This is a genomic window from Ruegeria sp. HKCCD7559, from assembly GCF_013110575.1.
Lineage (GTDB): Bacteria > Pseudomonadota > Alphaproteobacteria > Rhodobacterales > Rhodobacteraceae > Ruegeria.
Genome location: NZ_WVQU01000001.1, coordinates 452495 through 1364866 on the forward strand (window position 1 = coordinate 452495; position 912372 = coordinate 1364866).

General features: G+C 58.4%; 902 protein-coding genes, 14 tRNA genes and 1 other RNA gene (2 of these 917 only partly in view). 500 read left to right on the forward strand and 417 right to left on the reverse strand.

The window, feature by feature from the left end:
• Positions 1 to 573 carry the beginning of an aminopeptidase N gene (pepN, locus tag GS605_RS02245; RefSeq protein ID WP_171722932.1) on the reverse strand. It extends 1980 nt beyond the left edge of the window, so 573 of the gene's 2553 nt are visible here — the first part of the coding sequence; its start codon is at positions 571 to 573; the stop codon falls past the left edge of the window.
• Between the two features lie 206 nt (positions 574 to 779).
• Here pepN and GS605_RS02250 point away from each other — a divergent pair, with 206 nt between their 5' ends.
• From GS605_RS02250 to GS605_RS02260, 3 genes are all read left to right on the forward strand, one after another.
• Positions 780 to 2915: a malate synthase G gene (locus GS605_RS02250; RefSeq protein ID WP_171722933.1), complete on the forward strand. Its 2136-nt coding sequence runs from the start codon at positions 780 to 782 to the stop codon at positions 2913 to 2915.
• Positions 2916 to 2986: 71 nt separating this feature from the next.
• The gene (locus tag GS605_RS02255; protein WP_152458631.1) at positions 2987 to 3412 is read left to right on the forward strand and encodes a heme-binding protein; all 426 of its coding nucleotides are present in this window, start codon (positions 2987 to 2989) and stop codon (positions 3410 to 3412) included.
• A gap of 220 nt (positions 3413 to 3632) precedes the next feature.
• The gene (locus GS605_RS02260; protein WP_171631058.1) at positions 3633 to 4412 is read left to right on the forward strand and encodes a gamma-glutamyl-gamma-aminobutyrate hydrolase family protein; all 780 of its coding nucleotides are present in this window, start codon (positions 3633 to 3635) and stop codon (positions 4410 to 4412) included.
• Positions 4413 to 4458: 46 nt separating this feature from the next.
• On the opposite strand, the gene GS605_RS02265 is transcribed toward GS605_RS02260, so the two are convergent.
• Together GS605_RS02265 and GS605_RS02270 are read right to left on the reverse strand one after the other, a co-directional pair.
• On the reverse strand, positions 4459 to 6699 hold the full coding sequence (locus GS605_RS02265; RefSeq protein ID WP_171722934.1) for a xanthine dehydrogenase family protein molybdopterin-binding subunit: 2241 nt from the start codon (positions 6697 to 6699) through the stop codon (positions 4459 to 4461).
• A gap of 3 nt (positions 6700 to 6702) precedes the next feature.
• Complete coding sequence (locus GS605_RS02270) at positions 6703 to 7167, reverse strand: (2Fe-2S)-binding protein (RefSeq protein ID WP_171114974.1); 465 nt, start codon at positions 7165 to 7167, stop codon at positions 6703 to 6705.
• A gap of 99 nt (positions 7168 to 7266) precedes the next feature.
• Between GS605_RS02270 and GS605_RS02275 the strand changes: the two genes are divergently transcribed.
• Complete coding sequence (locus GS605_RS02275; protein WP_171722935.1) at positions 7267 to 7845, forward strand: TetR/AcrR family transcriptional regulator; 579 nt, start codon at positions 7267 to 7269, stop codon at positions 7843 to 7845.
• On the opposite strand, the gene kynU is transcribed toward GS605_RS02275, so the two are convergent.
• Positions 7838 to 9031: a kynureninase gene (gene kynU / locus GS605_RS02280; RefSeq protein WP_171722936.1), complete on the reverse strand. Its 1194-nt coding sequence runs from the start codon at positions 9029 to 9031 to the stop codon at positions 7838 to 7840. The two genes, GS605_RS02275 and kynU, sit on opposite strands and share 8 nt — an antisense overlap.
• A gap of 174 nt (positions 9032 to 9205) precedes the next feature.
• Between kynU and GS605_RS02285 the strand changes: the two genes are divergently transcribed.
• The 6 genes from GS605_RS02285 to GS605_RS02310 all read left to right on the forward strand — a co-directional run bounded on the left by GS605_RS02285 (position 9206) and on the right by GS605_RS02310 (position 15933).
• Complete coding sequence (locus GS605_RS02285) at positions 9206 to 9655, forward strand: isoprenylcysteine carboxylmethyltransferase family protein (protein ID WP_171722937.1); 450 nt, start codon at positions 9206 to 9208, stop codon at positions 9653 to 9655.
• 129 nt (positions 9656 to 9784) lie between these two features.
• Positions 9785 to 11356 (forward strand): Re/Si-specific NAD(P)(+) transhydrogenase subunit alpha, encoded by a 1572-nt coding sequence (locus GS605_RS02290; protein WP_171722938.1) that lies wholly within the window; start codon positions 9785 to 9787, stop codon positions 11354 to 11356.
• A 13-nt stretch (positions 11357 to 11369) separates the two neighbouring features.
• Entirely contained in the window at positions 11370 to 12824 is a 1455-nt protein-coding gene (locus GS605_RS02295; RefSeq protein WP_152458621.1) for an NAD(P)(+) transhydrogenase (Re/Si-specific) subunit beta, read from the forward strand.
• A 162-nt stretch (positions 12825 to 12986) separates the two neighbouring features.
• Complete coding sequence (locus GS605_RS02300) at positions 12987 to 13343, forward strand: VOC family protein (protein WP_171631075.1); 357 nt, start codon at positions 12987 to 12989, stop codon at positions 13341 to 13343.
• A 107-nt stretch (positions 13344 to 13450) separates the two neighbouring features.
• Entirely contained in the window at positions 13451 to 14728 is a 1278-nt protein-coding gene (locus GS605_RS02305) for a DUF3422 family protein (protein WP_171722939.1), read from the forward strand.
• Between the two features lie 68 nt (positions 14729 to 14796).
• Positions 14797 to 15933, forward strand: coding sequence for an MFS transporter (locus GS605_RS02310; RefSeq protein WP_171722940.1), 1137 nt, complete (start codon positions 14797 to 14799; stop codon positions 15931 to 15933).
• 7 nt (positions 15934 to 15940) lie between these two features.
• Here the strand turns inward: GS605_RS02310 and GS605_RS02315 are convergent, their stop codons facing one another.
• The 3 genes from GS605_RS02315 to GS605_RS02325 all read right to left on the reverse strand — a co-directional run bounded on the left by GS605_RS02315 (position 15941) and on the right by GS605_RS02325 (position 19722).
• On the reverse strand, positions 15941 to 16921 hold the full coding sequence (locus GS605_RS02315) for an ABC transporter permease (RefSeq protein WP_171631083.1): 981 nt from the start codon (positions 16919 to 16921) through the stop codon (positions 15941 to 15943).
• On the reverse strand, positions 16914 to 17921 hold the full coding sequence (locus GS605_RS02320) for an ABC transporter permease (protein ID WP_171114986.1): 1008 nt from the start codon (positions 17919 to 17921) through the stop codon (positions 16914 to 16916). The genes GS605_RS02315 and GS605_RS02320 overlap by 8 nt, the downstream gene beginning before the upstream one ends.
• A 94-nt stretch (positions 17922 to 18015) precedes the next feature.
• On the reverse strand, positions 18016 to 19722 hold the full coding sequence (locus tag GS605_RS02325) for a peptide ABC transporter substrate-binding protein (protein ID WP_171631085.1): 1707 nt from the start codon (positions 19720 to 19722) through the stop codon (positions 18016 to 18018).
• Between the two features lie 285 nt (positions 19723 to 20007).
• On the opposite strand from GS605_RS02325, the gene GS605_RS02330 reads away from it, so the two are divergent.
• Genes GS605_RS02330 through GS605_RS02350 form a run of 5 tightly spaced genes read left to right on the forward strand, consistent with a single transcriptional unit; the run spans position 20008 to position 26576 of the window.
• Complete coding sequence (locus GS605_RS02330) at positions 20008 to 21828, forward strand: ABC transporter ATP-binding protein (protein ID WP_171631087.1); 1821 nt, start codon at positions 20008 to 20010, stop codon at positions 21826 to 21828.
• 5 nt (positions 21829 to 21833) lie between these two features.
• Positions 21834 to 23003 (forward strand): acetylornithine deacetylase, encoded by a 1170-nt coding sequence (gene argE / locus GS605_RS02335; protein WP_171722941.1) that lies wholly within the window; start codon positions 21834 to 21836, stop codon positions 23001 to 23003.
• A gap of 40 nt (positions 23004 to 23043) precedes the next feature.
• On the forward strand, positions 23044 to 24210 hold the full coding sequence (locus tag GS605_RS02340) for a M20 aminoacylase family protein (protein ID WP_171722942.1): 1167 nt from the start codon (positions 23044 to 23046) through the stop codon (positions 24208 to 24210).
• A 16-nt stretch (positions 24211 to 24226) separates the two neighbouring features.
• Complete coding sequence (locus GS605_RS02345) at positions 24227 to 25390, forward strand: M20 aminoacylase family protein (RefSeq protein ID WP_171722943.1); 1164 nt, start codon at positions 24227 to 24229, stop codon at positions 25388 to 25390.
• A gap of 22 nt (positions 25391 to 25412) precedes the next feature.
• Complete coding sequence (locus GS605_RS02350; RefSeq protein WP_171631096.1) at positions 25413 to 26576, forward strand: M20 aminoacylase family protein; 1164 nt, start codon at positions 25413 to 25415, stop codon at positions 26574 to 26576.
• Positions 26577 to 26647: 71 nt separating this feature from the next.
• On the opposite strand, the gene GS605_RS02355 is transcribed toward GS605_RS02350, so the two are convergent.
• Positions 26648 to 27946 (reverse strand): 3-deoxy-D-manno-octulosonic acid transferase, encoded by a 1299-nt coding sequence (locus GS605_RS02355; RefSeq protein ID WP_171722944.1) that lies wholly within the window; start codon positions 27944 to 27946, stop codon positions 26648 to 26650.
• A 1-nt stretch (position 27947) separates the two neighbouring features.
• Positions 27948 to 28955 (reverse strand): GTP 3',8-cyclase MoaA, encoded by a 1008-nt coding sequence (gene moaA / locus GS605_RS02360; protein ID WP_171631101.1) that lies wholly within the window; start codon positions 28953 to 28955, stop codon positions 27948 to 27950.
• A 91-nt stretch (positions 28956 to 29046) separates the two neighbouring features.
• On the opposite strand from moaA, the gene GS605_RS02365 reads away from it, so the two are divergent.
• Positions 29047 to 29478, forward strand: coding sequence for a hypothetical protein (locus tag GS605_RS02365; protein ID WP_171631103.1), 432 nt, complete (start codon positions 29047 to 29049; stop codon positions 29476 to 29478).
• Here GS605_RS02365 and GS605_RS02370 read toward each other — a convergent pair.
• From GS605_RS02370 to glmU, 4 genes are read right to left on the reverse strand one after another with little or no spacing between them, the layout of a single operon-like run.
• The gene (locus GS605_RS02370) at positions 29466 to 30152 is read right to left on the reverse strand and encodes a DNA alkylation repair protein (RefSeq protein WP_171722945.1); all 687 of its coding nucleotides are present in this window, start codon (positions 30150 to 30152) and stop codon (positions 29466 to 29468) included. The two genes, GS605_RS02365 and GS605_RS02370, sit on opposite strands and share 13 nt — an antisense overlap.
• 5 nt (positions 30153 to 30157) lie before the next feature.
• Positions 30158 to 30700 (reverse strand): pyridoxamine 5'-phosphate oxidase family protein, encoded by a 543-nt coding sequence (locus GS605_RS02375; protein WP_171722946.1) that lies wholly within the window; start codon positions 30698 to 30700, stop codon positions 30158 to 30160.
• Between the two features lie 3 nt (positions 30701 to 30703).
• Positions 30704 to 32527 (reverse strand): glutamine--fructose-6-phosphate transaminase (isomerizing), encoded by a 1824-nt coding sequence (gene glmS / locus GS605_RS02380; protein WP_171722947.1) that lies wholly within the window; start codon positions 32525 to 32527, stop codon positions 30704 to 30706.
• A 3-nt stretch (positions 32528 to 32530) separates the two neighbouring features.
• Positions 32531 to 33883, reverse strand: coding sequence for a bifunctional UDP-N-acetylglucosamine diphosphorylase/glucosamine-1-phosphate N-acetyltransferase GlmU (gene glmU, locus GS605_RS02385; RefSeq protein WP_171722948.1), 1353 nt, complete (start codon positions 33881 to 33883; stop codon positions 32531 to 32533).
• A 134-nt stretch (positions 33884 to 34017) separates the two neighbouring features.
• Between glmU and GS605_RS02390 the strand changes: the two genes are divergently transcribed.
• From GS605_RS02390 to GS605_RS02400, 3 genes are all read left to right on the forward strand, one after another.
• A complete protein-coding gene (locus GS605_RS02390) occupies positions 34018 to 34689 on the forward strand; it encodes an HAD-IA family hydrolase (RefSeq protein WP_171227943.1) in 672 nt (223 codons plus the stop codon).
• A 39-nt stretch (positions 34690 to 34728) separates the two neighbouring features.
• Positions 34729 to 35919, forward strand: coding sequence for a DegT/DnrJ/EryC1/StrS aminotransferase family protein (locus GS605_RS02395; protein WP_171722949.1), 1191 nt, complete (start codon positions 34729 to 34731; stop codon positions 35917 to 35919).
• 164 nt (positions 35920 to 36083) lie between these two features.
• A complete protein-coding gene (locus tag GS605_RS02400) occupies positions 36084 to 37247 on the forward strand; it encodes an isovaleryl-CoA dehydrogenase (RefSeq protein ID WP_171115013.1) in 1164 nt (387 codons plus the stop codon).
• 52 nt (positions 37248 to 37299) lie between these two features.
• Here GS605_RS02400 and GS605_RS02405 read toward each other — a convergent pair whose 3' ends face one another.
• Positions 37300 to 37902, reverse strand: coding sequence for an OmpW family protein (locus GS605_RS02405; protein ID WP_171722950.1), 603 nt, complete (start codon positions 37900 to 37902; stop codon positions 37300 to 37302).
• A gap of 136 nt (positions 37903 to 38038) precedes the next feature.
• Between GS605_RS02405 and GS605_RS02410 the strand changes: the two genes are divergently transcribed.
• The 33 genes from GS605_RS02410 (at position 38039) to GS605_RS02565 (ending at position 67519) form a co-directional block, all read left to right on the forward strand.
• Positions 38039 to 39568: an AMP-binding protein gene (locus GS605_RS02410; RefSeq protein ID WP_171722951.1), complete on the forward strand. Its 1530-nt coding sequence runs from the start codon at positions 38039 to 38041 to the stop codon at positions 39566 to 39568.
• Between the two features lie 361 nt (positions 39569 to 39929).
• Positions 39930 to 41534 carry a carboxyl transferase domain-containing protein gene (locus GS605_RS02415; RefSeq protein ID WP_171722952.1) on the forward strand — a complete coding sequence of 535 codons (1605 nt, stop codon included), beginning with the start codon at positions 39930 to 39932 and terminating at the stop codon, positions 41532 to 41534.
• Position 41535: 1 nt separating this feature from the next.
• The gene (locus GS605_RS02420; RefSeq protein WP_171722953.1) at positions 41536 to 41961 is read left to right on the forward strand and encodes an ASCH domain-containing protein; all 426 of its coding nucleotides are present in this window, start codon (positions 41536 to 41538) and stop codon (positions 41959 to 41961) included.
• A 5-nt stretch (positions 41962 to 41966) separates the two neighbouring features.
• A complete protein-coding gene (locus tag GS605_RS02425) occupies positions 41967 to 43901 on the forward strand; it encodes an acetyl/propionyl/methylcrotonyl-CoA carboxylase subunit alpha (RefSeq protein WP_171722954.1) in 1935 nt (644 codons plus the stop codon).
• A gap of 78 nt (positions 43902 to 43979) precedes the next feature.
• Positions 43980 to 44831 carry a hydroxymethylglutaryl-CoA lyase gene (locus GS605_RS02430; protein ID WP_171631130.1) on the forward strand — a complete coding sequence of 284 codons (852 nt, stop codon included), beginning with the start codon at positions 43980 to 43982 and terminating at the stop codon, positions 44829 to 44831.
• Position 44832: 1 nt separating this feature from the next.
• Positions 44833 to 45615 (forward strand): crotonase/enoyl-CoA hydratase family protein, encoded by a 783-nt coding sequence (locus GS605_RS02435; RefSeq protein WP_171722955.1) that lies wholly within the window; start codon positions 44833 to 44835, stop codon positions 45613 to 45615.
• A gap of 194 nt (positions 45616 to 45809) precedes the next feature.
• The gene (locus GS605_RS02440) at positions 45810 to 46175 is read left to right on the forward strand and encodes an NADH-quinone oxidoreductase subunit A (RefSeq protein WP_050602775.1); all 366 of its coding nucleotides are present in this window, start codon (positions 45810 to 45812) and stop codon (positions 46173 to 46175) included.
• Positions 46166 to 46699: an NADH-quinone oxidoreductase subunit B family protein gene (locus tag GS605_RS02445; RefSeq protein WP_010442777.1), complete on the forward strand. Its 534-nt coding sequence runs from the start codon at positions 46166 to 46168 to the stop codon at positions 46697 to 46699. The genes GS605_RS02440 and GS605_RS02445 overlap by 10 nt, the downstream gene beginning before the upstream one ends.
• An 11-nt stretch (positions 46700 to 46710) precedes the next feature.
• Positions 46711 to 47316 (forward strand): NADH-quinone oxidoreductase subunit C, encoded by a 606-nt coding sequence (locus GS605_RS02450; protein WP_171631137.1) that lies wholly within the window; start codon positions 46711 to 46713, stop codon positions 47314 to 47316.
• Positions 47316 to 47489 (forward strand): hypothetical protein, encoded by a 174-nt coding sequence (locus GS605_RS02455; RefSeq protein ID WP_010442775.1) that lies wholly within the window; start codon positions 47316 to 47318, stop codon positions 47487 to 47489. Before GS605_RS02450 ends, GS605_RS02455 begins: the two co-directional genes overlap by 1 nt.
• Positions 47489 to 47614 (forward strand): hypothetical protein, encoded by a 126-nt coding sequence (locus GS605_RS21165; RefSeq protein WP_256368965.1) that lies wholly within the window; start codon positions 47489 to 47491, stop codon positions 47612 to 47614. The genes GS605_RS02455 and GS605_RS21165 overlap by 1 nt, the downstream gene beginning before the upstream one ends.
• Positions 47614 to 48837 (forward strand): NADH-quinone oxidoreductase subunit D, encoded by a 1224-nt coding sequence (locus GS605_RS02460; RefSeq protein WP_171722956.1) that lies wholly within the window; start codon positions 47614 to 47616, stop codon positions 48835 to 48837. Before GS605_RS21165 ends, GS605_RS02460 begins: the two co-directional genes overlap by 1 nt.
• On the forward strand, positions 48834 to 49499 hold the full coding sequence (locus GS605_RS02465) for a hypothetical protein (RefSeq protein ID WP_171722957.1): 666 nt from the start codon (positions 48834 to 48836) through the stop codon (positions 49497 to 49499). The genes GS605_RS02460 and GS605_RS02465 overlap by 4 nt, the downstream gene beginning before the upstream one ends.
• A complete protein-coding gene (locus GS605_RS02470; protein WP_171722958.1) occupies positions 49499 to 50656 on the forward strand; it encodes an NADH-quinone oxidoreductase subunit E in 1158 nt (385 codons plus the stop codon). Before GS605_RS02465 ends, GS605_RS02470 begins: the two co-directional genes overlap by 1 nt.
• A gap of 30 nt (positions 50657 to 50686) precedes the next feature.
• Positions 50687 to 50908, forward strand: coding sequence for a DUF5337 domain-containing protein (locus GS605_RS02475; RefSeq protein WP_171115038.1), 222 nt, complete (start codon positions 50687 to 50689; stop codon positions 50906 to 50908).
• Between the two features lie 12 nt (positions 50909 to 50920).
• The gene (gene nuoF / locus GS605_RS02480) at positions 50921 to 52219 is read left to right on the forward strand and encodes an NADH-quinone oxidoreductase subunit NuoF (protein ID WP_171631150.1); all 1299 of its coding nucleotides are present in this window, start codon (positions 50921 to 50923) and stop codon (positions 52217 to 52219) included.
• Between the two features lie 5 nt (positions 52220 to 52224).
• Positions 52225 to 52641, forward strand: a complete 417-nt coding sequence (locus GS605_RS02485) for an MAPEG family protein (RefSeq protein ID WP_171115040.1) — start codon at positions 52225 to 52227, stop codon at positions 52639 to 52641.
• A 37-nt stretch (positions 52642 to 52678) separates the two neighbouring features.
• Positions 52679 to 53029, forward strand: coding sequence for a hypothetical protein (locus GS605_RS02490; protein WP_171631153.1), 351 nt, complete (start codon positions 52679 to 52681; stop codon positions 53027 to 53029).
• Positions 53030 to 53127: 98 nt separating this feature from the next.
• The gene (locus tag GS605_RS02495) at positions 53128 to 53532 is read left to right on the forward strand and encodes a DUF5333 domain-containing protein (protein ID WP_171722959.1); all 405 of its coding nucleotides are present in this window, start codon (positions 53128 to 53130) and stop codon (positions 53530 to 53532) included.
• A 5-nt stretch (positions 53533 to 53537) separates the two neighbouring features.
• On the forward strand, positions 53538 to 55559 hold the full coding sequence (nuoG, locus tag GS605_RS02500; protein WP_171722960.1) for an NADH-quinone oxidoreductase subunit NuoG: 2022 nt from the start codon (positions 53538 to 53540) through the stop codon (positions 55557 to 55559).
• Positions 55556 to 55774, forward strand: coding sequence for a hypothetical protein (locus tag GS605_RS02505; RefSeq protein ID WP_171631160.1), 219 nt, complete (start codon positions 55556 to 55558; stop codon positions 55772 to 55774). The genes nuoG and GS605_RS02505 overlap by 4 nt, the downstream gene beginning before the upstream one ends.
• Complete coding sequence (gene nuoH / locus GS605_RS02510; RefSeq protein ID WP_152458581.1) at positions 55767 to 56804, forward strand: NADH-quinone oxidoreductase subunit NuoH; 1038 nt, start codon at positions 55767 to 55769, stop codon at positions 56802 to 56804. Before GS605_RS02505 ends, nuoH begins: the two co-directional genes overlap by 8 nt.
• Position 56805: 1 nt before the next feature.
• Entirely contained in the window at positions 56806 to 57300 is a 495-nt protein-coding gene (gene nuoI / locus GS605_RS02515) for an NADH-quinone oxidoreductase subunit NuoI (RefSeq protein WP_152458580.1), read from the forward strand.
• Positions 57297 to 57707 carry a carboxymuconolactone decarboxylase family protein gene (locus GS605_RS02520; RefSeq protein WP_170476531.1) on the forward strand — a complete coding sequence of 137 codons (411 nt, stop codon included), beginning with the start codon at positions 57297 to 57299 and terminating at the stop codon, positions 57705 to 57707. The genes nuoI and GS605_RS02520 overlap by 4 nt, the downstream gene beginning before the upstream one ends.
• Positions 57704 to 58306 carry an NADH-quinone oxidoreductase subunit J gene (locus GS605_RS02525; RefSeq protein ID WP_171722961.1) on the forward strand — a complete coding sequence of 201 codons (603 nt, stop codon included), beginning with the start codon at positions 57704 to 57706 and terminating at the stop codon, positions 58304 to 58306. The genes GS605_RS02520 and GS605_RS02525 overlap by 4 nt, the downstream gene beginning before the upstream one ends.
• Positions 58303 to 58791 (forward strand): hypothetical protein, encoded by a 489-nt coding sequence (locus GS605_RS02530; RefSeq protein ID WP_171722962.1) that lies wholly within the window; start codon positions 58303 to 58305, stop codon positions 58789 to 58791. The genes GS605_RS02525 and GS605_RS02530 overlap by 4 nt, the downstream gene beginning before the upstream one ends.
• Before the next feature lie 4 nt (positions 58792 to 58795).
• The gene (gene nuoK, locus GS605_RS02535; protein WP_005984024.1) at positions 58796 to 59101 is read left to right on the forward strand and encodes an NADH-quinone oxidoreductase subunit NuoK; all 306 of its coding nucleotides are present in this window, start codon (positions 58796 to 58798) and stop codon (positions 59099 to 59101) included.
• A gap of 6 nt (positions 59102 to 59107) precedes the next feature.
• Complete coding sequence (gene nuoL, locus GS605_RS02540; RefSeq protein ID WP_171722963.1) at positions 59108 to 61258, forward strand: NADH-quinone oxidoreductase subunit L; 2151 nt, start codon at positions 59108 to 59110, stop codon at positions 61256 to 61258.
• Entirely contained in the window at positions 61258 to 62802 is a 1545-nt protein-coding gene (locus GS605_RS02545; RefSeq protein ID WP_171631166.1) for an NADH-quinone oxidoreductase subunit M, read from the forward strand. Before nuoL ends, GS605_RS02545 begins: the two co-directional genes overlap by 1 nt.
• 15 nt (positions 62803 to 62817) lie before the next feature.
• Positions 62818 to 64260: an NADH-quinone oxidoreductase subunit NuoN gene (nuoN, locus tag GS605_RS02550; RefSeq protein WP_171631168.1), complete on the forward strand. Its 1443-nt coding sequence runs from the start codon at positions 62818 to 62820 to the stop codon at positions 64258 to 64260.
• 54 nt (positions 64261 to 64314) lie between these two features.
• The gene (locus tag GS605_RS02555) at positions 64315 to 65064 is read left to right on the forward strand and encodes a biotin--[acetyl-CoA-carboxylase] ligase (protein ID WP_171722964.1); all 750 of its coding nucleotides are present in this window, start codon (positions 64315 to 64317) and stop codon (positions 65062 to 65064) included.
• A gap of 11 nt (positions 65065 to 65075) precedes the next feature.
• Positions 65076 to 65855, forward strand: a complete 780-nt coding sequence (locus GS605_RS02560) for a type III pantothenate kinase (RefSeq protein WP_171631173.1) — start codon at positions 65076 to 65078, stop codon at positions 65853 to 65855.
• Positions 65852 to 67519, forward strand: a complete 1668-nt coding sequence (locus GS605_RS02565) for a ribonuclease J (protein ID WP_171631175.1) — start codon at positions 65852 to 65854, stop codon at positions 67517 to 67519. Before GS605_RS02560 ends, GS605_RS02565 begins: the two co-directional genes overlap by 4 nt.
• 10 nt (positions 67520 to 67529) lie before the next feature.
• Here the strand turns inward: GS605_RS02565 and GS605_RS02570 are convergent, their stop codons facing one another.
• Together GS605_RS02570 and GS605_RS02575 are read right to left on the reverse strand one after the other, a co-directional pair.
• Positions 67530 to 68231 (reverse strand): NUDIX hydrolase, encoded by a 702-nt coding sequence (locus GS605_RS02570; RefSeq protein ID WP_171723629.1) that lies wholly within the window; start codon positions 68229 to 68231, stop codon positions 67530 to 67532.
• A gap of 25 nt (positions 68232 to 68256) precedes the next feature.
• On the reverse strand, positions 68257 to 68655 hold the full coding sequence (locus tag GS605_RS02575; RefSeq protein ID WP_171115058.1) for a DUF983 domain-containing protein: 399 nt from the start codon (positions 68653 to 68655) through the stop codon (positions 68257 to 68259).
• A 219-nt stretch (positions 68656 to 68874) separates the two neighbouring features.
• Between GS605_RS02575 and GS605_RS02580 the strand changes: the two genes are divergently transcribed.
• Genes GS605_RS02580 through GS605_RS02595 form a run of 4 tightly spaced genes read left to right on the forward strand, consistent with a single transcriptional unit; the run spans position 68875 to position 70782 of the window.
• On the forward strand, positions 68875 to 69345 hold the full coding sequence (locus GS605_RS02580) for an EF-hand domain-containing protein (protein WP_171722965.1): 471 nt from the start codon (positions 68875 to 68877) through the stop codon (positions 69343 to 69345).
• A 6-nt stretch (positions 69346 to 69351) separates the two neighbouring features.
• Positions 69352 to 69969: an RNA polymerase sigma factor gene (locus GS605_RS02585; protein WP_152458569.1), complete on the forward strand. Its 618-nt coding sequence runs from the start codon at positions 69352 to 69354 to the stop codon at positions 69967 to 69969.
• Positions 69959 to 70312, forward strand: coding sequence for a hypothetical protein (locus tag GS605_RS02590; protein ID WP_171631181.1), 354 nt, complete (start codon positions 69959 to 69961; stop codon positions 70310 to 70312). Before GS605_RS02585 ends, GS605_RS02590 begins: the two co-directional genes overlap by 11 nt.
• Complete coding sequence (locus GS605_RS02595; protein ID WP_171722966.1) at positions 70309 to 70782, forward strand: periplasmic heavy metal sensor; 474 nt, start codon at positions 70309 to 70311, stop codon at positions 70780 to 70782. Before GS605_RS02590 ends, GS605_RS02595 begins: the two co-directional genes overlap by 4 nt.
• 5 nt (positions 70783 to 70787) lie before the next feature.
• On the opposite strand, the gene GS605_RS02600 is transcribed toward GS605_RS02595, so the two are convergent.
• Positions 70788 to 72188 carry a diguanylate cyclase gene (locus GS605_RS02600; RefSeq protein WP_171631186.1) on the reverse strand — a complete coding sequence of 467 codons (1401 nt, stop codon included), beginning with the start codon at positions 72186 to 72188 and terminating at the stop codon, positions 70788 to 70790.
• 88 nt (positions 72189 to 72276) lie between these two features.
• Between GS605_RS02600 and GS605_RS02605 the strand changes: the two genes are divergently transcribed.
• From GS605_RS02605 to GS605_RS02625, 5 genes are all read left to right on the forward strand, one after another.
• The gene (locus GS605_RS02605) at positions 72277 to 72561 is read left to right on the forward strand and encodes a DUF3572 domain-containing protein (protein WP_171631188.1); all 285 of its coding nucleotides are present in this window, start codon (positions 72277 to 72279) and stop codon (positions 72559 to 72561) included.
• A 24-nt stretch (positions 72562 to 72585) separates the two neighbouring features.
• Complete coding sequence (locus GS605_RS02610) at positions 72586 to 73278, forward strand: HAD family hydrolase (protein WP_171722967.1); 693 nt, start codon at positions 72586 to 72588, stop codon at positions 73276 to 73278.
• Between the two features lie 118 nt (positions 73279 to 73396).
• Positions 73397 to 74956 (forward strand): trimethylamine methyltransferase family protein, encoded by a 1560-nt coding sequence (locus GS605_RS02615; protein WP_171722968.1) that lies wholly within the window; start codon positions 73397 to 73399, stop codon positions 74954 to 74956.
• Positions 74957 to 75074: 118 nt separating this feature from the next.
• Positions 75075 to 75662, forward strand: coding sequence for a heme NO-binding domain-containing protein (locus GS605_RS02620; RefSeq protein WP_171722969.1), 588 nt, complete (start codon positions 75075 to 75077; stop codon positions 75660 to 75662).
• The gene (locus GS605_RS02625) at positions 75659 to 76651 is read left to right on the forward strand and encodes a GGDEF domain-containing protein (protein WP_171722970.1); all 993 of its coding nucleotides are present in this window, start codon (positions 75659 to 75661) and stop codon (positions 76649 to 76651) included. The genes GS605_RS02620 and GS605_RS02625 overlap by 4 nt, the downstream gene beginning before the upstream one ends.
• Before the next feature lie 37 nt (positions 76652 to 76688).
• On the opposite strand, the gene GS605_RS02630 is transcribed toward GS605_RS02625, so the two are convergent.
• From GS605_RS02630 to GS605_RS02665, 8 genes are all read right to left on the reverse strand, one after another.
• On the reverse strand, positions 76689 to 77387 hold the full coding sequence (locus GS605_RS02630; RefSeq protein ID WP_171722971.1) for a CbiX/SirB N-terminal domain-containing protein: 699 nt from the start codon (positions 77385 to 77387) through the stop codon (positions 76689 to 76691).
• A gap of 61 nt (positions 77388 to 77448) precedes the next feature.
• Positions 77449 to 78381, reverse strand: coding sequence for an AEC family transporter (locus tag GS605_RS02635; RefSeq protein ID WP_171722972.1), 933 nt, complete (start codon positions 78379 to 78381; stop codon positions 77449 to 77451).
• 54 nt (positions 78382 to 78435) lie between these two features.
• Positions 78436 to 79233, reverse strand: coding sequence for an MBL fold metallo-hydrolase (locus tag GS605_RS02640; RefSeq protein WP_171722973.1), 798 nt, complete (start codon positions 79231 to 79233; stop codon positions 78436 to 78438).
• Positions 79230 to 80036 (reverse strand): TatD family hydrolase, encoded by an 807-nt coding sequence (locus GS605_RS02645; RefSeq protein ID WP_171722974.1) that lies wholly within the window; start codon positions 80034 to 80036, stop codon positions 79230 to 79232. Before GS605_RS02645 ends, GS605_RS02640 begins: the two co-directional genes overlap by 4 nt.
• Complete coding sequence (locus tag GS605_RS02650; protein WP_171722975.1) at positions 80033 to 81154, reverse strand: DNA polymerase III subunit delta'; 1122 nt, start codon at positions 81152 to 81154, stop codon at positions 80033 to 80035. Before GS605_RS02650 ends, GS605_RS02645 begins: the two co-directional genes overlap by 4 nt.
• Before the next feature lie 3 nt (positions 81155 to 81157).
• Positions 81158 to 81784, reverse strand: a complete 627-nt coding sequence (gene tmk / locus GS605_RS02655; RefSeq protein WP_171722976.1) for a dTMP kinase — start codon at positions 81782 to 81784, stop codon at positions 81158 to 81160.
• Complete coding sequence (locus GS605_RS02660; RefSeq protein ID WP_171722977.1) at positions 81781 to 82947, reverse strand: D-alanyl-D-alanine carboxypeptidase family protein; 1167 nt, start codon at positions 82945 to 82947, stop codon at positions 81781 to 81783. The genes tmk and GS605_RS02660 overlap by 4 nt, the downstream gene beginning before the upstream one ends.
• Before the next feature lie 16 nt (positions 82948 to 82963).
• Positions 82964 to 84262, reverse strand: a complete 1299-nt coding sequence (locus tag GS605_RS02665) for an SPOR domain-containing protein (protein WP_171722978.1) — start codon at positions 84260 to 84262, stop codon at positions 82964 to 82966.
• A gap of 202 nt (positions 84263 to 84464) precedes the next feature.
• Between GS605_RS02665 and GS605_RS02670 the strand changes: the two genes are divergently transcribed.
• Positions 84465 to 84554, forward strand: a tRNA-Ser gene (locus tag GS605_RS02670).
• 162 nt (positions 84555 to 84716) lie between these two features.
• A complete protein-coding gene (locus GS605_RS21170; protein ID WP_256368966.1) occupies positions 84717 to 84842 on the forward strand; it encodes a hypothetical protein in 126 nt (41 codons plus the stop codon).
• Positions 84843 to 84929: 87 nt separating this feature from the next.
• On the opposite strand, the gene GS605_RS02675 is transcribed toward GS605_RS21170, so the two are convergent.
• The 3 genes from GS605_RS02675 to GS605_RS02685 all read right to left on the reverse strand — a co-directional run bounded on the left by GS605_RS02675 (position 84930) and on the right by GS605_RS02685 (position 87323).
• A complete protein-coding gene (locus tag GS605_RS02675; protein WP_171631227.1) occupies positions 84930 to 85496 on the reverse strand; it encodes a TetR/AcrR family transcriptional regulator in 567 nt (188 codons plus the stop codon).
• Positions 85487 to 86563 carry an NAD(P)/FAD-dependent oxidoreductase gene (locus tag GS605_RS02680; RefSeq protein WP_171722979.1) on the reverse strand — a complete coding sequence of 359 codons (1077 nt, stop codon included), beginning with the start codon at positions 86561 to 86563 and terminating at the stop codon, positions 85487 to 85489. The genes GS605_RS02675 and GS605_RS02680 overlap by 10 nt, the downstream gene beginning before the upstream one ends.
• A gap of 91 nt (positions 86564 to 86654) precedes the next feature.
• Positions 86655 to 87323: a cupin domain-containing protein gene (locus GS605_RS02685; protein ID WP_171722980.1), complete on the reverse strand. Its 669-nt coding sequence runs from the start codon at positions 87321 to 87323 to the stop codon at positions 86655 to 86657.
• 600 nt (positions 87324 to 87923) lie between these two features.
• Here GS605_RS02685 and GS605_RS02690 point away from each other — a divergent pair.
• The 4 genes from GS605_RS02690 to GS605_RS02705 all read left to right on the forward strand — a co-directional run bounded on the left by GS605_RS02690 (position 87924) and on the right by GS605_RS02705 (position 92607).
• Positions 87924 to 88874: a glycine betaine ABC transporter substrate-binding protein gene (locus GS605_RS02690; RefSeq protein WP_253283232.1), complete on the forward strand. Its 951-nt coding sequence runs from the start codon at positions 87924 to 87926 to the stop codon at positions 88872 to 88874.
• Between the two features lie 78 nt (positions 88875 to 88952).
• Positions 88953 to 89990, forward strand: a complete 1038-nt coding sequence (locus GS605_RS02695) for a glycine betaine/L-proline ABC transporter ATP-binding protein (RefSeq protein WP_171722981.1) — start codon at positions 88953 to 88955, stop codon at positions 89988 to 89990.
• Positions 89983 to 91572 carry a proline/glycine betaine ABC transporter permease gene (locus GS605_RS02700; RefSeq protein ID WP_171722982.1) on the forward strand — a complete coding sequence of 530 codons (1590 nt, stop codon included), beginning with the start codon at positions 89983 to 89985 and terminating at the stop codon, positions 91570 to 91572. The genes GS605_RS02695 and GS605_RS02700 overlap by 8 nt, the downstream gene beginning before the upstream one ends.
• A 54-nt stretch (positions 91573 to 91626) precedes the next feature.
• Complete coding sequence (locus GS605_RS02705; RefSeq protein WP_171631238.1) at positions 91627 to 92607, forward strand: arginase family protein; 981 nt, start codon at positions 91627 to 91629, stop codon at positions 92605 to 92607.
• Here GS605_RS02705 and GS605_RS02710 read toward each other — a convergent pair.
• A complete protein-coding gene (locus tag GS605_RS02710; protein WP_171722983.1) occupies positions 92604 to 93572 on the reverse strand; it encodes an agmatinase in 969 nt (322 codons plus the stop codon). The genes GS605_RS02705 and GS605_RS02710 overlap by 4 nt on opposite strands.
• Positions 93573 to 93645: 73 nt before the next feature.
• Positions 93646 to 95166 carry a trimethylamine methyltransferase family protein gene (locus tag GS605_RS02715; protein WP_171722984.1) on the reverse strand — a complete coding sequence of 507 codons (1521 nt, stop codon included), beginning with the start codon at positions 95164 to 95166 and terminating at the stop codon, positions 93646 to 93648.
• A gap of 181 nt (positions 95167 to 95347) precedes the next feature.
• On the opposite strand from GS605_RS02715, the gene GS605_RS02720 reads away from it, so the two are divergent.
• The 5 genes from GS605_RS02720 (at position 95348) to GS605_RS02740 (ending at position 102339) form a co-directional block, all read left to right on the forward strand.
• Positions 95348 to 97783, forward strand: a complete 2436-nt coding sequence (locus tag GS605_RS02720; protein ID WP_171722985.1) for an FAD-dependent oxidoreductase — start codon at positions 95348 to 95350, stop codon at positions 97781 to 97783.
• Between the two features lie 90 nt (positions 97784 to 97873).
• A complete protein-coding gene (locus tag GS605_RS02725; RefSeq protein WP_171631246.1) occupies positions 97874 to 98845 on the forward strand; it encodes a LysR family transcriptional regulator in 972 nt (323 codons plus the stop codon).
• 222 nt (positions 98846 to 99067) lie between these two features.
• Positions 99068 to 99676, forward strand: coding sequence for a carboxymuconolactone decarboxylase family protein (locus GS605_RS02730; protein ID WP_171722986.1), 609 nt, complete (start codon positions 99068 to 99070; stop codon positions 99674 to 99676).
• Between the two features lie 261 nt (positions 99677 to 99937).
• Entirely contained in the window at positions 99938 to 100861 is a 924-nt protein-coding gene (ppk2, locus tag GS605_RS02735; protein WP_171722987.1) for a polyphosphate kinase 2, read from the forward strand.
• Between the two features lie 107 nt (positions 100862 to 100968).
• Entirely contained in the window at positions 100969 to 102339 is a 1371-nt protein-coding gene (locus tag GS605_RS02740) for an MATE family efflux transporter (RefSeq protein WP_171722988.1), read from the forward strand.
• Here the strand turns inward: GS605_RS02740 and GS605_RS02745 are convergent.
• Positions 102336 to 102737, reverse strand: a complete 402-nt coding sequence (locus tag GS605_RS02745) for a hypothetical protein (RefSeq protein WP_171722989.1) — start codon at positions 102735 to 102737, stop codon at positions 102336 to 102338. The genes GS605_RS02740 and GS605_RS02745 overlap by 4 nt on opposite strands.
• A gap of 2 nt (positions 102738 to 102739) precedes the next feature.
• Complete coding sequence (locus GS605_RS02750) at positions 102740 to 103942, reverse strand: pyridoxal phosphate-dependent aminotransferase (RefSeq protein ID WP_171722990.1); 1203 nt, start codon at positions 103940 to 103942, stop codon at positions 102740 to 102742.
• Between the two features lie 92 nt (positions 103943 to 104034).
• Here GS605_RS02750 and GS605_RS02755 point away from each other — a divergent pair, with 92 nt between their 5' ends.
• From GS605_RS02755 to GS605_RS02765, 3 genes are all read left to right on the forward strand, one after another.
• The gene (locus GS605_RS02755) at positions 104035 to 104427 is read left to right on the forward strand and encodes a helix-turn-helix domain-containing protein (protein WP_170343832.1); all 393 of its coding nucleotides are present in this window, start codon (positions 104035 to 104037) and stop codon (positions 104425 to 104427) included.
• Positions 104428 to 104456: 29 nt separating this feature from the next.
• Positions 104457 to 104681: a succinate dehydrogenase assembly factor 2 gene (locus GS605_RS02760; RefSeq protein ID WP_171363041.1), complete on the forward strand. Its 225-nt coding sequence runs from the start codon at positions 104457 to 104459 to the stop codon at positions 104679 to 104681.
• Between the two features lie 78 nt (positions 104682 to 104759).
• Positions 104760 to 105257 carry a MarR family winged helix-turn-helix transcriptional regulator gene (locus GS605_RS02765; protein WP_371807722.1) on the forward strand — a complete coding sequence of 166 codons (498 nt, stop codon included), beginning with the start codon at positions 104760 to 104762 and terminating at the stop codon, positions 105255 to 105257.
• Between the two features lie 117 nt (positions 105258 to 105374).
• Here the strand turns inward: GS605_RS02765 and GS605_RS02770 are convergent, their stop codons facing one another.
• A complete protein-coding gene (locus GS605_RS02770) occupies positions 105375 to 106076 on the reverse strand; it encodes a DUF1194 domain-containing protein (protein WP_171722991.1) in 702 nt (233 codons plus the stop codon).
• Positions 106073 to 106501 (reverse strand): VOC family protein, encoded by a 429-nt coding sequence (locus GS605_RS02775; RefSeq protein WP_171631261.1) that lies wholly within the window; start codon positions 106499 to 106501, stop codon positions 106073 to 106075. Before GS605_RS02775 ends, GS605_RS02770 begins: the two co-directional genes overlap by 4 nt.
• A 175-nt stretch (positions 106502 to 106676) precedes the next feature.
• Here GS605_RS02775 and thyX point away from each other — a divergent pair, with 175 nt between their 5' ends.
• Entirely contained in the window at positions 106677 to 107585 is a 909-nt protein-coding gene (gene thyX, locus GS605_RS02780; protein ID WP_152458489.1) for an FAD-dependent thymidylate synthase, read from the forward strand.
• 365 nt (positions 107586 to 107950) lie between these two features.
• Here thyX and GS605_RS02785 read toward each other — a convergent pair whose 3' ends face one another.
• The gene (locus GS605_RS02785) at positions 107951 to 108157 is read right to left on the reverse strand and encodes a cold-shock protein (RefSeq protein WP_152458488.1); all 207 of its coding nucleotides are present in this window, start codon (positions 108155 to 108157) and stop codon (positions 107951 to 107953) included.
• A 215-nt stretch (positions 108158 to 108372) separates the two neighbouring features.
• Here GS605_RS02785 and GS605_RS02790 point away from each other — a divergent pair, with 215 nt between their 5' ends.
• Both GS605_RS02790 and GS605_RS02795 read left to right on the forward strand, forming a co-directional pair.
• Positions 108373 to 108690, forward strand: coding sequence for an ArsC/Spx/MgsR family protein (locus tag GS605_RS02790; RefSeq protein WP_171631264.1), 318 nt, complete (start codon positions 108373 to 108375; stop codon positions 108688 to 108690).
• 40 nt (positions 108691 to 108730) lie between these two features.
• Complete coding sequence (locus GS605_RS02795; protein ID WP_171631266.1) at positions 108731 to 109099, forward strand: hypothetical protein; 369 nt, start codon at positions 108731 to 108733, stop codon at positions 109097 to 109099.
• A gap of 1 nt (position 109100) precedes the next feature.
• Here GS605_RS02795 and GS605_RS02800 read toward each other — a convergent pair whose 3' ends face one another.
• The 5 genes from GS605_RS02800 to thrS form a co-directional block, all read right to left on the reverse strand.
• Positions 109101 to 109619, reverse strand: a complete 519-nt coding sequence (locus GS605_RS02800; protein WP_171631268.1) for a DoxX family protein — start codon at positions 109617 to 109619, stop codon at positions 109101 to 109103.
• A complete protein-coding gene (locus tag GS605_RS02805) occupies positions 109616 to 110377 on the reverse strand; it encodes a DNA-binding domain-containing protein (protein ID WP_171722992.1) in 762 nt (253 codons plus the stop codon). The genes GS605_RS02800 and GS605_RS02805 overlap by 4 nt, the downstream gene beginning before the upstream one ends.
• The gene (locus tag GS605_RS02810; RefSeq protein ID WP_171722993.1) at positions 110374 to 111231 is read right to left on the reverse strand and encodes a DUF692 family multinuclear iron-containing protein; all 858 of its coding nucleotides are present in this window, start codon (positions 111229 to 111231) and stop codon (positions 110374 to 110376) included. The genes GS605_RS02805 and GS605_RS02810 overlap by 4 nt, the downstream gene beginning before the upstream one ends.
• Before the next feature lie 71 nt (positions 111232 to 111302).
• Positions 111303 to 111605 carry a DUF2282 domain-containing protein gene (locus tag GS605_RS02815; protein WP_171631275.1) on the reverse strand — a complete coding sequence of 101 codons (303 nt, stop codon included), beginning with the start codon at positions 111603 to 111605 and terminating at the stop codon, positions 111303 to 111305.
• Between the two features lie 221 nt (positions 111606 to 111826).
• Entirely contained in the window at positions 111827 to 113785 is a 1959-nt protein-coding gene (thrS, locus tag GS605_RS02820) for a threonine--tRNA ligase (protein WP_171631277.1), read from the reverse strand.
• 210 nt (positions 113786 to 113995) lie between these two features.
• Here thrS and GS605_RS02825 point away from each other — a divergent pair, with 210 nt between their 5' ends.
• From GS605_RS02825 to GS605_RS02840, 4 genes are all read left to right on the forward strand, one after another.
• Complete coding sequence (locus tag GS605_RS02825) at positions 113996 to 114745, forward strand: alpha/beta fold hydrolase (RefSeq protein ID WP_171722994.1); 750 nt, start codon at positions 113996 to 113998, stop codon at positions 114743 to 114745.
• Positions 114745 to 115737 (forward strand): carboxylesterase, encoded by a 993-nt coding sequence (locus tag GS605_RS02830; RefSeq protein WP_171722995.1) that lies wholly within the window; start codon positions 114745 to 114747, stop codon positions 115735 to 115737. The genes GS605_RS02825 and GS605_RS02830 overlap by 1 nt, the downstream gene beginning before the upstream one ends.
• A gap of 44 nt (positions 115738 to 115781) precedes the next feature.
• Positions 115782 to 116396, forward strand: a complete 615-nt coding sequence (locus tag GS605_RS02835; protein WP_171723630.1) for a hypothetical protein — start codon at positions 115782 to 115784, stop codon at positions 116394 to 116396.
• Positions 116397 to 116481: 85 nt separating this feature from the next.
• Positions 116482 to 117192, forward strand: a complete 711-nt coding sequence (locus tag GS605_RS02840; RefSeq protein ID WP_171722996.1) for an alpha/beta fold hydrolase — start codon at positions 116482 to 116484, stop codon at positions 117190 to 117192.
• Here GS605_RS02840 and GS605_RS02845 read toward each other — a convergent pair.
• Both GS605_RS02845 and phaZ read right to left on the reverse strand, forming a co-directional pair.
• The gene (locus tag GS605_RS02845) at positions 117189 to 117776 is read right to left on the reverse strand and encodes a DUF6151 family protein (protein WP_171722997.1); all 588 of its coding nucleotides are present in this window, start codon (positions 117774 to 117776) and stop codon (positions 117189 to 117191) included. The genes GS605_RS02840 and GS605_RS02845 overlap by 4 nt on opposite strands.
• 5 nt (positions 117777 to 117781) lie before the next feature.
• The gene (gene phaZ / locus GS605_RS02850) at positions 117782 to 119053 is read right to left on the reverse strand and encodes a polyhydroxyalkanoate depolymerase (RefSeq protein ID WP_171631288.1); all 1272 of its coding nucleotides are present in this window, start codon (positions 119051 to 119053) and stop codon (positions 117782 to 117784) included.
• 111 nt (positions 119054 to 119164) lie between these two features.
• On the opposite strand from phaZ, the gene GS605_RS02855 reads away from it, so the two are divergent.
• The 3 genes from GS605_RS02855 (at position 119165) to phaR (ending at position 122231) form a co-directional block, all read left to right on the forward strand.
• Positions 119165 to 120967, forward strand: coding sequence for an alpha/beta hydrolase (locus GS605_RS02855; RefSeq protein ID WP_171722998.1), 1803 nt, complete (start codon positions 119165 to 119167; stop codon positions 120965 to 120967).
• A gap of 130 nt (positions 120968 to 121097) precedes the next feature.
• Positions 121098 to 121544, forward strand: a complete 447-nt coding sequence (locus tag GS605_RS02860; protein WP_171228035.1) for a phasin family protein — start codon at positions 121098 to 121100, stop codon at positions 121542 to 121544.
• Between the two features lie 135 nt (positions 121545 to 121679).
• A complete protein-coding gene (phaR, locus tag GS605_RS02865; protein ID WP_171631294.1) occupies positions 121680 to 122231 on the forward strand; it encodes a polyhydroxyalkanoate synthesis repressor PhaR in 552 nt (183 codons plus the stop codon).
• Between the two features lie 64 nt (positions 122232 to 122295).
• Here phaR and GS605_RS02870 read toward each other — a convergent pair whose 3' ends face one another.
• From GS605_RS02870 to GS605_RS02900, 7 genes are all read right to left on the reverse strand, one after another.
• The gene (locus GS605_RS02870) at positions 122296 to 123510 is read right to left on the reverse strand and encodes a DegT/DnrJ/EryC1/StrS aminotransferase family protein (RefSeq protein ID WP_171722999.1); all 1215 of its coding nucleotides are present in this window, start codon (positions 123508 to 123510) and stop codon (positions 122296 to 122298) included.
• A 113-nt stretch (positions 123511 to 123623) separates the two neighbouring features.
• Positions 123624 to 124928 (reverse strand): FAD-dependent oxidoreductase, encoded by a 1305-nt coding sequence (locus tag GS605_RS02875; RefSeq protein WP_171723000.1) that lies wholly within the window; start codon positions 124926 to 124928, stop codon positions 123624 to 123626.
• A gap of 8 nt (positions 124929 to 124936) precedes the next feature.
• A complete protein-coding gene (locus GS605_RS02880) occupies positions 124937 to 126295 on the reverse strand; it encodes a glutamine synthetase family protein (RefSeq protein ID WP_171631301.1) in 1359 nt (452 codons plus the stop codon).
• Positions 126295 to 126975: a type 1 glutamine amidotransferase gene (locus GS605_RS02885; protein WP_171723001.1), complete on the reverse strand. Its 681-nt coding sequence runs from the start codon at positions 126973 to 126975 to the stop codon at positions 126295 to 126297. Before GS605_RS02885 ends, GS605_RS02880 begins: the two co-directional genes overlap by 1 nt.
• Positions 126976 to 127033: 58 nt before the next feature.
• A complete protein-coding gene (locus tag GS605_RS02890; RefSeq protein ID WP_171631306.1) occupies positions 127034 to 128353 on the reverse strand; it encodes a glutamine synthetase family protein in 1320 nt (439 codons plus the stop codon).
• A 133-nt stretch (positions 128354 to 128486) separates the two neighbouring features.
• Positions 128487 to 130673, reverse strand: a complete 2187-nt coding sequence (locus tag GS605_RS02895) for a xanthine dehydrogenase family protein molybdopterin-binding subunit (protein WP_171723002.1) — start codon at positions 130671 to 130673, stop codon at positions 128487 to 128489.
• A gap of 3 nt (positions 130674 to 130676) precedes the next feature.
• Entirely contained in the window at positions 130677 to 131141 is a 465-nt protein-coding gene (locus tag GS605_RS02900; RefSeq protein WP_171631310.1) for a (2Fe-2S)-binding protein, read from the reverse strand.
• A 141-nt stretch (positions 131142 to 131282) separates the two neighbouring features.
• Here GS605_RS02900 and GS605_RS02905 point away from each other — a divergent pair, with 141 nt between their 5' ends.
• The 5 genes from GS605_RS02905 (at position 131283) to GS605_RS02925 (ending at position 135403) form a co-directional block, all read left to right on the forward strand.
• Positions 131283 to 131885 carry a TetR/AcrR family transcriptional regulator gene (locus GS605_RS02905; protein ID WP_171723003.1) on the forward strand — a complete coding sequence of 201 codons (603 nt, stop codon included), beginning with the start codon at positions 131283 to 131285 and terminating at the stop codon, positions 131883 to 131885.
• Between the two features lie 138 nt (positions 131886 to 132023).
• Positions 132024 to 133019 carry a tRNA dihydrouridine(20/20a) synthase DusA gene (gene dusA / locus GS605_RS02910; protein WP_371807723.1) on the forward strand — a complete coding sequence of 332 codons (996 nt, stop codon included), beginning with the start codon at positions 132024 to 132026 and terminating at the stop codon, positions 133017 to 133019.
• A gap of 15 nt (positions 133020 to 133034) precedes the next feature.
• Positions 133035 to 133859, forward strand: a complete 825-nt coding sequence (locus GS605_RS02915) for a sulfite exporter TauE/SafE family protein (RefSeq protein WP_171723005.1) — start codon at positions 133035 to 133037, stop codon at positions 133857 to 133859.
• A 23-nt stretch (positions 133860 to 133882) separates the two neighbouring features.
• Positions 133883 to 134638, forward strand: coding sequence for a hypothetical protein (locus GS605_RS02920; protein WP_371807724.1), 756 nt, complete (start codon positions 133883 to 133885; stop codon positions 134636 to 134638).
• Positions 134639 to 134674: 36 nt separating this feature from the next.
• Positions 134675 to 135403, forward strand: a complete 729-nt coding sequence (locus GS605_RS02925) for an STAS/SEC14 domain-containing protein (RefSeq protein WP_171723007.1) — start codon at positions 134675 to 134677, stop codon at positions 135401 to 135403.
• Positions 135404 to 136056: 653 nt separating this feature from the next.
• Here the strand turns inward: GS605_RS02925 and GS605_RS02930 are convergent.
• Genes GS605_RS02930 through ccmI form a run of 3 tightly spaced genes read right to left on the reverse strand, consistent with a single transcriptional unit; the run spans position 136057 to position 137989 of the window.
• Entirely contained in the window at positions 136057 to 136290 is a 234-nt protein-coding gene (locus GS605_RS02930; protein ID WP_152458393.1) for a DUF1289 domain-containing protein, read from the reverse strand.
• 17 nt (positions 136291 to 136307) lie between these two features.
• Positions 136308 to 136772, reverse strand: coding sequence for a Holliday junction resolvase RuvX (gene ruvX, locus GS605_RS02935; RefSeq protein ID WP_171631328.1), 465 nt, complete (start codon positions 136770 to 136772; stop codon positions 136308 to 136310).
• Positions 136769 to 137989 (reverse strand): c-type cytochrome biogenesis protein CcmI, encoded by a 1221-nt coding sequence (gene ccmI, locus GS605_RS02940; RefSeq protein ID WP_171723008.1) that lies wholly within the window; start codon positions 137987 to 137989, stop codon positions 136769 to 136771. Before ccmI ends, ruvX begins: the two co-directional genes overlap by 4 nt.
• 176 nt (positions 137990 to 138165) lie before the next feature.
• Between ccmI and GS605_RS02945 the strand changes: the two genes are divergently transcribed.
• From GS605_RS02945 to GS605_RS02960, 4 genes are all read left to right on the forward strand, one after another.
• Positions 138166 to 139410, forward strand: coding sequence for a sarcosine oxidase subunit beta family protein (locus tag GS605_RS02945; protein ID WP_171723009.1), 1245 nt, complete (start codon positions 138166 to 138168; stop codon positions 139408 to 139410).
• Positions 139411 to 139485: 75 nt separating this feature from the next.
• On the forward strand, positions 139486 to 139815 hold the full coding sequence (locus GS605_RS02950) for a sarcosine oxidase subunit delta (protein WP_171631333.1): 330 nt from the start codon (positions 139486 to 139488) through the stop codon (positions 139813 to 139815).
• Positions 139816 to 139882: 67 nt separating this feature from the next.
• Positions 139883 to 142897, forward strand: coding sequence for a sarcosine oxidase subunit alpha family protein (locus GS605_RS02955; protein WP_171723010.1), 3015 nt, complete (start codon positions 139883 to 139885; stop codon positions 142895 to 142897).
• Positions 142890 to 143456 (forward strand): sarcosine oxidase subunit gamma, encoded by a 567-nt coding sequence (locus GS605_RS02960; protein ID WP_171723011.1) that lies wholly within the window; start codon positions 142890 to 142892, stop codon positions 143454 to 143456. The genes GS605_RS02955 and GS605_RS02960 overlap by 8 nt, the downstream gene beginning before the upstream one ends.
• Positions 143457 to 143491: 35 nt before the next feature.
• On the opposite strand, the gene GS605_RS02965 is transcribed toward GS605_RS02960, so the two are convergent.
• Together GS605_RS02965 and GS605_RS02970 are read right to left on the reverse strand one after the other, a co-directional pair.
• Complete coding sequence (locus GS605_RS02965) at positions 143492 to 143884, reverse strand: hypothetical protein (protein ID WP_171723012.1); 393 nt, start codon at positions 143882 to 143884, stop codon at positions 143492 to 143494.
• A 102-nt stretch (positions 143885 to 143986) separates the two neighbouring features.
• Positions 143987 to 144805, reverse strand: a complete 819-nt coding sequence (locus tag GS605_RS02970; RefSeq protein WP_245223415.1) for an FkbM family methyltransferase — start codon at positions 144803 to 144805, stop codon at positions 143987 to 143989.
• 43 nt (positions 144806 to 144848) lie between these two features.
• Between GS605_RS02970 and GS605_RS02975 the strand changes: the two genes are divergently transcribed.
• The 3 genes from GS605_RS02975 (at position 144849) to GS605_RS02985 (ending at position 147011) form a co-directional block, all read left to right on the forward strand.
• Positions 144849 to 145448 carry a superoxide dismutase gene (locus GS605_RS02975; protein WP_171228054.1) on the forward strand — a complete coding sequence of 200 codons (600 nt, stop codon included), beginning with the start codon at positions 144849 to 144851 and terminating at the stop codon, positions 145446 to 145448.
• A gap of 4 nt (positions 145449 to 145452) precedes the next feature.
• Positions 145453 to 146331, forward strand: a complete 879-nt coding sequence (locus GS605_RS02980) for a metallophosphoesterase (RefSeq protein WP_171723013.1) — start codon at positions 145453 to 145455, stop codon at positions 146329 to 146331.
• Between the two features lie 218 nt (positions 146332 to 146549).
• Positions 146550 to 147011: a host attachment protein gene (locus GS605_RS02985; RefSeq protein WP_171631353.1), complete on the forward strand. Its 462-nt coding sequence runs from the start codon at positions 146550 to 146552 to the stop codon at positions 147009 to 147011.
• A gap of 43 nt (positions 147012 to 147054) precedes the next feature.
• Here GS605_RS02985 and GS605_RS02990 read toward each other — a convergent pair whose 3' ends face one another.
• Positions 147055 to 147606: a TIGR00730 family Rossman fold protein gene (locus tag GS605_RS02990; protein WP_171723014.1), complete on the reverse strand. Its 552-nt coding sequence runs from the start codon at positions 147604 to 147606 to the stop codon at positions 147055 to 147057.
• Positions 147607 to 147733: 127 nt separating this feature from the next.
• Between GS605_RS02990 and GS605_RS02995 the strand changes: the two genes are divergently transcribed.
• The 3 genes from GS605_RS02995 to GS605_RS03005 are packed head-to-tail and all read left to right on the forward strand — an operon-like array spanning position 147734 to position 151445.
• A complete protein-coding gene (locus GS605_RS02995; RefSeq protein WP_171723015.1) occupies positions 147734 to 149107 on the forward strand; it encodes a LysM peptidoglycan-binding domain-containing protein in 1374 nt (457 codons plus the stop codon).
• Positions 149108 to 149165: 58 nt separating this feature from the next.
• Positions 149166 to 150989: an ABC transporter ATP-binding protein/permease gene (locus GS605_RS03000; protein WP_171723016.1), complete on the forward strand. Its 1824-nt coding sequence runs from the start codon at positions 149166 to 149168 to the stop codon at positions 150987 to 150989.
• Positions 150990 to 151046: 57 nt separating this feature from the next.
• Positions 151047 to 151445 carry a DUF2147 domain-containing protein gene (locus GS605_RS03005; protein WP_171723017.1) on the forward strand — a complete coding sequence of 133 codons (399 nt, stop codon included), beginning with the start codon at positions 151047 to 151049 and terminating at the stop codon, positions 151443 to 151445.
• A 44-nt stretch (positions 151446 to 151489) separates the two neighbouring features.
• Here the strand turns inward: GS605_RS03005 and GS605_RS03010 are convergent, their stop codons facing one another.
• The gene (locus tag GS605_RS03010; RefSeq protein ID WP_171723018.1) at positions 151490 to 155278 is read right to left on the reverse strand and encodes an efflux RND transporter permease subunit; all 3789 of its coding nucleotides are present in this window, start codon (positions 155276 to 155278) and stop codon (positions 151490 to 151492) included.
• Complete coding sequence (locus tag GS605_RS03015) at positions 155275 to 156501, reverse strand: efflux RND transporter periplasmic adaptor subunit (protein WP_171723019.1); 1227 nt, start codon at positions 156499 to 156501, stop codon at positions 155275 to 155277. The genes GS605_RS03010 and GS605_RS03015 overlap by 4 nt, the downstream gene beginning before the upstream one ends.
• 226 nt (positions 156502 to 156727) lie before the next feature.
• On the opposite strand from GS605_RS03015, the gene GS605_RS03020 reads away from it, so the two are divergent.
• The 3 genes from GS605_RS03020 to der are packed head-to-tail and all read left to right on the forward strand — an operon-like array spanning position 156728 to position 160279.
• On the forward strand, positions 156728 to 157399 hold the full coding sequence (locus GS605_RS03020; protein ID WP_171631369.1) for a hypothetical protein: 672 nt from the start codon (positions 156728 to 156730) through the stop codon (positions 157397 to 157399).
• 44 nt (positions 157400 to 157443) lie between these two features.
• Positions 157444 to 158766, forward strand: coding sequence for a PQQ-like beta-propeller repeat protein (locus tag GS605_RS03025; RefSeq protein ID WP_171723020.1), 1323 nt, complete (start codon positions 157444 to 157446; stop codon positions 158764 to 158766).
• 49 nt (positions 158767 to 158815) lie between these two features.
• Complete coding sequence (der, locus tag GS605_RS03030; protein ID WP_171723021.1) at positions 158816 to 160279, forward strand: ribosome biogenesis GTPase Der; 1464 nt, start codon at positions 158816 to 158818, stop codon at positions 160277 to 160279.
• A 44-nt stretch (positions 160280 to 160323) separates the two neighbouring features.
• On the opposite strand, the gene GS605_RS03035 is transcribed toward der, so the two are convergent.
• From GS605_RS03035 to GS605_RS03045, 3 genes are read right to left on the reverse strand one after another with little or no spacing between them, the layout of a single operon-like run.
• Complete coding sequence (locus GS605_RS03035) at positions 160324 to 160779, reverse strand: hypothetical protein (RefSeq protein WP_171631377.1); 456 nt, start codon at positions 160777 to 160779, stop codon at positions 160324 to 160326.
• Positions 160772 to 161257 carry a hypothetical protein gene (locus GS605_RS03040; RefSeq protein ID WP_171723022.1) on the reverse strand — a complete coding sequence of 162 codons (486 nt, stop codon included), beginning with the start codon at positions 161255 to 161257 and terminating at the stop codon, positions 160772 to 160774. The genes GS605_RS03035 and GS605_RS03040 overlap by 8 nt, the downstream gene beginning before the upstream one ends.
• Positions 161233 to 161625, reverse strand: coding sequence for a hypothetical protein (locus GS605_RS03045; protein WP_171723023.1), 393 nt, complete (start codon positions 161623 to 161625; stop codon positions 161233 to 161235). Before GS605_RS03045 ends, GS605_RS03040 begins: the two co-directional genes overlap by 25 nt.
• Positions 161626 to 162071: 446 nt before the next feature.
• Between GS605_RS03045 and GS605_RS03050 the strand changes: the two genes are divergently transcribed.
• Positions 162072 to 163055 carry a fatty acid desaturase gene (locus tag GS605_RS03050; protein ID WP_171723024.1) on the forward strand — a complete coding sequence of 328 codons (984 nt, stop codon included), beginning with the start codon at positions 162072 to 162074 and terminating at the stop codon, positions 163053 to 163055.
• A gap of 93 nt (positions 163056 to 163148) precedes the next feature.
• Entirely contained in the window at positions 163149 to 163790 is a 642-nt protein-coding gene (locus GS605_RS03055) for a helix-hairpin-helix domain-containing protein (RefSeq protein WP_171723025.1), read from the forward strand.
• A 57-nt stretch (positions 163791 to 163847) separates the two neighbouring features.
• Here GS605_RS03055 and serS read toward each other — a convergent pair whose 3' ends face one another.
• Together serS and GS605_RS03065 are read right to left on the reverse strand one after the other, a co-directional pair.
• The gene (gene serS, locus GS605_RS03060) at positions 163848 to 165140 is read right to left on the reverse strand and encodes a serine--tRNA ligase (protein WP_171723026.1); all 1293 of its coding nucleotides are present in this window, start codon (positions 165138 to 165140) and stop codon (positions 163848 to 163850) included.
• Between the two features lie 72 nt (positions 165141 to 165212).
• Positions 165213 to 166877, reverse strand: a complete 1665-nt coding sequence (locus GS605_RS03065) for a mechanosensitive ion channel family protein (RefSeq protein ID WP_171723027.1) — start codon at positions 166875 to 166877, stop codon at positions 165213 to 165215.
• A 201-nt stretch (positions 166878 to 167078) separates the two neighbouring features.
• Between GS605_RS03065 and yajC the strand changes: the two genes are divergently transcribed.
• From yajC to GS605_RS03115, 10 genes are all read left to right on the forward strand, one after another.
• Positions 167079 to 167366, forward strand: a complete 288-nt coding sequence (yajC, locus tag GS605_RS03070) for a preprotein translocase subunit YajC (RefSeq protein WP_117868574.1) — start codon at positions 167079 to 167081, stop codon at positions 167364 to 167366.
• Positions 167367 to 167399: 33 nt separating this feature from the next.
• Positions 167400 to 169061 carry a protein translocase subunit SecD gene (secD, locus tag GS605_RS03075; RefSeq protein ID WP_171631395.1) on the forward strand — a complete coding sequence of 554 codons (1662 nt, stop codon included), beginning with the start codon at positions 167400 to 167402 and terminating at the stop codon, positions 169059 to 169061.
• Between the two features lies 1 nt (position 169062).
• The gene (gene secF, locus GS605_RS03080; RefSeq protein ID WP_171723028.1) at positions 169063 to 170031 is read left to right on the forward strand and encodes a protein translocase subunit SecF; all 969 of its coding nucleotides are present in this window, start codon (positions 169063 to 169065) and stop codon (positions 170029 to 170031) included.
• A complete protein-coding gene (locus GS605_RS03085) occupies positions 170012 to 170776 on the forward strand; it encodes a sulfite exporter TauE/SafE family protein (protein WP_371807725.1) in 765 nt (254 codons plus the stop codon). The genes secF and GS605_RS03085 overlap by 20 nt, the downstream gene beginning before the upstream one ends.
• 12 nt (positions 170777 to 170788) lie before the next feature.
• The gene (locus tag GS605_RS03090; RefSeq protein ID WP_171631397.1) at positions 170789 to 171142 is read left to right on the forward strand and encodes an Mth938-like domain-containing protein; all 354 of its coding nucleotides are present in this window, start codon (positions 170789 to 170791) and stop codon (positions 171140 to 171142) included.
• 144 nt (positions 171143 to 171286) lie between these two features.
• On the forward strand, positions 171287 to 171901 hold the full coding sequence (gene ccmA / locus GS605_RS03095) for a heme ABC exporter ATP-binding protein CcmA (RefSeq protein ID WP_171723029.1): 615 nt from the start codon (positions 171287 to 171289) through the stop codon (positions 171899 to 171901).
• Positions 171898 to 172554, forward strand: coding sequence for a heme exporter protein CcmB (ccmB, locus tag GS605_RS03100; protein WP_171631417.1), 657 nt, complete (start codon positions 171898 to 171900; stop codon positions 172552 to 172554). The genes ccmA and ccmB overlap by 4 nt, the downstream gene beginning before the upstream one ends.
• Before the next feature lie 61 nt (positions 172555 to 172615).
• Positions 172616 to 173389, forward strand: coding sequence for a heme ABC transporter permease (locus GS605_RS03105; protein ID WP_152458361.1), 774 nt, complete (start codon positions 172616 to 172618; stop codon positions 173387 to 173389).
• Positions 173386 to 173544 carry a heme exporter protein CcmD gene (gene ccmD / locus GS605_RS03110; protein ID WP_171723030.1) on the forward strand — a complete coding sequence of 53 codons (159 nt, stop codon included), beginning with the start codon at positions 173386 to 173388 and terminating at the stop codon, positions 173542 to 173544. The genes GS605_RS03105 and ccmD overlap by 4 nt, the downstream gene beginning before the upstream one ends.
• Positions 173537 to 174076 carry a DsbE family thiol:disulfide interchange protein gene (locus GS605_RS03115; RefSeq protein ID WP_171631422.1) on the forward strand — a complete coding sequence of 180 codons (540 nt, stop codon included), beginning with the start codon at positions 173537 to 173539 and terminating at the stop codon, positions 174074 to 174076. Before ccmD ends, GS605_RS03115 begins: the two co-directional genes overlap by 8 nt.
• Positions 174077 to 174105: 29 nt before the next feature.
• Here GS605_RS03115 and GS605_RS03120 read toward each other — a convergent pair whose 3' ends face one another.
• From GS605_RS03120 to acnA, 3 genes are all read right to left on the reverse strand, one after another.
• Complete coding sequence (locus tag GS605_RS03120) at positions 174106 to 174807, reverse strand: SDR family NAD(P)-dependent oxidoreductase (RefSeq protein ID WP_171631424.1); 702 nt, start codon at positions 174805 to 174807, stop codon at positions 174106 to 174108.
• A gap of 139 nt (positions 174808 to 174946) precedes the next feature.
• Positions 174947 to 176449, reverse strand: a complete 1503-nt coding sequence (locus GS605_RS03125; protein ID WP_171723031.1) for a BCCT family transporter — start codon at positions 176447 to 176449, stop codon at positions 174947 to 174949.
• Positions 176450 to 176569: 120 nt separating this feature from the next.
• Positions 176570 to 179260, reverse strand: a complete 2691-nt coding sequence (gene acnA, locus GS605_RS03130) for an aconitate hydratase AcnA (protein WP_171723032.1) — start codon at positions 179258 to 179260, stop codon at positions 176570 to 176572.
• Between the two features lie 224 nt (positions 179261 to 179484).
• Between acnA and GS605_RS03135 the strand changes: the two genes are divergently transcribed.
• A complete protein-coding gene (locus GS605_RS03135) occupies positions 179485 to 180186 on the forward strand; it encodes a thioredoxin family protein (RefSeq protein WP_171723033.1) in 702 nt (233 codons plus the stop codon).
• On the opposite strand, the gene GS605_RS03140 is transcribed toward GS605_RS03135, so the two are convergent.
• The 4 genes from GS605_RS03140 to purB all read right to left on the reverse strand — a co-directional run bounded on the left by GS605_RS03140 (position 180187) and on the right by purB (position 184638).
• Positions 180187 to 181110, reverse strand: a complete 924-nt coding sequence (locus GS605_RS03140) for a lysophospholipid acyltransferase family protein (RefSeq protein WP_171631433.1) — start codon at positions 181108 to 181110, stop codon at positions 180187 to 180189.
• Between the two features lie 138 nt (positions 181111 to 181248).
• Positions 181249 to 182322, reverse strand: coding sequence for a flagellar motor switch protein FliG (locus GS605_RS03145; RefSeq protein WP_371807734.1), 1074 nt, complete (start codon positions 182320 to 182322; stop codon positions 181249 to 181251).
• A gap of 96 nt (positions 182323 to 182418) precedes the next feature.
• A complete protein-coding gene (locus tag GS605_RS03150; RefSeq protein ID WP_171723035.1) occupies positions 182419 to 182961 on the reverse strand; it encodes a tetratricopeptide repeat protein in 543 nt (180 codons plus the stop codon).
• Positions 182962 to 183333: 372 nt separating this feature from the next.
• Entirely contained in the window at positions 183334 to 184638 is a 1305-nt protein-coding gene (gene purB / locus GS605_RS03155; protein WP_171228076.1) for an adenylosuccinate lyase, read from the reverse strand.
• A gap of 88 nt (positions 184639 to 184726) precedes the next feature.
• On the opposite strand from purB, the gene GS605_RS03160 reads away from it, so the two are divergent.
• From GS605_RS03160 to GS605_RS03170, 3 genes are all read left to right on the forward strand, one after another.
• Complete coding sequence (locus GS605_RS03160; RefSeq protein ID WP_171723036.1) at positions 184727 to 185059, forward strand: hypothetical protein; 333 nt, start codon at positions 184727 to 184729, stop codon at positions 185057 to 185059.
• A gap of 174 nt (positions 185060 to 185233) precedes the next feature.
• Positions 185234 to 185794, forward strand: a complete 561-nt coding sequence (locus GS605_RS03165; protein WP_171204978.1) for a hypothetical protein — start codon at positions 185234 to 185236, stop codon at positions 185792 to 185794.
• A 10-nt stretch (positions 185795 to 185804) separates the two neighbouring features.
• The gene (locus tag GS605_RS03170) at positions 185805 to 186125 is read left to right on the forward strand and encodes a hypothetical protein (protein ID WP_171631445.1); all 321 of its coding nucleotides are present in this window, start codon (positions 185805 to 185807) and stop codon (positions 186123 to 186125) included.
• 30 nt (positions 186126 to 186155) lie between these two features.
• On the opposite strand, the gene GS605_RS03175 is transcribed toward GS605_RS03170, so the two are convergent.
• Entirely contained in the window at positions 186156 to 187370 is a 1215-nt protein-coding gene (locus GS605_RS03175; protein ID WP_171723037.1) for a bifunctional alpha/beta hydrolase/OsmC family protein, read from the reverse strand.
• Between the two features lie 275 nt (positions 187371 to 187645).
• Between GS605_RS03175 and GS605_RS03180 the strand changes: the two genes are divergently transcribed.
• Positions 187646 to 187840, forward strand: coding sequence for a hypothetical protein (locus GS605_RS03180; RefSeq protein WP_171631450.1), 195 nt, complete (start codon positions 187646 to 187648; stop codon positions 187838 to 187840).
• A 10-nt stretch (positions 187841 to 187850) separates the two neighbouring features.
• On the opposite strand, the gene dddP is transcribed toward GS605_RS03180, so the two are convergent.
• Complete coding sequence (gene dddP, locus GS605_RS03185) at positions 187851 to 189194, reverse strand: dimethylsulfonioproprionate lyase DddP (protein ID WP_171723038.1); 1344 nt, start codon at positions 189192 to 189194, stop codon at positions 187851 to 187853.
• 123 nt (positions 189195 to 189317) lie between these two features.
• On the opposite strand from dddP, the gene GS605_RS03190 reads away from it, so the two are divergent.
• Complete coding sequence (locus GS605_RS03190) at positions 189318 to 190061, forward strand: DUF3445 domain-containing protein (protein WP_171723039.1); 744 nt, start codon at positions 189318 to 189320, stop codon at positions 190059 to 190061.
• Between the two features lie 36 nt (positions 190062 to 190097).
• Here the strand turns inward: GS605_RS03190 and GS605_RS03195 are convergent, their stop codons facing one another.
• The 5 genes from GS605_RS03195 to GS605_RS03215 form a co-directional block, all read right to left on the reverse strand.
• Positions 190098 to 191006, reverse strand: a complete 909-nt coding sequence (locus GS605_RS03195; protein ID WP_171723040.1) for a hypothetical protein — start codon at positions 191004 to 191006, stop codon at positions 190098 to 190100.
• A 197-nt stretch (positions 191007 to 191203) separates the two neighbouring features.
• The gene (locus tag GS605_RS03200) at positions 191204 to 191992 is read right to left on the reverse strand and encodes a lytic transglycosylase domain-containing protein (RefSeq protein ID WP_171631486.1); all 789 of its coding nucleotides are present in this window, start codon (positions 191990 to 191992) and stop codon (positions 191204 to 191206) included.
• Between the two features lie 66 nt (positions 191993 to 192058).
• A complete protein-coding gene (locus GS605_RS03205; RefSeq protein ID WP_171723041.1) occupies positions 192059 to 192706 on the reverse strand; it encodes an MSMEG_1061 family FMN-dependent PPOX-type flavoprotein in 648 nt (215 codons plus the stop codon).
• Between the two features lie 126 nt (positions 192707 to 192832).
• Positions 192833 to 194239 carry a type I glutamate--ammonia ligase gene (gene glnA / locus GS605_RS03210; protein WP_171631589.1) on the reverse strand — a complete coding sequence of 469 codons (1407 nt, stop codon included), beginning with the start codon at positions 194237 to 194239 and terminating at the stop codon, positions 192833 to 192835.
• 41 nt (positions 194240 to 194280) lie between these two features.
• Positions 194281 to 194619, reverse strand: a complete 339-nt coding sequence (locus tag GS605_RS03215) for a P-II family nitrogen regulator (protein ID WP_152458342.1) — start codon at positions 194617 to 194619, stop codon at positions 194281 to 194283.
• Positions 194620 to 194790: 171 nt separating this feature from the next.
• On the opposite strand from GS605_RS03215, the gene GS605_RS03220 reads away from it, so the two are divergent.
• From GS605_RS03220 to tig, 3 genes are all read left to right on the forward strand, one after another.
• A complete protein-coding gene (locus GS605_RS03220) occupies positions 194791 to 196392 on the forward strand; it encodes an NAD(P)H-hydrate dehydratase (protein WP_171723042.1) in 1602 nt (533 codons plus the stop codon).
• Between the two features lie 308 nt (positions 196393 to 196700).
• Positions 196701 to 197825, forward strand: coding sequence for a porin (locus tag GS605_RS03225; protein WP_171723043.1), 1125 nt, complete (start codon positions 196701 to 196703; stop codon positions 197823 to 197825).
• Positions 197826 to 198009: 184 nt separating this feature from the next.
• Positions 198010 to 199341 carry a trigger factor gene (gene tig / locus GS605_RS03230; protein ID WP_171631608.1) on the forward strand — a complete coding sequence of 444 codons (1332 nt, stop codon included), beginning with the start codon at positions 198010 to 198012 and terminating at the stop codon, positions 199339 to 199341.
• Positions 199342 to 199442: 101 nt separating this feature from the next.
• On the opposite strand, the gene GS605_RS03235 is transcribed toward tig, so the two are convergent.
• The 6 genes from GS605_RS03235 to rpsF form a co-directional block, all read right to left on the reverse strand.
• A complete protein-coding gene (locus GS605_RS03235; RefSeq protein WP_171631612.1) occupies positions 199443 to 200297 on the reverse strand; it encodes an acyl-homoserine-lactone synthase in 855 nt (284 codons plus the stop codon).
• A 107-nt stretch (positions 200298 to 200404) separates the two neighbouring features.
• Positions 200405 to 201106, reverse strand: a complete 702-nt coding sequence (locus GS605_RS03240; RefSeq protein ID WP_171631615.1) for an autoinducer binding domain-containing protein — start codon at positions 201104 to 201106, stop codon at positions 200405 to 200407.
• Positions 201107 to 201342: 236 nt separating this feature from the next.
• A complete protein-coding gene (locus GS605_RS03245; RefSeq protein ID WP_171723044.1) occupies positions 201343 to 201828 on the reverse strand; it encodes a lytic transglycosylase domain-containing protein in 486 nt (161 codons plus the stop codon).
• 156 nt (positions 201829 to 201984) lie between these two features.
• Entirely contained in the window at positions 201985 to 202605 is a 621-nt protein-coding gene (rplI, locus tag GS605_RS03250; RefSeq protein WP_171631623.1) for a 50S ribosomal protein L9, read from the reverse strand.
• Between the two features lie 12 nt (positions 202606 to 202617).
• Positions 202618 to 202845 carry a 30S ribosomal protein S18 gene (gene rpsR, locus GS605_RS03255; protein WP_005608650.1) on the reverse strand — a complete coding sequence of 76 codons (228 nt, stop codon included), beginning with the start codon at positions 202843 to 202845 and terminating at the stop codon, positions 202618 to 202620.
• 28 nt (positions 202846 to 202873) lie between these two features.
• Complete coding sequence (gene rpsF / locus GS605_RS03260; protein ID WP_152458335.1) at positions 202874 to 203227, reverse strand: 30S ribosomal protein S6; 354 nt, start codon at positions 203225 to 203227, stop codon at positions 202874 to 202876.
• A 283-nt stretch (positions 203228 to 203510) separates the two neighbouring features.
• Here rpsF and GS605_RS03265 point away from each other — a divergent pair, with 283 nt between their 5' ends.
• Both GS605_RS03265 and GS605_RS03270 read left to right on the forward strand, forming a co-directional pair.
• Complete coding sequence (locus GS605_RS03265) at positions 203511 to 204029, forward strand: hypothetical protein (RefSeq protein ID WP_171167615.1); 519 nt, start codon at positions 203511 to 203513, stop codon at positions 204027 to 204029.
• A gap of 125 nt (positions 204030 to 204154) precedes the next feature.
• Complete coding sequence (locus GS605_RS03270) at positions 204155 to 204727, forward strand: YceI family protein (protein ID WP_171631627.1); 573 nt, start codon at positions 204155 to 204157, stop codon at positions 204725 to 204727.
• Positions 204728 to 204787: 60 nt separating this feature from the next.
• On the opposite strand, the gene GS605_RS03275 is transcribed toward GS605_RS03270, so the two are convergent.
• Positions 204788 to 206014, reverse strand: coding sequence for a cytochrome b/b6 domain-containing protein (locus GS605_RS03275; protein WP_171723045.1), 1227 nt, complete (start codon positions 206012 to 206014; stop codon positions 204788 to 204790).
• A gap of 174 nt (positions 206015 to 206188) precedes the next feature.
• On the opposite strand from GS605_RS03275, the gene fabD reads away from it, so the two are divergent.
• The 7 genes from fabD to mltG all read left to right on the forward strand — a co-directional run bounded on the left by fabD (position 206189) and on the right by mltG (position 212498).
• Positions 206189 to 207127 carry an ACP S-malonyltransferase gene (fabD, locus tag GS605_RS03280; RefSeq protein ID WP_171723046.1) on the forward strand — a complete coding sequence of 313 codons (939 nt, stop codon included), beginning with the start codon at positions 206189 to 206191 and terminating at the stop codon, positions 207125 to 207127.
• Between the two features lie 42 nt (positions 207128 to 207169).
• The gene (fabG, locus tag GS605_RS03285) at positions 207170 to 207907 is read left to right on the forward strand and encodes a 3-oxoacyl-[acyl-carrier-protein] reductase (protein WP_171631637.1); all 738 of its coding nucleotides are present in this window, start codon (positions 207170 to 207172) and stop codon (positions 207905 to 207907) included.
• Between the two features lie 206 nt (positions 207908 to 208113).
• Positions 208114 to 208347, forward strand: coding sequence for an acyl carrier protein (locus GS605_RS03290; RefSeq protein ID WP_008756330.1), 234 nt, complete (start codon positions 208114 to 208116; stop codon positions 208345 to 208347).
• A gap of 138 nt (positions 208348 to 208485) precedes the next feature.
• The gene (locus GS605_RS03295) at positions 208486 to 209025 is read left to right on the forward strand and encodes a GNAT family N-acetyltransferase (protein ID WP_171631641.1); all 540 of its coding nucleotides are present in this window, start codon (positions 208486 to 208488) and stop codon (positions 209023 to 209025) included.
• A gap of 123 nt (positions 209026 to 209148) precedes the next feature.
• Positions 209149 to 209892 carry a HisA/HisF-related TIM barrel protein gene (locus tag GS605_RS03300; protein ID WP_171631644.1) on the forward strand — a complete coding sequence of 248 codons (744 nt, stop codon included), beginning with the start codon at positions 209149 to 209151 and terminating at the stop codon, positions 209890 to 209892.
• Between the two features lie 182 nt (positions 209893 to 210074).
• A complete protein-coding gene (gene fabF / locus GS605_RS03305) occupies positions 210075 to 211340 on the forward strand; it encodes a beta-ketoacyl-ACP synthase II (RefSeq protein WP_171631648.1) in 1266 nt (421 codons plus the stop codon).
• Entirely contained in the window at positions 211341 to 212498 is a 1158-nt protein-coding gene (mltG, locus tag GS605_RS03310) for an endolytic transglycosylase MltG (RefSeq protein ID WP_171723047.1), read from the forward strand. It begins immediately after the preceding gene.
• A gap of 81 nt (positions 212499 to 212579) precedes the next feature.
• On the opposite strand, the gene GS605_RS03315 is transcribed toward mltG, so the two are convergent.
• Together GS605_RS03315 and GS605_RS03320 are read right to left on the reverse strand one after the other, a co-directional pair.
• Positions 212580 to 213845, reverse strand: coding sequence for a DEAD/DEAH box helicase (locus GS605_RS03315; RefSeq protein WP_171723048.1), 1266 nt, complete (start codon positions 213843 to 213845; stop codon positions 212580 to 212582).
• A 327-nt stretch (positions 213846 to 214172) separates the two neighbouring features.
• On the reverse strand, positions 214173 to 214709 hold the full coding sequence (locus GS605_RS03320) for a winged helix-turn-helix transcriptional regulator (protein ID WP_171723049.1): 537 nt from the start codon (positions 214707 to 214709) through the stop codon (positions 214173 to 214175).
• 39 nt (positions 214710 to 214748) lie between these two features.
• On the opposite strand from GS605_RS03320, the gene GS605_RS03325 reads away from it, so the two are divergent.
• From GS605_RS03325 to GS605_RS03335, 3 genes are all read left to right on the forward strand, one after another.
• Positions 214749 to 215126 carry a VOC family protein gene (locus GS605_RS03325; protein ID WP_171204959.1) on the forward strand — a complete coding sequence of 126 codons (378 nt, stop codon included), beginning with the start codon at positions 214749 to 214751 and terminating at the stop codon, positions 215124 to 215126.
• 200 nt (positions 215127 to 215326) lie between these two features.
• On the forward strand, positions 215327 to 215671 hold the full coding sequence (locus GS605_RS03330) for a hypothetical protein (protein WP_171723050.1): 345 nt from the start codon (positions 215327 to 215329) through the stop codon (positions 215669 to 215671).
• A gap of 52 nt (positions 215672 to 215723) precedes the next feature.
• Positions 215724 to 216950: a DNA-packaging protein gene (locus GS605_RS03335; RefSeq protein ID WP_171723051.1), complete on the forward strand. Its 1227-nt coding sequence runs from the start codon at positions 215724 to 215726 to the stop codon at positions 216948 to 216950.
• Positions 216951 to 216975: 25 nt separating this feature from the next.
• On the opposite strand, the gene GS605_RS03340 is transcribed toward GS605_RS03335, so the two are convergent.
• Positions 216976 to 217464, reverse strand: coding sequence for a hypothetical protein (locus tag GS605_RS03340; RefSeq protein WP_171723052.1), 489 nt, complete (start codon positions 217462 to 217464; stop codon positions 216976 to 216978).
• A gap of 521 nt (positions 217465 to 217985) precedes the next feature.
• Here GS605_RS03340 and GS605_RS03345 point away from each other — a divergent pair.
• The 16 genes from GS605_RS03345 to GS605_RS03425 all read left to right on the forward strand — a co-directional run bounded on the left by GS605_RS03345 (position 217986) and on the right by GS605_RS03425 (position 230660).
• Positions 217986 to 219146 carry a phage portal protein gene (locus tag GS605_RS03345; protein ID WP_171723053.1) on the forward strand — a complete coding sequence of 387 codons (1161 nt, stop codon included), beginning with the start codon at positions 217986 to 217988 and terminating at the stop codon, positions 219144 to 219146.
• Positions 219139 to 219357, forward strand: a complete 219-nt coding sequence (locus GS605_RS03350) for a hypothetical protein (RefSeq protein WP_171723054.1) — start codon at positions 219139 to 219141, stop codon at positions 219355 to 219357. Before GS605_RS03345 ends, GS605_RS03350 begins: the two co-directional genes overlap by 8 nt.
• A 26-nt stretch (positions 219358 to 219383) precedes the next feature.
• Positions 219384 to 219929: an HK97 family phage prohead protease gene (locus GS605_RS03355; protein WP_253283233.1), complete on the forward strand. Its 546-nt coding sequence runs from the start codon at positions 219384 to 219386 to the stop codon at positions 219927 to 219929.
• A gap of 34 nt (positions 219930 to 219963) precedes the next feature.
• Complete coding sequence (locus GS605_RS03360; protein WP_171723056.1) at positions 219964 to 221142, forward strand: phage major capsid protein; 1179 nt, start codon at positions 219964 to 219966, stop codon at positions 221140 to 221142.
• Between the two features lie 170 nt (positions 221143 to 221312).
• On the forward strand, positions 221313 to 221912 hold the full coding sequence (locus GS605_RS03365; protein ID WP_171723057.1) for a head-tail connector protein: 600 nt from the start codon (positions 221313 to 221315) through the stop codon (positions 221910 to 221912).
• Complete coding sequence (locus GS605_RS03370) at positions 221909 to 222247, forward strand: phage head closure protein (RefSeq protein ID WP_171723058.1); 339 nt, start codon at positions 221909 to 221911, stop codon at positions 222245 to 222247. The genes GS605_RS03365 and GS605_RS03370 overlap by 4 nt, the downstream gene beginning before the upstream one ends.
• The gene (locus GS605_RS03375; protein WP_171723059.1) at positions 222244 to 222657 is read left to right on the forward strand and encodes a DUF3168 domain-containing protein; all 414 of its coding nucleotides are present in this window, start codon (positions 222244 to 222246) and stop codon (positions 222655 to 222657) included. The genes GS605_RS03370 and GS605_RS03375 overlap by 4 nt, the downstream gene beginning before the upstream one ends.
• Positions 222658 to 222677: 20 nt before the next feature.
• On the forward strand, positions 222678 to 223091 hold the full coding sequence (locus GS605_RS03380; RefSeq protein WP_171723060.1) for a phage major tail protein, TP901-1 family: 414 nt from the start codon (positions 222678 to 222680) through the stop codon (positions 223089 to 223091).
• Between the two features lie 4 nt (positions 223092 to 223095).
• Entirely contained in the window at positions 223096 to 223416 is a 321-nt protein-coding gene (locus GS605_RS03385) for a gene transfer agent family protein (RefSeq protein WP_171723061.1), read from the forward strand.
• The gene (locus GS605_RS03390) at positions 223413 to 223622 is read left to right on the forward strand and encodes a rcc01693 family protein (protein WP_171723062.1); all 210 of its coding nucleotides are present in this window, start codon (positions 223413 to 223415) and stop codon (positions 223620 to 223622) included. Before GS605_RS03385 ends, GS605_RS03390 begins: the two co-directional genes overlap by 4 nt.
• Positions 223609 to 224271, forward strand: a complete 663-nt coding sequence (locus GS605_RS03395; protein ID WP_171723063.1) for a phage tail tape measure protein — start codon at positions 223609 to 223611, stop codon at positions 224269 to 224271. The genes GS605_RS03390 and GS605_RS03395 overlap by 14 nt, the downstream gene beginning before the upstream one ends.
• A gap of 15 nt (positions 224272 to 224286) precedes the next feature.
• A complete protein-coding gene (locus tag GS605_RS03400) occupies positions 224287 to 224919 on the forward strand; it encodes a DUF2460 domain-containing protein (protein WP_171723064.1) in 633 nt (210 codons plus the stop codon).
• On the forward strand, positions 224919 to 225806 hold the full coding sequence (locus GS605_RS03405; RefSeq protein WP_171723065.1) for a DUF2163 domain-containing protein: 888 nt from the start codon (positions 224919 to 224921) through the stop codon (positions 225804 to 225806). Before GS605_RS03400 ends, GS605_RS03405 begins: the two co-directional genes overlap by 1 nt.
• A complete protein-coding gene (locus tag GS605_RS03410) occupies positions 225803 to 226249 on the forward strand; it encodes an NlpC/P60 family protein (protein WP_171723066.1) in 447 nt (148 codons plus the stop codon). The genes GS605_RS03405 and GS605_RS03410 overlap by 4 nt, the downstream gene beginning before the upstream one ends.
• The gene (locus GS605_RS20995) at positions 226249 to 230364 is read left to right on the forward strand and encodes a glycoside hydrolase/phage tail family protein (RefSeq protein WP_253283234.1); all 4116 of its coding nucleotides are present in this window, start codon (positions 226249 to 226251) and stop codon (positions 230362 to 230364) included. The genes GS605_RS03410 and GS605_RS20995 overlap by 1 nt, the downstream gene beginning before the upstream one ends.
• Entirely contained in the window at positions 230364 to 230660 is a 297-nt protein-coding gene (locus tag GS605_RS03425; RefSeq protein ID WP_152458306.1) for a hypothetical protein, read from the forward strand. Before GS605_RS20995 ends, GS605_RS03425 begins: the two co-directional genes overlap by 1 nt.
• Here GS605_RS03425 and GS605_RS03430 read toward each other — a convergent pair.
• The gene (locus GS605_RS03430; RefSeq protein WP_171631697.1) at positions 230641 to 230979 is read right to left on the reverse strand and encodes a TraR/DksA C4-type zinc finger protein; all 339 of its coding nucleotides are present in this window, start codon (positions 230977 to 230979) and stop codon (positions 230641 to 230643) included. The genes GS605_RS03425 and GS605_RS03430 overlap by 20 nt on opposite strands.
• A gap of 83 nt (positions 230980 to 231062) precedes the next feature.
• On the opposite strand from GS605_RS03430, the gene cysE reads away from it, so the two are divergent.
• Complete coding sequence (gene cysE / locus GS605_RS03435) at positions 231063 to 231872, forward strand: serine O-acetyltransferase (protein ID WP_152458304.1); 810 nt, start codon at positions 231063 to 231065, stop codon at positions 231870 to 231872.
• A 4-nt stretch (positions 231873 to 231876) separates the two neighbouring features.
• Here cysE and GS605_RS03440 read toward each other — a convergent pair whose 3' ends face one another.
• The 7 genes from GS605_RS03440 to pgk all read right to left on the reverse strand — a co-directional run bounded on the left by GS605_RS03440 (position 231877) and on the right by pgk (position 238191).
• Positions 231877 to 232119 (reverse strand): hypothetical protein, encoded by a 243-nt coding sequence (locus GS605_RS03440; protein WP_171723067.1) that lies wholly within the window; start codon positions 232117 to 232119, stop codon positions 231877 to 231879.
• Positions 232120 to 232273: 154 nt separating this feature from the next.
• The gene (locus GS605_RS03445) at positions 232274 to 233581 is read right to left on the reverse strand and encodes a pyruvate dehydrogenase complex dihydrolipoamide acetyltransferase (RefSeq protein WP_171723068.1); all 1308 of its coding nucleotides are present in this window, start codon (positions 233579 to 233581) and stop codon (positions 232274 to 232276) included.
• Positions 233582 to 233595: 14 nt separating this feature from the next.
• Complete coding sequence (locus GS605_RS03450; protein ID WP_171631707.1) at positions 233596 to 234969, reverse strand: pyruvate dehydrogenase complex E1 component subunit beta; 1374 nt, start codon at positions 234967 to 234969, stop codon at positions 233596 to 233598.
• Positions 234970 to 234984: 15 nt separating this feature from the next.
• Positions 234985 to 235974, reverse strand: a complete 990-nt coding sequence (pdhA, locus tag GS605_RS03455) for a pyruvate dehydrogenase (acetyl-transferring) E1 component subunit alpha (RefSeq protein WP_171115415.1) — start codon at positions 235972 to 235974, stop codon at positions 234985 to 234987.
• Between the two features lie 170 nt (positions 235975 to 236144).
• Entirely contained in the window at positions 236145 to 236444 is a 300-nt protein-coding gene (locus tag GS605_RS03460; protein WP_171115419.1) for a septum formation initiator family protein, read from the reverse strand.
• Between the two features lie 140 nt (positions 236445 to 236584).
• Positions 236585 to 236929: a lysozyme inhibitor LprI family protein gene (locus GS605_RS03465; protein WP_171723069.1), complete on the reverse strand. Its 345-nt coding sequence runs from the start codon at positions 236927 to 236929 to the stop codon at positions 236585 to 236587.
• A 71-nt stretch (positions 236930 to 237000) separates the two neighbouring features.
• Entirely contained in the window at positions 237001 to 238191 is a 1191-nt protein-coding gene (gene pgk / locus GS605_RS03470) for a phosphoglycerate kinase (protein ID WP_171723070.1), read from the reverse strand.
• Between the two features lie 133 nt (positions 238192 to 238324).
• Between pgk and GS605_RS03475 the strand changes: the two genes are divergently transcribed.
• Together GS605_RS03475 and GS605_RS03480 are read left to right on the forward strand one after the other, a co-directional pair.
• Positions 238325 to 238831, forward strand: a complete 507-nt coding sequence (locus tag GS605_RS03475) for a peptidylprolyl isomerase (protein ID WP_152458298.1) — start codon at positions 238325 to 238327, stop codon at positions 238829 to 238831.
• Entirely contained in the window at positions 238824 to 239381 is a 558-nt protein-coding gene (locus GS605_RS03480; protein WP_171723071.1) for a peptidylprolyl isomerase, read from the forward strand. Before GS605_RS03475 ends, GS605_RS03480 begins: the two co-directional genes overlap by 8 nt.
• Positions 239382 to 239443: 62 nt before the next feature.
• On the opposite strand, the gene aqpZ is transcribed toward GS605_RS03480, so the two are convergent.
• The 6 genes from aqpZ to GS605_RS03510 form a co-directional block, all read right to left on the reverse strand.
• Positions 239444 to 240133 carry an aquaporin Z gene (aqpZ, locus tag GS605_RS03485; protein WP_171167669.1) on the reverse strand — a complete coding sequence of 230 codons (690 nt, stop codon included), beginning with the start codon at positions 240131 to 240133 and terminating at the stop codon, positions 239444 to 239446.
• A 112-nt stretch (positions 240134 to 240245) separates the two neighbouring features.
• On the reverse strand, positions 240246 to 241055 hold the full coding sequence (locus GS605_RS03490) for a zinc-dependent peptidase (RefSeq protein WP_171723072.1): 810 nt from the start codon (positions 241053 to 241055) through the stop codon (positions 240246 to 240248).
• 121 nt (positions 241056 to 241176) lie between these two features.
• Positions 241177 to 241677 carry a polymer-forming cytoskeletal protein gene (locus GS605_RS03495; RefSeq protein ID WP_117868644.1) on the reverse strand — a complete coding sequence of 167 codons (501 nt, stop codon included), beginning with the start codon at positions 241675 to 241677 and terminating at the stop codon, positions 241177 to 241179.
• Positions 241667 to 242998: a DUF5930 domain-containing protein gene (locus tag GS605_RS03500; protein ID WP_171723073.1), complete on the reverse strand. Its 1332-nt coding sequence runs from the start codon at positions 242996 to 242998 to the stop codon at positions 241667 to 241669. Before GS605_RS03500 ends, GS605_RS03495 begins: the two co-directional genes overlap by 11 nt.
• A 174-nt stretch (positions 242999 to 243172) precedes the next feature.
• Positions 243173 to 244015, reverse strand: coding sequence for a ferritin-like domain-containing protein (locus GS605_RS03505; RefSeq protein WP_171723074.1), 843 nt, complete (start codon positions 244013 to 244015; stop codon positions 243173 to 243175).
• A 60-nt stretch (positions 244016 to 244075) separates the two neighbouring features.
• A complete protein-coding gene (locus tag GS605_RS03510) occupies positions 244076 to 244537 on the reverse strand; it encodes a peroxiredoxin (protein ID WP_171723075.1) in 462 nt (153 codons plus the stop codon).
• A gap of 80 nt (positions 244538 to 244617) precedes the next feature.
• Here GS605_RS03510 and GS605_RS03515 point away from each other — a divergent pair, with 80 nt between their 5' ends.
• From GS605_RS03515 to GS605_RS03530, 4 genes are all read left to right on the forward strand, one after another.
• Positions 244618 to 247992: a DUF3971 domain-containing protein gene (locus GS605_RS03515; RefSeq protein WP_253283235.1), complete on the forward strand. Its 3375-nt coding sequence runs from the start codon at positions 244618 to 244620 to the stop codon at positions 247990 to 247992.
• Positions 247993 to 248034: 42 nt separating this feature from the next.
• Complete coding sequence (queA, locus tag GS605_RS03520) at positions 248035 to 249081, forward strand: tRNA preQ1(34) S-adenosylmethionine ribosyltransferase-isomerase QueA (protein ID WP_171723077.1); 1047 nt, start codon at positions 248035 to 248037, stop codon at positions 249079 to 249081.
• Positions 249082 to 249192: 111 nt separating this feature from the next.
• Positions 249193 to 250464: an MFS transporter gene (locus tag GS605_RS03525; RefSeq protein ID WP_171631739.1), complete on the forward strand. Its 1272-nt coding sequence runs from the start codon at positions 249193 to 249195 to the stop codon at positions 250462 to 250464.
• Between the two features lie 109 nt (positions 250465 to 250573).
• Positions 250574 to 251149, forward strand: coding sequence for a DUF924 family protein (locus GS605_RS03530; RefSeq protein ID WP_171631742.1), 576 nt, complete (start codon positions 250574 to 250576; stop codon positions 251147 to 251149).
• Positions 251150 to 251195: 46 nt separating this feature from the next.
• Here the strand turns inward: GS605_RS03530 and GS605_RS03535 are convergent, their stop codons facing one another.
• Positions 251196 to 251630 carry a hypothetical protein gene (locus GS605_RS03535; RefSeq protein WP_171631746.1) on the reverse strand — a complete coding sequence of 145 codons (435 nt, stop codon included), beginning with the start codon at positions 251628 to 251630 and terminating at the stop codon, positions 251196 to 251198.
• A 213-nt stretch (positions 251631 to 251843) separates the two neighbouring features.
• On the opposite strand from GS605_RS03535, the gene lpdA reads away from it, so the two are divergent.
• Positions 251844 to 253238 (forward strand): dihydrolipoyl dehydrogenase, encoded by a 1395-nt coding sequence (gene lpdA, locus GS605_RS03540; RefSeq protein ID WP_171723078.1) that lies wholly within the window; start codon positions 251844 to 251846, stop codon positions 253236 to 253238.
• Positions 253239 to 253391: 153 nt separating this feature from the next.
• Here lpdA and GS605_RS03545 read toward each other — a convergent pair whose 3' ends face one another.
• Entirely contained in the window at positions 253392 to 254777 is a 1386-nt protein-coding gene (locus tag GS605_RS03545; protein ID WP_171723079.1) for a dipeptidase, read from the reverse strand.
• A gap of 325 nt (positions 254778 to 255102) precedes the next feature.
• Between GS605_RS03545 and hemA the strand changes: the two genes are divergently transcribed.
• From hemA to ispG, 3 genes are all read left to right on the forward strand, one after another.
• Positions 255103 to 256326: a 5-aminolevulinate synthase gene (gene hemA / locus GS605_RS03550; protein WP_152458284.1), complete on the forward strand. Its 1224-nt coding sequence runs from the start codon at positions 255103 to 255105 to the stop codon at positions 256324 to 256326.
• 129 nt (positions 256327 to 256455) lie between these two features.
• Positions 256456 to 257661, forward strand: coding sequence for a helix-turn-helix domain-containing protein (locus tag GS605_RS03555; protein WP_171723080.1), 1206 nt, complete (start codon positions 256456 to 256458; stop codon positions 257659 to 257661).
• 71 nt (positions 257662 to 257732) lie between these two features.
• Complete coding sequence (gene ispG / locus GS605_RS03560) at positions 257733 to 258854, forward strand: flavodoxin-dependent (E)-4-hydroxy-3-methylbut-2-enyl-diphosphate synthase (protein WP_171723081.1); 1122 nt, start codon at positions 257733 to 257735, stop codon at positions 258852 to 258854.
• A gap of 18 nt (positions 258855 to 258872) precedes the next feature.
• On the opposite strand, the gene GS605_RS03565 is transcribed toward ispG, so the two are convergent.
• From GS605_RS03565 to GS605_RS03575, 3 genes are read right to left on the reverse strand one after another with little or no spacing between them, the layout of a single operon-like run.
• Positions 258873 to 259943, reverse strand: coding sequence for an agmatine deiminase family protein (locus GS605_RS03565; protein ID WP_171723082.1), 1071 nt, complete (start codon positions 259941 to 259943; stop codon positions 258873 to 258875).
• A 24-nt stretch (positions 259944 to 259967) separates the two neighbouring features.
• Positions 259968 to 260726, reverse strand: coding sequence for a DsbA family protein (locus GS605_RS03570; RefSeq protein ID WP_171631767.1), 759 nt, complete (start codon positions 260724 to 260726; stop codon positions 259968 to 259970).
• Entirely contained in the window at positions 260723 to 262105 is a 1383-nt protein-coding gene (locus GS605_RS03575; RefSeq protein ID WP_171631770.1) for a M48 family metalloprotease, read from the reverse strand. The genes GS605_RS03570 and GS605_RS03575 overlap by 4 nt, the downstream gene beginning before the upstream one ends.
• Between GS605_RS03575 and GS605_RS03580 the strand changes: the two genes are divergently transcribed.
• From GS605_RS03580 to GS605_RS03590, 3 genes are all read left to right on the forward strand, one after another.
• Positions 262104 to 263267, forward strand: a complete 1164-nt coding sequence (locus GS605_RS03580) for a pyridoxal phosphate-dependent aminotransferase (protein ID WP_171631774.1) — start codon at positions 262104 to 262106, stop codon at positions 263265 to 263267. The genes GS605_RS03575 and GS605_RS03580 overlap by 2 nt on opposite strands.
• Positions 263268 to 263333: 66 nt before the next feature.
• Positions 263334 to 264554, forward strand: coding sequence for an N-acetylmuramoyl-L-alanine amidase (locus GS605_RS03585; protein ID WP_171723083.1), 1221 nt, complete (start codon positions 263334 to 263336; stop codon positions 264552 to 264554).
• Positions 264555 to 264648: 94 nt separating this feature from the next.
• Positions 264649 to 267138, forward strand: a complete 2490-nt coding sequence (locus GS605_RS03590) for a PBP1A family penicillin-binding protein (RefSeq protein ID WP_171723084.1) — start codon at positions 264649 to 264651, stop codon at positions 267136 to 267138.
• Here the strand turns inward: GS605_RS03590 and GS605_RS03595 are convergent.
• Positions 267132 to 267572, reverse strand: coding sequence for an aminoglycoside phosphotransferase family protein (locus tag GS605_RS03595; RefSeq protein WP_171723085.1), 441 nt, complete (start codon positions 267570 to 267572; stop codon positions 267132 to 267134). The two genes, GS605_RS03590 and GS605_RS03595, sit on opposite strands and share 7 nt — an antisense overlap.
• Before the next feature lie 45 nt (positions 267573 to 267617).
• Between GS605_RS03595 and prfB the strand changes: the two genes are divergently transcribed.
• From prfB to GS605_RS03615, 4 genes are all read left to right on the forward strand, one after another.
• Complete coding sequence (gene prfB / locus GS605_RS03600) at positions 267618 to 268745, forward strand: peptide chain release factor 2 (protein WP_171723086.1); 1128 nt, start codon at positions 267618 to 267620, stop codon at positions 268743 to 268745.
• Position 268746: 1 nt separating this feature from the next.
• Complete coding sequence (locus tag GS605_RS03605; protein WP_371807726.1) at positions 268747 to 269451, forward strand: M50 family metallopeptidase; 705 nt, start codon at positions 268747 to 268749, stop codon at positions 269449 to 269451.
• Between the two features lie 103 nt (positions 269452 to 269554).
• A complete protein-coding gene (locus tag GS605_RS03610) occupies positions 269555 to 270955 on the forward strand; it encodes an amidase (RefSeq protein WP_171723634.1) in 1401 nt (466 codons plus the stop codon).
• 26 nt (positions 270956 to 270981) lie between these two features.
• Entirely contained in the window at positions 270982 to 271767 is a 786-nt protein-coding gene (locus GS605_RS03615; protein ID WP_171723087.1) for a DUF2189 domain-containing protein, read from the forward strand.
• A 9-nt stretch (positions 271768 to 271776) separates the two neighbouring features.
• On the opposite strand, the gene GS605_RS03620 is transcribed toward GS605_RS03615, so the two are convergent.
• From GS605_RS03620 to GS605_RS03630, 3 genes are all read right to left on the reverse strand, one after another.
• Entirely contained in the window at positions 271777 to 272496 is a 720-nt protein-coding gene (locus GS605_RS03620) for a helix-turn-helix domain-containing protein (protein WP_171631791.1), read from the reverse strand.
• 314 nt (positions 272497 to 272810) lie between these two features.
• Entirely contained in the window at positions 272811 to 273371 is a 561-nt protein-coding gene (gene ilvN, locus GS605_RS03625; RefSeq protein WP_171631799.1) for an acetolactate synthase small subunit, read from the reverse strand.
• Between the two features lie 69 nt (positions 273372 to 273440).
• A complete protein-coding gene (locus tag GS605_RS03630) occupies positions 273441 to 275192 on the reverse strand; it encodes an acetolactate synthase 3 large subunit (protein WP_171631802.1) in 1752 nt (583 codons plus the stop codon).
• Between the two features lie 422 nt (positions 275193 to 275614).
• Between GS605_RS03630 and GS605_RS03635 the strand changes: the two genes are divergently transcribed.
• Both GS605_RS03635 and GS605_RS03640 read left to right on the forward strand, forming a co-directional pair.
• Positions 275615 to 276460, forward strand: coding sequence for a hypothetical protein (locus tag GS605_RS03635; RefSeq protein WP_171723088.1), 846 nt, complete (start codon positions 275615 to 275617; stop codon positions 276458 to 276460).
• A 47-nt stretch (positions 276461 to 276507) separates the two neighbouring features.
• Positions 276508 to 276879, forward strand: coding sequence for a VOC family protein (locus GS605_RS03640; protein WP_171723089.1), 372 nt, complete (start codon positions 276508 to 276510; stop codon positions 276877 to 276879).
• Between the two features lie 95 nt (positions 276880 to 276974).
• Here GS605_RS03640 and GS605_RS03645 read toward each other — a convergent pair whose 3' ends face one another.
• Positions 276975 to 277622: a response regulator transcription factor gene (locus GS605_RS03645; RefSeq protein ID WP_171631808.1), complete on the reverse strand. Its 648-nt coding sequence runs from the start codon at positions 277620 to 277622 to the stop codon at positions 276975 to 276977.
• Positions 277619 to 279052 (reverse strand): cache domain-containing protein, encoded by a 1434-nt coding sequence (locus tag GS605_RS03650; RefSeq protein WP_152458267.1) that lies wholly within the window; start codon positions 279050 to 279052, stop codon positions 277619 to 277621. The genes GS605_RS03645 and GS605_RS03650 overlap by 4 nt, the downstream gene beginning before the upstream one ends.
• Positions 279053 to 279297: 245 nt before the next feature.
• Between GS605_RS03650 and GS605_RS03655 the strand changes: the two genes are divergently transcribed.
• The 3 genes from GS605_RS03655 (at position 279298) to GS605_RS03665 (ending at position 283799) form a co-directional block, all read left to right on the forward strand.
• Positions 279298 to 280380, forward strand: a complete 1083-nt coding sequence (locus GS605_RS03655; RefSeq protein ID WP_117868673.1) for a TRAP transporter substrate-binding protein — start codon at positions 279298 to 279300, stop codon at positions 280378 to 280380.
• 120 nt (positions 280381 to 280500) lie between these two features.
• On the forward strand, positions 280501 to 281427 hold the full coding sequence (locus tag GS605_RS03660) for a TRAP transporter small permease subunit (protein WP_152458266.1): 927 nt from the start codon (positions 280501 to 280503) through the stop codon (positions 281425 to 281427).
• A 17-nt stretch (positions 281428 to 281444) separates the two neighbouring features.
• Entirely contained in the window at positions 281445 to 283799 is a 2355-nt protein-coding gene (locus tag GS605_RS03665) for a TRAP transporter large permease subunit (protein ID WP_171723090.1), read from the forward strand.
• Positions 283800 to 283931: 132 nt separating this feature from the next.
• Here the strand turns inward: GS605_RS03665 and GS605_RS03670 are convergent, their stop codons facing one another.
• The 4 genes from GS605_RS03670 to GS605_RS03685 all read right to left on the reverse strand — a co-directional run bounded on the left by GS605_RS03670 (position 283932) and on the right by GS605_RS03685 (position 286148).
• The gene (locus GS605_RS03670) at positions 283932 to 284321 is read right to left on the reverse strand and encodes a VOC family protein (protein ID WP_171723091.1); all 390 of its coding nucleotides are present in this window, start codon (positions 284319 to 284321) and stop codon (positions 283932 to 283934) included.
• Between the two features lie 7 nt (positions 284322 to 284328).
• Complete coding sequence (locus GS605_RS03675; RefSeq protein ID WP_171723092.1) at positions 284329 to 285153, reverse strand: arginyltransferase; 825 nt, start codon at positions 285151 to 285153, stop codon at positions 284329 to 284331.
• Positions 285154 to 285228: 75 nt separating this feature from the next.
• Positions 285229 to 285660, reverse strand: coding sequence for an RDD family protein (locus GS605_RS03680; RefSeq protein ID WP_171723093.1), 432 nt, complete (start codon positions 285658 to 285660; stop codon positions 285229 to 285231).
• Positions 285661 to 285725: 65 nt separating this feature from the next.
• The gene (locus GS605_RS03685) at positions 285726 to 286148 is read right to left on the reverse strand and encodes a DUF2852 domain-containing protein (protein ID WP_171631824.1); all 423 of its coding nucleotides are present in this window, start codon (positions 286146 to 286148) and stop codon (positions 285726 to 285728) included.
• A 142-nt stretch (positions 286149 to 286290) separates the two neighbouring features.
• Between GS605_RS03685 and GS605_RS03690 the strand changes: the two genes are divergently transcribed.
• From GS605_RS03690 to GS605_RS03710, 5 genes are read left to right on the forward strand one after another with little or no spacing between them, the layout of a single operon-like run.
• Positions 286291 to 286680 (forward strand): nuclear transport factor 2 family protein, encoded by a 390-nt coding sequence (locus tag GS605_RS03690; protein ID WP_171723094.1) that lies wholly within the window; start codon positions 286291 to 286293, stop codon positions 286678 to 286680.
• Positions 286681 to 286729: 49 nt separating this feature from the next.
• Positions 286730 to 289525 (forward strand): bifunctional [glutamine synthetase] adenylyltransferase/[glutamine synthetase]-adenylyl-L-tyrosine phosphorylase, encoded by a 2796-nt coding sequence (locus tag GS605_RS03695; protein ID WP_171723095.1) that lies wholly within the window; start codon positions 286730 to 286732, stop codon positions 289523 to 289525.
• A complete protein-coding gene (locus GS605_RS03700; RefSeq protein ID WP_171723096.1) occupies positions 289509 to 289781 on the forward strand; it encodes a hypothetical protein in 273 nt (90 codons plus the stop codon). Before GS605_RS03695 ends, GS605_RS03700 begins: the two co-directional genes overlap by 17 nt.
• Positions 289782 to 289819: 38 nt before the next feature.
• A complete protein-coding gene (locus GS605_RS03705) occupies positions 289820 to 291022 on the forward strand; it encodes an RSP_2647 family RNA methyltransferase (protein ID WP_171723097.1) in 1203 nt (400 codons plus the stop codon).
• Positions 291019 to 291561, forward strand: a complete 543-nt coding sequence (locus tag GS605_RS03710) for an RSP_2648 family PIN domain-containing protein (protein ID WP_171167719.1) — start codon at positions 291019 to 291021, stop codon at positions 291559 to 291561. The genes GS605_RS03705 and GS605_RS03710 overlap by 4 nt, the downstream gene beginning before the upstream one ends.
• Positions 291562 to 291631: 70 nt before the next feature.
• Here GS605_RS03710 and GS605_RS03715 read toward each other — a convergent pair whose 3' ends face one another.
• Positions 291632 to 292318 (reverse strand): M48 family metallopeptidase, encoded by a 687-nt coding sequence (locus GS605_RS03715; RefSeq protein WP_171723098.1) that lies wholly within the window; start codon positions 292316 to 292318, stop codon positions 291632 to 291634.
• 188 nt (positions 292319 to 292506) lie between these two features.
• Here GS605_RS03715 and GS605_RS03720 point away from each other — a divergent pair, with 188 nt between their 5' ends.
• Positions 292507 to 293991, forward strand: a complete 1485-nt coding sequence (locus GS605_RS03720; RefSeq protein WP_171631841.1) for an inorganic phosphate transporter — start codon at positions 292507 to 292509, stop codon at positions 293989 to 293991.
• Positions 293992 to 294006: 15 nt separating this feature from the next.
• On the opposite strand, the gene GS605_RS03725 is transcribed toward GS605_RS03720, so the two are convergent.
• The 5 genes from GS605_RS03725 to GS605_RS03745 all read right to left on the reverse strand — a co-directional run bounded on the left by GS605_RS03725 (position 294007) and on the right by GS605_RS03745 (position 298143).
• Complete coding sequence (locus GS605_RS03725; protein WP_171723099.1) at positions 294007 to 295191, reverse strand: VWA domain-containing protein; 1185 nt, start codon at positions 295189 to 295191, stop codon at positions 294007 to 294009.
• A gap of 4 nt (positions 295192 to 295195) precedes the next feature.
• Entirely contained in the window at positions 295196 to 295393 is a 198-nt protein-coding gene (locus GS605_RS03730; RefSeq protein ID WP_171630689.1) for a hypothetical protein, read from the reverse strand.
• A complete protein-coding gene (locus GS605_RS03735; protein ID WP_171723100.1) occupies positions 295374 to 296741 on the reverse strand; it encodes a DUF2927 domain-containing protein in 1368 nt (455 codons plus the stop codon). Before GS605_RS03735 ends, GS605_RS03730 begins: the two co-directional genes overlap by 20 nt.
• Positions 296738 to 297196, reverse strand: coding sequence for a GNAT family N-acetyltransferase (locus tag GS605_RS03740; protein ID WP_171723101.1), 459 nt, complete (start codon positions 297194 to 297196; stop codon positions 296738 to 296740). Before GS605_RS03740 ends, GS605_RS03735 begins: the two co-directional genes overlap by 4 nt.
• Before the next feature lie 101 nt (positions 297197 to 297297).
• Positions 297298 to 298143, reverse strand: a complete 846-nt coding sequence (locus GS605_RS03745; protein WP_171723102.1) for a MoxR family ATPase — start codon at positions 298141 to 298143, stop codon at positions 297298 to 297300.
• Between the two features lie 382 nt (positions 298144 to 298525).
• Here GS605_RS03745 and dksA point away from each other — a divergent pair, with 382 nt between their 5' ends.
• Positions 298526 to 298948: an RNA polymerase-binding protein DksA gene (gene dksA, locus GS605_RS03750; RefSeq protein WP_171167736.1), complete on the forward strand. Its 423-nt coding sequence runs from the start codon at positions 298526 to 298528 to the stop codon at positions 298946 to 298948.
• 72 nt (positions 298949 to 299020) lie between these two features.
• On the forward strand, positions 299021 to 300166 hold the full coding sequence (locus GS605_RS03755; RefSeq protein ID WP_171723103.1) for an FAD-dependent monooxygenase: 1146 nt from the start codon (positions 299021 to 299023) through the stop codon (positions 300164 to 300166).
• Positions 300167 to 300170: 4 nt separating this feature from the next.
• On the opposite strand, the gene xth is transcribed toward GS605_RS03755, so the two are convergent.
• Entirely contained in the window at positions 300171 to 300950 is a 780-nt protein-coding gene (xth, locus tag GS605_RS03760) for an exodeoxyribonuclease III (protein ID WP_171631859.1), read from the reverse strand.
• A gap of 278 nt (positions 300951 to 301228) precedes the next feature.
• Positions 301229 to 301552, reverse strand: a complete 324-nt coding sequence (locus GS605_RS03765; protein ID WP_152458245.1) for an iron-sulfur cluster assembly accessory protein — start codon at positions 301550 to 301552, stop codon at positions 301229 to 301231.
• A gap of 76 nt (positions 301553 to 301628) precedes the next feature.
• Here GS605_RS03765 and GS605_RS03770 point away from each other — a divergent pair, with 76 nt between their 5' ends.
• A complete protein-coding gene (locus GS605_RS03770; protein ID WP_171723104.1) occupies positions 301629 to 302768 on the forward strand; it encodes a deoxyguanosinetriphosphate triphosphohydrolase in 1140 nt (379 codons plus the stop codon).
• On the opposite strand, the gene GS605_RS03775 is transcribed toward GS605_RS03770, so the two are convergent.
• The gene (locus GS605_RS03775) at positions 302769 to 303320 is read right to left on the reverse strand and encodes a hypothetical protein (protein ID WP_171631866.1); all 552 of its coding nucleotides are present in this window, start codon (positions 303318 to 303320) and stop codon (positions 302769 to 302771) included.
• Between the two features lie 133 nt (positions 303321 to 303453).
• Here GS605_RS03775 and argS point away from each other — a divergent pair, with 133 nt between their 5' ends.
• The 6 genes from argS to GS605_RS03805 all read left to right on the forward strand — a co-directional run bounded on the left by argS (position 303454) and on the right by GS605_RS03805 (position 309064).
• Positions 303454 to 305199 (forward strand): arginine--tRNA ligase, encoded by a 1746-nt coding sequence (argS, locus tag GS605_RS03780; RefSeq protein ID WP_171723105.1) that lies wholly within the window; start codon positions 303454 to 303456, stop codon positions 305197 to 305199.
• An 88-nt stretch (positions 305200 to 305287) separates the two neighbouring features.
• Positions 305288 to 306352 carry an SPOR domain-containing protein gene (locus GS605_RS03785; RefSeq protein WP_171723106.1) on the forward strand — a complete coding sequence of 355 codons (1065 nt, stop codon included), beginning with the start codon at positions 305288 to 305290 and terminating at the stop codon, positions 306350 to 306352.
• Positions 306349 to 307356, forward strand: a complete 1008-nt coding sequence (gene nagZ, locus GS605_RS03790; RefSeq protein ID WP_171723107.1) for a beta-N-acetylhexosaminidase — start codon at positions 306349 to 306351, stop codon at positions 307354 to 307356. The genes GS605_RS03785 and nagZ overlap by 4 nt, the downstream gene beginning before the upstream one ends.
• Positions 307346 to 308140 (forward strand): ScpA family protein, encoded by a 795-nt coding sequence (locus tag GS605_RS03795; RefSeq protein WP_171204907.1) that lies wholly within the window; start codon positions 307346 to 307348, stop codon positions 308138 to 308140. The genes nagZ and GS605_RS03795 overlap by 11 nt, the downstream gene beginning before the upstream one ends.
• On the forward strand, positions 308133 to 308783 hold the full coding sequence (gene scpB / locus GS605_RS03800) for an SMC-Scp complex subunit ScpB (protein WP_171631878.1): 651 nt from the start codon (positions 308133 to 308135) through the stop codon (positions 308781 to 308783). Before GS605_RS03795 ends, scpB begins: the two co-directional genes overlap by 8 nt.
• Positions 308784 to 308848: 65 nt before the next feature.
• On the forward strand, positions 308849 to 309064 hold the full coding sequence (locus GS605_RS03805; protein WP_171723108.1) for a hypothetical protein: 216 nt from the start codon (positions 308849 to 308851) through the stop codon (positions 309062 to 309064).
• A 3-nt stretch (positions 309065 to 309067) separates the two neighbouring features.
• On the opposite strand, the gene GS605_RS03810 is transcribed toward GS605_RS03805, so the two are convergent.
• The 8 genes from GS605_RS03810 to GS605_RS03845 all read right to left on the reverse strand — a co-directional run bounded on the left by GS605_RS03810 (position 309068) and on the right by GS605_RS03845 (position 314424).
• Positions 309068 to 310147 carry a 2'-deoxycytidine 5'-triphosphate deaminase gene (locus tag GS605_RS03810; protein WP_171723109.1) on the reverse strand — a complete coding sequence of 360 codons (1080 nt, stop codon included), beginning with the start codon at positions 310145 to 310147 and terminating at the stop codon, positions 309068 to 309070.
• Positions 310148 to 310208: 61 nt separating this feature from the next.
• Positions 310209 to 310285, reverse strand: a tRNA-Pro gene (locus GS605_RS03815).
• Between the two features lie 61 nt (positions 310286 to 310346).
• Positions 310347 to 310952 (reverse strand): MerR family transcriptional regulator, encoded by a 606-nt coding sequence (locus tag GS605_RS03820; RefSeq protein ID WP_171723110.1) that lies wholly within the window; start codon positions 310950 to 310952, stop codon positions 310347 to 310349.
• A gap of 18 nt (positions 310953 to 310970) precedes the next feature.
• Positions 310971 to 311273, reverse strand: coding sequence for an integration host factor subunit alpha (ihfA, locus tag GS605_RS03825; protein WP_152458234.1), 303 nt, complete (start codon positions 311271 to 311273; stop codon positions 310971 to 310973).
• 96 nt (positions 311274 to 311369) lie between these two features.
• Entirely contained in the window at positions 311370 to 312341 is a 972-nt protein-coding gene (locus GS605_RS03830; protein ID WP_171723111.1) for a beta-ketoacyl-ACP synthase III, read from the reverse strand.
• A gap of 21 nt (positions 312342 to 312362) precedes the next feature.
• Positions 312363 to 313451: a phosphate acyltransferase PlsX gene (gene plsX / locus GS605_RS03835; RefSeq protein WP_171723112.1), complete on the reverse strand. Its 1089-nt coding sequence runs from the start codon at positions 313449 to 313451 to the stop codon at positions 312363 to 312365.
• A gap of 24 nt (positions 313452 to 313475) precedes the next feature.
• The gene (gene rpmF / locus GS605_RS03840; RefSeq protein WP_008756996.1) at positions 313476 to 313682 is read right to left on the reverse strand and encodes a 50S ribosomal protein L32; all 207 of its coding nucleotides are present in this window, start codon (positions 313680 to 313682) and stop codon (positions 313476 to 313478) included.
• Positions 313683 to 313887: 205 nt separating this feature from the next.
• The gene (locus tag GS605_RS03845) at positions 313888 to 314424 is read right to left on the reverse strand and encodes a DUF177 domain-containing protein (RefSeq protein WP_171631895.1); all 537 of its coding nucleotides are present in this window, start codon (positions 314422 to 314424) and stop codon (positions 313888 to 313890) included.
• A gap of 85 nt (positions 314425 to 314509) precedes the next feature.
• Between GS605_RS03845 and GS605_RS03850 the strand changes: the two genes are divergently transcribed.
• The 3 genes from GS605_RS03850 (at position 314510) to GS605_RS03860 (ending at position 317700) form a co-directional block, all read left to right on the forward strand.
• On the forward strand, positions 314510 to 314983 hold the full coding sequence (locus tag GS605_RS03850; protein WP_171631898.1) for an outer membrane protein assembly factor BamE: 474 nt from the start codon (positions 314510 to 314512) through the stop codon (positions 314981 to 314983).
• An 84-nt stretch (positions 314984 to 315067) separates the two neighbouring features.
• On the forward strand, positions 315068 to 315823 hold the full coding sequence (locus tag GS605_RS03855; RefSeq protein WP_171723113.1) for a GNAT family N-acetyltransferase: 756 nt from the start codon (positions 315068 to 315070) through the stop codon (positions 315821 to 315823).
• 68 nt (positions 315824 to 315891) lie between these two features.
• On the forward strand, positions 315892 to 317700 hold the full coding sequence (locus GS605_RS03860; RefSeq protein ID WP_245217968.1) for an ABC-F family ATP-binding cassette domain-containing protein: 1809 nt from the start codon (positions 315892 to 315894) through the stop codon (positions 317698 to 317700).
• 435 nt (positions 317701 to 318135) lie between these two features.
• On the opposite strand, the gene GS605_RS03865 is transcribed toward GS605_RS03860, so the two are convergent.
• Both GS605_RS03865 and GS605_RS03870 read right to left on the reverse strand, forming a co-directional pair.
• Complete coding sequence (locus GS605_RS03865) at positions 318136 to 318690, reverse strand: sugar O-acetyltransferase (RefSeq protein WP_171723114.1); 555 nt, start codon at positions 318688 to 318690, stop codon at positions 318136 to 318138.
• Positions 318691 to 318700: 10 nt separating this feature from the next.
• Positions 318701 to 319456 carry a 3-hydroxyacyl-CoA dehydrogenase gene (locus GS605_RS03870; protein ID WP_171723115.1) on the reverse strand — a complete coding sequence of 252 codons (756 nt, stop codon included), beginning with the start codon at positions 319454 to 319456 and terminating at the stop codon, positions 318701 to 318703.
• A 532-nt stretch (positions 319457 to 319988) separates the two neighbouring features.
• Here GS605_RS03870 and GS605_RS03875 point away from each other — a divergent pair.
• On the forward strand, positions 319989 to 320561 hold the full coding sequence (locus tag GS605_RS03875; protein WP_171723116.1) for a hypothetical protein: 573 nt from the start codon (positions 319989 to 319991) through the stop codon (positions 320559 to 320561).
• On the opposite strand, the gene tyrS is transcribed toward GS605_RS03875, so the two are convergent.
• Positions 320549 to 321832, reverse strand: coding sequence for a tyrosine--tRNA ligase (gene tyrS / locus GS605_RS03880; protein ID WP_171723117.1), 1284 nt, complete (start codon positions 321830 to 321832; stop codon positions 320549 to 320551). The two genes, GS605_RS03875 and tyrS, sit on opposite strands and share 13 nt — an antisense overlap.
• Before the next feature lie 230 nt (positions 321833 to 322062).
• Here tyrS and GS605_RS03885 point away from each other — a divergent pair, with 230 nt between their 5' ends.
• From GS605_RS03885 to GS605_RS03895, 3 genes are all read left to right on the forward strand, one after another.
• Positions 322063 to 323211 carry an anhydro-N-acetylmuramic acid kinase gene (locus GS605_RS03885; RefSeq protein ID WP_171723118.1) on the forward strand — a complete coding sequence of 383 codons (1149 nt, stop codon included), beginning with the start codon at positions 322063 to 322065 and terminating at the stop codon, positions 323209 to 323211.
• Between the two features lie 78 nt (positions 323212 to 323289).
• Complete coding sequence (locus GS605_RS03890; protein WP_171723119.1) at positions 323290 to 323580, forward strand: hypothetical protein; 291 nt, start codon at positions 323290 to 323292, stop codon at positions 323578 to 323580.
• Positions 323581 to 323590: 10 nt separating this feature from the next.
• Positions 323591 to 324052 carry a hypothetical protein gene (locus GS605_RS03895; protein WP_171723120.1) on the forward strand — a complete coding sequence of 154 codons (462 nt, stop codon included), beginning with the start codon at positions 323591 to 323593 and terminating at the stop codon, positions 324050 to 324052.
• Positions 324053 to 324069: 17 nt separating this feature from the next.
• On the opposite strand, the gene GS605_RS03900 is transcribed toward GS605_RS03895, so the two are convergent.
• On the reverse strand, positions 324070 to 324837 hold the full coding sequence (locus GS605_RS03900) for an extensin family protein (protein ID WP_253283256.1): 768 nt from the start codon (positions 324835 to 324837) through the stop codon (positions 324070 to 324072).
• Between the two features lie 97 nt (positions 324838 to 324934).
• Positions 324935 to 325354 (reverse strand): cupin domain-containing protein, encoded by a 420-nt coding sequence (locus GS605_RS03905; protein ID WP_171723122.1) that lies wholly within the window; start codon positions 325352 to 325354, stop codon positions 324935 to 324937.
• An 85-nt stretch (positions 325355 to 325439) separates the two neighbouring features.
• Between GS605_RS03905 and GS605_RS03910 the strand changes: the two genes are divergently transcribed.
• Positions 325440 to 326858, forward strand: coding sequence for a YdiU family protein (locus GS605_RS03910; protein WP_171723636.1), 1419 nt, complete (start codon positions 325440 to 325442; stop codon positions 326856 to 326858).
• Between the two features lie 14 nt (positions 326859 to 326872).
• Here the strand turns inward: GS605_RS03910 and GS605_RS03915 are convergent, their stop codons facing one another.
• Positions 326873 to 327832: a DMT family transporter gene (locus tag GS605_RS03915; RefSeq protein WP_171723123.1), complete on the reverse strand. Its 960-nt coding sequence runs from the start codon at positions 327830 to 327832 to the stop codon at positions 326873 to 326875.
• A gap of 165 nt (positions 327833 to 327997) precedes the next feature.
• On the opposite strand from GS605_RS03915, the gene GS605_RS03920 reads away from it, so the two are divergent.
• From GS605_RS03920 to GS605_RS03945, 6 genes are all read left to right on the forward strand, one after another.
• Positions 327998 to 328720, forward strand: coding sequence for an endonuclease/exonuclease/phosphatase family protein (locus GS605_RS03920; protein WP_152458217.1), 723 nt, complete (start codon positions 327998 to 328000; stop codon positions 328718 to 328720).
• A 65-nt stretch (positions 328721 to 328785) separates the two neighbouring features.
• Positions 328786 to 329199: a Fur family transcriptional regulator gene (locus GS605_RS03925; RefSeq protein ID WP_171631929.1), complete on the forward strand. Its 414-nt coding sequence runs from the start codon at positions 328786 to 328788 to the stop codon at positions 329197 to 329199.
• A 133-nt stretch (positions 329200 to 329332) separates the two neighbouring features.
• Positions 329333 to 330211, forward strand: a complete 879-nt coding sequence (locus tag GS605_RS03930) for a DMT family transporter (RefSeq protein WP_171723124.1) — start codon at positions 329333 to 329335, stop codon at positions 330209 to 330211.
• 136 nt (positions 330212 to 330347) lie between these two features.
• The gene (eno, locus tag GS605_RS03935; protein ID WP_171723125.1) at positions 330348 to 331625 is read left to right on the forward strand and encodes a phosphopyruvate hydratase; all 1278 of its coding nucleotides are present in this window, start codon (positions 330348 to 330350) and stop codon (positions 331623 to 331625) included.
• Positions 331626 to 331673: 48 nt separating this feature from the next.
• Entirely contained in the window at positions 331674 to 332213 is a 540-nt protein-coding gene (locus GS605_RS03940) for a GNAT family N-acetyltransferase (protein WP_171631937.1), read from the forward strand.
• A 140-nt stretch (positions 332214 to 332353) separates the two neighbouring features.
• Positions 332354 to 332518: a hypothetical protein gene (locus tag GS605_RS03945; RefSeq protein ID WP_171631940.1), complete on the forward strand. Its 165-nt coding sequence runs from the start codon at positions 332354 to 332356 to the stop codon at positions 332516 to 332518.
• On the opposite strand, the gene GS605_RS03950 is transcribed toward GS605_RS03945, so the two are convergent.
• Genes GS605_RS03950 through mazG form a run of 3 tightly spaced genes read right to left on the reverse strand, consistent with a single transcriptional unit; the run spans position 332515 to position 334823 of the window.
• Positions 332515 to 332964, reverse strand: a complete 450-nt coding sequence (locus GS605_RS03950) for an N-acetyltransferase (protein ID WP_171723126.1) — start codon at positions 332962 to 332964, stop codon at positions 332515 to 332517. The genes GS605_RS03945 and GS605_RS03950 overlap by 4 nt on opposite strands.
• The gene (locus GS605_RS03955; protein ID WP_171723127.1) at positions 332961 to 333902 is read right to left on the reverse strand and encodes a nucleoside hydrolase; all 942 of its coding nucleotides are present in this window, start codon (positions 333900 to 333902) and stop codon (positions 332961 to 332963) included. The genes GS605_RS03950 and GS605_RS03955 overlap by 4 nt, the downstream gene beginning before the upstream one ends.
• A gap of 54 nt (positions 333903 to 333956) precedes the next feature.
• Complete coding sequence (gene mazG, locus GS605_RS03960) at positions 333957 to 334823, reverse strand: nucleoside triphosphate pyrophosphohydrolase (protein WP_171723128.1); 867 nt, start codon at positions 334821 to 334823, stop codon at positions 333957 to 333959.
• Between the two features lie 66 nt (positions 334824 to 334889).
• Here mazG and GS605_RS03965 point away from each other — a divergent pair, with 66 nt between their 5' ends.
• The 5 genes from GS605_RS03965 (at position 334890) to GS605_RS03985 (ending at position 339031) form a co-directional block, all read left to right on the forward strand.
• On the forward strand, positions 334890 to 336053 hold the full coding sequence (locus GS605_RS03965) for a M20 aminoacylase family protein (protein WP_171723129.1): 1164 nt from the start codon (positions 334890 to 334892) through the stop codon (positions 336051 to 336053).
• A gap of 12 nt (positions 336054 to 336065) precedes the next feature.
• The gene (gene speB / locus GS605_RS03970) at positions 336066 to 337028 is read left to right on the forward strand and encodes an agmatinase (RefSeq protein WP_171723130.1); all 963 of its coding nucleotides are present in this window, start codon (positions 336066 to 336068) and stop codon (positions 337026 to 337028) included.
• A complete protein-coding gene (locus tag GS605_RS03975) occupies positions 337025 to 337582 on the forward strand; it encodes a hypothetical protein (RefSeq protein WP_171723131.1) in 558 nt (185 codons plus the stop codon). Before speB (GS605_RS03970) ends, GS605_RS03975 begins: the two co-directional genes overlap by 4 nt.
• Before the next feature lie 33 nt (positions 337583 to 337615).
• Positions 337616 to 338563 carry an agmatinase gene (gene speB / locus GS605_RS03980; protein WP_171631958.1) on the forward strand — a complete coding sequence of 316 codons (948 nt, stop codon included), beginning with the start codon at positions 337616 to 337618 and terminating at the stop codon, positions 338561 to 338563.
• 66 nt (positions 338564 to 338629) lie between these two features.
• Positions 338630 to 339031, forward strand: coding sequence for a DUF1499 domain-containing protein (locus GS605_RS03985; RefSeq protein WP_171723132.1), 402 nt, complete (start codon positions 338630 to 338632; stop codon positions 339029 to 339031).
• Between the two features lie 15 nt (positions 339032 to 339046).
• Here GS605_RS03985 and GS605_RS03990 read toward each other — a convergent pair whose 3' ends face one another.
• Complete coding sequence (locus GS605_RS03990) at positions 339047 to 339328, reverse strand: hypothetical protein (protein ID WP_152458207.1); 282 nt, start codon at positions 339326 to 339328, stop codon at positions 339047 to 339049.
• A gap of 62 nt (positions 339329 to 339390) precedes the next feature.
• Between GS605_RS03990 and prfA the strand changes: the two genes are divergently transcribed.
• From prfA to GS605_RS04005, 3 genes are all read left to right on the forward strand, one after another.
• On the forward strand, positions 339391 to 340446 hold the full coding sequence (gene prfA, locus GS605_RS03995; RefSeq protein WP_171633802.1) for a peptide chain release factor 1: 1056 nt from the start codon (positions 339391 to 339393) through the stop codon (positions 340444 to 340446).
• A complete protein-coding gene (gene prmC, locus GS605_RS04000) occupies positions 340443 to 341288 on the forward strand; it encodes a peptide chain release factor N(5)-glutamine methyltransferase (RefSeq protein ID WP_171231505.1) in 846 nt (281 codons plus the stop codon). Before prfA ends, prmC begins: the two co-directional genes overlap by 4 nt.
• 241 nt (positions 341289 to 341529) lie before the next feature.
• Positions 341530 to 342108 (forward strand): DUF4167 domain-containing protein, encoded by a 579-nt coding sequence (locus GS605_RS04005; protein ID WP_171723133.1) that lies wholly within the window; start codon positions 341530 to 341532, stop codon positions 342106 to 342108.
• A gap of 55 nt (positions 342109 to 342163) precedes the next feature.
• Here the strand turns inward: GS605_RS04005 and rsmA are convergent, their stop codons facing one another.
• The 5 genes from rsmA to lptG form a co-directional block, all read right to left on the reverse strand.
• A complete protein-coding gene (gene rsmA / locus GS605_RS04010) occupies positions 342164 to 343006 on the reverse strand; it encodes a 16S rRNA (adenine(1518)-N(6)/adenine(1519)-N(6))-dimethyltransferase RsmA (protein WP_171723134.1) in 843 nt (280 codons plus the stop codon).
• Positions 343007 to 343090: 84 nt separating this feature from the next.
• Positions 343091 to 344056 (reverse strand): 4-hydroxythreonine-4-phosphate dehydrogenase PdxA, encoded by a 966-nt coding sequence (gene pdxA / locus GS605_RS04015; RefSeq protein ID WP_171723135.1) that lies wholly within the window; start codon positions 344054 to 344056, stop codon positions 343091 to 343093.
• Positions 344053 to 345306 (reverse strand): peptidylprolyl isomerase, encoded by a 1254-nt coding sequence (locus GS605_RS04020; protein WP_171723136.1) that lies wholly within the window; start codon positions 345304 to 345306, stop codon positions 344053 to 344055. Before GS605_RS04020 ends, pdxA begins: the two co-directional genes overlap by 4 nt.
• Positions 345297 to 347459, reverse strand: a complete 2163-nt coding sequence (locus tag GS605_RS04025) for an LPS-assembly protein LptD (RefSeq protein WP_171723137.1) — start codon at positions 347457 to 347459, stop codon at positions 345297 to 345299. The genes GS605_RS04020 and GS605_RS04025 overlap by 10 nt, the downstream gene beginning before the upstream one ends.
• Positions 347459 to 348559, reverse strand: a complete 1101-nt coding sequence (gene lptG / locus GS605_RS04030; RefSeq protein WP_171723637.1) for an LPS export ABC transporter permease LptG — start codon at positions 348557 to 348559, stop codon at positions 347459 to 347461. Before lptG ends, GS605_RS04025 begins: the two co-directional genes overlap by 1 nt.
• A gap of 229 nt (positions 348560 to 348788) precedes the next feature.
• On the opposite strand from lptG, the gene GS605_RS04035 reads away from it, so the two are divergent.
• The 3 genes from GS605_RS04035 to GS605_RS04045 are packed head-to-tail and all read left to right on the forward strand — an operon-like array spanning position 348789 to position 351796.
• The gene (locus GS605_RS04035) at positions 348789 to 350255 is read left to right on the forward strand and encodes a leucyl aminopeptidase (RefSeq protein WP_171723138.1); all 1467 of its coding nucleotides are present in this window, start codon (positions 348789 to 348791) and stop codon (positions 350253 to 350255) included.
• A 4-nt stretch (positions 350256 to 350259) separates the two neighbouring features.
• Positions 350260 to 350718, forward strand: a complete 459-nt coding sequence (locus tag GS605_RS04040) for a DNA polymerase III subunit chi (protein WP_171723139.1) — start codon at positions 350260 to 350262, stop codon at positions 350716 to 350718.
• Between the two features lie 31 nt (positions 350719 to 350749).
• Entirely contained in the window at positions 350750 to 351796 is a 1047-nt protein-coding gene (locus GS605_RS04045) for an aldo/keto reductase (RefSeq protein ID WP_171723140.1), read from the forward strand.
• A gap of 76 nt (positions 351797 to 351872) precedes the next feature.
• Here the strand turns inward: GS605_RS04045 and GS605_RS04050 are convergent, their stop codons facing one another.
• Positions 351873 to 352859 carry a GlxA family transcriptional regulator gene (locus tag GS605_RS04050; RefSeq protein WP_171723141.1) on the reverse strand — a complete coding sequence of 329 codons (987 nt, stop codon included), beginning with the start codon at positions 352857 to 352859 and terminating at the stop codon, positions 351873 to 351875.
• Positions 352860 to 352992: 133 nt separating this feature from the next.
• On the opposite strand from GS605_RS04050, the gene GS605_RS04055 reads away from it, so the two are divergent.
• The 4 genes from GS605_RS04055 to GS605_RS04070 all read left to right on the forward strand — a co-directional run bounded on the left by GS605_RS04055 (position 352993) and on the right by GS605_RS04070 (position 356516).
• Complete coding sequence (locus tag GS605_RS04055) at positions 352993 to 353907, forward strand: 3-keto-5-aminohexanoate cleavage protein (RefSeq protein ID WP_171631999.1); 915 nt, start codon at positions 352993 to 352995, stop codon at positions 353905 to 353907.
• Between the two features lie 61 nt (positions 353908 to 353968).
• On the forward strand, positions 353969 to 354286 hold the full coding sequence (locus tag GS605_RS04060) for a hypothetical protein (RefSeq protein ID WP_171723142.1): 318 nt from the start codon (positions 353969 to 353971) through the stop codon (positions 354284 to 354286).
• A gap of 8 nt (positions 354287 to 354294) precedes the next feature.
• Positions 354295 to 355761: a carnitine 3-dehydrogenase gene (locus tag GS605_RS04065; protein ID WP_171632005.1), complete on the forward strand. Its 1467-nt coding sequence runs from the start codon at positions 354295 to 354297 to the stop codon at positions 355759 to 355761.
• Positions 355758 to 356516, forward strand: coding sequence for an SDR family oxidoreductase (locus tag GS605_RS04070; protein WP_171723143.1), 759 nt, complete (start codon positions 355758 to 355760; stop codon positions 356514 to 356516). Before GS605_RS04065 ends, GS605_RS04070 begins: the two co-directional genes overlap by 4 nt.
• Position 356517: 1 nt before the next feature.
• Here GS605_RS04070 and GS605_RS04075 read toward each other — a convergent pair whose 3' ends face one another.
• Together GS605_RS04075 and GS605_RS04080 are read right to left on the reverse strand one after the other, a co-directional pair.
• Entirely contained in the window at positions 356518 to 356700 is a 183-nt protein-coding gene (locus GS605_RS04075) for a hypothetical protein (protein WP_117868740.1), read from the reverse strand.
• Positions 356701 to 356779: 79 nt separating this feature from the next.
• Positions 356780 to 357649 (reverse strand): helix-turn-helix domain-containing protein, encoded by an 870-nt coding sequence (locus GS605_RS04080; protein ID WP_171632011.1) that lies wholly within the window; start codon positions 357647 to 357649, stop codon positions 356780 to 356782.
• Between the two features lie 108 nt (positions 357650 to 357757).
• On the opposite strand from GS605_RS04080, the gene GS605_RS04085 reads away from it, so the two are divergent.
• From GS605_RS04085 to GS605_RS04095, 3 genes are read left to right on the forward strand one after another with little or no spacing between them, the layout of a single operon-like run.
• Entirely contained in the window at positions 357758 to 357961 is a 204-nt protein-coding gene (locus GS605_RS04085) for a DUF2061 domain-containing protein (protein WP_171167827.1), read from the forward strand.
• Entirely contained in the window at positions 357954 to 358856 is a 903-nt protein-coding gene (locus GS605_RS04090; protein WP_171723144.1) for a fatty acid desaturase, read from the forward strand. Before GS605_RS04085 ends, GS605_RS04090 begins: the two co-directional genes overlap by 8 nt.
• 21 nt (positions 358857 to 358877) lie before the next feature.
• Positions 358878 to 359780, forward strand: a complete 903-nt coding sequence (locus GS605_RS04095) for an EamA family transporter (RefSeq protein WP_171723145.1) — start codon at positions 358878 to 358880, stop codon at positions 359778 to 359780.
• Here the strand turns inward: GS605_RS04095 and GS605_RS04100 are convergent.
• The 4 genes from GS605_RS04100 to GS605_RS04115 form a co-directional block, all read right to left on the reverse strand.
• Complete coding sequence (locus tag GS605_RS04100) at positions 359777 to 361123, reverse strand: DEAD/DEAH box helicase (RefSeq protein ID WP_171632019.1); 1347 nt, start codon at positions 361121 to 361123, stop codon at positions 359777 to 359779. The genes GS605_RS04095 and GS605_RS04100 overlap by 4 nt on opposite strands.
• Positions 361124 to 361308: 185 nt before the next feature.
• A complete protein-coding gene (locus GS605_RS04105; protein WP_245223405.1) occupies positions 361309 to 362238 on the reverse strand; it encodes a glycosyltransferase family 2 protein in 930 nt (309 codons plus the stop codon).
• A complete protein-coding gene (locus GS605_RS04110) occupies positions 362235 to 362978 on the reverse strand; it encodes a hypothetical protein (RefSeq protein WP_171723146.1) in 744 nt (247 codons plus the stop codon). Before GS605_RS04110 ends, GS605_RS04105 begins: the two co-directional genes overlap by 4 nt.
• A 49-nt stretch (positions 362979 to 363027) precedes the next feature.
• Complete coding sequence (locus GS605_RS04115) at positions 363028 to 364632, reverse strand: peptide chain release factor 3 (protein WP_171723638.1); 1605 nt, start codon at positions 364630 to 364632, stop codon at positions 363028 to 363030.
• Between the two features lie 109 nt (positions 364633 to 364741).
• On the opposite strand from GS605_RS04115, the gene GS605_RS04120 reads away from it, so the two are divergent.
• The 8 genes from GS605_RS04120 (at position 364742) to GS605_RS04155 (ending at position 372176) form a co-directional block, all read left to right on the forward strand.
• Entirely contained in the window at positions 364742 to 365104 is a 363-nt protein-coding gene (locus tag GS605_RS04120; RefSeq protein WP_171362741.1) for a nuclear transport factor 2 family protein, read from the forward strand.
• 73 nt (positions 365105 to 365177) lie between these two features.
• Positions 365178 to 365957 carry an SDR family oxidoreductase gene (locus GS605_RS04125; RefSeq protein ID WP_171723639.1) on the forward strand — a complete coding sequence of 260 codons (780 nt, stop codon included), beginning with the start codon at positions 365178 to 365180 and terminating at the stop codon, positions 365955 to 365957.
• A 2-nt stretch (positions 365958 to 365959) separates the two neighbouring features.
• Positions 365960 to 367072, forward strand: a complete 1113-nt coding sequence (locus GS605_RS04130; RefSeq protein WP_171723147.1) for a hypothetical protein — start codon at positions 365960 to 365962, stop codon at positions 367070 to 367072.
• 105 nt (positions 367073 to 367177) lie between these two features.
• Positions 367178 to 368227 (forward strand): methyltransferase domain-containing protein, encoded by a 1050-nt coding sequence (locus GS605_RS04135; protein ID WP_171723148.1) that lies wholly within the window; start codon positions 367178 to 367180, stop codon positions 368225 to 368227.
• Between the two features lie 80 nt (positions 368228 to 368307).
• Positions 368308 to 369402 carry an ABC transporter ATP-binding protein gene (locus GS605_RS04140; protein ID WP_171115602.1) on the forward strand — a complete coding sequence of 365 codons (1095 nt, stop codon included), beginning with the start codon at positions 368308 to 368310 and terminating at the stop codon, positions 369400 to 369402.
• 114 nt (positions 369403 to 369516) lie between these two features.
• A complete protein-coding gene (gene surE, locus GS605_RS04145) occupies positions 369517 to 370299 on the forward strand; it encodes a 5'/3'-nucleotidase SurE (RefSeq protein WP_171632035.1) in 783 nt (260 codons plus the stop codon).
• Positions 370296 to 370946, forward strand: a complete 651-nt coding sequence (locus tag GS605_RS04150; RefSeq protein WP_152458180.1) for a protein-L-isoaspartate(D-aspartate) O-methyltransferase — start codon at positions 370296 to 370298, stop codon at positions 370944 to 370946. Before surE ends, GS605_RS04150 begins: the two co-directional genes overlap by 4 nt.
• Before the next feature lie 63 nt (positions 370947 to 371009).
• The gene (locus GS605_RS04155) at positions 371010 to 372176 is read left to right on the forward strand and encodes a LysM peptidoglycan-binding domain-containing protein (RefSeq protein WP_171723149.1); all 1167 of its coding nucleotides are present in this window, start codon (positions 371010 to 371012) and stop codon (positions 372174 to 372176) included.
• Between the two features lie 58 nt (positions 372177 to 372234).
• Here GS605_RS04155 and GS605_RS04160 read toward each other — a convergent pair whose 3' ends face one another.
• Together GS605_RS04160 and GS605_RS04165 are read right to left on the reverse strand one after the other, a co-directional pair.
• The gene (locus GS605_RS04160) at positions 372235 to 372906 is read right to left on the reverse strand and encodes a YafY family protein (protein WP_171167846.1); all 672 of its coding nucleotides are present in this window, start codon (positions 372904 to 372906) and stop codon (positions 372235 to 372237) included.
• Between the two features lie 21 nt (positions 372907 to 372927).
• On the reverse strand, positions 372928 to 373233 hold the full coding sequence (locus GS605_RS04165) for a hypothetical protein (RefSeq protein WP_171231525.1): 306 nt from the start codon (positions 373231 to 373233) through the stop codon (positions 372928 to 372930).
• Between the two features lie 222 nt (positions 373234 to 373455).
• Here GS605_RS04165 and GS605_RS04170 point away from each other — a divergent pair, with 222 nt between their 5' ends.
• The 4 genes from GS605_RS04170 (at position 373456) to GS605_RS04185 (ending at position 375973) form a co-directional block, all read left to right on the forward strand.
• The gene (locus tag GS605_RS04170) at positions 373456 to 373671 is read left to right on the forward strand and encodes a twin-arginine translocase TatA/TatE family subunit (RefSeq protein ID WP_152458176.1); all 216 of its coding nucleotides are present in this window, start codon (positions 373456 to 373458) and stop codon (positions 373669 to 373671) included.
• 6 nt (positions 373672 to 373677) lie between these two features.
• Entirely contained in the window at positions 373678 to 374136 is a 459-nt protein-coding gene (gene tatB / locus GS605_RS04175; protein ID WP_152458175.1) for a Sec-independent protein translocase protein TatB, read from the forward strand.
• Positions 374133 to 375014, forward strand: a complete 882-nt coding sequence (gene tatC, locus GS605_RS04180) for a twin-arginine translocase subunit TatC (RefSeq protein ID WP_171362748.1) — start codon at positions 374133 to 374135, stop codon at positions 375012 to 375014. The genes tatB and tatC overlap by 4 nt, the downstream gene beginning before the upstream one ends.
• 116 nt (positions 375015 to 375130) lie before the next feature.
• Positions 375131 to 375973: an ATP-binding protein gene (locus tag GS605_RS04185; RefSeq protein ID WP_171723150.1), complete on the forward strand. Its 843-nt coding sequence runs from the start codon at positions 375131 to 375133 to the stop codon at positions 375971 to 375973.
• A gap of 60 nt (positions 375974 to 376033) precedes the next feature.
• On the opposite strand, the gene GS605_RS04190 is transcribed toward GS605_RS04185, so the two are convergent.
• The 7 genes from GS605_RS04190 to GS605_RS04220 all read right to left on the reverse strand — a co-directional run bounded on the left by GS605_RS04190 (position 376034) and on the right by GS605_RS04220 (position 382939).
• Positions 376034 to 376678: an SDR family oxidoreductase gene (locus GS605_RS04190; protein ID WP_171632046.1), complete on the reverse strand. Its 645-nt coding sequence runs from the start codon at positions 376676 to 376678 to the stop codon at positions 376034 to 376036.
• 42 nt (positions 376679 to 376720) lie between these two features.
• Positions 376721 to 376969 (reverse strand): hypothetical protein, encoded by a 249-nt coding sequence (locus GS605_RS04195; RefSeq protein WP_171723151.1) that lies wholly within the window; start codon positions 376967 to 376969, stop codon positions 376721 to 376723.
• A gap of 298 nt (positions 376970 to 377267) precedes the next feature.
• Positions 377268 to 378791, reverse strand: coding sequence for an amidophosphoribosyltransferase (gene purF / locus GS605_RS04200; protein ID WP_171723152.1), 1524 nt, complete (start codon positions 378789 to 378791; stop codon positions 377268 to 377270).
• Positions 378792 to 379433: 642 nt separating this feature from the next.
• On the reverse strand, positions 379434 to 380027 hold the full coding sequence (locus GS605_RS04205; RefSeq protein WP_171632054.1) for a CvpA family protein: 594 nt from the start codon (positions 380025 to 380027) through the stop codon (positions 379434 to 379436).
• Between the two features lie 40 nt (positions 380028 to 380067).
• Complete coding sequence (gene radA / locus GS605_RS04210) at positions 380068 to 381432, reverse strand: DNA repair protein RadA (protein WP_152458168.1); 1365 nt, start codon at positions 381430 to 381432, stop codon at positions 380068 to 380070.
• Positions 381433 to 381553: 121 nt separating this feature from the next.
• Positions 381554 to 382336, reverse strand: coding sequence for a DNA repair protein (locus GS605_RS04215; protein WP_171723153.1), 783 nt, complete (start codon positions 382334 to 382336; stop codon positions 381554 to 381556).
• Positions 382337 to 382486: 150 nt separating this feature from the next.
• The gene (locus GS605_RS04220; protein ID WP_171723154.1) at positions 382487 to 382939 is read right to left on the reverse strand and encodes a paraquat-inducible protein A; all 453 of its coding nucleotides are present in this window, start codon (positions 382937 to 382939) and stop codon (positions 382487 to 382489) included.
• Between the two features lie 99 nt (positions 382940 to 383038).
• Between GS605_RS04220 and GS605_RS04225 the strand changes: the two genes are divergently transcribed.
• Positions 383039 to 383470 (forward strand): thioesterase family protein, encoded by a 432-nt coding sequence (locus GS605_RS04225; RefSeq protein WP_171723155.1) that lies wholly within the window; start codon positions 383039 to 383041, stop codon positions 383468 to 383470.
• On the opposite strand, the gene GS605_RS04230 is transcribed toward GS605_RS04225, so the two are convergent.
• The 3 genes from GS605_RS04230 to alr are packed head-to-tail and all read right to left on the reverse strand — an operon-like array spanning position 383467 to position 386023.
• The gene (locus GS605_RS04230; protein ID WP_171723156.1) at positions 383467 to 384213 is read right to left on the reverse strand and encodes an ABC transporter ATP-binding protein; all 747 of its coding nucleotides are present in this window, start codon (positions 384211 to 384213) and stop codon (positions 383467 to 383469) included. The two genes, GS605_RS04225 and GS605_RS04230, sit on opposite strands and share 4 nt — an antisense overlap.
• Positions 384210 to 384992, reverse strand: coding sequence for an ABC transporter permease (locus GS605_RS04235; protein ID WP_171723157.1), 783 nt, complete (start codon positions 384990 to 384992; stop codon positions 384210 to 384212). Before GS605_RS04235 ends, GS605_RS04230 begins: the two co-directional genes overlap by 4 nt.
• Positions 384989 to 386023, reverse strand: a complete 1035-nt coding sequence (gene alr / locus GS605_RS04240) for an alanine racemase (protein ID WP_171632066.1) — start codon at positions 386021 to 386023, stop codon at positions 384989 to 384991. Before alr ends, GS605_RS04235 begins: the two co-directional genes overlap by 4 nt.
• Between alr and GS605_RS04245 the strand changes: the two genes are divergently transcribed.
• Both GS605_RS04245 and GS605_RS04250 read left to right on the forward strand, forming a co-directional pair.
• A complete protein-coding gene (locus GS605_RS04245; protein ID WP_171723158.1) occupies positions 386022 to 386285 on the forward strand; it encodes a hypothetical protein in 264 nt (87 codons plus the stop codon). The genes alr and GS605_RS04245 overlap by 2 nt on opposite strands.
• Complete coding sequence (locus GS605_RS04250; RefSeq protein WP_171723159.1) at positions 386264 to 386803, forward strand: GNAT family N-acetyltransferase; 540 nt, start codon at positions 386264 to 386266, stop codon at positions 386801 to 386803. Before GS605_RS04245 ends, GS605_RS04250 begins: the two co-directional genes overlap by 22 nt.
• Before the next feature lie 46 nt (positions 386804 to 386849).
• Here GS605_RS04250 and GS605_RS04255 read toward each other — a convergent pair whose 3' ends face one another.
• From GS605_RS04255 to GS605_RS04285, 7 genes are all read right to left on the reverse strand, one after another.
• A complete protein-coding gene (locus GS605_RS04255) occupies positions 386850 to 387896 on the reverse strand; it encodes a Hint domain-containing protein (RefSeq protein ID WP_171723160.1) in 1047 nt (348 codons plus the stop codon).
• Between the two features lie 122 nt (positions 387897 to 388018).
• Positions 388019 to 389509, reverse strand: a complete 1491-nt coding sequence (locus tag GS605_RS04260; RefSeq protein WP_152458159.1) for a replicative DNA helicase — start codon at positions 389507 to 389509, stop codon at positions 388019 to 388021.
• Positions 389510 to 389734: 225 nt separating this feature from the next.
• Complete coding sequence (locus tag GS605_RS04265; protein ID WP_171632077.1) at positions 389735 to 390415, reverse strand: orotate phosphoribosyltransferase; 681 nt, start codon at positions 390413 to 390415, stop codon at positions 389735 to 389737.
• Positions 390416 to 390557: 142 nt separating this feature from the next.
• The gene (locus tag GS605_RS04270) at positions 390558 to 391739 is read right to left on the reverse strand and encodes an ammonium transporter (RefSeq protein ID WP_171632079.1); all 1182 of its coding nucleotides are present in this window, start codon (positions 391737 to 391739) and stop codon (positions 390558 to 390560) included.
• A 197-nt stretch (positions 391740 to 391936) separates the two neighbouring features.
• Positions 391937 to 392413 carry a CinA family protein gene (locus GS605_RS04275; RefSeq protein WP_171723161.1) on the reverse strand — a complete coding sequence of 159 codons (477 nt, stop codon included), beginning with the start codon at positions 392411 to 392413 and terminating at the stop codon, positions 391937 to 391939.
• On the reverse strand, positions 392410 to 392907 hold the full coding sequence (locus tag GS605_RS04280; protein WP_171723162.1) for a phosphatidylglycerophosphatase A: 498 nt from the start codon (positions 392905 to 392907) through the stop codon (positions 392410 to 392412). The genes GS605_RS04275 and GS605_RS04280 overlap by 4 nt, the downstream gene beginning before the upstream one ends.
• Positions 392904 to 394034, reverse strand: a complete 1131-nt coding sequence (locus tag GS605_RS04285; RefSeq protein WP_171723163.1) for a bifunctional 2-C-methyl-D-erythritol 4-phosphate cytidylyltransferase/2-C-methyl-D-erythritol 2,4-cyclodiphosphate synthase — start codon at positions 394032 to 394034, stop codon at positions 392904 to 392906. The genes GS605_RS04280 and GS605_RS04285 overlap by 4 nt, the downstream gene beginning before the upstream one ends.
• A 182-nt stretch (positions 394035 to 394216) precedes the next feature.
• Here GS605_RS04285 and dusB point away from each other — a divergent pair, with 182 nt between their 5' ends.
• The 5 genes from dusB (at position 394217) to GS605_RS04310 (ending at position 401446) form a co-directional block, all read left to right on the forward strand.
• The gene (gene dusB / locus GS605_RS04290; RefSeq protein ID WP_256368972.1) at positions 394217 to 395200 is read left to right on the forward strand and encodes a tRNA dihydrouridine synthase DusB; all 984 of its coding nucleotides are present in this window, start codon (positions 394217 to 394219) and stop codon (positions 395198 to 395200) included.
• Entirely contained in the window at positions 395197 to 396285 is a 1089-nt protein-coding gene (locus tag GS605_RS04295) for a nitrogen regulation protein NR(II) (RefSeq protein WP_171723165.1), read from the forward strand. The genes dusB and GS605_RS04295 overlap by 4 nt, the downstream gene beginning before the upstream one ends.
• Entirely contained in the window at positions 396285 to 397652 is a 1368-nt protein-coding gene (locus GS605_RS04300; RefSeq protein ID WP_171723166.1) for a response regulator, read from the forward strand. Before GS605_RS04295 ends, GS605_RS04300 begins: the two co-directional genes overlap by 1 nt.
• A gap of 123 nt (positions 397653 to 397775) precedes the next feature.
• Positions 397776 to 400040, forward strand: coding sequence for a PAS domain-containing sensor histidine kinase (locus tag GS605_RS04305; RefSeq protein ID WP_171723640.1), 2265 nt, complete (start codon positions 397776 to 397778; stop codon positions 400038 to 400040).
• Positions 400037 to 401446, forward strand: a complete 1410-nt coding sequence (locus GS605_RS04310) for a sigma-54 dependent transcriptional regulator (protein WP_171723167.1) — start codon at positions 400037 to 400039, stop codon at positions 401444 to 401446. The genes GS605_RS04305 and GS605_RS04310 overlap by 4 nt, the downstream gene beginning before the upstream one ends.
• An 18-nt stretch (positions 401447 to 401464) precedes the next feature.
• Here the strand turns inward: GS605_RS04310 and GS605_RS04315 are convergent, their stop codons facing one another.
• On the reverse strand, positions 401465 to 401944 hold the full coding sequence (locus GS605_RS04315; RefSeq protein ID WP_171632096.1) for a hypothetical protein: 480 nt from the start codon (positions 401942 to 401944) through the stop codon (positions 401465 to 401467).
• Between the two features lie 96 nt (positions 401945 to 402040).
• Here GS605_RS04315 and trkA point away from each other — a divergent pair, with 96 nt between their 5' ends.
• The 5 genes from trkA to GS605_RS04340 all read left to right on the forward strand — a co-directional run bounded on the left by trkA (position 402041) and on the right by GS605_RS04340 (position 406924).
• Positions 402041 to 403417: a Trk system potassium transporter TrkA gene (gene trkA, locus GS605_RS04320; protein WP_152458149.1), complete on the forward strand. Its 1377-nt coding sequence runs from the start codon at positions 402041 to 402043 to the stop codon at positions 403415 to 403417.
• Positions 403417 to 404955: a TrkH family potassium uptake protein gene (locus GS605_RS04325; protein ID WP_171723168.1), complete on the forward strand. Its 1539-nt coding sequence runs from the start codon at positions 403417 to 403419 to the stop codon at positions 404953 to 404955. The genes trkA and GS605_RS04325 overlap by 1 nt, the downstream gene beginning before the upstream one ends.
• A gap of 132 nt (positions 404956 to 405087) precedes the next feature.
• The gene (hfq, locus tag GS605_RS04330) at positions 405088 to 405327 is read left to right on the forward strand and encodes an RNA chaperone Hfq (protein ID WP_005982826.1); all 240 of its coding nucleotides are present in this window, start codon (positions 405088 to 405090) and stop codon (positions 405325 to 405327) included.
• On the forward strand, positions 405327 to 406604 hold the full coding sequence (gene hflX / locus GS605_RS04335; RefSeq protein WP_171723169.1) for a GTPase HflX: 1278 nt from the start codon (positions 405327 to 405329) through the stop codon (positions 406602 to 406604). Before hfq ends, hflX begins: the two co-directional genes overlap by 1 nt.
• Before the next feature lie 14 nt (positions 406605 to 406618).
• Complete coding sequence (locus GS605_RS04340) at positions 406619 to 406924, forward strand: putative quinol monooxygenase (protein WP_171723170.1); 306 nt, start codon at positions 406619 to 406621, stop codon at positions 406922 to 406924.
• A gap of 1 nt (position 406925) precedes the next feature.
• Here GS605_RS04340 and GS605_RS04345 read toward each other — a convergent pair whose 3' ends face one another.
• From GS605_RS04345 to hemB, 4 genes are all read right to left on the reverse strand, one after another.
• Positions 406926 to 407321 (reverse strand): nuclear transport factor 2 family protein, encoded by a 396-nt coding sequence (locus GS605_RS04345; protein WP_171632108.1) that lies wholly within the window; start codon positions 407319 to 407321, stop codon positions 406926 to 406928.
• 109 nt (positions 407322 to 407430) lie between these two features.
• Entirely contained in the window at positions 407431 to 409893 is a 2463-nt protein-coding gene (locus GS605_RS04350) for a penicillin acylase family protein (RefSeq protein ID WP_171723171.1), read from the reverse strand.
• Positions 409894 to 410061: 168 nt separating this feature from the next.
• Positions 410062 to 410637 (reverse strand): YSC84-related protein, encoded by a 576-nt coding sequence (locus GS605_RS04355; protein ID WP_171723172.1) that lies wholly within the window; start codon positions 410635 to 410637, stop codon positions 410062 to 410064.
• A gap of 142 nt (positions 410638 to 410779) precedes the next feature.
• The gene (gene hemB / locus GS605_RS04360) at positions 410780 to 411778 is read right to left on the reverse strand and encodes a porphobilinogen synthase (protein WP_171723173.1); all 999 of its coding nucleotides are present in this window, start codon (positions 411776 to 411778) and stop codon (positions 410780 to 410782) included.
• Positions 411779 to 411898: 120 nt separating this feature from the next.
• On the opposite strand from hemB, the gene GS605_RS04365 reads away from it, so the two are divergent.
• Positions 411899 to 412423, forward strand: coding sequence for a component of SufBCD complex (locus tag GS605_RS04365; RefSeq protein WP_152458141.1), 525 nt, complete (start codon positions 411899 to 411901; stop codon positions 412421 to 412423).
• Positions 412424 to 412444: 21 nt separating this feature from the next.
• On the forward strand, positions 412445 to 415903 hold the full coding sequence (gene mfd / locus GS605_RS04370) for a transcription-repair coupling factor (RefSeq protein WP_171723174.1): 3459 nt from the start codon (positions 412445 to 412447) through the stop codon (positions 415901 to 415903).
• Positions 415904 to 416044: 141 nt separating this feature from the next.
• On the opposite strand, the gene GS605_RS04375 is transcribed toward mfd, so the two are convergent.
• From GS605_RS04375 to GS605_RS04390, 4 genes are all read right to left on the reverse strand, one after another.
• Entirely contained in the window at positions 416045 to 417703 is a 1659-nt protein-coding gene (locus tag GS605_RS04375; protein WP_171723175.1) for a tetratricopeptide repeat protein, read from the reverse strand.
• A gap of 58 nt (positions 417704 to 417761) precedes the next feature.
• Complete coding sequence (locus GS605_RS04380) at positions 417762 to 418970, reverse strand: multidrug effflux MFS transporter (RefSeq protein ID WP_171723176.1); 1209 nt, start codon at positions 418968 to 418970, stop codon at positions 417762 to 417764.
• Positions 418971 to 419046: 76 nt separating this feature from the next.
• Positions 419047 to 419706, reverse strand: coding sequence for a DsbA family oxidoreductase (locus GS605_RS04385; protein ID WP_171632123.1), 660 nt, complete (start codon positions 419704 to 419706; stop codon positions 419047 to 419049).
• Complete coding sequence (locus tag GS605_RS04390; RefSeq protein ID WP_171723177.1) at positions 419703 to 421220, reverse strand: class I adenylate-forming enzyme family protein; 1518 nt, start codon at positions 421218 to 421220, stop codon at positions 419703 to 419705. Before GS605_RS04390 ends, GS605_RS04385 begins: the two co-directional genes overlap by 4 nt.
• Positions 421221 to 421284: 64 nt before the next feature.
• Here GS605_RS04390 and GS605_RS04395 point away from each other — a divergent pair, with 64 nt between their 5' ends.
• The gene (locus GS605_RS04395; RefSeq protein WP_171167898.1) at positions 421285 to 421908 is read left to right on the forward strand and encodes a helix-turn-helix domain-containing protein; all 624 of its coding nucleotides are present in this window, start codon (positions 421285 to 421287) and stop codon (positions 421906 to 421908) included.
• Here GS605_RS04395 and GS605_RS04400 read toward each other — a convergent pair.
• Complete coding sequence (locus tag GS605_RS04400) at positions 421897 to 422136, reverse strand: hypothetical protein (RefSeq protein WP_170344111.1); 240 nt, start codon at positions 422134 to 422136, stop codon at positions 421897 to 421899. The genes GS605_RS04395 and GS605_RS04400 overlap by 12 nt on opposite strands.
• An 85-nt stretch (positions 422137 to 422221) precedes the next feature.
• Between GS605_RS04400 and GS605_RS04405 the strand changes: the two genes are divergently transcribed.
• On the forward strand, positions 422222 to 422749 hold the full coding sequence (locus GS605_RS04405) for a hypothetical protein (protein ID WP_171723178.1): 528 nt from the start codon (positions 422222 to 422224) through the stop codon (positions 422747 to 422749).
• Here the strand turns inward: GS605_RS04405 and GS605_RS04410 are convergent.
• Positions 422695 to 424512: an extracellular solute-binding protein gene (locus GS605_RS04410; RefSeq protein WP_171723179.1), complete on the reverse strand. Its 1818-nt coding sequence runs from the start codon at positions 424510 to 424512 to the stop codon at positions 422695 to 422697. The two genes, GS605_RS04405 and GS605_RS04410, sit on opposite strands and share 55 nt — an antisense overlap.
• A 297-nt stretch (positions 424513 to 424809) precedes the next feature.
• On the opposite strand from GS605_RS04410, the gene GS605_RS04415 reads away from it, so the two are divergent.
• Both GS605_RS04415 and GS605_RS04420 read left to right on the forward strand, forming a co-directional pair.
• Positions 424810 to 425583 carry a 3-hydroxybutyrate dehydrogenase gene (locus GS605_RS04415; protein ID WP_171723180.1) on the forward strand — a complete coding sequence of 258 codons (774 nt, stop codon included), beginning with the start codon at positions 424810 to 424812 and terminating at the stop codon, positions 425581 to 425583.
• Positions 425584 to 425647: 64 nt separating this feature from the next.
• Entirely contained in the window at positions 425648 to 426673 is a 1026-nt protein-coding gene (locus GS605_RS04420) for a patatin-like phospholipase family protein (protein WP_171723181.1), read from the forward strand.
• Here GS605_RS04420 and GS605_RS04425 read toward each other — a convergent pair whose 3' ends face one another.
• The 3 genes from GS605_RS04425 to GS605_RS04435 are packed head-to-tail and all read right to left on the reverse strand — an operon-like array spanning position 426674 to position 429217.
• A complete protein-coding gene (locus GS605_RS04425) occupies positions 426674 to 427351 on the reverse strand; it encodes a DUF502 domain-containing protein (protein ID WP_152458130.1) in 678 nt (225 codons plus the stop codon). It lies immediately after the preceding gene.
• A gap of 58 nt (positions 427352 to 427409) precedes the next feature.
• Entirely contained in the window at positions 427410 to 428327 is a 918-nt protein-coding gene (locus tag GS605_RS04430) for a pseudouridine-5'-phosphate glycosidase (RefSeq protein WP_171723182.1), read from the reverse strand.
• Positions 428324 to 429217, reverse strand: coding sequence for a PfkB family carbohydrate kinase (locus tag GS605_RS04435; protein WP_152458128.1), 894 nt, complete (start codon positions 429215 to 429217; stop codon positions 428324 to 428326). The genes GS605_RS04430 and GS605_RS04435 overlap by 4 nt, the downstream gene beginning before the upstream one ends.
• Positions 429218 to 429388: 171 nt before the next feature.
• On the opposite strand from GS605_RS04435, the gene GS605_RS04440 reads away from it, so the two are divergent.
• Complete coding sequence (locus GS605_RS04440; RefSeq protein WP_171723183.1) at positions 429389 to 430531, forward strand: HupE/UreJ family protein; 1143 nt, start codon at positions 429389 to 429391, stop codon at positions 430529 to 430531.
• Here the strand turns inward: GS605_RS04440 and GS605_RS04445 are convergent.
• Positions 430528 to 431148 (reverse strand): thiamine phosphate synthase, encoded by a 621-nt coding sequence (locus GS605_RS04445; protein ID WP_171632147.1) that lies wholly within the window; start codon positions 431146 to 431148, stop codon positions 430528 to 430530. The genes GS605_RS04440 and GS605_RS04445 overlap by 4 nt on opposite strands.
• A 155-nt stretch (positions 431149 to 431303) precedes the next feature.
• Between GS605_RS04445 and GS605_RS04450 the strand changes: the two genes are divergently transcribed.
• Genes GS605_RS04450 through GS605_RS04460 form a run of 3 tightly spaced genes read left to right on the forward strand, consistent with a single transcriptional unit; the run spans position 431304 to position 434726 of the window.
• Positions 431304 to 432047: an RNA methyltransferase gene (locus GS605_RS04450; protein ID WP_171723184.1), complete on the forward strand. Its 744-nt coding sequence runs from the start codon at positions 431304 to 431306 to the stop codon at positions 432045 to 432047.
• Positions 432048 to 432106: 59 nt separating this feature from the next.
• Positions 432107 to 433255, forward strand: a complete 1149-nt coding sequence (ctaA, locus tag GS605_RS04455) for a heme A synthase (protein WP_171723185.1) — start codon at positions 432107 to 432109, stop codon at positions 433253 to 433255.
• A 1-nt stretch (position 433256) separates the two neighbouring features.
• A complete protein-coding gene (locus tag GS605_RS04460) occupies positions 433257 to 434726 on the forward strand; it encodes a carboxypeptidase M32 (RefSeq protein ID WP_171723186.1) in 1470 nt (489 codons plus the stop codon).
• A 321-nt stretch (positions 434727 to 435047) separates the two neighbouring features.
• Here GS605_RS04460 and GS605_RS04465 read toward each other — a convergent pair whose 3' ends face one another.
• Together GS605_RS04465 and gyrA are read right to left on the reverse strand one after the other, a co-directional pair.
• Positions 435048 to 435710, reverse strand: coding sequence for a hemolysin III family protein (locus GS605_RS04465; RefSeq protein ID WP_171632157.1), 663 nt, complete (start codon positions 435708 to 435710; stop codon positions 435048 to 435050).
• A gap of 131 nt (positions 435711 to 435841) precedes the next feature.
• A complete protein-coding gene (gene gyrA / locus GS605_RS04470) occupies positions 435842 to 438568 on the reverse strand; it encodes a DNA gyrase subunit A (protein WP_171632161.1) in 2727 nt (908 codons plus the stop codon).
• A gap of 193 nt (positions 438569 to 438761) precedes the next feature.
• On the opposite strand from gyrA, the gene GS605_RS04475 reads away from it, so the two are divergent.
• Both GS605_RS04475 and GS605_RS04480 read left to right on the forward strand, forming a co-directional pair.
• Positions 438762 to 439031, forward strand: coding sequence for an usg protein (locus GS605_RS04475; RefSeq protein ID WP_152458119.1), 270 nt, complete (start codon positions 438762 to 438764; stop codon positions 439029 to 439031).
• 99 nt (positions 439032 to 439130) lie between these two features.
• Positions 439131 to 439793 (forward strand): hypothetical protein, encoded by a 663-nt coding sequence (locus GS605_RS04480; protein ID WP_171723187.1) that lies wholly within the window; start codon positions 439131 to 439133, stop codon positions 439791 to 439793.
• On the opposite strand, the gene GS605_RS04485 is transcribed toward GS605_RS04480, so the two are convergent.
• Positions 439794 to 440747, reverse strand: coding sequence for a radical SAM protein (locus GS605_RS04485; RefSeq protein WP_171723188.1), 954 nt, complete (start codon positions 440745 to 440747; stop codon positions 439794 to 439796).
• A gap of 163 nt (positions 440748 to 440910) precedes the next feature.
• Here GS605_RS04485 and zwf point away from each other — a divergent pair, with 163 nt between their 5' ends.
• The 4 genes from zwf to GS605_RS04505 all read left to right on the forward strand — a co-directional run bounded on the left by zwf (position 440911) and on the right by GS605_RS04505 (position 446448).
• Complete coding sequence (gene zwf, locus GS605_RS04490) at positions 440911 to 442365, forward strand: glucose-6-phosphate dehydrogenase (protein ID WP_171632169.1); 1455 nt, start codon at positions 440911 to 440913, stop codon at positions 442363 to 442365.
• The gene (pgl, locus tag GS605_RS04495) at positions 442362 to 443033 is read left to right on the forward strand and encodes a 6-phosphogluconolactonase (protein ID WP_171723189.1); all 672 of its coding nucleotides are present in this window, start codon (positions 442362 to 442364) and stop codon (positions 443031 to 443033) included. Before zwf ends, pgl begins: the two co-directional genes overlap by 4 nt.
• Before the next feature lie 4 nt (positions 443034 to 443037).
• Positions 443038 to 444648 (forward strand): glucose-6-phosphate isomerase, encoded by a 1611-nt coding sequence (gene pgi / locus GS605_RS04500; protein WP_171723190.1) that lies wholly within the window; start codon positions 443038 to 443040, stop codon positions 444646 to 444648.
• 180 nt (positions 444649 to 444828) lie between these two features.
• Positions 444829 to 446448, forward strand: a complete 1620-nt coding sequence (locus GS605_RS04505; protein ID WP_171723641.1) for a long-chain-fatty-acid--CoA ligase — start codon at positions 444829 to 444831, stop codon at positions 446446 to 446448.
• A gap of 21 nt (positions 446449 to 446469) precedes the next feature.
• Here GS605_RS04505 and GS605_RS04510 read toward each other — a convergent pair.
• The 3 genes from GS605_RS04510 to GS605_RS04520 form a co-directional block, all read right to left on the reverse strand.
• Positions 446470 to 446544: transfer RNA gene (locus GS605_RS04510), tRNA-Asn, on the reverse strand.
• A gap of 127 nt (positions 446545 to 446671) precedes the next feature.
• A tRNA-Asn gene (locus GS605_RS04515) sits at positions 446672 to 446746 on the reverse strand.
• A gap of 76 nt (positions 446747 to 446822) precedes the next feature.
• On the reverse strand, positions 446823 to 447737 hold the full coding sequence (locus GS605_RS04520; RefSeq protein ID WP_171723191.1) for an MBL fold metallo-hydrolase: 915 nt from the start codon (positions 447735 to 447737) through the stop codon (positions 446823 to 446825).
• Positions 447738 to 447781: 44 nt separating this feature from the next.
• On the opposite strand from GS605_RS04520, the gene GS605_RS04525 reads away from it, so the two are divergent.
• Together GS605_RS04525 and GS605_RS04530 are read left to right on the forward strand one after the other, a co-directional pair.
• Positions 447782 to 449101, forward strand: coding sequence for an ATP-binding protein (locus GS605_RS04525; protein ID WP_171723192.1), 1320 nt, complete (start codon positions 447782 to 447784; stop codon positions 449099 to 449101).
• Positions 449102 to 449199: 98 nt separating this feature from the next.
• On the forward strand, positions 449200 to 449757 hold the full coding sequence (locus tag GS605_RS04530) for a hypothetical protein (protein WP_171115717.1): 558 nt from the start codon (positions 449200 to 449202) through the stop codon (positions 449755 to 449757).
• A 53-nt stretch (positions 449758 to 449810) separates the two neighbouring features.
• On the opposite strand, the gene GS605_RS04535 is transcribed toward GS605_RS04530, so the two are convergent.
• Positions 449811 to 449887, reverse strand: a tRNA-Ile gene (locus tag GS605_RS04535).
• Positions 449888 to 449993: 106 nt separating this feature from the next.
• Here GS605_RS04535 and purM point away from each other — a divergent pair.
• The 3 genes from purM (at position 449994) to rnd (ending at position 452905) form a co-directional block, all read left to right on the forward strand.
• Positions 449994 to 451040 carry a phosphoribosylformylglycinamidine cyclo-ligase gene (purM, locus tag GS605_RS04540; protein ID WP_171723193.1) on the forward strand — a complete coding sequence of 349 codons (1047 nt, stop codon included), beginning with the start codon at positions 449994 to 449996 and terminating at the stop codon, positions 451038 to 451040.
• Positions 451037 to 451633, forward strand: a complete 597-nt coding sequence (gene purN / locus GS605_RS04545) for a phosphoribosylglycinamide formyltransferase (protein ID WP_171723194.1) — start codon at positions 451037 to 451039, stop codon at positions 451631 to 451633. Before purM ends, purN begins: the two co-directional genes overlap by 4 nt.
• 114 nt (positions 451634 to 451747) lie before the next feature.
• A complete protein-coding gene (gene rnd / locus GS605_RS04550; protein WP_171723195.1) occupies positions 451748 to 452905 on the forward strand; it encodes a ribonuclease D in 1158 nt (385 codons plus the stop codon).
• A 6-nt stretch (positions 452906 to 452911) separates the two neighbouring features.
• Here rnd and GS605_RS04555 read toward each other — a convergent pair whose 3' ends face one another.
• On the reverse strand, positions 452912 to 453442 hold the full coding sequence (locus tag GS605_RS04555) for a hypothetical protein (protein ID WP_171723196.1): 531 nt from the start codon (positions 453440 to 453442) through the stop codon (positions 452912 to 452914).
• Positions 453443 to 453581: 139 nt separating this feature from the next.
• On the opposite strand from GS605_RS04555, the gene GS605_RS04560 reads away from it, so the two are divergent.
• A complete protein-coding gene (locus tag GS605_RS04560) occupies positions 453582 to 453992 on the forward strand; it encodes a SufE family protein (protein WP_171723197.1) in 411 nt (136 codons plus the stop codon).
• A gap of 2 nt (positions 453993 to 453994) precedes the next feature.
• Here GS605_RS04560 and GS605_RS04565 read toward each other — a convergent pair whose 3' ends face one another.
• From GS605_RS04565 to GS605_RS04575, 3 genes are all read right to left on the reverse strand, one after another.
• Entirely contained in the window at positions 453995 to 454654 is a 660-nt protein-coding gene (locus GS605_RS04565; protein WP_171723198.1) for a DUF1638 domain-containing protein, read from the reverse strand.
• 77 nt (positions 454655 to 454731) lie between these two features.
• Positions 454732 to 455769 carry a Hint domain-containing protein gene (locus GS605_RS21000; RefSeq protein WP_171723199.1) on the reverse strand — a complete coding sequence of 346 codons (1038 nt, stop codon included), beginning with the start codon at positions 455767 to 455769 and terminating at the stop codon, positions 454732 to 454734.
• 146 nt (positions 455770 to 455915) lie between these two features.
• On the reverse strand, positions 455916 to 456614 hold the full coding sequence (locus GS605_RS04575; RefSeq protein WP_171632198.1) for a B12-binding domain-containing protein: 699 nt from the start codon (positions 456612 to 456614) through the stop codon (positions 455916 to 455918).
• A 270-nt stretch (positions 456615 to 456884) separates the two neighbouring features.
• Between GS605_RS04575 and GS605_RS04580 the strand changes: the two genes are divergently transcribed.
• Positions 456885 to 457952 (forward strand): PA0069 family radical SAM protein, encoded by a 1068-nt coding sequence (locus GS605_RS04580; protein ID WP_171723200.1) that lies wholly within the window; start codon positions 456885 to 456887, stop codon positions 457950 to 457952.
• Between the two features lie 135 nt (positions 457953 to 458087).
• On the opposite strand, the gene gltA is transcribed toward GS605_RS04580, so the two are convergent.
• Both gltA and gltX read right to left on the reverse strand, forming a co-directional pair.
• Entirely contained in the window at positions 458088 to 459383 is a 1296-nt protein-coding gene (gene gltA, locus GS605_RS04585) for a citrate synthase (RefSeq protein ID WP_171632203.1), read from the reverse strand.
• Between the two features lie 121 nt (positions 459384 to 459504).
• Positions 459505 to 460905, reverse strand: a complete 1401-nt coding sequence (gene gltX, locus GS605_RS04590; protein WP_171723201.1) for a glutamate--tRNA ligase — start codon at positions 460903 to 460905, stop codon at positions 459505 to 459507.
• 78 nt (positions 460906 to 460983) lie between these two features.
• Here gltX and GS605_RS04595 point away from each other — a divergent pair, with 78 nt between their 5' ends.
• Positions 460984 to 463032, forward strand: coding sequence for a ComEC/Rec2 family competence protein (locus tag GS605_RS04595; protein WP_171723202.1), 2049 nt, complete (start codon positions 460984 to 460986; stop codon positions 463030 to 463032).
• On the opposite strand, the gene lexA is transcribed toward GS605_RS04595, so the two are convergent.
• The 6 genes from lexA to GS605_RS04625 form a co-directional block, all read right to left on the reverse strand.
• Positions 463026 to 463724: a transcriptional repressor LexA gene (lexA, locus tag GS605_RS04600; RefSeq protein ID WP_171632210.1), complete on the reverse strand. Its 699-nt coding sequence runs from the start codon at positions 463722 to 463724 to the stop codon at positions 463026 to 463028. The genes GS605_RS04595 and lexA overlap by 7 nt on opposite strands.
• 78 nt (positions 463725 to 463802) lie before the next feature.
• Positions 463803 to 464975: a gephyrin-like molybdotransferase Glp gene (gene glp / locus GS605_RS04605; RefSeq protein ID WP_171723203.1), complete on the reverse strand. Its 1173-nt coding sequence runs from the start codon at positions 464973 to 464975 to the stop codon at positions 463803 to 463805.
• Positions 464972 to 465445, reverse strand: a complete 474-nt coding sequence (gene moaC / locus GS605_RS04610; protein ID WP_171328258.1) for a cyclic pyranopterin monophosphate synthase MoaC — start codon at positions 465443 to 465445, stop codon at positions 464972 to 464974. The genes glp and moaC overlap by 4 nt, the downstream gene beginning before the upstream one ends.
• The gene (trpC, locus tag GS605_RS04615) at positions 465445 to 466257 is read right to left on the reverse strand and encodes an indole-3-glycerol phosphate synthase TrpC (RefSeq protein WP_171632216.1); all 813 of its coding nucleotides are present in this window, start codon (positions 466255 to 466257) and stop codon (positions 465445 to 465447) included. The genes moaC and trpC overlap by 1 nt, the downstream gene beginning before the upstream one ends.
• A complete protein-coding gene (gene trpD / locus GS605_RS04620) occupies positions 466254 to 467273 on the reverse strand; it encodes an anthranilate phosphoribosyltransferase (protein ID WP_171723204.1) in 1020 nt (339 codons plus the stop codon). The genes trpC and trpD overlap by 4 nt, the downstream gene beginning before the upstream one ends.
• Positions 467270 to 467851 (reverse strand): aminodeoxychorismate/anthranilate synthase component II, encoded by a 582-nt coding sequence (locus GS605_RS04625; protein WP_171228258.1) that lies wholly within the window; start codon positions 467849 to 467851, stop codon positions 467270 to 467272. Before GS605_RS04625 ends, trpD begins: the two co-directional genes overlap by 4 nt.
• 198 nt (positions 467852 to 468049) lie before the next feature.
• Here GS605_RS04625 and GS605_RS04630 point away from each other — a divergent pair, with 198 nt between their 5' ends.
• Complete coding sequence (locus GS605_RS04630; protein WP_171723205.1) at positions 468050 to 469483, forward strand: polysaccharide deacteylase family 2 protein; 1434 nt, start codon at positions 468050 to 468052, stop codon at positions 469481 to 469483.
• A gap of 60 nt (positions 469484 to 469543) precedes the next feature.
• Here the strand turns inward: GS605_RS04630 and trpE are convergent, their stop codons facing one another.
• The 5 genes from trpE to fabI all read right to left on the reverse strand — a co-directional run bounded on the left by trpE (position 469544) and on the right by fabI (position 475506).
• Positions 469544 to 471055: an anthranilate synthase component I gene (gene trpE, locus GS605_RS04635; RefSeq protein ID WP_171632227.1), complete on the reverse strand. Its 1512-nt coding sequence runs from the start codon at positions 471053 to 471055 to the stop codon at positions 469544 to 469546.
• An 11-nt stretch (positions 471056 to 471066) separates the two neighbouring features.
• Positions 471067 to 472908, reverse strand: a complete 1842-nt coding sequence (locus GS605_RS04640; RefSeq protein ID WP_171723206.1) for a peptidylprolyl isomerase — start codon at positions 472906 to 472908, stop codon at positions 471067 to 471069.
• Positions 472909 to 472988: 80 nt separating this feature from the next.
• On the reverse strand, positions 472989 to 474164 hold the full coding sequence (locus tag GS605_RS04645; protein ID WP_171723207.1) for an aminotransferase: 1176 nt from the start codon (positions 474162 to 474164) through the stop codon (positions 472989 to 472991).
• 21 nt (positions 474165 to 474185) lie between these two features.
• Positions 474186 to 474695, reverse strand: coding sequence for a xanthine phosphoribosyltransferase (gene gpt / locus GS605_RS04650; protein ID WP_152458089.1), 510 nt, complete (start codon positions 474693 to 474695; stop codon positions 474186 to 474188).
• A gap of 4 nt (positions 474696 to 474699) precedes the next feature.
• Entirely contained in the window at positions 474700 to 475506 is an 807-nt protein-coding gene (gene fabI, locus GS605_RS04655) for an enoyl-ACP reductase FabI (RefSeq protein ID WP_171228263.1), read from the reverse strand.
• Positions 475507 to 475641: 135 nt separating this feature from the next.
• On the opposite strand from fabI, the gene pdxH reads away from it, so the two are divergent.
• The 4 genes from pdxH (at position 475642) to GS605_RS04675 (ending at position 477489) form a co-directional block, all read left to right on the forward strand.
• A complete protein-coding gene (pdxH, locus tag GS605_RS04660; protein ID WP_171723642.1) occupies positions 475642 to 476247 on the forward strand; it encodes a pyridoxamine 5'-phosphate oxidase in 606 nt (201 codons plus the stop codon).
• A 142-nt stretch (positions 476248 to 476389) separates the two neighbouring features.
• Positions 476390 to 476896, forward strand: a complete 507-nt coding sequence (locus GS605_RS04665) for a cold-shock protein (protein ID WP_216598188.1) — start codon at positions 476390 to 476392, stop codon at positions 476894 to 476896.
• Between the two features lie 5 nt (positions 476897 to 476901).
• Positions 476902 to 477369 carry a DUF192 domain-containing protein gene (locus tag GS605_RS04670; protein ID WP_171723208.1) on the forward strand — a complete coding sequence of 156 codons (468 nt, stop codon included), beginning with the start codon at positions 476902 to 476904 and terminating at the stop codon, positions 477367 to 477369.
• A gap of 43 nt (positions 477370 to 477412) precedes the next feature.
• Positions 477413 to 477489 (forward strand) — tRNA-Pro (locus GS605_RS04675).
• A gap of 11 nt (positions 477490 to 477500) precedes the next feature.
• Here GS605_RS04675 and GS605_RS04680 read toward each other — a convergent pair.
• Entirely contained in the window at positions 477501 to 477935 is a 435-nt protein-coding gene (locus tag GS605_RS04680; protein WP_171723209.1) for a hypothetical protein, read from the reverse strand.
• A gap of 542 nt (positions 477936 to 478477) precedes the next feature.
• Here GS605_RS04680 and GS605_RS04685 point away from each other — a divergent pair.
• On the forward strand, positions 478478 to 482098 hold the full coding sequence (locus GS605_RS04685; RefSeq protein ID WP_171723210.1) for a vitamin B12-dependent ribonucleotide reductase: 3621 nt from the start codon (positions 478478 to 478480) through the stop codon (positions 482096 to 482098).
• A 542-nt stretch (positions 482099 to 482640) separates the two neighbouring features.
• Complete coding sequence (locus GS605_RS04690; protein ID WP_117868858.1) at positions 482641 to 482886, forward strand: hypothetical protein; 246 nt, start codon at positions 482641 to 482643, stop codon at positions 482884 to 482886.
• 45 nt (positions 482887 to 482931) lie between these two features.
• On the opposite strand, the gene GS605_RS04695 is transcribed toward GS605_RS04690, so the two are convergent.
• Positions 482932 to 484476, reverse strand: coding sequence for a trimethylamine methyltransferase family protein (locus tag GS605_RS04695; RefSeq protein ID WP_171723211.1), 1545 nt, complete (start codon positions 484474 to 484476; stop codon positions 482932 to 482934).
• Between the two features lie 401 nt (positions 484477 to 484877).
• On the opposite strand from GS605_RS04695, the gene GS605_RS04700 reads away from it, so the two are divergent.
• Positions 484878 to 485408 carry an outer membrane protein gene (locus GS605_RS04700; protein WP_253283236.1) on the forward strand — a complete coding sequence of 177 codons (531 nt, stop codon included), beginning with the start codon at positions 484878 to 484880 and terminating at the stop codon, positions 485406 to 485408.
• 8 nt (positions 485409 to 485416) lie between these two features.
• Here GS605_RS04700 and GS605_RS04705 read toward each other — a convergent pair whose 3' ends face one another.
• The gene (locus GS605_RS04705) at positions 485417 to 486604 is read right to left on the reverse strand and encodes a pyridoxal phosphate-dependent aminotransferase (RefSeq protein ID WP_171723212.1); all 1188 of its coding nucleotides are present in this window, start codon (positions 486602 to 486604) and stop codon (positions 485417 to 485419) included.
• A gap of 56 nt (positions 486605 to 486660) precedes the next feature.
• Positions 486661 to 487005: an MmcQ/YjbR family DNA-binding protein gene (locus GS605_RS04710; RefSeq protein WP_171723213.1), complete on the reverse strand. Its 345-nt coding sequence runs from the start codon at positions 487003 to 487005 to the stop codon at positions 486661 to 486663.
• A gap of 218 nt (positions 487006 to 487223) precedes the next feature.
• Between GS605_RS04710 and cysS the strand changes: the two genes are divergently transcribed.
• The 3 genes from cysS to GS605_RS04725 are packed head-to-tail and all read left to right on the forward strand — an operon-like array spanning position 487224 to position 491034.
• On the forward strand, positions 487224 to 488621 hold the full coding sequence (gene cysS / locus GS605_RS04715; RefSeq protein ID WP_171723214.1) for a cysteine--tRNA ligase: 1398 nt from the start codon (positions 487224 to 487226) through the stop codon (positions 488619 to 488621).
• Complete coding sequence (cimA, locus tag GS605_RS04720) at positions 488621 to 490255, forward strand: citramalate synthase (protein WP_171723215.1); 1635 nt, start codon at positions 488621 to 488623, stop codon at positions 490253 to 490255. Before cysS ends, cimA begins: the two co-directional genes overlap by 1 nt.
• On the forward strand, positions 490252 to 491034 hold the full coding sequence (locus GS605_RS04725; RefSeq protein WP_171723216.1) for a squalene/phytoene synthase family protein: 783 nt from the start codon (positions 490252 to 490254) through the stop codon (positions 491032 to 491034). The genes cimA and GS605_RS04725 overlap by 4 nt, the downstream gene beginning before the upstream one ends.
• Here the strand turns inward: GS605_RS04725 and GS605_RS04730 are convergent, their stop codons facing one another.
• Positions 491035 to 492261: an MFS transporter gene (locus GS605_RS04730; protein ID WP_171723217.1), complete on the reverse strand. Its 1227-nt coding sequence runs from the start codon at positions 492259 to 492261 to the stop codon at positions 491035 to 491037.
• Positions 492262 to 492358: 97 nt separating this feature from the next.
• On the opposite strand from GS605_RS04730, the gene GS605_RS04735 reads away from it, so the two are divergent.
• On the forward strand, positions 492359 to 492991 hold the full coding sequence (locus tag GS605_RS04735; protein ID WP_171632267.1) for a DNA-3-methyladenine glycosylase: 633 nt from the start codon (positions 492359 to 492361) through the stop codon (positions 492989 to 492991).
• Complete coding sequence (locus tag GS605_RS04740) at positions 492988 to 493653, forward strand: alpha/beta hydrolase (RefSeq protein WP_152458076.1); 666 nt, start codon at positions 492988 to 492990, stop codon at positions 493651 to 493653. The genes GS605_RS04735 and GS605_RS04740 overlap by 4 nt, the downstream gene beginning before the upstream one ends.
• Before the next feature lie 45 nt (positions 493654 to 493698).
• Here the strand turns inward: GS605_RS04740 and GS605_RS04745 are convergent, their stop codons facing one another.
• Together GS605_RS04745 and GS605_RS04750 are read right to left on the reverse strand one after the other, a co-directional pair.
• Positions 493699 to 494124, reverse strand: coding sequence for a VOC family protein (locus GS605_RS04745; protein ID WP_171632270.1), 426 nt, complete (start codon positions 494122 to 494124; stop codon positions 493699 to 493701).
• A 32-nt stretch (positions 494125 to 494156) separates the two neighbouring features.
• Positions 494157 to 494762 carry an rRNA large subunit pseudouridine synthase E gene (locus tag GS605_RS04750; protein ID WP_171632272.1) on the reverse strand — a complete coding sequence of 202 codons (606 nt, stop codon included), beginning with the start codon at positions 494760 to 494762 and terminating at the stop codon, positions 494157 to 494159.
• Positions 494763 to 494975: 213 nt separating this feature from the next.
• On the opposite strand from GS605_RS04750, the gene GS605_RS04755 reads away from it, so the two are divergent.
• On the forward strand, positions 494976 to 495563 hold the full coding sequence (locus GS605_RS04755; protein ID WP_152458073.1) for an HNH endonuclease: 588 nt from the start codon (positions 494976 to 494978) through the stop codon (positions 495561 to 495563).
• Here GS605_RS04755 and GS605_RS04760 read toward each other — a convergent pair.
• Positions 495560 to 496030 (reverse strand): disulfide bond formation protein B, encoded by a 471-nt coding sequence (locus tag GS605_RS04760; RefSeq protein WP_171723218.1) that lies wholly within the window; start codon positions 496028 to 496030, stop codon positions 495560 to 495562. The two genes, GS605_RS04755 and GS605_RS04760, sit on opposite strands and share 4 nt — an antisense overlap.
• Positions 496027 to 496605: a YqaA family protein gene (locus tag GS605_RS04765; RefSeq protein ID WP_152458071.1), complete on the reverse strand. Its 579-nt coding sequence runs from the start codon at positions 496603 to 496605 to the stop codon at positions 496027 to 496029. The genes GS605_RS04760 and GS605_RS04765 overlap by 4 nt, the downstream gene beginning before the upstream one ends.
• Before the next feature lie 147 nt (positions 496606 to 496752).
• Here GS605_RS04765 and GS605_RS04770 point away from each other — a divergent pair.
• The 4 genes from GS605_RS04770 (at position 496753) to GS605_RS04785 (ending at position 501536) form a co-directional block, all read left to right on the forward strand.
• A tRNA-Leu gene (locus GS605_RS04770) sits at positions 496753 to 496838 on the forward strand.
• A gap of 592 nt (positions 496839 to 497430) precedes the next feature.
• Positions 497431 to 498399 (forward strand): TAXI family TRAP transporter solute-binding subunit, encoded by a 969-nt coding sequence (locus GS605_RS04775; RefSeq protein ID WP_152458069.1) that lies wholly within the window; start codon positions 497431 to 497433, stop codon positions 498397 to 498399.
• A gap of 99 nt (positions 498400 to 498498) precedes the next feature.
• Positions 498499 to 501108 carry a TRAP transporter permease gene (locus GS605_RS04780; protein WP_171723219.1) on the forward strand — a complete coding sequence of 870 codons (2610 nt, stop codon included), beginning with the start codon at positions 498499 to 498501 and terminating at the stop codon, positions 501106 to 501108.
• The gene (locus GS605_RS04785; RefSeq protein WP_171632280.1) at positions 501105 to 501536 is read left to right on the forward strand and encodes a universal stress protein; all 432 of its coding nucleotides are present in this window, start codon (positions 501105 to 501107) and stop codon (positions 501534 to 501536) included. Before GS605_RS04780 ends, GS605_RS04785 begins: the two co-directional genes overlap by 4 nt.
• A 78-nt stretch (positions 501537 to 501614) precedes the next feature.
• Here GS605_RS04785 and GS605_RS04790 read toward each other — a convergent pair whose 3' ends face one another.
• From GS605_RS04790 to GS605_RS04800, 3 genes are read right to left on the reverse strand one after another with little or no spacing between them, the layout of a single operon-like run.
• On the reverse strand, positions 501615 to 502655 hold the full coding sequence (locus GS605_RS04790) for a lipocalin-like domain-containing protein (protein WP_171723220.1): 1041 nt from the start codon (positions 502653 to 502655) through the stop codon (positions 501615 to 501617).
• A complete protein-coding gene (locus GS605_RS04795; protein WP_171723221.1) occupies positions 502645 to 505059 on the reverse strand; it encodes an FtsX-like permease family protein in 2415 nt (804 codons plus the stop codon). Before GS605_RS04795 ends, GS605_RS04790 begins: the two co-directional genes overlap by 11 nt.
• A complete protein-coding gene (locus tag GS605_RS04800; RefSeq protein ID WP_171632288.1) occupies positions 505056 to 505703 on the reverse strand; it encodes an ABC transporter ATP-binding protein in 648 nt (215 codons plus the stop codon). The genes GS605_RS04795 and GS605_RS04800 overlap by 4 nt, the downstream gene beginning before the upstream one ends.
• A gap of 173 nt (positions 505704 to 505876) precedes the next feature.
• Here GS605_RS04800 and GS605_RS04805 point away from each other — a divergent pair, with 173 nt between their 5' ends.
• Positions 505877 to 506311: a potassium channel family protein gene (locus GS605_RS04805; RefSeq protein WP_171723222.1), complete on the forward strand. Its 435-nt coding sequence runs from the start codon at positions 505877 to 505879 to the stop codon at positions 506309 to 506311.
• Here the strand turns inward: GS605_RS04805 and cls are convergent.
• From cls to GS605_RS04820, 3 genes are all read right to left on the reverse strand, one after another.
• A complete protein-coding gene (cls, locus tag GS605_RS04810) occupies positions 506308 to 507720 on the reverse strand; it encodes a cardiolipin synthase (RefSeq protein WP_171723223.1) in 1413 nt (470 codons plus the stop codon). The genes GS605_RS04805 and cls overlap by 4 nt on opposite strands.
• A gap of 23 nt (positions 507721 to 507743) precedes the next feature.
• Positions 507744 to 508718, reverse strand: a complete 975-nt coding sequence (locus GS605_RS04815) for an HAD family phosphatase (protein ID WP_171723224.1) — start codon at positions 508716 to 508718, stop codon at positions 507744 to 507746.
• Between the two features lie 75 nt (positions 508719 to 508793).
• The gene (locus tag GS605_RS04820; protein WP_245217974.1) at positions 508794 to 510404 is read right to left on the reverse strand and encodes an arylsulfatase; all 1611 of its coding nucleotides are present in this window, start codon (positions 510402 to 510404) and stop codon (positions 508794 to 508796) included.
• A 198-nt stretch (positions 510405 to 510602) separates the two neighbouring features.
• On the opposite strand from GS605_RS04820, the gene GS605_RS04825 reads away from it, so the two are divergent.
• The gene (locus tag GS605_RS04825; RefSeq protein ID WP_171723225.1) at positions 510603 to 511283 is read left to right on the forward strand and encodes a Crp/Fnr family transcriptional regulator; all 681 of its coding nucleotides are present in this window, start codon (positions 510603 to 510605) and stop codon (positions 511281 to 511283) included.
• Between the two features lie 3 nt (positions 511284 to 511286).
• Here the strand turns inward: GS605_RS04825 and GS605_RS04830 are convergent, their stop codons facing one another.
• The 8 genes from GS605_RS04830 to GS605_RS04865 all read right to left on the reverse strand — a co-directional run bounded on the left by GS605_RS04830 (position 511287) and on the right by GS605_RS04865 (position 519725).
• Positions 511287 to 512516 (reverse strand): BatD family protein, encoded by a 1230-nt coding sequence (locus GS605_RS04830; RefSeq protein WP_171723226.1) that lies wholly within the window; start codon positions 512514 to 512516, stop codon positions 511287 to 511289.
• Positions 512513 to 514009: a VWA domain-containing protein gene (locus tag GS605_RS04835; protein ID WP_171723227.1), complete on the reverse strand. Its 1497-nt coding sequence runs from the start codon at positions 514007 to 514009 to the stop codon at positions 512513 to 512515. Before GS605_RS04835 ends, GS605_RS04830 begins: the two co-directional genes overlap by 4 nt.
• 2 nt (positions 514010 to 514011) lie before the next feature.
• Positions 514012 to 514995, reverse strand: coding sequence for a VWA domain-containing protein (locus GS605_RS04840; RefSeq protein ID WP_171723228.1), 984 nt, complete (start codon positions 514993 to 514995; stop codon positions 514012 to 514014).
• A complete protein-coding gene (locus GS605_RS04845; protein ID WP_171723229.1) occupies positions 514995 to 515468 on the reverse strand; it encodes a DUF4381 domain-containing protein in 474 nt (157 codons plus the stop codon). The genes GS605_RS04840 and GS605_RS04845 overlap by 1 nt, the downstream gene beginning before the upstream one ends.
• A complete protein-coding gene (locus tag GS605_RS04850) occupies positions 515465 to 516412 on the reverse strand; it encodes a DUF58 domain-containing protein (protein ID WP_171723230.1) in 948 nt (315 codons plus the stop codon). The genes GS605_RS04845 and GS605_RS04850 overlap by 4 nt, the downstream gene beginning before the upstream one ends.
• Before the next feature lie 17 nt (positions 516413 to 516429).
• Positions 516430 to 517407: a MoxR family ATPase gene (locus GS605_RS04855; RefSeq protein ID WP_171723231.1), complete on the reverse strand. Its 978-nt coding sequence runs from the start codon at positions 517405 to 517407 to the stop codon at positions 516430 to 516432.
• A 116-nt stretch (positions 517408 to 517523) separates the two neighbouring features.
• Positions 517524 to 518636, reverse strand: a complete 1113-nt coding sequence (locus GS605_RS04860; RefSeq protein ID WP_171723232.1) for an acetoin utilization protein AcuC — start codon at positions 518634 to 518636, stop codon at positions 517524 to 517526.
• Between the two features lie 3 nt (positions 518637 to 518639).
• Complete coding sequence (locus GS605_RS04865) at positions 518640 to 519725, reverse strand: AI-2E family transporter (protein WP_171723233.1); 1086 nt, start codon at positions 519723 to 519725, stop codon at positions 518640 to 518642.
• A 159-nt stretch (positions 519726 to 519884) separates the two neighbouring features.
• On the opposite strand from GS605_RS04865, the gene GS605_RS04870 reads away from it, so the two are divergent.
• The 3 genes from GS605_RS04870 to GS605_RS04880 all read left to right on the forward strand — a co-directional run bounded on the left by GS605_RS04870 (position 519885) and on the right by GS605_RS04880 (position 522928).
• Positions 519885 to 520751 (forward strand): YihY/virulence factor BrkB family protein, encoded by an 867-nt coding sequence (locus GS605_RS04870; protein ID WP_171723234.1) that lies wholly within the window; start codon positions 519885 to 519887, stop codon positions 520749 to 520751.
• On the forward strand, positions 520748 to 522649 hold the full coding sequence (locus GS605_RS04875) for a cytochrome c3 family protein (protein ID WP_171723235.1): 1902 nt from the start codon (positions 520748 to 520750) through the stop codon (positions 522647 to 522649). Before GS605_RS04870 ends, GS605_RS04875 begins: the two co-directional genes overlap by 4 nt.
• An 87-nt stretch (positions 522650 to 522736) precedes the next feature.
• On the forward strand, positions 522737 to 522928 hold the full coding sequence (locus GS605_RS04880) for a hypothetical protein (RefSeq protein WP_171723236.1): 192 nt from the start codon (positions 522737 to 522739) through the stop codon (positions 522926 to 522928).
• On the opposite strand, the gene GS605_RS04885 is transcribed toward GS605_RS04880, so the two are convergent.
• Both GS605_RS04885 and GS605_RS04890 read right to left on the reverse strand, forming a co-directional pair.
• Positions 522925 to 523647, reverse strand: coding sequence for an RlmE family RNA methyltransferase (locus GS605_RS04885; RefSeq protein ID WP_171723237.1), 723 nt, complete (start codon positions 523645 to 523647; stop codon positions 522925 to 522927). The two genes, GS605_RS04880 and GS605_RS04885, sit on opposite strands and share 4 nt — an antisense overlap.
• Positions 523647 to 524759 carry a Ppx/GppA phosphatase family protein gene (locus tag GS605_RS04890; RefSeq protein WP_171115826.1) on the reverse strand — a complete coding sequence of 371 codons (1113 nt, stop codon included), beginning with the start codon at positions 524757 to 524759 and terminating at the stop codon, positions 523647 to 523649. The genes GS605_RS04885 and GS605_RS04890 overlap by 1 nt, the downstream gene beginning before the upstream one ends.
• Positions 524760 to 524939: 180 nt before the next feature.
• Between GS605_RS04890 and GS605_RS04895 the strand changes: the two genes are divergently transcribed.
• The 6 genes from GS605_RS04895 to GS605_RS04920 all read left to right on the forward strand — a co-directional run bounded on the left by GS605_RS04895 (position 524940) and on the right by GS605_RS04920 (position 530492).
• Complete coding sequence (locus tag GS605_RS04895; protein ID WP_171723238.1) at positions 524940 to 526826, forward strand: PhoX family phosphatase; 1887 nt, start codon at positions 524940 to 524942, stop codon at positions 526824 to 526826.
• Between the two features lie 248 nt (positions 526827 to 527074).
• The gene (locus tag GS605_RS04900; protein WP_171632330.1) at positions 527075 to 527371 is read left to right on the forward strand and encodes a virulence factor; all 297 of its coding nucleotides are present in this window, start codon (positions 527075 to 527077) and stop codon (positions 527369 to 527371) included.
• Positions 527372 to 527396: 25 nt separating this feature from the next.
• A complete protein-coding gene (locus GS605_RS04905; protein ID WP_171328330.1) occupies positions 527397 to 528323 on the forward strand; it encodes a methylenetetrahydrofolate reductase in 927 nt (308 codons plus the stop codon).
• A 9-nt stretch (positions 528324 to 528332) separates the two neighbouring features.
• Positions 528333 to 529394: a methyltetrahydrofolate cobalamin methyltransferase gene (locus tag GS605_RS04910; protein WP_171632332.1), complete on the forward strand. Its 1062-nt coding sequence runs from the start codon at positions 528333 to 528335 to the stop codon at positions 529392 to 529394.
• A 126-nt stretch (positions 529395 to 529520) separates the two neighbouring features.
• Entirely contained in the window at positions 529521 to 530348 is an 828-nt protein-coding gene (locus GS605_RS04915; RefSeq protein WP_171723239.1) for a polyphosphate kinase 2 family protein, read from the forward strand.
• A 70-nt stretch (positions 530349 to 530418) separates the two neighbouring features.
• A tRNA-Gly gene (locus GS605_RS04920) sits at positions 530419 to 530492 on the forward strand.
• Positions 530493 to 530616: 124 nt separating this feature from the next.
• On the opposite strand, the gene GS605_RS04925 is transcribed toward GS605_RS04920, so the two are convergent.
• Positions 530617 to 531639, reverse strand: coding sequence for a LacI family DNA-binding transcriptional regulator (locus GS605_RS04925; protein ID WP_171723240.1), 1023 nt, complete (start codon positions 531637 to 531639; stop codon positions 530617 to 530619).
• A gap of 134 nt (positions 531640 to 531773) precedes the next feature.
• Here GS605_RS04925 and GS605_RS04930 point away from each other — a divergent pair, with 134 nt between their 5' ends.
• The 11 genes from GS605_RS04930 (at position 531774) to GS605_RS04980 (ending at position 540790) form a co-directional block, all read left to right on the forward strand.
• Positions 531774 to 531959, forward strand: a complete 186-nt coding sequence (locus GS605_RS04930) for a hypothetical protein (RefSeq protein ID WP_171115836.1) — start codon at positions 531774 to 531776, stop codon at positions 531957 to 531959.
• Between the two features lie 23 nt (positions 531960 to 531982).
• Positions 531983 to 533128: a TRAP transporter substrate-binding protein gene (locus tag GS605_RS04935; protein ID WP_171632341.1), complete on the forward strand. Its 1146-nt coding sequence runs from the start codon at positions 531983 to 531985 to the stop codon at positions 533126 to 533128.
• A gap of 111 nt (positions 533129 to 533239) precedes the next feature.
• Complete coding sequence (locus GS605_RS04940) at positions 533240 to 533752, forward strand: TRAP transporter small permease (protein ID WP_171115839.1); 513 nt, start codon at positions 533240 to 533242, stop codon at positions 533750 to 533752.
• A gap of 11 nt (positions 533753 to 533763) precedes the next feature.
• Positions 533764 to 535092, forward strand: coding sequence for a TRAP transporter large permease (locus tag GS605_RS04945; protein ID WP_152458037.1), 1329 nt, complete (start codon positions 533764 to 533766; stop codon positions 535090 to 535092).
• A gap of 12 nt (positions 535093 to 535104) precedes the next feature.
• Entirely contained in the window at positions 535105 to 536412 is a 1308-nt protein-coding gene (hisD, locus tag GS605_RS04950; RefSeq protein WP_171632344.1) for a histidinol dehydrogenase, read from the forward strand.
• The gene (locus GS605_RS04955) at positions 536405 to 537166 is read left to right on the forward strand and encodes an SDR family NAD(P)-dependent oxidoreductase (RefSeq protein ID WP_171723241.1); all 762 of its coding nucleotides are present in this window, start codon (positions 536405 to 536407) and stop codon (positions 537164 to 537166) included. Before hisD ends, GS605_RS04955 begins: the two co-directional genes overlap by 8 nt.
• Positions 537163 to 538143, forward strand: coding sequence for a zinc-binding dehydrogenase (locus GS605_RS04960; RefSeq protein WP_171723242.1), 981 nt, complete (start codon positions 537163 to 537165; stop codon positions 538141 to 538143). Before GS605_RS04955 ends, GS605_RS04960 begins: the two co-directional genes overlap by 4 nt.
• 23 nt (positions 538144 to 538166) lie before the next feature.
• Positions 538167 to 538577: a universal stress protein gene (locus GS605_RS04965; RefSeq protein ID WP_171723243.1), complete on the forward strand. Its 411-nt coding sequence runs from the start codon at positions 538167 to 538169 to the stop codon at positions 538575 to 538577.
• Positions 538578 to 538626: 49 nt separating this feature from the next.
• Positions 538627 to 539133, forward strand: coding sequence for a sulfopyruvate decarboxylase subunit alpha (comD, locus tag GS605_RS04970; protein ID WP_171632355.1), 507 nt, complete (start codon positions 538627 to 538629; stop codon positions 539131 to 539133).
• Positions 539130 to 539684, forward strand: a complete 555-nt coding sequence (gene comE, locus GS605_RS04975) for a sulfopyruvate decarboxylase subunit beta (RefSeq protein ID WP_171723244.1) — start codon at positions 539130 to 539132, stop codon at positions 539682 to 539684. The genes comD and comE overlap by 4 nt, the downstream gene beginning before the upstream one ends.
• Complete coding sequence (locus GS605_RS04980; protein WP_171723245.1) at positions 539684 to 540790, forward strand: alpha-hydroxy acid oxidase; 1107 nt, start codon at positions 539684 to 539686, stop codon at positions 540788 to 540790. The genes comE and GS605_RS04980 overlap by 1 nt, the downstream gene beginning before the upstream one ends.
• Positions 540791 to 540842: 52 nt before the next feature.
• Here GS605_RS04980 and GS605_RS04985 read toward each other — a convergent pair whose 3' ends face one another.
• Positions 540843 to 542888, reverse strand: a complete 2046-nt coding sequence (locus GS605_RS04985) for an ASKHA domain-containing protein (RefSeq protein WP_171723644.1) — start codon at positions 542886 to 542888, stop codon at positions 540843 to 540845.
• A gap of 216 nt (positions 542889 to 543104) precedes the next feature.
• Here GS605_RS04985 and guaB point away from each other — a divergent pair, with 216 nt between their 5' ends.
• The 3 genes from guaB (at position 543105) to GS605_RS05000 (ending at position 548205) form a co-directional block, all read left to right on the forward strand.
• Entirely contained in the window at positions 543105 to 544553 is a 1449-nt protein-coding gene (gene guaB / locus GS605_RS04990; RefSeq protein ID WP_171632362.1) for an IMP dehydrogenase, read from the forward strand.
• 92 nt (positions 544554 to 544645) lie between these two features.
• Positions 544646 to 545803, forward strand: coding sequence for an RsmB/NOP family class I SAM-dependent RNA methyltransferase (locus GS605_RS04995; RefSeq protein WP_171723246.1), 1158 nt, complete (start codon positions 544646 to 544648; stop codon positions 545801 to 545803).
• 110 nt (positions 545804 to 545913) lie between these two features.
• On the forward strand, positions 545914 to 548205 hold the full coding sequence (locus tag GS605_RS05000; RefSeq protein ID WP_171723247.1) for an ATP-binding protein: 2292 nt from the start codon (positions 545914 to 545916) through the stop codon (positions 548203 to 548205).
• A 5-nt stretch (positions 548206 to 548210) separates the two neighbouring features.
• On the opposite strand, the gene GS605_RS05005 is transcribed toward GS605_RS05000, so the two are convergent.
• Entirely contained in the window at positions 548211 to 548804 is a 594-nt protein-coding gene (locus GS605_RS05005) for a sulfotransferase family 2 domain-containing protein (protein ID WP_171723248.1), read from the reverse strand.
• A 192-nt stretch (positions 548805 to 548996) separates the two neighbouring features.
• On the opposite strand from GS605_RS05005, the gene recA reads away from it, so the two are divergent.
• The 4 genes from recA to GS605_RS05025 all read left to right on the forward strand — a co-directional run bounded on the left by recA (position 548997) and on the right by GS605_RS05025 (position 554196).
• The gene (gene recA, locus GS605_RS05010) at positions 548997 to 550064 is read left to right on the forward strand and encodes a recombinase RecA (RefSeq protein WP_171632372.1); all 1068 of its coding nucleotides are present in this window, start codon (positions 548997 to 548999) and stop codon (positions 550062 to 550064) included.
• Between the two features lie 175 nt (positions 550065 to 550239).
• Positions 550240 to 552912, forward strand: coding sequence for an alanine--tRNA ligase (alaS, locus tag GS605_RS05015; RefSeq protein ID WP_171723249.1), 2673 nt, complete (start codon positions 550240 to 550242; stop codon positions 552910 to 552912).
• 1 nt (position 552913) lies between these two features.
• Positions 552914 to 553201, forward strand: coding sequence for a DUF1330 domain-containing protein (locus GS605_RS05020; RefSeq protein WP_152458023.1), 288 nt, complete (start codon positions 552914 to 552916; stop codon positions 553199 to 553201).
• Between the two features lie 371 nt (positions 553202 to 553572).
• Positions 553573 to 554196 (forward strand): transglutaminase-like cysteine peptidase, encoded by a 624-nt coding sequence (locus tag GS605_RS05025; RefSeq protein ID WP_171723250.1) that lies wholly within the window; start codon positions 553573 to 553575, stop codon positions 554194 to 554196.
• A 74-nt stretch (positions 554197 to 554270) separates the two neighbouring features.
• Here GS605_RS05025 and GS605_RS05030 read toward each other — a convergent pair whose 3' ends face one another.
• The 6 genes from GS605_RS05030 to GS605_RS05055 all read right to left on the reverse strand — a co-directional run bounded on the left by GS605_RS05030 (position 554271) and on the right by GS605_RS05055 (position 559788).
• The gene (locus GS605_RS05030; RefSeq protein WP_171722704.1) at positions 554271 to 554660 is read right to left on the reverse strand and encodes a hypothetical protein; all 390 of its coding nucleotides are present in this window, start codon (positions 554658 to 554660) and stop codon (positions 554271 to 554273) included.
• A gap of 463 nt (positions 554661 to 555123) precedes the next feature.
• Positions 555124 to 556941 (reverse strand): translational GTPase TypA, encoded by a 1818-nt coding sequence (gene typA / locus GS605_RS05035; RefSeq protein WP_170344229.1) that lies wholly within the window; start codon positions 556939 to 556941, stop codon positions 555124 to 555126.
• A gap of 76 nt (positions 556942 to 557017) precedes the next feature.
• The gene (locus GS605_RS05040; RefSeq protein ID WP_171723251.1) at positions 557018 to 557353 is read right to left on the reverse strand and encodes a multidrug efflux SMR transporter; all 336 of its coding nucleotides are present in this window, start codon (positions 557351 to 557353) and stop codon (positions 557018 to 557020) included.
• Between the two features lie 376 nt (positions 557354 to 557729).
• On the reverse strand, positions 557730 to 558893 hold the full coding sequence (locus tag GS605_RS05045) for an HD domain-containing protein (protein WP_171723252.1): 1164 nt from the start codon (positions 558891 to 558893) through the stop codon (positions 557730 to 557732).
• Positions 558890 to 559135, reverse strand: a complete 246-nt coding sequence (locus GS605_RS05050; protein WP_152458018.1) for a hypothetical protein — start codon at positions 559133 to 559135, stop codon at positions 558890 to 558892. The genes GS605_RS05045 and GS605_RS05050 overlap by 4 nt, the downstream gene beginning before the upstream one ends.
• Positions 559135 to 559788, reverse strand: a complete 654-nt coding sequence (locus GS605_RS05055; protein WP_152458017.1) for an alpha/beta hydrolase — start codon at positions 559786 to 559788, stop codon at positions 559135 to 559137. Before GS605_RS05055 ends, GS605_RS05050 begins: the two co-directional genes overlap by 1 nt.
• Before the next feature lie 181 nt (positions 559789 to 559969).
• On the opposite strand from GS605_RS05055, the gene GS605_RS05060 reads away from it, so the two are divergent.
• From GS605_RS05060 to GS605_RS05110, 11 genes are all read left to right on the forward strand, one after another.
• The gene (locus GS605_RS05060; protein ID WP_152458016.1) at positions 559970 to 560428 is read left to right on the forward strand and encodes an Rrf2 family transcriptional regulator; all 459 of its coding nucleotides are present in this window, start codon (positions 559970 to 559972) and stop codon (positions 560426 to 560428) included.
• A gap of 50 nt (positions 560429 to 560478) precedes the next feature.
• Positions 560479 to 561522: a cysteine desulfurase family protein gene (locus GS605_RS05065; protein ID WP_171723253.1), complete on the forward strand. Its 1044-nt coding sequence runs from the start codon at positions 560479 to 560481 to the stop codon at positions 561520 to 561522.
• A gap of 18 nt (positions 561523 to 561540) precedes the next feature.
• Positions 561541 to 563061, forward strand: coding sequence for a Fe-S cluster assembly protein SufB (sufB, locus tag GS605_RS05070; protein WP_171723254.1), 1521 nt, complete (start codon positions 561541 to 561543; stop codon positions 563059 to 563061).
• Entirely contained in the window at positions 563061 to 563264 is a 204-nt protein-coding gene (locus tag GS605_RS05075) for a hypothetical protein (RefSeq protein ID WP_152458013.1), read from the forward strand. The genes sufB and GS605_RS05075 overlap by 1 nt, the downstream gene beginning before the upstream one ends.
• Positions 563265 to 563313: 49 nt before the next feature.
• The gene (gene sufC, locus GS605_RS05080; protein ID WP_171723255.1) at positions 563314 to 564069 is read left to right on the forward strand and encodes a Fe-S cluster assembly ATPase SufC; all 756 of its coding nucleotides are present in this window, start codon (positions 563314 to 563316) and stop codon (positions 564067 to 564069) included.
• Positions 564069 to 565349, forward strand: a complete 1281-nt coding sequence (locus tag GS605_RS05085; RefSeq protein WP_171723256.1) for a SufD family Fe-S cluster assembly protein — start codon at positions 564069 to 564071, stop codon at positions 565347 to 565349. The genes sufC and GS605_RS05085 overlap by 1 nt, the downstream gene beginning before the upstream one ends.
• Positions 565349 to 565834 carry a YIP1 family protein gene (locus GS605_RS05090; protein ID WP_171723257.1) on the forward strand — a complete coding sequence of 162 codons (486 nt, stop codon included), beginning with the start codon at positions 565349 to 565351 and terminating at the stop codon, positions 565832 to 565834. Before GS605_RS05085 ends, GS605_RS05090 begins: the two co-directional genes overlap by 1 nt.
• The gene (locus GS605_RS05095) at positions 565831 to 566397 is read left to right on the forward strand and encodes a YIP1 family protein (RefSeq protein ID WP_171632402.1); all 567 of its coding nucleotides are present in this window, start codon (positions 565831 to 565833) and stop codon (positions 566395 to 566397) included. The genes GS605_RS05090 and GS605_RS05095 overlap by 4 nt, the downstream gene beginning before the upstream one ends.
• Positions 566398 to 566409: 12 nt before the next feature.
• Entirely contained in the window at positions 566410 to 567630 is a 1221-nt protein-coding gene (locus GS605_RS05100; protein WP_171723258.1) for a cysteine desulfurase, read from the forward strand.
• A gap of 77 nt (positions 567631 to 567707) precedes the next feature.
• Positions 567708 to 567784: transfer RNA gene (locus tag GS605_RS05105), tRNA-Arg, on the forward strand.
• A 468-nt stretch (positions 567785 to 568252) separates the two neighbouring features.
• The gene (locus GS605_RS05110) at positions 568253 to 568585 is read left to right on the forward strand and encodes a hypothetical protein (protein WP_171723259.1); all 333 of its coding nucleotides are present in this window, start codon (positions 568253 to 568255) and stop codon (positions 568583 to 568585) included.
• Between the two features lie 55 nt (positions 568586 to 568640).
• Here GS605_RS05110 and GS605_RS05115 read toward each other — a convergent pair whose 3' ends face one another.
• Positions 568641 to 569210 carry a DUF882 domain-containing protein gene (locus GS605_RS05115; protein WP_171632409.1) on the reverse strand — a complete coding sequence of 190 codons (570 nt, stop codon included), beginning with the start codon at positions 569208 to 569210 and terminating at the stop codon, positions 568641 to 568643.
• Positions 569211 to 569561: 351 nt separating this feature from the next.
• Between GS605_RS05115 and GS605_RS05120 the strand changes: the two genes are divergently transcribed.
• From GS605_RS05120 to GS605_RS05135, 4 genes are read left to right on the forward strand one after another with little or no spacing between them, the layout of a single operon-like run.
• Positions 569562 to 571169 carry a L,D-transpeptidase family protein gene (locus tag GS605_RS05120; RefSeq protein ID WP_171723260.1) on the forward strand — a complete coding sequence of 536 codons (1608 nt, stop codon included), beginning with the start codon at positions 569562 to 569564 and terminating at the stop codon, positions 571167 to 571169.
• A 34-nt stretch (positions 571170 to 571203) separates the two neighbouring features.
• On the forward strand, positions 571204 to 572295 hold the full coding sequence (gene lpxD / locus GS605_RS05125) for a UDP-3-O-(3-hydroxymyristoyl)glucosamine N-acyltransferase (protein ID WP_171723261.1): 1092 nt from the start codon (positions 571204 to 571206) through the stop codon (positions 572293 to 572295).
• A gap of 32 nt (positions 572296 to 572327) precedes the next feature.
• Positions 572328 to 572585 (forward strand): acyl carrier protein, encoded by a 258-nt coding sequence (locus GS605_RS05130; RefSeq protein ID WP_171723262.1) that lies wholly within the window; start codon positions 572328 to 572330, stop codon positions 572583 to 572585.
• A 9-nt stretch (positions 572586 to 572594) separates the two neighbouring features.
• Positions 572595 to 573803: a beta-ketoacyl synthase gene (locus tag GS605_RS05135; protein WP_171723263.1), complete on the forward strand. Its 1209-nt coding sequence runs from the start codon at positions 572595 to 572597 to the stop codon at positions 573801 to 573803.
• Positions 573804 to 573859: 56 nt separating this feature from the next.
• Here the strand turns inward: GS605_RS05135 and GS605_RS05140 are convergent, their stop codons facing one another.
• Entirely contained in the window at positions 573860 to 574468 is a 609-nt protein-coding gene (locus GS605_RS05140) for an invasion associated locus B family protein (protein ID WP_171632421.1), read from the reverse strand.
• A 448-nt stretch (positions 574469 to 574916) separates the two neighbouring features.
• Here GS605_RS05140 and GS605_RS05145 point away from each other — a divergent pair, with 448 nt between their 5' ends.
• Complete coding sequence (locus GS605_RS05145) at positions 574917 to 576464, forward strand: helicase HerA-like domain-containing protein (RefSeq protein ID WP_171723264.1); 1548 nt, start codon at positions 574917 to 574919, stop codon at positions 576462 to 576464.
• A 32-nt stretch (positions 576465 to 576496) separates the two neighbouring features.
• On the opposite strand, the gene GS605_RS05150 is transcribed toward GS605_RS05145, so the two are convergent.
• The 8 genes from GS605_RS05150 to GS605_RS05185 form a co-directional block, all read right to left on the reverse strand.
• Positions 576497 to 576751, reverse strand: coding sequence for a hypothetical protein (locus GS605_RS05150; protein WP_171115893.1), 255 nt, complete (start codon positions 576749 to 576751; stop codon positions 576497 to 576499).
• A gap of 181 nt (positions 576752 to 576932) precedes the next feature.
• Entirely contained in the window at positions 576933 to 578246 is a 1314-nt protein-coding gene (locus tag GS605_RS05155; protein WP_171723265.1) for a branched-chain amino acid ABC transporter permease, read from the reverse strand.
• The gene (locus GS605_RS05160; protein WP_171723266.1) at positions 578243 to 579253 is read right to left on the reverse strand and encodes a branched-chain amino acid ABC transporter permease; all 1011 of its coding nucleotides are present in this window, start codon (positions 579251 to 579253) and stop codon (positions 578243 to 578245) included. Before GS605_RS05160 ends, GS605_RS05155 begins: the two co-directional genes overlap by 4 nt.
• Before the next feature lie 209 nt (positions 579254 to 579462).
• Entirely contained in the window at positions 579463 to 579792 is a 330-nt protein-coding gene (locus GS605_RS05165; RefSeq protein WP_171723267.1) for a hypothetical protein, read from the reverse strand.
• Between the two features lie 277 nt (positions 579793 to 580069).
• Entirely contained in the window at positions 580070 to 580492 is a 423-nt protein-coding gene (locus GS605_RS05170; protein ID WP_171723268.1) for a hypothetical protein, read from the reverse strand.
• 5 nt (positions 580493 to 580497) lie between these two features.
• Complete coding sequence (locus tag GS605_RS05175; RefSeq protein ID WP_171723269.1) at positions 580498 to 581328, reverse strand: ATP-binding cassette domain-containing protein; 831 nt, start codon at positions 581326 to 581328, stop codon at positions 580498 to 580500.
• On the reverse strand, positions 581325 to 582113 hold the full coding sequence (locus GS605_RS05180) for an ABC transporter ATP-binding protein (RefSeq protein WP_152457994.1): 789 nt from the start codon (positions 582111 to 582113) through the stop codon (positions 581325 to 581327). Before GS605_RS05180 ends, GS605_RS05175 begins: the two co-directional genes overlap by 4 nt.
• Positions 582114 to 582238: 125 nt before the next feature.
• A complete protein-coding gene (locus GS605_RS05185; protein ID WP_171723270.1) occupies positions 582239 to 583420 on the reverse strand; it encodes an ABC transporter substrate-binding protein in 1182 nt (393 codons plus the stop codon).
• A gap of 153 nt (positions 583421 to 583573) precedes the next feature.
• Here GS605_RS05185 and GS605_RS05190 point away from each other — a divergent pair, with 153 nt between their 5' ends.
• Both GS605_RS05190 and GS605_RS05195 read left to right on the forward strand, forming a co-directional pair.
• The gene (locus GS605_RS05190) at positions 583574 to 584671 is read left to right on the forward strand and encodes a PQQ-dependent sugar dehydrogenase (protein WP_171723271.1); all 1098 of its coding nucleotides are present in this window, start codon (positions 583574 to 583576) and stop codon (positions 584669 to 584671) included.
• Positions 584672 to 584767: 96 nt separating this feature from the next.
• Complete coding sequence (locus tag GS605_RS05195; RefSeq protein WP_171723272.1) at positions 584768 to 585295, forward strand: GNAT family N-acetyltransferase; 528 nt, start codon at positions 584768 to 584770, stop codon at positions 585293 to 585295.
• 9 nt (positions 585296 to 585304) lie between these two features.
• Here the strand turns inward: GS605_RS05195 and GS605_RS05200 are convergent, their stop codons facing one another.
• Positions 585305 to 586309, reverse strand: a complete 1005-nt coding sequence (locus GS605_RS05200) for a GlxA family transcriptional regulator (RefSeq protein ID WP_171632453.1) — start codon at positions 586307 to 586309, stop codon at positions 585305 to 585307.
• A gap of 169 nt (positions 586310 to 586478) precedes the next feature.
• Here GS605_RS05200 and GS605_RS05205 point away from each other — a divergent pair, with 169 nt between their 5' ends.
• Positions 586479 to 587849: a class II 3-deoxy-7-phosphoheptulonate synthase gene (locus GS605_RS05205; RefSeq protein ID WP_171115908.1), complete on the forward strand. Its 1371-nt coding sequence runs from the start codon at positions 586479 to 586481 to the stop codon at positions 587847 to 587849.
• Positions 587850 to 587917: 68 nt separating this feature from the next.
• On the opposite strand, the gene GS605_RS05210 is transcribed toward GS605_RS05205, so the two are convergent.
• Positions 587918 to 588592, reverse strand: a complete 675-nt coding sequence (locus GS605_RS05210) for a PAS domain-containing protein (RefSeq protein WP_171723273.1) — start codon at positions 588590 to 588592, stop codon at positions 587918 to 587920.
• A gap of 244 nt (positions 588593 to 588836) precedes the next feature.
• Between GS605_RS05210 and GS605_RS05215 the strand changes: the two genes are divergently transcribed.
• From GS605_RS05215 to GS605_RS05265, 11 genes are all read left to right on the forward strand, one after another.
• Entirely contained in the window at positions 588837 to 589727 is an 891-nt protein-coding gene (locus GS605_RS05215; protein WP_171723274.1) for a YicC/YloC family endoribonuclease, read from the forward strand.
• A 17-nt stretch (positions 589728 to 589744) separates the two neighbouring features.
• A complete protein-coding gene (gmk, locus tag GS605_RS05220; RefSeq protein ID WP_152457986.1) occupies positions 589745 to 590386 on the forward strand; it encodes a guanylate kinase in 642 nt (213 codons plus the stop codon).
• The gene (locus GS605_RS05225; RefSeq protein ID WP_171723275.1) at positions 590383 to 590907 is read left to right on the forward strand and encodes a gamma carbonic anhydrase family protein; all 525 of its coding nucleotides are present in this window, start codon (positions 590383 to 590385) and stop codon (positions 590905 to 590907) included. The genes gmk and GS605_RS05225 overlap by 4 nt, the downstream gene beginning before the upstream one ends.
• A 27-nt stretch (positions 590908 to 590934) precedes the next feature.
• Positions 590935 to 591975 (forward strand): ATP-binding protein, encoded by a 1041-nt coding sequence (locus tag GS605_RS05230; protein WP_171723276.1) that lies wholly within the window; start codon positions 590935 to 590937, stop codon positions 591973 to 591975.
• A gap of 193 nt (positions 591976 to 592168) precedes the next feature.
• Positions 592169 to 593209: a substrate-binding domain-containing protein gene (locus tag GS605_RS05235; RefSeq protein ID WP_171632468.1), complete on the forward strand. Its 1041-nt coding sequence runs from the start codon at positions 592169 to 592171 to the stop codon at positions 593207 to 593209.
• A gap of 92 nt (positions 593210 to 593301) precedes the next feature.
• The gene (gene pstC, locus GS605_RS05240; RefSeq protein WP_171632471.1) at positions 593302 to 594774 is read left to right on the forward strand and encodes a phosphate ABC transporter permease subunit PstC; all 1473 of its coding nucleotides are present in this window, start codon (positions 593302 to 593304) and stop codon (positions 594772 to 594774) included.
• Positions 594771 to 596102, forward strand: a complete 1332-nt coding sequence (pstA, locus tag GS605_RS05245) for a phosphate ABC transporter permease PstA (RefSeq protein WP_171723277.1) — start codon at positions 594771 to 594773, stop codon at positions 596100 to 596102. The genes pstC and pstA overlap by 4 nt, the downstream gene beginning before the upstream one ends.
• A gap of 12 nt (positions 596103 to 596114) precedes the next feature.
• The gene (gene pstB / locus GS605_RS05250) at positions 596115 to 596912 is read left to right on the forward strand and encodes a phosphate ABC transporter ATP-binding protein PstB (RefSeq protein WP_152457980.1); all 798 of its coding nucleotides are present in this window, start codon (positions 596115 to 596117) and stop codon (positions 596910 to 596912) included.
• A gap of 16 nt (positions 596913 to 596928) precedes the next feature.
• Positions 596929 to 597630, forward strand: coding sequence for a phosphate signaling complex protein PhoU (gene phoU / locus GS605_RS05255; protein WP_171632476.1), 702 nt, complete (start codon positions 596929 to 596931; stop codon positions 597628 to 597630).
• Positions 597631 to 597642: 12 nt separating this feature from the next.
• Entirely contained in the window at positions 597643 to 598332 is a 690-nt protein-coding gene (gene phoB / locus GS605_RS05260; protein WP_152457978.1) for a phosphate regulon transcriptional regulator PhoB, read from the forward strand.
• Positions 598333 to 598518: 186 nt separating this feature from the next.
• A complete protein-coding gene (locus GS605_RS05265) occupies positions 598519 to 599286 on the forward strand; it encodes an SDR family oxidoreductase (RefSeq protein WP_171723278.1) in 768 nt (255 codons plus the stop codon).
• Here GS605_RS05265 and GS605_RS05270 read toward each other — a convergent pair.
• Together GS605_RS05270 and GS605_RS05275 are read right to left on the reverse strand one after the other, a co-directional pair.
• The gene (locus GS605_RS05270) at positions 599262 to 600152 is read right to left on the reverse strand and encodes an acyl-CoA thioesterase II (protein WP_171632482.1); all 891 of its coding nucleotides are present in this window, start codon (positions 600150 to 600152) and stop codon (positions 599262 to 599264) included. The genes GS605_RS05265 and GS605_RS05270 overlap by 25 nt on opposite strands.
• 51 nt (positions 600153 to 600203) lie before the next feature.
• Positions 600204 to 601436, reverse strand: a complete 1233-nt coding sequence (locus GS605_RS05275) for a serine hydrolase (RefSeq protein WP_171723279.1) — start codon at positions 601434 to 601436, stop codon at positions 600204 to 600206.
• A gap of 197 nt (positions 601437 to 601633) precedes the next feature.
• Between GS605_RS05275 and GS605_RS05280 the strand changes: the two genes are divergently transcribed.
• Complete coding sequence (locus tag GS605_RS05280) at positions 601634 to 602263, forward strand: 2-hydroxychromene-2-carboxylate isomerase (RefSeq protein WP_171723280.1); 630 nt, start codon at positions 601634 to 601636, stop codon at positions 602261 to 602263.
• Positions 602264 to 602291: 28 nt separating this feature from the next.
• Here the strand turns inward: GS605_RS05280 and GS605_RS05285 are convergent, their stop codons facing one another.
• On the reverse strand, positions 602292 to 603110 hold the full coding sequence (locus GS605_RS05285) for an SDR family oxidoreductase (protein WP_171723281.1): 819 nt from the start codon (positions 603108 to 603110) through the stop codon (positions 602292 to 602294).
• A gap of 456 nt (positions 603111 to 603566) precedes the next feature.
• Between GS605_RS05285 and aroQ the strand changes: the two genes are divergently transcribed.
• Positions 603567 to 604016 carry a type II 3-dehydroquinate dehydratase gene (aroQ, locus tag GS605_RS05290; RefSeq protein ID WP_171632493.1) on the forward strand — a complete coding sequence of 150 codons (450 nt, stop codon included), beginning with the start codon at positions 603567 to 603569 and terminating at the stop codon, positions 604014 to 604016.
• Positions 604013 to 604768 carry an autoinducer binding domain-containing protein gene (locus tag GS605_RS05295; RefSeq protein ID WP_171723282.1) on the forward strand — a complete coding sequence of 252 codons (756 nt, stop codon included), beginning with the start codon at positions 604013 to 604015 and terminating at the stop codon, positions 604766 to 604768. The genes aroQ and GS605_RS05295 overlap by 4 nt, the downstream gene beginning before the upstream one ends.
• A gap of 366 nt (positions 604769 to 605134) precedes the next feature.
• Here the strand turns inward: GS605_RS05295 and tsf are convergent, their stop codons facing one another.
• The 5 genes from tsf to GS605_RS05320 form a co-directional block, all read right to left on the reverse strand.
• Positions 605135 to 606010, reverse strand: a complete 876-nt coding sequence (gene tsf, locus GS605_RS05300) for a translation elongation factor Ts (RefSeq protein ID WP_171723283.1) — start codon at positions 606008 to 606010, stop codon at positions 605135 to 605137.
• A 77-nt stretch (positions 606011 to 606087) separates the two neighbouring features.
• Positions 606088 to 606891, reverse strand: a complete 804-nt coding sequence (rpsB, locus tag GS605_RS05305; RefSeq protein ID WP_171723284.1) for a 30S ribosomal protein S2 — start codon at positions 606889 to 606891, stop codon at positions 606088 to 606090.
• Between the two features lie 166 nt (positions 606892 to 607057).
• Entirely contained in the window at positions 607058 to 607912 is an 855-nt protein-coding gene (locus tag GS605_RS05310; RefSeq protein ID WP_171723285.1) for a 1-acyl-sn-glycerol-3-phosphate acyltransferase, read from the reverse strand.
• Entirely contained in the window at positions 607899 to 608654 is a 756-nt protein-coding gene (locus tag GS605_RS05315) for a GNAT family N-acetyltransferase (protein ID WP_171723286.1), read from the reverse strand. Before GS605_RS05315 ends, GS605_RS05310 begins: the two co-directional genes overlap by 14 nt.
• 108 nt (positions 608655 to 608762) lie before the next feature.
• Positions 608763 to 608945 (reverse strand): DUF3553 domain-containing protein, encoded by a 183-nt coding sequence (locus tag GS605_RS05320; protein ID WP_050602459.1) that lies wholly within the window; start codon positions 608943 to 608945, stop codon positions 608763 to 608765.
• A 43-nt stretch (positions 608946 to 608988) separates the two neighbouring features.
• Here GS605_RS05320 and GS605_RS05325 point away from each other — a divergent pair, with 43 nt between their 5' ends.
• Positions 608989 to 609585 (forward strand): histidine phosphotransferase family protein, encoded by a 597-nt coding sequence (locus GS605_RS05325; RefSeq protein WP_171723287.1) that lies wholly within the window; start codon positions 608989 to 608991, stop codon positions 609583 to 609585.
• Here the strand turns inward: GS605_RS05325 and GS605_RS05330 are convergent.
• From GS605_RS05330 to GS605_RS05375, 10 genes are all read right to left on the reverse strand, one after another.
• Entirely contained in the window at positions 609582 to 610844 is a 1263-nt protein-coding gene (locus GS605_RS05330; RefSeq protein WP_171723288.1) for a glutamate-5-semialdehyde dehydrogenase, read from the reverse strand. The two genes, GS605_RS05325 and GS605_RS05330, sit on opposite strands and share 4 nt — an antisense overlap.
• A 32-nt stretch (positions 610845 to 610876) precedes the next feature.
• Positions 610877 to 611983 (reverse strand): glutamate 5-kinase, encoded by a 1107-nt coding sequence (proB, locus tag GS605_RS05335; RefSeq protein ID WP_171723289.1) that lies wholly within the window; start codon positions 611981 to 611983, stop codon positions 610877 to 610879.
• Positions 611971 to 613005: a GTPase ObgE gene (gene obgE / locus GS605_RS05340; protein WP_171723290.1), complete on the reverse strand. Its 1035-nt coding sequence runs from the start codon at positions 613003 to 613005 to the stop codon at positions 611971 to 611973. The genes proB and obgE overlap by 13 nt, the downstream gene beginning before the upstream one ends.
• Before the next feature lie 38 nt (positions 613006 to 613043).
• Positions 613044 to 613580, reverse strand: a complete 537-nt coding sequence (locus tag GS605_RS05345; RefSeq protein ID WP_152457964.1) for a GNAT family N-acetyltransferase — start codon at positions 613578 to 613580, stop codon at positions 613044 to 613046.
• A complete protein-coding gene (locus GS605_RS05350) occupies positions 613577 to 614185 on the reverse strand; it encodes a LysE family translocator (RefSeq protein ID WP_171723291.1) in 609 nt (202 codons plus the stop codon). Before GS605_RS05350 ends, GS605_RS05345 begins: the two co-directional genes overlap by 4 nt.
• Positions 614182 to 614685, reverse strand: a complete 504-nt coding sequence (locus tag GS605_RS05355; protein ID WP_171723292.1) for a GNAT family N-acetyltransferase — start codon at positions 614683 to 614685, stop codon at positions 614182 to 614184. Before GS605_RS05355 ends, GS605_RS05350 begins: the two co-directional genes overlap by 4 nt.
• A gap of 84 nt (positions 614686 to 614769) precedes the next feature.
• A complete protein-coding gene (rpmA, locus tag GS605_RS05360) occupies positions 614770 to 615039 on the reverse strand; it encodes a 50S ribosomal protein L27 (RefSeq protein ID WP_058271644.1) in 270 nt (89 codons plus the stop codon).
• Between the two features lie 11 nt (positions 615040 to 615050).
• The gene (locus GS605_RS05365; protein ID WP_171632514.1) at positions 615051 to 615662 is read right to left on the reverse strand and encodes a 50S ribosomal protein L21; all 612 of its coding nucleotides are present in this window, start codon (positions 615660 to 615662) and stop codon (positions 615051 to 615053) included.
• 219 nt (positions 615663 to 615881) lie between these two features.
• Entirely contained in the window at positions 615882 to 616682 is an 801-nt protein-coding gene (locus GS605_RS05370; protein ID WP_171723293.1) for a DUF2059 domain-containing protein, read from the reverse strand.
• Positions 616682 to 617524 carry a DUF2059 domain-containing protein gene (locus tag GS605_RS05375; protein WP_171723294.1) on the reverse strand — a complete coding sequence of 281 codons (843 nt, stop codon included), beginning with the start codon at positions 617522 to 617524 and terminating at the stop codon, positions 616682 to 616684. Before GS605_RS05375 ends, GS605_RS05370 begins: the two co-directional genes overlap by 1 nt.
• Before the next feature lie 123 nt (positions 617525 to 617647).
• Between GS605_RS05375 and GS605_RS05380 the strand changes: the two genes are divergently transcribed.
• The 9 genes from GS605_RS05380 to GS605_RS05420 all read left to right on the forward strand — a co-directional run bounded on the left by GS605_RS05380 (position 617648) and on the right by GS605_RS05420 (position 626445).
• Positions 617648 to 617737 (forward strand) — tRNA-Ser (locus GS605_RS05380).
• 259 nt (positions 617738 to 617996) lie between these two features.
• Positions 617997 to 618554: a hypothetical protein gene (locus GS605_RS05385; RefSeq protein ID WP_171632522.1), complete on the forward strand. Its 558-nt coding sequence runs from the start codon at positions 617997 to 617999 to the stop codon at positions 618552 to 618554.
• Between the two features lie 201 nt (positions 618555 to 618755).
• Entirely contained in the window at positions 618756 to 619784 is a 1029-nt protein-coding gene (locus tag GS605_RS05390; protein WP_171723295.1) for an alcohol dehydrogenase catalytic domain-containing protein, read from the forward strand.
• Positions 619785 to 619859: 75 nt separating this feature from the next.
• Positions 619860 to 620735, forward strand: coding sequence for a branched-chain amino acid ABC transporter permease (locus GS605_RS05395; RefSeq protein ID WP_171168199.1), 876 nt, complete (start codon positions 619860 to 619862; stop codon positions 620733 to 620735).
• 3 nt (positions 620736 to 620738) lie between these two features.
• Entirely contained in the window at positions 620739 to 621836 is a 1098-nt protein-coding gene (locus GS605_RS05400) for a branched-chain amino acid ABC transporter permease (protein WP_171723296.1), read from the forward strand.
• Positions 621833 to 622597 (forward strand): ABC transporter ATP-binding protein, encoded by a 765-nt coding sequence (locus GS605_RS05405; protein WP_171723297.1) that lies wholly within the window; start codon positions 621833 to 621835, stop codon positions 622595 to 622597. The genes GS605_RS05400 and GS605_RS05405 overlap by 4 nt, the downstream gene beginning before the upstream one ends.
• Positions 622594 to 623367, forward strand: a complete 774-nt coding sequence (locus GS605_RS05410; protein WP_171723298.1) for an ABC transporter ATP-binding protein — start codon at positions 622594 to 622596, stop codon at positions 623365 to 623367. The genes GS605_RS05405 and GS605_RS05410 overlap by 4 nt, the downstream gene beginning before the upstream one ends.
• 5 nt (positions 623368 to 623372) lie before the next feature.
• Positions 623373 to 625259, forward strand: coding sequence for a long-chain fatty acid--CoA ligase (locus GS605_RS05415; RefSeq protein ID WP_171723299.1), 1887 nt, complete (start codon positions 623373 to 623375; stop codon positions 625257 to 625259).
• A 25-nt stretch (positions 625260 to 625284) separates the two neighbouring features.
• The gene (locus GS605_RS05420; RefSeq protein ID WP_152457952.1) at positions 625285 to 626445 is read left to right on the forward strand and encodes an ABC transporter substrate-binding protein; all 1161 of its coding nucleotides are present in this window, start codon (positions 625285 to 625287) and stop codon (positions 626443 to 626445) included.
• Between the two features lie 70 nt (positions 626446 to 626515).
• Here the strand turns inward: GS605_RS05420 and rpsI are convergent, their stop codons facing one another.
• Positions 626516 to 627001 (reverse strand): 30S ribosomal protein S9, encoded by a 486-nt coding sequence (gene rpsI, locus GS605_RS05425; RefSeq protein WP_152457951.1) that lies wholly within the window; start codon positions 626999 to 627001, stop codon positions 626516 to 626518.
• A 6-nt stretch (positions 627002 to 627007) separates the two neighbouring features.
• Positions 627008 to 627466, reverse strand: a complete 459-nt coding sequence (gene rplM / locus GS605_RS05430) for a 50S ribosomal protein L13 (RefSeq protein ID WP_152457950.1) — start codon at positions 627464 to 627466, stop codon at positions 627008 to 627010.
• A gap of 243 nt (positions 627467 to 627709) precedes the next feature.
• On the opposite strand from rplM, the gene GS605_RS05435 reads away from it, so the two are divergent.
• Complete coding sequence (locus GS605_RS05435; protein WP_171723300.1) at positions 627710 to 628075, forward strand: nuclear transport factor 2 family protein; 366 nt, start codon at positions 627710 to 627712, stop codon at positions 628073 to 628075.
• Positions 628076 to 628078: 3 nt separating this feature from the next.
• Here the strand turns inward: GS605_RS05435 and GS605_RS05440 are convergent, their stop codons facing one another.
• Complete coding sequence (locus GS605_RS05440; RefSeq protein ID WP_171723301.1) at positions 628079 to 629482, reverse strand: PLP-dependent aminotransferase family protein; 1404 nt, start codon at positions 629480 to 629482, stop codon at positions 628079 to 628081.
• Between the two features lie 99 nt (positions 629483 to 629581).
• Here GS605_RS05440 and GS605_RS05445 point away from each other — a divergent pair, with 99 nt between their 5' ends.
• Complete coding sequence (locus GS605_RS05445; protein ID WP_171632546.1) at positions 629582 to 629809, forward strand: DUF1127 domain-containing protein; 228 nt, start codon at positions 629582 to 629584, stop codon at positions 629807 to 629809.
• Positions 629810 to 629870: 61 nt separating this feature from the next.
• On the opposite strand, the gene GS605_RS05450 is transcribed toward GS605_RS05445, so the two are convergent.
• Positions 629871 to 630314 (reverse strand): PaaI family thioesterase, encoded by a 444-nt coding sequence (locus GS605_RS05450; protein WP_171723302.1) that lies wholly within the window; start codon positions 630312 to 630314, stop codon positions 629871 to 629873.
• 58 nt (positions 630315 to 630372) lie between these two features.
• Between GS605_RS05450 and GS605_RS05455 the strand changes: the two genes are divergently transcribed.
• From GS605_RS05455 to gluQRS, 4 genes are all read left to right on the forward strand, one after another.
• Positions 630373 to 631158 carry an enoyl-CoA hydratase gene (locus tag GS605_RS05455; RefSeq protein WP_171723303.1) on the forward strand — a complete coding sequence of 262 codons (786 nt, stop codon included), beginning with the start codon at positions 630373 to 630375 and terminating at the stop codon, positions 631156 to 631158.
• A 253-nt stretch (positions 631159 to 631411) separates the two neighbouring features.
• Positions 631412 to 632752: a methylenetetrahydrofolate--tRNA-(uracil(54)-C(5))-methyltransferase (FADH(2)-oxidizing) TrmFO gene (gene trmFO, locus GS605_RS05460; RefSeq protein ID WP_171723304.1), complete on the forward strand. Its 1341-nt coding sequence runs from the start codon at positions 631412 to 631414 to the stop codon at positions 632750 to 632752.
• Positions 632753 to 632789: 37 nt separating this feature from the next.
• Positions 632790 to 633404 carry a class I SAM-dependent methyltransferase gene (locus GS605_RS05465; RefSeq protein ID WP_171723305.1) on the forward strand — a complete coding sequence of 205 codons (615 nt, stop codon included), beginning with the start codon at positions 632790 to 632792 and terminating at the stop codon, positions 633402 to 633404.
• Positions 633401 to 634282 carry a tRNA glutamyl-Q(34) synthetase GluQRS gene (gene gluQRS, locus GS605_RS05470; protein WP_171723306.1) on the forward strand — a complete coding sequence of 294 codons (882 nt, stop codon included), beginning with the start codon at positions 633401 to 633403 and terminating at the stop codon, positions 634280 to 634282. Before GS605_RS05465 ends, gluQRS begins: the two co-directional genes overlap by 4 nt.
• Positions 634283 to 634292: 10 nt before the next feature.
• Here gluQRS and hisI read toward each other — a convergent pair whose 3' ends face one another.
• On the reverse strand, positions 634293 to 634682 hold the full coding sequence (gene hisI, locus GS605_RS05475; RefSeq protein WP_171632561.1) for a phosphoribosyl-AMP cyclohydrolase: 390 nt from the start codon (positions 634680 to 634682) through the stop codon (positions 634293 to 634295).
• Between the two features lie 48 nt (positions 634683 to 634730).
• On the opposite strand from hisI, the gene GS605_RS05480 reads away from it, so the two are divergent.
• Complete coding sequence (locus GS605_RS05480) at positions 634731 to 635183, forward strand: iron-sulfur cluster assembly scaffold protein (protein WP_171723307.1); 453 nt, start codon at positions 634731 to 634733, stop codon at positions 635181 to 635183.
• A 59-nt stretch (positions 635184 to 635242) separates the two neighbouring features.
• Positions 635243 to 635881, forward strand: a complete 639-nt coding sequence (locus GS605_RS05485; RefSeq protein WP_171632566.1) for a MarC family protein — start codon at positions 635243 to 635245, stop codon at positions 635879 to 635881.
• Positions 635882 to 636064: 183 nt separating this feature from the next.
• Here GS605_RS05485 and GS605_RS21175 read toward each other — a convergent pair whose 3' ends face one another.
• The 5 genes from GS605_RS21175 to GS605_RS05505 form a co-directional block, all read right to left on the reverse strand.
• A complete protein-coding gene (locus GS605_RS21175) occupies positions 636065 to 636187 on the reverse strand; it encodes a hypothetical protein (protein ID WP_256367496.1) in 123 nt (40 codons plus the stop codon).
• Positions 636188 to 636299: 112 nt separating this feature from the next.
• A complete protein-coding gene (gene recG / locus GS605_RS05490; RefSeq protein WP_171723308.1) occupies positions 636300 to 638390 on the reverse strand; it encodes an ATP-dependent DNA helicase RecG in 2091 nt (696 codons plus the stop codon).
• On the reverse strand, positions 638387 to 640639 hold the full coding sequence (gene ligA / locus GS605_RS05495; RefSeq protein ID WP_171723309.1) for an NAD-dependent DNA ligase LigA: 2253 nt from the start codon (positions 640637 to 640639) through the stop codon (positions 638387 to 638389). Before ligA ends, recG begins: the two co-directional genes overlap by 4 nt.
• 123 nt (positions 640640 to 640762) lie before the next feature.
• Positions 640763 to 641479 carry a response regulator transcription factor CtrA gene (ctrA, locus tag GS605_RS05500; RefSeq protein ID WP_152457936.1) on the reverse strand — a complete coding sequence of 239 codons (717 nt, stop codon included), beginning with the start codon at positions 641477 to 641479 and terminating at the stop codon, positions 640763 to 640765.
• Positions 641480 to 641565: 86 nt separating this feature from the next.
• Positions 641566 to 641859: a DUF1153 domain-containing protein gene (locus tag GS605_RS05505; RefSeq protein WP_171632574.1), complete on the reverse strand. Its 294-nt coding sequence runs from the start codon at positions 641857 to 641859 to the stop codon at positions 641566 to 641568.
• 128 nt (positions 641860 to 641987) lie between these two features.
• Here GS605_RS05505 and mnmA point away from each other — a divergent pair, with 128 nt between their 5' ends.
• Positions 641988 to 643133, forward strand: coding sequence for a tRNA 2-thiouridine(34) synthase MnmA (gene mnmA / locus GS605_RS05510; RefSeq protein WP_171632577.1), 1146 nt, complete (start codon positions 641988 to 641990; stop codon positions 643131 to 643133).
• Here the strand turns inward: mnmA and GS605_RS05515 are convergent.
• The 19 genes from GS605_RS05515 to GS605_RS05600 form a co-directional block, all read right to left on the reverse strand.
• Entirely contained in the window at positions 643130 to 643675 is a 546-nt protein-coding gene (locus GS605_RS05515) for a carboxymuconolactone decarboxylase family protein (protein WP_171723310.1), read from the reverse strand. The genes mnmA and GS605_RS05515 overlap by 4 nt on opposite strands.
• 100 nt (positions 643676 to 643775) lie before the next feature.
• Positions 643776 to 644351, reverse strand: a complete 576-nt coding sequence (locus GS605_RS05520; RefSeq protein WP_171723311.1) for a hypothetical protein — start codon at positions 644349 to 644351, stop codon at positions 643776 to 643778.
• Positions 644344 to 645510: a lipid-A-disaccharide synthase gene (gene lpxB, locus GS605_RS05525; protein WP_171723312.1), complete on the reverse strand. Its 1167-nt coding sequence runs from the start codon at positions 645508 to 645510 to the stop codon at positions 644344 to 644346. The genes GS605_RS05520 and lpxB overlap by 8 nt, the downstream gene beginning before the upstream one ends.
• Complete coding sequence (locus tag GS605_RS05530) at positions 645510 to 646304, reverse strand: LpxI family protein (protein WP_171632585.1); 795 nt, start codon at positions 646302 to 646304, stop codon at positions 645510 to 645512. The genes lpxB and GS605_RS05530 overlap by 1 nt, the downstream gene beginning before the upstream one ends.
• Before the next feature lie 4 nt (positions 646305 to 646308).
• Complete coding sequence (gene lpxA / locus GS605_RS05535) at positions 646309 to 647094, reverse strand: acyl-ACP--UDP-N-acetylglucosamine O-acyltransferase (RefSeq protein ID WP_171168239.1); 786 nt, start codon at positions 647092 to 647094, stop codon at positions 646309 to 646311.
• Positions 647091 to 647564 (reverse strand): 3-hydroxyacyl-ACP dehydratase FabZ, encoded by a 474-nt coding sequence (gene fabZ, locus GS605_RS05540; protein ID WP_152457928.1) that lies wholly within the window; start codon positions 647562 to 647564, stop codon positions 647091 to 647093. The genes lpxA and fabZ overlap by 4 nt, the downstream gene beginning before the upstream one ends.
• 73 nt (positions 647565 to 647637) lie before the next feature.
• Positions 647638 to 648159, reverse strand: a complete 522-nt coding sequence (locus GS605_RS05545; RefSeq protein ID WP_171632589.1) for an OmpH family outer membrane protein — start codon at positions 648157 to 648159, stop codon at positions 647638 to 647640.
• A 63-nt stretch (positions 648160 to 648222) separates the two neighbouring features.
• The gene (bamA, locus tag GS605_RS05550) at positions 648223 to 650475 is read right to left on the reverse strand and encodes an outer membrane protein assembly factor BamA (protein WP_253283239.1); all 2253 of its coding nucleotides are present in this window, start codon (positions 650473 to 650475) and stop codon (positions 648223 to 648225) included.
• Between the two features lie 235 nt (positions 650476 to 650710).
• Positions 650711 to 650839 carry a hypothetical protein gene (locus GS605_RS21180; protein WP_256367495.1) on the reverse strand — a complete coding sequence of 43 codons (129 nt, stop codon included), beginning with the start codon at positions 650837 to 650839 and terminating at the stop codon, positions 650711 to 650713.
• Between the two features lie 78 nt (positions 650840 to 650917).
• Positions 650918 to 652270, reverse strand: a complete 1353-nt coding sequence (rseP, locus tag GS605_RS05555; RefSeq protein WP_171723314.1) for an RIP metalloprotease RseP — start codon at positions 652268 to 652270, stop codon at positions 650918 to 650920.
• 4 nt (positions 652271 to 652274) lie between these two features.
• Complete coding sequence (dxr, locus tag GS605_RS05560) at positions 652275 to 653447, reverse strand: 1-deoxy-D-xylulose-5-phosphate reductoisomerase (RefSeq protein WP_171723315.1); 1173 nt, start codon at positions 653445 to 653447, stop codon at positions 652275 to 652277.
• The gene (locus tag GS605_RS05565) at positions 653447 to 654229 is read right to left on the reverse strand and encodes a phosphatidate cytidylyltransferase (RefSeq protein WP_171723316.1); all 783 of its coding nucleotides are present in this window, start codon (positions 654227 to 654229) and stop codon (positions 653447 to 653449) included. The genes dxr and GS605_RS05565 overlap by 1 nt, the downstream gene beginning before the upstream one ends.
• Positions 654226 to 654957: an isoprenyl transferase gene (locus tag GS605_RS05570; protein WP_171116012.1), complete on the reverse strand. Its 732-nt coding sequence runs from the start codon at positions 654955 to 654957 to the stop codon at positions 654226 to 654228. Before GS605_RS05570 ends, GS605_RS05565 begins: the two co-directional genes overlap by 4 nt.
• A gap of 9 nt (positions 654958 to 654966) precedes the next feature.
• Complete coding sequence (gene frr, locus GS605_RS05575; protein WP_171632603.1) at positions 654967 to 655530, reverse strand: ribosome recycling factor; 564 nt, start codon at positions 655528 to 655530, stop codon at positions 654967 to 654969.
• A gap of 182 nt (positions 655531 to 655712) precedes the next feature.
• Complete coding sequence (gene acuI / locus GS605_RS05580) at positions 655713 to 656708, reverse strand: acryloyl-CoA reductase (protein ID WP_171723317.1); 996 nt, start codon at positions 656706 to 656708, stop codon at positions 655713 to 655715.
• 89 nt (positions 656709 to 656797) lie between these two features.
• Complete coding sequence (locus GS605_RS05585; RefSeq protein ID WP_171723318.1) at positions 656798 to 657901, reverse strand: dimethylsulfoniopropionate demethylase; 1104 nt, start codon at positions 657899 to 657901, stop codon at positions 656798 to 656800.
• Positions 657902 to 658432: a DinB family protein gene (locus tag GS605_RS05590; RefSeq protein ID WP_371807727.1), complete on the reverse strand. Its 531-nt coding sequence runs from the start codon at positions 658430 to 658432 to the stop codon at positions 657902 to 657904.
• Complete coding sequence (locus GS605_RS05595) at positions 658429 to 659133, reverse strand: DUF1326 domain-containing protein (protein ID WP_152457918.1); 705 nt, start codon at positions 659131 to 659133, stop codon at positions 658429 to 658431. Before GS605_RS05595 ends, GS605_RS05590 begins: the two co-directional genes overlap by 4 nt.
• 4 nt (positions 659134 to 659137) lie before the next feature.
• Positions 659138 to 659902: a DUF2182 domain-containing protein gene (locus GS605_RS05600; protein ID WP_171723646.1), complete on the reverse strand. Its 765-nt coding sequence runs from the start codon at positions 659900 to 659902 to the stop codon at positions 659138 to 659140.
• A 115-nt stretch (positions 659903 to 660017) separates the two neighbouring features.
• Between GS605_RS05600 and GS605_RS05605 the strand changes: the two genes are divergently transcribed.
• From GS605_RS05605 to GS605_RS05650, 10 genes are all read left to right on the forward strand, one after another.
• On the forward strand, positions 660018 to 660749 hold the full coding sequence (locus GS605_RS05605) for a FadR/GntR family transcriptional regulator (protein ID WP_171723319.1): 732 nt from the start codon (positions 660018 to 660020) through the stop codon (positions 660747 to 660749).
• Positions 660750 to 660866: 117 nt separating this feature from the next.
• The gene (locus GS605_RS05610) at positions 660867 to 662267 is read left to right on the forward strand and encodes a selenium-binding protein SBP56-related protein (protein ID WP_152457916.1); all 1401 of its coding nucleotides are present in this window, start codon (positions 660867 to 660869) and stop codon (positions 662265 to 662267) included.
• A 13-nt stretch (positions 662268 to 662280) separates the two neighbouring features.
• Entirely contained in the window at positions 662281 to 662934 is a 654-nt protein-coding gene (locus GS605_RS05615; RefSeq protein WP_171231674.1) for a hypothetical protein, read from the forward strand.
• A gap of 59 nt (positions 662935 to 662993) precedes the next feature.
• The gene (locus GS605_RS05620; RefSeq protein ID WP_171723320.1) at positions 662994 to 663644 is read left to right on the forward strand and encodes a TenA family protein; all 651 of its coding nucleotides are present in this window, start codon (positions 662994 to 662996) and stop codon (positions 663642 to 663644) included.
• A 17-nt stretch (positions 663645 to 663661) separates the two neighbouring features.
• Positions 663662 to 664024 (forward strand): DUF4345 family protein, encoded by a 363-nt coding sequence (locus tag GS605_RS05625; RefSeq protein ID WP_152457913.1) that lies wholly within the window; start codon positions 663662 to 663664, stop codon positions 664022 to 664024.
• A 36-nt stretch (positions 664025 to 664060) separates the two neighbouring features.
• Positions 664061 to 664408, forward strand: a transfer-messenger RNA (tmRNA) gene (ssrA, locus tag GS605_RS05630).
• Between the two features lie 101 nt (positions 664409 to 664509).
• Positions 664510 to 664941: an ester cyclase gene (locus GS605_RS05635; protein WP_171632620.1), complete on the forward strand. Its 432-nt coding sequence runs from the start codon at positions 664510 to 664512 to the stop codon at positions 664939 to 664941.
• Between the two features lie 125 nt (positions 664942 to 665066).
• The gene (locus tag GS605_RS05640; protein WP_171723321.1) at positions 665067 to 665882 is read left to right on the forward strand and encodes a sulfurtransferase/chromate resistance protein; all 816 of its coding nucleotides are present in this window, start codon (positions 665067 to 665069) and stop codon (positions 665880 to 665882) included.
• Positions 665879 to 667132, forward strand: coding sequence for a chromate efflux transporter (gene chrA / locus GS605_RS05645; RefSeq protein WP_171723322.1), 1254 nt, complete (start codon positions 665879 to 665881; stop codon positions 667130 to 667132). Before GS605_RS05640 ends, chrA begins: the two co-directional genes overlap by 4 nt.
• 76 nt (positions 667133 to 667208) lie before the next feature.
• Positions 667209 to 667667 (forward strand): SspB family protein, encoded by a 459-nt coding sequence (locus GS605_RS05650; protein WP_171168262.1) that lies wholly within the window; start codon positions 667209 to 667211, stop codon positions 667665 to 667667.
• 27 nt (positions 667668 to 667694) lie between these two features.
• Here GS605_RS05650 and GS605_RS05655 read toward each other — a convergent pair whose 3' ends face one another.
• A complete protein-coding gene (locus GS605_RS05655; protein WP_171632634.1) occupies positions 667695 to 668258 on the reverse strand; it encodes a hypothetical protein in 564 nt (187 codons plus the stop codon).
• A gap of 205 nt (positions 668259 to 668463) precedes the next feature.
• Between GS605_RS05655 and fumC the strand changes: the two genes are divergently transcribed.
• Genes fumC through GS605_RS05675 form a run of 4 tightly spaced genes read left to right on the forward strand, consistent with a single transcriptional unit; the run spans position 668464 to position 670913 of the window.
• The gene (gene fumC, locus GS605_RS05660; protein ID WP_171632636.1) at positions 668464 to 669858 is read left to right on the forward strand and encodes a class II fumarate hydratase; all 1395 of its coding nucleotides are present in this window, start codon (positions 668464 to 668466) and stop codon (positions 669856 to 669858) included.
• On the forward strand, positions 669858 to 670034 hold the full coding sequence (locus GS605_RS05665; protein WP_171231680.1) for a DUF4169 family protein: 177 nt from the start codon (positions 669858 to 669860) through the stop codon (positions 670032 to 670034). Before fumC ends, GS605_RS05665 begins: the two co-directional genes overlap by 1 nt.
• Positions 670031 to 670252, forward strand: coding sequence for a ribbon-helix-helix domain-containing protein (locus tag GS605_RS05670; RefSeq protein ID WP_171723323.1), 222 nt, complete (start codon positions 670031 to 670033; stop codon positions 670250 to 670252). The genes GS605_RS05665 and GS605_RS05670 overlap by 4 nt, the downstream gene beginning before the upstream one ends.
• A 58-nt stretch (positions 670253 to 670310) precedes the next feature.
• On the forward strand, positions 670311 to 670913 hold the full coding sequence (locus GS605_RS05675; protein ID WP_171723324.1) for a DNA-3-methyladenine glycosylase I: 603 nt from the start codon (positions 670311 to 670313) through the stop codon (positions 670911 to 670913).
• Between the two features lie 4 nt (positions 670914 to 670917).
• Here the strand turns inward: GS605_RS05675 and GS605_RS05680 are convergent, their stop codons facing one another.
• From GS605_RS05680 to GS605_RS05695, 4 genes are all read right to left on the reverse strand, one after another.
• Positions 670918 to 671799: a fructose bisphosphate aldolase gene (locus GS605_RS05680; protein WP_171723325.1), complete on the reverse strand. Its 882-nt coding sequence runs from the start codon at positions 671797 to 671799 to the stop codon at positions 670918 to 670920.
• A 73-nt stretch (positions 671800 to 671872) separates the two neighbouring features.
• Positions 671873 to 673222, reverse strand: a complete 1350-nt coding sequence (locus GS605_RS05685) for a cytochrome P450 (RefSeq protein WP_171723647.1) — start codon at positions 673220 to 673222, stop codon at positions 671873 to 671875.
• Positions 673223 to 673224: 2 nt separating this feature from the next.
• Positions 673225 to 674427: a hypothetical protein gene (locus GS605_RS05690; RefSeq protein WP_171723326.1), complete on the reverse strand. Its 1203-nt coding sequence runs from the start codon at positions 674425 to 674427 to the stop codon at positions 673225 to 673227.
• A 62-nt stretch (positions 674428 to 674489) separates the two neighbouring features.
• On the reverse strand, positions 674490 to 675242 hold the full coding sequence (locus tag GS605_RS05695) for a cytochrome c biogenesis CcdA family protein (RefSeq protein WP_171723327.1): 753 nt from the start codon (positions 675240 to 675242) through the stop codon (positions 674490 to 674492).
• Between the two features lie 106 nt (positions 675243 to 675348).
• On the opposite strand from GS605_RS05695, the gene GS605_RS05700 reads away from it, so the two are divergent.
• Positions 675349 to 675582 (forward strand): sulfurtransferase TusA family protein, encoded by a 234-nt coding sequence (locus tag GS605_RS05700; RefSeq protein ID WP_171632649.1) that lies wholly within the window; start codon positions 675349 to 675351, stop codon positions 675580 to 675582.
• Positions 675583 to 675630: 48 nt separating this feature from the next.
• Here the strand turns inward: GS605_RS05700 and GS605_RS05705 are convergent, their stop codons facing one another.
• From GS605_RS05705 to purC, 8 genes are all read right to left on the reverse strand, one after another.
• On the reverse strand, positions 675631 to 678501 hold the full coding sequence (locus GS605_RS05705) for a ribonuclease E/G (RefSeq protein ID WP_171723328.1): 2871 nt from the start codon (positions 678499 to 678501) through the stop codon (positions 675631 to 675633).
• Positions 678502 to 679009: 508 nt separating this feature from the next.
• Positions 679010 to 680344 carry a sigma-54 dependent transcriptional regulator gene (locus GS605_RS05710; RefSeq protein WP_050603452.1) on the reverse strand — a complete coding sequence of 445 codons (1335 nt, stop codon included), beginning with the start codon at positions 680342 to 680344 and terminating at the stop codon, positions 679010 to 679012.
• Positions 680345 to 680356: 12 nt separating this feature from the next.
• Positions 680357 to 682039 (reverse strand): ATP-binding protein, encoded by a 1683-nt coding sequence (locus tag GS605_RS05715; protein WP_371807735.1) that lies wholly within the window; start codon positions 682037 to 682039, stop codon positions 680357 to 680359.
• Positions 682040 to 682171: 132 nt separating this feature from the next.
• The gene (gene purQ / locus GS605_RS05720) at positions 682172 to 682840 is read right to left on the reverse strand and encodes a phosphoribosylformylglycinamidine synthase subunit PurQ (protein WP_171723329.1); all 669 of its coding nucleotides are present in this window, start codon (positions 682838 to 682840) and stop codon (positions 682172 to 682174) included.
• Between the two features lie 11 nt (positions 682841 to 682851).
• Positions 682852 to 683895 carry a zinc-dependent alcohol dehydrogenase family protein gene (locus GS605_RS05725; RefSeq protein WP_171723330.1) on the reverse strand — a complete coding sequence of 348 codons (1044 nt, stop codon included), beginning with the start codon at positions 683893 to 683895 and terminating at the stop codon, positions 682852 to 682854.
• Positions 683896 to 683899: 4 nt separating this feature from the next.
• Complete coding sequence (gene purS, locus GS605_RS05730; protein ID WP_117872765.1) at positions 683900 to 684130, reverse strand: phosphoribosylformylglycinamidine synthase subunit PurS; 231 nt, start codon at positions 684128 to 684130, stop codon at positions 683900 to 683902.
• A 115-nt stretch (positions 684131 to 684245) separates the two neighbouring features.
• Entirely contained in the window at positions 684246 to 684911 is a 666-nt protein-coding gene (locus tag GS605_RS05735) for a MarC family protein (RefSeq protein WP_171723331.1), read from the reverse strand.
• 139 nt (positions 684912 to 685050) lie between these two features.
• The gene (gene purC, locus GS605_RS05740; protein ID WP_117869044.1) at positions 685051 to 685806 is read right to left on the reverse strand and encodes a phosphoribosylaminoimidazolesuccinocarboxamide synthase; all 756 of its coding nucleotides are present in this window, start codon (positions 685804 to 685806) and stop codon (positions 685051 to 685053) included.
• A gap of 187 nt (positions 685807 to 685993) precedes the next feature.
• On the opposite strand from purC, the gene GS605_RS05745 reads away from it, so the two are divergent.
• Positions 685994 to 686311, forward strand: coding sequence for a DUF1476 domain-containing protein (locus GS605_RS05745; RefSeq protein WP_152457893.1), 318 nt, complete (start codon positions 685994 to 685996; stop codon positions 686309 to 686311).
• A gap of 122 nt (positions 686312 to 686433) precedes the next feature.
• Positions 686434 to 687447 carry a betaine--homocysteine S-methyltransferase gene (gene bmt / locus GS605_RS05750; RefSeq protein ID WP_171632672.1) on the forward strand — a complete coding sequence of 338 codons (1014 nt, stop codon included), beginning with the start codon at positions 686434 to 686436 and terminating at the stop codon, positions 687445 to 687447.
• A gap of 11 nt (positions 687448 to 687458) precedes the next feature.
• On the opposite strand, the gene GS605_RS05755 is transcribed toward bmt, so the two are convergent.
• From GS605_RS05755 to GS605_RS05800, 10 genes are all read right to left on the reverse strand, one after another.
• Positions 687459 to 688235, reverse strand: coding sequence for an enoyl-CoA hydratase-related protein (locus tag GS605_RS05755; protein WP_171723332.1), 777 nt, complete (start codon positions 688233 to 688235; stop codon positions 687459 to 687461).
• Positions 688236 to 688310: 75 nt separating this feature from the next.
• Complete coding sequence (locus GS605_RS05760) at positions 688311 to 688766, reverse strand: cytochrome c-type biogenesis protein (RefSeq protein ID WP_171723333.1); 456 nt, start codon at positions 688764 to 688766, stop codon at positions 688311 to 688313.
• Complete coding sequence (locus tag GS605_RS05765; RefSeq protein WP_171116071.1) at positions 688763 to 690727, reverse strand: heme lyase CcmF/NrfE family subunit; 1965 nt, start codon at positions 690725 to 690727, stop codon at positions 688763 to 688765. Before GS605_RS05765 ends, GS605_RS05760 begins: the two co-directional genes overlap by 4 nt.
• Positions 690728 to 690802: 75 nt before the next feature.
• Positions 690803 to 691381 carry a holin family protein gene (locus GS605_RS05770; protein WP_171632686.1) on the reverse strand — a complete coding sequence of 193 codons (579 nt, stop codon included), beginning with the start codon at positions 691379 to 691381 and terminating at the stop codon, positions 690803 to 690805.
• Complete coding sequence (locus GS605_RS05775; protein ID WP_171723334.1) at positions 691372 to 691983, reverse strand: holin-associated N-acetylmuramidase; 612 nt, start codon at positions 691981 to 691983, stop codon at positions 691372 to 691374. Before GS605_RS05775 ends, GS605_RS05770 begins: the two co-directional genes overlap by 10 nt.
• A gap of 118 nt (positions 691984 to 692101) precedes the next feature.
• On the reverse strand, positions 692102 to 692548 hold the full coding sequence (gene ccmE / locus GS605_RS05780) for a cytochrome c maturation protein CcmE (RefSeq protein ID WP_171116077.1): 447 nt from the start codon (positions 692546 to 692548) through the stop codon (positions 692102 to 692104).
• Positions 692549 to 692555: 7 nt separating this feature from the next.
• On the reverse strand, positions 692556 to 693584 hold the full coding sequence (gene argC, locus GS605_RS05785; protein ID WP_171723335.1) for an N-acetyl-gamma-glutamyl-phosphate reductase: 1029 nt from the start codon (positions 693582 to 693584) through the stop codon (positions 692556 to 692558).
• 94 nt (positions 693585 to 693678) lie between these two features.
• Positions 693679 to 694488, reverse strand: coding sequence for a glutamate racemase (locus GS605_RS05790; protein ID WP_171723336.1), 810 nt, complete (start codon positions 694486 to 694488; stop codon positions 693679 to 693681).
• 8 nt (positions 694489 to 694496) lie between these two features.
• A complete protein-coding gene (locus tag GS605_RS05795; RefSeq protein ID WP_171723337.1) occupies positions 694497 to 695375 on the reverse strand; it encodes a lysophospholipid acyltransferase family protein in 879 nt (292 codons plus the stop codon).
• Between the two features lie 78 nt (positions 695376 to 695453).
• Positions 695454 to 698873, reverse strand: a complete 3420-nt coding sequence (locus GS605_RS05800) for an indolepyruvate ferredoxin oxidoreductase family protein (RefSeq protein WP_171723338.1) — start codon at positions 698871 to 698873, stop codon at positions 695454 to 695456.
• 169 nt (positions 698874 to 699042) lie between these two features.
• On the opposite strand from GS605_RS05800, the gene GS605_RS05805 reads away from it, so the two are divergent.
• The 5 genes from GS605_RS05805 (at position 699043) to grxD (ending at position 705608) form a co-directional block, all read left to right on the forward strand.
• Positions 699043 to 699951, forward strand: coding sequence for a LysR family transcriptional regulator (locus GS605_RS05805; RefSeq protein WP_171116088.1), 909 nt, complete (start codon positions 699043 to 699045; stop codon positions 699949 to 699951).
• 269 nt (positions 699952 to 700220) lie between these two features.
• Positions 700221 to 702467: a mechanosensitive ion channel domain-containing protein gene (locus GS605_RS05810; protein ID WP_171723339.1), complete on the forward strand. Its 2247-nt coding sequence runs from the start codon at positions 700221 to 700223 to the stop codon at positions 702465 to 702467.
• 180 nt (positions 702468 to 702647) lie between these two features.
• Positions 702648 to 704807, forward strand: coding sequence for a phosphoribosylformylglycinamidine synthase subunit PurL (gene purL / locus GS605_RS05815; protein WP_171723340.1), 2160 nt, complete (start codon positions 702648 to 702650; stop codon positions 704805 to 704807).
• 135 nt (positions 704808 to 704942) lie between these two features.
• The gene (locus GS605_RS05820; RefSeq protein WP_152457878.1) at positions 704943 to 705179 is read left to right on the forward strand and encodes a BolA/IbaG family iron-sulfur metabolism protein; all 237 of its coding nucleotides are present in this window, start codon (positions 704943 to 704945) and stop codon (positions 705177 to 705179) included.
• A gap of 66 nt (positions 705180 to 705245) precedes the next feature.
• Positions 705246 to 705608, forward strand: coding sequence for a Grx4 family monothiol glutaredoxin (gene grxD, locus GS605_RS05825; protein ID WP_171632707.1), 363 nt, complete (start codon positions 705246 to 705248; stop codon positions 705606 to 705608).
• Positions 705609 to 705614: 6 nt separating this feature from the next.
• Here the strand turns inward: grxD and GS605_RS05830 are convergent, their stop codons facing one another.
• Genes GS605_RS05830 through GS605_RS05840 form a run of 3 tightly spaced genes read right to left on the reverse strand, consistent with a single transcriptional unit; the run spans position 705615 to position 707208 of the window.
• Positions 705615 to 705962, reverse strand: a complete 348-nt coding sequence (locus GS605_RS05830; protein WP_171723341.1) for an MliC family protein — start codon at positions 705960 to 705962, stop codon at positions 705615 to 705617.
• Positions 705959 to 706354, reverse strand: a complete 396-nt coding sequence (locus GS605_RS05835) for a cell division protein ZapA (protein WP_171632712.1) — start codon at positions 706352 to 706354, stop codon at positions 705959 to 705961. Before GS605_RS05835 ends, GS605_RS05830 begins: the two co-directional genes overlap by 4 nt.
• Positions 706354 to 707208: a hypothetical protein gene (locus tag GS605_RS05840; protein ID WP_171723342.1), complete on the reverse strand. Its 855-nt coding sequence runs from the start codon at positions 707206 to 707208 to the stop codon at positions 706354 to 706356. Before GS605_RS05840 ends, GS605_RS05835 begins: the two co-directional genes overlap by 1 nt.
• Positions 707209 to 707444: 236 nt before the next feature.
• Between GS605_RS05840 and tkt the strand changes: the two genes are divergently transcribed.
• Entirely contained in the window at positions 707445 to 709469 is a 2025-nt protein-coding gene (gene tkt, locus GS605_RS05845) for a transketolase (protein ID WP_171723343.1), read from the forward strand.
• Positions 709470 to 709525: 56 nt separating this feature from the next.
• Here tkt and GS605_RS05850 read toward each other — a convergent pair whose 3' ends face one another.
• The gene (locus GS605_RS05850; protein ID WP_171632720.1) at positions 709526 to 710485 is read right to left on the reverse strand and encodes a DUF808 domain-containing protein; all 960 of its coding nucleotides are present in this window, start codon (positions 710483 to 710485) and stop codon (positions 709526 to 709528) included.
• Between the two features lie 181 nt (positions 710486 to 710666).
• Here GS605_RS05850 and gap (GS605_RS05855) point away from each other — a divergent pair, with 181 nt between their 5' ends.
• The 3 genes from gap (GS605_RS05855) to gap (GS605_RS05865) all read left to right on the forward strand — a co-directional run bounded on the left by gap (GS605_RS05855) (position 710667) and on the right by gap (GS605_RS05865) (position 712971).
• On the forward strand, positions 710667 to 711668 hold the full coding sequence (gap, locus tag GS605_RS05855; RefSeq protein ID WP_152457871.1) for a type I glyceraldehyde-3-phosphate dehydrogenase: 1002 nt from the start codon (positions 710667 to 710669) through the stop codon (positions 711666 to 711668).
• Positions 711669 to 711740: 72 nt separating this feature from the next.
• Entirely contained in the window at positions 711741 to 711884 is a 144-nt protein-coding gene (locus tag GS605_RS05860; protein ID WP_171632722.1) for a hypothetical protein, read from the forward strand.
• Between the two features lie 82 nt (positions 711885 to 711966).
• Positions 711967 to 712971, forward strand: a complete 1005-nt coding sequence (gap, locus tag GS605_RS05865; RefSeq protein WP_171632724.1) for a type I glyceraldehyde-3-phosphate dehydrogenase — start codon at positions 711967 to 711969, stop codon at positions 712969 to 712971.
• Here gap (GS605_RS05865) and coaD read toward each other — a convergent pair.
• The 3 genes from coaD to GS605_RS05880 all read right to left on the reverse strand — a co-directional run bounded on the left by coaD (position 712963) and on the right by GS605_RS05880 (position 714940).
• Positions 712963 to 713454, reverse strand: a complete 492-nt coding sequence (coaD, locus tag GS605_RS05870; protein ID WP_152457869.1) for a pantetheine-phosphate adenylyltransferase — start codon at positions 713452 to 713454, stop codon at positions 712963 to 712965. The genes gap (GS605_RS05865) and coaD overlap by 9 nt on opposite strands.
• A gap of 85 nt (positions 713455 to 713539) precedes the next feature.
• The gene (locus GS605_RS05875) at positions 713540 to 713977 is read right to left on the reverse strand and encodes a CBS domain-containing protein (RefSeq protein ID WP_171632726.1); all 438 of its coding nucleotides are present in this window, start codon (positions 713975 to 713977) and stop codon (positions 713540 to 713542) included.
• 60 nt (positions 713978 to 714037) lie between these two features.
• Positions 714038 to 714940, reverse strand: coding sequence for a LysR family transcriptional regulator (locus GS605_RS05880; protein WP_152457867.1), 903 nt, complete (start codon positions 714938 to 714940; stop codon positions 714038 to 714040).
• A 104-nt stretch (positions 714941 to 715044) separates the two neighbouring features.
• Here GS605_RS05880 and GS605_RS05885 point away from each other — a divergent pair, with 104 nt between their 5' ends.
• Both GS605_RS05885 and GS605_RS05890 read left to right on the forward strand, forming a co-directional pair.
• Complete coding sequence (locus GS605_RS05885) at positions 715045 to 716544, forward strand: CoA-acylating methylmalonate-semialdehyde dehydrogenase (RefSeq protein WP_171632733.1); 1500 nt, start codon at positions 715045 to 715047, stop codon at positions 716542 to 716544.
• 189 nt (positions 716545 to 716733) lie between these two features.
• Entirely contained in the window at positions 716734 to 717333 is a 600-nt protein-coding gene (locus GS605_RS05890; RefSeq protein ID WP_171632735.1) for a L,D-transpeptidase, read from the forward strand.
• A 68-nt stretch (positions 717334 to 717401) separates the two neighbouring features.
• Here the strand turns inward: GS605_RS05890 and GS605_RS05895 are convergent, their stop codons facing one another.
• Together GS605_RS05895 and GS605_RS05900 are read right to left on the reverse strand one after the other, a co-directional pair.
• Entirely contained in the window at positions 717402 to 717878 is a 477-nt protein-coding gene (locus tag GS605_RS05895; protein ID WP_152457864.1) for a fasciclin domain-containing protein, read from the reverse strand.
• 71 nt (positions 717879 to 717949) lie between these two features.
• Positions 717950 to 718801 carry a class I SAM-dependent methyltransferase gene (locus GS605_RS05900; protein ID WP_171723344.1) on the reverse strand — a complete coding sequence of 284 codons (852 nt, stop codon included), beginning with the start codon at positions 718799 to 718801 and terminating at the stop codon, positions 717950 to 717952.
• 137 nt (positions 718802 to 718938) lie between these two features.
• On the opposite strand from GS605_RS05900, the gene GS605_RS05905 reads away from it, so the two are divergent.
• From GS605_RS05905 to GS605_RS05925, 5 genes are all read left to right on the forward strand, one after another.
• Positions 718939 to 720054 carry a carboxylate-amine ligase gene (locus GS605_RS05905; RefSeq protein ID WP_171723345.1) on the forward strand — a complete coding sequence of 372 codons (1116 nt, stop codon included), beginning with the start codon at positions 718939 to 718941 and terminating at the stop codon, positions 720052 to 720054.
• A 112-nt stretch (positions 720055 to 720166) separates the two neighbouring features.
• The gene (locus GS605_RS05910) at positions 720167 to 721309 is read left to right on the forward strand and encodes an acyl-CoA dehydrogenase family protein (protein ID WP_171632745.1); all 1143 of its coding nucleotides are present in this window, start codon (positions 720167 to 720169) and stop codon (positions 721307 to 721309) included.
• 7 nt (positions 721310 to 721316) lie between these two features.
• Positions 721317 to 722357 carry an enoyl-CoA hydratase/isomerase family protein gene (locus GS605_RS05915; RefSeq protein WP_171723346.1) on the forward strand — a complete coding sequence of 347 codons (1041 nt, stop codon included), beginning with the start codon at positions 721317 to 721319 and terminating at the stop codon, positions 722355 to 722357.
• A gap of 3 nt (positions 722358 to 722360) precedes the next feature.
• Positions 722361 to 723233, forward strand: a complete 873-nt coding sequence (gene mmsB / locus GS605_RS05920) for a 3-hydroxyisobutyrate dehydrogenase (RefSeq protein WP_171723347.1) — start codon at positions 722361 to 722363, stop codon at positions 723231 to 723233.
• 108 nt (positions 723234 to 723341) lie between these two features.
• On the forward strand, positions 723342 to 723665 hold the full coding sequence (locus tag GS605_RS05925) for a hypothetical protein (protein WP_171632755.1): 324 nt from the start codon (positions 723342 to 723344) through the stop codon (positions 723663 to 723665).
• A gap of 16 nt (positions 723666 to 723681) precedes the next feature.
• Here GS605_RS05925 and uvrA read toward each other — a convergent pair whose 3' ends face one another.
• From uvrA to GS605_RS05940, 3 genes are all read right to left on the reverse strand, one after another.
• Complete coding sequence (uvrA, locus tag GS605_RS05930; RefSeq protein ID WP_171723348.1) at positions 723682 to 726540, reverse strand: excinuclease ABC subunit UvrA; 2859 nt, start codon at positions 726538 to 726540, stop codon at positions 723682 to 723684.
• A 177-nt stretch (positions 726541 to 726717) separates the two neighbouring features.
• Positions 726718 to 726794: transfer RNA gene (locus tag GS605_RS05935), tRNA-Asp, on the reverse strand.
• 44 nt (positions 726795 to 726838) lie between these two features.
• A tRNA-Asp gene (locus tag GS605_RS05940) sits at positions 726839 to 726915 on the reverse strand.
• Positions 726916 to 727095: 180 nt separating this feature from the next.
• Here GS605_RS05940 and GS605_RS05945 point away from each other — a divergent pair.
• Both GS605_RS05945 and GS605_RS05950 read left to right on the forward strand, forming a co-directional pair.
• A tRNA-Val gene (locus GS605_RS05945) sits at positions 727096 to 727170 on the forward strand.
• Positions 727171 to 727282: 112 nt separating this feature from the next.
• The gene (locus tag GS605_RS05950; RefSeq protein ID WP_171632760.1) at positions 727283 to 728869 is read left to right on the forward strand and encodes an APC family permease; all 1587 of its coding nucleotides are present in this window, start codon (positions 727283 to 727285) and stop codon (positions 728867 to 728869) included.
• Between the two features lie 45 nt (positions 728870 to 728914).
• Here the strand turns inward: GS605_RS05950 and lon are convergent, their stop codons facing one another.
• From lon to GS605_RS05965, 3 genes are all read right to left on the reverse strand, one after another.
• The gene (gene lon, locus GS605_RS05955; protein WP_171723349.1) at positions 728915 to 731323 is read right to left on the reverse strand and encodes an endopeptidase La; all 2409 of its coding nucleotides are present in this window, start codon (positions 731321 to 731323) and stop codon (positions 728915 to 728917) included.
• Between the two features lie 726 nt (positions 731324 to 732049).
• Complete coding sequence (gene tgt / locus GS605_RS05960; RefSeq protein ID WP_171723350.1) at positions 732050 to 733180, reverse strand: tRNA guanosine(34) transglycosylase Tgt; 1131 nt, start codon at positions 733178 to 733180, stop codon at positions 732050 to 732052.
• A gap of 63 nt (positions 733181 to 733243) precedes the next feature.
• A complete protein-coding gene (locus GS605_RS05965) occupies positions 733244 to 734155 on the reverse strand; it encodes a nucleoside hydrolase (protein ID WP_171723351.1) in 912 nt (303 codons plus the stop codon).
• Between the two features lie 174 nt (positions 734156 to 734329).
• On the opposite strand from GS605_RS05965, the gene GS605_RS05970 reads away from it, so the two are divergent.
• From GS605_RS05970 to GS605_RS05980, 3 genes are all read left to right on the forward strand, one after another.
• Positions 734330 to 735220, forward strand: coding sequence for an SPFH domain-containing protein (locus GS605_RS05970; protein ID WP_171723352.1), 891 nt, complete (start codon positions 734330 to 734332; stop codon positions 735218 to 735220).
• Positions 735220 to 735498: an NfeD family protein gene (locus GS605_RS05975; protein ID WP_171168340.1), complete on the forward strand. Its 279-nt coding sequence runs from the start codon at positions 735220 to 735222 to the stop codon at positions 735496 to 735498. The genes GS605_RS05970 and GS605_RS05975 overlap by 1 nt, the downstream gene beginning before the upstream one ends.
• A gap of 94 nt (positions 735499 to 735592) precedes the next feature.
• Entirely contained in the window at positions 735593 to 735955 is a 363-nt protein-coding gene (locus tag GS605_RS05980; RefSeq protein WP_152457849.1) for an SUF system Fe-S cluster assembly protein, read from the forward strand.
• Between the two features lie 218 nt (positions 735956 to 736173).
• On the opposite strand, the gene GS605_RS05985 is transcribed toward GS605_RS05980, so the two are convergent.
• A complete protein-coding gene (locus tag GS605_RS05985; RefSeq protein WP_245217979.1) occupies positions 736174 to 736443 on the reverse strand; it encodes a hypothetical protein in 270 nt (89 codons plus the stop codon).
• Between the two features lie 289 nt (positions 736444 to 736732).
• On the opposite strand from GS605_RS05985, the gene GS605_RS05990 reads away from it, so the two are divergent.
• The gene (locus tag GS605_RS05990) at positions 736733 to 737098 is read left to right on the forward strand and encodes an iron-sulfur cluster assembly accessory protein (RefSeq protein ID WP_171632773.1); all 366 of its coding nucleotides are present in this window, start codon (positions 736733 to 736735) and stop codon (positions 737096 to 737098) included.
• A 148-nt stretch (positions 737099 to 737246) separates the two neighbouring features.
• Positions 737247 to 737996: a triose-phosphate isomerase gene (gene tpiA, locus GS605_RS05995; RefSeq protein ID WP_171723354.1), complete on the forward strand. Its 750-nt coding sequence runs from the start codon at positions 737247 to 737249 to the stop codon at positions 737994 to 737996.
• A 503-nt stretch (positions 737997 to 738499) separates the two neighbouring features.
• Here the strand turns inward: tpiA and GS605_RS06000 are convergent.
• From GS605_RS06000 to GS605_RS06025, 6 genes are all read right to left on the reverse strand, one after another.
• Positions 738500 to 738811, reverse strand: a complete 312-nt coding sequence (locus GS605_RS06000) for a multidrug efflux SMR transporter (protein ID WP_171723355.1) — start codon at positions 738809 to 738811, stop codon at positions 738500 to 738502.
• Positions 738812 to 738965: 154 nt separating this feature from the next.
• Positions 738966 to 740342 (reverse strand): TRAP transporter large permease, encoded by a 1377-nt coding sequence (locus GS605_RS06005; RefSeq protein WP_171632781.1) that lies wholly within the window; start codon positions 740340 to 740342, stop codon positions 738966 to 738968.
• The gene (locus GS605_RS06010) at positions 740342 to 741019 is read right to left on the reverse strand and encodes a TRAP transporter small permease (RefSeq protein WP_171723356.1); all 678 of its coding nucleotides are present in this window, start codon (positions 741017 to 741019) and stop codon (positions 740342 to 740344) included. Before GS605_RS06010 ends, GS605_RS06005 begins: the two co-directional genes overlap by 1 nt.
• 113 nt (positions 741020 to 741132) lie before the next feature.
• A complete protein-coding gene (locus tag GS605_RS06015) occupies positions 741133 to 742134 on the reverse strand; it encodes a DctP family TRAP transporter solute-binding subunit (RefSeq protein WP_171632783.1) in 1002 nt (333 codons plus the stop codon).
• A 362-nt stretch (positions 742135 to 742496) separates the two neighbouring features.
• A complete protein-coding gene (locus GS605_RS06020; RefSeq protein ID WP_171723357.1) occupies positions 742497 to 743726 on the reverse strand; it encodes a sigma-54 dependent transcriptional regulator in 1230 nt (409 codons plus the stop codon).
• Positions 743723 to 745504, reverse strand: a complete 1782-nt coding sequence (locus GS605_RS06025) for an ATP-binding protein (protein ID WP_171723358.1) — start codon at positions 745502 to 745504, stop codon at positions 743723 to 743725. Before GS605_RS06025 ends, GS605_RS06020 begins: the two co-directional genes overlap by 4 nt.
• Between GS605_RS06025 and GS605_RS06030 the strand changes: the two genes are divergently transcribed.
• Positions 745503 to 746684, forward strand: coding sequence for a cytochrome P450 (locus GS605_RS06030; protein ID WP_171723359.1), 1182 nt, complete (start codon positions 745503 to 745505; stop codon positions 746682 to 746684). The two genes, GS605_RS06025 and GS605_RS06030, sit on opposite strands and share 2 nt — an antisense overlap.
• 128 nt (positions 746685 to 746812) lie before the next feature.
• On the opposite strand, the gene GS605_RS06035 is transcribed toward GS605_RS06030, so the two are convergent.
• Positions 746813 to 747295, reverse strand: coding sequence for an Lrp/AsnC family transcriptional regulator (locus GS605_RS06035; RefSeq protein ID WP_171639579.1), 483 nt, complete (start codon positions 747293 to 747295; stop codon positions 746813 to 746815).
• Between the two features lie 144 nt (positions 747296 to 747439).
• Between GS605_RS06035 and cobA the strand changes: the two genes are divergently transcribed.
• The 7 genes from cobA to infC all read left to right on the forward strand — a co-directional run bounded on the left by cobA (position 747440) and on the right by infC (position 753065).
• On the forward strand, positions 747440 to 748216 hold the full coding sequence (gene cobA / locus GS605_RS06040) for a uroporphyrinogen-III C-methyltransferase (RefSeq protein WP_152457838.1): 777 nt from the start codon (positions 747440 to 747442) through the stop codon (positions 748214 to 748216).
• Positions 748216 to 748530, forward strand: coding sequence for a DUF2849 domain-containing protein (locus tag GS605_RS06045; protein ID WP_152457837.1), 315 nt, complete (start codon positions 748216 to 748218; stop codon positions 748528 to 748530). Before cobA ends, GS605_RS06045 begins: the two co-directional genes overlap by 1 nt.
• 65 nt (positions 748531 to 748595) lie before the next feature.
• On the forward strand, positions 748596 to 750260 hold the full coding sequence (locus tag GS605_RS06050; RefSeq protein ID WP_171723360.1) for a nitrite/sulfite reductase: 1665 nt from the start codon (positions 748596 to 748598) through the stop codon (positions 750258 to 750260).
• A complete protein-coding gene (locus GS605_RS06055; protein ID WP_171116163.1) occupies positions 750250 to 751011 on the forward strand; it encodes a phosphoadenylyl-sulfate reductase in 762 nt (253 codons plus the stop codon). The genes GS605_RS06050 and GS605_RS06055 overlap by 11 nt, the downstream gene beginning before the upstream one ends.
• Positions 751008 to 751415, forward strand: coding sequence for a DUF934 domain-containing protein (locus GS605_RS06060; RefSeq protein WP_171116164.1), 408 nt, complete (start codon positions 751008 to 751010; stop codon positions 751413 to 751415). Before GS605_RS06055 ends, GS605_RS06060 begins: the two co-directional genes overlap by 4 nt.
• Positions 751416 to 751524: 109 nt before the next feature.
• Entirely contained in the window at positions 751525 to 752358 is an 834-nt protein-coding gene (locus GS605_RS06065; protein WP_171723361.1) for a ferredoxin--NADP reductase, read from the forward strand.
• A 158-nt stretch (positions 752359 to 752516) separates the two neighbouring features.
• Positions 752517 to 753065, forward strand: coding sequence for a translation initiation factor IF-3 (infC, locus tag GS605_RS06070; protein WP_171723648.1), 549 nt, complete (start codon positions 752517 to 752519; stop codon positions 753063 to 753065).
• 57 nt (positions 753066 to 753122) lie between these two features.
• Here infC and GS605_RS06075 read toward each other — a convergent pair whose 3' ends face one another.
• Genes GS605_RS06075 through GS605_RS06085 form a run of 3 tightly spaced genes read right to left on the reverse strand, consistent with a single transcriptional unit; the run spans position 753123 to position 755677 of the window.
• The gene (locus tag GS605_RS06075; RefSeq protein WP_171723362.1) at positions 753123 to 753536 is read right to left on the reverse strand and encodes a hypothetical protein; all 414 of its coding nucleotides are present in this window, start codon (positions 753534 to 753536) and stop codon (positions 753123 to 753125) included.
• Positions 753537 to 753590: 54 nt separating this feature from the next.
• Entirely contained in the window at positions 753591 to 754907 is a 1317-nt protein-coding gene (locus GS605_RS06080) for an aspartate aminotransferase family protein (RefSeq protein ID WP_171723363.1), read from the reverse strand.
• Positions 754904 to 755677, reverse strand: a complete 774-nt coding sequence (locus tag GS605_RS06085; RefSeq protein WP_171723364.1) for a 3-keto-5-aminohexanoate cleavage protein — start codon at positions 755675 to 755677, stop codon at positions 754904 to 754906. Before GS605_RS06085 ends, GS605_RS06080 begins: the two co-directional genes overlap by 4 nt.
• Before the next feature lie 88 nt (positions 755678 to 755765).
• On the opposite strand from GS605_RS06085, the gene GS605_RS06090 reads away from it, so the two are divergent.
• Positions 755766 to 756665, forward strand: a complete 900-nt coding sequence (locus GS605_RS06090) for a MurR/RpiR family transcriptional regulator (protein ID WP_171723365.1) — start codon at positions 755766 to 755768, stop codon at positions 756663 to 756665.
• Between the two features lie 65 nt (positions 756666 to 756730).
• On the opposite strand, the gene GS605_RS06095 is transcribed toward GS605_RS06090, so the two are convergent.
• Entirely contained in the window at positions 756731 to 757732 is a 1002-nt protein-coding gene (locus GS605_RS06095; RefSeq protein WP_171723366.1) for a molybdopterin-binding protein, read from the reverse strand.
• Entirely contained in the window at positions 757729 to 758697 is a 969-nt protein-coding gene (locus GS605_RS06100; protein ID WP_171723367.1) for an XdhC family protein, read from the reverse strand. The genes GS605_RS06095 and GS605_RS06100 overlap by 4 nt, the downstream gene beginning before the upstream one ends.
• A gap of 228 nt (positions 758698 to 758925) precedes the next feature.
• On the opposite strand from GS605_RS06100, the gene GS605_RS06105 reads away from it, so the two are divergent.
• The gene (locus GS605_RS06105; protein WP_171723368.1) at positions 758926 to 759426 is read left to right on the forward strand and encodes a hypothetical protein; all 501 of its coding nucleotides are present in this window, start codon (positions 758926 to 758928) and stop codon (positions 759424 to 759426) included.
• A gap of 4 nt (positions 759427 to 759430) precedes the next feature.
• Here the strand turns inward: GS605_RS06105 and GS605_RS06110 are convergent, their stop codons facing one another.
• Positions 759431 to 760690 carry a VWA domain-containing protein gene (locus tag GS605_RS06110; protein WP_171723369.1) on the reverse strand — a complete coding sequence of 420 codons (1260 nt, stop codon included), beginning with the start codon at positions 760688 to 760690 and terminating at the stop codon, positions 759431 to 759433.
• 6 nt (positions 760691 to 760696) lie between these two features.
• Positions 760697 to 761605, reverse strand: coding sequence for a MoxR family ATPase (locus GS605_RS06115; protein ID WP_171632821.1), 909 nt, complete (start codon positions 761603 to 761605; stop codon positions 760697 to 760699).
• A gap of 162 nt (positions 761606 to 761767) precedes the next feature.
• Between GS605_RS06115 and pyrC the strand changes: the two genes are divergently transcribed.
• Positions 761768 to 762805: a dihydroorotase gene (gene pyrC / locus GS605_RS06120; RefSeq protein WP_171723370.1), complete on the forward strand. Its 1038-nt coding sequence runs from the start codon at positions 761768 to 761770 to the stop codon at positions 762803 to 762805.
• On the opposite strand, the gene GS605_RS06125 is transcribed toward pyrC, so the two are convergent.
• Both GS605_RS06125 and GS605_RS06130 read right to left on the reverse strand, forming a co-directional pair.
• Complete coding sequence (locus GS605_RS06125; protein ID WP_171723371.1) at positions 762802 to 764094, reverse strand: MmgE/PrpD family protein; 1293 nt, start codon at positions 764092 to 764094, stop codon at positions 762802 to 762804. The two genes, pyrC and GS605_RS06125, sit on opposite strands and share 4 nt — an antisense overlap.
• A 37-nt stretch (positions 764095 to 764131) precedes the next feature.
• Entirely contained in the window at positions 764132 to 764578 is a 447-nt protein-coding gene (locus tag GS605_RS06130) for a type II toxin-antitoxin system RatA family toxin (protein ID WP_171633839.1), read from the reverse strand.
• A 72-nt stretch (positions 764579 to 764650) separates the two neighbouring features.
• Between GS605_RS06130 and hpt the strand changes: the two genes are divergently transcribed.
• Together hpt and GS605_RS06140 are read left to right on the forward strand one after the other, a co-directional pair.
• Positions 764651 to 765193, forward strand: coding sequence for a hypoxanthine phosphoribosyltransferase (hpt, locus tag GS605_RS06135; RefSeq protein WP_171723372.1), 543 nt, complete (start codon positions 764651 to 764653; stop codon positions 765191 to 765193).
• A gap of 120 nt (positions 765194 to 765313) precedes the next feature.
• Positions 765314 to 765670, forward strand: coding sequence for a hypothetical protein (locus GS605_RS06140; protein ID WP_171632832.1), 357 nt, complete (start codon positions 765314 to 765316; stop codon positions 765668 to 765670).
• Between the two features lie 11 nt (positions 765671 to 765681).
• On the opposite strand, the gene GS605_RS06145 is transcribed toward GS605_RS06140, so the two are convergent.
• Positions 765682 to 766833: an amidohydrolase gene (locus tag GS605_RS06145; RefSeq protein ID WP_171723373.1), complete on the reverse strand. Its 1152-nt coding sequence runs from the start codon at positions 766831 to 766833 to the stop codon at positions 765682 to 765684.
• Positions 766830 to 767780, reverse strand: coding sequence for a lipoyl synthase (gene lipA, locus GS605_RS06150; protein ID WP_171723374.1), 951 nt, complete (start codon positions 767778 to 767780; stop codon positions 766830 to 766832). Before lipA ends, GS605_RS06145 begins: the two co-directional genes overlap by 4 nt.
• 263 nt (positions 767781 to 768043) lie before the next feature.
• On the opposite strand from lipA, the gene GS605_RS06155 reads away from it, so the two are divergent.
• Entirely contained in the window at positions 768044 to 768592 is a 549-nt protein-coding gene (locus GS605_RS06155) for a peroxiredoxin (RefSeq protein ID WP_171168387.1), read from the forward strand.
• A 48-nt stretch (positions 768593 to 768640) separates the two neighbouring features.
• Here GS605_RS06155 and GS605_RS06160 read toward each other — a convergent pair whose 3' ends face one another.
• On the reverse strand, positions 768641 to 769720 hold the full coding sequence (locus GS605_RS06160) for a DUF6456 domain-containing protein (RefSeq protein ID WP_171723375.1): 1080 nt from the start codon (positions 769718 to 769720) through the stop codon (positions 768641 to 768643).
• A gap of 240 nt (positions 769721 to 769960) precedes the next feature.
• Here GS605_RS06160 and GS605_RS06165 point away from each other — a divergent pair, with 240 nt between their 5' ends.
• Positions 769961 to 770260 (forward strand): DUF6477 family protein, encoded by a 300-nt coding sequence (locus tag GS605_RS06165; protein WP_171632843.1) that lies wholly within the window; start codon positions 769961 to 769963, stop codon positions 770258 to 770260.
• Here GS605_RS06165 and GS605_RS06170 read toward each other — a convergent pair whose 3' ends face one another.
• Positions 770261 to 771805, reverse strand: coding sequence for a trimethylamine methyltransferase family protein (locus GS605_RS06170; RefSeq protein WP_171632846.1), 1545 nt, complete (start codon positions 771803 to 771805; stop codon positions 770261 to 770263).
• Between the two features lie 123 nt (positions 771806 to 771928).
• Positions 771929 to 772378, reverse strand: a complete 450-nt coding sequence (locus GS605_RS06175) for an N-acetyltransferase (RefSeq protein WP_171723376.1) — start codon at positions 772376 to 772378, stop codon at positions 771929 to 771931.
• 93 nt (positions 772379 to 772471) lie between these two features.
• On the opposite strand from GS605_RS06175, the gene guaA reads away from it, so the two are divergent.
• The 9 genes from guaA to GS605_RS06220 all read left to right on the forward strand — a co-directional run bounded on the left by guaA (position 772472) and on the right by GS605_RS06220 (position 781892).
• Positions 772472 to 774031 carry a glutamine-hydrolyzing GMP synthase gene (gene guaA, locus GS605_RS06180; protein ID WP_171723377.1) on the forward strand — a complete coding sequence of 520 codons (1560 nt, stop codon included), beginning with the start codon at positions 772472 to 772474 and terminating at the stop codon, positions 774029 to 774031.
• Positions 774032 to 774234: 203 nt separating this feature from the next.
• On the forward strand, positions 774235 to 775140 hold the full coding sequence (locus GS605_RS06185) for a DMT family transporter (RefSeq protein ID WP_348539504.1): 906 nt from the start codon (positions 774235 to 774237) through the stop codon (positions 775138 to 775140).
• Between the two features lie 126 nt (positions 775141 to 775266).
• Positions 775267 to 776430: an OmpP1/FadL family transporter gene (locus GS605_RS06190; RefSeq protein ID WP_171723378.1), complete on the forward strand. Its 1164-nt coding sequence runs from the start codon at positions 775267 to 775269 to the stop codon at positions 776428 to 776430.
• A 100-nt stretch (positions 776431 to 776530) separates the two neighbouring features.
• Positions 776531 to 777427: a DMT family transporter gene (locus GS605_RS06195; RefSeq protein WP_171632853.1), complete on the forward strand. Its 897-nt coding sequence runs from the start codon at positions 776531 to 776533 to the stop codon at positions 777425 to 777427.
• Positions 777428 to 777475: 48 nt separating this feature from the next.
• Positions 777476 to 778348, forward strand: a complete 873-nt coding sequence (locus tag GS605_RS06200; RefSeq protein ID WP_171613846.1) for an ATPase — start codon at positions 777476 to 777478, stop codon at positions 778346 to 778348.
• Positions 778349 to 778384: 36 nt separating this feature from the next.
• Complete coding sequence (metA, locus tag GS605_RS06205) at positions 778385 to 779302, forward strand: homoserine O-succinyltransferase (protein ID WP_171632856.1); 918 nt, start codon at positions 778385 to 778387, stop codon at positions 779300 to 779302.
• A complete protein-coding gene (locus tag GS605_RS06210; RefSeq protein ID WP_171723379.1) occupies positions 779292 to 780245 on the forward strand; it encodes an alpha/beta fold hydrolase in 954 nt (317 codons plus the stop codon). The genes metA and GS605_RS06210 overlap by 11 nt, the downstream gene beginning before the upstream one ends.
• A 49-nt stretch (positions 780246 to 780294) precedes the next feature.
• Positions 780295 to 781164: a polyphosphate kinase 2 gene (gene ppk2, locus GS605_RS06215; RefSeq protein WP_171723380.1), complete on the forward strand. Its 870-nt coding sequence runs from the start codon at positions 780295 to 780297 to the stop codon at positions 781162 to 781164.
• 113 nt (positions 781165 to 781277) lie between these two features.
• Positions 781278 to 781892 carry a TetR/AcrR family transcriptional regulator gene (locus GS605_RS06220; RefSeq protein ID WP_152457804.1) on the forward strand — a complete coding sequence of 205 codons (615 nt, stop codon included), beginning with the start codon at positions 781278 to 781280 and terminating at the stop codon, positions 781890 to 781892.
• 5 nt (positions 781893 to 781897) lie between these two features.
• On the opposite strand, the gene GS605_RS06225 is transcribed toward GS605_RS06220, so the two are convergent.
• Together GS605_RS06225 and GS605_RS06230 are read right to left on the reverse strand one after the other, a co-directional pair.
• A complete protein-coding gene (locus GS605_RS06225; protein WP_171723381.1) occupies positions 781898 to 782956 on the reverse strand; it encodes an adenylate/guanylate cyclase domain-containing protein in 1059 nt (352 codons plus the stop codon).
• Entirely contained in the window at positions 782953 to 783321 is a 369-nt protein-coding gene (locus GS605_RS06230) for a group 1 truncated hemoglobin (protein WP_152457802.1), read from the reverse strand. The genes GS605_RS06225 and GS605_RS06230 overlap by 4 nt, the downstream gene beginning before the upstream one ends.
• Positions 783322 to 783723: 402 nt before the next feature.
• Here GS605_RS06230 and speB (GS605_RS06235) point away from each other — a divergent pair, with 402 nt between their 5' ends.
• A complete protein-coding gene (gene speB, locus GS605_RS06235; RefSeq protein WP_171723382.1) occupies positions 783724 to 784698 on the forward strand; it encodes an agmatinase in 975 nt (324 codons plus the stop codon).
• 32 nt (positions 784699 to 784730) lie between these two features.
• On the opposite strand, the gene GS605_RS06240 is transcribed toward speB (GS605_RS06235), so the two are convergent.
• The 7 genes from GS605_RS06240 to GS605_RS06270 all read right to left on the reverse strand — a co-directional run bounded on the left by GS605_RS06240 (position 784731) and on the right by GS605_RS06270 (position 792968).
• Positions 784731 to 785951, reverse strand: a complete 1221-nt coding sequence (locus GS605_RS06240) for an aminopeptidase P family protein (protein ID WP_171723383.1) — start codon at positions 785949 to 785951, stop codon at positions 784731 to 784733.
• 162 nt (positions 785952 to 786113) lie between these two features.
• Positions 786114 to 787325: an ABC transporter permease gene (locus GS605_RS06245; RefSeq protein ID WP_171723384.1), complete on the reverse strand. Its 1212-nt coding sequence runs from the start codon at positions 787323 to 787325 to the stop codon at positions 786114 to 786116.
• A gap of 5 nt (positions 787326 to 787330) precedes the next feature.
• On the reverse strand, positions 787331 to 788605 hold the full coding sequence (locus tag GS605_RS06250) for an ABC transporter permease (RefSeq protein WP_171723385.1): 1275 nt from the start codon (positions 788603 to 788605) through the stop codon (positions 787331 to 787333).
• Between the two features lie 72 nt (positions 788606 to 788677).
• A complete protein-coding gene (locus tag GS605_RS06255; RefSeq protein WP_171632876.1) occupies positions 788678 to 789769 on the reverse strand; it encodes an extracellular solute-binding protein in 1092 nt (363 codons plus the stop codon).
• A gap of 108 nt (positions 789770 to 789877) precedes the next feature.
• Entirely contained in the window at positions 789878 to 790978 is a 1101-nt protein-coding gene (locus GS605_RS06260) for an ABC transporter ATP-binding protein (protein ID WP_171632879.1), read from the reverse strand.
• A gap of 137 nt (positions 790979 to 791115) precedes the next feature.
• Complete coding sequence (locus GS605_RS06265) at positions 791116 to 791826, reverse strand: aspartate/glutamate racemase family protein (protein ID WP_171723386.1); 711 nt, start codon at positions 791824 to 791826, stop codon at positions 791116 to 791118.
• Positions 791823 to 792968 (reverse strand): Xaa-Pro peptidase family protein, encoded by a 1146-nt coding sequence (locus GS605_RS06270; RefSeq protein WP_171723387.1) that lies wholly within the window; start codon positions 792966 to 792968, stop codon positions 791823 to 791825. The genes GS605_RS06265 and GS605_RS06270 overlap by 4 nt, the downstream gene beginning before the upstream one ends.
• A 194-nt stretch (positions 792969 to 793162) precedes the next feature.
• Between GS605_RS06270 and GS605_RS06275 the strand changes: the two genes are divergently transcribed.
• A complete protein-coding gene (locus GS605_RS06275) occupies positions 793163 to 794347 on the forward strand; it encodes a M24 family metallopeptidase (RefSeq protein ID WP_171723388.1) in 1185 nt (394 codons plus the stop codon).
• 33 nt (positions 794348 to 794380) lie between these two features.
• Here GS605_RS06275 and GS605_RS06280 read toward each other — a convergent pair whose 3' ends face one another.
• Positions 794381 to 795223: a LysR family transcriptional regulator gene (locus GS605_RS06280; protein WP_171723389.1), complete on the reverse strand. Its 843-nt coding sequence runs from the start codon at positions 795221 to 795223 to the stop codon at positions 794381 to 794383.
• Positions 795224 to 795329: 106 nt separating this feature from the next.
• Here GS605_RS06280 and GS605_RS06285 point away from each other — a divergent pair, with 106 nt between their 5' ends.
• The 5 genes from GS605_RS06285 to GS605_RS06305 are packed head-to-tail and all read left to right on the forward strand — an operon-like array spanning position 795330 to position 800129.
• Positions 795330 to 795929, forward strand: coding sequence for an amino acid synthesis family protein (locus tag GS605_RS06285; protein WP_171723390.1), 600 nt, complete (start codon positions 795330 to 795332; stop codon positions 795927 to 795929).
• Positions 795901 to 796689, forward strand: coding sequence for an alpha/beta fold hydrolase (locus GS605_RS06290; RefSeq protein ID WP_171723391.1), 789 nt, complete (start codon positions 795901 to 795903; stop codon positions 796687 to 796689). Before GS605_RS06285 ends, GS605_RS06290 begins: the two co-directional genes overlap by 29 nt.
• Positions 796686 to 797603, forward strand: coding sequence for a flavin reductase family protein (locus GS605_RS06295; RefSeq protein WP_171723392.1), 918 nt, complete (start codon positions 796686 to 796688; stop codon positions 797601 to 797603). The genes GS605_RS06290 and GS605_RS06295 overlap by 4 nt, the downstream gene beginning before the upstream one ends.
• 3 nt (positions 797604 to 797606) lie before the next feature.
• On the forward strand, positions 797607 to 798641 hold the full coding sequence (locus tag GS605_RS06300) for an LLM class flavin-dependent oxidoreductase (RefSeq protein WP_171723393.1): 1035 nt from the start codon (positions 797607 to 797609) through the stop codon (positions 798639 to 798641).
• Positions 798642 to 798650: 9 nt separating this feature from the next.
• The gene (locus tag GS605_RS06305; protein WP_171723650.1) at positions 798651 to 800129 is read left to right on the forward strand and encodes an aldehyde dehydrogenase; all 1479 of its coding nucleotides are present in this window, start codon (positions 798651 to 798653) and stop codon (positions 800127 to 800129) included.
• A gap of 405 nt (positions 800130 to 800534) precedes the next feature.
• Here GS605_RS06305 and GS605_RS06310 read toward each other — a convergent pair.
• From GS605_RS06310 to pyrH, 9 genes are all read right to left on the reverse strand, one after another.
• A tRNA-Ser gene (locus tag GS605_RS06310) sits at positions 800535 to 800624 on the reverse strand.
• A gap of 134 nt (positions 800625 to 800758) precedes the next feature.
• Positions 800759 to 803185 (reverse strand): DUF3772 domain-containing protein, encoded by a 2427-nt coding sequence (locus GS605_RS06315; protein WP_171723394.1) that lies wholly within the window; start codon positions 803183 to 803185, stop codon positions 800759 to 800761.
• Entirely contained in the window at positions 803185 to 804219 is a 1035-nt protein-coding gene (locus GS605_RS06320; protein WP_171723395.1) for a cysteine synthase A, read from the reverse strand. Before GS605_RS06320 ends, GS605_RS06315 begins: the two co-directional genes overlap by 1 nt.
• A gap of 68 nt (positions 804220 to 804287) precedes the next feature.
• A complete protein-coding gene (locus GS605_RS06325) occupies positions 804288 to 805403 on the reverse strand; it encodes an NUDIX domain-containing protein (protein ID WP_171723396.1) in 1116 nt (371 codons plus the stop codon).
• Between the two features lie 27 nt (positions 805404 to 805430).
• Complete coding sequence (locus GS605_RS06330) at positions 805431 to 805871, reverse strand: TrgA family protein (RefSeq protein WP_171632910.1); 441 nt, start codon at positions 805869 to 805871, stop codon at positions 805431 to 805433.
• Between the two features lie 15 nt (positions 805872 to 805886).
• Positions 805887 to 807095: a cyclopropane-fatty-acyl-phospholipid synthase family protein gene (locus GS605_RS06335; protein WP_171723397.1), complete on the reverse strand. Its 1209-nt coding sequence runs from the start codon at positions 807093 to 807095 to the stop codon at positions 805887 to 805889.
• A gap of 69 nt (positions 807096 to 807164) precedes the next feature.
• Entirely contained in the window at positions 807165 to 808589 is a 1425-nt protein-coding gene (locus tag GS605_RS06340; RefSeq protein WP_171723398.1) for a deoxyribodipyrimidine photo-lyase, read from the reverse strand.
• 50 nt (positions 808590 to 808639) lie between these two features.
• Positions 808640 to 809866, reverse strand: a complete 1227-nt coding sequence (locus GS605_RS06345) for an aminotransferase class V-fold PLP-dependent enzyme (protein WP_171723399.1) — start codon at positions 809864 to 809866, stop codon at positions 808640 to 808642.
• A 264-nt stretch (positions 809867 to 810130) separates the two neighbouring features.
• Positions 810131 to 810883: a UMP kinase gene (gene pyrH / locus GS605_RS06350; RefSeq protein WP_152457773.1), complete on the reverse strand. Its 753-nt coding sequence runs from the start codon at positions 810881 to 810883 to the stop codon at positions 810131 to 810133.
• 97 nt (positions 810884 to 810980) lie between these two features.
• Between pyrH and miaA the strand changes: the two genes are divergently transcribed.
• The 5 genes from miaA to GS605_RS06375 all read left to right on the forward strand — a co-directional run bounded on the left by miaA (position 810981) and on the right by GS605_RS06375 (position 818735).
• Complete coding sequence (miaA, locus tag GS605_RS06355; protein WP_171723400.1) at positions 810981 to 811874, forward strand: tRNA (adenosine(37)-N6)-dimethylallyltransferase MiaA; 894 nt, start codon at positions 810981 to 810983, stop codon at positions 811872 to 811874.
• Positions 811875 to 812229: 355 nt separating this feature from the next.
• Positions 812230 to 813894 carry an ABC transporter substrate-binding protein gene (locus GS605_RS06360; RefSeq protein WP_171723401.1) on the forward strand — a complete coding sequence of 555 codons (1665 nt, stop codon included), beginning with the start codon at positions 812230 to 812232 and terminating at the stop codon, positions 813892 to 813894.
• 136 nt (positions 813895 to 814030) lie between these two features.
• Complete coding sequence (locus GS605_RS06365; RefSeq protein WP_152457770.1) at positions 814031 to 815077, forward strand: ABC transporter permease; 1047 nt, start codon at positions 814031 to 814033, stop codon at positions 815075 to 815077.
• Between the two features lie 13 nt (positions 815078 to 815090).
• Positions 815091 to 816554, forward strand: a complete 1464-nt coding sequence (locus GS605_RS06370) for an ABC transporter permease (RefSeq protein ID WP_171723402.1) — start codon at positions 815091 to 815093, stop codon at positions 816552 to 816554.
• A 93-nt stretch (positions 816555 to 816647) separates the two neighbouring features.
• Entirely contained in the window at positions 816648 to 818735 is a 2088-nt protein-coding gene (locus GS605_RS06375; protein ID WP_152457768.1) for an ABC transporter ATP-binding protein, read from the forward strand.
• Between the two features lie 119 nt (positions 818736 to 818854).
• Here the strand turns inward: GS605_RS06375 and GS605_RS06380 are convergent, their stop codons facing one another.
• The 3 genes from GS605_RS06380 to GS605_RS06390 all read right to left on the reverse strand — a co-directional run bounded on the left by GS605_RS06380 (position 818855) and on the right by GS605_RS06390 (position 821610).
• Positions 818855 to 819841 carry an MBL fold metallo-hydrolase gene (locus GS605_RS06380; RefSeq protein ID WP_171723403.1) on the reverse strand — a complete coding sequence of 329 codons (987 nt, stop codon included), beginning with the start codon at positions 819839 to 819841 and terminating at the stop codon, positions 818855 to 818857.
• Between the two features lie 130 nt (positions 819842 to 819971).
• Positions 819972 to 820934: a LuxR C-terminal-related transcriptional regulator gene (locus GS605_RS06385; RefSeq protein WP_171632933.1), complete on the reverse strand. Its 963-nt coding sequence runs from the start codon at positions 820932 to 820934 to the stop codon at positions 819972 to 819974.
• Between the two features lie 97 nt (positions 820935 to 821031).
• Positions 821032 to 821610 carry a lytic transglycosylase domain-containing protein gene (locus GS605_RS06390; RefSeq protein WP_171632935.1) on the reverse strand — a complete coding sequence of 193 codons (579 nt, stop codon included), beginning with the start codon at positions 821608 to 821610 and terminating at the stop codon, positions 821032 to 821034.
• 203 nt (positions 821611 to 821813) lie between these two features.
• Between GS605_RS06390 and ssb the strand changes: the two genes are divergently transcribed.
• The gene (ssb, locus tag GS605_RS06395) at positions 821814 to 822302 is read left to right on the forward strand and encodes a single-stranded DNA-binding protein (protein WP_171723404.1); all 489 of its coding nucleotides are present in this window, start codon (positions 821814 to 821816) and stop codon (positions 822300 to 822302) included.
• A gap of 18 nt (positions 822303 to 822320) precedes the next feature.
• Positions 822321 to 823391 carry a site-2 protease family protein gene (locus tag GS605_RS06400; RefSeq protein WP_171723405.1) on the forward strand — a complete coding sequence of 357 codons (1071 nt, stop codon included), beginning with the start codon at positions 822321 to 822323 and terminating at the stop codon, positions 823389 to 823391.
• A 9-nt stretch (positions 823392 to 823400) separates the two neighbouring features.
• On the opposite strand, the gene aroB is transcribed toward GS605_RS06400, so the two are convergent.
• Together aroB and GS605_RS06410 are read right to left on the reverse strand one after the other, a co-directional pair.
• Positions 823401 to 824513, reverse strand: a complete 1113-nt coding sequence (gene aroB, locus GS605_RS06405; protein ID WP_171723406.1) for a 3-dehydroquinate synthase — start codon at positions 824511 to 824513, stop codon at positions 823401 to 823403.
• Positions 824514 to 825101: a shikimate kinase gene (locus GS605_RS06410; protein WP_171116289.1), complete on the reverse strand. Its 588-nt coding sequence runs from the start codon at positions 825099 to 825101 to the stop codon at positions 824514 to 824516. It lies immediately after the preceding gene.
• A gap of 218 nt (positions 825102 to 825319) precedes the next feature.
• Here GS605_RS06410 and GS605_RS06415 point away from each other — a divergent pair, with 218 nt between their 5' ends.
• The 8 genes from GS605_RS06415 (at position 825320) to GS605_RS06450 (ending at position 837044) form a co-directional block, all read left to right on the forward strand.
• Positions 825320 to 826840: a hypothetical protein gene (locus GS605_RS06415; RefSeq protein ID WP_171723407.1), complete on the forward strand. Its 1521-nt coding sequence runs from the start codon at positions 825320 to 825322 to the stop codon at positions 826838 to 826840.
• A gap of 2 nt (positions 826841 to 826842) precedes the next feature.
• The gene (locus GS605_RS06420) at positions 826843 to 827799 is read left to right on the forward strand and encodes a site-specific tyrosine recombinase XerD (protein ID WP_171723408.1); all 957 of its coding nucleotides are present in this window, start codon (positions 826843 to 826845) and stop codon (positions 827797 to 827799) included.
• Between the two features lie 63 nt (positions 827800 to 827862).
• A complete protein-coding gene (locus GS605_RS06425; protein ID WP_171723409.1) occupies positions 827863 to 829170 on the forward strand; it encodes an HlyC/CorC family transporter in 1308 nt (435 codons plus the stop codon).
• Between the two features lie 414 nt (positions 829171 to 829584).
• Positions 829585 to 832002 (forward strand): FAD-dependent oxidoreductase, encoded by a 2418-nt coding sequence (locus GS605_RS06430; RefSeq protein ID WP_171723410.1) that lies wholly within the window; start codon positions 829585 to 829587, stop codon positions 832000 to 832002.
• Between the two features lie 31 nt (positions 832003 to 832033).
• Complete coding sequence (locus tag GS605_RS06435) at positions 832034 to 832633, forward strand: NTP transferase domain-containing protein (RefSeq protein ID WP_171632956.1); 600 nt, start codon at positions 832034 to 832036, stop codon at positions 832631 to 832633.
• A gap of 750 nt (positions 832634 to 833383) precedes the next feature.
• Positions 833384 to 834820 carry a DegQ family serine endoprotease gene (locus GS605_RS06440; protein ID WP_171723411.1) on the forward strand — a complete coding sequence of 479 codons (1437 nt, stop codon included), beginning with the start codon at positions 833384 to 833386 and terminating at the stop codon, positions 834818 to 834820.
• A gap of 180 nt (positions 834821 to 835000) precedes the next feature.
• Positions 835001 to 835681: a response regulator transcription factor gene (locus GS605_RS06445; protein WP_152457754.1), complete on the forward strand. Its 681-nt coding sequence runs from the start codon at positions 835001 to 835003 to the stop codon at positions 835679 to 835681.
• A complete protein-coding gene (locus GS605_RS06450) occupies positions 835674 to 837044 on the forward strand; it encodes an ATP-binding protein (protein WP_171723412.1) in 1371 nt (456 codons plus the stop codon). The genes GS605_RS06445 and GS605_RS06450 overlap by 8 nt, the downstream gene beginning before the upstream one ends.
• On the opposite strand, the gene GS605_RS06455 is transcribed toward GS605_RS06450, so the two are convergent.
• Genes GS605_RS06455 through GS605_RS06465 form a run of 3 tightly spaced genes read right to left on the reverse strand, consistent with a single transcriptional unit; the run spans position 837041 to position 839784 of the window.
• On the reverse strand, positions 837041 to 837508 hold the full coding sequence (locus GS605_RS06455) for a CYTH domain-containing protein (protein ID WP_171723413.1): 468 nt from the start codon (positions 837506 to 837508) through the stop codon (positions 837041 to 837043). The two genes, GS605_RS06450 and GS605_RS06455, sit on opposite strands and share 4 nt — an antisense overlap.
• Positions 837505 to 838260: a ParA family protein gene (locus GS605_RS06460; RefSeq protein WP_171723414.1), complete on the reverse strand. Its 756-nt coding sequence runs from the start codon at positions 838258 to 838260 to the stop codon at positions 837505 to 837507. The genes GS605_RS06455 and GS605_RS06460 overlap by 4 nt, the downstream gene beginning before the upstream one ends.
• Positions 838261 to 838263: 3 nt before the next feature.
• Positions 838264 to 839784, reverse strand: coding sequence for a CHAD domain-containing protein (locus GS605_RS06465; RefSeq protein ID WP_171723415.1), 1521 nt, complete (start codon positions 839782 to 839784; stop codon positions 838264 to 838266).
• Between the two features lie 305 nt (positions 839785 to 840089).
• Between GS605_RS06465 and GS605_RS06470 the strand changes: the two genes are divergently transcribed.
• The gene (locus GS605_RS06470) at positions 840090 to 840437 is read left to right on the forward strand and encodes a TfoX/Sxy family protein (protein ID WP_171723416.1); all 348 of its coding nucleotides are present in this window, start codon (positions 840090 to 840092) and stop codon (positions 840435 to 840437) included.
• A gap of 53 nt (positions 840438 to 840490) precedes the next feature.
• Here GS605_RS06470 and ndk read toward each other — a convergent pair whose 3' ends face one another.
• A complete protein-coding gene (ndk, locus tag GS605_RS06475; RefSeq protein ID WP_068334875.1) occupies positions 840491 to 840913 on the reverse strand; it encodes a nucleoside-diphosphate kinase in 423 nt (140 codons plus the stop codon).
• A 114-nt stretch (positions 840914 to 841027) separates the two neighbouring features.
• Positions 841028 to 842230, reverse strand: a complete 1203-nt coding sequence (locus tag GS605_RS06480) for a multidrug effflux MFS transporter (protein ID WP_171723651.1) — start codon at positions 842228 to 842230, stop codon at positions 841028 to 841030.
• Between the two features lie 106 nt (positions 842231 to 842336).
• Here GS605_RS06480 and GS605_RS06485 point away from each other — a divergent pair, with 106 nt between their 5' ends.
• From GS605_RS06485 to GS605_RS06535, 11 genes are all read left to right on the forward strand, one after another.
• Positions 842337 to 844187, forward strand: coding sequence for an ABC-F family ATP-binding cassette domain-containing protein (locus GS605_RS06485; RefSeq protein WP_171723417.1), 1851 nt, complete (start codon positions 842337 to 842339; stop codon positions 844185 to 844187).
• Positions 844184 to 844576: an ACT domain-containing protein gene (locus GS605_RS06490; protein ID WP_171723418.1), complete on the forward strand. Its 393-nt coding sequence runs from the start codon at positions 844184 to 844186 to the stop codon at positions 844574 to 844576. Before GS605_RS06485 ends, GS605_RS06490 begins: the two co-directional genes overlap by 4 nt.
• A complete protein-coding gene (locus tag GS605_RS06495; RefSeq protein WP_171632979.1) occupies positions 844573 to 845193 on the forward strand; it encodes a MarC family protein in 621 nt (206 codons plus the stop codon). Before GS605_RS06490 ends, GS605_RS06495 begins: the two co-directional genes overlap by 4 nt.
• A gap of 41 nt (positions 845194 to 845234) precedes the next feature.
• Positions 845235 to 845816 (forward strand): TIGR02281 family clan AA aspartic protease, encoded by a 582-nt coding sequence (locus GS605_RS06500; protein WP_171632981.1) that lies wholly within the window; start codon positions 845235 to 845237, stop codon positions 845814 to 845816.
• A gap of 48 nt (positions 845817 to 845864) precedes the next feature.
• A complete protein-coding gene (locus GS605_RS06505) occupies positions 845865 to 846485 on the forward strand; it encodes an ImuA family protein (RefSeq protein ID WP_171723419.1) in 621 nt (206 codons plus the stop codon).
• Positions 846486 to 846547: 62 nt separating this feature from the next.
• Positions 846548 to 847762 (forward strand): CynX/NimT family MFS transporter, encoded by a 1215-nt coding sequence (locus GS605_RS06510; RefSeq protein ID WP_171723420.1) that lies wholly within the window; start codon positions 846548 to 846550, stop codon positions 847760 to 847762.
• On the forward strand, positions 847759 to 848355 hold the full coding sequence (locus GS605_RS06515; protein ID WP_171723421.1) for a YceI family protein: 597 nt from the start codon (positions 847759 to 847761) through the stop codon (positions 848353 to 848355). Before GS605_RS06510 ends, GS605_RS06515 begins: the two co-directional genes overlap by 4 nt.
• An 80-nt stretch (positions 848356 to 848435) precedes the next feature.
• Positions 848436 to 849656 (forward strand): MFS transporter, encoded by a 1221-nt coding sequence (locus GS605_RS06520; RefSeq protein ID WP_171632989.1) that lies wholly within the window; start codon positions 848436 to 848438, stop codon positions 849654 to 849656.
• A 302-nt stretch (positions 849657 to 849958) separates the two neighbouring features.
• The gene (gene metG, locus GS605_RS06525) at positions 849959 to 851704 is read left to right on the forward strand and encodes a methionine--tRNA ligase (RefSeq protein ID WP_171723422.1); all 1746 of its coding nucleotides are present in this window, start codon (positions 849959 to 849961) and stop codon (positions 851702 to 851704) included.
• Between the two features lie 302 nt (positions 851705 to 852006).
• Positions 852007 to 853107: an efflux RND transporter periplasmic adaptor subunit gene (locus GS605_RS06530; RefSeq protein ID WP_371807736.1), complete on the forward strand. Its 1101-nt coding sequence runs from the start codon at positions 852007 to 852009 to the stop codon at positions 853105 to 853107.
• 3 nt (positions 853108 to 853110) lie between these two features.
• The gene (locus tag GS605_RS06535) at positions 853111 to 856248 is read left to right on the forward strand and encodes an efflux RND transporter permease subunit (protein WP_171723424.1); all 3138 of its coding nucleotides are present in this window, start codon (positions 853111 to 853113) and stop codon (positions 856246 to 856248) included.
• A 71-nt stretch (positions 856249 to 856319) separates the two neighbouring features.
• Here GS605_RS06535 and glpD read toward each other — a convergent pair whose 3' ends face one another.
• On the reverse strand, positions 856320 to 857909 hold the full coding sequence (glpD, locus tag GS605_RS06540; RefSeq protein WP_371807728.1) for a glycerol-3-phosphate dehydrogenase: 1590 nt from the start codon (positions 857907 to 857909) through the stop codon (positions 856320 to 856322).
• A 174-nt stretch (positions 857910 to 858083) separates the two neighbouring features.
• Here glpD and GS605_RS06545 point away from each other — a divergent pair, with 174 nt between their 5' ends.
• The 6 genes from GS605_RS06545 to GS605_RS06570 all read left to right on the forward strand — a co-directional run bounded on the left by GS605_RS06545 (position 858084) and on the right by GS605_RS06570 (position 862817).
• On the forward strand, positions 858084 to 858845 hold the full coding sequence (locus tag GS605_RS06545) for a DeoR/GlpR family DNA-binding transcription regulator (protein ID WP_171633000.1): 762 nt from the start codon (positions 858084 to 858086) through the stop codon (positions 858843 to 858845).
• A gap of 109 nt (positions 858846 to 858954) precedes the next feature.
• A complete protein-coding gene (locus tag GS605_RS06550) occupies positions 858955 to 859110 on the forward strand; it encodes a DUF5993 family protein (RefSeq protein ID WP_171633003.1) in 156 nt (51 codons plus the stop codon).
• A gap of 10 nt (positions 859111 to 859120) precedes the next feature.
• The gene (locus GS605_RS06555) at positions 859121 to 859690 is read left to right on the forward strand and encodes a disulfide bond formation protein B (RefSeq protein ID WP_171204606.1); all 570 of its coding nucleotides are present in this window, start codon (positions 859121 to 859123) and stop codon (positions 859688 to 859690) included.
• A 35-nt stretch (positions 859691 to 859725) separates the two neighbouring features.
• A complete protein-coding gene (locus GS605_RS06560; RefSeq protein ID WP_152457735.1) occupies positions 859726 to 860088 on the forward strand; it encodes a DUF3302 domain-containing protein in 363 nt (120 codons plus the stop codon).
• A gap of 21 nt (positions 860089 to 860109) precedes the next feature.
• Positions 860110 to 861255, forward strand: coding sequence for an HlyD family secretion protein (locus GS605_RS06565; RefSeq protein WP_171633005.1), 1146 nt, complete (start codon positions 860110 to 860112; stop codon positions 861253 to 861255).
• 11 nt (positions 861256 to 861266) lie between these two features.
• Positions 861267 to 862817 (forward strand): efflux transporter outer membrane subunit, encoded by a 1551-nt coding sequence (locus GS605_RS06570; protein WP_253283240.1) that lies wholly within the window; start codon positions 861267 to 861269, stop codon positions 862815 to 862817.
• A gap of 3 nt (positions 862818 to 862820) precedes the next feature.
• Here GS605_RS06570 and mprF read toward each other — a convergent pair whose 3' ends face one another.
• A complete protein-coding gene (gene mprF, locus GS605_RS06575) occupies positions 862821 to 865430 on the reverse strand; it encodes a bifunctional lysylphosphatidylglycerol flippase/synthetase MprF (RefSeq protein WP_371807729.1) in 2610 nt (869 codons plus the stop codon).
• A gap of 117 nt (positions 865431 to 865547) precedes the next feature.
• Positions 865548 to 865976 carry an Lrp/AsnC family transcriptional regulator gene (locus tag GS605_RS06580; RefSeq protein WP_171633011.1) on the reverse strand — a complete coding sequence of 143 codons (429 nt, stop codon included), beginning with the start codon at positions 865974 to 865976 and terminating at the stop codon, positions 865548 to 865550.
• Between the two features lie 86 nt (positions 865977 to 866062).
• Between GS605_RS06580 and rocF the strand changes: the two genes are divergently transcribed.
• The 3 genes from rocF to GS605_RS06595 are packed head-to-tail and all read left to right on the forward strand — an operon-like array spanning position 866063 to position 868953.
• Positions 866063 to 866983 (forward strand): arginase, encoded by a 921-nt coding sequence (gene rocF, locus GS605_RS06585; protein WP_171633014.1) that lies wholly within the window; start codon positions 866063 to 866065, stop codon positions 866981 to 866983.
• The gene (gene ctlX / locus GS605_RS06590; protein WP_171723426.1) at positions 866983 to 867903 is read left to right on the forward strand and encodes a citrulline utilization hydrolase CtlX; all 921 of its coding nucleotides are present in this window, start codon (positions 866983 to 866985) and stop codon (positions 867901 to 867903) included. Before rocF ends, ctlX begins: the two co-directional genes overlap by 1 nt.
• 9 nt (positions 867904 to 867912) lie before the next feature.
• A complete protein-coding gene (locus GS605_RS06595; RefSeq protein ID WP_171723427.1) occupies positions 867913 to 868953 on the forward strand; it encodes an ornithine cyclodeaminase in 1041 nt (346 codons plus the stop codon).
• 137 nt (positions 868954 to 869090) lie between these two features.
• On the opposite strand, the gene GS605_RS06600 is transcribed toward GS605_RS06595, so the two are convergent.
• Genes GS605_RS06600 through GS605_RS06610 form a run of 3 tightly spaced genes read right to left on the reverse strand, consistent with a single transcriptional unit; the run spans position 869091 to position 872201 of the window.
• The gene (locus GS605_RS06600) at positions 869091 to 870494 is read right to left on the reverse strand and encodes a TRAP transporter large permease (protein ID WP_171723428.1); all 1404 of its coding nucleotides are present in this window, start codon (positions 870492 to 870494) and stop codon (positions 869091 to 869093) included.
• Positions 870495 to 870497: 3 nt separating this feature from the next.
• Positions 870498 to 871127, reverse strand: a complete 630-nt coding sequence (locus GS605_RS06605; protein WP_171723429.1) for a TRAP transporter small permease — start codon at positions 871125 to 871127, stop codon at positions 870498 to 870500.
• Between the two features lie 57 nt (positions 871128 to 871184).
• On the reverse strand, positions 871185 to 872201 hold the full coding sequence (locus GS605_RS06610) for a C4-dicarboxylate TRAP transporter substrate-binding protein (protein WP_171723430.1): 1017 nt from the start codon (positions 872199 to 872201) through the stop codon (positions 871185 to 871187).
• A 428-nt stretch (positions 872202 to 872629) separates the two neighbouring features.
• Between GS605_RS06610 and acs the strand changes: the two genes are divergently transcribed.
• From acs to GS605_RS06650, 8 genes are all read left to right on the forward strand, one after another.
• Positions 872630 to 874594 (forward strand): acetate--CoA ligase, encoded by a 1965-nt coding sequence (gene acs / locus GS605_RS06615; RefSeq protein ID WP_171723431.1) that lies wholly within the window; start codon positions 872630 to 872632, stop codon positions 874592 to 874594.
• A gap of 7 nt (positions 874595 to 874601) precedes the next feature.
• On the forward strand, positions 874602 to 875285 hold the full coding sequence (locus GS605_RS06620) for an adenylate kinase (protein ID WP_171723432.1): 684 nt from the start codon (positions 874602 to 874604) through the stop codon (positions 875283 to 875285).
• A 181-nt stretch (positions 875286 to 875466) separates the two neighbouring features.
• Complete coding sequence (locus tag GS605_RS06625; RefSeq protein WP_170344753.1) at positions 875467 to 875748, forward strand: DUF4212 domain-containing protein; 282 nt, start codon at positions 875467 to 875469, stop codon at positions 875746 to 875748.
• Between the two features lie 5 nt (positions 875749 to 875753).
• A complete protein-coding gene (locus GS605_RS06630) occupies positions 875754 to 877538 on the forward strand; it encodes a sodium:solute symporter family protein (RefSeq protein ID WP_171633032.1) in 1785 nt (594 codons plus the stop codon).
• A gap of 108 nt (positions 877539 to 877646) precedes the next feature.
• Positions 877647 to 879470 (forward strand): DUF294 nucleotidyltransferase-like domain-containing protein, encoded by a 1824-nt coding sequence (locus GS605_RS06635; RefSeq protein ID WP_171723433.1) that lies wholly within the window; start codon positions 877647 to 877649, stop codon positions 879468 to 879470.
• Between the two features lie 27 nt (positions 879471 to 879497).
• Positions 879498 to 880016 carry a hypothetical protein gene (locus GS605_RS06640; RefSeq protein ID WP_171633037.1) on the forward strand — a complete coding sequence of 173 codons (519 nt, stop codon included), beginning with the start codon at positions 879498 to 879500 and terminating at the stop codon, positions 880014 to 880016.
• Between the two features lie 2 nt (positions 880017 to 880018).
• The gene (locus GS605_RS06645; protein ID WP_171633039.1) at positions 880019 to 881431 is read left to right on the forward strand and encodes a PolC-type DNA polymerase III; all 1413 of its coding nucleotides are present in this window, start codon (positions 880019 to 880021) and stop codon (positions 881429 to 881431) included.
• Between the two features lie 88 nt (positions 881432 to 881519).
• Complete coding sequence (locus GS605_RS06650; protein WP_171723434.1) at positions 881520 to 882020, forward strand: flavin reductase family protein; 501 nt, start codon at positions 881520 to 881522, stop codon at positions 882018 to 882020.
• Here the strand turns inward: GS605_RS06650 and GS605_RS06655 are convergent.
• From GS605_RS06655 to GS605_RS06665, 3 genes are read right to left on the reverse strand one after another with little or no spacing between them, the layout of a single operon-like run.
• Positions 882017 to 882496, reverse strand: coding sequence for a DUF6505 family protein (locus tag GS605_RS06655; protein WP_171633041.1), 480 nt, complete (start codon positions 882494 to 882496; stop codon positions 882017 to 882019). The genes GS605_RS06650 and GS605_RS06655 overlap by 4 nt on opposite strands.
• Positions 882493 to 883191 carry a biotin/lipoate--protein ligase family protein gene (locus tag GS605_RS06660; RefSeq protein WP_171723435.1) on the reverse strand — a complete coding sequence of 233 codons (699 nt, stop codon included), beginning with the start codon at positions 883189 to 883191 and terminating at the stop codon, positions 882493 to 882495. Before GS605_RS06660 ends, GS605_RS06655 begins: the two co-directional genes overlap by 4 nt.
• Positions 883188 to 884249: an Mrp/NBP35 family ATP-binding protein gene (locus tag GS605_RS06665; RefSeq protein ID WP_152457717.1), complete on the reverse strand. Its 1062-nt coding sequence runs from the start codon at positions 884247 to 884249 to the stop codon at positions 883188 to 883190. Before GS605_RS06665 ends, GS605_RS06660 begins: the two co-directional genes overlap by 4 nt.
• 122 nt (positions 884250 to 884371) lie before the next feature.
• On the opposite strand from GS605_RS06665, the gene GS605_RS06670 reads away from it, so the two are divergent.
• A complete protein-coding gene (locus tag GS605_RS06670) occupies positions 884372 to 885100 on the forward strand; it encodes a hypothetical protein (RefSeq protein ID WP_171633047.1) in 729 nt (242 codons plus the stop codon).
• Here the strand turns inward: GS605_RS06670 and GS605_RS06675 are convergent.
• Positions 885094 to 887046: a 4Fe-4S binding protein gene (locus tag GS605_RS06675; RefSeq protein ID WP_171723436.1), complete on the reverse strand. Its 1953-nt coding sequence runs from the start codon at positions 887044 to 887046 to the stop codon at positions 885094 to 885096. The two genes, GS605_RS06670 and GS605_RS06675, sit on opposite strands and share 7 nt — an antisense overlap.
• A 263-nt stretch (positions 887047 to 887309) precedes the next feature.
• On the opposite strand from GS605_RS06675, the gene GS605_RS06680 reads away from it, so the two are divergent.
• From GS605_RS06680 to GS605_RS06725, 11 genes are all read left to right on the forward strand, one after another.
• Positions 887310 to 887864 carry a DUF3305 domain-containing protein gene (locus GS605_RS06680; RefSeq protein WP_171723437.1) on the forward strand — a complete coding sequence of 185 codons (555 nt, stop codon included), beginning with the start codon at positions 887310 to 887312 and terminating at the stop codon, positions 887862 to 887864.
• A complete protein-coding gene (locus tag GS605_RS06685) occupies positions 887861 to 888442 on the forward strand; it encodes a DUF3306 domain-containing protein (protein ID WP_171723438.1) in 582 nt (193 codons plus the stop codon). The genes GS605_RS06680 and GS605_RS06685 overlap by 4 nt, the downstream gene beginning before the upstream one ends.
• A gap of 4 nt (positions 888443 to 888446) precedes the next feature.
• A complete protein-coding gene (locus GS605_RS06690) occupies positions 888447 to 889058 on the forward strand; it encodes a molecular chaperone (protein WP_171231802.1) in 612 nt (203 codons plus the stop codon).
• 57 nt (positions 889059 to 889115) lie between these two features.
• Entirely contained in the window at positions 889116 to 889304 is a 189-nt protein-coding gene (locus GS605_RS06695; protein ID WP_171633057.1) for a ubiquinol-cytochrome c reductase iron-sulfur subunit N-terminal domain-containing protein, read from the forward strand.
• Positions 889305 to 889409: 105 nt separating this feature from the next.
• Positions 889410 to 892304 carry a formate dehydrogenase subunit alpha gene (locus tag GS605_RS06700; RefSeq protein ID WP_171633060.1) on the forward strand — a complete coding sequence of 965 codons (2895 nt, stop codon included), beginning with the start codon at positions 889410 to 889412 and terminating at the stop codon, positions 892302 to 892304.
• Between the two features lie 12 nt (positions 892305 to 892316).
• The gene (fdh3B, locus tag GS605_RS06705) at positions 892317 to 892910 is read left to right on the forward strand and encodes a formate dehydrogenase FDH3 subunit beta (protein WP_010439472.1); all 594 of its coding nucleotides are present in this window, start codon (positions 892317 to 892319) and stop codon (positions 892908 to 892910) included.
• 111 nt (positions 892911 to 893021) lie between these two features.
• Positions 893022 to 893372 (forward strand): putative quinol monooxygenase, encoded by a 351-nt coding sequence (locus tag GS605_RS06710; RefSeq protein WP_171633062.1) that lies wholly within the window; start codon positions 893022 to 893024, stop codon positions 893370 to 893372.
• Positions 893373 to 893399: 27 nt separating this feature from the next.
• On the forward strand, positions 893400 to 894596 hold the full coding sequence (locus GS605_RS06715; RefSeq protein ID WP_171723439.1) for a formate dehydrogenase subunit gamma: 1197 nt from the start codon (positions 893400 to 893402) through the stop codon (positions 894594 to 894596).
• Entirely contained in the window at positions 894597 to 895859 is a 1263-nt protein-coding gene (locus GS605_RS06720) for a c-type cytochrome (RefSeq protein WP_171723440.1), read from the forward strand.
• A 13-nt stretch (positions 895860 to 895872) separates the two neighbouring features.
• A complete protein-coding gene (locus tag GS605_RS21185; RefSeq protein WP_256367747.1) occupies positions 895873 to 895998 on the forward strand; it encodes a hypothetical protein in 126 nt (41 codons plus the stop codon).
• Positions 895999 to 896871: a helix-turn-helix transcriptional regulator gene (locus GS605_RS06725; RefSeq protein ID WP_171723441.1), complete on the forward strand. Its 873-nt coding sequence runs from the start codon at positions 895999 to 896001 to the stop codon at positions 896869 to 896871.
• 49 nt (positions 896872 to 896920) lie between these two features.
• Here GS605_RS06725 and GS605_RS06730 read toward each other — a convergent pair whose 3' ends face one another.
• The 10 genes from GS605_RS06730 to GS605_RS06775 all read right to left on the reverse strand — a co-directional run bounded on the left by GS605_RS06730 (position 896921) and on the right by GS605_RS06775 (position 906246).
• Positions 896921 to 897736, reverse strand: coding sequence for a substrate-binding domain-containing protein (locus GS605_RS06730; protein WP_171723442.1), 816 nt, complete (start codon positions 897734 to 897736; stop codon positions 896921 to 896923).
• A gap of 22 nt (positions 897737 to 897758) precedes the next feature.
• Positions 897759 to 898493, reverse strand: a complete 735-nt coding sequence (locus GS605_RS06735) for an ATP-binding cassette domain-containing protein (RefSeq protein WP_171723443.1) — start codon at positions 898491 to 898493, stop codon at positions 897759 to 897761.
• Positions 898486 to 899199: an ABC transporter permease gene (locus tag GS605_RS06740; RefSeq protein WP_171723444.1), complete on the reverse strand. Its 714-nt coding sequence runs from the start codon at positions 899197 to 899199 to the stop codon at positions 898486 to 898488. Before GS605_RS06740 ends, GS605_RS06735 begins: the two co-directional genes overlap by 8 nt.
• 158 nt (positions 899200 to 899357) lie before the next feature.
• Positions 899358 to 900347, reverse strand: coding sequence for an ABC transporter substrate-binding protein (locus tag GS605_RS06745; protein WP_171723445.1), 990 nt, complete (start codon positions 900345 to 900347; stop codon positions 899358 to 899360).
• Positions 900348 to 900406: 59 nt separating this feature from the next.
• On the reverse strand, positions 900407 to 901252 hold the full coding sequence (locus tag GS605_RS06750) for an ABC transporter permease (RefSeq protein ID WP_171231810.1): 846 nt from the start codon (positions 901250 to 901252) through the stop codon (positions 900407 to 900409).
• Complete coding sequence (locus tag GS605_RS06755; protein ID WP_171723446.1) at positions 901249 to 902166, reverse strand: ABC transporter permease; 918 nt, start codon at positions 902164 to 902166, stop codon at positions 901249 to 901251. The genes GS605_RS06750 and GS605_RS06755 overlap by 4 nt, the downstream gene beginning before the upstream one ends.
• Positions 902163 to 902606, reverse strand: coding sequence for a GNAT family N-acetyltransferase (locus GS605_RS06760; protein WP_253283241.1), 444 nt, complete (start codon positions 902604 to 902606; stop codon positions 902163 to 902165). The genes GS605_RS06755 and GS605_RS06760 overlap by 4 nt, the downstream gene beginning before the upstream one ends.
• Entirely contained in the window at positions 902596 to 903393 is a 798-nt protein-coding gene (locus GS605_RS06765; protein WP_171723447.1) for an ABC transporter ATP-binding protein, read from the reverse strand. Before GS605_RS06765 ends, GS605_RS06760 begins: the two co-directional genes overlap by 11 nt.
• Positions 903394 to 903448: 55 nt before the next feature.
• Positions 903449 to 904903, reverse strand: a complete 1455-nt coding sequence (hydA, locus tag GS605_RS06770) for a dihydropyrimidinase (protein WP_171723448.1) — start codon at positions 904901 to 904903, stop codon at positions 903449 to 903451.
• A gap of 92 nt (positions 904904 to 904995) precedes the next feature.
• Positions 904996 to 906246 (reverse strand): Zn-dependent hydrolase, encoded by a 1251-nt coding sequence (locus GS605_RS06775; protein ID WP_171633086.1) that lies wholly within the window; start codon positions 906244 to 906246, stop codon positions 904996 to 904998.
• Positions 906247 to 906418: 172 nt separating this feature from the next.
• On the opposite strand from GS605_RS06775, the gene GS605_RS06780 reads away from it, so the two are divergent.
• A complete protein-coding gene (locus GS605_RS06780) occupies positions 906419 to 907027 on the forward strand; it encodes a TetR family transcriptional regulator C-terminal domain-containing protein (protein ID WP_171723449.1) in 609 nt (202 codons plus the stop codon).
• A 47-nt stretch (positions 907028 to 907074) separates the two neighbouring features.
• On the opposite strand, the gene preA is transcribed toward GS605_RS06780, so the two are convergent.
• From preA to GS605_RS06795, 3 genes are read right to left on the reverse strand one after another with little or no spacing between them, the layout of a single operon-like run.
• The gene (gene preA, locus GS605_RS06785) at positions 907075 to 908379 is read right to left on the reverse strand and encodes an NAD-dependent dihydropyrimidine dehydrogenase subunit PreA (protein WP_171723450.1); all 1305 of its coding nucleotides are present in this window, start codon (positions 908377 to 908379) and stop codon (positions 907075 to 907077) included.
• 18 nt (positions 908380 to 908397) lie between these two features.
• Positions 908398 to 909234: a methyltransferase domain-containing protein gene (locus tag GS605_RS06790; protein ID WP_171633094.1), complete on the reverse strand. Its 837-nt coding sequence runs from the start codon at positions 909232 to 909234 to the stop codon at positions 908398 to 908400.
• A 46-nt stretch (positions 909235 to 909280) separates the two neighbouring features.
• Positions 909281 to 910615, reverse strand: coding sequence for an NAD(P)-dependent oxidoreductase (locus GS605_RS06795; RefSeq protein ID WP_171723451.1), 1335 nt, complete (start codon positions 910613 to 910615; stop codon positions 909281 to 909283).
• A 442-nt stretch (positions 910616 to 911057) separates the two neighbouring features.
• On the opposite strand from GS605_RS06795, the gene GS605_RS06800 reads away from it, so the two are divergent.
• Both GS605_RS06800 and GS605_RS06805 read left to right on the forward strand, forming a co-directional pair.
• Positions 911058 to 912053, forward strand: a complete 996-nt coding sequence (locus GS605_RS06800) for a hypothetical protein (RefSeq protein WP_171723452.1) — start codon at positions 911058 to 911060, stop codon at positions 912051 to 912053.
• Between the two features lie 72 nt (positions 912054 to 912125).
• Positions 912126 to 912372, forward strand: the start of a protein-coding gene (locus tag GS605_RS06805; RefSeq protein ID WP_171633102.1) for an O-acetylhomoserine aminocarboxypropyltransferase/cysteine synthase family protein. It continues 1046 nt past the right edge of the window; the window shows 247 of its 1293 coding nt (coding positions 1–247); its start codon is at positions 912126 to 912128; its stop codon lies beyond the right edge, outside the window.

Below are 912372 nucleotides of genomic sequence, written 5' to 3' on the forward strand. Positions count from 1 at the left end.
GGGATGTGCAATCAGGTCTCCGGCGACCAGAGCGAACAGATAGGCGGGTTTTGGCCATGGATCGACCCATTCGGCCCAGCCTTCACCCTTGCCCGACGGGTTGCCGTTCGACAGCAGAACCGGCAGGTCGCCATTGATCCGAACGGTGAAGGTGGACATCACGTCTGGCCGGTCGGGATAGAAGGTGATCTTGCGGAACCCCTCGGCCTCGCACTGGGTGCAGTACATGCCGTTCGACATGTACAGACCTTCCAGCGCGGTATTGTTGCCGGGGTCGATTTCAACCTCGGCTTCCCACAGGAACGGGGCGTCCGGGACATCTGCGGTTAGTCCTTTGTCGGTCACGTCTGGCGTGATCTCGGCCCCGTCAATGGCGGCGCGGATCAAGTTCAGTTCTTCCCCGTGCAGAAAGAAGGTGCGGTCGGTTGCGTCAGGATTGGGCCGGAACGCAATGCGCGAGGTGACGCGCGTGGCGTGCGCGTCCAGATCAAAAGTCAGGTGCACGCTGTCCACCAGATAGCCAAACGGTGTGTAGTCTTTCAGGTAGATCGTGGTGGGGGCAGCGTCGCGCATCTTGGGCCTCGTATCTGTTCGGGACTGGCGCGACGTTAGGGGCTTCGTTCGGGCGCTGCAACCGGCCCTGCCATTGCCTTGAGGTTTTTGAAACAGCTTCAAGCCAAAGCGAATGCCCCAAATGACGGGATGAAAGTTGCCTATCGGAAACTTTCCGCCTAAGTCACAGTGCATACAATGGCGCACAATCGCAGGAGAGCAGGAATATGACGGACAGACAAACCCTGAGCGGACTGCAGATCGATCCGGTTTTGGCTGAGTTCATCGAGACGCAGGCGCTGCCGGGCACGGGCGTCTCTTCGCAGAAGTTCTGGGCCGGCATGGCGCGGATGGTGGACGAACTGGGGCCGAAAAACCGTGAGCTGCTGGCCAAACGGGCCGAGATCCAAAGCCGCATCGATGGGTGGCACATGTCCCGAAAGGGGCAGAACACCGATGCCGCTGAATATGAGGCTTTCCTGAAAGAGATCGGGTATCTGGTCGAAGAAGGCGACGCGTTCCAGATTGAAACGGCCAATGTCGACCCCGAGATCGCCCTGACCCCGGGCCCGCAACTGGTTGTTCCGATTACCAATGCACGCTTTGCCCTGAACGCGGCCAACGCGCGCTGGGGCAGCCTGTATGATGCGCTGTACGGAACCGATGCAATGGGGGATCTGCCGGCAAGCGGTGGCTATGATGCGGCGCGCGGCGCACGGGTGATCGCATGGGCCAAGGCGTTTCTGGATGATGCCGTGCCTCTGGCGTCGGGATCATGGGCGGATGTCACCGAACTGGGCATCACCGACGGTGCGTTGACCCCTGCGCTGGGCGATCCCGCTCAATTTGCCGGGTTTGGCGGTTCGGCGGACACGCCCGACTTTGTGCTGTTGAAAAACAACGGCCTGCACATCCAGATCATGATCGACTCCACAAGCAACATAGGCGCGACCGATCCCGCAGGCATTGCAGATGTCCAGTTGGAATCCGCACTGTCCACCATCATGGATTGCGAAGACTCGGTTGCCTGTGTCGATGCCGCCGACAAGGTTGTGGCCTATGGCAACTGGTTGGGCCTCATGAAAGGCGACCTGACCGAAGAGGTCACCAAGGGCGGCACAACGTTCACTCGGAAACTGGCCGAGGACCTGAGCTTTACCACTCCGTCGGGTGATCAGGCCAAGCTGAAAGGCCGGTCCCTGATGCTGGTGCGCAACGTGGGTCACCTGATGACCAACCCGGCCGTGCTTGACGCAGAAGGGCGCGAGATCGGCGAAGGCTTGATGGATGCTCTGTGCACCACCCTGATCGCCATGCACGACCTGAAACAGGACGGGGGCAATTCTGTCGAGGGCTCTGTCTATGTGGTGAAGCCCAAGATGCACGGGCCCGAGGAAGTTGCGTTCTCGGTCGAGATATTCGACATGGTCGAAGACATTCTGGGCCTGCCGCGCAACACGGTGAAGCTGGGCATCATGGATGAGGAACGCCGCACCTCGGTCAACCTCAAAGAGTGCATTCGCGCCGCAAAATCACGCGTCGCCTTTATCAATACGGGTTTCCTGGACCGGACCGGCGACGAAATTCATACCTCGATGGAGGCCGGTCCGATGCTGCCCAAGGGCGACATCAAGAATACGCCATGGATTGCGGCCTATGAAGATCGCAATGTCGATATTGGTCTGGCCTGTGGCCTGAAGGGCAAGGCGCAGATCGGCAAGGGCATGTGGGCCATGCCGGATCGCATGGGCGATATGCTTGAGGCCAAGATCGGCCACCCCATGGCCGGAGCGACATGTGCCTGGGTGCCGTCGCCCACGGCCGCGACCCTGCACGCAACGCATTACCACAAGGTCGATGTGCTGGCCCGTCAGGACGAGCTGGCCGCAGGCGGCGCACGTGGTACGTTGAAGGATCTGTTGACCATCCCCTTGCTGGCTGGACGCAATCTGAGTGACGAGGAAATCACGCGTGAACTTGAAAACAACGCGCAGGGTATCCTCGGCTATGTCGTGCGTTGGGTCGATCAGGGCGTGGGCTGTTCTAAGGTGCCCGACATCAACGATGTCGGCCTGATGGAAGACCGCGCGACGTGTCGGATTTCGTCGCAGGCACTGGCCAACTGGCTGCATCACAGCATCGTGGATGAAGCTCAGGTCATGGCCGCACTGCAAAAGATGGCCGCCGTCGTGGATCGCCAGAATGAAGACGATCCGAATTACACACCGATGGCGCCGGGATTTGACGGTATCGCCTTTCAGGCCGCATGCGATCTGGTGTTCAAGGGCCGGGTTCAGCCCTCGGGCTATACCGAGCCGGTCCTGCATGCGCGCCGTCTGGAATTGAAAGCCAGCCAAAGATAACACCGACAACAGCCCACAGACCAATCGTTTGCGGGCTTCGTCGAACTTCAATCTGACGAGAGGACCTTCAGATGTCAGTTTCCCTACGCAAGGCCCGCACCATCATCCGCAAAACCCTGGAAAAGGGCCGAGAGATGGAGTTGAAGCCGCTCTCAGTCGTGGTTCTGGACGCCGGTGGGCATGTCATTGCGTTCGAGCGCGAGGATGGTGCAGCACCGGGCCGGTTCGGGATTGCACAGGGCAAGGCCTATGGGTCGGTCATGCTGGGAATGGCGGGCACCGCGCAGATGCAGCGCGCTGAAACACAGGCCTATTTCATGGCCTCTGTAAATGGCGTCTATGGTGGTCAGGTCGTGCCTGTTCCGGGTGGCGTGCTGTTGCGTGATCGCAAGGGGGCCGTGATCGGCGCCGTTGGGGTTACCGGAGACACATCAGACAATGATGCGCTGGCCGCAATGGCGGGGATCGAGGCAGCCGGCCTGATCGGCGAGATTTAACAAGAGCGTTGTATTTATACGTCTTTCCCGCTGAGTGGGGAAATATTTTCCATCGCGCAGATGTTCGTTGGAAAATTTTTCCAATTAAGCGGGGCGGGCCAGAACGTACAGTGCGTCTTCGAACACGTCCCTGCGCTTTCATGCAGGGCGTGTATTCTTGCACGTTAAAACCGCTGCCGCTAGCTTCCTTGACAGGCACAACAACAGCAGGGAAAGCGGAATGTCTCGGCCTGTCGTCGGTATCATCGGCAACTCGTACCTCATGAACGATCAATACCCCACACATGCTGGGGGAACGATGAATTCGGATGCCGTGGCCAACGTGTCAGGATGTCTTCCGTTGTTGATACCCGCAGATCCGCGTTACGTGTCAGTCGATGAGTTGCTGGAGGTCTGTGACGGCTTTTTGCTGACCGGCGGTCGCCCGAACGTGCACCCGGAAGAATACGGGGAACCTGCAACCGATGCACATGGCGAATTCGACCGGGCACGAGACGCCATAACTCTGCCGTTGGTTCGGGCCTGCGTTGAAAGGGGGCAGCCGTTTTTGGGCATCTGCCGGGGGTTTCAGGAAGTCAACGTTGCCATGGGCGGAACGCTTTATCCCGAGATACGCGATCTGCCGGGGCGGATGAACCACCGGATGCCGCCCGATGGAACCCTGGAGGAAAAGTTTGCCCTGCGTCATGTGGTGACACTGGAAAACGGCGGCGTTTTCCACAAACTGTTCGGCGCAACCGAGGTCATGACCAACACCTTGCACGGTCAGGGCATCAAAACGATTGGGCAGCGCGTGGTCATTGATGGCCATGCACCGGACGGGACGCCCGAAGCGATCTACATAAAGGATGCGCCCGGCTTTACCCTGTCGGTTCAATGGCATCCGGAATGGGACGCGATCAATGACCCGGTCTCGCGCCCCCTGTTCGAAGCCTTCGGTGATGCGGTGCGTGGATGGGCCGCCGGAACGGTTCATCAGGCAGTTCAAAAATCTGCCTGAATGACACCGGCCCCGACGAGGGGGAAATCGGGCCGGTGCCGTGCGATCAGACCAGCAGGTTGAACTGATTGATCAGCGGAAGCGAACGGGCGCGCTTGCCCGTCAGGTCGAAAAGCGCATTGCCGAGTGCCGGCATCGAAGGCGGTGTTCCGGGCTCGCCCGCACCGCCCATATGCCGATTGGTTTCCAGCACGCGCACCTCGACCTGCGGGGCTGTGTGCATCCGCATCGCGTCATAGTCGGGGAAGTTGAACTGCTCGACTTCGCCTTCCGCAAAGGTGATCTCGCCGAAACATGCGGCAGACAGGCCGTACATCATGCCGCCGAACATCTGTGCCTTGACGTTTTCCGGGTCCAGCGCCAGCCCCATGTCGCAGGCAATCCAGGCCTTGCTGATGCGGATGGTGCCGTTTTCGTCGACCACTTCGATGACCTGGGCCACCGGGGTGCCGAAGCTGTATGTGAAGGCCACGCCCCGGCCGACGCCTTCGGTCGTTTGACCCGTCCAGCCTGACATGTCCTTCACGGCTTCCAAACATCCCGCCGACGGCGCGTGTTCGTTCTTCATCAGGTCCAGCCGGAACTCCAGCGGGTCACGGCTTGCGGCATGAGCCATCTCATCCATGAATGTCTCGTGAAAAAAGCCGTTATGGCTGTTGCCGACCGAGCGCCAAAACCCCACGGGAACAGCCAAATCAGCAATGTGGCCGCTCATGCGGTAATTCGGTACCGCGTAGGGCTGGTTGAAGAATCCTTCGACCAGCACCTTGTCAGGGCCGCCGCCGGGGAACCCGGTGTAGCGCTCGACCGCCTGTTGGGTCGGAGATTGGGCCGCGACCTTCCCGTCAATGAGCACGGCCTTGCCGTCCTGAACCGCGCCGCGCATCCGGGCGATGGCGCCGGGGCGGAAATAGTCGTGACGCATGTCCTCTTCGCGGCTCCAGGTTGTCTGAACCGGTGTGCCGGGCATGGCCATGGCAACCTTGGTAGCGATTTCGCCGAAATCCAGTTCGCCCCTGCGACCAAACCCGCCACCCAGATAGGTGGTGTGGATTTGGACGGCTTCGGTATCCAGACCGGCAGTGTTGGCAACGCGGAACTGAATAAGTGTGGGGGCCTGATTGCCGCACCAGAGTTCCAACGCATTTCCCGTGTAGAGCGCGGTGGCATTCATTGGCTCCATCGTTGCATGGGCCAGATAGGGCACGCGATACTCGGCGGTGATTTTAGTGGCGTTTTCCGGGCTCGCGCTGACATCGCCGTCGTCGCGCATGGTCGAGTTCGGTGCGTCGCCAAACGCCTCGGCGATCCTGGCAAAGATGTCTTCGGTTTCCGGCGGATAGGGCGCGTCGCCCCAATCAATATCAATGGCCTCGACTGCCTGATTGGCCAACCATGTGTTGCTTGCGATCACCGCCACGCCTGTGCCCAGATCGACGACCTTCTCAACCCCGGGCATGGATCTTGCGTCGCTGTCGTCAAAGCCGTTCATCGCGCCGCCCAGTTTGGGGTTCATTCTGACGCTGGCGAATTTCATGCCCGGCAGGCGGACATCGACGCCGAATTCAGCGGTTCCTGTCGCCTTGCCCACCATGTCGAGACGCGGTTGGCTTCGGCCCAGATAGCGCCATTCAGACGGATCTCGCAACGGTACCTCAACGGGTTCCAGCCCGGCGGCATCCTCGGCAAGCATTGAATAGGCGATCTTGTCGCCGTTGGGGGCAATGACATGACCTGACGCCGTTTTCAGATCCGAGGGGTCGACGCCCAACCGGTCTGCAGCAGCGCGTTTGAGTGTTTCACGGGCCGAAGCACCGGCTTGCCGCATCCGGTCGAACCCATCTTTCATCGAGGTCGAGCCACCCGTGACTTGCAGGCTGAGCGTCTTGCCCAGAACACCCAGTGCCTCGCCCAGATTGTGCTGGAAATTCGAGATATCGTACCCCTTGTTCGGCAATCCTTCGCCTACAAGGGCCGAGTTGTAATAGGCCGCCGCAGCGGGGCCGTGCAGAACGGTGATCTGATCCAGATCGACATCCAGTTCCTCGGCGATCAGCGCGGCCCATGTGGTTCGGACGCCCTGACCCATTTCCGCGCGGGGCGCGAACAATGTGACGCCGTTCTGGTCAATCAGCACAAACGGGTTCAGTGCTGCCTCTCCTTCCCGGGGTTTCAAGGGGTTGGCCGCGGGGCGGGTAACGTAATAGGCCCCGAAGGCCACGCCGCCAACGATCGCGGCAGAGCCGATCAGGAACGTACGGCGGAGGATTTTTCCAACGGAAGCCATTGCTTACGCCTCCTTCAGCTTGGATGCCGCGTCATGGATTGCTGCGCGGATAAGGGGATAGGTGCCGCAGCGGCACAGGTTGCCCTGCATCGCTTCGTCGATGTCTGCGTCAGAGGGGTCCGGGTTTTCCGCCAGCAATGCCGCGGCCTGCATGATCTGGCCCGACTGGCAGTATCCGCACTGCGCGACCTGATGATCAATCCAGGCCTGTTGGATCGTGGCCAGCGCGTCCGGCGAGCCGAGCCCTTCGATCGTGGTCACGTCACCCCAGACATCCGAAAGCGCCACCTGGCAGGAGCGCACGGCCTCGCCATCGATATGCACGGTGCAGGCCCCGCATGCGGCCACGCCGCAGCCGAACTTGGTGCCGGTCAGCCCGACCTCGTCCCGCAGAACCCAAAGAAGGGGGACGTCATCAGGCAGATCCACCTGATGTTGCTTGCCGTTGATCTTCAGGGTCGTCGCCATGGCGCACCTCGTGTTGCTGTGGCTGGTTTCTGACATAATTGTAGGAAAGTGTCAGGATGTCAATTGACAAATTGAACAAAAAATGTCAGGGCTTCGAATATGAAAGACAATGGTGACGGCTCACGGCAACAGGCGATCCTGAACTCGGCGTTTCAGGCGTTTTCCACTTATGGATATAAAAAGACCTCGATGGACGACATCGCGCGCGGCGCGGGGATGTCCCGGCCGGCGGTGTATCTGCATTACAAGAACAAAGAGGCGATCGTCAGCAAGCTGACCGAGCTGTACTATGCCGAAAAGAGCGTTGCGGTGGCCGAAGCGCTGGCGACGCAGGGGGCGGTGCCCGAGGTTCTGACCCGCGCAATTCAGGCGCAGACCGAGGGGATGGCAAAAATTCTGGCCTCGCCCCACGGGCTTGAAATGCTCGACAACACAAAATCGCTGTCTGGGGAAATCATCGCGGCGGGTGAGGCCAGGCTGGCCGCGCTCTATGCGGACTGGCTGACGCAACAGGAAAAGGCGGGCCGGGTTCGCCTGCTGGCTGACGCGGCAGAGACCGGTCGGACGATCACGGCCACGCTCAAAGGGCTGAAGCTGATTGGCGCCGGCGCCGAACTCTATGAACAGCAGGTCGCACAGGTCGCGGCCCTTTTCGGCGCCGGACTCGAAGTCAGGTAACGCGCTGACGGATCCTGTATTCGGGCGTGTCCCACAGGCGATTCTGCATGATATCGGCCATAATCCCGACGGCGCGTTCGACATCGCCTTCGTCGATATACAAAGGTGTAAAGCCGAACCGCATTATGTCGGGTGCTCGAAAATCTCCGATCACGCCTCGGGCGATCAGGGCCTGCATGGCGGCATACCCTTCCTTGAAACGGAACGAGATCTGGCTGCCACGCTGCTGCGGATCACGGGGGCTGGCCAGTTGCAGATCCGGGCAGGTTGCCTCGACGCGTTCTATGAAAAGCTCGGTCAGTTCAATCGATTTGGCCCGGACGTCGGTCATGTCCGCCAGATCCCAGATATCCATCGCAGCCGACAAGGCCGTCATCTGGATGATGGGGGGCGTTCCCACCCGCATCCGTTCAATGCCGCTGCCGGGGCGGTAGTCGAGATCGAAGGCAAACGGCGCTTCGTGCCCCAGCCATCCGGACAGGGCGGGGCGTGCGTGTTCCGCCAACCTCGGCGCGACATAGATGAAGGCCGGCGCGCCGGGGCCGCCGTTGAGGTATTTGTACGTGCACCCGACTGCGAAATCGGCGTTGCACCCTGAAAGGTCCACCGGGATGGCCCCCGCAGAATGGGCCAGATCCCAGACTGTTATCACGCCGTTGGCATGCGCCAGTTCGGTCAGTGCCTTCATGTCGTGCATCCGACCCGAGCGATAATCCACCTCGGTCAACATAAGAACAGCGACCTCTTCGGTGATTGCGCCGGCCACGGCTTCGGGATCAACGACGCGCAACTCATACGCGTCCCCAAGCGAGCGTAGCAAGCCATCCGCCATATACAGGTCCGAAGGAAAGTTGCCGTTGTCGGACAGAACCACTTTGCGATCCGGATTCAGTTCAAGGGCCGAGGCCACGGCCTGATAGACCTTGATCGACAAGGTGTCTCCGGTCACCACACTGCCGGGCTCAGCTCCGATCAGGCGGCCAATCCGGTCACCAAGCGCGGTGGGCAGGGCCATCCAACCAGCCTTGTTCCATCCGGTGATCAGCATCTGGCCCCATTCGTCCGTCAGCATCCGTTGCACTCGGGCACCGGCCGATTTCGGCAGGGGGCCCAGAGAATTGCCATCCAGATAGATGACGCCCTCTGGCAGGTCGAACATGGCTTTGGTTGCCGCAAAATCAGTCATGAAGGCTCGCTAACTCGTGTGAACGTCGGTGATTGCTATTGAGGTAGTCGATCCGCGATAATGAGTCCATGCGATGCGACATACTGGTCTTTTGCCATTTTGGCTCAAAAGCGGTAGGACATCGCGCAGAAGCGACATGTGCTTGATCTTGTCGTCATTCAATGAGGGCTTTGCATGCGCTGGATGGACGTTCCACCGGTTTGGTTGGTTGCTTTTGCGGCTCTTGCCTGGTTGCAGGCAAGGTATCTGAAGCTGGGCCTGTCGCTTGAGGGCGGTTTGACGGATCTTCTGAGCGGGGTGTTGATCGGAGGTGGAATCCTGATGGCTGTTCTGGCAGTGGTCGAATTCCGCCGTCACAAGACAACCGTCATCCCACATGAAACCCCGTCGTCGATGGTGCAGTCCGGCATTTACAAGCGCAGTCGCAATCCGATCTATGTGGGCGACGTTCTGATTCTTGCGGGTCTTATCCTTCGGTTTGATGCCGTGCTGTCCTTGGTTCTTTTGCCAGTCTTTGTCTGGGTGTTGGAGCGTCGGTTCATCCTGCCGGAAGAAGACCGCCTGCGTCGTACCTTTCGCGCTGATTACGCTCGCTACGAACGCAAGACACGGCGCTGGATCTAGTGTGGATGCTGCAATGACATCACGTCAAAAATGCTGCGCTTGCGAAATAATGTTGCGCAGGATACATCTTTGCTTAACAAAGAATACCGATCACCCGCTCAGAACGAGTAAGAATTAGGGGGACTGCCAGTGAAGATAGGCACGCCAAAGGAAATACTGGACGGCGAGAACCGGGTCGCGATGACACCGGACTCGGCCGTGCAACTGCAAAAACTGGGCTATGAGTGCCTGATCGAAAAAGGCGCAGGTGCTGCCGCCGGTTTTTCGGACGCGGCGTATGAGGCCGTGGGCGTTGAAGTTGTCAAGACCGCAGCATCGCTGTGGAAGGCCGCAGATATCATCGCCAAGGTTCGTATCCCGACCGAGACGGAACTGAAGCGTCTGACCAAGGGCAAGACGCTGATTTCCTTCTTCAACCCTGCCGGAAACGAAGAAGGAATGGACCTTGCCAAGTCCAAGGGCGCAAACGTGATCGCCATGGAAATGGTGCCGCGTATTTCTCGCGCGCAGAAGATGGACGCATTGTCGTCGATGGCCAACATTGCCGGCTACCGCGCCGTTATCGAGGCGGGCAACAACTTTGGTCGTTTCTTCACCGGTCAGGTGACTGCGGCTGGCAAGGTGCCGCCTGCGAAGGTTCTGATCGTCGGGGCCGGTGTTGCCGGGCTTGCCGCGATCGGTACATCGACCTCGCTGGGTGCAATCACCTACGCGTTCGACGTGCGCCCCGAGGTGGCCGAGCAGGTCGAATCGATGGGGGCCGAGTTCGTCTATCTGGACTTCGAAGAAGAACAGCAGGATGGTGCGGCCACCGGCGGGTATGCTTCCGTCCAGTCAGAAGAGTTCCGCAATGCGCAGCTGGCCAAGTTTCGAGAGCTGGCCCCGGAAATAGATATCGTCATCACCACGGCACTGATCCCCAACCGTCCGGCGCCAAAGCTGTGGCTGGAAGACATGGTCAAGGCCATGAAGCCGGGCTCGGTCATCGTTGACCTTGCGGCCGAACGCGGCGGGAACGTCGAAGGTACCGTGCCGGACGAAAAGGTGTTGACCGACAATGGCGTGACCATCATCGGCTATACCGACTTCCCCAGCCGGATGGCGGCGCAGTCTTCGTCTTTGTACGCGACCAATATCCGTCACATGATGACCGATCTGACGCCTGAAAAGGACGGCCAGATCAATCACGACATGGAAGATGACGTGATCCGCGGCGCGACCGTGACCTATGAGGGTGAGATCACCTTCCCGCCGCCACCACCCAAGGTGCAGGCAATCGCGGCGCAGAAAAAGCCCGAGGTCAAGGAACTGACCCCGGAAGAAAAGAAGGCGCAGGAAATTGCGGCCTTCAAGGCGCAGACCAAGCAGCAGTTCACCCTGCTGGGTGTTGGTGGCGTGCTGATGCTGCTGGTGGGGCTGATCGCTCCGGCGAGTTTCATGCAGCACTTCATCGTCTTCGTGCTGGCCATCTTTGTGGGCTTCCAGGTGATCTGGAACGTCGCACACAGCCTGCACACTCCGCTGATGGCGATCACCAACGCGATCTCGTCGATCATCATCGTCGGGGCCCTGATGCAGATCGGATCGGGGTCGTTCCTGGTCATTCTGTTGGCGGCACTGTCCGTCTTCATGGCCGGGATCAACATCTTCGGCGGTTTCCTCGTAACCCGGCGCATGCTCGCCATGTTCCAGAAATCTTAAGGAGGCCGGGCACATGGATTATGGCTTCACCACTGCCGCCTATGTTGTTGCGGCTGTCCTTTTCATCCTTTCGCTCGGCGGTTTGTCGAACCAGGAAAGCGCCAAGCGCGCGGTCTGGTATGGCATCGTCGGTATGGCGCTGGCGGTTTTCGCCACGCTGGTTGGCCCGGGCTCGGGTCTGTGGCTTCTGTCGCTGCTGCTGATCGCGGGCGGTGGTTTCATCGGCCAGTATGTTGCGCAGCGCGTGCAGATGACCGAGATGCCGCAGCTTGTTGCGGCGATGCACTCGCTGGTCGGTCTTGCGGCCGTGTTCGTCGGCTTCAACGCGCATTTCGAGATCGGCAACGTGGCGCAGGTCATGGCCATTGCGGACAGTGCCAGCCAGGCGGATCTGTCCGATCTGGGGTCTTTTGCCAAGTTGATTGCCAAGAAAACCCCGGCCGAGCTGGCAATCCTGCACGTGGAACTGTTCCTGGGCATCTTCATTGGTGCGATCACCTTCACCGGGTCGGTCGTCGCCTATGGCAAGCTGGCGGGCAAGGTGACCTCGGCAGCGACAAAGCTGCCCGGTGGCCATGCGCTGAACGCGGCGGCGGCGGGTCTCTCGCTGATCTGCCTGATCTGGTACACATCGACAGGGGGTCTGTTCCCGCTGATCCTGATGACGCTGGCAGCGTTGTTCATCGGCTATCACCTGATCATGGGTATTGGCGGCGCCGACATGCCGGTGGTTGTGTCCATGCTGAACAGCTATTCGGGTTGGGCGGCTGCGGCGATCGGTTTCTCGCTGGGCAACGACCTACTGATCGTGGTGGGTGCGCTGGTGGGCTCGTCTGGTGCGATCCTGTCCTACATCATGTGCAAGGCGATGAACCGCCACTTTGTCAGCGTGATACTTGGCGGTTTTGGCGGCCCGCAGGGCGAACAGATGGCCGTTGAAGGCGAACAGATCGCAATCGAGGCCGATGGCGTTGCTGCAGCCTTGAACGACGCGGACAGCGTGATCATCATTCCGGGCTATGGCATGGCTGTGGCACAGGCGCAGCAATCGGTTTCCGAACTGGTGCGCAAGCTGCGGGCCAAGGGCAAGAACGTTCGTTTCGCAATCCACCCTGTGGCGGGTCGCTTGCCGGGCCACATGAACGTTTTGCTGGCCGAAGCGAAGGTGCCGTATGATATCGTTCTGGAAATGGACGAGATCAACGACGACTTTCCGGACACGGATGTGGCAATCGTCATCGGCTCGAACGACATCGTGAACCCTGCGGCACAGGAAGATCCCAACAGTCCCATCGCCGGCATGCCGGTTCTGGAATGCTGGAAAGCCAAGCAGGTCTTTGTCTCGAAACGTGGTCAGGGCACCGGGTATTCTGGCATCGAAAACCCGCTGTTCTTCAAAGAGAACACCCGCATGTTCTACGGCGACGCCAAGGAGTCGCTGGACAAGTTGCTGCCGATGATCGATTGATCGTCGCGTTTGATCCGATTGCAAAGGGCGCCTTTGGGCGCCCTTTTCTTTTTTGAGTTTGTATGGGGGCGTTGCCCCCAAACCCCCAGGATATTTCCAGCCAGATGAAGCAGGCGGAGTGTGGTAGTCTGGGGTGGCGGCACAGATGGCAGGAGGTCGAGGATGGAGAAAGTGAATGGTATTGGCGGAGTGTTCTTTCGCGCCCGCGACCCTAAAGCGCTGAGCGCCTGGTATGAGAAGCACCTGGGCGTCAATCATTATGACCCCGTGCCTTGGAAGCAGCGTGAAGGCTATACGGTCTTTGCGCCATTCGCGGAGGACACCGCGTATTTCGGGCGGGCCGATCAGCAGTGGATGATCAATTTTCGTGTCGATGATCTGGGCGCGCTGACGGCGCAGCTTGAGCAGGCTGGAATCACGGTGGAAACCAATCCTGACTGGGACAGCGAAGTTGGAAAATTTGCCCGCATCCATGATCCCGAAGGCAACCCCATCGAGCTGTGGCAGCCAAATCAATGAGATAGCAGGGTTGTATACCGTTGTACCCCTGTAAGTACGTGAAATAAAAAGAGAATTGATGTGTCAATTATGTGCCGTATAGTGCGCGTGACGATGCGGAGCCTCACATGACACCGATAGATGACCATCCCCTTCGCTATGCGCTGGCCAATGAACTGCATGCTCGACCGTTTCCGGTCGCGTCAATGCCCTGTACGGTGGTCTTTCTTGCGATCAAAAAGCCTGAGGCCGCCGTGGCGCGCGATCGACGTGAGGATTTGGCTCATTTGATCGACCTGCTGGATCGCCACGGTGCGCAGCACCCTCGGCCGGACGCCACGCATTACGCGGGCCAGATTGGACGCCACTGGTTGAAGTGGGAGCAGCATACCGAATTCGTGACCTATACGGCGATCGCGCAGAATGTGAGTGAACGCGCCTTTGACCCGGCTGACTTTGAGGTCTTTCCGCCCGATTGGTTGATGGCCAGTCCGGGTCAAAGGGTTACGTCGGTTCTGGTGCGCGTGGTTGAACGCGAAAGTGACGACGTGGTGAAATCGAAACTGCTGGATTGGTTCGAGCCGGAAAGCCTGGCCGTGTCCAGGGTGTTGGACGATGCAGCGGTTTGTGCCAGTGATTTTCGGATCGATCCGGCAGGTCACATGCGCTTTGCCTTGTTCGTGGCCGAGGGCACCGGACGGCGTCGGACGGGACGGATTATTCAGCGTCTTTGCGAAATTGAAACTTATAAGGCGATGTCGATGCTGGGTTTTGCGCGCGTCAAGCAGCTGATGCCGCGTATCGGAGAGCTGGATGGGCGACTCACCCGATTGATGGGGCAGATGACTGGCAACTCGGCGCAGCCTGACGCGCTGTTGCAGGACTTGCTGGCAACGTCGATCGAGCTCGAAACATTGTCGGCACGGTGTTCTTTCCGGTTCGGAGCCACCGGGGCGTATGAGGCCATCGTCAACCAGCGGATCGAAGTGTTGCGAGAAGAACGTTTCGAGGGCGGTCAGAATTTCGCCGATTTTATGATGCGCCGATATGACCCTGCAATTCGCACCGTGAAATCCACGGAACGCCGCCTTGAGGCCTTGTCGGACCGGGCGATCCGCGCGGGTGAGTTGCTGCGGACAAGAGTGGATGTGGAACGCAGCGCGCAAAATCAGGCGTTGCTGGAAAGCATGGACCGTCGGGCTGATCTGGCACTGCGCTTGCAACATACGGTCGAGGGGCTTTCCGTGGTTGCCATCAGCTATTACGCGGTTTCGCTGGTCAGCTATCTTTTGTATCCGCTGACGGCCTCTGGCATCAGCAAGGGAATGCTGACGGCGGCGGTTACGATCCCGGTTGTCGCCGCGGTGTGGTACTCGGTGCGACGCATTCGCAAACGGCTCGGTTGAGCAGCAATTGCCAAGTTTTTTCTGACCTGTAGAACGGTGGCATTGGGTAAGCTGAGCGAGGGCATGGGATGGCAAGCATAGTTGCAGCATGGCGCGCTGTCGCCGCCATGTTCATTCTGAATGGTGCCCTGTTCGGAATCTGGGCGTCGCGCATTCCCGCCATACGCGACCGCTTGGAACTGTCCCATGATGCGCTCGGGTTCGGCCTGTTGTTCATGGCTGCTGGGGCTGTCTGCTCTTTCCCGATAACCGGGCGGCTTACGGATCGTTTCGGCGCTGTTGCAATCACCCGGATCATTGCGATTCTGTATACGGGGTCGCTGATCTTGCTGGCCATGGCGGATGGGCTTTGGGGGCTGGCAGTGTTCCTGTTTGTCTTTGGCGCCTTCCACGGGTCGATGGATGTTGCGATGAATGCATGGGCCGCCGAGGTAGAGCAGGCATATGACAAACCCGTTATGTCCTCGTTCCATGCAATGTGGAGCCTTGGTGCAGGTCTTGGCGCGCTCAGCGGTTATGCCGCGGTTCAGATGGGGCTGACGGTTCTTGTGCACTTCCTGTTGGCGGGTGGCATGGTTGTTGGCCTTGCGCTTGCGTCATCCTGGGTAAGCTGGACCTCGCGCCAATCCCAAGAGCCTCAGAGTACGGTCTTCGCCTTGCCATCCGGCGCGTTGATACTGGTTGGCATAGCCGCCTTGTGCGGAGCGTTGGGCGAAGGGGCCGTGGCAGACTGGAGCGCGATATATCTGCGTGACATCACGGGGGCGTCGGAAAGCGTCGCTGCCTTGGGCTATGCGGTGTTTTCAGTAACCATGGTGGCGTTTCGACTTGCAGGCGCGCTTGTTATTATCCGGTTCGGTCCAGTCGTTTCCGCCCGGTTCGGCGGTATTTGCGCGGCGTTTGGTGTTTTTACGGTGGTTTCAACAGCAACGATCCTGCCCGTGCTGGCCGGCTTTGCATTGATGGGAATAGGTTATGCCGTGATCATGCCACTGGCATTCAGCCGGGCGGCCAGCGATCCGAATGTGCCGCCGGGGCAAGCCATCGCAAGTGTTGCGACATTGGGGTATGGGGGGCTGTTGATCGGTCCGCCGTTGATCGGCTTTTTGGCGGAAGTGTTCGGCCTGCGTCTGGCATTCGCCGTGCTGTTGCCATTGGCCGTTCTGATCGTGCTGTTGGCCGGCGCGCTGAGGCGCGCCGACTGAACTTGTTTCAGCGTCCGCGAATGCGGGGATCCAGTGCGTCGCGCAGACCGTCACCCAGATAGTTGACGCTCAGGACAGTCAGCGAGATTGCCAGACCAGGCCAGAACACACGCTCAGGGTATTGCTGTAGGTAATCGACTCCGTCGAACAGCAGGCGGCCCCATGTCGGGAAGTCGGGCGGAAAGCCCAGACCCAGGAAGGAAAGCGCGCTTTCGGTAATGATCGCCGTGGCAATCCCCAGCGTCGCGGACACCATGATCGGTGAAAGCACGTTGGGCAGAATGTGCCGCGTGATGATCTGACTGTTACTGGTGCCGATGGAGCGTGCCGCCAGAACGAATTCGCGTTCCTTGATGGCCAGCACATCACCGCGCACGATCCGTGCGGTCGGCATCCATGAGGTGATGCCGATGGCGCAGACGATCAGGATGAAGATCCCACGCTCCAACCCGAACGCGGCCGACAGGGGCTCGCGGAACAGCAGCATCATGACCAGCAGCAAGGGCAGCAGGGGCAGGGCCAGAAACAGGTCTGTCAGACGCATGAGCGGACCATCCAGCCGTTTGAAGAACCCGGCCAGAACGCCGATGAACGATCCCAGGAACAGTGCTAGCAGCATCGCGGTGATGCCCACCGATACCGAGGTTTGACCGCCCGACATCATGCGCGCCAGAATATCCCGGCCCAACTGGTCGGTGCCGAAGGGATGCGCCCAGCTTGGCCCCTGATTGCGGGCCCGGATATCGATCTGCGTTGGATCGATGCTCCAGAGATAGGGGCCCAGATAGACGCCCGCCACGATCAGGATGAACAGCACCGCACCCACCATGGCGCCCTTGTGCGTCTTGAACTGATCCCAGACGTCGCGCCATTGGCTGCGCGGCGGGGTCGTGAGTTCCTCCATCACATCAGCGGTTGGCAGCGCGGTGGATGCCGGGGCCAGACCTTCGTCGGGGATCAGCGTGTCTGATTTGTCGTGATCAGTCATAGCGAATCCTCGGGTCCAGAATGCCATACAGGACGTCGGCGATCAGGTTGAACAACACGATCAGCACGGCAAAGATGAAGGTCAGGGTTTGCACCATTGGCAGGTCATTGGCCTGAATGGCGCCAATCAGCAACTGGCCGATGCCATTCACCTTGAATACCTGCTCGGTGATGATGGCGCCGCCGAAGATGGCCGGAATGCCCAGTGCAATGACCGTGACCACGGGGATCATCGAGTTCCGCAGGACGTGGACCATGACGACCGTGTATTCGCTGAGCCCCTTGGCGCGGGCGGTGCGAACGTAATCCTGGTTGAGATTGTCCAGCATCGAGGCGCGCATGAAACGGCTGAGCTGTGCCGTGATCTGCAACGCCAGCACCATGACCGGCATGATCATCTGCTTCAGCTGCACGACGAAGCTGTCCCAGCTGTTGACCACATGGGTCGTGTCATAGATCGACGGGAACCAGCCCAACTGGACCGAGAAGATCACGATCACCAGAACGCCCGAGAAAAACGGAGGGACCGAGAAGCCGACCATCGACACGAAGGTGCCCATCTGGTCGAACCAGGAATACTGGCGATAGGCCGAATAGATGCCGATGGGCAGCGCGATCAGGATGGCGACAACATAGGCGGTGCCGACAACCCACAGGGTCTGCGGGATACGCTGAACGACGATGTCCATGACGGGCGAGCGGGTCTGCCAGGATATTACACGCAGGTCGCCTGCGGAAAAACTGGTGCCGAAGATGTGGTCTATTAGAACCTGCGGTTCGATCCAGAAGAATTGCACGATCCACTTCCAGAACCGGATATGCATCGGCTGGCCAAGGCCAAGCGCCTCGCGCATCTTTTCCTTGACTTCGGGGGGAACGGTGAGCGGAACCTGCGCCATCGGATCGCCGGGTGCGAGTTCGAGGAGCAGGAAGATGACGAGGCTGATGAACAGCAGCGTTGGAACGGCCAGCACCAGTCGTCTGATTGTGAAATTAAGCATTAAGAGGCGCCTTTATATGCGTCTTCTTGTTGGGGTGGGATGCAAATGACCGCGCCCCGATAACGATCGGGGCGCGGTTTTGCAAGGTCAGTGCTTAGGAACCGGTCTTGCGGTACCAGTCCGCAATGTTCCACAGCTCGCTGTCCCAAACGTTCAGGACAACGCCACCCAGGGTGTTTGCATGCGCCGACAGGCGACCACGGTGAACCAGCGGGATCATACCACCATTCTGAACCATGATGTCATTCAGCTGCTTGGCGATTTCCGCACGCGCTTCCAGACCAGCGGTTTCGGCCAATTGAGCGTGCAGCTTGTCGAACTCTTCGTTGCAGAAGCGGCTGATGTTTTCGCCCTGCCACTGCGAGTCAGGACGCGGAGCTTTGTCGCACAGGCCGTTGCCCAGATAGGACTGCGGGTCGGTGCCGTTGAAGGTGTTGGCGTACATTTCAACGTCGGCATAGAACTTCTGGAACGTGTCGGGCGAGCCCGGGTCACCACCGAAGAAGACCGATGCGTTGATGTTGCGCAGTTCGGTTTCGATGCCGATCTGGCTCCACCATTCCTTGATCAGCGCCTGGAAGTCCTGACGGACGGCGTTGGTCGAGGTCTGATAGACGATCTTCAGCGGAACGCCATCCTTCTCGCGGACGCCGTCGCCATCGGTGTCGACGATGCCGGCATCATCCAGCAGTTTCTTGGCGCCTTCGATATCCTGGGTGTCACAGGTCATCGAGGTCGAGTTGAACGCAGCAGGGGCCGGAACCCAGTTGCAGGTCACTTTACCAGCCTGACCATAGCCGATTTCCACCAACAGCGGACGGTCGATGGCCATGGACATGGCTTTGTAAACGGCCGGGTCCTTCAGGAACGGATGCGGATGCTTTGCTGTCGAACGCTCGCCTTCAGGCAGCTCGGGCGACGGGTTGGTCTGGTTCAGCATGATGCGCTCGACCAGCGGGCCGAAGCCTGCAACCGGCGTACCTTTGCCACCTTCCTGCATCTGAGCGATCACTTCCGGAGCCAGTTGCAGGTTCCAGGCATAATCAAACTCACCAGTTTCCATGACAGCACGACCAGCAGCTGTCGCGTCACCGCCGCCTTTGAAGGTCACGGTCGCAAAGGCAGGTTTTGCCGGATCACGATAGTTGTCGTTGGCCTTGAAGGTGATCACGTCGTTCGGCTTGAACTCGGTGACGACAAAGGGGCCGGTGCCGATCGGGTTGAAGTTCTGCTCGGTGCATTCGGGGGCTTTGGCGCCCATGCAGTTTTCGAACTGGGCCTTTTGCAGGATCGGGCTTTCACCGCCGACGAACGGGCCATAGGGGAAGGGGGTCGGTGCGTCGAAAGTGACCTTGACGGTCAGGTCATCAACAGCTTCGACCGAGGTGACGCCTTCGAACTTGGTGACCTGTGCGCAGCCACCTTCCGGGTGCATGCAGTAATCAGCGGTGAACTTCACGTCAGCAGCGGTGAACGGAGAGCCGTCAGACCACGTGATTCCCGGCGCGATTTTCCATGTGATCGACGTCAGGTCTTCGCTGACACCGCCATTTTCCACGGTCGGGATTTCAGACGCCAGAAATGGCACCATGTTGCCGTCCTGGTCGTAGCGTGCAAGTGGCTCGATCACCAGCGAGGCTGATTCCACGTCTTTCGTACCGCCGGACAGGAACGGGTTCAGGATCGACGGAGCCTGCCAATAGATGATGCTGACATTGCCGTCCGAACCGCGCTCGGCAAAGGCCATCGGGGCCATTGCCGTGCTTGCGATCGCACCAAGCAAAAGGGTTTTGATTTTCATAAGTCACTCCCGAATTGGACACGTTCGTGTCTCGATTATCTCCGCAAGGCCTGCGGGTTTGGCGTTGCCGCTTCGGGGTAAGGTTTTGATCATTCACGATAATAGCGCTAACGGATTCCGTCGGCGCTGCTTCCCCAAGGCGGTTACGTTGGGTATCGAAACAGAACTTGAGAAAAATGCAAGTGGTGCCGTCGCGAAAATGTGTAATGGGTTTGACTTTTCCCGGTGGCCCGCCGTAGCGTTCGGCACTCAGAACAAGAATTACCTCGTCAAGGGAGCGCGCACGTGCTGGATCAGCCTATTGCTCAAATCAAAAAACTGCGGGTGGAGTTTCAGACAAAGGACGGTCCCGTTGTTGGTGTTGAGGACGTCTCGTTCGAGGTCAAACCAGGCGAAACCGTTTGTATCGTTGGCGAATCGGGCTCGGGGAAGTCGGTTTCATCTTTGTCTTTGATGCGTCTGGTCGAGTTTGGTGGCGGCGAAATCGCGGGCGGCGAACTGCTGTTTGATCGCCGCGATGGCGAAAAAATGAACCTGGCCAAGGCCGATCAGGATCTGATGAAACAGATTCGCGGCAACGAGATCGGGATGATCTTTCAAGAGCCGATGACCGCGCTGAACCCCGTTTTCACCGTGGGCCGGCAGTTAACCGAAGGTCTGCGCATCCACAAGGACATGACGAAGGCGCAGGCCGAGCAACGGGCGCTGGAACTGCTGCGTCAGGTCCGTATCCCAGAGCCCGAGCGCCGTCTGAAACAATACCCTCACGAGTTGTCGGGCGGGATGCGCCAACGTGTTGTCATTGCGATGGCGATGGCCTGTGAGCCGCGCCTGTTGATCGCCGACGAACCCACCACGGCGCTGGATGTGACCATTCAGGCCGAGATCCTGGCCTTGATGGACCGCCTCAAGCGGGAAACCGGAACTGCGGTGATGTTCATCACCCACGACATGGCCGTGGTTGCCCAGATGGCTGACCGCGTGGTGGTGATGTTCCGCGGCAACAAGGTCGAAGAAGGCACGGTCAAGGAAATCTTTGAAAACCCGCAGCACGACTATACCAAGGCGCTTCTGGCCGCGGTGCCGAAACTGGGCGAGATGCAGGGTAAATCTGCGCCCGAGCCGATGAAGCTACTGGGGGTCGAAGGGCAGAAAATTGCACCAATTCCGGGTACGGAAGAGGTTCTGCTGACCGTCAAGAACCTGACAACACGGTTCCCGGTCAAAGGCGGGCTTTTGCGGCGCACGATTTCGAACGTTCATGCGGTCGAGGATGTCTCGTTCACTCTGAACAAAGGTCAGACGCTCAGTCTTGTCGGCGAATCCGGGTGCGGCAAGTCTTCGGCTGGGCGCTCGATCCTGCGGCTGGTTGAGCCTTTGGCGGGCGAGATTGATCTGGACGGTGTCGATATCATGAAGCTTGATCCATCTGGTTTGCGCAAGGCGCGGCTGGACATGCAGATGATTTTCCAGGACCCGTTCGCGTCACTGAACCCGCAGATGCAGCTGGTCGACCAAGTGGCCGAGCCGATGCGCAATTATGGTGTGGCATCGGGATCCGAACTTCAGGATCGCGTGGCACAATTGTTCGACAAGGTGCAATTGCCGCGCAGCTTCATGCGTCGCTTCCCGCATGAAATGTCGGGCGGTCAGCGTCAGCGGATTGCAATTGCCCGCGCTTTGGCCCTGAACCCCAAGCTGATCATTGCGGATGAGGCGGTCTCGGCCCTTGACGTGTCGGTGCAGGCGCAGGTTCTGAACCTGATGATGGAATTGCAGTCCGAGCTGGGCCTGTCATACCTGTTCATCAGCCACGACATGGCCGTTGTCGAACGCGTCAGCCACTATGTCGGGGTCATGTATCTGGGGCGCATTGTCGAACTCGGGCCCCGGGCGCGGGTGTTCGAGAACCCGCAACATCCCTATACGCAGGCGCTGATGAAGGCGGTTCCGATCGCAGACCCGAACAAGCGGAAATCGGAAAAGGATCTGAATTTCAAACCGATCCCTTCTCCTATTCATCCCACCAACTACACGCCGGAACCTTCGCAATATCAAGAGGTTGAGGCAGGGCACTTCATTCTGACCACGGACAGCGGGTATTGACCCAAATGGCGAAACGCCTGACTCCGCTTGAGATCATGACACAGCTGATCTCATTTCCGACCGTAAGCCGTGATACCAATCTGCCGCTGGTGGATTGGGTTCAGGACTACTTGCAAGGCCACGGAATCGAAAGCCACCGCTGGCCAGATCCGGACCAACCGCACAAGGCCGCGATCTTTGCGCATGTTGGTCCATTGGAAGAAGGTGCGGTGGTTCTGTCCGGTCACACGGATGTCGTGCCGGTGGACGGTCAGCCGTGGGACACTGATCCTTTCACGGTGACCGAGAAAGACGGCAAGTACTTCGGTCGCGGCACCTGCGACATGAAGGGGTTTGACGCCCTGGCCATCTGGGCTCTGGTCGAAGCACACTATGCCAATATCAGCCGGCCGCTTCAGCTGGCGCTCAGCTTTGACGAAGAGGTCGGATGCACCGGTGCGCCGCCGATGATTGAAGCAATGCAACAGGTTCTGCCCAAGGGATCGGCAGTGATAGTGGGTGAGCCGTCGATGATGCAGGCGGTGACGGGGCATAAGGGCGGGTTCGGCATAGATACACATATCGTCGGGTTCGAAGTGCACAGCTCGATCATGCACACTGGCGTGAACGCGATCATGGCGGCGGCGCCATTGATTGATTGGGCAAATCACCGAAATGCCGAAAGCATGGCTGCTGAGCCGAGCGAAATCGCGGCCGTATTTGACCCGCCGTGGACAACCTGTCATGTCGGCATGATTGAAGGCGGGACAGCCCATAACATCACCGCCAAAGACTGCACTTTCATGATGGATTTCCGCACGGTGCCGGACGAAACGCAGGCTGAATGGCGCGATGCCTATATCGAACAGGTCCGCCAGGTCGAAGCTCGGATGCAGGCCGTTCACCCCGATACGCGCATCGAACTGTCTGAACATTTCGCGATCCCGGGGCTGGTGCCCGAACAGGATGGAGAGGCCGAAGCTTTGGTGCGCGCCCTGACCGGGGACAACGCAAGTCACGTCGTCAGCTATGGGACCGAGGCAGGGCAGTTTCAGGCGGCCGGGTATTCAGCCGTGATTTGCGGCCCCGGCGATATCGCGCAGGCTCATCAGCCGAACGAGTTCATATCGATCGCGCAATTCGAAGCTGGGCATAGGTTCATGCAGCGATTGGTTGAAAGGCTGAGCGCGGCGTAACATTCAACGTGGCCTTAGTGGTTCAGGGGAGGGTCTTGAGATGCCAGTCAAAAACAGACTTGCAGAGATGCATGGTGATATTACCAAGTGGCGCCGCCACCTGCACGCACATCCTGAACTGATGTATGACGTGCATGAAACGGCTGCTTTCGTTGTCGAGCGTCTCAGGGAATTTGGTGTGGATGAGATCACGCCGGGAATTGGCCGGACGGGTGTCGTGGCTGTGATCCGGGGACGGCAGGATACGACCGGGCGCGTGATCGGATTGCGCGCTGACATGGATGCATTGCCGATCGAAGAAGCGACGGGGTTGGACTATGCCTCGACTGTATCGGGCAAGATGCACGCCTGCGGGCATGACGGGCATACCTCGATGCTGCTTGGGGCCGCCCAGTACCTGGCTGAAACCCGAAACTTTGATGGCACCGTTGTTCTGATTTTTCAGCCCGCCGAAGAAGGTGGCGCAGGCGGTCTGGCCATGTGTCAGGACGGCCTGATGGACCGCTGGGGCATTGATGAGGTCTATGGCATGCACAATATGCCGGGGTTGCCGGTGGGCGAATTCGCGATCCGACCCGGCGCATTGCTGGCTTCATCTGATGAATTCGAAATCACGATCACCGGCAAGGGCGGACACGCGGCTGCACCGCATGACGCGGTAGACACCACGCTGGTGGCCTCGCATATCGTCGTGTCGTTGCAATCCGTCGTGGCGCGCACCGTGGATCCGATCAAACGCGTGGTGCTGACCGTGGGTACGTTTGAAACGGACAGTGTCGCGTCAAACGTGATCGCGCATACCGTCCGCTTGCAGGGGACCGTCCGGACGCTCGACCCCGAATACCGCGCCATTGCAGAAGAGCGCGTTCGCAGGATCGCCGAGGATACGGCCTCGGCCTTCGGCGCAAAGGCAGATGTCGTCTGGTCGCCCGGCTATCCTGTGACTGTGAATTCCGAGGCTGAGACGGCATACGCTGCCGAGGCGGCCGAGGCCGTGGCGGGCAAGGTCAATGACAGCACTGATCCGATCATGCCGTCGGAAGATTTCGCCTACATGCTTGAAGAACGGCCCGGAGCTTACATCTTTATCGGGAACGGGGACACGGCCATGTGCCATCACCCGGAATACAATTTTGACGACAATGCGATTCCCGCCGGTTGCAGTTGGTTTGCCGAGATCGTGGAACGACGATTGCCCGTGGCATAATTTGAGGGAGAGTGACATGCCGATCAAAAACCGCCTTGCAGAGATGCACGAAGAGATCACAGGCTGGCGGCGTGACATTCACCAACATCCGGAAATTCTGTACGACACGCATCGCACCAGCGCGCTGGTGGCGGAAAAGCTGAAGGAATTCGGCTGTGATGAGGTCGTTACAGGTATCGGTCGCACCGGCGTGGTCGGGGTCATTCGGGGAAAGAGCGACACGCAGGGCCGGGTGATTGGCCTGCGCGCCGACATGGATGCGCTGCCGATGCAGGAACAGACCGGGCTGGACTATGCCTCGAAGACATCAGGCGCGATGCATGCCTGCGGGCATGACGGGCATACCGCCATGGTTTTGGGGGCGGCAAAGTACCTCTCTGAGACGCGCAATTTCGATGGCACTGCAATCGTGATCTTTCAGCCTGCCGAAGAGGGCGGGAATGGCGCCGAGGCCATGTGCAAGGACGGTCTGATGGACCGGTTCGGCATTCAGGAAGTCTATGCGATGCACAACGTACCGGGCCTGCCGACCGGGCAGTTCGCGATCCGTTCGGGCCCTTTGCTGGCCGCAGCGGACGAGTTTGATATCCATCTTGAAGGGCGCGGCGGTCACGCTGCAAAACCCCATGAAACGGTCGATACGACGGTGATGCTGTCACAACTGATCGTGGCATTGCAGACGATCGTGTCGCGCAATGCCGATCCGATCCTGCAAGCCGTGCTTTCGGTGACGTCTGTCGAGACGTCATCGAAAGCGTTCAACGTGATCCCGCAATCGGCGCAGATACGCGGCACGGTCCGAACCCATTCCAACCAGATGCGAGATCTGATCGAACAGCGCCTCAAAGAGGTCGCCGAAGGGATTGCAGCAACATTCGGTGGTTCCGTGAACGTCAATTACTCGCGCGGCGTTCCGGTGACGATCAATGCCGAAACTCAAACCGGATATGCGGCAGAGGCCGCAGTCTCGGTCGGGGGCAGCTGCATCGAGGCGCCGATGGTGATGGGGGGCGAGGATTTCTCGTTCATGCTGGAGGAACGGCCCGGAGCTTTCATCGTTCTGGGCAACGGTGACAGCGCCGGGTTGCACCACCCTGAATACGATTTCAACGACGAGATCATCCCGATCGGATGTTCGTGGTTCGCAGAAATGGTCGAGCGCCGAATGCCGGCGGCTTGAACTGAATTAGGAGAGAATAGACATGCCAGTCAAAAACCGCTTTGCCGAATTGCAGAATGAAATCACGGAATGGAGAAGGGATCTGCACGAAAATCCAGAGATCCTGTTTGAGACCCACCGCACCAGCGCGAAGGTGGCCGAGAAGCTGAAGGAGTTCGGCTGCGATGAGGTGGTGACCGGTATCGGACGTACCGGTGTCGTGGGGGTGATCAAAGGCAAGTCGGACAGCAAGGGAAAGGTGATCGGCCTGCGCGCAGATATGGATGCGCTGCCGATCCATGAGGCGACGGGGTTGGACTATGCCTCGAAAACGCCGGGCGCAATGCATGCCTGCGGCCACGATGGCCACACGGCGATGCTGCTTGGTGCGGCGAAGTACCTGTCTGAAACCCGCAATTTCGATGGCACGGTTGTTGTGATCTTCCAGCCTGCCGAAGAGGGCGGCGGCGGTGGTCGTGAAATGTGTGAAGATGGCATGATGGACCGCTGGAATATTCAGGAAGTCTACGGCATGCACAATTGGCCGGGTCAACCTGTGGGCAAGTTCGCCATCCGCCCCGGTTCTTTCTTTGCCGCAACCGATCAGTTCGACATCACTTTTGAAGGGCGCGGCGGTCATGCTGCCAAGCCGCATGAAACAGTAGATACCACGGTACTGGCCGCGCAGGCGGTGTTGGCGCTTCAGACGATTTCCTCGCGCAATGCCGATCCGATCGATCAGGTCGTGGTGTCGGTGACGTCGTTCGAGACCTCGTCGAAAGCGTTCAACGTGATCCCGCAGACTGTTCAGATCAAGGGTACCGTGCGCACCATGAGCAAGGATATGCGGGATCTGGCCGAAAAGCGGATCAATGAGATCTGCAATGGTGTGGCGGCAACGTTCGGAGGCACCGCCGATGTGACCTACATCCGTGGGTATCCGGTGATGGTGAACAGTGAAGAGCAGACTGAGTTTGCCGCAGCTGTTGCCCGGTCGGTATCCGGCGATTGCGACGATGCGCCTTTGGTTATGGGCGGCGAGGATTTTGCGTTTATGCTGGAGGAGCGCCCTGGCGCCTATATTCTAGTTGGTAACGGCGATACGGCCATGGTTCACCACCCGGAATACAACTTCAACGATGAGGCGATTCCCGCCGGGTGCAGCTGGTGGGCAGAGATCGTCGAGCAGCGGATGCCGGCGGCCTGATGGGGCGGGTGGGGGCTCTGCCCCCACACCCCCGGGATATTTTTGGCCAGATGAAGAGGGATCCCGCCTGATCACGTCAGGTTGAGCGAACAGCAAAGCGTTTCCACGACGGAGTCCAGTGCGTTGCTTTGCGTCTGGACGCAGGATTGGGCGGCGCTGCGGGCCCGGGTCAGGGCTTGATCGTCTGAAAGCCAAAGGTCGACCGCCGCAGAGAGATCTGTTTCGGTTCGAACCTCGATGGCGCCACCGGCTTTGATCATCGGCGCGAAAGTTTCAGCAAAATTGAAGTATCCAGGGCCGGTTATCACGGCGGCTCCGGCCTGGGCGGGTTCGAAAGGGTTGTGGCCGCCGATGTTTTTCAGGGAACCGCCCAGGAACACGATGGGAGACAGAGCGTACCATGTGCCGGTCTCGCCCAATGTATCGGCGACATATACCTGGGTTTCGGTTTCGATCGGGGAACTATCTGATCGGAACGCGGCGCTAAGATCGGAGGCGTCCAGTAGTTTTGCGATATCGCAACGGCGCTCTGGGTGGCGGGGGATCAGCAGCAGCAGCAGATCGGGCCAGCGTTCCAGAAGTGATTGATGCGCGGCCAGAACGATTTCCTCTTCACCGGCATGGGTTGAACTGGCGATCCACACAGGTCTGCCAGAAATCCGAGAACCGATGTCATCCAGCGTGCCGTGGTCTATGGGAAGAGGGTCTGACATGGCCTTGAGATTGGTGCCGGGCCGGACGCGGCCGGCAGGGGCACCCATGGCTGTCAGGTTGGCTGCGGTTTTGTCGTTTTGCGTCAGGAACAGGTTGAATTTGTTCAATACGAACCGCGCTGTTCTGGGGCGTTTTTTCCAACCGGCAACGGACTTGTCCGACAGTCGTGCATTCAGAAGGGCCAGCGGAACGGCGTGTCTGGCGCTTTCGACGATCAAACGCGGCCAAATCTCACTTTCGACGAAAACCCCGCCCTCTGGTTGCCAATGGTTCAGAAAGCGCCGGACCGGGCCTGCCGTGTCAAGCGGCGGGAATTGATGCCGTGTACGGGGCGGCAGGCGTTTTTCGATCAGAGCCGCTGAAGTCGGGGTGCCGGAGGTGATCAGAAACTCGGCCTCGGGCAGGCGGCCTGCCAGCCGTCTGATCAGGCTGAGGACCGAAAGGCTTTCACCGACGCTGGCGGCGTGGAACCAGATCAAACGCCCATTTGGTCTGGGCAGGCTGGCATGGCCAAGGCGTTCTTGTTGCCGCTTATCAGGTACGTTTGCTGCACGCAGCTTGTTCCGAACGACCCGCCATATCAGAGGCGCGGCCAGAGACGTTAGGGCGCAGTACACATGGTACAACGCCGTGGGGCGGCCGTCATGATCCGGCATATCAGCCGCCTGTATGGCTCATGTGACGGCTCATCCGGCCATCGACGGCTTGGCGGGAATAGTCGAAGTCATGCCCTTTGGGTTTGAGATTGATCGCAGATCGGATTGCGTCTTCAAGTGGCTGTTCGGTATCGGGATGATCGCGCAGGGCGCCGCGCAGGTCGGCCATGTCTTCCTGACCCAGGCACATGTAAAGCTCGCCCGTGCAAGTCAGGCGAACCCTGTTGCAGCTTTCACAGAAATTGTGCGACAGCGGCGTTATGAAGCCAATTTTCTGGCCGGTTTCCTCGAGCCGCACGTAACGGGCCGGGCCACCGCTGCGTTCGGCCAGATCGGTGACCGAATAGTGGTTTTCGTATTCTTTCCGGACGTCCTTGAGCGACCAGTATTGATCCAGGCGGTCTTCGTTGCCAATATCACCCATGGGCATGACTTCGATCCAGGTCAGATCCATATCCCGCTGGGCGCACCATTCCGTGATTTTGGGAAGTTCGGGCTCGTTGAACCCTTTCAGGGCAACGGCGTTTATCTTGATCCGCAGGCCAGCTTTTTGCGCGGCGTCGATTCCGTTTAAAACCTGTTTCAGGCGACCCCAGCGCGTCACCTTGGCGAACTTGTCATCATCCAGAGTGTCCAGCGAGACATTCACCCGACGCACACCGGCCGCATATAGATCATCGGAAAATCGGTGCAGTTGCGATCCGTTGGTTGTCAGCGTCAGCTCCTTCAATGCACCGCTGTCCAGATGACGTGTCATCGAATTGAAGAACGTCATGATGTTGCGACGCACCAAAGGCTCACCACCGGTAATGCGCAGCTTTTCGACCCCCATTCTGACGAAGGTCGAACACATCCGGTCCAGTTCCTCCAAAGTCAGCAGGTCTTTCTTGGGCAGAAAGGTCATGTTCTCGGACATGCAATACACGCAGCGGAAGTCGCAGCGGTCCGTGACGGAGACGCGGAGATACGTGATGGCGCGGGCAAACGGGTCGATTAGCGGAGCTGTCATGCCATTATAGGTAAAGCTGGAACATGCTCGCGACAAGGGCGAACTGTGCTTTGCGCTGGAACAGCTGGGCGCAGGGTTGTAGGTTTCCGGCATGAAGAAAATACTTGTTTTGACATGCGTAATGACGGCCGGATGCGATGCCGTGCAGTCAACGACTGACCGAGTGTTCGGCGGGGGCGACGCGCCCGCCCAAACGGTGCCTGACACGGAAGCCGGCACCGCAGTTGCCGAAGAGGTGTTGCAGCCCGAACCGGTTTCCGCGCGCCCGAACTGGGTTGGGGCGAAAACCACCATCGCCGGGCTTGGGGATCCGACCACTCCGGGGCGTTGGATGCAGACACCGCTGGTGGACAGCGAGGTTACGGCACGTGTCGTCGTGCCACGAACCGGGGCGCAGGCCTATATTACGTTGGTCCCGGTTCCCGGTCCGGACAGCAGCGGCAGCCGCTTGTCACTGGACGCCATGAGGGCCCTGTTGGTGCCCTTCGACGAACTTGTCGAGCTTGAGGTCTATGTGGACTGATTTTTCAGGTATTTGCCTGCTTCACGGCGGGCAAACGGCTTCATGGCATCACCGTTTTGGTTCAGAAAGGCGATCACGCGTTCTGGGTCATGTTTGGACAGTTCACGCAGCCACCAGGCTATGGATTTCTGGATGAACCAGTTGCGGTCCGAAACATATCCCGCAGCCCAGCCAAGGATGCGGTCACGGCGGTGCAGATCGTCAGGCTTGGGGTGGTTCTGTTTGGTCCAGGGCAGGGTTGCGATCAAGGCCGCGCGCCGGGTCCACATGTGATCGGACCGGGTCCACAGTTCAACCTCGTCCAACCGTTCGGGATCTGCTGAAAGCCGTTTTTGCATCGCCATGCACGCGTGGTCCGCAACGGCCCAGGCATCGAAATCCGGCAGCCAGCTTTGAAGCAAATTCCAAACCGCCCCATCCGGTCGGATGCGTGCCTGAGTCAAAAGCTTGGATGCAGCAAGCCGCCCTTCGTGGATGTTGCTTTGCCATAGCCCGTCCGCCAATGCGACCCGCGCCGGTACGTCCAATTCTTTCCGCCACGCCTTGGTCAGGTCGTTGAGAACCGGGTTCGCGACGCCCAGATATATGCGATCCGCCTTGTGGTAGCTGGCCATCTGGGTCGCCCGCTCGGGGTCACCATGCGCTTTGATCTGATCTAGATATCCACTCAGCATCGGGCTCACATCGGTACGCCGGTTGGCTTTCCATCAATCGTATGGCTGTTCCTTTCCACCCAATACGAGCGGATGTCCTCGTCTGATTTTCCATCCACCCATTTCTGCATCGTATCGCGGTCGGATTGGAATTCCATGAAAGGCACGGCATAGCCGCAAGAGGTCTGCACCATGTCGATCGTCTGGTCATAGATCTGCCGTGCGCTTCGGTGATTTGGGAACAGGCCGGCAAAGTCGTCCCATCCATCATCCCCGAGATGCAGGCAACGTGCCGTGCCATAGGTGCGCAGGATCATCGGGCGCGTGGTGAAGGAACACCACATCAGCGTCATCCTGTTGACCTGCAAAAGATGCCCCGCCGTTTCATTGCCACTGCCGGTCAGGTTCATCCAGACGATGCGGTTCGGCCCCAATATCCGCAGCGAATCCATTCCCTTGGGGGAAATATTGACACGACCTTCGGCCCCGGCGGTGCCGACGAAGAACATATGCTGATCTTCGATGAACTTTTGATGCGCTTCCTCAAGCTGCGGGAACTGCTTGGCCATAATTCACTCCACCGTGACCGACTTGGCCAGATTGCGCGGCTGATCCACATCGGTGCCCTTGGCAACCGCCGTGTGATAGGCCAGCAATTGCGCGGGAACCGAATACAGGATCGGTGCAAGACTGGTGTGAACATGCGGCATGCGGATGGTGCTCCAGACTCCGTCGCCGGCCTCGTCAATGCCGTCATCATCAGAGACCAGGATCACCTTGCCCTTGCGCGCCATCACTTCCTGCATGTTCGACACGGTCTTGTCGAACACGGTGTCACGGGGTGCCATGACGACCACGGGCATATGCTTGTCGATCAGGGCGATGGGGCCGTGTTTCAACTCTCCTGACGCATAACCTTCGGCGTGGATATAGCTGATTTCCTTGAGCTTCAGCGCGCCTTCCATTGCCAGCGGATACATCAGGCCACGGCCCAGAAACAGGACGTCGCGCGCCTCGGACAGGCGTTGGGCGGCTTTGCGGATCGCCCGGTTCTGATCGAGCGCGGCGTTCAGCACGGTCGGCAACCCGCGCAGAGCGGCGGCATGATCGGCGATGTCCTCACCCGTCATCGTGCCCCGGTCTGCTGCGGCCTTGAGCGCCAGCATCAGCAGCACGCTCAGCTGACAGGTGAAGGCTTTGGTCGAAGCCACGCCGATTTCGACACCGGCATGGATCGGCAAGGCGATATCGCTTTCCCTTGCAATCGAGCTTTCGGGGACATTGACGACCGAAACGATCTTGTCTGCCTTGCCCTCACAGTACCGCAACGCGGCCAGCGTGTCGGCGGTTTCGCCCGACTGGCTGACGAAAAGCGCCAGTGTTCGATCCGTGATCGGAGGCTCGCGATAGCGGAACTCGCTGGCGATATCGACCTCTACCGGCATCTTGGCCAGTTGCTCGAACCAGTATTTCGCGGTCAGGCAGGCGTAAAACGCGGTGCCGCAGGCCACCATGGTCAGACGGTCCAGCTTGCTGAAATCCAGATCGGCATCGGGCAGTGCCACGCGGTCACCACCCGTGGGCAGGTAGGACCGGATCGCCTCTGCCACAACGATGGGCTGTTCAGCGATTTCCTTGGCCATGAAATGCTTGTGCTCGCCCTTGTCCGCGCGCGTATGATCCAGCTTAATCTTGCGCTTTTCCCGGTTGGCCAACTCACCGGCTTCGTTGCGGATTTCAAGCGACGTTCGCGTCAGAACCGCGCGGTCGCCTTCTTCCAGATATGTGATCTGGTTGGTCAGAGGCGCCAGGGCGATGGCGTCAGAGCCCACATACATCTCACCATCCCCATGTCCGATGGCCAGCGGTGATCCCTTGCGGGCCGCCACGATCAGGTCGTCCTCTCCGTCGAACAGAAAGGCCAGCGCAAAGGCGCCTTCCAACTGGTCGATCGTCTTGAACGCGGCCTCAACCGGGGACAGGCCCGAGTTCAGGTGGTGTTCCGTCATGAGGGCGACCGTTTCCGTGTCGGTTTCGGTTTGGAAATCAACACCATGTTCGGCCAGTTCGGCCCTCAGGTCGCGATAGTTTTCGACGATGCCGTTATGAACGACGGCCACCGGGCCCGCCTTGTGCGGATGTGCATTGTTGACCGACGGGGCGCCATGCGTGGCCCAGCGGGTATGGCCGATGCCGGATTTTCCGGGAAGGGGATCATGCACCAGAAGATCGCTGAGGTTGACCAGCTTGCCAACCGCGCGCCGCCGGCCCAATGCGCCGTCGTTGACGGTTGCAATCCCGGCGCTGTCATAGCCGCGATATTCAAGCCGTTTCAGGGCTTCTACCAGAATAGGGGCGGCCTCGTGCTGCCCCAAAACACCTACTATTCCACACATATCTCAGGCCTTTTTATCGCGGCGAGCCTTTTTCGCCTTCAACATATCAAACAATTTACGTGCATATCCGGGCTTGTTTTCCTGCTTGGCCCGCGCAACAGCCAGCGCATCAGGGTCCACATCCCTGGTCACGACAGTGCCAGTCGCGGTCATCGCGCCGTCGCCCACTGTGACCGGCGCTACCAGCATGGTGTTCGAGCCGACAAAGACATTCTCACCAATCGTGGTCTTGTGCTTCATCACGCCATCATAGTTGCAGGTGATCGTGCCTGCGCCGATGTTGGTCGCAGCGCCAACCGAAGCGTCCCCGATATAGCTGAGGTGATTGACCTTCGCGCCTTCGGCGATTTCGGCATTCTTGATCTCGACAAAATTGCCCACCCGCGTGTTTTCGGCCAGTTCGGCACCGGGGCGCAGGCGCGCGTAGGGGCCGACGACAGCGCCCCGGCTGACATGGCAGCCTTCAAGATGCGAAAAGGCGCGGATCGTTGCGCCGCTTTCGACCGTGACGCCCGGGCCGAACACCACATTCGGTTCGATCACCGTATCGCGCCCGACCACCGTATCCGCGGCCAGATACACCGTGTCAGGCGCCATCAAGGTGACACCCAGGTCAAGCAGCTCGGCACGGGCGCGCGTCTGAAATACGGCATCGGCGGCCGCCAGATCAGCGCGAGAGTTCACGCCCAGCGTCTGCGCCTCGTCGCACGCGACTGCGGTCACGTTCAGCCCCCGGCGGCGCGCAATTTCAACCACGTCGGTCAGATAGTATTCGCCCGAAGCGTTGTCGTTTCCGACCTCATCGATCAGCGAAAACAGCAGCTGCGCATTGCAGGCCAAAAGCCCTGAATTGCAGAATGTTATGGATCGTTCTTCATCCGACGCATCCTTGAATTCAACAATGCGTTCCAGCACGTCGCCAGTCATAACCAGCCGGCCATAACGGGCAGGATCGGCTGCTTCAAAGCCAAGAATGACAAGGTCATTCCCGGACCGTGCCTCGATCATCCTTTCCAGCGTGTCGGGCTGCAAAAACGGGGTGTCGCCATAAAGAACAACCACATCACCTTCGAACCCGCTCAATGCGCTTCGGGCCTGGGCGACCGCATGGGCCGTGCCCAACTGGTCTTCCTGCACGGTGATCTGCGCCCCTTCATCCTCGGCCCGTGCAACCTTTGCCACAGCTTCGGACCCGTGGCCGGTGACGATCACGGTGTGTTCGGGCGACAGGACAGATCCGGCGCGCATCGCATGGATCAGCATCGGAACCTGAGCGATGGGATGCAGAACTTTGGGAAGGTCCGAATTCATCCTGGTGCCTTTTCCGGCGGCAAGGATGACAAGGGCAGTGGTCATGAATTCGTTTTCTCTTTGTGTTTTGTTGCCGTCCGTTTTATCCGCTGAGGTCAAAGGCGCAAGCCGTTCGGCCATCAAACAAGATTGCCGATTGAAACAGGATACGGCGAAAACCTGCCGAGCAAGGGGGCGAAATGCGCACCGTCATCTTCGATCTGGACGGCACTTTGGCGGATACATCCGGCGATTTGCTTGCGGCCGCGAACCATTGTTTCCGCAAGATGGGGCACGGGGATGTACTGGTCCACGGGCCGGATTCCGGTGTGGCGCTGCGAGGTGGACGCATGATGCTGACCCACGGGCTGAAACGTGTCGGGGCCTATGACGAGGATACGGTGCAGGCCTATTATCCGGTTCTTCTTGAGGCCTACGCGCAGGACATCGACACCCACACCAGTTTCTATCCCGGCGCACTACAGGCGGTCGAGATGCTGAGTGACGCGGGTTACGGTGTGGGCATTTGCACGAACAAACCGGAACATCTGGCCGAATTGTTGCTGACTCGCTTGGGGGTGCGGGACCGTTTTGCATCTTTGGTCGGGGCCGATACGCTGCCGGTACGCAAACCGGACCCGGCGCCGTTGCGTGAAGCCGCGCGCCGTGCCGGGGGAGATCCGGACTTGTGCGTACTGGTCGGAGACTCGGATACCGACCGCAATACCGCCAGGGCGGCGGGCGTTCCTTCGGTGCTGGTTACCTTCGGGCCATCGGGGGATGACATGGCGGCGCTGGAACCCGAAGCCCTTCTGCATCATTTTGATGACTTGCCCGGCCTCGTGCCTGATCTGATCGGTGCGGCAGCCTGAAACCTTGACCGGACCCTTTCGGAGCCTCAGAACAAGACCATGACCGACGTATTCTCTGGCAGCTTTACGCAGCAGGAACCCCTTCCGGAAGAAGCAATCGAAGCGGCACTGGCCGTTCTGCGCCATGGACGTCTGCATCGTTACAATGTCGTCCCCGGAGAGTTGGGGGAAACGGCGCTGCTGGAGCAGGAATTTGCGGCGCAGATGGGGGCCAAATACTGTCTGGCGGTTTCGTCTGGCGGTTACGCTCTGGCCACGGCCCTGCGTGCGGTTGGCGTGCAGCCGGGCGACCCGGTTTTGACCAATGCGTTTACGCTGGCGCCGGTGCCGGGGTCGATTGCCTCGGTCGGAGGGCGGGCAATTTTTGTGGGAGTGACGGAAGAGCTGACCATCGATCTGGATGATCTAGAGGGCAAGCTGGATCAAGCGCGTGTTCTGATGCTCAGCCATATGCGTGGGCATCTGTGTGATATGGACCGGCTGATGCAGATGTGTGACGCGGCCGGGGTGATCGTGATCGAGGATTGCGCACACACGATGGGTGCAGCCTGGCGCGGTCAGTTGTCAGGACGGCAGGGCGCGATCGGGTGCTATTCCTGCCAGACCTACAAGCATGTCAATTCGGGCGAAGGGGGCTTGCTGGTCACCGATGACGAGGAACTGGCGGCCAAGGCTACGATGTTGTCGGGGTCCTACATGTTGTACGAACGCCATCTTGCGGCGCCGGGGCCGGACGTGTTCGAACGGATCAAATACACCACGCCCAACGTCTCGGGCCGGATGGACAATTTGCGCGCCGCCATCCTGCGCCCGCAATTGCGGGATCTGGACCGGCAGGTGGAACGGTGGAACGAACGTTATCGCGAGATCGAAGCCGGGTTGCGGGGCACGTCGGGACTGACGATCGTCGAACGGCCCGAAGAAGAAACCTATGTCGGGTCTTCGATTCAGTTCTTGCTGCTGGATTGGGTGCCTGAACGGATAGCCGAAGTCATCAGCCGTTGCGCCGCGCGTGGGGTTGAGCTGAAGTGGTTCGGCGGTGCCGAACCGACAGGATTCACGTCGCGCTATGACAGTTGGCGATATTTCGATAGCGAGCGGATGCCTGAAAGTGACCGCGTTCTGGCCGGCGTTATGGATATGCGCGTGCCTTTGACGTTTTCCCTGGAGGATTGTCGATTGATCGCCCGGATCATCCGGGCTGAGGTGAGCGCGGTTTATCAGTCTTGACCAAGCGGAGTGCGCCTGCGGCGCACGCTCGATCTTTTGAAACGCCGCCCTTTTCGGGGCGGCGTTTTCTGTTTCGGACGCGCTGCCACAAAGATTGACCGGCGGCAGATTCGCTGCTAGAGATTTATTGAACACTTGTTCATTAAAGCGGAGGGAAGACGCAGATGTTCATGGCCACGATGAAATTCGATCTGGGTGAGGATGTGAATGCCCTGCGCGAGATGGTGCATCGCTGGGCGCAGGAGCGAGTCAAGCCGATGGCGGCCGAGATCGACGCCACCAATGCCTTTCCGAATGAGCTGTGGAAAGAGATGGGAGAGCTTGGTCTGCTGGGTGTTACCGTGCCGGAAGAGTACGGCGGTGCAGGCATGTCCTATCTGGCGCATACGATCGCCGTAGAAGAGGTCGCGCGCGCTTCAGCTTCGGTTTCTTTGTCATACGGGGCGCATTCGAACCTGTGCGTGAACCAGATCAAGCTGAACGGCAATGAAGAACAGAAGCAAAAGTACCTGCCGCGGCTTATCTCGGGCGAGCATGTGGGGGCGCTGGCCATGTCGGAACCTTCGGCCGGGTCGGATGTGGTGTCGATGAAGCTGCGCGCCGAAAAGCGGAACGACCATTACCGTCTGAACGGCAACAAATACTGGATCACCAACGGGCCGGATGCGGATACTCTGGTGGTTTATGCCAAGACGGACCCCGATGCCGGATCAAAGGGTATTACCGCATTTCTGATCGAAAAAGAGATGAAGGGTTTTTCAACCTCGCCCCATTTCGACAAGCTGGGTATGCGCGGGTCGAACACGGCTGAGCTGATCTTTGAAGATGTAGAGGTTCCGTTCGAGAACGTGTTGGGCGAAGAGGGCAAGGGTGTTGCCGTGCTCATGTCGGGGCTGGATTATGAACGGGTCGTGCTGGCAGGCATCGGGACCGGCATCATGGCCGCCTGTCTGGACGAAGTGATGCCTTATCTGGCTGAACGCAAGCAGTTCGGCAAACCCATCGGCAGCTTTCAGTTGATGCAGGGCAAGATTGCCGACATGTACACCGCGATGAACTCGGCGCGGGCCTATGTTTACGAAGTCGCCAAGGCGTGTGACCGCGGTGACGTGACCCGGCAGGATGCGGCAGCGTGTTGCCTTTACGCGTCGGAACAGGCGATGGTTCAGGCCCATCAGGCGGTTCAGGCGCTGGGCGGGGCGGGCTTCCTGTCGGATGCGCCGGTCAGCCGGATTTTCCGGGATGCCAAGCTGATGGAGATCGGTGCAGGCACCAGCGAGATTCGCCGGATGCTGATCGGCCGCGAAATGATGAATGAAATGCTCTGAAAGAAAAAACACCCTGCGGACGAGGTAACCGCAGGGCGCTTTGGAAACGGGATCAGAACCGATGGACGTAGGAAACACCGACCAGCCAGGGATCGATTTCCGCGGTGCCGATGGGGGCGCCGTTGAGCGAGACGTCCGAGTCAATGTCGAACCAGCGCACGTTCAGGCGGATCGCCCCGTTGTCGGTGACCATGTAATCCAGACCGGCCTGCAACGAGACGCCGAAGGAGTCATCGACCTTGATGTTGCCCAGGGGCGATTGCTCGTCGAAGAAGATCGTATAGTTGAGACCGGCGCCGACATAGGGTTTCCAGGCGCTGTTGGTCGGGAAGTGATAGTTCAGCGACAGGGTGGGCGGCAGGTGCTTGACCGTGGCCGCGTCCGTACCGCCAAGGGCCACGGTGTGTTTGAACGGGGTCGCCGCCAGAAGCTCAATGCCCAGGTTGTCGCGAATAAAGTACTCGGCGGTGAAAATCGGGCGGGTGTCCGCGTCGATCGTCGCTGCCGCACCGGCCAGCGTGCCGTTGTCGGATTTCGGATCCAGATAGCCAACACCGATACCCAGCGTCCAGTCCCCTTGCGACTGGGCCAAAGCCGGAGCCGCCAGGGCGACCAGCGCGGTAGACAGTGTCAAAACGGCGAGTTTCTTTGTCATATTCTTGCCTTTGGTTATGTTGATGCTCTTGGTTTCGCAAAGGCGGTGTCCGGCCACTCTGATCTGCATCAAGTTTGTGTGATGTGTCCGCCCAAGGTCAGGTCGCGAAGCATCAGGAAAACAAGGGGAATTCGCGTTGCTGCACGCTGAGCGCATACCGGGTTTGCGCTCAGGAGGAGGCTGGGACATACCGGACCGGCTGAACATGGCGCAGCAATGTCTGAACCATCCGGGTGATCAGGTGGCGCTTATTGATCTGACCGGATCAGGGCAGCGGCTGACAACCTATGGGCAACTGGCGCAAATGGCTGATGGGATTGCCCGCGCCCTGCTGGCCCGCGTCCGGCCCGGTGATCGGGTCGGAGTGCTGCTGAGCCAGTCACCCTGGTGTGCGGCAGCTCATCTGGCGATCTGGAAGATCGGCGCGATTTCGGTGCCCTTGTTCAAGTTATTCAAACGGGATGCGCTGCGGTCGCGGGCGGGCGATGCAGGCGTTCAGATCGTGCTGACCGATGCTGAAGGGGTGGATTTGCTGGGCGATCTGGCTGAACCTCTGATCGCATCCGAAATTGGCGTGGCCGGTCCTGCGCTGCCCTATGCCGCGACAGGGCCCGAGGATCCTGCCGTATTGATCTACACCTCTGGTACAACCGGCAGCCCCAAAGGCGCACTGCACGGGCATCGGGTTCTGACTGGGCATGTGCCGGGTGTCTCGATCAGCCACAATCACCTGCGCGAAGGAGACTGCCTGTGGACCCCGGCGGATTGGGCGTGGATCGGCGGGTTGTTCGATGTGCTGATGCCGGGCCTTGCGCTGGGCATTCCGGTTGTCGCGGCACGGCTTGAAAAGTTCACTCCCGAAGCCTGCGCCGAGATCATTGCGCGGGGCGGGGTGCGGAATGTGTTCTTTCCGCCGACCGCACTGCGGATGCTCAAGGCGGCGGATCAGGCGATCCCGGGTTTGCGCTCGGTTGCGTCCGGGGGTGAACCGCTGGGGGCCGAGATGCTGGCCTGGGGCCACGGTGCGTTTGGTCTGACGATCAACGAATTCTACGGCCAGACCGAATGCAATATGGTCGTATCCTCCTGCGCCGAGGATTTCCCTGTTCAACCCGGCTGTATCGGAAAGCCGGTGCCTGGGCATGAAGTCGCGGTGATCGACGAGGATGGCATCCCGACCAGCGAGGAAGGCGATGTTGCCATCCGGCGGGGTTCGGCCTCGATGCTGCTGGAATACTGGAACAATCCGCAAGCGACGGCCGAGAAGTTCCGGGGTGACTGGCTGATCACCGGAGACCGCGGCGTGTGGGAAGGCGACTATCTGCGCTTTGTCGGTCGGGATGATGACGTGATCACCTCGGCCGGTTACCGCATCGGTCCGGCCGAGATCGAGGATTGCCTGCTGACCCATCCGGCTGTGGCCACCGTGGGCGTGGTCGGCAAGCCCGACCCGCTGCGGACCGAGATCGTCAAGGCCTATGTGGTGTTGAAACCGGGGGCCGAGGCCACGGGTGCCGAGTTGCAGGGTTGGGTCAAGGACCGTCTGGCGCATTATTCGTACCCGCGCGAAGTGGCATTTCTGGAGGAACTGCCGATGACCGTGACCGGGAAGGTGATCCGCAAGGAGTTGAAGGCGCGGGCGGCGGGGGAAGATGTAGGGGAATGAAAGTACTCGATAGAATTAGTGGGCTCCGATGTCCTTGTTGCGACGCACCTGTCACGTGGAATATCGCAAATACAGCGAAGGGCAGTGAGGGCTACATACCTTTCGTCGAATGTGGAAAATGCAATGAGAAGCTCAGAGTCGCGAGCGGTTCTGGTCTCATCCACGCAATAATAGCTTGCACTCTCGTGACCGTTTTTTGGTTCGCCTTTGGAATGATGGGCTTGTTCGGCGTCGACGGCGTGTCACTGTTCCCAAGTTGGGTGCCGATTGGACTATTAGGAAAATCAATATTGTTTGGCATTGCTGTGGTTTTCATAGCTCTTCCAATTGCCAATCGGTCTTTGAAAATAGAGGTATGCAAATGAAACTCACATCCAAAGCTATGCCCGCCTCTGAGGGCTTCAAAGCCAACCGCGCAGCCCATCTCGACGCGCTGGCGCAGATATCTGCCGCCGCCGAGGCAGCCCGCATGGGGGGCGGCGAGAAATCCCGCGCGCGGCATGAATCCCGCGGCAAGATGCTCCCCCGCCGAAGGGTGGCGAACCTGCTGGATCCGGGGTCTCCGTTCCTCGAAATCGGGGCAACAGCGGCGCATGGGATGTATGGCGGTGCCGCGCCCTGTGCTGGGGTGATTGCGGGCATTGGCCTTGTGCAGGGGCAGCAGGTTATGGTTGTGTGCAATGATGCCACCGTGAAAGGCGGCACCTACTATCCGATGACGGTCAAAAAACACCTGCGGGCGCAGGAGATTGCCGAGGAAAACCATCTGCCCTGTATCTATCTGGTCGACAGCGGTGGCGCGAACCTGCCCAATCAGGATGAGGTCTTTCCCGACCGCGATCACTTTGGCCGCATTTTCTACAATCAGGCGCGGATGAGCGCGAAGGGGATCGCTCAGATCGCCGTGGTCATGGGGTCATGCACGGCCGGTGGCGCCTATGTGCCGGCGATGTCGGATGTGACGATCATCGTCAAGGAACAGGGCACGATCTTTCTGGCCGGCCCGCCGCTGGTCAAGGCAGCAACGGGAGAGGTCGTCAGCGCCGAAGATCTGGGCGGCGGCGATGTGCACACGCGCCTGTCCGGCGTGGCCGATTATCTGGCCGAGGATGATGCGCACGCGCTGGCCTTGGCCCGTCGGGCGGTTAAGTCACTCAACCGCCGCAAGCCGCAGACGGTGGACTGGGCCAGCCCCGAAGATCCGGCCTATGACCCCGAGGAAATCCTGGGCGTTGTCCCTGCTGATCTGCGCACGCCCTATGACATCCGTGAAGTGATTGCGCGTCTGGTCGATGGGTCTCGGTTCGACGAATTCAAACCGCGCTTCGGCGAAACGCTGGTCACGGGGTTTGCCCATGTCAAAGGCTGTCCGGTTGGGATCATCGCCAATAACGGCGTGCTGTTTTCCGAAGCCGCGCAGAAGGGCGCCCATTTCGTCGAGCTGTGTTCGCAACGCAAAATCCCGCTTGTGTTCCTGCAAAACATCACCGGCTTCATGGTGGGCCGCAAATACGAGAACGAAGGCATCGCGCGGCATGGGGCCAAGATGGTGACGGCGGTGGCGACCACTTCGGTGCCCAAGATCACGATGCTGGTCGGCGGCTCGTTTGGTGCTGGAAACTACGGCATGGCCGGTCGCGCCTATCAGCCGCGCTTTCTGTGGACCTGGCCGAATTCGCGCATTTCGGTGATGGGCGGCGAGCAGGCCGCTGGCGTTCTGGCCACCGTCAAACGCGACGGGATAGAACGGCAGGGTGGCACGTGGTCCGCCGAAGAGGAGGCCGAGTTCAAACGCCCGACGCTGGATATGTTCGAGGAACAGTCGCACCCGCTCTATGCCTCGGCCCGACTGTGGGATGACGGCATCATCGACCCGCGCAAGAGCCGCGATGTGCTGGCCCTGTCGCTCAGCGCCGCTCTGAATGCCCCGATCGAGGAGACACGTTTCGGCGTGTTCAGGATGTGAGATGAGCGAGAGTTTGAAAGACATATTAGCCCGTTATCCCGGTGCACAAACCTTCAAATTCGGCGACAACCCCGTGCTGAGTTCAGAGCTTCTGGCCTTGGTCCGTTCTGGCCGTAAAACAGCGACCTGCGACGCGCTCAGAAACTATCCTGATGACAGCCTTGAGATGCCCAAGTCCGGTCGCCGCGATATTGCGCTGAACTGGGATGACACTCCGGCGTTGGTCATTGAAACCGTTGATATTTCGATCCAGCGTTACTGCGATGTGACCGAGGAATTCGCCTTGGCGGAAGGTGAAAATGAAACGCTTGAAGGATGGCGGGAAGATCATCGTCGATATTTCCAACGAAACGGCGGCTTTGATCCCGAGATGAAACTCGTGTGCGAACGGTTCCGTCTCGTCGAAGATCTGGCATTGGAAGGGTGAAGGCTATGTTCAACAAAATTCTGATTGCCAACCGGGGTGAGATCGCCTGCCGGGTGATGGAAACGGCTCAGAGCATGGGCGTGTCCTGCGTTGCTGTTTATTCCGATGCGGATGCAGCCGCAAAACACGTTCAGATGGCGGATGAGGCGGTTCATATTGGCGGCCCGGCCCCGGCGGACAGCTATTTGAAGGGTGATGTGATCATTCAGGCCGCGCTGGACACCGGCGCGCAGGCGATCCATCCGGGGTATGGCTTTCTGTCCGAGAATCCCGATTTCGTGGATGCCGTGCAGGCGGCGGGGCTGACGTTCATCGGCCCCTCGGCGGATGCGATCCGCAAGATGGGCCTCAAGGACGCGGCCAAGGTTCTGATGGAGAAGGCCGGTGTTCCGGTCGTGCCCGGCTATCACGGCGACAATCAGGACCCCGAGCATCTGGCAGGTGCGGCGGATGCCATCGGCTATCCGGTTCTGATCAAGGCCGTTGCGGGCGGCGGCGGCAAGGGGATGCGCCTTGTCGAACGCCCCGAGGATTTCGAGGCCGCGCTCGACAGCGCGCGGGGCGAGGCCCGGACCGCCTTCGGCAATGATGCCGTGCTGGTCGAAAAATTCGTGGCCAAACCCCGCCATATCGAAGTGCAGGTGTTCGGCGATGGTACTCATGCCGTGCATCTGTTCGAAAGGGACTGCTCGTTGCAGCGCCGCCATCAGAAGGTGATCGAAGAAGCCCCCGCCCCGGGCATGACGTCTGAGATGCGCGAGGCTATGGGTCAGGCCGGCGTGCGGGCCGCCGAGGCGATCGGCTATAAAGGCGCGGGCACGGTCGAATTCATCGTCGATGCCTCGGACGGGCTGCGCCCCGACAGGTTCTGGTTCATGGAAATGAACACGCGTCTTCAGGTGGAGCACCCGGTGACAGAGGCCATCACGGGGATCGACCTGGTCGAGTGGCAGCTTCGCGTGGCCGCAGGCGAGAGCCTTCCCAAGAAACAGGATGATCTTGCGATCTCTGGCCATGCCTTCGAGGCTCGTCTGTATGCCGAGGATGTGCCGAAAGGGTTCCTGCCCGCGACGGGAACGCTGACTCATCTGGTTTTCCCCGGCACGTGTCGCGCCGATAGCGGCGTTCGCGCCGGGGACACGATCAGCCCGTGGTATGACCCGATGATCGCCAAGGTGGTGGTGCATGGATCGACGCGTGCCATTGCACTTGAGACGTTGAACCGGGTGCTGCAACAGACCGAAGTTGCGGGTACCGTTACCAATCTGGCCTTTCTGGGCGCGTTGACGCGTCATGAAGGATTTGCCTCGGGCGATGTCGATACGGGGCTGATCGGGCGGGACCTTGAAATGTTGGTGCAGGAACCCGAGCCGTCGGATGTTACCGCGGTCGCGGCTGCGATGACAGCATTGGATCTGGTGGATGTCGATCCGGAAACCGGGTTTTCGCTGTGGGCGCCGCTGCATCGTGCCGTGCATTTGTCCCGTCGCGACGACGTGCTGGATCTGGATGTGCAGGTCGATGGGCCGGATCGCCAGATTTGGCAGATTGGCAAAAACCGCGTCGTTGCGGACCGCACCGCCGGGCGCTGGATGTTGAACGACACGCCGATGCCTCGCGTTGCTGCACATAACGGGACCCTGACGGTTTTCACCGATTACGGTCAGAGCTTTGACGTCATCGATCCGCTGGACCGCGATACCAGCGCGACCGGCGACACCAATGTGATCGAGGCGCCTATGCCCGGTCTGGTCAAAGCCGTCTTTGCCACAGCGGGACAAACCGTACAGGAAGGCGATCGTCTGGCCATTTTGGAAGCGATGAAGATGGAGCATTCGCTGCTTGCGGCGCGGGACGGGATCGTTGCCGAAGTGCTGGTCGAGGATGGTTCGCAGGTCGAAGCCGGGGCTGCCCTCGTGAGGTTGGAGGACGAAGCTTGATCTGTACCCGCGCAGCGCGGCGTGCCAAGGTCAGACGATATTTGCTTGAAACGACGACAATCCAGAAGGGGGGCGGACATGGGTGAGCTGGTCGAAATCTATGAGGTCGGGCCGCGCGACGGGCTGCAAAACGAAAAACGCGAAATACCGGTCGCGGACAAGATCGCCTTGATCGACTGTCTCAGCCGGGCGGGGTTTCGCCGGATCGAAGTTGCAAGCTTCGTGTCCCCGAAATGGGTGCCGCAGATGGCGGGTTCCGCTCAAGTGCTGGGGGGGATCACGCGTGCGAATGGGGTGCGCTATGCCGCGCTGACGCCGAACATGCATGGCTATGGCGACGCGCTGGCGGCCAGGGCGGACGAGATTGCCGTGTTTGCCTCGGCCTCCGAAGGATTCTCGAAGGCCAATATCAATGCCTCCATCGCCGAGTCGATCGAGCGGTTCACGCCGATTCTGGAGGCGGCGCGCCATATCGACCTGCCGGTTCGTGGCTATGTCTCATGCGTTACGGATTGCCCATATGACGGTCCGACGCCGCCCGAAAAAGTGGCTGAGGTTGCTGATCGGCTTTTCGCGCTGGGCTGTTACGAGGTTTCGCTGGGCGACACGATAGGGCAGGGAACTCCGGACAAGGTTGCACATATGCTTCTGGCAGTGCGCGAGAGGGTTCCAGTGACGCGGCTGGCGGGGCATTTCCATGACACCAACGGGCGCGCGATCGACAACATCGATGCGGCATTGGCGCTGGGCGTGCGGGTGTTCGATGCAGCCGTGGGCGGGTTGGGCGGTTGCCCCTACGCCCCGGGTGCGGCCGGTAACGTGGCGACCGAGGAGGTTGCGGCACATTTGCATCGGCTGGGATACGAAACTGGCCTGGATATCGACGTTGTTGAAGAGGCCGCGCAGATGGCCAGGGCTTTGCGGGGCTGACATGTTTGAAACGATCACGATCTCGACGGATAGGCGTGGTGTCGCGACGCTCACCCTGAACCGGCCGGAAAAACACAATGCCATGTCGGGGCAGATGATCACGGAATTGACCGACGCCGCATCGCAACTTGGTCAGGATGACGCGGTCCGGGCGGTCGTTCTGGCCGCGGCGGGCAGGACGTTTTGTGCCGGCGGTGATCTGGGATGGATGCAGGACCAGATGGCGGCTGACAAAAAGACGCGTTTTGTCGAGGCGCGCAAACTGGCCGAGATGTTGCAGGCTCTGAACACGATGCCAAAGCCTCTGATCGGGGCGTTGCAGGGCAATGCCTTTGGGGGCGGGGTGGGCATGGCGGCCGTGTGCGATGTCGCGATCGGGGTCGACAGTCTGAAGATGGGGTTGACCGAAACGCGCCTGGGGCTGATCCCCGCAACAATTGGCCCCTATGTCATTGCCCGCATGGGCGAAGCCCGCGCGCGCCGGGTCTTCATGTCAGCTCGTTTGTTCGATGCGTCCGAGGCCGTTGATCTGGGCCTGCTGGCGAAAACCGTGTCGGCAGATCGGCTTTCGGAGGCCGTTGAGGACGAAATTCGCCCCTATTTGTCTTGCGCGCCCGGGGCGGTTGCCTCTGCCAAGGCGCTGGTGCGCGCTTTGGGGCCGCGCATCGACGATGCCGTGATCGATCAGACCATAGGCGAGTTGGTCGAGCGGTGGGAAACACACGAGGCACGCGAAGGGATCGCGGCGTTTTTTGAAAAACGAAAACCTGCATGGAATAAGTAGGTTTTACAAGGTTCCGCCATGCCAATGCCAAACGCCGGTGCTGCGATTCTATGCCGCGCTGTCAAGCGCAGGTTTGATCGCGAAGGGGGCTGTGTTCGGTTGACCCTCTGACCCCGCGGGGATAGAGAATGTCCAGTCAACACGCCAATTGACGGCGCACCCGGATCGGGGCATGCGCAGGAAAGGAGCTATTCGTGGAAGACCTGCTGCGGGAGTACCTCCCGATTCTGGTGTTTCTGGCCGTTGCCGTTGGCCTTGGGATCGTCTTGATTCTGGCCGCCGTCGTACTGGCCGTCCGCAATCCCGACCCCGAAAAGGTCAGCGCATATGAATGTGGTTTCAATGCCTTCGACGATGCGCGGATGAAATTCGACGTCCGATTCTATCTGGTTTCGATTCTGTTCATCATCTTCGATCTTGAAATTGCCTTCCTGTTTCCCTGGGCCGTCGGCTTCAAGGACATCAGCGATGTCGGGTTCTGGTCCATGATGGTGTTCCTGGGTGTTCTGACCATCGGCTTTGCCTATGAATGGAAGAAAGGGGCGCTGGAATGGGAGTGATGACAGGTGCAAACACCGCTGGCGTCGACAAAGAAGTCGCCACCCAGGCCCTGAATGCCGAGCTGCAGGACAAAGGGTTCCTGCTGACCTCGACCGAAGACATCATCAACTGGGCCCGTACCGGCTCGCTGCACTGGATGACCTTTGGTCTGGCCTGCTGCGCAGTTGAGATGATGCATACCTCGATGCCGCGTTATGATGCGGAACGGTTTGGCATTGCCCCCCGAGCGTCTCCGCGTCAGTCGGATGTGATGATCGTGGCCGGAACCCTGACCAACAAGATGGCGCCCGCGCTGCGCAAGGTCTATGACCAGATGCCCGAGCCGCGCTATGTGATCTCGATGGGGTCTTGCGCGAATGGCGGTGGGTATTACCACTATTCCTATTCCGTCGTACGTGGCTGTGACCGGGTTGTTCCGGTGGACATCTATGTGCCCGGATGCCCTCCGACTGCTGAGGCACTGCTTTACGGTCTGATGCAGTTGCAACGCAAAATCCGCCGTACCGGCACAATTGTTCGCTGAGGAGAGAGCTGATGAGCGAAGCACTCAAGGAACTCGGCGCGCAGCTGGAAATCAAACGATCTGATTGCGTTCTGTCATGGGACGTGACCCATGGCGAACTGAACGTGGATGTGGCGCCGTCAAACCTTGTGGAATTCGTCGAATTCCTGAAATCCGACCAGAGCTGCAAATTCTCGTCGCTGGTGGATATCACCGGTGTGGATTACCCCGAACGCGCCAAACGGTTCGATGTGGTCTATCACTTCCTGTCGATGTACCAGAACCAGCGCATCCGGCTGCGGGTGTCGATCCGCGAGGATGACATGGTGCCCTCGATCGTCGATGTTCACCCCTCGGCCAACTGGTTCGAGCGTGAGGTGTACGACATGTTCGGCATCCTGTTCTCGGGCCACCCAGATCTGCGCCGCATCCTGACCGACTATGGCTTTCGCGGTCATCCGCTGCGCAAGGATTTTCCGACCACTGGCTATACCGAGGTCCGCTATGACGAGGCGCAGAAACGCGTCGTCTACGAGCCGGTCAGTCTCGTGCAGGAGTACCGTCAGTTTGATTTCATGTCCCCATGGGAAGGTGCGAACTACATTCTGCCGGGGGATGAGAAACAGGAGACCGAATAATGGGTGGCATCTGGTGGCTGATCCTGTCTGCACTGACCATCATTCCGATGGTGAAGATATTGCCGTTTTTCGGGATCAACAAATACTGGTGCCTGCTCTGTCTGGTTCCCTTTGGCACGATCGCCCTGCTGTGGTGGGTCGGGCTTAAACTGCAAGAGCTGGAGCGCCGCTGATGGGTCTGGGGGAACTGATCGCGTTGGGGGCGCTGGGGGTTCTGCTGGCCGGGGCTGCTGCCAAAGCGGCCGAGGCGGAAAAGGTTCGGGTTCGGGCCGATGCGAAAAAGAAACGAGGGCGTTGATGGACGGCTCAAGATACGATGACGGCAGCACGGACGCGCTGAGCGGAGAACAGAAGATCCGCAACTTTAACATTAACTTCGGCCCGCAACACCCTGCGGCGCACGGGGTTCTGCGTTTGGTGCTTGAACTGGACGGCGAGATTGTCGAGCGCTGCGACCCGCATATCGGCCTGCTGCACCGCGGCACCGAAAAGCTGATGGAAAGCCGGACGTATCTGCAAAACCTGCCCTATTTCGACCGTCTGGATTACGTGGCGCCGATGAACCAGGAACATGCCTGGTGTCTGGCCATCGAAAAGCTGACCGGGGTTGAAGTACCGCGTAGGGGTTCGCTGATCCGGGTTCTGTATTCCGAGATCGGCCGCATCCTCAACCACCTGCTGAACGTGACCACGCAGGCGATGGATGTGGGCGCGTTGACCCCGCCGCTTTGGGGCTTTGAAGAGCGCGAAAAGCTGATGGTGTTCTATGAGCGTGCCTGCGGGGCCCGCCTTCACGCGGCTTATTTCCGCCCCGGCGGTGTGCATCAGGACCTGCCGCCGGAACTGCTGGACGATATCGAGGCCTGGAGTCACGAGTTCCCAAGCGTCCTTGATGACATTGACGGGCTGCTGACCGAAAACCGCATCTTCAAGCAGCGCAACGCCGATATCGGCGTGGTGACCGAAGATGACATCCAGAAATACGGCTTCTCGGGCGTGATGGTGCGTGGATCGGGTCTGGCCTGGGACCTGCGTCGCGCGCAGCCCTACGAGTGCTACGACGAGTTCGAATTCCAGATCCCCGTCGGCAAGAACGGCGACTGTTATGACCGCTACCTTGTCCGCATGGAGGAAATGCGCCAGTCGCTGCTGATCATCCGTCAGGCCATCGCCAAAATCCGCGACTGCCCGGGTGACGTTCTGGCGCGCGGCAAGATCACCCCGCCGAAACGCTCGGACATGAAGACCTCGATGGAAAGCCTGATCCATCACTTCAAACTGTACACCGAAGGCTTCCACGTTCCCGCAGGCGAGGTCTATGCCGCCGTCGAGGCCCCCAAGGGTGAGTTCGGCGTCTATCTCGTAGCCGACGGCACCAACAAACCTTACCGCGCCAAACTGCGCGCGCCGGGTTTCCTGCACCTGCAAGCCATGGACCACGTCGCCGGAGGCCACCAACTGGCCGACGTCGCCGCCATCATCGGGACGATGGACGTGGTGTTTGGGGAGATTGATCGGTGACGATGTCAAAGTCAGATCGGTGGACACTTGGGGTCGCTGTAGCATCTGCATTGATAGCTACGTGTGGTACAGGGTTTGCCGGCTACCAGACATACCTGACAAGAGAAGCTTTGATTTCATCGAAAACTGCTGGGCTTCAAGGAAAACAGATCGACTACTGCGAGCGATTGATTGTCGCGGCAGGGTCGTTTGGATCGATTTACGAAGCGGAATCGGTAACGCGTTCGAAAAGAAACTTTCTCTTGGATGAATTCGAAACAATTGATGCAAACGGCGGGAAGGATACGTCTGTCGGTTCCCAAGTGCCAGCTATACAAAGTGCACCGGGAGATGTCGCGTCATCTATCTCGGAAGAATTAACACGGCATCTCGGCGGCGAACTCGCATCTGCGTCATCAGACTTAAGAAATGCGGTGGATCTATTAGCCGTCTATTCGCAACCAGAAACAGTTCAACAATTAGACAATATAAAAGCGAAAAGTTTTCTTGTTGTTATGTTGATGGCTGCGGACAAAGCGATGCAGAACTCTGATCCGGAGACGAAAGTTGAGTATGTGGGTGGTACACCTGAGGAGCACCTCGCTGATCTTCGTAAGTCTATTGAAAACGTAAAACAAAAATGCACTAAAGCTATGCTAGGTAGTGCTCAGGAGCCAATATAATGCTTCGTAGACTCCACCCCGAACAACCCGAGAGCTTTGCCTTCACCGCTGCCAACCAGCAATGGGCCGAAGCGCAGATCACCAAATACCCCGAAGGCCGTCAGGCCAGCGCGGTGATCCCGCTGCTGTGGCGTGCGCAAGAACAGGAGGGCTGGCTGAGCCGTCCGGCGATTGAATCCGTCGCCGACATGCTGGGTATGGCCTATATCCGCGTGCTTGAGGTTGCTTCGTTCTACTTCATGTTTCAACTGCAGCCGGTTGGCTCGGTTGCGCATATTCAGGTCTGCGGCACGACGTCCTGCATGATCTGCGGGGCCGAAGATCTGATCGCGGTCTGCAAGGAAAAGATCGCGGCCAAACCGCATGAACTGTCCGCCGATGGCAAGCTGAGCTGGGAAGAGGTCGAATGCCTCGGGTCCTGCACCAACGCGCCGATGGCGCAGATCGGCAAGGATTATTACGAAGACCTGACGGCTGAGAGCTTTGGCAGGATCCTCGACGATCTGGTGGCGGGCAAGGTGCCGACGCCCGGTCCTCAGAATGGGCGTTACGCGGCCGAGCCGTTGAAAGGGCTTTCCAGCCTGTCCGAATATGAAGCCGGCAAGCCGAAATACAACGCGAGTGTTGAACTGGCGACAGAGCTTGGGGACACGGTCAAGCGTATCGACGGAACCGAAGTTCCGATCCTGACTCCTTGGCTTGGTAAGGATGGCAAAGCCGAAGCTTCCGGTTCCGCTCCTCAACCGCCAAAAAAGCCGGAGCCCGGCAAGACGGCGGCACAACAGAGTGGAACCAAAAAATCTACCCATACCGAACCGGCATCTCCCGAGGGCGCTGCAGCAAAGACGGATGGCCCAGACGTTCAGGAGACCCAGCCTAACACTCTAACCGCGGCACGTGACGGCAAGGCGGATGACCTTAAATTGTTGAAAGGCGTCGGCCCCAAGCTGGAAGAAACGCTAAACGAGCTGGGTTTCTATCACTATGACCAGATCGCGGCCTGGACGCCCGAACATGTGGCCTGGGTCGATGCGCGATTGAAATTCAAAGGCCGGATCGAACGCGATGGCTGGATCGAGCAGGCGACCAAGCTTGCTGCCGGTGAGGAAACCGAATTCGCCAAACGTGCCAAAGAAGACGGCACATACGAAGACTAGACGGATGCCCGTTCCGGGCTTCGGGGGAAGATGGACAAGGACAAGGAACAGGCCATAGCCCGCAAGGGCCGACATATCGGGGTGGTCATCGCCGTGACCATGCTGATCTGGCTTGCGATGAACCTGTTCATTGGCCCCGCGCTGGGTTTGACAACCCGGCATGCGCTGCTGTTTGATTTCGCCGCTCTGGCGGGATTCATCTATGCGGGCGTCAACATTTTTCAACTCTGGCGCATGCGTCAGGACAGCTGAAGGTAACACGCGATGCTGAAGGATCAGGACCGGATCTTTACCAACATCTACGGGATGCATGAACGCACGCTGAAAGGTGCGCAGGCCCGCGGGCATTGGGACGGCACTGCTGGCCTGATTGATAAAGGGCGCGACTGGATCATCCAGACGATGAAGGATTCCGGGCTGCGCGGACGCGGCGGCGCGGGTTTCCCGACCGGTCTCAAATGGTCGTTCATGCCCAAGGAAAGCGACGGGCGCCCGTCCTATCTGGTGGTCAACGCGGACGAATCCGAACCCGGCACCTGCAAAGACCGCGAGATCATGCGCCATGATCCGCATACGCTGATCGAGGGCTGCCTGATCGCGTCTTTCGCCATGAATGCCCACACCTGCTACATCTACCTGCGTGGTGAGTACATCCGCGAACGCGAGGCGTTGCAGGCCGCGATTGACGAGGCCTATGACGCGGGTCTTCTGGGCAAGAATGCCGCGGGCTCGGGCTGGGATTTCGACCTGTTTCTGCACCACGGGGCGGGCGCCTATATCTGTGGCGAGGAAACGGCGCTGATTGAAAGCCTCGAAGGTAAAAAGGGCATGCCGCGGATGAAACCGCCGTTCCCGGCAGGTGCGGGTTTATATGGCTGCCCGACGACCGTGAACAACGTCGAATCCATCGCCGTCGTACCTACGATCCTGCGCCGTGGGGCGGATTGGTTCGCAGGTTTCGGCCGCCAGAACAACGCGGGCACCAAGCTGTTTGCGATCTCGGGTCACGTCAACAACCCCTGCGTCGTGGAAGAGGCGATGTCAATTTCCTTCGAGGAGCTGATCGAGACCCATTGCGGCGGCATTCGCGGTGGCTGGGACAATCTGCTGGCCGTGATCCCCGGAGGATCCTCGGTTCCGTGTGTGCGCGGTGAGAACATGCGCGACGCGATCATGGATTTCGATTATCTGCGCAACGATCTCGGCTCGGGGCTTGGAACGGCGGCGGTGATCGTGATGGACAGGTCCACCGACATCATCAAGGCGATCTGGCGCCTGTCAAAATTCTACAAACACGAAAGCTGCGGCCAGTGCACGCCCTGCCGCGAAGGCACTGGCTGGATGATGCGGGTCATGGACCGCCTGGTGCGTGGCGAGGCCGAGCTGGAAGAGATTGACATGCTGTTTGATGTGACCAAACAGGTGGAAGGTCACACGATCTGCGCTCTCGGCGATGCGGCAGCCTGGCCGATCCAGGGCCTGATCCGGAATTTCCGTGAAGAAATCGAAGACCGCATCAAGGCTCAGAAATCGGGCCGTATGGGTGCGATGGCGGCGGAGTGATCGGGATGGACATGTTTGCAGAATACAGCCACGCGATTTCATCGGTTGTGCTTTTCACGCTGGTGGTTCTGTTCCTGGCCCCGTTTTCAGCGCTGGCCAAGCAGGGCAAAGGCCTCGCGCCTGGAGCGACCCCTGAGCAGGACTATTCCGACCAGGCCTATCGACTGAACCGGGCCTATCTGAACGGAACGGAAACGCTTCCGGCGTTTGTGGCTGTTGTGACTGCGGCGGTATTGCTGGGCGCCAGCCCGTTCTGGGTCAATCTGCTGGCGTCTGTCGCATTGGTTGCGCGGTTGGTGATGCTGGTGGTGCACATCAAAGGCATAGGCAAGCCGAACAGTGGCCTTCGGTCCGTGCTGTATGTATTGGGCTGGGCCTGCATGTTTGTGATTGGGCTTATGGCATTGGTGGCGGCGTTCTGATGGCGTCCCGGCAGATGAGAACACGAAGAGGGATAGTATGAAGGCCTCAAGAACCCTTGTAGTCCTGCTGGCACTGGCAAGCGTGTCCGCCTGCGGCATCATCAAGCCGTCGGAAGATCGTATTCTGTTCGATGGAAAAGCGTTCAAGGCAAAGGCGAAGGCGGTCGACAAGAAAGCATCGCCAACGGACTTTACCGTTGTGGTAAAGGGTGCGTCCGCATCGCTGGACGGTGCACGTGAGGCCGGCCGTCATGAAGGAACCAAGTTTTGCGTGCAGAATTTCGGGTCTTCGCGGATCGATTGGAAAGTGGGGCCGGACACCGAACCGCAAAACCTGCGCATCAGTGATGATCAATTGACCTTTGCGGGAAAATGCCAACGGCCATGACGCGCGGTTTTGCATATCACGACATGGATTGCCGGCCGCTATTGCCTAGCAAGACCGGACCGGTTCGTTTTGGTGCGTCCAAAACGAAGGGAAAATCCATGTCTATTGCCAAAACACTCGCGCTGGCTGCCTTGGTCACATTGCCTGCCGTTGCAAATGCGAAGCCGCCCTTGAGGGATGTCAAAGAGATCGACGACGAACTCTATTACATCGCCATCGCAAATGAAATTTCGGAATATTGCCCCTCGATCAGCGGGCGTCGATTGAAAGCGATCAGTGTGATGTGGGGGCTGCGCTCCAAGGCGAACAAACTGGGGTATACGGATACCGAAATCCGCTCTTACGTCGAATCGGATGCTGAAAAAGACCGGATGCGCGCCAAGGGCGAGGCGTATCTGGCTTCGAATGGCGTGACCTATGACAACCCCAACACATTCTGCACTCTGGGGCAGAAGGAAATCCAAAGAAACAGCGCCATTGGCGTTTATTTGAGGGCGAATTGAAAGCCATGTCTGACCTCCGCAAGATCAATATCGACGGACAGGAAATCGAAGTCGATGGCGCGATGACCCTGATCCAGGCTTGTGAACAAGCCGGGGTCGAAGTGCCGCGCTTTTGTTATCACGAGCGTCTGTCGATCGCTGGCAATTGCCGGATGTGCCTGGTCGAGGTCGTCGGCGGGCCGCCGAAACCTGCGGCCTCCTGCGCGATGCAGGTGCGTGACCTGCGTCCGGGGCCTGAAGGTCAACCCCCGGTGGTCAAGACGAACTCGCCCATGGTCAAAAAGGCCCGCGAAGGCGTGATGGAGTTCCTGCTGATCAACCATCCGCTGGATTGCCCGATCTGTGATCAGGGTGGCGAATGCGACCTTCAGGATCAGGCGATGGCCTATGGCATGTCCGGATCCCGTTTCAAGGAAGCAAAGCGGGCGGTCGATGACCTGGATCTTGGCCCGCTGGTTGGCACCGCAATGACCCGCTGCATCAGCTGCACGCGCTGCGTGCGCTTCACCACCGAAGTAGCCGGGATAACTCAGATGGGTCAGACCGGGCGCGGTGAGGATGCCGAGATCACCTCGTATCTGAACCAGACGCTGGATTCGAATTTGCAGGGCAACATCATCGATCTGTGCCCTGTCGGGGCACTGACCTCCAAGCCCTACGCCTTTACTGCACGTCCGTGGGAATTGACCAAAACCGAAAGCATCGATGTGATGGATGCGTTGGGATCGAACATACGCGTCGATACCAAAGGCCGTGAAGTCATGCGTTTCCTGCCGCGCAATCATGACGGCGTGAACGAGGAATGGATCAGCGACAAGACCCGCTTTGTCTGGGATGGCCTGCGCCGTCAGCGTTTGGACAAGCCCTATGTCCGTAAAAACGGCAAGCTGCGCCCGGCCTCATGGTCCGAGGCGCTGACCAAGGCAGCAGAGGCGCTGAAAGGCGCCGAGAAACCCGCCGGTATCGTGGGCGATCTGGCTCCGGTCGAGGTGGCGTTTGCGCTGAAACAGATGATCGAAGGGCAGGGTGGTGTTGTCGAATGCCGTACCGATGGCGCAAAGCTTCCGGCGGGCAATCGTGGCGCTTACGCTGGCACCGCCGCGATTGAAGATATCGACACAGCGGAACGTATCCTGCTGATCGGTACCAACCCACGTGACGAAGCGCCTGTCCTGAACGCGCGCATCCGCAAGGCGTGGGCGCATGGGGCCGAAGTCGCTTTGGTCGGTCCTGCGGTCGATCTGACATATGAGTATCAGCATGTTGGCGATGATCGAACAGCGCTGCAAAAAGTTGTCGACGTGGGCGGAGATGATGAGATCAAGGGAAAACGGTCGTTGGTCATCATTGGTCAGGGCGCTTTGCAGGAAGCGGACGGCGCCGCCGTGCTGGCTGCTGCGCAAGCCATCGCGGCCAATACAGAAAGTGGTTTGATCGTTTTGCACACTGCGGCATCGCGCGTTGGTGCGATGGATGTGGGTGCCACGAACGAAGGCGGAATGGACGCGATCAGCGCCGCCGACGTGATCTACAACCTTGGTGCGGATGAGGTCGAGATCGGCGAAGGCGCCTTTGTGATCTATCAGGGCAGCCATGGTGACCGGGGTGCACACCGCGCCGATGTGATCCTGCCAGGCGCGGCCTATACCGAGGAAAACGGCGTGTTCGTAAACACCGAAGGTCGCCCTCAACTGGCGATGCGGGCCGGTTTTGCGCCGGGTGAGGCGAAGGAAAACTGGGCCATCCTGCGCGCCTTGTCGGCCGAACTGGGTGCAACACTGCCCTACGACTCTCTGGCACAGTTGCGCACGGCCTTGATCGAGGCGGTTCCGCATCTGGCCCGCATCGACGAAGTGATCGAGAACGATGTGAAAGTTCTCGACGCCGGTACTCTGGGCAACGCAACTTTCCGCTATGCGATCAAGGACTTCTACCTGACCAACCCGATCGCACGGGCTTCACAGTTGATGGCCGAGCTTTCGGCACAGGCGCAGGCCCGCAAATCCGAGAAGATCGCGGCGGAATGACCCAGACCATTTTCATATCGCAGATCGGCGCATCCGGTGCCGGGCGGCAGTTGGCCGCGCCTGATTTGCGTGTGAAACCGAATATTAAGGGTGGCGCAATGGCGGCAGATGCTGTTTACACCAACGCGCCGACCCAGCCGCAGTTTGCGCAGGCTTCTGGCCTTTGCATCGCGCGCGGAAAACGGAATACCCACGGTGTGAGGACCAATGGCTGAATTCTTTAACACCCCAGGCGGAATAGCCATCATCATTCTGGCGCAAGTGCTTGCCGTTGTTGCCTTTGTGATGATTTCACTGTTGTTCCTTGTTTACGGGGACCGCAAGATCTGGGCCGCTGTCCAGATGCGTCGCGGCCCCAACGTGGTGGGCGTCTATGGCCTGCTGCAATCGGTGGCGGATGCCCTGAAATATGTGGTGAAAGAGGTCGTCATTCCTGCGGGCGCCGACCGGACGGTCTTTATCCTCGCACCGCTGACATCCTTCGTTCTGGCGATGATCGCCTGGGCGGTGATCCCGTTCAACGATGGCTGGGTTCTGTCGGATATCAACGTCGCGATCCTCTATGTATTCGCGGTGTCCTCGCTCGAGGTTTATGGCGTGATCATGGGCGGTTGGGCGTCGAACTCAAAGTACCCGTTCTTGGGCTCGCTGCGCTCGGCCGCGCAGATGATTTCCTACGAGGTTTCGATCGGCCTGATCATCATCGGTGTGATCATTTCGACCGGCTCGATGAATTTTGGCGACATCGTGCGCGCTCAGGACGGCTCGTTCGGCTTCTTCAGCTGGTACTGGCTGCCGCATTTCCCGATGGTGTTCCTGTTCTTCATCTCGGCCCTGGCCGAAACCAACCGACCACCGTTTGACTTGCCCGAGGCGGAATCGGAACTGGTCGCCGGTTATCAGGTCGAATATTCCGCCACGCCTTTCCTGCTGTTCATGGCAGGCGAATACATCGCCATCTTCCTGATGTGCGCGCTGACCTCTCTGCTGTTCTTCGGCGGCTGGCTGTCCCCGATCCCTGGCCTGCCGGACGGCGTTCTGTGGATGGTGGCCAAGATGGCGTTCTTTTTCTTCATCTTCGCAATGGTCAAGGCGATCACACCCCGCTACCGCTATGACCAGCTGATGCGGCTGGGCTGGAAAGTGTTCCTGCCATTCTCGCTGGCTTGGGTGGTTTTCGTGGCCTTTGCGGCGAAATTCGACTGGTTCTGGGGCGCATTTGCCCGTTGGAGCGTAGGAGGCTGATATGACCCAAATCGACTATACCCGCGCTGCCAAATACTTCCTTCTGCAAGACTTCTGGGTCGGCATGAAGCTGGGGCTGAAGTATTTCTTCGCGCCCAAGGCCACGGTGAACTATCCGCACGAAAAGGGGCCTCTGTCCCCACGTTTCCGCGGCGAACACGCTCTGCGCCGCTATCCGAATGGTGAAGAACGCTGCATCGCCTGCAAACTCTGCGAGGCGATCTGCCCGGCCCAAGCCATCACCATCGACGCTGAACCGCGCGAGGACGGCAGCCGCCGCACCACGCGCTATGACATCGACATGACCAAGTGCATCTATTGCGGCTTCTGTCAGGAAGCTTGCCCGGTCGATGCCATCGTCGAAGGCCCGAATTTCGAATTCGCAACGGAAACCCGCGAAGAGCTGTTCTATGACAAGCAGAAACTGCTGGACAACGGCGAACGCTGGGAAGCCGAGATCGCCCGCAATCTGGAACTGGACGCGCCTTACCGATGAGTGACAGCCCGACAAATCCGTTCGAGCTGATGATGAAGCAGGCTCAGGACATGGCCAAGGCGATGAACCCGGCGATGGAAAGCTTCTCGCCCAAGGGGTTCGAGGCGCTGTGGCCAACCATGCCGAAAGAGGTCATGGAGATGATGTTTGGCAACACCGTCAACAAAGACGGGCTGGATGCCAAAACCCGCCTTCTGCTGACGCTGGCCGGGCTGACCTGTCAGGGCGCTCAGGCGGACTCGGCAGTGCGTCAGACCGTGCGCCACGCTTTGGAGGCGGGTGCCAAGAAACAAGAGATCGTGGAAACGATCGGTCAGATGTCGGTCTTTGCCGGCATCCCGGCCATGACCCGCGCGCTGGATCTGGCGCAAGAGGTCATGGGCGACAACGAGGATGAGGATCAATGACCGTCTTTGCCTTCTACCTGTTTGCCATCAGCGCCATCACCGGCGGGCTGTTCACGGTGATCAGCCGTCAGCCAGTGCACTCGGTGCTGTGGCTGATCCTGTCCTTCCTGTCTGCGGCGGGGCTGTTCGTGCTGCTGGGGGCCGAGTTCGTGGCGATGCTGTTGATCATCGTCTACGTGGGCGCGGTCGCTGTGCTTTTCCTCTTCGTTGTGATGATGTTGGATGTGGACTTTGCCGAGCTAAAGGCCGAGATGGCGCGCTATATGCCGCTGGCCCTGCTGATCGGTCTGGTCATCCTGATGCAATTTGTCATGGCTTTCGGCGCCTGGGACAGCGCGCAGGGTGCTGCCGAAAATCTGGCGCAGCCGGTCCCGACTGACCGCCACAACACCGAGGCGCTGGGTGTCATCCTTTACGATCAGTACTTTCTTCTGTTCCAACTTGCGGGCCTGATCCTGCTGGTGGCTATGATCGGCGCCATCGTTTTGACGCTGCGCCACCGTCAGGATATCAAGCGTCAGGACATCGTCGGCCAGATGATGCGCGATCCGGCCAAGGCGATGGAATTGAAGGACGTGAAACCGGGGCAGGGGTTGTGAGGTTCAAAGCCGTGATATCTGGGCTAAGTTTCGCTTTTTTCCCCGCGACTGTTTTCGCAGCGGGTATCGAAGCTTGCGAAGCTCTTCCGATTATGTCGCATCACGTGTTCGAGACGAACCACAGAATCGTTGGCAACGGCGTTGTCTCTTACCCTGAGATTGGCTCTATCTGCACCGACGAATTGGGATGCACACATACTGAGTTTGTTTTGTTTGCGGCTTGTGAAAGCGGTCAAACGATGCGCGTCGTAGCGAATCTTGAACGGGACTTCGACGGTACTCATTTGGATCGCGTCGATGAAGCAAATGAAGTTGTCCAAGTACTAGCATCTGCTGAAACAAGTTATTCGTGGACTTCGGCAACAAAAGCCTTTGAGCGAAAGGCATTCCAGATCGACGACTACATTGAATCGAAAGAAAACTGCGCCTGTGCAATGGCGTTTCCCGAGCTTCGCAACGGGAAAGAGAAATTCGAGGGACTCTAAGACGATGATCGGACTTGAACACTATCTTACGGTCGCGGCGACGCTGTTCGTCATCGGCATCTTCGGTCTCTTCCTGAACCGCAAGAACGTCATCATCCTGCTGATGAGCATCGAGCTGATGCTGCTGGCGGTGAATATCAACCTCGTGGCGTTTTCCAGCTTCCTTGGCGATCTGGTCGGGCAGGTGTTCACGCTGTTCGTGCTGACCGTTGCGGCGGCCGAGGCGGCGATTGGTCTGGCCATTCTGGTCTGCTTCTTCCGCAACCGCGGCACCATCGCGGTTGAAGACGTCAATATGATGAAGGGGTAAGAGAACATGGAAACCACCATCCTCTTTGCCCCGCTGGTGGGCGCGCTGCTCTGCGGGTTTGGCTGGAGATTCATTGGCGAGAAGGCCGCCATGTGGACGGCCACGGGCCTGCTGTTTCTGGCTTGTCTGCTGTCATGGCTCGTGTTCTTCTCGTTCGACGGGCTCACACAACAGATCGAGATCATGCGCTGGATCGAAAGCGGGTCGCTCTCGACCTCGTGGGCCATCCGTCTGGACCGGCTGACCGCCATCATGCTGATCGTGGTCACCACGGTTTCGGCGCTCGTGCATCTCTACAGCTTTGGCTACATGGATCACGACCCGCAATGGCGCGAAGGCGAAAGCTATAAGCCGCGTTTCTTTGCCTATCTGTCCTTCTTTACCTTCGCGATGCTGATGCTGGTGACGGCGGACAACCTTGTGCAGATGTTCTTTGGCTGGGAAGGCGTGGGTGTTGCCTCGTATCTGCTCATCGGCTTCTACTATCGCAAGCCGTCGGCAAATGCTGCGGCGATGAAAGCGTTCATCGTCAACCGTGTGGGCGATTTTGGCTTTGCTCTGGGCATCTTCGCGCTGTTCTTCCTGACCGACAGCATCAACTTTTCGGACATTTTCGCATCGGCACCCGCGCTTGCAGAAGAAAAGCTACATTTCCTGTGGGGCGAATGGACCGCGGTCGAGGTGATCTGTGTTCTGCTGTTCATCGGTGCGATGGGTAAATCCGCGCAGCTGATCCTGCACACCTGGTTGCCGGACGCGATGGAAGGCCCGACGCCGGTGTCGGCCCTGATCCACGCGGCCACCATGGTGACAGCGGGCGTGTTCCTTGTCTGCCGCATGTCGCCGCTGATGGAGTTCGCGCCGGGCGCGACCGGGTTCATCACCTTCCTTGGGGCCTCGACAGCGTTCTTCGCGGCGACCGTGGGTCTGGTACAGACCGACATCAAGCGCGTCATTGCGTATTCGACCTGTTCCCAGCTGGGATACATGTTCGTGGCCGCGGGCGTCGGCATGTATTCGGCGGCGATGTTCCACCTGTTCACGCACGCTTTCTTCAAGGCGCTGCTGTTCCTCGGTGCGGGGTCCGTGATCCACGCTATGCATCACGAGCAGGAGATGACGGAATATGGCGGTCTGCGCAAAAAGATCCCTTACACCTTCTGGGCGATGATGATCGGAACGCTGGCCATCACGGGTGTCGGCATTCCGCTTACCACAATCGGTTTTGCCGGGTTCCTGTCTAAAGACGCGATCATCGAAAGCGCCTATGCGGGCGGAACCGGCTACGCCTTCTGGATGCTGGTGATCGCGGCGATGTTCACCTCGTTCTATAGCTGGCGTCTGATTTTCCTGACCTTCTATGGCAAACCGCGTGGCGACAAGCATACGCATGACCACGCACATGAAAGCCCGATGACCATGCTGGTGCCGCTTGGCGTTCTGTCGCTGGGTGCGGTGTTTGCCGGGATGATCTGGTATGGCAATTTCTTTGGCCATGCGGACAAGGTCGGCAAGTTCTACGGTATTCCGGTTGCCGAAGCGTCAGAACATGCCGAGGCCGGTGATCATGCGGCGGCGGATGCTTCGCACGGTGAAGACAGCCATGCGGATGAAAGCCACGCGGCTGACAGTCATGCCGATGAAGGTCATGGTGAGAAGGATGCAAAGGGTGGCGATCATCACTATGTCTTTGCGGGCCAGCCCGGCGAGGGCGCGCTTTACATGGCGCCGGACAACCATGTTCTGGACGATGCGCATGCGGCTCCGAAATGGGTCAAGGTTTCACCCTTCGTCGCCATGTTGCTTGGCTTTGTCGTGGCCTATTGGTTCTACATCGTGAATACGTCGCTGCCGGCACGTCTGGCTGCAAATCAGCGTCCGCTGTACCTGTTCCTTCTGAACAAGTGGTATTTCGACGAAATCTACGATGCGGTCTTCGTAAAACCCACTGTGGCGCTTGGCCGCTTCCTGTGGAAACGCGGTGACGGCAATACAATCGATGGCTTCCTGAACGGAGTAGCAATGGGCGTTGTTCCCTTCTTCACCCGCCTCGCCGGCAAGGCGCAGACCGGGTACATCTTTACCTATGCCTTCTGGATGGTGCTGGGCATCGCGGCCCTTGTCACCTGGATGTCGATCGGCGGAGGGGCCCAGTAATGGATTATATCCTTTCGATCGTCACGTTTATCCCCGCCATCGCCGCAGGCATTCTGGCCTTGTTCCTGCAAGGTGACGATGCGGCGGCACAGCGGAACGCCAAGTGGATTGCTCTGCTGGCCACCACTGTGACCTTCCTGGTTTCAATCGGCATCTATACAGGCTTTGACCCGTCGAACCCCGGTTTCCAGATGGTGGAAGAGGGCGAGTGGCTGATGGGCCTCAAATACAAGATGGGTGTTGATGGCATCAGTGTCCTGTTCGTTCTGCTGACGACCTTCATCATGCCGCTGACCATTCTGGCCAGCTGGAATGTCACGGACCGTGTCAAGGAATACATGGTTGCCTTCCTGCTGCTGGAAACGCTGATGCTGGGCGTCTTCATGGCGCTTGATCTGGTACTGTTCTACCTGTTCTTCGAAGCGGGTCTTATTCCGATGTTCCTGATCATCGGGATATGGGGCGGCAAGGATCGGATCTACGCCAGCTTCAAGTTCTTCCTCTACACCTTCCTCGGCTCGGTCTTGATGCTGGTCGCCATGGTTGCAATGTATGCGGATGCGGGCACCACGGACATTGCCGCGCTGATGACGCACCAGTTCTCGTCCGAGGGCTTCAGCGTGCTGGGCATCTATGTTGTCGGTGGCATGCAGACCCTGATGTTCCTGGCCTTCTTTGCCTCGTTCGCGGTGAAAATGCCGATGTGGCCGGTGCATACCTGGTTGCCGGACGCCCACGTTCAGGCGCCCACGGCGGGATCGGTCGTACTGGCCGCGATCCTTCTGAAGATGGGCGGCTATGGCTTCCTGCGGTTCAGCCTGCCGATGTTCCCGGTGGGTTCGGCCGTGATGACCGATCTGGTGCTGTGGATGTCTGCCATCGCGGTTGTCTATACCTCTTTGGTGGCGCTGGTGCAGGAGGATATGAAGAAACTGATCGCCTATTCCTCGGTCGCGCATATGGGCTTTGTGACCATGGGTATTTTCGCGGCAAACCAGCAGGGCATCGATGGCGCGATCTTCCAGATGCTCAGCCACGGGTTCATCTCGGCCGCGCTGTTCCTGTGCGTTGGCGTGATCTATGACCGGATGCACACCCGCGATATCGAGGCTTATGGCGGTCTGGTGATCCGGATGCCAGCCTACGCGCTGGTCTTTATGTTGTTTACCATGGCCAATGTGGGCCTGCCGGGCACCAGTGGCTTCATCGGTGAATTCCTGACCCTGATGGGCGCGTTTCAGGTCAACACCTGGGTAACGGCTGTGGCAGCGACCGGTGTGATCTTCTCGGCGGGTTATGCGCTGTGGCTCTACCGCCGGGTCGTGTTTGGCGATCTGATCAAGGAAAGCCTTAAGGCGATGACCGACATGAGCTCGCGCGAGCGATTGATCTTCGCCCCGCTGATCGTGATGACCATCCTGCTGGGTGTCTACCCGTCGCTGGTGACCGATGTAATCGGGCAATCCACAGCGGCTCTGATTTCGAACTATGACACGGCTCTGGCCGCGGCTGAGGCTGCGACCCAGACAGCCGCTTCGCATTAAGGGAACTTTGGAGACATGATCCAGGCTGATCTGACAATCATCCTGCCGGAAATCGTTCTGGCGCTTTATGCGATGGCGGCGCTGCTGGGGGCTGTCTACACGACAAAGGACGGACTGGCGCCTTTGCTGGTCTGGACCACGGCAGGTCTTATGGCCCTTCTGGCAATCTGGATTGCAACTCAGGGCGGGGGTACAAACGTGGCCTTCAACGGCATGTTCGTCGATGACGGCTTTGCCCGCTTTGCCAAGGTTGCTATCCTTTTGTCGGCGGGTGCAGTACTGGTCATGAGCCAGGAATACATGGCGCGCCGCGATCTGCTGCGTTTTGAATATCCTTTGCTGGTGGCACTGGCCGCCGTGGGGATGATGATGATGGTCAGCGCAGGCGATCTGATGTCGCTTTACATGGGGCTCGAGCTGCAATCGCTGTCGCTCTATGTCGTGGCCGCTCTGCGTCGTGACAGCGCGAAATCGACCGAGGCAGGTCTGAAGTATTTTGTGCTGGGTGCGCTGAGCTCGGGTCTGCTGCTTTATGGCGCGTCGCTGGTCTATGGCTTCACCGGCACCACGTTGTTCTCGGGCATCATCCAGACAGTTCACCATGGCGATGTTTCGTTGGGGCTGCTGTTTGGCCTGATCTTCCTGATCTCGGGTCTGGCCTTCAAGGTCTCGGCCGTACCGTTCCATATGTGGACGCCGGACGTTTACGAGGGGTCTCCGACACCGATCACGGCTTTCTTTGCCACGGCACCCAAGGTTGCGGCGATGGCGTTGTTCGCGCGCCTGTTGCATGACGCGTTTGGCGGCATTGTCCAAGACTGGCAGCAAGTGATTGTCCTGCTGTCCGTGCTGTCGATGTTGCTGGGGGCCGTGGCCGCGATCGGGCAGCGCGACATCAAGCGACTGATGGCGTTTTCGTCGATTGCCCATATGGGCTATGCGCTGATTGGCCTGGCCGCTGGTACCGAGCTGGGTATCAAGGCCATGCTCATGTATCTGGCCATCTACGTGACCATGAATATCGGCACCTTCGCCTTCATTCTGATGATGGAACGTGACGGCAAACCCATCACCGATATTGACGCTCTGCGGCAATACTCCAAGCGTGATCCGGGCAAGGCGCTGGCGGTGCTGATCCTGATGTTCAGCCTGGCGGGCGTGCCTCCGATGCTTGGTTTCTTTGCGAAATTCGGCGTCTGGCAGGCGGGCGTCAGTGCGGGTCTGACCGGTCTGGTCGTCGTCTCGGCCATCGCTTCGGTCATCGGTGCCTTCTATTACCTGCGGATCGTGTTCTACATGTATTTCGGGGCCGAGAACGAAGAGCCGATCGAAACCCGGTCGACCCCTGTTCTGTGGGTGGCATTGATGGGGTCTGCGGCCCTAATGCTGGTCGGCATCTTCTATCAGTTCGGCGTCGAGGGCGCGGCAGCTGCCGCGGCGGCCACGCTTGTCAATTGATCGTTTCACACATCCGGAAAGAGGGGCTCGGTCGCGCGACCGGGCCTTTTTGATATGACAAAATGGCCCCAAGGCTATGGCCTGCACGAGGTGCAGGAAGTCGACAGCACGCTGAATGAAGCGGCGCGGATTGCTCCGAATGCGCGTGGTCCTGTCTGGATCATGGCGCATCACCAGACGGCGGCGCGCGGGCGGCGCGGACGAAGCTGGGCCAACCCGATGGGCAACCTGGCGGCGACCTTGCTGATGCGTCCTCAGGGCGCGCCGGAACAGGCGGCTTTGCGCAGTTTCGTGGCGGCGCTGGCCCTTTTTGACGCGTGTGTCGCCGTTACCGGGCGGGCTGCCGGACTGTCGCTGAAATGGCCCAATGACGTGCTGCTGAACGGCGGCAAGCTTGCCGGTATCCTGCTGGAAAGCACGGGGCAGGGGCATGGCGTGGCGCATCTGTCCATCGGCATCGGAGTGAATCTGGCCAATGCCCCGGATGCGGACGCGGTAGAGCCCGGCGCGGTTCGTCCCGTCTCACTTCTTTCGGAAACCGGGGCACATGTCTCGCCCGAGGATTTTCTGACCGAACTGGCCGCGGCCTATGCCGGGTATGAAACCCAATTCGTCACCTATGGGTTCGAACCGATCCGCACTGCCTGGCTGTCCCGCGCGGCCCGGTTGGGCGAGGTCATCACCGCGCGGACCGGTACGTCAGAAACGGTTGGTACCTTCGAAACGGTGGACGCAGGTGGTAACCTTGTCTTAAACACCACCAAAGGCCGCGTGAGCATTCCTGCGGCGGATGTCTATTTCTGAGAGGGGCGCGAATGCTTCTTGCCATCGATTGCGGCAATACCAATACCGTCTTCTCGATCTGGGACGGTGAAGAATTTCTGTGCACCCTGCGCACCTCGACCCACCATGCGCGCACGGCAGACGCGTATTTCACCTGGTATTCGACGCTGGTGAAACATTATGGGATCGAGGCGAATATCTCGGATGTCATCATTGCCTCGACCGTGCCACGTGTCGTGTTCAACCTGCGCATCTTTGCCGATCGCTTTTTTGGTTGCAGACCATTGGTTGTGGGCAAGCCCGATTGCCTGTTGCCTGTCCCTCCGCGTGTGGATGAAGGCACGGTGCCCGGCCCGGATCGACTGGCCAATGCCGTGGGCGCTTTTGACCGCCATGGTGGCAATGTGGTTGTCGTGGACTTTGGTACCGCAACAAATTTCGACGTTGTCGCCGCGGACGGTGCCTATGTGGGGGGCGTTATCGCTCCGGGTGTGAACCTCAGCCTTGAGGCTTTGCATCAGGGCGCAGCCGCACTGCCGCATATCGACATCACGCGTCCCGAGAAGGTGATCGGTACAAATACGGTTGGTTGTATTCAATCGGGCGTGTATTGGGGATATTCCGGTTTGATCGAGGGGCTGATCGCCCGGATCAAGGCCGAGTATGGAATGCCGATGAAAGTCGTTGGAACCGGAGGGCTGGCCCCCTTGTTCGATCAGGCCGACGTGGGGTTCGACGCAATCGAAGATGATCTGACGATGCACGGCCTGACCGTGATCCATCGCTACAACAAGGATAATGGCTCCGTATGAGCAGTGAAAGATTGATCTACCTGCCGCTGGGTGGCGCGGGCGAAATTGGTATGAACGCCTATGTGTACGGCTACGGTGAACCGGGAAAGGAACGCCTGATCCTTGTGGATCTGGGCGTCACTTTTCCTGATATGGACACAACGCCGGGCGTTGACCTTATCCATGCCGATATCTTTTGGCTGAAAGAGCGTGCCGACCGGCTGGATGGTGTTTTCATCACGCACGCCCATGAAGACCACGTCGGTGCCGTGGCCCATTGTTATGAAGCTTTGGGCGCGCCGGTCTATGCGCGCGCCTTCACGGCCAATATCGCGCGCCGCAAGATGGAAGAACACGCGCACCCGACCGAGGCGGTCACGACTGTTTCCGCCTGGCCTGAACAGGTGTCCGTCGGGCCGTTCACGGTTGGCTTCCTTCCTGTTTCGCACTCGATTCCCGAAAGTGCCGCACTGGTCATCGACACACCCGCAGGGCGTGTCGTGCATTCGGGCGACTTCAAGCTGGATGCTGCACCCGTCGTCGGAGAGGCCTTTGACCCTGACCTGTGGGCCGAGGTTGCCAAGCCCGGCATCAAGGCGCTGGTCTGTGACAGTACGAATGTGTTTTCGACTCATCCGGGGCGTTCAGAATCCGAAGTTGGCCCCGAGATTGTCAAGCTGGTCGAAGGCGCGGAAGGTATGGTCGTGGCGACCACCTTTGCGTCAAACGTCGCGCGGGTCAAAACGCTGGCCGAAGCAGGTGCGCGGGCCGGGCGTTCCGTCGTTCTGCTGGGGCGCGCGATGCGTCGGATGATCGAAGCCGCGACCGAAACCGGTATTCTTGCGGATTTTCCAAAGGTGATCAGCGCCGAAGAGGCTCTGGACCTTCCGCGCCAGAACCTGATGCTGATCGTGACCGGCAGCCAGGGGGAACGACGGGCCGCAAGCGCCCAACTGGCCCGTGGCAAGTACCGTGGTCTGGAGCTGGCCGAAGGCGATCTGTTCCTGTTTTCCTCGAAAACCATTCCCGGGAACGAACGGGGCGTGATCTTCATCATGAACCAGCTCAGCGAAAAGGGCGTGGATGTCGTTGATGACAGTTCGGGCCTTTATCATGTCTCGGGCCATGCGAACCGGCCGGACCTCGAGAAAGTGCACGCACTGACTGATCCGCAATTCGTGATCCCGATGCACGGCGAACACCGGCACCTGCGCGAGCATGTCAAACTGGCAGAGCAGGGCGGCAGAACCGGAGTGCTGGCGGTGAACGGCACCATGCTGGATCTCAGCGGCAATGCGCCTGTGGTCGTCGATTATGTTGAAACCGGTCGCACATATCTGGACGGCACCGTGAAGATTGGTGCCCTTGACGGCGTGGTGCGGGACCGTATCCGCATGGCTTTGAACGGCCATGTTACAGTGACGGTGGTTCTGGACGAAGAAGACGAACCGCTGGGCGAGCCGTGGTGCGATACCATGGGGCTGCCCGAAACCGGCACGTCCCGTGCCGCGTTGGTCGAAGTGCTGGAAGAGGATCTGAACCAGTTCCTGATGCGGGCCGCTGCCAAGACCCTGCGCGATGACGACAAGCTGGAAGATGAAATGCGCCGCATCGTGCGGCAGACAGCCAAAGCGGAAATTGGCAAAAAGCCCGAAGTGACGGTGGTGGTCAGCCGGATGCGGTGAAACCGATCCGTCAGTCGTGGGTTGGCATCGGATAGCCCCTGAGACGCAGGAACAGGTTGGCTTCTTCGTTGTTTTTGTAGAATGGAACTGACGATGGCGGCTCGGGGGACGTAACCCGGGCCGCTATTTCCGCCAGAACGACCTCGGTGATAAACGGCAGATCCAGATCCCGTGCCCGATCCAGTGGCACCCATTGCAGGTGCGACAGCTCATCCGAGGCGTGACTGAAATCATCCACATCACCTTGCAGAGCGTCGGCGTCGACCAGAAAGAACCGCGCATCGAACCGGCGGGGACGGCCCGGTGGAGTTACCGCGCGAAAGACGAACTGAAGCGCAGCCGCAGTTGGCAGGTAACCCAACGCGGCAAAGCTCTGCCAATCGTCAGGTACCTGACCGGGCCATGTGCCCGGCTGGCCGAGAACAAGACCGGTTTCTTCCCAAAGCTCGCGTATGGCGGCCGCGGCGAGGGCGTGTTGAATCCCCGGCTCGGCCTGTTCGCCCAAACGTTCAAAGCACAGATCCGGCAAATCCGTTGCCAATGGAACATCCGCGTCAGCCGGATCAACCGCGCCACCGGGAAAGACGAACTTGTTCGGCATGAAGGCCGCTTTGGACCCGCGCTGCCCCATAAGGATCGAGGGGTTTGTCCATCTGTCCCGCAGCACTATAACCGTCGCTGCGTTCCGGATGGCGGTTTTGTCGGGTGTCATGTCCAAACTGGTCAACTGGGTCGGGTCACGCGGTTTTTCCAAAGCCATGCATGCGGCGTGCCCACTGATACGCCACCACTGCACCTTTCAGGCGTGGCAACAGGTAAAGGGACAGGGCGACGCAGGCGACGGAAAAGCCGATGGCCATCGTCCACGGATCGGGCCGCCAATGCACGTACGACACGTGCAGAGCAGGCGCCAGCAGGTGGCCGACCAGCAGGATTGTCAGGTAGGCGGGCCCATCATCTGCGCGATGGTGAAACAACTCCTGCCCGCAGTTCGAGCAGGAGTCATTGACCTTGAGATAGCTGTGCAACAGCTTGCCTTCCCCGCAGTTGGGGCATTTGCAGCGAAACCCCTTGACCAGGGCTGGCCATGTCTCACGCTCATCTTCAGAGGTCGTCTCGATCGTCTGATCCGTCATAATGTAACTCGCGCAGTAATCTTTTGCGGATAATGGGCCTGATCGTGGAAATTTAAAAGGGGGGTGCGTCGCTTTGCAACGTCTGCCCGGCACCTCGTCTTGGGGCGGTCCCGAACCTTTCAAAAATAATATCGAATTCAGCGACGGAATTCCTGGCGCGGCCCGTTTGAATGGGTATGAGCGGCGGCACTCGGGCCGCGTCAACAAAAGGAAACGGAAATGAAAAACGTTACATTCATCTCGGCCATTGTCATGTCGGCGGTTGCGATTACCGGTACTTCTGTTTTGGCCGCTGGCTCGGGTGGCCGCGAGCCGGTGTCCTTTCAGGAATTGGACGCCGATGGGGATGGTCAGGTGACGCAACAAGAGATGGAGGCGCACCGAACCGCTCGTTTCACCGAGGCGGACATAAATGGGGATGGAAAGCTGAGCCAGGAAGAAATGCAGGCTGCCGCCCAGAAGAAAGCCAGTGATCGGGTTGCCAGGATGTTCGAAAACAACGACGCGAACAAAGATGGCTTCCTCAGCCAGGATGAGTTGCCGAAACCGCGCCGGGCTGACAAGATGTTTGATCGGATGGATGCGGACAACAGTGGCGGAATCTCGGAACAGGAATTTGCCGATGCCAAAGATCGGATGGGACGGCACCATAAGAAAAAGCATCAAAAATCGGATACAAGCGATAACTGATGCAGGATGGAGGATCTGACCTCCCACCCACAAGATGTTCGCGGCGCGGATTGCGCCGCGAACACACTCAGCGACGATGCGTTGCTGAGGCAATTCGCTGATGGTGAGGCGGGGGCGGCACGGATCCTGACCGATCGTTTGGGGCCACGCTGTTACTCGGTTGCTTTGCGCATGTTGGGCAATCGGGCCGAGGCGGAAGACGTGACGCAGGATGCGATGATGCGGTTGTGGCAGATGGCGCCGAATTGGGTTTCGGGTCAGGCCAAGGTATCGACCTGGCTGTATCGGGTGACGCTGAACCTGTGCGTGGACATCAGGCGCAAGAAGACACCCGACAGGTTGTCGGACGTTCCCGAACCCGAAGATGGCAAGGCCAGCGTTGTTGACCGCATGCAGGACGAGGCGCGCAAGGATGCCTTGCAGTCGGCTTTGGCCGAGCTGCCCGAGCGGCAGCGACAAGCGGTCGTGCTGCGCCATATTGAAGAGCTGCCCAACCCCGAGATTGCCGGGATAATGGGCATTTCGGTAGAAGCAGTTGAAAGCCTGACCGCAAGAGGCAAGCGCAGCCTGACCGCGATCTTGGCCGGACGACGCGAAGAACTGGGGTATGACAATGGCGGATGAAGACCTGGAACTTGATCATTTGTTTGCACAGGCACAGCGGCAGCGACCGGCACTGCCGGACGATCTTGCCGTGCGCATCCAGACGGATGCTGAAACTGTTCGCCTCGGTCGTCTTGCGCCTGCACCGCAGCCGATGCCTTCGATATGGAACAGGTTGATAAGCAATGTAGGAGGATGGCAGGGCCTTGGCGGGCTTGTCGCCGCAAGCGCTGCCGGGGTCTGGATCGGGTTTTCCGCACCGGCCTTTCTGCCGGACCCGGCCAGCCTGTTGACGTCAGAGGAGACATCCTTCCTCGTGGCCGACCTTGGATTTGACTCGAGTTTTCTGGAGAGCACGGAATGAACGCTGATCCCAAGCCCAAACGCAGGTGGGTGCCTGTCGTCCTGGCCCTGTCACTGGCGCTGAACCTTCTGGTTGTCGGTGTCGCTGTGGGCACCGTATTGCGCCTCAAAGGTGGGGATCATGCCAAATCACCGCCCGGCTTCGGCCCCGCGTTGTACCGGGCCCTGCCCAAGGATGATCGAAAGGCGATGCGGGGCGAGCTGACGGGCCTGCACAAAAAAGGATCAAAGGGTCGTACTCAGGATTTTGAAGCGCTCAGTCAGGCTTTGCGCGCAACGCCCTTCGACCCGGTCGCCGTTCAGGTTCTGTTGCAACAACAAGCACAGGCCACCGCCGATTTGCAGCAGGCCTTGCAAACGCAATGGCTGGCACGTGTGACCGCCATGAGCAATGATGAACGGCAGGCTTATGCAGACCGATTGCAGGAAGTCGTCAAACGCGGGCCGCATGGGCACAAGAAAAGAGACTGAACAGATCAGGCCGCACTTTGCCTGATACTCACCTGATTGCGCCCTGCCTTCTTCGCAGCATACAGCGCTTTATCCGCGGATTTGATCAGGTTTTCCACGCTTTCAGCCGCATAGTCTTGCCGGGCGAAACCGACCTGAGACAACTTCAACCCGATACTGACCGTCACATCAACTTGTGCCCCATGGTCCGGTAACAGGAACGGGGACTGACAGATGCTGTCACAAACGGTTTCGGCCAGGTTCAACGCCTGTTTGGGCGATACATCGGGCACGCCGATCATGAACTCTTCCCCCCCGATGCGGGCGACAAATCCACGGGATCCCAAGGCATGTTGCATACGTTCCGCCGCTTGCGTCAAAACGTAATCGCCGCTTGCATGGCCATGGCCATCATTGATTGCCTTGAAGTGATCCAGATCGGCCAGCATGATCGCAAAACTGCGCCCCGTTCTGGCGGATTGGCGCGCGATTTGATCCAGCGCGCGCATGGCGTAGCGGCGATTGTGCAGCCCGGTCAACGGGTCGATCCAGGATTCCGCGATGCCTCTTTTGAGAGAGACCCGCATCTGATCCAGTCGCGCTTTGCGGGCAATCTGGTTTTCAAGCCGCAGCAGGATCTCCTGTGCGCAGAACCCGCCCAGACAGACAGCATCAGCCCCTCGGTCCAGAGCTTCCGAAGCCTGTCCGGCGTCTTCGTCTTTCAGCACCCCGATCAAAACCGTGTGCCGGGTCACGCCGCGTGATCTCAGGTCGGCAAGGATATTCAGGCCGGCCGGGTTCGAGCCCAGTTCAACCACGATCGCATCGGGAACAGAGCCGGACAAAACACCCCGCAGGTTCGACTGAAGATGCCAGTTCAAATCAAATTGACGTTGATCTTCCAGAGCCTTTTGCCAAAGCGTGCCGTTTCGGGCCGTGTGGGTCAGGATATCAACCCGCGCCGCTTTGGACGGTCTGATTATGGGTTGGACCGGCTCTGCGAAGCCAATCGATTGCGATCCGTTGCTGACCTGCAAATCCTGAGTGGCCGCACGAGCACGCAAAAGGCTGCGAATGCGCGCCAATAATAAGGTGTCTTTGAACGGGTGCGTCAGAACATCATCCAGCCCGTCCTTTAACGCCCGCAGCCGGGCGTCCCGGTCATTTTGCGCGGCAATCGCCACGACCGGAACGTCGTCAAGGCCGGGTTCCTTCACAATCGCCTTCTTCACATCCGCAGCCGTTCCATCCGGCAACGTCTGAGCCGTCAGAACCAGATCCGGTTGCGTACGCCGCACGAGCGCGGGCAACCCTTCAAGCTTTTCGCCCTGCACCACGTGATACCAGGCCGCCGTCAGCTGTACCTTCAGCATGATGCGATTGGTCGATACCCCGTCGAGGACAAGGATGGTTCCCTGCACAGACATAGTTGTTCACCGTTGATTGCATGCGTGAACAAAGTGTTTATGACTCTGGTTAACAAACCCTTTCCAAGACCGGATCTGACCCAAGTTTATGCCGATATCCTCTGATTCCGCCCAAACTCTTGCGCTGACGGCCCTGGCCTGGCTGGTCAGCAATGACGAGCTTTTGCCTGTTTTTCTGGGCTCTACGGGCGCATCGATCGAGGATGTCCGCGATCGGGCAAGCGATCCCGAGTTTCTGGCGTCGGTTCTTGATTTTCTGGTGCTTGACGATTCGTGGGTCATGGCGTTTTGTGATGCCAATTCACTTGCCTATGATCTTCCCGCCCAGGCAAGGGCGGTATTGTCTGGCGGCGCTGAGATACACTGGACATAGCCATATTTTCCGCAGGAGCACCGGATGCCGATAGATGCGATCATCTTTGACAAAGATGGCACGCTGTTTGACTTTGCAAATACGTGGGGAGGGTTCGGGCGCTCCATGCTGTTGCGCCTGTCCAACGGGGACGAAGATCGCGCCACCGAGCTTGGCCGTGTCATCGGATATGATTTCGAGCAAGGGAGATATACCGAAGACAGCATTGTAATCGCCGCCACGGTCGAGGAAATCGCGGAGGTTCTGATTGCCCATGTCGATGGCGTGACCTTACATGAGATCATCGATTTGATGAACTCCGAGGCCGCCTCGGCCCCGCAGGTGCCCGCTGTTCCATTGGTTCCGTTCCTGGAAGGTCTGCAAAATTCCGGTATCAAGCTGGGCGTTGCGACGAATGACAGTGAACATCCCGCTTTGCAGCATCTCGAATCTGTCGGGGTAAGGGGGCATTTCGATTTCGTTGCCGGGTATGACAGTGGTCACGGGTTCAAGCCGGGACCGGGCCAGTTGCTGGCCTTTGCCGCCCATATCGGGGTCGAGCCATCTCGTATCGCGATGGTGGGTGACAGTCTTCATGACTTGCAGGCCGGGCGCGCGGCGGGGATGACCACGATCGGTGTTTTGACCGGTTTGGCCGAGGCCGATGCTTTGGCTCCGATGGCGGATGTGATTTTGCCGGATATCGGTCATATTCCCGAATGGTTGGCCAAAATCTGATTTTCAAATCCGGGATTCGACAAAACGGAATGAAAAACCGACATATTCTGTCGCATACGGAGCGGCCATAGGCGTCCCTTCGGGGCTTGCTTGACGAAAGCAAGAACAGGAGGCACCGATGGCCGAGACTAAAACACGCAAGCGCCGCGGAGGAGGGCGCGCAGGGGCGGCTGCGCGCAGGGGCAGTGCAGCGATTGACCAGATGCCCTGGGATCCGCCGGTCAACATCGATCGACCCACAGAACCTTTGGATCAGGCCGGCATCGAAGCGATCCATGAAGGGGCGATGCGCATCCTCGAAGAGATCGGGATCGAGTTTTACAACGAAGAGGCAATAGGCATCCTGCGCGAAGCCGGTTGCACCATCAACGGCGACAATGTCCGCATGGGGCGGGACTTTGTCATGGAGATGATCGCCAAGGCTCCCAGCCGGTTTTCGATCACCCCTCGCAATCCGGATCGCAAGATCGAAATCGGCGGGAAGAACATCCTGTTCGGCAACGTCTCTTCCCCGCCGAATTACTGGGACATGGAGATCGGGAAAAAAGTACCGGGCAATCGCGAGATGTGTCGGAACCTTCTGAAGCTGACGCAATACTTCAACTGCATCCATTTCGCGGGCGGATACCCGGTCGAGCCGGTCGATATCCACGCCAGCGTTCGCCATCTGGATGTGCTGTACGACAAGCTGACCCTGACCGACAAGGCCATGCACGCCTATTCACTGGGCAAGGAACGCGTCGAAGATGTCATGGAAATGGTGCGCATCGCAGGAGGGTTGAGCCATGAGGAGTTCGAGGCCGCGCCGCGCATGTATACCAATATCAACTCTACCTCGCCGCTGAAACACGATCACCCGATGATCGACGGGTGTCTGCGCCTGGCGCGGCGCGGTCAAGCGATTGTTGTCACGCCCTTTACGCTGGCGGGTGCGATGGCCCCCGTAACCATGGCAGGCGCCGTGGCGCAATCCTTGGCCGAGGCGCTGTGCGCCATTGCGCTGTTCCAATACGTGCGCCCCGGTATTCCCTGTGTGATCGGTACATTCACGTCGAATGTGGATATGAAATCCGGCGCGCCCGCCTTTGGAACACCGGAATACATGCGTTCGACCCAGATGACCGGCCAGATGGCGCGGTTCTATGGTTTGCCCATGCGGTCTTCGGGTGTTTGTGCGGCAAATGTGCCGGACGGGCAGTCTGTGTGGGAGACTTCGAACTCGCTTTGGGCCGCCGTGCAATCGGGCACCAATATGGTCTACCACGCAGCCGGTTGGCTTGAGGGCGGTCTGATCGCCAGCCCGGAAAAGTTTATCATGGATTGCGAAATCCTACAGCAAATTCAACGCTATATGAACCCCGAGTTGACCGCCACAGGGCCGGACGAGATTGCATTGGATGCGATCCGGGCAGTCGGCAATGACGGTCATTTCTTTGGCATTCAGCATACGCAGGATCGCTATACCACGGCCTTCTATCAACCCTTCCTGAGTGATTGGAAAAACTATGAAGGATGGGAGGTCGCCGGCGGCATCTGGACGGCAGAACGCGCGCATCACATGTTCAAGGAGATTATCTCGAGCTTTGACGCCCCCCCGATCGATGAAGGCATTCGCGAGGAACTGGCCGCTTTTGTCGAACGCCGCAAAGCGGAAGGCGGCGCGCCCACGGATTTTTGATCGGACAGGTGGTCTCGAGCTGATACTCGGTTGAATTCGCTACAACTCAGGGTGGATTTTGGCTATTTGTTAAGGTTTTTCCGGCCACAGTGCACAGGACACCAAACTGGGGCATCTGATGCATGGTCTGATCAATCGGGCGATACAGTCCTTTGTCTGTGCGACCTACGGGCGATCCTGCTGGTTGCGCGTGACCGACGCCTCACGGCTGGGGTTTGTCGAGTTTGAAGCCATGCTCGTCTATGACGATGACATGACGTCCAAGGTAATGGAGGCGCTGAGCGCAGACCTCGATCGGCCGCAAGCCGAAGTCTTTGAGGACCTGGGAACGTATCTCGTGTCTCATCCGAATATGGAAGGGCTGCGCCGCCTTCTCAGGTTCGGCGGCGTCAGCTACGTGGAATTTCTTCACTCGCTCGACGATCTGGCGGACCGCGTGCGGCTGGCCGTGTCTGATTTGACTCTGCCGGCCTTGGAGCTGAGAGAGCTGTCAGCCACGGAATTTCAGCTGAGTTGCTCTCCGGGCCTGCCGGGGTATTCCAATGTCATGGTTGGGGTCCTGCGCGCAATGGCGGATGACTATGGTGCGCTGGTGATGCTGTCACACGAGGGGCAGCAGCAAGGCAGTGATGTCATTTCCATCATGTTGGTTGAAAGCGCTTTTGCCGAGGGGCGGCATTTTGATCTGGGGGCTCGGAACGGATGACAGATACCCAAGAACTGGCAGGACTGCTGGAAACGCTTTGCCCGATGTTCCTGTTGGTGGACCAAAACGGGCATATTCAGCAAGCAGGTCCGACCCTGCAAAAGTTGCGACCTGAACTGCCGCTGGTGGGGCAGGGATTTCTGGATGTGTTTGAACTGATCCGCCCCAGAACTATCACGACCATTCCCGCCCTGATGTCAATGGCCGGGGCGAAGCTGCATCTGAGGTTTCATGATGAACCCCGCACAACCCTCAAGGGTCTGGTCGCTCCTTTGCCGCATTCCGGTGGTGCGGTCATCAATCTGTCATTTGGTATCTCGATTTTGGATGCGGTGCGGGACTATGCGCTGACAAGTGCTGATTTCTCGGGCACGGATCTGGCGATTGAGCTATTGTATCTGGTCGAAGCCAAATCCGCCGCGATGGAGGCATCCCGCTCTCTCAACCTTCGGCTGCAGGGTGCGATGCTTGCAGCCGAAGAGCAGGCCTTTACCGACACATTGACCGGACTGAAGAACCGCAGGGCGATGGATCACTTGCTCGAGCATTTGATTTCGGGAAATTCCACCTTCGCGCTCATGCATCTGGATCTGGATTTTTTCAAATCTGTAAATGACAAGCTGGGCCATGCCGCGGGTGATTTCGTCTTGCAGCAGGCCGCCCGCATCATGCAACAGGAGACACGAAGCAACGACACTGTGGCCCGGGTCGGCGGGGATGAATTCGTCATTGTTTTCAAGGATCTGACTCGGGAAGATACTCTGGCCTGCATTGCTGGGCGTCTGATATCAAGGTTGAATGAACCGATGACGTTTCAGAATCAGAGTTGTTCGATCTCGGCCAGTATTGGCACTGCCTTGTCCACGCAGTTCGACTGCCCCAACGCCGCCGACATTCTTCACGCAGCAGACTTGGCCCTTTATCAGGCCAAGCGCGACGGCCGGTCTTGCCATCGCATGTATTCAGCGTTGAGCAAGGCGCAAACCTGAATTCGTTCAGAAAACACGATGGGCACGTATCGGGGCTTCAGGCTGAATCGAATGCCGCATTTATATTTTTCGCAATCTGTTGCCGGATCGGAGGCAACTCTCCCACCACCGGCAGGACCACGCCTGAAAACCCCGCGCGATCCAGCTCTTGCGGGACGTCTTCCTGCACATGCCCTCCGGCACAAGCAAAGAACGGAAGGCACAGCGCCTGATCTTCGGTACCGTTTGCAGCGTCAGATATGGAAGGTGGCTCTTCGACGAAACCGACGCGAACGGATTTGAACGCCACCAGTCCCGCAAGCTGTTTCGCAAACTGCAACGCCACGGTCGACGGGTTCCGGCTGCGCCCGGAACCATGCGCGGCAATGACCAGATCGGTGGACCGAGCAGCCCAGTGTTTGTCGGACAATTCCGATCGCAGGGCCTCTGCGGTCAGGGCCGGCAGGTCCGGGTCAATTCCAAGCGGGTCCAAAATCCGTGCCGGATGGTGCCCAAGCCGTTTGGGTAGAGCGCTGGTGACAAACCACCCTTTTGCCATGAAAAGTGGATAGATGACCGAGTTTTCGGGCGCGCGGTCAAGCTTCGACTCCAACGCACCCGGCGCTGCCAGGGTGACCGAATCCACTGCTATATGCCCGGTAAGCGCGTTGACCTTGGCGGCGAATGCCGCAAGTGCAGCTTCGGCCGGTTCCGGGTCTGACGGTTGGCCATGAGCGACAATTATGGCATGTGACATGCGGATCTCCTGCAGCGTTGCGCGATAGGTGTTTCACATCAACCTGAAGTCAACACCTCAGTTAGCCCAAAAGTGTCAGCCATAGCCAGACGGTCAGAATGGACGAGGCCGTTCCGATAAGTACCGCCGACGCTGCGACCCGTTTTGCGCGACCATACATGTTGGCGAAGATATAGGCGTTGAAACCCGGAGCCATGGCGGCATTCAAAACCCCCGACCGAAACAGATCCTGCGGCAGGCCCGTGGATTTGCCGAACACCCACACCAGGCTGGGATGCAGCATCAAAGAGATACAGCAAACATAACCAATGGTGCGCAGGTCGCCCTCGGGCTTGTATTTGACCAGCACACCGCCCAAGGCAAACAACGCCCCGGGCAGGGCAGCACGGGTGATCAACCCCAGCGCTTCGTCGACCACCGCAGGGATTGCCAGGCCGGACAGGTTGACCAGAAACCCAAGGGCGATACCAAGGATCAGCGCGTTCTTGAACATTGCGGACAAAACAGACCGTGCCATGCGCACGCCACCGTGACCGCGATTTCGCACGACCTCCATCACCGTGATCCCGACGCCGTAACAAAACGGAGAATGGAAGGCGATGATCGCGTAGTTGCCGGTCAGGTTCTCGGGCCCGTATGCGCGTTCGGTTATCGGCAAACCCAACAGGACAGAGTTTGAGAACAGGCAACAAAACCCGATGGCAACGCAATCTTCCCAATCGCGCCCGAAAATGATGCGTGCGCCGAACAGACCTGCTGTGAAACACAGGGCGGCAGCGGAATAGAAACTGGCCAATAGCCGGGGGTCGAAACTGGCGCTGAGGTCCAGATGTGCGATGGCAAGGAACAAAAGGCAGGGAATCGCAAAGCCTTGGGTGAACTTCATCAGCCCATCGACATGCGTTTCTTTGAAGTATCCCGTGCGGGTTGCCGTATACCCGGCCCCGATCACAAGGAAAACCGGAAGAATGACGTCGATCAGGCTTTGCAGCATGTGGCCCCCGTGCGACGGGCCTGCTGCGATATCATGCGGGCGACGGGCAGCGGCCTACTGTGCCTGATGAATCACCATCCCGTCGAAGGCGGGGGTGATGTGGTCGGGGGTTTCGGCGTCGACGGTCGCGTAGTCGAGATCGATATGCATGTTGGTCAGAACCGCGCGCTTCGGTTGGAGTTCTTCGATCCACCCAAGCGTCTTTTCCAGATGCGCATGCGTTGGATGAGGCGAGCGGCGCAGGGCATCGATGACAAGGCAGTCCAGCCCTTTCATTTCGGGCCAGGCGTCGTCGTAGATCTCGGCGACATCCGGAAGATAGGCGAGTTGCCCTATGCGGAATCCAAGGGAATCGATCGAACCGTGATTCACTTTGAAAGGACGCAATGGAATCGGGCCGCCGGGGCCGTCGATTTCAAATGGACCGTCGATAGACTTGAGCTCGAGTATCGGAGGATAAGGGGAGCCTTCCGGCTGAATGAACGCGTATCCAAACCGCCCCAACAAGGCGTTCTGGGTGTCGCCATCCGCCCAAACGGGAACGCGGGTTTTCATGTTGAACACGATCATGCGCAAGTCATCGATTCCATGCACATGGTCTGCGTGAGAGTGCGTATAGACGACCCCGTCCAACCGCCCTGTACCTGTATCCAGCAACTGGCTGCGCATATCTGGCGTTGTGTCGATCAGAACCGAGGTTGTCCCATCTGGCCCGTCGCGTTCGACCAGCATCGAACAGCGGCGCCGGATGTTCTTGGGGTTCGCAGGGTCACAATCGCCCCACTGACCGCCCAGCCGCGGCACGCCGCCAGAGGACCCGCAGCCCAGAATTGTAAATCGGAAGCCGGTCATGCGGCGGCCTTGTCTGATGCCGCTTTGGTAAACAGCCGGTCGAAGTTCGCCTGTGTCTGGTCAGCAAAGGCGGCATAGTCCATGCCAAAGATTTCAGCCCCCTTTTGGGCCGTGTGCAAAGTATAGGCCGGCTCGTTTCGTTTGCCGCGATAGGGTGGCGGGGCCAGATAGGGCGCGTCAGTTTCCACCAGAATGCGGTCCACCGGGGCGTTTGCGAAGATATCGCGCAACTCCTGGCTTTTGGGAAAGGCTGCGATGCCGGACATGGACAGATAAAACCCCAGCTCCAGCGCGGCCTTGGCCAATTGAGCAGACGATGAGAAGCAGTGCATGACGCAGGAATAGGGTGCGTTGCGATATTCGTCGGCCAGAATGCGGGCCATATCTTCATCAGCTGCGCGGGCGTGAATGATCAGGGGCAGCCCGGTGCGCTGGGCCGCTTCGATATGGATGCGCAGTGACTGTTTCTGCACTTCGGCACTGTCGGCGGTATAGTGGTAGTCCAAGCCGGTTTCACCGATACCGACGAATTTGGGATGCCGTGTCAGGGCGACCAGATCATCGACCGAGGCCAATGGCTCGTCCGCGGCGCTCATCGGATGTGTGCCGGCGGCATAGAAGACCGGCGCGTGGGCTTCGGCAATCGCACGGACGGCGGGTTCGTTGCGCAGTTTGGTGCAGATCGTCACCATCCGGGTCACGCCAGCCTGGGCAGCACGCGCGATGATGTCGTCCAACTGGCCTTCGAAATCCGGGAAGTCCAGATGGCAATGGCTGTCGGTAATCTGGGGGGTGTCGCTCATCTGTTCTGACCGGCAGTTTCCTGTATCTTGAACACCGTATCTAGGACCAGAGCGGCAGGGTCAAGGTTGACTGCCTGACCATGTCGCGCTCGGGCTGTGATCGTTGCGGCGACCTCGGCCCAGCGACGGGCTTGATTTGGCGATGCTGACAGACGCGCCAGTGTTTCACCCTCGTTGGGGGCGGCTTCAGGCAGCGGGGGCGTGCCCGTTGCCCCGGTCAGTGCCAGCCGTGACAGAGCGATGTCGATCAGGGTAAGCAAAAGTTCGAACCGGTCCGCCGCACCACGCTGTGCTGCCGCTTCGGCCAGGGCCAGCGCGCGCTGGCGGTCCATGCGGGGCAGGGTTCCCAGAATGGCGATCAGTTCGGCATAGATGTCCAGACCACCCAGATTGATCAAACGCACGGCGTCTCCGACTGAACCCGCTGCAAGCGCGGCAAGGTGTTCTGTTTGCGCGGGAATTTCGGTTTCCGTTTGTGACAGGGCGGCTTGCATGTCTTGCGCGTTCAGCGGGCCGAGGCGCAGCGTGCGACAGCGTGAACGGATGGTTGGCAACAGGCGCGAGGGTTGATGCGATACCAGCAAAAGGGTGGTGCGGGCAGGCGGCTCTTCCAGCATTTTCAGCAACGCGTTGGCGGCGCTGACGTTCATTTCGTCTGCTGAATCCACGATCACGACGCGGCGGCCGCCGTCCGCAGAGGACAGGCCAAAAAACTTTCCAAGCTTGCGGATGTCATCCACGACGATCTCACCGCGCAGCCGTCCCTGATCGTTCAGTGACCGGGTTATTGCCGCCAAACCCGGTTCCGCCCCGGCCTGAATGCGATGGGCCACCGGGTGATCGGGATCGATATCGAGCGTCTCGGGCGGAGGCGGCGCGCCGAACAACCCGCCATCCTCGGTCGGCGGAGTGGAAAGCAGAAACCTTGCAATTCGCCAGGCGAGGGTCGCCTTGCCGACACCGCGTGGCCCAGTCAGCAGCCAACCGTGATGCAAACGGTCCGAGGTGTAGGCGGTCAGGAATGCCTGTTCAGCCGCGTCCTGGCCAAAAAGCCGAACTGTTTCGCGCGGATGTGGTGCGCCCTGCACCTGATCCGGAGAAGGGATATCGTCGTTCATCGTCTACCGCAGTGCTGCCTGGACGATTTCTGTCACATCCTGCGCAACGCTGTCCATGTCCCTGTTGCCATCCACGATGTGAAACCTGTCGGGGAACTCATCGGCCAGCGCCAGAAAACCGGCACGCATCTTCTTTTGTAAATCCGGGCCAAAGTCCTCGAAACGTTCTTCGGTGCCTTGTCGCCCCTTGGCGCGTGCCAGGCCCGTTTCGGGGTCCATGTCGATCAGCAGCGTCATGTCCGGTTCGCGCCCGATCATCAGGCTGTGCAACTGATCCACCAGATTTCGCAGGTCACCCCGGGACAAGCCCTGATACATACGTGTGCTGTCAGCAAAGCGGTCGCAGATCACAACCTTCCCTGCCGCCAGAGCCGGCTCGATTGTACGCTCCAAATGGTCGCGGCGGGCTGCTGTGAACAGCAGAATCTCGGTCTCGGCCGACCAGCGATCCGGGTCGCCCTCCAAAACCAAACTGCGAATTTCCTCGGCCCCCGCGGAACCGCCGGGTTCGCGCGTCAGTACCACCTCGTGACCCCGCGCGCGCAGATGTTCCGCCAGCATCCGTGCCTGTGTTGACTTGCCTGAACCGTCAATGCCTTCGAAGGTCAGAAATAACCCCGCTTTCGTCACATCGACTCCAGCGGGTTGTTGATCACGTCTTTCAATACGATACCGCCGACGGTCAGCATGCGCACCACAAACCCGCCAATCGCAACATCTTCGGCTGCCACCAGCGGGCGCCGGATTTCCGGCAGCCCTTCGGGCTTGATAACCAGTTCGGCCAGCTGCTGACCTTTTTTGACGGGCGCGTTGATCGGGCCGTCATAGACCACTTCGGCCTCGACATTCTGAGTGCCCAGAACCGGGAACAGCACATTCAGATCACCTTCGGGAACAAGGCCCACGGTCTTTTTCTCGCCCATCCACAGTTTGGCTTCGGCTATCGGCGTTTCCGCGGTGGCAACTGTCCTCTCGACAAAATTTCGAAACGACCAGTTAACCACGGCCTCAGCCTCCTCTGCCCGTTGGCCGGTGCTGTCGAGACCCGTCAGCACAAAGATCACACGCCTGTCGCCTTGTTTGGCGGACCCGACAAGGCCATAGCCCGCTTCTTGCGTGTGGCCGGTTTTCAGGCCATCTGCGCCGATATCCAGCCGCAGCAACGGGTTGCGGTTGCGGGCGTTCGAGGGCGCGCGGCCATCGAATTCGAAAACTTCTTCGGCGAAAAGGGGATAGTATTCCGGAAAGTCAGTGATCAGCCGGTCTGCAAGAACGGCCAGATCATGAACTGACATCATATGCCCGGCGGCGGGCCAGCCGTTTGAATTTGCGAAGTTCGAATTGTTCATGCCCATCTGCTTGGCCCGCTGGGTCATGTATCGCGCAAACCCTGCTTCGGTGCCATCCGGGCTGAGCGCTTCGGCAATGACGACGCAGGCGTCATTGCCCGACAAAACGATAATGCCGCGCAGCAGATCTTCGACACGTACGCGATCCTGCGTATTCAGGAACATCGTCGAGCCGCCATAGCTCATCGCGTGTTCCGAAACAGGCAGAGTTTCGTCCAGCGTCAAGCGCCCGTCCCGCAATGCTTCGAACGCAACATAAAGCGTCATGAGCTTGGACATCGACGCAGGCGGCAACGGTTGGTCGGCTTCTTTCGACAGCAGCACGGTACCGGTGGTTTGGTCGATCACGTAAGCCGCGCGGGCGGATGTATCAAAAGCCTGGGCCGGTATCGCCAGAACGGCAAGCCCAAGAGCCAGAACAGATGTTCGTATTGAGGACAGCATGTTAAGCCTCCCTGAATTAGTCGGTTACCGTGAACGCATCTTTGAAGCCAAGGTCTTTCACGTCCTTTTGAAAGGCTTTGCGCTCGGCCCTTGTTGCGGCGGGGCCTACCAGCACGCGCCACACTGTACTATTCGCTGTTTTCAGTTCCCGAACAACCGTAGGCATTCCGTTGCGACGCGCCTTTTGGGCTGCTGACTTGGCGTTTGCCTCAACGCTGAAGGTTCCAATCTGAACATACGGCTTACTCAAAGATGTCGCCGACGTTGTGGCTGCTGCAACAGGCGTGGCGTCTGACGCATCTATTGCTGCTGCGGCCCCTTCTACCGGGTCCAGCGGTGTTTCGGTGATCGCGGCAGGGTCTTTCTTTTGCCACCATTTCCGCTTGGCAGGTTTTTCGGCAGGGGGTGTGACCGGTGCATCCGACAAAGAGGGCGACGCCACGGCCGCAGCGGCTTCGGCGGCTACGTCTGCGCTGTCGGTCGCTGTATCTGCCGCGGCCACGGCAGTTCCCGCAGCCGCAGCTGTGGGGGCTTTCTTCTGCCACCATTTCCGCTTGGCGGGTTTATCGGCAGGTGCTTCGACCTGATCGTCGGCTGATGTAGGCGTCTCGGCATCTTCGCTTGCGGGCTCGACGTCCTCAGCCGTTTCATCGGATGAACTGGCTGCACCGGCTGCAACCGCAGTCGTACCAGCCGCGGCGGCGGCTGGTTCCTTTTTCTGCCACCACTTCCGTTTGACCGGTTTTTCCGGCTCTGCGGACGCTTGCGTGTCGGAAGCTCCATCAGCAACCGCAGCCGTGGTTTCGGCGGCCGATTCTTCTGCTTCTGGCGCATCTTCCGACGACGGTTCTTCCAGCTTTTCCCGGCGCAGTGCGACGACACTGACTTTTGTCGGCGCACCCGCAAGCATTCCCAGCTCTTTCGCGGCAGCGGACGAGACCTGAAGCGCAGGCCCGGGCAGGTTGCGCTCGCGCCGGAACAGGGCGCCGGTCACCGATTTGTTGTTGGACGTGTTTTTGATCACGACACGTTCAGGTTGGGACGCATCCGGGTGCGCAACCCATATCCCGCCAAGAGAAGGCCGGCCATCCCAAAGCCCTGCTTCGGTTGTCTGAAAAACCTCAGGGGCCTCGATATCACGCTGAGAGCCGGTGGCCACCTCGGGCAGGAGTTCCGTCTTGCCCGAATTGTCTTCCGGTTTTTCAGCCGAGTCAGAAGTTGACAAAACCTCTTCGCATCCGGCCAGTATCGTCAAAGTCAACGCCAGATACGCCAGCCGTTTAGGCCCCGGGCGTGTCTCGATCGCTCGCTTCATCTGCTTTTCCCTTGCCTGAAGGGGTTTCGTTTTCCGAACCCCACTGCCGGTCTGCTGGTTCTGGATGCCAGCCTGTTGCGGTCTTTCCTGCGGATCATAACGTGGCTGAAGTGTCATGGAAAGACCGCTGCACAGGCTTCGGCAAGATTTCCCGATTTCGACTTGCCTCTGGTCGAACTTCGCCTTAGACCCTGCTTTCGACGGGGAGGTGGCAGAGTGGTCGAATGCGGCGGTCTTGAAAACCGTTGGGCGTGAGAGCGTCCCCAGGGTTCGAATCCCTGTCTCCCCGCCACAAAAATGGCAAATCCGACCACACGCTGACCACGTCCCGTATTTTACGAACCTACGGTTTCTTCAGAAAATTCCCATGTCTGGTTCGTGTTCTAGTCCCCGCTTGGTCTGAGCATGCTTTGCGAGTCGCTTTTGGCCGGCACCTTTCGAGTGTTCTTGAGCCATGGAGAAATTTTTTTATGACCTGTGGTGGACGCAATCTGGTGGTCAGTACATCCAGCCTCGGCCAATTCGCTTGCTGCGCTGTATCGCAGGCAATATCGACATCTACAAAGACCGCCCCGAATGATCACCCGAAATGGGGCTGGGGCAGGGGAGGCGGGCAGGCGCCTCAACAATCGACGCGGCCATTCTGTATGCGCAAGCTTGGGCCGTGTCACAAACATCGCGCAGTTAGAACCTCCACGGCGTCGTCAAAGGTTTGGGTGCTCTTCTCGACCCGAGCCGTCAGATGAGCGCCTTCCAGCAAGGCCAATGCCGCGCGTGCTTCTGCTTTCGGATCCTCAACGCCCGTGATCGAATGATCTGTTTTGCCAAGCGCAAAGACATTCTCGATCCACCGGGTCAACATGCGCCGGAACTCGCGGATTTTGTCGGTGACCTCATTTGACAAGCTTTCCCGGCTGATGATCAGCGACACACATAAGCATAGGGTTTTTCCGTCGTTCAAAGCCGCGCGATACAGCGCGATCAGTGCACGCATGCGCGCGCCCGCCGTTTCGCAAGTTTCCTCGATCTCGACGCAGCGTCCGGTAAGCTCGGTATGGTAGCGTGTCATCAAAGCTGCAGAAAGCGCGGCTTTGGTCGGGAAGTGATAGTGGATCGATGCCTTGCGGATGCCCACATCATTGGCAAGGTCGGCATAGCTGAAGCCGTCGAAGCCTTTGCTGCGTACGGCAAATTCGGCAGAATTCAGCAAAGCGGTTTTTGTGTCTATTTCCATGCCACGTTCATCCTATTTGCGCTCAACAATGCCGCGGTGTTTTCTGCCGCTTCCAATGCACCTTCCAGATATCCCCCAAATTGCGCGGCTGTTTCGGTGCCACTGAAGATGATCCGGTCTTCCCAGATCCGCGTCATGGCCTTGGGCATGCCGTATTGCGGATGGGCATGTACGGGCTGAAGATCCAGGTTGGTTGCTGTGAAGCGATCAAACGCCCAGTCTTTTAACAAAAGCGCATTGGGGCTGGTCGCCTTGCGCCCGAACAATCGCCCCAGCTGAGCCAGAACCTGCTGCCGCAACGCCCCTTCATCCCGGCGAGCTTGCGCAGGGATGCCGATGAAACCGAACAGCGCGAAGGGACCACCGCTGGCAGGCGACGCGTCGTGGATTTCCACCATGGGACCGCGCCGGCTCATAGCATCCCCTGACAATCCGTCTTTGCGCCAGAACGGAGTGTCATAGACCGCAACTGCTTTGGCCTGACCGGCCATCCAGGTCGCGATGTGCCGCATGGCTGACAACGTGCCATCGGGCAGGGCGGGCTCATAGGTCAACTCGGCCGCGATACGTGGGGGCATGGCAAGTACCACACGGCTTGCCCAAATATGCTGTCCAGATTGCGAGGTGACCCGAACTCCGCCTTTGGTGCGGGCCAAGGCGGTGATCTGTGTGGACAGGTGAATTGCTCCATCCGGCAACCGTGCCGACAGCGCATCCGTCAAAGCAGCGAGCCCCCCGACCAGACGATAAGACCCTTCCATGGATGAAAACCCGCGGCCCCGCACAACACGGCCCTGTTCATCTTCGAAGCTCAGCGCGCCGGAACTGAATTGGTCAAACCGGTGCAGGCCCAGTCGGTCTGTCAGCGCTGCGATACGTGGCTGCCCGGGCCAGAACCAAGCCGGACCCATGTCCAGATGGGCGCGCCCCTGAACCTCGGTCAGAATGCGCCCGCCCAGACGGCTGCGCGCCTCAGCAACCAGCACCTCCTGACCCTGATCCACAAGCTGTGTCGCCAGGCCAAGCCCTGAAAGTCCGCCACCGATGATGAGCGTATCAGTGCGCATGGGTCAAACCCCCTCAGTTGAAGGACGCAGGTCCAGCTTTTGGGCCCAACTCGACCGGGGTTGTTGCGCCAGGGTTTTGTTCAGACATCGGTTACACCGCCGGCGGTTGGGCGTAAGGCAGGTGGCCTGTCTTCATCCAGATCTTGGCTCCGTCCGCCCCAGCAACGGCCGTCAGGCTGTGGCCTTCAGGCAGGCGCAGCCAATCGTTTTTGACCAGTTCGTCCCCGCCTTCGGTGACCGACCCGTCGATGATCAGAACCTCGATCCCGCCGGGGGCGTCCGAGCGCAGCGTCGCGCCCGCGTCCAGATGGGCGTAGGTCACGATCTCGCGCGCATCCTCATGCAGGACTGCGGTGGCGATACCGTTTGCGGGTGCGCGCAGCTCATCCACCATGTTTTTGCGAAACTGGGTTCGGTCGTTCAGGTCGAACTGCCAAAGCTTGACGAAGATCGTGCATCCCGGTTCCGACCCCGGTGTGTGTTGCGAGGTTGGCGGGTTGCGTACATAGGTCCCCGCCGGATAGTCACCATGTTCATCCTGAAATACACCGTCAAGGACAATGAACTCCTCGCCACCCGTATGGGTATGGGCAGAGAAATGACTGCCCGGCGCATAACGTACGATAGTGGTGGCCCGTGCGACCTCGCCTCCGATCCTGTCCAGCATCCTGCGATCCACACCCTTCATGGGTGAGGCCTGCCATTCCAGCTGGTCCGAGTGAACGACAACGCGGTCAGAGAAGTCCGAATTGATTTCCATGGGGTCAGTTCTCTTCCTTGGTTGCAGCAAGGATGACTATCTACCAGTAGGTAGGCAAATGCCAACTGAAATGTTGGTATAGGCGACACCTTACACAGAGTGTTGAACGGTTTCTTGTCAGTGTGGCTTGGTTCCACGGTTAGGTGACGCAATTGCCGGGAAGAAGTGCCACGCCTTTTTTGGGGGCGGGTGCGATACGCAAGATCAGGCGCATTAAGTATCTGAATGATATCAATTGCTTCGTGCGAAAGGACAGCTTCACCACCCGTTTCGAAACTGGTTGTGCCTTCTGCACGGGGCATTTCGGTGCTCAAGAAACCAGCGGGAATTTTCGGATTCTGAGGTTTCGGAGGGGCAATGTTGAATTGCAGGAAGTCGAAACAAACTTGCGAAAATACCGCATTCAAGAGGTATAAAAACGTATTCCTTGAAGGGCAGCGCATCCGCATGCTTCACTTTTGGAGCCATGTAAGCCTGTGATTTTGCTGGCCCAAAAAAACCCGAAAGGCACGGCCTTTCCACACAAAAAAAACTTAGCGCACCACTACCCGAGAGGGTGAGAAAAACAAGCGCGGAAACGACCCAACACGGAGATATCAGATGAAAAAAACTGCAACGCTACTTGGAAGCGCGTCTTTCGCGATTGCCGGGCCGGTCATGGCCGCGGATATCGTGATCGGTGTGCCCAACTGGGCCTCGGTGAACGCCACGGCACATATTCTTGAGGTCGTGATCGAAGAGAACCTCGGCCTGGACGTGGAATTGCAAAACGGCACCAACCCGATTGTCTTCGAGGCTATGGACAGCGGTTCGATGCATGTCCATCCGGAAGTGTGGATGCCCAATCAGCAAAACCTTCACGATACCTATGTCAAGGAAAACGGCACCGTCGTCATGAACCAAAACCCGGTTCAGGCGGAACAGGGCATGTGCGTGCCGACCTATATCGCGGAACAGTACGACATCAAATCGATCGATGACCTGAGCGACCCCGACAAGGTTGCGATTTTCGATACCGATGGCAACGGAACACCCGAGGTATGGATCGGTGCGCCGGGTTGGGCGTCGACCGTTGTCGAGAAGATCCGGGCCAAGTCCTATGGCTATGACCAGATCTTCGATTTGACGGAATACGAGGAAACCATCGCCTATGCCAATCTGGCAAATGCGACCAAAGCGGGCGACCCGTGGATCGGGTTTTGCTACAGCCCCCACTATATCTTCGTGACACAGGATTTGACGGTTCTGGAAGAACCGCCTCATGATCCGGCCACCTGGACAATCGTTCAGCCCACGGATGATCCGGATTGGTTGTCCAAGTCCGAGGCGTCCTCGGCCTGGAACGGAGCAACGCTTCACTTGCACTACGCCAAGGAACTGGAAGAGAGCTATCCCGAAGTGGCCGCCCTGTTCAGCAACTACCAGATGACAGGCGACGATCTGAGCGCGATGGGTAAGGCGCTGGCCGTCGACAACATCGAAGCTGCGGATTTCGCCAAGGAATGGGTGGCTGCGAATGAAGACACCGTCATCGGCTGGCTGACCAACTAAATCACCACTCTTTGGGCCGTCGCGCAAAACCGCGGCGGCCTTTTTCTGTCGGGCAGGGCATCGCCCTGTGGGAGATAAATGGACGAACCTGTCGTAAAATTAGAAAACGTTTGGAAGATCTTCGGCTCGCGTGCCGAAGAGGCAATGGAAGCGGTCAGAAACGAAGGCATAGGCAAGCCGGAGGTTCTGGAGCGGTTCAACTGTGTTGTCGGCGTTCAGGGCGCCACGTTCGAAGTGCCGAGGGGTGAGATTTTCTGTATCATGGGGCTGTCCGGCTCGGGCAAGTCCACGTTGGTGCGACATGTGAATCGATTGATCGAACCCACGGCGGGTCGGATCGAGATTCTGGGTCACGATGTTTCGAAACTGTCGGAATCCGAGTTGCGCCGCATTCGCGCCCAGCAAATCGGGATGGTCTTTCAGCACATGGCGCTGATGCCGCATCGTTCCGTGCGCGATAATGTGGCCTATCCATTGGAGATCCGAAAGGTGTCCAAGTCAAAGCGCTGGGCCGTCTCGGATCACGCGCTGAGCCTGGTGAATCTGACAGGATACGAGGACCGCCTGCCCAAAGAGCTTTCGGGCGGGATGCAGCAACGCGTGGGGATCGCGCGGGCGCTGGCCTCGGACCCGGAAATCCTGTTGATGGATGAACCATTTTCTGCGCTCGATCCGCTGATCCGCCTGCAGTTGCAGGACCAGTTCAAAGCACTTGTGGCGCAGCTCAAAAAGACCACGCTGTTCATCACCCACGATCTGGACGAAGCCATTCGGATCGGCCACCGGATTGCGATCATGAAGGATGGCGTCATCGTACAGATCGGAACCCCCGAAGACATCGTCATGAACCCGTCCGACGATTACGTGCGCGAATTTGTTCAGGGCATCTCAAAACTCAAACTGGTCAAGGCGCATTCCATCATGGAGCCTTTGGACAGTTATTCAGGGCCACTTAACGGTGCGCCCCGAGCCGACGAGGGCGCGGATCTGGATCAGCTGATCGACCTGGCCGTGAATTCTGATCTGCCGGTCGTCATCACGGATGCGGGTATCGATGTGGGTGTCGTGACCAAGCCGCGCCTGTTGCGCGGTATCCAGGGGGGCAAAAATGACTGATGCTGGAACAGAGATGAAAGTAACGGCCGCCTCTGATATCGAGGTCGATCGCGAGGCCTTGGACCTTTCCATCAAAGAGTTCGCGGGTCCGAACGGTGACTACTATGTCAATGCGTTCCACAAGATTCATGATGCGACCAGCGCGATTCCCAACACGTTCAACACGTGGGCCGCGGTGCTGGGGCCATTCTGGTCTGCGTCACGCGCCATTTGGGGCATGTTCTGGACCTTTCTGATCCTTGAGATCATCGCGTGGGTCCAGATCGGCAGGGGCGCGTGGGGCAATCCCGGCGCGGATTTCGCCGAGCGCGCTGCGCGTCAGCAGGAACGTGCGGCCGAACTGTTGGCGCGCGCAGCGGATGCCACGGAACAGGCCGATATCGATCGTTTCACCAAACTGGCCGAGAACATACAAAAAGCAGCGGCCACAAGTCTGGAAAGGGCCGCCGCTGCTCAGTCCGAGGCGGCAGGAATCCTGATTACCGGGTTGTTGATGTTGCTGGTATTCAAATTGGTTCAAGGGTTCTATGCCGACCGCGTCTATGAAAAACAGTACTCGAACTGGCGTATCGATCCGGACAGCACGGAAAGCGGGCGTTCGACCCGTAATATTGTCATGGGTGCGATCCTTGTCGCAGCAATCGGACCTTTGATTGTGTACAAGTTCACCGTGAACGCATCCCTTCCATTGTTGGACGCGTTCCCGGAACAGCAAGTGTCTGCGATATTTCTTGGCGAAGGCAACGGCACGCTGTTTTCGAGCCTGGCAAACTGGATGGAGGCCAGGATTGATGCCGCGGCGGCGGCAGGCGGCGACATCTTTGATGGGATCGTGGCGGGCGTGCGATCGGTGCTTGATGCGTTGACGATTGCACTGATCGGGTCGCCCTGGCCGGTGGTCATGCTGGTCATCTGTGTGACGGCCTGGCGTGCGGCAGGACCAAGGGTTGCCATCTTCACCGCGTCTTCTCTGGCTTATATCGCATTGCTGGGGTATTGGGACGTGGCGATGGAAACGGTGGCTCTGGTCGGTGCGGCGGTGCTGCTGTGCGTCGTCTTCGGCATTCCACTGGGTATCTGGTTCGGCAAATCGCAGCGCGCGTATCGCGCGGCGGAACCGGTCCTGGACCTGATGCAGACGCTTCCCGCCTTCGTCTACCTGATCCCGATCATCGCCTTCTTCGGCACCGGCAACCCGCCGGGGATTCTGGCCACCATCATCTTTGGCATGCCGCCGGTGATCCGCCTGACGGCACTGGGAATGCGGGGCGTGCCTGAAAGCATCAAGGAAGCTGCCGTCGCCTTTGGCGCGTCGAAATGGCAACTGTTGAAGGATGTTGAAATCCCGCTGGCGCTGCCATCGATCATGACCGGTGTGAACCAGACGATCCTGATGTGCCTGTCCATGGTCGTGATCATCTCACTGATTGGCGGGGGCGGTTTGGGCAAGGAAATCCTCGAGGCGCTGCAATACGCGGCCAAGGGGCCGGGCCTGCTGGGGGGCTTTGCGATCCTGTTCCTTGCCATGGTCATGGACCGGATCGTGCAGGGCGCGTTCCGACGAGAAGACGAAAAACTCTGAACGCAAACGCCCCCGGTTCTTATCGGGGGCGCTTTTCTTTGATCCGAGGAAACCATGACAGATCCGTATGAACAATCGATGATGGACAACCTGTATTGGTGGGGCGTGCCCACACTGTTCCGGTGTCCCAATGTCGGGCCCGAAGGGCAGGATATCGCACTGGCGGGCGTGCCGCATTCGACGGGCAACGGCACGACCGAAAGGGACCAGCACCTGGGACCACGCGCGTTGCGGCATGTCTCGGCAGTACAACGCAGGGTGCATTCGGTCTTTGAAATTGATCCCTGGCAGAGTGCGCGGATCGCGGATGTTGGTGATGTGCCTTTTCCAAAGGCCAACGACAACGAAGATTGCATCGAACGCATCACTGAATTCTACAAGACCATAGACACGGCCGGAGCGCGCCCCGTTTCCGTCGGAGGCGACCATTCCATCACCGGTGGCATTGTTCAGGCCCTGGGTGGCGGCAAGCTTGCAGGCGGGCAGCCGGTCAGCTTTCTGCATCTGGACGCGCATACGGACGTCTTCACCAAGGTTGATCACTTTCTGGGGGCCAAGAAATCCGCGGCTCACTGGGGGGCCTATCTGGCTGATCAGGGGCAGGTGGATCCAACCCGGTCGATGCAGATCGGTCTGCGCGGCCATCCACGCAGTCTGGACTGGCTGCAACCGTCTTACGATTACGGGTACAATATCGTCACCATGCGAGAGTTCCGACAGCGCGGATTGCAGGACGTCGTGGCGCAGACCAAAGAGGTTTTGGGTGACCGCCCGGTTTACATCACCTTCGATCTGGATTGTCTTGACCCAACCGTCGCGCCGGCCGTGTCAAATCTGGAACCGGGTGAGAAGGGGTTTGACATCGATGAGGCGGTCGGCATCCTGCGTGCGGCGCGCGGTTTGAACATCATCGGCGGCGATGTCGTCTGCATGATGCCCACCAAGGACAACCCCAACAACATCACCGCGCTGACGGCGGCGGCCGTGATGTTCGAGATGATTTCGATGATTGCCGAGAACGTCGCGCGGGCCTAGCGCCGCGCGTCGATCGCCTGTGCCAGAACGCAAAGCAGCTCGAACATCAGCGAGATGCCAAGCCACGCCGTTCCACCTTGGGGGTCGAATGGCGGCGACACTTCGACAAGATCGGCGCCAACAAGGTTCAGGCCGGACATCCTGCGAATGACCTGCTGGGCCTGAAAGCTGTTGGGCCCGCCGATTTCAGGTGTTCCCGTGCCGGGGGCGTAAGTTGGATCGACAAAGTCGATGTCATAGGTGCAATAGGTCGGCTGCATGCCGACGATATCGCGTACCTCGTTCATGACGTCGTCTATGCCCCGGTCGAACAGCTCTTCGACGCGAATGATGCGGATGCCCTGCGCCTCGCCCCATTCGATATCTTCAGTGTTGTAGGCCGTGCCACGGATTCCGACTTGTACAAAACGCTTCGGGTCCACCAATCTTTCCTCGACCGCGCGGCGGAACGGGGTGCCGTGGGTGAATTTGTGACCTCCGAAATAAGTGTCGAACAAGTCGGTGTGACTGTCGAATTGGATCAGGCCAACAGGACCTGAAGCGGCCAGGGCTCGCAGGACGGGCAGGGTGGTCAGGTGATCCCCTCCTGCGGTCAATGGTGTGATGTTGCGGGTTCGAAGATCAGTGTAGAAACGCGTGACCCGATCCAGCGTGTCTTCTATGTCGACGGGATTGGGGGCGACGTCTCCTAGATCTGCGCAGTTCACCATTGAAAACGGTGCCACACCCGTAACCGGGTTCATCGCCCTGATCATCGTGGAATAATCTCTTAATTGCCGCGGACCATGCCGGGCGCCGGGGCGATTGGTGGTTCCGCCGTCCCAAGGGATACCGACGATGCCCAGTTCGACTTCCGAGATACGTTCGTGCGCCAGATCCAACATGGGCAGGCGCATGAATGCGGGTATGCCGGCAAATCGGGCCAGTTCCATGGCGGATACCGGTTGAAAAAATGAATCGGCCATGATGCCCCATCCTCTGCAAGTTTCCTCAGCGACCCTAACGGTTCAGGACCAGGCAGGAAATGCCCGCGGCTCTTCAAGACAGGATATGAAAACGCCGGCGGATTTCGGCGTCTTGTTCCGGGGTGAGATATTCGGGGTAATGCGTGCGCAACACCTCTTGAGCGGCGCGCCGTGCGGATGACCACGCATCCATCGCGCCATCGGTTTGCCAGGTGCGGGGCTCCTGACGATCGGCGAGTTTCGGATAGAAATAGTCTCGTTCCATGGCTTCATAGGTTTGCTCGCTGCCCAGAAAATGCCCATCGCCCAAAACCGAATGGCATATGGCGTCAAAGCCAAGATTGGCTTCGGTGACCTCGATCCCGCGCAAGACGCGATACGTGTGCGAGTGCATTTCGTTGTCGAGAACGAAGGCCTCGAAGCTGACCCCGAGCAGAGATGCCGTCATGCCCGAGCTTTCATAGATCAGATTGCCTCCTGCCAGCGCTGCCGCCAGCGATGTGATGCCTTTTTCTGCCCCATGCTGGGCGTCGATGGCCTTGGCATCCGCCATCGAGGCGGCCACACCCGACGGCAAACCCAGCCAGTTCGTGATTTGCGCCGACGCCGCATTCAGGATTGCGGTCTCACCGCTGCCCCCTGCGAAAGAGCCGGTCCTGAGATCTACGATGAAGGGCCAGTTGGAAAAGACCATCGGAAAGCCGGGTTTGATCGCATTGACCATCACGAGACTGGCCAGCGTTTCGGCCAGTGACTGCGCCAGAAATCCGGCCAGAGTTGCCGGGGCGGTTGCGCCCGCCTGCGCGGCCGTGATGCAGGACATCGGCATGTTATGGGCGATGCATTCATAAACCACATCCACGGCATCCTCGCCGTATCGCATTGGTGAAATGATCGGACTTATATGCGCTTTGAGGAAGGGGCGTTTGGCGAATTCCCCGGCCCCTCCGGCGACGATGTCCAGCATCTCGACGATCGGGCCGACATGTTCCGCCAACGTGAAAGACGTTGCCATTGGCTTGGTTGTGTTGCGTACCAAAGCGTAAACGGTGTTGACGTCCAGATCGAACACATCCGGGACATCGGTTGCCACGCAGCATCGGGTGAACCAACTGACATTGGCCAGCGTGTCCTGTAGCCGGGTGAAATCATGCAGATCGGCCAGGGTGGAGGGGCGATAAAGCCCACTGTTGATATCAAGGGTCTGAACCGCAGCACCGCCGGTGCCAAAATACACGCGGTCGCCACCCACCTCGATGGATCGTTTTTCATCCCGGCCATGAAAGGTAAAGCTCTTCTCGGCCGAGGCGATGGCCTGTTTGACCATTGAACGGGGAAAAACCAGCCGGTTCTGTTCCCGATCCTGGGCACCCGCCGCCCTGAGGTCGATCGCCAGCCTGTCCGGCACGTCTCCCATCCCCAGCTTTTCCAGCAAACGCAGCGCCGTATCATAGATCTTCTCGATTTCCGATATGCTCAAGGGCTTGAATGCCCCGCCTTTCTGACCGGGGGGGCAAGGATCAATGACGGGCTTGGCCGCACGCTGTGCATGCCGTGCTTTGCGTCCGCTTCGTTTGATGCTGTCGGATGGCATGTGTTTTCGTCACCTAGCGTTTTCCTGCACCGTAGGACCCAAGTTGTCCCGGTATCAAAGAAGAAGTGCCGTTTTCAGAATCCGAAATCGCGGTTTCGATTTTCCGGCACCCGTATCTGCCCTGTTGTCTGCGCATCCCGTTATTCAGCAAGACTGGTGCCGAAGTTGAAGGAGCAATGCCATGAAGTCGCGTACCAGAGCCGTTGTGATAGGGGGCGGGATCGCCGGATGTTCGACGCTCTACCACCTGACCCGGGAAGGGTGGACCGACGTGGTTTTGGTCGAACGGAATGAACTGACCTCGGGCACGACTTGGCATTCGGCGGCGCAGGTCACCAATTTCGGCATGAACCAGACGATCGTCGGCCTGAAATCGCATTCGATCCGTCTGTACAAGGAGCTGGCTGACGATCCGGATTACCCGATCAACTATCATCACGCAGACGGTGGGATCCGTCTGGCCAACACCGAAGGGCAGATGCAGGGCTATCGTCACTTTGCGTCCATGGCGCGGGGGATGGACGTACATTTCGAGGTGATAGACGCGGATGAATGTGCCCGGAGACACCCGTTGATTTCGACCGACAATCTCATCGGTGGGCTTTGGGATCCGCTGGACGGCGACATCGATCCGGCGCAATTGTGCCAGTCCCTTGCGCGCCGGGCACGCAAGGCGGGCGCCGAGGTGTATCGAAATACGCCGGTGACCGCGCTGACACAGCACAGCGATGACACCTGGACCGTGCATACCGAGCACGGGGATATCGACTGTGATGTCGTCGTCAACGCCTGCGGCTACAGGGTCAACGAGGTCGGCGCCATGATGGGTGTTCATCATCCCGTGTCGTCCATGGAACATCAGTATTTCCTGACCGAAGAAATCGAGGCCATCCGGGATGCCGGACACCGGATGCCGCTGCTGCGCTGCCCGATCAGCGATTACTATTGCCGGCAGGAAAAGAACGGCCTGTTGCTAGGGTTCTACGAGCAGGGGTGCAAAACCTGGGGTATGGACGGGATTGATCCGAACTTCGTGAACGCATTGTGCCCGGATGATCTGGACCGCGTGACCGATGTGCTGGAAGGGGCCTTTGCGCGCATGCCCGCCTTGATGGAAGTTGGTATTCACACCGTGGTCAACGGACCGATCACCTATACCATTGATGGTGCCCCATTGGTCGGTCCGATTCCGGGCAAGCGCAACGCGTACTGCATCATTGGACTGCGGGCCGGGCTGGGTGAAGGTGGCGGTCACGGGTGGTTGCTGGCACAGCAAATCGTGCATGGCGAGGCATGTTATGACACGTGGTGCCTCGACCCGCGGAGGTTTTCGGGTCATGCCAATGTGGAACTCACCGCGCTCAAGGCGATTGAAGATTATCAGAACGAATTCAGGTTCCACTTTCCGCATGAACATCGCCCCGCGGGCCGACCCGCCAAAACGACCCCTTTGACGCCTGTTCTGGCATCCGAAGGGGCCGAGTTCACTGTGGTCAACGGATGGGAAAGGGTGGACTATTTCAAACCCGATCCCGATTTCTCGCCAACGCTCAGTTTCGATTTTGACGAAACCTTCGATTTGGTGGCCGCCGAAGTCGAAAGCATTCGAACCGGCGTCGGGCTTGCAGAGGTAAACGGGTTCAACCGTATCGAGATCACGGGACCGGACAGGCACGCATTCCTGGATCGGTTGTTTTGCGGGCTTGTTCCTCGGCGTGAGGGGCGTGTCGGGTTGGGATACCTGTTGAACGACCAAGGTATGATCAAGGCAGAGGCGACGGTTGCCAATCTGCCCGCCAGCCACAGGGGGGCGGCCCGCGTTTGGTATGGTTCCGCCGCGGCAAGCGAGTTTCACGACATGGATTGGTTGCGCCTGCATCTGCGCAGCGATGAGGACGTTCAGTTGCGCAGCCTGACAAATGATCAAACCATTCTGGTTCTGGCTGGCCCGAAGTCGCGTTCTGTCTTGTCAGCCTGCGCCAGAGGAGATTGGTCGGCAGATGCGTTCCCGTGGCTCAGCGTGCGCGAGTGCTTTGTCGGTATTGCTCCGGCGACGGTCATGAACCTGAGTTACTCGGGCGAGCTGGCCTATGAAATCCATGTTCCAAATGCCTCGCTCTATGCGGCCTATCTTGCCTTGCGCGAAGTCGGCGAAACGTACGGGTTGAAACTGTTCGGTGCCAGGGCCGTTGAATCCATGCGCATGGAGAAGAGCTTTTTGCACTGGAAAGCCGATCTGATCACCGAATTTGATCCTTTTGAAACCGGGCTGGATCGGTTTGTCCGACTGGACAAGGGCGTCTTCGTGGGGCGTGATGCCCTGTTGAGACGGAAGTCCGAAGGACAACGACGCAAGCTGGTCCCCTTGCGCATCGATTCAACCCTTGGCCCGGCGCATCCCGGCGCATCACTGATGCAGGATGATACTGTCGTTGGCACCATCACGTCGGGCGAATGGGGGTATCGCACGGAGCTGAATCTGGCGCACGCTTTCATTCATCCATCCCTGGCGCAGCTTGGCCGCGAAATGGAGCTGGACAGCTGCGGGAAACGGATTGGTGCGACGGTTATCAGCCCAAGCCCGTACGACCCGGATTTTATGCGAATGAAAGCCTAGAATCGACCGTTTTGATCAACTTCTTCATTGCCGCGTGGGCAAAACTTTGCTTCGCTAGTTTCGAACAAATCGAAACAATGGTCGGTTGCCGTGTCCAAATCTCTGAGTCTTCGATGGCTGGAAGTGTTTCAGTTGATCGCCAAATCCGGATCGATTCAGCAAGTCGCATCAGAAACAGACTTGTCAATCAGCACGGTTTCGAACCACCTGCGCAGCCTTGAACGCGCGTTGGGGATTGAATTGGTCGACCATGGGCGTCGCCCGATGGGCCTGACGCCGGCGGGCGAGGTGTTTGCCCGCTATGTGCGTGAGGGTCTGACTGTGCTGAAGCGCGGTGAGGCCGAGATACGAACGGGAAACTGGCAGCATGCGACGGATCTGCGGCTGGCTTTGATCGATGACTTCGACAACCAGATCGCGCCCGACCTTGTTCGTTTTCTGGCGCAGGCTCTGCCGCGGTGCAATTTCCGCCATTTCACGCGCCCAAGCCACGAAATTCTTGCCAAACTTCAGGAACACAAGCTTGACGTGGGCGTCGCCACACGACCGCTTGGTCGTACCGAGGGGCTGATCGAATACCCGTTGATGAGAGACCCCTTCATCGTCGTGGTTCCCAACAAGTTCGAAGGATCCCCGGACGAGCTGTTCAACCCGGATGCCGATTTGCCATTGTTGAGGTATTCGCGTGACTATGTGATCGGCAAGCAGATTGAAACTCAACTGGCCCGAAGCAAGTTCAGCCTGCCCAACCGGTTTGAACTGGAGTGCAACCAATCCATCATCGGCCTGGTCGCGCAGGGCAGTGGCTGGGCAATCACGACCGCGGCGTGCTTTCACCGAACGCAGAGGTTTCACAACAGCGTAAAGGCCATGCCCTTTCCCGGCAGCAACTTCGTTCGCACAGTGTCGCTGTTTACAACCGAAGTATACCCGGCAACGACGTCGGAGCTGATCCAGAAGGCCATGAGCAAATTGATACGTCAGCATTTCACAAGACCGATGTGTGCCCGGCACAATTGGCTGAAGAATGAGTTCCGCACCATGGAGATAGAGGGCGTCTAGCCCAATCTGACCGGGTTGCCGAACAGCTGGTTGTTGAGGACGAATGCTCGGACGGCTTTGACTGGACAGGCGGTGCAGGTGTTTCGGAAAACCGGGCCGATGTTCAAATTGCGTTCTGCGCTGGTTCGGGTTCTTTCTGACGGGGTGTCGAATTCGTCTCGCCTCGGGCTCAAAGCGCTTCTAGTCTCTGAACCACAGGCAATCACGTCAACAGGAAGCCAAATGAGCTGGATCAGAACCATCCCATTCGAGCAGGCCACAGGCAGGCTGAAGAAACTCTATGACCGCGTCACGGGCCCGGGCAACAATGTGGACAATATCATGATGGCGCATTCGTTGCGCCCGCATTCGATGGAAGGGCACATGGCGATCTACAAGGCGGTGCTGCATCACTCGGGCAACAAGACACCGAAATGGTTTCTTGAGGTGCTGGGCGTGTGGGTCAGCTCTCTGAACCGATGCGGATATTGCGTCGAACACCATTTCGCAGGGTTGCAGCGGTTGCTGGCCAACGAAGAACGGGGAAGCGCGATCCGGGCGGCGATCGAAGCTCGCGATCCGGCCGCCGCGCCATTGGATGCAGCGCAGGTGGCGGCCATGACCTATGCGCGCAAACTGACCGAGGATCCGGGCGATCTGGTCGAAGCGGATGTGATCGCGCTGCGTACGGCAGGGTGGGATGATGGAGAAATCCTCGAGATCAATCAGGTCTGTTCCTACTTCTCTTATGCGAACCGCACGGTTCTGGGGCTGGGATGCTCGACAGAAGGCGACGAGTTAGGTCTGTCGCCCAACAACTCTGACAACCCTGACGATTGGGGGCATAGATGAAGCCTGAAACAAGGGGATCAGCGATCCGGTGCGCCAAACGGGCGCCAGCTTTGGCCATGTTGGCCGAGGTCGATTAGACGATCCAATTGAGGATTCAGGCAAGGGCCGCTCGGGCATAGCTTGAAAAACGACGTTTGTATCGGACCCTTGTATCCAGTGCGGAATTTGTGGGTTTTTGAGGCATCAATTTGACCCCAATCAAAGCGCATCCATGGCCTTTCTGCTAGCTCCTTTCCGGGACAACAGAAAAGGAAAGATTTCATGGAAGCCATTGCTCGGGTCGAAACAAATTCAACTCAGGTCAAGACCGGGCCGACGCCGGTTGCAGACGTCGCAGAGCCCAGCCCTGAAAAGATCCGGCAGGCGTTTGAAAGCGGCAAGTACCCCTATGGCCGCAAGATGGCGCGGTCGGTGTACGAAGAACAGAAGGCCAAGCTTCAGGCAGAGTTGCTGAAGGTTCAGTTGTGGGCGCAGGAAACCGGGCAGCGTTTCGTTCTGCTGTTCGAAGGGCGCGATGCTGCCGGCAAGGGCGGTACGATAAAGCGCTTCATGGAGCACCTCAATCCGCGTCAGGCCAGGGTCGTGGCCTTGAATAAACCCACTTGGGAGGAAAAGGGGCAATGGTATTACCAGCGCTATATTCAGGAACTGCCAACAGTTGGCGAAATGGTGTTCTACGACCGGTCCTGGTACAACCGCGCGGGTGTCGAGCGGGTGATGGGCTTCTGCTCTCCCAATGAATATCTGGAGTTCATGCGGCAGACGCCAGAGTTGGAGCGGATGCTGGTACGTTCGGGCATCCAGCTTTACAAATACTGGTTCTCGGTCACGCAGGAAGAACAGCAGCGTCGTTTCAAAAGTCGCGAGACGGATCCTCTGAAACAGTGGAAATTGTCACCGATTGACAAGGCCAGCCTCAGCAAGTGGGACGATTACACCGAAGCTAAAGAGGCCATGTTCTTTTACACCGATACCGCGGACGCGCCGTGGACGATCATCAAGTCGAATGACAAAAAACGCGCGCGGCTGAATTGTATGCGCCATTTCCTGTCGACGCTGGACTATCCGGGCAAGGATCACGACATTGTGGGTGAACCCGATCCGTTGATCGTGGGGCAGGCGCATCACGTGATTCACCGCTCCGAGCATATTCTGGGTACGACACTGCATCCGGACGCTCGTTAATCACGCCGGTGCCCGCCTGGACCGTGCAAGCGGGCACCGAGGTATCATGTTGACATTTTAGCGATCATCTCTTGTCTCGCGCCAAGCCCGCGCATATGGCTGGTGCGATGACAAAAGTGATGACATATCCGGCCCACTTTCGGGCAATTGCCGTGCTTGGCCTGCCGTTGATCGGCGGCCATCTGGCGCAGTTTGCCATCGGCCTGACCGACACCGTCATGCTGGGCTGGTACGGGGTCGAGGCGCTGGCAGCGGTTACCCTGGCCAGCAGCTATTATTTCGTTCTGTTTTTGTTTGGTGCGGGGTTTGGCTGGGCTGTCATGCCGATGGTTGCCACCGCAGCGGCAGAAGGGGACGAAACCAGCATTCGCCGCTCGACCCGCATGGGGCTGTGGTTGTCACTGCTATACGCTGCGGTGGTCATGCCGTTGTTGTGGTGGTCCTATCCGATCCTGATCGCCATGAAACAAGAGCCGCATATCGCTGAAACCGCGTCGGAATATTTGCGCATTGCCGGTTGGGGATTGTTTCCGGCTCTCATCGTTATGGTGTTGAAATCCTACCTTGCGGCCCTGGAGCGAACCCAGATCGTGCTGTGGATCACGGTTACGGCGGCGGTTGTGAACGGGTTTACCAACTATGCGCTGATCTTTGGCAACTGGGGCGCGCCGGAACTGGGTGTGATGGGCGCTGCGATCGCTTCGATCGCGACACAGGTCGTTTCACTGGTCGCGGTTGTCGTCTATGTCGTCCGGACCTTGCCGGAACACAGCCTGTTCCAGCGCTTCTGGCGTCCGGATTGGGAAATGTTCATCAGCGTGTGGAAACTGGGCGTGCCCATTGGCCTGACAACCCTGGCCGAGGTGTCGCTGTTTGCAACATCCGCCGTGATGATGGGCTGGCTGGGTCAGGTCCCGCTGGCCGCGCACGGGATCGCCCTGAATTTGGCGTCGGCCACATTCATGGTGCATCTGGGGCTGTCAAATGCGGCCACCATCCGGGCCGGCAACGCGTTGGGCCGCCGTGACAAGGCGCATCTGGAGAAAGGTGCGATTGCCGTGACAGGCATGTCGCTGGTCATGTCCGTCGTGACCGTCATCCTGTTCCTGACATATGCCGAGCCGCTGATTTCCCTGTTCATGGAGGCCGATGATCCGCAGCGCGGACAAATTCTGGCTATCGGGACAGGATTGCTGGCCATGGCTGCCCTGTTCCAACTGGTCGACGGGGCGCAGGTGATTGCGCTGGGACTGCTGCGTGGTTTGCAGGATGCCAAGATACCGATGGTTATGGCGGCGCTCAGCTATTGGGTGGTGGGAATTCCGGCGTCCTACTATTTCGGCTTCGTCCGTCAGATGGACGGCATCGGTGTCTGGCTGGGGCTGGTGCTTGGCCTGGCATTCGCGGCGGTGCTGCTGATGGCCCGGTTCTGGATGCATTCGGTGCGGCAGATGCTGGCGCCGGCGGAACCTGCCTAGTCTTTGCTCAACCGGTCGGCCTTTTTCCGAACCAGAACCGTGCGCAGATCGTGCATCGCCATCAGCAATCTGTCGGTTACATCCTCAAGCTGTTCGTCGCTTGCCTTGGACTGCGCCCATTGCGTTGTCAGATTCAGATAGTCGACAGCGCGGTGAATGTCGTCAATGTCGCGCTGGGTCAGTATGGCCCGGCGCTCGTTCATCCATTGGGCGATCTCTGCCTGATCCCGTTCGGACAAAACCCGTTGGCCGTGCGGCTTGACCTCACCGTTGCGGATGTTGATGACGGCGATCTGGTCCATCTCGATCCGGCGCTGGCGGTTTTCCGTATCGATCCGAAACACCACGGCCCCGTTTTCACGGATGCGAAAATAATATTCGGGCAGGTCGGCAGACATGTTTACCTCAGAGATGCACAAAAGCGCTGTATACGAGCGCAGGCTTCGGTCAGGGCTGCGTCGGACGTCGCATAGCTGACCCGGAAGTTGGGTGACAGGCCGAAGGCCGCGCCAAACACGACGGCGACATCCGCCTCTTCCAGCAGGGCCCTGGCGAAGGCTTCATCGTTTTCGATGACGGTTCCCGCGGGTGTCGTTTTGCCAATCAGCCCGGCGATCGAGGGGTAGACATAAAACGCGCCCTCGGGTGTCGGGCAGGTTATGCCGTCAATCTCGTCCAACATGCGCACCACCAGATCACGGCGGCGTTTGAACGTTTCATTGTTCGGGGCCAGAAAATCCTGTGTTCCGTTCAGCGCTTCCACCGCCGCCCACTGGCTGATCGAGCAGGGGTTCGAGGTGGATTGCGACTGGATCTTGCGCATCGCCGAGATAAGTTCGACCGGACCGGCAGCATAACCGATGCGCCAGCCGGTCATGGCGTAGGCTTTCGAAACACCGTTGCAGGTAAGCGTCCTGTCATACAGGCCGGGCTCCACCTCGGCAGGCGTGCAGAATTCAAATCCATCATAGGCCAGGTGTTCATACATGTCGTCCGACATGATCCAGACATGCGGATGGCGCATCAGAACATCGGTGAGGGCCTTGAGCTCATCCCGGCTGTACCCTGCGCCTGTCGGGTTCGAGGGCGAGTTGAAGATGAACCACTTTGTCCTTGGGGTGATGGCGGCTTCCAGTTGTTCTGCCGTCAGCTTGAAGCTGTTGGCCAGCGTCGTTTCAACAACAACAGGCTTTCCACCTGCCAGCAAAACCATGTCGGGGTAGCTTACCCAATATGGCGCGGGGATGATCACCTCATCACCATCATTCATTGTTGCCATCAAGGCGTTGTACAGCGTTTGCTTGCCGCCCGTTCCAACCGAGATCTGCACGGGCGTGTAGTCAAGCCCATGATCGCGCTTCATCTTGGCGCAAACCGCCTGCTTCAGTTCCGGAATGCCGTCCGGTGCGGTGTACTTGGTTTTTCCGGCTGCAATCGCTGCAACAGCGGCGTCCTTGATGTTTTGGGGGGTGTCGAAATCCGGCTCACCCGCGCTCAGGCCGATCACGTCGCGCCCGGCAACTTTCAACTCGGCGGCCTTGGCTGTCATGGCGATCGTGGGCGATGGTTTGACGCGTGACAGTGTCGCAGACAGGAAACTCATGGATGGCCTCGGTTTGTATGTTCAACCCGACTGTCATAGGGTGCGTCGGAATGACGATCAAGCCGTATGGACACTGTGAATTGGAGACCCGAATGAATGATGAAAAAGACTGGTATGGACCGGACTCTGCGACATTCGGGGACCGTTTGGCAGGCGCTCGCGAAGCGGCCGGAATGACCCAAGCCGAGTTGGCGCGCCGCCTTGGTGTCAAGAAGACGACGATCGTCGATTGGGAAAACGATCTGTCCGAGCCGCGCGCGAACCGATTGTCGATGATGGCGGGGCTGGTCAATGTCTCGATCATGTGGCTGCTGACCGGCGAGGGGGACGGCATGGATGCCCCGGTGGAAGAGGGCGAAGGCGGTATGGAACTGTCAACCGCCGTGGCTGAACTGCGCGCCATTCGGGGCGAGATGCGGGTTTGTGCCGAACGTGCGGCGCGTCTGGAAAAGAAAATGCGTCTGATGCTGGAGCAGAAGAATTGAGTGAACCCCGGGACGTACGCATCAAGCGAATGAAAATGCGATCCATGCGGCGCGGGATCAAAGAGATGGACATTATCCTGTCCGCTTATGCCGATCGCAACCTGGCCGATATGGATGCGGCCGGGCTGGATGTCTTTGACGCGCTGCTGCACGAAAACGATCAGGACCTCTATCAATGGGTCACAGGTCAGGTGCAGCCACCGGCGCAGTTTGCCAGTTTAGTTTCAAACATCGCGCAGACCTTTCAGAAATAAGAAAAAAACCGGCTTAACCGATTTTTCGGACTTTCAGGTCATCGTGTCTCAAACAGCACGACTGAATCGGAGGGTCGGATGAGTATGGAAATGCAGGTCTCCGGGCTGGAAGCCAAGGGGTTCATGACCAGCTATCTTGAGGCGCTGGCCCTGGTGGAACGGCTGCACCGGTTGCTGCTGGACGTCATCAAGGATGAATTCGAGCGCGTTGGCGTGCTGGAAATCAACGCGGTTCAGGCGCTGCTGCTGTTCAATATCGGCGATCACGAAGTGACGGCGGGTGAGCTGAAAAGCCGCGGCTACTATCAGGGCAGCAATGTCAGCTACAACCTCAAGAAACTGGTTGAGATGGGGTATATGCACCACCAGAGATGCGAGATAGACCGCCGCTCTGTTCGCGTGCGTCTGACACCAAGAGGCAGGGAAATCCGCAATATCGTGTCCGACCTGTTTGCGCGTCACGCCGAAGGATTGCAAAGCAGGGGCGTGTTGGAGTTGGAAGGTATCGAAGACATCACCACGTCGCTGCGCCGCGTGGAGCGATATTGGACGGACCAGATCCGATACATCTACTGACCAGGGTTGTGCGTCGGGCAGAACCTAATCCGTCCTGCACTGATGCACAGGCCTGGCGGCCTTGTTCAAATGCCGGTCCAGAGAACTGGCCCGCAAAAGCAGCGCTCAGGCGCGGATTTATTGCGGGTCTTCATCGAGCGCACCAATCTGCAAGCCGCTCAATTCCCGTTTCAGCTTTTTCCGCATGGCCCGTTCGAAATCCTCGAACCCCTGAGCGACTTCCAAAAAGGCGCCGGGACCATGCAGGACATTGTTTTCAAAAAAGGGAATCAGAAAAAGTTCGCCTTCAAAATCCGCCGCGTTGATCACGAGGCCATTGACCACCACATTCTGAAAAGCGAAGTGCCGATAGGCTATCCGTGGTCCGTAGCCATCATTGTTGGAACCATCTCCGGACAGGTCAATCGTTTGAAACAAGCAGTCGGGTGCCTGGTTCATCAAGGTTGACCCGTAAGCCAGGGCATAGCCCATGGCGGTCGCTGATCCGGTATCTGATCTCACAGAGGCACTTATCCGACCGGAGGCGAAAAGCAAGTCGGCAACATCTTCTATCAGCATCCAATTCAAAATGACGTGCTGGGTGGAACGACCGCTCCATTCGTAAACAGCCAAAGCAACCGGCATGGGAGAGGAAAAAAAGGCCTCCTGCACTTCGGGTGCGATCAGCGCAGCCGCCAAACCCTGCCGTTGCAGCACGTCCTCGGCCTCATCGACCGACACTGAAATGTCCATGGCCAATGCAAGGGCCAAACGACACGTTTCGGCCTTGATCGGGCTGGCCAGCGCGGCCAGCCCAAGCGTTATGACCCACCGGATCACCAGTGGCCAACGCTTTCCATGCTGGCCCAGGGTTCCTTCGGCTCCAGAGCATCGCCGTTTTGCAAAAGCTCGATCGAGATATTGTCGGGTGAGCGTACAAATGCCATGCGACCGTCACGCGGAGGGCGATTGATCGTGACGCCATTGTCCTGAAGGTGCTGGCAAACCTCGTAGATGTTGTCGACGCCATATGCGAGGTGACCGAAATGGCGGCTGTCGCTGGGAAGGCCGTCATCACCGTCCCAGTTGTAGGTCAGCTCGATCGGCGCATCCTCCTGCCCCGGAGGGGCCATGAAAATCAGTGAAAACCGCCCGGCGTCGCTGTCATAGCGGCGTGTTTCCTTCAAGCCCAGAAGCTTGTAAAACGCCATGGATTTTTCCAGATCCTTCACGCGGACCATGGTGTGAAGATATGTCAGCGCCATTTTGGCCATCCTTTTCGACTCAGTTTGCATTGAGCTTAGCGCGTCGACCTAATGTGTCGAGACCGCCGGGTCTGGCGAATTGAAATTTGCGTGGGTTGCGGCATATATCGCGGTTTCGATGTTGCGGCTGGCGAGATATAGTAGGGGGCGACTCATTGCCAGAAAGGAAAACCTGATGCCGCTGTCCGCTGACCAACAGGCCGAGATCGAAGCGCAACGTGCGCAATCGCATCCCACTCGTCGCGTCGTTTCAGCGGGAATGGAAGATCACCTGTACACCGCGCATCAGGTTCTGGATCACGGCTTTGTCCGCGTGATTGATTACATGGGCGATGATGCGGCCATCTGTCAGGCCGCGCGTGTGTCCTACGGCAAAGGAACCAAATCGGTTCAGAATGACGAAGGTCTGATCCGGTACCTGATGCGGCACTGGCATTCGACCCCTTTCGAAATGTGCGAGGTCAAACTGCATGTAAAGCTGCCGGTCTTCGTGGCGCGGCAGTGGATTCGGCACCGTACGGCCAATGTGAATGAATACTCGGCGCGATATTCAATTCTGGATCGTGAATTCTATATTCCCGCACCCGAACATGTGGCCGCCCAATCAGAGGTGAACAATCAGGGCCGTGGTTCTGCTCTGGAAGGTGAAGAGGCCGCGCGTGTTCTGGACATCCTCAAGGCTGACAGCGCCCGGTGCTATGACAATTACGAGTCGATGATCAGCCAGGACGGGCAACAGGGGCTGGCACGAGAATTGGCCCGGATGAACCTGCCCGCAAACATCTATACGCAGTGGTATTGGAAGGTCGACCTGCACAACCTGTTCCATTTTCTGCGGCTGCGCGCTGACCCTCATGCTCAATATGAGATCCGCGTCTACGCTGATACGATGTGCAAGATCGTCGCCGACTGGGTGCCCTTTGCCTATAAAGCCTTCGAGGACTACCGTCTTGGGGCCGTCAACCTGTCGGCTCAGATGGTTGAAAGCCTGCGCCGCATGCTGGCGGGTGAGGACGTCACGCAGGAAAGCTCGGGCATGACGGCTCGGGAGTGGCGCGAGTTCGAAGAGATCATTCGCAAATAGAATTCGAATTACCGCGCGCCTATTTTTTTCGGATTGTCATGCCAAGCGATCCATCGCCTAAGCAGAGTGTGGGCTTTTGCGACGCATGCACGATGACCTGAAACCGGAACGAAGGGCGTCGCAACGTGCCAGCGTCGCCCCGAGCGCACAATGAAAGCCTGGGAAATCCGGTTTGCGGGCGGGGCTGGGATCTGGTTGCGGGAAACCGGGGTATCCGACACCACTGCAACGGATATACACCATTGACGCCGCGCAAATGAACAATCCGCGCGCGGGTAATGGAACAGGCCCGGTAGGGGGTGGTTGACGGCCGGAAATTGGCCGCCAACCTTAATGGATTCATCCCGCAATCAGCGGGGATGTCGTTACAACGGCTTCAATTCCGCAGCCATTTGTCGGCCGTCGCGCCCGTCCTGCAACTCGTACGAGACTTTCTGATTGTCTGCGAGTCCGGTGAGGCCGGACCGTTCTACGGCCGAGATATGTACAAACACATCTTTGCCCCCTTCATCAGGGGCAATAAAACCATAACCTTTAGTGGTATTGAACCATTTCACGGTGCCGGTTGGCATGTCCCGTGTCTCCTTCTACTTGCGCATTGTCCCACAAATTGGTGGGGGCTGTGGTCAGCGTCGCCACAAAAAAAGACTGTTTGGCACTTTCTGAACAGTCCGTTTCGTGTGTTTCGCCTTTTTCAACATTGCACGGTGAAGTAAAAAATCAAGAATAACCGCCGGAAACTGGCAAGTTTGCCTAAAATGCAATCAAATGCAGGAGCAGTAAAAACATGCGCCTTTATGGATTGAAAACCTGTGACACCTGTCGCAAAGCATTGAAAACGTTACCAGATGCAGAGTTTGTGGATGTCCGCAGTGATGGCGTGCCGGATGCTGTGCTGTCGCAGGCTCTTGCTGGCTTCGGCGAGGCTTTGCTCAACACCAGGTCAACGACATGGCGCGGATTGGATGACAACCAGCGCGCGAAAGCACCTTTAGAGCTTTTGAAACAGCATCCCACCCTGATGAAGCGCCCGTTGATCGAGAAAGACGGAGAGCTGTTTCTTGGCTGGACCGCGGAAACTCGCACGCAGCTTGGTATTTCTTAAGGAATGCTTATGTGCCTGCAAGCAACAGTGAGGACGTTCAATGCGTAATGCCGCCATGATCTTGGGCGTGATTGCCGGGCTGATCGGGATGATCGTCGGGTTTTTCGGGTATGCAAAGGTGGTCGTCATCGATCACGTCGGCGAGATAGACGGCGTTCTGAGGCAGGTAGACAACCCTGACCTGATTCAGGCTGTGTCGATCATCGCGCCTTTGTTGGCCATTGCCGGGGGCGCGATGGCGCCCGCGCGCGCCCTTGTTGCCGGGATTCTGCTGCTGATTTCGGCGGGGGCGATGTATTATGCATTTGGATTCGGTGTGTTCACCATGTTCCCGATCGCGTTTGCCGGGGTTGCCGGGGTGCTTGGGCTGGCAGCAGGTAAACCGGACCAGCCCAAAGCGCATTTCTAGGTCACTTCAGGCGCAGGATCCGATCAAGTGAGATGGGGCCCGCGCCGTTGATCACGATCACCAGCATCAGGAACGTCCACATCGTGCGCTGATCCATAATGGATGGCGCCGCGTCGAACAGGCTGCCCAGTTTCACGCCATGGCCGGTGACATCGACCAGGGTCTGCACCCAGATGAAACCGATCATACCCAAGGCCGCCAGGCGGGTGAACAGACCGACCAGCAGCAGCGCGGGAAGGACGAATTCTGCAACCGTGCCAAAGAAAATGACGACCCGTTGAAAGAGCGTCATTTGGGATACGTCGTAAAGGACGGCTTCGGCTGCTTTGGGGAAAATCTGACCGAAGGCACCGGCCGAAGGTGAAAAGATCGAGCCGTCGATCTTCAGCATCGCCGAGTTCCAGTAATAGACCAGAAGAACCGCGACAAAGACCAGTCGCGCCAGCGTGGGTGTAAGCCAGTTGGACGCCAGGTCCACTTTTCCCAGAACGTTGTTGTGAAGTGAGATCAGGGCAGTCATGTCTCCAGCCTTTCGATAGTCACAGAAGTTATTGCACCGCCCTGCAAAAGCAGTGCCAGAGTGGTTCCAAGGTCAAATTCCGGTTGCGCCGCAGCGGTTTTTTCAAATGCTTCGCCGATCGTGTCGCCGCCTTGCATATTAGCGATCCAATCGGCGCCGCCGGCTGGCAGCAACTGGGCAACCGGGTCGAATTCCGGGCGTGTGATCAAAACATCCTCAGCTCGCGCATCTGGTTTCGGCGCGTTGGTTTCGGTGTTGAAACGCCAGATCGCGTGAATGGGCCAGTCCGAGCGTACCACCCGCATGGCCGGGGCAAAACGCAGCCGGGCTCGCATGACCTGTTCGGGGTCTACGGCCAGCGCGTCTGCCGGGGCGGGTTGGCTGTCGGCGGCGTGGTACGACTTGCGCAAAGTAAGTTCCAGCCGCGCCACATCCGGCAGGTAACCAAGATGGGAAAGCTGCTGCATTTCGGCCAGAAATTCGGGAAAGGCTTCACCGTAGAACATCATCAGCGGTGATGATGGCGGGTGCTGGCGCAGAAATATCCCGGCCAGCCCGTCCATGTTCTGTGGCCCCAGCAACTTGGTGATGACTGGGAACGCCTGATGCATCGCTTCGGTCAAGGACACGGCGACATTGTTGCGATAGACGCTGAACCGACGACCGGCTGGCTGCGCCTGAGCGTCCAGCAAACCTTCGGGGACAGGGGCTGACGCATCCATCATGGCCGCGCGAAATTCGGATTGCGAAACGCTCATGCCGGGATCCGTTCCAGGGCGGTCTGCGCGCGAACGGCTTCTTCCCGCAAAATGGACCAGTCCGGTACGTCGGTATCCCACTCGATCAGGACGGGTTTCGGCCCCGTACGTTCCAGCACGTAATCCAACAGCGCCCAGACCGGATCGACGACTTCACGCCCGTGGCTGTCGATCAGCAGCGGGTGGCCGTGATCGTCTTCATCCTCGTCATGGCCCCCGAGGTGAATTTCTTCAACTTTTTCAATTGGATAGGCGTCAATGTAACCCTGAGGAGAGAAATCCAGATTGGTGGCAGAGACAAAGACGTTATTGACATCCAGCAACAAGCCACTTCCGGTGCGACGTGCAATTTCGCGCAGAAAGTCCGGCTCGGACCAGGTGCTTTCTTCAAAAGCCAAATAGCTTGAGGGGTTTTCCAACAGCATCTGCCGTCCGACGGTGTCCTGAACCTGATCGATATGATCGCAAACGCGCGCCAGTGTTGCGTCGGTATAGGGTAAGGGCAGCAGGTCGTTGTAGAAATGGGTGTCATGTGTGGACCAGGCTAGGTGCTCGGAAAAGCTGGCGGGATTCAGCCAGCCCACCAGATGTTTCAGCCGGGCCAGGTGATCAGGGTCCAGCGCGCCTTCGCCGCCGATGGACAGGCCAACGCCATGGACCGAGATCGGAAATTGTTCGGAAAGGTGGCGCAGCTGCGCCAGAGGCCGCCCGCCGTCGCCCATGTAGTTCTCGGCATGGATTTCCAACCATGCGACGGGCTGTGCGTGTTCAAGTATCTGAGCGAAGTGTTGCGGCTTGTAACCAACGCCCGGCGCTGCGGGCAGACGGTTCGACCGGTGGGCATCATCCAGCATGGGTCAGTTCCTTGATCACGAAAGGGAAGGGGCGGGCGATGGTGCCCGCCCCTGAATTCGTCAGGCCGTTCTTATGCGGGCAGATCCCGATCCAGGGCTTCCAGCGAGCCTTTGCGCGGGCTGCCGTCTGCCTGCGCGGGCAGTTCGATATCCGCGCAGGTGCCTGCGTCAACCAGGGTCCATGCATTGCCCTGATAATCAACGGTCGAGGTGCCCGCGCAGGTGGTGCCGGGGCCCGCGGCGCAGTCGTTCTGACCGGCCAGCGATACGCCATAGCATTTTTCCTTTGCCTGAGCGGATGCAGTGGTTGCGGCGCCCGATACGGCGGCTGCGACTGCGGTTGCGATAACCAGGGACTTGGCTGTGTTCGACATCTCGGTAATCCTCTTGATGACTGGGTATGTCTGCTTGTGACAATGACAAAGGTAGTAGCTTGGTAGACAGAGTTGAATTCACGAGCCCGTGTCTCACAAGCACGTCAAAGGGCGGCGTGCCCTCTTGCAGCGTAAAGCATTGTTTTTGATGAAGAAAGAGTGAATTGTTTCAATCTGGCCCCAATTCGGGGGCCAGATTCCCAGCAATATGCTGCCGATTGTTACAGCAAATCCGGTGGGGTGGCTGCCTGCGACAGCTCGTTTGTTACAACGTCAAGCGGTTGAACCTGCGTCTGTTTTTCACCCAGACGTCGGACGCTGACGGTGCGCTCTTCAACCTCGCGGTGGCCCACGGCCAGAATGACCGGCACCTTGCCGACCGAATGCTCGCGGACCTTGTAGTTGATCTTCTCGTTGCGGATATCCGCCTCGGCGCGGACACCCGCAGCTTTGAGCGTTTCAACCACTTCCAGAACATACTCATCCGCTTCGGAGGTGATCGAGGCCACGACGACCTGACGCGGGGCCAGCCAGAACGGCAGTTTGCCCGCGTGTTCTTCGATCAGGATACCGATGAACCGTTCGAAGGATCCCAGCGTCGCGCGGTGCAGCATGACGGGGCGGTGTTTGCCGCCGTCGGCGCCAATATAGGTGGCGTCCAGGCGTTCAGGCAGAACGAAGTCCACCTGGAAGGTGCCGCACTGCCAGTCGCGACCGATGGCATCTGTCAGGACGAACTCCAGCTTTGGACCGTAGAAGGCGCCTTCACCCGGGTTCAGTTCGGGTTCGATCCCGGCTGCTCGGGTTGCAGAGAGCAGGGCGGATTCTGCCTTGTCCCAGACCTCATCTGAACCAGCCCGCGTTTCAGGACGGTCCGAGAATTTCACCGCAAACTTTTCGAATCCCAGATCCTTGTAGATCACGCTGAGGAAACGGATGAACTCGGCGGTTTCGGCCTCGATCTGTTCCTCGGTCGAAAAGATGTGGGCGTCGTCTTGCGTAAAACCGCGCACGCGCATGATGCCGTGCAATGCGCCCGAGGGTTCGTACCGGTTGCACGACCCGAATTCGGCCATACGCAACGGCAGATCGCGATAGGATTTCAGGCCCTGTTTGAAGATTTCAACATGGCAGGGGCAGTTCATCGGCTTGAGCGCGTTAACGGCTTTCTCGCGGGCATGTTCTTCGTCCACTTCGACGATGAACATATTCTCCTGATACTTGTCCCAGTGGCCGGACCGTTCCCACAGCTTGCGGTCAACGACCTGCGGCGTGTTCACCTCGACATAACCGCCCTTGCGCTGCTGTCGGCGCATGTAGTCCTGCAGCAGGGTGTAGATGGTCCAGCCGTTGGGATGCCAGAAGATCTGACCGGGCGCTTCCTCCTGCATGTGGAACAGGTCCATCTCGCGGCCCAGCTTGCGGTGGTCGCGTTTGGCGGCTTCTTCCAGCATATGCAGGTAGGCTTTCAACTTTTCCTTGCCGGTAAAGGCCACGCCGTAGATGCGCTGCAACATCGCGCGATCGCTGTCGCCGCGCCAATAGGCACCCGCGATGGACATCAGCTTGAACGCATCCCCCGGAACCTGCCCGGTATGTTGCAGGTGCGGACCTCGGCAAAGATCCTGCCAATGGCCGTGCCAGTACATGCGCAGCGGCTCGTCGCCGGGAATAGCCTCGATCAGCTCGACCTTGTAGGGCTCGTTATTGGCCTTGTAGAACTCGATCGCGCGCTCGCGGTCCCAGACCTCGGTGGTGACGGGATCACGCTTGTTTATGATCTCTTTCATCTTTTTCTCGATGAGGCCGAGATCTTCGGGCGTGAACGGCTCTTCGCGGTCGAAGTCATAATACCAGCCGTTTTCGATGACGGGGCCGATGGTGACCTTGGTGGCGGGCCAGATCTCCTGAACCGCGCGCGCCATGATATGGGCCAGATCGTGGCGGATCAGCTCATTGGCCTGGGCCTCATCCTTCATAGTGTGGATGGCGATCTGTGCGTCGGATTCGATGGGCCATTGCAGGTCCCAGTGCTGGCCGTCAACGGTGGCCGAGATGGCCTTTTTGGCCAGCGAGGTTGAGATGTCGGCAGCCACCTGCGCGGGCGTGACGCCTGCGGCGAAGGTGCGTGCATTGCCATCGGGAAAGGTAAGAGAGACGGATTGAGAATCCAGGGCCATATCGGCTCTCCTCGTCGGTTTGGCGCCCACTGAACGCCCGGTTGCGGGTTATGTGTGTTCGGCCCATGTGGCAGGTGGATGGGCCTGTGTCAAGAGTGGGGCGAGGGGCCAGCCTCTCGCGCTCCCCGGAGTAATTGGAAAAAGATGAAGTGGGCGGAATTGCACTCGGGGGTGGGGCGTGCATGATGCTGGAAAAGGAAAGAGGGTTTCATGGCAGCGACGGATTTTCTGGAGACGCCGCAGGGGCGGCGACTGGCTTATCACAAGACCGAAGGGGCAGGACCGACCATCGTTTTTCTGGGCGGGCTCAAATCGGACATGGAAGGCACCAAGGCCGTGCATCTGGAAGCCTGGGCACAGGCGCGTGGGCAATCGTTCTTGCGGTTCGATTATTCCGGCCACGGGGAAAGCTCGGGCGCGTTCACCGAGGGCTGTATCGGTGACTGGCATCAGGACACATTGGCTGCGGTAAAGGCATTGACGGACGGACCTTTGATCGTGGTTGGCTCATCAATGGGAGGATGGCAGGCATTGCTGCTGGCCAAGGTCATGCCCGAGCGAATTGCGGGCATGGTCACAATCGCCGCCGCGCCGGATTTCACCGAGGACGGGTACTGGGCTTCGTTCAGCGACGAACAAAAAGCTGCGCTGGACTCTGTCGGCCATGTCGAGCTGCCGTCCGACTATATGGAACCCTATATCATCACCAAGCGCATGATCGAAGACGGACGCCAGAATTTGGTTCTGCGGGACGCTCTGGATCTGCCGTTCCCGGTTCGTTTCCTGCAAGGTACCACAGACACGGCGGTTTCGACCGAAACAGCCGTGCGGCTGCTGGAACATGCTGCGGGTCCTGACATGCGGCTGTTGTTGGTCAAGGGGGCTGATCATCGCTTCTCGGACGAGATGTGCCTGGGTTTGATCGAGACCGCGGTTCTTGATGTGTTGGGAGAAGCCTGATGCGGCGCTTTGGTTGGTTTCTGGGGCGCGCTCTTCTGGCGCTGGTTGTTCTTGGCGGCCTGGTCTACTGGTTCGGCCCGCGCGAGGAAGTGAACCTGCACCCGACCTTTGATCCTCGGAAATTTGGTGAAGGTGTTCAGGTTTTTTTTGAAAGCACCGAGTCTGCCTATGATGACATCGTTCCGGGTGTCGAAAAGCGCGTGATCTGGCACGACGGGTTCAAGGAACAGCGCACGCCGTATTCTGTTCTGTACATCCACGGTTTTTCAGCAAGTTCCGAGGAAATCCGCCCTGTTCCTGATCTGGTGGCTGACGCTTTGGGCGCCAATCTGGTCTACACGCGGTTGCAGGGTCACGGTCGGGATGGGCCGGCGATGGCCGAGGGTACGGCCTCGGGCTGGATGCAGGACACCGCCGAAGGGCTGGCAGCGGCGCGTGCGGTCGGGGAAAAGGTGATCGTCATTTCCACCTCGACCGGAGGAACGCTGGCGGCGGCCGCTGCGTTGGATGCCGACCTCAGCCAGGATGTGGTCGGCATGGTTTTTGTCTCGCCGAACTTTGGTGTGAATACCGTCGCGGCGTCGGTGCCTTCGTTGCCTTGGGCAAGAAGTTGGTTGCCCGTTCTCATGGGGCCGGAACGCGATGTGTCAGGGCCGGACCCCGAGAAGAACAGGTACTGGACGTCGGTCTACCCGTGGGAAGCCGTCGTGCCGATGTCCGTGCTGGTGGATACGGTCTATGCGCTGGATTTCTCTGACGCCCTAATACCCGCCTTGTTCTGGTTTTCGGATGATGATCAGGTTGTGCGGCCGGACCGGACGCGCAAGGTTGCCGAGGCCTGGGGCGCTCCGGCAACGGTCAGGCTGGTGACGATGGGGCCGGGTGACGATCCGTCTTCACATGTTATCGCGGGGCGGTTGATGTCGCCGGGTCAAACCGATGCCACCGTTGCTGGTATTCTGGAGTGGCTCAAGGGCTTGGGGGTGGAATAAACCCTGATCGGAAAAAAGGATGCAAGATGCGTAAGCCGGGCAGTATGTGGAGCCTTGAGACCTTGGGTCGTGTCCGCTTGTCCCGGCACTTCTTCATGCGCGATTTTATGTATTCGGAAATCGGCAACTTCCACCAAAAGCAGAATATTCCGGACAACCCGGATCTGGCGATCGAAACAGGCCGCGCCTTTTGCGAAACTCTTCTTGACCCTTTAGAGGAGACATTTGGCCGGGTCGCGGTCAGGTCGGGTTATCGTTCATCGTCCTTGAACCGGTTTGGCAATGAAAACAAACTGAACTGCGCCCGAAACGACAATCCGTTGGAATGCCATATCTGGGATCGCGGGGAAGGGGATGCGCGGATTGCCGGGGCATCCATCGTCATCCCGTGGTTCGCGGATCAATATGCGCGGGGCAGGGACTGGCGGGATCTGGCGTGGTGGATGCACGATCATCTGGAGTATTCCGAAATCTGGTTCTTCCCCAAGCTATGCGCGTTCAACCTAGTGTGGCGGCCCAGACCGCATCGTCGGATCGACAGCTATATTGCTCCGCGTGGGTGTCTGTTGAGGCCCGGCGCTGAACCCGGTGAAGACCTTGCGGCCCGGCAAGCCCGTTACGCCGATTTCCCGGCGTTTCGGGCCATCGCCTACCCGTGAAGTTTTCCTTGCCCGGCTGTGGCAAAACTCTCATCCTGACAACAACTGGAAGGACTCGGACAAACCGAGCAGATGGAGCCCCCGCGTGAAGGAACCGCTGGTTTTGTTGCCTGGGTTGATGTGTGATGCCCGGCTGTTTCGACCTCAGATCGAGGTGTTGTCACGGTCACGGCCTGTCACTGTTGCACCTGTTTCCGGAGGCGAGCGCATTGAAGAGATCGCCTCGGGGCTGTTGGATCAGCTTCCCCATCGATTTGCATTGGTGGGCCTGAGCATGGGCGGTGTTGTGGGGCTGGAACTGATCCGGCGGGCACCGGAACGGGTAACGCGCCTGTGCCTGATGTCGACGGACGCACTGGCGGATACACCTCAAATCGCGGCCAGTCGCGAGGACCTGATCATTGGTGCCCTGGGTGGGCGGCTGGAAGAGGTCATGCGCCAACTGGTCGGCACCGATACATTGGCACCGGGGCCCAGACGAATCCCAATTCTGAATGATCTTTTGACAATGGCGAATGACATGGGCGCCGAGGCATTCGTGCGTCAAATGCGTGCCTTGCAGCGCCGGCCCGACCAACAGGGAACGTTGCGCCGCATCAAGGTTCCCACTTTGATCATGTGCGGCGCCCATGACACGCTAACCCCGGTCAGACGGCATTCTTTCATGTCAGACCTGATACCGGAGGCAGCGTTGGAGGTCGTCGAAAATGCCGGACATCTTCTGCCGCTTGAAGCGCCCGATGCCGTGAACAAAGCCTTGCAAACCTGGCTGAACATCCCGCAAAGGTGTGTCTAGGGGTAAAGCGCCGCCCGTTCGTCTTTCGAAATGACTTTCGGTACGACCGCGGGCTTGCCGGTCTCAGGGTCGAAAAACGGCGTATTCTTCCAGCGCCCTGACAGGCGCGATTGCAAGGTGCGGCGCAAAAGGCCAAACGCCGCAAACCTGACCTTTTCGTGTTTCTGTTTGCCATCGGGCCGAGGGACAAACCCACGGGTCGTCACCGGCCCCAATGCGGAAACATCACCGGTAATCCTGCCGACGATAAACCCTGCAAAGGGCAAACGTGCAGTCTGTGGCGTTGTCGCCAGCGGGGCGTTGCAGCAGCTGGCATACCATCGCAGCATACCATTTGGGCTGAGTTTCATGGCCGAAAGGAATTGGCTTCCGGCGGTGATTTCGATTTCATCCGGTGCCATCTGGAAAATGTCGACCGGGCCGGGCGCCGGGTCGGGCTGCCCGAAATACAGTTGCGCCGCACGGCAGTCATGACAAAAACACTCGACATGGGTTCCAAGCCGAACGCCCCGGTCCGAGATTTGACCCTTCAACTGGCCGCAACAGCAGGAAAAGGCGAGGCCACCATGTAATGGCCCGCCCATGTTCATCAGGCTACCTTGTTGGTGTTCGCAGCGCGGCGACGTTTCTTGCGGCTGTTTTCGTTCATGAAATCAATCACAAGCGGGCGAATGTTATCGCGCCAGCTGCGGCCCGCGAAAATGCCGTAATGGCCCGCGCCGGGTTCTACGTGGCTGGCCTTTTTGCTGTCTGGCAAACCGGTGCACAGGTCCAGTGCAGCAATACATTGTCCGGGCGCCGAGATATCGTCATTCGCACCTTCGACCGATTTCACGGCAACATCGGTGATTTTGCCGATATCCACCTTGTGGCCGGCGACAACAAATTCGTTGCGTGCGATCTCGCGGTTCTTGAACACGCGTTCGACCGTCGACAGATAGAACTCGGCCGTCATGTCCATCACCGCAAGATATTCGTCATAGAAACGGTTATGGGCATCCAGGTCCGAGGCTTCGTTGCGGATAACACGCTGAATCTGATCGGAAAACGCCTTGGAGTGGCGATCGGCGTTCATCGACATGAACGACGCCAGTTGCAGCAGGCCGGGATAGACCATACGCCCGACACCTTTGTACTTAAATCCGACCCGTTGAATCATGGTTTCTTCCAGCTGACCCATCGTAACACGTCGTCCAAAGTCGGTGACGTCGGTCGGGGTCGCGTCCGGGTCCACCGGCCCGCCAATCAGTGTCAGAGTGCTGGGTTGAGCCTTGGGTTCGACTTCGGCAAGATAGGCGGTCGCTGCCAATGTCAGCGGGGCAGGCTGACAAACCGCCACGACATGCGTGTCGGGCCCCAGTTCCTTCATGAAATCTACAAGGTAGAGCGTGTAGTCTTCGACATCGAACTTGCCGGCAGACACAGGAATATCGCGCGCATTATGCCAATCGGTGATGTAAACTTCGCAATTGACCAGCAGGCTTTTGACAGTCGAACGCAGCAGCGTGGCGTAATGGCCGGACATGGGCGCAACCAGCAGGACCTTGCGCGGTTGTTCTTCCCGGCCGTTGACACGGAAATGAACCAGATCGCCGAAGGGGCGTTCCAGAACGGTCGTAATCTCTACCAGATGGTCTTTGCCGTCCTCGCAGGTGAAGGTTCGAATGCCCCAGTCAGGTTTGACGACCATTCGCTGGAAGGTCCGTTCGGTGACTTCACCCCATGCGGCCATCCAGCTGAACGCCGGGTTAGGTGTCATGGAAAACAGGGGGTAGGACGCCATCGCGCTTGCGGTTGCACCAAGCCATTGGTTGGTGTTACGCATGGACTCCATAAGGTCGTAGGTCATCATGTAGCGCATAAATGGGGCCTCCTGAGTGTCAGCCTGAGAGTTCGGACCATTCGCCGCTTTGCCCCCCAGCACCCACGACGTTATTCTGCATGGCAGCGAGGTTAGGGTGGAATTGTTAAAATGACAACAAGTGAAGACCAAATGCCGGACGTGTCCGAAGAACATATTGAACGCATTAAAGAAAATATGGAAAGGGTCGAGCAGCTCGCGAAGCGCCTGGTCGAGATCATGGCGTCAAAAAAGTCGCACACGCCCGCGCTGGACGGCCCGAATCAAGAGCTTTTTGCACGAGCAGCAACAGCCTATTGGGCCGAGGCATGGCAAAATCCCGCCAAGTTGTTGGAGCAACAGATAGAATTCTGGGGCAAGTCGGTTCTCAACTTTGCCGAAGCGCAGAAAGCGCTGACGACCGGAGAGGTGGAAACCGAGGAAACCAAGCCCGGTGACAAGCGTTTTTCCAATCCCCTTTGGGAGACAAACCCTTATTTCCGACTGATCCGGCAGCAATACCTGACGAACGCGGAAGCGATTGCGCAGGCTGTCTCGTCGGTTGATGATCTGGATGCCAAAGACAAACGACGCCTACAGTATTTCTCGCAGCAGATCATCGACATGATGGCGCCCACGAATTTTCTGGCGACTAACCCGGATGCCCTGCAAAAAGCGGTCGAGACCGAAGGTCAGTCGCTGATAAAAGGGTTGGAGAACCTTGTTTCAGACCTCGAAGCCAATGATGGCGAGTTGGTCGTCAAGCTGGCGGATGAAAGCGCGTTCGAGGTTGGTGGAAACCTGGCGACAACGCCGGGCGAGGTCATATATCGCAACCGGATGATGGAGCTGATCCAATACAAGCCGGTGACTGAAACGGTTTATGAGACGCCCATCGTTCTGTTCCCGCCCTGGATCAACAAGTTCTATATTCTGGATCTGAAAGCCCAGAACAGCATGATCAAATGGATCACCGAACAGGGCTATACCCTGTTTGTCGTAAGCTGGGTGAACCCGGATGAAAGCTATGCCGAAACCGGCATGGAAGACTATATTCAGGACGGTTTCCTGACCGCAATCGAAACGGCCAAGAAGATCTGCAAGGTCAAACAGGTCAACGCTGTGGGTTATTGCATCGCGGGCACGACGCTGAGTCTGACCCTGTCCTTGCTGAAACAGCGTGGCGACAAATCGGTGAAATCCGCAACGCTGTTCACGGCACTGACGGATTTTTCTGATCAGGGTGAGTTTACGCCATTCCTGCAAAACGACTTCATCGACGGGATCGAAGAGGAAGTAAATAAGGAAGGCGTTCTGCGGTCGTGGATTATGGCGCGCACCATGTCGTTTCTGCGATCACGCGACCTGATTTATGGTCCGGCCATTCGCAGCTATATGATGGGGGAAGTGCCTCCGGCCTTTGATCTGCTTTACTGGAACGGCGATGGTGCAAACCTGCCAGCAAAAATGGCCGTGGAATATCTGCGAGGCCTCTGCCAGCGCAACGAGTTCGCGACCGACGGTTTCGAGTTGATGGGGCACAAGTTGAAACTCGAAGACGTGGATGTGCCGCTGATGGCCATAACCTGCGAAACCGATCACATCGCGGCATGGAAAGACTGTTACCGCGGCGTGCAGAAAATGGGCTCGCGGTCCAAAACCTTCGTGGTTTCAGAATCGGGTCATATTGCGGGTATCGTGAACCCGCCCAGCAAGAAGAAATATGGCCACTACACCAACCCGGATATGAAGTCGGATGCCAGCACCTGGCTGAAAGAAGCTGATTTTCACGAAGGATCCTGGTGGCCCATGTGGGACGCGTGGTTGAAGAAGCGGTCTGCCAAGCAGGTTCCGGCCCGTGAGCCGGGTGATTCGAAGCACCCGAGCCTCGCATCCGCACCCGGGACTTACGTTGTGGCGAAACCAAACGACTGATTTCATTTTGAAACTTAAAAATTCTGCGCCGCAGCAAGAAAAAACTTGCAATGCTGCGGTGCAGCAATCATATTGTCCTCAAGCTGATGAAACCCGGGGTGGGCCCGGACCGGCTAAAAGGATTAGGACAATGGCAAAGACCCAAGACTTTACCGCGATCATGAAAGACATGATGGGTGCATTTCCGGTGGACACCACCGCAATGGAAGGCGCATTCAAATCGACCGCTTCGCTGAACGAGAAGCTGTCGGGCGTTGCTCTGGACGCTGCTGAGAAATCGGCCGAGATCTCGAACAAATGGACCAAGGACACCCTGGCCAAGCTGAGCGAGATGTCGAAAGCCAAGGCAGAGCCTGCTGACTACGCAAAAGCCGCAACCGACTTCGCAAGCGCATCGGCTGAAGTTGCAGCCGAAAACCTGGCCGCTTTCGCCGAAATCGCGAAAAAAGTTCAGACCGAAACCGTCGAGCTGCTGATGGCTGCCGGCAAAGACGCCGCGGAAGAAGCAACCGCTGCCGTCAAAAAGGCGACCAACGAGGTCACCACCGCAGCCAAGAAAGCTGCAACTGCAAAGTAAGAAACGTCCGCGAAGCGCACCCAACCCTCCCATTAGGTGCAATCGCGTTGGGCAGGTCCATTGACCTGCCCTTTCTTTTTGTGCTGCACTCGCATAACCTGTGCTGCAACGCATCATCCTTGGGGAGGGAACCCGGTGTCGGACCAAGAAAAACCGCTGCTTATCAAGCGCTATGCCAGCCGTCGACTATACAATACCGAGACCAGCGATTACGTGACGCTCGAAGATATCGCGGGCTTCATCCGCGACGGGCGAGAAGTGCAGATCATTGATCTGAAAACCGGCGATGACCTGACTCGCCAGTATCTTCTGCAAATCATTGCCGAACATGAAAGCCGGGGTGAAAATGTGCTGCCGGTGAATGTACTGAATGATCTGGTGCGCAGTTACATGCTGCCGGGCGGGGGGGTGATGCCCCAGTTTCTGCAAAGCTCGTTCGAGATGCTGCGTGAAAGCCAAAACAAGATGATGGAAAACATGAGCGCGATGAATCCGATGTCTCAGATGCCGGGTTTTGACGCGTTGCAGGCGCAGCAACAGGCTTTCCTGAAGGCGATGACCAGCGGGCTGTCCAGCGGATGGTCCAGCCCGGAAAAGGAAGAGGACAAGTCCGAACCGAAAGAGGATCTGGACGACATCAAGAAACAGCTGGCCGAGTTGCAGCAAAAACTGTCCAAGCTGAACTGATCCGTTCCGAACAAAGAATCAGGCCCGCATCGTGCGGGCCTTTCTTGTTCAAAGTGCCGCTGTCTTAAGTGCCATAAACCGGCATCGGGCCTGTCACTTCGCCAACCGATGCCAGCAGGATGTCTGCAATCACGTCCAGCTCTTCGCGGGTCAGGCGGACTGGCAGGCGCACGTCACAGGCCTTCATCAGCATGTCGCGCGTCTTGGGCAGGTCGAAAGTTTCCGGAAGGAATTGCCAGTTCCAGAAAGCGCGGGCGTTGTCTTCGCTCAGACCAAAAACCTGAACCTTGACGCCGCGTGCTTCGGACGCTGCGGCAAAGGCGCGGATCTCATGTTCCTGCATTCCGACAAGATTGAACTGGATCGAATCCGGCGCACGCTGCTCGGGGGGCAGGGGGGCGGGAACTTCGATATGAGACGAGGTGTTCAGGCGACCGGCCACGTAATCGTGGTTTGCCAGGCCATCGCGGACACGGCGTGCCAGTTCCGGAAGTTGAGGGCGGATCACGGCGGCGCTGAGGTTGCTTAGGCGAAGGTTGTACAGCGGCAGCTTGTTCTGCCAGCGGGCAAAGGCCTCTTCCAGTTCGGGTGAGTTGTCGCCCTGCGGACCTTTGTGCTTCTTCCAATTGTGTTCATACGCGCCCGACATGATGACGGCACGCGCGACAAGATCTGCATCATTCGTGATCAGGATGCCACCTTCGCCGGCATTGATCATCTTGTAGGATTGGAACGAGAAACATCCGACCTTTCCGATCGTACCGATATTGCGGCCATGCCATGTGGTGCCCAGCGAATGCGCGGCATCCTCGATCACCGGAATGTTTCGTGCGTCGCACAAGGCCATGATCGCATCCATGTCGGATGTATGCCCGCGCATGTGGCTGATGATGACTGCCTGAACGTTGTCCAGCTTGGCCTCGAAATCGGCCATGTCGATGCGATAGTTTTCACCCACTTCGCACAGAACCGGAATGCAGTCGGCGTGGACGACCGACGACGGCACGGCCGCGAAGGTGAAGCCGGGGATCAGAACACGCGCATCGCGGGGCAGGCCCAGTGCTTTGAGCGACAGAAACAGCGCGGCCGAGCAGGACGATACCGCCAAGGCGTATTTCGTGCCCAACAGTTCCGCGAACTCGGCTTCCAGCAGGGCCACCGGGGCATCCTGCGGTGCGGTATAGCGGAACAGGTCACCTGATTGCATCAGGGCCTCGATCGCGTCCTTGGCGGCGGCAGGGATGGGTTCGGCGTCGTGAACGTTGGGGGGCAGCGTCATATTTGGAATTCCCGAATTCTATCTTTGGGAAAGATAAAGATAATCAGGAGGCAATCCAAGCCCCCAATCGCCGGGCAGGCGAAAATTCACCAATCTGTCGCAATTTACGTGGATCAGACCCCAAGCCGGTCGCGCAGTGCGAACCATGTCATGGCCAGCACCAGAAGCGGGCTGCGCAGGGCAGGGCCGCCTGGAAAAGACAGCGCGGGCACCCGTGCCATCGTGTCAAACCCTTCGGCCTGACCCTGAATCGCCATCGCCATGAGTTGTCCGGCATGGGTCGCAGTGCCGACACCGTGACCGGAATATCCCGAAGCCGAAAGAATATTGGGTGCGACACGGGCCAGATACGGCATCCGCCGCATGGTGATGGCCAGCGTTCCGCCCCAGGCATAGTCGATCTTCACATCCCGCAAATGCGGGAAAATCTCGGTCATGGGTTTGCGGACCTTGGCGGCGACATCTGATGGAAAGCGATAGCCATAGCTTTCGCCGCCTCCGAACAAGAGGCGACCATCGGCGCTGAGGCGAAAATAGTTCACCACGAATTTCGTGTCCGCCACCGCAACATCCCGGGTCAAAACCTGGGCGGTGTCCTCTCCAAGGGGTTCGGTGGCCGCAATGAAATTGTTGATGGGCATGACCCTGGCGGCGACGGAACGATTGAGGTCGCCCAGATACCCGTTGCAGGCCAGAATGACGTGCTTGGCCCGAACGTTGCCGTGTGCAGTTCGGATCACAGCCGTCTGGCCCTCGTCAATCCCGGTCACTTCGGTGCTTTCATGGACGCGAACGCCCGCTTTGGCCGCGGCTTGCGCCAATCCCAACGCAAAGTTCAGAGGGTGCAGATGCGCCGCACCCATATCCAGATACCCCCCTTGATAGGCTGGTGACGGGCACAGCGAATGACCCGCGTTTTCGTCCAACAGCTCGATCTGGTCGTATCCGTACCGCTCGGAAAGATGACCGGCGTGGTCATGCAGTTCTTTTTGCTCGGATTTGCTCAGGCCCAGAACGGCGACACCGGGTTTCAGGTCACAGGCGATCTGGTGTTTTGCAATCAGGGATTTGACCAGATCCTTGGCGTCTTCAGCCAGTTCCCAAAGCCTGGCGGCGTCGGCATCGCCTACAAGACGCTCGAGGTCTTCCTGGTCCATCCGCTGCGCGCTGCCCAACTGGCCGCCGTTTCGGCCCGACGCGCCAAAGCCGACGCGGTGCGCTTCAAGCAGCACGACGTCGAACCCGGCTTCGGCCAGATGAAGGGCCGCGGACAGCCCCGTATAGCCGCCACCGACAACGCATACATCCGCCCTGGTGTCTTCTGACAACGCGGGAAAGCGATCCATCGGATGTGCCGTCGCGGCATACCAGCTGTCAGGGTACTCGCCCTTGCGGTCATTGGAATAGAGCAGGTTCACGGAAGGTCTCAGACGTTGATCAGCAGATGTTCACGTTCCCACGGAGAGATGACCTGTAGGAACTCCTCATACTCGGCCCGTTTGACGATGCCGTAAACGCGGGCGAATTCGGGGCCCAGAACCTCGTGCAGGGCGGTGGCTTCGTCGAACAGATCCAGCGCTTCGCCCATGACCTGCGGGATATCGCCCTCGCCTTCATAAGCGTCGCCATAGAACTGACGACGTGGGCGTTCCTGCTCGACCAGGCCAAGATAGCCGCAGGCCAGCGACAACGCGATGCCCAGATACGGGTTGCAATCCATCCCGGCGATTCGGTTCTCGACGCGCCGCGATTCCGGGCCGGACAGGGGCACGCGAATGCCGGTGGTGCGGTTGTCACGGGCCCATTCCAGGTTGATCGGTGCCGCGTGATCCTTCACATAGCGCCGGTAGGAATTCACATAAGGCGCCATGACCGCCAGACCGGAGGGCAGGTGGTTCTGCAAACCGGCGATAAAGTGGTAAAACGCGTCCGTCTCACCCCCTTGAGGACCAGAGAAGATGTTCTGGCCGGTTTCCATGTCGATGATCGAGTGATGGATATGCATGGCCGAGCCCGGCTCTTCCTCGATCGGTTTTGCCATGAAGGTGGCAAAACAATTGTGGCGCAGCGCGGCCTCGCGGATCAGGCGTTTGAAATAGAAGACTTCATCGGCCAGTTTCACCGGATTGCCGTGACGCAGGTTGATTTCCAACTGCCCGGCGCCGCCTTCCTGGGTGATGCCGTCGATCTCGAACCCCTGATGCTCGGCGAAATCATAGATGTCGTCGATCACCGGGCCAAACTCGTCCACGGCCGTCATGGAATAGGCCTGTCGCGCCGCGGCCGGACGGCCGGAACGCCCCATCATGGGTTTGATGCCCTGCGCCGGGTCCACATTGGGGGCAACCAGAAAGAACTCCATCTCTGGTGCAACAACCGGCTTCCATCCCTTGTCATGATAAAGCTGCACAACACGCTTGAGCACGTTGCGCGGGCTGTAGGGGATCGGGTTGTCATCCCGGTCGTAGGCGTCGTGGATCACCTGCAATGTCCAATCCCCCGTCCACGGCGCAGCGGAAGTGGTCGAGAAATCGGGCTTCAGGATCATATCCTTTTCGATGAACCCGTCATCGCCGGCAGCTTCGCCCCAGCCCCCTGTGATGGTCTGGTAGAAGATGCTGTCGGGCAGGTGGAAATAGGATTGCTTTGCGAATTTTGATGCAGGCACCGCCTTGCCGCGCGCAATACCCGGCAGGTCCGAAATGATGCATTCAACTTCGTCCAGTCGTTGCCCATGGAAATATGCCTTTGCGGCTTCCGGCAGTTTATCAGTCCAATCAGCCATCAGGCTCTCTCTTTCTTTAGAAACTCGGCCATGTGGCGCGCAATTTTGGCGTTGTCGTCCGGGGCAGTCTCGCGATTTGCGGCTTCGCGCATCAGGTCTTCGGGTACCACGCCCTTGCCCCGTGTCCGCATCAGGCCTGCCACGAATCCGTTGTTGAATTCCGGGTGGGCCTGAACTGTCCAGATTGTATCCCCATAAGCCAGCATCGCGTTTTTGCAGAAGGCATTCCGGCCCAGAACCCGCGCTTCTTTCGGCAATTCGACAACCTGATCCTGGTGCCAGGCATTCAGCCATAGTCTGTTGCCGTCATATTCGTATTCCGTACGACCTACGGCCCATCCTTTCGAGAATTTCTCGACCTTGCCACCCAGTGCCTGAGCAATGATCTGATGGCCAAAGCAAACGCCGATCAGGGGTTTTCCACTTTCCCAGATCTCGCGCACCAACGCTTCCAGCGGGGCGATCCAGGGAAGGTCCTCGTAAACCCCGTGGCGCGATCCGGTAATGATCCATCCATCCGCATCATCCGCACCATCGGGGAAGGTGCCGTCCACGACGGCGAAGGTCACGAACTCGAACCCGTTGTCACGCAGCAACGCGGGGAAAAGTTCGTTATAATCCCCGAATTCTTCCTGTAGCACTTCGGGGGTGTGGCCGGTTTGTAGGATACCGATTTTCATGTGTCACCAAATTTGATCAAATTAATCCTAGCCGAGACTGGTTGATGCGGCAAGGGGGTCAAACCGTCTCGAGATAGCTCAACCAGTGATCCTCGGGCGGGATGTTCGCAAATCGGGTGATCTCTTGTCGTTTGGTCATGGTCAGATAGCGGATCAGGTCAGCGGGGAACAGCCGGGCCACCAAAGGATCCGTGGAGAACCTGTCAATCGCGCTCGACCAATCCGGCATCAGTTGAGGCAGGTCCGCGATGTCATAGGCGTTCCCCGTAATCGGGGCAGGGGGGATCAAGCCGTCCTCGATGCCGACAAGTGCCGCGCCCAGAACCGCGGTCAACATCAGATACGGGTTTATGTCCCCGCCGGCGACACGGTGTTCGATGCGCCGTGCGGCCGGGGCCCCGCCCGGGATGCGAATGGCAGCGGTTCGGTTTTCATACGCCCAGCAGGCGCCCGTGGGCGCATGTGCACCCGGTATGAGCCGTGTGTAGGAGTTGCCGTGGGGTGCAAATATCAGCGAGCTGCCCGGCATGGCTGCGACACAGCCAGCTACGGCAGACCGCAATATCTCGGTGCCTTCCGGCCCGTTGTTGTCGAACACATTGTGCCCGTTCTGGTCCACCACCGAGAAATGCACATGCATTCCGTTGCCTGCGTCATCGGCATAAGGTTTGGACATGAAGGTGGCCGCAAATCCGTGCCTGCGCGCCAACCCACGCGTCAATGCCTTGAAAAACCACGTATCATCGGCACAGCGCATGGCGTCCTGATGGTTCAGGTTGATCTCGAACTGGCCGATGCCGCTTTCGGAAATCGCCGTCTGCGCGGGGATGCCCATTGCGGCGCAGCCATCGTACAGGTCGGTAAAGAACGCCTCGAACGCGTCCATTTCGGCAACCGACAGAACGGCCTCATCCGCAAGGCGCCGCCCTGTGATCGGATTCACCGGTGGTTGCGGCTGCGCGCCAGAAGCGTCAACGAGTGTGAACTCCAACTCTGTCGCGGCAACAACGGACCAGCCGCGTTGCGCATAGCGGTCGAGTATGGCGGACAGGGCATGCCGCGGGTCGCCCGGGAAGGGCACGCCGTCATCATCATACAGACACATCGGAACCAGCGCTGTTTCCGTATCCAGCCAGGGCACGGGGACCGGGCCGCGTTCGGTCGGGCGCAGCACCCCATCTGCGTCGCCGGTTTCAAAGACCAGCGGGCTTCCTTCGATATCAGCGCCCCACAAGTCTACGTTCAGTGCCGAAAACGGCATTCGCACGGCGCCTTTTCCCAGTTTGTCGGCATAGCCAGGGGGCACGCGTTTGCCACGCATTTGACCGTTCAGGTCACATGCGGCGACGCGAAAATTGTGCAGGGCTCTCAGATCCATTGGGGGCTCCGTCGGTGAAACTCCCCAGTGATTTACTTCAATGGATGTGCTTTGTCACCAAATTTGATCAAATTTTGGCTTGGGTTTTCAAGGAACGCCCCGCGCCGGTATAGACCGGCGCGGAGAGCTGTTTTCAGGCAAAGCTTACGCCATGTTCTTCCATGGGCAATTGCGCCACATGCAAACCTGACAGGGCTTTGATCGCATTGGCCAAAGCCGGTGCTGACGGTGGCGTGCCGGGTTCTCCGACGCCGGTCGGTGCTTCGGCCGATGGCACGATATGCACGTCGATTGCGGCAATATCCCCGATGCGCAGCGGTTCGTAATCCGGGAAGTTGTATTGATCCACCGCCCCACTTGTCAGGGTGATCTGGTCACGCATCACATGGCCAATGCCATAGCCGATGCCGCCTTCCATCTGGGCCCGCACGATATCGGGGTTCACGGCGATACCGCAATCCACGGCACACGTGACCTTTTCAATCCTGATGCCATTTTCCGGATCGCCCGAGATTTCGACCACTTCAGCCGCGTAAGACCCAAAGGACTTGTGAACGGCAATCCCCTGCGACCGGCCCTCTGGCGCATTGCCCCAGTTTGCCTTTTCGGCCGCCAGCTTCAAAACAGCTGCTTTGCGCTGCTGGTCCAGGTTGCTGCTGTCGGAAAGATGGGCCAGACGGAATTCCACCGGATCACGACCGGCGGCCTCGGCCACCAGATCCATCATGGTTTCCATCGTATAGGCGGTGTGGGTGTGCCCGACCGAGCGCCACCACAGAACCGTCGTCGCCTTTGGCGTGTCTGTCAGACCCACCGCCATGCCGGGGATGCTGTAGGGGCTGTCCGAAACGCCTTCGACCGAGCTGTGGTCGATGCCGTCATGAACCAGAACAGCCTCGAACGGGGTGCCCTTGATCACGGATTGGCCGGCAATCTGGTGCTGCCACCCGACGATGTTGCCTTCGGCGTCCAGACCCACACGAACCTTGTGGCCAAAGGCCGGTCGGTAATACCCGCTGCGAATGTCGTCTTCGCGCGTCCAGACCAGTTTCACCGGGCGAGAGCGGTCAGTGACGACAAAGGCCAGGGCGGCCTCGACCTGATAATCCGCATCCGGGGTGGCGCGGCGCCCGAAAGACCCGCCTGCCAGCATGGTTTTGATGTGGATCTTCTCGGCGGGCAGGCCAAAGATTTGCTGGTAGGCCATATGAGGACCCGTCGGCATCTGTGCCCCGTCATGCAGAACGATGTCTCCGTCTGCGGTCTGCTCGATGGTGCAGTTCAGCGGTTCCATCGGGGCATGGGCCAGCAGTGGGAAGTAGAACGTTTTTTCGACGACCTTGTCCGCTCCGTCGATGGCGGCTGCCACAGCGGCAAAATCCGCCTTGTTGACATTATACGTGGGCTCAGCCTCCAGCGCGTCCATGATCTCGGCCTTGATCTGGTCCGAGTTGCGGGTTTCCGCGCCGGACATGTCCCATTCGACCTCAAGCGCATCGCGTGCCTGAATCGCGGCCCAGGTGTTCTCGGCGTACACCGCGACGCCCGCCTGATTGGGCAGAACAGCGGCGCTGATATAGCCTTTGACCTCTTTCGATGCGCTGTCATCAAAGCCCAGCGCGATGCCGCCCTTCGCTTCGGGGCGTTTGATCATGGCGATCATCTGGTTGGGCAGGTGAACGTCCATGGCAAACATCGCCTGGCCGTTGCTTTTGATTGCCGTATCCTTGCGACGCACCGTTTCATTTCCGATCAGACGGAATTCGGACGGGTCCTTCAGGCGTGGCTCTGCCGGAGCGTCCAGTTGCGACGCAGCAGACACAAATTCAGCGATCGGAGCCGACTTGTCGCCTGCCTTCACGATGCCGTCTTCGATGGTGATGCCAGATGAATCCACGCCCCAGCTTTGTGCGGCGGCGTTGATCAGCATTTCGCGCGCGGCAGCACCGGCCTGACGGTATTGCAGCCACGAATTCGCCATCGCGGTCGAACCGCCGGTGCCCTGGAACGGGCCGAACAGCAGGTTGTTGTAGACATTCGGATCCGAGGGGGCGAACTCGTACTCGATCTGATCCATGGTCAGGCCGATTTCTTCGGCAATCAGCGTCGGCAGTCCGGTCGCCGGGCCCTGACCTTTTTCAAAATGTTTGACGATGGCGGTCACGGTGCCATCGGCATCGATCTTCACAAATGGATTGAACTGCGCGGTCTCGGACGAGGCCGCGGCCAGCGCACCGTCCGGACGGGCGCCAACCAGCAGGACGGCACCGGCAGCAGCGGCGCCTTTCAGAAATCCACGGCGAGAGGTGTTGATGGTCATGGATCAGGCCTCCAGAATTTCAGACGCGCGTTGGATGCCGGCGCGGATGCGTTGATAGGTGGCGCAGCGGCAGGCATTGCCGGACATGTACTCGTCAATCTCCTGGACCGACGGCTTCGGGTTCTCGGACAACAGCCCGACAGCCGACATCACCTGACCCGACTGGCAATAGCCGCACTGGACGACATCCAGTTCTACCCAGGCCTGTTGTACGGCAGCACCGATCTTGTCGTCACCGACAGCTTCGATAGTCGTGACTTCGGCGTCTTCGACGTCTTCAATGAATGTCTGACAGGAACGGACGGGCTCACCATTCACGTGCACGGTGCAGGCCCCGCAGGATGCCACGCCGCAGCCGAATTTTGTGCCGGTCAGTTTCAGTTCGTCTCGGATCACCCAGAGAAGAGGCGTTCCGGGTTCGGCATCAACCTCGAGGGTCGTGCCGTTCAGGTTCAATTTAAGAGCCATGATGAGGGGGTCTCCTGTTGGTGCTGGTTTCCGTAACTGGTAAACTCGCAGGTTTACTTATGGCATATGGTTTTGCCTGTGTAAACTCCTGCGTTTACCTAGTGTTTGACCAGGGCACGTCAATAGGTCTATAGCTCTGACATGAACGAATGCAGCGCACAGAATGCGTCCAAGCGCGCACAGATCATCGAAGCTGCCGTGGCCGAGTTCCAGGAAAAGGGCTTTGCCGCGGCCAGTATGGATCGCATTTCAGCAAGGGCCGAAGTGTCCAAGCGTACGCTGTACAAGTACTTTGAAAGTAAAGAAAACCTGTTCCGCTCCATCGTGGTCGAATTGTCCAGCCGCTTTGCTGAAGTGCTGGAAATTCGGTATGAAAAAGGTCGCGATATTCGTACGCAACTGACTGAACTGGCCTGGGCCGAAGGGCGCATTCTGATGCGGCCCGATGTTATCGCGATGGCCCGGATGGTGATCAGCGAAACCTTGCGCAACCCGACGCTTGCGGCGGAAGCGCAGGGCAAGCTGGACAAGACAGCGACATTCATTGCCATGCTCAAAGATGCGGCAGAGGATGGGCAGCTTCGGATCGATGATCCGGAACGGGCCGGGCGCGAATTCATCGGCCTGATCAAGGCGCGCGCCTTCTGGCCACTGCTGTTTACGGGTGGGGCGCTCAGCGAAGCCGAGATGACGGAAACGATCGAAAGCAGTGTCCAGATGGTGATGAGCCGATATGGTGTCTAATCGATAGCAACTCACTGATGATGGTCGCAGTCGGGACGTCGTCAGAGGAATGTGTTAGGGCTTTTCGACTTGATTCGGGTGGGCAAAGCCACTGACAGTCCATCGGATTTCGAAGCATAGCAGGACGGAGGCGTTGCTGTGACATGCAAGGCAACACAGGCTGCGCGTTTAAGCGTGGCACCCATGATGGATTGGACAGACCGCCACTGCCGCTATTTTCATCGGCTCCTCAGCGCGGAAACGTTGCTGTATACCGAGATGGTGACGGCGCCGGCGCTCGTGCGGGGCGGGGCGTTGCATCTGTTGGACTACTCTCCCGAGGAACACCCGGTTGCTTTGCAACTCGGCGGCTCTGACCCGGAAGAACTGGCGCAGGCCGCGAGACTGGGGGCTGAGGCCGGGTATGATGAGATCAATCTGAACTGCGGCTGTCCGTCGGATCGGGTGCAATCCGGCACTTTTGGCGCGGTCTTGATGAAAGACCCGGCCCGCGTTGCCGACTGCGTGACTGCCATGCGCGAAGCGGTGAATGTGGATGTCACCGTTAAATGCCGCATCGGAGTCGATGATCAGGAGCCCGAAGATGTATTGCCCGCGTTTCTTGAGCACATCAGCGCGGCAGGTTGCCAAAGGGTGACAATCCATGCCCGCAAGGCATGGCTGCAAGGGCTGAGCCCAAAGGAAAACCGGGATATCCCACCTTTGAACTATGACCTTGTGCATCGGATGAAGGATGAGTTTTCGGATCTTCACATATCGATCAATGGCGGCATCAACACGCTGGACGAGGCAGCCGCACATCTGGAAGCCGGTCTGGATGGGGTAATGATCGGCCGGGCCGCGTATCATCAGCCGGGCGATGTCCTGTCGGATGCTGACCGACGCATCTTTGGTACCGGAACGACGCGTGATCCGTTCGCGATCGTTCAACATATGGTACCTTATGTGGAACGGCACCTTGCCAATGGCGGGCGTCTGCACCAGATCACGCGTCATATGTTGGGCCTTTTCGCAGGTCGTCCCGGAGCCCGCGCATGGCGGCGCGCCTTGTCGGAAGGGGCTGTGCAGGATGGGGCCGGACCCGAGGTGATGCTGCGGGCGCTGGATCATGTGGCGCCCATGGCAGAAGTTTAAGCGGCAGGGGGAACTATGCCCGAGACGATGTTGCTGGCCCAGATGCTGGGCCTTTTGCTTGCGATCGGAGCGCTGGCCGGCGTGCTTGCCGGATTGCTGGGGGTCGGCGGTGGAATCGTCTTGGTGCCTGCCTTTTTCTATGCGTTTCAAACTCTTGGCTATGGCGGCCCGCAGTTGATGCAGCTGTGTCTGGCCACGTCGCTGGCCACGATCATCGTGACATCGGTCCGATCCGTTCTGGCGCACAATAAAAAGGGTGCGGTGGATTGGGGTATTCTGCGCGGTTGGGGGCCGGGGATCGTCGTCGGTGCGATCATCGGAGTTCTGGTTGCCTCGGCCCTGCGGACCGAAGCCTTGCAGGCGCTGTTCGGCATATTGGGAATGGTGATCGGGGCCTATCTGGGGCTGGGTCGTTCGGAATGGCGGCTGGGTGATGTCATGCCCGGTGGAATAAAGCGGGCCATCCTGTCTCCTGCGGTCGGGTTTCTTTCGGTTCTGATGGGAATCGGCGGCGGCAGTTTTGGTGTGCCGCTGATGAGCCTCTACAACACGCCGATCCATCGTGCCGTCGCAACCGCCGCAGGGTTTGGTGTGATTATCGCCGTGCCCTCGGTCATCGGGTTTTTGTTTCTGGATATCGCACCGGAACACCGGCCTCCGCTGACCATTGGGGCGGTCAATCTGGTGGCCTTCGGTATCGTCGTGGCAATGACGATGATCACCGCGCCCTGGGGGGTGAAGCTGGCCCATGCGATGGATCCGAAACCCTTGAAGCGCGTATTCGCAGTGTTCCTTACGCTGGTGGCGCTCAATATGCTGCGCAAGGCGGTGGGTTTGTGAAGGATTTTGACATCAGGGGGTGGGTGAAATTCCCGTATGATCCAGTGCTTGCGGCCTGGGTGGGACATGCGCTGCCTGCAGCACGGGCCGCGGTATCGGACCCGGCCCATGCTGACTGGCTGGATTGTGACGGGGCGTGGTTCATCGGTGTTGACGCGTTGCCCAATGACGCGCAGGGCAGGGTTGGCCAATCGGGGCCTTTGGCCGGAACCGCCATGTCATTCATTGCAGGGCGTTACGGGCAGTTGCCGCTTCACAAAGGCCAAGTCTCGGTCACGCATCCTGGGTATCCACGCCCGCGTCGGGGGGAAAACGAAGCCGCCGCGCGGTATCGCAGAAATCGGGACGCGGCCCATGTGGACGGTTTGCGCCCGATGGGGCCGGATCGTCGCCGCCGGGTCGATGAACCGCATGCGTGGGTTTTGGGCATACCGCTGACCGAGGCCAGCCCGGATGCGTCGCCCATGGTGTTGTGGGAAGGCAGCCATCATATCCTGGGTGCGGCTTTCAGGCGCGCCCTTGCGGGGACGCCACAAGAGCGCCTGCATGAAGTCGATGTTACGGATATCTACCAATCCGTCCGTCGCGAGGTTTTCGAAACCTGCCCGCGAATCGAATTGCCTGCAAAACCGGGCGAGGCTTACGTGCTGCACCGCCACTGCCTGCACGGGGTTGCCCCCTGGGCGGAAACGGCAAGCGCAGGGCCGGATGGACGGATGATCGCCTATTTCCGCCCGGAATGCGCCGGGGGTGTGGCGGAATGGATCGAATCCACTTAACCTCCTGTCATTGTTTGGCTTTGGAGGTTTTGACCGATGATTACGGTCCATACGAATTCTGATGGTGCGTTGATAGAAGTGGAGTTGTCGGGGCAAGTCACCAGCGCCGACTATGCCGATGTCCTGGTTCCTGCAATCGAAGCAGCGCTGACCGAACATGATTCCGTTCGGCTTTTGGCCATCGTGCAGCCCGAGTTCAAGGGGTATGATTTGGGCGCGGCCTGGTCCGACACCAAGCTGGGGCTCAGCCACTGGCGGGGGTTTGACCGGATCGCGGTTGTTGCCGATCAGGGCTGGGTGCAAACCAGCATCCGATTGGCCGCCCCGATCCTGCCATGCCCCGTTCAGGTCTTTGAACTGGCCGAGCTTGAGGCCGCCCGGCGCTGGATGCGCGAGTCGCTGGGATCCATTCACGTGACCGATCTTGAGGGCCCATGTGTGCAGATCAGCCTTTTGGGAAAACTGGACCCCGAGGAGTACACGCAAGCCGAACGCGACCTGGACGCTTTGTTGCATGATCGATCCGGATTTCGGTTGCTGATCGACCTGCGGGAATTCGACGGCTGGCAGGGGTTGTCCGCTCTTGCAGCACATTTTCGTCTGGCCAGCCGCCACATCGGACAACTGGATCGCGCGGCCATCGTCGGGGACAAAAGCTGGCAGCACATGGCACAACGTGTCGCCAGTCATGTATTGGGCACACGGACTCAGTTCTTTCCGTCCGAGGAAATCGAAAACGCCAAAACTTGGCTGGCTGCCGGGTAAGGATCTGCTCTGCGTGCCAACCTGCATCTTGTGATCTTGCTGCCAACAGGCGGCTTGCGTGCTTTGTTCTCTGGTCAGAACAAAGCACCCTTGAGCATGAATTGACCAAATCTGATTGGCTTATTTCGCGGAACGACACGCACCACATGTCTTGAAACCGGTCTTGATACCGTGCCGGTCAAGAATTGTGACGTAAGGGAACTGGTGGGTTTTTCCGTGGAATTTCTGACCTTAAGGTCAACACGGACCAAAAACCGTGTGTTTTCCCCCTAAATTTGACCGGAAATACCCTTACCTACGCCGTGTCGCTGCGGGCCTCCACTCACGTTGAACAGATGCGTTCATGAGCTGGCCCCTTTTAGGAGCTCGAACTCGGCCCGTGGCGGCACAGTTATTGGAAGCGGGAAGTTTGCGATGACACTTAGGTTATTGATGGAAAGATTTGCGGCACGCAAGACGCCAGTATTCAAGGCGGACAAGACCGGCACGAAGCGCGTCCGACGTGCAGCGAAAAAATACGGGACTGCAAAAACAAGCAGATCCGAAATCGCAGCTCTGTTCGAGTCAGAGCTGCGCGGGCAAGATACAAACAGGTCGGCCCGCGACGAATCCGATGACCACAGGGATACGTCCCCAAAGCAGGCTGGCTGACTTCAGGAACCGTTTATGCGCGCTGCACGCCCGCCTCGGCGTTTGCTGAGGCGCGGCTTTCTGGTTGGTAGATCTTCCATGATTTCGGCGCGTTCGCTGCTGTCCATCTTGGACCAACGGGTGATTTCGTCAATCGTGCGATAGCAGCCGGTACAGATGCGTTCAGTCGGGTGAACGACACAAATCTGGACACAAGGGCTTTCGACCTCATTCCTTTTCCAAACCATATTCGTCATCACTGGTCTCCGACCCGTTACAAAAAGCGCAGCCTGTCCAGCGCCCCTTGCAAAATATAGCTGGCCGCAACGTGATCAATAACCTGTCCGCGACGTTTTCGTGTCGTATCCGCCTCAAGTAGTGCTTTTTCTGCCGCAACGGTACTGAGCCGTTCGTCCCAAAACCCGATGGGCAGATCGGTCAGGCGGGACAAATTGCGCGCAAATGCCCGCGTTGACTGGCATCTTGGCCCTTCGCTGCCATCCATGTTCTTGGGCAGGCCCAGCAAGATGCCCCCGATCTCGCGATCGGTGACAATTTCGATCAGGCGCGCGGAATCGAGCGTGAATTTCTTGCGCCGTACCGTTTCCAGCGGGCTGGCGACACCGCGCATCCGGTCGGACACGGCGACGCCGATTGTCTTTTCCCCAAGGTCCAGCCCCATCAGGGCACTCATCGGTTGCAAGGCTGCTGCAAATTCTTCGATAGCGTCATGGATCATTGAGCGATCCCGGCTTGAAGGGCCGCCGCATCGATGATCTGCAACGCCTCTGAATCGCCGGCAAAGACTTCCATGGCCTCATCGCGAATATCGATGGCGCGCTGACCCTGGCCAAGAACGCCCAAGGCCGCGATCAGGCGGGCCCATTCCTCGGGGGATCCGCCCTCTGCCGCCAGCCGATCAGACAGCTGGTCCACCATGCCCTGAATCATCTGCTGCCGCTCTTCGGGGCTCAGCTCTGCGGCGGCGGCCATGTCTTCCTGGCTGGGGCCGGGTGCGGTGCTCAAATCCGGTGCATTGAAAACGCCGGCCCGAAAGGCGAGTTCGTCGATCTGAGCCCGAATTGCTTCGGCCCAGGGCGCACCTGCGGGGGAATCCTGCAACGTTTCGACCCACATGCGATAGGCAAGGTCCGGCCGCCCGATCTGGGCCAGCATCTGCCCCCAATAATAGCGCGCCGGGCCGTGACGGGGGTCACGGTTCAGCGCTTCGATCAGCGCCTGTTCCGCTTCGGGTGAGACATACCCACCTGCGGCCAGAATCATCATTTCAGCCAGGTCCGCATAGGTATCAGCCGTGGCGCTGTCTTCGGACAGCTCGATCACCTTTTGCTGCGCGGTGTACCCATCCTTGAAGTTGCCCGCATTCGTCTCGTGTTGCGCCAGCAACATCTGACCCTGCAAATCGTCCGGCCGGCTCGCAACGGTTTCGCGCAACTGCTTCAGCAGGTTGGCATAGCTTTCTTCCAGCTGCGCAGGTCGAGGTGGGGTCGCCAGTTCTTCCGCGGCGCTTTGGGATGGCCGGTTGGCGCGCACTTCCTTGGCCAGTTCAAGCCGTGCGGTCAGCGGCATGTCAGGCAAACCCACGGCCCCGGTGCGATGATACATCGCCAACGCTCCACCGATCAGAAGCAACGAGATTGCCAGGATCGACAACGCCGAAACCGCACGAGATGGCCCGGCGCCGGCACCCTCTTTCTTCATTTGGTCATCTGCGGCCAGAATGCGACGGGAAATTTCCGTGCGCACCCGTTCGGCGTCGGCCTCGCCAATGACACCGCGCGCCAGATCCCGGTCCACACCGGCCAACTGTTCGCGATAAACCCGCAGATCGTATGCCGCCGCGGGTTCATCCCCACGGCGTTTGCGCAGCAGGGTAAAGCTGAGAAAAGCTGCGATCAGCAGCGCGACAAGAAAAATCAGAACCCAGAACGTCATGGTCCCTCCGAGGATGCTGCCCTGACTTAGACCTGTGAGGCGTCCGACAAAAGGGACAAATGGCCGCGAATGAGCGACATGTCGCAATAGTGCGATATTGCGGCGTTGCACGGCAGGGTTAAAATGCCGTCACACGGCATATCTGCGCCCAATCACCGAACCGGATGGATTCGCACATGAAACACTATTCAGCCTTTGCTGTGGCGCGGGAAGCTCTGCGCTATCACACCGGATGGGAGCGCGCCTGGCGCTCACCCGAACCCAAGAAGCGCTATGACGTCATCATCGTTGGTGCTGGCGGTCATGGTCTGGCGACCGCGTATTACCTTGGCAAGAACTATGGCATCCAGAATGTCGCGGTTATCGAAAAAGGCTGGCTGGGCGGCGGCAATACCGGTCGCAACACGACGATCATCCGTTCGAACTATCTGCAAGACCCGTCGGCGGCGATCTACGAGAAAGCGCGCAGCCTCTACGAGGACCTGAGCCAGGAATTGAACTACAACATCATGTTCAGCCCGCGCGGTGTCATCATGCTGGCGCAGACCCAGCACGAGATCCGCGGCTATCAGCGTACGGCCCATGCCAACGCTTTGCAGGGCGTGAAAACCGAATGGATTACGCCTGAGCGTGTCAAGCAACTGGTGCCAATCATCAATCTGGATGGCCCCCGGTATCCGGTTCTGGGCGGCCTTTGGCAGGAACGCGGGGGCACTGCGCGCCATGATGCGGTGGCGTGGGGCTATGCGCGTGCCTGTTCGGCGATGGGTATGGATATCATCCAGCAATGCGAAGTCACCGGTGTGCGCTCGGACAACGGGCGCGTTGTCGGGGTCGATACCACCAAGGGTGCCATTGATTGTGACAAGCTGGGCATCGTCGTCGCCGGCCATTCGGGTCAGTTGGCCGAGATGGCGGGCTTCCGCTTGCCGCTGGAAGCCGTCGCGTTGCAGGCGCTGGTGTCCGAGCCCATCAAACCCTGCATGGATGTGGTCGTGATGGCCAACACCGTGCACGGCTACATGTCGCAATCCGACAAGGGCGAAATGGTGATCGGCGGGGGGACCGACGGGTTCAACAACTTCACGCAGCGCGGGTCGTTCCATCATATCGAGGAAACGGTGCGGGCGCTGGTCGAAACCTTCCCGATGATTTCGCGCCTGAAAATGCTGCGCCAGTGGGGCGGGATCGTGGACATGACCGGTGACCGCTCGCCCATCCTGTCGAAAACACCGTTGCAGGGCTGCTTTATCAATGGCGGCTGGGGCACCGGTGGTTTCAAGGCGATTCCGGGCTCGGGCTGGGGGATGGCGCAGTTGATGGCGACGGGCCATTCACCGCTGACCGAAGCCTTCTCGATGGACCGCTTCAAAGAAGGCCGCTTCATAGACGAAAGCGTGGCCGCCGGGGTGGCGCACTAGGGAGATTCCCGAAGGTGCCAGAAAACAGAATTCGGGTCGGCCCCCGCGCTGACCGACCGCCAAAAGGATGACAACATGCTAATCCTGAACTGCCCCTATTGCGGCGTAGACGCCGAAGAATCCGAACTGGCCGCCGGTGGCGAAGCGCATCTGAAGCGTTTCGGCCCGGGCTCGTCCGATGACGAATTCCACGACTATCTGTTCATGCGTGAAAACCCGAAAGGTGTTCATTTCGAGCGCTGGCGGCACGCCAATGGTTGCGGCAAGTGGTTCCACGCCGCGCGCTGCACGCAGACACTCGAAGTGTTCGGAACCTACACGGCTCAGACCTCCGAACCGCCGCAAGACATCAAGGATGCCATCACTGCCAAACGGCCCGGCTGGACGTGGAGAGAGTTCTCCTGATGTTTCATTTTTTCAATAATACTCCCGCCGGAGGCTTTGACGCCTCCACATGCGAAAGGTCCGCACAATGAGCACCCGTCTCGCAAAACAAGGCCGGCTGATTGACCGGTCGAAAAAGGTCACATTCACCTTCAACGGAACCTCGATGCAGGGCTATGAGGGGGATACGCTTGCCTCGGCCCTGTTGGCCAATGACCAGATGATGGTTGGCCGGTCGTTCAAATACCACCGTCCCCGCGGCGTTGTCGCCAGCGGCGCGGAAGAGCCGAACGCGCTTGTCGGCCTGGGGCAGGGCAACCGGTTCGAGCCGAACCAGCGCGCCACGACGACCGAGGTGTTCAACGGCTTGACCGCGATTTCACAGAACCATTGGCCAAGCCTTGAATATGATATCGGTGCGGTGAACACGGCCTTTGCCCGGTTTCTGCCGGCCGGCTTCTACTACAAGACGTTCATCCACCCCAAACCCTTCTGGAAACACGTCTACGAACCGTTCATCCGGCAGTCGGCGGGATTGGGCAAGGCGCCCGACAAAGACAACCGGGATGCCGACACTTATGAACATTTCTACGCCTTTACCGATGTTCTGGTGATCGGCGGCGGTGTGGCTGGTTTGCAGGCAGCCAAGGCGGCGGCACAATCCGGTGCCAAGGTCCTGCTGATCGAGCAGACCGCGCATTGGGGAGGTCGCGCGCCGGTTGACGGCGGCACCGTGGATGGTGAGCCTGTGGATAAGTTCGTGGAACAATTGGTTTCCGAACTCGAAACAATGGACAACGTCATCATGCGCACGCGCTGCATGGGAGCGGGTGTTTATGACCATGGTTATGTGCTGGGATACGAACGTCTGACGGACCACACGCCGGGCGTGCAGGGCCCGCGCCATCGTTTGTGGCGCATTCGCGCCAAGCAAATTGTAACGGCAACGGGTGCAATTGAAAGACCATTGTCCTTTGCTGGCAACGATGTTCCGGGTGTGATGCTGGCATCGGCCATGCGCGACTATGTCGTGAACTGGGGGGTTACCCCGGGCGAACGTGTCATCGTCGCCACCAACAATGACGACGCCTATCGTACCGCGATTATCCTGAAACAGGCAGGTGTGGATGTTTTGCGCATTGTTGACGCCCGGGCAACGGCCGGACCTTTGGCGGAAGAAGCCCGCCAGTTGGGTATCCGCGTCGATCCGGGCAAAGCCATTGCCAAGGTCAAAGGCGGCAAGCGCGTCAAAAAGGTAGCCATCTGCAATCAGGAAGGCGTCGGCGGCGCGCGTGAAGAAGTTGAGGCGGATGCAGTCGCCATGTCCGGCGGCTGGTCTCCGGTCGTGCACATGTGGTCCCATTGCGGGGGCAAGCTGATCTGGGATGAGGCAAACGCGCATTTCCGGCCGGATCCCGAGCGTCCACCGCTGGGGGTAGACGGCAAAGGGTTCGTTGTTGCTGCTGGCGCGTCCAACGGCCCTCTGGCGTTGCAGGATGTTCTGACAGACGCCCATGCGGCCGGTAAGGCGGCCGCCAAGGCGGCTGGCTTCAAGCCCAAGAACACCAAGGCGCCCGCAGGGGACACAACCGCCGAAGCGCCGATGGAAGCGGTCTGGCTGATGCCGGCAAATGCAGAAGTCCAATTGCGTATGAAATCCTGGCTGGATTTCCAGAACGACGTCAAGGTTTCAGACGTCCAACTGGCCGCGCGCGAAGGGTATGAAAGCGTCGAACACACCAAGCGCTATACCACGCTGGGCATGGCGACCGATCAGGGTAAGTTGAGCAACATCAACGGATTGGCGATCCTTGCTGATGCTCTGGAATCCGAAATTCCCAAGGTTGGGACAACCACTTTCCGCCCGCCCTATACGCCCATCTCGATGGGTGCGATCGGTGGTGAGGCACGGGGTGAGGTCTTTCAGCCGATCCGTCGGACACCGATGCACAACTGGCACGACAGGAACGGCGCCGATTGGGAGCCGGTCGGCCACTGGCGCCGGACCTATGCCTATGTCCGCCCCGGCGAATCCGTGCATGACGCGGTGAATCGCGAGGTGAAAAACACCCGCGAGAACCTCGGCCTGCTGGATGCATCGACGCTGGGCAAGTTGATCGTCAAAGGCCCGGATGCCGGCAAGTTTCTGGACATGTTGTACACCAACATGATGTCCACGCTGAAGGTCGGCAAATGCCGCTATGGCCTGATGTGTTCGGAAAACGGCTTTCTGATCGACGACGGCGTTGTCGCCCGCATCGATGAAGACACCTGGCTGTGCCACACCACCACCGGCGGGGCCGAGCGTATCCATGGTCACATGGAAGAATGGCTTCAGACCGAATGGTGGGACTGGAAAGTCTATGTCGCCAACGTGACCGAGCAATACGCGCAGGTCGCCGTGGTCGGCCCCAATGCCCGCAAGGTGCTTGAAAAGCTGGGCGGCATGGATGTCAGCAAAGAGGCGCTGCCCTTCATGGAATGGCGCGATGGCAAGATCGGAGGCTTCGATTGCCGGGCCTACCGCATTTCGTTCTCAGGCGAGCTGTCTTATGAAATCGCCGTTCCGGCCAGCCAGGGGCAGGCGTTCTGGGATGCCTTGATGGAAGCAGGCAAAGAGTTCGGCGTGATGCCTTACGGAACCGAATGTCTGCACATCCTGCGGGCCGAGAAGGGCTTTATCATGATCGGGGACGAGACCGACGGCACCGTGATCCCGCAGGATTTGGGGCTGCACTGGGCGCTGTCCAAGAAGAAAGAGGATTATCTGGGCAAACGCGCCCATTCGCGGACCCACATGGCGGATCCCGAGCGCTGGAAACTGGTCGGTCTCGAGACTGTGGACGGATCGGTTCTGCCGGATGGTGCTTACGCGGTGGGCGAGGGCGTCAATGCGAACGGTCAGCGCAACATGATCGGCCGTGTGACGTCGACATATTACTCGGCCAATCTGGGCAAAGGGATCGCCATGGGGCTGATCAAGCACGGCCCCGACCGCATGGGCGAGATCGTCGAGTTCCCGGGCACGGACGGTAAAACCTACAAAGCCAAGATCGTGGACCCGATCTTTTATGACAAGGACGGGGAGAAGCAGAATGTCTGAACCCATCAGCGCATTGAACCACGCCAGCTATGACGGCATCGCCAAGGTCCAGGAATGCGGCCTGCAAGGCATGATAACCCTGCGCGGCGACCTGTCCGACAAGGTGCTGGCCAAGGCCGTCAAGGATGCAACCGGTCAGAAAGTGCCGGGTCAGCGCGAGGTGCTTGTGACCGGCGATACCGGCGTGGCTTGGATGTCGACCGACGAGTTGCTGGTTCTGGTGCCTTATGCCGAGGTCGAAGCCAAACTGGCCGACATGGTCGGTGCCCTGAGCGGCACCCATGCTTTGGCGGTCAATGTCTCGGATGCCCGCGCCGTCTTCAGCGTCTCTGGTGCCAGCGCAAGAGAGGTGCTGGGCAAGGTCGCGCCCGCCGATCTGTCGGCGGATGCATTCCAGCCCGGCCAGATTCGCCGCACGCGTCTGGCGCAGGTGGCTGGTGCTTTTTGGATGGATGATGAACAGACCTTCCGCGTGGTCTGCTTCCGTTCCGCTGCGGATTACGTGTTCAAACTGCTCAAGGTGGCAGCACAGCCCGGCAGTGAGGTTGGGATCTACTGAACAAAAAAAAGCCCCGGTTCATCCGGGGCTTTTTCTTACTTGACTGTCGAACAGGTCCCGACTCCGAAAGGTTTGTTCGCGAAATTTCCCTGAACGAATGCCATGCGGACGGCGACCGTATTGTCGGTTGTTTTCAGGTTCGCCTGATATCGAACGCGGACATTGCCGCCGGCAACCATTTTCTGATCGAGATTCCAGATAATACGATATCCCTTGGCGCCGCGGTCTTTGAATTTTGCCTTGGCCCAATCCTGGTACGAAGTGGCGGCCATCGCCGAAGATGCGGCGGGGTCGATCCGGAACGCATACTCTGGCGCAATCCAGCCATGGGCGTCCTGTTTGGTCATCTTGCAATGATAGGTAACCGTTTCTGCCGCAGCGGTATGTGCAAGAAATGCGGCGACTGCAATCGGTAAAAGTCTTTTCATTTTATCCACTTGGGCATGATTCTTGGTGTGTGCAATCAAACTGATACACCTCAATGCCGCAAGCGGGACCTCGCGTGAACGAAGAAAAAAATGCCAGACGTTCTACCCATGCAAGAGAACGGTGTGAAAACGGCTCAGGCCATCTTCGGTCAGCAAGTCCGAAATCTCTACAGGCTGTGACTTGTCATCCGACAGGTTTGCGTAATAACCCAGTTCATCCATCAATGCGCTGACACGTTCGTGCCTCTGGTCTTCCGGAAGCAGAGGTGCGTGAAGAGACAGAAGAAGGGCGGGGCGGCGTTCCTTCAGCCACGCGGACAAAGTGGGGGCAACAATGAATTCCGCGCCCTCGATGTCCATTTTGACCAGCGAAACCCGTGACAGGTCGTTTGTTTTTTCGAATTGGTCCCAGGCGATCGTCAGCGCATCAGACCCATGCGCCCCGTCGTGCAGAAGCGAACTGGTGGAATCCCCGGGTTCACCGCGCACAGAGGCCATGCGTGCCACGCCAAATCGATCTGACAGGGCGACCCCGAATGCCGAAACGTTCTGAATACCGTTCAGATCAAGATTCCATGCCAGATGCCGAAACGCGGTCGGGTCAGGCTCAAAACACCAGACATGCCGTGCCCTTCGCGCACCGTACAGCACCGTCGGGCCAATCCACGCGCCGATGTCCAGATAGTCGCTTTGAGGGGACAGGAACCGGTCAAGAACTGCAAATGTTTCAGGCTCCCAAGCGCCCGCAGTGGCCTTGCGCCAGAATTTCGAATGGTACGGGTCCAGACGAAACGGCTCGCCGTTCAGATTGCCCGCATAATATCCGCGGGCGCGATAGAACATCTTGCGCGCCTGTGTCAGCATCGCCTGCCTCCGGGTTTTCTTGCCACGCCCCTTGACCTGCGGCGGTTGCCAAAGCATTTAACCTTGGGAACCGCAACTTACATTTAAACAGGGGGCCGACATGGCTTTTGAACTTCCTGATCTTCCTTATGCACATGACGCGCTGGCAGCCAAGGGTATGTCCGCGGAAACGTTGGAATATCACCACGACCTGCACCACAAGGCCTATGTCGACAACGGCAACAAGCTGATCGCCGGCACCGAATGGGACGGCAAGTCGCTGGAAGAGATCATCGTTGGTACATACGACGCAAACGCCGTGGCACAAAACGGTATTTTCAACAACATCAGCCAGTTGTGGAACCACAACCAGTTCTGGGAAATGATGGGGCCGGGCGAGTCCAAGATGCCGGGCGAGCTGGAAAAGGCGCTGACCGAAAGCTTCGGTTCGGTGGATGAATTCAAGTCGCAATTCAGTGCCGCCGGTGCGGGTCAGTTCGGTTCGGGCTGGGCGTGGCTGGTCAAGAACGCCGATGGCTCGCTGGCCGTCACAAAAACCGAGAATGGCGTGAACCCACTGTGCTTTGGTCAAACCGCGCTGCTGGGTTGCGATGTTTGGGAGCACTCCTACTACATCGATTTCCGCAACAAGCGCCCGGCCTACCTGTCGAACTTCCTCGACAATCTGGTGAACTGGGAAAACGTCGCATCGCGGATGTGACGTATTGAACCGACGTCGGTTCATAAAGGGCCTGCTGGCGGCGACGCTGGCAGGCCTTGTCACGGCCGCCTACGGGTTCATCATTGAACCCGCGGTTCGGCTGCGCGTGCGCAAATGGCGCATTCAGCGGGACGACTGGACAGCGCCGCCGCTCAGAATCGCCGTACTGTCCGATATGCATGTGGGCGAGCCCTATGTCGGCCTGAACCGCGTAAGGCAGGTGGTCCGCCGAACCAATGCGCTGGCTCCGGACGTGATCCTGCTGTTGGGTGATTTCTTTGCAAGCCACAAAGGTGTCTCGGACACGGTCAAGATGCAGGACCTGGCCCCTGTGCTTGCCGGGCTTGAGGCGAAGAATGGTGTCTTTGCCGTTCTGGGCAATCACGACTGGTGGGATGACAGGTCGGCACAGCGGCGCGGGTCCGGGCCCAATCGCTATGCCGAAATTCTGGAACAGAACGGGATTTCGGTGTTGTCCAATGCCGCGATCAAACTCGAAACTCAGGGCATCTGGCTGGCCGGTCTCGAGGATCAGCTGGCGATCTGGCGCAACGGCGAGCCGCAAGGATTGGACGATCTGGAAGGTACTCTGGCGCAGATCACCGATGACGCTCCGGTTGTGATGATGGCGCATGAGCCCGATGTGTTTCCCACTGTGCCCGGGCGGGTGGCCTTGACCCTTTCAGGGCACACACATGGTGGCCAAGTGCGCCTGTTCGGCTGGTCGCCCGTGGTGCCATCGAAATTCGGCAATCGCTATGCCTATGGCCATGTACGCGAAAATGGGCGCGATCTGGTCGTTTCGGGCGGTATCGGCTGTTCGATCCTGCCGGTTCGTCTGGGCGTGACGCCCGAAATCACCGTTGTCAAGATGTCCGCCTAAAGGGTTGATGACCAGCCGGTGAAAACCCGCCGATACATGCCCTTTCTGCGTGACGGTATCTTGTTTGCTGTTTTCCAGTACACATCTCTGTAGGGTAGAGGGAGAAACTGCATATCAATTCAAACAATGATCGGGCTGCGCACTGTTCGTGCGTCAACGAACCCGCATGTCCAGCAGGTCGAGGGATACCCAGAACACAACCTAATCAGGAGATCGCAATGGTCGCACTTACACAGGGAACTTGGGTTATTGTTGCAGATGGAGAGAAAGCGCTGGTGATGGAGAATATCACCGATGCCGACGATCCCAATTTTGTCGTCGTCGCTGTCGAAGAACAAGACGGCCCGACCGGAAAACCGACGGACCGCGCAGGTCGTCGCAACGACGGCGGACCAAAACAGAAATCGGCAATTGAAGAACCCACGTGGAAGGCGCACGCAAAATCTCTGTTCGTGCAGGATCTGGCGAACCTGTTGAACCGCAAGGGGCTGAAAGGCGCCTATGATCGGCTGGTTCTGGTGGCCAGCCCCCATGTTCTGGGTCTGTTGCGGCGTCGGTTACACAGCGAGGTGCTGGGAAAGGTCGTGGCCGAGGTCAACAAGACCCTGACCAATCATCCTTTGCACAAGGTCGAGCAGGTGGTGCGCCTCAGTCTGCAACCCAAAGCCAGACTTGCCTGATGAATACGGCGGGCGGTTCAACCGCCCGCACGGTTTCCCATCCTCAGGTCAGCTTGTCCCGCAGGGCGATCATGGCTGTATCGGCGTCTTCGACCCAGGTGATGAAATCCGCCAAAGACGTGTCGGCAAAGCCTTGCCCGATCACCTGATCCAACAATGTGTGCAACGCGTCCCAATAGCCGTTCACATTGACCACGACGATTGCCTTGTCATGCAGGCCAAGCTGGCGCCATGTCAGCGCTTCGAACAGCTCGTCCAGCGACCCCGGACCGCCCGGCAGAACCACGACGGCGTCGGCGTTCATGATCATGACCTTCTTGCGCTCGTGCATTGTCTCGGTGATCACGAAGTGGGTCAGATCCGTCTTCCCGACCTCGCGCTTGACCAGATGCACCGGAATGACGCCGAAGGTTTCACCACCGGCATTCTGCGCGGCGCGGGCCACTTCACCCATCAAACCGACATCTCCGGCTCCGTAGACCAGCCGCCAGCCTTCCTGCGCCAGCAGGCTGCCAAACTGCCGTGCAGTTTCAGAATAAGCCTTCTCGGCTCCATTGCGTGACCCGCAGTACACACAGACTGATTTCTGAGACATCAAAGGGGGGCTCCGGGGTTGTGTCAGGGGTTTTGACCCGTGATAGCGGGATTGATAGATTGGCTCAACTGTCCGTCGGAAAGCTTTTCAACGCATAGCTTTTGCCCGGCGGAGTGAAAGGAAAATAATGGACGCCAAATCGGGAAACGGAAGCTCGGGCAATTTCATCTGGGGGGTGATTGCGGGTCTTGTTGCGATATTGGGCGCGGGTGGATTGTATCTGTCCGGCGTCTTCACCAAAACGCCCGAGCCGAGCGCCCCGCAGGAAACCGCCTCTGCCGTAGCCCCGGAACCTGTAGGGCAGGATGCGCAGGTTTCGGAACCGGAAGTGGCTGAACAGGCGGCTCCTGCGGATGAAGGGCCCACGACCGAGCCTGTCGAGGACACTAGTGAAACGGCTGACGCCTCTGACGCGGACACCGCCGTTGCCAAGACGGAAGATATCGCGCCCCAGCCAGCGGCCCCTCCGGCCCTGGATCAGATTTTTGTTGAGCCAGATGGCACGGCGCTGTTGTCCGGCGATGCCGAGCCCGGCAGCCGGATCGAGGTGCTGCTGAACGGCGAAACCCTGCACAGCTTTACCGTGGACGGCAGCGGCCAGTTTGCCGAATTTGTTTCGATCCCGTTCAGCGACGCGGCTCAGGGGTTGGTCCTGCAAAGCAAGGATGGCCAACGGATCACACAGTCCGACGACTATCTGATTGCGGCATTGCCAAAGCCGGTCGAAGAAGCGCCTGTAACTGAAGAATCGCCAGCATCCGATCCGGACACGACGGCCGACGCCGAAGACGCCACGATCGCGACAGCCGATGCAGACGTTGAGCCCGAAACGGCGACCGAAGTTCCAGCGCCAGAAACTGATGTGACCGGAACCGAAACCACCGTGCCGGAGGCCGAGGAAACGCAAACCGCCGACTCGCCGCCGCAGACACCCGAACCGGATCAGCAGATTGCGGTGCTGCGGTCCGGCGAAGAAGGGGTTGAACTGGTGCAGCCGCCTGTGGTGCGGGATACGCCCCCTGATCAGATCGCACTGGATACCATCGGGTACTCTGATACCGGCAATGTCCAGCTGACGGGGCGTGTGCAGGACGGTGCAGCCGTTCGACTGTACCTGAACAATCGCCTGATCGCCGATCTCGACCCGAAAGAGGATGGATCCTGGCGCAGCGATCTGGAGGGGATTGATCCGGGTGTCTACACGCTGCGCGTGGACGCGGTGAATACGGACGGGACGGTGCTCAGCCGGGTCGAAACCCCGTTCAAGCGAGAGCCGGTTGAAGTTCTGGATGCCGCAGTCGCGGCCAGTCAGGCCAACGCGCAGGGCGAAGCAGCTGCCATCCGTTCGGTTACGGTTCAACGGGGCGACACGCTGTGGGCCATCTCGCGCGACCGGTTTGGCGACGGGGTCCTGTATGTACGGCTGTTCGAGGCCAATCGCGACCTGATCCGCGATCCGGATCTGATCTATCCGGGGCAGGTCTTCACCATACCTGAATAAGCATCGCCTTTGGCCCAAGCGGGCCGGGGTCAATCTCTGACCGCAGTTAAGGTACGTGATGAGACGAACACCTACTACGACCCCGGACGATACGGTGCCGCGTGACGAGCGAAGCTCGGGCTGGCGCACGATCCGCAAAGTGGCACCCTATCTTTGGCCACAGGATGAACCATGGGTAAAGCGCCGCGTGGTGATTGCCATGGTCATGCTGGTTCTGGCCAAGCTGATCGCGGTCTATACGCCAATCCTTTACAAAGGTGCCGTTGACGCGCTGGCAGGTGAGGGCGTGCCGCCGGTGGCGCTGGGCGCGGTCGGGCTGACGGTCGCCTATGGCGTGGCGCGGATGCTGACCGTGGGATTCCAACAACTGAGGGATGCGGCCTTTGCGCCCGTAGGGCAAAGGGCTCTGCGGGCGTTGGCGCTTGAGACCTTTCGGCACATTCACAACCTCTCGATGCGTTACCACGTGTCCCGCCGTACCGGAGGGCTGAGCCGCATCATCGAACGGGGTGTCAAGGGCGTCGAGTTCCTGTTGCGCTTTCTGCTGTTCTCGATCGGGCCGCTGATCCTGGAACTGCTGCTGGTGGCGATCATCCTGATGTGGCTGTTCGATGTCTGGTATCTGGTGGTCGTCGCCGTCACAATCGGTCTGTATATCTGGTTCACATTTGCCGTGACCGAATGGCGGGTGAAGCTTCGGCGCGAGATGAACGATCAGGACACCGAAGCCAATCAGCGCGCCATCGACAGCCTGCTGAATTTTGAAACTGTCAAGTATTTCAATGCCGAAGCGCGCGAAGCTGAGCGATATGATGTGTCGATGAAAGCCTATGCCGGGGCGGCGCTGAAAACGGCATATTCGCTGGCATTTCTGAATTTTGGCCAGTCATTCCTGATCACTTGTGGTTTGATCGGTGTGATGGTTCTGGCTGCCATCGGGGTTCAGAGCGGAAACCTTACAGTGGGCGATTTCGTCATGGTCAACGCTTACATGATCCAGATCACCGTACCGCTGAACTTTCTGGGGACGGTCTACCGGGAAATCCGGCAATCGTTGGTCGATATGGGCCAGATGTTCGATCTGCTTGAACAGCCCGCCGAAGTCACCGACAAACCCTGTGCGCCCAACCTCAAGGTGAATGGCGGCGAAGTCACGCTGGACGATGTGCATTTCGGCTATGACCCTGAAAGGGAGATCCTCAAAGGTGTTTCGTTGACCGTTCCTGCCGGGCAGACCGTGGCCATCGTGGGGGCAACCGGGTCTGGCAAATCAACCATCGGGCGGCTGCTGTTCCGGTTCTACGATGTGACCAAAGGATCCTTGAAGATCGATGGACAGGATGTGCGGGATGTGACGCAGTCCAGCTTGCACGCGGCCATCGGCGTTGTGCCGCAGGACACGGTATTGTTCAACGACAGCATCCGGTACAACATTGCCTATGGCCGTGACGACGCCACCCCGGAGGAGGTCGAGGCCGCGGCCCGAGCTGCGCAAATTCACGATTTCATCACCTCGCTGCCCGAAGGCTATGACACTATGGTCGGTGAACGGGGGCTCAAACTGTCAGGTGGTGAAAAACAAAGAGTCGGCATCGCGCGGACTTTGCTCAAGAACCCGCCGATCCTGTTGCTGGACGAGGCGACCTCGGCCTTGGACACGGATACCGAGCAGGACATCAAGGATGCGCTGGCGCGCGCAGGAGAGGGTCGTACGGTTATCACCATTGCCCATCGCCTCAGCACCATTGCCGAAGCGGACCGGATCGTGGTTCTGGAAGCGGGCGAGGTCATTGAACAGGGCACGCATGACGAGTTGCTGGCGCGGTCGGGGCGGTATGCCCAATTGTGGAACCGGCAGCAATCGGACGGGGAAGCGGCCTGAAGATCCAAACATGGAGCGAAACAGGGTAGAATACAAAAAACCAGAAGGGTGCCTGTCATGATGAAGCGATTGAAGTCACGACTATCGTCTATTGCGATCGCGATTAGTCTGCCGGTCATTGTGGCGGCCGATCCCATCGTGGGTGTCTGGAAGACTGAACCTGATCGCAAGAACCTGATTTCGCACATCAAAATCACGGCGTGTGGGGATAAGTTCTGCGGTCGGATCCTGTCGGCCTATGACTCTTCAGGCAAGGAAGTCCAAACACCGAATATCGGTAAGAAACTGTTCTGGGACGTGGCCGGTGAAGGCGGAGGAAAATACGGCGGCGGCGAATTCTGGGTCCCGTTGATCAACGTGGATGCGGTGCCACAGATGACGTTGCAGGGGGACAAGCTGCTGGTCAAAGGATGCGAACATGCGATTTGCGCGCATCAGACGTGGTCCCGGTTGTGATGATGGCCAAATGAATAAGGACCGGGAGTTCCGGTCCTTTTCGTTTATTCAGCAGCTTTCAGCGGCGGGCCAGAGGGGCGACCAGACTGATCTGATCGACTGTCCTGTTCTGATCCTTCAAAACGCGAGTCGTCCTCCCACACAATTTCAGTGGCCTGCATCTGCCGGGCAGAGCGCCCTATCGCCATGTCCTGCGCGATCTGGCTGGACCGGCCTGCCGTTACACGGGCCAGAACTCGGCTGAGCCAGATCGCATAGGTTGTCACCCAGACCCGCAAGGCCAGAAGCGATGGGGTGACGATCAGCGTCAGAACAGTTGCAATGCCCAGGCCAAAGACCACCGCTGTGGCCAGCTGTTTCCACCACAGTGCGGTGGGGCTGTCGATGGAATAGCCGCCATTGATGAAGTCCAGCGACAGGCCGAACATCATCGGCGTCAGACCGGCCATCGTTGTCAGCGTGGTCAGCAGAACCGGGCGGATACGGGATTCCGCGGTGCGGATGATCGCCTCGATTCTCGGCATATAGCTGCTGTATTCCTGATAGGTGTCGATCAGAACGATATTGTTGTTCACCACGATACCGGCCAGGGCCACGATGCCGGTCCCGGTCATGATGATCGAGAAGGGCTGTTCCATCACGATCATGCCGATCAGAACCCCGGTGGTGGACAGAACCACCGCCAGCAGCACGAGAACTGAATTGTAGAACGAGTTGAACTGCGCCAGCAGGATCACGAACATAAGCCCCAGGGCGCCCATGAACGCGTTCACCAGGAAGGCGCCGGATTCTTCCTGCTCTTCCTGATCACCAGTCCATTCCCAGCTGATCGCGTTGGCGAACGGGCCGGTTTCCAGCCATTCCGTCAGCACCGCAATACGCTCGTTCGGGTTGATCAGCGCAAACTGAGCATCCCCGTCTTCGATTGCGCTGCGCAGCTGGTCGACACTTTCTGCGCCGGTCAGTTGAACCAGTTCATACGACTTTCCACCCGTACCATTCAGAACGGTGCCGGTCGGTGTGTAGCCTTCCGTCACTTCACGCATGGCGGCCAGCCGCACCTGTTTTCCATCGGGGCCTTCGGTCACAACCTTGCTCAGCCCCGGTTCGACATCCGCTTTGACGTCGTAGTATCGCTGCTGGTCGACGCGGTTGATCTCGGCCAGCTTGGCCACGGGTTTGCGCGTTACGAAGTTCGACAAGGGCACCAAACCGTCCGGGGTACGGACCTTGAGTGTATCCAGTGTCGACAAAACGCGGTCTTCTTCGGGCAGGCGAACGCGAATTTCGATCTCTTCGTCATTGCTGTCCGGGCGCATCTCGCCCAGCAATATACCGCGCGTGACCAACTGGACCATGGCGCCGACGGTTGCCACGTCGGCTCCGAACCGACCGGCCTTGGCGACATCCACGTCAATCTGCCAGTCGATGCCGGGCAGGGGCAGGGTGTCTTCGGTCTTGATCAGGCCCGGCGTGGTGTCGAAAACCTCGCGGGCGGTGATCGCTGCCGAGGTCAGGTCTTCCCACCCGTCACCCTTGATGCGCAGATGCACAGGCTTGGCCGAAGCAGGGCCTTGCTCCAACGGCAAAATCTCGACGATGATGCCGGGGATCGTTGCAAGTTGGGCATTCAGCTCATCAATCACGAAGTCGCCATCATATTCGGGCGCCACGAAGTGCCGTTCGAACAGGCCCCACAGGGCCGATTCCGAAACGTTGGGGCGGTCTTCCCAGGGGATGATCTCGAACTGAACCCGGCCCACTGTATCGGCCGGCGCCTGAGCGCCACCGTTGTTCTGGTTCAGGCCACCTTCGCCCGCAAAGGCAAAGACGTTGATGACCGCAGGGTGGGTTCCGATGATCTCTTCGGCGGCAAGAACCATCGCGTCTTTTTCCGCCAGGGAAAGGTTCCCGCGGGCACGCACATATGCGGTGGCCTGTTCAGGTTCGCTTTCCACGAAGAATTCAACCCCGCGGGATTCCTGAGGAAACCAGACGAAGGCCACGAAATACACCGTCGTGAAAACCGTCAGCAGGGAAACGACCGGCATGATCGGATTGCCGACAAGGAACCGAACGACATGGCCAAAAAGCGTGTGTTCGTCCGCTGTATGAACGTGGTCCTCTTCGGCGCGTACCATTTTGGCCGCGCTCAGCGTTACGGACCCGGCAAACGCCCCGAACAGGAACAGCAGCGCCCCGGCGATCGAGCCACCGGGCAGCAGGTAGTTGGGGTTCAGAACCTGCATCGCACCCAGAAAGATCATGTACAGCGACGGCGGCACCATCAGCACCCGGACCCACCATGGCGTGCGCGCCCGCAACCAGGTCGAAGACCGATCGAAGAGGCGGCTCAGGCGGCCGGACACACCGCCCATGACCGGCAGATAGATCAGCGCCACGATCAGCGACGCCGACAGAACGAAGATCAGCGTGACCGGCAGCATTCCCATGAACTCACCGGGAATACCGGGCCAGAACAACATGGGCAGGAACGCACACAGCGTCGTCGCGGTCGAGGACACGATGGGCCAGAACATGCGCTGGGCGGCCTCGACATAGGCGTGCATCGGGCCCACGCCTTCCTTGATGCGTTTGTCTGCGTATTCCACCACGACGATGGCGCCATCCACCAGCATCCCCACCGCCAGGATGAGGCCGAACATCACGATGTTCGAGATGCTGACACCCATGACCGCCAGAAACGCAAAACACAGCAGGAACGAGGTCGGGATCGCAAAACCGACCAGCAGGGCGGCCCGCGTACCCAACGAGGCAAGAACCACGATCATCACCAGCGCAATCGCGGTCAATACCGAGCCTTCAAGCTGGCTGACCATCGAGCCGACGATGCGGCTCTGGTCGTTCGATGTACCCAGATCAACCGCCGCCTGAAGCTCGGGCGGCCACTTGGTCTTTGCATGCGCAATGGTTTCCTTCACCTGCGCGACGGTGTCGATCAGGTTATAGCCCTTGCGCTTGACCACCTGCAACGCGACGGTCGGTTCACCGTTGAAACGGGCCGTCCCTTCGCGGTCTTCGAAAGTGTAGTTGATCTGTGCCAGTTCCCCCAAGGTGACGACCCGATCACCGTTGACCTTGATGGGCAGGCCGTAAACATCCTGTGCGGTTTTGAACGACGACGGTATCTTGACCGAGAAGGTGCCCTGCGCGGTTTCAACTTCACCGGCTGCAATCAACTGGTTGTTGTTCCGTACCACGTTGATCAGCTCGTCCGCCGTCACGTTGTACGCTTCAAGCCGAAGCGGATCGATCACAACCTCGAGCATCTCGTCGCGATTGCCTGCGATACCGGCTTCGAGAACGGAATCCAGAGCCTCAAGATCGTCCTGTAGATCCTTGGCGACACGGGCCATCGTGCGTTCGGGAACGGGACCGGTCAGGTTCACGATGACGATCGGGAATTCGGAAAAGTTGATCTCGGTCAGGGAATATTGTTCTGCGCCTTCGGGAAAGTCCGCCTGAGCTGTGTTCATCGCGTCACGCACATCGGCCATGATCGCGGTCTTGTCCCAACCGAAGTCAAATTCCAGCGCGACCCCCGCATAGTTTTCGGCAGCGGTCGATGTCATTTCCTTGAGCCCGTCGAGATCCGCCAGTTCGGTCTCCATCGGCTTGATCAGCAGGTTTTCGGAATCCTCTGCGGAAATCCCGGGAAACTGCACGGATACAAACAGGGCAGGGATTTCGATATCCGGCTCGCCTTCTTTCGGAAGCGAGACATAGGCAAATCCGCCGATAACCAGCGAAATCGCGATAAATGCCAACACCATGCGGGCTCGATCAGCGGCCCATGCGACAACACCGGTCATTGTGACGCTTCCCGATAAGTCGGCGCTACGGTCACACCGCGTGTCACGAACTCTTGTCCGACAATGATTATGTCGGCTGTTTCGGGGAGACCGTCGACCCAGACACCCTCGGCCGTGTCACGCAGAATGCGGACAGGCAGGAAATCCACCACATTGCCGGTGCCGACAGTACGGACACCCAATTGACCCTCGTTGCTTAGGGTCAGGGCGGATTGCGGCAGCAGATGTGCCTTTGTGCCTTCGGCTGCGATGCTGATGGTCGCGGTCTGACCGTCGCGAATGGTCAGATCCGGGTTCGGAACCGTGATTTCAACTTCGAACGTGCGCGTTGTTTCATCAGCCGACCGGCTGAGGAACGTGACGCGGCCGCCAAGCTGCCGACCGGTGACCAGCGTTGCCGATGCCTCGGACCCCACCTGAACACGGTTGACTTCGGTTTCCGGCACGAACCCGACCAGTTTGATCGGATCAAGCTGAATCACGGTTGCGCACAGCGATCCGGGCTGCATCAGGCTGCCCAATTCTGCGGTGTCGCTTTCCAGCAGGCCCTTGAACGGGGCTTTGATGGTCAGGCGTCCGACCTCTCGCTGCGCGGCTTCAACTGCGGCTGCGGCTGCTTCGATTCCGGCCCGGGTCGCCTCCAGCTCGGCTTCGGCGGACTTTACACCTGCTTTGGCGGCGCTCATCGCAGCCTCGCTGGAAATTCGGCGGGTTTCCGAAGCAAACCCGGTTTCCGCCAGTTTGCGCGAAGCCGTCAGATTGATTTCGGCCTCGGCCACACGTGCATGCGCCTCTTGCAAGCGGGCTTCAGCCTCGGGAATGCGGCTTTCGGCTTCGAGTTTTCCGGCCAGCGCCTCGGCCAGTTGCGCCGGACGCGTGCCGGGGTCGAGTTCACACAGAACATCCCCGGCCTCGACAAAGGCACCTTTGCGCTTGGGTTCCGAGATGACCGTGGATGTAGTTTCAGACAAAACCTCGACCTGCCGGTTCGCCTTGGTTTGTCCTCGCAGCAGAACCGCACTGTCAATTTCGCGCGCCTGCGAACGCAGGGCGACCACGCCAACGGCATCAATATCGGTCTCGTCGGATTCGACGGCTTCGGTCTGTACCGCTTCTTCTGCTTCGCCACGTCCGGCGAAAGCAAACAAAGAGTCGCGCTCAAAAACAAGAAAATACAACGCAACAATAACCAGAAGGGCGTTGATGAAAGAAATCAAACGCATTCAGTGTTTCTCCTAGAATTCGGTGCCAACAAAAGCGGGGCCGTCTTGGTATGAAATGGGGCGTCGGCTGTGTAATTTCTACACTAAACTGAATAGTTCGGTTTAGTTTTTTTCGCAAGTGAGAAGCCAAGCGGTGAAAATGCGCAAAATCGGACCCTTGGCTTGGCGTTGGTGCCGGGGTATGACATGGCGCACTTATGCAAGACACACAGCCCAGGGGGCAGGAATGAGCGACACCGACAGTTTTATTGATGAGGTCACGGAAGAGGTACGCCGTGATCGGATGTATCTGCTGCTGCGCCGCTGGGGTTGGGTTGGTGTGGCGGCGGTCGCGCTGATTGTCGGCGGGGCGGCGTTCAATGAATACCGCAAATCCCGCGATACGGCGCAGGCGCAGGATCTGGGTGACTCGATTCTGGCGGCTCTGTCGGAAAACGATTCTGATGCACGGGCGGCCGGTTTGCGGGAAACCGAGGCGCAGTCGCCGGGCGGGAATGCTGTTCTGAACATGCTGCTGTCTGCGTCTCAGCTTGAAGCGGGATCGCGCGAAGAGGCGGTCAACAGTCTGAACGCGGTTGCCGTGCAGGGGGATTTGCCCGAGATCTATCGCGCGATCGCAAGCTTCAAGGCGCTGTTGTTGCAAAGCGACACCTTGCCCGCCGCTGACCGTCGACAGCAGTTCGAAGCGCTGGCGGCGCCGGGTGCGCCCCTTCGACTGCTGGCCGAGGAGCAACTGGCCCTGATCGACGTGTCCGAGGGCAATGTCGATGCGGCACTGGACCGCTTGCAGGCGCTGCGTCAGGACGCCGAGGTCGGTATTGATCTGCAACAACGTGCGGCCCAACTGATAGTTGCATTGGGCGGCGAACCCGAGCCATTGGTGGCACAGCAGGGCTGACCAGGCGGGACAAAAGACTTAATGACAGGCGAGTTCGGAACATCATGGTAACAAGACTAATTTCCCGCGCGGGATTGCCGGTTGCGGCACTGGCTTTGACCGCATTGACCGCCTGTGAACCCCCTGAAGCGATCTTGCCCGGAGAACGTGAAGACATCCGTCCGGCGTCTGATCTGGAAACAGTGGAAAAGAGCGGCTCTCAGCCCATCAGCCTGCCAGCTCAAAAAGCGAATGCCAGCTGGCCGCAAAGCCCGGGGACGGCTGCTTTCCGAACCACGAACGCGGCACTGCGTGGCTCGCCACAGCGGGTCTGGTCTGTGTCGATCGGGCAGGGCGACTCGCGCAAGCAACGTATCACCGCCGAACCGGTGGTTGCGGGCGGGTTGATTTATACACTGGATGCGGGGGCGACGGTGTCAGCGGTCACGCCGCAGGGCCAGTTGGCTTGGGATACCGATCTGGTTCCGCCAAGTGACGGTGATGCAGACGCCACCGGTGGCGGCTTGGCCTATTCGAACGGCGTTCTCTACGTGTCGTCCGGGTTTGGGCGACTGACCGCATTGGATGCAAAAACGGGCGCCGTGCGGTGGCAGAAGCGATTGGACGCAACCGGAAGCGGCTCTCCGATGGTCAATGACGGGTTGTTGTACCTTGTCGCGGGGGACGAAACCGGGTGGACCATCAACACCAAGGACGGGCGTATCGCCTGGCAAATCGAAGGCACGCCCAGCGTCGGTAACGTTCTGGGCGCACCGGCACCGGTGATTGCCTCGGACCTGGCAGTGTTTGCATTCGGGTCCGGCGATGTTGCGGCCACCTTCCGCCGTGGGGGCATCCGTCGCTGGAATGCGTCGGTCGCAGGCGGGCGGCGGGGACGGGCCGCCGCGCAGATCGTTGACGTGACCGGCAGTCCGATGGTTGTCGGAAACACAATCTATATCGGCAACCATTCTGGCCGGACCGTTGCCTTTGACGCCGCCACCGGTGAACGCCGCTGGACCGCCGATGAAGGTGCGGTTGATACTGTCTGGCCTGCAGGCAACAGCATCTTCCTGATCAGTGACCGCAGTCAGCTGGTGCGCTTGAATGCGGCCGATGGCTCGGTCATCTGGGCGCAGGATCTGCCAAGCTTTGTCAAGGACAAGCGAGGCCGCCGCGGTCCGATCTTTGCACATTACGGTCCGATCCTGGCCGGAGGCCGTATTGTGATTGCGTCCAATGACGGGTATCTGCGCTTCTTCAATCCGGTTAACGGGGCACTGGTTCACCAGGTCGAAGTTCCCGGAGGTGCAACTACGGCTCCGGTTGTTGCCGGGCAAACGCTGTATGTCGTTTCCTCCAAGGGAGATCTACACGCTTTCCGTTGACAGCAAGATGCGCTAAAGGGCGCTTCTTGAGTCTTGAAAGTTGAGTATCATGTCGCTGACCCTCGCCATCGTGGGGCGCCCGAATGTGGGCAAATCCACCCTGTTCAACCGCCTTGTGGGCAAACGTCTGGCCCTGGTCGACGACCAGCCCGGCGTGACGCGTGACCTGCGCGAAGGCGAAGGGCGTCTGGGCGATCTGCGCTTTACCGTGATTGATACGGCGGGTCTTGAGGACGCGACGGATGACAGCCTTCAGGGGCGGATGCGCCGTCTGACGGAACGTGCCGTGGACATGGCTGATGTCTGCCTGTTCATGATCGACGCGCGCGTGGGTGTGACACCAACGGATGAAATGTTCGCGGAGATCCTGCGCAAACGGTCCAAGCACGTGATCCTTGCGGCCAACAAGGCCGAAGGCAATGCTGCGGATGCGGGTGTTCTGGAAGCTTACAACCTTGGTCTGGGTGAACCGGTCCGCTTGTCGGGCGAACATGGTGAAGGGATGACGGACCTTTATGCGCAGCTGATGCCTCTGGCAGACGCGGCAGAGGAAAAACAAGTCGAGGAAGCCCCGCAAACGGACATTGAACTGGACGAAGACGGTGAGGGCGAGACGCCGCTGATCACCGCAGCCAAGCCCTTGCAGGTTGCGGTGGTGGGGCGTCCGAATGCGGGCAAATCCACCTTGATCAACAAGATCATCGGCGAAGACCGTCTGTTGACCGGGCCAGAGGCTGGCATCACGCGTGACGCAATCAGCTTGCGAATCGACTGGGCTGACCCGGACGGTCAAAGCACGCCGATGCGGATCTTTGACACCGCAGGGATGCGCAAGAAAGCAAAAGTACAGGAAAAGCTAGAAAAGCTCTCCGTGTCCGACGGCCTGCGCGCGGTAAAATTTGCCGAGGTCGTCGTTGTGTTGCTGGACGCCGCGATCCCGTTTGAACAGCAAGATCTGCGGATTGCCGATTTGGCCGAGCGTGAAGGCAGGGCCGTTGTCGTCGCCGTCAACAAATGGGACATCGAAGACAACAAGCAGGAAAAGCTGCGCGAGTTGAAAGAGTCGTTTGACCGGCTGCTGCCGCAACTTCGCGGCGCGCCGCTGATCACGGTTTCCGCCAAGACGGGCCGGGGACTGGAGCGTTTGCGCGACGCGATCCTGCGCGCCCATGACGTCTGGAACCGCCGGGTGCCGACTGCCGCTCTGAACCGCTGGCTGACGGCCATGCAGGAACAACACCCGCCGCCAGCCCCACAGGGACGCCGGATCAAACTGCGCTACATGACGCAGGCCAAGACCCGACCCCCGGGGTTTGTGGTGATGTGTTCGCATCCCGACAAAATGCCTGAAAGCTATACCCGTTACTTGGTGAACGGTTTACGGCAGGATTTCGACATGCCCGGAACACCGATCCGCCTGACGCTGCGCGGGCAGGGGGACAAGAACCCCTACAAGGGTCGGCGCAAGAAAAACGCGGGCGCATTGGCCAAGCATCTGAAGGGGCGCGGGTAAGCTACGCACCAGAATCAGGGCTTTGATGACACAGGCGGACTGACTCAATCGTGCCCAAGTACGAATGCGCGGTTCGCTTCTGCGGCATTGGCGATACCCTCTGACGTCCCATTGCCCTGTTCAATGGCCGTCGCCAGCTCGGTCGCGGCTGAACCTGTCGTAAAGATCGATGCAATTCGCGTCCGACCTCCGAAAAGACCTTTGGAAGCGTCGGCATTGTCATAGGTCAGGTCAAATGTCGAAACTAAACTGACCGCCTCATCATTGGGTCGTTTGTTTTGATCGCGCGATATGGGCGGAACCAGCGTTGTCACGCGGCGCTGTACACCTGCATTGACCTCGACAGGCAGCGCCTTGGCGGGATCAGAGCGCAAGGCGATGTTCACGCCGCTGCGTTCCCCATAGACCAAACTGCGATCCTGAATCGAGGTGCAGCCGACAAGGCCAAAGCCCCCGATTGCCAGGAGGATGATCCAAGAAAGTCTTGGGTTGTCAGCCATTGCCATTTCCTCCGGTCGATTGGTTGTCATTGCCCTGTTCATTGCCGGTGTCCTTGTCTTTTCCCTCTTTGTCTTCACCGCAGGTGACCAGTCTCGCGGCACCATCGGTTCGGTTTTTTGTTCCAAGCGTCTTTGCAAGTTTGTTTGCGGCGTCTCCGGTGGAAATGACGTCTGAGTATCGGGTCAAGAAAATGCTCTTGGTTTCCATCCGTGTGCAGCCGAATACGGCCATAGCCTCGCGATCTGTGCGCGATGTGCCGTCGGGACCGACCTTGCCTGGTTCAATCACGGGAACCACGGCAGCGAAATCTCTGTCATAACCGATCACAACCTGGCCTTGCTGCCGATTGGCGCTGACGGCGGCATTGATACCGACAACTGTATCATGCGCGACATAAAGCGTATCGCCACATCCCCAAACACTGCTTAACCCAAACAAAATAAATAATTTTTTCACGTCCCTGTCTCCTTCGTGCACAGAGTGTCATCCTGTTGATCAACGCTGGTTGCCGACAGGTCAGTCAGATCCAGATGCAGGCTGCGGGAGATTTCGGCGCCCTGTGGCACATCCACCAGAACAGCGGCCTGATGGCGGCCAAGGGTCAGGCCGCTCCATCTGCGGCCAAGGGCGATCTCCAGCCCTGTCGTGTCTGTCACGGATGCTGCAAGAGTTTGGTTTTTGATCAGTGCCTGACGGTCTGTCAGCCTTGCCGGGCCATCTTCGCAATTTCCGGCAAAAACCAGAACCTCGTGATAGATGCCCAAGCTGAAGATTGCCGTGCCGCGCATCGTAGCAACATGCAGCCCGCGACCGCGCAGCTCGTGCACAATTGCATTGCCAGTCACGATGGCGGCTGAAGATGAGGTGCCGAAACCGTTATAAGAGCACCCAGCAAGCGAGGCGCAGAACAATGGCGCCAATGGCAATATATTTCTCGAATAAGTCAATCAACATGCCTTAAAACACTGCTTCTTACTCTTACTGGAAGTTTCCCAAGCGTCAACTCAAAGGGAGGTTTTCGAATACTGCTGAAGCGTTCCGCGACATTGCGGGGCTGTTTTCCCGGGCGCTTCCCACTTGCCAGGGCGCGTTATTCGGCGCTGGTGATCGTCACGCAAGCGCGTAACTGCGCCAATTTTCAGCGTTTTCGCTCTGAGGGCGTGACAGCCCCTGTTCTGCGCGCTAGCATTCACGTGTGTGCATCTGTCAGCACATGCATTGCCTGCACGCGGTCAAGCCGCGCCTGGATTTTTAACAGATTAAAACAGGGCCATCGTGGGGAGCGGACTGGATGGATCTGAGGGAATACACAAGACACTACGCAGTTCAGGACAACAGATTGGCTGCACTGAGCTATTTTGGCACGTTCGCGGTGTATTTCGCATCGCTGTCTCTGGCGATCGTGTTCGTGGACCGCTGGTACATCATGATCCCGGCCGGGATCGTCTTCGCCTTTTCGGCGGTACGCCTTTATGTGCTGCAACATGATTGCGGGCACCATTCGCTGTTTGAAACGCGAATGCAGAACGAATGGGCAGGGCATGGTCTTTCGCCATTCACCTTTGCACCGTTCGAGGTGATGAAACAGAACCACAATCTGCACCACGCGGGGATCGGAAACCTCGAGCATCGTGAGACCGGTGAAATTCACACGATGACATTGCGGGAATGGCAGGACGCGGACTGGAAAACCCGTTTGTTTTACAGGTTGTATCGAAACCCTTTCATCCTGGTGCCGGTCGGTGCGCTGTTCACATATTTCATTCGCTATCGCTGGCCCAAGAACACTGTTCGTTTCGGTGTCGCAGGCGTCTTGCTGCACAATGCATCGATCATCGTATTTTTGGGCCTGTTGTACCTGGTGGCGGGCTTGACCGGTATTCTGGTCTGGCTGGTGTTTTCGTTTCTGGGCGGAATGCTGGGTGTGTTTCTCGTGTATCTGCAACACAATTTTGAAGATACCTATTGGGATCGCCGTCCTGACCTGAACCCGCAGACCGCAGCGTTGCATGGATCTTCCGCACTGGATTTCGGATGGTGGTTCGATACCGCCGTCGCCTGTATCACGTTACATGACATCCACCATTACAACGCGCGTATCCCATCGTACCGGTTGCGGGCCTGCCACTATAATCTGCCGCCTGATTTCACGCCTCGTCGGATCAAGTTCCCCGAGGCTGTAGCGGCTTTGAACCTCAAGCTTTGGGATGAGGATGCGAAACGCCTCGTGCCATTCCCGAAAAATGACCGAACCGCTGGGCTGGCGCATAGCTGATCCATTGGTTCCGAGAAGGCAAGTGCTGAACTTGCGGATATGCATATCCAGTGTATATGCGATGAGGCAGGGAGATGGAGAAAGGACCTTTGGATGACTGTAGTGACCGACGTAAAAGGTGTGGGAGAGGCGCTGAAAAAAGCCCTTGCAGCCAATGGCTTTAAGACCGCGGAAGCGATAGCGAAGGCGTCACCCGCAGATCTGGTCAAGGTTCCTCGGGTCGGTGAGAGCCGCGCCGCCGTATTGATCGAAGCCGCAAAAGCGGCAATAGCCGCAACGCTTGCCGCCGGTAAGTCTGGCGCGCGCAAGGCGCCGGCACGAAAGCCAGCGGCACGGAAACCAGCAACCGCAAAACCAGCCGCCCGAAAGCCGGCGACACGAAAAGCCGCCCCGCGCAAGACCGTGGCCGCTGTAGCGGCAGAAAAACGGGCGGAAGAAGCTGCACGCAAAGCGGCAGAAGAACAAGCGGCGGCCGAAAAAGCCGAAGCCGCAGCCAAGAAAAAGGCCAAGGCCAAGGCGAAAGCTGAAAAAGCCGCCAAGAAACGCAAAGAAATGGAAGCCGCGTTTTCCAAGGCCAAGGATAAGGTGAAAGCAAAGTCCAAGAAGGACAAAAAATCGAAAAAGGACGAAAAGAAAAAAGACGCCAAGAAGGGCAAAAAAGACGCCGAGAAAGGCAAGAAAAAAAGTGACAAGAAGAAAGATAGCAAGAAGGACAAGAAAAAGGCGAAGAAGTAAATTCCTTCGCCCCGTCTTGCATTGTGAACCGGCGCCTCATGGTGCCGGTTTCGTTTTTCAGGCTAGTGTGCCGTCCAGTTGCAGGGTCAGTTTGCCGCCCAGATAGGGGCTTAGGACTTCGGGCAGGGTCACGGTGCCGTCCGCGTTCTGGCCATTTTCCAGCACGGCAATCAGGCAACGCCCAACAGCCAAACCTGAACCGTTCAGCGTATGGACGTATTCCGGCTTGCCGCCACCTTCGGGGCGGAACCTAGCGTTCATGCGGCGGGCCTGGAAATCACCGCATGTCGAAACCGAGCTGATTTCGCGATAGGTGTCCTGACCGGGTAACCAGGCCTCGATATCATAGGTGCGGCGGGCGCCAAAGCCCATGTCACCGGTACACAGGATGACAGTGCGGTAAGGAATGCCCAGCTTTTCCAGAATGCCCTCGGCGCAGCGCAGCATGCGCTTTTGTTCTTCATCCGATTTGTCCGGATGCGTGATCGAAACCATCTCGACCTTTTCGAACTGGTGCTGCCGCAACATCCCGCGGGTGTCTTTGCCCGCGGATCCGGCCTCGGACCGGAAGCACAGGGAATGCGCGGTGTAGCGTCGGGGCAGATAGCTTTCCTCGATCAAGCTGTCGTTTACGATATTGGTCAGCGACACTTCGGAGGTCGGGATAAGCCACCAGCCTTCGCGGGTCTGATAGCTGTCTTCGCCAAATTTCGGCAATTGGCCGGTGCCCTGCATCATCTCGGACAGAACCAGAACCGGGCCATTCACCTCGGTCAGCCCGTTTTCGGTGATATGCGTATCCAGCATGAACTGCGCCAAAGCGCGATGAATACGGGCGACGCCACCGGACAGCAGCACAAATCGCGAACCCGAGAGTTTGGCTGCGGTTTCGAAATCCATGCCTTGCTGAACGGCTTCGATCTCGAAGTGTTCCTTGGGCGCAAAACCCAGCTCAAACGGTGTGCCCCAGCGGCTGATCTCGACATTGTCGTTTTCATCCACGCCATCCGGCACATCCTCGGCGGGCAGATTTGCGATCCGGATCAACTGATCCGTCAGCAGGGCATCCAGATCCTTGGCCTCGGTCTGCATCCGCGCGATTTCGGCTTTTTTCTCGGCAACCAGCGCGCGCAGGCGTTCGAATTCGGCTTCGTCGCCTCGAGCTTTGGCAGCCCCGACTTCCTTGGACGCCTTGTTCTGTTCGGCTTGCGCTGTTTCGGCCGCCAGAATCTTGGCGCGGCGGCTTTCGTCCAGCCTGAGCACATCTGACGACACCGGCGCGTCCCCACGGCGCGCTAAAGCGGCGTCGAAAGCGGCAGGGTTTTCGCGAATGGCGCGGATGTCGTGCATGTCTCAGATCCTTGAATGCGTGAATCACTGAAACCGCTTATGCACCATCTGTGGGGCAGGGTGTAGCGCCGGTTACGACTTATCCGCTTCCTCGTGCGATTCATGTGCCAGATGACCATCCCATTCATTCGCCGGGATTTTTGGTTCTGGCGGATCAGCCATGTAAGATGGCGTCATGATCTGCACTTTGTTCTCGTTGAAAACGGCGACAATATTGCGATGCAGGTCCGAGCGGATTTTGGGAATGATGCTGCCGCGGGTGGTGTAACCGTTGATCTGATAATTGATGGCGTAGTCGGCCAGCGCTGTCCACAGTACGAAAGGTTCAGGTTTGGCCTTGATGCCCTTGGTGCGGTTGGCCGCCTCGATCAGCATTGCTTCGACCTTTTCGGGCGGTTCTTCATATCCGATGCCAACCGTCGTGTGCAGCAGCAACCCACTGCCATCGGTTTTCTTCGAGAAATTCACAACGTCCGAATTCATCAATTGAGCGTTCGGGATCGAAATCAGCTCGTTCTTGATGGATTTCAGATGCGTCTCCATCAGTTTGATCTGAACCACGTCGCCAATATGGTCCCCGATCTGAATGCGGTCGCCAATTGACGTGGAGCGGCGATAGATCACGAAAAGCCCCGCCAGCATGTTGGACACGACCGAGTTGGCACCCAGCGACAGCATGGCGCCGACCAGAATGGTCAGACCCTGGAAGGCGGCCGAATCCGAACCGGGAATGTAGGGAACGGCAAAGACGAGCGCGATCAGAATCACGATAACCCGAGCGATGTTGAACGTCGGATTGACCCAGTGTTTTTCAAAATCGCCCATTTCGAACGAACCGGCTTCGACCGCGTCGAAGAACACGCGCATGCCCTTGATTATGTACAACGTGACCCATGCGATCAGGCTGAGCATAATCAGGTTTGGGATATAGCTGAGTATTCCCTTGAATATCAGCAGTACCGGTTCTGTCAGATAGGTCAGCAGCAGTTGCGCGAAATAGCGTGTTTCCGCAAAGGCCAGTAGAACGAAGGACAGGTAGTAGTAGAAGCCGAGAAAGAAGATGACCAACAGGGCAAAATTCAGCCCGTATCGGATCAGGGCGGCGATTGCTTCGGCCTGAACGCTTTTGGCCGTCGCCGTTTCGACATCCTTCAAATAACGCTTTACTAGTTTCAGAGTGCGCCGCCTGATCCGCCGGTGAAGCCAAAGGATAACCAGCACGAAGACGACAAAGCCTAAGGTCCATCCAGCGGCCTCAATCGCTCCGGATACCCGGGCTTGATCTGTACGGTTGGAGCGGTAGGCAAGGATGGCCTCTTCGATGGCCTGACCATGCAGTAAGCCGAGGACGTCCAGCTCCATCTGATCCAGTTCGGCGTCTGCAAGCGTCACGATCGATACGATTTCACCGTCGGCGCGAATGCGTATGCCTAGGTCGGTTTCTTCAAAGGTGATGTCGACGGTGGGGCTTTCAGAGGCTTCGGCCACCTCAATAATCTTGTTCTGCACGCTTTCGGCACGTTCCGGCGCGGGCAGAGCGCTGGAGCCGCGCAGGAAGAACAACATGTCGCCGTCCACGATGACGGGCGCCTTGAAACTTTCGGTTTCTTCCGCCTCGGGTTCGGTGGCTTCGGCAGGCAATTCCTGGGCCTTCACCGGCGCGGCCAGACACAGGATCAAGCTCAGCAAGGACAGCAAAAGCGTCAACGATTGGAATGGTTTGTATCTAGCTCTCATTGCCCCCCCTGATGTTCGACTATAGCCAATTTGAAATACCTGCATAGGACATATCTGCAACGATTTACCGGTTCGTGTGGCACCTTTCTCAGGTTGCGGCCGATCACATGACCACCTTTGCTTGCAAACACGCATTTCAAAGCATAGGTTCCGGCAAAATTTGCGGAACGGTGCCGCAAGATCTGAACAAAGGAATATCCCATGGAAGGTGGCGCAATCGCCCAGTTTCTCCCGCTGATCCTGATCTTTGCGATCATGTATTTCCTGCTGATCCGTCCGCAGCAGAAGAAAATGAAGGAACATCAGGCCATGGTCGATGCCGTGCGTCGGGGGGATCAGGTTGTCACCCAGGGCGGGCTGATCGGCAAAGTGTCGAAGGTCAAGGAAGGCGATAACGAGATCGAAGTCGAGATCGCCGAAGGTGTCAAAGTGCGTGTGGTCAAATCGACCATCGCCCAGGTTCTGAACAAAACCGAACCCGCGAAATAACACCACCTTACAAATCCTTGAAAAGGCAGGGTAATGCTGCACATTGATACCTGGAAGCGGGTTCTGATCTGGCTGGTCTGCGTGACTGGCCTGATCATGGCCCTGCCAAATGCGTTTTACACACGGGTCGAGCAATCAAACGACGCCAAAGCCGCGATCGAGCTGGGCGTGGATACGCCCGAGTTGCAGGTCGAGGCGGGGCAATGGCCGAACTGGCTGCCCTCGTCGCTGGTCAATCTGGGCCTTGACCTGCGCGGCGGTGCACATCTGTTGGCCGAAGTTCAGGTGCAGGACGTCTACGAATCCCGGATGGAGGCGATGTGGCCAGATATCCGTGACGCCCTGCGCGATGAGCGCTCGACCGTCGGGACGGTCCGCCGTCAGGAATCGGCCCCAGATGAGATTCGCGTGCGCATCAGCCAGCCTGAGGGCATGGCGCGGGCACTGGAGGTCGTGCGCGGTCTTGCCCGTCAAGTGCAGACCCTGACCGGTGTCGGGGCAACGGATATCGAGGCACGTGCCGAAGGCGACACGATTGTCGTTCAGTTGTCCGAGGCAGAAAAACTGGCCTCAGACGACCGCACAGTGCGTCAATCGTTGGAAATCATCCGCCGCCGGATCGACGAAGTGGGCACCCGAGAGCCGACCATTCAGCGTCAGGGTGCCGATCGTATCCTGATTCAGGTGCCTGGCATCGGCAGCGCGGGTGAGTTGAAAGAGATCATCGGCACGACGGCGCAACTGACCTTTAACCCGGTCGCCGGACGCGGCACCAATCCGGATGCCGTTGCAGGCATCGGCGAAGAAATTGTGCCGTCGATTGACGAAAGCGGTGTTTACTACACCATTGAATCCGCTCCGGTCGTTACCGGAGAGGAACTGGTCGATGCGCAGCCCGCATTCGACCAAAACGGTCGCCCTGCGGTCAATTTCCGGTTCAACACGTCTGGTGCGCGCAAATTCGGGGATTATACCCGCGACAATATCGGAGCCCCCTTTGCCATCGTTCTGGACGACGAGGTAATTTCGGCCCCCGTGATCCAAAGTCATATTCCGGGCGGTTCAGGCATCATCACCGGCAACTTTACGGTTGAGGAAAGCACCAATCTGGCCGTCCTGCTGCGAGCGGGCGCACTGCCTGCCGGCCTGGAATTCCTCGAAGAACGTACCATCGGACCCGAGTTGGGGCAGGACAGTATCGACGCGGGCAAAGTCGCCACAATCGTGGCCTTTGTGGCAGTACTGGTTTTCATGGCGCTCAGCTATGGTCTGTTCGGGATCTTCGCCAACATCGCGCTGATCATCAATGTGGGCCTGTTGTTCGGTCTGCTGTCCATGATCGGAGCAACCTTGACCCTGCCGGGTATCGCGGGGATCGTATTGACTGTCGGTATGGCGGTGGACGCCAACGTGCTGATCTTTGAACGTATCCGCGAGGAATTGAAATCCGCCAAAGGTCCGGCGCGCGCAATCGAACTGGGCTATGAAAAGGCGCTGTCTGCCATTCTGGATGCGAACGTGACCACATTCATCACCGCCGTGATCCTGTTTGCCATGGGCAGTGGCCCGGTGCGCGGCTTTGCAATCACTCTGGGCCTCGGCATTCTGACCTCGGTCTTCACCGCGATCTTCGTGACGCGCCTGATGGTCGTGATGTGGTTCGAACGCCGCCGTCCGAAAACGATCGAGGTTTGACATGAGACTGAAACTCGTACCCCAGAACACCTCGTTCGATTTCTTCAACCGCTGGAAGGTCTGGTTGGGCATTTCCGGCCTGATGATGGTGATTGCCTTCACCTCGTTCATGCTGCAAGGGCTGAATTTCGGTATTGATTTCCGCGGTGGCACGACGATCCGGACGCAAAGCGCGGTCGAGATCGATGTGGGCACATACCGAGATGCCATCGCCCCGCTGGAACTGGGCGATGTGACCATCACCGAGATTTTCGATCCAACCTTTGCGGATGACGAAAACGTTGCGATGATCCGCATCCAAGCGCAGGAAGATGCCGAGGCTGTCGAAGCAGCGACCATCACCGCCGTCGAGGACGCGTTGCAGCAGGAAATACCTGATATTCAGTTCGTCTCCGTAGAATCCGTCGGCCCCAAGGTCTCGGGCGAGTTGATCCAGACCGCCGTCATCGCGGTGGCTTTGGCGATTGGCGCGGTGCTTGTCTATATCTGGCTACGGTTCGAATGGCAGTTTGCGTTGGGGGCCGTGGCGGCACTGGTTCACGATGTGATCCTGACCATCGGCATCTTCTCGGAACTGCAAATCCGGTTTGATCTGGCCATTATCGCGGCCCTTCTGACCATCGTCGGTTATTCGCTGAACGATACCGTGGTCGTTTTCGACCGGGTGCGTGAAAATCTGCGGAAGTACAAAAAGAAAGACCTCAAAGAGGTGCTGAACATTTCGATCAACGAGACCCTCAGCCGGACGGTGATGACCTCGGTCACGACGTTGCTGGCGTTGATCTCACTTTATGTTCTGGGCGGCGATGTGATCCGCGGCTTCGTGTTCGCGATGATCTGGGGCGTGATCGTGGGCACTTATTCATCGGTCTTCGTCGCTTCGACCATCCTGTTGTGGCTGGGGGTCAAGCGCGACTGGTCCAAGCCGTCCAACACGGCGGGCAACCAGTTTGCCAATATCGATGCCTGAGGCGTTGCAACAGGCCTTGTCCCTGCCGGGGCTGGGTTGGTTGGTTCTTACCATCGGAGCCGCGGGACTTGTCCGCGGCTTCACTGGTTTTGGCACCGCGATGATCTTTGTTCCGGTGGCCACTCAATTTCTGCCGATTGCCGATGTCGTCTTTCTGATGGCAGCCACCGGGATCGTATCGACCTTTGCGCTGGCGCCGCAGGCATGGCGTGAATGCGACAAGACCGAAATCAGCACTTTGGGCGTTGCAGCGGCATTGACCGTGCCGCTTGGCCTTTGGGTCATGGCACAGGCCGACACGGTCGTTCTGCGCTGGATTGCCTGCGGTATCACCGGCGTGACCCTGTTGGCGATCGTCACTGGCTGGCGCTGGCAGGGACGGCTGGGTGTGCCCGGACGGATGGCCATCGGAGGCAGCGCAGGCGTGATCGGTGGCATGACCGGACTGACCGGCCCGGTCGTTATCGTATTCTATCTGGCCAGCTCTTCAGATGTGCGCAAGATTCGTGCCAACACGATCATCTTTCTGGCTTTGCTGGACGTGGCCATCGTCTTCAGCATCCTGATCGGAGGCGCTGCGGATCTGTCGATCCTTTGGATTGTCCTGCTGCTGGGCTTGCCCTATCTGACCACGACACTGATCGGCAAGGCTCTGTTCGATCCAAAGCTCGAACGGATCTATCGCACTGCGGCTTATTCGGTCATTCTGATAGCAGTCGTGTCCGGTTTGCCGATCCTGGATTGAAGGAGGGAAGGAATGCGCCTCAACCAAGTTACGTTTTCGGATGCCAAGCCGGTTGATGGCTACGGCCCCGGTTTTTTCCGCATTGGCGGTGATGTGTTCGAAGGCGCAGTTCTGACCGGCCCCGCAGGACCTGCCATCTGGGGCGGTTATGAAGATGCGCAACCACTTCTGGAACTGGCTGATGAAATTGACGTTCTGCTTGTCGGCACTGGCAAAGACATGGCCCACATTCCCCAGTCTTTGCGCACCCGGTTGGAGAGTGCCGGTGTCGGCGTCGAAATCATGAATTCTCCGGCTGCGTGCCGCACCTACAATGTCTTGCTCTCAGAAGGTCGCCGAATAGCGCTTGCTCTGATCCCGGTCTGACGGGATCCCTTCATCTGGCCGAAAATATCCCGGGGTGTGTGAGGGGCCGGCCCCTCACTCGGACCTCTTTGCTCAAAGCTCCCACAGCCGAACTGCGGCAAATCCCACCTTTTGCCTCTGATGACATTCCGATAAGCGGGTCTCATGACTCTGATTGTAACCGACCTGTCGATCACCCGTGGTGGCATTCCCGTCCTGGAACATCTCAGCTTTCAGCTGCCTCCGGGCAAAGCGCTGATTCTGCGTGGGCCGAACGGGATCGGCAAAACGACCCTTCTGCGCACATTGGCCGGGTTGCAGCCGCCGCTGAAGGGTCAGATCCAGGGCGCGGAAGACCAGATTGCATATGCGTCCCATTCGGACGGGCTGAAACCGACGCTGACTGTATCCGAGAACCTGACGTTCTGGGCTTCTGTCTTTGGCACCAACGGCATCCAGACGGCGCTGGACGCGTTCCAGTTGAACGAGCTGTCGGATCGCCATGCGGGGTACCTGTCGGCCGGTCAGAAACGGCGGCTGGGGCTGGCACGCATGCTGGTCACCGGGCGGCCGATCTGGATGCTGGACGAGCCGACCGTTTCGCTGGACAGAAATGCGGTGCAAATGTTCGCCGATGCAGTCCGCGCGCATCTGGGGCAGGGTGGGTCAGCCCTGATCGCGACCCATATCGACCTTGGTCTGGATGGCGAGGTTCTGGACGTCGGCCCGAACAAGGCCAAACCCAAACCCATTGACGATTTCGACGGAGGTTTCCTGTGATCGCCCTTCTGCTGCGCGACCTGAAACTGGCCTTCCGAGCGGGTGGCGGGTTTGGTTTGGGATTGGCCTTTTTCCTGATCGTGACCGTGATGGTGCCGTTTGCAGTGGGGCCACAATCGTCACTGCTGACCACCATCGCGCCGGGTGTGCTCTGGCTGGGGGCGTTGCTGGCCTGCCTGCTGTCTCTTGACCGTCTTCTGGCGCTGGACTGGGAGGACGGATCGCTGGACCTGCTGGCAACGGCGCCGCTGCCGCTGGAATCAGTCGTGACCATTAAGGCGCTGGCCCACTGGCTGACCACAGGCCTGCCTTTGGTTCTGGCCGCACCTTTTCTGGGGGTCCTGCTGAACCTGCCTGCGCAGGGGTTCTTCTGGCTTGTCATCTCGCTGCTGATCGGCACCCCGGCCATGAGCGTGATCGGAACATTCGGTGCTGCCCTGACCGTCGGTCTCAAGCGCGGCGGGTTGCTGTTGTCGCTCTTGGTGCTGCCGCTTTACGTCCCCACCCTGATTTTCGGGGCCGAGGTCGCCCGGCGTGGGGCAACGGGGATGGACGTGCAGACGTCTTTGTTGATGCTGGCGGGGATCACGGCGGCCACCATCGCGTTGTTGCCCTTTGCCAGCGCGGCTGTGTTACGTATCAATCTGCGGTGAACCGCCCCAACTTTGACTGATGTCAATTGAGAATACCCCCAACTCGGACTAGATAGGGCCCATGTCGATAGCAGCCAAAGCCAATGCCCTCTGGGAATACGCCAACCCGCGCAAGTTTCTTGCGACCAGTGAACGTGTCCTGCCGTTTTTCTGGATCGTCTCGATCTTCTGCATCGTCGTCGGGCTGGTCTGGGGGTTCTTCTTCACGCCGGACGACTATAAACAAGGGTCGACGGTCAAGATCATCTATCTGCACGTCCCGGCGGCACTGATGGCGATCAATTGCTGGCTGATGATGTTGGCAACTTCTCTGGTCTGGCTGGTTCGACGTCATCATGTCAGCGCGCTGGCGGCACGGGCGGCTGCGCCGATCGGGATCGTGATGACCTTGATTGCGTTGCTGACCGGGGCGATCTGGGGACAGCCCATGTGGGGCACCTGGTGGGCGTGGGATCCGCGTCTGACGTCGTTTCTGATCCTGTTCCTGTTCTATCTTGGCTATGTCGCATTGTGGGAAGCCATCGAGGATCCGGACACTGCGGCGGACCTGACCTCGGTTCTGTGTCTGGTCGGATCCGTGTTCGCGCTGCTCAGCCGATATGCGGTCAACTTCTGGAACCAGGGCTTGCATCAGGGCGCATCGGTCATGCGCGCGGCAGCCGTGACCGGGGCCGATACGGAAGAGAAAGTCAGCAATATCTACTTCTATCCGCTGTTGCTGTGCATCATCGGATTTGTACTGCTGTTCATCGCTTTGGTGCTGTACCGCACCGGAACTGAAATCCGCGCGCGGCGCATCAAGGCGTTGCAGGCGCGTGAAAGGGTGGGTGGATGATCCCCGATCTTGGAAAATATGCTGACGCGGTTTTGTCGTCTTATGCCGTGTCCATCATACTGCTGGTGGCATTGATCGTGTTCAGCGTGATGCGAGGGCGCAAGGTACGCACTGAAATGGAAAAGATCGAACAAAGGATTTCGCGAGATGGCTAAGATATCGCCCCTGATGATCGCGCCGCCTTTGATTTTTGGCGCTTTCGCCGTGTTGGCCGGGATCGGTATGTTCCGTGAAGACCCCAATGCGTTGCCCTCTGCCCGCGAAGGCCAACCGGCTCCGCCCGTGGTTCTGAGCGAGTTCCCGGAAAAGAAGCTGTTTGATGATGCCACGCTGCGGGATGGAGAGGTCAAGCTGGTAAACTACTGGGCCAGCTGGTGCGCGCCATGCCGTGCCGAGCATCCCAATCTGGAGGCTCTGGCCGCCGAAGGCATCCCGGTCTATGGCGTCAACTACAAAGACCAGTTGGACAACGCCCAAGCGTTTTTGACCGAGCTTGGCGATCCCTACGCCGCGATTGGACGTGATGAGAAAGGTCGCATGGCATTGGATTGGGGCCTTTACGGCGTTCCCGAAACCTATGTGGTTGATGGCGACGGCACGATCATTTTGCGCTTTGCCGGCCCGATTACGCAGCGGGTGATTGAAAACACTCTGCGTCCGGCGTTGGAAAAGGCTGCGGGCGGTTGAGCAATTTGGAAAACGAGGTTTAAGCCGCCTTACAAGCGATAGCCTCCGGTCACGCCCAGGACCTCTCCGGTTACGAATCCCGCCGCGTCCGAGGTCAGAAACCGAACGACCCTGGCGATGTCTTCCGGAGTTCCGATCCGGCCCAGCGCCGTTTCCCTGACGAATAGCGATGTCAGATCGTCAGGGCGGGGGGCTTCGGGGATGTTGATGGCACCCGGTGCAACCGCGTTGACGCGGATTCCGTCCGGGCCAAGCTCTTTTGCCATGGCGCGCGTCCAGAGGTTCAGCGCGGCTTTGCTTGCCCCGTAGGTCGCGGCGTCCCGCGGTGGCAATGTTGCGTTCATCGATGAGATGCTGACGATCGAAGCGCCGCGTTTCAGATGCGGCAATGCCGCAGCAAGCAACGCGGCGGGGGCCAGCACGTTGAGGTCAAGAATGGCGCGATGGTCCGCGGCCTGAAACTGTTGTTTCGGAGTGGAGCGAACAAGACCGGCATTGTTTACGATCACGTCCAGTCGCCCGAAGTGATCAATGACCTTTTCGACCACCCGGGTGGGTTGGTTGTCTTTTGTAAGGTCAGACTGAATCGTCAGAACGTCGCCTTTCAGCAATTCTGAATCGGGGTGGCTGGCCAACCAAGTGAAGGCGACACGGTGATCACCGCGCAGGTCTTCGACTATTGCCCGCCCAATTCCACGGGCACCACCGGTTATCAGTGCTACTTTTTCCATGAACTCAGATGACCGGCAAAGCGCCCGGGATTCAACGTTGATTTTTGCGCTGCCGGAATGCGGTCACTTGCGCAGCAATATCCAGAGCATTGCCGCGATGAACGCGAAGGTGACAAGGTTCATCAATGTGTCCGTAAGATCACCGATCAGCATTGCGTTGGCCCTCTTCTCTTAGCCCGCGGAACAGGCAAACCATCAGCAGGACCGAAATGAAGACAAAGGGCAATGCGCCAAGCGAGATGAGGATCTTCACCGAGTCCACGGATCCCGAAAGGATCATTGCAACGCTCAGCAGTCCCAGCAATCCCCCCCAGATCAGACGCACACGCGGCGGTGGGTTCTCGTCCCCGCCCGTCGAGAAGGTGCCCAGAACAAAGGCTGCGCTTACGACGCTGGTCACGATGAACAGAAAGGCGGCCAGTACCGTTGCAAGCGTGGTGATCACGGAAAGTGGAAGTCGGTCGAGCAGGGCGAAGGTCACGCGTTCGATATTTGTCTGCGTATAGGCCAGCAGTTCGCCCGCACCATTAAGTGCCTCGAACAGGCCAATGCCACCAAAGGCACCGAACCAGAGGATTGAAAACAGCGTGGGGGCGAACAGGACGCCGATCACGAATTCCCGTATCGTGCGACCGCGAGAGATACGCGCGACAAAGACGCCCACGAACGGGCCCCAGGCAATCCACCAGACCATGTAGGTAAGGGTCCAGTCGCTGAACCATCTGGTGACGTCATCGCCGAAGAACGTAAAGGTCTGAAATCCCCTGGGAATGACATTGGTGACATAGTCGCCGAACCCCTGAACGACGGTATTCAGAAGGTATTCGGTGGGGCCAAGGACCACCGTGTAGGCAACAAGGCCGATTGCGATAAGCATGGCGGCATTGGACAGGCGCGCCATGCCTTGGCCCAGATCGATCATGAGTGCCGGGATATACGCAGCAACCATTGCCAGAAACACGACACCAATCAAAAGGGCGCCGACCGTTTCCCGACCGCCCAGCACTGCGATGCCGTCTGCCACCTGAAACACGCCCATGGCCATGGAGCCGCCGACACCAATGGATATGGCGATGATCGCCATGAAGTCCGAAAGCCACCCGACACGTTCAGCCCAGCGTTTGTCGGGAAACAGGTTTTTGATCGGCGCACTGACCATCATCCCCGTACCGCGCCGAAAGCTGAAATAGGCAATGGTCAGCGCGGTGGAGCCATAAATCGCCCAGGCATGCAGCCCCCAATGGAAATTTGTCGCCAGCATCGCCTGCTGCGCCGCGATGAAATCCGGCGCCATGCCGGAGATGAAGTTGAAATGGGTCAGCGGTTCCGCCACCGCCCAAAACAACAGGCCGACGCCCATACCGGCGGAGAACAGCATTGAAATCCATGTGGCGGTGGAAAACTCTGGCTCCTCGTCATCCCGGCCAAGGCGAATATTTCCATGGGGTGAAAACGCCAGAAACAGGCATCCGATCAACATACCCGAAGCGGCGAGCATCACGAACCAGCCGCGGCTGTGGAAGGTCTGCTGGACGATGCCGCTTGCCCAGGTCACCAGACTTTGAATGTCCACGACACCCCATATCCCGATCACGGCAATTACGCTGAGCGAACATACCAGCAGGGCGTTGGGTTTCTTCATGGCGAATGGTTTTCCGTTGACGACCTTGCCCAACAGTTTCAGGTTTTCGAATAAATGACCAGAAAACAAAAAAACCCCCGGCGGGTGGCCGGGGGTTTGAATTGCACGCTTTGGTATCGGTTATGATGCCTTCGCAAGATTGCGCAGGACGTAATGCAACACGCCACCGTTTTCGATGTATTCAATCTCGGGCGCGGTATCGATACGGCATTTCAGGGTGATGGTCTTTTCGGTTCCATCGCCATAAACGATGGTGCACGGGACTTCCTGTAGCGGCTCGATCGTATCCAGCCCGTGAATCGAAACGGTTTCATCCCCTTTCAGCCCCAGGGTTTTGCGGGTGTCGCCACCTGTAAACTCGAACGGAATGACCCCCATGCCAACAAGGTTTGAACGGTGGATACGCTCAAAGCTCTCGGCGATAACGGCCTTGACGCCCAGCAGCGCCGTGCCCTTGGCCGCCCAGTCGCGGCTTGAGCCCGCGCCATATTGCTCGCCACCGAATACCACCAGCGGGGTGCTGTTCGCCTGATAGGCCATCGAGGCGTCATAAATTGACGTCTGTTCACCGTCCGGGCCTTTGGTGTAACCGCCTTCGACGCCGTCCAGCATCTCGTTCTTGATGCGGATGTTGGCGAAAGTTCCGCGCATCATCACCTCGTGGTTGCCGCGGCGTGAACCATATGAATTGAATTCACGCGGCTGAACCTGACGTTCGATCAGGTACTGGCCTGCGGGCGAGGTCGTTGCGAATGACCCAGCAGGTGAGATGTGGTCGGTCGTGACCATGTCACCCAGAATGGCCAGAACCTTGGCGCCTTCGATGTTGGAAATCGTGCCCGGTTCGGGGCCCATGCCCTGGAAATAGGGCGGGTTCTGGATATAGGTCGATGTCGGCGGCCAGTCATAGGTTTCCGCATCGGTGGTTTCGACCGACTGCCATTTCTCGTCCCCTTTGAAGACGTCGGCGTATTTCGACTGGAACGCTTCGCGCGTGACAGTCTGTTCGACCAGTTCCGCGACCTCCTGCTGCGTTGGCCAGAGGTCTTTCATATAGACGTCGTTGCCGTCCTTGTCCTGACCGATCGGTTCGGATGTCAGGTCAATGTCCATGGTGCCTGCCAGGGCGTACACGACGACCAGAGGCGGTGAAGCCAGATAGTTTGCGCGCACGTCGGGCGAGATGCGGCCTTCGAAGTTGCGGTTGCCGGACAAGACCGAAGTGGCGACCAGATCGCCTTCCGCAATGGCCTCCGAGATTTCTTTCTGAATCGGCCCCGAGTTGCCGATACATGTGGTGCAGCCGTATCCGACGAGGTTGAAGCCGATCTTGTCCAGATCCTCCTGAAGGCCCGCGGCCTCGAGATAAGCGGACACAACCTGCGACCCCGGTGCCAGTGAGGTTTTGACCCAAGGCTTGCGATCCAGCCCCAGCGCGGCTGCCTTACGCGCCACGAGGCCCGCTCCGATCATCACGTAAGGGTTCGACGTGTTGGTGCAGGACGTGATCGAGGCGATCACGACCTTGCCCGATTCCATGCCATAGTTTTCGCCTTTGACCTCGACCTGTTTGCCCATCGGGCGATTGAAGGTCTCGGCCATTTCCTTGGCGAATGCGGCCTTGGCGTCAGTCAGCGCAACATAATCCTGCGGGCGTTTGGGCCCCGAGATTGCCGGAACAATCGTGCCCATATCCAGGGTCAGGGTGTCGGTGTAGATCGGCGCATAGTTTTCATCGCGCCAGAAACCGTTTTCCTTGGCGTAGGCTTCAACCAGCGCGATGCGATCCTCGTCGCGGCCGGTGTTGCGCATGTAGCGCAGCGTTTCGCCGTCAATCGGGAAAAAGCCGCATGTCGCGCCGTATTCCGGGGCCATGTTGGCGATGGTCGCACGGTCGGCCAGCGGCAGACGATCCAGGCCTTCGCCGTAGAATTCGACGAACTTGCCGACAACGCCTTTTTCGCGCAGCATTTCCACGACCTTCAGAACCAGGTCGGTGCCGGTGGTGCCTTCGACCAGATCACCGGTCAGCTCAAAGCCCACGACCTCGGGGATCAGCATCGAGATCGGTTGACCCAGCATCGCGGCCTCGGCCTCGATCCCGCCGACACCCCAGCCCAGCACGGCCATGCCGTTGACCATGGTGGTGTGACTGTCGGTGCCGACCAGCGTATCGGGATAGGCGACTTCTTCACCGTTCTGGTCGGTGTCGGTCCAGACGGTCTGGGCCAAATATTCAAGGTTCACCTGGTGGCAGATGCCGGTGCCGGGGGGGACAACGCGGAAGTTGTTGAATGCACCCTGACCCCATTTCAGGAACTGGTACCGTTCCATGTTGCGTTCGTATTCACGGTCCACATTCATCTGGAACGCGCGCGGGTTGCCGAATTCGTCGATCATCACCGAATGGTCGATGACCAGATCGACAGGGTTCAGCGGGTTGATCTTTTGCGCGTCGCCGCCCAACGCCTTGATGCCGTCCCGCATCGCGGCCAGATCCACCACGGCGGGAACGCCGGTGAAATCCTGCATCAGTACCCGGGCAGGGCGATAGGCGATTTCACGAGGGTTTTTGCCACCGTTGGCGCCCCATTCGGCAAAAGCCTTGATGTCATCGACCGAGACCGAAAACCCGTCATCCTCGAACCGCAACATGTTTTCCAGAACCACCTTGAGTGCGGCAGGCAGTTTCGAGAAATCGCCCAGACCGGCCTCTTGCGCGGCAGGGATCGAATAATAGGAAATGGATTTACCATTCACGCTCAGACTGCGGCGCGTTTTGGCGTTATCCTGTCCGACTTTGATGGGCATCTGTGGCCTCCCTCTCAAATGACTTGGATATTGGGATTTGCTGAGTGTTATCTGCATCACCAAGCCCCCGTGTTCAAGGCTGAACACGCGCCGAGAGGGAAATTTGTATACTATTGTACACCTTTTCGCGGAGGGAATGCGTCAAAGCCTCAAGAAACCTTGATTGGCTGTTGAGTGTCAAAGCAGCTATCCCTGAGATCCAACCGCTCAACCCGAGAGTTCTCATGTTCAGATCCATTGCCTTGACCACCGTGTTTTCCTGCCTTGTGGCGGTACAGGTCGCGGCCGAGGAAGACCCGGTTGTGGTTGAGCTGTTCACGTCTCAGGGGTGTTCATCCTGCCCGCCGGCAGATCGGATCATGCAGGATCTGGCCAAGCGCGACGACGTCATAGGGCTGGCTTTGCATGTCGATTACTGGGACTATATCGGGTGGAAGGACGAATACGCAGACCCCGATCATACGCTCCGGCAGCGGGCTTATGCCCGCGAGGGGGGGCGTTCCATGATCTACACCCCGCAGATGGTGATCAACGGGCAGCACGACATCGTCGGAGCGCAATCCCGTGAACTTGATCGATTGATCGAAGCGCATCTGAAAGCAGCGCCCGAAGCGCTTGTGACGGCCGTGCGCTCAGCCGATGAAGTGACAGTGGATGTGACGCCCGTCGAGTTGCCGAAAGGCGATACCTATGACGTGCATGTGGTTCAGTATTCGCCCATGCGGCACGCTTCGATCCGTCGTGGAGAGCTGGCCGGGCACGAGCTGGACTATGCCAATGTAGTTGAGGCCTGGCAGATTGCAGGGCAGTGGGATGGAACTGCGCCGCAATCATTCACGGTTCAGCTTGGTTTGGACCTGCCGGCTGTCGTTCTGGTTCAAAGGGCCGGGGAAGGGCCGATTGTTGCCGCCACCCGGGTCAGGTGATCAGGGCATCTCTTCCGGCTTGATGCCCAACCCGTTCCAGTGTTTCCAGCGGCGGTGAATCCAGAACCATTGCCCCATATGCTGCCGCACCATCTTTTCCAGATCGTCATTGGTGAACTGGGTCATGGTTTTTGGGTCGGTGTGCGGAACCGGTTCGTGCAGAACGATCTCAAAATCAAGACCGTTGGGCTGACGTACCGCGTAACACGGAATCAGCTCGGCATTGTACTTGATGGCCAACTCGGCGTTCAGCACGGATGTCACTGCGGGTTTACCGAAAAACATCAATTCTTCACCGCCCATTGCGTGAAGATCTGAAACGATGGCAATGATCCCACCCTTTTTCAACGAGCGCACCATCTCGACCATACCGCGCCGCCCCTGTTCGAACATCGGGGCGCCTGTCTTGTAGAAAGCTTCGACATAAGCGTCGTTGAAATACGGGTTGGCCATCCGCCGATACAGGCAGCCGATGGGCTGACCGCTGTATGTCTGCAAGGCGATGCGCGCTGCAAGGTAGTGACCGAAATGCGCCGTAATCATCATGACCGGACGCCCCTCGGCAACAGCCGCGTCAAATGCAGCGATACCTGGCCCAGAAATCTTGGCCTTGCTCTGCCGTTCGATAAAGTCTTCCGGAGAAAAATGTTCCATGATCGCACGACCGGCATTGTCCGGCACATCGCGGCAGATCTGCCTGACTTCGGCTTCAGGCAAGTCCGGGCAAGTCAGCTTCAGATTCCGACGGACACGTTTGCGAAACCCGACAACAGGTGCCAGAAACCGCACGATAGCCCCCATCGTTGCAATACGCCGCTCATAGGGAAGCATGCGCATAACGCGGATGACCCCCTGAAGAAACAGGTTGGCGACATAGTATTTCCCAAGCTCAAACCGGCTGAGCTCCGACTTTTCAACGGGCATGGAGGTGTCTCACCGCGTGTTGCGAATTGCTGAGAAAGACATACAGCCCGATGCCAGCAAGCTCAAGCGCTCAGACGGGCGGAAAACCTGAACCCGCAGCAGGTGGCCGGATCGCGCAATACCCGCGGGTTCGCGGGGTCAGGCTGCATCTTCCTCGTCATCGTTTTCGATCAGAACAATGGAACCGGCATCGACCAGAACGCGAATGGCGGCCACCACCTGTGTCATGGCATCTTCGGCTTCCGATTGTTTGACGCGCCCACGTTCGGCCATTTCCTCGCGCAGATTGTCGGCCATGCGGGACGAAATGTTTGACAGAATGAATTCAACGGATGCCTTGTCATCATCCGCGGCGGCACCTGCCAGTGCGGTGACAAGAACCGGCTGTTCCACTTCACGCAGGATGGCGGGAACATCGCGGGCCGTGATACGGCTTGGGATATGGGCAAAGGTAAAGATCGACTGGCGTACCAGATCCGCAAATTCGGCGTCGTCCTCGTCCAATGCGTTCAACAAGTCATCGCGTGTCGCGGCCGCCGACTGGTTCAGGATCGCGCCCACGCGTGCGCCCGGACCATTGTCGAAAGCCTGAGCAGGCCGCTGATCCAGTTGCGCGGCCAGCGACCAGCCAATACGTTCAACCGCTTCGGGGGTGACATTTGTTGTTTTCGAGATGGCATAGGTAATGCGCCGCGCAACCGGGCCCGGCATATGGGCCAGCATCTGCGCCGCCTGTGCGGTATCCATCTTTGAAAGCATGACAGCCGCCACCTCGGTGCTTTCCGCCTGAGCCATTTTGGCAAGATCCTCAACGGGTACGTCACGCAGGCGTTGCCATGGGTCGCCGATCTGGCGCACCCCGGCTAGCTTGCGCAGGCGCGCGGCCGTCGATGGTGCGATCTTTCCGTTCACCGCATCCAATGCACCTGCAAGCCCATGTGGAAAAGCCAGCCCGACATTGTCCAGAGCGTCGCTGAATTCCCGGGCCACTGCGCCCAGGGTTACACGATCCACAAGGCCCATTTGCCCAAGTTGATGGGTCAATGTCTCTTGCAGGTCGTCAGGCAGTTCCTCAAGTGGAATATCGGCGCCCTCGTTCAACAGAAGGCGCACGACAACGGCCGCTTTTTGCTGACCGGTCAACGTGCGCGGAACAACTTGCGGCGCGTGTTCATCCCCCGCGGCAATTGGGGCAGACCCCCCATTTGCCATTTGTATCAAAGCGTTTGTGTCCTGCATCTGCCCGTAGTGCCAAATTTTCCGAACCACGGGCAGATTAACGGGAGTCGGGTTAAATAACCCTGAAGCTCAGTAGCTGTAGGTAAACCCTGTCCGGATAGCCTCGCGCAGAGACGTCTCGGCCCAGGTCCCTTCGCCGCCGCGGGCTTTGATCTCACGCCATTGCTCGATTGCCAGATCGGTTTTTCCTTCGGTTACAAAGCCTTGCGCCATGTAGCTGCGCGCCAGAAGATTGTCGGGATTGGCATTGATGGCATTCTGGTAAAAGACGTTCGCCAGCTCCAGCTCGCCCATCTTGCGGTAGGTAAAGCCCCAATAGGTCAGCACACGGTCGTCGTCCTGATCCATGATCCGCAGGATATCCTGCGCGTGCCCGTATTGCCCGTCATAGGCCAGTTCGCGGACGGCGTCGTAAAGCTGATCTTCCGACAGGTTGGTTTTGTTGGGTTTGACACACCGGCCTCTGGCTTCGTCATAGACCCGACCGAACAAACATTTCTTGGTCGTATTCGTCGGTTTCGGCGGGCTGCTGCTGTCGCCGCCTGCGGCGTGGACCACCGGGGCAAAGGCGAAGGCCTGCAAAGCGAGGGCTGAAGCTAACAAAAGGCGCATATTCTTACTCCGTTCTCGGGGCTGCTCACAAAATCATAGTGCGATCTACAAAAAAGCTAACAGTGGAACGGTTGCTTTTATTCACAAGTCGGACAGAAATTCGTCAGCTGTTGACCGATTTCGTGCAGCTTTGCGTTTCAGTGTCCCAGGTTGTGCCGGGTGCGCAGGATTGCGTCTGTTTGGAATGCCCGCTGCATGCAAGGCCGGCAGATGCCACACAAACAAGTGCAAGTGAGCAAAGAACGGTACGGATCATGGTGCCTCTCCCCAAAAATCATTCGCAGAATAACCGATTTCGGGCAGTCTGGCAAAAACAAGGCCCGGCCTGCGCATTGCAGACCGGGCCGTGTGAAGGCGGCGTCGAGACGTACCTTATTCGCCAAATACCCGGGCGAAGATCGTATCAACGTGTTTGGTGTGATAGCCGAGGTCGAATTTCTCTTCGATTTCTTCGGGGCTGAGCGCGGCCGTTACATCGGCATCCGCCAGCAGTTCCTGTTTGAAATCGGTGCGGTGTTCCCAAACCTTCAGCGCGTTGCGCTGGACCATGGCATAGGCGTCCTCACGGCTGACCCCTGCTTGGGTCAAGGCCAGAAGAACACGCTGGCTCATGACAAGACCGGGGAATTTGTTCATGTTTTCCAGCATGTTTTCGGGGAAGATCAGCATCTTGTCGATCACACCGGTCAGACGGGCCAGCGCAAAATCCAGTGTAATCGTGGCATCCGGTCCGATCATGCGCTCGACCGAGGAATGCGAGATGTCGCGTTCATGCCAGAGCGCGACATTCTCCATTGCCGGGATCACTGCCGCGCGTACCATGCGGGCCAGCCCGGTCAGGTTCTCGGTCAGTACCGGGTTTTTCTTGTGCGGCATGGCCGACGAACCTTTCTGGCCCATCGAGAAGAATTCTGCGCCCTCCAAAACCTCGGTCCGCTGCATGTGGCGGATTTCGATGGCGATGTTTTCGATGCTGCTGGCGATGACGCCAAGCGTCGCAAAGAAGGCCGCATGGCGATCACGCGGGATCACTTGGGTGCTGATCGGTTCGGGCACAAGGCCCAGTTTGTCACAGACATGTTCCTCGACGGCGGGATCGATATTGGCAAATGTGCCGACGGCGCCGCTGATGGCCCCGGTTGCGATTTCTGCGCGGGCGTCGCGCATACGGGACAGGTTGCGGTCCATCTCGGCGTAGAACCGGGCAAAGGTCAGGCCCATTGTCGTAGGCTCTGCGTGGATACCGTGGCTGCGGCCGATGCGAACGGTGTCCTTGTGTTCAAACGCACGGCGCTTGAGCGCTGCCAAAAGCCCTTCGAGATCGGCGATCAGAAGGTCCGCCGCGCGCGTCAGCTGGACGTTGAAGCAGGTGTCCAACACGTCTGAACTGGTCATGCCCTGGTGCACGAACCGGGCCTCTTCACTGCCGACATGTTCGGCGAGATGGGTCAGAAAGGCGATGACGTCATGCTTGGTTACGGCTTCGATCTCGTCGATACGGGCGACGTCGAATTCCACGTCCTTGGCTTTCCAAACGGCTTCTGCATTCTCGCGCGGGATCACGCCCAGATCGGCCATGGCATCGCAGGCATGCGCCTCGATTTCGTACCAGATGCGAAACTTGGTTTCGGGCGACCAAATGGCAACCATGTCAGGGCGGGAATAACGGGGAATCATTGGCGGCAGCACCTTTATGTGATTGGGATGAGGCGTTGGCGCGGGGTTTAGCCGCCTGTGCGCAAGGGAACAAGATGTGAGAGCAGGTATGAGACGGTTTGCCCTGATTTTCGCCCTTTGGCCGGGTGTTTCGACGGCCGGAGACTTCCAGAAACTGTCCGGAGAGGAAATCCTGTCAGCCTTGGCGGGCAAGAAGCTGGAATACGGCGCGGGTGTTTGGCAAGTTTTCGAAGCCAGCATGACCACGCAGTATTTCTCGGGCGGGCCCAGTATCGGGCGCTGGGCGGTGAGAGGGGATCAATACTGCTCGACATGGCCACCTGCCGATTTGTGGGCCTGCTACGACGTCTGGCGAAATGGGGACGCGATCCGTTTCGTTGATGATGCGGGCGGCCAGACCGTCGGGGTCTATGCGCAATAGATTTCATGTATTTGTCTGAAAAATTGGGGCGTGATGCTTGCAAGAGGCAGATGACACGTGCGGGGAAGGGAAATACCGGAACGCGGTTTTTCTGGGTCTTTGCAACGCAGTGCTGGACAAGTCGCGCTTTCAGCGGTCAAGCTGAGGGTGAAGAAATCATCAGGTTATTGAAATATGCGTTTATTATCATCTCCAATTCTTGCCGCTTGCGCCGCTGTCTGGCTGGGTGGGGCAGGATCAGCACTGGCCGACACACCGGTGACATATACCGAGGATGGTCGCGCCCTGTTTCGGTTCGACGTTCCAGATTTCTGGGTGCTGCGCACTGGCGGCCCGCGTGAGATCGAAGACACCGGGTTGGATGATCCGCGTGCGGTGGCTCGGGTCATGGGGCTGCGTCCCGTAACGGACGACAACGTCTGGATGGGGTTTGTTTCACCTTCAGGGGTTGCGACCATTCAGGATGGGGTCCGCTACTTGCAGGATATCGACAAGTTTCTGGTCAAAGACCCGACCCTAACCAGCACCAGCGACATCCGCATCGGCGGGTTGCCCGCCCGTGTCTTTCGGGGGACAGGGCGCCGCGATGGCAAGGGGGTGAACTTCACGGCCACTGTCATTGACTTGCCGCGCAACCGTGTCGCCATAGCTGTTGCCATCCTGCGGGATGGGGCAGACCCGGATTTCGCCGAAGACTTGAACGCCGTTTTCGCGTCGTTCCGGTCGCTTCTGTGAGGGGGGCAAGATGCGCATTGGACTGATTAAACGGATTTCCCTCGCATTGGGGCTGGGGGCCGCGACTTTGACGTTGTCGGCCTGTGACGGCGTAACGGTCGGCGTCGGATACGGGTATGACCCGTTCTATGACTCGATGCTGTGGAACGACTACTATCGCGATGTCGATGTGAATGTTGATATCAACCGCCCGGACCGCCCAGATCGACCCGTGCGTCCCGAGCGCCCGAATCCACCGGTTGCCAAACCTCCTGCGCGGCCGCGACCCCCGGTGGCCCGGCCACCTGCCGCGCGGCCACCGATCCATCGTCCGGCACCACGCCGCAGATAATCAAAAGGCCGCCTGTCCGGCGGCCTTCTCTCAGGTAAGAAGTTCGGTCGTGATATGCGCCGAGCCTTCAAGTGTCCGGTGAACCGGGCATTTGTCTGCGATTTCCAGCAGGCGCTGTTTTTGTTCCTGATCAAGCGGGCCGTTCAGGCGGATTTTGCGGCGGAACTGATCCACTTTGCCTTCATTCGCCAAACCGGCATCCTGAGCATGAACTTTGTCATGGCAGACATCGACGCTGACACTGGTCAGCGGCCATTTTTTGCGGCGCGCATACATCCTTATCGTCATGGACGTGCAGGCGCCGAGGCCGGATGAGACAAAGCCATAAGGCGACATGCCCTTATCCGTGCCGCCATAAGAGGCAGGCTCATCTGCAACGGCATGATGGTGCGGGCCTGCCTGAATATCCTGCATGAAGCCATTCGGATCCGCTTCTGTTACGCGAACGACACCTTCCGGCGCACCCGGGGGCGGCGCGGGTGGACAAAGTTTCAGATAGCGCGAAACCCAAGCCGAGATGACATCCGCGGCATATTCAGCATCAGAGGCCCGTGTGATCAGGTGATCGGCATCGTCGAGGGTGACGAAGCTTTTTGGGTGCTTTGCAGCCAGAAAGATGGTGCTTGCGTTGTCGATACTGACCGTTTCGTCCCGAGGAGCGTGCAGGATCAGCAAAGCGGCCTTGAGATCAGCGATCGAGGCAGACAGGGCCGACCCCGCAATGTCGTCCACAAACGCTTTGCCAATTCGAAACGGGCGCCCGCCCAAGGTGACCTCGGCGCTGCCCTCCTGTTCGATCTGGGGCAGGGCTTCCTCGAAATGATGGGACACGTGGCCGGGATCCGCCGGTGCGCCCAAGGTGACCACGGCCTTGACCGTCGGAATTCCGGCACGCGCCCGCAAAACCGCCGCGCCGCCAAGCGAGTGACCGATCAGCAGGGCAGGGGCCATGTTTCGTCCGGCCAGATATTGCGCGGCCGAGATCAGGTCCTCGACATTCGACGTGAAGGTCGTGTTGGCGAATTCTCCTTTGGAATGACCCAGGCCGGTAAAGTCGAACCGAAGCACTGCAATTCCCATGGCCGCAAGGCGGGCCGAAATGCGCCGGGCCGCAGGTATGTCCTTGGAACAGGTGAAGCAATGGGCAAACAGGGCCGTCGCAAGGACCGGTCCATCCGGCAAATCCAGCCGCGCGGCCAATTGGCTGCCGTCATGTCCGGCAAAAGTGATGCGTTCCGTGGGCATGTCGGCTCCTTGAACGGTTCGGGGAAACATCCCCAATACTGTGGTCAAGCCCGCCGGGTCACAACCCTTATGTCAAACGCGTCACGGGAAGGTGAGAACCAAGCGAGCGCCTTGCAATCCGAAAGATGCCCCGGGCGGTGACAGGCGCGGCCGCTATTTTGGGTGTGGTCGACGTGTCATCAATATTTGTGATAATACATGAAACAAACATTCGTTTCACTTATGTTGCAATCAAGCCCATCTACGGCCTACAGCAATTGATAAAGGAGACGCAGATGGCACATGCAGACGTTGCCGCACATCTTCCAAAGATACTACCCAGTACAGTCATGGCGATTGTTCTGGCTGGCCTCGTGGGTTTTGCCGTCGGGCAATCCCGGCCCGCAGTTTTCAGCGGGCCGCAGGCTCAGGTAAGTCCAACTGTCGAAGACTGGCACGGCAACGTGCGCCGGTCTCATTGGTCAGAATGAGGCGCCGGCCTCACTCGAGCCCCATCAACCGGGCATCGAAGGGGTATTTCGTCAGGTTCTCATATCCGTCTTCGGTTATGAGAACCTGATCCTCCAGCTTGATGCTGAAATCGCCACCCACTTCGCCCACGCAGGCTTCGACACACAAGACCATTCCGGGTTCCAGCGGATAATCGTAGGCCCCTTCAACCGCCTTGTCCGGATAAGCAACCAACGGCCATTCATCGCAAAGGCCGACGCCGTGCATCAGGCAGCCATATTTCTGCGCCTGGAACTTCTTGTCCAGCCGGTGGGAATTTGCGGTCAGTTCAGGGATCATCACGCCGGGCTTGAGCATCTCCATATTGGTCATGATGTGTTCATGGGCGTGCTGCATGGCATAGATCATGTCCTCGCGCGGCTTCTGATCGCCGATCCACCAACTGCGAGAAATATCGATGCAAATCCCGTAAGAACCAATCAGGTCAGTGTCGAACGAGATGATCTCGTTCTGCTGGGTGATCCGCGGGCCGCATTCCTGAAACCACGGGTTGGTCCGCTGGCCCGAAGCCAGCAGACGGGTTTCGATCCACTCACCGCCACGCCTGATGTTTTCGGCGTGAAGAACAGCCCAGATATCATCTTCCGAGGTCTTGCCGTCGCCGACATTGGCACGGGCAAACCGTTCCATTTCGGCAACCGCAGTTTCGCAGGCATGGCTGGCGCAGCGCATGGCCAGGATTTCGTCGGGCCCTTTGACGGCGCGGGTCTTCTCGGTCAGCTCTTCGCCTTCCATGATGTCGAACCCCTGCGCCTCGAGCGCGCGCAATCCGTGCAGCATGATCTTGTCGACGGCCAGGCGCATGTTGCCGCCGCCGTGTTCTTCGATCAGTACGCGTACTTCGTTCGAGAACACATCTGCGGCCACGTCAACCTTGTCGCCCCGGTCGAAGTAGAACAGGTCAGCGCCCGAGCGCTGCTCGCGCACAAGCGGGTTGAAGGTGCTGAGGAAGGGGGAGTTCTTGTAATCCCAGATCACCATATAGCCATCCGCACACAGCAGAACCGCCCGAAACGGATTGTGGGTGTTCCACAGCTGCATATTCGTGCTGTCGGTGGCATAGCGGATATTCAGCGGGTCAAAAATCAGCAAGCCGCCATAGCCGCGGTCCACAATGGCCTGTGTCAGCCTCTTCCAGCGGTGTTCCCGCATCCGTGCCAGATTGGGAAGTTCCAGCCCCGCAGCGGCCCACTCGTCAAACGCAAGCTGCGTCGGCCCAATCTCGATCCGGTCATTTTCGTTCGGCGTACCATCGCCCAATGTCGTGCCGCGGCTGGGGTCAATCTTGCGCGTGTCTCGATAGTGCTGGTTCATGGCTGGCCTCATTGCTTGTTCCAATTACAATTCATCCGCCACAACCAATCGTCTGAGAAAAATGCGACGGCGAGGTTGTCGTTTTCGACCGACAAGAAAAGTTGCGCATGCTAAGCCTCCAGCATGACTCGTATTCTGCAAAACAAGATTCCGTATGATGTCGAAAGCCCACGCGTTTTGCCGGGTATTCAACCGGCAACCATGGAAAGCTGGCTAGATCAGGATGAGGCTTTTGCTGACCAGATGCGGCGCCGCGAAGAAATTCTGGCTGAGCGGCGCGACGATGTTCTTGCGCTTGATCCTGGGGCCAAACCTGCCGCGCAAGAGTTGCTGGATCTGGTGTTGACACAGACATATCCCACGGCCGGGGCAGAGGCCGCAAGGCCGGATGGCGTATCCGTCGCGATCGATCGGGATTGTCCGCTTGATACGCTGTGCAGGCTGGTACAAGAGGACTTCTGCATCCTTCAGAAACGGGGAAATGAGCATGTTCTGACGGGTGCCATCCTGTGTTTCCCTGCCAGTTGGCGCCTGTCCGAGAAATTCATGCGACCGTTGATTGATATCCACGTGCCCGTGGAAAGCTATGACGCCAATGTCGCGAAACGGGTGCAGAGGCTATTCGACGGTATTCAACCCGGTCGCCCGCTGTGGCGCTTCAACGCCCTGTGGTACGAAGACCCGGAGCTGTTCCAGCCTCGCAGTGCAAGTGAGCCGCGCAAAATACGGGACCGGCGTCAAGCGTCTTATCTGCGAAGCGAGCGGCAGACGCTATTGCGTTTGCCGAAAACCAACGCGGTCGTGTTTTCCATCCACACATACGTTCTGGCCGCAAACGCGATCCCACAAACGGAAAACCCCGCCTGATGGCGGGGCCTCCTAGGAGGGTCTTCGATAATTCCTTTACATGCCCAAGGCGCCCGCTACATCGGCCAACGCGTTGCTGGCGTTCAGTGCGACAATGGCAAATGTGAATACAAGCACCTGTGTGTTCAGGCGGAAATCTTCGCCCCGGATCAGATTGACTGCGGCCATCGATACGGCAATTGGCGCTGAAATGCTGGCTAGAACTCCGGTCAAGCACCAACTGCTGAGCCGCAGGATGTCGCTTGGCTTGTCATCATCCGCGATGGAAGCGCCTGCGTCCTTCTGGGTGGGCAGGTCTACCTCGTCGCTTCGGAACGCGATGCTGAGCAATTGTTCGTCCGTCAGTTGAATTGGACGCGCGGCAGGAGTGTGTAAGGCAGTGATCGTGTCATCCTGTTCAGACTGCTGCATCCCGGCGAACTGTCCGGTCAGTGATTGAAAGATCTGCTTTCGATCCCGGCTTGTTCGGCTTGGTGTCAGGGTGTCAAAGGCGCTCATGAAGTGCTCGACAGTAAGAACCGTGTGTGGCGACAACCATTCAACCCGCCGGGTCGAACAGATATCGACCATGCGATACAGAGTGACCACCAGCATCAGTTCCGAAATCTCGGCGTCGTCCAAAAGTGGCGAGACTGGCGTTATTGTCAGTACCAACCTGTTTTGTGGATGTGACACGCGGGGCTTTGTTATGGTTTTCAACCCCGCAGCGCGATCCATGCGCTCGTATCGGTCCTGCTGTCCGGAGGTGCCTGTATCCAGAGTCATCCGCACAAGATACTGGCTCGAGACGATGCTGGCCTCGGTCGCGCTGAGCAGGGCCTTGCGCTCGACCAGATGACCGTAGTCTTCCAGCGTCGTGGCGACGATCGTTCCAAAGCGCTCTATCGCGCCAGTTGCGTCGCCATCAAATTGCAGGCCGCCATGGTAGCTGTGCTTCCGAGCCACTGCCCTGTCCTTTTTTACATTCTGTCAGCCAAAGGTTAGCACCCCTTCTTGCAGAGAATTTGGCAAAAAATGCAAAAAAGTGAAATTTACCGGCGATTGGTTACGCTTTGGAAACCAAGCAACCAAAGGCTTTTGTTTGTCACTGTGGCGGAAATGTGGCGAAATTGGGCGCAGTGCGTGTTGTCGGTGCGGCGGGGCTAATTGTCGATTCGGGCAGCCATTATTGCGATGGATTGCTGATAGACAGAGGCTGCATTCCACTGCTGCAAGACGCGAAAATTTGGTTCTCCGGGTTGATAGCCGCGTCCCGGTTTCCACCCTTTCTGGCGAAGGAAATTGGCGGTTGAGGCCAATGCATCCGTCATGTTGTAGAAGTCCACGCGCCGGTCGCCCGTAGCATCGACACCATAGGTCAGGGCGTTGCCTGGCAGGAATTGCGTGTGGCCCAGTTCGCCATGTTTTGCCCCTTTTGTCGACATTGTGATACTGCCCATGTCGACCAGTTTCAGTGCCCCAATTGCGTGGGGAATAAAGAACTCTGACCGGCGACAATCATAGGCCAATGTTGTGATTGCGGAAACAACCTGACTGTCGCCCATGAAATTGCCAAAGCCGGTTTCCATGCCGTGAATGGCGATCAAAACGCCCGCAGGAACACCATATTGCCGCTCAAAGGCGGCATAATAGTTCGGGTTGGCGGCTTTGCGTTTGCGCCCCTGTGCGACGATTGTATCAGCGCCTCGGACTCGCATGAATTTGTCCAGCGAGTATTTGAAGCTTTTTTGATTGCGGTCTGCGGCGATGGTGCGCGTGGCATATTGTGTCTGGGACAGCGCTTGCAGACCTTTCTTTTTCACCCCCGCCTTGCGTGCCTGTTTGGCAAAATCGGCCTTCCATGCCTCAAATCCAGCGCTGGTGTTGCCACAGGGTGCGGCCAGAACCGGGGACGTCAGGGAAAGGGCAAGAATGGTGGCAAGTCGAAACATGGGCGTAATCCGATGGAATTGAAATCTGCGGTTAGCCTAGCGTGGGCTGCGTCTTGGGCAAAGCGGTTAATAAAGGTCCAGCTCGCCCTTTTTTCTGAGCGTTTCGAACCATTCCTCTGGGGTGGCATTGATGCGGGCGTGTTTCACCATCATCGCATTCATATTTGGCAGATGGGTCGAATCCGGCCAGTCTTTGGGTTGCCACAGATGTGCGCGGATTACACATTTGGGACAGTGTGCAAATGCTGTCGCGACATGGATGAGCAGCGCCAGTTTGGGCGGGTGCCCGTCAATGGCCATGGTTTCAAGCAAACGGGTGTCAGCACAGATACGGGCTGTGCCGCGAATGCGGAGCGTTTCCATCTTGCCCGGAACAAAGAACAGGACGCTGACGCGCGGATCCTTGAGAACATTGTGAAACGTATCCACGCGTTTGTTTCCCGGCCGATCCGGGACTGCGATCAGGGTATCGGACAGCACCTGAACAAAGCCGGGCGGGTCGCCACGGGGTGACACATCAAGATGCCCATCCGTGTTGGCCGAAGCGATCAGGCAAAACGGCGAGGTCGCTATGAAATCGCGACACATCTGATCGAGAGAGGACACCTCCTTGGCGGTGATCTGCGGCAGCGGATGGCCAGAGATCCTCCTCAGCTCCTGTTCGGATGTCACAAGGTTTGAGAATTTCGAGAAAGGTGAGGTATCGCAAGGCATGCTGTCGTCTCCGGTCGGGAGTGTTCTCACCAGTCTGTTGGATCAACGACGGCGCGTCAAACCGTGTGGGCAGACATGACGAGGGCGCCCGAAGGGGCGCCCTGCCAAATCGTTTCCGTACTCAGCTTAGCAGCTGTAGTACATGCCGTACTCTACCGGGTGCGGCGTGTGCTCGTAGGTTTCCACCTCTTCCATCTTGAGCGCGATGTAGCCGTCAATCTGGTCTTTGGTGAACACATCGCCCTGAAGCAGGAAGTCGTGATCGGATGCCAGAGCCTCCAGAGCCTCACGCAGGCTGCCGCAGACGGTCGGGATGTCGGCCAGTTCCTCGGCGGGCAAGTCGTACAGGTTCTTGTCCATCGCCTCGCCGGGGTTGATCTTGTTCTTGATGCCATCAAGACCAGCCATGAGCAGGGCGGCAAACGCCAGATAGGGGTTGGCGGCCGGATCGGGGAAGCGCGCCTCGACACGTTTGGCTTTGGGGCTTTCAGTCCATGGGATACGCACACAACCCGAACGGTTACGTGCCGAATAGGCCCGCAGAACGGGGGCTTCGAAACCTGGGATCAGACGCTTGTAGCTGTTGGTTGCCGGGTTGGTGAAGGCGTTCAGGGTCTTGGCGTGTTTCAGAATGCCGCCGATGAAGTACAGCGCCTCGTCCGACAGGTCGGCATACTTGTCGCCGGCGAACAGGGGCTTGCCATCTTTCCAGATCGACATGTTCACATGCATGCCGGTGCCGTTGTCACCCGCGATCGGCTTGGGCATGAAAGTGGCCGACTTGCCGTAGGCGTGTGCCACGTTGTGGATGACGTACTTGTATTTTTGCAGCTCGTCGGCCTGCTTGGTCAGGCTGTCGAAGATCAGGCCCAGCTCGTGCTGACAGGATGCAACCTCGTGGTGGTGCTTGTCGACCTTCATGCCCAGACGTTTCATGGTCGACAGCATTTCCGAGCGCAGGTCCTGGGCTTCGTCGATGGGGTTGACCGGGAAGTAGCCGCCCTTGACGCCCGGGCGATGGCCCATGTTGCCCATCTCATATTCGGTGTCGGTGTTCCACGACGCATCCGTTGCATCAACTTCGAAGGATACCTTGTTGATGCTGTTGGAAAAACGAACGTCATCGAACAGGAAGAATTCAGCTTCGGGACCCATATAGGCAACGTCACCGATACCGCTGGACTTCAGGTAGGCTTCGGCTTTCTGCGCGGTTCCGCGCGGGTCGCGGCCATAGGCTTCACCGGTGTCGGGCTCAACGATCGAGCAGTGCAGACACAGTGTCTTTTCCGCATAAAACGGGTCGATGTAAGCCGAGGTCGTGTCGGCGATCAGTTTCATGTCCGAGTTTTCGATCGACTTCCAGCCCGCAATGGACGAGCCGTCAAACATGAAGCCTTCTTCCAGGAAGTCTTCGTCGACCAGATCGACGTCCACCGTGACGTGTTGCAGCTTGCCGCGCACGTCGGTGAAGCGGATGTCGACATAGGCGACGTCTTCTTCGCGGATTGTATTGAGAACTGCGTCTACGCTCATTCCCTTTGTCCTTTTGATAGATGTGTCAGTAATCGTGTGAGTTAGAGCGCTTCCGAGCCGGTCTCACCGGTCCGGATGCGAATGGCCTGGTCGACGGGCGAGACGAAAATCTTGCCGTCTCCGATCTTGTCGGTTTTGGCGGCCGATACGATGGCTTCGATCGCGGCGTCGACCTGGTCGTCGTCCAATACGACCTCGACTTTAACCTTGGGCAGAAAATCGACGACATACTCGGCGCCGCGATACAGTTCGGTATGGCCTTTCTGGCGACCGAAGCCTTTGACCTCGATGACGCTGAGGCCCTGGACGCCCACATCCTGCAAGGCCTCTTTTACTTCGTCCAGTTTGAACGGCTTGATGATCGCTTCGATCTTTTTCATCCCGGTTCACCTTGAATGGTTGTCTCAGGGGCAGTGATCACGTCTAAGATCGGGCGGCAATGTGATTGCGATATCGTGCAGGTCGGGATGCTTGGAAAAACGGTTGGGTGCTAATTTTTGAGCGACTTGCACAAAAAGTAATCAAAACTGAATCAGGCGCGGGGTGAAAGGATGGAATTGCTGACAGCGGCACAGATGCGGGCCATTGAGCAGGCCGCCATCAAGTCTGGTGACGTGACCGGTCTGGAACTGATGGAGCGGGCCGGCCAGGGTGTTGTTGACGCGATTTTCGAAGAATGGCCCATGTTGGACAGGCGAGGGGCCAGCCCCTCGCGCTCCCCGGGATATTTAGGGCCAGATGAAGAGGATCCGCTGCGCGCAGTGGTGCTGTGCGGACCGGGCAACAATGGGGGTGACGGGTTTGTCGTGGCGCGGCTTTTGCAGAAGCAGGGGTGGGCGGTTGAGGTGTTCCTGTATGGAGACCCGCAAAAGCTGCCACCGGATGCGCGGGTGAATTATGAGAGATGGCGGGCAAAGAACGAGGTTCGCGTCTTCGCTGTCGACTCCGCCCCGTTGGCGGACGATTTTCTTGGGTTTCCAAAGAGCATTGATCTGGTTGTCGACGGGGCTTTTGGCACGGGTCTCACCCGGCCATTTGCAGGGGCGTTTTCCATGTTGGCCAATGCGCCGGTCAGAGACCTGCTGCGAGATCTAGGCGTAAAGGTCGTTTCAATTGACGCGCCGAGCGGCTTGTGCGCCGACAGTGGTCGCATTCTTGGTCAGGCGATAGTTGCAGACATGACGGTGACGTTTCACAGTAAAAAGCTTGGGCATGTTCTGGGCGATGGTCCGGTGACCTGCGGGACGGTCCGAACCAAGTCGATCGGGCTTGAACCACTGGAAGACGGTCAGATCGTTCACACGACCGAGGCTGACGGGGTGAAGCTTTCGAAAGTTTCGGTTGGCCACAAATACTCACACGGTCATGCTTTGATCCTGTCCGGGGGGGCGGGCAAAACAGGGGCCGCGCGTTTGGCGGCGCGGGGGGCTTTGCGGGTTGGAGCGGGGTTGGTGACGCTGGGTGTGCCGCCGTCTGCGCAGATGGAGGTTGCCAGCCAGATCACGGCCCTCATGTTGCAGCGGGTTGATGGGGCTGATGGATTGTCTGAAATACTTGAGGATACGCGCCTGAATGCGCTCTGCCTGGGGCCTGCGCTGGGATTCGAGCGGGCGCGGGCGCTCGTGTCGATTGTCCTAGCTGCACGGCGGGCGACCGTGTTGGATGCGGATGCTTTGTCAGCTTTTGCCGAGGATCCCGGCGCCCTGATCGCGCGATTGCACGACAAATGCGTACTGACACCGCATGGCGGGGAATTTGCACGGGTATTCCCGGACATTGCCGCGCAGATGAACGCGCAACCGGCCAAAGGCCCGGCGTTTTCCAAGGTGGACGCAACGCGTGCTGCTGCAAAACGGGCTGGGTGCGTAGTTCTGTTCAAGGGCCCGGACACGGTGATCGCTGTGCCGGATGGCCGGTGCGTGGTTAACTTGGCCGTATACGAAAGAGCGGCCCCATGGTTGGCGACGGCCGGGTCCGGTGATGTGCTGGCAGGGTTCATCGCAGGTTTGTTGGCGCGAGGTTTGCCACCAATGCGGTCGGCGGAAACTGCGGCGTGGCTGCATGTGGAATGTGCGCGCCAGTTCGGGCCGGGTTTGATCGCGGAAGATTTGCCGGAACAGGTGCCGGAGGTTTTCAGAAAGTTGAATATTTGAGTTTGTTGGGCGTGGAACGGCTCAATTCACGGCGAGTCGGCGGAAATCCGCCGTCAAGGTTCGCATCAATGCAGACCGAATGTTTGCCAGATGCATAGCTGGACGTCACAATTTATTTGCACACTGTGCTTTGGATCTTCGAATGGATTTGTAACCGTATGAAATAAAATGAAAAATAACCAATTTTTCGATATGCCATGTTGCGAATTTGCAATGCTTGCGAGGGAGTGAATGCGGGCCACTGGAACGCTCGCATTTCGTAAACAATTGGACAGTACCTGAAACCCGAACCTTTCATGGTGAGTGAAATGACCCTTAACATCAAACCGATATCAATAGCCGCTGTTCTGACTGCGACGACCACCATCCCGGCTGTGGCGGAAATGAAGTACGAAAACAATAGTGGCGGATATGTACTGTTGTATGGACAGCTGCACCCCGCCTTGATCTCGGTGGATGACGGACAGGATACCGAGACCCGTGTTCTCGACAACGATCTGTCAAACAGCCGTGTTGGCCTGCGTCTTGTGCAGCCATATGGAAGCAACGAATTCCAGTTTTGGTTCGAAACAGGCCTTGGCCTGCCGGGTTCGGCGTCTGCCGATCAATTCGGAACCAACGCAGATGGATGGAATCGCGAAGACATTCGCCATGTGGACTTCTCGTTGAAAGGTGGCTACGGCAAGTTTTCGGCAGGTCAGGGCAGCATGGTCGCCGATGGCGCCGCAGAGGTTGATCTGTCATATGTCGGAACCGCGCTGTATTCGTTTACCAACGATGAAAATGCAGGGTTCTTCTATCGCGACACGACCGGAATGCTGAGCGGTATTACGGTGGGTGACAGTTCCAGCAACTTTGACGGCGCGCGGCGTGGTCGTGTGCGGTATGATACGCCGTCGTTCAATGGGTTCTCCGCCGGATTCGCTTACGGTCAGAACATTTTGTCCAGCAGCGACGACGACGACTATTATGACGTCGGTCTGTTTTACGAAAACACTTTTGCCGGTGGTGTGGAGTTCGCTGCAGCCGTTGCCTATTCGGTAAGAGACCGGGATAACAATTCGGGGGATCGCAAAGATACGATCGGTTCTGCTTCTGTCCTGCTTCCCAGTGGCCTGGGCTTTACGATTGCGGGCGGTACGCGCGACGATGATCAGGCCGGTGCCACGGATCCGAACTATTGGTACGGTAAGATCTCGTACGAAGGCAACTGGGTGTCCTGGGGCAAGACTGGCGTCGGTATCGACTATTATGATGGCTCGGATTTCCAGAGCAACGGTTCTGACACCAAAGCCTGGGGTATCGCGGTCGTGCAGAAAGTCGAACCGATCAACACGGATGTCTATCTGAAATACCGCAACCACGATTTCGATGACGGCACATCCTTTGACAACAACGAGGCATGGGTTCTGGGCGCACGCTGGAAGTTCTGATTGCCCGGCTGGAACAAGCGCGAACGCCCCGGTTTCCGGGGCGTTCTTTTTTGCGGTTTTGGCGATCAAATACCACTGGATTCAGCCTTTGCCCCTTGCACGTGGGCGGCTGGGCAAATAGAAGGCTTCAAATTTGCCCGGCGCGCCCTTTTTGCGCGCCCCGAATCCTATGGGGACTACCATAATGCAGGTTACCGAGACGCTGAACGAAGGTCTGAAACGTGGCTACAACATCGTTGTGTCAGCAGCCGAGCTGGACGAGAAGGTCAATGAAAAGCTGACCGAGGCGCAGCCGGAAATCGAAATGAAAGGTTTCCGCAAAGGCAAGGTGCCAATGGCGCTGCTGAAAAAGCAGTTTGGCCAGCGCCTGTTGGGCGAGGCGATGCAGGAAACTATCGACGGCGCCATGAACAAGCATTTCGAAGACAGCGGTGATCGCCCCGCGCTTCAGCCCGAGGTCAAGATGACCAATGAGGACTGGAAAGAAGGCGATGACGTGGAAGTCGCCATGTCCTACGAGGCGCTACCAGCGATCCCGGAAGTTGACCTGAAATCGGTCGAGTTGGAAAAGCTGATCGTCAAGGCCGATGACGCCGCCGTCGAAGAGGCGCTAAACAATCTGGCGGAAACCGCTCAGGACTTCAAAGCGCGCCGCAAGGGGTCAAAAGCCAAGGACGGCGACCAGATCGTGTTCGATTTCGTTGGCAAGGTTGACGGCGAAGAATTTGAAGGTGGTTCGGCAGAGGATTACCCGCTGGTTCTGGGCTCGAACAGCTTCATCCCCGGCTTCGAAGATCAACTGATTGGCGTGAAAGCCGAAGAAGTAAAGGACGTCAACGTTACGTTCCCTGAAGAGTACGGCGCTGAGCATCTGGCCGGAAAAGACGCCGTGTTCACCTGCACAATCAAGGAAGTCAAAGAACCGGTTGCTGCGGAAGTGAACGACGAACTGGCCAAAAAATTCGGCGCCGAAGATCTTGAAGCCCTGAAAAGCCAGATCGCAGAGCGCCTGGAAGCTGAATATGCAGGTGCATCTCGCGCCGTGATCAAGCGCGCTTTGCTGGATGCGCTGGACGAGAAGGTGTCGTTCGATCTGCCGCCGTCGCTGGTTGAAGCCGAGGCCAAGCAGATTGCGCATCAACTGTGGCACGAAGAAAACCCAGAAGTCGAAGGCCACGATCATGACCCGATCGAGCCCACGGACGAGCACACCAAGCTGGCCGAGCGCCGCGTGCGCCTGGGCCTGTTGCTGGCTGAACTGGGCCAGAAGGCCGAGGTTGAAGTCACCGACGCTGAGATGACACAGGCAATCATGAACCAGGCACGTCAGTACCCGGGGCAGGAACGTCAGTTCTTTGAGTTCGTTCAGCAGAACGCACAGATGCAACAACAGCTGCGTGCGCCGATCTTTGAAGACAAGGTTGTGGACTACGTTTTGGAGCTGGCTCAGGTCACTGACAAGGAAGTCAGCAAAGACGACCTTAAGAAAGCCGTTGAGGCACTGGAAGAGGAGTAATCCTCTTCCTTCCCTTCATCGGAAGAAGGGACAAAAAAACGGAGCCGCCTGCAATCAGACGGCTCCGCATGGGTGGCTTTTGTATCTATGAGGTGAGGGGGTCAGGCCTCATGAGCAAAAGCACGGGGGGTTTCCAAAAGAGCGGTTTTTTGTTCTGGCGTGAAGGTATCCGTAAGCGCTTCGATCAGCTTGAGGACATCTTTCCGTTCAGCTTCGGTTTTTGCCGCGCTCATCTGTTCCACAAAGTACTTCTCTAGATCGGTGAGTGGTTTGTGATCCTGATTCGCAGGATTCTTGGCTGCGGCTTTCTTCGCGGCAAACAGGGCCAGCGCTTCTTCGTCGTCCATGAAGACGTCATTGTGAATGTCCGCAAATTCACGCAGACCGGCGATACGTTCTTCGGTGCAGTCCAACAAAGCAGCCAATGCGTGAACCTTGCCCATTGGAACCGTCTTGCCGACATAGTCATAAGGCGCGCAATTCGAACGCTTCAGCACCCGATCCATGACCGGATCGATCACGGTGATGATGTCCTGAATACCTGCGTTTTTCGCATATTCCAAAGAACCGATCATCAACTCGCAAGTCGCGTAGGAGACTGAGTTCTTTTCCTTGCCACGCGTGAGGCGTTGGGTGTCTACGCAGAAACGGGTGGATTCCCACATGGTTGCGCTGCGAAGAGGTGCTTCGCCGCAAAGGATCGCCGAGAAGACATCCGACAACATGTGTGGTCCGGTGGTCTGGAGGGCACGCACGGCTGCGACGACATTCCCCTCATCGTCGAGTCCGATTACATATGCCGGGTCCAGTTGATCGAACTCGTCGATTTCTTTTCCGTCTTGAATGTTGACGTCCCATCCCAGGCGCCCACCAAAAACACGTGCTCTCAGCTCGAACATTTCGTCAAGAACTTCGCTGAACATATGTCTGTTCAGGCCATCTACCACGATGATCATTTCTTCCCCCTTCGAGTGGTTGTTCGGTAAATTAGAAGTTACCGGGCCCGGGGAGATTTTCTATTGGGGGTTTCCCGTATTTTGGCGAAATTTGGCGATTTTTTTGTTTAACTTGGGGTAATAAGCCCAATTGCAATCGCGCGGCCAACGGCCTGAGGGGTGGTCAGCGCACTAAGCTTTTCTCGGCTGGAACGCAAGTGCACTTCTACGGTTCGGTGCGAAATTGACAAAATATCGCCGATATCCTGTTGCGATTTCCCCGCCGCGACCCACTGCAAAATCTCTGTCTCACGTCTGGAGAGCGTTGGGTGATACAGCGCGCTGGTCAATTCGTCTGATGAAACCACGTTGTCATGGATGTGCACTGCCATCGACTGCAAGTCACTGATGACATGCGTGTATAGCTTGCGCCATTCCTCTTTGCTGCAATTGCGCGTTGCGCTCAGCAGGCCGATATCTCCGTAGGGACCGCGCACGGGAATTGTAACGCCTTGGTTTGGCAATCCAAAATCATGGGCATCCCGGAATACACGTTGGAAGTCGGGGCTGCGCTCAAGTCGGCTCCAATCCACGGGCGCGATGCTGCGGCGGGCCATATGGATGGTCGGATCAATCATGATCAGACCCTGGTTCTGGTAGTGCTTGTTCCAGGCGTCGTCATAGGTAACAAAGCCGGCAACCGTGCCGGCAGCAGGGTTCATGCCAGCATAAGCAGCATGATCCATATCATGCTTCTCACAGATTTGCCTTAGAAATTCGGTGTATCGAACTTCTGAATCCGGCAGAGTGCTCAGATCGACAATTTCCATGTGGTGCCTACCAGCTGCGGCCCATCTTACAGCCCGATGGTGTCGTCGAGCATGCATATAACACAGAGTGGAACCCGTTTACCTCACCGAGCCAGAACACCATAATTTCCTAAACATGACAAGGCGAGGCACTAATTGTCTGCGCAATTCCAAATAATGAGACACTCAATAGAACATTTTTGTCACTATTCGGCAAAAAGTGCTAATTTCACGCGGCTTTCTGACGCTAATCACCGTCAGTTGGCGGGTTTTAGCCCAGTTTCCACCAGCAATCCGCGCGCTTTGGCTTCGGGGTAAAAGCCCTTGGCATAAAGAAATATCGCCCGATCCTGGTTGCCATCAGACAGAAGCCAGGCACCGCGAAGGTATTTCCCTGCAAATTCAAGGTTGGTGTCCGCGTCCAACAAGCCTTTGGCGTTTCCGGTGTACCCCATGGAACGCGCGGTGGCCGGAAGGATTTGCAGCAGTCCATAATAGGGTCGGTTGACCGCCCAGGGGCGATGCGTGCTTTCACGAATGGCAAGCTTGTGAACAAGCTCTCGCGGAAGCTCGTAATGGTCCGCCCATTTGTTGATCGACGCGCGAAGTTCCGGCGTTTCGTTTGGATAGAGCATAGGGTTGAACTGTGATGTTTCGGCCTTGGAGACTTCTCCTGCACCGCAGGCAACCAACGGGGCTGTCAGTAAGAGTGCCAAGAGATTGCGACGGGTGAACGGGGGCATGAGTTTCTCCGGGGTTTCGAGTGGTAATGATATGGCCTGAGTATTTGGCTGCAAGATTATGGATGGAGTTGGGCTGAAATTTGCTGGTTTGTCTCGTAGACAAGAAAAAAGGCCGCGCTGAAGCACGGCCTTTGTTGTGTTCGAAACCTTGCCGGTTCACGCTTTGGCTTCGTCTTCCTCGGCAGGAGCGGCTTCCGGAGCCAGCTCTTCGTCCTCGGATGCGGCCGAGCCGATGTCGTCGAACAGTTCGGCGATCTCGAATTCAGCGGCTGCTTCTTCTTCGGCGGCCAGTTCTTGGATCGATTTGCCCGAGGCCTGAAGCTCGGCTTCTTCTTCCGAACGCGCCACGTTCATCTTGATTTCAACTTCGACTTCGGGGTGCAGCTTGACTGCAACCGAGTGCAGGCCCAGTTCCTTGATCGGATTGACCAGAACAACCTGCTTTTTGTCGACAGTGAAACCAGCTTCGGTTGCGGCGTCAGCGGCGTCACGCGGGGTGACCGAGCCGTACAGAGCACCAGCATCCGATGCCGAGCGAATCACGATGAACTGCTGTCCGTCCAGCTTTTCAGCCAGTGCTTCAGCTTCTTTCTTGGTTTCCAGGTTGCGGGCCTCAAGCTGCGCTTTCTGGGCTTCGAACGACGCGATGTTGGCATCGGACGCGCTCAGGGCTTTGCCCTGGGGCAGCAGGAAGTTGCGGGCGTAGCCGGGCTTGACGTCAACGACGTCGCCCATCTGACCCAGTTTCGCAACGCGTTCCAGAAGGATAACTTGCATGTCAGTCTCTCCTTACTTCACGGCGTAGGGCAGCAGGGCGAGGAAGCGGGCGCGCTTGATAGCACGGGCCAGTTCACGCTGCTTTTTCGCCGAAACGGCGGTGATGCGCGAAGGTACGATCTTGCCACGCTCAGAGATGTAGCGCTGCAGCAGACGGGTGTCTTTGTAGTCGATTTTCGGCGCGTTCTCACCCGAGAACGGGCAGACCTTGCGGCGGCGGAAAAATGGTTTTGCGGCCATGGTTTAGTGTCCTTTCCTCAGGCGGTGATCAACGACGCTCGCGGCGGTCGCCACGTTCGTCACGCTTCTGCATCTGAACCGACGGGCCGTCTTCGTGACCGTCAACCTTGATGGTCAGAACGCGCATGACGTCATCATGCAGGCGCATCAGGCGTTCCATTTCCTGCACCGCGCCCGAGGGGGCATCGGTTTTCAGAAAGGCATAGTGGCCCTTGCGGTTCTTGTTGATCTTGTAGGCCATCGTCTTGACGCCCCAGTACTCGCTATCAACCAGCTTGCCGCCGTTGTCAGCCAGAACGGTGCCGAAATGTTCGACGAGGCTTTCCGCCTGCGCGTTGGACAGATCCTGACGCGCGATCATTACATGCTCATACAGTGGCATGTGCACTCCTGTTTATGTCAAGGCGCATTTCATAGGCGGGGCCATCCGGTCCTTCGCGACCCTGCCACGAGAGGCTGCGCGATTCATCTGATTGCGAAGGATGGCCCCGTATACACGTTTGAACCGCAGGAGCAAGCCCCGCCACATATGCCTTTGAGACGCCGCCCAATTTCCTTTGGGCCGCCCAAATGCTGACGCTTTTCGGCTCAAAGTTGTTTTGCATACCGGACGTTACCCGGACCAAACAGAAAATCGACAGTAACCTGATAAAAGGTGAAGTGTTATGACCGCGACCAATACAAACACATACCGGGAAGAGGCGGCAGGCTCGCGCTTTGAGCATTCGGTGCCGGTAATGATTGCCTTCGCGCCAAACTGGAAGGCCCGTTTGATCCTGGCGCGGTTGGTCGGAGCGTTCCTGATCTTTTCGGCGTTTTCGATGTGGCTGATGCCGGGTTCGATCGTGGGCGCAGATGTCTGGCCGATCAAGATGGTGGCATCCATGCTGTTTCTGATCGTCGGTGTCAGTTTGCTGACGATCGAAGTGCTTGATCAGCGCCCGGATGCCTATTTCGATCCGATCCGCCGCGAAGTCCGTGTTCTGCAAAAGAACGAAGACGGACGCCCTCAGACGGTGCTGCGCCGCAGCTATGAATCGCTGGGTGGTGCACGTTTTGAGGAAAACGAAGTCCACTTGTTTGATGTGGATGGGAGCCTTTTGATGAAGCTGCCCCTTGAATCGGCGGATGTCAGCCGAGCGTTGAAAGGGCAACTGAGCAAGAGCGTAACAATTTTCGGCTGAACTTTATTCTGTTCAAAAAGGAACAGATGTTGTGACTCGAAAAAGGTTGTGTGCCGCCGACAGGCGGCACATTTTGTTTGTGAGCAACCCAGACGGTTTGCATTCACAAAAACGCGGAGATTGTTATGAAATCCACCCTTCTTGCTGCTGCACTGGCCGTATCGGCGACCACGGCATTCGCCAGCGCCGAGAAATACGTGCTGGACCCGAGCCACAGCCAGGTTGTCTTCAGCTATGACCACCTGGGCTTTTCAACCACAACCGGCATGTTCTCGGGCTTTGAGGGCGAGATCATGTTCGATCAGGAAAATCCCGCCGCCTCCAGCGTGAGCGTGTCGATGCCGGTATTGGAGATGCTCACCGGTTGGAAGCCACGTGAAGATCACTTCATGACCGAGGATTTCTTTGGTGCGACCGAGGGCGATCTGATCACCTTTACCTCGACGGGTATCGAAGTGACCGGTGAAGACACGGCCAAGATCACCGGCGACCTCACCATGAACGGCGTGACCAAATCCGTTGTTCTGGATGCCAAACTGAACAAGGTTGACACCCACCCGATGGCAAACAAGCCATGGGCCGGTTTCAACGCCACCACGACCCTTGTCCGCAGTGAATTTGATCTGGGACAGTTCGCACCGTTTGTAAGTGACGAAGTGCAGGTGCAGATCTCGGTCGAAGCGCAAAAAGCCGAATAAGCGCAAGACAACGAACACGAAAACCGCCGGTGATCCTGTCACCGGCGATATTTTTTGGCATCACTGACTGCGGGACGCGGCGAGTTCCACAGCGACGGTGACGGTGAAGCCGAGCGAATCTTCGGTGGGCTGCGATGCGCCGATGCCGAAATCCAACCTGTTCAGATCAACCGAGCCTGTCATGGTCGCGGTGTCGTCCTCCAGCTCCAGTGAAAACGGGAGTATGATATCGATCGTCTTGTCGCGGATTGTCAGTGGTCCGCGTGCCTCATATCCGCTTTCGGTTTTGAAAAGGTCAGCCGTGAACTGGGCCGTCGGAAACTGGGCGTTGTTGAAGAAATCCGCACCCATGGCCTGTTCGGTTACGGTTCCGAGGCTGAGAGACCCTATTGCGATCGTGACCTCGACGGACCCGGCCGGGCCAGGCTCGGCAGGGTCGTCAAAAGCAATTGCGGCTGTCCAGTCGGAAAACGAGCCGGTGACCGGGCTACCCAATTGGGAAATCGTGATGGACAGGGTGCCGTTCTGAACCTGCCAGTCTGATTGCACCTCGGCCAGTTGGACGTCGGCGTCATCATCGTCGGCCTCACGCGCAAATTCGCCAGAGACCCAGCCGCCGGTGAGGACAAGCGCCCAAACGGCCACCGCGGCGACGGCGGGCACAAGGGAATGATGCTGGTGTGGAGGCTCCGGTGCGTCCGACCCACCCGGCAACATCCTGCGCAACGTGCTGTCTTTGTCTATGACGTGATGCTTCAACGCTCCGGCAACATGCAGGACCAGCGCGCCGACGAGCGTCCACATGAACAGCCAATGCAGAACGCCTGTCACCTCGGCCACAATGGTTGATTTCGCTACAAAAGGCAGATTTTGGCCGAAGGGCCAGAGGATTGGAGCAAACCCTTCGGTTGCGGCGTGGTGCACCCAACCGGTCAGTGGCACAAGCACCAGTGACCCATAAAGAAGCCAGTGGACGGTTTCGGCGGCAAAAGCCTCGGGCTTGTTGTCGGCATTCAGCAGGCCGGGCTTGGTTTGCGTGAAGGCCCACACTATCCGAGCCAAAGCAACGAAGAACACGGTGACGCCTATGGTTTTGTGCAATGAGAACATGCGCGCCGCGCGTGCGATTTCGGCCTCGCTTGGGGCTGTGGAGGCATGCAAGACAGCATGGGCCAGGTTGTCCGCGATCCAGCCGAGCGGCAGGGCCGTGAAGATCAGCAACGCGGTGAGCCAGTGAAACGTCTTTGCGACACTTCCGTAGCTTGAGAAGGAATTGGTCGAGGCCATGGGTGCAACGCTCCGAGATTCTGTGCTGCGCCCAAGTTAAGGTTATCGGAAGTCGGCACAAGTAAGCGCTTGTGCACAGCCAAGGTGCCAGAATGCAGAACACAGGCAGTGCTTGTGCCAGACGTTCAGTCAGTTTACACCCCGCCGCAACCTGACATCATCCATGAGGTTGTAATGACACTCGCGTTCGTTTTTCCGGGGCAGGGCGCCCAGACCATCGGTATGGGCAAAGCACTGGCCGATGCCTATCCGGCGGCGCAGGCCGTCTTCGATGAGGTGGACGAGGCACTGGGAGAGAAGCTGAGCAGATTGATCTGGGAAGGCGACATCGCCGACTTGACGCTGACTCAGAACGCCCAGCCTGCTCTTATGGCGACATCCATGGCGGCAATGCGTGCGCTGGAAGCCGAAGGCGTTTCGGTTGGTCAGGCAGCTTTCGTGGCGGGTCATTCCTTGGGTGAATACTCGGCCCTTGCGGCAGCGGGGGCTCTGTCGGTTGCGGATACCGCGCGCTTGCTGCGCACCCGCGGTCTGGCGATGCAAAGTGCCGTACCGGTGGGCGAGGGCGCAATGGCGGCCATTCTTGGATTGGACCTGGAGGCGGTGCGCGCCGTTGCAGAAGAAGCCGCGCAGGGGCAGGTCTGTCAGGCTGCCAATGACAACGATCCAACCCAGGTCGTTGTGTCCGGTTCCAAGGCTGCCGTGGAGCGTGCCGCCGAGATTGCCAAGGAAAAAGGCGCAAAACGTGCTGTTATGTTGCCTGTAAGTGCTCCATTTCACTGTGCGCTGATGCAGCCTGCGGCAGATGTCATGGCGGAAGCGCTTGCTGCCGTCGAGATAAAGGCGCCTTCCGTGCCTTTGGTGGCCAATGTGCGCGCCGAAGCCGTCAGTGATCCGGATCTGATACGTCAGTTGCTGGTGGAACAGGTAACGGGGTCGGTTCGCTGGCGGGAAAGCGTTCAGTTCATGGCCGCGCAGGGCGTGACTGAAACGTGGGAAATCGGTGCTGGCAAAGCGTTGTCCGGCATGATCCGCAAGATCGATCGTGCCATTGCAGGCAAGGCAGTGGGCGCACCGGAAGATGTTCAAAAGGCCATTCAGGCCGAATCGTAAGCTCAAAAAGCGTCGTGGCCGACGCACCAAGAGGAAAACCGAATGTTTGATTTGACAGGTAAGAATGCGCTGATCACCGGTGCTTCGGGCGGTATCGGAGGCGACATTGCACGTGCGTTGCACGGCGCTGGCGCAGCGGTCGGATTGTCCGGTACACGTGTCGAGCCATTGCAGGCTCTGGCAGACGAACTGGGCGAACGCGCGCATGTGTTGCCTTGCAATCTGAGCGATCCGGAGGCCGTAGAAGCGTTGCCAAAGCAAGCGGCCGAGGCGATGGGATCGGTGGATATCCTGGTGAACAATGCGGGTATCACGCGCGACAACCTGTTCATGCGCATGTCCGATGAGGAATGGCAGAGCGTTATTGACGTGAACATGACCTCGACGATGAAACTGTGCAAAGGTGTGATCCGCGGCATGATGAAGTCACGCTGGGGCCGGATCGTGAATGTCTCGTCCGTGGTGGCCGCAATTGGCAACCCGGGGCAGGCAAACTATGCTGCGTCAAAAGCCGGAATGATAGGGTTTTCCAAGGCTTTGGCTCACGAAGTGGCAACGCGCGGAATTACAGTGAATGCCGTGGCGCCGGGTTTTATCACCACGGCAATGACGGAGAAGTTGACCGAGGAACAGAAAAAGGGTCTGTTACTCAAGGTTCCGGCCAATCGCATGGGCGATCCCGAAGAAATCGCAGCGGCCGTTCTGTATCTTGCCAGCCCCGAAGCGGGTTATGTTACCGGAAGCACCTTGCATGTGAACGGCGGCATGGCCATGTTGTGATCGCCACAGGGGCAGCGCGAAAGCGTTTGCCTCTTGCGTCGACTATGCTATAGGCGGCGCATCTATGCGGGGCCGGTTGTTCAGGTCGGCCTTCGACTTCCCGGTTCGCCGGGACCCAAACCGCCCGAAACGGGCAAATCAAAGCCAACCCGTGCGGGCAAGGGCAGAATCGGGCAGACCGCCCTGTAAAGGAATGAGGAATAGACATGAGCGACGTCGCAGATCGCGTTAAGAAGATCGTTGTTGAGCACCTGGGTGTTGAAGAAGATAAAGTCGCGGAAAACGCGTCCTTCATCGATGATCTGGGCGCAGACAGCCTGGACACCGTTGAACTGGTCATGGCCTTCGAAGAAGAGTTCGGCATCGAAATCCCCGATGACGCAGCCGAGACCATCCAGACCTTCGGCGACGCCGTAAAGTTCATCAGCGAAGCGTCCTAAGCGTTTCCCTCTGATCAAATGCGGCGCTTCCGGGCAACGGAGGCGCCGTTTTTTTATGCCTGTTCAAAATTCAGGCTTGCGCGGTCATTTTTGGATGCGCACTGTTTCCATTGAGGCAAAATTCCAAGTGGACAGGGCATGATAAGATCCACTCCCATGATAAATACCGCGCGTTTGACGCTGTGTGCCATGCGCCCGGAGGACTTTGACCGGTTCGCCGAGATCTGGAGAGATCCGTGCGTCGTTCAGCATATTGGCGGCTCACCCCGATCGCGCGGAGAAGCATGGGATTCCTTTTTGCGCAATGCCGGGCATTGGCACATGGCCGGGTTTGGACAATGGGGTGTGCTGCAACAATCGGATCGAAAGCTGATCGGACAGGCCGGTTTCTTTTACGGAAACCGCCGGATGGGCGAGGATTTCGACGGGTTTCCCGAGGCGGGTTGGGTTCTGGCGCCCGAAGCGCAGGGGCAGGGCCTGGGGTATGAGGCGGCCAAGGCAGCGCATGACTGGTTTGACCGGGTGATTCCCGGGCCTTTGGTTGCGATGGTGAATGCGTCCAATGCCTCGTCACAGAAGCTTGCCAAAAAGCTGGGCTATGTATTGATGCGGGAAGGGGTGTATAATGAAACCCCGGTGCATTTGCTTCGGCGCAACGGGCCACCTGCGCTCGCGTAAATCCGCCACTTCGACACTATGCCGCAAAATGGCCAAACTGTGCCGATCCCGGTGATATTGGGAGGGCGTTCCAGGTGTATGCTGCCGGGGATTTTCAGAGCGATTGAGCGGAGGACCGAGCTCATGAGGATATACCCCACTATGGAGTTGCAGAACGGCCGGTGTGTCACGTTGGACAAAGGTCGTTTGGACAACGCTATGATTTGGCACGTAAACCCGGTTGAAACGGCGCGAAGCTGGGCCGAAGCGGGTGCCGAATGGATGCACCTGACTGATTTCGATGCGATAGAGGGCAAAGATACCAACGTCGAATTGATTGAAGAGATTATCCGCGCGGCCGAAATCCCGGTTCAGTTGGCAGGTGGTATGCGGACCCGCGAACAGGTCGAGCGCTGGATCGACAAGGGCGTCGGTCGCGTCGTGATAGGGACGCTGGCAGCGCGCGAGCCGAAGCTGGTCAAGGAATTGGCCACGCTCTACCCGGATCAAATCGTGCTGTCGGTCGATGTCTGGCAAGGTTTTGTAATGACGGATGGCTGGCGCAGCCAAAGCGTATTCACGCCCGAAGCGTTTATCGACGCGTTCGAGGGGGCGCCGTTTGCTGCTATCGTGGTGACCGATATCGACAGCGATATGGAGGACGTCGAAGCTCAACTTGGTTTGATCTCGGGGATCGCCAGTCAGTCGCGCACCCCGGTGATAGCAAGCGGGGTTGTACGTACCGCGGATGACATCTCGCGGCTGGCGTATATTCCCAATATCTCGGGTGCGATCGTGGGGCGTGCATTGTTTCGCAAGACACTTGACCTGACGGATGCTCTGGAAATGGCAAAATCGGCGCATGAGCCGGTGGCACAGTTCCAATAAATACGCTTCGCCCTTTCAACCGGAATCGTGAAAGGGCGGCGCCGATTTCCGTAACCCAAAGCGGTACTGCTTCGGTTACCCGGCGGTGGGAAGCCCGCATGAAATCGCCGTTGCTCTTGCCCCCGGACCCCGGGCCGGGGTAAGAGCGGTTCTCATAACAGGAAGCAGGCAAGAGGCACTTCATGCGCAGAGTCGTTGTAACCGGTCTTGGATTGGTCACTCCTTTGGCCAGCGGGGTCGAGGAAACCTGGTCGCGGCTGCTGGACGGAGAGTCCGGCGCTGGTCCCATCACGCATTTTGATGCGGAAGGCAGTGGTGTCACCACGACCTACGCCTGTGAGGTGCCCCGCGGGGACGGAACCAACGGGACCTTCAACCCCGATGACTGGATGCCGCCGAAAGAGCAGCGCAAGATCGAGGACTTTATCCTGTATTCCATCGCAGCCGCTGAAATGGCGTGCAAGGATGCGAACTGGTTGCCGGAAGATGAAGAGGACCGCCTGCGAACAGGTGTTCTGATCGGTTCTGGCATCGGGGGGTTGGGTTCGATCGCGAATACCGCCAATCTGATCCGCGACAAAGGCCCGCGCCGGGTTTCACCGTTCTTTATTCCGGGTGCTCTGATCAACCTGGCATCAGGTCAGGTGTCGATCCGGCATGGCTTCAAGGGGCCGAACCATTCGGTCGTGACGGCGTGTTCCACCGGTGCCCATGCAATCGGTGACGCCAGCCGTATTATTCGGGCAGGGGACGCAGACGTCATGGTCGCTGGTGGCGGCGAAGGCTGCATCTGCGAGATCGGCATCGCCGGGTTCAACGCATGCAAGGCGTTGTCGACCAAATATGCGGATAATCCAAAGGCGGCCAGCCGACCCTATGACGTTGACCGCGACGGATTCGTCATGGGCGAAGGTGCGGGCATCGTCATCCTGGAAGAGTATGAACACGCGAAGGCCCGCGGTGCGAAGATTTACGCCGAGGTGCTGGGCTATGGCATGTCGGGCGACGCATATCACATCACGGCACCGTCCGAGGACGGTGACGGGGCAGAACGTTCGATGAAAGCCGCGTTGCGCAGCGCGGGGCTGGAGCCGAAGGACCTGGACTACATCAACGCCCATGGCACCTCGACCATGGCGGATACGATCGAACTGGGTGCGGTCGAACGTCTGCTGGGAGACCACGCCGCGAACGCCACCATGACGTCGACCAAATCGGCAACCGGTCACCTTTTGGGTGCAGCGGGGGCGATCGAGGCAATCTTCTCGATTCTGGCGATCCGCGATCAGGTCGCACCTCCGACGATCAACCTGGACAACCCCGCGGTGGAGACACCGATTGATCTGGCCCCGAACGCCAAGCGTGAGCGCGAGATCAACGTGGCCCTGTCGAACTCGTTCGGGTTTGGCGGCACCAATGCCAGCGTGATCTTCGGAAAGGTCAACTAAATGTGGCGGGCCATTGCTTCGAACGCGCTGACCATTCTGGTGGTCGGCTTGTTTCTGATGGGAGGACTGATCCTTTGGGGTCAGACCCAGTACAAGGCCGAAGGCCCGCTTGAAACCGCAATCTGTCTTCAGGTCAGAAGCGGATCGAACATGACACGTGTCAGTCAGGAACTGGAAGAGCAGGGCGCGATCCGCAGTGCCACGATCTTTCGGATGGCCGCCGATTACACGGATCGGGCGCAGCAGTTGAAAGCCGGCAGCTTTCTGGTGCGGGAAGGCGCGTCGATGGAGCAGATCATCGACGAAATTACCAGCAGCGGTGCCAGCACCTGTGGATCCGAGATTGAGTATCGTATCGGTGTGACGCGTGCTCAGACCCGTGTGCGCGAGTTGAACCCTGCGACCCTGGATTTCGTCGAAATCGCGTCGTTTGATCCGTCGGAAGAAGAGGTGCCTGAGGCCTATACCGAGAAACGCAACGAGGCGGACACCCGTTACCGCGTGTCGCTGGCCGAAGGTGTGACCTCGTGGCAGGTGGTCCAGGCGTTGAAGGCGTTCGACGCATTGACAGGTGAGGTGACCGAGATCCCGGCCGAAGGGATGCTGGCGCCTGACAGTTACGATGTTGTGGCGGGCCAGGACCGTAACGACATTTTGCAGGCGATGCAGGACAAGCAACAATTGCGGATCAACGCCGTTTGGGAAAGCCGTCAGGACGGGTTACCGCTGCAAAGTCCCGAAGAAATGCTGATCCTTGCGTCGATCATCGAAAAGGAAACCGGAGTTCCGGAAGAGCGCGGGCAAGTGGCCAGTGTTTTTGTGAACCGGCTGAAACAGGGGATGCGGTTGCAGACGGACCCGACCGTCATCTATGGCGTCACCAAAGGGCAAGGCACGTTGGGGCGCGGGCTGCGCCGCAGCGAGCTGAACCGACCAACGCCGTGGAACACCTATCAGATAGACGGTTTGCCGCCGACGCCGATTGCCAATCCGGGCTTGGCCAGCCTTGAAGCTGCTGTTGCGCCGGATGACACGGATTTCGTGTTCTTCGTTGCCGATGGCACGGGTGGCCATGCATTTGCCGAAACTTTGCAGGAGCACAATCGCAATGTCGCCAAATGGCGCGAGATTGAGGCAGAGCAGAATTCGGGAAATTGATCTGAACGAAAAATGGTTTCGTTCATCGTGTTGCGCCAACGCCGGTCATTGAACCGGCGTTGGCTTTTTTGTGTTCCGATCTTAGGCCGCCGGACGTTTGCTGCGTGGACGACGCCGTTTGTTTGCTGCGGGTTTTCCTTCCCCGTTGGCGGGCTTGGGTTTGAACCCCCGGCGACGGTTGTTCGGGCGGCGCGCCGGTTTTTCAGGTTGCACGGCTTCGGGCATCGCGCCACTGGCAACTGGAATCTCGATCTTCATCAGCTTTTGAATCTGGCGCAGCAGATCAACTTCTTCCGGTGAACAGAAGGCGATGGCTTCGCCCTCGCGCCCTGCGCGGGCGGTGCGCCCGATACGGTGGACGTAGTTGTCAGGCACCTCGGGCAAGTCGAAGTTGATCACGTAGGCGACGCCCGGGATGTCGATGCCCCGGGCGGCAACGTCGGTGGCGACCAGTATGTTGATTTCGCCCGCGCGAAACGCCTTGATGGCACGATCGCGCTGACCCTGGCTTTTGTTGCCGTGGATGGATGCGGCGTTGTAGCCATCGGCCACAAGCCCTTTCATCAGCCGTTCCGCGCCATGTTTGGTGCGGGTAAAGACCAGTGTCAGAGCGTCCACATCTTTTGACAGGATTTCACGCAGCTTGGCTGGTTTCCCGGGCCTGGAAACGAAGTGCAGAGACTGCGTAATCTTGTCGGCGGCTTTGCCCGGAGGCGAGACCTGCACCCGCTGCGGGTTGGTCAGGTAAGCACGGCTGAGCTCTTCCATCTGCTTCGGCATGGTGGCCGAAAACAACATGGTTTGGCGTGGGGTGCCCAGTGCCGGAGCGATTTTTCGCAGTGCATGGATAAAGCCCAGGTCAAGCATCTGGTCTGCTTCGTCCAGCACCAGATGGCGTACCGCTCCGAGGTTTACCGCGCCCCGCTCCATCAGATCTATCAGGCGGCCCGGTGTGGCGACCAGAATATCGGTGCCACGGGAGAGGAACATTATCTGCTTGTTGATCGATTGGCCGCCGACGACGGTGGCCACACGCAGCTTGGTGCCTTTCGTCAAGGTGCGGAGGCTGTCGGCGATTTGATTCACAAGTTCCCGGGTGGGCGCCAGGATCAGCGCTTTAGCGGTTTTCGGGTCGGGCTTGCCGGGTTGGGCCAGAAGGTGATCGATCAGAGGCAGGCCAAAAGCCAAGGTCTTTCCGGTGCCGGTTTGCGCCAGTCCCAGAATGTCGTGACCATTCAGAGCAAGCGGAATCGCCTGGTTCTGGATCGGGGTGGGTTGAGTGAAATTGGCACGTTTGAGTGCCTCGTTCAGTGCCGGGGCAAGGCCCAGCATATCAAAGTCGAACAAATAACTATCCTTTTGCAGCCCGGAGCGTTTGCCCGCGGACAGGTCATGAAGGGTCGCGCGTTGGCGACCGGCAGGGGTTGTGCGAGACCTCGGGACGAGCAGGCGTATCCTGCGCCATCCGGCCGTCGCGTCAAGAACCCTGCGTGATGGGGAACTGGAATGATGAGTCGGCGCTGTGGGGCGGACGAGGTCCGCTTGGGCTCACGCATCAGCGCTGTGATGTGGGGCACATGAGGGTTCCGCCATGGAATGTCAAGCGCTGGCAAGCTTTCTGGTGGTCTTCTGAGTCGAATAAGGCACTGTTCGCGGCACCAGACTGCCATTGAATTACAGTGTTAAACCAACGGCCCTGTTGATCGCCATTCCAGTATTCACGGCCTGATAGGTTGGAAATGGCATCCTCTCGGCGGTATGAATGTCGCGTCGGATCCAGTTTTGTGCTTCCAACTGGTGAAGGGATGAGGACAACGCCCGATCTGTGATGACCGAAAGACCTGATTTGATGGCCGAGAAACGATGAGGGGTGCTTGCCAACGCCAGAACTGGCACAGTCCAGGATTTTCGCAGAAGTCTGATTTCATCCTCAGAGCGGGCGGTGGTAATTATCTTGCTGGCGATCGTGGCAGCCTCGGTCCCGCATGGCGTTAGTCGAAATTCTGGACGTAGAGGGTGCCCATGGCCGGGATTTCTTTCGATCATTCCAAGTTCAATAAGATGAGCAAGGCTGGCTGCAAAGGCGGTTCGGCTTGCGTCGGTCGCTGCCAGAAGCGGGGCTTGTCGGCCCGGAACTTTGGCGTGCAGCAGCGCAAGAATTTTCAGGGACCAAGCCCGCGACGTCAGCTTGACAAGTGTATCTATGTCCATAAAGTATAGTAAATATATTTTTCAAAAAGGAAAAGCCTTATGTCGCTCGTTTCATTGAAGAACACCATCACACTTGCGATGTCCGTTCGGGATCGACATGCCAGTGCGGAATGGTACGCCGCCAAGCTGGGATTCGAGCTTATCCACCACATTGATGAAGCAGGATGGAGCGAATTGCGAACCAATGTCGACCGAGTCACTTTGGGACTGGGCGAACAGGCCGAAGCCTCTCCGGGGAATTGCGTGCCTGTCTTCGAAGTCGCGGATATCGCGGAGGCGCGTGGAAAGTTGGAACTTGCAGGCGTGGAATTTGACGGTGAAACGGACACGATTGAGGGGATGGTCAGCACGGCAACGTTTTATGATCCGGATAGGAATGCGCTGATGCTGGCGCAGGATTTGACAGGCCAGAGCTGAGAGTAAGAGGTAAAGAAAAACTCAAAACAGCGACCGCTGCGTGTTGCCTCGGCGTTGCGTAACGCATTGACTTTGCGGACTTAATCCTTTATATCTTGTGATATGCTAGAAGAAGTGGGCAGCGGCCCCGGGGCGACCCGGTGGCCGTTTTTTTGCTTCTCTCGTGCGGAGAAAACTCACGCATGAGGTCACAGGCAAACATGACTTTGATTACCCCGGAAGAGCGGATTTCCCAGACGGCTGAATTGTTGCAGTCGCTTGAGAGGTCCATTCGCGATCTGCGGCAAGCGGCGGAAGAACTGCGCAATCAGATCGGAGCCGGGGAGGATGCAGATCTTGCTGGTTCAGCCAAGCAACTCGGGCAGTTAGAGGGGCTGATCCGAAGTTGTCAGAAAGTGGAGACAAGCTTTGTCGAACAACATCACAGACAAGCCGGAATTGCCCAAGGAGGGTACGCGCTCGATCTTGACCGAGCTCGGTTTGAAGTCGGGTGCAGGCTGGCTCGCCTCCGCGCCTGTTACGGTGCAGAACAGATTTCTGAGTGAGATCGGGGAGGGAGGGCTGTGTGCCCTCCCTTTCCTGTTCGAATTCTGGGCGATGCCGCATCAGTTGCCACCCGAGGGTGACTGGCGGTCCTGGGTGATCATGGGCGGGCGCGGTGCGGGCAAGACGCGCGCCGGGGCCGAGTGGGTACGGTCGATGGTCGAGGGGTCTTTGCCATTGGATAAGGGCCAGGCCTGTCGGGTGGCTTTGGTTGGTGAGACCTTCGATCAGGTACGCGATGTGATGATCTTTGGCGACAGCGGGATATTGCAATGTTCGCCCCCGGATCGGCGACCCACGTGGAAGGCATCTGAGCGCAAGCTGATCTGGCCCAACGGGGCCGAGGCTCAGGCGTTTTCGGCACATGATCCCGAAGGGCTGCGCGGGCCGCAGTTCGATGCGGCCTGGGTGGATGAGCTGGCCAAGTGGAAGAAAGCGGGCGATACCTGGGACATGCTGCAATTTGCGCTGCGTTTGGGCGAGAGGCCCCGGGTCTGCGTGACCACGACGCCGCGCAATGTGAAGGTGCTGAAGGATCTGCTGGCGTCGCCCTCCACGGTGCAGACCCATGCACCGACCGAGGCGAACAGAGCCAATCTGGCGGCGTCGTTTCTGGAGGAAGTGCGCGCGCGCTATGCCGGCACGCGGCTGGGGCGGCAGGAGCTGGACGGGGTGTTGCTGTCGGATGCGGACGGCGCGCTGTGGACGGGTTCGATGCTTGAGGCGGCGCGCTGCGCACAAGTGCCCGAATTGGATCGCATCGTGGTGGCGCTGGACCCGGCGGTGACGTCCGGGTCAGGCGCGGATGCCTGCGGGATCGTGGTGGTTGGCGCGCAAGTGCAAGGCCCGCCCGAGGCGTGGCGCGCCTATGTGCTGGCTGACCGGACGGTGCAGGGCGTTGGCCCGGCAGGCTGGGCGAAGGCGGCGATTGACGCGATGGACGAATTCGGGGCCGAACGGCTGGTGGCCGAGGTCAATCAGGGTGGGCAGTTGGTGGAAGAGGTCGTGCGGCAGGTGGACCCTCTGGTCCCGTTCCGGCCGGTGCGTGCGTCACGTGGCAAGGTCGCGCGGGCAGAGCCTGTGGCGGCCCTGTATGAGCAGGGACGGGTGTCGCATGTTGCCGGGTTGGACGCGCTGGAGGAGCAGATGTGCCAGATGACCGCGAGGGGGTTCGAAGGGCAGGGCTCACCCGACCGGGTCGATGCTCTGGTCTGGGCGTTGCATGAGTTGGTTGTGGGGCCTGCGGGGGTGTATCGGCGGCCTCGGGTGCGGAGTCTGTGAAGGCCTTGTTCTCTTGTGGCTATGATCACCCGGTAAAAGTGCAATATTCTTCTTGATATTTGCGCAGCAGGGTCAGTAGACGACGAGGCCGTTCGTCATCTTGCAATTCAGCCATGCCAAACGGGTAGTACTTTATTGGTGCATTAGGAATGGGGATGTGAGGGTTACCACGCGGAGTAGGCGTGTAGGGATCTGTAAACAAGAAAATCATGTCTGCGAATTTGACGCAACTCTCTAGTTCTACGAACCTCCAAAGTGCGCTGTCAGTGTTATGGGGGTCAGGAACCTGAGTCCGAGCCAAATCAAACGTCAGGCCGTATATGCGCGTCCCTTGCTTTCTGGTTTCTTCGATTTCAACAGTTGCGTCGCAACCTGCCACCTTGATTTGCTGTTTGACACGTATTTCTGGAAACCAGTGGTTGCCAACCTTGTTTCCTCCTGAAACCTGTCGGGTCTCGGACACCTTTTGAATCTCATGAGCGAGAGATAATCGCGCGTCTTTGGCAAGCGCCATGTTGCAATCTAAGGGCAACAGAGAAAATAGGATTGAGACCATTCTGACGTAATTTACTGTCAACGACGCAGATCCTTACATACGTTGGCGGAAGCGCGGGATAATTCGAGTATGGTCCTCGATTGACACCAACACGCCAAGTTGTAAAGGGTTTGGGGCCTGCAATCTTAAGGTGTTGAAAATGTCCTACAAAAAAACTTATTTCTTACTTGTTGCTTTGGCGCTTCTTGGGTGTTTTGGCACGCTTTGGTACTTTGATCAGCCCGGCTTCAGCGGGAAGCACAGAATGGGAACTTTGCTGGTTACAGCATTGATAATCGCAGGTCTTACAAGGCACTATTTTGTAGGTATGCGAGACGACGACTAGCCTTGGCGGATATGCCTTTAGTGTTCTGCGCATTTCTTTGACAGATATCCACCCGTTGCCCACCCCCCGTACGCCCCATTTCCAAGCCTTAAACTTCTTTCCGTCATAACTCCTTTCAACAAGCCGGGCAGAGCGGCGGCAGAAAGGAGCACAGATGGTATTCGATTTCTTGCGTCGTGGATCGGCTGAAGCGGCGCCCGAGGCAAAAGCAAGCGCGGCTGGGCCGGTGGTGGCGTGGCAGACGGTCGGGCGCGTGGCCTGGAGCCCCAGGGACGCGGTGTCGCTGACGCGGACGGGGTTTTTGGGGAACCCAGTGGGGTTTCGATCCGTCAAGCTGATTGCCGAGGCGGCAGCGGCGCTGCCTTTGGTGCTGCAGGATCAGGCGCAGCGCTTTGATGCGCATCCGATCCTGTCCCTGATGCGCCGTCCGAATGCGGCGCAGGGGCAAGCGGAGTTGATGGAGGCCTTGTTCGGGCAGTTGCTGTTGTCGGGCAATGCCTATGTCGAGGCGGTTCAGGCTGAAGAAGGGCTGCCGGTTGAGCTGCATGTGCTGCGATCCGACAGGATGAGCGTGGTGCCGGGGTCGGATGGATGGCCCAAGGCGTATGACTATGCGGTTGGCGGCAAGAAGCATCGGTTTGCGGCGGAAGCCATCAGCCATATCAAATCGTTTCACCCTCAGGATGACCACTACGGGTTCTCGCCGATGCAGGCGGCGGCGATGGCGATTGATGTGCATAACAGCGCGTCGCGATGGTCGAAATCGCTGCTGGACAACGCGGCGCGGCCTTCGGGGGCTTTGGTCTGGAAAGGCGATGGCCACGGGGTGATGGCCGAAGATCAGTTCCGGCGTCTGTCAGACGAGATCGAGGCGAACTATCGCGGGGCGCGCAATGCAGGCCGTCCGATGGTTCTGGAAGGCGGGCTGGATTGGAAGCCGATGGGGTTCTCTCCGTCCGATATGGAGTTTCAAAAGACCAAGGAAGCCGCCGCCCGCGAGATCGCGCTGGCCTTCGGTGTCCCGCCAATGCTGCTGGGGATCCAGGGTGACGCGACCTATTCGAACTATCAGGAGGCCAACCGGGCGTTCTATCGCCTGACCGTTCTGCCCCTGGTGACGCGGGTGGCGGCGGCGGTGTCGGACTGGCTGGCGGGCTTTACCGGCGAGGAACTGGTGTTGAAGCCTGACCTGGATCAGGTGCCCGCGCTGTCGGCAGAACGCGACGCGCAATGGGCGCGGGTCAACGGGGCCGATTTTCTGACGGATGCGGAAAAGCGCGCGTTGCTGGGGCTGCCGGAGCGTGCAGATGGGTGAGGGGTATCCCTCGTTCGAGTGCGCGCCAGGTCTGCGTCTGGCCGCGCATGAGCGGGTGGCCGAGATCCAGCATGCACATCTGTGTCGGCGTCTGGATCAGATCGAAGAGATGATGGAGCGGCTGGACCGCCGGCTGTGGCTGACGGTCTATGGCGTGGCGGCGGTGATCCTGGCACAGGCGTTTCAATCCCTCTTGGTGGTCGCGCCATAAGTTCAATGGGTTACATGGAGAAGTTCATGGATTTAGAGCATAAATTCGCACGGTTCGGCGACGGTTTTTCGGTTACGGATGACGCGGCAATCGAGGGCTATGCCAGCCTGTTTGGGCAGGTCGATCAGGGCAGTGACGTGGTGCAGCGTGGCGCCTATCGCGGCTCGCTTGACAGGCTGGCCAGAGCGGGTCAGCGCGTCAAGATGCTGTGGCAGCATGATCCGGCCCAGCCCATCGGCGTGTGGGACGAAGTGCGCGAGGACGACAAGGGCCTGTGGGTCAAGGGGCGTTTGCTGGAGAGCACGCAGAAGGGCCGCGAGGCGGCAGAATTGATCCGGGCAGGTGCGATGGATGGTCTGTCGATCGGCTACCGCACCAAACGGGCCGTGAAGAATGACAAGGGCCAGCGGGTCCTGACCGAACTGGAGCTGTGGGAGGTGTCATTGGTGACCTTCCCGATGCTGCCCAGTGCGCGGGTGGCGGCGAAGGGAAGGACACCTGACGCCGAGGAAGCCCTGCGCTGTATTGCCGACGTATTCAACGATGCCCGGCAGGAGCTGGCGCGGACCTAGCGCGCCTCAAAACCACTCAGAACAGGACATGCTGATGAGCAAGACCGAAACCCCGGCCTTGACCGGAGAGGGTGCGCCCCTGGTTCAGGAGGTGAAGCGGGCGATGGCTGGCTTCGTGAATGAATTCAAGGGCCTGAAAGCCGAAGTTAATACAAAACTGCAACAGACAGAAGAGCGACTGACCATGCTGGATCGTAAATCAACAATCGCGGCACGCCCGCATCTTGCCGCTTCGATCGAAGACGGAACCCCGCATCAGAAGGCATTTGACGCCTATGTGCGGTCCGGCGAAGATGACGGGCTGCGTGGCCTCGAGATGGAGGGCAAGTCCCTGTCAGCAGCGGTCAACAGCGACGGTGGCTATCTGGTTGATCCGCAGACTGCCGAGACGATCAAGTCGGTTTTGAACTCGACCGCCTCGATCCGTTCGATTGCATCGGTCGTGAATGTCGAGGCAAATTCGTTCGACGTGCTGATCGATCACACCGATGTAGGTGCGGGCTGGGCTGACGAAAACTCGGCCACAGCGGAGACCGGAACACCGTCGATCGATCGCATCTCGATCCCGCTGCACGAGCTGAGCGCGCTGCCCAAAGCGTCGCAGCGCCTGCTGGATGACAGCGCCTTCGACGTCGAGGGCTGGCTGGCCGGGCGCATTGCCGACAAGTTTGCACGCGCCGAGGCGGCGGCATTCATCAACGGCGATGGCGTCGACAAGCCCAAGGGGTTGATGATCCACCGAGCGGTGCCGAATGATGGCTGGTCCTGGGGCAGCCTTGGCTATGTAGCGACCGGTATTGATGCGGGTATTGATGCGGATGCGATTGTCGATGTGGTTTATGCGCTGGGCGCGCAGTACCGGGTCAACGGGACCTTCGTGATGAATTCGAAGACCGCAGGTGTGATCCGCAAGCTGAAGGACAGCGATGGCCGCTTCCTGTGGTCCGATGGTTTGGCCGCAGGTGAGCCGGCGCGTCTGATGGGGTATCCGGTTCTGATCGCCGAGGACATGCCGGATGTGGCAACCGACAGTTTCTCGATAGCCTTTGGTGACTTCCAGGCTGGTTACACCATTGCCGAACGTCCTGATCTGCGCGTGCTGCGCGACCCGTTCAGCGCCAAGCCACATGTCCTGTTCTATGCGACCAAGCGCGTCGGCGGCGATGTCAGCGATTTTGCTGCGATCAAGCTGGTGAAATTCGGCACCGCCTAACGCGGGCTGAATCCGGGGGGCCCTGGCCCCTCGGACGGCGGGCGCGGGCCGGAGTGAGATCCTCTGCGTTGTCTAGCTGTTCCCCTCCGTCCGAGCAACGTGGGGCGGCGCGTGCCCGCCATTTTCCAAGGATGGGGCCCTGGAGGGGTCCGAGATTGCGGAGTGAGTGGATGATGTTGATCGAAGAGACCGCCATCGCGGATGCGGCGCTGCCGGTGGAACAATTCAAGGCGCATCTGAGGTTGGGCACGGGCTTTGCCGAGGATGATGTGCAGAATGAAGTGTTGAAGGGGTTCCTGCGGGCCGCCATCGCGGCGATCGAGGCGCGTACTGGCACGGTTCTGATCACACGGGATTTCTCGTGGAGTTTGCACAGGTGGCGCGACCCGTCGGGCGAAGTGCTGCCTGTGGCCCCGGTGGTTTCAGTGCAGGCCGTGACCCTGACTGACAAACAAGGAGTTGAAACAGTTGAGGACGCCGCGACCTATCGGCTGGAGCATGATAGTCAGCGGCCCCGGATCCGCCCATTGGGTTTCAGCCTGCCTGCCATCGAAACGGGTGGTTCCGTAAAGATTTCGTTTGTCGCGGGGATGGCGCAGGATTGGGGCGGGTTACCTGCCGATCTTGGGCAAGCCGTGCTGCTGCTGGCGGCGCATTACTATGAATACCGGGATGAAACCTCATTGGGCGCTGGATGCATGCCCTTTGGAGTCACCAGCCTGATCCAGCGCTATCGCGTGGTGCGTTTCGGGGCGGGGGTATCGCAATGAATACGCCGCATCTGAACCGTAAGTTGGTGCTGGAGGCGCCCATGCGAAGTGCTGATGGGGCGGGAGGCTATACCGAAACATGGGCTGCGATGGGGACACTGTGGGCCGAGGTGACGGCGCGCAGTGGCGCGGAACGGCAGATCGCCGGAGCGTCTGTGTCGCGTGTCGGGTACCGCATCGTGGTACGCGGAGCGCCCATGGGATCTTCGATGCGCCCCGCGCCAGATCAGCGGTTTCGCGAGGGAAATCGCTGTTTCGTAATCCGGGCCGTGGCCGAGCATGACCCGCGCGGCAAGTTCCTGACCTGTTTCGCAGATGAAGAGGTGGCGGCATGAGCTATGGCGTTTCCGCTGCTTTGCAGGCGGCCGTGTATCAACAGCTTTCAGCGGACGCGGCAGTCAGCAGCCAATCGGGGGGCGCGATCTATGATGCCGTACCCGCAGGAACCGTGCCGCAGACCTATGTGACGCTGGGCCCCGAAGAGGTGCGGGACGCGTCGGACCGAACAGGCGCGGGCGCGATACACCGCTTCACCGTTTCGGTGGTGTCCCAGGAGGCAGGGTTCGGTGCTGCCAAAACACTGGCCGGCGCGGTGTGTGACGCGCTGGAAAACGCGCCACTCAACCTGGGTCGCGGGCGTTTGGTGGGGCTGTGGTTCGAGCGGGCCTCGGCCCGGCGCACCGGGACCGGCGGCACCATCCGCCAGATCGACCTGAAGTTCCGCGCCCGCGTGGAAGATGACTAAGCAATCAACGGAGAGAGCACATGGCTGCCCAGAACGGAAAAGACCTGTTGGTCAAAATGGATATGAACGGTACCGGCCTGTTCCAGACCATCGCGGGGCTGCGGGCCACGCGCATAAGTTTCAATGCTGAAAGTGTGGATGTCACCAGTCTGGAAAGCCAGGGTGGATGGCGCGAGCTTTTGTCCGGGGCGGGGGTCAAATCGGCTTCGATCTCTGGCTCGGGCGTGTTCAAGGATGCTGGCACGGATGAACGCGCGCGGCAGTTGTTCTTTGATGGCGAAACTCCAGCCTTTCAGGTCATCATCCCTGATTTCGGGATTGTAGAAGGCCCGTTCCAGGTGACCAGCATCGAGTACGCGGGCTCGCACAACGGTGAGGCGACCTATGAGATGAGCATGGCCAGTGCCGGTGCTCTGACCTTCACGGGGCTTTGATCCGATGGCCAATCCGTGGACAGGCGAGGTGGCGCTGACCATCGATGGCGAGCAGCGGGTGCTCAAACTGACGCTTGGTGCTTTGGCGGAGTTGGAGCAGGAGCTGAATGCTGGGTCGCTGGTTGAGCTGGTGCAGCGGTTTGAGGGCGGTGCGTATTCCAGTGCGGATGTTCTGGCGCTGATCGTTGCCGGTTTGCGGGGCGGTGGCTGCCACATTGCCCGGACCGACCTTATGCATGCCGAGATCGAAGGCGGCCCCATGGCTGCCGCCAGAACCGCAGCCGAATTGTTGGCGCGCGCCTTCATGGTGCCGGAGGGCGCATGAGCGGGTTCGACTGGCCTGTCCTGATGCGGGCCGGATTTCTGGGGCTGCGACTGACGCCGGATCAATTCTGGCGTCTGACCCCGGCAGAGCTGCGGCTGATGCTTGGGCAGGGTTCCGGAGAGCCCGCAATGAACCGGGCGGGGTTGGACGCTTTGCAGGCGGCCTATCCGGACAAGACACAAGGAGAGCGTGATGACAGATCGTGACGGGTTTGATGACCTGCAAGAACGAGGCGAAGCGTTGGGCGATTCCCTCGGCGATGCTGCGACTATGGCGGCGGCGTTTGACAGCCAGATGAAGCGCATCAGCGCCGCATTTGAAGAGACCGGCAAGGATGTCGCGACGCTGGAGCGCGGCATGTCCAGCGGATTGCGCAAGGCCTTCGATGGTGTCGTTCTGGATGGGATGAGCCTTTCCGGTGCGTTGGATATCCTGAAGAACTCTTTGATCCAAACGGCTTATGCGGCTGCGATCAAGCCGGTGACGGACCACTTTGGCGGCATGCTGGCCAACACGGTCGGTGGGTTGGTGAAGGGAATTCTGCCCTTTGCCGATGGCGGAAGCTTCAGCCAGGGCCGGGTGATGCCCTTCGCCAATGGCGGTGTGGTCAGCGGCCCGACCATGTTTCCCATGCGCGGCGGCACCGGGCTGATGGGAGAAGCCGGGCCAGAGGCGATCATGCCGCTTGCGCGCGGGGCCGATGGCAAGCTGGGCGTGCGGACGCAAGGCGCCGGGCGTGCCGTGAATGTGGTGATGAACATTTCGACACCTGACGTGCAGGGGTTCCGCCGCTCTCAGGGGCAGATTGCGGCCCAGATGAGCCGCGCGCTGGGGCGCGGCAATCGCAACAGGTAAATCAGGGAGCAGCTGATGAATTTCCACGAGGTGAGATTTCCCGCCAGCCTGAGCTTTGGCTCGGTCGGGGGGCCGGAACGGCGCACGGACATCGTGACGCTGGCCAATGGTTTTGAAGAGCGCAACACCCCCTGGGCCCATTCGCGTCGCCGATATGATGCGGGGCTGGGGATGCGGTCGCTGGACGATATCGAGACACTGATTTCGTTCTTCGAAGCGCGGCAGGGCCAGATGTTCGGCTTTCGCTGGAAAGACTGGTCGGATTTCAAATCCGGCAAGGCCACGGCGGACATCAATTTCGGAGATCAGGTGATCGCGAAAGGCGACGGAACACGCACCGAATTCCAGTTGATCAAGACCTACCAATCGGGCGGGGTAAGCTATGCGCGCCCCATCGTGAAACCGGTATTGGGGACGGTGCGTCTGGGGCTGGATCAGGATGAGGTCCGCGAGGGCGTGGATTTTGACGTTGATCTGACGACGGGCAGGGTCACGTTTGCGGACCCGCCGCCGGAAGAGGTCGATATCACCGCGGGTTATGAATTTGACGTGCCGGTGCGCTTTGACACCGACAAAATCCAGACCAGCGTTGCCAGTTTTCAGGCCGGCGACGTACCGAACGTTCCAGTGGTCGAGGTGCGCATCTGATGGCTGAAGATATCAAGGGCCTGCACGCGCATCTGCAAAGCGGGTTGACAACGGTCTGCCGCTGTTGGGCGATCAAGCGCACGGACGGTCAGGAATACGGTTTCACCGACCACGACAGGGAGCTGAGTTTTGACGGGTTGACCTTCAAGGCAAGTACCGGCCTGACGGCCGCCGCCATCGAGCAGGCCACGGGCCTGTCCATCGACAACACGGAAGCGATGGGCGCCCTGTCTGACGCGGCCATTCGCGACGAGGATATCGAAGCGGGGCGTTTTGACGGGGCCGAAGTGCGCGCCTGGCTGGTCAATTGGGCAGATCTGGATCAGCGCATCCTTCAGTTCCGTGGTTCAATAGGTGAGTTGCGCCGCTCTGGCGGCGCGTTCCATGCGGAATTGCGTGGCCTGACCGACTTGCTGAACCGCCCTTTGGGGCGTGTTTACCAAAAGCCGTGCACGGCTGTGTTGGGGGATCGGGCCTGCCGGTTCAACACCGACACGCCGGGGTATTGGTTCAACGGTGTGATCTCGGGTTTCGATGGCGGCACCCTTTTGCATGTTGCAGGAGGTCAGACCATTGAAGAAGGCTGGTTCGAACGGGGGCGCATGGATGTTTTGTCCGGTTCTGCCAAGGGGTTGTGGTCTTCGATCAAGAACGACAGGCAGACGGCAACCGGGCGCGAGATCACGCTTTGGTCCGGTTTCGGGGCAAGCCTGGCGATCGGCGACAGTGTGAAACTGCGGGCAGGATGCGACAAGCGCATGGAAACCTGCCAGTTCAAGTTCAACAACTTTCTGAATTTTCAAGGGTTTCCAGATCTTCCAGGCGAAGACTGGGTCATGGCTGTTCCCAAGAAAAGCAAAACCAATAGCGGAGGCAGCTTACGGTGACGATACGTAGAGAGGATATTGTGACAGAGGCGCGCAATTGGCTTGGAACGCCTTATGTGCATCAGGCCTCGGTCAAAGGTGCCGGTGCGGATTGTCTGGGCCTGTTGCGCGGCGTTTGGCGCGCCGTGATCGGGCGGGAACCTGAATCTGTTCCGGCCTACAGCATGGACTGGTCCGAACCGCAGGGCGAGGAACGGATGTGGGTGGCTGCCAGGCGGCATCTGGTCGAAAAACCAATAGGCAAGATGGCATCGGGGGATGTTCTGCTGTTTCGGATGCGCGACGCAAGCGTCGCCAAGCATCTGGGCATCGTCAGTGCCACGCACCCCGAACCCCGCTTTATTCACGCGTATTCCGGCCACGGCGTGGTGGAAAACGCACTGAGCAGGCCTTGGTGCCGCCGTATCGTTTCCTGTTTCGAATTCCCGATGGAGATGCATTGATGGCCACTATTCTTCTTTCTGCAGCCGGGGCCGCGCTGGGCGGTTCGATCGGGGGCACGGTTGCGGGCCTTTCAACCGCAATTATCGGTCGGGCTGTTGGTGCGACGGTCGGGCGGATCCTTGATCAGAAGTTCTTTAACCAGTCCGTTATGGGCAGTGGCAGTGAAGTCGTCGAAACCGGTCGCATGGATCGGTTTCGGTTGACGGAAACCGGCGAAGGTGCCCCGGTGACCACCGTGTTTGGCCGTATGCGTGTGGGCGGTCAGGTCATTTGGGCTTCGGACTTTCTGGAGACCCAGGCAACGACCACAGAAGGTGGCGGCGGCGGGGGCAAGGGGAAACCCAAGACCCCTGAGGTGACTACCGTCACGTACAGTTACTCGATTTCGCTGGCGATTGCGGTTGGCGCCGGTGAGATCGCCGATGTCGCGCGCATTTGGGCGGATGGAGAAGAACAAGATCGATCCGGCCTCAATATGCGGGTTTACCATGGCACGTGGGATCAGTTGCCGGACCCGCTGATCGAGGCGATTGAAGGCGCCGGAACGGTTCCGGCTTATCGCGGAACCGCCTATGTCGTGATCGAGGACTTCCCGCTCGGCGCTTTTGGCAACCGGGTGCCGCAGTTTTCATTTGAAGTTGTGCGCCCCACGCAGCGGGACATGCCCGATCACGACAGTGCATTGCCTCAGATCGTGCGCGGGGTCGCCATGATACCGGGGACCGGGGAATACGCTCTGGCCAGCTCTCAGGTGAATTATTCACAATCTGGCAAGAGCTGGCCTGCCAACGCATATTCCGCGTCCGGCACCTCGGATCTTGTCTCCTCGACCCGAGCGCTGGAAAGCGAGTTGCCCAATTGCGATGCCGCATCTTTGGTGGTGTCGTGGTTCGGCGATGACCTGAGATGCGGACACTGCAAGATCCGGCCAAAGATCGAACAGCGTGAGATCGACAGCAGCGACATGCCCTGGATCGTATCTGATCAGGCCCGAAGCGACGCCGGGCTTGTGGTGCGACAAAACGGCCGCCCGGTCTATGGGGGGACACCGGCCGATGTGGCCGTGGTCGAGGCGATCCGCCATCTGAACCAATCCGGCAAGCGGGTAATGTTTTACCCCTTTATCCTGATGGAGCAATTGACGGGGAACGGGCTGCCTGATCCCTGGTCGGATGCGTCAAGTCAGCCTCACCTGCCATGGCGTGGGCGGATCACCTTGGATGTGGCGCCGGGGCGTCCCGGTTCCGCGGACCAGACGGCATCGGCCGATGCACAGGTCGCCGCGTTCTTCGGAACAGCACGTGCGCAGGATTTTGCGATCAACCAGGATACGAACGGGTCGGGCGGCACCGGTGGTGGCTCGGGTGGTCTGGTCAGGCCCAGACCGGGTGGTCGGCCTGACGACAGAGGGGATACCGGTTTAACTTGGGTCTCCGGGGGCGGTACCTTTGGCGGGCTGCTGGGGTACAGCGGCGTCACGGCCAAAGAAATCATCAAATATTCCGGCCCTCAGGAATGGAGCCTGCGGCGTTTCATTCTGCACTATGCCATGCTGTGCAAGGCTGCCGGCGGCGTTTCGTCATTCTGCATCTCGTCGGAGATGCGTGGCCTGACCCAGATCAGGGGGGCTTCGGGCTTTCCGGCCGTTGCGCAGCTTCGCGCCTTGGCGGCCGAGGTGCGTCAGATTCTGGGGCCGGACACGAAAATCGGCTATGCAGCGGATTGGAGCGAGTATTTCGGATACCAGCCAAAAGGCACCAGCGACAGGTATTTTCACCTCGACCCTCTTTGGGCGGACGACAACATCGATTTCATCGGCATCGACAACTATATGCCGTTGTCCGATTGGCGTGACGGTGAACACCATCTGGACGCCGAGGCCGGCGCGCCTTCGATTTACGACCTGGGGTACCTTCGCAGCAATATCGAAGGCGGTGAAGGGTATGACTGGTACTACGCCTCTCCGGAAGAGGCGGAAGCGCAGATCAGGACTCCGATCGAAGATCAGGGGCATGACGAGCCGTGGATCTGGAGATACAAGGACCTGCGCAACTGGTGGTCGAATCCGCATCACGAACGGATCGGAGGTGTGCGTCAATCCAATCCGACCGATTGGGTGCCCGCATCGAAACCGATCTGGTTCACCGAGTTGGGGTGTGCGGCAATCGACAAGGGCACGAACCAGCCGAACAAATTCCTGGACCCGAAGTCATCGGAATCGCTGTTGCCCGCGTATTCAAACGGGCTGCGCGACGACTTCATTCAGGTTCAGTACCTGACGGCGATGCTTGGCTATTGGAGCGATCCGAAGATCAATCCGATCTCGGATATCTACGGCGCGCCGATGCTGGACATGGCAAACGTGTATGTCTGGGCATGGGATACCCGTCCGTTTCCGACCTTTCCGAACCTGAAAAGCCAGTGGGACGATGGCGAGAACTATCCCAGAGGGCACTGGCTGAACGGTCGGTCCGGGTCTCGTACGTTGGCCTCCGTGGTGACCGAAATCTGCCACGGTGCAGGTGTCACGGATATAGACGTCTCTGGTCTGTACGGTGTGGTTCGCGGGTATGTCATCGAAGACGTGACGAACGCCCGTTCCGCCTTGCAGCCGCTGATGCTGCGCTATGGGTTTGATGCGATCGAAAGGGATGGAGTGTTGAAGTTCCAGATGCGCGACGGGTACGGCGCAGTTGCCTTGAACCCCGACCATCTGGCGATCAGCAGCGATCTTGAGGGCACGGTCGAACACCGGCGCGAGGCCGAGGCCGAAATGACCGGGCGCGTTCGTCTGCGCTTTGTTCAGTCGGACGCGGATCATGACGTCGTCGCGGAGGAGGCGGTTTTGCCCGATGATCGCACCCATTCCGTATCGGTAAATGAGATGCCTCTGTCCATGACCCGCACCGAAGGGAGGCAAACGGCCGAACGCTGGTTGAGCGAAGCCAGAGTTTCCCGCGATACGGTTCGGTTTGCGCTTCCGCCGTCTCAAATGCACCTGGGGGCAGGGGATCTGGTTCGTTTGACAGACGCTGAAACCGGGCCGGTGTACCGGATCGACCGGTTGGAATCCGGCGACCTGCAACTGGTTGAAGCGGTCCGGATCGAACAGGGCGTGTACAAGGCGTCCGAATTGAATGACGACCCGGCAACGGTCAAACCGTATGCGGCGCCGGTCCCCGTGCTGCCGGTTTTTCTGGATCTGCCCTTGATCACGGGCGCCGAGGCCCCTCATGCGCCCTATCTGGCCGTTACCGGGGATCCATGGCCCGGGGCGGCAACGGTCTATTCCTCGTCCAGTGACTATGGCTATCGCCTGAGCGATGTCATTGCCCAGCGGGCAGTGGTCGGCGTGACCGAAACACCGCTGAGGCGCGCCAGTGTCGGTGTCTGGGATGAGGGCCCTGCCTTGAAGGTCAAACTGCTTACGGGTCAGTTGGAATCCCGTCCGCGCAGCTCGGTGATGAATGGCGTCAATCTGGCTGCAATCGGTGACGGAACACCCGGTAACTGGGAGGTTTTTCAGTTCGCTGACGCGGCGCTCGAGGCCCCGGATGTATACGCGTTGTCCGGGCGGCTCAGGGGTCAACTGGGAACAGACGCTTTGATGCCTGATGTCTGGCCGGATGGATCAGTATTCGTGCTGCTGAATGACAGGGTGCAACAGATCAGCCTGCTGCGAAACGAAAGGCGTCTTGCCAAACATTATCGCATTGGGCCTGCGACCCGCGGCTATGATGATCCGTCCTATCAACACCTGATTGCCTCGTTTGCAGGCAACGGATTGCGCCCCTATGCGCCTGTGCACATGCGGGTTCGGTCTGGTACCGCCGGGGATGAGCTTACGTGGATCCGACGTGCCCGAACGGATGCGGATGACTGGTCGGGGCTGGAGATTCCCTTGGGCGAAGAAAGCGAATCCTACCTGGTCCGTGTCATTGCGAGCGGAACCGTTCTGCGCGAAGAACTGACATCCGAACCAAGGTGGACCTATTCGACGGCCATGAAAGCGGCGGATGGTCTGTCCGGGGGCTATGAGGTCGAAGTGGCCCAGGTATCTGCTGTATTCGGACCGGGTGCCTGGTCGCGTCTTGCGGTTGGGCACGCTGCCTAATGCGGCCGGTTCTGCATGGGGATGTCAGTGCTGCGGCGCGCGCCTTGCTGGCCGTGCCGCAGCCGGACAGGGGGGCTTTGTGTGTGCGGATGATCCACGAGGCGGAATTGGCCGACAGGCATTTGGAGCGCACGGGCAAGCTCCACCCGGTTTACGGCAATGGTTCTCTCATGGCCGTTGCACGAAACAGGGCCCTGGCCGATGAACCCGGGTTTGACGATCTGCAATATTGCCAGTGTTTTGAGATGGTTCTGCACCAGCTTGCCAGATTTCAGGCTAGCCGGACGCGCAGCTGACGCATTTGCTGGCGGCCAGATCCAGATTCAGACGCCCATCCGGAATGCGCTCGCCGCAGTCTTCGCAATATCCGAACTCGCCGTCGTCAAGCCGGTCCAACGCTGCCAGAAGCCGGCGTGTTTCCACATCGCGATTGGCCTGCTGTGCCTTGGCCATGGCCTGATTTTGCAGCGCATCCATGCGGCTCAGCCGTCCAACGGCCTGTTGATCCAGTTCGACAACGGCCTGAGCCTGCTGCCCCGACGCTGACATCTGCTGCAATTCCACCAATCGCACGCGAATTCGTGTTTCGAAATGGGTGCGCTCTGACTCATTCATTTTCGTTACATGACCGATCATGGGTTTGCGTTTGGTCTTTTTGCCACTAAATGGCATTCTAGGCGCAGCAAAGGATCAAAGCCATGTTCGAAAAGCGCAGCCATGTGACACCGGTTGATCCGGTCTGGACCCGTATCACATCCGAAGCCCATGCGGCCGTCGAGAAAGAGCCCCTCATGGGGGGGCTTGTGCACGCCTGTATCCTGCATCACCGCAGCCTTGAACGCGCGCTTTCATATCGGGTGGCGGCCAAGCTGTGTTCGAACGAAATGTCGATGATGGTTCTGCGTGAAATCGTGGATGAGGCATATGCCGACGATCCGGGTTTGCTCGAAGCTGCTCGGGCGGACCTTATGGCCGTTTACGAACGTGACCCGGCCTGCCATCGGCTGTTGCAGCCGATCCTGTATTTCAAAGGGTATCAGGCCATGCAGGCATATCGCGTGGCCCATTGGTTGTGGCGCAAGGGGCGCTATGATCTGGCCTATTTCTTCCAGATGCGTTCGTCCGAGATTTTCGGGATCGACATTCACCCGGCAGCCAAAATCGGAAAGGGCATCATGATCGACCATGCCCATTCCATCGTGATTGGCGAGACGGCAGTGGTGGGCGACAACGTATCGATGCTGCACTCGGTGACACTGGGCGGAACGGGCAAGGAAGAAGAAGACCGTCATCCAAAAATCGGAGACGGTGTTCTGATCGGGGCCGGGGCCAAGGTGCTGGGCAACATCACCATTGGGCATTGCAGCCGCATCGCTGCCGGTTCGGTGGTGTTGCAAGAGGTGCCGCCCTGCAAGACCGTCGCCGGTATCCCCGCCAAGATCGTGGGGGAAGCCGGGTGCGACCAGCCTTCGATCTCGATGGATCATATGCTGGGCAAGGATCAGTAGCAGCTCAGCGAGAGCGGTTGGCGCGTTTGTCCAACCGCTTGCGCCGCCGTTCTTCCCGTTTTTGTTTGCGAAGCTCTTGCCGTGTGTCCTGTGCGGCTTTCTGCCGGGCAATCGCGGCCGGATCGTTTGGCTTGAACTTTGAATGCTCACCCGGATAGCCGTTGGGCTTTGCCAAGGCAAAGTCAGGTGACATGGCTGCCGGAAACGCCGAAACAGTCAGGCTGAGAATGAGATTTTTTGAGAGCATCGCGCACCTGCCTTCCGTCTGCTTCCAATGGAAGGAAGTGGGGCGTCTTGATGCATCGGGCAATCGATGCCCCGATCACGCAAGTTCAACTCAGTGAAAACACTTGAGGCTGCCCGCGCTCCGGCTGTCCGGGGCACGGGCATTATTCGGGTCGTCAAGCCAGCATGACCATCGGGTTTTCCAGGTTGTCGACAATAGCCTTGAGCAGTTCTGCCCCCAGCGCGCCGTCGATGACGCGGTGATCGACGGACATGGTAACGGACATTACGGTCGCCACCGTCAGTTCTCCATCATCCCCGACAACGGGCTTTTTCACGCCGGTACCCACCGCCAGAATGCCGGCATGAGGCGGGTTCACGATGGCGTCGAAATTGTCGATGCCGAACATGCCGAGGTTCGAGATGGCGAACGTGCCACCCTGATACTCGTGCGGTGCCAGCTTGCGCTCGCGGGCACGGGCGGCGAGATCCTTCATCTCGGTCGAAAGCGCCGACAGAGATTTCATGTCGGCGTCCTGAAGAACCGGGGTGAACAACCCGCCCTCGATCGCGACCGCTACGGCCACGTCCGACGGCTTGAGTTGCAACACGCGGTCGCCCGCCCAGACGGCGTTGCAGGCTGGAACCTGCTGAAGCGCGTTGGCGACGGCCTTGATGATGAAGTCGTTGACGCTCAGCTTCACGCCACGGCCTTCCAACTGCTTGTTCAACTGGCTACGGAACTTCAGCAGCGCGTCCAGCTTGATGTCGCGGCGCAGGTAGAAATGCGGGATGGTCTGTTTGGCCTCGCCTAGGCGTGCGGCAATGGTTTTGCGCATACCGTCGAGCTTGATTTCCTCGTACGGGCGGCCTTCGTACATCCGCGCGACCATATCCGCCGATGGACCAGACGGAGCTGCAGGGGCAGCTGCGGGCGCGGCGGCGGGAGCTGTGGCAGGAGCCGCTGCCGGAGCGGTGGCAGTTGCGCCCTCGACATCGACCTTGACGATGCGACCGTGCGGGCCGGAACCGGCAATCTGCGTCAGGTCGAGACCTTTTTGTGCAGCAATCCGGCGAGCCAGAGGCGAGGCAAAAATCCGACCACCATCCGCCTTGGCCGGAGCGGCCGGGGCAGGGGCGGGCGCCTCGGGTGCCGCTGGCGCGGCAGCCTCGTTGCCCGCGGCGGCTGGTGCCGCCTCGGGGGCCTTGGCAGGTGTCGCCGCGATATCATCTGCGCTTTCGCCATCTTCCAGCAAAATCGCGATAGCGGTGTTGACCTTGACCCCTTCGGTGCCTTCGGGGATCAGAATCTTGCCGATGGTGCCTTCGTCAACGGCCTCGAACTCCATCGTGGCCTTGTCGGTTTCGATCTCGGCCAGCAGATCACCGGAGGAGACGGTATCGCCTTCCTTAACCAGCCATTTTGCAAGCGTACCTTCCTCCATCGTCGGGGACAGGGCGGGCATCAGAATTTCTGTAGGCATCTGTCTGTCGCTCCTTACCGGTAGGTCACTTGTTTGACGGCGGCGATCACCTCATCGGTGGTGATCAGGGCCAGCTTTTCGAGATTGGCGGCATAGGGCATCGGCACGTCCTTGCCAGTGCAATTGATGACCGGCGCGTCGAGGTAATCAAACGCCTCCTGCATCACGACCGAGCTGATATAGCTGCCCACCGAACCTTGCGGCCAGCCTTCTTCCACAGTCACCAGACGGTTGGTCTTCATCACCGAGTTTATGATCGCACCGGTATCCATCGGACGGATGGTGCGCAGATCGATGACCTCGGCGCTGATGCCGTCTTCGGCCAGCTTGTCTGCGGCTTCCAGTGCGTATTGCATGCCGATGCCGAAGCTGACGATGGTCACGTCCGAGCCTTCGCGCCAGATGCGCGCCTTGCCCAGCGGCACGGTCAGGTCATCGACCTGCGGCATGTCGAAAGTGCGACCATAGAGGATTTCGTTTTCCAGGAAGATCACCGGGTTGGGGTCGCGGATGGCCGATTTCAGCAGACCTTTGGCGTCGGCTGCCGAATAGGGCATGACGACCTTCAGGCCGGGGATCTGCATGTACCAGGCGGCATAGTCCTGGCTGTGCTGGGCAGCCACGCGCGCGGCGGCGCCGTTGGGGCCGCGGAACACGATCGGACAACCCATCTGACCGCCGGACATGTACAGCGTCTTGGCGGCCGAGTTGATGATCTGGTCGATCGCCTGCATCGCGAAGTTGAACGTCATGAACTCGACGATCGGCTTCAGTCCGCCAAAGGCCGAACCCACGGCGATGCCGGCAAAGCCGTGCTCGGTGATCGGTGTGTCGATCACGCGCTTGGGGCCGAATTCGTCCAGCAGACCCTGGGAAATCTTGTATGCGCCCTGATATTCCGCGACTTCCTCGCCCATCAGATAGACGTCTTCGTCGTTGCGCATTTCTTCGGCCATCGCGTCACGCAGAGCTTCGCGAACGGTTTCGGATTTCATCTCGGCATCTGCCGGCCAGTCGGGCGACAGGTCGACCACCGGCGCAGCGGGGGCCGCAGCGGCAGGAGCGGGGGCCTCGACCGCTGCCGGGGCGGCTTCGGTCACCGCTGCGGCTGCCGGTGCAGCCGCGGTCACGGCCGAGGCGTCTTCGCCTTCCTCGACCAGAACCGCAATCGGGGTGTTCACTTTGACCCCTTCACTGCCTTCGGCGATCAGGATCTTGCCGACGATGCCCTCGTCGACAGCTTCAAATTCCATTGTCGCCTTGTCGGTCTCGATTTCGGCCAGGATGTCACCGCTGGATACGGTGTCGCCTTCCTTGACCAGCCATTTGGCCAGCGTGCCCTCTTCCATCGTGGGCGAAAGGGCGGGCATGAGAATTTCGGTTGCCATGTCTTATTCGTCCTCTCAGGCGTAAATGTCGGTCCAGAGCTCTTCAACGGCGGGCTCGGGGCTTTCTTTCGAGAATTCGGCGGCTTGGTTCACGATCTCTTTGATTTCCTTGTCGATCGCCTTCAGGTCATCCTCGGTCGCGTGTTTGCCGGTCAGCAGCAGCTCGCGCACATGTTCGATCGGGTCGCTTTGTTCGCGGACTTTCTGAACCTCTTCGCGGGTGCGGTACTTGGCCGGGTCGGACATCGAGTGGCCGCGATATCGGTAGGTCTTTACCTCAAGAATGTAAGGGCCCTTGCCGGCGCGGCAGTGGGCAACGGCCTTTTCACCAGCGGCTTTGACGGCCAGCACATCCATTCCGTTGACGATCTCGCCGGGGATGCCGAAGGCTTCGCCGCGTACATAAATATCGGGTGACGAGGTCGAACGCGCCTGCGCTGTGCCCATGGCGTATTGGTTGTTCTCGATCACGAAAACCACTGGAAGATCCCACAGAGCGGCCATGTTGAACGTCTCATAGACCTGGCCCTGGTTTGCGGCACCATCGCCGAAATAGGTAAAGGTCACGCCGCCATTTTCCTTGTACTTGTCGGCAAAGGCCAGACCTGCACCCAAAGGCACCTGCGCGCCGACGATGCCATGGCCCCCATAGAAATGCTTTTCTTTCGAGAACATGTGCATCGAACCGCCCTTGCCCTTGGACAGGCCGCCTTCGCGCCCGGTCAGTTCGGCCATCACGCCGCCCGGGTCCATGCCACAGGCCAGCATATGGCCGTGGTCACGATACGAGGTGATCCGCTTGTCGCCGTCCTGTGCTGCCGCTTCGAGCCCGACAACAACCGCCTCTTGACCGATGTACAGGTGGCAGAACCCGCCGATCAGACCCATGCCATAAAGCTGACCCGCCTTTTCTTCGAATCGACGGATCAGAAGCATCTCGCGGTAGTATGTCTTGAGTTCTTCCGCAGAAACATTTGGTTTCTTTGTGGTTTTTCGCGCAGCCATAGTGGCGATCTCCCCCTTTCGGCAAGATAGTTTAGCGTTAAACTATCTCATAAAGCATTTGGAGCTTTCTGGCGAGGGGAAATGTGACGCAGCGTCCGCGCGGGCGTGGCGCAGCCGACGGGCAAAGCGGTGCGACGATGGTCCGACAATATCCGGCGGCCCAAACAGGATCAGCGGATCACGATTTCATCCGCTCGGATCATACCAAGAACAGAACGTGCCTGCTGATCGAGCAGGTCAAGATCCAGATAGGTGTCGGACAGGCGCCGGGTCAGGTTCTCCAATTCGGCGATTTGGGCGTTCAGCTTTTCCAGGTCCTGTGACAGGGCGTCCCGTTCCGCAGCAATTTCGACCCGCCGAAACAGGCCATAGTCACCTTGTACGGCGGCAAAGGTGAAATACACACCAAGCATGAAAGCCACCGAGAAAAAGATGATTGAGCCCAAACCGGGCCGATGGGAACGGGACACTCTGTTTACCGCCGTATGAAAACTAGCCTCAAAAACGTGCCCTTTGCGAGCATCTGAACACACTATGTCACAGGTGATTCGGGTTGTGAATCCCCTGTTTCGATTTTTTCATCAGTAATTTAAGCGCGTCCTGATCCTCGTCAGCGCCAGGATTCCAGCGCCTGATTTCGCGCGACGGTCTGTTCTTTCATGCAGGTCCAGTAGAACATCGGCGCAGCGCTGCCGCCGCCTGACAATTCCTTGTCGCAGGTTGCGTCTCGGACCTTCAGCCAGACGCGTTGTTCGGCCAGAAGAGCATCGCCGTTGCCGCGCGCATCGGCTGCGGGTTTGATCTGTGCCCACAGCCGGTTGAGTTCGCGATCTGCGGCCTCCCATTGTTCCTTGGCGCAGAAATTGGCGTCAAGCTGGGTTTGGCCGCCGCAACTGGATTGAGCGGCGGCAGAGCAGGGCAGCATCATTAGGACAAGAAAATAAATTGGCTTCACGGTAATATCCCCCGTTCAAAAGGGGATAATACCATGGACCATGTCAGGCGATCAAAGGCGGCAAGCAGTGCTTACTGATCCAGCGCTGCGACACCGGGCAGCGTTTTGCCTTCCATCCATTCCAGAAACGCGCCACCCGCGGTTGAGATATAGGTGAAGTCCTTGGCGGCACCCGAGGCGTTCAGGGCAGCAACCGTGTCTCCACCTCCGGCGACCGAGATCAGCTGGCCCGAACGGCTGAGCGCGGCCGCCTTCAAGGCGGCGGCATTGGTGGCGGCGTCGAACGGTTCCAGTTCGAATGCGCCCAGCGGTCCGTTCCAGATCAGGGTTTTGCTTTTGTCGAATATCTCGATGATCGCGGCCACGCTTTCGGGGCCAGCATCCAGGATCATGCCATCCTCGGGGCATTGATCCGCGGGCAAAACCTGATGAGGGGCATTGGCTTCAAACTTTTTGGCAACCACGACGTCACGTGGCAGAACGATCTGGCAGCCGGTGCTTTCGGCCTTGGCCAGAATTTCGGCAGCGGTGTCTTTCATCGCAGTTTCGGCCAGCGATTTTCCGACACTGACACCTTGCGCGACGAGGAACGTATTGGCCATGCCGCCACCGATCACCAGATAATCGACCTTGTCGATCAGATTGCCCAGCAGTTCCAGCTTGGTCGAGACCTTGGCCCCGCCCACAACCGCTGTTACCGGGCGTTTGGGCGCGCCCAACGCGCTTTCCAGTGCCTGCAACTCGGCCTGCATCAAACGGCCCGCACAGGCAGGCAGCAGGCGCGCGATGGCCTCGGTCGAGCTGTGGGCCCGATGCGCCGCTGAAAACGCGTCGTTGCAGTACACGTCACCCAGCCTGGCCATACCTGCGGCCAGATCGGCATCGTTCTTGGTTTCCTCCGCGTGAAAACGCGTGTTCTCGAGCAACAGCACCTGGCCGGGCTGCAAGGCACCGGCGGCCAGTTCCGCCTCGGCCCCGACGCAATCGGCAGCAAACAGCACCTTTGCGCCAAAAGCGCTTTCCAATGTCGGGACCAGTTGTTTCAGCGACAGGCTTTCACGCCGTTCGCCACCGGGACGGCCAAAATGAGCCAGAAGGATCGGTTTTCCACCAGCGGCCAGAATATCGCGCACCGAGGGGACGATCCTTTGAATGCGGGTGGCGTCGGTCACAACACCGTCAACCACGGGCACGTTGATATCCACACGCACCAGCACGCGTTTGCCGTTCAGGTCCATATCGTCCAGTGTTTTCCAGCCCATTGTGCGATCCTTGTCATTGGCAAATGATTTAGGCGGTTCTTTTCCTGCAATTTGCCCTCAGGTCAATGCGTCACTTGGCATTCGTACGCGTGCGTCATAGGTATTTGCGCAAGATAAACGACAGGAGGGCCTCATGGCCGAGATCAAGGATCCCGAAAACACGATCATCATCGAGCTGAAAGACGGCAATGTCGTCATCGAGCTGCTGCCGGATGTGGCGCCTTTGCACAGCGCGCGGATGAAAGAACTGGCCCGCAGCGGAGAATACGACAACGTGGCCTTTCACCGAGTGATCGACGGCTTCATGGCCCAAACCGGTGACGTGCAGCACGGCGACATGGAAGATGGGTTCAACCTGCGTATGGCGGGGACCGGCGGTTCGTCGCTGCCGAACGTGCCGGCAGAGTTTTCCAAGCTGCCCCATGATCGCGGTACGCTGGGCGCGGCCCGGTCGCAGAACCCGGATTCGGCCAACTCTCAGTTCTTCATCAACTTCAAGGACAACCACTTCCTGAACGGTCAGTACACCGTTTATGGCCGCGTCATCGAAGGCATGGAGCATGTGGACGCAATCGTACGTGGTGAGCCGCCTGCGAACCCCGACCGCATGATCAGCGTCAAGGTGGCCGCAGATGTATAAGCTTGCCGCCGCCTTTGCCCTGCTGGCAAGCCCGGCGCTGGCCAGCGGTTTGCAGATCGAGGTCGAAGGGGAAGGGGCCAATGGCACGATCTCCATCGATCTGTTCGAAGATGTCGCGCCGAAGCACGTGGAACAGATCACGGCATTGGCTGCGGACGGCACGTACGATGGTGTGGTGTTCCACCGCGTGATCGAAGGTTTCATGGCCCAGACCGGCGATGTTCAATACGGCAATTCCACCGCGAACGGCTTTGACATGCGGTATGCCGGGCGTGGCGGGTCAGACCGCCCGGATCTGCCGGCTGAGTTTTCTGATCTGACCTTTGATCGTGGCGTGGTCGGCATGGCCCGATCGCAGAACCCGGATTCGGCCAATTCGCAGTTCTTTATCATGTTCGAACCCGGCCCGTTTCTGGATGGCCAATACACCGTGGTCGGTCAGGTGACCGATGGTATGGACGTTGTGGATGCGATCAAACGGGGGCATTCCCAGACCGGAGCGGTTACGGGACAGCCCGACATGATGAAAAAAGTCACCGTCACCGAATGAACCGAAACAGCCCGGCGTTCCAAAAAGCGCCGGGCTGTTTCTTACGGTCGATTGAACGAAACTCAATCGTCTTGTGACATCGCTTTCCAGATGACTGCACCGATTGCGCCGCCGATCAGCGGGGCCACCCAGAACAGCCACAGCTGTGACAGGGCAGGGCCGTCGGCAAACAGGGCGACGCCTGTGGACCGGGCCGGGTTGACCGAAGTGTTGGTGACCGGAATTGACACCAGGTGGATCAGGGTCAAGGCCAGACCAATTGCGATGGGGGCGAAACCGGCCGGCGCCTTGTCCGAGGTTGCACCCAGGATGATCAGGATGAAGAAAGCGGTCATCACGATCTCGATCACCAGAGCGGACATCAGAGAGTATCCGCCGGGTGAGGCCTCACCATATCCGTTGGACGCAAATCCCCCGACGCCGGCGAAGTCGGGCGCACCGCTGACGATCAGATACAGAACCACTGCGGCGGCTATGGCGCCGATGACCTGAGCGATCCAGTAGGGCAGCAGATCCTTTGCCGGAAACCGCCCGCCGATCATCAGACCAAGGCTGACCGCCGGATTGAAGTGCCCGCCCGAGATATGGCCAACCGTGTAAGCCATTGTCAGAACCGTCAGGCCGAAGGCGAAGGAAACGCCAAGCCACCCAATGCCGACATCTGCAACGCCCGCTGCCAATACGGCACTGCCGCAACCTCCGAGAACCAGCCAGAAGGTGCCGAAGAACTCGGCCAGTAGTTTTGATGACATGAAATTTCCTCCACAATGCAATGAGCTTAAGTGTAATTCATAAATTAACTTTTGTTAAATTGAGCCGAACGGGGAATTTTCCCGGCACCCGCGCACCAGGGGTCGCAAAGCCTTAGTGCCATTGAGAAGGATCCAGGTGAAACAGCTTGGACAGTTGCTTGTAAACCTCCGGGTCCGACCTGCGCAGGGCCTTTGGCCGCTCAAAGAACACTTCAACCGAAACGGCGAAAAACTCCTCGTGCCCTTCCGCGCCATAAGGGTCGATTACGGTTGGCTGCCCGGATTCAACGGCGCGTACATGCGCGTCATAGGCTGTCAGGAATGCGGATTCCCATTCTGAAAAGCTTTGGTCGTCGCTAAGTACGGGCACTCCGTTGGCCGACCCTGTCAGATCGTCGATCTGGTGTGCAAATTCGTGAAACACAACGTTTTGGCCGTCATGATCGTTCATGGCCCCGCGCTGGCTATGCGCCCAGGACAGGATCACCGGGCCGCGGTTCCAGCTTTCCCCTGTGCGCACGATTTCCCTCTCGGTGACGACATAGCCGCTGTGCCGGCTCTGTCTGGATTTGAATGCGCTGGGATAGATCAGGATGGTGGTCAGATTGTCATACCAGAGATCGGTATTCACAACCAGCAGACAGGCTTGCGCGGCGATGGACAGTTGCATGTCTTCGGAAACGTCCAGACCGTCACACCCGATGAATTCAACCTGATCCAGGAACAGGTTGATCTTGCCCTCCAGCTTTGCGCGCAGGCCTTGCGGCAGTTTCCGCAAGATCGGGACCTGAGCGTCGACAAGCTGCCTTTGCTTGTCAGTCAACGGCGCGGCCAACAGGACGTGGCGCGCCTGTCGTTTGGACCAGAAGTAAAAGGCCAGACCTGCGGCGATCACCGCAGCAAGTGTCAGAAAAATCAACATGGCCCGACCCTAACGTGATCCCGGCGGGATCAAAACAGGTTTCCCGGATTCAGGCTGCGGTGCAAAAAAGAAACGCCTCGGGTCTCCCCGCGACGTTTCCGATCTGACCTGATGGGTCGAATTACTGCTTGACGTCTGCTGCCGGGTTCGATCCGGCTTTGGCGCTGCGGCCCGGATTCAGCGGATCGTCCTGCCGTTGTACGGATCCTTCGAAATGCGCTCCGCTTTCGATGGCGATGGTCTTGTGGATGATGTCGCCTTCGACACGTGCGGTCGATGTCAGACGCACCTTGAGACCACGTACGCGACCCACGATACGTCCGTTGATCACGACGTCATCTGCGGTGACTTCACCTTTGATCGTTGCCGACTCACCAATGGTCAGAAGGTGAGCGCGGATGTCGCCTTCGACTGTGCCTTCCACCTGTATGTCACCAGAGGTTTTGATATTGCCAGTGATGTGCAGATCCGAAGACAAAACCGACGCAGGCGGTTTGGGCTTGGGTGCAGTGGCAGGTTTCGACTCGGTCGGTGCAGGGGCCGCTGGGGTCGCCGGAGCGGCTGGTTTGGCCGCCTCGGGTGCCTTGGATGCGGGCTCGTTGATTTTGCTTTTAGAAAACATTTCTCGCAGCCTTGATGTAAGTCATTGGGTTTACGGGTTTTCCGTTCACGCGCACCTCATAGTGCAGATGCGTGCCGGTCGACCGTCCGGTGCTACCCATATCAGCAATATGATCCCCGCGCGAGACCCTTTGACCAACCTTCACGTTGATCTTGGTGTTATGAGCGTAAAGTGTCTCAATTCCGAATGCGTGCTTGATTTTCACAAGCCGTCCGAAACCGGATTGCCAGCCTGCGTGGGTAACGACGCCGTCTGCGGTCGCAAAGATATCCGTGCCTTGCGGCCCGGCAAAATCGACCCCGTTATGCATCCGGCGACCACCGGTTTTGGGGTCGCGCCGGCTGCCATAGCCGCTGGTAAAACGCACGGCCGAATGTACAGGATTGGCAAAGGGGGCCTTTTCCGCAGCAAGTCGGTAAAGGTTCAGCTGATCCATCTGTTTCAGCAATGTGTTCGCGCGGGCTTCCTCGGCGGACACCTCGTCCACCTCACCGCGCGTGCTAAGGGATAAAGGGGTCAGCGGACCGCCCATACCGCTATATCCGCGCCGGACCTCTTCGATGATGCGGTCTGTTGGCATTCCCGCCTGACGGAACATCTTGTCCAGCGGCTCGACCGAGATCACCATGGCCTCTTCCAGCTGTCGGAAAATCTCGTCGCTGCGTTCCTGCATAAGGCGGATTTCCAGCTCAAGATCATCGCGCTGGTCCAGTGCCTCTCGGGCGTCGGCGGCGATCTGATCGCGTTCCTCGGCCGTGCGCGCCAGAGCACCCGTCATGAAGGCCATCTGTACCGGCGCGCTGGAGGCCGTTACGTACATGTCAGCCTTGCTGTTTTCCTGCTTCAGCGCCGCCAGTTCCTTCCGCGCATCTTCCCGCTGTTTCATGGTGGTGCGCAGCGTGGTCTGAATGACTTCGATCCCCGTCTCAAGTTCGCGACGGCGGTTTTCCGAAGCCAGCAGTTCGGACTGCATGGCGGATATCTGTTCCAGCGCGGCGTTGAAACGATCCTGAGCGGCGAGCGCTTCCTGCGCACGGGCGTCGCGTTCTGCGGACAGGACATTCAATCGTTCCTGATAGGTTGCCTGGTCGCGTCTCGCCTGTTCCCGGAAGTTGCCCGAACCGATGCTGTCCATCAGCAGAATGGCAGTTGCTACCGCGGTCCATCCGACCATGACGGCAACACCGGCCACCGCGACCACCTGCGTTTCCGAGCTGAGACGGATAAAACGTGTATCTTTGTCAGACTTCAGAAAAACCCGGCGTTCCGGAAAGTACCGTTCAAATGCGGAGTGTATTTTTATTGCCAGACGTGTTCGCACGCGTCCTACCTCTCATCCCCAAGATCGGGACCGGTTGTGGGTGCCGGCCGCTCCTTGGGCCGACTGCATAAAGGGCAGGCAGCGTTCGGGCAAGTTTGTTGATCAGTCCGGCGCCAACTGCGTAGAAATCCCCCCAAAGATCGGCGGGAAATTGCCGAAAACAATCTTGAGGCGTCAGTTTGGGATTCCGCCGGGCGTGGGCAGGTCTTCGGTCAGCGGCCAGTAGAAATCGGGCGGCAACCCGGCCTCGGCCCGTTTTTCCTCGTTGAAGGGTGGTTTGAGGACGCCGTGGAAATACCGGCGTACCAATGCGTGAAACACATCCTTGGGGTCCGTGTTTTCACGGCCGCACAGGAAGTGAAACCACTTGGACCCATAAGCGACATGGCCGACTTCTTCGGCATAGATCACCTCAAGCGCCGCGATGGCCTGTTCAGACTTGGCCTTGCGAAAAATCTCGATCATGCCGGGGGTCACATCCAGACCACGCGCTTCGAGCACCATCGGCACGACCGCAAGGCGTCCCATCAGGTCGTCTGCGGTGTCTTCGGCCGCGCGCCACATGCCCGCATGGGCGGGCAAGGCGCCATAATGGCTGCCCATCTGTTCCAGGCAATCGCAGACCATCTCGAAATGGCGCGATTCCTCTTCGGCGCATTTTACCCAATCGTCATAAAACCCGATCGGCATCGGCACATGGCCAAAGCGGGCAATGATATCCCAATGCAGATCGACGGCGTTCAGTTCGATATGCGCCACGGCGTGCAAAAGGGCGATGCGGCCCGCCTCGGTGCCCGGTTTGCGCTTTGGCACCTCGCGCGGAGACAGGAGTTCGGGCCGTTCCGGGCGCGCGGGTCGCAATGGGGGAGATGCCGTACCGATCTCGATCGGGGGGGCGTCGCCCTTGCGCGAGGCAAACCACGCTGCGGCGTGCTGTTTGGACAAGGCGGTCTTTTCCCGACCTTCCGCCGTTGCAAGCACTTCGGTCGCCATCTGAGTCAGCGATTTGGACACCATTATTCTCCGCCTGGTTGGTCCTGTGGCTCTTAAACCGGATGGCGACCGTGGTCGAGGACGTTACAGCGCGCGCACGGCTTCCAGCACCTCGTCCACGTGGCCGGGAACTTTGACCTTGCGCCAAACGCGGGCAATTTTGCCTTCGGGGTCGATGACAAAAGTCGAACGCTCGATCCCCATCGATTTGCGCCCGTACATGTTTTTTTCGACCCACACGCCGTAGTCTTCACAGACGGTCGAGCTCTCATCCGACAACAGCGGTGTGGTCAGCCCATGCTTGGCGACGAATTTGTCATGTTTGGCGACGCTGTCGCGCGAGATGCCGAAAACTTGTGCGCCCGCATCGGCAAAGGCCTGAAGTTGTTCCGAGAAACCGATGGATTCCTTGGTGCAGCCCGGCGTATCATCGCGGGGGTAGAAAAACAGAACCACGGTGCTACCGCGCAACGCCGAAAGCGTCACCTCGCCGCCGCCGTCGCGCGGCAAAGTGAAGTCAGGGGCGATGTCTGAAACGTCGGGCATTGGAAACTCCGCTAAAGGTTTTTAAAGGCTGCCTAATATCATAGGGCAACGCGTGCGGGTTGGAAGGCGTGGATAGCAATTTGAAGCAGCACGAAGACGGTGACGGAGCACAGCCGGATAAGCCCGCGCGCCGTCGGTCTCGCCGTCGGGCCGCTGGTCTGTGGGCCATGCGCGGCACTTTCGTGCTGGTGTTGCTGGCGCTGTTCACCGGTTTCATGGTTGTCGGGCAAAGAATGCACGCACCCGTCTGGCTGCGGGACAGGGTCGAGGCGCGGCTTGAACAGGCATTGGGCGGGCTGCAAATCCGGTTTGGCGACGTGAGTTTCATCATTCACGAGGGATGGCGACCCCGTCTGCGTCTGACCGATGTGGCCATCAGCGACGCTGAGGGTCGGCAAATTGCGCAGGTGTCCGACATGCGCGCCAGTCTGGCGATGCGCCCCTTGTTGCGGGGGCACGTTCGTCCCAAAAGGATAATTCTAAGGGGTGCGCAGGTCGCCGTGACCCGAGACAAGGACGGGGCGCTGAGCCTTACGGTCGGGTCCGGCAGCGCACCGGTGCAGGAGGCCCCGAACCTGGCACAGCTTATCGAGGCTTCGGATCAGGTCTTCCTGTCTCCGGCCCTGTCGGCGCTGACCTCGGTCGAGCTTGATGCGATCACACTGGATTATCGAGATCTTCGGCAGGAGCGGTCCTGGATTCTGGACGGTGGGCATATTCAAGCCAACCGAGCCGGCAACGAAGTGCGCTTGGCAACCGGGTTTTCGGTTCTGGCGGGGCGTGACTATGTCAGTGCCATCGAGGCCAATTATACAAGCGTTCTGGGCACACCTGCCGCACATTTCGGAATCTCGGTCACCGATCTTCCGGCCGAGGACATCGCGGGCCAAACGCCCGCACTTGCCTGGTTGCAGGTTCTGCGGGCCCCGATCTCGGGTGCCTTGCGCGGTGGTGTCGATGAAAACGGCGCGATAGGAACCTTGTACGCCACGCTGAATCTGGGGGCGGGGGCGGTGCAGCCAAACCCGGAAACACGCCCGGTTCCTTTCGAAGCAGCGCGCACCTATTTCACCTATGATCCCGAAGGCCAGATCCTGAATTTCAACGAAGTTTCGGTGGTCTCGGCCTGGGGTAAAGTACAGGCTGACGGAAAGGCGTTTCTGGAAGGTGTGGAAGATGGCGTGCTGGACAGCCTGTCTGCACAGTTGCGGCTGTCCGGTATCAACGTAAACCCGGCAAACCTGTTCCCGCAGCCTATTCAGCTTTCGCGGGCCAGCCTGGATTTCAAGATGGCCCTCAATCCGTTCCAGCTGAATCTGGGTCAGATGACCATAGAAGATCCGGGTCACACGGTGCGTGCCTTTGGTGTCCTGACCGGGCGGCCGGATGGCTGGGCCGTCAAGCTGGATGCCCATTTGGATCAGATGACCTCAGACAAGGTGCTCAGTTACTGGCCCGAACGTCTGGCCCCGAAACCGCGAGAGTGGGTGACCGAAAACCTGTACGAAGGGGTTCTGTCGGATATGGATTTTGCCCTGCGCCTGCTGCCCGGATCCAAACCCGATCTCTATCTGGATTTCGGGTTTGAAAAGGCGAAGGTCCGATTTGTCAAAACCCTGCCGCCGATCGAAAACGCTCAGGGTCAGGCCAGCTTGCTCAATCAACGCTTTACCGTCACTGCGCAGCAGGGCGTTGTGATTGCGGATGACGGCGGTGCTGTTGATGCGTCGGGGACGTCCTTCATCATACCCGATACGGATATCAAGAAATCCGCGCCGGCGATTGCGCGCATTCAGGCCAAAGGCAGCGTGACGGCCGCGTTGTCTTTGTTGGACCGGCCTCCGCTGGAATTGCTCAGCAAGACGGGGTTACCCGTTGATGTGGCAAAAGGAACGGTGTCGCTTGCGGGAACCCTTTCCCTGCCCTTGAAAAAGGGTCTCAAGTTTGACGAGACCGAGTTCCATTTCGACGGAAGGTTGGCCAACCTGTTCAGTGACCGCTTGGTGCCCGGATTTGACATCAGTGCTGATCTTCTGGCCCTTTCTGGTGATCAGTCCGGCGTTCAGATTCAGGGGCAGGGGCAGTTCGGGGACGTACCGCTGACGGCGCTCTGGCGGCAGCCGATAGACGGCAAGTCTGAACAGCGAAGCACCCTGACCGGTCAGATCGAGCTGTCGCCGCGATTGATGGATGAGATCGGCGCCGGTCTGCCTCCGGGGATGCTGACCGGCAAAGGGATTGCAGATATCACGTTGGGGCTCGGCGCCGGGGTTGCCCCGAAATTGTCCGTCACGTCCGATTTGAAGGGTGTCGCGCTAGCCATACCCGAACTTGGTTGGAGAAAGGGGGCCAATTCGACCGGCTCTCTGACGGCCGAAGCGACTTTGGGGTCGCAGTTGAAGGTGGATAGCCTGCGCATAAATGCAGCGGGTTTGCGTACAACAGCCTCCATCACGTTTCGTGAAAACGGCGAATATGACCGGGTTCGCTTCACCTCTTTTGACCTGGGCGATTGGCTGGCGGTCCCGGCAGAGCTGATCGGGCGCGGAAACGCCATGCCGGATATCCGTGTGCTTGGCGGCGTCCTTGATATGGGCCGCGCGAATTTCGGCGAAAGCGGCGGATCGGGCGGCGCGGGCGGTGCCGGGCCGAAACTGGACGTGACGCTGGATCGCCTTCAGGTTACGGAAACCGTCGCGCTGACCGGGTTCCTGGGTGCCTTTCAGACGACCGGCGGAATACAAGGGAACTTCACCGCGCAGGTCAATGGTGGCGCGCCGGTCAGGGGGCAGGTCAGCCCCAGAGGGAACCGAAGTGCCGTTGACCTGACGTCGCAAGATGCGGGGTCCGTGCTGCGATCGGCCGGAGTACTGACACAGGCGCGGGGCGGAGAAATGACCCTCAAGTTCGAACCTGTGGCCGCAGCCGGCAGCTATGACGTGATACTGAGAATCACCAACACACGGATCACCGACGCCCCGGCCATGGCGGCCTTGCTGAATGCCATCAGCCTTGTGGGCCTGTTGGATGAAATGGCGGGGCAGGGTATCTTTTTTGCGGCAATCGACAGCCGGATGCGTGTCACCCCCACAGACATCAAAGTGCTCAGCGGCAGTGCCGTCGGCCCGTCGATGGGCCTGTCTTTTGATGGCACCATCGACACGGTGAACGGATTGCTGAACCTGCGCGGTGCGATCTCGCCCATATACCTGCTCAACGCAGTTGGCAGCGTGTTTACGCGCAAGGGTGAAGGCGTTTTTGGCTTCAACTACACTCTGACCGGCCCGCTTGCCTCGCCCAAAGTGTCGGTAAATCCGTTGTCCGGTCTCGCACCTCTGTTCCTGCGCGACCTGATGCGCGCCCCGGCCCCCAAAGTTCAGGATGGTCCGAACGCAGTGCCGCAGAAGCCGGATGAACCCAAACGCACATTCGGCTCATCCCCAAGTGACCGATGACAGGATATGGCCGAATCTGATGCAGGGTTGTAAGGCGCGGGCATGAAACTCAGCGATTTTGATTTCCATCTGCCCGAAGACCTGATCGCCACGCGGCCGGCCAGCCCGCGTTCCTCTGCACGTCTGCTTGTGGCGCAGGGGGATGCAATCACGGACAACCATGTTTTCGACCTGCCCGATTTCCTGCGGCCCGGCGACCGGCTGGTGTTGAATGACACACGGGTTATTCCGGCGCGACTGAACGGCCGGCGTCACCGAGACAGCGCGCAGGGGCCGGTTTCCGCAGGGATCGAGGCCACTTTGCTGGATCCACAGGCCGATGGCACGTGGTCTGCGTTGATCAAGCCGCTCAAGAAGGTGAAGCTTGGGGAAGAGATTGTCTTCTCGGACGATCTCAGCGCCACGCTGGACAGGGTTGCGGATGGCCAGGCGCATCTGCGCTTCAATCTCAGCGGCGAGGATTTCGACGCGGCGCTGGATCAGGCCGGAGCAATGCCTTTGCCGCCCTACATCGCAGCCAAACGTCCGGCTGATGAACGGGACAAGACGGACTATCAGACCATCTGGGCAAATCATTCAGGCGCCGTGGCCGCCCCGACCGCATCGTTGCATTTCGATGAGGCGCTGATGCGGGCGCTGGCAAAACGGGGGGTAAGCTTCACGCATGTGACGCTTCATGTGGGGGCAGGGACTTTTCTTCCGGTCAAGGTTGAGGATGTCACAACACACAAGATGCATGCTGAATGGGGGCAGGTAAGCCCTGGCGCCGCCGCCGAGATACAGGCAACCAAGGTCGCCGGCGGGCGGGTGATCCCGGTAGGGACAACGGCTTTGCGCCTGATCGAAAGTGCGGCAAGGTCAGGAAAGATTGAACCCTGGGAAGGCGAAACGGATATCTTCATCTATCCCGGTTTTGAATTCCATGTCACTGACGCATTGATGACCAATTTTCATCTGCCGAAATCCACGTTGCTCATGCTGGTTTCGGCACTGATGGGACAGGATCGGATGCGCGATGTCTACGCGCATGCCATCGCCCGGAAATACCGGTTCTTTTCCTATGGCGACGCGTCGCTTTTGTTCCCTTGAGAGGCGCGGAAACAGTATCACGGATCGGGAATGTCGTAGACAAGCGCGACGCAGGCGGTCTTTGATCGCAGAACGACATTAAAAACAGGTTGGCATTAGTCGGAGGCCCCAATGATTCAGGTCCTTTCCAGCGCATGGGCGCTGCTGCTCGGCATGGGGTTGCTGATGGTCGGAAACGGCCTTCAGGGCACGATTCTGGGTGTGCGGGGTGAGATCGAAGGCTTTTCGACCTTCGAGATGTCTTTTGTCATGTCGGCTTATTTCCTGGGCTTTCTGGGCGGCTCACGCCTTGCGCCCGAGATGATCCGGCGTGTTGGCCACGTGCGGGTCTTTGCGGCCCTTGCGTCGTTCATTTCAGCCGTGATGATTATGTATCCCATGCTGACAAACCCGATCGCATGGATTCTGGGCCGGGTGGTGATCGGGTTCTGTTTTTCGGGCGTCTATGTCACCGCCGAAAGCTGGCTCAACAATGCGGCCAGCAACGAAAATCGCGGGCAGGCGCTGTCGCTCTATATGATCGTCCAGATGACGGGGATCATCAGTGCGCAGGCGCTTGTTCTTGTTGGTGACCCGGCCGGTTACGAGACCTTTGTGATCGCCTCGATCCTGGTTTCAGTGTCCTTCGCACCGATTTTGCTGTCAATCTCGCCCACACCGGCCTTTGATACCACCAAACCGATGACCCTGAAGAAACTACTGGAAACCTCGCCTCTGGGCTGCGTGGGCATGTTTCTTCTGGGGGGCGTGTTTTCGGCGCAGTTCGGCATGGCGGCGGTGTATGGCGCCCGGGCAGGGTTGTCGCTAGTTGAAATTTCGACCTTCGTTGCAGCATTTTATGTTGGTGCGGTGGTCTTGCAATACCCTTTGGGCTGGTTTTCTGATCGTATGGATCGCCGCTTTCTGATCTTGCTTGTGGCGCTCGCCGGTGCCGGTGGCGCAACGATCGCTATGATGATGGGCGGATCGTTTCCAATTCTGCTTGCTTCGGCTTTCCTGATCGGCGGTATGTCCAACCCGCTTTACTCCTTGCTGATTGCGCATGCGAATGACTTTCTGGATCACGAGGATATGGCGGCCGCATCCGGTGGGCTGGTATTCATCAACGGTCTGGGCGCGATTGCCGGGCCGGTGATCACCGGATGGCTGATGGGGGATGCCGTATTCGGGCCACCGGGCTTTTTTCTCTTTATTGCGGCACTGTTACTCGCAATGGCACTTTACGCCCTGTATCGGACGACGCAGCGGGCATCGATACCCGTGGACGAAACCGGCACAATGTCGACGCTGTATCCAACAGCTTCGCCAGTTGCGTTTGAAGTGGCACAGGAAGTCGCCATCGAAGCCGCCGAGGCCGAACAGGCTGAGCAGGAAGATGCCTAGGACACAGGATTATGTCGCAAGTGTTGCAATATGTTACTGTAACAGTTCTGCAAAACGGCCTTAAATGACGTTACGTCCAGACTACGGGCACAAGACGGAGTTTAAGGCAATGGTAACGCCTGAAGAAGTATTGAGTTTTTGGTTAGATGAGGTGGGTCCAAAGGGCTGGTACAGTGAGGATGAAGCGCTGGATTCAGAAATCCGCGCACGTTTTCAATCAACGTGGGAGGCTGCGGCCGAGGGCAAGTTTTCGCTCTGGCTGACCTATCCCAGCGGGTCACTGGCTTACATAATTTTGACGGACCAATTTCCACGCAACATGTTCCGCGGGCAAGCGCGTGCTTTCGCGACGGACCGAGCGGCCCTGGCGGCTGCCAAATGCGCGGTGGACAGAGGTTGGGACAAGAAGATCGATGAACCGGCCCGGCAGTTCTTTTACCTGCCGATGATGCATTCGGAAAATCTGTGTGATCAGGAACGCTGCGTGCGTCTGATCTGTCAGAACCTAAGCGGCGATACAAGCAATCTGCTGCACGCCCGTGCGCATCGTGAAGTGATCCGCAAGTTCGGTCGTTTCCCTTACCGGAACAAAGCACTGTCGCGCAGCTCAACCCCCCATGAAGTGGCTTACGTCGACATGGGCGGCTATGGCAGCACCGTACGACAACTGCAAGCGATGGCCTGAGATCGCAGATACATGTTGTGCGCCTCGGTTGTTCGCGCGGGGCGCTTCAGGATCCCGGCTCACATCCTTTGAACGCCAGGACGCGTTCGGATGCGATGTCTGCTCCGGTCTGTATGGCTTGGGCGATCAGAACCTCTGGTGTCTCTGCAAGTTCTGTGAATCGCTCCTGCGCAGATTGCAGCTTTTGTTCAACCGCGTTCAGGCGGCGCAATGTTGCCTGGATATTTTGAGCGGTTTGACTGTCCGTAACCTGATTTTCCTTCATCAGCGTCGCCAAATCGTCACGCAACGCGGAAAGTTCGCCCCGAATGCCCTTCGCCTCATCCCGAAAAGGGGCAAGAACCTGTACGGCCGTTGAGAATTCTGCCGAGACGCTTTCGACTTTCGATGCCAGCTTCCAGCCTAAAAACAAGCAAAGCGCCACAAGTATCAAAGTTGCGTTAAGCAGAGCAAGCGCCAGATCTTTCAGTGTTTTGGCCATGGTAAACCCCTTGAATTCAATGTCTTCACGAATGTCCGAGCGGCGTCGGCAGTTCCGTTCTAGCCATAGCGCGGGCCGGGGTATAGGCTGAAATCCGCACATTCAGGCATGGTTTACCTTGCGTCTCATTTGTCGCGGGAAGGCGTGTTGATGCGTTTCTGGAAATAGTTTAATGGTAAACTAAATTTTCACCACCTGCGCCGAGAGGAACACATGGCTGCACAATCCTATGATCTGATCGTAATCGGGGCTGGCCCCGGTGGCTATGTCGCCGCCATCCGTGCGGCCCAGCTTGGTCTGAAAACCGTCGTGGTCGAGCGCGAGCACCTTGGTGGCATCTGCCTGAACTGGGGGTGCATTCCCACCAAGGCATTGCTGCGGTCCTCCGAAGTGTTCCATCTGATGGAACGCGCCAAGGATTTCGGATTGAAGGCCGACAAGATCGGTTACGATCTGGACGCGGTCGTCAAGAGGTCCCGTGGTGTTGCCGGGCAGCTTTCGGGCGGCATCGGCCATCTGCTGAAAAAGAACAAAGTCGCCGTGGTGATGGGTGAGGCAACAATCCCCGCAAAAGGCAAAGTCAGCGTCAAGACCGACAAGGGCACCGAAGAACTGACGGCCAAGAACATCATTCTTGCAACCGGCGCACGGGCCCGCGAACTGCCCGGTCTCGAGGCTGACGGCGATCTGGTCTGGACGTACAAGCACGCGCTGCAACCGCCCCGGATGCCAAAGAAACTGCTGGTCATCGGCTCGGGCGCGATCGGCATCGAATTTGCAAGTTTCTACAACACGCTGGGGGCCGACACGACGGTGGTCGAGGTGATGGACCGCGTGTTGCCCGTGGAGGATGCGGAAATCAGTGCCTTGGCCAAGAAAGCCTTCATCAAGCAAGGCATGACCATCATGGAAAAAGCCATGGTCAAGCAGTTGGATCGCGGCAAGGGCAAGGTCACCGCTCATATCGAGGTCAAGGGCAAGGTTGAAAAGCACGAGTTCGACACCGTTATCTCGGCTGTCGGGATTGTTGGGAATGTCGAAAACCTCGGGCTCGAGGCACTGGGCGTCAAGATCGACCGCACGCATGTGGTGACGGATGAATATTGCCGCACCGGCGTCGATGGCCTTTACGCGATCGGTGACATCGCGGGCGCGCCTTGGCTTGCACATAAAGCCAGCCACGAAGGTGTCATGGTTGCCGATCTGATCGCGGGCCAGCATGCGCATCCGGTCAAGCCCGAAAGCATCGCCGGATGTACCTATTGTCAGCCGCAGGTGGCCTCGGTGGGATATACCGAAGCCAAGGCCAAAGAGCTGGGTTACGACATCAAAGTCGGTCGCTTCCCCTTCATCGGCAACGGTAAGGCCATTGCTCTGGGCGAACCGGAAGGTCTGATCAAAACCGTGTTCGACGCCAAGACAGGCGAATTGCTGGGGGCCCATATGATTGGCGCGGAAGTCACGGAACTGATTCAGGGCTATGTGGTTGGGCGGCAGCTGGAGACCACCGAAGAAGACCTGATGAACACGGTCTTCCCGCACCCGACTCTGTCAGAAATGATGCATGAAAGCGTGTTGGATGCGTATGGTCGCGTGATCCATATGTAACGTCATACGCGTGTTGCGGTCGGGCAGGGGGCTCTGCCCCCGCCTTGCTGCGCGCGGCTCCCCCGGGATATTTTGGGCCAGATGAACAAGGGATCCTTTATTCATCTGGCGGCAAATATCCCGGAGCGCGAGGCAGAGCCTCGCTGAAATCCGTTACTGGTTCAAAGCATCCAGAATGCGGGCCCAAGAACGGATACCCTTGTGGAAGCTTTTGACGTCGTATTTCTCATTCGGCGAATGGATGGCGTCATCCTCGTTGGCATAGCCGACCAGCATCGAATCCAGCCCCAGAACGGTATTGAAATACCCGACGACGGGGATCGAGCCGCCCATGCCGGTAAACACCGCTTCGCGGTCCCACTCGTCCGACAGTGCTTTGCGCGCGGCTTCGAATTCCGGGCGATCGATATTCATGACCGAAGCGGGCGAACCTTCCAGATCGTTGTCCCAGACAACTTTTGCATCCGGGGACAGGCGATCCTCGACATGTTTGCGGATATTGCTGCGCAGCGCGTCGGGGTCCATGTCGCCGACCAGTCGGCACGTGATTTTACAATGCGCTTCCGAAGGGATAACGGTTTTCGAGCCTGCGCCATTGTATCCGCCCCACAGCCCGTTCACCTCAAGTGTCGGGCGCGCCCATTGTTGTTCGAGCGTCGAATAGGCTTTTTCGCCGTGCGGCTGGGTATAGCCGACAGAATTCAGATAATCCGCTTCGTCGAAGCCGCAATTCTGCCACTGGCGCAGCTGGTCCTGGGGCACTTCATGAACGCCTTCATAGAAACCATCGACCGCGACACGTCCGGTTTCGTCATCATAGAATGAGGCAACGATTTTCGACAGCTCGCGCAGCGGGTTCAGCCCCGGGCCACCGTAATGGCCGGAGTGCAGATCGATGCGGGGCCCGATGATGGTGAACTCGTCCTTCAGCATGCCGCGCAGCTGCGCGGCAATCGACGGAACACCTCGCGATACCATGGATGTATCGCAAACCAGCGCCAGATCCGCTTTGAGTTCGGCCGCGTTTTCTTCGAGGAAGGGGACCAGAGAGGGTGAGCCGGATTCCTCTTCGCCTTCAAAGAAGAAGGTGATGCGGCAGGGCAGGGATCCGTGCACCGCTTTCCAGGCGCGGCAGGCTTCGACGAATGTCATCAACTGACCTTTGTCGTCCGATGCGCCGCGCCCGCGGATAACGGGGCCGTGCTCGGTATCTTCGATGGCGGGGTCGAACGGGTCGCGCGTCCAAAGGTTCAACGGATCGACAGGTTGCACATCATAATGGCCATAAAACAGGATATGGGGTGCATCCGAGTCCTCGCCCACATGTCCTACGACCATCGGGTGCCCCGGAGTTTCCCGTTTTTCTGCTGCAATTCCGATACTGTTGAGGTCGGCAACCAGCCAGTCGGCTGCACGGCTGACGTCGGCCTTGTACGCGGGATCGGTTGAGATCGAAGGGATGCGCAGCAGCTCCATCAGGCGGTCGATCGAGGTTTGCAGATCTTCGTCAATCCGGTTCAGCACGGTGTCTAGCGACATGGGGATCTCCTGCTTGTCAGTGTTCGGGCGAACCCTAGCAGCGTTGACAGCGCCGTCCAGAGCGGTTGATCTGAATTGTTCATGCAATCACGAGCCCGCGAATGACGTTGCGCGGGCTGCGTCGTTTCCACGCGTCCGATAGCCGGAACTCTACTTGCCGTGAGCATTGCAAACTTATATTTGATGCAAATCAAAGTTGGGTTCACCTGTTCGGCTGTAACCAGCTGAATAAAGTAACACAAAGCTGCTGATACAGGTTAAGCTGTGGGATGTGGCAGACTAATTGCCCAAGGGAAACCGGAAACGGGCATTCAAGGAGGGTCCGTTGGACTATACTGCTCAGCTCGATTCAGCGATTGCCAGGCTGCATGACGAAGGACGTTACCGGACCTTTATCGATATCGAACGTCGCAACGGTCATTTTCCGCACGCGGTGCGCACGCGCCCGGACGGCTCGCAGCAGAACATCACCGTATGGTGCGGCAATGACTATCTGGGCATGGGCCAGCACCCTGTTGTTCTGAACGCAATGCACGAGGCGGTCGAAGCCGCAGGTGCCGGGTCGGGCGGTACGCGCAACATCTCGGGGACAACGGTCTATCACAAACGGCTCGAGGCCGAGCTGGCAGATCTGCATGGCAAGGAAGCCGCGCTTTTGTTCACCAGCGCGTATATCGCCAACGACGCCACGCTCAGCACGCTGCCCAAGCTGTTTCCGGGGCTGATCATCTATTCTGACGCGCTGAACCATGCTTCGATGATAGAAGGGGTGCGCCGAAACGGCGGGGCCAAGCGCATCTTCCGTCATAACGACGTGGCGCATCTGCGCGAATTGCTTGAGGCGGACGATCCCGCCGCACCCAAGCTGATCGCCTTTGAATCTGTCTATTCGATGGACGGTGATTTTGGTCCGATCGAAGAAATCTGCGATCTGGCAGATGAATTCGGCGCGCTGACCTATATCGACGAAGTGCACGCGGTGGGCATGTATGGCCCGCGCGGTGGCGGCGTGACCGAGCGTGACCGGCTGGCACATCGGATCGACATCATTAATGGCACTCTGGCCAAGGCCTATGGCGTCATGGGGGGCTATATCGCCGCCAGCGCAAAGATGTGCGATGCCGTGCGGTCTTATGCGCCGGGCTTTATCTTTACGACATCGTTGCCGCCGGCAGTTGCCGCAGGAGCTGCTGCATCCGTTGCGCACCTGAAAACCGCGTCTGAGCTGCGCGAGCAGCACCAGACTCAGGCGAAGATCCTCAAGCTGCGGCTGAAGGGAATGGGCCTTCCGCTGATCGACCACGGCAGCCATATCGTGCCTGTGATCGTCGGCAATCCGGTGCACACCAAGAAGCTCAGCGATATGCTGCTGGACGATTATGGCATTTACGTGCAACCGATCAATTTCCCGACCGTCCCGCGCGGAACCGAGCGTCTGCGTTTTACCCCGTCTCCGGTGCATGGACCCGACGAAATGAACCGTCTGGTGCAGGCGATGGACGAACTTTGGTCACATTGTGCGCTAAATCGCGCCGAACTTGCCGGATAACCTAACGCCAAAGTGTGCAACGAGTTTGCCGCGTGTTAAGCTTACGCTAACAAAACGAGTAGACGAATCATTCTGGGGATGATTCGCCACTTACGCGAAATACGCGACAGGCAGAATGGGGCAGCAGGGATGATTGGGCGCAGATCTCAGCGCGAATCCGAAGAGGACGTAGATGTCAGACCAAAGGGGTTTGACGACTACGAAGTTCGCCTAGGCGACAAGATGCGTGGTGAACGCGCAACGATGGGCAAATCTCTTCTGGATGTTCAGCGCGAGCTGCGGATCAAAGCCAACTATATCGCTGCAATTGAAAACGCCGACCCCGATGCGTTTGATACACCCGGCTTTATCGCCGGGTATGTGCGTTCCTATGCGCGCTATCTGGGGATGAACCCTGATGAGACCTTCGCGTCTTTCTGCAAGGAAAGCGGATTTGAGGTTGCGCATGGCATGTCCGCAGAGGCCTCGGTGGTGCGGAAACCTTCGGGGGCTCTGCCTGCGCGCGGCCCGATGGGGCGGGATCCGTTCATTTCGCCCAATACGCCCTATATTCCGGGCAAGGAGTCTCTGGTCAGCCAGATTGAACCTCGCGCAATCGGCTCGTCGCTGGTTTTGATCGCGGTGATCGGTGGCATCGGCTATGGCGGTTGGTCTGTTTTGAACAAGATTCAGCAAGTTCAGGTCAGCCCGGTTGAACAGGCACCGGTGGTTCTGTCTGATCTGGATCCGCTGGATGCGGCGCGCAGCAACGTGTCAGATCATGTTGCGGAAGTGGCAAGCGCCGAAGCATTGGACCGTCTCTATCGTCCGCAGGCGCTGGATGTTCCGGTGCTGGTTGCGCGGGATGCTCCGATCTCAACGCTTGATCCGCGCGAGGTTGGAACCTTCCGCCCGCCCGAATTGCCGCAGTTCGAAGTGGCTGAACTGCACACGGTCGAAAAACCGGCCCTGCCGCAAGTGGTCGAACAGATCGATACCACGCTAAAGATCGTGGCGGTTGATCCGGCATGGATGCGCGTGACGGCTGCGGATGGCAGCGTCATTTTCGAAGGTACACTGGGAACCGTCGAGCAAGGCAGTGTATTCGAAGTGCCCCTGACGGAAGAACCGCCGACATTGCGTGCGGGCGCGTCGGGATCGGTATATTTCGCGATGAACGGTGAACATTACGGCCCGGCGGGTGCTCCGGGAACGGTCGCCAAGGGTGTCGTTCTGTCGAAAGACGCCGTGTCCGAGGCCTATGCCGTCGCCGATCTGGAGGCGGAACAGAACAGTGCGCTCAAGCAACTGGTGGCGGAACTGCAAACCGAGGCGACAGAAACGCCCGCCGAGTGATCTAGCCATTGCGATAACCCTGTTGCCGAACTATCTACAGTCGCAACTCAGGCAGACGCGGATCCGTCCTTATGTCCCTCAATCACGTGCGCCCATGGCGCGACATCTATCGTCGTAAATCCCGTCAAATCATGGTCGGCAACGTCCCCGTCGGTGGCGATGCACCCATTGCCGTTCAAACCATGACCAACACGCTGACCACCGATGTGGCGGCGACCGTGGCGCAGGTACAGGCGGCGGCTGAGGCTGGCGCTGACATCGTTCGCGTTTCGGTTCCTGATGAGGCGTCGTCCAAGGCATTGAAAGAGATCGTGCGCGAAAGCCCGGTGCCCATCGTTGCGGACATCCATTTCCACTATCGGCGCGGGATCGAGGCCGCCGAAGCAGGCGCTGCCTGTCTGCGCATCAATCCCGGCAATATCGGAGACGAAACCCGTGTAAAAGAAGTCATCCAGGCGGCGCGCGACCACAACTGCTCGATCCGCATCGGCGTGAACGCGGGCAGCCTGGAAAAGCACCTGCTTGAGAAATATGGCGAGCCGTGCCCCGAAGCGATGGTCGAAAGCGGGCTGGAACATATCCGCATCCTTCAGGACAATGATTTTCACGAGTTCAAGATCAGCGTAAAGGCCAGCGACGTGTTCCTGTCGGCCGCGGCTTATCAGGGCATTGCCGAGGCGACGGATGCCCCCATCCATCTGGGCATTACCGAGGCCGGAGGGCTGGTCAGCGGCACGATCAAATCGGCCATCGGGCTAGGCAACCTGCTGTGGATGGGGATCGGCGACACGATCCGCGTCAGCCTGTCTGCTGACCCGGTGGAGGAGGTCAAGGTCGGGTTTGAAATCCTTAAATCCCTTGGCCTGCGTCATCGGGGTGTCAATATCATCTCGTGCCCATCCTGCGCGCGACAGGGTTTTGATGTCATCAAAACCGTCGAGGCGCTGGAACATCGCCTTGAACACATCAAGACGCCGATGTCCCTGTCGATCATCGGCTGCGTGGTCAACGGCCCGGGCGAAGCGCTGATGACCGATGTTGGTTTCACCGGCGGCGGTGCAGGGTCCGGCATGGTCTATCTGGCCGGCAAAGCCAGCCACAAAATGTCGAACGACCAGATGATCGATCACATCGTGGAAGAGGTCGAGAAAAAGGCGGCAGAACTGGATGCGGCGGCTGAAGCGGCTGAATAGCCTGTTTCTTCACGACATTTAAAAACCGGGCATCTGTTGTGTAGCGCAATGGATGCCGCCACCCAGCTCTCCCAGCACATCCACGTCAAGCGTCACGACTTCACGCCCGGGGTGGTGTTTTGCAAGCGTTTCCGACGCGATCCTGTCTGTTTCCGAGTCTCCGAACCGGGCCGCAATCACACCGCCATTGCAGACGTAGTAATTGGCATAAGAGGCCACGAAATCCAGGTTTTCGACCCGGCGGATATGCGGCTCGGGTATCACGTCCATGTCGATGCCCGCGGCAATGAGACGATCATGGGTGTCCAACGCGGCCATGTTGAAAGGGTCATATTTGTCCGGCTCATCCGGCAGGTTGATGATGCCGCGACCGGGGCCGGTAAAGCGGGCCAAACTGTCAATGTGATAGTCGGTGATATCTTCGCCCCAGACACCTTCGGACCAGATCATGCGTTTGGCCCCATAGGCCGCCAACAACCGGGCTTCGATCTCGTCCCGGGTGAGGACGGGATTGCGGTTGTCATTCACCCACGAGCTTTCATGCGCCATTAGCGTCCCATGCCCATCCTGCTCGACGCCACCGGCTTCGCCGATCAGCCCGGTCGGCAACAGGGGCAGACCCAGCCTTTCGGCCACTCTGCCGGCAATTTTCGCATCATGTGCGTGAACCTGTTTTCCTCCCCACCCATTGAACTGGATCTGCTGGACCGCAAGCGCGCCACGGTCGTTGATCGCAAAGATCGGGCCTGCGTCCCGGCACCACAGATCTTCGGTCGGGACATCCCAGATCTCGACCGCCGCAGAAAGTCGTTTGCTGATATCTGCGTGATGTTCCGATCCGGCGAGCATTGTGACGAGTTCAAAAGCAGAGATCGTGTTTGCGATTTCCGCAATGGTCCCCTGTACCATTTCCAGAAAAACGGGGTCGGGATAGACGGTTCGGCTGACCGGCCATTGCATGAAAGTGCGATGATGCCGGGCGTCTTCGGCCGGCACGTGGAAGCCGGTCGCGGGCTGCGCAATTGACTGGCCAGAGAAACCCGTCATACCCAAGGCTCCTCCGGCCACCAGAAATTCCCGCCGCTTCATGGCACGTTGCCGACAGATCCGGCCTTAGCCGCGTTCGGCACGTATACCGTTAACGATCTGCTGCATCTGATCGGCTGGCAAATAGCCACGCAGCATCTCTGTGCCCAACACAAACGAAGGTGTGCCCGAGATCTGCATCCGCTGGGCCAGAGCACGGGTGCGCGCAATCTCATCCGTGACGCGATCGCTGTCCATCGCCGCGATGATCTCGTCGCTGTTCAGCCCCAAACCGTCCGAGATGCGGCGTAGGGCAACTTCGCTTGGCTCGCCGGTGAATTCCAGCAGAGCATCATGGACCTGCTTGTATGCGTCGTCGCCCGCCACGTGTTTGGTGGCCACGGCAAAACGTGAGGACAGCACAGACGCATCACCCAGGATGGGGAATTCCTTGATCACAAGGCGGATGTTGCCGTCTTCTGCCAGCAGGCTGGTAACTTCGGGAACGGCACGGCGGCAATAGCCACACCGGTAGTCCATGAACTCGACCAGCGTGATGTCGCCATCCGGGTTGCCGCCAACCCAGCTGTACCCGTCATCAAACAGTTCATCCGCATTGGCGGCGACCAGTTCTTTGTCCGCCGCGGCTTCGGCGACGGCATTGCGCTCTTCCAGAATGTTGATGGCTTCGATGATCACTTCGGGGTTTTCCAGCAGGTATTCGCGCACCTGGGCACCAAATTCCGCCTTCTCGGCATCGTTCATCGCGTTCAAGTCCAGCGCCTGCGCCGAGGTCGCCGCCAAGGAAAGCCCCAGAAGGGCGGGTGCAGCATGTCTGAGGATCATTTCCGTTTCCTTTTGTCTTTGTCGAGTCGTTCCGATGCAATCAACACGTCTTGTGCCCTTTGCCAACCCGGTGAGCCTTCGGGCAGACGTGCCACGGCGCGTTTTGCGTGAATTCCGGCATCTTTCAACCGCCCTTGCAGCGCATAACGCTCTGCCGTCACGGTCGACGCCATACCATCATTGCCGACCTGAGCATAGGCAACACCCAGATCCTGCAACAGCCTGGCGTTCCGGTAGTCCCGGGCGCGGGCTTTTTCCAGCACGCTCAGGGCCTGTTTGGTTTGGCCCTGCGCCAGCAACGCCCGCCCGTAGCCAGCCAGGATCAGCGCATCGTTCGGAGCCATTTCAACAGCGTTCCCATACGCTTCAACAGCCGCGCCTATTTGCCTGTTTTCCAGCAGAATTTGCCCTTTCAGGTCATAATAGTAGGGGTCGTTCGGGCGCAGAGTCAGGGCCTTGTCGATGGCACGGCGCGCGCGATCCAAATCACGGTTCTGATGATAAGCCGAAGCCTCGCGCATCAGGCGGATGTCCTGGGCGGTTTCTTCTTTGGCGCGCCGTAATGTCCAACTGGGTGAGCGTAAAAAGGCCGACAGTTTGCCTTTGACGCGGGCAAACCAGTAATCGGCATTGGCATTCGGAACGGCCTTGTCGCCGAACTCATCCAAAAACGCTTCGGCGGCGCGCAATCGTTCACGACTGGTGGGATGCGACCGCATGTACGGGTCCTGATTGGCGACGCTCAGCAACTCCTGACCCGCGAATTTCCTGTGCAGATCAACCATGCCGCTGGGGGAAATCTGAGCCCATCGCAGATAGCTTGCAGCGCTTCGGTCGGCCGAGGCCTCTTCGGCGCGGGTATGGCCCAGAAAGCTGCGGATTGCGGCGCCTTGGGTGCCTGCGGCGATGCCAATGGCGGCTTCACCCCCTCCGGCCGCAGCCGCAAGCAGGGCCAAAGCGGTACCAAGGCCCGCATTGCGCCGCGCCGCCTTCAGGTTTTCGGCGCGGCGGGCCAGATGGCCGTTCGCAATATGCGCGGCCTCATGCGCGATCACCGCTTGCAGCATTTCGGGGCTTTCGACCGTAAGGATCAGCCCGTAATTCAAATAGATGGCGTTGTAGTCGATGACGAATGCATTGAACGTGTTGTCATTGACCACAAGGATTTGAACCCGATTGGTGTTCAGACCGGCGGCGCGCAGAACCGGAAAGGCCAGCTCGCGCAGGCCACGCTCGATATCGGGGTCGCGGATCAGGCTTTGCCCATGGGATTGCGCTGCCGCCGCCAGCCAGACACCAACCGACAGGATCAGAGCCGGGATTGACGTCAGCAGGGATACGCGTTCAAAAGCCATGGCTGCAACATGGGAGATGGGCATGAGAAACTCAACCCGGTCCGGGGTCGATCCCTTCATCGTGATGGACGTGATGGAAGCCGCGCGCCGTGCGGAAGAAGCGGGCCGCCATGTGATTCACATGGAGGTTGGCCAGCCCGGAACCGGCGCCCCCAAGGGCGCGACCGAGGCGCTGGCGAAGGCGATGGATCAAAGCCCGTTGGGCTATACGGTGTCTCTGGGCTTGCCTGCGCTGCGAAAGCGTGTCGCGCAGCTTTATGGTGAGTGGTACGATGTGGACCTGAACCCGGAGCGCGTGGTCATCACGCCCGGATCGTCCGGCGGGTTTCTGCTGGCTTTCACGGCATTGTTCGACAGCGGGGATCGCGTCGGAATCGGTGCGCCGGGGTATCCGTCTTATCGCCAGATTCTCAGGGCACTTGGATTGGTGCCGGTCGATCTGCCGACCGCGCCTGAAAACCGTCTGCAACCCGTGGCAGCGGATATTCAGGGAATGGGCCTGAAGGGGCTGATGGTGGCGTCTCCGGCGAATCCTACCGGCACGATGCTGGATCACGCCGCCATGGGGTCGCTGATCGAAGCCGCACACGGGCAGGGGGCATCCTTCATCAGCGACGAAATCTATCATGGTCTGGAATACGAGGCCAAGGCCGTGACCGCACTGGAACTGACGGATGAGTGCTATGTGATCAACTCGTTTTCCAAGTATTTCTCGATGACCGGTTGGCGCGTGGGCTGGATGGTCGTGCCCGAGGATCAGGTGCGCGTTGTCGAGCGGATAGCCCAGAACATGTTCATTTGCGCGCCGCATGCCAGTCAGGTTGCCGCACTGGCCGCGATGGATTGCGAGGACGAGCTGCAAGCCAATCTGGACGTGTACCGCCGAAACCGCGCCCTGATGCTGGACGGGCTGCCCAAGGCGGGCTTTACGAAAATCGCGCCTCCGGACGGGGCTTTCTATGTCTATGCCGACGTGTCTGACCTGACCGATGACAGCCGCGCATTTGCGGCCGAGATTCTGGACAAGGCCGGTGTCGCGGTCACGCCGGGTCTGGATTTCGATCCGCAACGCGGCCATACGACGTTGCGTTTTTCCTATGCGCGTTCGACGGCCGACATTCAGGACGGGCTGGAACGGTTGCGCTTGTTCATGACCCAGCGGAAGGTGATCGGGGAACCTGCCTGAGCCGTTCACAAATCAGCCCTTGTGGTATAGGCTGCCCGGCAAACGATCTCGGGAAAACTTGAGGCCATGAGCAGGATCTTCATTTGCATCGCCCTGATCTGGGCGTTGTGCGGCAGTGCCGTCGCGCAGGATTTCAGCGCGCTGGCACGCGTTCAGCCCGACCAGAGCCGCATCACGGATGTGGGGCGAACCGGCGTTCGCGTGGATATCGGCCTGAGCCAGGGGGTGCCGTACCGGATCTTCACCTTGCAGGATCCGTACCGGATGGTTCTGGACTTTAACGAAGTGGACTGGACCGGGCTGAACCGAACGGATTTCCTGCAATCCGAACGCGTTAGCGGCGTGCAATTCGGGGCCTATGTTCCGGGTTGGTCGCGGTTGGTGTTGGAACTGGGCGCTCCGATGGCCGTAGACACTGCCGAGTTGACGGTTGCCGAGGATTCGGGGGCGGCTCTGCTGTCTCTGAACCTCAAGGGCACGGATTTTGATACGTTCAACGCAACCGCAGGTGCGCCGCGCAACCCGGGATGGGACTTGCCGGAGCCGGCTGATGTGCCGCAGGCATCGGCGCGCTCGGCAGACAGGCCGTTGCGCGTAATGCTCGATCCGGGGCATGGCGGGATCGATCCGGGTGCCGAAATCGATGGCGTTGATGAAAAAAACCTGATGCTGACCTTTGCCCGCGAACTGCGCGAAGTTCTCTTGCGATCAGAAGGTTATGAGGTGGTCCTGACCCGCGTTGACGACCAGTTCGTCTCGTTGGAGCGCCGGATTGCCCTGGCGCATCGGGCTGGCGCGGATCTGTTCATTTCGTTGCATGCGGATTCCCTGTCGGAAGGTCAGGCCCACGGGGCTGCCGTCTATACCTTGTCTGCCGATGCTTCGGATGTGGCCAGTTCAAAACTGGCCGAGCGGCATGATCGGGGGGATTTGATCTCGGGTATCGATCTGAATGGTGCCGATGATCAGGTGGCCGATGTTCTACTTGATCTGGCGCGCCAGGAAACGATGCCGCGGACCAGGTCACTGGCCAGCGCGATCGCCAACGGGATGGCCCAGCAAGGCGGGCCGATGAACCGCAAACCGCTGCGGACTGCTTCGTTCTCGGTTCTCAAGGCGGCCGATATTCCGTCTGTTTTGGTCGAACTTGGATTTCTGTCCAGCCCCAGAGATCGGGAAAACCTAAGGGATTCGGAATGGCGGGCGAAGATGGCCTTGGGGATCTTTCAGGGGATCGAAGACTGGCGTCAGCAGGATGTGATCCGCAAATCCCTGATTGGCCAGTGACCTTGCGACGCAAAACGGCTAGAATACGCTTGGTGTTTTGACCCTTGGGCGGTGCAACACTATATAGGCACCACCGCGAGAAAAAGGCAGTAACGTGATCCGGTTCATTCTTTCGTTTTTCGGGGCGATCTTCAGTATCGTTACCTTGGGTATTTTCATGGTCGCACTGGTGATTGGTGCAGTGTTCTGGATGTATGGCCGGGACCTGCCCAGCCACGAATCCCTGGCCCAGTACAAGCCCCCGACGATCAGCCGGATCTATTCGGGCGAAGGCCAGTTGATCGACGAATTCGCGCAGGAACGCCGCCTGTTCACGCCGTCCGCGGAAATTCCCGATCTGGTGAAACAGGCGTTTATTTCGGCGGAAGACAAGAATTTCTATACCCATCAGGGGTACGACCCACGCGGCATTGTCGCGGCAGGTGTCGAAGCTGTGCGCACCAAAGGCGGAACCGTGCGGGGTGCGTCGACCATTACGCAGCAGGTGATGAAGAACTTCCTGTTGTCGGGCGACCGCCGGGCAGAACGCAAGATCAAGGAAATCATCCTCGCCACACGGCTCGAGGATACCCTGGACAAGGAGCAGATCCTTGAACTGTACCTGAACGAGATCTTTCTGGGTCAGAACTCGTACGGTGTGACGGCCGCCGCGCAGACCTATTTCAACAAGACCTTGCAGGAACTTGCTCCGCACGAGGCCGCGATGCTGGCCGCGATGCCCAAGGCGCCGTCGGATTACCACCCGGTCCGGGAAAAGGAACGCCTGCTGGCCCGCCGAAACTATGTGCTGCGCGAGATGTACCAGAACGGTTACATCGATCAGGCGACCTATGAGTCCGAGGTCGAGATGCCGCTGCGCTCGGTTCAGAACGGCGATTTCGAAAGCTTCCGCACCGCATTGCCGCCGCGAGACTACTTCACCGATGAAATCCGACGTCAACTGAGCGAGGACTTTGGTGAAGGTGAGTTCTTTACCGGCGGCTTCACGGTTCGCGCGTCGGTGGACGAGGAAATGCAGGTCGAGGCCGCAAAGGCCCTGCGCACGGCGTTGCAAAAATATGACCGGTCGCGCGGGAAATGGCGTGGCACAGGCGAAGTGATCCCGGAAGAAAAACTGGCGGATGAGGCGCAGTGGCGACAGGCGCTGTCGCTTCTGGAAATTCCGCGTGATGTGGTGCTGCCGACCCGCTGGTATCCCGCCGTGGTTCTGAATGTCTCGGATCAGCAACTTACCGTCGGGATCGAAGACGGCCCTGCGAATGGCACCATTCCGCGGTCCGATATCAAGTGGATGCAGGGTGATTTTGCGGCGAACTTCAAACGCGGTGATGTGATCCTTGTTGTCGAGGGCGAAGGGGGGCAGTGGTCTGCCCGTCAGGTGCCCGAAGTTCAGGGCGCCTTTGTGGCGATGGATGTGAACTCGGGCCGCGTTCTGGCGATGCAGGGCGGGTTTTCTTATCAGGACACCGTTTTCAACCGCGCCACGCAGGCACAGCGCCAGCCGGGTTCCAGCTTCAAACCCTTTGTCTATGCCGCTGCGCTGGACAGCGGATACAGCCCCGCAACTATCGTTGTGGACGCACCGATCGAGGTGAACACGCCACAGGGCTTGTGGCGGCCCAAGAACTCGTCGAACAAGTTCTACGGGCCGACGCCTTTGCGCACCGGGATCGAGCAGTCGCGGAACCTGATGACCATCCGTCTGGCGCAGGAAGTTACAATGCCCGTCGTTGCCGGCTATGCGGAGCGGTTCGGTGTCTATGACCGGATGGGCGCGTTTTTGGCCAACTCGCTGGGGGCCGAGGAAACCACGCTCTACAAGATGGTCGCGGCATATGCGATGTTCGCCAACGGCGGCCAGCGTGTGGAGCCGACTCTGGTCGACCGCATTCAGGACCGGTTCGGCAAGACCATCTATCGCCACGATGACCGTCAGTGTCTGGACTGTAACTCGACCTGGCTGGAACCGGATGAATCGCCGACCCTTGTCACAGACCGCGCGCAGGTCATGGATGCGATCACCGCCTATCAGCTGACATCGATGATGAAGGGTGTGGTCGACCGCGGGACGGCATCCAGAGTTGTGAATCTGCCCGTGCCAACAGCAGGCAAGACCGGAACCACCAACGAATCCAAGGATGCGTGGTTCATCGGCTTTACGTCGAACATCGTGGCGGGTTGCTACATCGGCTATGATCGACCGCGCCCGATGGGGCGGGGGGCTTATGGTGGTACCTTGTGCGGCCCGGTGTTCCAAAGCTTCATGGAAAAAGCCGTCGAAAAGTATGGCGGCGGGCCATTCAAGGTTCCAGAAGGTGGTCACTTTATCAAAATCGACCGTTTCAGCGGCGCCCGCCTGCCGGATGACGCCACCGGTGACTATGTCGTGGCCGAATTCTTCCGCGACGGTGTCGATGGGTTCATCGACCGTGTTTATGATGGTGGTTTTGCGATTGGTTCCGACCTGCCCTTGTTCGAGGAAGCGCAGCGCGCAGGTGTGCAGGTTCAAACCTCCACCGGTCAAACCATCACGGTCGGCCCCAAGGCTACGCAAGGCGATCTGAGTACCGGCGGTCTTTACTGATCGGCCACGTCCTGAATAAGGGGCAAAAGCTCCGGGTCGTTTTCGATGGCACCGCCGGATCGCCAGCAGATGGACAAGGCGCATTTGGCGGCTGCCCATTGGGCCAGCCGTTTTTCTGAAACCTTCATGGCTTCGGAATAGAGCGACAGGCAGGTTTCGATCTGCCGGGGATTGCGCACCAAATCGGTCATGCCTTTTGGGTGCCGCAGTGCATTTGCCAGCTCAAAGGCCGGATCACCTGCATATCCTTTGGCATCGAAAACCCGCGGGCCATTGTGGGTTAGAATAATGTTGTCCGGGTGAAGATCCCCGTGCAGGGGCACCGGAGTGGGCTGTCTCGGTAACCAGTTCCGGCTGATGCAATTCCCATCGGTCCAGAAACTCTTTGAATGGGCCTTGCATTCACGCCCAGCCCGTCTTGTGGTGCCTCGCACCTCTTGCTATCACGCAGGCCTGATTGAGCAAGTTGGGACAAGACCATGCGCGCCGAAACCCAGAACACTGTGGCGGAAATCGAAAAGTCGCTGGAGCTGCTGGCGCAGCGCATGGACTATGAGACCGCGCCGCATCGCCTTGAGGAATTCAATGCGCGCGTCGAAGATCCCAACCTGTGGGACAATCCCGAAAAGGCGCAGAAACTGATGCGCGAACGGCAGATGCTGGTCGACGCGATCGAAACCTACGAGTCCATCAAAACCGATCTCAGCGACAATATCGAGCTGATTGAGCTGGGCGAGATGGAGGAAGACCAAGAAGTCGTTCAGGATGCCGAAGCCGCGATCAGGACGCTAAAAACCAAGGCCGCGAAGAAAGAGCTTGAGGCGTTGCTTGACGGTGAGGCCGACAGCAACGATACCTTCCTCGAGATCAACTCGGGCGCGGGCGGAACCGAAAGCTGCGACTGGGCCTCGATGCTGGCGCGGATGTATGTGCGCTGGGCCGAGAAAAAAGGCTATACGGTCGAGCTTCAGTCCGAAACCCCGGGCGAAGAGGCAGGGATCAAATCCGCTGCGTACAAGATTTCGGGGCACAACGCTTATGGCTGGCTGAAATCCGAAAGCGGCGTACATCGGCTGGTGCGGATTTCGCCTTTTGACTCGGCGGCCAAGCGGCACACCTCGTTCTGTTCGGTCTGGGTCTATCCCGTGGTCGACGACAATATCGAGATCGAGGTGAACCCCGCCGATATCCGCATCGACACCTACCGGTCATCGGGTGCCGGTGGTCAGCACGTGAACACCACGGACTCGGCTGTTCGGATCACGCACATCCCGACCGGGATTGTTGTAACCAGCTCGGAAAAGTCGCAGCACCAGAACCGCGATATTGCCATGAAAGCCCTGAAATCGCGCCTGTACCAGCAGGAACTGGACCGCCGGAACGCCGACATCAACGCGGCACATGAGGCCAAGGGTGATGCGGGCTGGGGCAACCAGATCCGGTCATATGTTTTGCAGCCCTACCAGATGGTCAAAGACCTGCGGACAAATTACGAGACCTCGGATACCAAGGGTGTTCTGGACGGCGATCTGGACGGCTTCATGGCGGCCACACTGGCCCTGAACGTGGCGGGCAAGAGCCGCTCCGAGGCCCAGGGCGACAGCTGAGGTGAAGCGTAACAGCCCTTTCCTGAACGTTCTGAAAGGGCATTGGCAGCTTATCCTCATCACGGCACTGGTGTTTCTGCTTTGGAATACACCGGTTGCGGTTCCACTGAAGATACTGGTCGTCTTTCTGCATGAGTTGTCTCATGCGGTGACGATCTTGATGACGGGCGGCTCGGTCGAGAGCTTTTCGATCTCACCACAACAGGGCGGCGTTGTCGTCGGCCGGGGCGGCAATCGCTTTCTCAGCCTGTCTGCCGGGTATCTTGGTTCCCTCGCGCTGGGCATGGCCCTTTTGATCCTTGCCTTACGAACACGGGCCGACCGCGCCGTTCTGGCGGGTTTTGGCGGCGTCATGTGTCTGGTGGCGGTGCTGTATATCCGCGACCCGTTCGCCCTTGTTTTCAGCATCGGAACCGGGGCTGCGATGATTGCTGCGGCGTGGTATCTGCGCCCGGATGTAAGCGATCTGGTGCTGCGCGTGATCGGATTGACCAGCATGATCTATGTCCCTTTCGACATCTTCGATGACACGATCCGACGGTCCGGCGCGCGGTCGGATGCATTCATGCTGGCCGAGGAATTCGGTGGCTCTGCCATGTTGTGGGGCGGGATCTGGCTGGTGCTCAGCTGTATCGCGATCGTTCTTTGCCTGCGCTACTGGCTTGGGGCTGACAGCAACCTGCATTTTAGCAGATCAGCGCGCTGACATTACCGTCTGGGACGACGCTGAAAAGATACATTTAAACAGTGGGTTTAAATGATCTGAACTGCCCGCTAGGCTGCCGGAAACGACAATGGATTGGCGCGTCATGGACCTGACCCGGATATCGGCTACAGACCTTTTGAAACAGTTGGCCAACCGGCAGGTTTCAGCCTCGGACGTGATGCAGGCCACGCTGGATCGCATCGCCAAGGTCAATGGTGATGTGAATGCCATCGTCGCATTAAGGGATTCAGATGGTTTGATGGCCGAGGCGAAGGCCTGTGACGACGGCCCGATCACCGGCCCGCTGCACGGTCTTCCAATCGCAGTCAAGGATCTTGTGAACGTGGCGGGTGTCGTCTCGTCGCAAGGATCACCTGTTTTTCAAGACCACGTGCCAGCCAGCGACGATCTGATCGCCGCGCGGATGCGGCAAGCCGGTGCCATCCTGATCGGAAAGACCAATACGCCGGAATTTGGGCTGGGATCGCACACGTTCAATCCGGTCTATGGCGCAACGTGCAACCCTTATGATGCCAATCGTACCTGCGGTGGCTCATCCGGCGGGGCGGCGGTTGCCTTGGCGACGGGCATGGTTGCGCTGGCCGATGGCTCGGACATGATGGGCAGCTTGCGCAACCCTGCTGCCTGGAACAACGTTTATGGCTTTCGGCCAAGCTGGGGCAGGGTGCCTTCCGATCCCGTGGGGGACAGCTTTTTGCACCAGTTGTCGACACTGGGCCCCATGGCGCGCTGCCCCGAAGATCTGGGTGTTCTGCTTGATGTCATCTCGGGTCCGGACCCGCGCTTGCCGTTGGCCGTTGAAAGTGCGCCGGTGTCGCCAGTGACCGCCGCAGAGCTGCAAGGGCTGCGGATCGGGTGGCTTGGCGACTGGGGTGGCGCTTTTCCGACCGAGCCCGGTATTCTTGACATCTGCAAAGACGCGATGGGCGTGTTCGAAACGCGTGGCGCGCGGGTTGAGGACGTCGCCCCGCCTTTCGATGCCGAAAAACTCTGGACCAGCTGGATCACCTTGCGGTCGTTCAGCGTGGCCGCCGGGCTGGAACCCTTGGCATCGCAAAAGGAAGACTTGAAAGACACGGCACGATGGGAACTGGATCGGGGTCTGGCACTGAGTGCAATGGAGGTGCACCACGCCAGTGTCATCCGCTCGGAATGGTTCCGCTGCGCGGCGATGCTGTTCGAACAGTTTGACGCGTTGGTTCTGCCGTCTGCTCAGGTCTGGCCGTTCTCGGTTGATCTGCCTTACCCGACAGAGATCGCGGGCCGGGCCATGGATACCTATCACCGATGGATGCATGTCACGATACCGGTCAGCCTGATCGGCCTGCCATGCCTTGCTGCGCCCGCGGGGTTTGGCACGCAGGGGCTGCCGATGGGGTTTCAATTGTTCGGGCCCAAAGGATCGGACCGGAAACTGTTGTCAGTCGGAGCGGCTTACCACGCCGAAACCAATTGGCCAAACAAGAGGCCGGCGATGCCATAACGCCGGTCAGGGAGGAGGAAGACAACATGGAAAAACCCTTTGGTGTTCCGGATATGCGACCGGTCGATACCGCCATGCTGCGTACTGCATTGCAGCGCGCCTGGGCCGACTTTCGCCGCGCACCGCTGTTCGGCCTGATTTTTGCGGGGTTTTACGTACTTTCCGGGTGGGCGATGGCGTGGGTGACAATTCAAACCGGAACAACCTTCTGGCTGGTGCTGGCGGCCATCGGGTTTCCGCTGATCGGTCCGTTCGCCGCTGTTGGTCTGTACGAGGTATCGCACAGGCTGGAACAAGGAGAGCCGCTCGATTTTGGCGCGATCTTCGGGGTCGTGATGCAGCAAAGCCGCAGACAATTGCCCTCGATCTGCGCGATCATAGTTGTCGTGTTTCTTTTCTGGTTTTTTCTGGGGCACATGATCTTTGCCCTGTTCATGGGGTTGGCGACGATGACCAACGTGTCGACCTCGCTTGAGGTGTTTCTGACATTGAATGGCCTGACAATGCTGGCCGTCGGCACGGCCGTCGGGGCGGTTTTTGCAACCGTTCTGTACATGATCACCGTTCTGTCGATCCCTCTGCTGCTGGACCGCGAGCTGGATTTTGTAACGGCCATGATCACCAGCTTTACCTACGTGTCAGAGAACTTTCCGGTGATGCTGGCCTGGGGTGCCTTCATCGCGGTGCTGACATTTCTGGCGATGGTGCCCTGGTTTCTGGGGTTGCTGGTGGTTCTGCCGTTGCTGGGACATGCCAGTTGGCATCTTTACCGGCAGATCACGCAGAACGATGAAGAGGAAACACCAACCTGAGACGGAAGGTTACAGGTTCTGAGCCACGTTGTTCGTCGACAATCGCGCAGCAGCAAAAATGGCCGTCGAGTCGTGCCCAAGGTATTTCAGCACAACGGGTTCGGGCGTTGTCGCATTTGTCGGGCTGATGACCGACCCACGCCAATGAACTGCAGTTCCCGTAGGGTCCGGAGAGATCAGATAGACCCGGCTGTTCTGACCTTCCCGCTGGGAGGTCAGCATATAGACAGTGTCACCGCTTGAGGCTGCTATCCCCTGTATTTCCCGCGCTTTCGGTGTTGCCTCGGGCATTGCCGCGCGCGACACGTAGCCACGGATCAACGTACATTGGGCCAAGGGTCGGGCGTGCAGCAGGGTCATCCGGTGTTCAGCCGAAAGGCTTTCGATTACCGCGTAGAACCCGGGTGAAAACGGGGATTTCTCGATCGCATCCGCACCAGAACCCAAAAACTCTGTCAGGGCCGGAGTTGCGGGGTGTTCTTCGATCTTTTCGATCTCGTCCAGCGGTTTCAGAAGAATGCGGGCATCCACATCGAAGAACCGGCATATACGGTCCAGCACATCCGGTCTGGGAACGCTTTCACCGGAAAGATATCTGTTGAACTGGGTACGGTTTACGCCAAGTTGGCGGCACAGCGCCGAGACCGAGCGATATCGCTTTGCCAATTGCCGAAGGTTCGCACCAAACATTGCGCGAATCTCGGCTGGACTACGAATATCGTCAGTCATGGGTGTCCACGTCTTGCTAAGTTTCCGGAAGAAACCGACAACGCACCGACGCCGAAGCCCGGTGCATATTCAAAAATCGTACAGAATGACCCCAAGCAACGTATCCCCACGTCGCGTTGCGGCGACAAGGCTAACGTTCTCATGTGTAAAGGCAATAGGCTTTATCTGAAAATGCCTGATCTTTTTCCGGAAAAGCCGACCCTATGGCAATTTTAGCGCATTCAGATCGCCAGAGTTGAATTGCAAATCGCCGGCCACCTTAAAAAGTGTTCCCGCCTTGGCTGCAAGACAAGTGCCAAGGCGGGACAGGTCGGTCAATCGCCGCGCAGCAGGGCCGCCACGCCGGTACGCGCGATTTCCATCAGGCCCAGCGGGCGCATCAGGTCAGCAAAAGCGTCGATCTTGTCGGGCGCACCGGTGATTTCGAAGATGAAAGAGTTCAGGGTGCTGTCAACCACATTGGCGCGGAAGATATCGGCCAGACGCAGGGCTTCGACCCGCTTGTCGCCTTCGCCGACGACTTTGATAATGGCCAGTTCGCGTTCAACCGAAGGACCTTCGACCGTCAGGTCATGCACGTCATGGACAGTCACGATCCGGCCCAGCTGCGCCTTGATCTGTTCGATCACCTGCGGTGTGCCTGTGGTGACAATGGTGATGCGGCTCAGGTGTCCTGTGTGATCTACCTCGGCCACGGTAAGGCTTTCGATGTTATAGCCGCGCCCCGAGAACAGTCCGATCACACGGGCCAGGACACCGGGCTCGTTCTCGACCAGCACGGCAATGGTATGGCGTTCCTGCACGTCCGAGAAGGTAGGTCGTAGGTTGTAGGCCGAATGGCGGGTAGCGCCTTTTTTGATATGTAGGGCAGACATTTATGTCCCTTTCATCATCCTTGACAGGTTGAGCGCAGCGCGGCGCTCAACCAAATCCGTCGAATTTTGTTAAACCAGAACCGAGCCTTTGCTGTCGATCACGCCCTGCGTTTCCGCCTCGCCCAACAGCATCTCGTTATGGGCTTTGCCCGACGGGATCATGGGGAAGCAGTTTTCGTGCTTTTCCACCAGACAGTCAAAGATCACCGGACCGTCATAGTTGATCATTTCCATGATCGCGTCGTCCAGATCGGCGGGGTCGGAACACAGGATACCTTTGGCGCCGAACGCCTCGGCGAGTTTCACGAAATCGGGCAGGGCTTCGGACCAGCTGTGCGAATACCGCTCGCCATGCAGCAGTTCCTGCCACTGGCGGACCATGCCAAGGCGTTCGTTGTTCAGGATGAACTGCTTGACCGGCAGGCGGTACTGAACGGCGGTGCCCATTTCCTGCATGTTCATCAGCCATGATGCTTCACCGGCGACGTTGATCACCAGCGCGTCCGGATGTGCCATCTGCACACCGATGGAGGCGGGGAAGCCATAGCCCATCGTGCCCAACCCGCCCGATGTCATCCAGCGGTTGGGGTCTTCGAACCCAAGGTACTGCGCCGCCCACATCTGATGCTGACCCACCTCGGTGGTGATGTAGCGATCATGCTTTTTCGTCAGTTCTTCAAGCCGTTGCAGAGCGTATTGCGGTTTGATCGACTTTTCGCTGTTGGTGAAGGCCAGGCAGTTGATCTTGCGCCATTCGGCGATCTGCGCCTGCCATTTCTTGACGGCTGCCGCATCCGTCTTGCGCCCGCGTGACTTCCACACCTTCAGAATGTCTTCCAGTACATGCGCCACGTCGCCGACAATCGGGATGTCAACGCGGATGACCTTGTTGATCGAAGACGGATCAATGTCGATATGGGCTTTCTTCGACTTTGGAGAGAACGCGTCGATGCGCCCCGTGATCCGGTCGTCGAACCGTGCACCGATGTTGATCATCAGGTCACAGCCATGCATCGCAAGGTTCGCCTCGTAAAGGCCGTGCATCCCCAGCATACCCAACCAGTTTTCGCCCGATGCCGGATAGGCACCCAGACCCATCAGGGTAGATGTGATCGGGAAGCCGGTGGAATCCACTAATTCGCGCAGCAACTGGCTGGCTGCGGGGCCAGAGTTGATGACGCCACCACCCGTATAGAAAACCGGCTTCTTGGCTTTTTCAATGGCTGCAACAAGCTCGTTGATTTCCTCCAAATCGCCTTTCAGCACAGGCTGGTAGTGCGAGGTCGAAGGTTTCGGACTGTTGTATTCACCCGTGGCAAACTGAACATCCTTGGGAATGTCGATCAGTACCGGTCCGGGACGGCCCGACTTGGCCACATGGAAAGCCTCGTGCAACGTTTCGGCCAGCGAATTCGTGTCCTTTACCAGCCAGTTATGTTTGGTGCAGGGGCGGGTGATACCAACGGTGTCGGCCTCTTGAAAGGCATCCGATCCGATCATGAAGGTCGGGACTTGCCCGGTCAGAACAACGATGGGGATCGAATCCAGCAACGCATCGGTCAGACCGGTGACTGCATTGGTGGCACCGGGGCCGGACGTGACAAGCGCAACGCCCGGTTTTCCCGTCGATCGGGCATAACCTTCGGCCGCGTGGATCGCGCCCTGTTCGTGACGCACCAGAATGTGGCGAATGTCGTTTTGCAGAAAGATCTCATCATAGATCGGTAGCACGGCGCCACCGGGGTATCCGAATACCGTGTCCACGCCCTGATCCTTGAGGGCCTGAACCACCATCTTTGCGCCGGTCATCTCACGTGTCATCTGCTTTGCTCCGTTCGCGACATGTGTCTTGCGTTCGACAAAAAAAAGCCCCCGATTTTTCGGAGGCGCATGGGTTCGATTATGGTTTACCGTTACCGGCCCATGCGCGTGGTTCCTACGATTACGACTAGCGTTCTCATCGCCAGAGGCTCCTTTTTGCTTGGGGGCGACATTATGGTCGGGGGGAAGGGGCGTCAACAGACAATTGCACCAATTTTCTATCTCAGCGGCGGTATTTTGCGACATTTTATTGCGCAGATTGCCGCATGTCGGGAATTTCCGGGAATTCGACGTGAAAATTGGCCGTTTTGTGTGCGGATAAGGCGGTCTGAAAGCGTCAGGCCGATGTCCGAAACGGGCATGATCATTACTTTTTTCTGCGCCACGCTGAACGTGCAGGGGGCAAAACCCGGAGGCTTGAAATGTTGCAGGACCTGGTTGATCTTGGCCGCTATCCAATCGATCGTCCGGATTCACCGGCTTATGATCAGCTGATCGAGGATTTGAGACGCGAGTTGGAACAGGATGGATGTGCTGTTCTGCCGGGTTTCGTGCACGAGGCAGGGGTCAAACTTCTGGTGCAAGAAGCCGAGGGGGTGGCGCCCAAGGCGCACCGGTCCTTCAACAGAACCAACGCCTATTTCACGAAGGACGACCCAAGGCTTGGCATCGCCCATCCGATCCGCCGGTTCTATGATCGTTCGAACGCCTTTGTTCCGGCCGACAATCTTTCGAAATCCGGCCCGCTGCGGCGCATTTACGAGTTCGACGGCTTTCTTCCCTTTGTCCGCGATGCCCTGAATGAACCCGAAGACCGCTTTTTTCGCTACGATGACCCATTGGCGGACGTGATCATCAATGTCGTGGAAGAAGGGCAGGGCTTTCCCTGGCATTTCGACACCAACAACTACACCGTGACGCTGGCCATCCAGAACGGAGAGACGGGCGGCGCGTTCGAGTACGCGCCCAATCTGCGGACGGCGGAAAATGAGAACTTTGATCTGGTAGCCTCGGTTCTCGATGGGAACATGGGGCGGGTTCGCCGGCTGGAACTGCAGCCGGGGGATTTGCAGATTTTCAAGGGCCGGTATTCACTGCACCGGGTTGCTCCGGTCAGCGGCATGTGCCGTCGTTATGTCGGCATCTTTTCCTTTGTCGAGGCTGAAGGCATGTGTGGCGGTGTGGAACGGACGCAGCAATTGTATGGCCGCGTTTTGCCGCATCACTACAAGCGCGCGGGGCTGCGAAAGGATCAATTGCTGGATTGAGTGGTCAACCTCGGTACGATGCATCTGTTTCCTGTCCGGAGAGTCAGATGCCCAAGATTATGCAGCTTACACCATTTGTGTTGTGCTCGTCCCTGAAGGACCAGATCGACTTCTATTGTGATCGCCTTGGGTTCACCTGTGGGTTCACGCAAGACAATTATGCCTTTTTGAAACGTGGTCCTGTTGCGATCCGCCTTTTGGAGTGCCCGCCGCGGGATGACGGCAAGCCATTGGGTGATGAACACTCCTTCTATATCGATGTTGAAGATATTGATGGGCTTTATGACAGCCTGCGTGACCGATTGGCCGATCTGCCCGAAGGCCGTGTCAGGCCACCGTTCAATCAGCCCTATAATCAGCGTGAATTCCACGTTCTGGACGAAGACGGGACACTGGTTTTTTTCGGAGAAGGTCTTTGACCCGGCGGGTACCGCTCCCGCCCATCGTCAACACGCCTGCGGCGTGTATCCTCTGGTTGGGCCGGGCAGCGCTGCGCGCTGCGGGCGCGTGCAGATCAGAATCCGACGCCGGTCCCTTGCAGTACGCCATGTTCCAAAGCGTAGCGTGTCAGCCCGGCGGTTGAGGATATGCCGAGTTTGCGCTTTATATTCTTGCGGTGCGTTTCGACCGTCCGCACGGAAATATCCAGCGTTTGCGCAACTTCCTTGTTGGATTTGCCCTGCGCCAGTTCAAGCAGAATGGTCTGTTCACGTCCGGTCAGCGCTTCGCGCACGTTGTCGCCCTTGGGCTTGAGCGATCCGCTGGCGCCGGTGCACAGATACCGTTCACCCCGCATCACCGCATCAATGGCCTGCTTGATCTCTTCAGTGGGAACGTCCTTGAGCACGTAACCCTTGGCACCGTGGCTGAGCGCGGTCGAGATATATTCCGGGCTGTCATGCATCGACAGGATCAGGATGCGCGTTTCCGGCAATCGTTCCAGGATGATTTCCGTGGCGCTGAGACCGCCGAGGCCGGGCATGTTCAGATCCATCAGGATCACATCCGGGGCAAGATCAACAGCCTGATCCACTGCCGCCTGTCCGCTGCCAAGCGTACCGACAACTTGGATCTCATCATAGCTTTCGAGGATGGACTGGATGCCCTCGGCCACCATTGGATGGTCGTCGACGATAAGAACTCGGATGCTTTCGGCGCTCATGTGCCGGCCTTTCGGTTCGGAGTTGCGTCTTCCTGCGGCGGCAGAAGGTGGCTCAGCGGCAGACTGACTTCGATGACAGTGCCGCCACGCGGTCCGCGTGATGACAGAATGCGCAGGGACCCGTCAAGCTGTTCGATGCGTTCTTGCATGTTGCGCAACCCGATCCCGGTGCTGGGGGTGCTGGGATCGGTCCGCATGCCCCGGCCATTGTCCGTGATCCGCATGGTTGCACCTTTCTTGTGCCCGCGCAGGTCTATCGTAACATGCGTGGCTCCAGAGTGGCGCTCGATATTGGTCAGCGCCTCTTGCGCGATGCGATACAGGGCAATCTTGCTGTCCTGATCCAGCCGGTTGCGGAACACCACGGTCGAGAATTCCGTCTCGATCCCGGTGCGGTCCCGGAAATCGTCGGTCAGAGCTTTCAGCGCTGGCCCAAGACCCAGATCGTCCAGCACGCCGGGGCGCAGGTCGCGACTGATGCGGCGGACCTCGGTGATGGCGGTGCCAAGATGGTCAATCCCTTTGTCCAGCGGATCGCGTGCGCCCGCGTCATCGCCGCGGGACAGGCGGCGCCGCGCGTTGTCCAGCGCATAGCGTACACCGACCAGTATCTGGCTGATGCCGTCATGCAGTTCGCGGGCAACGCGGCCACGTTCCTCTTCCTGGGCATCGAAGACGCGCTGGGTCAGTTCCTTCAGCTTGGCGTCTGCAAGTCTGCGCTCGCGGATGTTCAGCAACATGCCGGATGCAAAGACGATGAGCACCGCCGCCACAACGATCGCGCCGATATACATGAAGGTGCGCTGAACGCGGGCCTCGACCTCGGCCCTGGCGTTGGCGACCGTTGCAACGATGTCGTCGATGAAGACCCCGGTTCCCACGACCCAGCGCCAGTCCTGAAGCCCGACGACATAGGCGATCATCTGTGCTTCCTCTCCGGTCGAGGGCTTTTGCCACATGAAGCTGTGCCAACCGGCCCCCTGGCGGGCGAGGCGGATAAACTCGTCAACGATCGGAGTGCCGTCGCTGTCCGTCAGCCCTTCCCAGTTTCGGTTGATGAACTGCGTCTGGCGGGGGCTGACCAGGTTGTTGCCGTCATAATCGTAGACAAAGAAGAACCCATCCTGGCCATAGATCATTGCCGACAGGATTTGGGACACGAGGTTTTTCGCGACCTCGTCATCAGGCTCGGCCCGGCCGTAGATATAGGCGAACCCGTTGCGCGCCTGTGTTACGTAGTTGCGCAACTCTTCCTTCTTGGCTTCGACCAGGCTGCGTTCCAGCGCTTCGATCTCACGCTCGGCGGTCGCGCGGGCCTCGTATGCCACAAGCACGGCAATTGCCGCCACGGCCACGACCAGCGGGATTGCCGCAACCAGTGACAATTTCTGCGCATAGGTCAGCGAGACCAGATGTCGGAGTCTTTGCATGGACGAATCGATACGCAAGCGGCGGCGAAAATGCAAAAAGATTGGGCTTTGTTCGGGGAATACAGAGATTATCGTCGGGGAAGACGTGATTTGCGGTCTGATTTCTTGCCGGAAATCGCAAAGAATCCGATTCTCTACGCAGTAGTAGGTATTCCCTTTCAGTTCGGTCACATTAGGCTGACGCGCACTGAATGCGACAGGTCCGGTTCTGCCGGGCCGTGACAATGAAGGGGAGGAACACTCATATGGATCGTCGTTCATTTCTGAAAAAATCCGCGCTGGGCGGTTCGGCTGCTGCTGCAACTGCTCTGGCAGCACCGGCTTATGCGCAGGGACAGCGTACTCTGACCATGGTGACCTCGTGGGGTCGTGGTCTGGCGGGCGTGTTTGACAGCGCGCAGCGTTGTGCCGACAGCATCAACGCCATGTCGGATGGCAGCCTGAATGTTGAAATCAAGGCAGCGGGCGAGCTGGTTGGCGCCTTCGAAGTATTTGACGCGGTGTCGTCGGGTCAGGCCGACATGTACCATGCCGCTGACTATTACTTTGTGGGTCAGCACCCGGGTTATGCGTTCTTCACGGCCGTTCCTTTCGGCATGACGGCGCAGGAACTGGTGAACTGGTACTATCATGACGGCGGTATGGAGCTGCATGACGAGCTGGGCGAAATCTTTGGCCTGAAGTCCTTCCTGGCCGGCAACACCGGTGCGCAGGCAGGTGGCTGGTACTCGAAAGAGATCAACAGCCCCGAAGACTTCAACGGTCTGAAGTTCCGTATGCCGGGTCTGGGCGGCAAGGCGCTGGGTAAACTGGGCGCATCGGTCCAGAACATTCCGGGGTCGGAAGTGTATCAGGCGCTGTCGTCCGGCGCGATCGACGGTACCGAGTGGATCGGTCCATGGGCCGACGAAAAGGCCGGCTTCCAGGAAATCACCAAGACCTACTACACTGCGGGCTTCCACGAGCCGGGCGCAGGTCTGTCGCTGGCAACCAACCGCGACGTGTTCAATGAACTGACCCCGGCACAGCAGAAGATCATCGAGATCGCTGCCGCCGAAGCGCACCAGTGGAACCTGGCACAGTTCCTGGCCAACAACGGCGCAGCGCTGCAGCGTCTGCAGGCGGGTGGCGTCAAGGTCCTGGAATTCCCGGACAGTGTCTGGGACGCGTTTGGTCAGGCCAGCCAGGAAGTTCTGGACGAGAACATGGGCGATGAGCTGTTCAAGAAGATCCACGACAGCGCGATGACGTCGATGGCAGCATCGTCTGCTTGGAACAACCTGTCATCGGGTGTTTACACCGCTCAGCGCGACCGTGTTCGCGGCTAAGCCATTCTGATCCAAGAAAAACCGGTTCCCCCGCGGCGCGGGGGAGCCTTTCCCGTTGCGCTAAGGGGTTTGGGCAAGCAACAATAATCCAATGCACAACTGAGACGACCTGGGGACAACATGCAGGACGAAAACGGTATCTCGTTCTTCGGCGCCCTGTGGAATGGACTGGTCTGGTTCATTCAGAACATTGCCGAAGCCTTCTATAATTTCGGATACGCCATCACGCATCCGCAACTCTGGCTGGACTGGTCCGACAAGGCGTCGATCATGCGCTTTGTCTATTACGGCGGTTCGGTCGAGTTCTTCTTTGTGGTGTTCACGTTCTTTCTGGTTCTGACGGCCATCGGGCTGTACTACCGGAACTTCATGTGGGCCATCGTGCGGGGCCTTGAGGGGTTCGCCAATACCACCGGGCGTTTCTTTGCCTGGGCGGGCCTTTTGATGGTGATCCAGCAGATCGTGATCGTTTTCATGCAGCGGGTATTTACCAGACCCGATATGTCCTTTGGTTTGGGTATCCCGTTCCAGATGGATATCAGTTGGTTCGCGGAAGAACTGAAGCTGTATAATGCGATGGTTGTCTGCCTGTGCTGTACCTACACATTCGTGCAGGGTGGGCATGTGCGCGTTGACCTCATTTATGCCGGCATCAGCCACCGTGCCAAACGGGTGGTTGATATGTGCGGTGCGGTTTTGTTCATGATGCCCATGGCGGTGCTGACCTGGATGTATGGCTGGTACTTCATGTGGCGGCACCTGATCGTGCCGAAACCATCGGCCAGTGACACGCTGGACCGGCTGGTGGCCAAGTCCCGTGCGCTGCGCTGGAACGTGGAAACCATTGGGTTCAGCCCCAACGGATTCAACGCCTACTTCCTGTTCAAGATCTTGCTGGTGGCCTTTGCGGCCATGGTGTTCCTGCACGCAATCGCATTCCTGTACCGGTCGTATCTGGAATACGTGGAAGGGCCGGAAAGCACCGGAAAATACCTCGACAAGGACAGCCTTGGTGAGGGTGAAGAAGCCTATGAAGGCGCACATTAGGGACGGAGACCCAGACTATGTTGTTCGGACTTGATGGCGTCGAGATAGGCCTCATTATCGTATTTTTCTGCCTCTTTGGGGGCATCCTTTCCGGCTTCCCGGTGGCCTTTGCCATCGGCGGCGCCGGAGTGATTTCCTTTGGGATCATCGCGGCACTGGACAGTGCCGGGCTGTTGATCCACCAGGCAATCGACACAGGCTCGCAAGCCTATCGGGATATTGTAAATTCCGGGGTAAAACCTGATGTCATATCGGTATTCCGATACCCGGATCTGCCAAGGATAGCCGAGCCGGTCTTTGTCTCTGGCTGGGAAACCGCGCTGGACCGCAACGTGTCGTTCATCGTCAATCGCATGAACGAACGTGTTTTGGCCGGTCAGTCCATCGAGACATTGCTGGCAGTGCTGATGTTCGTTCTGATGGGTATCACGCTGGAGCGTTCAAAAATCGCGAACGACCTGCTGACGACGATGGCGCGCGTCTTTGGACCGCTGCCGGGTGGTCTGGCCGTGTCCATCGTGGTTGTGGGGGCATTTCTTGCGGCCTCTACCGGCATCGTTGGCGCGACCGTGGTGACCATGGGCCTGCTGGCGCTGCCAACCATGTTGCGGAACAATTATTCGCCGGAACTCGCAACGGGTGTGATCGCGGCCTCGGGTACGCTGGGGCAGATTATTCCGCCCTCGATCGTGATCGTTCTGCTTGGCACATTGGCGGGCGATCTGTATTCCACGGCGCAAGAGACACGCGCTGTCGAGGCCGGCTGCACCGATGCGCTGACCTATTTGGGAGAGCCGGCGGTTGTATCGGTCGGAACCTTGTTCCAGGCGGCGCTTTTGCCGGGGATCCTTCTGGCGCTGCTTTATGCGTTGTATGCGTTTGGTTATGCATTGCTGAATCCCCATAAGGCACCTGCCGTGGCGCTGTCAGGCGGGTCGGGTGAGCCGATCACCCGGTCCGAAGGTCTGACTTGGCTGCTGGGGGCACCGGTTGCGCTGATTGTCGGCACCGTATTGCTGGGCAATGTCGGCCTGATCGGCAGCCAGAACATTTCGGTCTCGGCTTTCTCGGACATCGGACAGGGCGCATCGTTGCGAACCAACGTGTCGGAAGAATGCAAGGTATCGATGATCGATCTTCATGGTCAGGCCGCCTGGGATCAGGCCGTCGCCGAGCAGGACGCCATTGACGCCGCTGGCGGTGCAGCTGAGTCTCAGCGCCTGACAGAAGAAGAACTGGCCGCCGCACAACAGGAAATGATTGCATCAGCCGCACCAATTGGAACGGGTGTCGCGATCACCGTCGTGCTGTTGGGCCTTACTCTGGTTCTGGGTCGTGGCATCGCCCCCTCGCGTACGCCACAGCCGCTTATCGTTGGTGCGATTGGTCTGCTTCTTATGGTGTTGGTCGATATCTTGCTGATTTCGCCCACGACATCTTCGGGGGCGACGTTCCTGTTGCTCGCGTTGCCATTTGCGCTGGCCATGTATGGTTGCAAGGAAGCCGCAGCGCGATGTGCGACCAATGACCTGATCCGGGTGGTTTTCCCGCCACTGGTTCTGATCATCGCTGTTCTGGGGTCGATCCTGGGGGGAGTGACCAACCCGACGCCGGCGGCGGCGCTGGGTGCGGGTGGCGCGATCATGCTGGCGGCCTATCGCAAGCTGCAGGATCAGGGGCGATCGGGCAAGGTGATCATCTGGTCGACCTTTGCCGTGATCATCGCCTTGCTGATGGGGGTGAACTTTGACCTGCGGGTCAATCAGGGCAATGTGACGTTGGAGACCTGGATCGCCTTCATCATCGCGTATGCGGCCTATCTGTACGCCTTGTTCGGGCTGCTGTTCGGGTGCTGGGTGCTGTACTCCAGCGGAGTTCTGACCCCGGTGGTGCGCGAGACGGCCAAGGTGACCTCGATGGTGTTTACCATCCTGATCGGATCCCAATTGCTGAACCTGGTGGTGATCTCGTTCGGAGGGGAGCACTATATCCAGCAATTCCTGAAGAGTTTTGACAACGAGTTCACGGTCTTCCTGATCGTGATGCTGGTTTTGTTCATACTGGGCTTCGTGCTGGATTTCCTCGAGATCATCTACATCGTGATCCCGATCGTTGGGCCGGTGATCTATGGCGGTTCGTTCGACCCGAAATGGGTGACGATCATGGTGGCGGTGAACCTGCAAACATCCTTCCTGACACCCCCGTTCGGGTTCGCGTTGTTCTACTTGCGAGGGGTTGCGCCGAAGGAAGTGACGACGGGCCATATCTATCGCGGGATCATTCCGTTTGTTCTGATCCAGGTGGTAGGGATCGCAATTCTGTGGTTCTTCCCGGCGATTGTCACGATCGTACCGGACCTGATCCCGAACTGATCCGGATCATCAAAATGCAAAAGGGGGCCCGAAGGCCCCCTTTTTCTTGTTTGTTGCTGAGAAGGGGCCAGCCCCTTCTTGCCCTGCTGCCAATTCATCCCCGGGATATTTTCGGCCAGATGAAGAAGCGGATCAGGTGAATTGGATCAGATCCCAGCGGTTGTCATAAGGATCGCACCAGACGGCGACTGTGCCATAGGTTTCGACGCGGGGGGGTTCTTCGAAATGGACCCCATTGGCACGCATCTGTGTGTAGTCGCGTTGGAAATCATCGGTTTGAAGGAAAAAGCCCACACGGCCGCCGGTCTGGTTGCCGATGGCGGCGCGTTGTTCGGGCCCGTCGGCTTTGGCCAGAAGAAGGGCGCCGCCGTCTGAACCCGGCGGTGTGATCAGGACCCAGCGTTTTCCGCCTCCGAGATCGATGTCCTTCAAGAGCTGGAAGCCAAGTCTTTCCGTATAAAACGCAAGTGCGTCATCGTAATCCGGCACCACGAGGGTGACGGCGTGCAGCTTCTGTTTCATCGGATGGTCAGCCCTTGGTGGGGTGGCGGTCGGGAAGCTGGATATTGGCCACTTGCTCGGCAATCGGAGCGGTGGACAGGGGGTGCCGTGAGGAAGCGCAGAAGGTATCAGTATCTGTGATCTTTTGCCATTCGCCCTGAATATAGGCCTCAAGCCCGGAGAATTTTGCCTTGTAGCCCATCTTGGGGCTGCCGGGGACCCAATAGCCCAAGTAGATATAGGGCAGGCCAGCTTCGCGCGCGATCTCGATATGGTCCAGGATCATATAGGTGCCCAGAGAGTTCTGAGGCTGGTTCGGATCGTAGAAAGAGTAGACCATGCTCAGCCCATCATCGAGCACGTCGGTCAGGCTGACAGCGATCAGGTCGCCGGTCTCAGGATCTGCATACTCCACCACTCGGCTTCGAATCGGGGTTTCTTCGATCATTGCCGCAAATTCGAACACGTCCATGTCGGCCATGCCGCCATCGGCGTGCCGGGTGTCAAGATAGCGGCGGAACAGCTCATACTGCTCGTCCGTGGCCCAGGGCGATGTGGCGCGGCGTTGCAGATATCCATTGCGTTTCACAGCGCGTTTCTGGCTTTTTGTCCGGCGGAAAGCCGAGACGTCGATCCGGGCGGACAGGCAGGCTGCGCAATCTGTGCAGGAAGGGCGGTAGAGCACATTCTGCGACCGGCGAAACCCCTGCTGCGACAGGGAATTGTTCAACTGTTCCGCACCTTCGCCCTGAAGCGCGGTGAACAGCTTACGCTCCATCCTGCCATCGAGATAGGGGCAGGGTTGCGGGGCCGTGACATAGAATTGTGGCGCAATTGGCAGCGTGTGTCGCATGAAGTTCCCAGATAGCCTCGGGAAGGATGATAGCAACCGTTCCCGAGGCCGCCAAGTGTTTCGCGCAACCGCGTGTCAGGCCCGTCGATTGATCATGACCGTGCCCAGAAAACTGTCGGTCAGACCCTGGCCGCGGGCGCTGGTCATCATCATGATCACCGAGATGATCTGGATCACCGCAAACGCCATGCTGACGAAATAGCCGGCAGTGTGGGCGATGGCCTTGCCCATATCCATTCGTTCTCCGAATGCGTCGCGCAATTCGATTCCCATGAACCGCATGCCCAGTGTGGCCGAGCCGTTGGTGATGGTTACTACGCGATAGACAAAGCTGATCACGGCATAGATCACTGCCAGAAAAAACAGACCGAGGCCTGCGCTCAACAGGATCGCCACCGTGCAGAGCAGCGAGATGAAGGCGATATCAAACAACCAAGCGACAAAGCGTTTGCTTGTCACCGAGCGGTAGAAATCAGGTTGGGTATCCGGGTCAGGCAGGTGGTTCATTCGTCAGGTCCGAAAAAATGGGTCAGGGTACCCTGTCCCGGATTGCCGGGACAGGGCAAGGTCAATCAGGCCGGCTTGGCATTTTCGTCGTCTTCATGGTTCTCGCGGGCGCGTTCATCCATGAACTCGTCGAATTCGGCCTTGTCCTTGGCATCGCGCAGGCGGCGCAGGAACGCCTCGAAGTCCTGCTGTTCGCGTTCAAGGCGGGCCAGTGTATCTGCCTTGTAGGCGTCAAATGCGCTGTTGCCTGATGGTTTCATCGCACTCATGTGGCTGTGCCAGGATTTGCGGCGGCTGCAGGATTTGCTGAACATGCGTTTGCTCCAGATCATGTAAGCCAGAAGGGCCAGGCCAACCGGCCAGAAGAAGATGAAACCAAGGACCATGGCGGCAATCCAGGCCCCTTTGCCTTTGTCATCCAGCCAGGCCTCGATTCGATAAAGCCATCCCGGATTCGCGGGGACGGCGGGGTCGGACAATGCGGTCATTTGAGCTCTCCAGGGTTGATGTAAACTCTTTTCACATTGATTAGATGGGGTCGTGGGCGGGGGTTGCAAGGGGGTAATGTGAAAAAGATTTACATTCAGCAATTCGGTTGACGGTGAGCGCCATCAGCCGCAGGTTGCGGAAATGGATTTGACAGAACACAAAACGGCACCTGCGCTGGATGAAATTCTGAATTTGGAAAAGCAGGTCTGGATGGCGCTGGTCGAGGGCAACGCAAGCGCGGACCGGGCGTTGCTGAGCGCGGATTTTCTTGGGGTCTATCCGACGGGATTTGCCAATCGTGACGATCATGTCGGTCAATTTGCAGACGCACCGGCGATGGCCGAGTTCGAACTGAGCGGCGAAAGACTGCGTGTTCTGACACCGGATATCGTCTTGCTGTCCTACAAGGCCGATTACCTGCGCCCGGGTGCGACAACGCGCGAGGCGATGCTGATTTCGTCGTTATGGGAACGCAGAGACGACGTTTGGGTCAACAGTTTCAGTCAGGACACGCCGGTTCAGAACACCTGATCAGAATGCCCCATTGACGATCACGCGACGCGATGCGCAGTTTGCGCCCATGACAGACGTTTTAGCCATTTCACGACTTCCGCGCGCTTTCGATCCATCCTTGGGGGCCGAAGCGCGGGCCCTGATGCCTGATTTGCCGGCCGGGATGGCGGAATTGGTGGCGGGCACCGCCGGTTCCAGCCCCTATCTGAAAAGTCTGATCGAACAAGAGAAGGGTTGGCTGCCCGAGGCTCTGATGCACCCGGATCAGGCATTGGCTGACGTCATGTCTGCTGCGCGTGATCTGCCGCCGGATCAGTTGAAACCCGGATTGCGGCAGGCCAAGCGGCGAATGGCTCTGCTTACGGCGTTGGCCGATATTGCAGGTGCGTGGCCATTGGAGAAGGTCACGGCGGCCCTGACCGATTTCGGTGCGCTGGCCGCAGATGTTGCCGCCAAGGCCGAGATCGCAACATTGATCCGGCGTAAGAAGCTGCCGGGCATGACCGAGGATGATGTCGAAACCGCAGCCGGCCTGGTCATACTGGCGATGGGAAAGATGGGCGCGCATGAGCTGAACTACAGCTCGGATATCGATCTGATCGTTCTGTTTGATGAAACGCGCTTTGACCCCGATGACTTTTACGAGGCCCGGCAGGGCATGGTTCGGGCCACGCGCAACTTCTGTGCGACGTTGAGCGAGAAGACGGCGGATGGCTATGTGTTCCGAACGGATCTGAGGCTGCGCCCCGATCCGGCCGTGACACCGGTTTGCATGGCGATGGAGGCCGCCGAGCGGTATTACGAAAGCCTCGGTCGTACGTGGGAGCGCGCGGCTTACATCAAGGCGCGCCCCTGCGCCGGGGATCTGGATGCGGGGCAGCGTTTCCTTGACGGCTTGCGCCCCTTTGTCTGGCGCCGCCATCTGGACTTTGCCGCCATTCAGGACGCTCATGACATGCGCCTGCGCATCCGGGAAAACAAAGGGACGGGCGGGTCTTTGTCGATCCCCGGTCACGACATGAAACTGGGGCAGGGCGGTATCCGCGAGATCGAGTTTTTCACGCAAACCCGCCAGTTGATCGCGGGTGGGCGGGACGCTGACCTGCGGGTGCGAGGCACGGTTCCGGGGTTGGCGGCGCTGGCGGCAAAAGGCTGGGTGCCACAGGATGTGGCGGACAAGCTGACAGATCATTACCGCGCGCACCGCGAAGTCGAACATCGCATCCAGATGATTCATGATGCGCAGACTCACAAGGTGCCGAACTCACCCGACGGGATCGAACGCGTCGCCTGCCTGATGGGGATCAGCAGCGCCGAGTTGACGCAGGACCTGAAAAACCGCCTGACCGAAGTGCATGAGCTGACCGAAGGGTTCTTTGCCCCCGGACCTGGTGCGGCGCCCGCCCATGTACAGGATGTGGAGTTCGACAAGAACGTTCTGGCCCGATGGACGACATATCCGGCCCTCAGGTCCCAGCGCGGCGCGCGGATTTTCGAACGTCTGCGCCCCGAATTGCTGTCACGTCTGGCCAAAACCGCCAAGCCCGACGAAGCATTGATGGCTTTGGACGGGTTCCTGGCGGGCCTGCCCGCCGGGGTGCAGCTGTTTTCGCTGTTCGAGGCGAATCCGCAACTGATCGACTTGTTGATCGATATCGTCGGAACCTCGCATGCTCTGGCATCGCACCTGTCCCGCAACGCGTCGGTGTTCGATGCGGTGATCGGGGGCAGTTTCTTTGCGGATTGGCCCGGGCAAGAGGCGTTGCAAGCGGAATTGACGCAGGCTTTGTCGGAAGAAACGGATTATGAAACCCAGCTTGATCTTGCCCGACGCTGGTGCAAGGAATGGCATTTCCGGGTCGGCGTGCATCACCTGCGCGGCCTGATCGACGGGGTGCGGGCAGGTCGGCAATATGCCGATCTTGCGCAGTCGGTCATCGCGGCCATCCTGCCGCATGTCACCGAGAATTTCGCCCTCAAACACGGCCCTGCACCGGGGCGTGGCGCTGCCGTGCTTGGGATGGGGTCGCTGGGGGCAGGCCGGATCAACTCGCAATCCGATCTGGACATGATCGTCATCTACGATCCTTTGGATCAGGACATGTCTGACGGTCCGCGCCCTTTGGCCACGCGCACGTATTATGCGCGGTTCACGCAGGCCCTGATCACGGCATTGTCCGCTCCGATGTCGCAGGGACGCTTGTATGAGGTCGATATGCGATTGCGTCCCTCGGGCAATCAGGGGCCGGTCGCAACCAGTTGGGCCAGCTTTGTCAATTACCAGCGGAACGAAGCCTGGGTGTGGGAGCATCTGGCCCTGACCCGCGCGCATGTTGTTGCCGGGGATGCCGGACTGGCCGAGGAAATCGAAGCCTTCCGCACCGAGTTTCTGTCGCACCCGCGAGAGCAGGGGAAGGTTCTGCGCGAAGTGGCCGAGATGCGGTCACGCCTGGCGGCGGCCAAGGCGCCCGCCGGCATCTGGGACGCCAAGAACGGCCCCGGCCGGCTGATGGATATCGAATTGATGGCCGAAACCGGTGCTTTGCTGGCAGGGTCCGCGCAGCGCGATGTCGCGTCGGGTCTGGACGGTGCCGTCGCAGCCGGGTTGCTGGATGTCGCGCAGGCGCAATCTCTGAAAGACTGCTATGACCTATTCTGGTCGGTGCAATGCGCCGCGCGGTTGCTGTCGGGCAAGACGATCGAAGCCGACAAGATCGGCGAAGGCGGTACAGCATTTTTGTGCCGCGCCACCGGGTTCGAACAGGTCGAGGCGTTACAGGCGGCATTGCAGGAATGTTACACGACTGCGGCCGATCTGATCGGCGGCGTGATCAAGGGGGAAGAAGATGGCGCGCAGCAGTGATCCCAACGACCACAAAGGTCTGATCCGCGAAGCCTATCGAATCGACGGCATCACCCTGCCAGAGTGTCGCAGCATTTTTTTGGACTGGGCGCTGAGCCTTCCCGCGGATCGCGACCAGAACACGGCGCTGGCCGAGCTGCACGTGGGCTATGCCGAGCAGAACCCCGATCATCCGATGACACAGGTTCTGACCGAAGGCCTTCAGACGGCAAAGGTCCCAAAACGCCGCGGCGGTTGGCGATCCCGTAACCGCTAGGGCTTTCCCACCGGCGCGTTCAGGACTATGAGGGCGCCATGACCCAATCTGCCGACCGTCCCCGTATCCGCCTGAAACCCAAAGCCAATGCGCGCGGCCTGCGCCATGGTTTCCCCTGGGTCTACGCCAATGACATCGTCACCGACCGCCGTACCCGAAAAATTCCGGCGGGCGCTCTGGCCGTGCTCGAAGACGACAAACGCGCGCCCATCGCGCTGGTCGCGGTCAATCCCGCGTCCAAGATCATGTGCCGGGTGCTGGATCGTGACATCGACGCGCAGCTTGACGCGGCGTGGTTCGAGAGCCGTTTGCAGCGCGCCCTTGATCTGCGAGAAAACCTGTTCGACGCCCCATATTACCGCTTGATCCATGCAGAAGCGGATGGCTTGCCCGGCGTTATCATCGACCGCTTTGGCGAGGCCTGTGTCATTCAGCCGAACGCGGCCTGGGCCGAGGCGCACCTGGATGTGCTGACCCAAGCTCTGGTCAAAGTCACTGGCGTGACCACGGTGCTGAAGAACGCCTCGGGCCGCACGCGCGGCCTGGAGGGGTTGGACGACGTCAACCAGGTATTGCGCGGAACCGCGCCCGATGCGCCCCTGCCGGTACCGATGAATGGCGCCACCTACATGGCGGATCTGACAGGCGGTCAGAAGACCGGGCTGTTTTACGACCAGCGCCCCAACCACGCCTTTGCCGCGCGCCTGGTTCATCCCGATGCGCAGGTGCTGGACGTGTTCAGCCATGTGGGCGGCTTCGGTCTGGCGATGCTTGCAGGCGGTGCGGGGCAGGCATTGTCCGTCGATGGCTCAGCCGCCGCGCTCGACCTGGCGAAAAAAGGGGCCGAGGCGTCGGGCCTTGCTGAAAAGTTCCAGACCCGACAGGGCGACGCGTTCGAGGTTCTGACTCAACTGGGTGAAGAAGGCGCGCGATTTGATGTGGTGATCTGCGATCCGCCCGCGTTTGCACCGTCCAGGCAAGCGCTGGATGCGGGGCTGCGCGCCTATGAACGTATCGCACGACTGGCGGCGCCTCTGGTCAAACCCGGTGGTTATCTGGGGCTGTGTTCGTGTTCGCACGCGGCTGACCTGAGCCGGTTCCGCGATGCGTCCTCCCGTGGGATCGGGCGCGCCGGGCGTCAGGCGCAATTGATCCACACCGGGTTTGCGGGTCCCGATCACCCGCAACTGCCGCAACTGGCGGAAAGCGGCTACCTCAAAGCAGTGTTCTACCGCCTGTGAAGGCCGTTCTCGACACCTGCGTCATCTATCCCACGGTGATGCGCGAGATGCTGCTGGGCGCGGCCCGCCTTGGCCATTTCACTCCGATCTGGTCTGCCCGCATCCTCGAAGAATGGGCCCGCGCCGCGCGCAAGCTGGGCCCGACGGGCGAGGCGCAAGCCCGCGCCGAAATTGCCTTGGCGCAAGCGCAGTGGCCACAGGCCGAACGCGCGCCGGTCCCGGGGCTGGAGCAGCGCCTCTGGCTGCCCGACGCAGCCGATATCCACGTTCTGGCGACGGCCATCACCGCCTCGGCCGACGTCATCGTGACCGTCAACGCCAAGGATTTCCCCAGAAATATTTTGGCAGAGGAGGGGCTCGACCGCCGAGATCCCGACGGCTTGCTGCATGGTCTCTGGCTATCTGACCCTGACGGCCTGGCGACCATCGCCGATCGCGTTCTGAGTGAAGCCATCCGCCTTTCCGGCCACCAATGGACCCTGCGGGCGCTGATGAAAAAGGCCCGCCTTCCACGCCTTGGCAAGGCGCTCACCCAATAAACTGGATCCCACTTCATCTGGCTAAAAATATCCCGGAGAGCGCGAGAGGCTGGCCTCTCGCTGCGCACCCTCAGCCACGCGCCCAACGCTGCTCAAGGGCCTCCAGTGCCGCAACGCGCTCACCCGTTTTCGGGTGGCTCATCAACCATGCCGGGGCAACGCCCGCCCGTTGTTGCGTCAGGTCTTCCAGCTTGTGAAACAAGGATTTCTGCGGCCCGATCCCGATTCCGGCCTTGGTCAGCAAGGCGGCGGCATATTCGTCCGCCTCATACTCATCCTGTCGCGACAGGCGCGAGGCCAGTAATGATGTCAAGGCATTCGCAATCATCGCTCCGATAAACGGAATAAACCGGTTCAGCACCATGATCAGCGCCGTCCGCATCGCGTTTTGGCCTGAAAAATCAATCATCCGTCGCTTTGCGTGACCCAAGGCTACATGTCCCAGCTCATGTGCGATCACGCTGGCCATTTCCTCGGCCGACACCTCTCCGTTGCGGAATTTTCGGTAAAACCCGCGCGTGATGAAAATCCGACCATCCGGAGCAGCCAGCCCGTTCACCGGGTCAATCTCGTAGATATAGACGGGGACCCGATCGATTTCCAAAGCTGCGGCCAGCCGGTCCGTCATACGTTTCAGCACCGGGTCGGCCAGTTCGGTCGATTTTGCGTCCAACTCACGATGGGTGCGCCAGACCGAAATGCGGTACATCACGATGGCATAGCCAATTGCCAGCAGGATCGGGGTCAATCGAAGCATGTCAAAGATATGGTCCGAACATGGGCTTTGCGCAAGTCACACCTGCGGGATGTGCGTCGGGACCCGCATAACCTTTTTTCGTGCGCCGAAATCGGCACAACCTTCGATAAGTTGTGATCTTGCGATATGAGCTGTTGATTATTTCAACGATCCCACTTAACCGACAGGGCGCTATCGATGGGGGACCCATGACCGACAAGAACTATGAAGCGCGTCACCTGGAAACACTCGACCGGGATTTGCGGCGCTTTTCACGCCTCGAAATGGCGACCGCACAGGCTGGACGACCCTTTGTGGGCTCAGGGATCGCCCTGGCATTCATTGTCGTCGCAGGCCTTGTGGCCGCTTTCCTGTTCGGGCAGGGCAACAATTCACTTGTCGTCGTGATCGCGGCGATGTTCGGGGCCTATATGGCGCTGAATATCGGGGCCAATGACGTCGCCAACAACATGGGTCCCGCAGTGGGGGCGAATGCGCTGACGATGGGCGGTGCCATCGCGATTGCCGTTGTTTTTGAAAGTGCCGGGGCGCTCATTGCCGGGGGCGATGTCGTGTCGACCATCGCCAAGGGAATCATCGCGCCGGAAAGCATGGGAACAGCCGACGTCTTCATATGGGCGATGATGGCTGCGCTGCTGTCCTCGGCGCTTTGGGTCAATCTGGCGACTTGGATCGGCGCGCCGGTTTCCACCACGCATTCGGTCGTGGGCGGTGTAATGGGGGCAGGGATCGCTGCGGCTGGGTTCGGCGCCGTAAGCTGGGGCACCATGAGCAAGATCGCTGCCAGCTGGGTGATCTCGCCACTTCTGGGGGGCTTGGTCGCAGCCGGTTTCCTGTGGTTCATCAAGGCCAGGATCATCTATCAGGAAGACAAGATCGCCGCGGCCCGCAAATGGGTGCCGATGCTGGTCGGGATCATGGCGGGCGCCTTTGCATCTTATCTGGCGCTCAAGGGTCTCAAGAAAATCATCAAGATTGATCTCGGGACAGCGTTGCTGATCGGTGCGGCGTGTGGCGGGCTGATCTGGGCAGTGATGATCCCGGTGATCCGCCGCCAGTCCGAGGGGCTTGAAAACCGCAACAAGTCGCTGAAAATTCTGTTTGGAATTCCGCTGATCGTGTCTGCGGCACTGCTGAGTTTTGCGCATGGTGCAAATGACGTTGCCAACGCGGTGGGACCGTTGGCCGCGATTGTGCAGGCTTCTGCCTCGGGCGACTTCACTCATGCCGTCAGCATTCCCTATTGGGTCATGGTCATCGGTGCGTTCGGGATATCGTTCGGCCTGTTCCTGTTTGGTCCGAAACTGATCCGTATGGTCGGCAGCCAGATCACCAAGCTCAACCCGATGCGGGCCTATTGCGTTGCCCTGTCGGCCGCAATCACGGTGATCGTTGCAAGCTGGCTGGGCCTGCCTGTCAGTTCCACCCACATCGCGGTTGGCGCTGTCTTCGGTGTCGGGTTCTTTCGGGAATGGGATGCCGAGCGACGGCTGAGACGCGCCAGCCGGGCTTTCCCTGAACGCCCCCGCGTCGCGCCGGAAGAACGCCGCCGCCGCAAGCTGGTTCGTCGGTCGCATTTCCTGACCATCGTTGCTGCGTGGGTTATCACGGTTCCCGCCGCTGCAATGCTGGCAGCGATCCTGTTTCTTGGGATTCAGGTAATTGCCGGGTAAACTCTGGCGCTGACCTCAACGGGTCAGCGCTTTCATGCCCTGTTCCAGCCCGGCCAGGGTCATCGGCACCATGTGGCCTTCGAAGATCTCCTGAATCATGCTGATGGAGTGGGTGTATTCCCAATACTTCTCGGGCACGGGATTGATCCACAGGTTCGACGCCCATTGATCCCGCGCGCGTTGCAGCCAGACCTGCCCGGCCTCTGCGTTCCAATGCTCGTTGGCGCCGCCGGGATAGGCGATTTCATACGGGCTCATCGAGGCGTCGCCGACGAAGATGCATTTGTAGTCGGGCCCATAGGTGCGCAACACTTCATGCGTGGGCGTCTGCTGGTCCCAGCGGCGGCGATTGTCACGCCAGACGCCCTCGTAAAGGCAATTGTGGAAATAAAAATATTCCAGATGCTTGAACTCGGACCGTGCGGCTGAAAACAGCTCTTCCACCACTTTGATATGCGGGTCCATTGATCCGCCAACGTCCAGAAACAGCAGAACCTTGACCGCGTTGTGACGTTCGGGTCGGGTTTTGACGTCCAAATAGCCGTGCTCGGCCGTAGCGCGAATGGTGCCGTCCAGATCCAGTTCTTCCGCAGCACCTTCGCGCGCCCAGCGGCGCAGGCGTTTCAGGGCAACCTTGATGTTGCGGGTGCCCAGTTCAACCGTGTCGTCCAGGTTTCTGAATTCGCGCTTGTCCCAAACCTTGACCGCGCGCTGGTGGCGGCTTTCCTTTTGGCCGATGCGCACGCCTTCGGGATTGTAGCCATAGGCCCCGAAAGGAGAGGTCCCGGCCGTGCCGATCCACTTGTTGCCGCCCTGATGGCGGCCTTGTTGTTCCTTGAGACGCTCGCGCAGCGTTTCCATCAGCTTGTCGAAACCGCCAAGCGCCTCGATCTCGGCTTTTTCTTCATCAGACAGGTGCTTTTCGGCCATTTTGGCCAGCCAGTCGCCCGGGATGTCAACGGCTTCCAGAACCTGATCGAAGCTGATCTCGTTCAGTCCTTCGAAACTGGCGGCAAAGGCGCGGTCGAACTTGTCGATGTTGCGTTCGTCCTTCACCATCGACACGCGCGCGAGATAGTAGAACGCCTCGATATCATAGGTGGCCAGACCCTTTTTCATGCCTTCCAGAAAAGTCAGATACTCCCGCAGCGATACCGGGATGCCAGCTTTGCGAAGGTTTTCGAAAAAGGGCAGGAACATCGTGTCAGGCCACCAAACGCACCAGAATCAACGAGATCACCAGACCCACCAGCGCAAAGGCAATGCCGTATCCGGCGGCATACTGCGCCATGTCGGCCCGATTACCGCTGCGCTTTTTCGCGGTCAGGGCGCCCAAGGTTGCACCCAGTGCCGCCATTCCCAGAACTACCAACATATGTGCGTCATCCGTCTTTCGTGCCATCCGTGTTTCTTCGGCCATTGCCCCGCGACAATGACTGGGCCACCAGATCCGAGCCAAACCCGTACCGCGCCCATCCCAGGCTGTCCAGCCTGACGGCACGTGCCTGCTGTATCTGCCCCGCCTGTTTCAGCGCTTCTGATTTCAGCAACAGCAACGTGGCCAGCAAAGACGCATTTTCTGCCCGTGTCATGACATCGATGGCCCTGTTCAGCTCGGGCAGAACACTGGGTCCCTTTTCCTGTGCCAGCGCGAATGCCGCGGTTTGCGTGGTGACATAGGCCTGATGCACCTCTGTGCCGGGCGTGGCCTTCAGAAATTGCTGCGCAATCTGAAACTGGCGTTGGGCTTCGATGGGGTCCCGGAATTGTTCCATCCGGCCCATCAGGTAATGGGGATAGGCGCGGCGGTGATCCGTCCATCCCTGCTGCTGACCGATCCGTGCCGCCTTTCGGGCAGCGCGCAGCTGTCTGGGCGACCCCGCGCCCGGTCCCAGTGATTTCTGGATCGCGTCAATCCATTCGCGCGGTGTATCCGTAAAGGGTTGAACGGGCACCCTGTCCCCGCGCGGGTTCATCCGGCTCAGAACCCCCGGGATGACCGCGGCAACCTGATCGCGGGTCATGCCGGTGCGCAGTTCCGGCGCATAGGCAGCCCGCAGGATCAACATGTCGAACCCGGTCAGAACCGTATGGATATTGTCGTCGTTGAACACCGAATCCGGCAGGTGATACAGATCGTTCAGCGGACCAAGCGCTTGCGCCAGTTCTTCATGCAGGCAATCACGTATTTCCTGCGGACTGACGTCGTATGGGATGAAAATCCCAAGCCGTTCGCGTTTGTGCAGTTCTGTCCAGCTGCTTTTGATCTTTCGGCGGTCACGGCGATATTCTTCAAGGCTGGAGGAGTTGGGGACGACGAAACAGGCCGCGTTGGGCAGAATGCGCAGAATGTCTTTCTGGCTGACGGCTTCGATGGTGATATTCGCCTGGCCTTCGTCGATCTGTCGGATGTTGATTCCGGCTTCACGCCTCAGGCGGTTGAGCAACCGGGTCAGATCTTGCTGCATGCTTGCGGTCGGCGATCCGGCCAGGCGGACTGTGACCGGGGTCTCAAATCGCGTGAAAACGGGCAGGGCGGCGCCGCTTTCCAGTTCAAAATGCAGGGACAAGAAATCCGAGGCGATGTTCTTGTTCGATCGAGCAGGCGGCGAAGGACGTGCTGTTGAAAAAGACTTGGCAGGCGGCAGGCTTGCTTCGATGGGCGCGACCTGATCGGGCAGCTCGATCGTTTCAACCGTCGCGCAGCCGGCAACAACCAGTGCCAGAAAAAGGGCACTCAATCGCTTCATGAGCGGGCGTACTTGATGAACGGTGTCAGTGTGCCGATGCGATCATACAGTTTCCGCGCAGTGTGGTTAAAATCCTGGGTCAGCCAATAGACCGACGGCGCGCCCTGACGATCGGCCTCGTCATAGACCGCCTGGATCAAGGCCCGGCCAACGCCTGCCCCTCGTGCCTTGGGTCGCGCGAACAGGTCTTGCAGGTAGCAGACCAATTCCACCTTCCAGGCGTGGCGATGAAAAAGATAGTGTGTCAGTCCGACCAGGGCGCCATTCTGCTCGGCAACGAAACAGGAAAAATCCTGCGGGTCGTCGCCCAGCAGCCTGGAAAAGGTTGTTTCGTATACATCATCGGGCAGGGCGGTTTCATAAAATGCCAGATAGTCCCGCCACATGTCGGCCCATTGGCTTTTGTCCTCGGCACGCAGGGTGCGGATTGTCAGTGCGTTCGCCACGCGAGTCATCCAATTCTGTGGGCGGCGAAGCTCTGTTTCGCCAGATGGGCCGATGCTGGCATCCGGGCCGCCGCAAGGCAAGCCATGATCACCGTCTGGTCACCGTCCGGCTATCGTTTGCCGCGTGCCATAAAGGCCAGACGTTCGAACAGATGCACATCCTGTTCATTCTTCAGCAACGCGCCATGCAGTTTCGGAAGCGCATCTGTGCCGCCGCGTTTGAGGTCTTCGGCGCTCAGGTCCTCGGCCAGCAGCAGCTTCAGCCAATCCAGCACTTCCGATGTTGACGGCTTTTTCTTGAGCCCCTGCGTCTCGCGGATTTCATAAAACTGGGTCAGGGCGGTGGTCAGCAGCGCATCCTTGATGCCGGGGTGATGAACCTCGACGATGCGGCGCATCGTGGCCTCGTCCGGGAAGCGGATGTAGTGGAAGAAGCAGCGGCGCAGAAACGCGTCCGGCAATTCCTTTTCATTGTTCGAGGTGATGATGACGATCGGGCGGTTTTTGGCCCGGATGGTTTCCCCTGTCTCGTAGACATGGAACTCCATCTTGTCGAGTTCCTGCAAAAGGTCGTTTGGAAACTCGATATCCGCCTTGTCGATCTCATCGATCAGCAGAACGACCTTTTCGTCGGCCTCGAAGGCCTGCCACAGCTTGCCCTTGCGGATATAGTTCGACACGTCATGCACGCGTTCCTCACCCAACTGGCTGTCCCGCAGGCGGCTGACCGCGTCATATTCATACAGGCCCTGCTGCGCGCGGGTGGTGGATTTCACGTTCCATTCAATCATCCTCAGCCCCAGCGCGCCGGCCACCTGTTTGGCAAGTTCTGTCTTGCCGGTGCCGGGTTCGCCCTTGACCAGCAATGGGCGTTCAAGTGTGACGGCGGCGTTCACGGCAATCGTCAGATCGTCAGTGGCGACATATTCGGCTGTACCTTGAAAGCGTGCGGTCATGGGCCTCTCGTGTGGTTTTTCGTGATCCGTGGGCAGGTTGTGTTGTCCGGGTTACAGACGGTCAATGATTTTGACAACCCGCGTCCCTGCGTCGGTTGAGGCGATTTTTGCAGGAACTCCAAGCCCTTTTGGTTGATTCGTGCGCGCGAATGTACCCTGCCAATTGACACCTGCCTCAAAAAGGCCTGCTAAATTTCATAGAAAAACAGGGTTTTGTTGTTGTTTGTCTCATATTTAGACAAAACAACACGAGGGCGGGCTGAAGCAACGTTTGTGTAGTGACAATCCCACGCCCGTCGGCTAAACGCTGCGCAGAAGGGGGTGCCAAATGTCAGGTGAAACATCCGCGACCGACGTTTCTGGCCATACCGAGGGAGCAAATATGAAACAGGAAGTTTTTCTGCCGGAGGATTACCGCCCGGCCGAAGATGAACCTTTCATGAATGAACGTCAGCTTGAATATTTCCGCCGCAAGCTGTTGGATTGGAAGAATGAGCTTTTGGCGGGCAGCCGCGATACGATCGAAGGGCTGCAGGACAACACCCGAAACATTCCGGATGTCGCAGACCGCGCGAGCGAGGAGACCGATCGCGCTCTGGAGCTGCGGACACGCGACCGCCAGCGCAAGCTGGTTGCCAAGATCGACGCAGCCCTGCGCCGGATCGAAGAGGGTGAATACGGCTACTGCGAAAAGACCGGCGATCCGATTTCGCTGAAACGCCTGGATGCACGTCCGATTGCGACCATGACGCTGGAGGCGCAAGAGCGCCACGAGCGCCGCGAAAAGGTCCATCGCGACGATTGATCGCCGGGTGAAACTGGAAAATTTCGAACGCCGGGGCCTGTGGTTCTGGCGTTTTTGCGTTATGCGGGGGGCATGAAGATCAATCGGTTGAATTTCTGTGTAATTGGTGGCGGCATCGGCGGTCTGGCGGCTGCGTTGGCGCTGCGGCAACACGGGGCGCAGGTCACCCTGCTAGAGCAAGCCCCGGCATTGACCGAGGTTGGCGCCGGTCTGCAGATCAGTGAAAACGGGTTGTGCGTGTTGCGCGCGCTTGGGGTGGCGGATCTGTCTGCGGGCCAGAAGTCGCACGGTACGATCTTGCGCGATTACCGCAAAGGCCGCGTTGTCAGCCGGCTGCCCGGTCCTTCGGCTGGCCCGACCTATTACTTTCACCGCGCCGATCTGTTGAATCTGCTGCATTCTGCGGCCCGCAAGGCCGGCGTGGATGTCCGTCTGGGGGCCAAGGTTTCCAACGTGCACAAACACCCCAACGAAGCCGAAATTCTGTTGGCGAGCGGCGAACGGCTGCGCGCCGAATGCGTCATCGCGGCCGACGGTGGCCGAAGCGCGATTCGCCCGGCTCTGAACGGGCCCGAGACACCCGAGTTCACGCACCAGGTCGCCTGGCGCGCCACCATTCCCTGGCGACCGGATTCAGGCGTGGTGACGGCATCCCTGACCATGGGGCCGGGTCGGCATGTCGTAACCTATCCTTTGCGCGATCAAAGCATGATGAACATCGTTGCGGTCGAGGAACGCTCGGACTGGAGGGAAGAGGGATGGAAGCTGAACGGCGATCCGGATGAATTGCGTGCACGTTTTTCAGGGTTCGGCGGTCCGGTAGGTGAGATTCTGTCAAAGGTCTCGGATGTGAATCTGTGGGCCCTGTTCCTGCGCCCGGTCGCAGAAAAATGGCAGAACGGTCGTTTGGCATTGCTGGGGGACGCGGCGCATCCGACCTTGCCGTTCATGGCGCAAGGCGCCTGCTTGGCGTTGGAAGACGCCTGGGTGCTCGCACGATCTTTCGACGAACACTCGGGTGTCACAAGCGCGCTTGCCGCCTACGAGAAAACGCGCCGACCAAGGGCAGAAAGCGTGGTTGCCGCTGCCGGGTCGAACGCACGTAATTTCCACCTGTCAGGCCCCGCCCGTTTGGCGGCCCAATGTGCGCTTATGGCCATCGGACGGAAATTGTCACGCCGCTACGAATGGATATACACCTACGACGTCACGGCCTGAACCGCTAAATATCCAGATCGACCCAGACAGGCACGTGATCCGAGGGTTTTTCATGCCCGCGCACGGCGGCATCAATCTGGCAATCCCGCATTAGATCTGCCGCTTGCGGGGTCAGCAGAAAGTGATCGATCCGAATTCCGTCGTTCCGGTTCCAGGCCCCGGCCTGGTAGTCCCAGAATGAATAGTGCCCCGCGCTTTGGGTGGTGGCCCGGAACGCTTCGGTGAAGCCCAGATTCAGGATCTTGCGAAACGCGGTGCGGCTTTCGGGGCGGAACAATGCGTCTTCGCGCCATGCTTCGGGGCGTTTGGCGTCCTCCACCTGCGGGATGATGTTGTAATCCCCCGCCATCAACGCAGGTTCTTCGGTTGCCAGCAAATCACGGGCACGGTGATAAAGCCGCTCCATCCATGCCAGTTTGTAATCGTATTTCGGGCCGGGCGCCGGATTGCCATTGGGCAGGTACAATCCACAGATCCGAAGAGCCTTTTTACCAACGACGGTGGCTTCTATCCAACGGGCCTGCTCATCCGCGTCATCGCCGGGAAGGCCGCGGGATACATCCTCGAGGGGAAGCTTCGACAAGATTGCAACGCCGTTGAAGCTTTTTTGTCCATGGGTTTCCACGTTGAACCCACGCTCTTCGAATATCTCGCGCGGGAAGTTTTCATCGACCGACTTGATCTCTTGCAACAGCACAACGTCCGGCTGCGCTTCGTCCAGCCAACGGGGCAGGGCTTCGACCCGCGCTTTGATGCCGTTGATGTTGAACGTGGCGATTTTCATGCGCGATCCTCCGAAGACTTGGTGCAACCTATCGCGCAGAACGGGCCCAACGGCAAGGCGGAGATCGTATTTGCGAGGCTCTGCCTCGCGCTCCTGGATATTTTTGGCCAGATGAAGAAACGGATTATTAACCGAATTTCTTCAAGCTGAAGTGGCGGTACAGGCGGGGACGCCGATGACAGCGCCAGGTGAAGCCCTCTGGTCTTTCGGTCAGAGGGCGGACTCCTGCTTCATCTGGCTGAAAATATCCTGGGGGTGTGGGGGCAAAGCCCCCACGGTTACATCGAAAAAGATGTGCCACAACCGCAGGAAGAGGTGGCGTTGGGGTTGTCGATTACAAATCGCGCACCGATCAGTTCCTGGGTGAAGTCGATAACCGCGTTTTCCAGGAAGGGCAGCGAAATGGCGTCGACAATGACTTTTTGCCCTTTGCCTTCAAGGACCAGATCATCTTCTTTTGGCGTATCCAAAGCGATTTCGTATTGAAACCCCGAGCAACCGCCGCCTTCCACTGCGACGCGCAGTGCCTGACCCTGATCCGCCGCGCCGATTTCTGCGAGGCGTTCAAAGGCGCGATCCGTGACTGTTGGGGGCAGATTCATGCCGGTCTCCAAAGGTTTCCTTCCGTTACGCCATACAATATAGAAAGTGCAAGGACAGGCGACAAGGACGGGCCATTTGGACAGAGCTAGTTTTGCCTCGGATCCGGACCGCACCAGGGGACGGCTCGTAGCCGAGGAGGAAAGCAGTTTCCGATCATGCTTTCAGCGCGACCGGGACAGGATCATTCACGCCAGTGCCTTTCGGCGCCTCAAACACAAGACGCAAGTTTTCGTTGAGCATGAGGGCGATAGCTACCGCACCCGCCTGACCCATTCCATCGAGGTGGCGCAGGTGGCCCGGACCATTGCCGGTGCTCTGGGCCTGAACCCAGAGCTGACCGAAGCTGTGGCCCTGGCGCATGATCTGGGGCACACGCCCTTTGGACATACCGGCGAAGACGCGTTGCACGCGTTGATGAAACCCTATGGTGGTTTTGATCACAACGCGCAGGCCATTCGGATCGTCACAAAGCTGGAGCGCCACTATGCAGAATTCGATGGGTGCAACCTGACCTGGGAATGTCTGGAAGGAATAGCCAAGCACAATGGCCCGGTTGAGGGCGATCTGCCCTGGGCATTGGCCGAGTGCAATCAGGAATTCGATCTTGAACTGCACACCCATGCCAGCGCGGAAGCGCAAGTTGCGGCCCTTTCTGATGACATAGCGTACAACAATCACGATCTTCTGGACGGATTGCGCGCAGGCTTGTTCACGGATGACGATTTGCAGGACCTGCCAATTGTCGGGGTGTGTTACGCCGAGGTGGATGCCAGATACCCAGGGCTGGATTCCTATCGCCGGCGTCACGAAGCGCTAAGGCGGGTTTTTGGTGTCATGGTGGGGGATGTCATCAACACTTCGAACGATCTCATTGCCGTTTCTGGCGCGCAGTCCGTCGAAGAAATCCGACATCTTGGGTATCCTGTCATCCAGTTCTCGGATGAGGTTTGGGCGCAACTGCGTGAAATCCGGGCGTTTCTGTTCACACGTATGTATCGCGCACCCAGGGTGATGTCAGTGCGGGCAGAGGTGGCAAAGATCGTGGAAGATCTGTTTCCGATCTACATGAACGATCCCAGGCAAATGCCTGTGCGCTGGCACGATGACATTGAAGCTGCCAGGGACGACACAGCCTTGGCCCGCATTGTTTCCGATTACATTGCGGGCATGACCGACCGATTTGCCTTGCAGGACCATGCGCGGCTGACGGGCTGATCACTCCACGGCTATGTAAGCGATGGCCCAGACTTGCTGAGCCGCTTGTCTCGCAGACTGATCGGCGTTCTTTGTCGGTGGGAACACGATCATTGTCGGGCCATAGCCTCCGATCCCCATCGGTGCGCCATCAGCATGCGTTGCAACGATCGGTTTGTGCGTTGCGATACTGTCCCACTCGATTTCAGCCTGATACCCATCCAGCGCCATGGGAAAAGCGGTTTTCCCCTCGGCCCCCGCCAGTGTCATGACGTCTGCCAAAAGCGGGCCCGAAAACCTGTAATCCCGCTCATTGCCCGGAGGACCATAGGGGATTGTGATCTCGAACTGCTCCAGCCCGTCCAGCATGGCTGCGTCAAACCCTGCCGCGCCGTCATGCGTGACCTCCAGATAGCCCAGCAGACCGCCGTCATTCTCACCTCGCGCAGGCAGGTTTGTTTCACTGACCGTGCCGCCCAGCGTCAGCAGCACATGGCCTTTGGGCTGTGGCAGGTCGGCCAGCGCAGGCAAGGCGGTGGACAAAAGCAAGGCAAAGGACAAGGCGCGGTGCATCAACGGTCTCCGGTAGCGGCGTACAGGCCCGAGATTAGCGAGATGTTTCGCCAAACCAAGCTTAAACATTAGGCGTCCATTGACCTTGCCGGTTTGCGTGGTAAACCCCGCGACAAGCAAAAGGACATCCGAAATGAACCTGTTTTCCGAGATCCGCGGCCTTGTACTGGACGCGCTGGCGCAGATGCAGTCCGAAGGCGCATTGCCCGAGGGGCTGAGCTTTGACAACGTGGCGGTCGAGCCGCCGCGCGATGCGGCCCATGGGGACATGGCAACCAACGCCGCGATGGTGCTGGCGAAACTAGCCAGGATGAAGCCGCGCGACATTGCGGATGTTCTGGCCGGGAAACTGGCGGCGGATGACCGGATCACAAGCGCAGAAGTGGCAGGGCCCGGTTTCCTGAACCTGCGTCTTGCGCCGTCCGTTTGGCAAGGTGTGTTGGCGGCGGTTCTGGAAAAAGGCACCGATTTCGGGCGCTCGACCATGGGGCAGGGTCAGAAGGTCAATGTCGAATATGTCTCGGCCAACCCGACCGGTCCGCTGCATGTCGGGCACACACGCGGCGCGGTGTTCGGGGATGCGTTGGCAAGCCTGCTGGCCTATTCGGGCCATGACGTGACCCGTGAATACTATATCAACGACGGCGGCGCGCAGGTGGATGTGCTGGCGCGGTCGGCTTACGAACGTTATCGCGAGGCCAATGGCCTCAGCCCCGAGATTGCCGAAGGGCTGTATCCCGGCGACTATCTGATCCCGATCGGCGAGGCGCTGAAAGAGAAATATGGCGACAGCCTGATCGACAAGCCGGAAAGCGAATGGCTGGAAGAGCTGCGCGAGTTTTCGACCGACGCGATGATGGACCTGATCCGCGCCGACCTGAAGGCGCTGGGCGTCGAGATGGATGTGTTCTTCTCGGAGAAATCGCTCTATGGCACGGGCCGGATCGAGGCCGCGCTGCAATCGCTGACCGAAAAGGGCCTGATCTATGAAGGCGTGCTGGAGCCGCCCAAGGGCAAAAAGCCCGAAGATTGGGAGCCGCGCGAACAGACCTTGTTCAAATCCACCGAACATGGTGATGACGTCGACCGCCCGGTCAAGAAGTCGGATGGCAGCTGGACCTATTTCGCCCCCGATATCGCCTATCACTATGACAAGGTGAGCCGTGGCTTTGACGCGTTGATCGACGTGTTCGGGGCGGATCATGGCGGCTATGTCAAGCGGATGAAGGCGGCCGTGTCGGCCTTGTCCGATGGCAATGTGCCGCTGGATATCAAGCTGACGCAGTTGGTGAAACTGTGGAAAAATGGCGAACCGTTCAAGATGTCGAAACGGGCCGGGAACTTTGTCACCCTGCGGGATGTGGTCGATCAGGTTGGTCCCGACGTGACCCGTTTTGTGATGCTGACCCGCAAGAACGACGCGCCGCTGGATTTCGATTTCGACAAGGTATTGGAACAGAGCCGCGAGAACCCCGTGTTCTACGTTCAATACGCCCATGCCCGGGTGATGAGCGTGCTGCGCCGTGCCGCCGAGGCGGGGATCGACGCCACCGACGACACCTTGCGAGGGGCCGATCTGGCGTCGCTGGACCACCCCGCCGAACTGACGGTTGCCAAGAAGCTGGCGGAATGGCCACGCCTGGTCGAGATCGCTGCGCGGACCAACGAACCGCACCGCGTCGCCTTCTATCTGTATGAACTTGCAGGGGATTTTCACGCTCTGTGGAACAAGGGCAATGATGAAACCCAGTTGCGTTTCATTCAGGATGGCGATGTTGCCACAAGCCAGTCGAAAATTGCGCTGGCCAGGGCCGTTTCTGTTGTGATTTCAGCGGGCTTGGGTATTCTTGGCGTCACCCCGGCGCAGGAGATGCGGTAACAAATATCGCCCGAACCGCCGGTACGAGGTAGGCAAGAAATGACCCGCGCGCCTTATTTTCGGGCGCGAAGCGGGCAGTGAGGCGGACATGGCGAGTTACGATTTCTCGGGGCACCAAAGCCCCGGGCAGAATGATTACCCGAATCAAGCGCATTTCGAGGATGCGTATGACTATCCCGACGAGATGCAGGATTACGACGCGCCGCGCGGCGCGTTCGGACTGGGGCGGGCGGTCAATTTCCTGGGGGCTGTCGCATCGTTGGCACTGGTCGCCGGCGTCGGTATCTGGGGATACAAGCTTGTCATGCGGGATGTCAGCGGCGTGCCGGTCGTGCGTGCGGCCGAAGGGCCGATGCGGGTGCAGCCCGAAAACCCGGGCGGAACACCGGCCGATCATCAGGGCTTGGCCGTCAATGCCGTGGCCGCCAAGGGCAGTGCTGCCGCCCCGGCGGATCGTCTGATCCTTGCGCCGCGGCCGGTCTCGTTGACGGATGAAGACGTACCTGTCGCTGATCTGAAGCCGACACCAGCGCTGCATGTCGTGGAAAAGCCGATTTCAACCCAGGAAGCCGCCCGATTGCGCCAGAACGCAGTGGATGCGCTGGTTGCGGAATTGGCTGGTGAAGCAGCCAAAACGCAGCGAAGCGCTGAGGATGGCGTGCAGGTGGCATCGCTGACCACCCCGGAGGAAGAACCCGCAATTGACCCGGCCGATTTCGCAGCAGCCTTGCCGGACCCGGCCATTGCCTCGCTGCCGGGCGTGCGCCGGTCCTTGCGCCCCTTGACCCGCCCGGCACGCGCCTCACGCAGCCGGGTGTCGCCAAGTGAGAATTCCGAAGACGCTATCAATGCTGCGGTGAAGGCTGCGGTTGGGTTGGATGTTGATCCTGATACGCTGGCGAAAGGCACGCGTCTGGCGCAGCTTGGGGCCTATGACAGCGTTCAGGTTGCCCAAACGGAATGGGATCGCCTGAACGGGAAGTTCAGCGAATATATGGCCGGAAAACAGCGCGTTATCCAGAAGACCTCAAGCGGTGGGCGCACCTTTTACCGCCTGCGCGTGCTGGGCTTTGAAGACCTGAGCGACTCGCGCCAGTTTTGTGCCGCGCTTGTTGCGCAAGGGGCTGATTGTATCCCGGTGGCCGTCAGGTGAAGTACGGTGCCGCGATCACCGATGCAGAGGGCCTGCGCCTGACGCAAAAGGAAAAAGACTTGTTTCGGCAAATGAACCCGTTCGGGTTCATTCTTTTTGCCCGCAACATCGACCACGCGGATCAGGTGCGCGCCTTGTGTGATGATTTCCGCGAGGCTGTCGGGCGCAATTGCCCGATCACCATCGATCAGGAAGGTGGCCGCGTGCAGCGCCTGCGGGCGCCGCTGGCCCGCGAATGGCTGCCTCCGTTGGATCACGTGGCCAATGCCGCCGAGCAGGCCGAGCGCGCCATGTATCTGAGGTACCGCCTGATTGCCGATGAATTGTTTGGTCTGGGCATCGACAGCAACTGTGCGCCCATGGTGGATGTCGCGCGTCCCGAGACGCACAAGTTTCTGAAGAACCGCTGTTATGACGCTGATCCTGAACGCGTTTCCAGAATTGGCAAAGCCGTGGCGCAGGGTCATCTGGATGGCGGTGTGTTGCCGGTGCTCAAACACATTCCGGGCCATGGACGCGCCACGTTGGACAGCCACCATGACTTGCCGCATGTGGATCTGCCCCTGGATGAGCTTGAGCGCAGCGATTTCGTGCCGTTCCGGGCCTTGAACGACCTGCCGATGGGGATGACTGCGCATTTGGTCTATGACCGGATTGACCCGCAACCTGCCACAATCTCGGCAACCATGATGGATGTGATCCGCGACAGGATTGGCTTCGGCGGGCTGATCATGACCGATGACATCGGGATGAAGGCGCTCAGCGGAACGCCCGCTGAGGTGTCGCGGCAAGCCATAAGCGCGGGCTGTGACGTCGTTCTACACTGCAACGGAAGCTTTGCCGAGCGCGCCGAGGTGCTGGAAGCTGCCGGGGAAATGTCCGATGTGGCACAGGCCCGCGCAGAACGGGCGCTGGCGATGCGCAAAGCTCCGCAGGAACTTGACATCCCTGCCGTCGAGGCGGAACTATCTGCCCTAATGGGCGGGCAGGTATATGAACGATAATCTTTTCAGCGAAGACCCTGTCTCGGTCGCAGATCGTCTTGCGGCCGAAGCGCTGATTGTTGATGTCGATGGGTTCGAAGGCCCGCTGGACGTTCTTCTGACCCTGTCGCGCACGCAGAAGGTCGACCTTCGGAAAATCTCGGTTCTGGCGCTGGCGCAGCAATACCTTGCCTTTGTCGAAAAGGCGCGGGCGCTGCGGATCGAACTGGCCGCCGACTATCTGGTGATGGCGGCCTGGCTGGCCTTTTTGAAATCCCGCCTGCTGTTGCCGCCAGATCCGGATGACGAAGGACCATCGGGTGAGGAACTGGCCGCACATCTGGCGTTTCAGTTGGAACGTTTGCAGGCGATGCGCGATGCGGCTGCGCGGTTGATGGCGCGCGATCAGCTGGGACGGGATTTCTTCAAACGCGGGCAGGGCGAAGATATCACCCGGATCCGCACCGTCACCTATTCCGCCACGCTGCTGGATCTGATGCAGGGCTATGCCCGCATCCGCACCCGTGATGAATTCCGCCCGTTTGTGATGGACCGCGATTCGGTATTCACCATGGAACAGGCACTGGAACGGATGCGCCCGCTGATCGGGTTTGCCGGGACATGGACCGACATGGAAACTTACCTGCCCGACGGCTGGGATTCCGACCCGGTACGGCGCAGGTCGGCAACGGCGGCGACCTTTGCGGCCTCGTTGGAACTGGTGAAAGAAGGACATATGGAAATCAAGCAGAGCGAGACATTCGCTCCGATCCAATTGCGCAAGAGGACCGAAACACGTGACTGATGCCCCTGAAGAGACCGGTACGCTGTTCGAGGCGCCTCCGCTGGCAGAGCAGGAGCGTATGGTCGAAGCCGTTCTGTTCGCCAGCGCCGAGCCGGTGACGATTGCGGATCTTGAGGCGCGGATGCCCCATGGCAGCGACGCGGCGCAAGCGGTTGAATTGCTTCAGAAACGGTATGAGGGGCGTGGCGTGCGCGTTGTGCGTGTAGGGGACGCCTGGGCCATCCGCACGGCCCCTGATCTGGGCTTTCTGATGCAGAAGGAAACGGTCGAGACGCGCAAACTCAGCCGCGCTGCGATCGAAACTCTGGCCATCGTGGCCTATCACCAACCCTGCACACGGGCCGAGATCGAGGAAATCCGGGGCGTGTCGGTCTCGCGCGGGACCATCGATCAGTTGCTTGAGATGGAATGGATCAAGCTGGGCCGCCGCCGCATGACGCCGGGCCGTCCGGTGACGTTTGTGGTGACGCCTGAGTTTCTGGATCATTTTGGCCTGGAGAACGCGCGCGACCTGCCAGGCCTGAAAGAACTGCGCGCCGCGGGATTGTTGGAGAATCGGCCCCCTCCGGGTGCGATCCCTTTGGGCGAAGGGCGCGAGGACGAAGTTGATGAAGACCAGAGCGAGTTGTTCGAAGAAGATTGATCGAACAGCCCTTTTGTTGCCGCATAAAGCGTCTATCTTTGAGCGTGCGGACGCGGAGTTGAGCGATGAATGCAAACCGGATCATCGACATGATTGTGCGCCAGGTCATGCGCCGTCTGGTCAACAAAGGTGTGAACAAGGGTATCGATCTGGCCAGCCGAAAGGGCGGCGGATCCGGCACATCGAATGGGCCCGGAAAAACCAGTGCACCGCGACATGCGCAGAACCTCAGGCACGCACAGCGCGTGACCCGTCAAATGCGCCGGTTCATGAAGTTCTAGGGGTCAGCTTGCGGCTTTGAAGTGCTTTGACAGTTTCAGGCCCTGACCCTGATAGTTCGAGGCAATGCCCGCACCATAAAGCTGCGTCGGCATTTCAGCCATTTTCTCATAGACCAGACGCCCGACGACCTGTCCGTGTTCCAGCACGAATGGCGCTTCGTGGCAGCGCACCTCAAGCACGCCACGGGAACCGGCCCCCCCGGCAGCGGCATGGCCAAAACCGGGATCGAAGAACCCTGCATAGTGCACTCTGAACTCACCAACCATCGCCAGATAAGGCGCCATTTCAGCCGCGAACATCGGTGGTATGTGCACCGCCTCGCGGCTGACAAGGATATAGAACGCGCCGGGGTCCAGGATGATGCAACCATCTTTGGTGCGCACCTCTTCCCAATAGTCTTGCGGATCGTATTCACCGATTCGATCCAGATCGATCACCCCGGTATGAGGTTTGGCGCGATAGCCCACCAGATCGGTCTCGGGCAGTTGCAGGTCGACCGAAAAGCCCAGACCGTCCTGAATGACGGCAGGTCCGTCCACAAGCGGAGATTCGGCATGCAAGGACCTCAGTTCCGCATCGGACAATACGGCCTGACCCTGGCGGAAACGAATCTGATTCAGACGCATCCCGGGACGAACCAGAACCGAGAACGAGCGCGGGCAGATTTCGGCATAAAGTGGGCCTGTGTAACCTGCGGGCACGCGGTCGAACTCGGTGCCGCCATCAGTGATCGTCCGCGTCAGAAGGTCCAGCCGCCCGGTCGAGCTTTTGGCGTTGGCCACGGCGCTCATGCTGTCGGGCAGGGCAAGCGATTCCATCAGGGGCACCAGATAGACGCAGCCCTTTTCCAGAACCGCGCCATCCGAGATATCGATGCGGTGCATCTCAAACTCGGTCAAGCGATCCGTGACAGTCCGGCCTTCGCCCGCAAGAAACGAGGCGCGTACACGGTAAGCCACTGTTCCCAGTCGTAAATCAAGGCTGGCAGGTTGAATCTGGGCAGGCAGAACCTCTGGGTCGGCGGTGATCTCACCGCGCGCGATCATCGCCTCTAGCTGTTGGTTTGGGCAAACACCTGTCATCTCGATCCCCCCTGGTGCCAGAGCGGGATCTGGCCTGTATGCCATAAACGTCGGTGTAATTTGGTCGGGCTAGCAGGACTCGAACCTGCGACCTTCCGTCCCCCAGACGGACGCGCTACCAGGCTGCGCCATAGCCCGACGTTGGGGTGTTCATAAAGATTTTCCCGGCAGGGGCAAGAGGAAATCAATGCCTTTTGTCCTAACCCGTCGCCTGTGTTTCAACCCGGTCCAGCCAGCGGCGCAGATCTTTTGCAATCGGTGCGATGCGCCGCAGCAGGTCGTCATCAAAATCTGTCTGTTTCCACGCAAGCGACGCGATTCCACCCATCAAGGGCGCGGCATCCAGTTCGGGCTCTGGCTCCGGCTGTGACGCGTCAGAGGCGCGTGCGTTTTTCTGCGCATCGTCCTTACCGGTTGGCTGGATCGGGTCGCGCAGATCCATGCGAATCTGTTCCGTGGCTGCGGCGGGCTTTGGTTCGAACGGCACCACGGTGTCCTGGGCAGGCGCAATCGGGGCTGGGCCGGGATCGTCCAGGGAAGGGGACAGCGCCGCGACATGTGCGACGCCTTGTTCGCGCAGGATACGCTGGACACCTTTGATCGTGATTCCGTCTTCGTGGAGCAGTTTTTTGATCCCGCCCAAAAGACGCATATCATTTGGGCGATAATATCTGCGCCCACCTGCGCGTTTGACGGGCTTTACCTGCGTGAACCGGCTTTCCCAGAAACGCAAAACATGAGCCTGAACACCGAGCCAGTCCGCAACTTCGCTTATGGTGCGAAAGGCATCGGGGGACTTACTCATAACCTGGACGTCCTGAACTTACTTGCGGTTCCCGGCTGCGACGCGATCTTTCATCAGATGCGACGGGCGGAAAGTCAGCACACGGCGCGGCTGAATCGGGACTTCTTCGCCGGTTTTGGGGTTGCGACCGACACGGGCAGTCTTGTCGCGAACACTGAATGTGCCGAAAGACGAGATCTTCACCTGTTCACCACGCACCAAGGCGTCGGACATGTGGTTCAGAACGCTTTCAACCAGCTGCGCACTTTCGTTCCGTGACAGACCTACCTCACGAAAGACGGCTTCGCTCAGGTCCATTCGAGTCAGTGTTTTGTCGCCCATGCTAATTCCCCTGTTGCTATTGAAGCATATGGGTATGGCAAATTCGCTGTCAATATCAATGAATTGCGGGCGGCTGTGTAAGCCGGTTTGCGCCGGTTACCAGCGCAGAACCACTGCGCCCCAGGCCAGACCGCCGCCAATGGCTTCGGTCACGATCAGATCACCCGGCTTGATCTGTCCGCGCTGCTTGCCCACGGACAGGGCCAATGGGATGGATGCGGCCGAGGTGTTTCCGTGATCCTGAACGGTCACAACCACATTTTCCATCGGCAGGTTCATTTTTTTGGCGGTGCCCTGAATGATGCGGATATTGGCCTGATGCGGCACGATCCAATCCACGTCGGAATTGCCCAGCCCCGCTCGTTCCAACGCTGTTTCCGCTGTTTTTGTAAGCTTTTCAACGGCATGGCGGAAAACCTGATTGCCCTGCATACGCAGATGTCCGGTGGATTGTGTCGAAACGCCGCCATCGACATAGAGAAGATCCTTGTAGCGCCCGTCCGAATTCAGGTCGGTTGCCAGAATACCGCGGTCCTCGGCGGTGCCTTTGCCCTCTTGGGCCTCCAGCACCACTGCACCGGCGCCATCGCCGAAAAGAACACAGGTGGACCGATCGGTCCAATCCATGATCCGTGAGAAAGTCTCGGCCCCGATCACCAGCACGCGTTTGGCCTGACCTGAAACAATCAACGCATTTGCGTTGGACAGTGCAAAAACGAATCCGGCGCAAACAGCCTGCACGTCAAAGGCAAAACCCTTGGTCATGCCCAGCCGTGCCTGAACCATGGTGGCGGCCGAAGGAAAGGTCAGATCCGCCGTTGAAGTCGCCAGTACGATTGCGTCAATATCATCCGCCGTCAGGCCTGCGTCGGCCAGCGCAGCTTGGGCGGCATTGGTGGCCAGATCGGATGTCGTCTCGTCCTCGGCTGCAAAATGGCGGCGTTCGATCCCCGAGCGGGTCTTTATCCATTCGTCGGTTGTGTCCAGGGTTTTTTCAAACTCGGAATTGGGGACAACGCGCTCAGGCAAATAATGCCCGACACCTACTACAACTGAACGGCCTGCCATTTTCCGGTACTGCCTTTTTTGTTATTTATCTGTTTGCGGCGCTGATTGCGCGGCATCTTGTGCAAGCTGGGCAGTGGATGCAACCCGCGCAGCCAATTTTTCGGAAAAGCCGGACTGCGCCAAAGTGAAGGCCAGTTTGATTGCAGCTGACACGCCTGTCGCGTCAGCGCCGCCGTGGGATTTCACCACGGTGCCGTTCAGCCCCAGAAACACACCACCATTCACGCGTCGCGGGTCGATCCGTTTCTTCAAACGGTTCAGCGACGTGATAGCCAGAATCGAGGCCAATCGGGATAGCGGGGAGTATTTGAACGCTTGCCGCAGCAGGTCGCCGATCAGGCTTGCCGTACCTTCGCCGGTCTTGATCGCGACGTTGCCGGTAAAGCCATCGGTTACAATGACATCCGCCTTGTCACCGGGGATGTCGCTGCCTTCGACGAAACCCACGAAATCGAAATTCGCCTGTTCCGCGAAGCCCGCGATCATCAAGTGCGCTTCTTTCAGTTCGGCGCGCCCCTTGTGTTCTTCAGTGCCGACATTCAGCAGCCCGATCCGAGGGCGGTTCAGGGCCAAACCGTTGCGCGCGTAAGAGGCGCCCATCAGGGCGTATTGCAGCAAGTCCTTGGCGTCGGCGCGCACATCTGCGCCGACATCCAGCATCACGTTGAACCCCTGAGGGTTGCGCGAGGGCCACAGTATCGCGATGGCCGGTCGGTTCACGCCCGGTAGTTTGCGCAGGCGCATCATCGACAGGGCCATCAGCGCACCGGTATTGCCGCAGGACACCGCGCCATGGGCTTCGCCCTGGCGTACCGCTTCCAGCGTGGACCACATCGAGGTCTCTTTGCCGTTGCGCACGACCTGACTGGGTTTGTCCTCCATCGTGACCACGCCCGAGCAATCACGAAAAACGACGCGCCCCTCAAGGACACGCCGTTTGGCGACAAGCTTGCGCAATACCTGTTCGGGCCCGTGCAGCAAGAACCTGATGTTCGGGTTCTTGTCGGCCGATTTCGCAAGACCGGCAACAACGACAGAGGGACCTGCGTCCCCACCCATAGCGTCGACCGAGATGGTTATCCGTCCGGCGTGCGTGGGCTGTTCAGTCATGCCTTGGTCTGCGCTCGATCAGGCTTAGGCTGCGTCTTCGTCCAGATCGATTTCATCGGCCTGAGCGACGACTTCGCGATCATCATAGTGGCCGCAGGATGCGCAAACGTGGTGCGGGCGCTTCAGCTCGCCGCAGTTCGGGCATTCGTTCGGGTTTGCAGCAACCAGAGCGTCGTGTGCGCGGCGGTTGTTGCGACGCGACTTGGAAACTTTGTTCTGTTGGACGGCCATGGTCTCAACCTTTGTCTGACTGGGGGTCGCAGATTCGCTGCCGACCCGGGTTTCGTAGTTCGTTTATCGTGGTTTGACGCGCGTTTAGGCGACGGGCCCCGCAATGTCCAACCCTAAATCCGATGAGCGCGCGAAAATACTGCGATTCTCGGTATGTTCAAGCGATTTTTCTGACCGCCTGCTATGACAGGAAATCTGCGTTCTGTCACTCGTCTTTTTTGAGCGTATCGCGCAATCCTGCCAATCCGGCGAAAGGTTTGGCGTCTTCGTCGGTCATCGCCTGTTTTCCGGGTTCGGTATAGTCTGCCTGACCCAGTTCCGCACCCTCCTTGCGCGGGTATTGTGGCAGGGCCAGCGACAGCGCCTCGACCATCACCAATGCGGGGTCGATTTCCGGGCCCAAGGGCTCGGATTCGTCATCCTGCGGAATTTCGAACTCGGGTTCATCGGGGTCGGTCCAATCGGCCAGAAAGGTGCGATGCACGGGAATGTCGATCCGGGTCGTGACCGGCTCAAGCGTCACGACACAGGGTTGGATCACGGTTGCACCGAGTTTGCCGTTGAGAACCCAGTCGCGCTTGCCCTGTGCGCGAAGCTCGCCGGAAAAGCTGAGTTTGCGCAGCCCCAGCAGCCCCAGATCTTGCCTGATCTCATCCAATTCGGCGCTTGCGGGGCGCAGTTCAAAGGGTGTCGGGGCGTTCTGGGGCAGGTCAGCCACCCGAAATGATGTAACGTTGCCCATTCGTGAGCCTTTCTATGTGTTGAACCGTGGCAGCGGTTTCTGTAATCGGATAGAAGCCGCAAGAGGCCAAGGCAAGAGGGTGTGCATGTTGAAGGTAGTGAACCGGTTGAAACCAGCGACGAAATCGCTTGTGTTTGTTGCCTGTCTGGCTGCGGCCGGGGCCTGTACGCCGATCTACAAGAATCACGGCTATGTGCCTCCGGCCGAGGAACTGGCCGAAATCAAAGTGGGCGTGGATACGCGCGACAGCGTGGAAGAAGCCATCGGCGCACCGGGTGCGTCCGGGGTCGTGCGGGATACGGGCTATTACTATGTCCGCTCGCGGGTCCGCCATTACGGCCCGAAACGGCCCGAAGTGGTGGCGCGCGAACTGGTCGCCATCAGCTTTGATCAGCGTGGAGTGGTCAGAAACATCGAGCGTTTTGGCTTGGAAGACGGCATCGTGATTCCGCTGGAACGCCGTGTGACCGATTCCAACGTTCAGGACAAAGGCTTCCTGCGTCAGCTGTTGGGCAATATCGGCAACTTCAACCCGGCCAATATTCCTGGCGCCAACTGATCGCGGCGGAACCTTGCGTTGGTCACAAGGCGGTCACATGTCTTGTGTTAACGGTGTCGTGCCGACACTCGTGGGTCGGCACCCATGGAGGACGCGACCGTGGCGGCGGCAGTTATGTTAAGCAAGGGGCGCTATCGCGCCCGTCTGGCGGAATCGGCCGAGGATATCAGGGCCGCACAAAGCCTGCGGACATTGGCATTCGGCACCCGGCAACCGGACATTGACGCTTTTGACGCGCAATGCAGCCATGTCCTTGTTGAAGATATGCGATCCGCCGGGCAGTTGGTCTGCTGCTTTCGGTTGCTGACAATGGAACATGGCGGTGAAATCGGACGCAGCTATTCAGCACAGTTCTACGACCTGAGCTCGTTGGCAGGGTTCAGTGGCCGCATGGTCGAGATGGGCAGGTTTTGCGTTCATCCGGGCCTGAACGATCCTGACATTCTGCGTGTCGCCTGGGGTGCAATGACGTCCTATGTCGATCAACACAATGTTCAGATGCTGTTTGGATGTTCGTCCTTTGCCGGGACCGAAACCGGGCGATACCTTGATGCCTTTGCGATGCTCAAACATCGCCACCTGGCCCCGAAACGGTGGTTGCCGCGGGTCAAGGCTCCGGACGTGTTCCGCTTTGCCGCACGTCTGCGGCGCCGGCCGGATGCGAAAAAGGCCATGTCGCGCATGCCGCCCCTGTTGCGAACCTATCTGATGATGGGGGGGTGGGTGAGTGATCACGCGGTTGTGGATCGTCACATGAACACGTTGCATGTGTTTACCGGGCTTGAAATCGGGGCGATCCCGCCGGCCCGAAGACGCCTGTTTCGGGCATTGGCCGTTTAAGGTGAGTATTTCCGAAAAGGTGAAAACAGGGCGTTGACGCAGTGTGGCCGCCGGTTTAGCTGGCGGGCATGGCGAGAATTCCTTTGTTGCAGATGTCCGGCATATCCCTGACTTTCGGGGGCGAACCGGTGTTTTCCGAACTGGATCTGGTGGTACAGCCCGGTGACCGCGTGGCGCTGGTTGGGCGCAACGGGTCGGGCAAATCCACGCTGATGAAAGTGATGGCTGGCCTGGTCGAGGCTGACCGCGGTGAAATTGTCGTGCCGCCCGGAAAATCCGTGGGCTATATGGAGCAGGACCCGACGATGGAGGGCTTTGCCACCCTGGGCGACTATGCGTCGAGCGGTTTGGAGCCGGGGGAGCTCTACAAGGTTGAACGGGCGGGTGCGGGGCTGAAATTCGATCCTGCGCGCGCCGTTGAGACTGCTTCGGGCGGTGAAAGGCGGCGGGCGGCATTGGCCAAGCTGATGGCCGAGGCACCGGACCTGATGCTGCTGGACGAACCGACCAATCATCTGGATATCGAAGCCATCGCGTGGCTGGAGCGCGAGCTTGGGTCGACACGAGCGGCGTTTGTGCTGATCTCGCACGACCGGGCCTTTTTACGGGCACTGACGCGGGCGACACTTTGGATTGATCGGGGCGCTGTCCGACGGCAGGAGCAAGGTTTTGACGCGTTCGAAGCTTGGCGAGACAAGATCTGGGAAGAAGAAGACCAGCAGCGTCACAAGCTGAACCGTCTGATCAAGTCCGAGGCCAAATGGGCGGTTGAGGGCATTAGCGCCCGACGCAAACGCAATCAGGGCCGGGTGCGGGCCCTACAGGCGCTGCGGGCCGAAAAGGCGGCACAGATCAAGCGTCAGGGTTCCGCTGCGATGACGCTGGAGGCCGGGCCAAAATCGGGCCGCAAGGTGATCGAGGCCAAAGGGCTGGCCAAAGGGTTCGGCGACAAGCAGATCGTTCGGAATTTTGATCTTCTGGTGCAGCGCGGTGATCGTGTGGCCTTTGTCGGGCCGAACGGGGTCGGCAAGACGACCTTGCTGAAGATGCTTCTGGGGCAGGTGGAGCCGGACGAAGGTTCGGTGTCGCTGGGCACCAATCTTGAGGTCGCGGTGTTCGATCAGACCCGCGCGCAACTGGACCCCGAGATGAGCTTGTGGGACAGCCTGACCGGCGACCCGGATATGCGGGTTTCCGGCAAGGCCGATCAGGTGATGGTTGGCGGGCAGCCCAAACATGTCGTGGGCTATCTCAAGGAATTCCTGTTTGACGAGCGGCAGGCAAGGGCGGCTGTCAAATCCTTGTCGGGTGGGGAAAAGGCTCGGTTGCTGCTGGCCAAGTTGATGGCGAAATCTTCCAATCTTCTGGTGCTGGACGAACCGACCAACGATCTGGATGTCGAAACGCTGGATCTATTGCAGGAACTGCTGGACGACTACGATGGAACAGTTCTGCTGGTCAGCCACGACCGGGATTTTCTGGACCGCGTTGCAACGACGACCATCGCGATGGAAGGCAACGGGCGGGCGACCGTCTATGCCGGCGGCTGGTCCGACTATATTGCGCAGCGGGGCGAAGTTTCCGAGAAAAAAGACATCAAGACAAAGCTTTCCAAGCCGAAGGTGAAGCAGGAAGCAAAAGCCAGATCGGGATTATCCTTTTCCGAGAAGCACCGTCTGGAAAAGCTGCCGGCCGAGATTGAACGGCTGGAGGCCGAGATTGCAAAGCTCGAAGAATTGATGTCCGACCCCGAGCTGTTTACCCGCGAGCCGGTCAAGTTCCAGAAAGCGTCCGAGGCGCTTGTCGAACGGCAAGACAAGTTGTCGGCGGCCGAAGAGGAATGGCTGACACTGGAAGAGAAAGCCCAGGCTGAGTAGACGCCAACTGCGCGCGCCTTATCAGGCGGCGTTTAAAAGTTGCTGAAAGCCGAGTTTCGCCTGCTGCTTCGGTTTTGCCGGGGACCGGGCCAGCCGATCCGCGCCATTTCGTTCAGCTTGATTCGGCTGCGACCCCGTCGATCGTTTTCATGCAAGTGGCGAGATGAAGCGCGTTCAAATGCGTCTGCCACGGTTCGCGGCTGTTCCAAATTGCATGGAAGGCAACGACACCAGGATATGTCGCAACCATATGCGGGTCGTTTTGGGTGCATTCTTCTTCGGCGTAGGCGATGTCTCTTTCGAGTTCGGCGCAGTCGAAATCCACCTTGCCCGGGCGCCCCTCCTTGGGGACACGTTGACCCGGCGCGGCCTGATCAAAAAAACAGGCGCTACGCCCCGCGAACAAGACCCTGGTGGATTGGCGGAAGAGCAGGGTTATCGGCCGGCGCGTATCGGCCGGGCAGGGTTTCCAACCACGGTCTCGCCGGCGGGAACGTCTTTTGTCACCACGCTGCCCGCTCCGATGATGGCATGGTTGCCGATCGTAACGCCCGGCATGATGATCGCGGCCCCGCCGATCCAGACGTTGTCGCCGACCCTGACAGGGTGGGCAACTTCGAGGCCCTGAGCGCGCAAGGCAGGATCTTTCGCGTGTTCGGCGCAATAGATCTGCACCGCAGGTCCAAGCATCGTGTCATTCCCAATCGTCACCGGCGCGGTGTCGAGCACGACACAGCCTGCGTTGAAAAACACGCGGTCTCCCAACGACAGGTTTATTCCGTAGGCACAGTGAAACGGAGCCTCGAGAAAGCTATCCTGACCAAAGCCCGCGAACAGGGCTGCCAGTTCCGGCGCGATGGCCCCACGGGCATCCGGCGGGCATGTGTTATGGGCATGAACGGCCCGGCGCGCTTCGGCGCGAAGCGCATCCAGTTCCGGGTCAAGGCAGCAATACCATTCACCCGCTTCCATTTTCTGCCGCTCGGTCATGAGCCCCGGTTTAGCGCATACGCAGGGCACCGTCGATGCGGATGACCTCACCGTTCAGATAGCCCATCTCGACGATAAAGCCGGCCAGTCGTCCGTATTCATGCGGATCGCCAAGGCGGGCAGGGTTCGGGACGTCGGCGGCAAGCTGTTGTTGCACCTCTTCGGGCAGGCCCGCAAGCATCGGGGTCATGAAAATGCCCGGCGCGATGGTCATGACCCGAATGCCGGTCGAGGCCAGGTCGCGGGCCATCGGCAGCGTCATGCCCACGACGCCGCCCTTCGAGGCCGCATAGGCCGCCTGACCCTTTTGCCCGTCATACGCAGCGATCGAGGCGGTGTTGATGATCACCCCGCGTGCCCCGTCTGGTTCGGGTTCATTCTTTGCCATTTCGGCAGCGGCCAGCCGGGACACGTTGAAGGTGCCAACCAGATTGATGTCGATCGTACGCTGGAAAGCATCCAGAGGGTGAGGGCCATCCTTGCCGACGGTCTTGATACCATAGGCGATACCGGCGCAATTCACCGTGGCCGTGATCTTGCCCATCTTGTCCATGCCATGGCGCACGGCTGCGGCCACCGACTCTTGGTCGGTTACATCCGTTTGTGCGAAATGCCCGCCAATCTCGGCGGCGACCTGTGCGCCACGATCCGCATCACGATCCAGAATGGTGACCTGCGCGCCTTCCGAGGCGAAGTGGCGTGCCGTGGCTTCGCCAAGACCGGATGCGCCTCCGGTGATGAGGGCGGCAGTGGTGGACAGGTGCATGGTGAACTCCTCCCGAGGATATGAACACTTGTTCAATAACTGCATTTTGGGGCCAGAGTCCACATATTTGAGAAGGCAGGAACTTGGTTGGCGGGTAGGGTCCTTGGCCCCGATTTTTCGGCCGATCCTCAACAATACTTAATGCCGACTTCACGAAAACGCGCCTGTTCGTGAGCGAAGAACTCGGCGCCTTTGTGTGTTTTTCCGTCAGGAGGATCTGTTATGGTAATAAGTACGAAACACATACTGGGTGCAGTTGTCGCTGTGCCCGTTTTTGGAATGGTGATGGTTGGCGATGCCGCTGCCGCACCGGAAACCTGCAACTGGAAAACGGCTCGGACTCTTGCCAACGCGGGGGACTATGCCGGGTTGTGCGATTGTGTGCAGGTAACCCCGAGTTTTCTGGACAGGCTTCAAAAGCGTGCCGACTTTGAAACAACTTTGACTGTAACCGGAGCGCAATGCCCGGGGCTGGCCGCGTTGCTGACGGATTTGCCGACGGCAAACCTGTCTGGTTCGGCGGAAAACCGGGGTGAAAGCCGCGGATCTGAACCCGGTGGGTCTGGATTCGCCGATGCTGGTGGAGCTGTCGGAGGCGGTGAAAGTGGCCCCAGCGGCGCGTCTGAAGAAAGCGATAACAATGGAGGTGGCCAGTCCGGCGGTGGAGGAAGCGAATCCGGCGGTGGCGGTAGTGAAACCGGTGGCGGTAGTAAAACTGGCGGTGGAGGTGAATCCGGCGGTGGCGGTGAAACTGGCGGTGGTGGTGAGTCCGGCGGTGGTGAGTCCGGTGGCGGTGGTGAATCCGGCGACGGAGGTGAATCTGGCGGCGGCGGTGAACCCGGCGGCGGCGGTGAAGGCAAAGGCGAAGGTAAAGGCGGCAAGGGTAAAGGTGGTGGCAAGGGCAACAACGGCCATGGCAATGGCGGTGAAGGCAGCAGCCCGGGCCGCGGTCATAACGCCAACAATGACGAAAGTGGCGACCGGCCCGGTCGTGGCGGCGGAAAAGAACGCAGATAAGCACGGCTTGCCGAATGAAAAACGGCCACCCGTTTGGGTCGCCGTTTCGATTTCGTGTCTTTCAGCCTTGCCGGGTCAGCCCAGTTGAACCAACGCGTGGCGCTTTTTGCCTGCGCTCAGCTTGATCGGCGAAGACAGGGCGTTTGCGTCGATCATCAGCCCCGCATCGGTCAGCGGCGCGTCGTCCAGCTTGGCACCGTTTTCGGCGATCAGGCGCTTGGCCTCTTTGCCGGATTTTGCCAAACCCGATTTGACGAAGAGCTGCACGATAGAAATCCCCTCTCCAATTTCATCAAGCGTTAGCGATATAGTCGGGAGTCCAGCCAAGAACTCAGAGGGAAGGTAGTTTTCTCCTTCACGGGCTGCCATTGTACCGAAAATACCTTCAGCAGCATCCATGGCGGACTTTGCAGCTTTTTCGCCATGAAGTAGCGCAGTAACTTCGTAAGCGAGTATCTTTTTAGCGCTATTGATTTCCGCGCCACGCAAAGCCCCCAATCGTTCACATTCTTCAACGGGAAGTTCTGTGAAGATTTTTAGGAATCGGCCCACGTCAGCGTCTGTTGTGTTGCGCCAAAACTGAAAAAACTCGAATGAGGAAAGCATATCTTCATTCAGCCAAACCGCGCCGCCCTGAGATTTACCCATTTTGCGTCCGTCGCTGGTGGTCAGCAGCGGGGTCGTCAGGCCATAGATTTCATGATCCAGCACGCGGCGGGTCAGGTCGATGCCGTTGACGATGTTGCCCCATTGGTCCGAGCCGCCCATCTGCAAAACGCAGTTATACCGGCGGTTCAGCTCCAGAAAGTCATAGGCTTGCAGGATCATGTAGTTGAATTCGAGGAAGCTCAGCGATTGCTCACGATCCAGACGAGATTTCACCGATTCAAACGATAGCATCCGGTTAACCGAGAAATGCCTGCCGATGTCTCGCAGAAAGTCGAGGTAGTTCAGACTGTCCAGCCACTCGGCATTGTTCAGCATCAGCGCGCCGGTTTCGCTGTCATCATAGGACAGGTACTTGGCGAACACCTTTTGCATCCCGGCGATATTGGCGTCGATTTGTTCGGGCCCCAGCAGGGGGCGTTCGTCCGAACGGAACGACGGGTCGCCCACCTTGGTGGTACCGCCGCCCATGAGGGTGATCGGCTTGTGGCCGGTTTTTTGCAGCCAGCGCAGAACCATGATGTTCATCAAATGACCCACGTGCAGCGACTGCGCCGTGGCGTCATAGCCGATATACGCTGTTTGCACCCCACTAATCAGCGCGTCGTCAAGGCCCTGATAATCGGTGCAGTCGGCGAGAAAGCCGCGCTCGATCATCGTGGCGATGAAATCCGATTTGGGGTGGTAGGTCATATCGTGCCCTTTGGGTTAATGTTGCGGGGCACTGTATAGGCGGCAGCGCGTGGGAGGAAAAGCCACCTTTTCACCTCGGGCGCGGGGTGTGGTCGAGGGTGTCGATCCAGACACGCGCGCTGAGAAAAAAATTGCCGGGCCGGTCCGGAACGCTTGCCTTTGCGCCCCAACAGAAGGCACGTTGACCGGGCTGCAACCCAAAGGTGAAATCCCGGACCCGGAGGCGGCGAATGACACAGCCAAGTCAGGAGGCAAGCTTGGGCCAGACCATCGCGAAACACGGAAAGCTCCGGGCTTTGGGCGCAATGTCCGGCACATCGATGGACGGGGTTGATGCCGCGGTGGTGGAAACCGACGGGCATTTGATTTACGGGTTTGGGCAAAGCGGATACCGCGCGTATTCGGATGCGGAACGCGATGTGTTGCGCGCCGCGCTGGGCCAGTGGCATGGACCCCAGGTCGATGCGGCGGCAGAGATGGTGACAATCGCCCATGCCGAAGCACTGTCCGAGTTCGAGGATGTGGATCTGATCGGCTTTCACGGACAGACGCTGGCGCATGAGCCGCGCGGGCGCGGGACATTGCAGGTCGGTGATGGGCTGGGGCTGGCGCAGGCCCTCGGGCGCCCGGTGGTCTGGGATTTCCGCAGCGACGATGTGGCGATGGGGGGCGAGGGGGCTCCGCTTGCGCCATTCTTTCATTTCGCCTGTGCCAAATGGTTCGGCGCGGACCGGCCGCTGTGTTTCCTGAACCTGGGCGGGGTCGGCAACCTGACCTATGTGGACCCGGCGTTCGAGGGCCCCGAAGCGCCCGGTGCGTTGCTGGCCTTTGATACAGGCCCGGCCAATGCGCCGGTCGATGATCTGATGCAGGCCCGGCTGGGGCTTCCGATGGACCGCGACGGGGCGCTTGCGCGCGATGGAACGGTGGAAATGGGCGCGCTGGAGCTGTTTCTGGCCGAGCCGTATTTTTCTCGCATGCCGCCGAAATCTTTGGACCGGAACGATTTTTCGGAAATGATCGGTTTGGTCAAGGAACTGGATGACGCTGACGCGGTGGCGACCCTGACCGGTATGTGCGCCGCAGCTGTAGTGCAGGGGATGGAGCATTGTCCGAAACCTCCGTCTTGTGTGTTGGTCACCGGGGGCGGCAGACGCAACCCGGTGCTGATGGAGATGTTGCGCGTGTCGCTGGATTGCCCGGTCGAACCGGTTGAGGCGGTGGGGCTGGACGGCGACATGCTTGAGGCGCAGGCGTTTGCCTATCTGGCGGTGCGTGTCGCGCGGGGGCTGCCGACCTCTTGTCCCGGAACCACCGGCGTCAAGGCGCTTGTCGGTGGCGGGGTCGTCAGTACGGTGTCGATGGACCCGGTCGGATAACCCGATCCGGAAAACAGTTCAAAAAAACAACTCTTTGTGCGACGATTGCCCGGACCGATGGATCAGGGGCATGGCAGTATGGCGACCAAGGCAGAGCTTGAGGCCGAGTTGGAGAAGTTGCGGAAGCGGAATGCGACGTTGGAGGCGCAGGCCGAAAAGGAATCGGGTTCCGATGATCCGCCTGAGGGCGCCAAATCGTCGGATGAAATCCGGCAGCTGCTGGAAGACCACGGGATCGACCTGAGCCAGGTTCAGTCCTTGGGACATGACGTTGCCGAGGAGTTCGGTCGGCTTCAGAAAGACTATCCGATCACGGCGTTGCTGATTGCGTTTTCGCTGGGGTACGTCGTCGGGCGCGCGCAGGGCTAGGAGGCGGATTATGAGCAGACTGAGCAAGAACCTGGTTACGATCTATCGGACCGAACGTTTGATTGCACGCCGCCGTCTTGGGGTGGTTCAGCAACAGACCATACTGATGGGCATCGCGGGCATCGCGGCATTGTCGGCGGTGGTGCTTTTGAATGTCTCTTTTTTCTTGGCGCTTCAGAGCGCGATGTCACCGGCATCGGCGGCGGCGCTGTTGGCCTTTGGAAACATCGTTTTCGCCGGGCTTATTGTGCTGATTGCAAGACGCCGAAATATCGACGACGAAGTCGCACCGGCCGTCGAGGTGCGCGATATGGCCATAGCGGATATTGAAGACGAATTGGAGGAGATGACGGCAGAGGCCAAAGAGGTCGTGCAGGCGGTCAAGAGCATTGGATCGAACCCTTTGGGATCGGCAGCGACGCTGCTGGTACCGCTGATCAATTTGTTGATCAAAAGCCGAAGCGACAAATAGAGGCGCAACCCGAAGGTTCATCGACACACCGGAGCGCCCTTGCGGCGGGCCGTGTCAAAATGGAAATGCCCGACGTGATAGCGGTCGGCGTCCGGGCCAAGCACGGTTCCGAATATGCCGCAGGCGCCTTCGTGCAACTCTCTCAAAACAGCGCCTTGCGCGTTGCTCCATCCGTCCCGGACCGTGATCTGTGTTCCGTCCTGTAGAACGAAGGTCGATATGTCGATCGCCCTTCCGCGCGCATGTTCCGAGATGCGTGAACGCGGCTGGTTGTTCTGGGTCTTGCAGGCATAGTGGCCAACGATCCGCATCCCCTTCAGCCCGCCGCCCATATCGGCAAAGGCTGGCTTGGCCGTGTTTTCGATCCACGTTTTCAGCGTGACCGCTGTCTGGCAGTCCATCAATGAGAACTGGCTGAGAGCGATATCTGATATTTTGTGAACCCGAACCGGGTTCGTGATCCCGCATCCGCGGGCCTTTCCGGCGACGGGCTTGCGAGTTTCACCCAGAATGGTCCAGTCGCCGCACACGGCGCCCCGTTCCTGCATTCGTTCACGGCCCACTTCGAATTTCCGAAACTTGCAGGGTCGCAGGGCAGGACGCCTGGAAACCAGCACCGCAGGTTCGGCTGTCACGATCGGGTCAGCATCTTCAGCCGTTTCTTCCCCGTTCAGTTCTGGCGCAGTCAGATCGGATGCAAGACGGGCCTCGGCGCAAGCGGGCTCTGCGCTGGCCCATGCTGCGCTTTGACACAAGAACAAGACAGTCAGCAGGACCTGCTTCATACTCACTCGTTACTCCGTCGCCTGTGGCTGCGTGTACAGAATGATCAATGGGCAACCGTCTGTAAACTCTCCTTTTCCGAGATCGTTGAACGTCGGCTTACGCCTTGGGGATATCGAAGCCCGGGGCGGCCAATTCAAATCCTTCAAATTGGAAGCCGGGCGAGACTGTGCAACTGACCAGCGTGTAATCACCCGTGCTGCGGGCGGCTTGCCAATGGCCTTCCGGGACGATCAATTGTGGTGCGCCAGCGGAAAGGTCGTGTGTCAGCACATGTTCGGTGGCGGGGCCTTGGTCGGTTGCGCTGAGCGACAGGACAAGCGGCGCGCCGGCATGGTACAGCCAGATCTCGGTCGCATCGACACGGTGCCAATGGCTGCTTTCGCCTTTCTGCAACAGGAAGTAGATGCAGGTGCCGGTGGGGCGACCTTCGTTTTCGGCGCGCCATGTCTCGGCATACCAACCACCTTCGGGATGGCGTTGCAGGTTCAGGCGGTCGATAATCTCTTGTGCGGTCATGTGGTTCCTCGTGTTTGGGTGCGATTATGCACGGGCCGGTGTGATCCGCTATGGTATTCATGCGTCCGAGGGATATGTTTACGGCATGACCCTGAAAATCCCCTTCGATAACTCTTATGCCCGCCTGCCGGATGCGTTCTTTGCACGGCAGTCACCGGTTCCCGTGCGCGCGCCAAGGATGATTGCGTTCAACGATGATCTGGCCAGGTTGCTGCGGATATCGCCCGGAGGCGTCGAGGACATGGCCGAAGCCTTTGCGGGAAACAGTATTCCCGAAGGTGCCGAGCCCATCGCACAGCTTTATTCCGGGCATCAGTTCGGGCAGTACAACCCGCAGCTGGGCGACGGACGTGCGGTGTTGCTGGGCGAGACGGTTGGAACGGACGGGGTGCGCCGGGACATCCAGCTGAAAGGTTCGGGTCCTACGCCGTTTTCCCGCCGGGGCGATGGCCGGGCCTGGCTGGGGCCGGTGCTGCGGGAATATGTGGTGTCCGAGGCGATGCATGCCCTGGGCATTCCGACCACACGCGCCTTGGCAGCCGTGGAAACCGGCGAGACCGTCTTTCGTGAAGCTCCGATGCCCGGAGCTGTTCTGACCCGGGTTGCATCCAGTCATCTGCGGGTGGGGACCTTTCAGGTTTTTGCAGCGCGTGGGCAGATGGACAGCCTGAAGCGCCTGACGGACTATGCCATTGCGCGGCATTACCCAAAGGCAGATGGGCCGATGGGCCTGTTACGTTCGGTGCGCGATGCGCAGGCCGGTTTGATTGCACGATGGATGAGCGTGGGGTTCATCCATGGGGTGATGAATACCGATAACTGCTCGATCGCGGGTGAGACCATTGACTACGGCCCATGTGCGTTCATGGACACTTATCACCCCAACACCGTCTACAGCTCGATTGACCGGATGGGTCGTTATGCCTATTCGAACCAGCCTGATATCGCGGTGTGGAACCTCGCGCAGTTGGCAACGGCCTTGATCCAGCAGATGGACGACAAAGAGGCCGCCGTGGAAGAGGCGACCGAGATCGTCCACGCGATGCCGGACCTGCTGCAACAGAACTGGTTGTCCCGGTTCCGGGCAAAGATCGGACTGGCAACCGCGGACGAGGGCGATCAGGAACTGATCACCGACCTTCTGAAGCGCATGGCCGGGGGGCAGGCGGATTTCACCAATACCTTCCGGGCGCTGGGCGGTGGCACGGCGCGGGATCAGTTCCTTGACCCGGCAGCGTTTGACGCTTGGGAAAAAGACTGGCGTGCACGGTTGGCGCACGAAGCGGCGCCACTGGAGGTGATGACTGCCGCAAACCCCGCATTCATTCCGCGCAATCACCGGATCGAACAGATGATCCAGGCGGCGGTGCAGGGTGATTACGCGCCCTTCGACCGGCTGAACGCTGTGTTGGCGCGACCGTACGAGGATCAGGGGGATGCGGAAGACCTGAGGCGTCCTCCGGCCGAAAATGAGGTGGTCCATGCAACATTCTGCGGGACGTGACGCGAGGCCTGCATCTATTTCCGCAGGATTTCCACCACCGCGGCGCTGACGATCAGGATGGCGCCCAGAAACTCACGCAGGCCAAATGGTTCTCCTGACAGGGCGGCGGCTGAAGCGATGCCAACGACAACCTCGCTCATCAGCAGCAGGCCGACCTTTGCGGGGGACAGCTTTGTTGCTGGCCAGATGGTCATGTAGATCATGGGCAGGACATAAAAGGTGGACAGCATTGCATATCCCGCTATGCGGATCGACTCTTCGCCCGTGATGTTCGGCAGGGTTTGGCCCCCAAGCATCAGCAGGCTGACAAGCGACAGCAACAGCGCGCCAATCACAAAGGCAAAGACCTGACCCGAGATGGTCATGCTGCCAGCCTTGTACAGGCCCAGTGTACCCAATGCCCAGCATATGCCCGATGCCAGTGCCAGCCAGTCACCCAAGTTCTGCGGCCATGGCACGAACCCGGCGCCTCCGAGCACGACAAACAGCCCGCCAAGCCCGCAGATCAGACCCGCAAGGCGCATCAGGCTCAGGCGTTCTTTCAGAAATACGACGCCCAGAATCGTGCCCCAGATCGGGGTGAGATAGAACAACAGGATCGAGCGGACGACGTCGGTGTAGACAAGGCTGATTGAATACAGGCCGAATGCAGCCCCTGTGAACATTCCGCTGAGCATCAAATCGCGCCATTGCCGGGCCAGCATGCGCCTGTCGGACCAGACGAAGGGGCGCAACGCAATCAGGGCCGCGCAGTACATCGCGATCCCTGACCAGGGGCCGGTCAGGCCCTGATCAAAGAAAAACCGCACCGGAATCCAATAAAGGCCCCATAGCGCGCCGCCTGTCACCAAAACGATACTGGCCCGGGTGCTGTTGTCGGGTTGGGTCTGGCTCAGGCTCATGCGGGCCCCGCTTTGGCTGCGATGCGTTGTCGTCACCGCATCGGGATAGAGCGTTGCAGGGCCGGGGATCAAGCGGAACCTTCGCTTTGATATCAGCCAGGTTTCAATCGCCGAAATAGGAGGCAGATTGCTGGGGGCGGATGCCGTATCGGAATTGTCGCAGCAGGAAACCAAGCAGAGGGGTTGCGCCTCACGTCAGGCATGGCACTTTAGGGCAATTCATTTGGTCACGCCCCCATGCCAACTTCCTCCACGCTGCGTATCGCAAGCTACAACATTCAGAAATGCGTCGGGCTGGATTTCCGGCGCCAACCCCAACGTATTCTGCAAGTCATCGAAAACATGAAAGCGGATATCGTGGTGTTGCAGGAGGCCGACAAGCGCCTGCCGCCCCGTCCGGCCGCGCTGCCGCATTTTATGTTGGACGAGGCGGGATGGCAGATCGTAGATCTGGGCGGCGCGGGAAGTCTGGGCTGGCACGGCAACGCGGTGATCTGGCGCGGAGAGGGTATCTCGGTCCGCCGAAAAGGGCATCACGAGTTGCCGGGGCTGGAGCCGCGCGGTGCGGTGCGTGTCGAGTTCGACACCCATATCGGGCCATTGCGCGTGATGGGTATGCATCTTGGACTGTTGCCAGCGTCGCGGCGACAGCAGATTTTGCACATTCGGCGGAACGACTGGGACATGGACCAGATGCCGACTGTTTGGGCCGGTGACTTCAACGAGTGGTCACGTCAGCCAGTACTGGATCACCTGGTCCCCGAAATGCGGTTTCTGCCTCCCAGACCAAGTTTTCCCGCCGCGCAGCCCCTGGGCGCGCTGGATCGGATCGCGCTGGGCAGCGGAATACAGGCCGTGGCGCACGGTGTTCACGACACACGTCCCGCGCATATCGCATCTGATCACCTGCCGGTCTGGGCCGATCTGACGCGCGCCAGATCAGAAGGTCGCAAAAGGTGAAATCCCTGTAGCGAAACCTGCGCAGACATATTAAGACAGACACCCGAGCAAGTCTGAGGGGCATCATGTCGGAAACGATTATTGGGCGTTGTGAAGCCAAAGGGCTGCGCATGACCGGTCAAAGAAGGGTCATCGCGCAGGTACTGGAACAGAGCGACGACCACCCGGATGTCGAGGAACTCTATGCGCGGGCGTCTGCTGCGGACAAAGGCATTTCCATTGCAACGGTCTATCGCACGGTCAAACTGTTCGAAGAGGCTGGTATTCTGGAACGTCTTGAGTTCGGCGACGGACGGGCCCGGTACGAGGACGCCGAGCGCGATCACCACGACCACCTGATCGACATGCAGTCAGGAGAGGTTATCGAATTCGTCGACCCCGAGATCGAAGCCCTACAGGAAAGAATCGCCGCCAAGCTTGGGTATAAGCTGAAAGGGCACCGGTTGGAGCTGTACGGCGTCCCGCTGGAAAAGGACTGACCCATCACGAAACGCGATTGATCGCCTCACGTTAATTCATCAGGCGTGACGGGAATTGTCTTGCCAGATGCCGTTGGTTGAGGTTGTTGTGCATCTACAGGCACCAGATGTGCCCTTTCCAACGGACGCGCAAATGAACAACGTAAACGGCATCCTGCTGCTCATCGGGTCGATGGCGGCCTTTGCACTTGAGGACATGTTCATCAAGCTCCTGTCCGGCTCTGTGCCGACAGGGCAGATCATGGTGTTTCTGGGCGTGTTTTGCGGGCTCGTGTTTGCCGCGATGTCAGTGGTCACCCGAAAGCGGATCTTTGACCCCGTGGCATGGAAAGCCCTGCCATTGATCCGCGCTGCGACCGAAGGCTTTGGCGCGGTGGCGTTCGTGACGGCGTTGTCGCTGATCGACCTGTCCACCGTTGCGGCCGTGTTTCAGGCCATGCCGCTGGTCGTCACCATGGGTGCGGCCCTGTTCCTTGGAGAGCAGGTCGGCTGGCGTCGCTGGAGCGCGATCGGTGTCGGCTTTGTCGGTGTTCTGATGATCATCCGTCCGGGGATGGAGGGCTTTCGGCCGGAATCCCTGTTTGTGGTGTTGTCCGTGGTCGCCATTGCGGCGCGCGATCTGATCACCCGCAAGCTGGACCCACGCGTGCCCTCATCCGTCGTTGCGATGCAGGCCTATATTGCGGTGGCTGTGGCCGGCCTGGTTCTGATGGTCATGTCCGGGGCATCCTTCGTGCCGGTTCAAGCCGGTCAAACGGGCCCTTATGCGGGGGCGATCGGATTTGGCGTGCTGGGCTATTACGGCATTGTCACTGCGATGAGGGTGGGCGAAGCCTCGGCCCTGATGCCGTTCCGGTACACGCGCCTTGTGTTCTCGATCCTTGCTGGAATGCTGATGTTCGGTGAACGCCCTGATGCGCTGACAATGGCGGGGGCGACCCTGATCATCGGCTCGGGTCTTTATACCTTTGTCCGCGAACGGCGTCTGGCGCGGGAATTGGCACCTGCCTGACCCTGTTGGCGCAAACAGCGAATTGTTAGCCCTAAATGTCCGGGAATATACGTGTTAGCGTTAACGGAACCGGTTTACTTTTGGCCGGTTGCTGCTATGACGCGTGCAACCGACCGCAGTCACAGGGACAGGCTTCATGAGCACCATCATCGACATCCACGCACGCGAAATTCTGGACAGCCGGGGCAATCCGACAGTCGAAGTTGACGTGATTCTGGAAGACGGCACCATGGGTCGCGCTGCCGTACCCTCGGGCGCGTCCACCGGTGCCTATGAGGCGGTTGAAAAACGCGATGGCGACAAGGCGCGCTATATGGGCAAAGGCGTTCTGGAAGCCGTCGCCGCCGTGAACGGCGAGATTGCCGAAGAACTGGTGGGCTTTGACGCGACCGAGCAGGTGGCCATTGACCAGGCCATGATCGAGCTGGACGGCACCGAGAACAAAGGCCGTCTGGGTGCGAACGCTATCCTGGGTGTCTCGCTGGCCACGGCCAAGGCGGCGGCGGATTTCACCACCCAGCCGCTCTATCGCTATGTGGGCGGCACCTCGGCGCGGGTTCTGCCGGTTCCGATGATGAACATTATCAATGGTGGCGAACATGCCGACAACCCGATCGACATTCAGGAATTCATGATCATGCCGACCGCCGCCGCGAACATTCGCGAAGCGGTGCGCATGGGGTCCGAGGTGTTCCATACACTGAAGAAAGAACTGTCTTCCGCGGGTCTGGCCACGGGAGTGGGCGACGAGGGCGGTTTTGCCCCCAACATTGCCAGCACACGCGAGGCGCTGGATTTCATCCTGAAATCCATCGAAAAGGCGGGCTACAAGCCGGGCGAAGAAATCCACCTGGCCTTGGATTGCGCGGCGACCGAGTATTTCAAAGACGGCAAATACGTTCTGGCGGGCGAGGGGATCACCCTGACATCCGAGGAAAACGCAGCCTATCTGGCTGCTCTGGTCAATGACTATCCGATCATCTCGATCGAAGATGGCATGTCTGAAGATGACTGGGATGGCTGGAAGGCCCTGACCGATGCCATCGGCGACAAGGTGCAACTGGTTGGTGATGACCTGTTCGTGACCAACCCGGAACGTCTGGCCGAAGGGATCGAACGTGGCTGCGCGAACTCAATGCTGGTCAAGGTGAACCAGATCGGTTCGCTGACCGAAACCCTGCGCGCCGTCGATATGGCGCACCGCGCGCGGTACACCAACGTGATGTCGCACCGTTCGGGCGAGACCGAGGACGCGACCATTGCCGATCTGGCCGTGGCGACGAATTGTGGTCAGATCAAAACCGGCTCATTGGCGCGATCGGACCGGTTGGCGAAATACAACCAGCTGATCCGCATCGAGGAGTCGCTGGGGGAAGTGGCCGAATACGCAGGCGCGTCGATCCTTCGCAAATAACGCACTTGGTGCTAGGCTGACCCCCGGGTTTGATCCGGGGGTCGCATTGTGCTGAACATCATCGAACCGGAAACGCCGGACCAGTTTGAAGCGGTTCGGCGTTTGTGTTGGGATTACAGGGATTTCCTGCTGGCGCTGGATGAAAGAACCGCCCAGATTGTGCAGGCTTTCTACCCAAGCGAAAAATACGCCCGTGTAATGGACAACATTGACGCGGAACACGCACCGCCGAACGGTGGGATCAAACTGGCATTGCTGCATGGGGAACCGGTCGGCTGCGGCATGTTTCACACCTACGAGCCCGGTGTGGCTGAAATCAAACGCGTATTTGTAACCGACGCAGCAAGGGGGACCGGCGCAGGCTGTGCCATCATGCTTTCGCTGATCGAAATGTGCCGAGATCTTGGGTTCGACTATATTCGAATGGACACCGGCAAACCCCTGGAAGTGGCGACTCGGTTATACCTGTCTTTGGGCTTTCACCTGCGCGACGCCTATTACGAAACTCCTGAAATCGCACGCGATCACCTGCTTTTTTTCGAAATGCCGCTTTTTGAAGAAGACATTGGCGTGCCAGAAAAAAGATAAAATTCTCAGGGGCATGGTGGTCTTAGACGTGGAAATTTGATAATATTTAAGTGGCTTAATTATTCTTATGTGTGAACTTGTTACTTATCGCGTTCACTCCAAATGCCGTAGTCTTTCTTCATTGCAGAAAGGAGACCACGATGTCTGTATCCAAATTCCTTCTGATAATCGTCACAGCGTCCATCACAGTATTGTCTGCCTGCGCGGGTCCGGGAACGTATCCGATAACCGGAGAAGAAGTTTCGTCGAATGACCCGGTACAGGACATGAACCCGGCCAATATCTTCCGCGGCGAGTCTCGTTAAAGCAACTTGCTCATCAGCATATATCTGTCGCGTGGTTTGAACCCGGTGCGCAGATAGATCTTCTGAGCGACCTCGTTGTGCCGGTCGACTTCCAGATGAAGGGCAGTCAGCCCCGCTTCGGACAAAGCTTTGGGCAGCGCCAGTAGAACTTCGGTTGCGATGCCGCGGCCGCGAACAGCGGGCCGGATATAGATTTCGTCCACGAAACCGTCCATGCCGCCGAATTCGACGGACCAGCCGAAGGTCAGGATGATGTAGCCCAACGGCGCGCGTCCGGGGCCGATCAGATAGACACAGCCATGGGGAATACCCTCGAGCAGGGGTGTCAGAGCGTTTCGGGTCTGGTCCGGGTCTTGCGTCAATCCGGCCTCGGTATGGAAGGCGGTGACCAGTGCCATCAGACGATCCAGGTCCTCGGGGCGCGCCAGGCGCAGGGCGGCGCTCATAATCTGGCCAGCCTTTCCGTCAAAAGATTGAAGAAGCCGTCGGCGTCGATTTCCCCCATGAACAGCGCATTGGGCGCGCGGTCGGTTACGCCCCACCAATCGGCGACCGTCATGCCCATTGTCAGCTCGGACTGGGTTTCAATCTCGACATTCACATGACGACCCGAAAACAGCTCGGGCCGGATCAGATAGGCGGTCACGCAAGGGTCGTGCAAAGGCGCACCTGCGCTGCCGTATTTTTCCTTGTCGAACCTTTCGAAGAAATCGGTCATCTCGGCGACGGAGATTCCGACTTTGTTTCCCAGCGCACGGAACGCATCATTGCGGGGTTTGGTGACCAGCGCCTTGTGCGTGACATCCAGCGACATGACCACGATAGGTCTGCCGGATTTGAAAACTATATCAGCGGCTTCTGGATCGACGTGAATGTTGAACTCAGCTGTCGGGGTGATGTTGCCGACCTCGAAATACGCTCCGCCCATCAGAACGATTTCCTGTACCCGGTCCACAATGTCCGGAGCCTTGCTGAACGCGGTCGCGATATTTGTCAGTGGCCCCAGCGGGCAAAGTGTTACCGTGCCCGGTTCTTCAGCGCGCAGGGTGTCGATGATGAAATCCACCGCATGCCCTTCGGTCAGCGGCATCTGCGGATCGGGCAGGTCCGGGCCATCCAGACCTGTCTTGCCATGCACATGCTCGGCCGTGACCAGCGGGCGGTTCAACGGTCTGTCGCAGCCCGCGTAAACAGGTATGTCGGTCCGGCCCGCCAGTTCGCACACGATCCGAGCGTTCTTGGCGGTCAATTCCAGGGGCACGTTGCCTGCGACCGCCGTGATGCCAAGAACCTCGATATCCTCCGGGCTGGCCAGCGCCAGCAGGATAGCGACGGCATCGTCCTGTCCGGGATCGGTGTCGATGATGATCTTGCGAGGGGGCATGGGCGTCTCCGGTGGTCGTGAAGGTGGGACACTCGCAAGTGTCGGGTGCCTTGTCTACCCGTTTCTGGGTGCGGCCATGACTTCAACCGGCGGGAGTTTGCCGTTGGCGCGATGCTCTTCGGTTTTGACCTCGTCCCACAGCGCATCCATCTCGGCCAGATCGCTTTGCGAGGGGGTCTTTCCCCGTTCGGCCAGCCGGGTCTCGACCTGTTCAAAGCGACGGGTGAACTTGGCATTGGTGCGGCGCAACGCGGCCTCCGGTTCGATGCCAAGATGACGACCCAGATTGACCATCACGAACAGCAGATCGCCAAACTCATCCTCAAGCGCGTCCGCGTCCATCTTGTCACGCGCCTCTTCCAGTTCGGCGGCTTCTTCGGTGATCTTGGCCAGAACGTGGCCGGCGTCGGGCCAGTCGAACCCTACGCGCGCGGCCCGTTTTTGCAGCTTATGCGCCCGCAGCAGGGCTGGCAGGTTGGCGGCCACCCCGTCCAGCGCGCCTTTCTGTTCCTTGCCCGCACGTTCGGCGGCCTTGATGGCTTCCCAGTCCTTGGTCTGCTGTTCGGCGGATTTATCGCGGGATTCGTCACCGAAGACATGCGGATGCCGGGCCACCATCTTGTCGGACATGGTGCGAACCACGTCCTGAAAGGTGAAATATCCCGCTTCTTCCGCCATTTGAGCGTGGAAGACGGATTGGAACAGCAGATCGCCCAGCTCTCCCTTCAGCTCGTCCCAGGCCTCACGCTCGATGGCGTCGGCGACCTCATAGGCCTCTTCGATCGTATAGGGCGCGATGGTGGCGAAATCCTGTTCGATATCCCACGGGCAGCCGGTTTGCGGATCACGCAGGCGGCGCATGATTTCCAGCAGGCGTTCGATCCCTGCGTCACTGTCATGGATCAGAGGATTATCGGCCATTGCGAACCCTTTCATTCCGGTGTCAGATGCATCCATCCCGCAGTCCCGATCAGGAGTCCACCCCAGATGCCCGTCGTCAACCGAATTGCCGATTTCTCTGCCGATATGACCAGATGGCGCCAATATCTGCACACGATACCCGAGTTGGAGTTCGAGTGCTTTGAGACTGCCGCGTTTGTGGCCGAGCGTCTGCGTGAATTCGGGGTTGATGAATTGCATGAAGGGATCGCAAAAACCGGGATGGTCGCGATCATCAACGGGCAGGGCGACGGCCCGACCATTGGCCTGCGCGCCGATATGGATGCATTGCCGATCACCGAAGAAACAGGCGTCGACTATGCATCGAAGAATCCCGGAAAGATGCATGCCTGCGGGCATGACGGGCACACCACAATGCTGCTGGGCGCGGCGCGGTATCTGGCCGAGACGCGAAATTTCCGCGGCCGTGTGGCCCTGATCTTTCAACCGGCCGAGGAAGAAGGTGGCGGTGCGGGTGTCATGGTCGAAGAAGGCATCATGGAGCGGTTCGATATCTCTGAGGTCTATGGAATACACAACGATCCGGGAAACCCGGAAGGTACGTTCCATACAACGCCGGGGCCGATCATGGCGGCGGTCGATACGTTCGATATTCATATCCAAGGCGTCGGCGGCCATGGCGCCATGCCGCATCAGACCCGCGACCCGGTCATGGCGGCCTGCGGCATTGCACAGGCGATCCAGACCATCGTCAGCCGCAACCACTATGCAGTGGAAGACCTGGTTGTTTCGGTCACTCAGATCCACGCCGGAACGGTGAACAACGTGATCCCGGACACCGCCTATCTGAACGGCACGGTTCGTACATTCGATCCTTATGTGCAGAAAATGGTGATGGAGCGGATGGAGCAGATCGTTCAGGGGCAGGCCGCGTCTTACGGTGTCGAGGCACGGCTTGAATATCAGGTGGGATACCCGGCGACGATCAACGATGCTGAAAAGGCAGCCTTTGCCGCGGCCGTCGCGCGCGAAGTGTCGGGGGCTGAACGGGTGATCGACACAATGGGGCGCGACATGGGGGCCGAGGATTTTTCGTACATGCTTCAGTCGCGACCAGGGGCTTATCTGTTCCTTGGGCAGGGTGATGGTGCCGGGCTGCATCATCCGAAATACAACTTCAATGATGATATCGCGCCGGTGGGGGCATCGTTCTTCGCACGGATCGTGGAAAAGGCGCAGCCGTTGGGCTGATGGGGGAGCGAAATGGCACTGGAAGACGCAAAAAACCAGGTGGACGAGGCATTCACCAACCCGGATCTCAAAGGCCTGTCCTATGAAAACACCTTTGGCGGGGCGACCTCGTTTCTGCGGCGGCTGTATACCAAGAACCTGACCGGCGTCGACATCGCCGTGACCGGCGTGCCGTTTGATCAGGCGGTGACCAATCGCCCGGGCACCCGCCTTGGCCCGCGTGCAATCCGCGAGGCCAGCGCGCTGCAATCGCCCGATGCACCTTATGGCTGGCCCTTCGATGCGCTCAGCGAGCTGGCTATCATCGACTACGGCGATATGGCCTATGATTATGCCAACATTCCCGCCTTTCCCGACACGCTGACCGACCATATCCGCACCATTCTGACGGCGGATGTGGCCTCGGTCGCGCTGGGGGGCGACCACTATATCAGCTTTCCGATCCTCAAGGCCTATGCCGAGAAATACGGGCCGATGTCGCTATTGCAGTTCGACGCCCATACCGACACCTGGGCCGATGACGACATGAGCCGGGTGGACCACGGCACCATGTTCTACAAGGCGGTGAAGTCGGGGATCGTGGATCCGAAACGTTCGGTTCAGGTGGGGATCCGCACCACCAACGAGGACACGCTGGGCGTCAACATCATCGACGCGCGCGAGGTCTACGAATCTGGCCCCGCCGCCGTGGCGCAGAAGATCAAGGGCATTCTGGGCGACAGCCCGGTCTACCTAAGCTTTGATATCGACGGTCTGGACCCGGCCTTTGCACCGGGTACGGGGACACCGGTCTGGGGTGGTTTGAGTTCCATTCAGGCGCAGATCATCCTGCGCGACATCGCGGGGATCAACATCAAGGGCGGCGACGTGGTCGAAGTGTCTCCGCCGTTCGATACATCCGGCGCGACGGCGATTGCGGGGGCGCATGTGGCGACGCAGATCGTCTGCCTGTTGGGGTGGAATAAACTCGCATGACTAAACGAAAAGCTCTGATCTGGGCGTGCATTGTTCTCCTTGGGTTGCCGCTCGGGCATTTTGCGCGTGATCGCCTGCATCAGCCAACTGCTCGCGAGCATTCAGCAATGACTTTGTTTGAGACATACTGCGTACCATTTGCCGACGGTCAGGTCGTTGCTCCAGAAAAACGTCTAGTGCGCCTCGCGCGGGCTGACGGGCTGGCTTGGGTTGATTCCGAAACAGTAATGATGCTTCGATATAGTGATAAAAGGTGCTCTGTTTCTGATGCCTTGCGACCGATGAACGCAAGCGAACGCCACGCACTGGACACAGGTGTCATCGGGGTGATCGAAAGAGAATTGCCTGCACTGAGGCCCGAAAACAATCACGGATTGGACACTTGGGATGCGTTTCTCGTATGGGAAAGCCATCCCCGAGGGGATGATAGGCGCTGGGGTGCGACGTACACCCGTTTTTCATCGGACGCAGATTTTGAGACGTCATTAAGTGTTTCTTATCCAATTAATGATGATGTTTCGGAAAATTTGCGCGAACTTCGAAACAGTTCGTAAAGCAAAATACTCTGGGGCTTGTCGAGAAAGAATATGACACAATTCAACCAACCCATCAGCGGTAATGATCTGGCGCGGTTTTCGGGGCCGAATACGTTTATGCGCCTGTCCCAGGCAGCCTCGCTGGCGGGGCTGGATGTGGCGGTTTTGGGGATTCCGATGGATATCGGCACCTCGTGGCGATCGGGCACCCGGTTCGGACCCAAACAGATCCGCAGCGAAAGCGCGATGATAAGGCCCTACAACATGGCTACCTCGGCGGCTCCGTTCGACAGCTTGCAAATCGCCGACATCGGGGATCTGGCGATCAACACCTTCTCGCTTGCGGACAGCCTGAGGATCATCAGGGAAAGCTATGACGCGATCCTGGCAAAGAACGTGACCCCGGTGGCGATGGGGGGTGATCATTCGATCACCCTGCCGATCCTGCGGGCCATTGCGGCAAAGTATGGGCCGGTGGCTCTGGTGCATGTGGATGCCCATGCGGATGTGAATGACGAGATGTTCGGCGAGAAAGAGACCCACGGAACCGTCTTCCGCCGCGCCTATGAAGAGGGGCTGATTGTCCCCGACAAGACCTTTCAGATCGGCATTCGCGGATCGGGCTATGCGGCTTCGGATTTCACCGAAGCCAGGGATTGGGGCTTCCGCCAGTTCCCGGCCTGGGAGTTGTGGCAGCAGAACCTGACGCAGATCGGCTCTCAGATCCGCAAGATCATCGGGGATCATCCGGTCTATGTCACCTATGACATCGACAGCCTGGACCCGGCCTTTGCACCGGGCACGGGTACACCAGAGATTGCCGGGCTGACCACGCCGCAGGCGCTGCAACTGATCCACGCGTTGCAGGGTGTGAATGTGGTGGGGTGTGATCTGGTCGAGGTTTCACCCCCGTATGACCCATCCGGCAACACGGCCCTGACGGCAGCCAACCTGATCTACGAGATGCTGTGTATCCTGCCGGGTGTGACGTCGCGGTAAACCGGCCCGGAACGGCTTGCCCCGGCGCCTGATCCGCATAGGGTTTCTGCAAGAGGGCAAAGCGGGATGAAAAAGATGGTTTTGTGGGCAGTGATCGCGCTGGTGCTTGGGCTGGTCGCTTACGTCCGGTTGGCCCCGTCAGCTCTGGCGCAATGGCATATTGCACCGGTTGCAGAGGTTGATCAGGACTTGCCGGGTGGCGTTCTGCGCGTTGTTGCAACCGGCCCGGGAGGGTTGGAGAACCTCGATCGGATCGCCCGCGCCACGCCGCGCACCTCGGTTTTGGCAGGTTCGGTCGATGAGGGCATGATCACCTATGTCACCCGCACGATATGGATTGGTTTCCCCGACTATACCACTGTTCAGCAGGACGGCGACACGCTGCGCATCCATGGCCGTTTGCGGTTCGGTCGCAGGGATTTCGGTGTGAACAAGGCACGGGTTGATGGGTGGTTGGAGCAGATGTAACTGTTCTACCGGCGCTCAGGACGCCTCATCCTGTTCAAAGTGATCAACTGGATCGCTTTGCAACCCGGACGATAAACACCCTTCCTGCACCTCGCGCCACATGGGCACGTTCAGGGACATCTGGCATTGTGCCGTGAACATGCGGCCGTCGACTTGCAGGCAGATCATCTCACCCAGTTCGATGCGGGACCCGGACGTGTCGGTGCAATAGCAATCGCGGGTCTTGCCGTCGGGGCCGATGTAATCGGCGAAAACCGGCGTGGACGTCAGCAAAAGGGCAAGCAAAATCCGTTTCATGACAGGAAGCTTAGCACGACGTGGCCCTTGACCAAAGCCCCCGGATGATAGACACCGCCGGGATGATCCCCGAAGAACGTCTTGAACAGATCACCCAGCGTTTCCAATACCTCGAAGCAGCCATGGCGGATGGCGCATCGGGCGGCGATATTGCGGCCTTGGCCAAGGAATATTCCGACCTCAAGCCCGTGGTCGATCAGATCATGGCCTGGCGCCAGCTGGTGGCAGACCTGGCTGAGGCCGAGGCGATGCTGGCCGACCCGGATATGAAGGAGTTGGCCGAAGAAGAAATTCCGGACCTGCAATCGCGCATCCCCGAGGCGGAACACGCGCTGCAACTGGCGCTGCTGCCGAAGGATGCGGCGGATGCGCGTCCGGCGATGCTGGAAATTCGCCCGGGTACCGGCGGGGACGAGGCCGCTTTGTTCGCGGGCGATCTGTTGCGTATGTATCAACGCTATGCCGAGGCCCGCGGGTGGCAGTTCGAGATCATCGAAGAACAGGCTTCCGATCTGGGCGGGATCAAAGAGGTGGTGGCCCATATCAAGGGCGACAACGTCTTTGCCCGGCTGAAATACGAATCCGGCGTGCACCGTGTGCAGCGCGTGCCCGAAACCGAAAGCGGCGGGCGCATCCACACCTCGGCGGCGACGGTGGCGGTACTGCCCGAGGCCGAGGATGTCGACATCCAGGTAGACGCCAATGACATCCGTATCGACACGATGCGCAGTTCCGGCGCGGGCGGGCAGCACGTGAACACCACTGACTCGGCGGTGCGGATCACGCATATTCCGACGGGCTTGGTGGTCACAAGTTCCGAGAAGTCCCAGCATCGCAACCGCGAGATCGCCATGCAGGTGCTGAAGACGCGGCTTTATGACCTCGAGCGGCAGCGGATCGACAGCGAACGTTCCGCCGACCGGGCCAGCCAGGTAGGATCAGGGGATCGTTCGGAACGCATTCGCACCTACAATTTCCCACAGGGGCGGATGACGGATCACCGGATTAACCTGACGCTCTATAAACTGGATCAGGTGATGCAGGGGGATCTGGACGAAGTGATTGACGCTCTGACGGCGGATGATCAGGCCCGGTTGCTGGCCGAGATGGCGCAATGATGGGGCTGCAAACAGCAGCGCAGGCCATGGTGGCCGCAACCGCGCGTTTGAGGGCCGCGGGCGTGGATGACCCGGCGCGCGATGCGCGCCTGTTGTTGGCCCATGCCGCACGGATAGAAGCCAGCCGGGTGACGCTGATTGCCCCGGAAGAGTTGCAGCCCGAGATCGCTGAACGCTATGACCAGCTGGTTTCTTTGCGTGCCATTCGGGTGCCGGTGTCTCATCTTCTGGGCGAACGCGAGTTCTATGGGCGCAGGTTTCGCGTCAGTTCCGATGTTCTGGATCCACGCCCCGAGACTGAAACCTTGATCGAGGCCGCGCTGAGCGAACCTTTCGACCATGTTTTGGACCTCGGGGTCGGGTCGGGCTGTATTCTGGTCACACTGCTTGCGGAGCGCTCCAGCGCTTCGGGCCTTGGGGTCGACCTGAGTGAAGCCGCCTGTCTTCAGGCCAGCGCCAATGCCGTGCTCCACAAGGTGCAAGGACGAGCCGAGATTGCGCAGTCAAACTGGTTTGAAGACATTGAAGGCCAGTTTGACCTGATTGTTTCCAACCCACCGTATATTTCCGTAACCGAAATGAAGGATCTTTCGCCCGAAGTGCGGGAGCACGAGCCGCGCATGGCGCTGACCGATGAAGGGGACGGGCTGGGCGCGTATCGGCAGATTGCGGCCTCGGCCCCGGATTACCTGCTGCCAGGCGGGCGAATACTTGTGGAAATTGGCCCGACACAGGCAAATCTGGTGTCTGCCTTGTTTGATGCGGCGGGTTTGGCGGATATTCGCGTAATCCCCGATCTGGACGGGCGTGACCGGGTTGTCGGCGCGAAGATGCCGGGTTGAAACTGTTGTCTGAAGCCAAAAAACGCTGCCCCGAGTAAAAAAGCGTGTGAAAATCCCAGATTCCTCTTGTCTGCGCGGTCAGGACATGTTTACTCAGGATTAGTCGGCGAGGTTGACGCTGTTGCAGCGCACCCCTGACGCCAAGCCCAAAAAAGTCGACATCCCGTCACGGCAAACGCCTCTGAGCAGTGCAAAACACGGGTTGAGCGACAGCGCATTGATAAGGCTGACGTAAAGAAAGATGAGATCTTCCAAATCCCGCTCGCGGGCCAAGAACAACCGCAATCGTCCTTCCGGCGGTAACGTCGTAAACCGGGTTTTTGACAGCTCGGGCCCTGAAGGCAAGGTGCGTGGCACGCCGCAGCAAATCATTGATAAGTACAATCAGCTGGCGCGTGACGCTCAGCTGTCAAACGACCGCGTTGCGGCGGAAAACTTCCAGCAGCACGCAGAACATTATCTGCGCATGCTGAGTGAGGCGCAGCGCGAGATTGAAGCGCGCCGCGAAGAGCAGGAACGCCAGAACCGCGAACGCCAGGCCGAGCGTGATCGTGAGCGCGCAGAGCGCCAGGAACGTGAAGCGGCCCGACAGGCCGATCCCGCCGAAGCGCCGCAGCCGGACGTAATGGATTTCGCCGCACCGGACGCTGCTCCGGAAAGCGGTCTGGTCGAGACACCGGAAAGCAAGGGGGCCGAAGCCCCGGCAACTGAGAAGAAGGAAAAGCCTGCGCGCAAACCGCGGGCACGCAAGCCCAAACCGGCGCCAGCGGCTGAAGATGCGCCCAAAACGGATGGCGACGCACCGGAAGCGGCTGAGTAAAGCTGGCATCAGAATTTGCAAAGCCCCGAGGTCAAGCCTCGGGGCTTTTTTGTGATCAGGGTTTCTGGATTTCGCGCGCCAAGGCACAGAACGCTTCAAGCGGAACCTGCTCGGCCCGTTCAGTGGGTTGGATACCTGCGGCCTGCAAGCGATCCTCGATATCCGGAGCGACGCCTTTAAGCGAGGCACGCAGCATTTTGCGGCGTTGATTGAAGGCAGAGGCCACCACACGCGACAGGGTCGCGGCGTCAGCAGGATAGCGCGGTTCTGGCAGGGCGGTCAGGTGGACCACCGCGCTGGAGACTTTGGGCGGGGGGGTGAAGGCGCCGGGGGGAAGGGACATGGCGATGCGCGCCTCGGCCCGCCATTGGGCAAGGATGGCGAGGCGGCCATACGCCTTGCTGCCGGGCTGGGCCACGATGCGTTCGGCCACTTCGCGTTGGAACATCAGCGTCAGGCTCTGCCAGAAGGGGGGCCATTCAGGGGGTGTCAGCCAGCGCACAAGCAGTTCGGTGCCGACGTTGTATGGAAGGTTGGCTGCGATGCGGATTGGCGGGGTCAGATGTTCCAGCGGGTTGATCTCGAGCGCGTCACCATTGATGACCTCCAGCCTTCCGGGATAGGCGGCGGCGATATCGTTCAGGGCGGCAATGCAGCGGGTATCTTTTTCCACCGCCACGACCTTGCGTGCGCCTTCGGACAGGAGCCCTCGGGTGAGGCCGCCAGGACCGGGGCCGATTTCCAGTACGTCGCAGTCTGCAAGATCGCCAGCCTGACGGGCGATTTTGGCGGTCAGGTTGAGATCCAGCAGGAAGTTCTGACCCAGGGATTTGCGCGCCGAGAGTTGATGTGTGGCGATGACCTCGCGCAGAGGGGGGAGATTGTCGATTGCACTCATGATCCGATTACCGTGACGCAGGCCGCAGGGGCAGCGCCAGAAGTTTTTTGCCTCTGGCGGGGATATTTTCAGCCAGATGAAGGATCAAGAGCCTTGCGCCATGCGTTGGGCAAGCTTCAGAGCTTCGATCAGGCTGGTTGGATTGGCGATGCCTTTCCCGGCGATATCCAGTGCAGTGCCGTGATCTGGCGACGTGCGGATGAAGGGCAGGCCAAGGGTGACGTTCACACCCCGGTCGAAATCCAGTGTCTTGATCGGGATCAGGGCCTGATCATGATACATTGCGATCGCCGCGTCATAGCGGGCGCGGGCAGCGGCATGGAACAGTGTATCCGCAGGGTGCGGGCCCGTCAGGGTCGCATCTTCCGGGTTCAGATCGGCCAGCATTGGGGCGATCCAGTCAAGCTCCTCGCGGCCCATTTTACCGCCTTCGCCGGCATGGGGGTTCAGGCCGGTTATGGCGATGCGGGGGTGTTGTATGCCGAACTGGTCGCGCAGACCGCGCGTGGTGATTTCGATCGTCTCGCGCAGCAGGTCCGGCGTCAGCGCGGCGGGAACCTGCGCCAGGGGAATGTGGATTGTCGCCGGGACAACCCGCAACTGGTCGCTGGCCAGCATCATGACAACCCGCCGGGTGCCCGACAGCGCGGCCAGAAACTCGGTATGGCCGGGATAGGTAAACCCGGCCCCGTCGATCAGGGCCTTCTTGTGAATGGGCGCGGTGCACAGAGCGGCCGCTGCCCCCTCTTTCACAAAGTCGACGCCGGTTTCGATGGCATCGATCACCGATGGGGCATTGGCCGGGTCTGGCTGACCGGGCATGTTCGCAGCAGGAAAGTTCAGTTGCAGCACGGGCAAGGCCTGATCACAGACTGCAACGGCATCCGAAGGGGTTTGGATTTTCACAACGGGGGTGCCAGCAGGCAGGTGGCTGGCATCGCCGATAAAGAAAAACGGGCAGGTTTGGCGCAGCTCTGCCCATGCTTTGGCCGCGATTTCAGGGCCGATCCCGGCCGGTTCACCGCAGCTGAGCGCAATCGGGCGTGTCATTCCTGAACAATGGTGGCGTCAGCCCGCAGCTGCTCTACCAGGCTGGCCGCAAAGGCCTGTAGCCGCTGTTGCGCCAGTGCATTCGCGACATCCGCCCGCGAGGTGTTTTCGCCCAGGTTGCGGGTGCGGTTGCACAGCATCAGGAACACCAGCGTCTGCCCGTTGTTGCGGGTCAGGTTTGTTGACACTTCGAAGCGATCCAGCTTGGCCAGTTCCACGGCGAAATCGCGTGGTACTTCTGACGGGCTGGCTTCGATACGGTCCAGGACTTCGACGGGTTGATCCTTGGCGATTCCGTACAAGTCGTCGCAGGTGTCGATCTCCTCCCGCAGGGCGGCAGCCTGTGCCAGAGCCTCGGCGCTGCGGCCGCCCGGCAGGTAATAGGCCGCATAGTCAAGTTTGGAGATAGCCGGCGCAGCGGTCGCCACCTCGCGCAATCCGCGCAATTGAAACAGGGCGACGGCGTTTGGCAGGCTGATGGGATCGGTGATCTCACCGTTCTGGAGCCCAAGAATAACCGGTTGCAAGGCAGGAGGCAGGTTGGAGATATTCAGCCAGTCCAGACGTCCGCCTTCGTTGCGGGTGGCCGCTCCGGAATATTGCGCCGCTGCGGCTGAAAACGCTTCGATAGTTTCAAGTCGCGAAATCTCTTCCGCCAGCAACTCGGTCTGTGCAACGGTTTGCGGGTTCACCGGGATGATGATCTCGGACAGCAGGACCTGAAGGCCGCCGCCACCGGTTTGTCCCAGCGCGCGATCAATCTCGTCTTCGGTCGGACGGGCCTGCGACAGGTAGCGCGAGCTGATATAGTCGCGCCAGGCCAGCTGATCTGCAACATAATCACGGACAGTTTCCGGGTCGACGCCTGCCTCACCCAAAAGTTGCAGGAACTGTTCGGTGGACAATTGCCCGCGCGAGGCGAACTCGTCGATCCCCAGTTGTACGGCTTCCGGGGCAGCTTGCACGCCCGCTTCGCGCATGGCCTGCTTGCGCAATTTTTCTTCGATCAGGGCTTCCCTGACGTCAGCCTCATTGCCGCCGGGCAAACCCAAAACATTCAGGAATTGCAGGCGTTGTTCCAGCTCGTACCAGGTGACGATGTCCTGATTCACGCGGATCGCTGGCGAGAACAGGCTTTGGGCGCTGACCTGCGGCGCCGATAAAGCGAGGAAAACGGCGGCCAGTGCCGGCGTGACCGGTTTGTGCCAACCGGAACGGAGAAACCTGGAGAAACCTGATATCAACTGCATTTTCTCTTGTATGTGTTACCACCGCCTTCAAGGGCGTATCCTGTCAGCGATAGGGTAAAGCCGAATTCTGTCGAAGGCTCAATAGTGGATGTTGAAGTAAAGCGTCTGCTTACGGACATGTTAACCTGAACACATTCATTCTGGTAGGTTACACCAAGCCCAAGCCGGATTGGCTCTGACTGGTTCAGATCATAGCGTGCCTCGGCATTCGTAAGCCAGTTCTGGTCGACCTGATAGCGGCCCAGAAGCCAGATTTCCGAAATTTCTTCCGCAATGTTTTCCGCCGGATCCGGTTCCTGCCAGATATAGCTTCCGGACAGGCCGGCAAATTCAGAAGCCCAGGCCCCGCGCAATTCAGCTTTGACGAAACTGAAATCGCTGTCGATCAGACCGCGCCCGCCAAGCGACCAACCGTTGGCCGTGGTGACTTGTCCCGCCACCAGCAAGTCGGACGTGGTGCCCTGCAACCCGGATGTCAGGGTGAAATTCGGGTCGGCATCCGCCCGAAACACCTGACCCACCGTTACGAGCGCCTGCTGTCCGTCTGCACCATAGCGCGCCCAGTTCAGGCCGATGACCCCTGTGGCACCGTCTTCGCGCTGATCTTCGGCAGGGAAACGGGACAGGGCCAGCAGGTTACCCTGATCGAATTCCTGAAACGTGCTTTCATCATCTGGCGCATCAGTGTCCGAGACATGGGTCCATCCCAACTGCGCGATCGGTTCCAGAAGCTGAACCGCGCCGGTTTTTTCGCGACGGGTCATCGGATAGCGAAGCGTCAACGCCGCGCGCGGGGTCGAGCGGGTCACATTGCTGGGAAAATTGCTGTCATGGCGTATATTGAACGTATCCACCGATGCGCCCAGCGTCGCGTCCGCGCGCAGCCCCGATGCAAATGTCCAGCTTCGCAACCATTCGGCATCAACAGTTGCCCTTGCTATGTCACGGCCAACGATATCGGCGTCGCTGGTGCGTTCATGTGCGTGGCCGATAAAAGCCAGCCGAACCTCGCCGCCAAGCGCGCCCGGAAAGAATCGCTTTTCATAGTTCAGGTCGAAGACGCGGGATGGGATTTCGTCCTGATTTTCACTTTCACGCAGAGTTTTGTAATGGATCAGGCTTGTTTTGAATGCGGTGTCTCGTTTGATCCGTTCCAGCGCTATCTCGCTGCGCAAACGGTCCAGATCCGGCAGCCCGTAGTCAACCAGATAGGCGTCGTCCGAGGTGGTTTGCAGATCGAATGTCAGCCGGAAATCATTCTTCAGGTTGAACCAACCGCCGGCGAACAGATAACCGCGATCCTGATCGGGCTGGACGTCATCTCGGGTATAGGCCCCTTCAAGCTGAATGCGCCCATTCACGAACGCCTGGCGATACCGATATCCCAGCGTCGTGGTCTTGGCCGACAGATACGGCGTCAAGGTCAGATCCTTGTGGTCCCCCAGCTTGAAGAAATAGGGAACCTGTACCCCCGTTCCCAGTTGTGAGGTGCTGCGGATCGATGGCACCAGAAAGCCGGTTGCGCGCTCCAATGTCGGATCCGGCAAGCGCAGATAGGGGAAATAGAATACCGGATAATCAAGCACCCGAAGCTGCGCGCCTTCAAAGTACAATTGCCGCTCCAATTGGTCGTGGGTGACCTTGCGGGCGCGGATCTGCCAAAGGGGTGGCTTACCGTTGGTGCAGACATGGCAGGAAGTGGCCGAGACCTTGCTGAACTGCGTATAGCGACCCGCGGCCCGTTTCGCCTGAACCGAGGCAATCTGGATCTGCTGATCGAAAACCATCCGGGCACCAATCAACAGACCGTTCTGGATGCCGCTGTCCAGCTGTCCGGAATCGGCCAGAAGGGTCGACTGCCCCCCCTGATCAATGCGAATGGGCCCCTCCAGTGTCAGCTCACCCGTTTCCCGGTCATAGGTGACACGTTGGGCCGACAGCTTGGTATCGCCCTGAAAGGCTTCGACATTGCCTTCGGCCACCAGTTTTCTGTCGGGTGTGATAAAGACCTTGTCGGCAACCAGAAGGGCGGGTTCGGCCTGTGACTGCGCAGCTTGCGGGTCAGGCTCAGCCGAGGTGGTTTGCGCCGCCAGAACCGTCGGTGCCGACAAAGCGATTGCGCTGGTCAGCAGCAGGGAAATCATGTTCCGCATCAGCCGTCCTCCGCGTGAAGAAGCAGACCAAGGGACAGCAGGATGGCGGCGAAGGGCGGCGCCCAGGCCGCGATATAGATGGGCAATTGTCCGTTTTCCCCGAGGATTTGCGCAAAATTGCGGACGAAATAGATGGCAAAGCCAAGCAGTACGGCCGTCAGAACGGCAATTCCGGTACCGCCGAACCGAACGTGACGCATGGTGAACGCAGCCCCGATCAACACCATCGAAACTAGAAAGAACGGCCTGGCCAGTTGCACCTGCAACCAGACTTCATATTGCTTGGTCGAAAACCCGGCTTCACGCAGATCCTTGATCAGTTGCGGCAGGTCAAAAACCGACACTGAATCCTGTTGCCCCAGCGTGTCCAGAATCCGCTGCCGCGTCAGCGAGGTTGGCAACTCCAGCCGTTCATGTTCCACCGAGCTGGTTTCGGGGTTCTGCCCATTCTGCAAATTCCAGATCTTGGCCCGGGACAAGACCCAGTTTTCGTCTTCCAGCACGGCCCTGTCGGCGACGATCTGCTGGGTGGGTTTGCCGTCGCGCGCGAAGGTGATGATGGTCACGCCGTCCAGGCCAAGAGCATCCCCGTTCGAGGTGCCCCGGGCGTGGATGACAGCCTGACCGTTTTCCGCCGACTGACGCAGCCAAAGGCCTTCGCTGCTGATCGAAAGCGCTGAACTGCCGTTGTTGCGATAGGAATCAGACAGGCGTTGGAATTCCTGGGATGTGGCCGCCGCGATGGGGTTCAGCAATGCCACAGCAAGCGCACCGATGATCAGGGCCAGAGCCGCTGGCGCGACCAGTGCGCGGATACCCGAGCGACCCGTGGCGCGGGTCACCACGAGTTCAGAGGTCCGTGCCAGCCCGACGAACAAGGCAATGGTGGACAGAATGACCAGCAGGGGCAGCATTTCACTGATGGCGGCCGGTGTGTTCAGAAGCGTCAGGTGCAGCAATTGGCCGAAGGACAGGTCGACTTGGTCAAATCGGCGGATCTGTTCGATCAGATCGATGAGAATCATTAAGGTCAGAAAAATACCGCCGATGACCAGAAAGCTCTGAAGAAAGCGGCGGGCGAAATAGCGGTCGAGGATCACAAGACTGCCCCCGCCAAGCCTTTTGCGCCGGAAAACGGGCCGAAATCGCGCATGCATGTCTTCCTGCGCGACGGCGTATGCCTGCCCTCTCGTGTCACGTCTTTCTCCCCCGAGCCTGCCGGTTATTTTTGCGGGACCTTACTGCAATTGAAACGCGGGGAAAACTGCTATCTGGTCAAGTCGGGCGGCGCGGGCTAGGTCTTGGGGAACAGAATTCGAGGAGTTTGCAATGAGCAGTCTGATACCGGTCCGCTTTCAGGAGTTTGACTTGGATGCGATGGCGCAGGCCGAAGGGCGGGTGGCCATCATCATTTCGTCGGACGGAAAAATGAACCCTGCGGCGCGCCGGGCCAATCGCCTGACGAAAGGCGCTGTGGCGCGGCTTGTCGAAAGTGAGAAATTCGGAAAGTCCAAGACCGGCGATGTTATCTCGATGGCCTGGCCGGCTGGGATGGCGGCCGAAGCGCTGGACGTCGTGGTGCTGCCGCGCCGCCCGGAAGCCGATGAGGCCCGCAAGGCTGGTGCCGCGTTGGTCAAATCAGCGGGTGGCAAGGACATGCTGGTGATGGTCGGCAATCAGGCGCAGACCGAAAACCTGGCCCTTGGCATGGTGCTGCGCAGTTATGATTTCAACGCGCACAAAACCAAGGACAGCGAAGGCAGCGGTTCGATTACGATAGGACATTCGAAACCCAAGGAAGCCGAAGTAGAGTTTGCACCGCTATACGCGATTGCCGACGGTGTGCGGATGACGCGTGATCTGACCAACGAACCTGCAAATGTTCTGACGACCACGGAATTTGCCGATCGTCTTGTCGAGATGCAGGAGCTGGGCCTGGAAGTCGAAGTTCTGGAAGAGGACAAGCTGGTTGAACTGGGCATGCGCACTTTGTTGAGCGTCGGGCAGGGCTCTGCCAGCCCGTCCAAAGTCGTCGTGATGCATTGGAATGGTGGCGACAGGGACGATGCGCCCTTGGCTTTGGTGGGCAAGGGCGTGGTTTTCGACACAGGTGGCATTTCGCTGAAACCGGCCGGTGGCATGGAAGACATGACCATGGACATGGGCGGCGCGGGCGTTGTCGCGGGCACGATGCGTGCGCTGGCCAAGCGCAAGGCCAAGGCCAATGTGGTGGGCCTTGTCGGGCTGGTCGAGAACATGCCTTCGGGCAATGCCACCCGTCCGGGCGATGTGGTCAAGTCGATGAAAGGCGACACGGTCGAGATCATCAACACCGATGCCGAAGGCCGATTGGTTCTGTGCGACGTGATGTGGTACGCGCAGGAGCGGTTCAATCCGGTGGGCATGATCGATCTGGCCACCCTGACCGGAGCGATCATCATCGGGCTGGGTCATGAGAATGCAGGTGTGTTTTCCAACAATGACACATTCTGTGACGCCTTCCTGAAATCGGCCCGGGCCGAGGATGAAGGCGCGTGGCGGATGCCGTTGGGCGATGCCTATGACAAGCTGCTCAAATCGCGCATCGCCGACATGAAAAACGTCGGTGGCCGTCCGGCGGGCTCGATCACGGCGGCGCAGTTTCTGCAACGTTTCGTGAAAGAGGATACACCCTGGATCCATCTGGATATCGCGGGTGTGGCCTCGGTGGCGTCCGAGACATCCTATGCGCCCAAAGGTGCTACGGGCTGGGGTGTGCGCGCGCTGAGCCGGTTCGTGCAGGACAATTTCGAGTAAGCGAATGGGTGCTGTCTATTTCTACCATCTGACCCGCCAGCCGCTGGAGCACACCTTGCCTGTGCTGCTGGACAAGGCGCGACAGGCCGGGTGGAAGATTGCCGTGCGGGGCACCGATCCCGCACGGATGGACTGGCTGGATGAAAAGCTGTGGCTGGGCCCCGAGGACGGGTTCCTGCCGCATGGTCGCGAAGGCGGCCCGCATGACGCCGAGCAGCCGATCCTTCTGACCACCAGCGCCGAGGCCCCCAACGGCGCGGTGTGTGTCATGGCGGTGGACGGCGCGTCGATCGAACCCGAAGAAGTGTCGGTTCTGGAGCGGGTTTGCATTCTGTTCGACGGCAATGACGACATGGCCGTGCAGCACGCGCGCGGGCAGTGGAAGGCGCTGACCGGCGCCGGATGCGCCGCGCAATACTGGTCGGAGGAGTCCGGGCGGTGGGAAAAGAAGGCCGAAGCCTGACGGGCCGTGCCATTTATCAGGAGATTTGAGGATGCAGATAAAGCCTCTGGGCCGCACCGGGATTGTCGTGAGCGATCTTTGCCTCGGGACGATGACGTTCGGGACGCAGACCTCGGAATCGGATGCGCACCGGCAGATGGACATGGCGCTGGACGCGGGGATCAACTTTGTGGATGCCGCCGAGATGTATCCGGTGAATCCTGTCGCCAAAGAGACAATTGGTCGTACTGAAGAAATTCTTGGAAATTGGAACGCCGCAAATTCGTCGCGCCGGGCGGATTTCGTATTGGCGACCAAGCATTCAGGTGAGGGGTTGTCATATGTTCGCGACGGTGCGCCGATCACGGCCAAGACCATTCCTGAGGCCATCGAAGGGTCTTTGCGGCGTTTGCAGACGGATTACATCGATCTCTACCAGTTCCACTGGCCCAATCGCGGCAGCTATATGTTCCGTCAAAACTGGGATTATGCGCCTTCGGGCCACAATACTGCGGACGTTCTGGAAAATATGCAGGAGTGTCTGGGGGCCTTGCAGGTTCAGGTGGAGAAAGGCAACATCTGCGCTTTTGGTCTGTCGAATGAAAGCGCATGGGGTACGGCGCAGTGGCTGAGACTGGCCGAACAGACGGGCACACCGCGAGCGGCGTCCGTGCAGAATGAGTATTCGTTGCTGTGCCGTCTGTTCGATACCGACATGGCCGAGCTGAGCGTACATGAAGATGTCGGCCTGATGGCGTTTTCACCCCTGGGCACCGGGCTGCTGACCGGGAAATATCAGGGCGGGGCCGTGCCGGACGGCTCTCGTATGTCGCTTTCGCCTCAATTGGGCGGGCGCAAGTCTGACCGGGTTTTTGATGCGGTCGCGGCCTATATGGATGTTGCCGCGCGACATGGCCTGGATCCGACCCATATGGCGCTGGCCTGGTGCCGCTCGCGACCATTCATGATGTCGGCGATTTTTGGCGCGACCACGGTCGCGCAGCTTGAACACGTATTGGCCGGTGCGGATTTGACGTTGTCAAACGAGGTGCTGGCCGAGTTGGACGCTGTCCACAAGGCGCACCCGATGCCGTACTGAGGCGAGGGGGCTCTGCCCCCGGCACGCTGCGCGTGCCTCCCCCGGGATATTTCTGGCCAGATGAAGTTGGGTCCGGTCAGTGATGGGTGGGGTGCGCGCGCTCTTGCCTGAGGTCGCGTGCCGATTGACCGTGGGCGGTGCGGAAAGCGCGGGCAAAGCTGGATTGCGAGGAAAAACCGGTGGCCAGCGCGACATCCATCAGTGGAAGGTCGGTGTCGGTGACCAGACGGCGGGCCTCGGCCAGGCGCAGTTGCAGATAGTGATCCTGCGGCGTGGTGTTCAGGCGAAGGCGGAACTGTTGTTGCAGGGTGCGCGGGCTGGTGCCCAGCTGGTCAGCGATATGGGCCAGTGGCAGGGGGTCATCCAGGGATGCCTGCATCAGCGAATTCGCCTTTGACGTCAGCGCGGTGTGGCGGTGTGGTACGCCGGTGCGGCTTTGCGGTGTGCCCGGGTCCGGCGCGCCATCATAGAGGAACAGGCCCGAGACACGGGATGCGAAACCCGCGCCATGACGGGCGGCGATGATGTGCAGCATCATCTCGACAGCGGGAATCGCGCCGCCAGAGGTCAGGCGACCGTCCGAGACAGTAAAGCGGTCGGGGCGCACGTCGACGTCGGGGAAGCGGGAAGCGAAATTTTGCAGGTCTTCCCAGTGGGTCGTCGCAGGGTGACCGTCCAGCAGCCCTGCCTCGGCCAGCAGCCAGGGGCCGCCGTCAATCCCGGCCATCGTCGCCCCGGTACCGGCAATGCGGCGCAGCCCGGCCAGCAGGCTGGGAGTGGCGTGGCGGGCCAGTTGGAAGCCCGCGACGACAATCATAAGGTCGCAGCCTTGCAGGCGAGAGAGCGGGATGCCGGGCACTTGCAGGGCGCTTGTCAGCATCGCGGGTTCGGCTGTGGCGGTCACATAATCCCAGTCAAAGGCGGGCCGGTCCGCCAGACGGTTGGCAGCGCGCATCGGATCGACCGCCGAGGCGAAGCTGAGCGTGTTGCATTCATCCAGCACCAGAACGGCGGTTTTCAGGGCCCGATGTTCGGGTTGCAGTATGTTTTTTGCGGATTGCATCAAGTTCGATTCGCATTCTGCCAAGTGGTTTTCCCAAAGCTGCGCCAGAGTCGGGGCAGAACGCAAATCGGAATCCGGGGAGAAGCCTGGGGAAAACCCAAGGCAAAACCGGGTATAACTTGGGGAAAACGCCATGCCTCTGGAAATGAACCGCGAAGTCTTCATCACCTGCGCCGTGACCGGCTCGGGCGGGACACAGGATCGCAGCCCTCATGTGCCACGTTCACCGAAGCAAATTGCCGACAGTGCGATTGCCGCCGCGAAGGCAGGTGCGGCCGTGGTGCACTGCCATGTGCGCGACCCCGAAACAGGCGCCCCGTCGCGCGATCTGGCGCTGTATCGTGAGGTGACCGATCGGATTCGGGATGCCGAGGTGGACGCAGTGCTGAACCTTACGGCTGGCATGGGCGGAGACATGGTGTTCGGCGGCATCGAAAACCCGCTGCCACTGGCCCAGGCAGGAACAGATCTGGTTGGCGCGACCGAGCGTGTGGCGCATGTGGCCGAATGTCTGCCCGAAATCTGCACGCTGGATTGCGGCACGATGAACTTTGCCGAGGCGGATTACGTCATGACCAACACGCCCGGCGCGTTGCGGGCTATGGGGCAGATGATGACCGATTTGGGCGTGAAACCCGAGATCGAGGCCTTTGACACCGGCCATCTGTGGTTTGCCAAGCAACTGGTGAAAGAGGGAATTCTAGAACCCAACGCCCTGGTTCAACTGTGCATGGGCGTGCCGTGGGGCGCGCCGGATGATCTGAACACCTTCATGGCGATGGTAAACAACGTGCCCGATGACTGGACCTTCAGCGCGTTCTCGCTGGGGCGGCATCAGATGGCCTATGTGGCGGCCTCGGTGCTGGCGGGCGGCAATGTGCGCGTGGGGCTCGAGGACAACCTGTGGCTGGACAAGGGTGTGCTGGCCGAAAACTGGCAACTGGTCGAACGCGCAGGCACCATCATCGAGAACATGGGCGCGCGGGTGATCGGGCCGCAGGAAGTGCGTGAGAAGCTGGGGCTGGTCAAACGGGCGCCCAAAGGTTGACCTGTTTGCGTCCCTTGCCATGACCGGTAAGTGCAGGGGTGCCAGCAAAAGGAAGTGAGCAATGCGATCGGTGCTTGTAATCTGCGCGACGGTTCTGGCCGTATGTCTGCCCCGGGTCGGGGTGGCACAGACCGCGGAAGACCCTTTGGCCCGCAAGGACTGCGAAGCCAAAGGGGGAAGCTATGAGAAGGGCGGGCGGATACGGCAGTTTATCTGCTTTGAACCTTTGCCCGACGCTGGAAGCTCCTGTGAAAAAGCCTCTGACTGCGCAGGGTTCTGCCTGTCGGACACCAAACAATGCAGCGCGGTGACACCGCAATTCGGATGCATTCCGCATCTGGATGAGGCGGGGCGCGCGCAGGTAATCTGTATCGATTAGAGGACAGCATGACAAAGACGGCAGCAATTATCGGGGGCGGTGTCATCGGCGGCGGATGGGCCGCACGGTTCCTGCTCAATGGCTGGGACGTTCGGGTGTTCGACCCGGACCCTGAAGCAGAACGCAAAATAGGCGAAGTGCTGGACAATGCGCGGCGATCCCTGCCGGGGCTGAGTGACGTTCCATTACCGGCCGAGGGCGCGCTGAGCTTTCATGGCGACATGGCCGACGCCGTACAGGGCGCGACGTGGATCCAGGAAAGCGTGCCAGAGCGGCTGGACTTGAAGCTGAAGGTTTACAAGGGCTTGCAAGAGGACTGTGATCCAGATGCGATCATCGGGTCATCGACCAGCGGGTTCAAACCATCCGAGCTTCAGGACGGTGCTTTGCGGCCCGAACAGATCGTCGTGACGCACCCGTTCAACCCAGTCTATCTGCTGCCGCTGATCGAGCTGGTGCCGACCGACAAAAACCCACCGGAGATGATTGAACGGGCCAGGGAATTGCTGACCTCGGTTGGTTTCTTTCCGCTGCATGTCAAGAAAGAGATCGACGCGCATATCGCCGACCGCTTTCTGGAAGCCGTCTGGCGCGAGGCGCTCTGGCTGGTCAAGGATGGCATTGCCACCACCGAAGAAATCGACGAGGCGATCCGAATGGGCTTTGGCATCCGCTGGGCACAGATGGGATTGTTCGAAACCTACCGCGTGGCCGGAGGTGAAGCGGGAATGCGGCACTTCATGGCTCAGTTCGGGCCAGCCTTGAAATGGCCCTGGACCAAACTGATGGACGTGCCGGAATTCACCGATGAACTGGTCGACCTGATCGCCGATCAGTCAGACGCGCAATCCGGAATGCATTCAATCCGGGAACTGGAACGCATTCGCGACAACAATCTTGTTGGCATGATGCGGGCCCTCAAGGCGCAGAATTATGGTGCGGGGGCGGTGCTGAACCAGCATGATGCGCTGTTGAAACCGGGTGCCCTGCCGTCGCTGGATCAGGCGGATCTGAGCCAGCCGATCCTGACCCTGTCCCGCGCCGTTCCATTGGACTGGACGGATTACAACGGCCACATGAACGAAGCCAAGTATCTGGAAGCCTTTGCGGCCGCCACGGACCGTTTCATGGAGATCATCGGTTGCGATATGGAGTATATCGCGTCGGGTGGCAGCTATTTCACTGCCGAGAACCACATCCGTTACATCGACGAGGTCCATGCAGGGGCGAAGATCGACGTGCGCACGCAGATGCTGTTGGGGCAGGGCAAGAAGCTGCATGTCTTTCACAGCATGTATGAAGGCGACAAGCTGTTGGCCACGGGCGAGAGCTTTCTGCTGCACGTCAGCCTTGAAACCCGCCGTCCCAGCCCGCCGTCGCCCAGGATCGAAGCCGCGATGGCGCGGATTGCCGAGGCACAGGCCGGTTTGCCTTACCCTGAAGGGGCGGGTGCTGCCATTCGGACGCCATCGTGACCCGGCGCGTATTGGTAACAGCCGGGGCATCGGGTGTCGGTCGAGCCTTGGCCGCGGCGTTTGACGCCGCCGGTTATGATGTCTGGGTGACGGATATTGACCAGTCAGCCCTGGATATCTTGCCCGACCATTGGGTGGCGCACAGGGCTGATGTGACAAATGAGGCCGACATGAGCGCGGTGTTTCAGGCTGTCGGGGCCGCAGGCGGGCTGGATGTTCTGTGCGCAAATGCCGGAATCGCCGGGCCGACCAGCGCGATCGAGGATATCGATCTGGATGCATGGCGCGCCTGCGTCGCGGTCAATCTGGACGGGGCCTTTTTGGCCGCCAAGCACGCAGCCCCTATGATGAAGTCGGCGCGGGCGGGCAGCATCATTCTGACCTCTTCGACCGCCGGTCAGTACGGCTATCCGTTCCGAGCGCCTTATGCCTCGGCCAAATGGGCGGTCATAGGGTTGATGAAAACGCTGGCGATGGAACTTGGGCCGCTGGGCATTCGCGCAAACGCCATTTGCCCGGGTGCCGTGGAGGGCCCGCGCATGGAAGGTGTCTTGGCCCGAGAGGCAGCCGCCAAAGGCATGACCCGCGATGAGGTCTATCAGGGCTATGCCTCGGGCACCTCTATGGGGCGCTTCGTGGAAGCGCAGGATATCGCCAATATGGCCGTCTTTCTGGCTTCGGACGCAGCGCGGCTGGTGTCTGGGCAGGTGATTGCGGTGGATGGGCACACGGTCAATCCCGACCCAAAACTGTAGGTCAGCCCTGATTTGGTCCTCGGATCTGGCGGATGGTCTGACGGACCGCCTGCCAATCCTGCGCCTCTTTCTGGTTTCCGGCGGCTTCGCATTCACGCATTTTCTGCGCGGCTTCCGCCTCGGCCCGGTCTCCGTGCGCGGCATACAGCGCGCGCGCGTATTGAGCGGTTTGAATTGCGTCCATTCCTGTGGTCCTCCGTTTGTGATCGGAATGCCCGTTGGTTCGCGCCAAGGGACGATAGCACAGGTTTTGCGCCGCTGCATCAATTCTTGCCGGATACAGCCGTTCTGAGTTGTCGCAAGTGGTCCGGGAAGTCGCGGGCGGCCACATCGGCCTCGCGCACAAGTGTGTCGAAGTGCCGTGAAAACGTCTCGATCCGGTCCCGGTCTCGGAACGCCATATAGTGACTGCCTGCATAAAAAACGCACAGCAGCGGCCCGAAAATCGTTACAGGGGCTGAATAAAGCCGTTTGGCATCGAACAGATAGACACGCATTCGGGGATAAAGCTGTTCACACAGCTCCAGCAGATGATCGATCTGCTCCTGACGAATTTCCGGGCAAAGGCCATGGTAATACCCCGTGCCGCTTGCAAAGCTTTCAATCTCGAACAATGGCATTGCAATTTCGTAATCAGACTGCGCACTGCGCATCCAGGCCAACCTGTCTTCGGACGCACCGATGGCCTGATCCGCCGTGCGCCCCAAATGGGGGGCATATTCCCACTCCAGCACCGCGCGCGTCTTGAGCATGTCGGGCAGGGTGGCCGGAACATAGCGGATCTTGTACCCGGCGGCTTCTTTGTGCCAGTCGAAAATCCGCTCATCGACCAGGGCGCGGGGCGCTTCGGTAATGGACAGGGAACTGGCCAGAATCTCTGCCGCGCTTTCCGGCCTGTCGGACAGGCCCAGCAACCAGTCGGCCGAAACGCCCAGTGCCGCGGCGCAGCCACCCACAACATGCGCATTGGGAAGACGCGCGCCATGATCGGTCAACAACTGAGATACGGTTGATCGGTCCACGCCGATATGGCGCGCAAGCGCGCTTTGGCTGACGTGACGGTCCTCCATCGCGCGGGCAAGGCGTAGGCGGAATTGAGCGGCGCGGTCGCGTTTGTCGATATTTTCCTGCATAAGATGAAAAATATCACAAGTGATGAGTTTTGTTAATCATATACAGAATTTTCAGCACGCGCACTGAACGGTAACCCCTTTGTAAAAGCAAAAAGAATGGGGTTCGAAATGGAAACGCGGCGAAGATCTGTCGTGAAAGCAATCGTGTGGAATGTCATGGGGCTGGCGACCATGACGCTGGTGGGCCTGATCGCCACAGGCTCGGCCGCCGTCGGCGGGGCATTGGCGCTGGTGAATACCGCCATCGGCCTGACGCTTTACATTGTCTATGAAAGAATTTGGGCCGGAGTTTCGTGGGGGCGCAATGGCTGAGCCCTCGACACCCAAGTCGCCCGAATGGGGTACATTTGCCCTGATCGTCGGCTGCTATGCCGCATGGCTGGTCGGGCTGTTCTGGTTGGCGGATGTTTCGCTGTGGTTGACGGCGCTGGTTTTGGGCTTTGTTGCCGCCCTGCATTCGTCTTTGACACACGAAGCCCTGCATGGGCACCCGTTCCGAGCCAAATGGCTGAATGAGGCGCTGATGGCGCTGCCGCTGACCTTGGCCATTCCGTATAACCGTTTTCGCGATCTGCATTTGGCGCATCATCAGGATGCCACTTTGACCGACCCGTATGACGACCCCGAATCCAACTATCTGGATCCCAAGGTTTGGGCGGACCTGCCGCGCGGCGTGCAGGCTGTGCTGGCCCTGAACAACACGCTTCTGGGGCGGATGGTTCTGGGTCCGGCCATTGGGCAAGTGCTGTTTCTGCGCGACGAATGGCGGGGGCTGCGGCGCGGCGACAGGGCGATCCTGCTGGCCTGGACTTTGCACATCCCCGGCGGGGTTGCGGTGCTGTGGATCGTTGCACAATCGGCCATGCCGATCTGGGCCTATCTGATTTCGGCCTATATCGGGCTGGCGTTGCTGAAGATCCGCACGTTTCTGGAACACCGCGCGCACGAGAAGTCCCGCGCGCGGACCGTTATTATCGAAGACAGCGGGCCGTTGGCGTTTCTGTTTCTGAACAACAACCTGCATGTTGTACATCATATGAATCCCGCCGCGCCATGGTATCGGCTGCCGTCGTTGTATCGGGATGGCAAAGACAGGTATCTGGCCTGCAATGAGGCGTATGTTTACCGCTCTTATGCACAGATCTTCCGGCAGTACCTTCTACGCGCCAAGGACCCGGTGCCGCATCCGCTCTGGCCAAAGTCTTGATTTGACGACACAACAGGTGACATGAGTCTCTGGATCCCTGTCACCATCGCCGCCGCCAGTTTTCAGACTGTGCGGTTCATGCTGCAAAAATCCTTGAGCAGCGTGAAACTGTCCGCCGCCGGCGCGACCTTTGCGCGATTTGCGTATTCCATGCCGCTGGCCGTTGCCGGGCTGTTTGTGGCGATGCTGACAACGGGCGCCAGCTTGCCTCTGATTGGCGGAGTGTTCTGGCTGTACGCTGCCATCGGAGGCACGGCGCAAATCCTGGCGACGATCTGTGTTGTGGCGTTGTTCAAACAACGAAACTTTGCGGTCGGGATCACCTTCAAGAAAACCGAAGTCATTCAGACCGCGATCGTCGGCTTTCTGGTTTTGGGCGACAGCGTTTCCAGCGGCGCGCTGGTTGCGATCTTGTTGGGGTTGATGGCGGTGCTTTTGCTGTCGAAAACCCCCGGAGGAGGCGGCGCCTGGTGGCGGCATCTGACCAACCGCGCGTCCCAATTGGGGCTTGGATCAGGGGTTTTGTTTGCGTTCTCCGCCGTCAGCTATCGCGGGGCCTCGTTGCAATTGGGTGATGTCGACGCCTGGTTCCGGGCATTGATCACCCTGGCCGCCGTCGTGACGTTTCAGTTCGTCAGCATGGGCCTGTGGCTGTTGTGGCGCGACCGGGCCGAACTGCGCGCGGTGTGGCAGACCCGATCCACCGGCGTGTTTGTCGGCCTGACCAGTCTGGGCGGTTCGTTTTGTTGGTTCTGGGCCTTCACCCTGCAAAACGCAGCCTATGTCAAAGCGCTGGGGCAGGTAGAGCTGATCTTCAGCCTGATGGCCTCGATCCTGTTTTTCCGCGAGACGATCACCCGGCGAGAAATCGCCGGGATGTTGCTGTTGGGTGTCTCTATACTGGCCTTGGTGCTGGCGATTTAGCCGGCACGACGCTCGTCAAAGCTCAGGGCAATAAAGCTGGGCAGGTGATCGCCCATACCCACCACGGCCCGGCCATTGTCTTCCTTGCGCCCACGGCCACGCCCTTTGGGCTCTCGCTCTTTCCGGGTGTCTTTCCTGGCTTCGGAGTCCCGGGCTTTTTTCTCGGGCTTCGGCTTTTCAGGCTTGGGCTCTTCCTTGACCGGATTGTCGATGCGCGGGATGTCCTTCTGGATCAGCTTTTCGATCGCGGCCAGGGCTTTTTCATCGCGGACCGAGCAGATCGTGATGGCCTTGCCTTCGCGCCCGGCGCGACCGGTGCGGCCGATACGGTGCACGTAATCTTCGGGGTGGCCGGGGACGTCGAAATTGAACACGTGGCTGACGGCTGGAACATCCAGACCGCGCGCAGCGACGTCGGACGCAACCAGTAGACGCAATGATCCGTCGCGGAACCCGTCCAGCGTCTTCATCCGTTGCGATTGGTCCAGATCGCCATGGATCGCGGCAGCGTCATAGCCGTATTTCTTCAGCGATTTCGCGCAGATATCGACATCTGTCTTGCGGTTGCAGAAGATGATTGCATTGGTGCACTTTTCGCCCTCTGCGTCGATCAAGGCGCGCAGCACGTTGCGTTTCTGGCTTGCTTCACGGTCCCGACGGCCGCCTTTGAACATGACAACGCCCTGTTCGATCGTCTCGGATGCGGTCGCTTGCCGGGCGACTTCAACCCGGGCAGGGGCGGACAGGAAAGTATCCGTGATGCGCTCGATCTCGGAAGCCATGGTCGCCGAGAAGAACAATGTCTGCCGCGTGAACGGCGTCAGCGAGAAGATGCGTTCGATATCAGGAATAAAGCCCATATCCAGCATCCGGTCGGCTTCGTCTACCACCATGATCTGAACACCGGTCAGCAGCAGCTTGCCACGTTCGAAATGGTCCAGCAGGCGGCCCGGAGTTGCGATCAGAACGTCGACGCCGCGGTCGATCAGCGCCTCTTGCTCTTTGAAGCTGACACCGCCGATCAACAACGCCTTGGTCAGTTTCAGGTGCTTTGTATAGGTGTCGAAATTCTCGGCCACCTGAGCAGCCAGTTCCCGCGTCGGACACAGGACCAGCGAGCGCGGCATGCGCGCGCGGGCGCGGCCACGGGCCAGCAGGGTGATCATCGGCAGTGTGAAGCTGGCGGTCTTGCCAGTGCCGGTCTGGGCAATCCCCAAGACATCACGGCCTTCCAGAGCGGGCGGAATCGCGCCTTCCTGGATCGGAGTGGGGGATTCGTATCCGGCCTCTTCAATGGCTTTGAGGACCTTCGGGTTCAGGTTCAGTTCGTTGAATTTTGTCATGTATGTCCGGTTTTTGCGGACACTTGACCAGGCCCGCGCGTCAAAGATGTGCCGGGCCCGGATGGCCATGCGCATAATGCGACATTTCGGCTTGTACGCGGACATAACAAAAACGTTGATCGGGGTCAAATGAAGAGAATTTCACCTGTCCCTGCCTGTTGTCTGCGGTGAATTTCAGCAACAATTCAGCAACTTCCGGGAAAGTGTTTCTGTAGTTTTTCGTCCAGGTTCAAAGGGCGGTGGCGCAGCAGGCCGTGGCGTTCCAGGTTGGCGCGCACCTCTGCGTCCGCGCCACTCATTTCATTGTAGAACGCGCGCAGCCCGTCCATGCCCTGTTCGGCCTCGATCCAGTTGAGCAGTTCATTCTTGTTCAGCCCGCCCTGTTCGCGCGGAACATTCGGAGCCATGCCGGCCTGATACGAGCCACGATCCATACGGAACTGGTAATGTGCTATCCAGTGGTTCCAGTCCGGCGCATGACGATGGCACAGATCGATCTGGGCAAGCTCGAATTTGCAGGGCAGCAGCACCTTGTTCTGAAACAGGTTGTGGATGCGGATGCTTAGGTTTTTCAAGCCGGTGCGCACGAACAGCTTTCCCTGAACGTGACTCAGGAAACCGCCCATGACGAAGGCGCCGTAATTCGGGTAAATGGTCTCGACCAGCGCTTCGCGGTTCGGGCCACGCGGGATATGAGCTTTGTACAGGTCATCGCCCCCGGCCAAGGCCTCCAACGGGCGTACACGCACCGCGGGAACCGTGTCTGGAACATCGCGCAGAACATCAGAAATGGGGGCCGCCGGCCAAAGAAACTCATCCACATCGATATGTGTCAACCAATCCAGCCGGGTGTTTCGATAGGCAAAAGTGGCGTGAACCGACTGGCGCACCTGATGCTTTTCCGGTCGTGCGCGTCCGCGTTTTTCCCAAAAGGCGTCATCACAGTTACGGACCCGGACCTTGGGATGCATTCTCAGAGCCCTGAACGTGCGGCGGTTGGGTTCGTCCATGTAGATATACATGAAATCCGCCCCCAGTTCGAGGTGATGGGCTACGAACCGAAGGACGTCTTCGGTTGGCCCCCGGACCATGGACACAATGCCCCAGGTGGTCATTTGTGCGGTGCGCGGGCGTCGCGCATGCGTTTCAGGCGTCGAAAAATTCCACCTGGGTCCTTGTTCAATTGGATCATCAGGTGATCCACCAGCGGCGCAATCGTGGGATCATTCATCGCCCTGGTCCAGATCGGAGCGATGAGATTGATGTCAAGCCCGCCTTTTTCAAAGGAAAAGCCTTTCATCTGATAGGGCAGCGGGACGTGGTTCCTGTCCTTGAACTGAAACGGCGTTTCCGGGGCCAGCCCCGAGAAGAGCCGCTCGAACTCATACAGCTTCATCATGCTGAAGAACACGCGCAAGGCATGTCCGACCTCGCGCTGTGTCGGCGTTTGACCGTGATCCGCAAAAGTCTGAACAGACGACACCAGCCAACGCAGGTCGAGGGCGGAAAGAAGATGGTCGGATTGTTCGTCCCACAGCCGGCAGTACAGCGCAGGGGCCTGACGCGGAAAGGAGCGTTTTCTGAGGTTCGAGATCAGCTGGGCGTTCAGGAAGGCAAGCTCTGACTTTCCGACGAATTCCCGCGCGATCTGAACGCGTTTGCGATCCCAAGTGGTGCTGCGCCCGGGCGGCAATTCGGTGGCGGTGTCGGGCACGGTGAGCTTGGCCAGTTCTTCCAGATTGACGTCAAGCTCGGGCAGGGTCAGGGTGCCGAACTGAAACGGGCTGCGCCGGTTCTCATAGCTGTCCAGCATGTCGGGCAGGCCACCGGAATAGGTCAGTTTGTCGTCACTCATGCGCGCAGGATTGCACAGCCAAACCTGCCTGTGCAATCAGACAGTTGCCTCAGGTCATCATCTCTTTTGTCGCGGTCAGGTTCAGCGCGGGATAGTCACGGACCACCCGATCGATATCCCATTGCAGGCGCGTCAGATAGACGATGTCGCCGTCATGATCATGCGCGATGTGCTGCTTGTTGGCGTTGACGAACTTTTCGACCTCGGCCTTGTCACCACTTACCCAGCGGGCCGAGGTGAACTGCGATGCTTCGAACCGTACCGGCAGGCCATATTCCATCTCGATCCGGCTGGCGAGCACTTCGAACTGCAACGCGCCCACGACCCCCACGATAAAGCCCGAGCCGATCGAAGGCTTGAACACCTTGGCCGCACCTTCCTCGGCGAATTGCATCAGGGCTTTTTCCAGATGCTTGGCTTTCATCGGGTCGCCCGCGCGGACGCCTTGCAGAAGCTCCGGCGCGAACGACGGAATGCCGGTCACCCGCAGCGCTTCGCCTTCGGTCAGCGTGTCACCGATGCGCAGCTGCCCGTGGTTGGGAATGCCGATGATGTCACCGGCCCAGGCCTCTTCCGCCAACTCGCGGTCAGAGGCCAGGAACAATACGGGGTTCGAGATCGCCATCGGTTTCTTGCTGCGCACATGGGTCAGTTTCATGCCGCGCTTGAAGTGGCCGCTGGCCATGCGGACAAAGGCCACCCGGTCGCGGTGCTTGGGGTCCATGTTGGCCTGAACCTTGAAGACAAAGCCTGCAACTTTCTTTTCATCTGGGGAAATCTGGCGGGGTTCAGCGGATTGAACCTGTGGCTGCGGGCCATAGGCGCCGATGCCTTCCATCAGTTCCTTGACGCCGAACGAGTTGATGGCGGAGCCGAACCAGATCGGGGTCATGTGGCCTTCCAGAACCGCCTGCGGGTCAAGCGCAGGCAGCAATTCGCGCGCCATCTCGACCTCTTCCAGCAGCTTATCCAGCAGATGCTCGGGGACGTGTTCGGCCAGTTTGGAGTCGTCCAGCCCGTTGATCTCGATGCTTTCGGCCACCTTGTTGCGGTCGGCGCGGTCCATCAGTTCCAGCCGGTCGCGCAGCATGTCATAGCAGCCGATGAAGTCGCGCCCCACGCCGATGGGCCAGGCGGCGGGCGTGACGTCGATGGCCAACATTTCCTGAATTTCGTCGATGATCTCGAACGTGTCGCGGCTTTCGCGGTCCATCTTGTTACAGAAGGTCAGGATCGGCAGATCGCGCAGGCGGCAGACCTCGAACAGTTTCTGCGTCTGGCTTTCCACACCTTTCGCGCCGTCGATCACCATGACGGCCGCGTCCACGGCTGTCAGCGTGCGATAGGTGTCTTCCGAGAAATCGCTGTGGCCGGGTGTATCCACCAGGTTGAACCGGAAGTTCCCATAGTCGAACGACATCGCTGAGGCCGAGACCGAGATGCCGCGATCCTTTTCCATCTGCATGAAGTCCGACCGGGTCCGCCGCGCCTCGCCCTTGGCACGCACCTGACCGGCCATCTGGATCGCGCCCCCGTACAGCAGGAACTTTTCCGTCAGCGTAGTCTTTCCCGCATCCGGGTGCGAGATGATGGCGAATGTCCGGCGCCGGGCGATCTCGGGCGGCAGGGTGGGTTGGTTCGAGGTATCAAGCATGAGCGCGCGTATATGCGGGGAATCCTGCCGAAGCAAGACAAAGGGTCTGGTACGAATCATGGGTCTGTGGCAAAAAGAACATATAGTGAACAAATGATGGAGTGGATCAATGAATTTGAAAGAGATTGCCGATGAACTCGTGGCTGGTTGCCGGGAAGACCGGGCCAAAGAAAACCTGTCCAAGCTGTATGCGCCGGATGCGGTGTCGGTCGAAGGGCAGGATTTTCAGGGAATGGGTCGGGAAACCAAAGGAATCGACGCCATCCGTGGCAAGCATGAGTGGTGGGAAAGCGCGCATGAAGTGTCTGGTGCGTCCGTCAGCGATCCGCTTCCTCATGGCGACGACCGTTTTGCCGTGATTTTCGAAGTGCAGGGCACCGTGAAGGAAACCGGCGAAGCGTTCGATATGCGCGAAGTGGGTGTTTATCACGTCGCCGACGGCAAGATCATCCGGGAAGAGTTCTTCTATTGATCGATGATCCGTTTCTGGTCTTCCCTGTCTGGCCGGTGCTAGACATGCGGCGATGACTGACAGGGAGGATCCGATGGATCTGGGAATTCAAGGAAAACGCGCGCTGGTCTGTGCCAGCAGCAAAGGATTGGGTCTTGGCTGCGCCGAGGCGCTTGCCGCGGCTGGCGTGAATCTGGTGATGAACGCACGCGGCCCCGAGGTGTTGGAGGCTGAAGCCGCACGCCTGCGGTCAGAGCACGGCGTTGAGGTGCAGACCGTGGCCTGCGACGTGACCACGCCCGACGGTCAGGCGCAGGTGATCGAGGCCGCGCAGGGCGTTGATATACTTGTGACAAATGCCGGCGGACCGCCGCCCGGATCGTGGTCGGACTGGGAGCGTGATGATTTCATCAAGGCGCTGGATGCCAACATGTTGACGCCGATTGCATTTATGAAGGCCCTGCTTCCCGGAATGATGGAAAAGGGTTGGGGCCGGGTGGTGAATATCACCTCGCAATCCGTGCGTGCGCCAATTGCGGTTCTGGGCCTGTCAAACGCGGCGCGTACAGGTCTGACGGGCTATGTGGCCGGAACCTCGCGTCAGGTGGCTCCACACGGGGTGACCATCAACAACCTGCTTCCGGGCATCCATGCCACGGACCGAGCGGATTCTCTGGACAGCGGTGTGGCGGCGCAACAGGGTATTTCAATTGACGAAGCGCGTTCCAACCGAGCGGCGACGATCCCGGTCAGGCGCTATGGTTCGCGGCAGGAGTTTGGTGCGACCTGCGCGTTTCTGTGTTCGCAACATGCGGGCTTCATCGTTGGCCAGAATATCCTGCTGGACGGCGGTGCGACCAACCTGACGATGTGATCATGGCGCAGGGGTTTTCGTTGAAAGATCAGTTGTTCAACGCTGAGAAAGTCCGCTTTCTCAGCGACTTGTTCTTGGATGCTGAACCGGGCTTCGACGCCTCTGCGTTTCAGGCACAGGTCATGTCGCGCCTGCCTGAACTGGAACTGAAACAGCGTATGAGCTGGATCGCGACATGCCTGCAACAGGCCGTGCCGGGCGACTTGCCGACAGTCGCCCCGGTGATTTTACGGTCTTTGCCGCCTCCGCTGGACCCTGCCAGATCGGATGATGATTTTGGCGATTTCATTTTCGCGCCGCTGGGTGAATGGGTCGCGGCCATCGGGCTGGATCACGTCGATCTGTCTCTGGATGTGTTGGAGGAGCTGACGCAGCGGTTTTCGATGGAATGGGCCATTCGGCCTTTCCTGAACCATGCCCCAGACAGGGTGCTTGGGCGGATGCAGGACTGGTGTACCCACGGCAGCTATCACGTGCGCCGATTGGTCAGCGAGGGAACGCGGCCCCGTCTGCCATGGGGGCAGGGCATTGATCTGGGTCTGACGGACCCGTTGCCGCTGTTGGACAGGTTGCACGGCGATCCAACCCGGTATGTGACGCGGTCGGTGGCCAACCATTTGAATGATATCACCAAGAAAGACCCGAGCCTGGTGCTGGGGCGTCTGGACAAGTGGCGCACCGAGGCGCGACAGACCGCGGCAGAGCTGGAGTGGATGACCTCTCATACGCTGCGCGGATTGGTCAAGGCCGGGCACCCTGAGGCGATGAAGATGCTGGGATATGACCCTGATGCGGATATCGCCGTGACAATTGATCTGAGTTCCGAGGCCCGTATCGGCGAAGCGCTGGAGTTTTCCGTTGATCTGACCGGGGCAGGGAAACAACCGGTTCTGGTGGATTATATTATTTATTTTCAGCGCACTGCGGGAAAAACATCACCCAGGGTGTACAAGCTGAAACAGGCGGCTTTGAACAACGGCAGGCTCACGTTGGCCAAGCGTCACAGGCTGAAGGGTGATGCCTCTACCTTCAGGCTGATCCCCGGCGCGCATCGGCTTGAGGTTCAGGTGAACGGCGTTGTCCGTGCCGGTGTGGACTTTGAGTTGCTGGAGTAGTTGGGTGCAGGAACACTCACGCTTTCGTCAGAACGACCGTGGCCGGATTGCGAATGCAAGGCCACTGCACTAGCTGCGTACAGGCTAGCATGACGGGGAACAGCGATGAAACACGATTCGGTACGGAATTATTATGGTGAAGTCCTGCAAAGTAGTGCGGACTTGCAGACCAACGCCTGTTGCACGCCTGACGACATACCGGATCATCTCAAGCGGATTTTGTCCAGGATTCATGACGATGTGCTGACCCGATATTACGGGTGCGGTCTGATCGCGCCTCTGGATCTCGAGGGCATGTCGATCCTCGATCTTGGCTGTGGGGCGGGGCGCGACGTCTATGCGCTGTCTGCCATGGTTGGTGAAAAGGGCCGGGTCGTCGGTGTGGACATGACGCCCGAACAACTGGACGTTGCCCGCGCGCATCAGGACTATCACGTCCAAGCCTTTGGGCACGCCAAAAGCAATGTGGAATTCCATCACGGCTATATCGAGACGCTGGAGGAACTGGATCTGGAACCCGGATCGTTCGACATCATCGTCTCGAACTGCGTCATCAACCTGGCGACCGACAAGGATGCCGTGCTGCGCGGCGCGCATCGGTTGCTGAAAGAAGGCGGCGAGATGTATTTCTCGGACGTCTATGCCGACCGCCGTGTCCCGCAGGCGATGGCCGCGGATGAGGTTCTGTATGGCGAATGTCTGTCGGGTGCATTGTACTGGAATGACTTTCTGTCGATGGCGCGCAAGGCAGGTTTCGGTGATCCGCGCCGGGTGACGCACCGCCCGCTGACCATCGAGAATCCTGCGCTGGAGGATCGTGTTGCCCCGCTCAGATTCCTGTCGGCGACCTACCGTCTGTTCAAGCTGCCGGAGCTGGAACCGACCTGCGAGGATTACGGCCAGGCGGTGGTCTACAAAGGCACCGTTCCCAACGCGCCGCATGCGTTTGTTCTGGACGATCACCATGTCATCGAAGCCGGCAAGGTCTTTCCGGTCTGCGGCAATACCTGGATGATGCTGCGGGACACGCGGTTTGCCCGCCATTTCGACTTTATCGGCGATTTTTCCACCCATTTCGGCATTTTCGAAGGCTGCGGCGGCGAAAGCCCGTTCGAGGCAACAGGCGAAACCGCATCATCCGGCGGTTGCTGCTGATCTCTTGCACCTGAAGGGCGGGGTTGCTATCCCCGCCCAAGCCCGATGGATTTGATCGGGAAAGGCAATGGGGTCCATCGGTGACAGGTAACGCAACTCCTCCGCGTCTGGAAATTCGCAACATTGTTCGCCGGTTCGAAGGGCGGGTCGTTGTGGATGACGTGTCTTTGACGGTGCAGGCCGGCAAGGTGACCTGTTTGCTGGGGCCGTCAGGTTGCGGGAAATCCACCACCCTGCGCATGATTGCCGGGGTCGAGATGCAGGACTCGGGCGAGATTTACGTCGATGGCAAACTGATCTGCGACACCGTGTTTCGGGTGCCCCCGGAACGGCGCGAGATCGGGTTGATGTTTCAGGACTTTGCGCTGTTTCCTCATCTGAGCGTGGCCAACAACGTGGCCTTTGGCCTGAAAGGCAGCAAGGACGAAAAACGAGCCCGGGTCGAAGAGCTTTTGCGCAAAGTGGACCTGATGCGGTTCATCGACGGGTTCCCACATCAGCTGTCTGGCGGCGAGCAACAACGTGTGGCCCTGGCCCGCGCTTTGGCGCCACGGCCCCGGATCATGCTGATGGACGAGCCCTTTTCGGGCCTCGACAACCGTCTGCGCGACGGTATTCGGGATGAGACGCTGTCCATTCTCAAGGAAGAGGATGCGGCCGTTCTGCTGGTCACGCATGAACCGGAAGAGGCGATGCGGATGGCGGATGAGATCGCGCTGATGCGGCGCGGCAAGATCGTCCAGCAGGGCGCGCCATACAATGTCTATACCCGGCCGGCGGACAAGGCTGCCGTGGCCTTTTTCAGTGATGTCAACGTGTTGCGGGCGCAGGTGAACGGAGCGCTGGCAGACACGCCGTTCGGCCAGTTTCTGGCACCGGGTATTCCGGATGGAACGGATGTCGAGATCGTATTTCGCCCCCAGCATGTCAAACTGGATTTCGACCGTAACGGCAAGGGCCCGCTGCCAACCGCAACTGATGGCGTTGCCGCGCGGGGCGTGGTCGAGCGCGCGCGTTTTCTGGGAAACGAAAGCCTGGTCGAGTTTCGCATGGACTACGACGGCTCGATCCTCAGGGCGACGGTCCCCAATGTCTTTGTGCCCAATCCGGGCCGTGTCATGTGGCTGACCATTCGTCGCGACAAATGTTTCGTTTTCCCCGAGGCGCAGAGTTAACCTCGCGATTTCCGTGCAAGTGGTGCGCGAAAGCCTCAGATTGCAGGGTCGCGTCGCTTGCCGCATCGCGGGGCTGGGTCTATCAAGGGCCAAACGCGGGGGTAAGTCGGGCACATGCGTATTCTTCTGACCAATGATGACGGGATCAACGCTCCGGGCTTGATCACGCTGGAGGCGATCGCTGCCGAATTGGCAGGTCCGGATGGTGAGGTCTGGGTGGTCGCGCCCGCCTTTGAACAATCGGGTGTTGGGCATTGCATCAGCTATACCCATCCCACGATGATCGCCAAGTTGGGCGAACGGCGTTATGCGGCGGAAGGGTCGCCTGCGGATTGTGTGTTGGCGGGGCTGCATGACGTGATGTCAGACTGCCCGCCGGATCTGGTCCTGTCCGGCGTGAACCGGGGCAACAACTCGGCCGAGAACACGCTTTATTCGGGCACTATCGGAGGCGCGATGGAAGCGGCGCTGCAGGGGGTTCCTGCGATTGCTCTGTCACAGTATTTCGGCCCGCAAAATCTGGGGCTGGACGACCCGTTCGAGGCTGCCGCGCGGTTCGGGGCCGATCTGGTCCGGCGTATTCTGGATGCAACCCCGGTCGAGCAGGGCGATTACCGCCTGTTTTACAACGTGAACTTCCCCCCTGTTCCGGCAGATGAAGTGCGCGGTACGCGCGTTGCCGCGCAGGGATTCCGGCGCGACACGCATTTTACGGTCGAGCCGCACAGCTCGCCCTCGGGGCGGCGGTTCCTGTGGATCAAGGGTGGCTATCAGCATAACCCGACTGCGCCGGGAACGGATGCTGCGGTCAATCTGGAAGGCTATATCTCGGTTACACCGATGCGCGCCGATTTGACCGCATATGACATGCTGGAGGCATTGAAGGCGGTCGAATGAGCGGACTGGACCCAGAAACCGTGATGCAGTTCCTGTTTGCCCTGCGCAAACGGGGGGTCACGGATGCGCGCGTTCTGGAGGCAATGGAACAGGTTGATCGGGGCCGCTTTGTCACCGGCCTGTTCGCAGATCGCGCTTACGAGGACATGCCATTGCCGATCTCCTGCGGTCAGACGATCAGTCAGCCGTCGGTCGTTGGTCTCATGACGCAGGCGCTGGACGTTCGGCCGCGCGATACCGTGCTCGAGATCGGAACCGGGTCAGGTTACCAGGCCGCAATCCTGTCGAAACTGGCGCGCAGGGTCTATACGGTCGAACGCCATCGGCGGCTGGTCAGCGAGACAGGGAAGCTTTTTGCCGATCTGGGGCTTACGAATATCACGGCCATGTTGTCGGATGGATCCTTTGGCTTGCCGGAACAGGCTCCGTTTGATCGGATCATCGTGACGGCCGCAGCCGAAGACCCTCCGGGACCGCTCTTGGCGCAGCTGAAAATCGGGGGTATTATGGTATTACCCGTGGGTCAGTCGGACACGGTGCAGCAGTTGATCAAAGTAACGCGCACCGAGGCCGGCCTGGACTATGAAGAATTGACGTCGGTCCGTTTCGTGCCTCTGCTTGAGGGGCTTGGCAAGGACGAGGCGTAACAGGCTTGATAAATTTGGTCGCCGGAACCCCGGACAACAGGGGCGGGCGTTGAGGACAGTTTTATGAGTGCAGTATCCAAATCAGCTATGCGTCGCTGCGCGACCGGAGTGGCCGCTCTGGCCATTCTGGCCGGGTGTGAGGGGCCACTGGATTACGACCTGCGCGGTCAGGTCGGCGGATTTTCGACCACTGATGCAGTGCAGTCGGCAACAACGTCGCGCCCGTCGCCCGACAGCCGGGGGGTGATAACCTATCCGAACTACCAGGTTGTCGTGGCCCGACGCGGCGACACGGTGCGCGATGTTGCCGCGCGTGTCGGCCTGCCCGAGGGTGAGCTGTCGCGGTTCAACGGCCTTCAGACAACCGATACCCTGCGAGAGGGCGAAGTTCTGGCCTTGCCGCGTTCGGTAGGTGCAGGCAGTGGCGTAGATATCGCATCAGTTGCCGGAGCCGCCATTGATCAGGCCCCTGAAACGGGGGGCGTCCGGACGACGACGCTGGAGCCCGCCAAGCCAGCCCCGGCGCCCGTCGCAAGCGGGCCGGAACCTGTCCGCCACAAGGTCAAGCGCGGCGAGACGGCGTACACAATTTCGCGCCTCTATCAGGTTCCGGTGGAATCGCTGGCGGAATGGAACGGCCTGGGGTCCGACTTCACCGTGCGTGAAGGTCAGTTTCTGTTGATCCCGGTCAAGAACCAATCCGCGCCACGTCAAAGCGCTGCTGCAACGGCACCGGTTGCGGCCACCGAGGTAACGGAGCCGGGGCGGGGGTCGCCGACGCCGACGCCTCCAAGTGCCACGCAGCCCTTGCCCGACGAAAAGGTCGCGCCGCGCGCTGAAGCCCCTGATGTGACGGCCGAAGCCCCGACAAACACGCGATCTACGGCCCTGTCCCTGCCGGTCAGCGGCACCATCATCCGCGGCTATAAAAAGGGCAAGAACGAAGGTATCGACATCGCTGCGGCCCCCGGCACAGCCGTCACCGCGGCTGAGGCCGGAACCGTAGCGGCGATTACCGCGGACGCGGATCAGGTTCCGATCATCGTGGTCAAACACAAAAACGATCTGCTGACGGTCTATGCCAATGTTGATGGCATCACCGTCAAGAAAGGGGATCGTGTACGCCGTGGACAAAAGCTGGCGCAGTTGAGGGGCGGAGACGATGCCTATGTGCATTTCGAGGTGCGCAAAGGGTTTGAATCAGTGGATCCAGATCCCTACCTGAAATGATACATCGCTCGTTTCGGGCTGTGCCTCTGCCCGAAACACTTCTGAATACGGCTGCCTGTCAGGCGTTTGGGTCGTAGTCGCTCAGGCGTTTTCCTGGCTCGTCTGCGAAGATCTCTGGCAGCGGCGAGACGGATTCGATCAGGTCGATACGGAAGACACGGAAACCGTTTCGCAATTCGCACCATGCGGTAAGTGTCCAGACCCGTCCCCAGTATTCCATATGCAAGGGACGGATTGTGCGTTCAGTCAGAACGCCGTCAATGCGGCGGTAGGACAGCCGAAGCTTTTGGCGTGATTTGATGGCGGCGCGGATCGGAGCCATATGTGCAAGCCCGCGGGCTGCATCTGCAAAAGGGTAGACCGCGAATTTCCAGCTATCGGCTTCGGCCACAACCTGTGTGGGCAGAACGGCATCGATCTTGTCTGCCAGAGAGTTCGCGGCGGCTTTCAGGTCTGGATCTGCGGCTTCGGCCACGATCGCCATGCCGAGGTTCAGGGCCTCAAGCTCGGCCGGGGTCAGATTCAGCGGCGGCAGGGTGATCTGCTCGCGCACCATGTAACCCACACCCCGCTCTCCTTCGACAGGAACACCCGAGGCGACCAGCGTGTCCATGTCGCGATAGATGGTACGGACCGACACCTCGAGCCGGTCCGCGATGTCCTGCGCGCGGTGCAGTTTTCCGTCGCGCAGGATCTGGATGATATCGAACAGGCGGTCAGTTCGGCGCATGACACACCGTCCGGACCGCGCCTAGGCAGTCATGTTCCATAATACAGCCTCATGGCGCATCTGAACGCTTTCAGGGTTGATGGCCGCCATCATGCCTGCTGCACATTCCTGTTGCGGGAACTGTGCCGCAGCGTCCTGCGCGGCCTTCATGTCCGTCCAGACGACATAGTCGGTCCAGCGACCGTCTGCGCCTTGGCTGAGCTGTCGATGGGCAAAGCCAGGTGCGCTGCGAACAAAGGCTTCGGATGCCTTGCTGAGCTTTACAAACTCTTCAGGGGTGGTGCCGTTGGCAAGAGTGAAGGTGACGATTTCAGCAACATGGGTCATGTGAGTCTCCGTTGACCAGGTTTCGATGCCATCGTTCTAGCCACTTCCAACTGACATAAACCTGTCAGTTGGAAAATGCGAGCCCATAGTTTTTTGCAGATGAGGTCAATTTTCGCCCTCAATCTGTGCCGGATCCCTTTTGGGACAGGGCCTGGCGGCGTAAACACGGACCCAGTTCATATTCCCGGCGCACAAGGGCGCCGATGAAAAAGGAGAAATGAGATGCTGAACAATATTGGCCTTCCCGGTCTTCTGCTGATCGCCGTTGTGGTTCTGGTTCTGTTTGGCCGCGGCAAGATCAGCTCGCTGATGGGCGAAGTCGGCAAAGGCATCACCGCGTTCAAGAAGGGTGTGAAGGACGGTTCGGAAGAACTGGAACAGGACGCGTCGGAACTGGCCAAGGACGTGACGCCTGAAACCGAGAAAGACAAGGCGTAAGCGCAGATGTTTGATCTGGGCTGGACCGAACTTCTGGTCATCGGCATTGTCGCCCTGATCGTTGTCGGGCCGAAGGACCTGCCGGTTTTGTTCCGCAATGTCGGGCGGTTTGTCGGCAAGGCCCGTGGCATGGCACGCGAATTCAGCAGCGCCATGAACGAGGCCGCCGATCAGGCCGGTGTGAACGAGATCAAGAAAGGTCTCAACGCCGCCGCGAATCCGGTTGGTTCGGCCATGGACGGCGTGAAACAAGCCGCGCAGGATATGGCAAAAAGCATGGATCCCACCAAGTTCGATCCTGACAGCGAAACCGGTAAACTGGCAGCCGAGCGAGCCGAACAGGCCAAGAAAATTCAGGCCTCAACGGCCCGCGCTGCCGCCGAGCGCAAGGCCAAGGAAGCTGCCGAGGCCCTGGCCAAGGCCGAAGAAGCCGAAGCGGCGCTGAAGACTGAAGGCGAAACATGACCAAGACCGACGAGATCGAAGATACCTCGGCCCCATTGATCGAGCACCTGGCCGAGCTGCGTACGCGGTTGATCCACTGCGTCGTGGCTTTTCTGGTCGGGATGATCATCTGCTTTACGGTGGCCACGCCGATCTTCAATTTTCTGACCAACCCTTTGTGTGAGGTCCTGACCGAGCGCGGACAGGATTGCGGCCTGATCTTCATCTCGCCGCAGGAAGGGTTCTTTGTCGCGATCAAGGTTTCGCTTTTGGGGGGCTTCATTCTGGCGTTTCCCTATATCGGGATGCAGATGTGGCGCTTTGTGGCTCCGGGCCTCTACAAGTCAGAGAAGAATGCGTTTCTGCCCTTCATGCTGGCTTCGCCCTTCATGTTCCTTCTGGGCGCCAGCTTTGCTTTCTATGTCGTCACGCCCCTGGCCTATGACTTCTTCCTTGGGTTCCAGCAATTCGGCGCTGAAGGCGAGGCCGTGGCCGATGGCGCGACGGCCGCGCCGCTGAGCGTGGTGTTTCAGGGTTCGGCACAGGAATACCTGAACCTGACGATCAAGTTCATCGTGGCCTTTGGGCTGTGCTTCCAATTGCCGGTTCTTCTGACCCTCATGGGCAAGGCAGGTCTGGTCAGCGCCGAGGGTCTGGGGGCCGTGCGCAAATATGCGGTGGTCGGCATTCTGGTGCTGGCGGCGATCGTGACGCCTCCTGACGTGATCACGCAGATTATCCTTTTTGTGGTGGTCTATGGCCTATATGAGATTTCGATCTTCCTGGTGGCCCGGGTTGAAAGGAAGCGGGAAGAGCAGTTGCGGGCTGAAGGTTACTACGACGATGAAGAAGCCGAAGCGGACGAAGATCTGATGCGGGAATTCGAAGACGACAAGTAACCTGCTGAAACAACAGCCGAGGCGCGCCCCGTTCGGGCGCGCCTTTTTCGTTCGCGGGCCTTGTTGCGCCAATCAGAACATGCTTTGAACCGATCCGTATCTGACCGGAGAAGCCGATGGACGACCAAGCCCTGAACCGTATTGCTGCCGCGTTGGAGCGCATGGCGCCGGCGCCTTTGGCCACACCGGATTTCAATGCGGCCCCGGCCTTTGTCTGGCATGTGGAACCGGAACGCCTGGAACCGGTCGAACAGATCAATCGCGTCGATCTGGATCTGCTGGTCGGCATAAATCGGTCGCGCGACACGTTACTTGACAACACCCGCCGCTTCGCGGCCGGCTACAAGGCAAACAATGCACTGTTGTGGGGCGCGCGCGGGATGGGCAAATCCAGCCTCGTAAAGGCCGTCCACGGCACGCTGAGCGCAGATCATCCTGACCTGAAGCTTGTGGAACTACAGCGCGAGGATATGGCCTCGGTCGCGCGTCTGCTGAACCACCTGCGCGCGGCGCCTTATCGGTTCATCCTGTTTTGCGACGACCTCTCGTTCAGTCACGATGACCAGCATTACAAATCGCTCAAGGCCGTTCTGGATGGCGGTATCGAAGGTCGCCCGGAAAACGTGGTGTTCTACGCGACCTCGAACCGCCGTCACCTGATGCCGCGGGACATGATTGAAAATGAACGTTCCAGCGCCATCAACCCGTCAGAGGCGGTCGAGGAAAAGGTATCACTGTCCGACCGCTTCGGTCTGTGGCTGGGATTCCACCCCTGCGATCAGGACGAATATCTTGCCATGATCGACCGCTATTGTGCCGCCTATGGCGTTTCGGTCGATGCCGAAATCCTGCGCGCCGAAGCAATTGAATGGCAGGCCACGCGCGGATCGCGTTCAGGCCGTGTCGCGTGGCAGTTCTTCGTCGATCTGGCCGGGCGGAACGGCGTTCATATCGCCTGATTCCAGCTTCATCTGGCTAAAAATATCCCCGCCGGAGGCATGGCCCGTCAGGGCCATTTCCTAAAGCAGCGCCAGGATCCGCGCAGCTTCATCTGCGGTGCTCGTCAGTGCATCGCGATCTTCGCCCGGGTGGAACCGGGCACGCACGGCGGTCGGCATCGGTGCTGGTTCCACGATCGAAACGCGCGGACCGGTGCGTTCGGTCTCGGCCGCCCAACTGCGGGCCAGCGCCATTTGCGCGGCCTTGGTGGCACCATAGATGCCATAGAACTTGTGACCGGCTTTCGGGTCATCGAAAAACACCGCGTGGCCGTTTTCACCCAGCAGCGGCGCGACATATGGGATCAGGACCGAGGTTGCGTTTGCATTCGTGTTGACTGCCTTGGTCCATTCCTTGGGGTCAACGAAATGTACCGGTGTCAGCGCCGAAGTGTGAATGGCCGTATGCAGCCACAAATCCACCTTGCCCCAACGGTCATGGATCCCGCGACACAGGGTTGCCATCGCGTTCGGATCGGTGATGTCCATCGGTGCCAGCGTGGCAGAGCCACCCTTGGCCTTGATGCGATCGTCCAGTTCTTCCAGCCCGCCAGTGGTCCGGGCGACGGCGACAATGTGGTATTCGGGCGCCAGCGCTTCGGCCAGGGCAGCGCCCAGCCCGCGCGAGGCCCCGGTTATCAGGGCGATTTTGGTCGTATCGGTCATGCCTGCGGTTTGAACCCCCGCGCGCGGGGCGTCAAGATGTGATCAGCCGCCGGGGATGGCGATACGCCGGGTCTGGCCGCTTTGTCGCAGCATTATGCCATGCTCATCAATCGCGATAACTGTGCCCGAGGCAACGCGGCTTCCGGGTTTTACTTCTTTCACGCGGCCTGATGACAGGCGCATCAAGGCGCGCATATCCGCTTTCGGCCCGAATACGCCCAGAACCGAGACGGAATTCTTCTTCAGCGCGCCCCGCTGTGTGGCCGCGCTTTGGACGTTGGCGTTTGACATGATCCGCGGACCGGGCTGTGGCCCGGACCCCTTTTTGAGTGAGTGGTCGCGGCCAGATAGCAAAACGCTCAAGCGAACAAAAGCGCTGCACGGACAGGTGTCATCACGGTTTGGCGTCCTTGAATAAAGCCCTTGTGATTGCGTGGAATTCGCCGACTGGTTGTGGCAGATTTCCACTCATTCACATCCCATGACAGCAATCAAGCCGGTCGACAGCTATCGGTTGGCCGGGATGTTCCGCCGTTTTGATTCGCTTCTCAGAACGGAAAACTGACTGTGTCAGTCCCGTTTCGTCCGCTCAGCCCGAGGCCAGTTTCGCCGCGTTCCAAGACTCGCCCGGAACCTGCATGTCGGCGCGCTTCTGGCTGACACGGCTGCTGTTCTCCAGATTGTCCAGATAACCTTCGCTGACGCTGCCCGTGATGTACTTGCCGTCAAAACAGGAACAGTCGAAGGCTTCGATCTCGGGATTGCCCTCCTTGGCGGCCCAGATCAGATCTTCCAGGTGCTGATAGAACAGGGCGTCGGCACCCAGTTCTTCGCGGATCTCTTCGATTTCCTTGCCGTTCGCGATCAGTTCGGCCTTGGTTGGCATGTCTATACCGTAGACATTGGGGTATTTCACCGGCGGCGAGGCGCTGGCGACATAGACCTTCTTGGCCCCGGCATCGCGGCACATCTGAACGATCTTCTTGATGGTGTTGCCCCGTACGATGGAATCGTCGATCAGCAGAACACTATGGCCGTCGAATTCCAGCGGCACGGCATTCAGCTTGCGGCGAACGGATTTCTGCCGCTCTGCCTGACCCGGCATGATGAACGTACGCCCGACATACCGGTTTTTCACCAGCCCTTCGCGATAGGGGATGCCGGTGATCTTTGCGGCTTCCAGGGCCACGGGGCGGGCGCTGTCGGGCACCGGGATGATCCGATCGATTTCCAGCCCCGAGTCCTGAATCTGTTTTGCCAGCGTCTGGCCCATGCGCATCTGCGTCTTGTAAACCGAAACACCGTCCAGCAAAGAATCCGGGCGCGCCAGGTAGACATACTCGAATATGCAGGGCGTCAGCTTTCCCTCGACCGCCTGAAACTCGTGCATGTTGCCGTCCAGATCGATCAGGATCGCCTCACCCGGGCGAAGATCACGCAGCTTTTCAAAGCCGTTGATGCCAAAGGCCACGTCTTCCGAGGCAAAGGCGTAATCATCACCGTCTCCGTCCACTTCGCGTTTGGCGACCGAAAGTGGGCGAATGCCAAACGGATCGCGGAAGGCCAACATACCGACACCCGCGACCAGACAGATCACGGAATAGGCGCCCTGAACGCGTTCCATCGTCATCTTCACACCGGCAAACAGATTGCGGATGGGTTCGCCGTTGCCATTCACCTTGATCGCGTCCGCCACTTTGTCGGCCAGCACGTTCAGAAGGATTTCAGAGTCTGACGTGGTGCGCAGGTGACGGCTGTATTTGCCGGTAACCTTTTCGCGCTGTTCGGCGGTGTTGGTGATGTTGCCGTTGTGAACCAGATAGATGCCGTAAGGGGCGTTCACGAAAAAGGGCTGCGCCTCGGCCGCGCTGAGGGACCCCGCCGTCGGATAGCGCACATGCCCCATGCCCACACGACCCAACAGGGTTTCTGCATCCTGGGCGTTGAACACATCCTTTACCAGACCGTTGGCCTTCTTTTCCCGGAAGAATTCGCCGTTGTAGGTCACGATCCCTGAGGCATCTTGACCCCGGTGCTGCAACATCAGCAGCCCGTCATAGATTTCGGCAAACACATCATGTGTCCGGCTTGCGATTCCCAAAATCCCACACATTTAAGGGGCTCCAACTTCTATGACGATTTGACCTGAGGGTTGACCGCCGTTCGGCATCGGATCCTCTGCAAGGCGCGTGCGGTCGGTTTGGTGGCAGGCGACAAAGACGCCAATAGGGCGACCATCACAACGACCAGCGCGCATTCGAACAGAAAGAACAAGATCGGTGGCTCCGATTCCGTGGCGGGTTGGCCTCCACATAATGCCTAATGGCGTGGCTGTCATCAAAGGATCACACTCACCTATTGCCGCAGGTCGGGATTTCGCGGATCGGGGCAGGGTCAGGAAGAAGATGACATGTGCAATCAAATGTGCTGTCATGCCAATTAATATGTGCAAAACAGGATGGGTGAAGCACGCAAAGGGCTGGAATGTGGCAACATAAACCTCAAAAGAAGCAGGACCGGATCAAACAACGGTGCCACAGGTGCCGGGGAATGGGCCGGGCGCCCTGTCAGATCTGCAACGGGGCGGGCGAAGTTGTCAAAAGCCGGGATATTCTTGGCAAACCGATCTCCAGCAGATGCGACGGGTGTTTTGGGCTGAAAACGATCCGCTGCACGGTCTGTGGCGGGGAAGGGTATGTTTGAATCGAAAAAGCCCGGACAGTGCCGGGCTTTCATTACGCAATGCACCCCATGATTACCCGTCAGTTGGTGCTGTGGTTTCGGGTTGTTCGTTTCCTGCCGTGCAGCTGGCGACCAGTTCTTCGTATTGTGCAGTCACCCAACCCAGAGCGGCTTCGGGGTTTTGCTCTTCAATCTGGCTGCTGAACTGCTCGAACACTTTGGCCGAGCGGCTTTCGTCCACGATTGTATAGGATTGGCCGGTCATGACCGTATCATAGACAAAGAAGGCGATTGCAACCAGCAGAATGCCGCGCGCGATGCCGAAGAACAGCCCCAGCGCCTGATCCAGACCGCCTAATGCCGAGCGCTGCACCAGCGATGAAAACAGCGGTGTGAAGATACTGACCACAATCAAAGCCACGGCAAAGACGGCTGCAAAGCCGGTGATCACCGACAGTTCACAACTGTCGCGCAGGAAATCTCCGACCACAGGGATTTCTTTGACCAGCGGCACAGCCTGTGGGGCAAAGATGAATGCCAGAACGGCCGCCGCGACCCAGCCTGCAATGGCCAGAACTTCGCGCATGAAGCCACGTGAGTAGGCCAGCAAGCCCGACAGCACGATGATCAGGGCGACGACCCCGTCAATTATAGTAAAACCTTCCATGGCCCTCGCCTGTTCTTTTTCTGCCCCTCGGGGCGCGACTTTAACCTGCTCCGAAGGTTTCGCCAACAAACCCCACCAAATCAGAGGGTCGGGTGAGTGTCAGACCTGCCACAGTGCCGGTTTTGCCACCAGCCGGAGCAATTGCCGCCGTGAAACCAAGTTTTTGCGCTTCTTTCAACCTGTTTTCGGTCTGTGGGGCCGGTCTAAGTGCCCCGGACAGCGAGATTTCTCCGAAAACGACCGTGTCGGCGGGCAATGCTGTGTCTTCTCGGGCACTGAGAAGGGCGGCAGCCACAGCCAGATCGGCGGCGGGTTCGCTCACTTTCAAACCTCCGGCAACGTTGAGATAGACGTCGAGCCCGGCAAAGGGAATGCCGCAGCGGGCCTCGAGCACCGCAAGGATCATTGCCAACCGCCCGCTGTCCCACCCAACAACGGTGCGGCGGGGCTGTGAGTGGGGCGAGGGTGCGACCAGAGCCTGCAATTCGACCAGCACGGGTCGGGTGCCTTCAATGCCCGCAAAAACTGCTGAGCCGGGGCTTGGCCTGCCACGTTCGGACAGGAACAGGGCCGAGGGGTTGGTCACTTGCGCCAGACCCTTGCCGGTCATTTCGAACACGCCGATTTCGTCCGCTGGCCCAAAGCGGTTCTTAACCGCGCGCAGGATGCGGAACTGATGGCCGCGCTCGCCCTCGAAATAAAGGACGGTATCAACCATGTGTTCGACCACGCGAGGGCCCGCGATCTGGCCTTCCTTGGTGACGTGGCCAACCATGATGATCGAAACACCGTGCCGTTTCGCAAACGTGGTCAGTTCATGGGCCGCGGCCCGGACTTGTGATACGGAACCGGGTGCGCTGTCGACATTGTCCGCCCACATCGTCTGAATCGAATCGATAATGGCCAGGCCTGGTTTTTCGGCTTCCAGCGTCGTGAGGATGTCGCGCAGGTTGGTTTCGGCGGCAAGTTGAACGGGGGCGTCTTCAAGCCCAAGACGGCGGGCGCGCATACGCACCTGTGCGCTGGCTTCTTCGCCCGAGACATAGATGGTTTTCACGCCCGCACGCGCGAAACGCGCTGCGGCTTGCAGCAGCAGGGTCGATTTCCCGATGCCGGGGTCTCCTCCCACCAACAGGGCGGAGGCCGGGACCAGCCCGCCGCCCAGAACACGGTCCAACTCCTCGACCCCGCAGAGGGTGCGGGGCGGCGGTGTTTCCTCGGTGGACAGATCCGTGAGTGCGATGGACTGGCCGCGTTTGCCGCCGAGGGATTTTCTGGCCGGGCCAGTCGATATGGGCGCGTCCTGAACGATGGTGTTCCATTCGCCGCAACCGTCGCAGCGTCCGGACCATCGTGTATGCGTCGCACCGCAGGCCGAGCAGGAGAAGGATGTCGTCTTTGCCATGACGCACTTGGTGCCCGAGCTTGGGCGGTTCTTCAAGCCCTTGCGGGCGTTCCTCACCGCCGATGGCGCGCTGCGGCCTCAGGCCCGGTTGGGCCATCGTCCGCAGCGGGCGCTGGCGCGCCTATTCCGCCGGTCGAAGGGGCGACATTGCAACCACGCTGGATGCCTTTGAGGTGCCATTTTTGCGCGGTGTGTGCAGTTGGGTCGACAATTCGGGCAGAAGTTCGAACAGTTCATCCCGTAAGCGGATAAGTTGCGACCTGGCGATCGTCTCTTCCATTTCCACATCCCGCGTCCATTGACGCAATTCGTTCTGGATGACCTGCGCCTCTTCCAGACGCTGTTGAAACAGTTCGATCTCTTCCTGTCGCTGTTGCAGGAACATCCGCGCGCGTTCGACCTGCGCATCGCCATAGGTCCGGGCCAGTTCCTGACTGATCTGGCTCATCTGCGCGGCCAGTTCCAGGATCTCGGGCTCGAGCGATTGCAGGTCGGGGTGCTGGCGCAGAAACCCCATGCGTTCCTTGACGGCGTCAAACTCGGACGACATCATGAACAGCCCGCCGCGATCGGCGGCATGGGCCATTTGATACGCGTCCGCGATGTCATGCATATTGAGCGCAAATTTGCGGTGGTTGTTTTCCAGCGCCATCATTCGGGCATTGGCCGGCAGGTAAAACGCCAGCATGAGAATCAGCGCTGTCAGGCCAATCTGGATGAACATGCCGGCATCCTTTGCCGGTGCCTCGCCAAATCCGGCCTGCATCGAGAGCCAGGGCAATACGCCCAAAGCGGATAACAATGTGGCTGAAACGGCCAACAAGGCCGCCAAACAGATCAGGAAAAAAGTCAGTCTTAAAAAGGCATTCTGAAATTGCAATGTAATACTGTGGAGGGCGGCCATGATCGTCGTACTCCTTCTTCAAACCGGAACACACCGGGTCGAAGCGGAAGGTAATCAAACGATTGCGTACGATCCGCTGCGGACCCGAAAACTACAAAACACTGCTGCTCGAAATGTAAAGATGATACTTAGATTTGTGTTTTCAATCAATTAGGTCTGAGCTTTTCGTGAAGTGGATGTCATCTCTGTAATATGACCCAGTGCGATCGAAGCCAAAATGCAGGCCGTGAACAGGTAGAGACCCCATGCCGTCTCAATGGTGGCGTATGAGATGCCCTTGGCCAAAGTGATGTAAAGCGCGATCAGGAAAATGTCGGCCATGGCCAGCTTGCCAAGGATATTGAGCGCAGGTTGGACGCGGGCATCCAGCAGGTTCCATTGGATCAGCGCGGTGCCGATGGTTTTGATGTACGGGGCGAAGAGCGCGAATATGGTGACGATCAGCGCGAGGAAGACGTCGGATTTCCACAAGGATTGCAGCCCGGTGATGACACTGATTTCGCTGAGGCCGAAGATCGGCAGAAACCCCGCGCGCATCAGCGGGGCGAACCACGCGACGGGGTAGAGGATCAGGAGGGAAAGGGTGGCGAGGCGGAGGGGCATGACTGGGCGTCTAGGTAAGATTTCGAAATTTGCGGCGATGATTTGATATGGTTACCTTAAACCAGCACTCGCCACTGAGTTATTTTTAGACGGGGAGGAATGATGTCGGGTTTTGTGGCCTTCAAGTCAATTGTCGATCCATCGGACTGTGATTTTCTGGGGCATATGAACGTGTCCGAGTATTTTGCGGCATGTTCGGATTCCGTTTTTGCGTTGCAGGCAGAGTTGGGGCTGACGTCCGAAGACATGCGGTCAGGAAGAAAGCTATCCTTTGCGGTGGTCCATGCAGAAAGCAATTTCCTTGCGGAATTGAGTGCTGGCGAGGCGATCCAAATGGAAAGCGAAATCCTGAAAGTAGGAACGAAGTCCATGACTTTCAGCCACAAATTAGTTCGAGTGATGGACGGTGAAACGACATTTTCGACGGTTTTTAAATGCGTCTTGCTCAACCTGCAGACAAGGCGCGCCGAAGCTATTCCTCAGGACGTTATCGAACGCTCGGCAAAGTGGCTGGCAAAGAGCGAAGATTAACGCACCGCCTCAATCGGCCCCTCTGCGCTCCCACTGATGAACTGCTCAACATAGGGATCACCCGAGGCATCCATCTGGCTGACCGGGCCGGTCCACTGGATCACGCCTCCGTGCAGCATGGCGACGTTGTCGGCAATCGCGCGGACGGAACTCATGTCGTGGGTGATGGTCATCGCGGTGGCACCCATCTCGGTCACGATTTCGCGGATCAGATCGTTGATGACGCCGGACATGATCGGGTCGAGGCCGGTGGTGGGTTCGTCGAAAAAGATGATTTCGGGCTCGGCGGCGATGGCGCGTGCAAGACCCACGCGTTTTTGCATGCCGCCTGACAGTTCCGCCGGAAAGCGGTCGGCCACGTCGGATTTCAGACCTACGCGGCGCAGTTTGTCGATGGCGATTTCGCGGGCTTCCTCGGTTGGACGTTTCAGCGAGCCGCGCAGCAGGCGGAAGGCGACGTTCTGCCAGACGGTCAGTGAATCAAACAGGGCCGCGCCCTGAAACAGCATACCGAACCGGGCCAGAAAGGCATCTCGGTCGCCTTTGCTGGCGTCTTTGCCGTCCACATAGATCATGCCGCTGTCGGGCTTGATCAGGCCCAGAATGCATTTCAGGGCGACCGATTTGCCGGTGCCCGAACCGCCGATGATGACCATCGAGGTGCCCTTGGGGATCTCAAGGTTCATGCCTTGCAGCACGTGGTTGTCGCCAAAGGCCTTATGTACGTTCTCCATCCGGATCATAGCGAGAAGAATACCCCTGTGAGAACGAAGTTTGCGGCCAGGATCAGCACCGCCGCGGCCTCGACGGAGCCTTTGGTTGCGCGGCCCACGCCTTGTGCGCCACGGCCGGAATTCATGCCGTAGTAACAGCCCATAATCGCCGCGATCAGGCCAAAGGCCGCGCCTTTGACTAGCGACGAGACGATGTCGCGGGTTTCAAGGAAATCGACCGTGTTTTTTAGATAGGCGGCCGGGTTGAATCCCAGATTTTGCGTGGCGACGGTGTAGCCGCCGGCAATTCCGATGATGTCACCCACTGCCACCAAAGCCGGCACAGTGATCAGGGCGGCCAGAACGCGCGGGGCGGTGAGGTATTTCATCGGGTGGGTCGACAGCGTGACCAGCGCGTCGATCTGTTCGGTCACTTTCATCGTGGCGATTTCGGCTGCGATGGATGAGGTCACGCGCGCAGCAATCATCAGGCCGACCAGAACCGGGCCAAGCTCTCGCACCATGCCGATGGCGACGATCTGGGGCACCACGGCTTCGGCGTTGAAACGCGCGCCGCCGGCGTAGATCTGCAACGCCAGCGCACCGCCGGTGAAAATCGCGGTCAGGCCGACGACCGGCAGAGACAGCCAGCCGATGTTCAGCAGGGCCATGCCAAATTCGCGCGGATAGAAGGGGGGGCGCAGAATATGCGAAATCGCATCAAGCGCGAACAGTGCCACCCGGCCAAAGGCCGCAAGCAGGCTCAGAACCGTGCGGCCCAGACCTTCGAGCGCGGTGAGAGGGTTCATTCCACATAGCCCCGCGAGTAGCGATTGCCCATTGATGTGAGGATCTCATAGCCAATTGTCCCGGCAGCTTCAGCCAGATCATCGACGGTCTGATGGCCATTCAGGATACGCAGGCGTTCCGGGTCTTTGGGCAGGTCCGTGACATCCACCGTGATCAGGTCCATCGAGATACGGCCAACAACCGGGCAGGGCTGATTGCCGGCGAAGGCGTCGATGCCGCCCCCGATGGCGCGATGCAGGCCGTCTGCATACCCGGCCGCGACGGTGGCGATACGGGACGGCCGGCGCGCAACCCAGTTGTTGCCGTAACCAACAGTTTCGCCCACGGCCACCTTGCGCACCTGGATGACAGGCAGATCGACCGTGACAACGGGTTTGGCATCCGCAAAGGGCAGGCCGCCATACAGGCCGATGCCCGGGCGGCAGAAATCGAAATGGAACTCGGGCCCCAAAAGCAAACCGCCGGTCGCAGCCAGAGAACGCGGCGCGGCGATACCGTCGGTCATCTCGCGGAAGGTTTTCAGCTGCTGCCGGTTCATCGGGTGGTCTGGCTCGTCCGAGCAGGCCAGATGAGACATGACAACGGCTGGGTTCAGGGCCTCGGCCCTTGGGCGCAGTTCGGCCCAGTCGGCGGGTTCCAGCCCCAGCCGGTTCATGCCGCTGTCCAGCTGAATGCCAAAGGGATGGTCGGGCAGGGCCTCCATATGGCGCTGATACTGCTCGCCCGAATTGATCAGCGGCGTCAGATCATTGGCGCGCAGAAGGTCTGTGTCGCCCTCCATATGGCCGGAAAAGACAAAGATCATCGGGCCGGGGCCAACCGCATTGCGGACAGCGGCGCCTTCTTCTGCGGCCGCCACAAAAAACTTGCGAACGCCTTCCTCGGCCAGCGTATCGCTGACGGGCCCGGCACCCAGCCCATAGGCATCGGCCTTGACCACGGCGCCGGTTTCGACCCCGGTTTTCGCGTCGAGCGCCCGCCAATTCCTGGCGAGCGCCTGAAGATTGATCGTCAAACGTGCAGTACTCATGGCACTGTTCATGACATTGCGCCGTCCAAGGTCAAGAGGGAATGGCGCATTTACCTGTCGGTTTATGTTGGTGTTTGGTCTGTTGTTACGGAAAACACCAAAAAACCAGAAGAAATGGCAGCATTCCGCCATGGTTGCAGGTTTTTGGGATTGTCTTCACGTCAAGGTTAAAGCGATCCTGAGAGCCGGATCGTTCGGTTCCGGTAAAGGCCGGGCGCAACGTCAACTCATGAGGGAGCCATGGATTTTTCTTCCGGTTTGACCCGGGACCCGTCAGAGATCATCCGTCTTTTTGCCGACGTTTTTTCCGCATCGGAAGGGCCAGAGGAAGGGGCGGCAATAGGTGCATTCGTACGTGAATTGCTCAACACCACGCCGCCTGAAGATATCCTTGTGTGCACGGCTCAACAGGATCACGAGCTGCTTGGCTGTGCCATCTTTTCCCGGATGACGTTTTCGCAGGATACGCGCAATGTGTTCATCCTGTCGCCGATGGCCGTGCAAACGGGTAGGCAAAAAACAGGTATTGGACAGGCGCTGATTTCCTATGGTCTGGATCGCTTGCGGGCGGCAGGTGTGGACGTGGCACTGACCTATGGCGACCCGGCCTATTATTGCAAAACGGGTTTTGTGCAGATCACCGAGGATACTGCTCAGCCACCGCTGAAACTCAGCCATCCGCACGGCTGGTTGGGACAGGCGCTAGACGGTTTTGACTTGAAACCGCTGAAAGGCCCGTCGGGATGCGTTTCCGCGCTGAACAATCCATTGCTGTGGTAGGCGGGATCGGTTTATTCGCTTTGGTCGATGGCCTTGGTTCCACAGCCTAGAACAGGGCCTGATCTATGATCGCCTTGCTGTTCCGGACATGTCGGGCCACCAGCTTTTTCTGTCGCCTGCCGCTGGGGATATAAAAGGCAGGGTCCATATCCTTATTGCAGTCGAGACCCGGAAAAATCTGCAACAGCTCTTGCAACGCTTCGGGCGGAAGGGATTTGAGGGCTTCGGGGCCGGTGAACAGGCTTTCACTTGGCGCGCCTTCGGCAAAAAGAACCACGTGACGGTCACAGACAACGTGATGATAAACCACCTGCGTCGCATCGTAATCCACGTAAACGCCCGGCAGGTCTGTTAGTCGGATGGCCGAGACCAAAACGTCTCTTGTGTCGAACATGCGCTGCGCGATGTCCGATCGGACCAGCATTCTGTGCTGTCGCGAAACCGTCAGGTCTCGGCGGGGCAGGCCGTGCCCCAGGGCGCCGGCCGTAATGCGGACTGGGCGCAGTTCGAGTGATTTCAACAGATCGGCCTGGCGCAGGGACCGGGATAGAACAAGCCGAACGGTTGCCGAGCTGCGTTCGGTCGTCATCACCTTGTCACCGGGGCGGATATCCTGAACGCTGATTTCGCCACGGTCCGTCAGGATCAGGGTGTCCGAAACGAAACAGGGGGCGCCGGGGCTGGGATTGGGATCCTCAACAAAGTTGACCCCGTCCTTCGATGACAGAGACGCGGTATCGTCCGTGCCGTTGCTGCCGATCTGGGTCGAAGTCTGGCCACTGGCCGGCCCCTGTGTCGCAGTTACCTGCGAGTCGAAGGATACAAAGCTGAGAACCGAACCATTGTCCGAAAGAGAAACCGCCCCAAACCGGTTGATGCGCGCCGAAATCACGTAATAGTCGAACCCGCCCACGGTGGTCATCGTTCCGTTGTCGACATCCGTCGAACTGCGCACCGAGCCATTGGGGTTGTAAACATCGACCTGCAAGCCGGTGACGTCGGTTCCGGTCGGAACCCGGATTTCAATGAAATCTCCGTCCGGAGCAAAGTTCGGGCCGTTGCGATATCTTATTTCCGATATGATCGCGGGCAAATCAGTGGGTCTCCGGGCGGGTTTGGCGCGTTGGGTTGAACGTCACCGTCACGTTAACACCGGGCAGGAAAAACACCAAAGGACTTGGCGTTCAATATCTGGGGCAGGTGTTCTGCCCGCGATCAATAACCCTCGATTTCACCACCCTGTTGCCAAGGCTTGACCAGATTGCCAAAGCGGGTGAATTGGGCCTCGAACGACAACTCGACCGTGCCGATTGGGCCATGACGTTGCTTGCCGACGATGACCTCGGCCTTGCCGTGCAGACGTTCCATCGCCTGCTTCCACTCTTCCATCTTTTCCAGTTCGTGATCACCGGGCTTTTCGCGCTCTTTGTAGTATTCCTCGCGGAACACAAACATCACAACGTCGGCGTCCTGCTCGATCGAGCCGGATTCACGTAGGTCGGACAGCTGCGGGCGCTTGTCGTCGCGGTTTTCCACCTGGCGCGACAGCTGTGAAAGAGCAATGACCGGGATGTTCAGTTCCTTGGCGATAGCTTTCATGCCCATCGAAATCTCGGCGATTTCGTTCACCCGGTTGTCGGCCATGCCCCGGCAGAGCTGTAGATAGTCGATGACCAGCAAGTCCAGCCCGTGGGTCCGTTTCAACCGTCGTGCACGGGCGGCAAGTTGCGAGATCGGCAAGGCAGGAGTGTCGTCAATAAACAGGGGACAGGCCTCAAGCTCTTTGGCCGCATCCACAAATCGACGGAACTCGGCCTCGGTCATGTCGCCCTGACGGATTTTGTGGCTGGAAATCTCCGAGGCTTCCGCCAGAACCCGGCCCGCAAGCTGTTCCGCGCTCATTTCGAGTGAGAAGAAGCCTACAACACCGCCATCGATCGCGCCTTCGCTGCCGTCGGGCTTTGTGCCACGCTTGTAGGCCTTGGCAACGTTGAAGGCGATGTTGGTCGCCAGCGAGGTTTTACCCATGGATGGACGGCCGGCCAGAATGATCAGGTCGGACGGGTGCAACCCACCCAATTGCTTGTCCAGATCGGCCAGACCGGTGGAAATCCCGGCCATGCCGCCGCCGCGCTGGTAGGCCTCGTTGGTGACGTTGACGGCTTCGGTGACGGCCTTGAGGAAGGACTGAAAGCCTTGCTCGGTCTGGCCCTGCTCGGACAGCTGATAAAGCTGCTGCTCGGCCTCGACGATCTGTTCTTTCGGCTCGCTCGAAACATCGACCCGCGCCGCCTTGTCCGAGATGTCGCGACCCAGCCGGATCAGCTCGCGCCGGATGGCAAGGTCATAGATCATCTGGGCATAGTCGTGCACCGCGAATGCGCTGATCGAAGCGCCCGCCAGTTTGACCAGATAAGCGGGACCGCCCAATTCTTTCAGGCCCTCATCCTCGGCCATGAATGATTTGAGCGTCACGGGCGAGGCAAGCGCGTTCTTTGCAATACGGGCCGAGGCCACCTCGTAAATCCGGGCATGGACCGGATCATAGAAATGTTCAGCCCCGATGATCGAGGCGACCCGGTCGTACAGGTCGTTATTGGTCAGAATCGCGCCCAGCAATTGCTGCTCGGCCTCGATGGAATGCGGCATGGTTTCGGCATTCTGAATCTGTGCCGCTGCCTGCTCGATACTGCTGATCTCGTTCATTTTGTCCCCGCTGCCCGTTTCGAGGTTCTACACGCGAAACGTCACCGCAAGCTATCTGGAAATACCTGTGGCTAACTTGGGGTAAAGCCTAGGGATAACTTTCCAGACCGCTTGGATGCCTGCATATGCATCGCTTATTATGTAGGAATTGTCGGAAAAGTCACCATATATCGTGGCGAACTGCCCGATTCTTCCGGGTTTATCCCCAATCCTTCCACAAGAGGTTTACGCTGGTTTATTGGCCTCTTGCCATCCGCGCGGGTCGTTCAGGAAAGCTTCGACAGCCTCAAGTGTTTCCTGATCAAAGGCTTCCTGTGCCTTGGCCTCGGCCAGAACATCCCACCACGTGCAGAGCGAGTGCAGCTTGACGCCATGATCACCCAGCGTTTTCTCGGTCTCGGGGAAGATGCCGTAGTAGAAGATGACGGCGGTGTGCCCGCAGGTGGCACCGGTTTCGCGGATCGCATCGACAAAGGACAGTTTCGAGCCGCCATCAGTGGTCAGGTCTTCAACCAGCAACACACGCTCGCCTTCGCTCATCGCCCCTTCGATTCGGGCGTTGCGGCCATAGCCCTTGGGTTTCTTGCGCACGTAGGTCATGGGCAGAGCCATACGCTCGGCGACCATAGCGGCAAAGGGGATGCCCGCCGTTTCCCCGCCTGCGATGTTGTCGAATGCCTCAAAGCCAGCATCACGCATCACCGTGACGGTCAGGAAATCCATCAGGGTCGAGCGGATACGAGGATACGAGATCAGTTTGCGGCAGTCGATATAGGTCGGGCTAGGCAACCCGCTGGCCAGCGTGAACGGTTCCCGCGAGTTGAAATGCACGGCCTTGATCTCCAGCAGCATCCGTGCAGTCAGGCGGGCGATTTCGGTGCTGTCGGGAAAAGAACTGGGGATCATGGCGCAAACCTCGGGGCTGAAAACACGTTGCGGGCTGATAGCCCGACCCTTGGGCTGGAGTCGAGAGGGATTGGGCAAAAGAAAAGCGGACCCCCAAGAGGTCCGCTTTTGCCCTTACGGGCGATGGGCAGCCAAGGTGGGCTTAACTGCTCATGTCATAGGCCCGCTCGCCATGTACCGAGAGGTCGAGGCCATTTGTCTCGGTCTCGGCGTCTACGCGAAGTGGCGTGATCTGTGCAACCAGTTTGACCAACACAAACGTGACAACTGCCGTAAAGGCACCCACGACAATCAGCCCGCCCAACTGAGCGGTCCAGGTTCCAAGGCCAAAAAGGGCGATCATGAGCGTGCCAAAGATACCGCCGACACCATGCACGGCGAAGACATCCAGCGTGTCGTCGATATTCAGTTTGTTACGCACGACGCTGACGGCTTCCTGACACAGAACACCGGCCACCGCGCCAATGATCAGGGCCTGAACCGGACCGACGAAACCCGATGCAGGCGTGATCGAGGCCAGACCCGCGATTGTGCCGGTGACCAGACCGACCATCGAGGCCTTGCCAAAGCGGATACGCTCCCACAGGGCCCAGCTTAGCGATGCCGTAGCCGCGGACAGGTGCGTGACGGTCAGGGCCATCGCCGCTCCGCCATCGGCGGCCAGTTGCGAACCACCGTTGAAACCGAACCAGCCGACCCACAGCATTGCTGCGCCGACCATGACGTAACCGGGGTTGTGCGGCGGAGTGGTGCGGTTGCGACGCGGCCCGAGGATGACCGCGACAATCAGCGCTGCCAGACCAGCGGTTTCATGCACCACGATGCCACCCGCAAAGTCGCGCACGCCGATCTCGCCCAGAATGCCGCCATCAGCCAGCATCCCGCCGCCCCAGATCCAGTGCACCACGGGCGCATAACACAGCAGCATCCACAGCGCCGAAAAGGTCAGGACAAAGCCAAAGCCCACACGTTCGACATACGCACCAACGATCAACGCAGGGGTTATGATGGCAAAGGTCATCTGGAAAGCAAAGAACAGGATCTCGGGCAGGGTTCCGGCAAGGCTGTCAACATCGACGCCGTTGAGGAAGGCCTTGCCCAAACCACCCCAAAGCCCGCTTTCACCGGGTCCGAACGCGATGGAATACCCTGCGACCAGCCACAGGACGCTCATCAAACAGGCAATGGCAAAGCAATGCATGAAAACGCTGAGGACATTTCGGGCACGCACGAGGCCGCCATAGAACAGGGCGAGGCCCGGCACTGTCATGAAAAGGACCAACGCGGTTGCAACGATGATCCAGGCTGTATCGGCTCCGTTCATGGGCCATTCTCCCTTCCGAATGAGTGCGCGGATCCGTGGAAACTGGGCGCGGATCGGCGCTGCGTGAGCGGTGTGGGCTGTTTCAAGCCACCGTCGGTTGGAGAAAAAAGAGGCATGGCAAAAAAAAGCGCCTGTTTTGGCGGCCTTTTTTCAACTGACTTTAAAAGCAGCGGTTCTATTGGTCAGGTGCTGAAAGATTAGGCACCTGCGGAAAGGGCCGTATACAGCAGGGCCAAGGCGTGGTCACGCGCCGCGCGACGCACGGCATCGCGACCGGGTGCGCCGAATTCGACGGTTTCCACATGCGTCGGCCGCCCCTCGGCGGCCAACCCGAAACACACACGCCCTTCAGGTTTGAATTCGGACCCGCCCGGCCCGGCAATACCGGTGATCGCGACGGCAAGTTGCGCCAGTGAATTGCGCAGCGCACCTTCTGCCATTTCGCGGGCCACCTGTTCGGAAACCGCACCGTGCGCGTTCAGCGTTTCGGCCTGAACGCCCAGCATGTCCTGTTTGGCCTCGTTGGTGTAGGTGACGAAACCCCGATCCACGACGGCAGAGCTGCCGGGAATATCGGTCAGGGCCGCAGCGACCATGCCGCCGGTGCAGCTTTCGGCGGTGGCGATCATCACGCCCTGCGCCTTGGCGCAGTCCAGCAGGTCTGTCACGTTCATAGCCCCAGAACTCCGTGTGCGATACCTGCCAGAACCATCACTCCGATGGCTGCAAATATACCTGCAATCACGTCATCCAGCATCACGCCCATCGGATCGCCACGCCGATCGGCCCAGCCGACAGGGCCGGGTTTGGTGATGTCGAACAGACGAAAAAGGATGAACCCGGCAACCCAGCCGGGCCAGAGCGCGGTAATGTCGATTCCATGCGCCCAGGACGGATAGGAAATTGCCCAAAGCGCGATGAACTGGCCTGCGACCTCATCAATGACGATTTCGGATGGGTCGTGGTCATCCTGACCTTCGGTCATCACGCGTGTGGCCCAGAGGCCGCCGACAAAAACCGCAACCGTTGCGAGGGCCAGCAACGGGAAACCACCCAGCATGTGCAATACCCAGGCCATCGGCAGGGCCACCAGCGATCCCCAGGTGCCCGGGGCAGGGCGCAAATGGCCGACGCCGCCGACAGTCCCGATCATCTGTGCCGCGTTCATGCTTTCACCAGACAGGCTGTGGCGAGCGAGGCGATGCCTTCGCTGCGGCCGGTGAAGCCCAGACGCTCGGACGTTGTCGCCTTGACTGAAACCTGATCTGCACGCAGGCCTATGATTTCAGACATCTTTTCTCGCATGGCCACTGCGTGCGGGCCAATCTTTGGATATTCGCAGACCAGCGTGCAATCGACATTCGAGATGCGGTATCCCATCTGCCCTGCCAGCTCGACCGCGTGGCGCAGGAAAATCTCGCTGGCGGCGCCTTTCCATTGCGGGTCCGAAGGCGGGAAATGCTGCCCGATATCGCCCTGTGCCAGAGCGCCATAGATCGCATCGGTGACCGCGTGCATTCCGACATCGGCATCCGAATGGCCTTGCAGTCCGCGGTCATGCGGCACTTTCACACCGCAAAGGATCACATGATCCCCATCGCCAAAACGGTGCACATCGTACCCGTTGCCCAGCCTTACATCCATTTCCGTTCCCATTATGCGTTCCGCCCGGGCAAAATCCTCGGGTCGGGTGATCTTCAGATTGTCCGCGTCGCCCGGTACGATGCAGACATCAAGTCCGGCGGCGCGGGCCACTTCGACATCGTCCGCAGCTTCGCCCGGATGGGCGGCGTGGGCGGCGATGATCGCGTCATAGTGAAACCCCTGCGGAGTTTGCGCGGCGAACAGGTTTCTGCGATCCTGCGTGCCGGTCACGGCCTGTTCATGCCCAACCCACAGCGCATCCGTCACCGCCAGCCCGGGCGCCGCCGCCGGACATGTTTCCAGGGCTTTCAGAACGTCGGTGATGATGCGGGGTGTGACGCAAGGCCTTGCAACGTCATGGATCAAAACGCGCTGTACGTTCCGGCCGGCCAGTGCAGCCAATCCATTGCGCACCGATCCCGCGCGATCCGTTCCGCCCGAAGCCAGGATCAGGTCGGTTTCACGGAATTCTTCCCATGCGACGCTGTCTTCGTCGGACAACACCAGAACAATGTGATCCACCTGTCCGCGAAAGCGCTCGATCGTCCAATCGGCCACCCGCCGGCCCGCAAGGCTGCGCCATTGCTTTGGCACGCCACCCCCGGCGCGCGACCCGCGACCGGCGGCAACTATGATGGCGGCAGTTGTCATATGTGCGCGCTCTCCTCGTGATGGGCATTGTTTAGGCGGCGGTGAATGCAGAGGCAATCACCCATGGTCATGTGATCAATAATTAGGCAAATGATGATTTTGCGGGCTTGCTGCGTGCCGATTTGTTGTTCATATGCGCAGAAAACGATATCAAATCCACAACTGCCCAAGGATTAAGCACGTTGACACTGCACCTTGCCGACAAAGAAATAACACCGCCTGTTTTGCTGGCCCCCATGGCCGGAATCACCGACCGCCCGTTTCGCGATCTGGTGATGCGTTTCGGTGCGGGTATGGTCGTCAGTGAAATGGTCGCCAGTCAAGAGATGGTGCAGGCCAAGCCCGGTGTGCGGGAACGGGCGGAACTGTCCGCGGATGTGGAAAACACCGCCGTGCAACTGGCCGGGCGTGAGGCCCATTGGATGGCCGAGGCGGCCCGTCAGGTGGCCGACCGTGGCGCGCGGGTGATCGACATCAACATGGGGTGCCCCGCCAAGAAGGTAACAAACGGTTATTCCGGCTCGGCCCTTCTGAAAACACCGGATCACGCGCTGGCACTGATCGAGGCCGTGGTGGGCGCGGTCGATCTGCCGGTGACGCTGAAAACCCGGCTGGGATGGGACGACACTCTGTTGAACGCGCCCGACGTGGCACGCCGCGCTCAGGACGCGGGTATTCAGATGGTCACGATCCATGGCCGCACACGCTGTCAGTTCTACAAGGGTCACGCCGATTGGCGGGCAATCCGGGCGGTGAAAGAGGCCGTATCGATCCCGGTCATCGCGAACGGAGATATCGTGAACACTGACGCCGCCCGATCCGCGTTGCGCCAATCCGGCGCGGATGGGGTGATGGTCGGTCGTGGCGCCCAGGGCAAGCCTTGGGTGTTGGCGCAAATCTGTCACGACCTGTACGGGGCCGAGGCGCCCGAGATTCCGACCGGTCATGATCTGGTTGATATGGTTTGCGCGCATTATCAGTCGATGCTGGATTTCTACGGCGCCGATCTGGGTTTGCGTGTCGCCCGCAAGCATCTGGGATGGTACATGGACGACGCCGCAACGCCCGCGCCCTTGCGTCGGGCTGTGCTGACGTCACGTGATCCGGCGGAAGTTCTGCGCCTGTTGGCGGATGCACTCAGCGACACGGACGAGGTGGCGGCATGAATTCCGATGCCAGCATCTGGAACTCGCTGCCGGTTCCGGCGTTCATTATTGATGAACAGGATCGGATATCCGATGTGAATGCTGCGGGTGAGGGGTTTCTGAATGCGTCGCGCAAATCGGTGATCGGCCATCCGGTGTGGGATCAGATCGCCGTGGACGCGCCGTTGGAAGAGGCGTTCGAGCGCGCCCGCTGGCAGGGCACGCCATTGTTCGTGAATGATGTGGATGTGGGGTCGGGTAGCCGGGCGCCGCTGCAATGCGCGTTGCAGATTGCACCTTTGGTCGGGCATCCGGGCTCCATGATCATGATCATCTCGCCTCGTGAACTGGCAGGTCGGATGACGCGGGGGAATACGGTCAAATCCGCGGCACAATCCGCCATCGGCATGGCGGAAATGCTGGCGCACGAGATCAAGAACCCGCTGGCCGGGATCACTGGTGCGGCGCAGTTGCTCAGCATGAATATACCGCCGCAAGATCTTGAACTAACGGATCTTATTGTTGCCGAAAGCCGCCGGATCGTGAAGTTGCTGGAACAGGTCGAGCAATTCGGGAACCTTCAGAAACCTGACTTCAAGCCAGTCAACATCCACGATGTGCTGGATCGCGCAAGACGGTCGGCATTGTTGGGATTTGGCGCTGACATGATGATCGTCGAAGACTATGACCCGTCGCTGCCGCTGGCTTACGGAGACCCGGATCAGATTCTGCAGGTGATCCTGAATCTGCTCAGGAATGCGTCCGAAGCGGCAGGACCGCAGGGCGGAACGATCCGCCTGCGGACCTATTTCGAACATTCCTTCCGGTTGCGTCGCAGTGACGGGTCAGGGCATTCGCTGCCCTTGCAGATCGAGATAATCGATGATGGTCCGGGCCTGCCAGAAGACATCCGCGGCGATATTTTTGATCCCTTCGTATCCGGCAAGGAAAACGGCACCGGCCTGGGGCTGGCGCTGGTCAGCAAGATAATCTCGGACCATGACGGCTGGATTTCGGCCGAATCCGTGCCCGGGCGAACGGTATTCAAACTGTCGCTGCGCCGCGCGCCGCGAGACGCAATCGAGGACAAGAAGGAGAGCACCTGATGGATGGCACCGTACTGGTCGCGGACGACGATCGCACGATCCGCACTGTTCTGACACAGGCCCTGACGCGTGCCGGGTGCAAGGTGCATGCGACCTCATCACTGACCACGTTGATGCGCTGGGTCGGCGAGGGAAAAGGCGACGTGGTGATTTCCGACGTGGTCATGCCCGATGGAAACGGTCTTGAGATGCTGCCGAAGATTGCCGAAGACCGCCCCGGTTTGCCGGTGATCGTGATTTCCGCACAAAACACCATCATGACGGCGATTCAGGCGACAGAGGCGGATGCGTACGACTATCTGCCAAAACCCTTCGACCTGCCGGATCTGATGAAACGGACGGCGCGGGCGCTGGATCAGAAGCAACGCGCCCAGCCAGAGCCGGCCGTGGGCACAAGCGAGCGCCCCGAAGAACTGCCACTGGTCGGGCGAACACCAGTGATGCAGGCTCTGTACCGGTTGGTCGCCCGGGTGATGAACACGGACCTCTCGGTCATGATTTCCGGTGAAAGCGGCACGGGCAAGTCACTGATAGCGCGGGCCATTCACGATTTTTCCGACCGTCGAACCTTGCCCTTTGTCACTGTCACCGCTGCCGAACTGCGCGATCTGGAAGGCCCGGCCCGTGTGATGGCGCGGGTTCGCGGCGGCACGCTGTTGATAGACGAAATCGCAGATATCGAAGATGAGGTTCAGGCGCGCATCGTCCGCATGATGGATACTCCGGGCGATCACGTTCCCCGTTTCATGGCCACCAGCCAATCAGACCTGACCGAAGGGATGGAGAACGGGCGCATCCGTCAGGACCTTTATTATCGTTTGTGCGGGGCGACGATCCACGTTCCATCACTGCGTGAAAGGGTGGATGACATTCCGCTGCTGGCCGAGCACTTTCTGGCTCGGGAAGAGCGGGAAAACGGCACCAAACGCTGGCTCAGCCCCGAGGCGGTGGAACTGGTGCGGCGCTATTCCTGGCCCGGGAACGTGCGGCAACTGGAAAATGCCGTGCGCCGGTTGGGTCTGACCAGCCGGGCCGATGAAATCACCAAAGCCGAAGTGGAAATGGTGCTGGGCAGCCAGCCAGAGGCGGAACCGGTCCTGAGCGGCGGCGAACGCGAAAAGCTTTCGACTTCGGTCGAGCGGCATTTACGAAGGTATTTTGACCTGCACGGCAACATTTTGCCGCCCCCGGGCCTGTATCAGCGCATTTTACGGGAAGTTGAGGCCCCGCTGATCGAAATCGCGCTGGATGCAACTGGCGGAAATCAGGCGAAATGTGCCGATTTGCTGGGAATCAACCGAAATACGTTGCGAAAAAAGATTACGGATCTCGATATTCAGGTGACACGTCGACGCAAACTGATGTAATATCGCCACACAAACCGTGGCATCCCGGCATCTGTTGGGAAAAGATCACGATATATGGCGGTAAGCCGCGCAAGCGGCACATCAGGATGAGGGCAGACAGTGGCAACCCGAGCACAGAGCGGGATGATCCCATCGATCAGTCGATGGCGTAAATCACGGAAACTGCGCAATTTTGGCACGTTTGGCCTGGTTCTCATGGGGCCTGTTCTGGCGCTGGCCACTTACCTTGTTATCGGTCCTTTCGATCTTGGCGCCACGGCACCGACTTTGCGGCTGATTCTGTTGGCCGATCTCGTATACGTTCTGGTTGTTGCTGCACTTGTGCTTGGGCAGGTTGGCAGCTTGATTGCCGCACGTCGGGCCAAGTCGGCGGGTTCGCGCCTGCATTTGCGCCTGATCGGGGCGTTTACTCTGCTGGCGCTGGTTCCAACCGTGACCGTGGCGATTTTTGCCGGATTGACCGTCAATATCGGCCTTGAGGGCTGGTTTTCCGACCGCGTGCGTCAGGTTGTGGGATCTTCGCTGACGGCAGCAGAAGCGTATGAACAGGAACACCGTCGGGGGTTGACGCAAGACGCGTCTGTTCTTGCGCGATATCTGGATAATGCGCGATCGCTGGATTTCTACATCTCCGACGCGGAACTGCGCGAAGTTTTGGCGCAGGGGCAGGCTCAGATTCAACGGGGGCTGCGCGAAGCCTATGTCATCGACGGTGGTGGCGAAATCAAATCGCGCGGGGACCGATCCTACCTGTTCAACTACGAAGCCCCAACCCCCGAGCAGATTGCAGAAGCCACCGACAAGGGCCTGCTGATCATCGCCGACTGGCCCAACAATGAGTTCCGGGCGCTGGTCCCTCTGAAGGCTTATCTGGATCGCTATCTCTATGTCAGCCGCGAGGTGGATGGGCAGTTGTTGACGCTGCTGGACGATACCAAGGAAACGGCACAGTTCTATCAGCAACTGGAAAGCGAACGGGGCAGGGTGCTGTTCGAGTTCGGCCTGTTGTATCTGGGCTTTGCGTTGATCCTGATCCTTGCGGCTATGTCCCTGGGGATGTGGTTTGCCGAGCGGTTGTCGCGTCCCGTGGGGCGGTTGACCACCGCGGCGCAGCGGGTTGGGGCCGGTGATCTGAGCGTCCAGGTGATTGAAGAGGCCAGCGACGACGAAATCGCGATGCTGGGCCGGTATTTCAACCAGATGACCCGGCAGTTGAAAGGACAGCGCGATACGCTGTTGGAGAACACGCGGCAAATTGAAAGCCGGCGCCGTCTGTTCGATTCGGTGCTCAGTTCGGTCACTTCGGGTGTCGTTGGAGTGGACCCGGAAGGATGCATTACATTCGTGAACCGTTCGGCCGAGCGGTTGCTGGATTGGACCGGGGGCGAGCAGCATCTGGCCATCGGCATTGCGGTGCCGGAATTTCTGCCCCTGTTCGAAAGTTTGAAAGACAGCGGGCAAGAGGCCGTTCAGGGCGAAATCAAAGTGACCCGCAAGGGACGGCTTGAGAACCTGTTGGTCCGCATGGCCATCCGTCGCGGAGAAGATGGCGGCCTGGAAGGTTATGTGGTTGCCTTCGATGACGTCACCGATCTGGTCAGCGCCCAACGGATGGCGGCCTGGGGTGACGTGGCCCGCCGCATCGCGCATGAGATCAAGAACCCTCTGACCCCGATCCAGCTGAGCGCGGAACGGATCAAGCGCAAGTTCTCGCGCAAACTGGACGACGAAGACAGCAGCAGCCTGGATTCGATGACGAACGTGATTGTGCGGCAGACCAACGACCTGCGTCGCATCGTGGATGAATTCTCGAAATTTGCACGGATGCCTGAACCTGAACGCAGGGAAGAAAACCTTGTTGATCTGGTGCACGAGGCTGTGCTGCTGCAACAGGCCGGGCAGCCGGATGTGCAGATTGATGCCGATCTGCCGCAACAGCCCATCATGGCCGATGTGGATGCAACCATGCTGAACCAGGCGCTTACCAACCTCATCAAGAATGCCGGGGAAGCCATTGCAACCCTTAAGGAAAAAGGGGCGCTCGACAACCTTCAGCCCCAGATCAAAGTGGCGGTCACCAGTGATGATGCGGGTACGGTCATAACCATTGCAGACAACGGGATCGGCCTGCCCGAGGATCGGGCACGGCTGTTTGAGCCCTATGTAACGACACGTGACGAAGGGACCGGGCTGGGCCTGCCCATCGTCAAGAAGATCATTGAAGAGCATGGCGGCGCGCTGACCCTCGAGGATGCGCCCGTATTTGACGGACAGGACCATTTTGGCGCGATGGCCGTGATCCGATTGCCGGGGGTTACTGGGTCCCAAGCGGCAGCGCCACAGAAGCAGGCAATTAGAACCAACAAACTGAAAGCAGGCCAAAGATGAGTGACATTCTGATCGTAGATGATGAGCGCGATATTCGCGAGCTGGTGTCCGACATTCTGGAGGACGAAGGCTATTCAACCCGGCTGGCGGCCAACTCGGACGAGTGCATGGCGTCGATCAACTCTGAACCGCCGGGGTTGTTGATCCTGGATATCTGGCTGAAAGACAGCCGAATGGATGGCATCGATATCCTGAAAGCGGTGAAACGCGACAACCCGGATGTGCCGGTGGTGATCATTTCCGGCCACGGCAACATTGAAATTGCCGTCGCCGCAATCAAGCAGGGCGCCTATGATTTTATCGAAAAGCCGTTCAACATAGACCAGTTGATGGTGGTGATCCGCCGCGCGATGGAGACCTCTCGCCTGCGTCGCGAGAATGCGTCTCTGAAGCGGAAAGAAGTCAACAATTCCGACATGATCGGCAAATCCGCCGCGTTCCGCGCCATGCAGGGGCACTTGGACAAGGTGACCAAGTCGAATGGCCGCGTGATGCTCAGCGGCCCAGCTGGGTCCGGCAAAGAGATCGCAGCACGGTATATCCATGCCCACTCCAATCGCGCCAACGCGCCATTTGTCACGGTAAACTGCGCCGGGATCGAACCCGAACGTGTGGAAGAGGTGCTGTTTGGCCGGGAATCGGCGGAACGCGGCGTGGAATCGGGTTTGCTGGAAGAGGCGCATGGAGGCGTGATCTATTTTGACGAAGTCGCCGACATGCCCCTTGGGACACAGTCAAAAATCCTGCGGGTGCTGGTGGATCAGCAGTTCCAGCGTGTCGGTGGCAGTGACAAGGTGCGCGTGGACCTTCGCGTGATCTCGTCAACAAGCAAGGATCTTGACGAAGAAATCGCGGCTGAACGGTTCCGGGAAGAGCTGTACCACCGTCTGAACGTCGTCCCGATTGCCGTGCCGTCACTGGAAGATCGGCGTGAAGATATCCCGGTTCTGGCGCAGCACTTTATTGAGATGTGCAACGAAACTCAGGGTTTGCCGATCAGGGAATTGTCGGAAGAGGCTGTCGCGCTGCTGCAGACGATGACGTGGCCCGGCAACGTGCGCCAGCTCAAAAACCTGATCGAGCGGGTTCTGATCCTTGGCGATGGCTCCGGCCCGATTGAGGCGCGTGAGTTGCCCAACGAGGAAGAAAAGGCAGAAGATTCAGGTCGTGTCGTGTTGTCTGGCGCACTGGCCACCTTGCCGTTGCGCGAAGCCCGCGAGGCGTTCGAGCGAGAGTATCTGCTGACACAGATCAACCGGTTTGGCGGCAATATCAGCCGCACGGCCAGCTTTGTAGGCATGGAACGCAGCGCCCTGCATCGGAAGTTGAAATCGCTGGGCGTGGTGACTTCGAACAAATCCGGTGCGCGCGTGGCGCAAATCGATGAACCCGAACCGGCAGAATAATCTGCCGGTCGCACGGCCTCAGCCGGCCTGGCCAGGCGTTATGATCTGAAATGAGCCGTCATCGAATTTTACAAAGCACGACGCGCTGTTGAGCGGTGGCAAAGTGGTTGTTCGCGTTGCGGGCACGCGTGACTTCACGTTCTGTTTGCACGGCGGCAGGCTTACGGGTCGAAACCCTTTCTGTGCCATGCATTGCGCTTCGACCGTGTTGCGCAGGCCCTGATTCACATCCACGGTATAAACACGGCCGGGCTGCCACCAGCCGGGTGATTGATAGCAACGACCCCTGCCATCGCAATATGTGCGCCCAGGCCAATAGGTTGGCGGGCTTTGGCGGATCTGATTGGCTACCGGCACTTCCTTGACCGCCTTCAGCTGGCACTGAGTTGTCTCTTTTTGCAGGCGCGATACGGTTTCACCTTCGCGGTAGTACAGCGAAAGTGGTCCGCAAGAAGACAGCACCATCAAAGGTAACAGCATAGGAAACAGCGTTTTCATATGCTTATCATGCCGCAGCCGGGCTGCGATGACAATTCAATTGACCGCTCTGGGGGCATCTGTCATTCAATCCTTTCAGGCAGAAGGGCCAGAAGCATGAAGGTCATTATTTGCGGTGCGGGTCAGGTCGGCTGGCAGATCGCGCGGCATCTTTCGGGCGAGCTGAACGATGTTACCGTCGTGGACAACAATCCCGACCTTGTAAGGCGGGCGACTGAAACGCTTGATGTGCAGGGGATCGCCGGGTTTGCAAGTTATCCGGACGTGCTGGAACGGGCAGGGGCCCGTGACGCTGACATGATCATTGCCGCCACCCATTCGGATGAGGTGAACATGGTCACCTGCCAGATGGCGCACTCGGTCTTTTCGATCCAGCGCAAGATCGCGCGCCTGCGGTCGAAATCCTATCTCGAGGCGATCCACTCGGATCTGTACCGTCGTGATCATCTGCCGATTGATGTGGTGATCAGCCCCGAACGGGAAGTTGCCGCCGCCGCCATGCGCCGCCTGTCCGCCCCATCCGCCTTTGACACCGAGATTTTCATGGACGGTAAGGCGCAGCTGCTTGGGGTGCGGGTGGAAGAGGATTGCCCGATCGTGAATACACCGTTGCGGCAGCTGACGGATCTGTTCTCGACCCTCAGTTCCATCGTGGTTGGGGTGCGGCGCGAAGGCACGCTGTTCGCTCCCGAATCCGAGGATCAGCTGTTCGTGGGCGATGAATGCTATGTCTTCACCAACGTCAAGGACGTGGATCGCACCATGGAGGTGTTCGGCAAGGCGCAGAAGCGGCAGGATCGCGTGGTGATCGTGGGCGGCGGAAATGTCGGGCTGGAAGTGGCCAGAACGCTGGAAGAACGCGAAAGCCGCGTGCGGGCCAAGATCATCGAGCGCGACCGCCATTGCGCTGAACTCGCCGCCGAAGCTCTGGAACGGACGATCGTGCTGCATGGCGACGGGCTGGATGCCGGGTTGCTGAGCGAGGCGGGGATCGAACGGGCCGATGCGATGCTGGCAGTTACGGATGACGACCGTACGAACATGCTGGCTGCGGTGCGTGCCAAGGCCGAAGGGTGCGCTCTGGCGATTGCATTGATCAACGACCCCAGCATGGTGGCCCTGATGGGGCCTTTGGGGATCGATGCTTATATCAATCCGCGGGCCACGACCGTCAGCTCGATCCTGCGGCACATCCGGCATGGACGGGTGCGTCAGGTCTATTCCATAGGGGACGCCGAGGCCGAAGTGATCGAGGCCGAGGTTCTGTCAACCTCGCCTATGGCCGGGCAACGTCTGCGCGATATCGACTTTCCCGAGGGGGTGCTTGTGGGCGCGGTCCGCAAGGGAGACGAGGTTCTGCGACCGACAGGCAGCCTGCGGATCGATGAAAAAGATGTGGTCGCAATCTTTGCCATGGCCAAGGACGTGCCAGAGGTTGAACGCCTGATGCAGGTTTCAATCGATTTCTTTTGATGGCGCATGCAGGGACACAACAGGTTGGATTGTTGCGGCGGTTGCCGTTGTTCCTGCTGATCTGGGGCATTGCATCCCTGACCATGTGGATTCCGGCGATCTATGCGTTGGCTCTGGACGATCACGACACGTCACGATCCTTTCTGTATTCCGGGATTCTCGGCTTGTTTCTGGTAGCCACCATCGCGATGGCGTCCTCCAACCGCATACCCCGGCGCGGCACGTTGGGGCAGCTGGCGGTGATGCTGGCCTGTTTCACGCTGCTGCCCATATTTCTTGCGATCCCATTTCACGACGCGCTTGGTACGACCACCTTTCTGAACGCCTATTTCGATATGGTCAGCTCTCTGACGACCACGGGGGCGGACCTGTTTCCGGATCCGGCCCGCCTGACGGCCCCGTTGCATTTGTGGCGCGCCATGGTCGGTTGGATGGGCGGCCTGCTGATGTGGATCGCCGCTGCGGCTATCCTTGCGCCGCTGTCGCTTGGCGGGTTCGAGGTCACTGCCAAAGGCCAGCCGGGGCGCCCGGTGTCAGGGGTGGCGCAGAGCGAACGCGTGGACCCGCGTGGCCGTCTGATCCGTGTCGCCAGGACCCTGACGCCAGTCTATGTCGGGCTGACGACCGTGATCTGGGTTCTTCTGTTGATCGCCGGTGAGGTCGGTCTGACGGCGGTGTGCCATGCGATGGCAGTGATGGCCACGTCCGGCATCTCTCCGGTCGGGGGCATGGAAGGGGCGCAGGCCGGGTTTACGGGCGAAGCCATCCTGTTTCTGTTCCTGTTCTTTGCTCTCTCGCGTCTGACTTTTTCGAAGGATACCGCGACAACAGGCTATTCCCGTCTGGATACGGACCCCGAGTTTCGTATTGGTCTGATGATTGTCCTGGGCGTCGCAATCCTGTTGTTCTTCCGGGTTGTTGCGGGCGTGACGGAAATCGGTGGTCAAATGGAACCATTGCAGGCCTTGCAGGTCATCTGGGGGATGCTGTTCACCGTTCTGGCTTTCCTGACGACGGCCGGTTTCGAAAGCGCGAACTGGAACGACGCACAGCAACTGTCGGGTTTGGGAACGCCCGGTTTGCTGTTGATGGGGCTGGCATTGATCGGCGGCGGGGTCGCGACGACAGCCGGAGGGGTCAAGCTGTTGCGGGTCTTCGCGCTGTATCTGAATGGCGCACGAGAGATCGACCGCCTGATCTATCCCTCATCCGTCAGCGGTGCAGGGGGGGGCAATCGCCGCATTCAAAGCGATGGTGCGTTCATCGCCTGGATCTTTCTGATGCTCTTTGCGCTGACCCTTGCGGTCTTCAACCTTCTGCTTGCGGCGATGGGGTCCGGGTTCGAACAGGCCATGGTGCTCAGCGTGGCCACGCTCAGCACGACGGGGCCGTTGATCGAGTTGGCCACGGACGTTCCAATTCGCCTGATCGATCTTTCTGCCAGCGCCAAGCTGACGCTGTGCGCGGCCATGGTCATCGGGCGTCTGGAAACGCTGGCGATCATCGCACTGATCACCCCGTCGCTTTGGCGGGATTGAGCCGGGCACATCGTGCGGCGGCTAACGCCTGATTTTTCATCTGGAATATCTGTGCGTAGCACTCCATACTCTGCCGGAGGGAGCGCGTTGGTCCGCAGCGCGTAGCAAGAACAATGGCGAGATTATAAAAATATGGCTTCGGACAGACAGAATCTTCAGGATGCCTTCCTGAACAATGTACGGAAAGCTAAGGTTCCGGTCACGATTTTCCTGATCAACGGTGTGAAATTGCAGGGTGTCATCACCTGGTTCGACAATTTCTGCGTATTGTTGCGCCGCGACGGACAGTCGCAGCTGGTCTACAAACACGCGATTTCGACCATCATGCCGTCACAGCCGATCAACCTGTATGAGGGCGAAGACGCCTCTTGATGGAACATGAGCGGGCGCGCACCCGGGCCTGGGTGCTGCATCCCGAAATCAAATCAGACGAACAGCGCCGTGTCCCCGAACCGGCGCTGGAAGAGGCGGTGGCACTGGCTGCCGCATTGCCCGATCTGGACGTGATCGGGTCAGAAGTCGTGCGACTTCAACGCGCGCAGGCCGGGTATTTATTCGGCAGCGGCAAGATTGAAGAACTTGGTGCGCGTTTTCGCGACAACGAGGTTGAGCTGGTTCTGATCGACGGGCCGGTGACCCCGGTGCAGCAGCGCAATCTGGAAAAGGCTTGGAAGGTCAAGATCCTCGATCGGACCGGGTTGATCCTTGAGATTTTCAGCGATCGCGCCCGCACGCGGGAAGGGGTGTTGCAGGTCGAGATGGCCGCGCTCAGCTATCAGCGGACGCGGCTGGTACGGGCGTGGACTCACCTTGAACGTCAGCGCGGTGGTTTGGGATTTGTCGGCGGACCCGGCGAAACCCAGATCGAAGCCGACCGCCGCGCCATTGACGAGCAACTGGTGCGCTTGCGGCGGCAGTTGCAGAAGGTGGTCAAGACCCGGACATTGCACCGGGCCGCCCGGGCCAAGGTGCCTTATCCAATCGTCGCACTCGTCGGGTATACGAACGCAGGGAAATCGACGCTGTTCAATCACCTGACCGGGGCCGAAGTGATGGCCAAGGACATGCTGTTCGCCACACTGGATCCGACCATGCGCCGCGTACAGTTGCCCGACGGCCCCGAAGTGATCCTGTCGGACACGGTGGGCTTTATCTCGAACCTCCCGACCGAGCTTGTGGCGGCTTTCCGGGCGACGCTGGAAGAAGTCCTGGGGGCCGACCTGATCGTCCATGTGCGTGATATCAGCCACGAGGAAACCGAGGCGCAGGCGCAGGATGTCGAGGCGATCCTGACCTCGCTGGGCGTCGACGAAGAGAGGCCCCGGCTTGAGGTCTGGAACAAGATAGATCTGCTGAGCGCTGATGAACGCGAGGCGACATTAGCGCGGGCGGACCGAGATACTGAGATATTTGCGATTTCGGCTGTAACCGGGGAAGGCATCGCGCCATTACTGACCGAGATCGCGATGCATCTGCAAGGTGCGCGACGTGAGGCGGTGTTGGATCTGTCTTTCTCGGACGGGGACAAGCGGGCCTGGTTGTTCCGGCAGGATGTGGTGCGCACAGAAGAACAGACCAATGACGGTTTCCGCATCACGGTATTGTGGACCGATAAACAGGCGGCTCAGTTCGAGGCGCTGAAGAATTAGCGATGGGGCCGGATATGTCCGACAAGCCGGACCAAAGAGTGTTCCTGACCGGCCATATCGATGTGCCTGTGGACCGGCTGGAAGAGGTGCGCGCGGCGTTGCCGGACCATGTGAAACTGACCCGTGCGGAACAGGGCTGCGTATCCTTTGACGTGATCGAAGATCAGACCTGTCCGGGTCGGTTCAACGTGTCAGAAGTATTTGCAGATCAGCAGGCTTTCGATGCACATCAGGCCCGGACACGGGCGTCTGACTGGTCGCGGGTCACTCAGGGGATACCGCGGGACTACAGGATAGAACGCGCATCCTGCGGACGTTGAGTCAGGCCCCGTCAATCTGCCGTTGATGGTCATCGGCGTCGAACCAGCCCGATGATGATTGTACAAGGTAATCTGACGTCAGTTCCCACTCTTCCCAGCCGCGCGCTATGACGTGATTGCCGGTTACGGAATGGTGCCCTTCGCGGGTCCAGACGAATATGGCATGAGATCCGGCCCATCGCATCATGTCGCAACGCAGCTCGAGATCCGGGAAATCCGCGTAAAAACTCCGGGCCATGTCGGCGATCGCCACGCGCCCCTCGATCGGGTCGCCCCGGTTGATGGTGACCTGCCCGTTTGACGCGAAGAAGCCGGCAACCGCGTCGGGGTCACCCGAGCTCCACGCTATTGCGTAGTCTCGCGCGAGGTTATTCAGAGTATCCCGAATGCTGGCCATACTCGCCCCCTTTTGGTCCCACATGATCGGTGCCGTTATGTTAGGCGAATAAAGCTGTCGGTGCCACGATGCCCCCGCGAACAGGGCGGGGACTTGCCGAATAGGCGGATTATCGCGGGATCAGATTGGTAACCCCGACAGCCGCAGCGCGGGCCAGATCAAGATCGAGTGACATGGGTATGTATTCGCCACGCCGCCACAGCTGCGCCTGATCGTCATAGTAACGCGACAGGAAATGACCCGATTGCCCGGTCGCCGTAATGAAGACCGAGCTATTGGGGTCGGCAAAGTCATAAACCCCGCGATACCCGGCGCCGTGCACATTCTGGAACGGATCAGGCCCTTCGCCCGATGTTCGGCCACGCAGCAATGTGTTGTCGCCGCCGCTGGTCGATTGGCGAATGTTCACAAAAAAACGCAATATAGGGACTGAGCCCAGCACGGGGTGATCATGCGTTGCCTGATGCGCGTCGCCCCAACGCAGGGATTCAAGTGCGCTGCCATATCGTTCAGAGATCCAGATCAGCGCGTCGTCCAGCGCAAGCCGTGCCATCTCGGTGCATGTCTCGACCGGTGCGCTTTGGATCACGTCGCACCAAACACCCGCGCCGTCAATGTCGCGGTAGACCCGTTCGATGAACAGCGGTTCGACATGTTTGTATTCACTGGCCAAAGGCCCAAGCTCGTCCGAGATCAGCCGGATTTGCAGCGCACGCAGCCAGGCCGCATAGATCAACGGCTCGGGCAGGTGTTCGTTCATCTCACCGTTCCAGTCCGCCAGCAGCGACAGCGCGATCTGGCGCTGGCGCTCCGGCGTTCCTTCGGGGGCCGAAGCCCCGGTGAACCACAGATCGGCACCGATCAGCGGCAGCAGAGACCGTGCGGTAAAGCTGACCGTGTCCAGCTGCGCCTCGATAAAGCTGTCGCGGGTATGCACCTCGCGCGATTGCATCAGGCGTTCCCAGCGATGCACGCGCTGCGTATCGCCCCATTCATACGAGACGTGATCCGGGAACGGGCGGTCTATGATCTTGTTGTTCGTGTTGCCCAGAACACCGCCGACGGGGGCCACGAATTCCGGGTTGCCGGCATAGGGCAGGCGGCCTTGCCAGCGATTGGCCTCGATCCAGCCGGGCGAGGGGATGCGCCCCCGGCTTTGGTTTAGCGGATCACGCCGAGGCATGGCGCCGATCAGCTTCATCCCGATTGTCGTCCTGTCGACCAGCGACAGGTTCTGAGAAGGCGCGATGAACTGCTTACCGACCGCGATGGCCTGCTCCACGTTGTCGGCGTTCATCAGCGCCATGGACGCCGACATCGACGTGTCCCGCGGGCTGAGCGCCGTCCAGGACAGCGACGCCACATGGCCCGGCGGCGTGATCGTTTCCAGCTTGTAATCCGTGCCCGGCAGCACTGGCCCATTGTCTGTCCAGCGCAGGGTCAGCGTAACCGGAGCTTCCCCCTTGATCTCGATGATCGAAGGGCGGGTCTGGAATTCCTTGAAGCCGGTCGGGGTCAGGTATTCCTCGGGGTTGTCAGGATTCAGTTGCTCGATATGTACGTCCTGATCGTCAAGATACGAGGATGTAAGCCCCCATCCCAGCCGGTCGCTGCGTCCGGTCATGATGGCGGGCACACCGGGGATCGAGGCCCCGATGACACCGCCTTTTTCCAATCCGAGATGTGCCAGGTACCAAATCCCGGGCGCAGTGAAACCCAAATGAGGGTCGTTGGCCAACAGGGTTCCGCCACTTGCAGAACGTGACGGCGCGGCGGTCCAGGCGTTTGAAGCTCCGGCCAGACCACGTTTGGGAAGGGGCGAAAGAGGTGTGTCGGGAATGTCCGTTCCCGCCGCATACCTCGGAAGATTTGGGAACAGGGTGGCATATTCCGGCAACGCCGCGATCCCGGGCCCGGGAACGTCGGGCAGGATATCGGCCAGACGTTCGGGGTTGTTCAGCATCAGGGACGTGCGCGCACGCAGAACTTCATCGGTCAGGTGGCCTGACAGTTGCAGCGCCATCAGCTTGATCATCGCGATACTGTCACCCGGTTGCCAGGGTGAGACCGGCACGTTGAACAGGAACATCTCGGGTGCGCCGCGACCCAGCGCCTCTTCGTTGATCTCGGTCAGGCGGGCATTGACCCCGGCGGAATAGGCACGCAAGGCGGCCTTGGTATAATCGTCCTGCACCTCGACCGAGCGGTGGGCCAGCCCGTAAAGGTCCAACCTGCGCAGCAGCTTGTCGATGTGAAGCGTGCGCGGGCCAAACACCTCGGACAGTCGGCCTTGCGCGGTACGGCGCATGACGGTCATCTGCCACAGTCGGTCCTGAGCATGGGCATATCCCAATCCAAAGAACACATCGGGATCGGTCTGACCCAGAATATGCGGCACGTTGGCGGTGTCGCGTACGATCTCGACCGGGGCGGTCAGACCGTCGACCTCAAGCGTTTGGTCATAGTCCGGCAGGGATTGGCTGGCCAGAAAATAGACAAGGCCCATGGCGGCGAGGATCAGGATGATCAGACCCGACGCGATGCGCACCAGCCAGCGGAAAACAAGACCCATTACTGCCCCAGATTCTTATTCAGATGAAGGTTGGACAAAGACTAGAGGATGGTGGGTCTGACCGAAAGAGGAACGCGGCAAGAACCTGCGTGGAAAGGGTTAAAACGAATGCCCCGCCGCAGTTTTACGCTGCGACGGGGCCGTTTGAGGGGGAAGTGGTAATCCGGGTTATGGGATGATGCGGGTGTATTTCGTACCTTCGACGGTCGCGCCGAATTTAAGACCGGCCTGGCCGAAGACCACCGCCAGCACCGGCGAACGCAGTGTTGTCGTGTCCGTGGACAAGGAATTCCCGGTTGCGTCAACCACATATCCAATATCGGCACCGGCTGTCCATCCGCTGGAACGGCGGAAATCGTTCAGCGCATCTTCGGTCATGAAGAACAGGATATGCGCATATTGCTGCGCACCGATTTGCAGACCAGCGGTTCCAGAAATTGCAGAATAGTAATCGACCGTGGCGCCGTTGATGCGCAGCGCGCCTTGGCCATAGGCACCGCCAAAGAAGATCAATCCGGCGTCGGTGATCAGGGGCATAACCAACATGCCGTTGGCTTTATTCGCGATTTCCACGGTGTTGGGGTACCGGCTGTACATTTCGGTCAGCGTGGCATCGACGCGGGCGTCGATGTTGGCCGAATTTGAATTGCCGACGCCGTTGCCACAGGCAGCGGTCAGGGACAGGCCTGCCATGCCCAAGGCAAAGCCGCGACGGTTCAGTCGGGGGGAGTTGGAACTGCTCATGGTTTTTTTCTCTGTAACTGTGCCTGATGTGTCGGGTGATCCCGATCTTGCCGGCAAGGATACGCCGATTAGGGCGTTGTGTCACGGGAAAGCTGCCCGCTCAAGGGGGCTTGTCGGCGAAAAGTTGCGACTCTTCGGGGTTTTAGCCCTGCAGGATCCGGGCAACCTGAGGCGAGAAATAGGTCAGAATACCGTCGCACCCGGCGCGCTTGAAGGCCAGCAGGCTTTCCAGCATCGCCTTTTCTCCGTCGATCCAGCCATTCTGGGCGGCCGCCTGGATCATCGCGTATTCCCCCGATACCTGATAGGCATAGGTGGGCGCACCAAAGCAGTCTTTCACACGACGGCAGATATCCAGATAGGGCATTCCGGGTTTGATCATCACCATGTCCGCGCCTTCGGTCAGATCGCGTTCGATCAGGCGCAGGGCTTCGTTCGAGTTGGCCGGGTCCATCTGATAGGTTTTCTTGTCGCCGGTCAGCGCGCCCGAGGCGCCGACGGCGTCGCGGAAGGGGCCGTAAAAAGCGCTGGCGTATTTCGCGGCATAGCTGAGGATCATCACGTTGTGATGCCCGGCGCCTTCCAATGCGCGGCGCATTTCCCCGATCCGGCCGTCCATCATATCCGACGGTCCGATGATGTCGGCACCGGCATCGGCCTGGGCAAGGGTCATCTTGACCAACGCTTCGATGGTCTGATCATTCACGATCTCGCCGTCGACGACATAACCGTCATGACCATTGATATTGTACGGGTCCAGCGCCACGTCCGTCATCACCGCGATGTCGGGGGCTGCCGCCTTGATCGCCCGGATGGCCCGGTTCGACAGGTTGTCGGGGTTCCAGGCTTCGGCGCAGTCTTCGGTCTTGAGCGCGGAATCCGTGTAGGGAAAGATGCATATCGCCGGGATTCCAAGCGCTTGCGCTTCGACGGCCGCTTTTGCAATCAGATCCACCGACCGGCGAACCACGCCCGGCATCGAGGGAACGGGTTCTTCAACCCCTTCGCCGTCGCGGACGAAAACGGGCCAGATCAGGTCGTCCGTGGTCAAGACATTCTCGCGCACAAGTCCGCGGATTGCCCGGGATTGACGGGCACGCCGAAAGCGGGTCATGGGATAGGGGGCAACGGTCGGTTTCATGGCGCGTTCTCCTTGAACATTCGTGCATTGGGTGGCATGAATTCACAAAGGTCTCAAGGGTATCAATGGACGCGGCAGCGTGGCCGAACCTCCCTGAGTGGTTTGAATAAAGGGTTGGGTTTGGACTGGTACTCTTCGATCTTTGAAGTCATCGACATGCGCAGCTTTTCGAATCTCTGGTTCTGGATCGTGCTGGCGGTTGTCTGGTCTTCGGCGAGTCACTGGGTAATGGGCATTCCCTACGATCTGGTGGTACGTGCCCGACGCATTGGCGGGCAGGTCGAGATCGACCTTCTGGACATCGTTCGCATACACACCAACCGGATCCTGTTGATCGTCGACATGTCAGGCACCATCCTGTTGGCATTCGGGTGTTTTCTGTTCACCGGGCTGGCCACGCTTGGATTCTATTACGGTGTCGAGTTCGCGCAGGCCGTGTTCCTTCTTCTGTTTCCACTGACGCTTGTTCTGGTGGTGAACATCGTGCACGCGCGACGATTGCGGCGGCAGGAACTGACGCTCGAGTCTGTTTCGAAAACCATTGCGCGCTGCCGGCTCTATACCCAGATCATAGGCATGATCTCGATACTGGTCACTTCGTTCTGGGGCATGTATCAGAACATCTCGATTGGCGTTCTGGGATAGCAAAATCTGAAAGGCGAGGCGATGAAGGCTCCGAACCACGTGACAGTTGGCGGCGCCCCCGAAGGGTTTGACGCGCAGCTTGTGCTGAACGAAATCGCCCGCAGCAACGGGCCGGTGGCCCATGTCGCACGTGACGACAAGCGGATGGAGGCGATGCGCGCGGCACTGTCCTTCTTTGCCCCCGACATGCCGGTCTTCGTGTTTCCGGGCTGGGATTGTCTGCCCTATGACCGGGTGTCACCCAACGCCGACATTTCAGCGGCCCGCGTTGCCACGCTGGCGGCTCTGGTTCACCAGATGCCGCAGAAATTCGTGTTGTTGACGACATTGAATGCGGCAACCCAACGCGTCCCGGCGCGAGACGTGCTGCGCGAGGCGGCGTTTACCGCCCGTGTCGATCAGCGCATTGATGAGGCCGCGCTGCGTAACTTCCTGGTGCGCATGGGCTTCACGCAAAGCCCCACCGTGATGGAGCCGGGTGATTATGCAATTCGCGGCGGTATCATCGACATCTTCCCGCCGGGTGAATCGGGCCCCGTCCGTCTGGACCTGTTCGGAGACGTACTGGACGGCGCGCGCCGTTTTGATCCCGTGTCTCAGCGCACGACCGAAAAACTGGACATGGTTGAACTTGCGCCGGTGTCCGAGGTCATTCTGGATGATGCGGCCATCACGCGGTTCCGCCAGAACTATCGCATCGAATTCGGCGCCGCGGGCACGGATGATCCGCTATACGAAGCGGTAAGCGCCGGTCGCAAGCATCAGGGTATCGAACATTGGCTGCCCTTCTTCCACGAGAAGCTTGAAATACTGTTTGATTATCTGCCGGATGCCACGATCACCGTCGATGATCAGGTTACACCGGCCAGATTGGCCCGATGGGAGACGATTGCCGATCAATACGAAACCCGGCGTCTGGCGCTGGAAAACCGATCCCGCATGGATACGGTCTATAAACCCACACCTCCGGGGTTGCTGTATCTGGATGATGCCGCGTGGGAGGCGGCTGTCGCGGATCGGCGTGTCATGCAGTTCAGCCCCTTGCCGCAGGCCTCGGGTCCCGGTGTCATCGATGCGGGCGGGCGGATCGGGCGCAATTTTGCTCCGGAACGTCAGCAGGAAAGCATCAGCCTGTTCGGTGCTTTGGCCAGCCACATCAGCGCCAAGCTTGACAAAGGTCCGGTGCTGATCGCGTCCTATTCAGAAGGTGCGCGCGAACGTCTGACCGGCCTGATCGAGGATGAAGGTCTGGCAGAGGCGATTCCCATTGCCAATGGAACGCGCATCGGAAAGCGCGGCTTGCACCTTGCCGTCTGGGCGTTGGAGCACGGGTTCGAAACTCCTGATCTAACGGTGATCGCTGAACAGGACGTACTGGGCGACCGCTTGATCCGGCAACCCAAGAAGCGCCGCAAGGCCGAGAATTTCCTGACCGAGACCCAGTCGCTCAGCCCCGGCGATCTGGTGGTGCATGTGGATCACGGCATTGGTCGTTATATGGGGATGGAGGTCGTCACGGCCGCCGGTGCCGCCCATGAATGCCTGCTGCTGGAATATGCCGAGCAGGCAAAGCTGTACCTACCGGTCGAAAACATCGAACTGCTGTCGAAATACGGCCATGACGAAGGGCTTTTGGATCGACTCGGCGGTGGCGCTTGGCAGGCCAAGAAAGCCAAGCTGAAAGAGCGCATTCGCGAGATGGCGGACAAGCTGATCCGCATCGCGGCGGAACGTGCGCTGCGTAAAGCCCCCGTGATGGATCCACCGCCGCACGCGTGGGAGGAATTCAGCGCGCGTTTCCCCTATCAGGAAACCGATGATCAGTTGCGCGCCATCGCCGAGGTGATGGAGGATATGCACTCGGGCGCGCCGATGGACAGGCTGATCTGCGGTGACGTCGGCTTTGGCAAGACCGAGGTGGCGATGCGCGCCGCCTTTGTCGCCGCCATGTCCGGCGTGCAGGTTGCGGTGGTGGCACCGACAACACTGCTTGCCCGACAGCATGCCGCAAGCTTCAGGGAACGGTTTCGCGGCTTCCCTCTGGAAGTGCGGCAATTGTCGCGTTTCGTCTCGGCCAAAGAGGCGCAGCAGACACGTGACGGGCTGGCCAAGGGCACGGTCGATATCGTGATCGGGACCCATGCGCTGTTGGCCAAGAACATACGGTTTCACAATCTGGGTCTGCTGGTCATCGACGAAGAACAGCATTTCGGTGTTGGACACAAGGAACGGCTGAAGCAACTACGCAGTGACATCCATGTTCTTACCCTGACCGCAACCCCGATTCCGCGAACCTTGCAATTGTCACTGACAGGGGTGCGCGATCTGTCGATCATCGGCACACCGCCCATCGACCGTCTGGCGATCAGAACCTATGTCAGCGAATTCGACGCGGTCACGATCCGAGAGGCGCTGCTGCGCGAACACTATCGCGGCGGGCAGAGTTTCTACGTGGTTCCGCGCATCTCGGACCTGCCCGAGATCGAGGAGTTCCTGAAAAGCCAGCTGCCCGAACTGACCTATGTGGTTGCACACGGCCAGATGGCGGCAGGTGAACTCGATGACCGAATGAACGCGTTTTATGACGGAAAGTATGATGTGCTGTTGGCCACAACTATTGTGGAAAGTGGTTTGGACATTCCAACGGCGAACACGATGGTCGTGCACCGCGCCGATATGTTCGGTCTTGCGCAGCTTTATCAGATCCGGGGCCGGGTGGGCCGGTCCAAAACCCGTGCCTATGCCTATCTGACCACCAAGCCACGACAGAAACTGACCGCCACTGCCGAGAAACGCCTGCGGGTTCTGGGCTCGCTGGACACGCTGGGCGCCGGGTTTACTTTGGCCAGTCAGGACCTCGACATTCGGGGCGCTGGCAATCTGCTGGGCGAAGAACAGTCTGGCCAGATGCGCGATGTGGGCTATGAGCTTTATCAATCCATGCTGGAAGAAGCGATTGCCAAGATCAAGGCCGGCGAGATGGAGGGGCTGTCAGATGCCGACGACCAATGGGCCCCACAGATCAATCTGGGCGTGCCGGTTCTGATACCCGATGATTACGTGCCCGATCTGGATGTTCGTCTCGGCCTCTACCGCCGCCTGTCGTCGCTGTCGACCAAGGTCGAATTGGAAGGCTTTGCCGCAGAGTTGATCGACCGTTTCGGCAAATTGCCGAAAGAGGTGAATACTCTGATGCTGGTCGTGCGCATCAAGGCCATGTGCAAACGGGCGGGCATCGCCAAGCTGGACGGAGGCCCGAAAGGCGCGACGATCCAGTTCCACAATGACAAGTTCGCATCCCCTCAGGGATTGGTCGAATTCATTCAGAACCAGCGCGGCATGGCCAAGGTCAAGGATAACAAGATCGTCGTGCGCCGGGATTGGAAGAAAGACAGCGACAAGATCAAAGGGGCCTTTGCGATTGCCCGCGACCTTGCTGAAAAAGTGGTCGCGGAAAAGAAGAAGACCAAGGCTGGCTGATGGGCAAGATGGGGCTCTGCCCCCGCTGCGCGTTCCGCGCATCTCCCCCGGGATATTTGCGGCCAGATGAAGTCACGGATCCCAGCTTCATCTGGCTGAAAATATCCCCGCCGGAGGCATCGCGCGGCAGCGCGATCCCGCCTATACTCGCATTGCAGCCTGCGCGCAGAAGCAAGACGCTGCAACCGCCTGATCAGCACGGGCCAGAGCCAGATCCAGGCGTTGTTTGACTTGTCGCATTTCAACATCTTCCCCGCGGGCTTTGAGACAATCGTACAGTCCCTTCAGGCTCCAGACGTTGTCGGGATGGATCGAAGCGCGGCTGAGCGAGCCGCCAAGGCCAAGATCTTCGCGATAGACGGCTTCTGCTTCTGCCGCATGACCTTGTTCGAACAGCAATGCGCCAAGCGCGTGGCGGGTGGGCTGCATCCAGCCCCAGGGTTCGTCATAGGGCAGGGTGTCGTCCAGTTCGACCGAGCGGCGCAGATGGGCAAAGGCGATTTCGAAATTGCCTTTTCGGTACTCGATCTCACCGCGCAGCATCTCCCCCGCGATTTCCAGCAGGTCGATCACACGATTGTTGTGCAACCTGCGTGTTTCCGGAACGCATTCCCTAGCTGCCAGAAACAGGTTCTCTTCCGCTTCGGCATGGACGACGTCACCGGTTGCGGCATGTGCGATGGCGCGGGCGTAGTGGGTCGTTGCAGTCAGGGTGCGATAAAGATCCGGATCAGAGGGCAGCTCCAGCGTCTTGGCCTCTTCCCAGCGGCCAAAGCGGATCAGGATGTGCGGCCCCATGGACATGTAGCTTTCGAAGTAATCCGCCATTGGGGGACTTTCGATGCGCAGCATCTCCTCTGGCGTTGTATCCCACAATCCCTGATTGGCGCGTAGGGCAGGTTCAATCTGACCTAGAAACAGCGCGCCATAGATGGCGAAGTGATAATTGTGTTGACGGTAGCCGGTGTAGATATTGAACGCGCCTTCGCGTTCGTAATACTTCAGATCCGCATTCGAGGCTTTTTCGTTCCACTGCACCACATTGTGATAATGGCCGCACAGCACGTCAATATGTGTCGGCATATGCACCAGGTGCCCCGCATCGGGCACCAATGTGCGCAGGACATCACCGGCTTTCAGAGCTTTTTCCGGCGTGGGCGACATCTCCATCAGGTGAACATAAAGATGCAGCAGGCCGGGATGTGACATGGCGGCCGGATCGTTGGCCATGGCCCATTCCAACGCCTCTTGCGCTTCAAGCGTTGCAGCGCCTTCTGCTGGTTGGCCGGTTTTCAGGTCCCACATTTTCCAGGGTGTCAAGTTCAAAAGCGCCTCGACGTAGATCGCGCGCAGGTCCGCATGATCGCGGTGCGCGGCGAAGGCTGCGCGCATCGCTTCGGCAAAATCGTGATCCCACCGGTGCATGTCCTCTGCCGGATCTCGTTGCGGATAGCGCGCAGGGAGGGCTCGGATCAGAGCTTGCTCGACGGGCGTACAACCGTCTGCCAATCGAAGGGCGTTTTGCATGGCATCATAAGCCAGCGCCAGCGCCTTGCGGCGTCCCCGCTCGTCCTGCAAGTCCCATGGCAGGTTGTAATTCGGCCCCGCCGCGTAGGCGACGCCCCAATATGCCATGGCGCATTGGGGGTCGTGTTCAGCTGCGCGCTGGAAACAAACCACGGCTTCTTCGTGATTGTACCCATAGGTCCAGTTCAGGCCGCGGTCGAACCACAGCTGAGCGTCGGGAACGGAGGTCGTTACCGGACAGGAATAGCTGCCCAGATCATAGTATTCACGCATCAGAAGCCCTCCGGTTGGTTCAGGTCGAGGGTAGCGTGATTCAGATGAGTCGCACAGATCAGGCTGGCAGACGTTCTTCGACGCGGCCCATATGCAGCATAAGCCCGAAGGCCAGAATGCACATGCTCAGGATGCCGAAGGTCAAAGGCGTGATCGAACCGTCGAACAACAGCCCGATCGGGGCGGCGATGGCAGCGGCCAGCACCGTCGATATCGATCCGATGACCGAGGCTGCCATTCCGGCAATATGCCCCATCGGCTCCATCGCGATGGCGTTCAGGTTGCCCAGCGTCACGCCGGCCATGAAAAACACCATGGTTTGCCAGAACACGAACAATGCGAACGAGGCGTCTGGCGAAAGATGCGCGGCGTTCAGGGTCATGACAAAGGTGGTAATCAGGATTTGCCCCCCCAGCGCCCATGTCACCATCCGGCGCATGCCCACACGCACCACTAGTGCCGCGTTCAGCAAACTGGCCGACCCGGACATCAGCGCCACGAACCCGAACCAGAACGGAAAGCTTTCGGCGCGGTCATGGATAACGTCATAAACGGGCTGAACCATTGTCAGCATGGTGAACAGCACCCCCATGCACAGGGTCTGAACCATGATCGAAAGGCGCACGGTCGGATGCGAGAACATTTCCTTCGTGGCCGAGAACATCAACGGAATGCGAAAGGGGCGACGGTTTTCCCGGGCCAGAGATTCCGGCAACCGAACGCCCATCCAGGAAATGATGATCAACGCAAACAGAATGAAAGACACAAAGATCCCGCGCCATCCGAACAAAGCGATTACTCCGGCGCCCAGCATCGGTGCCGCTGCGGGTATCAACGTGAAAATCATCATCGCGATTGAGATGATCCGCGCCATTTCGCGGCCTGAATACAAGTCGCGGATAATCGCCATGGCCACCACGCGCGGACCTGCGGCGCCCAGGCCTTGAACCACACGTGCAATCAAGACCAGTTCCAGTGAAGAACTGGCCCATGCGACAGCAGACGCCGCAATGTACAAAGCCGCGCCGCCGTAAATGACCGGCTTGCGTCCCAGCGCATCCGAAAGCGGGCCGGTGAAAAACGTGCCGATCCCCATGCCCAACACAAATGACGTCAGGATCAGTTGGGCACGGTTAACGTCATCGGGGCTGAGCTGCGCGCCGATCTCGGGCAACGCAGGCAGCATCGAATCGATCGAAAAGGCTATGGTGGCGAACATCATTGCAATCAGTGCAATGAATTCCGCCTTCGACATGCGATTGGCCATGAAGACCTCCTAACCCGTTCGCGCTATCACGGCGGGTCGGCATAGGCCAGACTGGAAATTTGCACAGACCTCTGTGCTATTCTGCAGGGGAAGCCTCAAGTTGAGACATGATTTCAGCGATCACTTTCTCCCACATTTCAGGAGGTTGGGCGCCGGGAACCGCATGTTGATTGGCGACAATGAAGGTCGGGACCGAGCTCACACCCATTTTGCGGGAATGAGCATCGCGATTGCGGATATCCTCGCGGTCGGCGTCTGATTTCAGCAGCTTCATGACCACGGCGGCGTCCATTCCGGCGCTGTCCGCGATATCGGCCAAGACTTCGTGGTCGCCGATGTCGCGACCCTGCACGAAATAGGCGTCAAACAGCGCATCGACGACGGCATTCTGCTTGCCTTCGATGCCAGCCCAATGGATCAGGCGATGCGCATCCAGCGTGTTGGGGGTACGTTTCATGGCCTCGAAGTTGATGTTCAGACCGGCCTTTTCAGCGTGTTCCACCACCGGCGCATAGGCGCGAACCGCGCCGTCCTTGCCGCCGAACTTGCGCTCGAGATACTCGCGCCGATCCATTCCCGCATCCGTCATGTCAGGATTCAACTGGAACGGATGCCATTCAATGACAAAGGGGTGGTCGGGTACGTTGGCCAGTGCCTTGTCCAGTTGAGTCTTGCCGATATAGCACCACGGGCAGATCGGATCGGACAGGATGTCGAGCTTGACGGTCTGGGTCATTTTGTTGGTGCCTCGAAATAGGCCGGCAGCGCCCGGCGCAGGAGTTTGCCGTTTCCGCCGGTCGGCAGGGCGGCCAGATGGATGAAGGCGCGTGGTTGTTTGTAACGCGCCAGGTTGGCTTCGACATAGGTGCGCAAGGCCGCATCGTCCAGCTTTTCCGGGCCCGTATAGAAGGCCGCTATCACAAATGTGTCCGGTTTGACCTCGACCGCGGCGGCGCCGACCTGAGTGATGCCCGGAAAGCGGGACAGGGCGGCTTCGACCTCGACCGGGGACACGCGATAGCCACCCGCGTTCATCATATCGTCGTCGCGGCCCAGATAGCTGATCTGACCATCCACGGCCATGACGCCCTGGTCGCCGGTCAGAAACCACTCTCCCTGCATCCGCGTTTCAACCTCATCGGGTGCGTTGAGATAGGTCAGCATCAAACCGGGGTCAGAGCGGTGAATGGCGATGGTGCCTTCTTGGCCCTTTGGCACCGGACCGTCCGGACCAAGGATCGCCACACGACGCCCGGGTTGCGGTTGTCCTAATGCGTCGCTGCGCGCGGGGTGATCCGGGCTGGAGGAAATGAAGGTAGAGCATTCGGACATGCCATAGGCTTCGAACAACTCGGTGCCGGTGGCCTTTCGCCATTGTTCGTGCAGCGCGCGCGACAGTTTCTCACCCGCGCACAAGCCGTGGCGCAGGTCAGGCAGCTCCACCCGATCGCACCCTTGCACCATCTTGCGATAGACCCCGGGGGCCGCTGCAAAGATCGTTGCGCCATGCTGGCGCAGCAGGGCAGGCAGGGCCGTGATTTTGGTGCCGGGCGCGGGGATCAGGGCAGTTGCGCCCATGGTCCATGGATCCATCAGACCGGTGCCCAGCGTATAGGTCCAGTTGAATGCTCCGGCGTGACACAGCCGGTCGGTCTCGCGCAGACCATACCAGCCATCGACCATCATCTGCCGCGCCCAGATTGCTCGGTGGGCATGGGCCACGGCACGAGGCTTGCCCGAGGTTCCAGAGGTATAGACGACATAGGCCATACGTTCCGGATCGCCCATGTCAAATTCTGCCGGGGGCAGGTTTCGCATGGCTTTCAACGCGTCCAGCCCGATCTGTTTGGAATGCGAGGCGCAGGCGACGCCCGGATCACGCAGAATCACCGCCGGAGAAAGCTCGTCGATCATCCTGGCGGTTTCGGGTTCCGTCAGTTGTGACGATGTCGGCACCGGTACGATGCCCACGGCAATTGCCCCCAGATAGGCAATCGGGAAATCCACCGTGTTTCCCAGCCGCATCAGCGCGATATCACCGGGTTTCAACCCGGCCCGCAGCAACCCCGTGCCTGTGCCCAGTACTGCTGCCTTCAGATCGCGAAAGCTCCAATCCTGCGTATCGTTTTCACGCAATACTGACAAAGCCACCTTATCTGGCGCGTGATGGGCGCGGCCCAAAACATGGGCCGCCAGATTGAATGGCGTGGGGCAGGGTGCGGGCGACCCCTGATCGAAGATTGACAACATGGCCTCTGGCTATCGCGCCGCCTGCCGCGTTGCAAGCATGGCTGGCCGGGCCTATAGAAGGGTCATGAGCACTCAAGATCCCAAATCTCTGATCCGAATTGCCCGCGATTCTGGCGACCATACCGAAGTCGAACCCCTGGACCTTGGCGCCCGTGTGCGAGAGCTGCGCAAAGCGCGGGAATGGACATTGGAACAGGCCGCCAGTCAGGCCGGATTGGCACGCTCGACCCTCAGCAAGATTGAAAACGGGCAGATGTCGCCGACTTACGACGCGCTCAAGAAGCTTGCGACCGGGCTAGAGATTTCTGTTCCGCAACTGTTTACGCCGCCCCAGCGCGATCAGGTGATCGGACGCATGGCGATCACCCGTGTGGGCGACGGCACGGCTCATGCCACCACCACCTATGAGCATGAGCTGCTGGCCGAAACCCTGACCAAGAAACAGATGCTGCCCTATCGTGCGCGGGTCCGCGCAAGATCAATGGATGAATTTGACGGCTGGGTGCGCCATGACGGCGAAGAATTCATGTATGTGCTGACCGGTGTCGTCAAGCTTTACACCGAGTTTTACGAGCCGGTTGAGATGCGCAGAGGGGACAGCGCGTATTACGACGGCAGCATGGGCCACAACGTGATTTCCGTCAGTGACGAAGACGCGACGATCCTTTGGGTTACATCACTTGCCTAAAGCGGTTCTGCTGAATTCCCGGTTCAGCCCTTCGGTGAACAGGAAATCTTCGACCTCTTCATGCGCCTCATTCATCGTAAGTTGGTGACGTTCGGCCAAATAGGCTTCAAACCCTTTTCGATCCTTCAACACGCGCATCATGTCCTTGTCACGCAGGTTCGGAAAACGCCGCTTTGCGCGTTCGCATGCCGCATTCCAGTCGTTTGTAAGATCGGTCCAGTTCATCATCAATGAGCTTCCCTTAGCAACGATTAGGACTGCTCTCCCCCACACCAGAGTACGGACAGGGTGCCGCCACGTAAGACATGACAAAATGTCGCAGCGCTGGACCGCGCTTTTTTCAAGGGGATTTGTGCCCGCTGCGAAGTTTCCGCAACGGGCCGACGGGCCTACATTTGGTGTGAGTGGTGGCGGGCCCGGTAGTTCTGTAATCCGCAGCGCCATATTATCCCGGCAGGCAGAGAGGCGGGGTCATCGCCAGCTCGACATTAAGCCTAAATGCCCAATTTATATGCATATTTTCCAGAAAAGTAAAATTGTTTGTGGGTGTTTCTTTCCGGATCGCTTGCATGTGACGATGCTGGACGCTGATTACGATGCTTCCAATGCGGCCAAACGATATCTTGTGTGGGATGGTAATGTGCTGAAATTTGCCGATTGGTGGAAATTTCCCGAGCGCTGTTTTTATGAAATTGCTGGCACTTTAAGCTTCCGTCTTTCGGAAACTTCAGTTGGAAAGACCAGCCGGATTCACATGTACAACGGCTGGTCTTGGGTTTGCGCCTTTTACTGGGCGTCGTACCACCAGACTTCGGGCATGTATTGCGGACCGTCGCCATAGATGGGCAGAGTTTCCGGGTGCTTCAGCTCTTTGACATGCGCGATGCGCCCGATGTCAAAGCTCCAGATCGGGATGACATAGCGGCCTGCGGTCAGTACCCGGTCCAGCGCGCGGGTGGCCGCGGTAAAGTCATCGCGGGTTTTTGAGGCCAGCATGGCATCGATCATGGCATCAACTGCGGGCGAAGATACGCCCATCAGGTTACGAGTGCCGGGGGCATCGGCAGTTTCGCTGCCCCAATAAAGACGCTGCTCATTGCCAGGAGACAGGGAAAGCGCCCGGCGGAACGTCGTGACGTCAAAGTCCAGCTCAGACGTGCGCCCGACATATTGGGCATTGTCGACCTGTTCCGTCGTGACCCCGATGCCGAGACGTTCCAGCGCGCGGGAATAGATCTCGACCACGGTTGCCATCTCGCTGTCACCCTGTTGCAGCAGGAAAGTCATCTGAAAGGCATCACCATTTGCATTGCGCAGCACGCCTTCCTGAACGGTCCAGCCTGCCTCGGCCAATAGTCCCGCGGCCTTGCGGAGGTTTGCCCGGTTCCGGGCCGATCCGTCGCCTTTCGGCAGTTCATACCCTTCCAGCGTGCCGGGCAACAGGATGTCAGCATAAGGAAGCAACAGATCTTTTACCCGCCCCTGGGCCGGGCCAGGCTGCATGGCAAGGTCGGACCCCGAGAAATAAGACGCGATCCTTGGTTGCGCACCACCGGTTACCGTGTCGTTGATGAATTCGAAGTTGAACGCAAGCGTCAGCGCTTCGCGCACGCGCCAGTCGTCGAACGGAGCCTTTCTTGTGTTCATCACGAACCCGGTCATTCCCGAAGGTTTTCCATGCGGAATTTCGGTCTTGATGACATCGCCGCGCTGCACGGCGGGAAAGTTGTATTGCGTGTCCCATTTGTCGGCGTTGAATTCACGCACGGCTGAAAGCTCTCCGGCTTTGAACGCTTCGAACAAGACGCTGCCGTCGCCGTAGAATTCGATCCGCAGCTCATCAAGGTTCATGGTGCCGCGGCGAAACGGGATGTCGTTCCCCCAATAGTCCGGATTGCGTCGCAGATTCACAAAGCGTCCCGCTTCGTAGCTTTCAATCACGTAGGGGCCGGTTCCAATCGGCACATCATGCAGTTGTGCATCCGCGAAATTCTTGCCCTCCCATTGCGCTTTTTTCAGGATCGGGCGCATCCCGGCCAGCAGCGCAAGCTCTCGGTCGGGTTCATTGAACGTGATACGCACCGAACGCGGGCCGGTTTGTTCGATACTGTCGATCTTGCCCCATAGACCGCGATAGCGCAGATGCCCCTGCGTGCCCAACGTTTCGTAAGACCAGATAACATCATCGATCGTGACCGGACTACCGTCGGAAAACCGCGCCTCCTCCCGCAGGGTGAATTCGACCCAGGACCGGGCTGGATCGGTCTCAACTGATTCGGCTAACAGCCCATAAAGTGTGAAAGGTTCGTCCCATGACCGCCCCATCAGGCTTTCATGGGTCCAGAAAGGCAATTGCCAAGGCGAGGTGCCTTTTTGCAAAAACGGGTTCAGGCTGTTAAAGCCGCCAGTGTTTCCGAACACGGCTTTGCCCCCTTTGGGCGCATCCGGGTTGGCGTATGGGAGGGACACAAAATCCGGTGGTAGGGCCGGGTCCCCATACATAGCTATGCCATGAGACGATTCTGCATGGGCGACAGAGATCACGAAAATGGTGGCGATTCCTGCCACAAGTGATCGAAACGGACGGAGAAAATCCGGGCTCATTTTGGAAACAATCCTGCTCTGGCCTTATTTTGTTGGTATTCACCGTAGTGATGATTTTTCTTATTATCAAACTTTTAGCTTGGACCAAGGCGCAGAATTGCTTATAAAGGTTGCACTGCTCGATAGGTTTCTTGCCTGTATGAAACCTGCCTCAATAACTTAACGCCCGCTTCGTGCGGGCGTTTTTTTTGCCTGTGGAAGTTTCAGGCCGGTATTCCAATCCCACATGTTTCCCCGTTTTCTTTGCAGGTGCAGCATGGCATGGTGCGCCTGATCAACGCTTGAGGGAGAATGGACATGAGCCTGTCCGGCAAAACGGCAATCATCACGGGATCAAATTCGGGCATTGGCCTGGGCGTCGCACGCGAGCTGGCCAAGGCCGGTGCCGATGTGGTTCTGAATTCCTTTACCGATCGCGATGAAGATCACGCGCTTGCCGCGCAGATTGCGAAAGAGACCGGAACCAATGCGCGCTACATCAAGGCCGACATGTCCAAGGGCGAGGAATGCCGATCCTTGATCGAACAGGCGGGGTTTTGTGACATTCTGGTGAACAATGCCGGGATTCAGCATGTCTCACCGATTGACAAATTCCCGGTTGATAAATGGGATGCGATTATCGCAATCAACATGAACTCGACCTTTCACACCACGGCGGCCGCGTTGCCGATGATGCGCAAGGCAGGTTGGGGACGTGTGGTGAACATCGCCTCGGCCCACGGTCTGACGGCATCCCCTTTCAAGGCGGCATATGTTGCGGCCAAGCACGGCGTGGTGGGAATGACCAAGACCGTAGCGCTGGAAACTGCGCAGGAACCGATCACCTGCAATGCCATCTGCCCGGGATATGTGCTGACGCCGCTGGTCGAGTCCCAGATTCCCGACACGATGAAAGAATACAACATGAGCCGTGAGGACGTTGTGAAGAACGTCCTTTTAGAACGGCAACCGTCCAAGGAATTCGCCACGGTCGAACAACTGGGTGGAACGACTATCTTCCTGTGTTCTGACGCGGCAGCTCAGATCACCGGAACCACAATTTCCGTCGATGGTGGTTGGACCGCGCTTTGAGGATTTGCGGGGGCGCTGCCCCCACACCCCCAGAGTATTTTGGAAAAGATGAAGGGGTTGCGGCATGAAGCGGATCAATCTGGCTTTGCAGGGGGGGGGGGCGCATGGGGCGTTCACCTGGGGTGTGCTCGACCGGCTGCTGGACGAGGACGACATCGAGGTCGCTGCCATTACCGGAACTTCCGCAGGGGCGCTGAACGGTGCGGCCTACAAATCTGGTATGGTTCATTCCGAGCGCGAAGGCGCGCGGGCGAGCCTGGACGGGTTGTGGAAGCGCATGGGCGCTATTGGCGACATGCGCTTTGCCAACTGGTTTCGCGGCCTTGAACCGGCGGCCATTGCGCAGGCGATGGAATATTCGGTGCCGTTTTCGATTGGGGATGCCTGGTCGCGGATGGTGTCGCCCTATGCGTACGGGCCGTTCTACAGCAACCCTTTGAAGCCGGTGGTGGACAGGTTCAATTTTGACGAGGTGTGCGCAGATGAAGGCCCGCGACTGTTTGTGTGTGCCACCTGCGTACGCAGCGGCAAGATCCGCGTCTTTACCGGCGACGAAATCAGCACCGACGCCATCCTGGCCTCGGCCTGTTTGCCGACCCTGTTCAAGGCGGTTGAGATTTTCGACCCGAAGACAAACCGGACCGAAGCCTATTGGGACGGAGGGTATACCGGCAATCCGGCGCTCTATCCGCTGTTCAACGATGATTTGCCGGATGACGTGGTGATCGTGAACATCAATCCGCTGGAGCGTGACGAAGTTCCGATCACGCCGCAGCAAATCCAGAATCGGATCAACGAGATCAGCTTCAACTCATCCCTGTTTCGCGAGTTGCGGGCGATCAGCTTTGTCCAGCGGTTGTTGAAAGAAGGCAAGCTGACAGCCGGAGAGATGAGCCGCGTTCTGGTTCACATGATTGCAGATAACGACTTGATGAACAGCCTGTCTGTTGCCACCAAAACCGTGCCCAATCCGGTCATTCTGCACAAGCTGAAACAGGCCGGACGGAACGCCGCAGACGGTTTTCTTGCCAACCACAAGAAGGATTTGGGCCAGACCAGCACAATTGATCTGCCTGCGATGTTCAGCTGATCACTCGGGCGGCTGTGTCGGATCTTTTCCATTCGGATAGACAAGCCCCGCCGAAATCACCAGTTTGGCGGCGTCTTCGATGCTCATGTCCAGCAGGATCACGTCTTCTGCGGGGAAGAACAACAGAAACCCCGATGTCGGGTTGGGTGTCGTGGGTACGAATACGCTCAGCAGTTCGCCACCGGTTTCGGCGCGTTGGCTGACCTCCCCCTTGGCGCTGGTCGAGACAAAGCCGATGGCCCAGATCCCGCGACGCGGGTACTGGATCAGGCAGGCTTTTTCGAAAGAACGCTCGGTCTGGGCAAACACCGTTTCCGAAATTTGCTTGATCCCGGAATAGACAGAGCGCACGACGGGCATCCGGTCAACAACGCTTTCGGCGAAGTGGATCAGGGAACGGCCCAAAATGCCCTTGGCGATCCAGCCGACCAGAACGGTGAAGATCAGGAAGATCACCACGCCCACGCCGCGCAGGTTGATGCCCACGTATTGTTCGGGCTGGAACTGTTGGGGCACCAGCGGCAGAACCGCACTATCTATCCAGCCGACCACGGACCAGATCAGCCAGACCGTCAACCAGACAGGCGCAATGACCACGATGCCCGTCAGAAAGGACGCGCGCAGCCGTGAAAGCATGCCCGGGCGGCGGTGAGGCTCTTCGTCGAAGGGTGTATTCATTGCGGTTCCGAATGGTTTCCGGATTTAGGTAGTCAATCCACGGCCTTGGTACAATAGGTTAACGTCGCCTCTGTTTGACCAGCGCTTGCGCGATCTTGGCCGCCAACCGCGCATTGTTTCGAACAAGGGCGATGTTGGCGACCAGGGACCGGCCTTCGGTCTTTTCAAAGATACGTTGCAGCAGATAGGGGGTCACGGCTTTGCCGGTGATGCGATGGGCATCTGCATCTGACTGGGCTTCGGCGATGATGGGGGCCAATTCCTCGGCCGGGATTTGATCGGCGGCCGGAATCGGGTTCGCCACCAACTGCCCGCCGGGCAGACCCAGCGCGCGGCGGGTCGTGTGGGCTTTGGCGATGGCATTGGCACTGTCCATGCGCAGGGGCGCGTTAAAGGGCGACTTTGCCGACCAGAACGCAGGAAACTCGTCCTGGCCATGTGCGATCACAGGCACGCCCAGCGTTTCCAGAACCTCAAGCGTTTTGGCGAGGTCCAGGATGGCTTTCGCCCCGGCTGCGACGACGGTCACGGGCGTATGGCCAAGCTCGTGCAGATCGGCTGAGATGTCGAAGGTGGTCTCGGCCCCCTGATGTACGCCGCCGATACCGCCGGTGGCAAAAACCTCGATCCCGGCATAATGCGCGGCGATCATCGTGGCCGCAACGGTGGTGGCCCCGGTGCCACCGGTCGAGATGCACGCTGCCATGTCCGCGCGCGAGATCTTGGCAACGCCTTGGGCCTGACCCAGCCATTGCAGTTGATCCTGCTCCAGCCCGACATGCAATTTGCCTTCGATCACGGCCATGGTTGCAGGAACCGCACCCGCATCGCGGATGTCCTGTTCGACCTGAGCCGCGACTTCGATGTTCTGCGGATAGGGCATCCCATGGGTGATGATGGTGCTTTCCAGCGCAACTATGGGCAGGCCCGCGTCCTTGGCGGCGCGAACCTCGGCAGAGTATTTGATGTCGATCACAGTGGGGTTTCTCCGGAAACGTAGGTTGCAGCGGCGTGCAGGGCGCGGGTCAGGGCCTCGTCACTGGATGCACCGCCGGATTCTGAGGCGATATGGGCCGCCATGAAAGTATCCCCGGCACCGGTCACGCGGGTGACCAGAACGGCAGGGGGTGTTTGCGTCAGGATTTCTGTCGAGCTGCCGATGGTTGCCGAATTGCCGCCGTCGGTGACCAGCACCCGCAGCGCGCCGCGATCCAGAAGGCCTTTGGCCGCGGATTCGGAATCGGTGAATTCACGCTGGCACAGGATACCGGCCTCTTCGAGGTTTACATAGAGCGTGGCGCGAGCATGTTTCAGGAACGGCAGCAGACGTTCGGCCTTGCCCGGCGATGCCGGGGCCACGCGCAGATCCGCACGCGCAAAAGCAGGGCTTTGGGCAATTTCTTCCAGCAGGTCCAGTGTCAGATTGCCATCCAGTGCGATTGGGCCCTCAAATGGGGCGTTCTCATAACCCAGAGGTCCGTGCATCAAAGGGTGCAGTATCTTTGCGCCCGCGGCCTCCAGCGAATGCGCGTCGGCAATCGCCGCGATCAACCCGTTCGCACCTTCGACGGCCATATAGCGGTCGGTTGGCAAATCCTGCGACCGATAGATGTGATCCGTCACCATGCCGAGGCGCGAACAGGCATGGACAAGCTCGTCGCCTTCCGGATCGCGGCCAATGGCGGTCAGCAGGGTGGGTGTCATGCCGAAACGTACCAGTGTCATGGCAATGTTCATCGCAACGCCACCGGGCAGGCGGGTGATCCGGCCCGGCACGTCCGAGCCCTGTCGCATGGCGCTGGCCGATCGGCCGATCACGTCCCACAGGACCGAGCCGATGCACAGGATATTGGTGTTCTGAGTCATACGGGACGTCATGCCGCAGCGGTGTTGCCCGTGCAAGCCGGAACGTCATCGCAACAAGAGATTCCCGACCGGCCTGGGCCGATATGGCCTTCGGGCTTGCGATCCGTGGCCTTCGCGGGAACAATCAAAAGCAATGATTGGTGATTTGATTTTCCTGTTGGAGCGTTTCGTATGAATGGCCCCGTCTTCCGTGCCATCCTCCGAGCCCTCAATACCTGCGCCCTGAGTTTTTTCGTTCTTCTGACCTTGCATCCGGGATCCGTAACGGCGCAAACGGCCCCGCCGACGGTCATTGATTTCTGGGTCAAGGATGACACTCTGTTTCTCGAGGTGAAACTGAACGCCGAGGCCATGCTGGTCGGTGCCGATCCGACACAACCCGACGCTTATTCCGGCAATTCACAGTACCGATCTCTGCGACGATTGGTGTCGTCGGAACTGGAACCGCAGATCAGAGACTTTGTTCAGGTCTGGAAGCAAAGCCTTGTGGTCGAAGCGCCTGATCGCCTGGACCTGTCTTATGAAGGTGTGCGTATACCGGTGGTGGGCGACACGGAAAAAGTGCGTGTTTCCAAGTTGTTGTTGACTGCACGTTTGCCGGATCACGCATCGAATCTGCGCCTGACCTGGCCGCAGTACAGCGGGTCAGTCGTTCTTCGTCAGCAAAACGTGATGGCCCCGTATACAGGGTTTCTGACTGCCGGAGAAATCAGCCCACTGATCCCGTTGCAGGGCGGGGCATCGCTAACAACAGAGCAGACACTGCAGACGTATTTCGCAAAGGGGATCAGCCGATTTGTTCAAAGCCTCCTCAAGCCATCCATCCTTGTTCTGACACTCGTGATGCTGACGCTGAGCCTGCGGCCTGTGATGTCTCAGGTGGCGTTTTTGGCAGCAGGGGTTTTTGTCGGGCTCGGGTTGGGCATGTACGGCGTGCTGGACGTACCAGAAAACATGCAGGATCAGGCCTTGGTGGCTGCGATCATCATTCTGGCGCTATGGAACCTGGTGGCCCGGCACTTGCAGGTCTGGCGCCTGTTGGCCGTGCTTGCCGCAGGCTGTGTTTACGGATTGGCACTGGCTTCGGATTTGACAAAGATCGGGGTGCCGCCCGATCATCTGGCTCCGGCTGTTTTGGGGTTTGGTGTCGGGAATCTAGTACCTGTCGTCTTTGTGGCTGTTCTGGCCTTTGCCTGCGCGCTTTTGCTTGCAGGCGGGTCACACAGAAAACGAGGCCGGATTTCGGTTCTGACCTCGATGCTGATCGCCGGGATCGGCGTGTATTGGATGGCTGAACCCTGGTTGCTGGCTTAAGATATTGCCGCCAGCAGCTTGTTCAGCGCACCCAGCGGGTCGTCATCGCCCCAGATCTCGTCCCCGATGCCGAAGAAATCGGTGCAGGGGGCCAGATCGCCGATCAATTCGGGCGTCAGGCCGCCTTCGGCCACGACCGGGACTTCGATCATCTCGGACCACCATTGGAACAGATCTTTTTCGGCGCGGGTTCCGTCGCCCAACGTGGCGGTGCCAACGGGGCCGAAGGCCACATAATCTGCGCCGTGTTCGCCTGCCGTCATGCCGTCATGGCTGGACGCGCCGCAGAAGCTTCCGACGATCGCATCCGGACCCAGCTCCTTGCGCGCGGCACGGACCGAACGTGCGCCGTCATCCATGTGCACCCCGTCCAGCCCCAGACGTTGCGCCAGCAGCACGTGGTTTGAAATTACGATGGCCACGTCGCGGGCGTGGGCCACTTCGCGGCAGGCATCAGCGGCACGGGCGATGGTGTCTTCGTCGTTGCCAGCCAGCGCCAGGCGGATGCAGGCGATCTCGGCCCCGTCCAGAACCGATGCCAGTTTGGCCGGAAACGTGCTCAGCTCGATGGTCGGAGGCGTTATCAGGTAAATCTGCGGCTGCTCGGGGGTGTCCATGGGCGCGTCCTTCGGCTTTTGGTCTTTGGCGCGGTTTAGCGGATTGCGGCGGGGAAGCAAACTTTTATGGCCGAGACCAAGCAAATTCCAGCCCCAGCGCCTTGCCCTGCAAGAGCCTGCCGATTACAGCAGGCCAAGTTTTTACAAGGTGAACCATGCCCAGCGACAAATCCCAGCCTTCCTTCGTGCTTGTTCGCCCGCAGATGGGTGAGAATATCGGTGCCGCCGCCCGGGCGATGTGGAACTTTGGACTGGACCGGATGCGCATCGTGGCGCCCCGCGACGGCTGGCCAAACCCCAAGGCGGTGGCCATGTCCAGCGGTGCCGGCCGGTTGCTGGACGAAGCGCAGCTGTTTGACGATCTGGCCGGATCGCTGGCCGACAGCACTTTTGTCTTCGCCACCACTGCACGGCAACGCGGCCTGACGAAACCCGTCTACAGCCCCGAGCGCGCCATGCAGATCGCCGCCGAAAAGGCCGCAGCGGGCGAAAAGGTTGCGGTTCTGTTCGGCCCCGAACGCGCGGGGTTGGAGAACGAAGACATCGCCAAGGCAAATGCAATCATCTCGGTGCCCGTGAACCCGGAATACGCGTCGCTGAACCTGGGCCAATGCGTCTTGCTGACCGCTTATGAGTGGATGCGCCAGACCGGCGACGTGGTGCATGAATCCACCGATTTGGGCAAGGGGGACTGGGCCACGGGGATTGAAGTTGAGAAACTGGTGGAACACTACGAGGACCGGCTGGAAGAGGCCGGGTTCTTCTATCCCCCTGAAAAGGCCGAGGGCATGAAAACCAACCTGCGCAACCTGTGGTCGCGGATGCGGATGACGCGGGCCGACGTGCAGATGCTGCATGGGATCATGCGGCAGATGGTCCGCTGGAAAGACAAAGGCTGAGGCTGGACCTATCTTCCATCAAGCCCTAGCTTGCGACGAAATCAGGACATGAGGACAGCATGAGCGGTAAGCGCAGCATCTTCGAAGAGGTCTCGGACACCGAAAAACAACAGGCCGTTCAACCCGGTATGATCGACCGGGGGCGTGGCGGTGCGCGTAAGGCAATCCGTGCCTGGCTGATGATCCTGTTCGCTTTGGTCGTGGTGATGATCGCTGTCGGCGGTCTGACGCGGCTGACTGACAGCGGGCTGTCGATCACTGAATGGCGTCCGATTACAGGGGCGATCCCGCCGATGTCCGAGGCCGACTGGCAGGCCGAGTTCAACAAGTACAAGCAGATTGACCAGTGGCGCATTCAGAACCAGTGGATGCAGTTGAGCGACTTCAAAACCATCTATTGGTGGGAATGGGGGCATCGCCAACTGGGCCGCGTGATCGGGCTGGTCTGGGCCACCGGTTTCCTGGGCTTCCTCGTGACCCGCAAGATACCCACGGGTTGGACCGGCAAGCTGCTGATCCCCGGCCTTCTGGGCGGTGTGCAGGGGGCTGTCGGCTGGTGGATGGTCGCCTCGGGTGTGACGCAGGGCGAGGGGATGACCGCCGTCGCCAGCTATCGCCTGGCCACCCATCTGGGACTGGCATTCGTCATTCTCGGGTTCCTCGCCTGGTATATATTCGAGCTTGGCAGGGAAGAACGTGACCTGATGCAGGCGCGTCGCATGAAGGAAGCGAAACTGTTCTCGTTGTCCACCGGCCTGATGCATTTCGCCTTTTTGCAAATACTTATTGGCGCGCTTGTCGCCGGGATCGACGCTGGTCGGTCTTATACCGACTGGCCGCTGATCGGCGGGCAGCTGCTGCCGCCAGATGCCAACGCGTTGGAGCCGATGTGGCGCAATTTCTTCGAAAGCCCGGGGCTTGTGCAGTTCATCCACCGCTGCGCAGGCTACCTGTTGTTCATCTTTGCTATTGTCGTCTGGCGCCGCGGCGGTGCCAGCGCGCATCCTCAGACGCGCTTCGCCTTCAACGCGGCTTTCGCGGCCCTGTCGGTGCAAGTTGTCGTCGGTATCGTGACCGTCGTCTACGGAGCGCCGTGGCAGATCGCCATCTTTCACCAGTTCATGGCCGTTGTCGTCTGGACCCTGATCCTGCGCGCGCGGTTCCTGACTGCATATCCAATCGCAACATCTGTGCGCGGAGTAAATTGACATGACGGCTTTCGACGAACTGATGGCTTTTCAGCGTGAAACCTCGGCATTGGGCCAGATTGCCGGACGATTGGGGTGGGATCAGGAAACCGTCATGCCGCGCGGGGCCGCGCCTCAACGCGCCGAGGAAATGGCGGCGATCGAGGCCGTCCTGCACGCGCGCCGATCGGATCCGCGCGTGGCAGAGTGGCTGGATCAGGCCGCGCCACAGGATGAAGTCGGAAAGGCGCAGCTTCGGGAAATCCGGCGCGCCTATGATCGGGCGGTCAAGGTGCCCGCTGATCTGGCCACGGCGATTGCCCGGACCACGTCCGCCGCACAGGGAACATGGGCACAGGCGCGCGCGGACGAAGATGTCTCGACCTTCCTTCCTGTGCTGGAAGAGGTCGTATCGCTGAAGCGCCAGGAAGGCGAGGCGCTGGCACAGGGCGGAGACGTCTATGATGCCATGGTCGAGGATTATGAACCCTATACGACCGGCGCTCAGATCGCGGCCATTTTTGATGAAATGCGCCCACGTCTTGTGGCCTTGCGTGCGGCCGTTCTGGAACGCCCGGAACCTGCTGCGCTGACCGGAAGCTTTGACGAGCTGACCCAAATGCGGCTTACGCAAAAACTGGCGGTCGCCTTCGGCTATGACCTCAACAACGGCCGTGTCGACAAGGCGGTTCACCCGTTCAGCTCGGGTTCGGGCCTGGATGTGCGCATCACCACGCGAACCAGCGAAACGGACCCGTTCAACTGCTTTTATTCCACCATTCACGAGGTCGGCCACGCGGCTTACGAACAGGGGATCGACCGCGACTACCTGCTGACGCCGCTGGGGCGCGGCGTGTCCATGGGTGTGCATGAAAGCCAAAGCCGGATCTATGAAAACCAGCTTGGCCGTTCGCGTGCGTTTACGGGATGGTTGTTCGATCAGATGAAAGACGCATTCGGCGATTTCGGAATTGCCGATGCAGATGCTTTCTACGCTACCGTCAACCGGGTTCATAACGGTTATATCCGGACCGAAGCCGATGAAGTGCAATACAATCTGCACATCATGCTTCGCTTCGATCTTGAGCGCGCTCTGATGGCCGGGGACTTGCAGGTCAGCGAGCTGGAAGCGGCGTGGAATGACCGGTTCAAGGCCGACTTCGGTTATGCGGTCGACAAACCGTCGAACGGCTGTTTGCAGGATGTGCATTGGTCGGTTGGACTGTTCGGTTATTTCCCGACCTATTCGCTGGGCAATGTCTATGCAGGATGTCTGTATCAGGCACTGCGCGGCGCAGTTCCTGAACTGGATGCGCAACTTGCAGAAGGTGACACATCAGGCGCAACCGCTTGGCTGCGTGGACACGTCCAGCAGCACGGCGGGCTTTATGCCCCGCGCGAGATTATCCGACGGGCGAGTGGAGTAGAGCCGGGGCCCGAACCTTTGCTGGACTATCTGGAACAGAAGTTCAGCGGATTGTACAAGCTGTGACAGCATGAATCGTTAGCCGATTGGTAAGGTTTCTCGCCATTTGCGTTGCAACATTGGCTTTGGCTTGACCATTTCGGTGATCGGTTATGAGGCCGGGCATGGCGTTCCAAGTGGCTGGAGCGATCTGATGCTTGACTGGTTTGAGACGGTGAATGCCTTGGTATAGGGGCTTCCAACACAAAACTGGACTGGTGAAGACGGAGAGATGGTCGCGGGACATGCCGCGCAATTTGTCTTCGGCTTCACGCGGAACCCTTTATTGGGCGACGCCAACTCTCGTTTTGCGCAAACTTTTTCCCTGACAAACACGAACAGGTTATCCTAAACGACCTGAACCAGTTCGATTCGGGCCGCGACGGCTGCAAAGAACAAAACGCTGCCGACCAACACAAATACGTGCCAGATCGTATTGTGGAACGGCAGCCAGTCCAGCAGGTAGAAGGCGACCCCGGCCGTGTACACGAGCCCTCCGGCAATCATCAGCGTGACGATTGTGGGGGACAGGTCTGCCAACATGGATTGCCCGGCCCAGACCACCGCCCAACCCATCAATAGGTATAACGCAAGCCCGAACCAGCGGAACCGGTTTGGGTCTAACATCTTGAGAACTGACCCAAGCGTTGCCGAGGACCACAACCCGAGCAACAGCCCGGGGGACTGAGCACCGGACAACAGTAAAAACGGCGTATAGGTCCCTGCGATCTTGACGTAGATGCCGGAATGATCGAGCCGTTGCAGAAACCCGCGCCATTCCTTGCTTTCGATCATGTTGTACAACGCAGAAAACGTCAGCATGAGTATCAACGTCACCCCGTAAATCGAGGCACCCAGTACCGCAGATTGATCATACCGGTAATTGATGGTCATCGTGATCAGCAGGGGAACCGCAATCAACGCACTCGAGACACCGAGCACATGGACCACCCCGTCGCTGATACGTTCTGTGCGGCTGTAAGCTGGTCGGATATGTGCAAATGACCACATATATAAAAGCTAGGCGTCAGAATGGCTTCGGGCAAGCGGATCATCCCGAGAGCTATCGATATCGTGATCCAGAATGACAAAACGCCCGCAGAGCGAGCGTTTTGTTTCATATCCGTAATTAAGCGTGAGGATTATTCTTCGGTTTCCTCATCACCCTGATCGGCGATCCGGGCGACGCTGACGACCTCTTCGCCCTTGCCGGTGTTGAACACTTTGACCCCGCCGGCGCTGCGCGAGCGGAAAGAGATGCCGTCGACCGGAACCCGGATCGACTGTCCCTTGGAGGTGGCCAGCATGATCTGATCGTCGATTTCGACCGGGAACGAGGCCACCAGCGGGCCGCCCCGCATCGCCTTGTCCATCGCCATCACGCCCATGCCACCACGGCCGCGCACCGGATAGTCATGCGACGAGCTGAGCTTGCCGGACCCCTTGGCCGTGATGGTCAGGATCAGGTTCTCGGCCGCCGACATCTCGGCATAGCGTTCCTGCGGCAGGATGCTGTCGGCATTGCCGCCATCCTCGTCGGCGTCGGTGTCGTCGGTCACGCCGGCCATCAGGCGGCGCATTTTCAGATAGGCGGCGCGCTCGTCGGGGGTGGCCTCGAAATGACGGATCACCGACATCGAGACCACGCGGTCGCCCGCGTTCAGTCGGATGCCCCGCACGCCGGTCGATTTGCGCCCCTTGAACACCCGCACGTCTGTTGTGGAGAAACGGATCGCCCGGCCGGAGTTGGTGACCAGCATCACATCGTCATCGTCCGAGCAGATGCGCGCGTTGACCAGTTCCACGCCCTCGGGCAGGTCCATCGCGATCTTGCCGTTGCGCTTGACGTTAGTGAAGTCGCTCAGAGCGTTGCGACGCACGTCTCCGGCGCTGGTGGCGAAGACGATCTGAAGGTTTTCCCATTCTTCATCCGGCACATCGACCGGCATGATCGCCGCAATGGAAACGCCGGTGGGAATCGGCAGGATGTTGACGATTGCCTTACCCTTGCCGGTGCGCCCCGACTGGGGCAGGCGCCAGGTCTTGAGCTTGTAGACCATCCCGTCGGTGGTGAAGAACAGAAGCTGGGTGTGCGTATTGGCCACGAAGAGGGTGGTGACCACGTCCTCTTCCTTGGTCTGCATGCCCGACAGCCCCTTGCCACCCCGCTTTTGCGCGCGGAAATCGGCAAGCGGCGTGCGCTTGATATAGCCGCCCGAAGTCACGGTCACGACCATGTCTTCGCGCTCGATCAGGTCCTCGTCTTCCATGTCGCCCGACCAGTCGACGATCTCGGTGCGGCGCGGTACCGCGAATTGTTCGCGGACGCTGCGCAGTTCATCAGCGATGATGCCCATTATGCGTTCGCGCGAGGACAGGATATCCAGGTATTCCTTGATCTTTGCGGCCAGGTCTTCCAGCTCGTCCGTGACCTCTTTGACGCCCAGTTGCGTCAGGCGTTGCAGGCGCAGGTCAAGGATGGCGCGGGCCTGAACCTCGGTCAGGTTATAGGTCCCGTCGTCGTTCATCTTGGACAGCGGATCGTCGATCAGGCGCAGATAGTCCGCGATGTCGGCGGCCGGCCAGCGCCGGGTCATCAGCTTTTCGCGTGCCTCGGCCGCGTCGGCCGAAGACCGGATCGTGGCCACGACCTCGTCAACGTTCGATACCGCCACGGCCAGACCGCACAGGATATGGCTGCGTTCCCGCGCCTTGCGCAGGTCAAAGGCGGTGCGGCGGGCAACGACATCTTCGCGGAAATCGATGAAGCTGGTCAGGAAACGGCGCAGGGTCAGCTGCTCGGGGCGGCCGCCGTTCAGCGCCAGCATGTTGCAGCCGAACGAGGTTTGCATAGGCGTGAACCGGTACAGCTGGTTCAGCACCACCTCGGGCGTTGCGTCGCGTTTCAGCTCGACCACCACCCGTACGCCGTTGCGGTCGGATTCGTCCTGAACATGGCTGACGCCTTCGATGCGCTTTTCGCGCACGGCTTCGGCGATCTTCTCGATCATCGAAGCCTTGTTCACCTGATAGGGGATTTCATCCACGATGATGGCATAGCGATCCTTGCGCAGCTCTTCAACGCGGGTCTTGGCGCGGATGATTACGCTGCCGCGGCCTTCCAGATAGGCCTTGCGCGCGCCGGATCGGCCCAGCATCACGCCGCCGGTCGGGAAATCGGGGCCGGGAACGTATTCGATCAGTTGCTCGGACGTCAGGTCCGGGTCGTCGATCAGGGCCAGCGTCGCGTTAACCACTTCGCCCAGGTTGTGCGGCGGGATGTTGGTGGCCATGCCCACGGCGATACCGCCGGCGCCGTTGACCAGCATGTTGGGGAAACGGGCGGGAAGGACAGTCGGTTCCTTGTCCTTGCCGTCGTAGTTGTCCTGGAAATCGACCGTCTCTTTCTCGATATCCGCCAGCAGGGCTGCGGCGGGTTTGTCCATCCGCACTTCGGTGTAACGCATGGCCGCCGGATTGTCGCCGTCCATCGAGCCGAAGTTGCCTTGACCATCCAGCAGCGGCAGCGACATCGAGAAATCCTGCGCCATCCGCACCAGCGCATCATAGATCGCGCTGTCGCCGTGGGGGTGATACTTACCCATCACGTCACCCACCGGACGGGCCGATTTGCGATAGGCCTTGTCATGGGTATTTCCGGTCTCGTGCATCGCATAGAGGATGCGCCGATGCACCGGTTTCAAACCGTCGCGCAGATCGGGGATCGCGCGGCTGACGATGACCGACATCGCATAGTCCAGATAGGACGTGCGCATCTCGGATTCGATCGAGACCGTCGGGCCGTCATAGACAGGGCGCTCGGGCGGGGTTTCATCCATGTTTTCGGGGATTTCTGGCGTATCGCTCACGTAAACTGCCCGTATTTTGTGCTGGGTCTATATCTTGTGGATGCACCTTATCAGACCCGGCACATAAGGTGCAAGCAAGCAGCGCTCCCCAAGGTTCGAATCCTCGGTAACACCCAAGTAACATATTGTTATCTAAGTATTAGGGGGTTTTCGTGCTAGCCTGAGAATACCGTGCAACAAACCGGAGGTCTGCATGAAGACAAGTGAAACCGAATTGATGCTCAAGGGCTATGGCCTGACAACGGCCGAATTTTTCTATCACATGCCCGATTACGTCCACGTCCTGAATACCTTCATCTGGCAGGAATATGACCTTGCGCCGGATCATCCGAAACTCTTTGAATTCATCGAGTTTTGGCAACGAGAAATAGAAGGGCCGCTGCATTCCGTGAAATTCACGCACCGCAAGATGATCGCACCGGGCGAGTGGCGCAACATGGTTGGTGAGTTTCGCGTGAACTGAGTGATCGGCCAGGTCCGCGTGTGCGTCGGAATTCCTGTTCTCATTTGAGGCAAGTCGCGTATGGTCGCTGCCAATCTAATGGCGTCACAGGAAAAAACAATGATCAGAGCCGTTCTCTTTGTTGCAGCGCTTTGCATGAGCAGCCCCGTTTTTGCCGAGGGTGTTCTGGACAAGATCAAGAAAGGTGCCGAGAGCGTCGGGAAGACGATCGACAAAGGTGCCGAAGCGGTTGACGATACGATCACGTCCACTTCGGAGCTGCTGTCCAACGAGGCAACACCTGAAGAAACGCGCGCAAAGCTTGACGCGATGGCAGGCGAGATTTTGGATCAGCTTCTGGCGGAAAACCCCGATGCGCGGCCACTTTATGACGTCAGTGCCGGGTATGCGGTGTTCGACTCCCGTAAGGTTACGGTATTCCCCGTGTCGGCGGGCTATGGCCGGGGCGTGGCGGTGTCGAAAGACACCGGGCAACACACATATATGAACATGGGAACGGGCGGCGTTGGCGGCGCCATCGGCATCGGTGGTTTCGAGACCAAATTCGTAATCCTGTTCGAAACCCCCGCTGATCTGGATAAGTTTATAAACCAGGGCTATGACGCGACCGCAGAAACGGGGGCCATGTATGGCGAGGATAAAACGGGCGAAACCCTGCGTTTCACTGATGGACGCTCGTTCTTTGTTCTCAACAAAAAGGGCTGGCGCGTATCGGCCGGCGCGTCCGGCACCAAGTTCTGGAAATCGCCCGAGCTGAACTGATCAGCCAGAACAGCTGGCCCCGCCCAAAACGCAGAATTTGGCGCAATGAGGGTGGTTCAGATGCACGTCCGCCTCGGCCTCAGCCAGGGTATGGCCCATCTCGAACTCGGGCTCATAGGGCAGCAGGGTGCAGGCCAGGACAGCAGGTTTTTCGGCCCCTTTGCGCTTGACCACCATGCGGGCGCTGGCGCACATGACGTCGTTGGGGGATTTGTCAAGAATTCCCCAGCATGCGGTGGTGATTTCTGGAACCTCGACAGTTTCGTCCATTTCGGGAAACAGAACGGTCTGAGCCGGGTTCTGCGGGTCAATGTCAAATCTGTGCCTGGCAAAGAACCTGGCATAGCCCGCACGGCTTTCCGCGTCTGACTCCCCCCAGACCGTACGCCCGGCGATGGCCATGTTGAAACCGTGGTCGCGCAACCATTCCATACCGGCCAGGGTTTTGTCGAAACTGCCGTCACCGCGTTCTTCGTCATGCAGGGCCGGGCGGAAGTGATCGACCGAAACGCGCAGAGTCAACATGTGGTTGAATTCCTTTTGCAATCCCAGCAACCCGTCGCGCATTTTGCGGCGCATCATCGGCGCCATTGCGTTGGTCAGAATCAGAACCTTGTACCCTCGTTCCAGCGCGGCGCGTGTCATGTCGATCATGTCCGGGTTCATGAACGGCTCACCGCCCGTGAACCCGATCTCGTGCACGGGCCAGTTGCGAGCTTCGATCTGATCAAGGTAGTTCCGGACCTCGTCAGCGGTGACGTAAACCAAAGCGTCATTGGTCGGGCTGCTGGCGATATAGCAGTTCACGCATTCGATATTGCACAAAGTGCCCGTATTGAACCAAAGGGTCTCGGGCCGTGTCAGGGAAACCTTTGCGCGGGTCTGGCCGTCAGCTGTCACCGATTTGTTTTGAAACTTGCCGATATTGGCGAGCTGTGGGGCGTTGTCTTTCATTCCCGCATCCGGTTCTTAAAGGTCATCAATCCGATCTAGCCCTTTGTCGCGGATTTGGTAAGGGTGACGCAGCGGTTCTGACAGAGTTTTGAACAGAGTGATTTATTGCCGTATGGTTGCGCTAACATTGGACATGCCGGAAGGGGCGGGGTAAGGACAATTCATGGTTTCACGCGTCATACCTGTTGATCCCTTTGATCTGATCATTTTCGGCGGCACCGGCGATCTGGCACAGCGCAAGATTCTGCCCGCGCTTTACCGTCGGTTTTGCGCCGGGCAATGGCATGAGGATGCCAGGATTATCGCAGCAGCGCGTGCGGGCCATTCCGCAGAAGATTTCCGGCAGATGGTCGCAGAATCGCTGCACCGGCATGCTGCGGTCCGCGCTTCGGAGTCCCAGAGAGTGTCCCGTTTTCTACAGCGGGTCGATTATGTCCCGTTGGATGCAGTATCAGCCGAAGGATGGGACCTGCTGGGTGAAAAACTGTCGCCTAACCGCGTGCGTGCGTTCTATTTCTCGGTCGGCCCCAGCCTGTTCGGCCCTTTGGCCGAGCGGGTCCGGGCCTATGATCTGGCGACCGAAGATACGCGCATCGTGGTGGAAAAACCGTTCGGGCATGATCTGGGCAGCGCGCGAGAGCTGAATGCCACACTGGCTGCGCATTTTGATGAAAGCCAGATCTACCGAATCGATCATTACCTGGGCAAGGAAACCGTCCAGAACCTGATGGCCGTACGGTTTGGCAATATGCTGTTCGAACCGCTGTGGAACAGCCAGTATGTCGACCATATCCAGATCACCGTTGCCGAAACCGTCGGTATCGATGGGCGCGAAGAATACTATGAACGCGCCGGCGCGATGCGGGACATGGTGCAAAATCACCTGATGCAGCTGCTGTGCCTGATTGCGATGGAACCCCCGGCAAAGTTCGATCCGGACGCGGTGCGAGATGAAAAGCTCAAGGTGATCCGGGCGCTTGATCCGGTGGAGCCGCATCACATCGTGCGCGGCCAGTTTTCGGCAGGGCCGGACGGGGCGGGATACCGCGAATGTGTCGGCAACCCACGCTCGACCACTGAAAGCTATGTGGCGCTGAAGGCGCATGTCAGCAATTGGCGATGGGCAGGCACGCCGTTTTATCTGCGTACGGGCAAACGGCTGGTGGCGCGTTCGTCGATTATCAATGTGATGTTCAAGGACGCGCCGCATTCGATTTTCGGGGAAGAGGCCGGGCGTCACGCCAATGCGCTATCGATCCGGTTGCAACCTAACGAGGGGATCACGCTGAAAGTGACGATCAAGGAGCCGGGGCCAGGCGGAATGCGGTTGATCGACGTGCCACTGGACATGAGTTTCGCCGAAGCGCTGGGGCCCGAGAATCAAGACCCGCCAGATGCTTACGAGCGCCTCGTCATGGACGTGATACGGGGCAACCAAACGCTGTTCATGCGTGGGGACGAGGTCGAGGCCGCATGGGCCTGGACCGATCCGATCATCGCCGGATGGCTGGCGCGCGGGGACGTGCCCAAACCTTATGACAGTGGCAGCACAGGACCGGGCGACGCCGAGCTGCTGATGAAACGGGATGGTCGCCGCTGGCAGGGAATAAAGCCATGAACATTCAAGAATATGCCGACCGAGAAATGCTGGCCATCGATGTGGCAAACGCGTTGGCGGGTGAGCTTGAGACCGCTTTGTTGCACAATGACACGGTTGCATTGGCCGTCCCCGGCGGGACGACACCGGGGCCGGTTTTTGACAGCCTGTGTGCTGCCGATCTCGAGTGGGACCGTGTGCGGGTTCTGCCTACGGACGAACGCTGCGTGCCGGCTGATCACGAACGTTCGAACGAACGCCTGATCCGGGAAAGACTGCTGACCAACCGGGCATCCGTGGCACAGTATATCCCACTTTATGTTCCGGGCGCAGAGCCTGAATCGGCTTTGCCGGAAGTTGAATCGCTGATCGCGCCGGTGCTGCCTTTGTCGGTTCTTGTCCTCGGGATGGGGGAAGACATGCACACGGCCTCGTTGTTCCCCGGAATGGACGGGCTGGACAAGGCCCTCGACAGCCAGGCGCCGACCTTGATCGTCGCCCGGACCGATGTGCAGCCAGAGGCCCGGATTTCTTTGACGGCCCCTGTTCTGGACGGGGCCTTGTCGAAACATCTGATCATCTACGGGCAGGCAAAACGAGACGTTTTGGACAAAGCCATGTCGATGCCACCGGAAGAGGCACCGATCGCCGCTGTCCTCAGCGGCATGACGGTTCATTGGGCGGAGTGAGGCAATGCAGTTGGATGCTTTGAAGGCGCTTGCAGCGGCTGACCGCCGTATCGTCGACCTGTTTGCAAAGGATGCAACCCGGGCCGCGGCGTTTTCAGCCTCGACCGGGGATTTGCTGTTCGATTATTCAAAAACGCAGATCGATGAAGACGTGCGCGCTGCGCTGCTGCAATTGTGTGAAGATGCCGGGCTTGCGACGCGGCGCGACGCCATGTTTACCGGGAAGAAGATCAACGAAACCGAAGGGCGCGCGGTGCTGCACACGGCGTTGCGCAATCTGGACGGTGGCCCGGTCGAAGTGGATGGTCAGGACGTCATGCCCGGGGTTCTGGACACGCTGCAACGAATGCGGGTCTTTGCCGAAGAAGTCCGCGGTGGTGCGATTGCCGGGGCAGGGGGCAGCTTTACCGATGTGGTCAATATCGGCATCGGTGGGTCGGATCTTGGCCCGGTCATGGCCACTCATGCGCTGGCTCCGTATCATGACGGGCCGCGCCTGCATTATGTCTCGAACGTGGATGGGGCCCACATCGCGGATACGTTGCGCCCATTGGATCCTGCACGGACGCTTGTGATTGTCGCGTCCAAGACATTCACCACGATCGAAACGATGACCAATGCGCGCACGGCCCGCGCCTGGATGTCCGAGGGCGGAGGTGATCCGTCCCGCCAGTTCGCCGCCGTATCCAGCGCGCTGGACAAGACGCAGGCTTTCGGCATCCCCGAGGCGCATGTATTTGGTTTCGCTGATTGGGTGGGTGGGCGTTATTCGGTCTGGGGGCCGGTCGGATTGCCGGTCATGATTGCCGTCGGTTCAAATGCATTTGATGCGTTTCTGCGAGGCGGGCAGGCGATGGATCTGCATTTCCGCTCGGCGGATTGGGTGGAAAACATGCCTGTGATGCTGGCGCTGGTCGGCATCTGGCACCGTCAGGTTCTGGGTTGCACCAGCCGCGCTGTGCTGCCCTATGATCAGCGGCTGCTGCGCCTGCCGGCCTATCTCCAGCAGTTGGAAATGGAATCGAATGGCAAATCTGTCGCGATGGACGGATCTGCGCTGGCTGCCCCTTCCGGGCCGGTGGTCTGGGGTGAGCCGGGCACCAACGGCCAGCATGCGTTCTATCAGCTGATCCATCAGGGGACGGATGTCATTCCCTGCGAATTCATGGTCGCCGCCGAAGGGCACGAACCCGAGTTGACCCACCATCACCGCCTGCTTTTGGCCAACTGTCTGGCCCAGTCAGAGGCTTTGATGCGTGGCCGGTCTTTGGATGAAGCCCGTGAACGCATGGCGGAAAAAGGCCTTGATGGCGACGAACTTGACCGGCAGGCGCGACACCGCGTGTTCCCGGGCAACCGCCCTTCCACGACGCTGATCTATCCGAAGCTTACACCGTTCGTTCTGGGGCAGATTATCGCGCTGTACGAGCATCGTGTGTTCGTTGAAGGTGTTCTGCTGGGCATCAATTCCTTTGATCAGTGGGGTGTGGAATTGGGCAAAGAACTTGCCAACTCGCTCGGACCTGTCGTGGATGGTGTTGCCAGTGCTGACGGTAAAGACGGATCAACCGCCGCATTGGTCGCCTACGCGCTGAAACACCGAAACCAGGAGTGAAAAAATGCCGCCCACGACCGTGTTGGGCTGCATTCTTTTATTGTCAGACAATTAAATGATTGGCAGGGTTCCTCCGTAGGAAACGACTGTATTGACGCATCGGGTCACGCCCCAAGCCGTCAATGCCAGATGGACAAGGCAGAGGCCATCCAAGGTCTCGCCAAGGACGGGAGGATGTCCATGCTAGGACAGATGATGACGCAGCCCTTGCTGGTTTCGTCGCTGATCGATCACGCAGACCGCTATCACGGCCAGACCGAGATTGTTTCGGTTGAAACGGATGGAACGGTCACTGAAACCAACTGGTCCGAGATTGCGGTGAATGCCCGACGGATGGCGTCGGCCTTGACGAATCTGGGGCTGGAACCGCAGGACAGGATCGGGACACTGGCCTGGAACAATCGGCGGCATCTTGAGATCTATTTTGCCACGTCGGGCGCGGGCTATGTCTGTCACACGGTCAATCCCCGCCTGTTCCCCGAGCAGCTGACCTTTATCATCAACCATGCTCAGGACAGGGTTCTGTTCTTTGATGCGACGTTCATTCCGCTGGTCGCCGCGCTGCATGACGCTTTGTCCGAGGTTCAGCATTTTGTTCTGATGGGGCCTCGCAATGAAGAGGCTGCGGCTCAGGTTCCTGATCTGAAGTTCTATGACGAGTTGCTGGAGACCGGGGATGCAGGTTTCCAATGGCCCGACCTGGATGAAAAGACCGCCTGCGGTCTGTGCTATACGTCGGGAACCACGGGCAATCCAAAGGGCGTGTTGTATTCTCATCGGTCAACACTGCTGCACAGCTTTGCATCGAACACACGGGATGTGATCGGGTATTCAGCGATGGATGTTGTCATGCCGGTTGTGCCGATGTTCCACGTCAACGCCTGGGGATCGCCCTACGCCTGCGCCATGTCGGGATCGCGGCTTGTGTTGCCCGGGCCGGATTTGCACGGCGAGGCACTGGTCAATCTAATCGACACCTATGGCGTGACTTTGGCCATGGGTGTGCCGACCATCTGGCAGGGCTTGCTGGCCCATGCCGCAGCATGCGGAACCGAACTCAAAAGCCTTGAACGTACGGTTATCGGCGGCGCCGCGTGCCCTCCGTCGATGATCGAAACCTTCCGCGAAACCTATGGCGTTGACACGGTCCACGCCTGGGGCATGAGCGAGATGAGCCCGCTGGGCACGACGAATTATCCATTGGCCAAACACCTGAAGCTGCCGCCGGAAGACCAGCACAAGATCCGCCTGAGCCAGGGAAGGCCACCCTTTGGGGTTGAGTTGAAAATCGTGGACGAAGATGGGAATGATCTGCCGCATGACGGCGAAACCCAGGGCGATTTGATGGTGCGGGGTCACTGGGTTCTGGACAGCTACTTCCAGTTGCAGGATCAGGATCTGTTGCAGGATGGCTGGTTCGCCACCGGAGATGTGGCCACTTTGGACCCGGATGGCTACATGACCATTCGCGACAGATCCAAGGACATCATCAAATCCGGCGGGGAATGGATCAGTTCGGTCGAGCTTGAGAACATCGCCGTGGCCCACCCCCAGCTTGCGACGGCCGCCGTGGTCGGTGTTCCGCATCCGAAATGGGATGAACGCCCCTTGCTGGTTGCTGTCAAAGCCGATGGTGAAAATCCCGGCGAAGAGGATTTGCTTGCCTTTTTCGAAGGCAAAATCGCCAAGTGGCAGATCCCGGACAAGGTTGTCTTTGTCGACGCATTGCCGCTGAGCGCGACCGGAAAGGTATTGAAACGCAAGCTTCGGGCCGAGTTCGGCGACGCCCTGACAGGGTAGGTCTGCTTCGTTGTGGGGAATTGGCTCCGGCGGTAGGGATCGAACCTACGACCAATTGATTAACAGTCAACTGCTCTACCGCTGAGCTACGCCGGAACGGTTCGCGCCGTATAGCAATCCGGTTTCCAGACGTCCAGAGGGTGCGTGTGTTTTTCGACGAAAAAAACCGGCATAAATCGATGTGTTTTCTGACGCCAATGCAGGTCTGAACGAAGGGGTATTTTGGCTCCGGCGGTAGGGATCGAACCTACGACCAATTGATTAACAGTCAACTGCTCTACCGCTGAGCTACGCCGGAACTGAGGCGCATATAGCAACCCCGATTCCGGACGTCCAGTGGTTAAGTACGAGAACCATCAAAAAATTTTACTGTTTTAGCGAAGCCGCCGAAAAACAGATGAAACTGACAGTGGGCCAATGGGCGTCACTCTGTTTTTTCCAGTCAGATCAACGAGATGAGCGAAAACGTTGCGCTCGGCTGCGGGCAGCAATGCCGCTGGCGTATCCGTATAGATGCGCCCAGCCAGATGCCGCGCTGTCCCGTCTTCTTCTTCCAATGCGCTCAGAATCTGCGCCTCGCGGGTCTGGCGATGTGCAATCAGCCAGTCCAAACGTTGGGCAGGGCTGGTGATCGGTGCGCCATGGCCGGCATGGAAAACCGACCAGTCGCGCGCGCGCAGCCGATGGCAGGCAGTCATGAAGTCGGTCAGATCACCATCCGGAGGGGACACCAACGAGCTGGCCCACCCCATGACATGATCCGCCGTGAAACAGATGTTCTGCCAGGCCAGAGCAATGTGATTGCCCAGATGGCCCGGTGTGTGAATGACCTCAAGCTGCCACCCGTCGCCATTGATGGTCTCACTATCCGCCACTTCGACATCAGGGCGAAACGTGGTGTCGATGCCTTCGCCGCCGCCGGTCAGCCCCTGCGCGGCAAGATCGGTCATGACGGCGCTGCGCCCCGCCTCGGGCCCGCCATAAGCATAAATCGTCGCCCCTGTGCGCGCCGCCAGCGGAGCCGCCAGGGGTGAATGGTCCACATGCGTATGTGTGACAATGATATGGCTGATCCTTTGACCCGGCGCCAAGGAATCCAGAATTGCGCCCAGATGTGCCTCGCTTGCGGGGCCTGGATCGATGACGGCAATGTCGCGTTCACCCAGCAGATACGTGTTGGTGCCACGATAGGTCATCGGAGAGGGATTCGGGGCCAGAATACGCCGCAAACCCGGATGCAGTTCCTCTGGCTGGCCGACGGGCGGATCGAAATCATCTGGTGCCTGCATTCTGTGCTCTTTCTCTTGTCCGGGCAGCCCGTTAGGTTTAGCGCATGTCTTCGCATTGGCTCAAACCTTATATGCCTCGCAGTCTTTACGCCCGGGCAGCGCTGATCCTGGTTTTACCTGTGATCGTGTTGTTGCTGGTCGTGGGAATCGCGTTCCTTCAAAAGCATCTTGAGGATGTCACCGGCCAGATGACACGCGCGGCATCCCGCGAGGTGATGCTGATTTCGACAATGATCGAGGACGCGGAAACGCAACAACAGGCGCTGGCGTCGATTCGTCCCGATTTGCAGGCCCTTGAGATGAAGGCCAGGTTTCTGGGCGTCAACGAACAGCCTGAGATTGGCGCGCGGCGATGGTACGATTTCATCGCCCCGCAGGTCGAATCCGAACTGTATGCCAGGTTGCCCAATCTTGCCGCCGTGGCGTTACCCAGCAGCAAAGAGGCGCGGGTTTATCTGAAGACGCATCTGGGAGTGCTGCAATTGACGTTCGATCGGCGCAGGTTGTCGCCCGCGGCCCCGCATCAATTGATCGTCACCATGGTGTTCTTTGCGGTCATCATGACGACGATCTCGTTTCTTTACATGCGGAATCAATTGCGTCCCATTACGCGCCTCGCTGATGCAGCGCAGGCCTTCGGGCGGGGACGAATCGTTCCGTATTCACCCGGTGGAGCCATCGAGGTTCGTGCGGCGGGAAATGCGTTTCTGGATATGCGGTCCCGTATCGAACGCCAGATCGAGCAACGGACGTTGATGCTGTCGGGTGTCAGCCACGATCTGCGCACCCCGTTGACGCGCCTGAAGCTTGGACTGTCGATGTTGCCGGAAGACGAGGCCGCACCGTTGCAAAAGGATGTCACGGAAATGCAGTCCTTGCTGGATGCGTTTCTGGACTTTTCGCGTGGGGCTGCCGAGGGATCGGCGGAAGAGGTCCAACCGGATGAATTTCTCCGCCAGATCGTGGATGATGCAAAACGGGCTGGTCATCAGGCAGAGCTGATCGCGGTCGAGGGGCAGGGGACGGTCATGATACGCCCCTTGGCTGTACGCCGGGCGGTGGAAAACCTGATTGGAAATGCCATGCGCTATGGCAGCCGGGCCGAGCTCAGCCTGTTTCTGAACGCGAAATCGATGCGCATCCGTGTTGAGGATGACGGCCCCGGTATACCTGCGGACCAACGTACAGAGGCGGTAAAGCCTTTCACGCGGCTCGACCCGGCTCGCAATCAGAATCAGGGCAGTGGCGTTGGCCTTGGTCTTGCGATTGTGGCGGATGTCGCGCGCGCGCATGGTGGAGCTTTGCGTCTGTCGAAAAGCGAACGTCTCGGAGGGCTCTGCGCGGACATAATAATCGGGCGATAGACCCCCTGTTATGTCTGCGCTTGGGGTTCAATTTTGTTAATTTGTCTTGCCATGGCATCCTGTCCCCATAGTTTTTTGCTTTTTTGGGGGCGCATAGGATGGTTATCGCAGGATTCGTGAAATTGGCCGAAAAGGGGTTTGTCGGGTGCGCGACACTTGCGGCCCTGCTGCCTCTTTGGCAGTGGTATGACGAAACCGATGAAAGGCGGGTGGAACGTCTGACCGGTTTTATCGGGGCAGGCGATACATGTCTGAAATGGTTGCGGTCCGACCTGATCGAATCGTTGGCATCCGAGTTGTGGCATGCGTCGCAGCAGGACGTGGTGGATGGCGACGAGGATCTTGCACCTCTTCCGGTTCAGGTGCGTGCCAATATGGCGATATTTTGCGCCGAAATGCTGGACTATTTGCAGAATGACTTCGGCAAGTTCGACGAGCCTCTCGCCTATGATTATTACATGATGATTATGGATGCGTCGTTCTGGGTCGATCCTGATGAATTCGAGACCTATTTGGAGGCGGTGCATCAAGATCCGAGCCTGTCCGGCAGTCACGAGGATTACAGCTTTGGGGGGCGCGACGGCTATTCCTATGAATGGCAAGTAACCCAAGAGGAGCTCGACGCCTATTTTGGGTTCGAAGATTCGGACGGATAAGCCAGCGCATCAACGTCAAGACGGCAACAACCCACCTGGATGTCTCGGCGAAATGGTAGGCCCGGAGGGACTCGAACCCCCAACCAAAGCGTTATGAGCGCTCTGCTCTAACCAATTGAGCTACAGGCCCGCCTAGGCGCTTGGGTATCACGGTGAACGGCCGCGTCAAGCCTGACCGTTGCAACAAACGCCACAATCGACTAACCCGCCCGCAAAGCTTTCTTGAGGGACCGGACATGACAGCGGGTAAAAACGGAATCACCTATGCCGATGCAGGTGTGGATATCGACGCGGGTAACGCCCTGGTCGATCGGATCAAACCCGCCGCCAAGCGGACCAACCGCCCCGGTGTGATGAGCGGCCTGGGTGGATTTGGCGCGCTGTTCGATCTGAAGGCTGCCGGGTACCAGGACCCGATTCTGGTCGGTGCGACGGATGGCGTGGGCACCAAGCTGCGGATTGCGATTGATACCGGCGTCGTGGACGGGGTCGGCGTCGATCTGGTGGCCATGTGCGTGAATGACCTGATCTGTCAGGGGGCCGAGCCGCTGTTCTTCCTCGATTATTTCGCGACCGGCAGGCTGGATACCGATACGGCGGCGCGGATCATCGAAGGGATTGCCGAAGGATGTGCGCAGTCTGGCTGTGCCCTGATCGGTGGTGAAACCGCCGAGATGCCGGGAATGTATCCCGATGGCGATTTTGATCTGGCCGGGTTTGCGGTCGGTGCGATGGAACGCGGCGCAGATCTACCTGCGGGCGTTCAAGCCGGTGACGTCCTTTTGGGTCTGGCCTCGAACGGGGTGCATTCCAACGGTTATTCGCTTGTGCGCAAGCTGGTCGAACTGTCCGGTCTGGGCTGGGATTCGCCGTCGCCCTTTGGAGAGGGCAATCTGGGTGAGGCACTTCTGACGCCCACACGCCTTTACGTAAAACCGGCTTTGGCTGCGGTTCGCGCAGGTGGTGTGCATGCGCTGGCGCATATCACCGGCGGTGGGTTGACCGAAAATCTTCCCCGCGTGCTGCCCCAAGGGCTGGGGGCCCGGATCGATCTGGACAGCTGGCAACTGCCCCCTGTCTTCGGCTGGATGGCGAAGACCGGCAGTATCGTTGAGGCGGAAATGCTCAAGACCTTCAATTGCGGCATCGGCCTTATTGTCGTGTGCGCCGCAGACAAGGCGGATGAGCTGTCAGCCCTGCTGGCCGATGCCGGTGAAACCGTCGCTCGGATCGGTGCCGTCACGGAAACGCCCGGCGTTGCCTATTCGGGCAAACTGCTGTGAGCCAGAAGCGCGTCGCGATCCTGATCTCCGGGGGCGGGTCGAACATGGTGTCGCTTGTTGACAGCATGACCAAAGATCATCCGGCGCGGCCCTGTTTGGTGCTGTCCAATGATGCGCAGGCAGGCGGGCTGAAAAAAGCTGCGGACCGTGGCATTCCGACCGCAGTGGTTGATCATCGCCCTTTCAAGGGGGACCGCAGCGCCTTTGAAGCCGAGCTTTTGAAGCCCCTGCAAGAGGCGCACCCCGACATTGTCTGTCTGGCCGGCTTTATGCGGGTTCTGACAGCGGATTTCGTGTCTCGGTTTCAAGGCCGGATGCTCAATATCCACCCTTCATTATTGCCAAAATACAAAGGGTTACACACCCATGCCCGCGCGATTCAAGCCAGAGATTCCGAACACGGCTGCTCGGTGCATGAGGTGACGGCGGCGCTGGATGATGGCCCGGTTCTGGGTCAGGCACGGGTCCCGATCAAAGCCGATGATACACCGGAATCGCTGGCTGCGCGGGTGCTGGTGTGGGAGCATAAACTCTACCCCGAAGTGCTGCGGCGCTTTGCAGAAGGCAACAGGTCGCCCGTCCTGTTGCCGTGAAGGCTCTGTGGGTGATTTACACCCGTGTAATAATCGGCCTATGGTCGTCGACGACGCTCGGGACGAGGACAAAAACGGGCAGGCACAAAAACAAGAGCGATACTAGTACGGCGCATGAAAACCCTGACGACGACGCAAGAGCTGGCCGATTTCTGCAAGGCCGCCGAAGGCTATCCCTATATCACGGTCGACACCGAATTTCTGCGTGAGCGGACGTATTACTCCAAGCTGTGTCTGGTGCAATTGGCTGTCCCGTCCGAGGATGAAGACAGCGCGGTTCTGGTCGATCCGCTTGCCGATGGCTTGTCGCTTGACCCGCTTTACGATCTTTTCCGGAATGAAAGCGTGGTCAAGGTGTTCCATGCCGCCCGCCAGGATCTTGAGATCTTCTGGGTTGAAGCCGGTGTGTTCCCCAAACCGCTGTTCGACACACAGGTCGCAGCGATGGTGTGTGGCTTTGGCGAACAGGTTGGCTATGAAACTCTGGTTCGGAAAATCTGCAAGCAGGGCGTCGACAAGACCTCTCGGTTCACCGACTGGTCCCGGCGCCCGCTGACCGATGCTCAGAAAAACTATGCTCTTGCGGATGTGACCCATTTGCGCGGGATCTACGAGCGTCTGGCCGCAGAACTTGAAAAGACGCAGCGCAGCCACTGGGTTGCCGAAGAATTGCGGACGCTGACACAGCCTGCCACATATGACATCCGCCCCGAAGACGCATGGAAGCGGGTGAAAACGCGCACGAACTCGGCCAAGTTTCTGGCTGTGGTTCGTGAATTGGCGCAGTTTCGCGAATCCTATGCGCAGGAAAACAACGTGCCCCGGAACCGCGTATTCAAAGACGACGCGCTGATCGAGCTGGCATCGACCAAACCCAAAACACATTCGGATTTGGGCGGATCCCGCCTGTTGCTGCGCGAAGCCCGCAAAGGGGCGGTCGCCGAAGGTATTCTGGCAGCGGTCAAGCGCGGCGTGAATTGCCCGCCCGACAAATTGCCCAAGGTCGACACTTCGCGCGACAAGCTCAAGGTCAATCCGGCGCTGGCTGACCTGCTAAGGGTTCTGCTGAAGTCCAAAACCGAAAGTTCAGGTGTGGCGGCAAAATTGATCGCCACAAGCTCGGACCTGGATCAGATTGCAGCCGGCGAGCGGGATGTTCCAGCCTTGTCGGGATGGCGGTTCGAAGTCTTTGGCGAGGATGCTCTCAAGCTGTGCGAAGGAAAGATTGCCCTGGCGGCCAAAGGGCAGTCGGTCAAGGTCGTGTCCCTGTAACGGCGCTTACCGGCGCCGTGATTCCAGTGCGTTCTGTTGTCCGACCACGCGGACCAGCCGAATACCTTCCAGTTCCTGTTTCGAGATATTGATGGCGTCCGATACCATCCGAGTACGTTCCGACCCTTGCGGCGTCTCATAGCTGGGGTAGTTCACACGGAACACAAATTCCAAAGTTCCGTTCTTCTGGTTTTCTTCCTTTTCAACAGGAACCAGACGCGCGTTGAATGCCCCCTGCCGGACAGCCGTGCCAGACGCATAGATGATCGCGCCAGAGGGGGTCGGGTCAATGCGCAATTCGTCGATCTGACCAATTGGAATGCTGGTGTCTTCAGCATCGGGGCGGGAAAACAGGCCGGTTCCTCCGCCTTGCTTCGGAACCAATGCGTCGGCGGCATTTGGGTCGGGCGGTGTTTCGGCTTCGACAGATCTGCTGGATCCGAACCAGTTTGACGGGTTCACCCGAGAGTCACGCCAGTTGCTGCATGCAGTCAGGGTCAGCGTGGCGATGATGAGAACGGACAGAGATTTTTGCATGGACCCACAGACTTTCACACGAGTTCAGGCAATGGGTTAGCGCAATTTCTTCGCGTTGAAAAGCCACCGCGGGGGCTGGACAGTGGCGGGTCACCGGCTTAGGTCACAATTGTGAATGCAAACAAAGGACCACCGCATCATGGCCACGCCCGCCTTTGAAGAGATTGTCGAGGATTTCGAGTTTCTCGAGGATTGGGAAGACCGGTATCGCCATGTCATCGAGCAGGGCAAGGCGATGGAGCCGTTGGACGACGCATTCAAGGTTCCGGCGACAAAAGTCCATGGATGCGCCAGCCAGGTCTGGCTGCATCCGATGATTGAATCCGGCGTCTTCAAGTTCGATGGTGACAGCGATGCACTGATCGTGCGCGGCCTGATCGCTGTTCTTCGGTCCTTGTACAACGGTTTGCCCGTGACCGAAGTTCCCAAAGTCGATGCGGGGGCTGAACTGGCACGCCTTGGGCTGAACGACCACCTGTCCGCTCAGCGCTCGAACGGCCTGCGGTCGATGATCGAACGCATCCGGCAGGTCGCACAGGAAAACGCCTGATCTCATCTTGGGCGGTTTGCCCAGTCCGACAGCGTGTTTTCCAGATCGCCGTAACCGGTGAACCGGCGTTCGAATTCAAGCCCCATCCGGTCTGCGCATTCGCGCGCGCGTTCCGTCAGCTCAGGGCTGTCGATCTGGGCCTGATAGACAAGTTTGGTGTAATTGCCGAAATACATGTCACGTAGTTCCGGGTGGCGGTCCAGGCCCAGTGGCTTCCAGACAAAGGCGTCGAATTGCCGGGCCAGGAAATCTGTCAGATAGAACGCGGTTGTTTCGTCTTCTCCGCGGTCCTGAAAAGCCTGATTTCCTTCGAAGAAGGAATAGCAATGGGGCCCCTTCACCATTTCGACCCCAAGCTTTTCGCAGGCGGCCTGAAGCAGGCCCCCGGTGCCGCAATCGGCGTAAACGATGTAGATCTTGTCATAATTGCGCTGATGCTTGGCCACGGCGTCTTCCACAGCCTGGGTGATCCGTTCCGGGTGAACGTGCAGGATCGCAGGCAGGCAGGTCAAAGCCATGTGATCCCAGCCATTCCGTGTTTTGATGTCCAGTATTTCGCGCGCAAGAGCGCCGCAGGCAATCAACAGGATGCTTCCCTTGCCCGTATCGTCATAGCCCTTCGTGGTCAGGGCTGCATCATCTGGCAGGGATTCGTTTGACATCACTTGGCATCCTTCGGGGCTGCTGCCATAGGAGGATGATTGAGGCCTTTGGGCAAGCCCCGATCCGACATCTCATGTCAGGCCGCCGACGCATGCGCTTCGAACGCGGTCAGCAGGGGCCGGGCCAGCGGGCCGTACGCGGCAACACCGTTCAGCGACAGTTCCGGAAACAGCGACAGGATTTCTTGCCGTGCGGCAGACCCGAGACTGTCCCAGATATGCGCGCCGGGATGAAAGCTCTCGCTCAGGCAATCTTCGGCCCAGAGCAGCTCATGCCGGTCGAACAGCAAGTGGATGTAGGTCACCAGCCCTCCGGGCCGCAGTATGATGTCGGACCCGTTCACGAGGTGTTTGGCAGGCGCCAGGGCTTCGCAATGCCCGGTGTACAGCTCGAGACGCCAATCCCCAATCAGCATGCGGTGCTGTTGTGACACCAGAAGGTCGCGCGTGTTTCCGATGGCGCCTGCTTTGAAAAGAACAGGCGCATGCGGACCCGTTGCCTTGACGGTTCGCCGCCCCATCCATCGCAGGGGTTGCAGCCCATGATCATGGGTTTCAATCCGGTCGCCGACGGACAGGGTTTCAATCGGTCGAACGCCTTGCTCGGTGCGGATCATCGTTCCGGGGGTAAAGCAGGGCACCAGATCCCAATCTTCACGGCGGGATGTCAGGCCTGAATACCGGTTTCCGGCAAGGCTGTTGAGCGTGATCGAGCGGACAGGGCCAGCCTCCAAGGCGGATTGGTCCGAATTGTCCGAGAATTCCGGCATCAGATAGGTGTTGCCATCCACATCCTGCGCCAAAACTGCGGAAATCCTGGCAGTTGATCCGTCAAAATAGGTGATCGTGGCGTTGTAGACCGAAGTGCCATCGAATGTCTGAGGCGGTCCGCCATTGATCGAAAGCCGATCATTGGCCGACATGTTGTTCATGTTGTAGTACGAACCCGGATTGCCGACCGGGCTCCAGGTGACGCTGTTATGAGCCAGCGGATCGTCGGACCCGCCAAAGGTTTTTCCCACAAGCACCGAAGCGTTTTCAGCTGTGTTGTTGCCTTCGAAACTGTCGATATCGGCGAGTTTGCCGAGCGAGATGGCTGTGAACGTAGTCGGCACGAGACCCCCTGGGAATGTGGATGCCTCGTTCTTTTAGACCTGCTTTGGTTTAGAATTGGATAATCCGGATTTTCCGGTGACAAAGCGCTTCGGAATCGAAAAGACCGCCCGGATCGGACGGCCTTTCAATCAGTATTATTCGGGTCTTAGCCAGCCAGTTGATTGTGCTTGCGGCCCACGAATTCCTTGGCGGTTTCCACTGCAACAGCTGCGTCACGGCAATAGGCATCCGCGCCGATGGCTTTGCCGAACTCTTCATTCAGGGGCGCGCCGCCGACCAGAACGATGTAGTCGTCGCGGACGCCCTGTTCGACCATCGTGTCGATGACCACTTTCATGTAAGGCATCGTAGTGGTCAGTAGGGCCGACATACCCAGAATGTCGGGTTGTTCGTTTTCCAGCGCTTCCAGGTAGTTTTCGACCGGGTTGTTGATGCCCAGATCGACAACTTCGAAGCCAGCGCCTTCCATCATCATCGAAACAAGGTTCTTGCCGATGTCGTGGATGTCGCCCTTCACGGTGCCGATGACCATCTTGCCGACGCGCGGTGCACCGGTTTCGGCCAACAGCGGCTTGAGAATGGACATGCCGCCCTTCATGGCGTTTGCGGCCAGCAGAACCTCGGGGACAAACAGGATGCCGTCGCGGAAGTCATGGCCCACGATGGTCATACCGCCAACCAGAGCCTTGGTCAGGATGTCATAAGGCGTCCATCCGCGTTCCAGCAGGATATTGGTGGCTTCTTCGATCTCTTCCTTCAGGCCGTCATAGAGATCGTCGAACATCTGCTCGACCAGTTCGTCGTCATTCAATTCGGACAGGACGATGTCTTCTTCGTCGGACATGGGGTATTCCCTGTGCTGGGCGGGCCATCGGCCCGTGGTGGCATTTTTTCCGTTTTGGCCAAAACGTCGCAACGTGACTGTGACGATTGCGACGTCGGTCGTTTCGGGACCGACCTATAGGGCAAAAAATGGGGGGGCTCGATAGAAAAGTCTGCAAGATCATCCTGCGGAGATTTCATCTCGCTTCAATCCATCGGTGATTTGGCGGGACTTGCGCCAAATTGGCGACAAGCCTATGTTAGCGGTAGAACAAAAAGAGAACAAAATGACATGAGTATCGCGCGGACGATCAGGGCAAGAGGAACAACGACGAACGAAGCTGGTCGGTTTGAATGCTTTGCCACCACTGCCACCGAAGACGGGTGGGACATTGAGGAAGAATTGCCGCCGCTGCGAACCGAGACACGTGAAGAGGTTGCGCGCAGCGCTATTACTTACAACCGATCCCCCGACTTGCCCTTCGATCGGTCGATCAACCCGTACCGGGGATGTGAACATGGTTGCGTTTACTGTTTTGCGCGGCCCAGCCACGCGTATCTTGGGCTATCGGCAGGATTGGATTTCGAAACCCGCCTGATCGCTCGACCCAACATGGGGCGTGTTCTGCGCAAGGAATTGTCCGCCAGATCCTACAAAGTCGCGCCGATTGCAATTGGTACGAATACGGACCCGTATCAGCCGATTGAGAAAAAGCACATGATTACAAGGTCATGCCTTGAGGTTTTGAGCGAGTTCAACCACCCGGTCGCGATCGTCACCAAGGGTACCCTGATAGAGCGGGATCTGGAGTTGCTTGCCGACATGGCAGGCCGGGGGCTGGTGCGGGTTGGTGTTTCGCTGACCACGTTGGATGCGGAATTGTCCCGCCGAATGGAACCACGGGCGCCGTCGCCCCTTCGTCGGTTGCGCGTGATCCGAACGCTGACGGAAGCGGGCGTTCCGGTGCGTGTCATGACGTCACCCATCGTGCCGGGGCTGACGGATCATGAACTGGAAAGCCTTCTGGAGGCCGGGAAAGAGGCTGGAGCGGATGCCGCAAGCTGGATCATGTTGCGCCTGCCGCGCGAAGTATCGCAGCTTTGGCAGGGCTGGCTAGCCGATCATGAGCCATCGCGGTCGGAAAAGGTCATGTCCAAACTGCGGGAAATGCATGGGGGTCGGGACTACGATCCGCGTTGGGGACACAGAATGCGGGGCGAGGGTGAGTATGCCGGGATTATCGCTCAAAGGTTCTTGAAGACCTGCAAACGTCTGGGGCTGTCCATAAAAACGGCCCCGTTGCGTTGCGATTTGTTTGCGGTGCCGCCGCAGCCCGGCGATCAGCTGAGCCTGTTCTGAGATCATGCGCCCCGGCTTGTTCGGTGCTGTCTTGTGCTGGAAAACACCGGGTCTTCGCGCTCTCATTGCTTCAGCCCAAACAAAAAGACCCCGGCAGTACCGGGGCCTTCGAAACAGATTGCCGTAAGGCGCGTATCAGCGATTTTCGATATCCACGTAATCGCGCAGCGTTTCGCCCAGGTACAGCTGACGCGGGCGGCCGATCTTGTTTTGCGGATCGGCTATCATCTCTTTCCACTGGCTTACCCAGCCAACAGTGCGTGACAGGGCGAAGATCGGCGTGAACATCGAGGTCGGGAAACCCATCGCTTCGAGGATGATGCCCGAATAGAAGTCGACATTCGGGAACAACTTCTTTTCGGCGAAATACGGGTCTTCCAGCGCTTCGCGTTCCAGTTCCTTGGCGACCTGCAGTTTTGGGTTGTTTTCAATGCCTAGCAGATCCAGAACCTCGTCTGCCGATTGCTTCATCACTTTGGCGCGCGGGTCGAAGTTCTTGTAGACGCGGTGGCCAAAGCCCATCAGGCGGAACGGATCGTCTTTGTCCTTGGCCCGGGCGATGTATTCGGGAATGCGATCGACGGTGCCGATCTCTTCCAGCATTTCCAGGCAGGCTTGGTTTGCGCCACCGTGGGCAGGGCCCCAGAGGCAAGCAACACCGGCTGCGATACAGGCAAACGGGTTCGCACCTGAAGATGAGGCCAGACGCACGGTAGATGTCGAGGCGTTTTGCTCATGATCCGCGTGCAGGGTCAAAATCCGGTCCATCGCTCGGCTAAGGATCGGGTTGACCTCATATTCCTCGGCAGGAACGCTGAAACACATGCGCAGGAAGTTCGACGCATAGTCCAGATCGTTGCGCGGATACACGAAAGGCTGACCGGTGTGGTACTTATAGGCCCATGCAGCAATAGTCGGCATCTTGGCGATCAGACGATGCGATGCGATTTCACGCTGCTGCGGGTCCGAGATATCCGTTGAATCGTGATAGAAGGCCGACATCGCGCCGACAACGCCGACCATAATGGCCATTGGGTGCGCGTCGCGGCGGAAACCGCGATAGAAATACTGCATCTGCTCGTGCAGCATGGTGTGGCGTGTGATCGTGGTCTCGAATTTCTCAAGATCCTTTGCCGCCGGCAGTTCTCCGTACAGCAGAAGATAGCAGACTTCGAGGAAATGCGATTTCTCGGCCAGTTGGTCGATCGGATAGCCGCGGTGCAGCAGTTCGCCTTTTTCGCCGTCGATATAGGTGATGGTGCTGTCGCAGCTTGCGGTCGAAGTGAACCCAGGATCGTAGGTGAAGACGCCGGCCTGACCATAAAGCTTGCGGATATCAATGACATCCGGACCAGCAGTCGGAGAATGAACAGGCAACTCATACTCTTTGCCGTGAACGGTCAGAGTGGCTGTTTTGTTGCTATCAGTCATGGTTGTCCCTTCTTCATTCATGCGCACGCCAGAGATACCTCCGGTGATACGGGCAATGACTGCGCGTGGACGCGCAGTCCGGGTGTTAGCGGAGCAGCGTTACCCGTTTATGAAGCTTGGGTTATTTCGCTGCTTCAGAAAGCCGCGCCAGGGTTTCTTCCCTTCCCAGCACAAGCATCATGTCAAAAACCGAAGGCGTAACGGCCCGACCTGCCAGGGCGGCCCTCAGCGGACCGGCCAGCTTGCCGAACTTGAGCTCCTTTGACTCGGCAAAGGAATTCAGTGCCTCCTCCAGTTCGTTCCGCGACCAGCTAGCATTTTGCAGATGCGGCGTCAATTCCGTCAGTATACCATCGGATACAGTTGCCAATGCCTTTGCTGCCTTTTCATCCGGAACGATAGGGCGGCTTGTCAATGCAAAATGAGCCTTTTCAAGCAGTTCCGGGAAGGTGCGCGCCCGGTCCTTGAGGCAATACATCGCACGTTCCAGATCACTGGATTGTGTTTCAGTAAGGGGCGTAAGGTCTGCTGCGGCCAGATACGCCTCGATCTCTTGCCGCAGCGCAGCATCGTCCGAGATTGCGATATGCTGTCCACACAGGTTTTCAAGCTTCTTCAGATCAAACCGCGCAGGGCTTTTGCCGATCCCGTCCAGATCGAACCATTCCTTTGCCTGCGCGTCCGTGAAAAACTCATCGTCGCCATGACTCCAGCCTAGCCGGGCCAGGTAATTGCGCATCCCGGCTGCGGGATAGCCCATGGCCTGATATTCCTGCGCTCCAAGAGCACCATGGCGCTTGGACAGCTTCTTGCCGTCCGGCCCGTGAATCAGCGGGATATGCGCCCAGACCGGAACGTCCCAGCCCATGGCTTCGTAGATCATCATTTGCCGCGCGGCGTTGTTGAGGTGATCGTCGCCGCGGATGACATGGGTGACACCCATGTCGTGATCGTCGACAACGACTGCCAGCATGTAGACGGGTGTTCCGTCCGAGCGCAGAAGAATCATGTCGTCCAACTGGTCATTGCGGATGCTCACATCGCCCTGAACCTGATCGTGGATCACGGTCACCCCGTCCTGAGGCGCCTTGATGCGTATGGCAAAAGGTGCATCCGGATGCGTCGCAGGATCGGCGTCACGCCATGGGCTGCGGAACAGAGTTGATTTCCCTTCGCTGCGCGCCTGGTCCCGGAAAGCCGCGATTTCTTCCTGGGTCGAGAAACACTTGTAGGCTTTGCCCTCGGCCAGCAACTGATGCGCGACCTCGGCGTGACGGGCGGCCCCTTCGAACTGGCTGATCACATCGCCGTCGTGATCAAGGCCAAGCCAGGCCATGCCCTGAAGGATCGCGGCGGTCGCCTCGGGTGTCGAACGTTCGCGATCGGTGTCTTCGATCCGCAGCAGGAATTTGCCGCCCCGACCACGCGCATACAGCCAATTGAACAATGCAGTGCGCGCGCCGCCTATATGCAGGAAACCGGTGGGCGAGGGGGCAAAACGAGTGACGACCTGTTCAGTCATGGTGGGGATTAACCTTTTGGTAACCGTATCTGGCATAGTTTGAAGCCTGTCTAACGAGCCCGAAGGACGGGGGCAACCATGCGTGTTCTTGCACGGGTCGAGGCCGCGCTGCTGCGCCAGACAGGCTACCTTTTCCCTTGGACGCCGGTTTTGCTGGCGACGGGGATTGGTCTTTATTTCGGCGTCCGCGTCGAGCCGGATTGGTCAGTTTATGCCGGTCTTGTCTGTCTTGGAATCGCTCTTGTCGCCTTGCGCCGCCGGCTGCCACCGGGGGTGGGAACTTTGGCAATCGGGGGGGCGCTGATCGCTGCCGGTTTCATTCTGGCAGGCGTTCGCGCCCATATGGTGGCAGAACCGGTACTGTCGTGGCGATATTATGGCCCTGTCGAGGGGAGGGTCGTCGCCATGGATCGGTCTGCCTCGGATGCGTTGCGGTTGACGCTTGATCAGGTACGCATAGGGGATGTACCTCAGGAGCGCAGGCCGCAGCGCATCCGTCTTTCCGTTCATGTTCCAACGGGCGCAATCGCACCGGGGCAGCGTATTATGACCACAGGTCATCTTTCGCCGCCGCAGGGCCCGGTCGAGCCCGGAGGTTTCGACTTTCGCCGTCATGCCTGGTTTCAACGATTGGGCGCGGTCGGGTATACCCGCGTCCCGATCATGACCATCGCACCAGCGACCGAGGGGATCGACGGCATTCGGATCACTGCGATCCGCATGGCCATTTCGCAGCGGGTCAGGCAGATCCTGCCCGGTGAAATCGGTGGATTTGCCGCCGCCGTCACCACCGGAGATCGCAGCGGGATGGGGCAGGAGACGCTATCATCCTTGCGGGCGTCCAATCTGGCGCACCTGCTGGCCATTTCCGGGCTTCATATGGGGCTTCTGACAGGCTTCGTATTCGTGGCGTGTCGGTTGGGGCTGTCGTTGTGCCCCCCCGTGGCGTTGCGACTTCCGGTTCGGAAGGTGGCTGCTGTTCTCGCGCTTTGTGCCGCAACCCTTTATCTGTTGTTGTCCGGTGGCAACGTTGCAACCGAACGGGCCTTTGTCATGGTCAGCGTCATGCTGGGGGCCGTGTTGATCGACCGACGCGCGATTTCGCTGCGTGCGGTTGCTGTTGCCGCCGTAATCGTGCTGGTTCTTCGGCCCGAGTCGCTGCTGAGCCCCGGATTTCAAATGTCTTTCGCCGCAACCACAGCGTTGGTCACCGTCTTCGGAGCGTTGCGAGAGATGCGCCCGATGCCCGGCCCAAACTGGTTGAAGCCCGTCGTCGGCGTGGTGATGTCATCGGCGATTGCAGGCCTTGCAACAGCCCCCATAGGTGCCGCGCATTTCAATACGATGTCCCATTTCGGTCTGCTTGCCAACCTGCTTTCCGTTCCTGTTATGGGCCTTTTTGTCGTGCCCTCCGCCGTCGTAGCGGCGCTTCTGGCCCCGTTTGGACTGGAGGCAATTGCCCTGACCGTAATGGGGTGGGCGTTGCATTGGATCCTTACGGTTTCGGACTGGGTGTCGCACCTTGATGGCGCGCAGGGTTTTGTGGTCAGCCCGCCTTGGTACATCCTGCCCCTGGTCGCATTCGGCGCCTTGTGGATGGCCTTGTGGCAGGGACAAGCACGATGGGCCGGAGCAGTGCCTGTTGTCTTGGCATTTCTGCTTTGGAACTCGGGGCACAGACCGGATGTCCTGATTGCTGAAAACGGCGGATTGGTAGGGGTCATGACCGACAAGGGGCGGGCCCTCAGCAAAAGCAAAGGCAGCGGGTTTGTCGCCGGTGTTTGGCTCGAAAATGACGGAGACGGTGTTGATCAGATCGAGGCGGCGCTCAGATGGCCGGACAGCGACATCGTGCAACGATACCCGTTGAATGACTTTGAGATCATCCATATCACCGGAAAACGGGCGGCGCGGGTGTTTGATGAATGTCAGGAAAACCAGATCATCATCTCGGCCGTTGCGCTTGCCCTGCAAGGTTCGTGCGGGGTGTTCGATCCGGAACGGTTGTACGAAACCGGCAGCCTGTCGGTTTCGAACGGAAAGTTGACCTCGAGCGCGGACATGACAGGTCATCGGCTTTGGTCCCCGAAACCTGCCGGGGACCGTCATTCCAATCAGGCTCAATAGGTGCGGATCAGTCCGACCAACCGGCCCTGAACCTTGACCTTTTCTTCGGGCAGGACGCGCGTTTCATAAGCCGGGTTTGCAGCCTCAAGCGCGATTGCGTTGCCACGGCGGAAGTACCGCTTGAGGGTCGCTTCCTGATCCTCGACCAAGGCAACCACGATGTCGCCGTTATCCGCGGTCGAGGTTTCCCGGATGACGACCACATCACCGTCATTGATGCCAGCGTCGATCATCGAGTCGCCGCGAACTTCCAATGCATAGTGCTGACCCTGTCCCGAAACCATGGGGCCGGGGACGGCCACGTGATGCGATACATGGCTGATTGCTTCGATGGGAACACCGGCTGCGATCCGGCCCATGACCGGCAGCTCGAGCGCGTCCACCGATACAGGCTCCATATTCGCAGGGCGGGGGCCCTTGGGCCGGTCGCCTTCGATCACACGTGGCGTAAAGCCGGCCGTCGGCTCGCCGCCAAGGCTTTCGGGCAATTTCACGATCTCAATGGCCCGAGCGCGATGGGCAAGGCGGCGGATAAACCCGCGTTCCTCCAGTGCGGTGATCAACCGGTGAATGCCGGATTTCGACCGCAGGTCGAGAGCAGCCTTCATTTCATCGAAACTGGGCGGAACACCGTCTGCCTGCACGCGTTTGTGGATGAATTCCAGCAAATCCAATTGCTTCTTGGTCAGCATCGCTCACACCTCGTCGCTCATGCGTTTTCTTTTGTTCTACGCATGTTCACGTTTTGTGTCAACGAATTTGAGGTTACATCAGATTGGCAGATATTCGACCATTTCCCCGATGTCGCGCGCCGGATCGTGTGGGGCGCGGACCAAAAGCGCGTTGGACTGAGCCAATACGCTGAGAAGGGAACTGTCCTGATCTGCGCAAGCTTCGATACCGGCATCCGTCACCACGGCGCGCATATAATGCTCGCGCGGGCCATTCTCGGGCAAAGGACCACTCAGCCGGGCCGTGCGGAAGGGCGGCAGCACCTGTTCAAGCCCCAGCATCCGGCGCACCATCGGGGCCAGAAACAGATAGCCGCAGACCATGGCACTGACCGGATTGCCCGGCAACCCGACCATCGCCGCGTTGCCGATACGACCGGCCATCAGAGGTTTTCCGGGGCGCATTCGGATCTTGTAGAAGGATTGCTTCATCCCCAACCCCTGCGAGACGTCCGACACGAGGTCATAATCGCCAACCGACGCTCCACCGATCGTCACGACCAGATCCGCCCCCTGCGCAAGGCCAAAGGCCGTTTCAAGCGACGAAACAGTATCCCGCGCGATCGGAAGCACGCGCACCACAGCCCCCAATCCTTCGAGCATTGCCTTCAGGCCAAATGTGTTCGATGCAATGATCTGATCCGGGCCGGGTTCTTCCCCGGGCATGACCAACTCATCACCAGTCGAGATGAGGGCGATCACCGGTCTGCGCGAAACCGGAACGCGAGGGATGTTCATCGCGGCCATCAAGGCCACATCTTCAGCGCGGATCAATCGCGGGGCCGATATGGACGTGCCAGCCTTGAAATCCACGCCAGCGGGTCGGATGTTCGTTTTGGCGCCGGGTGTGTCCGTGATCGTCAGAAGATCACCGCGGCGGTCCGTATCCTCTTGAATCACAACGAAATCCGCGCCCTCGGGCACAGGGGCGCCGGTATAGATGCGAACGGCCTGTCCGGGGCCTACAGCGCCCTCAAAACGACGCCCGGCCGCTGACTCGCCCACAACTTTGAACATGGCGTGCAGTTCGACCTCGTCAGATTTGACTGCATAGCCATCCATGGAAGAGGCGGCAAAAGGCGGCTGATCCCGCGTGGCCGTGACATCCCGCGAAAGCACGCGCCCTGCGGACTGGCCCAGTGGAACTTCTTCGGCCGGCAATGGCCCCACAAGATCGAACAACAGGGCGCGGGCCTCTTCGACAGAAATCATTTCGCCTCGTAACGCCCTGATTTACCGCCATCTTTAAGCAGAACGCGAATGCCGCCTATCTCCATCGCCTTATCGACGGCCTTGGTCATGTCGTATACGGTCAAGGCGGCTGTCGATACGGCGGTCAGCGCTTCCATCTCTACCCCGGTCTGGCCCGAGGTCTTGACGGTGGCCTGGATCCGAACACCCGGCAGGTCCGGGTCAAGAGTCAGCTCGACGGCCACTTTGGTCACCGGCAAAGGATGACACAGCGGAATAAGGTCCGGCGTTTTCTTTGCGCCCATGATGCCAGCCAAGCGGGCAATGCCCAGAACATCGCCTTTCTTGGCGCGACCTTCGGAAATGATTTCAAAAGTTTCCGGCGCCATCCTGATGTGACCTTCGGCAATGGCGACGCGATCTGTCACCTCCTTGTCCGAGACATCGACCATATGTGCCTGACCTTGGGCATCGAAATGGGTCAGTGGCATCACATCACTCCGGGGATCAGCGGGTTTGACAGGATATGGCGCGTTGCCGCTTCCACATCGTCCTGGCGCATCAGGCTTTCTCCGATCAAGAAGCAGCGGGCCCCATAGCGTGCAATGTCCTTCAGGTCGTCTGGTGTACCCAGACCGCTTTCGCACACGATGGTGCGATCGGCGGGCACCAGCTTGGACAGGCGGCGCGTCGTGTCGAGCGTTGTCTCGAAGGTCTTCAGATTGCGGTTGTTGATACCGATCAGCGGACTTTTCAGCTGTGCCGCGCGTTCAAGCTCTGCCTCGTCGTGTACTTCGATCAGAACATCCATATCCCAATCGAATGCAGTGTCTTCCAGTTCAGCCGCCTGATCATCGCTGACCGAGGCCATGATGATCAGAATGCAATCCGCCCCCAGGGCGCGTGCTTCGACCACCTGATACGGGTCGTACATGAAATCCTTGCGCAGGGCGGGCAGGGATGTCGCCTCGCGCGCCTGCGTCAGATACTCTTTTTGACCCTGAAAACTGGGGGTGTCGGTCAGGACGGACAAACATGTCGCGCCACCATCTTCATAAGCCTTTGCAAGAACCGGCGGGTCGAAATCCGGCCGGATCAGTCCTTTGGACGGGCTGGCTTTCTTGACCTCTGCGATCAGGCCATAGCCTTGCCGCGAGGCGTGTTGCAGCGCATTGGCAAAGCCACGAGGTTCCGAGGCGGACCGGGCCTCACTTTCCAGTGTTTCCAGGGATTTCTGCGCTTTGTCCGCCGCGACTTCTTCCAGTTTGTAGGCTTTGATTCTATCCAGAACGGTGTCGGTCATGCGGCTTCCTGTGTCTTGGCGGCCAAGGCCGTAATTTTAATTTTGGCATTGCCACTGTCAATGCTTTCAGCAGCCATGGCCACGCCTTCGCGCAGATCTTTTGCCGCTTCGGCGACGACCAGAGCGGCGGCCGAATTCAGCAACACCGCGTCACGATACGCGGACGGGGCGCCATCCAGCAAAGCCCGGAACGCAACGGCGTTTTCCTCGGGCGAGCCACCGATGATGTCCTCGAACGGATGCACCGGAAGACCTGCGTCTTCGGGGTGCAGTTCGACCTCTTTCACAATCCCGTCTTCCAGAGCGGCGACCCAGCTGATGCCGGTGATCGTAAGCTCGTCCGTCCCGTCCGAACCATGCACCAACCAGGCGCGGTCCGAGCCCAGCAGGCCAAGCGTTTCGGCCATCGGGCGGATCAGGTCGCGGCTGAAGGCGCCGGTCAACTGCCGTTTGACGCCGGCAGGGTTGGTCAGGGGGCCGAGAATATTGAAGATCGTGCGCGTTCCCAATTCTTGCCGGGACGGCATCACATGGGCGATGGCAGGGTGGTGCATTGGCGCCATCATGAAGCCGATTCCAACGTCTTTCAGCGCATTTTCAACGACTTGCGGGCCAACCATGACGTTGATGCCCATCTGGCCCAATGCATCCGCTGCGCCGGATTTCGAGCTCAGGTTGCGATTGCCGTGTTTTGCGACCGTGACTCCGGCACCGGCCACGACAAAAGCGGTCGCGGTCGAGATGTTCAGGGTGCCTTTGCCGTCACCGCCGGTGCCGACGATATCCATCGCCCCCTCGGGTGCGTTTACGGCATTGCATTTCGAACGCATCACGGCGGCTGCCGCGGCGTATTCATCCACCGTCTCACCCCGTGTCCGCATGGCCATCAGCAGTCCGCCGATCTGGCTGGGCGTGGCTTCGCCATCGAACAGTATGGCAAAGGCTTTTTCGGCCTCAGCACGTGTCAAAGGACGATCGGCAGCGGCTCCGATCAGCGGTTTCAGCGCGTCGCTCATGCCGGGACTTTCAGTTCTTGCAGGAAGTTTTTGAGAAGGGCGTGACCGTGCTCGGATGCGATGGATTCCGGGTGGAACTGCACGCCGTGGATCGGCAATTCCTTGTGCTGCAATCCCATGATCGTGCCGTCGTCCAGCTCGGCCGTGATCTCCAGGCAATCGGGCAGGGTCTCGCGCTCGACCACCAGCGAATGGTAGCGCGTAGCCTCAAAGGGTGAGGGCAGACCGGCAAACACCCCCTTGCCGGTGTGCTTCACCGTGCCCATCTTGCCATGAACGATCTCGTGGCATCGAACCACCTTGCCGCCAAACACCTGGCCTATGGTCTGATGCCCCAGGCAAACCCCCAACAGCGGCGTTTTGGTTTCAGCGGCCGCTTCCGTCAGTGCAAGGCAAATCCCCGCCTGATCCGGATCGCAGGGGCCGGGGCTCAGCAGAATGCCGGCGGGGTTCATGGCCATCGCTTCCTGCACATCCAGCGCATCATTTCGGCGAATGACCATTTCGGCACCAAGTTCGCCTAAATAATGTACCAAATTGTAGGTAAACGAGTCGTAGTTGTCGATCAGCAGCAGCATTTGGGCACTTATCTTCGCTTGGGCATTTCGGGCTGGCGATGCAGCCCCGGGCCACGGTATAATGTCCGCACATACATGCTCAGGCTTGAGCGGCAGCGTCAAGAGGACATACCGTTTCTGACGCGTTCAATTGGCCGAGCGCCACACCAGATGGCGCAGAGCTGGACGAGGCAGAGGAAAGAGGCGAAAGGCAGGAAAATGGGCGGATTTTTCGGAGGAATGGTCGCGGGCGCGATCGTTGTTTTGATCTTGGGTGCGGTTGTGTCACTCAAGACGCCGATGGTGAATACCCCGGTTGTTGCAACCGAAGCACCGGCGCCGACGATTTCTGAAACGCCCGAGGCTCCGGCTGAAGTGGCAGACGCCGGTTCTGACGCCGATCTGGTGGAACTTGCCCCGCGTGCGCCAGAAGCCGCCGATGACGCCGGCGAGGATCTGGCCGATCTGTCGGGGCTGGAAACGTCAATCGATTCCCAGCCGGTTGTCGGCGCGGCAACTGACGCGCTGAACCAACCGGAAGCGGCAGGTGCAAATGAAGTGTCATTCGTGATCGAAGCACCCGCCGCCCTGCCAGAGCCAAGTCAGGTTCCCGCGATTCAGCCAGACGATGCGCTGCCTGCCGTCATTGATGAAACACCGGCCCCGCCGGCAGAGCCCGAGAACACCGAGGTGGCCGCGCTTGCGCCCGAGCCATACCCTCTGCCACGGGCAGCGCCAGAACCGGAGCCAGAGTCGACAGAGGCCGAAGAACAGAACCCCTTTGAAAACAGCCCGATTGCCGTGGAAGGGGATGAAGACACCATGCCTCGCGAACTGCCGCGCATCGCTGCGCTGCCCCAGATCGGGGGTGAGCAGAAAGCGAGTGCCAGCTCGATCATCGGAAAACGCGTCGTTCCGCTGACGGAACGGGATGATGAGCCCGTCGTGGAACAGGCCTCGGCTGAGGAGCCGAAATCGACCAAGCCGATCGAGCGTTTTGCGGCAAAGTTCGAAAACCCCGAATCCAAGCCGCTGATGTCCATTATTCTGATTGATGACGAGGGTGCATTCGGGTCCGAGGCGTTGCAGGACTTTCCCTATCCGATCAGCTTTGCCGTGAACCCATCGGATCCTGATGCGGCAGAAAAGATGGCCCGTCACCGCAAGGCCGGGTTCGAGGTGCTGGCCCTGGCGGATCTGCCCGAGGCCGCAAGCGCGCAGGACGCCGAGGTGTCGCTGTCGGTGTGGCTGGATACCCTGCCGGAAACGGTTGGTATTCTGGAAGGTGTGAACAGCGGGATTCAGGGCAATCGCAAACTGGCTGATCAGGTCGCCGCGATTGCTGCGGGAACCGGCCGGGGGCTGATCACGCAGGACAACGGGCTCAACACCGTGCAGAAACTGGCGGCGCGAAACGGAATTCCGTCCAGTGTCGTTTTCCGCGATATCGACGGCGCACGGCAGGATCCCAAAATCATGCGCAGATTCCTGGATCAGGCCGCGTTCCGTGCGGGTCAGGAAGGGACAGTGGTCATGCTGGGGCGCGTGCGTCCCGAAACGATTTCAGCCCTGTTGCTGTGGGGGCTGGAAGATCGGGGCAACCGCGTGGCAATGGCTCCGATCTCGGCCGTCATGATGAAACAGGTGCAGTAATCTTCGCAGAATGCAGAGAAAAGGGGCGGTGATCACCTGATCGGCCGCCCCTGTTTTTTTTTAGCCGTTTCCGTTGCCGGTAAACCGCGCGGCATCTGCCGCCGCGCGCCGTATGGCGTTGGATTTATGAACAGTTTCCATGAACTCGGCTTCGGGGTCGCTGTCGTAAACAACACCACCCCCAGCTTGGATATAGAGTTTCTGATCTTTCACGATGGCGGTACGCAGGGCGATACACATGTCCATGTCTCCGCCCGCGCTGAAATAGCCGACGCCGCCGCCGTAAACACCGCGTTTTTCCGGCTCCAGCTCGTCGATGATCTCCATCGCGCGCACTTTGGGCGCACCCGAAACCGTTCCTGCCGGCATACCCGCAAAAAAGGCATCCAACGCGTCTTTGTCTTCGGCCAGTTCGCCTACAACGTTTGATACGATGTGCATCACGTGGCTGTAGCGTTCGATGATGAATTCTTCGGTCGGACGCACGGTTCCGATCTTTGACACGCGACCGGTATCGTTGCGACCCAGATCCAGCAGCATCAGATGCTCGGCCAGTTCTTTCTTGTCGGCCAGCAGATCCAGCTCGTTCGCCTTGTCTTCTTCGGGCGTCGCGCCACGTGGGCGCGTGCCTGCGATGGGGCGAATGGTGACTTCATTGCCAAACACACGCACCAGGATTTCGGGGCTTGCGCCCACCACCTGAAAACCGCCGAAGTTGAAGTAGAACATGAAGGGTGACGGATTGGTGCGCCGCAAGGATCGGTAGAGAGCAAAAGGCGGCAGCGGAAAATCCTGCGTCCAGCGCTGTGCCGGGACAACCTGAAAGATGTCACCCGCGCGGATGTATTCCTTGGCCTTTTCAACCGCCTCCATATAGCCGGACTTGGTAAAGTTCGACACCGGCGCGGCGACCTCGCGCGCGTCGCCCAGATCGCGGGTTTCCGCGGGCATGGCACGTTCCAGGTCGCGGACCGCATCCATCACACGCTCAGCCGCCTGCGCATAGGCCGCCTTGGCCGATTGACCGTCGCTGGCCCAGGCGGGTGAAACCACCGTCACCTCACCCTTGACCCCATCCAGCACTGCGATGACAGACGGGCGCAGCATGATCGCATCGGGCAAACCCAGCGGATCAGGGTTCACATCCGGAAGGTGTTCCACCAGCCGAACCATGTCATAACCCAGATACCCGAACAGCCCGGTAGCGGCCTGTGGCAGGTCATCGGGCAATTCCATGCGGCTCTCGGCAAGAAGCGCACGCAGGTTGTCCATCGGGTTGCCATCTTGGGGCGAGAACGCCTCGGCATCGAACCGAGCCGAGCGATTCAGTTCCGAGGTTTCCCCGTGACAGCGCCAGACCAGATCAGGTTTCATGCCAATGATCGAATAGCGGCCACGAACCTCTCCGCCTGTCACCGATTCCAGCATGAACGCATCTTTCTGCGCGCCCGTCAGCTTGAGCATCAGTGACACAGGTGTGTCCAGATCGGCGGCCAGACGCGTATATACAGCCTGGTTTTCGCCCGCATCATAGGCGCGCGCGAAGGTTTCGAAATCGGGTGTCAGGGCCATATCGGTCTCGTTTAAAAGCTCGCCTGCACGGCGTTCAGCGCCTGTTGATCCACCACGGGGCGCGCCCGGGTCTGGGCGTCACGTACGTAGGCGTTAAAGATATTCTGTGCCAAAGCCTGATCCATCTGCGAGCTCAGGGCATCACGCAACTGACGCAGTTCATCCGTATCCGCCGGCGGCAGGGTTTCATCCAGACGCACTATCCAAGCCGCACCATTGCCCTCAACAACGCGCATCTCGCCCGGTTCCATCGCGAAAACTTCGTTCATGAAACTGGCCGGAACATCATCCAGAAACGCTGTGCGGGTCAGGGCGTTTTCGACTCGGAAGGGCAGGCCGGTCGCTGCGAAATCACCGTCAGGTGTCAGTTGGTTCAGAATGGCATCCGCCTTTTCGCGCAGGGCTTTGTTGATCTCGGCCTGTTGCCAGGCCTCGGCGACACGGTCGCGCGCGCTCTCCAGCGGTTCCGGGCGACGCGGCAGAACCTCGTCCAGGCGCAGGGCAAAAATTGACCCATCTTCCAGGAATGCGATTTCAGGGAAATCTCCTTCCTGCACGGCTTCTGCGGCCGCTCGGAACCCGTCATAGGCCGCAACGCCTTCGTCGCTGTCACGAGTCCAGTCGATCTGACCCAGTTCCATTTCGGTTTCTTCCGCCAGTTCTTCCAGCGTGGCACCGCCTGCCAGCATGTCGTTGATATCTTCGGATTGCGCTTCGATCAGACGGCGGGCGCGTTCAGTCGCCAACTCTTCGCGAAGTGCCGGCTCGGCCTCTTCAAATGGAACAGTGTTCGCAGCCAGTGATCCGTTGACGCGGAACAGGGCCGGACCAAACACCGAAGGCAACGGGCCCACGACAGTGTCAAGCTCGGCCGCAAAAACGGCGTCCGCAGCTTCGCCCAGATCCTCACGCGTCACGTCGCCCAGATCGATGTCATTCAGTTCCAGATCGCGATCCCGAACCAACTGTTCGAACGTTGTGCCGCCAACCTCAAGCTGCGCCAAAGCGTCCTTGGCGGCCTGTTCGCTTGGGAAGTTCAGACGTTCGACCAAACGGCGTTCAGGCTGGTTGTATTCGTCGGATCGTTCTTCATAGAGTTTGCGCAGCGCGTCTTCGTCGATTTCGACCGTGTCCACCAACATTGCTGGCGACAGAATCGCGTAAGTCAGCTGCTTGGTGCGGGGCAGCATGAACTGGTCCCCATTGTCATCATAGAATGCCTGGATCTGTGCGTCCGTTGGATCGGCCACAGGTGTATCCAGCGCTTCCGTTCCAACAGTTGCAACAGCAAAGCTGCGCCGCGCGCCGATATAATCGATCATCGTGTCCGTCAGCGTTGCCGGCATTTTTACGCCGCCCATGATTGCGCCCTGTACGATGGTTCGGGCGGATTCCTTGCGCAGATCGGATTCGAATTCGGAATCGGTCATGCCGACCTGTTCAAGCTGAAAGCGATAGGATTCACGGTCAAAAGTTCCGTTGACACCCTGAAATGCCGGGATCGAGATGATCTCTTGCTGAAGGTTCTCATCGCCGATGGAAATCCCAAGCTGACCGACCTCGTTGTCCAGCGCCGCCAAAGCGGTCAGGCGGGCAAGGGCGTTTCGGTCCAGACCCAGATCGCGGGCTTGCGACATCTGCAAAGGTTGCCCGGATTGTGCCTCCACCGCTCGAATCTCGCGCTGCAATTCGCGCACGTAGTCATCGACCGAGATGCTTTCGTCGCCGACTGTCGCAACTGTGCGGATCGTCCCGCTGAGGTTGACCGCGCCAAATCCCGCAAGGCCCAGCATCAGCAGGCCCATCAGAATCCAGACAAAGGTTTTCGAAAGACTTTTAGCGCCTGCGGCCATGATGCCCTCTTGTTTTTTCGGCAGAGTTCTGCCCTGTCGGTTGCGGCCCTGAATACGACGCACACCGCCGAGGGGCAAGCTTAGAAGGACAGGGCCTGCAACCGGTCGAACAATTGGCCCAGCCCGGCCCGATCCAGATTGGCAAAAGCAATGCGCACCTGCCGTTTTCCAGCCGGGTCATGATCCGGCATGAACATGGTTCCGGGCAACAGCAGCACGCCAGCTTCGCTGACCAGACGGCGCGCGAGCTCGTCTGAGGGCATATCAAACGGATGTTCGAGATAGGCAAAATAGGCGCCAAGTCCCAAAAGCCGCCACCCCCGTGCTTCAAGCGCCGGCATCCCTTCTGCAATGGCTGCGCGGCGGTCAAGAATTTCGTCACGCTCGCCGGCCAGCCATTGCGACAGGTTTTGCATACCCCACAACGCTGCGAACTGGCCGATCTGGCCCGGGCAAATGGCGACCGTATCCAGAAATTTCTCGACCTCGGCCAACAACGCCGGGTTTGTTGCGATGGCACCCACCCTGTGGCCCGTCAGACGATAAGCCTTGGAGAAAGAGTAAAGGTGGACAAGCGTTTCGTCCCACCCGGGTTGCTGAAACAGATCATGCGGGGGGCCGCTTCGGCTGTCGAAATCGCGATAGGTTTCATCGACGATCAGGCGGATCCCGGTTTTACGGGCCAGGTTGAAAAACGCCCTGACCAGTTCGGCAGGGTATTCGACGCCGCCCGGATTGTTGGGCGTGACCAGCGCAATGGCGCGTGTCTTGTCGGTAATCAATCCGCGCGCACGCTCTGGATCGGGCAAAAGATCCTCCCCGGTCGGCAGGTCCACGGCCTGTACTCCGGCCATGTCCAGCCACATTTTGTGGTTGAAATACCAGGGGGTTGGCAGAATGACCTCATCCGCTTCGCCGGTAATCGCCGATATCACGGCCGAAAACGCCTGATTGCAGCCCGAGGTGATGGCGATCCGAGGTGCGTCTACCTGCGCCGCATAGTGAGAACTGATCTGCGCCGCCAGTTCGGCGCGCAGATCGTCATTGCCCAATACCGGGCCGTAAAGATGTGCGCTGTCTTCGCGAACGGCGAAGTCGGCCATAGCCTGCCGCAAGGCCAGCGGCGGCGGATCGACCGGGGCCGCCTGGCTTACGTTGATCAACGGGCGGTCGGATGGGAAGGCAACGCCCTCGACCCATCGGCGCGCCTCCATCACCGGAGGGGCGAATGTTGCGGCGGTGCGGCTGAGCGTCATGAGCGGTCTACTGTTCAGAAATCAATCGGTGCCGCGATACGGCTCGACATATTGAAGGGCCATATCCCATGGGAAGAAGATCCATGTGTCCTGGCTGACTTCGGTGATGAAGGTATCCACCATCGGGCGGCCCTTGGGTTTGGCGTAAACCGTCGCGAAATGCGCATTCGGGTACATGTCCCGAACCAGTTCCAACGTCTTTCCGCTGTCGACCAGGTCGTCGATGATCAGAATACCGGTTCCGTCACCCATCAGGTCGGCGTCCGGAGATTTCAACACCTCTGCTTCACCCTGTTCCTGGTGGTGGTATGAACGCACGCTGATCGTGTCGACCGTACGGATGTCCAGTTCTCGGCTGACGATCATCGCAGGCGCCATGCCGCCGCGCGTGATCGCGACAACACCCCGCCAGTTGCCATCATCGGGACCTTGCCCGTCAAGACGCCAGGCCAGTGCACGCGAATCGCGATGAATCTGGTCCCAGCTGATGTGAAAGCCTTTTTCGTGGGGCAGGCGGTCCTTGGCGCTCATGTTCTTAACCTTTTTCAACGTCCGGGGCGTCAACGGCCTTCATGCCGACAATGTGATACCCCGAATCCACATGCAGATTCTCACCGGTTACGCCGCTGGACAAATCCGACAGAAGATACAGCGCCGAGTTGCCGACGTCATCGATCGTCACGTTGCGGCGCAGGGGCGAGTTATATTCGTTCCACTTCATGATATAGCGGAAATCGCCGATGCCGCTGGCGGCCAGCGTCTTGATCGGGCCGGCCGAGATCGAGTTCACGCGGATGCCATCCTTGCCCAGATCCTCGGCCAGGTATTTGACCGACGCCTCCAGCGCGGCCTTGGCGACGCCCATGACATTATAATGCGGCATGACCTGCTCGGCGCCGTAATAGGTCAGGGTCACAGCGCTGCCGCCTTCTGACATCATCTTTTCGGCACGCTGCATCACGGCTGTGAAGGAATATACCGACACATCCATCGTCAGTTTGAAATTCGCGCGGCTGGTGTCGACATAGCGACCGCGCAGCTCGTTCTTGTCGGAAAAGCCGATGGCGTGGACGACGAAGTCCAGCTTGCCCCATTTCTCTTCCAGCGCTGCAAACAGCGCGTCGATGGACGCTTCGTCACTGACGTCGCAGGGCAGAACGATTTCGCTGCCCAATTGCGCCGCCAGCGGGTCGACGCGCTTTTTCAAAGCCTCGCCCTGATAGGAAAAGGCCAGCTCGGCCCCGGCGTTCGACAAGGCGCGGGCGATTCCCCATGCGATTGATTTGTCATTGGCCAGTCCCATGATGAGGCCGCGCTTGCCGGCCATCAACTGATTTGACATGTTCGGTTCTCCGCCTGTCTTCGCGTTATGTTGAGTTGGTTTATGCCATTGGTTGCGTTGCATCAAGGCCGTGCGCTCTTGCCCGCAGCGGGTTCTCGCCTTAGGTTCGTCGTTAATACTTTCCAGGGGATGGAAATGACCGAGCGTGATGGCATCTTTGCTGGCTCCGATCCGTTTGAAATAGCGGCCCGGTGGCTTGCCGAGGCTGAAGAAACCGAATTGAACGACCCGAATGCGATTGCGCTTGCAACCGTTGATCCAGATGGCATGCCAAATGCTCGCATGGTGTTGCTCAAGGAAATCGAAGCGGACTCGTTTGTTTTTTATACGAACTACGAAAGCGCCAAGGCCAAGGAACTGGATGCAGCCGGAAAAGCTGCATTTGTGATGCATTGGAAATCTTTGCGGCGTCAGCTTCGTGTTCGTGGTATAATACGTCGTGAAAATGGGCCCCAGGCTGATGAATATTATGCATCAAGGTCATTGAAAAGCCGACTGGGCGCGTGGGCCTCAAAGCAGTCGCAACCGCTTTCAAGTCGGGCAGCTTTGATGGCAGAGGTCGCGAAAGTGACGGCGAAACTTGGGCCAAATCCACCGCGTCCGCCGTTTTGGGGCGGGTACAGATTGACGCCCACCGAGATTGAGTTCTGGGCCGATGGTGCATTCCGCTTGCATGACCGGTTCAGATGGCAACGAATTGAGCCGGGATCGGCATGGCATGTTGAAAGGTTGAATCCATGACGTTCACGTGTCGTGAAATGCAACAGGCAGAAAACAAACAATCTTTTCAGCTTGAATTTGTCTGCCATTCCCCTAAACAACAAACCCTTAACGAACTGCTGAAATTCGCGATGGGAAAACCGTGCCAGAAGACCTGAACAACATGTACCGCGTCCGTGGACACGTAAAATGGTTCGACCCCGCCAAGGGGTTTGGCTTTGTTGTGTCCGAAGAGGGCGGCCCGGATATCCTGTTGCATGTGAATGTTCTGCGCAACTACGGCCAGAGCTCGGTTGCGGATGGCGCCAGCATTGAAATCATGACTCACCGCACGGACCGAGGGGTTCAGGCGGTCGAGGTCGTTGCGATTGATCCGCCGGCGCGGACCGACTCGATGATGCTAGCTGATTTTGCCGAGTTGGATCCGGAGGTCATCGCAAAAGCGCCGCTGGAAGCCGCGCGGGTGAAATGGTTCGACAAGGGCAAAGGTTTCGGATTCGCCAATGTGTTTGGGCGCAACGAAGACGTATTCCTTCATATCGAGGTGCTGCGCCGCTCGGGGCTTGCCGATCTGCAACCTGGTGAAGCGCTGGCCATGAGGGTGATCGACGGCAAGCGGGGTCGGATGGCGGCGCAGGTTCTGGCCTGGGAAGCGGCTTTGGATAGCTGAACCGAATGAAACGGCTTCGGATACTCTTGACCATATTCGTAACGTTGTGGACAGGAGTTGCCGCTGCCGCATGCAGATCGGACCGTGTCACGCTCAGAAATGACAGTGCGACGGTGCAATTTAACGTGGAAGTCGCCGTTACTCCGCAAGAGCGATCCCGCGGTTTGATGTTTCGCGAATCGTTGCCGGCTCGATCCGGTATGCTGTTCGTCTTTGATCCGCCGCAGCCCGTTGCGTTCTGGATGAAGAACACCCTGATCCCGCTCGATATGGTATTTCTGGATCGCACCGGTTTGGTGACGCGTGTGCATGAAGAGGCGATTCCGGGTGATCTTACGCCGATTGAAGGGGGCGATTCCGTATTTGCGGTGCTGGAAATCAATGCAGGATTGTCCGCGCGCTACTCTATCAGGCCCGGGACACAGATGAAGCACGAAATTTTTTCGCAAGGACCTGCAATTTGGCCCTGTTAGGGCTTTTCAAATCAGATCGGCGTCGTTAGGAAGGCGCACGGTCCGGGGCGTGGCGCAGTCTGGTAGCGCACCTGTTTTGGGTACAGGGGGTCGTAGGTTCGAATCCTGCCGCCCCGACCACTTCCATCAAGCTAATTCGGCGAGCCACCCATTGTCTGGTAGAGCTCGCTGATGGCTTGGTTCAGAACCTTGCTTTCAACCGGAACTTCAACTGCCGCACCGGATTTTTGCGGGACGTGGAAGAAAACACGCGCGTCCACGCGATACCCTGCGTTTGTTTTTGTTGACGTAAGACGCATGACGCTTTGCGGCAGCTCCTGCGGATGGCCGTCATAGTTCAGAATCAGATAAGCTGTCGCCTTGGGGGGCAGGAACTCGCTGCATTCAAAGATTTGATTCCCGGTTTTCCTGAAAGACTCGCCAGGGCCCGAGCAGCTGGTTTCAAACGTGTCGAACAGTCGTTGAGGGAAGGAGTCGAACTGTGCGCTGCGTGACGGGATGGGCACATCCTGTGGTGCGCAGGCCACGATGCAGGCTGTGGCCGGGATAAAATGAAACAACTTCATTCGCTTGAGCTCCCTCGCTCGTGGGTAGACCGTTCGGCACATGGCGCGGGACAGTCCGCCCGGACAGCATTGATTCCGTTTCAAGGTAACCAGCATGTCGTTGGTTGATCAAATGCAGATAACTATGCTGGTAAAAACGGGAATTCATTTTGAGAGTTCAAAACATCGGCGGAAATACGCCGTGGATGAAGTTGTGGAGGAATCGCGACCTGCACGCAGAAGGCTTCACGCAACCATCAGGTCAACAAAAAAGATTTGGAAAATGACCGAAAAAGGGCGTTGACCTTCTATGGGAACATACGTCAAATTGTATGGGCCAACGAGATTGCCACAATATCTGGTGTATAATCCGGAAAAGGCAGCGGGCGAGGGTCGGAAAAGCACAATCGTTTTACGTGCGGTCGCATTTGCGGCTTTGCGCTGTCTCAGACAGCGAACAGTACCTTTTTGCGCGCGTCTCAGGGCGTTGTGGGCGACACCCTGCAACACAAGATTTGGTGTCGGGAATCGGAAATTGAGCTGTATTAACCAGGGCTGCGGACATGAAGATTGAAAGAAAATTCACCAAACCGGATCAGGACGCCTATGCGGAACTGAATTTTGTGTCTGCAACATCTGAAATCCGAAATCCGGACGGTACAATCGTTTTTCGTCTGGATGACATCGAAGTCCCCTCGAGCTGGTCGCAGGTCGCAAGTGATGTGATTGCGCAGAAATACTTCCGCAAGGCGGGGGTGCCCACCAAGCTCAAGAAAGTGAAAGAAAAAGACGTTCCTGAATTCCTGTGGCGATCGGTTCCCGCGGACGGCGCAGAGTTCGAAGGAGAAACATCATCCAAGCAAGTGTTCGACCGTCTGGCCGGTGCCTGGGCCTATTGGGGCTGGAAGGGCGGCTATTTCTCGACCGAGGAAGACGCGCGCGCCTATTTCGACGAGATGCGATATATGCTGGCAACCCAGCGCGCGGCGCCGAATTCGCCGCAGTGGTTCAACACGGGCCTGCACTGGGCGTATGGAATCGATGGCCCGGCGCAGGGGCACCACTATGTCGATTACAAGACCGGCAAGCTGACCAAGTCGAAATCGGCCTATGAGCATCCTCAGCCGCACGCGTGCTTCATCCAGTCAGTCGATGATGATCTGGTGAATGAAGGCGGCATCATGGATCTGTGGGTGCGCGAGGCGCGCCTGTTCAAATACGGGAGCGGAACAGGCACCAACTTCAGCCATCTGCGAGCCGAAGGCGAGGCACTGTCGGGTGGCGGCAAGTCCTCGGGCCTCATGGGCTTTCTCAAGATCGGCGACCGCGCCGCTGGCGCGATCAAATCAGGCGGGACAACCCGTCGGGCAGCAAAGATGGTGATCGTCGATGCAGATCACCCGGACATCGAGCAATTCATCGAATGGAAGGTGATTGAAGAACAGAAGGTGGCCTCGATCGTTGCCGGATCGAAGATGCACGAGAAGATGTTGAACGGCATTTTCGAGGCCATCCGCAGCTGGGACGGCGCGCAAGACGATGCGTATGATCCCAACAAGAATGACAACCTGAAAAAGGCGGTTCGTGAGGCCAAAAAGGTCGCGATTCCTGAGACTTATATCAAACGCGTACTGGATTACGCCAAGCAGGGGCACGGCAGCATCGAATTCCCGACCTACGATACGGATTGGGATTCGGAAGCCTATAGCTCGGTTTCAGGTCAGAACTCGAACAACTCGATCCGCGTTACGAACGCCTTCCTGACTGCCGTCGAGAAGGACGCGGATTGGGAGTTGATCAACCGCACCGATGGAAAGGTTGCCCGCACCGTTAAGGCGCGTGATCTGTGGGAAAAAGTAGGCCACGCCGCCTGGGCCTGCGCCGATCCAGGCATTCAGTTCCACGACACCGTCAATGAATGGCACACATGCCCCGAAGACGGTGAGATTCGCGGTTCGAACCCTTGCTCGGAATACATGTTCCTCGACGACACGGCCTGTAACCTGGCGTCGATGAACCTGCTGACTTTCCTTAAAGATGGTGAGTTCCAAGCCGCGGACTACATGCACGCCTCTCGCCTGTGGACCCTGACACTGGAAATCTCGGTGACGATGGCGCAGTTCCCGTCGAAGGAAATCGCGCAGCTGTCGTATGACTTCCGGACGCTGGGACTGGGTTACGCCAATATCGGCGGTCTGTTGATGAACATGGGCTACAGCTATGACTCGGACGAGGGCCGGGCGATCTGTGGTGCGCTGACCGCGATCATGACGGGTGTCGCCTACGCGACCTCGGCTGAGATCGCAGGAGAGCTGGGTCCGTTCAAAGGTTACGAGCGCAACGCCGACCACATGCTGCGTGTCATCCGCAATCACCGCCGTGCGTCGCAGGGTGTGACCGAAGGCTATGAGAAACTGGCGGTGAAACCGGTGCCTCTGGACCACGGCAACTGCCCGGACAAACGTCTGGTCGATCTGGCCATGTCGGCCTGGGATGAGGCGCTGAGCCTCGGTGAGAAGAACGGATACCGCAACGCACAGGCCACTGTGATCGCTCCGACTGGCACCATCGGTCTGGTAATGGATTGCGACACCACAGGGATCGAACCGGACTTTGCGCTGGTCAAGTTCAAGAAGCTGGCCGGTGGCGGTTACTTCAAGATCATCAACCGCTCGGTGCCTTCGGCGCTTGAGAAGCTGGGGTATTCCTCGTCTCAGATCGAAGAGATCGTGGGCTATGCCGTCGGTCACGGCACCATCGGCAACGCTCCGGGGATCAACCACACTTCGTTGACGGGTCATGGCTTTGGCCCGAACGAGTTGGCTAAAGTAGACGCCGCACTGGAAAGCGCCTTCGACATCCGCTTTGTCTTCAACCAGTGGACACTGGGCGAGGACTTTTGCACCGGCGTTCTGGGCATCCCGGCGACCAAGCTGAATGACCCGACTTTCGATCTGCTGCGCCATCTGGGCTTTACCAAGGCGGATATCGACGCGGCGAACGATCACGTCTGCGGAACCATGACGCTTGAGGGTGCGCCGCATCTGAAGGAAGAGCATTATTCGATCTTCGACTGTGCCAACCCGTGCGGCAAGAAAGGCAAGCGTTTCCTTGGGGTTGATAGCCACATCACCATGATGGCGGCGGCGCAGAGCTTTATCTCGGGTGCGATCTCGAAGACGATCAACATGCCGAATGACGCGACCATCGAGGATTGCCAGAAAGCTTACGAACTCAGCTGGTCGCTGGGTGTGAAGGCCAACGCGCTGTACCGCGATGGCTCGAAGCTGTCGCAGCCTCTGGCGGCAGCTTTGGTCGAAGATGACGACGAGGCGGCGGAAGTGCTAGAAAGCGGTTCGACGCAGGAAAAAGCCGTGGTTCTGGCCGAGAAGGTGATCGAGAAAGTCGTGGTCAAGGAAATGATCCGCAGCCATCGCGAGAAGCTGCCGCATCGCCGCAAGGGTTATACTCAAAAGGCCATTGTTGGCGGCCACAAGGTCTATCTGCGCACCGGTGAGTTCGAAGACGGCAAGCTGGGTGAGATCTTCATCGACATGCACAAGGAAGGCGCTGGCTTCCGGGCGATGATGAACAACTTCGCCATCGCCGTTTCGGTCGGCCTGCAATACGGCGTGCCGCTGGAAGAGTTTGTCGACGCCTTCACTTTCACCAAGTTCGAACCGGCGGGAATGGTGCAGGGCAACGACTCGATCAAGAACGCAACGTCGATCCTGGATTACATCTTCCGCGAACTGGCCGTGTCCTATCTGGACCGCACCGATCTGGCCCACGTGAAACCCGAAGGCGCAACCTTTGACGATTTGGGTCGGGGCGAGGACGAGGGTGTCTCGAATGTATCGGAAATCAGCGATACAGCCGCGTCCAAGTCGTTGGAAGTGCTGAAACAAATCAGCTCCACCGGCTATCTGCGCAAGCGCTTGCCGCAAGATCTGGCTGTGTTCAACGCGGGTCAGGTCGAGGTGAACGGTATGGCTGAACCAGCGGCTTCCTTCGAAGCACCGGCAGCCGAAACGGCGGTGGCCACCGGAATGGACGCCCGCACAAAGGCCAAGATGCAGGGGTACGAGGGCGATCCCTGCGGCGAATGCGGAAACTACACGCTGGTGCGCAACGGCACCTGCATGAAATGCAACACCTGTGGCGCGACAAGCGGGTGTAGCTGAGTTTAGCGCCCCGGCAACCCGGGGTGCAGGGGTCGGATAGCTGCCACAGGTACCGACCCCGACGAATACGGAGCAAGGCACTGAGACTTACCGTTGATGCCTTGGTCCACTCGGCCGACATGCCCGTGTTGGCCGGAAACAGGGTGGGGCGGAATATTTGCTCCCTCCCACTCTTTCACGGAACGGGTGCGCTCGTTCCATGCGACGTCCAGGCCGCAGGCAAAAAAAACACCGGGCGGTCAACGAAATGAGCCTGGATGGCGAAACTGACAGGGGGCTTCGGCCCCCTTTCTTTTTTGCGACTGGTTGCCCGGATAAGCGCGGTCCTGCCGGATCGGGCCATGCCTGTCGGGCAAGTTCTGCCGAAACGGGTCTGGCAAGGTTTTGCCCGGCGGTGTGTCGCAACACCGACTCGGGCAAACACGCAAAGATTGGCGCGATTTCCCGGAAATCACGTAAAACGGGTGACGCCTGCGGCTGTTCCGGTGTTTCTGGGGCTTGTCCGGACGAAAACATAATCAACTTATCCAGGAGGCACGAAAATGAAACCGCAGTACTTGATTGGGATTTCCATTGCTGCACTGACCTTGCCGGGAGTGCTCTCGGCGCAGTCCTCAACCGACGCCAATGGCGATGGCGTTCTGACCATCGAAGAAATTCAGGCCGTGTTGCCCGACGTTGACGCTGATACATTTTCGGCGATGGACGCAAATGGCGACGGGGCGCTGGATGCTGATGAAGTGGCCGTTGCACAAGAGGCAGGTTTGCTTCCACCCAGCAACGGGTAGACAAGAAAGGGCGGCCCGACACTCATCGGGCCGCTTTTTCTGATGCTATAACGGCAAGTGAATGTTGAATTTTTCTCGAATCTCAGCATCCAGAACCGGGTCGAACCGGGCCGCCGACGGGGTGGACAGGATCTCATTCTTTCGGGCCACTGCCTTTTCAACCAGATCCGGTTTGCCAAGCTCCACCCATTCCTTGGGGGAAGAGCGGTCACCAAAGGTCGGATAGACATAGTCGGCCTGCATCCGGCTGAGGGTCGCATCGGTGCCCAGATAATGACCGGGGCCGCCCATGCATACGGATGCGATCTGATCCAACGCCAGGGTTTCATCGGTCACTTCGATCCCGCGCACACAGCGCTGCGCCTGACCGATCAGGTCGTCGCTGAGGATGAGGCTTTCAAAGCAGAACCCCAGCAGCGAGGCGTGCATGCCAGCGGCTTCATAAACCATGTTCAGACCGGACAGCCCGGCCATCACGTTCGAGCACATCTGTTCCCACCCGGCCTGCATGTCGGGCAGCTTCGAATCTGATGCGCCGGCTGCCGCGCCCCCCGGCAAGTCGTAGAAACGGTGCATCTGGGCGCAGCCTGCCGTCAGCAGGGCTTGTTCGCCGGAACCGATGGACATTGCGCCGGTCCGTAGATCAAGACCAAAGGGCCAGGTGCCGAAAACTGCGGGCGCGCCGGGACTTACGGCGTTTACATAAACCAATCCCGCAAGGCATTCCGCCGTGGCCTGGGCGATTGCTCCGGCGATGGTTGATGGCGCGGTGGCGCCGGCCATTCCGGCTGACAGCAACAGAACCGGCATTCCGGCCTTGATGCATTCCTCCATCACTTCGCAGCTTTCAGTGGCGAATTTCATCGGTGGGACGACGAAGCAGTTCGAGTTCGACACAAATGGTCGCTCGCGATATTTATCTTCGCCGCCCGCGATCATATAGATCATCTCCATCGCGGGGGCGACGTGGCTGGGTTCCGTGAAGGATGTGCCGACGTGTTTGAATGTTCCTGAACAGCTGGCGTAGATCGTGTTCAGGTCCATTTCCAGGTTGTCCGTGATGTCGCGACAGACCATGGGGCGCTGAACAAAGTGAATATTGTCAAGCTGTTGGCAGATACGTGCGGCATCGTGCAAATCCTGAACGGTTGAATCGCGATACTCGCGACCATGCACGTCGACCATTGAAACGGCTGCACCAGCCGTGCCGTAATGTACTTTTGTACCTGTCAGGTCCAGATCGGTTTTCCCGTCACGGCTGTACAAAGTGACATTGCGGTTCGCCTTTGCGATCGTGTCTTCGACAAGCGCACGGGGAAAGCGGACGCGGCCATCGTCGCCCAATGCGCAGCCTGCACCAACCAGATAGTCGATCCCGTTTTGCGGCGCGTCCGCCAGACCAATTGTTTCCAATGCGGTCAGGGCGGCCTCGTGGATACGTTCGATCTGTGCTTGGGTCAGGACATTCAAGACACCGCCTTCCATACCGGGGCGCACGGGGCGCAGATGTTCAGGCAATGCGGTTGCACGGGCAGCGCGACGCGCAGCGCGACCGCCGCTGCGCGATGTGTTGCGGGATTGGTCGTTCATTTCTATTTCCGATCTGTGAGAGATGTTTGGGGAACTGGCAAATGGCCGCTTACGGCCGTCCTCTCGCTGCACGTCCCCGGTCCGCACCAATGGTGCGGCTGATCAGGCTGATTTTCCAGTCGTGGTCAGTCATTCCGCCTCTCAACGTTTGGCGCAACAATTCCAAAACACGGCGACGCAATCTGTTCTGTTTGCGACCTCAACGGAATTTACTTCAGCAAATATCTGCCCAACAAACCTCTGACGGAATTCTGAGGCAGATTTTCTCCCTCGAGGACAGAAATCTGTTATACTGCATTCACTTACTCTTGAGCTTTGCGTGCAAGGAATTGAACTCTGACAAAAGCGATCCCAGTTGAATTGTAAGTTAACACATGATCTGAAGCCCGAGTGAAATCGCGTTGAAACAGACTTTTGAACTTTTTTCTGTCCTGATTGTCGTGGCTCTGACGGCCAACGCCAGCCCGGTTTTGGCAGAGGATTGGACAGGGGGGTACGTTGGGCTCAGCTTTGGGTATGGCGATGCGGATGGACCGGGTGGATCAAGCGGGGACGACAACGCCTTTGGTGCGCATGTAGGCTATGATCGGGATTTCGGGGCTTTCGTTCTGGGCGGTGAACTTGAATACAACCGCCTTTCCCTGAACCTCAGCCAGTCTCAGGGCAGTCTGGACAGCATGACCCGATTGAAACTGCGTGGCGGGTACGATTTCGGCAGCGCGCTGGGGTATGTCGTCGTTGGCGCGGCACGGGCCGAAACATCCGTCGACAGCGATACCGCCGCTGTTTACGGGATAGGCATCGCTTATCCGATTGGCGACAATTTTGTCATAAGTGGCGAGGCGTTGCGGCAAGATTTCGATGATGTTACCCGATCCACCGGTGGTTTGGATTCCAACGTCTTCAACCTGCGCACAACGTTCCGTTTCTGACAACAGGCTTATTCAGCTGCGTGCTTCCTCGCAAGTTGCGACGCGAATTCGCACAGCGTTTTCAGCGCATCTGCAAAACGTTCATCCGCCACGGTCATGGCCACCCGTATGTGCCCGGCAGCGGCCTTGCCGAAGCTTTCGCCGGGCATGACGGCAATCTTGTGTGCGTCCAGCAGCGCGTTGGCAAACGCGTCCCCCGACATCCCGGTCGCGCGGATATCCAGCATCAGATACATGGCGCCCTGCGCGGGGACGAGGCCGACGATGTTTTGCGAGGCTAGAATATCCATGGCCAAGGATCGGCGGCGGCGGAACGGAGCGGCGATTTTTTCTTCAAGTTCAACACCCGCGGTCAGCGCAAAACTCGACGCGTCCTGCACGAACCCGGGAACGCCGTAGGTGGTGTGGGTCGCCAGATTGATCAGATGGGCGATGACCTCTTCGGGGGCGACGACCCATCCACACCGAGACCCCGTCATGGCGTGGGACTTGGACATGGATCCAACCACAAGCGTTCGCTCTGCCATGTCGGGCAGCGCACGCGGAGAAAGATGTTCACCGTCCCAGACCTGCGTGTCGTATACCTCATCCGAGATCAGCCAAAGATCGCGTCGCTTGCACACGTCAGCGACCGCCTCGAGCGATTGACGGGAATAGACCACGCCGGTCGGATTGTTCGGCGTGTTGATCAACAGCGAAACCGCGCCTTCAGCAGCGGCATCGATCCGCTCGGCCTGGGGCTGGAAAGCGTCGTCAGCGGCGGTTTGAACCGCGCGGGCGACGGCGCCAACACCCCGAATCGTGCCGGGGTAGGTGGCGTAGTACGGGTCGAGATACAATCCGACATCACCGGGATCGCAAACGGCCATATGTGCCGCGAACAGGGCGGCTTGCCCGCCGGGGGTGACCAGAACATTGTTCCGAGAGGTCGGAACGCCAGTGCGGGTCTGAACCCGCGCGGCGACCGTGTCGCGCAGCAGGTCCGTGCCGGGTACCATCGCGTAACCTGTATGGCCGTTGCGGGCCGACAGCTCCATCGCCCGAAGAATCGAAGGGTCGGTTCGGGTGTCATGTTCACCGATCGTCAATTCGGTTACGGCTTGTCCTTCGTTCAACATCCGGCGGGCGCGGTAGAACACGTCCCAGCCATCGCTGCCGCCGCCGGTGATCTGCGTGATGCGTTCAGACAATCTCATGAAATCGCCCCTGGTTGCTTTGCGCTGAATGGGGCAGAGCAGTGGCCGTTTGTCAATCAGCTTCGCGGCGCCAGCGTTGCCTGAAGCTTTTTTGTCAGCGATGCGCGCACGAGGTCATAGGAGGCCGTCAAACGATGGCGCAGCTCCTCGGTCTCGGCATCAAACGGCAGGCGGACCCAGCTGCGGTGAAAATAGGGGGCTTTCACCGCGACACCGGCATCAATCAGCATCTGAGCCGTTTCCACGTCGGGCGTTTTGACGGAAACACCGTCATTTGCAATTCCGATACAGGCAAACATCTTGCCGCCAACTTTCCACGCGTCATGACCGCCGCCCCATGGGTCTGACAGTTCTGCACCGGGAAATTCCTTGCAGATGGAATTGATGAGGTCTCGATCCATGACGGGCACTCTGCCGGACCGGGTGATCAAACTCAACGCTTGGCTTGGCGGGAATCCCGTGCTAACCGAGGGGCATGAACCCGGTGACCTGCATCATTATCTGCTGCATTACCTGCTGATTTATCAAGCGGGCCGGTTTCTTTCGTTTTCATCCCTGAGACAAGTTGCTAAGCCCGCGCCAACGCGCAAGCCTTTGCTGTTTTCTAGGAGCCCGACCGATGACGACGATCAAGCTGCACAACACGCGGACGCGGACGAAGGAAGATTTCGTACCGATCGACCCTGACAACGTGCGGATGTATGTCTGTGGTCCGACGGTCTATGACCGCGCCCATCTGGGCAATGCCCGCCCGGTGGTCGTGTTCGACGTTCTTTATCGTCTGTTGCGCCACGTCTATGGCGCAGAGCGCGTGACCTATGTGCGCAATTTCACCGACGTGGACGACAAGATCAACGCCACCGCGCTGGCCCGCAAACAGGCGGGCGCGGAAGGCACGCTGGAGCAACTGGTGCAGCAACGGTCGGATGAAACCATCGGCTGGTACCTGCATGATATGGGCGCTTTGGGCACGTTGGAGCCGAACGAGATGCCGCGTGCGACCCAGTTCATCGCACAGATGATTGCGATGATCGAAGACCTGATCGCCAAGGGCCATGCCTATGCCGCCGAAGGTCATGTTCTGTTTGCGGTGGATAGCTGGAAAGAAAGCTATGGCAAGCTATCGGGGCGCTCGGTGGATGACATGATCGCCGGCGCGCGGGTCGAGGTGGCGCCCTACAAGAAGAACCCGATGGATTTCGTTCTGTGGAAACCCTCGACCGATGAACTGCCGGGATGGGACAGCCCATGGGGGCGGGGACGTCCGGGCTGGCACATCGAATGCTCGGCCATGAGCTATGAGTTGCTGGGTAAGAGTTTTGATATCCATGGTGGCGGCAACGACCTGATGTTCCCGCACCACGAGAATGAGATTGCCCAGAGCTGCTGCGCGCACCCGGAAGGTGAGTTCGCTCGATACTGGTTGCACAATGAGATGCTGCAGGTCGAAGGTAAGAAAATGTCCAAATCTCTGGGCAATTTCTTCACAGTGCACGATCTGTTGGAGCAAGGCGTGCCGGGTGAAGTGATCCGGTTTGTCTTTTTGCAGACGCATTACCGCAAGCCGATGGATTGGACTGAAAAAAAGGCCCGTGAAGCGGAGCGAACCTTGCGCAAATTCTACGCGCAGGCCGCGCAAGGGGTTGGTTATGGCGAGCCGCATCCTCAAATCGTTAACTTTTTGGCCGACGACCTGAACACAGCCGGTGCCATCGCCGAACTCCACCAGTTATCCATCGCTGACGATGTCGTGGGGTTGCGGCATTCGCTGCAATTTTTGGGATTGTTGGGCAACGATGTCCCGTCGTGGGCTCAGACGCCGCAGGTCGATCTGTCGGCCCATGCAGATCGCTTGGCAAAGGCGCGCGTATCTGCAATGGAAAACAAGGATTTCTCGGAGGTCGATCGCCTCAAGGCGGCGTATGTTGCGGCGGGGCTTGAGGTGCGAATGAGCAAGGAAGGTGTTGAACTGGTGCCGGGCGCCGGTTTTGATGCTGCCAAGCTGGAGGAGGTCTGATGACCAAAGAACGCCTCTATCTTTACGACACGACCCTGCGTGACGGGCAGCAGACCCAGGGCGTTCAGTTCTCGACCGCCGAAAAGGTGCAGATCGCACAGGCGCTGGACGCATTGGGGGTGGATTACATCGAAGGCGGTTGGCCAGGTGCCAACCCCACCGACAGCGCGTTTTTCGAGGCGGCGCCAAAGACCGCGGCCCGGTTGACGGCCTTTGGCATGACCAAACGGGCAGGGCGCTCGGCCGAGAATGACGATGTGCTGGCTGCGGTGATGAATGCGGGTACGCAGGCCGTTTGTCTGGTTGGCAAGTCACATGATTATCACGTGACCCATGCGCTTGGCATTTCGCTTGAAGAGAACACGGAAAACGTTCGTGCTTCGGTCGCGCATATCGTGGCGCAAGGGCGCGAGGCTCTGTTCGATGCCGAACATTTCTTTGACGGGTACAAGGACAACCCCGAATACGCGACACAAGTTTGCCGGGCCGCGCTGGAGGCGGGCGCGCGATGGGTTGTGCTGTGTGACACCAACGGCGGCGCGTTGCCGTCCGAGGTCGGGCGGATCGTGTCCGAAGTGATCGCGGCCGGCCTGCCGGGTGAACGGTTGGGTATTCACACCCATAACGATACCGAGAACGCAGTGGCCTGTTCTCTGGCGGCGGTCGAAGCAGGTGCGCGGCAAATTCAGGGAACGCTGAATGGTCTGGGGGAACGCTGCGGCAACGCAAACCTGACGGCGCTGATCCCGACATTGCTGCTGAAAGAACCCTACGCCTCGCAGTTCGAAACCGGCGTCAGCCTTGATGCGCTGGCCAGGCTGACCCGCATCAGCCGCATGTTGGACGATGTCCTGAACCGCGTTCCCAGCAAGCAGGCGGCGTATGTGGGCGCGTCGGCTTTTGCGCATAAGGCGGGGTTGCACGCCAGCGCGATCCTTAAGGACCCGTCGACTTACGAACATGTGGACCCTGCGAGCATAGGCAATGAACGTATCATTCCGATGTCGAACCAGGCGGGTCAGTCGAACCTGCGCAAACGCCTGACCGAGGCGGGGCTGAGCGTCAAAGCCGGTGATCCCGCATTGGGCCGCATCCTTGAGCGGATCAAGGATCGTGAAGCGGTTGGGTATTCCTACGACACCGCGCAGGCCAGTTTCGAACTGTTGGCGCGGGATGAACTGGGGCAACTGCCTGAGTTCTTCGAGGTCAAACGCTACAAGGTCACTGTTGAGCGTCGGAAGAACAAATACAACAAGATGGTCAGCCTGTCCGAGGCTGTCGTCGTGGTCAAAGTGGACGGTGAAAAGAAACTGTCGGTCAGCGAGTCCATGGACGACTCCGGAAACGACAGGGGGCCTGTGAACGCGCTGGCCAAGGCGCTGGCGAAGGATTTGGGACAATACTCGCAGGTTTTGTCAGACATGCGCCTTGTCGATTTCAAGGTCCGTATCACCCAGGGCGGGACCGAAGCGGTGACCCGCGTCATCATCGACAGCGAAGACGGTCAGGGGCGGCGCTGGTCGACGGTGGGTGTTAGTGCGAACATAGTTGATGCGTCCTTTGAGGCGCTGCTGGATGCGATCCAGTGGAAACTGGTCCGTGATTGCGATCCGCAAAAGGCAGCGGCCGAGTGAGTGGGACCTTCGACGATGATGTCAAAGCCTGCGCCGCGCTGGTACAGCGTGCGGATCCTGATCGGTTCCGCGCGACGATGGCTGCTCCGGTCGCGACCCGCGTGGTTTTGTTTCCGATCTATGCGTTGAATGTTGAAGTCGCCCGCGCGCCATGGGTGACGCAAGAGGCCATGATTGCCGAAATGCGGCTGCAATGGTGGCGCGACGCGTTGCAGGAGATTGCAGAAGGGGCCGCGGTGCGGCGGCACGAGGTGGTGACGCCTTTGTCGCGGGTCCTGTCGCCGCATCTGGCAGGCGTTCTGGATGAATTTGTTGCCGTAAGACGTTGGGATATATACCGGGATCCGTTCGAGGATCAGGAACATTTTGACGCCTATATCAACCACAGTTCCGGATCTCTTTTCGTCGCCTCGGCGCAAGCGCTGGGTGCGGCGGATGAAAGCGTGTTGCGCGATTTCGGGTACGGAGTCGGTGTGGCAAATTGGTTCCGCGCCATTCCCGAACTGGAAAAGCGGGGTCGCGTACCTTTGCTTAATGGGTCGACGGGTGGCGTTCAGCAACTGGCCCAATCCGCTTTGGACCGATTGCGCAAGGCGCGATCAAACCGGGCCGACATCGCACCTGAGGCGCGTCCCGCGCTGTATGCAGGTTGGTTGGCGGAACGGGTGCTTAAGCAGGCCATCGCCCAACCCAAGCGGGTGGCGGCTGGAGCGCTGGAACCAGGCGAAATGCGTCAGCGACTGTCCCTGATGTGGACCGTCGGCAGCGGGCGCTGGTGATCAGACCCTTTCGGGATCGGCCGGGCGCAAAACCAGCCACAGCAATGCGCCACCTGCCAGTGTCAGCAAGGGGATCATGGCAAGGTTGACGGCGTTCCACCCCTCGATCGCGGATCCGCCCGAGCAGTTCATCAACCCGCCCGAGGCCAGCGATGCCAATGTCACACCGCCAAACACCAATAGGTCGTTGAGGCCCTGCATCCGTCCGCGTTCATGCGGTTCATGCGACGCGGCCAGCATCGTGGTCGCGCCGATGAATCCGAAATTCCAACCAATGCCCAGAAGAACAAGGGCGACAAAAAAGTTACCCAATTCAATGCCTTGCAGCGCAACCACCCCTGATGCGGCAAGTATGGCCAAACCCAGAGCGACGATCTTCTCAACGCCAAACCGGGCAATCAGGTGCCCGGTGAAGAAGCTGGGGGCATACATTGCCAGCACGTGACTGGTCACGATATCCGCTGCGTCATTGGCAGAAAATCCACATCCGACAACGGCAAGCGGCGTCGAGGTCATCACCAGATTCATCAACGCATAAGACACCATGGCACAGATGATCGCGACGGCGATGCGGGGTGTTTTCAACAACTTGATCCGTGACCGCCCCTTGGGTTCATCGGCCGCACGTTTCGCAGGCGTCGGAATGTCGAGAAAGAAGAACAGCGCCGAGCCCAGAACGTTGATCCCGATTACGGCCATATATGTTCCCAAAAAAGGGATGACGTAAGCTTCAGACGTAAGTTTCACAATCTGAGGCCCGATGATGGCGGCCGCCAGCCCACCGGCCATCACGTATGAAATCGCTTTTGGGCGGTAGTCGTTTGACGCGGTGTCTGCTGCCGCAAAGCGATAGAACCCGTGTGCGCTCATGTAGATGCCGGTCAGCAGGCTGCCGACAAGAAAAATGGGGAACGAGCCCAGAAACAGGCCATAGGCCCCGATCAGCCCGCCCAGTGCACCGGCGGTTGCCCCGACAAGGAACCCCACGCGACGGCCCCATTTTTGCATGATGGCCGAGATCGGCGTGGCTGCCAGCATCGATCCCAGAACGATCAGGGATATCGGCAGCGTCGCCAGGCAAGGGTTCGAGGCCAGCGATTGACCTGCAAGCCCGCCAACGATGAACATCATCGGCATCTGCGCACCCAGGATGGCTTGGGCAGCCACCAGCACTGCCACATTGCGTTTGGCCTGCCGGTCGTCCGGAAGGGTTGAAATCATGGTCATGGGCGAATGGTTATCGGCTAAGTGTTTACGGCACAAGCGGGTTGCATCTGCGTCACATGCGCCTAACCTGCCCGAAATAACAGAGCAGGGAGGCCGCATGCCCGCAGGCCGCATCATCGAAACATCGGACTGTGTGGCGGAAGGGGCCGAATGGCTGGCCCAAACCTGTCCGCGCATGGCGTATGCGATGGATCAGACCGGCCCCTTGCCGCTGCGCCGCCGCCCCGATGGGTTTGCGCAATTATTGAGTGCAATCGTCAGTCAGCAAGTCAGCGTGGCTTCGGCCAATGCGATCTGGAAACGGCTTCAGGATGCCCGCTTGACCGGTCCGCGCAAGATCCTGTGGGCAACGGATGACGATCTGCGGGCAGTTGGGTTGAGCCGACAGAAGATCCGTTATGCACGCGCTCTGGCCGAGGCACGTATCGACTATAAGGCACTGCGCGATGCAACTGACGCAGATGTCGTCGCTACTTTGACGCAAGTTCCGGGAATCGGTGTCTGGACAGCCGAAATCTATGCGATGTTCTCACTGGGTCGCGCAGATGTCATCGCACCCGGTGATCTCGCCCTGCAAGAGGCGGCGCGCATCCTCTATGACTTGCCTGAACGTCCAACGGACAAGAAATTGCGCAATATGGCCGAGGCCTGGTCGCCCTGGCGTTCGGTTGCGGCACGGGTGCTGTGGGCCTATTACCGGGTTGCAAAACAAAGAGAAGGGATCAGATGACACGGGTTTTGAATGCGCTCCGGAAAGAGCCTGTTTCGGGCGACACGCGCTCGGTCGTGGTGTTCGTGCATGGCTATGGCGCAAACGGTGCCGATCTGCTGGGATTGGCCGATCCGCTGGGTGAACACCTGCCTGACACGTTGTTCGTGGCCCCCGACGCGCCCGAGCAGATCCCCGGAATGCCCAACGGGTATCAGTGGTTTCCGATTCCCTGGATCGATGGATCTTCCGAAGAAGAAGCCCGCCGGGGCATGGAAATGGCTGTCGAGGACTTCAACGCCTTTCTGGACGCGCTGATGGTGGACGAAGATGTTCTGCCCGAACAGGTTGTGTTGTTTGGCTTCAGCCAGGGCACCATGATGAGCTTGCACGTTGCGCCGCGGCGGGAAGATCCCGTGGCCGGGATCGTAGCCTTTTCAGGCCGTTTGCTGGAACCCGATTTGCTGGTGGATGAAACCGTCAGCCGGATGCCTGTCTTGCTGGTGCATGGCGACGCTGACGACGTTGTTCCGCCTCAATCCCTGCCGGAAGCGGCCGAAGCCTTGCAAGCTGCGGGTTTCAAAGAGGTCTATGCCCATGTCATGAAAGGCACCGGGCACGGTATCGCCCCGGATGGGCTGAGCGTTGCGCTGGCTTTCATGCGCGACAAGCTGAGCCTTTAGTGTTTGGAATCTGATCTGCGGAGCGCCCATGCGTTCCGCACCGGATCAAGTCCAAAGGTGCGCTTCGGCGAACTCGACCGAGTTTCCGGCCGGGTCGCGCACATACAGGGATCGCACGCCGCCGGGCCAGTCAAACTCGGCATCTACTGGAATATTCCAATCCAGAAGGTGTTTGCGCATCACTGCGATTTCCTCTCGTGACAGCACAAGACACACATGTCCGGGGCCGCGCGCGCCGTGGGGCGGAACCGGCATGCCGGGGTCGAGCGGCGGTTGTTCGGTCTGGTCGGGATTGAAAATCAGCAGGACCGATCCGCCGATGCGATAGAAAACATGGCGGTCAGCGACGCGTTGGATGCGTTCGAGCCCAAGAACTTCGCCGTAAAACTGTTCTGCCGCGTCCAGATCATCAACATAGAGCGCGGCTTCCAGAATGGCCGAAGGGGCCGGGATGTCAGGCGTTTTCTTCATGACCCCAGTTTAGCAGATCGGGGCAGGGTCTGTCACCGGCGCGGGCGACGGTCGCGCTTGCGTTGGGGGGCCGCGCTCAGTGTCGGCATTGGCAGACTGTCCCAGTGCCCGGGCTCAAGATCATCCAGGGTCCAGTCTCCGATGCGGTACCGGATCAGGCGCAGCGTCGGCAGGCCAACTGCCGCTGTCATCCGACGCACCTGTCGGTTTTTGCCCTCACGTATGGTCAGTTCAAGCCAGCTGTCCGGCACAGTCTTGCGTTCGCGGATCGGCGGGGTGCGCGGCCAAAGCATTTCGGGCTCGTCGATCTGGCGGGCCTTGGCTGGGCGGGTCAGACCATCCTTCAATTCGACCCCGTTGCGGAGCGTTTTCAGGGCCGCCTCGTCGGGGGTGCCTTCAACTTGAACCCAATAGGTTTTGGCCATCTTGTGCTTTGGGTCAGAGATCTGGGATTGCAACTTTCCATGATCTGTCAGCAGCATCAAACCTTCACTGTCACGGTCCAGCCTGCCCGCCGGATAGACGCCGGGAAGATCGATGAAATCGGACAGCGTGCTGCGTGGGCCGTCCGTATTGGCGCGGTCCGTGAACTGCGGCAGAACATCATAAGGTTTGTTGAAGCGAATGAACCAGGACATGACCTGCGCATAGCCCGAAGGTCACCCCCGGTGCAAGCTGTGGATAACTGTCACGTGCCTGTTACGGATTCGCGTTACCCCGTCTGCGACATATTGTGGAAAATCAGGGCTTGTCAGAGTTTTAACACGATATATAGTTATAAAAAGACCGGGGCGGGTGCTCCCCGCTCTGGTGTCACAAACAGGCAGCTGAGAGCGAGGAGCGATTCTGTGATGGACGGAGACTTCAGAACCGAATTTGTAAGGGAGCCGGGTGCGCTCAAACAACACCCGGCCCTGGTTTTGAACGCCGATTATCGCCCCTTGTCCTATTACCCGCTGTCACTGTGGCCCTGGCAAGAAGCGATCAAGGCGGCCTGGCTGGATCGGGTCGATATCGTGGCTGAATATGACGAGGTCGTCCGCAGCCCGAGCACCGAAATCCGAATACCCTCGGTCGTTGTTTTGAAAGACTATGTAAAACCCAGAAAGCGCGTGGCCTTCACGCGCTTTAATTTATTTTTGCGGGATGAATTCCGCTGCCAGTACTGTGGCAGCCGGGACAACCTGACCTTCGATCATGTGGTGCCGCGGGCCGCCGGTGGTGTGACCAGTTGGCAGAACGTGGTGGCCGCGTGCAGCCCGTGCAATCTGCGCAAGGGGTCAAAGTCGCTGCGCCAGGCTCGGATGACCTTGCGCAAGCCGCCACGTCAGCCCGATGCCGAAGCGTTGCGCAATATCGGACGGAAATTCCCACCGAACCACCTGCATGAAAGCTGGATCGATTTCCTGTACTGGGATGCAGAGCTGGACGAGTTCTAAGCCGCGCGGGATTTCCATGCGGCCAGCCAGATCAGCACCAGCATGGCAGAAGCAATGGCGTTCCAGCCAGCCATCGAGATACCGAACATCTCCCAGGGGATATCATCGCATCGCACCAAAGGCGCGGACATGATTTGATCGAACAGATCGTCAGCGGACAGACCGCTGATGCTGCCGGATGTGCAGCTGCTTGGGCCTTCCCACCAGCCTTGTTCAACGCCGGCGTGAAATACGCCCACCGCCGAAGTCGTCGCGGCCGCCGCGGCGCCCAGCAAGGGAAGAAAGGTCAGCCTGGGCAATGCCAGCGCCACGGCGCCAATCGCGATTGCCACTGCATGAGGATAGCGCTGCCAGATGCACATCTTGCACGGCGCAAGCCCGCCGAGATGCTGAAAGCCAAAAGCGGCCAGAAGAAGCGCCAGTGATCCAAGACTTGCCACTGCGACAAGTTGCGAACGTCTCGTCATAAGTATTTCACCACCAGGAATCCGCCAAACAGGAGGATGATGAACAAAGTGAACATTAGCCCCAGGCGCTTTTCGATGAAGTCGCGGATCGGCTCACCGAATCCCCAGAGCAGGCCTGCCACCAGAAAGAACCTCAACGCGCGGGCCAGAATCGAGGTCGCGATAAAGGTTCCAAGCGGCATGCCGGTCCAGCCGGACATAATGGTGATGACCTTGTAGGGGAAGGGGGTCACACCAGCGGCCAGAACGGCCCAGAACCCGAAGTCGTTGAACCGGGTATTGAATTCTTCCATGGCATGGGCTTTCCCCATGGATTCCAGAATGGGCTGCCCGATGCTTTCATAGAAAAACGCACCAATCGCATAGCCCAGCATGCCCCCCAGAACCGATGCCACCAGTGCCACGGTTGCGATCAGCCATGCCCGGGACGGGCGGGCCAGAATCATCGGAATCATCAGCACATCTGGGGGAATCGGGAAGAACGAACTTTCGATGAAAGCCACGATGGCCAGCGCCCACAGCGCGTGAGGGTGTTCGGCCAGACGAATGGTCCAGTCATAAAGCGATCGTAACATAAAGCACTCAAATCCCGTTTTCGGTCTGAAACCCAGCCAAACCATGCGCCCGATGGACCGTCAACAGCCGAGGGCGAAACAAATGGAATATTGGATGGTTTTTGCCTCTGGACCTTCGCTTGGATGGGCGCTAATCCAGTGTTCGTGGCCCAAGTGGCGGAATGGTAGACGCAGGGGATTCAAAATCCCCCGCCTTCACGGGCGTGAGAGTTCGAGTCTCTCCTTGGGCACCACAGTTCCGACAAATTAAGAACAACGTGCGTCCCAAGGGCGGGGTGCCGTGATCAAGGTGATGACCCGCAAACTTGATCTGCATCTCTTGTTTGTGGTCCTCCGTAACGAGCCACCAGTGCCACAACGTTCTTGGCCTGCATTAGCAGACAGGTGATCAGGTCCCCGCAAGGATGGATCGTGAACCGAGTTGGTATTGAAGTGCCTTTGTCAGATTCGTCGAAACGTACAACCGTGACTTGCCCTGCCTCCTTATCCGAAACGCGGTTCGCTTTGTTTTGCGGTGATTTGCGCCGGGAATGAGGTCACGTTTTGGATTTGGAGTGACCGCATGAACCCAGACGGCTCGCTGTGAACTGATGGGGAAAGTTCGGGATTTATGCTCATATATGCGAATTGGCGCAGGTCTGACCGGCGCCGGCCTTGACATTGCGAGTATCTGAATGAAACCTCGAAAGGGTTGGGAGAAATTGGGAAATTCAAAGATTTGTAGCCGTTGCGATGCGGGCCGGTTTGTATTATCGGCACGCTTCCCTGAGCAGGTGATCAAACTTGATTTCCAACTGCCAGACAAAAAAAAGTGGGAGTTAACAGATGAAAAACAGCAGCAAACTGAGCGTCGGCGCCTTCGTCACCGCAGCCCTTCTGGCTCCGGCGGCCTATGCCGAAGAGTTCATTACGATCGGTACCGGTGGTGTCACCGGCGTTTACTATCCGACCGGCGGCGCGATCTGTCGTCTGGTCAACAAAGGCCGGAAAGAGCACGGCGTGCGCTGCTCGGTCGAATCGACCGGTGGTTCAGTTTACAACATCAACACCATCCGCGAAGGCGAGCTGGAGTTTGGTGTGGCCCAGTCCGACTGGCAGTACCACGCCTATAACGGCACCTCAAAATTCGAAGAAGCCGGCCCGTTCGAAGGTCTGCGCGCCGTGTTCTCGGTGCACCCCGAACCCTTCACCGTGGTGGCTCGCGCCGATTCCGGCATCACCAACTTTGAAGACCTGAAGGGCAAGCGCGTCAACATCGGCAACCCCGGTTCCGGTCAGCGCGGCACCATGGAAGTCCTGCTGGGCGAAATGGGCTGGACCACAGACGATTTCGAACTGGCTACCGAGCTGAAAGCGGCTGAACAGTCGGCGGCCCTGTGCGACAACCAGATCGACGCAATGGTTTACACTGTTGGCCACCCCTCGGGTTCGATTCAGGAAGCCACCACCGCATGTGACTCGGTTCTGGTGAACGTCAGCGGTGAGGCCGTGGACAAGCTGGTCAACGAAAACTCGTTCTACCGCAAGGCAACCATTCCCGGTGGCATGTACCGTGGGTCTGACGAAGACACCTCGACCTTTGGTGTGGGCGCGACCTTCGTGACCTCGGCCGATGTATCGGAAGATGCGGTTTACGCGGTCGTCAGCTCGGTCTTTGAAAACTTCGATGACTTCAAAAAGCTGCACCCGGCGTTTGCGAACCTGAAGCCCGAAGAGATGATTGCGGATGGCCTGTCGGCTCCGCTGCATCCGGGTGCCGAGAAGTACTACAAAGAAAAAGGCTGGATTCAGTAAACCAGACCTGACGCAGGGTGCCCAAGGGCGCCCTGCACAAAACCCGTGTGAAACGGGATTTCAGAAGGCCGAACAATGGCCGCGACGGGGAGACATTTGATGAATTCCGACACTCAATCCAATCGTCCGCTTTCCGAAGAAGAGCTTCAGGATCTGGTTGCATCTTCTGACGCAGGAGGGCGAAATCCGGTCGGGAACGTGGGCGTTTTCCTGGCGGTCGTGGCCGCGATCTGGTCGATATTTCAAGTTGTTCTGGCTTCGCCCTTGGCGAATTATGTCTTGCCCGGAAGCGTCGTGAACAATGCACGGCAATTCCATCTGGCTTTTGCTTTGTTTCTGGCCTTTGCGGCCTATCCGGCGCTCAAATCCAGCCCCCGGAACTATATTCCGGTTCAGGATTGGATCATGGGATTGGTGGGCGCGTTCGTCGCGCTGTACGGCTATTTCTTCTATGACAAGATCGTCAATGCGGGCGGTTTGGCCGACGACACTGACAAATGGGTTGCGTTGCTTGGCCTGGTGCTGTTGTTCGAGGCCGCGCGCCGTGCGCTTGGCCCTGCCATGGCAATTATCGCGACCATATTTTTGGCCTATGTCTTCTTCGGTGCCTCGGAATGGGTGCCCGAAGTTATCCGCTGGAAGGGCGCGAGCCTGAAAAAGGCGATGAGCCACATGTGGATCACGTCCGAGGGCGTGTTTGGTATCGCATTGGGTGTTTCCACGAAATTCGTCTTCCTGTTCGTGCTGTTTGGCGCATTGCTGGATAAAGCCGGGGCAGGGAACTACTTTATCAAGATGGCCTTTGGGGCCCTGGGCCACCTGCGTGGTGGTCCGGCCAAGGCGGCGGTTGTGGGCTCGGCTGCGACCGGCCTGATCTCGGGCTCGTCGATTGCCAATGTTGTTACCACAGGTACCTTCACCATCCCGCTGATGAAGCGCGTCGGGTTCAGCAGTGAACAAGCGGGCTCGGTCGAGGTTGCCAGTTCGGTCAACGGGCAGATCATGCCGCCGGTGATGGGGGCCGCTGCATTCCTGATGGTGGAATATGTGGGCATCTCTTATGTCGAGGTGATCACCCATGCCTTCCTGCCAGCTGCGATTTCCTACATCGCACTGGTTTACATCGTGCACCTTGAGGCCGTGAAGCGGAACATGCCCACGCTGGGCGACCGCGATGTGCATCTGGCGCGGACCGTAGTTGGGATGCTGGGCTTTTTCCTAGTGTTTGCAGGTCTTTGCTATGGCTCACAATTCCCGGTGGATGCCGTGACAAGCTGGGTGCCGTCGGCCGCTGGGATCGTGCTCAGCCTGATTATCTGCGCGGTCTATGTTGCACTGCTTTATCTGGCGGCACAGGTTCCGGATCTGGAACCGGACGACCCCAATGCCAAAGAAGTGCAACTGCCGGTCATCGCCGATATCTACAAAGCTGGCCTGCATTACCTGCTGCCGATCATCGTGCTGGTCTATTTCCTGATGATCGAACAGAAATCACCGGGCCTGTCCGCCTTCTGGGCCACATCGTTGCTGTTTGTCATCCTGCTGACGCAGAAGCCGCTGAAAGCGATGTTCCGCGGGCAGAGCAACCTGTACAACACTTTCATCGATGGTGTTGCCGACCTGTGGCAAGGTCTGATCGACGGGGCACGCAACATGATCGGCATCGCGCTTGCCACGGCAACCGCGGGCGTGATCGTGGGAACCGTCACATTGACGGGGGTTGGTCAGGTTATGGCCGATCTGGTCGAGTTCCTGTCGGGTGGCAATCTGATCCTGATGCTGGTCATGGTCGGGCTGCTCAGCCTGATCCTGGGCATGGGTCTGCCGACAACCGCGAACTATATCGTTGTCAGCTCTTTGATGGCCGGGGTGGTTGTTGAGTTGGGCGCCCAAAGCGGGCTGATCGTTCCATTGATCGCTGTCCACCTGTTCGTGTTCTATTTCGGGATCATGGCCGACGTGACACCTCCGGTCGGGCTGGCCAGTTTTGCCGCCGCGGCCGTGTCGGGCGGTGATGCGATCAAAACCGGTTTCACGGCCTTCTTCTACAGCCTGCGCACCGTGGCGCTGCCCTTCGTGTTCATTTTCAACACCGATCTTCTGCTGATCGATGTGACATGGGTCGAAGGGATCATAGTGGCGATTTTCGCGACGATAGCGATCCTTGTCTTCACGGCAGGCACCATGGGGTACTTCCTGACCCACAGCCGCATCTACGAAAGTATCGCGCTGATCGCCGTGGCCTTCGCCCTGTTCAGGCCGGACTTCTTCATGGATCGCATCGCGCCTCCATACACTTCGGTCGAGCCTGCGGCGTTTGTCGAAACCATTGGCCAGACTCCACCGGGAACCGAGGTTCGCATGGTGATCAGCGGGCCGGATTTTGATACCGGCAAGATGGTGGACACCACGGTTGTCGTGCCAGTCGGATCCGAAGAAGGCGGTGAAGCGCGCGTCGATGCCATGGGGCTGCTGTTGCTCGAAGAGGATGGCCTTGTCAAACTTGACGAGCCGATGTTTGGATCACCGGTTGCCGAAGATCTGGCCAACTTTGACTATTATGGTGACGAGGCCGTGCGTCTGAGCTCGGCCAGCCTGCCGTCCAGCCAGCCTCCGAAGCAACTGGTCTATATCCCGGCGCTGATCCTGCTGGGTCTGATCGCTTTTCTGCAACGCGGCCGTGCCGCCAGACAAGAGGTGCTCGTATGACACGTTCCGTTCTGTGTGCCGTTGATATCAGCAATGGCGAGATTGATGCACCGGTTCTGAAAAAAGCAGCCGCGCTGGCGGATATGGAAGGGGCGCAACTTGACGTGGTGACAGTGCTGCCCGATTTCGGGGAAAGCTGGGTGTCGGGGTTTTTCGAATCCGGTTTTCACGACAAGGCGTTGGAGGAAGCGCAGGCCAAACTGACGGCGCTGTGCGTATCGGCCCTGGGGGCCGAGCGCAACGAAACCATCCGCCATGTGGTTGCGACAGGAACAGCTTATCAGGAGATTTTGAAGACGGCCGAAAGTGCCGGCTCTGATTTAATCGTAATCGGAGCCCACAAGCCGGATTTCAAGGATTACCTGCTGGGCCCGAATGCGGCACGCGTGGTGCGACATTCCAACGTCTCGGTTTACGTGGTGCGCTGACGCGAAAAGCAGATGCCGTGCACAGAGGTGCCGGAGCCCCGACGGTCGCCTGCCGCCATTCGGGCTCCCGCAGCCAGGTCAGTAGCCCGTCATCTCGAGATACCCAACGCCCTCGTGGCTGCCGGTGACCGTGACCGGACCTTCCCAATATTCAAAACGTGTCCCCATCCAGGCGTCCGGTGTCAGGGCGGATACCTTGACGTCGATGCCTCGGTCCGCAAGCACGACGCGCCATTGCGTCGGGACGTCGCGCCCTGCCACCTGATCGGTCGCAAGCGGCTCAAGCCTGACGGATCCGTCGGGGATGGCATCGGTGCTGCCGTCTGAATTGATCCATGTGGCCGAAGTGAAATCGCCGCGACCACCGCGCAGGCGAAAGGCCATCAGCTTGTCCCCGTCCTCGAAGCTGAGCGAAAACCAATCCCAGCCGGTTTGATCCTCGGCCAGGGGTTGCGAAGACCATTCCCGGTCCAGCCAGCCCTGACCGGTGACGCGCATATCGCCATCCGGCAGGTGCAGTACGCCTTCGACTGAATAAAAGGGTTGCGAATAGTAATAGCTGGCTTGCCCGTCGGCGGATTTGACAGAATAGCCCGCTTGGCCATGAAACACCAACGGGCCTTGTGCGCTCAGCGCAAGATCGTACCCGAAATCAGCCCCGTTCGCGGTCAAGGTCAGGGTATCCATATCCGGTCCGGCCATGCGCCATTCGTCGATCCAGGCCTCGAACGGTTGCACCGCAACACCTGCCTGCCCAATCCCCCCACGCGACAGGCGTTCGGCAAAATAGTGGGTGTCAGGCGTGGTGACAGCCGCATGGCCCATCCAGATCTGCGGGCTGTGCCATCCATCTGTTTCAAACGGTTTCAGGGCCGACCGGAAAAGGGTCCATTGGATGCCATAGTCACGCCCGTCCTCGCCTTTGAGGTTGGCCGTCAGATACCACCATTCGATCCGATAGGCAGGGTGAGGTCCGTGGTCTTTGGGAAAGTCGAATTCAAAGCCCGCCTGCGGAACCTCGAACCCTTCCGCCGACCCTCCAAGACCTGCAAAGCCCTGCGCCCAAAGAGGCGATGGGCACAAAAACACGAGAACGGCCAAAAGGGTTTTAACGTTCATTGGCGAACACCTTCAGCAAATCGGCAGGGGGCAGACGCAACATGCGCAGCGCGGGCAGGGCCGCTGCAACCAGGGCGGCCAGCAGGGTCAACAGGAACAGCCACAACCAATCCCAGGGAAACACGAACATCGGCAACCGCCAGCCAAAGGCTTGCACATTGATCACCGCCAACAGAACCCAGGCGAGAATCAGACCAAGCGGCAACGCCAGGCTCGCGGTCAGAGCCGCGAGCAGCACGCTGCGCAAAAGCTCCAGCCGCGCCAGTTGCGCCCGATTCAGTCCTAGCGCCCATACCGGAGCAATCTGAGGCAAGCGCTGGGTCCACAGGGTCAGCAGGCTGGTGAGTATGGCAAATCCGGCCACACCGAGGGTCAGAACATTGAGCGCCGATGTCACGACAAAGGTCTTTTCGAAGATTGCCAATGATTGCGCCTTCATGGCGGCCTGCTGGACCACGGCCTGACGCGGCAGGGCAAACCGCTCGCGCAATGTCTGCGCCATTTCAGTCGCCTGTTCGGGGTTCAAACGGACGCCAAACCGTCGGGTTTCGGCCCCTGGTGCGATCCGGTCAAGTTGGCTCATCGACACAATGGCTTGCCCGGTTGGGTTTCCATAATCCGAATAAACCCCAGCGATGGTCAGCGTGTGAGCCGGGGACAGTGTCAGCGTATCTCCGGGCCATAGGTTCGCGCGCCGTGCCAGTTGTTCGTTGATCAGAACCGCGTCTCCGGCCATCACGTCGTCCCATACGGTCGAGTTTGCCGATATCAAGGGCCAGTGTTGCCGATAGACCGGATCGTCAATGACCCCGTACAGAAACAGGGGGCCCGTTTCGTGCGACAGTTCCATGTTGCGAATTGGAAGGATGGCGTCGACCTGTGGCCGCAACCAATCCGTGATCTCGCGACCCTGTTCCTCGTCACGGAGGGTCAGATACAGCTCTGAAGTCAGGCGCTGGTCGAGCCAGCCGACAAAGGTCAACCGGAAACTCGAAACCATTGTACCCACACCGATATTTGCCGCAAGCGCAAGCAACAGGGCCATCAGGGCAAGCGACAGCCCGGGCAATTGTGCGCGCATGTCGGCCCAGACCCACTGCGCGATGGCGCCACGGGACCTGTTGCCAAAGACCGAAAGCGCAAAGGTCAGAAGCGCCGGCAACAAAAGCGCGGCACCCGTCAGCAATCCGGCCAACAGCACGAAACCGGCAACCAGACCACCGATGCCGAGATAGGCGATGGCACCGCCGGCGATCAGGGCCAAGCCGAGCAATCCTGTCACACGACGTGTGCCACCATTGCCCTGCCAGGCTTGCACACCGGGCCCCGCCAGCAGGGGCATACGAGACAATCGCCACAGCGCATGGCCACTGGCAAACAAGGTGCCGCAGACAGCCATCGCCATCCCGGCAAACACCCAATGGGGGTGCAATGTCAGCTGTCCGGTCACGGGCGCACCATACAGGCCACGAAGGGTTGCTGCGACATCGGGCAACAACGCTCCGGCCAGAAAGAACCCAAGAAGCAGCCCCAGGGTTCCACCGATCAGGGCCAGCCCCGTCAGTTCGGTCAGGATCAGGAAGACCAGCCGCCGCATCGAAACGCCCAGCGCACGCAGGGTGCGGATCATGCCTCGGCGTTGGGCAAAAGCCAGCCCGACGGTGCCGTTCACGATGAACAGGCCAACGGCAAAGGACAGCAGGCCAAAAGCCGACAGGTTCAGGTGAAAACTGTCAGTCAACCGAGCAGTATCGACTTGCGAGGATGGGCTGGCGCGCTCCAGTTCGGGCGCGATTTCGGCCAAAGGTGGCCGATCACGCGGCTGATCCGGCAACACAATGAGTCGCGAGATGAAACCGGTTTGGTTCAGCAGGGCTTCGGCTGTGCCGATATCCGTCAGAATAACGTCCGGTGGCAGCGCCGTGGTGAACGAAACCGGCGGAAGGTTGTTCTGGTCGCGCAACAGCGGCGCCAGCTCTGCCGCGACCAGAAGCCGCCCCGGAGCGGTCAGCATGTCTGCCGGCTCAGTCGGCGCGGTGCTTTGGTCGGCTTCGGTGACGGCGGGCAGGGCCGGGTAGGCGACCATGTCCACACCCATCAGGCGCAATGTGCGGCCCCGGATTCGATAGGGGCCCTCCAGAACGGCCGCCACCTGCCAGCCAGCACGACGCAGATCTACGTAACGAGAAACCGGAATCAGACCGGAAGGATCGCGCAGCTCGTCGAACTGCCCAAGGGCAAGCTGCGCGTTGGCCCGGGCATAGCTGGCGCGCGCTTCGGCATTGATGGCCTGAACCGCGGACCAGAGACCGGTGGCCAACGCGATGCCTGTCAAAAGCGTCGCCAGTTGCAACCAGTGCACCCGCCAGTGTGACATCAAAGCCTGAATGACGGCGCGTGTCATTGGATACGACCACCGCAGAGCTGGACGGTTCGATCCAGTCGGGCTGCAATCTGTTGGGAATGCGTGACCAACAGAAGCGCTGCGCCGGTATCAGCCACCAAGGCCAACATCAGATCCAGAACCCTTGCGCTGGCGGTTTCATCCAGATTGCCCGTGGGCTCATCCGCCAGCAGCAGTTTCGGACGCGCTGCCATGGCACGACCAATCGCCACCCGCTGCTGTTGCCCGCCGGACAGGTTTTCGGGATATCGGTCCAAAAGATCGGACAGGCCCAAGCGTTCAGTCAGATGCGCGGTCCACCCGGCATCCTCGGCGTCGGCAAGGCGGGCGTGAAAGGAAAGGTTCTGCGCAACGGTCAGCGAAGGGATCAGATTGAACTGCTGAAACACCAACGAAAGCTGACTGCGCCGCAATTCGGCCCGCCCGGCATCGTCCAGATGGGACAGAGGGGTTCGGTTCAAGATGATTTCACCGCTGTCGAAACAGTCAAGCGCTGCGGCAAGGTTCAGCAGAGTGCTTTTGCCACTGCCGCTTTCGCCGGTCAGGGCCAGGGTTTGCCCTTCATCCAATGTCAGCGACACGTCGCGCAGAACCGGGCGCCCGCCGGGATAGGTTTTCTGAACACGGTCGATGGTCAACAGCATGGTCTGGCCTTTTTTCTTCCAAGGATGTGCGACGGAATTCCAAACTGTCCAGTGCGGACCCGCACTCGGTTCCATTCGCCGCAGGCGTTCTTCACGATCGCCGGGGTTGTGCCCTGCACCTCAACGGGTCATTCTGCCCGGACGGTACACTGTCGTAAATCGGGATGAAAAACATGACGTTGCTGCATCAGATCGTTTGGGGCAGTACATTTCTGGCGCTCTGCTTCTTGGTCGAGATTCTTTTGTTAACCTGGTGTACCGTCACGATCATCAAGTGGGATGAAAAATGGTCGGCCAAGGGGGTGTTCTTTGGTACGGCAGCACCGATCGCGGTATCTTTGGCCTTTATTGTCGCGACGCACACGATTCAGGTCTGGATTTGGGCCATCGTCTGGGTGTTGCTTGAGGTTCTGCCGGATTGGAACTCGGCCATCTATTTCTCACTGGTGACGTTCACGACCCTGGGATACGGCGATATCGTTTTGGGCGAAGGGTTGCGAATTTTTGGGTCTTTTGCCGCGGTTGCTGGTCTTCTGGCCTTTGGTCTGTCGACCGCTTATCTGGTGGCGATGATGACGCGCGTTTTTCAAGAAAAGTTCTTTTCCTAAAGGATAGGCGCAAACAACCGCGCCAACGGTGCGCCAAACCGGATATGGGCAGGTTGCTGGGCCAAACTGCGCGTCAACTCATAGCTTGCCTCGAAATCCGCGCGCAGCATGTGATCAACTGCCAAGGCTGCTCGGGCATCAAAAAACAGGGCCATCGCTTCGAAGTTCAGCCGGAAGGACCGGTTGTCCAGATTGGTCGTGCCGACCGCAGCCAGCGTGTCGTCAACCACGAAAACCTTCTGGTGCATGAAACCGTCCGTATATCGGAACACGCGTGCGCCGCAGTCGCGGATTTCGTCGAAATAGGCAAAAGCAGCCAGCCATGGCAGCCGATGGTCTATGATATCGGGCACAAGGATGCGCACGTCCACACCGCGCATCGCTGCATGTTGCAATGCGGTCATGACGTCGATGTCGGGCACAAAATAGGGCGAGGCAATCCACAATCTTTCTTTCGCCTCGGCGATGGCCGAAAAGAACATCATGGCGCCGGTTTCGGTTTCGTCTCCGGGTCCGGTGGCCACCAATAGGGCATTCATGTCCTGCTCGGCCTCGCTGCCTGCCCAGTCGAGGTCGTCAATCAGGTCTTCATCGCGGGCCCAGTGCCAGTCTTCGGTGAAGATGAGCTGCAATTGCCGGACGATGTGGCCGGTCATCTTGATATGCGTGTCGCGCCAATGGCCGAAATGCGGGTCTTCTCCCAGATATTCAACGCCCACGTTGTGACCGCCGATAAAACCTGTTTCACCGTCAATGACGACGGTTTTGCGATGGTTCCGGTAATTCAGCTGAAACCTGAAATTTGGCCCGCGTTGCTCGCGCGGGTCGGCGACGTCGATACCCGCATCGCGCATCGTGTCCAGATAGGTGTTTTCCAATCCATAGCTGCCGACGGCATCGGTCATGAAACGGACATGCACCCCACGTTTCGCAGCCTCGATCAGCTTGGTCTGAAGTTTTTGGCCCAAGGCATCGTCTCTGACGATATAGAACTGGATCAGGATATAGTTCCTGGCCTCGTCTATCGACTGGAAAATGGCGTCAAACGTTGCCTGACCATCGATCAGAAGCTGAGCGCCATTGCCACTGGATACCGGAAGATGAGCCAGAAATTCGAATGGTCGTGGATTGATCGGCATCGTTGTCGGATCAGGCCTGGAATAGTCGGCAAAGGTCTTGATCCCTTCGACGACCCGTTCGCTTTGTTGGCGCGAGATGCGGTAGCCGCGAAACCTGTGGTGCCCCAGAAACAAGTACATCGGCACCGCAAAGATCGGCGCCGATACCAAAAAGACCACCCAGCCAACGGCTCCTTGCGGTGTGCGCGCGGTTTGTGCTGCGCGCACCGAAAACACAACTGCGGTTGCGTACAACGCAAAAACAAAGATGGATACAAGCAATGTCCACATGGGCGGTAAGTCTTTCGGGTCGTTCAGTTTCCTCCAGTGTAGACCCGTGACCAGTCTTTCGCCATATCGACGATGATCCAGCCTTTGTCCGGCCCCTGATCCAGACCGTCAACCAACCGTCCAATCGGACTTTCCCGATCATAGGCCCACTCACGTTCGGCATCCGTATGGTGGATCAGAACACCCAGCCGTGGTCTGCTACCCGAGGTTGTCCAATTCAGCATGGCGAAATCGCCGTCTGAGTTTCCTCCGGCCAGAATGGGGCGTTTGCCGATCGTGCGTTCGATGTTGATGGGTTTGCCTTCCTTGTCGTCGATGAAGGCAATCCCGGGGGCCTTGATGACAGTCGGAACGCCATCGACGTCTTCGAATGTCGAGTTTCCATAGGTGCCCAGAACCTGTTCCGGCGGAATGCCATAGGCCTGTTCCGCGAAGACCCGCATGAAATGAATACCGCCGCCCGAGACGATATAGGTCTTGAACCCTTCGTCCCGAAGATAGCGCAACAGCTCGACCATGGGCTGATAGGTCATCTGGTCATAGGGCAATCCGGTGTCCGGGTGTCGGGCCTTGGCCAGCCATTGCGCAACTTCGGCCTGAAACGCCTCGACGCTGGTTCCGGAATGCGAGGCGTTAACAACTTCGATCAACGCATCGTGGCCGCCTTGAAGAACCTTTGCTAAATCACCTTCGGCAGCGGCTTTCAAAGCGGGTGTGGACAAGATCGAAGGATCTTGTTCAGCCAGTTCAGAAAGTCGATCCATGGCAAAGATAAACTGGAAATAAACCGGCTGTTCGGCCCAGAGTGTGCCGTCATTGTCAAATACCGCGATCCGATCTGAAGGTGTCACATAGTCAGGTCCTTCTGCGTCGGTAACACTGGACACGAATTCAAGGATCGCCTCTTTTGCCGCAGTGGCGTTCCAACTGGGCAGCGGATCAGCGAGCAGGGATATGGGAACACAGGTCAGAAAAGCACCTAAAAGAACGTGTTTCATGAAGCTCTCGATAACTGTTGTGTTGAAAAAAAGGCCGCCCTGCGCAGGGCGGCCTACAGCGTGGGGCCGCCGGGCCTAGTTGTTGGTCGGCGTTGTCAGCTTCTCCATGACCTGATCCAGGTTGAAGCTGGCTGCTTTCTGACGTGGCGGGAACTCCTCGAACGTGCTGAGGAAATTGCCAACGTATTGCTGGGCGGGCACAAGGAAGTAGGCCCGGTCCAACAGCCAATCGTAATAGGTGTTGGACGTGCGGTACGCGCGTTCATATGGATCGCGGCGCAGGTTGATGATCAGCGGGATGCGCAGTTCGGTCCATGGCTCGATCCAGGCACGCAACGTGGCCCAGGCTTTCTGCTCCAGGAAGATGAGCTTCCAGTCTTCGAAGCGCAGCGCCGTGAGGTCACCATCATCCGAGAAATAGAAGATTTCTTTCCGGGGGCTTGCCGCAGTCTCACCAGTCAGCAGCGGCAGAATGTTGTAACCATCAAGGTGCACCTTGTAGTCGCGACCCATGCCCGATGAGCTGTAGCCGGCCTTCAGCTTTTCCTTGATGTCCGGATCGCCGGCCACGGCGAGGTAAGTGGGCAGCCAGTCCATGTGATGAACGATCTCGTTGGTGACTGATCCGGCCTCGATCTTGCCCGGCCAGCGCACCATCGACGGAACGCGCCAGCCACCCTCCCAGTTGGTATTCTTCTCGCCCCAGAACGGCGTGGCAGCCGCATCCGGCCAGGTGTTCATGTGGGGACCGTTGTCAGTGGAATAGTGGACGATCGTGTTGTCAGCGATGCCAAGCTCGTCCAGCAGATCCAGCAGCTGCCCAACATGCATGTCGTGTTCGATCATACCGGCGGTGTATTCATCAGCGACCCGCCCCGACAACTCATTGGCCTTGGCGCGCATCTCGTCTTTGACGTGGGTGCGGAAGTGCATGCGGGTACCGTTCCACCAGACATAGAAGGGCTGACCTTGCTCATGCGCCCGCTTGATGAAGTCGATGGCCGCGGCCACCGTTTCGTCATCCACGGTTTCCATACGCTTGCGGGTCAACGGTCCGGTGTCTTCGATCGTGCCATCGGATTTGGATTTGATGACGCCGCGCGGGCCATAGGCCTCGCGGAAGGTGCGCCCATCCGCCAGAACGCGATCACCCGGATAGTCTTCGTTTTCTGGTTCTTCCTCGGCATTCAGGTGGTAAAGATTGCCAAAAAACTCATCAAATCCGTGATTTGTCGGAAGATGCTCATCCTTGTCACCAAGGTGGTTTTTGCCGAATTGACCGGTCACATAGCCGTGGTCTTTGAGAAGTCCCGGGATAGTTGGGTCTTCAACCTGCATTCCAAGATCTGCCCCGGGCAGGCCGACTTTGGACAGACCGGTGCGGAACACGGATTGCCCCATGATGTATGACGAACGGCCGGCGGTACAGGATTGTTCACCGTAGTAATCGGTAAAGATCATGCCTTCTTTGGCAACCCTGTCGATATTGGGTGTCTGATATCCCATCAGACCCATGGTATAGGCCGAGATGTTGGATTGACCGATATCGTCGCCCCATATCACAAGAATATTGGGCTTTTGATCCTGCGCCCAGGCGGGCACGGCAAGGGCGACAGTTACGGTCGCCACTGCGAACCGGCGCAGTGTTCTACGCCAATTATCTGCAATCATTCGTGGAGAAGACATGAAGTGCTCCTGATCAGTCGAGCCTTAATGACTCGGAAAATTGAAATTTAGTTGAAGCCGCTAGCTTATAACTTGAAGCTGCAAGCAAGTTTTTGATTGCCCGAATAAAAACAATTTCTTGTTCGGGCAGTGAACACAGCTATTTTACGCGATGAAACGCATCGAAAACTTATCATATGATCACTTTGAAAGATACAAATGTTTGATTCTGATGACGATATGCGGATTCTGGCCAAGACCGACTGGTTTGGCACGCGCGATTCAAAGTTTCAGAGCGATCTTATGACATGCGCAATTCAAAGAACCTTCGATTCCGGAGAAACCCTGTACCACCACGGCGACCGCGCCAACGGTATTCATGCGGTGCTCGCAGGCGCGCTTCAGATCACGGCACCTGCCGATGATGGACAGGAATTCGTATTGCATCAGGATGGATCAGGATTCTGGATCGGGGATCTTGCGCTGTTTGCCGAAGCCAAACGACTGGTCAGCGTCGTGGCAACGCTAAAGACCCGCACCTTGTTTTTTCCCGGCTCGCGGGTGGAACGCATGATTCAGACAAACCCGGAATACATCCGTGATTTCTATGCGTTGACGCATGAAAACATGAAGACTGCACTGCGCATCATGGCCAATCTTGCGGTTACGGGGTCTGAAAAGCGCCTTGTGCTGCGTCTGTTGCACCTTGACGAAGGCGCTTTGAGTTCGGACGGATGGATTATTGTGTCTCAGGAAGAACTTGCTGAAATGGTTGCGGTATCTCAGCCGACGTTGCACCGACATCTGCATCATCTGGCAGATCTGGGCCTTGTGGAATTGGGGTATGGCCGGCTACGGTTGATCGACCGGCGCAAGCTGATCAGCAACTGTCAAAGTTGAAGTCTAAGGGTTGAGCGGGGGTAAAGACTCGCTCTTTCTTTCTGTTGCGCTTTTCAGTGCGCCCAGGTGTTGCATGGCCGCTTCCCAGTCTTCCGGGCTGTTGCCAGCCGTCGCTGAATACCGCGCCGCACCGATATTCATTAGACTGCTTTCAAGATCCAAAGAACGCTCGGGGTACGCGCTGCGTGATTTCCAAAGATCCAATGCCTGATAAACCGCGGGCAAATCCCGTGATCTTAAAGCGGATCGCAAGGCATCGACGGCATATTTCTCCGATGCCAGATACCTGCGGCGCCGTTCCGTTTTCCAGGTTGCATAGCGCGGGCGCAGAAACCTTCCCAAAGTCCACAATGCGAATACAACAATGACAAGGTAAAGAACTGATTTGATGATGGTTTGCGCGTCAGGCGGCTGCCGCCTTGGGGGGGCCAGTGTAAGCTTTGTCGAGGGAAGTGATGCCGTTTCGATCTGACCGGTGTCCAGATTGAACCAGTCGATGGAAACGGCCGTCAATTGTGTTTCGCCCCCGTCTTGGGCGATGTACACGGTTTCTTCGACCCGTTGCCCGGACAGGATGCCCCGGTCTTCTGTTTCCGAAAAGCGGGGTTCCTTGGGATAGGCGCGCAGCTGTTGGCTTTGATCCTGCGGCGTCAGCGCCGGGATCGTCAGGGCCGTGGTGCCAGAGATCTGCGCGCTTATCTCGCGCGTGATGGAATCACCGGCCTGCATATCGGTCGGACCGTCCAGCTTCTGATCAAGAGAGAAACCACTTGCGATGATCAGCGGGTCAAGACCTTGAGCGCCCTCTGGGATCTCTGCGTTCAGCTGTATGGAAGGAAGCTGAACCGAAACCTGAACCGGGTCATTGGACTGCGGATCGGCAAATGTCACGACAACGTCTTGCGCATCATACGCGACCGGCCCTGCTGCCAGCGGATACAGGCGATAACTGCGCTGTACTCCGGACCACGTTTCTCCGTCTACCGTTTTGCTTACCGGACCAGAAGCTCGCTCTGGCAGGCGAACCAGGACATTTTGTTGCTCCAATGATGGGAATACGGGCGGCTGCGGCATGAAGGTCGGAACCAGAACCTTGATGCGGACGATGGCGGGCTGGCCGACGATGACGGCCTCGTTCGGGACGTCCACTGATACCCGAGGTTGATAGGCTGAGTTTTCCTGTGCGGACACTGACAACGGCATCAACAGGATGAAGACAGCTAGGTATCTCATTCTGTTTGCTCCTGTATTTCCAAAAGGAAACGGTTTCTTAGAAAATCCTGCATGTCGGTGTCGATCATACTGATCCACTGGTCGGCGGACAGTGACTGTGGCCCGTCCTTGGGGGCTTGAACAGTAGTGTCACTGCCACGTGCTGCATCGTTGTCAAACACCGTATCATCTGCACCGATGCCAGCCTCTTCCCCCGTGTCAGACTGTTCACGCGTCGTTTCGACATAATCCAGGATGGCCTTGGACAGGTCGAGATTTTGCTGGGCTTCGGGCCAGTCGGGGCGACGTTCCAAGGCGGTCTCGAACGCTGATACGGCTGGGCGATACTCGCGGTTTTTTATGCGGGCCATACCTTCGGCAAACGCAGCTTCCGGCGTGTCCAGCGTGGAAAACACGGACGACGCCTTTTCGTATTGACCATCCCTGAGATAGGCATATCCCTTGTGATATGGGTCTTCGAACATCTCGGCCGCGTCGCCAAATCGTTTTTGGGTCATCGCGATCTGGCCTTGTTGGTCGGGGGTGAAAAACCAGTCTCGCCATCCTTCTGCCCGCGCGCCGGATGAAGGCAACGCAATCAAAACCAGAACCGCCCAACGAATTACCCAGCCCTTGCGGAACCACAGCAGAGACAACACCGCTGCAGGCCAGGCCAAGATCCAGCCCTTGTCCTGCCAGTCCAGGCGATCATCCTCATCCAGCGCTGCAGTATAGGCCGATTGAATGCGGCGCATCAGTTGATTGATGTCCCGATCGTCGTCCGAAAACGCGACCACTGAGGCGTTGGGGATGTTGTCCAGCTGCGCGATACGACCACCATCCGGCAGCATGGTGAGAACGAAAATATCAGAAGAAGAGGAGCTTAGCCCCGTTACCTGAGATGGATCAAGGTCGTCCAATACAAACAGCACCGCCCCAGGGCTGTCGCTGTCTTCCAGAATGGACTGAGCCAACGCAAGCGCATCGGCTGCCGCATCGCCATCCTTCGGCATCACCGCAGGCGTCAACCCCTCAAACAACGGACGAAGTATGTTCGCATCTTCGGTCAACGGCGCAACTCGGTGCGGCGTTCCTGCATAGGCGATCAAAGCGGTACGTGCGCCGGCACGTTCGGTGATCAGGTCGGAAATCTTGAACCGTGCCCGATCCAGCCGCGATGGCGCAAGATCCGAGCTTTCCATGCTGTTGGTGACTTTGAGAGCGATCACCAACGGGGCCGTGTCTGCGATCAACGGGTTGGGCGCGCGCGACCATGTCGGGCCCGAGGCCGCCAAAGTGACAAGCGCCGCAATGATCAGCGCAACGTCAATGGGCTGGATGCGCCTGTTTTCTTCCTTGCCAAGCAGCAAGGCCTCTGCAAGGTGTGGGGCGATCCCTGATGGCAGTTTGGTGTCTGCCATCGGTCTGGGCCTGATCCGCCACCACAACACAAGGATGGGGATGAGAAGCAGCAGGTAATAGCCTCGGATAAAATGAAAATCAGCCAGATCCATCGTCAGACGGCCCCCTGGTGTCGCTGTGAGAAATGGAACCAAGTCATGCTGACCATGATGACGATCAGCGCGATGAGTAACGGAATATGGGCAAGGCTTTGCTTGGGGCGATAGCTTTGCGTTTCCACCATTCTGGGGTTCTGAGAGTCAATGCGTGCGTAAGTTTGTTCAAGGGCCGTTGCATCGTCGGCAAAGAAATATTCTCCGCCCGTGCGATCGGCTATGTCCTTCAATGCCTGAAGGTCGACACGGTCTTCGCCCGTGGCATTCGGGTCTCCGACACCAATCGTATAGACAACCACGTTCTTTTCCGCAGCAATGGCCGAGGCATTGACGGGTGTCATGCGACTGGACGTATCGGCACCATCGCTGAGGACAATCATCAGGCGCTGGTCAACCTCGCTGGATTCAAAGGTTCGAATGCCAAGCCCGATCGCATCGCCCAAAGCCGTGTTCGGACCCGCCATGCCAACTTGAGTTTGATCCAGGAACCCATTCAAACTGTTCAGATCTTCCGTGAAGGGCGCTTGAATGAACGCGCGTGTTCCAAAGATGATCAGCGCTATCCTGTCACCATCTCTTTCAGAGATGAACTGCCTGAGAACCTCTTTGACCGCCTCCAACCGTTGTATCGGGGCACCTGATCCGGTCCGGAAGTCGCGCTGATCCATCGAGCCAGAGATATCCAGCGCCAAAACCACATCGCGGGCAGATTTTTCCATCACGACGGGATCGCCCAGACGTTCCGGACGCGCCAGCGCCAGAACCAGAAGTATCCAGATCAAGGCGGCGCTGGCTGTTTGCAGCCGGGCCCGGGTTCGGATCATTGACCCGGACTGCGGCTCGACGCCAGCCGCCTGGGCCACGCGGCGAAAAAACGGAATGCGAATGGACACGGTTGTTTCCCGCCGGGGCGGAGCAATGGCGTAAACCAGCAGCGGCAGCGGCAAAAGCAGAAACACCCAGGGCGCAGAGAAGGAAAACATCACGCTCCCCGATACCGTTTGTGGGACTTGACCCAATGCCGCGCAAGCTGGGTCAAGGCGCGGTTTGGCGGCAGGTCCTTGTATGGCGCGTCGATCAGCGTTTGCCCAATGTCTGATAAAAAGGACTTGTCATCAGAGGTTTGCGACAGGAAATTCAACCAGTCATCCCCGTGAATCCCTGCAACCTGCCTGCGTGGATATGCGACCAAAGCGGTGCGGCGAAGGATTTCGGCAACTTTTGCCGACGTGATATCCGGGTCTGCCAGCTCGGCCAGCGCATGGCGGCGATACGCGTTCGCCCGCCTTCGCCGGATGAAAAAAACACTGACCAGTACGGCAAGGCCAAGCAGTATGACGGCCAGCGCCAACCACCCCCATGTCTGCGGAAACATCGAAACAAGCGTGGGTTCCGGTGCCGGCTCGAGCATATTCAGCAGATCAACCAGAGATTTCCCTGTCGTGTCGATGCTCATTTCTGCCCCCTGCGATGTCCGAACAGATACAGCAACTGATCCAGGGCAGGTTCCGCGGTCGTCAATGGAACAACCGGAAAGCCGTATCGACGGGACCATGTGTGCAGGTGGTCCAACCTGTCTTCCATGGATTTGCGAATTTTGCCGGACAATTCGGGGTCGGCGCTGTCGATTTCGATCTGGTCGCGCCCGTCCGAGACCGTGAGTTTCAGATCGGGCGCCAGCTCCTTGGCTGTCTTGTCAGCGATATTGAACACGATCAGATCGTTTGAGACCGCAATGCGGCGCAGCAGGGACTCCGATTTCTCGTCAAGCCCGTCGCAGTCGGAAAACAGGCAAACCAGCCCGTTGGTTTGGGTCATACGCGCGGCTTCCGACAACATGTCATTCAAAGTTACGATGGGTTGCGGGTTCAAGGCAGCATGCAAGGCCGAATTGGCAGCCCCGATGGAAGACAGAAACCGCATGAGCGCCGCCGCGCGGCGCTGCGGCCTGTGTTCAGCAACGCTTGTGTCGTTGAATACCAGACCACCGACACGATCGCCCTGACCAAGAACGCGATGCGCGGTGATTGCGGCAGCTTCGGCGGCGATGACCGATTTCATGTAGACTTCGGTTCCGAAAAACATCGAAACGCGCTGATCGACCAGCAACAGGGCAGGGCGGTCTCGTTCCTCGGTATAGACCCTAACATGGGGCTCACCGGTTCGCGCCGTGACTTTCCAGTCAATTGTGCGGATATCGTCGCCCGGTTGGTAGTTGCGCAATTCCTCGAAATTCAGGCCGCGTCCGCGCAGGCGCGATGCGTGTCTGCCATTCAGGATCGACCCGGCAGGCTGACGTGGCAAAAAGCTCAGGGCACGGGAATGCAGTTCCAGACGCAACAGGTGATCCGCATCGACGTGAATGCGGGGATCATCGGGATATGCTGTGGATCGCTGCACCCGGCCAACTCTAAAAGTCAGGGCAGCGCGACGAGACGCAGGATGTCCGCGATCACGTCATCTGCCGTTTTGGCGTTTCCCTGCGCCTCGAAGCTCAGCGTGATGCGGTGACGGAAAACGTCATGTGCAATGGCTCGAATATCCGCAGGGTCCACATAGTCACGCTGGTTCATCCACGCATGCGCCCGACCGCATTTGTCCAGTGCCAATGAGGCACGCGGGCTGGCACCGATTTCGATCCAGCTGGCCAGTTCTTCGCTGAGCGCCGCAGGCGTCCGGGTCGCCTGAACCAGATCGGCCATATAACGATCCATTGCATCCGAAACATGGATCTGCCCGATTTCCGAACGCGCTGCAAAAACGGCATCTTGCGGGATTGTCGGTGGTGGCTCGCTTGACGCGCCTTTCCCGGCGGCGATCTCTTCGCCCCGCACCAGCCGGATCACTTCAACCTCGTCCTCGACCGGTGGATAGGTGATCTGAACATGCATCAGGAACCGGTCCATCTGCGCTTCGGGCAGGGGATAGGTGCCTTCTTGTTCAATAGGGTTCTGGGTTGCCATCACGATGAACAGCGGTTCCATTTTGTGGGTGGTCCCGGAAACCGTGACCTGCCGTTCTTCCATCGCCTCCAGCAATGCGGCCTGAACCTTGGCCGGTGCCCTGTTGATTTCGTCAGCGAGGACGATATTGGCAAAGATCGGCCCGGGTTCGAACCGAAAGGCGCCGCCTTCGTCAGTTTGTTGAAACACTTCGGTTCCCGTAACGTCTGAAGGCAGCAGATCGGGCGTGAACTGGATCCTGCTGAAGTCTGCATCCAGATTGCGCGCCATCGCCTTGACTGCACGTGTTTTGGCCAATCCGGGCAGACCTTCGATCAGAAGGTTTCCGTTGGCCAGCATGCCGATCAGCAGTCGGTCGATGACCTCGGTTTGCCCGATGATGGACTGGCCCATGCGGGCCTTGAGATCAAGTATCTGATTAAGTGCATTCATGGGTGGTGGTCCAATCGGTGCCAAGCTGGAAGAAACGAATTGATAGCGGAGCAGGGGGTAAGCCGGTCAGGAATATCCCGAAATATCGGAATGCTAACAGGCTTTTGCGGACCGATCTACCGTGAATGCCTGGCGGTGAGGTGGCGCAAATCGTTCCTCAGTTCCTGTCGTATGGGCCCGGTGTTGGGCGCGTCGCGCAAACTGTCCAGCCAGTGGGGGTGAGGCGCCTGTCCTGCGGCCCTGCTCCAGGTCAGATCCCGCAGGATTTTCTGGGCACCGACGTCAAGTGTGTCAGGAATTTCGAAATCATTCAGGGTGGCCCAAACGCCGCTCCACAAGCGCCCTACGGACCAGGGATTGTATCCGCCGCCACCCAGAACCAGAACACGAGGCGAAAGAGGCTTCAGCGCCGCCACCGTTCGCCAATGCGCGTTGTTGGACAGGGTCAAACGCGAAAGCGGGTCTTCGGCCACGGCGTCGGCCCCGCATTGCAGGACAATCGCCTGCGGTTTGAACGCTTCGGTCGCAGGCAGGATCAAGTGATCCAGAATGGCGGCGAATTCGTCGTCGTTCAGATGTCGTGGAACCGGCAGGTTGAAGGCCGCGCCACCGGCGTCTTCCTCAAGTTGACCCGTGAACGGCCATCGACGCGTTTCATGGACCGAGATCATCCGAACTCTGTCCGACCCGTGAAACGCAAGTTCAACCCCGTCGCAATGATGGGCGTCGATGTCGACATAGACCACGCGATCCAGGCCAGCGCTCAAAAGGGTCTGTATCGCCAGAACCGGGTCGTTCAGATAACAAAACCCGTTCGCCCGGTCCGCAAGGCCATGGTGGGTGCCGCCCGCAGGGTTGAAAACGATCCCTCCATCCCGGATCAGTTCGGCGGCCAGCATGGACCCACCGGCGGCGGTTGCCGGCCGCCGGTACATCTCGGCGAAGACCGGGTTCGACAGAGTCCCCAAACCGTATTTATCCCGTATTTCGTCCGTGACGTGCTGGTCCGCTTCGGCCTTTTGCAGGGCGGCGATATAGTCCGGCGTATGAAACCTTTCCAATACACTTGGCTTTGCGCAGGGGCTGACGCGGTAGTTCTCGGGGGTCAACCATCCCAGTTCGCGACACAGATCGATGACGGTTGACACCCGTGGTATGGCCAGCGGGTGTTTTGAACCGTAGGTCGAGTTGCGGTAGATATCCGATCCGATGAACAGGGGGCGTTTCATGACCTAGCTTGCTGCGGCCTGACTGTTGTCCTCGCCCAACCTGCCATCCAGTGACATCAGTATGGCGACGGGCCGAAGGGCCGGGATGTGGCTGAACACGATCAGGATGCATACGGTCAGAGGTACGCTCAGAAACGCACCGATCAGTCCCCAGACCGTTGTCCAGAAGGTCAGGGCCAGAATGACAAGAAAGGTCGACATGTTCAGGGATCGGCCAAGCATGGCCGGATCAAGGAAATTGCCGATCAGGAATTGGATCGTACCACATCCCAGCACGATCACCAGGAAGGGGATGATCGTTTCGAATTGAACAAGCGCGATCATGGCCGGAAAAAGCACCGCTATGATCGAACCGATCGAGGGGATGAAGTTCAGGGCAAAGGTCAATACGGCCCAGGTTTCCGCGTATTCCAGACCAAGCGAGCGGAAAACCGTATAGCTGATCGTTGCCGTTATCAGACTGATCAGGGTTTTGACGCCGACATAGCGCTGCAAGCTGACCGAAATCGCATCGAGCATGGCGGAAAATTCTGCTGCGGCGACGGGGTTTCCGGCGGCCAGTTGGATCTTTTTCCGAAAGGCCAGTCGTTCGGCCATCAGAAAGGCGACATAAAGGCTGATCAGGAAGAACTGGTTCAACAATGAGGTGGCACTGCCCAGCAACACGCGTGCGACATAGGACATGTCGATACTGACCAGATTGTCACGAATGAAGGTGGTCACGTCGTTGCCGACCAGCCCCGTTACACGCTCGACCGCACCGTCAAACTGGTTTTCATAGGTGCTGATGGATCGTGCAAACTGTGTCGCCTGACTGCCCAGCACGTACATGATCATGAACAAACCGGCCAGAACGACAGTCACACCGGCAATATTGGCCAGCCAGACCGGAGCGCGGGTCAGGGCGACGACGCGATCGCTCAGCGCGATGATCAGTACATTGACCAACAGCGCCATGGCCAGCGGGATCAGGAAGTTCGCACCGGCATAGAGACCCAGCACGATCAGGGTCGCGATGATGCATGTATCCCGGACAACGGACAATCGAAGCTTGGGTCTAACCGTGATGTCTTTTTGATCCGGGGTCATTCGGTATCCTGTATCTGGCCCATTTCCCGTCCTGCGCCGCCCAATCCTGCACGCGAGGTCTTGTTTATGCAATGCGTTCAGGCGTTTGTTGGCCCTCATTAGCCAAATAGATTATCACGACGGGTTCTGTGTTCTATTTCGGCAGGTTAGGGTTGCAGCATGACAACTGCCGCGAATCCCTTGTTTGGCCGACCTGTTCAGGCGCTTTGGCTGTCGATCCGCCGGTTCAGCAGAAAGAACGGTTTTGTCATGAGCAGCCATGTGGCCATGTCGCTGATGATGGCGCTGTTTCCCTTTGTGCTGTTCACCGTGGCGCTGGCAGGGGCGTTGTCTCAAGGCTATGTCACAGATGAGTTGATCGACCTGATTTTCGGAGCGTGGCCCAAGGACGTCGCAGATCCGATCGTGGCCGAACTGCGGGCCGTTCTGGCCGGATCCGGCTCGGGTGTCATCACCTTAGGGGGGCTGCTGGCGATTTACTTTGCCTCCAACGGCGTGGCTGCCGTACGTGCAGCCATGAATCAGGCCTACCACGACGAAGACAGTTGGCCGTTCTGGAAAACCCGGCTGCTCTGTCTGGTGCTGGTCATTCTGGGCGGGTCGGCCATTCTGATCATTGCCGCGGTCGAGGTGGTTTTGCCGGTCTATACGAAACTGGTGGCTGAACACACGGAGGTTGCCGTGGCCAACTGGTTTTCCGTGGATCGCCTGCGCTGGACGTTCACCGTGGCGGTTCCTGCGGGTACCGTTCTTCTGGCGCATCTCGTGCTGCCGACCCGCAGGCACAGCTTGACGCAAATCCTGCCCGGCGTCTTGTTGACTTTGGTCTTGTGGGCTGCCGGTGGGTGGGCGTTTTCAATTTATATCAGCCAGTTCGCCACCTACAGCGCCACCTATGCTGGATTGGCGGGGGCCATGGCGGCATTGATTTTCCTGTATCTCTATTCGGCGATCCTGATCTTGGGGGCCGAATACAACGGTGCATTGATTGACCTGCAAAAAGCCGCCGAAGGAGATACGGCATGAGATTTGCCCTGATACTGGCCTGCCTTGCAATTGCTGGTGAAGTTCAGGCGCAGACGCCAGAGTATGTGGGCTCAGACCAGTGTACCGATTGTCATCAACAAGAAGCCGAAGCCTGGGCCGCGTCACACCATGCGCTGGCCTGGACAGACCCTACTGACGGCGCTGTTGTGGCGGATTTCGACGGTACCCGGTTCGATCATGACGGGATGTCCGTCCAGTTCAAAAATGAGGCTGGCAGCTTCACCGCTAGTGTAACGGAGAAAGACGGTGCAACGACGGAATATGACGTGCATTCCGTCGTTGGAATCGAACCCTTGCAGCAATACCTTTTCGAAACCGAACCGGGCCGGTTGCAAAGTTTCGACGTGGTTTGGGACATAGAGCAAAAGCGCTGGTATCACCTGTACCCTGATCAGGACCTGCCGCCTGATGACGGGTTACATTGGACCGGCCCTTACAAGAACTGGAACGCGCGCTGCGCCGAATGTCATGCCACGGATTTTGAGAAGAACTACGACCCTCAAACCAGAAGCTACACGTCACAACAGGTCGAAATCGGGGTCGGGTGCGAGGCCTGCCATGGGCCGGGGTCCGCACATCTCGATTGGGTCCGGGAACGGGGTTCTTCAGATGGCCTGGCCAATGCCGGCTTTTTGTTGAGTTGGGGCAAGGGGCGGACCGAAGAAGAAATACAGCAATGCGCCGGATGTCATTCCCGGCGCGAGGCGCATGGCAACGGAAACCCGGTTCCGGGAACCCCGTATCATGATGCCTATAATCTGGCCGTGCTGCGCCCCGGTTCCTATCATCCCGACGGGCAAATTCTGGATGAGGTTTACGTCTACGGCTCGTTCCTGCAATCCCGAATGTATGAACAGGGCGTCGGATGCATGAACTGCCACGAACCGCACAGCGCAGAATTGAAAGCCGAAGGAAACGGGGTTTGCACACAGTGCCATTCGCCTGCCGGAAATCCGGAATTCGCAACCCTTTCCGCAAAGGACTATGACACGTCTGCGCATCACAATCACCCGGAAGACAGCGAAGGCGCCCAGTGCAAAAGCTGCCACATGATCGAGCGGACCTACATGGGTGTCGACGGTCGACGCGATCACAGTTTTCGCATACCGCGACCGGATCTTGGGCTGGGCGTTGATGCCTGCACGGACTGCCATCAAGACCAGGATCAGGCCTGGGCCGCAAGCCAGATAGAGGGCTGGTTTCCGGGATCGCCAAATCGACGCCCGCATTATGGGACAGTTTTCAAAGCCGCGGCCGAAGGGCAGCTCGACACGCCCGAAGGTTTGCTTGCCGTCGCAATGGATGCGTCGCAGCCCGGGATCGTCAGAGCGACCGCCGCGTATCTGTTGCAACCGTTTGGGTCGCCACAGATCGCCGCTGACACAGCGCCGCTTTTGCAGGACGTTGACCCGCTGATACGAGCAAATGCAGCGGCGCTGCAACGTCAGGCCAGCCCGGCAGATCAGGTGCGCAGGCTCGAGCCGTTGCTGTCTGATCCTCTGCGAAACGTGCGCATCGCTGCCGCCAAAGAGTTCCTGAGCATACCGCCGCAGGGCTTGACGGCCGAGCAGCGGACCAGGCTTGGGCAGGGCATGTCGGAATGGCAGCAGGTCATTTCGAACAGGCTGGACGCCCCGGAAACCCATCTCGTTCTGGGGGGCATGGCATTGACGCTTCGCAACGCGCAAGCGGCGGAACAGGCGTTTAGAGAGGTCGTGACGCTGGACCCGCAGAGGGCAGAGGCGTGGCCGATGTTAGTGCAACTGGCGCAGATCAATCGTGGCCCGGAAGCTGCGCGCACAGTGCTGCAAGAGGCGCTGGACAGGTTGCCGGATGATCCGAACCTGCTGCAATTGTCGCAACAGTTTGGGCGCTGACCCGGCACATCCGTGCCCGAATTCTTTCATTTTGACGGCAGAATTCCTTGTTACAGCCAAGAACAAAGTGCTGATCCGAGGTGAGCCATGTCCAACGATGCAACAATGCGGAAGATGCCGGGTTCAAGTTCGGTGTCACTAGCCCAGCGCATCGAAGACCTGCGCAACCGGGAACCATCATACGTTACGCACGGAGATACGCTGATGTTGCAGGGAATGGCTGTCACGTCCTTGCGTGAACAGCGTCTGAGCGGAAATCTTATCCGGCTAGATGATTAAGAGCCGCCTCGAAACCCGGTTGCCACAACGAATTTTTCCGAACTGTCCGAGCGAGACGCCGGCGGTTTGACATGGGCGACTTTCTGGAATTTCTGCTTGAGCAACTTTTGCAGATCGCCCTCAGCCCCCCCAGCCAGAACCTTGGCAACAAAAGTGCCGCCTTCTTCCAGAACGTCAAAGGCGAAATAGGCGGCAGTTTCGCACAGCGCCATGATGCGCAGGTGATCGGTCTGCTTGTGCCCCGAAGATGCCGCCGCCATATCCGACATCACGACGTCTGCCTGGCCGCCCAGCCAGTCTTTGACCTTCTGGTCAGCGTCATCCTCCATGAAATCCAGAACGTGGATTTCGGCCCCGGCGATTGGTTCGACTTCTTGCAGGTCGATGCCCAGCACGGTTCCGATCCGTTTGCCTGACTTTTCGCCCAGCGCGTTCACGCGTTTGACCGCAACCTGACACCAACCGCCGGGCGCACAGCCCAGATCCACAACCCGCGCCCCGGGCACGAGAAAGCGGAATTTGTCGTCCAGTTCCAAAATCTTGTAAGCTGCGCGTCCCCGATAGCCTTCGGATTGCGCGCGTTTGACATACGGATCGTTCAATTGTCGTTCCAGCCAGCGGGTCGAGCTGAGCTTGCGCCCGCGTGCTGTCTTGACCTTGACCTTCAGGTCGCGTTGCCCGCGGCCCGAGTTGTTTTTTCCACTTGGTGTCTTCGCCATTAGAACGGTCCGTCTTCCAATACACCGTCCGCGCTCATCTGTGCGTAAAGCAGACCTTCGCGCAGCCCCCGGTCCGCCACCGAAAGGCGGTCAGTGGGCCAGCAACGGAGCAATGCCTGCAATATGGCCGAGCCGGACATGATCAGGGCTTGCCGGTCTTCACCAATGCGAGGGTCCCGGCGCCGCCCATGAGGGCCGAGTTCTAAATACCCGCGTATGACTTTGTCAATCTGATCGCTGGTCATGCGCAGCCCGTCCACTTTGGTTCGGTCATAGCGCTTGAGGCCCAGGTGCGATGCCGCCACAGTAGTGACCGTGCCGCTGGTGCCGACGATCTGAAACCCTTCGCGCGCCTGTTCGTCCTTGTAGGGGGCAAAGTCGGCAAGGTTTTCCTCGAAAAACCAACTCATCAACGCAAAACGGGCCGCGTCATCCTCAACATCATTGAACTGGTCCCGCAGCGTAGCTACGCCCAGCGGTACGCTGATCCAGTCAACGACCTTGGCTGCTGGAAAAGGGCTGTCGACAGTGTGAAACCCGTGATGCAGCCGCATGATGGCCGCGGGCCGGTCGCGGCGTGGAACGGACGAGATGTCGATCCAGACCAATTCGGTCGAGCCGCCTCCGATATCGACGACCAGCAACTGCTCGGTCTTGGTCGAAACCAGTGGGGCACAGGAAATCACCGCCAGACGGGCTTCTTCCTCGGGCTGTATGATCTCGAGCGTCAGGCCGGTTTCGCGCTTCACCTGTCGGATGAATTCGCGCGAGTTCTTGGCGCGGCGGCACGCCTCGGTCGCGATCAGACGCATCCGTTTGACCTTGTTGCGTTTTAGCTTTTGCTGACAGATTCGCAATGCCTGAACGGTACGCGACATCGACGCCCGCGACAGTCGTCCGGTGCGTTCCAGACCCGCGCCCAACTGCACGGATTTGGAGAAACTGTCGACCACATGGAACCCACTTCCCTTGGGCTGGGCTATCAACATGCGGCAACTATTTGTCCCCAGATCCAGTGCCGCATAAAGAGCATCCGGATCGGGTCTTGCCGGCGCGGGGCTTTCGACCGCTTTCGGGAACGCGCCCGCACCTTTGGGACGCTTGGGCGCCATCTTTACGCCCTCCGATTTTCGAGTTACCCCGACCCTAGGCGGGGGATTGCTGACGTGCAAGTGATTTCAATTTTGAAATTAACGCGCGTGTCACATGCCGTTCACAAAATGATGCGATCTCCATGGGCGAACCCACGTTCGGGTTTATCTATTAGCTCTCAGCCAGATACGGAGACCGCAATGAAAGATGAGCGCATCCTTTCCTTCGACGAATTCGATGAAGTCGTAAATCCGCGCCCAGACGAATGTGAATTTGATCGCGTTGTCGAACGCGCATTGTCCCGTCGCGGTTTTCTTGGCGGCGTTTTGGCAATGGGTAGTTTCACAGCTGTTGGTGGTTCGCTGATTCCTTCAGGGGCTCACGCGGTTTCGAACCGTTTCGCGTTTGAGGCGATTCCAGTGTCGACCGCGGACGAGGTCATTGTTCCCGCTGGTTACAAGGCCGAGGTCATGGTGCGCTGGGGCGATCCGCTTTGGTCGGACGCGCCAGAGTTCGATCACGCGACCCGGGGCACAGCCGCCAGCCAGGAACGCGCCTTTGGTGACAATACCGATGGTCAGGACATTTTCTTGCATGACGGTCACGTTCTGCTGGTTGTAAACAACGAATATACCAATCGTGACATCCTGTGGGGCAACAATCCGGACGCCAAGCCAGCATCCGATGACGACATCGCAAAGGGCATGATGGCGCATGGTGTCACGATCGTGGAAATCGCGAACACCGATGGCAAGTGGGGCATCGTTAAGGACAGCCCCTATAACCGCCGCGTTACACCGCAGACCGAAATGTCCATTACGGGTCCGGCCGCCGGTCATGACTTGATGAAAACGGCCGCCGATCCGTCCGGCACGACGTGCAAGGGAACATGGAACAATTGCGGAAATGGCGTGACACCGTGGGGCACGTATCTGGCTTGTGAAGAAAACTTCAATGGCTACTTCTCGGCCGAAGACGAAAATCACGAGGTCAATGCTGATCTGAAACGTTATGGCGTATCGTCAAAAGACTGGGGTTACGGTTGGGCCAAGATTGATGACCGGTTCGACGTCTCGAAAAACCCAAACGAACCGAACCGTGCTGGTTTTGTGGTTGAGATCGATCCGACTGATCCAACCTCGACTCCGCGAAAACTGACCGCTATGGGACGCTTCAAGCACGAAAACGCCGAAGTCATAGTGAACAATGACGGTCGCGTGGTCGTTTACATGGGCGATGATGAACGCGGCGAGTTTCTTTACCGCTTTGTCTCGGAAGGTGTTTATGCCGCTGGTGTGGACACAAACGCGCTGTTGGAACAAGGCACACTTTCGGTTGCCAAGTTCAACGACGATGGAACCGGTGAGTGGCTTGATCTGACGCCGGAAAGCACTGGCATGGCCTCGCAGGCCGAGATCAGCATCCACACCCGTCAGGCTGGTTCGGCGGTTGGAGCAACCACCATGGATCGTCCCGAGTGGGTTGCGGCTAATCCAAACGCGCCCGAGGTTTACTGTTGCTTGACCAACAACAAGAACCGTGGCGTTAAGCCGAATGCAGGGGGAGACGATACCTCGGCCAACGGCCCGAACCCGCGTGACAAGAATCACTACGGTCAGATCGTTCGCTGGCGCCCGGATGGCGGCGATCATGCTGCGGCTGGCTTTGGCTGGGATCTGTACGTGCTTGCAGGCAATCCCACCGTCCACCAAGACGCCTATGCCGGATCCGAGAACGTGAACGCCGACAATATGTTCAACTCACCCGACGGATTGAAGTTCGACAGCAACGGCTTGCTGTGGATTCAGACCGATGGCAATTATGGCAACGAAGGTGACTTCGCCGGGCAGGGCAACAACCAGATGCTGGCAGGCGACCCTGTCACCGGCGAAATCCGTCGTTTTCTGGTTGGCCCCAACGAATGCGAGGTCACCGGTCTCAGCTGGTCACCGGACCGTCGTACGATGTTTGTCGGTATTCAGCACCCGGGCGAAGACGGCAACAGCCACTGGCCTGAAGGCGGGGACTCGGTGCCGCGCTCGGCCATTATCGCCATTACGCGCGAAGATGGCGGTTTGGTCGGCTAAGGCCATTTGCTACATCAATTCTTGCCTCGGACGGTTTTTACCGTCCGAGGTTTTTCTTTTTCATGCAGCGCTTTCATAGAGACGATGAGAATTTTGATATGCGCGTTTTGCCAGAAACTGGGTAAAAGCCACGTACACCGCAGTGGGCACAAAACGTCGCTTGGAAAGCGTCGTGTGTCGAAAATCGACCGACCCAGGCCTACATTGAAGTTTAGAACCGGCCCATCGGGTTAGGAGGAATCACAGCAATGCCTGACGTCACCATCGTGTATTGGCGCGACATTCCCGCTCAGGTCATCGTCGGCAAAGGCCGTCGGGGCGCAAAGCGGCAGTTGGAAGAACGGTTTGAACAAGCCATCGACCGTGCGGCCATGAAGGTGAACGCCAAGGACAGTGATGCCTATCTGGCCGAATGGCGCAAAGCCGAACCTTTCGCGATTGAAGGCGATCCTGCCGAGATTGCCGAAGCCGAGGCTGTGCGTCTGGAAACGGAATACGATCAGGACCGCGTCAAAGCGCTGATCGCAAATGACGGTTGGGCATGAGCCCCAGACTTTATGGGAGGCCGAAATGGCTTTGCTGAACTTCAAGAAACGTGATGCGGTCGAAAGCGGCCCAGTAAATCCGACCGTCGAAGCCTTTTTGCAAGGCTATTCGATCGAGGTCATGCCGCGTACCGCCGAAAAGGTCGACGATTTCCGCGCGCTGCTGCCCGAGGGTACACGCGTTTATATCGCCCATATCGAGGGCACGCCCATCGAAGACATGGTCAAGACGGCCAAGCGAATTGCGGCGGAAGGTTACCCTGTCATGCCGCATTTTCCGGCACGCATCATCAAGGATGCGGCGACGTTGGAGAACTGGATCGCCATGTATCAGGGCGAAGCAGGCGTTGAACAGGCGCTGTTGCTGGCGGGCGGTGTCGCCAACCCGCACGGCGAGTTCGACAGCTCGATGCAGCTGCTGGAAACCGGTCTGTTTGACAAGGCGGGCTTCAAGCGCCTGCACGTGGCGGGTCACCCCGAAGGCAACAAGGACATCGACCCGGACGGTTCGACCAAGAACGTCGATGACGCGTTGCGCTGGAAGCAAAAGTTCAACGAGACCACGGATGCCGAAATGGCGCTGGCAACACAGTTCGCCTTTGACGCCAAGCCGATCATCGCCTGGGCCGACAGCCTGAAAGAAGCGGGCATCGATCTGCCGATCCATATCGGAATCGCGGGTCCGGCCAAGCTGCAAACCCTGATCAAATTCGCCATCGCGTGTGGCGTTGGGCCGTCTCTGAAGGTTCTGCAAAAGCGCGCCATGGATGTCTCCAAGCTGTTGCTGCCCTATGAGCCGACCGATGTCGTGACCGAACTGGCCAACCACAAGGCGGCCAACCCGGATTTCAACATCACGAACGTGCACTTCTTCCCGCTGGGCGGGATCAAGACCAACGCCAACTGGGCGATCAATAACGGCGGCGCTTCGGCAAAGCCTGTAAACTCCTAAGGAACGGACATGACCCGAACAGTCGTAGAATCAAAAACAAAAACAGCCGTCCTGGGCTTTGATGAACCGTTCTGCGTGATCGGTGAGCGGATCAACCCGACCGGCCGCAAGAAACTGGCCGCCGAGCTGGAAGCGGGCGACTTCTCGACCGTTGAGAAAGACGCCATTGCTCAGGTAGCGGCTGGCGCGACCGTTCTGGATATCAATGCGGGCGTTGTCTACAACTCGAACCCCAACCCGAACGAGACCGAACCACCGCTGATGCGCAAGATCGTCGAGCTGGTGCAGGGTCTGGTTGACGTGCCGCTGTGTATCGACTCGTCGGTTCCGGGCGCGCTGGAAGCCGGTCTTGAGGCGGCTGAAGGTCGTCCGCTGCTGAATTCGGTCACCGGTGAAGAAGAGCGTCTGGAACTGGTTCTGCCGCTGGTCAAAAAGTACAACGTACCGGTCGTGGCGATCTCGAACGATGACACTGGTATTTCGGAAGACCCCGATGTGCGCTTTGACGTCGCCAAGAAGATCGTCGAACGCGCTGCCGATTTCGGCATCCCTGCACATGACATCGTGGTTGACCCGCTGGTCATGCCCATCGGTGCGATGGCGACCGCCGGTCAGCAAGTATTCGCGCTGGTCCGTCGTCTGCGCGAAGAACTGGGCGTGAACACCACCTGCGGAGCGTCCAACATCTCGTTCGGTCTGCCGAACCGTCACGGCATCAACAACGCGTTCCTGCCGATGGCGATGGGCGCGGGCATGACCTCGGCCATCATGAACCCGGTGGCTCTGCCGGTGACGCAGGCAAAAATCGCCGAGAAAAAAGAGGCCGTTGCCGCGGCGGGCATCATCCTGCCCGAAGGCATGGATGACGAGGCGTTCGTGCAGATGTTCGGCCTGGGCTCCACCAAGCCGCGCGCCGGCAAAGAGATGGAGGCCATCCGCGCCGCCAACCTGCTGACCAACAACGACCCGCATGGCGGCGAGTGGATCCGGTTCAACAAAGCACCGGACGAAGCGGGTGCCGCAGGACCCGTAGGTGGACGTCGCGGTGGTGGCCGTCGGCGCCGCGCCTGATCTGAACGACACAGACTGCAAAGGCCGGGCTCAGCGCCCGGCCTTTTGCATTTGACCCTGATCAATGTCGAATTTGCAGAAGGTTTCAGAATACCCTGATCCAGGATGCATTGATCAGGTGGCAGCATGAGCAAACATCACCCCCCAAAACTCTCGGATGCGGATCTGACCAGGAAACTGAACAAAAAGGTCTACTTCGATAAGCTGATCGAATTGCAGACACGATTGGCCAGAATTCAGCAAGCCTATCTGTTTCATGGGCTCAAGGGCGTGTTGGTGTTCGAAGGGTGGGACGCTGCCGGAAAAGGGGGGACCATTCGCCGGATCAGTCAGGCCCTGGACCCGCGCAGCTTCAAGGTTTGGCCGATCGGTGCGCCCCGGAACTACTATCTCAACCGGCATTATCTGTTGCGTTTCTGGGAACGCCTGCCGCCTTCGGGTGCGATTTCCGCTTTCGACCGCAGCTGGTATGGCCGAGTTTTGGTTGAGCGGATCGAAAAGCTGACCCCGGAAACACGCTGGCGGGCCGCGTATCAGGAAATCAATGATTTCGAACGAATGCTGGTCGATGACGGGACTCGAATCGTGAAACTGTTCTTCCACATTTCACAGGAAGAGCAGATGCGCCGATTTACCGAACGGCTGACCAACCCGATGAAACGCTGGAAGCTGACTTATGAAGATTTCAGAAACCGCGAAAAATGGGATGTCGCAGAGGTGGCCGTGGATGAAATGCTGGCACGGACGTCTACGGAAGTTGCCCCTTGGCACGTGATCCCGTCCAACAACAAGAAATATGCCAGGATTACGGCCATGAAGGCTATTGTCGAGGCGTTTTCGGAAGGGGTTGATCTGAACCCCCAGCATCTGGATCGCCGTACTTTGGAAGCAGCGGGCAAGACCTTGGCCGTCGACCAGTCCCTGATTGACAGCCTGCGGGCCCGAACCGAGTAAGAACCCGAAAAAGGTTGGTTACGATCCGGGTTGAACGTCTGGATGTTCTGGTGTTATTTCATCTGACAAGGCGGGTATGATGTAATGGTAGCCTGTCAGCTTCCCAAGCTGAACGCGCGGGTTCGATTCCCGCTACCCGCTCCAATTTGGACTGTAAGGCTTTGTTAATTAATCAAAAAGGTGACGTTGCGTGGCTTAGCCACCGCCTTTACGGATCTAGCTGGCACGTGTTTCCACGGATCTGCTCAACGGGCTTGCAAAGCCGGTTCTAGCTGTTGAGGCCAAGCAAGGACTCTCTGCCAACGATGTGCGTCGGCAGTTCAACAGATTTGCCCGGTGCGTCGGATTCGATCATCTGAATCAGCGCCTGAGCAGCCTTGCGTCCCATGTCACGATGAGGAACATGGACAGTTGTCAGCGCAGGGGCGACAATGCGCGCTAGCTCGATATCATCAAATCCGGTGATCGATACATCTTCGGGCACCCGAAGTCCCATCTGCTGAGCTTGCCGTACCGCACCGACGGCCAGAACGTCGTTGCCGCACAACACCGCGGTCGGCGGGTTGTCATTCGACATGAGACGCTTGAACGCATCGGCGCCGTTTTCAATCTCGTACGAGGTTTCGATCACGGCCAGTTCATCCTGCGACAGTCCATGTCGGGACATCGCGTCTTTTATCCCCTGGATCCTAAGACGCGCACGGTCGTTGCCTTTGCTGATGCCTGAAATCGTTGCCAGGCGTGTGTGGCCCAATTCGATGATCTTGCTTGTCAAAGCCTCCATCGCCCGTCTGTTGTCAAACCCGACGGACGGTATTGGTTCGTCTGGCAGGAAAGACCACGCTACAAGGGCCGGCACTTTTCGCTTTTCGAGATAGTCGTAGATTTGCACGTCCCGGTCATGCCCGATCAGCAACAGCCCGTCCACGCCCCGTGCAACCAGCGTTCGGATCTGATCTTCTTCTGCGGCCGGCTGGTAGGCCGAGCTGGAGACCAGCAAGGTGTAGCCCTGTTTGTGGATCTCCTCTTGGAACGCCTGCAACCCCCTTGCAAAGATTGCATTTTCCATCGTCGGAATTATCGCACCTATCGTGAAAGAACGCCGTGCAGCCATCACTCGGGCCGCAAAGTTCGGCGTGTAGCCAAGGGTGTCTACGGCAGACAGAACACGTTTCCGCGTAGCCTCGACCACCTGTTGCGGGGTGTTCAGGCACCGTGACACGGTGGCAGTTGAAACGCCTGCTGCCTTGGCAACGTCATCCAGCGTCGGTGCGGACCGATGTTTTGACATTCTCGAACTCTCAATTCCGGTTCGCCTAAGTTAGTCGCATTTTTCCAGGGATGAAAGCGTTTATGTAAGCGCTTGCATTTGTGATGTAAGCGCTTACAAAGGTATCTGAGCCGATTCTGAAGGGAGTCCCGGAAATGTATCTCGCTGCATCAGTCATCGTTTTTGCGATCTATTTCGCAAATGTCGCTTTGGGTGCTTTTGCGAGCAGCGCGTTTCTTGGCGACGTTGGAGAGATGTTGGTTCTGTTCGCGGCTTCGATCCTGTTCGTTGTCGCAATTCTGAAAAAGGAAGCTGACCGGGACGCACAAGACGGCAGCTGAACTTTTGCTTGGGAGGGCAATTGATGAAAACCGACAAGACCGAACTGGCATCGGCCGAGCGCCGCAATTTTCTGAAACTGAGCGCCAGTGGCGCATTCACAGCCGCATTGGTCGCTGGGGCAGGGGGCGTTTTGTGGTCTTCCGAGGCCGCCGCGCAGACCGCGAAGGAAGAAAGCGAGCGTGAAAAGGCCGCAGATCACGTGATGACGGTGGCCACGGCTTATGTGCTTGGCGCGTCGCGCAGCTATCCGATCATGCAGCTGGACCTAAAGGAAAACATTCAGAACGCCACCAACGGCAAGGTCTATGTCAAACTGGCCCCCGGCGGTCAGCTTGGTGCAGGCGGCGCGCTGGTGCAGAAAGTGCAGGGCGGTACCATCCAGGCCGCGCAGCATTCGCTGTCGAATTTCGCGCCGTTCGCGTCGACAGTCGACCTGATCAACATGCCGTACCTGTGTGGCTCGAACCAGCGTTTCACCAACCTCGTCCATTCGGACACATGGAAAAGTGAGGTTCACCCCAAGGTCGAAGCGGCAGGGTTCAAGGCTCTGTTCTATGTGAACATCGACCCGCGGGTGGTTGCGGTTCGTCAGGGCGGCAATGCCGTGCTCACACCCGGTGATATGAGCGGGATCAAGTTCCGCGTGCCGGGATCGAAGATGCTGCAACAATACTACCGGATGGTCGGCGCCAACCCGACACCCGTTGCCTGGGGCGAGACCCCCTCGGCCATCAAGCAGGGCGTTGCGGATGCGCTCGATCCTTCGGTTGGCGCGCTCTATGTCTTTGGGTTCAAGGACATACTCAGCCATGTGACCTTCACGCAGGCGGTGCCGGACAGCCAAGTTTATTCCTGCAACCTGGAATGGTTCAACTCGATGCCGGCTGATGTGCAGGAAGGCATCATGTGGGGGTCGGAAATGACCAGCCATCAGAACCTGTCCAAGGTTCCGTCGGCCCGCGCCTATGCCATGGCCGAGTTGAACAAGGCCGGGGTGCAGTTCCACTCGCTCAGTGACGACCAACTGGCGGAATGGCAGGATGCCGGCGGGTATCAGAACGCCGATTGGGATCCGTTCAAGACAGAACTGGCCGGATCGATGGAAAACTTCGAAAAGCTGGTCGAAGCCGCGGGTACTCAGGGCAAATACTACGTCCACGACGCCTAAGGCCCAAGCCGTGGGCGCCAGACAGGCGTCCACGAACTTTACTTTCAGTCAGCCCGACGACAACCCGCCACGTCAGGCGCGGGTCAGGCTGTCCCTGCGCCGGAGGATCAGATGACCATTCTTCAAAACATAGACCGAAACGCAGAGCGCTGGTTGCTGCTGGTGTTCTACGTGATGCTGGTGATTACCATGGCCATCGAAGTGCTGCGGCGCGAGATTTTTGCTTATTCGTCGATCTGGGGCGAGGAAATCGTTCGGTATTCCTTCATCTATCTGGCCTGGATCGGTGCCGCGGCTGCGGTGAAAGAGCGGGCGCATATCCGGATCGATGTGATCATGCATTACATCGGACCACGCCCCAAGGCGGTGCTGTATATTTTCGGCGATCTCGTGATGTTCGGCGTGGCGATCATCGCGCTCTACTGGTCGTATGAGGCGGTTCATGTCTCGGCCAAGTTCGGCTCGGTCACGGATGGTCTTCGGGTCTCGAAAGTCTGGTTCCTTATGGCGGTGCCCGCCGGATTCGCCCTGATGATATGGCGGCTGATCCAATCTTTCCTGCGTGACGTGAAATCGCTTCGGGACGGCACCCCCGTCTTCGAAGGCGACAAGCTGTTTGACTGAGGAGAACACGAATGCTTTGGAATTCCCTCAATCAAACCGTTGAACTGGGCTGGGATTTTTACCTGCCGGTGATCCTGTTCGTAGGCCTGATCGCCTTGGCCGTGCCCGTTTGGGCCGCCATTGGCACAGCGGCGATCGTGATGCTGATCATGTCCGGTGATCTGCCCCTCAGCCTGGTCGGAGAAAGCCTGTTCACAGGTATCGACGCATTTGCCCTGACCGCTGTTCCGTTGTTCATTCTGACCGGAGACGTTCTGGTGCGGACCGGTCTGTCGCGCAAATTCCTGGACGTGGCCGAGGCGCTGACATGCTTTGCCAAGGGCGGGTTCGGGTCGGCCACGGTTCTGGTCTGCGGCATGTTTGCCGCGATTTCAGGGTCGGATGCTGCCGGGGCGGCTGCGGTGGGTCGCATGACCATCAACCGGCTGGTGGAAAGCGGATATCCGCGCCCCTATGCCTGTGCTCTGGTTGCGGCTGGTGCCTGTACCGGCATCCTGATCCCGCCTTCGATCGCCTATATCATCATCGGCCTCGTGCTGGGTATTTCCGCCTCGACCCTGTTCCTTGCAGCCTTGATCCCGGGTCTGGCCATCCTGGTGTCGATCCTGATCACCAACATCATCATGAACCGTCTTTATGCCTATGAGGGTGGCGGCATGATGACCATGGGGGAATGGCTGGCCAATCTGGGCAAGGCGCTGAAATCGGGCTGGTACGCGTTCATTGTGCCGGGGATCATTTTCTACGGCATCTTCTCAGGTCGCCTGACCCCGACTGAAGCCGGCGCAACGGCCGTTGTCGTCACCATAATCATGGGTTTTATCCTGCGCACCCTGACGCTGGCAGATTTTCCATCGATGCTGGTCAGTTCGGCCAAGGTGAACGGAGTCATCCTGCCGATCATCGCCTTCTCGGCACCTTTGGCCGAAGCACTTGCGATCATGGGTGTTCCGCAGGGGTTCGTGGCCTCGGTCACGTCGCTGACCGATGATCCCTATCTGTTGATCTTGCTGATGATCGGCATCCTGATCGCAGCAGGCTGCGTGATGGAGACAACGCCGAACATCGTGATCCTGGCACCAATCCTAAAACCGCTGGCCGACAATATCGGCATGAACGAGATTCAGTTCTGCATCATGATGATCACCGCGTTGGGTGTGGGCTTTATCACGCCGCCGCTGGGACTTAACCTGTTCGTCGTATCTGGCATTACCGGTGAGTCCATTCTGAAGATTGCCGCCCGGGCCGTTCCTTTCGTACTGACCATGCTGATCGTGGTGATCCTGATTGCCTACGTGCCTGCTGTGTCGACCACCCTGCTTCCTGAAATCTACCAATAGGACCTGCTGAAAATGCCTCGTGAATATTTGAAAAAGGCGACTCTCACCGCTCAATCGCATGCCTCTGAGGTGCATGATACGGTCAAGACCATCCTTGCCGACATCGAGGCGGGTGGCGACGACAAAGCACTGGAATATGCCCTCAAGTTCGACAAGTACGAAGGAAATGTCCTGATGACGCAGGACGAGATTGATGCGGCCATCGTACAGGTGCCGGAAAAACTGAAGGCCGATATACGCTTTGCCCACGACAACGTCCGTCGCTTTGCCGAGACGCAGAAGGCCACCGTGTCGGACGTACAGATGGAGATCGTTCCCGGTTTTGTTGCGGGGCAAAAGGCGATCCCGGTGGATGCAGCAGGATGCTATGTTCCCGGTGGGCGCTACAGCCATATCGCCAGCGCGATTATGACGGTGACAACGGCCAAGGTCGCCGGATGCCGTCATATCACGGCCTGTTCTCCGCCCCGTCCGGGCGAGGGCGTGGCGCCAGCGATTGTCTATGCCGCGCATATTTGCGGAGCCGACAGCATTCTGGCCATGGGCGGTGTGCAGGGCGTGGCCGCCATGACCTATGGTTTGTTCGGTTTGCCGCGCGCCAATATCCTTGTGGGGCCGGGAAACCAGTTCGTGGCCGAGGCCAAACGCATCCTGTACGGCAAGGTTGGTATCGACATGATTGCGGGTCCGACCGACAGCCTGATCCTTGCCGACAGTTCCGCGGACGCCCACGTGGTGGCAACCGATCTGGTTAGTCAGGCCGAGCACGGGTACAATTCGCCCGTCTGGCTGGTGACGGATGATCGCGACCTTGCGCAGAAAGTCATGGAGCTGGTTCCGGTTTTGATCGATGATCTGCCAGAGCTGAACCGGGAAAACGCCTCGGCCGCGTGGCGCGACTATGCCGAAGTCATTGTCTGTTCCGACCGCGAAGAGATGGCCGCCTGTTCCGATGAATATGCGCCCGAGCACCTGACGGTTCAGGCCGAGGATCTGGATTGGTGGCTGGATCGCCTGACCTGCTATGGTTCGCTGTTCCTGGGTGAGGAAACCACCGTGTCCTACGGGGACAAGGCAACCGGAACGAACCATGTTCTGCCGACTTCGGGTGCGGCCAGTTACACCGGCGGTTTGAGTGTTCACAAATACATGAAGATCGTCACCTGGCAGCGGGCTACACGTGAAGGATCGAAATCGATCGCAGAAGCTACCGCACGGATTTCCCGACTGGAAGGTATGGAAGGTCACGCTCGCGCAGCGGATGTGCGTCTGGCCAAGTATTTCCCGGATGAACAGTTCGATCTGACCGCTGATGGATGACCCGCGCACATTGTTTGACCTGACGGGCCGGGTGGCCTGTATCACCGGCGCCAGTTCGGGGCTGGGGCGGCAGGTGGCGCGGACACTTGCCGCGGCCGGCGCGCGTGTTGTCGGCGTGGCGCGGCGCGGCGACGCTTTGGCGCAGATGCAGGCTGAAATCGGCGAACACGCAGAAGCCGTTGTTGCTGATGTCGCGGATCGAGCCGGAATCGGCGGGCTGGTGCAGGTGATCAATTCCAAGTTCGGCGCACCGGATATTTTGGTGCACGCGGCCGGGGTTAACACGCGTGAGCCCGCCGACGAGGTGACACCTGATGGCTGGGATGCCACGCTTGCCCTGAACCTCAGCGCGCCGTTTTTCCTCAGCCAGGCGATGGTGCCCGAAATGAAGAAAAAGGGGTGGGGGCGCATCGTCAATTTCGCCTCGCTGCAAACGACGCGGGCCTTTCCGGGCGGCATTGCCTATGGGGCCACCAAGGCCGGGATCGCGCAATTGACCCGTGCCATGGCCGAAGCCTGGTCGCCCTTTGGCATTACCGCCAACGCAATCGGTCCGGGGTTCTTTCCGACCGAGCTGACCCAAGCCGTGTTTGACGACCCCCAGCGCGCGGAACGCAACGCCGCTCAAACCTGCATAGGGCGCAATGGGCGGATGCAGGATATCGACGGGCCGATCCTGTTTTTGTGCTCGAACGCGTCCGGCTATGTCACGGGGCAGGTTCTTATGGTTGATGGAGGGTTCACAGCCAAATGAAGGCACTGGTTTACCAAGGAGTGGAACAGATGGTGTTCGGTGATGTGCCGGATGCCGAGGCCGGTCCGTCCGAGCATTTGATCCGGATCGAAGCGGTCGGCATCTGCGGCTCGGACATGCACGCCTATCTGGGCCATGATGCCCGCCGTCCGGCTCCGCTGATCCTGGGGCACGAGGCGGCCGGTGTGATTGTTGACGGGATACGTGCCGGTGATCGTGTCACGATCAATCCGCTGGTAAGCTGCGGGCAATGCGCAGCCTGCCTTGCCGGCCGGGAAAACCTGTGCCCGGATCGCCAGATCATCTCGATGCCTCCGCGCGAAGGGGCGTTTGCTCAATACGTTACAATGCCTGCCAGCAATCTTGTTGAAGTACCTGAGGATGTTTCGTTTGCCAAAGCCGCGCTGGCGGAACCGCTTGCCGTCAGCTGGCATACGGTCCGGTTGGGGATCGAGGCTCTGCATCCTGCAATGGACCGTCGCGCACTGGTGATCGGCGGCGGGGCCATCGGCCTTGCGGCGGCATTGGCCTTGCGGGCAATGGGCGTTGACGATGTGACCATCGCGGAACCAAACCAGCTGCGTCGCAACTACCTAGCGAAAATCGAAAGCTTTGCGCTGGTGGAGTCAGCCAAAGGGACTTACCCGTTGGTCATAGATGCCGTGGGGTACGCTGCGACGCGGTCGGTTGCCTCGGCCAAGGCCGAACCGGGCGGCGTGATCGCGCATGTGGGTTTGGGTGAGGATACCGGTGGTCTGGATATTCGCCGGATGACCTTGCAGGAAATCACATTCATAGGGACTTACACATACACCACCAAAGACTTTCGCCAGACGGCTCAGGCGATCTTTGACGGGCGGCTGGGGGCTCTGGACTGGATAGAAGAACGCGCTCTGGCCGACGGAGCGCAAGCGTTTTGCGATATCCGGTCTGGCGCCGTGGCCGCACCGAAGATTATCCTGAGACCCTGGGGATAGAACTGACAGAACTGGAGACCTTCATGTACACGAAAATACTGGTCCCGTTAGCTTTGGATCACGGCATATCGCAACACACGCTGGAAATCGCACGGGCCTTGTCAGGAGAGGGCGCAGAAATAATTGCGCTGCATGTCTACGAGATGCCTCAGGGATCGGTCAGCGCCTATCTGGACAAATCGGTTGTCGCCGAAGGGTTCGAACGGGCCCGTTTGCAACTGTTGCAAAAAGTCGAAGGGCTTGAAGGGGTGACGGCCCAAATCGTCAAAGGCCATACCGCGCGGTCCATCATTGACTATGCAAGCAGCAAGAATGTCGACTGTATCGTAATCGGCTCGCACAAGCCGGACCTGAGCGACTACTTCCTGGGATCGACCGCTTCGCGCGTCGTCCGCCATGCCCCCTGTGCCGTACACGTGCACCGAAGGGCCTGAATTCCTCAATCGCGCGTCTAGCGCCCCAAACAGGACCAAAAGCTGGATCATGAACATAGACAAAAAGATCACCGACGATCTGCTGGCCAACGATATCTCGTTTGTCACCACTGTCCCGTGCAAGCAATTGGCAGGTGTCATCGCGGAAATCGACGAGCGCGAAGGCATCTATCACATCCCGTCCAACAAGGAAGACGAAGGGATGGGCCTGTGTGCAGGAGCGTGGATGGGCGGCAAGCGGCCCGCGATCATCATGCAGAACACAGCCATTGGCGTGACGATCAATACGCTGGCGACGCTGATCCAGTATTACCGGATGCCGCTACCGATGCTGATATCGTACCGGGGGGAACTGCGCGAACCGATTGCCTGCCAGGTTGAAATGGCGGTTCACACCAAGGCGCTGCTGGCTCAGCTGAACATCCCCACCTACCACTTCCACCATCAGGCCGATGTCGAAGAGCTCGACGCGATCCTGAAATATACCTTCATGTGCAACAAGCCGGTCGCCATCCTGACCGACGCCAATTTCTGGGGAGGCTATGGCGACCAATGATCCGTTCTGAAATCCTGAAGGAAATCGCCCCGATCCTGCGTGATCAACTGGTTGTCTGCAACATCGGCATCCCCAGCCAGGAACTGTATGCCATCGACGACCAGCCAACCAACTTCTACATGCTTGGCACCATGGGGCTTGCGTCCTCGATCGGTCTGGGGTTGGCGCTGTCACAGCCGAAGCCGGTGATCGTCATCGACGGCGACGGCTCGATCCTGACCAATCTGGGCACCCTGCCAACGATCGCCAACAACGTGGCGGACAATTACATCCTGCTGATCGTGGACAATGGCTCGTACGGCTCGACCGGCGATCAGCCGACCTATGCGGGGCAGAAGACCTCGCTGGCCAAAATGGCCGAGGCCGCCGGGTGTGAGCGCGTGATCGAATGTGCCGCCGAAGACACCGGGCGCGTACTGCAAGAGGCGCTGGATGCCAAACAGATGACCATCATCGTCAGCAAATGCGAAAGCGGCAATGCCAAGATGCCGCCGATCACGATGGATCCGGTGGTCATCCGCGACCGCTTCATGAAGGCCGTTCAGGCCTGATGGGCGCAAGCGCCATCCACAGCGCCGAGGACGCCCGCCGCCTGGCGCGGCGGCGTCTTCCGTGGATGGTGTTCGACTATATTGATGGTGCAGCCGGGGCCGAGATGGGAGCCGGTCGCAATCGGTCCGCTTTGGATGCAATGACTTTGCGCCCGCGTATCCTGCGCGACGTCAGTGAAAGATCTCTGGCAAGTTCGCTGTTCGACCGGCCCGCGAAACGCCCGTTTGGTATCGCGCCGATGGGTATGTGCAATTTGTCTGCACCGGGGGCCGACTTGATGCTGGCCCGCATCGCGGCACGCCACGAGGTGCCGCTTGGGGTTTCGACTGTGGCCTCGACCGCGATGGAGGATCTGATCGTCGAAGCGGAAGGCCATGCCTGGTTCCAGCTGTATTTCAGCGGCGATGGCAGCGGCACGTTCAAGCTGGTCGATCGCGCCAAGGCAGCGGGGTACGAGACACTGGTGCTGACCGTGGATGTGCCCGAGGTTGGCCGACGCCCGCGCGAGTTGCGTCATGGGTTCAAGATGCCTTTCAAAATGGGGCCAAAGCAGGTGATGGATTTTGCCCTGCACCCCCGGTGGTCCTTGCCGGTCCTGCTGAAAGGCAAGCCGGAAATGGCGAATTTCCGGATGGATGGCTACGATTTCGACCGCACCGAAAGCCGCGCCAAGGCCACGTGGGAGACATTGGCCCGTCTGCGCGACCAGTGGACCGGAAAACTGGTGGTCAAAGGCGTATTGGATGCAGACGACGCGCAAAGGCTCAAGTCAGCGGGCGTGGACGCCATTCAGGTCTCAAGCCATGGTGCGCGCCAGTTGGAAAGTGCGCCCGCGCCAATCACGGTTCTGCCCGAGATACGCAAGGCCGTCGGTCCGGATTTTCCGCTTTTCTACGACAGCGGGCTGCGCTCGGGTGAAGACGTCCTCAAGGCACTTGCGAACGGGGCGGACTTTGCCTTTTTCGGCCGTATCCTTCAGTTTGCAATTGCGGCCGAAGGCGAAAAGGGTCTGGCGCAGCTATGGTCGGTACTCAGCGAAGAAATCAGCATCGCCATGGCCCAGCTGGGCGTCACGTCGCTGGACGAGGTCAGACGCAACGCCTGATGTGGGTGACGGCAATGACCCGAGGTTTCCCACGGGGCATTGAACTGTCGGTTTAACCGCGGCGCCTGCGACGCCGTCCGCCACCTGCTTCGGTTTCGCCGCCGGTGTTGAAGCTTGGGTTGGGCAGTGTGACAACCTGGGCCAGTTCCGGAAACGGATCCGTCTTGTGCGGGATCGCATTGGCGGCCACGAAATGATCCTGGAACTTCGGCTCAATGGCGGTTTCGATCTTGGTGATCTCGCGCACGACGCGCTCGATCTCGGCGCGCGACCCGATATTACACAGCGCGATACGTGCGCCGGTGCCTGCGGCGTTGCCCGCGCTCGAGACTTTTTCCAGCGGCGCATCGGGAATCATTCCCAGCACCATGGCGTGTTTGGTCGAGATATGCGCGCCGAACGCACCGGCCAGAACCACGCGATCCACTTTTTCGACCTTCATTTCGTCCATCAGCAGGCGTGCACCTGCGTACAATGCGGATTTCGCAAGCTGAATGGCACGGATGTCACCCTGCGTGACCGTGATGCGGGGGCCGCCTTCGGCGCTGGCATCGTGGATCAGATAGGCGTGTGTGCGACCTTCGGGCACGCAGCGTGCAGTGCCGGTCTGTTCCGCCGATCCGATCAGGCCGCCTTCGTCCAGCAGGCCTGCGATACGCATCTCGGCCACTGCTTCGATGATACCGGATCCGCAGATGCCTGTAATCCCGGTCGTGGCGATTTCCTGATCAAAGCCCTCTTCGTCGGACCATTTTTCAGACCCGATGACGCGGAACCGGGGTTCCTTGGTGACAGGGTCGATCTCAATTCTCTCGATCGCCCCGGGTGCGGCGCGCTGGCCTGAACTGATCTGAGCGCCTTCGAAAGCAGGCCCGGTGGGCGAGGAGCAGGCGAGCACGCGGCTGGTATTGCCAAGCAGGATTTCGGCGTTGGTGCCCACGTCGACGATCAGAACCAGATCCTGCGACTTTCCGGGTTCTTCAGACAGGGCCACCGCCGCGCAGTCCGCGCCCACATGGCCTGCGATACAGGGCAGGATATAGATCTGCGCGCGTGGGTTCATGGTTGTCAGATCCATGTCGCGGGCGGGCAGGGACATGCTTTCCGACGTTGCCAACGCAAACGGGGCCTGACCCAGTTCCACCGGGTCCAGCCCCAGCAGCAAGTGATGCATGACCGGGTTGCAGACGAACACAGTTTCCACGATCAGAGAGGCATCGATGCCTGCCTCTTTGGCAATCGACGTGGCCAGGTCATTGATTGCCTCGCGCACTGCCTTGGTCATCTCCTGATCGCCGCCGGGGTTCATCATGGAATACGAAACACGGCTCATCAGGTCTTCGCCGAACCGGATCTGGGGATTCATGAGGCCGGAGGATGCCTTGACCTCGCCGGTTTCCAGATCGGTCAGATGCGCGGCGATGGTGGTCGATCCGAGGTCGATGGCCAGACCATACAGCCCGCCTTCATGCAGGCCGGGCCAGATTTCGACGATACGCGCCACGCTGTCCTTGTGACCTTTGTGGACCGCCACGGTGACTTCCCATTTACCCTTGCGCAGAACCGGTTGAAGTTTGGACAGCAGCGTCAGGTCCGCCGTGACGGCTTCGATGTCCCACTGTTCGCGCAACGCGCGCTCGAGCCGTTCCAGATCGCCGGTGGGCGAATGCATGTCGGGTTCTTCCACCACAACGAAGTAAAGGCGCGTGGCCGGGTCCATCGTGATGGCACGCGCGGCGGCTGCCTTGCGCACGACCTGCCGGTGCACCTGGCTTTCCGGCGGTACGTCGATCACCACGTCGCCCTGAACCGAGGCCTGACAGCCCAGACGGCGGCCGGGTTTCAGACCACGTTTGTCCTCATAACGCTGTTCGACGGCGTTCCATTCGCTCAACGCATCTTCTGACACCGTGACGCCGTGCTTGGGAAATTCGCCATAGCTGGGTGTGATCTGGCACTTTGAACAGATGCCGCGGCCCCCGCAGACCGAATCCAGATCCACCCCCAATTGACGGGCTGCCGTCAGAATTGGGGTGCCGACGGGGAAGTGCCCGCGTTTGCCGGAAGGGGTAAAGACGACAAGAGGGTCGGTGGTCATCAGTGACATACCTTTTCATATTCGCGCGTATGCCGGGCAAGATATGGGTTTGCGCGAAAAGGGAAAGACCATCTGCGGCACGATCTGCACAACGAGCGTCGTTTTCTTCCACTGCAACGACAACCAGAGCCAAAGAGTTGCCCCCAAGGGCTTTTCCTTTGGTTCAATCCATGTAATAGGGTCACCGCCAAACGGGCTTTTGCATGGGGTATTCAGATGCAGATTCGTGAGGCACTTACCTTTGACGACGTTCTCCTGGTTCCGGGCGCATCTTCCGTGCTGCCGGCAACCGCGGATACGACCACGCGTGTGACGCGCGAAATCACCATGAACATCCCATTGCTGAGTTCGGCCATGGACACCGTGACCGAGGCGCGCATGGCCATTGCCATGGCTCAGGCGGGCGGCATCGGTGTGGTACACAAGAACCTTTCGGTGGAAGAACAGGCCCGCGAAGTCCGCCGGGTCAAGCGGTTTGAATCCGGTATTGTCTATAACCCGGTGACATTGCGGGTGGATCAGACATTGGCGGACGCCAACGCGCTGGTACAGCGCTACAACTTCACCGGTTTTCCGGTCGTCGACGAGCAGGGCCGCGTGGTGGGTATTCTGACCAACCGCGACATGCGCTTTGCGAACTCGGACGATACGCCGGTACACGCGATGATGACTTCAGAAAACCTGGCGATGCTACAGGAACCGGCCGATCTGGAAGAAGCCAAAAGCCTGATGCGGGCGCGCCGTATCGAAAAGCTGCTGGTCGTGGATGGTGGCGGCAAGCTGACCGGTCTACTGACGCTTAAGGATACAGAGCAGGCCGTTTTGAACCCAACCGCCTGCAAGGACCGCCTGGGTCGCCTGCGGGTCGCTGCGGCGACGTCAGTCGGGGATGCCGGGTTCGAACGATCCGAGCAATTGGTGGATTCGGGTGTCGACATCATCGTCGTCGATACGGCGCATGGTCATTCTCAGGGCGTGCTGGACGCTGTAAAGCGGGTCAAGACCCTGTCGAACGAGGTTCAGATCATTGCCGGGAACGTTGCAACAGGAGAAGCGACCAAAGCCCTGATCGATGCTGGTGCCGACGCGATCAAGGTGGGCATCGGCCCGGGATCGATCTGTACCACACGGATGGTGGCGGGGGTTGGCGTCCCGCAGTTGACCGCGATCAGCGATTGTGCGGCGGCAGCGGGCGACGTTCCGGTCATCGCGGATGGTGGCATCAAGTTCTCGGGTGACTTTGCAAAGGCGATCGCGGCCGGGGCGTCCTGCGCCATGGTCGGGTCGATGATTGCGGGCACCGACGAAAGCCCGGGCGAGGTGATCCTGTATCAGGGCCGTTCGTTCAAATCCTATCGCGGGATGGGCAGCCTGGGTGCAATGGCGCGCGGTTCAGCCGACCGCTATTTCCAGAAAGATGCAGCCAATGACAAACTGGTGCCCGAAGGCATCGAAGGGCAGGTGCCCTACAAAGGCTCGGCCAGTGCCGTGATCCACCAGCTGGTTGGCGGCTTGCGTGCGGCGATGGGGTATACCGGCTGCGCCACTATCGAAGAGATGCGCAAGAACTGCAATTTCGTGAAAATTACAGGCGCTGGTCTGAAGGAAAGCCACGTCCACGATGTTCAGATCACCCGCGAAAGCCCGAACTACCGGGTCATGTAAGCCATCCAGCAAGACACATGGCACCCGTATACGGGTGCCTATTTGCCACTTGGATCGGCCAGCCGGGCCCATTTCCGCCGAGGTATTCCACAATGACACCCGCCGCCCGTGTTCAGGCCTCGATCGAAATTCTGGATGATATTCTGGCTGGCGCGCCGGTCGAAAAAGCACTCACCGGCTGGGCTCGGCGCAGTCGCTTCGCCGGATCGAAGGATCGGGCAGCCATTCGCGATCACGTATTCGACGCGCTGCGACGCAAGCGCTCGTACGCTGCGTTGGGAGGGTCCGACACCGGGCGCGGTTTGATGATCGGTGCGACCCGTGCGTCAGGCGGGGATCTGGCCGAGTTGTTCACCGGCAACCGTCACGCTCCGATGCCGGTTCAGGAAACGGAAACGGCGCGGGATTTCGCGTCCGAGGCCGAGAGATATGACATTCCGGAGTGGCTGTGGCCTCGGTTCGTTGACTCTCTGAAGGATGCCTTGGTTCCTTGCGCGATGTCATTGCAGAACCGGGCACCCGTTCACCTGCGGGTCAACTTGGGAAAAACCGATCTGGGCGAGGCCATCGACGCCTTGAAGTCCGAGGGTATTGTCGCCCATCCGGTTCAGGTATGCCAAACCGCCCTTGAAGTGACAGAGGGGGCCCGGCGCATTGCCCAAAGCCAGGCCTATGCCCAGGGTCTGGTCGAACTTCAGGACGCTGCAAGCCAGGCGGTCGTGGCCGCGCTGGATCTGCGGCCGGGGATGCGTGTTCTGGATTATTGCGCGGGTGGTGGCGGCAAGGCGCTGGCGCTTGCAGCGCACGAGGGCGTCGAAGTTTTTGCACATGATGTGAATGCCGGGCGCATGAAGGATATTCCGACCCGGGCGGAACGAGCAGGCGCAAAGATTACCATCCTCAACACCGATAACCTTTCAGGTGTTGATCCGTTTGATGTTGTTTTGGTTGATGCGCCGTGCTCTGGCAGCGGATCGTGGCGAAGGGCGCCGGCCGGGAAATGGGCCTTGACCGAGGATCGCTTGCGGGACCTCACCACCATTCAGTCCTGTATTTTATCCGACATTGCGCCTTTGGTGCATCCGGGCGGCCTGCTGGCCTACGCAACCTGTTCGGTTCTGAAGGATGAAAACGGCGCGATCATAGACGATTTTCTGGATCACTTTTCCCAGTGGCGGGAAACCTTCCGGAAAACGTGGCACGTTACACACGAATCTGACGGGTTCTTTACGTCGCACTTGACGCGCTGAGCTTTTGGCAAATAACAACCTAGGGTAGATTGCTGCTTTCCGAACGCCGTTAAGCGGGAATTAACCAATTTTGGCCGTTATAGCCGATAACTTTGCGCCCGAGCCGTTTTATGTCTGACACAGTAGAATTTTTCAGCGACCCATCTCTTGTCCACACGCCCTCGGCATCTCGTCTATGGTCGTTGGTGGCGGTGGCATTACTGATCAGCATTGCCCCCATGGTCGGGTTGTTGCCACCGGATTGGACCATGGGCATGATGGTCGCGGGAACTTCGCTTTTGATTGTGGCACTATGCGTCGTGATCAAAGGCCAGGTCGACGTCAGACATGCGCAACAAACCACTGCCGTCATGGCCGCGTTTGCAGAACAGGACGAGTCACCTTTCCTGATCGCAAATGCCTATGGCGACATTCTGGCATCCAACGCACCAGCGCGGGAACAATTCGGCGCGGCGAAAGGAGCCAGCCTTGAAAACTGCCTCGGTTCGACGTTCTCGACGCCTCAGGTGATTTTGTTGAGGTTGCAATCTCAGGCCCGATCATTCGGTCGGGCCCGGGAAGACTGCGTGATCAGGGGAAACACAAGCAGTGTAACCGTGTTTCAATTGGCTTCCGACATTTTTTGCTGGCGGTTTCAACAGTCAGAACAGGAAAGCTGGCAGTCTCTCAACCTGCCGGTCCTGACCATCGGATGCGCGGATGATGTGGTGTGCCCGAATCCGGCGGCGAAAAAGTTGCTTGGGCTGCGTCCCGGTCGGGTTCGCGACGTCTTCAGTGATGCTGACCCCCGGGTCGGAGCCTCAAACATTATCAAGTCACAGGACGGAATGATACCGGTCGCTGTGACGGAGCTTTCCCGATCCAGCAAGGAACGAAGCCTTGGTTTGGTGCCGCTCATTGAAACTCCGGCGCCCGGGGCCAGCACGTCTTTTGCAGATCTTCCGGTTCCGGTTCTCACCCTGTCTCCGGCGGGGACCATTCTGAATGCCAACAGGCTGGCGAATAAGTTGCTTGGAAATGAAAGCCTGGAAGGCACGAACATAGCCGACATCATGCGGGGTATGGGGCACCCCATTCTGGATTGGCTGGCGCGGACGGCCGCGCAAGAAGATGCGCAACGATCCGAGTTTCTTCAGTTGACCCGAAAAGACAAGGAAGTCTTCGTACAGGTCACGCTGAGCCGTGTCGTTGTCGATGGCAAGATCTGTCTGATCGCGGTTCTGAATGATGCGACCGAGTTGAAGACTCTGGAGGCTCAATTCGTCCAAGGGCAGAAAATGCAAGCTGTGGGTCAATTGGCCGGCGGGGTCGCACATGATTTCAACAACCTGCTGACGGCCATTTCCGGGCATTGCGACCTGCTGTTGTTGCGTCACGATCAGAATGACCCGGATTATGGGGATCTGGTTCAGATCAATCAGAACGCCAACCGGGCCGCTGCGCTAGTCAGCCAGCTTCTGGCATTCTCGCGCAAACAGACTCTCAGGCCCGAAGTTCTGGATTTGCGCGACACGATCTCGGATCTCATTCACTTGTTGAACCGGTTGGTGGGCGAGAAAGTTCTGCTGACCCTCAGCCATGATCCGGTGTTAAAGCCGGTTCGGGCGGACAAACGGCAGTTGGAACAGGTGTTGATGAACCTTGTCGTAAACGCGCGCGATGCCATGCCAGACGGGGGCGAGATCCGTATCGAGACCGAGGTATTGAACCTGTCGCAACCGCTCAGCAGGGACAGGGCGACCGTCCAGCCCGGCGAATACGTTACGGTCAGGGTCATGGACAGCGGTGTGGGAATACCCGCCGACAAACTGCAAAAGGTTTTCGAGCCGTTCTATACGACAAAGCGTACGGGTGAGGGCACAGGGCTTGGGCTTTCAACAGCGTATGGCATCGTCAAGCAGACGGGCGGTTTCATCTTTGTCGACAGCACGGTGGGTCGAGGCACCGAGTTCACCGTTTTTCTACCGGTTTGCGCCACGGTGGCAGAGGCTGAACAGGACATTCCGGCCCAGCCCGAAACCCAAAGCGCCCGGCAAGGAGAGGGCGTCGTGCTTTTGGTTGAAGACGAAGCGCCGGTCCGCGCCTTCGCAACCCGGGCCCTGCGTCTCAAGGGCTATACCGTGCTGGAGGCGGATTCGGCCGAGGAAGCTCTGCGGCTTCTGGAGGATCCATCTTTGAACGTCGACGTATTCGTAACGGATGTGGTCATGCCCGGCATGGATGGTCCGACCTGGGTGCGTAAAGCTCGGGAATCACGCCCGGATGCCCGCGTGGTCTTCGTATCCGGTTACACGGAAGGTGCCTTTGGCGATTCAGAACCCGAGATCGCCAACTCGACCTTCCTGCCCAAGCCGTTTTCCCTCACCCAGTTGACCGAGGCGGTTTTCCAACAGCTGAACTGAGCACCCTACAAGGCTGCATCGTGGAGCGCGAATTCCTCTACGTGTCTTTTGCGAAATTTCTGCCGTGTTTCGGGCGTCAGCGTCAGATCACCCGGTGGTGATACATTCTCTCGTGGCAGGTCGATCTGCATATTCAGTCGCGCTTGCAGGAAGTCGAGAATTTTGTCCTGGTTTTCGTATTTGAAAATATGCGTGGCGCCGCGACCATTGCTGCGGGTACGGAAAAACTGGCTTTGGCTACCAACATCGGCAAAATCCGGACGGGGGTTTGTCATATAGGCCTGCACAAACGTGTCGAAACTCATGTCTCGGGTCGAATGGACGTGACCGATCAGGTCGGCGCGGCTGCGAAATCGATACCAGCTGCCCAGCCAGTCAACGGGTTCGCGAACAACTGCCAGGATCTCCATCTCGGTATCGTACATTTTCCGAAAAATGGTCTGGAAGAACCGATCATACCTGCGCACCGGAGCATGTTTGAGCTCGGGAGGATGAGTGACGACGATATCAGCGCGATCCCGCAACGCCGTGTGATAAGCCGTGCTGCCGGTTTTCGGAACGGCAAGGAAGGCAAGGCGTTCCTCATAGAAAACAAGCATTTAATTGCTCCAATTGTCATCCGGCTATGCGCGCAGATTGTCGTAAAGGACTTCTTAATACAATTGCTGAAGACTAAATCCCGTAAGTTTTTATTGAAATGTTCTTCTTTTGGTCCCATAAGGAACAAGAGGCGAACAAAGCAGCGATTGCCGCCCGATCAAGGGTGTGACAAAAGGGAAGGCGACAGGACAATGGCGGATCTTCTGACAATGAGCGACAAGAAAAACGCAGATAAGCAAAAGGCGCTCGACAGCGCGCTGGCCCAGATCGAACGGCAGTTCGGCAAAGGCTCTATCATGAAGCTTGGCGAAGGCGCCAAACAGGACATCGATGCAAGTTCGACAGGCTCGCTCGGGTTGGACATAGCCCTTGGAATTGGTGGTTTGCCGATGGGGCGGATTGTTGAGATTTACGGCCCGGAAAGCTCGGGGAAGACGACGCTGACGCTGCATTGCATTGCGGAACAGCAGAAACGCGGCGGCGTCTGCGCCTTTGTTGACGCCGAGCACGCGCTGGACCCGCAATATGCGCGAAAGCTTGGTGTTGATCTGGACGAGCTTCTGATCTCGCAGCCCGATACCGGAGAGCAGGCGCTGGAGATCACCGATACGCTGGTGCGCTCGGGCGCGGTCAACATGGTCGTGGTCGATTCGGTTGCGGCGCTGACGCCGAAATCCGAACTGGAAGGCGATATGGGTGACAGCAATGTCGGCGTTCAGGCCCGTCTGATGAGCCAGGCGATGCGGAAACTGACGGGCTCGATCAGCCGCTCGAACTGCATGGTGATTTTCATCAACCAGATCAGGATGAAAATCGGCGTGATGTTCGGCAGCCCCGAAACCACCACCGGCGGTAATGCACTGAAATTCTACAGCTCGGTTCGTCTGGATATCCGCCGCATCGGCGCGATCAAGGACCGGGACGAAGTTGTCGGCAACCAGACGCGCGTCAAGGTCGTCAAGAACAAGGTTGCACCCCCCTTCAAGCAGGTGGAATTCGACATCATGTACGGCGAAGGCATCAGCAAGATGGGCGAACTGCTGGATCTGGGTGTCAAAGCTGGTGTGGTCGAAAAGTCAGGGTCATGGTTCAGCTATGGCGACGAACGGATCGGGCAGGGGCGTGAGAATGCCAAACAGTATCTGCGCGACAACAGCCGCATTGCCTTTGAGATCGAAGACAAGATTCGGGCGGCTCACGGGCTGGAGTTCGACATGCCTCCGGGCGCAGCCGAGGATGATGACATCCTTGAAGCCTGACGGTCGCTGACGGGGTGCGATACGTTCCCGGTCCGACATGTTGTGTTGAAATTACATGAACAAGGCGGTCCCCCGGGTCGCCTTGTTTCGTTCGGACACGCCTCTGCTGTGGACACTCGTTTGACAGGGGGATAAACCTGCGGGGACCAAGTTTTTTGTGCGCCGAGAGAGCCCTATGCCAACCCTGAACGACATCCGATCGACCTTTCTGAATTACTTTGAAAAACAGGGGCATGAGGTCGTGGCGTCCAGCCCGCTTGTGCCGCGCAACGACCCGACGCTGATGTTCGTCAATTCGGGCATGGTGCAGTTCAAGAACCTGTTCACAGGATTGGAAACACGTGACTACAAGCGCGCCACCACGGCGCAGAAATGTGTGCGTGCCGGCGGCAAGCACAACGATCTCGACAATGTGGGTTACACAGCGCGCCACCATACATTCTTCGAGATGTTGGGGAACTTCTCGTTTGGTGATTACTTCAAACACGAAGCGATCCCATTCGCGTGGGAGCTGATCACCAGGGAATTTGGGATCGACAAGAACCGCCTGCTGACAACGGTCTATCATACCGATGACGAGGCGTTTGAAATCTGGAAAAAGGTCGGTGTTCCCGAAGACCGGATCATCCGCATCGCCACCAGCGACAATTTCTGGCAGATGGGCCCGACCGGCCCCTGCGGCCCGTGTACCGAGATCTTTTATGACCACGGAGACCACATCTGGGGCGGTCCTCCGGGCTCTGCCGAGGAAGACGGCGATCGGTTCATTGAGATCTGGAACGTGGTCTTCATGCAAAACGAGCAGTTCGAAGACGGCTCGATGGTCGAGCTCGACATGCAGTCGATCGATACGGGCATGGGTCTCGAGCGGATCGGTGCATTGTTGCAGGGCAGCCATGACAATTATGACACCGATCTGTTCAAGGCACTGATCGAGGCATCAGCCGATGCAACTGGCGTGGATCCTTACGGGGATCAGAACGTGCACCACCGCGTGATCGCGGATCACCTGCGTTCGACTTCGTTCCTGATTGCTGATGGCGTGATGCCCAGCAATGATGGCCGCGGCTATGTTCTTCGCCGCATCATGCGTCGTGCCATGCGTCATGCGCATCTGTTGGGGGCCAAGGATCCGGTCATGCACCGTCTTGTCCCGTCCCTCGTTCAACAGATGGGCGGTCACTATGCCGAGTTGACCCAGGCACAGCCATTGATCGAAGAGACCTTGTTGCTTGAAGAAACGCGTTTCAAGCAGACGCTGGACCGGGGGTTGAGGCTGCTGGACGATGAGGTGTCCGGCCTTTCCGAGGGGGCGCCTTTGTCTGGTGAGGCGGCATTCAAACTGTATGACACCTACGGTTTCCCACTGGACCTGACACAGGATGCGCTGCGCGAAAAAGGCCGGACAGTTGACACCGAAGGCTTTGAAACGGCGATGGCCGAACAAAAGGCCAAGGCGCGGGCTGCCTGGGCCGGGTCAGGTGAAGCCGCGGATCAGGCGGTATGGTTCGATGTTCTGGACAGCGCCGGGGCGACCGACTTCCTTGGCTATGACACCGAGAAAGCCGAAGCTCAGGTTGTGGCACTGGTTGTTGACGGTGCTTTGGTTGACAAGATTGAAGCGGGCGACAGCGGCTGGGTCGTGGTGAACCAGACGCCGTTCTATGGCGAGGCTGGTGGCCAGGTGGGCGATACTGGCGAGATGCGGCGCCTTGAAGATCGCGATCACCTCAGCCGAGTGGAAGACACCAGAAAATTCGCTGATGGGAAGGTCTATGCGCATAAGGTGACGGTCATCAGCGGTGCCGTTTCAAAAGGCGATGCTGTCGAGCTGGAAGTCGATCATGCGCGCCGGACCGCAATCCGGGCCAACCACTCGGCCACGCACTTGCTGCATGAAGCACTGCGGGAAACGCTGGGCGACCATGTGGCGCAACGCGGCTCGCTGAATGCGGCGGATCGTCTGCGGTTCGACTTCAGCCATTCCAAAGCGCTGAGCCTAGAGGAAATCCGGAAGATCGAGCGTGAGGTGAACGATTTCATCCGCCAGAACTCGGCTGTCGAGACACGGGTCATGACACCGGATGACGCGCGCAAACTGGGCGCGCAGGCACTGTTCGGCGAGAAATACGGTGACGAGGTGCGTGTTGTTTCGATGGGCAAGGCACCTACGGGCAAGGGCCATGATGGCGAAACCTGGTCGATCGAACTGTGTGGCGGTACTCATGTGCGTCAGACGGGTGATATCGGCACCTTTGTCATCCTGGGTGACGGCGCAAGCAGTGCCGGAGTGCGCCGCATCGAAGCACTGACCGGGGATGAAGCGTTCTGTTACCTTTCGGCACAGGATAATCGTCTTGCGCAGGTGGCTTCGGAACTGAAGGCGCAGCCGGATGATGTGGTGGCCCGCGTGAAAAGCCTGCTGGAGGAACGCAAGTCATTGCAGAACGAAGTGGCTCAACTGCGTCGAGACCTGGCGATGGCCGGCGGGAGCGGGCAGGGCGGCGGTGCCGAAGCGCGTGATGTGAACGGTGTGAAGTTCATAGCGCAGGCCCTCAGCGGGGTGTCCGGCAAGGATCTTCCGGCATTGATCGACGAACACAAGGCGCGTCTTGGGTCGGGGGCGGTGTTGCTCATCGCGGATACGGGCGGCAAGGCCGCGGTTGCGGCTGGCGTCACCGAAGACCTGACAGGAACCGTTTCGGCGGTCGATCTGGTCAAGGCCGCAGTAGTGGAATTGGGCGGCAAGGGCGGCGGCGGCCGCCCGGACATGGCCCAGGGCGGTGGACGGGATGCGTCGAATGCGGATTCGGCGATCAAGGCTGCAGAACAGGTTTTGGGAGGGTAAGATGGCTGCACTTTGGATTGCACACGTGACGGTGACCGATGCCGAGGCGTATGGAAAATATGCCGAATTGGCCGGGCCAGCCATTGCCAAGCACGGGGGCACTTTCATCGCCCGTGCGGCGCGTTACGTTCAGTTGGAAGGCAAGGAACGGCCACGCAACGTTGTTGCCCGTTTCCCGTCGCTAGAAGCAGCCGTCGAATGCTACAACTCGGATGACTATCAAGAAGCATTGAGTCATGCGCGCGACGCCAGCGAACGTGAATTGGTTGTGGTTGAAATCACGGAGTGAACGACTGCGTTCACGACGTGTAGCGCGGTTTGCCCGGTAAAGGGGCAGCCAATAGGCAATCATTGGCTTATACCACCACTCGGCCAAGGGAACTCAGCCCGTCAACAGGGGGCTGAGTTTATTTTTTCATTATTTCAATCTCTTATCAGGCCACGCTGTCGCGTATTTGCGCGATCGGCACCCGAATTGTGGCCGCGCCACCCAAATTCTTGCGCAAAAAGGTCAGATTGACGGACGAATTTCCGCCCTTTTTCCCCTTCAACTTTTTTGGTGATTGCCTGGGCGGGGTTGTTCGCGGATAGTTTCACGAATCGGAATGCGACCCTGTTTGACGTGCAATCGTGCGAAGAACATCGGATTGGGGTACAGGCATGAAACACTTCACAAATCTGGCCAAGCGGTTTGGTGCAAGACTTCTGCCGGTTTCAGTACGGGCCTTCAGCATCTGTTTTTTGGGCGTCTGCACCCTAGCCGTGGCCCCCGTCGCACATGCGTCCGGTAACGGATTTATCCCAAGTGTCGCGGCCTCTCCGCCACCGTCAGGGGCGGCCAATCTGTGCGCTGAGTACAAATGGGCCTGTGCCAAAAAACGCTCCGTATCCCTGTCCAGCCAGCAAGAACTGAAGGTTGTCGAACAGGTAAATCGGCGCGTGAACAGATCGACGCGAGAAGTCACCGATCAATCCCAGTACAAGATGACCGAGCGTTGGGCGCTTCCGACAGCCAGGGGTGGCGATTGCGAAGACTTCGCGCTGTTAAAGAAAAGAGATTTGATCCATGCCGGCGTCGATCCAAGTAAACTGTTGATCGCTACGGTTCTGGACACGCGTCGGGTGCCTCATGCGGTGCTGGTGTATCGCTCTTCCAAGGGTGATTTGGTTTTGGACAACCTCACAAACCGTATCAAACCCTGGACGGCAACGCGGTACCTGTTTCTTCGCATGCAAGACCCGAATCGGCCCGGACGTTGGGTTGGTGTGTACGGCCATAGCTGACGAAACCTGGAAATCTTTTTGAAAAACTGAATACCGGTGCAATCGTATCTTGCACCGGTAATATTGCTTCCCAATTAGAACGTTTCGCCGCCGCCTTCGTTTTCGCCGCCGCCTTCGTTTTCGCCGCCGCCTTCGTTTTCGCCGCCGCCTTCGTTTTCGCCGCCACCTTCGTTTTCGCCGCCGCCTTCGTTTTCACCGCCAGTGCCGCCACCTTCACCGCCAGTGCCACCACCGCCGTCTCCAGCGCCAGTGGTGCCAGCTCCACCGCCTGAACCGCCGCCGCCACCGAAAGCCGGGCTGCTGTCGACAGTCTCATCAGACGGCCCATCTCCGGACCGCTGATCACTTGCGCCGATCGATGCCGTTGGAAAATCAGAAAGCAAGTCTGCAAGTGGTGTGCATTCAGCTCCGACACGCGCCAGAATTTGATCGAAATCGTGCCGGCGCTGAATGTATCGGATCATGCCCGATGTTACAGCGTCGCACTCACATAATACCTGTGCGGATGCTGCGGATTGTCTGGCTGTTTGAACGGTACATGTACCTGCTGCGAAAGCTTCGCCCGCGGGCGAAAACAAAAACGTCGTAGCAACAAAAAACAGCGGGATATTGCGGGACCGGATACCCATTTGGAACTCCTCGAAACTCGATACTTTACTACGTGTTCATATGAACCATCGGAGCGAAGGGGTTTATGAACGACGTCACACAACTGGCACATTTTCACCTTAAACGGGTCTCAATCACAATATGTGGAGCGAGGGAGTAGGGGAAAATTAATGCAACCTAAAGAAGAAACATCCCTGTTTTCAGAAGAAAACCGGGCGTATTGCCCGGTTGTCCGTTTTTCATCTTTTGTCCGTTTGGACGCAAAATTGCCACACTTGGGCAATTGTTTCCGATTGCGGCAGCGGTCTGCCAGGTAAATCAGGCCGACTTGGCCATCCGCTTGCGTTCGTGCGGATCAAGATAACGCTTGCGCAAGCGCACCGCATTCGGTGTGACTTCGACCAGTTCATCGTCGTCAATATAGGCAATTGCCTCTTCCAGCGAGAATTGAACATGCGGTGTCAGGCGAACCGCATCGTCCGAGCCACTGGCGCGTACGTTTGTCAGTTTCTTGCCCTTCAGCGGGTTCACTTCCAGATCATTGTCACGAGAATGCTCGCCAATCACCATGCCTTGATAGACATCCGTTTGAGGGCCGACAAACATCCGCCCACGCTCCTCGAGGTTCCACAGAGCATAAGCGACGGCCTGACCGTTCTCCATCGAGATCAGAACGCCGGCCCGGCGACCCGGGATCGGGCCTTTGTGCGGCGCCCAGCCATGGAACACGCGGTTCAGAACGCCTGTGCCGCGGGTGTCAGTCAGGAATTCGCCGTGATAGCCGATCAGACCACGGGACGGTACATGCGCGATGATGCGGGTCTTGCCGGCCCCAGCGGGGCGCATCTCGACCAACTCACCTTTGCGCGCCCCTGTGATCTTTTCGATCACCGAGCCCGAGTATTCATCATCCACGTCGATGGTGACTTCTTCGATGGGTTCCAGACGCTGTCCGTTTTCTTCGCGGAACAGAACCTGGGGGCGCGAAATGCTGAGCTCGAACCCTTCGCGACGCATGTTCTCGATCAGAACACCCATCTGCAATTCGCCGCGGCCGGCGACCTCGAAAGCCTCGCCGCCGGGTGTGTCGGTGACGCGGATCGCGACATTCGATTCGGCTTCTTTCATCAGGCGATCACGGATGACGCGCGACTGAACCTTCTTGCCATCCCGACCGGCCAACGGAGAATCATTGATGCCAAAAGTTACGGTGATCGTCGGCGGGTCGATGGGCTGTGCAGGCAGGGCTTCTTCGACCTGCGGAGCAACCAGAGAATCCGCCACGGTGGCTTTGCTCATGCCGGCGATGGTGACGATGTCACCGGCTTCGGCCACATCGATAGGTTGCTGTGCCAGCCCACGGAATGCCAATATTTTTGAGGCGCGAAAGTTTTCGATCAACGATCCATCGCGGCTCAGGGCTTTCAGGCTGTCGCCAGCCTTCAATGTGCCGCTTTCCACACGACCGGTCAGAATGCGGCCGATGAAGGGATCGCTGCCCAAAGTGGTAGCCAGCATCCGGAACGGCTCACCCTTATGCGCGATCTGTTTCGGGGCAGGAACGTGATCGACGATCAGATCAAACAGTGCGCTCAGGTCCTTGCGCGGGCCGTCCAGCTCCATATCCGCCCAGCCTGAACGGCCCGAGGCATACATGGCCGGGAAATCCAACTGATCATCATCGGCGCCGAGGTTGGCAAACAGGTCAAAGCATTCGTCCAATGCGCGATCAGGCTCCGCATCCGGCTTGTCGACCTTGTTCAGAACCACGATCGGGCGCAGGCCCAGCGCCAAGGCTTTCGACGTCACGAACTTGGTCTGCGGCATCGGGCCTTCGGCCGCGTCAACCAGCAGGACAACGCCATCGACCATGCTGAGGATACGCTCGACTTCACCACCGAAATCGGCGTGGCCCGGCGTGTCGACGATGTTGATGCGCGTGTCTTTCCATTCGACCGAAGTTGCCTTGGCCAGAATGGTGATGCCGCGCTCGCGCTCCAGATCGTTGCTGTCCATGGCGCGTTCCGCCACGGCCTGGTTTTCCCGGAACGCGCCGGATTGTTTGAGCAGCTCATCCACCAGGGTCGTCTTGCCGTGGTCCACGTGAGCGATGATTGCGATATTGCGCAGGTCCATGAGAGGTCAGCCTTTGAACGGGAAGTTGCCGCGCGCATAGCGCGGCGCGACAAAATATACCAGCCCTAACCGTGGATCAGTGACCGGCAGTCTTGGAAAAGAGGTGAATGATCAGGATTCCGGACAAGATCAACGTCAATCCTAGGATTGCAGGCCAATCCAGCCTTTGGCCGAACACGATGAACCCAATCACGGCGATCAGAAAGATGCCCAGACCGGACCAGATTGCATAAACGATACCGACAGGCATGTATTTCAGTGTCAGCGCCATGAGATAAAATGCGACTCCGTACCCCACGACCACAAGGACGGACGGCCAGAACCGCGTGAATTGCTGACTGGCCTGCAAGGCCGTGGTGCCGATGGTTTCCGCAACAACAGCCAGCATCAGAAACAGATACGCTTGGGGCATTTTGATCCTCGAAACAGGAAAGATACCCCGCGTTGAGCATGAAACCGAAGGAGTGGGCAAGGCAATTTTGAATCTGAAGATGGAAGAAAACCACCTGAGGTCAGGTATACCTGACTATTCAGAGAATCGAATTAGTGTAATCTTCTCAGCGTATTTTAGGATTTGTTTTTGAGTATTGAGTTATGACGACATTTTCGAAATCCGTAATATTTGCTGCGGGTCTGATAGTGGTGATTGGGTGGCTTGCTGACGGGGGGTCCGTCGAAGTTGAAGCAGCCAACATGGTTCAACAGTTTGATGGTAGTAGTGTTTTTTAAATACCACGTAGAGCTTAGCAGGGAAAAAGGAGCCGTCGGGCTCCTTTTTTCTTTTCTGTCTAGGGGTGTACAACCTCGACGCTTTGGAAGTGTGCAGCCAGTTGCGGTTGCAGCCAATCCCACAGCCGAGGGGAACCTGCTGCAATCGCAGGCTGAACGCGCGCCTCAAGCTGGGCATATGTAACCTTGTAATCGACCCACGACCCGCCGCCGGTTTCCAGATTGGCGACAGGTGTCTGAAACCGATCAACGGCTTTGGCGAACCTGGCGTCCGGGCTGTCTGCCGCTTCAAATTCCTGCCACAGGGCAGTGAAAGTGTTGCATAGGGTGTCGGGCAGCAGTCCGAACAAGCGCTTGGCCGCCGCTTGTTCCTTGGCTGCTTGCGCTGCGTGATCGACCTGCCCGTGGATCGGATTGTCGCCGGCGTCGATTTCGACGATATCGTGCAGCAACAGCATCTGAAGGACCCGATCAACACTAATCCCGGGGGGCGCATTTTCAGCCAGGACCCAGGCGTAGAGCATGATGTGCCACGAGTGTTCTGCCGAGTTTTCGAAACGATCACCCGCCATCAGCCGCGAGGCACGAAGAACGGACTTCAGCTGATCAGCTTCGGTCAGAAACGCCAGCCGTTGCGTAAACGCGTTGGCCTGCGTATTTGCACCAGCCAGCAGGTTTGCGGCGTGCTCGTAGGCCAATGGAAAAACCTGTTCCAGATAGGCGGCGCGACCGCCTTCGAGATTTGAACGCGCTATGTCCACGTGATCCGGATCGGGGTTCGGGGCACACAGAACCTGAAACAGTGGCTGACAACGATCTAGAACCTTGGCAAATCGGGCGTCGGCGGTCTGATCCTCTTCAAATTCACGCCAGACAGCGTGAAACGTATCGGCCTGATCCTTTGGCAACAGCCCAAACAGATCTTTGGCTGCAGCTTGCTCGGCCTTGGCAACCGAGGTCCAATCGGTCTCAAGGTGAATTGGGTGGTCGCCGACAACGATTTCAACCAGGTCATGCAGCAATAGCATACGTATGACCCGATCAATCGAGACATCCGGCCCTGCCAACGGGGCCATGACCAGGGCCCACAAGGCCAGATGCCAGCTGTGCTCTGCCGAATTTTCGGGTCTGGACTGGTCAAGCAGGACATTTGCCCGCTCGACCATTTTCAGTTCGTCGGCCCGTTTCAGAAACGCGATTTGCGCCGACATACGGTCGGTCATTGCTTTTCGATCGCCTTCTGCTTTGCGCGATGCGCAGACAAGCGTTTGATCACGAACTGCCTGGCTTTCCGCTCAGCCAACCGAACACGAATTTCCGTCAGAAACGCCTCTTCCAGAGACTGAGAAGCGGCCCCGAGCACTTCACCAACTTCGACAAAGAACCTGTCTTCGCCTGTCTCATCCATAACCTTCATCGTATCTTCGGCCAGTTTGGCGGCAAGAGATGTGATGGTGTCGGACATCAGCGGGTGTTCTCGGTCAGGCGGCGTTTCACATAGTCGCTGACATTGGTGATCAGCGTGTCCATATGACGATCCTGAAAGAAGTGATCTGCACCTTCCACTTCGGTGTGCGTGATGGTGATTCCCTTCTGCTCGTGCAGCTTGTTCACCAGCGAGGTCGTGTCAGCCGGTGGCGCCACCCTGTCAGCCGTGCCGTTGATGATCAGGCCGGAAGACGGGCAGGGGGCAAGGAACGAAAAGTCATACATGTTTGCAGGGGGCGATACACTGATGAACCCCGTGATTTCAGGGCGGCGCATCAGCAGTTGCATACCGATCCACGCACCAAACGAGAAACCTGCGACCCAGCAGTGTTTCGAATTGTTGTTCATCGATTGCAGGTAATCCAGCGCCGACGCCGCATCGCTCAGCTCGCCCACGCCCTGATCATACTCGCCTTGGCTGCGACCGACACCGCGGAAGTTAAAGCGCAACACGGTGAAGCCCATGTTGTAGAAGGCATAGTGCAGGTTGTAGACCACCTTGTTGTTCATGGTCCCGCCGAACTGAGGGTGCGGGTGAAGCACGATGGCGATCGGTGCGTCTTTTTCCTTTTGCGGGTGGTAGCGGCCTTCCAGGCGGCCTTCGGGTCCGGGAAAAATCACCTCGGGCATGTGTGCTTTGGTCCTGTCTTTTTCGTGCCGATGCCCGGATATACTTGACGATAATCGTCGGGCACCTTAGAACGGTTCTAATTACATTGCTTGGCGCATACCAGCGCTGTCAGTCGGAGATACGCACTGGCAACGTCGGCGTCAATGATTTCGCGCAAATCCTGCTGAAAGGGGACATGGAATGAAGCTGTCGACCAAAGGGCGTTACGCAATGGTCGCCCTGGCGGATATTGCGCTCCAGCCGACGGAACGACTGGTGACGCTTGGAGAAATCTCCGAGAGGCAGGACATTTCGTTACCATATCTCGAGCAGCTCTTCGTCAAACTGCGCCGGGCGGACTTGGTGTCTTCCGTGCGGGGGCCCGGCGGCGGGTATCGACTGGCACGCCCGGCATCCGAAATTCGTGTCGTCGAAATTCTGGCCGCCGTGGACGAAACCGTTGATGCGCTGCAAAAAGGGGCAGGCGCGTCCGGGGCCTCGTCCGGCAGCCGCGCTCAATCATTGACCAATCGGCTTTGGGAAAGTCTCAGCGCGCATGTCTATGTGTTCCTGCATCAAACCCGTTTGTCAGATGTGATCAAGAACGACCTCGCCCCGTGCCCGGCCGTGCCGAGCCTGTTCTCTGTTGTAGATGAATGATCTGAACGGGCGGTATATGAAATGAAGTCTGCCGGCAAAAAGATGTATCCATGAAACGTGTTTATCTGGATCACAATGCAACAACGCCGCTGCGCCCCGAAGCGAGGGACGCGATGATTGCGGCGATGGATGTCTGCGGCAATCCCTCGTCGGTTCATGCGGAAGGTCGGGCCGCCAAAGCTTTGATCGAGCGCGCTCGGGCCCAAATTGCATCGGCCTTTGGGGCGGATGGGGCGGATATCGTCTTTACATCTGGGTCAACCGAAGGTGCGGCGCTGGCATTGTCGGGGCGCCAATTGCACGGCGCGGCGATTGAACATGACGCGGTAAGATCTTGGATCAATGAGGATCTTACGGTTTCCGAGGTCGGAGACGTGCAGGTAATCGCGCCTGAAATGTCGACATTGCAACTGGCAAACTCAGAGACGGGGATTGTTCAAACACTGCCGTCCGGCCTGGCCGTGACAGACGCCACACAGGCTTTTGGCAAGCTGCCCGTCGCGTTCAACTGGATGAATGCCCAGATGGCTCTGGTCTCGGCGCATAAACTGGGCGGTCCAAAAGGTGTCGGTGCCGTTGTGATGCAACGCGGAACCGATCTGGCGGCACAGATCAAGGGGGGCGGCCAGGAAATGGGCCGCAGATCAGGAACCGAAAATGTCATTGGTATCGCAGGGTTCGGCGCCGCAGCTGAAGCTGCGATGCGGGATCTGGCCAATGGCGTTTGGGAGCAGGTCGAGGAATTTAGAAATATTCTAGAAAACGCTCTTGAGGCTGCTGTAAAATCACCTATTTTTGTCGGGAAAGGGCGGCAACGCCTGCCGAACACCCTGTGTTTTGCCGCCCCCGGCTGGAAAGGTGAGACCCAGGTCATGCAGATGGATCTGTCGGGTTTTGCGGTCAGTGCGGGCTCTGCCTGTTCAAGCGGCAAGGTTCGTGCCAGCGCGGTGCTCACCGCAATGGGATACGACGAGGTGACAGCCAGCAGCGCAATCCGCGTATCGCTGGGACCTCGGACAACGGAAGAAGATGTGCTGCGTTTCGCCGAAACGTGGCTTGAGAAAGAGAAAAAGCATCGCGCGCGCGCCGCGTGATCTGACGGAGGGCAAGTTATGGCCGCTTTGGACCAGACCCAGGTGAAAGAGGGTGTCGATCAGGAAACCGTGGATGCGGTGCGCGAGGTCGGAACCTATAAATACGGCTGGGACACGGACATCGAAATGGAGTACGCGCCGAAAGGTGTGAACCCGGACATCGTTCGTCTGATCTCGGAAAAGAATGAAGAACCGGAATGGATGACCGAGTGGCGTCTGGCCGCGTTTGAACGCTGGACCAAGATGGAAGAACCGAAATGGGCCATGGTCACTTATCCAAAGATCGATTTTCAGGACCAGTATTACTATGCGCGTCCGAAATCGATGGAAGAGAAACCCAAGTCGTTGGACGATGTCGACCCCAAGCTGCTGGCCACATACGAAAAGCTTGGTATCCCTTTGAAAGAACAGATGATTCTGGCTGGTGTCGAAGGTGCTGAGGATGCTCCGGCCGAGGGGCGCAAGGTTGCTGTGGACGCGGTGTTTGACTCGGTGTCCGTCGGCACGACCTTTCAGGCCGAACTGAAAAAGGCCGGTGTGATTTTCTGTTCGATTTCCGAAGCGATCAAGGAACATCCTGAGCTGGTCAAGAAGTATCTGGGCACTGTGGTTCCGGTGTCGGACAACTTTTATGCGACTTTGAACTCGGCCGTGTTTTCGGATGGGTCCTTCGTCTACATTCCGCCCGGTGTCCGCTGCCCGATGGAGCTGAGCACCTATTTCCGCATCAACGCCGAAAACACCGGCCAGTTCGAGCGCACGCTGATCATCGCCGACAAAGGTTCGTACGTGTCCTATCTGGAAGGCTGCACCGCGCCCCAGCGCGACACCGCGCAGCTGCACGCGGCCGTGGTCGAGATCATTGTCGAAGAAGACGCCGAAGTGAAATACTCGACCGTTCAGAACTGGTTTCCGGGCGATGAGAACGGCAAGGGCGGCATCTACAACTTCGTGACCAAGCGCGCCGATTGCCGGGGCGACCGGTCCAAGGTGATGTGGACGCAGGTCGAAACCGGCTCGGCCGTGACGTGGAAATACCCGTCCTGCATCCTGCGCGGCAACGAAAGCCAGGGTGAGTTCTATTCGATCGCGATTGCCAACAACTATCAGCAGGCCGATACCGGCACCAAGATGGTTCATCTGGGCAAGAACACCAAGTCTCGCATCGTGTCCAAGGGCATCAGTGCGGGCAAGGCGCAGAACACCTATCGCGGTCTGGTCTCGATACATCCGAAGGCCAAGGACAGCCGCAACTACACCCAGTGTGACAGCTTGCTGATCGGCGACAAATGCGGCGCGCATACGGTTCCGTATATCGAGGTCAAAAACAACTCATCTCGTGTCGAGCACGAGGCGACGACATCCAAGGTGGATGACGATCAGCTGTTCTATTGCCGTCAGCGTGGAATGGATGAAGAAGAGGCCGTGGCTTTGGTGGTCAACGGGTTCTGCAAGGACGTTCTGCAAGCACTGCCGATGGAGTTCGCCATGGAAGCGCAGCAACTGGTGGCAATCTCGCTGGAAGGGTCGGTTGGCTGATGACGCGGGCGTCACGAAGCGGCATCCGGAAAGAAGACGTGTTGACCTGGCTGGGTTACGCGTTGCCGGTTCTTGGCGGTCTGCTGGGTATGGCTTACGTCAACATCAACCACATGGAATTCATCAACCCGGTTTGGGCGGTTGGCGGAGGGGCGATCCTGGGTTGGATCGTCGCGCGTCTGATCCGCAAGTTGCTGGGATAAGAAGGTTTCGGGGCCACGGTGCCCCTTGCGATACGCAAAAGGATAAAAAATGTTGGAAATCAAGAATCTGCACGTGAAGCTTGAAGAAGAAGACAAGCAGATCCTAAAGGGTGTGGACCTGACGGTTGAAGCCGGCAAGGTACACGCGATCATGGGGCCGAACGGGTCAGGCAAGTCAACACTCAGCTACGTGCTGTCGGGCCGCGACGGGTACGAAGTGACCGAGGGTTCTGCCACGCTGGATGGCGAAGACCTGCTGGAGATGGAACCGGAAGAGCGCGCCGCTGCCGGCGTGTTTCTGGCTTTCCAGTACCCGGTCGAAATTCCGGGCGTGGGCAACATGACCTTCCTGCGCACCGCCGTGAATGCACAGCGCAAGGCGCGGGGTGAGGACGAGCTGTCCGCCGCTGAATTCCTCAAGGAAGTGCGTGCCAAGGCCAAGACGCTGAAGATCGACGCGGATATGCTCAAGCGTCCGGTCAATGTGGGCTTCTCGGGCGGTGAGAAAAAGCGCAATGAAATCCTGCAAATGGCCATGCTGGAACCCAAGATGTGCATCATGGACGAAACCGACTCGGGTCTGGATGTGGATGCGATGAAGCTGGTCGCCGAAGGTGTGAATGCGCTGCGCGATGAAGGTCGCGGGTTCTTGGTCATCACCCATTACCAGCGCCTGCTGGATCACATCAAGCCGGACGTTGTGCACATCATGGCCGATGGCCGCATTGTCAAAACCGGAGGCCCAGATCTGGCGCTCGAGGTTGAAAACAACGGTTATGCCGACATTCTTGCCGAGGTGAACTGATGGCCTTGCCCGAAGTCAAACAAACCGCGACCGAGGCCCGGCTGTCTGCCTTGACCATGCCCGACGCGGGATGCACCCGCGCCGCGCGCGAAGACGCGCTGGCCCGTGTTCTGGAAACTGGTCTGCCCGGACGGCGTGACGAATATTGGAAATACACTCAACCGGACACTCTGGTCTCGCCAGACGCGCCTCCGGCTGCGGTGTTTGCCGATGATGAGCCGTTGATGTTCAGCGGACTCGACCGGCTGAACATCGTCTTCGTGGACGGTGAATTCAGCGCCGAAGAGTCGGACGACCTGACGCTGGAAGGCGTGACCATCGACCGGCTCGAGGATATCTGCTGCAAGGACATTCATTGGGCGAAAGACCTGTATGGCGTGCTTGAGACGCGCGGTCAGTCTCCGGTCCAGCGTCCGCTGGCGGCGCTGAACACGGCTTTTGCGTCGGATGGTGTGGCCATCCATGTCACCGGCAAACCGTCCAAACCGATCAACCTGGTCTATCGTCATGCATCGCCGACCTCGGATGCGATCCTGCACCACGTCATTCGCGTGGAAAGCGGGGCCGAGGCCACCATTCTGGAAACCGGCCCGGCTGCGTCACGCTTCAACAAATGCATGGAGATCGACATCGCCGACAAGGGCACGCTGCACCATGTGCGCGCCCAGGGCAGGGACCATGAACGCCGGGCCGCGACCCATATGTTTACCCGTCTGGGCACGGAGTCTGTCTATAAATCCTTCACTTTGACAGTGAATGGCGTGCTGACCCGCAATGAGCAGGTCGTCGAGCTGACAGGCGATGACGCGGTGGCCCATGTGGCCGGGGCCTGTGTTGGCGATGGAGACTTCCATCATGACGACACGGTTTTCATCACCCATGATGCGGTAAACTGCGAAAGCCGTCAGGTGTTCAAGAAAGTGCTGCGCAACGGGGCGACCGGCGTGTTTCAGGGCAAGATCCTTGTGAAGGAAGGCGCACAGAAAACCGACGGTTACCAGATCAGCCAATCGTTGCTGCTGGATGATGACAGCCAGTTCCTCGCCAAGCCCGAGCTTGAGATCTATGCCGATGACGTGGCGTGTTCGCATGGCTCGACCTCGGGTGCGATCGACGAAACCGCGCTGTTCTATCTGCGGTCCCGTGGCGTGCCGGTCAAGGACGCAACCAATATGCTGACTTTGGCCTTTCTTGCCGAAGCGGTGGATGAGATCGAAGACAGCGCCTTGGCGGAAGAGATCGTAAGCCGTCTGGAAGGGTGGCTAGCGCGTCGTAGCTGATGGCCGTCTCGTCTGACATATTGGCCACATACCGAGGGCCGGGGCGCGTGGTGCGCCGGCTTCTTGAAATGGGTCAGCGGGAAGACAGGGCACTGGTGTTTGTCATGGCGTTTTGCGTTGTGGCCTTTGTCGCGCAAATGCCCAGCCTTGCCCGCAAAGCGCATCTTGAAGGCGTCGAGCTGAACATGCTTCTGGGCGGTGCTTTGCTGGGGTCGGTGTTCATACTGCCGTTGTTTTTCTACACGCTGGCGCTGATTTCCTATTGGGCGGCGCGGATGGCGGGCGGGCAGGGCACTGCTTATGGCGCACGACTTGCCCTGTTCTGGGCGTTGTTGGCATCCGCCCCCCTGGTCTTGTTGAATGGTCTGGTCGCCGGGTTCATAGGGCCCGGGCCTGCTTTGACAATTGTGGGCATCGCCTGGGTTGCTGTTTTTGTCTGGTTCTGGTTATCCGGTCTGAGACAAGTACAAAGGTCCGCTGCATGACTATCAATTCCCTCGGCGCTCTGGCGGTTCTGACGATCAGAAGCCCCGACCAAGCCGCCCGCCAGTTGTTGTCCTTGAAACCGGGGCGGGAAGGGTTGTGGTTGGCCTTTGCGCTGGCAGTGGTTTTGAACTGTCTCGTCCAGTTGGGAATCGATTTGTCGGTCCCCGTGCCGCAAGGTCAGATCGCACCGCCTCCCGAAAGTATCCCCGTTGTTTTGCTGCGATCCGCCGGAGCAATGCTGCTGAGCATCCTTGCGTTCTTCGTCGTCGGAAAAGCAATAGGCGGCAAAGCAAGCTTTGACGATCTGATGGTCCTGACAGTGTGGTTGCAGTTCCTGCAAATCGTCGCCCTTGTCATGACCCTTGTTCTAAGCCTGACGATGCCGTTTCTGATGATGATAATGCTGTTCGCGACGGCGATCCTGAGCCTTTACATCACGCTTCATTTCCTGAACGAAGCGCATCAATTCGGATCCCTTTGGAAGTCCTTCGCCGTAATTCTGTTGTCAGCCCTGATTGCGGTTCCCTTCGTCCTGTATTTAACACCGGCCGCGCCTGTCTAGGAAAACCGTATCATGTATGATGTGCAGAAAATTCGCTCTGACTTTCCGATCCTGTCACGTCAGGTGAATGGCAAGCCGTTGACCTATCTGGACAACGGTGCGTCGGCTCAAAAGCCTCAGGTCGTCATCGATGCGGTGACTCGTGCCTATTCCGAAGAGTATTCGAATGTTCACCGTGGATTGCACTATCTGTCCAATCTGTCGACCGAGAAATACGAAGCTGTTCGGGGGATCATCGCCCGTTTCCTGGGGGCATCGAATGAGGATGAGATCGTTCTGAATTCAGGAACGACCGAAGGGATCAATCTTGTTGCCTATGGCTGGGCCATGCCGCGCCTGGAAGCCGGGGATGAGATCGTCCTGAGCGTCATGGAGCATCACGCCAACATCGTGCCCTGGCATTTCCTGAGGGAACGGCAGGGCGTTGTTCTGAAGTGGGTGGATGTGGACGCTGACGGGGGGCTGGATCCGCAGGCGGTAATCGATGCGATCGGCCCGAAAACCAAACTTGTGGCCGTGACGCAATGTTCCAATGTTCTGGGTACCGTCGTGGATGTCAAAGCCATCACCGAAGGTGCACATGCCAGGGGCGTCCCGGTGCTGGTTGATGGCAGTCAGGGCGCGGTGCATATGCCGGTGAACGTGCAGGACATCGGTTGCGACTTTTACGCCATCACCGGCCACAAGCTGTATGGCCCGTCGGGGTCGGGTGCGATCTACATCAAGTCCGAACGCATGGCCGAGATGCGCCCCTTTGTCGGTGGCGGTGACATGATCAAAGAGGTCAGCAAGGATCAGGTGATCTACAACGACCCGCCGATGAAGTTCGAGGCCGGAACACCCGGCATTGTCCAAACCATCGGCCTGGGCGTTGCGCTGGAATACATGATGGATTTGGGAATGGACAACATTGCCGCCCATGAATCCGGCCTGCGGGACTATGCCATGCAGCGCCTGAATGGTCTCAACTGGCTTCAGGTTCAGGGCACGCGGCCAGACAAGGCAGCCATCTTCAGCTTTACGCTGGACGGGGCCGGCCATGCCCATGATGTATCCACGATTCTGGACAAAAAAGGGGTTGCCGTCCGCGCCGGGCATCACTGTGCGGGCCCGCTTATGGACCACCTGGGCGTCACGGCGACCTGCCGTGCCAGCTTTGGTCTCTACAACACGACAGAAGAGGTCGACACACTGATCGAAGCGCTTGAATTGGCGCATGATCTTTTCGCCTGATTTTGGTTTCAAAGAGGGTGCAACAATCACGATTTTCAGTTGCACCCGGATTGGAACAAGGTTAGCTAACGGCCAAGGCACCTGTAGCTCAGCTGGATAGAGCGCTGCCCTCCGAAGGCAGAGGCCAGAGGTTCGAATCCTCTCAGGTGCGCCACCATCGCTATATTTCTAAGGTTTATTGGGCAAAGCAGGAACTTCTGCACCAAATTGGGAGAAGTTCCCGGGCAGCATAGCTATCGCTAATGAAGGACAAGGGTCTTGCGCTGCTCCGGGGATATGCCGCAGCATAGCGTTATTCAACATCTGCCCCGGTCAAGCGCTTCTTTAGTTTTCGCGTTTTCGGTTTCCAGCGCCCAAAACATCTTGGCTTACAACAGTTCCAAACAGCATCTAGTGTTGAAACTACGAAAGGTGCCCTGGCTGATCCCCTCTCGGGATATTTTCCATGCGAATACCCTTTCGGGCCATGGATAGTGTCTGCACGCCTCTGTTTTTCGCCCGCTTGCCACCACGCGAACAATCCTGACGATCATTTTGAGGCTTAACCCCTCAAGCAGTGGTTTTTTTGATGTACACTTTCCGAACGAGGCTGGCGCGCGTCAGCTCAAATGGAGGAAGGAATGTGAAAGTCATCTCTTCAAATAAGAAGCTGATAATCGTTGTCGTGATTGTAGCACTATTGGGTAGCGCGATTACCGGGGTTTCAGCTTCAAGCGTTTTAGGATGGATCTTGGTCGCCGTAATTCTGGCGTTTATCCTTGGAAAGCTGACCGATGATGAAGAACCCGAAAGCGATGATGATTCAGAAAGCGACAATGCTTCCGGTTCCAGTGTTCCCGCTGACGTCGGCGATGAAAAGTCTCGTGAGACCAGCAATTCCACTGCGGCGACAGCATCCAGCAATGACACCGGAGGCGGTGATGCCGGCGGCGGAGGGGGAGACGCGGGGATGTAACTGGCCGCCCTCGTCAAACCCCTGTCATATAAGCCGAGATCGCGAAGTCGCTGTCTTAGCCGCGCCAGGTGCGGACGACACCGCAGTCCATATGCACGAAATTGGACCCGTTATATTGACCGACACCGCCGGCCCGGCATGACATAGCAGCCTTAGCCATCTGCGAGACGGAGCGGGAAGACAGGCGCAGGTCTGCCGCTTGTCCCTTCATATGAAGCGACTTCCGGGCGACGCCGCGAGAGCGGGCGCGGAGCATGGCGTTGGTCTGGGGGGAGCGATAGCCCGACAGCAACATGTAAGGTTCGTTGACATCCAGAAGGTTGTGTGATGCCGCCATGATATCAATCGTGCGTAAATCGATGGATTTTACGTGATCCGTGCGCCAATCGCGCATGAAGTGGTTCACTTCTTTGACTGCGTCCTTGATATACTTACCATCGACCCAATAAATCATGTCCAACCGTTCGCCCGTGCGACCGGAATACATGCGAATGCGACGGATATCGCCGCCGCCGCGCAAAAAGCCTGCTGCTTTGGAGTAGGTGGGTGCTGCTGCGACTGCTGTTGCTGCAAACGCACCCAATAGGGCACGTCGGGTCAAGCCCGAGGAACTGCTCTTGGTCATTTTGGTTCGTCCCGTACTGTTCCTGCCTGCGCACGATGTTACGCGCGCTGTCTTAATTTTTTCCCATCCCAGATGCGGAATTTATGACACAATCGGATTCGACGGCCAAGAAGTGTTTCATAGGCACCTTTTCAAGGGGGAATTTTCGGCAGATTTTTGCGCAAATGTCACAGCCGAGCGCAGAATATTTGCAGGTGTGGGCTGCACATCACCGGGCCGATGCAAACGCGCATCAGACGCCAACAGAAGCAATTCGGTAAGGAATTTGTGAATAGACAAGTCTGCGCAGCCAAACTCATAGTTGTTCGACGCACATATCATCAACCAAGCCATTGATTCCAAGGCCATCCAATGCTTTCTGTTTTCCGAGCCCGTACCAGTATCCTGCTTGCCGCCTGTTTTGCGGCCACTGCGAGTATGGCAAACACCACTTCTGAACCTGCGCACAACACGGCGTTTCAGATGGCCGTTGCTGAACATACCCCACGGGAATCGCAGATCGCAGAGTTTTACCGGACAACCGGGTTTTCGCCGATTTGGGTGGGTGAATCCGATGAGCATATGCAACGCCGGGCCGCATTGATCCAGGCACTGTCACATGCGCATCTGCACGGTCTGCCGAGGGCCGATGCGACAGTTTCATCCTTGATGCAGAAAATGCAGGATGCACGCTCGACACGCGATCTTGGCGCCGTTGAAGCGGAACTGAGCCGGGTTTTTGTGGATTTTGCCGACGTATTGTACTCGGGTTTTATTCGGCCCGGAAACATCGACGACGGGCTTGTTCGGTCGGTGGATCGTCGCAGCGCGGCCGAGCATCTGAACGCCCTGAACACACATGGCGCCGCGTATCTTGCGCAATTGGCTCCTCAAACCCGTCAGTACCGGGCTCTGATGAAACAGAAGCTGGCGCTTCAGGATTTGGTAGATCAAGGCGGTTGGGGGGCGACAGTTCCGGAAACTAAGTTGGAATTCGGGGATACCGGGCCCAATGTCGTGAAGCTTCGCAATCGGCTGGTGTTAATGGGCTACATGAAACCATCGGCCAGCCCGTCGTTCGACGCCGCGTTGCTGGAAGGGGTCAGGGCCTTTCAAATCGCGCATGGGTTGGAACCCGATGGCGTTGCAGGCAAGGGCACGATTGCCGAGTTGAATCGCCCCGCCGTGGACCGGCTCAAGGCTGTTTATGTCGCTTTGGAACGGGAGCGCTGGTTGCCTCGGGAACGCGGCGCACGTCATATCCTTGTCAACCAGACAGATTTTTCGGCAAAGATCGTGGATGACGGGCAAGTCACCTTTGAAACCCGTGCGGTGATCGGCAAGAACACGCATGATCGCCGCAGCCCAGAGTTCTCGGATGTGATGGAACATATGGTGATAAACCCCAGCTGGTATGTTCCGCGCTCGATCATCACCAAGGAATACCTGCCGAAGCTGAAAGCGAACCCCAACGCGGTCGGTCATATTCAGATCACGGACAGCAGGGGGCGGCAGGTCAATCGCGGGGCGGTTGATTTCAATCAGTTCACCGCGCGAAGCTTTCCTTTTGCGATGCGCCAGCCGCCCAGCAAAAGCAATGCTTTGGGGCTGGTCAAGTTCATGTTCCCCAACAAGTACAATATCTATCTGCATGATACGCCTCAGAAAAGCCTGTTCGCGCGCGAGGTGCGGGCGTTCTCGCACGGCTGCATCCGGCTGGCGCAGCCTTTCGAATTTGCCTATGCGTTGCTGGCCAAACAGGAAGAGAATCCCAAGGCATTCTTTCATCGTGTTCTGAACACAGGAAAGGAAACCAAGGTCAATTTGGAACAAAATGTTCCGGTCCACCTGATCTATCGAACGGCATATGTCGGGCTAAAAGGCGAGGTGCAGTATCGCCGTGATGTCTATGGCCGGGACGGCAAGATTTGGGAGGCCCTGCAAAAGGCAGGGGTGGCCCTGCCGGACGTTCAGAGTTAAGCACAGGGCAAATCCTGCCAAAAGGAAGCCCGAGATGCAGTTTACCATTCAACAAATCGCCGACGCTTTGGGTGCTGAATGCCAAGGCGACGGTGGCCTGACGATCGTGCGGGCGGCCGAACCGGGCGATGCTGACCCAACCGATCTGGCCATGGCCATGTCTCCGAAATACGCCGAAGCGCTTTCGAAAGGGCGCGCGCGCGCCGCCGTTCTGTGGGAGGGCGCGGATTGGCAGGACATGGGGTTGCGCGCGGCCATATTCGTGAAGCGTCCGCGCATGGCGATGGCGGGGATCACCTCAATGCTGGATCGCGGGCAAGGGATTGAACCGGGCATTCATCCTTCCGCAGTGATCGATCCAACGGCCGAAATTGGACCAGATGTGGCGATAGGACCTCTGACTGTTGTTGGTGCTCGGGCGCGAATAGGTTCGGGCTCGGTCATCGGAGCACACTGCGTGGTGGGAATGGACGCCATTCTTGGCGAACAGGCCCTGTTGCGTGAAATGGTCAGCATTGGCGCGCGCGCACAAATCGGGGATCGGTTCATCGCGCAGCCCGGTGCAAGGATTGGTAGTGACGGGTTCAGTTTCGTGACCCCCGAGGTTTCTGGCGCTGAGAACGCCCGCAAAACGTTGGGCGATCAGGGCGACGCCAAGGCCCAAAGTTGGCTCCGTATCCATTCTTTGGGCGCGGTTGAGATCGGTGATGATGTCGAGGTTGGCGCCAATTGCACTGTCGATAATGGAACAATCCGCAACACGCGGATCGGTGATGGCACCAAGCTGGATAATCTTGTCCATGTCGGGCACAACACCCGCGTCGGGCGGGATTGTCTGCTGTGCGGTCAGACAGGTGTCTCCGGCTCGGTCGAGATCGGCAACAACGTCGTTCTGGGTGGTCAGACCGGAGTGGTCGACAACATTTTCATAGGGGACGGCGTTATTTCGGGTGGGGGCACGAAGATTCTGTCAAATGTGCCCGCCGGGCGCGTGATCATGGGGTATCCGGGCATCAAAATGGAGACCCACACCGATGTCTACAGGGCGCAGCGCCGACTGCCCCGAATGGCACGCGACGTTGAGGCATTGAAAAAGGCTGTTTTCAAACAGACCCCAAGCGATTAAATCATCGTCAAACTGAAAATCAGGGGATCGACATGAGCATCAGCGACCGCGTCATCGCAATCATTGCAGAGCAGGCCGTGCTGGAGCCATCGGATGTGACGCCCGAAAGCACGCTGGAAGATCTGGGAATCGACAGCCTTGGTCTGGTGGAAAGCATATTCGCCATCGAGGAAGAGTTCGACATTTCAATTCCGTTCAACGCCAATGAGCCCGAGGCCAACGATTTTGACATATCCAATGTCGCTGCGATCATTTCCGGGATCGAAAAGCTCGTGTCGGAAAAGGTCTGACTGACGCTCATGAAACGTGTTGTCATTACCGGCGCAGGTACGATCAATTCACTGGGCCATTCGGTTCCTGACACGCTGGAAGCCATGCGCGAAGGCCGTTGCGGCATCTCGGAACTGGAATTTCGGGACGTTGATCGGTTGGCCATCAAGATCGGCGGGCAGGTTCGCGGCTTTGAGGCTGAAGGTCGGTTCAACCGTCAGCAGATGTCGCTGTATGACCGGTTCACTCAGTTCACTCTGACCGCCGCCAAAGAGGCCATCGATCAGTCCGGCATCGAGTTTCACGGAGAGTTGGCCGCAAAATCAGGTGTTGTTCTGGGGACCGCCGGCGGTGGCGTATCGACTTGGGATGACAATTATCGCTCGGTTTATGAGGACGGAAAGAATCGGGTACACCCGTTTGTTGTTCCCAAACTCATGAACAATGCGGCGGCCAGCCATGTTTCCATGGAACACAACCTCAAAGGCCCCAGCTTCACCGTGTCGACTGCCTGTGCGTCCTCGAACCATGCCATGTCTCAGGCCTTTCAGATGGTCCGAAGCGGCATGGCCCCGGTCATGATCACAGGCGGGTCCGAATCCATGTTGTGTTTTGGAGGCGTCAAGGCCTGGGAAGGGTTGCGCGTCATGTCCAAGGATGCGTGCCGACCGTTCAGCGCCAATCGCAACGGAATGGTACAGGGCGAAGGGGCCGGGGTCTTTGTTTTCGAGGAATACGAACACGCCCGCGCCCGTGGCGCCGAGATCATGTGCGAAGTCGTTGGTTTTGCCATGTCGTCGGATGCGGCCGATATCGTAATGCCCAGCAAGCAAGGGGCTTCACGGGCCATGTCAGGTGCCTTGGCTGATGCCAGATTGAATGCAAGCGATGTGGGTTATATCAACGCGCATGGCACCGGGACGGCTGCGAATGACAAAACCGAATGTGCCGCCGTGGCGGATGTTTTCGGGCCCCATGCTGACGACCTGATGATATCGTCGACCAAATCCATGCATGGTCACCTGATTGGTGGAACCGGTGCGGTGGAACTGTTGGCATGTATCATGGCGCTGCGGGACGGTGTGATCGCACCCACCATCGGATACGAGGAACCCGATCCGGAATGCGCGCTTGATGTTGTGCCGAACGAAGCTCGGGAAGCCAAAGTTGACGTCGCGCTCAGCAATGCGTTTGCCTTTGGCGGGCTGAATGCGGTTTTGGCGCTGAAGCGGGTTTAGCGAACAACGTACGAAACAAGGCCGCCGCATTCAGAGCGGCCTTTGTCTGCGATCTGTCAGTTTTGCAGGACTTCCAGCTGATCGTAGCCACTGGTAAATCCAGCCAGCGACATTTCGATTTGCAAAAGTTGGCTCGGGGCCAGAATTGACACCAGCGAGATTGTTGCCTCACTGCCCGCTTTCATGGCGTCTATATCGCCTTGCGTAAAGCCCAATTGCGCGACGCAGCCTACCGGGTTGCAGTGATGATAGTTGTATCTTTTACCCGGTGCGCCGTCTATGGACACAGCAATTTGTGCTTGCAGCATGGTCTCCAGCGGCACAGTCAACCTAGCTCCGGCAACGGCCTCCGCTCCTTCGGGAAGCTTGTTGATCGAGATTTCCGCAATCGGCTGGCCCTCGGCGCCGGAAAGAACTTGACGCAGCAGGCAAGGATCGTCGCCTTCTTCGGTCCGTAGACAGGTTATATTCCAAGCACCGCTTGTTTCTTTGACGTATTGCTCGCCGATACGTGGGCCAGTCTCTCCCAGATCCAGTTCTTGCGCGGCTTCGGTTTGGGCGGGCTCGGCCTGCTGCGGACTTTCGTCGTTGGCCTCTTGGGCATAGACTGCGCTGCTAAGAAAGGCGACGGCCACTGTATTTGCGGTTAGAAGTTGCTTGATCATGAATGCCTCGACTTGATGCTTGAGCTTTTTGCTTCGTTTAACACTCTTCTGAACTGGTGTCAGGCACTAACAGAACGGCTGGTCTGAACGTGAACGGATTCTTGCCAGAACACCAGAAACCAACTGCCCTGAGACAGAAAAAGAGAGCTGCATAAGCCAGCTCTCTTTTCCAAAAGGTTCTCCCCGTCGGACTGGCCGACTTATTTATGCGCAAACCCTACGAGAGGGTCGCAGACGGGTCAACAGCTATCCTCAAATTTTAATACTGCGGTCAGAGCTTTGAAACCATTTTTGATCCTGCAAAAAAGCCGTGCCCGAAGGCACGGCCAGTCGACAGGGAGGAAGTCTGCCCCACGTGAAGGAAACAAACGCGGGGCAAATTGACTATCGCAGTCAAAGGTTAACTTTGTATGCTGGTCAAGGATCGGTGAAACATAAGGCAATGTTAATGGGCAAGAATATATTTTTGGGTGGCGGAGGCGAAGGCTATGGCCAGCCGCAGGAACTGGCACTGAAATATGCCAACCGCCATGGGTTGATTGCCGGCGCCACTGGGACCGGTAAGACCGTAACGTTGCAAATCCTCGCGGAAGGGTTTTCCCAAGCCGGAGTTCCGGTGTTTCTGTCCGATGTCAAAGGTGATCTGTCGGGCCTGGCTTTGCCCGGAAGCGACGCGCAAAAACTGCATCAGGCATTTATGGATCGTGCCAAACGCATAGGGTTCGACGATTTTGCTTATTCCGCCTGCCCCGTTACGTTCTGGGATCTTTTTGGTGAACAGGGCCATCCAGTGCGGACGACGGTCACTGAAATGGGCCCGTTGCTGCTGTCCCGGTTGATGGAATTGAGCGAAGCGCAGGAAGGTATCCTGAACATCGCGTTCCGCGTGGCCGATGAAGAGGGAATGCCTCTTCTGGATCTCAAAGACCTTCAGGCGCTGCTGGTCTGGATCGGCGAGAACCGGGCCCAGCTTTCATTGCGATATGGCAATGTATCGACATCTTCGATCGGTGCGATCCAGCGGCGATTGCTGGTATTGGAAAACCAGGGTGGAACAAAACTGTTTGGCGAACCCGCGCTGGATCTGTCCGATCTGATGCGCACCGATGAAAACGGGCAGGGGATGGTGAACATCCTTGCTTCGGACAAACTGATGGCAGCGCCACGGCTTTATGCGACATTCCTGCTGTGGCTGCTGAGCGAATTGTTTGAGGAGCTTCCCGAAGTCGGTGATCCTGACAAACCCAAGCTGGTGTTCTTCTTCGACGAGGCGCATCTGTTGTTTGACGGCGCTCCGAAAGTGTTGGTGGACAAGGTTGAACAGGTTGCGCGCCTGATCCGGTCCAAAGGAGTAGGTGTCTATTTCATCACCCAGAATCCCGCCGATATTCCCGAGGATATTCTGGGGCAGTTGGGCAATCGCGTTCAGCACGCTTTGCGGGCCTTCACGGCGCGTGACCGAAAGAACCTGCGTCTGGCGGCTGAAACCTATCGCGAAAACCCCGCCTTTGACACCGAAGCCGCAATTCGCGAGGTGGGCGTTGGTGAGGCTGTCACGTCGATGCTGCAGAAAAAAGGTGTTCCCGGAATTGTCGAGCGCACATTGATTCGTCCGCCGGGTTCCCAGTTGGGGCCCATTTCTGATGCGCAGCGGAGGGCCATTCTCGATGCCTCGCCGATGGCGTCTAAATATGACGATGGTATTGATCGAAAATCGGCCTTTGAAATCCTCCAGGCTCGGGCTGAGGCGGCCGCCAAGGCCGCTGAACAGGCAGAGGCCGATGAAGTTCTAGAGGCACAATCACCGATGGAACGAGAGTATTCTTCGGCTCGCAGATATTCGGGAAGCCGGGTCGGCAGATCCTCGTCCCGGGTGCAACGGCAGAAAGACACGTTTGCATCGGCGATGACCGACGCAGTTATCAAAGAACTGAAAGGAACGACCGGACGCCGAATCGTTCGTGGTATTCTGGGTGGATTGTTCCGCAACAGATGACGGAACGGCGCCCATCACGGGCGCCGCAATGTTTACTTCAGACGACGCTGGCCTTCCTGACGGCAGTAGGCGTCAGCCTCCGGCACGGACATTTTCGAAGCCGGGAAGTCAATCGCCCGGTCCCAGGTCACCCGGTCGTGACGATATAGCTGACAGGTTACGACACCTTTGGGCGTTTGAACTTTGACGGGAGTTGTTTCAAGTTCTTCCGGAGTGGGAATGCAGGCGGTTGTTACGATGGCAACAACCGGAAATAGAAGCAGTGTCTTGAACCGTGGTGCTTTCATTTTTGACTCTTTTCAAAACGTGTAAATGATCGTTACAGATCGGCGTAGACGGATGTGAGTGCCGGCGACATACCGCAAAAAGAAATCACTGCGGTGTGTCCGTTTATTCAAAAAATCGTTAAGAATCAAGAAACCGCGCCGGATAAGAGGCGCGGTTTCGCATATTGAAGGTGGAAGCGATCTATTTCTCTGGGATCAGCCCTCTTGGGCTGAATCTGAGAACAATCAACAGGATCAGACCCATCGTGAACAGACGCATATGTGCGGCGCTGTCCAACAGGTGGACTTTCAATGCACTTCCGTCCGGCAAGCCGGCGGTAATGACATTCATCAGCCACAAGCCGATCGGTTCAACCTGAACCCACAGGAACCAGATGAGGAATGCGCCCAGAACGGCCCCGAAGTTGTTGCCCGAACCACCCACGATCACCATCACCCAGACCAGAAAGGTAAAGCGCAGCGGTTGATACGCGCTTGGCGTCAACTGGCCGTCCAGCGTTGTCATCATCGCACCCGCGATACCGCAAACAGCCGAACCCAGTACGAATATTTGCAGATGACGACGGGTGACATCCTTGCCCATGGCCTCAGCCGCCACTTCATTGTCACGGATTGCGCGCATCATCCGGCCCCACGGGCTTTTCAGCGCCATCTGAGCCATCCAGAGTAGAACCAGAAGCACAATCAGGAACAGCAGCGAATAACCGAGTTTGACCGAAAGGGTGGATGCGGTGACGGGGTCCAACCCCAACCATTCGGCCCGCGCCAGAAAGGCCGGGTCGTTCTGCAAATCCACTTCGTAGCCCACAACAGGGGACGGGCGTGGGATGCCGTAGACATTCTTGACGCCCCGGGCCAGCCAGTCTTCGTTTTTCATGACGGCGATAATGATTTCGGCGATACCCAATGTGGCAATCGCCAGATAATCCGAGCGAAGGCCCAGCGCCGTTTTACCGATCAGCCACGCAGCACCCGCCGCCAGCAAACCACCGGCCGGCCAGGCCAGCAGAACCGGCAGATTCAAACCGCCAATATTGCCGGCAATCGCCGGGTCGATGGCCTCGACCGCCGCAATGCTGGGATCGAACACCGCGCGATAGACAAAAAAGCCCACGACAAGAACGGCGATGATCGTCAGGGTTTGCACACGGCCTTTCGGCAGTTTCGTTGCCACCAGAACGGCGGCAACCACTGTCGCGGCACCCAGCAGCAAAGACAGAACGATGCCATAACCTCCGGCAGCCCAGGCACCGGGCGTGGGCGGCGTTGAAACCAGTACGACGGCCAGACCGCCCAGAGCGACAAAGCCCATCACGCCCACATTGAACAGACCGGCAAAACCCCATTGCAGGTTTACACCGATCGCCATGATGGCGGAAATCAGCCCCATATTCAGGATCAGGATCGCGGTGTTCCAGCTTTGCGTGAAACCGGTCAACAGGATTAGGCCGCCGACAATTGCGAAGAGCAGCGTATTTTTGACAGCGTCGGTCATACTGCTTTCCCCTTGAAAAGGCCCGTGGGCTTGAACAGAAGCACGATCAGCAGGATGACAAAGCTGACGGCGAATTTGTAATCGGTCGAGAGGAGTTGCACCAATCCTGACGGCTCAAGGTTTTCCGGCGCAAGATAGGTCAGCACCTTCTTCCAGGCGTATGTTATCGTCACTTCGGAAAACGCGATGATAAACCCGCCTGCGATGGCGCCCAGAGGATTGCCCAAACCACCCACGATGGCCGAGGCAAAGATCGGCAGCAGAAGCTGGAAATAGACGAAGGGTTTGAAGCTTTTGTCCAGCCCATAAAGTACGCCGGCAGTTGTGGCCAGCGCCGCAACGATGATCCATGTGATCATCACCACACGTTCCGGGTTGATGCCTGACAGCAGCGCCAGATCCTCGTTGTCCGAATAGGCCCGCATCGACTTGCCTGTGCGCGTCTTGTTCAGAAACCAGAACAGCAGCGCCACGGCAACAACGGCCACGATCACCGTGATACCTTGCGACGCCTTGATGGCCAGACCCTCGCGCAGACCGGTCATCGCCTTGAAATCGCGCGCCGAAACAATGAACCGAGCCCCATCCGAGAACCTTTGGTCGTCTGGCCCGATGATAAACCGGACAAGGCCGTTCATGATGAACATCACGCCCATGGAAACGATCACCAGAATAACGGGCTTCGCCTTTTGGTCACGGTAGAATTTGTAGACCAGCCTGTCGGTGATCAGCACCAGCACGATACAGCCCAGTATGGCAAAGGGCAGGGCGAGCAGGGCGGTTGGCAGCGGTCCAAAGCTGATCCCGGCGGCCTGCAACCCCCATGTGACCAGCACGGCGATCATCGCGCCAAAGGCCATTGTGTCGCCATGGGCAAAGTTCGAAAATCGCAGAATGCCGTAGATCAGGGTCACGCCAAGCGCGCCCAACGCCAGTTGGCTGCCATAAGCGACCGCTGGCACCAACACAAAATTCGCAAGCGCAACAAGCGCGTTGAGTAGATCCATTATTTCTTCTCACTGTCCGGGTGCGGCTTTATGGCACGACGGTCCGCGCAGGCACAATGTTTCCTGCGCTGTTTTGCGTCATATTTTTCTGCTGGTTGTGAAAAAAAATCCACGAGAAAACCGGAAGCAGGCAAGACTATTCAATTTTGGCCTGGCTCAGTCACGCACCGGCCAATTCCGGTGAGTGACTGAGATGGAAAGAAGCGGAATCAGGCGTCCGTCTCGGTGCAGGTGCCGTGATCGGTTCCCGCGTGGGGACCCTTGACCGAGAGGTCAAAGGACATGTCGTCATAATGCACGACAAAGGTCATGACATCTTCGCCCTCAATATGGACAAACGTCATGTTACCAACGCCTTTGAACACCATCGCGTCGCCAGAAACATTCGCAGTTTCGATGTAGCCTTTGTCTCCATCCGGTGCCCGATTTAGGCGCACTTCACTGCCGTCGCGGTCCGACACACAGACAAAGTGACGTTCTTCCGCAGTTGCGGCGGTCGCGCACAAGGTGGCAATGGCCACACACATCCATTTTTTCATTTTTGGGTCCTGAACAGAGTTTTTATTCAGAAGGTTCGCTTGATTTCACGGAACTTGATTTGTTTGACCGGGAAACCGTTTCCTTCACAGCGCCCGGCGTTAAACGCACAATGTGACCGGATTGCAGCCGACGCGTGGAAATCTTGGGAAGGTTGTCGAAGTTAAAGACAGCCAGATACTGAGATCAACGTGCGTTTCCTTCTAAACTCGCGACTTCAGTCGATTGCGGAAACAATAAGGAAGTTGGAGGGCGTATTAATTGCTTTGAGAAAGCCCACTAGTTCTGTTGCTCGCCTTGGCAAAAACCCTCAACGGCCATTACTATCAACCTTTCGCGCCCAACAAGCGTCTCGCTGAGGATTGCAGTTCCAAGGTCGTAGTCGGGCTTATCAGCGTGGACGATACCTTGGTAAATATCGAGCCTCGGGCTTCCGATGCCCACACCATAAGCAAATACTGACAATATTGGGTCATGCGATATCCGAATATGGGTCCAATCACTGGTAGGGTAATCAGAACCATTTTCCTGCCAAACAATCCTGTCATCGAGCGCCGATAGGATGACCGTTCGTTGATTCTCGAACTCGCAACGGACGATCACGCCATTTCTAGACTGCTTAGCTTGCGGTGCTAGGCTCTGAGCAAACGCGATGCTGCCTAACAGACATGAACAGAAAACGGCGAGTAGGCTGGTTTTCATAGGCCTCACCCCCCTAAGAAACTCTTCCGAACCTCTGGATCGGCCAGTAGTTCCTTGCCCGTTCCGCTATAGGCATTCCGCCCTTGAACCAGAACGTACCCCTTGTCGGCAATCTCCAAGGCCTGGCGGGCGTTCTGTTCCACCATCAGGATCGGCAGGCCGGTGCGGGACACTTCGATGATCCGGTCGAACAGTTCATCCATCACGATCGGCGAAACACCTGCCGTAGGCTCGTCGAGCATCAGCACCTTGGGCTGGGTCATCAGGGCGCGGCCCACGGCGACCTGTTGGCGTTGTCCGCCCGACAGCTCTCCGGCGGCCTGATTGCGCTTGTCGCGCAGGATGGGGAACAGGTCATAGACCTGCTCCATCGTCTGGCTGATGTCGTCGCGACGGATGAAGGCACCCATTTCCAGGTTTTCTTCCACCGTCATCGAAGTAAAGATGTTCTGTGTCTGCGGCACGAAGCCCATGCCCTTGACCACCCGGTCTTGCGGGCTGAGATTGGTGATATCCTCGCCATCCAGACGCACAGACCCCGAACGGACATCCAGCATCCCGAACACGGCTTTCATCGCCGTAGACTTGCCGGCACCGTTGGGGCCGACGATGACTGCGATTTCACCTTTATCCACCGCGATGGTGCAATCATGCAGGATATCCGGCCCTTTGCCGTAGCCACCCGTCATGGTGTCGCCGATCAGAAACGGGCCGCCCTCGACCCTATGCGTCGCACCACTTTTGCGATGGGCCGGTGTCATGGTGCCGACACCGTGCGGATTGGTGATCGAGGCGTCCTTGTTGCCCTTGTCATCCTGATAGGGGTTGTCGCTCACGCGCCTGCCTCCAGTTTGTCTTTGTTCTTCAGGCCGGTGCCCAGATAGGCTTCGATCACGTGCTCGTTCGCCTTGATCTCGTCCAGGGTACCCTCGGCCAGAACCTTGCCTTCAGCCATGCAAATAACCGGATCACAGATCTTGCCGATGAAATCCATGTCATGTTCGATGACGACGAAGGTATAGCCGCGCTCTTTGTTCAGGCGCAGGATGGTGTCGGCGATGGTCATCAACAGGGTGCGGTTCACACCCGCGCCGACCTCGTCCAGAAACACGATCTTGGCGTCCACCATCATCGTGCGGCCCAGCTCCAGCAGCTTTTTCTGACCACCCGAGACCTGACCCGCCTTGTGGTCAGCCAGATGTTCAATCGTCAGAAACTCCAGCACCTCATCGGCCTTGGCCTTCAGCGCGCGTTCTTCATCAGCAATGCGTTTGCGGCCAAACCACGTGTTCCACAGCGACTCACCTGATTGCGCTCCGGGCACCATCATCAGGTTTTCGCGGCAGGTCATAGACGGGAATTCATGTGCAATCTGAAACGTGCGCAACAGACCCTTGTGGAACAGCTCATGAGGGGGCAGACCGGTGATATCCTCGCCGTCCATCACCACCTTGCCGCTGGTCGGCGGCAGAACACCTGCGATCACATTGAACAGAGTGGTTTTTCCTGCCCCGTTGGGCCCGATCAGGCCGGTGATCGACCCTTTCTGGATTTCCAGCGATGCCCCGTCCACCGCATGAAATCCGCCGAAATGCTTGTGCACGTCCTCGACGACGATCATCTTTTCCCCTTGCCGCCTGTTCGGCGCTGTTGTCTCGACCCCGTTTGCCGGGTGCGGTCTTTTTTCATTGAAACAGCCCGGACACAAGGCCCGGGCTGCTTACATTCATAGCTTTTGGCGATCAATCAACGGAAGTTGACGGTCTTGTTTTCACCGTCGGTCACTTCGATCTCACGATAGGACCCCGCGCTTTCGCCGGGGCCGATCAGCTCGACACCGGACGCACCGACATAGTCGATGTCCTGACCGCTTGCCAGCAATTCCAGACCCTTGGCCAGTTCGCCGGGATAGATCTTTTCGCCCGGAGCGTTGGCGACGTCCATGATCTTGCCGCCATAGTCGGCCGGATTGGTCGATCCTGCAGCCTGCATGGCCAGCATGAACAGAGCCGCAGCGTCATAGGATTCGGGCGAATAGGGCGACGAACCGTCGAACCCTGCGGCTTCGGCCATGGCGAAGTACTTTTCGGCGCCTTCACCGCCCGAACCGGCGATCTGACCGAACGAGCCGTTCAGGTCGGGGCCGACATTGGCCGGCAGCGAGTCACCAATCATGCCGCCGGGCAGGCCAAAGGTGTCAAACGCACCGCTGTCCAGCGCCGACTGGATGATCCCCAGACCGCCCTGATCCAGATAGCCCGCAACAACCAGAATGTCGCCACCGGCCGAGGCCAGAGCACCAACTTCGGCCGAATAGTCGGCCTTGCCATCCTCATGCGCTGCAACGATGGTCACTTCACCACCTGCTGCCTCGAAAGAGGTTTGGATCGCGTCCGCCAGACCCTTGCCGTAGTCGTTGTTGGTATAGGTCAGAGCGATCGAGTTGATGCCGCGATCCTTCAGGATATCCGCCATCACCTGGCCTTCGCGCGCATCTGAAGGCGCGGTCCGGAAGAACAGGCCGTTGTCTTCCATGGTCGACAGGCCCGGCGAGGTCGCCGAGGGCGAGATCATGACCATGCCATTCGGAATCGCGACATTCTGAAGGATCGCACCGGTCACGCCCGAGCAATCGCCGCCGATGATGCCGGCAACACCGTCGGCAATCATGCGTTCGCCGTTCGAAGTGGCCAGACCGTTATCAATGCAGCCGGTGTCGGCGCGCGATGCGGTCACTTTGGATCCATCCAGCAGTTTTCCGGACTCGGTGACTTCCGCCATCGCCAATTCAGCGCCCGAACCCATTGCGGGTGCCAGCGATTCAATTGGGCCGGTGAATCCGAACAAAACACCAAGCGTAATGTCTTCGGCCAGCGCAGGTCCGGCCAGCAAAGCGGATGCTGCAGTTGCTGTAAGCAGCTTTTTCATATGGTTACTCCCTATTGTGAACGTATTCGTTCTGGCCACGAACCTAGGCAAGCTGCCCGGAAAAGAAAAGTCCTAACGCAATCGTGTTTTTATCGATCGGAAATCCATCTGTTTTGTTAGGGTTTGCCTAAGATTGTCCGGAGAAGTGTCAACATGCTCAGAGCTGCCGCGATTCTGTTCTTCACTATTTACAGTGAAAGCGCCTTGGCACAGGCGTTGTCGACCTCGGTCGGGAAAATTGAACTCACCGAAATGGCAGGTGGGCTGGATACGCCCTGGGCCGTCGGCATCTTGCCTGACGGCAGTTTTCTTGTCACCGAACGCGACGGAAACCTGTTGTATGTTCAGGGCGGAGAGGCGAATGCCATATCCGGCGTTCCCAAAGTCGCAGCTTCGGGGCAGGGCGGATTGCTGGACGTTACGATCCCGCGCGATTTCAATCAAAGCCGCGAGGTCTTTCTGACCTTTTCAAAACCGCAAAAGGGTGGCGCAGGCACGGCTGTCGCGGTGGCGCGCCTGTCCGAGAACGGCACGCGCCTGACGAATCTGCGGGTCATTTTCGAGGCTTCCCCCAGCGGATCAGGCGGGCGGCATTTCGGCTCACGCGTTGTAGAAGCCAATGACAGCACTCTTTTCGTAACCATCGGAGATCGAGGGGATGCGCCACAGGCGCAGGATCGCTCGAACGCCATGGGTTCCGTAATCCGTATCAACCGCGACGGCTCGGTGCCTTCAGACAATCCTTTCATCGGGCAGGCAGATATCCGACCTGAAATTTGGACCTATGGGCACCGCAACCCACAGGGGGCCGATTTGGATACGCGCGGCCGATTTTGGGTGTCGGAACACGGTGCGCGCGGCGGTGACGAGGTGAACCTTGTCAAACCCGGCGCCAATTACGGCTGGCCGGTTATCTCTTACGGCACACATTATTCCGGAGAGAAGATCGGCGAGGGCACCAGCAAGCCCGGTATGGAACAGCCGCGCCTGTACTGGGACCCGTCGATCGCGCCGTCAGGGTTGATGGTCTATTCCGGCGACATGTTTCCAGAATGGCGGGGCGACATTTTCGTGGGCTCGCTGAAATTCGACTATATCGCGCGGCTGTCCGAAGATCCGCTGCGCGAGGTCGAGCAGATCAAGGGCCCCGAGACCGAACGGGTCCGTGACATCGTGCAGGCCCCGGATGGGGCGATCTGGTTCATTTCAGTCGGGCAGGGCGCGGTTTACAGGATGTCTGTCAAACAGTGACATACGAAGCATGCCAGCAGACTTTTCAATTCCATTTGCGCGTTTCCATCATCGCAGTCACTCTGTCCAACAGGTTACACGGTTAAGGGGATATTAATGAGTGATTTCGACATTGAATTGTGCACAAGTATCCCGCCAGGAACCGAGCTGAATATGATTTTGGAGCAATATTATGCTCTTATCGCTCAAAGAATGCAGGGTATGGGGTTCGAATTGGATCCTTCCGCACCGCAAAGCGCACTGGAGGAATTCTGGGCGAACACGGATGACTACATGCCTCCGAACGGATGCCTGATCGTCGCAAGAAACCACGGTGGCAAAATCGTGGGGTGTGGAATGATGAAACGGTTTGATCAGTCTACCGGCGAGTTGAAACGTGTATTTGTAACCGAAGACGCTCGGGGCACCGGAGTGGGGCGCGCATTGGTTCAAGCACGAGAACAAGCCGCCAGAGCTATGGGGCTGAAGCGGTTGATCGCAGATACACTCACCCCAAATGTGGAAATGAGATCTTTGTATCCCAAGCTCGGGTTTGTGGAACTGGACACTCCGATCGAGACAACAACCTACAAAGATCAGCCCATGCTCCGACCGTACTTGCACTATTTCGTCAAAGAGCTTTGACGCTGGACCTTAGACTGACAGTCTTCCACTTTGCGCACCACGTTCGCGATAGGGCGTGGTGTTGTAATGCGCCCGGTAGCATTTTGAAAAATGGCTGGGCGAGGCGAAACCACAGGCCAGCGCCACGTTGATGACGCTCATATCGGTCTGCATCAGCAGGTTGCGGGCTTTGTGCAGGCGCAGTTCCATGTAATAGCGCTTGGGGGAACGGCTGAGATACCGGCGGAACAGACGCTCCAGCTGGCGGGTTGACATACCCACTTCCTTGGCAAGGATCGAGGGCGAGATCGGTTCTTCGATGTTCTTTTCCATCATCAGTATAACCTGGCTCAACTTCGGATGCCGCACACCGATTCGGGTCGGAGTTGACAAACGCTGCGTGTCCTGGTCGGTTCGAATCGAGGAATAGATCATCTGATCCGCCACCGCGTTGGCCAGATCCTCGCCATAGTCATCTGCAATCAGTTTGAGCATCAGGTCAATCGACGAGGTGCCGCCCGCAGTCGTCATGCGACTTCCATCGATCTGAAAGACGGCTTTGGTCAGTTTGACCTCGTCGAACTCTTCGATGAAACTGTCAGAGTTCTCCCAATGGATCGTTGCCTTCTTGTTGTCCATCAACCCGGCCTTTGCCAGAGTATAGGCCGCAGTGCAGAGGCCACCGATCCGCAATCCCCTTCGCGCTTCACGCCGCAGCCAGTTCAGCACGCGCTTGGTGGTGGCCGCCTGAACGTCCACGCCACCGCAAATCAGAACAACGTCATCTCGCTGCAACTCCACCAGATCACTGTCAAGACTGAACTCGGTCCCGGCCGAGCAGGTTACCGTTTCTCCGCCTTCTCCTATCAGCTTCCAGGTGTAAAGCTGTCTGTTCGCCATGCGGTTGGCGATGCGCAGACTGTCAAGCGCCGAAGCAAAAGACAGAAGCGAGAATTTGTCCAAAAGGACAAACACGAAATTCCGGGGTGGGGCCGCAGTGTCTTCCACCGTGACAACTTGGCGTTGCTCTTGCATGGCGAGATGTCCTTGCTTCGCTGCTGGACGTGTGATTATCCAGCCGCAGATTTGACAGCCACCATGATCAAAGCTTGTTTGCGTCGTCAAGAGGCGCAAATGGGATATGGTCACTCTTCATTGCATTTTGTATAGAGACCACCTGAAAACTTCAGCGGAGATCAAAGCTATGACCGAATGGCAAAAATCGAACTGGCGCAACAAGCCCCGGGTTCAGATGCCAGATTATACCGACGCGGCCGCGCTGGCCAAGGTCGAGGCTCAGCTTTCAAAGTATCCCCCGCTGGTCTTTGCAGGCGAGGCGCGGCGTCTCAAACAGCATCTGGGTGCCGCCGGGCGCGGCGAGGCCTTCCTTCTGCAAGGTGGGGATTGCGCTGAAAGCTTTGAACAATTCAGCGCTGATGCGATCCGTGACACCTTCAAGGTGATGCTGCAAATGGCGATGGTTTTGACTTATGGCGCCAAGGTGCCAGTGGTCAAAGTCGGTCGTATGGCCGGGCAATTTGCCAAACCACGCAGTGCCCCGACCGAAGTCGTGAATGGTGTGGAACTGCCAAGCTACCGCGGCGACATCATCAATGAATTGGCCTTCACGCCCGAAGCCCGGATTCCGAATCCCAACAAGATGTTGCAGGCCTACACGCAGGCGGCGGCGACACTGAACCTGCTGCGGGCGTTCTCAACCGGCGGCTTCGCGGATATGAGCCGCGTGCATGCCTGGACTTTGGGTTTCGCGGATGAACAGGACGTTCAGAAATATTCCGAGGTTGCCGATCGTATTCAGGACACCATCGACTTCATGGAAGCCGCTGGAATCACTGCGGAAACAACCCATGAATTCTCGACCGTCGAATTCTACACCAGCCACGAAGGGCTGTTGCTGGAATACGAAGAGGCACTGACGCGACTGGATTCCACCTCGGGCAACTGGCTGGCTGGCTCCGGTCACATGATCTGGATCGGCGACCGCACCCGTCAACCCGACGGCGCGCATGTCGAGTTCTGCCGCGGGGTACTGAACCCGATAGGTCTGAAATGCGGCCCAACCACTACGGCCGAGGACCTCAAGGTTCTGATGTCAAAGCTGAACCCGGACAACGAAGAGGGGCGGCTGACCCTGATCGCGCGCTTCGGCGCGGGCAAAGCGGGCGAGCATCTGCCGCGTCTGATCAAGGCGGTCAAGGAAGAGGGCGCCAAGGTCACCTGGGTCTGCGACCCCATGCACGGAAACACGATCAAATCGGCCACGGGCTATAAAACCCGCCCGTTTGATTCTGTTCTGCGCGAGGTGCGTGACTTTTTCGGAGTGCATCAGGCCGAGGGAACCATCCCCGGCGGTGTGCATTTCGAAATGACCGGGCTGGATGTGACCGAATGCACCGGTGGTGTACGTGCCGTGACCGAAGAAGACCTGTCAGACCGCTACCACACCGCCTGCGATCCGCGCTTGAACGCATCGCAGTCGCTGGAACTTGCGTTCCTGGTGGCGGAAGAGCTGACCAACCTGCGTCGCAACGGCTCGAAACGCGCGGTAAGCTGAGCGCATCCGAAACACTGACAACAGCGGGCCATCGGCCCGCTGTTTCTTATCACGGCAATTGGCGGGTCTCAATCGTCGCGAGACACCACCAGATGTAGATGGCCGGCAGAGCTTTTGAATTCGCGTTGTTCCTCAGCAAAACCTTCCACAGGGCGGCGCAGTGTGGGCGCGGGCACCTGAATTTCAGAAACCGGTTTGATCCGCGTATCGGTCAGTGAAAACCGGCGCGGTGTCTTGCCGATTGCGCCATCGGCGATCATGACCCCCAAAATACGGCTGACATCCCCAAGGTCACTTTTCAGCGGCAGAAGGATCATCCGGGCCTGCATCCGGGTACGTCCCAACACCCCGTCCGAGTTCAGACTCAATTCGGCAACAGCAGGGGACGCAAATACCTGTTCCAGTACATCCTTGGTCTGCGCGCGGGCATCGGGTTGAAAGAACGCGGTCAACGGCATTCCCCGAACTTCCATACCTGCAAGCGCGTTCAGATGGCTGCCTGCCAGACGAAAACGGGCCAGGCCGGGTGCGATGCGTTCCAGGATGAAAGTATATTCAAGAACATTCTCAAGACCGCGCGGGTCGATTTGAGACCGCATCGGCACGCTGTCGCCGCTCAACAATGCGGTCCAATACGCCTCGGCCTGGCGGATCGGCGATAGGCTGCGCCCACTGTCAAAGCGATCCATTGCGACGATCTTTCCAAATTCTGACCCGGAACCTATCCCGAAAAAGGTTTTCATTTTCATCACCCTACCGTCAATTGGCCGCCTTTTTCATAAAATGCAACACAATGGAAGCATCTACGGCCCGCAAACCATTGCTAAGGGTATTTTGACTCGGGTTAATTCAATTTTGGAGCAATTCTTTAACGAATGGTTAACTTGCGCCAAACAAATGCGTCTTCAGCAAACTCTTGCTCTGCACCAGTCAATGGCATTAGGTGCGCACATGCTCGAAACAGCTGGGGAACAGGAAAGGGCCATCATGATCAGATCCATGACCGGGTTTGCCTCGGGGAAGGGAACTTTTGGCCCGCACAGCTGGTCGTGGGAACTTCGCAGCGTAAACGGTAAGGGGCTGGACATGCGTCTGCGCGTGCCCGATTGGTTGACCGGTCTCGAAGTCGCGTTGCGGGCGTCCCTGTCCAAATCCCTGAGCCGGGGAAACGTGACCCTGTCGATGCGCTTGAACCGCGAGGATTCTGCCCCGGAACTGGCCTTGAACGAAACCGCGATGGCTGCGGCCCTGACGGCTCTTGAGCGAACGGAAGCGCTGGCGGCTGCGCGCGGCATCACGCTTGCGCCGTCGCGTGGGTCAGATCTTTTGGCGCTCAAGGGGATGATGGACGCAGGAACCGAGGCCGACGATCCGGCTCCGCTTGTTGCTCATCTGACGTCCGAATTCAAAGATCTTCTGGCGGCGTTCATAGATATGCGCAAAACCGAAGGGGCAGCTTTGGCCGCGGTCTTGAACACGCAACTGGATCAGGTCGCGGAGCTGACGGCGCAGGCCGCAGAGATTGCCGAGCAACGCAAAGACAAGATGACCGAGGGGCTGCGCGAGAATCTCGCGCGGGTGCTGGAGAATGCGCAGGGCGCGGATCCCGATCGTGTCGCGCAAGAGCTGGCGATGATCGCGGTCAAGGCGGATATCACCGAAGAAATCGATCGCCTGACCGCGCATGTAGGGGCCGCTCGTGAGTTGTTGGCACAGGAAGGGGCCGTGGGCCGCAAGCTGGATTTCCTGATGCAAGAGTTCAATCGCGAAGCCAACACGCTGTGTTCCAAGGCGCAAAGCTCGGACCTGACATCGGTCGGGCTGGAACTGAAAGCGGTGATCGATCAGATGCGTGAGCAAGTGCAGAATGTGGAATAAGAATGGGAACGACTGACATGGCGGACCGCCGAGGCCTACTAATCATCCTGTCTTCTCCGTCCGGAGCGGGCAAATCGACCCTGGCCAGACGGCTGATGGCCTGGGATACGGATCTGGAATTCTCGATCTCGGCGACGACCCGTGCCCCGCGCCCCGGGGAAGAGCATGGGCGCGAGTATTTCTTCCTGTCCGAGGACGAGTTCAAACAGCAGGTCGCTGATGGGCAGATGCTGGAACACGCCCATGTATTCGGAAACTTCTATGGTTCGCCTGCCGAGCCGGTCAAAAATTCGATCAATGCCGGTAAGGACGTATTGTTCGACGTCGATTGGCAGGGCGAAGTGCAGATCCGGAATTCGGATCTGGGCAAACACGCGTTATCGATTTTCATTCTGCCGCCGTCCATCCCCGAGCTGCGCCGCCGGCTGGAAACGCGCGGGCAGGACAGTGATGACGTCATCGCCCGTCGGATGCTCAAAAGCTGGGATGAAATCAGTCACTGGGGCTATTACGACTACGTCCTGATCAACGATGACCTCGAGGCAACCGAAGAAAAGCTGAAAACCATCGTCAGCGCGGAACGGATGCGCCGCATTCAGCAACCCAGGTTGCAACAGCACGTCCGCAAGTTGCAGAGAGAATTCGAGGGACTGTCATGACAATTTACGCTTTGGGCGAGCACGCTCCGCACATTCACGACGACACCTGGGTCGCGCCGGATGCCAATCTGATTGGGAAGGTTGTGCTGGAGCAGGGAGCCTCGGTCTGGTTCGGCTGCACGATTCGCGCGGATCACGAAGAAATCCGGATCGGCGAGGGCAGCAACGTTCAGGAAAACTGCGTGATGCATATCGACGCCGGTTTTCCCCTGATGATTGGTCGAAACTGCACCATCGGCCACAAGGTGATGCTGCATGGCTGCACCATAGGCGAAAACACGTTGGTCGGAATGGGCGCAATCGTCCTGAACGGGGCAAAGATCGGCCGGAACTGTCTGATCGGAGCAGGGGCCCTGATCACCGAGGGCAAGGAAATCCCCGACAATTCGCTTGTCATGGGATCGCCGGGCAAGGTCGTACGCCAGCTGGATGAGGCTGCGGCGCAAAGGATCACGTTCAGTGCGCTGCACTATCAGGAAAACATGCGCAAATTCCGCGAAACCCTGAAACCTGCGCTTTAACGCGGCGGAATGAGTGGGTTTTGACACATGACCGAAGACGTTCTTGAGGACATTGTTCTTGCGATCCCTCTGCCGGCGCTGATGGTGGATCAGACCGAACGGATCATTGCCGCGAACACGGATGCAACGTCCCTTCTGGGCCAGAACATTGTTGGACGTCATTTTGCGACCATATTGCGACAGCCACAGGTTCTGGACGCGATCGAGCAATGCCTGACAAGCAGAAGCGCAAAGAAAGCACGTCATCTGTCCAATGACGGCGCGCAGGACACAACATACGCAGTTGAATGCAGATACATGAACGGGGTCGCTTCGGAAGGGGCCGTTATGGTCACGTTTCAGGATACCACCCATCTGGAACACGCCAGCCAGATGCGGCGGGATTTCGTGGCCAATGTCAGCCATGAATTGCGCACACCGTTGACTGCCTTGATGGGGTTTATCGAAACCTTGCGCGGTCCGGCCCGGGATGACCCCGCCGCGCGTGACCGGTTCCTCAAGATCATGGCCGATGAGGCCAACCGGATGAACCGTCTGGTCGGGGATCTGTTGTCGTTGAACCGGGTCGAAAGCGAAGAACGTGTTCGACCGAGGCAACAGCTGGAACTTACCGGTCTTCTTCAATCCACGATAAACTCGCTGCGGCCCCTTGCCGAAGACGCCGGTGTGGTTTTGTCGCTGGACGTGAAAAACGGCCCGCTTTCAGCCACCGGTGACGGCGACCAGTTGCGACAGGTTTTCACCAATCTTATCGAGAACGGGATCAAGTATGGTGCCAGTGGCGGTAGTGTTACGGTACGTGTCCTGCCGGTGGACAGGGATCCGGCGATGCGCGGCCCGGCGGTCCGAATCCAGTTCATAGACAAAGGCCCCGGCATAGATGCCGTTCACCTGCCGCGCCTGACAGAGCGATTCTATCGCGCCGACAGCCACAGGTCGCGGCAGCTGGGCGGAACCGGGCTTGGCCTTGCGATCGTGAAGCATATCGTCAATCGCCATCGTGGAAGACTTCGTGTCGAAAGCGAATTGGGAAAAGGCTCTGTTTTTACGGTTATTTTGCCCCGTTGAAACAGCTTGGAATGCAAGTCTGCTTTTGATCTGACCCCGTGGGGCATTGGCGTTTCATTGGAAAAAACGCAAAAAAACCCCTGCTGTCATAAAACCGTTACGCATGTGTCACAAAAGGCTTACGCACGCGCCATAGGGGTCCCCGCAGGATCATCATGGTGGTGATCAAGCACATCTTTTCAGGGAGACTGAAATGTCCTTTGTAAAACTGTCGGCATCTGCGCTGGCTATCGCTGCCGTCTCGGCGACCACTGCTGCGGCGCGTGACAATGTTCAGATCGCCGGTTCGTCGACCGTTCTGCCTTATGCCTCGATCGTAGCCGAACTGTTCGGTGAAAACACAGACTTTCCAACTCCGGTTGTTGAATCCGGCGGTTCGTCGGCTGGTCTGAAGCGGTTCTGCGAAGGCGTTGGCGAAAACACCATCGACGTTGCAAACGCATCCCGCGCGATCCGTGAAAAAGAGATCAAAGCCTGTGCCGAAAACGGTGTGACCGACATCATGGAAGTCCGCATCGGTTATGACGGCATCGTATTCGCAAGCCAGCAGACCGGGCCTGCCTTTACCGCGTTCGAACCGTCCGACATTTTCAACGCTCTGGGTGCAAAAGTTCTGAAAGACGGCCAGATCGTTGACAACCCGTACAACACCTGGGCCGAGTTCAACCCGGAACTGCCCGATGTTGAAATCGCAGGCTTCATCCCGGGCACCAAGCACGGCACCCGCGAAGTATTCGAAGAAAAAGTTCTGCTGATCGGCTGTGAAGAAACCGGCGCCATGGAAGCCATGATCGCGGGCGGTATGAGCGAGGACGACGCTGAAGACGCCTGTCTTGCGGTTCGCACCGACGGCAAATCGGTCGATATCGACGGTGACTACACCGAAACCCTGGCGCGTATCGACACCAACCCCAACGGTATCGGCGTGTTTGGTCTGGCGTTCTACGAGAACAACACCGACAAGTTGAAGGTTGCCACCATGTCGGGTGTCGCACCGTCGACCGAAACCATCTCGACCGGCGAATATCCGGTTTCTCGCCCGCTGTTCTTCTACGTGAAGAAAGCTCATATCGGCGTGATCCCGGGCCTGAAGGAATACGCGCAGTTCTTCACCCATGACGAAATCGCCGGTCCGTCGGGCCCGCTTGCCAACTATGGCCTGGTCGCCGATCCCGAACTGGCAAAAACTCAGGACGCGATCTCCAACGAAGTCACCATGGGTTCGGGCAGCTGAGCCTGACGTCAGTTTAACGCAAATAGGGGCGACGGATCAGTCGCCCCTTCACTGTCTTTTTACTACACGCAATCGAAGGCAATGGGGGTGTTATGCCGATACTTTGGCTCTTTCTGATCGTTTCGGCGATCGCGGCTGTCGGCTATCTGTTGGGACGCAAACGCGCGCTGCAAAACGCTGGTGGTGACAGTCGGAATCTGCATTCCCTGCCATCATTTTACGGTGCAAACGTTGCGCTGAAGACGCTTGTGCCGGCCTTCGGCCTCTTGATCGTGTGGCTGTTGGCGCAGCCTTTCTTTCTCAATGCGCAGGTGTCGGGCATGATATCCGACTCCGTGATAAAGGAAGGTTCCTCTCGCAGCCTGGTGATGGCCGAAGTACGCCGCACCGCCGCCGGGCTGGACAATGCTGTTGCGCAAGGAAACCTGACCGAGAACGCCGCCAGTGATGCCGATGCGAATGTCGCCGAGATCACCCAGCTTTTGAAGGACGCGGGGCAGGTGGTGACCTCGGACATCACTCAACCGGTATTGCGCGCTGCGCAGAGCTATCGCGCCATGAGCTCGACCGGGTATGCGATCATGTCCATTGCCGTTGTCGCGGTTGCCTTGATCGGTGCCGTAGCGGGCTGGTTGCAAACCAACGCCGAATACCGTGCGCGCAACGTTGTGGAACAGGGGGTTCGTGTCCTGCTTATGGCGGCCGCGTCGGTTGCCATTCTGACAACGGTGGGCATTGTCCTGTCTCTTGTGTTCAACACCTGGGAGTTCTTCAAACTATACCCGGCGTCAGATTTCTTTTTCGGCATGACCTGGGCGCCCAGCTTTTCGGGCCGCGGCGGGTTGTCCGAACTTGGTATCTTGCCGCTGCTGTGGGGGACGCTCTACATCTCTGTCGTGGCGTTGCTGGTTGCAGTGCCGATCGGGTTGTTTGCCGCGATCTATCTCAGCGAATACGCTTCGCCCCGCTTGCGCTCTGTCGCCAAGCCGCTGCTTGAGGTGCTGGCCGGGATTCCGACCATCGTTTACGGTCTCTTCGCTTTGTTGACCGTTGGTCCGCTGCTGTTGGATGTTTTTGGTGAAAATGGCCTGGGCTGGATGAAAGCCGGCACCGCCGTCATGACTGCGGGTCTGGTGATGGGGATCATGTTGATCCCGTTTGTCTCATCGCTGTCTGACGACATTATAAACGCCGTGCCGCAGGCAATGCGCGATGGTTCCTACGGTCTTGGCGCCACGCAATCGGAAACCATCCGTCAGGTCGTTCTGCCCGCCGCGTTGCCCGGTATCGTCGGCGCGATCCTTCTGGCGGCATCGCGCGCCATCGGCGAGACCATGATCGTGGTTCTCGGGGCAGGGGCCGCGGCCCGCCTCAGCCTGAACCCGTTCGAAGCCATGACAACCGTGACAGCCAAGATCGTCAGCCAGTTAACGGGGGACGCCGACTTTGCCTCGCCCGAGGCGCTGGTCGCCTTCGCACTTGGCATGACCCTTTTCATTCTAACCTTGGGGCTCAACGTGTGTGCCCTGTATATCGTGCGTAAGTATCGGGAGCAGTACGAATGACCGACACCAGTATGCAAAGCCCCCAATCCGGTCGCCATATGATCTCGCTTACGGCTCCGGATGAACGTACGACGAAACGTGCCAAAGCCGAGAAACGGTTCCGCGCTTATGGCATCGCCGCAATCGCAACCGGTCTGTTCTTTCTGGTTGTTCTGTTCGCTTCGATCCTGTCGCAGGGGATTCCGGCCTTCCAACGCACGGTCGTCAGCATTGAATTCACACTGACCGAACCGCAGCGGGACGAGGCCGAAGGGGCCCTGTTCAAGACAAAAGTCTATTCCGACTTGTTCGTCGCCCAGTTGAACAGTGAACTTGCTGAACGCGGAATCAGCGTTGATTTTGATGAGGCCGCGATCGAGCGTCTTTTGGGTAAAGTCGGCGGAACGATCCGGACCTTCTATACCGAAAACCCTGACAAGCTGGGCCAGCCGGTTCAATTCGATCTGGCAGCATCCAGCCGGGTGGACGGATACTTCAAAGGCCGCGTATCCCGCGACACGATACAAGACAGCCGGTTTCTGCAAAAAAGCGATCTGGATCTGGTCGATGCGCTGGAACAGGCCGGCATCATCAAGCAGGCATTCAACTGGCCCTTCATCACCGGAGCGGACGCAGGCGTGGACAACCCTGGCGGCGCAGGCATCGGTGTCTCGGTTGTGGGATCATTCTTCATGATGCTGGTCGTTCTGTGTCTGTCTCTGCCGATTGGCGTTGCAGCTTCGATCTACCTCGAAGAATTTGCGCCGCAGAACAAGTTGACCGACCTGATCGAAGTGAACATTTCGAACCTGGCCGCGGTTCCGTCCATCGTCTTCGGTATTCTGGGCCTGGCCGTTTTCATTCAGTTCATGCACCTGCCGCAATCGGCACCGCTGGTCGGCGGTCTTGTTCTGACCCTGATGACGCTTCCAACGATCATCATCTCGACCCGCGCGTCTTTGAAGGCCGTGCCTCCGTCGATCCGCGATGCGGCGTTGGGGGTAGGGGCGTCGAAAATGCAGGCGGTGTTTCACCACGTGCTGCCACTGGCTGCGCCAGGCATTCTGACAGGTACCATCATCGGTCTGGCGCAAGCCTTGGGAGAAACCGCGCCCCTCCTGCTGATCGGCATGGTTGGATTTGTCGCGCGCGGTTATCCTGACGGCTTTCTGGCAGGCTTTACCGAGCCGAACTCGGCCATGCCCGCCCAGATCTATACATGGGCCGCACGCGCTGACGCGGGCTTTTACGAGAAGGCGTGGGGTGGGATCATCATACTTTTGATGTTCCTGCTGACCATGAATATCATCGCAATCATCTTGCGCCGCCGCTTTGAACGCCGCTGGTAAATGGGGGCTGGAATGAACGACATGACACGAGTGGAGAGAACCGTGGACTCCAAAGACATCAAGATCAACGCCAAGAACGTACAGGTTTTCTACGGTGAGACCCATGCCATCAAGGACGTGAGCGTTGAGATCGAAGACAAGACCGTCACGGCCTTTATCGGGCCATCTGGTTGTGGCAAGTCCACCTTCCTGCGCTGCCTGAACCGGATGAACGATACCATCGATATCTGCCGCGTCGAAGGCGACATCCTGCTGGATGGTGAAGACATCTATGATAAGCGTGTCGATCCGGTCCAGTTGCGCGCCAAGGTCGGGATGGTGTTCCAAAAACCCAACCCGTTCCCGAAATCGATCTATGACAACGTGGCCTATGGCCCGCGCATTCACGGCATGGCCCGCAACAAGGCGGAACTGGATGAAATCGTGGAAAAATCTCTGCGCCGCGGCGCGATTTGGGATGAGGTCAAGGATCGTCTGGATGCACCTGGCACCGGCCTGTCCGGCGGCCAGCAGCAACGTTTGTGCATCGCCCGGGCCGTCGCCACCGAACCCGAAGTTCTGTTGATGGACGAGCCGTGTTCGGCCCTTGATCCGATTGCGACCGCACAGGTCGAAGAGTTGATCGACGAACTGAGGTCGCGGTTTTCCGTTGTGATCGTCACCCACTCGATGCAGCAGGCGGCGCGGGTCAGTCAGAAAACGGCCTTTTTCCACTTGGGCAATCTGGTTGAATTCGGTGAAACCGGGCAGATTTTTACCAATCCGATAGATCCGCGCACGGAAAGCTACATTACCGGCCGCATCGGCTAAGCACAGGTATCTGACAATGAGCGAACAACATATTGCAACTGCTTTTGATCGCGACCTCGAGGCGATCCAAGCGCATATCATGAAGATGGGCGGGCTGGTCGAGGCCGCCATCATAGGCGCGGCCCGCTCGCTGGAAACCCGCGATGAAGAGTTGGCGCAAGAGGTGCGAAAAGGCGACAAAGCCATCGACGCGCTTGAAGAACTGATCAACGAAGAAACGGCCAGGTTGATTGCGCTGCGTGCACCCACCGCCGGTGACTTGCGGCTGATCCTGTCGGTTCTGAAGGTATCCGGCAACCTTGAGCGTATTGGCGACTATGCCAAGAATATCGCCAAACGAACCACGGTTCTGGTCAATGCCAGCGAGATCAACGGAAGCGCTGCGGCCCTGCGCCGTATGGCACGCGAGGTCGAACGGATGCTGCGTGATGCACTGGATGCCTATATCCAGCGCGATGCGGAACTGGCCACAGACGTCATCAACCGTGATGAAGAGGTTGACCAGATGTATAACGGGCTGTTCCGGGAGTTTCTGACGTTCATGGCCGAAGACCCACGCAATATCTCGGCCTGCATGCACCTGCATTTTATTGCCAAGAACATCGAACGCATGGGCGATCACGTAACCTCGATCGCCGAACAGGTCGTGTATCTGGTCACCGGCGACCGCCCGGCCGAAGCCCGGCCCAAGGCTGACAACACGTCGCAAACCGTGTAGGAGACGAGTGAGATGTCCGCAGATCAACCTACCGTTCTGGTTGTAGAGGATGAAATGGCCCAGCGTGAAGTCTTGGCCTACAACCTTGAAGCTGAAGGGTTTCGGGTTTCAAAGGCTGGCAACGGCGAAGAAGCCATGCTGTTGGTAGACGAAGACTGTCCGGACATCATTGTTCTGGACTGGATGATGCCCAATCTGAGCGGTATCGAGGTCTGCCGACGCCTGAAAAGCCGCCCGGACACGCGTTCAATCCCGATTATCATGTTGTCGGCCCGGACCGAGGAAGTCGACAAAGTTCGCGGTCTTGAAACCGGCGCGGATGATTACGTGGTCAAGCCATATTCCGTGGTCGAGCTGATGGCGCGCGTTCGCACGCAATTGCGCCGCGTCCGTCCTTCGACCGTTGGTTTGCGCCTGGAATTCGATGACATCATTCTTGACTCCGAGACGCACAAGGTTAGCCGGGACAACAAACCCCTAAAACTTGGGCCGACCGAGTTCCGGCTTCTCAGCACATTCATGGAAAAGCCGGGCAGGGTCTGGAGCCGCGAGCAATTGCTGGACCGGGTTTGGGGTCGCGACATCTATGTCGATACGCGAACCGTTGATGTGCATATCGGGCGATTGCGCAAAGCTCTGACGCAATATGGCGGGACCGACCCAGTACGAACCGTCCGCGGCGCTGGATACGCCTTGGGGTAACCACATCCTGTGCGCATGACGCCAAAATCGTTTGAATTTTGGCAGGAGCCGTATTTGTGGGTCGCGCGCACCGTGGCGGCATTAGATATCGCATAATCGGTATTATGTTAATTATTAGCTCCTTGTAACTTGGCCGCAAAGTGAACACTCTGCCCAGAACACGCAAAACTTGTTTTGGAACGCGCCATGGAGCTCAGAGATAAAACTGTCATCGTGACCGGTGCCGCAGATGGCATTGGCCGGGGCTTGGCGGAACGCTTTGCTCAGGAAGGTGCGCGCGTCATCTGTTCGGATATTGACGAGGCCGCAGCCCGTGAAGTCGCAACCCAAACTGGCGGCGTTGCCTTCACATGTGACGTTTCGGATGAGGAACAGATCGAGGCGTTGATTGATTTCACCGAAGATACCGTTGGCCCAATTGATCTGTTCTGTGCAAATGCCGGAATCCTGACGCTTGGCGGTCTGGATGTTCCCAATGATCAATGGGAAAAAATTTGGAAAATCAACGTGATGTCCCACGTGTGGACCGCGCGCCATTTGGTGCCTCGTATGATCGGTCGCGGCGGCGGATATATTCTGACGACGGCCTCTGCGGCGGGTTTGCTGAACCAACCCGGTGCGGCGCCATACGGTGTCACGAAACACGCGGCGGTCGGATTTGCCGAGTGGCTGTCGCTGACATATGGCGCCAAAGGTCTGCGGGTTTCGGTTCTTTGTCCTCAGGCGGTTCGGTCGAAAATGACTGAAGGACATGAGGTTTCAGTAGCATCGATCGACGGAGTGCTGGAACCCGAAGACGTCGCTGAAACCTGCGTACAAGCCATCCGGGAAGAACGATTTCTGGTTCTTCCGCATCCGCAGGTGTTGGATTACCTGCAACTCAAAGCGGCCGACTACGATCGCTGGCTGGGCGGAATGCGAAAGTTGAATCAACACTTTACGCCGGATACTTGACGTTTTCTCTGAACCTTCCTCATAAGACCTTCCTGAGCTACCGACGCGACCAGGGTTCCGTCTTCTGAATAGATCGATCCGCGATTAAAGCTGCGTCCCTGCCCCGTCCACGGAGAATCCATCACATACAGATGCCAGTTTTGAAATTTCACAGGTGCATGAAACCACAAAGCATGGTCCAGACTGGCGCCGTTGAACTCTCCGGAAAACCAGCTTAGCCCGTGCGGTCGCAAACCTGACGACATCAGGTTCATATCAGACGCATAGGCCAAAAGCAGGTGTTGAGTTTTTGCGTCCGCAGACGCGGCAGCCGCCATGCGAAACCAGGTTTTGTTGCGGTCATCCGACACTTCGGGGTTGAACGGATCCAGATGGTCCACCTCGCGGACTTCGATCGGGCGTTCACGCAGAAGCTCACCGCGAAAACCTTCGGGCACGCGATCCACATATGCGTGTCGAAGCTCGGATCGCGATGGGTACGTCTGCGGAGGATTCACGGTTGGCATCGGATGCTGATGATCCCAACCTTCATCCTGAACGTGAAAGGAAGCTGACATGTTCAGGATCTGCTTTCCATTTTGAATGGCGACAACGCGACGGGTTGTGAACGACCCGCCGTCACGCGCCCTATCCACCTGATAAATAACAGGTTTATCTGGATCCCCGGGGCGGATAAAATAGGCGTGCAGGGAATGGCACAACCGGTCTTCCACGGTTTTGTATGCTGCGGCAAGGGCCTGCGCGATGACCTGACCGCCGAAAATTCGGGTCGGTGTTTCTCCACCCGATCCTGTGCCGCGGAAAAGATCGACTTCAAGCCGTTCGATATCCAGAAGGTCCAATAAGATGCGTTCCGCTTCGGTCATTGTCTGCTCATGGGCTAATTGTTCGAAACCCGGGTATCAGCCTAAGCAATATCATTCAATCATGGCGGCGTGCACCAAGGCCTTGAGTTCAGCCCGGGATGGATAGGAACTGGACGGCGACAATTGCGTGAAGAACACAGCCGTCAGATCGTTCTGCCAGTCGATCCAGAAATAGGTCGAGGCCATGCCACCCCAGCTGAAATCACCGACGGACCCTGGCACGCGCACCCGACCCGGGTTGAGGACAATCGACCCTGCAAGGCCAAATCCCATGCCTTCCATGGGCTGTTCCGCAAAGCTCTTTGGTCCCATCGAAGCGATATCACCCGGCAAGTGGTTGCGCATCATGAAGTCCACCGTTTTCGGGCCAAACAGTTGATGCCCGTTGCCGGACCCGCGATTGCGAAGCATGTCAACGAACTTGACATAGTCATCGATTGTGGAAACCAGCCCACCGCCGCCCGAGAACGTTGTCGCATTCGCGAATGGAGAGGTTTCGTGGGCATCCACCAGCCGCAAGGTATCGCCTCCTTGATCTGCGGAATTCAACGCCATCGCGTCGCCAGCCAGCGGCGTATAAAGCGAGGCGAACCGGTCCCCTGCCCCGTCGGGCACGGAAAACCCGGTTTCGCGCATCTCGAGGGGCGCCAGGATTTCCTGCCGGAAGAATTGTTCCAAGGTCTGTCCCGAGACGACCTCGACAACGCGCCCAACCACATCGGTTCCAACCGAATATTCCCACCGTGTTCCGGGCTGGAAAGCCAAGGGTAGCTCTGCCAGTTCACGTACGCGATCTTTCAGAAGGCCCTGATTTGGTTTGAAAATAAGGTCCTTTTCATCCATCGCCTCCGGTAGTATCCCGGGATTGAACGGATAGCTGAAACCGCCAGTATGGGTCAGCAACTGATGAAGGGTCGGGCTTGCCGCGTCCTCGGTTTGATCCAGCTTGTCCGCGCCGGGTACCAGAGCCTGCATCTGTTTGAACTCGGGAAGGAAATCCGACAGCGGCGCGTCGAGGTGAAACAGCCCACGTTCCGCCAGCATCATCAAGGCAACAGACGTGACGGGTTTGGTCATCGAGTAGATGCGTACCAGCGTGTCGCGTTGGAACGGCAAGTCTTGTTCAAGATTTCGCAGGCCGCTGGAGTGGAAAAAGACCTCATCCCCCTTGTGCTTCAGCAAAAAGGACGAGCCCGCGTATTTGCGCTGCTCAACATAGCGGTCCATCCAGATGCGAATCCGGTTCAGGCGCGTTTCATCGAACATGACTTGTTTTCGAAGCATTTTTGAGTTCCACCAGAAGTTGACTAATATCGTGTACGCGTAGGGCCTGAAACAACAGCAAAACCCAGGCTGAAATGAATGGTTATACATGCAGAGCCAAGAGGCACGCCTTAAATCCAAGTGATACAGTGAAACCGTCACAGATTCGCTTGTAAATTGTTGGAAGGCGACGTGCCGTATTGGCCGGGAGGAATAGCATGACGCAAAGCTTAGATTTCGTTTACGATTTTTGCAGCCCAAATGCCTTTCTGGCCCACAAGATGCTGCCAGAGCTGGCCGCGCGGCATAATGCCAAGATCACGTATTCCCCCGTCCTTCTGCCTGTTGTTTTCAAGGCAACGCATAACCAAAGCCCGTTTCAGGCGTTTTCCGAAAACCGCCAGAAAACCGCCTATCTTACCCACGACTTGCATCGGTTCGCGCGGCGTCGCGGGCTGAGCTTTCACATGAGTCCGCATTTTCCGATCAATACGAAATTTGCGATGCGCGGCGCCCGGTTCGCCAGCGGTAAATCATGGGAAATCAAGTACATAAACGCCATATTTGACGCCATATGGGTGCATGGGCAAAAGGCGGATGAGCTGGCCGTTCTGATTGACATTCTACACGAAAACGAACTGCCGGTTCGCAAGTTGCGCGAGGCCATGACAAGCCCTGAAATCAAACAAGACCTGAAGGATCAGACCAAATCGTTCGTGCGCCGCGGCGTTTTTGGCGTTCCCAGCCTGTTTTACGGCTCTGAAATGTTCTTTGGCAAGAACAGCTTGCCGAACCTGGAAATTGAGCTGTCGAAAAACAAGAAACGAAACAAATCCAACACGTTGTGAGCAGGAGCGGCTTTGACCGCAGCGCGACTCAGAAGGCTTCGGCGAAGATATTGCCCGATGTTACAACGTTGATCCCACCAGAAACCGGGATAATCGAACCGGTTACATAACTGCCCCCGCGTCCGCACAGAAACAGCACGCACCCCGCTATATCTTCGTCACAGCCGACGCGCCCAAGCGGCACTGACTTGCCGACCTTTTCACGCTTGTCCTCATCCGCCGTAGCAAAGGCTGTCATCCGCGATACGAACGGCCCCGGAGCCAGCGCGTTGACCGTTACGTGGTAGGGCGACAGTTCCTTGGCCATGATTTTTGTCAGATGCAGTACCGCAGCCTTGGAGGCTGAATAGCTATAGGCGCCATCCCCCATGGGAACCTCTCCCATCACGGACCCGACGTTCACGACCCTGGCCGGATCGTCTGCGGTTCCGGATTGCATCAACATCGGCAGCAGCCTCTGGGTAAGCTCGAATACCCCAGCCACGTTGACCGACATCACCTTGTCCCACGCGTCATACGGAAATTGGCCCATGGGTGCTCCCCAGGTCACGCCAGAATTATTCATAAGAATATCAAGCCTTTCCGTCCGGTCCTGAATGTCCGAAACCAGTTTGGCTATACTTGCCTCGCTGCCGATGTCTCCGGCAAACCCTTCGGCACTTCCCGGTGCCTCCAGTGCATTCAGATCGGCGGCGGCCGCGACACACGCGTCCCCGTTCCGAGAAGCGATCAACACGCGCGCGCCGGCCCTGACCAACGCCTCTGAGGCCATCCGACCGATACCCGTGGCGCCTCCGGTGACCAATGCGGTTTTGCCGGGCAGCGAGAAAAGGGTATCGGGGGTCATTGTCGTGTTCCTCTGCTAAATCTGATTTCGGTTGCATTCCGACCAGATTCAAAACCTTGTCGTCTTTACAGCAATTAGCCGTCCGCTGCGTTGGCGCGAAACCGGGTTGCACCAAAATTCCACATGACAATCTTCAATCGCATCAGACACGGTTTGCAAGGATTACTCAGCGTCGCAAAGGGCCGGCCGATAAGCCTGGGTAGTTTCAATGTTCGGATACTGAAACCGACGACAATGCGCCCGAAAACCTGTTTTCCCGCTAACGAAAAGCGGATGTAGATGTGCGGCCCAAGTCCAAACGGACGCGCGGCGTCGTCATGTCGAAGGACTGAACTTGGTTTACTCTTCCATCTCAAGGTCTGTTTTCAGGGCAACTGTCTGTATTCAATCCACCAAAGTCAGGTAGACAACCCGGCCTTTTCGCGTCTATGAACCAAGTATGGGGATCGTGAAAACATGCATAACGTTTTGGTATTGAATGGCCCAAACCTCAATCTGCTTGGCACACGGCAGCCCGAGGTTTACGGCAGCACGACACTACATATGATCGAGGACCGTTGCGTTCAGCATGGCGCCTCCATTGGGCTGGACGTCACCCACCTGCAATCCAATCACGAAGGTGTGCTGCTTGACGCCATTCACGCGGCCCGCGGTGTACAAAGCGGGCTGATACTGAACGCAGGCGCGTTCACGCATACGTCGATTGCCCTCATGGATGCGATTGCATCGGTGGAACTGCCGGTTGTCGAAGTGCATCTTTCCAACATTCATGCCCGGGAAGCCTTTCGGCACAGGTCCTACATAGCCCCGGTCGCACTGGGTCAGATCTGTGGCTTCGGTGCCCACAGCTATATCCTCGCGCTGGACGCGCTCGCGGCCCATCTGAAGGCGGGCAGCGCGACATGAAGCTCAAGGAATATCTTCGCTTTGTCAGCTACGCCAAAACCCTGGAAGACCTGTGGGACGCACATTGCCGCCAAATGGCCGAGTTCGGATTTACCCGCCTGATCTATGGGTACACGCAATTCCGGACGGCCACGTCCTTGGGTGACCCGGAAGATTTCGTAATCCTGACGAACCACAAACGGGCTTATGTGGACGGGTTCATCAAGGATGGTCTGTATTTTCACGCTCCGATGTTGAAGTGGGCCTTGGACAACGAAGGCGCCGCCAGCTGGAAAATGTTGCAGGACATGAGCTCGGGCGGAACGATGACCGCGAAGGAGCGCGAAGTTTTCGAGTTCAACAAATCCATGGGCGTGGTTTCCGGCTATACCGTAAGCTTCAACTCGGTTTCCATGCGCTCGAAGGGGGCGATTTCCCTGTCGGCCAATGATGGGCTGAGCCAGGAAGATGTGGATGCGGTCTGGGAAGAGCACGGCGACGACATTCTGCTTATGAACAATGTCGCCCACCTGAAAATCCTGACATTGCCGTTTCTTCCGCCGAACCGGGCACTTACCAAACGCCAACGCGAAGCTTTGCAGTGGGTTGGTGACGGGAAAACCACTCAGGATATCGCGCTGTTGATGGGACTGACATCTGCAACGGTAGAGAAGCACCTGCGACTCGCGCGCGAGGCGCTTTCGGTCGAAACGACGGCACAAGCGGTTCTCAAGGCGTCACTGCACAACCAGATGTTCATTATGGAAGTATAACCGCAATATTTTGACGCTATCCCGCGTCAGTTTACCCTAGGTAAGGAAATCACTACTTTTCAAACCAATCGTAAAAGTTGCAAAGTGAGAGTGTTCCGTGAGTGGTGGCTTTAGCCAGGGAACATTGGATTGGATCTTTGCAATAACAAAGCTCTCCGATCACTCTGACAAGGGGGCGCTTATTTGTCCGCGTACCGGTGTCGGAATTTTGGGGGGCCTCGACCATCCCCATCATGCGGGGCCCTCCAATCCTTCTCTACTTATGGAAGTATGCTTTTTGCCGGTGGCAGAAAAAAAGGGTTACGCAGTGCGTAACCCTTTAGATTTGTTGGGAAAGGCCGTTGCCGGTACTTTCCCTGTAACGTTTTAGCCTTGCGCGGCTTTGGCGACTTCAGCAGCGAAATCTTCTTTTTCAACCACGATACCTTCGCCAACTTCCAGACGGATGAAGCCGGTGATGGTTGCGCCGGCTTCCTTGGCCGCTGCTTCGACGGTCAGGTCAGGGTTCACGACAAACTGCTGGTTCAGCAGAGTCGATTCCGCGACGAACTTCTTCATACGGCCTTCGATCATCTTTTCGATCACTTGCTCCGGCTTGCCGGATTCGCGGGCGATGTCCATCTGGACCTGCTTTTCTTTTTCGACAATTGCCGGGTCCATGTCTGCTTCGGACAGGGCCGCCGGGTTCACAGCCGCGATGTGCATTGCAACCTGCTTGCCGATCGCTTCGTCGCCACCGGTCAGAGCAACCAGAACGCCGATTTTGCCCATGCCGTTGGTGGCTGCGTTGTGGACGTAGGACACAACAGTGTCGCCCGACAGTTTGGCCATGCGGCGTACCGACATGTTCTCGCCGATGGTGGCGATCTTGTCGGTCAGGGTGTCGGCAACGGATTTGCCACCCAGATCAGCAGCCAGCAGCGCGTCAACATCTGCAACGCCTTCTGCGGCAAATGCGATCTTGCCAACCATTTCCTGGAACTCGGCGTTTTTCGCAACGAAGTCGGTTTCCGAGTTCACTTCGACAGCAACACCGTTGCCACCGTTGACGTGGACTGCAACCAGACCTTCTGCTGCGGTACGGCCCGATTTCTTGGCCGCTTTGGCCAGACCTTTGGTGCGCAGCCAGTCAACGGCTTCGTCCATGTTGCCGCCGGTTTCGGTCAGCGCTTTTTTTGCGTCCATCATGCCTGCGCCGGTCGAGTCGCGCAGTTCTTTAACCATTGCTGCTGTGATTGCCATCTTTAGGCTCTCCTCAATTCAAACGGAATTGGGGCAGGTCATACCCTGCCCCATATGTCATTTACGTGACGGGCAGCTTACGCTTCGGCTTTGGCTTCCGGTGCGGCTTCTGCTTCGGCGGGCGCTTCTTCTGCAACGACTTCTTCAACCGGTGCTTCTTCGAATGCGCCAAGGTCAACGCCTGCCGCACCCATCTGAGCGGTCATGCCGTCCAGAGCGGCACGTGCGGCCAGATCACAGTACAGCGCGATGGCGCGGGCTGCGTCATCGTTGCCGGGGATGATGTAGTCAACGCCGTCGGGCGAGCAGTTGGTGTCAACCACAGCCACAACCGGGATACCCAGCTTGTTGGCTTCGGCGATGGCCAGTGCTTCTTTCTTGACGTCGATAACGAACAGCAGGTCAGGAACGCCGCCCATCTCGCGGATACCGCCCAGCGAAGCCTGCAGCTTGGCCTGGTCACGCTCCATGCCCAGACGCTCTTTCTTGGTCAGGCCTTCGGCGCCCGATTCCATCGCTTCGTCGATCTGGTTCAGACGGTTGATCGACTGGGAAACGGTTTTCCAGTTGGTCAGCGTGCCGCCCAGCCAGCGGTGGTTCATGTAGTACTGAGCCGACTTTTCAGCCGCTTCCGCGATCGGGCCAGCAGCCTGACGCTTGGTGCCAACGAACAGAACGCGGCCGCCTTTGGCAACGGTGTCACGAACGGCCTGCAGCGCCTGGTCCAGCATCGGAACGGTCTGGGTCAGGTCCATGATGTGGATGCCATTGCGCGAGCCGTAGATGAACGGGCCCATGCGGGGATTCCAACGCTGTGTCTGGTGACCGAAGTGTACGCCAGCTTCCAGCAGCTGACGCATGGTGAACTCGGGAAGAGCCATGCTATGTTTTCCTTTTCCGGTTTACGCCTCGGCGGGGGTGAAAGAAGCGAATGCTCCAACCGGCGGGCCAGATAGGGATGTCTCCCCTACAAGGCCCAAACCCCGCCTGCGGGTTTGAATGGCGCGCGTATACGGCAGGTTTGAAGGCAGCGCAAGGGTCAAACCCTTATTTTTCAAGCCGCGCCAATGCATGCGCGTGGCGCACTGCTGCCTCGCAATGGGCCGCCAGTTCCTTGCGGTTGGCGAAATCCCTGACCCGGGCGGGTGCGTGATAGATCAGTTCGACGGACCCCTGCCTGCGCGCGCCCAATGTCTTGAGCAGATGGGGCGCGAAATCCATATCACCCCACCAGCCATAGAACCGGTCAGGCTGATCTTTCGGCGCGTGAAACACCACCGAGACCGGTTGAACATACATAAAATCCCGCAGCTCGTCTGCGAAGAAAGCGGCAAAAAGCGTTGTTTTAAATGGCAAAACACGCAATCCGTCGGTCGAGGTGCCCTCGGGAAAAAACAACAGCTTATGTCCGGCCTTCAGGCGTTCTTCGAAGATCGCCGTCTGCTCGCGGGCCTTTTTGCGATCCCTCTCGATGAATACGGTCCCGGTGGCCCGTGCCAACCATCCGATACCCGGCCAGTTCGCAACTTCTGCCTTGGACACGAAGTAGACCCTTTTGCGGGCGTTCAAGGCAAAGATATCCAGCCAGGATGTGTGATTGGCGACAACGGCACCGTGTTCCTTCATCAACGCGCCCGAGCAGCGAAGTCCGATTCCCAGGATTCGGAACGCGTTTCGGCACACGAACTGGCTGATGAACGGTGTGACGGGGCGACGAACACCACAAAGTGGCAACTCGATCAGTCGAATGGCCAATAGAACTATCAGCCCACCGAACACAAGGATGGCCAAGGGCAAGCCCCTCAGGATCACCAGAATCCAGCCGACAAAACCCAGTTCGATCGGATCCGGCGCATCCTCACTGTTCCAAAGCGGATCATTCACCGGATCAAGCTCCGCCATAGATGCGCTTCTGCCGCTCGTTCATACGGCTCGTATCCAGGATCAGGCACACATCGGTGGTGTTGAAGGAATGATCGATGAACGCCCCCTCACCCACAAACCCGCCAAGCCTCAGATAGGCTTTGATCAGGGCTGGAACCTGCACCATGGCACGGCGACGATCCAGCGCGTCCGGTGCGACAATATCCATGGTCTGAAACACGCTCGGCTGGGCGCGCACCCGCAGGTCTGGCGGCGCCAGATGATTGTGATGCAGCATCGACAGCGGCTGGGCCAGTTCCTGAACATCCGTGCCGTGAAAGCTGGCGACGCCGAACAGAACTTCGATCTGGCGTTCGGCCACATAGCGAGAGAGACCATTCCAGAGATGATACATGGCCGTACCGCCCCGGTAGTCCCTGTGCAGGCACGACCGGCCCAGTTCCAGCAACTTGCGGCCACTTTGCTTGAGAATGCTCAGATCGTATTCGTCTTCGGAATAAAACTGCCCCAACTCAGCGGCGCGATCCCCCGGTAACAGCCTGTAAACGCCGACAACTTCTCCGGTCGCATCATCAAGGGCCAGCATGTGATCGAAATAGGGATCAAACCGGTCCCGTTCCAGCCCGGCCACATGATCGACCAGCGCCCCTCCTCCGCCGAGTTCGCGCACAAATACGTCATAACGCAACCGCTGCGCTGCGCGCAGTTCGTCCTGGGTTTCCGCCAGTTTGATCGTGAACGAGGGGCCAGCGTCCGGCATGTCAGACTTATCAATCCTGTTTTATCAACGCGGCTGATACCTCAGTTCTTCGGGGGAAGGCAACAAGTGGGAATCTGGTCTTTTCCGTTAACTCTTCTTAAACCAGTTTCACGGATCAAAGACCGGCATCAGGGCGATGCGTGTTCCGTCGATTACCACTTTCCCCTGCTCGCGAAAGTTTACGGTGATCTTACCTGCGATGTTGGACTGAACCTGTCCGACACCCCATTCGGGGAAATCCGGGTGGCGAACAAACATGCCCGGTGCAAGAATAGCATTCATGTCTGTCATTTGGGGCTTCCGGTTCCTGCGGCAGATACCGCAGGAGGTATGCATGGGCAACACGAACGTCAACCTGGCTGAATTGATCGGCTCACGGATCTGCCACGATCTGATCAGCCCGATCGGGGCGATCACCAACGGGCTGGAGCTGTTGGACATGGTTGGTGCTGTCCAGGGCCCCGAGATGGAGTTGATCTCGGGCAGCGTCGGCAGTGCGGGCGCGCGTATCCGGTTTTTTCGGGTTGCCTTCGGATCAGCAGGAGAACAGCCGCTGGGCCGCGCCGAAGTGGCCGAACTGCTCAAGGACATCGAACGCACCGGACGGGTGCGGGTAAACTGGTTTATGACCGAGCCCATACCGCGCAACCAAATCAAGCTGGCGTTCCTTGCGCTCATGTGCTGCGAAAGTGCCATGCCGATGGGCGGAGAGGTTGAGATCGAGAACCAAGGCGCCAATTGGACAGTGACCGGAACTGCCGATAAGTTGAACGTAGACAATACCTTATGGAAACACGTTGCAACCGGCCGGTTCCCCAACAAGATTACCCCCGCACAGGTCCAGTTCGCTCTGCTGCCGGAAACGGCAAACGCGATGGGTCGGCGCGTTTCCGTGGAAACCGCTGCGACCCGCCTTGTGCTGCGTTTTTAATCCCGAATCGTTCCGTTCCCGCGCACCAGATATTTGAAACTGGTCAACTGGGCGGCCCCCACCGGGCCGCGGGCATGCATTTTGCCCGTGGCGATACCGATCTCGGCGCCCATCCCGAATTCACCACCATCGGCGAACTGAGTCGAAGCGTTGTGCATCAGAATCGCGCTATCCAAGCGCTCAAAGAAACGGGCCGCGGCCCTGTCATCCTCGGTCATGATACAGTCGGTATGGTTCGACCCGTAATGTTGGATATGCGCGATGGCGGCGTCGATATCGACGACGGGCTTGGCCGCGATCACGCTGTCCAGAAACTCTTTTCCCCAATCCTCCGCCGTCGCGGGAATTGTACCCTCGACCGCAAGTGCGCCTTCGGCGTGTACCTCGACCCCTGCTTTCAGCAGCGCGGCGATCACGTCACGCCCCAGCGTTTCGGCGATGTCCTGATGGATCAGCAGGCATTCGGCAGCGCCGCAAATCCCGGTACGGCGCGTCTTGGCGTTCAACACCACGTCCAGCGTTTTCTGCGGATCAGCGGCCTTGTCGACATAGATGTGCACGATGCCTTCAAGATGGGCAAAAACAGGCACACGGGCCTCACGCTGGACCAGCCCGACCAACCCCTTGCCGCCGCGCGGAACGATGACGTCGACATAGTCGGTCATGGTCAGCAATTCCTGAACCGCCGCACGGTCACGCGTCGGCACCAGTTGAATCGCATCTTCCGGCAGATCGGCGGCCTTCAGCCCCTCGACCAGGCAGGCATGAATAGCAGTCGAAGAATGAAAGCTCTCGGAGCCGCCGCGCAGAATGACGGCATTTCCGGATTTCAGACACAGCGCACCTGCGTCGGCCGTGACATTGGGGCGGCTTTCATAGATTACGCCGATCACACCCAGCGGGGTGCGTACGCGTTGAATTTTCAATCCGGTCGGGCAGTCCCATTCGGCCAGCACTTCGCCCACCGGATCGGTCTGTTCAGCCACCGCGCGCAGACCATCAACCATGCCCTGAACACGCGCCTCATCCAGCATCAGCCGATCCATCATCGCCGGGCTCAGACCTTTTTCTCGGCCGAACTCCAGATCCTTCCGGTTGGCTTCGATGATCTGCGCCCGATTGGCCCAAACCGCGTCGGCCGCTGCAATCAGGGCGGCATATTTGCGTTCTGGGCTTGCAAAAGCCAGATCGCGCGATGCCGCTTTGGCACGTTTCCCAAGATCAGCCATCAGAGCGGGAATGCTGTCGAAATCTTTCATGTCGCGTGCCTTTCAGGTCGTCTTTTCAGTATTTACAGAGCCAGATCATCCCGGTGAATCAAGGCCGCACGGCCGGGATATCCAAGGGTCGCCTCGATCTCGGACGACTTGCGCCCCTTGATCGCGTCAGCCTCCTGCGCGGTGTAACGGCTGATCCCCTGCGCCAGCCGACGGGCTTTGGGGTCAAGGATCGCGACAGGGTCGCCGCGCCCGAAATCGCCGGTCACTTCGACAATACCCGCGGGCAACAGGCTTTTGCCATTTGCCAGGGCGTTGGCAGCCCCTTCATCGATGGTGATTTCGCCACGCGGTTTCATGGCTGAAATCCAGCGCTTGCGCGCAGCGTGCGGATCCAGCGTTGCGGTAAACCACGTACAGTTTGCGCCATTTTCCAGCGTTTTCAGAGGGTTCAGAACCGACCCTTCCGTGATCGCCATCGCACATCCGCCCGCGGTGGCCATCTTGGCGGCCAGCAGCTTTGTCTTCATTCCGCCCTTTGACAAGCCAGAGCCCGCATCGCCCGCCATGGCTTCGATCTCGGGCGTGATCTTGTCGATTGTTTCGAAACGCGTGGCCGAGTCGTCCTCGTTGGGGTTGCCCGAATAGAAACCATCGACATCCGACAGCAGGATCAACTGGTCCGCCCCCACGGTCACCGCGATTTGCGCGGCCAGACGATCATTGTCGCCATACCGGATCTCATCCGTTGCCACGGTATCGTTTTCGTTGACGATCGGCACGACACCCAAACCCAGCAGAGTTTCCAAAGTCGCGCGTGAATTCAGATAGCGGCGGCGATCCTCGCTGTCCTCCAATGTCACCAAAACCTGCGCCGTGGTGATCCCATGAGGCGTCAACGCCTCTTCATATGCGCGCGCCAAACGAATTTGCCCGACGGCAGCGGCAGCTTGCGACTTTTCCAAAGGCAATGTCGCCATGGACAGCCCCAAAACGCCGCGGCCCAGTGCAATCGACCCGGACGAGACGAGGATTACATCTATCCCCTGCCCCTTGAGCCATGCGACGTCCTGCGCCAACGAAAACAACCATTCCTTGCGCAACAGGCCGGTTTCGCGATCAACAAGCAAAGCCGACCCGATTTTGACAACCAATCGGCGCGCTGAAGTCAGGGTTGCCAAGGCTGCGTCTCCTCAGCGGATTTCTGACGAACACGATTGTCATCGATCTGGCCGCGCAACGCACGCAAAACCTCGGTTACACCTTGATGAGCAACACCGGACATCATCATCACAGGGCCGCCAACGGCCTCTTCAAGCTCGGCTTTGGCCAAATCACGTTCTTCGTCATCCAGTGCATCGACCTTGTTCAGGACGGTGATCCGGGGTTTCTGGGCCAGTTCGCCACCATAGGCCTCCAGCTCGTGGATAATTGTGCGGTAATCATCGGCAACCGTTTCCGAGGTACCATCGACAAGATGCAGCAGCACGGCGCAGCGCTCAACATGACCAAGAAAGCGGTCGCCTATCCCGCGTCCTTCATGCGCGCCTTCGATCAGGCCGGGGATGTCAGCCACCACGAATTCCACGTTGTCGACCCCCACGACACCCAGATTTGGGTGCAGCGTGGTAAACGGATAATCCGCGATCTTGGGCCGCGCGTTTGACGTGGCTGCAAGAAAGGTCGATTTGCCTGCATTCGGCATGCCCAGCAGGCCCACATCGGCGATCAGCTTCAGACGCAGCCAGATCGTGCGGTCAATGCCCGCCTGCCCCGGATTTGCACGCCGGGGGGCCTGGTTGGTGGCCGATTTGAAGTGCAGATTGCCGAAACCGCCATTGCCCCCTTTCGCCAGTAGAACGCGCTGTCCCACCTCGGTCAGATCGCAGATGACGGTTTCTTCATCCTCATCCAGGATCTCGGTGCCAACAGGCACACGCAGGACAATGTCATCGCCATCCTTGCCGGTACGTTGCTGCCCCCTGCCCGGCTGGCCGTTCTTGGCAAAGAAATGCTGCTGATACCGGAAGTCGATCAGGGTGTTCAGCCCGTCCACGACCTCGGCCCAGACAGAACCGCCCTTACCGCCGTCCCCGCCATCAGGGCCGCCGTATTCGATGTATTTTTCGCGTCGGAAGCTGACGCAGCCGCTACCGCCGGCCCCGGACCGGATGTAGACCTTTGCAAGATCGAGAAATTTCATGGTCTGTCCCCTACTGCAAAGGCCCCATCGGCCACAAGTCAGAGTTTTTTACTGTATGTCCAGGTGGGCACATTCGCATCACGCGCCACCGAATAGCTTTCTGCATCGCCAAGATACTGGAACCCGCAATGAGTCAGGACCCGGGCCGACGCCGGATTGTCTTGAAACACGCTGGCAAACATCGTCGCGTTTTTCAGCGGGTTGGCATTTACCAGTGCTTCGACAGCCATCGACGCAATGCCAGTGTTCCAGTAGATCGGCGCCACCCAATAGCCGACTTCGGACTGGTTCCGATCCAGCCGCTTCAGCGTGATCAGACCAATCAGTTCCGGACCGCCGTCCTTGGTGGCATCCATGACCCAGACGTCCTCGTCCCGGTCCTCGGCCATCGAGCGCGTCACAAAGGCCTCGGTCGAGCCGGGGGCCAAAGGATGTGCAATACTCGTCGTCATGCGTGCCACACGCTCATCGCCGGCATAGTGCTCGATCAGCCCCATATCCGACCGGCGCAGAGGGCGCAGATCGAACCGCTCGGTTTCTATGACCGGCTGATTTATTATTGTTTCAAGTTTCATGAGTGTGTTCCTCCTCCGAACAACACGAAAAGTACGGACGCAACAGTGAGACTGGCTAACGTCCACATCAGATATTTTTCCGCGGGCCGACCTTCAACCACGTGGGCAATTCTATCTCCGGCAAAAGTCCAGATCGGGTGTAAAATCACCTGGCAAAACAATAAACAGAGAGCGATCGTGAACGTCGCGTTAAGGCTGGACGTGCCAGCCGCGACAAAGCCGGTAAACCCGGCAATGATCATCGCCCAAGCTTTTGGATTAAGGGGATGAACGATCAAACCCGCCCAAAAACCGGGCACCTCTGCGGCGGTTTCACCGCGCGTAAGGCGCATGTTGGCAATTTTCCACGCAAGCCAGCAGATATACGCCGCCGAGGCGTATTTCAGCACCAAAAAGACAAACGGTGCCTGATCCGCAAGCTGCAACAGTCCAAATCCAACGGGCCAGATGATCAGCTGCTTACCCAGGATCACCCCACCCACGAATGGCAGCGCGGCCCGAAAGCCATAGCGCGCACCAGTGCCCAGCAGGACCATATTGGCGGGTCCCGGTGTGCCGATCTGACTGGCGGCGAAGATCAGGAAACTGGTGGTGGCGACCGTCATGTCCGCGCTTCCCATGTGTTCCTCTGCAGTTCCATCCACTGCAGAGCCACAGCTTCGCCGGTCGAACGCACAACGGTTTCAGACCGCGAAGTTGGAACAAAGCCAAGCTTGGACAGCACCAAACGCGAGCGTTCATTGCCAAGATGGTAAGAAGCCTTCAGGCTATTGCTGTCGCCTTTGAAGTGACGGTGAACAACGGCGCCTGCGCTTTCGGTGGCAAAACCTTGCCCCCAATAGGACTGTCCTAACCAATACCCGAGTTCGTCACCTGCAGATACAGTTCCGATCAGTTTGCCGTCTTTTTCAATCGCAAACGCATCGTAAACTTGTGACGCCAAATTGGTGACAAAGTTCTCCGCGTCTTCAATGCTAAAAGGAAACGGAATGCTGGTTACCCAGCGCGCCACATCGAGGTCATTCAGAAGCGTGACCAGACGCGACGAATCCTCACGCCGGAACCGACGCAGGACAAGACGCTCTGTTTTAATCACTTCGGTCATGAGACCACTCCTGAAAACGAGAAAGGGGACCGGCACTTTGTGCCGGTCCCCCATGAATTTTTCTTAAACCTTCTGGGTTTCGGCTTACTCTGCGGCCTCCGCCACTGGCAGGACCGAAATAAAGGTGCGGTTTTTCAGTCCCTTGTGGAACTTCACGGCGCCATCCACAGTTGCAAAGATGGTGTGATCTTTGCCCATGCCTACGCCTTCGCCCGGCCAAAACTTGGTGCCGCGCTGACGCACGATGATGTTGCCTGAAATGGCGGCCTGGCCACCATACAGTTTGACGCCAAGGCGGCGACCCGCTGAGTCGCGACCGTTACGGGAGGAACCGCCAGCTTTTTTATGTGCCATTCTCTCTCTCCTTAGCCTTTGGCCAGCTCTTTGGCCTGCTCAACCCATTCGGGTTTCACTTTGACCGTTTCGATAGCAGCAATCTGCTCGTCCGACAAGGCGGCCAGAGCGGCAAAGCTCTCGATACCGGCTTCAACCAGCTTTTTGGCAGCGGCAGGGCCGACACCGTTCAGCTTGGTCAGATCGTCAGCGGCAGCAGCGGCGGGTGCCTCTGCTTTGGCTGCAGCTTTCTTGGCAGGCTTAGCAGCAGGTGCCGCTTCGCCAGCCGGAGCCGAACCGGTTGCAGCCTTGATGCCCGACTTGTCCGCGCCCGACGACAGGATGTCGGTGATCTTGACCAGAGTCAGCTTCTGACGGTGGCCAACGGTACGCTTCGAGCTGTGCTTACGACGGCGCTTGACGAACTTGATGACCTTGTCACCTTTGATCTGTTCGATCACTTCGGCCTGTACGCCTGCGCCTTCAACGAAAGGTGCGCCAACAACCGGAGCGTCACCGCCCAGCATCAGAACATCGTTGAATTGAACTTTTTCACCTGCGTCGGCAGCCAGCTTTTCAACGCGGAGGATATCACCCGCCTGAACCTTGTACTGCTTGCCGCCAGTCTTGAGGACCGCAAACATGCGTCTTTCCTTTGTCTAACCGCGTTCTGTGGTCCCCTTCCGGGAGTTTTCGGCCCCAAGACACTTGAAAGCCACCTCGAACAGCGCGCCCTTTTCGGGCTGTGTGAATGACCATCAGGACATCCCAAGGGTCAAATAATAACGATACCCGGCACGGAAAACCGGCCGGGATGCGCGCTTATCCATAGATCGCCGGGAAAAGTCAACACCAAAGCGTCGTCAGAGATCAGACGCCCTGAGTGTCTGTGCGACCGTCCGCCCCAATCGGAAAGAGATATCGTTGAACATCCGGTCAAAGCCGTCAAACAGCGCCTCATTCAGGGCGCGCCCGGTTTCGGTTCTGGAAAACGCAATATTCTCGCGCATCTGGGCCTCGTCCAAGGGCCGATAGGCCATCAGAAGAAAAGAATAAAGCCACGCCTCGGTTTCTGCTGCGCGGCTTTCTTTCTGTGAAAGAAGTTCGGCCAGCAATTCCTGATCGTCGCCTTGCGCATCGACATCAAGACCCTGAAAGAAGCTGAAGTCGGAACTCAGCGCCCCATGAACGTTCTTTTCGACAAGGTCATTCGCCTGGATGTACTCATCGACCAACTCGAAACGGGTCGAGTCGCGCTCAACGGACTCGTAAGCTTCGCGGGCCATGTCCTCGATGGCCTGGTCCGACATCGCCTGCCGGGCCGAGTTTTCCAGCGACACGATCGTCTGACCAAGATCGCTTTCGAAAAACAGGATCGCCTGATCAAGCTGGGCAACGGACAGACCCGCCTCAAAGGCATCCGTCAGGAATTCCTGCATCCAGACCGGGTCGTAAATATCTTTGACCTGCGCTTCAAAATAGGCGCCGCCGGTATTGTCCAACAGCGTTTCGTCAAGTTCCTCGCGGTGACCCTGACCTTCCTGTACGAGAATTTCCATCACATGCGACAAGTGCATGGCCTGCGCCAGCCGGTCGACCTTTTGATCGGCCAGCAATTGAGCGCCCCACAGAACAAACGCAATCGCCAGAAAAACGCGGTGCATCAAATATCCTGCGCGGGATGCAGTTCGGCCATTCGGACCGCAAGTACTTCGAACCGCATGGCCATGATTTCGTATTGGATCGCGTTCAGCAGTTCATACACTTCCTGCATCAGGGGTTGTTCCAGCGCCTCGACATACGAGTCGACATCCGCATCGGAAAAGTCCTGATAGGTATAGGCTGCCCCCGCAAGGCTGGACAGTTGCAGCGATTGGCGCATACCGGCTTCGTTCCGCTTCATCAGCGCACGCAATTCATCCGCATCCAGTTGCAGGTCAATGACACCTGATGCGCTGGCTGCCAGAAGAAAACGCACCTGAATTTCTTGCAGGGCCCGCACTGCGGTACCGGTCGAATCGATCGCCTTGTTCATACGCTTGAAACTTTCGACCCGCTGCGATCCGTCCTTGATCAGGTCTGCGATGATTTTTTGGCCTTCCAGCTGCTTAGCTTCATCGTCCTCAAGCATATGCGAGACGTTCTCGGCCTCTACCAGGCGCTGCCCCAGATCCGACGCATAAAAGTCAACCGCGTGTGTCAGGGCCTCATCACTCAGGGTTTGTTCGAGGATGGAAACCGCGGTCTCATGCATGGCGCCGACGTCAAAGACTTCGTCTGCCAGACGCGTCCAATCCGATCCGAATCCATCCGGATCAATCCCCAGCATCTGGGGGGCAGACCTCGAGCTTAGCGCGATGCTTTCCAGGGCAACGTCAAACCCGGTCGTGGTCAGAAAGGCCTCTATCCGATCGCGGCTGGCGGCGGAAAGTTCCATGGGGATCAGAACAAGCGCAAAGAGCGGGGCCAGAAACCAAAAGGCGGAGCGGCGTACAAACTGTATCATAGATATCAGACTAGGAGTTTTGCGCTGGCAGGCAACGGAAAATCCCGGGTTTCTTCAATTCCCGAATTTTCTGCTTGCACCCCTGCCCGTTCCTCACTAAATCCCCCCCTCACAGACCCCCGCGGAGAGGTGCCGGAGTGGTCGAACGGGGCGGTCTCGAAAACCGTTGTGGGTGCAAGCCCACCCAGGGTTCGAATCCCTGTCTCTCCGCCACTATCCCAATGCTGGCTCAATGCTGCCTTTGGCCCTCAGGAAGCGCCCGAAAATTGGTTACGTCTGCGGGCCATTCCCGGCGGATCGCTGCCAAAACCGGTCGCCTCATCTTTGTGCAGGCGTGTTCTTGCCGCGTTTCAAAGGACAATGAGCATAGCCCGGCTTATACTCTATTCTGCTGAGAATTATCGGGAATTCCCCTTTGTACCTGAGTTATTTTTAGCGCATCCCGGCGACACAATTTCCAAAGGAGACACACATGTCGCGTACTCTTATTCTTGCCATCGTCATCGCCGCAATTGGCGCTGGCGGATACTATTACCTCAATCAACCCGAACCCACACCCGCTGAGCGTTTGGAAACTGCGGCAGAAGAAGCCGCCGAAGCGGTGACCGACGCAGCTTCATCTGTACAGGACGCTGCCTCTGACGCTGTCGATGCCGCGACCGAACAAGTCGCCGAAGCAGCTTCGTCGCTGACGGACCAAGCGACAGAAGCCGCGTCATCGGTTGCAGATCAGGCAAGCGAAGCAGCGTCATCGGTGGCGGATCAGGCCTCTGATGCGGCTCAGGAGGCCAGCGATCAGGTGGCCGCGCTGGCCGGTCAGGGGCAGGAGTTGCTGAACTCATGGATTCAGGAAGGCAAGCTGGACCCGACCAACTTCGACTATGATGGCATTATGACATCCATTCAGGACAGCACTCTGGCCACCGATCTGAAAGATCAGGCGATCAAGATTGTGAACGATATCAAGGATTCGCCTGAAACGATTGTTCAGAAAATTCAGGAACTGACCAACCTGCTGACCCAACAGTAAAGTGTTGAAGGCCGATCCACGGGTCGGCCTTTGCCCCTGGGCGCATCTGCGCTGCCCCTACGTTACGGTGTCGTTGAATTGACCTCTTGCGCGGCTTTTGATTGGCTGTGCCTGACAAAATGCCCGCGCCCTGCCCGACTGGTCTGAAGGCTTTTCGGACAAGGCGCGCGCTTTGATTCAGCCAAATTCGAGGATCAACCGATGACCGACCTGCCCCAGACTATGTTCGCCGCAATCCTTAAGCATGACGGGTATTCCGGTACGGCCACCGGACCGGCCATTGAAACCGCCGCCGACTGGCTGGAAGAAGCCGAAGTTCCCACGCCTGAACCCGGCCCGGGCCAGGTGCTGATCCGTTTGCGCGCGGCTTCGGTCAATCCGTCCGATCTGCATTTCATCAAGGGTGAATACGGGCAGCCGAGGGTAAAGGGATCCCCCGCCGGATTTGAAGGATGCGGAGACGTCGTGGCCGCAGGAAAGGGCGCCGAGGCCTTGCAAGGGCAACGCGTCGCGTTCGTCGCCGCCGGATCGGGGGCCTGGGCGGAATATGTCGTCACACAGATGCAGATGTGCATCCCTCTGCGACCTGATATCTCGGACGATGACGGGGCCGCCCAGATCGTCAATCCAATGACGGCGATGGCTATGGTGGATATGGCCAAGGCCGACGGCGATGCCTTTGTGGTATCAGCCGCGACCAGCCAGTTGGGCAAGCTGATGTGCAGCCTTGGTCGGGATCTGGGTTTGAAGCCGATCGCTTTGGTACGCCGGGCCGAGACGGCAGGGATGTTGAAAGACCTTGGCACGGCCGAAGTGCTTGTGACAACCGACGAAGACATTGTCGCAAAGTTTGCGGATCTGAGCGCGCAGCTGAAACCGCGCGTTTTTCTGGATGCCGTGACGGACCAATTGTCCGAACAATTGTTCTGCGCCATGCCCAACCGGGCGCGCTGGATCAGTTATGGCAAGCTTTCTACCGAGGCGCCGACACTGACTCAGACAGGGCAGTTGATTTTCATGGGAAAGCGGATCGAAGGGTTCTGGCTGACAAGCTGGATGATGTCGACCCCGCCCGCCGATCAGATGCGAGTTGTGGCCGAAGTTCAGGCCCGGTTTGCCGACGGGCGCTGGAAAACGGATGTTTCTGAACACCTTACACTCAGAAATCTTGTGCCAAACCTGGCTGATGCGCTGAAAAAGAGTGACGGCAAGGTGATAATAACGCCATAGTAGAACAAACCCGCGTCACCGGAGGATGCGCGCGGGCGGAACGCGACACCGGCAAACCGGTCGAGGGAGGACAGTTTGGATAACGCGCAGCTGCTGATCAGCGGACTGGCAAACGGGTGTGTCTATGGCCTGATCGCGCTTGGCTTTGTTCTGATCTACAAGGCGACCGAAGCGGTGAACTTCGCACAGGGCGATTTCATGATGCTGGGGGCCTTTGTCACCATCGGCCTGACCAACACCGAATATATGGGCCTGCCGTTCTGGCTGGCCCTGCCGATCTCACTGGGGATCATGGGGGCATTGGGATATCTTCTGGATCGCCTGATCATCCGTCGCCTGTTTGGCGAAAGTCAGACCGCCGTCGTTATCCTGACCATCGCCCTGGGCTTTGTGATCCGTTTCGTGGCCGGATTGATCTGGGGGCACGAACCGCAAACGCTGCAAAACCCGCTTGCGGGGAAAGAGCTGCGCTTTGGCGGCCTTGTACTGGGGCTGGAGGATGTCGCCGTGATCGTCGTCACCATCCTGCTGACATGGGGCCTTTACGTCTTTTTCAACCGTTCCAAACTCGGGCTGGCGATGCAGGGGGCGTCGCAAAACCAGCTGGCGGCGTATTACATGGGCGTGCCTGTCAAGCGGGTTCAGGGGTTCATCTGGGCGCTGGCCGGGATCGTTGCGGGGATTGCAGGAATTCTGTTCGCCGCCAAGGGCGCCGTGGATCCGACAACGGGATTGCTGGGAATCAAGGCATTTGCCGCCGCCGTCATCGGCGGGTTCGGAAGCCTGCCCGGGGCGCTGGCCGGTGGTCTTGTCGTCGGGGTGATCGAGCCCTTCGCCAGCCGCTATATAGCGGCGGGTTACAGCCAGATCGCGCCATACGCCCTGCTGCTGGCCGTGCTGATCTTTCGCCCCAACGGGTTGTTCAGTCAGGTTCGGGTCAAAAAGGTCTGAGCCATGCGGATCGTCTTCAAAACCAACTACATGCAGGATATCCGCCCGTGGAAAGACCGCTATCAGCTTGTCCTGTATCTGATCCTTCTGACGGTTGTTGCCGCAGCCCCCTGGTGGCTGGACGAGTTCTATCTGGGTGAACTGACCAACGTCCTGATCTGGGCCATTGCCGGGTTGGGCCTGATGATCCTGACCGGACATACAGGGCAAGTCAGTCTGGGCCACGCGGCCTTTCTGGCCTTTGGCTGCTATGCCAACGTCGCCCTGATAGAAGCCGGGGTGCCCTTTCTGGTTGCTTTCCCGCTGGCGGGCATTCTGACCGGGATAGCGGGCGTGACGGTCGCGATCCCTGCCCTGCGCCTGCATGGCATCTATCTGGCCATCTTCACCATGGCGCTTTCTATCCTGATGGACGACATCATCGTTCTGTCCGAACCCATCACCGGCGGTGTTGCGGGCAAGTACGTCGGCGGGGTCGAAATCTTCGGCCATCTGGTAGACCGCTGGGGAACGCCCGATCAGTTTTTCTGGCTGGTCCTGACCGTCGCCGTTCTGGTCACACTGGGATATATCAACCTGCTGCGCGCGCCTTTGGGGCGCAGCTTCATCGCGGTGCGCGACTCTGAGGTTTCGGCCCAGGCGATGGGCATCGACATCGCGCGGACAAAGATGATCTCTTTCGCGTTGTCCTGCGCGGTGACGGGCTGGGCCGGGGCGCTGATGGGATTGTTCGCCGGAGCGTTTAACAACGAAACCTTCAGTGTTCTGATCTCGATCCAACTGCTTATGATGATCGTCATCGGCGGGCTGGGGTCGATCCACGGCGCGTTTCTGGGCGCGATCGTGATCGGGTTCCTGCCGCAGTTTCTGTCGATCTCAAAAGAATATGCCGGCGCCCTGTTCGGCGGCAATACAGTCGCCATTCCGGGGTTGGAGTTCGGCATCTTCGGCATGATCCTGATCGCTTTCATCCTGTTCGAACCCATGGGCATCTATGGCCGCTGGCTGAAAATCCGCACCTGGTTCGAGCTGTTCCCCTTCTATCGAAAAGACATGTTCAAACGGCAGAAATCCTATCTCAAGACGGAGCGTCTGAGATGAGCTTGCTGGAGTTCGAAAATGTCACCCTCAAGTTCGGCGGCCTGACGGCGGTGGATAACCTGTCATTCGACGTTCGGGAGGGTGAAGTCTTTGCCATCGTCGGCCCAAACGGTGCGGGCAAGTCCACTGTTTTCAACCTGATTTCCCGGTTCTACGATCCTATTGACGGGGCGATCCGGTATGACGGTCATGATCTGCTTCGGGTCAAACCGTCCGGTGTCGCCGCCTATGGCGTGGCGCGGACATTTCAGAACATCGAGTTGTTCGAACACGCAACCGTCCTGCAAAACCTGCTGGTCGGACGCCACCGCCACCGCAGGACAAACCTGATTTCCGAGGTTGTTTTCGCCCCGTCGGCAAAGCGACAGGAACTGGAAAACCGCGAGAAAGTGGAACGGATCATCGACTTTCTCGACCTGCAAGCCTATCGCGACAAGATGATATCGGGGCTGCCCTACGGCGTGCGCAAAGTGGTCGAAGTTGCACGGGCTTTGGCAACTGACCCAAAACTCTTGCTGCTGGATGAGCCGGCCTCGGGGTTGTCCGTGGAAGAAACAACGGACATGCGTTGGTGGATCGATGATATCCGACGGCAGATGGGCATCACCGTTTTGATGGTAGAACATGACATGGGCCTGGTCTCGGGCGTGTCAGACCGGGTTCTGGCCATGGCAGACGGCGCAAAACTGGCGCTTGGGACCCCGGCCGAAGTTCAATCGCACCCGGCAGTGATCGAAGCCTATCTTGGGAAGGCTTCATGAGCGCGCCAATCCTGAAAATCCGAAATGTCGAAAGCTTTTATGGCCCGATCATGGCCATTCGCGGTGTTTCGCTGGACGTTCACGAAGGTACGATTGTTTCGATCCTTGGCGCAAACGGTGCCGGCAAGACGACGTTGATGAAAACCGTCTCGGGGGTGATGGACCCGGAAAAAGGCACGGTCACCTTTGATGGAGACGACATTCAGGGGGCCGAGCCGCATACCGTCGTCCAGCGCGGGATCGTGCATGTACCCGAAGGGCGCGAGGTGTTTCCTCTGCTCACCGTCGATGAAAACCTGAGCCTCGGCGCGTATACCCGAACGGACAAAGTGCAGATCGACCAGGATCGCGAGCTTGTTTTCAGTTACTTTCCCGTTCTCAAAGATCGTCGCACGCAAGAGGCCGGTACCCTTTCGGGCGGGCAGCAACAGATGCTGGCAATCGGACGGGGGCTGATGGCCCGTCCCCGCATCATGCTGCTGGATGAGCCGTCACTGGGTCTGTCACCGCTTTTGGTGCAGGAAATATTCGCCATTCTGAAACGTCTGAACGAAGAACAGCATATGACGATGCTTCTGGTCGAACAGAACGCCAATGCGGCGTTGCGGCTGGCGCATCATGGATACGTGATGGAGGTAGGCCGCATCGTCATGGACGGTGCTGCGGATACGTTGCTGAAATCCGAAGACATCCAGAACTTCTATCTTGGCGTGCAGGAAGAAGGCGCACGCGAAAGCCGCCGTTGGAAACGCAAGAAGACGTGGAGGTAAGCAAGATGGATGCCACGCCCCTCGCCTCGCAGGTCAAGATCAACGGCGTTGAACTGAATGCAACCCCCGGACAACGCCCGTTGCGCGTGGATGGGTGCACCACCATCAGCATGCTGTTTCAACACCGTTGCGCGGAACTGGGGGATCGTACAGCCCATCGCGAAAAGGATTTGGGCATCTGGAAGTCATATTCCTGGGCCGACTACTGGCAGCGCGCCAAGTGGATCGGGCTTGCCCTGCGCAAGCTGGGCCTGGAACGCGGTGACGTTGTTTCGATCCTGTCCGAGGACCGCAAGGAATGGATGTGGTTCGATATGGGCATTCAGTGCGTCGGGGGCATTTCTTCTGGCGTCTACACCACGGATTCGGCCAATCAACTGCAATATCTGGTCAACGACAGTGGCAGCAAGTTCCTCATCGTCGAGGACGAAGAGCATCTGGACAAATTTCTGGAAGTCGAAAATCAAGTTCCGGATCTGATCAAGGTGATCATTCTGGAAGACGAAGGCTTGCACGACCTGACCCATCCGCGCTGCATGATGATCGACGATCTTTACGCTTTGGGCCAGCAGGCCGAACAGGAAGATCCGGGACGGTTCGAAGCCGAAATCGCATTGGCCAAACCTCAGGACACAGCATTGCTGGTTTACACATCCGGCACCACGGGCCAGCCCAAGGGTGCGATGTTGAGCCATGAAAACATCCTGGCCGGCATTGAGGCCGGTGCCTGGTCATTGCCGATGCAGGCCAGTGACGAACAACTGTGTTTCCTGCCCCTCTGCCATATCCTGGAACGCGACGTATCTGTCTATTTCCCGCTGGCCGCCCGCTGCACGGTGAATTTCGCGGAAAGCCCCGAGACGGTCTTTGCAAATCTGCAAGAGGTCTCGCCTTCGACCTTCACGGCGGTGCCGAGAGTCTGGGAAAAGATCTATGCGCATGTGCAAATCCTGGCGCAGGATGCAACGCCGTTGGGTCGAATGGCATACGGTCTTGCCCTGAAGGCCGGCGCACGGCGGGCCGATTATGTGAGTTCGGGAAAACCCGTTCCCGCCGCCATCGCGGCCCGGTTCTGGTTTTGGGATCAGTTGGTTCTGAAAAATCTGCGCCGGATGCTCGGTTTGGACAAACTGCGCCGGGGTGGCACGGGTGCTGCGCCTATCTCGGCGGATTTGTTGAAATGGTACTGGGCCATCGGCGTGCCGATCGTCGAGGGCTTCGGCATGACCGAAACGTCCGGCCTTGCAACACTCAACACCGTGGAAAGCAACAAGATCGGAACCATCGGCAAGGTCGTCCCGGGGTGCGATATCCGCATCTCGGACGAAGGTGAAATTCAACTCAAAGGCATGAACATCTTTCAGGGCTATTGGCGCAACAACGCAAAGACAGCGGAAAGCTTTACCGCCGACGGCTGGCTGCGCACCGGCGATATGGGGCGTATCGACAAGGACGGGTACGTTACCATCACCGGCAGGTTGAAAGACATCATCATCACCGCCGGTGGCAAGAACATCACCCCGGCCGAAATCGAAAGCCGGCTGAAGTTCAGCCATTACATCTCGGACGCGGTGATCATCGGCGACCGGCGCAAATACCTCACGGCGCTGATCATGATCGATCAGGAAAATGTCGAGAAATATGCGCAGGACCAGAAAATCCCTTTTTCGAACTTTACCTCGCTTTGCGCCGCGGCCGAAGTCAAGGAGTTGATCGGCGCCGAAGTGGCCGCAGTGAACAAGGAATTCGCACGGGTCGAGCAGATCAAGGATTTTCGCCTGATCGACGTTCTGCTGACCGCCGAGGATGACGAGCTTACCGCTACGATGAAGCTGAAACGCGGCCTGGTCGAAAAGAAACACGGACATCTGATTGAAGACATGTACACTTAGCCAAAGAGTTTTCGGGAGGAGAAAGATGAAGAAGTCATTCAAATGGCTGGCCGCCGCCACAGCGTTGACCGCCTCGGCAAGCATCGGTTGGGCTCAGACGCAGGGCGTGACGGATGATGAGATTGTCATCGGGTCCGTCAACGACCTGAGCGGCATCTTCGCCGCGGTGGGTGTCCCGGCGACCAAAGGTGCCAACGTGGTATTCGACCGGGTGAACGAAGCCGGTGGCATACACGGGCGCAAAATCCGCTATGTGGTCGAGGACAACGGATACCAGATGCCGCGTGCGATGCAGGGCTACAACAAACTGCTGAACCGCGACAAGGTGTTCGCCATGCTGCAATCGCTTGGCACGCCGATGAACATGGCTGGGTTCAAGCTGTTGGATCCCAAGGGAATTCCCAACGTGGCACCTCTGACCGCTGCGCGTCAGATGTTGCAAGAGCCGATGCGAAACAAGTTCACGTCTTTCTCGACCTACTATGATCAGGCGCGTGTCGGTGTGAAATACCTGGCCGGAGAATTTGGATCAAAGACGGTCTGCACCATGTATCTGCCAACAGATTTTGGCGAGGAAATTCTTGAAGGCAGCAAGGCCGGTGCCGAAGAAGCCGGGATCGCTTTTGGATCTGAAACAACCCACAAACCGGATGAGACGGATTTTGTCGGGTCGCTCAGCAAGCTCAAGGAAGAAGGCTGCGATATCGTCACCATGGCGCTTGGGGTGCGTCAGGCGATCACCGTAGTAGGCACGGCCAAGAAGATGGGCCTGACGGACATGAAGTTCCTTGGGACTTCGGCCAGTTTCCTGACAGTCGTGGCACAGGTTCCCGGTGGAGTGACTGACGGGTTCTATGCAGCAGCCTCGTGGCAGGATCTTTGGGCGCGTGCGGATCAACCTGCCCCGGCTGCATTTATCGAAGAATACAAGGCCGCGACCGGCGAAGATCCGGTTGGATTTGCCATGTTGGGCTATTCCGCTGCCGAAATGATGGTCAAAGCGCTTGAAGCCGCGGGCCCTGACCTGACCCATGACAGCTTTATCGAAGCGATGGAGTCACTGGACTATCAGGACGATCTGGTCGGCAATCACATCACCTATGGTCCTGACGACCATCAGGGCGCGGATACCGTGTTCGTCAATGTCGTTGAAAACGGTGCGTGGAAGCTCGTCTACGAAGAATAAAATTTCCCGCAACACAATGCAAAAGGGCTCGCAATTGCGAGCCCTTTCTTTGTTGGGTTTTCCCGGCGAATTAACGCTTGGAGAACTGGAACGAACGGCGGGCTTTGCGCTTACCGAATTTCTTACGTTCCACAACGCGGCTGTCGCGGGTCAGGAAGCCAGCAGCTTTCAGAGCGCCGCGCAGGTTGGGATCGTACAGTTGCAGCGCTTTCGAGATGCCATGCTTGACCGCACCGGCCTGACCGGTCAGGCCACCACCTTTGACAGTGGCGACAACGTCGAACTCGCCTTCGACACCAGCAACCTGAAACGGCTGGCGCAGGATCAGTTGCAGAACGGGGCGTGCAAAATAGACGTCTTGGTCTTTGCCGTTCACGGTGACCTTGCCGGAACCCGGCTTGATCCAAACGCGGGCAACAGCGTCTTTACGCTTGCCGGTGGCGTACGAACGGCCCAGCTCGTCACGTACGGGTTCACGCACGATGACTTCTTCGGCCACGGTTTCAACGCCTGCGACGGCGCTCAGCTCTTCGAGAGTATTGATCTGATCAGCCATCGGTCATTAGCTCCGGGTGTTTTTCTTGTTCATGGACTTGACGTCCAGAACTTCGGGCGCTTGCGCCTCGTGGGGATGCTCGGCACCGGCATAAACGCGCAGGTTGGTCATCTGCTTGCGCGACAGGCGGTTGCCCGGCAGCATGCGCTTGACCGCCTGGGTCACGACGCGCTCGGGGTGTGCGCCCTCAAGGATCTGCTGTTTGGTGCGCGACTTGATGCCGCCCGGGTGGCCAGTGTGCCAGTAGAAGTTTTCTTCGCGCTTCTTGCCGGTCATCTGGATCTTGTCAGCGTTGATCACGATGACGTTGTCGCCCATGTCCATGTTCGGGGTGAACGACGCTTTGTGCTTGCCACGCAGACGCATGGCGACGATCGACGCAAGACGGCCCAGAACAACGCCCTCGGCGTCGATCAGGATCCATTTCTTGTCGATGTCTGCAGGTGTTGCAGAAAAGGTTTTCATGGCAGGATAGTCCTGTTTGATGTGAAAGACCGCCCCAAGCGAGGCGGCCCGAATTCGATGGATGCGTATCTAGACACCCATGACCGCCACGTCAAGCGACCAAACGCCATTTAAAACGTTTTAAAACAATGGCTTGTTAAATAGGTATTATTTTACCCCACGCTTTCAGCACCGAGATCGCCCCAATTTCGACACTCTGATACACTCGGTTGGAATTGATCATGCCCAACCACGGAGGGTCGAATGCAGGATTTGATGCGCACGATTGAAAACTATGGCGCGGTCTGGCAGGAAAAGTCCGCCGAAAAACGGCTTGCGCTTCTGAACCAGTGCTTTGCGGAAAACGGTCGGTACGTGGATCCGACAGCCGATGTTTCAGGCCGTGAGCAGTTGAGTACACATATCGGCGAAGTCCTTTTGAATTCGAATGGGCGTGTCGAAATCACCAGCAGCCCTGTGTCGCACCATGATGTCGTCCACTTCACTTGGCATATGGTGGCCCCGAACGGCGCAATCATGGTGGCCGGGCATGATTTCATTCGATTGGACGAGGACGGAAAAATTGCCCATCTGGCCGGATTCTTTGGCGACCCGCCGCCGCTGAGTTGAATGCTAGACGCTGATCTGTTCAGGCGGATTGTCCAGCAAAGCGCGCAACCTCAGCATTGCGTCCTCGAACCGTTCCAACGAAACGTGACCATTCATTGCGATGCGCACTGCGTTTGGAGCGCGCCCGTCGCGCAGGGCAAACTCATCCGCTGATCTGAGCTGAATGCCTTCCCGCTCTGCCGCGCGGCTGAACGCGGCAGACCGCCACCCCGATGGCAGGTTCAGCCAGACAAAAGGCACATCCGGTGCCCAGTTCAGATCGAACCCACCCAGCGCGTTGACGGTGATCCGAACATAATCGCCCATCCGTTTGCGCACATCCTGTGCAATTTGGCGGGTACGCGGATCCGACAGCAGCAGCCGGGTCAGTTCGGCCAAGGGTTGAGCCAGGCCAAAATACCCATATTCGGCGGATCGGCGCAGATCGACGCTGCGATCCTTTGGGGCAATGGCAAAGCCAACGCGCAAAGCGGGTGTGAGTATCTTTGAAATGGACGACACGTGCCAGCCCCGCTCGGGGGCAAGCGCGCGGTAACTGGGTTCACGCGCCTCTCCCATGCGATAGCAATCGTCTTCCACGATCTGAAGGTCGAAGCGCCGGGCGACGTCCACGATCTCTTTCCTGCGTTCCAGCGGCGTGTGGATGCCGGTGGGGTTCTGAACTTCTGGCGAGACGCAAACGGCCTGAGCATTGGTTTGCCGCAATACATGCTCCATCGACACCGGATCGATGCCCCATTTGTCCATCTTGACGCCAATGACTTCGGCGCGCATCAACTCTCCGGCCCGACGAAACCCGGCGTAAGAGAGGTCTTCAACCAACACGATTGGTTTGGGTCCGCGCAGGATGGTCTGGAACACCAGACACAATCCGTTCTGCCCGCCATGGGTCAAGACTATGTCGTCATGGGTCAGCGGGCCCAGCGGCAAATCCGACAGCCAATCCACGACCGATTGCCTCATGGGTATATACGCGTCCCGCGTGGGGTAATTCAGAAACAGGCCGGGATCAGCTTGCGAAACTTTTTGCAGGCATTCCCGGATAAGCGCGACCTGCCCCGCATCCGGCAAACGCGGGCTGAACAGGCTGACATTGGCGTTGTACTTGTCTTCCCTCAGATGCAGTTGCCTGGCCCAGACATCATCCAGAATCGGTGATTTCGGCGGGGCCACAAATGTACCACGCCCAACCTCGGCGTGGAGCAAGCCCTCGTCGGTCAGGATCGTATAGGCACGTGCGACTGTACCAGGTGTGATTTGCAGGCGATACGCCAGCTCACGAACCGGCGGAAGCTTGGCGCCAACATCTAATTTCCTGTCACCAATAGCTTTTCTTATTGCGTCAGCAACCAATGTGTATTTCGGACCCTTGGATTTTGGCAGAGCGTCCGGCCAAATTGTATCCATTACAATTCTTCCTTTGCCTTTGACACAATTTCGAATGTATCAAATTTATGTACCAAGCAACACTGTTTTGTGTCAATACAATTTGAAAGGAATTCCGAGATGACACGCACAATGCACACCCCCGCCCTTCTGCTGCTGAACGACAGCCCACGGCTGCCTCTGCTCGCGGCTCTGGCCGTGCGGTTTGCGGCGGCGGTCACTCAATGGGAACGCCGTCGCCGCAGTCGCGTCAATCTGAGCTATCTGGATGACCGTCTGCTTCAGGACGTCGGGCTGACTCGCCATCAGGCTGGCTGGGAAACAAAGCGCTTTTTCTGGCAGCCCTGACTGATCCCCAGTCCCAATTATTGGGACCTCTTCCTGGGCCGGGGCCTGTCCCCGGCCTTTTTTATCCGAAATTCGCGGCAGCGGACCCTGCTGGTGGAAGGGAATAGGTCATCGTTGCCCGTGCAACCGGAAGATCACTGCCTTCCGAGTATAAAAGCACATCCCCAACGGCCAGTGTTTTTCCCAGCTTCAACAAACGACAGGCCGCAATCATATCGGCGCCGCCTTCCGGCTTGCGCAGGAAATCAAAAGAACTGTTGGTGGTAACAGCCAGTGACTGGCGCCCTTTCCGTGCCAAAACCATCGCATAGACACTGACATCGGCAAGCCCGAACATCGACGGGCCGGAAACCGTGCCCCCGGGGCGCAGATGTTGATCCTGAACCACTAGGCGCATGGTGATCGTATCTTCGGTCAAATCTTCAACGACGAAATCCTTGTGCACCTGCGGGAACACCCGTTTGAGGTATTGTGACAGTTCGTCCCGGTTCATTGCCAAAGCCATACTTCCCCTCCTGCTCTTGCCGACCTAGAGTTGGCCCAACTTGGGAATGGAGGGCAAGATGGCAATTCTGGAACGTTACGACACGGGCGCGGTGGCACGGCTGACACTGAACGCCCCGGACCGGCTGAACGCATTAAGTGATGAGATGCTGGCTGCACTGCAAGCCGAACTTGATTCACTGCGCGACGACAGCTCGATCCGGGCCGTGGTCCTGTCGGGGGCAGGAAAGGCGTTTTGCGCCGGGCACGACCTGAAGCAGATGACGGCCGGACGCCAATCCGAAGATGGTGGCAAGGCCTACTTTCAAGATCTCTTTTCCCGTTGCGCCCAGATGATGATGTCGATCCAGTCCCTGCCGCAACCCGTTATCGCGCAAGTCCATGGCATTGCGACCGCCGCCGGATGTCAACTGGTTGCAACCTGCGATATGGCGGTGGCCGCAAAAGGAACGCGGTTTGGCGTCAACGGGGTCAATATCGGCCTGTTCTGTTCCACGCCGATGGTTGCTCTCAGCCGCAACATCCCCAGAAAGCAGGCATTTGAAATGCTGACCACCGGCGATTTCATTTCAGCAGAGCGCGCCGCCGAATTGGGGCTGGTAAATCGCGTCGTTCCTGAATCGCTGCTGGAACAAGAAGCCAACGGGCTTGCGGAACTGGTCGCATCCAAGCTTGGCATGGCCGTGAAGATCGGCAAGGAAGCGTTCTATCAACAGCTGCAAATGCCTTTGGATCAGGCTTATGCCTATACCGGAGACGCAATGGCGCAGAATATGTTGTACCGCGATACAGAAGAAGGCATTTCCGCCTTTATTGAAAAGCGCCCCCCGAATTGGACCCAATGACGCAATTGTTTTGAACATTTTTTGCCACTGTCTTCATTTTTGCACTTTTCAAAAGGGCAACTCTGTGGCAAAGCTGGGTCGAGGCCAAGGCCTCAAGACACTTTTGGGTCGCCGTGGGCGGAAGGTCCCTCCAGCTGGTCTCTCTCACCAGCGCTGACATTCCCGCAACGGCGACCCCAAGACCCCTCCAGCAAATCAGTCAGATACAATACGGCAGTTGCGCCTGTGTGTGCGGTGCCCTATGTGGCTGCACATGACTCAAGTTTTGCATATCGTCGGCGGTGGAATGGCCGGGTCCGAAGCGGCCTGGCAAGCCGCTGAAATGGGCGTTGACGTGATCATTCATGAAATGCGTCCCACCGTTGGCACCTTCGCACATCAGACAGGAAACCTGGCGGAAATGGTGTGTTCGAACTCGTTCCGATCGGATGATGATGAACAGAATGCTGTCGGTCTGCTGCACTGGGAAATGCGAGCAGCCAATGGGCTGATCATGACAACCGCCGACGCACACAGGCTTCCTGCCGGGGGGGCGCTGGCCGTGGATCGCGACCCGTTTGCCGAAACGGTCACCGCAAAACTCCGCGCCCACCCACGAGTGAGCGTCACCGATCAGGAAGTCACCTCGCTGCCTGATGACGGCCATTGGATATTTGCGACCGGCCCGTTGACCTCACCCGCATTGGGGGAAGCCATCCGGGCGGAAACGGGATCGGACGCGCTGGCCTTCTTCGATGCAATCGCGCCCATTGTCTATGCCGACAGCATCGACATGAGCAAAGCGTGGATGCAATCCCGATATGACAAAGGCGAAACCGAGGAAGAACGCACGGCATACCTGAACTGCCCGATGGACCGTGATCAGTACGAGGCTTTCATCGACGCCCTTTTGGCAGCGGAAAAAACCGAGTTTCACGAAGGTGAGACCGCAGGCTATTTTGATGGCTGCCTTCCCATTGAAGTCATGGCCGAACGCGGGCGTGAGACACTGCGCCATGGTCCGATGAAGCCTGTTGGGCTGACAAACCCCCATGCGCCTGACGTCAAACCCCATGCCGTGGTTCAGTTGCGGCGCGATAACGCATTGGGCACATTGTTCAACATCGTGGGGTTTCAGACCAAGATGAAATACGGCGCCCAGACCGACGTGTTCCGCATGATCCCCGGCCTGGAAAACGCCAGCTTTGCCCGGCTGGGCGGCATCCACCGCAACACATTCATCAACTCTCCTACCCTGCTCGATGCACAGATGCGCTTGAAGTCCAAGCCCAACATCCGCTTTGCCGGGCAGATTACGGGCGTCGAAGGCTATGTTGAAAGTGCCGCAATGGGATTGCTTGCCGGTCGCATGGCCGCCTCGGAAATACAGGGGCGTGACTTGCCCGAAGTGCCCAAAGACAGTGCAATGGGTGCGTTGATCCATCACATTACCGGCGGGGCCGAAGCCAAGACGTTTCAGCCGATGAACGTAAACTTTGGCCTGTTCCGCCCCGTGGACGGCCTGAAAGGCGGGCGGCGCGGCCGAAAGGACCGGTACAAGGCCTATACCGATCGTGCCAAGGCTGAATGGCAAATCTGGTTGGATCAATGCTGACTGGACGCGCGGCGTGATCTCGGCCTAGCATGACGGGATGAGCGACAAGTTCCTGGACAACACCTACAATCTCGACACGCCTGAAGACACTGAAACGCATTATCAGAACTGGGCGGCGACCTACGAAAAAGAGGTCGCGGAACAGGGATATGCAACCCCGGGACGGGTGGCCGCGGCTTTGTGGCAATTCCACCCTCACCCCCAAACGCCGATTCTGGACTTCGGCTGCGGAACGGGGCTTTCCGGTCTCGCCTTGCGGGCGGCGGGATTTGAGGTCATCGATGGTATCGACCCCACCCCCAAAATGCTGGAAGAGGCAGCGGCCAAGAGTGTTTACAGAACCCTGACCGGGTTTGACATCACCAAACCGGCTCCGCTCAGGCGCGGTGCGTATTCGGTGATCACCGCCATCGGTGTCATCGGTCAGGGCGCAGCCCCGCCCGAGACATTCGACCAGTTGATGCACGCCTTGCCCAAAGGTGGGTTGCTGGCGTTTTCCCTGAACGACCATGCGCTGAAAGATCACAAATTCACCTGCCGACTGACGGATTGGGTCGACATGGGTGCCGCACGTTTGCTACTTCGTGAACACGGGCCGCACTTACCCGGCATCAACCTTAACTCTGACGTGTATGTGTTAGAAAAAGCGTGACTTTCGTAACGCGTTTCGCGCCATCCCCGACTGGCCCGCTTCACCTTGGGCACGCGTATTCTGCGATGATCGCCAGCGACATGGCCAGATCCGAACACGGTCGGTTCTTGCTTCGCATCGAAGATATCGATCGGTCCCGCTCGCGTCCGCATTGGGAGGATCAGATCTATGATGACCTCAATTGGTTGGGGCTGACATGGCCGGAACCGGTGCTGCGTCAATCAGATCGGCTGAGTATCTATGATCGCGCGTTGGAGCGGTTGTGGATGAAGGGTCTTCTGTATCCCTGCCTGTGCAATCGCAAAGATATTTCCGCCGCCGCAAGCGCCCCCCAGGAAGGCGCGCCATTGCTTGGTCCTGACGGAATTATCTATCCCGGAACGTGTCGAAAAATTAACCAGGGCATAGACTTAAGTCAAAACCCTCACCCAAGGGACAAAGTTTTGCGACTGGATATTGCCAAGGCCTGTCAAACAATCCACGATCCGGCCAGACTCCAATTCTTGGAACTGGGCTCCGGCCCCGGTGGCGAAACAGGAACAATTTCTTTTACCCCGGATGAGATGGAAACCAGTGTCGGCGATATCGTTCTGGCTCGCCGCGACATGGGCACGTCCTACCATTTGTCCGTCGTTCTTGACGACGCGGCCCAGGGGATCACCCATGTGGTCCGAGGTCAGGATCTGTTCGAAGCCACCCGCATCCATGTGCTGCTTCAGGTGCTGTTGGATTTGCCGACGCCTGCGTATTACCACCACGATCTGATCCGCGACAATGCCGGCAAACGACTGGCGAAACGTGACGATGCGCGTGCCATCGCGAAATTCCGGGCCGATGGTGCCAGCCCGGCAGACATCCGGCAAATAGTGGGGCTTTGATCTGTCTCGGTTACGCCATCGGGGCCATCAGTTCGGTCTCGGCCCCGTCCCGCACCGCAGTATAAAAGCACGTCCGGCGGTTGGTGTGACAGGCAGCACCGGTTTGACGCACCAGAACCAACAGGCAATCGCGGTCACAGTCGATGCGGAAATCCACCAGTTCCTGCACATGGCCCGAGGTTTCACCCTTGATCCAGAAAGACTGACGCGAGCGCGACCAATAGGTCACCCTGCCCGTTTCCAGTGTCTTTTCAACGGCCTGAGCGTTCATCCATGCCATCATCAGAACTTCGCCCGACACCTCATCCTGCGCAATTGCCGGAATCAGTCCCGCCTCGTTATATTTCAGAGTCGATGGATCAAACGCGACGGGGTGAGACATGACAAAAACCTTTTGCATCCGTTGGGCTGGCCACTATGTATGAGGAACACACGACGAGGGAAAGCCATGAGCGGCGAGAACGACCTGATCAAGCTGTATTCCGGACGCATTCTGGCGTTGGCGGCGGACATCCCGCATCTGGATCGGCTGGAAAACCCGGATGCAACGGTCAAGAAACGCTCGCCTCTTTGCGGCTCTACCGTGACGGTTGATCTGAAGGTTCAGGATGGACGTGTCAGCGCCTTCGGGCAGGACGTCAAAGCCTGCGCGCTGGGACAGGCCTCTGCTTCGGTGGTTGGCGACGCGATCATTGGTGCCACGCGCGCGCAAGTCGAAGCAGCGCGCGATCAGCTTGCGGCCATGTTAAAAAAGGATGGCCCCGCCCCGGATGCGCCGTTTGACGGTCTTGAGGTCTTGATGCCGGCGCGGGACTACAAGAACCGCCACGCTTCAATCCTGCTGGTGCTGGATGCCGCCGTCGAAGCCATGGCGCAGGCCGAGCAGGCAGATTGCGCCTGATCATAGCTATTTGATGTAAACCCGTTTACCTTCCGCTTAAATTTAAGGAGGGATGGGTTTTGGAAAATCTACTCGAGCATTTTGTCACTCTTTGGGTCGTGATTGACCCGATTGGAACTATTCCCGTTTTTATTGCCGTCACTGCGGGGCTAGAGGCCGCCGCCCGTCGCAAAACAGCGCTGTTGGCGTCATTGATAAGCGCCGGTGTCCTTTTGTTCTTTCTCGTGTTTGGGCAATTGCTGATCGAGGCGCTGGATATAGGACTGAATTCATTTCAGGTCGCAGGCGGCATCATCCTGTTTCTGTTCGCTCTGACTATGATCTTTGGTGAAAGCAAACAAGACATAGAACAGCGTCAGGCCGAAGAGGATCAGGAAGATAAGTATCACAAGCAGAATCCCGCGATATTTCCTCTTGCTGTTCCATCTCTGGCCTCGCCCGGCGCGATGCTTGCAGTGGTGATCCTGACGGACAACCATAGATACAGTGCAGCCGATCAGGGGATTACCGCATTGGTCATGCTGTCGGTTTTGGTAGTCGCCTTTGTTCTCATGCTTCTGGCCGAACCGATCATCCGCCTGATTGGCCATTCAGGAGCAGCGATCATCAGCCGTATCATGGGGATGATCCTGGCCTCGGTCGCGGTCAATTCGGTTCTGTCCGCATTGCTTGAGATTTTCAAAACCGGCCAGTTGTAAAAAAACCGCCGCACCTTCCGGGCGAAAGGGCGGCGGCAGGCATTGCGTGTCTCGCGTGGGGTCCGGATTACCGCACGGGGCCGAGGCAAGGCCCCTCAAGGGGTTTGGGACAGGCAGGTCACCCTTGACTGAAATGGGGATGACAGCGCGGTTCTTTCGGCACGAGATCGCAGGCAGAAAGGTTCAGAAGCCAACCGGCAGGTGCAAGGCGACCATCAGGATCACGACCAGAGACATCACGCCCACGGCATCCTGCAGGATCGTCGATTGCGAGCGGCTGAATACGGTCTTGATCTGGGTCAGCATAGGGTCACCTCCGGTCAGAGCTTTAATCCTTTGTTGACCTTTTGTTCTCATATTTACCCGAGTCGGTAAAGAACTTTTTGAGAACATTTGTGAACTTTCTGGAACTTTTTGCCTAACCCACTGAAATCAAACGGATCGCCTGATCCTGCTTCATCAGCCACAAAAGTACGCGCGCCGCGCGCCCCCGGTCCGAGGTCAGCTTGGGATCCGCATTCAGCAATGCCCGGGCATCGGATTGGGCCACGGCCATCAATCCGGCCTGACGCTCGAGGTCCGCAATGCGGAACTTTGGCAGACCGGACTGCGCAGTTCCGATCAGATCCCCGGCACCGCGCATCTCAAGATCGGTTTCAGAGATACGGAACCCGTCTTCGGTTTCACGCAGAACCTCCAGCCTTTTGCGCCCCCCTTCGCTGAGCGGCGGCTGATACAGAAGCAAACACGTCGATTCCGCATCACCCCGGCCCACGCGGCCGCGCAATTGATGCAGTTGGGCCAGACCAAAGATTTCGGCCCGTTCGATGACCATGATCGTGGCATTGGGCACATTGACCCCCACTTCAATGACGGTCGTGGCCACAAGAACCTTGGTGTCCCCGTTCTGGAATGCGGACATTGCCGCGTCTTTTTCCGATGGCGGCATTTGCCCGTGAACCAGCCCGACCACACCTTCGCCCAATATGGCACACAAGCGTTTGAACCGTTCTTCAGCTGCCGTCAGGTCTGAAACTTCTGATTCATCGACCAAGGGGCAGACCCAATAACATTGCCGCCCCTCATCAATCGCCCGACGCAGATGCGACACGACCTCGTCCATGCGCTGCGTACTGACAATCGCTGTCTTGATCGGTTTGCGCCCCGGCGGTTTTTCGTCCAGCACCGACACATCCATATCGCCATATTGCGCCAGTGCCAGACTGCGTGGAATCGGGGTGGCGGTCATCACCAATACATCCGAGCCCTGCCCTTTTTCTGACAACTCCATCCTCTGGCGCACGCCAAACCGGTGCTGTTCATCAACTATGGCCAAGCGTAGCGCTTTGAATTCCACATCACTCTGAAACACGGCATGGGTGCCGACCAGAATTTGGATATTGCCATTTTTCAAAGCCTCAAGCTTGGCGCGCCGCTCTGCGCCCTTGTCACGCCCGGTGAGCAGCTCCAGCACCACTCCGGCCTCTTCCGCCAACGGGCGCAACCCTTCCAGGTGCTGGCGGGCGAGTATCTCGGTCGGGGCCATCATCACGCCCTGCCCTTTGGCCTCGACTGCAATCAGAAGGGCCATGAAGGCCACCAATGTCTTGCCGGCCCCCACGTCACCCTGCAACAATCGGTTCATGCGGGAATCAGATGCCATATCGACCGCGATTTCCTCGATTGCGCGGCTTTGTGCGCTGGTCGGACGATAAGGAAGACTGGCCAACACCCTGGATTGCAACGCGCCTGTCCCTACGCTGACGACACCACGGGATTTCCGCTCTCGCTGACGCGCCAGAGCAAGCGTCATCTGATGCGCGAACAGCTCGTCATAGGCCAGACGCTGACGCGCGGGCGCAAATGGTGAGACATCATCAGCCCCCTGAGGATTGTGGCCGGCACGAATTGCCGAAATCCAATCCGGCCAGTTTTGCTGTGCCATCTGCGCCGGGTCGATCCATTCCGCCAGCTCTGGCGCCCGCGCCAATGCGCTGCGGGTAGCCTTGAAAGCCGTCTTTTGAGTCAGCCCCTGTGTCAGATGGTAAACCGGTTCGAATTCCGGAATTTCACTGGCTTGCTCGACCGGCAACATATGATCCGGATGCACCATCTGAGCCATACCATCGAACAGCTCCAGCTTGCCCGAGATCACGCGGCGCGCGCCCTGAGGCAGCACTTTCTTCAGATAGTCCCCGCGCGCGTGAAAGAAAACCAGCTGAAAATCGGCCTGGCTGTCTTCGACATGCACCCGATACGCGCCCCCCTTGTTTCGAGGCGGCCTGTGCGGGCCGACCGTTACTTCGACCGTCAACGTCGTAGGCAGATCGACACCCTGAATCGTCTCACGTCGACGTCGGTCGACGACCGCGTAAGGCAGGCCGAACAGAACGTCGCGTGGGCTCTCAACGCCGGCCTGTTGCAGGACCTGAGCGGTCTTGGGGCCGACGCCATCGAGTGTTTCAAGCCCCGCAAACAGCGGGAACAGCTGTTCCGGCCTCCCGCTCATGCGCCTTCGATCAGCTGCAACCAGCCATCCTCATCCAGAGTTTCGATACCCAGCTCTGCCGCTTTCCTGGCTTTCGAACCCGCACCGGGCCCGGCGACCAGAATGTCGGTTTTCTTGCTGACGGAACCAGAAACCTTGGCACCCAACGCCTCGGCCCGTGCCTTTGCCTCGGCTCGAGTCATCTTTTCCAGAGTACCGGTGAACACAACCGTCTTGCCAGCCACCGGGCTGTCTGAGGCAGGCGCATCAGGTGCGACGATTGTCAGTTCCTTGCGCAACGTATCGAACGCGCGCCTCTCTTCCACGTTCGAAAACGCATCGGACAGGGACAGACCCAGCGTTGCGCCGATCCCGTCTATTCCGATCAATTCAGCCCAGGCGGCATTGGCATCGGGCGGAACACGCGCCGCGGTTATGGCCGCATCCCGCACTTCCTTGACACGTGCCCGACGACCTTCTGCCAGCGCGGCCGCCCGTTCGGCATCCTCGGCCTCATCCGCTTGCCGCTGAGCCAAAGCCGCAGGGCGGGCAGTGTCCAGGGCTTGCGTCATGGTCTCCCAATCGCGGTAAAACAGCGCCAGATCGCGCGCTCCGACCTCGCCGACATGTCGAATACCCAAAGCGAACAACAGGCGCGCAAACGGAATGGTCCGTTTTTCGTCGATCGCGGCAAACAGATTTCTGGCCGAGGTTTCTCCCCACCCATCCCGGTTTTTCAGCCGTGCCAGATTGGTCCTGTCACGCTGCTCCAGTGTAAAGATATCCGCCGGAGTCTTTATCGGAAGGATCGGATCATCATAGAACATCTCGATCTGTTTTGCACCAAGGCCTTCTATGTCAAACGCCTTGCGTGAGACGAAATGTTTCAGTTTTTCAACGGCCTGCGCGGGGCAAATCAAGCCACCGGTGCAGCGGCGGACCGCATCACCTTCTTCACGGATCGCCTCGCTTTGACATTCCGGACAGCGCGTCGGAAAGATAAACGGCTGCGAACCGGCCGGGCGCTTGGACAGATCAACATCTGACAGTTTCGGAATCACATCCCCGGCGCGGTATACCTGAACCCAGTCACCGACACGAATATCCTTGCCATCGCGGATCGTGCCGCCCTTGGCATCGCGTCCCGCGATATAGTCTTCGTTGTGCAATGTGGCGTTGGACACAACAACACCGCCCACCGTCACCGGATGCAACCGTGCAACCGGGCTAAGCGCGCCTGTACGACCGACCTGAATGTCGATCGCCTCCAGCCTCGTCCAGGCCAGTTCGGCCGGGAACTTGTGTGCGATCGCCCATCGCGGCGTGGTTGAGCGGAACCCCAAACGCGCCTGAAGCGATAGATCATTCACCTTGTAGACAACCCCGTCGATGTCATAGCCCAAGGTGGAACGTTGCGCCTCGATATCCTGGTAATGCTCCAGCATCTCTTGCGTCGTTTTGCACAGGCGGGTCAGGGGGTTCGTCGAAAATCCAAGTGATTTCAACCGCTCGACCGCCCCTATCTGCGAGTCGGACAATGGCTCTGAAACCTCTCCCCAGGCGTAAGCAAAGAAACGCAACGGGCGCGAGCGCGTGATTTCCGGATCCAGTTGCCGCAAAGACCCCGCCGCCGCGTTTCTTGGATTGGCAAAGGGTTTGCCGCCGCGCTCTGCCTGCCGCGCGTTCAACGCCTCGAAATCCGCGTGAGACATGTAGACCTCACCCCTGACTTCCAGAACCTCTGGCGCGTTTTTCAGGTGCTGCGGGATATCGGAAACCGTGCGGGCATTGGCCGTTACGTTTTCACCGATTTCGCCATCTCCGCGCGTGGCAGCCTGAACAAGCTGTCCGTTTTCATACCGCAATGACAGCGACAGGCCATCTATCTTGGGTTCGGCGGTGTAGGCCAGACTTTCACCAGCCCCAAGGCCCAGGTATTTCCGGATCGACCTGTCGAAATCGGCCACGTCGTCATCATCGAAAGCGTTGCCCAGCGACATCATGCGCACGGCGTGCGTGACTTTCGAAAAACCATCGGCAGGCTTTGCACCCACTTGATCCGTCGGGCTGTCGGTACGCTTGAGATGAGGGAAACGCGCTTCTATCTCGGCATTGCGCCGTTTGAGAGCGTCATAGTCGGCATCCGACATGTCAGGCGCATCAGCCGTGTGATACAGCGTGTTTGCCTTCGACAATAGTTCGGCCAGACGTGCAAGCTCGGCACGCGCCTCATCTTCCGTCAGCTCGGATATGGAAATTAAGTTGCTCATGGCCTCGCCCTGTCACGCGTACTTGGACCTCAGTGATAGGGCGAGGCCATGGCCAGGTCCAGACGTGCTGAGCCGTGAGTGCAAAGTGCCGCCCTGGACCACCGGCGGCACGGGTGGTTCAATTCAAAGCCCGACTGCCATCCGTGTTTCGTCCAGCGTGTTGCTTTGCGGGTCTCGCAGCACATAGCCACGGCCCCAGACGGTTTCGATATAGTTCTCTCCACCGGTCGCATTGCTGAGCTTTTTGCGCAGTTTGCAGATGAACACATCGATGATTTTCAGCTCAGGTTCATCCATGCCGCCATAAAGGTGGTTCAGAAACATTTCCTTGGTCAGAGTCGTCCCCTTGCGCAGGCTGAGCAACTCGAGCATCTGGTATTCCTTGCCGGTCAAATGAACCGTCTTGCCATCCACTTCCACGGTTTTTGCATCAAGGTTCACCGCAATTCGCCCTGTATGAATGATCGATTGCGAATGCCCTTTGGAACGGCGGATGATGGCATGGATGCGTGCCACCAGTTCTTCGCGATGGAAAGGCTTGGTCAGATAATCATCGGCGCCAAAGCCGAATCCCTTGATCTTGCTTTCGGTATCATCGGCACCGGACAAAATCAGAATCGGTGTTTCCACCCTGGCGATCCGCAACTGGCGCAGAACCTCATGCCCGTTCATGTCCGGCAGGTTCAAATCCAGCAAGATCAGGTCGTAATCATAGAGTTTTGCCAGATCGATTCCTTCTTCGCCAAGATCCGTCGCATAGACGTTCAGGTTCGCATGCGTCAGCATCAGTTCGATGCTTTTGGACGTGGTCGGATCATCCTCGACAAGAAGTATGCGCATTTTTCACTGCTCCAATTCGGGCCAATAATTCCAATTAAAATTAAACCTGACCAAGAATGGTTAATCTGACGTTACCGTTGAATCATTTATTCACGCTCTCCTTTAGGTTGTCGATACTTTTTTAACGCCGTCGCCTTCAACGCCTCGACGCCGTGTTCCGCGATCAAAGAAACCCAACCGTTGAATTCTTCGTCGCTCAGGCCGTATTTCTTTTTTGCGTCAGACAGGCTGATCAACCCGTAAAGCACGCCACGCACGACAAGAATCTTGCGTGACGCCACCCATCGCCTTGTGTTCGCGGGCGGCAAATCCGCATGCGTCAAAATGGATCCATCCGGCAGAGCAACAGACCTTGGCCCTTCAACTTTGTGCAAATACATCGCTTTACCCTTCTTGCTGCACCAAAGCTGCCCTCAGCCTACTTAAAGTCGCGTGAAACCGCCCCTTGAGAGTGTGTAGAATTTTCCTATATTCTGCCGGTCTTTCTTAACCCGGACTGGAATCTGCAATGGCCCTCGACACCGAGACCCCGCTGAACTCGCTTGGCTTTGCCAAACCACCCTCGGAAACGCGGGTCGTTGTGGCGATGTCGGGGGGCGTCGACAGTTCCGTTGTCGCGGCCTATCTGGCCGATCAGGGCTATGATGTGGTCGGCGTGACTTTGCAGCTATATGACCACGGCGCGGCATTGGCCAAGAAAGGTGCCTGTTGCGCTGGAATCGATATTCATGATGCGCGACGCGTGGCGGAAGAACGGGGATTTCCGCATTACGTTCTGGATTACGAGAACATCTTCAAGGATGCCGTGATCGACGAGTTTGCCGACAGCTATCTGGCAGGCGCGACGCCGGTTCCCTGCATCCGCTGCAACGAGCGGGTGAAATTCAAGGACCTTCTGGAAACCGCCAAGGATCTCGAGGCAGACTGCATGGCCACCGGCCATTACATTCAGCGCAAGATGGGCGCCAACGGACCGGAACTGCACAGCGCCGAAGACGCCAATCGCGATCAGTCCTATTTCCTGTTCTCGACCACGCCAGAGCAACTTAATTTTCTGCGCTTCCCGCTGGGCCACCTGCCGTCAAAAGACGCAACCCGTGAGATGGCGGCGCAGTATGGGCTGTCGGTGGCGGACAAGCCCGACAGCCAGGATATCTGCTTCGTGCCCGACGGCAATTATGCCAGCGTCATCGAAAAACTGCGCCCCGGAGCCGCGGAACCCGGCGAGATCGTTCACGCCGACGGCCGCGTACTGGCGCAACACAACGGTGTGATTCACTATACGATCGGCCAACGTCGCGGTCTTGGCATCGGCGGCCTCAGCGAGCCGCTTTATGTCGTCAAACTGGACGTCGACAAAAAGCAGGTCGTTGTCGGCCCGAAAGAGATGCTGGCAACGCGAGTCGTTCCGGTGCGCGAGATCAATTGGCTGGGCGATGACCCCTTCTCGTCACGCGATGAATGGCATCTTTCCGTCAAAGTCCGCTCGACCCGCCCGCCGCGCGAGGCAATCATTCGGCCGCTGTCGGACACTACGGCCGAGGTCGAACTGCTGACCCCCGAGGAAGGCATCTCGCCGGGGCAGGCCTGCGTGTTTTACGCAAACGAAGGCAGCCGCGTGTTCGGCGGTGGCTGGATCTGGCGTGGGTATTAGGCTGAAACCGGCTCGACCTCGGGTTCGATCTGAATCTGCAATGCATCGTTGAACCGATTGAACGCACCGCACAAGGCGATGCGCCAGGTCAGCTCGACGATCTGAGCATCGGTGAACCATTCCCCCAGATCCGCCACTTCGGCATCCTTCATACGGCCCGACCGGATCGTCACGGCTTCGGCATAGCGCACGACCGCCTTGTCACAGGCATCCAGTTCCGGATGATCCTCGACGTCCGGCAGACGCGCCGCCCCTTCGGGGCTCAGCCCCGCGACGGTCAGCAGCGGTGTGTGATGCGAGACGCAATAATCGCAGGCATTCAGTTTTGAAACCGTCACCATCGCCAGCTCCAACGCACGGCGCGGCAGGTTCTCCTGCTCTCGCAGGGTTGTCAGCATTCCCGTGACATGGTTCAGAACCGGAGGGCAATACGCTGCGACGCGGGCCCAGTTGTCAAACGGGCCATAGGCGCCCAATGCAGCGTGGGACGCGCGCGCGTCGGCGGTCATTTCCTGATCCGACAAAGGGGGGATGCGGGTCATGTTGAAAACTCCTTTTCTGGGTCACGATACCTTGGACCTGCGCCCCAGCAACAGACCTTTGCAGGTCACATATGCGAGAAAACGCGCTCTCTTTGCCGGGTCACACCATATCGGTGGGAGAGTTGAAGAGAATATAGAGCCCGACGCAGACCATGATATAGGGCGCAATCCGATCCAGCCGGGCAACGCGCGGACCAAGGCTTTTGGCGTGGGGCGCCCCCCATGCCGCAACAACAACCAGCAAGGCGGCCGCGCTGGCGGCACCGATCAACGCAACAACCCGATAGGACGGCGCAGAGTCCGCAAGCAGAGGGGTCATTACCGCAAAACTGTCTATCGAGAGGCTCAGGAAAAGCGTCACCACCGAAGTCACCGCCCCTTTTGACTCCGCACCTTCGGTGTCCGCCTCGCGAAACTGATGCCAGATTCCGCGCAAGCCAAACACCAGCGGGACAAGGCCAAGATAGCCGATCCAAAACGGAAGGCCACTCTGGTTCAGGCCCACGGCCACGGTCATGGCCAGGGAAAGTACGATCGTCTGAGCGACGGCAAAACCCACGATCGCGCGGCGCTGTTCCATCACCAGGATCAAGCCCAACAAGACAGCCAGATTGTCCAGATTGGTAGAGATCATCGCGATCCCCGCAGAGACTGCAAACAGCGCGTGATCAAGCATTGCGTGGCTGCATTCTGTTCAAAACCGCCCGCGCTGCGCGCAAGCCGGGTGCTTCGCCCCCACGCCCCAACCTGTCCATGGTCAGGTTCATGGCATGCTGTTGCGCATCGGGTGCGTCGGCGACCTTTCGCAAGGCTTCGGCGATTTTCTGAGGCTGACAATCATCCAGCAGGCATTCCGGCACGGCGCGTGTTTCCGAAACCAGATTGACCAGTGTAACGGTGTCCAGCTTGACCATCCGTTCCGCCATTTTCTGCGTCAGCCAGTTCAGCTTGTACGCAATGACCATCGGCGTATTCTGCGCTGCAAGTTCCAGCGAAACCGTTCCCGAAGCAGCAAGGGCAAGATCTGCGGCGCCAAAGGCCGCTCGTTTGTCGGCCATGGCTTGTTCCGCACCCACCTGGCGGGGATCCAGCACCACGGGCGCGCCAGGCCATTCTGGTACCAGTTCATTTATCAGATCTGTTGTCGCACCTACGGTCGGGATCACCACGCGGTAATTCGGGTGGTCATCGAAAAACAACCCCAACGCGCCGCCGAAAGACTCTGCCAGACGTTCAATCTCACCCCGCCGCGACCCGGGCAAGGCCAGCAGGATCGGCGCATTACCCAGATCAAAGCGGTGGCGAAAGGCGGCGATCTCATCTGGTGTGGCAGTCGGTTCGCCAACCACAGGATGGCCGACAAAGTCGCATTCCATCCCTGCCCGCTCCATGTACGGAGGTTCAAAAGGAAGAAGAGCCAGCACATGGTCGATGACCTTTGCCATCTTGTCTGCACGCCCGGGGCGCCAAGCCCAGACACTGGGCGCAACATAATGCACGGTTCGGATTTTGCTGTTGGCTTTTACGATTTTGGCGACGCGCAAGCTGAAATCCGGGCTGTCTATGGTGATCAATACATCCGGTTTCGTGTCCAGCACCGCCTGTGCCGTCTCGGATATCCGCCGTTTCAGGTGAAAAAACTTCGGCAGCACTTCGACAAGCCCCATGACAGACAGCTCGGACATCGGGAACCGGCTGCGCAGGCCCTGCGCTTGCATCAGCTGGCCTCCCACACCGTCGAATTCAATCTCGGGCACCAGGGTTTTCAACCCCTCCATCAGCGCGCCGCCCAACCGGTCGCCCGAAGGTTCACCGGCGACCAGAAAGACACGCATCAGACTGCCCGCTCGCGGATATAGAGAAACAGACCCAGACGGTTGCATTCAGCGATGACGCGTTCTTTTTCCAGAACGAGCACACCGCCTTTTTCCAAAACGATCCCGGACAAACCTGCCGCAACCGTGTCGGTAACAGTTTCCGGCCCGATGGCGGGCAAATCGGCGCGCCGATCCTGATCGGGTTTGGGACCTTTGAACAGAATGCCCCCGCCAGCGTCGGGGCGTTGGGTCAGGGATTGCAGCATCCACGCGGTGCCGAACACCCCCTCGATGGCCAGCGCCTGCCCTTTGGACACGGCACAAGCCTGCCCGGTATCCGCCGCCCCCATTGCGCGAAGAATCCCGGCGGCGCGGTCAGCGTCGGCCATGTCGGCGTCCGAGGGCTGGGCCTCGGTCAGACATCCCACAGGCGGCAACAAACCGGGCGCGATCTCATGTGCGGCCCTGAGGGTGAGGCCGGCCCCTTCAAGAATTCCGATCACCGCGCGCAAAGCTCCGTCATCCCCGGACAGGATGGCCTTTTGGATGATCGGAACCAATGGCAGCGTCGCGGCGTCGATGCGCGATGGGTCGATTGGCGGGCGTCGAACAGCGCCGGCCAGACAGATATCGGTCACGCCCCGCGCCTTCAGGTCAGCGATGAAACTGCCCAGCTGTTCCAGAGGAAACACGACATCTGCACTCAGGCTGTCAGGCAGAAACCCCTCCATTGCGCAGATCAGAGGGCGTTCTGGCAACTGCGCAACAACTTCCGTCGGCAGCGTCCCGGTTCCCGCAATCAACGCAAGCATGACCCTATTTCCTCGGGGTCAGGAAGGATCGGTCACTGTGGCCGGTGACGAAATCCACGATCTGCTGCACATAGTCGCTTTCGTTACCTTCACCGATCCGGCTGGCGCGATCCATAAAGGTGCCTTCGCCGTCGGACAATTCCTTGAATGCCGCGCGCAGCGCCGAGATATCTTCACGCGATACACCCTTGCGCTTGAGACCGACGAGGTTCAGGCCATCCAGCTCACCCCGCGACGCCTGTACCAGGCCGTAAGGAATAACATCTTTCGGCACCATGGTCAGCGCGCCAATAATGGCCCCGCGTCCAACGCGCACCCATTGATGCAGCCCTGAAATGCCACCGACGATCACGTCGTCTTCGACGATGCAATGCCCCGCCGCGCCGGCATGGTTCACCATGATCACACGGTTGCCGATCTGAACGTCATGGGCCACGTGAACACCCGCCATCAACAGGCAGTCGTCACCGATCCGCGTGACCCCTCCGCCACCTTCGGTCCCGGTATTGATTGTCACATGCTCGCGAATGCGGTTGCGTTTGCCAATCTCAAGCCGGGTGTTTTCGCCGCTGAATTTCAGGTCCTGAGGGATTTCACCAATCACCGAGAAATTGAACACGACGGTATCGTCGCCGATCGAGGTGTCGCCCGTCACGACCACATGCGATTTCAACTCGACCCGATCGCCCAGTTTCACCTGTGGGCCCACGTGGCAGAAGGGACCGATGATACAATCCTGTCCAATCTGCGCACCGTCTTCAATAATTGCGCTGGGATGGACTCCGTTCATGTTGTCTTTTCCATATCCCAGTCGACATAAGCCGAGAATTCCGCCTCGGCGGCAACTTCGCCTTCGACAGTTGCACGGCCGCTGAATTTGAACAGCTTTCCGCCTTTTTTCCCACGCACTGTTTCCACATGCATTTCCAGCACATCACCGGGCACCACCTTGCGGCGGAATTTGCACTTGTCGATGCTCATGAAGTAAATCAACAGCTCGGTGTCGATGACGTCCATTCCCACACCCAGCATCACACCGGCGGTCTGCGCCATTGCCTCGACAATGGTGACACCCGGCATGATTGGCGTACCGGGGAAATGCCCCTGAAAATGCGGTTCGTTCATGGTGACATTCTTGATTCCGCGCGCCGACTGATAGCCCGAGATATCTACCACCTTATCGACCAGCAAAAACGGATAGCGGTGCGGCAGGATCCTCTGGATCAGCTGAATGTCTGCGCTTTTGGTTTCTGTGCTCATGATGCAGATATCCCGTTTTGGATGTTTCTTTTTTTGCGTGGTTAGCAATACAGCACTGCAAGGGCAAGCGAACCTATTCGCCCTGACCCTGTTGCAAATCGCTTCCATCACCAATCGCGGCGTTTATTCGGATGATTGCGGCTTCGGTGATGTCAGATGTGCTGACGACAACATTAGATCGCTCGATCATCACGCTGGCCCCAATTTCGCGCAACAGATCGACAAGCACCGGGCGCACAATCTCGGAAAAGGTCTGCTGGGCTTCTTCGCTGCGACGGGCCAGTACGTCCAGCTTTGCCCTTTGCCCCTCGCGATGGGACTGAACCTTGAGATCAAACGCCTCGGCCAAGGGGCGGAACTCGTCGGCCGACATGGTGGCGCGCTGCTCGGTAAGTTCCTTTTCTTCGCGGCTCAGTTCCGCGACAATCCGTTGGTTTTCTTCGGACAGTAAGGCGCTTTCCTTTTCAATTTCACGCAAAACGCGCTGTCCGAAAGCGGACTTGGCAAACAGCTCTTCACTGGACAGGGTGACCACACTGGCTTGAGGCACACCAAGCTGCTGAGCATTTGCCAAAGACGCCAGGACCATCGCCATAAATGCACACAGGGCCCAAAGCGGGCCCCGTGTTCTGCCAAGCAATCTGTTCAGCATCGCGGATCAGAACCGGGCCTGGATCGTAAAGTCAAAGTTCTGCTCCTTGTCGAAAGATTCTTTCTTGAGAGGCTGCGAAAAGTTGAACTGCAACGGCCCGAACGGAGTTTCCCAGAGCACCGAAATACCGATCACGTGCCGGATCGATCCGTTTGCACCGACAATGGTTGCACCTGCCGTATTGACGTTGTCGATGTTGTAGAGGTTGCCGACATCATAGAACAGGCCGCCACGCAGACCCAGCTCCTCGGGCAGACCCAGTGGGAAGTCGGTTTCGAAACGGGCAACCCAGTAGTAGTTGCCGCCGATCGCATCATCCTGACCGTTGGACAGGTCACGCGGTCCGATACCCGCAGGTTCAAAACCCCGGAAGGTATTGGGGCCCAGCACAAAGCGGTCAACAGTACGGCTGAAATCGTTTCCGCGCCAGTGCAGAGCGCCCAGCTCCATCGTTGCCCGAAGCACCACCTCTTCGTTCCAAACCCGGGTTTGCGCGATACCACGCGCCGTGGTCTTGAAGTATTTGTTGTCCCCACCAAGTCCAGCGGCATCAACGCCAACCTCGAACAGAACGCCGGTATTGGGGTCCAAACCGCCGAGACGGCTGTCATAAATGTAGGACAGGCCCAAAGAACTGGACGTCCGTTTGCCCTGCGCAATTTCAGAAGCAATCACTGCGCCATTAACTTCGTTGTCCTGTTGCGTCATCTCGCTGCGGTCCCAGCCATAGCGGAGCCGCAGAGCCGACAATTCACCAATCGCATAGGTTAGCTGTGGCGCAAAGAAAAGACTGCTTGTGTCGTAACTTGCAAACCCGGAATTGGTGGCCGACAGCCCCAGACCAAGGTCAAAGCGCAGCTTGCGACCCAGAAGGTAAGGCTCAGTAAAGCTCAGCGTATATTGTTCCGAGTCCTGCGCGGTCGAGATCGAGACACCAAGGTTCTGGCCACGACCCAAGAAGTTGGATTCGTTCAGGGCAACGGCAATCCCGAAGCCGTCCGTAACCGAGTAGCTGCCTCCAAGGCTCAGCGAGCCGGTGGGTTGTTCTTCAACGTCTACATCCAGAATGACCTGGCTAGGCGACGATCCCTCGCGCGGTTCGACTTCGGCGACAGCAAAGAAGCCCAAGGCATTGATACGCTCCGCAGCCTGACGGATTTCGCGTGGATTGAACGGGTCGCCTTCGACAGTGTCAAACTGCCGGCGGATCACTCGGTCCAGGGTGGTTGTGTTGCCTTCAATATCGATCCGCTCGACAAAGATCCGAGGACCTTTTGTCAGAACAAATTCGACATCCAAAGTCAGATCGCGGTCATTGCGCGTAACACGAGGTTCCACCCGAAGGAAATCCACGCCTTGCTTCAGGCCCAGTCGCTCTTGTCTTGTAATCGAGTTTTCAACAAGCGTCGGCGTATATGTGACGCCGGGTTTGATCTTCAGCGCGTCCTGATAAGGTGCCGGATCGACGCCCGGAATTTCGCTGACGGTCGTGATTTTACCGAACGAGAATTTTTGGCCCTCGGTTACATTCATCACCAGAAAAAACGCATCCCTTTCACGGGTAAACTCGACGTTGGCGCTGTTCACACGGAAGTCGACATAGCCTCGTGAAAGGTAGAAATCCCGAATGACTTGCTTGTCGAACTCGATACGATCGCCGATGAACGTGTCGTTCCGGAAGAACGTCCGCAGGAAGGTTGCCTGCTTGGTTTCCAGAACGCGGCGCAAACGACGGTCCGAAAAGGCACGGTTGCCAACAAAACTGACGCGTTCCACTTCAATGGTCGTGCCTTCTGCCACTTCAAAAACCAGATCAACTCGGTTGTCGCTGCGGCGGATAATCCGAGGGATCACGGTCGCGGCAACTCGACCTTGGGCCGAATACACTTCAGCAATCATGTCGGCGTCAGACTCGGCCAACTGCGGGGTAAAGACGCGGCGCGGCTGAGATTCGATAACGTCCAGCAACACGTCGTCTTTGACACGGGCGTTACCCTCGATGCTGATCTGATTGATCGTCGGATATTCCTGAACCGTGATGACCAGCGTAGACCCCCGCGGCGTCAGCTCGACTGTTTCAAATACACCACTGTCAAGCAAACGCTGATAGGCATCATTGAGCTGGCCCGCAGTTACAGTCTGGCCAGGTTCGATTCCCGTTCGGGCGATGATCGTACCGGTTTCAATCCGGCGATTGCCCTCAACATCAAACGAATTGATCGTATAGTTTTGCGCCTGTGCTGCATGCGGAAAAGTCATTAAGCTTGCAGCAACAAAAAGGAAAAGAACCGCTAGCGCCTGCCACAAAATCTTGTTTGTTGGCATTTGCTGCCCGCAGGATGTGCCCGCCCCTCGCCTGTCAGTCATTTTATGCTCTACCCAGAATTTAAGACTTTAATGCTGAGTAACGGGATTGAATGAGCTTGTCAAAAGGCGAAATAGAAGCAGCCGCGAAGACTGCCATTCAAATTGACGACGTTAATTTCAGTAAGAATCACATGGCCGCCAGATAGGCGGCACCTGCCATAGCCAACGCCGTAACTGCAAAGCTCAGCAGAACATCCCAATTCAGCACGAACAGGAAGCTAAAGCTCTGATACGATTTTTTCAGCGTTTTGGTCATGGTTTTTCCCTCAGACGCAAAAATCATAACGTCAGAATGAGGCAATTTTGCGGCCCAATCTTGCGCCACGCGCCACAATTAGCAGAACAAATCGTTGCTCACTGAAAACAGCATGAGGGTGAGAATTAAGGTGATCCCTACACCCATGAGCACCCGCAAGGCCCCATCACTGGGTGGTTTCCCTGCAATGGCTTCATAGGCGTAGAACACAAGGTGCCCGCCATCCAATGCCGGGATCGGAAACAGGTTCAGCAATCCGACCGCCGTCGACAGAACCGCGATGAAGAAAATGAAGTTCTGCGCCCCCTGGCTGGCCATTGCCCCCGAGGTTTCGGCAATCCCGATCGGCCCCGAGATGTTACAGGTGCTGATTGCCCCCGTCACCATGTGCCACATACCAGACAGCGACCCTTCGATAATGCGGCCCGTCTGTCTGACACCGCCGGTCAGTGAATCCAGAATACCGGCCGGTTCAGTTGCTGGCTCCAGCATCATGCCCCCGATGATCCCAATCCGCCAATGGGTGACGAAACCGCCATCCGGCTGAGGTTCATCCGTGCGTCGGGGGGCCAATGCGAATTCCAGCTCGGACCCATCCCGCCAGACGTCCAACAGCAGAACCCGGCCGTCGGACCCTTCGACAAAATCCTTCAGCTGCTCGAAGGCAAAGATCAGCTCTCCGTTCACCGCCGTGATGACATCGCCTTGTTTCAGTTGAATATCCATCGCCGCGCTGCGTGGGGCCACTTGGCGGATCAGGGGTGGAAACATCCATGGTGCTTGTACATCCAGCGTCTCACCGTCCCGGATTACCGTGTAGTCCAGAACCGGTTCCACAGGCAGCGCTTCGATAAAGTCCTGCCAGGCGCCCTCTTCATCATAGTCAGGTGTCGGGGTGCCGGCGATTGCGGTGATCACATCACCTTCTCTCAGTTCCTGCACAGAGCCTGGCAAGGGTTGCAACGTTCCGACCGTCAGCGGCTCCTTCGATACGCCCTGTGACCAGAAAATCAGGCCAAACACCAGAATGGACATGACGAAGTTGAAGACAGGTCCGGCCGCGACCGTTGCGGCCCGTGCCCACAAAGGGGCACCATGCATGGTGCGGCGCAGCTCTTCCGGGCTTTGGGTAGCTATGCCTTCCATCGCCTTTTCATCCTTGCCCGATGCTGCATTGGCATCGCCCAAGAATTTTACGTACCCCCCAAACGGCAGCAACGCGATCTGCCATCTTGTCCCCCGTTTGTCGACACGGCTCCAGAGAACCGGGCCAAACCCGATCGAGAACACTTCGGCATGGATACCGGACCAACGCCCCACAATGTAGTGGCCGTATTCGTGCACTGCGACGATGACCGACAATGCGATGACAAACGCGACAATCGTCCAGAGAAGATTGCCAAATTGCGGGATTAGGGAAAGTACGTCCAAAATTCTATCCTGCTCGTTCCACCACAGCGTCATCGACCCACTGACGTGCCAGATGGTCTGTTTGCTGTACGTTATCAAGGGTCATCGGGGCATCAATAAGGCTGTCTGACGCGTCGAACCTGTCGAGAACCTCGGCGACGGCATCAGCCATATCCAGAAATCCGGTCCGGCGTGCGATGAAATGATCCAGCGCACGTTCCTTCGCGGCGTTGAAAACAGCACCCGCCAGGCCGCCACGCGCCATCACGTCCCGGGCCAGTTTCAATGCGGGATAACGTGCCAGATCCGGCGCGTTGAAACGCAACTGCCCCAGCTTGGCCAAATCAAGGCGCTGTATCGGCAATTCCCGTCTTTCGGGCCAATGCAGCGCGTAACCGATGGCGTGGCGCATATCGGGTGCCCCCATATGGGCCATCACCGCACCATCACGATACCCGACCAGGGCGTGTACTATGGATTCCGGATGCACCAGCACTTCGATCTGATCCGGTTTGACACCGAAATATTCTTTTGTTTCAATTACTTCCAACGCTTTGTTGAACATGGATGCGCTGTCGATGGTGATACGCTGCCCCATATCCCAATTCGGATGGCTTGAGGCCTGTTCAACAGTCGCGTTCACCAGTTCACTCAGGGGCCAATCACGGAATGCCCCGCCGCTGGCGGTGATGATCACACGCTCGACTGTTTCGATGTCTTCACCGACCAAAGCCTGAAACACCGCCGAATGTTCGCTGTCGACCGGCAGCAATCGCGCACCATGCCGTTTGGCCGTTTCCAGAACCAACGATCCTGCGCAGACCAATGTCTCTTTGTTGGCCAGCGCGAGGGTCGTGCCCTGTTTCAACGCCTCGATGCCCGGTGCCAACCCGGCCGAGCCGACAATGGCCGACATGATCCAATCCGCCGGACGTGCCGCAGCCTCGACGATGGCACGCGGGCCTGCAGCCGCCTCGACGCCACTGCCGGCCAAAGCGGAACGCAGGTCATCAAGCCGGTCTTCATGAGCGGTGACGGCAATATCGGCACCGAGCCGACGCGCGTCATCCGCAAGTCTTTGAATATTGGCGCCACCGGTCAAGGCCACGACGTCATACTCGGACGGTGCACGCGAAATCAGATCAATCGTATTCTGCCCGATCGACCCGGTGGCTCCAAAAACAGATACCTTTCGCATTACATTTCACCCGGCGAATAGATCAGCCCCGCGATCAAAACGAACAGCGCGGCCCCCATCATGCCATCAAACCGATCCAGAAAGCCGCCATGGCCCGGTATCAGGTTCGAACTGTCTTTGACACCGAACTTGCGTTTGACCGCACTTTCAGCAATATCACCGGCCTGGCTTGCCATTGAAGCCAAAACGGAAACAACGACAAAAGCGAATCCAAAGCCGGCCAGGCTTGCAAAAACCGCGCCGACACATGCCGCGGCGGCCCACCCTCCGGCGGTTCCCGACCACGTCTTCTTCGGGCTGACCTTGGGCCAGAATTTCGGGCCACCAACCGCCTTGCCCACGAAATAGCCCGCGACGTCAGTGGCGACCACGACAGCAATCAGCCAAACCATCCAGCCAAAACCGGAATTTTCGCGGATCGAAATGAAACCCAGCCCGGCCCCGACGATCCAGACCACGAACATCCCGAACAGAACCTTCGAACGACTGATCTGCCCCATTCCCACAAGCGCAGGCGCAAGCACGACCGGCAAAGTGTAAATCGTCGGAAGATGATAGCTGAGAACCACGGTGATGCTTGTCAGAATCCCCAATTGAACAGCCACGCCGCGGGCTTGCGGGTCGATCATTCGAACCAATTCCCACGTCATCAGACCACAGGCTGCGGCGATGAAGGTTTCGAACCACCACCCGCCAAGCCAGACTTCGATTGATCCGATCACGACAAGAACAGCAGCAGAAAGAACCCGTGTTGTCAGGTCAGACCATCGGCCGTCTCTCATGCCAGAACCGCTCCGAACCGCCGATCTCTGGTGCCGTAATTCTGGCACAGACGGGCCAGTTCAGCAGCAGTGAAGTCCGGCCAGAGGGTGTCGATGAATTCATATTCCGAGTAAGCCGATTGCCAAAGAAGAAAGTTTGAAATCCGCGCTTCACCGCTGGTTCGGATAACAAGGTCGGGATCAGGAAGAACACGCGTATCCAGATATTTAGGAAGAGTTTCTTCATCCACCTCTTCGGGTTTCAGCCGCCCTTCAGCCACATCCCGTGCCAGACGCTTGGTGGCGCGTGCGACCTCGTCGCGACCACCGTAATTCAGCGCGACGGTCAAATGAACCAGATCGTTGTTCTTGGTTTCTTCTTCCAGCGAGTCCATCAACTCGATCAACTTGGAATCCAGCCGGACCCGATCTCCGATGAACCGAACGCGGATGCCATTATCCGCAAGTGTCCGGGTTTCCTTGATGATGTAGCGGCGAAACAGGTTCATCAGGCCGGCCACCTCGACCTGGGTCCGCTTCCAGTTTTCGGTCGAAAAAGCGAACACCGTCAGATACTTGATCCCCAAACCAGGGCAGGCCTCGACAACCTCGCGCACGCGCCGCGCGCCGGCATGGTGGCCGAACAGCCGGGGACGGCCGCGTGCCTGCGCCCAACGACCATTGCCATCCATGATGATGGCCACATGGCGCGGGCCGGACTCCAGCTCGGTTTGCGGGTCTTTTGGCATCAGTTCGGCTCAGACCTGCATGATTTCGGCTTGCTTGGTTTCAAGCGCAGCATCCACGGCCTTGATCATCTCATCCGTCATGTCCTGAACTTCGCTTTCCCAAAGCTTCTGGTCATCTTCCGACATGCCGTCCGCCTTGGCCTTCTTGATCTGATCCATGCCATCGCGACGCACGTTGCGGATCGCAATGCGCGCGTTTTCCGCGTACTGACCGGCGACCTTGCTCAGCTCGCGGCGGCGTTCTTCGTTCAACTCGGGAATCGGCAGCATTATGATGGTTCCGTTCAATTGCGGATTGATACCAAGGCCGCTTTCGCGGATGGCCTTTTCCACCTTACCCACCAGTGACTTGTCCCAGACGTTAACAGTGACCATACGCGGTTCGGGCACGTTCACGGTGCCCACCTGGTTGATCGGTGTCATCGAGCCGTAAGCGTCAACCATGACAGGTTCCAGCATCGAGGCCGAAGCACGCCCTGTTCGCAATGATGCAAATTCGGTTTTCAGATTGGCCATTGCGCCATCCATGCGGCGCTGCAGATCATTGGTGTCCAGTTCGAAGTCGTCAGACATTCTGCTCACTCCCCGTCTTCAGGTACTCTTTGGATGGGTCTTACGCCATCGCAATTGGGATGTATAGCAATCATGATCGGGAATTGTATCAATGGCCAGAGGTGTTGCGACCAATTTGGACAAACATCGTTTTCCGGAACCTGGCCGAGTTTCTTCGGCCAGGTTGCTTTCATGGGTCAGCCTCAGGCGTTCACATCCACCACGACGCGGCCCTTGACCTGACCTTTCAGAATGTCGGCGCCCAGTTGCGGCAGATCGGACAGACCGGCCGGTTGAACCATCGCCTCAAGCTTGTCCATCGGCAGATCCGTGGCGATCCGTTTCCATGCGCGCACCCTGTTGTCATAGGGCTGCATCACGCTGTCGATGCCCAAAAGGTTCACGCCGCGCAGCAGGAACGGAATCACCGTCGCAGGCACAGCAGCCCCCCCTGCCAAACCTACCGCAGCAACAGAGCATCCGTATTTCATCTGGCCCAGAACGCGTGCCAGCATGGCGCCGCCCACAGCGTCAACGCAGCCCGCCCATGTTTCGCTTTCCAGAGGGCGTTTTGTGGTCTCGTTCAGGTCGTCGCGCGGCACGATGGTCGTCGCTCCAAGTGATTTCAGATAGTCACCGGTTTCGGGCCGTCCGGTGACCGCGGCGACCTCATAGCCCAAATTGCCAAGAATGGCCGTGGCCACCGACCCGACGCCGCCCGCGGCCCCGGTTACCAATACCGGTCCACGATCCGGGGTCAGCCCATGATCCTCCAGCGCCATGACCGCCAGCATCGCAGTAAACCCGGCAGTGCCCACTGCCATTGCCTGACGCGTTGTCAGCCCATCGGGCAGCGGTACCAGCCAATCGGCCCGCGCGTTGGCTTTTTGCGAATAGCCGCCCCAATGTGCCTCACCAACGCGCCATCCGGTCAGAACAACCTTGTCTCCGGGTTTGTAGCGGTCATCCGATGAGGCCTCGACCGTGCCGGCGTAGTCAATGCCGGGGACATGCGGATAGGCCCGCACCAGCCCGCCCCCTTTCGGAGACAGGCACAGGCCGTCCTTGTAGTTCACCGTAGAATATTCGACCGCAACCGTGACATCACCATGCGGTAGATCATCCACCGACAATTGTTTGATCGAGCCGGTGGCAAGTCCGCTCTCTTCATCCTTGTCCATCACAAGTGCATTGAACATCTGTCATTCCTTTCGTGTTCAGCGACCAGCCCATGTCGTCAGCTGGTTCAAAATATCCCGAGGTCGACGCGGCAGCGTCCTTGATTCTGCTAGATCCAGAAATGCGATTGCACGGTCGCGCGGCGCATCCCGGCCGGTGTTTCCACTTCCAGTTCCGTCCCGGCATCCCAATGGCTCAGGCGCACCATACCGATCGCCACATTGGTTTCAAAATCCGGAGACCAGGCCGCTGATGTCACCTGCCCCACGCGCTTGCCGCTTGCAAACAGGTCCCAGGGACGATCGCAGCCCGGTACAGGCTCACCGGCTATGGCGATTGGCCGGATTTGCTGCACCGGCCCTTCCTTGGCGACACGCAACAGAGCATCCCGACCGATACAGCCAATCGCGGTATGCGTGTTGCAGAACTTTCCCAGACCGCATTCATGCGGGGTATTGTCGTCGGTCATGTCGTTCCCATAGGACAACAGCCCGCCCTCAATGCGTTCGATCAGGTTCGGGCAGCCCGCGCGCACGTGCAGGTCTTCGCCGGCGGCAAACAGGGCGTTCCACAAAGGCATGCCGATATCGCCACCTTCAACGTATATCTCGAAACCACCCTGTTTCGAATAACCGGATCGCGCGACGGCCAGATCGCGCCCCTCGAACTCGAACATGTCAAATTTAAAGAAACGGATGTCGCGCACTCGGTCCCCGAAGACACGCGCCATCAGCTCGTCCGCCTTTGGGCCCTGAACGGCAAGCGGCGACACGTCCGGTTCATCCACCAGCACATCCAGACGGTACCCAACGGCGATACCCTTGACCCACAGCAACAGATCACTGTCGGCAATCGAGATCCACCATCGGTCTTCGGACAACTTCACCGCCACCGGGTCGTTCAGCATGCCGCCGGTTTCGTCAACGATCGGCACATAGAAACATTGCCCCGGCAGCATACCGCGCAGATCGCGCGGGGTCAGCATCTGCATCAGACGCGCAGCATCAGGGCCACGCAATTCAACCTGCCGCTCGCACGACACATCCCAGACCTGCACATGGGTCTTAAGATGCCGGTAATCGGCTTCAACACATTCAAAAACCGTCGGCAACAACATACGGTTGTAGACCGTATAGCCCTTGACCCCGGCAGCTTCGACTCCTTCAGAGAACGGAGTGCGCCGCAAGCGGCGTGAGGCGGAAATCTGCGGCATTCATACCTCCTGCGGCATAAAGACGATATCACTGACAGGCGCTTCCGAGCCCGTCTCGGTCAGCATTTTGTGCACTTGCCCCCTATGATGGGTCTGATGATTGAAGAAATGGATCACGCACAGCGCGTAAGGCATTGTGACATCAGCCTCTTTTGTGGCGGAATACCACGTGAACGAGCCGGTCAGCGGATCATCCCCCAGCCCTTCTGCCCAGTTCAGGATACGCGCATCGATCTTTTCGCGTAACGCCAACCAGCTTTGCAGGTCCGGGCACAGGTATACGCTTTCATGGATACCCCCGCCCGCCTTGTGAATATTGCCATCTGGCCCGTCGCGCTTTTCGAAACGCGACATCCACATCCAGTCACCCCACAGCAGATGGTTCACCGTGCCCATAATCGAGCCAAAGAATGCTCCGCGTCCAAGGGTCAGTTCCTTCGGTGTCAGAGATTGCAAAAACTCTGCCAACTGATTGTTCTGCCAGCGATTGTAACGCGCCATTTCCTGCGCATACCCGCCCGTGATCATCATTTGGGCCCGTGCCAGTCGATCGGGCAGATTTCAGCGGACTTGCCGCCAAAGTCCCAGACCCGGCCATAGTCTCGCACCTTCGATTTGGTGCCACGCGCCACGATGATGTCAGGTCCCATCCAGTATTTGGAATTTGAGACCATCACCGGATGCTCCGGGTCCTTGCCCGCAAGCATCTCGATCTCTCCCTGTATCTTGCGACCAATCGCGATCCGACGTTTGTTTCCGTCGCGCTCGATCTGGACCGGCGCTCGTTCCGCACCGATGATCTCGCTGACCAGCATGGTAAACAGACCCGTCGTGCCGCCCGCCTGACCGCTGAAGATTTGCAACAATCCGTTGTAAGCCTTACCGCTTGCGCGCTCGTCGACATAAGCGGCGACTTTCCACTGGCCTTCCCCCATCCGGCCCGGAATATCGACCAGCAAGCCGACATTCAGACCCGACAGATCCTCGCCTTCATAGTGGCCTTCATCAACGATGATGCCCATCCAAGCATGGCAGTGACCTTCCGTAGGGGGATGTGCGCCCAGCGACACCACGCAGGGGCAAAACACGTCACATGAACAGTTCAGGATCAGTTCACCCTTGATGGCCCATTCCGTCGGACTCATCTCTCGCCGCTTGGGATTGGGCATGCGGCTGTCGATACGCTGACTGACGGGCAGCCGATCGGCATCTGGTTTTCTGTTTTTAGCCATTGGCTTATCCTCCGTAGCTAATTGGATACACGAGCAGGACGAGACCGCCCGCAATCAACACAAACCCCATTGGACGGGTCACGGCGTGCCCGATCTGAGGAAGTTTCTCCAAAACCATGAACAGGGTCGCGAGCCCCATCCACAACAGGCTCATGACACCGCCTACAAAGCCGAGTGCCATAAAGCCCCAGCAACAGCCGACGCAAAAGGCGCCAAGACCCAGGCCCATGCGCACGCCACCTGCAAAACCGGTTCTCCAATGTCCCAGGAAATAGGTCATCGGGGCATGGCAGACACCGTGGCACACCTCTTTGGCGCGGGAAAACTGAAAGGCGCCCACGGCAATCATCAAGCCGCCCGCGACCCATCCGGATTTGGCAATTCCCAGCATATCGACAACACCGCCAAACAGCAGAAACAACTGAATTCCTGCGATCACGGCCGCAAACCCGACCCAGACGATGGAATACCCGGCCAGAACCCCCAGCCAGCCGGCGCGGCTGCCATTTGCGCTGCGGATCAGGTCATCGTAACTGCGCAGGGTCGGGATCAGGGTCGGCAGCATCATGGCCGCCATCATGATCGCCCACATTGAAAACAGCGGCCCGAACTCGGCCATGGGCATGTACATGTCCATGCGCGGATCCATCGCGGCCATCGCCTGCCCCATCGGCCCCGGACGGCCGATCAGATCAAGGCCCATGTCCCGGCTCATCGAGAACATGACCCACCACGCCCACAAGATCAGAACATAAAAGCCCAGCCACATTCCGCTGCGCAGCCACGTACGACTCACTTCGGCCTCCCGACTCAACTCCCTTGCTTTTCAAATGTCAGACTTTTAAATGTCAGACAAATAAAAATTTGCCCAAGGTCGTCTGAAGATGAAAACCGCGCCCCGGAAAACCGCAGACCTGTCTGCCCAGATCGCCCAGGCCATTCGGGATGCGATCGTATCGGGTGAACTGATCGTGGACGCGCGCCTGCCGTCCGAAGCCGAGCTGTCGGATCAGTTCCAGGTCTCTCGCCCGACCGTGCGTGAGGCATTGAAACGGCTGGCCGCGCAATCCTTGATCCGCACACAACGCGGCGCTTCCGGCGGGGCGTTCGTGAATCGCCTGAGCTTTGAGGATGCCTATTCTCAGCAAGTCACGACTTCGACATTGCTGCTGTCGATGAATGCGGTCAGCTTCGATACCGCATGCGAGGCGCGATATGCCCTGGAAAGGGCCTGTGCGCCTTTGTCAGCGCAGCGGCGCACGGCAGATCACCTGGCGACCATGCGGGCAGAAATATTCCGCCAGTCCCAACCGGGCCTGACGGACGAGGCATTTTGCGCCTCGGACGTGACTTTCCATCGCGCGCTGGTGGATGGGGCTGGCAACCCGGTCCTGTCCTATCAGCTGGCGGGCGCCGTGGAAGCGATGCAACCGCTGATGAACATGATCACATTCACGGCGCGATCCCGCGAAGAGATCATCGGACTGCACAGCAGAATAGTGGACGCGCTTGAGGCAAAAGACGCGGACACCGTAGACTCCGCACTTGTTGATCTGGAACATTACACACGACGGCTGGCCCATGACGTGGCCGAAAGCAAACGTAAACCGACCTGAGGGCCGCATTCGAAACAAGATCAGAACAAGGGGCAAAAAAGCGGGCAGATTTTCATCCGGCGCCAAGATCGGAACTTTCAATATGAATTGAAGTTCAATGACTTACGGGAGGACGTTATGAACCAAAGACCGGACCCAAGTTTTTATCCATCCGCGAAACTTGCGATGGAGGGCCCCGCTGAGACGCTTGCATTCACGCTGATGCTCAGCCCTGACTTTTCTCAACCCGACGGGCTGGCGGTTGTGAATGTCGATCCAAGCTCGGACGATTTCGGAAAGATCGTGCATCAGGTGATCATGCCCGAAAAGGGCGACGAATTTCACCATTTTGGCTGGAACGCCTGTTCTTCTTCCCTGTCGCCGCTGAGCGGTCATGCGTTTCTGGAGCGGCGCTATCTGATCATCCCGGGCATCCGGTCCAGCCGGATTTATGTCATTGACGTGAAGAACCCGCTTGAGGCCAAGATTCACAAGATCATCGAACCCGAAGAAGTCTTTGCAAAGACAGGGTATTCCCGTCCGCACACGATCCATTGCGGGCCCGAGGGCATCTATGTCAGCACCCTTGGTGGCGGCGGCCCCGACGGCACAGATGGCCCTCCGGGCATATTCATCATGGATTGCGAGACCTTCGATATCATCGGGCGCTATGAGATCGAGCGCGGTGTTCAGGACAAGCATTATGATTTCTGGTGGAATCTGCCGCGTGACTACATGGTCAGTTCCGAATGGGGCCTGCCGCCGCAATTCGAAAACGGGCTGGTGGCCGAGGATCTGTTGTCCAACAAGTACGGCCACCGGATCCATTTCTGGAACCTTCGGAACCGGACGAATATTCAAACCATCGATCTGGGCGAAAACCATCAGATGGCCCTGGAAATCCGCCCCGCGCATGATCCCGTTAAACAATACGGGTTCTGCGGCGTTGTCGTCGATACGACCAACCTGCAAGGGGCGATCTTCACCTGGTGGCGCAATGATGACGGCACGTTCGAAGCCAAGAAGACCATAACAATCGATCCGCAACCCGCTGATCCTGATGATCTTCCTGACCTTCTGAAGGGCTTCTCTGCCGTTCCGCCGCTGGTCACTGATATCGACCTAAGCCTGGACGACAAATACCTCTATGTCGCGTGCTGGGGAACCGGCGAGATGCATCAATACGATGTATCCGACCCGATGAACCCAACCCTGGCAGGCAAGGTCGAGATCGGCGGTATCGTCAAAAAGACAAAGCATCCAAATGGTCAAACCTTTGGCTATGGTCCACAGATGGTCGAAATCAGCCGCGACGGCAAACGCGTCTATTGGACCAATTCGCTTTATTCCACGTGGGACGATCAGTTCTACCCCGAGGAAGGTGGTGCGGCCATGGTCAAGGCTGATGTCGGCGAGAATGGTGGTCTGACATTGGATCCGAAGTTCTGGGTAGAGTTTCCCAAGGGCTATCGCAGCCACCAGATACGGTTGGAGGGCGGAGACTGTTCAACCGACAGCTTCTGCTATCCGTCGGTCTGAGTTGGAATTATTGATGTCATCAACGGCTGGCCTGTGGCTGGCCGTTGTTCTGAGCGGAGCCTATCACGGCCTGAACCCCGGCATGGGCTGGCCGCTGGCGGTGTCTTCGGCTTTGATGGAACAACGCCAATCCGCGCTTTGGGGTGCACTCGCGGCTTTGGCTGGCGGGCATTTCGTGGCCATGCTTGGCGTACTTCTTCCTTTTGCCCTGATGGCCGTACTGGTCGATTATCAGAATGAAATCCGCATCGGCGCGGCTCTGGTCGTGATTGGCATGGGCCTGTACATCGCGATAACCCGCCGTCATCCCCGCTTTCTTTCGCGGATCCCGCCAAGCAGGCTCGCGCTTTGGTCTTTTCTTGTGGCGCTTGCCCACGGGGCTGCCCTGATGCTGGTTCCAATCTATCTGGGCCTGTGTGCCGTGGATGAACTGGACGCGGGCCATCAAGCGATTTCTCAGATCATGACCACGAACACCCTTTTGGTTCTGGGCGTCGCCGCGCTGCATACGGCCGCCATGGTTCTGGGTGGCGGGTTTTTGGCCTTTGCGGTCTATCGTTGGCTTGGTCTGCAATTCCTGTCGCGCAGTTGGTTCAACCTGGAGCTCATCTGGGCCCTGAGCCTCATTCTGGTCGGTGGTCTGGGTCTTTGGTCCGCACTTGGCTGACCTTGTACTTTGTTTTGAAACGCGCTTTGTCTGCATCGAAACAAAACTGGAGCTTCCGAATGCAGGACCAAACCCGCCCAACCGAAGTGCTGCGTCAGTGCAAAATCGACGACTGGACGGCCGCCACAACCCATGCTTTCACCCGCGAGTTGTCTGACGGCACCCTGCCCGAGAACAAGATGCGCTGGTATCTGCAACAGGATTATCAGTTCGTCGACGGTTTCGTGCGTCTTTTGGCCAGCGCCATCGCGCATGCGCCGACCCTTGCTGACAGCGTACCGGCCGCGCAGTTTCTGGCGGTGATCACAGGCCCCGAGAACACCTATTTCCTGCGCGCGATGGACGCTTTGGGCACTGAGCCCAGCACCGAGCCCGCGCCTGCCACGCGGGCGTTTCAAGATCTGATGGCTGAAGCCGCAGCCTCTGGCCGTTATCAGAACATGCTGGCGGTACTCGTCGTGGCGGAATGGGTTTATCTGAGCTGGGCCAGCCCAGAAAACCCGCCCAAAAACGGCTTGCCGTTCTGGTTTGCAGAATGGATCACGCTACATGCGGGCGAAGGGTTCGAAAGCGTCGTGGAGTATCTGCGCAGTCAGTTGGATAACGTCTGGCCGACGCTGGATGCGGCCGAACAGGCCGAGGTCACGCGACTGTTCCATCGCGCTGTCGAACTGGAACGTGATTTCTTTGACGCCGCCTACGCGGCCTGAACCATAAGGGGGCCGGAATGGTCGCAACTCTGAACGTCATCGCGGCATTGCTGACCATCGGGTTCGGCGCATTCGGGTTTCTGGCGCCGGCCCACACCGCGTCGGCCCTGGATCTGGCCCCGACCAACAGCACGATGGGGTTGTCCGAGATGCGCGCCTCGGTCGGTGGTTTGTTTGTTGTGACGGGGATCGCCGTTATCTGGCTGAACAACCCAATGGCCTATGTCATGCTGGGCATTGTCTATTCCGGTGCGGCGCTGGGCCGGTTTGTGTCAGTCGCGCTGGACAATCCCCCCTTGGCCAAGGCGTTGATCTTTGGGGGAATCGAACTGGTTCTGGCCGTCTGGCTCATCGCTGCAAACTTCAACAAAGCCACCTAACAGATTGGAAATGTTAAACACGGCTGAGTTCATTCTGAGTTTGCATCCCCCCATCACCTCACCTATATAAGAATCGTCCTTCGGGACTATGGACATAAACGCGCTCGTAATAAGCGGATCGGACCCGGGGGCGGTACCCGGCGGCTCCACCAACCATCCTTCGTTTGGGGATTTTGGGGCCGAAACAGGATCGACGAACGTCTAAAGGGGTTAGCTTTGTCTCGGCTGTCTGCCACCGTTACCGGCGAAAACAGTACAATTGCAAACGACAATCGTGCTCCGGTTGCAGTTGCTGCGTAAGCAGTAGCAAGACCGAAACTTAAGCCCTTGCGCCTAGCCGCGTAAGGCGGGGTTCGCAGGTACCTGGCAACAGAAACCTGCATTAATCCCCCACATGTCTGATTTTATTCACCCGTCCCTTGGCAGATTCAGAGTTTATTCATTCCTTTTTGCCATCTTGCCAGCACTTGGACAGGAGAACTGGGATGACGAATTCAGAGATACTCAGAAAGTGGTACTCCGAAGTTTGGGAAAATGGAAACACCGAAGCAATTGATCAGTTCTTTGCACCCGAAACGATGGCCGAGGGGCTGATTCCGGAAATGCAGGTCGGTGCGGACGATTTTCGGGATCTGGTCATGGCGTTCCGCCATATTCTGGGGGACATCAAGGTCGAATTGCCCAAGATCATCGAAAACGGCGACTGGGTTTCTGCCATTCTGCATGTTCGTACTTTTCGGGCTGACAATGGCGCGCCACTGGAAGTCACGGGCCAGGTCATGGCGCGGTTCAAGGCCGAAAAGATGGTTGAAGCCTACAACCATTTTGACTTCATCTCGTTTTTTGAAGAGCTGGGCCAGTTTCCATCGGACACCCTGCCCGTATGCATGACCGGGCAACGCCTGGACTGGGCGTGAACCCAAAGCAATCTTGACCCCCATGACCCTTGCGCGCTAGCAAGTGCCATGGGGTAAGATTGCGAACGCCCCGTGAGGCGACAGCCCAAGTTTCGCATGTATCCGCGGTCACAAGGAAACATGCCATGGCATCGCCCAACTCTATTTCTCCCAAACAACTCCTGCGTCTGATTGGTACTCCGAATGCGCCCGTTCTATTCGACGTCTGCCTGAATGACGATTTTGAAGAATATCCCTATCTGATCCCCGCATCAATCCGGCACCCGGCCACGGATATTCAGGGGCTTTTGTGCAAGATCTCGGGCCGTTCGGTCGTGATTATCTGTCAAAAAGGCAAAAAGCTGAGCCAGGGCGTTGTCTCCTGGTTGCGCGGCGAAGGGCATCAAGCCGAATATCTGGAAGGTGGAATGCATGCCTGGCGCGACATGGCCGATGCACCACGTGTGCCCGCAACACGCATTCCTGATCGAATTGGTGGCCATACGCTGTGGGTCACACGTCACCGGCCAAAGATCGACAGAATCGCATGTCCCTGGCTGATACGCAGGTTTGTTGATCCCGACGCCAAGTTCCTGTTTGTAGCACCCGGCGAAGTCGAAAGCGTTGCGACTGTTTTCGGGGCGTCACCTTTTGATATCGAGAACACGTTCTGGAGCCACCGAGGCGACAATTGCACGTTTGACACCATGTTGGATGAATTCGAGCTTCACTCCCCCGCGCTGGACCGGTTGGCGACGGTCATCCGGGCAGCGGACACGAACCGGCACGCGCTTGCACCCGAAGCGGCGGGATTGTTGGCGGTGTCTGTCGGGCTTTCAAGGCAGTACCGCGATGACCATGAAAACCTGAAAGCCGGGATGAAGCTTTACGACGCGATGTATCGCTGGGCGCGCGATGGGTTTGACGAAAGCCATGACTGGCCCACCGGGCGAACGTCATGACACCGACACTGGCCGAGATTTTCAAGGTCTTTGGCAGGATCGGTCTGCTGTCTTTCGGCGGTCCTGCGGCTCAGATTTCCTTGATGCATCAGGAATTGGTCGAACGCCGACCCTGGCTGGATGAACAGACTTACCTGCGCGCCCTGTCTCTGTGCATGTTGCTGCCGGGCCCCGAGGCGATGCAGCTGGCAACCTATGCCGGGTGGCGCCTGCGCGGCGTTGCCGGCGGGCTGATTGCCGGCAGCTTGTTCGTGTTGCCCGGCGCGTTGGTGATTGCGGTTCTGGTCGCGCTCTATTCAGTATTTGGCGATGTTCCCTTAGTGCAGTCGGCCTTCACAGGCATCAAGGCAACCGTCATCGTCATCGTTTTGCAGGCGCTCCGCAATCTTTCGCGCAAGGCATTGAATGATCGCGAGCATCGAACAATCGCAATCCTGTCCTTCCTGGCCATTTTTCTGCTGAACCTTCCTTTTCCGGCGATCATATTCGTTGCCGCAGCTTGGGGGTACGTGACCTTCAAAGGACCCGTAGAAACTCCCACGCGAGAAGGAACACCACATCTGGCGCAGTCTCTGCGAACGATTGCTGTCTGGTTGCCCCTTTGGTTGGGCCCGCTCGTTACTCTGAGCGTCACAGGCCATCAACTGCTGAGCGATCTGGGGTGGTTTTTTGCCCGACTCGCCGTTGTGACCTTTGGCGGCGCATATGCCGTATTGGCCTATATGACCCAAACGGTTGTCGACCAGTACCACTGGATCAGCACGGATCAGATGATTGATGGGCTGGGTCTGGCGGAAACGACTCCGGGGCCGCTCATACTTGTCACACAGTTTGTCGCCATGCTGACCGGGCAACTGACCGGCGGGTTCACGCTGGCGCTTGCAGCCGGTGCGGTTGCATTGTGGGCGACGTTCGTTCCGTGCTTTCTTTGGATTTTTCTTGCGGCCCCATATCTTGACCGTCTGGCTGCGCGTCCTCGCCTGTCCGCGGCCCTTCATGGAATCACCGCGGCCGTCGTCGGAGTGATTCTCAACCTTTCCGTGTGGTTCGCCCTGAATGTTCTTTTCGAATCGGTGTCTGAAAAATCATGGGGTCCTCTGGCAATCCCCATGCCGCAGATTTCCGCGTTGAATTTTACCGCATTCGGTCTAACTATCCTTGCTGGGGCCTTGATTTTTCGACTGAAATTAGGGATGGGAACCGTGCTTGCCCTGATGTCGATTGCCGGCCTGGCTGCACACAATATCTGATCAATCCGGTCGTACCCGCCCTTTCGTTTCCGAACAAAACCCCTATGCTGAGCATAACCACTTTTGAGGATCACACATGTCGCAAGGCATCGACTATGGAAACCTGATGCACACCGCCATGCGCGGCTTGATCAAAACAGTGCTGAAGGACGTTTCTGAAACCGGTTTACCCGGGGCGCATCACTTTTTCATCACGTTCGACACACGTGAAGATGGTGTGGAAATCGCCGACTGGCTGCGTGAACGCTATCCCGAAGAAATGACCATCGTCATGCAGCACTGGTTCGAGAACCTCGAAGTCGGTGACCTCGGCTTTGGCATCACTTTGAACTTTGGCGATGCCCCAGAACCGCTGTACGTCCCTTATTCCGCAATCAAGACTTTCGTGGACCCATCCGTGGAATTCGGCCTTCGCTTTGAAAGCCCGGAAGACGAAATCGAAGAAGATCAAATCATCGAAGACGACATCGAAGTCGAAGAAGAAGAAATACATCACGATGCGGATATCGTGTCGCTGGACAGCTTTCGGAAGTGAACCTTCAAACCCCGCCCGGCGCGGGGTTTATCGTTTCATCAGGAAAGTCTCGACCGATCGTGATTTTTGACCATCTATGAATCGAGAAAACGCGAGGTTCAGCCCGCCCTGAGCAAGCGTGCGGTCGAATTGCTGCAACTCATATCCTCCGTCCTCGTCAATGAACAAAGAAAACACGGTCAGTGTTTCGCCGACGATGCGGCCCCATACAAATGGCTCGCCCTTCATCGGGTCCAACGGGACTTCGTGACCAAAAACATTGCGTTTCATCGCCGCCGAAAACACATCCGGTCGATCCGACGGAACAAAATCAATCGAGAACTTCTGTTCCTTTACGCGTCCATCCAACTTGTATGTCGTCGTCCTCCAACTGACGTTGAAACCGTTCTTGGTCTCGAAGATGGAAACGCTCATGTCGCGGGGCGTTGTCGTGCCATCCGCGTCCACAACTTCGGCTGAACCGATATAATCTCCTGTGAACGGTGTAATGTCTGCCGCGCGGGCCGCTGCGCTCAGAACCGACAGCCACAAAGCGCAAACTGCAAGTATCGCGACTGCTTTTCCAAGCGTAAGGCGATGGAAATCTGGCATTTTGTCCTCCATGGCGTCTATTGCTCCATTGTAGCCCAGCGGTATCGGCAAACAATGCACATTCCCCGCCTATGACGATTAAAGTGACGCACCCCGCGCCTATACCTTTGACGCCCTTAAGTTTAAGGTGCGCGCAACTGGCCGATTGCGTCACGGCGTGGCTGCGGCTAAACGGCATACAACTGCATACCAGACGGAGTGACCGATGTCTCAAACCCGCACAGAATCCGACAGCTTTGGCCCGCTCGAGGTTCCTGCCGACAAGTATTGGGGCGCACAGACGCAGCGCTCGATCATGAATTTTCCCATCGGCTGGGAAAAACAGCCGGTCGCCATCGTGCGCGCGCTGGGCGTGATCAAGAAAGCCTGCGCCATGGAAAACAAGGCAACGGGCAAGCTGGACGCAAAGATAGCAGATGCGATCATTCAGGCCGCAGGCGAGGTGATCGAGGGCAAGTTCGACGACAACTTTCCGTTGGTCGTGTGGCAGACGGGTTCGGGCACCCAGTCGAACATGAATGCGAACGAGGTCATCGCCAACCGAGCCATCGAGATTCTGGGCGGCAAGATCGGTTCCAAAGACCCGGTACACCCGAATGACCACTGCAACATGGGGCAATCGTCGAACGATACTTTCCCAACCGCCATGCATATCGCAACAGCGATGAGCGTACGCGACGTCCTGCTTCCCGGCCTTGAAAAACTGGCGTCCGTGCTCGAGCAGAAGGCCGAGGAGTTCAAGGACATCATCAAGATCGGCCGAACCCATACGCAGGATGCGACACCGCTGACCTTGGGTCAGGAGTTCAGTGGCTATGCCCACCAGATTCGTCAGGGAATCGCACGCGTACATGCGGCGATGCCGGGGATTTATGAACTGGCCCAGGGCGGAACGGCCGTTGGCACCGGCCTGAACACCCAGCACGGCTGGGACAAAGCGGTCGCAGGGCATATGGCCCAGATCACTGACCTGCCCTTCGTGACGGCGCCGAACAAGTTCGAAGCGCTGGCCGCGCATGATGCCATGGTCTTCCTTTCGGGCGCTTTGGCGACGATTGCCGGCAGCTGCTACAAGATCGCAAACGACATTCGTTTCCTGGGCTCCGGGCCTCGTTCCGGCCTGGGTGAGCTGATTCTGCCGGAAAATGAGCCCGGCTCGTCGATCATGCCCGGCAAGGTAAACCCGACGCAGGCCGAAGCGCTGACGCAGGTCGCCGCGCATGTGATGGGCAACAACGCGGCGATGAATTTTGCCGGATCGCAAGGGCATTTCGAATTGAACGTCTACAATCCGATGATGTCCTACAACCTGCTGCAATCGATCCAGCTGTTGGGGGATGCCACCGACAGCTTTACCGAGCGGATGCTAATGGGCATCAAAGCGAACGAGCCGCGCATCGACAAGCTGATGAAGGAATCGCTGATGCTGGTCACGGCGCTTGCCCCTACCATCGGTTATGACAATGCGACCACCGTTGCGAAAACCGCCCACAAGAACGGTACCACGCTCAAGGAAGAAGCCATCGCGCTGGGCTTTGTGGACGAAGCGACCTTTGACGCTGTCGTCCGCCCCGAACAGATGATCGGCCCAAAAGACTGATGGGCAAGCCGGTCAATCTGAACCGGTATCGAAAGGAAAAAGCGCGGGCCGAAAGAAAGGCCCGCGCTGACCGGAACGCCGTCGCATTTGGGCGTACAAAAGCTGAAAAAGAAGTCGTGAAGCTTCAACAGAAAAAACAAAAGCGCGACCTCGACAATCATGAGCTGGACGAATGAGCGGCCGTCCTGTCAAACGCTCTCTGACCCTGAAAGGACACCGAACTTCGGTATCACTCGAGGATGAATTCTGGCGTGCTTTTCGCGACATCGCTCAGGAACAAGGTAAGCCAATCAATGTCTTGGCGGCTGAAATTGATGTGGCCCGCGACCCGGAAACGGGTCTTGCATCGGCCATACGCGTCTTTGTGCTGAACTGGTTCCGCAACCCTGATTGAGACTTGTCACGCCCTCGCCTGGACGTGTAACGTGAGTTGGAACAAAAAGGGTACAACCATGAGCGACACCATTACCGGGCCGGATGGGCAGCAAAGATGCGCATGGTGTCAGGCCGCGCCCGAATTCTTTGAATATCATGACAATGAATGGGGTTACCCTGTCGGCGACGACCAACGGCTGTTTGAAAAACTGTGCCTCGAAAGCTTTCAGTCAGGCCTCAGCTGGCGAACGATCCTGAACAAGCGCGAAAACTTCAGGAAGGCTTTTTGCGGGTTTGATTTCAACAAGATGGCCACGTTTTCTGATGCCGATGTGGAACGCCTGCTACAGGATTCCGGGATCATCCGTCATCGCGGCAAGATTGAAGCGGTGATCAACAATGCGCGTTGCGCGCAGGACCTTGTGGCGGCCGAAGGATCTCTGGCGGCTTATGTCTGGCGTTACGAGGCTGAAACACCTCCGCCTCCGCAAACGGCGTCCACATCGCCCGAGTCGGTGGCCATGTCGAAAGATCTCAAGAAACGAGGATGGAAGTTTGTTGGCCCTACAACCGTGTTTGCGTTCATGCAGGCCATGGGGCTGGTCAATGATCATGCCGAGGGCTGCATCGGCAGAAAAAAAGCGGCGCAGTTGCGCCGCTCTTTCGTCAAACCTGTCTGACGGATCAGACCGAGGCTTTGAAAATCTTGTCGATGTTGGCACCCAGGGCCGCGTTGAATTCGGCATCTGACTGCTGCTTCGACAGACCTTCGGTCAAGGCCCGCGAGAAGGATGCGATCATCTTGCCGTTCCGGCCCAGCAGATCACAGGCTTCTTCCGTCGAATAACCGCCGGACAGGGCCACAACCCGCAATACCCGCGGGTGGTCAGCCAGCGCGTCATACAGGTTTGCCTGTGTCGGGATCGTCAGCTTCAGCATCACTTCCTGGCCTTCGGCCAGTTGATCGAGGTTATTGAGAATTTCAGCCTTCAGAATGTCTTCCGCCTCGGCCTTGGTTTCCGAATGGATGTTCACTTCGGGTTCCACGATCGGAACCATACCGGCATCGGTGACTTCGCGGGCGACGTCGAACTGTTGCGCAACCACCGCCGCGATGCCGTCGGCATTCGCTTCGTGAATGACCGAGCGTTCCTTGGTGCCGAACACACCATCGGCCTTGGCCAGGGTCTCGGCCAGACCGGGGATCGGTTTCATCATCTGAACGCCATTTGCCTGTTCTTCCAAGCCTTTGTCGATCTTCAGGAAAGGCACGATACCTTTGACCGACCACAGGTAATCGGCAACCTTGCGGCCTTCGATCTCTTCGCCCAGGGTACGTTCGAACAGGATTGCGCCAATCACTTTGTCCTTTGTGAAATCGTCGGCCAGAATGATGCGGGCACGCATCTTCTGGATTTCACCGAACATCTCTTCGTCTGAGTTGTAGTCGGATGCCTCGACACCATACAACGCAAGCGCTTTCGGGGTTGATCCGCCGCTTTGATCCAGTGCCGCGATAAAGCCCGTGCCGTTGATCATCTGCGCGCGCTGTTCTGCTTTGGACATATTGTTTTCCCGTTCAATGATGATTCCGATGTTCTTCCCCGCATACAACAGGGCGTGAACCGATGGTAGGTTGTTAGCGCTCAAACAGGCGTAACCATATACCATCTTTGGATCGAACCGTCAGGTGAGCGACCGGAACGGGTGTTTTTCCCGGGATTGTTTCGAACCGGTAGCGGCGCAAGAGCATTGACAGGATCAGCGGCCCTTCGACCATTGCAAACCCTGCCCCGGTGCACACTCGGGGGCCTGCTGAGAACGGGATGTAAGCGTCGCGCTGGCACCGCTTGCCGTTTTCCGTGCCCCAACGGCTGGGATCAAAACCGTCCGGATCGTCCCACAAACGCGCCTGACGGTGCAAATGCCACGGGCTGATCACGATCTGCGCGCCAACCGGAACATCCCGGTTACGGAACCGTTCGGGGCACGTGGTCTCGCGGACCATCATGGGCACCGGAGGATAAAGGCGCAGCGCTTCACGGAACACATCCCGGCTGATCCGAAGTTTTGAAACAGAGGCAAATGAAGGATCATCCAGAACGGCGGCCTCCTCTGCAACCTTCTGCTGCCATTCCGGGTAAAGGGCCATCAGGTACAGCGTCCAGGCCAAGGCTGACGCGCTGGTTTCATGCCCGGCAAGAAAAAAGATCGCCACCTGATCAACCATTTCCTCGGGGTCGAAGAATTGCCCGGTTTCGGGATCAGCCGTCGTCATGATCTTGGTCGCAAGATCATCAGGTGCCGTTCCGTCCTTGATGGCCTTTGCGCGTGTTCTGGTCAGTTCGGCAATCAGCGCCCTGATATCCCGCGCGTTTTGTTTGGTCGCCCCGGAATGAAACCGGGGCAGCCACTTTGGCAAGGGAACAAAAGCCGCCAGATTCAGCAAAGGTTGCGCGCGTTGATAGGCCCGGAACTTTTCGAACACCTGGCTGGCGATAGCGTTGCCGATTGGAACGGAAAACAGGGTGCGAAATATCACATCCGCTGCCGCATGGCTTGTCTGCTCTTCGAATTCGAGCTCCCCTCCGACATGAGGCCGCAGCCGTTTCACACACGCCTCGGCGGCGGCCAGCATGGCCGGGAATGTATCCTTCAGACGCCCGCCTTCGAACGCCGGATCGATAATCCGCCGCTGTCGTTTCCAGACCTCGCCATTGGTCAGAAACACCGAATTGCCAAGCAACGGGCGCAGGCCTTCGCTGATCCTGCCGGATTTGGGGAAATCGTCAGGCCGTTTCTTGAGGACGGTTTGAATCAGGTCCGGTTGATTGATCAGGAACGATCGGAAGAACGGGGTTTTGAATTCTGCCATCCACGCGCGATACAGCCGGGCTGGCTGGGCCGACAGCAGGTCATGTCTGAACAGTTTCACATAGCGCAGCAACGAAACTTTCTCGGGGCGCGGGTCTGGCTTGGGCGGGGTCATGGTCATGGCTGTACCGAGGTGAACTTGGAGACAGGCGTCTCGATGCGGCTGCGCGAAGCCTCACGATCCGCAAACCTTTGCCCCAACGTCAACGGGCCAGCCGTTATTCGAAAATAATCATAACTTTCCGGCTTGTCGAAGGCGCAAAGATACTGAAAATGAAGGCGAAAAAACCGCCATCGCAAAGCCTTCCAGCGTTCCGGAGACAAGGTTTGCGAAAAAGCCGCTGACAGGACCAGCGGCCAGCGTTTATCAGCATCGGCCACCCCCGTGACCGCAACCGGATCGCAAAGCGCAAAGGCGCAGCCATCACCGGGGGCCGAGACATCGATCCAGCTGAGCTCGGACCGAGTGGACAGGAAATGCAGATCGGACCGCAAATCGTGTGCCCGGGGCAGAAACGAGACCATGGGAACCACCTGTCCCAGACTGAGAAACGACAGCACCGCGCCCTGCTCGTGCACTTTCGTTTTTCGGATCAGCTCGGCCAGAACAGACACCCCCAGATGCGCGCCCGAGCTGTGGCCAACGACCAGCACTTCATCCACATCGGAATTCAGCGCCTCTTGGATCGCTTCACGAAACGAAGACATCCTGTCCCGCAGCTCGACCGGCATTTGCCCGCTCAACTGCGCTGAATAGGCGTAATCATGCATGAGGTAATACGCAAACAACCGGTTATCGACCTTGCGAAACCACAGCAGTAACGCGACGGCGATAGCCGCTCCGGGGAATATCCCCCACCAACCTGCCATGGCTATGCACGCCCATGCCAACGCAAGCGCGATCAGCAGCTGAGACACCAACATCGCCACTGGATACAACGCTGCGATCACCGGGCCCTTGCGCAATCGCATCAGACGCCACAACGTACCGGTTGACATGTAAATCCACGCCGTGCGGGCCAATTGCCAATAGGTCGCCGGGATCGAGGCCGACATGCTGTCGCGCACGATGTCGGACCAGACCAGAACCTCGAATTCCGTTTCAACAGTCAGGCCATCTTGTTCCGAGGTCACACGCCACCCAAAACGCCCGTCCGTTGTCTTTGGGGATATGGCGATCTCGTACCCCGAGATCCGAGCCTGATTCTGCGATTCACCGCGATACAGCTCGCGATATCGCCGGGGCGGCATCGGATCATAGCCGGGTATATAGAACACCCGACGTCTGCGCACCTGCGGCTGATTAGTGTGACTGCTCATGCCCTTACCTTCTGATGCGCAGGTTAACGCAGGCTTGCAGCCAAGGTAAGAGGGTCAGTTAATCATCCGAAATTTGCCAGCGCCGGAAAAGTCTCCAGCAACCACCAGCTGAAGCGGGTGAAAAGCCCGGTTATCAGCATGATGCCCACAAACAGCAACAGCCCGCCCATGATCTTTTCGATCGTGCCCATATACGGTTTGATCCGGTTCATCACGGTCATGGAGCGATTCAGGAACATGGCTGCCAACAAGAACGGAATACCCAAACCCGCAGCGTAGACCCCCAGCAGAAACGTGCCACGCGCGACCGACGCTTCGTTCGCCGCCAGTGACAGGATCGCACCCAGTTGAGGACCAATGCAGGGGGTCCAGCCAAATGCGAAAGCCAGGCCAAGGATGTAAGCGCCAAAGACCGACCCACCGGAATCACCGGTTTCAATCCGTGCTTCGCGATCCAGAAAAGGAATCCGGAAAACATTCAGAAAGTGAAGGCCAAAGACGATGACAACGGCACCGGATAGCTTGGCGAACAGAACCTGATTTTGCAGCACAAACGCGCCAAAGGCCGATGCGGTAAAGCCAAGCAGCAGAAACACGGTCGACAGGCCCATGACAAAGAACAGCGCCGACAGGGTCGCCTTGCGCCGCGCACGGGCCTCGTCCTGCATCTCATGTATGGTAACGCCGCTCATATACGCCAGATAAGGCGGTACGATTGGCAATACGCAAGGCGACAGAAAGCTGATCAGGCCACCCAGAAGCGCGACCAACATGGCGGGCAGCAGTCCCGCGTCTATGATTTCGATTCCGAACATGTTTCTGCACATATGTGATGAAGAGCAATCCGTCACGGGGCCAAACAGTCACATCCTCGTGCTCGGAATCTGGACAATATTACAACTTCGCCCTATCCCGAAAATCATGTCAGAGATTACAGATACCCTGGACGCTTTGGGCCTGTTGTGCCCCTTGCCCGTCCTGAAAGCCCGCAAACGATTGAAATCCATGCCCGAGGGTGCCGTTCTGCGGGTGCTGGCCGATGATCCTGCGGCCATCGTGGATGTTCCGCATTTTTGTGCCGAGGCCGGGCATACACTGCTTTCCCAGAACACTGACGGCGCACATCAGATCTATCTGATCAAAAAATCCGGCTGACCTTCGTTGCAGGTCAAAAAAGGCGGGCCGATCAGCCCGCCTTTTTCGTTAACTTCCCAGCGACCACCAACCGCGACGTTTGGGTTTGGCGGGTATAGGTTCAGGCTCTTCCGCCACGCTTTCAAGCACCGGCTCGGGCGTTGTTTCCGCTGGCCCGTCTTCGGCAGGATCGTCGGTTTCTGAAACGTCAGCGGCTTCTACAGCTTCCGCAGAAGGCTTTTCAACCTCATCCGCTTCTTCAACCGCTTGTGCCGCATCCATACCGTTTGCAGGTTGCTCTTCCGACGGCGGAGCGTCAGCCTGTGCTTCGGCTGGTTCAGCGGCCACCTCAACTTGTTCCGCCACGACCTCTGCGCTTTCGCCCTCGATGCTCTCGCCGGTTTCCTCGGCTGCCGGCTCTTCCGTCACGGCGTCCGCCGTCGTGGCGGATGGCTCTTCAGGCTGATCCGCAACTTCTTCGGCAACCGCATCTTTCTTGCGACGGCGCGGGGCGCGTTTGCGCTTGGGCTTTGCCGGTTTTTCTTCCTCCGAAGCCTCAGCTTCAGCCGGCTCTGCACTTTCGACGTCAGGCGTATCGCTCTCTGCGTCTTCTTGTGCTGGCGCGTCACCCTCTTCTGCGGTCTGCTCCGGCGTATCCCCATTGCCCGCGCCTTTCTTGCGACGACGACGACGGCGCTTGCGCTTGGGCTTTGCCTCTTCTTCGGTCTGAGCGATTTCCTCTTCGGTCTCTTCCGCGTCCGATGAATCGACAAGATCCATCAGCGACGCATCGACAGAAACAACAGGCGCCGTGGCCTCGGGAACAATCCGGCTGGCCGTCTTGAATTTCTCCATCGAGAAGTCCGGGCTGACCAAATGGATATCCCCTTCGATCCTCACCGAAAGCCCATACCGCGCCTCGATCTGGGCAATATGCTCGCGCTTCTGGTTCATCAGGAAGTTGGCGATACTGACCGGGCAGCGCACCAGAACCTCGCGCGAGCGGCGGCGGGTGCCTTCCTCTTCGATCTGACGCAGGATCGACAGCGCCATGTTGTCGTCCGAACGGATCAGGCCGGTGCCGTGGCATGCCGGGCATGGCTGTGTGGTCGCCTCGATCATACCGGGGCGCAGACGCTGACGGCTCATCTCCAGCAGACCAAAACCCGAAATACGACCAACCTGAATGCGGGCGCGGTCGGTTTTCAACTTGTCTTTCAGACGCTTTTCGACAGCAGCGTTGTTCTTGCGCTCGTCCATATCGATGAAATCGATGACAATCAGACCTGCGAGGTCGCGCAGGCGCAACTGACGTGCAACCTCTTCCGCAGCTTCAAGGTTGGTCTTGAGTGCGGTTTCCTCGATCGAGCCTTCCTTGGTTGCCCGGCCCGAGTTCACGTCGATCGCCACCAGCGCTTCCGTCACGCCGATCACGATATAGCCACCGGATTTCAGCTGTACGGTGGGATTGAACATCCCGGCCAGATAGCTTTCCACCTGATAGCGCGCGAACAGAGGTAGCGCATCTTCGTACCGTTTCACGTTCTTGGCGTGCGACGGCATGATCATCTTCATGAAGTCCTTGGCGATGCGGTACCCGCCCTCACCTTCGACCAAGACTTCGTCGATATCACGGTTGTAAAGATCTCGGATCGACCGTTTGATCAGATCACCTTCTTCATAGATCTTTGCCGGCGCGATGGATTCCAGTGTCAGCGCCCGGATCTGCTCCCACAAACGCTGGAGGTATTCATAGTCGCGCTTGATCTCGGATTTGGTTCGCTTGGCTCCGGCGGTTCGAATGATCAAACCCGCCCCGGTTGGCACATCGATATCCGTTGCGATCTCTTTCAGCTTTTTCCGGTCCGCCGCGTTGGTAATCTTGCGGCTGATGCCACCACCACGTGCGGTATTGGGCATCAGAACGCAATACCGTCCTGCCAGCGAAAGATAGGTCGTAAGCGCAGCACCCTTGTTTCCGCGCTCTTCCTTGACAACCTGCACCAGCAGAACCTGACGTACTTTGATGACTTCCTGTATTTTGTAACGACGCGGGCGCGGTTTGCGCGGCGGACGAATGTCTTCGCTGTCATCATCGTCAGCAACCGATTCAATCGATGCGTCTTTTGATGCAGCGTCTGTACCTTTGGTTTCGTCAACGTCCTCATCAGGGTCTTGTTCATCATCCGCAGCTTCGACAGGTTCTTCTGCTTGCTCGGGCTCGGATTGGGCTTCATCGCCTTCCGATAAAACGTCTTCAACGGCCTCCACCGCCTCTTCGGCCTGATCCTCCGCCTCGTCGTCCGAGACCTCGACAGCCTGTTCAGTTGCTTCCTCGGCAACGTCGTCCAGCGCAGCCTCACCCGAAGCGGTTTCGGTTGCTCCTTCAGTGGCCGCCGCGTCATCGTCAACCGGCTCCTCTACCGGAGTTTCAGCGACGACTTCCATCGGCGACGTTCCTTCCGGAACATCAACATCTGCTTCTTCACCCTCGTCCAGATCGATGGTTTCCATGCCGGTTGGTTCGGTCGAAACCTCCATCGTTTCAACCGGATCATCCGATTTCACGTCAGCAGCCTTCGCACGAGACCGGGTCCGCCGCTTCTTGGATTTGGCCTCCTCAGCCTCATCGCGCGCCTTCATAGCCTCGGCATAGGCGCGCTCTTCCTCCATCAGCGCCTCACGGTCAGCGACAGGGATCTGGTAATAATCCGGGTGAATTTCAGAGAATGCCAGGAAACCATGCCGGTTCCCGCCATAATCCACAAAGGCCGCCTGAAGCGACGGCTCAACCCGCGTTACTTTTGCAAGATAGATGTTGCCGGCAAGCTGGCGTTTGTTTTCGGATTCAAAATCGAACTCCTCGACCTTGTTTCCGTCAACCACCACGACGCGGGTTTCCTCCGCGTGGGTGGCATCGATAAGCATTTTCTTAGCCATTTGTCCTTGGTGCACCGCGCCAAACGCGTTGTCCTGACCTGTCCAGGCGGACAGGCGCTTTTGGGGAGGTGTCTTGTCAGGGCGATATCAGACGGCGCGCGGCAGGGTCTGGCGCTGTGGCCCCCTGCCCGTTCTCTCAATCGTTGCGCGCGCGTCATCGCGGTTCTTCTCCGACAGGCGCGTCTGAACGCAGCCTGCCCATTTATTCCTTTCGCCCAGTGATCCCGGGCTCAGGTACTCCACTGCCCGTTGATGGGCATAATCGGTCTGCTGAACCGCGAGGTCTTGACCCTCACCAACGGATCAGCAGCGAAACTCAAAGATTCGGGACTTGCAGGCGTCAAATTCGCCCGGCCCGTTCCGACACAATAAAAGCAACCCTGTGGAAAAGACAATGGGCAAACTGCATTCTGCGCCCAAACCAGCGGTGACGCCCCCTTCATCTGGCCAAAAATATCCCGGGGGAGGCGCCACAGGCGACGGGGGCAGAGCCCCCAAATCGCATCGCTTACAGATAGTCCGAACGCTGAAGGCCGTATTTGGCCATCTTCTCGTTCAGCGTCCGGCGAGGAAGGCAAAGCTCGTCCATGACTGACGCGATAGAGCCTTTGTGCCTGCGCATCGTATTATCAATCAGCATTCGTTCGAACGCTTCGACATATTCCTTCAGCGGCTTGCCCTCGGTGGTCATCACCGGCTGCATCTCTTCGTGATCGGACATCAACAGAGACGCGATGGTGCCCGAGCCACGGCGCGATTGCAGCACCGCCCGTTCGGCAATGTTGATCAACTGGCGCACATTGCCGGGCCAAGGGGCCTGCAACAATTGCGCAGCCTCCTGCGCGCTCACCTGGGGTGCATCGCAACCGTATTCTTCGGCAAACTGCTCGCTGAGACGGGTGAACAGGGTCAGGATATCTTCGCCCCGCTGCCGCAACGGCGGCATGGTGATGCGCAGCGCCGCCAAGCGATAAAACAGGTCCGGGCGCAGCACGTCTTCCGACGTCTTCCCCGCCTCCTGCAAGTTCGAGATGGCAACAATCCGGGTCTCTGCGGGTGTGCCCTGCTCGTTCATCACGCTCAGCAGTTTGGCCTGCAACGTATCGCTCAACGCTTCCACATCTTCCAGAACCAGCGTGCCGCCACGCGCCTCTTCGATGGCGGGCAGTTGCGCATCTTCGGGCATCATCGGGCCAAACAGGCGCTTGGCCAGTGCATCCTCTTCAAGCGCGGCGCAGGACACCAGAACAAACTTCTTGCCAGCACGGCTGCCAACGGCATGAAGCGCGTGAGCCACAAGGGTTTTCCCGGTACCGGTTTCACCGTCGATCAACACATGGCCGTCAGCCTGGCCGAGATCCAGAATATCCTCACGCAGCCGCTCCATGACCGGGCTGGCGCCGATCAGCTTGTTCATGATCTGGGTGCCGCCGGACAGCTCGCGCCGCAAGGCGCGGTTGTCCAGAGTCAGACGGCGCGCATTGCTGGCGCGTTTGGCCAGTTCGGACATCCGATCGGGGTTGAACGGTTTTTCAAGGAAGTCGAACGCGCCAACGCGCATCGCTTCAACCGCCATCGGCACATCACCGTGGCCGGTGATCATGATCACCGGTAAGGTGCTGTCGGCCCCCATCAGCTTTTTCAGAAGCTGAATACCATCCATTCCCGGCATCTTGATGTCCGAGATCACGATCCCCGGATAATCCGGCCCCAGAACCTTGAGCGCGTCCTCGGCGCTGGCAAAGGTTTCCGTGTCATACCCGGACAAAGCAAGCCATTGGCTGATCGATTGGCGCATGTCCTGTTCGTCATCCACAATGGCGATTTTCATGGCCTGTGCCATAGTCATTCCTCGTTATTCCGCGGCCTCAAGGCCGTCGCTTCCCAGTGCTGGCAACTGCATTTCAAACACCGCGCCGCCGTATTGGCCGTTGCGCGCAGTCAGCCGTCCCCCATGGTCGTTCACGATCCCCGACGAGATGGCAAGCCCCAGGCCCACCCCGTCTCCGGGCTGTTTGGTGGTATAAAACGGCTCGAACAGGTTCTCGATATCCTCGATCCCATGCCCGTTGTCGCGTACCGTCAGGACAGCCGTGTCACCCGCCGCCAGGATGATTTCCACATCCGGCTCTGCCACTGATTTGGTGGCGTCCAGCGCATTGCGCAAGAGGTTGACCATAACCTGCTCGATCCGCATCCGGTCCCCCATCACCACCACCGGTTCTTCCGGCAGGATCTGGGTGATCTTCACATGGCGCTGACGCAACTGCGGTTCCATCATCGACAAGGCCGAGGCCAGCGCTTCGCCAAGATTTACAGGTGAAAACGCATCTGCCCCCTTGCGCGCGTAAGATTTTAGCTGCCGCGTAATCGCCCCCATCCGCTCGATCAGACCATCGATGCGACCGAAACTTGCCAACGCTTCTTCCGGCCGGTTTCGACGCAACAGCAGACGGGCGCCGGCCAAATAGGTTTTCATTGCAGCCAGAGGTTGATTCAGCTCGTGACTGACCGCCGCTGACATTTCACCCAGAGCTGCAAGTTTCGAGCTTTGGGCAAGGGTCTGTTCGGCCAAATCCAACGTCTTTTCAACCCGTTCGCGTTCAGCGATTTCCCGCTGTAGCCTGGCGTTCAATGCGCGAAGCTCTGCCGACTCGCGCTGAAACAGGGTCATGCGCAGCGTCGCCCTTCGGCTCAGCGCGTAGAACGCCAGCGCCAGAAGAATCGCAAAGCCCATGATCTCGAGCGCCAGAACGCTGTTCACTTTCTCGCGGATCGAGGCATAGGTCGTGAAAGATGTCATTTGCCAGCCGCGGAACGGGATGCGCGTCTCCAGACGCATCACGGCCTCGCCTTGCAGGTAGGCGTCAGGTGGCAAAGCGGTCCAATCGGTGGTCGCGCGAATGGCCCGCTGGATCGCCCCTTGCGGCGGTTGACGCAGCAGGGCCGCCCCCTCATCCAGACCCCGCCAGCGCGGTTCGGTGGACAGAATGATGGTTCCGGTGCTGTCAGTGACCATCACCGCATCCGAAATACCGGCCCATGCCTGTTCAAACTTTTGCAGATCAACTTCGACAACGATCACGCCCAGTATTTCCGCACTGTTTTCAAGTCGGCGCGAATAGACAAAGCTGTATCCGCCGGATTCCTTAGGAATAACGGAAAAGATCGTCGCATTTGACCGGATCGCGTCCACAAAATACGGAATATTCCTGTGCGCCTCGCCCAGCCTGTTCCGATCCGTCGCCGCAACCGTTCGCCCGTCACCATCCAACAGCATCAACGACGCCGCACCGATTTCCTCAACGAACGAAATCAAACGCTGCGTCGATAACGAATAGTCTCTGGATTGCAGCGCCGAAATCAGTGTCGGGTCCCGCGCCAGCAACTGGGGCACGATCGAGTTGCGGCGCAGTTCGCTAAGCAAATTGCCCGAATACAGCGCAAGGCGCAGCTCGGCCCGGTTGCGGGTGGATTCGGTGAACCTGTCGGTCAACAAGCGGTTGGTGATCCAAACCGTTGCGATTGTTGCCACCATCAATACAATAACAGCCAGCCGCAGCCGCCACCCCAACGGGGCGCCGCGAAACGGTTTCAGCAGCTTTGACCAGCCTGATCGCACGTCCGAGTTCATGATCAGACGTTACGCGCGGGCGCGCGTGACCTCAAGTCACGCCGCTTCAAACACACCTGACAATGCGCGGAACAGCGCCGCCCCGTCGGTGCCGCTATGCCCTTGATCGGCCGCACGCTCGGGATGCGGCATCATACCCAGAACACGACGGTTTTCGGAAAGGATCCCCGCGATATCACCGACTGAGCCGTTGGGGTTCTCGGTATAGGTGAATGCGATCCTGTCCTGATCTCTCAACGCCGCCAGCGTTGCGTCATCCGCGAAATAGTTGCCGTCGTGATGCGCGATCGGAATACCGATCACGTCGCCTGCGTTATAGCCACCGGTAAACACGCTGTCGCTGGTTTCGACTTTCAGGCCCACAGTCTTGCAGATGTATTTCAGCCCGGCATTGCGCAGCAGCGCCCCCGGCAGGATACCTGTTTCCGTCAGAACCTGAAATCCGTTGCAGATCCCGACCGCATAACCGCCGCGTTCAGTGTGGTTGACCACGGCCTTGCAGATCGGCGACTGCGCAGCGATTGCACCGCACCTCAGATAGTCACCGTAAGAAAACCCGCCCGGAACACCCACGATATCAATACCGTCCGGCAGCGCCGCATCTTTGTGCCAGACCATGTCGACCTGAAAACCAGCCTGCTCAAAGGCGACCGCGAGGTCTCGGTCACAGTTTGATCCGGGGAAAACGATTACGGCTGCGCGCATGACGGGCCCTCCTACGAGACAAAATCGGTGACGACCGCAACGCCCGGAGGGGTTGGGTGGTCAAAGGTGGCAAGCTCGGCGCTCACCTGGTTGAGAGATATTTTTCGCGTAACCAACGGGCTCAGGTCAATTCCACCGCCCGCGATCAGCGACAACAAAGACGGATAGCGCCAGCTTGGCATTCCGCGTGTGCCAAAGACGGAAAGCTGGCCAGAGTAAAGCACATCCATCGGCAACGCCATCTGGGTGTGATCTCCGGCAGGCATCCCGATCTGCACCATGCGCCCCATTTTGCGCAGGGAACGCATCGCGGAAACGGTCGTAGCTTCGACGCCAAGCGCCTCGATCGCAACATGGGCGCCGCCACCGGTGATTTCCTTCACCACCTTAGGCGCATCGCAGGTTGCCGCATTGACCACCGCGTCAGCGCCCAGAGCCTTGGCATAGTTTAGTTTGTCATCCGTGATGTCGACAATTACCACACGTGCGCCAAGCGCCTTGCCCAGCAGCAAAGTGGAAATCCCGACACCGCCGCCGCCGAAGACGGCAATCCATTCACCGCCCTGAACCTGTGCCCGACCGACCAATGCCTGCCACGCTGTCGTCACGCGGCAACCCAACGCGGCCGCGATGTCCGGCGCGATGCTGTCCGGCGAGGATGTCAGGTTCGCGTCGGCATGGGCCACCGCGACATATTCTGCAAAAGCGCCGTCACAGGTGAACCCCGGCACAACCTGATCCGCGCAGATCGTCTGATGACCCTGCGCACAATCCGGACACCGGCCACAGGCCAAAATGAAAGGCGCAATCACCCGATCCCCGACACGCCACCGGGTGACGCGCGCGCCGACGGAAACCACCTCGCCGCAATATTCATGACCGGGGGTCATGGGCAGGATGACATCCGGGTCCGAACCAGACCACGCGTGCCAGTCAGACCGGCACACGCCGCAGGCCAGCACCCGCACGACCACGCCGTCTTCCGCAGGTGCGGGATCCGGGATCGTCGTTACCTCAAGCGGCTGACGGTAAGTGATCAGACGCGCGGCCCGCATTCCGTTAGACCAGTTCGATCTCGTAGCGTTCGATAACAGTGTTGGCCAAAAGCTTTTCGCACATCTCGGTCACATCTGCTTCGGTCGCACCATCGGCCAGTTCAAGGTCGATCACCTTGCCCTGACGCACACCTTCGACCTGATCAAAGCCCATTGCGCCCAATGCGTGCCGAACCGCTTCACCCTGCGGGTCCAGCACCCCGTTCTTGAGCATCACATGAACCCGTGCTTTCATTTTGGCAACTCCACCTGCGGGCCGCAATCCGGGACCCATTTCGTTGCGCGGGGGATAGCGCGCCAAATGGCTTTCGACAACCCTGTTTGCAAAGCAGTTTGCCGCAGCAATCCAACTATTCGACTTCTTTGACCAATCCCGGATAATGCGCGTCAATCGCATGGAACGTGCCAGTCAGAACCATCTCGACCGCGACGGCGACCAGCAGGATGGCCATGATCCGGGTCAGGACGTTGATCATTGTCTCACCCAACAGACGCGAGATCTGATCTGCGAACAACAATCCCAGCCCCACGATCGCGCAGGCAATCAGGATCGCCGAACCCAGCGTCACGATTTCGGCGCCGTTCGACAGTTGGTGCGAAAAAACGATCGTGATGGCAATCGTGCCCGGCCCGATGGTCAAAGGTATCGCCAGCGGTACGACCGCAAAATTCAGTTTCCGCTCGTGCCCGTCGTCCATCGCGGCCTGATCGCCCGGCGGCCGGTCCTCGGCCTTCAACATCGACATCCCGATTCCGAAGATGATGATCCCTCCGGCTATCCGGAAAGCCGGCACATCAATGCCAAAAACCCCAAGCACCTCTTCCCCGATCACAACAGCGGTCAGTGCAATGACGGTAACCGAGATCATGACAACAACCGCAACATGCCGCCGTTCTTCCGCGGTGCAGTTTTTCGTCATGCTCAGAAAAATCGGGATGTTGTAAAGCGGATTGAAGATTGCAAGCACGGCGGCCAGAAACTTCAGAAATACTGTCTGATCAAACAGTTCCGCCATTTGACACCCATCCTGAACCTTTTGTGCCTGCCCGAGGCAAACATGCTGGGGAAACGGGAAACTGTCAATTTCAACCGCGAACGAAAAAACGCCGCAAACACGGTTGCGGCGCTTTGGCAAACTTGTGGTCCGGCTGTTCCTAGTTGATCAGCGTCGGCTTGGTGACATTGTTGCTGGGCAGGACACCCAGACGGCGTGCAACTTCGGAATAGGCGTCGGTCAAACTGCCCAAATCACGGCGGAACACGTCCTTGTCCAGTTTCTGGCCGGTTTCGATATCCCACAGGCGGCAGCTGTCGGGGCTGATCTCGTCAGCTACGATCAGTCGCTGATAATCGCCTTCAAACACGCGGCCGATCTCGATCTTGAAGTCGACCAGACGAATGCCCACCGCCAGCATCACACCGCTCATGAAATCGTTCACGCGCAAGGCAAGGCTGAGGATATCGTCCATGTCCTGCTGGCTGGCCCAGCCAAACGCGGCGATGTGTTCTTCGGTGACCAGCGGATCACCCAGCGAATCGTCCTTGTAGCAATACTCGACAATCGGGCGCGGCAGTTGCGTGCCCTCTGCAATGCCCAAGCGCTTGGACATCGATCCGGCGGCATAGTTGCGCACGATCACTTCCAGCGGAACGATTTCGCAGTTGCGAACCAGCTGTTCACGCATGTTCAGGCGGCGAATGAAGTGGTTCGGAATGCCGATCTGGGTCAGGCCGGTCATGAAGAATTCCGACAGGCGGTTGTTGAGCACACCCTTGCCGTCGATCACGTCCTTCTTTTCCGCGTTGAAGGCGGTGGCGTCATCCTTGAAATACTGGACGATCGTGCCCGGTTCGGGGCCTTCGTACAGAATCTTGGCCTTGCCTTCGTAGATTTTCTTGCGACGCGCCATAAGCGACCTTTCCACTCTGCACAGAGGGATTGAGTCCCCTCACGTTGGCGTCCTCATAGTCCAAGCACCCATTTCCCGCAAGTTCATGTACCCGAGAGGCTTTGACGCAGCGCAAATCCCTTGCGCATGGGACGTCGTATAGTCATATCATCAGGAAAGAAGACATAACCCAAGAGGTCCTTGCCCTATGACGACGTTCGACGAACGCGAAAACGCCTTTGAAGCCAAGTTTGCCCATGATGAAGAGATGCAGTTCAAGGCACAAGCCCGCTGCAACAAGCTTTTGGGTCTGTGGGCTGCTGAAAAACTGGGTAAATCCGGTGCCGACGCCGAAGAATATGCAAAGACGGTCGTGATTTCCGACTTCGAGGAAGCCGGGCACGAAGATGTCGTTCGCAAGGTTTCGGGTGACCTGGGCAACCTGTCCTCGGACGAGGAAATCCGCGCAAAAATGGCCGAGCTTCTGCCGGAAGCCAAGGCACAGGTTCTGAGCGAGACCAACTGAGCCCAGGGCGTCCGACTCATGATCTTCATGAGTTTTATGAATTTGATTTGACGCCTTGGTCATGAGACACGGGGCGTCTCTTTTTTTTAACGGCGTTTTGCGCCTTTTCCTGGAACAACCCTATGACAAACGCGCTGAGCAAGCTTCTGGAATCCAATGACGCCATTCTGGCCGATGGTGCCACGGGAACGAATCTGTTCAACATGGGCCTGCAATCTGGTGACGCTCCCGAACTCTGGAACGTGGATGCCCCGGACAAGATCCGGGCTCTGTATCAGGGGTCGGTTGATGCAGGCAGCGATCTGTTCCTGACCAACACGTTCGGCGGCACAGCGGCACGGCTGAAACTGCATGACGCGCACAACCGCGTGGGCGAGCTTAACCGCATCGGCGCCGAGCTGGGGCGCGAAATCGCCGACAAGGCGGGACGACCTGTCGTCGTTGCAGGATCGGTCGGCCCGACTGGTGAAATCATGGAACCGGTCGGCAGCCTGTCGCACGCGGAAGCCGTGGAAATGTTCCACGAACAGGCGGAAGCGCTGAAAGAAGGTGGGGTGGATGTTCTGTGGGTGGAAACCATCAGCGCCCCGGAAGAGTTTCGCGCCGCCGCCGAAGCCTTTGCCCTGGCCGACATGCCCTGGTGCGGCACAATGAGCTTTGACACGGCCGGACGCACGATGATGGGTGTCACCTCGGCCGATCTGGCACAACTGGTCGAAACCCTGCCGAATCCTCCCATCGCTTTCGGTGCGAATTGCGGCACCGGCGCATCCGACATTCTGCGCACCGTACTGGGATTTGCCGCGCAAGGGACTGAACGCCCGCTGATTTCGAAGGGCAATGCAGGCATTCCGAAATATGTGGATGGTCACATCCATTATGACGGCACGCCCGAACTGATGGGGCAGTATGCCGCCATGGCGCGGGATGCCGGCGCGACCATCATTGGCGGGTGCTGCGGAACCATGCCCGACCACCTGCGCAAGATGCGTGAGGCGCTGGATACCACACCTCGTGGCGAGCGCCCGACACTCGATCAGATCACTGATACGCTGGGTCCGTTCACATCCGCCTCGGACGGGACGGACGACGATGCGGCACCGGATCGCCGCACACGCCGCCGCCGCCGCGCATGATGCCTGCCTGATCAGCGCCCTTCGAATTTCGGAGGGCGTTTTTCCATGAAGGCCACAACACCTTCGGCAAAGTCCCGCGAACGGCCACATTCGCCTTGCAGGTGCGCCTCGGTCGCAAGCTGCTGTTGCAGAGTGTTTTCATACGTTCCGCGAATGGCTTGCTTGATTGCGCCATAGGCGGCCGTGGGACCTTTTGCCAGATACTCTGCCCTCTTGCGCCAATGATCGGCGAAGGCGTCATCCGGCACGGCTTCCCAGATCATGCCCCATTCATCCGCCTGCTTTGCGGTGATCTTGTCGGCAAACAAGGCCGCGCCCATTGCTTTGGCCAACCCCATCTGGCGGGGCATGAACCATGTCCCCCCGGCATCGGGAAGCAGACCGATACGGGCAAATGCCTGTAGGAAATAGGCGCTTTCGGTGGCAATCACCACATCTGCACAAAGGGCAAGGTTCGCGCCTGCCCCGGCCGCCGGTCCGTTCACCGCGGCAATCGTGGGCACCGGGCAATTGTGGATCGTCTCCAGCATCGGTTCATATTCATCGCGCAGCGACCGTTCCAGATCGATCTTGCCGGTTGAAGACGCATCGCCCAGATCCTGCCCGGAACAAAACGCAGGGCCCGAACCGGTGATGACGACACAGCGTGCCTTGACCGCTGCATCTTTCATCGCGTGCGTAATCTCTGCCCGCATCTGGGTGGTCAGCGCGTTCATCTTGTCCGGCCTGTTCAGCGTCAGAACTGCCAGACCATCTGCAATCTCCAGAGCAACCGTTTCGTAATTCATGAAAACCCTCCCGTCGCGCCATGTGTTTTTGCACACTTACTGGCCCGGACGGGACGGGAAAAGCAGAACCACGCGTCAGTCTTCAAGAATTTGACGCAGACGTTCTTTTTCGTCCTCACTCAACGCGGCAGAGTCCACTGACGCACGGGCCTTGGCCCGGGTACGGAGAAAGTTCAACCCAACCGCGGCAGCGATCAACAGCATGATTGGCCCGGCCAGCCACAAAAACAGGTTCGAGCCGCTGGCAGTCGGTTTCAGAAGTACGTATTCGCCATACCGATCAACGATAAACGCGATCGCCTGTTCATCCGAATCCCCAGCCACCAGCCGTTCCCGCAACAACACACGCAGATCGCGCGCGAGATCCGCGTTGCTTTCGTCGATGCTCTCATTGCGGCACACAAGGCAACGCAGTCCGGCGCTGAGATCCCGCGCACGCTGTTCCAGAACCGGATCATCCAGAACCTCGTCAGGCTGCACCGCAAAGACAGGGGTTGCGAACATCATCACAATCAGAACAATGCGTTTCATTCCGCAGGTACTCCGCCGACCGGGGTTTTTCTTGCGCCTGCGGCCACGCGGAAGCGCCTGTCACACAGGCTCAGGACACCGCCAAGCGCCATCAGGATACAGCCGCCCCAGATCCAGTTTGCCAGCGGCTTGATATAGGTTCGCATCACCCAGCCACCATCTGCCTGTTGATCGCCGATCACGACGTAAAGGTCCCCGAGGAAACGATAATCGATCGCCGCTTCGGTCGTGGGCATCCGCGCAACGGGGTAGTCCCGTTTTTCCGGGTGCAATGTCCCGATCGGACGGCCATTCTTTTCAACCAGAACATCCGCCGTAGTCGAAAAATAGTTCGGCCCCTCGACCCGACGGACATCTTGCAGCGTCAGCGTGAACTGTCCCACTTCGAAAGGTTGGTTGGGTTGGGCGACACGAATATCCTCGTCCTCCCACGCAGTCAGGCCTGCAATGGCAAAGATGGTAACACCCAGCCCGGTATGAGCAACGGCTTTACCCCAATCCGCCCCAGGCAGACGGAACAAGCGTTTCAGGCTGCCATTGCGCCCCGTACGGCTCCACAGATCAACGATGGCGCCAAATGTAATCCACGCCCCAAGGAACAGACCCACCGGCCCCAAAGCGCTGCGGCCGGTCTGCATCGCCCAAACCAACAGGGCAATCGCCAAGGCGAGACCAAAGGCATAGCGCAGCGACCAGGCCGTTTTTCCAATCCGCCCGCGTTTCCACGGCAACATGGCCCCGATAGGAAGGATCAATCCCAGCAAAACCATGAATGGGGAGAATGCAGCGTTGAAAAACGGCGCCCCGACCGAGAGTTTGCGATCAAACATCATCTCGGCCACCATCGGCCACATGGTACCGACAAAGACCACGAAACAACTGACCGCCAGCAGGACGTTGTTTACGATTAGCGCGCTTTCGCGGCTGACCATGCCGAAAACACCCTTGGCCTCCATCGCCTGCGCCCGCGCGGCAAACAAAGTCAGCGCCCCGCCGATGAAAACCACCAGAATGAACAGGATGAACACCCCGCGTTCCGGGTCATTGGCAAAGGCGTGAACCGAGGTCAGCAGCCCCGAACGAACGATGAATGTTCCGATCAGCGAAAACCCAAAGGCAATGATTGCCAGCAGGATGGTCCAGCTTTTCAGCGCCTCGCGCTTTTCAACAACAATTGCCGAATGCAGCAGCGCTGCCGCCAGGAGCCACGGCATGAAAGAAGCGTTCTCAACCGGATCCCAGAACCAGAAGCCGCCCCAGCCCAGCTCGTAATAGGCCCACCAGGACCCCAGCGCGATGCCGATTGTCAAAAACACCCAGGCGGCCAGCGTCCATGGGCGAACCCAGCGGCCCCATGCCGCATCGATACGCCCTTCGATCAGCGCCGCGATGGCAAAACTGAACGCCATGCTCAGCCCCACATAGCCGAGATACAGAAACGGCGGATGGAAGGCCAAACCGGGATCCTGCAACAACGGGTTCAAATCCCGCCCGTCAAACGGCGCGATTGCCAGCCGGTCAAACGGGTTCGAGGTAAACAGTATGAAAGCAAAAAATGCCACGGCAATGGCAGATTGAACCGCAAGCACACGCGCCTTCAGGCTTGGGGGCAACCCGCCCCCAAAGAACGCCGCCATCGCTCCGAACAGCGTGACAATCAGCACCCAAAGCAACATCGATCCTTCGTGGTTTCCCCACGTCCCGCTGATCTTGTAGATCATCGGCTTGGCCGAATGACTGTTTTCGACCACGATCCGCAGCGAAAAGTCCGACACGATGAATGCCCAGATCAGCGCACCGAAGGAAAATGCAGTCAGCAGAAACTGGACGATGGCAGCAGGCTCGGCAAAAGCCATCCAGCCGGTCCAGTTTTTTGACGCACCGATCAGAGGCACCACGCTTTGCACGATGGCGACGAAAAAGGCGAGGATGAGGGCGAAGTGGCCAAGCTCTGTAATCATGCCCCGGAATATACTGCGAGGCCGAACCGGGGGCCATTAACTTTCGCACGATCCGGGGGCACATAGTGTCGCGGGTCAAAGCCCCCGAAGCTTGCGCCAATCGGTCAATGCTGGATTCGCATCAGGACGCGAGGCGTTCTGTATCAGGTTGCCATCAGGGCCGGGGTCGGCGACGCCCGGGCTGTCGCTGCGCATGGCCCGTACTGTTTCTATGTTCCCCATGACCGTCGGCAACCGCTGCATGGCAGCGCCTATATCCCGCTGAAAATCCTGCATTTTGCTCTGATGGCGCGCGCCAAAATAGAAAGACACAATCACGCCCAGCAACCACCAAAGAGGTTCCGGCACCAGCGCAATGCCCTGCATGCGTTCAGCGAACCACAGCGGATCCACCATTGCGGCAACAAACAATCCCAGCGTTCCAAGTGCCAACGCCGGGCGCGGTAACCGGTTCACGCCATCCATAACGCGGTCGAACAGGCCTTTTTGAGGAACCACGAACTCTCGGCCGAACTGCGTCATTGCCTGACTTTGCAACTCTGTCGCGCGCTCGGCACGGGACTCGGCGTTTTCCCGGTATATTTCAACCGTCTCACGCACAGCGTTGCGACCGCCCCCAAACAGCAGCGCCAATACCCCCGAGATCAACCCCATGCCGCAACCCTTTCCTTGAATTCACTTTCCGTCAGACGATAGCGTGGCGACAGAAACTCTTCGGCCCGTTTGATCCAGCCTCCTTTGCCACCGGATCGGGTGCGCGCGTATTTTCTGGATGCCGGGCGTTTGTCGGCCAGCCGAAAGTAATAGTTCCGCCGCGCCACGCCATACGCATCGCGCAACGCGTTGGGGTCTGGTTGGGCCGCGTCTTCGCACGCCTGTGCCGTTTGCGCGCCGATCACGCCATCTGCCACGACGTCAAACCCCATATCACGCAAAAGCCGTTGCAGGATTATTGCTGCTTGCGCACCGGCATTGACGTACATGTCAAAAACAGGGGCATGCAGAACATCTGGCAACAGCACGATGCGTGGCTTTTCAAAGTAGTGCTGAACAAAGATGTCGACCGCCTCGCGCTGAGTAAGCGCCCGGACATCCGCCACGTCAACCAGCCCATCCCCGGTCCGATCCAGTCCAAGCCGGCGCATCGTATGGATGGTGACACCGAATTTGGTTGCCCCGCCCGGATCGTCCGGGTCATTCACGTACCCGCCTTCCCGACGCACAATTTCATTGGCAATCTGCCGAACCGTTTGCATAGCGCCCTCATTTCGTTGAATGGCGCTGACGATCCCGAAAAAGAATTAACAAGCCTGAACGACCGAGGGCGCTGCCCGCATCCCGCGCGCAACGCCCTCAACACAAATGTGGGTCAGGTCAGCTTTCTTCAGCCTCTTTGTACACGCCCTGCTCTTTCAACGCGTCTACGACTTCCTTCGGCATATAGGTTTCGTCATGTTTGGCAAGAATTTCCGTGGCTTCGAACACGCCGTTCACGTAACGTCCGGTGCCGACCATGCCCTGATTTTCCGAAAACAAATCAGGCAGAACCCCGGTGAAAGAAACCTTGACGCTTTCGCCGCCGTCGGTGACGACAAAATGTACGGTTTCGCCCTGCCCACGGATGATCGAACCTTCTTCGACCAGGCCGCCAATCCGAAAGACCTCGGTCGGCTTGGGTGGTTCGGCAATCACCTGGCTTGGCGAGCGGAAAAAGTTGATCCCGTCGCGCATGGCATAGCCAATCAACGCCGTCGATGCCACCAAGGCAACGACAGCTACCAGAATGACTTGTACTCGGCGACGTTTCTTGAGCGTTTTCATACCGTCCTCACGGGAATAACGGTGCCATCATCAGGCCCCGGGTTTCAATCTCACCTAACATCAGGTTGGCGTTCTGCAAGGCTTGGCCACTGCTACCTTTTGTCAGGTTATCCAGCGCCGCGATCACGATCGCACGCCGTTCGATCCGATCTGCCACAACTCCGATATGACAGAAGTTGGACCCGCGCACATGGTGGGTCGATGGTGTCTCGCCCATCGGCAGCATCTGAATGAAAGGCTCATCCGCATAAGCCTTTGCAAGCGTTTCATAGATGCTCAGCGGGTCACCTTTTACGTAGGTCGTGGCCAGAATGCCCCGGTTTGCAGGGATCAGGTGCGGAGTGAACTGCACATGAACCGCACGACCGGCCAGCTTGGAAAACTCCTGATCGAACTCGCCCAGATGCCTGTGGGTGCCGCCGACGGCATAGGCGTTGGTGCCCTCGCTCAGTTCGGCGTGCAGCAGGTTTTCCTTCAGCGACCGCCCTGCCCCGGAGACAGCACATTTCAGATCCAGCACGATATCGTCCAGATCAATCACCCCGGCAGAAACAAGCGGCCGCAGAACGTATTGACCGGTTGCCGCGTTGCACCCCGTACCCGCCACCAGCCGTGCGCCCCGGATTTCGTCGCGATAGAACTCGGTCAGGCCATAAACGGCCTCTTCCTGCTGCTCGAGCGCGGTATGCGGGTTTCCGTACCACTTTTCATATTCATCCGGGTCAGTCAGCCGGAAGTCAGCAGACAGATCGATGATCTTCAGATCCTTGGGCAGTGCACTGATCACTTCCTGGCTGGTCTTGTGCGGAAGGGCACAAAAACACAGATCGATCTGGGAAAAATCGATCTCGGAAATCTTGCACAAGTCCGGCAGATCCATGTGGCGCAGATGCGGGAAAACCTGCGCCATGGTCATCCCCGCCTTGCGTTCGGCGGCCAGCGCGGCGATTTCCATGTTGGGGTGTTCGGCGATCAGCCGCACCAGTTCCGCACCAGTATAACCCGAAGCGCCCAGAATTGCGATTTTATGGGTCATGTCAGACCTCTTCTCAACGTGTGTCACATGTTACGACCGCCGATGCGACGGTCTTAAAATAATGAAAGCAGAGCGGCCGCGTCCTTGACCGAAGTCAGGCAGCCTCGAATGTGATTTGTCGTCGGAGGAACTGTGTCGCCCGATCGCTCACCACATTGGGTTTCCCCGTCGTCAGGAACCCTCCCGGGCCACTACCCAGCATGTTGGGGTGGCGATGCAGATAATCCGCAAGGCTTTCCGCAACCAGCGCCCCCTGGCTATAGACCTGCACGTCAGGTCCCAATGCCGCCTGAAACACGTCAGCCATTAGCGGGTAATGCGTACAGCCCAGAATGGCCGCCTGCGGTTCAGGCATCTTGCGCTTGAGGGCTTCCACATGGCTGCGCACCAGCGCCTCGGCCAGGATCATGTCACCGTCTTCAATGGCATCCACGACTCCACCACATGCCTGCGCCTCGACATCCACGCCAATTGCCCGGAAGGCCAGCTCGCGCTGAAAGGCCCGGCTGGATACAGTGGCGGGCGTGGCGAACAAGGCGACATGCTTGACCGCCACTTCGCGTGGTGGGGAATTGTCGCCCCATTGCCGTTCGGTCAGGGCTTCGATCAAGGGAACAAAGACACCAAGCACACGTTTGCCGTTCGGAACGCCTTCTTCCTGCATCCGGCGCAGCGCCGCCGCGCTGGCGGTGTTGCAGGCCAGAATCACCAAGTTGCAGCCGCGATCCCAAAGGTCCTGCACGGCCTTTCGGGTCAGCTGATAGATGTCCTCGGCATCGCGCACACCGTATGGGGCATGCGCGCTGTCCGCGTAATACAGGAAATCAACGTCAGACAGTCGTGTCTGCGCGGCGCTCAGGACGGTAAGACCGCCCAATCCGGAATCAAAGATACCTACTGCCATTAGCCCCTTCAGGCGCGATGCCGTTCCTCAAATTCATAGCCATAGTCATAAGACTTCAGCGGTGTCGGAGACAGCTCATACGTCGCTTTGCGCAGGAAATCCATCATCTTGCGCGTATCCTTGCCCAGCGGATCCAGAATGTCGCGCCCGATAGGCGTGCCAATCACCACTTTGACCGGAGTATCGACACGTTTTTTGAATTCCTTGATCAGCAACCCCATGCGCAGGGTGTTGTGCATATGGCTAGCAATCTGAAACAGACGTGACGTGTGCCCGTCGAAGAACACCGGAACGACAGTGGCGTTGGATTTCGCCACCATTCGGGCCGTGAAACCGCGCCAACCCGGATCCATAGGATGGGCAAACGGATTAACGCCGGTGCTGACCGTACCCCCGGGGAAAATCCCGATCGCGCCGCCATCGCCAAGGTAATTCAATGCAGTCTTCCGCGTATCCAGGTTCAGTTTCACCGCTTCTTTCGTTTCATCAAACGAAACAGGCAAAACGATACGGTTCAGGTCTTCGGCCTTGCGGAAAACGCGATTTGCGAGAATTCGGAAATCACCACGGGTCTGAGACAATATATGCCCCATCATCAGCCCATCCAGAATTCCATATGGATGGTTTGCAATCAGGATAAGCGGACCTTCCTTGGGGATATTCGCCAGCGCGCCACCAACGACATCCAAGGTCAATCCATAGCGATCGACCATGACCGACCAAAAATCCCGACCCTTTGCGACTTCTTTTTCGTATCCGTCTGCCCGTTTGATCAGACGCAACCGTCCCGTGGTGTTCTCCATCAGCCTGATGACCAACCGCCCCCCCTTGGTTTCGGCGGAATGCGCATACGAGATGTCACGAACGACATGACGACGAGAAGACATGAAGGGCTCCGTTTTGCTGCCCGCAAAATAAGTACAAGCAACAGGTTTGACCAGCTATCGTGACACCCTTGTGACGAATTACTCTGCCGCAGCTTGCAATTCAGGCCCACCGCTGCGGATGACGGCCAGCAGCTCTTCTCGCCGTTTCGCAGCCTTGGCCTCATTTTCCCGCAGTACCGGCCCAAATCCGCGGATATCCAGCGGCAAACGAGCCAGGGCAGCAATCGCATCACGGGTGTCCTGCGACACCAAGGGCAGTACCTCGCGCATGTCCTTTTCATACTGTCGGATCAGGGCGCGCTCCATCTTGCGTTCGGATGAATATCCAAAAATGTCCAGTGGTGTGCCGCGCAATGCCTTGAGTTTGGTCAACAGCTTCAATGCAGTCAGGATGGATTCGCTGAACGCGCGCTTTTTCGGCCTGCCATTGCTACCCGATCCGCCGAATATCGGCGGGGCAAGGTGAAAGGTCATCTTGAAGTCACCATCAAACTCGGCCGCCGCTTTTTCCCGACTGGTCAGCAGAAGACGTGCAACCTCGTATTCGTCCTTGTATGACAACAGCTTGTGATACCCTTTCGCTACCGCTTCGCGCACATACGCGTCCTCGACACTGTCCACCAGCTTGCGGTACCGCCTGGCCAGCCGGGCGCTTTGATATTCCGTCAGGTGCTGCGCGCGAAACGCGATGATTTGGTCCAGTGTCTTGGGCATCTCGGCCACGGTCGGCGCAAGGATGGATTGCACGTCTTCCGGGTGCAGAACCGCCCAACGTCCGATATCAAACGCACGTTTGTTGCGTTCGACCGCCGTGCCGTTCAATTCGATGGCCTCAAAGATCGCCTGATGGCTGACCGGCAACAGCCCGCGCTGCCAGGTCGCGCCAAAGATCATCATGTTGGAATAGATTGAATCCCCCATCACCGCGCGCGCCAGTTCGGTCGCATCAAACAGCGAGACATCTTCTTTCAGCCGCGCTTGCAGGGCCAGTTCCAGCTGATCCGCCGGAATGCGGAACTCGGTATCACGCGTGAAGTCGCCCGTCACCGTTTCATGGCTGTTCACGACGGCCCCCGTACGTCCGGTGCGCGTCAGGCCCAACGTCTTTGCGCCGGCCGAGACCACCAGATCGCCACCGATCAGCGCGTGGGCCTCGCCAGTGGCGACGCGAATCGCGCTGATGTCCTCGGGGCGGTTGGCCAATCTACAGTGGATGTGGACTGCGCCGCCTTTTTGCGCCAGCCCCGCCATTTCCATCATGCCCGCGCCTTTTCCGTCGATCTGCGCCGCCTGCGCAAGGATGGCGCCAATGGTGACGACACCCGTACCGCCGACGCCGGTAATCACGACGTTGTGCGTGCCGGTGATCTTCGGCAGATCTGGTGTTGGCAAATCTGGCAGATCAATTTCGGTCGTCGCCTCTTTGCGAATTTTCGCGCCCTCAAGCGTCGCGAATGACGGGCAGAAACCGTTCAAGCACGAGTAATCCTTGTTGCAGCTCGATTGATCAATGGCCCGCTTGCGGCCCAGCTCGGTCTGTTTGGGAACGATCGACACGCAGTTTGACTGTACACCGCAATCGCCGCAGCCTTCGCAGACATCGGTGTTGATGAACACACGCTTGTCGGGATCGGGGAATGTGCCGCGCTTGCGGCGGCGGCGCTTTTCGGCAGCGCAGGTTTGTACGTAGACGATGACCGATACGCCCTCGATCTCGCGAAACTTCTCCTGCACCTGCATGAGATCGGCACGCTCGTATGTCTGAACGCTGGCGGGTAGAGCCTTGAAGTTGACGTCCTCTTTTTCATCGTAAACCACGGCTACCTCTCGGACACCCATTGCCTTGACCTCGGCAACGATCCGTTCGGCGGTCAGGTCGCCTTCATTGTCCTGCCCGCCGGTCATGGCAACCGCGTCGTTGAACAATATCTTGAAGGTGATGTTCGTTCCTGCGGACAATGCAGCCCGGATCGCCTGAACGCCCGAATGGTTGTACGTGCCATCGCCAAGGTTCTGGAACACGTGCTTGGTCGTCGAAAACGGAGCCTCGCCGATCCAGTTGGCGCCTTCCCCTCCCATCTGAGTGAAACCGGTCGTCTCGCGATCCATCCATTGAACCATGTAGTGACAGCCAATACCGGCATAGGCGCGGCTGCCTTCCGGTACCCTTGTCGAGCTGTTATGCGGGCAGCCGGAACAGAAATACGGAAGCCGCGTGGCTATTTCCTGTGCGTTGTCGGCCCGGCGCGCTTCTGACAAAGACGCCAGCCCGGCCCGGATACCATCGGTCTCGCGCCCCTCTTCAATCAGGATCTCGCCCAGCTTTTCAGCGATCATGATCGGGTCAAGCGCACCGCGCGTCGGGAACAGTTCTTCGCGGTGCAGTGTCCCGGCACCGCCTTTGTACCAGCCATAGACCCGGCGTCCGCGCCGGTCATCAAAGATGGCCTCTTTGACCTGAACCTCGATCAGCTTGCGCTTTTCCTCGACGATCACGATCAGGTCCAGCCCCTCGGCCCAATCGTGGAATCCGACCATATCCAGCGGGAAAGTCTGCCCCACCTTGTATGTGGTAATCCCCAGACGCTCGGCCTCGGCTTCGTTGATATTCAGAAGCGAAAGCGCATGTGTCAGGTCCAGCCAGTTCTTGCCCGCCGCGACAAAACCGATCTTGGCGCCGGGTTTGCCCCACATCCGCCTGTCCAGCTTGTTGGCGTGTGAAAACGTTTCGGCCGCGAACCTTTTGTAATCGATGACACGCGTTTCCTGCAGATGCGGCGTGTCGCCCAACCGGATGTTCAACCCACCTTCCGGCATGTCGAATTCTGGGATGACCATTTGCATCCGGTCCGGACTTCCATCCACGACCGAGGTGACTTCGATCGTGTCCTTCATCGTCTTCAGGCCCACCCAGACCCCCGCAAAACGGCTGAGTGCAAATCCGTAAATTCCATAATCAAGGATTTCCTGAACGCCAGCGGGGCTGACGATCGGCATGTACATGTCGACCAGCGACCATTCCGACTGATGCAGCACCGTCGAGCTTTCGCCGGTATGGTCATCGCCCATCGCCATGAGCACACCGCCATGTTTGGCTGTCCCTGCCATGTTTGCGTGGCGCATGACGTCACCGGACCGGTCAACGCCGGGCCCCTTGCCATACCAAAGCCCGAAGACCCCATCGAATTTGCCGTCGCCGCGCAGGCCCGCCTGCTGGCTGCCCCAAAGCGCGGTGGCCGCCAGGTCTTCGTTCAAACCGAATTGAAACGTGATATCGCTTTCGGCCAGTGGCTTTTGGGCCCGCATCATTTGCTGATCCACTGCCCCCAAAGGCGACCCGCGGTATCCGGTGACCAATCCCGCGGTGTTAAGGCCCGCTTGCCGGTCTCTGGCCTTTTGCATCAGCATCAAGCGCACAAGCGCCTGCGTTCCATTCAGAAGAACCGGGTTTTTCTCAAGATCGAACCGGTCGTTCAGCGTTATCTGTGGCTGGCTCATCAGACGTCTCCCCTCGTCAGATCAGTGTGCTATACTTGGATTTATTTTAGGTCATAATTTCTGACCTGTATAGAATTTATCCACTGATATGTAACGATTTCGTCCATTGAATGTAGAACTTGTCACCTATTTCATATAGGGCTTCTGAAAGATAACGAAAGTTGCGGTAATGGATTGGGACAAGCTTAGAATATTTCATGCGGTGGCCGATGCGGGCAGCCTTACGCACGCCGGAGACAAGCTGAACCTGTCTCAATCCGCCGTAAGCCGACAGATCCGCGCATTGGAAGAGTCTCTGGATGCCACTCTGTTCCACCGTCACGCGCGGGGGCTGATTCTCACCGAACAGGGCGAGTTGTTGTTTGACGCCACATCTGCCATGTCGAAACGGCTGGATGCCGCAGCCGCGCGTATTCGGGACAGCGAGGAAGAAGTCTTCGGTGTTTTGCGGGTCACGACGACCTTCGGCTTTGGTACACTCTGGCTGGCACCGCGCTTGCCGAAACTGTATGAGCAATACCCTGACCTGAACATCGACCTGATGCTTGAAGAACGCGTTCTGGATCTTCCGATGCGCGAAGCGGACGTCGCCATCCGCATGAAAGAGCCAAGCCAGGCCGACCTGGTGCGCAAGCGCCTTATGACCGTTCAGATGATGTTGTATGCAACCCAGGATTATATCGAAAACCACGGCGGCATGTTGCAGTCCCTGGAAGAGATCAAGGACCACCGTCTGATTTGTCAGACCCCTGCGGCGCCGCAGGTTGGCGCCAGTGCCGCCATGGTGCGCCACCTGATGACCTATAATCCCGGCTCTTTGCTGACTGTGAACAACTATTTTGGCGTGCTTCAGGGCGTTTTGCACAATCTGGGCATCGGTGTTCTGCCCGATTACGTCACACAGGATTTTCCGCACCTCGTGCCCATCCTGTCAGACATAGAAACCGCAGATGTTCCGGTTTATCTGGCTTACCCGGAAGAATTACGGCATTCAAAACGCGTTGGAGCGTTTCGCGATTTCGTGCAGGACGAAATCATCGCACAGCGTAAACAACTGAAACAGATGGGAAAACTGTAGCTATGCGCAAATAGCATAACGGACATGAAGTGTTCACAGGGTTAATTGTCTTGAACGTTCACTAACTGACCCCTAAATGAGCACTCGAAGGCGGTGATGCTGAAACGCTCATCATCTTCATACCTCCCTGTTGGACTACGGCCGAGCTTATAGCTCGGCCTTTTTTTTGGCTGGACCCTGCATTAAGTCAGCGAAAGCTCTGGGAAAAATACACGCATAGGCATATGATCCTCAAAAAACGATACAATTTCGTGTTTGAGGGAAAATACATGTTCCACCCACTCCGTCTGGTTTTGGCGCTCGTCTCCGCGTTATTCATGGCAGTGCCACTATATGCACAGGACTCCGGTTCAACTTCTACAGTGACCATCCCGGAAGACCTGACACCCGAGCAGGTCGACGATCTTGTTGCTCGCATGTCCGATGATCAGGTTCGCGCAATTCTGTTGGAACGCCTTGATGCCGTGGCGGAAAAACAAGCCGCCGAAAAAGCAAACGTAGAAGACCCGTTGACCGAGATAAGCGAGATCTGGGCTGAAATGGTCGCGTCCTGGACACATGTCCTGACCACACTTCCCAACATAGTGACGGCGCAGATTACCGCGTTCAGCAATTTTAGCGATACGTTCGGATCGACCGGTGTCTTTACACTTATAGGGCTTGTCCTCTCTGTGCTTGTTGTCGGGTTCATTGCGGAAAAGCTGTTCATTTTCCTGACCCGACGCTGGCATGAAGCAACCGAAGCCGCGGACGAGGCCGACCTTTGGGGCGCCGTCAGATACCTGTTTCGCCGGTTCTGCCGCGAAATCGCCGGGCTGATCATTTTCTATGTCGTGATCCGCGCGATTGGCCGCGGTCTTCTGACGACGGAACAGATCACCTATGCTGCACCGTTTGTATTCTATCTTATCTGGGTGCCGCGATTGGGTGCAGCAGCGTCCCGGTTTGTTCTGGCGCCGGAGAAGCCGCAATTTCGGTTGGTCAATATCGACGACCACTGGGCAAAGTACCTGCACCGTAACCTGATCGGTCTGTTGATCCTGATCGGGTTCACGCTGTTCGTCGTTCGGTTCAACGCACTCAATGGCGTCACGGGTGACGATACCCGCATTGGCTTCTGGCTGAACGCGGCAATTCACGTCTATATCGCCGCAATCGCCTGGACCGCGCGTGAAGGTCTGTCGCAGATGATGCTGGGGACAGACCCGGATCACACGAAATTCGATGAAGAAGTTGCACATTATTACCCCTATTTTGCCATCGGCGTTTCGGTGGCAATCTGGCTGCTGGTCGAGTTCCTGGTCGCGCAGCGTGATCCGGCAACATTGAGATTGCTGACCAGCGGCGCGCATTTCACGACGATGTTCTGGTTGTTGATTGCACCTGCGCTGGATACGCTGATCCGCGGTCTTGTGCGGCATTTGCAACCGCCAATGTCGGGCGAAGGCCCTCTTGCCGAACGCGCCTACCGTTCCGCGAAACGCAGCTACATCCGGATTGGTCGCGTTATCGCCGGCTTGGTCGTAGTTTTCATGATTGCACGCGTATGGCATCTTGACCTGCGCAATGTCGCTTCGGCCGGTGTCGGTGCCGAAGTCGGCGGTGCCGTGATCGAATTCCTGCTGATCATCGCCGTTGGCTATATCCTGAACGAAGTCGTCTCGCTCTGGATCAACCGCCGATTGGCCAAGGAACAGACTGCGGCCGAGGCGCTGGACGAAGAAGCAGGCGGTGAAGGCGGCGGTGTCGGCGGCTCTCGTCTGGCGACGGTTCTGCCCCTGATGCGGATCACGGCCCAGATTACGATTGCCGTGATTTTTGGCCTGCTGGCGCTGGGCGCATTGGGCATCAATATCACACCGCTTTTGGCCGGTGCCGGTGTTCTGGGTCTGGCGATCGGTTTTGGTGCGCAGAAGCTGGTTGCTGATATCGTGGGCGGGGTTTTCTTCCTGATCGACGATGCCTTCCGCGTCGGAGAATATGTCGACGTCGGCGGCACGATGGGCACTGTCGAGAAAATCTCGGTTCGCTCGATGCAGTTGCGTCACCATCGCGGCCCTGTACACACGATACCCTACGGTGAGATTCAGAAGCTGACAAATTTCAGCCGCGACTGGGTGATCATGAAGCTGAAATTCACCGTGCCGTTCGACACGGATCCCAACAAGGTCAAGAAGATCTTCAAGAAGATCGGTGCTGAGATGATGGAGGACGAGACCCACAAGGATGGCTTCCTGCAACCGTTCAAATCGCAAGGTGTGTTCGATTTTGACGATGTCGGCATGATCATCCGCGGCAAGTTCATGGCCAAGCCCGGCAAGCAGTTCACACTGCGCAAGGAGATCTTCAACCGGGTCAAGGCGGCCTTCAAGGAAAACGGCATCGACTTTGCCCGTCGCGAAGTGCGCGTTGCGATTCCGGGGCTGGACGACAATGAAAACCTAACCCCGGAACAAAAGACGGCTGTTGGTGCCGCAGCCGCAGCGCAGCTCAACAAGGATCAGGGATCGGCGTAAGCTTCGCGGTCCACGCCAGCTGCATGCACCCATTTTGGGACGCATTCATCCGGAACCGGCAGTGATGCCGGTTCCGTTTTTCTTTGAAAGACGCAACCTGCGCCGTCTTGACCCTTTCCACACGCGCGCGCTTGCCCTACAAGGCGCGCAATCTCGGCCCACTTGGACACAGGACAGAAGATGCAAGAGCCCGCCATCACACCCGATCTGATTGCCGCACACGGGCTCAAGCCCGAGGAATATGACATGATCCTCGAGATCATCGGGCGTGAACCTACTTTCACCGAGCTCGGCATTTTCTCGGCCATGTGGAACGAGCACTGTTCCTACAAATCTTCGAAGAAATGGCTGCGCACCCTGCCCACCTCTGGGCCCCAGGTGATCTGCGGACCCGGTGAAAACGCAGGCGTGGTGGACATTGGCGACGGTCAGGCCGTGGTCTTCAAGATGGAAAGCCACAACCACCCGTCTTACATCGAACCCTATCAGGGTGCGGCGACCGGCGTGGGGGGCATCCTGCGCGACGTCTTTACTATGGGCGCGCGTCCCATTGCGTCCATGAACGCATTGTCTTTTGGCGAACCCGGCCATCACAAGACCCGTCAACTGGTCAACGGCGTGGTCGAGGGCATCGGTGGCTATGGCAACTGCTTCGGTGTGCCTTGCGTCGGTGGCGAAGTGCGCTTCCACCCCGCATACAATGGCAACTGCCTTGTTAACGCCTTTGCCGCTGGTCTGGCCGACAGCGACAAGATTTTCTACTCGGCCGCGTCGGGCGTGGGTATGCCCGTCGTCTATCTGGGCGCAAAAACCGGGCGTGATGGTGTGGGTGGTGCAACCATGGCATCCGCCGAATTCGACGACACAATCGAAGAAAAGCGTCCCACCGTTCAGGTCGGCGACCCCTTCACCGAAAAACGCCTGATGGAGGCGACGCTGGAACTGATGCAGACCGGTGCGGTGATCTCGATCCAGGACATGGGCGCGGCGGGCCTGACCTGCTCGGCCGTTGAAATGGGTGACAAGGGTGGCCTTGGCGTGCGCCTTGATCTGGAAAACGTTCCTCAGCGCGAAGAAAACATGACAGCCTATGAAATGATGCTGTCCGAATCTCAGGAGCGTATGCTGATGGTCCTCAAGCCCGAGCTTGAGGCCGAGGCCCGCGCCGTGTTCGAAAAATGGGATCTTGATTTCGCGATCGTTGGCGAAACCATTGCCGAAGACCGCTTTCTGATCATGCATAACGGTGAAGTCAAAGCCGATCTGGTTCTGTCCAAACTGTCTTCTACCGCGCCGGAATACGACCGCCCATGGGAGCCTACGCCACAGGCAGAGGAACTGGCCGAAGTGCCCCAGATCGACCCGATTGACGGGCTGCGCGCCCTGCTCGCTTCGCCCAACTACGCAGGCAAACAGTGGGTCTATGAACAGTACGACACCATGGTGATGGCGGATTCCGTCCGCACGCCGGGTCTGGGTGCGGGCATGGTCCGCGTCCACGGGACCGACAAGGTGCTTGCCTTCACATCCGACGTGACCCCGCGCTATGTGCGCGCAAACCCTATTGAGGGCGGCAAACAAGCCGTGGCCGAAGCCTATCGCAACCTGACCGCCGTCGGAGCCAAGCCGCTGGCCACAACCGACAACCTGAACTTCGGCAATCCTGAAAAGCCCGAGATCATGGGCCAGTTTGTCGGTGCCATACAGGGCATCGGCGCCGCAGTCGGCGCCTTGGATATGCCGATCGTGTCGGGTAACGTCTCGCTGTACAATGAGACTGACGGACAGGCCATTCTGCCGACCCCCACCATTGGCGCAGTCGGCCTGTTGCAGCACTCGGACGAGATCATCGGCAACGAGGTGCGCGAAGGCCACGTTGCGCTTGTGATCGGTGAAACCAAGGGGCATCTGGGTCAATCCGCCCTTCTGGCCGAGGTGTTCAACCGCGAAGACGGCGACGCCCCGCATGTCGATCTGGATGCCGAAAAGCGCAACGGTGATTTCATCCGCGCCAACCGCGAGATGATCAAGGCCTGCACCGACGTCAGCGATGGCGGCATCGCTCTGGCTGCCTTCGAACTGGTAGAAGCCGCAGGCGTTGGCGTATGTCTTGACGACGCCCCGACTGAATTCCTGTTCGGTGAAGATCAGGCCCGCTATCTTGTTGCGTGCAATTTCGATCAGGCCGAGGCATTGATGATTGCAGCCGGTCAGGCCGGCGTTCCACTGAATGCGGTTGGTCGTTTCACCGGCGATATGGTGAAGATCGGCAGCTCGGAAGCCTCGCTTGATGAACTTGCCGCGATTTACCGCAACAGCTTTGCCGAGGCTGTCGCCTAACAACGCAACGCGAATGCCAATCGAAACCCGCGCTGTGATCCGGTGCGGGTTTGGTTGTTTTTGCATGTGCCAGTGCTCTTGCACGCCCGGTTCATGCGCTCTACATCTTGGGAAAGACCTTCTGGAGTTATCTACATGCCGATGAGCGCCCACGAAATCGAACACCTGCTGCGCGAAGCCTTTCCCGACGCCGAGATTCAGGTCGGCGGAAATGACGGTGTTCATATGTCTGCCATGGTGGTGGATGAAAGCTTTCGCGGCAAAAACCGGGTTCAGCAACAGCGCGCTGTTTACGCAGCTCTGAAGGGCAAGATGGACGGCCCGGACGGAGAATTGCACGCGCTGGCGCTCACCACCAAAGTGCCGGAATAAGCTTCTCGGCTTCTTTCGAGGCGAACATATGACTCTCCCGTTGGAGAAACGAACAGGAAACGCAAAATGACCGACGTAAAAACCCAGATCGACGAAACCGTCAAAGCCAATGACGTGGTGCTGTACATGAAAGGCACCAAGGAAATGCCGCAATGCGGGTTTTCCTCACGCGTGGCTGGCGTGCTGAACTACATGGGCGTTGAATACACCGACGTAAACGTGCTGGCCGACGAGGAAGTGCGTCAGGGGATCAAGGATTATTCCGACTGGCCGACCGTGCCGCAGCTGTATGTCAAAGGCGAATTCGTAGGCGGTTGCGACATCATCACCGAGATGACCCTTTCGGGTGAGCTGGACACGCTGTTTGATGAAAACGGTGTCGGCTACAACAAGGAAGCAGCCGACAAAATCCGCGAAGCAAACGCGTAATCCTGCTTACCGGCTGGAACAATTCTGATAAATAGCCTGCTCATTGGCGGCGCCTGCCGCCAAATAGCTGATTGACGCGTTCCAACCTTTTGAGCGCAGGATATAGGTTCCTTCGGCTCCGAGAGATTCATAGCGGATGCCCGATCCGCTTTCGACCTGGCGCATCGCGACCAGAGTGTTGTCCACCATCGTCGCCGCCGCGCCTGAACCGTCGGGTGCGTTGAAATAGGTCACCGGCAACGGCACGCCGTTCTCGCAGGTAAAGGTGACAGACAGAATGTCGATTTCGGCGAGTGCAGATGTTGCCGGGAAAACAAGCAAAGCACCGCAGAAGAAATTGCGCAGATAGGTCATTGTGCCTTCTTCTCCTCGACGACGGAAGCCAGCGCTTCCGCACGTGCTGCCAGCTCGGCCAGCGTATCCGTGACGGATGGCGGCACCACCGCGACTTCAATACGTTCAGGTTCCGGCACGGGCGCATTTCTCAGCGATTGAAGCTCGGCCTCGGCCTCGGCCAGCCTGGCCTCCAGCGACTTGACCTTGTCTTCCGTTGCCGCCGTCTTGTCGGCCAGCAGCAGACCGGCCATCAGCAACATACGCGCTTCGGGCATCCGCCCAATCTGATCGGACAGAACCTGCGCTTCGTCATCCAGCATTTTGGCGGCCGCCTGCAGAAAGGGTTCTTCCCCGTCCCGGCAGGACACGTCAAAACCCCGCCCGCCAATATGAATGGTTACCTCGGGCATTACTCTACCTCACCTTCTACAAGTTTTGCCTGCGACAGCAGAGGTTCCAACCGTGCCAACACGGCCTGCGCTTCAGCGGCGTCCGAAGCCTGCGCCGCACGCGTCGCCTCAAGCTCGGCAACGGTGGCGCGGTTCAGCAATTCAGCATCCGTCAGCCCTTCTGCGGCCGCGGAACGCAACTCTTCTACGGAATTCCGCAACTGCTCGTTCGCCTTGCGCATACGTTGCAGATCGTCATCCAGCCGGGACATCGCAGCGCCATGGCTGGCCCGTTCGGCCCGCAGCATCTCAAGCTCGGCGCTCAGATCATCGACCCGTACCGTATCTTCAAGTTGTGCCTTGAGGCGGCTGTTTTCCGCCTCGACTTCTTTTGCCTGAGCAAGCAATTCACGCAATTGCTCAAGCTCGGCTTTCACCGCCGAAGGATCTTCGATGCCGTCAAGTTCGGCGCGCAGTCTTTCGTTCTCGGCCTTCAACGCGTCCAGTTCGGCATTGTTGTCCAAGGCCGCCTTGGCCTCGGCCAGCTCGGCGCGGGCCGCTTCGACAGACGCGATTTTCGCCCGGGCTTCTTCCAGCTCTGCGCGCAGCGCATCCGCGTCGGCGGCACCCGCTGGTTCCGTGCGCAGCTCCTCCAGATCGGCACGCAGCGCGTCCACTTGTTTTTCGTGCTGCTCTTTCAGGGTCTTCAGTCGTTCCTGAAGCTGCGCATTGGCAACTCTTTCGTCTTCAAGTTCGGCCTGAAGCCTCTCACTTACTTCAGCATTCCGGGACGCACCGCCCAACCCTTCGACGCCCGCACTGATACGATCCATCGCAGCAATAATGCGGTGCTGTAGTTCCTCTAACTGGCTCATGCCCCTGTCACCTCTTTATCAAGGTTCATTCTGTCGCGAAGTGATCCGAATCAAAACCGAATCCCGCTTGCCGACAGTCTAACGGAATGCGACAGAAAATACCCACTGTTTGGTTTCAATCACTTGGGCCTCGCTCTTCACCTATCGGGCGTTGCCAAAGCCCGGTTCCGCTTGCACTTTGGGTGCTGAATGGTATTGAGCGCGCAATCTGCTTTTTATCCAAAGGAACAACGCCCGTGGACCTGACTGCGCTGCGCAAAGCCAACCCCGAACACTGGGACAAAGCTGCGGCCATCCGCACCCTGACCCTTGACGCCGTCGCCGCCGCAAATTCCGGCCATTCCGGCATGCCGATGGGCATGGCCGATGTTGCGACCGTTCTGTTCGAAAAGCACCTGAAATTCGACGCCTCGGCCCCGAACTGGCCGGACCGCGATCGGTTCATCCTGTCGGCTGGTCACGGTTCGATGCTGGTCTATTCACTTCTCTATCTCACCGGTCATGCCGACGTGACGCTGGAAGAGATCAAGAATTTCCGCCAGTTGGGCGCCAAGACCGCGGGCCACCCAGAAAACTTTCTGATCGATGGTGTTGAAACCACGACCGGCCCGCTTGGTCAGGGTATCTCGAATGCCGTGGGTTTCGCCATGGCCGAGGAAATCCAGCGCGCGCATTACGGCAAGAAGGTCGTGGATCACTATACTTACGTGATCGCGGGCGACGGCTGTCTGATGGAAGGCGTCAGTCAGGAAGCGATCACTTTGGCCGGCCGCCATGAGCTGAGCAAACTGATCGTCTTCTGGGACAACAACAACATCACCATCGACGGCACTGTCGATATCGCTGATCGCACCGATCAGGTCCGCCGGTTTGCGGCCTCTGGCTGGCACGTGATTGAAATCGACGGCCATGACCCCAAGGCCATCGATGCGGCCATTGTTCAGGCGAAAAAGTCCAAAAAACCAACCATGATCGCCTGTGAAACCCATATCGCTCTGGGTCATGCTGCGCAGGACACCTCGAAAGGTCATGGGGCACTGACGGATCAGGATCAGCTGAAAGCCGCGAAAGAGGCCTATGGTTGGCCGCACGACACATTCGAAGTTCCAGCCAACGTCAAATCCGCTTGGGAAGCCATTGGTGCACGCGGCGCAGACGAACGTGGGGCTTGGGAAGAACGTTTTGCCCAGCTTTCCGAGAGGAAACAGGCCGAATTCAAACGCGCCTATGCATTTGAGGCCCCCAAGCGGCTGGCTGGCGCCATTCGTGCGTTCAAAAAGCAGATGTCTGAAGAGCAGCCGAAACTGGCCACCCGCGCCTCGTCCGAAAAAGTTCTGAACGTCGTGAACCCGATCATGACCGAGACTGTTGGCGGCTCGGCTGACCTGACCGGATCGAACAACACAAAATCGGCTGATATGGGCGTGTTCCTGCCGGAAAACCGCAAGGGCCGCTATATCCATTACGGCATTCGCGAGCACGGCATGGCCGCTGCGATGAACGGCATGGCGCTGCACGGCGGTATCCGCCCCTATGGCGGTACCTTCATGGCCTTCACCGATTATGCCCGCCCGTCCATGCGGCTGGCGGCGCTGATGAAGATCCCGTCGGTTTTCGTAATGACCCATGACTCGATCGGTCTGGGCGAGGATGGCCCGACCCACCAGCCGGTGGAACATCTGGCCATCTCGCGCGCGACGCCGAACACTTATGTGTTCCGTCCCGCCGATACGATCGAAACCGCCGAAGCCTGGGAACTGGCGCTGACCTTCAAGGACAGCCCCTCGGTCCTGTCGCTGACCCGCCAGGGCGTGCCGACCGTGCGCAAGGATCACAAGACCAAGAACCTGACCGCACAAGGCGCCTATGTTCTGGCCGAGGCCGAGGGCAAGCGTCAGGCGATCCTGATTGCAACAGGTTCCGAGGTTTCGCTGGCCATGGAAGCCAAAGCGATGCTCGAAGCCGAAGGCATCGGCACCCGCGTCGTCTCGATGCCCTGCATGGAGCTGTTCGCCGAGCAGGACGAAGCCTATCGCAAGCGGGTACTGCCTGCCGGTCCGGTCCGCGTCGGCATCGAGGCCGCCGTGCGCGCCGGTGGCTGGGATCGCTGGCTGCTGGGCGAGCGTGGCCGCGAAGCCAAGGCAGGCTTCATCGGCATGTCCAGCTTTGGTGCCTCGGCCCCTGCCGGTGAGCTGTACAAGCATTTCGGCATTACGGCCGAAGCAACTGTGGCCAAGGTCAAGGAATTGTTGGGACTGTAAGACAGTCCCTTCTGATCGAGCAAAGGGCGGCTTTGGCCGCTCTTTTCATTTTGGTTTCAATGCGTTTCGGATTTGCTGAACAGGGGCATGATTATCTTGGTTGCCACCGGGATCAAAACCAATCCCCAAGCCAAACCAAATACGCCATCCATCGTGGCCTTGGATACCCACTCAACCGCACCAACCCATTGATCAGACACGGAATGTCCAATGGCATAGGCCCAATCATGGATATGATGGCCCAGCCAGCCAAAACCCAGAACCTCCATCCCGTGGATGACGATCGAGCCCCCCACCCACAGCATCGCGGCAGTTCCGACAATGGACAGTGTTTTCATCACCCCGGGCATTGCCTTGACCAACCCTCGGCCCAGACCGCGACCGATAGGTGTTGGCGCGTTCTGCGCCAGAAAAAGTCCCACATCATCCATTTTCACGATCAACGCGACGGATCCATAGACGGCCACCGTCACGCCGATCCCGACAACAGCCAGCGTAGCGGCCTGCATCCACAGGTTCGGGGCTTCGATCGCCGCCAGTGCAATGGTCATGATCTCGGCAGACAGGATGAAATCAGTCTTGATGGCGCCCTTGACCTTTTGCTCCTCCAGGTGGCCCGGATCGCGGATTTTCATGTCGTCCTCAATCACATGGCTGCCATGAGGAAACAGAACATGAAAAATCTTCTCGGCCCCTTCAAAACATAAATATGACCCGCCAAGCATCAACAAGGGCGTGATCAGCCACGGCGCGAAATTGGCAAGCAAAAGAGCCACCGGCAGCAACAGGATAATCTTGTTGAAGATCGAGCCGCGCGCGATGCGCCAGATGATCGGCAACTCGCGCGCCGGGGCGAAACCCTGCACATATTTCGGCGTCACCGCTGCGTCATCGATGATCACACCGGCGGTTTTGGCCCCCGCTTTGCCTGCCGCCGCAACCACATCGTCCACTGATGCCGCCGCAACCTTGGCAATGCCCGCCACATCATCCAACAGGGCCAAAAGACCACTCATCGCGTTTCCCTTCAATCTGCTGTCGCCAACCGGACCCTACCTGATCCAACGGCTAGCGCAAGCGTTAGCGCAACCGGCGCAGGTTTGCGCTAACACCTTAAAAATATGCCGCTTTTGCCCTTTTGAGATTCCCTTTTCGCCGTTATATGGCCCTCAAAGCAAGCGCATCTGGAGACGTCATATGACCATCAAGGTCGGTATCAATGGTTTTGGCCGTATTGGCCGCTGCACCCTGTCGCACATCGCCGCGTCCGGGCGCAACGACATCGAAGTGATCAAAGTCAACGCAACTGGCCCGTTGGAAACCTCGGCGCATCTGCTGAAATATGACAGTGTTCACGGGCGTTTTCCGCGCGACGTCACCATTGACGGCAATACCATGGATCTGGGTCGCGGCCCGATGCAGATGTTCTCGACCTACGACATGACCGAGTTGGACTGGGAAGGCTGTGACGTCGTCCTCGAATGCACCGGCAAGTTCAACGATGGCCTGAAGGCCAAAACGCATCTGGAACGTGGCGCCGGCAAGGTACTGCTGTCGGCTCCGGGCAAGAACGTGGACAAGACCATCGTTTTCGGCGTCAATCACAACACGCTGGCCGCCAATGACAACATGGTTTCGAACGGTTCGTGCACGACCAACTGCCTCGCCCCGCTGGCCAAGGTGCTGGACGAGGGCGTCGGTATCGAACACGGTATCATGACGACCATCCACGCCTACACAGGCGACCAGCCGACACTGGACCGTCGCCACAGCGACCTCTACCGCGCCCGCGCTGCTGCAATGTCGATGATCCCGACCTCGACCGGCGCCGCCAAGGCGCTGGGTGAAGTTCTGCCGAACCTGAAAGGCCGCCTGGACGGTTCCGCCATTCGCGTCCCAACCCCGAATGTTTCGGCGGTGGACCTGACGTTCCGTGCCTCACGCGACACAAGCACGGCGGAAATCAACGCGATCGTCGAAGAGGCCGCCAAAGGCCCGATGCAGCGCGTTCTGGGATATGAGCCCGCTCCGCTGGTGTCGACCGACTTCAACCACACCGAGGAAAGCTCGATCTTTGCACCGGATCAGACCCGCGTCGTCGATGACCGCATGGTCCGCGTTCTGGCCTGGTATGACAATGAATGGGGCTTCTCGGTTCGTATGGCCGACGTAGCTGTTGCGATGGGCCGCCTTAACTGACCCTTCGGACTTCGCTTGTACCTTGATGCCCGCTCAGGTTATCTGAGCGGGCATTTTACGTTCGGGACAGCCATGACCAACCAAATCGCTATCTGGCTCGGCCTTCTTCTTCTCGGCGTTATCATGTTGGATGTAGCGCTGTACGGCACCGAACATCTGCTTTTCCTCGGAAAGAAGCTTTACGACTTTCTGGACTGGCTCGCTTTCTGGCGCTGACAGAGGTTTTCCTTGACATTTCGCTTGATCTGTCATTGTTAGCGCTAACTCATCTTACTGAGACATTTGGACGGAGCAGACCATGACCTTGAAACTGGCGATCAACGGATTTGGACGGATCGGGCGCGGGGTTCTGCGCGCGGTGATGGAAAGCGGACGTACAGACGTTGAGATCGTCGCGATCAACGATCTTGGAAAACCCGAAATGAACGCGCACCTGTTTGAATTTGACAGCGTTCACGGCCGCTATCCCAACCCGGTTACGCTCAGCGATGCAGGTCTGGACGTGGGTCGTGGTCCAATTCGGCTGAGTAACGAGCGCAACCCCGAGGATCTGCCCTGGTCGGATATTGACGTCGTTCTGGAATGTACGGGTGTGTTTCGTACGCGCGAGGCGGCGGAACGTCACTTCAAGAACGGATCCCGGAAAGTTCTGATCTCTGCCCCGGCCCGAGGTGACGGCGGTGTGAAAACCATCGTCTTTGGCGTCAACGATGGCGAACTGACCGCCGATGATCTGGTGGTGTCAAACGCATCCTGCACCACCAACTGCCTGTCTCCTGTTGCTGCCGCTCTGGATGCCGGCCTTGGTATCAAGCACGGCAACATGACCACTGTTCACGCTTATACCGCCAGCCAGCCTGTGCATGATACAGTGGGAAAAGATCCCTACCTGTCCCGAGCGGCAGCGCTGTCGATGATCCCTACGACAACCGGTGCGGCCGCTGCCGTGGGCCTGGTGCTGCCGCAACTCAAAGGAAAACTGACCGGTCAGGCCATCCGCGTTCCAACCCCGAATGTCTCGGTCGTTGATCTTGTGGCCGAGGTTTCACGCCCCACGACCGAAGAAGAGGTCAACCAACTGTTCGTCGATGCGGCTGCCAAAATCCCCGGCGTTCTTGCCGCGGAAAGCCGTCCTCTGGTTTCCATCGACTTCAATCACGACCCGCACAGCTCGACCGTGTCACTGGCTGAAACCAAGGTTACTGATGGCACGCTGGTTCGTGTGCTGGCGTGGTATGACAATGAATGGGGCTTTTCGAACCGGATGCTTGATACGGCGGCCGCAATGGGTGCCCTAGCCTAACCTTTTTTTCAGCGCATCATTGACACGGGGCGTGACGAATTTCGACACGTCCCCGTTCAACCGGGCGATTTCCTTCACCAGCTTGGACGCGATCGCCTGATGGCGCGCTTCGGCCATCAGGAACACGGTCTCGATCGAATCGTCCAGAGCCCGGTTCATGCCGACCATCTGAAACTCGTATTCGAAATCGGCAACCGCACGCAGGCCGCGCACGATGATTTGTGCGCCTACATCCCGCGCACAATCAATCAGCAGGTTTTCGAAGGGGTGCGCGATGATTTCGGTTCCGGTCTGCTCGGACAGCCGGGCGCATTCCGCTTCGATCATGGCCACGCGCTCTTCCAGCGAGAACAGAGGGCCCTTGTCCCGGTTGATGGCCACACCGATAACCAGTTTGTCCACCAAAGCTGCCGCCCGACGGATGATATCGATGTGCCCCATGGTGATGGGATCAAAGGTTCCAGGATACAATCCAACCCGCATCGCGCCCTCCTGCGCAACAAAATTTCTGCGCAAGCAAACATAACTTTGCTGCAGGTGCAAGTGATTGCTTGGGCAACCCTTGTCGTCAGTGCCCCATTATCATGCCTTCAAGGGCATCTTTTTCCATCGCAAGTTCGGAAAGCTGAGCCTTCACCACATCACCCAAAGTGACAATACCTACGAGTTTTCCGTCTTCAACCACCGGCATGTGGCGAAATCGCCCCTCTGTCATACGGGACATGATGTCTTCCACGGTGGTCTGGCGCGTCGCCGTGACGAGGTTCTGGGTCATATAAGACTTAACCGGTTGGTTCAGACAACCACTGCCGCTGGCCGCCAATTCCCGGACGATGTCACGTTCTGACAGGATGCCGACCGCGGTATTGCCACCATCGTCGGAAACAACGACCGTACCGATGCGCTTGTCCGCAAGAATCTTCGAGGCCTCTGAGACTGTCGCCGTTGACGCCACGGTCACGACACCATCTGTCGCTTTGGACTTCAGGATGGCCTGAACTAGCATGAAGAATACCTCCGGAATAATAACACTTATTCCAAAGCGTTGCGCGATTGCCGCGACCTGTCAAGCGTCGGGGCCTGCTTCCAAACGAAGCACTTCATCGCGAATACCGCGTGTCAGGGCATCCGCAAAGCGGTTCAACCGCTCGTTGCGCTGGTCACCCTGATGCCTGACCAGATAGAAGCTGCGCGTCAAACTCACTTGATCCGTCAGGATTTTCCGAAGCCCCGGGTGGAATGGCAACGTGAAATCATGCGCCACGCAAACCCCTGTTCCCAGGCAGACCTGCCGCAGTTGAACCGATACCGAATTCGATGCAAGAGCGACACGGTCAACGCCAATGTCATTCAGGTAGTCAAGTTCCCGGTCAAAGATCATATCAGGGATATAGCCGATCAACCTGTGGCCCTTCAGGTCAGCTATGCTCCGGATCGGATCATGTCGCTTCAGATACTCTTCGGTCGCGACCATGTGCAGCTTGTAGTCGCTGATTTTCTTCACCAGCAGCTGACCGGCGGTCGGCGCACTGACCGTAACCGCCATATCCGCCTCGCGACGGGACAGGTTGATCACACGCGGAAGCGCCAGGATCTGAATGTCCAGATCAGGGTTTGCGTCGCTGATTTTGGCACACACCTGCGGCAGCAGATAGTTGGCACTGCCGTCCGGCGCGCCAATCCGGATTTGCCCGCTCAGGGTTTTCGTTGGTCCTGTTACCGCCCCGGCCGCCGCGCGCATCGCTTCTTCTGCGTGCAGCCCGTGTTCCAACAGCCGCTGTCCCGCCGGGGTCAGAACATAGCCTTGCTGCGACTTGGTGAACAATGTGGAATCCAGCGTCGCCTCCAGGCGCGCAATGCGCCGACCAACGGTGGCCGGGTCGATCTTCAGGATACGACCAGCGGATGACAGGCTTTCCTCGCGCGCGACAGCCAAGAATATCCGCATATCATCCCAATTTGGGGTCATTTTGATCCCTTTTGCATTTTTGCAAAACTCTTTTGAGACATTGCCTCTGTTCGCGGGATTTCTGCAAGCCTATTCTGCGCGCAAATCTATCGGAGGAGCTATTGATGCAAAACCTGACCCATTTCCTGAACGGCGAAATGGTCGCCGGAACGTCCGGTCGTTTCGACGACGTCTACAACCCGGCAACGGGTGAAGTTCAATACAAGTGCCCGATGGCCAGTGCAGCGGAAACCACCGCCGCGATCGAGGCCGCCGCTGCGGCCCAGCCCGCATGGGGCGCAACCAACCCGCAAAAGCGCGCGCGCGTCATGATGGCCATGGTCGGCCTGATGAACCGCGACATGGACAAACTGGCCGAAGCGCTGAGTCGCGAGCACGGCAAAACCATCCCTGACGCCAAGGGTGATTTGCAGCGTGGTCTGGAAGTGATCGAATACTGCATTGGCGCGCCGCAGATGCTCAAGGGTGAGTTTACCGACAGCGCGGGCCCCGGCATTGACATGTATTCCATGCGCCAGCCTCTGGGCGTTGTCGGCTCGATCATGCCATTCAACTTTCCGGCCATGATGCCGCTCTGGCATGTTGGCCCTGCTCTGGCCTGCGGTAACGCCGTTGTTCTGAAACCGTCCGAACGCGACCCGTCCGTGCCCCTGATGCTGGCTGAACTGTTCGTCGAAGCCGGCCTGCCCAAAGGCGTTTTCCAGGTCGTAAACGGCGACAAGGAAGCTGTCGACACCATCCTCGACAGCGAGATTATTCAAGGCGTCAGCTTTGTGGGTTCAACCCCGATCGCACAGTATATTTACAGCCGCGCAACCGCGAATGGGAAACGAGCACAGTGCTTCGGCGGTGCCAAGAACCATATGATCGTCATGCCCGACGCCGATCTGGATCAGGCCGCGGACGCGCTGGTTGGCGCTGGTTTCGGTGCGGCCGGCGAACGCTGCATGGCAATCTCTGTCGCGGTTCCCGTTGGGGAAGAAACCGCAGACAAGCTGATCGAAAAGCTGATCCCGCGCGTCGAAAAGCTAAAAGTGGGCCCCTACACCGCTGGTGACGATGTCGACATGGGCCCTGTAGTAACAGCGGCCGCGAAACAGCGCATTCTGGGCCTGATCAATTCAGGCGTCGAACAGGGTGCGAAACTGGTTGTCGACAACCGCGACTTCAGCCTGCAAGGCTATGAGGACGGTTTCTTTGTCGGCCCGCACCTGTTCGACAACGTGACGCCCGAGATGGACATCTACAAACAGGAAATCTTTGGCCCGGTTCTGTCCACCGTGCGCGCGGGTTCTTACGAAGAGGCCCTTAAACTGGCGATGGATCACGAGTACGGAAACGGCACCGCGATCTTTACCCGCGATGGTGATACCGCACGTGACTTTGCCAGCCGTGTAAACATCGGAATGGTCGGCATCAATGTTCCGATCCCGGTTCCGCTGGCCTATCACACCTTCGGCGGTTGGAAGAAATCCATGTTCGGCGATCTGAACCAGCACGGCCCGGACAGCTTCAAGTTCTACACCCGCACCAAAACCGTGACCGCACGCTGGCCGTCTGGCATCAAGGAAGGTGGCGAGTTTAACTTCAAAGCAATGGACTGATCCTACAGTTTCATGACGCTTGAAGCCCGGCCCGTTCAACGGCCGGGCTTTTTGCATCTTTCCGCCGAAAAACCTGCTTTCGTCCAATCGGTCACAGGAAATTCAAGTGGTTCACTCTGGAAAAATCCAACCAACACCCATATTTTGGCGTGAACATTGTACTGAGCAGTGAACTTATCGGAGGCAACCTTGTCCCAATCTCGTATAACCCGTCGCTCTGCCTTGCTGGGCGTGGCCTCTTTGGTGGCAACACCTGCCCTTGTTCGGGCACAAAGCACGGATGCTTTCCCTGAAACGGAAGACGCGATCAGTACGCAATTGCCGGTCCGACGCAATATATCGTCCTTCTCGCAGCAGAGTTGGCAGGACCATTTCGATGAATTGGGCGTTGGATGCCTGTTGGCCGACATCACCAGCCGCGCCGTCCATTACTGGGGGCCTGACGGCACCTACAAACTGTACCCAAGTTCCGTGCCCATGAGCGAAGAGCTTACCAAACGCGGGTACACGAAAGTTGTGCGTAAAACCGAATTCCCAAGCTGGACACCTACGGCATCAATGCGCGAACGTGACCCTTCGCTGCCACTTCGGATGGAAGGTGGCGATCCCGGCAACCCACTGGGAACCCGCGCCATGTATCTGGGTTGGCCTGCCTATCTTGTCCATGGCACGCACGACACGCGCAAGATCGGTCGTCAGAGCTCGTCCGGTTGCATTGGCCTGTACAACCAGCATGTCGAAGAGCTGTATCCGCTGGTAAAAGTTGGCACACAGGTTCGACTGGTCTGATCCACCCTCTCTAAAACGCAAAAGCCCCGGTCGGTCGCCGGGGCTTTCTTGTCTTCGGAAGACGGCACTTATTCCGGCAGGATTACCGCGTCGACGACGTGGATGACGCCATTGCTGGCTTCAATGTCGGCCTGTACGACCTTGGCGTCGTTCACTTTCACGCCGTTTTTGGCGTTGACGCTCAGCCGGTCGCCCTGAACAGTCAGAACCTTGGCGCGTTTGCCCGCGATATCTCCAGACATAACCTTGGCCGGTACCACGTGATAGGTCAGAATCGCGACCAGTTGATCCTTGTTTTCTGGTTTCAAAAGCGTCTCGACAGTGCCTTCAGGAAGCGCAGCAAAGGCTTCGTCTGTGGGTGCAAATACCGTGAACGGACCATCCCCTTTCAGGGTGTCAACCAAGCCTGCAGCCTGAACGGCGGCGACCAGAGTATTGAACGACCCGGCGGCAACGGCGGTGTCGACGATATCAGCGGCCTGAGCTTTGAGCGGCATAGCAAAAGCAAGTGCGGCGGCTGCGCCCATGAATGTACGACGGAACATAGCTGTCTTCTCCTCTCCAGCGTGTTATGGAAAGGGTTACGGACCTTTTGCCGCAATGGATCACTTTGGTTTCAGTTTTCTTTGAGCTGCACCCAGATGCTTTGCGCCCGCCCCTCGGCCAGGAACGGCAAGGCAACAACGGCATCAGGCCGATCCTGTTGCAGGTAATACCCCGGCCAAAGCATTGAATACGCGCCAGATTGCAGCAAGCTGTGCAATACGTACTGCTCTCCCCAGCCTGGGCAATCATAGAAGAAGCGCTTGGGATATTCGTAGGGCAAAAAAACATCGTGAACGTGGATCACCACCCCGGGATTCAGAGACGGTATAATGCGGCAGAACAGATGTGCGACATCGTTGCTCATCCGCACAACATGGCTGGAATCGATGAACAGAATGTCTCCGGTCTCCAGCTCTGCGAATAGCGCCGGGTCAGTTTCTTCAAGACGTTTTTGTTCGAACCGGTCGACCACATGGGCAATATCGGCGCGAGGGTACGGATCAATCGCGGTAATGGTGGTATCCAGATTGCCATCGATGATTGCCTGACGGGTCACACGGGTGGAATTGCCGCATCCGACCTCTATCACGCGTTTGGGCTGAAAACGGCGGATCATCAGATACAATGCATCCGCATCCGGGCTGTCATAGTAACCATTGCCGGTACGATAACCGGTCTGGTTGCGTGCGGGATCTTTCAGCGCCTCCAGGGCAGCTTTGTGACGCTCGTATTCCGCCACAAGTTGAGAGATGTCGAACCCCTCCATCCCTGGCGACAAAGCATAAGCGGGGCGCGTCAACCCACCCGCCGCTTCGAAGGCTTCCAGCCGCGCCCGTTCATCCTGTTCCGTAACTCTGTCGACCAGTTTCACCCCCAATTCTTCAAGGGCGGCATTGATCTTCGGGAATTTTCTGGGTTTCAAGGCGCTGGCTCCGCGATCTGTGATGCAATGTTCCTTACCGTTGCGAACCGTTTCTCTGCAAGGGCAAGCCTGTCAAACCCTTGGCAAAACGTAAATTTCCGTATTCACTGATGGAACGGACAACTGTGAGGGGCCCCATGCAGCAGGAATTTACACTCGGGATCGAAGAAGAATACCTGTTGGTGGATCGTGACAGCCTGCAATTGTCCGAAGCCCCCGAAGCGCTGATGGCGGCCTGCCAAAGCGATTTCGAAGGTCAGGTCAGCCCCGAGTTCCTGCAATGTCAAATCGAGGTTGGAACCAGACCACACGCCACGGTCGCTTCGGCGCGCGAAGACCTGAAGCGGCTGCGGTCATGCGTTTCGAAACGGGCCGCCGAATACAACCTGTCCCCTATCGCCGTCTCGTGCCACCCGTTCGCCAACTGGAAGGATCAACACCACACCCGGAAAGAACGGTATGACGCGCTGCAACATGCATTGGGCGGCGTTGCCCGGCGGATGCTGATATGCGGGATGCATGTACATGTTGGAGTCGAGGACCCAGCCCTGCGTGCCGATCTAATGCCGCAACTGTCATATTTTCTTCCTCATCTTCTGGCGTTGTCCACGTCTTCGCCCTATTGGAACGGCGAGGATACCGGCCTGTCTTCATACCGGCTGACGGTGTTCGACAACCTGCCCCGCACCGGGCTGCCGCCCGTGTTCGCCAGCTGGGGCGAGTATGAACGGAACACAGGCATTCTGGTCGAGCTTGGGGTCATCGAAGACACCACAAAGATCTGGTGGGATCTGCGCCCCTCACATCGTTTCCCAACTTTGGAAACGCGGATCATGGATGTTCAACCCCGTCTGGAGCACACTTTGTCGTTGGCGGCACTGGTTCAGGCATTGACCCGGATGCTGTGCCGTCTGAAGGATCGCAACCTGCGCTGGCGGCAATATGATCGTTTCCTGATCGGTGAAAACCGCTGGCGCGCACAGCGCTACGGAGTGGGTGAAGGGCTGATCGATTTCGGCGACCGGTCAGTCAAACCCATGTCTGAACTGATCGGCGACCTCATGGGGTTGTTGGCAGAAGACTCCGAAGCACTTGGCACGATGACCGAGCTTGCACAGCTCAGGCAGATCGCGGAAAACGGCACTTCCGCCACGCGCCAACGCCGTATTCATGCCGAGGCATCAGCGCGCGGTGATGATCCCGGCCAAGCCGTCGTGCGCCACCTGATCGAGGAATTTCACGCCGATCTCTGAACGTTTCCGGCTTGCGACCCGTTTCAACCGACTCATTGTTGCGCCTGCAAAATTTCTGTAAGAATTCAGAAATAAACAACCGTTCAATTCATTGCCGACGGGAGGGAGCGTCATGGATTTCGCACTCAGCGAGGAGCAAACAGCCATATTCGACATGGCGCACGCGTTCGGGCAGGAAAACATCGCCCCCTTTGCGCGCCAGTGGGAGGCGGACGGAACCATTCCCAAAACCTTGTGGCCCCAGATAGGCGAGCTTGGTTTCGGCGCGCTTTACGTATCCGAGGAAAGCGGAGGGTCAAATCTGACCCGCCTGGATGCCACGCTGGTTTTCGAGGCGCTGTCGATGGCCTGCCCCTCAGTCGCCGCCTTCCTGTCGATCCACAACATGTGCGCCAAGATGTTGGACAATTTCGCGGATGATGACCTAAAGGCGCGCATCATGCCGGATGTTCTGAGCCTGAATACGGTTCTGAGCTATTGCCTGACCGAGCCCGGTTCCGGCTCTGACGCGGCGGCCTTGAAAACCCGCGCCGAACGCACCAACGAAGGATATACGTTGAACGGTACCAAGGCGTTCATCTCGGGCGGTGGCTATTCGGATGCCTATGTTTGCATGGTACGCACCGGTCAGGACGGGCCCAAGGGGATCTCGACCGTCTATGTCGAGGACGGCACGCCGGGGCTCAGCTTTGGGGCGCTGGAACAGAAAATGGGCTGGAAAAGCCAACCCACTGCGCAGGTTCAATTCGACGACTGCAAAATTCCCGCTGGCAACCTCGTGGGCACCGAAGGCGACGGCTTCAAATACGCGATGATGGGCCTCGATGGCGGACGTCTCAATATCGCGGCCTGTTCTCTTGGGGCTGCTCAGGCCGGGCTGGATATGACCCTGCAATACATGTCCGAGCGCAAGGCGTTCGGCCAATCCATCGATCAGTTCCAGGCCCTTCAGTTCCGTCTGGCGGATATGGAGATCGAATTACAGGCGGCACGCACCTTCCTGCGTCAGGCGGCGTGGAAACTGGACAACGGCGCGCCCGATGCCACGAAATTCTGTGCGATGGCGAAGAAATTCGTAACCGAAACCGGGTCGAAGGTGGTGGATCAGTGCCTGCAACTGCATGGCGGGTACGGATATCTTGCGGATTACGGCATCGAAAAGCTTGTGCGCGATCTTCGCGTGCATCAGATTTTGGAAGGCACGAACGAGATTATGCGCGTGATCGTCGCGCGTCAAATGCTCGCCAATCGCTGAGGCCCCGATGTCAGACATTGAAATTCGCACCACAGGCCGTGCCGGTCGCATCACCCTCACCCGTCCCCAAGCGCTGAACGCGTTGAGCTATGACATGTGCATGGCCATCGACACGGCGATGCGCAACTGGCGGGAAGACGATGCCGTTGACCTGATCGTTCTGGACGCCGAGGGGGAAAAAGCCTTTTGTGCAGGGGGCGACATCGCCGAACTTTATGAAACGGGCACCAAAGAAGATTATGCGTATGGTCAGAAGTTCTGGCGGGACGAATATCGTCTGAATGCCCTGATCTTCGAATATCCCAAACCAGTCATCAGTTTTCTTCAGGGGTTTACCATGGGCGGGGGTGTCGGCATCGGCTGCCATGGCAGCCACCGTGTCGTCGGAGAAAGCTCCAGGATTGCCATGCCCGAATGCTCGATTGGCTTGATTCCGGATGTCGGCGGGTCACTGATGCTGGCCCTCGCACCGGGGCGGCTGGGTGAATTCCTTGGGACTACGGGCTTCAGGATGGGGCCTGCGGACGCGATCTTTGCGGGGTTTGCCGACCATTTCATCCCGCAATCGCAATGGTCTGATCTGATCGAAATTCTGGAAGCGTCTGGAAATGCGAAACTGGTGGCCGAACATGCCGAAACACCACCCAATGGTGAATTGGCAGGGGTGCTGATGGAAATCGACAAACATTTTTCCGGTGAAACTCTGGGCGACATCCTGATCAGCCTGCGCAATGACGATCAGGAATTTGCAGACAAAACTCTGGAAAAAATAATGAAAAACGCGCCGCTTTCCGTGGCCTGCACGATCGAGATGCTGCACCGTCTGCGTGGCCCCTCTCTGACCATGCGGCGCGCGTTGGAGATGGAATACCGCTTTACCCACCGGGCGATGGAGCATGGTGATTTTCTGGAAGGTATCCGCGCGCAGATCATAGACAAAGACCGCAACCCGAACTGGCAGTTTTCCGATACGGACGTCCCCCTGGTGGCCGTCTCGAAAATGTTGCAGCCATTGGGTGCGGACACCCTGACATTCGAGGAGGACTGAGAGATGCAGATCGGGTTCATAGGGCTGGGAAACATGGGGGCGCCCATGGCGGCCAACCTGGTAAAGGCTGGCCATCAGGTTCTCGGATTCGACACGGCCGGTGTTGTCGTTGACGGGGTGACTCAAGCCGATACCGCGACAGAAGCCGTCGCCTCTGCCGATGCAGTCATAACCATGCTGCCGAATGGCGCCATCCTGCGGGCCGTTGCAGATCAGATCATTCCCGCCATGGCGAAGGGTGCCGTGCTGATCGATTGCTCGACAGTTGACGTGGACAGTGCACGCGCAGTCGCGGAACAGGCCAGCGGCGCCGGTCTGCTGTTCGTGGACGCTCCGGTTTCGGGGGGTGTCGGCGGCGCGGCAGGTGGCACCCTGACATTCATGGCCGGCGGGTCAGACGACGCATTTGCAAAGGCGGCTCCTCTGTTCGACATCATGGGGCAGAAAGCGGTTCACTGCGGCGAAGCCGGAGCCGGCCAAGCCGCCAAGATCTGCAACAACATGATCCTCGGAGTGACCATGATCGCCACGTGCGAGGCCTTTGCCCTGGCCGACAAACTGGGTCTGGACCGCCAAAAGATGTTCGATGTGGTAAGCACCTCATCCGGATACAGCTGGACAATGAACGCCTATTGCCCTGCCCCGGGCGTTGGCCCGCACAGCCCAGCCGACAATGACTATACTCCTGGATTTGCAGCCGAGTTGATGCTGAAGGACCTGCGCCTCAGCCAACAGGCCGCAACCAGTGCGGATGCGGATACACCGATGGGACAGGCCGCGACTGCTCTTTACGAGCAATTCGTCGAGACCGAAGACGGCAAGGGACGCGATTTCAGTGCCATGTTGCCACGGTTCGAAAAACGCGGACGTGAATAAGACAACTGGCGGCATCTTGCCCAACGATTTGACAGATATTGGGCAAGTGACCATCTAGGCAGTCATGAACAAATGGCCCCGGCTGGCCAAATCGCAAAGGAAGGCGACATGACGAGATTCTTGGTGACGACGGCAACTCTGGCGGCTTTGGCCCTTTCCCCGGTTGCCGCGGCGGCAAAGAACAAGGCCGGGCATTGCCCTCCGGGTCTGGCCAAGAAATCCGTTCCCTGTGTGCCGCCTGGTCAGGCTAAGAAAATCTACCGAGATGGAGACTTCATTACCAACGACTACCGTTGGATCAATGACCCCTATCGCTATGGGTTGAACCGAAACTATTCATATGTCCGTGCAGGTGATTACGTGTACCGGGTCGACCCCGAGACGCGCAAAGTCCTGAACCTGATCGGCGCGATCGCAGATATTCTGAACTGAGGCCGCGTCTGGGCAGTTATTCTGCCGCGACGCGCGCGCCTTTCAGCATCGGCTTCAGGTATCGCCCGGTGTGGCTGCGTTCAACATCGACTATGTCTTCCGGTGTTCCGGTGGCGACGATTTCGCCACCGCCATCACCACCTTCAGGTCCAATGTCGATGATATGATCCGCGGTTTTGACCACATCCAGATTATGTTCGATCACCACGACGGTATTGCCCTGGTCGACCAATTCATGCAGCACTTCCAACAGCTTGCGTACATCTTCGAAATGCAGACCCGTGGTCGGCTCGTCCAGAATATAGAGCGTCCGCCCGGTTGATCGTTTCGACAGTTCCTTGGACAGTTTCACGCGCTGCGCCTCACCACCCGACAGCGTGGTCGCCTGTTGACCCACCTTGATATAGCCAAGACCAACCCGGGCCAGCGCATCCATCTTGTCTCGGATCGAGGGCACGGCCTTGAAGAACTCCTGCGCATCTTCCACCGTCATATCAAGCACATCCGCAATGGACTTGCCCTTGAACTTGATCTCGAGCGTCTCGCGATTGTACCGCGCGCCCTTGCAGGTTTCGCAGGTGACATAGACGTCGGGAAGGAAGTGCATCTCGATCTTAATGACGCCGTCCCCCTGACAGGCCTCACAGCGGCCGCCCTTCACGTTGAAGCTGAAACGGCCCGGCTTGTATCCCCGCGCTTTCGCCTCGGGCAGCCCGGCGAACCAGTCGCGGATCGGGGTGAAGGCCCCGGTATAGGTTGCCGGATTCGATCGCGGAGTCCGCCCGATCGGGCGCTGGTCGATATCGATGACCTTGTCCAGATGCTCCAAACCCTTGATGGTCTCACACGGCGCAGGCGTTTGACGCGCGCCATTCAGGCGCATCGAGGCGGTCTTGAACAACGTCTCAATCGTCAGGGTCGACTTACCGCCACCAGATACCCCCGTGACACAAACGAACTTGCCCAAGGGAAACTCGGCCGTCACGTCTTTGAGGTTGTTACCCGAAGCCTTTACGACCGTTACCTTTTTCTTGTTCCCCTTGCGCCGCTCGGCGGGCACTGGAATCTCGCGTACGCCCGACAGATACTGCCCCGTGATCGAGGCCGCGTCCGCAGCGATCTGCTTGGGCGTGCCGTGGCTGACCACCTGCCCGCCATGCACACCCGCACCGGGGCCAATGTCGAACACATAATCGGCTTCGCGGATGGCTTCCTCGTCATGTTCGACAACAATCACGGTGTTGCCCTGATCCCGCAGATTCTTGAGCGTACCAAGCAACCGGTCATTGTCACGCTGGTGCAAGCCGATCGAGGGCTCGTCCAATACGTAAAGCACCCCGGTCAGGCCTGATCCGATCTGGCTTGCCAGACGAATGCGCTGACTTTCGCCGCCTGACAGGGTTCCACTTGAACGAGACAGCGTAAGGTATTCCAAACCAACATTATTCAGGAATCCCAGCCGCTCACGGATTTCCTTCAGAATGGCCCGGGCGATCTCATTCTTCTGAGCGCTCAGATGGTTCGGAGCATCCTCGATCCAGGCAAGCGCTTCGCGGATGGACATTTGCACCACCTGACCGACATGCAGTCCCGCGATCTTCACGGCCAAGGCTTCGGCGCGCAGACGATACCCTTCGCAGGTGCCGCACGGGCGGTTGTTTTGGTACCGTTCGAATTCCTCGCGTATCCACGCGCTATCCGTTTCGCGATAACGCCGTTCCATATTCGGAATCACGCCTTCGAAGCTGCGTGTCACCTGGTACACGCGTCCGCCCTCGTCATAGCGGAACTGGATCTCCTCATCGCCCGAGCCCCGCAGGAACACCTGCTGCACTTTGCTGGGCAGGTCTTTCCAGGGCGTGTTCTTGTCAAACTCATAATGACGCGCGATGGCCTCGATGGTCTGAAGGAAATACGGCGACTTGCCTTTCCTCCACGGCGCCAGGGCCCCGTCATACAATTTCAGTGTCTGATCCGGCACCACGAGACGCTCGTCAAAGAACAGCTCGACCCCCAAGCCGTCACAATCCGGGCAGGCTCCGAATGGCGCATTGAACGAAAACAGGCGCGGTTCAATCTCGGGGATAGTGAAACCACTGACCGGGCAGGCAAAATTCTCGCTGAAGGTAATTCGTTCCGGCTCTCCTTCTCGTGGGGCGGTTTCCAGAATCGCGATTCCGTCCGCCAGATCCAGAGCGGTGCGCAGGCTATCGGCCAAACGCGTTTCCATGCCTTCACGAACAACCAGGCGGTCAACCACAACGTCGATATCGTGACGGAACTTCTTGTCCAATGTCGGGGGCTGATCCAGCTCGTGGAACTCACCATCCACCTTCACACGCTGGAACCCCTGCTTGCGCAGTTCCAGAAATTCCTTCCGGTACTCACCTTTACGGTCGCGCACGATCGGAGCCAGCAGATACCCCCGCGTGCCCTCCTCCATCGCCATGATGCGGTCGACCATGTCCTGCACCTGTTGCGCCTCGATCGGCTGGCCGGTGGCCGGGCTGTACGGCGTGCCTGCGCGGGCAAAGAGCAGACGCAGATAGTCATAGATCTCGGTGACGGTCCCCACAGTCGAACGCGGGTTCTTCGAGGTCGTTTTCTGTTCAATGGAGATCGCCGGAGACAGTCCACTGATATGGTCAACATCAGGCTTTTCCATCATGTCGAGAAACTGCCGCGCATAGGCGGACAGGCTTTCGACATAACGGCGCTGACCTTCGGCATAAATCGTGTCGAACGCCAGCGACGACTTCCCCGAACCGGACAGCCCGGTGATCACCACCAACTGATCCCGAGGGATATCGACATCGATGCCTTTGAGGTTATGCTCGCGCGCGCCGCGCACCTCTATATTCTTCAGCTCAGCCATTTCCGGCCCCCAACAAACAAGTGGTTTAGAGATAGGCGAGCTTGCCCGAGTCTCCAACAGAAAAGTTAGAACATTTAGTGAACGTACAGGTTTTCGCCGACCAAATCAAACGATGGGCATGGAATCGAACAGCTCAATGCCTGGCTATCTGGCGAACTTATGATTTTAAGGGGAAAATGGCGCGGTTGACGGGGCTCGAACCCGCGACCCCCGGCGTGACAGGCCGGTACTCTAACCAACTGAGCTACAACCGCGCATCTATTTCATGGCCTTTGTCCTGGACCAAGGTAGGCAGCGATGGCGCGGTTGACGGGGCTCGAACCCGCGACCCCCGGCGTGACAGGCCGGTACTCTAACCAACTGAGCTACAACCGCCCGCTGCATGTTCATTGCTGAACGTTTGGGTGTATTATGGCCACGGTCGGGCAGCGTCAAGCGGCGTTTTGAAGTTTTTTGTCAGAATCCAGTTTTTTGTTTGCCCGCTGTTTTTTGCCCGCGCGAATTGCTCAATTTCCCTTGCAGTGCACCCCCGCGGAAGATATGACCGCATGTCATGGGTGATTAGCTCAGTGGTAGAGCGCTTCGTTCACATCGAAGATGTCAGGAGTTCAAATCTCTTATCACCCACCACCCCCTTTTCGGATTTTCGCTTGGAGCCAGCGGTCTTGCCACGTCGCGCGTTCCACGGCTATCGTGTCCTATTTGGCCTGACAACAGGCCACACGCAAACGCTGAGGTCACCATGACGGGGTTGAAGCGCGACATTGGCCTTCTGGGACTGACCTTCATTTCAGTCGGAGGAATCATCGGTTCGGGCTGGTTATTCGGCCCCCTTCTGGCCGTTCAGCATGCAGGGCCCGCGGCTACGATCTCGTGGATTATCGGCGCGGTTGCCATGTTCATTTTGGCCATCACCTTCGCAGAGATTTCCGCCATGCTGCCCATTCCCGGAGGGATCGCGCGCGTGCCTCAGTTTTCGCATGGCAACATCGTTTCGATGGCCATGGGATGGACTGCCTGGATCGGCTACAACACCACAGCGCCCATCGAAGTCGAGGCCATGTTGAAGTACCTGGCGCCGTATGCGCCTTGGCTGCATACGGCCGAGACAGGTGATTTAACCGGGGCGGGTATTTTCGTCGCGCTGGTTTTCATGCTGCTGTTCGTCGCGGTGAATGCGCTTGGGGTCAAGTTCTTCACGCGCGTCAATGCTGCGCTGACCTGGGCCAAGATCGCCATACCAGTTGTCCTGTCCGTTCTGCTTGTCGCAAGCCGGTTCAACACCGAGAACTTCACACAGCCCGATGGTTTTGCGCCCTACGGCGCGCAGGGAATCATGGCCGCCGTTTCCACCGGGGGCGTTATTTTTTCATTCATCGGCTTTCGCCATGTAGTTGATATGGCTGGCGAAGTTCGAAATCCAAAATTTGCAATTCCGGCCGCATTGGTGTTGTCGATAGTTCTGTGCGCCATCATCTACCTTGGCTTGCAAGTGGCCTTCATCGGTGCGCTGGACCCATCCATGCTGTCCAAAGGATGGGCACAGTTGAGCTTTGGGGGTGAAGGACCACTGGACGCCATCATCATGTCCGTTGGGCTGGTCTGGTTTCTGAGCCTGCTGAATGTCGGATCCGTGATAGGCCCTTTTGGAAACGGGCTGGTCGCAACCGGGTCGAACGCCCGTATCGCCCTCGCCCTTTCAAAAAACGGGTTCCTGCCCAGACGGTTGCAGGTTTTATCGTCTTTCGGGGTTCCACTGTGGGCGCTGGGGCTGAACTTTGTGATCGGAACGGTTTTCCTGCTGACAGTACCCTTTACCACCGTCATTGCCTTGAACGGTGCGGCCATCGTCTTGTCATTTGCCGTCGGGCCCATCGCCGTGGTTTGCCTGAGAAACCTTATGCCAGATCATCCCAGATCGATCCGAATACCGGCCGTGCGTCTTGTCGCGCTGTCCGCTTTCGCCATCGCCACGCTGATCGTCTATTGGAGCGGATGGGACACGGTCTGGCGGCTTGGCATTGCGCTGATTGTCGGGAAAATTCTGTTGCTGATCCGGTTCCGGGGACGTTTGGATGAAATGGACGTTACCGAGGCTCTGTGGCTTGTGCCTTATTTCTCAGGCCTTGGGCTGATCTCATTCCTTGGGCAATTCGGAGCCGGATCGTTGAAACAGATCCCGTTTGGGTGGGACCTTCTACTTTGTATCCTGTTTTCGTCGATCATTTTTGTTCTTGCCGTCCGCTCGGCACTGCCATCGAAAAAATTCAATGAATACATAGCCGAAGAAGAAATACTTGATGCAAAGCAACCCGTCATTGGATTGTAAAAAAGGCAGGGCATTCGCCCCGCCTTTTTCATTCTCTCAATCTGCTTAGTGCGCAGTGGCCGATGGCCCGGTCGTTTCAGACGAGGCTGCGGCGGCCGCGGCGGCCTCCTCGGCGGCTTCGTCCCACTCAATCGGTTCCGGTGTACGAACCAGAGAGTGCTCAAGAACCTCCGAGACGTGCTTGACCGGGATGATTTCCAGCCCTTCCTTCACATTGTCCGGGATATCCGCCAGGTCCTTTTCGTTTTCCTCTGGGATCAGGACCGTCTTGATACCACCGCGCAACGCAGCCAGCAGTTTCTCTTTCAAGCCACCGATCGGCATTGCGTTCCCGCGCAACGAAACCTCGCCCGTCATGGCGATATCCTTGCGTACGGGAATGCCCGTCAGAACCGATACGATCGATGTCACCATCGCCAGACCCGCTGACGGGCCATCCTTGGGCGTTGCACCATCGGGCACGTGCACATGGATGTCGATCTTGTCGAACTGAGGCGGCTTCACTCCGATCTTGGGAGAAATCGACCGCACATATGACGATGCCGCATCGATGGATTCTTTCATCACATCGCCCAACTTGCCTGTCGTCTTCATCCGACCTTTGCCGGGCAGTTTCAACGCCTCGATATGCAACAGATCGCCCCCGACCGAGGTCCAGGCCAGACCGGTCACGACACCAATCTGGTCGTCCTGCTCGGCCAGACCATAGCGGAACTTGGGCACACCCAGGAACTCATCCAGATTATCCGGCGTCACCGTCACAGTGTCCGCCTCTTTCTTGATGATCTTGGTCAGCGACTTCCGCGCAACCTTGGCGATTTCACGTTCAAGGTTCCGCACACCGGCCTCGCGGGTATAGGTGCGGATTATCTTTTGAAGCGCCTCATCGGTCAGTTCGAATTCCTTGGCTTTCAGGCCATGGTTTTTGACCTGCTTGGCGATCAGGTGCTGTTTGGCGATCTCGCGCTTTTCATCCTCGGTATAGCCGGCTAGTGGGATGATCTCCATCCGGTCCAGCAAAGGCCCGGGCATGTTGTAGCTGTTGGACGTGGTCAGGAACATCACGTTCGACAGGTCATATTCGACCTCCAAGTAGTGGTCCATGAACGTGTTGTTCTGTTCCGGGTCCAACACTTCCAACATCGCCGAGGCCGGGTCACCACGGAAGTCCTGCCCCATCTTGTCAATTTCATCGAGAAGGATGAGCGGGTTGGTGGTTTTCGCCTTTTTCAGCGCCTGAATGATCTTGCCGGGCATCGAACCGATATAGGTCCGGCGGTGGCCGCGGATCTCGGATTCGTCGCGCACCCCACCCAAGCTAATGCGAATGAACTCGCGCCCCGTGGCTTTGGCGACCGATTTACCTAAACTGGTCTTGCCCACACCCGGAGGGCCGACAAGGCACAGGATCGGGCCTTTCAGCTTTTTCGAACGCTGCTGAACCGCCAGATATTCGACGATCCGCTCCTTGACCTTTTCAAGGCCATAGTGATCGGCGTCCAGAATATCCTGCGCACGACCCAGATCCTTTTTGACGCGGGATTTGGTGCCCCACGGCAAAGACAGAATCCAGTCCAGATAATTGCGCACCACGGTTGCTTCGGCCGACATGGGCGACATGTTCTTGAGCTTCTTCAGCTCGCCTTCCGCCTTCTCGCGCGCTTCCTTCGACAGCTTGGTCTCGGCGATCTTGGCTTCCAGTTCGGCGATCTCGTTCGCGCCGTCCTCGCCATCGCCAAGCTCTTTCTGAATGGCCTTCATCTGCTCATTCAGATAATACTCGCGCTGGGTCTTCTCCATCTGGGATTTGACGCGGGTCTTGATCTTTTTCTCGACCTGCAAAACCGACATTTCGCCCTGCATCAGGCCATAAACTTTTTCAAGCCGCTCGCTGACGCTGAGTGTTTCCAGCAGGTCCTGCTTTTGTTCGACCTCGATGCCCAGATGGCCCGACACAAGGTCGGCCAGCTTTGCCGGCTCGGTGGTTTCACCCACGGCCGTCAGCGCTTCTTCGGGGATGTTCTTGCGCACCTTGGCATAGCGCTCGAACTCGTCCGCAACGGTGCGCAACAGGGCTTCGGTCGTGGTGACGTCACCCGGGATTTCGGTCAGATATTCCGCCCGTGCTTCGAAAAACAATTCGTTTTCAAGAAACTCGGTGATCTGCACGCGCGCCTGCCCTTCGACAAGCACTTTGACGGTGCCGTCGGGCAGTTTCAGCAGCTGCAACACATTGGCCAGAACACCGGATCGGTAGATACCGTCCTCATCCGGGTCGTCTACGCCGGGATCGATCTGGCTGGACAGCAGAATTTGTTTGTCATCCTGCATCACCTCTTCCAGCGCGCGTACCGATTTGTCTCGGCCCACGAAAAGCGGCACGATCATGTGCGGGAACACCACGATATCGCGCAGCGGCAGGACGGGGTATGAGGAATTCAGAGGCTCTTGCATGCTCTATCCTTATCGTTGGCAAGACGGCGCTTGTCCCTCATCGAGGCAACATCCGGCCATCTCCTGTCTTGGACGATAAAGGTGGGGCCTCATCGCCCTTTTTCAACCTTACCGCCATGTATCGTGTCGCAGCATGAACCGAGGTTTTCGGGACTGCAAGATGTCCCGGGAACATATCCACCAAAATTAGTGCGACATGCATATGCAATGCGCATATTCACTATCAGAACACCTGCTGCACCGCCCGGGACAGAAAAAAAACCGCGGCCACCGAGGTTGCGGCATTCCAGACCTTTCGTGGAAGAGGCGCAGGTAAATCCTCCGAACCGACCGGTGACACCGTATTCCGCACGGTCAAATCCGTCCCGGTTCCGATTCAGCGGCTGACACAGCATTTCCACGGGACCGGTGTCGAACATCTGAAAATCATGCCCCCCAGTCAGATTGACAGTTCGCGGGGCGCGGCAACGCCGGAGGGCCGTATCTTTTTATGATCGTGCACCGAGTGTCCGAGGACTCGGCGCCTTCGCCCACCGAGCACTGAGTGTTTTCGGATGGGGTTTCAAAGGTCCAGACATCTGCAATTGCAGGGCTTGTACAAAAAAATGACTGCGCCGAGGAAAAGGCGGAACATCAACAGTTCTCCGGGTCACATACAAAAACAACTTTGAATAAAGTTGTTTCAGAATACCGGAAGACCCCGCAATTGTCACCTGAACGGACAGGTTACAGGGGCTCGATATCGCCCTGCGCGCGTTGCGCGTGGAACGCGGCCTGCCACGCCTCAAATGAGCCTTCAGCGATCGCGTCCCGCATGCCCTGCATGATTTCCTGAAAGTAATGAAGGTTGTGCCAAGTCAGCAACATGCCCGAGATCATCTCGTTGGCGCGAAACACATGGTGCAGGTAGGCACGTGAATAGTTCGAACAGGCCGGGCAAGAACAGTTTTCATCCAGCGGGCGTGGATCGTCCGCATGACGCGAGTTCTTGATGTTCACGACGCCATGGCGCGTGAACACCTGACCGGTACGGCCCGAACGCGAGGGCAGAACGCAATCCATCATGTCGATCCCACGCGCCACTGCTCCGACTATGTCATCCGGTTTGCCAACGCCCATCAGGTAACGTGGCTTGTCCTTGGGCAGGAAATCAGGCGCATAATCCAGACAGTCGAACATGGCCTCTTGCCCCTCGCCCACTGCCAGACCGCCAACGGCGTAGCCTTCGAAACCAATCTTCTTCAACGCTTCGGCGCTTTCTTCCCGCAGGTCCCGCTCGAGACCACCCTGCATGATTCCGAACAGAGCATGCCCCGGTCGATCCCCGAATGCGTCACGGGACCTGTCGGCCCAACGCATCGACAAACGCATGGATTCGGCGATCCGGTCGCGATTTGCAGGCAATGCAGGGCACTCGTCAAAGCACATCACGATGTCGGACCCCAGTAGGCGCTGAATTTCCATTGATCTTTCTGGCGTCAGCTCGTGCTTCGATCCATCAATATGGGATTTGAAGGTCACACCCTTTTCGGTCAGCTTGCGCAAGCCGGCCAGCGACATGACCTGAAACCCCCCCGAGTCCGTCAGGATCGGTCGGTCCCAGTTCATGAACCTGTGCAACCCGCCCAAACGGTCAATCCGTTCGGCGGTGGGGCGCAGCATCAGGTGATAGGTGTTGCCCAGCAGGATGTCGGCCCCGGTGGCCCGGACGCTTTCCGGCATCATCGCCTTGACCGTCGCGGCGGTACCAACTGGCATGAAGGCAGGTGTCCGCACCTCGCCACGCGGAGTGTTGATCACACCGGTGCGCGCCTTGCCGTCTGTGGCCTTGAGCTTGAAAGAGAATTGCTGGATCATGTTATCGCCTCGGATCGCCGAACCGGGCAGGATTTGCCCGATCCGATCGGTCTTTGCAACCCGTCAGGGCAAGGATGCAACGCGGTCAGTAAACAGACGCACGACCCCCGCTCCATCCACATCACGACAAACACGAACTGCGGGACGATCCCGGTCAGGTTGCGTCGCACCTATCCGGTCGCCTTCCGTCACTACACGCAGCCCGGTTTCGACCACGTCGAACATGGCCCCGTGCGAACAGGCGATCACAGCGGTTGAATCATGCAGACCGCACCCTTCCAATCCTCCGATTTCTTTATAGAATTTCAGATAAAACCGAGAGATATCACGCAGAAAAGATCCCATGCCGGGCGATTTCCGAGCCAGCGCCTCGAAATCCGCGGTCTCGTAAAGTGTTTTCAGGGTAACGTCCAAACCAACCAGCACGGTCTCGGGCGGTGCGGAAAAGACCGAATCCGCGGCAACCGCATCGTGATAAATGTTGGCTTCTGCATGGTCGGTAACGTTGCCCTTGCAGTAGACGGCACCGCCCATGATCACCAACCGGCCGAGATTTCCGGCAAATTTCGGGTCCAATCGCATGGCGTTGGCAATGTTGGTCAGCGGTCCGACCGCACACACGACCAATTCGTTTTTGTGCTTCCGGGCCATTTCGGCCAGAAACTCTGCGGCAGGAAGATCATGATTCCGTCCGATCTCGGGTATCTCGGTCAGATCGCCAAACCCTTCGGGACCATGGACATGGTCCGATGGGACGTGCATGTCAGCCCCCAACGGGAAAGGCGCGCCTTCCGCCACCGGAAGGTCCAGGCCCAGCTTGTCCAGCAGGAAACGGGCATTGCGGCTGGACTGATGAACATGCGTATTGCCGAACACCGTGGTCAGGCCGATCAGGTCAAATTCAGGCGCAGCGGCGGCATAGGCAATCGCCATGGCATCGTCGATGCCGGGGTCTGTATCGATTATCAGTTTCATTCCCGCCCGATACCGCAAACAAGCCGGGATGCAAAGCAGTCACAGCAGTTCGGTTCAATGCTGAATTCCCGTAGTGAGGCGTTTGCATCCGCCAGCTTTCCCTCCATACCAGAGTTGAAATCGAGCGACTCAACCATATATGTATACCATAGTACACAATAAAAAGAGGACAGAATGACCGAAGATCAGATCATCGGACTGCTTTCGTCAAACATCATTTACCTGCTGGCCGCCGTGCTGGTGGTCATCGTTATTTTCAAGGGCATCAAGATCGTTCCGCAATCCGAAAAATACGTGGTTGAACGGTTTGGACGCCTGCATTCGGTGCTTGGTCCCGGCATCAATTTCATTGTTCCGTTACTGGACGTTGCACGCCACAAGATCTCGATCCTTGAACGCCAGTTGCCGAACGCGACCCAAGACGCGATCACCAAGGACAACGTGCTGGTGCAAATCGACACCTCTGTCTTCTACCGAATTCTCGAACCGGAAAAGACGGTCTATCGTATCCGCGACGTTGATGGAGCGATTGCAACCACGGTTGCCGGTATCGTTCGTGCCGAGATCGGCAAGATGGATCTGGACGAAGTGCAGTCGAACCGTGCACAGTTGATCACACGCATTCAGGAAAGCGTCGAAACAGCAGTGGATGATTGGGGAATCGAAGTGACCCGGGCCGAGATTCTGGATGTGAATCTGGATCAGGCCACCCGCGATGCCATGCTGCAACAGCTAAACGCAGAACGCGCCCGCCGTGCGCAGGTGACCGAAGCCGAAGGCAAAAAACGCGCCGTCGAATTGCACGCCGATGCCGAGCTGTACGCAGCGGAACAAACCGCCAAAGCGCGGCGCATTCAGGCCGAGGCCGAGGCATACGCGACAGGCGTCGTCGCCAAGGCCATTCAGGACAATGGCATCGAGGCTGCGCAGTATCAGGTTGCGTTGAAACAGGTTGAAGCCCTTAATGCACTGGGCAACGGTTCCGGCAAGCAGACCATAGTTGTGCCCGCCAATGCTCTCGAAGCCTTTGGTGACGCTTTCAAAATGCTCAAAGGAGGTAGATGATGGCTGATCCCTTTTGGCTGACTTGGTGGATCTGGCTGGCCGCCGCGCTGGCTCTGGGGATCCTGGAAATCGTTCTGCCCGGATTCATCTTCTTGGGCTTTGCGATCGGGGCCGCGATCACCGGTCTCATCCTTGTCATCCCCGGTCTGACACTGTCATTGCATGTGATCGCGCTGATCTTCGCAGTTCTTTCGTTGATCGCATGGCTAGTCCTGCGCCGGCTTTTTGCCTTGCCGCATGGTCAGGTCAAAACCTTCACGCATGACATCAATGACTAAGACACAGTGACGCTCACCCGAGCGTCACGCCCCTACTGGACGCTGTTGCAGGTATTCCCTATATAATCACTCAGGCAACTGACCCGAGGCAAAGATGACCCACCCGAGCGAACAGTTTGAAGGCACCCCGCTGATTGCGCCGTCAACGATTGAACACCCGCTGTACGAGGCAGTCGTCGAAGCGTGCCGCACGGTTTACGATCCGGAAATTCCGGTCAACATCTATGACCTGGGCCTGATCTATACGATCGACATTTCTCCGGACAACGCCGTGAAGGTCATCATGACCCTGACCGCACCCGGATGTCCGGTCGCGGGCGACATGCCTGGCTGGATTGTCGAGGCGATTGAACCTGTTGCGGGCGTCAAGGAAGTCGATGTCGAACTGACCTGGGAACCGCCCTGGGGCATGGAAATGATGTCGGATGAGGCGCGCCTGGAATTGGGCTTTATGTAGCCATCAGGCACTTGCCCTTCCAACCGTCACGAAAACTTGGCATTTTCGTCACCTTATCGTGCAGTCCCCGTCACACGCCAGACGGATATCATCTTAAGGTGGCCGTCGCGCATACGGTGCCGTGGGCTGGGCACGCCATGACCGCCCCCCGCTTCCCAGCTCAAGAATATGGGCCGTTCTTGCCCGAGAACGGTCCTTTTTTGTTCCGACAACGACGATCAATTCAGATTGCAGGTTTCCTTGATCTCTGCCGTTCTGGCATCCAGTTGCTTGACGTAGTCACCTGACAGCATTTGCAGCCTTTTTTGCTCAGTTCCCGTGACCAGCCCCAACAGAGCCCCGGCAGGTGTTATGGCGGCAATGCTTTCCAGTTGTTTGTCTTCCGCATGTTTCTTTTCCGATGCAATCGCGCGCAGATCCCCTTCCGCCGTTGCACAATTCACCGGGTGCCGTTCGGATCCCGTGGCCGCCCAAGCTTCGTCGGACATCGGGCACACGCTTACGGAAAATAGTGCGGCCGCAAGCAAAGCTACTTTAACTTTCGACTCTAAATAATTCATATTTTTACCATTTCATGTCATGCCATCTATTCGGACGGGGTTCCAAAACGTCATAAGACCGATGCTAACCCCGCCTCCCGTATCAAAGCAAGTTTGCAGAGCGGCGACGCAGAAACACTAAGCTTTCCAGCGAATTCAATTTCTTTACACGACATTGCCTTGAGCAAAAGAGCCTTGGCCCCTAGATTGGGTGTAACGCGCGACAACGGAGATTTACATGTTCGGCATCCCCGGCAAACAGGCTGTGACAATGACGCCCAAAGCCGCAGAACAGATTACCCGCCTGATGAAATCAGGCGGTCACGCTGGTTTGCGCATCGGCGTCAAAAAAGGCGGCTGTGCAGGCATGGAATATACCATGGAGTATGTTGATCACGCAGATCCTCATGACGAAGTCGTCGAACAGGATGGCGCGCGCATCATGATTGCGCCCATGGCTCAGATGTTCCTGTTCGGAACCGAAATCGATTACGAAGTGTCGTTGTTGGAATCCGGCTTTAAGTTCAAGAACCCGAACGTCGTCGACGCCTGCGGCTGTGGAGAATCGATCAAATTCGACGAAAGCATCGGCCAACAAGGCTAAGCCCGCCTCATCCCTTTTCATTTGAACGTCGCATGCGGGCCGATCTTCGATGTTTGCGCCCGGGATCAGCATGCGAGCAGAATTGTAAGATGGTCCTTACAATGCTATCCGCATGCTAAAATCATCGGATGATCAGGGAGATACCGAAATGCGGCAGAAGCTGGCGGCTGGAAACTGGAAGATGAATGGGACCGGCGCTGAGTTGACCGAGTTGAAGGCGCTGTCTCAGATCCACCCGGCAGCCTCGGTGGATATCCTGATTTGCCCGCCGGCAACATTGCTCAGCCGCGCATCAATTGCCGTTCAGGGCACCGCCATCTCTGTCGGTGGTCAGGACTGTCATGCGGCAAAATCAGGCGCGCATACCGGAGATGTCAGTGCGGATATGCTGGTGGATGCCGGTGCAACATCGGTCATCCTGGGCCATTCCGAGCGCCGCGTGGACCACGGTGAACATGACGAAGATGTGCGGGCCAAGGCGCGCGCAGCGATGGATGCAGGTTTGAAGGCGATCATTTGCGTCGGTGAAAGCCTTGAGCAGCGCGAAGCGGCCAATACGCTCGACATCATCGGCGGCCAGATGTCCGGGTCGATCCCGGATCAGTCGACCGGCGAGAACCTGATCGTCGCATATGAACCGATTTGGGCAATTGGCACCGGCAAAGTTCCCACCCTGGAAGAAATCGGGGACGTTCACGACTTCATGCGCGCCCGGCTGGAGCGCCGCTTTGGCGAAGGCGTGGGCCGCTCCGTCCGCCTGCTTTATGGCGGCTCGGTGAAACCCGGCAACGCGACGGATATATTTTCAGTTTCCAACGTCGATGGCGCACTTGTGGGCGGGGCCAGCCTGAAAGCGTCTGAATTCTCGGGAATCATTCAAGCGCTGGAAGGCGCCTAATTCCAGACTTCGTCCCGCAGTTTCTTCGGCTCAAGGATCGGTTTTTTCAATAGATCGTCGCTTCAACGCGATGCGGTCGGGGTTGTTCACTACAACAGGCCACTCCCCTTTGATCGCAAAAATCCTGCCTTGCGCGCGAAATTCCGTGAGTTGACGAAGAGACGCGGGGTTCCGAACTGAGCGATGGGAAGCGAACAAATTGCACTGGGCAATGGCGAGGTATGCGGGAACAGGTTTTCTGACGCCCCGCCTTGCGCAGGGCTTCCATCTGTACCAGCACGGTCGGGTTGCTGCCCTGTACAGGCTGATTGCGACCTTGTGAGACAACTCCGCCATCCCGCGCCAGAACCGATTTGATGCGACATCCGCCGTCGTCAAATCCGGCCTTCGCCTTTTCAGGAGCCACGCAAAATGCGTCTGTCAGAGCCGGTCAAAATTCCGAGCTCCGCTTCGAGTGTGTGCTGTAAACTGCCGAAGTACTTTGGCTTGGCAAGTCAAGCACATCAGGCCAGCTTCATCACCACAAGGCCTGTCACGATCAGAACCGCAGCTGCGATCCGCGCAGGTGTCAGGGCTTCGCCAAGAAACAGAATACCGACACTGAACGCCCCCACCGCACCGATCCCAGTCCAGATCGTGTATGCGGTGCCCAACGGTAAGTCGCGCATTGCAAGCGCCAGCAGACCAAATGAGCCCAACATCGAAGCGCCCATCACGGCCGTCGGCCACAATCGGGTAAAACCGGCCGACTGCTTCATGGCAACCGCCCAGACAATTTCCAAAAGGCCAGCAAACAGAAGAAAGATCCAGGGCATAAGACAACCTCATATCCGTACGGGTCGTCCCGAATGATGTCCCAGAAAGCAGAGGTCGTCCTCTGTGCCTCAGATAAGAACCCATCGCGTGGTTTCAAGACACGAAAAAGCCGGGCAGTTGACACCACCCGGCTTTGTTCAGTTTTCAGACAGTCTAGTTGGTTATTATTTCCGGCCCCATGAACGTGTTGGGCAGGAAGGTCGATATCCACGGAATATATGTCACCATGATCAGGAAGACGAACAGCACCGCAAGGAAGGGCAGCGCCGCCTTCACAACGCTCATCATCGGCATACCCGCAACACCCGAAGTCACGAACAGGTTCAGACCGACCGGAGGCGTGATCATCCCGATCTCCATGTTGACCACCATGATGATACCCAGATGGATCGGGTCAATGCCCAGCTCGATAGCGATCGGGAACACAAGGGGCGCCACGATAACCAACAGGCCTGACGGTTCCATGAACTGACCGCCGATCAGCAGGATCACGTTCACCACTATCAGGAAAGCGACAGGGCCAAGGCCGGCCGACAACATCGCTTCGGCGATATGCTGCGGCACCTGCTCGTCGGTCAGAACATGCTTGAGTATCAGCGCGTTGGCGATCACGAACAGCAGCGTGACCGTCAGCTTGCCTGCCTCGAACAGCGTATGCTTGGTGTCCGGGTGAAAGAACGCCGTGATCAGCGCATAGGGTTTTTTCAGCAGCGGCAGGTTCTGTGTGCCTTCTTCCGTGCTCAGCGGGCCCATGTCCTTGTACACAAAGCTGGCAATGAAGAACGCGTAGACTGCGGCAACTGCGGCGGCTTCGGTCGGGGTGAAGATGCCACCATAGATACCACCCAGAATGATGACGATCAGGAAAAGACCCCAACCGGCCTCGCGGGCCGAGGTAAAGACCTCTCCCCAGCCTTTCCATTCCCCCTTGGGCAGGTTCTTGACCTTGGCCATGACATAGATGGTGATCATCAGCATCAAACCGGCCATCAGACCGGGAATAACCCCCGCAAGGAACATGCGCCCAACCGAGACTTCGACAGCGGCGGCATATACGACCATGACGATGGACGGAGGGATCAGAATACCCAGTGTCCCCGCGTTGCAGATCACACCGGCGGCAAATTCCTTGGAATAGCCCACCTGACGCATCCCCGCGATGACGATCGAGCCGATGGCGACCACGGTCGCCGGGGACGATCCGGACAGGGCTGCGAACAGCATACAGGCAAAGACGCCCGCAATCGCCAGACCGCCGGGCAAATGCCCGACACAGGCGATCGAGAACCGGATGATCCGTCGTGCGACACCACCTGTAGTCATGAAGGACGACGCCAGGATGAAGAACGGGATCGCCAGCAGGGTAAAATGCCCTTCAAAAGCCTCGAACAGCGTACCCGCGACAGACGCGAGTGAACTGTCTGAGTAGATCAGCAGAAACAGGGTCGAGCTGAGGCCAAGCGCAACTGCAATCGGCACACCGATCAGCAGCAGGCCGACGACCATCGAGAAAAGAAGTACGACGTCCATCAGTTATGCTCTCCTTGCTGAGCGCGGACTTCTTCGATCTCGTCCTCGACTTCGTGGCTGGCGACAAGGCGATCCGTTTCGCCATGCCATATCTGAACGGCAACCTGGGCGAACCGGATCACCAGCAGCAGCATCGATACCGGCAGCACCAGATAAGGCACCACTTTGGGAAGCTTCTCGTACCCTTCACCATAGTTGATCAGGTCTTCCAGAAACCGCAGCGGAGCGACCATCGGGATATCGTCCACCTCATAGAAACTCTGGCTGCGGGCGTCGAAGTTGAACCCGGTCGGGAACCAGCGTCCGGATGTCGGCGGCAGATCCGCGAAAACCGCCCAATAGTCATAGGCGCCTTTCAGCAGCAGCAACGAAAACACCAGACAGCACCCCACAGCGATGAGCGCCAGAATGCGACGCGGCGCCGGGGCCAGCATGTTCAGGATCGCATCAACACCCAGATGAGAGTGTTTCTTGACCGCGTAAGAGGCACCAAGCAGCACCAGCCAGCCAAAAGTGAACACCGTCAGTTCAAGCGCCCACAGGATATTGGAATTGAAAACAAACCGCGCGATCACGTTGGCAAATGTCACGACCGTCATCAGGCCCAACAGACACGCGATCAGGGTTTCTTCGATATGGTCGACCAGCCCGCCTTGGCCGGAATTCGCACCAGACATCTTTCTGTCCCCGCATTTTTTGTGATGAGAGAGTGTTGGGCGGGCTTGTTCAGCCCGCCCGGCCAGCGCGTCGAATACTCCCCAGTCCCCGGACGCGCGGCCTTTGGCCAGATTCAGAAGCCGGCGTTGATGGCCTGAGCCGCGTCGATCTTGTCCTGACCCACGTCACCTGCAAACTGGTCCCAAACGGGTTTCATCGCATCAACCCAGGCCTGACGCTGTTCCGGGGTCAACTCGCGGATGACTCCGCCTGCTTCAACGATCGAAGCTTTGGCTGCTTCGTTCACGGCAAAGGCTTCTTTGTTCCTTGTTTCCGTGACTTCAGCCAGAATGGTCAGGAACTGATCACGCACGTCCGGATCCAGGCTGTCCAGCCAGTCCACAGAGGTCACGACCAGATAGTCGATGATGCCATGGTTGGTCTCGGTGATGCCGTCCTGCACTTCGAAGAACTTCTTGCCATAGATGTTCGACCAGGTGTTTTCCTGACCATCCACAACCCCCTGTTGCAGCGCGCCGTAAACTTCCGAGAACGCCATTTTCTGCGGGCTGCCACCAATAGCCTCCATCTGTGCCACCAGAACGTCCGAAGACTGCACGCGGAACTTCAGACCGTTTGCATCCGACGGATCGACCAGCGGCTTGTTGGCCGACATCTGCTTCATGCCGTTGTGCCAGAAGGCCAGCCCCTGAAGGCCACGGCGCTGCATGCTGTCCTTCATCGCCTGACCATCAGCCGAAGCCTGGAATGCATCCACAGCGTCGATGTTCTTGAACATGAACGGCAGGTCAAACAGGCGGAACTGCTTGGTGAACTTCTCGAACTTCGACAGTGACGGTGCGGCCAGCTGAACGTCGCCCTGCAACATCGCCTCCAGCACCTTGTCGTCGTTGTACAGTGTCGAGTTCGGATAGACCTCCACGCACATCACGCCGTTCATCTCATCATTGACGCGCTGTTCCAGCAGCGATGCGGCGATGCCCTTGGGGTGTTTGTCAGTGTTGGTCACATGCGCGAACTTGACGACGATTTCACCATCGTCACAGGCTGCCATCCCTGCGGTGGCTGTGACTGTCAGCGCCAGAGCGGTTGCTGCCGTTGTCAGGAATTTCATCTGTCTTTTCCTCCCAGACTTCCTTGAAATTGTCCTTCGACACCAATTTGGTATCAGATGCAGCGAAGTGAAACGAATCGGCACGATCCACTCAACGATTTGTTTTCTGTCCCTCGATTTTCTATTTAGTGATTTTCTTTCAGAAGGTTATAAAGCGCTTTGCAATGGATATTGGACCCATTCGAAACCCCGAGTGCGAGATTCCGCACAGCAATCTTCCAGTTTGTGCGAAAATCCGCACACGCCGCGAATCAAAACCCCCGAATCAACTGACGCGAAACCGCAGCCCGCGACAGCGGGCTGCCCGGCCCAACAGCTTTAGACGCATGTTAATGCGGAAAAAGGTGGCGGGAGCCCGGCCGTTACCGTCGGTAATCCTCGGCCCGAATCTGGTACCGTGCCAGCTTGTCGTAAAATGTCTTGCGCGGCAGTTTCAATGCCTTCGCCGCATCTGATGCCTTGCCGTTGTGACGACCCAGCGCCGCGATGAGCAGCGACCGCTCCACCCGCGCCATCTGTTCGCTAAGGCCCAGGTCTGTTGCCTGCGCGACTTCTTCCGGCATTCCCAGCACGAAGCGCATCGCGGCTGACATCAGGGATCGCGCATTCCCCGGCCAGTCGCTGGCCATAAGCGACGCCAGATGCTCGGACGAGATTTCCGGCGCCACGATCCCCGCCTGTTCCGCGGCCTGTGCAACGTAATGGCGGAAGATCACCGGAATGTCGTCGGGGCGTTCTGCCAGCGATGGAATACGAACCCGCATGACATCCAGCCTGTAAAACAGGTCTGCATTGAACCGGCCTTCAGAACTCAGCGCCGACAGATCAGCGGTCGTTCCCGCAATGATACGCCCGCCCGGTCCATGCTCGATGATCTCCAACGCCGCAAATTGCGTGGCATGGGGCATGGCCGAGACTTCGTCCAGAAACAATGACCCACCTGCCGCATCTTCACAGCTCTTGGCCAAGTCGTCGGGGCTGAGGCTGGAGGCCGTGCGTTTGACAAATGGTCCCTGCCCTGCTGGCGACATCAGATGCACGACCTCGGCGACCTTCGAGATGCCGCTGCCCGGCGGTCCCGTCACAAGAACCTCGGCGCCTGTTGGCGCAACGGTCCGAACCCGTTCGCGCAGGGCCTCGGCCTGCGGCGACAGTCCGAACAGCAAACGCGCGGCGGGGTCTCCTCGTTCCAGCTCGGATTTTGCCGCTCTTTGCTCCAATATCTGCGAACGGGCTGCAAACGCGCGTTCAAGCACCTCGAGAAGGTCGGACGCGGCGCACGGCTTTTCCAGAAAATCGAACGCACCCTTTCCCATGGCATCGACGGCCATGGGAATATCGCCCTCACCCGTCAGAAGAACCACGGGAAGATCCGGATCGACCTCTCGGGCATAAGACAAAAGATGGAACCCGTCCCGCCCCGGCATGCGTATATCCGAGATGATGACACCGGGAAACTCGCGGCTGATGTGATCCTTGGCCGCCACAAAGGATCCGGCGGTCGTTGGCTGATAGTCCGCCAATTCCAGAGTTTGAGACAGGGCCTCGCGTACGGCGGCATCATCATCGACCAACAAAACCCTGCGCATCACGCAGCCTCTTCCTTGTCGCAGGGTTCCAGTTCGACGGTAAACATCGCCCCATCCGCCGTGTTCGCGCCCCTTATGTCCCCACCAAAGCTTTGAACCAGCCCGTAGGAAATGGAAAGCCCCAGCCCCAAACCTTCTGACGATCCAACGCTTTTCGTGGAATAGAAGGGCTCGAACATCCGGTCGGGGTCTTCAATGCCCGGGCCAGTATCCTGCAAGGAAACGCTCAATCGTGCACCTTTTCGCAGCGTTATCGTTATAATCCGTTTTGGTCGTCCCAGCATTGCATCCGCCGCATTGTTGATCAGATTCACGAACACCTGCACCAAACGTACTTCACCCCCCCAAACATACACAGCCCCATTCGGGGGGTTCCAGTTCAGGGTTACATTGTCGTCTCGCAGGCGGGCCTCGGTCAGTTCAACAGCGGTGTTGAGAACCTGAATCAGGTCAACCCGTCCCATCGGTTCGCTTTCGTTGCGGGCAAAGGCGCGAAGGTTCTTGATGATCCGCGCCATCCGCGCCGCCATTTCCGAGATCCGGCCCAGATTCTCGGCAGCCATTTCAGGTTTTCCCCGCGTCATGAACGCTGAACCGTTATCCGCAAATTGCCGTATGGCCATAAGCGGCTGGTTCAGTTCATGGCTGATGCCCGCCGACATTTGCCCCAAAGCGCTGAGCTTTCCGGCCTGCACCAGGTCTGCCTGGGCCCGCCGCAGCGCCGCCTCGGCTTCTTCCCGTTCCGCCACTTCCTTGCGCAAACTGGCATTTGCCACTGTCAGGTCATGGGTGCGTTTGGCCACACGGCTTTCCAGAACGGCATTCGCTTCGGCCAACGCCCGCCGCCGCTCCATGGCAAGAAAGAGCATGGCCCCAAAGGCCAGACAAATCGCTGCGACGGCCGCCGCCTGAAGCCTGGCAAGCTGAAGGGCCGGCGCCACGTCCACCAGCACCTCGGCAGTCATGTCGATCACCGGCAAATCAAGGGTCAGATGCAGCGCATCGCGCGGCAGGTAACGTCCCCAGTTCAAGTGCCACAACTCGTGCCTGCCGACCTGTTTCGAAGAAAAATCAACGGTCGCACCATCTGGCGGCGTCAATCCCGCCTCACCGTCCGCCCGGCGCCAGAACAGCAGGTCGGATCTGTTGGAAATGAAAACGACACCATCGGAATCGACAAAGAAAACCGCCTCGGTACTGCCGCGCCACGTTTGTTCAACGTCCTGAACATCAGCAACGACCATCAACGCGCCTTCAATCTGGCCAGACGGGCCAAAAGTGGGGGCGGCATAGGAATAGATCCGGTCTTCGCCCGACGGTACAACCTCATGCGCACTGCCCAAGGCGCCCTGCATCGCACGGCGGAAAGCCGGATGATGGGCCATGTTGCGCTGGGACACAGGCTGCGCCGATACCAGCACCTGCCCCTTCGTATCCAGATACATCATGTTTACGGCGGCCGTTTTGTCAGCGACGTCCAGCAGCGTTGCCCGGGCTTGGCGAATACCGGCCTGCGTATCCAGTTCATGCAAAACGGGATGAGTTGCCATCAGCACGGCAAGTTCCTGATACACTTGCATCTGCGTGCTCAGCCGGTCAGCCGCCAACTCAAGATCTGCCTCTGCCTTCTCGCTCAGCTGAGACAGGGCCTGTCGATAGCCATAAGACCAGACAAACCCCGACAATAACCCAACGGCGAGCAAAAAAACGGAAATGAACCAAACCCTGTGCATAGACAGGGTCTTGCATTCAATGCGCCGCATGGCAAGTGTGCGGCTCATGAAGTCTTTTTCGCAATCACCGACAGACCCGGGTTTCGTCCAAAACCCCTACCCGTTCTACGACAAGGCGCGAGGCTCGGGCGATCTGTTCTATTGGCCGGACTATGGTATGGTCGCCGCGGTTTCATACCGCGCGGTTCGCGCCCTGTTTCGGGACCGCAGGTTTGGCCGCGAGGTACCGCCCGAACTGGCAGAGCAAGGTCCCGCCCATCTGGCGCCCTGGCTGGCCATCGAGGCCCATTCACTGCTTGAGGCAGAACCACCAAGGCACACACGCCTTCGGTCATTGGTGATGCGCGCCTTCACGTCACGGGCGATTTCTGCGCTGCAACCTTCCATCGAAGAACTGTGCCACAACCTGATCAAAGATTTCCCTCGGAACACATTCGACCTGTTGGAAGCCTATTGCACTCAGGTTCCGGTGGTCACGATCTGCCGGCTTCTGGGCGTCCCCGAAGCCATGGCGCCCGATCTGTTGCAATGGTCTCACGATATGGTTGCCATGTATCAGGCCAATCGCACGCAGGACACCGAAGACGGGGCCGCCAAATCATCTAAGGAATTCACCGAATTCCTGAAGGAATACATAGAGCTGCGGCGCAATGATCCCCGCGACGATCTGATAACCCGGTTGATAAGCGCCGAGGAAGAAGGTCAGAAACTGTCACTGGACGAGCTGGTTGCTACCTGCATCCTGCTGCTCAACGCTGGCCATGAGGCTACCGTGCACTCACTGGGGAACGGGGTGAAAACCCTGTTGCAGACCCGCACCGCCCCTGACGCCCTGGCACCGGATGGACTCGACGGAACCATCGAAGAAATCCTGCGCTATGACCCGCCTCTGCACATGTTCACACGTTACGCGTATGAGGACGTGGATCTGTTCGGCCATTCATTCAAACGTGGCGATCAAGTGGCACTGTTGCTTGGCGCGGCCAACCGCGACCCCGCTGTCTGGGCTGAACCGAACACGTTTCAGCCGAACCGTCCGATTGAAGTCAACACAAGCTTTGGGGGCGGAATTCATTTTTGTGTCGGGGCACCTCTGGCGCGTCTGGAAATGCGCATTGCTTTGCCGATCCTGTTCGAAAGCTGTCCAAACCTGCAACTGGCTGCGCCGCCGCTTTATTCGGACAGCTATCACTTTCACGGGCTGAATCAGCTGCTGGTCAGACCTTAGCCATCACCTTCCGCATACCTACACGATCCCTCTGGCGATTTTGCTTCCGGCCGGATGAAAACACCCATCAGCTCATCTGGCTCTAAGCCCATTGAAAGACACGGGCGGAGGAGCCGCGGTCGAGTGTTCTAAGCCCTCTCTGCCAACGCATTCAGCGGCAGCATCGTCGTGGACTTGATCTCTTCCATGGACAACAACGCCGTGACATTGTGCACACGCACCTCCGAGATGAGCGACTGATAGAACTGATCATAGGCACGTGCGTTCTTGACCCGGACTTTCAGGATATAGTCGATATCACCCGCCAACCGGTGCGCCTCTTGCACTTCGGGGTGATCCTTCAATGCTTTCAGGAATTTACGTTGCCAGTCCGCCTCATGTTCCGAGGTGCGGATCAAAACAAAAAAGGTGGCTTCGAACCCAAGTGCCTCGGCATCCAGCAGCACCGTTTGCTGGCCGATGATTCCCGCCCCCTTGAGCTTGCGAATGCGATTCCAGACAGGCGTCTTTGAACTGCCGACCCGAGCCGCAATTTCGTCCAATGATTGGCCTGCGTCCCGTTGCAGCTCGACCAGAATTTTTCGATCCGTGTCATCTATCCGCACCGACATTCCAATTTTCCTTCTGTTTCGACACCCCTGTTCCGGTTTTCCCGAAAATCGGAACATTCGTCCTTATTTCAGCGGCGATATGGCGCTTTGGTGGGAATATTTCCTATATTGAGGGTCAAGTCAAACAATGTCCGAGACAATCCGATGCAGGATTTTCACACAACCAAGCCCAAAGGTCATGTCGACTTTGTCGGCGCCGGGCCCGGTGACCCCGAATTGCTGACGCTCAAGGCGTTGGCCGCATTCGAGCGCGCGGATGTGGTGCTGCATGATCGCCTGATCAGCAAGCCTGTGCTGGACATTGCCGCCCAGAACGCCGCTTTGGTCGATGTCGGCAAGGCCGGGTTCGGCCCCTCGTGGAAGCAAAGCGATATCGACGCGCTTCTGGTTGAACACGCCCTGAATGGCAACCGTGTGGTGCGTCTCAAATCGGGGGATCCCACAATCTTTGGCCGCCTGGACGAAGAAATCGAGGCCGTCGACGCGGCCGGCATATCCTGGCAGATCATTCCCGGCATCACGGCGGCCTCTGCCGCAGTGGCTGGCATCGGTCAAAGCCTGACCCGCCGTGGACGCAACTCATCGGTGCGTTTTTTGACCGGGCACGACATGCAAGGATTCGCGGATCACGATTGGAACGCTCTGGCTCAGGCCGGTTCCGTGGCGGCAATCTACATGGGCAAGAAATCCGCTCGGTTCATTCAGGGCCGTCTGATCATGCACGGCGCCGATCGCACCACCCCCATTACCCTGGTCGAGAATGCCTCGCGTCCCGACCAACGGATTTTGGCCACCACCTTGGACCAGTTGCCCACCGATCTGGCCGCCGCCGAAATGGATGGACCGGCCCTGACCTTCTATGGCCTTGCCCCGCGCGAAGCGGCGCAGGCCGTAACCGAATTCAACAAGGAGCTTGCCTGATGGCCCGCGCTTTTACTCCCAAAGTCGTAACTGCAAATGACTTGCTCGAAGGTGACGTGATTTACCTGACCGAAGATGACCGCTGGTCCCGTGACCTGAGCGAGGCAGAACTGATCACCGACGAGGCGCATGCGCAGGTTCGCCTGCTGGATGCCGCGCGTCAGGCAAACAAAATCGTGGGCGCTTATCTGGCCGATGCCGTCGCTGGCGAAAACGGCCCCGAGCCCACCCATTTCCGGGAAGACTTCCGCCGCACTGGTCCGTCCAACTATGCCCACGGCAAACAGGAAACTTCCCCGCAGCCCCGGGCCTGACCTCTGGCCCTTCTCTCTCCCCTTCAAGGCCCCAGGTTCGGGGCTGCAACCAAGGACAGCTAGACATGTATCGCTACTCCGAGTTTGACAAAGATTTTCTGGCAGAGCGTAACGCGCAGTTCCGCGCTCAGGTCGAGCGCCGCATCGACGGTTCGCTGACCGAAGATGAATTCAAGCCGCTGCGCCTGATGAACGGCCTGTATCTGCAATTGCACGCATACATGCTGCGGGTCGCCATTCCCTACGGCACGCTGAACAGCGCACAAATGCGCCAACTGGCCCTGCTGGCTGAAAAGTGGGACAAGGGTTATGGCCATTTCACCACCCGTCAGAACATCCAGTACAACTGGCCGAAACTGAAAGATGTGCCAGACATGCTGGACGCGCTGGCCGAGGTCGGCATGCACGCCATCCAGACCTCGGGCAACACCATCCGCAACGTGACGGCCGACCATTTCGCTGGTGCCGCTGCGGATGAGGTCGCCGACCCGCGCCCCTATGCCGAACTGCTGCGCCAGTGGTCGACCGACCACCCGGAATTCCAGTTCATGCCGCGCAAGTTCAAGATCGCCATCACCGGTTCGGAAAACGACCGCGCCGTGATCAAAGCGCATGACATCGGCCTGCAACTGGTCGAACGTGACGGCGTTCTGGGTGCGCGCGTCATCGTCGGTGGCGGCCTGGGCCGTACGCCCATGATCGGCAAGGAACTGTCTGACTTCGTCGCCTTCGATGATCTGCTGGCCTATCTGGAAGCCACCGTGTCGGTCTGGAACCAGATCGGTCGCCGCGACAACAAGTACAAGGCGCGCATCAAGATCACCGTGCATGAGCATGGCATCGACGCCATCCGCGCCAAGGTGAATGAGCGCTTCTTGCAGGTTCGCCCACAGTTCAAGGGCGCCGACATGGCGCTGCTGGATGAGATCAAGGGCCATTTTGCGCCTCCGACCTTCCGCGAAGGTTCGGTTGCGTCGTTTGAAAGTGCCTATTCCAACGATCCGGTTTTCCGGTCGTGGGTCGATACCAACATCGCGCCGCACAAGAACGCGGACCACGCGATCGTTACGATCTCGATCAAGAAACACGGCCAGACGCCGGGTGATGCGACCGCCGAGCAGATGCGCGTGATGGCCGATCTGGCCGAAGAATTCGCCTATGATGAGCTGCGTATCAGCCACGAGCAGAACGTGATCCTGCCGCATGTCCACAAATCGGACCTGCCCGCGATCCACGCCAAGCTGAAACAGCACGAACTGGCCACCGCCAATATCGGCCTGATCAGCGATATCATCGCCTGCCCCGGCATGGATTACTGCGCGCTGGCGACGGCCCGCTCGATCCCGGTTGCTCAGGAAATCGCGACCCGCTTTGAAGAGTTGAAGCTGGAGCATGACATCGGGCACCTGAAGATCAAGATCTCGGGCTGCATCAACGCCTGCGGCCACCACCATGTGGGCCATATCGGCATCCTGGGCCTAGATCGTGCAGGCGTCGAAAACTACCAGATCACACTGGGTGGCGACGCCACCGAGACGGCCGCGATCGGCGACCGCACCGGTCCGGGTTTTGCCTATGACGAGATCGTGCCGGCCGTGGAACGCATCGTCGACACCTACCTGGATCTGCGCGAGAATGCTGAAGAAACCTTTCTGATGACTTATCGCCGCGTCGGCATGGAGCCGTTCAAGGCCGCCCTCTACCCCGAGGCTCGGGCGAATGCCGCTTGATCTGATTCAAACGGAACTGGGCAAAGACCGCAGCGACCTGACCGAGAAGGTCAACGCATTGAATGCCCGGTTCCGTCACCACAGCGCCCATGACGTGATGCATGGCGCCCTTGAAGAGATCGATGCGCTTGCTCTGGTCTCAAGCTTTGGCGCGGAATCGGTGGTGCTGCTGCACATGGCTGCGGTGATCGATAAGATGACGCCGGTGTTGTTCGTGGATACCCAATTGCTGTTCACCGAAACGCTGGAGTACCAGCAGGAAGTCAGCGAGCGCCTGGGGCTCAGGAACATCCGGATCATCCGGGCGGATGACGAAGAACTGCAACGCGAAGACCCCTATGGCGCGCTGCGCCTGCGGGATACGGATGCGTGCTGCAACCTGCGCAAGACCTTTCCCTTGCAGCAAGCCCTGACCGGGTATTGCGGTTGGATTACCGGCAGGAAACGGTTTCAGTCCGGCACGCGCGCCGCGCTCGAGTTTTTCGAGGTCGAAGACGGCACAGGCCGGATCAAGGTCAATCCGCTGGCCCATTGGGCGCCGGACGATGTGCGCGCCTATATGGAAGAAAACAACCTGCCCCGGCATCCGCTGGTGGCCAAGGGATACCCTTCGATCGGCTGTGCGCCCTGCACTTCGCCGGTGAAGGAAGGCGAAGACCCCCGCGCCGGCCGCTGGCGCGATCAGAATAAGGAAGAATGCGGCATTCATTTTGTCGATGGCAAGATGGTGCGCATCGGAGAAAAAACATGAACGTAATCGTAACAGATGAGGGCTTTTCGCCCGATGACTGGACCGACGGCTTTGTCACTCTGGATGATGCCGCGAATGACGTGGTTGCGCTGGACGTCAGCTCGGACACGGACCCGGATGAGCTTTTTGACCGTTTGGGCAGTGCCAAGCTGGTCCGGGTGGATTTTCCATCCTTTGCCGACGGTCGCGGCTTTACCATCGCCCGCACCCTGCGCCTTAAGGGCTATACAGGACGTTTGCGCGCCAAGGGTCATGTTCTGGCAGACCAGTACGCCATGGCGCGTCGCTGCGGCTTTGACGAAGTTGAGATTGACGGAGACCTGGCAGATCGCCAGCCCGAAGATCAGTGGCTTTCCCGGGCCAACTGGAAAGAGAACAACTATCAGGCGCGTTTGCGCGGTTAAAAGCCGCCCATCGCCGGCTTGAAACACAAAGGGGGCAATCTGTCCCCTTTTCCTGACTTGGATCAAAGATTAAACGGAGATGTCGGTTTAGCAGACCGGCAGGTAAACGATGACAGAGATGAAGCCCGTGAGCGAAGCAACTGCCGTGAAGGCCCCGGTCCTGCCGGACGCGCAAACTGTAACCGAGGTCAAGCATTGGACCGACAGCCTGTTCTCTTTCAAGGTGACGCGCCCCGCCACGCTGCGTTTCCGCTCGGGCGAGTTCGTGATGATCGGTCTGCTGGGCGACAATGGCAAGCCATTGCTGCGCGCCTATTCAATCGCTTCGCCGTCGTGGGACGATGAGCTGGAGTTCTATTCGATCAAGGTTCAGAACGGCCCGTTGACGTCGAAGCTTCAGCACATCAAGCCCGGCGACCAGATCATCCTGCGCCCCAAGCCGGTTGGCACGTTGGTGCATGACGCCCTTCTGCCCGGCAAGCGTTTGTGGTTTTTTGCCACCGGCACCGGTTTTGCCCCGTTTGCTTCGTTGTTGCGTGAACCGCAAACATATGAAGATTATGACGAGGTGATCATCACCCATACCTGCCGCGAAGTGGCCGAACTGGAATATGGCCGTCAATTGATCGACAGCATCCGTCAGGATGAAATGCTGGCCGAACTTATAGGCGAAGGCTTTGCTGACAAGATCCGCTATTACCCGACAACCACGCGCGATGAGAGCCCCAAGATGGGTCGGATCACCGACCTGTTGAAGGATGGCACCGTGTTCAGCGATCTGGGCATTGAAGGCGGAATCAAACCCGAAACCGATCGCGCCATGGTCTGCGGGTCGCTGGCTTTCAACCTGGACATCAAGGAAATCCTTGAAGGTTTTGGTCTGCGCGAAGGCGCGAATTCCGAACCCAAAGAGTTTGTGATCGAAAAAGCCTTTGTCGGCTAAAGGCACCTTGCGTTCGGAGCTTTGCAGCCCCGAACGCAAAATTCAGCGGACAAAACACTGTTTTTTCGCAACTGCCGGTGTTTATGCCGCTTGAAGTGTGGCCCGGCCCGGTTTAAATTCCGGGCTCGAAATTCTGCAATTATCAAAGGAATGAACCCATAGCTCGCAGACCTCACAACGCGCCGCCACAACGAGACACCGGCCCGCGCGTCAATGAAAAGATTCGTGCCCCCGAAATTCGCCTGATTGGCGCCGAAGGTGAAAATGTCGGGGTGGTTCATCCCGCCAAAGCCATGCAGATGGCCGCTGAGGCCGGTCTTGATCTGGTCGAAATTTCGCCCAATGCGAACCCACCGGTCTGCAAGATCATGGATTTCGGCAAATTCAAATATGAAACGCAAAAACGCGAAGCCGAAGCCCGCAAGAAGCAAAAGATCATCGAGGTAAAAGAGGTCAAATTCCGACCCAACACCGACACGCATGACTATGACGTCAAAATGAAGAACGTCTTCAAGTTTCTGGAAAAAGGCGACAAGGTCAAAGTTACCCTGCGTTTTCGCGGTCGCGAAATGGCACACCAGAACCTTGGCCGCGAATTGCTGCAGCGTGTCGCCGAGGACGTCAAGGACTTGGGCAAGATCGAAAACATGCCCAAGATGGAAGGCCGTCAGATGATCATGATGATCGGCCCGCTGCCGCAGAAATAATCCGGTCCAAAGATCGAAACGGTCCAAGCCCCTTCTCTTTTGAAGGGGCTTTTTCGTTCAGGGCGATCGCCTGCTGCGCAGCCAACGGGCCGCGTCCCGGAAATCGAACACCAGCGAGGTGATATCGACGATCAGAAGCACCCGGAGAAAGCAAACAAAGGCTGGGCTCAGGGGGTCTTCGGAAAACAGCAGAAGCGTCACGATGATGACCAACGGCACCCAGCACAGAATGTGTGGCAACGCCATCGCGCCGCTCATCCCGCGTGCACCCAACATGATCGGCACGTTCAGCGCCATGCCCGAAATTGCAAGCAATGCAATCAGGTGCCCCTTTGGCTGATCCAGAAATGCCAGCGGAAGCAGGTTTACCGGTACCAAAATGAACGCTACCCAGACCTGAACCCACACAGGGAGCGTTCGGAAACTGCGCCAGATATCCAGCACCATGGACGTCGCCTTTTCCAGATCCATTGCCCACGACACATAGCAAACGTGTCGCAGGCAAACAGGGTGCTCACGGTATTGTCAGAGAACGGCTGAAAAAGAGCGTTCCAGTTTGCTGACAAGTTCGCCTATCTGGGCCTCTTCTATGATGAAAGGCGGCGCGAGAAGTATATGGTCTCCGTTCCGGCCATCCCGGGTGCCCGCCATGGGATAACAGATCAGGCCTTCGGCCAGCGCCGCCTTCTTTATCTTTCCGGCAATGCCCAACGATGGATCAAAGGGGGTCTTCGTCTCGCGATCCGCTACCAATTCCACACCCCGGAACAGGCCCCGGCCACGCAAATCGCCCACGTTCGGGTGCTGTCCAAACGCGGCTTCCAGTGCGGAATGCACTTTGCTGCCCATGCGTCCGGCGCGCGCCGGCAATTCTCCCTCTGTCAGTTCACGGACCACCGCAAGAGCCGCAGCCGTGGCGACGGGATGGCCGATATAGGTATGCCCATGTTGGAAAAACCCTGACCCATCGCGAATTGCGCCATAGATTTTACCGGTGCACAGCATCGCCCCGATTGGTTGATATCCTGCGCCCAACCCTTTGGCGATGCACAGAATATCCGGTGCAACACCGTCGTGATCGCAGGCGAACAGATGACCGGTGCGCCCCATGCCGCACATCACCTCATCCAGAATCAGCAACACGCCATATTGGTCGCAGATTTCCCGGATGCGTTTGAAATACCCCTCAACCGCCGGAACCGCGCCAAGTGTAGCACCAACAACCGGCTCGGCCATGAAGGCCATAACCGTTTCGGGACCAAGGCGCAGAATTTCCGCCTCCAGCTCATTGGCGACGCGCTGACCATAGTCAAAGCTGCTCTCACCCTCGGGCTTTTCGGCATATTCATAGCAGGCCGAGATATGGGTCATTTCGATCAGCATCGGCGCGAATTGGGCCCGTCTCCAGGCATTTCCCCCGGCAGACAAGGCCCCCAGAGTGTTGCCATGATAGCTTTGCTTGCGCGCGATCACGTGGCGGCGCTCGGGCTGCCCTATTTCCAGAAAATACTGGCGCGCCAATTTGATGGCCGCTTCGGTCGCCTCGGACCCACCCGATACGAAATACACCCGGTCCAGATCCCCCGGCGCGTGCTGGATCAGAAGATCGGCCAATGCCTCGGCCGGTTCCGAAGTCATGAACCCGGTATGGGCGAATGCGATCTGTTCCACCTGCTGTTGCACGGCCCGGATCACTGCCGCGTTGGAATGCCCCAGACAGGACACGGCCGCATCGCCGCAATCCAGATATCGCTTGCCGTCGGCATCGATCAGATAAGCGCCGTCGCCACCCGCCGCGACGGGAAGTTCAGATTTGGTGTGGCGTGGGAAAACATGACTCATGTTCCGGTCCTTCCAAGTGTTTCTACCAAAGCCGCGACCGAGGCCGCGTTGTCCGTCCAGAGCGTGCCATCCGGTGCCGTCAGGCTGTTTTCGAATCCAACACGCAAGTCACCGCCGCGCCGCGCGGTTTCGACAAGACAATCATGTTCCTGCGTCCCAAAGGCGCACACCATCCATTTGGCCGGGCTGGATGGAAACGCATCCAGATCCGCTGGCACGGATTGCTGATTCTGACTGTAGCGTCCCAACACAAGCAATCGGTCTGTCTGGTCCGGCTGGACGATACCTTTTGACTGCCAGTCTTCCAGCAGCTTCACATCTTCCAAGTCGTAGAGAATATGCTGAACCCGCGTGCCCTGAGCCGCACATAGCGCATAGACCCGAGGCGCAAGATCAAGGGCCCGCGCGATTTCCCGGACTGAGATCGAGGCCCATTCAGGCTGAACCAGTTGCAGGCATTCAAACTGCGACTGGACATCGAACACGCCTGCTGCCTCGGTGGTGATCTGAACATCCATGCCCGGCACTTCCCTTTTCAGTTCCGCGATTGTTTCGCGATACAATCCGGCATCCAGCGTGTGATGCCCGTCGGCATCCCGTACATGCAGGTGTATGCCATTTGCACCAGCCTCGTGGCAGCCCCGCGCCGTTGCGACGATCTGATCCGTCGTGACTGGCAAAGCAGGGTGATCCGCGCGGCCCCGCCGGGCCCCGTTCGGAGCAACCAGTATATATGGTTTCCCGGTGGTTTTCACTGTGCTCTTGGTCATTGCGCCCTCGTGATCGTCTGTCCTCAGCTAATGAGCCCAAGCTTCGTTTTCAATTTACCAACTAGAAAACATATGTTTTGTTTTCCGCATGACCCGCACTCTTACTGCCATCGTTACGCAATTGCGCCGCGAGATCGATGAAATGCCTGCGCAAATGCAGGTCGCTGTAAAGTATATCATCGATCATCCCGGCGAATTCGCGTTGAATTCGATCCGCACCACCACCGATCGCATCGGTATCAGCTCGAACGTTCTGATCCGGCTGGCGCAACGCATGGGGTATGACAGCTTTGACGCTTTTCGGCGCCCATTTCGAAACGCTCTGACAACCGATGGTGAGGACAGGTTTGGGCAGGATTGGCTGGAACACCTAAAGGAACAAGGGCAGTTTGGTGCGGCGCAGGCACGATTTGCGCAGAACGAAATAAATGTCGTGGCCAGATCGCTGCGCCTCATGCCCCCCCATTTGACGGAACAGGCCGTCGCACACATCAGGTCGGCGCGCCGCTGCTATGTGACGGCCACACGATCCAGCCATGCGCTGGCCTATTATTTTCACTACGCCGCACGCATGGCCCATCCCGGGCTTCAGCTGGTGCCCCGCCACATGGGTTCGGCCATCGACGATCTGGTCGAAGCCACCGCCGAGGATTGTCTGTTTGCAATCACGGTTCACCCCTATTCAGCCGACACGATTCAGGCGATGCGGTGTGCTCGGGACCGGTCGATGCGCATCGTCCTGTTGTCGGATAGCGAGGTCATCGCCCCGGGGGTTGAACCGGATGTCGTCCTGCCTGTCAGCACGCGAACCTTGCACCCGTTTTCGAGTTTTTCGGGGGCAATGGCTGTACTTGAATGCCTGCTGGGCCATTTGTTTGCCGCCGGCGGAGAGACCGCCAGAGAAAGAGTGGATGCCTATCAGAAAGCGCGGGAAGATACCGGTGCGTATTGGCGACCCGGCGTATTGCCAAAGCTCAGAAAACCATAAGCCGGTTCGGTCAAAGTCTCTGGGGTCAACCTCAGAATTCAGCCCCGCTCAGGATCAGTGGCGGATCATTCTTTTCGTTTGGCGCGCGGCTGCGGCCTGGTCGGGATTTCTTTCAGCAATCCTCCGACACCCATTCCGGCAATATCCGATCCGGTCGTTTCGACCCCGCAGGCAACCCGTGACAGAACCCAATCCGCCCCGTTCAACGCTGGAGATCGTGCACATCCGGGCAACCCGATCACCGGTCGATCCTGCATCGCACCCAGAAAAAGTAGGTTTCCCGGATCAACCGGCATTCCGAACCGATCCACCCGCCCGCCGGCAAGCCGAACAGCAGACGGGGCAACATCGTCCGGATCCGAAGTCGCGGATCCGGTCAGGATCATGAGCAGATCACCGGTCGTTCTGGAAACCGCCTTGGCCAGCGCATCCACGCGATGCGGCACGATCTGAACATCACACAAATCCAGACCCAGGGCTTCGGTCCGTCCGCGAATGGCGGCGATCCCCTTGTCGTTGGGCGGGCCGCCGGGGATACCCGTGACGATCAAACCTGCCGTCTTGTGAACGGGTCTTGCCAGACGCACGGCCCCTTGCGCCAAATTGGCGGCCCGCCGAACATCAGCCTCTGGCACGGCATATGAGATAACCTTGATGGTGGCGACCATGCCCTTCGGGCCCATCTGCTGGTATTGCGGAACCGTCGCAACCGTGATCATCGGGTTGACCTGATTGAACATTTCCAGCGCATCCACATCCAGAACCGCCACGCCCGGCCCGTCCGCCAACAGGTTGACCCGGCCGGTGAACGCGTCTGTCACGCGCAGATTGGCCGACGCCGCATCTGGCGCAAGAGCTGCGGCCAAACGACGTGCGGCCTCGTCTTCGTGACAATCGCCGGGTTCGAGGCGCGCAACGATCACTTCGCGGATGTCCGCCTGCGTCAACTGCGCCACATGCTCTGCGCGCAGTGACAGCCCCTTGCGCAGCTTTTGACCGTCAGCCGTCACCGAATGGGCCAGAATGGCGCCTTTTGCTTCAGAGACGGGTACCGGACCAAACCTCATGCCTTGCCTCGCAGAACGGCCGTCATCTGCGCCAGAATTGCAATGGCAATCTCGGATGGGCCGGCAGCCCCGATATCCAACCCGATTGGCCCATGAATCCTCGAGATTTGCTCATCACTGAAACCGGCCGCTTTCATACGCTCGACGCGTTTGGCGTGGGTACGTGTCGATCCCAAGGCACCAATGTAAAACACGCCCGCATCCAGTGCAGCTTGCAATGCCGGATCATCCAGCTTTGGATCATGCGTCAGCAGGACAATTGCGGTGCGCGCATCCAACCCGAGTATTGCAACGGCCTCATCCGGCCAATCCGTAAGGATCGTTTCGCCCGGAAAACGGGCGCTGGATGCAAACGCGTCGCGCGGGTCTATTATGGCCGGATCATACCCGGCAATTCGCGCCATCGGCACCAGTGCCTGCGCGATATGCACCGCACCAACAACGATCAATCGCAGCGGCGGGTTGTGAACGGCCACAAAGGTCTGACCATCTTCTTCAAAACCAGACCGATCCATGCGCAGCCGTTCCGCATAGGCGTTACGACGCAAGGCTCTGTGCCCGGTATCGATATTGACTTCGTAAGCGATGGGTTCACGCGCTGCGCGGGCTGCAACCAGTTCCGCAAGCATCGGTTCGGGCAGAACCTTTCCAACGGGTTCGACAAGAACGCGAATGGTCCCGCCACAGGCCAGCCCGACCGCAAAGGCATCTTCGTCGCTCACTCCGAATTCCAGCAAGCGGGCTTCGCCTTCGTCAATGGCCTCAAGCGCCTCGACGATCACCGCGCCTTCGACACAGCCGCCCGACACAGAACCCTCGATCCGGCCATCGCCGCCGATCACCAGCTGGGAACCCACCCGGCGTGGCGCGCTGCCCCAGGTTTCGACAACCGTGGCAAGCGCGGCGCCGCTGCCATTGCGGTGCCACTTCAATGCCGTTTCCGGGCTGTTGTCGAATCGTTCCATCAGGACCTCCAGACGTCGTCTGTCTCCAACATAGGCAGGATTGGCGGGATGAAAAGCGCAACGCCCCTGTCAAAACGTCTATGTTGAGCCCTGCAAGCCGATGCTAAAGCCTGAACAATATTCAATAAATCATAGTATTGATTGTTAGGGGCCCGGGTCTTAGCTTGTGCGGGCAGCGGGCCAGTTGCCCAAGCTGCATACCAAACACATTTTTTCGGAGACAAGCAGTTGAAACATTATCTTGCACTGGGCGCAGTGGTTGGCCTTTTGGCTTCGACCGCAGCGTGGGCTGACACATTCGAACGTTATGGAGAGGTCGAGGGCTGGAAAGTCTTCATCGACAACGAAAAGAAATCCTGCCTGATCGAGGCCGTGGACGATGCGGAAAACGTCGTTCAGATGGGCCTGACCGAAGATCGCGGCGTGGGGTATGTGGGGGTATTCACCAAAGCCGATACCGACATCAAACGTGGCGAAACCCAAGAAGTGGCTATCCTGATTGGGGACAACATCTATCTGGGTGAAGCCACAGGTATGAAAGGCAACATCACCAAGGGCTATTCCGGTGGTTACATTCTGTCTGACAACCCGCAATTCGCGGATGATCTGGCCAAGAAGAAGGTCATGATCGTGTTCCCGGAGACATCCTATGCATTTTCCGTCGATCTGACCGGCACCTACAAGGCCATGGAAATGGCCCGGAAGTGCAACGAAGAACAGTTGTCGTAACGGTCTAATCGGAAAGAGCGGCCATCAGCCGTGCTTTCTGCCCCTGGTCGTCGGGTTGTGAAATCACGGCGGCCAGGTCCTCGAGCGAGGCAATCGAGTGCCCTGCCCTGAAACTGTCGACATGGGGCAGCATGGCCGCCACACCCTGTGCCTTGGGGGCAAACCCGTCCCAGCGCAGCAGAGGGTTCAGCCAGATCAGGCGTTTGGAGGACAGGTGCAGCCGCTCGATCTCTTTCTCAAGGCTCTCCGGGTCACCCCGTTCCAAACCGTCGGTGATCAAAAGAACAACCGCACCTTGCCCCATGACACGTCTTGACCAGTCTCTGTTGAACTGATGCAGACAGTCGCCGATGCGTGTGCCCCCTTCCCAGTCCTGCGCCTCGGCCCCGGCTGCGGCGAGCGCTGCGTCAACATCCCGATGATGCAAGTGGCGGGTTATGTTGGTCAGGCGCGTGCCGAACGTGAAGGCATGAACCTTGGCCCAACCTGCCCCCTTGGCGTTCGAGACCGTGTGCAGGAAATGCAGGATGACTCGGCTGTATTGGCTCATCGAACCCGAGATATCGCAAAGCGCAACAAGATTTGGCCATCGCGGTTTGGGTTGCAGCCGGGCGATATCACGCAATTCGCCCCCTTGCCGCATGGCTGCGCGCAAGGTGCGGGCACGGTCGATACGGTGCCCCAGATGACTGGCCTGTCCGCGGCGCGACTCAATGGGTTTGACCGGCAGGGTCATCCGCGCCAATACGCGTTTGGCTTGCGCGATTTCAGCGGTGCTCATCTGTTCGAAGTCCAGATTGCGAAGACGCTCTTCTGACGATGCCGTTTGCGTGGCGTCAATCTCGATTTCGGTTTCGCCCTCGTCTTGCGCAGCCTGCTGGGGCGCGTCACGTTCGACACCCTCCAGCAGGGCCTCGGCTGCGCGTTTTTCACCGGCATCCGCCTTGCGTTCCTCTTGCACGCCCCGAATGGCAGGAAGCATCATGGCCATCATGTGTTCCATGTATCGCGGGTCGCGCCAGTACATTCGGAAGACCTGCGCAAACACCGTGCGATGTTCGGGGCGGTTCACGAAACAGGCGTGCAGCGTCCAGTAGAAATCCCGTTTCTGAGTGAAACCCGCGGCTTGTACCGCGCGAATTGCATCGATCACCCGCCCCGGACCAATCGGCAGCCCCGCCTTCCGCAACGCGCGGGCAAAATGGGTGATGTTCTGCGCCAGCTTCGGGTTGTCGGGAATCTCCAGCGGGATCTGCTCGGCCATAGCGCGTCAGGCCGGCTCAAGGGTCGCTTTGGCCTCATCCAGAATGCGCTTGGCCTCGGACCCTTGCAGCTTCTGGATGTCGTCCTGATATTTCAGGATCGCCCCCAGCGTGTCACCGATCACCTCGGGGCTAAGGTTCATCACGTCCAGCGCCAGCAGACATTTGGCCCAGTCAATGGTTTCGGCCACGCCGGGTTTCTTGAACAGATCCTCGGTGCGCAGACGCTGAACGAAAGCCACGACTTCGCGGCTGAGCGCATCGGCGGCCTCGGGCGCGCGCGCGTGCAGAATTTCGATCTCGCGTTCAAAATCGGGATAATCGACCCAGTGATACAGGCAGCGACGCTTGAGGGCATCGTGCACTTCGCGAGTCCGGTTCGACGTGACAATCACAATGGGTGGTTGGGGTGCTGCAACGGTGCCCAGTTCAGGGATCGTGACCTGAAAATCACTCAGAGCTTCCAGCAGAAAGGCTTCGAACGGTTCATCGGTCCGGTCCAGTTCGTCGATCAGAAGAACCGGTGCTCCGTTTTCGTCCGGGCGCATTGCTTGCAGCAAGGGGCGTTCGATCAGGTATTCATCCGAAAACAGTTCCGCCTGCAACGCGCCCCGGTCGGCCCCGCCCGAAGCCTCGGCCGTTCGGATCGCAACCATCTGTGCCGGAAAGTTCCATTCGTAAACGGCCGAGGATGCGTCCAGACCTTCGTAGCACTGCAACCGGATCAAACGGCGGTTCAGACCGGATGCCAGCGCCTTGGCGATTTCCGTTTTGCCAACTCCGGCCTCGCCTTCCAGAAACAACGGGCGTCCAAGCTTCAGCGACAGGAACACAACCGTGGCAAGGGCCCGTCCGCAGACATAGCCCTGACGTCCCAGCATCTGCTGCACGGTATCGATGGAATTTGGCTGCGTCATGGAATTCCTCTCTACTTCGCGGACAAACAGGTCACGCAAGCGCCATTGCGTCAAGGCCCTAGCCCCTGTCAGAGCTACGACGTTCCGGTTGGTTGACAAGTTTTTTCGGCAACTCGTTCCGGGCTGGTTGGTCTTTCGGGGCAGCTATGCTAGCGGAAGGCCATGACTGATACCCTCACGATCCGCCGCCCCGACGATTGGCATCTGCATCTGCGCGATGGCGCCATGTTGCAGGCCGTTCTGCCCGAAACTGCACGTCATTTCGCCCGTGCAATCATAATGCCGAACCTCGTGCCGCCGGTCGTGCGCGGGGATCAGGCCGCCGCTTACCGCGACAGAATCCTGGCCGCCCTGCCCGACGGCATGGTGTTCGAACCACTGATGACCCTGTACCTGACCGAGGATACAGATGCGCAGGACGTCGCCGCCGCCCATGCCAGCGGGCTGATAAAAGCGGTCAAGCTGTACCCGGCAGGGGCCACGACCAATTCGGCCTCGGGCGTGCGTGACTTTGACAAAGTGCGCCCGGTTCTGGAGAAAATGGCCGAGATCGGCCTGCCCATGTGTGTCCATGGCGAAGTGACCGACCCCGAGATCGACATCTTTGACCGCGAGGCCGTGTTCATCGACCGCGTTCTGGACCCGATCCGAAAATCGACGCCGGGTCTGCGCGTGGTGATGGAACATATCACCACGTCCAATGGCGTGGACTATGTTAAAGCCAACGAAAAGGATCTGGGCGCGACGATCACCGCGCACCACCTGATCATCAACCGCAACCATATTCTGGTGGGCGGGATCAAACCGCATTACTATTGCCTGCCGGTCGCCAAGCGCGAAGAACATCGCCTGGCCCTGCTGGCTGCCGCCACCTCGGGCGACACGAGATTCTTCCTGGGCACGGACAGCGCTCCGCACACGGATGCAAACAAGGAAATGGCCTGCGGCTGCGCGGGGTGTTTCACCGCGACGAATACCATGTCTCTGGTGGCTGAGATGTTCGACCGCAAAGGTGCGCTGGACAAGCTCGAGGCGTTCGTCTCGCTCAACGGGCCGGGCTTTTACCGCCTGCCTGTGAACGAAGAGACGATTACCCTGACCAAAGGCGAGCCGGTTGCATACCCGTCAAAGATCGACACGGGCGATGGACCTGTCACGCTGTTCGACCCGGGCTTTCCGCTGCACTGGAGCGTGGCTTAACCCGCCATACGTTCGGTCAGATCACGGGCGCGACCACCGGTGCGCAGCATCGACCAGATCGCGTCCGCCTCATCCGATCCGATCAGCTTCGACGCTTTGACGCGCACGCGATCCTCGCGGTCAGACAGCGACATTGGGGTCATCAGGTCATGCGTCGCCTCGCGGCGGACACCGTCGCGACGCAACAAGGCCAGATGCGCCTGCGTTTCCGATAGGTTTTCATCCGCTTCGACCGTGATGCGATCTTGCAGAGACGTAATGCGCGGGTCCGCGCAGATCTTGTCGGTGTAGCTGCCCGGCAAAGCCGTATCATACCCCAGCGCCTGCATCGCAATGACCGTCCGGTAAGAGAACTTGGCCCCCAGCCCGGTTGTGGGCGAAAGCTGATTGCACACACTCATCCAACGGGGATGGGTTTTGATTTTAATCTCGGCCACTTCGGGTTCCGCGATGTCCAGCGCGCGCGCCGCTTCCAACGCCGCGTGCAGGCCGTGACAACAGGCGTGGAACTTGTGGCTTACCGTTTCGAACAACCATTCATCGCCCAAACCATCCAGCGCGCTTTGATCCGCTGCACCCTGATGGGTCGCGCCAAATCCATACGTGCCTTCCAGCGCGTCGGCGTTGGGTTGAAATCCACGCTGAACAAGCTTAGCCGCCTCGACCCCTGCCGAAGCGGCAAGCCCGGCATTGTAAGGCTTGCCCATTGTTCCGAACTGGGCCTTCAGCCCGGCCGCGCACGTTGCTGTCAAACCCAATACGGATCGCATCTGAACCTTGTCGAATCCAAGCAACCGCCCCACGGCGACAGCGGCCCCGAATGCACCGGATGTCGCTGTCTGGTGAAACCCGGCCTGATAATGCCCCCTGCCCAGCCACAGGCCGACACGGATTGACGTTTCCATACCGACCAGCGCGGCTTCGAGCAGATCGACCAGAATGCGGTCATCCCACTCGGCCACGGCAAGGGCCGCAGGCAGGATGGCGACTGACGGATGCCCGATATGCGCGAAATGCGTGTCATCGTAATCCAGCGCGTGGGATATGGTTCCATTCACCAAAGCTGCGCCGCGCAATGGGGCCGCGCCCCCTCCGAACAGATGGGCCTGAGCGTTCCCGCCCTCGGCCAGAACCATATCGCGAACTATGCAGGACACCGGCTCGGACGCCCCTGCACGACCAACTGCCATCCAATCCAGAACGGATAGCGACGTGACAATCCGTGCCTGAGCCGTCGTTGAAACCTGGCCCGCCGCGAAGGTGGCCAATGCTGCTGTGAAATCCGTCATGAGCGCAGTCTAGCGTGCGCCCTTGCCGCGTAAAGGCCTAGCCGTAGAGTTCTTTCGCACGCGCCTCGAAGGCGCGGACGATCCGCTGCATGGCTTCGTTGAACACAACGCCGATGATCCCCTGAAGGATGGCGTTCTTGAATTCGAAATCCACATGGAACGAGATGTTGCAGCCCCCATCGGGCGCGTCCTCGAACTGCCAGTCGGATTTCATGTATTTGAAAGGCCCGTCCAGATACTCGGTATCGATCTTCTTCTGATCTGCAAACAGGGTCACCCGGCTGCCGAACCGTTCGCGGAATACCTTGAACGAGATGACCAGATCGGCCTCCATCACCTCGGCCTCACCAACCGCATAGGTCTTGCGGATCCGGGACGCGGCGCACCAGGGCAGAAACTTTGGGTAGTTGCCCACATCCGCAACAAGATCATACATCTGCTGGGCTGTGTATGGCAGGTGGCGGGTTTCCGAATGGATTGGCATGATGTCCGGTATTTGCAGGTGACAATGGCGCGTCATGTCGTATGTTGCGCGCCAAAGATCAAGGGGGCTGCGATGACTAACCGTGCATATGTGATAGATGAGATGATCTCGGCCAAGGCCATCGCGGCGCGGATCGAAGAGTTATGCCGCGAAATCACGGATGAGTTCGGCGATACCGACAAGCTTGTCGTCGTGGGATTGCTGCGCGGCAGTTTCGTCTTCATCGCCGACCTGGTGCGGGAACTGGACCTGCCGATCGAAGTGGATTTCCTTGAGGCATCCTCGTATGGCGATTTGATGGAGAGCAGCCGGGAAGTGCGCATTCTCAAAGACTTGCGCGGCGCGATCGAAGGCCGCGACGTGCTGGTGGTCGAAGATATCGTCGACACCGGGCACACGCTGAACCACGTCACCAAACTGCTGCGCAGCCGCAAGCCGAAACGGCTCAAGTCGATTGCCCTGCTCGACAAACCCAGCCGTCGCGAAGTTGATTTCCGGTCAGACTGGATAGGCTTTGAAATTCCGGATGAATTCGTCGTGGGATACGGGATCGATTACGCTCAGCGCAACCGCAACCTGCCGTTTATCGGCAAAGTCCGGTTCACCAAGGACTAGCTGCACTTTACCCAGGCAATTTGAGTGGCTACCCAGCGCCCCAAATTCAAAAACCCGAATAATAGTAGACAAACTTATTTGCGCGCCCTTACTCTTCCTATCAGCACGGGAGGATTATGTATGAAGCGTGTAGTTGCGACAGCTGCTGTCGTTATGGCGATCGTGGCACTTGCAAGTTCGGGTGCTGCAAAAGACAACAAGGGCAAAGGGCAAGGTGCCAATAAAAGTAAGGTAGAGAAATCCATCAAGTCAAACGGCAAAGCCGTACCGCCCGGTCAAATCAAAAGATACACGCGAGGGCAGAAGCTGCCGGGTGATCTGAGTTTTGACTATATCGACGATCTCGACAAATGGAAGCTCAAGCCTTTGGGGCCCGGCCAGCGCTATATCCGGGTGGATGATGAAATACTCTCGATATCTGATGATACGAAGACAGTTATAGAAGCCGTTGGAATCGTTGGCGATTTGGTCAAATAAGTGGATCGTGACTAGCAGGTTTTGCCAAGCACGACATCAATCGCGCTCAGGAAAATCCCGGTTCCAATCGGAATAAGCGCATCCGGGAAATCGTAATCCGGGTTGTGCAGTTGTGGATGGTCCTGCCCCGCCCCCAACCAGAACATGGCCGCCTGCGCGCCTTTGCCAAATTGGCCAAAGTCTTCGGAAAAACGCTGTGGCCGATCGACCAGCCGGCACGCGACGCCCCGATCGGCACAGGCTTTGGCCAAAACCGAAACGGCTTCACGGTCATTGACGCAGGCTTCGAATACCTCGTCATAGCTGATTTCGAACGCCAGCCCCTCGGCCTTCGCCGTGTTTTTTACCAGAGTTTCCGCCTCGGTCATCAGGCTTGCCATACGCGCGTCCGAAACCGTGCGTAGGGTTACCCACAATTCGGCCCACCCCGGTGCGACACCAACTGTGCGCTCGCCCAGAGTCGCATGGGTAACCGTGGTCAAAGCGTAGGTGTCATCCAAGTCGCCACCCGCCCCCAATCTGGCCAATGCCGGCATCAACGTCGACAAAGCACCTGCCGGTGACACGCCGTCCTGAGGGGCCGCTGCGTGTGAGGTTTTGCCTGTCAGAACGATTTGCATCCCGCGCGAGGCACAGTTCGCGGGACCTTCACACAGTTCCACCGCGCCCAGCTCCAGCCCCGGCAAAGTATGCAGAGACAGCACGATGTCAGGGGAAACCTCAGCGAACTGAGGATCGGCCCGATAAGCAATAGCGCCATGTCCGGTTTCCTCGGCGGGTTGGAAAATCAGAACCACGCGGCCAGATTTCGGGCGCTGTTCTTTCAACGCCTCCGCCACCCCAAGGACCATCACCATGTGGCCATCATGGCCGCACAGATGCCCTTTGCCTGCAATCTGAGACGCGTATTCCAGATCCGAGCGTTCCTGAATTGGCAGCCCATCCAGTTCGCATCGAATTCCAACCGTGGGTCCGGCAGTACCGCTTTCGTAAAGGGCCGCGACACCGTGCCCGCCTATGCCGCACAGAACTCTGTCCGCACCCGCTTGGCGCAAAAGATCCGCAACCCGCGCCGCGGTATGCTCCTCTTGCCCCGAAAGCTCTGGCTGTTGGTGAAACTCGTGGCGCAGGCGGATAAGCTGCGCGATCCGCTCGGGTGTCACGCTTGCTGTAGCTTTGCTTGCCGGGCCGCGCGAAGCCGGGTGAAATCGTCGCCGGCGTGGTACGAAGACCGGGTCAGAGGTGTCGCGGATACCATCAGGAACCCCTTGCCATAGGCCGCCTTTTCGTAAGATGCGAACTCTTCCGGGGTTACGAACCGATCTACTCCGTGATGTTTCGGAGTCGGTTGCAGGTACTGGCCGATGGTCAGGAAATCGATATCCGCCGCGCGCATGTCGTCCATGACCTGGCGCACTTGCTGTTCGTTTTCGCCCAACCCGACCATGATGCCTGATTTGGTGAAGATCGACGGATCAAGTTCTTTCACGCGCTGTAGCAGGCGCAGGGAATGAAAGTACCGCGCCCCCGGGCGCACTTCGGGGTAGAGACCCGGCACCGTTTCCAGATTGTGGTTGAACACATCCGGTTTCGCTTCGACCACGGTCTCAAGGACAGTGTTGTCGCATTTCAGGAAATCCGGTGTCAGGATCTCGATCGTGGTTTTCGGAGAACGATGACGTACCGCGCGGATTGTCTGCGCAAAGTGCTCGGCCCCGCCGTCTTGCAAGTCGTCACGGTCCACCGAGGTGATCACCACGTGGTTCAGGCCAAGTTTTTCGACCGCATGGGCCACGCGACCGGGTTCAAATGCGTCAAGATCGTCGGGGCGACCGGTTGCAATGTTGCAGAAGGTGCAGCCGCGCGTACAAATCTCGCCCATGATCATCATGGTGGCATGACCCTGGCTCCAGCATTCTCCTACGTTGGGGCACCCTGCTTCTTCGCAGACCGTCACCAGATTGTTGTCGCGCATGATCCGCCGCGTATCCGCATAGCCCTTGCCACCGGGTGCCTTGACCCTGATCCAATTTGGCTTTTTGGGCTGTGCATTGTCCGGACGATGGGCTTTTTCCGGATGGCGCTCTTCGGGGATCTTCAGATCTCGCACGGTCGTTTTCCTGACTTTGGGTCAACTCTTGTTACTCATAACATAGACAGAAGCGCGGTGTTAGACCAGCGGCGCATAGCCGCTATGCGTTGTACCCTCGCAAGCGCAGAAAGGTATCATGCGCGTATTCGTATTTGCGATTTAATTTCAATATCTAGCAAGACGTTGGCCTTATTCGCAATCGCAGCGTTTACGCGATTGAATGCGGTTTAGAACTGTTTTAATTCACACCAAAATCATATGTGAATCACAGGAGTTTGACTATGAAAACCGGCGCTAAACTGCCCGACGTGACCTTTCACACCCGTGTCCGTGACGATTCCATCGAAGGACCAAACCCGTTCCGTTGGGAAGACAAGACGACAGCTGACTATTTCGCCGGAAAGCGCGTAATCCTGTTCTCATTGCCGGGTGCGTTCACCCCAACCTGTTCGACTTATCAGCTGCCTGGGTTTGAGAACGGCTATGCCGATTTCAAGGCCATGGGGATCGACGAAATTTACTGCATGTCCGTCAACGACAGTTTCGTGATGAACAAATGGGCCCAGGATCAGGACCTGAAGAACGTGAAAGTCATCCCCGACGGATCGGGGGAGTTCACCCGGAAAATGGGCATGTTGGTCGACAAGGACAATCTGGGTTTCGGAATGCGCTCGTGGCGCTATGCGGCCATCGTCAATGATGGCGTTGTCGAGGCGTGGTTCGAAGAGCCCGGCCTGATGGACAATTGCCCGGAAGATCCATATGGCGTGTCCTCGCCGGAAAACCTGATGAAACACCTGAAGGCGTCAGCAGAACCTGAAATGGCCTAAGCCTCAAATCCAAAGAAAAGGCCCGTATACACCGGGCCTTTTTTCTGTTCAGCCGATCATCCGATCTCGTTCCGCCTGCTCCTGATAATGCCGTTTCAGCCGTTGAAGGGCGATCCGCAGGACAATCTTGCCGGACCGCGCAGACCAACCCATTCGCTTTTCCGCCAGCTCCAACCCTTCCAGATAGCAACAGCATCGCAACGCAACATCACTCAGACCCGGCCCCAAGTCGGATAAGGCACGTGCAACGCGGTCCTTCGCATCGGAAGCCCCCTTTCCACCATGGCTTTCACTGGCAAAACTGCTTCGACCACCTGTCGTCAGAAAACGATCCCAGTTCTGCGAAACCGGAGGGCCGATCTGTGCCAGCTCAAAATCTTCGCGCAAGCGCTCGCCGGCGCTGACGAGGGAGTCATCCAGAAACGGTTTTCCGTCACGATCCCGTCTGCGCGACAAAGCAATCAGCGGGCTTTCCACAGCACTGTACCGAATGCGTTTGACCCGCTCGGCGGACCCGCCCGAAGGCTTGCCCTGAAAGCTACTCTGAGCTTCGGCAAAACCAAAGTCAGTCCCGGCACGCGCCTTGTTTTCTGCCTTGGCGATCAGATGGCTTAGCGCCGTTCGTCCCGCTGCGGAAATCCGATATCGCGAAATGCGTCCGGGACTGTCGCAGGTGATCCAGTCTTTCAAAGCCAGGGCCTGCGCGATCCTGCATTCTACGACTGCGGTTCTTGTAGCCCCGGCATTGCCGGTGTCGCGTACGACGACCGCCTTGTCCATTTCCTCAGCCACGGCAAGGACCGAACCCGTCTCGCTCAGGCGGCGCAACACACGCAGTGCCTCATTTTCAAATTCTTCTTCAACCGCGTTTTCTGACCCGCTTGTCGGGCCGTCGGCGCACTCCGAAACTGAAAAATGTGTCTCTGCAAGCGATTGCAAGGCGGCATCCACCAATGGATCGTCGCGGCGCATTTCGATGCGTCGAATTTGTCTGAGGATAGTTGACGCATGGCACCCGGCTGATCGCGCGATATCGCGGATCGAGCGACCGGTCTCGGTATGAGCAAGGTATCTTTGCGCCCCTTCTGGAACCCATGCCGGAATGGTGAAAGCCATGTTGTTTTCCATAATTATTTGCCCTCGTCGACAAAACAAACTGCCACTTTTCGCCCTCGGAATGTGGGTTAACCAAATCTAACTAGAGGTCCATTCGTTACTCGTTCGTTAACCACACAAGGCAAGAACCAGATTTGATTCAAAAAGATAAACAGTCGTGAAACCATCGTTCGGGAGGACTCTGACTAAGGCAACACCCGCTTAGGTTGTGCAAAACAGGATCCATCAATTTCCAAAAAAGGGACACATAACATGCAGGACCTGATGACAATGATCGCAACCCTCCGCCGCCCACGCATGTTGGCGCGTGCTGCCAGATTCGGGGCACGGGATTACAATCGGGACAGGCATCTGCAACGCATTCTGGGATACGGGTCGCTGCCCGGTTCAGGTCAGGCGCTGCTGCGTTTGCTCGAGATGGAGAAAGAGGTAAATGAACAGCGAAAAGAAGATGATGCCGCCTACTCATTGGTGCGGCATCTGGATCTGCTTATAGCGCTGCTGGGTGAGGCGCAGCTGTATCAGGCCAGCCGCGCCTCGGTTCTTCAATAATCAGGAGAATGCGTCCGGCATGGAGGCCTTTTTCTCGGCGATATAGGCTTCCAGCGCCGCCGCGGTATCCGGGTCCATCTGCGGTTGCTGATAATTGGCCAGCAAATGTTCAACCCGCGCCGTGGCCAGAGCCCGCGTGTCACGCGCGCCCTCTTCCTGCCAGGTTTCATATGGTTTGTAGTCCAGCACTTCGGATTTCCAGAAGGATTCCTTGAAGTTGGCCTGCGTGTGGGCACAGCCGAGATAGTGACCACCCGGCCCTACTTCGCGGATTGCGTCCATGGCCTGCGCGTTTTCGTCATAAGCAACGCCCTTGGCCAGTGAATGCAGCACTCCCAACTGATCCGCATCCATGACGAACTTTTCGAAATCGGCGACCAGACCGCCTTCCAGCCAGCCGCAGGAATGCAGCATAAAGTTCACGCCCGAAAGCAGCCCCATGTTCAGCGAATTCGCTGTTTCGTAGGCCGCCTGCGCATCCGGCAGTTTCGAGCCGCAGAACGACCCGGCCGAGCGGTATGGCAGGTTCAGACGACGCGCCAGCTGGCCTGCACCATATGTGATATGCGCGGCTTCTGGTGTGCCGAAGGTGGGTGCGCCCGAGTTCATATCGATCGACGTCACGAACGCGCCGAAAATCGCGGGGGCACCCGGACGGATGATCTGGCTGTAGGCAACGCCGGCCATCACCTCGGCCAGAACCTGTGTCAAAGTACCAGCCACCGAGACCGGCGCCATCGCTCCACCCACGATGAAGGGCGAAATGATGCAGGCTTGATTGTTGCGCGCATAAACCTCCAACGAGCCCATCATCACATCGTCGAATGTCATCGGCGAGTTGATGTTGGTCAGCGAGGTCATCACGGTGTTTTCCTGCACGAACTCTTTGCCGAACAGGATTTCGCACATTTCAACCGAATCCTGCGCCCGGCTGGGATCGGTTACCGAGCCCATGAAAGGCTTGTCCGACAGGGTCATATGCGCCTTCAGCATGTCCAGATGGCGCTTGTTCACCGGAATGTCGGTCGGTTCGCACACCGTACCGCCCGAGTGGTGCAACCACTTGGACATGTAGGCAAGTTTCACGAACTTGTTGAAATCGTCCATGGTTGCATAGCGGCGCCCACCCTGTGCATCACGCACGAACGGAGGACCGTATACCGGGGCCAGAACCATGTTGCGGCCACCGATCACAACCGATTTTTCGGGGTTGCGGGCGTGCTGGGTAAACTGGCTGGGGGCTGTTTTGATCAGCTCACGCGCCAGACCACGCGGAATGCGCACACGCTCACCGTCGATATCTGCGCCCGCGTCACGCCACCGTTCCAAAGCTGCTGGATTGTCGACAAAGTTGACGCCGATTTCTTCCAACACGGTTTCAGCGTTGTTTTCGATAATCTCAAGCGCCTCTTCGTTGAGGATCTCGAAATTCGGAATGTTGCGTTCGATGTATTTCGCAGTCTCGATACGAACTGCGGTACGCTCGGCACGGCGGGCGGCGCCACCGCCACCTCTCGCCCTGCGCCGGGTGTTTGCCTCTGCCATGAGAAAATCCCGTCTGGTTGGTTAGATTGAGCGTTTTGATACAGGTTTGCCAGAACTCAAGCATAGGGATTGCGGCGCTCTGGGGGTAAAAGCGACATTGCTGCCCCACCGCGAACCAGGCGGTCAGTCAGGATCGGCCGCCAACGCTTTCTCCATGGTAAGGCCGCTACCCACCTGATCCGTCACTTTCCAGCCCATGTGCCGGTACATCGCAATCGTGTCTTTCATCATTTTATGAGTTCGCAACTTCAACTTGGATAGATTCCGCGCCTGTGCTTCTTCTTCGGCAAACTGCATCAATTGCCGCGCAACCCCCTGCCCTTGGGCTTCGGGCGCAACCGCAAGGTTGAACACCATGATTGCGTCGTCAACTTGGTCAAAAACGATGACCCCAACTATACCGCCAGATAACGCAAGCAAGACGCGATGGGTCTTGATGTCATCCGCGATTCCGGCAGTAACGTCAGGCAGATCCTCGATCCGGCTTATTGCATCTTCATAAGCATTTTCCAGACACCGCGTTACCTTATCCGCATCCACCACAGCAGCCGTTCTGAACTCAATCTTCGACATGGCACCTGATCTTTCCGCCGGTTTGACTCAGCTTTTGAACCAAATGACGCCATACCGCTTGCACATGCAAGGCTTGCAACTTATGAGCCGGTTATGACCCAGACATCCCACGACCGCCTTCTGATCATCGACTTCGGCAGCCAGGTTACGCAGCTTATCGCCCGCCGCCTGCGCGAGCTGAATGTCTATTGTGAAATTCACCCTTACCAGAATGTCACGATGGATTTCGTGCGGGAAATGGCGCCGCGCGCCGTGATTTTCTCGGGCGGTCCGGACAGCGTGACGCGCGAGGGCTCGCCCCGCGCCCCGCAAGAGATTTTTGACTATGGCGTTCCGATTCTGGGCATCTGCTATGGCCAGCAGGTGATGATGCATCAGCTTGGCGGCAAGGTCGAAAGCGGCCATGGCACAGCCGAGTTTGGTCGGGCATTTGTTACACCGAAAAGCAAACTGGATATCCTGGATGGCTGGTTCGCGGACGGCGCTGAACAAGTCTGGATGAGCCATGGCGACCATGTCAGTGAAATCGCACCTGGGTTCGAGGTATTCGGAACCTCGCCCAACGCACCTTATGCGATCACGGCCGATCCATCGCGGCACTTCTATGCCGTGCAGTTTCACCCCGAGGTACACCATACGCCAAAGGGCGCGAAACTGTATGAAAACTTCGTAAAGCTGGCCGGGTTCAAGGGCGACTGGACCATGGGTGCATATCGCGAAGAGATGATCCGCAAGATCCGCGAACAAGTCGGAGACAAAAAGGTCATCTGCGGATTGTCCGGTGGCGTTGACAGCTCGGTTGCCGCGATCCTTATTCACGAAGCAATCGGGGATCAGCTGACCTGCGTCTTTGTCGATCATGGGCTGCTTCGCAAGAACGAGGCCGCGGAAGTTGTTGGCATGTTCCGGGATAACTACAACATTCAGTTGATCCACGCCGACGAATCCGAGTTGTTCCTTGGCGAACTGGAAGGTCAGAGCGACCCCGAGACCAAACGCAAAATCATCGGAAAACTGTTCATCGACGTGTTCCAGAAACACGCCGATACCATCGACGGCGCCGAATTCCTGGCGCAGGGCACTCTCTATCCCGATGTGATCGAATCGGTGTCGTTCTCGGGCGGGCCTTCCGTAACGATCAAGTCCCACCACAACGTGGGTGGCCTGCCGGAAAAGATGGGCTTGAAACTGGTCGAACCGCTGCGGGAATTGTTCAAGGACGAAGTCCGTGCCTTGGGTCGCGAGCTTGGTCTGCCGCAGAGCTTCATCGGGCGTCACCCCTTCCCCGGGCCGGGTCTGGCCATTCGCTGCCCCGGCGAGATCACCCGCGAAAAGCTGGAGATTCTGCGCGAGGCCGACGCGATCTACATCGATCAGATCCGCAAACACGGGCTTTATGATGACATCTGGCAGGCTTTCGTTGCCATCCTTCCCGTCCGCACCGTCGGCGTGATGGGCGACGGGCGCACCTATGACTATGCCTGTGCGCTGCGGGCCGTCACCTCGGTCGATGGGATGACCGCGGATTATTACCCGTTCAGCCATGAGTTCCTTGGCGAAACGGCAACCCGGATCATCAACGAGGTCAAGGGCATCAACCGATGCACATATGACATCACCTCGAAACCGCCCGGAACCATCGAGTGGGAATGATCCGGCAAACCGCAACGGCGTTCGACGCCAAAACGACCCGATCCCGGGAAATCTTGCCAAGCCGTGCCTGAAAATGTCGGGCACGACCTTGAACCTGACGCTTCATAAGCGTTTCAATGATTCAACGAATTCAATCTTTTTGATCGCGTAGCGAAAGCCCCGGTACCGGGGCCGTGACCGCGCGGCCAGGTCGGGGTGCGCACGTGAATCAGACACAAAAAAACACATTCAAAGCCGCCTTGTGGATGACCGGAGCCATCGCGTCCTTCTCCTCGATGGCGGTTGCCGGTCGCGAACTGAGCCTCGTGCACGACACGTTCGAGATCATGATGTACCGAAGCCTCGTGGGGTTTCTTGTTGTCGCCCTCGTACTCACGGCCACAGGCGGTTGGGTTCAGGTTTCCACGCAACGCCTGGGGTTGCACGCCCTGCGAAACACCCTGCATTTCACAGGGCAGAATCTTTGGTTCTATGCGGTCGCTGTTGCGCCTCTGGCGCAGGTATTCGCGCTGGAATTCACACAGCCGCTTTGGGTGATCCTGCTGTCGCCGCTGCTGCTGAACGAACGTCTGACGCCCCTCAAGATAACGGCAGCGCTTATCGGTTTTGCGGGCGTTCTGATTGTCACGCGCCCAGGCAGTGCGCCTTTGAGCCCTGGCCTTGCGACCGCAGCCGCGTCTGCGATTTTCTTTGCATTTACAACGATCACAACCAAAAAGCTCACACGCTTTTCCAGCATCGGATGCATCGTTTTCTGGCTTACTTCCATGCAGGCGGTACTTGGGGCCGTCGCGGCCGGTTTTGATGGGCAGATTGCCTTGCCTACGGCGCAAACCGTTCCGTTTTTGGTTCTGGTCGGGCTGGCGGGGCTGCTGGCCCATTTCTGCATAACCAACGCATTGGCCATTGCCCCGGCGACAGTTGTGATCCCATTTGATTTTGCGAGGCTTCCCACGATCGCAGTGGTCGGAATGATCCTGTACCACGAACCCATAGACCACTGGGTCCTGATCGGGGCGGCGGTCATCTTTTCCGGTATTTTCCTGAATATTTGGTCTGAAAGCCGTAACAGTTTAGCAACAGTTGAAAACACTAGTCGCAATACGTAACGCACCGTCACCAGTTGACCTTAAAGTAACCAAAAAGAGAGTATCGCTCATCATACACGGGACAGGCGTTCATTACACTCAACCAAACGCCAGTGAAGCCCGCCATGGATTGTTAGGGAGGACAGAATGAAAAAAACACTTCTCGCGACCTGCGCTTTGTGCGTTGGAGCGACGGCAGGATATGCAGGCGGCCTAGATCGAAGCGGTCAGGGCATCAACCTGATCTTCGAAGAAGGATCAGCTGTTCAGTTCCGGTTGGGATACACCAATCCCAGCGTAACGGGCACCATGCCTGCTTTGGCCGGACCAAACATCGGGCAACCGGTCGATTCCGGAGAGGTTGCGAACGACTTTTTCACACCGCATCTCGGCTACAAAACGTCACTGACCGAAAAGCTCGATTTCGCGATCATGTATGACCAGCCCTTTGGAGCAGACATTGAATACGCAAACACCTACCCTCTTTCGATCAACCCTATTCCGGGAGGTCGCACCGACACTCTGAGGGCCACAGCGGACACGGACGCCATCACGGCATTGCTGCGTTACAAATTCGATGGCGGGTTCAGCGCAATCGGCGGCATTCGTGCGCAGCGTGTGAAGGCTTCGGTCACCGTTCCCCTGGCTGCGGGATATCAGGTTGACTCCGATGCCGACACAGCATTCGGCTACGTAATCGGTGTCGCGTGGGAGAAACCGGAAATCGCGGCACGTGTGTCACTGACCTACAACTCCAAGATCAGTCACGATCTGTCACAAACAGAATCTCTGAACCCACCACCGATCCCGCCGATTCCACCAGGAACCGTGGCCACCTTCAACACAAACAGCGAAATCGAGACGCCCCAGTCGATCAACCTGGATTTCCAGACAGGCGTCGCGCCTAAAACGCTGTTGTTTGGTTCTATCCGTTGGGTCGACTGGCCACAGCTGGTGTACAACCCGCCAAACTACCCACCGACCAGCAACCTTGTTGACTACGCCGATGCGACCTTCACCTATTCCTTGGGCTTGGGGTATCAATTCTCGGAAGAGTTCAGCGGCGCTGTGACGTTGGGCTACGAGACGTCCCAGGGCACGCCGGTATCAAACCTCGGCCCGACCGACGGGTTCTGGAGTGTTGGTCTGGGCGGGACGTACTCGCTGGAGAAGGCCAAGATTTCCGGCGGTGTTCGTTACACCGACATCGGTGACGCGACAGCCAACGGCGCTGGCCCGAATGCACGCGGAACATTCACCGGCAACAGCGCCTGGAGCGTGGGCTTCCAGATTACATACGCTCTGAACTAGTCCAAGGATGACCATCCTCAAGGCTCCGCTGTTTCAGCGGGGCCTTTTTATGCGCAGGTTTCGGGTCGCGTATATTTCGATTGAATGAAACTGTGCGGTCATGAACACCCAAAAACACCTTTCTCGGCGCGCCTGGTCCGAGCTCATTCTTCTGGCCGTCATTTGGGGCGCATCCTTTGTGGCCATCCGGGTCGCTCTGGATTCCATTCCCGTTATGACATCGGTTTTGCACCGCACGTTCTGGGCGATGCTGGTGCTGTGGCTGGTGGCATTGGGCAAGGGGTTTACGCTGCCCCGTTCTCTGCGCATCTGGGGTGCTTTTCTGATCATGGGATTGCTGAACAATGTCATACCGTTCAGCTTGATGGCATGGGGTCAGCTTTACATCGACTCTGGGCTTACGGCCATTCTGAACGCGACCACGGCCATTTTTGGTGTTCTGGTTGCGGCTGTGTTTTTCAAGGATGAACGTTTGACACAAGCGCGCGTGATCGGTGTCGTCTTGGGCTTTCTCGGTGTCTCGATCACCATCGGACTAAAGACCTTCACGTCATTCAGCCTTCAAAACACAGCGCAGCTTGCCGTGTTGGCCGGAACGCTCTCGTATGCTTTTGCGGCAGCTTGGGCGCGGTATCATTTGTCTGACCTTCACCCCGTCGTCGCGGCCGCTGGCATGTTAACCGGCTCGACCCTGCTGATCCTGCCCCTGGCGCTGATGACGGACGGGGTGCCAACGCTTGCACTGCCCGCGATCACCTGGGCTGCGATTGGCTATTACGCCATTGTGGCAACAGCCGGGGCATATCTTTTGTACTATCGAGTCCTGGCGATGGCGGGCAGCGGCAACCTGATGCTGGTGACGCTTGTAATCCCTCCTGTCGCCATCGTGCTTGGCGCAATTCTGCGGAACGAAGCGCTGCCGTCGAATGCCTATTTCGGCTTTGTTGTCCTTGCCATGGGTCTTCTGGTATTGAACCGAGCCGGCCGCCGTGATTGACGCCGTGCGCTGCCCGATTTAGCAAAGGCAAAAAAGGGACAGCACAAGATGATCTACAACTCAGCCGAAGATTGGCGCACGGCAAGCCGCAAGAAGGTGCTGTTCTTTGGTATGTCCGGTCTGGGCAAGACATATGTCTCGAACATTCTTCGGGACTCAGGGAACTGGTTTCACTACTCGATCGACTATCGCATCGGCACCCGGTACATGGGCGAATACATAACCGACAATGCAAAGGCCGAGGCGATGAAAGTCCCGTTCTTGCGTGACCTGCTCCTGTCGGATTCCATTTACATCGGCTCGAATATCTCGTTCGCGAATCTGACTCCGGTCGCAGCCTATCTGGGCAAACCGGGCAACCCTGCCCTTGGCGGATTGGAAATGCCGGAATACCGCCGCAGGCAGGAACAGTTTCGGCTGGCCGAAATACACGCTCTGCTGGATACCGAGTATTTCATCGACCGGGCCGAGCGATTGTACAAATACCCCCATTTCATCTGCGACACCGGTGGATCGATCTGCGAATGGGTAGACCCCGAAGATCCGAACGATCGGGTACTGTCCGAGCTTTCGCAACACACCCTGATGATCTGGCTGAAGGGGGATGAGGAACATACGGCAGAGCTTGTACGCCGTTTTGACAAAGCCCCAAAGCCGATGTCCTATCAGGCCGAATTCCTGACCAAGGCGTGGACAGATTATCTGGATCTGCAAGGCTGTTCGGAAGCGGATGTTGATCCCGATGATTTCGTCCGTTGGACCTATGCACAGGCCTTGGCGCACCGCCAGCCGCGTTACGAAGCCATGGCGAACAACTGGGGCGTGACGATTGCCGCCAACGACATCGGAAAAATCCGCGATGCCGCTGATTTCGATGAGTTGATCGAACACACACTTGAGACGACGCGCAATAACGCCTAACTACCAGTTTTCACTGATCTCTTAGAAGCCCGACACATGCCCATCAAAATCCCATCGGAACTGCCTGCTTTTGACGTCCTGACCAAAGAGGGCGTCATGGTCATGGACGAAGATCAGGCAATGCGTCAGGACATCCGCCCGCTGCGCATCGGATTACTGAACCTGATGCCCAAGAAGATCCAGACCGAAAACCAGTTCGCGCGTCTGATCGGGGCGACCCCGTTGCAAATCGATCTGTCTTTGATCCGCATGACCGAACACCGGACCAAGAACACCGCCGCCGAGCATATGTCCGAATTCTATCGCCCGTTTCAGGAGATCAAGGATCAGAAATTCGACGGCCTGATCATCACCGGTGCCCCGATCGAACATCTGGAATTTCATGATGTCACCTATTGGGACGAAATCAGCGAGATCTTCGACTGGACCCAAACCAACGTGCATTCCACCTTTGGTGTGTGCTGGGGCGGGATGGCGATGATCAACCATTTTCACGGTGTCAAAAAGTACATGCTGGACGCAAAAGCCTTTGGGTGTTTCCGGCATCGCAACCTGGACCCGGCGTCTCCGTTCCTGCGCGGTTTCTCAGATGACTGTGTCATTCCGGTCAGCCGATGGACGGAAATGAAACAGGATGAAATCGATCGCGCACCCGGGCTGAGGACCCTGTTGGGCAGCGACGATGTCGGCCCCTGTCTGGTCGAAGATCCCGGCCATCGCGCGCTGTATATCTTCAATCACTTCGAATACGACAGTGATACGCTGAAACAGGAATATGATCGGGACGTCAGCAACGGCACGCCTATCAACGTGCCGATAAACTATTACCCCGATGATGATCCATCCAAAACGCCGCAGAACCGGTGGCGCAGTCACGCACATCTGCTGTACGGCAACTGGATCAACGAAATCTATCAGACCACGCCTTTCGACATGACAAAAATTGGCCACTAAAGTCCTGATATCCCTTGGCCTGGCCGTTCTGGGCCTTGTCATACTGACAACCTGGCGCAGCGCCCGGAACGAAGCGCTGGCCGAGGCGGCTTTCCCCCCCGAGGGTCGGATTCTGGATGTGGGCGGCATCGCCGTGCACGCCGTGGTCATGGGGGACGGCCCTGATGTCGTTCTGATCCATGGTTCCAGCGGGAACACGCGCGACATGACCTTTGCGCTGGCCCCCATTCTGGCCAGGTCATACCGCGTGATCGTTTTTGACCGACCGGGCCTGGGCTATTCCGAAAGCTTCAATCCGGATGGCGAAACCATCATTGAACAGGCGGATATCCTGCAACGGGCGGCGGCTCAGCTTGGTGCGGAAAAACCCATCGTGGCCGGGCAGAGCTATGGCGGATCGGTCTCGCTGGCCTGGGCCGTGACCCGACCCCAGAATATCTCGGCTCTGGTTCTAATCGCCCCGGCCGCTCTCCCATGGGAAACGCCTTTGGATGGGTTCAACCGGCTTGCGTCAACCACGGCGGGCAATATGCTGGCCTTGCCCTTGATCAGCTCTTTCGTACCCGAGTGGTACGTCACACAGGTGTTGGACAAAGTTTTTGCACCGCAAACGGCGCCCGAAGGTTATGCGGAACATTTCGGGCCGGGGCTGACGATCCGGCGTGGCTCGATGCATGCAAACGCCAAGCAACGCGCCAACCTGCTGGACGAAATTACCCGTCTGCAACCCAGATATGGCGAGATCTCCGTTCCGACGGAAATCATCCACGGAACGGCCGACGACACCGTTGGTCTTGAATGGCATTCTGAACGCCTGATCGAACAGATCCCCGGCGCCGAGTTGATCGAGCTACCGGGTGTCGGCCATATGCCACAGGTGGTCGCGGCGCCCGAGGTGGCCGCCGCGATAGATCGCGCGGCGCAGCGCGCGGGTTTGCGTTAACCCACGCTCTAATCCATAGTTAGATATGGATTTTATCGCGAGGTGACATATGGCCCGGTCAGGAAAAGGCTCTATCGAAAAGTATTTTCAGAAAGACGCGCCCAAATCTGTACGCGAAGAGATTCAAAACGCGAAAAAAGGCGATATTCTGAACCCGACCTACCCGTATTCCGAAAAAATGAAGACCAAGGATTATGAAGAGCAGATGGACCTGCTTCAGATCGAATTGGTCAAAATGCAATCCTGGGTCAAGGAAACCGACCAGCGGGTTGCCATCATTTTCGAAGGCCGCGATGCCGCCGGCAAAGGTGGCACCATCAAACGGTTTCGCGAAAACCTGAACCCGCGCGGCGCACGCAACGTTGCGCTGGCCAAACCATCAGACGCCGAACGCAGCCAATGGTATTTTCAACGCTACATCCCGCATCTGCCCGCCGCAGGAGAGATCGTGTTCTTTGATCGCAGCTGGTACAATCGAGGTGTCGTCGAGAATGTCTTTGGCTTCTGCACTCAGGAACAGCGTGAGAGGTTTTTCCGTCAGGTCCTGCCACTTGAAACGGGCCTGGTGAATGACGGCATCCATTTATTCAAGTTCTGGCTCAATGTCGGGCGCGCAGAACAACTGAACCGTTTTCTGGCGCGCGAAAACGACCCTTTGAAGCATTGGAAGCTCAGCGCGATCGACATCGCAGGGCTGAGCAAATGGGACGAATACACGCAGTCGATCTCGGAAACCCTGACCCGGTCGCATTCTGATGCCTGCCCGTGGACGATTGTTCGTTCCGACGACAAGAAACGCGCGCGGCTTGCGGCCATCCGAACGGTTCTGCATGCCTTGGACTATGATGAGAAGGACGAGAAGAGTATCGGCGAGATTGATGCCCGTATCTGCGGTGGCCCGGATATGTGGGAGGCGTAAATTGTCTCCCCGCCCTGCCCCGTCGATGCCTTCACGATCATGTATTGGACGACAAAGCGTCGGTGGTCTATGTCCTTGTCTTCCAACACGCAATCAATGCAACTGAGGCCGGGATGACGAAACGCGGTTATCACCACGGAAACCTGAAGCAAGCCCTGATCGAGGCTGCCTTGTCCCTGATCGAAGACAAGGGCCCGACCGGTTTCACGCTGTCCGAGGCGGCCAAAACGGCCGGTGTCACGCCTGCCGCCGTCTACCGTCATTTTCAAGGGCGCGAGGACCTGATTGCCGAAGCCGCACGGCAGGGGTTTGAGATGTTCGCAGACCTGATGCAATACGCCTATGACGAGGGACAGCCTTCAGCCCTTGCCGCTTTTGAAGCAACGGGGCGTGCGTATCTGGCTTTTGCGCGTAAAAATCCCGGGCATTACATCGCCATGTTCGAAAGCGGGATTTCCCTGAACCGGACACCCGAATTGTCCTTGGCCGCCAATCGGGCGAAGGCCGTTCTTGAAAAAGCGGCCGCGGACCTGTCCCAGCATATTCCGCCTGACAAGCGCCCGCCCGCATCGATGTTCAGCGCCCATATCTGGGCGATGAGCCACGGCGTCGTCGAGCTGTACGCCCGAAATACCGGCGCAACTTCGCCTTTTCCTCCTGAAGATTTGCTGGAAAGCGGTATCGGCATCTACCTGCGCGGTCTGGGCCTGATCCCCCAGGACGAGTGACGCGGTCAGAACGAACGGCTGCCCTGAGGCATACTCAAGCCCGATGTCACGTTGATCAGATCCATCTCACCCATGCCCTTGATATCAACGCACCCCAGATCCGAGACCTGAAACTCGTCAATCAAGGCATATTTCATCTCTTCCGGGGCTACGATGTTCATGGGGTTGGCAAAGACCTGCAACCGGGACGCGATGTTTACGGCAGGGCCAAACACGTCATAGACATATTTCTGAATGCCAACGACCGATCCAACCGCCGCACCCATCCCCAATCCGATCCGCGCCTGCCACTTATGCGGATGGCTTTCGTTGCGGCGTTCGAGATAGCGCAGGAACCTTACCGCACAATGCGCCACGGCGGTCGCATGATCCGGTGTTGGATCGGGCATGCCTGACACGGCCAGATAAGCATCACCGATCGTTTTGATCCGCTCACACCCGAATTGTTCCACGATCCGGTCGAAAGCCGTGAAGATGTCGTTCAGTTCACTCAAGGTGACCGTCGGGTCGGTCTTGGCCGCAAAATCCGTGAACCCGACAAAATCCAGCATCACCACCGAAACCTGCTGATACAGCTGCGGTGTGACAACGCCGAACGTCTTGAACTCTTCATACACGGCTCGGGGCATCAGGTTCAGCAACAGGCGTTCCACTCTTTCCTTTTCGCGCTCAAGCTCTCGGGTGTTGCGCTCGACCATGGTGGAATAGCTGTCGATCATGCTTTCCAATTCGCGAATGCGAGTGATGTTCTGACATTCCACAATCAGCACCTGCTCGGACAAGCCATTGGCCAGTGAGACGGCGACTGCAAAGATCAAGGTCCTGCGTTTCGGCTTTATCTGCAATTCGACCGAGTACCGAAGGCCGGACTGCTTTACATCCTCCAGTTCCTTGGGGTCGAGATCCGGCAGAACGTCGCTTAAGGTGCAGCCCTTTTCAGGAGTGCCGAACCATTCCGTGAAAGGCCCGTTGTGAAACACGAATTGCAGGTCGGATGCGCGCACCACGGCGACGCCGACTCCGATCGCACGCAGCAATTGCTCGTTTATCGCCAGAATGCTCATGCCGCGTTCCGGGTGACTATGATCGAACGTTTGCCTTCGATTGCGGTCAGCGCAGTTTTGATGTCTCCGTCGGACATGCCATGCTGACTTAGCGCGTCGCCAAACAGCTCGGCCATGACGTCAAACTCATTGTGCGAAATGTTCAGATGCCGATGAACTGCTTCGATCCTGTCATCACTGAAAGATGCGGGCCCACCAATCAAGGACGAGACGAACTTGGTTTGATGGTCGATCAGGCGCGGCATATCAATGTCTTCGAAATGATGGCCGATCTCATCCGAATCCAGCGCCATTTCATAGAAGGTCATCACGACCCGGCTGATCGTTTTGAAACCGCCATATTTCTCATAAAGTGTCTGTGCCACACGAATACCCGCGCGTTACCAATCAATAACCCCACAACTTTATATCAAATCGATATTTTTGTTAACGCTTATGATTTTCTGGCCCAGACGGATCAAAAACCGTCTTGCTGAAAAGGAAAATCTGCCAGAGCACCGCTGAGGCCGAAGGGGATCTTTCACACGTTCTTTGGGTATGGGAAATGAAGGAAAGGCAACACCATCAGCGGGATTATCTTTTGACTGATCTTGAAGCGCTCTGATGGGCTGGGCCGGATCAGCTTTGAACGCAAGCCAGCCCGCCCTTTTGGAAGAAAATTTCCTCTGGTCCCCCAAAATCCGCCGTTCAAAGAGAATTTGGTTTCAATACGGCGTGTCCTCATGTTCACATGCAGGAAAACAGTACAACAATCGAAAGGACCCAAAGTGCAGGATCATGGATATGCGTCCGGGCGACTGAATCTTCCTTTTGTCGGAATATCGACCTTCGCAAAATCTCCATATGTCGAGAACTGGGACCGAATCGAGGCCGACGTTTGCGTGCTCGGCGCGCCGTTCGACTTTGGAACCCAATGGCGCCCCGGCGCGCGTTTTGGTCCTCGGGCCGTGCGAGAGGCATCGACCCTTTTCAGTTTTGGCCATGCCGGCGCCTATGATCATGAGGATGACGCGACCTATCTGGACAGTTCGGTTCGGATCGTCGACCTGGGCGATGCGGATATTGTCCACACCAAGACCGAGACGAGCCACAAGAACATAGCCTTTGGCGTGCAGAAAATTCTCGAGGCCGGGGCACTTCCGCTGGTGATTGGCGGTGATCACTCGGTCAACATCCCCTGCATTTCCGCATTTGAAAGCGACTGCGCTGAAAACGGCCCGATCCATGTTGTTCAAATCGATGCGCATTTGGACTTTGTGGATGAACGTCACGGCGTCACCAACGGGCACGGAAATCCCATGCGCCGCGCGATCGAGAAAGACTATGTTTCAGGGATGACCCAGCTGGGCATTCGAAATGTATCGTCCACCGCCAAGGAAGGGTATGACGACGCGCGTGCGCGCGGATCGGACATCCTGTCCGTGCGGCAGGTTCGCAGATTGGGAACAGAGGCTGTTCTTGACCGCATTCCCGAAGGCAAACGGTACTATGTAACGATCGATATCGATGCGTTCTGTCCCTCGATCGCGCCAGGAACCGGCACTCCGAGCCACGGAGGGTTCTTGTACTATGACGTTCTGGAAATCCTTCAGGGACTGGCGAAAAGGGGCGACGTGGTGGGCATCGATCTGGTCGAGGTGGCCCCCGCCTACGACCCCACTGAAAGCACTCAGATTCTGGCGGCACAGCTGCTGTTGAATTTTCTGGGTTTCATTTTTCACGAACGTGCCCGACGCGCGTAAAAGCGGGTGGAGCAGAAGCTCCACCCCAAACCTCAGGCGTCGATAATGTTGTGTCCCGGCCCGTAGGGGAAGCCTGTGATGTTTTCGGCTCCGTCTTCGCCCACAACCAGAATATCGTGTTCCCTGTAACCGCCTGCACCGGGCTGGCCTTCGGGGATCCACAGCATCGGCTCGATCGAGACCACCATGCCAGGTTCCAGCACTGTGTCGATGTCTTCACGGAGTTCCAAACCGGCTTCGCGACCATAGTAGTGGCTCAGAACACCAAACGAGTGCCCATAGCCGAAGGAACGATATTGAAGCAGGCCTTCGTCGGCAAAAAACCGGTTGATCTCGGCGGTGATACCGGAACAGGTGGCACCGGGTTTGATCAAGCTCAGGCCAAGTTCATGCGCGGCCACATTGGCCTGCCACAGGCGCAGACTGTCGGCATCCGGCTCGCCCAGGAACAGGGTCCGCTCCAGGGCGGTGTAATAGCCCGAGATCATCGGAAAGGTGTTCAGCGAAAGTATATCGCCTTTTTGCAACGCGCGTTTGGTGACCGGGTTATGCGCGCCGTCGGTGTTCAAACCCGATTGAAACCAAACCCATGTGTCACGGTATTCAGCATCCGGATAGGCTCGCGCGATTTCCACTTCCATCGCGTCTCGACCAGCCATCGCGATTTCGATTTCGGTTGCTCCTTCGCGGATTGCGGCATGGATCGCAGCACCACCCACATCGGCCGTGCGCGCTCCTCCCTTGATCAATTCGATTTCTTCAGCGGATTTGATCATCCGCGCGGCCATGGTGTCGACCGCGATGTCAACCAATTCTGGCTCGCCCAGCATGTTCAGCGCCGTGTCCCGCGCTGCAAGCGTCATGTGGTCGCCTTCGATGCCGATCCGCTTTGCATTCCCGATCAGGCTCGCAACTGCCCGCCAGTAGTTGTCGCGTTTCCAGTCAGTATAAATCACGTTGTCTTCAACCGACCGGCGCCAGGGTTGCCCGGCATCAATATTGGCCGAAACGGTGGTGCAGTTGTCTTGGGTTACAACACAGCCATAAGGGCGCCCGAACGCACAGTATAGAAAGCCCGAATAATAGGCGATATTCTGCATCGATGTCAGCAGCACCACCGGGATATCCCGCTTGGCCATAATCGCGCGCAGCTTGCCAAGACGGCGGTCATACTCAGATTTGCTGAACGGCAACGGGGCTTTGTCGCCATTGTGGCAGGTGAAGAACTGAGGGCGGTTAGAAATGTCAGTCATCCTTGGTCTCTCATCTATGCCGGGCGTGCATCTCCCGGCCACATGTCCCGGCGTTCAGGACAGGCGGTCTCGGGGTCCGAGAGCCGATCACCTCCGTAGTCGCCGCGACGCCATCGCGGCAGAGATGAACAGGTGAACCGTTAGATCAGACGGTTTGCTGCGTCAAGCGGGCGAAAGACCTCGCAGACGCTCCGACCGGCGCCGCAACAGTTCGACCGTCGTCAGCAGGGCAATGGACAGGACCACGAGGATTGTCGCAACCGCCAGAATGGTTGGACTGATCTGTTCCCGCAGGCCGGTGAACATCTGCCACGGCAACGTCTTTTGCGATGAGGATCCCACAAACAAGACCACGACCACTTCGTCGAACGATGTGATGAAGGCAAACAGGCCGCCCGAGATTACGCCCGGCAATATCAACGGCATCTGTATCTTGAAGAAGGTCCGCACCGGCCCTGCGCCCATATTGGCTGCCGCCCGCGTCAGAGATCGATCAAAGCCCACCAGTGTTGCCGTCACGGTAATGATCACAAAGGGAATACCCAGCACTGCGTGGGCCAGGATAACTTTCAGATAGCCTACGAAGTTCTTGTTCATGCCCAGTGTTCCTTCGAGGAAACGCCCGATATCACTGTAGAAAAAGAACATACCCGTCGCCGAGATGATCAGCGGAACAATCATCGGCGAAATCAGAATTCCCATGATCGCACGGCGTCCGGGAACGTGAGACTGGCTGAGCCCGATCGCGGCCAGCGTTCCCAACGTTACCGAGATAACCGTCGCAATCGGCGCGATGATCAGCGAGTTCTTGAAGCTGCGCTGCCATTCGTTGTTGGTGAAGAAATCTCGGTAATGCTTCAGCGAATAGCCTTCGGGATCAAGCCGCAGCATCTCGGGCGTGAAGGTAAAGAAATCCTGCGCGTTGAAAGACAACGGCAACACCACCAGAATCGGCGTGATCAGGAACACGAAGATCGCACCACAGATCACGCGAAACAGGTAGTGATAGAAAACCTGCTGTGCCGTGAGATACGGCAGCAGCTTGCGCCGATACCGCCCCTCGTACAACCAATAGATAAACCAGGCGAAAAACCAGCCGCCGAGCAGCCCCAATACACCGCCCATCAGACCGGCCATTATGAAACCTATGACGCCGAACCCGATGATATTGATCCAGCGTGCGAGGTTTTCGTTCTTCACGATATTTATGTAGACCCAGGCCAGCCCCGCGATCAGGACGGCCCCGCCCAGTATGCCCAGAAGGACCGAACCATTTCCGGCCCCGACGAAAATGCCGGCAAATGCCCCGGCAAGTGCGACACTGGGCAAAACCATGGACATGGGTTTGCGGGATATCGGTGTCAGTGCTGCCATCTTGATTATCCCAACTTCACGTTATCGATGCCCACGATCTTGTCGTAGACCCAGTAGAGCAACAGCACGACCGCCAGAAGGATCGTACCCAAGGCCGCGGCCAGCCCCCAGTTCAGTGAGGACGAGATGTGATAGGCAATCCGGTTCGAGATGAAGACACCCTTTGTGCCGCCCACGATCTCGGGCGTGATGTAGTACCCAATCGCCAGAATGAACACGAGGATCGAACCGGCACCGATTCCGGGCACGGATTGCGGGAAGTAGATGCGCCAGAACGTCGTCCAGTTCGTTGCACCCATGGATTTGGCCGCGCGTGTATAAGACGGCGGAATGGTCTGCATCACCGAATACATGGGCAGGATCATGAAGGGCAGCAGGATATGTGTCATCGCGACGATAGTGCCGATCTGGTTGTTGATTATGATAAGGCGAGCATCATCTGCGACCAGCCCCAGCCAAACGAGGGTATCGTTAATAACCCCCTGTTGCTGCAACATGACCTTCCAAGCGGAGGTTCGCACCAGAAGGGACGTCCAAAAGGGCAAAAGGACCAGTATCATCAACAGGTTAGATACCCGCATAGGCAGCGTCGCCAACAGATAACTGACAGGGTAAGCAAGCAGGATACAAGCACCCGTAATCACGAGCGACATGAACAGAGTACGTCCAAAAAGCTTTATCAGGATTTGCTTGTCTTCGGGTTGAGCCTGCGCGCCTTCCGGGGTTCTGCGCATGTCGACGGCATTCAGGAAGTAACCATTGGTAATCACAGGTGAGTGGGTCTTGATCACCCGCCAGGTTTGCGGATCTCCCCATCCGTCATGAATCTCGATCAGTGTTTCCTTGAACGGCCCATCCGTTTCAGGATCCAGTTTTTTGATCTGGCGCCCAGACCTGCGGAACATCGAAGACATGCCAGTCTCTTCGTAGTTCAAACGCGAACCGAGCCTTGTGTGTTCTTTGTTGTCAATCGCGACGATCATGTCGCGGACAAAGGCCTCGTAAACATCCTCGCCCGGCAACTCACCCGACTGTTCGTCCCAGTTGTTCAGGGCTTCGACGGTCAAGGGAAGTGTGTCGGACACGATGCTGTTTTCAACGGACCGAAACAACATCGATGCAATGGGAACGATGAATGAAAACAGGACAAAAAGAAGAAGCGGCGCAATCAACATCAACGCCCGGAGCTTCTGCCTGCGTAGAGAGCGCGCCAGCGACTGCTTGAGCGGTGTTCCATCAGCGGCCAGCATGGGGCCCGCGTTTTGGGTGGCGTCAGTCATTGTTGTCCCTTGGCTTTTCCTGGGTCAGGGGCAGTTTCCCGCCCCTGACAGTGTCACCAATTCAAAACCGGCTTATTGCGCCAGCCACGCCTGGAATTTGGCGTCGATGTCGTCACGGTAATCCGCCCAGAACTCGTAATTGTACAGGAACGTGTTCTTGGCGTTTTCCGGATCGGTTGGCATATGGGGCGCCATATCGATACCCAGTTCGGCATGCTCACCCACCAGCGGAGCCGACGATGCACGGGCCGGGCCGTACGAGATATACTTGGCCTGATCCGCCAGACGCTGGGTGTCGGTCGCAAAGCGGAGGTAATCCAGCGCGCGTTGCTTACGCTCTTCGCTCAGACCGGCGGGAATGATCCAGCCGTCAATATCGAACACCTGCGCATCCCACAGCATGGCGACGGGCTGGTTCTGCTCCTCGATCACGCTGAACAGACGACCGTTATAGGTCGAGCCCATGATGACCTCGCCGTCGGCCAGCAGCTGGGGTGTGTCCGCACCGGCGGACCACCAAACAACACTGTCTTTGATGGTGTCCAACTTGGCCAGAGCCTGATCCTGACCTTCCGGAGTGGCCAGAACGTCATAAACTTCGTCCTTGGGAACGCCGTCGCAGATCAGTGCCCATTCCATGTTGTTGATGGGGCGTTTCTCCAGCGAACGTTTGCCCGGATAGGTTTCCAGATCGAAGACGGCGCAGACGTCCGTCGGCGGCGTGTCACCAACCAAATCGGTGCGGTATCCGAACGTGGTCGAATACACGATGCTCGGGATGTAGCAATCGCTGACGATCAGATCACCGAAGTCTTCAGATGCCGGCGTGCCATCGGGCGCCGGGGCCAGCATCGCGTCATGGTCGATTTCCATCGCCAGACCTTCGTCGCACAAGCGGATCGCGTCAGACGCCACGACATCGACCACATCCCAGGTGATGTTCCCCGCTTCGTTCATCGCGCGCAGCTTGGCCACCGCCTCGTTCGAGCTGTCATCGTTCAGAATGGTGACGCCGGTCTTTTCCGAATAGGGCTCGTGATACGCCTTCAACTGCGATTTGGAATAGGCCCCGCCCCAGGAAACGATGGTCATTTCCTCGGCCGAAACACCACCCGCCGCAATGGCGACGGCGGCCGTTGTCAGAAGGGTTTTGGTTGCTTTCATGTGTAAATAACTCCCAGTTAGTCCCGTTTATATGTGTGGTCAGCTGATGCACGGGCCTTCATCAGCCGGTCCCTCTGATAGAGCTGTGCTTGTTTCGCGCAGCTTGGTCTATGCGTCGAGCGCACGACAATCCTGGGCCAGCCAGCCGATCTCGATCTCCTGACCGGGGGTCAGGCGGACGGCATCTGGCGCGTTCCGGGTCTTGACGATGAACTCATCATTTCCTGCAACGGACATGCGGAAACGGAATACGTCACCCATGTAGATGAATTCTTTGACAGTCGCTTTCAGCGTATGAGCATCGGCGTGCAAGCGATCCTTGTTGAATTCCACCCGCTCAGGCCGGATTGACACCTTTGTCCTTTCGCCCGGATTGTGAACGTTGATCGGAACCGCGTCGATCTCGGACCCATCGTCCAGCTGGACAAGGCATGTGTCGCCATCAATCGATTTAACGACACCTTCCAAAGTATTGTTTTCCCCGATGAATTGGGCAACAAAGCTGTTTTCGGGTTCTTCATAAAGCTGATCAGGCGGTGCAAGCTGCTGGATGCGGCCATCGTCGAACACGGCCACACGATCCGACATCGTCAATGCTTCGGTCTGGTCGTGGGTCACATAAACCGTGGTGATTCCCAATTCGTGCGCAAGACGTGTGATTTCGAACTGCATATGCTCGCGCAGCTGCTTGTCCAGTGCGCCCAGTGGTTCATCCATCAACACCAGTTCGGGTTCGAAAACCAAGGCGCGCGCCAAGGCTATTCGTTGTTGCTGACCGCCAGACAACTGAGCCGGGCGCCGGCCTCCAAACGCCCCCATCTGAACCATGTCCAGGGCACGTTGTACCTTTTCATCCCGTTCAGACTTGCCCAACTTGCGGACTTCCAAGGGGAACGAGAGGTTTTCGGCCACTGTCATGTGGGGAAACAGGGCATAGTTCTGGAAGACCATGCCAATCCCACGCTTGTGTGGAGGGATATTGTTGATGGGCTTCCCATCAAGAAGGATTTCGCCATGAGTGGCGGTTTCGAATCCGGCAAGCATCATCAGGCAGGTTGTCTTTCCAGACCCGGACGGCCCGAGCATGGTTAGGAATTCGCCTTTTGGCATTGCAAGGTTGAGATCTTTGACGACGAGATTCTCGCCATCATAAGATTTTTGTACGCGTTGAAATTCAACAAACGCGGCATCGGTATTTGTGTCGGTCACAAGACCCCCTGTTGCGTCAAATGATTATCCGAGTGTTGCGGATTTCATTGATCTGTAGTCAGCAGTTAAGACCATGCAGTGGGCACTTGGCAACAATAGATGACGCTTTTGCGAATTTTCATGTCATTTCTGCTGTTTCAATCAGCAAGATTGAGGCGGCGCATATGCCATGCAAGGCTTTGATTACTTGAAAGAACTGGCTTACCGATCCGCTTGCGAATCTCAGGAATCGCTTCAATCGTGCGCAGGTTGGTACAGCTGAGGAAAACGGCCTCGACCGATGGATCAGATCCCAGTTTCGTCGCGGCCTCGATCACCGACTGCACAGAAATCCGAGCAACCTTTGCCTCTTCGGCCTGCCCGAATGTCCCGAAAACATCCATGGTTATCCCGTTTTCCGAAAACGCGGCACGCAGCGGTACGTTGACCTCTTCGATGTAAGGCGACAGCAACGCAAACCTGGACACCCCAAGATCCGCGGCGCAGGCCGTGGCCGCGCGCAAAGGGTTCGTAACCTCTTTTGTATTGCACGACTGTTTGACAAGTTCCTCCACACGTTTTGAACCAATGACGGAACTTGCGGACGTGCAGCCATAACCCACCACCTCGAAAGGACGCGCGCTGGGCAGCAACCCTGCCGCCGCCGGCAGGGCCTCTTCCATCTCGGCCAGACTTTCTGGTGTCACTTCAATGCCGCTGGGTATCCGTGTTACATACAACGGGTTTTTCCGGTCCGAGAAAATCTTGCCGAACTCCGGCTCAATCGTCTCGTCGACCTGAAGAACAATCAATCCAAGCGGCGGGGCTTGCGGGTCGTCCTCGTCAAGCGTGTATGGCACGTAGGTCATAGCTGGATCATCTCCGGCCCGATACGCGGGCTGATAAAGCGCGGAACATCGTCTGTTACGACGATGTTTTCTTCGTGAACCAAGATCTTGCCACCAACGGCAATGCCCGGCTCCAAGGTCAGCACCATGCCCGGCTCAAGAACGGTCTGGTCCGTCGGGATGAGCGACGGCCATTCGGTCAGCGACATTCCCAACCCATGCCCCAGCCGACCGGCATCTGTGCCTTCGGACGCCTTGGTCAGCACCGTGTTCATGGCATGAAACAGCTCTGCTGCGGTAGCGCCGGGGCGCGCGATTTCGAAAGCAGCATCCGACGCCTCAATCAGTCTGGCGTAAGCAGATTTCACGTCCGGACTTGCCGGGCCGACAGACCAGTTGCGGTCGAAGTCACTGAAATAGCCATCCCAGACCAAGCCGGTGTCAAGCATCAGTACATCGCCAGCCTTCAAGGGGGACGACGACGCCGGAGAAATCACGTCAGAGTAACCGCCCTGCTCTGCCCCACCTGCGAGATACGGCACCCAGTCCGCGCCCTCTTCCAGACAGAGTATCTGGAAACCGCGAAATACTTCATCCAAAGGCACGCCGACCCGAGCAACCTCGGGAACCCGGGCGAAGGCTCGACCGGCTATGGCGCATGCGGTTTCGATTTTAGCTATTTCCGCCTCGGATTTGACCATGCGAAGTTGGCGCAAAACACCGTGATCTCCGGTGATGTGGCGCGAACCGAGCCTGTTTCGCAGGCGTTCAATATCCGACATGGGCATACGCGCGTGCGTCTCGTGACCATCGGGCATTCCGATACGGCCTTTGGGGGGTGTCAATTCCGTCAGGGTGTCCGTCAAAAGCGAGACGCCGTCATCCTGAAGATCGGGTGAGCTCCACGTTCGAATGTCATCGATCCAGGTTTGCCCCATCAACGAGGCGCCGATCGAGGGGATGACTGCAACCGGTTTACCAACCGCAGGCAGGATCAGGAACCAAGGACGGGTCGGGCTTTCCCAGAATCTGGTCAGGTATCCGGTAAAATAACGCACGTCGGTTTCCGTGGTCAGCAGCAGCGCCGACAGGCCAGCGGCATTCATCATCACCTGTGCGCGTTCGGTGCGCGCTGAGAATTCTGCTGGCTCGAACCCTCTCATCCGGCGACCTCAGAGGTGGGGCGCCGCATGCAGCCTGAAACGTGGAAATGACACCGCTTGAATGGCCCGATGCTTCGGCCCGTTCGGTGCGGATTGATATCGGTTTTCATGCAGCCCCCTGAATTTTCGTTCGTTGACGTGAGCGGATCGGTAGGGTTCTGTCAACCAAAGTCTTTTGTTGACCGGAGGCGCCAATGACCCACTCTGATCCAGCCTTCAGCCGGGCGGAATATGATCGCCGTCTTGCCAAGACCCGACAGGCGATGGCCGTAAAGGGAATTGACTGCCTTTTTGTCGAAGACCCTTCGAACATTGGATGGCTCACCGGGTATGAGGGCTGGTCTTTTTACGTTCACCAGGGTGCCTTGATCTTTCTTGACGCGGACCCGATCTGGTGGGGGCGCCGGCAGGATGCAAACGGTGCGCTGCGCACGGTGTGGATGGGGGACGATCGGGTTTTTGGATACGCGGATCACTTCGTGCAGTCGACCACGCGGCATCCAATGCAGGATCTGGCCAAACTTATTGCGGACTGCGGACACAGCCAAAGCCGCATTGGGGTGGAACTTGACAATTATTACTATTCGGCCAAAGCCCATATTACTCTGACGACGGAACTGCCCGGGGCAACCCTGATCGATGCAACGGCCTTGGTCAACTGGCAACGGGTCGTGAAATCTGACGAAGAAATCGCCCTGATGCGCAAGGCGGCCCGGATTTCAGAGTTTGTGACTGACGGCGTGCTTGAGCGCGTTGAACCCGGCCTGCGCAAGAACGAGCTGGTCGCACAGATTTACCATGACGCGATAACGGGCGTCGGTGATGACTGGGGGGATTACGCAGCCATCGTCCCACTTTTACCGTCAGGGTCAGACGCCGCCGCGCCGCATCTGACATGGAATGGAGATGTGTTCAAATCGGGCGAATGCACCTTCTTCGAGCTCTCCGGCTGCTACCGCCGATATCATGCTCCGTTCTGCCGGTCGGTATTTCTGGGTCAACCGCCTGATTATCTCAAAAGGGCTGAGGCGGCCTTGGTTGAAGGGTTGGAAGCGGGTCTGGAGGCTGCGCGCCCCGGCAATCGCGCAAAAGATATTGCCAAAGCGCTGGCGGCGCCTCTCGAACGTGCGGGGATCGAACGCGGCGCCCGCTGTGGTTATCCTGTCGGCCTCAGCTATCCTCCGGACTGGGGCGAACGCACGATCTCGCTGCGGGAAGAAGACAATACGATCCTCGAATCTGGCATGACATTTCACTTCATGCCCGGGCTCTGGATGGATGATTGGGGGCTTGCGATCACCGAATCCATCCTGATCACTGAAAACGGCCCCGCAGAGTGTCTGTGCAAACGACCACGCAAAGTATTCGTCAAGCCCTGAGTGGTGCACGAACGATCCTAGGCCCGCGCCTGATCAAACACGTATCTGTTCAAGCAACCAGTCACGAAACAATGCGGCCGCCGGATTGCTGGCGTCAGCTGAAAGATAATACCCTTCGTTGCAGTCGACAGTGCTGTCATGTGCGCTTTCGACAAGACCGGTTATCATCGCATGTTTCGCCAGGAACTCGCTGATCAGGGCCACCCCGCTGCCATGAACCGCCAATTGAAGCGCCATGCCGAAGGTATCGACGAAAACGGCAGGCTGCCGCTGCACGCCCTGCTTGTCGAACCACGTCTTCCATCCGCTTGACGTGCCGACTGCCTCTATCAGGGGAAGGTCAAACGGATCCCCTGCAAGCGTCGGCGCCTTGAGAGCGACAAGCCTGTCAGGCCGCAAACGTTCGCCCCCCCTGCCCACTTGTTTTTCCGATCCGAACCTGACCTGAACGTCAGCTTGCGACGCGTTAAAATCGTCAGGCCAGATTGCGCTGAGCAGCCGCACGCTGATCTCTGGATTGCGGGTGGTGAAGTCCGCGAGGTTTGGGGCGATGACCCATTGCGCGACGCTGACAGATGTGGCCACTGTCAGGACATCTCCTGGTGCGCTAGCGTCGGCCCTTCCGGCGGCGGCGGCAAGCGCCTCAAGCGCACTGCCGACTTCGGGCAGCAGTTTCCGCCCTGCATCCGTCAGGGCCAGACTGCGCGGATGCCTTATGAAAAGCGCTGTCCCCAGACGCATCTCAAGGGATTTCACCTGCTGACTGACTGCCGATTGGGTCAGGCCGATTTCCTCGGCCGCTGCGGTAAAACTCAGGGTCCGGGCCGCCGCCTCGAAGGATCGGAACCAGGTCAGGGGGGGAAGTGATTTTGCCATTGATCAAGTTAGCCATTAATCTTTTTAATGCGAAAGCACATAATTCAATCATTTGTCAAAACCCATACCCGTTTCTACCTTCTCCCAGCGCGACAGGAGAGGTGTGATGAAGCCGGAAATACGCAAGATTGTTACCTACGACGAGGAAGTTCTTGTCGAGGGATTTCGCCCTGCGGAAATCCCATGGCGCATGTTCGCCGTGGCCGCAGTGATTACCAATCCCTGGGCGGGTCGATATGTCGAAGACCTTAAACCGGAAATCCACGCATATGGCCCCATACTGGGAAAGATGATGACGGACCGCATGATCGCGTTGGCCGGCAGTGGCGACGCAATCGAAGCCTATGGAAAGGCAGCCGTCGTCGGATTGAATGGCGAGGTCGAGCACGCCTCGGGCATTATTCATACCCTTCGGTTCGGCAATCACTACCGGCAGGCGGTCAGCGCGAAATCCTATCTGGCTTTCACAAACACGCGCGGCCCCGCAAATGCGCCGATCATGGTGCCATTGATGGACAAAAACGATGCCGGGCGGCGGTCTCACTACTTGACCGTTCAATTCTCGATCCCGGACGCACCGCGCGACGACGAAATTGTGGTGGTACTGGGGGCGGCAACATCGGGCAGACCACATCACCGTATCGGCGACCGGTATCAGGATCTCAAGGATTTGGGTCATGACGTGGACAACCCGGCCGCGGTCTGAAATCGGCGGGCTGGCCGCCATCCAGGCAGGCAAAGGTCCGGACATCCTGTTGCTGCACGGGGTTGGCCTGCGGGCCGAAGCCTGGGGTGCGCAGTTGGACGGTTTGGCGTCTGTAGCTCGACTGACAGCGCCGGACATGCCCGGTCACGGAGAAAGCCCACTGAGTTTTTTCGGCACGGAACTGTCGGAATACAGTGATGCTGCACACAACGTGCTTCGCGATCTGAACGGGCCCGTCCTTGTTGTTGGCCACTCGATGGGCGCAATGATCGCATTAGACCTTGCCACCAAGGCGCCCGACCGGATTTGCGGCGTCGTGGCAATGAATACCGTTTTTGAACGCGGCGCAAAGGCCGCGCTGGCGGTTCAGGAACGAGCGGCGGGGCTGGATGGGGAAACACCGGTTGATCCAACCAGCACGCTGCGCCGGTGGTTTGGTGACATCGGTTCGCCTGAACGTGATGCCTGCCGCGAATGGCTGACGGCAATGGATCCGGCTGCTTACAAGCTGGCCTATTCGGTTTTTGCCCAAAGCCGAACTCCGCGGCGCGACGCGCTGGAGAAACTCGCCTGCCCCGCGCTGTTCATAACCGGCAGTCAGGAGCCGAACTCCACCCCAGACATGTCGCATAAAATGGCCGAAGTCACCCCGAACGGCCGCGCGCTGATCATCGATGGGGCGGCCCATATGATGCCGATGACCCATGCAAATCAGGTCAACGCCGCCATTTCCAGCTTTCAAAGCGAGGTGCAATCATGACCGAACTTGATCCCCGCGACCTTCGGCGGGCATTCGGCAAATTCATGACCGGCGTGACCGTCGTTACCACGCGCAGCGCCTCTGGCATGGCCCTGGGCTTCACGGCAAACTCCTTCACTTCGGTTTCGCTCGACCCGCCGCTGTTGATCGTCTGCCCCGGCAAGAACTTGTCTTCATACGGCGAATTCTCGACCTGCACCCATTTCACGGTGAGTGTTCTGGCCGAGGGGCAAGAGGATGTATCCAATATCTTCGCCGGCTTCAAAGGTGACCGGTTCGCCAAAACCGACCATGATCTCGACGCGCAAGAGATCCCTTTGATCAACGGCGCGGTCGCAACATTTTCCTGCCGGACCCACCAAGTGATCGAGGCAGGAGACCATTGCGTTCTGATCGGACAAGTCGAAGCCTATTCCCACAACGACCACCCGGCGCTGGGCTACGCGAACGGGCAGTACTTCAGCCTTGGCCTGGAACGCGGCGCACTTGAACCGACGGGGCGCAGGATCGTCTGTGGCGCAATCATCGAACACGAAGGCCGCGTGCTGCTTGAGAAAACGGAAGCCGGTTTCAGGCCGCCGCAGGTCACATTGTCCGACCGGCGACAGTTGCGCGACAGCCTGTGGCAGAATCTGCATGATCGTGGCATCGACGCACGTCTTGGCGTCGTCTACTCGGTCTATGACGATGCCACAGCGCATCATGTCTACATATTGGGCAATGCGCCGGAACTTCCCAAACACGGCAAGCTTGAGGCCGTCGCGATTGAAGACCTGGCAACCCTTTCCTACACGACGACGCCAATCACCACCATGATTTCCCGTTTCGCGCTGGAAAGCCGGACCCGCGACTTCTCACTGTATCTGGGCAGTGCGCAGCTAGGCGACGTGCACAGCTTTTCTGAAAGGACCTGATGGATGGAGTTTTCCCTTTTTGCACACATGGAACGGCTGAGCCCCGATCAACCCCATGAGAAGCTGTATGAAGAGTTCATCGCGCTGTGTAAAATGGCCGATGAGGCGGGAATGCGTGCCGTCTGGACCGGCGAGCACCACGGGATGGACTTTACGATCGCGCCCAACCCTTTGATGTCTTTGGTGGATATCGCACATCACACCAAGGACGTACGGCTTGGCACGGGTACAGTTGTTGCACCGTTCTGGCATCCGATCAAACTGGCGGGCGAAACGGCTGCGGCAGACCTGATGACAGGCGGCCGTATCGAGCTGGGCATCGCCCGCGGCGCCTATTCGTATGAATATGAACGGATGATGCCGGGAATGGATGCATGGGATGCTGGCCAGCGCATGCGAGAAATCGCGCCACTTTTGCCCCGGCTGTGGGAGGGTGACTGTGCCCATGATGGAGAATATTTCAAATTCCCTGCCACCACCTCAGCCCCCAAACCCGTGCAACCCGGCGGGCCGCCCATCTGGATCGCGGCGCGGGATCCGAACAGTCATGAATTCGGTGTGCAGAACGGCTTTAACATTCAGGTCACACCGCTCTGGCAGGGCATGCATGAGATTGAAACGCTGATGGGCCGCTTTGAAGATGCATGCGCAAACCATGAGGGGCCGCGCCCCAAGATCATGCTGCTACATCACACTTACGTTGGCAGCGACGATGATGATCTGGGTCAGGCCGCTCGGGAATTGTCGCGCTTCTACAACTACTTCGGGGCCTGGTTTCAAAACAAGCGGCCGGTCCGGCAGGGCTTGATCCAGACGTTGACGGACAAAGAGATGGCGGCCAACACGATGATGGCACCGGAAAACCTGGCGCGCGATCTGACTGTCGGAACCCCGGATGGGGTCACGGAACGTCTGAAACGTTATGAAGATCTGGGCTATGATGAGTATTCGTTCTGGATAGACAGCGGTATGAGTTTCGAACGCAAACGCGCATCGCTGGCCCGTTTCATCGACGACGTCATGCCAAAGTTTCAGTGAGGATCGATGATGCATCAGAAACCACATTTCCAGCTTTACATCGACGGCGCGTGGACCGAAGGGGCGCGCGGGCAAGTGATGCATTCGCAAAACCCGGCGACGGGCCAAGACTGGTCCAGTTTCGCCTGTGCCGCATCCGAAGACGTTGACCGCGCCGTGTCCGCCGCGCGACGGTCACTTGATGATCCCGCGTGGCGCGACATGACGCAAACCGCACGCGGCAAACTGTTGTTCAAACTTGCCCAGCTGATCGAGGAAAACGCCGGACACCTAGGCCAGCTTGAGACCACAGACAGCGGCAAACTGCTTGCCGAAACCGCAAGCCAAACAGCCTATGTCGGTGACTATTATCGATATTATGCGGGGCTTGCGGACAAGATCGAAGGGGCGGTACTTCCGATCGACAAACCGGACATGCACGTCTTCACCAAACGCGAACCGATTGGCGTGGTGGTCGCAATCGTCCCCTGGAACGCTCAGATGTTCCTGACCGCGACCAAGCTTGGCCCCGCGATAGCGGCAGGCTGTTCGGTCGTGCTGAAGGCCTCTGAAATTGCACCCGCTCCGATGCTGGAGTTCGCACGGCTGATCGATGAAGCCGGCTTTCCGCCCGGTGTCGTCTCTGTCATTACGGGGGATGCCGAAAACTGCGCCATCCCGCTTACGCGTCACCCGGACGTGGACCGGATCGCATTCACCGGCGGCCCGGAAACAGCGCGCCATGTCGTGCGCAATTCGGCTGAGAACTTTGCGGTGACTACTTTGGAACTGGGCGGGAAATCCCCGATCATCGTTTTTGATGATGCCAATCTGGATGGCGCGGCCAATGGTTTGATTGCAGGAAACTTCGGCGCCTCGGGTCAAAGCTGCGTGGCCGGCTCGCGGGGGTTTATACATCGCCCGGTACTGGAAGCGCTTGTTGACAAGATCGAACAGAAGATGAAGGGCGTCGCAATCGGCGACCCATTGGAAGCGGCCACCCATATTGGCCCGCTTTGCACCACAGCTCAGGTGGACAGAATTCAGGCGACTTTGGCGAAAGCCACAGAACAAGGCGCACGCATCCGCTTCGGGGGAAACCCTCTGGACCGGCCGGGCAACTTCATGGCCCCTACGCTGGTGGAATGTTCGAGTCCAGAGACCGAGACGCTGAAGGTCGAAATGTTCGGCCCCGTGATGTCTCTGCTGCCATTCGATACGGAAGAAGAAGCGATCGCATTGGCCAACGACTCGCAGTTCGGGCTTGGATCCGGCGTTTTCACTGAAAATGTCGCCCGCGCCCATCGGGTTTCATCCCGCCTGAAATCGGGAATTTGTTGGATCAACACGTATCGCGCAGTGTCCCCGATCGCTCCGTTTGGAGGCTACAATCAATCCGGCTATGGCAGAGAAGCCGGGATCGAGGCCATTCACGATTACACAAGGACCAAAACCGTCTGGCTGAATACGTCGGAACAGCCAATGTCGAACCCGTTCGTCATGCGGTAGCCAGCACGGGGCGCCTTCGACACCCGAGGAACTGCCTGAGCATCGTTTCATCGCATGGCTGGCGCGGGCCCTGGCATCATCCCCAGTGCGCCAGATATATCGCTCGACGCCGAGGTCTTGCTGTCTGATCAGGCACTCTTCCGTGCTGGTCGGTATCCGGAGCAGGCGCTGCGGATAGGTGTGATACTGAGCGCAAACGGCAGCCAGACGCTCATCCCATTGGAGCAGCACTTCTTCCTTCGCGTCGGGAACATCGCGCAGGACCGTTTCCGCCATCCTCGTCGCGGCGTGCGCCTGTAGGCCCGAGGGCCATTCTCTGAAAGTCGAGTGCCATCGTTAAACCCTTTTGAGACAGAAAGAAAAAGGCCCCGCTAGGGACCTGATATCGGGTTCGCGATTGGTAAGTGGCGGAGAGACAGGGATTCGAACCCTGGAGACGGTTTCCCGCCTACACACTTTCCAGGCGTGCGCCTTCGACCACTCGGCCACCTCTCCGTGCCGGCGATATTTGGACGAATGCTGTCGGATTTGCAAGGCCTCAATTCGACGAATTCAGGGGAATAGCGCAATTTAATCAATGCGCCCACCGAGGGGTGATCAACGGTCAACACGTGCCGCGTTTGGGCCACTCATGTCTCATCACTGGCACCCAGGTCCATATCCGCCTCGGTCAAATCCGCCGGAGTCTCTGCGACTTTGCGTGGCTCATCCTGCACAGAAACAGAAGACTCCTGCTTGCTCGGGCCAGATGCCCGCAGGGTTTCGGGATTTCGCAACCAGACATCACGTTGTGCGAACGGGATCTCGATCCCTGCTTCCGAGAATCTGCGGTTGATTTCATGGTTCATGTCAGATTTTACCGACAGAGCCCAATTCACATCCCGCAGGATCGCCCGTATTTCGAAGTCCAAGGAATCTGCGCCGAACCCCTGGAACACAACGCTTGGCGCCGGGTTGGCCAAAACCATCGGATGGTTGTTGGCGATTTCGCCCAGAATGGTTTCGACCTGGCGCGTGTCAGTTCCGTATGCAACACCCACCGGAACGATCACCCGCCCGATCGTGTTGCCGCGGGTATAGTTTGTTACAACACCGCTGATCAGGTCAGAGTTCGGAACGATAACATCCGTCCTGTCGAACGTCTCGACCCGGGTCGAACGAACGGAAATGTCCTTAACATATCCCATCATGCCATTCACATCGATCCAATCCCCCTTGGAAATCGGACGCTCGACCAAAAGGATGATGCCAGAAACGAAGTTCGACACGATTGTCTGCAAACCAAAGCCGATGCCAACAGACAGCGCGCCAGCGACGATCGCCAGCGATGACAGATCAAATCCGGCCACCATGATTGCGACCAACGCGGCAAGAAATATGCCAACGTATCCCGAACCCGCGACAATCGCGTTTTGGCCACCCGGATCGATGTTGGTTTTCGGCAGAAGCGAATTGCGTAGCCCGCTTTGCAACAGACGCGTCAGCGTATAACCGATTGCAAACACGGCAACAAAGGTCAGAAAGTTGCTGGGCGAAATTGTGACGCCACCGATATCAAAACCAAGCAGCAGGCGCGACCATGCTTCCAGCAGATCGGTTTCCCGCGCACCCCAATAGATCGCCAGAATGGGAAGCGCCAAGATGGCCAATGCAAACCCGACCAGTACGGAAAAAAGCGAATCCCCCGCGGCTTCGCCCTGCCCGGTGACCCAGCCGTAAATCTGACTGATGAACCGTTGCAGGATGACCAAGGCCCCGATCAGTACCAATGTCTTGACGGCAGGAAACACGATGGCTTCGGCCGCATTGGTGTATCCGAAAATCGCCAGCAAGGGAGACACGATGCCCAAAAGGAACAAAGCCCGGCGCAGGAATTCGACCAATTGGCTGAACCCTGCGGAACGGGTCGAGGCAACCTGATCCGGTGGCCCGTCCGTTGTTCGAATCTGGCGTATCCGCAACAACAACAAAGCCGTTGCGACAATGACCGGGAAACTGACCACGGCGCGAGTCGCGTCGGAGATGTTTTCGATCCGTTCGAACAGCAACGCCAATTCGTGCAGAACCAGCATCAGGGCGAGCAGATCGATATACACGCGCAGTTCGGTGATGCGCGCAGCGGACAGACGTTTGAACCCTTGCGACGCGCCGATCACGTATACTTGGCGACCAATCCAGTCATAGAAAAATACGATCGCTGCCCAATACGGAATATTCTGAAGCAAAAGGCTGCCCCGCAGACCGGGAACGCCGGTGAGGCTGATTGCCGTGACCACGGCCACCACACCGATCCATGGCAACAGAATTCGCAGCAGTGAGATTACGAACGACCAGACCCCCGTCCCGGCCCCGCCGAGCAACCTCAGGTAGTCGCCTCCAAGTTCGGACCACCGTTTTCCAAAGATCAGCAGCACGGCTGAAATGATCAGAAGTATGAAGATTGCGAGACCACGAGCGCGAATTTGTTCGCGCACGACATCTGAACGCAAGTTCGTGATCGTTTCATTTGCCAGGCTTTGAACGGCCTCTTTGACATCCACCCATGCCGGTCCCCAATGCGCCGGGTTGATCGGTGACGGGCCCTGTTCGAAGAACTCTTTTTTCTGCCGCGCGCGAATGATCTGATCAATTTCGCTGATCAGCCCGTTCGCACGGCTATACGCCTCTTCGGATATGATGCGCGGCACACGCAGACTGTTGAGCTGATCCTCAAGATGCGTGCGAAGTTTGGCTATGTCTTCAGGCTCGGTCGTGTCCCCTTCGGGTTTGGGACCCAACGCTTTTAACTGGCTTTCCAGCGTCGTAATGCGGTCGGTATTTGCCCCACGAGCCCGATTGAAGTCTTCCCTGTAACCACTTATTTCCGAGCGCAAATTCTCTAGCGCAGCGTCAGAGGCGCGGTTCGCCTCGATAACGGCTTCGGCCCGGTTAGCGGTTTTGACCCAACCTTGGTAATATTCACTTTGCCGATCCGTCAGCTGCGCGACAGCGCTATTCGAAAAGCCGACAAAGCACAGGAATAGCAGGGTCAGAAACAGGCGGACCCGTCCAAGCATCACACGTCCTCGAAAACGCCGGGAATGCCACGCGGTGCCTCGGTCATCCAATCCGGAACCGGAAGCTCTTTTTCACGCAGGAACTCGGGGTTGAACAGCTTGGATTGATACCGTGTGCCATAATCGCACAGGATGGTCACAATGGTATGACCCGGCCCCATTTCCTTGGCCAGGCGCACCGCCCCTGCCATGTTGATTGCGGTCGAGCCGCCCATGACCAGGCCTTCTTCACGCAGAAGATCAAAGATGTAGGGCAGCGCTTCGTTATCGGTGATCTGATAAGAAAAATCCGGCGTGAACCCTTCCAGGTTTTTTGTGATACGCACCTGCCCGATACCTTCGGCGATCGACCCACCTTCCATCGCGATTTCGCCTGTCGTGTAATACGAATACAGGCCAGCCCCCATGGGATCGGCAAGACCGATCTTGACGCCCTTGGGCTGCAAAACTTCAGCAACGCCTGCCAATGTCCCACCCGACCCGACCGCGCTGACGAACCCGTCAACCTTGCCGTCTGTCTGCTCCCAGATCTCGGGCCCCGTGGTTTCCACATGTGCCTGACGATTCGCCACATTGTCGAACTGGTTGGCCCAGATTGCGCCATTGGGTTCAGTCTGCGCCAGTTCCTCGGCCAGACGGCGGGAATAATGCACGAAATTGTTGGGGTTGCGATACGGGGCTGCTGGCACCTGAACCAACTGAGCGCCAGCCAGACGCAGCATATCCTTCTTTTCTTCCGACTGGGTCTCGGGGATAACGATAACCGTTTTGAATCCCATCGACGCACCGACCAGAGCCAGACCAATACCAGTATTGCCGGCAGTGCCTTCCACGATGGTACCGCCCGGTTTCAGATCCCCGCGTGCGATGGCATCTTTGATGATAAACAGAGCAGCACGATCCTTTACCGACTGACCCGGGTTCATGAACTCGGCTTTGCCAAGAATCTCGCATCCAGTCTCTTCGCTGATGCGGCGCAGCCGGATCAACGGTGTTTTTCCTACTGCGTCAGCAAGATCTCGTGCAATGCGCATGGTCGCCTCTTGTCATTTGGTATCTTCGAAGATTTACAGCCGCACCGCCGCGACCACAAGCGCGATAGTCACGCGCGCAAACGATCCCGATGGCGGGCCAGCCAGTACGCCAGGGACACCAATTGCAAATCCTTGAAAAGATGGCGGTCCGTCATATCGATAAATTCGTCGAATGGCAGAATCCGGCTGCGGATATCTTCACCCTCAGTGTCCAAGCCACCGGTGATTGTTGTCTCAGTTAAACTGCCAAGTCCGACATAAAGATACGTGAAACCCGTAGACGACCCGCTGGAGGAATACGCGCCGCCCGCATATTCCAGCCTGTCAAATCGAACTCCTGCTTCCTCCATGGCCTCGCGATGCGCCGTCTGTTCAGGCGTTTCGCCGGGGTCGATCATCCCGGCAACTGCTTCCCAAAGCCAGGGCTCTGGATCGTTGATCAAAAACACCGGCGGTCTGAACTGCTCGACCAAAAGCACGGTGTCACGGATCGGGTCATAGGGCAGAACCGACACGGCGCTGCCCTGCATCAAACCGCCCCGGTGCAGCACGGGCCCCATGCTGCCGTCATGCTGTCGGAACTGAAGATCGATTTCCTCCATCCCGAAATAGTCGACGTAAACGCGTTCGTGACGGTGCACAATTACGTCTTCTGCTATGTTCCGCGGGTCGCCGGTTCGCCGTTGCCCGGCCATGATCTTAGCCCAGGCACGGGTTTGAATGGCACGCACGCTGCGCGCCATGGTTTTGGGATCGACTTTACCGAAATAGGCCATTTCTTCTTCGGCGGCGAGCGCCGTAACCTCGCCCAATTTGTCCGCCCAGCCCTGCAACGACCACAACTCACCGGGTTGCCAGGCGCCCGGTGTCGGGAAAAAGACCTGCGCCTGTACTTCGCCCCCATCCTCCAGAATGACCTTCAACGATTTCAGGTCATAGTCGAAGGATCCTTCGTAATAGGCCAGCCTGGCCAGATCATCGGATGACAAGCCCTGCACCAGCAACCCTTCGGCTACGGCACCTTCAGCAGACAGGATCATAGGGAAATCCTGCCCCTGAACCGCGTGAACCGCGTGGTCGCGCAGCTTGGCAGAATGAAACGTGATTTCGCTCAGCGGGCGGCCCAAGACACGCTGCAACAGCGGCAGGTACCGCAGCGTTCCATAGAAGAACAAATCAGACAAATTCAATCTCTCTTGTGACGAAACGGTTCAGCGCCATTTGCGGCTGGCCTGTTCCGTGGCCAGCCCGGCGACAACGGCGCCTATTGCAAGCGTAACCAGAATTTCGGGATAGATCAGTTGCTTGCCATAATCGATTCCAATCGAAAAAATCGCCATCACAGCTTCGAACGGGCCGCCATATCGATTGCGCATCGCAAGGTCGAACATGCGGTAGCACCCCTGCACGAACAGTGCCCAGAAAATCAGCGAAGCAACGCCGGTCAGGCCGTTGTTTATGCCCGCGGTCCAACCACGCCCAGCGCGCTTGCCCATGATTTTCCAACCACAGATCGCACCAAGAGCCATGTTCACATAGGTGAAGTAGCCATAGTCCTTACCCTCTTCGCCGTTTTCGATAACCATGCCTGAAACAAGAAAGGCCAGCACGACGAGACAAACAGCGGCGACGAGACGCGAGGCAGTGGGCATGTGACGGTCCGTGAGTTAACTTGGTTTTGCTATTGTGATCTGTGTCACATCGCAATTGCCCGTGTCAAAGGCCGCACCGCACGCAGTCAAATAATAATTCCACATGCGGCGGAAACGCTCATCAAACCCCATGTCCGAGATCTGATCCCATTTGTCGTTGAACGTTTCATACCAACGGCGCAGAGTCAGATCATAGCTTTTCCCGAATTCCTTCGAATGCACGACTTTCAACCCGGCCTGATCGATCTGCTGACGCAGGATGGTCGGCGACGGAAGCATCCCGCCGGGAAAGATATATTTCTGAATGAAATCAACGCCGTTCTTGTAAAAATCCCAGCGGTGATCACCCACCGTGATGATTTGCAAGGTTGCCTGGGCACCGGGCTTCAACCTCTCACGAACGGTTTCGAAATAGACCGGCCAGTATTTCTGACCCACGGCCTCGAACATTTCGATCGAAGCGATGCCGTCATAGACCCCGCGTTCGTCCCGATAGTCTTGCAGCTTGAATTCAACCCGATCTGATAGACCAGCTTTTTCAATACGTTCCTTGGCGTACTTGAATTGCTCCTCACTTATGGTCAGGCCGGTGACACGCAAACCTCGTTCCTTTGCGGCATATTCCGCGAAGCCGCCCCAGCCACATCCGATCTCCAGTACATGGTCACCCGGTTTGGCACCCATCTCATCCACAAGACTTGCGTATTTGGCGATCTGGGCCTTCTCGAGGCTTTCCTGCCCAGACTCAAAAATCGCGCTGGAATAGGTCATCGTGTCATCCAGCCAAGAACTGTAAAAGTCGTTACCCAGATCGTAGTGATACGAGATATTCTTCTTGGCTTGGGCCCTGTTGTTTCTGTGCAGCCAGAACCGAAGCCGTTCATAGGCCTGAACAAGAAACTGGCCCGTAAACCCGTCATAAACGGTCTCGGTTCCAAGATGCACAAGATCCATGAAAGATCGCAGATCGGGTGTACTCCAATGTCCGTCCAGATACGCATCGGAGAAACCCAGTTCTCCTTCGCGGATCAGGCGCGCAAAGACATCGTCGTCGTGAATATCGACCTGTGCCACCGGCCCGGCCTTTGCGCCTTCTGCGCGAAACGTGCGACCGTCGGGAAGTCTGATATCAAGACGCCCGGTTTCCATCCGGTTCAACATTTTAAAGACCTGGGTAAAATATCTGGGCAGGTCTTTTTGCCCTTCGGTCGTCGTCAGGATCATCCGCTCTCCCCTCTGCGGTACGCCCACAAAGCTAGGCGGCGAAATTGTTTCTGGCAAGTTTTCAGTTCCTTAGTGGGGTTTTCGGCTTTCATATGCGCGTAACGCGCGGGTCCGCCCTTCGGGCAATTCGACTATGGGTTTGGGGTAATCCGCATCCGGCCGCAGCCCCCATGAACGCGGGACGGCATCAAAATACGACAAAGCGGATTGACTGGGTTCGGTGTAACCTTCAGCGATCCAGCGACGCGTAAAATTCCCGTCAGGATCGAATTTTTCGGCTTGCGTCTGGGGATTGAAAATCCGAAAAAACGGGGATGCATCGGGCCCAGATCCAGCAACCCACTGCCAGCCCATGGCATTGCAGGCCGGATCCCAGTCGATCAGGCAATCCTCGAACCATGTCATCCCTATTTTCCAATGAGTCATCAGGTGCTTGGTCAGATAGCTTGCGACAATCATCCTCGCCCGGTTGTGCATTCGACCCGTCACATACATTTGCCGCAGCCCGGCATCGACAACAGGTATTCCAGTTCTGGCCTGCCGCCACGCAGTGACTTCGGGATGGTCCGGATCAGTATTCCAGGGAAAACTGTCCCATTCCGGCTTCCAGTTGGAAGCCACCAGTTGGGGCGTGTGATACATCAGGTGATAGGCAAACTCGCGCCAGACGAGTTGACGTAGATAGGCATCGGCACCGGGTGTACCGGTCAATGCGGCCCTTTGGACCATATGCCAGACTGTACGCGGCCCAATTTCACCCAAAGACAGGTATTCCGACAGGTTGGACGTTCCGTCCTGATCCAACCTGTCCCGGTTGTTGGAATAGTGAGAAATTCGCTCAAGAAACGCCTCTAGATGATCCAGAGCGGCCTGTTCGCCGGGTTTTACATGAGGGCGAACGACGGCCGCGCCCCTGTTCATGGCATTCCCCATCTGCCAATCGCTCAATTTGTCAGAAGCGGGCCACGACACCGGGGCCTGCAAATCGGCAACCCGCGCATTGGGAAATTGTACATCCCGCCCCTGAACCGCACGCCACATGGGTGTGTAGACCCTGAATGGATGCCCCGACTTGGTGGCGACGGTCCACGGTTCGAAAAGAAGATGCCCGGCAAATGACTTTGCCGTCACTCCTTCTTTTGTAAGCACAGACTTGATCTTCCTGTCACGTTCGATTGAGGCCGGATCGTAAGCGCGGGACCAGAAGACGGAGGTTGCGCCGGTCTCGGCCACAACCTGCTGCACCTGTTCAAGCGCGGCGCCGCGTCGGAAAATAAGTCGGCTGCCCATATCGGCCAGTGACGCTTTGAAAGCCTCCAACCCCAAGCCCAACCGCCACTTCGGCGCGGCCCCCATCTGTTCGACCAGATGGTCATGAATAAACAAAGGTATGACCGGACGGCCACTTTCGGCCGCCGCAGTCAACGCGGGGTGGTCCGACAAACGCAAGTCCCGTCGAAACCACAAAATGATCGGAGCCTGCTGTTGCTTCACAATACGCCCTTGAGGTTTTTTGATTTCTACGCACCCTCAAGAGTAGTGGATCACAAAACGCGCTCAAGAGCCTCCAAAAGCTGATCAACTTCCTGCTTCGTGGTGTAATGAGTGAAGCTGACCCTCAAAACACCCTGCGCCGGGTCGACGCCCATCGCCTGCAAGGGGCGCACCGCATAGAAGTCTCCGCCACCCGCCATGACACCGTATTGCGCCAGTTCCGCCGCAACCGGTTCAGCCGGACGGTTCAACGAAAGCGCGACGGTGGGCGCGCGCCGGCTGGCATCGGAAGGACCGATCAGGCGCACAGCGTTTCGATCCTTTACCGCATCCAGAACCGGTTGCAGCAACGACACTTCGTGTGATCGCATCAGATCGTGGACAAATACGCCCTGTTCCGCCGCGCCCGTCTCGGGCCCGCCATGGTGGGCGCAAAGCAGCTCAACATAATCCACCATGCCTGCACTGGCCGCAATCTGCGCGTGATCGGGGCCAGCCGGGGTGAACCGCTTGTAAAGGACGTCACCGTTGAAATAATGCGCCTGGTTGGGCAACAGCTCACCCAATGTGCGGCGGATGACCATGCACCCCTGATGCGGGCCATAGGTCTTGTAGGCAGAAAACAAATAGATATCCGGCCCCAGATCACCAACATTCGGAAATCCGTGCGGGGCGTAGGATACGCCGTCAACGCAGACAAACGCACCCGCCGCATGCGCAATAGCAGTGATCTCGGTGACCGGATTGATCTCGCCAACGACATTTGAGCAATGCGGGAAACAGACCAGACGCACTTTTTCGTCCAGCATGTTTTCCAGATCCTGAGGGTTCAGCGACCCGGTTTCGGGGTCGATCTGCCATTCCCTCACCTCTATCCCGGCCTCGACCAGACGACGCCATGGGCCAGAGTTGGCTTCGTGATCCTGATTGGTCACGACGATCGCCTCGCCGGGCTTCATCCATTGCCGGAACGCCTGCGCCAGGACATAGGTGTTCTGGGTGGTTGAAGGGCCAAAACTCAACTCATCCGTGTCGACTCCCAGAATTGCAGCCATACGCGCACGCGCCTCGTCCATTTCGGCGCCCGCAAGGCGGCTGGCCTCATATGGGGCGTAAGGCTGAACCTTGCGCTGCGTGTAGAACCGCGTCAGCCGGTCGATTACTGGTTTGCAGGTGTAAGACCCACCTGCATTTTCGAAGAACGCCTGCCCTTGCAGGCTGGGTTCTGAAAAGGCCGGGAACTGCGCCCGAACGAAATCGATATCCAGAGATTTCATGCCTCATTGCTCCTTAGTTGTGCAGTCAGATCAATGAGATGCCCGCGCATGTTTCCGGACATCTCAGAAATCATGGCAGGTCTTCCAGCCCAGCCTGTGCTTGGGCCTTTGGCCGACGAAACACGGGGCAGCCCTTCGTCTTGGAAGGACAGCGATACTTAGACAGGGCCGTTCACAACCGTCAAGCGAAAGCAAAACAAAAAAGCCCCGGCTCGATGCCGGGGCTTTGAAAGCTTGCGGAATTGTCAGGCGACTCCTTTGGCTTCAACCCTGAACCTTGGTATAGGTCCCCTCGCCCGCGAGAATTCCGCGGAAGCCGCCGGGCTCATCAAGCCCAAAGACGATCAGGGGCAGATTGTTGTCGCGTGCCAGCGCGATGGCCGAAGCATCCATGACCCGCAACCGTTTGGCCAGCACGTCATCATAGGTCACGGTATCATAGCGTACGGCGTCAGCGTGTTCCGCTGGGTCTTTGTCATATACGCCATCCACTCCGTTCTTGCCCATGAAGATCGCCTCGCACGCCATTTCGTTGGCGCGCAGGGTGGCTGCGGTGTCTGTCGTGAAATACGGGTTGCCAGTACCGGCGGCGAAGATACAGACCCTCTTCTTCTCGAGGTGTCGAACAGCCCGGCGGCGGATATAGGGTTCGCACACCTCGTCCATGCGAATGGCCGATATCACGCGGGTGAACACTCCGATCTCTTCCAGTGCGGATTGCATCCCCAGCGCGTTCATCACCGTGGCCAACATGCCCATATAATCCGCCGTTGTCCGTTCCATGCCCTGGGCTGAACCGCTCAGGCCGCGAAAAATGTTTCCACCGCCGATGACCATGCAAATCTCAACGCCCAGATCGTGAACCGATTTCACTTCTTGCGCGATGCGTTGAACTGTTGGTGGGTGCAAGCCGAATCCCTGATCCCCCATCAATGCTTCGCCTGAGATTTTCAACATGACCCGATTGTACTTTGTTTTCGGGGTCTCGGCTGTTTCAGAAGAAGGGGAAAGGCTCATGTTGCGCTCCGGGCTGGCACGGGGTTAATTTCCGGCGCAAAATGAAGCAAAAGCTCCGCAGGTTCAATGCGGTTGGTGAGGATAGAGGCAACCGCGCATGACCCGGCGATCAACAGACCTGCTTTTTCGGCAACTGCCGCCTGTTCCGGACGACAAGCCGGTTCTGATCGCGGGGCCCACGGCGTCCGGGAAATCAGCACTGGCGCTGGAGATCGCCGAACGCCATGGCGGGGTTATCGTCAATGCGGATGCGAGCCAGGTTTATGACTGCTGGCGTGTCATCTCGGCCCGGCCGTCCGCCCAGGAAGAAGCCCGCGCGCCGCATCTGTTGTACGGGCACGTCGCCTATGATCAGGATTATTCTACCGGCCATTGGCTGCGAGAGGTCCTGCCTCTGTTAACGGGGCACCAGCGCCCGATCATTGTCGGTGGGACCGGATTGTATTTCTCGGCCCTGACCGAAGGCATGGCCCAAATTCCTGCGACGCCACCCGAAGTTCGGGCCGAGGCCGATCAGACGCCCATGGTAGACCTTCTGGAGGGGGTCGATGCAGACACGCTTGCAAAGCTGGACATTCACAACCGTGCCCGCGTGCAACGCGCATGGGAGGTGCAGCGCGCCACAGGTCGCAGCCTGTTGTCGTGGCAAGCCGAAACGCCCCCACCGGCACTTCCGCTGAACGAGACCCTGCCGATCGTTTTTGACGTTGATAAAGCATGGCTGCTGAACAGGATAGAACGCCGCTTTGACCAGATGCTGGAACAGGGCGCGATCGAGGAAGTGCGTGCCATGCAGGACCGGTTCGATCCCACCCTTCCGTCCTGCAAGGCCATAGGCGTGCCGGAACTCAGGGCATATCTGGACGGCGCGATGACTTTGGATCAGGCGCGAGAGCGCGCAACCATAGCGACGCGTCAATTCGCCAAGCGTCAGCGCACCTGGTTTCGCGCCCGAATGAAGGCCTGGAATCACGTCGATCCCACTAGGTGATACCCGGCACGTCTGACATTGCACAAGCAGGATGCCCCGCCAGCTCTCGAAGCTTACGAGAACTTAATGATTTACTGCGGTTTCCCTTAACAAACCGGGAAAACAATGGGGAAACCGGCATCGTTTTGGGCTGCTGGAAGAAATGCGTCTTCACGACTTCAACGGATCGCGAATGTCGTTTTTGTACTACTTATGACGATTTCGAACATTGACCTTATCAGAAATCTGGTGCCGAATAACGACATGGGGATGAACAGAGTCCAAGAAACAAAATCCTTCACTCTGGCGACCGTAAGAAACCGGGTCGCGTAGAGCCATAATCAATCAACAAAATCAGTGTCACAGGGAGACATCCATGACGAATACCGTATCCACCGAAGACAAGGTGCACTGGGCGGCAGCGATGCACGCTCAGGAATACCGCGACGGCAAGCTAAGCCGAAGGGAATTCATGACGCGTGCAACCAGTCTTGGGGTTACTGCCGCAGCGGCCTATGGCATGATCGGATTGCCGACACCTGCTTTGGCCGAAACAGCAAAGCAGGAAGGCGGCACGCTGCGTGTCCAGCAGGAAGTCCGCGCCCTCAAAGATCCCAGAACTTATGACTGGTCGCAGATCGCAAACGTGACGCGCGGCACGCTGGAATATCTGGTCGAGTACAACTCGGACGGATCGTTCCGTGGCATGCTGCTGGAAAGCTGGGAAGTCAACGATGACGCAACCGAATACACTCTGAATGTCCGTCCGGGCGTCAAGTGGAACAACGGCGACGATTTCACGGCTGACGACGTTGCCCGCAACATTGCGCGCTGGTGCGACAAGAGCTCGGAAACCAACTCGATGGCGGGCCGCTTTGCAACCCTGATCGACGCGGATACCGGTCAGGCCGGTGAGGGTGTCATCGAAGTCGTCGACGCAACCACGGTCAAACTGAACCTGCCAAAGCCGGATATCACCCTTATTCCGGGCATGGCCGACTATCCCGGCGCGATTGTTCATAGCTCGTTCAGCGAGACTGACCTGCTGAACAATGTTGGAACCGGCCCCTATCTGATGGACGAACTTGAGGTTGGCGTAAAAGCCGTTCTGGTTCGCAACCCGGATCACACCTGGTGGGGTGAAGAAGTGTACGGCCGCCCTGCCCTGGACCGTATCGAGTACATCGACTACGGAACCGACCCTTCTGCCTGGTTGGCGGCGCTGGAATCCGACGAAGTCGACATGTTGTATGAATCGGTGGGTGAATTCATCGACGTGATGGACGGGCTTGGCTATGTGAAGTCAGAAGTGGTAACCGCCGCGACCATCGTTATTCGTCCCAACCAGCTGGCCGAGATCGACGGGCAAAAGCCTTATGCGGACAAACGTGTCCGGCAGGCCCTTCAGATGGCCGTAGACAATTCAGTTTGTCTGGAACTGGGCTATGGCGGTCGCGGAGCGCCGGCGGAAAACCATCACGTAGCACCGTTGCATCCGGAATATGCCGAGCTTCCACCGCAAAAGGTTGATCCCGCGGCAGCCAAGGCGCTGATGGACGAAGCCGGTTTTGGAGATTTCGAGCACGAGATCATCTCGATCGACGATGACTGGCGCCGCAACACCACAGATGCCGTTGCCGCGCAGCTGCGCGATGCCGGAATCAAGGTCAAGCGGACCGTTCTGCCGGGCAATACCTTCTGGAACGACTGGGCCAAGTACCCGTTCAGCTCGACCAACTGGAACCCGCGTCCGTTGGGTGTTCAGATTTGGGCGCTTGCTTATCGTACGGGCGAAGCCTGGAACGAGTTCGGCTATGCGAGCCCCGAGTTTGACGCCATTCTGGAAGAGGCGCTGGCCATTGCCGACGCGGACAAGCGTCGCGAAGTCATGGCGCGTGGCGAAGCACTGCTTCAGGAAGATGGGGTTACTATTCAGCCCTATTGGCGCTCGCTCTATCGCCACATGAAAGAGGGTCTTGTTGGAACCGACATGCATGTGACCTTCGAACATCATCACTACAAGTGGGGCTGGGCTGCCTAAGCACTGCAATCCACACACGAGGGGCGCCTGACACGGGCGCCCCTTTCCAGCCGCAGACTTGCCGACGCGGGGTCGGACGTCCGAGGCCAGAAAATGGTCCAATGATCTGCGGAATACCTGAACAACAGGGGCCACCATGGGACTATTCATCCTACGACGGTTCGGAGTGATGCTGCTTACGGCATTATGTCTGACATTCGTCGTCTTTTTCCTGACCAACCTATACCCGAACCTTGAAAAGCTGGCGAAAACGCAGGGCAACCAGCGTATGTCGGATGAGCAGGTCGAAGCCTGGTTGGAAAACCGCGGCTACTTGCAGCCGACACTCGTTAAATACGGCCAATGGTTGGGCGTGATGCCCGGGTTCCAGAATACACTGGAAGATGGCCAGTTCGTGGGAACCTGCACAAGACCCGGTTCGACTGCAGAGGACACGGCAAGATATTGTGGTGTTCTTCAGGGCGATTGGGGATACTCAACCGTTTTCAAGGAAGAAGTCGGAACCATCGTTGGCAAGCGCTTGGGCAACACAGGTTACCTGATGTTCTGGGTTTTGGTCCTGATGGTGCCTTCCGCCTTGATCGTTGGTGTACTGGCCGGGATGCGAGAGGGATCAGCCCTGGATCGATCATTGTCGACCTTCTCAATCATCACGACAGCGACACCGGAATACGTATCGGGCGTTATCTTCATCGCGATCTTCACCTCGTCCACCGTGGGGCTGAAATGGTTCAAGGGAACCGCGACGCAAGCGATGGAGAACCCGACATTCGAGAACTTCTTCCTGCCGGTTCTTACCATTGCGCTGTACGGTATGGGCTATATCGCCCGGATGACCCGCGCTTCGATGACCGAAGTGATGACGGCGCAATACATCCGGACTGCACGGCTGAAGGGTGTCTCGTTCCCTAACATCGTCATGAAACACGCCTTGCGCAACGCGTTGATCGCGCCGTTCACGGTTATCATGCTGCAGTTCCCATGGCTGCTGAACGGCGTGGTGATTGTTGAAACCCTGTTCAACTACAAGGGTTTCGGCTGGGCGCTGGTTCAGGCCGCTGGCAACAACGACATTCAGCTTCTGCTGGCGATCTCGGTCGTGTCGGTCTTCGTGGTTCTGATAACGCAGCTGATCTCGGATATCGGCTACGTTTACCTCAACCCGCGCATTCGCATTTCATAAGGAGGGTGAGATTATGGAACCACTAACCTGGACCGGCTCTATCGCCTTCCTGAACCCACTGCTGATGATCGCACTGGCAGCACTTTTCCTGTCGATCCTGGTCTGGATCATCGCCAGTATCTTTTTGCCTGAACAGCAGATTGTCGTGAACCCGGATGGATCCGTCAGTTCTGGCGGCGGTGTCCGTGGATTGATCCAGCTTGCGCTGCACTACAGTTTCCTTGCCAGCGTGGGATTGGCCGTGGCTTATCTGGTGCTGGGCATCCTGATGGGCACTGGCGCAGGGATCATCGGCGCAATTTCTCAGCAATTCCTGCCTGTATGGGTCGCGCTGATCATCATGTTCGCCATGTCCATCGCCTTCAAACGACGGTTGGGGTTGTACGGCAAACTGTATGACAGTCCCATCGGAATGATCGGCTTTGGCCTTGTGATGTTCTGGGTCTTTACTGGCATCTTCGGCGCTCTTGATCTGATCGTGACCCATGACCCGCTGACACAGATCTCTGGCATGAAGAACAAAGTGCCGGGAACGCCTCTGCCAAATCTGGAGGACGGCGAGTATGCCTGGTATCTTCTGGGCGGTGACAATCTGGCGCGTGACGTATTCAGCCGGATGGTCAAGGGGGCCTGGGTTGTGGTGCAAATTGCACCGCTGGCAACGATGTTCGCCTTCATGGTCGGCATTACGCTGGGGCTTCCCGCCGGTTACTATGGGGGCCGTTTTGATACATTCCTGTCCTTCCTCGCCAACCTGATCCTCGCCTTCCCGGTGATCCTGCTGTTCTACCTGCTGGTGACACCGGAGATCGTGGCGACCGGGGTGCCGAACTACATGGCGGCCGTACTGTTCGTGTTCCCGATCCTGTTCATCGGCGTATTGCTGAATTCACGCTATTACACGCGCCCGAATTTCCGTACACCGTTGCTGATCGGTGTTCTGGGTGTTGCGATCTGGCTGTATCTGTCGCTGATTTCGACCGGTGGCTACATCATCAATACCGACGCCTACCGGATCTGGGGCCTGCCGACCTATCTGGACCTGTTCGATATCCCCGGCGGTATTCTGGTGGTGTTCGTCTCGGTGGTCTTCGTCAACTCGCCCACGGTCTTCCGTATCGTGCGCGGCCTGGCGCTGGATATCAAAACCCGAGATTACGTGGCTGCAGCCCAGACACGCGGCGAGGGGCCGTGGTACATCATGCTTTGGGAAATCCTGCCCAACGCACGCGGCCCCCTGATCGTCGATTTCTGTCTGCGCATCGGTTACACCACCATTCTTCTGGGGACTTTGGGCTTCTTCGGACTGGGCCTTCCGCCGGAAAGCCCGGACTGGGGATCCACGATCAACGAGGGGCGCAAGCTGCTGTCGATCTACCTGCACCCTGCCCTTCCTCCTGCCTTTGCACTGCTGTCGCTGGTTCTTGGTCTGAACCTGCTGGCTGACGGTCTTCGCGAGGAAAGCCTGAAGGACTGATGTGATCGAGGCCGGGGGGCCAGCCCCCCGGACCCCCCGGGATATTTTTGGCCAGATGAAGGGGATCCCCGCATTTGGTGAGGAGTAAGCAAAATGAGCAAAATGGCGGATTATGACGGCCCGATCCTGGAGATCGACAAGCTGTCCATCTCATTCTTTACCCGCCTGCGGGAAATCCCCGCCGTTATGGATTTCTCGGTCAGCGTAGAGCCCGGTGAAGCCGTGGGGCTGGTTGGTGAATCCGGTTGTGGCAAATCAACCGTGGCACTGGGCGTTATGCAGGATCTTGGCAAGAACGGTCGCATCGTCGGAGGCACGATAAAGTTCAAGGGCCGCGATCTGGCAGAGATGTCGGCCGAAGAACTGCGCGACATTCGCGGCAATGAAATCGCGATGATCTATCAGGAGCCGATGGCATCGCTGAATCCGGCGATGAAGATCGGCAAACAATTGATGGAAGTGCCGATGATCCACGAGGGGGTAAGTCAGGAAGAGGCTTATTCCCGTGCGCTGGAAGTGGTGACGGACGTTCGCCTGCCAGACCCCGAACGGATGTTGAATTCGTTTCCGCACCAACTGTCGGGTGGTCAGCAGCAGCGGATCGTGATTGCGATGGCGCTGATGTCGAAACCGGCGCTGTTGATCCTGGACGAGCCGACAACGGCTCTGGACGTGACCGTCGAGGCCGCCGTGGTTGAACTGGTCAAGGATCTGGGCAAGAAATACGGCACCTCGATGTTGTTCATCTCGCACAATCTCGGGCTGGTTCTGGAAACCTGCGACCGTCTGTGCGTGATGTATTCGGGTGAAGCGGTCGAGCGTGGCTCGATCAAGGATGTGTTCGACGAGATGCAGCACCCTTATACACAGGCGCTGTTCCGTTCGATCCCGCTGCCGGGGGCTGACAAGAACACGCGTCCGCTGGTGGCTATTCCGGGGAACTTCCCATTGCCCCACGAGCGGCCTCCGGGTTGCAACTTCGGACCGCGCTGCGACTATTTCGAAGAGGGGCGCTGTGACGCGAAGGAAATCCTGATGGAGGCCGTTCCCGGAAATGACCGGCACCACACCCGCTGCCTTAAATTCCAGGAAATCGACTGGAACGCCCCACTTGCGCTGGCCGATCAGAAAGAAAAGGGTGAGATTGGCCGAACGGTTCTGAAAATGGACAACCTCAAGAAATATTACGAGGTTGCGGCAAATGCCTTGTTTGGCGGCGGTGAGAAGAAGGTTGTGAAGGCCAACGAAACGCTCAGCTTCGAGGCGCACGAATCCGAGACACTGGCCATCGTGGGGGAATCCGGCTGCGGCAAGTCGACCTTCGCCAAGGTGCTTATGGGATTGGAGACGGCCACAGACGGGCAGATCCTGCTGGACAACCGCAACATCGAACAGGTGCCCATCGAAGAACGCGATGCCAAGACGATCGGCGAAGTTCAGATGGTTTTCCAGAACCCGTTCGACACGCTGAATCCGTCGATGACCGTTGGCCGTCAGATCATCCGGGCGCTTGAAATCTTTGGTGTCGGAAACTCTGAAGCCGAGCGCAAGAAGCGGATGCTGGAATTGCTTGATCTGGTGAAGCTGCCGCGCGCCTTTGCAGACAGGATGCCGCGACAGCTGTCCGGTGGTCAGAAACAGCGCGTGGGTATCGCGCGCGCCTTTGCCGGCGATGCACGTATCGTTGTGGCGGACGAACCCGTCTCGGCGCTGGATGTGTCGGTTCAGGCTGCCGTGACGGATCTGTTGATGGAGATACAGCGACAGCACAAGACCACGCTGCTGTTCATCAGCCACGATCTGTCCATCGTGCGTTACCTCAGTGACCGGGTCATGGTGATGTATCTGGGCCATGTTGTGGAATTGGGCACCACGGATCAGGTCTTTGCCCCGCCCTATCACCCCTATACCGAGGCGTTGCTGAGTGCGGTTCCGATTGCGGATACCTCGATCGAAAAGCAGCATATCGTTCTGGAAGGCGATATTCCCTCGGCCATGAACCCGCCACCAGGCTGTCCGTTCCAGACGCGTTGCCGATGGAAATCCGAGGTGCCTGACGGTCGGTGCGAATCCCACGTGCCGCCGGTGCAGACGCTGGCGGATGGCCACCAGATCAAATGCCACCTGGCCGAAGATATTCTGGCCCGGATGGAGCCGGTGATCAAAGTCGCGGCGGAGTAAACCCGTTTCTGAACCTTGAGAAAGGGCCGGTCAGGAACCGGCCCTTTCTATTGGCGCCGCGGTTCGTGGGGAGACAGGCGGCGCTTGGGAGTGGCGTGAGTGGCGACCCCGGTAATTCGTCAGCCGGTCATGACGTTGTTGCCGAAATGCATGAATTCCTGGTTCATTCCTGCAATGCCACCGGCTTCAAGCAGAAGGCTGGCACTGTCGAGCATCTTGTAGCTCTGCTGCCCCTTCACCCAGTCGTCGGCAGATTGCAGAGTGGTCAGCGTGTAGGATGTGACCTCATTCAGGTAATGAGTGGGGATGATCACCTTGGGCTGGAGCTTGGATACGATGTCGTTGCCCTGATCGAAGCTGAGGATATGTTCCGAGCCATCAACCGGCAGCGTCAGAACATCCACCCGACCGATCGCGTCCCAGAACTCCTGTGGCGGGTTGTGGCGGTTGTCGCCCCAGATCAGCGTTCGAATGCCGCCGGTCTCGACCAGATAGACGACCATATCCATGTGGCCCACGTTGTTCGGCGGGCAGGCTTCCACACCGAACTCGGCCAGCGCATTGGTCCAGTCATACCATCCGGGCGCGACACAGGCGTGCTTGTCGGCAAAACCGGTGATCTTGATGTCTGCAAACTCGAACTTGCCCACCATGCGATCCAGCACCATGGTCGAACTTGGGCGTTCAATCGCATCGTGATCAAAATGGGCATGGGTCGACAGGGTGATATCCACCGGGATTTGCGGGAATTCGTTGCGGAACCAAAGCCCCCAAGCGCCCGACGGATCATCGCGCCAGGGATCAAACAGCACTGTTGCGCCATTGGGCGAGGTGATCTTGATCGCACAATGACCATAATAGTCGATGCCAACCGTCCCGGTGCTGGCCTGACCCGTTGCGCCTTGCAGATCTATCACGTGGTTGTTGTTGCCCGGCTGTAGCCACGCCTGAGACTGCGCCTGAGCCGGTCTCGCGCCCAGTACGGAAGCAGTCGCACCGACACCGGCAGCCCCCGCCGCCATAAAGAACGACCGGCGAGACAGCCCCGGCGCCAGGTCATCCTTGTCCCCGTTCAGGATGGTTGGTTTCAGATCTTTGCGATCCATTTTTGTGTACCTCTCTGTTGGACATATGCAGGTTTTCCGCACGTCCCAACCAAAGGTAACAAGCCAAGGCACCTTGGCTCAGACCGAAAAAATGGGGGCGGATTATGGGGGAAAACCCCATATTCCGTGTTCACGAAATCGAGAGCAAATGACTGCGCAGGTTCTTGCTGCGCCCTTCAAGGCCCAGCTTGCGGCGGATGTTGTTGCGGTGAAAATCGATTGTCGATGTTTCTCGGGACAGGGCCTTGGCGATGTCCTTGGTTGTTTTTCCAAACATGACCATCTGCGCAATCTCGATCTCGGTCGGGGTCATTGCTGCAAACGCATCCGTCAGTTTGTCCGACAATGAAGACGTGATCTCGTTCAGGTTCTTCTCGGCCAACTCAAGATAGACATACTGCGCTTCGTCCCCGGAAAGCTGCGTTCGAACCTTTTCCAGATAGGGCAGAACTCGGCCGCGCACCTGTTCGACAATTTCGTGATCGCGGTTTTTGCGTTCGTCATCCAGACTGGACAGCAGAACGCGCAGCGCCGTGTTGGTTTCCTGCAATTCACGGGTACGATCCGCGACACGGGTTTCAAGCTGCGCCAGTGTTTCGTTGAGTTTCTCTTCCAGCGCGCGGCGCAGGTAAACCTCTTGCAACAAAGCCAAATCCGACTCGACCATGCGTGCGAACTGCGCCAACCCTTCGCGGAACAACAAGGCACGCCGGTTCTGCTTTCGATCCAGAACACAAATCGTTCCGAACACCGATCCATCGGGCCATTTCAGCGGCAGGCCGATGTAAAATGTCATCCCATGTTCCAGATCGTCATTGTCGGCCCAATCCGGATCGCAGGCTGCATCCTCAACCACCAGTTCTCCGTCCCGTTGCAATACGCCCTGACAATAAAGTTTGGGATTCAACTGGAAACTCAAACCAACCGGATACGGGTTTTCGGGATGATCCGAGGTGATCAGCACCGCGTGATCCGGTGCGTCGGTTTTCATGATCAGGCTTGCGGGCACATCCGCCAATTCCGCGACCAGATCAACCAGTTGCTGCCAGTTAACCAGCGTTTCTTGCGGGATCTCAGGGTGGTCAACAGGCATCAGGCGGCCTCACCAGTTGCTGGACGATACCCTTTCAGGTTAGTTGGACTGGTTGCGTCGGATCAAGAACCGGACGTTCTGCGTCGCGGCATCGGGTTTAACCGCCCCAGATAACCTTCACGTAGTTCTGGGTTTCCTTGTATGGCGGTATGCCGCCATGCTTTTCCACCGCTTTTGGGCCAGCATTGTAGGCGGCCAAAGCCAGTGGCCAGGATTTGAACTTGCGATACTGCCAGGACAGGTATCTGGCCCCACCTTCGAGATTCTGCTTGGGGTCATGCGGGTTGACCCCCAAAAGCTCGGCGGTCTGAGGCATCAATTGCGCCAATCCCAGAGCACCCTTGTGAGACTTCGCGTGCGGGTTCCATCCGCTTTCCTGCTGAACAAGGCGCAGGAACAAGTCTTCGGGAATGTTGTGAAGGCGGGCAGCCTGTTTCGCCAGATCCAGATACTGGCCGCGATACTTGCCAGTATATCGCTTGCCGGTATGCGTACGGGATGTCTTGGGTTTCAACCGCGCGGAGTCGCGATACTGCGTCGCCGCACGGGAATCCAGAATCTTCGACTGCTTGAGGAAGATATCCTTGCGGCTTTTGGTAGACAGAGTTTGCGCCTGCACAGGCAAAACGGCCAGCACAAGGCAGACAACAGAAAACCCAGCAACCCAAGAACGCATCAATGCCTATCCTGCTCGATAAGAAACCAGTCGGATTATAGGTATTCCCACAAAAAATGAAAGCTTGGTAAAGACCAAAGTAAGACTCTTGCCCAACACTGTTGTATCTACTGTTTTCATCCATGATGCAGGCCGTATAGGGTCTCACGAAACAAGTCGCGCCAGATTCGGCGCACATACGCGAAAACAGAACGAGGAATTACATGGCGGGTTCAGTCAACAAGGTCATTCTGGTCGGAAATCTTGGCCGCGACCCCGAGGTCCGGTCGTTCCAGAACGGCGGAAAGGTTTGCAATCTACGCATTGCCACGTCAGAGACCTGGAAAGACCGCAACACGGGCGAACGCCGCGAACGCACGGAATGGCACTCGGTCGCCATCTTCTCGGAACCGCTGGCCCGTATTGCTGAGCAATATCTGCGTAAAGGCAGCAAGGTTTATATCGAAGGCCAGCTGGAAACCCGAAAATGGCAGGATCAGTCGGGGCAAGACCGTTATACAACCGAGGTTGTTCTGCGCCCCTACCGCGGTGAATTGACCTTGCTCGACAGCCGCGGCGAAGGCGGCGGCGGCGGCGGTGGTTACGGCGGCGGCCAGGCCGGTGGCAGCGGGTACGGAGACCCTTACGGCGGTCCGTCCAGTTCCCCGGCACCGGCATCGGGTGGCATCGACGACGACGAGATTCCGTTCTAGGAAATTCGGAGACACGACATGACATGGTCCTTTTCTCTCGGCCGATTGCTCGGGTCCGAACTGAGGGTCCATGTCACGTTTTTCCTGCTTCTGACCTGGGTGGGCTTTGCGGCCTATTCTGCCGGTGGCCTGCCGGCCGCCATAGACAACCTGTTGTTTGTTCTGGCCTTGTTTGCCTGTGTGGTCGCGCATGAATTCGGTCATGCCCTCATGGCGCGGCGCTTTGGAATCAAGACCCCAGACATAACATTGTTGCCGATCGGCGGGTTGGCCCGTCTTGAAAGGATGCCGGAAAAACCGATGCAAGAAGTGCTTGTGGCACTTGCAGGTCCGGCGGTGAACATCGTGATCTGGGTCATACTGGTCGCCTTCGGAGCAGGAGTGCCGATCGAGACGCTTTCCCAGATCGATTCACCGGGTATCGGGTTTCTGAACAGGCTGGCCTACATCAACCTGCTGCTGGCCGTATTCAACATGATCCCGGCCTTCCCCATGGACGGAGGGCGCGTTTTCCGCGCCCTTCTGTGCCTGCGCATGGATCGCGTCAAAGCAACACGCGTGGCTGCTGTCGGAGGTCAGATCGTTGCGGTGGGTCTGGGGTTTTTGGGGCTGAGTTCAGGCAACCCGTTTCTGGTGCTCATCGCCGTGTTCGTGTTCATCGCCGCCAACGCCGAAAGCCAGGAAGTCGCCCTGCGATCCGCAGCGCGCCGGGTTCTGGCGCGGGACGCGATGATCACGGAATTTCACGCGCTTTCCCCCGACGATACGCTGAGTACCGCGGCGCAAGCCGTGATCCACACCACTCAACACGAATTCCCTGTATTGGACTCAAGCCAGGCCCTGCTGGGATTCGTCACGCGTGAACGGCTGTTTGCTGCGCTGGCAAGTGACCAACCCAGATCTGCGCCCGCCACGTCGATCATGGACGCGGCGGTCCCCGCAGTTTCGCTTACCACCGGGCTCGAGACCGTTCTGGAGCACTTGCACAACGGCGCTCCGGCCATCGCTGTGGTCACTCGGGGTGGTCGCATGATGGGTTACATCACGCGCGAGAACATCGGTGAACTGATGGTCATTCAGGGGCGCTAGGCTTTTAGGTCAAGCCGTGGCAAGCGCATCCGACAGGACCGAAAGAACCGCATCTTTCGGCACATCTGAGGTCACGAACGCCTCTCCGATCCCACGCGCCAGAATAAACCGAAGCTGGCCATCCACGACTTTCTTGTCCTGTCCCATAAGATCCACCAGCGCCTCGGCGCTTGGCAATTCGCCCGGAATATCGGCCAGATCCGTCTTCATCCCCATCGCACGCAAATGCGCGCGCACCCGGCTTGGGTCCTCTTGCGAACACAAACCCAGCCGAGACGACAACTCAAACGCCAGCGCGCAGCCAATTGCCACACCTTCGCCATGCAGAAGGCGGTCAGAATACCCTGTTGCAGCTTCCAGGGCGTGGCAGAACGTGTGACCCAGATTGAGAAGAGCCCTGTCACCTTGTTCGGTTTCATCCCGCGCGACGATGTCGGCCTTCATTTGCACCGAGCGCGTCACCGCATGCACACGGGCCGCCATGTCACCCGAGGAAACGCTTGGCCCGTGCGCCTCAAGCCAATCAAAGAACTTTGCATCGCCAAGCAATCCGTATTTCACGACCTCGCCATAGCCCGACAAGAAGTCTCTTTGGGTCATGGTCCCCAGAACAGAGGTATCCGCCAGAACCAGCGAGGGTTGATGAAACGCGCCGATCAGGTTTTTGCCCTGTGGTGCGTTGATCCCGGTCTTTCCACCGACCGAACTGTCCACTTGCGCCAGCAATGACGTTGGAATCTGCACAAAGCGAACACCGCGCCGCAAAACCGCTGCTGCAAAGCCTGCCAGATCTCCGATGACGCCGCCCCCCAAGGCTACGACGACATCCCGGCGTTCGACTTTTTCTGCAAGCAGCCACTCGACGGCGCGCTCGAAATACGGCCAGCTTTTGGTTGCCTCTCCGGCGGGCAGCGCCAGTGCGGTCATCTCGATCCCCGCGGCATTCAGCCCGGCGCGCAGCGCCTCAAGATGCAGACCGGCCACGTTTTCATCCGTCAGAACCGCGACTTTTGGCCGGGCCAGAAGTGGTGATATCCAGCCCCCTGCCCGCGTCAGAAGATCCGGACCGATTTCAACATCATAGGATCGGTCACCCAGGTCCATATGTACTGTTTGGTGCATTTATTTGAGTTCCAAAACATCAGGGCGCGCCAACAGAGCGTCGACAACGCGGCCTACCATATTTTCGATCGAGGTCTCGCCATCCGAATCCACTGTCAGATCGGCCTGAGCATAAACCGGCACGCGGGCCTCGTAGAGGGATTTCAGCGTCGCATAAGGATCTGCCGTGCGGAGCAAAGGACGGGTGTCTTTGTGGCGCACACGGTTCCACAGAACATTCAGATCCGCGCGCAGCCAGACGGCAGCACCCTTTTCGGCGATGATGCGACGATTTTCCGGCTGGAGAAACGCCCCCCCACCCGTTGAAAGAATGCCTTTTTGTTCATCCAGCAAGCGCCCGATGACCTGCGATTCCTTGGTGCGAAAGAAAGGTTCGCCGTCACGCTCAAAGATTTCAGGAATGGTCATGTTGGCGGCTGATTCGATCTCGGCATCGCTGTCCAGAAACGGAACACCCAGACGTGCGGCCAACGCGCGCCCCACCGCAGTCTTGCCAGCCCCCATCATACCCACCAGAACCACGGTTTTGTGCAGATCAAAACCACCCTGTGTGTCTGTCGAATGTGTGTTATGCTTAATTTCGCTCATTTAAACGTGAATGACGTGATCTTGGAAAAAATGCCAGTTATAACTTGGCCAAAATCAAAAATTGAGGCAGCGTGGGGCCATGGGCCGACTGATCAAATTCCTGATATATGTTCTTTGCCTGGTATTCATTGGGCTGGTCGCCTACGCCTATGTTGGCCCATTCTTTGGCGCGGATTTTTCTGCGCCTCAAAGTGAAATCCGCGAACCGGTCGTATTGGATGTCAAGTAAACAGGCGTTGTTGGCGGTCTTTCTGGCGGGATCGGCACATGCGCAAACCCCGTTATCAGCGATCGAATGGCTTGCGGATCCACCAGAAAACCTGCCCGGAACCGTATTGCTGGAACCGCCGGTGGCACAGAACGGCGGATTGCCCGAAATTGAGGTCACGCCGCTTGAAGCGTTGTCGCAACCTTTGGGCTTGGTCGCATCATCCGTCACCGGGTTGCCCGTGGATTTGTGGCAAGGCAGCGATGCGAACCGGCTGGCGGAGCTGATCGCGAAGACGCCCGTTCGCGACAACCCGACCATGCAACGCCTGTTGTTTACATTGCTTCTGTCGGAAACCCGCGCACCGGCGGGCCCTGATGCGCAAGAGATTATGCTGCTGGCGCGGCTGGACCGTCTGATGCAACTGGGCGCGGCTGACCCCGTGCAATCGCTGGTTCAACTGGCCGGGCCGACCGATACACAGGATCGGTTTCAGCGTTGGTTTGACGCAACGCTGCTGACCGGTGATGAGGATCGCAGTTGCACCGCCCTTATCGCCGATCCGCACCTGTCAAAGAACTACGCCGCGCAAGTGTTCTGCAAAGCCCGACGCGGAGATTGGGCATCGGCAGCGTTGACGCTTGAGGCAGCGCATGCCCTGAACATCCTGCCGCCGGCAGAGCTGGCGGTTCTGGATCGTTTTCTAAGCCCTGAACTCTATGAAGGCGCGGCTTATCTGCCCCAACCTGAAAACCCGGATCCATTGAGTTTCCGACTGTTCGAAGCGATCGGAGAACGGCTTCCTTCCGCCTCGTTGCCACGCGCTTTCGCCAACGCGGATCTTCGGGATGTGGCCGGATGGAAAGCGCAGATCGAAGCCGCCGAACGGCTTACACGCATTGGCGCTTTGACGCCCAATCAACTGCTTGGACTTTATACCGAAAGGTCCCCGGCAGCGTCCGGCACAGTTTGGGACAGGGTCGCAGCCATCCAACGATTTGAAAGCGCGCTGGATACGCGAAACGCTGAAGCCATCGGAAAAACGCTGCCGACGGTCTGGCAGCAGATGCGCAGCGTCGGGCTTGAAGTGCCCTTCGCCGAATTGTTCGCCGAGCGTCTGTCAAAGGTTTCGCTGTCGGTGCCGGCGACTGAAAACCTGCGCTGGCGCATTCTGATGCTGTCTGGCCTGTACGAACAGGCTGCACAATCAGCGCCGAACAACTCGATCGATACCCTGTTTCTTGCGGCGCTGGCGCAGGGTGATCCGGGGCGGGCGGTTTCTCCTTCTCCGTTGGCCGACGCGGTTTCTCAGGGGTTTGCATGGGCGGCACCCGTACCCAACGACATCGACGCCTTGCTGGACAATGGTCAACTTGGTGAAGCCATACTGGAAGCCATGCAGTTGTTTGCGCATGGTGCACGGGGCAATCTGGTGGATCTGACCGCAGCAATCGCAACCTTCCGACGCGTGGGCCTGGAAGACACCGCGCGGCGTGCCGCGCTGAGCCTGTTGATCCTGCAAGAGCGCTGAAGATGGCTATTCCGGCGACAAATGAGCTATGGATTTCGACTTTTCTACAGGCCCAGGCAGCGGAACTTGGCGCGGCGACAAATACCTTGCTGGCCTATGGTCGCGATCTGAAAGACTTTGCATCCTGGTTGCAGCACAGGGGATCCGGATTCGATCAGGCAGATCGTGATCAGATCGAGGCCTATCTGATCGACTGCCAGGCACAGGGCTTGTCACGTTCCACCCGCGCGCGGCGATTGTCGGCGATAAAACAGCTGTACCGCTTTGCATTCGAGGAAGGCTGGAGCGAGACGAACCCCGCCATTCAGATCAAAGGTCCGGGGCGGCAGAAGCGACTGCCCAAAACGCTGGACGTGCCCGAAGTCGACCGTCTTCTGGCAGCCGCCCGACAAACCGGGCGCAGCAAGGGCGATCGCATACGCAATACCTGTTTGATGGAAGTTCTGTACGCCACCGGGATGCGTGTGACCGAACTTGTGTCCCTGCCCGTTTCCTCGGCCCGTGGCGATCCCCGTATGTTGCTGGTGATGGGCAAAGGCGGCAAGGAACGCATGGTACCCCTGTCCCCACCGGCGCGGGATGCTTTGGCTGCCTGGTTGATCGCGCGGGACCAAGCCGAAGACCAGACCGTCGAGAAAGGCGGTCAAATATCCCGTTTTCTGTTTCCGTCGCGCGGCAAATCCGGCCACCTGACGCGGCACAGATTCTTTCTGCTGGTCAAGGAACTGGCCGTTCAGGGTGGCGTTTCACCCGAGAAAGTCACCCCGCATACCCTGCGCCACGCCTTTGCCACGCATCTGCTGGCCAACGGCGCGGATCTGCGTTCGATCCAGACCTTGTTGGGTCATGCCGACGTTGCAACGACCGAGATTTATACTCATGTTCTGGATGAACGGCTGTCGGAACTGGTGTTGCAACACCACCCGCTGAGCAAAGACCCTGACGAAGACCGGGGCTAAGCCCTTGATCCAGCAGCGCGGCATCCCCATAACGGATGCGTCACCCTAACCCACCAAGGACCAATGGAACCCTCATCTTCTCTGATCGACAGCACATTCTGGATTACGTCAGGCGCGATCCTCTTGTTGCTCGTTTTGTCCGGCTTTTTCTCGGGTTCGGAAACGGCGCTTACAGCTTCGTCTCGCGGAAAACTGCGGGCGCAGGCCGACAAGGGATCACGGGGCGCAAAAAAGGCGCTGGAAATCACCGATGACAATGAACGCCTGATCGGCTCGGTTCTTCTGGGCAACAACCTTGTCAACATCCTGGCCGCCTCGCTGGCGACGGCCTTGTTCACCCGTTTATTCGGCGAAAGCGGTGTGGCGTTGGCGACCCTGGTCATGACTTTGCTGGTGCTGATCTTTGCCGAAGTGCTACCAAAGACCTACGCCATCACCAATTCCGAAAAGGCCGCGGCGGCTGTTGCCCCGATCATCAGCGTCGTCGTGACAGTGTTTTCACCCATTGTGGCGGCGGTGCGGCTGCTGGTGCGCAGTGTGTTGCGCCTGTTCGGCGTGCAGATCGATCCCGACAGCAACATTCTGGCTGTACGCGAAGAGATTGCCGGCGCCTTGCAACTTGGTCATTCCGAAGGCGTGGTCGAAAAGGAAGACCGCGACCGCATCTTGGGTGCGCTGGATCTGGGCGACCGGACGGTGGAAGAGATCATGCTGCACCGATCGAATATCGAGATGATCGACGCCAATGCCGCCCCAGAGGAAATCCTGAAACAATGTCTGCAAAGCCCCCACACCCGTCTGCCTGTGTTCCGGGACGAGCCGGAAAACATCGTGGGTGTTGTCCACGCCAAGGACCTCTTTCGCGCCATGTATGCGCAGGCAGGCAGCAGCGACGGCGGGACCGACCGTTTGGCAAGCTTTGACATCGGAAAGGTGGCAAACGACCCTTACTTTGTGCCCGAAACCACGACGCTGGACGACCAGATGCGGGAATTCCTGCGGATGCACAGCCATTTTGCATTGGTTGTGGATGAATATGGGTCACTGCGAGGCCTGATCACGCTTGAAGACATTCTTGAAGAAATCGTGGGCGAGATCGCCGATGAGTTCGACATAGACGAAGAGGTGCCGGTAATGCGCACCGAAGATGGCCAGTATCTGGTTGAAGGATCCATGACGATCCGGGATGCCAACAGGGCGCTGGACTGGTCTCTGCCGGATGACGAGGCGAACACGCTGGCCGGTCTGGTGATTCACGAGGCCCAGATGATCCCTGACGTCGGTCAGGTGTTTTCGTTCCACGGTTTCCGGTTCGAGGTCACGGCGCGTGAAGGCAACCGTATCACGGGACTGAAAGTGCGCCCCCTGTAGCGCCTGCGATTTTTCTGAAATGTTCCGCGCGTTGCCCAAGTGCCTGCCGTCAACTGAACGACCCAATTGCACTGAACCGGGCCCGGATATTCCGATCATCGCACAGTTCGACCCAAGCACGGAGCTGGGCGAGATGGGCCAGTTTGATCACCCCGACTTTGTTTCAGCTGTGCAGTAAAGTGGAAAAGCAGCCTTCAAGGCCGAAAAACCACCGGGCGATGTCGTGCTGAACGAGGCGCAGACCGCCTGTTTGTTTGCCCTCGGCTACAGGATTTGACGACATTGGCTGCGCGAGAAGGCTGTGCAAATCCAAAGCTGGTGCAATAGATGACATGCGACACTTGTTGTCGCTAACAGACGAGTAATATCCCCATCGGCTCTACAGTTTTTTCCAAAGTCATGGGGAGGAACACTGTGAAAACCACCTGTCAGGTTGCCGTCATCGGGGGCGGCGTCGTCGGATGCTCGGTGCTCTATCACCTGACCAAGCTGGGCTGGTCCGACGTGATGCTGCTGGAGAGGTCGGAACTGACCAGCGGATCGACATGGCACGCGGCGGGCGGGTTTCATACGCTCAACGGCGACACCAACATGGCCGCGCTGCAGGGCTATACCATCCGGCTGTATAAAGAGCTGGAAGAGATCACCGGCATGTCCTGCGGGCTGCACCATGTAGGCGGCATCACGCTGGCCGACAATCAGGACCGGTTCGACATGCTGCTGGCCGAACGCGCCAAGCACCGCTTCATGGGGCTGGAAACCGAGATCGTCGGCCCCGACGAGATCAAGAAGATCGCCCCCATCGCCAACACCGACGGCATCATCGGTGCGCTTTATGACCCTCTGGACGGGCACCTCGACCCCTCGGGCACGACCCATGCCTATGCCAAGGCCGCGCGCATGGGCGGCGCCACGATCGAGACCCACTGCATGGTGCGCGAGACCAACCAGCACCCCGACGGTACATGGGACGTGGTCACCGACAAGGGCACCATCCATGCCGAGCATATCGTCAACGCCGGCGGCCTCTGGGCGCGCGAGGTGGGCGCGATGGCGGGCATCTACTTCCCGCTGCACCCGATGGAGCATCAATACCTCGTCACCGACAACATCCCTCAGATCGAGGCGATCATCGACGCGGGCGGCGAACATCCGCACGTCATGGACCCGGCCGGTGAAAGTTATTTGCGGCAAGAAGGGCGCGGCCTGTGCATCGGGTTCTACGAACAGCCCTGCAAGCCCTGGGCCGTGGACGGCACACCGTGGGAGTTCGGGCACGAGCTGCTGCCTGATGATTTCGACAAGATCACCGACTCGATCGAGTTCGCCTATCGCCGCTTCCCGGTTCTGGCCGAGGCCGGGGTGAAATCGGTAATCCACGGCCCCTTCACCTTTGCCCCCGACGGCAATCCGCTGGTCGGACCAGTGCCCGGCGTGCGCAACTACTGGTCGGCCTGCGGCGTGATGGCCGGCTTCAGCCAGGGCGGCGGCGTCGGCCTGACGCTGGCGCAATGGATGATCGAGGGCGAGCCCGAGCGCGACGTCTTTGCCATGGACGTCGCCCGCTTCGGCGACTGGATCACCCCCGGCTACACCCGCCCCAAGGTGATCGAGAACTATCAGAAACGCTTCTCTGTCGCCTACCCGAACGAAGAACTGCCCGCCGCGCGGCCCAACCGCACCACGCCGATGTATGACATCTTCAGCGATCTGGGCGCGGTCTGGGGCCAGCAATACGGGCTCGAGGTGCCGAACTATTTCGCGCAGGAGGACGAGCCGACCTATGAAACCCCCTCCTTCCGCCGCTCGGACGCCTTCGCGGCAACGGGCCGCGAGGTGCGCGCCGTGCGCGAGGGCGTCGGCATCAACGAGGTGCACAATTTCGGCAAATACCTTGTGACAGGCCCCCGCGCCCGCGACTGGCTGGATCGGATCATGACCGGGCGCATCCCCAAGCCGGGCCGCCTGTCGCTGACGCCGATGCTGTCGCCCAAGGGCAAGCTGATCGGGGATTTCACCGTGTCGTGCCTGGGCGAGGAGGAATTCCAGCTCACCGCCTCATATGGTGCGCAGAATTTCCACATGCGCTGGTTCCGGCAGCATCAGGAAGACGGCATAACCATCGAGAATATCAGCGACAAACGCAACGGGTTCCAGATTGCAGGCCCCAATGCCCGCGAGGTTCTGGCTGCCTGCACCCGCGCCGATATCAGCGACATGCGCTTCATGGACGTGCGCCGCATGGTCGTCGGCATGACCGACTGCATCGTGCAGCGGGTCAGCTATTCCGGCGACCTGGGGTTCGAGATCTACTGCGATCCGATGGCGCAGCGGCAGCTGTGGTGGACGCTTTGGCAGGCCGGCCAACCGCACGGCATCACCCCCTTCGGCATGCGCGCGATGATGAGCCTGCGGCTGGACAAGTTCTTCGGCTCGTGGATGCGCGAATTCTCACCCGACTATACCCCCGCCGAAACCGGGCTGGATCGCTTCATCGCCTTTGGCAAGGACGCCGATTTCATCGGCCGCGCCGCCGCCGAGGCGGAACGTGCCAACGGCCCCGCGCGCAGGCTGGTGGCCTTCGAAGTCGATGCAGTCGATGCTGACGTGAACGCCTATGAACCGATCTGGCTGGACGGCAAGGTTGTGGGCTTTTGCACCTCGGGCGGTTATTCGCATTATGCCCGCAAGTCCGTCGCCATCGGTTTTCTGCCAACCGAACGCGCAGCAGATGGGCTTGCAACGAAGATCGAAATACTGGGCCAGATGCGCAAGGCAAAGGTCATCTCGACACCCTTGTTTGACGCAGATGGCGCCCGAATGAGGGGATGACTCGGGCTCGGGCTGACGGCATTGTGCTGAAATGACTGAAATACCCATTATCCTTCTGGCGGCTGGCCAATCCAGCCGCATGGGCGGCATCGACAAATTGATGCAGCCGATCAACGGCATCCCGTTGATCGCCCGCTCTGCAAGCGTGGCCTGCGCCGTGGGACCTGTGATCGTCGCCCTGCCCCCTGAACCAAATCCAAGATATGGCGCGCTTGATGGCATGGATGTTCAGATCGTTCCGGTCCGGGATGCGGCAGAAGGCATGAACGCCAGTTTGCGCGCCGCGATCCAAAACCTGCCACCTGATGCACCCGCCGCGATGGTTTTTCTGGCTGATCTGCCCGATCTGACAGAAGCTGACCTGGCAGCAATCCTGAAAGCGCGAGAAACCCATCCCGACAACCTGATCTGGCGTGGGACGACCGAGGAAGGAAAGCCCGGTCATCCGGTGGTGTTTGACAGATCCCTTTTTGATCAACTGTCACAATTGCAGGGGGACGACGGTGCCCAGAAGATCGTGCGAAAGCATCAAAACAGTGTTCATCTGCATCCCCTGCCCGGCCGAAACGCACTGTTGGATCTGGATACCCCGGGTGACTGGAAGGCCTGGAGCAAAAAACATGCCCCCTGAACAAACACGGCCCGGTCTTATCGACCGGGCCGGTGCCCAAAACAGGACTACCACTTTGCTCAATCTCCAAAGCGCGGCCAGTGTGCTTTCAGAAACACCCCGGCTCTCAAACAGCCAAACCTAAACAAGACCCCCTCGTTAACACGCCGTTATCACTTTTGGTGATCGAGTTAGCCGCCAGCGCCCCCTAGCGCTTTTGGCTCCCCTCACTTGGGCACCTTCATCCTCACTTATCCGATCGTTCGAAACAACGTAAAATTGGAAGGAAGGGTTAATTTGGGTCTTGTTCAAATGGCTTTTACGCAACATCGCGACAACCAGAAATCAACTTAAAGGCGATAGACTGTTTTCACAAGAGGTAGCGATTCGTGATTAAGCGCAAACTTATTAGCCAATATCCGTAATCATCAACAATTTTATTGTGTCAAGCCATGTCTCAACCAAACCCACCCACAACCATTGGAAGAGCAGTTCTTTTCCCCATCATTTGGAAGGATGATTGTCAACAAAACAAAACAAATTCAATGTTTTTGAAAGTTTGACGCAATTTTTAGCAACAATCCTCCGATTCGCTGCGGTCTTGGTCGGTGAATTTCCGCGAATCCCGATTGAAGTCGACCGCAAGCCAACACCGACTTTGTGGCAAAATTAAGATTTATTAATTGATCAGTCAGGAAACGCCAATTCTGAGCATGCATCTGTTGTCTCAACGCGCAGCCGCAACTGCGCGACGATAATCAGGAGACACAAATGAGCATCCGCAAATCCTCGCTTTTACTTCCCCGCACTTCCAACTGGGTCGGTGTCAGTGCGCTCGGCGCGGCCCTACTGGCAACGACGGCTATCCCTTCCATGGCGGACGAGGCATTGGCTGACCTGGTTGAGACCGTTTCACCGTCGGTCGTAACCATCATCGCTGAACAAGACGCAGTGCCGACCCCAGCCCAGGGGCAGAACTTTGACTTCGAAGGACACCCGTTTGGTGAATTCTTCAAACGCTTCGGCGGCCCCGAAGGGTTCAACATGCCGCAACGCGGCCCGTCTCAGGGCCTGGGTTCGGGATTTGTTCTGGACGAAGCCGGATACATTGTCACCAATCACCATGTCGTCGACAATGCCTCGACCGTGACCGTAAGGCTCAGCGATGACCGTACCTTCGACGCCGAAGTGGTCGGAACGGACCCGCTGACGGATATCGCGGTTCTGAAAATCGACGCGGGAACTGACCTGCAAGCCGTAGAGCTTGGCGACAGTGATGAAATCCGCGTAGGTGAAGACGTGGTCGCCATCGGCAACCCCTTCGGCCTCAGCTCGACCGTGACCACGGGCATCGTTTCGGCAAAAGGCCGCAACATCTCGGAAGGCCCTTATGCCGAGTTCATCCAGACGGATGCAGCGATCAACAAGGGCAACTCGGGCGGCCCCCTGTTCAACATGGATGGCGAAGTGGTCGGTGTGAACTCGGCCATCTATTCGCCCAGCGGTGGTTCGGTGGGGCTTGGATTTGCCGTCACGTCGAACATCGTTGAACACATCGCGGCCGATCTGCGGGATGACGGACAGGTGAGCCGCGGTTGGCTGGGCGTGTCGATCCAGAACGTAAGCCCACAACTTGCGGCAGCGTTGGGAATCGAGGCTTCCTCGGGCGCGCTGGTGTCTGACGTGGTTGCGGGCAGCCCGGCAGACGGCGCCCTGAAGCAGGGAGACGTTATCCTGACCTTCAACGACGATGCCGTGGAATCCAGCGGTGACCTTCCCATCCTTGTGGGTACGACCAAGGTCGGCACCGACAGCACTCTGACCGTTTTGCGTGACGGCAAGATGGAAACGGTGACCTTGACGGTTGGCCAGCATCAGGCCGCATCGGCCGAGGCCGACAAGCCGGTCGAGGCGGAAATTGCGGGAACAACACTGGGTGTGACCGTGGCCCCCCTGACCGAAGCGGTTCGGGCAGAAACCGGTGTTGCTGAAACCGTCCAGGGCGTCGTCGTCACCGACCTGAAGCCCGACAGCCCAGCGGCAAAGGCCGGCTTGCAACGCGGCGATGTGATCGTCAAGCTCGGCAATCAGGACACTGTCACTCCGGACGCGCTGAAATCTGCGCTGGACAGTGAGAAAACCGATCCTGCGCTGGTGCTGATCAACCGTGGCGGCAGCCAGATTTTTGTCGCGGTCGAACTGGCCTGACCTTGAACATGCGTGCGCCGCTTGATGGGGATTTTCGGCGCACGCCTCACCCGGCGGATCAGAGTTGTCCACTATCCACCGGGCTTGCCGGGTGCCGGCCCAGCACCCGGCAAGAACTTCTTCTAACCATATGCTTTAGTTAAAATTTGTGTTTAAATATCAAAAGAAAGGATCCCGACCATGAGCCGCCGTCTGTTGATCGTCGAAGATGATGCTGACACCAGGGACTTCATCGCCAAAGGTTTTGGCGAAGAGGGGTATGTGGTCGAAACCGCCGCTGACGGTCGTGAGGGGTTGTACCATGCCACGGACGGTGGGTTTGACGCCATTGTTCTTGACAGGATGCTGCCCGGTCTGGATGGGCTGTCGCTGATCAAGTCAATGCGGGCCGCCGGTTTGAAAACCCCGGTTTTGATGCTGACGGCGATGAGCGCTGTGGACGAAAGGGTCAAAGGACTGCGCTCGGGCGCTGACGACTACCTGGTCAAGCCTTTTTCGTTTCAGGAGTTGCACGCCAGAATCGAAGCCCTTTTGCGTCGCCCTCAGGAATCCGAAGAGACGCCGACATTGACTTGCAAAGACCTTCAGATGGACTTGTTGACTCGCAAAGTCACACGCGACGGGCACGAGATCACTCTGACACCGCGTGAGTTTCAGATTCTCGAATTTTTCCTGCGCCGCAAAAACCGTGTGGTGTCGCGCACCATGTTGCTTGAAGGGGTTTGGGATTATCATTTTGACCCGAACACCAACGTCGTGGACGTGCATATTTCGAAGTTGCGACGCCAGTTGGACGAAGGCGGTGACGCGCCGTTGATTGAAACCGTCCGCGGAGCGGGTTACATGATGTCCGATGGATAACCTTCGGCTTTCCCTGAACAATTCCCGCACAAGGTTGGTCGCGACCAGCATGTTTCTGAGCACGATTCTGACGGCGTCAGTGCTCGCCATCGTCTATGTGACCGCCAACCGAAGTATCGAGGCCGAAACCCGCTCGGTCGTGTCAGCCGAGTTGACGGGGCTTGCGGATGAATACGAAAGGCGTGGGCTGATAGGTTTGATCACTGCAATTGAGCGCCGTTTGCCAAGTGCCGCCGAGCGGGATGCGCTTTACCTTTTGACAGACAGGTTGGGGGTCAAACTTGTCGGCAATCTCAAGACCTGGCCGGTGAACATTGCTGCCGGAAGCGGTTGGGTGGACTTGGAATTGCGCCGGGCCGACAACGATCAGCTTGTGCCCGTTTCAGCCGCATCCATCCGCCTGCCGGGCGGCGAGCGCCTGCTGGTCGGGCGGGATGCAGCGTCGCGCCAGCAATTCGACAGGGTACTGTTTCGCTCGGTTGCGCTGGCGCTTGGGATAGCTTTGTTTTTGAGTGTCATCACCGGCTGGTTGTTCACGCGTTTGGTGTTTTCACGCCTTTCGGATATCGCCAGTACGGCCGAGAATATCGTTTCAGGCGACCTTTCAAAACGGATGCCGCTGCGCGGAACCGGAGACGAATTCGATCAGGTTTCAGGCACATTGAACAACATGCTTGACCGGATCGAGGAGTTGATAAGCAACCTTCGGACCACATCTAATTCAATTGCTCATGATCTCCGCTCACCTTTGTCTCGTCTGCGGCAAAGGGTCGAGGCCCTCTCTGAACCCGACAAAAGCGACTTGGATCGCGAGATCGACATTGCGCGGGCGACGGGTGAAATCGATCACGTCCTGCGGGTTCTGGGGCAGCTCACTGAAATCTCTCGGGCCGAGGCCGGCCTGGGGCGCGAGCAATTCGAAACCATCGATTTGCAGCAACTTGTTGGTGATGTTGTCGAGCTTTATGACCCGGTGGCCGCCGATCAAGGCGTGCAGCTTGAAGTCAAAGGTTCCGCCCCTGCCATTCAAGGGCACCGGCCCCTTCTGTCGCAAGCTCTTTCCAATCTGTTGGAAAACGCAATGCGTTACGCGCCGGAACATACTGCAATCACGATTTCGATCGGTACTCGCGACGGTTTCACCCAACTGAGCGTCAGGGATCGTGGCCCCGGCGTACCGCCTAAAGAACTGGATCGCCTTCAGCTTCCCTTCGTGACACTTGACCCCGCGCGGACGGAACGGAATGCGGGTTTGGGCCTGGCTCTGGTGGCCGCAATCTCACATATGCACGGCGGAAAATTTGCCGCCCGGAACTGCGACCCCGGGCTGGAAACCACGATCAATCTGGCACAACTGCGTTAATCCGGAACACCGTATATCGCCATGGTCTTGTTCTTGTATCGCGTGTCGGCGGTGACATCCGCACCGAACCAATCCGGTGGCACGTATGCTTTGGCCTGCTCCTCCGAAGTGAACTCTACCTCGACCAAGCGTAGCGGCGCCAGATCACCTGAAAAGACGTCCAGCTCGAACAGCAAGCCATCCGGCAAATGGCCGGTGTAGCGCTCTTTTTCCACCCTGCGCCCTTCTGTTTCCGGCCAGAAGGTTTCGAACTGATCCGCAGTTATCTCAGCCTCTCGCTCTAACCGGACCAGGCCACCAACCCCTTTCAAGGTCAGGAAATACGCATCGTTCTTTTGCCTCAGCCGCAGCTCGGTGGAATCGTCGGGGGCCGTCAGATAACCCTGTCTTACGACGGCCTTTTTCGCTTTGCTCAGGTCCGGCAGGCTTGAAACCAGAAACTTGCGCTCGATTTCCTTGCTCATTGGTTCGAAATCACTCCGTTTTCCAGCTCTTCAAACAGCGCCCTGTAAGACGCACAGGCCGCACTGCGCCCGGCATAAGTACAGACCGGGGCACGATTCTGACCCATCTTTTCAATATCCGCAGCGAAAGGAACCACCGTCCGCAAAAAGCGTTTCGGATACAGCTTGCGCATCGCCTTCATGGTTTCCTGATGCAAAACCTTCCGGTGTTGCACCATCGAAAAAAAGGCGCGCAGCTTTTTCTTGCGCAGCTTGTGTTGTTCAAAAAAGCTCACCAACTGATCGAAACTCCGCTCGGACAGGGTTGTCGGCATGACCGGCACAACGATTTCATCGGCAGCCTTGAAGACATTTTCAGACAAAGTCGAAAAGTTGGGCGGGCAATCCAGAACGATCACGTCATAGTCGCTGCCCGCGGCCATCAAAGCTTTTTTCAGCCGCGAGCGTTTGTATCGCATCCGCGACAGGAACACGTCGAAGTCGCGGAAGGTCAGGTTCGCCGGCAGAACGTCCAGCCCTTCGAAATCGCTGGCCCGGATCGCCTTGATAAACCGCTCCACATCCTCGAAAAACCGCGCATCCTTCAGCTTTTTTGATGGCTTCACACGAAAGTAGAACCCTGAAGCGCCCTGGGGGTCGAGATCGCACAACAGCACCTGTTGCCCCGCCTGCGCATAGGAATAAGCCAGATTCACCGAAGTAGCGGTTTTGCCGACACCGCCCTTGTTGCTGTAACAGGCAATGATCTTCATTCCTCACTCCTTTTTTCGGTGAAACAAGTTCCGAAACAGGCGCCGGCTATCTGGTCCGTCAAACTTCTGAAAGCTGGCAATTACGCGGCTCCGCTCGGCCTTTTGGCGCTGATCCAGAACGGCAATCAATCCCCCCACGGCCAGGCCCATCCGCGCATCCACACGGCCCCGCGTGTCGCTGTGCTGCGCGACAAAAGCCGTCAAGGACTTTTGCTGAACAGCACAGTCGTTGAACACGCCCAGATTGTCCTGTAGCTTTTTCAACGGTTTGATGATTGTCTTGAAGCTCTTTTCATCGAACAGAGGCCCAAAAATCTCCATCAGATAGCGCAGTTTCTTGCAATCGATACGAAGGTCATGCACGGTTTCGTCCCGAGTTTCGTCAGTGACACCGCGTGCGATTTTGCAGACCTTGCGATACCGTTTCCAGATCAATGCGCACGCGTATTCATGTGCTGCCCGTTTCGCGTTTGATCCGGGCGTCAGGCGGTCTGTTCCGTTGAACATCGCCGTCAGATCGGACATACAGGCGTTGTATTCGTCACTGCGCAACCGGCGGGACAAGCGTGACAGTTCCTTGGCACGCTCCTTCTCGAAAAGGTCGAACATCTCTTGAAGGCCCGCGTGAAGACGGGGCGGTACAAGACTGAAGTATTTATCTTTTTCCAGAAGATAGACATCCAGATCACGCATACGCCCGGTGGCGGCCATGAGATCGGAAAAGACACGTTTCAATTGCACTGTCTTCGTGTCTGAAAAAACGCCTTTGAACAGGCTGATCACGGAGCGGACCTTTCGCAATGACACCCGGTAATCATGCAGAAACTCTGTGTCGATATCGGCTAACACCCCATATTCGTTTTGCCGGGCAACTTGCAGATATGTTTGAATAATATCTGCCGCGACCTGAATAGACGGCTCAGCTTCCCCCAACTTGATTTCTGGCTTGGCCCGATAGGCGACCATGCCAGGGAAAAGTCCGGCACAAAGCGCTTCGACACCCGACCCGCCCCCGGACAAGGCGGAAATCGCGGTGTTCACCTTTTGAAATTCTTTCTCATACCCCCGCAGCCGCTGAAGCTGAACGATTGCTGCCTGACCCGTCTGCGAAGACAGGCACCAAGCCGTTCCCCTGACCAGCGTTTTCTCCAGCTCATCCAATACGGCGAGGGGTTTCGTCTGAATCTCTCCGGTTCCGATCTGCATCAGCGCACGCAGTTTGGGGAAACCCTTCAAAGCGGCTGTCACCGGACCCTGCGGCAGGTCTTGAACAAACCGCCCCTGCCCCTTGCAGCGTTGAAACAGCGGCGCACGGCCATTCTGGAAAAGCCACAGTGTTTCTGCGACCTCAACCAGAACACGACCTGAATTCCGCAACGATTGATCGTGGCAATCCAAAAGCGCGAAAGATCTCGATGCCGCTGGTGGGTCGATCCTGATCGTGAACCCGGGAATGAGCTTTTCAACATGCGCTTGGTCAATGGATTGGGACAGAATGCACTGAACACTTGAAGGATCGGTCATGATCCACCAATCCGGGGCGTTTTCAGGTATTCATTGACATTTGCCTCAACGATCTTCTGCACGCTGGTTCCTTCTTCGACGGTTCTGATCTTTCATCACGTTCAGCGTATTCGGCTTTTACCTTGGTCAGCAGTTTGTCTGGCCCTGGACCGACCCGCGTTTGGTATCTGTTGGCTTTTGAAACCCGGACCGCCGAGGCAGCATGACTTCATGAGAGCGGAAACACCAGAACACAGCAAGACATTATGTTGCGCCAACGCGCAAACATGGGTGACAGACCCCAGAGGTGCAATTAAGACAGGCTAATGAGCGATCCAGTTTCTTCGATCCGCAACCTTGGACCGGCTTTCGAGCAGGCCTGCGCGCGCGCCGGCATCCACTCGGCTGAAGAACTGCGACAGATGGGACCGGATGAAGCCTATGCCCGGCTTTTGCGGGCTGGCACCAAAGCACATTTCATCGGCTACTATGTTTTGGTGATGGGGCTTCAGGGACGCCCTTGGAATGATTGCAAGGGTGAAGAGAAGAAGAAGCTGCGACAGCGTTTCGACGCGATCAAGGCCGGCAACAGCGCCGCGCCGGAAAACCAGATGGTTGCCGATCTGGATGCCATCGGGGTCCGCGTTGCAACCAAAGATCTAAAGCAGGTCTGAATAAAAAAGGCCGCTCCTGGCGGAGCGGCCCGATCTTTCGGCAAAAAACCGGCTTAGCCGACCAGTTCGATGCCCGAGAAGAAATATGCGATCTCAACAGCCGCGGTTTCCGGAGCGTCGGAACCGTGAACCGAATTTTCGCCAACCGATTCAGCGAACTCGGCGCGGATGGTGCCCGGTGCTGCGTCCGCCGGGTTGGTTGCACCCATAACTTCACGGTTCTTCGCAATGGCACCTTCGCCTTCCAGAACCTGAACAACGACCGGAGCCGAAGACATGAATTCGCACAGTTCGTCATAGAACGGGCGCTCGGCGTGCACTTCGTAGAACTTGCCGGCTTGTTCCTTGGTCATGTGGATGCGCTTCTGCGCAACGATACGCAGCCCGGCTTCTTCGAACTTGGCGTTGATCTTTCCAGTCAGATTGCGGCGCGTTGCGTCGGGTTTGATGATCGAGAATGTACGTTCCAGTGCCATGTCGGCCTCTCCTTACAATGTGGCGCGGGTCCGCGCCGAAATCCATCGCGCGCCGCGTATCACGGTCTTTCGCTCATGAAAAGTGTTATGATGGTTTGCCTGCCGCTTTGGCGCTCAGAATGTATCCGGCAAAGGGTCTGTCCGGTCCAGACGCCGAACGTAAAGCACTGCAAGCAGACCTGCAAAGCTGCTGGCCCACATCATGCCCAGAACCAGAAACGGCCCGTTTTCAGGGCTGACAAACGCACCCGTCATCGAGGTCAGGATCGCGCCTAGCCCGACCACCATCGCCCCGAACAACCCTGCCGCGCTGCCTGCCAGTTTGGGTCGCACGGACATGACCCCTGCCGAAGCGTTTGCATTGGTCAGTCCATTGCCGAACCCAACGCAGATGGCCGAACCGAAGAATACCCAGACTGACCCCAGCCCGGCGATGAACAGAAGCAATCCGCAGAATGGCCCGGTCGAAGCCACAACGCGGCCGATCAGGATCATTGTGGTCAGACGTGTCCGTGCCGCGATCCGACCAGTAACGAAGTTACCGACCATGAACCCGCCTGTTATGATACCAATCCCAAGTCCCAACATGGCAGGGCTCAGATCAAACCACGCGGCGGCGACCAATGGCGCACCGGTGATGAAGCTGTAGAACCCACCAATCGAAAACGAAGCGCATAAGGCATAACCCCAGAATCGACGGGCGCGAAAAAGATCCGGATACTCGCGCATTTGGGCTGTAAAGGTTGAAGAGCGGTTTGTATTGGTCTCGCCCATGTCGAACCAAAGCAAAACCAGCAGCCCTGCCCCCAGCACAGTGTAAAGAACAAACCCCGAGCGCCAGCCAAAAAGCATGTCGAGTGTCCCACCCAGCATCGGGCCAAGCATTGGCGCCAAAGCCATGGCCATCGCCACATACCCCAGTTTGCTTGCAGCCTCGTTCGGCGGATACTGATCTCTGATCGATGCGCTGGAAAGAACCGACCCAGCCACCACCGCGGCCTGCAAAAGACGAAAGCCCAGAAAGGTCCAAATGGCCTCGGCCAGAGAGCATCCGATTGAGGCGATGACGAAGATGGTGATGCACATCAAAAGTATCGGTCTGCGTCCGTAACGATCGGAAAGCGGACCCATGATCAGTTGCAACACGGCTGAGACCGCCAGATACCCGGCAACCGCCAGGTTAACCAAGCCATAATCCACACCGAAATCCGTACTCATGTGGGCCAAAGACGGCAGGAACATGTTCAATGATAAAACCGACAGTGCCGTGGCAAAGATCAGAGTGACCAAGTGCGGAGGTGTCCGGGCCGCGCGCATGTGAAAACCGTTCTGAATAGCAAACGACACAGCGCTATCACATTGCTGAAAGCTTGAACATGCCGAGCCGCTGGCGGTGGCAACACAGCTCTGCTAAGAGCGCCCCATGTTACGGATCGAAGACATCACCTATGCCGTTGAAGGCCGCCCGTTGTTTGACGGCGCAACCGCGACAATTCCCGATGGTCACAAGGTTGGCCTTGTCGGTCGGAACGGAACCGGAAAGACCACGCTGTTCCGCCTGATCCGGGGCGAGTTGGCTTTGGAATCGGGAAATATCTCGGTCCCGAAACGCGCTCGGATCGGTGGCGTGGCGCAAGAGGTGCCCTCCTCCGACGTCTCGCTGATCAATACAGTTCTGGCCGCCGATACCGAACGCAGTGCGTTGATGGCCGAGGCCGAAAGCGCCGAAGACCCGATACGCATTGCCGAGATTCAGACACGTCTGGCCGATATCGACGCCTGGTCCGCCGAGGCCCGCGCCGCTTCGATCCTCAAGGGGTTGGGCTTTGACGACGAAGACCAGCAGCGCCCCTGTTCAGATTTCTCGGGCGGCTGGCGGATGCGCGTTGCGCTGGCGGCGGTGCTGTTTTCTCAGCCCGATCTGCTGCTGCTGGACGAACCGACCAACTATCTGGACCTCGAAGGCGCGCTGTGGCTGGAAAGCTATCTGGCGAAATATCCGCACACTGTGATCATCATCAGCCACGACCGCGGCCTTCTGAACCGCGCCGTGGGGTCGATCCTGCATCTGGAAGACCGCAAGCTGACCTATTACGCGGTGCCCTACGACAAGTTCGCGGAACGCCGTGCGGAACGGCTGGCACAGGCGGAATCGGAAAACGCCAAGGCCAAGGCCCGCATCGCACATCTGCAAAGCTTTGTGGATCGGTTCCGTTATAAGGCGTCGAAGGCCGTTCAGGCCCAGTCGCGCCTGAAGATGATCGAACGCATCCAACTGGTCTCGACCCCGCAAGAGGCCGCCCTGCGCGCCTTCAGCTTTCCGGAACCCGAGGAACTGTCGCCGCCGATCATCCAGATCGAAGGCGGCGTCACCGGCTATGGCGAAACCGAAGTGCTGCGCCGCCTGAACCTGCGTATCGATCAGGATGACCGTATCGCGCTGTTGGGCAAGAACGGACAGGGCAAGTCGACCTTGTCCAAGCTGCTGTCGGACCGGCTGCCCCTCATGGCGGGCAAGATGACCCGCAGCAACAAGCTGCGCATCGGGTATTTCGCACAGCATCAGGTGGATGAGCTTTACGTGGACGAAACGCCGCTGGACCACCTGCGCCGTCTGCGCCCCGACGAAGTGCCGGGCAAGTGGCGCTCGCGTCTGGCCGGGTTCGGGTTGAATGCGGATCAGGCGGAAACCGAGGTCGGGCGCCTGTCGGGCGGACAGAAAGCGCGGCTTTCACTGCTGCTCGCCACGATCGACGCGCCCCATATGCTGATCCTTGATGAGCCGACCAACCACCTTGACATCGAAAGCCGCGAGGCGCTGGTCGAGGCGCTGACGGCCTATTCCGGCGCGGTGGTTCTGGTCAGTCACGACATGCACCTGCTGAGCCTTGTCGCGGATCGTCTCTGGCTGGTTTCGGACGGTACCGTCAAACCTTTCGACGGCGACCTTGAAGCCTATCGGTCCCTGCTGCTGGCGCGCGACAGACCTGTCAGGGAAAAGCCCCGCGCGGTCAAATCGAAACGCCCCCCACGCGAGACGATACTGGCCTTGCGTGCAGATCTGCGCAAATGCGAGGACCGAATCGAAAAGCTGACGGAAATGCACGACAGGCTTTCGACCAAACTGGCCGATCCGGCGCTGTACGAGGACGAAAGGATCAACGATCTGGAAACCTGGAACCGCAAGTTCACCGAAGTCACCGAGGCCATGCAAAAAGCCGAGGCATTGTGGGTCGCGGCCGCCGAACGGCTTGAACAGGCAGAAACCGCATGAGCACGCCCATCACGGACACCGACGCCATGATCGCAGGTATGCAGCCCGACTTGCAGCCCGGTGAATTTGCCTTTGTCGTCTGGCCTGACAACAAACCCTGGCCTGACGGAACACGTGCAAGCTGCGTCGAGGCGGAGGGGTTGTCCCTGATCGTCCCGATTGACAGCGCGCCACAAGACACGGTCGCCATGCACTGCATCACATTGCAGGTTCATTCCTCTCTGGAGGGCGTGGGCCTTACCGCTGCCGTATCTGGTGCTTTGGCGCGGCAGGGAATACCTGCAAACATGGTCGCGGGATATCACCACGACCACATCTATGTCCCCGCAGCGCAGTCGCAAGACGCCTTGCGGGTCCTACAAGACCTGCAACGGAGCAGCAAACAGTGATAGACAGCGCATTCCTGATTACTGCGTTCACGACGCTATTCGTGGTGCTCGACCCGCCTGCGCAAACACCGATCTTTGTGGCACTGACCCAGGGCATGGATTGGAACACGCGCCGCTCGATCGCAATCCGCGCGTGTCTGACGGCGGGCGTCATTCTGGCCATGTTTGCCGCCTTTGGCGAAGCCCTGCTGGGGTTTGTCGGTATCTCGATGGAGGCATTCCGGGTCGCAGGTGGCGTCCTGCTGTTCCTGACAGCGCTCGACATGCTGTTTGAACGCCGAACAAAACGGCGTGAAACCAGCGCCGAGGAAGAAGAGCACCCGGATCCATCGGTCTTTCCGCTGGGCATCCCGCTGATTGCAGGCCCCGGATCGATTGCAACGATGATCCTGCTTGCGGGTCAGCAGCCCGGTATACAGGGGTTGGCCATCGTCATCGGTGTGATGCTGGTCGTGCTGGCGATGGTGTTCGTGATGTATCTGACATCCGGCGCTGTGGCCCGTATTCTGGGCAAGACCGGGCTGAACGTGCTGACCCGCCTGCTGGGCATGTTGCTGGCAGCTTTGTCGGTTCAGTTCATCTTGGATGGCCTCAAGGCCTTTGGATTTGCGTCCTGAATTCCCATGTATCACTCAGATAGTCTTGTTGGGATAACGGTATGGATGGCGACAGCATTGCACGTTTGGCGTATCTGAGCTTGCTCGGCGCAGCGGTGGTGGCCTGGTTCATCTCTCAGAACCGGCAATCGCTGAACAAGACCCTGCAGCAGATGATGGCCTGGGTGTTCATCTTTATTGGCGTGATAGCCGTCATCGGCTTGTGGGAAGACATACGGTCTTCGGTTGGCCCTGCCCCGCAGATGACCGTCACCGGCAACGCGATCGAGGTGCCTCGTGCCTATGATGGTCACTATTACCTTCCGGTTTTGGTGAATGGTGAACCGATCAACTTTCTTGTCGACACCGGCGCCAGCCAGATCGTTCTCAGTGCCCGGGACGCAGAACGTGTAGGCATCGATCCCGATCAACTGAACTATTTCGGCCGCGCCCTGACCGCCAACGGCGAGGTGCGCACGGCGCCGGTGCGGCTTGACACCCTGACCGCAGGGCCCATTACCGACCAGAACGTATCGGCCTGGGTCAATGAGGGCGAGCTGGACAAGTCGCTTCTGGGGATGGAATATCTGCATCGTTTTTCGAGCGTCCAATTTGCAAATGGCAAGTTGATCTTGTCTCGTTGACGGCCCGGGCAGCTTGAGAACAAAAATAGAACATGCTAGTGTTCCGGCATGTCCACTCAGCTTCTTGACCACAAAACTGCGCGTCAGGCACCGGGGGTAAAGCTCCATCCGCAGATCACCCTGGAACTGGGCCGCGTGCACGAGGCATGCGGCCCCGCCCGGTGCAGCTTTGCCATGTGGCTGGCCAGTCAGACGCAGGGGCCGGTCTTGTGGATTTCCCCCGCCTGGGAACCCGGCCAGCTGAACCCCGATGGGATGATGGCCTTTGCCGATCCGGCCCGGTTCATATTTGTTCATCCCACCCGTGCCGAAGATCTGCTGTGGTGCCTGGAGGAGGCGCTGCGCAGCGGGGCCATTCCGCTGATAATCGGCGACCTGCCCGGCGCACCGGGGCTCACGCCGATACGCCGGATGCATCTGGCTGCCGAACAGGGGGGTGCGATGGGGCGGGCTCCGCTTGGTTTGCTGCTGACACCCGGAGATGGCGGCGCGCAAGGGGTTGAAACGCGCTGGCACATGGCGGCCACCCATCGGGATGAGGCTCGGATCTGGGCTCTGACACGCCGCCGCGCCCGTGCCCTGCCCCCGGTCACATGGCAGGCCACCATGACCGCCGCTCGTGCCGGGTTGCATCTGGAACGGATCGAAACCGAAGACACATCGGCATAAAGCCACACGGATCACGCAAGAAGTGACTGGTCAAAACCCGGGCCGCGCCCTAGCGTCACGACATGAGCCATCCGATCCATGACAGCCGCTATTCCTGGCTTCGCCTTCTGATCACGCTCGCCATTGCAACAGTGGCGAATGTCGGCATGTGGGCCGTGATCGTGGTCATGCCCGCAGTTGAAACCGAATTCGGGGCCGGTCGTGCCGAAGCCTCGATGCCGTACACTCTGGCAATGATCGGTTTTGCCCTGGGCAACATGTGGCTGGGGCAGGTAGTGGACCGGCTGGGCGTCACCAGCGCCCTGATCGGAGCAGCCGTCTTAAGTGCGCTGAGCTACGTGCTGGCAACGCTGGCACCAAGCATAATGTTGCTATCCGCGGCACATCTCCTGCTGGGACTGGGCACATCGATTGGGTTTGGCCCGCTGATCGCAGATATCTCACATTGGTTCATGAAACGGCGCGGCATTGCCGTCGCGTTGGTCGCCAGTGGGAATTACCTGTCCGGCGCCATCTGGCCCACCATGCTGTCCGGAATTCTGGCGCGGGATGGATGGCAACAGGTCTATCTGACGCTCGCCGTGCTGACGCTTGTCGTCGTCATTCCCCTGTCGCTGCTGCTACGCCGCAGGGTTCCGGTCGAGGCACACAGCACCGCCGCAGCATCCGCCAAAATCAATGCACGAAGTGTCGGTGTATCACCGCGCGCGCTGCAATATATTCTGGGCCTGGCCGGGATCGGTTGTTGTGTCGCCATGTCGATGCCACAGGTTCATATCGTCTCCTATTGCGTCGGGCTGGGATATGGGCCCGCGGTCGGGGCCGAGATGCTGTCACTGATGTTATTGGGTGGTGTTGTCAGCCGGATCATCTCGGGTTTGTTGGCAGATCGGCTTGGCGGGGTCCTGACGCTTTTGATCGGTTCGCTCCTGCAATGTATCGCCCTGTTCCTGTTCCTGCCCTACGATGGAATGGTGTCGCTTTATGCCATCAGTCTGCTCTTTGGTCTGGCACAGGGCGGCATCGTGCCCAGCTATGCGTTGATTGTCCGCGAATACATGCCGCCGCGAGAAGCTGGCGCGCGCGTCGGGTTCGTCATGATGATGACTATTCTTGGCATGGCACTCGGTGGCTGGATGTCAGGATGGATCTACGACCTCACCGGAAGCTACCAACTGGCGTTCGTGAATGGCATCCTTTGGAACGGTCTGAACATTGCAATCGTTCTGATGCTGCTCAGAAGATCCCGCCCCACACGGGAAGGCGTCATGGCATGACCCTTCTGACCCGTCGCAGCCTGCTTGCCGGGCTGGCAACCCTGCCCCTGACCCGGGCAGCACAAGCCGCATTGCGGCCATACATCCTGTCGGATGAAGGCACCCGGGTCGGGTTCACCTTTGATCTTGCGGGGGTGACACAGTCAGGGACGATGCCGATCCGGACCGCCGATGTTCAGATTGACACAGGTCGGCTGCAGAACAGCCAGGTCACGGTGACACTGGACGTCAGCAAAGCCAGAACACGGCTGCCCTTTGCCCGTATGCCCATGCTCAGCCCCAGCGTTTTGGACGCGAAACAGCACCCAAAGATCCGGTTTGTGTCAACAGACATACAACTGGGCGCGGAAGGGCGAATATCAGATGGCGCTCGGATCACGGGTGATCTGACGGTCCGCGGCGTGACCCGCCCGATCACATTGGAGGCCAATCTGTACCGGCAGGCGGGAAGTGCGGCAAACGATCTCAGCCGTCTGACCTTTGGTCTGAAGGGCGCCTTGAACCGGCACGACTTCGGAGCTTCGGGCTATCCTGACCTGGTTGACGACACTGTCGGCCTGAACATCCGCGCCGAGATCATACGCGCGACCTGATCGCCGAACGGCAAAAAACGACTCGCTAAAGTCGAATTGATGCGCGCATTGTGCGGCGACCCTGCCAATCTGAGACCACCATGCGCACGATCATTTCATTTGCCGCCCTGTTTCTTTCGGTCATTCTGCTTCAGCTTTCGACAGGAGGCGTCGGGCCACTCGATGCCATTTCCGGCATCACGCTGGATTTCACGACCGAGCAGATCGGTCTTTTGGGGTCTTCGCACTTTCTGGGGTTTTTCATCGGCTGCTGGTGGGCGCCACGTCTGATGGGCAATGTTGGTCATTCGCGCGCATTTGCAGTTTGCACCGCGTTGGGTGCGATGGGTCTCATCGGACATACGCTGACCGAAAACCCATATATCTGGGCCGCCCTTCGTGTGGCCTCGGGCACCTGCGTCGCAGGCGCATACACGGTGATCGAGGCATGGCTGAACGCAAAGGTCACCAATGAAACCCGAGGGCGTGCAATGGGAACGTACCGGATCGCGGATATGGGCGCGTCCCTGTGCGCCCAGTTGATTATCGCCGTTCTGCCCCCGGCCTCTTACGTCTCGTACAACCTGCTGGCGATCCTGTGCTGTGCGTCACTTCTGCCGCTGACGCTGACCAAAGCAAGCCAACCCAAAACACCCGACGCGCCCCGTCTGAAACCCAAGCTGGCTTGGCGCAGCTCACCCTTGGCCGTGGCTGGCGTGATCGTGGCCGCGCTCAGCTCGGCCTCGTTCCGAATGGTGGGTCCGGTTTACGGGCAAGAGGTCGGACTGGGCGTCGATCAGATCGCATTCTTCCTGGCCTCTTTCGTACTGGGTGGAGCGCTTGCTCAATACCCTGTCGGCTGGCTGGCTGATAAATATGACCGGCGCTGGGTGCTGATCTGGCTGTCAGCTGCCGCGGTATTCAGCTGCGGCGTCACCATGGCGGCCAGCGGCACCGGAACGATCGGAGTCATGTCGGCGGCCGTGTTCTTCGGTCTGACAACCTTCCCGATCTTCTCGGTCTCTTCCGCCCACGCAAACGACTTTGCCACGTCCGAGGAACGGGTGGAACTCTCGGCTGCCCTGATGTTCTGGTTTGCCTTGGGGGCAATTGCATCGCCCTACATAACCTCGACCCTGATCCAGCAATTTGGCCCCGGTGCCCTTTTTGCCTTCGTGGCGTTCGGGCATGTCTTCCTGATCGTGTTTGGTCTGGCGCGGATGCGGTCTCGCCCCACCCCCGAGGAGCGCACGAATTATGTTTACGCCCCGCGCACCTCATTCACGATTGGTCGCCTTCTGAAACGATCACGGGAAGACTGAACAACCCAACGCCCCCGTTTTTTTTAATATCTTTTGTGATCGCCCCGACCTTTTCGGTCGGTTCGGTATGGAACAAGGAGAAGGCGCTGCCACTCGGAGTCGCAGCGTTGAGATCCCTCTGTTCACTTCAGTGGCATTTTACTCAGTGGCATTTTACGTCTCCGGAACGCGATCCAGACCGTCGCGGCAGCACGATTTTCGATCCCTTCGGGATCTAAATCGACAAGCAAGTCAATGCCGGGCTTTTGCTGGGCGATCACATCATGTAGACGGGCGCGCAGACAGTTACGCGGAAACGGATCATGGCTCGGATTCTCATCACCTCGGCGATCCCCTACATCAACGGGATCAAACACCTCGGCAATCTGATCGGCTCGCAATTGCCGGCTGATTTGTACGCACGCTACCAGCGTGGCCAGGGGAACGAGGTCATGTTCCTGTGCGCCACGGATGAACACGGCACACCCGCCGAGCTGGCCGCCGCCAAGGCTGGCAAGCCGGTGGCGGAATATTGCGCCGACATGTATGCGATTCAGGCCGATATCGCCAACCGGTTTGGTCTCAGCTTCGATCACTTCGGCCGCTCGTCCAGCGACCAGAACAAGCGCCTGACCCAGCATTTTGCGGGCAAGCTGGATGACGCGGGCCTGATCCGCGAAGTCAGCGAGAAACAGGTGTATTCCAACGCCGATGGCCGCTTTCTGCCTGACCGCTATATCGAAGGCACCTGCCCCAATTGCGGCTATGATCGCGCACGCGGCGACCAGTGCGAAAACTGCACCAAACAATTGGATCCGACCGACCTGATCGTGCCGCGCTCGGCCATTTCCGGATCCACCGATCTGGAAGTGCGCGAGACCAAGCACCTGTATCTGCGTCAATCCGCGATGAAGGACAAGCTGGATGCGTGGATCGACAGCAAGACGGACTGGCCGGTCCTGACCACTTCGATTGCCAAGAAGTGGCTGCATGATGGCGACGGCTTGCAGGACCGTGGCATTACCCGCGATCTGGACTGGGGTGTACCGGTCAAGAAAGGCGATCAGGATTGGCCGGGGATGGAAGGCAAGGTCTTTTACGTCTGGTTCGACGCCCCCATCGAATACATCGCCTGCGCCAAGGAATGGGCGGACGCCAACGGCAGGACTGATGCGGATTGGGAACGCTGGTGGCGCACCGACAAGGGCGCGGACGACGTGCGCTATGTCCAGTTCATGGGCAAGGACAACGTGCCGTTCCATACCCTGTCCTTCCCAGCCACCATCCTAGGCACCAACGCGCATAATGAAGAGGCCGGATCACCCGAGCGCTGGAAGCTGGTGGATTACATCAAGTCGTTCAACTACCTGAATTATGACGGCGGCCAGTTTTCGACCAGCCAGGGCCGTGGCGTGTTCATGGATCAGGCGCTGGACATTCTGCCTGCCGATTACTGGCGCTGGTGGCTGCTAAGCCATGCACCCGAAAGCAGCGACAGCGAATTTACCTGGGAGAATTTCCAGCAATCGGTGAATAAGGACCTTGCAGACGTTCTGGGCAACTTTGTCAGCCGCATCACCAAATTCTGCCGCTCGAAATTTGGTGAGACCGTGCCCGAAGGTGGACAGTTCGGCCCCCGCGAACAGGCCTTGATCGAAGAGCTCACCAAACGTGTCCGCGCCTATGAAGGCCATATGGAGGCGATGGAGGTTCGCAAATCCGCGCAGGAGCTGCGGGCAATCTGGGTCGCAGGAAATGAATATCTACAGGCCGCAGCTCCGTGGTCGACATTCAAGGAAGACCCCGAGCAGGCCGCCGCGCAGGTACGTCTTGGCCTGAACCTGATCCGGCTTTACGCCGTTCTCAGCGCACCGTTCATCCCCGAAACCTCGGCCCGTATGCTGAGCGCGATGAACACTCTGGATACCAGCTGGCCCGATGATGTTGCCACCGCATTGAACGCCTTGCCGTCCGGCCACGACTTTGCCGTGCCAGACGTTCTGTTCGCCAAGATAACGGATGAACAGCGCGAAGAATGGCAGGACAGGTTCGCGGGAACCCGCGACTGATCGGTCCGGCACAATAGACCCGGGGGGCCCATTTCGGGCCCCTTTTGTTTGGGCCACGCGGCCGCGTCAGGGCCTAAGCCAGCATAAGTGCTTGAACTTTTGACCTCCGCCCTGACCAGCGCGGGACTCATCACGCTTGAGATATCGGCACAAAAAAGTCATCCTGAGACAAGGTTCCTCCGACTCGCGTCGCCGTGGCGACTGGGTCGGTATCTTTTGTTTCTGCATCGATCGAGGCTTTCGCCATGTCCCCAGCATTCCTTTCACCCAACAAGACCAGCAGGCATTTGGCCGCCGCATTCATGCTGATGTCCTTGGGTTTGGCGCATCCGGCGACCGCGCAGGAAGAAGGGGCACCGCCAAAGGTTTCCATAGCGGCGGCCTATACCGAGGAAATCACCGACGAAGCCACGTTCATCGGACGCGCCGAGGCAATCAACAAGGTCGATATCGTGGCGCGGGTGAACGGATTTCTCAACAGCCGCGAAGTCGAGGATGGGGCGACCGTCAAAGAAGGCGATCTGCTGTTCACCATCGAACCCGACCTGTACGAGGCGACGCTTGAGGCCCGAAAGGCCGATCTGAACCGGGCCGAAGCAAATCTTGAACTGGCAAAGGTCGATCTGGCGCGTAAAGAAGAACTTTACAAACGCGACGCGACACCAGAGTCAGAACGCGACATTGCCCGCGCCAACGAACTGGTCGCCGAGGCAGAGGTGAAGGCGGCCAATGCTGCAATCCAGCAGGCCGAGCTTGACCTGAGCTACACGCAGATACATGCGCCATTCGACGGCCGTATCGGCAGGATCACGACCAGCGTCGGAGATGTGGTAGGCCCAAACAACCCTCCTCTGGTCAATATCGTCAGCGAGACGCCCATATATGTGAATTTCTCGTTGAACGAAAAGCTCTTCACCTCAGTCTTGCAGACTTATGGTGAAAACTCGGCATCGCTGGCGGAAAGCCCGCAAAGCCCGAATGTACACGTCATCCTGCCCAACGGCACCAAGATGGGTGAAGTCGGCAGAATTGTATTCGTTGACAACCGTATCGACCCATTGACCGGCGCAATTACCATTCGCGCCCAGTTCGACAACGCGGACCGGCTGATTCTGGATGGCGCCTTTGTGAATGTGCAGATCGAAGCGCTGGAACCGACCTTGCAGGTGTTGGTGCCTCAAGCCGCCTTGCAGCGCGATCAGCGGGGTGAGTTTGTCCTGGTGGTCAACGACAAGCAGATGGTTGAACAGCGTTACATCACCACCGGTGACACGGTCGGAACCGCGATTATCGTGCTGGACGGGCTGCGCGAAGGCGAAAGCGTCATTGTCGAGGGCCTGCAACGGGTTCGCCCCGGCGTCGCTGTTGACGCAGTCGTCGCCTCTGAACAACCGGGAGAGTAACAGATGTTCTCAGCCCTGTTCATCAGCCGGCCCAAGCTGGCGCTCGTCATTTCGCTGGTGCTGACCATTATGGGCGGTATCGGATACCTTGTGCTGCCGGTCGCGCAGTTTCCCGATATCACCCCGCCCGTGGTCAACGTCTCGACCACCTATACCGGCGCAAACGCCGAGACCGTTGAAAACACCGTTGCCGCGCCGATCGAGGCGCAGGTCAACGGTGTGGACGACATGATCTACATGACATCCAGATCATCGGACAACGGGTCCTATTCGCTGGATGTGACCTTTGAGGTCGGCACCGATCCTGACATCGCATCGGTCAACGTTCAAAACCGGGTGGCGCAGGCCATGTCGTCGCTGCCAGCCGAAGTGACTTCGTCCGGCGTGGTGACACAGAAATCTTCGACCAACATGCTGATGCTGGTCACTCTGACCTCACCAAATGGGACCTATGACAGTGTGTTCCTGTCGAACTATGCCTCGATCAATCTGCGCGATGCGCTGGCCCGCGTGCAGGGCGTCGGCAAGGCCGATGTTCTGACCAACCTTGAATACGCCATGCGGATCTGGATGGACCCGGACAAGATGGCGGCGCTGTCCATCACACCGGGGGATGTCATCAATGCGATCCGGGAACAGAATATCGAAGTATCCGCCGGTTCGATCGGTGCGCCACCCGTTCCCGAAGGGCAGACGTTTCAATACACGATTAAATCCAAAGGCCGTCTGACCTCCGCAGAGGAATTCGGTGACATTGTCATCCGGACAGGTGACGCCGGTGCCATCGTCCGCGTCAAAGACATCGCCCGGGTAGAGCTTGGCGCGGAATATTATGCGGCTTCCGGCTATTTTCAGGCGGTTCCAGCCACGGTTATCGGCATCTATCAGGCCCCCGGTGCAAACGCTTTGGCGGTTTCGGAACGCGTGCAGGCGGAATTGGAGCGGCTGTCCCGCGCCTTTCCGACAGATGTCGAATATGATGTCCCCTTCAACACGACCGACTTTGTCGAGGCGTCTTTGAACGATGTGGTCTCGACCCTGATCCTGACCTTCATTCTGGTTATTTCGGTTGTGTTCGTGTTCCTTGGAAGTTGGCGCGCAACGATCATTCCGGCGGTGGCAATCCCGGTATCCCTGATCGGTACTTTTGCCTTCCTGCTGGCGTTTGGGATGTCGCTGAACACCATCTCGCTGTTCGCCTTGGTGCTGGCCATCGGTATCGTGGTGGATGACGCCATCGTCGTCGTCGAAAACGTGGAGCGCATCATTGCCGATGAAGGGTTACCCCCTGCTGAAGCGACCCGCAAAGCCATGGGCCAGATCACTGGGCCGGTCATCGCGACCACGCTGGTTCTTCTGGCGGTGTTCGTGCCGGTCACGTTCATGCCCGGTATCTCGGGGCGGCTGTATTCCCAATTTGCCATTACGATCTCGACCGCTGTCGTAATCTCGTCCATCAACGCGCTGACCCTTTCGCCGGCCCTGTGCGGCTTGGTTCTTCGCCCCCGGTCCGGCCCCCCCAAAGGGGTGCTTGCGATGTTCGAAAGCTTCATCGGCACCGTGCGCAACGGCTATGTCGCCATTGTACGAAAGCTGCTGGTTTTTCCGGCCATTGCACTGGCAATCGTGGTTGGGCTTGGCATGGGAACCGGGACAATCATGTCCAACACCTCGGCCGGATTCATTCCGCTTGAAGACAACGGGTATCTGTTCGTTGATGTTCAGTTGCCCGATGCCGCAACGTTGGAACGGACCGAGGCGGTGACCGCTCGTCTGGACGAACAGATAAGAGAAATCCCGGGCGTCGCGAGCACGGTTCTGGTCAACGGCTTTTCGATGCTGAACGGCACAATCACCAACGGCGCCGCGATTTTCGTCAACCTCGAAAACTGGAGCGAACGGCAGGAAGAGGATCTGAGCGCGGACGCCATACTGGCCAAAGTGCTGGCGATCGCGAACGGTGAATCAGCAGCTTCGGTCCTTGCTTTCAACCCACCGCCCATCCAGGGCCTTGGTATGTCCGCCGGTGTCGAGATGGAAGTTCAGCAAACCGGCGGTGGCACTCCGCAGGATCTGGCCTCGGCTGTGGGTTCGTTCGTGTATTCGGCCAATCAGAGGCCCGAGATCGGGCAGGCCTATACGACCTTCCGCGCCAACGTCCCGCAGCTGTTCGTTGATCTGGACCGCGAGAAAGCCAAAACGCTGAATGTCTCGGTCGCCGAGATATTTCAGACCATGCAGGCACAGTTGGGATCTTACTATGTCAATGACTTCAACCTGTTCGGCCGTGTCTATCGCGTGATGATTCAGGCCGAAGGGACCTATCGGGACAATGTCGAAGATATCGCGAACCTCTATGTCCGTTCCCAAAACGGAGACATGGTGCCGCTGGGGACATTGATCGACGTTGAAAACGTGCTGGGCCCGGTCCTGCTGAAGCGCCACAACCTGTTCCGGTCGGCCACGGTGACGGCGGTCCCAGCACCCGGCTTGTCCAGCGGCGACGCAATCAGCGTGATGACCGAAGAATCCGCGACCGCCCTGCCCCCGGGCTATGCGTTCGAATGGACAGGGACAGCGCAGCAGCAGCTGGCCTCGGGCAGTCTGGTGATCATCATCCTCGGGCTTGCCATCCTGTTCGGTTACTTGTTCCTGGTGGGTCAGTATGAGAGTTGGACGCTACCTGTTTCAATCCTGCTTTCCGTTGTCGTAGCCCTGTTTGGGGCCGTGGCGGCGGTGGCCATCGTGGGCAGTGACATCAACCTCTATACGCAGATCGGTATGATCATGCTTGTCGGGCTGGCCTCGAAGAACGGTATTCTGATCGTCGAGTTCGCCATGGAGCAACGCGCCAAGGGTCTTCCCATCAAAGAGGCCGCCGCAGAGGCTGCGTATCAGCGTTTCCGCGCCGTGATGATGACTGCGTTGTCCTTCCTGCTTGGCGTTGTGCCCCTGCTGGCCGCGAACGGAGCCGGTGCCGCCAGCCAGAAGGCGATTGGTGTCGCGGTGTTCGGCGGGATGCTGGCCGCAACGCTGGTTGGTGTGATCGTGGTGCCCGTGCTCTATGCCCTGATGCAAGGCATGCGGGAATGGTTGAAGGGCACCAAGAGCGACCCCGACCCTACGGAAAAAGCCGCCTGAACACCGAAAGCCCTATCTGAACTGATGGGGCTTTTTTGCAATTCCGCTACTAGGATTCAGGCGTTTTCAGGCTACCCCTTATCCTCGGACCGTTCGGACATCCATTGATCGATCCGCGCAATCTGCTCGGCACTCAGCCGCAAGCCCAGCTTGTTGCGGCGCCAAACCACATCTTCGGCGGAACGGGCATATTCCTTGTCCATCAGCCACGCGACCTCTTTCGATGTCAGGGTTGCGCCAAACTCCTCTCCCAGATCGGATACCTGTTTTGCATCACCCAATACATCCCTTGCTTCGGTCCCGTAAGCTCTGATCAGGCGGGCAGCCCAGCTTTCGGTCAAAAAGGGATAGGCCGACATAAGATCGCTTTTCACGGTTTCGACAGCATCCACCGGAAAATCACCCCCCGGCAGTGCGACACCTGCGGTCCAGGGGCCAGGCAGGTTCGGAAAAAACTCACCGACCTTCTCAAGCGCGCTTTCTGCAAGCCTGCGATAGGTCGTGATCTTGCCGCCGAACACATTCAAAACAGGCGCCCCGCCCTGCGCATCGACTTTCAACGTGTAATCCCGCGTTGCCGCAGTGGCACTGCTTGCGCCGTCATCATAAAGAGGCCGCACGCCGGAATAGGTCCACACGACATCATCGCGCGATATGCCTTTTTTGAAGTACTTTGATGCGAAGGCGCACAGGTAATCCTGCTCGGCCTCGGTGCAGACCGGTTTGGTCGACGGGTCCGGATGATCCTGATCCGTTGTCCCAATCAAGGTAAAGTCCTGCTCGTATGGTATGGCGAAAATGATGCGGCCATCTTCGCCCTGGAAAAAATAGCATTTGTCGTGATCGTAAAGCCTGGGCGTCACGATATGACTGCCCCGCACAAGCCGCACGCCCTCGCGAGAGTTCACGCGGATCTTGGATTGAATGATGTCGCCCACCCAGGGCCCACCTGCATTGATCAGCATCTTGGCCCGGACCAAACGGGTCTTACCGCTGTTCCGATCCCGAACGGACACTTCCCAAAGATCGCCGACCCGCTCGGCCGAGGTCACTTCGGTTCGGACCATGATCTGCGCGCCGCGCGACTCGGCGTCACGCGCATTCAGGACCACCAATCGCGAGTCTTCGATCCAGCAGTCGGAATATTCATAAGCGGTTTCGAACTTGTCCTGCAACGGGGCCCCCTCGGGCGCTGACCGCAGGTTCAATGACGTCGTGCCCGGCAGGATTTTGCGCCCGCCCAGATTGTCATACATGAACAGGCCCAACCGGATCAGCCAGGCCGGACGCCGCCCGCGCATCCACGGCATGACCGTGCTGAGCAACCGCGAGGTCGGCGTTTCGGAATCAAACCGCATATCCTTGTGGTAGGGCAGCACAAAACGCATGGGCCAGCTGATATGCGGCATCGCGCGCAGCAGGGTTTCACGCTCGATCAGGGCCTCACGCACCAGGCGAAATTCAAAATACTCAAGATACCGCAATCCGCCGTGAAACAACTTGGTCGAGGCAGAGGACGTGGCAGAAGCGAGATCGTTCATCTCGACCAGCGTCACCGAAAGACCCCGCCCGGCGGCGTCCCGCGCTATTCCACAGCCATTGATCCCGCCGCCGATGATGAAAAGGTCTGTGATCTGGTTGTCCGTTGACTGCATATCCATTGATTCCCTGCCTGACACGGTTGCGGGCATTAGCCAGAATGACCTTCGCTTCGTCAATGTTTATGTTCGTTTTTTTTCTTTTTGCAACACTGGTATGAATTTCCAGCAAGTTGGCTTGCCAAAATCGACAAAAAGAACAAAAACGAAAATCAATCCTCTACACCGGAACTGCCCATGTCCTTGTCCTTTCGCCAATCCGACATTCTGGAAATCGCCAGCACCGATGGGCGCGTTACCGTCGAGGGGCTGGCTGAACGCTTTGGCGTCACCGTTCAGACGATCCGGCGCGACCTGACCGAGCTTGCAGATGCGGGCAAGCTGGACCGGGTTCACGGGGGCGCTGTTCTCCGCTCGGGTGTTTCAAATATCGGATACGAGGACCGCCGCGCGCTGAACGCGGACGCCAAGACCCGCATCGCTCAAACCTGCGCGGCTGATATCCCGGATGGCGCATCAATTTTCATGAACATCGGAACCTCGACCGAGGCCGTGGCAAGGCAGTTGCTGAACCACAAGAACCTGCTGGTGGTGACCAACAACATGAACGTTGCAAACATTCTTGTCGAAAACCCGGACTGCGAAATCATCATGGCCGGCGGCGTTTTGCGTCGGACAGACGGGGGGCTGATCGGCAACCTGACCGTATCAGCCATCCGGCAGTTCAAATTCGACATCGCCGTCATAGGATGTTCGGCGCTGGACGCGGATGGCGATCTTTTGGACTTCGACTTTCAGGAGGTTCAGGTCAGCCAGGCCATCATCGAGAAGGCGCGCCGAACTTTTCTGGTTGCCGATCATTCAAAGTTTCAACGCTCGGCCCCGGCGCGGATAGGATCAATTGCCGAACTTGACACGGTGTATAGCGACCTGCCCCTGCCCGGCAAGCTGCCAGAGCATTGTCGCGAGTGGCAGACTGATGTCGTCATCTGCGACTAGAGGCGGGCAAATAACAACGTCCGGGCGAGTTGCGCGGCTTGCCAGATCGAACTTGGCCTGACACTATCCTTCATACAAGAATTTGTGCACGGGAGGGGAGGACCGGGCCATGATTGCGCTTTTATTTTCGTTGTTTATCGCCACGATGGGGCTGAACTATTTCAAGTTGACCAAAGCTGGCAACGCCTTGTTTTTCGTCACATTGACCATGTGTATCTACTGGTTGAAATTCCACGCCACCACACCGCTTACAATTCAACTCTGAGGGGCTTGCCATGACACCTGAACTGTCCCGCACCCTCAACGCGATCGGTATGCTTGCCGTCTGCCTTGTACTGGCGTTGGCGTTTTTCTATCAGCTTGTCCTCTATGAACTGCCCTGCCCGCTTTGCCTGCTGCAACGTGTTGGGTTCGTTGCCGTCGGTGTGGGGCTTGGTTTGAACCTGCTCTACGGTCCACGGCCGCAACACTATGCCATCGTGCTGATTGCGGCCTTGTATGGCGGCACTGTATCGATCCGCCAAATACTTCTGCATATCGTACCCGGCACCGGGCACTATGGCTCTCCTGTTTTGGGCCTGCACTACTATACCTGGGCCGGGATCGCCTTTTTCCTTGTGTTGCTGGGCACGTCGATCATGCTGTTGTTTGATCGCCAATACGCGGACCCTTCTCGTCAGGAACCAAGGTTCGGCGGAAATGCTCTGGCCAAGATCGCGTTTTTCGTCATGCTGGCTTTGGCGGTGCTGAACGCGGGTTCGACCTTGTTGGAATGCGGGCCGGGTATCTGCGCCGACCCGCCGACAAGCTACAAGTTGATTGACGAGTTGGACGCCGGCAACTGAAGATACCGTAACCTTCCCGAAAAGGAGGAGCGAGCATGGGACTACTGGGACAGCCGCTTGGCTATTATGACTATCTGACTTTCGTGGCATTGATCCTGCTTCTGGCGGCTGTGATGGCGTTGTTTCTTTTTCTCATGGGTCTTCCGGGTCGGATCGCCATCAAGCGCAACCATCCCCATGCCGAGGCCGTAAAGATAATGGGCTGGATGGGATTTCTGGCCGTGGTGCCCTGGGTCCATGCCTTTATGTGGGCGTTCCATGATGGCGTTACGGTCGACATTCGCCGTGGCCCTGACGAGGAAAAAGACGCCATTCGTGATGAAATCAAACGTCTGGGTGGCGATGTCCGACCTGAATATCAAGGTCGTCTGGACACAGACGATCCGCAGCAAAGCTAAGGCCAGAGGAAGTCACAAAACATGTTCGTCGCCCTTGGCATCACGTTATTTTACATCATTTTCGTCTGGCTTATTTTCTTCAAGCTGGAACTGCTGAAATTCAACATCGCCTGGGGCATCGTATCCTTTTGGGTTGGCGCGCACCTGTTGCTGATTTTTCTGGTCGCATTGCGGTTCTTTCAACCCTTCTCGGCCGACAGCCACGTGGTGCGTTCGACCATACAGATCATTCCCAAACTGACACAGCCGACGATCCTGACCGAAGTTCTTGTGGAACCGAACACACCTGTCACCAAGGGCGATCCACTCTACCGCTTTGATGACACGGTGTTTTCACTGGCGGTGGACAATGCGCAGGCGCAATTGGTCGCCGCTGAACAGAATTCCAAGATTCTGGAACAGGATGTGATCGCGTCGACCGAAGCTGTTGAACGCGCAAACGCACAGCTGGCCTATGCGCAGACTCAGCAAGCCCGGTATGAAACTCTTGTGCCCGCCGGTGGAGCGCGGCAAGACGAACTGGACCGCTGGAACGAGCAGGTGACCGAAGACCTTGCAGCCGTCAAACAGGCCGAAGCAAATCTGGAAAAGGCGCAACTGGCTGTGGAGTCCCAGATAGACGGTGTTAACACGGGTATTCTCCAGGCAAGGGCGCAGTTGGCCGAGGCTGAGTATTTTCTTGAAAACACAACGATCTACGCGCCTGAAAACGGCATGATCGTATCGCAGCAAGCCCGCCCCGGGCTGGTCGTCGGCGATGTTCGACTGGGCGCGATAGCCAGTTTCGTGACCGAGGACAGCCCCTATCTTCTTGCGACCTTTCGCCAGCAGAATCTGAAATTCGTGGAACCGGGGCAAGAGGTCGAAGTGGCGCTGGATCTTTACCCGGGCGAAATCCTGACGGGCAAGGTCGAGGCGATCTGGTGGGCCACACGCCAAGGGCAACTGATCCCTTCAGGCCGCCTGCCCGGCTTTGAACTGCCGAAACTGCCCGGTCGAATTGCCGTGCAGATCACCGTCGATATCCCGGAAGGGCACACTTTCCCGGCTGGCGGCCACGCCGCAGTGGCGATCTACACCGGCATGGGCAAAAGCTTTGAGTTCCTGAGACGCATCAACATCCGTCTCTATTCCTTCGCCAACTTCATTCGACCGCTGGATATCTGAGGATGCGCGCCATGACACTTAGCCGGTTGATGGGAACTGCACTTTGCGCCGCCACTTTCGCGGCCTGCACGCCCGTGGGGCCCGATTTCGTGCGCCCGAACTCTCCGGTCGTCAAGCAGTGGATCGAGGTAAACAGCCCCAGCGTCGGTCAAAGCGGCCTGACATCGCGCAGCGCACCCGTGGTCAAATGGTGGGAGACATTCAATGACCCGACCCTCAACCGGCTGATTGCCGAAGCTTATGCTCAGAACCTGACGCTTCAGGTCGCGGGCGCGCGGGTGCTGCAAGCGCGGGCACAGCTGGGGATCGCTTTCGGCGAATTGTACCCACAATCCCAGGCCATAGGCGCGTCTTTGCAGCGGCGGCAAATCAGCGACAACCTTGGGCCTGTTGCCGATATCAACCGGATCATCCCCCTGGATACCGAATTCTCGACGTCTCAGGTTGGGTTCGACGCCCAGTGGGAGCTGGATGTCTGGGGCGCACAACGGCGCGGTGTGCAGGCGGCGCGGTCGAATCTGGCTTTGCAGGTCGCAAACTATGATGACGCATTGGTGACACTGACCGGCGACGTGGCCGCGCTCTACGTCAATATCCGCGCGCTGCAGGAATCGTTGGCGGTCGCCCGGGAAAACATCAAATTGCAGCAGGAATCGGCGGACCTGACCCAGCTGCGGTTCAACAACGGGGTCACGACCGAACTGGACGTTCAGGAATCCACTGCCCTGCTTAACAATACCAAAGCCTTGGTGCCCGAGTTGGAAAGCGACCTGCAACAGACCAAGAATGCGCTGGCCGTGCTGCTGGGGGCCACGCCGTCCCGGATGACCAACCTGCTGGGGAATTCCGGCCGTATCCCGTCAGCACGAACAAATGTGGCCGTTGGGGTGCCAGCAGAATTGCTGCGCCGCCGCCCGGATGTCCGCGCGGCGGAACTGGCCGCTGCGACTCAATCGGCGCAGGTGGGTATCGCAATGGCTGACCTGTATCCTCAGTTCGTGCTGTCGGGCGCGATCGGTTTGCAGGCATCGGGCGGGCGCGATCTGTTCAGCGGCAACAGCACCACCGGTCTGGCCAGTGCCGGCGTGGTCTGGAACGTGCTCAACTATGGCCGCATCAAGAACAATGTCCGTGCGCAGGATGCGGCATATCAAGCGCTGATCGCCAATTACCAGAACACCGTACTGACCGCGTATTCCGAGGTGGAAAGCGCAATGGTCGCCTATGCACAGGCGCGCAAACAGGTTGGATTCTATCAGAAAAGCGTCGATGCCTCACGCAAGGCCGCTGATATCGCCGTCAGCCAGTACAGGGACGGTATCGCCAGCTATTCACGCATTCTGAACACGCAGACCGCGCTTTTGCGGTCGCAGGCAAACCTGATCGAAGCGCGGCAGCAGGTGTCCAGCAATCTGGTTGCGGTTTACAAGGGTCTGGGCGGCGGATGGCAGATCCGTCAGAACCAGGAATTTCTGCCTGAAACCGTGCTGGCGGAAATGGCCTATCGCACCGATTGGGGCGATCTGCTTGAAAAAACCCCGACCCGAGCCAGCCTGAACTAAGCGCTACTTGGTCAACCCGCGCAGACCGCCCGAGATCAGGATATTGACCTCGTAAAGGATGCGGGGCGCGGCCAGCCCGCCGGGGCTGGCCAGATAGTTGGGGCTCCATTCCGGATCGAATTTCTGTTTGAAGGCGCGCAGCCCTTCGAAATGATAGAACTGCTCGCCATGCTCATAGACAAAGCCGCCGATGCGGTTCCAAAGCGAGGCAAGTTGACGGTTTTCGATCCCCGAAAACGGCGCCGCACCCAGCGAGAACCAATGGAACCCCTGCTGTGATCCCCAGTTCATCATCTCTGCAAACAGCGCGTCCATGACAAAGCTTGGGCTGTCAGGTTCATAGCGCATCAAATCCAGTGACAGCTCGGATTTGTTGCCGCCCTGAAACAGGTTGGCAAAGGCCATGATCTTGCCTGTTTCACCGTCACGCAGAACCGCATGATCAAAATAAGACAGGTACTGATCGTCAAATCCCCCAAGCGCAAAGCCCTTTTCGACACCTGCCTTTTGCGCCAGCCAATGATCTGAAATCGCGCGCAATTCCGGCAAGACCGGGGCCAGGTCTTCTTTCGGAATGATCTCGAATACATAGCCCTCCCGCTCGGCCCGGTTCCTGGCCTGCCGGAACCGCTTGCGCGACTTTCCGTCCAGCGAGAAATCCTTGAGCGGCACCCGCGCGACCTCGCCGATCTTCAGGATCGACAGGCCCAGATCCAGAAATGTCGGCAGGTATTTGGTTGAAACACTGTAGAAGGCACACAGCTTGCCTTCTCGGTCCGCCATTTCCCTGAGTTGCCAGATCAATTGCTGCCCCGCGGCTTCATCGCCGACCGGCTCTCCCTTCGAGATCAGAGCGTTGCCCGTGTCTGCATACGCAATGAATGCGGTCTCATCCGGTGAAATCAGGAACTGTTTGTCACCGGTAAGCGAGATTTGGGATTCGGTATCTTCGCACTCCATCACAAGCCGTTCAACGACCTCGGGGATTTCCGTGCGCACAGGTGTCGGAATCTCTCGCCCGAACAGAGAGTTCACGGCCACGACCCCCACGATCACCGCCACGATGAGGCTGGAGCGCAAAAAGCGCGAAGCATCTCCGTTCCAGGCAAATTCCCACCACAGGGCGTTCTGGTACTCGACATGGGAATAGGCGAACAGTCCGATCCAGAATATCACCGCCAGCAGCGCCACGACACTGACCAACCAAGGAATATTCAGCCTGAAGATCGACGCGCCACTGACCCGGTAAAACGCCCCGCGGAACATCGCCAGAAGGCCAATCGTGCCCAGCATCGACAGCGCTTCGTGAGTGTCCAGCCCCTTTGCCAGCGAGGCAAAGAACCCGGCCACCATCAACAGCATGGCCACCACCCATGCGCGGTAGAGCTTTCGAAACAAACCGCGGGACACCAGCAAAAGCAGCACGCCGACAGCACTGCCGGCAAGGTGCGATGCCTCGACAAACGACAGCGGCAAGACCTCTCTCAGAACGCCAAGGTTCTGCGTGCCCGCTGGCAATGCGCCGGATATCAGCAGGACCACCCCTGCCACGGCCGCAACCCCGGCTGCCACCATCGGAACAATGGGGCGGATAACCCGATAGACCCATGTCGCGGCGCCGCCGATCCTGTGCCTTTGCGTCAGTGCGGACGCGATCGCAATGGACACGCTGGCGATACCGAACGGCAAGAAGGTGTAAACGACGCGATACAGCAACAAGGCTGCGATCACATCCGAACGTCCCGACGCTCCAAGCCCCGCGATAAGCGTGGCTTCGAATACCCCAAGCCCGCCCGGCGCGTGGCTGAGGATTCCAACGGCAATGGCGGCGATGTAGATCGTGAAGAAATAGGGATAGCCAACGCCCAGATCGTCCGGCATCAGGACATAGAGCGCCATGGACGCGCCAACCAGATCTCCGATGGCGGCCAGTGTCAGAAGGCTGGCCAGTTTGCCACCCGGCAAGTCGAACCCGATACCGGCGACGGCCAACCGCCTGCCGCCGCTGGACAACCATATGAACATCGCGACCAATGCCCCCAAAAGGCTCAGCCCGATGGCGGTTTCCACCGTTTCGTTGACAGGCATCACTTTCGAGATCCCATCCGGATGCACGGTCAGCAACACACCCAGAACCAGAACAAGCCCCATCCAGAACGCGACCCAGGACGTTGCGATAACCCCGGCCACCCGCCCCAGATCCAAGCCCAGCGACGCATATATCCGATACCGGATCGCCGTTCCGGTAATGTAGGAAAAACCCAGACAGTTCGACACGGCATAGCCGCTGGCTCCTGCCATTCCGGCAACAGGCAATGGTACTTTGCCGCCCGCCACGCTTTGCACGGCAAACACATCATAGAGCGACAGCGACAGGAAACTGAACGCGGTCCAGCACAATGCGAAAAACATCAGTTTCCACGACGTCGTTGCGATATCGGTCTGGACATCTGACCATTTCACATGCGCCGACAAATCATGCAGAACCGTCAGCGCGATCCCGGTCACGAGAACCGGTATTGCAATCCGCAGCCACGGTTTTTCCAACATGGCCGTAAGCTTTTCGACCCAGTGTACGGCCAGAGGTTCACCGTCACTTTCCGCATTGGTCATGCTGCACGTCCCCGCCAGTTTCTGATCGCAGATACCACGCGCGGCTCACCCGCCCGTCGACGATTCAGACATCATCTGCCAACGGACTCTGGCACATTTTGGTTTTATCTCAAAGCGCTAGAGCCGCCCCTTGCGTGTTGACAGCAAAAGGTTCGTTTCCGAACGCGTCACGCCGTCGATCCGTCGGATCTGAAACAGAACCTCATCCAGTTCGGCCAGGGTTTCCGCGCTGATCTCGGCGATCAGATCCCAACTGCCATTTGTCGAATGAACTGCCGTCACCTGACGCATGGCACCGATCCGGGCCATGACGCGTTCCGTCCCGCGCCCCTCAATCTCGAGCATCATCAACCCGCGCACCGGGCTTTGCGCCAGGTCGCGACGCGTCAGGACGGTGAAGCCGACGATTTCACCGGACTGTTTCAGCCGCTGCAACCTGCTGCGGACCGTGGTGCGTGTCACGCCCAGTGTTTCCGACAGCTCTGACAGGCTTGCCCGTGCATCCCGTTGCAACGCATTGAGCAGCCGATTGTCCAATTCGTCCATAGCATCTTCTCATAAAGGAACTTCCGAGACCATTTTGAGCATTTTGCCGACTTCACGCAAGACAGCTCGACGGCCTAAATGAACACATGGAAATCAAGGATATCATACTGGTCGGCGCCCCAATGGACGCCGGGAAACGTCGTCAGGGATGCCGGATGGGACCTGATGCGTATCGCGTGGCAGGGTTGGATGAGGCGCTGTCTGATCTTGGTCACACCGTCCAAGATTGGGGCGACGTGCAGGCCGAAAACGTCGACATTCCCCGACACCCGCACCTATTCGCCCTGCCCGAATGCGTGGGGTGGACGCACGCTCTCAGCAAAGCTGCGCAAGACGCGGCGGGTCAGGGCATTCCGATTTTCATGGGGGGTGATCACGCCCTGTCCATGGGTACGGTGGCCGGGATGGCCGCCCATGCTGCTCGGATCGACCGCCCTCTTTTTGTGCTATGGCTTGACGCCCACAGCGACTTTCACACTCCGGACAGTACCGGCAGCGGCAACCTGCACGGAACGCCGGTGGCGTATTTCACCGGCAGACCCGGATTTGAGGATTTCCCCCCTTTGCCGGCCGTCATACCGACGGATCGCGTCGGCATGATCGGATTGCGTTCTGTTGACCCGGCGGAACGGGCGGCGCTGGAGCAAGACCGTGCCATGCTGGCGGATATGCGCAGCATCGATGAAAATGGAATCAAAGCCCCCCTTTTGGCCTTTCTTGATCGCGTGAAGGCAGAAAACGCTCTGCTACATGTATCTTTGGATGTCGATTTCCTCGACCCGGCAGTGGCGCCCGCAGTCGGCACGACCGTGCCCGGCGGTGCAACCGAGCGCGAAGCCCACCTGGTAATGGAACTGCTGCATGAAAGCGGGCTTGTCTGCTCGCTGGACCTGGTCGAACTGAACCCGTTTCTGGATGAGAGGGGCCGAACCGCAAAACTGATGGTCGATCTGGCCGCCTCGTTGATGGGTCGCCGTATCTTCGACCGTCCCACCCGGAGTTTTTGATGCTGTCTCTGCAAGCGCCATCTGCCGCCGTCATGATCCGGCCGCACGCTTTTGCGTCCAACCCGGAAACACGCGATGACAATGCCTTTCAAACGCTGAGCACCGCATCCGCCCAGGCCACGTCGGAAGCGGCCAGGGATGAACATGATCGGGCGGTACAGCAATTGCGCGACGCCGGTGTCACTGTTCATGTGTTTGACGATTTCGGGGACCTCAACACACCTGACAGCGTTTTTCCAAACAACTGGTTCTCGACGCATCCCGGCGGCCATGTGGCGATCTACCCGATGTTCGTGCCATCGCGCAGACGCGAACGCCGGACCGATGTAATCGAACTGCTCAAAGAGGAATACCGTGTGCAGGATGTCATCGACTATTCCGGGCTGGAACAAGACAACCTGGCCCTGGAAGGGACCGGCGCGATGGTGTTGGATCATGTGGCCCGTATCGCTTACACGGTGACGTCCAATCGCGCCGATCCGGTCCTGTTGGAACGGTTCTGCACACATTTCAACTATGAACCAATCGCCTTCGAAGCCCGCGATGCCAAGGGCCGAGACGTTTATCACACCAACGTTTTGATGGGTATCGGAACGCATTACGCCCTGATTTGCCTCGACATGATTTCGGACCCGGCCCGCCGCATGACCGTTCGCAATCGGCTGGAAGAATCCGGTCGAACGGTCATTGACCTGACGCACGACCAAATTGCCGAGTTCGCAGGTAACGCCATTGAACTGACCGGACGGGATGGGTTGGGTCTGGCCCTGTCCAGCAGGGCACTTGCCGCCCTCACACCAGACCAAATCGCAACAATCCAGGACAGTGCAACACCGTTGCCGCTGTCCGTTCCTACAATTGAAACCGCCGGTGGGTCCGTGCGCTGCATGATTGCAGGCGTTCACCTTGCCCGCCGATAGGAGAGCACCATGCAACCTTCAGACAAGGCCCTGGTACCATTCGTTTCCGTGGACAACATGATGCGACTGGTACACCACATTGGCGTCGAACAGATGATCACGCAGATTGCCGCTCAGATCGAGGCCGATTTCAAACGATGGGAAAGCTTCGACAAGACACCTCGCATTCCGGCGCATTCTCCTCATGGCGTAATTGAGTTGATGCCAACTTCGGATGGTGAGGCGTACGGGTTCAAATACGTAAACGGCCATCCCAAGAATACCTCCGAGGGGCTGCAAACAGTAACTGCATTCGGTCTGTTGGCAGACGTCTATACAGGATATCCGACGCTGTTGACCGAAATGACAATGCTGACCGCGCTGCGCACGGCTGCGACTTCGGCATTGGTCGGGCGCTATCTGGCCCCGAAAAATGCCAGGACAATGGCCATGATCGGTAATGGCGCACAGTCCGAATTCCAGTGCCTTGCCTTCAAGGCAATGTGCGGAATCGACACCGTTCAGCTTTATGACATCGACCCGAATGCCACGTCGAAATGCGCTGCGAACTTGCAGGGCAAGGGCCTGACCGTCATCCCTTGCAAGACGCCGGAAGACGCCATTGAAGGTGCCCAGATCATCACCACCTGCACGGCAGACAAGAAATACGCAACGATCCTGACCGACAACATGGTCGGGCCCGGCGTGCACATCAACGCCATCGGAGGCGATTGCCCCGGCAAGACCGAGCTGCATCGCGACATCCTGTTACGTTCGGACATCTTCGTCGAGTACCCTGAACAAACCCGGATCGAAGGCGAAATTCAGGCGCTGGACGCGGATCACCCTGTGACCGAGATGTGGCAGGTCATCACCGGCGCCGCCAAGGGGCGCATCGATGAGCGGCAGATCACTTTATTCGACAGTGTCGGCTTTGCCATCGAGGATTTCTCGGCCCTGCGCTATGTGAAACAGGCGATTGAAGGCACAACCTTCTTTGAACCTCTGGACATGTTGGCCGACCCGGACGATCCGCGCGATCTGTTCGGAATGTTGATGCGAGCTGGATAACACGCGATCTTGGGGGCTCTGCCCCCGCCGCGCTGCGCGCGCCTCCCCCGGGATATTTTCAGCCAGATGAAGCAGGGGATCCGAACTTCATCTGGCCACAAATATCCCGGAGCGCGAGGCAGAGCCTCGCTTCCGAGCTATCCCGCAAGCGATGGCAGGTAGAGGACAATACCCGGGAATGCCACAAGCATTGCGATGGTCAGGGCGTCCGCGATGAAAAAGGGCGTGACGCCTTTGAACACATCTTGAACACTTAGGTCCGGGCGCACACCGGCAACGACAAAGCAGTTCAGCCCGATGGGCGGTGTAATCAGGCAAAACTCGGCCATTTTGACGACCAGAATGCCAAACCAGATCGCGCACATCGGGCCGGACATTCCAAACGCGCTGTCGGCGGCACTGACGGTTTCACCACCATTCAAGGCCATTACCGCCGGATAGACGACGGGCAAAGTCAAAAGCAGCATCCCGATCGCGTCCATGAACATGCCCAACACCGCATATGCCAGCAGAATGCAGATCAGGATCATCATGGGCGACATCTCGAGCCCCGTGATCCAATCCGAGAAGGCACCCGGCAGGTCGGCGAACCCAAGAAAGCGCACATAGATCAGAACGCCCCAGATGATCGAAAAGATCATCGCCGTCAGTTTGGCGGTTTCCAAAAGCGCGGATTTGAGCTCGGCCCAGCGCATTCCGTGGAACAAGGCGAAACAGAATACGATGAAGGCGCCAATGGCACCGCCTTCCGTCGGAGTGCCCCATGCTTTTTCTCCAAACGGATTGTAGACAAAGCAAATGATGATCAGGATGACGGCGACAATCGGAATAGCACCGGGAAGAGCGGCAAAGCGCTGTTTCCAGGAAAACCCCGTGACAGGCGGACCAACGGATTTGAATATCACTGCAATCCCGACGATCAGAAGGCCGTATACAATTGCGGAAAACGCACCCGGAATGAACCCCGCCAACAGCAGCTTCCCGACATCCTGCTCGACGATGATCGCGTAGATCACTAGAATGGCCGAAGGCGGGATCAGGGAGGCCAGCGTCCCGCCCGCGGCAACCACACCTGCTGCAAAGCGTTTGTTATAGCCCACCTTCAGCATTTCCGGAATCGCGATACGGGCGAAGACGGCGGACGTCGCAACCGAAGCTCCGGACACCGCGGCGAACCCGGCTGTGGCGAAAACGGTCGAAACCGCCAACCCTCCGGGCACCCATGCGACCCAACGTTTTGCGGCCTCGAACAAAGCGCGGGTAAGCCCCGCGTAATAAGCCAGATACCCGATCAGGATAAAGGTCGGAATCAGGCTGAGAGTGTGGGACGCGACCTTGGAATGTGGCACCTGCCCCGCGGTCTTGACTGCCACTGTCAGCGCCTTGCCAAACCGTTCCGGATCGTAACCGAACTTGGCCCAGAAAATCCAAACCAGTCCGACAAGCCCTGCCAAACCCGCTGCGAAGGCAACCCGCATGCCCGCCACGACAAGGACCAGAAGGCCGCCAGTGACCCAAAGGCCAATCTCAATCGTGTCCATGTATCAGTCCTGCCCTTCGAACTGTTCGGCCTCGGCCGCCGCCTGCGCCGCTGCATCCTGTATCAACGGAACGGCCGCCGGAGTGTCCAGCCCCAGCCAGAACGCCCGACCATACCCCCAGACTTGCAGCGCAAGGCGCAGGCAGAGAACGGAAAATGCAACGGGTGCCAGCAGCTTGGCCGGCCACAAGGGTATGCCGATGTCGATCGAACTGTCCCGGCTCCACATTGGGGCGCCAAAATCAAAGGACCGGTCGAAATGAGACCAACTGCCCCAAACCAGAGCCAGCATCAGGATCAGGATCAGGACCACCGAGAGCAATTCGAACAGCCACAAAGCCCGACCGTGCAAGCGGGATATGACTATATCCATCCGGATATGCCCCCCATCACGCTGAACATATGAAATGCCCAGAAAAGCGATCAGAGGCATCGCCTGTTCGATCCAGTCCACATAGCCCGGCAAAGGAGCATTCAGTGCATTTCGACCACTGACCGATACAACGGCCAATACCATCAGTGAAAAAACCGCCAATCCGCTGATCAGTGCCAGAAACCGTTCGAGCACGAGCAAACGCTGATCCAACTGGCTCAGACGGCTGCCGTCTACCAGAACCGTGGCTTGTCCTGCCATTCCGGTGTTTCCTTGTTGTTTGTTGCCGGGCGCCTTGAAAGCACCCGGCCTTGTGGATCAGTTGCCGCCGCGCTGTTGCTTCAGCGTCGTCTGGACAAGATCGTAAAGGTCCTGCGCCGGCAGGCCCTGTGCGGTCATGTCCGCAATCCATTTTTCACGGATCGGATCAGCGGCCTTCGTGCGGAACTCTTCGATTACCGCGTCGTCGATCATGACCTTCTGGACACCCTTTTCTTCCAGGACACTGTCCCATTGTTCGAGCAAGCCGCCGTAATTCGCAAGGTAGTGATCGATCGCCTCGTCAATCGAGCTGTCCAGAGCCTCACGATGTTCGGCTGGCAGGGCCTCGTAGGCATCGATGTTGACGACAACCGGGCAGTTCACCGTTCCTGGATTCAGGTTCGCGGTCCACCAGTCCGCTTCGTTGATCGTTCCGAATGACAGGTGCGCGTGCTGGGCAAAGGCCACGGTGTCGACGACGCCCGATTCCATCGCATTGAAGGCTTCGGTCGCCGGAACCGATGTCGGCACCCCTCCGACCGCCTCGAAGGCCTGACCAAGGCCACCGGTCGCCCGGACCCGCATTCCGTCAAATTCAGCAAGTTCATCCCGCGGCTCGCCCGTGCCGACAAGGTTATACTGCGGCATTGGCGAGGTCATGATGATGCGGGCGTTCCATTGCGCCATCTCTTCCTTGACCGCTGGATGGTCGTATACTGCATGGCTTACCGCAACTTCTTCCTGCAGGTTGTTCACACCCAGAAATGGCAGTTCCAAAACGGTAATCGCCCGGTTCTTGTCGCGGTGATAGCCGGCACAGAACTGCGCCATCTCAAAGGCGCCGATTTCGATCCCGTCCAGGTTTTCCTTGGGTTTGGACAACCCGCCATAGCTGACATTGATGGTGAATTCGCCACCGGTTTTCTCGCTGACCAGTTCGGCCAGTTTTTCAACATGTTCCGTAAAGGCGCGGCGCTTGCCCCAGACGGATGCGTTCCATTCTGTCGCCGCGGCTTCGGTCACAAAAGCAACGCCAAGGGCGGCGACTGCGGCACCGCTCAACATCTTTTTCATAGTTTTGTCTCCCATAGGTGCGCCCCCTACCGAGGCGCTTGTCGATCAAGCTAGCGCCAACAATCGATTGTGCCAACCCTAACCGGGATTTGCGTATTTTGCGGAATAAGCCCCAGAAATGACCCCAAACGCCAGAAGCCTTGAGGTCACCTGTCGCTGCAACCACAATTGACACACAGCGCCTTCAATTAACGTTACTTTTAAGTGTCTGTTTTTGCATTATTTTAGCGATTCTTTTGCCAATTTTTTTACTAATATGGCCGTATTGTTAAAATTTCTTTACAAAGAAATCCAAGGATTACACCAATTTATTTATTTATTTTCAGAACGCGGTAATATTCAAACTTGGGGAGGAACAGGATCGACATTGCCTGAATGACAGGCAAAGAATCCACAAGCAATCCAGTCCAGAGGGAGGAGCCTCAAAGATGACCACCGCTGCCCAGGCAGATGCCAAGACTTATCCGCCATCCGCAGAAACCGTCGCTCGTGCGCATGTCGATGCGGCAAAGTATGCTGACATGTACGCAGCCTCAATCAGCGACCCCGACGCGTTCTGGGGCGAGCAAGGCAAGCGCATCGACTGGATCAAGCCCTTCACCCAGATCAAGGACGTCAGTTACGAGTTTGGCTCGGTCAAGATCAACTGGTATGCCGATGGCACGTTGAATGTGTCGGCCAACTGCCTGGATCGTCATCTGAAAACCCGCGGCGACCAGACCGCGATCATCTGGGAGCCGGATGATCCGAATGACCCGGCCCAGCATATCTCTTACGCAGAATTGCACCGCCGCACCTGCCGGATGGCCAACATTCTGGAATCCCTGGGCGTGCGCAAGGGCGATCGCGTGGTCATCTATCTGCCGATGATCCCCGAAGCTGCTTACGCCATGTTGGCCTGTGCGCGGATCGGCGCAATTCATTCGATCGTTTTCGCGGGCTTCTCGCCCGACGCTCTGGCAGCGCGGATCAATGGGTGCGACGCCAAGGTCGTGATTACGGCAGATGAGGCCCCGCGTGGCGGCCGCAAAACGCCGCTGAAATCCAACGCAGACGCCGCCCTGCTGCACTGCAAAGACACGGTAAAATGCCTTGTGGTCAAGCGCACCGGCGGTCAGACCACCTGGATCGACGGTCGCGACTTTGACTACAACGAAATGGCGCTTGAGGCGGACGACTACTGCGCCCCTGCCGAAATGAACGCCGAAGATCCTCTGTTCATTCTTTACACGTCGGGTTCGACCGGTCAGCCCAAGGGCGTTGTGCACACCACAGGGGGGTATCTTGTTTACGCCTCGATGACGCACGAGATCACATTCGATTATCACGAAGGTGACGTGTACTGGTGCACCGCTGACGTGGGCTGGGTCACCGGGCACAGCTATATCGTCTATGGCCCGCTGGCCAATGGCGCAACCACGCTGATGTTCGAAGGCGTGCCCACTTATCCCGACGCCTCGCGCTTCTGGCAGGTCTGCGAAAAGCACAAGGTCAACCAGTTCTACACCGCACCGACCGCGATCCGCGCGCTGATGGGTCAGGGCAATGAGTTTGTCGAAAAATGCGACCTCAGCGATCTGCGCATTCTGGGCACCGTGGGTGAACCGATCAACCCCGAGGCCTGGACCTGGTACAACGACGTTGTCGGCAAAGGCAAATGCCCCATCGTCGACACCTGGTGGCAGACAGAAACCGGCGGCCACCTGATGACGCCGCTGCCCGGTGCACATGCGATGAAGCCCGGATCGGCGATGAAGCCGTTTTTTGGCATCGAACCGGTGGTTCTGGACCCGCAATCCGGTGTTGAAATCGAAGGCAACGGTGTCGAGGGCGTTCTGTGTATCAAAGACAGCTGGCCCGGCCAGATGCGCACCGTCTGGGGCGATCATGAGCGGTTCGAGAAAACCTATTTCTCGGATTACAAAGGCTATTACTTCACGGGTGACGGCTGCCGTCGCGACGAAGATGGCGACTATTGGATCACCGGTCGTGTAGACGACGTGATTAACGTGTCCGGTCACCGCATGGGCACGGCCGAGGTGGAAAGCGCGCTGGTTGCGCATGCTGCTGTGGCCGAGGCTGCCGTGGTTGGATACCCTCATGAAATCAAAGGGCAAGGCATCTATTGCTACGTCACGTTGATGAATGATCGCGAGCCGTCGGACGAGTTGATGAAAGAGCTGCGCACATGGGTCCGCACCGAAATCGGCCCGATTGCATCTCCGGATGTGATACAGTGGGCACCTGGCCTGCCGAAAACGCGCTCGGGCAAGATCATGCGCCGTATCCTGCGCAAGATCGCCGAGAACGATTTCGGATCGTTGGGCGATACTTCGACACTGGCCGATCCGTCGGTGGTCGAAGACTTGATCGAAAACCGTGCGAATAAGTGAGGGTGTGATGGACGCTGCCACGATCACCACGCCCGCCGTTCTCATCCTTCTCGGCCCTCCGGGTGCCGGGAAGGGCACGCAAGCCCGGATGTTGGAAGAGAAATTCGGACTTGTACAACTCAGCACCGGTGACCTGCTGCGCGAAGCCGTCGCGGCCGGAACCGACGCCGGCAAAGCGGCAAAAGCCGTTATGGAAGCCGGCGATCTGGTCAGCGACGAGATCGTCATCGCCATCCTGCGCGACCGCATGGCACAGCCGGATTGCGCCAAGGGCGTCATTCTGGACGGTTTCCCGCGCACGACGGTTCAGGCCGAAGCGCTTGACAGTCTGCTGGCATCGAACAACCAGAAGATCAACGCCGCGATAAGCCTTGAAGTGGAAGACGCGGAAATGGTGACCCGTATTTCGGGCCGCTACACCTGCGCCGGCTGTGGTGAAGGGTACCACGACCAGTTCAAGAAACCTGCCGAAGAAGGCAAATGCGACAAGTGTGGCCATACCGAATTCAAGCGCCGCGCGGATGACAATGCCGAAACGGTGGCCTCGCGCCTTGCGGCGTACCACGCGCAGACGGCACCACTGATCGCCTACTATGACGGTCAGGGCGTGCTGCAGCGCACAAACGCCATGGGCAGGATCGAAGACATTGCCAATGACCTTGAAGGAATCGTTGGCGAAGTCATGAATTAGGGGGTGGATTTAGGGCCGCAAGGCTCTGATCCCAAACAGAATACTTCAAAAGACCGCTTTGGCGGACTGGAGGAGTTTTGCCTGACGTCACATGGCGTCCGGCACAAGTGAGAAGCGGCCCGACGCACTGGAGGATGTGGGCATCGGGCCGTCCAACGAGGAAGCGAAGGAGGAACCCGCGATGGCGGATCATTCAACAAACTCCGCGCAGACTGCCGAGTCCGACAAGGGCTATTGGCAGGCCAACCTGCGCCTTATCTACATCAGCCTCGCGATTTGGGCGCTGGTGTCGTTTGGATTCGGCATTCTGCTGCGTCCGATGTTGTCGGGGATCGCCGTCGGCGGAACCGATCTGGGCTTTTGGTTCGCACAACAGGGATCGATCCTGGTCTTTTTGGTGCTGATCTTCAACTACGCCTGGCGCATGAACAAGCTAGACGCCGAATACGGTGTTGAGGAGTAAACCCCATGGATCAGTTTACCATCAACCTGCTGTTTGTTGGCGCGTCCTTTGCGCTATACATTGGCATCGCGATCTGGGCCCGGGCGGGGTCCACATCTGAATTTTACGCTGCGGGTCGCGGCATCCATCCTGTCACCAACGGTATGGCAACGGCGGCAGACTGGATGTCTGCGGCTTCGTTCATCTCGATGGCGGGTCTGATTGCCTTCACCGGCTACGACAACAGCTCGTTCCTGATGGGTTGGACTGGCGGCTATGTGCTGTTGGCACTGCTGCTTGCGCCTTACCTGCGCAAGTTTGGTAAATACACCGTGTCGGAATTCATCGGCGACCGCTTTTACAGCCAGACTGCGCGTATCGTTGCCGTGATCTGCCTGATCGTGGCCTCGGTGACCTACGTGATCGGTCAGATGACCGGCGTCGGCGTGGCCTTTGGCCGCTTCCTCGAAGTGTCCAACACCTCGGGCCTGTTGATCGGTGCAGCGGTTGTATTTGCCTATGCGGTGTTTGGTGGGATGAAAGGCGTGACCTATACTCAGGTCGCTCAGTACTGCGTGCTGATCACTGCCTACACCATCCCGGCTATTTTCATCTCGCTGCAGCTGACCGGCACGCCGGTTCCGGCGCTGGGTCTGTTTGGTGACACCGCCAGCGGTGAACCCCTGCTGACCAAGCTGGATGCCATCGTGACCGAGCTGGGCTTCAATGAATACACGGCCCACCACTCGAACACGCTGAACATGGTACTGTTCACCCTGTCGCTAATGATCGGTACTGCGGGTCTGCCGCACGTCATCATGCGCTTCTTCACCGTTCCCAAAGTGGCTGACGCACGTTGGTCGGCTGGCTGGGCGCTGGTCTTCATCGCTCTGCTGTATCTGACCGCGCCTGCGGTTGGTGCCATGGCGCGTCTGAACATCAGTGATATGATGTGGCCCAATGGCGGCATCGAAGGCGGTGCTGTTACTGTTGAACAAATCGACAATGACGCACGCTATGACTGGATGGCCACGTGGCAAAAAACCGGTCTGCTGGATTGGGAAGACAAGAACGGCGACGGCAAGATCCAGTACTACAACGACAAGAATGCCGACATGCAGGCACTTGCCGAAGAAAAAGGCTGGGTTGGAAACGAGCTGACCAAGTTCAACCGTGACATCCTGGTTCTGGCCAACCCCGAGATTGCCAACCTGCCGGGTTGGGTGATCGGTCTGGTCGCAGCCGGCGGTCTTGCGGCTGCTCTGTCCACCGCTGCGGGCCTGCTGCTTGCAATCTCGTCGGCTGTGTCCCACGACCTGATCAAGGGTGCCATCAACCCGCAAATCTCGGAAAAGGGCGAGCTTCTGTCAGCGCGTATCGCAATGGCCGTGGCGATTGTGGTTGCGACCTATCTGGGTCTGAACCCACCGGGCTTTGCGGCACAAACCGTGGCGCTTGCGTTCGGTCTGGCGGCTGCTTCGATCTTCCCGGCGCTGATGATGGGGATCTTCTCGACCCGCATCAACAACACCGGCGCGGTCGCAGGCATGCTGGCTGGTCTGGTCGTCACTCTGGTCTACATCTTCCTGCACAAGGGCTGGCTGTTCATTCCGGGCACCAACTCGTTCACTGATGCAGATCCGCTGCTGGGTCCGATCAAGTCGACCTCGTTCGGTGCGATCGGTGCCATGGTCAACTTTGCAACGGCCTACATCGTTGCCGGTATGACCAAGGAGACTCCGCAGGAGATCAAGGATCTGGTCGAAAGCGTACGCATTCCCCGTGGTGCGGGCGCAGCTCAGGATCACTGAGTATGATGCGGTTGTCGGCACTTGCCTTCGGCCGCGTCTTTCGATCCACTGTTCCCGCCCGGCACACCACCGGGCGGGATTTTTTCACCAGAATACCGGAGACATCAGATGCCCCTATCCCACGATGAAATTACCCGGTTTCTGAAATCCGTTCATCCCTATGACGCGCTGCCGTCGGACACCCTCGATCAGATCGTAAAGCAGATCGAGGTCTGGGAGGTTGAGGAAGACGCCTCGGTCTATGAGCTCGGCCATTCCCTGCCCGGGGTCTTTGTGATTTATGAAGGACAGGTTGAGATCACCGACGAGAACGGCGCAGTCGTTTCTCATCTGGGGTTGCGCAATTCCTTCGGTGAACGCGGCCTGTTGAAGGACGGCAAGGCTGCGACCAAGGCCCGCGCCCATACACCATCTGTCCTGATGGTTCTGCCTCCGGATTTGGTCCGGACTTTGATCGACAACCACGACGTTGTCGCCAAATTCTTCAATCGAACCCGCGGTAATCGCAGCGGCCCTCAAAGCCTTGCGACCAGTTCGATTGACGTTCTGATGGCGCGCGATCCCGCCACCTGCCCTGCGGACACGACAGTTCAGGAAGCGGCACGCATCATGCGTGACAAACACATCTCGTCACTATGCGTGACAGATGGAGAGACGTTGCAGGGTATCGCCACCCTGCGGGACATTTCGGGCAAATTTGTTGCCGACGGGTTGCCCGTAACAACACGGATATCCGAAATCATGACTGAAAATCCCGTAACCCTCTCGCCCAGCGATATCGGCTCGGACGTTCTGCATATCATGATGGAGCGCGGCATTGGCCACATCCCGGTTTCCGAAGGCGGTCGTCTGGTCGGGATCGTGACGCAGACCGATCTGACCCACTATCAGGCCGTCAACTCGGCCGAGTTGGTTGGTCGGATCGCAAAGGCCGACAGCGCAGAAGAGATGGCGAGGGTGACGGCGGAAATTCCGCAGTTGCTGGTTCAGTTGGTTGCCGGCGGGAACCGGCACGAGATCGTCACGCGGCTGATCACCGATATTGCCGACACGGTTACCCGTCGCCTGCTGAAATTGGCCGAAACTGAACTGGGCCCGCCGCCTGTACCCTATTTGTGGCTGGCCTGCGGCTCACAGGGACGGCAAGAACAAACCGGCGTATCGGATCAGGACAATTGCCTGATGCTGGATGACAGCGTCACCGACGCCGATATGTCCTATTTCACCAAACTGGCCAAATTCGTCTCTGACGGGCTGGACGTCTGCGGGTACTTTTACTGCCCCGGCGACATGATGGCGACAAATCCGCGCTGGTGTCAGCCGGTTCGTGTCTGGCGCGACTATTTCAAGGGCTGGATTGCCAAGCCAAACCCCGAGGCGCAAATGCTGGCTTCGGTCATGTTCGACCTGCGCCCCATCGGCGGCGCATTTGAGTTGTTTGCCGACCTGCAAGCCCACACTCTGGCAGCGGCCAGGGCAAACTCGATCTTCGTCGCACACATGATTTCGAACTCGCTGAAGCATACGCCCCCACTGGGCCTGCTGCGCGGTTTCGCGACGATCCGCTCGGGTGAGCATCGCAATACGCTGGACCTGAAACACAACGGAGTTGTGCCCGTCGTCGATCTGGCGCGCATCTACGCGCTGCAAGGCGAGCTGACCGAGGCCAACACCCGCGCCCGCCTGAAAGCCGCCGAGGCCAGCGGCGTGCTCAGCCCTTCTGGTGCGCGTGACCTGCTGGACGCCTATGATCTGATCGCGGAAACGCGGCTCGAACATCAGGTTCGGCTGGTTAAGTCCGGAGCGATGCCCGACAACTATCTGCCACCGTCTGAATTGTCGGACTTTGAGCGAAGTCATCTGCGTGATGCTTTTGTGGTGGTAAAAACGATGCAATCGGCAGTTGGCCACGGCAAGGGAATGCTGGGCTGACATGCGACTGACCAACGGAGAGACCACATGTTTCTGGAACTGATCGGCACGGTTTTTGCGGGGATCGCATTTGCCGGAATCGTTCTTCTGCTGAACAAGCTGACCGGAGGGCGCCTGCCGAAATGGACAACGCCGGTTGCGGCCGGTCTTGGAATGATCGCGATGACCATCACCAGCGAATATTCCTGGTACGATCGCACGCGCGACCAACTGCCTGAAGAGATGACCATCGTGCAAGAGGTCGAAAGCCGCGCGTTTTATCGCCCCTGGACCTACGCGGTGCCGTTCGTTGACCGGTTTGCCGCAATCGACACCGTATCGGTGCGCACAAACGAAAACGTTCCGGAACAACGGCTTGTCGATCTTTACTTCTTTGGCCGCTGGGCTCCGGTTTCGAAACTGCCGGTGGCCGTGAATTGTGCAGAAGGCCGCCGCGCCAACCTGGCGGATGGTGCCGAATTTGCCGAGGACGGGCGTCTGGTGAACGCTGACTGGATTGCAGCCGGAACCAATGACCCCGTCATCGCAGCCACTTGCGGGGTTTGATCATGCTGACCGGTTTGAGTTTGAGGCTCAGGATTTTTCTGTTTTTCTGCCTCCTCGCCCTGGGCGGGGTTGCCATCAGCGCCACCGCTCTCTGGATCACCTATTCCCGTGCGGGAAACCCCGGTCTGCTGAATGATTTCGTCTTCGCCGAAATCCTGATCGGATTTGGATTTCTGGCACTGGTCGCGGGTGTTTGGCTGCTGTTCGACGACAACGTCGCCAAACCGATCGAACGGCTTTCCGCCCAGTTGCGTGCCCGTGCACATGCCGGTGTAAGCACCGACCTGGACATGCAGGCCGCGCGGTATCTGGGCGATCTTGCCCCGGCTGCGGCGGGATTGGCGGAACAACTGGCCTCGAACGCCATGCGCACAGCCGAGGCCGTGGCCGCCGAAACCGCGCATCTGGCCGCAGAAAAACAGCGCCTGACCGCGCTGCTGACGGAAATTCCGGTGGCCATGCTGCTGGCCAGTCCGAAACATCAGATCGTTCTGTACGACGGGCAGGCCGCCGAGGTTCTTGCCCAGATCGCGCATCCTCGTCTGAACGCATCTCTTTTCGAATACCTCGAAGCCACCGGCCTGACAGACGCATATGCCAAGATGTGCAAAACCGGAAAGGACGTCTATTGCACCCTGTCCAGCGTGGACGGGCGGCAGACATATTCCGCCCGGATGAAACCCTTGGGCGATGCACCCGGATATATGCTTGTCTTCGAAGACAGCGCGACACACATGTCGCCGGACGATGCCCGCCCGCTGGTCTATGATTTCGAACTTCTCAATAAACCGGGGGATGATGCGTTCGAGAACCGCCCCCTGACGGATCTGTGTTTCGTGGTTTTTGACACGGAAACAACCGGTTTGCTGCCTCACAAGGATGAGATCGTACAGATCGGCGCAGTGCGCGTTCTGAATGGTAAAATCGTTCAGGGTGAGCATCTGGACATGCTGGTTGATCCCGGCATTCCGATTCCCCCGGCCTCGACCAAGGTACACAAGATCAGCGATCGTATGGTTCAGGGGGCGCCCGATATCGCCGAAGCCGGACGCGTATTCCATCAGTTTTCGCGCGACGCCGTGATCGTGGCGCATAATGCCCCGTTCGACATGGCGTTTCTGCGCCGCCATGCCAAACGGATGGGTGTCGAGTGGGATCATCCGATACTCGACACGGTCTTGCTGTCTGCGGTGCTGTTCGGGGCAAGCGACACGCACACACTGGACGCCTTGTGTGAACGGTTGGAAATCACGATCCCCGAAGCGTTGCGCCATACCGCACTTGGCGATGCGATTGCCACGGCCGAGGCATTGATAAAGGTGCTGCCGATCCTGCAAGCACGCGGTCTGACGACTTTTGGCGAGGTGATTATGGAAACCCGCAAACACGGTCGTTTGCTGGAAGATCTGAACTGACGGTATAAATTGCACCCGGCAGTCAGCTTTTCATGGACAATCCGGGCCACGCATGGCACCTGATGCGCGGCCAAGGATTAAGCGCGCAATGACCGAAAAGACCTTTAGACCGACCCCGGATCAAAGCCCCGCCTTTCGGGAAGCGCTGGGATGCTTTGGCACCGGTGTCACGGTGATTACCGCGCAATCCGACAATGGCCCGCGCGCCATTACGGTGAATTCATTTGCCTCAGTCTCATTGGACCCGCCACTGGTCCTGTGGTGTCTGGCCAAGGAATCTTTCCGATTCGATACGTTCAGTACCTGTGATCTCTATTCGATCCACGTCATGGCACAGGATCAGCAGGATCAGGCGTTGCGGTTTGCACGCGATGGGGTGGATTTCTCACATGCAGACTGGACCGCGGATGAGGCCGGGCGCCCACATCTGGCCCAGTGTCTGGCCCGGTTCGATTGCCGCCTTCATGCCCGTCATGACGCCGGGGATCATCTGATCATCGTGGGTCAGGTAGATCAGGTCATGTATCGCACCGGCAAAGGGCTGATCTTCAAACGCGGGCAGTTCGGCGGGTTTGTCGACCTGATCTAATCGTCCAGCGACCCGTGAACCGCCAACGCCTCCAACTCCGCGTCCTGCGGAGTGATCACGCGAAAGGCTTCGTGCACGCCTGTCTCTGTCAATTCCCTTGCGACGGTCAACAGCGTGTTGGCCGGATGGTCTTCACACAACTCTGACATGTGGTCGATTTCAGCTTGCGCAACGCCCAATGCGGCCTCGACCGAGGGTGCGCCATAGAACTGCACAAAATGTTCGGCCAGATTACGCGTAATCTGATCTTTCTCTGCGGCTTCGATCTGCGTCACGGCGACGAAAGTCACCCGGCCAAAGGTTTCCAACCCCAGCCAGCCATTCGCAAATGCCTGTCGTGCCTTGCCTTCAAGATCGCCCTGCCCCCAGTTGGAAAACTCAAACCCACCCGAAACGCACCACTCTCCGGTGCGCGCCGGCGAATGAAACACGTTCATGTCGCTTTCGTCGAAATGGATCGCTCGGGCCAGTTTCATTCTCGGTTCTCCAACATGTCAGTCAGGGGGCGCAGATGTGTATCGACCCCATCGCGGATCAGCATCCCGAAGCGTTCATCCGTTCCAAGGAATACGCCACCATCGATCAGCGGTTCGCCCACGCTGCGCAGCAGGCCCATCCATTCGGCGTGCAAGGACGCGTTGCCATCCTCCTGCCAACGGTTGAGCCAGGTCAACATGTGTCGTGACCAGCTTTCCACCAGCTGCGTTGCAGAAACCTCGGCACAGCCTTCATCGTACAGCGCTGTGATATCAGGGGTTTCACCCGGCGCATCACTTGTTTGCAACAGCGCCAGCTCCCAACCGACGACCAGCCAGTCCGGCTCTTCCTCGGGCATTGATGTTGACGCAGCCGCGCGGAACCGGCCGCACCGCGCCCCGTTCACGCAAATCAGACCATCCCAACCCAGATGCACCGCAACCTCTGGCGGGGCCAAAGCGCCCAGCGCGTTCTGGAATCCCACAGCACAAAGCGGCAGCATCGCCACCGCATCTTGCAACAGTACCTCGGGGGCAAAAACAATTGCCACGCGCAGGAAATCCGCCTGAATATTGTAGACAACCGTACCCGCATCACAGCCCAGCGCAGCCATGGCCTGCGCGCGCTCGAACGGGTCTTCGCCGCCCTGAACCGGGTGGCCCGTCAGCAAGGGTGGGAAAACCGGCTGGCTCATGCGTTGCCTTTGGCGATCATGTCGCGGGCGATCTTGCGGAATGCCTCGGCCTGCGGGCTGTCAGGTTTGCTGACCACGATGGGCGCGCCTCCGTCAGCGGCGACACGGATGTCCAGATGCAAGGGGATTTCACCCAACAATGGCACGCCCAGCGCCTCTGCCTCGGACTTGACACCACCATGACCGAAAACATGTTCTTCGTGCCCACAGTTCGAACAGATATGCGTGGACATGTTTTCGATCATCCCGACAATGGGTGTCTTGAGCTGGTTGAACATGTCGATCCCCTTGCGGGCATCAATCAGGGCCACGTCCTGCGGCGTTGAAACGACAATGGCACCATCCACCTGGAACTTCTGGCTCAGCGTCAGTTGCACGTCACCGGTGCCGGGCGGCAGATCGACGATCAGAACATCCAGCGCGCCCCATTGCACCTGGCTCATCATCTGTTGCAGCGCACCCATCAGCATCGGCCCGCGCCAGACAACCGCCTGACCTTCGTTGGTCATCAAACCCATCGACATCATGGTGACGCCGTGGTTGCGCAGCGGCAGGATTGTCTTGCCGTCAGGGCTGGCCGGACGGCCCGAGACACCCAACATCCGGGGTTGCGACGGCCCGTAAACATCCGCGTCCAGCAGACCTACACGCCGGCCTTCCGCAGCCAATGCGCAGGCAAGGTTGGCCGAAACGGTGGATTTGCCAACCCCACCCTTGCCGGAGGCAACGGCGATGATCCGGTCCACACCCGGCACTGCCTGCGGCCCGGTTTGCGATGGCTTGGGCTTCGGTTTCAGATCCGGCGGTGCCTTGTCGGAATGCGCGGTCATCAAGGCCGAAACATTTGCCACGCCTTCCACCATCTGAGCGGCCTTTTCAGCCGTGGCGCGGACGGGTTCCATCTTTTCCGCATATTTCGGGTCGACCTCAAGCACGAAGCGTACCGTGTCGCCTTCCACGTTCAAGGCGCGCACGATGCCTGCGCTTACGATGTCCTGCCCGGATACCGGGTCGGTGATCTTTTTCAGGTTCGCCAGAACCGCGTCACGAACACTCATGCTTGTTCCCCTTGATCCGCCCTGCTGACAGGGGCGTGCGTATCGACTCGCCGCTCATTGCACGTGTCTCCGTCTTTGTCTGTACATTTGACGCATCCCGCCCCGCGAAGTTACGTTGAGCCATGCGCTTTGTCCTCTTGTGCCTGAGCCTGACGCTCTCTGCCACCCCCTCTTGGTCACAAGAGGCGATTGGCCTTGCGGCCCCGGCAGAGGTTAAAGACTCTGGCCTGTTGCAACATATCCTTCCTCGCTTCTCTCTCAAGACCGGGATCCGTGTTATTGCAGACGACGCCGGGGTCATGGCGCTGGAAACCGCGCCGCCCGGTGATCCGGTCTTTGCCCGCGACGGTGTGATCTATCACCTGCGTATCGAAGACAGTGACCGCCAGGCCCGTTTTCTTGAATGGCTGAAGTCGGATATCGGCAAGCGCACGGTGGAAAGCTTTGCCCCGGCAGACGGAGGGCCCTACTCTGCCAATTTTGATATTGTCGAGGTTGAGTCCGGTGACATCGTCGAGGGCGACACCCAACTTGGCGAAGAACTTTCGATGACTCATTGCGGGCGCTGTCATGTCATCGGGCCAAGGAACCGCATGAATGGCCTGGGGTCGACGCCCTCTTTCGCCGTTCTGCGCGCAATGCCCGACTGGTCGCAGCGATTCGAAGCGTTTTTCGCCCTGAACCCCCACCCCGCATTCACACAGATCGACGGTTTGACACCGCCTTTCGATCCCGAACGCCCATCTCCTATTCACCCGGTTGAGATGACATTGGACGATCTTGACGCGATCCTGGCGTTCGTATCGCGCATCGACGCTGCGGATCTGGGTGCACCCTTGAAACTTCAGTGATCCTTTCTGTCTGAATAGTAATCCTCGGTCGTGACGACCCGGGGCTTGGGTTTTGATTGGAAAGGATTGTCTTGCTGTTGGAACTGCACGTTCACCCGGCAATTGTCACACATCTGGATCATCCGCGCCTGATCCGACGTCGCGAACATCGGATGTGTGCCCGACAGCTTCTCCATGATCCGCTCAACCGTGGATTTCACGCCGAACAATGCCCCGCATTCCACGCAGGCAAAAGGTTCTTCTTCGTTCAGAACCTGCTGTGACAGGGCCGCATCGCTGAGATCAAGTTGTGGAACAAGCGTGATCGCATCCTCGGGGCATATGGTCTTGCACATCCCGCATTGCAGACAGGCATCTTGCTGGAAGTTCAATTGCGGCTTGTCCGGATTGTCGATCAACGCACCGGATGGGCACAGCGACACACAGCTGAGACACAGGGTGCAGCTGTCGGTATTCACTGCAACCGCCCCGTAAGGCGCATTTTCGGGCAGCGGCAAAGGCGATTCAGCCTGCGGGTTCAGCGCCTGTGCTGCCAGCCGTGCGATTTGCCGGCGATTGCCCATAGGCAAGACCGGATCGGACAAAGGCCGGGGCACCGCTTGCCCGTACAGCAGATCGGACATCGCATCGGGGTCCGCTTCGTCAATCAGGCCTATACACTCGGGGCCTGCAATGGCATGTGCCAATTCAAGCTCGCGGTTCAGCGCCTCGCGTTCAGTCGTCGGCGCCAACAGCACGTCCACCCGAGCGAACCCATGCGCCAGAGCAGCCAGCATCTCGGCATGGCCAAAGCCAGATATCACGTTCAATTCCAATGGGATCACGTCCGAAGGTAATCCACGCCCGAAACGCGCCGCCAACCGGATCATTTCGGCCCCGTGGGCGTCATGTACAAGCAGCCGAGGCGCGGTGCCGCCGGCCCGTCGATAGGTACGGGCCAGAATATGCATCCGCGACAGCAGCGCCGAAACAGGCGGGTCTTCATAGGTTATGGCCGTTGAAGGGCACAGCGCGGCGCAAGCACCACAGCCTGCACATACCATCGGGTCAATCGCCACATGCTCGCCCGCCGGGGAAATCGCACCGGTTGGGCAGATATCCAGACAGTTGGTACAGCCCACCTGCTCGGCCCGGGAATGGGCACAGAGGGTTTCTTCCACGCGCACATAAAGTGGCTTTTCGAATGTCCCCACCAATTGCGCGGCTTCAAAAGCCAGGCGTTCAACGGAAACCGCATCCCTGGGATCAGCCCGCAGATAGCCTTCACGCTTGGCCGGGGCCTGAACAAAGGGCGTTTCTCCTGCCAGATCGATGACAATGTCACACGATGAAAGCGCACCGTCCTTTGGATCGGTCCAAGCAAACGCGCCGCGCCCACCGGGCACGACCTGCTGAAGCGCGTCCAGACGCAACGAAAACCCACCAAGCGCACCGGAAACCGATCGAAGCTGCCCCCGTACCACGTCATAGGCGCGCGAGAGGGGCTCTGACAAATCGGTCGTCATGACGGTCACTGCCAACGAATCCGCCAAACGCTCTGCCAGATCAAAGGCCACCGCACCGGGCCCGATGATGAAACAGGTGCCTTCACTGAAGACATCCACGCTGGGTGTGACCGGTTGCGCCAGAACGGCCTCGGCCGCCAATGCCGCCATCTTGGGGGTCGCATCCGCACCTTGGTCAGACCACCCGGCCCGATCGCGCAGATCGACAAATCCGGGCACGTCGATATTCAGGTCTTCGGCCAGTGACCTGAAAACGTCATCCTCTTGCGCACAAGCGATGACGGTATCACCTTCTTTCATCAAGGCAGCTGCGGACTGCAACTCATCGGTACAAAGCGCGGTATGCAACCTGGAACAGGCAACGCCGCAGGCGCTTTCGATCTTGTCCGGATCGATTGCCTGTGCTCCGGCGCAATCACATAGCAGTAGTTTCGTGGCCATATCCTCTCCTCGGGCAACCGCCCCGGTTCCATGCACACTAGGCTGTACCCCTGGGAAAGCAACTTCAACCCCTTGCCGCGTTTCCTGCACAGGGTTGAATTTCGGCAATAAATGCCACGAAACACAAGCATTCACAGGACCTGCTCACGCAGTTGCTACCCTGGACTACGACCAAAGTCGTAGAGCTTAGGCTTGGCACACAGCTAGTTTGTGTACCATAGTGGACTTGGAAAGGCAGGGGAGAGCCTTTCGGGGAGGAGCCAGTGGCGAAGGCCGCAAGCCAGACTGAAATGCCGGTTGGCGTCATCGTGCGCAAGACACCCGGGGTCACACGGTGGGCCCGGTGGAACTGGAGCGCTGTGGCCCTTTTACCCGGCGCAGGGCCGGCCGACTGGCAGGAACTGCGCCGCGAAGGCGATGCCGTCGAGTATCACGCGGCCACCCTGCCCCTGACGCTCTGGGCAGATGAAACCGAAGCCTACATGGTTAACTTGTCGGATGGGCAGCCTTCGCTGTACCTTGTGCTGCGGGACGAACTGAAAGGCGAAACTCCCCTGAATGCAGTTTTGATCACCGCCTCTCCGTTCGAGGGGCAGGATTACGCGGATACCGGTGAAGAAATTGTCGAGAAGATCCCGATGACCGAAGGGCTGATTGCCTGGGTTCGCGATTTTACTCTGAAACATCATCAGCACGAAGTGTTCGTCAAGCGCCGCCGCGACAAGAAGCGGACAGATCTGGTTGAAGACGGCAAGGGTGATGCTCGTATCCGGCAGACGTCGGACGTGTATCGCGCCCCGAGAAAGGCGCTGCAATGAACCGGCCCGATGATTTCTGGTCTCGCCGAAAGGCCGCCGTTCAGGCCGAAGCCAAGGCCGAGGCACTGGCCCTTGAAGAACAGGTGATCGCAGAACGGCAAGCGGAGCTGGAAGAAAAGGATGACGCCGAGATCCTCGCCGAGTTCAACCTTCCTGACCCAGAGACCCTGCAACCCGGCGACGATGTTTCGGGCTTCATGGCCAAGGCCGTGCCTGATCGCCTGCGTCGTCGTGCTTTGCGTCGGCTGTGGCGGCTGAACCCGGTTCTGGCCAATGTCGACGGGCTGGTTGATTACGGCGAGGACTACACCGATGCGGCCTGCGTGATCGAAAACATGCAAACCGCCTATCAGGTTGGGAAAGGTATGCTGGCACATATCGAAGCACTGGCGATCGACGCGGAAGAGGCCAAAGACGATGCTGCTGAAAGCGAAGCCGATACGCGCGCTGAACCCGAGGCCGCGCCGGTCGAACCCGATACCGAGCCCGAACCGGTTTCCGTCGCCCGCGCGGACGAGCCGGAAGAAATCGACCTTCCCCCGGCGCCACGTCGAATGACATTTGAATTTGAAGGATGACCGAATGACCGCAAGTGACGCGCACACTCTGGACGTTTCAGCCGAGGATCGCCTGCGCGCGGATTTCTACAACTTTCTGGGCTTGCTGCTGGCCGGTCCACCCGACCAGATGCTGCTGGATCAAATGGCGGGCCTCAGCGGTGATGACACTGATCTTGGTCAGGCCATCCAAGCCATGGCGCGGGTTGCAAAGGTCACCAAGCCCGCCGCCGCTGAACGGGAATTCAATGCATTGTTCATCGGTTTGGGTCGAGGCGAATTGCTGCCCTATGCCAGCTTCTACCTCACGGGTTTTCTGAACGAGAAACCTCTTGCGCAGCTCCGCAATGACATGGCCGTGCGTGGGATCACACGCGCCCAGAACGTGTTTGAGCCCGAGGACAACATCGCCTCATTGATGGAGATGATGGCCGGCATGATCGTTGGGCGTTTTGGCAGCCCGGCATCGCTTGAAGACCAGAAAGCGTTCTGGAGCAAACATATCGGCCCATGGGCCGCACATTTCTATTCGGATTTGGAAGCTGCTGAAAACTCGGTTCTCTATGCATCCGTCGGCACCGCCGGTCGGGTATTCATGGAGATCGAGCGCGAAGCGTTCCGGATGACAGCGGGGTAGCCCGCAAATCGCCGGTGCCCCGTGGGCACCAAACCGCAATTGGGACAGGAGGAGCCCATGAGCAAGACCAAGGAAGAAGGCGCCACACGCCGCGACTTCCTCAAACTGGCCGGAACCGCAGCACCTGCTGCCGTTGCCGCCGCCAGCCTGACCGGAAAAGCCGAAGCGGCCGAAACGCCGACAGACGACACCCGCATCCAGGATACCGCGCATACACGCGCCTACATCGAAAGCACCCGGTTCTAGGATCGGACGTTTTCACACCCGACTGACGGTTGCGATTGGCCCCGACGTCGGCTTCAGCAGTACCAAGCCAGCCGTGGCATACACGGCGCGCAAGGGAGGAAACAAATGCTTAGGAAAAAGACCAACGGGGTTGCGAGACGCCCCCAGCGGACAAGTATCCTGTCCCAAATCGGCGAGAATACCGTCGATCGCCGCGCATTCCTGCGTGGCTCGGGCCTGACGATCGGCGGCCTTGCCGCGATCAGCGCCACGGGTGGAACCGTGACGCCAGCCAACGCCCAGACCGCAGCCAACACGGCAGTCGAGAACATCAAATCCGTCTGCACGCATTGTTCGGTCGGTTGCACCGTGGTTGCCGAAGTTCAGAACGGCGTCTGGATCGGGCAGGAACCCGGCTGGGACAGCCCGTTCAACCTAGGCGCTCATTGCGCCAAAGGGGCCTCGGTTCGCGAGCACGCCCATGGCGAGCGCCGCCTGAAATACCCGATGAAAAAAGAAGGCGGAGAGTGGAAGCGCATCAGCTGGGAAGAGGCGATCAACGAGATCGGCGACGGCATGATGAGCATCCGCGAAGAAAGCGGGCCTGACAGCGTCTACTGGCTGGGTTCCGCCAAGCACAACAACGAACAGGCTTATCTGTTCCGCAAGTTCGCCGCCTACTGGGGCACGAACAACGTGGACCATCAGGCCCGGATCTGCCACTCGACCACTGTAGCGGGCGTTGCGAATACATGGGGCTACGGCGCCATGACCAACAGCTACAACGACATGCACAACAGCAAGGCGATCTTCATCATCGGCGGCAACCCTGCCGAGGCGCATCCCGTCTCGCTGCTGCATATTCTGCGCGCAAAAGAGCAGAACAACGCCCCGCTGATCGTCTGCGACCCGCGCTTTACGCGCACTGCGGCGCACGCGGATGAATATGTCCGTTTCCGCCCCGGCACGGACGTTGCGCTGATCTGGGGTATCCTCTGGCACATCTTCGACAACGGTTGGGAAGACAAAGAGTTCATCCGCACCCGTGTCTGGGGCATGGATCAGATCCGCGAAGAAGTTGCCAAGTGGAACCCGGATGAGGTGGAACGTGTCACCGGCACTCCGGGGTCGCAGTTGAAGCGGGTTGCCCGCACGATGGCCAACAACCGTCCCGGAACGGTTGTCTGGTGCATGGGCGGAACGCAGCACACCAACGGCAACAACAACACCCGCGCGTATTGCGTACTTCAGCTTGCACTGGGCAACATGGGCACCTCGGGTGGTGGCACCAACATCTTCCGCGGTCATGACAACGTTCAGGGCGCAACGGACCTTGGTGTTCTTTCCCATACCCTGCCCGGCTATTATGGCCTGTCCGCAGGCGCATGGGGTCACTGGGCCCGTGTCTGGGGCGAAGAACCTGAATGGCTGGCCGGTCAGTTCGCCACGATCAAGGACAAGGACGGCAAGGACAAACCGCTGCAGAACGAGCGCGGCATTCCCGTTTCCCGCTGGATTGACGGTGTTCTGGAAGACCCGGCCAACATGGATCAGGACAACAATGTCCGCGCCATGGTTCTGTGGGGCCACGCGCCCAACTCGCAGACCCGGATGACGGAAATGAAGACGGCGATGGAAAAGCTGGACATGCTGGTCGTTATCGACCCGTATCCCACCGTTTCCGCCGTTTTGCATGACCGGACCGATGGCGTTTACCTGTTGCCGGCCTGTACGCAGTTCGAAACCCGTGGCTCGGTCACGGCTTCGAACCGGTCGTTGCAGTGGCGCGACAAGGTGGTCGATCCGTTATTCGAAAGTCTGCCGGACGAGGTCATCATGGCCAAGTTCGCCAACAAGTTCGGCTGGGCGGATCGGTTCTTCCGCAATATCGAGATGGAAGACCCCGAAACCCCGAATGTTGAAAGCATCACGCGTGAGTTCAACTCGGGCCTCTGGACCATCGGCTATACCGGTCAGTCGCCGGAACGTCTGAAAAGCCATATGGCCAACCAGCACACGTTCGACAGAACCACGCTGCAAGCCATTGGTGGACCAAACGACGGCGAATATTACGGTCTACCGTGGCCCTGCTGGGGCACACCGGAAATGGGCCATACGGGGACACCAAACCTCTATGACATGTCCAAACCGGTGGCCGAAGGCGGCCTGACCTTCCGCGCCCGTTTTGGCGTGGAACGCGACGGCGACAACCTGCTGGCCGAAGGGGTCTATAGCGTTGGGTCGGAAATTCAGGATGGCTATCCAGAGTTTACGATGCAGATGCTGATGGATCTTGGCTGGGACGGTGATCTGACGGCCGAGGAACGCGCGGCCATCGACGCCGTGGCCGGACCAAAGACCAACTGGAAAACCGACCTGTCCGGCGGCATCCAGCGGGTCGCGATTGCACATGGCTGTGCGCCCTTCGGGAACGCCAAGGCCCGCGCGGTTGTCTGGACCTTCCCGGATCCGATCCCGCTGCATCGCGAGCCGCTCTACACGCCGCGGCGCGATCTGGTGGCCGACTATCCCACCTATGAGGACCGTCATGCCTATCGCCTTCCGACCTTGTATGCCTCAATCCAGAAGAACGACTTTTCAAAGGATTACCCGATAATCCTAACGTCTGGTCGTCTGGTCGAATATGAAGGCGGCGGTGATGAGACACGGTCCAATCCGTGGTTGGCCGAGCTTCAGCAGGACATGTTCGTCGAGATCAATCCGCGCGATGCCAACAACCTTGGCATTCGGGACGGATCACAGGTCTGGGTCGAAGGCCCCGAGGGCGGCAAGGTCAAGGTGATGGCGATGCTGACCAACAGGGTCGGTGCCGGCGTGGCCTTCATGCCGTTCCACTTCGGCGGCCATTTCCAGGGCGAGGACCTCAGGGAGAAATACCCCAAAGGTGCAGACCCCTATGTGCTGGGTGAAAGTACCAACACCGCCCAGACCTATGGCTATGATTCAGTGACCCAGATGCAGGAGACCAAGGCGACTCTCTGCAAGATCTGGGCAGCGTAAGGAGGACGATTAATGGCTAGAGCAAAGTTTCTCTGCGACGCTGAACGCTGCATCGAGTGCAACGCCTGCGTAACCGCGTGTAAGAACGAACACGAGGTGCCGTGGGGCATCAACCGCCGAAGGGTGGTGACGATCAATGACGGCAACCCGGGCGAACGCTCGATCTCGGTCGCCTGTATGCATTGTTCGGATGCGCCCTGCATGGCGGTGTGCCCGGTCGACTGCTTCTATCAGAACGAAGAAGGGGTCGTGCTGCACTCCAAGGACCTGTGCATTGGCTGCGGCTATTGCTTCTATGCGTGCCCCTTCGGTGCGCCGCAATACCCGCAGGCGGGCAACTTTGGATCGCGCGGCAAGATGGACAAATGTACCTTCTGCGCCGGCGGCCCCGAGGAAACGCACTCGACCGCAGAGTTCGCCAAATACGGTCGCAACCGGATCGCCGAGGGCAAGCTGCCCATCTGCGCCGAAATGTGTTCCACAAAGGCCCTGCTCGCCGGTGACGGCGACGTGGTTTCCGCAGTTTACCGTGAACGCGTCGTGGCGCGCGGTTTCGGCTCGGGCGCCTGGGGCTGGGGCACGGCCTACGACCAGAAAGACGGTTGAAATCCGGCTTTTGACAAAACAGCCTCCCGCCCTTTGCGGGGGGCTTTTCAGGTGATGTGATCGGGGATCCGTTTCCTGTAACGTCACAGCAAACAAATTTGAGAGGCGCGCATGACCAATGATGTTTACTGGCTGCTGAAGCTTGACCTCGATCTGGATAAAAAGGATGAGTTCGAAGCGCTTATGGCGGAAATGGTCGCGGCCACGCTGCAAGAAACCGGCGCCAGAAGCTATGAATGGCACATGACCGGTTCGGCCGTTCATATCTATGAACGCTATGCCAGTTCCGAAGATGCCATGATACATATGCAAAATTTTGGTGCTAATTTTGCGGAACGGTTTCTGGCGCTTCTGACGCCAGTGGGGTTGGACGTGTATGGTCCGGCCAAGGATGATCTTCGCGAAGCGCTCGCACCGGTCGGCGCCGTTTTTCACCAGCAAATCGGTGGATTTGACCGCTGATATGAAAATGCACAGGAGGATATCCCTATGCGTCTGATTCAGTTTCTGCTCGTTTCGTTTTTTCTGACCGGAGCCGCATGGGCGCAAGAGACCTCTGAACCCACGACGGATGAGCGCACCTCGACCGGCGGAGCGACAACGCTGGAAGACATTCTCGCCCGGCAGCGTGGTGAAACCGTCGACAACAGCTATCGTTCCGAGAACACTGGTCAGGGCAATGCCGAGGGGTTGCTGGGTCAGCTTGGCACCCGTGGAGTGGCCTCGGACAGTGACGTGTATCGCGCTTTGCGCTATGGCTCGGCTGATGTGACGGTGTCTTCTCATGGTCCGGCAGACAGCGTGCTGATTCAGGATGGCGGCATGTGGTGGCTGACCTTCCGCACTGGACCGCTGCGCGAATACGGCACCTATATCATTGCCGGGATGCTGGGCATCATCCTGTTATTTTTCTTGATCCGAGGCAAAATTCGCATCGATGGTGAGAAAACCGGCCGTACGGTCACGCGTTTCAACGGGTTCGAGCGGTTCGGCCACTGGTTGTTTGCCGGGTCATTCCTGATCCTTGGCGTCACGGGCCTGCTGACGCTTTATGGGCGCGACTTCCTGATCCCGGTTTTCGGGAAAGAGGGCTTTGCAACCCTCGCACAGGGCTGCAAGTGGTTGCACAACAATCTGGCCTGGGCCTTCATGCTGGGCCTGATCATCGTCACGGTAAACTGGATTGCCCATAATATCCCCAACCGCGTCGATCTGAAATGGCTGGCCGCGGGTGGCGGGTTGTTTACCAAGAACAGCCATCCACCGGCAAAGAAATTCAACGCTGGTCAAAAGATCATATTCTGGGCCTGCATCCTGCTGGGCGCCTCCATCAGCCTGTCGGGTCTGTCGCTGTTGTTCCCGTTCGAGATGCCCTTGTTTGCCAAAACCTTCCAGATCGCCAATGCGACCGGTATTCCGCAAATGATGGGCCTGAACCTGCCGGTGCAGATGTCGCCGCAGGAAGAAATGCAATATGCCCAGGTCTGGCACGTGATGGTTGCTTATGTGTTCATTGCGATCATCGTGGCGCATATCTATCTCGGCTCTGTCGGAATGGAGGGCGCCTTTGACGCCATGGGCACCGGCGAGGTCGAAGAACAATGGGCCCGTGAACACCACTCTTTGTGGCTGGAAGAAGTTCAGGAAAAAGAGGCAGGCAAAACCGCCGCCTCGCCTGCTGAATAGATGCGGGGGCTGGTACTGGCCCTGGCGCTGATCCCTCTGCCCGCCTTGGCCGAATTCTTCACACTCAAGGGACACGGCGGCCCAATCATGGGGATCGCCACAGCCCCGGACGGGCGTATCGCAACAGCCAGTTTCGACAATTCCGTCGGGCTGTGGGATGATCGGACCCCCGAATGGCTGGAAGGTCATGAAGCCGCCGTGAACGCCGTTGCCTTCAATGGCACGGCCATCTACTCGGCGGGAGATGACTTCACCCTGCGCAAGTGGCCCGGTGGCGACGTGGTTGGGCGACATCAGGGCAAGATCGTGGGTCTGGCAGCGTCCAAGACCCACGTCGCAACCGCCAGTTGGGACGGAATGATTGGGCTTTGGCCCGTGAACGGAGCCGCGCCCACAACTCTTGGACCGACGGGAAGCGGTGTGAACGCCGTAGTTTTTTCTTCTGACGGCACACGGCTTTATTCAGCAAGCATGGATGGGTCGCTGCGCATTTGGGATATCTCGACTGGGCAAGAGATCAACCGGCTCATCGAACACGGGTTCGGTATCAACGAGCTGGTCCTGAATGAACAGGACAACTGGATCGCTTACGGTGCCGTCGACGGAGTGACCCGAATACTGGACCTTTCCACCGGTGAAGAGCGCGATTTCACACTGGATCGTCGCCCGATCCTGGCCATGGCGCTCAGCCCGGATCGTCGGTTTCTGGCCGTGGGCGACGGCGAAGGCTATATAATGGTCATCGATACCTCGGACTGGCGCATCGCGCAGGACTTTCGCGCAACGTTGCGGGGGCCAGTCTGGGCCCTGGCCTTCTCGGTCGATGGTGAAAACATCCATGCTGGCGGGATCGACGAGGCCATGTACAGTTGGCCGGTCACCGCCCTGTCCGATCGGCAACAGATGGCTTTTGCCGAGCCAAGTTTTCTGCAAAACCCCGACGAGATGGACAATGGTGAGCGTCAGTTCGCGCGGAAATGCTCGATCTGTCACAGCCTCACCCCCAACAGCCAGCGCCGCGCAGGCCCCTCCTTGCACGGGGTTTTCGGCAGGCGCGCGGGCACGTTACCGGGATATTTGTACTCGGATACGCTGCAAGGCTCTGATATCATTTGGAATGACGAAACGATAAATGCTCTTTTCGACGAAGGGCCAGACCATTACATTCCGGGGTCCAAGATGCCGATGCAGCGAATTACACAAGCTCAGGATCGTCAGGATCTTATTGTTTTTCTGCGCCGCGCAACGGGTGCCCGGAACTGAACTGGAGGAGACCATGAAAGCCTTTCTTGCCGCGGTCGCCGCAATGGTCGTCATTGCAGTGGCAGCCCCTGTCGTGCTGGATCGGATCGGATTCACCGCCGCCGACGCCACGTCCGGCTCTGCCGTTCGCCTCGACTGAATGTCGCAATACCTGACCACCCGCGAACTGGCCGATTTGCTGCGCATCGGCGAGCGCAAAGCCTATGATCTTGCCTCCTCGGGCGAGGTGCCCTGTGTTCGCGCCATGGGCAAGCTGCTGTTCCCGCGGGCCGAGATCATTGCTTGGCTCAACGCGTCGCGATCCGGTCCGCAGGTGGCCGAACCGTCCCTGCCTCCGATTGTAGCAGGCAGCCATGATCCTCTGTTGGACTGGGCGCTGCGTGAAAGCGGATCAGGGCTTGCCACCTATTACGACGGCTCTTTTGACGGGCTGACACGGCTGAGCGAACGCAGCGCACAGGCGGCCGTGTTGCATATCCACGAAGACGGAGGGTTCAACGAAAAATCCCTGCGGGACGCCTTGGGCGAAGGGCCGGTGGTGTTGTACGAAGTCGCCCGGCGCAAGCGCGGGCTGCTTCTTGCCCCGGGCATATCGGATATCAAATCGTTCAAGGATCTCAAATCGCGCCGCGTGATCATGCGTCAGGACAGTGCGGCCAGCCAACACCTGTTCGATAGCCAGCTGGAAGCCCATGGCATGAGCCGAGACGATCTGGACGCAACCCCCGGCTGCGCACGCACCGAAGAGGAACTGGCCATCGCCCTTCACGGCGAAAAGGCCGAGGCCGGCTTTGGGCTGGGGGCTTTGGCAGGGCTTTACAACCTGGGTTTCGTCCCCACCCATTCCGAGAGGCTGGATCTGGCGATTTGGCGCAGGTCATATTTTGATCCGCCAATGCAGAAACTGATAACGCTGCTGCGCTCGGATCAATTTGCGCAAAGGGCCCGTGAATTCGGTGGCTACGACCTGTCGGGCCTGGGCACGATCCACCACAACGGTGCCAGCGGTTGAGCCCTCATCCGCCTTTTACCTTGTCAGGATGCGCCCGCCGCAGGCCGGCTTAGTCGGCGTTCGGAAAGAACACCTGCTGCCCGTCCAGCCTGAACGACGCAATCGCTTCCTGCCCGTCCGGCCCCGTCAGCCAGTCGATGAAACGCTGGCCGGCCGTCGCCCGCACATGCGCGTGCTTGTCAGGGTTCACAAGAATCACACCGTATTGATTGAACAGGCGCGGATCCCCTTCGACCAATACCTCAAGATTTCCCCGGTTTCCAAAAGACAGCCACGTGGCTCGATCCGTCAGCGTATAGGCATCCATTCCACTGGCCACGTTCAGCGTCGCGCCCATACCAGATCCGGTCTCGCGATACCAAGCACCCGAAGCCTCGGCAGGGTCCAGCCCGGCTGCGGACCAATAGCCCAGCTCGGCCTTGTGTGTTCCGCTGTCGTCACCGCGTGATGCAAACGGCGCTTCCACCTCGGCGATTTTCGACAGCGCGGCCAACACATCGACGCCGCGGCGAATTCCGGCAGGGTCAGACTTGGGGCCGACCAGAACGAAATCATTGTACATCAGATCCTTCCGCTCCACGCCCCAACCATCAGCAACGAATTTCTCCTCGGCCGGTTTGGAGTGAACCAAAAGAACATCCCCGTCCCCGTTGACGGCGTTCCGAATGGCTTGACCGGTTCCAACCGCCACGACACGGACATCGATACCTGAATCGGCTTCGAACCACGGCAGGATGTAATCCAACAGTCCCGAGTTCTGTGTAGATGTGGTCGACTGCACCACAATAAACGGTTCTTCCGCCGAAACCGCGCTGGTCAACAGGCCCACAGCCACCACCGCTGCCCGAATTGATTTCCGGAACATCACACTCTCCGCTTTCTGTATTTCATGTAACCAACCCGCCCGCCAAATAGCGGCGCGACGCATCGCTTTCGGGTGAATTCAAAACCTGTTTTGCCACACCGTGTTCCACGACATGCCCGCCCTGCATCATGACCACGTCCGAGGCCAAACGACGGGCCTGACCGATATCATGCGTCACCATCACGATCCGCACGGCCCGAGCCGATGCCCGCAATATCATTCGTTCGATCATCTGGGTCGCGCTGGGATCCAGAGCGCTGGTGGGCTCGTCCAGAAACAAGGTCTCGGGGTCCAGCGCCAGCGCACGGAGAATCGCCAATCGCTGCGCTTCTCCCCCGGACAATGACCGCGCGGGTTGTCTGGCCTTGCCGTCCAGCCCGCCTTCGGTCAGCAATTCGGCGATACGGGCCTTACGGGCCCTTCGCCCCATGCCTTGACGCTTGAGAACGAAGTCAAGGTTTGCCGCAACAGATCGGCGCAGCAGAACCGGTTTCTGAAACACCATGGCCTGGCGGGCTTTCTGTGCCGCGCCCAGCGGTTTTCCACCCTGGACGACCTGCCCCCGATCCGGCGTGATCAGCCCGTGCAGACAGCGCAGCAACAGGCTTTTGCCTGCACCGTTGGGGCCAAGAATCAAGGTTGGCCCCGGCCCATCCAGAACCAATGACGAGACGTCCAACAACGCCTTGCCGCTAGTGCGGATTTGCAGGTTCTCGACCTTCAGGCAGTTTACCCTGTCGCAGAGCAGGTCACGCATGACGCACCCCTTCCCGTTCGGCCCGCAGGCTGATCGCGCTGACCATCGCGTTCACGGCCACCGCGATCCCGATCAGGATTACCCCCAGCGCCAACGCCAGCGCCAAATTTCCCTTCGACGTCTCCAACGCGATCGTCGTCGTCATTACGCGCGTCACATGGTTGATGTTGCCGCCCACGATGATCACCGCGCCGACCTCGGCAATGGCGCGCCCAAACCCCGCAAGCAAGGCGGTAACCAGTGCCAGCCGCGCATCCCAGAGAAGCACGGGAACCGATGCCAGCCGCGACACGCCCAGTGATCGCAGCTGTTCGGAATATTCCTCGGCCAGCATTTCGACCACCTGCCGGGTCAATGCCGCGACAATGGGAGTGACCAACACGACCTGCGCAATGATCATGGCCGTCGGGGTATACAAAATCTCTAGCACACCCAACGGGCCGGAGCGGGACAGCATCAGATAGACCAGCAGCCCCACGACCACGGGCGGGAACCCCATCAAGGCATTCATCAGAACGATCAGCATCCGCCGCCCCGGAAACCTCGCCACAGCCAGAGCGGCACCGACGGGCATGCCGATCAGGGCGGAAATCAGAACCGCAAACACGGATACTTTCAGGGACAACAGCACAATCGCCCACAGCTCTGAGTCTCCCTCAAAGATCAGCGCGATTGCAGAGCTGAATTCTGATGCAAATCCCTGCATTTTTTTCCACTTTTTCGACATTCCGTGCGAAATGCGCTCATTTTCAGGTAAATACTACTCTGTTTTCAAATCGAGTACAGACACAAATCCGGCATTCAAAATGAAAAACGCGGCCCCGATTGGGACCGCGCTGGAATTTTTCGAATTGACGGCGTGCGTCAGTTCAATGCTGCATCAGTGATCTGATGCGTCCAGGCCCCTTCAGGCGTTTTGGTGATAACCGGATCAGACCCGCCTGCCAGCAATGTGTTGACGGTGCGTTCGAAATCAGCCGGGTCCAGCGCGCCGTTCGACCCTGCGGTCAACTTGGCTATCTCACCCATCATACGCTTTTGGTGCTCTTCCGTCTGAGCACCGGTTGCATCGTTTTCCAGAACGATTTCCGCCGCTTCGTCCGGGTTCTCCTCGGCATATTTCCAACCCTTCATCGACGCGCGAACGAACCGCTCCATCTTGTCGACGAAAGCCGCATCGCTCAGGTTCTCTTCCAGAACGTAAAGACCGTCTTCCAGCGTCGCCACGCCCTGGTCTTCGTATTTGAAGGTCACCAGCTCATCCGGGCTGACACCGGCATCGATGACCTGCCAGTATTCATTGTAGGTCATGGTGCTGATGCAATCCGCTTGACGCTGAAGCAACGGGTCGACGTTAAAGCCCTGTTTCAGAACTTCCACGCCGTTTTCGCTTTTGCCATCGGTGCTGATGCCCAACTGGCTCATCCAGCTCATGAAGGGAAACTCGTTGCCAAAGAACCAGACACCCAGCGTGCGGTTCTTGAGGTCCTCGGGCGACGAGATCCCGGCGTCTTTCCAGCAGGTCAGCATCATGCCCGAGCTTTTGAAAGGTTGCGCGATGTTCACCAGCGGCAGCCCTTTTTCACGGGCAGCCAGCGCGGCAGGCATCCATTCGACGGTCACATCGGCACCACCGCCTGCAATCACTTGCGTCGGAGCGATGTCAGGCCCGCCGGGCAGAATGGTGACGTCCAGCCCCTCTTCTTCGTAAAAGCCCTTGTCCTTGGCAACATAATAGCCCGCGAACTGTGCTTGCGTGACCCATTTCAGTTGCAATGTCACCTCATCCGCCGCCAGCGCCGCACTGGCTGCCAGGCTAAAGGCGGCAACCGCCCCGCTGAGTAGCTTGTTCATCTTCATTTCTCCTAGTTGCTTGTTGTGCCCCAATTTCGGGGTCTGTTGATTTCTTTGTTTTATCCGCGCTGTGACGGGTGCCAGAAGGTCACCACTTTTTCGATCCCCGCCACCAGCCCATAAAAGGCCGTGCCGGCCAGTGCCGCAACAACGATTTCGGCCCAGACCATGTCCAGCGACAATTGCCCGACACTGGTAGAGATCCGGAACCCCATACCAAGTGTCGGTGAACCGAAGAACTCGGCCACGATAGCGCCGATCAGAGCCAAAGTGGTGGAAATCTTCAACCCGTTGAAAATGAAGGGCATCGCTGCGGGCAAACGCAGTTTCATGAAGCTCTGCCAATAGGTTGCGGCATAGGTCTCCATAAGATCGCGCTGCATCGAGGTGGCTTCCCGCAAGCCTGCCACGGTGTTGACGAGCATCGGAAAGAACACCATCACAACCACCACCGCCGCCTTGGAGTGCCAGTCGAACCCAAACCACATCACCAGAATGGGGGCGGTTCCGACAATCGGCAGGGCGGCCACGAAATTGCCGACCGGCAACAGGCCCAGACGCAGGAAATCCCAGCGATCCACCGCAATCGCCATCAGAAAGGCCGCGATGCACCCGATGACATAGCCGCTGAGCGCGCCCTTGATGATGGTCTGCACAAAATCAGCCCACAGGATCGGAAGGCTGTCCGCAAACCGTACCGCAATTACCGACGGCGCGGGCAGGATGACCAGAGGAACCTCAAGCCCGCGCACCAGAAGCTCCCAGATCCCGATGACCGTCAGGCCAAAGATCAGCGGGGCCAGAAACCGCACCATTCGGGTGTCGGCATAAGGCCCGCTGGCCAACCGGCTGTTCAACCACCAGCCCAAAAGCCAAAGCAGGACAGCACACAAAACCAGTATCATTGCGCCATCCCCATTCGTTTCAGTACGGCACGTTCAATCAGCCCCAGCAACCCGACCAGGCATGCCGCCAGAACGGCAGCCGCGAACAGAGCCGACCAGATCTGTACCGTCTGACCGTAATAGCTGCCGGCAAGCAATCGCGCGCCCAGACCGGCAACAGCCCCTGTCGGAAGCTCACCAACAATGGCGCCGACCAGCGACGCGGCGATCCCGATTTTCAGCGAGGTGAACAGATACGGCATGGATGCCGGCAGGCGCAATTTCCAAAAGCCCTGAGACCGACTGGCGTTATACGTCCGCAACAAGTCCAGCTGCATCGCATCGGGGCTGCGCAGGCCCTTGACCATGCCGACGACAACCGGAAAGAAACTCAGATAGGCCGATATGATCGCCTTGGGAATGATGCCCTGGATACCAACGGAATACAGCACCACAATGATCATCGGCGCCAGCGCGATGATCGGAATGGTTTGACTGACAATGGCCCATGGCATGACCGACAGGTCCATAACGCGGCTATGCACGATACCCACGGCCAGAAGGATCCCCAGGCCGGTGCCAATCGCAAATCCCAGCATCGTCGCGCTGAGCGTGACCCAGCCATGATAGATCAGCGACCGTTTCGAAGTGATCTTTTTCTGGACCGTCGTTTCCCACATTTCTACGGCGACCTGATGCGGGGCCGGCAGTCGAGGCCGGTCCTGTTCCCACGTGGCCGGGATGGCGAATGTGTTGTTCAAAACAAGACCAACCTCGGACATGTCCCGCCGGTCCTTGGCAGACGGCGGCTGTACGACGGCCCCCGCGCGTTCCTGTTCGGTCAACACGCCCTTTATGTTCATCGGAATACAGGCCACGTACCAGAACAGAACAATTGCGGCGATGACTGTGAATACGGCGATGACTTGCTTCATGCACGCCACTCCATCCGATAGACGGGCACGGTATCCGGCGGCACAGGGGGTTCCTCGGCAGTCACTTCAAACCCTTCACGGCGATAAAAACGTTGCGCCGCCGTATTGGGCCGGTGCGTCGTCAGCCAGAGAAAATTTCGGCCCTCTTTTGCTTTGTCGACAAGGCGCTTGCCGATACCCTGCCCCGTCCGGCTGCAATACAGCGCGCCGATTTTATTCTGTGCCGGGTCCAATGACATGTAGCAATCGACCGGATCACCTGCGACCCACATTTCACGGCTGTCGAATGCGTCGCTGATCAGCTTCGCCAGTTCATCAACCGGCAGTTCGTCGGGCATCCAGTCCGTTTGCGTGGCCCAGTCATGAACAACCCTGGCACAGGCAGGCACATCACCTGGCGCCGCGCGCCGGATTTTATCCGCATTCAACTCAGCCATCATTGGAATGCCCACCCCGCAAACCTTCGCGCACGCGATGCGCGACCTCGATGAATTCCGGGGTGTCGCGGATGTCCAGCGGCCGTTCCTTGGGCAGCGGGCTGTCAATCACATCGGCGATCCGCCCGGGCCGTGGGCTCATCACCACGATCTTTGTGCTCAGATAAACCGCCTCGGGAATGGAATGCGTCACAAATCCGATCGTCTTTTCCGTACGCGCCCAAAGCTCAAGAAGCTGCTCGTTCAGATGGTCCCGCACGATCTCATCCAGCGCCCCGAACGGCTCGTCCATCAGCAGGATATCCGCGTCGAACGCAAGGGCCCGAGCAATACTGGCCCTCTGCTGCATCCCACCGGACAACTGCCAGGGGAACTTGCCGCCAAACCCTTCCAAATCAACTAGTTCCAGGACTTTTTTCACCCGTTCATCCTGTTCGGCAGCAGGGTATCCCATGATCTCAAGAGGCAGTTTTATGTTCTTTGCAATAGTACGCCAGGGATATAGGCCCGCCGCCTGAAAGACATACCCGTACGCCCGGTTTCGACGCGCCTCATCAGGCGTCATGCCATTGACGGTCAGCGTCCCGTCCGTAGGTGTCTCCAGGGCTGCGATACAACGCAGAAAGGTGGTTTTGCCACAGCCGGACGGCCCGATGAAACTGACGAAATCGCCCTTGTCTATTGTCAGGTTCACGTCTTTAAGCGCGTGTACAGGCCCATCATTGGTGTGGAATGTCAGGTCTAGCTGCCTTGCCTCGATGACGGGCTGGGTCGTGCTTTCAGTGTTCATTTTATTGCCTTGAAAAGAGTGGTGTCAGGGCCGCCAGCAAAGCGGCCCCAACCGATCAAACACCGGTCGCCGGAATTCCTGTCCGCTCGACGGGTCTTGGGGTGGTCAGCTCTTTCCAGGTGCTCAGCGCCTTGTTGACGGTGGTGTTCGCCTCACGCGCGACAAAGTCCCCATGACCTTCCTGCGTCCGGATTTCACCGTCATGCACCGCCACCTGACCCCGCGTCAGAGTAAAGCGCGGCAGACCTTTGACCTCTTTGCCCTCGAACACATTGTAGTCGATCGAAGATTGCTGCGACGCGGCGCTGATTGTCTTGCTTTTCTCAGGATCCCAAACAACAAGATCAGCATCCGCCCCGACCAGAATCGCACCCTTTTTAGGATAGCAATTCAATATCTTGGCAATGTTTGTTGAAGTGACAGCCACGAATTCGTTCGGTGTCAGACGTCCAGTGTTGACCCCATGTGTCCACAACATCGGCATCCGGTCTTCCAGCCCGCCGGTGCCGTTCGGGATCTTGGTGAAATCCCCTACGCCAAAGCGTTTCTGTTCGGTTGTGAAGGCGCAATGATCGGTTGCAACCACGCTCAGCGTTCCCGATTGCAGGCCATTCCACAGGCTGTCCTGATGCTGTTTGTTGCGGAACGGAGGGCTCATGACCCGTCGCGCCGCATGGTCCCAATCCTGATTGAAATATTCACTTTCGTCCAATGTCAGGTGCTGGATCAGGGGTTCTCCCCACACCCGTTTACCCTGCATTTTTGCCCGGCGGATGGCTTCATGCGCCTCTTCGCACGAGGTGTGAACAACATACAGCGGGACACCCGCCATGTCCGCGATCATGATCGCTCGGTTGGTGGCTTCACCTTCCACCTGCGGTGGGCGCGAATACGCATGTGCCTCGGGGCCGGTATTGCCTTCGGCAAGCAGCTTGGCACTCAGCTCTGCCACCACATCTCCGTTCTCGGCATGCACCAGGGCGGTACCGCCAAGCTCGGCAAGACGCTTGAACGAGGCGAACAGCTCATCATCATTCACCATCAGCGCGCCCTTGTAGGCCATGAAATGCTTGAAGGTGTTGATACCGCGCGTCTCGATCACGGTTTTGATGTCGTCGAACACCTGTTCCCCCCACCAGGTCACCGCCATGTGGAACGAATAGTCACAATTGGCCCGTGTCGACTTGTTGTCCCAACGTTTCAGCGCATCCAGCAGGCTTTCACCGGGGTTCGGCAGTGCAAAATCAACAACCATGGTAGTGCCGCCCGCCAGGGCCGCCCGCGTCCCGCTTTCAAAGTCATCGCTGGAATAGGTGCCCATGAACGGCATTTCCAGATGGGTATGAGGATCAATACCGCCCGGCATCACAAAACAGCCGGTTGCGTCCAGTTCCTTGTCCCCCGTCAGGTTCATGCCGATTTCGGTGATCACGCCACCCTCGACCAATACATCCGCCTTGTAAGTCAAATCCGCGGTGACAACGGTTCCGTTTTTGATGACAGTACTCATTTTGAACTCCCTGATGCGGTCTGCGCCGCTTGCTTCATCTGGCCAAAAATATCCCGGGGGAGTCGCCCTTGGGGCGACGGGGGCAGCGCCCCCTATTCCACGATTTCGGCAGTCTCGACCACGGCATGCAGCAGAACATCCGCCCCGGCTGCGGCCCATTCCTTGCTGATTTCTTCGGCTTCATTGTGGCTCAGCCCGTCAACACAGGGGCACATGATCATCGCGGTCGGCGCAACCCGGTTGATCCAGCAGGCATCATGCCCCGCGCCCGAGATGATATCAGTGTGCGAATAGCCCAGCCGTTCGGCTGCGTTTCGCACGGCCGATACGCAAGCATCGTCAAATTTCACCGGATCGAAACCGCCGACTTTCTCGAATTCGATCTGAAGACCCATCTCGTCAACGACGTCCTCGGCAGCCACCCGCAGGCGGTTTTCCATGTCGGTGATCACCTCCAGCTCGGGCGAGCGGAAATCGACCGTAAACACCACCTTGCCCGGGATCACATTGCGTGAGTTCGGGTAGACATCGATATGCCCTGCCGCACCCACCGCATGCGGAGCATGAGACCATGCGATCTCGTCGACTTTCTCCAGGATCCGCGCCATGGCCAGCCCGGCATTCTTGCGCATCGGCATCGGTGTCGATCCGGTATGCGCATCCTTGCCCGTTACCGTGATCTGCGTCCAGCTCAGCCCCTGACCATGGGTGACGACGCCGATATCCTTGCCTTCGGCTTCAAGGATCGGGCCCTGTTCGATATGCAGCTCAAAGAACGCATGCATCTTGCGGGCGCCCACCTCTTCATCACCACGCCAGCCGATCCGGTTCAGCTCATCCCCGAACTTTTTGCCTTCAGCATCTTCGCGGTTGTATGCCCAGTCTTGCGTGTGCATCCCGGCAAAAACGCCCGAAGAAAGCATCGCCGGCGCGTAACGCGTGCCTTCTTCGTTTGTCCAGTTGGTGGCGACGATCGGATGTTTCGTCTTGATCCCCAGGTCGTTCAGCGTCCGGATCAGTTCCAGCCCTCCCAGGACACCCAGCACACCATCATATTTGCCGCCGGTCGGCTGCGTATCCAGATGCGAACCCACGTAAACCGGCAGCGCGTCCGGGTCAGTGCCTTCGCGGCGGGCAAACATGTTGCCCATCTGGTCAAGCCCCATGGTGCACCCTGCTTCCTCGCACCATTTCTGGAACAAGGCGCGGCCTTCCGCGTCCTCATCCGTCAAGGTCTGGCGATTGTTGCCACCGGCGACACCCGGGCCGATCTTGGCCATCTCCATCAGACTGTCCCACAACCTGTCGCCATTGATCCTGAGATTCTGCGCCGGAGCTGCCATGTTCATCTTCCCTGTTTGCTGGCGAGTTGGCTCGCTTTTGATGTCTTGATTTGACCATATGGTCAAACTCACGCTATCACGGGTTCGGTATCAGTCAAGAATTTGCGCGGTTCAGCTGAAATTTTCAGTACGTCCCGCACCTGTTCGACGAAAAAAGAGACACGCTGAAAACATGCCAAAAGACCGCGCACCAACCCGTATTCAGAAAAAGAACCGCGCCGCGATTCTAGAGGCCGCCCTGAACGTGTTTTCATCCCACGGGTTTCGCGGCGCAACCGTAGACCAGATCGCAGCAGAAGCAGGTCTGAGCAAGCCGAACCTGCTGTACTATTTCCCATCAAAAGAAGCGATCCACACTGAATTGCTGTCCGGCCTGCTGGATACCTGGCTGGCTCCGCTGCATGATCTGGACGCCAATGGCGATCCGATGGAGGAAATCCTGGCATACATTCGGCGCAAGTTGCAGATGAGTCAGGAGCTACCACGGGAAAGCCGCCTTTTTGCCAACGAGCTTGTACAGGGCGCGCCGCGTATTCACGATGCATTGTCCAATGATCTCAAGACACTGGTCGACGAAAAGGTCACGATCCTTACCGGCTGGATGGATCAGGGAAAAATCGCGCGGGTGCACCCCTACCACCTGGTGTTCTCGATCTGGGCCTTGACGCAGCACTATGCAGATTTCGATGTTCAGGTTCGTGCAATTCTGGGCAACGAAGATCCGTTCGAGGGTGCAGAAGCCTTTGTTGACACGTTGTACCGCAAACTTCTGAGCCCCTGAAAAAAGGGGCCGCAATAACGGCCCCTTGACGATCTGTCGCAATCCCCTCATTCGGCCGCCTTGGCCATCGGGTTGTTCGGATGCGTCGTCCAGTTCGCATAAGTTAGCTGAACTTCTTTTCCGGTCCGGGGATCAACCTCACCCGCTGCCATCGGCACCATATCGATGCAGCCTTCGATCGGACAAACATCGACGCAGAGGTTGCAAGCGACGCATTCGTCATCCATCACCTCAAACACGCGGTCCTCGGACATGGAAATCGCCTGGTGGCTGGTGTCTTCGCAGGCAGCATAACACCGGCCACACTTGATGCACTGATCCTGATCGATCTTCGCCTTGGCGACGTAGTTGAGGTTCAGATACTGCCAGTCGGTGACATTGGGCACCGCACGTCCGATCACCTCATCAATGCTGGAATAGCCTTTCTCATCCATCCATTCCGACAGCCCTGCCGTCAGTTCGTCAATGATCTTGAAGCCATAGGTCATCGCAGCGGTGCACACCTGAACGTTGCCGCAACCCAACGAGATGAACTCGGCCGCGTCACGCCAAGTGGTGACGCCGCCAATGCCGGAAATCGGCAGGCCCCGCGTCGCCTCGGCCCGCGCGATCTCGGACACCATCGACAATGCAATGGGCTTTACTGCCGGGCCGCAATACCCACCGTGGCTGCCTTTGCCGTCAATGGACGGTTCAGGGCTGAACGTGTCCAGATTGACGCTGGTGATCGAATTGATGGTGTTGATCAGCGACACCGCATCCGCACCACCGTTTCTGGCGGCCGCAGCCGGTTTGCGGATATCTGTGATATTCGGCGTAAGCTTAACGATGACCGGGCGGTCGTAATACTGTTTGCACCAGCGGGTGACCATCTCGATATATTCCGGCACCTGCCCCACGGCCGAGCCCATGCCGCGTTCGCTCATCCCATGAGGGCAGCCGAAGTTCAGCTCGATCCCGTCCGCACCGGTTTCTGCCACGCGTGGCAGAATGGCCTTCCATGCTTCTTCCTCGCACGGAACCATGATCGACGCGATCAAGGCGCGATCCGGGTAATCGGATTTGACCCGCGCCATTTCCTCGAGATTCACCTCGAGAGGACGATCCGTGATCAGTTCGATATTGTTCAGGCCCAGCAAACGGCGGTCGGCCCCGTAGATTGCGCCATAGCGCGGGCCATTCACGTTCACGACCGGAGGCCCCTCGGACCCCAGCGTTTTCCAGACAACTCCTCCCCACCCGGCTTCGAAGGCGCGGCGCACATTGTATTCCTTGTCCGTCGGCGGCGCAGAGGCCAGCCAGAACGGGTTGGGGCTGGAAATGCCCAGAAAGTTTGTCGTCAGATCGGCCATGGCTTCTCCCTTCCCGGCTCAGCCGGATTTTTTGAATATCATTTCGGTCGGGCGAATACGCCCGGCCTTGAGGTTTTTGACGTAGTTTTGGAACTTTTCGGGCGCCGTTTCGCCCATCATCAGGTGGATTCCCAGCGGCGCTGGTCCGGTCTCGGCTATCTTGGCAAATACGTCTTCGAAGAACTGGATCGCAAACGCGGTGCGGTCTGTTTCGGCAACCAGCTCAAGACCGGCCGCGGCCGCGGCGTCCTTGTATACATCCGGCGCGTGAACAAATGAGGTTTCCGGCAATGTGGACCAGGGAAGCGGAAAAGCCAGCGGCTCATCCACCTCTCCGCCCATGACGTCGAACAAGGCAAAGGTGCCACCGGTGGCCAGAACCCGTGACACTTCCGCGAACAGCCCCGCTTTGTCTTCGATATTCATGCCCACATGCATCATGACGGCAAGGTCGAACCCGGCATCCGGCACAGGCATGTCCAGAGCACTGCCAACAAGAAAGCTGGCCTTTTCGGAATGTCCGACCAGATCGCTGAGCGCAGTTGCGGTTTCCACGAACTCGGGCGTCAGGTCGACCCCTGTAACCGTTGAGTCATATTTGTCCACTATGTACCGGGATGTGCCTCCGATGCCGCATCCGATGTCCAGAACGCGTGTCGCATGGGTCGGAGAAAGTTGCGCAAACAGGTTGTCGGTCGCAAGAACGCCGCCGGTATGGAATTCATCCCCCGCCTTCAGATCAGCGACAGTGGCCGCATCCGGGTCGATGCCGCTGGCCTCCAGCGCCGCGCGGACGCGTTCGGTCAGTGCACCGGTGGTATAGTGTTGAGCAACAGCTTGTTCGATCTGGGACATGGGAATACCTCAGCAGCGAAAGGAATGGGGTGAATACCCCACCCTATCACGAAACGAGCGTCGCGTGGATGTCCATCGCCGCGTCCCGACCTTCGGCAACGGCCGTTACGGTCAGATCTTCGCCGCCCGCAGCGCAGTCACCACCAGCCCAAACACCAGCCAAAGAGGTTCGGCCAGCGCCGCTGACGGCGATCTTGTTGCCATCCAGCGTCAGGCCTTCCGGTGCGCCCTCCAAGGTCTGTCCGATGGCCTTGAGAACCTGATCGGCCGGCAAGCGGATCGTTTCTCCGGTTGCGATGAGCTGACCGTTCTGGCTGGAGGTATATTCCAGCTCGATCTCGGTCGCGGCGCCATTGCCGTGGATGGCCACTGGCTGAACATTGGTCATGATCCGAACGCCATGCGACGCTGCCAGGTCCTGCTCGTACCGGCTGGCCCCCATGGCATCCCGGCCGCGGCGATAGGCAATCGTGACGTTTTCGGCGCCCAGAAGCTTGGATTTCACGGCGGCATCCACAGCCGTCATGCCCCCGCCGATGACGACCACATTCCGTCCAACGGGCAGATCGGCAAGGTCGCTGGCCTGCCGCACGTCCGATATGAAATCAACCGCGGCCCGCACACCGTCCTTGTCAACACCGCCTGCACGCAAGGCGTTGACGCCGGCTAGACCGATGGACAGAAACACCGCGTCGTAGTTTTCGACCAGCCCATCCAATGAGATGCTTTCGCCCAAAACCGAACCGGTCTCGATTGCAATCCCGCCGATTTTCAGAAGCCAGTCCACCTCGGCCTGTGCAAAATCGTTGGTCGATTTGTAGGCCGCGATACCATATTCATTCAGGCCGCCGGGTTTGGGCTTGCTTTCATGGATCACCACGTCATGGCCCAGCATCGCCAGCCGATGGGCACAGGCCAGACCCGCAGGCCCGGCCCCTACAACGGCAACTGTCTTGCCGGTCGAAGGCGCACGTTCAAACGGATGCACGCCCGAGGCCATGATTTCATCGGTGGCGAAACGTTGCAGGCGCCCGATCTCAACCGGTTTGCCTTCGGCGGCCTCGCGAACGCAGGCCTCTTCGCACAGCGTTTCGGTTGGACAGACCCGAGCGCACATTCCGCCCAGAATATTCTGTTCCAGAATCGTGCGCCCTGCTGATTGCGGTTGACCGGCTTGAATCTGGCGAATGAACAACGGGATATCGATATCCGTTGGACAGGCCGTTACGCATGGCGCGTCATAGCAGAAATAACAGCGATCTGCGGCTACTGCGGCCTCATGCTGCGCAAGTGGCGGATGCAGATCGGTGAAATTCGAGGTCAGCTCATCGCTTGAAAGCCGCCCGGCTACGATGCCGGGTGCCATCTGGCCCTGTGCCATCACTCTACTCCCTGTAGATATGTTTGTTATGCTCTCAGCTTGCCACAAATAATTTTTTTATCAATTGGTAAAATTTGCCAAATGGTCAAAAAATGAAAAGCCTTGCAAAAACAACCGTGTTTTTGGGCACTTCGCTTAGGGATTAAGCACAAAAAGCGTTGAATCATTGGGTCCGAAGGCAGGATTTGCCCAGGAAAGGGCTGTGCGGGTATGGGCATACAAGGTTCGGTCAGCATCGCACGCCACCGATTTTCCCTTACGACATGAACCGGGCCAACCTCGGAAAATCCGCAAAATGACCTTGCTCAGCCCTTTCTCGGCGCGATGAGAGGAATGCCATAGATAACAAGAAATCAAACTTTCGGCTTTTGACGCCCCACCCCGCTTGCTGTAACCCGGATCAAAGGGTGCCGGTTCCGGCAGCTTTCAGGAATGGGCATAGATGCAGGCAAGTTCTCGGAAATTCAACATCGCGGTTGTCGGGCAAAACAACCGCCTGCAATATGAGGCCCTGTTGTTCGCGGCCTCGCTTCGCCATTGTTCGCCCGGGTTCAAAGGCCGGCTGTTTGTCGCCACACCCAACACGGGCCCGCGCTGGACCCACAACCCCAGCATCCAGGACGAAGACGTTCTGAAGGCCCTGAAACAGTTGGATGCCGAAATCCTGCCCTTCGACTCGCATGTTTTCGGCGAAAGCTACCCTTATGGCAACAAGATCGAGGCCTTGTCGGCCCTGCCGGAAGGTGAACCCTTTGTGTTCTTCGACACAGACACGCTTATCACCGGCGACATCACAAGCGTCCCGTTCGATTTCAACCACCCCGGAGCCTCACTGAAGGTCGAGGGCACATGGCCAAAGCCGACGCTGTACGGCCCCGGCTTTGACGGTATCTGGCGGGCGCTTTATGCGCGCTTCGGGCTGGATTTCGAAAGCTCGGTGGATCCGGGCCAACCCCATGATTACTGGCGGCGATACCTTTACTTCAACGCAGGTTACTTTTTTTTCAAATGCCCTAGGATGTTCGGTGAACGGTACCTGGACTACGCAAGAACGATCCGGGATGAGAACATTCCCGAACTGACGGGCCAGAACCTTGACCCATGGCTGGATCAGGCGGCCCTGCCGCTGGTCATTCATTCTTTCGGCGGCGGGCGGGACGCTTTGCCGGACGGGCTTCTGGATGGGTCCGTCAGCTGCCACTATCGCCTGTTCCCTTTGCTTTATGCCCGCGAAAGCGATCACGTGATCGATGTGCTTGAAACCGTCGTGGCCCCCAACAAGGTCAAAAAAGTGCTCAAACAGTATGATCCGCTGAAAAAACTGGTTCTTCAGGGCAAAGGCGAAAAAATCCGTGCGCTCTTTGATCAGGACAATCTGCCGCGGCGTGAACAGGCACTGCGCAACGCGATCAAAAGCAAAGGACTCTGGCTGCGCTGACAGGATCGTTGTGCGCAGGCGGGCAATGGCCTACAGATTCCGCAAGACAGATACCAACAGGAGATTTTCACGATGTCTGACGGCCCGACCTACGGTTTCGACACATTGCAAATTCATGCGGGTGCCCGCCCCGACCCGGCGACCGGAGCACGCCAGACACCGATTTATCAGACCACGGCCTATGTGTTCCGGGATGCGGACCACGCAGCGGCCCTGTTCAACCTGCAAGAGGTGGGCTTTATCTATTCTCGCCTGACCAACCCAACCGTCGCCGTTCTGCAGGAACGCGTGGCGACGCTTGAAGGCGGCGTCGGGGCGG

Bases quoted from the DNA above. Each gene is read 5' to 3' on its own strand.
- GS605_RS05355 (WP_171723292.1), bottom strand. From the start codon at position 614,685: ATGACCGAAGTGATTAAAACAGAGCGTCTTGTCCTGCGTCGGTTCCGG.
- tsf (WP_171723283.1), bottom strand. From the start codon at position 606,010: ATGGCAATCACAGCAGCAATGGTTAAAGAACTGCGCGACTCGACCGGC.
- GS605_RS03405 (WP_171723065.1), top strand. From the start codon at position 224,919: ATGGCTGAAGATATCAAGGGCCTGCACGCGCATCTGCAAAGCGGGTTG.
- GS605_RS05480 (WP_171723307.1), top strand. From the start codon at position 634,731: ATGAGCGGCGAGAACGACCTGATCAAGCTGTATTCCGGACGCATTCTG.
- GS605_RS05670 (WP_171723323.1), top strand. From the start codon at position 670,031: ATGAGCGGCCGTCCTGTCAAACGCTCTCTGACCCTGAAAGGACACCGA.
- GS605_RS03215 (WP_152458342.1), bottom strand. From the start codon at position 194,619: ATGAAAAAGATCGAAGCGATCATCAAGCCGTTCAAACTGGACGAAGTA.
- GS605_RS06375 (WP_152457768.1), top strand. From the start codon at position 816,648: ATGAGCAAAATGGCGGATTATGACGGCCCGATCCTGGAGATCGACAAG.
- GS605_RS02745 (WP_171722989.1), bottom strand. From the start codon at position 102,737: ATGTCTGCCGACCTGCCCGAATATTATTTTCGCATCCGTGAAAACGGG.
- GS605_RS06555 (WP_171204606.1), top strand. From the start codon at position 859,121: ATGACACCTGAACTGTCCCGCACCCTCAACGCGATCGGTATGCTTGCC.
- GS605_RS02905 (WP_171723003.1), top strand. From the start codon at position 131,283: ATGAACGAATGCAGCGCACAGAATGCGTCCAAGCGCGCACAGATCATC.
- GS605_RS03120 (WP_171631424.1), bottom strand. From the start codon at position 174,807: ATGGAAAAAGTAGCACTGATAACCGGTGGTGCCCGTGGAATTGGGCGG.
- GS605_RS04205 (WP_171632054.1), bottom strand. From the start codon at position 380,027: ATGGAAGGTTTTACTATAATTGACGGGGTCGTCGCCCTGATCATCGTG.
- GS605_RS05620 (WP_171723320.1), top strand. From the start codon at position 662,994: ATGCAGGACCAAACCCGCCCAACCGAAGTGCTGCGTCAGTGCAAAATC.
- GS605_RS03365 (WP_171723057.1), top strand. From the start codon at position 221,313: ATGATGTTGATCGAAGAGACCGCCATCGCGGATGCGGCGCTGCCGGTG.
- GS605_RS03775 (WP_171631866.1), bottom strand. From the start codon at position 303,320: ATGCACCGCGCCTTGTCCTTTGCCTTGCTTTTGTCCACCGCCTTGCCT.
- tyrS (WP_171723117.1), bottom strand. From the start codon at position 321,832: ATGACCTACCACCCCAAATCGGATTTCATCGCCACGATGATCGAGCGC.
- GS605_RS02405 (WP_171722950.1), bottom strand. From the start codon at position 37,902: ATGACAAAGAAACTCGCCGTTTTGACACTGTCTACCGCGCTGGTCGCC.
- GS605_RS06470 (WP_171723416.1), top strand. From the start codon at position 840,090: ATGAGCGATCCAGTTTCTTCGATCCGCAACCTTGGACCGGCTTTCGAG.
- GS605_RS05135 (WP_171723263.1), top strand. From the start codon at position 572,595: ATGAAACGTGTTGTCATTACCGGCGCAGGTACGATCAATTCACTGGGC.
- GS605_RS06035 (WP_171639579.1), bottom strand. From the start codon at position 747,295: ATGTCGGTGCGGATAGATGACACGGATCGAAAAATTCTGGTCGAGCTG.
- GS605_RS04265 (WP_171632077.1), bottom strand. From the start codon at position 390,415: ATGATCCCCAGTTCTTTTCCCGACAGCACCGAAATCGCCCGCCTGACT.
- GS605_RS04800 (WP_171632288.1), bottom strand. From the start codon at position 505,703: ATGCTGTTGACCATCGACCGTGTTCAGAAAACCTATCCCGGCGGGCGC.
- GS605_RS05000 (WP_171723247.1), top strand. From the start codon at position 545,914: ATGTCTGACACAGTAGAATTTTTCAGCGACCCATCTCTTGTCCACACG.
- GS605_RS02340 (WP_171722942.1), top strand. From the start codon at position 23,044: ATGCCAGTCAAAAACAGACTTGCAGAGATGCATGGTGATATTACCAAG.
- GS605_RS05180 (WP_152457994.1), bottom strand. From the start codon at position 582,113: ATGATCGTCGTCGAGGACGTGCACAAGCATTTCGGCGGATTTCATGCG.
- GS605_RS02420 (WP_171722953.1), top strand. From the start codon at position 41,536: ATGAGCGAGAGTTTGAAAGACATATTAGCCCGTTATCCCGGTGCACAA.
- GS605_RS02615 (WP_171722968.1), top strand. From the start codon at position 73,397: ATGGCCGAGACTAAAACACGCAAGCGCCGCGGAGGAGGGCGCGCAGGG.
- lon (WP_171723349.1), bottom strand. From the start codon at position 731,323: ATGCAAGAGCCTCTGAATTCCTCATACCCCGTCCTGCCGCTGCGCGAT.
- nuoH (WP_152458581.1), top strand. From the start codon at position 55,767: ATGGCTGAATTCTTTAACACCCCAGGCGGAATAGCCATCATCATTCTG.
- GS605_RS02620 (WP_171722969.1), top strand. From the start codon at position 75,075: ATGCATGGTCTGATCAATCGGGCGATACAGTCCTTTGTCTGTGCGACC.
- GS605_RS02795 (WP_171631266.1), top strand. From the start codon at position 108,731: ATGCGTAATGCCGCCATGATCTTGGGCGTGATTGCCGGGCTGATCGGG.
- GS605_RS02600 (WP_171631186.1), bottom strand. From the start codon at position 72,188: ATGTCTGTGCAGGGAACCATCCTTGTCCTCGACGGGGTATCGACCAAT.
- GS605_RS02685 (WP_171722980.1), bottom strand. From the start codon at position 87,323: ATGGAAATCAATTCGGACTTCTCTGACCGCGTTGTCGTTCACTCGGAC.
- gap (WP_152457871.1), top strand. From the start codon at position 710,667: ATGACCATCAAGGTCGGTATCAATGGTTTTGGCCGTATTGGCCGCTGC.
- GS605_RS04525 (WP_171723192.1), top strand. From the start codon at position 447,782: ATGTCTTCGCATTGGCTCAAACCTTATATGCCTCGCAGTCTTTACGCC.
- gltX (WP_171723201.1), bottom strand. From the start codon at position 460,905: ATGACTGAACAGGTCGTCACTCGTTTTGCCCCCTCGCCCACCGGTTTC.
- secD (WP_171631395.1), top strand. From the start codon at position 167,400: ATGCTGCACATTGATACCTGGAAGCGGGTTCTGATCTGGCTGGTCTGC.
- GS605_RS03355 (WP_253283233.1), top strand. From the start codon at position 219,384: ATGGATTTAGAGCATAAATTCGCACGGTTCGGCGACGGTTTTTCGGTT.
- GS605_RS06695 (WP_171633057.1), top strand. From the start codon at position 889,116: ATGAGCAAGACCAAGGAAGAAGGCGCCACACGCCGCGACTTCCTCAAA.
- GS605_RS02435 (WP_171722955.1), top strand. From the start codon at position 44,833: ATGTTTGAAACGATCACGATCTCGACGGATAGGCGTGGTGTCGCGACG.
- GS605_RS02415 (WP_171722952.1), top strand. From the start codon at position 39,930: ATGAAACTCACATCCAAAGCTATGCCCGCCTCTGAGGGCTTCAAAGCC.
- GS605_RS03965 (WP_171723129.1), top strand. From the start codon at position 334,890: ATGCCCGTCGTCAACCGAATTGCCGATTTCTCTGCCGATATGACCAGA.
- GS605_RS02785 (WP_152458488.1), bottom strand. From the start codon at position 108,157: ATGCCAACCGGCACCGTGAAATGGTTCAATACCACTAAAGGTTATGGT.
- GS605_RS04555 (WP_171723196.1), bottom strand. From the start codon at position 453,442: ATGCAAAAATCTCTGTCCGTTCTCATCATCGCCACGCTGACCCTGACT.
- GS605_RS03200 (WP_171631486.1), bottom strand. From the start codon at position 191,992: ATGTTTCGACTTGCCACCATTCTTGCCCTTTCCCTGACGTCCCCGGTT.
- pyrC (WP_171723370.1), top strand. From the start codon at position 761,768: ATGACTGATACCCTCACGATCCGCCGCCCCGACGATTGGCATCTGCAT.
- GS605_RS06075 (WP_171723362.1), bottom strand. From the start codon at position 753,536: ATGGATCTGGAAAAGGCGACGTCCATGGTGCTGGATATCTGGCGCAGT.
- GS605_RS04805 (WP_171723222.1), top strand. From the start codon at position 505,877: ATGACGTTGCTGCATCAGATCGTTTGGGGCAGTACATTTCTGGCGCTC.
- queA (WP_171723077.1), top strand. From the start codon at position 248,035: ATGAAACTCAGCGATTTTGATTTCCATCTGCCCGAAGACCTGATCGCC.
- prfA (WP_171633802.1), top strand. From the start codon at position 339,391: ATGATCCCCGAAGAACGTCTTGAACAGATCACCCAGCGTTTCCAATAC.
- purS (WP_117872765.1), bottom strand. From the start codon at position 684,130: ATGAAAGCACGGGTTCATGTGATGCTCAAGAACGGGGTGCTGGACCCG.
- GS605_RS02325 (WP_171631085.1), bottom strand. From the start codon at position 19,722: ATGAAAATCAAAACCCTTTTGCTTGGTGCGATCGCAAGCACGGCAATG.
- GS605_RS03335 (WP_171723051.1), top strand. From the start codon at position 215,724: ATGCCGCATCAGTTGCCACCCGAGGGTGACTGGCGGTCCTGGGTGATC.
- fabF (WP_171631648.1), top strand. From the start codon at position 210,075: ATGCGCAGAGTCGTTGTAACCGGTCTTGGATTGGTCACTCCTTTGGCC.
- serS (WP_171723026.1), bottom strand. From the start codon at position 165,140: ATGCACGACATCCGCGCCATTCGCGAAAACCCTGCCGCTTTCGACGCC.
- GS605_RS02925 (WP_171723007.1), top strand. From the start codon at position 134,675: ATGATTACGGTCCATACGAATTCTGATGGTGCGTTGATAGAAGTGGAG.
- GS605_RS02845 (WP_171722997.1), bottom strand. From the start codon at position 117,776: ATGGGCGGGCCATTACATGGTGGCCTCGCCTTTTCCTGCTGTTGCGGC.
- GS605_RS05545 (WP_171632589.1), bottom strand. From the start codon at position 648,159: ATGGCGATGGTCCTGGCGTCTTTGGCAAATGCTCAGCAGCTTGGTGTG.
- GS605_RS03145 (WP_371807734.1), bottom strand. From the start codon at position 182,322: ATGGCAAATGGGGGGTCTGCCCCAATTGCCGCGGGGGATGAACACGCG.
- GS605_RS04595 (WP_171723202.1), top strand. From the start codon at position 460,984: ATGCGTGTTCTTGCACGGGTCGAGGCCGCGCTGCTGCGCCAGACAGGC.
- GS605_RS06500 (WP_171632981.1), top strand. From the start codon at position 845,235: ATGGATGGCGACAGCATTGCACGTTTGGCGTATCTGAGCTTGCTCGGC.
- GS605_RS03490 (WP_171723072.1), bottom strand. From the start codon at position 241,055: ATGTTGATTTTTCTGACACTTGCTGCGGTGATCGCCGCAGGTCTGGCC.
- GS605_RS03430 (WP_171631697.1), bottom strand. From the start codon at position 230,979: ATGAATGAGTCAGAGCGCACCCATTTCGAAACACGAATTCGCGTGCGA.
- GS605_RS06600 (WP_171723428.1), bottom strand. From the start codon at position 870,494: ATGGACACGATTGAGATTGGCCTTTGGGTCACTGGCGGCCTTCTGGTC.
- GS605_RS05200 (WP_171632453.1), bottom strand. From the start codon at position 586,309: ATGCAAGAGCAACGCCAAGTTGTCACGGTGGAAGACACTGCGGCCCCA.
- GS605_RS02555 (WP_171722964.1), top strand. From the start codon at position 64,315: ATGACAAAATGGCCCCAAGGCTATGGCCTGCACGAGGTGCAGGAAGTC.
- GS605_RS03745 (WP_171723102.1), bottom strand. From the start codon at position 298,143: ATGACCGCACGCTTTCAAGGTACAGCCGAATATGTCGCCACTGACGAT.
- GS605_RS04130 (WP_171723147.1), top strand. From the start codon at position 365,960: ATGGCGCAGGGGTTTTCGTTGAAAGATCAGTTGTTCAACGCTGAGAAA.
- GS605_RS06220 (WP_152457804.1), top strand. From the start codon at position 781,278: ATGACGAAACGCGGTTATCACCACGGAAACCTGAAGCAAGCCCTGATC.
- GS605_RS02300 (WP_171631075.1), top strand. From the start codon at position 12,987: ATGGAGAAAGTGAATGGTATTGGCGGAGTGTTCTTTCGCGCCCGCGAC.
- gltA (WP_171632203.1), bottom strand. From the start codon at position 459,383: ATGACTGATAGCAACAAAACAGCCACTCTGACCGTTCACGGCAAAGAG.
- fabG (WP_171631637.1), top strand. From the start codon at position 207,170: ATGTTTGATTTGACAGGTAAGAATGCGCTGATCACCGGTGCTTCGGGC.
- sufB (WP_171723254.1), top strand. From the start codon at position 561,541: ATGGCCGCTTTGGACCAGACCCAGGTGAAAGAGGGTGTCGATCAGGAA.
- thyX (WP_152458489.1), top strand. From the start codon at position 106,677: ATGCCGCTGTCCGCTGACCAACAGGCCGAGATCGAAGCGCAACGTGCG.
- GS605_RS06655 (WP_171633041.1), bottom strand. From the start codon at position 882,496: ATGAAACTGGCCCGAGCGATCCATTTCGACGAAAGCGACATGAACGTG.
- GS605_RS02830 (WP_171722995.1), top strand. From the start codon at position 114,745: ATGCGGCGCTTTGGTTGGTTTCTGGGGCGCGCTCTTCTGGCGCTGGTT.
- GS605_RS04295 (WP_171723165.1), top strand. From the start codon at position 395,197: ATGAATTCCGATGCCAGCATCTGGAACTCGCTGCCGGTTCCGGCGTTC.
- GS605_RS02720 (WP_171722985.1), top strand. From the start codon at position 95,348: ATGAAGTCGCGTACCAGAGCCGTTGTGATAGGGGGCGGGATCGCCGGA.
- GS605_RS03190 (WP_171723039.1), top strand. From the start codon at position 189,318: ATGACTCGTATTCTGCAAAACAAGATTCCGTATGATGTCGAAAGCCCA.
- GS605_RS06285 (WP_171723390.1), top strand. From the start codon at position 795,330: ATGAAGCCGGAAATACGCAAGATTGTTACCTACGACGAGGAAGTTCTT.
- GS605_RS04095 (WP_171723145.1), top strand. From the start codon at position 358,878: ATGAGTCTCTGGATCCCTGTCACCATCGCCGCCGCCAGTTTTCAGACT.
- GS605_RS06330 (WP_171632910.1), bottom strand. From the start codon at position 805,871: ATGCCCACTGCCTCGCGTCTCGTCGCCGCTGTTTGTCTCGTCGTGCTG.
- mmsB (WP_171723347.1), top strand. From the start codon at position 722,361: ATGCAGATCGGGTTCATAGGGCTGGGAAACATGGGGGCGCCCATGGCG.
- GS605_RS03375 (WP_171723059.1), top strand. From the start codon at position 222,244: ATGAGCTATGGCGTTTCCGCTGCTTTGCAGGCGGCCGTGTATCAACAG.
- GS605_RS03805 (WP_171723108.1), top strand. From the start codon at position 308,849: ATGAATGCAAACCGGATCATCGACATGATTGTGCGCCAGGTCATGCGC.
- GS605_RS06485 (WP_171723417.1), top strand. From the start codon at position 842,337: ATGTTACGGATCGAAGACATCACCTATGCCGTTGAAGGCCGCCCGTTG.
- GS605_RS04110 (WP_171723146.1), bottom strand. From the start codon at position 362,978: ATGAGTGACGACAAACTGACCTATTCCGGTGGCCTGCCCGACATGCTG.
- GS605_RS04445 (WP_171632147.1), bottom strand. From the start codon at position 431,148: ATGGACACCCCCGAGCAGCCGCAGATTTACCTGATAACGCCTCCGACC.
- GS605_RS06455 (WP_171723413.1), bottom strand. From the start codon at position 837,508: ATGAGCAAGGAAATCGAGCGCAAGTTTCTGGTTTCAAGCCTGCCGGAC.
- GS605_RS04025 (WP_171723137.1), bottom strand. From the start codon at position 347,459: ATGCGGAACATGATTTCCCTGCTGCTGACCAGCGCAATCGCTTTGTCG.
- GS605_RS02890 (WP_171631306.1), bottom strand. From the start codon at position 128,353: ATGGATCTGAGAGCCCTGCACAATTTTCGCGTCGCCGCATGTGACCTG.
- rplI (WP_171631623.1), bottom strand. From the start codon at position 202,605: ATGCAAGTTATCCTTCTGGAACGCGTTGCGAAACTGGGTCAGATGGGC.
- GS605_RS05655 (WP_171632634.1), bottom strand. From the start codon at position 668,258: ATGCCAGATTTCCATCGCCTTACGCTTGGAAAAGCAGTCGCGATACTT.
- GS605_RS06750 (WP_171231810.1), bottom strand. From the start codon at position 901,252: ATGATACTGGTTTTGTGTGCTGTCCTGCTTTGGCTTTTGGGCTGGTGG.
- GS605_RS06800 (WP_171723452.1), top strand. From the start codon at position 911,058: ATGCAGGCAAGTTCTCGGAAATTCAACATCGCGGTTGTCGGGCAAAAC.
- GS605_RS03895 (WP_171723120.1), top strand. From the start codon at position 323,591: ATGAGCAGACTGAGCAAGAACCTGGTTACGATCTATCGGACCGAACGT.
- GS605_RS03390 (WP_171723062.1), top strand. From the start codon at position 223,413: ATGAGCGGGTTCGACTGGCCTGTCCTGATGCGGGCCGGATTTCTGGGG.
- GS605_RS02570 (WP_171723629.1), bottom strand. From the start codon at position 68,231: ATGACACCCGACAAAACCGCCATCCGGAACGCAGCGACGGTTATAGTG.
- GS605_RS05820 (WP_152457878.1), top strand. From the start codon at position 704,943: ATGCCGATGAGCGCCCACGAAATCGAACACCTGCTGCGCGAAGCCTTT.
- secF (WP_171723028.1), top strand. From the start codon at position 169,063: ATGAGACTGAAACTCGTACCCCAGAACACCTCGTTCGATTTCTTCAAC.
- GS605_RS21170 (WP_256368966.1), top strand. From the start codon at position 84,717: ATGGAGAAATTTTTTTATGACCTGTGGTGGACGCAATCTGGTGGTCAG.
- GS605_RS04100 (WP_171632019.1), bottom strand. From the start codon at position 361,123: ATGACAAAATTCAACGAACTGAACCTGAACCCGAAGGTCCTCAAAGCC.
- speB (WP_171631958.1), top strand. From the start codon at position 337,616: ATGACACAATTCAACCAACCCATCAGCGGTAATGATCTGGCGCGGTTT.
- GS605_RS03050 (WP_171723024.1), top strand. From the start codon at position 162,072: ATGGATCTGAGGGAATACACAAGACACTACGCAGTTCAGGACAACAGA.
- GS605_RS04780 (WP_171723219.1), top strand. From the start codon at position 498,499: ATGAATTCCGACACTCAATCCAATCGTCCGCTTTCCGAAGAAGAGCTT.
- GS605_RS02970 (WP_245223415.1), bottom strand. From the start codon at position 144,805: ATGCTTTGGCAACCGCCGCAGGTCAAGGGGCGTGGCAAGAAAACCCGG.
- GS605_RS06790 (WP_171633094.1), bottom strand. From the start codon at position 909,234: ATGTCCCAGATCGAACAAGCTGTTGCTCAACACTATACCACCGGTGCA.
- GS605_RS02975 (WP_171228054.1), top strand. From the start codon at position 144,849: ATGGCTTTTGAACTTCCTGATCTTCCTTATGCACATGACGCGCTGGCA.
- GS605_RS02605 (WP_171631188.1), top strand. From the start codon at position 72,277: ATGCCGATATCCTCTGATTCCGCCCAAACTCTTGCGCTGACGGCCCTG.
- GS605_RS05165 (WP_171723267.1), bottom strand. From the start codon at position 579,792: ATGAAAAAATGGATGTGTGTGGCCATTGCCACCTTGTGCGCGACCGCC.
- GS605_RS06280 (WP_171723389.1), bottom strand. From the start codon at position 795,223: ATGGCAAAATCACTTCCCCCCCTGACCTGGTTCCGATCCTTCGAGGCG.
- GS605_RS02630 (WP_171722971.1), bottom strand. From the start codon at position 77,387: ATGTCACATGCCATAATTGTCGCTCATGGCCAACCGTCAGACCCGGAA.
- GS605_RS06225 (WP_171723381.1), bottom strand. From the start codon at position 782,956: ATGAGCATTCTGGCGATAAACGAGCAATTGCTGCGTGCGATCGGAGTC.
- chrA (WP_171723322.1), top strand. From the start codon at position 665,879: ATGACACCGACACTGGCCGAGATTTTCAAGGTCTTTGGCAGGATCGGT.
- hemB (WP_171723173.1), bottom strand. From the start codon at position 411,778: ATGAAACCGACCGTTGCCCCCTATCCCATGACCCGCTTTCGGCGTGCC.
- GS605_RS06640 (WP_171633037.1), top strand. From the start codon at position 879,498: ATGTTTCTGGAACTGATCGGCACGGTTTTTGCGGGGATCGCATTTGCC.
- GS605_RS21165 (WP_256368965.1), top strand. From the start codon at position 47,489: ATGGGTCTGGGGGAACTGATCGCGTTGGGGGCGCTGGGGGTTCTGCTG.
- GS605_RS02740 (WP_171722988.1), top strand. From the start codon at position 100,969: ATGACAAAAGTGATGACATATCCGGCCCACTTTCGGGCAATTGCCGTG.
- GS605_RS04390 (WP_171723177.1), bottom strand. From the start codon at position 421,220: ATGTTGTCAATCTTCGATCAGGGGTCGCCCGCACCCTGCCCCACGCCA.
- GS605_RS05605 (WP_171723319.1), top strand. From the start codon at position 660,018: ATGAAAACCGCGCCCCGGAAAACCGCAGACCTGTCTGCCCAGATCGCC.
- GS605_RS04580 (WP_171723200.1), top strand. From the start codon at position 456,885: ATGAGTATCGCGCGGACGATCAGGGCAAGAGGAACAACGACGAACGAA.
- GS605_RS06435 (WP_171632956.1), top strand. From the start codon at position 832,034: ATGACTGAAATACCCATTATCCTTCTGGCGGCTGGCCAATCCAGCCGC.
- comE (WP_171723244.1), top strand. From the start codon at position 539,130: ATGATCCGTTCTGAAATCCTGAAGGAAATCGCCCCGATCCTGCGTGAT.
- GS605_RS03330 (WP_171723050.1), top strand. From the start codon at position 215,327: ATGACTTTGATTACCCCGGAAGAGCGGATTTCCCAGACGGCTGAATTG.
- GS605_RS03985 (WP_171723132.1), top strand. From the start codon at position 338,630: ATGAAAAAGATGGTTTTGTGGGCAGTGATCGCGCTGGTGCTTGGGCTG.
- GS605_RS03125 (WP_171723031.1), bottom strand. From the start codon at position 176,449: ATGAAGAAACCCAACGCCCTGCTGGTATGTTCGCTCAGCGTAATTGCC.
- GS605_RS02870 (WP_171722999.1), bottom strand. From the start codon at position 123,510: ATGACGCTGCCCCCCAACGTTCACGACGCCGAACCCATCCCTGCCGCC.
- xth (WP_171631859.1), bottom strand. From the start codon at position 300,950: ATGAAAATCGCCACGTTCAACATCAACGGCATCAAAGCGCGGGTCGAA.
- pstC (WP_171632471.1), top strand. From the start codon at position 593,302: ATGCCGATACTTTGGCTCTTTCTGATCGTTTCGGCGATCGCGGCTGTC.
- GS605_RS02565 (WP_171631175.1), top strand. From the start codon at position 65,852: ATGAGCAGTGAAAGATTGATCTACCTGCCGCTGGGTGGCGCGGGCGAA.
- GS605_RS04735 (WP_171632267.1), top strand. From the start codon at position 492,359: ATGCCCGCAGGCCGCATCATCGAAACATCGGACTGTGTGGCGGAAGGG.
- GS605_RS02365 (WP_171631103.1), top strand. From the start codon at position 29,047: ATGAAGAAAATACTTGTTTTGACATGCGTAATGACGGCCGGATGCGAT.
- GS605_RS03005 (WP_171723017.1), top strand. From the start codon at position 151,047: ATGATGAAGCGATTGAAGTCACGACTATCGTCTATTGCGATCGCGATT.
- GS605_RS06490 (WP_171723418.1), top strand. From the start codon at position 844,184: ATGAGCACGCCCATCACGGACACCGACGCCATGATCGCAGGTATGCAG.
- GS605_RS03665 (WP_171723090.1), top strand. From the start codon at position 281,445: ATGTTGTTCGGACTTGATGGCGTCGAGATAGGCCTCATTATCGTATTT.
- GS605_RS05965 (WP_171723351.1), bottom strand. From the start codon at position 734,155: ATGAAACTGATAATCGATACAGACCCCGGCATCGACGATGCCATGGCG.
- prmC (WP_171231505.1), top strand. From the start codon at position 340,443: ATGATGGGGCTGCAAACAGCAGCGCAGGCCATGGTGGCCGCAACCGCG.
- tig (WP_171631608.1), top strand. From the start codon at position 198,010: ATGCAGGTTACCGAGACGCTGAACGAAGGTCTGAAACGTGGCTACAAC.
- GS605_RS04935 (WP_171632341.1), top strand. From the start codon at position 531,983: ATGAAAACCGACAAGACCGAACTGGCATCGGCCGAGCGCCGCAATTTT.
- lexA (WP_171632210.1), bottom strand. From the start codon at position 463,724: ATGCTGACCAAGAAGCAATTGGATTTGCTGGAATTCATCCACAAACGC.
- GS605_RS06570 (WP_253283240.1), top strand. From the start codon at position 861,267: ATGACACTTAGCCGGTTGATGGGAACTGCACTTTGCGCCGCCACTTTC.
- GS605_RS06160 (WP_171723375.1), bottom strand. From the start codon at position 769,720: ATGGAAAACAACATGGCTTTCACCATTCCGGCATGGGTTCCAGAAGGG.
- GS605_RS02310 (WP_171722940.1), top strand. From the start codon at position 14,797: ATGGCAAGCATAGTTGCAGCATGGCGCGCTGTCGCCGCCATGTTCATT.
- GS605_RS05120 (WP_171723260.1), top strand. From the start codon at position 569,562: ATGCTTTCTGTTTTCCGAGCCCGTACCAGTATCCTGCTTGCCGCCTGT.
- GS605_RS03685 (WP_171631824.1), bottom strand. From the start codon at position 286,148: ATGACCGCATTGTCCGACCCCGCCGTCCCCGCGAATCCGGGATGGCTT.
- GS605_RS05040 (WP_171723251.1), bottom strand. From the start codon at position 557,353: ATGCCCCAAGCGTATCTGTTTCTGATGCTGGCTGTTGTTGCGGAAACC.
- GS605_RS05170 (WP_171723268.1), bottom strand. From the start codon at position 580,492: ATGAAAACCAGCCTACTCGCCGTTTTCTGTTCATGTCTGTTAGGCAGC.
- GS605_RS04340 (WP_171723170.1), top strand. From the start codon at position 406,619: ATGTCCGACAAGCCGGACCAAAGAGTGTTCCTGACCGGCCATATCGAT.
- pgl (WP_171723189.1), top strand. From the start codon at position 442,362: ATGAACATTCAAGAATATGCCGACCGAGAAATGCTGGCCATCGATGTG.
- GS605_RS21180 (WP_256367495.1), bottom strand. From the start codon at position 650,839: ATGACCAAAACGCTGAAAAAATCGTATCAGAGCTTTAGCTTCCTGTTC.
- GS605_RS03020 (WP_171631369.1), top strand. From the start codon at position 156,728: ATGAGCGACACCGACAGTTTTATTGATGAGGTCACGGAAGAGGTACGC.
- GS605_RS06550 (WP_171633003.1), top strand. From the start codon at position 858,955: ATGATTGCGCTTTTATTTTCGTTGTTTATCGCCACGATGGGGCTGAAC.
- GS605_RS03715 (WP_171723098.1), bottom strand. From the start codon at position 292,318: ATGCTTCGATTGACCCCGATCCTGCTGGCAATTGGCTATGCCATCGTG.
- pgi (WP_171723190.1), top strand. From the start codon at position 443,038: ATGCAGTTGGATGCTTTGAAGGCGCTTGCAGCGGCTGACCGCCGTATC.
- GS605_RS05370 (WP_171723293.1), bottom strand. From the start codon at position 616,682: ATGCACCGCGTTTTTCTGGCGATTGCGTTTGTTCTGTGGGGCGCTCAA.
- GS605_RS02660 (WP_171722977.1), bottom strand. From the start codon at position 82,947: ATGCTGTCCTCAATACGAACATCTGTTCTGGCTCTTGGGCTTGCCGTT.
- GS605_RS04215 (WP_171723153.1), bottom strand. From the start codon at position 382,336: ATGGCCGCCCTCCACAGTATTACATTGCAATTTCAGAATGCCTTTTTA.
- GS605_RS04710 (WP_171723213.1), bottom strand. From the start codon at position 487,005: ATGGATCGAGACCTCATCAATTCCATCTGCAAGGAATTTCCCGGTGCA.
- GS605_RS05350 (WP_171723291.1), bottom strand. From the start codon at position 614,185: ATGACGGTCGCCACCACCAGTTTCCTGATCTTCGCCGCCAGTCAGATC.
- GS605_RS05365 (WP_171632514.1), bottom strand. From the start codon at position 615,662: ATGTTTGCGGTCCTCAAGACTGGCGGCAAGCAGTACAAGGTTCAGGCG.
- GS605_RS05140 (WP_171632421.1), bottom strand. From the start codon at position 574,468: ATGATCAAGCAACTTCTAACCGCAAATACAGTGGCCGTCGCCTTTCTT.
- GS605_RS03380 (WP_171723060.1), top strand. From the start codon at position 222,678: ATGGCTGCCCAGAACGGAAAAGACCTGTTGGTCAAAATGGATATGAAC.
- pyrH (WP_152457773.1), bottom strand. From the start codon at position 810,883: ATGAGCCTTTCCCCTTCTTCTGAAACAGCCGAGACCCCGAAAACAAAG.
- GS605_RS05590 (WP_371807727.1), bottom strand. From the start codon at position 658,432: ATGATGATCACGGGCGGGTATGCGCAGGAAATGGCGCGTTACAATCGC.
- GS605_RS05715 (WP_371807735.1), bottom strand. From the start codon at position 682,039: ATGGTGGCAACAATCGCAACGGTTTGGATCACCAACCGCTTGTTGACC.
- tatC (WP_171362748.1), top strand. From the start codon at position 374,133: ATGACCAAGACCGACGAGATCGAAGATACCTCGGCCCCATTGATCGAG.
- GS605_RS06195 (WP_171632853.1), top strand. From the start codon at position 776,531: ATGAACACCCAAAAACACCTTTCTCGGCGCGCCTGGTCCGAGCTCATT.
- GS605_RS02965 (WP_171723012.1), bottom strand. From the start codon at position 143,884: ATGAAAAGACTTTTACCGATTGCAGTCGCCGCATTTCTTGCACATACC.
- gpt (WP_152458089.1), bottom strand. From the start codon at position 474,695: ATGAGCGCCAAGGACCGCCTGCCCCACGAAAAAGGCTTTCACATCAGC.
- GS605_RS06760 (WP_253283241.1), bottom strand. From the start codon at position 902,606: ATGATGGCTGAGTTGAATGCGGATAAAATCCGGCGCGCGGCGCCAGGT.
- GS605_RS04435 (WP_152458128.1), bottom strand. From the start codon at position 429,217: ATGACTCAGAACACCAATATCCTGTGCATCGGCTCGGTCCTGTGGGAC.
- GS605_RS03440 (WP_171723067.1), bottom strand. From the start codon at position 232,119: ATGCTCTCAAAAAATCTCATTCTCAGCCTGACTGTTTCGGCGTTTCCG.
- GS605_RS06370 (WP_171723402.1), top strand. From the start codon at position 815,091: ATGGAACCACTAACCTGGACCGGCTCTATCGCCTTCCTGAACCCACTG.
- GS605_RS05810 (WP_171723339.1), top strand. From the start codon at position 700,221: ATGTTCCACCCACTCCGTCTGGTTTTGGCGCTCGTCTCCGCGTTATTC.
- GS605_RS02580 (WP_171722965.1), top strand. From the start codon at position 68,875: ATGAAAAACGTTACATTCATCTCGGCCATTGTCATGTCGGCGGTTGCG.
- GS605_RS04875 (WP_171723235.1), top strand. From the start codon at position 520,748: ATGAGATTTGCCCTGATACTGGCCTGCCTTGCAATTGCTGGTGAAGTT.
- GS605_RS03240 (WP_171631615.1), bottom strand. From the start codon at position 201,106: ATGGAAATTGTCGATCTGAGCACTCTGCCGGATTCAGAAGTTCGATAC.
- GS605_RS03105 (WP_152458361.1), top strand. From the start codon at position 172,616: ATGTCGATAGCAGCCAAAGCCAATGCCCTCTGGGAATACGCCAACCCG.
- GS605_RS05895 (WP_152457864.1), bottom strand. From the start codon at position 717,878: ATGTTCCGTCGTACATTCATGGGCGCAGCCGCCGCACTTGCTTTTGCT.
- GS605_RS06175 (WP_171723376.1), bottom strand. From the start codon at position 772,378: ATGTCGAAGATTGAGTTCAGAACGGCTGCTGTGGTGGATGCGGATAAG.
- GS605_RS04670 (WP_171723208.1), top strand. From the start codon at position 476,902: ATGAAACGGCTTCGGATACTCTTGACCATATTCGTAACGTTGTGGACA.
- GS605_RS02700 (WP_171722982.1), top strand. From the start codon at position 89,983: ATGACTGATGCTGGAACAGAGATGAAAGTAACGGCCGCCTCTGATATC.
- GS605_RS21185 (WP_256367747.1), top strand. From the start codon at position 895,873: ATGAAAGCCTTTCTTGCCGCGGTCGCCGCAATGGTCGTCATTGCAGTG.
- eno (WP_171723125.1), top strand. From the start codon at position 330,348: ATGAGCACCATCATCGACATCCACGCACGCGAAATTCTGGACAGCCGG.
- purM (WP_171723193.1), top strand. From the start codon at position 449,994: ATGACAGCGGGTAAAAACGGAATCACCTATGCCGATGCAGGTGTGGAT.
- fabD (WP_171723046.1), top strand. From the start codon at position 206,189: ATGACACTCGCGTTCGTTTTTCCGGGGCAGGGCGCCCAGACCATCGGT.
- GS605_RS04440 (WP_171723183.1), top strand. From the start codon at position 429,389: ATGAATGGCCCCGTCTTCCGTGCCATCCTCCGAGCCCTCAATACCTGC.
- preA (WP_171723450.1), bottom strand. From the start codon at position 908,379: ATGGCCGATCTGACGACAAACTTTCTGGGCATTTCCAGCCCCAACCCG.
- GS605_RS03325 (WP_171204959.1), top strand. From the start codon at position 214,749: ATGTCGCTCGTTTCATTGAAGAACACCATCACACTTGCGATGTCCGTT.
- lpxB (WP_171723312.1), bottom strand. From the start codon at position 645,510: ATGCGTGTCTTTCTGGTCGCCGGTGAACCTTCGGGCGACCGGTTGGGC.
- fumC (WP_171632636.1), top strand. From the start codon at position 668,464: ATGTCTCAAACCCGCACAGAATCCGACAGCTTTGGCCCGCTCGAGGTT.
- GS605_RS02775 (WP_171631261.1), bottom strand. From the start codon at position 106,501: ATGGCGCTGACATATCTTCACACCATGGTCCGCGTGAAGGATCTGGAA.
- GS605_RS04270 (WP_171632079.1), bottom strand. From the start codon at position 391,739: ATGAACGGAGCCGATACAGCCTGGATCATCGTTGCAACCGCGTTGGTC.
- GS605_RS04915 (WP_171723239.1), top strand. From the start codon at position 529,521: ATGAGCAAACATCACCCCCCAAAACTCTCGGATGCGGATCTGACCAGG.
- GS605_RS03630 (WP_171631802.1), bottom strand. From the start codon at position 275,192: ATGACACGTGAGATGACCGGCGCAAAGATGGTGGTTCAGGCCCTCAAG.
- GS605_RS06055 (WP_171116163.1), top strand. From the start codon at position 750,250: ATGCCGCTTGATCTGATTCAAACGGAACTGGGCAAAGACCGCAGCGAC.
- GS605_RS04325 (WP_171723168.1), top strand. From the start codon at position 403,417: ATGGCGCATGCAGGGACACAACAGGTTGGATTGTTGCGGCGGTTGCCG.
- GS605_RS02705 (WP_171631238.1), top strand. From the start codon at position 91,627: ATGACAGATCCGTATGAACAATCGATGATGGACAACCTGTATTGGTGG.
- GS605_RS03690 (WP_171723094.1), top strand. From the start codon at position 286,291: ATGGATTTGACAGAACACAAAACGGCACCTGCGCTGGATGAAATTCTG.
- guaA (WP_171723377.1), top strand. From the start codon at position 772,472: ATGACCCAGACATCCCACGACCGCCTTCTGATCATCGACTTCGGCAGC.
- GS605_RS04460 (WP_171723186.1), top strand. From the start codon at position 433,257: ATGACGGCTTTCGACGAACTGATGGCTTTTCAGCGTGAAACCTCGGCA.
- GS605_RS05840 (WP_171723342.1), bottom strand. From the start codon at position 707,208: ATGAGCCAGTTAGAGGAACTACAGCACCGCATTATTGCTGCGATGGAT.
- GS605_RS06440 (WP_171723411.1), top strand. From the start codon at position 833,384: ATGAGCATCCGCAAATCCTCGCTTTTACTTCCCCGCACTTCCAACTGG.
- GS605_RS04795 (WP_171723221.1), bottom strand. From the start codon at position 505,059: ATGACACGCGCCGTCATTCAGGCTTTGATGTCACACTGGCGGGTGCAC.
- GS605_RS04355 (WP_171723172.1), bottom strand. From the start codon at position 410,637: ATGAGCAGTTCCAACTCCCCCCGACTGAACCGTCGCGGCTTTGCCTTG.
- GS605_RS04765 (WP_152458071.1), bottom strand. From the start codon at position 496,605: ATGTTACGATCGCTTTATGACTGGACCATTCGTCTGGCCGAACACCCT.
- GS605_RS06000 (WP_171723355.1), bottom strand. From the start codon at position 738,811: ATGCCCTGGATCTTTCTTCTGTTTGCTGGCCTTTTGGAAATTGTCTGG.
- GS605_RS06565 (WP_171633005.1), top strand. From the start codon at position 860,110: ATGTTCGTCGCCCTTGGCATCACGTTATTTTACATCATTTTCGTCTGG.
- GS605_RS03235 (WP_171631612.1), bottom strand. From the start codon at position 200,297: ATGATCATCGTGGTAGATGGCCTGAACAGACATATGTTCAGCGAAGTT.
- GS605_RS02625 (WP_171722970.1), top strand. From the start codon at position 75,659: ATGACAGATACCCAAGAACTGGCAGGACTGCTGGAAACGCTTTGCCCG.
- GS605_RS02880 (WP_171631301.1), bottom strand. From the start codon at position 126,295: ATGGCTGATTGGACTGATAAACTGCCGGAAGCCGCAAAGGCATATTTC.
- GS605_RS06165 (WP_171632843.1), top strand. From the start codon at position 769,961: ATGCAGGACCTGATGACAATGATCGCAACCCTCCGCCGCCCACGCATG.
- GS605_RS02255 (WP_152458631.1), top strand. From the start codon at position 2,987: ATGTCAGTTTCCCTACGCAAGGCCCGCACCATCATCCGCAAAACCCTG.
- GS605_RS06245 (WP_171723384.1), bottom strand. From the start codon at position 787,325: ATGGCAGCACTGACACCGATATCCCGCAAACCCATGTCCATGGTTTTG.
- GS605_RS03575 (WP_171631770.1), bottom strand. From the start codon at position 262,105: ATGCCCATCTCCCATGTTGCAGCCATGGCTTTTGAACGCGTATCCCTG.
- GS605_RS02560 (WP_171631173.1), top strand. From the start codon at position 65,076: ATGCTTCTTGCCATCGATTGCGGCAATACCAATACCGTCTTCTCGATC.
- GS605_RS05530 (WP_171632585.1), bottom strand. From the start codon at position 646,304: ATGCTTGCGTTGATTGCGGGAACCGGGACGCTGCCGACGGAAGTTGTT.
- GS605_RS05950 (WP_171632760.1), top strand. From the start codon at position 727,283: ATGACGGGGTTGAAGCGCGACATTGGCCTTCTGGGACTGACCTTCATT.
- GS605_RS03160 (WP_171723036.1), top strand. From the start codon at position 184,727: ATGAGACGGTTTGCCCTGATTTTCGCCCTTTGGCCGGGTGTTTCGACG.
- GS605_RS04125 (WP_171723639.1), top strand. From the start codon at position 365,178: ATGGATCTGGGAATTCAAGGAAAACGCGCGCTGGTCTGTGCCAGCAGC.
- tpiA (WP_171723354.1), top strand. From the start codon at position 737,247: ATGCGGCAGAAGCTGGCGGCTGGAAACTGGAAGATGAATGGGACCGGC.
- GS605_RS04395 (WP_171167898.1), top strand. From the start codon at position 421,285: ATGAGCACTCAAGATCCCAAATCTCTGATCCGAATTGCCCGCGATTCT.
- GS605_RS06365 (WP_152457770.1), top strand. From the start codon at position 814,031: ATGGGACTATTCATCCTACGACGGTTCGGAGTGATGCTGCTTACGGCA.
- pdxA (WP_171723135.1), bottom strand. From the start codon at position 344,056: ATGACACGCCCGATTGCGCTCAGCTGCGGTGAACCGGCCGGGATCGGC.
- GS605_RS03730 (WP_171630689.1), bottom strand. From the start codon at position 295,393: ATGGCACGAAAGACGGATGACGCACATATGTTGGTAGTTCTGGGAATG.
- GS605_RS05050 (WP_152458018.1), bottom strand. From the start codon at position 559,135: ATGTCCGACACCATCACATCTCTTGCCGCCAAACTGGCCGAAGATACG.
- GS605_RS04930 (WP_171115836.1), top strand. From the start codon at position 531,774: ATGTATCTCGCTGCATCAGTCATCGTTTTTGCGATCTATTTCGCAAAT.
- GS605_RS05465 (WP_171723305.1), top strand. From the start codon at position 632,790: ATGAGCGACAAGTTCCTGGACAACACCTACAATCTCGACACGCCTGAA.
- GS605_RS04640 (WP_171723206.1), bottom strand. From the start codon at position 472,908: ATGGCCGCAGGCGCTAAAAGTCTTTCGAAAACCTTTGTCTGGATTCTG.
- GS605_RS06580 (WP_171633011.1), bottom strand. From the start codon at position 865,976: ATGGACGAATTGGACAATCGGCTGCTCAATGCGTTGCAACGGGATGCA.
- GS605_RS04075 (WP_117868740.1), bottom strand. From the start codon at position 356,700: ATGGACGCAATTCAAACCGCTCAATACGCGCGCGCGCTGTATGCCGCG.
- GS605_RS05130 (WP_171723262.1), top strand. From the start codon at position 572,328: ATGAGCATCAGCGACCGCGTCATCGCAATCATTGCAGAGCAGGCCGTG.
- fdh3B (WP_010439472.1), top strand. From the start codon at position 892,317: ATGGCTAGAGCAAAGTTTCTCTGCGACGCTGAACGCTGCATCGAGTGC.
- GS605_RS05410 (WP_171723298.1), top strand. From the start codon at position 622,594: ATGAGCGCGCCAATCCTGAAAATCCGAAATGTCGAAAGCTTTTATGGC.
- GS605_RS02265 (WP_171722934.1), bottom strand. From the start codon at position 6,699: ATGGCTTCCGTTGGAAAAATCCTCCGCCGTACGTTCCTGATCGGCTCT.
- GS605_RS05905 (WP_171723345.1), top strand. From the start codon at position 718,939: ATGCAGCAGGAATTTACACTCGGGATCGAAGAAGAATACCTGTTGGTG.
- GS605_RS05665 (WP_171231680.1), top strand. From the start codon at position 669,858: ATGGGCAAGCCGGTCAATCTGAACCGGTATCGAAAGGAAAAAGCGCGG.
- GS605_RS03010 (WP_171723018.1), bottom strand. From the start codon at position 155,278: ATGACCGGTGTTGTCGCATGGGCCGCTGATCGAGCCCGCATGGTGTTG.
- ccmA (WP_171723029.1), top strand. From the start codon at position 171,287: ATGACTCTGATTGTAACCGACCTGTCGATCACCCGTGGTGGCATTCCC.
- GS605_RS05445 (WP_171632546.1), top strand. From the start codon at position 629,582: ATGACACGCACAATGCACACCCCCGCCCTTCTGCTGCTGAACGACAGC.
- GS605_RS05830 (WP_171723341.1), bottom strand. From the start codon at position 705,962: ATGACCTATCTGCGCAATTTCTTCTGCGGTGCTTTGCTTGTTTTCCCG.
- ppk2 (WP_171722987.1), top strand. From the start codon at position 99,938: ATGGAAGCCATTGCTCGGGTCGAAACAAATTCAACTCAGGTCAAGACC.
- nuoG (WP_171722960.1), top strand. From the start codon at position 53,538: ATGTCTGACCTCCGCAAGATCAATATCGACGGACAGGAAATCGAAGTC.
- GS605_RS04820 (WP_245217974.1), bottom strand. From the start codon at position 510,404: ATGTCTTCTCCACGAATGATTGCAGATAATTGGCGTAGAACACTGCGC.
- GS605_RS02455 (WP_010442775.1), top strand. From the start codon at position 47,316: ATGGGTGGCATCTGGTGGCTGATCCTGTCTGCACTGACCATCATTCCG.
- GS605_RS03510 (WP_171723075.1), bottom strand. From the start codon at position 244,537: ATGCCCGACGTTTCAGACATCGCCCCTGACTTCACTTTGCCGCGCGAC.
- GS605_RS03425 (WP_152458306.1), top strand. From the start codon at position 230,364: ATGCGGCCGGTTCTGCATGGGGATGTCAGTGCTGCGGCGCGCGCCTTG.
- GS605_RS04895 (WP_171723238.1), top strand. From the start codon at position 524,940: ATGAAAGATGAGCGCATCCTTTCCTTCGACGAATTCGATGAAGTCGTA.
- GS605_RS06415 (WP_171723407.1), top strand. From the start codon at position 825,320: ATGTCAAGTAAACAGGCGTTGTTGGCGGTCTTTCTGGCGGGATCGGCA.
- GS605_RS03135 (WP_171723033.1), top strand. From the start codon at position 179,485: ATGTTCAGATCCATTGCCTTGACCACCGTGTTTTCCTGCCTTGTGGCG.
- GS605_RS04115 (WP_171723638.1), bottom strand. From the start codon at position 364,632: ATGCTTGATACCTCGAACCAACCCACCCTGCCGCCCGAGATCGCCCGG.
- lpxA (WP_171168239.1), bottom strand. From the start codon at position 647,094: ATGAACGGAGTCCATCCCAGCGCAATTATTGAAGACGGTGCGCAGATT.
- GS605_RS06170 (WP_171632846.1), bottom strand. From the start codon at position 771,805: ATGGCAGAGGCAAACACCCGGCGCAGGGCGAGAGGTGGCGGTGGCGCC.
- GS605_RS06595 (WP_171723427.1), top strand. From the start codon at position 867,913: ATGCAACCTTCAGACAAGGCCCTGGTACCATTCGTTTCCGTGGACAAC.
- GS605_RS06725 (WP_171723441.1), top strand. From the start codon at position 895,999: ATGTCGCAATACCTGACCACCCGCGAACTGGCCGATTTGCTGCGCATC.
- GS605_RS05020 (WP_152458023.1), top strand. From the start codon at position 552,914: ATGGCTGCACTTTGGATTGCACACGTGACGGTGACCGATGCCGAGGCG.
- GS605_RS03885 (WP_171723118.1), top strand. From the start codon at position 322,063: ATGACACAGCCAAGTCAGGAGGCAAGCTTGGGCCAGACCATCGCGAAA.
- lpxD (WP_171723261.1), top strand. From the start codon at position 571,204: ATGCAGTTTACCATTCAACAAATCGCCGACGCTTTGGGTGCTGAATGC.
- GS605_RS04900 (WP_171632330.1), top strand. From the start codon at position 527,075: ATGCCTGACGTCACCATCGTGTATTGGCGCGACATTCCCGCTCAGGTC.
- GS605_RS02575 (WP_171115058.1), bottom strand. From the start codon at position 68,655: ATGACGGATCAGACGATCGAGACGACCTCTGAAGATGAGCGTGAGACA.
- GS605_RS06300 (WP_171723393.1), top strand. From the start codon at position 797,607: ATGGAGTTTTCCCTTTTTGCACACATGGAACGGCTGAGCCCCGATCAA.
- GS605_RS05975 (WP_171168340.1), top strand. From the start codon at position 735,220: ATGGCTGATCCCTTTTGGCTGACTTGGTGGATCTGGCTGGCCGCCGCG.
- guaB (WP_171632362.1), top strand. From the start codon at position 543,105: ATGCAGATTCGTGAGGCACTTACCTTTGACGACGTTCTCCTGGTTCCG.
- GS605_RS05285 (WP_171723281.1), bottom strand. From the start codon at position 603,110: ATGACCCCCGATACCCTTTTCTCGCTGCCCGGCAAAACCGCATTGGTC.
- GS605_RS06050 (WP_171723360.1), top strand. From the start codon at position 748,596: ATGTATCGCTACTCCGAGTTTGACAAAGATTTTCTGGCAGAGCGTAAC.
- GS605_RS03925 (WP_171631929.1), top strand. From the start codon at position 328,786: ATGTCGGAAACGATTATTGGGCGTTGTGAAGCCAAAGGGCTGCGCATG.
- sufC (WP_171723255.1), top strand. From the start codon at position 563,314: ATGTTGGAAATCAAGAATCTGCACGTGAAGCTTGAAGAAGAAGACAAG.
- GS605_RS05835 (WP_171632712.1), bottom strand. From the start codon at position 706,354: ATGCCCGAGGTAACCATTCATATTGGCGGGCGGGGTTTTGACGTGTCC.
- GS605_RS05910 (WP_171632745.1), top strand. From the start codon at position 720,167: ATGGATTTCGCACTCAGCGAGGAGCAAACAGCCATATTCGACATGGCG.
- GS605_RS05435 (WP_171723300.1), top strand. From the start codon at position 627,710: ATGCAGGATTTGATGCGCACGATTGAAAACTATGGCGCGGTCTGGCAG.
- phoU (WP_171632476.1), top strand. From the start codon at position 596,929: ATGAGCGAACAACATATTGCAACTGCTTTTGATCGCGACCTCGAGGCG.
- GS605_RS06665 (WP_152457717.1), bottom strand. From the start codon at position 884,249: ATGAGTGTTCGTGACGCGGTTCTGGCGAACCTGAAAAAGATCACCGAC.
- GS605_RS06265 (WP_171723386.1), bottom strand. From the start codon at position 791,826: ATGACCTACGTGCCATACACGCTTGACGAGGACGACCCGCAAGCCCCG.
- GS605_RS05270 (WP_171632482.1), bottom strand. From the start codon at position 600,152: ATGACCGAAGCGGAACGCATCTTATTGGACCTTCTGGATATCGAACGG.
- comD (WP_171632355.1), top strand. From the start codon at position 538,627: ATGAACATAGACAAAAAGATCACCGACGATCTGCTGGCCAACGATATC.
- GS605_RS06755 (WP_171723446.1), bottom strand. From the start codon at position 902,166: ATGAAGCAAGTCATCGCCGTATTCACAGTCATCGCCGCAATTGTTCTG.
- GS605_RS05650 (WP_171168262.1), top strand. From the start codon at position 667,209: ATGTCGCAAGGCATCGACTATGGAAACCTGATGCACACCGCCATGCGC.
- rplM (WP_152457950.1), bottom strand. From the start codon at position 627,466: ATGAAAACCTTTTCTGCAACACCTGCAGACATCGACAAGAAATGGATC.
- GS605_RS03655 (WP_117868673.1), top strand. From the start codon at position 279,298: ATGGATCGTCGTTCATTTCTGAAAAAATCCGCGCTGGGCGGTTCGGCT.
- GS605_RS05585 (WP_171723318.1), bottom strand. From the start codon at position 657,901: ATGCCGCAGATTTCCGCCTCACGCCGCTTGCGGCGCACTCCGTTCTCT.
- plsX (WP_171723112.1), bottom strand. From the start codon at position 313,451: ATGACTGAACAGCCCACGCACGCCGGACGGATAACCATCTCGGTCGAC.
- GS605_RS06115 (WP_171632821.1), bottom strand. From the start codon at position 761,605: ATGACGCAGCCAAATTCCATCGATACCGTGCAGCAGATGCTGGGACGT.
- GS605_RS06610 (WP_171723430.1), bottom strand. From the start codon at position 872,201: ATGAAAAAGATGTTGAGCGGTGCCGCAGTCGCCGCCCTTGGCGTTGCT.
- GS605_RS04505 (WP_171723641.1), top strand. From the start codon at position 444,829: ATGCTAGGACAGATGATGACGCAGCCCTTGCTGGTTTCGTCGCTGATC.
- GS605_RS06685 (WP_171723438.1), top strand. From the start codon at position 887,861: ATGAACCGGCCCGATGATTTCTGGTCTCGCCGAAAGGCCGCCGTTCAG.
- GS605_RS02355 (WP_171722944.1), bottom strand. From the start codon at position 27,946: ATGCCGGATCATGACGGCCGCCCCACGGCGTTGTACCATGTGTACTGC.
- GS605_RS05045 (WP_171723252.1), bottom strand. From the start codon at position 558,893: ATGACCGACCGTATGTCGGCGCAAATCGCGTTTCTGAAACGGGCCGAC.
- rpsR (WP_005608650.1), bottom strand. From the start codon at position 202,845: ATGGCCGCAAAACCATTTTTCCGCCGCCGCAAGGTCTGCCCGTTCTCG.
- fabI (WP_171228263.1), bottom strand. From the start codon at position 475,506: ATGTCAAATCAGTTGATGGCCGGCAAGCGCGGCCTCATCATGGGACTG.
- GS605_RS03660 (WP_152458266.1), top strand. From the start codon at position 280,501: ATGCAGGACGAAAACGGTATCTCGTTCTTCGGCGCCCTGTGGAATGGA.
- GS605_RS02645 (WP_171722974.1), bottom strand. From the start codon at position 80,036: ATGAGCGACACCCCCCAGATTACCGACAGCCATTGCCATCTGGACTTC.
- ppk2 (WP_171723380.1), top strand. From the start codon at position 780,295: ATGGCCCGGTCAGGAAAAGGCTCTATCGAAAAGTATTTTCAGAAAGAC.
- GS605_RS04190 (WP_171632046.1), bottom strand. From the start codon at position 376,678: ATGACCGATACGACCAAAATCGCCCTGATAACCGGGGCCTCGCGCGGG.
- GS605_RS02250 (WP_171722933.1), top strand. From the start codon at position 780: ATGACGGACAGACAAACCCTGAGCGGACTGCAGATCGATCCGGTTTTG.
- GS605_RS06190 (WP_171723378.1), top strand. From the start codon at position 775,267: ATGAAAAAAACACTTCTCGCGACCTGCGCTTTGTGCGTTGGAGCGACG.
- GS605_RS02450 (WP_171631137.1), top strand. From the start codon at position 46,711: ATGAGCGAAGCACTCAAGGAACTCGGCGCGCAGCTGGAAATCAAACGA.
- GS605_RS02545 (WP_171631166.1), top strand. From the start codon at position 61,258: ATGGATTATATCCTTTCGATCGTCACGTTTATCCCCGCCATCGCCGCA.
- GS605_RS06675 (WP_171723436.1), bottom strand. From the start codon at position 887,046: ATGGCCACGAAACTACTGCTATGTGATTGCGCCGGAGCACAGGCAATC.
- GS605_RS05685 (WP_171723647.1), bottom strand. From the start codon at position 673,222: ATGACCCCGCCCAAGCCAGACCCGCGCCCCGAGAAAGTTTCGTTGCTG.
- GS605_RS06140 (WP_171632832.1), top strand. From the start codon at position 765,314: ATGAAGCGTGTAGTTGCGACAGCTGCTGTCGTTATGGCGATCGTGGCA.
- aroQ (WP_171632493.1), top strand. From the start codon at position 603,567: ATGCATAACGTTTTGGTATTGAATGGCCCAAACCTCAATCTGCTTGGC.
- GS605_RS04120 (WP_171362741.1), top strand. From the start codon at position 364,742: ATGAATTTGAAAGAGATTGCCGATGAACTCGTGGCTGGTTGCCGGGAA.
- GS605_RS04050 (WP_171723141.1), bottom strand. From the start codon at position 352,859: ATGCAATCCGCAAAAAACATACTGCAACCCGAACATCGGGCCCTGAAA.
- GS605_RS05385 (WP_171632522.1), top strand. From the start codon at position 617,997: ATGTCGCGTACTCTTATTCTTGCCATCGTCATCGCCGCAATTGGCGCT.
- GS605_RS04230 (WP_171723156.1), bottom strand. From the start codon at position 384,213: ATGATCCGGATGGAGAACGTACATAAGGCCTTTGGCGACAACCACGTG.
- GS605_RS04035 (WP_171723138.1), top strand. From the start codon at position 348,789: ATGAGCAGTCTGATACCGGTCCGCTTTCAGGAGTTTGACTTGGATGCG.
- moaA (WP_171631101.1), bottom strand. From the start codon at position 28,955: ATGACAGCTCCGCTAATCGACCCGTTTGCCCGCGCCATCACGTATCTC.
- GS605_RS02985 (WP_171631353.1), top strand. From the start codon at position 146,550: ATGGTCGCACTTACACAGGGAACTTGGGTTATTGTTGCAGATGGAGAG.
- GS605_RS02855 (WP_171722998.1), top strand. From the start codon at position 119,165: ATGACAACAAGTGAAGACCAAATGCCGGACGTGTCCGAAGAACATATT.
- GS605_RS03340 (WP_171723052.1), bottom strand. From the start codon at position 217,464: ATGGCGCTTGCCAAAGACGCGCGATTATCTCTCGCTCATGAGATTCAA.
- fabZ (WP_152457928.1), bottom strand. From the start codon at position 647,564: ATGAGCACAGAAACCAAAAGCGCAGACATTCAGCTGATCCAGAGGATC.
- GS605_RS04195 (WP_171723151.1), bottom strand. From the start codon at position 376,969: ATGTCAAACGCCAACGTCCAAAGCGCGGCCACACAGCGGGGCGCGCTG.
- mazG (WP_171723128.1), bottom strand. From the start codon at position 334,823: ATGGCCGATAATCCTCTGATCCATGACAGTGACGCAGGGATCGAACGC.
- trpD (WP_171723204.1), bottom strand. From the start codon at position 467,273: ATGAGCGACGCGCTGAAACCGCTGATCGGAGCCGCTGCCGATCGTCCT.
- GS605_RS05595 (WP_152457918.1), bottom strand. From the start codon at position 659,133: ATGGCTAAAAACAGAAAACCAGATGCCGATCGGCTGCCCGTCAGTCAG.
- GS605_RS04745 (WP_171632270.1), bottom strand. From the start codon at position 494,124: ATGAAGAAAACGCCTGACATCCCGGCCCCTTCGGCCATTCTGGAAGCC.
- GS605_RS03645 (WP_171631808.1), bottom strand. From the start codon at position 277,622: ATGAGCGCCGAAAGCATCCGAGTTCTTATCGTCGACGACCATCCAATG.
- GS605_RS03675 (WP_171723092.1), bottom strand. From the start codon at position 285,153: ATGCGACACACGCTGCCAATTGCGCCACAATTCTATGTCACGGCCCCG.
- GS605_RS06030 (WP_171723359.1), top strand. From the start codon at position 745,503: ATGAAGTCTTTTTCGCAATCACCGACAGACCCGGGTTTCGTCCAAAAC.
- GS605_RS04790 (WP_171723220.1), bottom strand. From the start codon at position 502,655: ATGAACGTTAAAACCCTTTTGGCCGTTCTCGTGTTTTTGTGCCCATCG.
- GS605_RS03055 (WP_171723025.1), top strand. From the start codon at position 163,149: ATGACTGTAGTGACCGACGTAAAAGGTGTGGGAGAGGCGCTGAAAAAA.
- GS605_RS04680 (WP_171723209.1), bottom strand. From the start codon at position 477,935: ATGAAGTTGTTTCATTTTATCCCGGCCACAGCCTGCATCGTGGCCTGC.
- GS605_RS06095 (WP_171723366.1), bottom strand. From the start codon at position 757,732: ATGAGGTTTGGTCCGGTACCCGTCTCTGAAGCAAAAGGCGCCATTCTG.
- GS605_RS06740 (WP_171723444.1), bottom strand. From the start codon at position 899,199: ATGCAGGGATTTGCATCAGAATTCAGCTCTGCAATCGCGCTGATCTTT.
- GS605_RS04220 (WP_171723154.1), bottom strand. From the start codon at position 382,939: ATGCCCCTCCGCCTCGCCACCCTTTCCCTCCTGATCCTCTACCCCGTC.
- pdxH (WP_171723642.1), top strand. From the start codon at position 475,642: ATGACCGAGCGTGATGGCATCTTTGCTGGCTCCGATCCGTTTGAAATA.
- GS605_RS03850 (WP_171631898.1), top strand. From the start codon at position 314,510: ATGTTGAAGGTAGTGAACCGGTTGAAACCAGCGACGAAATCGCTTGTG.
- GS605_RS06625 (WP_170344753.1), top strand. From the start codon at position 875,467: ATGGCGGATCATTCAACAAACTCCGCGCAGACTGCCGAGTCCGACAAG.
- GS605_RS03705 (WP_171723097.1), top strand. From the start codon at position 289,820: ATGACCCAATCTGCCGACCGTCCCCGTATCCGCCTGAAACCCAAAGCC.
- GS605_RS03845 (WP_171631895.1), bottom strand. From the start codon at position 314,424: ATGGGCAACGTTACATCATTTCGGGTGGCTGACCTGCCCCAGAACGCC.
- GS605_RS03300 (WP_171631644.1), top strand. From the start codon at position 209,149: ATGAGGATATACCCCACTATGGAGTTGCAGAACGGCCGGTGTGTCACG.
- GS605_RS06795 (WP_171723451.1), bottom strand. From the start codon at position 910,615: ATGGCACAGGGCCAGATGGCACCCGGCATCGTAGCCGGGCGGCTTTCA.
- GS605_RS02430 (WP_171631130.1), top strand. From the start codon at position 43,980: ATGGGTGAGCTGGTCGAAATCTATGAGGTCGGGCCGCGCGACGGGCTG.
- GS605_RS05690 (WP_171723326.1), bottom strand. From the start codon at position 674,427: ATGAGCAGTCACACTAATCAGCCGCAGGTGCGCAGACGTCGGGTGTTC.
- GS605_RS06535 (WP_171723424.1), top strand. From the start codon at position 853,111: ATGTTCTCAGCCCTGTTCATCAGCCGGCCCAAGCTGGCGCTCGTCATT.
- GS605_RS05060 (WP_152458016.1), top strand. From the start codon at position 559,970: ATGAAGCTGTCGACCAAAGGGCGTTACGCAATGGTCGCCCTGGCGGAT.
- GS605_RS03035 (WP_171631377.1), bottom strand. From the start codon at position 160,779: ATGGCTGACAACCCAAGACTTTCTTGGATCATCCTCCTGGCAATCGGG.
- GS605_RS05600 (WP_171723646.1), bottom strand. From the start codon at position 659,902: ATGTGGCTGGGCTTTTATGTTCTGATCTTGTGGGCGTGGTGGGTCATG.
- GS605_RS04060 (WP_171723142.1), top strand. From the start codon at position 353,969: ATGCGATCGGTGCTTGTAATCTGCGCGACGGTTCTGGCCGTATGTCTG.
- GS605_RS05755 (WP_171723332.1), bottom strand. From the start codon at position 688,235: ATGAATTACGAAACGGTTGCTCTGGAGATTGCAGATGGTCTGGCAGTT.
- GS605_RS06080 (WP_171723363.1), bottom strand. From the start codon at position 754,907: ATGAGTCATGTTTTCCCACGCCACACCAAATCTGAACTTCCCGTCGCG.
- GS605_RS06275 (WP_171723388.1), top strand. From the start codon at position 793,163: ATGACCCACTCTGATCCAGCCTTCAGCCGGGCGGAATATGATCGCCGT.
- rnd (WP_171723195.1), top strand. From the start codon at position 451,748: ATGAAAACCCTGACGACGACGCAAGAGCTGGCCGATTTCTGCAAGGCC.
- purC (WP_117869044.1), bottom strand. From the start codon at position 685,806: ATGGCGCGTCGCAAGAAAATCTACGAAGGCAAGGCCAAGATTCTGTAC.
- GS605_RS03700 (WP_171723096.1), top strand. From the start codon at position 289,509: ATGGCGCGCAGCAGTGATCCCAACGACCACAAAGGTCTGATCCGCGAA.
- GS605_RS03220 (WP_171723042.1), top strand. From the start codon at position 194,791: ATGGAATTGCTGACAGCGGCACAGATGCGGGCCATTGAGCAGGCCGCC.
- GS605_RS06510 (WP_171723420.1), top strand. From the start codon at position 846,548: ATGAGCCATCCGATCCATGACAGCCGCTATTCCTGGCTTCGCCTTCTG.
- GS605_RS04760 (WP_171723218.1), bottom strand. From the start codon at position 496,030: ATGACGAGACGTTCGCAACTTGTCGCAGTGGCAAGTCTTGGATCACTG.
- GS605_RS05375 (WP_171723294.1), bottom strand. From the start codon at position 617,524: ATGATACAGTTTGTACGCCGCTCCGCCTTTTGGTTTCTGGCCCCGCTC.
- GS605_RS04980 (WP_171723245.1), top strand. From the start codon at position 539,684: ATGGGCGCAAGCGCCATCCACAGCGCCGAGGACGCCCGCCGCCTGGCG.
- GS605_RS05515 (WP_171723310.1), bottom strand. From the start codon at position 643,675: ATGACCCGCATCCCCCCTTTGTCGGATCAGGAAATGACCGCCGACGCG.
- GS605_RS05025 (WP_171723250.1), top strand. From the start codon at position 553,573: ATGAAACACTTCACAAATCTGGCCAAGCGGTTTGGTGCAAGACTTCTG.
- GS605_RS06715 (WP_171723439.1), top strand. From the start codon at position 893,400: ATGCGTCTGATTCAGTTTCTGCTCGTTTCGTTTTTTCTGACCGGAGCC.
- GS605_RS04830 (WP_171723226.1), bottom strand. From the start codon at position 512,516: ATGAGATACCTAGCTGTCTTCATCCTGTTGATGCCGTTGTCAGTGTCC.
- GS605_RS05420 (WP_152457952.1), top strand. From the start codon at position 625,285: ATGAAGAAGTCATTCAAATGGCTGGCCGCCGCCACAGCGTTGACCGCC.
- GS605_RS06380 (WP_171723403.1), bottom strand. From the start codon at position 819,841: ATGGATCGCAAAGATCTGAAACCAACCATCCTGAACGGGGACAAGGAT.
- lpdA (WP_171723078.1), top strand. From the start codon at position 251,844: ATGGCTGCACAATCCTATGATCTGATCGTAATCGGGGCTGGCCCCGGT.
- rocF (WP_171633014.1), top strand. From the start codon at position 866,063: ATGGAAATCAAGGATATCATACTGGTCGGCGCCCCAATGGACGCCGGG.
- GS605_RS04400 (WP_170344111.1), bottom strand. From the start codon at position 422,136: ATGATGAACTGGACCGATCTTACAAACGACTGGAATGCGGCATGCGAA.
- GS605_RS04385 (WP_171632123.1), bottom strand. From the start codon at position 419,706: ATGACCCAGACCGTCAAGCTCGACATCCTGTCCGATCCGATCTGCCCG.
- acnA (WP_171723032.1), bottom strand. From the start codon at position 179,260: ATGCCCATCAAAGTCGGACAGGATAACGCCAAAACGCGCCGCAGTCTG.
- GS605_RS05725 (WP_171723330.1), bottom strand. From the start codon at position 683,895: ATGCGGGCCGCGCGTCTGATCACTTACCGTCAGCCGCTTGAGGTAACG.
- ligA (WP_171723309.1), bottom strand. From the start codon at position 640,639: ATGAGCAACTTAATTTCCATATCCGAGCTGACGGAAGATGAGGCGCGT.
- GS605_RS06670 (WP_171633047.1), top strand. From the start codon at position 884,372: ATGCGCTTTGTCCTCTTGTGCCTGAGCCTGACGCTCTCTGCCACCCCC.
- GS605_RS03580 (WP_171631774.1), top strand. From the start codon at position 262,104: ATGAGAAACTCAACCCGGTCCGGGGTCGATCCCTTCATCGTGATGGAC.
- GS605_RS02390 (WP_171227943.1), top strand. From the start codon at position 34,018: ATGCGCACCGTCATCTTCGATCTGGACGGCACTTTGGCGGATACATCC.
- GS605_RS05970 (WP_171723352.1), top strand. From the start codon at position 734,330: ATGACCGAAGATCAGATCATCGGACTGCTTTCGTCAAACATCATTTAC.
- GS605_RS05095 (WP_171632402.1), top strand. From the start codon at position 565,831: ATGACTATCAATTCCCTCGGCGCTCTGGCGGTTCTGACGATCAGAAGC.
- GS605_RS03680 (WP_171723093.1), bottom strand. From the start codon at position 285,660: ATGAACCACCTGCCTGACCCGGATACCCAACCTGATTTCTACCGCTCG.
- aroB (WP_171723406.1), bottom strand. From the start codon at position 824,513: ATGCACCAAACAGTACATATGGACCTGGGTGACCGATCCTATGATGTT.
- GS605_RS06620 (WP_171723432.1), top strand. From the start codon at position 874,602: ATGGACGCTGCCACGATCACCACGCCCGCCGTTCTCATCCTTCTCGGC.
- pgk (WP_171723070.1), bottom strand. From the start codon at position 238,191: ATGGGCTGGAAAACACTGGACGATATGGACCTGAACGGCAAACGCGTG.
- GS605_RS05100 (WP_171723258.1), top strand. From the start codon at position 566,410: ATGTATGATGTGCAGAAAATTCGCTCTGACTTTCCGATCCTGTCACGT.
- GS605_RS04045 (WP_171723140.1), top strand. From the start codon at position 350,750: ATGCAGATAAAGCCTCTGGGCCGCACCGGGATTGTCGTGAGCGATCTT.
- tatB (WP_152458175.1), top strand. From the start codon at position 373,678: ATGTTTGATCTGGGCTGGACCGAACTTCTGGTCATCGGCATTGTCGCC.
- moaC (WP_171328258.1), bottom strand. From the start codon at position 465,445: ATGCCACTGACCCATTTCGATGCCCAAGGTCAGGCACATATGGTCGAT.
- gap (WP_171632724.1), top strand. From the start codon at position 711,967: ATGACCTTGAAACTGGCGATCAACGGATTTGGACGGATCGGGCGCGGG.
- GS605_RS02495 (WP_171722959.1), top strand. From the start codon at position 53,128: ATGTCTATTGCCAAAACACTCGCGCTGGCTGCCTTGGTCACATTGCCT.
- GS605_RS02400 (WP_171115013.1), top strand. From the start codon at position 36,084: ATGTTCATGGCCACGATGAAATTCGATCTGGGTGAGGATGTGAATGCC.
- GS605_RS05275 (WP_171723279.1), bottom strand. From the start codon at position 601,436: ATGCTTCGAAAACAAGTCATGTTCGATGAAACGCGCCTGAACCGGATT.
- GS605_RS06765 (WP_171723447.1), bottom strand. From the start codon at position 903,393: ATGAACACTGAAAGCACGACCCAGCCCGTCATCGAGGCAAGGCAGCTA.
- GS605_RS04750 (WP_171632272.1), bottom strand. From the start codon at position 494,762: ATGTCCTGGTTCATTCGCTTCAACAAACCTTATGATGTTCTGCCGCAG.
- GS605_RS02505 (WP_171631160.1), top strand. From the start codon at position 55,556: ATGACCCAGACCATTTTCATATCGCAGATCGGCGCATCCGGTGCCGGG.
- GS605_RS06530 (WP_371807736.1), top strand. From the start codon at position 852,007: ATGCTGATGTCCTTGGGTTTGGCGCATCCGGCGACCGCGCAGGAAGAA.
- argE (WP_171722941.1), top strand. From the start codon at position 21,834: ATGGCGAAACGCCTGACTCCGCTTGAGATCATGACACAGCTGATCTCA.
- GS605_RS03810 (WP_171723109.1), bottom strand. From the start codon at position 310,147: ATGACAGGTGTTTGCCCAAACCAACAGCTAGAGGCGATGATCGCGCGC.
- GS605_RS02995 (WP_171723015.1), top strand. From the start codon at position 147,734: ATGGACGCCAAATCGGGAAACGGAAGCTCGGGCAATTTCATCTGGGGG.
- GS605_RS03615 (WP_171723087.1), top strand. From the start codon at position 270,982: ATGGAAAAACCCTTTGGTGTTCCGGATATGCGACCGGTCGATACCGCC.
- cimA (WP_171723215.1), top strand. From the start codon at position 488,621: ATGACCAAAGAACGCCTCTATCTTTACGACACGACCCTGCGTGACGGG.
- GS605_RS05205 (WP_171115908.1), top strand. From the start codon at position 586,479: ATGACCGAATGGCAAAAATCGAACTGGCGCAACAAGCCCCGGGTTCAG.
- GS605_RS04135 (WP_171723148.1), top strand. From the start codon at position 367,178: ATGAAACACGATTCGGTACGGAATTATTATGGTGAAGTCCTGCAAAGT.
- GS605_RS02765 (WP_371807722.1), top strand. From the start codon at position 104,760: ATGAGTATGGAAATGCAGGTCTCCGGGCTGGAAGCCAAGGGGTTCATG.
- GS605_RS03385 (WP_171723061.1), top strand. From the start codon at position 223,096: ATGGCCAATCCGTGGACAGGCGAGGTGGCGCTGACCATCGATGGCGAG.
- GS605_RS03370 (WP_171723058.1), top strand. From the start codon at position 221,909: ATGAATACGCCGCATCTGAACCGTAAGTTGGTGCTGGAGGCGCCCATG.
- GS605_RS03635 (WP_171723088.1), top strand. From the start codon at position 275,615: ATGTTGCAGGACCTGGTTGATCTTGGCCGCTATCCAATCGATCGTCCG.
- GS605_RS04285 (WP_171723163.1), bottom strand. From the start codon at position 394,034: ATGACAACTGCCGCCATCATAGTTGCCGCCGGTCGCGGGTCGCGCGCC.
- GS605_RS03400 (WP_171723064.1), top strand. From the start codon at position 224,287: ATGAATTTCCACGAGGTGAGATTTCCCGCCAGCCTGAGCTTTGGCTCG.
- GS605_RS04955 (WP_171723241.1), top strand. From the start codon at position 536,405: ATGGATGACCCGCGCACATTGTTTGACCTGACGGGCCGGGTGGCCTGT.
- GS605_RS02595 (WP_171722966.1), top strand. From the start codon at position 70,309: ATGAACGCTGATCCCAAGCCCAAACGCAGGTGGGTGCCTGTCGTCCTG.
- GS605_RS05615 (WP_171231674.1), top strand. From the start codon at position 662,281: ATGTCATCAACGGCTGGCCTGTGGCTGGCCGTTGTTCTGAGCGGAGCC.
- GS605_RS04380 (WP_171723176.1), bottom strand. From the start codon at position 418,970: ATGGCCAATCGCATGTCGAAGGCGGAATTCATTGCACTGATTGCAATG.
- GS605_RS03955 (WP_171723127.1), bottom strand. From the start codon at position 333,902: ATGCCCCCTCGCAAGATCATCATCGACACCGATCCCGGACAGGACGAT.
- GS605_RS02610 (WP_171722967.1), top strand. From the start codon at position 72,586: ATGCCGATAGATGCGATCATCTTTGACAAAGATGGCACGCTGTTTGAC.
- mfd (WP_171723174.1), top strand. From the start codon at position 412,445: ATGAAGGCTCCGAACCACGTGACAGTTGGCGGCGCCCCCGAAGGGTTT.
- GS605_RS05880 (WP_152457867.1), bottom strand. From the start codon at position 714,940: ATGACCCCAAATTGGGATGATATGCGGATATTCTTGGCTGTCGCGCGC.
- GS605_RS04905 (WP_171328330.1), top strand. From the start codon at position 527,397: ATGGCTTTGCTGAACTTCAAGAAACGTGATGCGGTCGAAAGCGGCCCA.
- cysE (WP_152458304.1), top strand. From the start codon at position 231,063: ATGTTCGAAAAGCGCAGCCATGTGACACCGGTTGATCCGGTCTGGACC.
- grxD (WP_171632707.1), top strand. From the start codon at position 705,246: ATGACCGACGTAAAAACCCAGATCGACGAAACCGTCAAAGCCAATGAC.
- GS605_RS06460 (WP_171723414.1), bottom strand. From the start codon at position 838,260: ATGAAGATCATTGCCTGTTACAGCAACAAGGGCGGTGTCGGCAAAACC.
- GS605_RS05400 (WP_171723296.1), top strand. From the start codon at position 620,739: ATGCGGATCGTCTTCAAAACCAACTACATGCAGGATATCCGCCCGTGG.
- GS605_RS02270 (WP_171114974.1), bottom strand. From the start codon at position 7,167: ATGGCGACGACCCTGAAGATCAACGGCAAGCAACATCAGGTGGATCTG.
- GS605_RS05150 (WP_171115893.1), bottom strand. From the start codon at position 576,751: ATGAAAGCACCACGGTTCAAGACACTGCTTCTATTTCCGGTTGTTGCC.
- GS605_RS03820 (WP_171723110.1), bottom strand. From the start codon at position 310,952: ATGAGTAAGTCCCCCGATGCCTTTCGCACCATAAGCGAAGTTGCGGAC.
- GS605_RS03295 (WP_171631641.1), top strand. From the start codon at position 208,486: ATGATAAGATCCACTCCCATGATAAATACCGCGCGTTTGACGCTGTGT.
- GS605_RS03265 (WP_171167615.1), top strand. From the start codon at position 203,511: ATGACCGCGACCAATACAAACACATACCGGGAAGAGGCGGCAGGCTCG.
- GS605_RS06645 (WP_171633039.1), top strand. From the start codon at position 880,019: ATGCTGACCGGTTTGAGTTTGAGGCTCAGGATTTTTCTGTTTTTCTGC.
- GS605_RS03525 (WP_171631739.1), top strand. From the start codon at position 249,193: ATGATTCAGGTCCTTTCCAGCGCATGGGCGCTGCTGCTCGGCATGGGG.
- GS605_RS04165 (WP_171231525.1), bottom strand. From the start codon at position 373,233: ATGACCCATGTTGCTGAAATCGTCACCTTCACTCTTGCCAACGGCACC.
- hisD (WP_171632344.1), top strand. From the start codon at position 535,105: ATGCCTCGTGAATATTTGAAAAAGGCGACTCTCACCGCTCAATCGCAT.
- GS605_RS04835 (WP_171723227.1), bottom strand. From the start codon at position 514,009: ATGGATCTGGCTGATTTTCATTTTATCCGAGGCTATTACCTGCTGCTT.
- radA (WP_152458168.1), bottom strand. From the start codon at position 381,432: ATGGCAAAGACGACATCCTTCTCCTGCTCGGCCTGCGGTGCGACGCAT.
- GS605_RS04425 (WP_152458130.1), bottom strand. From the start codon at position 427,351: ATGAATACACCCTTCGACGAAGAGCCTCACCGCCGCCCGGGCATGCTT.
- GS605_RS05705 (WP_171723328.1), bottom strand. From the start codon at position 678,501: ATGGCTAAGAAAATGCTTATCGATGCCACCCACGCGGAGGAAACCCGC.
- GS605_RS05640 (WP_171723321.1), top strand. From the start codon at position 665,067: ATGGCATCGCCCAACTCTATTTCTCCCAAACAACTCCTGCGTCTGATT.
- GS605_RS03860 (WP_245217968.1), top strand. From the start codon at position 315,892: ATGGCGAGAATTCCTTTGTTGCAGATGTCCGGCATATCCCTGACTTTC.
- GS605_RS05680 (WP_171723325.1), bottom strand. From the start codon at position 671,799: ATGTCCAAAGCAGAACAGCGCGCGCAGATGATCAACGGCACGGGCTTT.
- GS605_RS02715 (WP_171722984.1), bottom strand. From the start codon at position 95,166: ATGCCATCCGACAGCATCAAACGAAGCGGACGCAAAGCACGGCATGCA.
- glmS (WP_171722947.1), bottom strand. From the start codon at position 32,527: ATGTGTGGAATAGTAGGTGTTTTGGGGCAGCACGAGGCCGCCCCTATT.
- GS605_RS05695 (WP_171723327.1), bottom strand. From the start codon at position 675,242: ATGTTCGGAATCGAAATCATAGACGCGGGACTGCTGCCCGCCATGTTG.
- GS605_RS03945 (WP_171631940.1), top strand. From the start codon at position 332,354: ATGTCTGTATCCAAATTCCTTCTGATAATCGTCACAGCGTCCATCACA.
- GS605_RS02275 (WP_171722935.1), top strand. From the start codon at position 7,267: ATGAAAGACAATGGTGACGGCTCACGGCAACAGGCGATCCTGAACTCG.
- GS605_RS06045 (WP_152457837.1), top strand. From the start codon at position 748,216: ATGGCCCGCGCTTTTACTCCCAAAGTCGTAACTGCAAATGACTTGCTC.
- speB (WP_171723130.1), top strand. From the start codon at position 336,066: ATGGCACTGGAAGACGCAAAAAACCAGGTGGACGAGGCATTCACCAAC.
- GS605_RS04465 (WP_171632157.1), bottom strand. From the start codon at position 435,710: ATGTGGTCATTTGCACATATCCGACCAGCTTACAGCCGCACAGAACGT.
- GS605_RS02945 (WP_171723009.1), top strand. From the start codon at position 138,166: ATGAAACACTATTCAGCCTTTGCTGTGGCGCGGGAAGCTCTGCGCTAT.
- GS605_RS05675 (WP_171723324.1), top strand. From the start codon at position 670,311: ATGAGCGACACCATTACCGGGCCGGATGGGCAGCAAAGATGCGCATGG.
- GS605_RS04840 (WP_171723228.1), bottom strand. From the start codon at position 514,995: ATGTTTTCCTTCTCTGCGCCCTGGGTGTTTCTGCTTTTGCCGCTGCCG.
- GS605_RS05790 (WP_171723336.1), bottom strand. From the start codon at position 694,488: ATGGCAGTAGGTATCTTTGATTCCGGATTGGGCGGTCTTACCGTCCTG.
- GS605_RS06735 (WP_171723443.1), bottom strand. From the start codon at position 898,493: ATGCGTGACCTGCTCTGCGACAGGGTAAACTGCCTGAAGGTCGAGAAC.
- GS605_RS02445 (WP_010442777.1), top strand. From the start codon at position 46,166: ATGGGAGTGATGACAGGTGCAAACACCGCTGGCGTCGACAAAGAAGTC.
- glnA (WP_171631589.1), bottom strand. From the start codon at position 194,239: ATGAGCGTAGACGCAGTTCTCAATACAATCCGCGAAGAAGACGTCGCC.
- GS605_RS06255 (WP_171632876.1), bottom strand. From the start codon at position 789,769: ATGAAAGCAACCAAAACCCTTCTGACAACGGCCGCCGTCGCCATTGCG.
- GS605_RS03275 (WP_171723045.1), bottom strand. From the start codon at position 206,014: ATGGCCTCGACCAATTCCTTCTCAAGCTACGGAAGTGTCGCAAAGACG.
- GS605_RS02915 (WP_171723005.1), top strand. From the start codon at position 133,035: ATGCCCGAGACGATGTTGCTGGCCCAGATGCTGGGCCTTTTGCTTGCG.
- GS605_RS02320 (WP_171114986.1), bottom strand. From the start codon at position 17,921: ATGCTTAATTTCACAATCAGACGACTGGTGCTGGCCGTTCCAACGCTG.
- GS605_RS02490 (WP_171631153.1), top strand. From the start codon at position 52,679: ATGAAGGCCTCAAGAACCCTTGTAGTCCTGCTGGCACTGGCAAGCGTG.
- phoB (WP_152457978.1), top strand. From the start codon at position 597,643: ATGTCCGCAGATCAACCTACCGTTCTGGTTGTAGAGGATGAAATGGCC.
- GS605_RS05005 (WP_171723248.1), bottom strand. From the start codon at position 548,804: ATGCTTGTTTTCTATGAGGAACGCCTTGCCTTCCTTGCCGTTCCGAAA.
- GS605_RS06295 (WP_171723392.1), top strand. From the start codon at position 796,686: ATGACCGAACTTGATCCCCGCGACCTTCGGCGGGCATTCGGCAAATTC.
- GS605_RS04420 (WP_171723181.1), top strand. From the start codon at position 425,648: ATGAAGCGGATCAATCTGGCTTTGCAGGGGGGGGGGGCGCATGGGGCG.
- rpsB (WP_171723284.1), bottom strand. From the start codon at position 606,891: ATGGCTCTTCCCGAGTTCACCATGCGTCAGCTGCTGGAAGCTGGCGTA.
- aqpZ (WP_171167669.1), bottom strand. From the start codon at position 240,133: ATGTCATCAAAACTACTGGCCGAGTTCTTCGGCACCTTCTGGCTGGTT.
- GS605_RS05235 (WP_171632468.1), top strand. From the start codon at position 592,169: ATGTCCTTTGTAAAACTGTCGGCATCTGCGCTGGCTATCGCTGCCGTC.
- GS605_RS04855 (WP_171723231.1), bottom strand. From the start codon at position 517,407: ATGAATGCACTTAATCAGATACTTGATCTCAAGGCCCGCATGGGCCAG.
- GS605_RS04825 (WP_171723225.1), top strand. From the start codon at position 510,603: ATGTTTGATTCTGATGACGATATGCGGATTCTGGCCAAGACCGACTGG.
- GS605_RS03565 (WP_171723082.1), bottom strand. From the start codon at position 259,943: ATGAAGCGGCGGGAATTTCTGGTGGCCGGAGGAGCCTTGGGTATGACG.
- GS605_RS02800 (WP_171631268.1), bottom strand. From the start codon at position 109,619: ATGACTGCCCTGATCTCACTTCACAACAACGTTCTGGGAAAAGTGGAC.
- GS605_RS03360 (WP_171723056.1), top strand. From the start codon at position 219,964: ATGAGCAAGACCGAAACCCCGGCCTTGACCGGAGAGGGTGCGCCCCTG.
- GS605_RS05735 (WP_171723331.1), bottom strand. From the start codon at position 684,911: ATGGCGGAACTGTTTGATCAGACAGTATTTCTGAAGTTTCTGGCCGCC.
- GS605_RS03480 (WP_171723071.1), top strand. From the start codon at position 238,824: ATGTATAAGCTTGCCGCCGCCTTTGCCCTGCTGGCAAGCCCGGCGCTG.
- GS605_RS04005 (WP_171723133.1), top strand. From the start codon at position 341,530: ATGAGATCTTCCAAATCCCGCTCGCGGGCCAAGAACAACCGCAATCGT.
- GS605_RS04105 (WP_245223405.1), bottom strand. From the start codon at position 362,238: ATGACCACCTGGGGCATTGTGTCCATGGTCCGGGGGCCAACCGAAGAC.
- GS605_RS04880 (WP_171723236.1), top strand. From the start codon at position 522,737: ATGTCCAACGATGCAACAATGCGGAAGATGCCGGGTTCAAGTTCGGTG.
- GS605_RS03270 (WP_171631627.1), top strand. From the start codon at position 204,155: ATGAAATCCACCCTTCTTGCTGCTGCACTGGCCGTATCGGCGACCACG.
- GS605_RS03650 (WP_152458267.1), bottom strand. From the start codon at position 279,052: ATGCAAAGACTCCGACATCTGGTCTCGCTGACCTATGCGCAGAAATTG.
- GS605_RS05700 (WP_171632649.1), top strand. From the start codon at position 675,349: ATGTCAGAGATTACAGATACCCTGGACGCTTTGGGCCTGTTGTGCCCC.
- GS605_RS04185 (WP_171723150.1), top strand. From the start codon at position 375,131: ATGGACGACCAAGCCCTGAACCGTATTGCTGCCGCGTTGGAGCGCATG.
- GS605_RS02710 (WP_171722983.1), bottom strand. From the start codon at position 93,572: ATGGCCGATTCATTTTTTCAACCGGTATCCGCCATGGAACTGGCCCGA.
- rsmA (WP_171723134.1), bottom strand. From the start codon at position 343,006: ATGAGTGCAATCGACAATCTCCCCCCTCTGCGCGAGGTCATCGCCACA.
- GS605_RS02675 (WP_171631227.1), bottom strand. From the start codon at position 85,496: ATGGAAATAGACACAAAAACCGCTTTGCTGAATTCTGCCGAATTTGCC.
- GS605_RS05745 (WP_152457893.1), top strand. From the start codon at position 685,994: ATGACGACGTTCGACGAACGCGAAAACGCCTTTGAAGCCAAGTTTGCC.
- GS605_RS03205 (WP_171723041.1), bottom strand. From the start codon at position 192,706: ATGCCTTGCGATACCTCACCTTTCTCGAAATTCTCAAACCTTGTGACA.
- GS605_RS05185 (WP_171723270.1), bottom strand. From the start codon at position 583,420: ATGAAAAAGCTGCTTACAGCAACTGCAGCATCCGCTTTGCTGGCCGGA.
- pstB (WP_152457980.1), top strand. From the start codon at position 596,115: ATGAACGACATGACACGAGTGGAGAGAACCGTGGACTCCAAAGACATC.
- GS605_RS03865 (WP_171723114.1), bottom strand. From the start codon at position 318,690: ATGACCGAGCGGCAGAAAATGGAAGCGGGTGAATGGTATTGCTGCCTT.
- GS605_RS05710 (WP_050603452.1), bottom strand. From the start codon at position 680,344: ATGGCACAGGCCATGAAAATCGCCATTGTGGATGACGAACAGGACATG.
- GS605_RS02470 (WP_171722958.1), top strand. From the start codon at position 49,499: ATGCTTCGTAGACTCCACCCCGAACAACCCGAGAGCTTTGCCTTCACC.
- miaA (WP_171723400.1), top strand. From the start codon at position 810,981: ATGACCCGGCGATCAACAGACCTGCTTTTTCGGCAACTGCCGCCTGTT.
- GS605_RS03170 (WP_171631445.1), top strand. From the start codon at position 185,805: ATGCGCATTGGACTGATTAAACGGATTTCCCTCGCATTGGGGCTGGGG.
- thrS (WP_171631277.1), bottom strand. From the start codon at position 113,785: ATGGCCCTGGATTCTCAATCCGTCTCTCTTACCTTTCCCGATGGCAAT.
- GS605_RS05760 (WP_171723333.1), bottom strand. From the start codon at position 688,766: ATGAAACGCATTGTTCTGATTGTGATGATGTTCGCAACCCCTGTCTTT.
- GS605_RS03990 (WP_152458207.1), bottom strand. From the start codon at position 339,328: ATGAAACGGATTTTGCTTGCCCTTTTGCTGACGTCCACGCCGGTTTTC.
- GS605_RS06720 (WP_171723440.1), top strand. From the start codon at position 894,597: ATGCGGGGGCTGGTACTGGCCCTGGCGCTGATCCCTCTGCCCGCCTTG.
- GS605_RS05610 (WP_152457916.1), top strand. From the start codon at position 660,867: ATGAACCAAAGACCGGACCCAAGTTTTTATCCATCCGCGAAACTTGCG.
- GS605_RS06425 (WP_171723409.1), top strand. From the start codon at position 827,863: ATGGAACCCTCATCTTCTCTGATCGACAGCACATTCTGGATTACGTCA.
- GS605_RS05850 (WP_171632720.1), bottom strand. From the start codon at position 710,485: ATGAGTGGTCTTTTGGCCCTGTTGGATGATGTGGCGGGCATTGCCAAG.
- GS605_RS02815 (WP_171631275.1), bottom strand. From the start codon at position 111,605: ATGTCGAACACAGCCAAGTCCCTGGTTATCGCAACCGCAGTCGCAGCC.
- alr (WP_171632066.1), bottom strand. From the start codon at position 386,023: ATGAGTACTGCACGTTTGACGATCAATCTTCAGGCGCTCGCCAGGAAT.
- nuoF (WP_171631150.1), top strand. From the start codon at position 50,921: ATGCTGAAGGATCAGGACCGGATCTTTACCAACATCTACGGGATGCAT.
- GS605_RS02835 (WP_171723630.1), top strand. From the start codon at position 115,782: ATGTGGAGCCTTGAGACCTTGGGTCGTGTCCGCTTGTCCCGGCACTTC.
- hydA (WP_171723448.1), bottom strand. From the start codon at position 904,903: ATGAGTACTGTCATCAAAAACGGAACCGTTGTCACCGCGGATTTGACT.
- GS605_RS05145 (WP_171723264.1), top strand. From the start codon at position 574,917: ATGGGCAAGAATATATTTTTGGGTGGCGGAGGCGAAGGCTATGGCCAG.
- GS605_RS04845 (WP_171723229.1), bottom strand. From the start codon at position 515,468: ATGAGCATCGACACGACAGGGAAATCTCTGGTTGATCTGCTGAATATG.
- GS605_RS03475 (WP_152458298.1), top strand. From the start codon at position 238,325: ATGGCCGAGATCAAGGATCCCGAAAACACGATCATCATCGAGCTGAAA.
- GS605_RS06700 (WP_171633060.1), top strand. From the start codon at position 889,410: ATGCTTAGGAAAAAGACCAACGGGGTTGCGAGACGCCCCCAGCGGACA.
- GS605_RS02650 (WP_171722975.1), bottom strand. From the start codon at position 81,154: ATGAACGACGATATCCCTTCTCCGGATCAGGTGCAGGGCGCACCACAT.
- GS605_RS03795 (WP_171204907.1), top strand. From the start codon at position 307,346: ATGAACGATAATCTTTTCAGCGAAGACCCTGTCTCGGTCGCAGATCGT.
- GS605_RS04910 (WP_171632332.1), top strand. From the start codon at position 528,333: ATGACCCGAACAGTCGTAGAATCAAAAACAAAAACAGCCGTCCTGGGC.
- GS605_RS05225 (WP_171723275.1), top strand. From the start codon at position 590,383: ATGACAATTTACGCTTTGGGCGAGCACGCTCCGCACATTCACGACGAC.
- dksA (WP_171167736.1), top strand. From the start codon at position 298,526: ATGAAACAGGAAGTTTTTCTGCCGGAGGATTACCGCCCGGCCGAAGAT.
- GS605_RS06775 (WP_171633086.1), bottom strand. From the start codon at position 906,246: ATGGCAGCTCCGGCGCAGAATCTCAGGATCAATGGCGACAGGTTGTGG.
- GS605_RS03905 (WP_171723122.1), bottom strand. From the start codon at position 325,354: ATGACCGCACAAGAGATTATCGACCGCCTGAACCTGCAACGCCATCCC.
- GS605_RS05345 (WP_152457964.1), bottom strand. From the start codon at position 613,580: ATGAAACTTGAAACAATAATAAATCAGCCGGTCATAGAAACCGAGCGG.
- GS605_RS02885 (WP_171723001.1), bottom strand. From the start codon at position 126,975: ATGAAAATCGGTATCCTACAAACCGGCCACACCCCCGAAGTGCTACAG.
- GS605_RS02295 (WP_152458621.1), top strand. From the start codon at position 11,370: ATGGATTATGGCTTCACCACTGCCGCCTATGTTGTTGCGGCTGTCCTT.
- GS605_RS04645 (WP_171723207.1), bottom strand. From the start codon at position 474,164: ATGACGCTCAGCCGCACCGCCGCAACATTCGCCCCTCCGGTGATGGAG.
- GS605_RS05310 (WP_171723285.1), bottom strand. From the start codon at position 607,912: ATGGCGGAGCTTGATCCGGTGAATGATCCGCTTTGGAACAGTGAGGAT.
- GS605_RS06465 (WP_171723415.1), bottom strand. From the start codon at position 839,784: ATGACCGATCCTTCAAGTGTTCAGTGCATTCTGTCCCAATCCATTGAC.
- GS605_RS05405 (WP_171723297.1), top strand. From the start codon at position 621,833: ATGAGCTTGCTGGAGTTCGAAAATGTCACCCTCAAGTTCGGCGGCCTG.
- GS605_RS02900 (WP_171631310.1), bottom strand. From the start codon at position 131,141: ATGGCTCTTAAATTGAACCTGAACGGCACGACCCTCGAGGTTGATGCC.
- GS605_RS02305 (WP_171722939.1), top strand. From the start codon at position 13,451: ATGACACCGATAGATGACCATCCCCTTCGCTATGCGCTGGCCAATGAA.
- GS605_RS04345 (WP_171632108.1), bottom strand. From the start codon at position 407,321: ATGGCCAGCATTCGGGATACTCTGAATAACCTCGCGCGAGACTACGCA.
- der (WP_171723021.1), top strand. From the start codon at position 158,816: ATGTCGCTGACCCTCGCCATCGTGGGGCGCCCGAATGTGGGCAAATCC.
- GS605_RS05265 (WP_171723278.1), top strand. From the start codon at position 598,519: ATGGAGCTCAGAGATAAAACTGTCATCGTGACCGGTGCCGCAGATGGC.
- GS605_RS05455 (WP_171723303.1), top strand. From the start codon at position 630,373: ATGGCAATTCTGGAACGTTACGACACGGGCGCGGTGGCACGGCTGACA.
- GS605_RS06635 (WP_171723433.1), top strand. From the start codon at position 877,647: ATGCCCCTATCCCACGATGAAATTACCCGGTTTCTGAAATCCGTTCAT.
- recG (WP_171723308.1), bottom strand. From the start codon at position 638,390: ATGAGCGGGAGGCCGGAACAGCTGTTCCCGCTGTTTGCGGGGCTTGAA.
- glp (WP_171723203.1), bottom strand. From the start codon at position 464,975: ATGATTTCTGTCGAAGAGGCCCGCGCCCTGTTGTTCGATCTTGTGGGG.
- GS605_RS06345 (WP_171723399.1), bottom strand. From the start codon at position 809,866: ATGAAATCTCTGGATATCGATTTCGTTCGGGCGCAGTTCCCGGCCTTT.
- GS605_RS05925 (WP_171632755.1), top strand. From the start codon at position 723,342: ATGACGAGATTCTTGGTGACGACGGCAACTCTGGCGGCTTTGGCCCTT.
- purB (WP_171228076.1), bottom strand. From the start codon at position 184,638: ATGATTCCCCGTTATTCCCGCCCTGACATGGTTGCCATTTGGTCGCCC.
- GS605_RS04475 (WP_152458119.1), top strand. From the start codon at position 438,762: ATGAAGACAAGTGAAACCGAATTGATGCTCAAGGGCTATGGCCTGACA.
- GS605_RS06545 (WP_171633000.1), top strand. From the start codon at position 858,084: ATGTCCTTGTCCTTTCGCCAATCCGACATTCTGGAAATCGCCAGCACC.
- glmU (WP_171722948.1), bottom strand. From the start codon at position 33,883: ATGACCACTGCCCTTGTCATCCTTGCCGCCGGAAAAGGCACCAGGATG.
- GS605_RS03115 (WP_171631422.1), top strand. From the start codon at position 173,537: ATGGCTAAGATATCGCCCCTGATGATCGCGCCGCCTTTGATTTTTGGC.
- GS605_RS06360 (WP_171723401.1), top strand. From the start codon at position 812,230: ATGACGAATACCGTATCCACCGAAGACAAGGTGCACTGGGCGGCAGCG.
- GS605_RS02680 (WP_171722979.1), bottom strand. From the start codon at position 86,563: ATGCGCACTGATACGCTCATCATCGGTGGCGGACTTTCAGGGCTTGGC.
- yajC (WP_117868574.1), top strand. From the start codon at position 167,079: ATGGAAGGTGGCGCAATCGCCCAGTTTCTCCCGCTGATCCTGATCTTT.
- ccmI (WP_171723008.1), bottom strand. From the start codon at position 137,989: ATGACGTTCTGGGTTCTGATTTTTCTTGTCGCGCTGCTGATCGCAGCT.
- GS605_RS04080 (WP_171632011.1), bottom strand. From the start codon at position 357,649: ATGCAGGAAAATATCGACAAACGCGACCGCGCCGCTCAATTCCGCCTA.
- GS605_RS05625 (WP_152457913.1), top strand. From the start codon at position 663,662: ATGGTCGCAACTCTGAACGTCATCGCGGCATTGCTGACCATCGGGTTC.
- GS605_RS04150 (WP_152458180.1), top strand. From the start codon at position 370,296: ATGAGCGGACTGGACCCAGAAACCGTGATGCAGTTCCTGTTTGCCCTG.
- GS605_RS03695 (WP_171723095.1), top strand. From the start codon at position 286,730: ATGACAGACGTTTTAGCCATTTCACGACTTCCGCGCGCTTTCGATCCA.
- GS605_RS03900 (WP_253283256.1), bottom strand. From the start codon at position 324,837: ATGAAGCAGGTCCTGCTGACTGTCTTGTTCTTGTGTCAAAGCGCAGCA.
- GS605_RS04775 (WP_152458069.1), top strand. From the start codon at position 497,431: ATGAAAAACAGCAGCAAACTGAGCGTCGGCGCCTTCGTCACCGCAGCC.
- GS605_RS03000 (WP_171723016.1), top strand. From the start codon at position 149,166: ATGAGACGAACACCTACTACGACCCCGGACGATACGGTGCCGCGTGAC.
- GS605_RS05415 (WP_171723299.1), top strand. From the start codon at position 623,373: ATGGATGCCACGCCCCTCGCCTCGCAGGTCAAGATCAACGGCGTTGAA.
- GS605_RS06515 (WP_171723421.1), top strand. From the start codon at position 847,759: ATGACCCTTCTGACCCGTCGCAGCCTGCTTGCCGGGCTGGCAACCCTG.
- GS605_RS06690 (WP_171231802.1), top strand. From the start codon at position 888,447: ATGACCGCAAGTGACGCGCACACTCTGGACGTTTCAGCCGAGGATCGC.
- acs (WP_171723431.1), top strand. From the start codon at position 872,630: ATGACCACCGCTGCCCAGGCAGATGCCAAGACTTATCCGCCATCCGCA.
- GS605_RS02665 (WP_171722978.1), bottom strand. From the start codon at position 84,262: ATGAAGCGAGCGATCGAGACACGCCCGGGGCCTAAACGGCTGGCGTAT.
- GS605_RS04815 (WP_171723224.1), bottom strand. From the start codon at position 508,718: ATGAAACACGTTCTTTTAGGTGCTTTTCTGACCTGTGTTCCCATATCC.
- GS605_RS02375 (WP_171722946.1), bottom strand. From the start codon at position 30,700: ATGGCCAAGCAGTTCCCGCAGCTTGAGGAAGCGCATCAAAAGTTCATC.
- GS605_RS05190 (WP_171723271.1), top strand. From the start codon at position 583,574: ATGCTCAGAGCTGCCGCGATTCTGTTCTTCACTATTTACAGTGAAAGC.
- GS605_RS02635 (WP_171722972.1), bottom strand. From the start codon at position 78,381: ATGCTGCAAAGCCTGATCGACGTCATTCTTCCGGTTTTCCTTGTGATC.
- prfB (WP_171723086.1), top strand. From the start codon at position 267,618: ATGCGCGCCGAAACCCAGAACACTGTGGCGGAAATCGAAAAGTCGCTG.
- GS605_RS03570 (WP_171631767.1), bottom strand. From the start codon at position 260,726: ATGATCCTCAGACATGCTGCACCCGCCCTTCTGGGGCTTTCCTTGGCG.
- GS605_RS04985 (WP_171723644.1), bottom strand. From the start codon at position 542,888: ATGACCACCGACCCTCTTGTCGTCTTTACCCCTTCCGGCAAACGCGGG.
- GS605_RS06730 (WP_171723442.1), bottom strand. From the start codon at position 897,736: ATGTTCCGGAAATCAATTCGGGCAGCGGTGGTGGCTGTGGGCCTGTTG.
- GS605_RS02930 (WP_152458393.1), bottom strand. From the start codon at position 136,290: ATGACGAATATGGTTTGGAAAAGGAATGAGGTCGAAAGCCCTTGTGTC.
- GS605_RS21175 (WP_256367496.1), bottom strand. From the start codon at position 636,187: ATGCTGACCCAGATCAAGACCGTATTCAGCCGCTCGCAATCGACGATC.
- glpD (WP_371807728.1), bottom strand. From the start codon at position 857,909: ATGGATATGCAGTCAACGGACAACCAGATCACAGACCTTTTCATCATC.
- GS605_RS03025 (WP_171723020.1), top strand. From the start codon at position 157,444: ATGGTAACAAGACTAATTTCCCGCGCGGGATTGCCGGTTGCGGCACTG.
- GS605_RS05505 (WP_171632574.1), bottom strand. From the start codon at position 641,859: ATGTATTTGCACAAAGTTGAAGGGCCAAGGTCTGTTGCTCTGCCGGAT.
- GS605_RS04065 (WP_171632005.1), top strand. From the start codon at position 354,295: ATGACAAAGACGGCAGCAATTATCGGGGGCGGTGTCATCGGCGGCGGA.
- GS605_RS04665 (WP_216598188.1), top strand. From the start codon at position 476,390: ATGTACCGCGTCCGTGGACACGTAAAATGGTTCGACCCCGCCAAGGGG.
- GS605_RS06025 (WP_171723358.1), bottom strand. From the start codon at position 745,504: ATGAGCCGCACACTTGCCATGCGGCGCATTGAATGCAAGACCCTGTCT.
- GS605_RS03740 (WP_171723101.1), bottom strand. From the start codon at position 297,196: ATGACTCGCGTGGCGAACGCACTGACAATCCGCACCCTGCGTGCCGAG.
- GS605_RS02315 (WP_171631083.1), bottom strand. From the start codon at position 16,921: ATGACTGATCACGACAAATCAGACACGCTGATCCCCGACGAAGGTCTG.
- uvrA (WP_171723348.1), bottom strand. From the start codon at position 726,540: ATGGCTGAGCTGAAGAATATAGAGGTGCGCGGCGCGCGCGAGCATAAC.
- GS605_RS20995 (WP_253283234.1), top strand. From the start codon at position 226,249: ATGGCCACTATTCTTCTTTCTGCAGCCGGGGCCGCGCTGGGCGGTTCG.
- GS605_RS05765 (WP_171116071.1), bottom strand. From the start codon at position 690,727: ATGATTACAGAGCTTGGCCACTTCGCCCTCATCCTCGCCTTTTTCGTC.
- GS605_RS05985 (WP_245217979.1), bottom strand. From the start codon at position 736,443: ATGTCCGACGAAGCTTGGGCGGCCACGGGATCCGAACGGCACCCGGTG.
- GS605_RS06060 (WP_171116164.1), top strand. From the start codon at position 751,008: ATGAACGTAATCGTAACAGATGAGGGCTTTTCGCCCGATGACTGGACC.
- GS605_RS05980 (WP_152457849.1), top strand. From the start codon at position 735,593: ATGACCCACCCGAGCGAACAGTTTGAAGGCACCCCGCTGATTGCGCCG.
- ctaA (WP_171723185.1), top strand. From the start codon at position 432,107: ATGAGCGGTAAGCGCAGCATCTTCGAAGAGGTCTCGGACACCGAAAAA.
- GS605_RS04450 (WP_171723184.1), top strand. From the start codon at position 431,304: ATGCCCAGCGACAAATCCCAGCCTTCCTTCGTGCTTGTTCGCCCGCAG.
- GS605_RS06125 (WP_171723371.1), bottom strand. From the start codon at position 764,094: ATGACGGATTTCACAGCAGCATTGGCCACCTTCGCGGCGGGCCAGGTT.
- GS605_RS04155 (WP_171723149.1), top strand. From the start codon at position 371,010: ATGAGTGCAGTATCCAAATCAGCTATGCGTCGCTGCGCGACCGGAGTG.
- mnmA (WP_171632577.1), top strand. From the start codon at position 641,988: ATGGCCCTCGACACCGAGACCCCGCTGAACTCGCTTGGCTTTGCCAAA.
- GS605_RS04480 (WP_171723187.1), top strand. From the start codon at position 439,131: ATGATCAGAGCCGTTCTCTTTGTTGCAGCGCTTTGCATGAGCAGCCCC.
- GS605_RS02585 (WP_152458569.1), top strand. From the start codon at position 69,352: ATGGAGGATCTGACCTCCCACCCACAAGATGTTCGCGGCGCGGATTGC.
- GS605_RS03445 (WP_171723068.1), bottom strand. From the start codon at position 233,581: ATGCCTACAGAAATTCTGATGCCCGCCCTGTCCCCGACGATGGAGGAA.
- trkA (WP_152458149.1), top strand. From the start codon at position 402,041: ATGAAGGTCATTATTTGCGGTGCGGGTCAGGTCGGCTGGCAGATCGCG.
- GS605_RS04225 (WP_171723155.1), top strand. From the start codon at position 383,039: ATGATGTCGGGTTTTGTGGCCTTCAAGTCAATTGTCGATCCATCGGAC.
- GS605_RS06480 (WP_171723651.1), bottom strand. From the start codon at position 842,230: ATGCGCGCGGCCCGGACACCTCCGCACTTGGTCACTCTGATCTTTGCC.
- GS605_RS04995 (WP_171723246.1), top strand. From the start codon at position 544,646: ATGACACCCGCCGCCCGTGTTCAGGCCTCGATCGAAATTCTGGATGAT.
- metG (WP_171723422.1), top strand. From the start codon at position 849,959: ATGGCTCGGATTCTCATCACCTCGGCGATCCCCTACATCAACGGGATC.
- GS605_RS02750 (WP_171722990.1), bottom strand. From the start codon at position 103,942: ATGAGTTTCCTGTCTGCGACACTGTCACGCGTCAAACCATCGCCCACG.
- bmt (WP_171632672.1), top strand. From the start codon at position 686,434: ATGACAAACGCGCTGAGCAAGCTTCTGGAATCCAATGACGCCATTCTG.
- GS605_RS02860 (WP_171228035.1), top strand. From the start codon at position 121,098: ATGGCAAAGACCCAAGACTTTACCGCGATCATGAAAGACATGATGGGT.
- GS605_RS05195 (WP_171723272.1), top strand. From the start codon at position 584,768: ATGAGTGATTTCGACATTGAATTGTGCACAAGTATCCCGCCAGGAACC.
- GS605_RS03165 (WP_171204978.1), top strand. From the start codon at position 185,234: ATGCGTTTATTATCATCTCCAATTCTTGCCGCTTGCGCCGCTGTCTGG.
- GS605_RS02695 (WP_171722981.1), top strand. From the start codon at position 88,953: ATGGACGAACCTGTCGTAAAATTAGAAAACGTTTGGAAGATCTTCGGC.
- GS605_RS06090 (WP_171723365.1), top strand. From the start codon at position 755,766: ATGACCCGCACTCTTACTGCCATCGTTACGCAATTGCGCCGCGAGATC.
- GS605_RS03350 (WP_171723054.1), top strand. From the start codon at position 219,139: ATGGGTGAGGGGTATCCCTCGTTCGAGTGCGCGCCAGGTCTGCGTCTG.
- GS605_RS04630 (WP_171723205.1), top strand. From the start codon at position 468,050: ATGGGCGGATTTTTCGGAGGAATGGTCGCGGGCGCGATCGTTGTTTTG.
- GS605_RS02345 (WP_171722943.1), top strand. From the start codon at position 24,227: ATGCCGATCAAAAACCGCCTTGCAGAGATGCACGAAGAGATCACAGGC.
- GS605_RS03720 (WP_171631841.1), top strand. From the start codon at position 292,507: ATGACCGACAAGAACTATGAAGCGCGTCACCTGGAAACACTCGACCGG.
- GS605_RS05800 (WP_171723338.1), bottom strand. From the start codon at position 698,873: ATGAGCCAGCCACAGATAACGCTGAACGACCGGTTCGATCTTGAGAAA.
- GS605_RS03290 (WP_008756330.1), top strand. From the start codon at position 208,114: ATGAGCGACGTCGCAGATCGCGTTAAGAAGATCGTTGTTGAGCACCTG.
- GS605_RS02395 (WP_171722949.1), top strand. From the start codon at position 34,729: ATGACCGACGTATTCTCTGGCAGCTTTACGCAGCAGGAACCCCTTCCG.
- nuoN (WP_171631168.1), top strand. From the start codon at position 62,818: ATGATCCAGGCTGATCTGACAATCATCCTGCCGGAAATCGTTCTGGCG.
- GS605_RS04705 (WP_171723212.1), bottom strand. From the start codon at position 486,604: ATGAGATTGTCTGAACGCATCACGCAGATCACCGGCGGCGGCAGCGAT.
- nuoK (WP_005984024.1), top strand. From the start codon at position 58,796: ATGATCGGACTTGAACACTATCTTACGGTCGCGGCGACGCTGTTCGTC.
- GS605_RS02805 (WP_171722992.1), bottom strand. From the start codon at position 110,377: ATGAGCGTTTCGCAATCCGAATTTCGCGCGGCCATGATGGATGCGTCA.
- GS605_RS03090 (WP_171631397.1), top strand. From the start codon at position 170,789: ATGCGCCTCAACCAAGTTACGTTTTCGGATGCCAAGCCGGTTGATGGC.
- GS605_RS04085 (WP_171167827.1), top strand. From the start codon at position 357,758: ATGGAAACGCGGCGAAGATCTGTCGTGAAAGCAATCGTGTGGAATGTC.
- GS605_RS06155 (WP_171168387.1), top strand. From the start codon at position 768,044: ATGAAAACCGGCGCTAAACTGCCCGACGTGACCTTTCACACCCGTGTC.
- GS605_RS06780 (WP_171723449.1), top strand. From the start codon at position 906,419: ATGCCAAAAGACCGCGCACCAACCCGTATTCAGAAAAAGAACCGCGCC.
- GS605_RS05320 (WP_050602459.1), bottom strand. From the start codon at position 608,945: ATGACAGACATGAATGCTATTCTTGCACCGGGCATGTTTGTTCGCCAC.
- GS605_RS02485 (WP_171115040.1), top strand. From the start codon at position 52,225: ATGGACATGTTTGCAGAATACAGCCACGCGATTTCATCGGTTGTGCTT.
- GS605_RS04755 (WP_152458073.1), top strand. From the start codon at position 494,976: ATGGACGGAGACTTCAGAACCGAATTTGTAAGGGAGCCGGGTGCGCTC.
- gmk (WP_152457986.1), top strand. From the start codon at position 589,745: ATGGCGGACCGCCGAGGCCTACTAATCATCCTGTCTTCTCCGTCCGGA.
- GS605_RS02525 (WP_171722961.1), top strand. From the start codon at position 57,704: ATGACCGTCTTTGCCTTCTACCTGTTTGCCATCAGCGCCATCACCGGC.
- GS605_RS02370 (WP_171722945.1), bottom strand. From the start codon at position 30,152: ATGCTGAGTGGATATCTAGATCAGATCAAAGCGCATGGTGACCCCGAG.
- hflX (WP_171723169.1), top strand. From the start codon at position 405,327: ATGGAACATGAGCGGGCGCGCACCCGGGCCTGGGTGCTGCATCCCGAA.
- GS605_RS05330 (WP_171723288.1), bottom strand. From the start codon at position 610,844: ATGAAAGATTTCGACAGCATTCCCGCTCTGATGGCTGATCTTGGGAAA.
- rpsI (WP_152457951.1), bottom strand. From the start codon at position 627,001: ATGGCTGATCAGATCAATACTCTCGAAGAGCTGAGCGCCGTCGCAGGC.
- GS605_RS03620 (WP_171631791.1), bottom strand. From the start codon at position 272,496: ATGACTGACGATATTCGTAGTCCAGCCGAGATTCGCGCAATGTTTGGT.
- tgt (WP_171723350.1), bottom strand. From the start codon at position 733,180: ATGATCCAGCAATTCTCTTTCAAGCTCAAGGCCACAGACGGCAAGGCG.
- typA (WP_170344229.1), bottom strand. From the start codon at position 556,941: ATGGACCTGCGCAATATCGCAATCATCGCTCACGTGGACCACGGCAAG.
- GS605_RS05155 (WP_171723265.1), bottom strand. From the start codon at position 578,246: ATGACCGACGCTGTCAAAAATACGCTGCTCTTCGCAATTGTCGGCGGC.
- rpsF (WP_152458335.1), bottom strand. From the start codon at position 203,227: ATGCCACTGTATGAGCATGTAATGATCGCGCGTCAGGATCTGTCCAAC.
- GS605_RS05565 (WP_171723316.1), bottom strand. From the start codon at position 654,229: ATGAGAGACGGCCGATGGTCTGACCTGACAACACGGGTTCTTTCTGCT.
- GS605_RS06200 (WP_171613846.1), top strand. From the start codon at position 777,476: ATGATCTACAACTCAGCCGAAGATTGGCGCACGGCAAGCCGCAAGAAG.
- GS605_RS04560 (WP_171723197.1), top strand. From the start codon at position 453,582: ATGGCCACGCCCGCCTTTGAAGAGATTGTCGAGGATTTCGAGTTTCTC.
- trpE (WP_171632227.1), bottom strand. From the start codon at position 471,055: ATGGCCCTGACACCCGATTTCGAAACCTTCGCGCGCGCCTATGATGCG.
- GS605_RS05315 (WP_171723286.1), bottom strand. From the start codon at position 608,654: ATGCCGGACGCTGGCCCCTCGTTCACGATCAAACTGGCGGAAACCCAG.
- GS605_RS04275 (WP_171723161.1), bottom strand. From the start codon at position 392,413: ATGAACGTGACAGACCTGCTGGACTGCGCCAAGGCGCAGGGCGTGATG.
- GS605_RS04685 (WP_171723210.1), top strand. From the start codon at position 478,478: ATGAAGATTGAAAGAAAATTCACCAAACCGGATCAGGACGCCTATGCG.
- GS605_RS05055 (WP_152458017.1), bottom strand. From the start codon at position 559,788: ATGCCCGAGGTGATTTTTCCCGGACCCGAAGGCCGCCTGGAAGGCCGC.
- GS605_RS06390 (WP_171632935.1), bottom strand. From the start codon at position 821,610: ATGCGTTCTTGGGTTGCTGGGTTTTCTGTTGTCTGCCTTGTGCTGGCC.
- argC (WP_171723335.1), bottom strand. From the start codon at position 693,584: ATGACCCATAAAATCGCAATTCTGGGCGCTTCGGGTTATACTGGTGCG.
- ccmD (WP_171723030.1), top strand. From the start codon at position 173,386: ATGATCCCCGATCTTGGAAAATATGCTGACGCGGTTTTGTCGTCTTAT.
- GS605_RS05885 (WP_171632733.1), top strand. From the start codon at position 715,045: ATGCAAAACCTGACCCATTTCCTGAACGGCGAAATGGTCGCCGGAACG.
- mprF (WP_371807729.1), bottom strand. From the start codon at position 865,430: ATGACCAATGCGGAAAGTGACGGTGAACCTCTGGCCGTACACTGGGTC.
- GS605_RS04695 (WP_171723211.1), bottom strand. From the start codon at position 484,476: ATGAACGACCAATCCCGCAACACATCGCGCAGCGGCGGTCGCGCTGCG.
- hfq (WP_005982826.1), top strand. From the start codon at position 405,088: ATGGCTTCGGACAGACAGAATCTTCAGGATGCCTTCCTGAACAATGTA.
- GS605_RS04575 (WP_171632198.1), bottom strand. From the start codon at position 456,614: ATGTCCGACGAAGAAGACATCGTCCTGTCCGAATTGAATGACGACGAA.
- hisI (WP_171632561.1), bottom strand. From the start codon at position 634,682: ATGCAAAAGGTTTTTGTCATGTCTCACCCCGTCGCGTTTGATCCATCG.
- GS605_RS04625 (WP_171228258.1), bottom strand. From the start codon at position 467,851: ATGCTGCTGCTGATCGACAACTACGACTCGTTTACCTACAATTTGGTA.
- GS605_RS05085 (WP_171723256.1), top strand. From the start codon at position 564,069: ATGGCCTTGCCCGAAGTCAAACAAACCGCGACCGAGGCCCGGCTGTCT.
- GS605_RS03920 (WP_152458217.1), top strand. From the start codon at position 327,998: ATGCCAACTTCCTCCACGCTGCGTATCGCAAGCTACAACATTCAGAAA.
- cls (WP_171723223.1), bottom strand. From the start codon at position 507,720: ATGTGGACATTGCTTGTATCCATCTTTGTTTTTGCGTTGTACGCAACC.
- GS605_RS03065 (WP_171723027.1), bottom strand. From the start codon at position 166,877: ATGAGAGCTAGATACAAACCATTCCAATCGTTGACGCTTTTGCTGTCC.
- GS605_RS03930 (WP_171723124.1), top strand. From the start codon at position 329,333: ATGAACAACGTAAACGGCATCCTGCTGCTCATCGGGTCGATGGCGGCC.
- GS605_RS06005 (WP_171632781.1), bottom strand. From the start codon at position 740,342: ATGGACGTCGTACTTCTTTTCTCGATGGTCGTCGGCCTGCTGCTGATC.
- metA (WP_171632856.1), top strand. From the start codon at position 778,385: ATGCCCATCAAAATCCCATCGGAACTGCCTGCTTTTGACGTCCTGACC.
- GS605_RS05450 (WP_171723302.1), bottom strand. From the start codon at position 630,314: ATGGCTTTGGCAATGAACCGGGACGAACTGTCACAATACCTCAAACGG.
- obgE (WP_171723290.1), bottom strand. From the start codon at position 613,005: ATGAAATTTCTCGATCTTGCAAAGGTCTACATCCGGTCCGGGGCCGGC.
- GS605_RS04730 (WP_171723217.1), bottom strand. From the start codon at position 492,261: ATGACCATGATTTCAACCCTTCCGGACGACCGGCAGGCCAAACGCAAT.
- GS605_RS02825 (WP_171722994.1), top strand. From the start codon at position 113,996: ATGGCAGCGACGGATTTTCTGGAGACGCCGCAGGGGCGGCGACTGGCT.
- GS605_RS05030 (WP_171722704.1), bottom strand. From the start codon at position 554,660: ATGATCCGATACATTCAGCGCCGGCACGATTTCGATCAAATTCTGGCG.
- GS605_RS02460 (WP_171722956.1), top strand. From the start codon at position 47,614: ATGGACGGCTCAAGATACGATGACGGCAGCACGGACGCGCTGAGCGGA.
- coaD (WP_152457869.1), bottom strand. From the start codon at position 713,454: ATGCGGGTTGGATTGTATCCTGGAACCTTTGATCCCATCACCATGGGG.
- GS605_RS05990 (WP_171632773.1), top strand. From the start codon at position 736,733: ATGTTCGGCATCCCCGGCAAACAGGCTGTGACAATGACGCCCAAAGCC.
- GS605_RS04245 (WP_171723158.1), top strand. From the start codon at position 386,022: ATGGCACTGTTCATGACATTGCGCCGTCCAAGGTCAAGAGGGAATGGC.
- GS605_RS04350 (WP_171723171.1), bottom strand. From the start codon at position 409,893: ATGGGTCTTGTTTTCCGCTGGCTGGTGCGCATCGCGTCGGGTCTGATC.
- nuoI (WP_152458580.1), top strand. From the start codon at position 56,806: ATGACCCAAATCGACTATACCCGCGCTGCCAAATACTTCCTTCTGCAA.
- GS605_RS05295 (WP_171723282.1), top strand. From the start codon at position 604,013: ATGAAGCTCAAGGAATATCTTCGCTTTGTCAGCTACGCCAAAACCCTG.
- GS605_RS02955 (WP_171723010.1), top strand. From the start codon at position 139,883: ATGAGCACCCGTCTCGCAAAACAAGGCCGGCTGATTGACCGGTCGAAA.
- GS605_RS05770 (WP_171632686.1), bottom strand. From the start codon at position 691,381: ATGGGGTTGATCTCGGGGGTATTGGCGCTGCTGTTTGGGGGCGGTCGC.
- purF (WP_171723152.1), bottom strand. From the start codon at position 378,791: ATGTGTGGGATTTTGGGAATCGCAAGCCGGACACATGATGTGTTTGCC.
- GS605_RS03585 (WP_171723083.1), top strand. From the start codon at position 263,334: ATGAGCAGGATCTTCATTTGCATCGCCCTGATCTGGGCGTTGTGCGGC.
- GS605_RS04860 (WP_171723232.1), bottom strand. From the start codon at position 518,636: ATGAAACGCCCCCTGTTCATCGGATCGGATATCTACCGCAACTCGACC.
- GS605_RS02730 (WP_171722986.1), top strand. From the start codon at position 99,068: ATGAGCTGGATCAGAACCATCCCATTCGAGCAGGCCACAGGCAGGCTG.
- GS605_RS04170 (WP_152458176.1), top strand. From the start codon at position 373,456: ATGCTGAACAATATTGGCCTTCCCGGTCTTCTGCTGATCGCCGTTGTG.
- GS605_RS02990 (WP_171723014.1), bottom strand. From the start codon at position 147,606: ATGTCTCAGAAATCAGTCTGTGTGTACTGCGGGTCACGCAATGGAGCC.
- GS605_RS02950 (WP_171631333.1), top strand. From the start codon at position 139,486: ATGCTAATCCTGAACTGCCCCTATTGCGGCGTAGACGCCGAAGAATCC.
- GS605_RS03950 (WP_171723126.1), bottom strand. From the start codon at position 332,964: ATGAGCGCCGCCCTGCGCCTGGCGCGCCCCGAGGACCTGGATCGTCTG.
- GS605_RS06745 (WP_171723445.1), bottom strand. From the start codon at position 900,347: ATGAACAAGCTACTCAGCGGGGCGGTTGCCGCCTTTAGCCTGGCAGCC.
- GS605_RS06335 (WP_171723397.1), bottom strand. From the start codon at position 807,095: ATGATCCTGACGACGACCGAAGGGCAAAAAGACCTGCCCAGATATTTT.
- GS605_RS06630 (WP_171633032.1), top strand. From the start codon at position 875,754: ATGGATCAGTTTACCATCAACCTGCTGTTTGTTGGCGCGTCCTTTGCG.
- GS605_RS06015 (WP_171632783.1), bottom strand. From the start codon at position 742,134: ATGAAATTCCTGACAACGGCAGCAACCGCTCTGGCGCTGACAGTCACA.
- GS605_RS03150 (WP_171723035.1), bottom strand. From the start codon at position 182,961: ATGCGCCTTTTGTTAGCTTCAGCCCTCGCTTTGCAGGCCTTCGCCTTT.
- GS605_RS04690 (WP_117868858.1), top strand. From the start codon at position 482,641: ATGAAACCGCAGTACTTGATTGGGATTTCCATTGCTGCACTGACCTTG.
- GS605_RS03855 (WP_171723113.1), top strand. From the start codon at position 315,068: ATGGAGGACGCGACCGTGGCGGCGGCAGTTATGTTAAGCAAGGGGCGC.
- GS605_RS03015 (WP_171723019.1), bottom strand. From the start codon at position 156,501: ATGCGTTTGATTTCTTTCATCAACGCCCTTCTGGTTATTGTTGCGTTG.
- ispG (WP_171723081.1), top strand. From the start codon at position 257,733: ATGTCCCTCAATCACGTGCGCCCATGGCGCGACATCTATCGTCGTAAA.
- GS605_RS02260 (WP_171631058.1), top strand. From the start codon at position 3,633: ATGTCTCGGCCTGTCGTCGGTATCATCGGCAACTCGTACCTCATGAAC.
- GS605_RS05860 (WP_171632722.1), top strand. From the start codon at position 711,741: ATGACCAACCAAATCGCTATCTGGCTCGGCCTTCTTCTTCTCGGCGTT.
- GS605_RS05160 (WP_171723266.1), bottom strand. From the start codon at position 579,253: ATGGATCTACTCAACGCGCTTGTTGCGCTTGCGAATTTTGTGTTGGTG.
- kynU (WP_171722936.1), bottom strand. From the start codon at position 9,031: ATGACTGATTTTGCGGCAACCAAAGCCATGTTCGACCTGCCAGAGGGC.
- GS605_RS06305 (WP_171723650.1), top strand. From the start codon at position 798,651: ATGCATCAGAAACCACATTTCCAGCTTTACATCGACGGCGCGTGGACC.
- GS605_RS03870 (WP_171723115.1), bottom strand. From the start codon at position 319,456: ATGCACCTGTCCACCACTGCCGCCCTCATCACCGGAGGCGCATCCGGT.
- GS605_RS04160 (WP_171167846.1), bottom strand. From the start codon at position 372,906: ATGCGCCGAACTGACCGCCTGTTCGATATCATCCAGATCCTGCGCGAC.
- zwf (WP_171632169.1), top strand. From the start codon at position 440,911: ATGGTTTCACGCGTCATACCTGTTGATCCCTTTGATCTGATCATTTTC.
- GS605_RS06250 (WP_171723385.1), bottom strand. From the start codon at position 788,605: ATGACTGACGCCACCCAAAACGCGGGCCCCATGCTGGCCGCTGATGGA.
- GS605_RS04740 (WP_152458076.1), top strand. From the start codon at position 492,988: ATGACACGGGTTTTGAATGCGCTCCGGAAAGAGCCTGTTTCGGGCGAC.
- rpmF (WP_008756996.1), bottom strand. From the start codon at position 313,682: ATGGCCGTCCAACAGAACAAAGTTTCCAAGTCGCGTCGCAACAACCGC.
- GS605_RS04280 (WP_171723162.1), bottom strand. From the start codon at position 392,907: ATGAACGCGGCACAGATGATCGGGACTGTCGGCGGCGTCGGCCATTTG.
- GS605_RS04940 (WP_171115839.1), top strand. From the start codon at position 533,240: ATGACCATTCTTCAAAACATAGACCGAAACGCAGAGCGCTGGTTGCTG.
- phaZ (WP_171631288.1), bottom strand. From the start codon at position 119,053: ATGCGCTACATGATGACCTACGACCTTATGGAGTCCATGCGTAACACC.
- GS605_RS04415 (WP_171723180.1), top strand. From the start codon at position 424,810: ATGAGCCTGTCCGGCAAAACGGCAATCATCACGGGATCAAATTCGGGC.
- GS605_RS05805 (WP_171116088.1), top strand. From the start codon at position 699,043: ATGGATTGGGACAAGCTTAGAATATTTCATGCGGTGGCCGATGCGGGC.
- GS605_RS02895 (WP_171723002.1), bottom strand. From the start codon at position 130,673: ATGACCATCAACACCTCTCGCCGTGGATTTCTGAAAGGCGCCGCTGCT.
- GS605_RS06710 (WP_171633062.1), top strand. From the start codon at position 893,022: ATGACCAATGATGTTTACTGGCTGCTGAAGCTTGACCTCGATCTGGAT.
- hpt (WP_171723372.1), top strand. From the start codon at position 764,651: ATGACTAACCGTGCATATGTGATAGATGAGATGATCTCGGCCAAGGCC.
- GS605_RS04870 (WP_171723234.1), top strand. From the start codon at position 519,885: ATGACAACTGCCGCGAATCCCTTGTTTGGCCGACCTGTTCAGGCGCTT.
- GS605_RS03975 (WP_171723131.1), top strand. From the start codon at position 337,025: ATGACTAAACGAAAAGCTCTGATCTGGGCGTGCATTGTTCTCCTTGGG.
- GS605_RS02425 (WP_171722954.1), top strand. From the start codon at position 41,967: ATGTTCAACAAAATTCTGATTGCCAACCGGGGTGAGATCGCCTGCCGG.
- GS605_RS03610 (WP_171723634.1), top strand. From the start codon at position 269,555: ATGGACCTGACCCGGATATCGGCTACAGACCTTTTGAAACAGTTGGCC.
- GS605_RS02640 (WP_171722973.1), bottom strand. From the start codon at position 79,233: ATGACCGGCTTCCGATTTACAATTCTGGGCTGCGGGTCCTCTGGCGGC.
- GS605_RS03755 (WP_171723103.1), top strand. From the start codon at position 299,021: ATGAAGATCAATCGGTTGAATTTCTGTGTAATTGGTGGCGGCATCGGC.
- GS605_RS03535 (WP_171631746.1), bottom strand. From the start codon at position 251,630: ATGGCCAAAACACTGAAAGATCTGGCGCTTGCTCTGCTTAACGCAACT.
- GS605_RS04965 (WP_171723243.1), top strand. From the start codon at position 538,167: ATGTACACGAAAATACTGGTCCCGTTAGCTTTGGATCACGGCATATCG.
- dxr (WP_171723315.1), bottom strand. From the start codon at position 653,447: ATGCGAAAGGTATCTGTTTTTGGAGCCACCGGGTCGATCGGGCAGAAT.
- GS605_RS04520 (WP_171723191.1), bottom strand. From the start codon at position 447,737: ATGCAGGCACCAGATGATTTCGATCCGCCCGTCGGCCAGCCAGAGGAA.
- GS605_RS06010 (WP_171723356.1), bottom strand. From the start codon at position 741,019: ATGTCTGGTGCGAATTCCGGCCAAGGCGGGCTGGTCGACCATATCGAA.
- GS605_RS04300 (WP_171723166.1), top strand. From the start codon at position 396,285: ATGGATGGCACCGTACTGGTCGCGGACGACGATCGCACGATCCGCACT.
- GS605_RS04885 (WP_171723237.1), bottom strand. From the start codon at position 523,647: ATGGCGAAGACACCAAGTGGAAAAAACAACTCGGGCCGCGGGCAACGC.
- trmFO (WP_171723304.1), top strand. From the start codon at position 631,412: ATGACTCAAGTTTTGCATATCGTCGGCGGTGGAATGGCCGGGTCCGAA.
- GS605_RS06450 (WP_171723412.1), top strand. From the start codon at position 835,674: ATGGATAACCTTCGGCTTTCCCTGAACAATTCCCGCACAAGGTTGGTC.
- GS605_RS04530 (WP_171115717.1), top strand. From the start codon at position 449,200: ATGGTTATCGCAGGATTCGTGAAATTGGCCGAAAAGGGGTTTGTCGGG.
- GS605_RS03735 (WP_171723100.1), bottom strand. From the start codon at position 296,741: ATGAAGCGATTGAGTGCCCTTTTTCTGGCACTGGTTGTTGCCGGCTGC.
- GS605_RS06410 (WP_171116289.1), bottom strand. From the start codon at position 825,101: ATGAGCGAAATTAAGCATAACACACATTCGACAGACACACAGGGTGGT.
- GS605_RS04375 (WP_171723175.1), bottom strand. From the start codon at position 417,703: ATGCGTGAATACTATGATCTGGGCAGCTATTCCTGTCCGGTAACGACC.
- GS605_RS05570 (WP_171116012.1), bottom strand. From the start codon at position 654,957: ATGCCAAAAGACCCGCAAACCGAGCTGGAGTCCGGCCCGCGCCATGTG.
- recA (WP_171632372.1), top strand. From the start codon at position 548,997: ATGGCGGATCTTCTGACAATGAGCGACAAGAAAAACGCAGATAAGCAA.
- GS605_RS04485 (WP_171723188.1), bottom strand. From the start codon at position 440,747: ATGAAAGACAACGCCCCACAGCTCGCCAATATCGGCAAGTTTCAAAAC.
- GS605_RS06605 (WP_171723429.1), bottom strand. From the start codon at position 871,127: ATGGCAGGACAAGCCACGGTTCTGGTAGACGGCAGCCGTCTGAGCCAG.
- GS605_RS02690 (WP_253283232.1), top strand. From the start codon at position 87,924: ATGAAAAAAACTGCAACGCTACTTGGAAGCGCGTCTTTCGCGATTGCC.
- GS605_RS05325 (WP_171723287.1), top strand. From the start codon at position 608,989: ATGGGCAACACGAACGTCAACCTGGCTGAATTGATCGGCTCACGGATC.
- GS605_RS03765 (WP_152458245.1), bottom strand. From the start codon at position 301,552: ATGAATCTGCCCCCAACAGTCACGGATCGCGCCTTTGAACGCCTCGCA.
- GS605_RS05215 (WP_171723274.1), top strand. From the start codon at position 588,837: ATGATCAGATCCATGACCGGGTTTGCCTCGGGGAAGGGAACTTTTGGC.
- GS605_RS06270 (WP_171723387.1), bottom strand. From the start codon at position 792,968: ATGAGAGGGTTCGAGCCAGCAGAATTCTCAGCGCGCACCGAACGCGCA.
- GS605_RS03345 (WP_171723053.1), top strand. From the start codon at position 217,986: ATGGTATTCGATTTCTTGCGTCGTGGATCGGCTGAAGCGGCGCCCGAG.
- ihfA (WP_152458234.1), bottom strand. From the start codon at position 311,273: ATGGGCGACAAAACACTGACTCGAATGGACCTGAGCGAAGCCGTCTTT.
- GS605_RS06400 (WP_171723405.1), top strand. From the start codon at position 822,321: ATGACATGGTCCTTTTCTCTCGGCCGATTGCTCGGGTCCGAACTGAGG.
- GS605_RS02755 (WP_170343832.1), top strand. From the start codon at position 104,035: ATGAATGATGAAAAAGACTGGTATGGACCGGACTCTGCGACATTCGGG.
- GS605_RS03910 (WP_171723636.1), top strand. From the start codon at position 325,440: ATGACCCTGAAAATCCCCTTCGATAACTCTTATGCCCGCCTGCCGGAT.
- ccmE (WP_171116077.1), bottom strand. From the start codon at position 692,548: ATGAAAACGCTCAAGAAACGTCGCCGAGTACAAGTCATTCTGGTAGCT.
- GS605_RS05115 (WP_171632409.1), bottom strand. From the start codon at position 569,210: ATGACCAAGAGCAGTTCCTCGGGCTTGACCCGACGTGCCCTATTGGGT.
- GS605_RS05775 (WP_171723334.1), bottom strand. From the start codon at position 691,983: ATGCAAACGGTTCGGCAGATTGCCAATGAAATTGTGCGTCGGGAAGGC.
- purL (WP_171723340.1), top strand. From the start codon at position 702,648: ATGCAAGAGCCCGCCATCACACCCGATCTGATTGCCGCACACGGGCTC.
- GS605_RS05280 (WP_171723280.1), top strand. From the start codon at position 601,634: ATGACGCAAAGCTTAGATTTCGTTTACGATTTTTGCAGCCCAAATGCC.
- GS605_RS03505 (WP_171723074.1), bottom strand. From the start codon at position 244,015: ATGGTGTCCAAATCGCTGACTCAGATGGCGACCGAAGTGCTTGCAACG.
- GS605_RS02810 (WP_171722993.1), bottom strand. From the start codon at position 111,231: ATGCTGGATGATGCCCACCGGTCGAACCGTCTGCCCGCAGCGCCGGGC.
- GS605_RS05210 (WP_171723273.1), bottom strand. From the start codon at position 588,592: ATGAAAACCTTTTTCGGGATAGGTTCCGGGTCAGAATTTGGAAAGATC.
- GS605_RS03245 (WP_171723044.1), bottom strand. From the start codon at position 201,828: ATGCCCCCGTTCACCCGTCGCAATCTCTTGGCACTCTTACTGACAGCC.
- ilvN (WP_171631799.1), bottom strand. From the start codon at position 273,371: ATGTCTGCCCTACATATCAAAAAAGGCGCTACCCGCCATTCGGCCTAC.
- GS605_RS04090 (WP_171723144.1), top strand. From the start codon at position 357,954: ATGGCTGAGCCCTCGACACCCAAGTCGCCCGAATGGGGTACATTTGCC.
- GS605_RS03725 (WP_171723099.1), bottom strand. From the start codon at position 295,191: ATGTTCCTGCCCTTTTTCGAAAACCTTCGCAAAGCTGGCATCCCGGTA.
- GS605_RS03175 (WP_171723037.1), bottom strand. From the start codon at position 187,370: ATGCCCACGGAACGCATCACTTTTGCCGGACATGACGGCAGCCAATTG.
- GS605_RS03890 (WP_171723119.1), top strand. From the start codon at position 323,290: ATGGCGACCAAGGCAGAGCTTGAGGCCGAGTTGGAGAAGTTGCGGAAG.
- GS605_RS03225 (WP_171723043.1), top strand. From the start codon at position 196,701: ATGACCCTTAACATCAAACCGATATCAATAGCCGCTGTTCTGACTGCG.
- GS605_RS04565 (WP_171723198.1), bottom strand. From the start codon at position 454,654: ATGTCAAACGAATCCCTGCCAGATGATGCAGCCCTGACCACGAAGGGC.
- GS605_RS05520 (WP_171723311.1), bottom strand. From the start codon at position 644,351: ATGCTTGATCACGCGCTGTTTGCAGTCTCTGCGGGGATCGCGATGATC.
- GS605_RS02760 (WP_171363041.1), top strand. From the start codon at position 104,457: ATGAAAATGCGATCCATGCGGCGCGGGATCAAAGAGATGGACATTATC.
- mltG (WP_171723047.1), top strand. From the start codon at position 211,341: ATGTGGCGGGCCATTGCTTCGAACGCGCTGACCATTCTGGTGGTCGGC.
- GS605_RS02960 (WP_171723011.1), top strand. From the start codon at position 142,890: ATGTCTGAACCCATCAGCGCATTGAACCACGCCAGCTATGACGGCATC.
- GS605_RS04055 (WP_171631999.1), top strand. From the start codon at position 352,993: ATGCCTCTGGAAATGAACCGCGAAGTCTTCATCACCTGCGCCGTGACC.
- ctrA (WP_152457936.1), bottom strand. From the start codon at position 641,479: ATGCGCATACTTCTTGTCGAGGATGATCCGACCACGTCCAAAAGCATC.
- ssb (WP_171723404.1), top strand. From the start codon at position 821,814: ATGGCGGGTTCAGTCAACAAGGTCATTCTGGTCGGAAATCTTGGCCGC.
- GS605_RS03545 (WP_171723079.1), bottom strand. From the start codon at position 254,777: ATGTCGCTAGACACCGTGCTGAACCGGATTGACGAAGATCTGCAAACC.
- GS605_RS04865 (WP_171723233.1), bottom strand. From the start codon at position 519,725: ATGACCCCGGATCAAAAAGACATCACGGTTAGACCCAAGCTTCGATTG.
- trpC (WP_171632216.1), bottom strand. From the start codon at position 466,257: ATGACCGACACCGTTCTGGATAGAATCAAAGCCTACAAACTGGAAGAA.
- GS605_RS03530 (WP_171631742.1), top strand. From the start codon at position 250,574: ATGGTAACGCCTGAAGAAGTATTGAGTTTTTGGTTAGATGAGGTGGGT.
- GS605_RS06290 (WP_171723391.1), top strand. From the start codon at position 795,901: ATGACGTGGACAACCCGGCCGCGGTCTGAAATCGGCGGGCTGGCCGCC.
- GS605_RS03670 (WP_171723091.1), bottom strand. From the start codon at position 284,321: ATGAAACAGAAGCTGCACGCCGTCACCCTCGTGGTGCCGGATTACGAT.
- pdhA (WP_171115415.1), bottom strand. From the start codon at position 235,974: ATGGCTGCGCGAAAAACCACAAAGAAACCAAATGTTTCTGCGGAAGAA.
- GS605_RS06085 (WP_171723364.1), bottom strand. From the start codon at position 755,677: ATGACCAAGAGCACAGTGAAAACCACCGGGAAACCATATATACTGGTT.
- nuoL (WP_171722963.1), top strand. From the start codon at position 59,108: ATGGAAACCACCATCCTCTTTGCCCCGCTGGTGGGCGCGCTGCTCTGC.
- GS605_RS03395 (WP_171723063.1), top strand. From the start codon at position 223,609: ATGACAGATCGTGACGGGTTTGATGACCTGCAAGAACGAGGCGAAGCG.
- frr (WP_171632603.1), bottom strand. From the start codon at position 655,530: ATGTCTGACGACTTCGAACTGGACACCAATGATCTGCAGCGCCGCATG.
- alaS (WP_171723249.1), top strand. From the start codon at position 550,240: ATGCCAACCCTGAACGACATCCGATCGACCTTTCTGAATTACTTTGAA.
- GS605_RS04250 (WP_171723159.1), top strand. From the start codon at position 386,264: ATGGATTTTTCTTCCGGTTTGACCCGGGACCCGTCAGAGATCATCCGT.
- GS605_RS06505 (WP_171723419.1), top strand. From the start codon at position 845,865: ATGTCCACTCAGCTTCTTGACCACAAAACTGCGCGTCAGGCACCGGGG.
- ruvX (WP_171631328.1), bottom strand. From the start codon at position 136,772: ATGATCCATGACGCTATCGAAGAATTTGCAGCAGCCTTGCAACCGATG.
- GS605_RS03180 (WP_171631450.1), top strand. From the start codon at position 187,646: ATGGCACATGCAGACGTTGCCGCACATCTTCCAAAGATACTACCCAGT.
- GS605_RS06660 (WP_171723435.1), bottom strand. From the start codon at position 883,191: ATGAGCCAGCCGGTTTTCCCACCCTTGCTGACGGGCCACCCGGTTCAG.
- purQ (WP_171723329.1), bottom strand. From the start codon at position 682,840: ATGCGCGCAGCCGTAATCGTTTTCCCCGGATCAAACTGTGACCGAGAC.
- GS605_RS06650 (WP_171723434.1), top strand. From the start codon at position 881,520: ATGACCGAAAAGACCTTTAGACCGACCCCGGATCAAAGCCCCGCCTTT.
- GS605_RS02790 (WP_171631264.1), top strand. From the start codon at position 108,373: ATGCGCCTTTATGGATTGAAAACCTGTGACACCTGTCGCAAAGCATTG.
- pstA (WP_171723277.1), top strand. From the start codon at position 594,771: ATGACCGACACCAGTATGCAAAGCCCCCAATCCGGTCGCCATATGATC.
- GS605_RS02350 (WP_171631096.1), top strand. From the start codon at position 25,413: ATGCCAGTCAAAAACCGCTTTGCCGAATTGCAGAATGAAATCACGGAA.
- GS605_RS05915 (WP_171723346.1), top strand. From the start codon at position 721,317: ATGTCAGACATTGAAATTCGCACCACAGGCCGTGCCGGTCGCATCACC.
- GS605_RS04305 (WP_171723640.1), top strand. From the start codon at position 397,776: ATGATCCCATCGATCAGTCGATGGCGTAAATCACGGAAACTGCGCAAT.
- GS605_RS04925 (WP_171723240.1), bottom strand. From the start codon at position 531,639: ATGTCAAAACATCGGTCCGCACCGACGCTGGATGACGTTGCCAAGGCA.
- rpmA (WP_058271644.1), bottom strand. From the start codon at position 615,039: ATGGCACATAAAAAAGCTGGCGGTTCCTCCCGTAACGGTCGCGACTCA.
- GS605_RS06320 (WP_171723395.1), bottom strand. From the start codon at position 804,219: ATGCGCATTGCACGAGATCTTGCTGACGCAGTAGGAAAAACACCGTTG.
- GS605_RS04960 (WP_171723242.1), top strand. From the start codon at position 537,163: ATGAAGGCACTGGTTTACCAAGGAGTGGAACAGATGGTGTTCGGTGAT.
- GS605_RS05875 (WP_171632726.1), bottom strand. From the start codon at position 713,977: ATGCTAGTTCAGGCCATCCTGAAGTCCAAAGCGACAGATGGTGTCGTG.
- GS605_RS06240 (WP_171723383.1), bottom strand. From the start codon at position 785,951: ATGACTGACATTTCTAACCGCCCTCAGTTCTTCACCTGCCACAATGGC.
- GS605_RS04405 (WP_171723178.1), top strand. From the start codon at position 422,222: ATGTCGCAGCGCTGGACCGCGCTTTTTTCAAGGGGATTTGTGCCCGCT.
- GS605_RS06065 (WP_171723361.1), top strand. From the start codon at position 751,525: ATGACAGAGATGAAGCCCGTGAGCGAAGCAACTGCCGTGAAGGCCCCG.
- GS605_RS04235 (WP_171723157.1), bottom strand. From the start codon at position 384,992: ATGAACCCTCTCACCGCGCTCGAAGGTCTGGGCCGCACGGTTCTGAGC.
- GS605_RS04890 (WP_171115826.1), bottom strand. From the start codon at position 524,759: ATGGCGCCCAAGCGTCCCAAAGGTGCGGGCGCGTTCCCGAAAGCGGTC.
- GS605_RS05090 (WP_171723257.1), top strand. From the start codon at position 565,349: ATGGCCGTCTCGTCTGACATATTGGCCACATACCGAGGGCCGGGGCGC.
- GS605_RS05065 (WP_171723253.1), top strand. From the start codon at position 560,479: ATGAAACGTGTTTATCTGGATCACAATGCAACAACGCCGCTGCGCCCC.
- GS605_RS02520 (WP_170476531.1), top strand. From the start codon at position 57,297: ATGAGTGACAGCCCGACAAATCCGTTCGAGCTGATGATGAAGCAGGCT.
- GS605_RS06420 (WP_171723408.1), top strand. From the start codon at position 826,843: ATGGCTATTCCGGCGACAAATGAGCTATGGATTTCGACTTTTCTACAG.
- GS605_RS03830 (WP_171723111.1), bottom strand. From the start codon at position 312,341: ATGGCAGGCCGTTCAGTTGTAGTAGGTGTCGGGCATTATTTGCCTGAG.
- cysS (WP_171723214.1), top strand. From the start codon at position 487,224: ATGACGACGATCAAGCTGCACAACACGCGGACGCGGACGAAGGAAGAT.
- acuI (WP_171723317.1), bottom strand. From the start codon at position 656,708: ATGTTCAATGCACTTGTGATGGACAAGGATGAAGAGAGCGGACTTGCC.
- GS605_RS06130 (WP_171633839.1), bottom strand. From the start codon at position 764,578: ATGCCAATCCATTCGGAAACCCGCCACCTGCCATACACAGCCCAGCAG.
- GS605_RS03640 (WP_171723089.1), top strand. From the start codon at position 276,508: ATGCCCAAGATTATGCAGCTTACACCATTTGTGTTGTGCTCGTCCCTG.
- GS605_RS02590 (WP_171631181.1), top strand. From the start codon at position 69,959: ATGGCGGATGAAGACCTGGAACTTGATCATTTGTTTGCACAGGCACAG.
- GS605_RS02285 (WP_171722937.1), top strand. From the start codon at position 9,206: ATGCGCTGGATGGACGTTCCACCGGTTTGGTTGGTTGCTTTTGCGGCT.
- surE (WP_171632035.1), top strand. From the start codon at position 369,517: ATGCGTATTCTTCTGACCAATGATGACGGGATCAACGCTCCGGGCTTG.
- GS605_RS03320 (WP_171723049.1), bottom strand. From the start codon at position 214,709: ATGGACATAGATACACTTGTCAAGCTGACGTCGCGGGCTTGGTCCCTG.
- argS (WP_171723105.1), top strand. From the start codon at position 303,454: ATGAACCTGTTTTCCGAGATCCGCGGCCTTGTACTGGACGCGCTGGCG.
- GS605_RS03450 (WP_171631707.1), bottom strand. From the start codon at position 234,969: ATGGCAACCGAAATTCTCATGCCCGCCCTTTCGCCCACGATGGAAGAG.
- GS605_RS06315 (WP_171723394.1), bottom strand. From the start codon at position 803,185: ATGCTTGGACGGGTCCGCCTGTTTCTGACCCTGCTATTCCTGTGCTTT.
- GS605_RS05635 (WP_171632620.1), top strand. From the start codon at position 664,510: ATGACGAATTCAGAGATACTCAGAAAGTGGTACTCCGAAGTTTGGGAA.
- GS605_RS05230 (WP_171723276.1), top strand. From the start codon at position 590,935: ATGACCGAAGACGTTCTTGAGGACATTGTTCTTGCGATCCCTCTGCCG.
- GS605_RS04310 (WP_171723167.1), top strand. From the start codon at position 400,037: ATGAGTGACATTCTGATCGTAGATGATGAGCGCGATATTCGCGAGCTG.
- GS605_RS04410 (WP_171723179.1), bottom strand. From the start codon at position 424,512: ATGAGCCCGGATTTTCTCCGTCCGTTTCGATCACTTGTGGCAGGAATC.
- GS605_RS04315 (WP_171632096.1), bottom strand. From the start codon at position 401,944: ATGAAAACGCTGTTTCCTATGCTGTTACCTTTGATGGTGCTGTCTTCT.
- dddP (WP_171723038.1), bottom strand. From the start codon at position 189,194: ATGAACCAGCACTATCGAGACACGCGCAAGATTGACCCCAGCCGCGGC.
- GS605_RS04785 (WP_171632280.1), top strand. From the start codon at position 501,105: ATGACACGTTCCGTTCTGTGTGCCGTTGATATCAGCAATGGCGAGATT.
- GS605_RS06445 (WP_152457754.1), top strand. From the start codon at position 835,001: ATGAGCCGCCGTCTGTTGATCGTCGAAGATGATGCTGACACCAGGGAC.
- GS605_RS05795 (WP_171723337.1), bottom strand. From the start codon at position 695,375: ATGTCTTCTCGTCGTCATGTCGTTCGTGACATCTCGTATGCGCATTCC.
- GS605_RS06110 (WP_171723369.1), bottom strand. From the start codon at position 760,690: ATGGCCGAGCAGATCCCGCTGGAGATTCCCGACAACCCGAAGCTGGCG.
- GS605_RS04945 (WP_152458037.1), top strand. From the start codon at position 533,764: ATGCTTTGGAATTCCCTCAATCAAACCGTTGAACTGGGCTGGGATTTT.
- GS605_RS04040 (WP_171723139.1), top strand. From the start codon at position 350,260: ATGGGTGCTGTCTATTTCTACCATCTGACCCGCCAGCCGCTGGAGCAC.
- cobA (WP_152457838.1), top strand. From the start codon at position 747,440: ATGCAGGATTTTCACACAACCAAGCCCAAAGGTCATGTCGACTTTGTC.
- GS605_RS03555 (WP_171723080.1), top strand. From the start codon at position 256,456: ATGATTGGGCGCAGATCTCAGCGCGAATCCGAAGAGGACGTAGATGTC.
- GS605_RS03140 (WP_171631433.1), bottom strand. From the start codon at position 181,110: ATGCCCGTTGAAAAGTCGGAGCTCAGCCGGTTTGAGCTTGGGAAATAC.
- GS605_RS03785 (WP_171723106.1), top strand. From the start codon at position 305,288: ATGGCGAGTTACGATTTCTCGGGGCACCAAAGCCCCGGGCAGAATGAT.
- GS605_RS06100 (WP_171723367.1), bottom strand. From the start codon at position 758,697: ATGGAACGATTCGACAACAGCCCGGAAACGGCATTGAAGTGGCACCGC.
- GS605_RS02475 (WP_171115038.1), top strand. From the start codon at position 50,687: ATGGACAAGGACAAGGAACAGGCCATAGCCCGCAAGGGCCGACATATC.
- GS605_RS04260 (WP_152458159.1), bottom strand. From the start codon at position 389,509: ATGAACGAGATCAGCAGTATCGAGCAGGCAGCGGCACAGATTCAGAAT.
- bamA (WP_253283239.1), bottom strand. From the start codon at position 650,475: ATGACTTTTCCGCATGCAGCACAGGCGCAAAACTATACGATCAATTCG.
- ndk (WP_068334875.1), bottom strand. From the start codon at position 840,913: ATGGCACTGGAACGTACATTCTCGATCATCAAACCCGACGCAACGCGC.
- ctlX (WP_171723426.1), top strand. From the start codon at position 866,983: ATGCTGTCTCTGCAAGCGCCATCTGCCGCCGTCATGATCCGGCCGCAC.
- GS605_RS05075 (WP_152458013.1), top strand. From the start codon at position 563,061: ATGACGCGGGCGTCACGAAGCGGCATCCGGAAAGAAGACGTGTTGACC.
- GS605_RS06520 (WP_171632989.1), top strand. From the start codon at position 848,436: ATGCGCACGATCATTTCATTTGCCGCCCTGTTTCTTTCGGTCATTCTG.
- GS605_RS06560 (WP_152457735.1), top strand. From the start codon at position 859,726: ATGGGACTACTGGGACAGCCGCTTGGCTATTATGACTATCTGACTTTC.
- GS605_RS05390 (WP_171723295.1), top strand. From the start codon at position 618,756: ATGACCGACCTGCCCCAGACTATGTTCGCCGCAATCCTTAAGCATGAC.
- GS605_RS03495 (WP_117868644.1), bottom strand. From the start codon at position 241,677: ATGTTTTCTAAAAGCAAAATCAACGAGCCCGCATCCAAGGCACCCGAG.
- GS605_RS05440 (WP_171723301.1), bottom strand. From the start codon at position 629,482: ATGGATACAATTTGGCCGGACGCTCTGCCAAAATCCAAGGGTCCGAAA.
- GS605_RS04020 (WP_171723136.1), bottom strand. From the start codon at position 345,306: ATGCAGTTGATATCAGGTTTCTCCAGGTTTCTCCGTTCCGGTTGGCAC.
- GS605_RS06385 (WP_171632933.1), bottom strand. From the start codon at position 820,934: ATGCCTGTTGACCACCCTGAGATCCCGCAAGAAACGCTGGTTAACTGG.